Genomic DNA, 899,194 nt, shown 5'->3' with positions numbered 1-899,194 from the left:
TTGCGCAGCTTTTCCGCATCAAGCCGGCCCGAGAATAGTGGGGAATCGGTGCCTTCGCGCGTCAGTGTATGAAAAAGAGAGAACCGTCCGGGATAGGTATCCTTGAGATCGTTCAATTCGTCGCGGAAGATGATGGAACTTAGCGTTCGACTGCCGTAAAAAAGGATGAAGTTGGCCCCGGCCTCGGTGGCAAGCACCGAGCGGATGATCGAAATGATTGGAGTAGTTCCACTGCCCGGGGCCAGGGCGAGATAGGTGCGTGGTCCGCCTTGTCGTATCTTTGATCCGAATGTGCCTTCGGGCGTCATGACATCAAGTTCGGTGCCCGGTGGCAGTTCGCTATGAACGAAAGAGGAAAACGCTCCGCCTTCCAGCAGCTTGACCAGAACGCGCAACTCGCCATCGTCTCGGCCGGAGCTGACCGAATAGCATCGCCGCACACCATCGATATCACCGGCACGGCGCAGCGTGACGTACTGGCCCGGGATGAATTGATAGTCGTCCGCCAGATCTTCGGGATTGGGCGAGCATTTCGCCGAACTGCTGGCGGGGCAGGATGTCGACGTCACATTGGCCGCCCGCCGCGTCGCCCGCTTGTCTGAGCTTTCCGCAAAGATAGCGGCGGAAGGGGGGCAGGCCGATGTGATAGAGATGGACGTGGCGGACCCGGAGTCGGTGGAAGCCGCGCTGAAGGGACGGGTCTTTGACACTGTCATCAACAATGCCGGAACGACGGCATCTCTTCCCGCATTGGAACACGGGCCGGCCGAAATCGACGCGATCATAGACACAAATCTCAAGGGCGCATTTCATGTCGCACCGTATCGGTAGTGCCCCGTGGGGTGGTGTAAGAGGCCGCGCGCGAAGCCCTTGGCGTAGCGCAGCGCGCGGCCGGGCTGGCGGCCATCGCGCTTCTTCGTAGTCTGAGGTTGTTCGAAGACCGACGACAACGAAGGAGAGCACGATGACCGAGAACATGATCGACCTTCCGGGCATGATCGCCAAGAGCGATGACGCGGATTTCTTGCGCGAGCTGATCCAGGATGCCGCGCAGCGGCTGATGGATATCGAGGTGGCCACCGTTTGCGGTGCGGGCCATGGCGAGCGCAGCCCGCACCGGGAGAACCAGCGGAACGGCTACCGGCCGCGGCAATGGGATACCCGGGCGGGGACCATCGGCCTGAACATCCCGAAGCTGCGCAAGGGCAGCTATTTTCCGACCTTCCTGGAGCCACGGCGGACGGCGGAGAAGGCGCTGATGGCAGTGATCCAGGAGGCCTACATCCATGGTGTTTCCACGCGCGCTGTCGATGACTTGGTGCGCGCCATGGGGCTGACGGGCACCTCCAAGAGCCAGGTCTCGCGGCTCTGCGAGGAGATCGACGAGCGGGTGCAGGCGTTCCTGAACCGGCCTCTCGAAGGCGATTGGCCCTTCCTCTGGCTCGACGCCACTTATGTGAAGCTGCGTGAGGGCGGGCGGATCGTCTCGATGGCGGTGATAGTGGCTGTGGCGGTCAATACAGACGGGCGGCGCGAGATCTTGGGGATTACCGTCATGCCCTCGGAAGCCGAGACGTTCTGGGCCGACTTCCTGCGGTCTCTTACTCGGCGCGGCCTGCGGGGCGTGCAGTTGGTGATCAGCGACGCACATGAGGGCCTGAAAGCTGCCGCACGCAAGGTGCTCAGTGCCGGCTGGCAGCGCTGCCGCGTGCATTTCCAGCGCAACCTCCTGGCCCGCGTGGGCAAGACCCACAAGCCGGTGGTCAGCGCGGTGGTAAAGACCGTTTTCGCCGAGAAGGACCGCGACCAGGCCCATGCCCGCTGGCGTGAGGTCGCCGACAGCCTGCGGGACCGGTTCCGCGATGTTGCCGAGCTGATGGATGAGGCGGAGCATGACGTGCTGGCTTACATGGCCTTCGACGAGAGCCTGCGCTCGAAGCTGCACAGCACAAACCCACTGGAACGCGTCAACAAGGAGATCAAGCGGCGGACCAATGTCGTCGGCATCTTTCCCAACCGCGAAGCCGTCATCCGGCTGGTCGGCGCGCTCATGCTGGAGCAAAACGATGAATGGGCCGTCTCCCGCCGCTACATGCCGGTGGAAAAGCTGACGGCCGTGTGCAACGATACCGGCGCGGCGACGATGATCGCCGCGCAGTGAACGAGCAGCACCAGCTATGAAGAAGCAGGTGGACGCCAGTTCCTACACCATCTCCCGGGACACTACCCGGTGCCGACCTGCAGAGATACATGCCCGACTGCAACGTCACTGTGTTCCGCGACGGTACCAGGACAATCCTGTTTGATGTCGGGGCGGGCGCGGATTTCATGCCCACGGCCGGAGAATTGCCGGATGCGCTTGGCCAAATTGGTGTGTCGCTTGATGAGGTTACCCACGTTGTATTCACCCACGCACATCCCGATCATATCTGGGGCGTGCTGGATGATTTCGACGATCCCCTGATGCCCAACGCCACCTATCTGATGGGGCGGCGAGAATGGGACTATTGGTGGAACCCCGAAACCGTAAACAGCATCGGCCCCGATCGGGCGGCCTTTGCTGTCGGCGCAAAACGTCGGATGGAAGCCATTGAGGGCATGGTTGAACTGGTCGACGACGGACAGGAGATCCTGCCCGGAATTGCCGCTCACGCAAGCTTTGGTCATACGCCGGGCCACATGTCGTATGAAATCCGCAATGGCGGGCAGTCGGTTCTGATACTGGGGGATGCTGTGGGCAATCCGCATGTCGCGTTTGAAAGACCCGACTGGCCCAGCGGCACCGATCAGGATGCCGCGATGGCGGCTGCGACGCGGGCGCGCCTTCTGGACCACGCCGCCCAGGACCAGATGCAGGTCATCGGCTTTCATTTCCCGCAAAGCGGCATAGGCCGTGTCGAGCGGGCCGGGGACGCCTTTCGATATGTCGGAGAGACAGCATGATCCGAACAACGCTTGTTTTTGTCCTTTTCGCCGGAGTTGCACAGGCCAGCGAGGACATCGCCGACCAATATCCGCAAAGCCCGCTTTACTCGAAACCCGTAGAGGTCATCCCCGGCGTCTTTTCTGCGATCGGAGCCACCGCCCCGCCGACTTACGAAAACAGCGGCCATAACAACAACCTCAGCTTTATAGTGACGGGTGAAGGGGTGGTCGTGGTCAACGGCGGTGCGGCCTACGTGCTGGCCAAGGCGCTCCATGCCGAAATCAGGGCCGTGACCGACCAGCCGGTGACACTGGTTCTGAATGAAAACGGGCAGGGCCACGCGATGCTTGGCAACGGGTATTGGGCCGAACAGGGCGTGCCGATCATCGCCCATGAGGACGCCGCAGCGGAGTTTGAGGAATACGGGCCGCAAATCCTCGACGGAATGCGGCGCTATAACCGCGACAAGGCCGAGGGCACCGTCATAACGCCGCCGACCCAGACCTTTTCGGACGAATATGTCGTTGAGATGGGAGATTTCCGGATCGAGGCCCGCTATCTCGGCCCGGCGCACAGCCCCGGTGACATTTCGGTCTGGCTGCCCAGACAGGGGCTGGTGATTGCCGGAGACATGGCATTTCACGAACGCATGTTGCCAATCTTTGAAGACACGATAACAGCGGACTGGCTTGAGACGTGGGATGCTGCGTTTGAGCCTTTGAACGCGACTTACGTGATCCCGGGCCACGGTCACCCGACCAACATGGATCAGGTTCGCCGCTATACCCGCGACTATCTGGTTTTTCTGCGCGCGCGGATTGCCGAACACATGGACGCCGGTGGCGATCTGGCCGACGCCTATTATGTCGACCAAACCCCGTATGCCCATCTGGACACGTTCGAGGAACTCGCGACAAAGAACGCCGGTCGGGTGTTTGAACAGATGGAATTCGAATAAAGCTAAAGCCGCTGCAGGGCAGGCGTGCTTTGCAGGATGCGGTGGGTCGCCATCGCGCCCACCCACATCGACATCACGGCCAGCCATGCGGTCAACGACAGCGCCGCGCCTCCCGACATGCCGGCCCCCACCGCGCAACCTCCTGCCAGCATTGCTCCGAAGCCCATCAGTACCGCGCCGACCAGGTAGCTCTCCATCGGCTTCTCCGGTCCAAACCGTTGGATTTTCCATTCCCCGGCAAGGGCCGACGCAATGGCGGCGCCGACGGCGACACCCGGCACAAGCCCAAGGCCAAAAGACAGGGTGATCCGGGGTTCGGTGACCAGCGCCATCAGCGTATCAGTGGCCGGTCCGGTGAAGGTGACGGACGAGACTGGCACAACATCAAACGAGGCTTGGGAAATTGCGAAGGTCAGCGCCCAGCCCATGGCGACCGCCAGGCCAACAAGGATTGAGGCGACAATCCTGCCGCCCGGAACGCCCTTGCGCATGGAAAAGGCCAGCGCCAGCCCAAATCCGATGGCGGCCATGCCTACCACGACGGACGTAGAGAGGCCGACAAGCGCGGCAAGATCACGCGCCGATCCGCCGGGGATCGTCCAGAGTCCCGCCACGATCTCGCGCGGGCCACTCAGAAGCCCGCCAAGCGAGGCCTGCGCCGCCAGCGTTGCCACCAGTCCTGTGATCAGTGCACGCAGGTTGCCACCCGAGGCCAACACCAGAAGGCGCGATACGCAGCCGCGCGCGAGGATCATGCCCGCCCCGAACATAAGCCCACCGATGATCGCACCGCTGAGGCTGCCGACGGATGCAATGGCGCGGCTTTCCGACAGGTCCAGCCACCCGATCAGAACCAGGGTCTGAACCGCAAGCAGGGCGCTTGTAAAGGCAACCAGCCAGACGGCCAGCCGTGGTCCCAGCCGGCCTTCGGCAACTTCGACCGTTGAGGCCCGCAGGCAGAATTGCGAGCGTTGCGCGGAAGCCCCGAAGACCACGCCGACAAGGACACCGGCGAAAGCCAGTGTCGCCGCGCTGCCGATTGTATCCAGTACCGTTTCCATCGCACTTCTTTTCACGCGCCGGTAAGGGAACGTCCTTGAGATTGGTCAATCGGGTCGGACCGACCGCCTAGTTCCCGGCGGCGTCCGCCACGATCGCCATTAGCAAGTCCTCGACCTTGTCCATCGGACCTTCGGGATAATCGCGATGTCCGATTTGCACGTCGCCGTCGCGCGAGGTCACAAAGATCGCATAGGGGCAGTGCTGAATGTTCATCGGGTCGGCCTCCATCACCTCGCGCGAGACCTGGGCCGAGCAGAACAGGAAGATATCCGCCGCGTCGAAGATTTTGACCGCGCTGCCAACATCGGCGCCGGTGCGGTTCAGCATGTCACCGACATGGCTGACATAATCGATCACCAGACCCTTGCCGATGATTGCTGACTCTACCGCGAAAGTGGCGTCTTCGAAACTGCCGTCAAAGGGTACTGTGATGGCGTCTTCGGCCATCAGGGCACCGGCAGAAAGCGTTGCGATTGTGGCGACTGTAAACAGGTGTTTCATGTGTCTCTCCTTGTGCTAGAAAATTGATGGGCGCGAGGCCGCGCGATGGGGACGCGCCCCCGCGCGGCGCTTAGCCGAAGATGTCGGACGTAATGCCCGCGTACCAACCAAGCGATTCCTCGTATGTCGCGCGGCGCATTTCGGTGTTTTCACCCGTTTGGCTGACAAAGCCGTCGACCTTCGCGATTTTCTCATCCGTCGCCTCGTAGGTGGCACCCACCTTGACGCCGTCTTCGGTTGCCAGAAGCGACCAGCAGGTGTTCGAGAACTTGGCCGGGAAAACCTTGCTTCCCGTCAGCGCCCCCCGGATGGCCATCGCCGCGACCTTCGCCTGGCTGTTGGCGGCAAAGCCGGACTTCGGCATGTCACCCTGGGCGCTGGCGTCGCCAAGCACGTGGATGTTCTGGTCAATTCGGCTTTGCATCGTATGACCGATCACCGGTGCCCAGTTGCCCTCGGTTATGCCAGCAAGCGCGCAAATCCGGCCCGCCTTCATGGCCGGGATGACATTGCAGACATCGACCTTGGTGACCTCACCGTCAATGGTCAAAGTCATATCTTCCGCGTTGACCGATACATCGCCACCGCCGAAATCTGGCCCGATCCAATCGATCATACCGTCGTAGTACCGGCCCCAGGCTTCCTGGAACAATGCCATTTTCGAAAAACTGTTCTTGGGGTCGGCGATGAGGATCTTGGCGGTCGGGTTTTTCTCTTTCAACAGGTGCGCCACCATTGACACGCGCTCATAAGGTCCGGGCGGACAGCGGAACGGGTTGGGCGGGGCCACCATCGCAAATGTGCCGCCCTGTGGCATCGCTTCGATCTGGGCCTTCAGCAGTTCGGTCTGCGACCCGGCCTTGTAAGCGTGCGGCATCCTGTTCTGTTGGCGGATGTCCCAACCCGGAACGGCGTCTTCGACAAAATCAATACCCGGCGACAGGACCAGCCGATCGTAGGGCAGCACTGCGCCCCCGGCCAGCGTCGCGGTCCGCGCATCGCGGTCGATTCCGATGGCCCAGTCATGCACGACATTGACGCCGGTTTCCGAAGCCAGCTTGCCGTAGCTATGCGCCAGCGACGCCATTTCACGGAAGCCGCCGATGTAGAGATTGGAAAAGAAACACGTGTAGTAGCTTCGCGAGGGTTCGACCAGGGTAACGTCAATCGCGCCCTTGCTGTCTCTGGCGATGTATCGCGCGGCCGTGGCCCCGCCGGCACCACCGCCAACAACAACAACGCGTGGTTTTCCCTCGGCCATGAGCATTGGCGCGCCAACCACTGCGGTCGCGGCCATCCCGGTGCCGATGAAACCTCGTCTGTTGAATTTCATTGTGTCTCCTCCAAAAAATGAAGGCGCCCGAGGTTTACTCGAGCGCCGCGAAATAGGTTGCCAGTGCCGCGATTTCCTCGTCCGACAAACGTCCGGCCATCATCTGCATGACCGGGTGCGGGCGGATCTGCCGTTTGTAGGCATGCATCGCGAGGACAAAATCCTCTTCATACCAGCCGGTGATCGCCGGAATGCCCTGGTAATCGCCGTCTCGTCGGTGGCAGGTGGTGCATTCGGCGGCAAGATACTCGCCGTAATCTGGGTCGCCGACGATGCTGAGCACTTCGGGGCCAAGGACCACCTCTTGTTTCAATGCGGTTGGCGCGGCCTCGGGAATGTCCTGCGGGCTGGAGGAAAACTGGCGCAGAAAGGCCAGAACGTCACCCCGGTCACCTGCGTCCTCCATGCCGCGGAAATTCATGTTCGTGCCGGACACCAGAAGCTTTGGATTGGTCAGGTAGGCGTCGAGATTGCCAAGGTTCCAGACCATCCCGTCACGCCGGGCGCGGTTGATGCCTTCGGAATAGCTGAAGTCGGCGAACTGCGCGATCTTGCGGTCGAAGATATTGTTCAGATGCGGGCCTGCGCCCTCATCTGTTCCATGCGTCGCCCCGTCGCCGACCTGATGGCAACTGCCGCAGCTTTGCTGGAACAATCGCTCGCCTCGCGCCGGGTCCCCGATCCCGATCGCCGTTTCCTCGGCGAATGTGGCTGACCCGGTCAGGACAGCCAGCAGAACGAGAGGGGCCCAGCCACGCATCGCGTCACTCGACGCTTTGCAGATACGCAAGGACGGCGGCGATATCGTCTTCTTTCTTCAGACCGGCAAAAGACATCTTGGTGCCCTTCAGATAGGCCTTGGGCTTGGCCAGAAAAGCGGCAAGTTCCGCTTCGGTCCAGACGGCTCCGTTTTCGCCCAGTGCCTGCATGGGTTTGGAGTATTTGAAGCCCTCGACATGCGCGATCGGAGCATCAACGATACCGGTCAGGATCGGGCCGGTCTTGTTCTTTGCGCCGTCGCCCAGCTGGTGGCAGGACTTGCACTTCTTGAAGACCTTTTCGCCCTGTTCGACAAGGGCAGGGTCAAGCGCGGCGGTTTCCACCGGCGCCCGAGGTTCTTCGACGGGCGATGCAGCCTGCGCAGTGTCGTCAGAGTTGTCATCCTCTTCGGGCGTCACATCCAGAACGGCGGCCCGCATGGTGATTTCGACGCTGTCCTTGCAGTTGGTCATGCAGGGTTCATCGGTCCAGAAATGCGCCTCGGCGGTTTCCCGGTCGTCGATGATGAACCCACCCGCATTGGGTAACTCGACATCAATGAAATTCTCATGGTTCAACTCGAACTCGTCATCGACGAGGTCATTGGAATAGAGGATATAGGCGGTGATCGCATAGACCTCGTCAGCCGTCAGTGATTGGGCGTTCCCGAAAGGCATCGAGCGGTTCACATAGTCCCAAACCGTTGAAAGATAAGGCCAGTAGGACCCGACCGTTTTGAGCGGATCTTCGTGGTCCAGCGTGTCCATGCCGCCCGCCAGTTTCGGCCAGTTATCAACACCTTCGGCAAAATCGCCGTGGCAAATGGCACATTTTTCCGCAAAGACTTCCTCGCCGGTGAACACGTCGCCGGACCCCTGCGGCAACCCGGTCCCGTCGGGTGCTACGTCAAGGTCCCATGCCGCGATCTCGTCAGGTGTGGCAGCGCGGCCAAGGCCGAATTTCTCAGCCGCAACCGGTGCCGCCAAAAGACCCGAGGCGACAAGGGCTGTTGCGGCAATCTCAAGACACTTCGACATTTTCCGCCTCTCCGTTTGCTTTCACCCACCATGTCTGGATGCAGTTGTTGTGATAGATCGAGTTCAGCCCGCGCACCTCGCGCAGTTGCGCCTTGGTCGGCTGGACATAGCCCGACGAGTCGCGCGCGCGGCTTTGCAGCAGCATTTCTTCACCGTTCCAGTTGATATCCAGGTAGAAGCGGGTCAGCGCCTTGTCGGTGCCGGGCGCGGCCAGACGCGCCTCCTGCCAAGTCTTGCCGCCATCGGTGGACACGTCCACGCCAGTAATCGCGCCCCGTCCCGACCACGCAAGCCCGGTAATGACCAACGGACCGAGACCGTGTGTGATCGGTGCCTGCGGGCTGGGTGAGGTGACAACGGATTTCGCATCCATCACCCATGTCCATTTGCGGCTGGTGCCATCGGCAAGCGTGTCCGTGTATTTGCTGGTTTCTTCACGCGATTCAATGGGTTGGGCAGTGACCTCGATGCGCCGCAGCCACTTGATCCACATGTTGCCTTCCCAGCCCGGCACAACCAGCCGAACGGGATAGCCATGCTCTTTCCGCAGTGCCTCGCCATTGGCCTTGAATGCCACCAGCACGTCATCCAGCGCCTTTTCCATGGGGATCGAACGACCATTCGAAGACGCGTCCGCGCCCTCGACATAGACCCATTTGTCGGCAAGCTCTCCGGCTGTATCCAGCCCGGCCTCTTCCAGCAGCACCCGCAGCGGCACGCCGGAATACTCCATGTTGTGGATCATGCCGTGGGTGAATTGCGCGCCATTCAGCTGCGCACCCGCCCATTCCATGCCGGTATTCGCCGCGCATTCGCAGAAATAAACGTGGTTCTCGCGCGGGAACCGTTCCAGGTCGGCATAGGAAAACACCAGAGGCGTGTCGACCAAGCCATTGATCATCAACCTGTAATCGTCCTTGCGCAACTCGATCGCACCCGAGTGATGGCGCTCAAATGCACAGCCCTGCGGCGTGATCGTGCCGTCCAGCGCGTGGATTGGCGTGAAGTTGATCGACGAGATCGTGTCGGCGGTCAGCCATTCGACATTGCGGCGCACCACGTCGCCTTCAAACTCGATCGGCAGGCCATAAGGCGTGGCATCGACGCCATCGCCCGTGGCCTGCGCCCAGTCCTGCACCTGCGTGATCAGCGGATCGCCCGCCGCGCGCGCCGTGCCAGCGGCAACCGCGCTGGCGCTGACAGCGGCGGCCCCGGTCAGAAACTGCCGGCGCGAGGGTTTCGTGGTCTTGGAGTGTCCAGACATTCGGCTCTGTCTCCTCAATTCAGTGTGTTTCTGTAACGGGCCATTACGCCCCCACAACGGTTACGGTGTCGCGCGGCGTGGCCGACACGGTCCCGAGTTTCTTGATATGGCTTTCCACCACGTCCCAGATCTGCGGACCTTCGGTGCCTTCGTTGACAGAAGCCCAGCCCGCGACGACATAGGATTTTGCGGGGTCGATCGCCTCGCCCGAGGATAGCAGCGTCATGTCGCTGATGCGGCTGCCCTGCGGCTGGTTCACGTCGATGCGATAGCCCATGCCGCCGATGCGGACCATGTCGCCGCCCTGCTGGTAATAGGGATCGGGGTTGAAGATGTTGTCGGCGACATCTTCCAGGATCACCTTGATGAACTCTCCTGTCATTTCAGTGCGATAGGCCGCGCCATAGCTCATCGAAGTGACATTCCAGACATCCTCGCGGGTAATGTCGTCGCCGGGGATAAGGCTGGGCCCCCAACGCACGCCGGGGCTCATGGCGATCTCGGCGTCGCGTTCCGAAAGCAGCGCGTCGCAGATCAGGTCGTCCCATGTGCCATTGAAGTTGCCGCGCCGGTAAAGCGTGCCGTCGGTCTGACCCAGCACTTCGCGCAGGGCGGCCTCATGCGGGGCGCGTTCGTTGTCGATCAGGGCGCGCATCATCGGGTCGGGGGCGATCACGTCGCTGAGAATCGGGATCAGCTTGTGCCTGAGGCCCATCAGCTGCCCGTCGCGCACATCCAGATCGACGCGGCTGACGAACTTGCCGTTCGAGCCGCTGGCGATGATATGGGTCTGACCCACGAGAACTGGCTCGGGCAGGGCGTCATGGGTGTGGCCTGACAGGATCACGTCGATGCCCGAAACGACACCGGCCATCTTCTTGTCCACGTCGAATCCGTTGTGGCTCAGGACCACGACCACGTCCGCGCCTGCGTCGCGGACCTCGTCCACCATCTCCTGCATGTGTTCGTCGCGGATGCCGAACGAATATTCCGGGAACATCCAGCCAGGGTTGGCAATGGGCATGTAGGGGAAGGCCTGACCGATCACCGCGACCTTGGCGCCGCCGCGGTCGAAGAACTTGTAGGGCTTGAACAACTCGGCGGGCTCATCCCACTCGGCGTCAAAGATATTCTGACCAAGGGCGGCAAATGGCAGGCCCTCGACAATCTCGTTCACCCGATCTGAGCCAAGCGTGAACTCCCAGTGGAAAGTCATCGCGTCCGGCTTCAGCGCGTTCATCACGTTGACCATGTCCTGGCCCTGTGTGTGATGGCAGGTGTAGGAACCGTGCCACGTGTCGCCTCCATCCAGCAGCAGGGCGTCAGGGCGGTCGGCGCGGATGGCGTTGACAACGGTGGCAACGCGGTCCATGCCACCAACCCGGCCATAAGTCTGCGCCAGGGCGGAAAAATCGTTGTATGTCAGTGCATAAGCCGAGGCGCTGCCATCGGCAATGCCATAGGCCCTGCGGAAATCGGCCCCGGTGATATGCGGCACGGCTCCGCTGTTGTTGCCGACACCGATATTCACCGAAGGCTCGCGGAAATAGATCGGTTTCAATTGCCCGTGGATATCGGTGACATGGATCAGGCTGATGTTTCCGAAGGTCTCGAACTCAAGCAGTTGATCCTGCGTCAGCGCCTGCTGTGCCGCCAATTGCGACCAGCGTCCGAAACCGCTTGCACCCACGATGGCGGATGCCGCCATGGAAACCTGAAGAAAATCGCGACGGGATATCATCGGATAGGCCTTCTTTTTAACATTCACAAAAATGAATGTATATGAGAAAAGAAACCCGCGCCCTCGTGGAAGGCGCGGGCAGGTGGGTTAGTTGCGGACCGACGGACCTTCGACCGACAGGCCGTTGCCACGCGAGGTGACATAAAGTTCAAGCGCTATGAACTCCTGCGAACCGGGCTTGTACGTTTCCGCACGGGTGTCCCGTACGCAGCCCTTGAAGCGGCTGTGGACGCCGTTCAGTTTGGCGTTTTTCAGCCGGTAGGTCGGGAAGCCGTTGATCTGTCCCTGGCTCAGGTGGTCGGCGCGGATCATGTTGCCATAATTGTCCTCGTGGCAATTCGCGCAGCTCAGCTCAAGCTGGCCAGTGCGGGTGTAATAGAGTTCCTTGCCCATTTCCCATGTCTTCTGCGCCGGGCCGTCGATGGCGACATCCACAGGCATCCCGCGCGAGACTGACGACAAGAGCGCCTCCATTTCGATTGCGTCGCCGCCATCGTACTTCCACGCGTCGGCGCCCATGCGTTCGGTGCGACAGGCATTGACTTGCATCTGCAGGGTGCGGACCGCGCCGGCATCCTCGTTCCACTTGGGATAGGTCGGCTTCACACCCGCCATATCCGCCACATCGCCGTGGCAGTCGGCGCAGGATTTCCCCTCACTTCCTTCGGCGGTGTTCCAGGCGTTCATAGCGTTCTCGACAAACACCATGCCGGGGTTGTCGAAGTCATCGGCCTGCATCATCTGGGTCTCGTCCGACCGGAAGTGCCAGCCTGACATGACCTCGTCCATGACATCCGCCAGATGCGCCGGCGCCGCCGCTTTGGTGGTCATCTCGGTTTCACCGTTCAGGATCAGGTTGTCGTCATCAGGATCTGCCGCGGCCCACATCGGGACCGTCAAGATCACGGCGGCAATTGCTGTCATTGCCTTGAATTTCATCGCATTTCCTCCCTAGGTCCCCCCATCCCCGAAACGGGGACGGGTGTGCGTCTTGTCAGCGGGGCCAGCCCTCAGCCGATGGCGATTTTCTTGGTAGTGCCGTAGACATCACCATCGTCGTCGTACCAGGTGAACTTGAACTCACCGGCTTCCGGTACGATCGCGTCGAACTGGAAATATGGGTTGGTCGAGATCGCGGGGTGCATCTCGACATCGACGACCAACTCTCCGTTGAACTCGCAGGTAAAGCGGTTGATGATCGAACGGGGAATAAGGTTGCCGTCGCCATCCTTGCGCTGACCGGATTCCATCTTGTGGCTGATCAGGGTCTTGATGGTGATCGTCTCTCCGGCCGCGGCCGTTTTCGGGACTTTTACGCGGGGTTTTGCATCAGAAGCCATGTCCTGTTCTCCTTAACTTAGCCGCCGCAGCCGCCGATGGTCACTTTTACGGTTGCCGACGCCTTGACGAAGCTGCCGTCGGCCATCTTGGCCACGGCCACCACATCCTGCGTTCCGGCCAGCCGAATGCGGGTCGATGCAGCCTGATTTGCCGCAAGTGCGCCGAAATTGAATGTCGCCACGCCGGGGGTCGGGTTTCCGGTGGCCAGCACCAGGATCGACACCGCGCCCGGGGCGTTGACTTCGATCGGCACCGTGTTGCCGTTCTCGGCAATTTCGGGGGCAATCAGCTCAAGCCCGCCTTCACCGATCTCGGCGCCGCCGGTAAAAGCGGCAATCGCGTCGTCCGACAGGCTGGCCATCGCCGGCAGCGGAAGGGCAAGCGCCACAGCCGAACCGGCCCCGATGGCCAGAAAATCACGTCTGGAAAACTCCATCTTTCTCTCCTTGTTCAGGGAAGCCTTCACTCGTCCTTCAGGGTCATGAGGAAGGCGACTACATCTTCTATGTCTTGCGCGCTGAGAAGCGGGTCCAGCGGTCCGTCAGCAGCCTTGCCGGTATAGGCTTTGCCGGGGCGGACAAAGCCGTCGACCTTGTAATAGGCGGGCATGATTGTGCCCTCGAAGGTCTTCTTCGAATTGCTGAGGATGCCGCGCAGTTCAGCCTGGTTCCAACGGTCGGCCACTCCGTCAAGCGCAGGGCCGACATTTCCGGGAAAGGCGACATTCTGGGTTGTGATCTCGTGGCAGGCGACACAGTTGCCCAGCTTCTTCGAGCCATAGACCTCGGCCCCGCGTGCCGGATCTCCTGCCACCCCGGAAAGCGAGACTTCGACCTCGCCATATTCGCCGAAAACAACGTCCTGTGGGGCGACGCCCCCTGCAAATGCCATGCCGGCGGTCAGAGCCGACGCCAGTGATACTGTGAATAGCTTCATGTTTCCTCCCATCGCTTCCCGTCCGTTCGCTGGGTCGCTTTGCATACCGTAGGGCACCGGGCGGGAAGAACGCAACAACAAATTCAAAAGCGTGAATTTTATTATGTGTCGCGCTTGTGTCAGTCACTTCCGGCGGCGCTGCGTTCCTGAATGCGGCGGGCGTGGTAGCGCTGGAAATCTTCGCCGTTCTCAATCGCATAGCGCTTTTCAAGAACCCATGTGAAGAAGTCGAGCGTGGTGCTTTTGCCGAAGGCACCGGGCATGATCGCGACGGCGGATTCCGCCGCCGTCTGATCTTCGGGAACCTCTTCGGGCAGGAAGATCAGGGTTGGGGTGAACAGGATTCCCCACTTGCGGGCGAGGTCGCGCTGCTCGGATTCGTCGCCATCGAAATCCGTCGCCGTGGTGCTGCCATGCAGGTCGAACTGGACCACGAAGAAGTTGTCCTCGATCAGTTGCGAAAGGTCGGGTTGCGGGAAAACCTCTTCATGCATCTTCTTGCAGTAGATGCAGCCCTGCTGCTCGACGAACAGCACCAGCCGCTTGCCCTCGGCATTGGCCTCGGCGAGATCTTCGCGCAGGTCCTTGAACGTGTCCCGCATCCAGTGCGTCTTGTGCAGCCCATCGTCACCCATCTCGGCGGCGGCAAGGGGCATTGCCCCCAGCAGCATCAGCGCCAAAGCCATAGCCATCAATCGCATGTCCATCTTCCTCTCATTCAGCCTATGGCGCCAAGCCAGGGCAAGTAATCCAGCATCCATTGGGCGATCACGTTCATCAGGTTGGTGCCGATCAGAATGCCAAACAGGATCAGAAGCACCCCCATGAGTTTTTCGATGACCCCCAGATGGCGGCGGAAACGGGCCGTCCAGCGCATAAAAGGTCCGATGAACATGGCCGCCAGCACGAAGGGCGCGGTCATCCCGACGCCATATGTCAGCAAAAGAAGCGCCCCACGGCCCGCCGTTTCGGTGCCCGCGGCGGTAAACAGGATCGCTGCCAGTACCGGGCCGACACAGGGCGTCCAGCCAAAGGCGAAAGCAAGTCCGATAACATAGCTGCCGAGGATACCTGCCTTGTGCGTGTCGCCGATGTCGGCGCGGAACTGCCGGTAAAGGAACCCGACCCGGATGACGCCAAGGAAATGCAGCCCCATTGCAATGATCACGGCGGCGGCGACAAGGCGCAGCACATCAAAATAGGTGCGCACCCATTGGCCAAGCAACGAGGCCGACGCTCCTAGCGCCACAAAAACCGTGATGATTCCGGCGGCGAAGGAACAAGCTGAAATGATCGCCCGACGGCGGACGTCGGGCGGCACCTGCGCCTCTGCTGATATCTGTTGCATTCCGACGCCAGCCAGATAGCTCAGGTAGAAGGGCACGATCGGCAGGATGCAGGGCGACAGGAACGACAGAAGCCCTGCGATCAGCGCAGCCGCCAGTGAGATATCAAGCATGGTCAAAGCGGTCCTGATGCATTATAATTCAAACATACGAATTTGTGATGACGTTAACTGACGCAATCATACCCCGTCAATCGGAGCCGACCATGCGCCCGCACCTGTCCCGACTGTTTGCCGTTTTGCTGGCGGTTCTTCCTGCGCCCGCGCTGGCGGAACTGACCTTGTTGATGGTGGAGGAGCGGGGTTGTGTTTGGTGCGCACGCTGGGACCGCGAGATTTCGGAAATCTATCCAAAAACGCCCGAGGGCCGCGCCGCGCCGCTCCGGCGGGTCGATATTCACGCGCCGCTTCCGGACGGTGTGGCTGTTTCACGTCCGTTGGTCTTCACGCCCACATTTGTCCTTTTGGACGACGGCTCCGAGGTCGGGCGGATCGAGGGCTACCCCGGCGAAGACTTCTTCTGGGGACTTTTGGGGCGTATGCTGAATGACCACCTTGGGGCTCTCTCCGAGATACATACGGGGAACCATACGGGTGGAAAAAACCTGTTTCCGCTCACATCTGGATAATAGAATACAAAGGCAGTAAAGTGTCAGAATCTGAAATCAGACCAAACGAGGCAATTGTGGCCCAGACTGCGCAGAACCTTCCGGTTTTCACACCCGACATGTGTGCTGAAGACCTCGACAAGATGATGCAGAATGCTCAGACAGCGTCCAATTTCCTGAAGGCGATCAGCCACGAGGGGCGGCTGATGATCCTGTGCTACCTTGCATCGGGCGAAAAGTCGGTGATGCAGATGGAAGAGATGCTGTCGGCGCGTCAGGCGGCGGTGTCGCAGCAACTTGCCCGGTTGCGCTTCGAAGGACTGGTGCAAACCAGACGCGAAGGAAAAACAATCTTCTACAGCCTCGCTGATGATCGCTCGACCCGCATCCTCGAAGTTGTCTACGATCTTTTCTGCCGCGATGACTGACAGGTTCCCGATGGAAATGACCCCGAGGCGACTTCGACATGCTTGAGACACTGGGGGATGCCAATGCCGTTGCCCTGATCGGCCTTCTTGGTGGGCTGGTTCTTGGGCTGGCGGCGCGGATCGGCCGGTTTTGCACGCTCGGCGCGATCGAGGACTATCTCTATGCACAGGACGACAGGCGTCTGCGGATGTGGGCCATCGCGATCGGAGTTGCAATCATCGGTGCCCATGTGGCGATGGGCGGGGGCTGGCTGGACGTATCGCAGTCGCCTTACGTGAACCAGACCTGGAACCCGCTTGGCTCGGTTATCGGTGGGCTTTTGTTCGGCTATGGCATGGCGATCAGCGGCAATTGCGGCTATGGCGCGCTCGCCCGGCTCGGGGGCGGCGACCTGCGGTCCTTCGTAATCATCATCGTGCTTGGCCTGTCGGCCTATATCGTCATGTCAGGCCCGCTCGCACATCTGCGGGTCTGGCTATTTCCGGTTGAGACCGGGATTGCCCCGTCGCAGAGCCTTTCCGACCTCGCCATGCGCAAGACTGGCATTCCGGCCTGGCAAATTGGCATTGCCGTTGGCGGCGCCATCGTCCTATTCGCCCTGTCCGGCCGCGATTTCCGCAGGAATCCCCGGCAGGTGCTTTGGGGCGCGAGTGTTGGCCTTGCCGTGCTGTCGGGCTGGCTGGGAACCTATTGGGTCAGCGCAACCGGATTTGACGGCGAGCCGGTGCAGACCCACACCTTTGCCGCGCCGCTGGGTGATACGATGTTCTACCTGATGACCGCCTCGGGGAATACGCTGTCTTTCAGTGTCGGTTCGGTCACCGGCGTATTCCTGGGAGCGATGCTTGGCTCGTGGTCCAAAGGGCATTTCCGCTGGGAAGCCTGCGAGGACCCGCGCGAGCTCAAGCGGCAGATCCTCGGCGCCGCGATCATGGGGCCGGGCGCGATTCTTGCCGTCGGATGCAGCGTGGGGCAGGGGATCTCGGCCTTTTCACTGCTGGCCTACAGCGCGCCCGTGACCTTTGCCGCGATTTTCGCCGGTGCTGCCCTCGGGCTGCGTCACATGATCTCGGGCTATGCTTTCAGCAATTGACTCGCATCGCCGCGCGATACACCAACCGGACATGACGCCGCCCGTGTCCGCCGCCTGAGAACTGTGACCATGGTCCAGTCAGTGGGATGGCTGGGTTGGTTTCGCAGCGTCGCTTTGTTCAAATGAAATCGCCGTTCCGTTGCCTCCGCACTTGGCCCAAATCATCTGTCCTGTGGTGTGCTGGATGTCCGTTTCCCGCTTTCTCCCGGCAATGTGGAGGATCTCCTACACCAACGCGGCATTTATGCGACCAGCGAACCTGTCCGCTTTTGGTGGCAGAGGTTTGGCGCTGCCATGAGGGACTTCGGAAATGCGGATTTGCAAGAAACCGGCGGTTGGCTCAACATTCGAGTTGAGATTTCCCACCTGCCATTCCGACGACGGCAGGGGGCAATGCCCCGCTTCCGGCGGCTTCGGCGTTTGCAAATGTTCGAAACCGTCTGACGGTTCCCGTGTCAGGCCAGTTTGATCTGGCGGCGGTGCAGGCGACCATTGCATTTGCTACAGCGGAACACCGGCGTGTATTGGCAACCGCAGTCGTGGTGATGAAAGGTAAGCGGTACGCCGCTTCCGTCGTCCAGCCAGGTGTCGCCCCATTTTGCCAGCATGGAGATATAGGGAAACAGTGCCAAACCCTTTTGCGTCAGGCGAACGCCCTCGCTGCCGTCTTTCATCTTGCGGGTCAGGACACCCATGCTGACGAGTTCCTTGAGACGTTCAGACAACAGAAGCGGCGGAATCCCAAGATAGGATTCGAACTCGCTGAACCGGTGAAATCCGCGAAAGGCCGTTGCGATAATGGCTGGGGTCCAGCTGTCCCCGAGGCAAAGCAGCGTTTCGGTGTTGATCGAAAGCTCGGTTTCCTGTCTTAGCGCGGCGGCCCCTCTTCGGCGGGATTGGGTCGTGCTCTTGGCCTCGAACCCGGCACCTGGTCCCTTTTGGGCGAAGGTATTGAAGGGGGTCAGGGTGCCGGTGCAGCTGGAACAGCACAGCACGGGCTCGCAGGTTTCGCCACATGTCAGGTGCGTCAGAAAAGGACGAACGTGATCTTTGCCGGGTTGCGTCGAGATCTCCCAGGACCGGATTGCGAGCAGAACCTCCCAAAGATCCAGCCCAGCCTCGTCCAGCACATATTCGTTCCGACGGCCCGTCCCGGTTTTGCCAAGGATGCCGCAGGCCACAAGGCTGTCCAGCCGGTTGGACAGCACCGTAGGCGGGATGCCAAGATTTGCCTGCCAGTCGGAAAACCGGGTCGTGCCGCGAAATGCCTCGTGCAGAATTCGCAGAACCCATGCGTCCCCGACCACTCGAATGGCCCGAAGGACCGAGAATTTGGGGATCATCTTTGCAGCCACAGGCCGGACTCCTTGTGCAGACCGGCCTGGTGCCGTGGTCTTGGGTACTATCCCAAGCTGACGCCGCCTTCGCGCAGAAGGTCCGCCCCAGCCCAGAACGCATGCGCGCCCGTTGGGATGTGGTAAGGCATGATTACCCGGCAAATCGGGCCATCGCCAATGTTTTGTGCATCAAACAGGGCGCATTCGCCTTTGCCTGTTTCGACATTGGTCACGAACGTCACCAGATACCCGTCATCTTCGCCCTTGGAATTGATGCGCGGTGCAAAGGGCGCCTCGGATACGAACTGACCCTTGGGCATCATAAAGGTTTCGGTCTTGCCGGTTTGCAGATCGAATTTCTTGATCCCGTCCAGCAGCCACTCGCCCGGTTGGGGCAGGGCGTTGTAGCTATAGCGATAGGGGCGGCCATGAACGCGCCCGTTGACCATCGGGAATTCCGAGATCTGGTCGTCAAGCTGTTCTTCCCTGCATTCCCCCGTCTTCATGTTGAAGCGCCAGCGGTGCATGCGGGTTCCTGTGGTGTGCATGTCCAGCATCCGGCACAGACGGTCATAACCCTCGGGCGACAGGTCGCTCATGTCGGGCAGGGGGTTGGTCATGATGCAGCCGTCCATGATGACCCAGTCGCCTTCCTCATAGCTGTTGGACAGGTGCAGGATGTAGCAGGGCTCTGCTTCGAACCATTTGACATCTTCGCTGGTGCCGAAACGCGGAATGACGCCGAAACGGGCGGGCATGTCGCGGTGGAAATGCAGCCTGTGGCTGCCTTGTTTGAGCCGTTCGGGATCGAAGAACATCGGCAGGTCGTGCAGGATCGAGTAGTTCTCGGTCATGCCCATGTCATGTGGCCAGCGCGGGCCAGGCAGATCAATCGGCACGTAATGCACAAGGTTGTTGTCCCCATCGACAACGCCGTAGTGCATGTAAGGGGCGGTTTCCGAGAAGTTGAAGAACATCATGTGGTTGGTGACTTCGTCGACCTTGAAATGCGAACAAATGCCGCGATCTCCGAGAACCTGGCTCCAGTCTTCGTCCGGCCCGAGCGTTTCGAGCGTCAGCGGGTCAAGACGATATCCTTCCGAACATTGCGACATGGCCACGATGATCTTGCCTGCGTGAACCGCCACATCCGTGCCGGAGTTGTCTTTCATCTTGCCGATGCTGCCCCAACCGCGGCGGCCGTATTTCTTGGGTTCGATAATGCCGGGCCAGAGCGATTTTCCGGCGGCCTGTTCGGCCAGGAAACCGGTCGTGCGAGTATAGCGATTGCGATATTCCACCTTGCCCTCGTTAAACCAGATCGCATGCAGCATGCCGTCGCCATCAAAGGGGTGGTATTTACCGATCGGATCATGCACCTGGTTGTGGCCGTTGCGGACATACATGCCCTGCAGGTCTTTCGGCACTTCGCCGATCACTTGCAGGTCCGGTCCCTTGGCGGTGTATTCCAGCTCGATCGGCTTGTGGGCGCCGTTCAGATAGGGATTGTCATTCGGAAACTTCAGAGTTGAGTGACCGTGATCGAAAATGTCCAGCATCTTTCCTCCTAGATCGCGTGGCGTGTTGGCCGGTAGACATGCAGGCGATCCGTCCTGGCGATAGTTACGGAGCCCGGTTCAGCGCAAGTGCAATCTGTCTGGTGTCTCCGGGGGACGAAGCGCCTGGCGGAACCTTCAGGTCGACACTTGGGTTATGGTTGTTAATACAATAAATGTAGTATCGACGTTGCTACGTCAAGAGAAATGATAAATTCGGGCTGGCCTGACGCGCTGCGCCCCGACGACTTTAATGGTTTATGCCTGATTCCTGCCTGTTCTTGTGTGTAAATCCGCGAAATCGGCTCTGGTGCAGTGCGGTCGCGACGCATTTTTTGTTGCCTGTGCGGTCAAATGTGCTACTGTTATTGTACTAAATAAATATGGAAGATCAGATGGATCGGGCGAATCCCTTGTTGGGAAAGAGTAAGCAGTTTGAAGTTCTTTACGTTCCAGAGCTTTTGGGGCGGCAGAAGGGTCGTGCGCAAGAGCTCGCCCTGATCGACCCGCCAAACCGGCAGAAAATCACCGGCGGGACTCCTGCTCGGCTTACGTGGCGCGACGTGGAAGAGCGCGTTAACCGGCTGGCGCATGCTCTTTTGTCTGCGGGGATCTTGCCTGGGCAGGTTATTGTAACGCCTGCGCCTACGATTCATGAAACCATCCTGCTGCAACTGGCCATAATTCGCATTGGCGCTGTGGTGGCGCCGGTCCCCATCCAGTATCGCGAATACGAACTCACAAAGATTGCAGGCATGGCGAAGCCGGCCGCCTTTGTCGGGTTCGACCGCCTTGGTTGCCATGCAAATGCTGAAATGCTTGCGGGACTGGCGTCGGACCTGGGGGAGGGCGCCGTTGTGATGGCTTTTGGCAGCAACCTGCCCGAGGGGGTCATTTCGCTGGATGAATGGCTGGACGAGGACCGTCCGGGGCAGGCCGAGAGGCTGGCCGAACTGGATGCCCGTTTCCGGCCAACCGCAGATACGCTTGCCCTGATCATTTTCACGTCCGGCTCCGAGGCCGAGCCGAAAGCCGTACCCAAAACGCACCGGGCTTGCGCCGGTCTTGGACTGTTTTTGCATGATCTTGCGGGATTGCCCGATGGCGGCTGTATTCTGTCGCCCCGCATGCTGAACACGGCGGGCGGGATCACGACGGGTTTGATACCGTGGCTGTATCAGGGGGCGCGTCTCGTGTTGCACCACCCGTTTGACATGGATGTGTTTCTTCAGCAGATCGCCGACGAAAAACCGGAATACACCAGTTGCCCGCCCGCAATCCTGCACATGATCCTTCAGCGCGATGACGCAGGCGACCCGGTAGACCTTGGCCGGTTGCACCATATCACGTCAGGTTCCGAAGCCCTGAGCGCCAATGTCGTCACTGAGTTCAAGCTGCGCTACGGGATTGATATCGTAAATGTCTATGGCAGCAGTGAAGGTGCGATGCTCTATTCCTCGGAGCAGGACGTCGATGACCCGGATCTGCGCGCGACATCCTTCCCGGCCTTTGGCGGGCGGTTCGAGTCTCGGCTTGCGACCGGCAATGGAATCAAGACGCGGCTGGCTGATCCGGAGACCGGTGAAGAAGTCACCGAAGCCGGAGTCACAGGCGAACTTGAATTTGTCAGTCCGACCCTGTTTTCCGGCTATTTGGATGCGCCCGAGCGCACGAAGAATGCGTTTACAGATGATGGTTTTTACAAGACCGGCGACCTGTTTCGCTATACCGGCCCCGAGGGGCGTTTCCTGCGATTTGTCGGACGATCGAAAAACCTGATCGTGCGCGGTGGCCTGAACATATCGGCCGAAGAGATCATGGCGCTGGTGGCGGACCATCCTTCTGTCAAGGAAGCCGCCATTGTCGGACGGCCCAGCAAGAAGCTGGGTCAGCAGGTCTGTGCCGTGGTCGTGCTGCGTCCGGGCAAAACACTGACGCTTGAGGGGCTGAACAGCTATCTCAAGAATGATCGGCGGGTGTCGGTGTTCAAGCTGCCCGAGTTCCTTGAAATCGCCGAGCGCATACCGCGGGCCGCGGGTGGGAAGCCGGATATGGTTGCCCTGAGGAAAATGGCAGGGGGCGAGTGACCGCACCCTGGACGGTTACGAACCAAACTATGGCAGCGGGGTCGGTTGGCCTTCGTCAAAGAGCAATTCAACCCGCGTTCGTCTGAGCGGCATGTTGCAGCAGCTGCACCGGAACAGGGGCGTGTATTGGCAGTTGCAAACCGAGTGATGGAATGTCAGCGGAGCGCCGTGGTGGTCGGTCATCCACTTGTCCCCCCATTTCGCGAGCATCGCGATATAGGGGAAAATTTCCAGGCCCTTCCGGGTCAATCTGAACTCTTCCTGTGACTCGCCGTCCTCAACCGGGCGACGCCTGAGGACGCCGAGCGTTTCCAGATCGTTCAGGCGACCGGCCAGAACCGCCGGGGGAATCTTGAGGTAAGATTCGATTGCGTTAAACCGGGTCATGCCGCGAAAGCAGGTGGCCAGGATTGCCGGAGTCCAGCGGTCACCAAAGATCAACAATGTGTGGCTTTCCTCGCCGCTGCCATCGCCGCTTCGCAGGGCCGCGTTTCCGCGCCTGCGAGACTGCGGCGGCGCCCACTGCTCAAACCCCGCACCGGGGCCGGGTTTCGCCAGCGTGTTGAATGGCGTGAGGTCGGTCATGCAGGCGTTGCAGGTCAGAATGGGCCGCACGACCTCTCCGCAGTCGTGGTGGAATAGCTGGGGGCGCGCAGTCGAATGCTCGGGAAACCATTTCAGCTCCCATTCGGAGATGGCCAGAAGGACTTCCCAAAGGTCCAGTCCGGCTTCGTCAAGCCGGAACTCGAACCGTTTAGTGCCCTCGATCGGAGCGCGTCGCAGCAATCCGTGCCCGATCATCTGATCCAGCCGTGATGTCAGAGCGCTTTTCGAAATCTGAAGTGAGGTTTGCAACTCTGCAAACCGCCTGCAACCGTGAAATATGCGCACCAGAATCTTGAGTGACCACGCATCCCCGACCACCTGAATGGCCTTGAGAATCGAGAACCGTGGGAGCGTTTTGGGAGTCATGCGGCTAACCAAACTCGGTTCCGTTATCGCAGCGGCGGGATCACACCCGCTCGACAACGGTGGCTGTCGCAACCCCCGCCGCACCTGCAATGGCCGCAACTCCGTATCGCGACCCGCGAAGTTCCATCTCGTCAAGCATGCTGCCAATCAGCATGGCGCCGGTAGCGCCCATCGGGTGGCCAAGCGCGATCGAACTGCCGTTGACGTTGAAGCGGTCCAAATCAATGCCGAGCGCGCGCACGTAATGCAATGTCACGGCGGCAAAGCTGTCCCGGACTTCCCACAGATCGATGTCGCCTGGCGTCAGGCCCGCTCTGAGCAGCGCCTTGCGGGTGGCGTCGACGGCGCCGGTCTGGGTGATGGCCACATTGGCTTCGGCGGTTGCCAGAATGCGTCCTCGAGGTGTCAGGCCATGTGCCTGCGCTGCCGCCTCTGATGCCAGGAGGACCAGCGCGGCACCATCTGCCATCGCCGGTGCATTTCCCGCGTGGTGGACATGGTCGATCCGGCTCAACTCCGGGAACAGCTCCATCAGCCGGGCATCCCCGCCCTTGCTGCCCATCGCGGCAAACGCGGGCTCCAGCCGGGAAAGAACTTCGGCGGTGACGCCTGCTCGGATGGTCTCGTCCTGATCGAGGATGACCGCGCCGGTACTGTCCTTCACCGGGATGATCGACTTGTAGCGACCGGCCTTGCGGGCGGCCTCGGCTCGGTTTTGCGACAGGACGGCATAAGCATCGCAGTCAGCGCGGCTGATGTCATGCTGGGTCGCAACAAGATCGGCCCCAAGCCCGGGATGCACCGAGCCGACCGAGCGGGCCACGTCCTTGTCTGCGAACATCGCGCCCTCGTCGCTGAACATCGGTGTGCGCGACATCATTTCAACCCCACCGGCCAGCGTGATGGTGTCGTTGATGCTGGCCTGAGCGGCCATCTGGTTGACCGCTGTAAGCCCAGAGGCGCAGAATCGGTTGATGGTGGCCGCAGGCACCGTAGCAGGCCAGTTGGCCCGCATCAGGGCGACCTTGCCGACATTCGACCCCTGATCTTTTACCTGGGTAACACAGCCGAACAGCGCGTCGTCGACTTGGTTTTCGATGCCTGAATGCCGCTCACGCAGTGTGTTGCAAAGCCCGCCCAGCAGATCGACAGCCTTGACGGAAGCCAAAGCCCCGGTGGGCTTGCCTTTGCCGCGCGGGGTTCGGATTGCTTCAATAATCATAGCTATATGTGCAGTCATATTCAGGAGGTCCGATCAAAAATTTCTGTGATAACTACAATTGAAAGACTGTTTTTCTACTTGCGTCAAGCCGTTTTGCTCCAGGATCAGTCGGCCCCTTGCGGTCTGGAACAATAAGATGTGCGCAAAAAGCACAGTAAAAATAGATAGTTGGAGGAATCCCTCTGTCTTTGGTCCGTTTTGAAGAAAATTTTGACTTGATATTTGCCTCTGGCTTTGGTTCGTTAATTGAAGTTAGGTAGGCAGTGCGAGCGAGTCTGGGTTTATGGGGAAGCTAAGGTTCAAAGGTATTTTAAAGGTAGCTGCCTGCCAGCTCGCGTCTGCCTTTGCAGTGACAAAAGCTGCGCCAGGAACCTCCCCGGCCGCGGCACCACTCGGGGGGCAGTTCGACAAGGGTCGAGCGGTCTGCCGGTGGTGTCGCGACATTGGTTTTTTCGCAGGCCAAACCACCACTCACGGCCGGGTGCCGGTCGCCTGACCCTGCGACAGGCAATCCAAGGCATCCAATCAAACAGAATGACACATCAGGAGAAAAAGATGGCAAACCCAAGGATCCCGGATCACAGTGTCAGCGGGACCGGAGACACGACGGTTTTCCTTCTGCACGGCGCGTTCGGCGCCAAGGAATACTGGCTGCGCCAGATTCAGTCGTTGACGGCAGCCGGCTATCGCGTTGTCGCATGGGATGCGCCGGGCTATGGCGTCAGCCCCCTTCCTGCAAATTTCACGGTGGAACTGGCAGCCCGCGCAGCCGAGCAGTTGGTCCGTGCCGAGGGGACGGCAACCAACATCCTGCTGGGTCACAGCATGGGCGGGATGATCGCGCAGCGCTGTTACAGCTATTGCAGCGATGTCATTCACGGGCTGGTTCTTTCTGCTACCAGTGCCGCGTTTGGCAACAAAGGCGGGGACTGGCAGCAGGAATTCGTCCGTGCCCGGGTCGCGCCGTTGGACAATGGAATGACTCTGCCTCAGCTTGCGCCGAAAATGGTGCGCGCGATGACAGCCAACGGCGCCGGAGGCGACAATCTTCAAAGGGTGATCGACGTGATCGGCCTGATGCGTGAGGAAACCTTCCGCGCCGCCATCGTCGCGATTTCGCAATATGAGGGGCGCGATGTGCTGCCCATGATCACGGTGCCAACGCTGGTCATGTCAGGCGGGCATGATGCAAATGCCGCGCCGCCCAAGGTGATGGAGAAGATGGCCAGCAAGATTGCCGGCTCTGAATATGTCTGCATGGAGGATGTCGGCCATTTCGGATGGGCGGAAGATGCCGAAGGCTTCAATGCAATCCTACTCGAATTTCTGGACCGCAAGTTCGCAACACAAGCGGCCAAGATCGCATAAACTCATTTCAATGGAGGAAACGAAATGAAACACTGGATCAAGACAACGGCGGCAGGATTGGCGCTGGGGGCAATGATGTCGACGGCGGCAACCACGTTGCAGGCGCGCGAAATGAACGTTGCGACATACCTGCCTGCCGCTTCCGGCTTCGTCAAAGATTTGCTGGTGCCCTGGGCGGACTGGGTCAACGAAAGGTCGGGAGATGATTTCTCGCTTCGTGTGTTCGCCGGTGGCACGCTCAGCCGTGATCCGAACCAGCAGGACAAGATCGTCCGGGACGGTATTGCGGATATCGCCGTGATTATCCCCAGCCGTAACCCGTCCGAATACCCGCAGTTCAGCGTGTTCGGACTTCCCGGTCTGGCAAGATCCGGCGTATTGGGTTCGGCTGCGGCGTGGTCGATGTACAAGGACGGCAGCCTGCCGGACGTGTCCACCGTCAAGATTCTGGCGCTTTGGGTGTCCGACCCTTACATTGTGCATTCCAGCTCGCCCGTCACTTCGCTTGAGGATCTCAAGGGAAAGAAATTCCGGGCCATCGGCGCCACCCAGACGGACACTATTCTGGCGCTTGGCGGCGTTCCGGAAAACGTAAAGATCACCGAAACGCCGGAATCGATCATGCGCGGTATACTGGATGGTGCCCTGGCTGATTGGGCCGTGGCCAGCACCTTTAAGATCACCGAGGTGACCGACCATTCGTACGATGTCCCTTTGGGCACCCTGCCGTTTTTTCTGGGCATGAACAAAAACTCCTATGACGAGCTTTCCGATGAAAGCAAGGCACTGCTCGCCGAAGCCGGAGAGAAGTGGCAGGAGATGCTTGCCACCTTCTACAACGAGCAAAACGAAACGATCATTGCAGCCGCCAACGAAGCCGGCACGACAATCGTCCAGGCGTCCGACGCGGATATCGAACAATTGGTGGCAAAAACCCAAGGTGTTTATGCCGATGTGGCCGAACGTGCAGGTGCTGACGTGATCGACGCTTATCGCGCTGCGCTGGCCGCTTCGTCGAACTGATCCCGAAGCCTGAGCGGAGAGATCTCGATGTCGAATAGTCGATTGAATCAGCTAGTAGCAGCGGCCAATTGGATCAGTAAGCCTACGGCGCTGATCGGCATTCTCGCCCTTTTGGGTATCGCGATCCTGACAATCGCGAATGTCCTGGGCAGGTGGTTGTTGAACCAACCACTCATTGGCATCCATGATCTCTTCGGTCTTGCCATTGTTATTGTCGTGGCGGCCTGTTTTCCGACCGGTGTCATGCAGCGGCGCCACGTGTCCATCAAGTTCTTGGGGTTGGCCTTGGGGCCAAAGGCGACCAGGGTTCTGGACTCAGTGGCTGCGCTGGTTCTGGCGGTGTTTCTGGCCATTATCGCCTGGCAGGTCACGGTGGAGGCCATCGAAAAGACCTCAAGCGGTGAATACACACTGGTGCTGAAATTGTTGACCGGCCCTGTCTGGTGGGCGGCGTCCCTCATTCTTTGGATCAGCGTTCCGATGCAGCTTGTCGTCTTTGCCGACATTGCAACCCGGGTCGACCCACAACCAACCAAGGACTTCTAAAATGGCGAACGAACTTGTTGGCGTGTGCGGCCTTCTGTTTCTGATCGGCCTTATTGTCCTGCATATTCCCATCGGCGTGGCCATGGGTATTGCAGGGATCGTAACATTCGGCATCCTGCGCAATTTCGATGCTGCGTTTTCAGTGGTTGGCACCGAGGCAGCCTCTGCGCTTTCCAGCACGGAACTATCGCTGATCCCGCTATTCATCCTCATGGGGAACTTTGCGTCCGGCGGCGGAATGGCAAAGGATATCTACAGGCTGGCCGCGGCTTTTGTCGGACATATGCGAGGCGGCTTGGCCATGGCCACGGTTGGTGGCTGTGCTGGTTTCGGCGCGATCAGTGGATCTTCGATCGCGACGGTCACGACCATGACCAAGGTGAGCTATAAGGAAATGACGGAACGCGGGTACGCGCCCGCCCTGTCCGGCGGCACCATTGCCGCAGGTGGAACACTGGGCATGCTTGTGCCGCCCTCGATCATCTTCGTGCTCTACGCGGTGCTGACCGAGAAGTTTGTTCTGACCCTCTTTGCCGCAGCCCTCATTCCCGCCGCGCTTGCCGTTCTGGCCTATTTTGTGGCGATCCAGGTGTATCTGTTGCTTAACCCCGAGGCAGGACGTGCCGGAGACCGCGTTAGCTGGCGTGGTCGCTTGCTGGCCATTCGGGATGCGTGGACCACGATCCTGTTGGTTGCAACTGTGGCCGGAGGGATCTACTCGGGGATATTCACTGTGACGGAAGCCGCAGCCGTCGGTGCCGTCATGGCCCTGGGCATTGCGGTGTTCAAGGGAGAGATGACCTGGCGCAAGTTCTGGCTGGCGCTTCACGAAACAGCCGCCACCAGCGCGATGATCTATGTCATCGTAATCGGGGCAACCACATTCGGCTATGCCATCACGCTGTCCTTCCTGCCGGAAGTGCTGGTGAATTTCCTGAGCAACCTGGACGTTCATCCGCTGGTCGTCATCGCGTTCCTGATGGTCCTCTACGTGATCCTGGGCGCAATTTTCGACACGATTTCGGCGATGGTTCTGACCATGCCCTTTGTCTATCCGGTGATCCTGCAACTGGGATTTGATCCGATTTGGTGGGGGGTCGTCATGGTGGTCGTGATTGAGATCGGCATGGTAACGCCTCCGATCGGGATCAACGTTCTGGTGATGAAAACCATGTTGCCCGGCACGTCCCTGAAAACGATCTATTCCGGTATCATTCCGTTCTTGTTGGCCGATGTGGCACGCCTGATCATCCTGATCCTGGTGCCGGCCTGTGCGCTGTGGATACCGGAAATGATGGGTCTGCCACGATGACCGGGAAATTTGGTTCATATGAGCTTCGCCAAGAGCTTTGTGCACGCCTGAACACCACTCTTCCGGCTGTAGCGGCGCCAATGTTCCTCGTCTCGGGGCCGGAACTGGTCACATCGGTGTGCCGCGCCGGCATGGTGGCCGCATTTCCCTCTCTCAATGCGGTAAACAGTGATGAACTGTCCGGGTGGCTTGGCGATATCGCCGCTGGCCTTGCAGGGGCCGACGACGCGGCGGCGGTTGCCGTCAACCTCGTTACCCACCCCTCGAACCACCGGTTCGAAGATGATCTGGCAGTTTGTATCAAGCACAAGGTACCTTTGATAATCACCGCGCTCGGCAGCCCCGAACCGGTCGTCGCGCCGGTTCACGCATATGGTGGTTTGGTCTTTGCCGATGTGAACACGCCTGCACTGGCGCTGAAGGCCGCGCAACGAGGAGCCGACGGGTTGGTCCTGGTCTGCACCGGGGCAGGCGGGCACACCGGCGCAGTTTCCCCCTTTGCGTTTGTCAGCGAGGTAAGGCAGTTCTTCGACGGCCCAATCGTTGTCGCGGGCGGAATAGGCAGCGGTGCCGGTATTCGGGCGGTTCGATCGATGGGCGCGGACCTCGCATATCTTGGAACCCGGTTTCTTGCCGCCCATGAAAGCCGGGCCGTCGATGACTACAAGAACATGGTGGTTGATAGCGGCTTTTCCGACATCCTGTGTACTGCCGCCATCACCGGCGCCCCGGCAAACAAGCTGCGCCCCAGCTTTGTTCGGGTGGGGATCGACCCGGACGCATTGCCGACCAAGGGCAAATTCGACCTATCGAACCTCGACACCGGCGAAGTCAAACGTTGGCGCGACCTTTGGTCTGCTGGCCACGGAGTCGGCGCGGTCCCCGAACGGGAATCCGCGGAAGACATCGTGACAGCACTGAAAACCGGGTTCGCAGCGTAGACAAAAAACTCTGGATGGATCTTTTCAGGGGGGAACTTGTTTGAGGCAGGCAAGACTGTTTTGTGACGTCCGTCCCTGCCCAAACGCCCCCTGTTTGGCACTGGCAATGGGGTGCTGACAAGGACCTTCGGTTGAAGCAGGCAGGGCGCTGATACAGCGTCCTGCTTTTTCAATACTCTCTTCGTTTCGTTGCTTCAAAACCAGTTCGGAGATCTTCCGCATGGTGGTGTCAGGTTTCCCGCTTATGCTCCAAAATGTGGAGGACCGTCTGAATAAGCGGGGCGTCGAAGAGGGCCATGAATCCGTTCGAAACTGGTGGCATCGATCTGGTCCGATGTCGTCATGTCAGAGCGATGGCGCTTGAATAGACCAAGACGGTTGCGTAGCGTCGTGCCATAACCTCAATCTGCCTCCCAAAAAGCCGGTTCGAGTCACACTCTTTGTAGGGCTGGTTCGAATTCGTCTGACAGCACCGCCATCACCACCAATGTGAAGCCATTATTCCCTTTTGCGTGGGTCTTACAGGCGCTTCCAAGGGCGACTCCATCAATTCTTTTCTCCTGTTCCCAATGCCTTTGGTGGGAAACCTTGGGTGATTAGACGGAAGACAATTTGACTTGGGTTGATGGCGGGTTACAGCGTGGGGATGACCGCAAGTTTTACCCGCATACCCGTGAAACGCTTGATGACAAGCGCGAAATTCGCCCCTAGCCTGGGCCGCGATGTCGAAAGCACCCTGGTCCGATGAAGAAAACGATCTGATTGTCGCGGATTACTTCGCGATGCTGGCCGACGATCTGGCCGGGCGGCCCTATAACAAGGCCGAACATCGGCGCATGTTGTTGCCGCTCTTGAACAACCGCTCCGGGGGATCGGTCGAGTTCAAACACCAGAATATCAGCGCGGTTCTGAAGGGGCTGGGCGAGGACTGGATTCCCGGCTACAAGCCCGCCTTCAATTTCCAGACCTCGCTGATTGATGCGGTGGCGCGATGGCTGGCGGTCAATCCTGCCTGGGCGGGGCGACTGCCAGGAACGCCCGCCGGGTTGCATGAGTCCGCGCCACTTTGGGTCGGTCCGGCGCCGACGCTTTCGAACCAGCCACCGCCGCAGGAACTTGAACAAATGCTGCACGTGGCCGCCAAGTTTGACGTCGCCGGGCGGGACGAGCGCAACCGCGCCCTTGGCCGCGCCGGAGAGGAGCGTGTGTTGGCGCATGAGCGGGCCATGCTCAATGCTGCCGGGCGAGATGACCTGGCGCGCAAGGTGCGATGGGTGTCCGAGGAGGATGGCGACGGTGCGGGCTATGACATTGCCAGCTATGCGCCAGATGGCCGCCTGCGGCTGATCGAGGTGAAGACGACGAATGGCTGGGAACGCACGCCGTTTTTCATCAGCCGCAACGAACTCGCCGTGGCCGAAGAGCGGCGCAAGGAATGGTGCCTGTTCCGGCTCTATCAGTTTTCACGCGAGGCCAAAGGCTTCGAACTGCGCCCGCCGCTCGATGCCCATGTCTCGCTGACGGCAACGACATTTCAGGCGAGTTTTCACTGACGGTCGTGCAACTAACCGTGACCCCGGTTGCGGCCGGGGCGGGCAGGCCGGGTATGTTCGGGGACCAGTCGCGATTGCCGTCAGAACGCGGCGCGGAACCTCAGGCCGAGCAGGGTGATCACATCCTCGGCCGGGAAAAGGGCGGGGTTCTTGATGATCTGGATGCTGGGGGTGATCTCGACGCCTTCGGTCAGTTGCACCTGCTTGAAAATCTCGATGGTGGTCTGGTCGCCAAGTGCCGTGCCGAATGTATCCCGGTTCGGGCGGCTCCAGTTGACGCCGACGCCAAGCATGGAACGGCTGGGGTCCTCGGAATAACCGAACCCGGCGCTGAGGGCGGCCTCATAGAGGCTGCCGCCGCCTTCGGACCAGCCGCCGCGCACGAAGGGAAGCCAGCGGTTGTTGACCGCCTGCGTATAGGAAAACGCGATCCCGTGGCCTTCGCTCGATCCGGCCTGGCTTCGGGCGTCGATCTGCCAGAGCGAGATATGGGCATTGTTCAGGAACAGCGCATCCGCGCCGCTGGTCCAGCCGAATTCCACGGTCTTGAATGTCTCGCCTTCGCCGAACAGCGTGTCGAACCCACCCAAGGGGTCGGTTGCGTCGCCATTGGCGTCGACCACGCTGGCCGCGGCATAGAAATTGTCGCTCAGGAACCCGCCGACCATGACACCCAGCGCCCCGTCGGGCAGGCCGCCGATGGTGCCGGACCCGGTCTGGAACGCCAGGTTAGAGAACCCGCTCCAGGGGCTGGCAAGGGCATAGACGTCCAGATAGTCGGTCACATCCAGCCATCCGGCATAGACGGTCGCGTTGCCGTCTGCGAAATCCTGCTGCCAGTAAAGGTGGGTTGCCCGCCAGCCCTGGTCGCTGAACACCGAACTGATCAGCCCGGCATAGCCAAGCTCGCCGCCCAGATCGGTTGGCGGGATGGCGCCATAGGCATGGCGGTTTTCGAACTTGAACACCAGAGAGCCGGTATTGGGCCCGTCCGGGTCGACAAGCGACCAGGTCCCGAACAGACGGAACGCGCCGCTGGCGGCATTGTCCTGCCCGGTCAGGCTGTTCGAGGCCTTGTATCCCAGCGCGTTGTAATCAAGGCCGAAATCCAGCCCGTAGGTATCCTTGATCCGTGTCTTCCGGTCCTGCCAGGTTTCCTGGCCGTTCACACCCAGAAGATCGTTCTTGTCCTCGCTGTCCGATGCCAGCACGCTTTGTGTCGCGCCGGGGCCGGACAGGGATTGCGATGCGCTTTCCGCAAAGGCGGGCGCAGCACTGGCGAGAGACAGGCCCAGGGCGGTCAGCAGATGTGAATACGGGACCAATCCCGGCTTTTTTGTCATATCGTGCCCCTTGGTTCCCTGAGCCTGTTCATGGTTTTGCAAATTCGTCAGAGCGTGTTCTTGAAGACTTTCCCGCCCTTCATGATCAGGCCAAGCCCGTCTTCCGGGTTGGCCAGAAGCGAGATGTCCTCAAGCGGGTTGCCGTTCACCAGAAGCAGGTCGCCATAGGCGCCTTTTGCGATCACGCCGATCTCGCCATCCTGATAGGGGTGACGTTTGCCGCTGCGCTTGAACAGTTCCGCGTTCAGCGACGTTGCCTGACGCAGGATATCCACCGGTTCGTAATACTTGGTGCGCGCGGTGAATTCCTGGCTCTGGTAGGCGCCGAGGTCGATCTTGCCAAGGATGTCGGTGCCAAAGGTCATCTTCAGCCCCAGTGCCTTCGAGCGTTCATAGCCGTTCTGCGCACCGGCCTGCGCCTCCAGGAATTTCGGCAGTGCTGATCCGGTCATGCCCGCCACTTCCGGCGTCACGCTGAAGGACAGGAACTGGGTCGAGAAGAAGATGTCATGGTCCTTCATCATCTGCATGGTTTCTTCCGAGGCAAAAAGACCATGCTCGATTGACCGCACCCCGGCGTTGATCGCGTTTTGGATGGATTGATCGGTATAGGCGTGGATCGTGGCATAGGTGCCCCAATGCGCGGCCTCCTGCACGATGGCGGTCAGCTCTTCCAGCGTGTACTCCGTCACGTCCAGCGGGTCATGGGCGCCTGTGATCGAGCCCGAGCCCATGATCTTGATCTGCGAGGCGCCATAGCGCAGGTTCTCGCGCACGGCCTTGCGGACTTCGGGCACGCCGTCGGCGATGATGGTCCAGCCGCGCAGATAGGCCGGGTCAAGCTGACCGGTGAAATGCGGCGACAGATAGTTCAGGCGCGGGTCGAAGTCACCGTGGCCCGAAGTCTGGGAAATGAAGAAGCCCGACGGCAGGATGCGCGGACCGGGCAGCACGCCGCTGTCGATCGCCTTCTTCAACCCATAGGACGGACCGCCCGCATCGCGCACGGTGGTGAACCCGCGCATCAGCATCCGGCGCGCACCTTCGGCGGCCATGGCGCCGGTGTATTCATGCGGCGAGTTGAACAGCAGCTCGTCGATTGTGTCGTTCCACATGATGTGGACATGGGCATCGGTCAGACCCGGCGTCAGGACCCGCCCGTCGGCGTCGATCACCTGGGCGGTCTGGCCGTCTTCGGTGCCTTCCGGCACGGCCAGGTTCTGGCCGATCTCCGAGATCATCCCGTTTTCAATCAGGACATCCATCCCGGAGATCAGATCAGCGTTCTGACCATCAAAAATCTGTGCGCCGCGGATCAGTACGGGGGCCGGTTGCTGTGCTTGCGCCAGCAAACCCGAGGGCATCGCCCCAACTGCAAGTGCTGCTCCGCTGGATTTTAGAAATGTACGACGATCCATTTGTCTTTCCTCTTGAAAATGTCGTTGTTGTGAAACGACGAACCTGGTTCTTGTTTGGTGCCCGGTCCGGCCACAGAGCCTTTAAAATATCACCTGATTGCAATGTTTCTGCGACGAGAGTCACGTGCATAGTGCGTTACTCTGGCCATCGACTGCAACCGGAAAGATGTTCGGTTTTTTGCGGCTTTCGGACCCTTTTTGTATTTTCTAAAAGGTTTACGTAACGTTCGGTTGGCAGATGCCAAGGCCAGCGTCGATTGTGGCCAAGCCTGTCCGTTGCCCCGCGCCGGCTCTATCCAGCGCCGCCCCAAACCAGTTGAAGGGGCGGCGCCATTGATCGTTTATGCCGGTTTAACCCTGGCAGGCGGCCTTGCCGTCTTCCATCAGCTTCATGATGGCGGGGCCGTCCTCGCCGAATTCGGCAACCATGGCCTCCCAGAACGGCGGCAGTTTGCTGCGGAAGGCTGCAACTTGCTCATCGGTCATGGTGACAACTTTGCCGCCCTGGGACTCGTGCAGCGCACGCATCTTGTCTTCAAAGGCAAAGATTTCGTCCATGATCGCCTTGGACGAGAAGGCAGGATCGGCAAAGGCGCGTTTGATGGCTTCTTGGTCCTCGTCGCTCAGCCTGTCCATGACGCGCTGGCTGACCGCCCACATGCCGGGGCCGTTGGCATAGTTGTATTCGTTCACAACCGGGTAGATTTTGCTCAGCCCCGAAGGGATGTAGAAGGTGTAGACCGTCGGATAGATGTCGATCAGGCCGGTCGATGCGGCCGAGGCAACCTCGCCCGGGCTCAGCGGCACCGGGTTGGCACCGAAGGCGCGCCAATGTTCGGTGTTCACCTTGTTGACCGAAATGCCGATCTTCAGACCTTTCAGATCGTCGGGGCTGGTGAGTGCCTTCTCGGACATGATGTAACCATTGCCGACCTCTGCCCAGGCACCGAAATAGACGCCCTTGGACGACAGGCGGGCGCGGATTTCGTCGGTCAGGTGATTGTCCTGTACGCAGGCGCGCTGATCGTTGTTGTCGAAATAGCCGTAAAGCTGCATCAGGCCCACTTCCGGCGCCTGCTGGCTGGCGGCGTTGACGGTGAACAGTCCCATCTCGATCCGGCCACGCGCCAGCTGTGCCAGCGTGTCGTTCTCGGTGCCGAGCTGCGAGTTGAAATAGGGCTCAACCTTGAGGCGGCCGTCGCTTTCCTTGGCGATCAGTTCGGCCAGACGGTTCACCTGAACGCCCCAGGGGGTCTGCTCGGGGGCGGCGGTGGCCAGTTTCAGGATGGTTTCTGCATGTGCGCTGGAAACGGTGGCCAGCGCCACCAGTCCGGCTGTTGCCAGCGATTTGAAAAGTGTCATGTTGTCTCCTCCTTGACACGGGTTGGTTGGAATTTTCGTCGGTTGCATTGCAATCACGGCCTGCCGCAGTTGTCGGCGGACCCTGATCCGGTGAGGGTCACATCATCAGGTCACCACCGTTCACGTCGATCGTCGCGCCGGTGATATAGGCCGCCTGATCCGAAGCCAGGAACGCCACCGCGTCCGCGACTTCACCGGGTTTGCCAAGGCGTTTTGACGGGCAGGCCTGCCGGGCGGCTTCGACAGCGGATGCGTCCAGGCCGACCTTCTCCATTTCTTCCTTCGCACCTTCGGTCAGGAAAGTGCCGGGCGCGACGGCGTTGACGGTGATGCCGAACTGCGCATATTCCCGCGCCGCATGCCGGGTCAGGCCAAGCAGCCCGGCCTTGGATGCGGTGTAATGCGCGCCCCCGAAAGTCGATGTCTGACGGCCCGCCGAGGACGAAATGTTGATCACACGGCCCGACCCTTTTTCGCGCAGCACCGGAAGCACCGCCTTCATCAGCAGGAAGGGGCCTCGCAGGTTCACCGCAAAGGTCGTGTCCCATTCCGACAGGGGAATGGTCTCGGCGGGGCTGTCGCCCTTCATGTAGCCGGCATTGTTGACCAGAATGTCGATGGTGCCGAAGGTGTCGATCGTGTCGGCCACCAGCGCGTTGACCGCCGCTTCGTCCGAGATATCAGCCACAAGCGCAACCGCCTTGGCGCCGGTGTCGCGCAGCGCAGCGGCAGTGGCTTCGGCCAGATCCTTGCGCATATCGGCGACGACAATATGCGCGCCATCCCCTGCCAGCCGTTCACAGATTGCACGCCCAAAACCCCGCGCACCTCCGGTCACGATCGCGACGCGGCCTGTCAGATCATAGATCGCCATGTTTTCTGCCTTCCTTGTTGTTGCGTTCTCGACAGTCGGTCGAAACGCGGTGTCAGTTGGTCAACGGCAGCGCCCGGCGCACGATGGCGTCGAACATTGCCACCCCATGCCCGATGACGTCGTCGTTGAATTCATAACGGGGTGAGTGCAGCGGCTCTTCCTCGCCGCCCTTGCCCTGTCCCAGCAGGAAGTAGCAGCCGGGGCAGTCGCGCAGGATGATCGAAAAATCCTCGCCCGCCATGACCGGTTGCAGCCCGTCCTCTTCGGTGGTCAGGGTCAGACCCGCATCCGCGACGGCAGTGCGGACCAGTGCGGCCGAGGCGGGGGCATTGGTGGTGATCGGCACCACCTCGCGATAGATCACCTCGGCCCGGGCGCCGAAACCGGCGGCGATCCCTTCGGCCAGTTGTTTGACGTCGCGGCCAAACCGGTCCTGTGCCGACTGGTCAAGACAACGCACGCTGCCCGCCAGACGCACCTTTTCCGGCAGCACATTCAGCGCGTCGCCGCCTTGCAGGAAGGGCAGGGTGGCCACGATCCGATGGCGCGGGTCGCGGGCATTGGCCAGAAGGCCGTTGATCCCCAGCACGATATGGGCCAGCGCGGTGGTCAGGGCGGTGGCGTCCTGCGGGGCAGAGCCATGCCCGCCCTGTCCGGTCAGCGTGATGTCCAGAAGCGACCCCGAGGCCATGACCGGGCCATTGAGAACCCCGACGGTGCCAACCGGCAGGTCCGGCCAGTTGTGCAAGCCATAGACCGCATCCATCGGGAACCGCTCAAGCAGCCCCTCGGCCAGCATCTTTTCCGCCCCGTTGCGGCCGTTTTCCTCGGCCGGCTGGAAGATCAGAAAGACCGTGCCGTCAAAATCGCGGCTGGCCTGAAGCACCTCGGCCGCGCCAAGCAGCATCGTGGTGTGGCCGTCATGCCCGCAGGCGTGCATCTTGCCCGGTGTCCTGGATTTGTGACCAAAGCTGTTTTCCTCGGTGATCGGCAGGGCGTCCATATCCGCCCGCAGCCCGATGGCCTTGCCGCCATCGCCGCGCCCGTCGATCCGGGCGACGATCCCGGTTCCGGCAATCCCGTCCTCGTATGGAATGCCAAGCGCCTCAAGCCGCGCTTTCACATAGGCCGCGGTTTCGTATTCCTCGTAACCCAGTTCTGGGTGCTGGTGCAGCCAGTGGCGGTCGGCGATCAGTTTTTCGATCAGCGCGGGATCAAGTGATATTGCCGTCAAAGTCATGCCCTCTCGATTTGGCGCCAGTCCAGCAGCACCTTGCCGCAGTTGCCCTGCGCCATGGTCTGGAACCCGCGTTCGAATTCACTTGCCGGGAAACGGTGGGTGATCACCGGTGACACGTCGAGACCGGATTCCAGCATCGCGATCATCTTGTGCCAGGTCTGGAACATGCGCCGCCCGTAGATGCCCTTGAGCGTAATGCCCTTGAACATCACGCGGAACAGGTCGACCTCGGCCTGCGCCGGAGGGACGCCCAGCAGGGCCATCTGGCCGCCATTGCGCAGCGCCGCGATCATGCCGTTGATCGCCGGGATTGCGCCGGACATTTCCAGACCCACGGAAAAGCCGCCCTCAAGCCCCAGGTCTTCGCGCACATCCTCAAGCGATTCCTGCGAGACGTCGACCGTGCGGGTGGCCCCCATTTTCGCCGCCAGATCAAGCCGGTAGCTGTTCATGTCGGTCACTGTGACCGATCGCGCCCCGACGTGACGCGCGACAGCCGCCGCCATCACGCCAATCGGACCCGCGCCGGTGATCAGCACGTCTTCGCCAACAAGGTCAAAGCTCAGCGCCGTATGCACCGCATTGCCCAGCGGATCGAGAAGCGCGGCGATCTCGTCGGGAATGCTGGCAGGAAGAGGGACGACATTTGTCGCAGGCACCGACACGTATTCGGCAAAGGCACCGTCACGCTGCACGCCGATCCCGCGCGCGTCCGGGCAGATATGCGCCTGACCCTCGCGGCAGAGGCGGCAGTGGCCACAGCCGACATGCCCCTCGGCGCTGATCCGATCACCAACCTTGTACTGTGCAACACCGCTGCCGACCTCGACGATCTCGCCGACGAACTCATGGCCCGTGACCGTGCCCAGCGGGACAAACTGGCGGACCATGTCGCCCCATTTGTAAATCGTCAGGTCCGATCCGCAGATGCCGGTGGTCCACACCCGTACCAGCACATCCAAAGGCCCGATTGAAGGCACGGGGCGTTCCGTGGCCCAGATTCCGGGCTCGTCTTTCAGCTTTCCCAGCGCCTGCATCAGATCACGCCTGTCTTGCGACCGGCCTCCGTGAAGATCTCGATCGCGCGATCCAGATGCGTGGTTTCATGCACCGCCGAGATCTGGACGCGGATACGTCCCTGACCACGTGGCACAACCGGGAAGGTCATCGGAATGACCAGGAGCCCGTTTGCAAACACCTCTTTGAACAGGCCAAAGGTCACGTCGTCGGCCCCCGTCATCACCGGCACGATTGGATGGCCTTCGCCGCCAATGGTGAACCCGGCGGCCCTCATGCCTGCGCGGAAATAGGAGGTCTTTTCCAAGAGCGCGGTGCGGGCGTTGCCGCCTTCGCCCGCCAGTTCAAACGCCTTGATCGCGCCTGCGGCGATCGAGGGGGGCACGGCGTTGGAAAAGATATAGGTCCGCGAGGTCTGGCGCAGCTTTTCCACCACGCAGGCACGCGCCGCGGTGAACCCGCCGGCCGCGCCGCCGATGGCCTTGCCCAGAGTGCCGGTGATGATATCGACCCGGTCCATCACGCCGCAATGTTCATGGCTGCCGCGCCCGGTCGCGCCGACAACCCCGGTCCCGTGGCTGTCATCCACGGCAACAAGCGCGTCATATTTGTCGGCCAGATCACAGATATTGTCCAACGGCGCGACCAGCCCGTCCATCGAGAACACCCCGTCTGTGATGATCAGCTTGATGCCGCTGCATTCCGCATCGGCCTTTTTCAGGCTTTGTTCCAGTTCATCCATGTCGCAGGACGCATAGCGGTACCGCTTGGCCTTGCTCAGGCGCACGCCATCGATGATCGACGCATGGTTCAGCGCATCCGAGATGATGGCGTCGTTTTCGCCGGTCAGAACCTCGAACAGCCCGCCGTTGGCGTCATAGCATGAGTTGTAGAGCAGCGCGTCCTCCAGCCCGACAAAATCGGCAATGACACGTTGCAGGCGGCGATGGACATCCTGGGTGCCGCACAGCATCCGACCGGCGGCGACGCCATAGCCATAGCGGTCAAGCGCACCGTGGGCGGCTTCGATCACCTCGGGGTTATTGCCCATGCCAAGATAGTTGTTCGAACAGAGATTGAGCAGCTTTGTGCCGTCGGTCAGCGTGATCTCTGCGCCCTGTGGCGTTGCAAGCTCGAATTCGCTGCGCAACTGACCCTTGGCGCGCAGCGCGTCCAGATCGGCGTTCAGCTTGTCATAAAAGGCGGATTTTGTAGTCACTTTGGATATCCTTTTTCGGTGCAGGCCAGTCAAGGAGTCGGCGACTGCTGTGATGACGGCGGACCAGGGGCGAAACTTCGCGTGGCAGTTCCCATGGGTCCGGGACGGGTCCGGGACGAGCGGCGGCGACTTTTGCAAGTGGCCGTTTCCTGTGCCAAATTTATTTGGTGGCCGGGCGGCGGTTAAGGTTCAAAGCGGACAATCAGAGGGTCATTTCGGACGATCTGCGAACGGTTCCCCGGCTGGCAATCTGGAATTGTCCGAAAATGTCGGGTCGTCATTGCTGGACAGAACCAGTTTGGACAGACGTCCCCTTCACTGGTAATTTCCCCAGATAGGGCCTATCTGTAGGCTTATGAAACGCCCTGTTCTTGACGCGCCGCATAGTATATCGCCCGCTCGCATCCTGCTCGCGCTCGACCTTGTGTCCGAATTGGACCTGTCGGCGGATCAGGCGCTGATGGGCACGGGGCTGACTGTGGAACAGCTTGGGTCACCCGACACCAAGACCTCCAGCACGCAGTTCACCACCGTTCTGTGCAACCTGGCGCAGATGACCGGGCGCTCTGACATCGGGTTCCTTCTGGGCAAACGCATCCGCGCGTCGGTTTACGGCATGTTCGGCTATGCCATGCTCTGTGCCCCGACCTTGCGCGCGGCGCTTGATACCGGCATCCGGTTTCAGAAACTGACAGGCGGGCTGGACAACCAGTCCTGGCATGTTGACGGGCAGAGTGTGGTTCTTCTGACGGTGGGCAGCGGCGATCTGCGCAAGATGGGGTTCAGTGAACCTGAGTCCATCGTGCTGCGCGATTTCCACACCGCAGCCACGGCACATGTTTTGCAGGACATCATGGGGCCATCCATGCGCGCCGACTGGGTCGGGCTGACCGGCGCGCCCACGCCACATGCCGGGGACATGGCGCGCGATCTGCAATGTGCCGTGCGGTTCGGGCAGGCCAATAACGAGATCCGCTATGACATCAACCTGCTGGATCAGCCGCCGCAGCTGGCCAACCAGGTGACCGCAACCGAGGTGTCGCAGACCTGCGCCAGCCTGCTTGATCAAATGCGGCTTGATGCCGGGATGACACGACGCGTCTATCACGAACTGACCAGCAATCCCGGCGTTTTCCCCGACCTTGAGGCGGTTGCGTCGAAACTGTGCATGACCTCGCGGACATTGCGCCGCAAGCTGACGGCCGAGGGCACCAGTTACCGCGTGATCCTGGACGAGGTGCGCTGTGCGCTGGCGCAGGATTACCTTGCCACGTCGGATATGCCGATCGGGGATATCGCCTTTGCGCTTGGGTTCGACGACACCCAGAGTTTCCGGCGGGCCTATCGCCGATGGACGGGGGCCAGCCCGTCACAGGCGCGGAGCGGCTATCCGAAATAGTCCCGCCGGGCGGTTCCACGAACTTACATGCCGGGTGTCTGTGTTCGACTTCGTGGCGAATTTGGGGGTGTTCGGGCATCCGGTTTCCGCCAGCGGCTTGGCGGTTGCCCCTCAACCCCGGTTTCAAGATGCGCAATGGCAACGCCGCCGTTTGGCGTGTCGCCGCCTTTCGAAGTGACAAGAACATGGGACAGGCGGGGACCTCCGAACGCGATTTTTGTGATGCTGTCGAAGGGCGTCTGGTAATGGGCAAGCGGCGTGCCGTCGGGGGCAAAAACCTCGATCGCGCCTGTGTCCACGGCGGCGATCCAATAGTTCCCGTCGCAATCCAGCGCGGCCCCGTCGGGGCGCCCGGACCGGGACGAGAAATCGACAAAAACCCGGTGTTCCTCAATCGGGGTCGGGCCGCTGCTCCACGGGATTGTCCAGACCTTCTGGTGTGCGGCATGTGAATCCGAGTAATAGAACCTGTCGCGGGCGGCATCGACGGCCATGCCGTTGGGAAAGGTCAGCCCGTCCCGCAGAACCTCGATGTTGCCTTGGTCCGAGACACGAACAAGTTTGCCCGCCCCCTGCGGTCCGTCAATCTGCTGAACGCTGGTCCAAAGGATGCCCGCCGGATCGACAACCGCGTCGTTGAACCGAAATCCCTTCAGGTCCAGCGCGACCTTTGCGGCAAAATGCGCGGTCTGGTCGTCGAACTCGTATATCCCGGTTTCCATCCCGACCGCGACGCTGCCCGTATCTGTCAGACAGACAAAACCGGGCCGTTCAGGCGTGTGCCAGACATCCGTCCGGCCCGTCGACCAATGGGTGCGGAACAGCTGCTTTCCGGCGCAGTCGACCCACCAGAAACATGCGCGGGTGTCATCGTAAACCGGGCTTTCGCCCAGTTCGGCGCGTGCATCGCCAAGGATCCTGAAGGGCAACGCGCCAAGCGGCTTGCCTGATTTCGTTACCACCGTGGCACCTTTCGTACAAAATCCGGGACGTATTTGAGCATTTCGTCGGTATCGTCGCGATCGACCATCATGGCCCGGTTATAGAGGTCATGCAATTCGGCGACGGCCTCTTGGTCCAACTCCACCCCAAGGCCGGGTCCCTCCGGCACACGCAGCTTGCCCGCGTCGAAACGCGGCGGGCCGCCTTGGACGATGTCCTTGGTTGTCCAGGCATAATGGGTGTCACAGTCATAGGTCAGGCTGGGTGTCGCGGCAGCCACATGGCACATGGCGGCCAGCGACACGCCAAGGTGAGAGTTCGAGTGCATCGACACGCCAAGCGACGCGGCACGGCAGATTTCGCCAAGATGGGACACGCCCGTCGCGCCGCGCCAATAGTGGTGATCGGCAAGCACGATCTGAACGGCGTCCTTGCGGACGGCCTCGATGATCTGCTCAAATTCGACGACCACAAGGTTGGTGGCCAGCGGCATGTCGATCATGGCCGAGAGCCGCGCCATGTCATCCATGCCCCGGCAGGGGTCTTCCAGGTATTCAAGCACGCCGTCCAGTTTATCGACGACCTGTTTGGCCGTTTCCACGGTCCATGCCCCCATCGGATCAATCCGCAACGGGTGGTGGGGGAAGGTCTCGCGCAGTTTCAGCATGGTTTCGATTTCCAGATCGGGGGCAAGGACACCCCCCTTCAGCTTCCAGGATTGGAAGCCGTGTTTTCCCCGGAACTCCTTGGCCTGTTCGATCAGCGCGTCGGGCGTCATGACCTCGCCCATGATATCGGGTCCGAACGTCAGATCCTGCTTAGCGAACTTGAAGAACAGGTAGCCACCAAAGGGGATGGATTTGCGAACCGCGCCGCCAAGCAGGTCAAACAGCGGTCTTCCGATGCTTTTGCCCTGGATGTCGAGCATGGCGATCTCGAAGGCGCTATAGACGACATCGGCCAGCTTGTGGTCCGTCAAGGCCGTCGCCGCATTGATTCCCCGGTTCGCGGGGATCGCTGAATCGATTCTGCGGCGCAGGTCGCGCAGGTCATAAGGGTCCAGACCTTCCAGCAGCGGGGCCACCTGATTCAGGCCCTTCAACGTCCGCTTGGCGCCATAGGTTTCGCTCAGTCCAACGATACCGTTGCTGGTTACGACCTCAATCAAAGATCGAAGAAAAACCGTTTGATGCACGCCTTTTGTGTTGGCCAGAGGGACGTCAGGAACCGCCAGCGGCGTGACCTTCACCTCGATAATCTGCATGGATCTCCCCTTTTTAGTTTTGCGTGGGATCGCGAATTTCGGTTGAAAGGAATTTACTACTAGTATACTAGAATGTGAAGCGGCTGTTCGGAATTTTGTTTCGATTGCCGATCGGAAGAGAACCAAGACCCGTCTTTCACCGGCAGAGAAAGGCGCACAGGAGGGGCTATGTCAGGAGTTCAGCTAGATGGCATCATCAAGGAATATGGTGCGATTAGAGTCGTCCATGGCGTCGATCTGCAGATCAAGGACAAGGAATTTGTCGTGCTGGTCGGCCCGTCCGGTTGCGGCAAGTCGACCTGCCTGCGGATGGTCGCGGGGCTTGAAGAGATTTCCGGCGGCACGCTGACAATTGACGGTCGTGTGGTGAACCGCGTCGCGCCGAAAGATCGCGACGTGGCAATGGTGTTCCAGAACTACGCGCTTTATCCGCATCTCGACGTCGCGGAAAACATCGCCTTTGGTCTGCGGATTCGGAAGGTGCCGAAAGAACAGATCGCCCAGTCGGTCAAGGAAGTGGCCGAGATCCTGGGTTTGACGCCCTATCTCGAGCGGCGCCCGGCGGATCTGTCCGGGGGCCAGCGTCAGCGCGTCGCCATGGGGCGTGCGATTGTCCGGCATCCCAAGGTCTTCCTCTTTGACGAACCCCTGTCAAACCTCGACGCCAAGCTGCGCACCCAAATGCGGGCGGAAATCAAGCGCCTGCACAAACGTCTTGGCGTGACCAGCCTCTATGTCACCCACGATCAGACCGAGGCCATGACGCTGGCTGACCGGATCGTGGTTCTTGCAAACGGCAGGATCGAGCAGATCGGGACGCCGATGGAGCTGTTCAACAATCCGATCAACACTTTCGTGGCCGGGTTTATCGGGTCGCCGCCCATGAACCAGCTGAAAGGGGTTGTGGAAGCCGGGCAGGGCGCGCCTGTCGCTCGGGTTGCGGACCAGCTGATCACGCTGCCGCCGCTGAAAGAGTTGCAGAACGCGGTTGGCCGGGAAATCATCGTCGGGATCCGGCCCGAACATGTCACGCTGGACAATGGCAAGCCGGGCACCCCGGTCCGGGTCGATCTGGACCTTGTGGAAACGCTGGGGTCCGAAGCCCTGTTGCATGCAACGATTTCGGACACGCCATTTGTCGTGAAGGTCGAGACCCATGACGGGGTCGATCATCTGAGCGGCGTCGATCAGTTCCACTTCCAGACAGACCGGATCAAGGTTTTCGACGGCCAGACTCAGAAGGCTTATGGGTACACGGCAGGAGAGGGGGCATGATGCGGGCCGAAGACACCCCGCCGGCCCGGGAACAGGACGCCAGGGTGCCCGGCGCGGCAAAAGCCCGCCTTGGGGCGGCCCTGGCGCGTTTCCTGTTTCGTCTCAGGCAGGACTGGCAGGTCTACCTGCTTCTGGCCCCGACGGTCATCTGGATCTTGGTGTTTCTCTACAAGCCCATGTACGGGTTGCAGATCGCCTTCAAGGATTACTCGATTTTCCGCGGGATCGAAGGCAGCCCGTGGATCGGGTTTGAACATTTCGAGACCCTTTTCGCGTCGGATCAGTTTGTGCGGGCGGTCTGGAACACCATCAAGATCAGCGCCTTGTCGCTGCTGATCGGGTTTCCGATGCCGATCATCCTGGCGCTGATGTTCAACGAGATCCTGAAAGATACCTTCAAGCGCACCGCGCAAACCATCGTGTACCTGCCGCACTTCATCTCGTCGGTGATCATTGCGGGCATCGTGATCACAGCCTTCTCGCCGTCGGCCGGTATCGTGAACACGTTTCTGCAATGGCTCGGACTCGAGCCGGTCTATTTCCTGACCAAGCCGGAATGGTTCCGCCCGATCTTCGTGGGAACAACAATCTGGCAGGAGGCGGGGTTTCAGTCGATCGTGTTCCTTGCGGCCATCGCCGGCGTGAACCCGTCGCTTTATGAAAGCGCGGTCGTTGACGGCGCCAGCCGCTGGCAAATGATGTGGAAGATCACCATTCCGTCGATCATGCCGACCATCATCATCATGCTGATCATCCGCATCGGCAACCTGATGGAAGTCAGCTTCGAGATGATCATTCTGCTCTATCAGCCCGCCACCTACGAGACCGCCGACGTCGTCAATACCTTCATCTACCGACAGGGGATTGTCGGAGGGCAATACGACCTGGCCGCCGCCGCGGGGCTGTTCAACGCCGTCGTCGCCTTTGTCCTGGTCATGACGGCCAACACGATTTCCAAGCGCCTGTCGCGCACGTCCTTGTGGTGAGGAGCTGATCGATGAGAAACATGAACCTCTATTCCCGCCGCGACAAGCTGTTCGTCTATGCCAATATGGTGTTGATCGGCATCTTCACGCTTTCGACCCTTTATCCGTTCATCTACATCGCGGCGATTTCCTTCAGCTCGGGTTTCGCGGCGACGGCGGGCAAGGTTGTCCTGACCCCGATCGAGATGACCTTTGCCGCCTATGAACGGGTCCTGTCGGCGCCAGAGTTCTGGCGCAGCTACATGAACACCTTCATCTACACGATTGGCGGCACAATCGTGAGCCTGGTGATCGTCATCCCCGGAGCCTATGCCCTGTCACGGCCCCAGCTCATGGGGCGGCGGTTCTTCAACCTGCTCGTCGCCTTCACCATGTGGTTTCATGCTGGCATGATCCCCTTCTGGCTGAACATGCGGGATCTTGGCCTGCTGGACAGCTACTTCGGCATTATCATCGGTTTCGCGGTCAACGCGTTCAACATCATCCTGCTGCGCAATTTCTTCGAAAGCATCCCGCGTTCCTTCGAGGAAGCCGCGCGTATGGACGGGGCCAACGAGTTCCAGATCCTGTGGAAGGTCTATATTCCGCTGTCCAAGGCCTCGATCGCCACGATCACGCTGTTTTGCGTCGTGGCGCGCTGGAACGGTTTTTTCTGGGCCATGATCCTGCTGACGGATGAAGGCAAGATTCCGCTTCAGGTCTATCTGCGGCAAACGATCCAGAGCCTGGGCGACGATGAAGAGTTCTCGGCGACATTGCTCACGGCGCCCTATTCGGTTGAGACCGTGACCGCGGCCATCATCGTCTGTTCGATCATTCCCGTCCTGATCTTTTATCCCTTCATCCAGAAGTACTTCAACAAAGGCATCCTGCTGGGCGGGGTGAAGGAATGACCATCAATTCAACGGCATCAAATCCTAGGGAGGAAACTATGCAACACCTGAAACTGGCAGCGCTGGCGCTGGCGACAACGGCACTGACGCCTGCGTTACCGGCCCTTGCCGACGATCATCACAAGATCACCGACAAGCCCCTTGAACTGACGGTCCACATGCACGGCAAACGCTATCAGTCATATGACGAAAGCTGGCCGGTCGAACGCGAAGCCTGCGCATGGACGAATGTCTGCCTGAAAAACGCCACTGTCGGATCGAACTCGAATGACAGCCGCGAAGCCATGAACCTTCTGCTGGCGTCGGGCGATCTGCCGGATATCGTGGGCTCCGAGATGTTCAAGGACGCGGCCAACCAATTCGGGCCCGAGGGCGCTTTTGTGCCGCTCAACGATCTGATCGACGAACATGCGCCGAACCTCAGGGCCTTTTTCGAGGCCCGCCCCGAGCTGAAGGCCGCGGTGTCGGCGGCAGACGGCAACATGTACTATATTCCCTACCTGCCGGATGGCAAATTCGGGCGCGGCTATTTCATCCGCTACGATTGGCTGGAAGCACTGGGGCTTGAGGTGCCGCAGACGGTTGCGGATTACGAAGCCGTGTTGACCGCATTCCGCGACCAGGACCCCAACGGCAACGGTATCAAGGACGAGATCCCGTTCTTCGCCCGCCAGTGGGAAGAACTGATCCGCCTGGTCACATTGTGGGATGGCCGGTCGTCGGGATCGGACACACCGCATGATTTCCTGGTCGAGGCGGGCATGATCCAGCACCCCTATGCGCAGGAAGGGTATCGCGACGGTATCAAGAACCTTGCGCGCTGGTATGCCGAAGGCCTTGTCGATGCCGAAGTCTTTACGCGCGGGTCCAGCGCGCGGGAATTCCTGCTGTCGGAAAACCTTGGCGGTTCGACCCATGACTGGTTCGCCTCGACTTCGGGCTATAACACGACGCTGTCTGACTCGATCGCAGGTTTCGAGTTCAAGGCCATGGCGCCGCCGGCCTCCCCAAGCGGGCGCCGGCTTGAGGAACACCGCCGGATTCCTGTGAAGCCGGATGGCTGGGCCATCAGCTATGCCAACAAGCACCCGGTTGAAACGATCAAGTATTTCGACTTCTGGTTCTCCGAGGAAGGCCGCCGTCTGGCCAACTTCGGCGTGGAAGGCCAGCACCATGACATGGTCGACGGCAAGCCGATCTTCAAAGAAGAAATCCTGACCAACGGCCGCCCGGTCAATTCGCAGATGTATGAAATCGGCGGTCAGTTGCCGGGGCGCGGTTATCATCAGGATTACAACTACGAAATCCAGTGGACCAATGAATACGCGCTGGAAGGGCTCGCGCTTTACGAGGCGGGCGACTATCTGACCGACCAGTTCCTTGGCGTTGCGTTCAACCAAAAGGAACAAAAGGTCTATGACAAGTACTGGAGCCAGATCCGCACCTACATGCTGGAACGCCAGCAGGCCTGGATTCTGGGCACAGGTGATGTGGAAGCCGACTGGGACGACTACTTGTCCCAATTGGACCGGATGGGCCTGAACGAGGTTCTGAAAGTCATGCAATCCGCCTATGACCGCCAGTATGGCAAGGGCTGAGTGCTGAAACCCCTGACGCCCGCCGGCACGGTCCGGTGGGCGTCACCTCTTTCCCAGGATTTGCCCGAACCAAGGACACAGGATGCCCACGCGCCCGAAACCCGATGCGACCGCCTATCTGGATGAACCACGCGCCGGGCGTCTGAACATCCAATACGCGCCGGAAAGCACTGACAAGCTGGTCGAGAATCCGCCGCGTTTCACCTGGCTTCCGGTTGTCGAGGAAGACGCCCGTTATGTGCTTCGCGTGTCGCAGGACGCCGCGTTTCCTGAACAGTCGACCCGGCTTTTTACCGATATACGCGTCAACTTCCTGACCCCGGATGTCGTTTTCGAGGCGGGCAGGTACTTCTGGTCCTATGCGCTTTGGGATGCCGCCGCCGAAAAACGGGCCAGCGACTGGAGCAAAACCCGCAGCTTTGATCTTGCGCCCGGCCTGCCAGAAGTGCCCCTGCCGACGCGCCCGCATCGATTTGCCTCTGCGTCGAAGGCGCATCCCCGGCTGTGGCTGGACGAAAACGGCATCACCGCTTTTCGCCAGGAACTGGCCCGCGACCCCGACCACTGTGCCTGGGCTGCGTTCTTTGACCAGTCCGTCATGCCCTGGATGGCGCGCGACATCATCGCGGAACCGGAAGGCTACCCCGACGATACCCGCGTCGCCAGCATCTGGCGCCAGACATATATCGAGTGCCAGGAACTGCTTTACGCGATACGGCACCTGTCCATTGGCGGTCGGATAACTGACGACGACAAGATGACGTGCCGCGCCAGGGACTGGCTTCTGGCCGCGGCCAGCTGGTCTCCGACGGGCACCACCTCACGGGCCTATACCGACGAATGGGCGTTTCGCGTCACCGCGGCGCTGGCCTGGGGGTACGACTGGCTTTTCGACATACTCAGCGCAGACGAGCGGGACCTGGTGCGTGGCGCTTTGCTCGCGCGCACGAAAGAGATTGCCGACCACATCATTCACGGTGCTGGCATTCACCTGTTTCCCTTTGACAGCCACGCGGTACGGGCGGTTTCGGCCGTGCTGATCCCGGCTTCGATTGCCTTGCTGGATGATGTTGACGAGGCGCGCGACTGGCTGGACTACTCGATCGAGTTCTTGTTCACCGTCTACTCGCCCTGGGGCGATGATCAGGGGGGCTGGGCCGAAGGGCCGCATTACTGGACCACGGCCATGGCCTATCTGATCGAGGCCGCCAACCTGCTGAAATCCTATACCGGCCTGAACCTGTTTGACCGGCCGTTCTTTCAGAAAACCGGAGATTTTCCGCTTTATGCCAAGGCCCCCGACACGCGGCGGTTTTCCTTCGGTGACGACAGCACGCTGGGCGACCTGCCAAGCCTGAAGGTCGGCTATAACCTCCGCACCTTTGCCGGGGTGACGGGCAATGGCACCTATCAATGGTATTACGACGAAATCCGGCGCAACGACCCCGGCACAGAGCTGGAATTCTACAATTATGGCTGGTGGGATCTGCGCTTTGACGAGCTTGTGCATCTGTCGATGTGGCCAGTTGTCGATCCGGTCGTTCCGTCCGGAATAGACCGGCTGCGGTTCTTCGAGGACACCGGCTGGGCGGCGATTCAGTATCGCATGGACGACCCGTCCAAACATATCCAGTTCCTCATGAAATCCTCGCCCTTCGGGTCGATCAGCCACAGCCACGGGGACCAGAATGCCTTTACCATGTCGGCCTTTGGCGAAGACCTGGCGGTCCAGTCCGGGTATTACGTCGCTTTCAACAGCACCATGCATCAGGCGTGGCGCAGGCAGACGCAGTCCAAGAACGCCATACTGATCAACGGCAAGGGGCAATACGCAGGACGCGACAAGGCCCGGCAAATTCGATCGACCGGCCGCATCCTTGTCGCCGAAGAACGCAAGGACCACATCTATATCAAGGGCTGCGCGACCCCGGCCTATCAATCCATGACCCCGGAGGTGACCGCGGTAGAGCGCGAGGTCTATTTCGTGCGGGACAGTTATTTTGTGATCGTCGACAGCGTGGATGCCACAGCGCCTGTTGATCTGGATTGGCGGCTGCATACCAATGGACCGCTGCACCTGGGAAGCAACGCCTTTCGCTATACCGGAAAGCAGGCCGGATTCTATGGTCAGGTCATCTGGTCCGAGGCCGGCAGGCCCGCGATGAGCCAGACCCAGGGCTATGACGGGGTCGACCCCGCCGAGCTGCAAGGGTTGCCGGAAGGATATGTGCTGAACGCGCATTTCCCGCAGGCGACACGTCACCGGATCGTCACGCTGCTGGTGCCCTATCCCAGCGACGACCCGCGCCGGGTTTTCCACTTTCTGGACGACCAGGGCTATGACTGCGACATCTATTTCACCGACGCCGAGGAAAACGCGTTCAAGATCGTCGTGAAGAAACTGGCCCGCACCGGCATCTAGGCGTCAATCCCGACAACGCCACGTTGCGACTGCCGTTGGCCATGACTGCGCAATTCAAGTTGCGGGTTGATCCCAGTGGCTCATGCCACCGGATGCCGTATCCATCGGAGTAAACCGCAAACCGGTGTGGGTAAACACCACCCGTTGAGGGGGCGGTGACGGGCAGAGATCGCGCATTGCCCCCGGTTGGGGCCCGACACCTGAGAGGGCGCCGGGCACCGTTGGTTCAGCGCGCCAACCAGCCGCCATCCACGTTCAGGACGGCTCCGGTCACGTATTTCGACGCAGGTGCGGCAAGAAAGACAGTCGTTTCGGCGATATCCTCGGGGTCGCCCCAGCGCCCGGCAGGGATACGCTCAAGAATGGCCTGGTTGCGCACCGGATCGGCGCGCAGGGCCTCGGTGTTGTTGGTGGCGATGTAGCCGGGGGCGATTGCATTGACATTGATCCCGTTCGCCGCCCATTCATTCGCGAGGATCTTGGTCAGCCCGGCAACCCCATGTTTCGATGCGGTGTAGGACGGCACCCGGATTCCCCCCTGAAACGACAAGAGCGATGCGATGTTGACAATGCGCCCACTGCCCCTGGGCAGGGCGGCCTTGGCAAAGGCCTGGCAGGTAAAAAAGACCGCCTTCAGGTTCACGTCCAAAACATCGTCCCAGTCCGCTTCGGTGAAATTCACGCTGTCCTCGCGCCGGATGATCCCGGCGTTGTTGACCAGGATGTCGATCCGGCGATCGGCAAAGACATCGCTGGCCGCCATCGGGTCGGCAAAATCCAGCGTCATCGTCTCGGCCTTGTCGATCAACGCGGCGGTGTCATCGCAGGACCGTCTGCCGGCACAGATCACATGCGCGCCCGCGTGCCCCATTGCCACGGCGATCGCCTGCCCGATCCCGGTGTTGGCGCCGGTCACCAGTGCCGTCTGACCTGCCAGCGAAAAGGCCGTCATCGCAGGTCCTCCATCGCGACCGGGTCGACATCCTTGTAGTCGACATTGTCGCCACCCATGGCCCAGCAGAACGTATAGCTGCCCGTGCCCGCGCCACAATGGATCGACCAGGGCGGAGAGACGACGGCCTCTTCGTTCTTCATCACGATATGCCGTGTTTCCTGGGGTTGCCCCATGAAATGGAACACGCGGTTATCTTCGGACAGGTCGAAATAGAGATAGGCCTCCATGCGGCGGTCATGCAGATGTGCTGGCATGGTGTTCCAGACCGATCCGCCGTGGAACATGGTATAGCCCATGACCAACTGGCAGCTTTCCATCACTTCCGGATGGATGAACATGTAGATTGTGCGCTCGTTGGCGGTTTCGGCGGACCCCAGATAAAGGCTTGCCGCATCCTTCAGGGACACCAACCGGCTGGGCAGGGCCCGATGCGCCGGGGTCGACACAAGATAGAACCGCCCATTGCCGCCAAAAGTGATCGGACCGGCCCCCATGCCCAGATAGAGAATGTCGCCGCGCCCGAGCGTATGGCTTTCGCCGCCAGCGGACACCAAAGCGGGTTCGCCAATGTTCAGTATGCCCATTTCGCGCCGGTCGAGGATCGAAGCGGTCCCGGCCTCTTTAACCTCATCCAGCACCAGGTCCTTTCCGTCCGGCACGACTCCGCCCACGATCATGCGGTCGTAATGCGTGTAGGTCAGGTTTATGCAGCCTGCTTCGAACAGTCCTGAAACGTGGAAATTGTCACGCAACTGCGTGGTGTCCATAGCCTTGGTTTCCACCGGGCCTACGGCGTAAAGCGATTTGACGTTCAACATTTGAGTGGCCTTTCAGAGAAAATCGTCGCGACGGGGGGTAAAGCAATCCACCAGCGTGCCCGGTTCCAGGCAGACGCAGCCATGGACGGCTTCGGACGGGATTACGAAACTGTCGCCGGCTGACACTTCGGTCACCCGGTCGCCCACGGTAAAGCGGAAGCGACCGCTTTCGACATAGGTGGATTGCACGTGCGGATGGCTGTGCAGCGTGCCTTCGGCGCCTTCTTCGGCAAACCGGAAGGCGACAACCATCAGGTCAGGGTGGTCAGCCAGGACCTGTCGAGTGACCGCCGGGCCGGTGTCGACAATCTGGAATTTAGTCAAGGTGTTGATCCTTTCTTGCGTTGGTCATGTGTCAGGCACCGCGTCAAAGCGGCGTGTGCAGGCACAGGAATTGAGAGGTTTGGATGATCTCGTGTGCGACTAGTATGATAGTATACTAGTGTGCAGAAGAAAAGCCCGAACAGAAACTGGCATGGCCGCGACTGCGGGCACAGCGTTGGTCCCGCCCGCCGCATTCAGGCAGATGGGCAAACGATCGGGCTCCAGACTTTTATGAGGGGGGCAGTGTAGTGTCTTCACCCTGCAAGGCGCGATGGCGGCCTGCGTTGCCGTTCAGTCCTCGAAGAAATGCGAATGGCTTTCGCGCAGGGCCTTGATGGTGTCGTCCAGACGCGACAGGTGCCGTTTGCCAACTGCAGCCGCGCCTTCCGGGTCGCGGGCATATAGGCGTTCAAGGATTTCCTTGTGATCGCGCAGGACGTCGCGCAGACGCTGAAGCTCTTGTGACTCGTCGTCGGTCGCAAGGCTCAGGCGGCACAGCCGGGCCACTTTGGACTTGTTTTCCTCAATCGCTGAAATGACAAACTCGGCGCGTCCCACCCGGCACAGGGTCTCGTGAAATTCATGGTCCAGCTTGTTGAATTTTCTTGAGTTCTTGGCCTCAATTGCCGCTTCTTGCTGTTTGATGATAGCGTCCAGCCGCGCTTTGTCCTTCTCGTCCCACATTTTGGCGGCGCGCCGCAGAACCTCGACTTCCAGGGCCGAGCGAATAAAGCGCGCACGGGTGATATCTTCGGTCGAAAACAGCCTGACTTCCGTTGCCTTCTGTGGCCGGATCAGAAGCAGGTCAATGTTCTCAAGTCGGGTAAACGCATCCCGCACGGGTTGTCTGGATACGCCAAACTGCCTTGCAACCTCGGCTTCCGAGATTTTTGTGCCGGGCAGCAAGCGCAAATTGACGATCTCATCCCGAAGAAACTCGAAGATCGACTGGACACTGGTCCGGCGGTTGCCCAGTTCGATTGGTGGTCTCATATCGTCCATGCGTGCGGCTTTCTGTAATCAGGCTTGAGTTTAGTATACTAGTCTGCGGTTGGAAATCAACGTGTGTCGCCGCTTGTTGGGGCGGCCTTCTGTTAGCGTGTTTCTGCAAGTATAATGTTGACAATCACACGATAAATGCAGATTGTGACGGGTGTGTCTCGTATCGCGGACCATGCGCAGGCGTGACGTCTTGTTGTTGCCCGTGCCCCGGTCGGCGTGCGGCGGAGAAAAGAGAGGAAAAATCATGCGGTTGACGTTGCTTGGAACGGGCTCGCCTGAATCATATCTGCGGCGTGCCTCGTCGGGTTACCTTGTCGATCTGGGCGGGGAAACCATCCAGTTCGACTGTGGCGGCGGAAGTTTTGGCCGGATGCTAGAGGCCGGATACAAGCCGACTGACATCGACCGGCTGTTCTTTTCGCATCTGCACACCGACCACATGATGGACTACGCCCGCCTGGTGCATGCCCGCTGGGATGATGGCAGGGGCGAACTTCCGGTCCACGGACCCGCGCCCATCGGCACTATCACCGAGCGTCTGTTTGGCAGGGACGGTGCCTATTTCGCCGATCTCACCGCCCGCACGGAACATGAGCCGTCCAAGGAAATCTGGCTTGAGCGCGGCGGTTCCCTGCCGCGGCCCTGGCCGGCGCCCAAGGTTGTCGAGGAGCAACCCGGATATTCCGTTCAGGGCGAGGGCTGGACCCTGCGGTCATGCAAAGTGCCACATGCGCAACCCTTCCTGACCTGTATGGGGTATCGGGTTGATTCAGCAGGGAAATCCGTCGTCTATTCAGGCGATAGCGGGCCTTGCGATGCCTTGACCGAACTGTCCAGGGATGCCGACATCCTGATCCATATGTGCTTCAACCTCAGCCAGGAGGCCCGTGGACCGGAATGGCTCTGGGGATCGTCGGGGCACAAGGAAGTGGCGGCAACGGCGGCGGCGGCAAATGTAAAAACCGTCATTCTCACCCATTTCCGGCCCCACATGGATGCCGAGGGCATGCACGACCAGATCAAGGCGGAAATGTCCGAAATTTACAAAGGTGATATCGTCATCGGCGAAGACCTGATGACGTTTGACCTCTGACAGCATGTGCCGGGGCAGGGCGGTCGCGTGTCAGTCGCGCGGCCGCATCGCTGACAGGTTGTGGATGGCTTGCCACAAGCCCGGTTTCGCATCTTCGCCGATCGCGTCGTCAATTTTCTGGCGGCGTGCCTGAAACGCCGGCGCCAGTTCGTCCATCAGCGCACGCCCCGTCGCGGTCAGGGTCACCATTTTCTTGCGTTTGTTGGTGCCATCCTGCCGGTATTCAATCAGCCCGCGCGCCTCAAGGCCCGATGCAGTCCGGCTGATCTGTGCGCGGTCAACCAGCATCTGGCGGCTGAGGTCCGACAGCGAAATCGCCCCGAAAATCGAAGCAACCCGCATGACACGGTATCCGGTCAGGTTCAGATCGTGCCCCGAGACGATGTCCAGAACCTGATTTTCCAGAATCCTGTTCACAAGCGCAATTTGAAAGGTCAGGTTGCTTTCAAGCTCCCGGACCTTTTCAAGCCGCGCTTCCAGTTCGTCCGCTTCCTGCAATTCGGGTCTCCTTCCATGCCGGGCAAAATCATGCCGGGACACGGTTATTTGTGCAAAGAATCCTAGTGGCACGCGCCGGTTATGCAACCGGAATCGACCCGTGGCCATCCGGCGGGCGCAAACAGGCTAGTCGCCGCTCGGGGTGTCGAACCGCGCCGTCAGCCCGGCCACTGCGACGGCGAACAGGATGCGGAACAGGTGGTGGACCGAGACCAGAACCGGGCTGGCGCCGATGCTGAGGGCAATCAGGCTCATCTCGGTGACGCCGCCGGGCGAGAAACTGATCAGCAGCGTCTGGAACGAAATCGGGACAAGCGGCGCCAGCGCAAGCGACATCAGCGACGCGATTCCAAGGGTCACGGCAGTCGACACGGCCCCCAGCCCAAGCGCCAGCAACAGACGGCGCGGCGTGGTCGTGGAAAACCGGGCGCCCAGGCTGGCGCCGACAACCAGCTGCGCGGCGTTCAGCAGAAGCTGCGGGCCCTCGACATCAATGACACCCGTCGCCTGCATCCCCGCCGTCAGGATCAGCGGCCCGATCAGCGCCGCGGCCGGAAGCCGCAGCCTTTTGCCAAGGATCCCCCCGGCAAGCGCCAGCACCACGACCAGCGCCCAGTCCAGCCAGCCGGTCGCGGATGTCTCAAGTGTCTGACCGGCGGCGCTGCCGACCGCTTCCCCGGTGACGGCCAGAAACAAGAGCGGCACGGTCACGATCACCAGCACGATGCGGACGAAATGTTGGATCGACAGCGTGACGGTATCCGCACCGGCGCGTTCGCCGATCTCGACCGACTCGATCAACCCGCCGGGCATGGCGGCATAGGTGGCGGTGGGGCGGTCATAGCCTCCGAGGTGACGGAAGATCGCGTAATTCGCGCCAAGCGCCATCAGGACGAAGGCGACCATCGCGCTCAGGGTGATCGGCAGGGCCGGGGCAAGCGACACCACATCCGGGGTGAAGGTCGTGCCGATCATCGCGCCGATCATGCCGATGAAGATGGCGCGCAGCCGGACCGGAAACCCCATGGCCTTGCCGGTGCGTGCTGCCAGCGTCAACGCCAGCGCCGCGGTTGCGACTAGGCTGCCCAGAAGAAACGGGATCGGCAACCCAACCGCTTGGGCGACAAGCGCGCCCAACAGTCCGGTTCCAAGAAGCAGGGCCAGTTCGGCAGGCTGTCTCATACGCAGGTTCATGGGGTGCCGTGTTGGAAGGAAAGGCGCGCCCGGACCGGCAAAAGCCGGGGTTGGTCCGGACGCGGTAGGATCAGGGGCAGGCTGCCCGATCGGTCAGCCGGGATGTGCCGGCATGTGGCCCACGCCGTATCAGGTGGCCGGTGGCGGGGTTGCCGAGGGTGCGCCCATCGTGGCGGCGATGTCCCTGCCGCCATAGGCCGCGATCATCGCGTCCTGATCGGCAAAGGCCCGCGCGTTCGTGGTCTCGGGGTCGCAGATCCGCCGCATCTCGGCCTGCATGCGGGCCAGGTCTTCGGCATGGGCGGGGTCCTCGGCCAGGTTGACCGCCTCATCCGGGTCTTCGGCCAGGTTGAACAGCTCCGGGGCAAAGCCGACATATTCGATCAGCTTGAAATCCCCCTTGCGCAGCATGAACTCACCCGACACCGCGCCAATGGCGTGGTATTCGCTGAAAACCGCGCGATCGCGATCCTCATCCGCGGCGGCGATGTCATAAAGCGACTGTCCCGGCCGTGTGCCCGGCAGGTCGGCATCGAAGTGGTCGATGATGGTTTCGGATACGTCCAGAAGGCTGGTCGTGGTCGCGCAGGTGGGCGGGGGCGCAGCGTCCAGACAGGGGGCAGGGGCCACGATCAGCGGGATCGCGGCGGATTCCTCGTACATGTTCATCTTGCCCCACAGATCGCGCACCCCGAGGTTCTCGCCGTGGTCGCTGGAATAGATGATCGTCGTATTGTCAAACTGGCCGCTGTCGCGCAGCGCCTGCACGATCCGACCGACATTGTGGTCCATGTAGCTGGTCAGCCCGTAATACGAGGCAATGGCGACCTGGCGTTCCTCTTCGTCCTTCCAGCCGTCTTCGGCAACCATTGCGGCGGCGCATTTTTCGATCCACGGGTGTTGGACATAGCCGTCCCGTTGCCGCAGCTTGTCCGGCGGCAGGGCGTCCAGCGGGTAGAGGTCATAGAACTCTTGCGGCGCGATCAGCGGGTGATGCGGCGCCACCAGCCCGACATAGAGGCACCAGGGTGCGGCGCTGTCGCGGGTCTCGGACAGCCAGTCACAGGTGCGGTCGGTGACGGCGCGGTCATATTTGGTATAGCTGCTTTCGCCGGGGCCGATCACGTCCCCCATCATGCGCACGTGCTTGTTGTAAACCCGTTCATCCTCGCGCCGGATCGACCCCCACACCATCCCGACGCCGTCGGCCACGTGCATCGGGATGTGCTGCATGTCGAACCCGGTGTCGTCACCATCCTTGCGATAATGCAGCTTGCCGATCGATTCGACGCGGACGCCCTTGTCCTGCAGCGCATGCCCCCATCCCCGGGGTGTTCCGGTATAGGGCATCGCGTTGTCCCATTTGGCGATGTCATGCACATATCGGCCGGTGGCAAAGGCAGCGCGGGCGGGAACGCAGATCGGCGACGGGGTGTAGGCGTTGGTGAACCGCGTGCCCCGCGCGGCCAGCGCGTCCAGATTGGGGGTTCTGGCCACCGGATGGCCAGCGCATGACATGGCGGTTGCCTGGTGCTGGTCTGACAGGATGACCAAGAGGTTGGGCGGGTTCTTCATCAGCTACTCTTCTTCCAGATTGGGAATGGGGACGTCGAAGTCAGTCTTTTCCGCCGCTTCGGCCATCACCCTGATAGCCTTGTAGATAACGGCTTGCTCTTCCTCGGTAAGCCCCGCCACTAGGTGTTTCTGGCGCGCGTCAAGTACGGGTCCAAGACGGTCATGGGCCGCGTATGCCTTCTTGGTCAGTTCGATGACATGCTGGCGTTTGTCGTCATCATAAGGGTGCAGCACGACATAGCCTTTTTCTTCAAGCGCACTCAGCATCTTGCTGAACTGACTCTTGTCGATGCCGGTTGCCTTGCGCACCGGGGTGGTCGTGTTTTCGATCCCAAGCGCAACAACGCGGACAATACGCCACTGCGCGAGGTTCAGATCGCCATAACGCGAGACGATTACCTTGGCCTGCGCGTTCAATGCCGAGTGAAGCTGGGCGATCTGAAATGGCAGAAGCAGGCCAAGGCCAATCGCGCTGGAAGGTGAATTCGTCATTGTCCAAAATCCCTCATTCCATTGGATTTTTGTCAGTTTGGTGGAAAAGTCAACAAGAACGTTGACTTTTCCACCTTATTGAGCGACAAGTGACGTTGAGGAATTTGCGCGTCAGGGAGGAAACCATGAACAAGTTTTTCAGATTCGCGGCTGTTGCAGCTGCCGCAATGACTGTGTCCACAGCCAGCCTTGCGGCGGACTGGTCACCACCCGGACCTATCAAGATGGTCATCGCCTTTGCCGCCGGGGGCGGCGCCGACACGCAGGCGCGGCTGATCGCCGAAGAGCTTGAGGCACGTCACGGCTGGAAGATCATTCCCGAACAGGTCACCGGCAAGGGTGGGCTGAACGCGGTCAACACCCTCAAGGACGGCGCGACCGATGGCACGGTCATCGGCATGATCGTCACCGAGACGCTGGGCTATAACATGGCGGCGGCCAAGGCAGGTCAGCCGACGGATGTGACGCCGATCACCACGACGGCGGGCACGCAGATGGCGATTGTGGCGCTGGCGTCGAAGGGCTGGAAAACCTTTGGCGACGTGATCGAGGCAGCCAGGGCAGGGGAAGATATCCGCTTTGGCGTGATGACCGGGATGCTGGGCGATCTGGCCTATGTCACGGGCAAGGAAAACGGCGTTGATTTCAACATCATCTCTGTGCGCGGCGGCAAGGCAGTCATGAACGGTCTGAATGCCGGCGACATGGACATCGGCTTTGGTGCCGGGATCCAGGCCAAGGCAGTGGCCGCCGGTGACATGGTCGAGCTGGCTTCGGCCAGAAGCGAGCCGCTGAAAGCCTCGCCGGATGCCCCGCTGCTGTCGGATTTCGGTGTCAGCTTCGTCAATGAAACGGCCTTTCTTTTCGCAGGCCCGCCGAACATGGACCCGGCCGCGCGCGACGCCATTGCCGCGGCCATCGCCGAGGTCGTGACCACCGAAGGCGGCAAGGCAAACGCGTTCATCACCAAGGGTTTTGGCGGCCCGGTCGTCATCTCGGGCGCCGAGCTGGAGATGGCCGTTCAGAAAGACTTTGACGCCTCGGGCGCATTGATCGCGGCAGCCGCCGAATAAGGCCAAGGGCTGCGTTTTCGGGCGGCGTTGACGCCGCCCGCTCTCTTCCGTCAACCTGTGAGACAGTTATGCGTAAACTCTCTGCCACCGTGGCACTGGGTCTGGGCTGCATTGCCTTTGGCTTGCTCATCGCCCTGATCTGGGTGCCTTTTGACACCGATACCGGCTTGGTCGAACGGTCGCGTGGGCGCTATATCGTCGGGGACAGCCTGGCGCCGACCCTGGCCGCCGTCTTTATCCTGCTGTCCGGGCTGATGCTGCTGGTCGAACGGCGCGACGGCGATGCGCGGCCCAGTCGCAACAACCTGATCTTCATCGGAGTCATGATCGCCTGCGGCGTCCTCAGCATCCTGGTGATGCGCTATAGCGGCCCGCTTGTCGCGCTGCTGTCGGGCGCGGATGAATATCGCCTGCTGCGCGACACGGCACCCTGGAAATACATCGGCTTCGTCCTTGGCGGGGTCACGATGATCTGCGGCATGATCGCCTTTGTCGAAGGGCGGTTCAGCTTGCGGGCCTTCTGGATCGCGCTGGCGGCGGTGGCGGGGATCATCCTGCTTTACGACGTGCCATTTGACGATGTGCTGCTGCCACCCAATGGGGATGTGTGATGACCGATCTTGGCGCAATTGACTACGTTTGGCTGGGCGTCCAGGCGGTCTTTCTGGGACCGGAAGCCTTTGTCCTCTTTGGTATCCCGGTTTCGATCACCCTTCTGATGGTGGCCTTCGGGCTGGTTCTTGGCATCGTGGTGGGCGCGACCCCCGGCCTGGGCGGGGTGATCGCCATGGCCATTTCCCTGCCGATCCTGATTTCGGTCTTCGGCTTCAATTCAGATGCATTGTTGCCGGTGATGGGGTTCCTGATCGGGGTGATGAAGGGATCGACCGTCGGCGGCGCCGTGCCAGCGATCCTGTTCAACACACCCGGCACGCCCGACGCCTTCATGACGACGCTGGACGGCTATCCGATGGCGCGCTCTGGCAAGGCGCGCAAGGCGTTGAAAATCGCCCATTTTTCGTCCGTCTCGGGCGATACGTTCTCGGATATCGTGCTGATCGTCTGCGCGCCGTTCCTGGCCATCATGGTCGAAGCCTATCTGGACCTGCCGGAAAAGACGGCGCTGTTGATCCTGTCTCTCAGTTTCATCGCCGCCGTGGTTGGCGGCTCGGCAGCGAAGGGGCTTCTGAGCTGCGGCCTGGGTCTTCTGGCGGTCTATATCGGCTCGGGAGAGGATTTCTATCCGCGCCTGAGCCTTGGCACCGACGCCTTGTCGGATGGCATTCCGGTGACCGCCGCCGTGATCGGCATCCTGGTCCTTGGCGCGATCTTCACCGAGTTGGAAGACCTCTGGCACCAGGCCCGCGAGTCCGGCCGGATCGAGGTGGCCAGGGACGAGGGGGACCAGCGGCTTCACTGGGCCGATATCCGGCGCATCCTTCCCTTTGTCGGGCGGTCGGCCTTCATCGGCACCGCGATCGGCGCGCTGCCGGGGATCGGCTCGACCCTTGCCGCGACGATTGGCTATGCCACCGGCAAACGGTTCTATGCCCGCAGGAAAGCCCCGGATGCCCCCGAGTTCGGCGAAGGCGCACCCGAAGGCATCGCGGCAACCGAGGCCGCCAACTCATCGGTGTCGGGCGCCAACCTGATCCCGGTCCTGTCGCTGGGCATTCCCGGAAACACCGCGGCGGTGTTCCTGATCCTTGCTGCCGAAAGCATCGGCGGCTTCAACCCCGGACCATCCGTGTTCAAGTTCTCGACCGACCTGAACCCGGAACTGGTGATCGCCTTCGGGCTGTTCACCACGATGATCCTTGCCAATCTGTTGAACTGGACCGTGGGCGGGGTGTTCATGCGGTCGCTGGGGGTGCTGGTGCGCATTCCCAAGCAATACCTGCTGCCCGTCGTCCTGCTGCTGACCCTGGCCTCGCTCTATGTCGAAGAGACCTCGATGAGTGCGATCTGGTTTGCCTTCGGGTTTGGCGTGCTTGGGTATTTCATGCGGCGGTTCGAGATTTCGCCCTTGCCCTTTGTCATCGCGTTTGTCCTTGGCGGACGTCTCGAAGACACCGCGCGCCAGGCCTTTTCCGCCACCGGCGGGGATCCGTTCTTCCTGCTCAAAAGCCCGGTCGCGGCCGCCTTCGTCCTGGGGGCCGTCGCGATCGTCTTCCTTTCACTTCGCAAACCAAAGGCAGCCCAGTCATGACCCGCCCCAATATCCTGTTCATCACGTCAGACCAGCAGCGCGGCGATTGCTATGGGTTCCGGGGCCGCAAGGTCCAGACCCCGCATCTGGACATGCTGGCCAGCGAGGGCACCAGCCTTGAAACCGTGGTCACGCCCTGCGTCGTGTGCCAGCCTGCACGCGCGTCGATCCTGACCGGGCTTCTGCCGCGCACCCATGGGGTGCATGACAACGGCATCGACCTTGACCCCGAGATCGGCGAACAGGGGTTTGCGGCCTCGATGTCCGCCGCCGGCTATCACACGGCGATCATCGGCAAGGCGCATTTCTCGACCTACCATACGTTCGGCGACAGCGACACGGCCGAGTCCATTCCCGGTTCGGCCAAGCTGCCCGAAGGCTGGCGCGGCCCGTATATGGGGTTCGATCACGCCGAGCTTGTCCATATCGGCCATAACTGGTGGCTGCCCGAAGAACCGCCGGGCGGGTTGGCCTATGAGGAATGGTATTACGCCGATGGCCGGGGCGAGCAGAAGAACAAGCTGTTGTGGGAAAGCCACCACGACCACAAGGACGCGCCCCAGGTCTGGTCGTCGAAACTTCCCGTGGCCTATCACAATTCGACCTGGATCGCCGATCGCGCGATCGACTATTTGAAACAGAAGGGGGATCAGCCGTTCTGCCTGTGGGTCTCTTTCCCCGATCCTCACCACCCGTTCGACTGCCCCGAGCCCTGGGCGTCGCTGCATCGCCCCGAGGACGTGGACCTGCCCGAACACCGCACCCGCGATTTCGAAGGGCGTCCGTGGTGGCACAAGGCTGCGGTCGAGACCAAGATCGAAGGCAAAGGCGCCGAGGTGCGCACATCCTATTCCCGCTACCCTGAAATCCCCGACGACCAGCTGCGCGAGGTGATCGCAAATACCTATGGCCAGCTGGCGCTGATCGACCATTCCGTCGGCCGCATCCTGGCCGAGCTGGAAACCAGCGGACTGGCCGATAACACCTATGTCGTCTACACCGCCGACCACGGCGACTGGCTGGGCGATCACGGGCTGGTCCTGAAGGGGCCGATGCCCTTCGAAGGGCTTTTGAACGTGCGCGCCATCGTCAAGGGACCGGACGTGCCTGCGGGCAAGGTCAGCCACGAACCGCTGTCGACGCTGGACCTTGGCGCGACCTTCATGGACTGGGCGGGCGTGGACAGCCTGATGCAGATTCACGGCCGGTCCATGCGGGACGTAATCTCGGGCGAGGGCACGCGCGATGCCGCATTCAGCGAATGGGAGCTTCTTCCCGGCCGCGTCGGTGTCGGCCTGTCGCTGCGCACGGTGCGCAGCCGCACCGCAAAGCTGACGATGGACCTGCAATCGGGCGCGGGCGAGATGTATGACCTCGAAAACGACCCGCAGGAACTGCGTAACCTGTTTGACAACCCCGACTTTGCCGCGCTGCAGGCGGAACTGACCGACATCCTGATGACCCGGCCCGATGACATGCGTCCGAACCAGACGCCGGTCGGCATGGCATAGGGAGGTCCAGATGCCCACGATCACCTGCGTCGAGGACTTCCGGCAGCTTTACAGGAAACGCGTGCCGAAGATGTTTTACGACTACGCGGAATCCGGCTCTTATACCGAAAGCACCTTTCGCCGGAACGAAGCCGATTTTCAGGACATCAAGATCCGCCAGCGGGTCGGTGTCGACATCACCGACATTGACACGAGTGCAACCATGGCCGGCGTGTCGGCCAACCTGCCGGTCGCCTTCGCACCGGTCGGCATGCTGGGCATCCAGAACGCCGCGGGCGAAATCAAGGTGGCCAGGGTCGCGCGGGATTTCGGGGTTCCGTTCATCCTGTCCACCATGTCTATCTGCTCGATGGAGCAGGTGATGGAGGCAACCGGCACCCCGTTCTGGTTTCAGCTTTACGTGGTCAAGGATCGCGAATTTGTGCGTGACCTGATCCACCGGGCCAGGGCCACCGGCTGTTCCGGCCTGGTGGTGACCATGGACCTGTCGATGCTGGGCCAGCGCCACAAGGACGTGAAAAACCAGCTCTCGATCCGTCCCAACCTGAAGAACATGCTGAACATTGCCACCAAACCCCGCTGGGCGCTGGAGATGGCAAGAACCCCCTACAAGAGTTTCGGAAACGTCATCGGCCATGCCAGGGGCATCGACGACCTCAGCAGCCTCTTGGTCTGGGCGGTCGAGATGGTCGACCCGTCGCTGGACTGGGACGATATCGAGTGGATCAGGAAGGAATGGGGCGGGCCGATCATCCTGAAGGGCATCATGGATGCCGCCGACGCCCGGGTCGCCGCAGATATGGGGATCGAGACAATCGTGGTCTCAAACCACGGCGGGCGACAGCTTGATGGCGCCGGAAGTTCGATCTCGCTTCTGCCCGAGATTGCCGATGCGGTGGGGGACCGGGTCGACCTGATGCTGGATTCCGGGGTGCGCACCGGCGCCGACATCTTCCGCGCCCGTGCGCTTGGCGCGTCGGGCGTCCTGCTGGGCCGAGCCATGGTCTATGCCCTTGGTGCGATGGGGCAGGCGGGTGTCGAAACCCTGCTTGCCATCCTGCAGAAAGAGCTGCGAACCACGATGGGGCTTGCCGGTAAGACAAGCACTGCTGCCATCGGCCGGGATGACGTCTATTGGTAGGCTTGCGACCGGATTTGGCGTCATCAGGGCTGTGAGAAATAGTCCGGGTACTGAAGCCGCAGCGTCTCGACCCGGCTGATCGTGCCGGACAGATGTTCCCGCATGGCCGCCGCCGCGCGCTCCGGGTCGCGGGCTTCCAGCGCTTCGATGACCTTGCCGTGATGCGTCAGGATCGTGGTCATTTTGCCCGCGACGGGAAGTTCCAGCCGCTGACACCGTGCCAGATGTCCCATCTTGCGGCGCACCATGTCGTTGACCCGACCCACACCCGCGCCCTCGAACAACGTGTCATGGAAAGAGCGGTCCAACTCGTTGAACAGTTCCATCTGATCCAGCTGCCCATCCAGCGTCGCTTGCATCCGCAGGATGGATTTGGCGCGGGCGATCGTGTCCTCGTGCCCGCCAAGCGCCAGCCGGCGCACAACCTCGCATTCCACGGCAACGCGCAGGAACTGGGTTTCGTGCAGCTGCACCACATCAATCCGCGAGACGGAGGTGCGGGATTGCGGAATGATCTGCACCAACCCGTCTTCCTCAAGCGCCTGCAACGCCTCGCGGACAGGGGCCTGGCTGACGCCGAAGTCGGCGGCAATCTCATTGCGGCTGAGGGGGGCGCCGGGAGGCAGGTCAAGGTTCAGGATCCGTTCGCGCAGGTCCTGATAGACCCGGTCGGGCGCCCCGCCTGACTTGGCGCCGCCAGTTTTGCCGCTGTTTGCGGGTGCGTGTGTCACTGTCTTTTGCATTGGATCCCACATGTGGTTCTGGCCGTGAGGATAAACAGTTGCCCGTCTGCGTCAACTAATATATTAGTACGATCAGCGCGCGGCAGCCGTCACATCCTTTGGAAGAGTGGTCCGGGCGGAAATATCTGGGGGAGTATCATGTTTATCAACGACTTGTGGGGCATTGTTGACGCAAATTGTTCGCGGGAATCGCTCCATCCGTTTGGATCCAGCCCAGCCATTTTGTCCGACATGCGGCGCGCCGCACCCGCGCTGACGTCCTGAGGGAGGGTCCGGTTTTGCCCAAACGTCCCGAGGATCTCCGCTCCGCCCGCTGGTTTGCCCCCGACGACCTGAGGTCGATGGGTCACCGCTCACGGGCCATGCAGATGGGGCTGGACGGGGCGGATTGGGACGGCAAGCCGGTGATCGCGATCATCAATACGTGGTCCGACCTGTCACCCTGCCACCACCACCTGCGCGACCGGGCCGATTATGTGAAGAAGGGGGTCTGGCAGGCCGGGGGGATGCCGGTCGAGATGCCAGTGCATTCCTTTTCGGAACAGTTCCTGAAGCCGACCTCGATGCTCTATCGCAATTTCGGCGCGATGGAGGTCGAGGAAACCCTGCGCGCCCATCCCTTTGACGGGGCGGTGCTGATGGGGGGCTGCGACAAGTCAACGCCCGCGCTGGTGATGGGGGCGCTCAGTGCAGGGCTGCCGTTCATCTTCCTGCCCGCCGGGGCGATGCTGCGCGGCAATTACGCAGGTCAGAAACTCGGCTCGGGCACCGATGTCTGGAAATACTGGGACGAGCGTCGCGCCGGCAACATCGGGGCCGAACAGTGGGACGGGGTGCAGGGCGGCATTGCCCGCAGCTATGGCACCTGCATGACCATGGGCACCGCCTCGACCATGATGTCGATCGCCGAGGGGTTCGGCCTGACGCTGCCCGGCGCGTCCTCCATCCCCGCGCCAGACGCGGGACACAAGCGCATGGCGGCGGCCTGCGGGCGGCGGATCGTCGACATGGTGTGGCAGGATATGACCCCGGACAAGATCGTGACCCCCGCCGCGACCGCCAATGCCACCGCCGTGGCCATGGCGACGGGCTGTTCGACCAACGCCATCATCCACCTGATCGCCATGGCGCGCCGGGCCGGGGTCGACTGGGGGCTGGACGATCTCGACCGGCTCGGGCGTCGCGTGCCGGTCTTGGCCAATATCCGGCCCTCGGGCACCGAATACCTGATGGAGGATTTCTACTATGCCGGGGGTCTGCCCGCGCTGATGAAGGAAATGGGCGACATGCTGGCCCTTTCCGCCCTGACCGTGAATGGCCGCACGATGGGCGAGAACATCGCCGATGCGGTCAACTACAATGACGACGTGATCCGCCCGGTCACCAATCCCGTTTATCACGAAGGCTCTTTGGCGGTTCTGCGCGGCAACCTCGCGCCCGATGGGGCGGTGATCAAACCCGCCGCCTGCGACCCGAAATTCCATGTTCACAAGGGGCCGGCCATCGTTGCCGACAGCTATCCCGCGCTGAAAGAGATCATCAACGACCCCGACTATCCGATGACCCCCGACCATGTGCTTGTGCTGCGCAATGCCGGGCCGCAGGGTGGGCCGGGCATGCCGGAATGGGGCATGATCCCGATGCCTCAGGCGCTGTTGAAACAGGGGCACCGCGACATGGTGCGGCTGTCGGATGCGCGCATGTCGGGCACCTCTTACGGGGCCTGCATCCTGCATGTCGCGCCCGAGGCTTTCGTCGGTGGCCCGCTGGCCCTGATCGAGACCGGCGACATGATCGAACTGGATGTGCCCAACCGCGTGCTGCGCGTCGATCTTTCTGATGACGAACTGGCCGCCCGCCGCGCCCGCTGGACAGCGCCCGAACCTCGTTACGAGCGCGGCTATGGCCAGATGTATACCCGCCATGTCGAACAGGCCGACAAGGGATGTGACTTCGATTTCCTGCGCACCGATTTCGGCGCGGCCGTCCCCGAACCCGACATCTACTAGGACCGTTCCATGCCCGAAGCCCTGAACCCGTCGCAGATCGCGTTCTTTGCCGAATATGGCTATCTCGTCGTGGAAAACCGCGTCCCGGCGATGGTCATGGCCGAGATCAGGCCCGAGATCAGAGCCGAAGTTGCGCGACTGCGCGATCCCGGCCCTGGCCTGTCGCGCCGTATCCAGCAGCCGCAAGCGCGGTCCGAGGCAATCGACGCGCTGATGCGGTCGGATCGCGTTCTTGGCCCGGTGCGTGACATTCTGGGGCCGGATGTGTGGCTTGAGGACGCGACACTGACCCTGAAACCGGCGGACAAGGGAACAGATATCCAGTGGCACCGGGATCAGGCGACGCCTGCCTATCACCGCGCTCTGGTGGTGCGCGTGTTCGTGGACGATCTGGGCCCGGACAACGGGCCGCTGATGGTGTTTCCGGGGTCACATAAAGGGGCGCTTGGTGATCCCCGACAGGGGGCGATCAGCGCGTTCGATCCTGTGGCTGCCGGGCTTGATCCGGTCGATGCCGTTGCGATGACCGGCCCGGCGGGGTCGATCACGATCCACCACGCGCGAACGGTGTATGGAGCGCTGCCCAGTCAGTCAGCGCGCGACAGCGCCTTCTTCAGTTTCAGGATGATGGCGGCGGATGACGTGCCACCTGCCAAGATCGACGAGGCGCTTGCAACAGGCGCCCTTGCCAGCCGTCTTCTATGCGGCCGACCAGATCGCACGCCGGTTGGCGGGGCGGTTCAGGCCGGTTCGCTCACCCCTTCCACCGCGCGTGCCCGGCACGCCTTTTGATGCAGAACGGAAGAACCCCATGACAGATGTTTCGAACGAAACCCTCGACAAGCTGCGCACCGTCAGCGTCGCCACACTTGCCACGGCGCTCTACAAGCGCGGGCTGCGCCATCAGGTGATACAGGACGTGCGCCCGGTGAAACCCAAGGGGCGCAACATGGTCGGGCCCGCCTTCACCCTGCGCTACATGCCCGCCCGCGAGGACCGCAACCAGCTGGTCGAGTTCCGCAACCCGGACCACCCCCAGCGCGTCGCGATCGAGACCTGTCCCGCCGGGCACGTGCTGGTCATGGACAGCCGCAAGAACGCAACGGCGGCCTCGGCTGGCGACATTCTGATCACCCGGCTGATGAAACGCGGCGGGGAAGGGGTGGTGACCGATGGCGGCTTCCGGGACGCGATGAATATCGGCGAACTGGACATGCCCGCCTATCATTCCCGCCCCTCAAGCCCGACCAACCTGACCATCAACGAAGCCATCGACATCAACGTGCCCATCGGCTGTGGCGATGCGCCGGTCTTTCCCGGTGATATCGTGGTCGGTGACGATGACAGCGTCATCATCATCCCCGCCCACCTTGCCGACGAGGTCGCGGACGAAGCGGTCGAGATGACAGCCTATGAGGATTTCGCGCTGGAACAGGTGCAGTCGGGCGCGCCGATCATCGGTCTCTACCCGGCCACCAAGGACGAAAACCTGCAGAAATTCGCCATCTGGCGCCGGGAAAACAACCGCTAAGGCCCCCCGGCGTCATCCAACCCAATTGCGGCATGAAACGCCGCGCGACCATCAAGGACCGTTGCCCCGGCGCGGCCCGAACCCAACAAAAGGAACTCTGACCCATGATCGCACCCAACGACCTGCGCGATATCATCCGCTCTGGCCTGTTGTCCTTTCCGGTAACGCCGTTTGACGACCAGGACCGATTTAGCCCCTCGGCATTTGCCGCCCATCTTGAGTGGCTGTCGCCGCATAAGATTGCCGGTCTGATCGTCGCTGGCGGCACGGGCGAGCTGTTCTCGCTGACGCCGGCCGAGGTGGTCGAGGTGGTCAAGACCGCGCGGGCGACCCAGCCCGGTCAGCCGGTGATTGCGGGCTGCGGCTATGGCACCAAACTGGCCTGCGAGATGGCGCAGGCGATCGAAGCCGCCGGGGGCGATGGTATTCTTCTGCTGCCGCATTACCTGATCACCGCGCCGCAGGCCGGGATCGAGGCGCATATCCGCGCCGTGTGCAATTCGACCAACATGGGCGTCATCGTCTATAACCGGGGCCAGTCGGTGGTTTCGGCTGAGACTCTGGCACGGCTGGCCGAGGATTGCCCGAACCTGATCGGATTCAAGGACGGTACTGGCGACATCGACACGGTCAAGCGCATCACCGTCGGGCTGGGCGACCGGCTGGCCTATATCGGCGGCATGCCGACGCACGAGCTGTTTGCCCAGGCGTTTCGCGGGGCAGGGGTGGATACCTATTCCTCGGCAGTGTTCAACTTTGTCCCCGAAACGGCGCTGGCCTTCCACGCGGCGTTCAAAGCGGGGGATGATGCCGCCTGTGACGCGCTTCTGCGCGAGTTCTACTATCCCTTCGCCCGCATCCGTGACCGCCAGACGGGATATGCGGTCTCGGCGATCAAGGCCGGTGTTGCGCTGCGCGGCTTCGATACCGGGCCGGTGCGGTCACCGCTGACCGATCTCACGCCTGAGGAACGCGAGATGATGGGTGCGCTGATCGAAGGGCGCGCCTGACGGTCCGCACAACCCGACCCGCCGCGCGTCGCCAACGGACTCGACGCGCGGCACGGTTTGGCATAGTCGATGGGCATGACCGACCCCTCGAAGCCCAGTTGCTGTCCCCCGGGTGGGACCAAGGACCAACCCGCACCAACAGATGCGGCGATCACACCGCGCCCGGACGGTATTTCCCTGCATGACACGGTCCCTGTTCCCGGCGGGCAGTCGCTTGTCGGGACCAATCGGCCCGAGATTTTGAATGACGGCGAAGACCCGATCCGCAAGAGCCGCGTCAAGCCGTTCCGCATCGCCACGACCACGGTCACCAACGCGCAGTTCCAGGCCTTTGTCAAAGCCACCGGCTATGTGACCGAGGCCGAGCGCTTTGGCTGGTCCTTCGTGTTCTGGGCGCAGGTGCCCAAGCGCGTCGGGCCGACGCAGGCGGTGATGGGTTTCGAATGGTGGCGCCGGGTCGACGGCGCGAACTGGCGCGACATCAACGGCCCCGAAAGCTTTGCCGAGGTCTGGCAACCGGATCATCCGGTGGTGCATGTGTCCTGGGCGGATGCGATGGCCTATGCGCATTGGGTGGGTGGCCGCCTGCCGACCGAAGCCGAGTGGGAACATGCCGCGCGTGGCGGGCTGGGCGATGTCCGGTTTCCCTGGGGCGACCGGGAACCCGATGACGATGCCTTCCTGCCCTGCAATATCTGGCAGGGTGCCTTCCCCGACCAGAACACCGCGGTGGACGGCTATGTGACCACGGCCCCGGCGCGATCATTCGAACCCAATGGCTATGGGCTTTACAACCTTGTCGGCAATGTCTGGGAATGGACGTCTGATCCGTTCCGCATCCGATCCCTGAAGAAAGCGACCAAGGCGCGGCTTGCCGCCATGAAGGGTTACAAGGTGTCAAAGGGTGGCTCGTTCCTGTGCCACAAGTCCTATTGCTACCGCTACCGGATCGCGGCGCGGTCGGGCAATTCGCCCGACAGCACGACCACCCACCAGGGGTTCCGGGTGATCTGGCCAGACTAATACGCCCCGGTCACAGCCGGACCGGGGCTTCGGCGCCACCCGACGTTTGGGCCATTGTTTTCAAACAACTTTCCCAACCACCGCCCGGCAGGGCGTTGGTGGTCTGTCGGTCGTTGCGGGGTTTCGGGTTGTGCAGCAAGGCGGAGGACTAGAGTGCTAAAGGGAAAAAATAATGTATGATTTGTGAAAATGAAGTGATATGTTGGCTGGGCGCTCGAATCGAGCAGACCAGACATGAAGGCACCCGGCATCAATGACAGTCAGCGACACCATGACCGATCAGGCGCACGCCACGCCAGACGCAACAATTGCATCCGCGCCCGCGCGCCTGGTCCGAGAGGGCGCACTGATCGCCGCGATCGTTCCTTTCAAGGTCAAGGTTGGCAATCGCACGCAGCTTCTGGTGAAAGTGACAACCGAGGACGGTCTGGAAGGCTGGGGTGAATCCGGTCTGACATCGCGCGAGGACGCGGTGATCGGCGCGCTGGGGGCGTTCTCGGAATTCCTGATTGGCCAGGACTCGCGCCGGATCGGACGGCTCTGGCAAGAGTGTTACCGCAGCCAGTATTTTGAAGGCGGGCGGGTGCTGACCGCCGCGATTTCCGCCATCGACATCGCGCTTTACGACCTGCTGGGCAAGCGGCTGGGTGTTCCGGTTCACCAGCTTCTGGGCGGCGCGCAGCGTGACCGGGTCGGGTCGTTTGCCACAAGCACCGCACGCAAGACCGATGAGGTGATCGCGGAAGTGAAAGAGCTGATTGCGGCGGGGTGGGACTGTGTCCGCATTGCGCCGGATTACGATGACGGCGATGTGGTGCATGACGCCCGGGCCTCGATCGCGCCGACCGTGGAAAAGCTCGGGGCGGTGCGCGCGGCCATCGGTCCTTCGGTGGGGCTGGGCATCGACTATCACCACCGTCTGTCCCTCGCCGAAGCCGCCCGGTTCTGCAATCTGCTGCCCGAGGCCACGCTGGATTTCCTTGAGGAACCCATCCGCTGCGAAACGCCGGAAAGCTATGCTGCCTTGCGCCGGATGACCAACGTGCCCTTTGCCGTGGGCGAGGAATTCGCGTCCAAGTGGCAGGCGGGGCCATTCATTGAGCAGGGGCTGACCCAGTTCATGCGGGTGGACATCTGCAATATCGGTGGCTTTACCGAGGCGATGAAAGTCGCAGGCTGGAGCGAGCGCCATTACATCGACCTGATGCCGCACAATCCGCTGGGGCCGATCTGCACCGCCGCGACCACCCATATGTGCGCCGCCGTGCCGAATTTCGCCTGGGTCGAGACCCGGCTTGATCCGATCAACACAAAGGGGCTGCAGGACACCACGATGTTCCCGGTGCAGGTCCGCATGGACGGGCCGTTCTATATCGTGTCCGACGCGCCCGGATTGGGGATCGAGGTCGATGAGGCCGCACTGAAGGCGGCCGGTGTCGCCGACCAGCAAGAGGTCCCGCATCTGCGTCACCCCGATGGGTCCGTCACCAACTGGTAACGGCGCAGATCAGCCCGGATCAGTGGTGTTCAGCTTCCATGGACCGTGCCACGCGCAGCTGATCGACCAGGTGGCGCCCGGCGTCGCTGATGTGTTTTTGCAGAACTTCGACCGCGCCCTCGACATCCTGCGCGCGGATGCGGTCGATCAGATCGCGGTGTTCCTGGATGATCGCTTCGCGGCGGCCAAGGGCGATTGGCACACGGGTGCTGATCGACGACATGATCTCGCGGTGCTGTTTCCAGACGTCATAGGCCACGCGATTGTAGTGGCGGCCATACATGGTCTCGTGAAAGGCGTCGTTCAATTCGGTGTGCCGGGGTTTGTCGGCAAAGTTCAGCTCTTCGATCTGTTGCTGGATGCGCTCAAGTTTTTCAACGTCTTCGGGGCTGGCCGTCTGTACGAACCAGCGCAGCAGATAGGGTTCCATCTGCAAGCCGACTTCGCTGACATCGCGGACAAAATCCATGTCGATGGGGCGGACCCTGGCCCCCTGATTGGGGGCGAACAGCACCAGGCCCTCACCGCGCAGCTGCTGCAGCGCTTCCCGCACGGGGTTGGTCGAGGTGCCATGTTTCTTGGCCAGTTCGCTGATCTTCAGCCGCTCATTGGCCTTCAGTTCGCCAGCAAGGATCTGGTGGCGGATACGTTCGTAAACGCCGCCGGATGAAAGTGTCGCCGCCCCGTCAGAGCCGGCCTTGGATACACGTACGGATGAGCCTGTCATGGCAGGATCATCCCATGATCAAGTCCGATAGTAAAGGATTTCCGTAATTGGGCATGAACTGAAATTGCATCACGATGTTTGATGTTATAAAAATAATGTATTAAACTTGGAGTGCCTTATGACGTACAACTACCAGGCCAGGCTGTGTCTCGACGCCGGGTCCATCTGCGGAGAGGGGCCAGTCTGGGACCACCGCTCGAAAAGGCTGTGGTGGGTCGACATCACGCGGGGGTGGTTTCATTACCTGGATCCCAAAAGCGGCGACACCGGGCATTTCGAAACGCCGCCGCTGGTCAGTGGCATCGTGCTGGCGGCGGACGGGGGGCTGATCGTGGCGACCTCGGCCGGGCTGCACCGTATGGACCCCGAAACGGGCCATTTGCGGTTTCTGCACGACCCGGAGCCGGACGTGCCCGGAAATCGCCTGAATGACATCAAGGTGGATCCGCGCGGCCGCCTGTGGGTGGGCACGATGAGCGAGGGCGCCAGGGCGCCCAGTGGCGCGCTATACCGCTATGACCCCGAGGGGTGTCGGCGGATGGCGGACGGGATGACCGTCACAAATGGCATGGGGTGGAGCCCCGATGAAAGCGTCTTTTACCTGATTGACAGCAAGCCGGCGGAAATCCTGGCCTTTGATGCCGACCCGGTCACCGGAACCATTGCCCGACGTCGCAGGTTCCTGCGATTTGACGACGGCAAACCGGATGGCATGTGTGTCGATGCCGATGGCACGCTTTGGGTTGCGATCTGCGACGCGGGTTATGTCGCGGGAATATCGCCCGAAGGTCGGATTGTCGCCCGGATCGAGGTGCCGGTCCAGCGGATCACAAGCTGCGCCTTTGGCGATGATGATCTGCGTACACTTTACATCACATCCGGCCTGTTTGGCCTGGATCAGGGACAGATGGCGGCCTATCCGACCTCGGGTGCGCTGTTTTCCGTCCGACTGCCTGTGCCCGGCGTCGCGCAGGTTCCAGCTGGCCCGTTGGGGGTCTGAGGACGCCGGGACGGGCGCTCCGGTCAGAGGATGCAAGACAGGAAAGAGGCGCCCGATCGGACGCCTCTTTTTTCTTGGGGCCACGGGATTTGCGCCTGTCCGCTCACCGGATGCGCTGGTCTGTTCCGGCATCGAACAGCAGGACGTCACCGGCGTTGAAGCCGACATCCAGTTTTTGCGCACCATTGGCCGGCAAAGCGCCGCGCAGTTCCACCACAAGCTGGTCCGCGACGGCATTGCCTGCCGTGCCATAGGCATAGGCCACACCGCCCAGGTTTTCGATCACGTCGATGTCCAGGCTCAGGCGCAGTGCGCCGTCGGGTGAAAACTGCTCGGGGCGCAGCCCCATCACGATCTGGCTGCCCACCGCAGGGGATGCCATGGTCTTGACCGGGATCTCCAGCCCGTCCAGCCCGTCAGGAGAGATCACGGTGATGCCGTCGCCGCTGGCAACCACGGTGGCGGGCAGAAAGTTCATCCGGGGCGAGCCGATGAACCCGGCAACAAAACGGTTGTCGGGATTGGAATACAGCTCAACCGGTGAGCCGGACTGCTCGATCCGGCCATCGCGCAGCACGACGATCACATCGGCCATGGTCATGGCTTCGACCTGGTCGTGGGTCACATAGATCATCGTGGCGCCCAGCTGCTGGTGCAGCTTGGCAATCTCGATGCGCATTTGCACGCGCAGTTCGGCATCCAGGTTCGACAGCGGTTCGTCGAACAGGAAAACGTCCGGCTGGCGCACGATGGCGCGGCCGATTGCAACCCGCTGCCGTTGTCCACCTGACAGCGCCTTGGGTTTGCGGTCCATATAGTCGTGCAGCTTCAGGATCTGGGCGGCATTGTCGACCTTCTGACGGATCTCCTCCTTGTCCGCACCGCCGATTTTCAGACCGAAACTCATGTTTTCGCGCACGGTCATGTGCGGAAACAAGGCATAGGTCTGGAACACCATCGCCACGCCGCGCTTCGCCGGGTCCGCATGGGTCACGTCACGTTCGCCGATGACGATGCGGCCGTCGGTGGTTTCTTCGAGCCCGGCGATCATGCGCAGCAGGGTGGACTTGCCGCATCCCGAGGGGCCGACGAAGACACAGAACGCGCCTTCGGGGATTTGCAGGTCGACGCCGTGGATGGCCTGCACGTCGCCGTATTTCTTGATGACTTTGCCAAGCGATACCTGGGCCACTGGGTTATCCTTTCTTAATTCGTGCGTCATTGACGCCAAGCAGGGCGGACATGCCACGGTCGGCGATGATCTCGGTCCCGTTGATAGAGGCGGCGGCGTCCGACAGCAGGAAGACGGCGGCATTGCCCACGTCTTCGACCGTGTTGACGGTGTTGTCGGGGTGCCAGCTGTTGAACATGGCGTCATTGACGGGGTCTTTCGCCGCCTCTTTGACAACCTCGGTCTGCGTCAGGCCGGGGCAGAGCGCGTTGACCCGGATGCCGTGACGCCCAAGGCTCCAGCCCATGGCGCGCACCATCGCGGTGATCGCACCTTTCGAGCCGGCATAAGCCTCGAATCCGGGATTGGTGCAGCGGGCGTGGTTCGAGGAGATATTGACAATCGCCCCGCCGGTGCCCTGGTCGACCATGATCCGCCCCGCCGCCTGACAGCCGAACAGGACCGAGCGGTGGTTGACCGTCCAGATCGTTTCCATCTGGTCGCGGGTCATCTCGAGAAAGGGCACGTTGATCGTGACCCCGGCATTGTTGACCAGCCCGTCCAGCCGTCCGTGGCGGTCGCGCACCGCATGAAGCGCGGCATCGAACCCGTCCAGATCGGCCACATCGACCTTGTGAAACTCGCCGCCCTCGGCGGTGACTTTTGCCTCGGCGCTGTCTGAGATGTCAAAGCCGATGCCGGTACCTCCAGCGGCGATCACCTGGCGCAGGATGCCCAGGCCGATGCCCGCACCCGCGCCGGTGACGACGATGGTCCTGCCTGACAGAAGCCCGCTCATTTCACCGCTCCTGCCATGGCGCCGGACATGATGCGGCGCTGGAACACGGCAAACAGGATCAGCAGGGGCAGGGACCCCAGCACGGCGGCTGGGAACAGCATGGTCGGGTCGATGCCGGTATTTCCGACAGAGCGATAGACCGCGATCATCACCGTGAACTTGTCCTTGTCGGTGAGCAGAAGCAGCGGATAGGTGAAATCGTTCCACACCATCAGCATCACGAACAGCGACAGCGTCGCCGTGACCGGGGCCAGAAGCGGGCGGATCACGTGCCAGAACACCTGCCAGTTGTTGCAGTTCTCAAGCCGCGCGGCCTCTTCCAGTTCAATCGGGATGGCGGCGATGAACCCGGTATAGAAGAACACCGCCAGCGGCAGTTTCAGAGAGGCGAAGGCCAAAACGATGCCGACATAGCTGTCCAGCAGCCCAAGGTCGCGGAAGATCACGTAGATCGGGGTGATGGTGACGAAATTCGGCGTCGCAAGGCCAAGCGCCATGATCATCACGATGATGCGGCTGATGCGGTTCTGGATACGCGCCAGCGGATAGGCGGCCATCGCGCCCGCCAGCACGACCACCACGATCACCGAAATGGTGATGCCCAATGAGTTGAGAACCGAGCGCACATAGCCCATCGAGGCCAGCGCGTTCATGTAATTTCCAAGATAAAGGCTCGACGGCAGCCCCAGCGGATCCTGTGCAATCTCGGTCGAGGTCTTGAACGACATCATCACCATGTAGAACAGCGGCAACAGCATGATGGCCACAAGAAACAGGACAAGGCCGTGGACCAGCACCGACTTGATGCGGCGCGCGATGTGCCCCCGGTCGACTTCGACCCTGTCGATGGAACGGATGTCGGTTGCAGTGGTCATGTCACGTTCTCCCGGTCACGAAGGACCTTGTTCTGAACCATGGCGACGGCGATGACGATAATCAGCATGACGATCGACAGCGCCGAGGCGAAGCCGAACTTGTACTGGCCAAACAGGTTGTCGATGATCTCGATCGACAGGGTTCGCGTGGCGCCGTCGGGTCCGCCCTTGGTCAGGATGAAGGGCAGTTCAAAGGTTTTCAGCGTGCCGATGGTGGTCAGGATCACGCTGACGGTGATCGACGGCCCCAGAAGCGGCAGTTCAAGATAGCGGAACCGTTGCCAGGACGATGCGCCCTCAAGCCGTCCGGCCTCTTCGATCTCGGTCGGGATGCCGGCAAACCCGGCCAGGAAGATGGCGCAGGTAAAACCCGAGAACATCCAGATCTGGGTGAAGGCGACGGCATAAAGCGCGATGTCGGGGTCGCCCAGCCAGTTCTGCGCCAGCGCGCCAAGCCCGAGGTCCGTCAGGGCAACGTTCAGCCCGCCGTTGATCGGGGAATAGATGAATTGCCAGATATAGCCGACCACGACGAAAGACATCATTGCCGGGGTATAGAGCGCAGCACGGCAGAAATTGCGGATCAGCGGCAGACGATGCAGCATGGCCGCGAAAAACAGCCCCGTGACGGTCAGCGAGGCCACGACAATCACGGTGAATTGCAACGTGACCCAGATCTCGCGCAGATACCGATCCCGCGAGAAGATGCGTTCGTAGTTCCGCCAGCCGATCTCTTTGGCTTCGCCGATGCCGGCGAAATTGGTGGTCGACATGTTGAAGGTCATGATGATCGGATGAACGAAAAAGACGATCAGCACGATCAGGGCGGGGATGGTGAACAGGTAAAGGGAAAACCTTGTGCGCATGTCCGGCCTCCGTCGAATGGGTCGTTCAGTTTGCTCCGGGCCCCACCGTCAAAGGCGGGACCCGAAACGGGGAGGAAGGGTTCAGAGGTTGTCTTCGACCACGTCATCCCAGCGCTGAAGAGTGTCCTCGTTCGGCTTCGAGATGTCGAGAAGGAACCCGGTCAGGCTGTCTTCCCATTCCGATTGCAGCGGCTTGGGATAGGCCAGGGTCGAGAAGGGCCACAGGATCAGGCTGCCTTCGGCGCGGGCGTGACCATAGGGCGCGGCCAGTGCGGGCATTGTGTCCGTGCCGCCGGTAAAGGGGCTATAGGCGCCTTCGGCCTCAAGAAAGACACTCAGGTTCTCGGGGTCGGCAAAGAACTCAACCCATTTCCGCGCCTCTTCGGGATGCTCCGAGTCGGTCGGGATCGACCAGCCGGGCCCAACCAGGTCCAGCGCCAGCCCGACGTCGGAATAGGCGGATGCCATCGGTGCGAACTGGAAATTCAGCCCCTCGATCTTCGAGAAATTGGCGATGTTCCATGCGCCCTGCGGCAGCATCGCGACGCGGCCCGACTTGAATTCTTCCAGCGCGGTCGACCATGGATCGAGACCGGCCTGAAGCTCGGGGTCGAAACATTCCGCATCCACCAGCATCCGTACCGAGTCCAGCGAGGCGTTGTAATTGGCGTCATCGACAAATGTCACCTCGCCCATGCCATAGGCGACGGGCGACGTGCCCTTGGGGTCAATCCCGTTTGCGCCGACCCAGAGCATGGCGGGGAACCCGCCTGCGAAGATCATCGGGCTGATGCCGTCCGCAGCCAATGCTTTGCAGGCCGCCACAACCTCGTCCACGGTGACCGGGGCCTTGTCGATACCGACCTTGGCCAGGAGGTCCATGTTGACAAAATTGCCCATGCCGATCACTTCCAGCGGCAGGGTCATGATGGTGCCGTCAATGGTGAAGGTTTCCTGCACGGCGGGGATCATGTTGCCGTACCAGGCGCTGTCGGTGCCAAGGTCCTTGAGGAACCCGGCGCCCCCCCAGAGCTTGACCAGAGACGAGTCCACCATGGTCACGTCCGGCGGGTTGCCGCCTTGCAGACGGGGTGGGATGACCTTGTCGACGTCCTTGCGGGCGACATAGGTCAGGTCGATCTTGATGCCGGGGTTTTCGGCTTCGAACTTCTGGATCAGTTCCGGCAGGCCCGCAGGCTGGGCTTCATTGCCTTTCCATGCGACGACATCAAGCGTGACATCGGCAAGCACGGTCGAGGCCAGAAGCGATGCGCCCAGGCCCAGGGTGATGGATTTGAGAATTCGTGAAGTTTTCATTGGCTCCTCCTTGATGGTCAAAATCATACATCATTTGTGCATTTAGTACATTGAAATTTCGATATGGGAAGCCAAATCGCGCGGTTTTGTCGGATGAGAGCGCTGTTTTCATGCTGGTTCAACCTGGCCGTTTTCGCAATAAAAGCTAATAATAACAACGTGTAAAGGTTATCCAACAAGGCAGCTTGCCAAAATGTCAAAAAATAATGTACACTTTTTGCATGACAGCACATTTGTGGCCGCAGAATCGTGGTGCAGACAGGTACAAGGACCGGAATCGATGACCAGACCCAACGTGATTCTCATCTCGACAGACCAGCAGCGCGGCGATTGCATCGGTCCCGAAGGTCGTGGTGTCCGGACCCCCAACATCGACCGGATCGGAGCGCGAGGGGTGCGTTTCAGCAATTGCATCACACCGCATCCGATGTGCCAGGCCGCGCGTGCCTCGATCCTGACCGGCAAGCTGCCCTACAGTCACGGTGTCCGCGACAATGGCCGTGATCTGGCCGAAAGCTTCGGGGCGCAGGGGCTGGGCGGCATTTTCGACGCGGCGGGTTATGACACCCATTTCATAGGCAAGGCGCATTTCTCATCGCAGCAGACATTTCAGCCCACCGGCCGGGTGGAATGCTACAAAAGCGCCAAAGATTTTCCGCAGGGCTGGCGCGGTGACTATTTCGGGTTCCGCGACGTGCAGATGATGCTGCGCCCGCACCACCATACCAAGTGGTACAACCCGCCCGAGGCGCTGAACTATGAATACTGGCTGGACCAGGACGGGCAGGGCGGGGTGCGCTGGGAAAAGGCCAAGGAACGGCTTGACCCGCAGACCGCGCATTTCCAGGCCTGGCGATCGGCGCTGGAAGAGGAATGGCATTCCTCGCCCTGGATTGGCGACCGGGCGGTCGAGATGATCGAAGCCAGGCGTGACGCGCCGTTTTTCGCCTGGGTCTCGTTTCCCGACCCGCATCCCCCGTTCCTGGCGCCGCGCCCATGGTGCGATGCCTATGGCCCGCAGGACGTCGAGATCGCCCGCCACCCGGTTCTGGACCTGGAAAATCGTCCCTGGTGGCATCGCAAGTTCATCGAAAGCCGAGACCGCACCAAGCAGGGCGCCGAACACAATGCCGGCGGGGTCGATTGGGGCCAGCGCGGAGAACTGAGCGAAAAGGCGCTGCGCGATATCACGGCGATCTATTTCGGCATGATCGAAGCGGTAGATCATCAGGTCGGCCGGCTTCTCGATGCGCTGGAAGCGCAGGGAAAGCTGGACAATACCATTGTCATTTTCATCTCGGACCACGGCGAATGGCTGGGCGATCACGGGCTGCTGCTGAAGGGGCCGATGCTTTACGACGGGTTGTTGCGGGTGCCTTGCCTGATTGCCGGGCCGGGCATTGCCGGCGGCAAGGTCGTCAAAGACCCGGTCAACACGATCGACATCCGTTCCACCGTGGCCGATCTCTGCGGCATCGCGGCGGAACCGGACAACGGCGCCTCATGGCGTCCCCTGTTCGACGGATCGGGCTCTCGTGATTTCGCCCTCAGCGAATACGAGGTCGACGCCATCCGCAGCGCCGTCGACCTGGACCTGCGCACCGTGAAAACCGCGCGCTACCGCATGTCGGTCGATCTCAATACCGAAACGGGTGAGCTTTATGACTTGCAGGAAGACCCGGATGAAATGGTCAACCTGTTCGACGATGCCGGGCAGGGGGCGGTGCGGCGCGAGTTGATGGAGATGATCCATGCCCGCGCCGATGACATGATCCCCGCCGCCGAGCGCGTAGGCTGGCACTGAGGGCGGGACATGAGGAAGAATATCATCCTGTTCCTGACCGACCAGTGGCGCTGGGACACGCTCAATCAGCCGGGGCATCCGGCAAAGCTGCCCAACCTCATGGCCTTTCGGGAGGAAGCGACCAATTTCACCAATGCCTACACGTCCGTGCCACTGTGTACCCCGGCGCGCGCCAGCCTGTTCACCGGGAAATGGCCCCACCAGACCGGCACGATGGACAATGTGCAGGGCAAGGCGTTCTATCCGCATGGCAAACTGCACCCGTCGCAGAAAACCTATATGGAACGGCTGCGCGACGACGGCTATGAGGTCTGCTTCATCGGCAAGTGGCATCTTGGCGACGGCACGCTGACGGATCGCGGCATCCCCGACACGCCCCTGTGCGATGGCGGGGATGTGCCGCTGATGCGGGTCGCGGATGACCTTGAATTCGCCGCACCGCGCAAGACGCCGTTCTATGGAACGCTCGACGCGGGCACTCCGCTGGACGAACAGCGCGTCAATATCGCGATCGACAGGCTTGATGCGCTTCAATCGACGGGCAGGCCGTTCTGTTTGATCGTCTCCCTGCATGGGCCACATTTTCCGCATCACGTGCCGCGCAGATATGTCGAGCTTTATGACGATCTGCCCGACGACTACATGCCCGACAATTACTGTCCTCAGTTCAGCGAAACGGGAAAACCCAGGGCGCAGTCGGCCTTTTACTGGCCCTGCCAGGACACAAGCGGCCTGACACAGCAGGACTGGCGGCGAACGGCGCAGCATTACTGGGGGTTCTGTTCGTGGATCGACGATCTGTTTGGCCGGTTCCGCGCCCGGGTACAGGATGCGGGGCTGGACGAGACATCGGTTCTGGCCTTCACCACCGACCACGGTGAGATGCTGGGCGCGCATGGCTGGTTCGACAAGGGGCCGTTCTTTTATGACGAGGTCATGCGTATCCCGATGCTGATCCGCGACCCCGGACAGGGAAAGGGGAATGGTCAGGGGGCCGAAACCGGGTCTTTCGTCAGTTTCCGCGACCTTTTCCCGACCCTCATTGACCGGGCCGGGGCGCATGAGGTGCTGTCTGTGGCGGAAGCCCGCCGCAGCTTCTGGAGCACCGGCGCCGACCACGTCACCTATTGCTACGACGCCTATCAGGGCCGCCAGTTCAAGTTCCGCGGCATTAGAACCGAGCGCTACAAATACGCCTGGAGCCCGCATGACATCGAAGAGCTCTATGACCTTCAAACCGACCTGCAGGAGCGCGAGAACCGGGCCGATGACCCTGATCTTGCGACGGTGAAGGCGGATCTGAACACGCGGCTGTTTGCCTGGATGAAAGCCGAGCGCGATCCGCTCTGGATGCAGGGGTATCAACTGCCGGTCGGCAGCTACATCGACGGGCGCGATGTCTCGGAACAGCATGTGCATAGTGAGTGAGGCGCAGATGATTTTTCCAACCCAGATGTATATCGATGGTGCTCTGACCGACGGGCAGGGACGGATCGACGTGATCAACCCGGCCACCGAGGACAGCGTGGCAACCGTCGCAGCCGCCGGTTTCGCAGATGTCGAACGGGCGCTGGCCGCCGCGCGCGACGCGTTTCCCGGCTGGGCCGCGACCCCGATCGCCGAGCGCCAGCGCTGGATGCGCCGCCTGCGCGACGAGGTGATCGCAAACGAGGACGACCTGCGCGCCTGTGTGCATCACGAGATGGGCAAGCCCTGGGCGCAGACCGAAGAGGACTGGGACCGCGTGGTCGCGTCGCTGGATTTCTACGCCGAGGAAATTGCGCGGCTTCAGGATTTCAGCCTGCCGGATCGTGCAGGCACCCATTCGCACCGCATGGTCTGGGAACCGGCGGGGGTGGCGGTGGCGTTCCTGGCGTGGAATTTTCCGCTGCTGAACCTGGCTTTCAAACTGGGTCCGGCGATGGCGGCGGGGTGTCCGATCATCATCCGGCCCTCGAACGAAACCCCGATCTCGGCCTATGCCATTGGCGAACTCTGCGCCGGGATCGGGTTGCCCAGGGGCGTGGTGCAGGTTCTGGCGACGGAAACCTATGCCGCGGCGGATGCGCTGTCGGCCTCGACCATCCCGGCGGTGCTGACGATGATCGGCTCGACCGAGACCGGCAAGCACGTGATCCGCACCGGGGCGACCTCGATCAAGAAATACGCAATGGAACTTGGCGGCAACGCGCCGGTTCTGGTGTTCGACGACGCCGATCTCGATCTTGCCGCGGACGTGGTCTGTGGCGTGAAGTTTTCAAACGCGGGCCAGATCTGTGTTTCGCCCAACCGGGTCTATGTCCAGCGCTCGGTTCTTCAGGCATTCACGGACAGGGCCGTGGCACGGGCCAGGGCCGCCAGGGTCGGTTTTGACCGAGATGACGACATCACCACCGGGCCCCTGATCAACGCCCGCGCCTTTGACCGCATCAAGGGGCTGGTGGACCGCGCGGTGGCAGAGGGTGCCACGTTGCTGGCGGGCGGTGATCGCCCACAGGGGATGAACCGGGGCCATTTCCTTGCGCCGACCGTGCTGGGCGATGTGACCGAGACGATGGACGTCTATCGCGACGAAACTTTCGGCCCGATTGTCAGCATCATCCCGTTTGACACCGAGGACGACCTGTTGCGGCAGGCCAATGACTGCGGGCAGGGCGGGTTGACGGCTTATGTCTTTACCCGCGACCTGGCGCGCGCGGAAGGTTATGCCGCCGCGCTGCGCTATGGCGAGGTTCAGATCAACGGCGTCAAATACGATATCGACCTGCCGCATGGTGGGATCGGCTATGCCGGGGTCGGGCATGACTGCTCGTACCTGGCGCTGCATGACTACCTTGTCCTCAAACGCATCACCCGTGCCCGGGACACCACCCTTTTTGAAAGCGTGAACGCATGAAGATCACCCGGATCACCAGCCACGTGCTGCAATATGACCTGCCATCAGAGCTGGGCTATTCGCAACAGTATTACACCCGCCGCACCGCGCATATCGTCGAGGTCGAGACCGACGAGGGCATCACCGGCTGGGGCGAATGTTTCGGGCCGGGCAACGTGGCGATTGCCAACCGGACCATCGTCGAGCAGGTGATCCAGCCGCTGGTGCTTGGCATGAACCCGCTGGACCGCGACGTGGTCTGGCACAAGGTCTATAACCTGTTGCGCGATCACGGTCAGAAGGGCATGCCGCTGCAATCGCTCTCGGGTGTGGATATCGCGCTGTGGGATATTGCGGGTAAGGTCGCGGGCCTGCCCCTGTGTCAGCTTGTCGGCGGGCGTCACCGCGACCGGGTGCAGGCCTATGGCTATGGCATGATGCTGAAACGCCAGAGCACCGAGGATCACGTCGCCCGGTTCCGGGACGAGGCCGCGATGATCCGCGACATGGGCTTCGCCGCGACCAAGATGAAGGTCGGGCTAGGTCCGAAAGATGACGTCAAGCTCTGCGCGGCGGTGCGCGACGGCGTCGGCGACGAGTTCCGCTTCATGGTCGATGCCAACCATTGCTACACCACGTCGGACGCGTTTTATGTCGGCCGGGCCCTTGAGGAACTTGACGCCTATTGGTTCGAGGAACCCGTCGCCCCCGAAGACCTGGACGGCTATCGCGAATTGCGTGCGGGGTTGAAGGTCAACATCTCGGGTGGCGAAGCCGAATTCAACCGCTGGGGCTGGCGGCAGATCCTGGAAAACCGGGGGCTGGACATCGCCCAGCCCGAGGTCTGCGCCCTTGGCGGTATCAGCGAATACCTGCGGGTTCTGGCGCTGGCACATGCCCATCACACGCCGGTTGTGAACCATGTCTGGGGCTCCGCCATCGCCGTCGCGACGAACCTGCATCTTCTGGCCGCCATGCCGCCCCTTCCGGGGGGTCTGTTCCCGTGGGAGCCGCTGTTGGAGTTCGACACCACCGACAACAAGTTCCGCGACAACCTGCTGACCGATCCCCTCGACATTCAGGGGCAGGTCAAGGCCAATGGCGGCTATGTCGCCATCCCCGAAGGTCCGGGGCTGGGCGTGACGCCGGACCGGGATTTCCTGAAACACTATGCCATTTGAACGGCCTGACCGGACAGGCCGGCCCTGCCGCCTGCAAGGAGCAAACCCATGCTGACCAATACCGCCGCCCTTGTTGCCGTCGACTGGGGAACAACCTGCTTTCGCCTCTGGGTTCTGGACCAGGGCGGCGCGGTCATTGCCAATCTGCGCGGGGCCGAGGGCATGTCGGTGCTGTCGCCGGACCAGTTTGCCCCGGTGCTTGAGGCCAAGCTGGATCAGCTTGGCGTGCCGGACGGGGTGCCGGCGGTGATCTGCGGCATGGCGGGCGCGGCGCAGGGCTGGGTCGAGGCCGCCTATCTGCCGGTGCCTTGCGCGGTGACCGATCTGGGTGCCCATGCGGTTCCCGCGCCTGGGGCACAACGCCCGGCGCATATCCTGCCCGGCCTGTCACAACGCGCACCGGACGACGTGATGCGGGGCGAGGAAACCCAGCTTCTTGGGCTGGTCCAGTCAAGCGGCGGGTTTGACGGCACCGTCTGCATGCCGGGCACCCATACCAAGTGGGTCACGCTGAAAGGGGGCGTGGTGGCGGGGTTCTCGACCGCGATGACGGGTGAAATGTTTGCCCTTCTTACACGCCAGTCCGTCCTGCGCCACGCCACCGGCGGGGGCGGCTGGGATACGGCCGCATTTTCAGATGCGGTCGCGGATGCGCTGGAGGCCCCGGTCTCGGTGCCAGAGGCGCTTTTCTCGATCCGCGCCTCATCGCTTCTGGGCGCGCTGGATGCGCCACGGGCACGCGCCCGGCTGTCCGGTTTCCTGATCGGGGCCGAGATCGCCGCGATGCGCCGCTATTGCCTGTCGGGTCCGGTCACGCTGATCGGGGATGACGCACTGGCCGGGCTTTACCGCGCGGCCCTCGACATTGCCGGGTTCGACGCGGTTCTGACCGATGCCGATGCCCTTACCCTGACCGGTCTCAGGACCGCAAACGCACAGATACCGGAGTACGCCTGATGAGCCGCAAGATCATCGCCATTCTTCGCGGGGTAACCCCCGACGAGGTCACCGCCCTTGCCGAGACGCTGATCGAGGAAGGCATCGACAGGATCGAGGTGCCGTTGAACTCGCCCGACCCGTTGAAAAGCATCGAACGCCTGGCCAGCCGGTTTTCAAAGGATGCGCTGATCGGTGCCGGCACGGTGCTGTGCGCGCAAGAGGTGGCCGAGGTCGACCAGGTCGGCGGCAAACTGATCGTGTCGCCCAATTGCGACCCTTACGTGATCCGCGCCACCAAGGTTCTGGGCATGGCCTCATATCCCGGTGTCGTCACCCCGACCGAGTGCTTTGCGGCGCTCAAGGCGGGGGCCGACGGGCTGAAGTTCTTTCCGGCCGACGTGGTGGGACCGGCGGGACTGAAGGCGCTGCGGGCGGTATTGCCGAAAGCGACCGAAACCTTCGTGGTCGGAGGGGCGACCCCCGACAATATCAGTCGCTGGATCGCGGCGGGCGCATCGGGGTTCGGTGTCGGTTCAGGCCTCTACCGCGCCGGCGACAGCGCCGCCGAGGTGCGGATCAAGGCCAGGGCCTGGGTGCGCGAATACGATGCGCTGGGGATCGCACCGGCCGCCGCGCTGTCGCTCTGACGGACGGGTTTGCCGATCTGGAGGGATCAGCCCACGGTCTTGCCGTGTTGCCGTCGCGCGGCGTCCAACTGGTCGATGTCCGGTGCGGTGACGTGACCACGCGCTAACCCTGCATTGAGCCCATTTTCAGCGCGCGGGTCGCGCTTGGCGGCAGGGATGGACAGGGGTAGGGTGGTGCGAAGGAGGATATCCATGAGATCCGTTCGCCTGCGCCTTCTGGTTCTGGCCCTTGCGCCGCTGGTCGTCCTGATGCCGCTCTTGCTGCTTCTGGGCATGGCGCGCTGGACCTCGGAATATGACGAGGTGCTGATTGCCAATGTGGGCAGTGACCTGCGCATCGCCGAACAGTATCTGGCCCGGATCATGGTCGGCACCGGGGATGAGTTGAAGGGCGTCGCGGAATCGGCGGAGTTTGCCCGTGTTCTGGATGGGAACACGACGCAGAAGGCGGCGTTTTTCGAACGCAAGACAGCCGATCTTGAACTGGACTTCCTCTATTATCTGCCCGCGGCCGCGGCTCTGGATCAGGCCGCCCGGTGGCCGGTCATCGCCACCGCGCTGGCGGGGCGGTCGGACACGCAGATCGACATCTTTGGCGCGGATGACCTTGCTGCTCTGCCCGGCGACCTCGCGGCCCGCGCCCGCATCGACCTGATCGAGACCGAAGCCGCCAAGCCGACGGATCGCACGGTCGAGGATCGCGGCATGGTCGTTCATGCCGCCAGCCCGGTGCAGCTTGCGGGGCAAGAGGGCGTGCTGGTCGGGGGTATCCTGCTCAATCGCAACCTGCAGTTCATCGACACGATCAACGCGCTTGTCTATCTCAACGCCATCACCGGCGGCGACCGGCAGGGCACCGCGACGCTGTTCCTCGAGGACGTTCGGGTCTCGACCAACGTGCGCCTGTTCGAGGACGTGCGCGCGCTTGGCACCCGCGTGTCCGCCGCCGTGCGCGGCGCGGTGCTGGACGAGGGGCGCACGTGGCTGGACCGGGCGTTTGTTGTGAACGACTGGTATATATCGGGCTACCTGCCGATCATCGACAGCTTCGGTCAGCGCGTGGGAATGCTCTATGTCGGTTTTCTCGAGGCACCCTTCGCCGCCGCCAAGCAAGAGGCCTTCATCCGCCTGATGGTGGCGTTTGCGGCCGTGCTGATCCTGTCGGTGCCGGTGTTCCTGTGGCTGGCCAAGGGCGTGTTCGCGCCGCTGGAACGCATGACCCACACGATGCGCAAGGTCGGGCAGGGCAACCTGTCGGCGCGCAACGGCAATGTGGGATCGCGCGATGAGATCGGGCAGGTGGCCGGACATCTGGACGACCTGCTGGACCAGGTCCAGGACCGCGACCGCCGCCTGCGCGCCTGGGCGGATGAGTTGAACACCCGCGTCGAGGAACGCACATCCGAACTGCGCGAGGCCAACGCCAAGCTGGAGGACACCTATCGCCAGCTTGTCATGAGCGAGAAACTGGCCAGCATCGGCGAAATCACCGCCGGGGTCGCGCATGAGATCAACAACCCGGTTGCGGTGATACAGGGCAATGTCGACGTCATCCGCGAGGCCCTTGGGGACAGGGCCGCGCCGGTCGAGACCGAACTGACCCTGATCGACCGGCAGGTCGCGCGGATCGGGGCCATTGTCGGCAAGCTCCTGAAATTTGCCCGCCCGACCGAGTTTTCGGATTCCGACGAGCTTGTCCACCTTGGCCCGATCGCCGAGGATTGCCTGCTGCTGGTCGATCATGTCCTGTCGCGTGGCAATATCGAGGTGCAGACCCGGCTTGAGGACGTGCCGCCGGTGCGCATTGATCCCGGCGAAATGCAGCAGGTGGTGATCAACCTGATCGTCAATGCGGCCCATGCGATGGGCGCGGCGGGGCGGCTGGAAATGACACTGGGCGAGGGGTGGCATGACGGGCGCAGGGCCGTGTGCCTGACCGTGCGCGACAGCGGACCGGGCATCCCCGAGGACAAGCTGCCCTCGGTCTTTGACCCGTTCTTCACCACCAAGCAGGGTGAGGGCACCGGGCTGGGGCTGTCGATCTCGCAAAGCCTGATCCAGCGGGCCGGGGGGATCATCACCGCCCATAACCGCGCCGAAGGCGGGGCCGAGTTCCGGGTCTGGCTGCCGGTGGCGGAACTTGAGGCGGCGGCCGAGTAGATGACGCATCTGTGACGTGGTGACGCTTTCCTTCCGGCAAGCCGCGCACTAGCGTTTGCCTGACTGAGAAAGAGAGGCTTCATGCGGCTGACACGACGCACACTATTGGCCGGGCTTGGCGCAACGACACTGCTGCCCCGGATGGCGCAGGCGGGCACGGGCGGGGTGACGCTGACGGCCCGCGAAGGCCGGGTTCAGGTGGCGCCATCGGCTTATCCCGAAACCACGGTCTGGGGCTTTGACGGCCAGGTTCCCGGCCCGCTTCTTAGGGCGACGCAGAACGACCGCCTGCGCTGCCGCCTGGTCAATGACCTGTCACAGCCCACCGCGATCCACTGGCACGGGCTGCGGGTGGAAAACGCGATGGACGGGGTGCCGGGCATGACCCAGGACCCGGTGCCGACCGGGGGCCATTTCGACTATGACTGCCGCCTGCCGGATGCGGGCACCTTCTGGTATCACTCGCACAACCAGTCGGCGGAACAGGTGGCGCGGGGGCTGTTCGGCCCGCTTGTCATCGACGAACCCGACGCGCCGGATGTCGACCATGACCTGATGGTTGTCGTCAACGACTGGCGCATGACCGAGGACGCGCAGATCCACGAAAGCTTTGGCCAGATGCACGATCTGTCCCATGGCGGGCGGATCGGCAACTATGTCCATATCGACGTCACCCCGCGCCCCGAAACCCTGAACCGCAACCAGCGGCTTCGCCTTCGGTTCCTGAACCCCTCGACCGACCGGATCCTGCAGCTTGGGGTGATCGGATTGACCGGCTGGGTCATGGCGCTGGACGGGATGCCGCTTGAGACGCCCGCGCCGCTGGCCGATTTCATCCTGGCCCCGGCGCAGCGGCTGGACGCGTTTGTGGATGTGACCGCCGGGGATGGCGAAACCGCGATGATCGTGCAGCATGAACGGGACGGCACCTTTGTTCTGGACGAGTTTCCGGTGACGGGCGCGGGTACCTCTCGGCCCAGACCCGCGCCCCCCGCCTTGCCGCCGAACCCGGTCATCCGGGCCGTCGCCGGACCCGACACGCGCCACCTGCGGATGGAGATGGAAGGCGGCGCCATGGGCGGCTTGCGCGAAGGCACCTACAAGGGCCGGAAAATGTCGATGCGCGACCTTGTCTCGAACGGTCAGGTCTGGACGCTGGGCGGCGTGGCGGGGCTGCCCGACGACCCGTGGGCGCAGTTGGAGCGGGGCGAAACCCTGCGCGTCACCCTGGTCAACAACACCGCCTTTCCCCACGCGATGCACCTGCATGGTCACCATTTTCACGAACTCCGCCCAGATGGTCCCGGCCCCCTGCGCGACACGTTGCTGGTGATGCCCTCGGAAGAACGCGACATAGCGTTTGTTGCCGACAATCCCGGCAACTGGCTGTTTCATTGCCATATGTTGTCCCATCAGACTGCGGGGATGAAAACCTGGATCAAGGTCGCCTGACGCGGCGCCGGCTTGGGCCAGAATCGCATTTGTCAAAAGGATGCAGAACCGCCGACAACTGTCGGTAAAGAAACAACTATTCGACGTTCTGACTCTGTTTGACTGGCGGTGTCGGGACAAAATGTCCAACTCGGCCCGCGATGCGATGCACAAGCTGGACAGCCTGCCCCAAATCACGGGCTGGGACGCAATGTCTCTGGCCATGACGGTCACAACCTGATTACGTCCCGCCAAAGGGAGGGCTATCGGCGCATGACCGATCTTTGGAGCGGACTGGCACAGGCGTTCTGGCTTGTGGTGACGCTGGATGCGGAACTGGTCGAGATTTCGGCCCGGTCGCTTCAGGTGTCGCTGACCGCGCTTGTCATCGCCTCGCTGATTGCCATGCCGCTGGCGGCGCTTCTGGCAGTGCGGCGGTTCCGCTGGCGTCGCGGCGTGATCGCCATCCTGAACGCGCTGATGGGCCTGCCGCCGGTCGTGGTCGGGCTGGTGGTCTACGTGATGCTGTCACGCTCGGGGCCGCTGGGGGTACTGGGGCTGTTGTTCACGCCTGCGGCGATGATTATTGCCCAGATCATCATCGTCGTGCCCCTGATCGCCAGTATCGCGCATCAGTCGCTGCGCGATCTCTGGCAGGAATATCACGACCTTCTGATCTCGATGAACGTGTCGCAATGGCAGAAGATGAAAACGCTGTTGTGGGATGCCCGCCGCGCCCTTCTGACCGCGTCCCTTGCCGGGTTTGGCCGTGCCATCGGCGAGGTCGGCGCGATCATGATCGTCGGCGGCAATATCGACCACGCCACCCGTGTCCTGACCACCGCCATCGCGCTTGAGACCGGCAAGGGCGATTTCGCGCTGGCGCTGGCGCTTGGCTTCGTGCTGATCGGGCTGGCGATCGCGGTGAACCTTGCCATCCACTGGCTGAGCCGCACCGAGCGGGAGGGCCGCTGGTGACCGAGCTGTTCCCCCTCAAGGTGCGTGGCGCCGCCACCGCGCGGCGCGGCAAGATGCTGGTCGGGCCGGTGGACCTTGACCTGTGCGGGCAGAAAGCCTGCGTGGTGATCGGGCCAAACGGGTCGGGCAAGACCTCGCTCTTGCGGCTGCTGCACGGGGCGGCGCGGCTGCATCGCGGTACGATCACATGGGCCTGTCCCACCGATGAGGCCCGCCACCACCAAAGCTTCGTGTTCCAGCGGCCGGTGATGCTGCGCCGCTCGGTGTTGGACAATATCGCGTATCCGCTTCTGGTGCATGGGGTGAAGAAACCCGCCGCGCTGGACGCTGCCCGCGACTGGGCCGGGCGGGTCGGGCTGACCGAGATGCTGCGCCGACCGGCCACGGTCCTGTCGGGTGGGGAACAGCAGAAACTGGCGCTGGCGCGGGCTCTTGTGACCCGTCCCAAGGTGCTGTTTCTGGATGAACCCTGCGCCGCGCTCGATGGCCGCGCCATGCGCGAGATCGAGGCGATCCTGACCGATGCCAAAACCGCCGGAACCAAGCTGATTATGACCACCCACGACATGGGGCAGGCACGCCGCCTCGCCGATGAGGTGGTGTTCCTTCTTGGCGGTCTGGTGCATGAAACCGGACCGGCCACCACGTTTTTTGACCACCCCGAAACGCCCGAAGCGCGGGCCTTTCTGAACGGAGATATTGTAGAATGATCAAACGCTTACTGGCAGGTGTTCTAGTGGCCGGACTTGCGACTGCAGCGCATGCAGGGGACGTGATGAAAATGGCCGTCACCACCTCGTTCCACAATTCCGGGCTGGCCGAGGTGCTGCTGCCCGAGATCAAGGCCGATCTCGACCTCGAGGTGCAGCTTCTGGTCGTGGGCACGGGGCAGGCGCTGAAGCTGGGCCGCGCCGGGGACGTGGATGCTATCCTTGTGCATTCAAAGGCCGCGGAAGAGGCATTTGTCGCCGAAGGCTTCGGCACCCACCGCCGCGAGATCATGTATAACGACTTTGTCTTCATCGGCCCCAAGGACGACCCCGCCGACCTCGGCGCGGCGACCACCGCCAGCGACGCCCTGCAAAAGATCGCGGGCGCCAAGGCCGTTTTTGTCAGCCGCGGCGACGACAGTGGCACCCACAAGAAAGAACTCAGCCTGTGGCGCGCGGCGGGGATCGCCGAGGACGGGTTCGGCGACTGGTACAAATCCGTCGGCGCCGGCATGGGCGCGGCGCTGAACACGGCCTCGGGCATCCACGGCTATATCCTGTCCGACCGCGCCAGCTGGCTCAATTTCGGCAACAAGGGCGACCTGGCGCTGTTGTTCGCGGGCGATCCGGTGCTGTTCAACCAATATGCCTATCTGCCGGTGAACCCGGAAAAGCATGGCCACGTGAAGGCCGGTCTTGCAGAGAAACTGGAAGGCTGGCTGGTCTCTGACCGTGCCAAGGCACTGATCAACGGCTACATGATCGACGGCGAAACGCTGTTTGTCTTCAACGCGGAGTAGCGGCAAGGGAGTTGCGGCGGGTGTCGGTGTCTGGTTTTGGGGCAGAGTGACCGGGGTACAGGGGCGGCACCTGGCGCGATGGGGCGCTGACTTTCGCGGTGGGGATGAGGGGCAGCAATGCGGGACAAAGATGTAATACGCCACCGCACAACCGATGGCGGTATTCGGTTGACAGCAAATACAGCCAAAAAAGGCCGACAAAGCCGATTTTCAATTCAGCTACTTATAGCGGCTTGCGAAGCCGCATGCCGAGAGTTCGATATCAGAAAAAGCGGCCGCCGCACCGCTATCTAGGATTGCTGAACTGTAAAGGTATCCAGAATGCTTGGCGTCAGGCCGATTTTGGAAAAAACGACCTTTAGGATCAATCATCAGATATGTTTTTAGCATATCGAAGTTGTCCTCGACACGCATGATAGAACGGTACGGCGAGTGGAAATCGACAAAGCGCGCGAATTCTTCATCCGACACGACTCCTGCGTCTGTTACCATCGGAAGTACGCGCAAAACCTTCCACTTTTCTGGATTCAATGAATCAAGCATCGGTGAGAGGTCCGCCGCGTAATTTGCGTCACTGACAACCGTGTTTATCTTGAACTTCATCGATGGATACAGTGCCCGTGTACGATCGATCGCATCGGATAGGGTCCGTAGGTCTAGAAGCCGGCCACGACGATCCACACGCCCAATTGCATGATTTGTTGACGCGTCGACTGCATCAATACTCAAACCCAGCCACTCAAGATGTGGTGCCAACGCGTACAGCGTCTTCTGATCTAGCCTGCTACCATTTGTGATGATCGATACGTCGAAATCGAGCTTTTTGGCTGTGCGGATTGCATGAAGCAGGGAAGGTATATCAAGTAGTGGTTCGCCACCTGCAAAGTTCATCCGAACCCGTTTCCAACTTAGGACAGACCTGAGAGGATTTGAATGGTTGGATGGAGAAAAAAATGCCCTCAATTCCTTCAGCAAAGCCTCAGTTGCCTTGTCGTTTCGAATCAAATCTCGCGTAGCTTTCTGATTACTCCATTTGGCGTAGCAGTAAGCACACCGATAGTTGCATGCCTCATTCACATGCCAGTTAATTACTAGTTGGTCGATATCGACCGGGGTATGGACAGAAGTGGTTTCCAACTGATCAAGTATCGTTGATTGTTCGGATAACATCGCTTTTCGCCACCTTCATAATGATTGCACTTAAATTTGCGACTTGATCGCCTATTCCACTTAAGGAGGTAATCACACCATGCAATATCGCTGTTGAAAAAATCTGTTCTGTCAGCGAATGCCGCGACTTAGCTAAATAGTAAGTTCAGCGACATATCCCTGCTGCAAATACGAATTGCAGCAATGTCCGGCAGTAACGCAGACATTGTAGGTGGTGGATGGATAGAAACTTTGGTCCCAAAGCTTTGAGGCCAATTTATCAGTTTTCCGATACTAGACACTCGCTGCGATGCAGAACGTTGACGCATTGGGCTCCAAGCTGCCATTCGCCGCATTATGCCTCAATGACCGCAATGGCCTCCAAAACGCCCGTTGCGAGGATCAGACCGAGCGGCGGCTATGTTCCCCACAACCAACCACCCCCCCCTCTACTCATCCACCGAGCCATGCACCGCGAACTGGTCCAGACCCGCGTCTTGCGGTTGGATGACGCGATAGGCTTCGCGCACCCCGGCCTCGGTCAGTTCGCGGGACACGGTCAGGATGGTGTTCTGGTCATGGTCGTCACACAGTTCGACCATCTGGGCGATTTCCTCTTGCGCGACGGGCCGGGCGGCCTCGACTGAAGGGGCGCCGTAATAGGTCACGAAATGCTGCGCCAGAAGGTCGGTCAGCGCGGCCACCTCGGACGGTTCGATCTGCATCACGCCGACAAAGGTCACACGCCCGCCGGTTTCAAGCCCGAACCAGCCATTGGCAAAGGCCTGCCGCGCCTTGCCGGTGACGTCGGCCTCGGTCCAGTTCGAGAACTCGAACCCGCCCGAAATGCACCATTCCCCGGTCCGGGCGGGGGTGGCAAAGACAAAGGTGTCGCTTTCGTCGAAATGCACGGCACGGGCCAGGTTCATGGGGTGTCCTCCATCACTGTGGTCAGCGGGATCAGGTGGGTTTCTCCGGCGTCATCGCGCAACAGCATGCCAAAATCCTCATCGACCCCAAGGAAGGTGCCGGTCAGGTCGCCGCGCTGCGCGGCCTCGCCGATGCCATGCGCCAGCCCGCGCCATTCGGCGTGCAGGGGGCGGGTGCCTTCGTCTTCCCAGCGGGTGATCCAGTTCAGCGTATGCCGCGCCCAGGCCTCCAGCAGGGCAGGCGGCGCGACCTCTGCGCAGCCTTCGGCAAACAGCGCGGTCTGGTCGGGTGTGTGGCCCATGTCCCCGGTCGGGGGCAGCAGGGGCAGGGTGAAGCCGATCAGCAACCAGTCTGGCACCGCGTCGGGGTCATTGTCCGACGCCGCGGCCTGAAACCGTCCGCAGGACGCGCCGTTGATGCGAATGCCGCCGTCCCATTCCAGATGGACCGCGACCTCGGGCGGGGCCAGCGCACCAAGCGCGTTCTGGAAGCCGACACCGCAGAGCGGCAGCATCGCCATCGCCTGTCGCAGCGGCACCTCGGGGGCAAAGACCAGCGCCGCCTGCATCTCGGCCGGGTCAAGACGATAGGCGATCAGCCCCGCGTCACAGCCCAGTGCCGCCCGCATCGCGCCATGTTCCATCGCGTCCGTCGGCGCGGCTTCACCATACATCAGTGGCGGGAAAGTGGGCGTTTCGCTCATGCGACCTCTGCTTCGACCAGTTTCGCGGCAAGGGCCTGAAACGCCTTTGCCTGTGTGCTGTCCGGGGCGCTGACCGTGATCGGCGCGCCGCCATCTGCCGCCAGCCGGGTCTGAAGGTCAAGAGGCAGTTCCGCCAGCAAAGGCACGCCCAGCTTTTCAGCCTCGCGCGCAACACCGCCATGGCCAAAGACATGCTCCTCGTGGCCGCAATTCGAGCAGACATGAGTCGACATGTTCTCGATCATGCCGATGATCGGCACGTTCAACTGCTTGAACATGTCGATCCCCTTGCGGGCATCCAACAACGCGATGTCCTGAGGGGTCGAGACCACCACCGCCCCGTCGATCTGCGCCTTCTGGCAGAGCGTCAGCTGCACGTCGCCCGTGCCCGGCGGCAGGTCGACCAGCAGCACGTCCAAAGCGCCCCATTGAACCTGCATCATCATCTGTTGCAGCGCCCCCATCAGCATCGGCCCGCGCCAGACTACGGCCTGATCTTCGTTCGTCATCAGGCCAATCGACATCATCGTGACGCCATGATTCCGCATCGGCAGGATGGTCTTGCCATCGGGCGACGCTGGCCGCCCCGACACCCCCAGCATGCGGGGCTGGCTGGGGCCATAGACGTCGGCGTCCAACAAGCCAACACGCCGCCCCGCCTGCGCCAGCGCGCAGGCAAGGTTCGCCGCCACGGTGGATTTGCCGACACCGCCCTTGCCGCTGGCAATGGCGATCACATGGGCGACGCCGGGGATTTTCTCGGGGCCTTTCGGCTGGGCCGGGCGGCTGGGTTTCAGGTCGGGCGGGGCCTTGTCGCTGTGGCCGGTCATCACAACCGAGACGCTGTCGACACCGTCAAGCGCCGCGATCAGCGCCTCGGCCTTGTCCTTGAGCGGGGTGAAGGCGGCTGCGTGTTGCGGTGCGATCTCCATGACGAAGCGCACCGCCGCGCCCTCGACGTTCAGCGCCCGCACGACGCCGGACGACACGATATCGCCGCCCGCGACCGGGTCGGCAATGGATTTCAGGGCGTCGAGTACCTGTTCGCGGGTTGCCACCGGGTCAGTCTCCCTTGATCTCGCCTTTGACCTCGTGGGTCATTCCCAGTTCCTCGATCGTGACAACCGCCTTGATCGCATAGGATTTGCCGCCGGTTTCTGCCCCGCGCAGCGCCTCTTCTATGGCCTGCTGCGAGGTCACACCGACCTGTTTCAGGAACTTGCGCATCGACATGTTGAAATCGTCGCTCATGATCTACCTCTTTTGCTTCAATTGACGGAACCCCGCGCTGCTGACTAGGCTTGGGGCATGGATTTCCTGCGTGGCATTCTTGTCTGTCTGCTGTTCGTGCTTGGCCCCGGCGCGGCGGTTGCCGACGACCGGCTGGTGCGCCTCAGCGCGCCTGATGTGCTGGTTCAGACCGGGGTTCTGAAATTCATCCTGCCGCGATTTACCCTGAAAAATCAAGTGCGTGTGCAACTGGTCGACGACCCGGAAAGCGCCGATGTGGTGCTGGGCGACGACGGCCGCGCGCTGTTTCACGGCGCAGGGCAGACGTGGCATATGGCGCTGCGCAATCCCGATCATCCGGGGGTGCGGAAACTGGCTGACTGGCTGACCTCGGAGGTGGGCCAGCGCACCGTGATGGGCTTTGCCCCCGAGGGCGCGGCCCTGTTCGGACCGCCCGAAACCAGCGCGGAAAAGACGGTTGCGCTGACATTTGACGGCGATCCCGCGCTGGGGCATGTCGTGTCGCGCCAGAAGTGCATCCGCTGCCACAGCGTCGACGATGAAAGCCGCATGTCGGGCATCGGCTCGACCCCCAGTTTCGCTGTTCTGCGTAGCCTGCCCGACTGGGAGGAACGCTTTGCCGTCTTTTACGCGCTGAACCCGCACCCGTCCTTCACCCTGATCCAGGACGTGACCCCGCCCTTTCCCGCAGACCGCCCGTCGCCGATCCATCCCGTCACCATGACGCTCGATGAGGTTGAGGCCGTGCTTGCCTATGTCGCCGGGATGGACCCGGCCAATCTGGGGGCGCCGCTGATCCATCAGTGATCGCGCCGCTTCGAAAGGTAGTCCTCGGTGGTGCGCGGGCGCGGACGCTCACCGCCCTGGAACGGGTTGTCGGTGGCGTGGAACTGGGCGTTGACGCGGCAGTCGTCGCACATCTGGATCATGCGCAGCTTGTCCTCTCCGGCGAACATCGAATGGCTGCGCAGTTTTTCGGTGATCCGGTCAATGGTGGATTTGACCCCGAACGGCGTGCCGCATTCGACGCATTCAAAGGGTTCTTCCTCGTTCAGCACCTGCTGAGACAACGCCGCTTCGGTCAGGTCCAGCCGGGGTTCGAGAGCAATCGCGTCCTCGGGGCAGATCTTGGCGCAGAGGCCGCATTGCAGGCAGGCATCCTCCTGGAACCGCAGCTGCGGCGCGTCCGGGTTGTCGCCAAGTGCCCCCGACGGGCAGAGCGACACGCAGCTGAGGCAGAGGGTGCAGGTCTCGGTATTGACCAGCACCGCGCCATAGGGCGCGCCGTCGGGCAGGGGCAGGGTTTGTGCTTCCGGGTGCAGCGCGCGGGCCGCCTGCCGGGTGATCTGGCGGCGCGTGCCGATGGGCCGCACCGGGCTGGTGATGGGGGCGGGGGCGGTTTCGTCATAAAGGGCGTCCGACAGCGCATCCGGGTCATCCAGATCAAGGATATGGACCGTCCCAGTGCCGCCGATGGCGGCGGCCAGCGCGACCTCAGCCGCCAGCGCGTCGCGGTCCGTGCCCGGCCCCGGCATGACCGAGACCGAGGCAAACCCGGCCCCCAGCGTCGCCACGATCTCGGCATGGCCAAAGGCACCGACGGCGGGCATCTCAAGCGGGATCACATCCGCCGGAAGGCCGCGCCCGTGGCGGGCCGCCAGCCGGATCATCTCGGTCCCATGTGCATTGTGCACAAACAGGCGCGGCGCGGTGCCGCCCGCGTCGAGATAGGCCCGTGCCAATGTCTGAACCCGCCGCATGGTCAGATCGACCGCCGGCGCGTCATAGGAGATCGCCCCCGAGGGGCAGACCGCGGAACAGGCGCCACAGCCAGCGCAGACCATCGGGTCCACCGTGACGTGGTCGCCACTGGGCGATATTGCCCCCGTCGGGCACAGGCTCAGGCAGCGGTCGCACCCGGTCTGCTCAGCGCGGGAATGGGCGCAGAGAAGCGGCTCGATTCGGACATAAAGCGGTTTCTCGAAGGTGCCGACAAGGTGGCTTGCCGCCAGCACCGCCGCCGAAACCGCCGCCGGGTGGCCGGGATCGGCGCGCAGGTAACCTTCGCGCTTTTCATGGGCGGGAAACAGCGGCGTGGCGCGGCGCAGATCAAGGATAAGATCGCACTCCGAGCGCCCGCCATCACGCGGTTCTGACAGGGTGAAACCGCCGCGCCCGCCGGGTTCGACCTGGCGCAGCGCGTCGATCACGACCTCGAACTGCCCCAGCGCGCCAGACGCCTTGCGCAGGTTTCCGACAACCACGTCGTAATCGCGGGTGTCGGGCAGATCGTCGGCGGTTTCCAACAGCACCGTGACGCCCAGGTGATCCTTCAGCGCATCGGCCGCCGCCAGCGCCACATCCGCCGCCCCAAGGATCAGGCAAAGCCCCTCGGAAATCACATCGACGGTCTTTTCCGCGTCGGCAGGAAGCATGGCCTCGGCGATCAGGGCGGACATTTTGGGTAGTGTCGGGGCCTGATCCGCGGTCCATCCGGCCCGGTCGCGCAGGTCGATCAGGGCGGGGGCTGGGCGGTCCAACTCATCGGCCAGGGCCTCGAAAACGCGCCCCTCCTGGGTGCAACAAAAAATCGCGTCTTCCTGTTCAAGTGCCGCCGCCGCGCGGTCGATCTGGGTGGTGCAGAGCGCCGAACAGGGGGGCGGAACGTCAAGCCCGGTGGCCTTTGCCAACCCGTCGGCGTCGATGCTCTGACTTCCAGAACAGTCACATGTTATCAACGACTTGGCCATGGCCTCCCCCTGTCCATACGGCGAAATTCTGCGCCCCGGCACCGGGGCGTTTCGCATGATGCTAGACATGATTCGAGGGGGCCGACAACCGGTTTTGCCCGGCGCAAGGTCGCCGCGCGGGGGTCGGTTTTGCCGCGAATCGACGGGATGATTCGGAAGTTGTGACGTCACGTCATTTCCGAGTAAAAAGGTCAAAATGGACAATTCGTCCCTGCGCCGTTTGTCGGACCGGTCGCTTTGCCCAATTTGTCCCGCTTTTGCCGATCTATGCGGCAGCGTGCAAAAACTCCTTCCCCGACGGCAACAGGTGGCCCATCCTGATTGCAAGAGGGAGAAGACGACTTGATCCACAATCCCGAGATGTACCGCACAATGCCGATCGGTGTTGTCCTGCGTCGCGCCCCCGGTGTGACGCGATGGGTGCCTTGGGTCTGGACCGCGACGGGCATTCTGCCCGGTGCCGGACCAGCCGAGTGGCACGAGTTGCGGCGCGATGGCGACACGGTCGAATATCACGCCGCCACCCTGACGCTGGAATTGCACGGTGCCGAGACCGAGGCCTATCTGCACGGGCTGTCTGCCGAGGTGCCCAGCCTCTACGTCGTGATGCGCGAGACCGGTGGCGACGACCCGCTGGACGTGGTGCTTGTCACGGCCTCACCCTATGAGGCGCAGGATTACACCGACAGCGGCGAAGAGATCGTCGAGAAGGTCGCCATGCCCGCCGGGCTGGTTGCCTGGGTGCATGAGTTTATCGAAGAGTTCCACCAGGACGAGGTCTTTGTGAAGCGCAAGCGCGACAAGAAGCGCATCGACCTTGTGCAGGATGGCATCGGCGACCCCCGCATCGGCAAGGCGGCGGATATCTATGCCTCGCCCAGCCTCAAGCGGAGGCGGTTGCAATGAGCGATTGCAGGAAAAGTGGGCACCGGTTTTCCGTCCGCAATCGCGGAGGTCAGTCATGAATGATTTCTGGTCCCGCCGCAAAGCCGCAGTCGAGGCCGAGGCCGCTGACGCTGAACGTGTGCGGCTTGAGGTCGAACAGGCCGCCGAGGAACAGGCGCTGGCCGAACGTAGCGACGCGGACCTGCTGGCCGAGGCCGGATTGCCCGACCCGGACACGCTGGACAGTGCCGAACAGGTGCAGGAATTCCTGAAATCCGCCCTACCGCAACGTCTGAAAACGCGCGCGCTGCGGCGGCTTTGGGGGTTGAACCCGGTACTGGCCAATGTCGACGGGCTGGTTGACTATGGCGAAGATTTCACCGACGCCGCCACCGTGGTCGAGAACCTGCAGACCGTTTACCAGGTCGGGAAAGGCATGCTCAGCGCCTTTGTCGAGGATGAGCCCTCCGAGACAGAGCCGGAAACAGAGCCTGAGGCAGAGGTCGAAGACGCAACCGAGGCCGATGTGCCGCAGGAAGAAGCAGCGCCGGTTTTGGCCGACACAGTGACCCCGGACCCCGATGCGGACGCACCCGCCGAAGCAATCCCCGAACCCGAGTTTGAGGGCGAACCCGCATTGCCCGCCGTGGCCGCTGGCCGCCGGATGCGCTTTCGTTTTGACACCGCCGAAGGACTGACATGACAACTGCCACCGATATCAAGATCGCCGAAGAAGACCGCCTGAGGGCCGATCTCTATAATTTTCTCGGGCTGATCCTGTCCGGCCCGCCTGACCAGATGCTTCTGGACCAGACCGCCGGGCTGTCGGGCGACGACAGCGACCTTGGGCAGGCGATCGGGGTGCTGGCGAAACTGGCCAGGGTGTCGAAGCCGAAGACGGTGGAAAGCGAGTTCAACCGGCTGTTCATCGGACTGGGCCGGGGGGAGCTGTTGCCCTATGCCAGCTACTACCTGACCGGGTTCCTGAACGAAAAGCCGCTGGCGACGCTGCGCCAGGACATGGCCGCGCGCGGTCTGGCGCGGGCGGAAAACGTGTTTGAGCCCGAGGACAACATCGCCAGCCTGATGGAAATGATGGCGGCCATGATCGTCGGGCGATTTGGCCCGCCTGCGGACCTTTCGACCCAGAAGACCTTTTACAACCGGCATATCGGCCCCTGGGCCAGCCATTTCTTTTCCGATCTCGAAGCTGCTGAAAACTCTGTCTTTTTCGCGCCTGTGGGCACGGTGGGGCGGGTTTTCATGCAAATCGAGGCGGAAGCGTTCCGTTTGAGTAACGAGTGATTTTTCCGGGTGCGGGATGTCCCCGCGCCCCAACCGGCGGGAGACCGCCACATGAGAGGAGGAGCTTTCATGAAAAAGGAAGAAGGCGCCACGCGCCGCGACTTCCTGAAACTGGCAGGAACGGCTGCCCCCGCTGCGGCCGTGGCCGTGGCGACCTCGGCCACCACGGCCGAAGCATCCGAGCCTGACCTGACATCGGACAAGATGCAGGACACCGCCCATACGCGGGCCTATTTCGCCTCGGCGAAATTCTAAGACGATGGCACGGCCCGGACCCGGGCCCTGTGAACCGACCGAAGGCGACTGGTTGCGTGACGCCCGACTGCCATGAGGTCTGAGCCATAACCAAGCAAGCAAGGCTTTCGCCGGGCGAGCAAGGGAGAGAGAAACATGTTGAGGAAAAAGACCAACGGGGTTGCGAGACGCCCCCAGCGGGATTCGATCCTTTCCGAGGTGGCAAACACCTCGGTTGACCGCCGCGCGTTCCTGCGCGGATCCGGTCTGGCCATCGGGGGCCTGGCGGCGGTCGCCGCGACAGGTGGCACCGTGACCCAGGCCAATGCCGCGTCCGGCACATCGGGCGCGATTGAATTGAAAAAGTCGGTCTGCACCCACTGCTCGGTCGGCTGTACCGTGGTTGCCGAAGTGTCGAACGGCGTCTGGGTCGGGCAGGAACCCGGCTGGGACAGCCCGTTCAACCTGGGTGCCCATTGCGCCAAGGGTGCCTCGGTGCGCGAACACGCCCACGGCGAGCGCCGCCTCAAGTACCCGATGAAGAAAGAGGGTGGCGAGTGGAAGCGCATCAGCTGGGAACAGGCGATCAACGAGATCGGCGACGGCATGATGAAGATCCGGGACGAAAGCGGCCCGGACAGCGTCTATTGGCTGGGGTCGGCCAAGCATTCGAACGAACAGGCCTATCTGTTCCGCAAGTTCGCTGCCTACTGGGGCACGAACAACGTCGATCACCAGGCGCGGATCTGTCACTCGACCACGGTTGCGGGTGTGGCGAACACATGGGGCTACGGCGCCATGACCAACAGCTACAATGACATCCACAACTCGAAGGCCATCTTCATCATCGGCGGCAACCCGGCCGAGGCGCACCCCGTCTCGCTGTTGCACGTTCTGCGCGCGAAAGAGCAGAACAACGCGCCGCTGATCGTCTGCGACCCGCGGTTCACCCGCACCGCAGCCCATGCCGACGAATATGTGCGCTTCCGTCCCGGGACGGATGTGGCCCTGGTCTGGGGCATCCTGTGGCACATCTTCGAAAACGGCTGGGAGGACAAAGAGTTCATCCGCACCCGTGTCTGGGGCATGGACCAGATCCGCGAGGAAGTGGCCCACTGGACCCCGGAAGAGGTCGAGCGCGTCACCGGCACGCCGGGTGAACAGCTGCGCCGCGTGGCCCGTACCATGGCCAACAACCGCCCCGGCACCGTGATCTGGTGCATGGGTGGCACGCAGCACACCAACGGCAACAACAACACCCGGGCTTACTGCATCCTTCAGCTTGCGCTGGGGAACATGGGCACCTCGGGTGGTGGCACCAACATCTTCCGCGGCCACGACAACGTGCAGGGCGCAACCGACCTTGGCGTTCTCAGCCACACCCTGCCGGGCTATTACGGCCTGTCGGCCGGGGCATGGGCGCATTGGGCGCGTGTCTGGGAAGAAGATGCCGAGTGGCTGTCGGGCCAGTTTGCCAAGGTCACCGGCGCCGATGGCAAGGAGAAGTCGCTTCAGAACCTGACGGGGATCCCGGTCAGCCGCTGGATCGACGGCGTGCTGGAAGACCCCGAGAACATGGACAACCCCGACAAGGTCCGGGCGATGGTTCTCTGGGGACATGCGCCGAACTCGCAAACCCGCATGGTCGAGATGAAGAAGGCCATGGAAATGCTGGACATGCTGGTCGTGATCGACCCGTATCCCACCGTTTCCGCCGTGCTTCAGGATCGCACCGACGGCGTCTATCTGCTGCCGGCGGCGACCCAGTTCGAGACCTATGGCTCGGTCACCGCATCGAACCGCTCGTTCCAGTGGCGCGAGAAAGTGGTTGAGCCGCTGTTTGAAAGCAAACCCGATCACGAGATCATGGGCATGTTTGCAAACAAGTTCGGCTGGGCCGACAGGTTCTTCCGCAACATCGAGATGGACGACGAGAACACGCCGAACGTCGAAAGCGTCACGCGTGAGTTCAACAAGGGACTGTGGACCATCGGCTATACGGGTCAAAGCCCGGAACGGCTGAAGCTGCACATGGCGAACCAGCACACCTTTGACCGCACCACGCTGCGCGCCAATGGTGGTCCAGCGGATGGCGACTATTACGGTCTGCCGTGGCCCTGCTGGGGCACGCCAGAGATGGGGCATCCGGGCACGCCGAACCTCTATGACATGTCCAAACCCGTCGCCGAAGGCGGCCTGACCTTCCGTGCCCGGTTCGGGGTGGAACGTGATGGCGACAACCTTCTGGCCGATGGCGTCTATTCGGTGGGGTCGGAAATCCAGGACGGATATCCCGAGTTCACCATGCAGATGCTGATGGACCTGGGCTGGGACGGCGATCTCACGGCCGAGGAACGCGCCGCCATCGACGCGGTTGCGGGGCCCAAGACCAACTGGAAGACCGACCTTTCGGGCGGCATCCAGCGGGTTGCGATCAAGCATGGCTGTGCGCCGTTTGGCAATGCCAAGGCCCGCGCCGTCGTGTGGACCTTCCCCGATCCGATCCCCAAACACCGCGAGCCGCTCTATACGCCGCGACGTGACCTGGTGGCCGACTATCCGACCTATGAGGACCGGAAGTTCTATCGTCTGCCGACGATGTATGCCTCGATCCAGAAGCAGGATTTCAGCAAGGACTATCCGATCATCCTGACATCCGGTCGTCTGGTCGAATACGAGGGCGGCGGGGATGAAACCCGGTCGAACCCGTGGCTGGCCGAGCTGCAACAGGACATGTTCGTCGAGATCAACCCGCGCGACGCCAACAACCTTGGCATCCGTGACGGGTCACAGGTCTGGGTCGAAGGTCCCGAAGGCGGCAAGGTCAAGGTCAAGGCGATGCTGACCGAAAGGGTGGGCGAAGGCGTTGCCTTCATGCCCTTCCACTTCGGCGGGCATTTCCAGGGCGAGGACCTGAGGTCGAAATATCCGACCGGGGCCGATCCCTATGTCCTGGGTGAATCGACCAACACCGCCCAGACCTACGGCTATGACTCAGTGACCCAGATGCAGGAGACAAAGACGACTCTCTGCAAAATCTGGTCGGCGTAAGGAGGAAAGAGAATGGCTAGAGCAAAGTTTCTCTGCGACGCCGAGCGCTGCATCGAGTGCAACGCCTGCGTCACGGCCTGCAAGAACGAACACGAGGTTCCGTGGGGGATCAACCGCCGTCGCGTGGTGACCCTGAATGACGGCAAACCCGGTGAGCGTTCCTTGTCGGTGGCCTGCATGCACTGTTCGGATGCGCCCTGCATGGCGGTCTGTCCGGTCGATTGCTTCTATCAGAACGAGGAAGGCATCGTTCTGCACAGCAAAGACCTGTGCATCGGGTGCGGTTATTGCTTCTACGCGTGCCCGTTTGGTGCGCCGCAATACCCGCAGGCCGGCAACTTCGGGTCCCGTGGCAAGATGGACAAGTGTACCTTCTGCGCCGGTGGCCCGGAAGAGAACCACAGCAACGCTGAGTTCTCGAAATACGGCCGCAACCGGATCGCGGAAGGCAAGCTGCCGATCTGCGCCGAGATGTGTTCCACCAAGGCCCTGCTTGCCGGTGATGGCGATGTCGTGTCGGCCATCTACCGCGAGCGTGTCGTTGCCCGTGGCTTCGGCTCGGGCGCGTGGGGCTGGGGCACGGCCTACGATCAGAAAGGCGGGTAACTCCGCCGTGGCGGGGCGGCGACCGATCGCCCCGCCATTTCTCATTTTCATGACTGCCCGGGCGGACCGTCGCGGGCGGTGCCAAATTGACGCTTAGTTGGGGGATGACCCATGCTGCGCCATTTCATGGCCCTTCTTACATTGCTCCTGTTGAGTGCGCCGGGCCTTGTGCCTGTTGCCGCCCATGCTCAGGGGGCTGACACGCCGGCGATTGACCGCTCTGCCACAGGCGGGGCGCAGACGCTGGAAGACATCATGCGCCGCCAGCGCGGTGAAACCATCGACGACAGTTTCCGCTCGGACAACATCGGCGGCAACGCGGTGATGGCGCCGGGGCTTGGTCCCCTTGGCGGGGCCTCGGACCCGGAACTGTGGCGTGCATTGCGCTATAACAAGGCCGATGTCACCGTCAGTACCGGCGACGATGTCGGCAAGGTTCTGATGACCGATGGCGGCCTGAAATGGCTGACCTGGCGCGAGGGCCGCTTGCAGATCTGGGGCTTCTGGATGGTGGTCGGCACCGCTGGTGGTCTTCTGGCGTTTTTCCTTCTGCGCGGCCGCATCCGCATCGACGGGGAACTGACGGGCCGCACCGTCACCCGCTTCAAGGCCATTGAACGCTTTGGTCACTGGCTTCTGGGTATTTCGTTTCTTGTTCTCGGGGCGACAGGTCTGTTCGTGCTGTTTGGCCGCAAATACCTGGCCCCGGTGCTGGGCAAAGAGTTCAACGCCAACCTTCTGGCCTTTTCCAAGGTCGTGCATAACAACGTGGCCTGGGCCTTCATGCTGGGGCTGATCATGGTCTTCGTGATGTGGGTTGTTCACAACATCCCCAACCGCAGCGACATCACCTGGCTCAGGCAGTACGGCGGCATCATCGGCAGCGCGCACCCACCCGCCAAAAAGTTCAACGCCGGGCAGAAGATGATCTTCTGGTCCGTCGTGATCTTTGGCGCGGTGATCTCGATCACCGGCTTGTCGCTTCTGTTCCCCTACCGTTTCGTGTTCCTGGCCGATGTCTATGCCCTGATGAACGACTGGGGCCTGATGGCGCTGGTGGGGCTGGAAGAGCGGTTCGACATGACCGCGCAGGAGCAGATGCAGATGGCGCAGGCCTGGCACGCAATGGCGGCCTTCATCCTGATGATGATCGTCACCGCGCATGTCTATATCGGCTCGATCGGCATGGAGGGCGCCTTTGATGCCATGGGCACCGGCGAGGTGGACGAGGCATGGGCGCATCAGCACCACTCGATCTGGCTGGACGAGGTGAAGGCGGCAGAGGCGGGCAAGACCGGCGAAGCCAAACCCTCGGACGCCACACCCGCCGAATGACACGTCTGTCGGCGCTTCTGATCCTTGCTGCGTCGTCGCTGACGGCGCAGGAGTTCACCACGCTGAAAGGGCATGGCGGGCCGATCATGGGCGTCGCGGTGTCCCCGTCGGGACAAGTGGCAACCGCCAGCTTCGACAATTCCGTCGGCCTGTGGTCGGGCCGCGATCCGCGCTGGCTTGAGGGCCACGCGGCGGCGGTGACGGTGGTGGGGTTCACGACCCAAGGTATCCCGGTCAGCGGCGGCGATGATTTCGCGGTCCGGCTGTGGGGCGATCACCCCCGCGAACTTGGCCGGCACAAGGGCAAGGTCACGGCGCTGGCCCCGTCGCCCGATGGCGCGGTTCTGGCCAGCGGCAGCTGGGATGGGGCGATCCACCTCTGGCCGCTGGCAGATGGCAGCGCCGCGTCGCTGGCTTCGCCGGGTGCAGGGGTGAACGCGCTGGCCTATGATGGCGCGGGGCGGCTGTTTGCGGGCACATCCAATGGCGCGCTGCTGCGCTATGACAGCCCCGCATCAACGCCGTTCCCGCTGGTCAAACACGGTTTCGGGGTCAACACGCTGGCCCTTGGCGATGGCTGGGTCGCTTATGGTGCGGTCGATGGCGGCACCCGTGTCGTCGATGCCGAGACCGGCGCACAGATCGCCGATTTCACCCTGGACCGCCGTCCGATCCTTGCCATGGCGTACGACGCGGAGACCGCGCGGCTGGCGGTTGGGGACGGGCAGGGGTTCATCATGGTGATCGACACCGTCACCTGGTCCATCACCCATGACTTCCGCGCCGCCCGCGAAGGCCCGGTCTGGGCGCTGGCGTTTTCCCCCGATGGCGAGACGATCTATGCCGGGGGGCTGGATGACGTCGCCTATGCCTGGCCGGTCGCCCTGCTGGACGCGTTCGCCCCCGGCATCGAGGGCCAGCGGTCGTTCCTGCGCGATGCCGGCACCATGCCGAATGGCGAGCGTCAGTTCATGCGCAAATGCTCGATCTGCCACGCGCTGGACGATGGCCCGTCGCGCAAGGCGGGACCAAACCTGCACGGGCTGTTCGGACGACGCGCGGGCACGGTGCGGGGCTATGGTTATTCGCCAATCCTGCAAGGCTCTGATATCATCTGGGACGAACGTTCTGTCGATGCACTTTTCCACGTCGGACCGGATAATTTCATTCCCGGTTCGAAAATGCCGATGCAGGTCATCAGCGGGGCACAGGACCGTGCCGACCTGATTGCCTTTCTGAAAACCGCAACGCAACAAGACACGCAAGAAGGGGAGTGATCCCGGATATGAAGACCATTTTCGCTGGGTTTGCCGCCATGATCGTGATCGCCCTGGGCGCCGGATACGCGCTGGACAGGGCGGGTTTTTCAACCGCAGAACAAAGCGCCGGAGAGAACGTTCGGCTGGACTAGCGACAGGCTTGCGGTAAAACACCACCATGACCCAATCAGATGAATACGGCGGCACGCTGGCCGGCGCGTCGATCCTGGTGATCGACGACGAACCGGGGATGCGCAATTTCCTGACCAAGATCCTGGGACCGCGCGTCAAGCGGGTCGAACAGGCCGGGTCGCCGCAAGAGGCGTCGCAGCGGCTGGATGACGCCCATTTCGACCTTGTGATCCTGGACAATATCATGCCGGGGGGAACGGGGCTTGACTGGGTGGCAGAACAACGCCGCAAGGGGTTCTTTGCCGACACGATCCTGATCACCGCCTATGCCGACCTTGAAACCGCGATTGCCGCGCTGCGCGCCGGGGTCAGCGATTTCGTGCTGAAACCGTTTCGCGCCAACCAGATCCTTGGCGCGGTGGCGCGCACGCTGGATCGCAAATACCTGCGCCGCGACAACGTCCTTCTGCGCCGCGAACTTTACAGCGAGGTCGACCGGGGCCAGCTTCTGGGCACCTCCGAGGCCCTTTCGGAAGTGCGCAACATGCTGGCGCGTCTTGCGCCGCTGCCGACCCATGTGCTGTTCACCGGCGCCAGCGGAACCGGCAAGGAACTGGCTGCGCGCCAGATGCACCAGCTGTCCGATCGCGCCGAAAAGCCCTTTGTCGCGGTCAATTGCGCGGCCATGGCCCCGGACCGGATCGCCACCGAACTCTTCGGCGTGGTCGAGGCCGACGACCGCCTGAAACCGGGCCTGTTGCTGCTGGCGGATGGCGGCACCCTGTTCCTGGACGAGATCGCGCAGATGCCGGACCAGCTTCAGGCCGCGCTGCTGCGGGTGCTTGAGGACAAGAAGGTGCGCCCGGTCGGGGCGGAACGTGAAATCCCGCTGGATCTGCGCTTCCTCTTTGCCACCAATGCCGATCTGGACAAGGCAATGGACGAAGGCCGCTTCCGCGCCGACCTTTACCACCGCATCAACGTGGTCAAGATCGAGATGCCGCCGTTGTCGAGCCGCTCGGAAGACATCGTCGAACTGGCGTCGTTCTTCATGGCGCGGTTCTCGCGGATGCTGGGCATGCCCGCGCTGGAGTTGGACGAGGATTCGCTTCTCAAACTGCGCCGCTATGACTGGCCGGGCAATGTGCGCGAGTTGAAGAACATGATCGAACGCTCTGTAATCCTTGGAGAATTCCCGGAAGAATTCGCCGGGTCAGGCAGCGTGACCGGCGCGCGTGCGATCGAGGACCTCGACCTGGTGGTGCAGCGCCACATCATGCATGTGCTGGACAATTGCGACGGCAACCGCGCCGAAGCCGCCCGGCGGCTTGGCGTGTCGCGCAAGACCATCGACCGGAAAATGGCCGTCTGGGGCAGCTGACGTGACGGGCCGCCGACCGATTGCGCTGTGCGTTCCCCGCCAAATGCCTTGACTTCGAACGCGATATGCCCCACATGGCCCCTGTCGCTGCGCTGCCGCGTGAGTATGCCCGGCCCCGAGGAGAGGCCGACAGCGACCCAATCCACCAGTTCCCCATCACGCAGGGTTCGATGACAACACGGCCGGACAGTCGGGACACGCCCGTCTGAGCCCGAGGCCGCATGAACCCCGTTTGTGGCGCAATTCCGCGGCCACCAGAACCCGGACCCCTCAACCACAGGGGCCGAGAAAGACTTGATTTGTTTGACTTTGACATGCTGGGCCTCGCCCCGGCGCTGAACACCGCCCTGAAACAGGCGGGGTTCGATCAACCCACCCCGATCCAGGCGCAGGCCGTGCCTTATGCCCTTGAGGGCCACGACATCCTTGGGCTGGCCCAGACCGGAACCGGCAAGACGCTGGCCTTTGGCCTGCCGCTGATCGATCACCTGCTGGCACAGCCCGGCAAACCCGATCCCAAGACCGCCAAGGCGCTGATCCTTGCGCCGACCCGCGAACTGGTGAACCAGATCGCCGAAAGCCTGCGCAACTTGACCAAGGGCACCAAAATCCGCGTCGTCACCGTGGTTGGCGGCCAATCCATCGGCAAGCAGATCAACATGCTGACCCGTGGCACCGACATCCTTGTCGCCACGCCGGGCCGCCTGATCGACCTGATGGACCGCCGCGCCATCGACCTGTCGACCGTGCGCCACCTGGTTCTGGACGAGGCCGACCAGATGCTGGACCTCGGCTTTATCCACGCCCTGCGCAAGATCGCCCCGCAACTGGGCACCCCGCGCCAGACCATGCTGTTCTCGGCCACCATGCCGAAACAGATGGAAGAGTTGTCGGCCACCTATCTCGACAACCCGAAACGGGTGCAGGTGTCGCCTCCGGGCAAGGCCGCTGACAAGATCACGCAATCGGTGCATTTCATCGACCAGAGCCTGAAGCCCAAGAAGCTGCGCGAAATCCTGTCGGAAGACCTGAACGCGCTGACGCTGGTCTTTGCGCGCACCAAGCACGGTGCCGAGAAGCTGATGAAGGGGCTGGTGGCCGATGGCTATAACGCCGCCTCGATCCACGGCAACAAGAGCCAGGGCCAGCGCGACCGCGCGATCAAGGCGTTCCGGGCCGGCGAGATCACCATTCTGGTTGCCACCGATGTCGCCGCGCGCGGGATCGACATTCCCGGCGTGGCCTATGTCATCAACTATGACCTGCCGAATGTGCCCGACAACTATGTCCACCGCATCGGCCGCACCGCCCGTGCCGGACGTGAAGGCGAGGCGATCGCCTTCTGCTCGCCGGACGAGGCGGATCAGCTGAAGCAGATCCAGAAGGTCATGAAGATGGAGATCCCCGTCGCCAGCGGCACCAGCCCGCTGTCGGGTGGCGGTTCCGGCGATGGCGCCAAGCGCAACGGCAACCGCCGTCGTCGCGGTGGTAAACCCGGCGGTGGTCAGGGCCAGCGTCAGGGGCAGGGACAAGGACAGGGACAGGCACAGGGCCAGAAGGCGCCCGGCCAGTCGCGCCGCCGCCGTCCGCGCCGCCGCGCGGCCTGAGCGCCGGTTTCCAAAAAACGTCAAAGGGTCGCCTAGGTGCTGGGCGGCCCTTTTTTCTTTTTGTCGGCGCGGTCTTCCCGGTCTTCCTGATCTTCGTATTTCAGCAGCGCACGGGCAAATTGCGAAAACAGCGCGACAAAGACACCAATGCCCATGAAGATATAGATCACCGTAAAGATCTTGCCGATATCGGTCTGTGGCGCGAGATCGCCATAGCCGACCGTCGACATGGTGGCCGCGCTGAAATACAGCGCGTCGATCCATGTCCAGCCTTCGACCCGCACGTAAAAGATCGTGCCAGACAGCAGGATCAGGACGGCCAGCGTCAGCCCGGCGCGGAAATGCGGGACATTCCAGCTTCGGTAGATCGCCTTGATGAGACGCAGGACACTGATATAGAGGCTGATCACGACAGTTCCTTTCCGGGGCGGGTTCCTACCTACCTACACCGTCCGACCCACATTTGGTCAATTGGGATTCGCGATCACCGGTGCCTGACAGTTGAGGAACCAGCCCAGATAGCGGCGCACACGGGCCAAGAGGTAATGCCGGTGCGCCTCGATCGGATGGGTCAGTGCCCGGAACTGCATCGTCTGGACCGCGTCAAACAGGATCGATGCATCCAGGTCCGGCGTCTCGGAGCCGGCCTTTTCCGGCAGAACGCGCAACCGCGCGATCACGGCGTTGCGATAGGTGTCCATGCGCTCTTGCAGTTCGACCAGATGACCGGCCTCATAGGTGAAACGCATCTCTGCCATCAGGCGGATGCGCCGGTCCGGTGTCGGATTGTGCAGGTAATGGATCGCCAGATAAGCCAGCTCGTCCCGCAGCCCTTCCCGGAAGGCGAGCGAACTGGTCGGGGACAGGCCAGAGGTGTCGACCCGCTGAATAAAGGCATGAAGAGTCTCTTCCAGCTTGTCGGCCCAGACGGTCTCGATCATGTCCCATGCTTTCACCAGCATGTCTTCGAGGTTGTCGAAATGATAGGTCGTTGTCGACAGGCTGACCCCCGCTCTACGGGCCACGGCGCGATGGGTGACGCCGTTGACGCCTTTCCTGGCAACGATTTCAAGGGTGGCGGTCAGGATCTTGCGCCGGGTGCGTTCGCCTTTGGGCAGGGCGATATCGGGATCTGGGGTCATTGGCATTACCTTTGCCGTACACTGGTATGAACACACCAAGGGCAGGGCGGCCATCCGCGGTGATACGCAACAGGCAAAACGCGCCAACCTTCGGTCGCGTCATATCTAGGGTGTTGCCATTATGACCACCAGACGCGCGCCGTGGCAAGTTTGCCGAAATGCGGCGATGACGGCGGAAACGACGTGACGTCAGATCAGGTCGCACCCTCCTGGTGCTGCGCCTCCCAGCGTGCCCAGTCGTCGGCGGTGTCCAGATCGGTCAGGGCATGGGTGCCGGGCAAGGGCACCATCACCAGGCGCGACGCGGCGCGGGCAAGGATCTCGCGAGCGCCCTGGTCGCCTTCCAGCCGGGCGAAGCCGGGCAGGTCAGAGGGTGGAAACAGGACCGGGTGGCCGGGGGTGCCATCGGCGCCGGACCCACGCAGGATCGCGCCCACGGGCGCCGTGGTGCGGGCGGCGATCAGGGTGCGCAGGTCGTCGCTGTCGAGATCGGGCATATCCGCGGGCAGGATCATCAGCGGCAATGCGGGATCCGCCTGCGCCGCCCCCCGCACAAGGGACCGCGACATGCCCCGGTCGCGGTCGGGAACAGCCACAACCGTCACGTCCTTTCCGGCCAGCGCCGCTGCGCGGGGGTGATCCGTTGCGGGCAGGGTGACGATGACCCGAGCTCCTGTCGCCAGCGCCCGGTCAACCGTGCGCGCCAGAAGCGGCACGCCGTCGACCCGGCGCATCAGCTTGTCCGTGCCCGCCATCCGGGACGACGCGCCCGCAGCAGGGATCAGGATCGTGATCATGGCGCTTTTCCTTGGCTGTTTCACATGCCGGAGGCGGCGGAACGCCTCCGGCGGGAGTATTTAGGCAAGAAAGAAGCGGACGCGAAAGGGTCAACCGCGCATTCGGGCGCTATCCGGGTCAAAGAGCGGCGTCATCAGGCGGCGGGCGGGGCGCATCTGGCCGAGGATCTCGATCTCGACTTCAAGGTCATCGCGTAGCCTGTCGGTTGGAATGAACCCCTGCGCGATGGATTTCTGCGCATGGTGGCTGTAGCCGCCCGAGGTGCAGAAACCCACGACCTCGCCCTCAAGCCAGATCGGTTCATAGGCGGTGACATCGGCATCTTCGGCGTCGACCTCGAAGGCGCAAAGCGTGCGGGCGGGGCCGGTTTCACGTTCTGCTTCGGCGGCGGTTCTTCCAATGAAATCAACGTTCTTCTTGAAAGAGATAAAGCGGTCCAGCCCGGTTTCGGCCGCCGTGTAATCGGGTGAGAATTCGCTGAGCCACGAGCCGAAGAACTTGTCCAGCCGCAGCGACATCATCGCCCGCATGCCAAAGGGTTTCATGCCGTGGTCTTGGCCCGCACCCCAGAGCGTGTGCCAGAGCGACCGTTGCGCCATCGGGTCGCAATAGATCTCATAGCCGAGATCCCCGGTATAGCTGACCCGCTGCACAAGGCAGTCCGTCAGGCCAATCGTCATCTGGCGCACGTCCATGAAGCGCATGGTCGAAATGTCTGCCCGCGTGCAGGCGGCCAGCACCTCGCGTGCCTTTGGGCCTGCGATCTGGAACCCGTTCAGGCGATCCGAGATGTTTTCGACCGTGACGCCATCCGCCTCGTTCATCTGGAACCAGCGCATGTGATAGGCCTGACTGCCGTAAGAGGCGGTCAGCTGGAAGGCGTCATCGGCAAGGCAGGACACGGTGAAATCCCCGATCAGCCGGCCCTTGGGCGACAGCATCGGTGTGAGGCTGAGACGCCCCGGCGCGGGAATGCGCCCGGCCATGATCCTGTCCAGCCAGCCGCGCGCGCCGGGGCCGGTGACGAGGTATTTGCCGAAATTGTGAACCTCATTGATTCCAACAGCTTGGCGGACAGAGTTCACCTCGCGCGCGGTGGCGTCGAAGGCGTTGGAGCGGCGGAAACTGGGCGTTTCAAACCTCGGTTCAGGGTCTTGGGCAAAGTAATTCACCACCTCAAGCCCGTATTGATGGCCCCAGACCGCGCCCATCCCGTCAAAGATGTCATACATCGGGGTCTGGCGGAACGGGCGCGCCGCGGGGAGTTCCTCGTTCGGGTAAGAGACGGAAAACCGTTTCTGATAGTTCTCGATCACCTTGGGCCGGGTATAGCCGGGCGTGATCCAGTCGCCGAAGCGGGCGCAATCCATGGCGAAGGTGTCACGCTCGCATTCGCCCTCGATCATCCATTGCGCCAGCATCAGCCCGACACCGCCGCCCTGACTGAACCCGGCCATGACCGCGCAGGCCGACCAATAGTTGCGCATCCCCGGCACCGGGCCGACCAGCGGGTTGCCGTCGGGGGCAAAGGTGAAGGGGCCGTGGATCACCGACTTCACCCCGGCCGTCGCCAAAACGGGGAAGCGTTTATATGCAAATTCAATGCTTTGTTCGATCTTGTTAAAGTCGTCTGGCAACAGTTCATGGCCAAAATTCCACGGCGTCCCGTCCACCGCCCAGGGGCGGCAGGGCTGTTCGTAGAACCCGATGCACAACCCGCGCCCTTCCTGCCGCAGATAGCTTTCCCCGGCGGGGTCCATCACATGGGGATGTTCCTGTCCGCGTTCATAAATTTCGGGGATGTCGTCGGTGACGATGTATTGATGCTCCATCGGGTGCAGCGGGAAGTAGATGCCTGCCATCGCGCCGACTTCGCGCGCCCAGAGACCGCCGGCATTGACCACATGTTCGGTATGGATCGTGCCTTTGTCGGTCACCACGTCCCACGTGCCATCGGCACGCTGGTTGGTTCCCTTGACCATGCAATGGGTTTCAATCGTGGCCCCGCCCATACGCGCGGCCCTGGCATAGGCATGGGTGGTGCCCGAGGGGTCAAGATGCCCGTCAAGCGGATCGTAAAGCGCGCCGATGATGCCGTCGGTATTGGTGATCGGGGCGATCTTTTTGATCTCGTCCGGGGTCACGATCTCGGTCTCAAGCCCCATGAACCGGTGTTTGGCGCGTTCGGCCAGAAGCATGTCAAAGCGGTCGCGGTTGTCGGCCAGCGTCACGCCACCGACATGGTGCAGCCCGCAGGACATGCCGGTGATCTCTTCCAACTCTTTGTAAAGACGGATGGTATAGCCCTGAAGCGCGGCCATGTTGGTGTCGCCGTTCAGCGTGTGAAATCCGCCTGCGGCATGCCATGTGCTGCCGCTGGTCAATTCGGACCGTTCGACCAGCATCACGTCCGACCAGCCCAACTTGGTCAGGTGATAGAGAACCGAACAGCCGACGACTCCGCCGCCGATCACGACAACTCGGGTGGTGGTCTTCATGGATCGCCCCTTTGTTTGGTGCCCTGATGGTCAGGGCAGGGGGCGGGTGTCTCTTGTCAGGGGGCGACAGGTCGTGTCGTTTTTATCGGGTGCGGGGGGCTTGTTCAGGCACCGGCAAAGTCATCCGCATGTGCAGCACGCCCTTGTCGTCACGGCCAAAGGCGGGCGGGTCCGGGTCGGGGCCGAAGCCAAGCGAGTGATACAGCGGGATCGCCTCGACATGACGGTCGAGCGCGCCAAGCCGCATCTCGCGATAGCCCAGTTCGACCGCCCGCGCGATCAGGCTGTTGCACAGGGACCGGCCAATCCCGGTTCCGCGCGCCTGCGGCGCTACATACATGCGGTTCATTTCACACAAGCCATCCGTGACCGGTTTCAGCATCACGATGCCCACGGCCTCACCATCCTTGCGCGCCAGCAAGCACTCGCCCACGGGCGGGGTGAAATGGTCTCGGAACTGGGCCAGCATTTCCTCGAACCGCTGATCTTTCAAATAGGCATCCAGCGCTTCGATCCGCTCAGGGTATCGCTGTTTCAGCAGCGCGACGAAATCCCACGCGAGGCGGGTGGTCTCGGAGATATCGGCGTCGCTGCGGACGGGGTTGATGGAAACGGCCATGTCGCCCTCCGGTCATCCATGCGACAGGGTCTCATGAATCGCCGGGTGCGTCGAGCCTTGTGGATCAGGCTTTGCGCAGGGCCAGCCGGAACCACAGGATCGCGATGATGAGCGAGCCGATGGCGTTGAGGTTCGCCATGGTCAGGCCCAGCATCTGCCACGGAATTTCGTCGCACAGGACCGGCCCCGCGCCGTCCATGCTGAGAAGGCTTGAGGCGTCATCCAGCGTCAGCCCGCGCCCGGTGCAGCTTTCGGGGCCAAGCCACCATTTGCGTTCCACGCCCGAGTGATAGACCCCGATCAGCGAGGTTGTCAGCGTGGCCAGCCCCGCCAGCCAGATAAAGACCCGCGCACCAAACGCATAAGCCGCGACGCCAAACCCGATCGCCGCCCAATGCGGCCAGCGCTGCCAGTAGCACATCGCGCAAGGTTCCAGCCCGCCGATATACTGAAACCCCCAAGCCCCAAGGATCGAGGCGACGGAAAATCCGGTCAGGATCAGGATCATGGTGCGGGTGGGATACATCTCAGAGATACCTCAAGGCGATAAAACCGCCGAAAAGAAGCACCAGAAAGGCCGTGGATACAAGCCCGAAACGACGTTCGATAAAGTCGCGGATCGGGTCTCCGAATTTCCACAGAAGCGCAGCGACGATGAAGAAACGCAGGCCCCGCGCAAGGATTGCGGTGGCGATGAAGGTGCCGAACGGCATCGCGGTCCAGCCTGACATTATCGTGATAACCTTGAACGGGAAGGGGGTCACGCCCGCGCCCAAGACCGCCCAGAAGCCGAAATCGTTGAAGCGGGTCGAGAACTCGGCCATCGCGTCGGCCTTGCCCAGGCTCGCCAGAATCGGCTGGCCGATCTGGTCAAAGGCAAACATGCCGATGCCATAACCCAGCATGCCCCCCAGAACCGACGACACCAACGCCACGGACGCAATCAGCCAGGCGCGATGCGGCGTTGCCAGAATCATCGGGATCATCATCACGTCCGGCGGAATCGGAAAGAACGAGCTTTCGGCAAAGGCCACAACCGCCAGCGCCCAAATTGCCTTGGGATGCTCAGCCATGCGCAGCATCCAGTCATAGAGTTTTCTCAACATGGGCGTATCCCGGTGCCTGTTCTTGCCGTCTTGGGAAAGTATCCGGCCGCAGATTTCAAGCAAATAATGCGTGACAACGGTGCTATAGCCGCATTTGATTGGGAAATAGGAATGAAACGATGCCCGGTCCAATCAGTAATGTGTCGTGATGTGAAATCATTTATTGACCAACCGGTCGTTTTATTGAAATATCGGTCCGCACCCCCCACGCCATGAGGCAGGGGACCGGCGGCGAAATTGCGAATGGGGAGGATCCGCAATGAAACACAACTTGAAAAATGTCTTTGCCGGCGCCGTGGCGCTTGGGCTAATGGCCGGGGCCGCGGCCGCGCAGGAAGTTACGCTGCGCTGTCAGCATTTCCTGTCGCCCAAGGGCTCGGTTCCGCAGTATTTCATCGTGCCATGGGCCGAAAAGGTCGAGAAGGACTCGGGCGGCCGCATCAAGGTCGAGGTCTATCCGGCGATGCAGCTTGGCGGCAAACCGCCCCAGCTTTATGACCAGATCCGCGATGGCGTGATCGATTGCGGCTGGGCGCTGCCCGCCTATACGCCGGGCCGTTTCCCGGAATCGGAAGTCTTTGAACTGCCCTTCATGACCTCGATGAGCGCCGAAGCCTCGTCCAAGGCATTCTGGGAGTTCTATCAGAAATATGCGACCGAACGGTTCAGCGACATCCATGTCGTGGCGGTGCATGTGCATGGTCCAGGCGTCATCCACAAGAAGGGTGAGCCGGTCATGTCTACCGATGATTTCAAGGGGTTGAAACTGCGCGGTCCGTCGCGTCAGGCCAATGGCCTGTTGGAAACGCTGGGCGCCACCCCGGTCGGCATGCCTGTGCCTGCCTTCCCCGAGGCGCTCTCGAAGGGTGTTGTCGATGGCGGCGTGATCCCGTGGGAAATCGTCCCGCCGCTGAAAGTGCATGAACTGGCCGACAGCCACACCCAGATCGGCGGCGACCGCGCGCTTTACAACACCACCTTCATCTGGGGCATGAACAAGGCCAAGTATGACAGCCTGCCCGACGACCTGAAGGCGATCATCGACCAGAATTCGGGGATCGAGACCTCGGGCTGGGCTGGCAAGGCGATGGACACCGGCGACGCCGCGGGTGAACAGGTTGTGGCCGGCACCGACAACAAGATCCACACGCTGGACCCGGCGGTCGTGGCCGAGATCAGGGCCATCGGCGACGCCCAGACCGCCGCCTGGATCGAAGAGGCCACCGGCAAGGGGCTGGATGCCCAGGCGATGGTGGACGACGCCAAGGCGCTGGTTGCGAAATACTCGCAATAACGCAATCTGGGCGGTCCGGCTGATGCCGGGCCGTCCGTTTCGTGCGGCGCAGGTGACGGAACGGGGCCAGTGGCCCTTGGGTTCGGTTCATCCCGCGCGACGCACTCCGGCAGGCCGGGCGGGGCCCGCGCCGGACGACCTGATCAGGGGACAGGAATGGCAATAGCAATCAATGCACAGCGCCGGGCCGGGCGCGTGATCGAAAGCGTCAGCCGCTGGATGGCCTATGGCGGCGGCATGCTTCTGACGGCGATGGCGGTCATGACCGTGGTGTCGATCATCGGGCGGCTTGGCACGGGGATCGGCCTTGGCCCGGTTCCCGGCGACTATGAGCTGGTGGCAAACGGCTGTGCGCTGGCGGTGTTCTCGTTCCTGCCGTTCTGCCAGTTGAAGCGCGGCCATGTCACCGTCGATATCCTCACGGTTCAGTTTTCGCCCCGGATGCAGGCGGTGTTCGGGCTTCTGGGAGACCTTCTGATCGCGGCAGCCAGTTACATCATCCTGCGTCAGCTCTGGCTGGGGTTTGGCGAGAAGTTTCCCTTTGGCTCGGACGCGCTGCGCGACCGGCTGGCGATGGGCTACAAGCCCTATTTCCCTGAAACCACCTACGAATTGGAAATCCCGGTCTGGATTCCCTATGGCATCGCACTGGGAGGTGCATTGTTGTTCTTCATCGTCTCTCTCTACACCGTCTGGCGGTCGCTGAACTGGGTTCTTGAAGGCAGCGAGGGCGCGCTATGACCGGCCTTTCCCTTGCCATGACCGGCTTTGGCCTGATGCTTCTGGGCATCTTCCTGCGCGTGCCGATCGCGCTGGCGATGGCAATGACCGGGTTTTTCGGCACATGGTATGTGCTGGGCACGCCGGCCGCGCCGATGGCGCAGCTCAAGACCATGAGCTACGAGACGTTTTCAAACCAGGGCCTGTCGATTGTGCCGCTGTTCCTGCTGATGGGACAGTTCGCCACCCGCACCGGCATGTCCTCGGCGCTGTTCAAGGCGGCGTCGGACTGGCTGGGGCACCGGCGCGGCGGCATCGCCATGGCCTCGGTCGGGGCCTGTGCCGGGTTTGGCGCGATCTGCGGCTCGTCGCTGGCGACGGCGTCGACCATGGGGCAGGTGGCCCTGCCCGAGATGCGCAAGCGCGGCTATTCCGACAGCCTGTCCACCGGGGTTCTGGCGGCGGGCGGCACGCTGGGCATCCTGATCCCGCCCTCGATCATCCTTGTGATTTACGCGATCATGGCCGAGCAGAACATCGTCAAGATGTTCATGGCCGCCATGGTGCCCGGCGTGCTGGCGGCGCTTGGCTATATGCTGACGGTGATGATCTATGTCCACCTGCGCCCCGACAGCGCCACCACCGCCGACCGCGTGCCGCTGCGCGACCGCATGAAGACCTTTGCCGCCACATGGCCGGTGATCGTCATCTTCGGCATGACGATGGGGGGCATCGTCGGCGACTGGAACTGGGTCAAACCCGGCCCGCAGGCGCTGTTTACCCCAAACGAAGCGGCCGCCTTTGGCGCCACCGCGACGGCGGCCTATGGCATCTTTGCCGGCCGTCTCAGCCTTGACGGGTTCTTTCAGGCCATCCTTGAGGCAGCCAAGGCCACGGCGATGATCTTTTTCATCCTGCTCGGGGCCGAGATGTTCAAGGGCTTCCTTGCCCTGACCCGCGCCCCCGACATGCTGGCCGAGTGGGTGTCGACCCAAGGCTTCGCGCCGCTTGTGGTGCTGGCGCTGATGCTGGTCGCCTACCTGGTCTTTGGCTGCGTGATGGATTCGCTTTCGATGATCCTCTTGACGATCCCGATCTTCCTGCCGGTGATCGAGGCGCTGGATTTCGGCATGTCGGCCGAGGATACGGCGATCTGGTTCGGCATCCTTGCGCTGATCGTGGTCGAGGTCGGTCTGATCACGCCGCCGGTGGGGATGAACCTGTTTATCATCAACGGCGTGGCCCGCGACATCCCGATTTCCAAGACCTATGCCGGGGTCGCGCCGTTTGTGTTGTCGGACATGGTGCGCGTGGTGATCCTCGTGGCCTTCCCCCCGATCACCCTGTGGCTGGTGCATGTGATGTTCTAGATTGATCGGGGTGCGATTTCGCGCTGGACGCCGCCCGCGTGCTTCGCTAAATCACACCCCACGGAGCCCAAGTGGCGGAATGGTAGACGCAGGGGATTCAAAATCCCCCGCCTTAACGGGCGTGCCGGTTCGAGTCCGGCCTTGGGTACCACGGCTCCCTTACATTGTGTCTGTCATGGCGTCGCTGCTCGCGATGTACATGGTATTGTGACTTGCTGAGGGATCACTATGCTCGCCAGGAAGCAACCATGAGGAGAGTGCAGTGAAGGGCGCATTTTACGCCATGGCCGGTCTGATCCTGTCGGTATCGGTTGCCGAGGCGCAGGACATCCGCTGGCGGTCAGAGATCGCGACGCCGGGGGACTACGTGACCATCGACCAAAGCCAGGGTGGGCGTATCCACCATGTTTTCCGCGGCAAGTCGGGGCGCAGTTTCGTCATCGACAGCTATCGCGGCAAAAGTCCCGAAGGGACACCGGAGTTCACCACCTATGCCGACAAGAACGGCAACTACCTGCGCTGGGTGCGTCGCGACGGCTATGAAATCCGCTACAAGCCGCATGACTGCACCCGGACATTGGGGCAATGCACCTATACCGAGATCCATTCGGACGGAAAGAAAAACAAGCGCACACGGGTCACCGAAGCGACCAGAGACGGATTCAGCTTTGGCGAGTTCGATGACAAGGGCAATTACCTGTTCGGCGGGCGGCTGGCGCTGGATTCGCACGGCTGGGCAGGCACCGGGCGCATCGAGGGCAACCAGGGTGTCCAGAAGTTCAGGCTGGTCAAAAGCAAATTCGCCAAACAATAGAGGCGATCCGCTGGTCGGTGTGCCTTCAGGTAGGAGGCGTCGATCATAACAGTCTTCTGTTCGCCGTGCTCGGCAGCCAGCCCCACGATCATCCGCGCGAATATGCCCTTTTGCTCCAGCGCTTCCAGCGGTTTCAAAAGCGTCTAATGTGGGCCATGGGCCGAAGGTGCGTCGCGCCACCTCAACCCATTGCGGTTGATAAAAACTGACCCGATCAGAACCCGCCTTTCGTCGATCCTTGGCTTACTGTGCGACTTTGGAAAGTAGGGTTTCAGACGCGCCTTCTGTGCGTCAGTCAGCCAGAAAAAATCGCTCATGTCTCCGCTCCGTTTTCGGAGCCGTGAACCACGCAGAGCTCGGGAAATCAACGCATCCTGACCCAAAAGAGAGAAACGCCAGACCAATCGTTCGGATTTCGTCGGTGGAGTGTTTTGGCGCAAAACCGGACAGCGTGCTTCAATTACATGCGCGTCGGACTCGCGAAATACTGTAACAGCCTGACACGTCTATTCAATTCCGGCCCAAGATGCCGATCGGTCGTTCCGTGCGGCGTCAGGCCGGGTCAACTTGGCGTCCTTCGTGGCGGTGTGCAGCAGCAAAGGGCGCTCAGACCTGCCAGGCATTGCCGCGCTGTGACAGGCTTTTCACCCGGCCTGCAGATGTTGCGCGGGCGAAGGCGCCTAGCGACACGGCCGATGCAATCAGGAAGGCCGCAACCAGAAGAAGCCCGTCGCCGGGGATTTTCTGCAGGGTTTCAAGCAGTCCCAACGGGTCCTGCAAACGCTCGGGAAGGTCGCTCCATGCGGGCAGGTACCGGTCAAGACGCGACAGGGAAACGACCAGACCAATCATCGACATGAGCATCAGAACAAGGGCAAAAAAGATCAGCACTGCAACGTCCTCTCAATGAACCGTGGCGGCCATCCTGCACGATGAGTTGGGCAGACTTGGGGCAATTCATGGCCGAATTGGTGGGGGAAACATGACGGGGCTGCGGCCTGTTGGACTTGCCAAAATGTTCAACCGGTGCGGGTGCATTGCACATCGTCGGTCGGGCGGGCGTTTTCGCGCTGGAGGTGCTTGCGGAACTGGGGCAGTCTGCGGGGGATGGGATCAAGGAGGGGGTGATGACCGATTTCTGCGCGCTTCTCGGGGTCAAGGGCGGCCCGGCGATCAGGCCGGGGTCGAACATGCCGACCTCGATCCTTGTTTCGCTTGCCGGGCGGACGGTGCTGGTGGATGCCGGGCTGGGTGTGACGCGGTCGCTCTGCGATCAGGGGATCGACCTGCGAGAGGTCACGACGATCTTTGTCACCCACCTGCATTCCGACCATTACCTTGAACTTGGCCCTTTGCTGCACACGGCCTGGACCGCCGGGCTGGTTGCGCCGGTCCGTATCTTTGGCCCGGCAGGATTGGAGCGCTATTGGCAGGGATTTCTGGCCTCGATGAAGGACGATATCGACCTGCGCATCGCCGATGAGGGGCGGGTCGATCTGGCCGGGCTGGTCACGATCCACCATTTGGACGAGGGGCCGGTGCTGCACGAGGATGGGTTTGCCGTCACCGCCCTGCGCAACGATCACCCGCCCTTGGTCGATACGTTTGCGCTGAGGTTTGAGGCCGGTGGCAAGCGGCTGGTCCTGTCGGGGGATACCGCCTTCATGGAGGAGATGGCGACCTTCGCCAAGGGTGCGGACCTTCTGGTGCATGAGGCAATGCTGACCGTCGGGGTAGAGGCGGTGATATCCCAGCTTGGACATCAGGACGACCGCCTGCGCCAGCATATCCTGCGCAGCCATACCCCGGCGGACATGGTGGGCCGCGTGGCGCGGCTGGCGGGGGTCCGGCATCTGGCGCTCAACCATTTCGTGCCCGACGGATTTCCCGGTTTTGGCGACGCGGACTGGACGCAAGAGGTGCGCCGCGCGTGGGACGGGGGGCTGACGCTGGGCAAGGACGGCCTGCGCATCGAGTTCTAGGGCCGCGGCCGGCGTAGCAGGGCGCTATACGAATTTGCGGAAGATCCGGGTGCGGTCGAACATCGCCTCAAGCTCGCTCATGCGGGCGCGGGTGTCGTCCCAGTTCTTTTCCTGCACGGCGGCGATGATCGTCTCGGTCAGAAGCATCATCGCAACCGTCGAATCCCAGGCCGAGGGCGCCTCGATCCGGCAGTTGAGCGTGATCGCGGCAAATGCGGCGACGGGGGATTGCCACTGATCGGTGATCAGGATGATCTCGGCCCCGCGCGCGGTGGCGATCTCGGCCAGCCGCAGGGCCGAGTTTTCATAGCGGCGGATGTCGTAGATCACGACGATGTCGCCCTGTTCCATGTCCAGAAGCGCATGTGGCCAGGCGTTCGACGTTGACCGGATGTGGCGCACGTCGCGCCGGATGACCTGCATATGCAGGTGGAAATACTCGGACAGGGTATGGGTGATGCGACCCCCGGTGACAAAGACACGGCGCGACTTGTCGGCCAGCATATCGGTGGCACGGTCAAAGGTGGCCACGTCGATCCCGGCAAGGGTCTGGCGGATATTGGACAGGACGCTGTCGGCAAACCGGTTCAGGATATGCGCGTCGGGGGCATCGCGCGACCATGTGTCGTGCTTGGCGATAGGGTCGGACATGGCGGCCTCGACCTCGGCGCGCAGCGCTTCCTGGAATTCGGGAAAGCCGGAGTAGCCGATCTTCTGCACCATGCGCGCCACGGTGGGGGTCGAGACATCGGCCTTTTCCGCAAGCCGCGTGATCGAGCCCATGCCCGATGTCGGATAGTTTTCCAGAATCACGCCGGCCAGCTGGCGCTCGGCGCGGGTCAGGGTGTCATAGGCCCGTTTGATCAGTTCCTGCGCGGTGTTTTCCAAGATGCCCGCCTTCTTTCCGCTGCTGTAAATGTAAGCATAATTACAAGAAACAAAAAACCGAAGAGAAATTTTCAGAAAGAATATTGACACCTCGGGTCTGGTTGAAGAAACCTGTTCGTGAACGGGGGAACGATGGCGAACAGGCAGATGGACAACAAGGTTGTGCAGGTGGAACGGGCAGGGGCCCCGTCGCCGGTGCTGTTTTTGTGTGAACACGCGTCAAACCGGTTTCCCAACCGGTTCGGAACGCTTGGTCTGACGCCTGATGTGATGGACAGTCACGTCGCCTGGGATCCGCATGCGCTGACGATCACCGAAAACCTTGCGGCGCGGTTTGACGCACCTCTGGTGGCAGGCGGCGTGTCGCGCCTGCTTTATGACTGCAACCGCGCGCCCGAGGCACCCGATGCCGTGCCCGCCCGCAGCGAGGTATTCGATATTCCGGGCAACGCCGGGCTGTCCGAGGCCGCGCGCAACCGGCGGGTCGAGGAAATCTATGACCCGTTCTGTGACGCGGTGGACATGACCATCGCCGCCTGCCAGCCGCAGGCCATCGTCACGATCCACACCTTTACGCCGGTCTATTTCGGCAAGCCGCGTGATGTCGAAATCGGCATTCTGCACGACACAGATGCGCGGCTCGCAGATGCCATGCTGTCGCGCGGGGTCGGGTCCTATGTCACGCGCCGCAACGACCCCTATGGCCCGCAGGATGGCGTGACCCATTCGCTGAAACTGCACGCGCAGACACGGGGGCTTTTGAACGTGATGATCGAGGTCAGGAACGACCTGACGCCGGACCAGAACGCCATGGACCGGGTCTGTGACGCGCTGGCCCAGTGCCTGTCGCAGTCGCTGTCCGAGGTTGGCGTGACCATGAAAGAGGGGGCATGATGCCAGGGTTCCTGATGGGATATGTCCGCGTGGTGGACGGCTTCAACCGGCGCATTGGCCGGTTCGTGATGTATGGAATATTCGTGATGATGGGGATCCTGCTGTGGTCCTCGATCTCGAAAACCTTTTTCCTGCCGTCGCTGTGGACGCTGGAAATGGCGCAGTTTGCCATGGTGGCCTATTACATCCTTGGCGGGGCCTATTCGATCCAGCTGGGATCGAACGTGCGCATGGACCTGTTTTATGGCGGCTGGAATGACCGCCAGAAGGCCTGGGTCGACGCCTTCACCATCTTCTTCCTGATCTTCTATCTCGGGGTGCTGCTTTATGGCGGCTACGAGTCCACCAGCTATTCGTTTCAGTATAACGAGCGCAGCCCGACCGCGTGGCGGCCCTATCTCTGGCCGATCAAGGTCATCATGATGTTCGGCCTTGTGATGATGCTTCTGCAGGCCATTTCCGAATTCTTGAAAGACGTGGCACGGCTGCGTGGGGTCGAAATCTGATGTCTTATGAAATGATCGCGATCCTGATGTTCTCGACCATGATGCTGATGCTCATGACCGGGCAGCGCGTGTTTGGCGCCATCGGCTTTGTCGGCGTGGTGGCGGCGGTGTTCCTGTGGGGGCCGGGGGGCAGTGACATCGGGTTTTCCGCCGCGATGAAACTGATGAAATGGTATCCGCTGCTGACGCTGCCGATGTTCATTTTCATGGGCTATGTCCTGTCGGAATCCAAGATTGCCGATGACCTTTACAAGATGTTCCATGTCTGGATGGGCCCGGTGCGCGGTGGGCTGGCCATCGGCACGATCCTGTTGATGGTGCTGATCTCGGCAATGAACGGGCTGTCGGTTGCGGGCATGGCGATCGGGGCGACCATCGCCCTGCCGGAATTGCTGAAACGCAACTATGACAAGCGGATGGTGACAGGCGTCATTCAGGCCGGATCGTCGCTTGGCATTCTCGTGCCGCCCTCGGTCGTGCTGGTGCTTTACGCCATGATCGCGCGTCAGCCGGTGGGTCAGCTGTGGCTGGCCGGCGTGGTGCCGGGGCTGATGATGGCGGCCCTGTTTATCATCTACGTCGTGATCCGCTGCCGCATCCAACCCGAGCTTGGCCCCGCATTGCCCGAGGCCGACCGCGACATCAGCCGCGCCGAAAAGATGCGCCTGTTGCGCGCCGGGGTGCTGCCGCTGGTGATCTTTGCCACCATGATGGTGCCCTTCGTGAACGGCTGGACCTCGCTTGTCGAAAGCTCGGCCGTAGGGGCGATCACCGCGTTCATGGCGGCTGTGCTGAAGGGGCGCATGACCCGCGAGGTGTTTGAAAACTCGGTCCGCAACACGCTGGGCATCACCTGCATGTTCATGTGGATCATCCTTGCCGCGCTTGGCTTTGGCGCGGTGTTTGACGGGCTTGGCGCGGTGCGTGCCATCGACAACCTGTTCACCGAGCAGCTGGGCCTTGATCCGTGGATGATCCTGATCCTGATGCAGCTTTCGTTCCTGTTGATGGGCACCTTCCTTGACGATACCGCCATGCTGGTCATCGTCGCGCCGCTTTACGTGCCGCTGGTGAAGGCGCTGGGGTTCGATCTGATCTGGTACGGCGTGCTTTACACGATCACCACGCAGATCGCTTATATGACGCCGCCCTTTGGCTATAACCTCTTTCTGATGCGGGCCATGGCCCCGCCCGAGGTCACCCTGCGCGACATCTATGGCTCGATCCTGCCGTTTGTTCTGGTGATGCTGCTGGCGCTGTCGCTGGTGATGATCTTCCCGCAGATCGCGCTGTGGCTGCCGGAATACGTGTATAACAAATAACCCACAGAAGACCCCTGACCGAAGGGGGCGAGACATAACAAGGAGAGAAGAGATGACCACAAGACGTAAGTTCCTTGCCACCGCCGGTGTCGGCGCGATGGCCGCTCCGCTGGCAACACCGGCGATCGCGCAATCGACCATCAAATGGCGGATGCAGACCTATGCCGGGCCTGCACTGGCCGAACACGTGATCGACCCCGCGATCAAGATGTTCAACAAGATCGCCGGCGACCGCATGCAGATCGAACTGTTCTATGCCGACCAGCTGGTGCCGACGGGCGAATTGTTCCGCGCCATGCAGCGCGGCACGATCGACGCTGTGCAGTCGGACGACGACTCGATGGCCTCGCCCACCGAAGTCACCGTCTTTGGCGGCTATTTCCCGTTCGCCTCGCGCTATTCGCTCGACGTGCCGGTCCTGTTCAATCAGTACGGCCTGAACGAGATCTGGGACGAGGAATATTCCAAGGTCGGCGTCAAGCACATCAGCGCCGGATCCTGGGACCCCTGCCATTTTGCCACCAAGGACCCGATCAACAGCCTTGCCGACCTCAAGGGCAAGCGCGTCTTCACCTTCCCGACGGCGGGCCGCTTCCTGTCGCAATTCGGCGTGGTGCCGGTCACCCTGCCGTGGGAAGACATCGAGGTCGCGGTGCAGACCGGCGAGCTGGACGGCATCGCATGGTCGGGCATCACCGAGGACTATACCGTTGGCTGGGCGGATGTGACCAACTACTTCCTGACCAACAACATCTCGGGCGCATGGGCCGGGTCGTTCTTTGCCAATATGGACCGCTGGAACGAACTGCCGGAAGACCTGCAAACCCTGTTCCGCGTCTGCTGTGACCAGTCGCATTACTATCGCCAGTGGTGGTACTGGGGCGGCGAGGCATCCTTGCGCGTGAACGGCACCAAGATGCAGCTGACCTCGATCCCGGATGCCGAATGGGCCACGGTGGAAGAGGCCGCGCTCAAGTTCTGGGACGAAATCGCTGCCGAGTCGCCGACCAAGGCGAAGGTTGTCGAGATCTTCAAAAAGTATAACGCTGACATGCAGAAAGCCGGACGGCCTTACCGTTACAGCTAAGCCGGTGTATGAGCGCCGCGAAGGGACATCCCGACGCGGCGGTCCCAAGACAATGCCTCGGGGTTCCGGCCCCGGGGCGGATGTACAAAAAGGATTGAAACATGGGTCAGGTGCTAAGCTTTGACGCGCTGAAACAACAGGTTGCGGATGGATCGGTGGATACGGTTCTGGTCTGCACCGTGGACATGCAGGGCCGTCTGATGGGCAAGCGGTTCCACGCCGGTCACTTCATCGCCAGCGCATGGGAGGAAACCCATTGCTGCAACTACCTCTTTGCCACCGACCTTGAGATGACCACGCCCGAGGGCTTTGCCTCGACCAGCTGGGAACAGGGCTATGGCGACTATGTCATGAAGCCCGACCTGGCGACGCTGCGCCCGGTGCCGTGGCTTGAGGGCACCGTCATGGTGCTGTGTGACATCCTGGATCACCACACCCACGAAGAGGTGCCCCACACCCCCCGCGCCATGCTGAAAAAGCAGATCAGGCGGCTGGAGGCGCTGGGATATGAGGCAAAGATGGCCACGGAACTGGAGTTTTTCCTGTTCTCGAAATCCTTTGACGAGATCAGCGCAGGCGGCTTCCGCGACCTGACCCCGATCTCGGCCTATAACGAAGATTACAACATCTTCCAGACCACCAAGGAAGAACATGTGATGCGGCCGATCCGCAATCACCTGTGGAATGCCGGCATCCCGATCGAGAACTCGAAAGGCGAGGCCGAGGCCGGTCAGGAAGAATTGAACATCAAATACGCGCCCGCGATGGACACCGCCGATTACCACTCGATCGCGAAACACGCGGTCAAGGAAATCGCCCATCAGCATGGCCACGCCGCCAGCTTCATGGCGAAGTGGAGCCATGACCGCGTCGGCTCGTCCAGCCATGTGCATCAGTCGCTGTGGCAGGGCAGTGAGCCGGTGTTCTTCGACCCGGCGGACAAATACTCGATGTCGGACCTGATGAAATCCTATGTGGCGGGCCTTTTGAAATACGCCCCCGACTACACCTATTTCCTGGCGCCCTATATCAACAGCTACAAGCGTTTCATGAAGGGCACCTTCGCGCCCACGCGCACGGTCTGGTCGGTCGACAACCGCACCGCGGCGTTCCGGCTTTGTGGCGATGGCACCAAAGCGGTGCGGATCGAATGCCGGATCGGCGGCTCGGACATCAACCCCTATCTGGCGATGGCGATGATGCTGGCCGCCGGGATCGCCGGGATCGAGGAGGGGCTTGAACTGGCCCCGCCGATGAAGGGCGACGCCTATGAGGGCACCGGCGGATCGATCCCCGGCAGCCTGATCGCGGCGCGCGACCGGATGATGAATTCGGACTTCCTGCGCGCGGCCTTTGGCGAAGACGTGGTCGCCCATTATGCCCGCGCCGCCGAGGTCGAGATCGAGGATTTCGAACGCGTGGTGACCGATTACGAGGTCGCCCGCAATTTCGAGAGAGCGTGAACGCAAGCGCCGCTTGCGTGCCTGCGGCGCGAGTATTTTTGCAAGAAAGAAGCCGGGGGTGGTTTGCCCTCGGCGGTGAATGAGGTGGACGAATGAGTTCCGTTTTGAAGTGTATCTCTCCCATTGACGGATCGGTCTATGCCGAACGCGAGGTTCTGTCGGCCGAGGCGGCACAGGCTGCCGCAGCGCGGGCGCGGGCGGCGCAGAAGGACTGGGCGGCGCGGCCGCTGGCCGAACGGATCGAACTGGTGATGGCAGGGGTTGCCGCCGTTGGCGCGATGAATGACGAGATCGTGCCGGAACTGGCGCATATGATGGGCCGCCCGGTGCGCTATGGTGGCGAGTTCGGCGGCTTCAACGAGCGCGCCAGCCATATGGCCAGGATCGCAGACGAGGCGCTGGCCGATATCGAAGTGGGTGAGGATGCCACGTTCAAACGCTTCATCCGGCGGGTGCCGCATGGGGTCGTCTTTGTCGTGGCGCCGTGGAACTATCCCTACATGACCGCGATCAACACCGTCGCCCCGGCGCTGATTGCCGGGAACACGGTGGTTCTGAAACACGCCACCCAGACCCTTTTGGTGGGCGAGCGCATGGCGGGGGCCTTCCAGTCCGCAGGCATCCCCGAGGACGTGTTCCAGAACGTGTTTCTCGACCATGACACCACATCGGCCCTGATCGCCGGGCGCGCCTTTGATTTCGTGAACTTCACCGGCTCGGTTGGTGGCGGCAAGGCGATGGAGCGCGCGGCGGCGGGTACGTTCACCGGGCTGGGGCTGGAACTGGGCGGCAAGGATCCGGGCTATGTGGCCGAGGATGCCGATCTGGAGGCGGCGGTCGACACGCTGATCGACGGGGCGATGTTCAACTCGGGCCAGTGCTGTTGCGGGATCGAGCGTATCTATGTCCACGAAAGCCTGTTTGACGCCTTTGTCGAGAAGGCCGTCGCCATCGTCAAAGGCTATAAGCTGGGCAATCCGCTGGATCAGGCCACCACGCTTGGCCCGATGGCGCATGAACGCTTTGCCGCCGAGGTGCGCGCGCAGATCGACGAGGCGGTCGCGGCGGGGGCGGTCACCCATATCCCGACCATGGCCGAGGATGACGGCGGCGCGTATCTCTCGCCGCAGATCCTGACCAATGTCACCCACGACATGCGCGTGATGCGTGACGAGAGCTTTGGCCCGGTGGTCGGCATCATGCCCGTGACATCCGACGCCGAGGCCATCGCCCTGATGAATGACAGCCAGTTCGGTCTGACCGCGTCGATCTGGACACAGGACGTGGACCGCGCCACGCGGATCTGCGATGCGCTTGAGACCGGCACCGTCTTCATGAACCGCGCCGATTACCTTGATCCGGGCCTCTGCTGGACCGGCTGCAAGGACACCGGGCGCGGCGGTGGCCTGTCGGTCATCGGCTATCACAACCTCACACGACCCAAGTCGTTCCACCTGAAGAAAGTCACGAAATGAATCTTGTAGGAAACTGGTCTTATCCAACCGCGATCAAGTTCGGCGCTGGCCGGATCGCGGAACTGCCCGCCGCCTGCGCGCAGGCCGGGATCAAGCGGCCCCTGCTGGTCACCGACAAGGGGCTGGCGGGTCTGCCGATCACGCAATCGACGCTGGACCTGATGGAGGCTGCCGGGCTGGGGCGGGGGCTTTTTGCCGATGTCGACCCGAACCCGAACGAGAAGAACCTCGAAGCCGGGGTCGCGGCCTACAAGGCCGGCGGCCATGACGGTGTGATCGCCTTTGGCGGCGGGTCCGGGCTTGATCTGGGCAAGATGGTCGCCTTCATGGCCGGTCAGACCCGCCCGGTCTGGGATTTCGAGGATGTGGGCGACTGGTGGACCCGCGCCGATGCCGATGTCATCGCGCCGATCATCGCCGTGCCGACCACCGCCGGGACCGGCTCGGAAGTGGGGCGCGCCAGCGTCATCACCAATTCCGAGACCCATGTGAAGAAGATCATCTTCCACCCCAAGGTGCTGCCAACCGTGGTGATCTGTGACCCGGAACTGACCGTGGGCATGCCGAAATTCATCACCGCAGGCACCGGGCTGGATGCCTTTGCCCATTGCGTCGAGGCGTTTTCCAGCCCGTTCTATCATCCCATGAGCCAGGGCATCGCGCTGGAAGGGATGCGGCTGGTCAAGGACTACCTGCCGCGCGCCTATGCCGATGGCAGCGATATCGAGGCCCGCGCCAACATGATGTCGGCGGCGGCCATGGGCGCGACCGCCTTCCAGAAGGGTCTGGGCGCGATCCATGCCCTGAGCCACCCGATCGGTGCGGTCTATAACACCCACCATGGCACCACCAACGCGGTCTGCATGCCCGCCGTGCTGGAACTGAACGCGCCCGAGATCGCCGACCGCTTCGACATGGCGGCGGCCTATCTTGGCATCTCAGGCGGGTTCGACGGGTTCCGCGCCTTCGTGCAGGAATTCAATGACTCGCTGGCTATCCCGCGCAAGCTCTCCGAGATGGGGGTCGGGACCGACCGCATCGACGAATTGACCGCTATGGCGCTGGAAGATCCAAGCTGTGGCGGCAACCCGGTGACGCTGACGGAAGAGAATGTGACGGAGCTGTTCAAGGCGGTGATCTGACGGCCGGACAGACCCGCAGCCCGGTGTCGACGCCGGGCAGAACAAAAAAGGGGCGCCGTTTCGGGCGCCCCTTTTCGTGTCTTGGTTCAACCGCCTAGTTCAGCAGAACCCTTGGCAGCCACAGCGCGATGTCGGGGAAGGCGATCACCAGCGCCAGACCGATCAGCTGCAGCATCACGAAGGGGATGATGCCGCGATAGATTTCCTGGATCTTCACCTCTTTCGGCGCCACCGCCTTCATGTAGAACAGCGCGAACCCGAAGGGGGGCGTCAGGAACGAGGTTTGCAGGTTTACCGCCAGAAGGATGGCGAACCAGTAGGTGACCTCGAACTTGGCGACGTGATCGCCGAAATCCAGCCCCGCGATGATCGGCGCGAAGACCGGCAGAACGATCAGCGTGATCTCGATCCAGTCAAAGAAGAAGCCCAGGATAAAGACGATGAACAGCACCGTGAACAGAACCTGCCACGCGCCGACATTGCCCACCCAGCTTTGCACGATCTCGTCGCCGCCAAGAAAGCGGAACACGGCCGAGAACAGGGTCGCGCCAAGGAAGATGCCAAAGATCATCGCGTTGGTCAGCATGGTGCGATGCACCACGTCGCTGACGACACGCCCGAAATGGCGCAGTTCGTTCCAGAACCCGCCGCCAACCGCGTGGTCGTCAAGGTCAACCTCGGACGGGGTTTCCAGTTCGAACGGCTTTACCCCAAGCCCCGGCAGGATCACCAGGTTGATCAGCCCCAGCAGAACCGCCCCCATGGCGCCGACGCCTGCGGCCTCGGTCGGGGTGGCGAAGCCGCCCAGGATCGAGCCAAGCACCAGCCCGATCAGCACGATCGGCGGCACGAAGCTGCGCAGCACCATCAGGAACACGCCGCCCTTGGTCTGCGGCCCGATATCGGCGTCCAGCTTGGGCGCCAGCGACGGGTTGATCGAGCAGCGGATGACGATATAGGCGACATAAAGCGCGGCCAGAAGCAGGCCGGGGAACACCGCCGCCACGAACAGGTTGCCCACCGAGCGGCTGAGCAGGTCGGCCATGATCACCAGCATGATCGAGGGCGGGATCAGGATACCCAGCGTGCCGGAGGCGGCAATGGTGCCGGTGGCAAGCTCGTGACTGTAATTGCGCTGGATCATCACCGGAAGCGCCAGCAAGCTCATCATGATGACCGATGCCCCGATGATGCCCGTGGTCGCCGCCAGGATCGTGCCCATCAGAGTCACCGCCAGCGCCAGACCACCAGGAACACGGCGCAGCAGGACCTGAAGGCAGTTCAAAAGGTCGCGCGCGATGCCCGAACGTTCCAGCATCGTGCCCATGAAGATGAACATCGGGATCGCGGTCAGGATCAGGTTTTCCATGATCCCGCCGAAAATCCGGCTGGGCAGAAGCTTCAGGAAGATGAACTGGAACTCACCCAGCGCCATGCCGATGAAGGCAAAGGCCAGGCCAACGCCGCCCAGGATGAAAGCCACCGGAAAGCCGGTGAACAGCATCACCCCGAGAACGACGAACATGTAAATCGGAAGGTAGTCGACCATGTCAGTGCCCTCCGCCAAACAGTTCGTCTTCCTCAGCGGCGCTGAGGTTGCCGGTCATGCCCGCCAGCGACTTGATCCACTGCGAGATCCCGGCCAGCAGCAAAAGCGCAAACAGGACCAGCAGGCCCGCCTTGACGATCCACAGGTTTGACAGCCCGGTCTGGGACTTGGAAATCTCGCCCGAGATGAAGCTTTGCTTCACAAACGGCCAGCTCAGCCAGAAGCCGATGACCGAATAGGGGATCAGCGCGACCGAGATGCCGATGAACTCGATGATATGCTTACGCCGGTTTGAGAAATTGTCGCGCAACAGGTCGATCCGCACATGGGCGTTGCGCGTATAGGCATAGCCGATGGCAAACACGATCAGGCCCGAGTGCAGCCAGTATTCAAACTCTTGTATCATGGTCGAGTTCAGACCGGCGGGTTTGGGCACGCCGAAATAGCGGGTGATGACGTCGTAACAGACGACCAGCACCAACAAGGCCCCCATCCAGCCCCCCATCGTGGCAAATATCCTTAGCAGCCGATCTATGCCCCGGCTGAGGGCCAGCAGTCCCTGCATGTGTTTCCCCTGTTGTCACGCCGGTTCTCTCCGGCTTGTGTCCGCCCAGTAAGCAGGCGAAGGGCCCGGCAAATCAAGTCGCCGGGCCCGATTGAAGACAAAACTGCCTTATTTGAGATAGCCAAGATCCTTCCACGCGGCGTATTCGGCGCGGAATGCGGTCATCGAATCCCAGACCCCTTTGAAGTCGGGGTTGGCGGCGATTTCCTCGGCCACGACCTCATCCCAGGCGGCGCTGAAGGTGCCCAGCATCTCGTCGCTCCACTTGTGGATGGTGACGCCCTGCGCGGCCATTTCCGCCAGCGCCTTGCCCTGGATCGCTTCACCTTCGGCCAGCTGGGTGGCGACGTTGGCGCGGCAGGCGGTCTTGATCATCGCCTGCTGACGTTCATCCATGCCGTCCCACTTGGACTTGTTGATCAGAAGTTCCTGGATGGTCGACTGCTGGTGCCAGCCGGGGAAATAGTAATGCTTGGCGATATTGTAGAAACCAAGGTTCTGGTCGATGGCGGGCATCGAGAACTCGGTCGCGTCGATCGTGCCGCGCTCCAGCGCGGGATAGATGTCGCCACCGGCCAGAAGCTGGGTGTCGACGCCCAGTTTCTGCATCACCTTCGCGCCCAGACCGAAGAAGCGCATTTTCAGGCCCTTCAGGTCCTCGGGTCCGTTGATTTCCTTGCGGAACCAGCCCGATGCCTCGGGTGCGATGACGCCACAGACCAGCGAATGGATGCCATCGCGGTTGTAGATCTCGTTCATCATGTCCTCGCCACCGGCATACCAGTGCCAGGCCAGGTATTCCCCCGCAGACGGGCCAAAGGGCACGGCGGCAAAGAGGTTATAGGCCGAGTTCTTGGAACCCCAGTACCCCGGCACCGACCAGCCGGCGTCAACCGAGCCGTTCGAGACGTTGTCATAGATTTCCAGCGGCGGCACCAGGGCGTTCGGTTCAAAGAATTTCACTTCGATGTCGCCGTTCGAGATCAGGTTCAGCGTGTTCTGAAGCTTGACGCCCGCTTCACCCAGCTGGATCAGCGATCCGGGGAAGGTCGAGGGCATGTTCAGCGTGACCTTGTCGGCCTGCGCCGCGGTTGCCGAGACCACCGCCAGCGTGGCGGCTGCAATTACGTGTTTCATGGTTTTCCTCCCATTGGTGTTCCGTATTCTCCTCGTGACGGAACGTTGTGATTAACGCTTGTCGGGGCGGCAAAGCCCCTGATTTTACCCTTTTTCACTCCCTCCTTTCATCCAACCGTAGGTCCTGACGGTCTTTGTCGCGACATATTTTTCCGTCGCGGCGTTGAACTCGATGAAATGGGGCAGCCCGAGATGGGTCTCAAAGGCGGCCTTGTCGGTGTAGATTTCGCAAAGAAAAACCTCGTCCGGTTCGTCGCCGCCGCCGCAGACATCAAACCGCAGACAGCCCGGTTCGCGCGCCATCGAATTCTGTGCCTGGGCGTGCATCAGCGGCAGGAATGCCTCCATCTGGCCGGGGTTGATCTTGAAAGTCACACAGACGACGAACATCAGCGGGTCTCCGGTTTGGCCAGCGCGACGCGACAGCCGGTTTCATTGCTTTGATAGGCGGCTTCGGTGGCGCGCATGACGGACAGGTATTCTGCGGCTTCGTTTTCGAACGGGGCGTCGCCCCGCAACGCCGCGACCACGTGGCGGTTCAGCAGATCGACGCAGCCGCCGCCAAAGGCCGTTTCATCAATCGGGCCGGGGACGGGGATGTCCTGCCAGTCGCGGCTGCCAAAGGCGCGGAAGCGCAGCGCGCCCATCCCGTCAAGCCGCAGGGTGCCGCCAGAGCCTTCGATCTCCATCTCGCCCATGGTGCGGCGGGGATTGTCGGTGGCGTGATCGGCGAGGCGGTTGCCGTCGAAAACCGAACGCGCCCCGCCCGCGTGGGTCATGGTCAATACGCCAGCGTCTTCTCCGGCCAGCGCCGGGTTCAGCTGGCGCAGATCGGCGTGGACATGCGTGATCTCGCCCAGAAGCCAGCGAAACAGGTCGACGAAATGCACGCCGGTTTCATGGATCAAAAGGCGCGGCATGGTCTGGAAGGCGGGTTGGCGATCCAGATAGGCCTCCGGGCCGCGCCCATCGCCGGGACGCAGGGCAAAGCGGACCTGGAACACCTCTCCCATCTGACCCGACTGAAGGAAGGATTTGACCGCGCGATGCCAGGGTTGGAACCTGAAATTCTCGTGTATGATCAGCGTTGTATCGGTCGAAGTTGATGCCATCGCCAGCGCCTCGGCTGCCGCGATGGAGGTGGTAAAGGGTTTCTGGCAGATCACCACGCGCCCCGGTTCCAGCGCGGCCCGCACCAGCGCGTCATGGGCGGGCGGCGGGGCGACGATATCGATGATGTCGGGTTTGGTTTCCGCGATCATCTGAGCCGCATCCGAATACCCCTTGACCCCAAGTTCCGCGGCAACCTCATCGGCGCGACCCCCGTCGCGGTCACAGACCCCGACCAGCGCCACCCCGTCGATCCCGGCCCAGCTTTTCAGGTGGAACTGGCTGAAATAGCCAAGCCCGATCACGGCCACGCGATATGTCGGTTCGCCGCTCATACCTTGCCCCCGAACCGCGCCCGCAACTCGGCCACCTGTGCATCCGTCAGCGGCGCGGTGTTCAAATTCTGCAACATCAGGAACAGCTTGGCGGTTTCTTCAAGTTCTTCCGTGGCATAGACCGCATCCGCCAGCGATTTTCCCGCCACGACAGGCCCGTGATTGGCCAGCAGAACCGCGTGATGGTCCGACGCCATCTCCTCAACCGCCTTGGCCAGTTTGATATCTCCGGGCGCATAGTAATCGATCAGGGGCAGGGTGCCGATCCGCATGACGTAATAGGCCGTCAGGGGCGGCAGCACGTCGGCTTTGTTGACATGGTGCAGGCACGAGACCGCGACCGAATGGGTCGAGTGCAGATGCACGATGGCCTGGGCGTCCGAGCGTTTGCCATACATCGCCGTATGCAGGAACGCCTCTTTGGTGGGCGCATCGCCGTCAATATGGTTTCCTTGGGCGTCCAGTTTCGAAATACGGGCCGGGTCAAGATCGCCCATGGACGATCCCGTCGGCGTCATCAGCCAGCCATCCTCGGTACGGACCGAGATATTGCCGGTTGATCCGAAAGTCAGCCCGCGCTCAAAGATCGAGCGGGCAAAGCGGACGATATCCTCGCGTTGGCGGGTCTCAGTCATGCCAGCCTCGCAAATGCTTTTTCGAAGAAGTCGGGCGTGCCGAAATTGCCGGATTTCAGCGCCAGCGCGATCTCGGTGCCATCGGTGGTCTGGGTCCACGGCACGCCGGGGTCGATCTCGCCGCAGATTTTCAGCGCGCGGATATCAAGGCCGCTGACCACCGCGCCCGAGGTCTCGCCGCCCGCAACGACAAAGCGGCCAAACCCGGTCTGCGACAGGGTGCGGGCGATGTTGGCAAAGGTCTCTTCGACCATGGCGCCCGCCTTTTCGACACCGTAACGGGCTTGCGTCGCGGCGACCTCATCGGGGTCGGCCGAGGCATAGATCAGGGCAGGGGCAGTGGCGGGGCGCTGATTGGCCCAGTCGACCGCGGCCCCGGCGACGTCCTCTCCGGCGGCGATGGCATCGACATCCAGTTTCATCACCGGCCAGCGGTCTTTCACAAAGGCAATCTGGCCGCGCGTTGCCACCGAACAACTGCCCGCCAGCACTATTTCGCGGCCCGCAACGCGGGGCATGGCGGTGGCGGCCTCGGACGGAGAGATGCCGAAATTCGCCGGCAACCCCATCGCCACGCCGGACCCGCCGGTGATCAGCTTGTGAAACTGCGCGGCGCGGCCAATGGCGCGCAGGTCGCGGTTGTCGATGGCATCGGCGACGGCATAGCCGCAGCCATCCAGTGCCAGCTTTATCAGTTTTTCTTCAATAGCTTCCGCGCCGTTCTTCACGTGGTCATGCGACACCAGCCCGACCCGTTTGCGCGACTGCGCCGTCATCAGGCGCACAAGGCTTGAATCGGTCATCGGGGTCAGCGGGTGATGCCGCATCGGGCTGTCTGACAGCAACTCCTGCCCGACAAACAGATGCCCCATATAGACCGAGCGCCCATTGATCGGGAAGGCCGGACAGATCAGCGCGATCTCGGCGTCCAGCTCGTCCATCAGCGCATCCGCAACGGGTCCGATATTGCCCTGATCGGTGCTGTCGAAGGTCGAGCAATATTTGAAAAAGATCTGCCCCGCGCCCTGTTGCGTGAGCCAGCGGCAGGCTTCAACCGATTGCCCCACCGCCAGTTCCGGCGCGATGGTGCGCGATTTCAGCGCGATCACGGCGGCGTCGATCCCGGTCAGATCCGGCACCGCGTCGGGCGTGCCGAACAGTTGCAGGACGGACATGCCTTCGTTCACCAGCGTCACCGCCAGATCGGTCGCGCCGGTGAAATCATCGGCGATGATGCCCAGTTTCAGGCTCATGGGTGGGCCTCGGCGATCAGGGTCGCGACTTCTTCGGTCACGGCGCGCGTGCCCATGTCGCCGCCAAACTCCATCGGGCGCAGTCGGTTCTGGGCAAAGCCCGCATCCACCGCGTTTTCGATCAACAACCCGGCGTCGCACATCGCCGGATTGCCCAGCTTCTCGCCAAGGTAATCCAGCATCAGCGCGCCTGACAGGATCGCCGCCAGCGGGTTGGCCTTGTCCTGCCCCATGATGTCGGGGGCCGAGCCATGGGCGGGCTGGAACAGCGCGTGAGCGTCACCATATTCGCCGCAGGCCGCCATGCCCATGCCGCCAACCAGCCCACCGGCAAGGTCCGACAGGATGTCGCCGAACATGTTCTCCATCACCATGACATCGAACTCCCAGGGTTTGCGGACAAGATCCAGCGCCTGCGCGTCGACATAGTTGTAACCCACTGGGGTATCGGGGAATTCCTGCGCGATCTCGTTGAATATCTTGCGGAAGAACGCCATCGATGTGAACACATTGGCCTTGTCGACGCAGGTCAGCTTGCCCGGTTTTCCACGGGCCGCGCGTTTCTGCGCCAGCCGGAATCCGAAGCGGCACAGCCGCTCGGTCACGTCGCGGGTGATGCGCAGCGTGTCGCGGACCTCGTCGTCGCCGATCACCTGTGACCGGCCATGCACGGCGGCGGAATAGAACAACCCTTCCGTCGACTCGCGCAGGATCACCATGTCGATCCCCTTGGCGCGCGGATCGGCCAGCCGTTGCGGGGCGTTGGGATAGGCTTTCACCGGCCGGACGCCGGCGTATAGCTGGAACCGGTCGCGCAGGCGCAGATGCGGCGAGATCTCGGTTCCGTCGGCATGGCGGATCGCGGGCAGGCCAATCGCGCCAAGGAAGATCGCGTCGCAGGTGCCGGCGCGTTCCTCGCCGCCCGGTTCGATGTCGATGCCGTGGTCGCGGAAATACCCCGCGCCGGCGGCAATATCGGTGGTGTGAAGCGCAGGCAGGCCCATGCGCGACAGGGCGGCGGTCACACAGAACAGCGTGGCGTCGGTGACGTCGATTCCGATGCCATCCCCCCGGATAACGGCGATATTTGCGTTTTTGGTCACGTGGTCAAATTCCTGATCTCAAAGCTGTGGCAACCCGAAGGTCTCAAGGATGTTCAGAAGTTCGCTGGCCGCACGGCGGCGGTGGTCGCGGAACAATTGCTCGACCCCCTCGGCATCCCCGGAGAGGAGAAGATCGAGGATGTCGCGGTGTTCACGGGTCGAGCGGACCGGCTTGTCGCGCATCCGAAGGGTTACCATTCGGGCGCGATGGGCCTGGTCGTAAAGCGAAGAGGCAAAGCCGATAAGACGGCGATTTCCGTGCAATTCCAGCAAGGTGCGGTGAAATCGGTCATCGGCGGCGGCCCATTTCTCAAGGTTGCCCTCATCCAGCGCCGCCTCCATGTCGTCGGTCGCGGCAATCAGCGGGGCAAGCTCGGCCTTCGAGGGGTTGCGCCGCGCCAGTTCCGCCGCGGCATGGGGCTCTAGCGCGCCAAGAAGGTCATAGATCTCGGTCATGTCCGACGCCAGCACCGGCAGGATGCGCGCGCCCCGGCGGGGGACAAGCTGCACCAGCCCCTCGGCCTCCAGCCGCAAAAGCGCCTCGCGGACCGGGGTGCGGCTCATGCCAAGCCGTTCGGCAAACTCGGGCTCGGGTGCCTGGAAGCCGGGCAACAGCCGGTTCGACAGGATTTCCCCCTTCAGGCGGGCATAGGCGTCATCGACGCGGCTGATACGGGCGGGTTTGGTCACGGCAACTTTCACTGATTCACGGAGCAGTTGCCATTGTGTGGCACATGAAAAACGCATCGTCAAATTTTTTAATGTATACATTGTTGAGGGGCGTGATATGAAAGCCGTGACACATGAACAAAGGGGGCAGGATGTCCGGGATCTGGTCAATCTACGCGGTGAAATACGCCGACAGGAACGCACGCACACGCGCCGACAGCTTTCTTGACGACGATCACCCCGCCGCGCCGCACGGTATGGATTACTTTACCTGGGTGCTTGAGGGGGATGGCCGCCGGATCGTGGTCGATACCGGCTATGAAGAGGCCGAGGGCAGGGCGCGTGGCCGTCCGATCCTGCGTGACCCGGCGCAGGCGCTGCTGGCGCTGGATCTTGATCCCGAGACGGTCGAGACGGTGATCATCACCCATATGCATTACGACCATGCCGGCGGGCTGACCCGATACCCGAAGGCCATGTTCCACCTGCAGGAAACCGAGATGGGCTTTGCCACCGGCCCCTGCATGTGCGACCCAGACCTGCGCGCGCCCTATACCGCTGACCATGTCTGCGACATGATCCGCCACCTCTATTCGGGGCGGGTGATCTTTCACAAGGGCGACGCCGAGATCGCGCCGGGGGTGACGGTCCACCGGGTTGGCGGTCACTCGAAAGGGTTGCAGGTGGTACGGGTGATGACGGCGGGCGGGCCGGTCTGTCTGGCGTCGGACGCATCGCATTACTATGAGAATTTCGAGGCCGGCAAACTGTTCCCCATCGTCGCCGACAAAGAGGAAATGCGCGCAGGCTTTGCCCGTATCGTGGAACTGGCCGAAGATCCGGCGCGCGTCATTCCCGGCCATGATCCGCTTGTGCGCGAGCGTTTCCCCGCCTACGGGCGCAGCGGGTTTGTCTGGAAACTGGGCTGAACCTCTTGGAATTTATGGGTTTCATGTTAGCTTTGCACGCGCAAGCAAGGGTGAAAGGCTGCCATGAACACCTATATCCGCGCCGCGGCCCTGGCGGTTTTGAAAACCTATGCGCAGGATCACGGGCTGCCGCTCAGGCCGATCATGGCGCGCTATCGCCTTGCGCCCGAGGTGCTGGACAGTGCCGACCGGGAAATTCCGTTCCTGTCCGCCATCGCCATTCTGGAAGAATGCGCGCGCGAATGGCAAATACCCGATCTTGGGGTACAACTGGGCAAGAAACAGTCCTTTGACGCCATCGGCGTGGTCGCGCTGGTGGTGCGGATGGAGCGCACGGTGCGCGACGCGGTCCAGGCGGTGCTGCGCAACCTGTTCCTGCACACCAACGCGGTGATCGTCGAACTGCGCGAACTGCCTGGCGGCAAATATGCGGAACTGTCGATGGATGTCCGCTCCGAGGGCACGGGCGCACGGCAGTACCGTGAAATGTCGCTCTGCGGGGTCAAGAACGACCTGATCGCCATTGCCGGGCGGAACCCGGTCTTCGTCAAGGCGCGGGTGCCGCATGGCCCGTCGAAAGGGCGCGAGATCCTGTCACGAGAGCTGAACTGCCCGGTCGAATACCACGCCCGCAGCTGCGCCGTGGTGTTCGAGGCGGATATTCTCGACCTTGCCATTCCGCAGTCCGACATCGCCTTTCATCCGATCATCAAGCGTTATCTCGTCGAGGCGACGCAGGAAAAACAGCGCGACTTCACCGAGGTCGTGCGGCTTGAGATATTCCGGCAAATGTCGTCGGGCGAGGTCAGCCAGGACAAGGTCGCCGACGCGATGCGGTTGCAGAAACGCACGCTGCAACGGCGGCTGAAAGAGGCCGGCACCAGTTTCCGCGAACTTCTGGACGGGGAACGCAAGCGCAAGGCGCTGACATTGGTGCAGCAGACCCGGCTGTCGATGTTCGAAGTGGCAATGGCGCTGGGATATTCCGATCAGACCGCCTTTAACCAGGCGTTCAAACGCTGGTATGGGCGCAACCCGCTGGCCATCCGGCGCGAGGATGACCGCCGCACGGCCTGAAGCATCGGGTTTCTGGAAAGTTGCGGAAGAGGACAGTCACTGGGATGGGCTGGGTAGGACCGCCCCCTTCCTTGCCGACCCCGCTTGGGACGGGCGGCAGATCCGCAATGTCGCAGACGACACGAGCAATGCCGCCGGATCCTTGCGAATTTCGAATGATTTGGGTGCCAGCCTGGAACCGGCACCCGACCCCGTGAGTGATTGCAGGTCCGATAGCGACCCGGGGCCATACGTTGTCTGGCACCGGACGACATGCCCCAACAGGGAGGGACGCGTGGGGCGCATTTGCCGCCCGGTGCCAGATGAAGATCCAACCCCGGCACTGGGAGGGAGGGAGGAAAATTGCCGGGGTCGGACCTGTTCGAATTACTTGTCTAAATCGTTGAAAATAAACCTTTTTGATTTCGGGGCGGGCCAAACACACCAACAACCGGCCCGCCCCTTTTGTTACCAACGTCACTCGTTACGAACGGCCAGCACATCAACACCGGGCACAAAGTCACCAAAAGGCCGTCCTTACTAAACTCTTGCCACCTCTTACGGTTTTGCCGGGGCCGCGGCCGTGAACTCGGCGGTGCGGTCAGGCAGGCTCCAGTTTGCCGGCAGCGTCATCGCGCAGGATGTCGCCAGTCCATGCAGCATCACCCGTGCCCGCCGGCGAAACGCCAGCCCGCTGCGGCCCAACCGGGACAGCACGGCACGGGTTTCGCCTTCGGACGCCGAGATGGCGTTGCGCCAGCGCCCGGTCACAAGCGCGCGGGTCGGGCGGAAAGAGAGTGCCGCAAGCAGATCGGTCGTCTCTTTCCGGGTGCGCACAGGCAGTTGCGCGATCTCCCGCTCCAGCGCTTTCGTCGCAACCTCAAGGGCTTCGGCGCGCTCTTCCGGGTCGGAGGGCAGGGACCGACCCAGCTCCGCCGCAAGGAGGCGTGACAGGACGACACGACCCTTGGGCGTAAGTTCACCAGACGAAGCAACCAGTTGCCCGTCGCGACCAAAAAGCGACGCGACCCGGGCCGTGACGGTCAGCACGGCACCACCCGGGCGACCGGGCGCGGCGCCCTTGTCACTGGGATGAAGAAATGCCAGAACCATCTTGTTTCTCCGTTTGGTTTCAAACTCTTGTCTTATCGAAGGGGGTGTTTCTTATCGCCCCTTCATGACCAAGAGATGGGTCGGTCCAGCGCCGTTTTCTTTGCAGCACATGCTGGAAATTTTGCATTTTGCGTCACCGGGCATGTCGTCTGCGCCCAAATCGGTATCCGGGGCCGGTTGACCTCTGGTCTGGGCGTGTCAAGTTGGCGTCAAAGCAGGAGAGGTCGATGAACATCTATGTCTTGGCACTGTTCGACGCGGTCCGGCGTTTCGTCGACCATGACGGATTCATGCGTTGCAGCCACATTGCCCTGACCATGATGCTGGCGCTGTTTCCCTTCTGCATCTTTGTCCTGTCGCTGGCGGTTCTGGTCGGGCCGACGACGGATGTCACCTATCTGATGGATTTTGTCTTTGGCTCGTGGCCGGAACAGGTGGCCGCGCCAATCCAGCGAGAGGTCTTGCGCGTCCTTCAGAACACCGACAGCGGCAGCCTGACCTTCGGTGCGGTCTTTACCCTGTTCTTCGCCTCAAACGGGGTCGAGGCGCTGCGCCTTGGTATCACCCGCGCCTATCGCGACCATGACCCGCGCCCGTTCTGGCGGACGCGGATCCAAAGCCTCGTGTTCATCTTCGGTGCGGCGGCGCTGATCTTTGTTTCGGGGACGGTGTCGGTGGCGATCCCGCTTTACCTGTCTTACGTCGAAGACGCCGTGGGGGTGGTTCCCGCCGAATGGCTGACCTTTCTGTCCACCGACCTTGTGCAATTCGTGGTTCTGGGCTGCGCGCTTTTGATCGGGGTCGTGGCCTGCCACAAATTCCTGCCCGGCCTGCGCCGTCCGGTGTCGGATCTGATGCCGGGTATCCTTCTGTCGATCGTCTTGTGGCTGGCGGGGGCCAAGGCGTTTGGTTTCTATGTCGCGCAGTTCTCGCGTTACAGCGTCACCTATGCCGGGCTTGCCGGGGTCATGGCGGCGCTGATGTTCCTTTACGCGATGGGCGCGATTTTCATTCTCGGGGCCGAGTTCAACGGCGCCCTGATCGCGCGCCGGGAAAACGCGACCGCTGACGCCTCAGAGCAGGGGTGAAAACAGCCGCGCGATGGGTGCCATGTAGCGGATGCGCCAGGGCTGCTGGGTGATGGTTTTCTCAAGCCGGTAGGCGTTCAGGAAATCGGTTTCCAGCATATCCGCCACATCCCGCGCCGCGTCGGTGTCAAAGAACAGCGCGGTGGCCTCGAAATTCAGCCGGCATGAGCGGTTATCAAGGTTGATCGTCCCGACCGAGGCGATGCTGTCATCGACCAGCAGCACCTTCTGATGCAGGAACCCGCCCTGATAGCGCCAGATCTCGGCGCCGCAGGCGCGCAGCTCGTCGAAATAGGCAAAGGCCGCGTGCCAGGGCGTGTAATGGTCCATTTCATCCGGCACCAGAATGCGCACCTCGACCCCTCTCAGCGCGGCAAGGCACAGCGCGGCGCGGACTTCTTCGGGGGGCACGAAATAGGGCGAGGCGATCCAGATCCGGCTTTTGGCGGCGGCAATGGCGGCGAGGAAGTAATAGGTGCCCGCATCCAGCCGGTCCGCCGGGCCGCTGGCCAGCAGAACCGCATCCATGTTCTGCGGCGCGGGGGTGACCTGCCAGCTGAGTTCGCCCAGGATGTCGGCATTGGTCGCCCAGTGCCAGTCCTCGACAAAGACCAGCTGCAATTGCAGCACCACGGGGCCATGCAGCATGACATGGGTGTCGCGCCAATGGCCGAACTTGGGGTCCTGGCCCAGGTATTCCACCCCGACATTGTGACCGCCGGTAAAGCCGGTTTTCCCGTCCACGACCACGGTCTTGCGGTGATTGCGGAAATTGATCTGGAACCGCTTGGTGGGGCCGCGCAGGGCGTTGCTGTCATAGACCTCGATCCCGGCGGATTTGAGTTCATCGACATAGGTCGCGGGCAGGCGCGAACAGCCGATCGAGTCATAAAGCACCCGCACCGACACGTCCCGCTTCCGCGCCGCAAGCAGCCGTTTCGCCAGATCCTGCCCCAGCGCATCGTCGCGCAGGATATAAAACTGCACCAGAACATAGCTTTCGGCACCGTCAATGGCGGCAAAAATCGCGTCAAAGCTTTCCTCGCCATCGACCAGCAGTTCCATCGCGTTGCCCGACAGGACCGGCAGCTCGGCGATTTGTTCGAACGCGCGATAGTTCAGCGCGCCGCCGTCGCCCCTGGGGCGGTATTCCTCGACCGCGAGGGCAACCCCGTCGATCACCGCCTGCGATTTCTGACGCGCGATGGTATAGCCGTGGATGCGGCTTTGGCCGAGGAACAGATAGGCGGCCACCGCGATGAACGGCGCCAGGATCAGGAACACCACCCAGGCCACCGCCCCTTGCGGGGTGCGTGAATAGCCGATGGCGCGAAAGGCAAAGATGACCGCCGCCACTTCCAGGGCAACGATCAGACCGGCGCCGAGAAGGGCGAAAAACTGAAAATCCATAATGTCCCTCTGGTTGAGCCGCGGGGGTGGTCAATCCGTGCAAGATAACCGACGCACAGCGATTGCCAATCCCGCCTGTCTACGTAATCTGTGCGCCGAGGGGGAAAACCATGACAGACCGGACCATTGGCACGTTTTTTGAAACCCATGCTGCGCGGTGGGGGCAGGCGGATTTCCTTGTGGCCCCGGCGGATGCGGGGCGGGACTACCATCCCGACGGGTTTCGCCTGACCTATGCCGATGCGCTGGCCGAAATCCGCCGCCTAGCCGGTCATTTCGCCGCCGCAGGGCTGGGGCACGGCCACCGGGTTGCGGTGCTTCTGGGCAACCGGCCCGAGATGGTACTGGTCAAACAGGCGCTGAACCGGATCGGGGCAGGGTGGGTGCCGGTCAATCCCGACTATCGCCCGGCCGAGACCGCCTATCTGTTGCAGGACAGCCGTCCGGTCCTGATCCTGACCTGCGCCGCGATGCAGGATGCGATGCAGGCAGGGCTGGCCACATCCGGCCTTGATATCCCGCTGGTCACGCTGGAAGAAATACCCGCTGCGCTGCCCGCCGCGCTGCCCCATGTCGCGTCCGCACCCCGTGCCGGTCAGCCCGTCACGGGCGAGAGTGAGGCCAGCCTGATCTACACCTCCGGCACCACCGGGCGGCCCAAGGGCTGTATCCTCAGCCATGACTACGAGATTTCGCTCGGGGAATGGTATGCCTCGGTCGGCGGGCTGTTGCAGTTGAAACCCCGCGAAACCCGCATCTATTGCCCGCTGCCGCTGTTCCATGTGAATGCCGGCATCTTGTTGACCTTCGGGGTGATCGCATCGGGCACCTGCCAGATCGCCGCCGAGCGGTTCCGCGCCAGCACCTGGTGGGCCGAGATCGCCCAGACCCGCGCCAATGCCGCCCATTACCTTGGCATCATCATCCCCGCGCTGATGAACGCGCCTGCCGCGCCGACGGATCGTGACAACGGGCTGGACTGGGCGGTGGGCGCGGGGGTCGAACCAACCCTGCACCGCGCCTTTGAAACCCGCTTTGGCTGTCCGCTGATCGAGGTTTGGGGCATGACCGAGATGTGCCGCATCCTGGCCGATGCCCACGCGCCCCGCCAGATCGACACCCGCGCCATGGGCCGCCCGGTGCCGGGGCTGGAGGTGCGTGTCGTCGACGAACACGACAAGGAGGTGCCGCGCGGAACACCGGGAGAAATGGTGCTGCGCCACTCGGCCGAAACTCCGCGCAAATGGTTTTTCTCGGGCTACCTGAACCTGCCGGAAGAGACCGAAAAATCATGGGCCGGGGGCTGGTTCCACACCGGCGACACGGTGGTCATGGACGACAGCGACATGGTGTTCTTCCTTGATCGCAAGAAGAACATCATCCGCAGGTCCGGCGAAAACATCGCCGCCGCCGAGATCGAGGCAGTTCTGCAGGAACATGAGGCCGTGGAACGGGTCGCGGTGATCTCGGTCCCGGACGCGATGCGCGACGAAGAGGTGATGGCCTGTGTCCAGACCACCGGCACCGGGTCAGAGACACTGGCGCGCGTGCTGTTTGACTGGTGTTTCGAACGTCTGAGTTACTACAAGGCGCCGGGCTGGGTGCGTTTTGTCGACGAAGTTCCGGTCACGGGTACTCAGAAAGTGCAGAAACACAGCCTTTTTGCCGACGGTGAAGATCCGACTTGCGGCGCGTTTGACTTCCGCGACTTGAAGAAACGCGGCTGAGGCGCGTCACGCCCCTTGCAGAAACGCCGCCAGCTGTCGTTTGAACCGCGCGCGATGGGCAATCGCGACCGCTTCCTGCGTGGCCGCGCCATACATGCCCGTCACAGTCGCGGTGGAAATCGCGACATATTGGGTGATCGCGATCAGCTGGTAGAGGGCGGCGAACAGGTCGGCCTCAGTCGCGTCCCGCCAGGCGGGGATGTCGCGCGCCTGCGCCATCAGCGCGTCCAGATAGGGCTGCAACGGGTAAAGCGCGGCATCGCCCGGACTGTCCAGAAGCGCGCGCACCACAAGCCGCGCGTCCTGCGGATTTCCTGTCTGGTCAAGGAACGTCGCCTCAAGATACCCCGCCAGCCGCTCTGCCGGGGGCAGGTGGGAAAACCCCTCAAGCCGCGCCAGCAGGCGGTTGCTGAGATCGGTCAGGACCTCGGCATATAACCCTTCCTTGCTGCGGAAATGGTGCAGGAAAGCCTGCTTGCTGACACCGGCCATCTTTGCCAGCGCCGCAAGGCTGAGACCGTGAAACCCGTGGTCGGAAAACCCGGCAGTGGCGATCTCAACGTAATGGCTGCGGGGGGCGTGGGCGGTCATGGCGGCTCCTGTTTTCGGGGTCAGGATAGCGTCACTCTTGCCAACTTACCAGATGGTAAGTATAACTGCTTACCATTCGGTAAGTTTGTGCGAGGAGGCGCCCATGGACCGCAGCGAAGAAATTGGCCTGATCGAGGAAATCATCGGCTTGGCGGAACAGAAATCGCCGTTTCTGGACGCCGAGGTCACCCATTCCCCGATCAGCCGCTATGCCAGCCCGGAACGGTTCCAGCGCGAAAAGGCGCTGATCTTCAAACGCGAGCCGCTGTCGGTTCTGCGGTCCGAGGAACTGGCCAACCCCAATGATTTCGTGGTGCGCGACGTGCATGGTCTGCCGGTCCTGTTCGTGCGCAATGATGCGGGCGAGGTGATGGCGTTCCTCAATGTCTGCCGGCATCGCGGCGCGACGCTGGAACGGGACGGGCAGGGCTGCAAGCGGGTCTTTACCTGCCCCTATCACGGCTGGAGTTGGACCAATCGCGGCGAGTTGCGCGCGGTGCCGCAGGAAAAATCCGGCTTTCCCGATCTGCCCCGCGCCGAACGCGCGCTGCGCCGCCTGCCGGTGGCGGAACGGCACGGCTTTGTCTGGGTGATCGCCGACCCCGATGCCGCCACCATCCCCGAGATCGGGCCGTGGCTGGGGCGGCTGGATGCCGATTTCCACTGGCTTGACCTTGCCGGACACCGGATCGTCGCCGAGGATACGGTCGACATCAAGGCCAACTGGAAAGTGCTGGTCGAGGGCGGGATCGAGGCCTATCACTTCCGCGTTGCGCACAAGGCGACCATCGCACCCTATTTCCCCGACAACCTGTCGACCTATGCCATGTTCGGCGCGCATATGCGCTCGGTCCTGCCGCGCAACACGATGGTCGATCTGGACCGTAACAATACCGACGGCTGGTCGATCCGCCGCGATGCCAACCTGCTTTACACGCTGATGCCGACGACCCAGCTTCTGGTGCAGCAGGACCACGTGATCTGGATCCAGTCCACCCCCCGGTCCGAAGGGCTGACCACGATGCGCCTTGTCACCATGGCACCCGAGGGGGCGGGGCAGTCGCAGGACTATTGGCAGAAGAACCACGCCATCACCATGGCGACACTGATGGAGGATTTCGAACTGGGCGAGGAAATCCAGGCGGGTTTTGCCTCTCGTGGCAACCCCAGTCACCTGTTTGGCCGGTTCGAGGGCGCGCTGAACCGGTTCAACCTTCTGGTCGAGGAAAGGATCAGCGGATAGCAAAAAAGGCGGGCCCTGGCCCGCCTTCGCGTAATGTTATGCCCGGCGGCGGCGACGTCCGCCGCGTCCGCCACGCCCCTGGTCTTCCTGTCCCGCTTTCGGCGGCGCCTTGTTGAAGCGGATCCACTCGGCCCCGCCGTCATCGTGGTTGGTCAGGAAGTTGGCGGCGCGGATCGCCTCCATCTCCTTGCCCGGACGGGGCAAGGTCGAGCCCATGCCGAACAGCTGGACAAAGGTCTCGTCATCCATGTCGGGCGGCAGGAAGATACCGGCGGCCTCGACCTCGGCCTTCTTCTCGGCGATCTTCTTGGGGCCAACCGGCAGGGCGACCGGGTTCATGATCGCGCTGGTCATGCCCGCGCCCATGGCCATCGGCAGAAACGCGTTGTTGATGCCGTGGCGGTTGGGCAGGCCGAACGAGATATTGGACGCGCCGCAGGTGGTGTTGACGCCCAGTTCCTCGCGCAGGCGGCGCACAAGGGTAAAGACCTGATGCCCGGCGGTTGCCATCGCACCAATCGGCATGACCAGCGGGTCGACCACGATGTCATGCGCCGGGATGCCGAAATCGGCGGCGCGTTCGACGATCTTCTTGGCGACGGCAAAGCGCACCTCGGGGTCTTCGGAAATCCCGGTGTCGTCGTTCGAGATCGCCACCACGGGGACATTGTATTTCTTGACCAGCGGCAGGATGGATTCCAGCCGTTCCTCTTCCCCGGTGACCGAGTTCAGCAGCGGCCGGCCATTGGCGGCCTCAAGCCCGTTTTCCAAGGCACCCGGTACGGAGGAGTCGATGCACAGCGGGCAATCGGTCACTTCCTGCACCTTCTCGACCAGTTCGCGCATCAGCGTCGGCTCGACAAAGTTGTTGTCGGCATAGCGCGGGTCTTCGGCCATCTTGTTGGAAAACACCGCGCCCGAGTTGATGTCCAGCACCGTCGCCCCGGCCGCGACCTGCGCCAGCGCATCCGACTGCACGCGGCTGAAATCGCCGCGCTCAAGCTCTTCGTTCAGGATCTTGCGGCCCGTCGGGTTGATCCGCTCGCCGATGACGCAGAACGGTTGGTCGAAGCCGATGATCGCGGTTTTTGTCTTTGATTCGATGACGGTACGGGTCATTCTTTATCCTTGGCTTGCTGCGGCGGGTACGGTCGAGACGCCGCCATTGTCGATGGCCCACTGGGCGTTGGTCTTGATCCCGCCCAGCGGGAAGAAATGGCAGGATTCGATATTGAAACCGGGGTTGGCGGCCTTGTGGTCGGCCAGCGCGGTGATGACTTCGGTCGGTTCGTAGGGCAACAACAGTTTCGACACATCCATCGCCCGTTTCTGCAGCACTTTCAGCGAGGGGCCGACGCCGCAGGCAATGGCGAACTTTATCAGGGTCTGGAGTTTCGCAGGCCCGGCAATGCCGATGTGAATGGGCAGGGTGATGCCCGCCGCCGCCAGATCATCAGCCCATTTGATGATCGGTTTCGCGTCAAAGGCAAACTGCGTGGCAATCGCCATCTGCGCATCCGTGGTTTCCGAGAATTTCTGTTTCCACTGAAGTGCTTGGTCGACGTTCTTCATGCTGCCGTCGGGGTCGATGTCGCGGTTGCCCTCGGGGTGACCGGCGACATGCAGGCGGGTGAAACCGGCCTTGTCGAACAGCCCCGTCTCCAACAGTTGCATGGACGAGTCGAACGTGCCCACAGGCTGCGCCACACCGCCCGCCAACAAAAGCGCCTGCCTGACACCGGCCTCACCCTGATAGCGCGCAATCCAGTCGGCCAGCGTCGCCTCGTCCTTGATGATCCGCGCCGGGAAATGCGGCATGACGTTGAATCCGTCCGCCGCCAGACGCCGCGCGGTGGCGACCATGTCGTCAATCGGGGTGCCGTCGATATGGGCGATGTAGACCCGCGTGCCTTCGGGCAGAAGGCTGCGGAAATCCTCGACCTTCTCGGCGGTGCGCGGCATCACCTCGATCGAGTAATCCTTGAGGAACGCCTCGACATTGGGCGAGGGCGTGTCAACCGGATCGGTTCTGCGCTTGAAGTTCAACAAAGCCATTGCGGTCTCCCAGAGGCGGCGGGGTGTCATGCCCAGCCATCATTGGCGATCAGCGCCTTGATGCGCGCCTGATCATATTCCGCTTCCAGACGCGAGGCTTCGGCCTCGGCCACGTCAGCGGGCTCTCCCTCGACCGGATAGGGCTCGGCTTTGCGCCATTCGGCGAGATAGGCGTCGGTTTCCGACGCCCCCACCTTCATGGCCGCGCGGTCGATCGCCTGTTCAAAGCGTTCGGCCAGCACCCGTTTCGCACCACGCCGCCCCTTGCCCACGATCACCTGGGCAGGGATGTCTCGCCAGTAAACAATGGTCACGTCCGGCATGGTCTGATTCCCCGGTTTCGGTTGATCCTTCCTAGATCACCACAAACCGTCCCTTATGTTCGTTTTCGACAGATGGTCCGCATTTGGCGACTTATCCATACCGTGCCGCAAAGTTGTGAACCACCGTGTTGGGCGTGAATTCTTTGCATGATCGTGATGAGCGATCCGAAGTTTGGGTCGCTTGAAGCGTCTCAGCGGCGCAACGACGACTGCGGGGGATTGCGCCGGGACAGACGAGTGACTAACCTGAGATCAACACGATATGGAGGGCGTGACTCATGGCGCCCAAGCGTCCCGAAGGTGCGGGCGCGTTCCCGAAACCGGTTGAGAGCCCCGCGCCGAACCTGCCGGACCCGAGCGAGCTTTATGCCGCGCTGGATCTGGGTACAAACAGTTGCCGCATGCTGATTGCCCAGCCCAAGGGCAACCAGTTTCACGTGGTCGACAGCTTCTCGAAATCCGTGCATCTGGGCGCGGGCCTGGAAAGCACGGGCCGGTTGTCGCGCGGTTCGATGCGGCGGACGATCCAGGCGCTGCGCATCTGTCAGCAGAAGCTGAAACGCCACAAGGTCAAGCGCATGCGGCTGGTGGCGACCGAAGCCTGCCGCCGCGCCCGCAATTCCCGCGATTTCATCAACCAGGTCCGGCGCGAGACCGGTCTGCGGCTTGAGATCATCCAGGCCGAGGAAGAGGCACGGCTGGCGGTGATATCCTGCGCGCCGCTGGTCTCGACCAAGACGGAACAGCTGCTGGTTGTCGATATTGGCGGCGGCTCGACCGAACTGGTGTGGATCGACCTGTCCGGCGTGCCGCCGATGCAGCGCCCCAAGGCGATCATGCGCCTGCATACCGGGTTTTCACAGGCCGACAGCCCGTTCCCGGTGGCGCGGGTGGTGGACTGGATCTCGGTCCCGCTGGGCGTTGCCACGCTGCGCGACCAGTTCCACGACGTCACCGACGACGCCGCCCGTTTTGCGCTGATGAGCTGGTTTTTCGAGGAAAACCTGGCCGAATTTGCGCCTTACAAGGATGAACAGCCGCGCGAGGGGTTCCAGATCGTCGGCACGTCCGGCACCGTGACCACGGTTGCGGCGTCGCATCTGGGGCTGCGCCGCTATGACCGCACCAAGGTCGACGGGCTGCGCATGACATCGGAACAGATCGACAAGGTGATCCGGGGCTATCTTGACCTTGGCCCCGCCGGACGCCGCCGCGACCCGCGTATCGGGCAGGACCGTCAGGCGCTGATCATGTCCGGTTCTGCGATTTTGCAGGCGTTGTTGCGCTGCTGGCCGACGGACCGGTTGTCCGTGGCGGACCGTGGCCTGCGCGAAGGGCTGCTTTACGCCCAGATGAGCGCCGACGGCGTGCTTGAGGACGGGCCGTTTTGATTTGCTGACCGCGTGGCATAAGCTGCGCGCCAGATATTACTTTTTGGCCTGTTACGAGCGATTCCCATGTCCGATCCCATTTCCGGTCCCACGTCCGATCCCAAGCTCAGCCCCGCACCTCTGACGTACAGATGGGTTGTCCTGGCTGCCGCGACTCTGATCCTGGCCATCGGTATCGGGGGGATCGTGAACGGCATGTCCGCCTTTATCGTCCCCATGCAAGAGGCCTGGGGCTGGCAGCGGGGGCAAACCTCGCTGATCAATTTCGCGGGCATTCTGGGTCTTGCCTTCGGGGGGCTCTTTTTTGGGCGCCTGTCTGACCGGACCGGCCCCCTGCGCCCGATCCTTCTGGGCGTGGTGGTGGTCAGCCTGACCTATGTGCTTGTCGCCTTCGCGGCGCAGCTTTGGCAGTTCTACCTGATCTTTCTTGTCGGCGGGTTTTTCGGGGCCGGAGCGTTTTACGTGCCGCTTCTGGCGCTGGTGCCGGCATGGTTCCGAACCGGGCCGGGCCTTGCCATCGGCGTGGTGTCGGCGGGGCAGGCGCTGGGGCAGGGCGGGTTCCCGTTCCTTGCCTCGTTCCTTATCGGGCAATACGGCATTCACTGGGCGTTTGGCATCTGCGGCGCGATCATGCTGGTGACCCTTGTGCCGCTGGCCCTGTTGCTGCGCAGTGCGCCGCAGGTGGAGGGCGCCGACAAGACGCGGGCCGAAGCGATCGAGCGTGGCCTGCCACCGACCCGCACCGTGGTGATCTGGCTATGTGCCGCCATCCTGTTGTGCTGCACCTGCATGTCGGTGCCGCTGATGCATCTGGTGCCGCTGATCCGCGATACCGGGATCGCAATCGGCGACGCGGGCAGCGTGATCTTCGTGATGCTCATGGTCGGGGTTCTGGGCCGCGTGGCCTTCGGGAAATTCGCCGACATGATCGGAGCGCTGAACGCCTATGTGATCGCTGTGGCGTGGATGACGCTTCTGGTGGCCGGATTCCTGCGGATCGACAGCCTTGGCGGATTCTATACCTATGCCGTGATCTATGGCTTTGGCTATGCCGGGGTGATGACGGGCATCCTGGCCTCAGTCGCGGCGCTGACACCGGCGGCAAAACGCGCCTCGGCCATGGGGTTTGTCACCCTGTTCGGATGGTTCGGCCATGCCATCGGGGGGTCGATGGGCGGCATCCTGTTCGACCTGACCGGTGATTATAACGCGACCTTTGTCACCGCGGCCTTGTTCGGCGCGGCCAACCTGATCGTGGTCACGCTGTTCCGTCTGCGACTGCGCGGCCCGCGCCAGCCCGCCGGGGCAGCGGCCTGATCGCGCATCTGACGCTTCTTGCTTGAGGCGGCGCCGTGAAGCGAATAGACAATCTGTTCTAGAAAAGGTTTCGGACGGGCAAAATTTTCTGGAAAATTTTGGTCCTCGGAAAGGGTACGGTCATGGCCAAGAACACATCCGGGCGCGGGCAGCGCGAGCTGAAGGTCAAGGTCAAGACCGCGCGCGGGCGCAAGCTCTCGTCGACGCGCTGGTTGCAGCGTCAGCTGAACGACCCCTATGTCAAACGCGCGCAGGCCGAGGGCTATCGCGGGCGCGCGGCGTTCAAGATACTGGAACTGGACGAGAAATTCCGCTTTCTCGTGCCGGGCGCGCGGGTCGTGGACCTTGGCTGTGCGCCGGGTGGCTGGTGTCAGGTGGCGGTGAAGCGCGTCAATGCGCTGGGTGAGAAATCCGGCAAGAAGATTGGCTCGGTCCTTGGGGTCGACCTGCAAGAGGTCGAACCAATCGCGGGGGCCGAGATCCACCAGCTGGATTTCATGGAAGATGACGCCGACCTGAAGGTCAAGGACTGGCTGGGCGGCAAGGCCGACGTGGTCATGTCCGACATGGCGGCGGCGTCCTCGGGGCATAAACAGACCGACCATTTGCGCATCATCGCGTTGTGCGAAGCGGCGGCCTATTTCGCCTTCGACGTGCTGGAAGACGGCGGCACCTTTGTTGCCAAGGTTCTGGCGGGCGGGGCAGAGGGTGAATTGCAGAAGCTTCTGAAACAGAAGTTCACCAAGGTCGCCAATGTCAAACCGCCGTCGTCACGCTCCGACAGTTCCGAGAAATTCGTGGTCGCAACCGGGTTCCGGGGCGGCGCGAAGGACGGCGATCAGGACGATCTGGGCTGAGGCCGCAGCGATTCTTCGGCCTGCCGGATGAAGTTGGCGCACAGGATCGGGTGCGGGGCTTCGTCGCGTTTCGGACGAAAATTCCGTCCCGCCAGGTTTTCCTGACGGATCAGTTCAAAAAGCCGCGCATGACGCGGCGGGCTGGCAGCGGTGAAACGCGCCCGGGGCACGTGTTGCATGACAGTCTCCACTGGTTAACAGCCGCGCGAGCAGGTGGCGGCAAACGTGATACCTAACTGCCGATCCGGGCAAAAACGGCCCAAAACTCGGTCTGAACAACGGTGATATTGTGACGATGCCCGCGGTTTCCAAGGCAGGGGCGCGCGGCGCAATGACGTGACGTTTCCCTGCGCGTCCCATCTCGAACCTTGAGTGACAGGGCGCTCCGCGCCACGATAAACCCAAGGGAGGACATCGATGACGGCGATCAGGATCGGCGGCGCAAGCGGTTTCTGGGGCGATGCGGGCCTTGCCACGCAGCAATTGTTGCAGGGCGGGCAGCTTGATTTCCTTGTCTATGACTACCTGGCCGAGATCACCATGGCCATCCTTGCCCGCGCCCGTGCGAAAGACCCCGAGGCGGGCTTTGCCACGGATTTCGTCACCACCGCCATGGCGCCCAACCTGCCCGAGATCGCGGCGCAGGGCGTGCGGGTTATCACAAACGCCGGGGGGGTGAACCCCATGGCCTGCGCCGCCGCGCTACGGGCGGAAATCGCGCGTCAGGGGTTGGCTCTGAAAGTGGCAGTGGTGCTGGGCGACGACCTGACGGGGAACCTCGACGCGATGGCCAGGACCGCCCCGGTCGAGATGTTCTCGGGCGCGCCGTTTCCGCCGCAGGACAAGGTCGGCAGCGTCAATGCCTATCTCGGGGCGTTCCCCATTGCGGCGGCACTGGACCGGGGGGCCGATATCGTGGTGACCGGGCGCTGTGTCGACAGCGCGGTGACACTGGGCGCGGCGATCCATGCGTTTGGCTGGCAGCCCGGTGATCTGGACGCGCTGGCGGGGGCATCGCTGGCGGGGCATGTGATCGAATGTGGTCCGCAGGCGACGGGTGGCAACTTTACCGACTGGCAGGATGTGCCCGGCGGGGCTGGGGCGGTGGGCTATCCGGTGGCGGTGCTGTCGCGTGACGGCAGCTTTGCCATTGAACTGCCCAAGGGCGCGGGCGGTCTGGTGACATGCGCCACGGTGGGCGAGCAGATCCTCTATGAGATCGGGGATCCGCAGCGCTATGTTCTGCCCGACGTGATCTGTGATTTCTCTGCCGTGTCGTTGAAACAGGTCGGGGAGACCGTGCAGGTATCAAATGCAAAAGGCGCTGGTGTTCCAGAGGCTTACAAGGCATGCCTCACGTGGCAGGATGGGTATCGCGGCGGAGGGTATTTCAGCTATTACGGACTGGACGCCGCCGCAAAAGCACGCGCCTTTGCCGATGCCGCGATAGGCCGGGCGCGGGACGCGCTGACCGCAATGAACGCCCCCGATTTCACCGAGACCAGCATCGAAATCCTTGGCGCGGAATCGCAATTCGGCGCCAATGCCCGCCCCGATCCAGCCCGCGAAGTGGTGTTGAAACTGGCCGCGCGCCATGGTGATGCCCGCGCGATTGGTCTGTTGCTGAAAGAGGCAACCGGGCTGGCGCTGGCCGCGCCGCCGGGTCTGAGCGGGTTTGCCGGAACCCGCCCGCGCCCGTCCCCGGTGCTGGCGCTGTTTTCCTTTCTGACGCAGAAATCCGACGTCACCGTGCGGGTCGAGGATGAGGCGGGAGAGATGCGGATTGCCCCCGCGCCACCGATTGCCGCCGCCGCCATCCTGCGCCCTGAACCGCCCGCAAAGCCAACCCAGACCGGCGCCACGGTACTGGTTCCGCTGATCCGCCTGGCCTGGGCGCGCAGCGGCGATAAGGGCGACAAGGCCAATATCGGCGTCATCGCCCGGCGCCCGGACCTCTTGCCGTGGATCTGGCACGGGCTGGACGAGATCCACCTGCGCTGGACCTTTGGCCATTTCTGCGAAGGGGCCATCGAACGCTATTACCTGCCCGGTCTCAAAGCGATGAATATCGTTCTGGATCAGGCGCTTGGCGGGGGCGGTACCTCGTCCCTCAGGAACGATCCGCAGGCCAAGGGCTATGCGCAACTGTTGCTTGCGACCGAGATCGAGATTGACCAGACCGTGTTGGAGACCCTGCCATGACCGCCTTTGCCACCCGGTTCGACGCCACCAGTGACGCCGCCTTGGAGGCGCGCGACGGGATGCTGGCGCTGGTGCGGAAAATGCGTGACGCCGAGGCCCGCGCCGCCGCCAAATCCGAAAGCCGCCGCCCGGTGTTCGATAAGCGCGGCCAACTGTCTCCGCGTGAACGGCTGGCGGCGCTTCTGGACCCCGGATTGCCCTTCCTGGAACTGTGCAACATGGCGTCCTTTCTGGTCGATGACCCGGATCCCGACACCTCGATCCCCGGTGCCAGCGCGCTGATCGGGATCGGTTTTGTCTCGGGCGTCAGGGCGATGATCTATGTCGACGACGCGGGCATCAATGCCGGGGCGATGACCACGAAAAGCGTCGAGAAATCATTGCGTTGCCTTGAGGTTGCCCAGAAACAGAAGCTGCCTTTCATCCACCTTGTCGAAAGCGCCGGGGCGGACCTGATGAACTACACGGTCGAGCTGTGGGCCCATGGTGGCGGCATGTTTGCCGGGCTCGCGCGGCATTCGGCGATGGGGCTTCCCGTGATTACCGTGCTGCATGGCGCATCCACGGCGGGCGGGGCCTATCAGCCGGGCCTGTCGGATTATGTGGTCGGCGTGCGCGGCAACGGTATGGCGATGCTGGCGGGGGCGGCGCTGGTGCAGGCCGCGACGGGCGAGGTCGCAAAGGACGCCGACCTTGGCGGGGCCGAGATGCACGCGACCACCACCGGGCTTGTCGACTACCTGGCCGAGGATGACGCCGCCGCGCTGCGCCACGTGCGCGCGGTCGTGGCCGGGCTGGGCTGGAACGACAGCCAAGCCGAACCGCGCCCACGGGCCTATGATCCGCCCGCGCTGAGCGCCGAAGACATCGCCGGGATCGTGCCGATGGACTACCGCACGCCATACGACATGCGCGAGGTGGCGGCGCGGATCGTGGACGGGTCGGACCTGCGCGAGTTCAAGCCGGATTATGGCCCGGCGACCCTGTGCATCCACGCCAAGATCATGGGCCATCCCGTTGGCATCATTGGCAATAATGGCCCCCTTGATCCCGACGGCGCGACCAAGGTCACGCATTTCCTGCAACTGATGGATCAGGCCGGGAGCGCGGTGATCTTCCTCAACAACACCACCGGGTTCATGGTTGGCGCGCAAAGCGAACATGCCGGCATGATCAAACATGGCTCGAAGATGATCCAGGCGGTGACCAATATCCGTGTACCCAAGCTGTCCTTCTATATCGGCGCCAGTTTCGGGGCCGGGAATTACGGCATGTGCGGCTATGCCTTTGGCCCCGACTTCCTGTTCACTTGGCCCAATGCCATGACCGGCGTGATGGGCGGGGGGCAGGCGGCGGCGACGATGGAGCAGGTCGCGCGCCGCACCGCCGAGCGCAAGGGCGTGACACCGGACGAGGGTCGGCTGGCGGCGCAGAGCGCAAAAATCGCGGCGCATTTCGACGCCCAGTCGGATGCGTTCTATACCTCGGGCCGGGTGCTGGATCACGGCATGATCGACCCGCGCGACACGCGCCGGGTGATCGGCTTCTGCCTTGATACCTGCCGCGCCGCGCAAACCCGCGACCTGAGACCCAACAGCTTCGGGGTGGCGCGGCCATGACCCAACCGATAAAAGCACCGATCAAGACGCTTCTTGTGGCCAATCGCGGCGAGATCGCGCTGCGCATCATGCGCACCGCGCGCGACAGGGGGCTGGGGGTCGTCGCGGTCTATTCCGATGCCGATGCGGGCGCGGCCCATGTGCGGTTTGCCGATCATGCGGTACGCATCGGCCCGTCCCCGGCGGCGCAATCCTATCTCTCGACCAAGGCCATACTGAAGGCGGCGCAACAGGCGGGTGCGGATGCAATCCATCCCGGCTATGGCTTCCTGTCCGAGAACGCAGGCTTTGCCGCCGCCTGCGCCAATGCGGGGCTGGTCTTTGTCGGCCCGTCGCCCGAGGTGATCTCGCTGATGGGGGACAAGGCACGGGCGCGCGAGGCGATGAAACGGGCAGGGGTGCCTGTCGTGCCGGGGTTCGAAGGCATGGCGGACGATGCCGCGCTTCTGGCCGAGGCGGATGCAATCGGCTTTCCGGTGATGATCAAGGCCGCGGCCGGTGGCGGCGGCAAGGGCATGCGGCTGGTAACCTCGCGCGAGGGGTTCGCCGAGGCGCTGACCCTGGCCCGGTCCGAGGCACGCGCCGCCTTTGACGATGACAAGATCATTCTTGAAAAGGCCGTGACCCAGGCGCGTCATGTCGAGATTCAGGTCATGGCCGACCACCACGGCAATGTCATTCACCTGGGCGAGCGTGACTGCTCGGTCCAGCGCCGTCACCAGAAGGTGATCGAGGAATCGCCCGGTCCGACCATGACGCCCGACCTGCGCGCGCGGATGGGGGACACGGCGGTGCGCGCGGCGCAGGCGGTGGGCTATGTCGGGGCGGGGACGGTGGAGTTCCTGCTGGATGGCGACGGAAATTTCTATTTCCTTGAGATGAACACACGCCTTCAGGTCGAACATCCGGTGACGGAAATGGTCACGGGGCTGGACCTTGTCGCGCTTCAGCTTCTGGTGGCCGAGGGCGCGGCGGTGCCCGTGACGCTGGATGATGTCCGTATCACGGGGTGGGCGATGGAAGCGCGGCTTTATGCCGAAGACCCGACCATGGGATTCCTGCCATCGGCGGGGCGGATCATGGCTTGGCGGCCCGCGCCCGAGCCGCTGGCGCGGACAGATGCGGGCATTGCCACGGGTGACATCGTGTCGGCCTTCTATGATCCGATGCTGGCCAAGGTGATTGCTTTTGGCGAAACGCGCGACGCCGCGCGGCAGGCGCTGATCGCGGCACTGGGCGAAACGGTGATCCTTGGCCCGGTCACCAACCGGGATTTCCTGATCGGGGTGCTGCGATCAGAGGCATTTGCAGACGGATTGGCCGATACCGGATGGCTGGACGGCGCGGATATGGCGGCGCTGCTGCCGCCGCCGATGACACCTGACCAAAGGGCCGTGGTCGCGGCGGTGGCCTTTCACGCAGAAGCCGACCGGAACCGCGCCCATGCGCTTGATATCCCGGACGAGTTGATGGGCTGGTCCAGCGCCGGGGAGCCGACAACCGTTCTGGACCTTGAGATCGACGGCGAACCCTGTCGATTCATGGTCCACCAATCCGGGCCGGATATGTTGCGCGTCGTGACCCCGGACGCAGATGACGTCGTGACAGGGCAGGGGCGGGACATGCGGGTCAACGGCGCTCTTGCCGGCATTGTCGAGGTCCGGGCCACGGCGCAGACGCTTGATGTCGTGTCGACATCCCGCACCATACGCGCGAGTTTTCCCGGCCTTGGCGGCGGGGCCGGGGCCGGGGGCGATGGCGGTCAGGTCGCCGCACCGATGCATGGCATCCTGACCGGGGTCCATGTCACCGACGGGGATCGCGTTCAGGCGGGCGACGCGCTGATGGTGCTGGAAGCGATGAAGATGCAACACCAGATACGCGCCACCAGACCGGGCATTATCCGCGACCTGACAGCGCAGGCCGGGGCGCAGGTGGCACAGGGGGCGCTGCTGTGCCGGGTCGAGGACGAAGGAGGTGACGATGCAGCAGGCTGAGGATTTTCGCCAGGAGACACGGGTGCTGGCAGCGGCCATTCGCGGGCTGTCCGAGGATGAATTCGACCGGGCCACTTTGTTCAAGGGCTGGACCATCGACCACGTGATCGGGCATCTGCATCTGTTCAACGTCGCGGCGCTGAAATCGCTGGAAAGCGACGCCGCCTTCCATGAGTTCTTCGCGCCGCTGGGCAAGGCGATGATGTCGGGTACGCCGATCCTGGATTTGCAATTCCCCTGGCTGGCCGGGCTCTCGGGCCGGGCGCTGGCCGATGCCTGGGAAGACACATCCGAGCGGCTGGCCGACGCCTATGCCCGCACCGATCCCAAGAAACGGCTGAAATGGGCCGGCCCCGAGATGAGCGCGCTGTCCTCGGTTACCGCCCGCCAGATGGAGACCTGGGCACATGGGCAAGAGGTGTTTGACCTACTGGGCCTGGAACGCCAAGAGGCCGACCGCATCCGCAACATCGCCCATCTTGGCGTGAATACCTTTGGCTGGACTTTCCGAAACCGCGGGCTGGAGGTGCCCGACCCCGCGCCCCACGTGACCCTGACCGCGCCGTCGGGGGCGGTCTGGGAATGGGGGATGGCGCAAGAGGACAACCGGGTCACCGGCTCGGCCGTCGGCTTCTGTCAGACCGTGGCACAAACCCGCAACGTCGCCGATACCGATATCGTGACCACGGGCGACACCGCGACGGCTTGGATGGAGATCGCCCAATGCTTCGCCGGCCCGCCCATCGACCCGCCAGCACCGGGGGCACGGTTTCGGGCAGAGTAAGTTTAATGCTTGTAATCGGACCCGCACACGCGGGCGCATTTTCCTCTAATGGATTGATCCAGAAGGAAAATGGCGGAGAGACAGGGATTCGAACCCTGGGTCCCCGTGAAGGGACAACGGTTTTCGAGACCGCCCCGTTCGACCACTCCGGCACCTCTCCGCGGGGGTCTGGGGGCGTCGTTTAATGGTGATTGAAACCGGGCGCAAGGGGGGAATTTGATTGTTTGCCCATCCTTTTGCTTTAGGTTGGAAAAAAACGCAGGCCACAGGATGAACCCCATGCAGATACCGATGCCCTTTCGTGTTGTGACACTGATCGCCGCGACCCTGATTGCCACCGTTCTGGCCACCCAGTTGCGGGCGGCGGATCGGGCGCGGGTTGAGGAATTCCTTGAAATCACCGGCTTTGACGTCGCGCTTGATTCGATCGAGCTGTCGGCTTCGGCCGCGCCAGCGATGCTGGGGCTTGAGGAGGACGCGTTCGGGGCCGACTGGGTGCGCCTGTCAAAAGAGGTCTTCGCGCCCGAGATCATGCGCGAACGCGCCACCGACATCCTGTCGGCCACGCTGACCGACGATCTCTTGGATCATGCCAACAGCTTTTATGCATCCGACCTTGGGCAGCGGCTGGTTCAGGCCGAAAACCTGGCCCATTACGACGATGACGAACTGATCCAGGAAGCGGGCGAGCGGATCGTCTCGGATCTGGTGCGCAAGGGCGCGTCCCGGCTTGACCTGTTCCGGCGCATGAATCACGCGGTTGATCCGCAGGACATCGGCCCGCGTGCGGTGCAGGAAATCCAGGTGCGGTTCCTTGTTGCCGCCTCGCTGTCGGGTGTCATCAACCTGCGCATCGACGAAGAAGGGCTGCGTGCGCTTTTGAAGGAAAACGAAAGCGAGCTGCGCGTTGAAATGGCGGCTTCGGCCTTGGCCAACAGTGCCTATACCTACCAGCAGTTCAGCGATGACGAATTAGAGGCCTATACCGAGGCGCTGGAACACCCGGACATGCAGACGGTCTATGAATTGATGAACGCGGTGCATTTCGAGGTCATGTCAAACCGCTTCGAAGTGCTGGCACGGCGCATGGGGGAATTGCACCCCGGCGAGGAACTTTAGCAGGCAGCCGCTCCCGGCGCCCGGTAACAGGCGCCCGGTATCAGGCGCCCGGTATCAGCCGGTCACTTTCTTGACGAACTGCGACTTCAGGCCGATCGGCCCGACGCCCGGGATCTTGCAATCGATGTCGTGATCGCCCTCGACAAGGCGAATGCCGCGCACCTTGGTGCCGACCTTGATGACGTCCGAGGTGCCCTTGAGCTTGAGGTCCTTGATGACCGTCACGGTGTCGCCATCGGCCAGGAGGTTACCGACGCTGTCGCGGATTTCCGGTCCGGTCTCCGCGCCGGCGGTCCATTCGTGGCCGCATTCGGGACAGACCAGCAGCGCGTCCATGGCATAGGCAAAGGACGACTGGCATTCGGGGCAGGGGGGGATGGTGTCGGACATGGCATGTGCTATAGACCGCGCGGGCGACAAACCCCAGCGCATTCTGGCGCGCGGGGGCAAAAACAGCCCTTGACTATTCCCCCAATTCGCCCGATAAGCCGCCCAACCCGGCGTGAAGCATGTGCTTTGCGCCGTGTTTTACTTGAAACGATCGTCCCCAACGGGGCGCGCTGTTCGAGGCGGCACAAGCCACAAACGCCCGATACCTTGAAAAAGGGGGCGGCCACAGAACGCGGTCAATATGAAGGAAGAAGGGCATGTTCGCAGTCCTGAAAACCGGCGGCAAACAGTATCGCGTCCAATCGGGCGATATCCTGCGCGTCGAGAAACTGGCAGCTGATGCCGGTGAGAAAGTTCAATTCAACGAAGTGCTGATGCTGGGCGGTGACAAGACCGTCGTCGGCGCGCCGCTTGTTGACGGTGCCGCGGTTCAGGCCGAGGTCGTCGACCAGATCAAGGGCGAAAAGGTCATCCACTTCGTCAAGCGTCGCCGCAAGCACTCGTCCAAGCGCACCAAGGGCCACCGTCAGAAGCTGACCCTGGTCAAGATCACCGAGATCCTGGCATCGGGCGCAGACAAGTCGGGCATCAAGGCCGCCATCGGCGCAGGTTCGGCCCCGGCCGCAGCTGCTGCACCGGCCGCGAAAGCTGCTCCGAAAAAGGCCGCTGCTCCGAAGGCAGACGCCCCGGCAGCCGCCGACGACCTGACCGCCATCACCGGCGTTGGTCCCGCAGCCGCCAAGAAACTGGCCGATGCCGGCATCACCAGCTTCGCACAGCTGGCCGCCGTTGACGTCGACACTTTCGATGCGGTCAAAGTGAAGCCCGAGTGGGTTGCACAAGCCAAAGACCTGGCCAAGTAAACCGAGAAATAGGAGACACACGATATGGCACATAAAAAAGCTGGCGGTAGCTCCCGCAACGGTCGCGACTCAGCTGGTCGTCGCCTCGGTGTAAAGAAATACGGTGGCGAAGCCGTCATTCCGGGCAACATCATCCTGCGTCAGCGTGGCACCAAGATGTGGCCGGGCGAAGGCGTCGGCATGGGCAAGGATCACACCATCTTTGCAACTGTCGAAGGCAGCGTGAAGTTCCACAAGGGCCTCAAGGGCCGCACCTTTATTTCGGTCCTGCCAGTGGCGGAGGCCGCAGAGTAAGCCGACCTTAAAGGTTTGAAGACATTTAGGGACCGGCTGCAAGGCCGGTCCTTTTTCGTTTTTTGCGGATTGGCCGCGGATGGTCAGGGACCGGACATATGGCAAGGCGACGGGAAACGGGTCGCCCCTTGTGATCGACGCGCCGGGTACCCATTTTTCAACGACCGCTCAGAGCAGTCGAAAACAGATTATGCAGCCCGGGGAGGGGCCGCAGAGCGGAAAAGAGGAGACTCCGCATGAAACTGGACATGATCGTCAACCAGCCCGTGGTTGAGACAGAGCGTTTGACCCTGCGCCCCCTGCGGCGCTCGGATGAAGGGCTGATCGAGATGTATGCCGGCACCGAAGAGGTCGCGCGCATGACCACCTCGATCCCGCATCCGCTGCCGCCCCTGTCGACCGAAGCCTTCATCCTGCGCGCGCAGGCCGAGGACCGGGTTGAAGACGTCTGGGCGATGGATGGTTCCAAGGCGGATGGGGCCGAGGTCATGGGCCTGATCAGCCTTGAACGGCTGGACCGCGACCAGTCCGAGATCGGCTATTGGGTCGCTCCGGCCTTCTGGAATACCGGTCTGGCCTCCGAGGCTGTCAAGGCACTGGTCGAGGCCAACCCCCTGAACAGCAAGACGATGTTCGCCGCCGTTTTTCAGGACAACCCGGCCTCGGCGCGGGTGTTGACGAATTGCGGCTTCCAGTATCTGGGCGATGCCGAAAGCTTCTCGGTCGCGCGCGACGCCGCGGTGCCGACCTGGACCTATACAAGAAAACTCGATTGAGCCGCCCCCTGACTTTGGGTAAGAGCAGGCAGGCCGCCGCGAAGGACGTGACACATGAAATTCCTCGATCTGACAAAGGTCTATATCCGCTCGGGCGGTGGTGGCGGGGGCTGTGTGTCATTCCGGCGCGAGAAATACATCGAATATGGCGGGCCTGATGGCGGTGATGGCGGCAATGGCGGCTCGGTCTATGCCGAGGCGGTCGAGGGGCTGAACACGCTGATCGACTTCCGCTATCAGCAGCATTTCTTTGCCAAGTCCGGTCAGCCCGGCATGGGCAAGCAGCGCACCGGCAAGGATGGCGACGACATCATCCTGCGCGTGCCCGTCGGCACCGAGATTCTGGACGAGGATCAGGAAACCCTGATTGCCGACCTGACCGAGGTCGGCGACCGCGTGCTTCTGGCGCGCGGCGGCAATGGCGGCTTTGGCAACCTGCATTTCAAATCCTCAACCAACCAGGCCCCGCGCCGCGCCAATCCCGGCCAGCCCGGAGTCGAGCGGACGCTGTGGCTGCGGCTGAAGCTGATCGCCGATGTCGGCCTTCTGGGGCTGCCCAACGCGGGCAAGTCGACGTTCCTGTCGGCCACGTCGAACGCGCGGCCCAAGATTGCCGATTACCCGTTCACCACGCTCTATCCCAACCTTGGCGTTGTCGGGGTGGATGGGGTCGAATTTGTCGTCGCCGACATCCCCGGCCTGATCGAGGGCGCGTCCGAGGGGCGCGGCCTGGGCGATCTGTTCCTGGGTCATGTCGAACGGTCGGCCGTCCTGCTGCATCTGGTCGACGGCACCTCGGAAACCATGGTCGAGGATTACCACACGATCATTCACGAACTGGCCAGCTACTCGACCGAACTGTCGTCGAAACCCCGCGTCACCGTGCTGAACAAGGTTGACGCGCTGACCGATGACGAGCGTGCCGAAAAGCTGGCCGAGCTGGAACAGACTTGCGGCGGCAAGGTTTACCAGATGTCGGGCGTCAGCCGCGAAGGAACGACCGAGGTGCTGCGCGCGCTTCGGGCCGAGATCGACGATGAACGGGTCCGCGTCAAACCCGTCGAGGAAGAGGCGCCTTGGCAACCCTGACAACCCTGACCCAATCCCGTCGGCTGGTGATCAAGATCGGCTCCGCCCTGTTGGTGGACCGCAAAAGCGGCGCGTTGCGCAGTGACTGGCTGACCGCGCTGGCGCAGGATGTGGCGATGCTGAAGGCACGCGGCGCGGATGTGGTTCTGGTCTCGTCCGGGTCGATCGCGCTGGGACGTGGTGTGCTTGGCCTGCCGCAAAACGACCTGCCGCTGGAACAATCCCAGGCTGCCGCCGCCGTCGGCCAGATCCGCCTGGCGCGCGCCTATGAAGAGGCGCTGGCGCCGCATGGGATTACCACGGCGCAGGTGCTGGTGACGCTGGAAGACAGCGAAAACCGGCGCCGCTACCTCAATTCCCGCGCCACGATGGAACAGCTTCTGTCGCTGGGCGTGGTGCCGATCGTGAATGAAAACGACACCGTGGCCACGGATGAAATCCGCTATGGCGACAATGACCGGCTGGCGGCGCAGGTGGCGCTGACGACCGGGGCGGATACGCTGATCCTGCTCTCGGATGTCGATGGCTTCTACAGCGCCAACCCGATGACCGACCCCACCGCGCGCCGTTTCGACGTGGTCGAGGATATCACCCCCGAGATCGAGGCGATGGCGGGCGAGGGCACCTCGGGCCTGTCCAAGGGCGGCATGATCACCAAGCTCTGGGCCGCCAAGACCGCCACGGCGGGCGGCGCGGCCATGGCGATCACCGAAGGCAGCGTGATGCGTCCGCTGACCGCGCTGGAAAACGGTGCGCCCGCGACATGGTTCACCGCCAAGACCACGCCGCAACTGGCGCGCAAACGCTGGATCGGCTCGATGAAACCGCGCGGCGCGATCACCGTCGACGCCGGGGCCGCCCGTGCGCTGCACATGGGCAAAAGCCTGCTGCCCGCCGGGATCACCTCCGTATCGGGCGATTTCGGGCGCGGCGATCCGGTTGCGATCCACGGGCCGGATGGGCACAAGCTGGGACAGGGGCTGGCGACCTATAATGCCGCCGAAACCGCCTCGATCAAGGGGCGTCAATCGGGCGAGATTGAAACGATCCTCGGCTATCCGGGCCGCGCCGCGCTGATCCACCGGGACGATATGGCGCTTTGACCTTCTTTCTTGCTAAAATACTCCCGCCGGAGGCATCTCCGGCATCCACTTCAACCAAAGGCCAGATCAGATGAAAGACATCGCAGACATCCCCGCCCTGATGGACGACCTTGGCGCACGCGCCAAATCCGCCGCCGCAGAGCTGGCCTTTGCCCCGCCAGAACAGAAGACAAAAGCGCTGAATGCCGCCGCCGATGCGGTCTGGGCACAGCGGGACGCGATCATTGCCGCCAATGCGCGTGACCTCGACTATGGCCGCGACAAGGGGCTCAGCCCCGCGATGATGGACCGGCTGATGCTGGACGAGGCCCGCATCAAGGGCATTGTCGACGGGCTGCGCGCGGTTGCGGAGCAGGATGATCCGGTGGGCGAGGTGCTGGCCGAATGGGACCGGCCCTCGGGCCTGCATATCCGCCGCGTGCGCACGCCGCTTGGCGTCATCGGCGTGATCTATGAAAGCCGCCCCAACGTGACGGCGGATGCCGGTGCGCTGTGCCTGAAATCCGGCAACGCGGTGATCCTGCGCGGCGGTTCGGAAAGCTTCCATTCCTCGGGCGCGATCCATGCCTGTCTTGTCGAGGGGCTGATCGCCGCCGGTCTGCCCGAAGACGCGATCCAGCTTGTCCCGACCCGCGACCGCGCGGCGGTGCAGGCGCTCTTGACCATGACCGACTATGTCGACGTGATCGTGCCGCGTGGCGGCAAGGGATTGGTCGGGCTGGTCCAGCGCGAGGCGCGCGTCCCGGTCTTTGCCCATCTCGAAGGCATCGTGCATATCTATCTCGACGCCGAGGCCGACCCGGTGAAGGCGCTGAACGTGGTGATGAACGCCAAGACCCGGCGCACCGGGATCTGTGGCGCGGCCGAGTGTCTGCTGATCCACAAGGATGTGGTCGATACCATCGGTCAGGGCGTGATCCGCGCGCTGATGGATGCCGGGGTGACGGTCCATGCCGATCCCGCGTTGCAGGCGCTGGACGGCACGGTTGCGGCAACTGACGATGACTGGGGCCGCGAGTATCTGGACATGGATATCGCCGCGAAGGTGGTCGAGGATATCGACGCCGCCATCGCCCATATCCGCACCCATGGTTCGGACCATACCGATTGCATCATCACCGAGGATGACGCCGCCGCCACGCGGTTCTTCCAGCGGCTCGACAGTGCGATCCTGATGCGCAATGCCTCGACCCAGTTTGCCGATGGTGGCGAATTCGGCATGGGCGCCGAAATCGGCATCGCCACGGGCAAGATGCACGCACGCGGCCCGGTGGGCGCGGCGCAGCTGACCAGCTTCAAATATCTGGTGGACGGCGACGGCACCGTCCGGGGCTGAGGTCAGGCGGAGGACAGGCGCAGAACCACGCGACCGGGCTGGACCTCGATCCGATGGACCAGCCCGCAATCGGCCAGCGCAAAAGGCAGAAGCGCGAACTCGACCTCTCCCGGTGGCAAATCGTCGCCGGGCGCGGTCAGCTTGGCGACAAAGGCGTCATCGGCGCGATGGCGTGGCGCGTCCGCAGTCAGCACCCAGCCGCCAGCCCCGCCAGAAATCGTGACCGGATCGCCATAAGGCAGCGCCTTTTGCAGGCACATCAGGGCAAGAAACAGGGCCTTGGCCTCGACCCGCGCCATGTCGCCGGTGGCAGCCCAAGTGACATGGGTGCGCCCGTCGCCTGCCAGGGCCGCCAGGATCTCGGCGGCCTCGCGTCCCGCCACCTGTTGCCCTTCACCGGCAAGGCCAAAGGCAATGCGGAACAGCCTGATGCGCGCGGCGGCATTGGCGACGCTGTCGGCAATCAGCGCCATTTCCGGCCCATCGACGAGGCCGGTCATTTCCAGAAGCTCCAACCCATTGCCGATGGCGCCGACGGGGGATATCAGGTCATGGCAGATGCGCGAGCCGACAAGAGTTGCTAAATGGGTGTCAGGTGACGGCACGGGCAGGGCCTCCGGGAAGGGGTGACATGGAAGATCTGAACGCATTTCTTGAACCCGGCATGCTGGTGCGCCATCCAGAGCATCCCGAATGGGGAACCGGACAGGTCCAGTCCAACATCAAGGGACGCATAACGGTAAATTTTCGCGAAACGGGCAAGGTGGTCCTCAATGGTTTTGTGGTTTCGTTGTTACCGGTGAATGAACCTTTAACTGATTGAGAAACGGTTAACACAACTTTTGCGGGCAGGCGAGGGGCCAGCGCGGCGGCAACAGTTGCCAAGTGTCGCATCCCTGCCTAAAAGCGGCGAAACCCCTTGCCGAGAGACACCCGCATGGCCGCCGACCAGCCCGATTTTGTCCTGAAACTGGCCGAGACCGATGACGAGCTGCGCGCCGCGCAACGGCTGCGGTATCGCGTCTTTGTCGAGGAACTGGGCGGTGGCGGCGCCATGGTCGATCACGAAAACCGACTGGAACAGGACCGGTTCGACCCGCATTTCGATCACCTTGTCCTGTTTGACCAATCCAGTTTCGCCGCGCCCGAGGACCGGGCCGTCGGGGTCTATCGCCTGCTGCGCGGCGAGGCGGCACAGGCGATGGGCCAGTTCTATTCCGAAGACGAATACGACCTGACCGTGTTGAAGAACAGCGGCCGCAACCTGTTGGAACTGGGGAGGTCCTGCCTGTTGCCCGACTATCGCGGCGGGGCGGCGATGTTCCATCTGTGGAACGGGCTGGCGGATTACGTGCTGAGCCACAAGATCGAGGTCCTGTTCGGCGTCGCCAGCTTCCACGGCACTGATGTCGCCGCGCTGGCCGAGCCGCTGTCGCTGCTGCATCACCGCCACCTTGCGCCCGAAGACCTGCGGGTGCGCGCCCAGCCCGACCACCATCAGCCCATGGACCTGATCGCGCCCGATCAGATCGACCGCAAACGCGCCATGGTCGAGACGCCGGCGCTGATCAAGGCCTATCTGCGGCTGGGCGGTTTCGTCGGTGACGGCGCCTTTGTCGATCATGCGTTCAACACCACCGATGTCTGTCTGGTGATGGATACGGAACGCATGAACGCCAAGCAGAAATCCATCTATACCAAGGGGTTGGGGCGTTGAGTTCAACCTGGGAAAGTCCCGAGGGCTATCCCGCCCCGCCGCGTATCTCGGTTTTTGGCTGGGTGCGGGTACTGCTGCGGGGGCTGGTGCTGGCGACCGTGGTTTTTGGCGGGCTGGCGGTCTTGTTGCTGATGCGGCTGGTCGAACGTCCGCTGTTTGGCCAGCGCCGCCCCTGGACCCCGTTCATCACGCAAGTGGTCTGCCGCAGCGCGTTTTTCATCCTCGGGATCGGGTTTTCGGCCCGAGGTGATTTGATGAAAGACCGGGGCGCGGTGGTGGCGAACCATTCATCGTGGCTGGACATCTTTGCGCTGAATGCCCGCAAGCGGGTCTATTTCGTCTCAAAGGCCGAGGTCGCGCACTGGCCCGGGATCGGCTGGCTGGCGCGGGCGACGGGCACGGTGTTCATCAACCGCGATCCGCGCGAGGCGAAACAGCAGAAAGAAATCTTTGAATCGCGGCTTCTGGCGGGGCACAAGCTGTTGTTCTTCCCCGAAGGCACCTCGACCGACAGCCGCACGGTTCTGCCCTTCAAGCCAACGCTGTTTGCCGCCTTCTTCAGCGACGAATTGCGCGACAAACTGCATGTCCAGCCCGTCACCGTGCATTACATCCCGCCCGAAGGGGTTGAGGACAAACGGTTTTACGGCTGGTGGGGCGACATGGAATTTGGCCCGCACCTGTTGCAGACACTGGCGGCATGGCCACAGGGCCGGGTGGAACTAGTCTATCACCGCCCGGTCGCGGTCAGGGATTTCGCCAACCGCAAGACGCTGGCCGCCTATTGCGAGGGGATCATCCGCGACGATTTGATGACGCGGATCGGGGAGGAATAGCGGTTCGCCCGGCGGCACGCCGGGCTGCGTCATGCTGGAAGCATGCCTTTGGCATGACCCGCCCCCATGGGGCTGCGCATTTGCGCCACCCCGCGGGACGGCGCAGCCCTTTTCGCTATTCCTTACCCTTTCGCCCGCATCAGCATCCCGAACAGGTCGCGCGGATCGTCGGGGTCGGCGAGCAGGTCTAGATCAAAGAAGAAATCCGTGCCCTTGATCCGGTCGCGCACGTAACGCAGGGCCGAGAAATCCTCGATCGCGAAGCCGACCGAGTCGAAAAGCGTGATCTGATCCGCAGCCCGGCGGCCCGCCACCTTGCCCGAAATCACTTCCCACAGCTCGATCACCGGATGATCCGCGTCCAGCTGCTGAATTTCGCCTTCAATGCGCGTCTGGGGCGGGTATTCGACGAAGATGTCGGACCGCTCAAGGATGCCGCTTGCCAGTTCGGTCTTGCCCGGACAGTCGCCACCGATGGCGTTGATATGCACACCCGCGCCAACCATGTTGTCCGACAGGATCGTGGCATATTGCTTGTCTGCCGTGCAGGTGGTCAGGATCTGCGCGCCTTCGATCGCCTCTTCCGGGCTGGAGCAGATCACGGTCCTCAACCCCGTCCCGGCAAGGTTCGCGGCGCATTTTTCCGACGCCGCGCGGTCCACGTCGTAAAGGCGGATTGTATCGACGCCGACAATCGCCTGCATTGCAAGGCTCTGGAATTCCGACTGCGCGCCATTGCCGATCATCGCCATCGTGGTCGACCCCTTGGGCGCAAGGTATTTCGCCGCCATGGCTGAAGTCGCGGCAGTGCGCATCGCGGTCAGCATGGTCATCTCGGTCAGAAGCACCGGATAGCCCGTGTAGACATCGGCCAGAAGGCCAAAGGCGGTCACGGTCTGCAAGCCTTCCGCGGTGTTCTTGGGGTGGCCGTTGACATATTTGAAGCCATAGGCCTCGCCATCCGAGGTCGGCATCAGTTCGATCACGCCGACGTCCGAATGCGACGCCACGCGCGGGGTCTTGTCGAACAGGTCCCAGCGTTTGAAATCATCCTCGATATAGCGTGCAAGCTCGGTCAGCATGTCCTTGATGCCGACGTGGTGGATTAGGCGCATCATGTTGTCGACGCTGACAAACGGCACCAATGCCTTGTCCGACGGGGTGGTCATCTGTTTGATTTCCTTGGGATTGATCATCATGTCAGGTCTCAGTAGCTGCGCGTCGGACGGTCAAAGATGCGACGCCCAAGGGCCGAGGCCGCAAGGTCCACCATCAGTTTCGTCGTCCGGCCGCGTTCGTCCAGGTAGGGGTTCAGTTCGACAAGGTCCATCGAGGTCACAAGTCCGCTGTCATGCAGGTGTTCCATGACCAGATGCGCCTCGCGCACGGTGGCGCCGCCGGGAACCGTGGTGCCGACGGCAGGCGCGACCGAGGGGTCAAGGAAATCGACATCCAGCGAGACATGCAGCATGCCACCCGCCGCCGCGACGCGGGCAAGGAAGGCGTCCAGCGGCTGCGCGATCCCGTGTTCGTCGATCTCGCGCATGTCGTGATAGCTGATGCCGGACTGCTGCAACGCCTCGCGTTCGGCGGTGTCGACCGAGCGCAACCCGATGATGCAGACGTTTTCTTCCGGGACAGGGTTCTGGACGGCGGGAAAGCCCTCAAACCCGTCCTTGCCGGTGAAATAGGCGACAGGCGTGCCGTGCAGGTTGCCCGAATCCGATGTCACGGGGGTGTGGAAATCGGAATGGGCATCCAGCCACAGCACGAATTGCGCCCGGCCTTGTGCGGCGGCGTGGTTGGCGACCCCGGCGACAGTGCCCGCCGACAGAACATGGTCCCCGCCAAGGAACATGGGAAACCCGTCCTTCATCGCGGCTTCGGCCGCATCCGCCAGCGCCTGCGTCCAGCCGATGGTCTTGTTCAACTGGTGAATCCGGTGGTCCGGTGCGTCGTGCCCGTGCGGGGCCGGGGTCAGGTTGCCCCGGTCGATCACCTCATGCCCCAGTTCGGCCAGGCTTTCGGCAAGCCCGGCGGTGCGATAGGCGTCAGGCCCCATGAGGCACCCGCGGCGGCGTTTGCCACTGTCAACGGGGGCTCCGATCAGGATGCAGGTTCGGGAAGTCATGTCGCGCGGCTCCAATCTGAATGAAATGGAAAATGTGATCGTTTCGGGTTGAGTAATAGCCCTCATTTTGTACATATCGGATCAAGTTTGTGCAATTTGGACGGATGAGTCGCCAAAATGGATGATGTGGACAACAAGCTGATCTCGGCCCTGCGGCATGACGCGCGGGCGTCGCTGTCGGACCTCGCGTTGCTTCTGGGCGTCTCGCGAACCACGGTGCGGGGCCGGATCGAGAGGTTGCGGCAGAAGGGCGATATCGTCGGGTTCACGGTGGTTCTGAAAGAGGACACCGCCCGCGACCCGGTGCGCGGGTTGATGATGATCGGCATCGAAGGGCGCGGGACGGACCGGATCATCCGGCAATTGTCCGGCCTGCCTGCGGTGCGGGCGATCCACTCGACCAATGGCCGCTGGGATCTGATCGTCGAACTGGGGACCGCAACGCTTGAGGAACTCGACGAGGTGCTGGCGCGTATCCGTCGTTTTGACGGGGTCGCGAACAGCGAGACCAACCTGCTGTTGGCGACGCGCAAGGCGGGGTAATCGCGGTAAGGGCAGCGTCCGTCCGAGGGTGGGCGTGAAGCGCCCGCCCGTGGGGGCGGACGGGCGCTGCCCGGCGTGCCGCCGGGCGAGAGATCGAAGTCAAACTATGCCCCAATCCGACACAACCTGTCGCAAATTCGCAATCGGGCGAACCCTGCACCCCCCATTCTCAACCCAGGCGCAATCGGGAGAGACCACATGCGAAGCCATGCACAGGCGGTTGTCATCGGGGGCGGGGTGATCGGCTGTTCGATCCTTTACCACCTCACCAAGCTGGGTTGGAGCGACGTGGTCCTTCTGGAACGCAACGAGTTGACCTCGGGCAGCACATGGCATGCCGCCGCCAATATCCACGGCCTGCATGACAGCGCCAATATCAGCCGCCTTCAGCACTATACGATGCGGCTCTATGACGAGTTGGAAGAAGAGACGGGGCAAAGCTGCGGCGTGTTCCGGCCCGGTTCGATCTATCTGGCCCAGACCGAGAACCGCGAACACCAGCTGCGCCTGCAGGCGGCCAAGGCGAAACTCTATGGCATGAACTTCCACGAAATTACCCGCGACGAGGCCGAACGCCTGCACCCGCTGGTCGATTTCGACGGTATCCGCTGCATCATGTATGAACCTGACGGCGGCAATGTCGATCCCTCGGGCGTGACCAATGCCTATGCGGTTGGCGCGCGGCAGCGGGGGGCGGAAATCCACCGTTTCACCCCTGTCACCGGCACCGAACAGCAACCCGACGGCACGTGGATCGTGCGCACGCCCAAGGGCGATATCAAAACCCCTTGGGTCATCAATGCCGCCGGTCTCTGGGGCCGCGAGGTGGCGGCGCTTGCGGGCATCACGCTGCCGTTGCAACCCACCGAACACCAGTATTTCGTGACCGAAACCATCGCCGAGATCGCCGCGATGGACCGCCGTTTGCCCTCGGTCGCGGACCGCGATGGGGAGTATTACCTCAGGCAAGAGGGCAAGGGCCTCCTGATCGGCGCCTATGAGCGCGACATGCGGTTCTGGGCGGAAGAGGGCACGCCGCTGGACTTTGCCCATGACCTGTTTCCCGACGATCTGGAGCGGATCGAGGAAAACATGATGCGTGCCATGACCCGCGTGCCGCTGGTTGCCGAGGCCGGGATCAAGCGGGTGATCAACGGCCCGATGATCTGGTCGCCCGACAGCAACGTGTTGATGGGGCCAGTGCCGGAACGAACGGGCTATTTCGTCTGCGGCGGCATTATCCCCGGTTTCAGCCAGTCGGCGGGCATGGGGCTGATGGCGGCGGATTGGATCGTCGAGGGCGAGATGCGCTATGACATGTTCCCCTGGGACGTTGCGCGGTTTGGCGCATGGGCCAATGACCGGGAGTTTGTGAAAGCCAAGGTGCGCGACGTCTATGCCCATCGCTTCGCCATCCATTTCCCGAACGAGGAACGCGCCGCAGGCCGCCCGCTGCGCACCCGTCCCGCTTATGAAACCCAGGCACAGATGGGCGCGGTCTTTGGCCTGAACTACGGCTGGGAGCATCCGCTGTGGTTTGCAGACACCCCCGGCACTGTCGACACCAACGGCTTCACCCGCCAGAACTGGTGGGGTCCGGTGGGGGACGAAGCCCGCATGCTGCGCGAGCGTGCCGGGATCATCGATATTTCGAACTTCGCAAAGTATGAGGTCGCGGGACCGGGGGCCGAGGACTGGCTGAACGCGGTCTTTGCCAACCGGATGCCAAAGGCGGTGGGCCGATCCTGCCTGACACCGCTGATCGGCAAACGCGGCGGGATCGCCGGGGATGCGACGGTGACGCGGCTGGCCGAGGATCGCTTCTGGGTGATCTCATCGGGCATGGCCGAACGCTATCACAAGCGGTTCTTCGACGCCGTGCCGCTGCCCGAAGGCACGACATTCACCAGCCTGACGGATAGGGTCTGCGGCTTCAATGTCGCTGGCCCCCAGTCGCGCAACCTGCTGCAACGTCTGACAAATGCCTCGCTTGCGCCGGACGACTGGCGCTTCATGGCAAGCCGCGAGATCGACGTCGCGGGTATTCCCGTCATGGCCTTGCGCGTGTCCTTTACCGGCGATCTGGGCTGGGAATTGCATTGCGCCGAGGCCGACCAGTTGCGGCTGTATCAGGCGCTTCTGGCAGCAGGAGAAGAGTTTGGCGCCGGGCCGGTGGGCAGCCGGGCGCTGATGTCGCTGCGCATCGAGAAGGGCTATGGCTCATGGAGCCGCGAATACAGCCCCGAATACTGGCCGCAAGAGGTCGGGCTGGCCGCGCTTTGCAAGATGGACAAGGATTTCTTGAACAAGGGCGCGCTGGAAACGGTCATATCCAATGCGCCGCGCGAACGGCTGGTGATCCTGCATCTGGATGAGGGTGACGTAACCGCCTCAAACGCAGATGCCACGGGGGGCGAGCCGATCTTCCTTGAGGGCAAGGGCGTGGGGCGCGTGACCTCGGGCGCCTATGGCTATTCGGTCGGCATGTCGCTGGCGCTGGGATTTGTCAAAGAGGGGCGGCCCGGTGACCGGGTTCAGGTCATGGTGCTGGGCCGTCCCCACGGGGCAACGATCCTTGCTGACCCGCCGTTTGATCCGAAGGGCGAGATACTGCGCAGTTAGGGTGTCGTCGGCAGGGTCGGGCGCTTGCGCGTCTCGCTCAGGATATTGAGGTAGTTGCCAAGGAAGATCACCACCGCGCCGACAAAGACCCAGATGTCCAGCGCCTCGCCATAGACCAGAAGCCCGACAACCGCGATGGCGGGCAGGCGGATAAAGTCGATGGGAACGACAACGGTGGCGGGGGCCAGTGACAGGGCGGTGGTCAGGCAGAAATGCGCCAGAAGCCCGGCCAGCCCGATCAGCACCAGCCATGGCACGCTGGCCGCTGAGGGCACCGCGAAATCGCCATCGAAAAACCCGCAGATCAGGCCAAAACCCAGTTGTATCACGGTGAGATAGAACAGAATGCAGGTGATGGTCTGGGTCCGCGTCAGCCGCTTGGTCAGCATGATCGAGAAGGCAAAGCCAATGGCCGACAGTGCCGCCGTGATCACGCCCGCACCAATCGGAACCGATCCGGGGCGCGCCACGATCAGGATGCCGATGAACCCCATCACCGCCGCCAGCGCCCGCATCTTTGTCAGGCGCTCGCCCAGAACCAGCGGCGACAGGATCAGCACCCACAAGGGCGATGTGAACTCTAGCGCAAAGACCTGCGCCAGCGGGATCAGGGTAAGGCTGTAAAACCACAGGTTCTGACCGGAAAAATGGGCGAGGTTACGGAAAAAATGCAAACCCAGCTGCTGGCGGTTGATCTGGTTCAGCGTGCCTGCAAAGCCCGCAACAACCAGCACGATCACCACGCCGACCATGCTGCGGTAGGTCATGATTTCGAACGTGTCCATCTCGAAGCTGACGGCGCGGCCCGCGACCGCCATCGAGGAGAACGAAAGGATTGCGCCCGACATCCACAGGCAGGCTTTCAACGTGTCGCTCATGGTCAGTTACTCCGCCACCGTGCAACAGCCGGTCAACAGGATCGGGGTCTGTCCGCGCTGGGTCAGGACATGGGCGCGGATCGGGAAACGGCCATGCGGGGTTTCGCATGCCACCTCATCGACCAGCAGGATGGCCGTGTCGGCCTCGGCAATCAGCGTATAGGCGCGCGGCCAGTCGGCGCGCCCTTCCGCGACCGAGCGTTGGGGGATGTCAAACTGCGTCTTGCGGCCAAAATCCAGCACGGCGACCGGTCCGGCATAGGTCAGGTACCAGTCGGGGTTGCTGCCTTCGCAGGCCAGCGGCAGGTCGGCCCGGACGGGCAGGGCGGATGCAAGCATCAGGGCAAAGGATGTGAAAATCGCGCGCATGTCTGTTCCCTCTTGGCCCTGTTAAGCCCGAGATCGAAGGAAGTTTCCAGCACATTCTGCACAAGTGAAGTTTTACACATGCCCCGACAGGCAGGACGCAAAAACGCCGCCCGAAGGCGGCGCTTTTGGTGGATTGTGTCAGGCCCCCGGCATAAGGTTCGGGGCGCTGAACCAGCGCCTTACTCCCACTCGATGGTGCCCGGTGGTTTCGAGGTCACGTCATAAGTGACGCGGTTGATACCCTTGACCTCGTTGATGATCCGGGTGGCGGTTTCGCCAAGGAAATCGTGGCTAAACGGGTAATAATCGGCAGTCATGCCATCGACCGAGGTCACCGCCCGCAGCGCGCAGGCATAGTCATAGGTGCGCCCGTCGCCCATCACGCCGACGGTGCGGACGGGCAGGATGGCGACAAATGCCTGCCAGATTTCGTCATAAAGCCCGTGCTTGCGGATCTGGTCGATATAGACCGCGTCCGCCTCGCGCAGGATGTCCAGTTTCTCGGTCGTGATCTCGCCGGGGCAGCGGATCGCAAGGCCGGGACCGGGGAAGGGGTGACGGCCGATGAAGCTCTGCGGCAGGCCCAACTCGCGGCCCAGCGCGCGGACCTCGTCCTTGAACAACTCGCGCAGCGGCTCGACCAGTTTCAGGCCCATCTTTTCCGGCAGGCCGCCGACATTGTGGTGCGACTTGATCGTGACCGACGGTCCGCCCGAGAAGCTGACGGATTCGATCACATCCGGGTAAAGCGTGCCCTGGGCAAGGAATTCCGCGCCGTCGATCGTGTCGGCATGTTTCTGGAATACATCGATGAACAGCTTACCGATGATCTTGCGCTTGGTTTCGGGGTCGGACTGGCCCTCAAGCTCACCAAGGAACAGCTCGGATTCGTCGGCGTGGATCAGCTGGATGTTGTAATTGTCGCGGAACATGCCGACGACTTCCTCGGCTTCGTTCTTGCGCAGAAGCCCGTGGTCGACAAAGACACAGGTCAGCTGGTCACCAATCGCCTCGTGAATGAGGATCGCCGCAACCGAGGAATCGACCCCCCCGGAGAGGCCACAGATTACCTTCTTGTCGCCAACCTGTTCGCGGATCTTGGCGATCATCTCGTCACGATAGGCCCCCATGGTCCAGTCGCCCTTGAAGCCCGCCAGCTTGACGAAATTCTCGTAAAGCTTGGCGCCGTTCGGGGTGTGATGCACCTCGGGGTGGAACTGGACGGCATAGAAATGCCGCGAAGTGTCGGCGGTGATGGCAAAGGGCGCGCCGGGAGAAGTGCCGAACACTTCGAAACCGGGGGCAATGGCGCTGACGTGGTCGCCGTGGGACATCCAGACCTGTTCACGCCCCTCGTTGAACCAGCCATCCAGCAGGTCCAGCTTGCCCTTGGGCTCGACATAGGCGCGGCCGAATTCGGCGGTGCCGTGGCCCGATTCCACCGTGCCGCCCAGTTGCGTCATCATCACCTGCTGGCCATAGCAGATGCCAAGGATCGGCACGCCATAGTCGAAGATTTCCTGCGGCGCACGGGGCGACCCCTCGCGCGTGACACTGTCTGGACCGCCCGAGAAGATGATCGCCCGTGGCGCCATTTCGCGGACCGTGTCCATGGTCACGTTCTGATAGGGGTGGATTTCGCAATAGACGTTCAGCTCGCGCAGGCGGCGGGCGATCAGCTGGGTAACCTGGCTGCCGAAGTCGATGATGAGAAGGCGGTCATGGGATGTCTCGGTCATGGATGCCGCTTAGGGAATTGGGGCGGATTCGGCAAGTGGGAAAGCCGCCGGAACCGGCGGCCATTGCGCCGGTCGCGGAACAGAAAACCCTTGCCTGATGTGGTTGTTTTGGCGCTGAGTATCCGGTGCGGACACACGGGCTGCGCATTTGGCGGGGTTTGAGAGAGGGAAACGGGACATGAGCGAACTTCCTGTGCTGGGGCTGGATCAGGCGGCGATCAACCTGACGGTGGCACTGTTCTGCGGGGCGCTGATCGGGTCGGAGCGGCAGGTGCGTCAACGTATGGCCGGGCTTCGGACCAATGCGCTTGTGGCGCTTGGGGCGGCGACTTTTGTCGTGTTTTCATCGCTTTATCCGACAGAACTTAGCCCCACGCGGGTTGGCGCGCAGGTGGTGTCGGGGATCGGCTTTCTGGGCGCGGGCATCATTTTTCGCCACGGGTTCAACGTGCATGGGCTGAACACGGCGGCGACGCTGTGGTGTTCGGCGGCGGTGGGGCTGATCGCCGGGGCCGGGGCCATCCTGTTTGCCGCGCTTGCCACCGGTGCGGTGATATTCGTGAACCTCGGCCTGCGTCCGCTGGTCAAATGGCTGAAAAAAACCACCCGCGCCGGTGTGCCGCTGACACAGGAGTTTCGCGTGGTGCTGCGCTGTGCCGCCGGTGACACGTCGAAAGTGCGCAAGCTGGCGCTGCAGACGATCGCACAAGCGGGCGTCCGGGTGCTGGGGTTTGACCTGACCCGAGACGAGGAAGAGGCCGAGTTGGAGATCATCCTGTCGGTCAACGATCTGGCCAGCGCCGATATCGACAAGGTACTGTCGCCGCTGATGATCGATCCGCGCGTCGATACGGTAAACTGGGACCCGGTGACCGAGTCCTGAGCGTCTGATCCGCGCAGATGTCGTTTTCTTTTGTCAAAGGCCGCAATCCGCATTCTGCGACGCGCCGCGCCGGGATAGATATCGCTCAGGCGAAGTGACCTGGACAACGTGATCTGGTGAAGGACAACGACATGGCAGATGTGGCAACCCGGCGGCGTGGCCGGTCAGGTGGTGGCGCGGCACGACGCGCCGAGCGCAGCGCGGTCAGTGTCGAGACCGCGAAATATATCGAGCGCAACATCCCCAATTTCGAGATCCTGAACGACGAGGCGCTTGAGATCATCGAGGCCAATGCCGAAACCGTGCTGGAAGAAATCGGCGTCAATTTCGTCAACAATCCGGGCGCGCTGGAGCTGTGGCGCGAGGCCGGGGCCACGGTCGAGGGTGAGCGGGTGCATATCCCGCGTGGTCTGGCGCGGAAATTGTGTGCTACCGCGCCGTCCAGCATCACGCAGGTCGCCCGCAACCGCGACCGCGACGTGGTGATCGGGGGCAAGTCGCTGGTTCTGGCGCCGGTCTATGGCCCGCCCTTCGTGCGCGACCTCGAAGGGGGGCGCCGCTATGCCACGATGGAGGATTTCCGGAAATTCGTGAAACTCGGCTACATGTCGAAATGGCTGCACCATTCCGGCGGCACGGTCTGCGAACCGACCGATATCGCCGTCAACAAGCGCCACCTCGACATGCTGCAGGCGCATATGACGCTGTCGGACAAGCCCTTCATGGGGTCTGTCACCGAACCCAGCCGGGCGCAGGACAGCGTCGAGATGTGCGAGATCCTGTTCGGCAAGGATTTCGTTCAGGAAAACACGGTGATGACCTCGCTCATCAACATCAACTCGCCCCTGACGTTTGACGACGTGATGATGGGGTCGCTAGAGGTTTACGCGAAGAACAATCAGGCCTGCATCATCTCTCCCTTTATTGTTGGTGGCGCGATGGCGCCGGTGTCGGTGGCGGGCACGCTGACGCAGGTTCTGGCCGAGGTGCTGGCCGGGATCGCCTATTCCCAGCTGATCCGCCCCGGTGCGCCGGTGATCTTCGGGGCCTTCGTGACCTCGATCGACATGAACTCGGGCGCGCCCACCTTCGGTACGCCCGAAGCCAGCCAGATCCTTTACGGCGCGGGCCAACTGGCGCGGCGCATGGGGCTGCCGTTCCGGTCGGGCGGGGGCTTGTGCGGCTCGAAACTGCCCGATGCGCAGGCCGCCTATGAAACCGCCAACACGCTGAATGCCGCCCTGATGGGCGGGGTCAACTTCATGCTGCATTCCTGCGGCTGGCTTGAGGGCGGGCTGGTCTCCAGCTTTGAGAAATTCGTTCTGGACGCCGATCAGCTTGGCATCCTGCACCACCTCGCCAAAGGCGTATCGGTGGATGAGAATGCACAAGCCATGGACGCGATCCGAGAGGTCGGTCCGGGCGGGCATTATCTTGGCTGTGGCCATACGCAGGCGAATTTCAAGACCGCCTTCTGGCGCTCCGGCGTGCTGGATTACAAACCGTTCGAGACCTGGGCCGATGAAGGCAGCCGCGACAGCCAGTCCCTGGCCGCCGCCAAGGTCAAAAAGATGCTGGCGGATTACCAGGCCCCCGCGCTGGATGTCGCGATCACCGAGGCGCTGGACGATTACGTCGCCCGCAAGAAGGCGTCGATGCCCGACAGTTTCCTCTGATCACACGGTCTGGGCGGCCCGGAGCAACCGGGCCTCGCCCATCAGCGCGATCATGACATCGACATGGCGCACCAGCGAATAGCCGGCGTCGCCCTCATGCCGCATGTCGTTCAGGGCTGATTCAATCTGCATCAATTGCATGATTGCCTCGCCATGCCGGGGCAGCTTTGCCGTGCCCAGATGACGGCGCAGGTGACGATCGCGCAGATAGTCGTCGGCCCCCAGCCGCGCCGCCCGGATCAACAGGCGGGGACGGCGCAGGTTGCTGAGTTGGCTCAGGATGTCTTGCATGTCTTTTCCTCGCTTTGGCTGGCCTTTTGATGGCACAACCTAAGCGAGTGTTGCGCGACTGTTGCACAAACAGAACGCTACGGCCTCTGTTTGTTTATCTTTTCGAAACAATCTGCGGCAAACACGGAAACTTTAATTCCTGAGTAACCAATGCTGGTCAATTTGTGGACAATTTTAGGGATAACCCTGTGGACAACCGAAATTTGAACATACCGGAGGATTGGCCGGCGGATGGATGTGACCAAGGAACTACCAGATTTGCCCCGTTGGGTTCCCGACGAGGTGCGCCACTATCTTGCGCATGTATCGCGGGGGGTTCCGATCCGCGCACTGGCGCGGGGGGCGGGGGTTCATCCGTCGACGATCCTGCGCCAGGTGCGACGTCTTGAAGCCCTGCGTGATGACCCGCTGGTGGATCACGCCCTTGACCGGCTGGACGTTCCGGTCGCCAACATCAGACATGAGGCTGCAATGAATTCTCAATCAAATGCCACGATCTCCGACGACAAGCTGAAGCAAGAATCGCGCCGCGTCCTGCGCCGCCTGTGTGAACGCGGCGCTGTGCTGGCGGTGGCCGAGGGGCTGCCCAAGGCGGTTGTGGTGCGCGAAGGCGAGGGCGGCAATGGCACCCGCACCGCGGTCGTGGACCAGCCCGTCGCCGAAGCGATGGCGCTGAACCAGTGGATCGAGGGCACCACGCGGGGCAAGGTGACCCGCTATCGCATCACCTCGGCCGGGCGCGCGGCCTTGTCGTCGATGATGGCGGCATCAGAGAACGCCGCCGCACGCGGCTTTGCCGAAGTGCAGATCGGGTTCGACGGTCAGCCGGGTCAGCGCGCCGCGGCAGGTCTGGACATGGCCCGGCTCAAATCCCGATTCTGCGCCGAAAGCCCGCTTCTGGGGCTGGCACGGCGGCGCGACAAGGATGGCAAGCCCTTCCTTGACGACAGTCTTGTCGCGGCGGGCGAACGGCTGCGCGAGGATTTCGAAATCTCGCAGATGGAGCCGGGCACCACCCAGAACTGGGACCATTTCCTGACCGCAGGTGTCGAGACAACCCGGCGCGGATCAGGTGGCACGTTTGGGGCAAAGGACCGCGTTGCGGCCGCGCTGGCCGATCTGGGCGAAGGGCTGGCCGATGTCGCGCTGCGCTGCTGTTGCCACCTTGAGGGGCTGGAAACGGCAGAAAAGAAACTGGGCTGGTCGGCGCGATCCGGCAAGATTGTCCTCAGGATCGCGCTGGTGCGGTTGCGCGAACATTACCGGCGCGGCATGAACGGGGCCGGGGACTATATCGGATAAAGCAAAACGGCCCGCGCGATGCGGGCCGTTTTTTTTTGTTTCGTCGCGGGAAACGATCAGGCCGCCGATTCGACCGCCGCACCTTCGAGATACTTCAGCAGGTTCTCGGGGCTCGACTCGCCATAGGGGTCTTCGCCGTGGTTGTCGGCCAGGCCCGGCTCTTCGAACCATGCCTCGACGACACCGTCGTTGATGATCGCCGCATAGCGCCACGAGCGCATGCCGAAGCCCAGGTTGTCCTTGGCGACCAGCATGCCGACCTTGCGGGTGAACTCACCGGACCCGTCGGGGATGACCTTGACGTTGTTGACGCCCTGCGCCTCGGCCCATTTGTTCATCACGAAGCTGTCGTTCACCGACATGCAATAGATGTCGTCAATGCCAAGCTCCTGGAATTTCGCAAAGTTTTCTTCGAAACCCGGCAGCTGATAGGTCGAGCAGGTCGGGGTAAAGGCACCGGGCAACGAGAACAGGATCACGCGCTTGCCCTTGAAATAATCGTCGCTGGTCATGTCCTGCCAGCGGAACGGGTTCGGGCCGCCGACGGCCTCGTCGCGGACGCGGGTCTTGAAGGTGACGTTGGGGATCTTGGCGCCGGATTGCATGGCGATTCTCCTGTTGCTTGTCGGAATTGCCCGCTACCTAGAATTGTTCCAAACCGGGTTCAACCGCCGATACCACCCCGGCCCGCGAATTTGCAATTTGCCGCCGTGGGCGGGCGTGAAAACGCCGCAAATCCATGCAGGATGCATAGCGGCTATGCGCCGCTGGTCCTAGCCCGGAACTGAGGCTATGTTACACGGGCAGCCACCGCGCCATGACGTGACGTCAAACCGGGCCACACCACCGGACCGGCGCGACATTCAAGGGAAGAGACCGTTGCGAGACCTGAAGATTCCAGAACAGCGCCACCCCGAAAAGGCGCACCGGCCCGACAACGCGCAACCGCGCAAGCCGAACTGGATTCGCGTCAAGGCGCCCACCGGCGCCGGCTATAACGCGACCCGCAAGATCATGCGCGAGAACAACCTTGCCACGGTCTGCGAAGAAGCCGCCTGTCCAAACGCCGGCGAATGCTGGTCTCAGGGTCACGCCACCATGATGATCATGGGCGAGATCTGCACCCGCGGCTGCACCTTCTGCAATATCGCCACCGGCAAGCCCGACACGCTGGATGCGTTCGAACCGGGCCGCGTGGCCCATGCGGTCGACAAGCTGGGGCTCAATCACGTGGTCATCACCTCGGTGGACCGTGACGACCTCAAGGATGGCGGGGCCGATCATTTCGCCCAGACGATCCGCGCCATCCGCCACAAGTCGCCCAAGACCACGATCGAAATCCTGACCCCCGACTTCCTGAAATGCGCGCCCGAGGTGCTGGAGGTTGTGGTCGAAGCCAGACCGGATGTGTTCAACCACAATCTGGAAACCGTGCCGGGTCTTTACCCCTCGGTTCGCCCCGGCGCGCGGTATTTCCACTCGCTTCGGCTGTTGCAGCGGGTCAAGGAACTGGACCCGACGATTTTCACCAAATCCGGCATCATGGTCGGCCTTGGCGAGGACAAGCAGGGCGTGCATCAGGTGATGGACGACATGCGCGCGGCGGATGTCGATTTCCTGACCATCGGGCAATACCTGCAGCCGACGCCGAAACACCACCGGGTTGACCGTTTCGTCACCCCTGAGGAATTCAAGTCCTATGAAAAAGCCGCCTATGGCAAGGGCTTCCTGATGGTCTCGGCAACGCCGCTGACGCGGTCGTCCTATCACGCGGGCGACGATTTCGCGAAACTGCGCGCGGCACGGATGGCGAAGCTGGGCGAGGCCTAGGAATAGCTGGGGGACAGAGCAGGGGGCGCTGCCCTTTGGCTTGAATACGCCTGCGTATTCAAGCGTCCCCGAGGTATTTGGGGAAAGAGAAAAGCCGCGCCCGGATCTGCTAGCGGTCGATCCGCCCCTTGGGAGAGCCATGCGGCGTCAGCGCCTCTGGCCAGCCAAGAAACCGCTCGACCGCAAAGATGCCTAGGCAGATCAGGATCACGGCAAAGACCAGCGCGACCCGCTTTTCAGACGGCGGGTTGCGGCCCCAGCGGGCCATGCGCAGGAAGTGGCGGATGTTCACTCCGTAAACCGGACCTTGCCGATGAACGGCAGGTTGCGGTTCCGCTGGGCGAAGTCGATTCCATAGCCGACGACAAATTCATCGGGGATTTCGAACCCGGTCCAGTCGGCCTTGATATCGGCCTCGCGGCGCGAGGGCTTGTCCAGAAGTGCTGCGGTTTTCAGCTTTGCCGGATGGCGCGATTGCAGAAGGTGCAGCACATGGGTCAGGGTGTGGCCGGTGTCGACGATATCTTCCACAACCAGCACGTCCCGCCCTTCAATTTCGCCGCGCAAGTCCTTGAGAATACGCACTTCCCGGCTGGATTCCATCGCGTTTCCGTAAGACGAGGCCTCAAGGAAATCGACCTCGACCGGCAGGTCCAGTTCGCGCACGAGGTCGGCGATGAACACGAAACTCCCGCGCAACAGGCCCACCACGACCAGCTTGTCGGTGCCCTTGAATTCGGCCCTGATTTCGCGGCTGAGGGCCTCGATCCGGGCCGCGATCGCCTTGGCCGAGATCATTTCGTCGATGACATATGGACGCTCTGACATGCTGTCCCCTTGATTTTCCGCCGCCAGCATACGAAATGGGCGGCCACTGTCCATGTCAAACCGGGGTGTCATGCCAACCCATTCCGAGACCCGCCCGCTGCCCTATTCCGCACGCCAGATGTACGACCTGGTGGCCGATGTCGGCAGCTATCCCAAGTTCCTGCCGTGGTGCGCGGCGGCGCGTGTGCGTTCGGTCACGCCCGAGGGGAACAGGGCGCTGATGCTGGCGGACCTCGTGATCTCGTTCAAAGTGTTCCGCGAACGGTTCGGCAGCCGTGTCCTCTTGGATCCCGAGGCCATGCATATCGACACCGAATATCTGGACGGGCCGTTCAAATACATGAAATCCAGTTGGGATTTTGCCGAGACGGACGGCGGCTGCGAGGTGTCGTTCTTCGTCGATTTCGAGTTCAAGAACGCGGTTCTGCAAAAGATCATCGGCGTGGTGTTCAACGAGGCGATGCACCGCATCGTGCGCGCGTTCGAAGCACGGGCAAAAGAGCTTTACGGATAGATGGGGGCAGGGCCGATGGGGATCACAACAGACTTGGCCCGGTTTGCCCGCCAGACCACATGGCAGGACATACCGCAAGCCACCCGCGACATGCTGGCGGGGTCGTTGCTGGACTGGATGGCGGTGGGGATTGCGGGCCGGGATGAACCCGTCTCGACCATCCTGCGCGACATGGTGGCGGATGAGGGCGGCGCGGGCCAGGCCTCGGTCTTTGGGCTGTCGACCAGGGTCCCGGCGCGGGCGGCGGCGCTGGCCAATGGCACGATCAGCCACGCGCTGGACTATGACGACACCCATTTTGCCCATATCGGCCACCCGTCGGTGGCGATTTTCCCGGCGGTTCTGGCGGTGGGTGAGGCACGAGGTGCATCGGCGGAAGAGTTGCGCGTTGCCGCTCTGATCGGGATCGAGGCGTCGATTCGCGTCGGTGTCTGGCTGGGGCGGGACCACTACCAGACCGGGTTCCACCAGACCGCCACCGCAGGCGCCTTTGGCGCGGCGCTGGCGGCGGGGCGGCTTCTGGGGCTGGACGAAACGGGACTGGCGGCGGCGCTGGGGCTGGTCTCGACCCGCGCGTCCGGGTTGAAATCGCAGTTCGGCACCATGGGCAAGCCGATGAATGCCGGGATCGCGGCCTCGAACGGGGTTGAAGCGGCGCAGTTGGTGGCGCGGGGTTTCCTGCCCAACCCGGCCGGGCTTGAAGCCCCGCAGGGGTTTGGCGCGACGCATCATGGCGTCGGCGACGAAACCGCGCTGGCGGGCTTGGGCGCAACATGGCTGTTTGATCGCATCAGCCACAAGTTCCACGCCTGCTGCCACGGTCTGCATGCCACGCTTGAGGCGTTGGCGTCCTTGCCCGCCATCGACCCCGACGACGTGCAAAAGGTCACGATCCGCACCCATCCGCGCTGGCTGACGGTGTGCAATCAGCCGGACCCGACCACCGGGCTGGGGGCCAAGTTCAGCTATCGCATGGTGACGGCCATGGTGCTGTCGGGGGTGTCGACGGCGGCGTTGGAAAGCTACACGGACGCGCTGTGCGCCGATCCTGCGCTGGTCGCGCTACGGCAGAAGGTCGAGGTTGTGGGCGCTGACCGCCTGACCGAGATGCAGGCGGAACTTCGGGTTGAACTGGTGTCGGGGGACGTGATCGACGTGGCCCACGACCTCGACGCGCCGATGCCGCTTGATGTGCGGCTTGAGAAGCTGCGGGTCAAGGCGGGCGCTTTGGTCGGTGGACCCCGCGCGGGGCGGCTTTGGGATTTGGCGAAGGCTGGGGATGCGTCGATCATCGGCAAGGAAATAGCCACCTAGACGCGCGATCACCAGACCGCGGGATGGCGACGCACTGTTTCAGGCAGGCGCTTTATGCTGCCTCATCCGTCGAGTCTTACAAGCGGAGCTGCGACCTCTCGAAATCGCCAGCCCGTGCGGGCGGTCTGGCGATCGCGCGGCGGCCTGCGGCCTTGATTCCGCGCGGGGGGGGCTGGCCATCGCGCGGCTCATCGAGAAACAAAAAAGGGCGGCCCGACGGACCGCCCCTTTCATGTCCATTCCCGAACCGAGTCAGGAATTCATGTCATAGGCCCGTTCACCGTGAACAGACAGGTCAAGCCCGTTGACCTCGGTCTCTTCATCCACGCGCAGCGGCGTGACCAGCGCGACCAGCTTGATCAGCACGAAGGTCACGACCAGGGTAAAGACACCCACCACGGCCAATCCGCCAAGCTGTGCCGCCCATGCGCCCTGACCGAAGACCGCGATCATGATCGTGCCAAAGATGCCGCCGACGCCGTGGACCGCGAAGACGTCCAGCGTATCGTCGATCTTCAGGACGTTGCGGATCACGTTCACCGCTTCCTGACACAACACGCCTGCGACCGCGCCGATCACCAGCGCCTCGACCGGGCCGACAAAGCCCGATGCGGGGGTGATCGAGGCCAGACCCGCGATTGTGCCTGTCACCAGACCCACGAGCGAGGCTTTGCCGTATTTGATCCGCTCCCACAGCGCCCATGTCAGTGATGCGGTTGCCGCCGAGATATGCGTTACCGTCAGCGCCATCGCCGCGCCGCCATCCGCCGCCAGCTGCGAGCCGCCATTGAAGCCGAACCAGCCGACCCACAGCATCGCCGCGCCGATCATCACCATCCACGGCGCATGCGGCGGGGTGGTGCGGTTCTTGCGCGGGCCCAGAACAACGGCAATCACCAGTGCCGCCAGACCTGCCGTTTCATGCACGACGATGCCGCCTGCAAAATCGCGCACCCCGGTTTCGCCGAAGATGCCGCCATCCGCCATCATGCCGCCGCCCCAGATCCAGTGGACCACCGGCGCGTAGCACAACAGCATCCACAGGCCCGAGAACAGAAGGACAAAGCCAAAGCCGATCCGCTCGACATAGGCGCCGACGATCAGGGCCGGGGTGATGATCGCAAAGGTCATCTGGAAGGCAAAGAACAGGACCTCGGGCAGGGTGCCTGACAGGCTGTCGGTGGTGACGCCCGAAAGGAACATCTTGTCCAGACCGCCCCAGACCCCGCTGGTGCCGCCGCCAAAGGCGATGGAATAGCCGAATACCAGCCACAGGACGCTCATCAGGCAGGCGATGGCGTAGGTTTGCATAAAGACGCTCAGCACGTTGCGCGCGCGCACCAGCCCGCCGTAAAACAGCGCCAGACCGGGCAGCGTCATGAACAGGACCAGGGCCGTGGCCACGATGATCCAGGCGGTATCCGCTCCGTTCATTGTCCCTTCCTTTCATTGGTTCTTGTTGTGGTTTCGCGTCACAAAGCGGATGTGACCTGCAAAACAAAGAGGCAAATGCCCGCAGCTGCGCCCGAAACATGGGCGGTTTTAGATATGCCTGAAATATGGGCAGCTATTGTGGGGTTGCGCCCGAAAAGGCGTCACAATTGGGATGCGGCCTGTGCCAGCAACGCCAGCGCGTGATTCCGTGCCTTTTCGCGCACCACGGCGCGGCCCGCTGCGCCAAACTCCACCGTTTCGGTGGTGCAGCTGCCCTTTGACGCGATCCCGAAACAGACGCGGCCCTCGGGCTTGAACTCGGATCCGCCGGGGCCGGCGATGCCTGTGACGGACACCGCAAGATCCGCGTCGCTGTTTGCCAGCGCCCCCAGCGCCATCTCGCGCGCCACCTGTTCCGAGACCGCACCATGCGCCGCCAGCGTTGCCTCGCGCACGCCCAGCATCTCGGTCTTGGCGGTGTTGGTATAGGTGACGAAGCCGCGTTCGAACACGTCGGATGACCCGGCGATATCGGTCAATGCGGCCGAGATCATGCCCCCCGTACAGCTTTCCGCCGTGGCGATGCGCAGGCCCTTCTCACGGCAGAGGTCCAGAAGGTCGGCCGGGCTCATAGCCCCAGAACCCCGTGGCTGATCCACGCCAGAACCCCGGTGCAGATGGCGGCGAAAACCCCCGCCCAGATGTCATCCAGCATCACCCCCAGCGCGTCGCCGCGCCGGTCGGCCTTGCCGATGATCGACGGCTTGGTGATGTCAAAGATGCGGAACAGAACGAACCCGGCGATCCAGCCGGGATAAAGCGCCAGCGCGGGCAATCCTGCGTGCCAGGCGCCAAATGACACCACCCAGAGGGCAATGAACTGGCCCGCGACCTCGTCAATCACCACCTCGCCGGGATCATGGTCGCCGGTTTTGGCGGTATAGCCCGCCGTCGCCCACCAGCCGACGAAAAAGGCGGCAACAGTGGCGATCACCAGCAGGGGAAACCCGCCCAGCCAGTGCAGCCCCAGCGCCAGACCGACCCCGACAGCCGACCCCCATGTGCCCGGCGCGGGCCGCAGGAACCCGACCCCGCCCACGGTTGCAATCATCGTCTTCATGGTTTCACCAGCGTCGCGGTGGCAATCGCCGCGATCCCTTCCTCGCGGCCGGTAAAGCCCAGCCGTTCACTTGTCGTCGCCTTGATCGAGATGCGGTCAGCGGCCAATCCCATGATCTCGGACATGCGCGTTGTCATGGCGGGTGCATAGGGGCCGATCTTGGGCTGTTCGCAGACCAACGTGCAGTCGATATTCGAGATCGAATACCCCATTTCGGCCGCCAACCCGACCGCATGCCGAAGGAAGATCGCACTGTCGGCGCCTTTCCACTTCGGGTCCGAGGGTGGAAAGTGGCGGCCAATGTCACCCTGCGCCAGCGCGCCATAGATCGCGTCCGTGACCGCGTGCATCCCGACATCCGCATCCGAATGGCCCTGCAGCCCGCGTTCATGCGGCACCTCGATCCCGCAGAGCGTCACGAATGTGCCGTCGCCAAAGCGATGCACGTCATAGCCATTGCCCAGCCTTACATCCATGTCGCCTGCCAACTCCTTTTCCAGACGGGAAAAATCATCCGCCGTGGTTACCTTCAGATTGCGTGTTTCGCCCGGTGTCAGGACAACGTCAATGCCCGCTGTGCGTGCGACCTCGACATCATCCGCCGCACCGCCGGGATGGGCCCGGTGCGCGGCAAGGATCGCATCCAGCCGGAACCCCTGCGGGGTCTGGGCGCGGAACAGGCCGGTGCGGTCCTGGGTGCCGGAAACATGCGCCCCGTCCACGCGCCACAGCGCATCGGTCACCGCGATCCCCGGTGCCGCGCCCTCTGCTCCCGCAAGGGCGTCGATGACCCCGTCGATCACCGCATGCGAGACCCCGGCGCGGGCGACGTCATGGATCAGAACATGGCTGAAACCACGCCCCTCCAGCGCCTCAAGCCCGGCCCGGACCGAGGCATCCCGCGTCGCGCCGCCATGCACGGTGTCGACGCCCAGCGACGCGCTTTCATCGGCGTCGTCGGGATGCACCACCGCGATCACGTGGTCGATGCGGGGATGGGACAGGAAGGCCGCGACCGTGTGATCCGCCAGCCGCCGCCCCGCAACCCGCTGCCATTGTTTCGGCACGCCGCCACCCGCGCGGGTGCCACGCCCGGCGGCCACGATCACGGCGGCGATTGTCATAGAAGTCATCGTTTTGCCCGTTCCATTGCCCCCTTTGTCTAGAACCTGCAAATGCGAGAGGCAATTGACCAGATATTGTCGCCCAAAAAATAGGCATTTGCGTATTTCCAACTCGTTTGACCGGATGGTAAGATTGTATGCCCCGGCCAAAAACGCTATTTCGAAGCCAATGCACAAGGATTAGGCACGTGACTCTGACGGTCGGCCCACTGACTCTGACACCTCCGGTCTTTCTCGCCCCGCTTGCGGGAATCACCGACATGCCGTTTCGGACCCTGGTTTCGGGCTTCGGCGCGGGGCTTGTGGTATCGGAAATGGTCGCCAGCCAGGAAATGGTCCAGGCCAAACCCGGCGTGCGCGAGAAGGCAGAGCTGGGATTCGGCGTGGCCAATACCGCCGTGCAACTGGCGGGCCGCGAGGCGCATTGGATGGCCGAGGCCGCGCGGCAGGTCGAGGCGAATGGCGCCACGCTGATCGACATCAACATGGGCTGTCCCGCCAAGAAAGTGACCAGCGCAAGCGGGGCCGGGGCCAGCGGGTCGGCACTGATGAAAGATCTCGACCACGCGCTGACCCTGATCGAAGCGGTGGTCGGCGCGGTCAGTATCCCGGTGACGCTGAAAACCCGGCTGGGCTGGGATGACAATATGCTGAATGCCGCCGAACTTGCGCGTCGGGCCGAGGGCGCTGGCGTGCAGATGATCACGATACACGGCCGCACCCGCTGCCAGTTCTACAAGGGCATGGCGGACTGGGCGGCGATCCGGGGCGTGAAGGACGCGGTGTCGGTGCCGGTGATCGCAAATGGCGATATCGTCGACACAAAATCCGCCCGCACCGCATTGGACCGCTCGGGCGCGGATGGCGTCATGGTGGGGCGCGGGGCGCAGGGCAAGCCGTGGCTGCTGGCGCAGATCGCGGCTGACCTGTTTGGCGGCGCGGCGCCGGAAGTTCCGACTGGAACCGCTTTTTCTGACATGGTTTCAGGTCATTACGAGGCGATCTTGACCTTCTATGGCCGGGAATTGGGCCTGAAAGTCGCGCGCAAACACCTTGGCTGGTACATGGACGTCGCCGGAACAGGCCCGCATCTGCGCCGTGCCATCCTGACCGCGAAAACACCGCAAGAGGTTCTGGCGCTTTTGCCCGACGCCCTCAGTCAACACCCGCAGGAAAGGGACGCCGCATGAGCGATGGTGCCACGCTTTGGGCCTCGATCCCGGTGCCGGCCATTCTGGTCGACAAGGACGATCGCATCAGCGACATCAACCCGGCGGCAGAGGGGTTCTTCAACGCCTCGGCCAAGCAGATGCGGGGTGATCCGATCTGGGACCGGCTGATGGTCGACGCACCGCTTGAAGACGCGTTCCAGCGCGCCCGCGACCACGGCACGCCGCTTTATGTGAACCATGTCGATATCGGCACCGGCGACGCGCCGCCGCAGCAGTGCAACCTGCAGATCGGGCCGCTGAATGGCGATCCGGGCACGATGATGTTCCTGATCTCGCCGCGCCAGCTGGCCGAGCGCATGACCCGTAGCCAGGGGGTGAAATCCTCGGCCAAATCCGCCATCGGCATGGCCGAGATGCTGGCGCATGAGATCAAGAACCCGCTGGCGGGGATCACCGGGGCGGCGCAGCTGTTGTCGATGAACCTTGGGCCGGACGACCTTGAGCTGACCGACCTGATTGTCGAGGAAAGTCGCCGGATCGTGAAGCTGCTGGAACAGGTCGAACAATTCGGCAACCTTGTTCCGCCGCAACGCAAGGCGGTGAACCTGCATGACGTTCTGGACCGCGCCCGCCGTTCGGCGCTGTTGGGGTTCGGCGCGCATATGGTCATTCACGAGGATTACGACCCCTCGTTGCCGCCCGCCGTGGGGGATGCCGATCAGCTGTTGCAGGTGGTTCTGAACCTGTTGAAGAACGCCTCGGAAGCTGCTGATGGAAACGGAACAATCCGGCTTCATACCTATTACGAACACTCGTTCCGCATGCGCCGCGCCGATGGCACCGGCCAGGCCCTGCCGCTGCAGATCGAGGTGATCGACGACGGCCCCGGGCTGCCGGACAATATCAAGGGCGACATTTTCGACCCCTTCGTATCGGGGCGTGAAAACGGCACCGGTCTGGGGCTGGCGCTGGTGAGCAAGATCATATCCGACCATGACGGCTGGATTTCGGTGGACAGCGTGCCGGGGCGGACCGTGTTCCGCATTTCCCTGCCGCGCGCCCCCAAGGAATTGACGATTGACGAGGAGAACAGCTGATGGATGGCACCGTTCTGGTCGCAGATGACGACCGCACAATTCGCACCGTGTTGACCCAGGCGCTGACGCGGGCGGGGTGCAAGGTTCACGCGACCTCGTCCCTGACGACGCTGATGCGCTGGGTGGGCGAGGGCAAGGGCGATGTCGTCATCACCGATGTCATGATGCCCGACGGCAACGGGCTTGAGATGCTGCCGAAGATTTCCGAGGACCGGCCCGGTCTGCCCGTCATCGTGATCTCGGCGCAGAACACCATCATGACCGCGATCCAGGCGGCCGAGGCCGAGGCGTATGACTACCTGCCCAAGCCCTTCGATCTGCCCGACCTGATGAAGCGCACCGCCAAGGCGCTTGAGGTCAAGCGCCGTTCGCCTGCGCCCGGGGCCACGGACATGCCCGAACGCGGGGACGAGTTGCCGCTGGTCGGGCGCACCCCGGCGATGCAGGCGCTCTACCGGCTGGTGGCGCGAGTGATGAACACCGATCTTCCGGTGCTGATCTCGGGTGAAAGCGGTACGGGCAAGTCATTGATTGCACGTGAAATTCACGATTTCAGCGACCGCCGCACCCTGCCTTTCGTGGTGGTGACCGCGTCGGAACTGTCGGATCTGGAAGGCCCGTCAAAGGTGCTGGCCAAGGCCAAGGGCGGCACCATCCTGTTTGACGAGATTGGCGACATCGGCGACGACATCCAGGCGCGGATCGTGCGCATGATGGACAATCCCGGCGACCATTCCCCGCGCTTCATGGCGACCAGCCAGGTCAACCTGAATGACGCGATGGAGAAGGGCCATGTGCGCCACGATCTCTATTACCGGCTGAACGGGGCGATGATCCATGTGCCGTCGCTGCGCGAGCGGGTCGATGACATCCCACTTTTGGTGGAACACTTCCTGACCAAGTCCGAACGCGACGGCGCGCCGATGCGGGTGTTCTCCAAGGACGCGATGGAACTGTTCCGCACCTATTCCTGGCCCGGTAACGTGCGTCAGTTGGAAAACGCGGTGAAACGGCTGGTGCTGACCGCTCGTGCGGAAGAGGTGACGCTGCCCGAGGCGGAATCGGTGCTGGGCGCGCAGCCGCAGACCGGGCCCTTGCTGGGCGCCGAGGATACCGAGAAACTGTCGGCCTCGGTCGCGCGGCACCTGCGGCGCTATTTCGATCTGCATGGCAACATGCTGCCGCCGGCCGGACTGTATCAGCGCATCCTGAAGGAAGTTGAACTGCCGCTGATCGAAATTGCGCTGGATGCCACCGGCGGAAACCAGGCCAAATGCGCCGATCTGCTGGGCATCAACCGCAATACACTGCGCAAGAAGATCACCGACCTCGATATCCACGTGACTCGCCGCAGGAAGTTGATGTAAAACTGCCACATAAGCGTTGCATCCGGGCCGCACCTCGGGTCAACTGACACAATATATGGCGGTATGCCGCAATCGCGGCGCAACATCGATTGAGGTTACTCTGGTGAGCAGTCGTGCGACCTCACGGCAATGGAACCGGTTCCGGCGGCTGCGGCGGCAGCGTCGCGTGCAAAACATTGCGACCTGGGGACTGGTCGCGATGGGACCTGTTCTGGCGTTCCTGACCTTTCTGGTCATGGGGCCGATGGATCAGGGCGCGTCGTCGGGATCGCTGCGGATCGTTCTGCTGACCGACCTTGTCTATGTCCTGTTGGTGGCGGCGCTGGTGCTGCAACGGGTGGCGCGGATGATCGCCAACCGCCGCGCCCATTCCGCCGGGTCGCGGCTGCACATGCGTCTGACCGGGGCGTTTACCGCGCTGGCGCTGGTGCCGACGATCACAGTGGCGGTCTTTGCCGGTCTCACCATCAATGTTGGGCTTGAGGGCTGGTTCTCGGACCGGGTGCGCGAGGTGGTCGGCAATTCGGTCCTGGCGGCGCAGGCCTATGAAGAAGAACATGTCGAGGCGCTGAAAACCGACGCCTTTGCGCTGGCCGGGTTCCTCGATGCCAACCGCCGCGCCAGTTTCTTCCTGTCCGACGGAGATGTGCGGGTGTTGCTGGCCAACGGCCAGTCGCAGATTCAGCGCGGGCTGAAAGAGGCCTATGTCATCGACGGCTCGGGCGAGATCCGGGCGCGGGGCGAGGGATCGTATCTGTTTGACTTCGAGGCGCTGACGCCCGCCCAGATCACCGAGGCGCGGGAATCAAAATCGGTGATTATCCGCGACTGGGACACCAATGAATTGCGCGCGCTGGTGCGGCTGGATGCTTTTGTCGACCGCTTCCTCTATGTCAGCCGCGAGGTCGATGGCTCGATCTTTTCGCTGCTCGATGACACCCGCGAAACCGCCAGCCTTTACAACCAGTTGGAAAACGAACGCGGGCGGGTGCTGTTTGAATTTGGGCTGGTTTACCTTGGGTTTGCCGTGATCCTGATCCTGGCGGCGATCTGGATGGGGCTGTGGTTTGCCGAACGCCTGTCGCGCCCGGTCGGGCGGCTGGCGGGCGCGGCGCAGCGGGTCGGTGATGGCGATCTGGATACGCAGGTGGTCGAGGAAGAAGGCGATGACGAGATTGCCATGCTGGGACGCTATTTCAACCAGATGACCCGGCAGCTGAAGGGCCAGCGCGAAGAGCTGTTGCAGAACACCCGCCAGATCGAACGCCGCCGCCGGCTGTTCGATTCGGTCCTGTCGTCGGTGACTTCGGGGGTTGTCGGGCTTGATCCCGAAGGCCGGGTCAGTTTCGTCAACCGCTCTGCCGAACGGCTGCTGGATTGGTCCGAAACCCGCGCGGACATGCCCTTGTCGGTGGCGGTGCCCGAGTTCGGCCCGCTGTTTGAGCGGTTGAAAGGCGACAGGCTTGAGGTGGCGCAGGACGAGATCCGCGTCACCCGCGGCGGGCAATTGGAAAACCTGCTGGTGCGTATGTCCACGCGGCGCACCAATGATGGCACGCTTGAGGGGTTCGTGGTCGCCTTTGACGATGTGACCGACCTTGTCTCGGCCCAGCGCATGGCGGCCTGGGGGGATGTGGCGCGGCGGATCGCGCATGAGATCAAGAACCCGCTGACCCCGATCCAGCTGTCGGCGGAACGGATCCGCCGCAAGTTCGCCTCGAAGCTGGGGGATGAGTCCGACACGCTGGAACAGATGACGGATGTCATCGTGCGTCAGACCAACGACCTGCGCCGCATCGTGGACGAGTTCTCGAAATTCGCCCGCATGCCTGAACCCGACCGCCGCCGCGAGGACTTGGTCGAGCTGTTGAAGGGGGCGGTGTTGTTGCAGGAAAGCGGCCAGCCTGACGTGCGCTTCGTGACCGAGATCTGCGAGGGTCCCGTGCCGGCGGACCTGGATGCCACGATGATATCGCAGGCGCTGACGAACCTGATTAAGAACGCCGGGGAAGCCATTGAAACAAGACAGGAAAAATCCCCGGATTTGTCGATCACGCCCGAGATTCGGGTGACCTGCGACATTGTTGAAGAAAGCCGCGCCGAGATCCGCATCGCCGACAACGGCATCGGCCTGCCGCTGGACCGGTCGCGTCTGTTCGAGCCATATGTGACGACGCGTGACAAGGGCACCGGGCTGGGCCTGCCGATCGTCAAGAAAATCATCGAAGAACATGGCGGCACCCTGTCGCTTGAGGACGCGCCGGTCTTTGGCAACGACGACCATTTTGGCGCGATGGCCGTGATCCGGCTGCCCATTGAAACGGTCCACGAAAGGGCCGAGCAAGTTGAGAAAGTGGTGAGTGAGACATGAGTGACATTCTGATCGTCGACGATGAACGTGACATACGCGAACTGATCTCGGACATTCTGCAGGACGAGGGGTTCACCACCCGGCTGGCCGGCAACTCGGACCAGGCCATGGCCGAGGTGACCAAGGAACTTCCGGCGCTGATGATCCTGGATATCTGGCTGAAAGACAGCAACATGGATGGCATCGACATCCTGAAGGCGGTCAAGCGGGATTACCCGGATGTGCCGATCGTCATCATTTCGGGGCATGGCAACATCGAGATCGCGGTCGCGGCGATCAAGCAGGGCGCCTATGACTTTATCGAAAAGCCGTTCAACATCGACCAGCTTCTGGTGGTGATCCGCCGCGCGATGGAAACCTCGCGCCTGCGCCGCGAGAACACGGCGTTGAAACGGCAGGACAACACCGTAGCCGAGATGATCGGTGACAGTGCCGCTTTCCGCACCATGCTGAGCCAGCTTGAAAAGGTGACCAAGTCCAATGGCCGGGTGATGCTGTCAGGGCCGTCAGGTGTCGGGAAAGAAGTCGCCGCGCGCTATATCCACGCCAATTCCAACCGCGCCAGCGGCCCGTTCCACACCGTCAGCTGCGCCGGGATGGAGCCGGATCGCGTCGAGGAAATGCTGTTTGGCCGCGAAAGCGGAGAGCGCGGCGTCGAACCCGGTCTCTTGGAACAGGCCAGCGGCGGGGTGATCTATTTCGACGAGGTCGCCGACATGCCGCTGGCAACCCAGTCCAAGATCCTGCGCGTTCTGGTGGACCAGCAGTTTCAGCGCGTCGGCGGCAATGACAAGGTGCGGGTTGACCTGCGGGTCGTGTCCTCGACCAGCCGCAACCTGGAATCCGAAATCGCTGCCGGTCGGTTCCGGCAGGAGTTGTTCCACCGCCTGAACGTGGTGCCGATCGAGGTGCCGTCGCTGGAAGACCGGCGCGAGGATATCCCGCTTCTGGCCGAGTTCTTCATCGAGTTGTTGCACAAGACGCAAGGCTTGACCAAGCGCGAGATCAGCGACGAGGCGGTCGCGATGATGCAGACCATGGTCTGGCCGGGCAACGTGCGGCAGTTGAAGAACCTGATCGAACGGGTGCTGATCCTTGGTGATGGCAATGGCCCGATCGAGGCGCATGAACTGGCCGGATCGGATGCGAAGCCCTCGGAAGAGGGGCGTGTGGTCCTGTCGGGCACGCTGGCGACATTGCCGCTGCGCGAGGCGCGCGAGGCGTTCGAACGCGAATACCTGCTGACGCAGATCAACCGCTTTGGCGGCAATATCAGCCGCACCGCCAATTTTGTCGGCATGGAGCGCAGCGCGCTGCACCGCAAGCTGAAGTCGCTTGGCGTGGTGACCACCAACAAGGCCGGCGCCCGTGTCGCCCGTGTCGAAGCGGACGAGGGCGCCGACACCGAACAGGCCGGATGATCGCTCAGCCTGCGGGCTTGGTCTTGGACAGATCGACGATGCCCGCGCTGCCGCCCTTTCCGCGCACGGCACAAATATTCGGGCCGGGATCGGGCAGGCGGGTTTCAAAGCCATAGCTGCGTCCGGCCAGCTGCTCATCCTTGCAATAGGGGATGGCCACGCGCTGATAGCCGCGTTCGGCCATGCACTGGTTGATGACCTGCTGGCGCCGTCCGGCGTTGGAGTCATAGACATCCACGGTATATGACACGATCTGGCCACCCGCGCCGTAGATCGGCCAGCGTTCTGTCACCATCCACACCGGGACCGTATTGGCGCCATAGGCGTTGCACTGGGCCTCATCCGCGGTTTTCTGCTGGACCGACACGCCGGGTTTGTAGAGCGGGGTGTATTCGGTGCAGGCGGCAAGAAGCGTTGCGCTGGCCAGGGTCAGGGGCAGAAATCGGATCATGATAAAATCGGTCCTATCGGGTTTTACTGGTCAAATGCGGGCATGCGGGGTGCTGTGTCCGGTCAGCCCGGATCAACCAGCGCCACGCCGGTTGTTGTCTGCGTCGCGCAGGTGGTCTCGGTTGGGCGGGTGCCTGCGCTGATCCGTGACTGGCCGCTGACCGCCTGGGTCTGCGCCTGCGAACAGATCGGCACGATGACCGGGGCATAGCCCTTTTCGATCATGCATTGCTGGCGATAACGGTTCCGGGCGCTGGCGTTGACGTCCTGCCGGGGCGTGAACGTATAGCCCACGCCAAGCCCCCAACCATAGGTTCCGGCGCCGACATAGGTCGAGGGATACTCGATCGGCATATAGGCGGCGGGGATCTGGGTCAGCGCCTCTTTCTCGCAGGCGGCGCGGTCCCGCTGGGCGCGGCTGTCGCTGACCCCGGCCTTGTAAAAGCTCTCGTACCGCGCCGGGGCGCAGGCCGAAAGCAGCGCGGCGGATACCGCCAAGCCGATGAAACCCTTGAATCTTGTCATTGCGGACTCCTTTGTCGAGGTCATCAAACGACATAGCGGCTGGCGCGGTCAATGGTAGTGTTTGACCTTTGCAAATCCTTCTGGCATCCAATGATCCAAGCCTTGAGGGGAATGCCATGAAGGTCATTATCTGCGGTGCCGGCCAGGTGGGTTGGCAGATCGCACGCCACCTGTCCGGTGAACGCAACGATGTGACGGTGGTGGACAACAACCCCGACCTGGTGCGCCGTGCGACGGATACGCTGGATGTGCAGGGGATCGCGGGCTTTGCCAGTTACCCTGATGTTCTGGACCGCGCCGGGGCAGGGGATGCGGATATGATCATCGCCGCGACCTATTCCGACGAGGTCAACATGGTCACCTGCCAGGTGGCCCATTCGGTGTTCCGGGTGCCGCGCAAGGTTGCGCGTCTGCGCTCGCAATCCTACCTCGATGCGATCTATTCCGACCTCTACCGCCGCGACCACCTGCCCATCGACGTGGTGATCAGCCCCGAGAAAGAGGTTGCCGAGGCCGCCCTGAAGCGGCTGTCGGCGCCATCCGCCTTTGATACCGAGACCTTCCTTGATGGCCGCGTCCAGATGCTGGGCCTGTCTCTGGACGAAGATTGCCCGGTTCTGAACACACCCCTGCGTCAGCTCAATGACCTGTTTTTGACCCTGCGCGCCGTGGTGGTCGGGGTGCGGCGTGACGGCACGCTTTTTGCGCCCGAAGCGGGGGATCAGCTGTTTGCCGGGGATGACATCTATGTCTTTACCTTCACCGAGGACGTCGGCCGCACGCTTGAGGTATTCGGCAAGAGCCAGAAGAAACAGGACCGGGTCATCATCATCGGTGGCGGTAATGTCGGCCTGACCGTGGCGCAGCAGATGGAAAGCCGCGCCGACCGCATCCGCGTCAAGGTGATCGAACGCGACCGCAAGATCGCCGAACGTTCAGCCGAGGCGCTGGAGCGCACGATCGTGCTGAATGGCGACGGTCTGGATGCCGCGCTTCTGTCCGAGGCGGGGATCGAGCGGACGGATGCGGTTCTGGCGGTGACCAATGACGACAAGACCAACCTTCTGGCGGCGGTGCGGGCGAAATCGGCGGGCTGTTCGATGACCATCGCGCTGATCAACGACCCGACCCTTGTGCCGCTGATGTCGCCCCTGGGGATCGACGCCTATATCAACCCGCGCGCCACCACCGTCAGTTCAATCCTGCGCCACATCCGCCATGGCCGGGTGAAAGGCGTCTATTCCATCGGCGACGCCGAGGCCGAGGTCATCGAGGCCGAGGTCCTGTCGACCTCACCCATTGCCGGGCAGCTGGTGCGCGACATTTCCTTCCCCGAAGGCGTGCTGATCGGCGCGATCCGAAAAGGCGATGAGATCGTCAAGCCGCTGGGCACGACCCGGATCGAAGAGGGCGACGTGATCGCCCTGTTCTCGATGGCCGATGACGTGCCCGAGGTCGAGCGCCTGCTGCAGGTCTCGATCGACTTTTTCTGACGATGCTGGCGCGGATCGGAAAACTTCCCCTGTTCCTCCTGATGCTGGGGGCGTCCGGGCTGATGATGTTCGTGCCCGCAGGACTGGCCTATTCCGGCGCGGATTTTCACGTCGGGCGCAGTTTCCTTTATTCGGGGACGCTGTTGATCGCGGTGTTCTTCCTGATTGCCATTGCGCTTGGCGATCAGCACGAAATGCAGACCCCCCTGCAACACCTGCGGGCGCTGTTTCTCAGTTTCACCCTGCTGCCGGTTTTCCTTGCCGTGCCCTTTGCCGAGGGGTTGCAGACGACGACGTTTTTCAATGCCTATTTCGAGATGGTCTCAAGCCTGACCACCACCGGCGCCACCGTGTTCGGCGATCCCGAGCGCCTGTCCCCCGCGCTGCACCTGTGGCGCGGGCTTGTCGGATGGTGCGGCGGGTTGATCATGTGGATCGCGGCGGCTGCGGTCTTTGCCCCGCTCAGCCTTGGCGGGTACGAGGTCACGACGCAAGGGGAGCCGGGGCAGGCCGACACGATGCGCGGACAGATGCAGGTGGCCGACCCGATGAAACGCTGGCAGCGCACGGCAGCGGCGCTGATCCCGATCTATGCCGGGCTGACGCTGGCCCTGTGGGTCATGCTGCTGGTTCTGGGCGACCGCCCGCTTGTCGCCTGCATGCACGCGATGGCAGTCATGTCGACCAGCGGCATCTCTCCCATCGGTGGCCTGCCCGAGGCCGGGTCAGGCATCCCCGGCGAGATCGTGATTTTCCTGTTCCTGTTCTTTGCCTTGTCACGGCTGACGTTTTCCACCGACAAGGGCGGCGCGGTGGGGGGCTTTGGCCAGCGCCGGCTGTTTTCCGACCCCGAGTTCCGTCTGGGCCTGATAATCGTGGTGCTGGCACCGACTTTGCTGTTCCTGCGCCACTGGGTCGGCGCCTATGAGGTGGACGAGGTCCGCGACGTCTCTGCCGCGCTTCTTGCGCTGTGGGGGTCGGTGTTCACGGTGATGAGCTTCCTGACCACAACCGGGTTTGAAAGCCATGAATGGCACGTGGCGACGGACTGGTCCGGGTTGCATACCACGGGGATCATCCTGATGGGGCTGGCGATTGTGGGCGGCGGCGTCGCGACCACGGCAGGCGGGGTCAAGCTGCTGCGGGTCTATGTCCTCTATCTGCAGGGCTATGGCGAAATGCAGAAGCTTGTGCATCCTTCGATCGTCGTGGCCAGCCGCAAGGAACGCCAGCGTATCCGCCGCAAGGGGGCGGTGATCGCCTGGGTGTTCTTCATGCTGTTTGCAATCTCGCTTGCGGTGATCGTGGCAACCCTGTCGGGATTCGGCGTGGATTTCGAACATGCGATGCTGCTTGCGGTGTCATCCCTGACGACCACCGGGCCGCTCAGCCAGATCGCAGACGAGACCCCGGTTCTGATTTCGACCTATTCGACCTCGGTCAAATCGGTTTTATGCGCGGCGATGGTGCTGGGTCGCATGGAAACACTTGCAATTATCGCGCTGATGTCGCCAGAGTTATGGCAGAAATGATACGCTTGGCGCATTTGGGATGGTGACGAACAGGGATTGGGGGTGGAAACTTGGTTTTCCGCACCTCATACTGTGTCGTAATGATTTGAACCCGCGGCAAGAAACAAGAACAAAGGGCTCTATTTGCGATGGCTTCGGACCGACAAAATCTCCAAGACGCATTTCTGAACCATGTCCGTAAGACCAAGGTTCCGGTGACGATCTTCCTGATCAATGGCGTGAAACTCCAGGGTGTGATCACCTGGTTCGACAATTTCTGCGTTCTTTTGCGCCGTGACGGGCAAAGCCAGCTTGTTTACAAGCACGCGATTTCGACCATCATGCCGGCGCAGCCGATCTCGCTTTATGAAGGTGAAGACCAGAATTGATGGACCATGATAGGCACGTAACCCGTGCCTGGGTGTTGCATCCCGAATTGAAAACCGCCCACAAGCGCCGCGACCCTGTGCGCGCGCTGGATGAGGCCGTGTCGCTTGCCGCCGCCCTGCCGGATATCGAGGTTCTGGGATCCGAGGTCGTGCGCCTGCCGAAACTGCATCCCGGCATGCTGTTCGGCTCGGGCAAGATCGACGAGATCAAGGCCCGTCTGAAGGCGGCCGAGGTCGAACTGGTGCTGATCGACGGCTCCGTGACCCCGGTGCAGCAGAGGAACCTTGAAAAGGCCTGGGGCGTCAAGCTTCTGGACCGGACCGGGCTGATCCTTGAGATTTTCAGCGACCGCGCCCGCACCCGTGAAGGGGTGTTGCAGGTCGAGATGGCGGCGCTCTCCTATCAGCGCACCCGTCTGGTGCGCGCCTGGACCCACCTTGAACGCCAACGCGGCGGGCTTGGTTTTGTCGGCGGCCCCGGTGAGACCCAGATCGAGGCCGACCGCCGCGCCATCGACGAACAGCTGAACAGCCTGCGCCGCCAACTGGCCAAGGTGGTCAAGACCCGCGAATTGCACCGCGCCGGACGCGCCAAGGTGCCGTTCCCGATCGTGGCGCTGGTGGGTTATACCAACGCCGGGAAATCGACCCTGTTCAACCACGTGACCGGGGCGGATGTCATGGCCAAGGACATGCTGTTTGCCACGCTCGATCCGACCATGCGCTCGCTTCAGCTTGTCGATGGCCCCGAGATTATCCTCTCGGACACGGTGGGGTTCATTTCCGACCTGCCGACCGAACTGGTCGCCGCCTTCCGAGCCACGCTGGAAGAGGTGCTGGCCGCCGACCTGATTTGCCATGTGCGCGACATCAGCCACCCCGAAACCACGCTTCAGGCCGAGGATGTGCAGGAAATCCTGACCTCGCTTGGCGTCGGGCGCGGCACGCCGCAGATCGAGGTCTGGAACAAGATCGACCTTCTGCCCGAGGATGAGGCCGCCGCCATCCGCGAACGCGCCGCCCGCGACGACCAGATCATCGCGATCTCGGCGGTGACGGGCGAAGGGCTGGAAACCCTGACCGACGCCATCAAGGACGCACTGGAAGGCGAACGGGTCGAGGCGACGCTGACACTTGGCTTCAACGAGGGCAAAAAACGCGCCTGGCTGTTCAACGAAGGCGTGGTCGAGGACGAACAGCAGGACGAAGACGGCTTCCACCTGACCGTGCGCTGGACCGCAAGGCAACAGCGGAAGTTCGAGGGGATATAGGCGGCGCCTACTCCACCGGCACCAGCCGCGTCACGCCCACCGCCGCCGCCCGCGCAAGGCCTTCGTCCAGCGACATCGGGATATACTCGCCGCGCCGCCACAACAGCGACAGGTCGTCATAGTGGCGGGACAGGAAATGGCCCGATTGCCCGGTCGAGATCACGAAGACCGAGCTGTCGGGATCGGCAAAATCGTAGACCCCGCGATACCCCGCCGCATGCACGTTCTGGAACGGATCCGGCCCGGTGCCCGAGGTGCGCCCTCTGAGCAGGGTATTGTCACCGCCGCTGGTTGACTGGCGGATGTTGACGAAGAACTTGAGAAGCGGCACTTCGCCCAGAACCTGGTGATCGTGGGTGGCCTGATGCGCGTCGCCCCAGCGCAGGGATTCGATCTGGGTGCCATATTTCTCTTCGATCCAGATCAGCGCGTCATCGAGCGCCTGTTGCGCGATCTCGGTGCAGGTCTCGATCGGGGCGGACTGACGGACGTCGCACCATTCCCCCGCACCATCGACATCGCGGAACACGCGTTCGATGAACAGCGGCTGAAGATGCGGGAATTCCTTTTCCAGCGGCCCCAGGTCATCCTTCAGAAGCCGGGTCTGCAGCGCCCGCATCCACGCCGCGTAAAGCAGCGGTTCGGGCAGGTGTTCGTTCATTTCGCCGTTCCACTCGGCCAGAAGCGCAAGGGCGCGCTGGCGCTGGCGCTCCAGGGTGCCGTCCGGGGCGGCGGCCCCGGTGAACCACAGGTCGGCCCCCACCAGCGGCAGAAGCGACCGCGCCGCCTGGCTGACGGTGTCGGTCTGGGCCTCGATGAAACTGTCGCGGGTGTGCACCTCGCGCCCCTGCATCAGCCGTTCCCAGCGCTGGATGCGCTGGCTGTCGCCCCAGACGAAACTGACATGCAACGGGAAGGGGCGGTCGAGGATCTTGTTGTTGGTGTTGCCGACGATGCCGCCGACGGGCCGGATGAAGGCCGGGTTCGAGGCATAGGGCAGGCGACCGTTCCAGCGGTTTTCGGCCCGCCAGCCCAGCGCGGGCAGGCGGCCTTGCGTCCGGTGCGCGGCATCGCGGCGGGGAATGACGCCGATGGTTTTCATCGCGATCGACGTGGCATCGGCAAGGGTCAGGTTCTGGGCTGGCGCGATGAAGCCTTCCATCCCGGCAATCGCCTCGTCGATCGTGTCGCTGTAAAGCAGGTTGATCGCGGCGCTCATTGACGTGTCGGCGGGGCTGAGCGCGGTCCAGCCCAGCGCGGCAACATGGCCCGGCGGTGTCACCGTGCCCAGATCGTAATGCGTGCCCGGCAGGACCGGGCCGTTCTGGGTCCAGCGCAGGGTCAGCGTCACCGGGTCATGGTCCTTGATATTGACGATGGACTTGCGCGTCACGAAGGGCTTGAACCCGTTGGGCGTGCGGTATTCCTCGGGGTTTTCCGGGTTCAGTTCCTCGATAAAGACGTCCTGATCGTCGACATAGGCCGAGGTCAGCCCCCAGCCCATGCGGTCCGACCGCCCCACCAGCACCAGCGGCATGCCGGGAATGGTGCCGCCGATCACCCCGCCCGACGACAGCTCTAACCGCGCCAGATACCAGATCGCCGGGGCCGAAAGGCCCAGATGCGGGTCATTGGCCAGAAGCGTCCCGCCCGAGGCCGAGCGGTCCGGCGCCGCGGCCCAGGCGTTGGATGCCCCCGCCAGCCCGCGCTGGTGGAACGGTGACAGCGGGTGTTTCGCAGGCTTCGGCGCGGCGGCGTAATGCGTTGGGCCTTTGGGCATCAGCGCGGCATATTCCGGCAGCGCGGCAACGCCGGGGCCGGGGAAATCGGGCAGGATGTCCGACAGCCGTTCGATATCCGGCAGGGCCAGTGTCAGCCGCGCCCGGATCACCTCGGATTCAAGGTGGCCAGAAAGTTGCAGGGCCATGACTTTCTGGATGGCGATGGAATCGGCGGGCTGCCACGGCGCGACAGGGGCGTTGAACAGGAACATCTCGGGCGCGCCACGGCCCAGCGCCTTCTGGTTGACCTCGTCGATGCGGGTGTTCACCCCGTTGGCATAGGCGCGCAGGATCGCGGTGGTGCGGTCGTCCTGCACCTGCGCCGACTGCACCGCCAGCCCGTAAAGGTCGAAGCGCCGCAGCAGCTTGTCGATCTCGACCGTCGGCAGGCCAAAGACCTCGGACAGTCGCCCTTGCGCGGTGCGGCGCAGCGTGACCATCTGCCAGAGACGATCCTGCGCATGGGCATAGCCCAGCGCGAAAAACACGTCGCGGTCATCCTCGGCGAAGATATGCGGCACGTTGGCGTTGTTGCGCACGATCTCGACCGGGACATGCACCCCGGCGGTGCGCAGGGTCTTGTCGTAATCCGGCAGTGACCGCGAGGCGAGGTAATAGACAATCCCCACCGCCAGCACCACCAACAGCACCAGCCCGCCCGCAATGCGGATCATCCATCGAATGAATGTGCCCATGTCGCTCCCTCTTGGGCCGCGTCGGGCCCGTCGCCGTTTTGTCCCTTGATATCTATCCTTTGCCATTGGAAAACAACAGGGTCAGGATACGCGCGGGCCACGGCCCACGACAAAAAATCAGGAAGGATGACGGGATGGCGAAGGTAACGTTTCTGGGGCTGGGGGTCATGGGATACCCGATGGCCGGGCATTTGCAGAAGGCGGGCCATGCGGTCACTGTCTATAACCGCACCACGGCCAAGGCGCAGAAATGGGCCAAGGAACATGGCGGCGCCTTTGCCGCAACCCCGCGTGAGGCGGCGGAAGGGGCGGATTTCGTGATGGCCTGTGTCGGCAATGACGACGACCTGCGCGGCGTCTGCCTTGGGGCGGACGGGGCCTTTGCCGGGATGCGGGATGGCGCGATCTTTGTCGATCACACCACGGTTTCGGCCAAGGTCACCCGCGAGCTTTACGCCGCGGGGCAAGAGATCGGCGTGGCCTTCGTGGACGCGCCGGTTTCGGGTGGTCAGGCGGGGGCCGAGAACGGCGTCCTGTCGATCATGTGCGGCGGCGACGCGGCGGCCTATGACGCAGCCGAGCCGATTATGCAGGCTTATGGCCGCACGGTGAAACGGCTGGGCGACAGCGGCGCGGGACAGCTGACCAAGATGGTGAACCAGATCTGCATCGCCGGGCTGGTGCAGGGTCTCTCCGAGGGGCTGCATTTTGCCGAGAAGGCCGGGCTGGACATCCGCGAGGTCGTCGACGTGATCCAGGGCGGCGCGGCGGGCAGCTGGCAGATGGTGAACCGTCACGGCACCATGGCGGATGACGCGTTCAACCACGGCTTTGCCGTCGACTGGATGCGCAAGGATCTGGGTATCTGCCTTGATACTGCGGACGAGACCGGGGCCAGCCTGCCTGTCACCGCGCTGGTCGATCAGTTCTACAAGGATGTGCAGAAGATGGGCGGCGGGCGCTGGGATACCTCCAGCCTGTTCAAGCGTCTTCAGGCGCTTGGGTAAAACCGTTTCTATTCAAGATATTGCAGGGCGCGGCTGAAGTAGGTCGCGCCCGTTTCGTCGCGGTCTTCCAGAAGCGCGTCGATGGTCTGGTTATGCCCTTTGCGGGCGCAGGTCAGGACCGACACGGGCGCGGCTTCTTGGGTTGCGGCGTCGCGGGCCATCTCTGCGGCCTGCGGCGGGATCACCCGGTCGAACACGGAATGCAGCATCAATGCGGGACGTGTAGCGGGCCCAAGCGCCCATGGCCGCACGATGGCGGCGGACAGGGTGACGACACTTGCCGGTGGCTGCGGGAACCGGTCAGAAACAGGTTCCGACGCCAGGCTGAGCGCCGCGATCCCGCCAGCGGATACGCCGACCACGGCAGGTATTTTTTCTTTTGCATCAATGTCCTGCGACAGGGCGTTCAGGTGAGTCACAGCCCGCGCCATGTCGCGCCGCGCGGCCTCGAACGCGGCGCCGCACAGCCGCCGGGACAGGGGCAGCCCGGTTGCCTTGGCGCGTTTCATATTGGCGCGGATCTGCCGTTGTTCGTCAGCGGCAAAAGCGGTCAACGGCGTGCCAAGACGATAGCTGATCGAGGCCAGCGCAAAGCCCTCGGCGACCAGCCTGTCGCGCAGCGCCGGGCGCAGACCCGCCACGCGGTCGCCTTTGAAGAAACCGCCGCCATGGGCAAACAGAACCACCCGCTTTGGGGTTGTCTCTGGCAGGTAGAGGTCAAAACAAAGCCGCGCCCCCGGCATGTCACCGGATGGCGCGGCATATGGGATGTCCCGTTCGACCCGCACGCAGGTCAGGGAATGATGCGGTTGTATTTCGTGCCTTCCAGCGTCACGCCCAGCTTGATCCCGGCCTGGCCAAAGATCACCGCGACCACCGGTTGCAGGATATTCGTGGTTTCGGCAATCGCGGCGCCGCCCTCGTCGACAACCACGTATTTCACATTGGCGCCCACCGCCCAGCCCGAGGACGAGCGGAACTGGCTCAGCGCGCCTTCGGTCATGAAGAACAGCACATGGGCGTGCTGCGAGGCGCCGAACTGCAGCCCGACGCTGCCTTTGGTGGCCGAGTAATAGTCGACCGAGGTGCCGTTTACCTGCAGCGCCCCCTGGCCATAGCCGCCGCCAAACCCCAGGCCCGCCTCGGTCACAACCGGCATGACCAGCACGCCTTTTGCGTTGTTTCCAAGGTCCAAGGTGTTGGGATAATTGGTATAAAGATAGTTCAGGGTCTCGGCGACCCGTGCGTCGATCACCTGTGCGTTCGAATTGCCGATGCCATTGCCGCAAGCAGCCGTTACGCCTGCGCCGGCCAAAGCCCCAAACGCAAAGCCGCGTCGTGTCAAGTTGGTCATGATACTGTGCCTGTTCCAGTTCTGCCCGAAAAAATGTCGCCGGATTCCCGGTCGCTGGCCGCCACTATACGCAGCATGTGCGCCGCTGTCACTAGGAAGCCAGTCGGATCAGCAACTTAACGCCCGTTCAGGATCCTGGCGACCGCCGGCGCAAAATAGGTCAGTACGCCGTCACAGCCTGCGCGCTTGAAACACATCAGGCTTTCCAGCATCGCCTTTTCGCCGTCCAGCCAGCCGTTCTGGGCCGCCGCCTGGATCATCGCGTATTCGCCCGACACCTGATAGGCATAGGTCGGCGCGCCAAAGGTGTCCTTGGCGCGACGGCAGATATCCAGATAGGGCATGCCCGGTTTGACCATGACCATATCCGCGCCCTCGTTCAGGTCACGCTCGATCAGGCGCAGCGCCTCGTCACTGTTCGCGGGGTCCATCTGATAGGTCTTCTTGTCGCCTTTCAGCGCCCCCGACGCACCGACGGCATCGCGGAACGGGCCGTAAAACGCCGAGGCGTATTTCGCCGCATAGGACAGGATCATCACGTTCTTGTGGCCCGCCGATTCCAGCGCCGACCGCATCGCCCCGATCCGGCCATCCATCATGTCGCTGGGGCCGATGATATCCGCACCGGCGTCGGCCTGGGCCATGGTCATCTTGACCAGCGCCTCGACGGTTTCGTCATTGACGATCTCGCCATCGACGACATAGCCGTCATGCCCGTTGATATTATAGGGGTCCAGCGCCACGTCGGTCATCACCAGGAGGTCAGGCACCGCCGCCTTGATCGCGCGGATGGCACGGTTCGACAGGTTGTCGGGGTTCCACGCCTCGGCGCAATCCTCGGTCTTGAGCGACGGATCGGTATAGGGAAAGAGGCAGACCGCGGGAATACCAAGGGCATGCGCCTCGATCGCCGCCTCGACGATCTTGTCGACCGATCGGCGGACCACGCCGGGCATCGACGGCACGGGTTCCTCGACCCCTTCGCCATCGCGCACGAAGACCGGCCAGATCAGGTCATCCGTGGTCAGGGTGTTTTCGCGCACAAGCCCGCGAATGGCCGCCGATTGGCGGGTGCGGCGGTAGCGGGCGGCAGGGAAGGAAGCGGGCATCGTGGAACCTCTGATCTGATCGGCCCTGACCTGCCATGAATTTTGTCGCCGCTCAAGGCTAGGAATTGCCGCATGGGGCTTGTATGTGAAATGGAAACCACGAGACGAGCAGCTGCCTTGGACCTCTACCAGACCCTTTATGAACAGATCGACATGCGCTCTTTCTCGAACCTCTGGTTCTGGATCGCGCTTGCGGTGATGTGGTCGTCGGTCAGCCATTGGGTGCTGGGCGTGCCCTATGACCTTGTTCTCAGGGCGCGGCGGCGCGGCGGCGCGGCGCAGGAAGACCTTGAAGACATCGTGCGCATCAACACCAACCGCCTTTTGCATATCGGACGCGAGGCCGGGTTGTGGGTGCTGGCCATTGCCTGTTTCGTGCTGACGACGCTGGCGGTCACTGGTTTTGTCTATGGGTTCGAATTTGCCCAGGCGGTGTTCTGCCTGATGTTCCCCGGCGCGCTGGTCGGCATGATGAGCCTGTCCACCGCCCGCCGTATCCAGGATGAGGGCGCCAGCGGCGATTTGCTGTTCAAACGCCTTGCCCGGCACCGGTTCTATACCCAGCTTATCGGCATGGTTGCGATCTTCTGCACGGCGATGTGGGGCATGTATCAGAACTTCCAGGGGTCCCCTCTGGGGTAATGCGACATGGACGGCACATCTCATATCCGCGTCGGTGGCGCGCCCGAAGGCTTTGATGCGCGGCTGATCCTGGACGAGGTCGCCAAGTCCGGCGGCCCGGTGATTCACGTGGCCCGCGACGACAAGCGGCTGGCGGCGATGCAGGCGGCGCTGGCCTTTTTCGCGCCGGACATGCCGGTTGTGACCTTTCCGGGCTGGGATTGCCTGCCGTATGACCGCGTGTCGCCCAATGCCGATATCTCGGCGGCGCGGATGGCGACGTTGGCGGGGCTGGTCCACGGGATGCCGTCGCAATATGTGCTTCTGACCACGGTCAATGCCGCGACCCAGCGGGTGCCCGCACGCGAGGTGCTGCGCGAGGCGGCGTTCACCGCCCATGTCGGCCGCCGCATAGACGAGGACGCCCTGCGTGCCTTCCTTGTGCGCATGGGGTTCTCACAGGCGCCGACGGTGATGGAGCCGGGCGACTATGCCATACGCGGCGGCATCATCGACATCTATCCCCCCGGCGACAGCGGCCCGGTGCGGCTGGACCTGTTTGGCGACGTGCTGGACGGGGCGCGGCGCTTTGATCCCGCGACCCAGCGCACCACCGAAAAGCTCGACATGATCGAACTGGCCCCGGTGAGCGAGGTCATTCTGGATGACCCCGCCATCACCCGGTTCCGCCAGAATTACCGGATCGAGTTTGGTGCGGCGGGGACCGACGACCCGCTATATGAAGCGGTCAGCGCGGGCCGCAAGCATCAGGGCGTGGAGCATTGGCTGCCGTTCTTTCACGACCATCTTGAGACCTTGTTTGACTATCTGCCCAAGGCCACGATCACGCAGGACGATCAGGTTGATCCGATCCGGCTGGCGCGGTGGGACACGATTGCCGACCAGTATGAGACCCGCCGTCTGGCACAGGCAAACCGCAGCCGGCTGGACACGGTCTATAAACCCGTTCCGGCGGGGCTCTTGTATCTTGACGATGCGGCCTGGGAACAGGCGGTGGCGGGGCGTCGGGTGTTGCGCTTCTCGCCTTTGCCGCAGGCGTCAGGGCCGGGGGTGATCGACGCGGGCGGACGGATCGGGCGCAATTTCTCGCCCGAGCGCCAACAGGAAAACATCAGCCTTTTCGGGGCCTTGGCGGATCATATTCGCGCAAAGATGCAGGATGGCCCGGTGCTGGTCGCCAGCTACTCGGAAGGGGCGCGGGAACGGCTTGCCGGTCTGATCGAGGACGAAGGGCTGGCCGAAACCATCGCCATCACGGATGCGACAAGGATCGGCAAGCGCGGGCTTTACCTTGCGGTTCTGGCGCTGGAGCATGGGTATGAAACGCCCGATATCACTGTCATTTCGGAACAGGACGTTCTGGGCGACCGGCTGATCCGCGCGCCCAAGAAACGCCGCAAGGCCGAGAATTTCCTGACCGAGGCCCAAAGCCTGTCGCCCGGCGATCTGGTGGTCCATGTCGACCACGGTATCGGGCGCTATCACGGGCTTGAGGTCATCACCGCAGCCGGGGCCGCGCATGAATGCCTGAGCCTTGAATATGCCGAAAACGCACGGCTTTACCTGCCGGTCGAAAACATCGAACTGTTGTCGAAATACGGCCACGAAGAGGGGCTTCTGGACAAGCTTGGCGGCGGTGCGTGGCAGGCCAAGAAAGCCAAGCTGAAAGAACGCATCCGCGAGATGGCCGACCGGCTGATCCGGGTGGCCGCCGAACGCGCCCTGCGCACCGCGCCAGTGATGGAGCCGCAGCATCATGCGTGGGAAAGCTTCTGCGCGCGTTTCCCCTATCAGGAAACCGACGACCAGCTGCGCGCGATCGAGGACGTGCTGGGCGATCTGGGCGCGGGGCAGCCGATGGACCGGCTGATCTGCGGCGATGTCGGCTTTGGCAAGACCGAGGTCGCGATGCGCGCCGCCTTTGTCGCCGCCATGTCGGGTATGCAGGTCGCGGTGATCGCGCCAACGACGCTTCTGGCGCGTCAGCACCTGAAGTCCTTTCAGGAACGGTTCCGCGGATTTCCCATGGAAGTCAGGGGCTTGTCGCGCTTTGTCAGCGCCAAGGACGCTGAGAAAACCCGCGACGGTCTGGCCCGTGGCACGGTGGACATCGTGGTGGGCACCCATGCGTTGCTGGCCAAGGGTATCCGCTTCAAGAACCTTGGCCTGCTGATTGTCGACGAGGAACAGCATTTCGGTGTCGGGCACAAGGAACGGCTCAAGGCGCTGCGCTCGGATGTGCATGTGCTGACCCTGACCGCGACGCCGATTCCGCGCACGCTGCAACTCAGCCTGTCGGGGGTGCGGGACCTGTCGATCATCGGCACGCCGCCGGTCGACCGGCTGGCGATCCGCACCTATGTCAGCGAGTTCGACGCCGTCACCATCCGTGAGGCGCTGCTCAGGGAACATTACCGGGGCGGGCAGTCCTTCTATGTCGTGCCACGCATCAACGACCTGCCCGAGATCGAGGAATTCCTGCGCGACCAGGTGCCAGAGGTCAGCGTCGTCACCGCCCATGGCCAGATGGCGGCGGGCGAGTTGGACAGCCGCATGAACGCCTTTTACGACGGCAAGTTCGATGTGCTGCTGGCGACCACGATTGTCGAAAGCGGGCTGGATATTCCAACCGCCAACACCATGGTCGTGCATCGCGCCGACATGTTCGGGCTGGCACAGCTTTACCAGATTCGCGGCCGGGTCGGGCGCTCGAAGACCCGCGCCTATGCCTATCTGACCACGAAACCCCGCGCCAAGCTGACCCCGGCGGCGGAAAAACGCCTGCGGGTTCTGGGCAGTCTCGACACGTTGGGCGCCGGGTTCACGCTGGCGAGCCAAGACCTCGATATTCGCGGCGCGGGCAACCTCTTGGGCGAGGAACAGTCAGGCCAGATGCGCGACGTCGGTTATGAGCTTTACCAGTCGATGCTGGAAGAGGCGATTGCCAAGATCAAGTCGGGCGAGATGGAGGGGCTGACCGAAGCGGATGACCAATGGGCGCCGCAGATCAATCTGGGCGTGCCTGTCCTGATCCCCGAGGATTACGTGCCCGATCTGGATGTGCGTCTGGGATTGTATCGCAGACTCAGTGGGTTGCACAGCAAAGTTGAACTGGAAGGCTTCGCCGCCGAACTGATTGATCGCTTCGGCAAACTGCCGCGCGAGGTCAACACGCTGTTGTTGATCGTGCGCATCAAGGAGATGTGCAAGAAGGCCGGGATTGCCAAGCTGGATGGCGGGCCCAAAGGGGCGACGATCCAGTTCCACAATGACAAGTTCGCCTCGCCCCAAGGTCTGGTGCAGTTCATCCAGGATCAGCGCGGGCTGGCCAAGGTCAAGGACAACAAGATCGTCGTGCGCCGCGACTGGAAGAAAGAGGCCGACAAGATCAAGGGCGCTTTTGCCATTGCCCGCGATCTGGCTCAGAAAGTCATCGACGAAAAGAAGGCCAAACGGGGCAAGTAACCGCCGGGGCCCGTCACCGGGTTGCCAGCGTGAAGGGCATGCGACTAGGGTGGTCTGGAAACCAATTTTTCGGACCTGACATGATACCCAAATCCTTTTTGAGACCGATCGCCGCCGCCGCGCTTGCCGGCCTTGTGGCGGTTCCGGCCGTGGCGCAGGACGATGACCCCGTTGCCGCCAAAGACCCCGAAGCGGTCGAGATCGTCAATTCCGCCATGGCCTATCTGCGTGACCACGACAGCGTCGCCGTCGACTGGTTCGTCTCGTTTGACGAGGTGGTCGATGGCCGCGAGAAGCTGACCTTCCTGCGCAGTGGCACCAATCTTCTGGTGCGGGGGCAGGGCGTCTATGCCTATGCTGAGATGGGCGAAAAGACGCGGGAATACCGGTATGACGGCACCACGCTGTCGATCGTCGACCCGGTCGCAAACGCCTATGCGCAGACGCTGTTGAACGGCAGTTTCGAGAACATGGTCGACAAGGTCCGTGCCGAATACGATCTGCATCTGCCGATCTGGTCGGTTCTGAGCCGCAGTTTCGATGGCTATTACACCGACGCCGCCGAACAGGTGGCCTATGTTGGCTGGACGCGGGTTGCGGGTGAGGGCGCGCATCACATTGCGCTGTCGAATTACGACAGTGACTGGCAAGTCTGGATCTCCGACGACGCTGACGCGCCGCGTCTTTTGATGATGGTGGGGACCGATCCCTATAGCCAGGGCTGGCCGCAGTATCGTGCCTATTTCCAGAACTGGGATTTTGCGCCCGAGGTGCCCGAAGGCATCTTCCAATTCGTGCCGGATGAAAACGCCGACCGGATGAGCTGGCCCAGGGTCCTGCCGGGGCAGGAGGACTGATATGAAACGGTTTTTCACAGGATTTCTGATCGCGGCCATGGCCATCACCACCTCGCCGCAGGGGGTTGTGAGCTTGAGTTTCTCGGTGTCGCAGGCCGAAGCGCGCGGCGAAGGCCGCGATCGCGGGCTGTCGGCGCGTCCCGCTGCCCGTCCGTCGGGGGCCAAGACCCGGCCCGCGCCGCGCCCGCGCCCGACGGTCAAGCCGGCACCGCGCCCGACAATCAAACCGGCGCCGCGGCCGTCAACCAAGCCAGCGCAGCGACCTGTTACCAAGCCGGCGACTCGGCCCATCACCAAACCGGCGACGCGTCCCTCGACCAAACCGGCAACGCGGCCCGTCACCAAACCCGCCACGCGGCCCGTCACCAAACCTGCGACACGGCCCGTTACCAAACCCGCAACCCGGCCGACGACGAAACCCGCGCCCCGGCCCGAGACCAAGCCCGTGACGCGCCCCGACCGTCCCGGAGGCTGGAAGCCGCCGGGCAACGGCCAGCGCCCGCCCGGATCACGCCCGCCCGGTGCAAGCCGTCCGCCGGGAGGCCGCCCGCCGGGATCGCGCCCGCCCGGATCCCGTCCGCCGGGCTGGAAACCGCCGCATCACCGTCCGCCGGGCTACCGTCCGCCCTATCGCCCGCCGCCCTATTACCGCCCGCCGCATTACAACTGGGGCCGGTATTACTGGAATTCAGCCTGGGGCTGGTTCTTCACCGCCGCGGTTGTCGGCTCGACGCTGGTCTATACCGACAGCCTGTCCGACAAGGGCGACTGCCAGAAGGTCAAGGATCAGGGCGAGACGCTCTATCTGTGCAACGGGGTGCTGTATCGCGCGACCTATTACCAGGACCAGCAGGTCTATGAAATCGTCAGCGACGCCCCAAGCGAGGTCGCGGCCGAGCCGCAGACCGTCTTTGGCCTTGGCCTGACCGACCCGATGACACGCGGCGACGTGGTGCGCGATCTGCAATTGCGCCTGACCGATCTGGGCTATGACCTTGGCACGCCGGACGGGATCTTCGGCTCGTCAACCGAGGCGGCGCTGCAATGGTTCCAATACGACAGCGAGGTCGAACCGACCGGGGTCGTGGATGCCGAGACCGCGCGCCTTCTGGGATATGGCGATGAGGTTCCGGCCGGGGCCGAGGTCACCGCGCCGTCACAGGACGCGTCCCAGACCCAGCCCGCGCCGGATGCGCCTGCGGGGGCGTCAAGTGGCGGGGGTGGCGGCTCGGACGGTGATACGCCCGAGGAAACACCCGAAATAAAGCCTGAAGACACACCCAAGTCCGAATAACAGACCGGGCGCGCGCCTAGACTGTGGCGCGCGCCTCGATCCGTCGGATCCACAGCATCAGGAAGAACCCGATTGCGGCCTCGACGCCAAGCCCTGCGGCCAGCGGCACCGGGCTGCCGTCAAAGGCCAGGCCGACGGGGATCGCCAGCGCGGCGCCCAGAACCGTCGAAATCGCGCCCATGACGCTGGCGGCGGTGCCTGCCATGTGGCCGAGAGGCTCCATCGCCATGGCGTTGAGATTGCCCAGTGTCATGCCGGCCTGAAAGAACACGGTGGTCTGCCAGAATACGAACGCGGCAAACAGCCAGACACCATGCGGCGCAAGGGTCAGCGACAGGGCCAGCATCGCGAACGAGAACACGATCTGCGCCCCCAGCGCGACGGTGATCAGCAGGCGCATCCCCAACCGCACCACCAGAACGGCGTTCAGGAACGAGGCCGAGGCCGAGACAAGCGCAATGCCGCCAAACCACAAATGGAACGTGTCGCCGCGTCCGAAAGTGATGTCATAGATCTGCTGCACCGAGGAAATCATCGTGAACAGCATCGCCATGCACAGGGATTGCACCGCGGTCGAGATCACCACCATCGGAATGCCCAGCATCTCGCGCACACCGGAAAACAGCGTGTTCATCTGGAACGGACGCCGGTCCTCGCGGGCCAGGGGTTCGGGCAGGCGCAGACCCAGCCACAGCGCGGTGATGACCGAGAACAGGATAAAGGCCGCGAACACGCCGCGCCATCCCGCAAAGGCGATGATGCCTGCGCCAATCGTGGGGGCGAGGGCGGGCACGATGGTGAAGACCATCATCACGATCGAGACCAGCCGCGCCATTTCACGGCCCGACATCAGGTCGCGGATGATGGCCACCGTCACGATACGCGGTCCCGCCGCGCCGACGCCCTGAAAGAAGCGCCCCAAAAGGACCAGTTCAAGCGACTGCGCGCGCCATGCCAGCGCCGCGCTGACGGTGTAGAGGATCGCACCGCCGATCACCACCGGCTTGCGCCCCATCGCATCCGACAGCGGGCCGGTGAAAAAGGTGCCGACGCCCATGCCAAGAACGAAACTGGTCAGGATCAACTGGGCGCGATTGACGTTGCCGGGGCTCAGTTCCTCGCCGATTTCCGGCAGGGCGGGCAGCATCGCGTCGATGGAAAAGGCAATGGTGGCGAACATCATTGCACAAAGCGCCACAAATTCGACGCGAGGGATTGGCAGTTTGGCGGTCATTCGTCCGGTTTCTCATCTTCGTTGGCGACATCGGCGCGCAGCGATGTCTCGTCTTCTTTGCTGCGCCCCGACAACAGCCAGCGCGAGCGTCCCTTGCGGCGGCGGTGCGAGGCGACCTCGGCCACCTGCTGGATCACCAGCGCGAAAATCCCCAGCCCGATGAACACAAAGACCGTGGTGCCGATCTTGCCGATATTGGTGTCGGGAACGGGATGGCCGTAGCCGACCGTCGACAGGGTGATGACCGAGAAGAAATAGGCATCGACCCAGCTCCAGCCCTCGACATAGCGGAAGAACACCGTGCCGCCGCCGATGATCGGGATCAGCATCCCGATCAGGAAGACAAGGCGTTCGCGCGGGGTCATGTGTCGGGCTCGTTTGCTGTGATCTCCTCGATCACCTTCAGCCAGAGGTCGACCGGCTGCGCGCCGGGCACCGCGTGTTTGTTGTCGACGATGAAGGTCGGGACCGAGTTGACCCCCATCTGGCGGCTGTGGGCGTCGCGGGCGCGGATGTCGTCGATGTCGGCATCGCTGGCCATCAGGCGCTGCACCACGGCGGCATCCATCCCGGCGCTGTCGGCGATATCGGCCAGAACCTCGTGATCGCCAATGTCGCGGCCGTCCTGGAAATAGGCCTTGAACAGGGCGTTCACCACGGCGTTCTGCTTCTGCTCGATCCCGGCCCAGTGGATCAGACGGTGGGCGTCGATCGTGTTGGGCGTGCGCTGGATCGCACCGAAATCCATCGGCAGGCCGATCTCTTCGGCATGGGCGGCGATCTGGCCATAGACCTTCACGGCGCCTTCCTTGCCGCCGAATTTCGCCTCAAGATAGGCGCGGCGGTCCATGCCTTCGGCGGGCATGTCCGGGTTCAGCTGAAACGGGTGCCATTCGATCACAAAGGGATGTTCGGGCGATTTTTCAAGCGCGCGCTCAAGCTGGGTCTTGCCGATGAAGCACCACGGGCAAATCGGGTCGGAAAGAATATCAAGCTTGATCATCGCTGGGCCTCGAAGGTTTTTTGCAGGGCGCGTCGCAACAGTTTGCCATTGGCGCTGACGGGCAGCGCATCAAGCCGTTGCCAGAGGCGGGGCTGTTTATAGGCGGCGAGCGTCTGGCCCGCATATCGTGCCAGCGCCTCTTCGTCCAGAGGCGTCTGGCTGGTATAGAAGGCGGCGATCACGCGCACGTCCTGTTTTATCTCGACATCCGTCACGCCGATGGCCGTCAGACCGGGGAAATTGGCAAGCTTGGCCTCGACCTCAAGGGGCGAGACGCGGAAGCCGCCGGCATTCATCATGTCATCGGCGCGGCCGGTGTAATCGATGCAGAAATCCGCACCCATGACCCCCAGATCGCCGGTCAGGAACCAGTCGCCCTGACAACGCGCGGCAAATTCGTCGGGTGCATTGAGATATCCCCGCATCAGGCCGGGATCGCGGGTCGAGACGGCAATCTGGCCCTCTTCGCCAAGGGGAACCGGGCCGTCCTCACCGATGATCGCAATGCGGCGGCCCTGTTGCGGGCGGCCCAGCGTGCCGGGGCGGGCTGGATCGGAGGGGTTCGAGGAGATGAAGGTCGAACATTCCGACATGCCATAGGCTTCGTAGAGCTGACCGCCTGTTGCCTCGGCCCAGGCGTCGCGGATCGTGTCCGAGAGCTTTTCTCCGGCGGTCAGACCGTGGCGCAGGTCGGGCAGGTGCAGGTCGGGGTGATCCGACAGCATCTTGCGGTAAACGCCCGGAACGGCTGCAAAAATCGTGACCTTCTCGCGCGCGATCAGCTTCGGGAGCTGGTCGAACCCGACCCCGGCGGCGGGGATCAGGGCGGTCGCGCCCACGGTCCAGGGATCCATCAGCCCGGTGCCCAGCGTATAGGTCCAGTTGAAGGCGCCGGCATGCATCAGCCGGTCATCCCCGGTCAGTCCATACCAGCCCTCATGCATCATGCCCCGCGCCCAGATCGCGCGATGCGCATGGGCCACGGCACGCGGGCTGCCCGAGGTGCCGGAGGTGTAGATCACATAGGCCATCCGGTCGGGGTCGCCCATGTGGAACGGGGCTGGCGGCAGGTCGCGCATGGCATGCAAATCCGCCGTGGTGATGATCTGCGGGGGCATGTCGACCGGGCAGGCAATCGCCGGGTCGCGCAGGATCGCCTTGGGCGACAATTCGTCGATGATCCGCGCCACCTCGGGGTCGGTCAGTTGCGACGAGGTCGGCACCGGCACCAGCCCGACGGCAATGGCGCCAAGATAGGCAATTGGAAACTCGACATCATTGCCCAGCCGCATCAGAACGATGTCGCCGGGGGCCAGCCCGCGCGCCAGAAGCCCCGCGCCAGTGCCAAGAACCGCGCGTTTCATCGCGCCATAGCTCCAGTCGGCGCAGCCGCTGCCGGATACCACCGAAAGGGCAGTCTTGTCGGGCATGTCGTCGGCATGGGCCAGCACATGCGCGGCCATGTTGAACGGGCTGGGGCAGTCGGGCCAGGGGCCTTGATCGAAAACGGATAACATGACAACCACTTAAGGGCGTGGACAAAAACTTGCAAGTAACCCTGCGGCACCCTAAGAGCCATGCCATGACAGACATTGGACAAGACCCGAAATCCCTGATCCAGGTGGCGCGCGAAAGCGGCCATGCCGAACATGTCGAACCGCTCGACCTGGGCGAACGTGTGCGTGAATTGCGCAAGGCGGGCGGCTGGACGCTGGAACAGGCCGCGAAACAGGCGGGGCTGGCGCGCTCGACTTTGTCCAAGATCGAAAACGGCCAGATGTCGCCGACCTATGACGCCCTGAAGAAACTGGCGACGGGGCTGGAAATCTCGGTCCCGCAACTCTTCACCCCGCCGCAGAAGGAACAGGTCAACGGCCGCATGACGGTGGTGAAGTCGGGGCAGGGCGTGCATCAGGCCACGACGACCTATGAACACGAGCTTCTGGCCGAAACCCTGACCAAGAAGGCCATGCTGCCCTACCGTGCGCGGGTGCGGGCGCGGTCGATGGACGAGTTTGACGGCTGGGTCCGGCACGACGGCGAGGAATTCCTCTTTGTGCTGACCGGCATCATCCGGCTTTACACCGAGTTTTATGAACCCGTCGAAATGCGCCGTGGCGACAGTGCCTATTATGACGGCTCGATGGGCCACAACGTTATCTCGGTCAGCCCCGAAGACGCCACGATCCTGTGGGTCACGTCGCTGGTCTAGATACGAAACGAGCCCGGGGTTTTTCCCGGGCCCGCTTGTGATCTGAACTGTTGTCGCGCTTTAGCGTCCCGAAACGCTCTCGCCCGGCTCGCCGGTCAGCGTAGAGCCGATGTTGCCCCAGCCGCCATTGCCGCCGCCGCTGACATCGGACGCGGTGCCCTTGCCGTTGTTGCCCTTTTCCGGGTTGATCGCCCCGCCCAGAGTGCCGCCGCCGTTGCTCAGGAAGTCGGCCATTGCGCGCGCTTCGCTGTTCTTGTTGCCGCCGGCATAGGCCGCGCCGGTTGCAAGGGTCAGGGTGATTGCAGATACGATAATCGTCTTCATGGAATGTTTCCTCCTCCATCTGGTTTCGATGCGGAGGTTACGGGGCCGCGTCACGGCTGGATCATTTTTTTTCTGACACCTGCGCTGCGGCCGCGCCCATGCGCCGGTCGGTAAGATCAGCAGTTGGTATAGCGGTACGGGCCCCGCGCGACACCCACCCGCGAGACAAGCCCATACGCGCCGGGCACGTCCTTTTCGGCAAGTTGCCTGCGTTCGGGCGTTCTGCAAACCCGGTTGCAGCGCACCGCGTCCCACTCACCTCCGATCGGGAAGTCACCCTGATCGAACAGCGTTACCTTGATCCAAGGCCCGGTCCAGACCCGGCGGTTGCGGGTGTGGGTATAGATGCCGCGATGCACCTTCTCGATGAAAGTGATGGCGACCTTGTCATCCTCGGTGATGCGAACGGCGATCTTTTCCAGCTTGTAGATGCCATCGGAATAGTCGTTGAAATAGAAATACCTTGGGTTGTTCAGGTATCTGTCCCCGGTATCGGCGAAAAATGCCGGCAGCATGTCGGGGGCGTCCTTGGTCAAAGGTGTCAGGTCAATCACGTCGCTTTCTGGTAAATCCATCGAATGGTCCTTTTCCGTGCTTCAATGCCCCTTAACTCTAGGGCGCGCTCGGAACGAAGCAAGCCTTTGTAACAAATGACGGAATCACTCAGGCTACAAGCGCGACAAGGTCGTGGCCAGGTCGCCGTAGCCTGTGAACCGCCGCTCGAAGGCCAGGCCGAGGCGATCGGCGCAATCCTTTGCCTTCTGGGTCAGGGCGGGGTCGTCGGTCTGGGCCTGGTAGACAAGTTTTTCATAATTGCCGAAATACATGTCCCGCAACTCCGGGTGGCGGTCCAGGCCCATCGGTTTCCAGATGAAGGCGTCGAATTGACGGACGAGGAAATCGGTCAGGTAGAAGGTGGTGATTTCACTTTCACTTACCTCGGCAAACCGTTGGTTTCCTTCGTAGAAACTGTAGCAATGCGGGCCTTCGACCATCTCGACGCCCATCTGGTCACAGGCCGCTTTCAGCAACCCGCCGGTGCCGCAATCGGCATAGACCACAAAGATGGTGTCATAGGCGTCGCGGCTCGCCTCGACCTTCTGGCGCACGGCGTCGGTGATGCGGTCGGGATAGACGTGATAGATCGCGGGCAGGCAGGTCAGGTCCATGTGGTCCCAGCCATTGGCGGTTTTCAGGTCCAGGATCTCGCGGGCCAGCGCGCCGCAGGCGATCAGCAGGATACGCCCGCGGCCCGTCGCCTCTAGCCCGTCATTTGTCAGGGTCTGGTCGCTGGGAAGCTGCATTTTCTGCCTTTCAAAACAAAACGGCCCGCCGGGTGGGGCGGGCCGCGATCAGGTCAATTGCCCGCCCTCAGGCGCTGAGTTGGTTGTGGCGGCGGGACATGAAGTCCTTGGCGGTTTCCACCGCGACGGCGGCGTCCCGGCAATAGGCATCGGCGCCGATGGCCTTGCCAAACTCTTCATTCAGCGGCGCGCCGCCGACGAGAACGATGAAATCCTCGCGCATGCCTTTTTCGACCAGCGTGTCGATCACCACCTTCATGTAAGGCATTGTCGTGGTCAGAAGCGCGGACATGCCAAGGATGTCGGCCTCTTCCTTTTCCAGCGCTTCAAGGTAGTTTTCGACCGGATTGTTGATGCCAAGGTCGACAACCTCGAATCCGGCGCCTTCCATCATCATCGAGACAAGGTTCTTGCCGATGTCGTGGATGTCGCCCTTGACGGTGCCGATCACCATCTTGCCGACGCGCGGTGCGCCGGTTTCGGCCAGAAGCGGTTTCAGGATCGCCATGCCGCCTTTCATCGCGTTGGCGGCCAGAAGCACCTCGGGCACGAACAGGATGCCATCGCGGAAGTCGTTGCCGACGATGGTCATGCCGCCGACAAGCGCCTTGGTCAGGATGTCATAGGGTTCCCATCCGCGTTCCAACAGGATGCTGACGCCTTCCTCGATCTCTTCCTTCAGACCGTCATAGAGGTCGTCGAACATCTGTTCGACCAGTTCCTCGTCATTCAGTTCCGACAGAACGATATCGTCTTCTTCTTCCGACATGTGCCAATCCTTGTTCGAGAGGGCCCGGGTTTTGCCCAGATTTCCGCGATTTGTCGCGGGCCGACTGTCTGAATAGCGACATAGGCGAAACCGCTTCCGACTTATAGCCGGGAAATGGGGCATGTTGGGTGAAACTTTCTCATGTCGATCTTGGGGTTGATTGCAATTGTTCCTGATTTGTTCCATTGTGGCGCCATGACAGCAACCACCCGCCCAGACATCGACCCTGACCGCAGGCGCGGGCGGGGCGCTCTGACCAATCAGAGCGGCCGCTTTGACCTTGTCCGGGTCGAGGAAAACGATGGCTGGGACATGGCCGAGGAACGGGGCGCGTTTCAAACCCATGTGACCGAGGAACGGATCGGCAGGCTGATCACCTATAACACTTCGCCCGACCTGCCGTTTGACCGCTCGATCAATCCCTACCGGGGCTGCGAACATGGCTGTGTCTATTGCTTCGCGCGCCCGACCCATGCCTATCTGGGCCTGTCGCCGGGGCTGGATTTCGAAACCCGGCTGGTGGCGCGGCCGAATGCGGCAGAGGTGTTGGAGCGGGAACTCAGGGCGCGGTCCTACACCGTGGCGCCGGTCGCGATCGGCACCAATACCGATCCCTATCAGCCGGTGGAACGGGACCGGGGGATCATGCGCGACGTGCTGGGGGTGCTGCGCGAGTTTCGCCACCCGGTCGGCATTGTCACCAAGGGTGCGCTGGTGGAAAGGGACATCGACATTCTTGCGCCCATGGCGGCGCAGGGGCTGACGCATGTTGGTGTGTCGCTGACGACGCTGGATGCCGACCTGTCGCGCCGGATGGAGCCGCGCGCGCCGTCGCCCGCGCGCCGGTTGCGGATGATCCGTTCCCTGAGCGACGCGGGTATCCCGGTTCGCGCGATGCTGGCGCCGGTGGTGCCGGGGTTGACCGATCACGAGGTCGAGCCGCTTTTGTCTGCTGCGCGTGATGCGGGCGCGTCGGCGGCAAGCTGGATCATGCTGCGCCTGCCGCGAGAGGTCGAGGGGCTGATGATGGACTGGCTGACCGCGCATTACCCCAACAAGGCCGAAAAGGTCATGGCGCGGCTGCGTGAGATGCATGGCGGCAAGGCCTATACGCCCGAGTGGGGGCGGCGGATGCGCGGTGAGGGCATCCATGCCGAGATGATTGCGCAACGGTTCAGGAAAGCGGCGGCGCGGCTGGGGCTGGATAAGGGTCTGCCGCCCTTGCGCACCGATCTGTTCCTGCCGCCGCTCGCGCGGGACGGGCAACTGGCCTTGTTCTAGCGCCGGTTCAAGTCTGGGCCATCAACTGCTGATAGATGCCCAGCCGGTCCGCCACCTGCCAATGACCACACAGGCGGTCGCCGTCGAACTCATAGATGGTGAGGCCGGTCATCGAGATCGGTTTGCCCGTCGCGGGGATATCGGGCAGGTCGCCAAGGTGGGTGCCAGTCCAGTCCCAGGCCACGGCGATACGGCGGCCTTCCTCGATCATCATGACCGGGGTAAAGGTCTGATCCGGCGCGGCGGCGCGGGATTTGACCAGCCGGTTGGCAAAGCCGTCGCGGGTCAGGGTCTGGCCGTTCCACGGATCGCCCGGGTCATTGTGGATCGTGTAGCTGTCGGCGATGAATTCATCGACTGCCGACACGTCTCCGTCCGACCAGACCCGGCGCAGGAATTCACTGAGAATCGGCTTGCGCGACATCTCAGGCGCGGCGGCGGCCACGGCGTTCGCGCTTGGGCGCGTCATCGTCGCCGGTGCCGTCCGACGCCGAGGAAAACGGCCCCAGAACATCGGTCACCTGTTCCAGCGTCGGGCGTGCGCCGCGCGGACGGGTTTCCAGCGCTTCTTTCATGGCGGCCAGATGGTTCGGCATGGTGCCGCAGCAGCCGCCGATGATCGTCGCGCCGCTGTCGCGGGCCATGACCGCATATTCCGCCATCAGTTCCGGCGTGCCGTCATAGTGGATGTGGCCATCGACATATTTCGGGATGCCGGCATTGCCCTTGGCGATGATCGGACGTTCGGTGCCCTGCGCGCTGAAGCCCTGCACGGTGCGCAACAGGTCCGACGCGCCGGTGCCGCAGTTGGCGCCGAAGGCAATCGGCGGGTTGGGCAGGCTTTCGACCAGTTGCACCATGGCGGCAGAGGTCACGCCCATCATGGTGCGGCCTGCTGTGTCAAAGCTCATCGTGCCGCACCACGGCATCCCGGCCAGCGCAAAGGCTTCGGCGGCGGCGCGGTATTCCTCGGGGGCCGAGATGGTTTCCAGCCACAGGACATCGGCGCCGCCTTCCTTCAGGCCCTCGGCCTGTTCATGGAAGATTTCCACGGCCGAAGCATGGTTGAGCGCGCCAACCGGTTCCAGAATCTCACCGGTCGGACCCACGGACCCGGCGACAATCACCGTGCGCCCCGAAGCATCGGCGATCTCTCGGCCAAGTTCCGCCGCCACCCGCGACAATTCGCGCGCGCGATCCTGGGCATTGTGCAGCTTCAGACGCGCCGCGTTCGAGCCGAAGGAATTGGTCAGGAACAGATCGCTGCCCGCATCCACGGCATAGCGGTAAAGCGTGCGGATCTTCTCGGGCTCGTCGGTGTTCCACAGTTCCGGCGGCTCACCGGATTCCAGCCCCATGTTGAACAGGTTGGTGCCCGTCGCGCCATCGGCCAGAAGCCAGTCGCGGGTCTGAAGAAGTTTCGAAAGCGCATCGGTCATCACGGGTCTCCTTTGCGCGCCCGTGTGTCATGGGCAGCCCGCAAGGGCAACGTCGAATTCTTCATGGTCATGATGAGGCCCGTGCAACTGCACCGCAAAAGAAAAGGCGCGCAATGGATAACCCGTTGCGCGCCTTCATTTAATCGGGTCAGGAGGCATCAGGCCTCGTTGACGATCTCTTCCTTGGCGTCGACCAGGAAAGCAGCGCGCTTGGCGCGAATCTCATCCGCGGTGATTTTGCCCTCAAGGTCGGCCACCACCTTGCGCACCACGTCTTCGTGGCCGGCTTCCTCGAAATCGGCCTTGATGACCGACTGGGCGTAGGCGGCAGCTTCGTCGCCGGATTTGCCCATGATATCAGCCGCCCAGAGGCCAAGTTTCTTGTTGGCGCGCGCCTCGGCCTTGAACTTCATTTCCTCGTCATGGGCAAACTTGTTCTCAAAGGCGTTTTCGCGATCGTCGAATGTGGTCATGTCTTTCGTCCCTAGAAGGCCAATCGTTATCACAGATATGCCTGCACCCGGCCCGGGCTTCAAGAGGGCAGCGCCGCTTGCGACAATGGCACCCATCCAGTAAGAGGGCGCCAGAACAGCGGGACTCAGGTCCCCCCGGATATGGGAAGGCACGTCATGGCGCGCGGCAAGAAGATTTACGAAGGCAAGGCAAAGATCCTTTATGAAGGCCCCGAGCCGGGCACCATCATCCAGTATTTCAAGGATGACGCCACCGCTTTCAACGCCGAGAAACGCGACGTGATCGACGGCAAGGGCGCGCTGAACAACCGCCTGTCGGAATATTTCATGCTGGGTCTGAACCAGATCGGCGTGCCGACGCATTTCCTGAAACGGCTGAACATGCGCGAACAGCTGGTGCGGTCCTGCGAGATCATCCCGCTGGAGATCATCGTGCGCAATTTCGCCGCCGGGTCGATGTCGAAACGGCTGGGGATCGAGGAAGGCACGCAATTGCCGCGCCCGATCGTGGAATATTGCTACAAGGACGACGCGCTGGGTGATCCGCTTGTCACTGAAGAGCATATCGCCGCCTTCGGCTGGGCCAGCCAGCAGGACATGGACGATATCCTCGGGCTGGCGCTGCGGGTGAACGATTACCTCTCGGGGGTGATGTATGGCGTCGGCATCAAGCTGATCGACTTCAAGATCGAGATCGGCCGCGTCTATGAAGGCGATTTCCAGCGTCTTGTCGTGGCCGATGAGATCAGCCCCGACAGCTGCCGCCTGTGGGACATCGAAACCGGCCAGAAGCTCGACAAGGACGTGTTCCGCCGCGATCTGGGCAGCCTGACCGATGCCTATGCCGAGGTCGCCCGCCGCCTTGGGCTGATCCCGAAGAACAACGGTGTCACCAAGCCGACCCTGATCAACTGAACCCGCCGCGCCCGGCAAGGGGCGCGGGTTTGAGTATTTTTGCAAGAAAGAAGCAGCCGAGGCTGCGTCAGCCGAACCGGAGACCAGACAATGAAGGCACGCGTCCATGTGATGTTGAAAAACGGGGTCCTTGACCCGCAGGGCGAGGCCGTGCGCCACGCGCTTGGGGCGATGGGGTTCGACAAGGTGGAAGGCGTGCGCCAGGGCAAGGTGATCGACCTTGAGCTTGCCGCGGGCGCGACCCATGACGATGTTGTCGAGATGTGCGAGAAGCTGCTCGCCAATACCGTGATCGAAAGCTACGAGATCGAGCTGGGCTGAGCCCGGCCCGACACAAAGGCCCTAAAACAGGAGAGCCGCCCATGCGCGCCGCCGTCATCGTATTCCCCGGTTCCAACTGCGACCGCGACATGGCCGTCGCGTTTGAACGCGCCGGTTTTGCCGTCGACATGGTCTGGCACAAGGATGTGTCGCTGCCCGAGGGCGTCGATATCGTCGGGGTGCCGGGCGGGTTTTCCTTTGGCGATTACCTGCGCTGCGGCGCGATTGCCGCGAACTCTCCGATCTGCCGAGCAGTTGTGGATCATGCCGAACGCGGCGGTTATGCGCTGGGGGTCTGCAACGGGTTCCAGATCCTGACCGAGACCGGATTGCTGCCGGGGGCGCTGCGCCGCAATGCCGGGCTGAAATACATCTGCAAGACCGTGCGTCTGGTGACCGCGACCACTGACACCGCCTTTACCGCCGCGTATGACAAAGGGCAGGAGATCGACATTCCGATTGCCCATCACGATGGCAATTACTTTGTCGATGACGCCAAACTGGCCCAGTTGCAGGACGAGGACCGGATCGCGTTTACCTATGCCCAGAACCCCAACGGCTCGGTTGCCGATATCGCCGGCGTGGTGTCCAAGAACCGCCGCGTGCTTGGCATGATGCCGCATCCCGAACGCGCGGCTGATGCCGGGCATGGCGGCACCGATGGCATCGCCATGTTCGATGCGCTGGCTTCCGCCTTCGTGAGCGCCTGAGACGAGGCGTCTCTTGAGCGAGGACGGGGCCGGGCGTAATCTCGGACGCATGAGCGAGAAACGCGCCCAATCCGACGCAGACCGGGTGCCGACGCCGCGATCAGCCACGACGGGCTGGCGGGCGCGGATACTGATCGCGTTTCTCTGCACCGTGGCGGCGGTGACGATCTGGGTCACCAACAGCGCGCTGACCGACCGGTTCACTGCCAATACCCGCAACCGCGCCGAGCTGCGGCTGGCGCTTTACTCAGCGAACCTTCAGGCCGAACTCAGCCGCAACGCCATCGTGCCGCAGCTTCTGGCCAAGGACCCGGCGCTGATCGGGGCGCTGCATTCCGGCGATTACTCGCAATCCACCGCGCGGCTGATTTCCTTTGTCGAGGAAATCGGCGCGGCGCAGTTGATGCTGATGGATGGCGATGGCCGGATCGTGGCGGCGACGGACCGCACGAAACTGGGCGGGTCGAACCGGCAAACCGAGTTCTTTATCAATGCGTTGCGGTCCAATGTTACAGTGTTTTCCGAAACCCGGTCCGAAGCGGGCGCATTCCGTTTCACCTATGCGCGCCGCATCGACAACCAGGGTCAGGCGCTGGGGGTCATCGCGGTTGATGTCGACCTGCAGAAGTTTGAACGCACATGGGCCGGTATTTCCGACGCCGTCTTTGTGACCAACAGCGAGGGCACGATCATCCTGGCCTCGGAACCGCGCTGGCGCGGGCTGACCGAGGCGGACGCGCTGGCACGGCAACCCGCCGACGGCGCCATCGAACGCGCGATCCGTGCAACCGCGGACTGGACCGCGCTTCCGGCCGACGCCTATCTGCGCGGCGAGGCGGTGATGCGCAAGGATGCGCGCATCCCGTTCCGGGGCTGGAGCATGACCTCGTTCACCACCTATACCTCGGTCCGCGAACGGGTGAATGCGGTGCTGGCGCTGGAGATCATGGGATTCGCCATCCTTCTGGCCCTGGGGTTCTATGTCCTCAGCCGCAAGACGGCGCTGCGGATGGCGCTGTTCCAGCGGGAATCGGCAAGTCTCCGCGCATTGAACCAGCGCCTTCAGCGCGAGATCGCCGAGCGTGAGCGGATGCAGGAAAGCCTGGCCGTGGCCGAACAGTCGCTGGCCCAAAGTTCCAAGCTGGCGGCGCTGGGGGAAATGTCCGCCGCGATCAGCCACGAGCTGAACCAGCCGCTTGCGGCGATGAAGACCTATCTGGCGGGCGCGCGGCTTCTGGTCAAACGCAACCGCCCGGATGAGGCACTGTCGTCCTTCCAGCGGCTTGACGACCTGATCGAGCGGATGGGCCAGATCACCAAGCAGCTGAAATCCTATGCCAGGAAGGGCGGAACCGAGTTTTACCCGGTCGAAATGCGCGAGGCGCTGAACTCGGCCCTTGGCATGATGGAGCCGCAATTGCGCCAGCGCAAAGTGCGGATTTCCAAGATCGTGCCGGAAGAACCGGTGCGCGTGATGGGGGACCGGGTGCGTATCGAACAGGTGATGATCAACCTGTTCCGCAACGCGCTGGATGCCACGCGCGGCGAGGCCGACCCCGAGATCGAGATCATCCTTGCGGCGGGCGAAACCGTGACGCTGACGGTGCGCGACAATGGTCCGGGGATCGAGAATCTGGACGATCTGTTCGAACCGTTCTTCACCACCAAGCAGCCCGGCGACGGGGTGGGCTTGGGGCTGGCGATATCTTCCGGTATCGTCACCGACCTTGGCGGCCGTCTGACGGCACGTAATGGTCAGGGCAGGGGGGCTGTATTTGAGGTGCAACTTCCTATCTTGAACGAGGATATCGAGGCGGCGGAGTAGGAAAAAGATGCCCCAGAGCATGAAAATCGCGATCGTGGATGACGAAAAGGACATGCGCCAGTCGATCAGCCAGTGGCTGGCCCTGTCAGGCTATGACACCGAGACCTTTTCCAGCGCCGAGGACGCGCTGAAGGCGCTTGGCCCGGACTATCCCGGCATCGTTATCAGCGACATCCGCATGCCCGGCATGGACGGGATGCAGTTTTTGAAAAAGCTGATGGGCACGGATTCGGCGCTTCCCGTAATTATGATCACCGGCCATGGCGACGTGCCGATGGCGGTCGAGGCGATGCGCGTCGGGGCGTTCGATTTCCTCGAAAAGCCGTTTGACCCCGAACAGATGAGCCGTCTGGCGAAAAAGGCCACCAACGCCCGCCGCCTGACCATGGACAACCGCGCCCTGCGCCGCGAGTTGTCCGACGGCAGCCAGCTGATGAAGAAGCTGATCGGCGCCAGCCCGGTGATGACGCGGCTGAAAGAGGACATCCTCGACCTGGGTCAGGCCGACGGCCATGTTCTGATCGAGGGCGAGACCGGGACAGGCAAGACGCTGGTGGCCCATGCGCTTCATGCGGTCGGCAGCCGGGCCGGGAAACGGTTTGTGCTGGTCTCCTGTTCCGCATTTGAGGAAGAGGCGCTGTCGAAACGCCTGTTTGGTCCGATGAACCCCGAGGACAGCCAGTTGCCCGCGATCGAGGAAGCCCGCGGCGGGACGCTGGTGCTTGAAGACGTGGAATCGCTCTCTGATACGTTGCAGGCGCGTCTTTTGAACGTGATTAACGAACAGGGCACCCCGGCGGAAACCCGCATCATCGCGATCTGCAACATGCAGGAGCAGGACCGCACCTGCGAGGACGCCCTGCGCCCCGACCTGTTCTATCGTCTTGCCGCGCTGAAAATCACCGTGCCGCCCCTGCGCCAGCGCGGAGAGGACATCCTGACCCTGTTCACCCGTCTGGCCGAGCAGTTTGCCGATGATTACGGCTGTGACGCGCCCAAGGTCAGCGCGCAGGAAGCGGCCCAGCTGTTGCAGGCGCCGTGGCCCGGCAATGTGCGGCAGCTGATCAACCTGGCCGAACGCGCGGTGCTGCAATCGCGGCGGGGCGGCGGGACCATCGCGTCGCTTCTGATGTCCGACCATGACGAGATGCAGCCCGTCATGACGACCGAAGGCAAGCCGCTGAAAGAATATGTCGAGGCGTTCGAACGCATGCTGATCGACAACACCATGCGCCGTCACAAAGGGTCGATTGCCAGCGTGATGGAAGAGCTGTGCCTGCCGCGCCGCACCCTGAACGAGAAGATGGCGAAATACGGCTTGCAGCGCTCGGATTATCTCTGATAGCGGGCGCGCAGCATTTTTTTCGGAGTTTTTTATGACCAAACCAATTGTTGCGGCGCTGATGGCGCTGACGGTTGCGGCACCGGCTGCCTATGCCGAAGAACGTGAAAAACTGGCCGAAGACCCGACCAAGATAGTCACCAAGCTGGGTCTGCGTCTGACCGACACCGCCACGGTGTCGGGCTCGATCGCCTTTGGCCCGGTCTCGAAGATCAACGCATCCTATTCCGAAACCGGGGAATGGAGCCTGGGCGCGTCCTATCTGTTTCCTTTCGGGATCGTGAATTTTGCCGCCTCGCAGCGTGACCTGAATTCGGGTGTGCAGCAGACCTCTTATTCGCTGGGCGGGTTTGCTCCGCTGGCACAGTTCGGCATCCAGCCCGGCAACTGGCAGATGTTCGCGGCCTTTGGCGCCAATTACACCGAAGGCACGGTTGAGCTGGAACATGGCATCGTGACCTCGCTCGAGGAAATCTCGGTCTCAAGCAAGGGTGGCTATGCCGGGGTGATGGCACTGTTGCCGCTGTCGGACCGCTGGACCCTGCGTGGCGTTGCTGTGGTTTCGGCGGGCAGCAAGGACTATCGCGGTTATTCTCTTGGCGGCGGCGTCAGTTTTGCGGCCACGAAGCGGGATACGTTCTCGATCTTCGCCAACTACTCGGACAGCAATCTGGGTCAGCGCGACGTGGTCGGAATCAGCTATCTCCGCGAGTTCTGAGGCCGGAAAATACAGGGGCAACCATACGGTCGCGACCTTTTGCCATTGTAATTCCCGCCTTCGTGGTCTTTATTGTCAGGACGGGTCGGCGAACAGACGGTTCTCCACCCGGCATGAGTTTCGCTGATCGTGACAGTTTCGGGACAGATGATCCCGCCTGCATGCTCAGGCAGATTGGACCCATATTCTTGGGTCGAAGGCACGCCCGGACCGCGCAAGCGACGGGCCATTTGATTGGCGGCACAACGGGACACTCTCGTAGCCGTCGGAGAAGAAACGCGATGGAACGCGTGCACGCGAAGACAAACGGAGCAGGGGCCGAAACCGGTCTCCCCATTGTCGTGCAGCGCCTCGCCCAGACAAGACACCCCCGCTACATCGCTTCACTTGGTCCCCCGGGGCCGCCTGTTCGATTGCGCGGGTGCAAACGGATATCATGGCAAAGAAAATGCTCATCGATGCCACCCACGCGGAGGAAACCCGCGTCGTGGTGGTTGACGGAAACAAGGTCGAGGAGTTCGATTTTGAATCCGAAAACAAGCGTCAGCTTGCAGGAAACATCTATCTCGCAAAAGTAACGCGCGTCGAACCGTCGCTTCAGGCGGCCTTCGTGGACTATGGCGGCAATCGCCATGGTTTCCTTGCGTTTTCGGAAATCCACCCCGATTACTACCAGATCCCCGTTGCCGATCGCGAGGCGCTGCTGGCCGAAGAACGCGCCTATGCCGAAGCGATGAAGGCGCGCGACGAGGAAGAGGAAAAACCGAAATCCTCGCGCTCGCGCAGCCGGTCGCGGTCACGCTCGCGGTCGAAATCGTCCGAAGCGAAGGCGGCTGAGGTCAAGTCGACCGAGGCGGAAACCGCCGCAGCGACGCCTGCGGTTGCCGAAGACGCGATCGCCGGGATGGAAACCATCGACCTTGGCGGGGATATCGACGAGACCGAAGGCCTGTCGCCGATGGAACTGGTCGCGGAAACCCCGGTTGAGGAACCGGTGGACAGCGCGGACGAGTCCAAGGTCGCAGAGGCCGAAGCGGTTGAAACTGCGGATGTGACCGAAGAGGTCGTGGTAGAGGTCGCGGTCGAAGAGACCGTGGAGGTTACCGAAGAGGTGGCCGAAGCCCCTGTTGAGCTTGCCGAGGCTGAGACTACCGAGACTGAGACCGGCGAAGACGGGGCCAGCGAAGATGCTGCCGACTCGCCCAAGGATGACGACGCGCCGGGCAAGACCATGGCCGCCGCCACCGAAGGCGAAGACGCGGTTGCAACCCGCGACCCGGAATCCGGTGACGAGACCGAGACCGACGCCAAGCGCGTCGAAGCCGAAGCCGACGCTGCCGAGCCTGAGACGTCAGATGACGACGACGAGGGTGACAAGGACGGCGACAACGACGACGAACCCGTCGAAGAAGCACGCGACACCCGGCGCCGCAAGCCCGAGGCCGCGGAAAAGGACGAGACCATCGAATCGATTGCCGATGACGATGACGAGGCCGACATCCGCCCGCCGCGCAAACCGCGCCCGCGCCGCTACAAGATCCAGGAAGTGATCAAGGTGCGCCAGATCCTTCTGGTGCAGGTCGTCAAGGAAGAACGCGGCAACAAGGGCGCGGCCCTGACCACCTACCTGTCGCTGGCGGGTCGTTACTGCGTTCTGATGCCCAACACCGCCCGTGGTGGTGGCATCAGCCGCAAGATCACCAACGCCGCCGACCGCAAGAAGCTGAAAGAGATCGCAAACGAGATCGACGTGCCGCAGGGCGCGGGTCTGATCGTGCGGACGGCAGGCGCCAAGCGCACCAAGACCGAGATCAAGCGCGACTATGACTATCTCAAGCGCTTGTGGGAACAGATCCGCGAATTGACGCTGAAGTCGATCGCGCCGGCAAAGATCTATGAAGAAGGCGACCTGATCAAACGCTCGATCCGCGATCTCTATAATCGCGACATCGACGAGGTGCATGTCGAAGGCGAGCGCGGCTATCGCATCGCCAAGGACTTCATGAAAATGATCATGCCGTCCCATGCCAAGAACGTGAAGCACTACACCGATGCGCTGCCCCTGTTCGCGCGCTATCAGGTCGAAAGCTATCTGTCGTCAATGTTCAACCCGACGGTACAGCTGAAATCGGGTGGCTATATCGTGATCGGCGTGACCGAAGCGCTAGTCGCCATCGACGTCAACTCTGGCCGGGCCACCAAGGAAGGCTCGATCGAGGAAACCGCGCTCAAGACCAACCTGGAAGCGGCCGAAGAGGTCGCCCGCCAGCTGCGTCTGCGTGACCTTGCCGGGCTGATCGTGATCGACTTCATCGACATGGATGAGCGCAAGAACAACGCCGCTGTCGAAAAACGAATGAAGGACAAGCTCAAGACCGACCGCGCCCGCATCCAGGTCGGCCGTATCTCGGGCTTTGGCCTGATGGAGATGAGCCGTCAGCGCCTGCGCCCCGGCATGATCGAGGCCACGACCCAGCCGTGCCCGGCCTGCCACGGCACCGGGTTGATCCGGTCGGACGACAACCTTGCGCTGTCGATCCTGCGCCAGATCGAGGAAGAAGGCACACGCCGCCGGTCGCGCGAAGTGCTGGTCAAATGCCCGGTGGCCATCGCCAACTATCTGATGAACCAGAAGCGTGAGCATATCGCCCAGATCGAGGCCCGCTATGGTCTGTCGGTCCGGGTCGAAGGCGACCCGCATCTGATCTCGCCCGATTTCTCGCTCGAGAAATTCAAGACCGCGACCCGTGTCGTGGCCGAGGTCGCCGCGCCGGTGGTGTCGGTCGATACCTCGATCATGGACGCGGTCGATGCCGAAGAAATTGACGAGGACGCGGCGGAAGAGACCGGCGCGACCGAGGAAAACGGCGAAGAAAAGCCCAAGAAACGCCGCCGCCGCCGTCGCCGCCGGTCCTCCAAGTCCAAGAGCTATGACTCGGATACGGAGTCGCAGGATGACGCGTCGGATGACGATGATGACGGTGGCGCGGCTGAAAAGCCGGACGAGGTGAAGTCGGACGAGGGTACCGATGCCAAGGGCGATGACGCCGAGGCCGCAAAGGTGGCCGAAGCTGAAAACGCCGACGCAGAGGAAAAGCCGAAATCCTCGCGCAGCCGGTCGTCCTCTAGCCGCAGCCGGTCGTCGTCCAGCCGCAGCCGGTCGTCTTCGAAGAAGAAGACGGATGAACCGGCGGAAGAGGCCAAGGCCGAAACCACAGCCGACGCCGAAGCCGACGTGACCAATGGGGCCGAGGCCGGGGAAACGGCGTCCACAATCGAGGCCACCCCTGAGACGGAACCGACCCCGGAAGTGCAGGTTGAGCCTGTCGAGGTGGCCGAGGTCGAGGCAGAAACCGCCGCCGAACCGGAACCTGTGGTCGAAACCCCGCCCGCCAAGCCCAAGCCCAAGCGCCGGGGCTGGTGGTCGATGGGCAGCTGACCCCATCCGTGACAAAAATAAAGAACGCCGTCGGGATCGCCCGGCGGCGTTTTTCGTTGTGGTAAAAGGGGGCAGATCAGGTGGGGGCGTCAGGCCTTGCGGCGCACGACAAACTCCAGCGTGCCATCATTTTCGCAAGACGTCACAAGGGAATGGCCGCTTTCATTGCAGAAATGCGGCACGTCCACGATGGCGGCAGGATCATCGGCCAGAAGCCGCACCGCAGCCCCCGGCGCCACCGCTTTCAGACGTTTGCGCAGTTTCAGGACGGGCAGGGGGCACAACAGCCCGATCGCGTCAATCTCATCATGGATGTCGTCACTCATGTTTCGACAGATAGGGTCTGGGTTTCGCCCTGTCCACAGGCTTGTTTCAAGGGGGGCACGGGGATGTGACAACCGCGCCCCGTGACCTTTGCCGATCCATGGTCTAAAGCGGTTTCATGTTCGGATTCGATATCATCGACGCGAGCCTTCTGCCCGCCCTGCTGATTGCGCTGACTGCCGGCGTGATCTCGTTCCTGTCCCCATGCGTCCTGCCCATCGTGCCGCCCTACCTGGCCTATATGAGCGGGGTGTCGCTGAACGATCTGAACCGGGGCGAAACCGGGCGCAACAAGGCACTGTTTGCCGCGCTGTTCTTTGTGCTGGGGCTGTCGACGGTGTTCCTGCTTCTGGGGTTCACGGCCTCGGCCATTGGCACGATGTTCCTGCAGTATCAAAGCTGGTTCAACACGGTTGCGGGCATCCTCGTGATGATCTTCGGGGCGCATTTCATCGGCATTTACCGGATCGGTTTCCTTGACCGCGAAGCGCGGCTGGATGTCGGCGATCAGGGTGGCAGCGCCTTTGGCGCCTATATCCTTGGCCTGGCCTTCGCCTTTGGCTGGACCCCCTGCATCGGCCCGCAACTGGGCGCGATCCTGTCCTTGGCGGCCTCCGAAAGCTCGGTCGCGCGAGGGACGATGCTTCTGGCGGTCTATGCCGCCGGGCTGGGCATTCCTTTCCTGCTGGTCGCCGCCTTCCTGCCGCGTCTTGGCGGGGTGATGGGCTGGATGAAGCGCCACATGGAACAGATCGAGCGGGTGATGGGCCTGTTGCTGTGGACCATTGGCCTGTTGATGCTGACGGGCGGCTTTTCGGCCTTTTCCTATTGGCTTCTGGAAACCTTCCCCGCCCTCGCGACGCTTGGATAAGGCCCTGTTCATGCCCCAATCCCTTGGTATCATGGGGCAAACGAGGCAGGGATGAGCGACCAGTCCAACACAACCGTCAAACGGCGCCGGGTGTTCTATATCCCCGGCTACGACCCGATTCCGCCGCGCCGGTATCGGGAACTCTATCGCACGGAAGGCGCAGATCAGGCGAAGATATCGGGCTATGAGGTGTCGCTGTCGCCGAAACCTTCTGGCGGCGCTTTCGGCTGGCATGTTCACGGCAGGATCGAAGGCCATGAAACCGAGGCCGATATCGAGGTTCTGGTCTGGTCCGACATCGTGCGCGACAGCATGGAACAGGGGATCGGCGCGACCTATTGGCAGCTTCTGCGCACCGCCTGGACCTATATGTCGACCGGGTCGCTGTGGCGGCTGATGCGCTTACGAAAAGGGCCGGTGATTGCCGCGCTTTACCCGGTGGGCTTTCTGATCCTTCAGGCGCTGATTGCGGCGATTGCGGCAATGGGCATGGCGAAGGCCGTCACTTGGGCCAGCCCGTCGATCCTTCCGCCCTTGGTGTCGTCGCTTGCGGGCTGGACGGTCGGCGCGATCCTGTTCATCGCGATCCTGCGCTGGTTCCGGCGGCAGGATGGCAGGTTCTTTGCCTATTACCTGATGCATGACTACGCCTATGGCGCCCGGACGCGCGGTGCCAACCCGCCGGAACTTGAGGCGCGCATGGCAGAGTTCGCCGATGCCATTTCCGCCGCATTGACCACGGATGCGGATGAGGTTCTGGTTGTCGGCCATTCCTCGGGCGCGCATCTGGCGGTGTCGGTTCTTTCCAACCTGATCCGGGCGGGACGGGTGCCCCCGGATGGCCCCGCGCTGGGGTTCCTGTCGCTGGGGCAGGTGGTGCCGATGGTGTCCTTCCTGCCGGATGCCACGCGGCTGAGGGCGGATTTGCGGTTCCTGTCGACGTGCGATGACCTTACCTGGATCGACGTCACCGCGCCGGGGGATGGTTGCGCCTTTGCGCTTTGCGATCCCGTTGCGGTCTCGGGTGTTGCGCCGCCGGATCAGCGCTGGCCGCTGGTGATCTCGGCCGCTTTTACCCAGACCCTCAGCCCGGCGCGCTGGCAAGAGTTGCGCTGGCGCTTCTTCCGGCTGCATTTCCAGTATCTCTGCGCCTTCGACAATCTTCCCGGCAGTCCTGGCGACTATGACTATTTCCGCGTGACCGCCGGGCCGCAGACGCTGGCTGCGCGTTTTGCCGACCGCAAACCGTCAAAATCGCGCCTGACCAAGCCGCTCAACAAATACACCTCGGTCTCATGATCCCGCCCAAGCCCCCCTCTCGCGAAGACCGCGTGTCGCTATTGCGCTATGTGCGCCTGTTCCGGCAGGACATCCTGTCGGCCCAGCCCGCGCGGCTTTACCGGGCGTGGATGGCCGAGTTCAGGACGCCGTTCTTCCGGTCTTTCCTGCTGAACCAGCCCGATCTGGTGAAAACCGTTCTGAAGGATCGCCCCGACGATTTCCCCAAATCGGGCCGGGTGAGCGAGGGGCTTCGGCCCCTCTTGGGCAACTCGGTCTTTCTGACAAATGGCGCGGTCTGGAAACGCCAGCGCCGCATCATCGACCCGGCCTTTGAAGGCGGGCGGCTGCGCGACACGTTTCCGGCCATGTGGCAGGCGGCGGATGCGATGGTGGCGCGGCTGGCGCACCGGACCGGCGCGCCGGTCGAGATCGAGGAAGAAACCAGCCATGCGGCGGCGGATGTGATCTTTCGCACGCTGTTTTCGATCCCGATCGAACACGAGGTCGCGGGGCAGGTGTTTTCCCAGTTCCGCCAGTATCAGCGCAGCCAGCCGATCCTGAACATCGCCGCTTTCGTGCCGCTGCCGAAATGGATGCCGCGGTTCTTCCGCAAGGACACGCGGGCGACAGCCAAATCCATCCGCGCCCTGATCGCGCAGCTGACCGATCAGCGCATGGCCGAAATCACGGCGGGCACCGCGCCCGACGATCTGGCGACCAAGATCATGACCACGCGCGACCCCGAAACGGGCGAGACGTTCAGCGCCGAAGAGATGGTCGATCAGGTGGCGATCTTCTTTCTGGCGGGCCATGAAACCAGCGCCTCGGCGCTGGCCTGGACGCTCTACTTGATGGCGCTTTATCCAGACTGGCAGGAGAAGGTGGCGCAAGAGGCGGCGGCGCTTGAGGGCTGTGACTTCAGGGTCATGCCGAAACTGCGCCTCAGCCGCGATGTCTTTCGCGAGGCGCTGCGCCTTTACCCGCCGGTGCCGATGATGGTGCGGCAGGCGACCTGTCCTGAACACTTCCGGGACCGGGATGTGCCGAAGGGCTCGCAGATGGTGATCTCGCCCTGGCACCTGCACCGCCACGAACGGCTGTGGGACAACCCGGACGGGTTCGACCCGACGCGCTGGGGGACTGAAAACGGCAAGACCTGCATGCGCGACGCCTATGTCCCGTTTTCCGCTGGGTCACGGGTCTGCACCGGGGCCGGGTTCGCCATGGTCGAGGGGCCGCTGATCCTGTCGAAACTGCTTGCGGCTTACCGCGTCACCCGAGTCGAGGGGCGGGACCCGATGCCGGTGGCGCATCTGACCGTGCGCTCGGACAAGGGGATATGGTTGCGGTTGGAAAGGCGGTAGGAGATTCGGTTCGGACAGCCCCCGACCGCGGGTGGGGGTGAAGCCCCCGCCCATGGGGGCGGTCGGGGGCTGTCCGGCGTTGCCGGACGCGCAAGATTTCAGTTCAATCCTCCCACCACCACACACCCGGCATCCAGTCCACCCCGTCGCCATAGATCGGGATATAGTCGGGGTGTTTCAGCTCTTTCACATGGGCAATCCGCCCCACCGAGAACTGCCAGATCGGGATCACGTAGCGCCCGGCGGTCAGCACCCGGTCCAGTGCCTGCGCGGTGGTCACGAAATCCTCATGGCTTTCCGAGGTCAGCAAACGGTCGATCAGCGCGTCCACCGCCGGGGACGCGACCCCGGCAAGGTTGGGTGATCCGTTCTGCGTCGCCGATTCCTGTCCCCAGTAAAGCCATTGCTCATTGCCGGGGCTCAGCGACAATGAGCGGCGATAGTCGATCATGTCATAGTCAAACGCGGTTTCGCGTTCGGTGAACTGCGCGTCATCGACCAGCGTGACGGTGGCGTCGATGCCAAGCTGTTCCAGCGATTTCACGTAAAGGTCCATGATCGCCTTGTCTTGCTGGTCGCCCTGACGCAGCAGGATTTCCATGCGGAACGGGTCCCCGGCGGCATTGCGCAGGGTGCCGCCCTCGGCCGACCAGCCCGCGTCCTCAAGAAGCTGCACCGCCTTGCGCATGTTCCTGCGGTTCCTGAGCGAGCCATCGGATTGCGGCAACCCGTATCCCTCAAGCGTGCCCGGCGGCAAATCCTCCAGCGTTTGCAGCAGCGCCAGTTCGGCACCCTCGGGCGCGCCTTCGCCATAAGCCAGTTGCGAGCCCGAGAAATAGGACGTGATGCGCGGCTGGCGCGATCCGGTCATCGTGTCGTTGATGAACTCGAAGTTGAAGGCATGGATCAGCGCGTCGCGCACGCGGATATCGTCAAACGGTGCGCGGCGGGTGTTGAAGGCAAACCCGGTCATGCCCGAGGGTTTCTGATGCGGGATCTCGGTCTTGATGACATCGCCCGCCTGCGCGCGCGGGAAGTCATAGCGCGATGCCCAGGCTTCGGCGTTGAACTCGCGGATAAAGCTGAGTTCGCCTGCCTTGAACGCCTCGAATTGCACGTCGCCATCGCCATAGAAATCAATGCGGATTTCGTCGAAATTGTGGGTGCCGCGCCGGAACGACAGGTCGTTGCCCCAGTAATCGGGGTTGCGTTTCAGCGTGACCTGACGGCCGGGATCGACATCGGTGACCACGTAAGGCGCGGTGCCGATGGGAATGTCGCGCAGCGGGTCGCCGTCCAGCGCCTTGCCCTCGAACTGCGCCTTTTTCAGGATCGGACGCAGCCCGGCAATCAGCGCCAGTTCGCGATCCTCTGTGTTGAACGTGAGCCGCACGGACCGTTCGCCGGTCTGTTCGATCTTCCCGACCTTGCCCCAGAAGCCCAGGTAGCGCGGGTGGCCTTCTGTCCCCAGCGTTTCGTAGCTCCAGATCACGTCTTCGACGGTGACCGGGCTGCCATCGGAAAACCGCGCCTCGGGGCGCAGCGTGAACTCGACCCATTCGCGGTTTGGCCCGGTCTCGACGGTTTCCGCAAGCAGCCCGTAAAGGGTGAAGGGTTCGTCCCAGGATCGGCCCATCAGCGATTCGTAGGCGATGAATCGCATCTGCCACGGCACGTTCCCTTTCAGCACAAACGGGTTCAGCGAATCGAATCCACCGGTGTTCCCCCAGACAATTCGCCCGCCCTTGGGGGCATCGGGGTTGGCATAGGGCAGGGCGGTGTAATCGGCGGGAAGCGCGGGCGCACCATACATCGCGATCCCGTGCGCCGGTTCCGCGACCGCCGTTCCAGCCATAAGAATCACGGCTGTCAGCGCCGAGAGCATCCGTTTCGGGGTGAAACAATGTGGTGTCATATCCGGTACAATCCCGCTCTTGCCTTGTTTTGTTGGCCGCCAAGCTAACGAGGGTTTCAAGCCTTATCAAACTTTTAGCTTGGATCAGAGCGAGGGATTGCTTATAAAGGTGGCACTGCTCGATAGGTTTCTTGCCTGTATGAAACCTGCCTCAATGACTATACCCCGGCTTCGGCCGGGGTTTTTTTTGGGGTGCGCAGTGTCCGGGCGTCGACCCCACCCCGGCCAGCCATTGGTGGAAATACGTAAGGGCAGTTTGTCCCCTTATGTTGCGCCTGCAGCATGATAGGATGCGCCCGACAAGAATCTTGAAGGGGGCAGACATGTCATTGAAAGGCAAAACCGCGATCATCACAGGGTCGAATTCCGGGATCGGGCTTGGCGTTGCGCGGGAACTGGCGCGGGCCGGGGCGGATGTGGTTCTGAACAGCTTTACCAACCGGGACGAGGATCACGCGCTGGCGGCCTCGATCGCGGAAGAGTTCGGCGTCACCGCGCGTTATATCCAGGCCGACATGTCCAAGGGCGATGCCTGCCGCGACCTGGTTAAGGACGCGGGCGGCTGTGACATCCTGGTCAATAACGCCGGTATCCAGCATGTCGCGCCAATCGACGAGTTTCCGGTCGAGAAATGGGACGCGATCATCGCGATCAACATGAACTCGGCCTTCCACACCACCGCCGCGGCGCTGCCCTATATGCGGGAACGCGGCTGGGGCCGGGTGGTGAATATCGCCTCGGCCCACGGTCTGACCGCGTCGCCGTTCAAATCGGCCTATATCGCGGCCAAGCACGGGGTTGTGGGCATGACCAAGACCGTGGCGCTGGAAACCGCGCAAGAGGCGATCACCGCCAATGCGATCTGTCCGGGCTACGTGCTGACCCCGCTGGTCGAGGCGCAGATCCCCGACACCATGCGCGAATACAACATGAGCCGCGAAGACGTGGTCAAGAACGTCATGCTGACCCGGCAACCGTCAAAAGAATTCGCCACGGTCGAACAGATCGGCGGCACCACCGTGTTCCTGTGTTCGGCTGCGGCGGATCAGATCACCGGCACCACGATTTCGGTGGATGGCGGCTGGACCGCGCTTTGATGTAAACAGGGATAAGGGGGCGCTGCCCCCGGCTTGAAAACGGTTCGTTTTCAAGCCTCCCCCGAGGTATTTTTGGCAAGAGGAAAAGGGCGATCAGGCCTTTTTCTCGAGCGGCTTTCGGGGGTCTTTCTTGTTCGGGTAGACCAGCCCGGCCGAGATCACCAGCTTGGCAGCGTCTTCCAGCGTCATGTCCAGTTCGATCACGTCTTCCTTGGGGAAGAACAGCAGGAAGCCCGAGGTCGGGTTCGGCGTGGTCGGGACAAAGACACCGACAAGGTCGCCGGCGGTGGTGGCGCGGTCCCTGACCTCGCCCTTGGCATCGGTCGAAATGAAGCCGATCGCCCAGATGCCCTTGCGCGGGTATTCGATCAGGCAGGCCTTTTCAAAGCTGCGCTCGGTCTGGGCAAAAACGGTTTCGGCGATCTGTTTCACGCCGGAATAGATCGAGCGCACCACCGGCATGCGGCTGACCAGCCCTTCGGCCCAGTGGATCAGCGACCGCCCGAGCAGCCCCTTGGCGATCCAGCCGACGATGATGGTGAAGATCAGGAAGATGATCACACCAACGCCGCGCAGGTTGATGCCGATGTATTTCTCGGGCTTGATGGTTTCCGGAATCAGCGGCAGGACAAACCCGTCGACCCAGCCCGCAAGCGTCCAGATCAGCCAGATGGTCAGGGCCACGGGCAGGATGACGACGATGCCCGTCAGGAAACTGGCACGCAGACGCGCGAACAGTCCTGGGCGGCGGGGTTTTTCGTCAAACGGGGTGGTCATCGGAGTCCTGCGAGTGTCTTTGCCCTAGGTAAGCAATTGGAACCCTGCGTTCAATCTCGAACCGGGCGGGGCGTCAATATTTCAACCCTGTTTGACCATTTCGCAGGCAATTTCCGCCGCAAGCCGGGCATTGTTCAGGACCAGTTCGATATTTGCCGCCAGCGAGCGGCCCTCGGTGATCTCGAAAATCCGGGCCAGAAGGAAGGGTGTAACCTCTTTTCCGGCGATGCCTTTGGCCTCGGCTTCGGATGTGGCCTGCTCGATCACCGGCAGCATCTGGTCGCGGGGGATTTCATGCGCGGCGGGGATCGGGTTGGCGATCAGCTGGCCACCGGGGATGCCAAGCGCGGCGCGTTTCAGGTGGGCGGCGGCGATCTCGGCCGCGGTATCAAGGCGCAGGGGCGCGGCCAGCCCGGACTGGCGCGACCAGAATGCGGGCAATTCGTCCTGCCCGACGACAATCACCGGCACGCCGCCGGTTTCCAGCACTTCCAGCGTCTTGGGCAGGTCGAGGATCGCCTTCGCCCCGGCTGCCACCACCGTCACCGGGGTCTGGGCCAGTTCGCCAAGGTCGGCGGAAATGTCAAAGCTGTCTTCGGCACCCTTATGCACGCCGCCGATGCCGCCGGTGGCAAAGACCGCGATTCCGGCCAGATGCGCGGCGATCATCGTGGCTGCAACGGTGGTTGCGCCATTGCCGCCGGTTGCCATGCAGACGGCAAGGTCGGCGCGGGACAGCTTGGCGACATTTTTGGCCTGTGCCAGTTGCATCAGCTGGTCATCGGTCAGGCCGATGCACAACTCGCCCTCAAGCACCGCAATGGTTGCGGGCACTGCGCCGCCCTGCCGGATCACATCCTCGACCTTGCGGGCCATCTCGACATTTTGCGGCCAGGGCATGCCGTGGGTGATGATCGTGCTTTCCAGCGCCACGATGGGTTTGCCCGCGTCGATGGCGGTGGCTACCTCGGGCGACAGGGTGAAAAGGGTCATTGTGCGTCCAATCCTGATACGTATTTGGCGGCGGCCGACAGCGCCCGCTCAAGTGCGGCGACGCGGGGTGCGCCATCTGCTTCGGCGGCGACATGGGCCGCCATGAAAGTGTCACCCGCGCCGGTGACGCGCGTGACTAGCACTTCGGGCGGTTGCCGGGTGATGACACCGTCGGCGGTGGCGTCGCTGGCGGATTTGCCACCATCGGTGACCAGCGCCCGTTTTGCGCCGCGTTTCAACAGCGTCTCGGCAGCCTCGGCCGAACTGGTGAACTCGGCCTGGCAGAGATAACCCGCCTCTTCGAGGTTCACGTAAAGCACCCCGCGCCTGTGGGTCAGGAAGGGCAGAAGCCGGGTGGCCTTGCCGGGCGAGGCCGGGGCGACGCGCAGGTCGGAAAGCGCGAAGGCCGGGTTCTGGGCGATGTTTTCCAGAAGCCGCTGGGTCAGGTTGCCATCCAGCATCACCAGCCCCTGATAGGGGGTCTCGGTCGTGCCAAGCGGACCCTGCAACAGCGCACGCAGGATCTTGTCCCCGGCCGCTTCCAGCGAATGGGCGTCGGCAATGGCGGCGATCAGCCCGTTGGCCCCCTCGACCGCCATGTAACGATCCGTGGGCAGGTCGGCGGACCGGTAGACATGGGTTGTGTCCATGCCCAGTTCGCGGCAGGCGGTGATCAGCTCCTCACCTTCCGGGTCGCGGCCAATGGCGGTCAGCAGCGCCGGGCGCAGGCCAAAGCGCGACAGCGTCATCGCAATGTTCATCGCCACGCCACCGGGCAGGCGGGTGATGCGGCCCGGCACGTCCGAGCCTTGCCGCATATGGCTGGGCGCGCGGCCGATCACGTCCCAGAGGACGCTGCCGATACAGAGGATGTCTGGCTGGTCTGTCATGTCAGGGCCTCCGCGCAGGGACATGCCGAATGTGTCAGCGCATCGCGGCCTGCAAGGTGGCAAGGACGGCAACCGGATCGTCGTGGCGCCAGATCTCGTCGCCGATGGCAAAGAAATCGGTGACCGGGGTCAGGTCGCGGATGCGGGTGTCGTCCAGCGCGCCCTCGGCGACGACGGGGACTTCGATCATCTCGGACCACCACTGGAACAGGTCACGTTCCGCAATCGTGCCATCGCCCAGCGGCGTGGCCGCGACGGGGCCGAAGCTGACGTAATCGGCACCGGCTTCGCCTGCGTTCATGCCCTCGTGCCGCGACGCGCCACAGAAGGCGCCGACAATGGCGTCGTCACCCAGTTCCTTGCGGGTCTTGCGGACCGAGCGGGCGGCATCGCCCAGATGCACCCCATCCAGCCCCAGCCGTTCCACCATCAGCATATGTTCGGCGATCACGATGGCAACGTCGCGGGCATGGGCGACCTCGCGGCAGGCATCGGCGGCGCGGGCGATCCGGTCCTCGTCCCGCGTGGCCAGTTGCAGGCGCAGGCAGGCGATCTCGGTTGCATCCAGCACCCGCGCCAGCATGTCGGGAAAGCGGCTGAGTTCGATCTCGGGCGGGGTCACCAGGTAGATCTGCGGCAGTTCGGACTCGGCCATGATTTGCTCCGGGTTTCGGGTTTGTTGAGGGCTGCTATATCGACTTGACCGCGAAATGCAAATGTCACTTCGGCGGCATCGGTCCGACGAAATCCAGCGCCAGCGCCAGCATCTGTGCGCGGCGGTCGTCATCCCCCATCAAGTCGTCGTCGGCCTCGATGAAGCCCCCCATGCGGCGGCCGGTGAAATCCATCTCGCGTGCGCCGTCGATGGCAAGGGCGGCGGCCTCGTTCTCCTTGCCGACCCGGAACATCGCGCCCGCCTTTGAGACGCCGCACAGCATGTTGCCGTTCACAAGGAAACACAGCCCGCCAAACATCTTTTTCTCGCTGATCCCGTCGCGCCCGATCAGGTCATCGCGCAGGACCGAGGCCAGCCCTTCGTCATAAGCCATGGTGCCCTCCTGTTTTCTGCCAGCATGGCAGGGGGCGGAGGTTTCGCCAAGGGGCACTGTCGGGTTTGAGTATTTGGGCAAGAAAGAAGGCGCGCGCGGCGGTTAACCTTGTCGCCTGTGGCATTGGCAGGTAAGAGCGGCGCGACTGTAAACAGGAGTGCGCCATGCCCACCGACAAAGCCCAGCCCGCCTTTGTGCTTGTGCGCCCGCAGATGGGCGAGAACATCGGCGGCGCGGCGCGGGCGATGTGGAATTTCGGACTGGACCGGATGCGGATCGTCGCGCCGCGCGACGGCTGGCCGAACCAGAAGGCGATCGCCATGGCATCCGGTGCGGGGCGGCTTCTGGATGAGGCGATGCTGGTTGACGAAACGGCGCATGCGCTGGCGGATTGTTCCTATGTCTTTGCCACCACCGCGCGGTCGCGCGGGCTGACCAAGCCGGTGGTCACGCCGGAACGCGCGATGGAGATCGCGGCCGAGAAGATCGGCGCGGGCGAAAAGGTGGCTGTCCTGTTCGGGCCGGAACGTTCGGGTCTGGAAAACGACGACATCGCCAAGGCGAATGCCATCATCTCGGTCCCGGTGAACCCCGAGTTCGCGTCGCTGAACCTGGCGCAATGCGTGTTGCTGACCGCCTATGAATGGCGGCGACAGACGGCAGATGTGGTGGCGGAAACCGTCGAGATGGGCAAATCCGACTGGGCCGAGCAGATCGAGATCGAGAAGCTGGCCGAACATTACGAGGGGCGGTTGGACGAGGCCGGGTTCTTTTTCCCGCCGGAAAAGGCCGAGGGCATGAAGCTGAACCTGCGCAATCTCTGGAGCCGGATGCCGCTGACGCGGGCGGATGTGCAGATGTTGCACGGGGTCATGCGCCAGATGGTGCGCTGGAAAGCCCGCGACGAGTGAGCGCATCGGCTTGAAGCCGGTGCCGCGCGGCCCTAGTCTCCGCCGCAAAGCAGAGGAAATGCGATGAGCCAGAAGCGCAGTATCTTTGAAGACGTCAGTGACGGTGACAAGAAACAGGCCGAAGCCCCCAAGGGGGGCGTGATCGACCGCGGCACAGGCGGCGCGCGGGGCGCGATCCGGGGCTGGTTGATGGTTCTGTTTGCGCTGGTCGTGCTGATGATTGCAGTGGGCGGGCTGACCCGGCTGACCGACAGCGGATTGTCGATCACCGAATGGCGACCCGTGACCGGGGCGATCCCGCCGATGGATCAGGCCGCATGGCAGGCCGAGTTCGACAAGTACAAGCAGATCGACCAATGGGCGATCCAGAACCAGTGGATGGAACTCTCTGATTTCAAACAGATTTACTGGTGGGAATGGGGGCATCGGCAATTGGGCCGCGCCATCGGCCTGGTCTGGTTCCTTGGGTTTGCGTGGTTTCTTCTGCGTCGCCAGATTCCCGCTGGCTGGGTGCCGCGTCTGGTCGGGATCGGCGCGCTTGGCGGGCTTCAGGGCGCGATTGGCTGGTGGATGGTGGCGTCCGGCGTGACGCAGGGCGAGGGCATGATCTCGGTCGCGTCCTATCGTCTGGCCGTGCATCTGGGGCTGGCCTTCGTGATCCTCGGCTTCATCGGTTGGTATATCCTGTTGCTGGGCCGGTCCGAGCGCGACCTGATGCAGGCGCGGCGCGGCGGCGAGGCGAAGCTGTTTTCGCTGTCCACCGGACTGTTGCACGCCGCCTTCCTGCAAATCCTCTTGGGGGCGCTGGTTGCCGGGATCGACGCGGGCCGCAGCTATACCGACTGGCCCCTGATGGGCGGGCAGGTGATCCCGCCCGACCCGACGGCGCTGGAACCGGCGTGGCGCAACCTGTTTGAAAACCCCGGTCTGGTGCAGTTCATTCACCGGGTCTGGGGATATTTGTTGCTGGCCTTTGCCGTGGTGGTCTGGCTGCGCGGCCGCAAATCCGCCAATGGCGGGACGCGCTTTGCCTTCAACGCCGCCTTTGCCGCGCTGCTGGTGCAGATCGTCATTGGCATCGTGACCGTGCTTTACGCCGCGCCGCTTCATATCGCCATCGTTCACCAGATCATGGCGGTACTGGTCTGGTCGCTGATCCTGCGGGCGCGGTTCCTGTCGCGTTTCCCGCTGCCGCAATCCATCCGAAAGGGATAATCCATGTCCGCATATGACGAACTGATGGCTTTCCAGCACCAGACCGAGGCGCTGGCGCAGGTGGCGGGCCGCCTTGGGTGGGACCAGGAAACCGTGATGCCGCGCGGGGCCGCGCCGCAGCGGGCCGAGGAAATGGCCGCGATGGAAGCGGTCCTGCATGCCCGCCGCACCGATCCGCGCGTGGGCGAATGGCTGTCGGCGGTGGACGAGGGCGCGCTTGATCCGGCCGCGGCCGCGCAGGTCCGCCTGATCCGCAAATCCTATGACCGCACGATGAAAGTTCCCGCCGATCTTGCCTCGGAAATCGCCAAGGTCACCAGCCGGGCGCAAGGCCAATGGGCCGAGGCCCGCGCCGCCGAGGATGTCGCCGCCTTCCTGCCCGTGCTGAAAGAGGTCGTGGCGCTGAAACGGCAGGAAGGTCAGGCGCTGGCCAATGGCGGTGATGTCTATGACGCCATGATCGACGATTATGAGCCGGACATGAAAGCCAGCGAACTGGCCGCCATGTTCGACGAAATGCGCCCCCGTCTGGTGGCGTTGCGGGGGGCGGTGCTGGAAAAATCCGGCCCGCGCGCGCTGGCCCATGTCTTTCCGGCGCGCAAGCAGATGCAGCTGTCCCGCGAACTGGCGCGCAGTTTCGGCTATGACATGAACCACGGTCGGGTGGACAAGGCGGTGCATCCGTTCTCGTCCGGGTCGGGGCTTGATGTGCGCATCACCACCCGCACCAACGAGTTGGACCCGTTCAACTGTTTCTATTCCACCATTCACGAGGTCGGCCACGCCGCCTATGAACAAAATATCGACCGCGCCTATCTTCTGACTCCGGTCGGGCAGGGCGTTTCGATGGGGGTGCATGAAAGCCAGAGCCGCATCTATGAAAACCAGATCGGCCGCAGCCGCGCCTTTACCGGCTGGCTTTATGAACAGATGCGCGACCAGTTCGGCGATTTTGGCATTGCCGATGCCGATGCCTTCTATGGCACGGTGAACCGGGTACATCAGGGCTATATCCGCACCGAGGCCGACGAGGTGCAGTATAACCTGCATATCATGCTGCGGTTCGATCTGGAACGCGCCCTGATGTCGGGTGACCTTGAAGTCGACGACCTTGAGGCGGCATGGAATGACCGGTTTGCCGCCGATTTCGGCTATGCCGTCGACAAGCCCTCGAACGGGGTTCTACAGGACGTGCATTGGTCGGTCGGGCTGTTTGGTTATTTCCCGACCTACAGCCTTGGCAATGTCTATGCTGGCTGCCTGCACGAGGCCCTGCGCAAGGCGGTGCCGGATCTGGACGAACAGCTTGCCGCCGGTGACACGTCACAGGCGACCGGCTGGTTGCGGGACAATCTGCAGACCCACGGCGGTCTGCGTCCCCCGCGCGACACAATCGAACATGCCAGCGGGATGGCGCCCAGCCCGGCGCCGCTGCTGGATTACCTTGAAACGAAGTTCCGGGCGATCTACGGGCTTTGACCCGGTGTGTATACGCTCCCGCCGCAAGTCCGGGCGGGATGCGCGTTGACTTGTAATTGGTTTGCCCCAGACTGCCCGCATGGGCAGGGGGCCTTGGTTTGGACAGGTGGTCATGACGGACGCAGGCGATATGAAAGAGCGGCGCAGCCTGAAAAAGGCGCTGGATTTTGTCGAGAGGCTGGGCAACAGGCTGCCGCATCCGACATTGTTGTTTGCCGGGCTGTCGCTTTTGGTGCTGGTGCTGACAGCGGTGCTTGCGGCGTTTGGCACCGTCGCCGAGACCGCCACCGGCCAGTTCCCGATCAACAACCTTTTGGGCAACGGGCCGGTTTCGATCCAGGACCCGCGCAACGGCGCGGTGGTGGCGACCTATTCCAGCGGCTGGACCTATGTCCTTGAGACCCTGACGCCGAATTTCATCAATTTTGCCCCCTTTGGCATGGTTGTCGTGATCATGCTGGCGATCGGGGTGGCTGAAAACGGCGGCCTGATCGGGGCGACGATCCGCAAGCTGGTGGTCAGCGTGCCGGGCCGGCTGGTGACGCCAACCGTGATCTTCGCCGGGGTGCTGGCCAATATCGCCGCCGACGCCGGGTATTTCGTGCTGATCCCGCTGGGGCCGATTGTGTTCTGGGGGCTGGGCCGTCACCCGCTGGCCGGGCTTGCCGCGGCCTTCGCCGGCGTGTCGGGGGGCTTTTCCGCCAACCTCGTGGTGTCGTCGATGGATCCGCTTCTGGGGGGCTTCACCCAACAGGCGGCGGCAATCGGAGACGGGCTGATCGGGACCGAGTTTTCCGAGACCATGAACATCGCCACGATGAACTATTACTTCCTGATCGTGTCGACCGTGCTGGTGGTCCTCTTGGGCACATGGGTGATCGAACGGGTGGTCGAGCCGCATCTTGGCCGCTATGCGCCGCCAGAAGATGCCGAGATCCCCGTCACGCCCGAGGCCCTAACCGACGCCGAACGCCGCGCCCTGCGCCGCGCCGGTCTTGCCGCGCTTGGCTTTGTCGCCGTGGTGGTGTGGATGGCCGTGCCGGTTCAAAGCGGGCTTCCGCTTCTGGGGGTACTGTCCACCGCCAGCCTGCCAGCGGAGCAGGTGGCCGCCATCGAAGCCCGGTTCGGCGCTGTCAGCTTCACCCATGCGCCGCTTTTTGGCACGCAGGTCATCGTGTCGCTGCTGTTTTTGTTCTTCCTGATCCCCGGTCTGGTCTACGGCTTTGCCTCGGGCGCCTTCAAACGCGGCACCGACGCCGTTCACGCGATGGAGACCGCCGCCCGCGCCATGGCCGGGTTTATCGTCATGGTGTTTTTCATGGCGCAGTTCATCGCCTATTTCAACGCCTCCAACATAGGCATCCTGATCGCCGTCAAGGGCGCCGCCGCGCTTGAGGCGCTGCCCGCCGACAGCATCTCTGGCACGATTGTCCTGATCTGCGGCTTTGTTGTCCTGTCGGGATTCATCAACCTGTTCATGGGGTCGGCCTCGGCGAAATGGGCGCTTCTGGCGCCGATTTTCGTGCCGGTGATGATGACCGTGGGGATTTCCCCGGCGGCGACGCAGATGCTCTATCGGATCGGCGATTCCAGCACCAATATCATCACGCCGCTGATGGCCTATTTCGCCTTTGTCATCACCATTGGCGCGAAATACCGACCGGGGTTCGGCATCGGGTCGCTGGTGTCGCTGATGTTGCCGGTCTCGATCACCTTCATGATCGGCTGGACGCTCTTGTTCCTTGTCTGGGCCTTCCTCGGCCTGCCGCTTGGACCCGGCGCAGAGGTGTTCTTTGCCCGGCCCTGATCCCGTGACACGGGCCGACAACACCCGCCTCAGCCTGTCCGCCGCCATCGCCTCGGTCTCTGTGGCGCTGGTGCTGATCGTGCTGAAGATCTGGGCGCTTTCGGAAACCGGGTCGCTGGCGATTGCCGCGACGCTGGCCGACAGTGCGTTGGACCTTCTGGTCTCGGCGGCGGGTCTGGCCGCCATCGCCTATGCCGCCAAGCCGCCCGACCGCGACCACGCCTTTGGCCATTCCTCGGCCGAAGACCTGGCCGCGCTGGGGCAGGCGCTGTTCCTGATCGGCGTTTCGGCGGGGCTGGTGGTGCTGGCGGTGCGCCGCTTCCTGTCATCCGAGCCGGTCGAACTGAGCGCCGAATCCTTCGGCATCACCATCATGGCCGTGTCGATCGCACTGACCGGGGCGCTGGTGATCTGGCAGCGCTATGTCGCGGCGCGGACCGGCAACCGGGTCGTCGCGGCGGACAGCCTGCATTATGTCGCCGACCTTTTGCCCAATCTGGGCGCGGTGCTGGCGCTGTGGGTGTCGGCGCGGTTCGGGATCACCGGGCTCGACAGCCTTGTGGCGCTGATCGCGGCGGGGGTTCTGTCCTTTGGCGCGCTGAAAATCCTGCGCGGGGCGTGGGACGCGCTGATGGACCGCCACGCCGATCAGGACCTTGTCGGCGAAATCGAACAGATCATCGCCGCCTATCCCGGCATCCTTGGCCATCACGACATGCGCACGCGCACCTCTGGCAGCCGGGTGTTTCTGGATTTCCACGTCGAGATCGACGGCACCCTGTCGCTGCATGACGCGCATGAGATTGCCGCCGGGCTGAAACGGCGCATCATCGCCGATTATCCGCAGGTCGACATCCTGATCCACAAGGACCCGGCGTAACGCCTATTCCGCCTCGCGGCAGACCATGACGCGGCCATCGGCGCGGGTGACGGTCAGCGCGCCATCCTCTGACCGATCGACCGTCCGCGCGTCGCCATAGCCGTCCGAGGTCAGCCGCCCCTCGGGGGTCACCTCATACTCCGCCTCCACCGTCTTGCCGCGCACCACGGCGGTATAGGGCACGGTCTCGGCGTCCGGGGCGACGGGGGCGATGGTCCATGTCAGCGGGATCTCTCCCTGAACACAGTCAAACGCCTTGCCGCTGATTGCCGTCAGAAGGTCGGGGCCGGTCAGTTCGGCGGCCATGACCGGGGGCGCGATCAAAAGGGCAAGGGGCAGGGCAAGGCGGGCAGGGCGCATGGAGGGCTCCATTATCTGACATGTTGCGTGCAGCTTATCCCCCGCAAAGGGCGCAAACCTTGACTTTTATCAGCCGCCGGGCGCGGGCATCAACCCGGGCCGCGGTCTGGCGAAACCGGGCAGTCCATCCAAAAAGAAAAGGGCGGCCCAGCGGACCGCCCTCATGTTCGCATATCGCAAGGGGTTACTCTTCGCCGCCCTCGTCCTCGTCGCCCTGATCGGCGATCCGCGCGACCGACACGACCTCTTCGCCCTTGCCGGTGTTGAACACCTTGACCCCGCCAGCCGAGCGCGAGCGGAAGGAAATCCCGTCAACCGGCACCCGAATCGACTGGCCTTTCGAGGTGGCCAGCATGATCTGGTCATCCATCTCGACCGGGAAAGACGCCACCAGCGCGCCGCCGCGCATCGCCTTGTCCATTGCCGCGACCCCCTGGCCGCCACGTCCGCGCACCGGGTAGTCATGGCTGGAGGAGAGCTTGCCCGCGCCACCCGAGGTGATGGTCAGGATCAGGTTTTCCGCCGCCGACATCTCGGCATAGCGTTCCTGGCTGAGTTCGCCTGCGACGACGTCATCCTCATCCGTCTCGGCCTCATCGGTCAGCCCGGCCACCGCACGGCGCATCTTGATGTAAGCCGCGCGTTCCTCTGGCGTCGCTTCGAAATGGTGGATGACGGACATCGACACGACCCGGTCATCACCGTTCAGCCGGATGCCGCGCACACCCGTCGACTTGCGGCCCTTGAACACGCGCACATCGGTGGTGCGGAAGCGGATCGCGCGGCCGGAATCCGTCACCAGCATGACATCATCATCCTCTGACGCGATACGGGCATTCACCAGTTCCACGCCTTCGGGCAGGTCCATGGCTATCTTGCCGTTGCGCATCACGTTGGTGAAATCCGACAGCGCATTGCGGCGCACATCCCCGGCGGAGGTTGCAAAGACGATTTGAAGATCTGCCCATTCCTCTTCCGGCCGATCGACCGGCATGATCGCCGCGATCGAAACACCTGTGGGGATTGGCAGGATATTGACGATGGCCTTTCCCTTCGACGTGCGGCTGCCCAGCGGCAGACGCCATGTCTTGAGCTTGTAGGCCATGCCATCGGTGGTGAAGAACAAAAGCTGCGTATGGGTGTTGGCCACGAACAGCGTGGTAACCACGTCCTCTTCCTTGGTCTGCATCCCCGCCAGACCCTTGCCGCCGCGCTTCTGGGCGCGGAAATCGGCCAAGGGCGTGCGCTTGATGTAACCGCCCGAGGTGATGGTGACGACCATGTCCTCGCGTTCGATCAGGTCCTCGTCATCCATGTCGCCGGACCAGTCCACGATCTCGGTGCGGCGCGGGACGGCGAACTGGTCGCGCACTTCGCGCAGCTCATCGGCGATCAGGCCCATGATCCGTTCACGAGAGCCGAGAATCTCAAGGTATTCCTTGATCTTGCCTGCCAGGTCTTCCAACTCGTCGGTGACTTCCTTGACCCCGATCTGGGTCAGGCGCTGCAGGCGCAGTTCAAGGATGGCGCGGGCCTGAATCTCGGACAGGTTATAGGTGCCGTCATCGTTCACCGGGTGCAGCGGATCGTCGATCAGCTTGAGATAGGGCACGATATCGGCGGCAGGCCAGCGCCGCTCCATCAGCTTGGCGCGGGCTTCTGCGGCATCGGCCGAGGCGCGGATCGTCGCGACCACCTCATCGACGTTCGAAACCGCCACCGCCAGACCACAGAGGATGTGGCTGCGTTCGCGTGCCTTGCGCAGGTCATAGGCCGTGCGGCGCGCAACAACTTCTTCGCGGAAGTCTATGAAAGACGTCAGGAATTTGCGCAGGGTCAGCTGTTCGGGACGGCCCCCGTTCAGCGCCAGCATGTTGCAGCCGAACGAGGTCTGCATCGGCGTGAAACGGAACAGCTGATTCAGCACCACATCCGCCGTCGCGTCGCGTTTCAGCTCGATCACCACCCGCACGCCGTTGCGGTCGGATTCGTCCTGAACATGGGCGATGCCCTCGATCTTCTTGTCGCGGGCGGCTTCGGCGATGCGCTCGATCATCGTGGCCTTGTTGACCTGATAGGGGATCTCGTCACAGACGATCGCCCAGCGGTCCTTGCGGATCTCCTCGATCCGGGTCTTGGCGCGGATGATGACGCTGCCGCGCCCTTCCAGATAAGCCTTCCGCGCGCCGGACCGTCCCAGCATGATGCCACCCGTGGGGAAATCGGGTCCGGGAATATACTCGATCAGCTGTTCCGAGGTCAGGTCCGGGTCGTCGATCAGCGCCAGCGTCGCGTCGCAGACCTCGCCCAGATTGTGCGGCGGGATGTTGGTCGCCATACCCACGGCGATACCGCCGGCGCCATTGACCAGCATGTTCGGAAACCGCGAGGGAAGGACCGTCGGTTCGCGGTCCTTGCCGTCGTAGTTGTCCTGAAAATCGACCGTTTCCTTCTCGATATCGGCCAGCATGAAGGCGGCGGGCTTGTCCATCCGCACCTCGGTATAGCGCATGGCCGCCGGGTTATCGCCGTCCATCGATCCGAAGTTGCCCTGACCGTCCAGAAGCGGCAGCGACATCGAGAAATCCTGCGCCATCCGCACCAGTGCGTCATAGATCGCGCTGTCGCCGTGGGGGTGGTATTTACCCATGACGTCGCCGACGGGCCGCGCCGATTTGCGATAGGGCTTGTCATGGCCATTGCCGGTTTCGTGCATCGCGTAAAGGATGCGCCGATGCACCGGTTTCAACCCGTCGCGCAGGTCGGGAATGGCGCGGCTGACGATCACCGACATAGCATAATCGAGATAGCTGGCGCTCATCTCTTCCTCGATGGTCACCGAGGGGCCATCGTGGTGCATACGCTCTGGCGTGGTTTCTTCTTCGTTTTCAGGGGTTTCCGGCGTGTCGTTCACGTGGATTGCTCGCTTCTTATTTGCCGTCCATATCTTGTTGCCATGCTTATATCAGAGGCAGGATATGGGGTGCAACGTCACAAGTCCGACGATATTGGCAGCCCCCCGAACAGAGTGCCAACATACTGTTTTTGTTGAAAATTAATTTCACCCTGCCTAGCATTTCCCTATGAGCAGTAAAGGAGACGCCAAAATGGAGAGGAGCGAAACGGAATTGCTTCTGAAGGGCTGGGGCGTGACCACGGCCGAGTTCTTCTATCACATGCCGGATCACATTCATGTCCTGAACAGCTATGTCTGGCAGGAGTATGACCTGGCGCCGGATTACCCGAAGATGTTCGAATTCATCGAGTTCTGGCAACGCGAACTGGACGGGCCGCTGCATTCGGTGCGGTTTGCCCATCGCAAGCTGGTGTCCGCCGGTGAATGGCGCAACGTGGTGGGCGAGTTCAAAATTCACTGACCGCTGACGCCACGTCCCTTTGGGTTTTGATCGCCCTTGCCGATTTTGCCGCTAGAGTTGGCGGCAAAACGGGAGGGTTTGATGAAACGGTTTCTGGTCACACAGGCGCAGATCGCGCAGACATCCATGGACGAACAGCCGTCACCGCCGCTGAAGGACGGTGAGGCACGGGCCGCGATCCGGCGGTTTGCGCTGACGGCCAATAATGTCACCTATGCCGCGTCCGGCTTTGCCATCGGCTATTGGAGCTTCTTTCCCACCGGGATCGACGGGCAGGGGCTGGTGCCGGTCTGGGGCTTTGCCGAGGTTGTCGAAAGCCGCAGCGATGACCTGACGGTGGGCACCCGGCTTTATGGCTTCTGGCCGCCAGCCGAGGAACTGGTGATGCTGCCGGAACGGACGGGCAAAGTCGTCACCGACCGCGCACCCCATCGCGCCGAGTTGCCGCCGGTCTATAACCGCTATGTCGAGGTCCGCGAGGGCGAGGCGGATGCCGAAGGGGTACAGGCGCTGCTGCAACCGTTGCTTGCGACGTCCTATCTGATCTCGGACTGGTTGCAGGACAATGCGTTTTTTGAGGCAGAACAAGTAATTGTCGGGTCTTCCTCATCCAAAACAGGTCTTGGGCTCTGCGCCTATCTGTCGGAAATCGCGGACCGCCCGGTGAAGGTGGTGGGCCTGACCAGCGACCGGAACCGCGCCTTTGTCGAAGGCTTGGGCACCTGCGATCAGGTGGTGACCTATGACGACATCGAAACGCTGGACCGGGTGCCGTCTGTCTATGTCGACATGGCCGGGAATGCGGATGTGAAACAGCGGCTGCATGCCCATTTTGACGACCTCCTGCGCCATTCCGCGGCTGTCGGCACCAGCCATTGGGACCAGTTCAACCCGAAACAGGTGCTGGCCGGGCCGCGCCCGCAGTTCTTCTTTGCCCCGGCGCAGATCGAGAAACGCCGCGCCGACTGGGGACCGGGCGAGATCGAGCGCCGGATTTCAGCGGCCTGGAAACGGCTGGCGGCGGATGCGGGATCGTGGATGGAGTTGCGCCATCATACCGGGATCGACGCGGTCGGGCCGGTCTATGACGCGCTGGCGTCGGGCCGCGCCAACCCGCGTGACGGCCATGTGATCACGCTCTAGGCGGAACAGCTGGCCCCGCCCAGAACGCAGAACTTGGCGCAATGGGGGTGGTTCAGCATGACGTCGCGCTCGGCCTGCTCAAGCGTTTCGCCCAGATCGAATTGCGGATCGTAGGGCAGCAGGGTGCAGGCGATCACGCTGGGCTTTTTGGCGCCCTTGTGCTTGACCACCATGCGCGACGAGGCGCACATGACATCACTTGGCGACTTGTTGAGGATACCCCAGCAAGCCGTTGTAATTTCTGGAACTTCGACAGTTTCATCCATCTCGGGGAAGATCACGGTACGGCCGGGATCAAAGGCGTCGATGTCATAGCCCCGGTCGGCAAACAGCCGCGCGAACCCGGCGCGGGTGTCGGCGTCGGTTTCTTCCCAGATGCTGCGCCCCGCGACGGCCATGTGAAACCCGTTGTCGCACAGCCAGTCCATGCCGCGCAGGGTCTTGTCGAACCCGCCCGCGCCGCGCAGCGCGTCGTGATGGGGGGCGGACCAGTGGTCCAGCGATACCCGCAGGGTCAGCTTGTCGCCGTAGGCGTCCCGCAGCGCCAGAAGCCCGGTCTGCACCGTTGGCCGCATCATCGGCAGCATGGCATTGGTCAGGATCAGAACCTCGTATCCGCGTTCCAGCGACAGCCGCGCCATGTCGATCATCTCGGGGTTCATGAAGGGTTCGCCGCCGGTAAACCCGATCTCGCGCACCTGCCAGTTCCGCGCCTCAAGCTGGTCCAGAAAGCCCACCACCTCATCCGCCGACAGATAAACAAGCGCGTCATTGGTCGGGCTGCTTTCGATATAGCAGTTCACGCATTCGATGTTGCACAGCGTCCCGGTATTGAACCAGAGCGTCTGCGGATCGCTCAGCGCCACCGAGGCGCGCTGATCCCCGTCGGCGGTCACGTACGGGTCGCGAAACTTGCCGTGATTGGCGGTATCCTTCATACTTCTCCCCGGATCGACTTTGTCAAAAACAGCTAACTTCGACGGGCGCGGAAGAAAACCCGCCCCGTGGCGATTGACACAGTTGTGAACCGGGCGAAACTGTGTATGTTTGCGCTAACATTTTGCCGGGGCCACGCACGGCCCTTTGAATTCGGGGCTTGGAGCAGGGGCTGACATGGTTTCTCGGATCATCCCGGTCGAGGCATTCGACCTGATCATTTTCGGCGGGACAGGGGATCTGGCCCGGCGCAAGATCCTGCCTGCGCTGTTCAAGCGCTTCTGCGCGGGCCAGATGCCGTCGCCCAGCCGGGTGATCGGCGTGGCGCGTGGCGACCTTGGCGATGCGGGCTATCGTGACGAGGTGCGCGCGGCGCTGAAGGAACATCTGGACGTTCCCGGCGATGACAGCGCTATTTCCGCCTTTCTTCAGCAAATACACTATGTCCGCGTCGATGTTCTGGGCGAAGACGGCTGGCAGGAACTGGCCGACATGCTGGAACCGGGGCGTATCCGGGCGTTTTACCTCTCGGTCGGGCCAAGCCTGTTCGGGGATATTGCCCGGCGGCTGCAGGCGGCGGGGCTGGCCGACAGCGAGTCCCGGATCGTGGTGGAAAAACCCTTTGGTCATGACCTCGATTCGGCGCGGGCGCTGAACCGGGAACTGGCGGGGTATTTCGACGAGGGCCAGATCTACCGGATCGACCATTACCTGGGCAAGGAAACCGTCCAGAACCTGATGGCGGTGCGGTTCGGCAACATGCTGTTCGAACCCTTGTGGAACGCGCAATATGTCGACCATATCCAGATCACGGTCGCCGAAACCGTCGGTGTTGGCGGGCGCGGCGCCTATTATGACCGCGCCGGGGCGATGCGCGACATGATGCAGAACCACCTGATGCAACTCTTGTGCCTGATCGCGATGGAGCCGCCTGCGAAATTCGACCCCGACGCGGTGCGCGACGAAAAGCTGAAGGTCATCCGCGCGCTGGAACCGGTCCAGCCGCATCACATCATCCGGGGTCAGTACACGGCCGCCGATGGGGTCAAAAGCTATCGCGAGGACGTCGGCAACGACCGATCGAAAACCGAAAGCTTCATCGCCATCAAGACCCATGTGTCGAACTGGCGATGGGCGGGGACGCCGTTCTATCTGCGCACGGGCAAGCGGCTCAAGGCGCGCGACAGCCAGATCACCGTGGTGTTCAAGGACGCGCCGCATTCGATCTTTGGTCCCGATTCCGGGCGTCACAACAACGAGCTGACGATCCAGTTGCAGCCCGATGAGGGCATCACGCTGGATGTGACCATCAAGGAACCGGGGCCGGGCGGCATGCGGCTGATCGACGTGCCGCTGGACATGAGTTTCGCCGAGGCGCTGGGGCCCGAGGCGGACGCGCCGGATGCCTATGAACGGCTGATCATGGACGTGATCCGGGGCAACCAGACCCTGTTCATGCGCAATGACGAGGTCGAGGCCGCCTGGGCCTGGACCGATCCCATCATCAAGGGCTGGGAGGCGCGCGGCGACGTCCCGAAACCCTATGATTCCTTTACAAACGGGCCGGATGACGCATCGCTCCTGATCCGTCGCGACGGCCGTGAATGGCGGAGTATCGGCCAATGAAATTCGAAACCTATGCCGATCGCGACATCCTTGCGATCGATCTTGCACAACGGCTGGCGGCGGATCTGGCGGATGCGCTGCGGCACGAGGATCGTGTCCTTCTGGCGGTGCCCGGCGGGACCACGCCGGGGCCGATCTTTGACGCGCTTTGTGCGGCTGACATCGACTGGGACCGGGTGGATGTGGTTCTGACCGACGAACGCTGGGTGCCCGAGGATCACGAACGTTCGAACGCGCGGCTGGTCAAGGACCGTCTTATCACGGCGCGGGCGGCGGCGGCGCGGTTCCTGCCGCTCTATACCCCGGCCCATAGCGCGGACGAGGTTCTGGCCGAGGTCGAAAGCCAGATCGCCCCGGAACTGCCCGTTGCGGTGCTGCTTCTGGGCATGGGCGCGGACATGCACACCGCGTCACTGTTCCCCGGCGCCGAGGGGCTGGAACAGGCGCTGGCCGAGGATGCGCCGATCCTTGTTCCCATCCGCCGCGACGACCTGCCGGACCGCCGCATCACCCTGTCGGCGCGCGTCTTGAACGGGGCGATCCGCAAACATGTCGTGATCACCGGCGAGGACAAGCGCAAGGCAATTGAAACCGCGCTTCACCTGCCGCCGGAAGAGGCTCCGATCCATGCCGTTCTGGACGGCGCAGTTATTCATTGGGCGAAGTAACATGTTCGAAAACCTGAAAGAAATGCAATCGCGTGTGGCGGATCGCGCGATGATGTCGCTGTTTGACGATGCAGGCCGGGCCGATGCGTTCTCGGTCACGGCCGACGGGCTGCTGTTTGACTATTCCAAGACCAATATCGACGACCAGACCCGCGCCGCGCTGCTGGATCTGGTGCGCCAAACCGGGGTCGAGGCCAAGCGCGACGCGATGTTTGCCGGTGAGAAAATCAACCTGACCGAGGATCGCGCCGTGCTGCATACCGCACTGCGCAACCTTGATGGCGGGCCGGTCACGGTGGACGGTGCCGACGTCATGCCCGGCGTGCGTGACGTGCTGGCGCGGATGGAGGCTTTTGCCGAACAGGTGATCGCCGGAACCTGGCCCGAGACGGGCAAGATTACCGATGTGGTCAATATCGGCATCGGCGGCTCGGATCTTGGCCCGGCGATGGCGGCGATTGCGCTGAAACCCTTTGCCAAAGGTCCGCGCTGTCACTTCATTTCCAATGTCGACGGGGCGGATCTGGCGGATACGCTTGCAGGTCTGGACGCGGCCACCACGCTGTTCATTGTCGCCTCAAAAACCTTCACCACCCAGGAAACCATGATGAACGCGCGCTCGGCGCTGGCCTGGGCCGAGGCGCGGTCGTCGGACGCGATCTCGCGCTTTGTGGCGATTTCCACCGCCGAGGATGAGACCGCGAAATTCGGCATCCCGCCAGAGCGGGTCTTTGGCTTCGAGGACTGGGTCGGCGGGCGTTATTCCATGTGGGGGCCGATTGGCCTGTCGCTGATGCTGGCAATTGGGCCAGAGGGGTTCCGCGATTTCCTGCGCGGCGGGCAGGCAATGGACCGCCATTTCCGCAGCGCGCCGATTGACCAGAATATCCCGGTCCTGCTGGCGCTGACCGGGGTCTGGCACCACCAGGTCTGCGGCTATGCCACCCGCGCAGTGTTGCCCTACGAACAACGCCTGCTGCGGCTGCCGGCCTATCTGCAACAGCTTGAAATGGAATCAAACGGCAAGCGGGTGACGCGGGCCGGGGATGCGCTGGATTGTGTCAGCGGCCCGGTTGTCTGGGGTGAACCCGGCACCAATGGCCAGCACGCGTTTTACCAGCTGATCCACCAGGGCACGGCGGACATTCCCTGCGAATTCCTCGTCGGTGCGAAGGGCCACGAACCCGAACTGGCCGCCCATCACGCCGCGTTGGTCGCCAATTGCCTGGCGCAATCCGAAGCGTTGTTGAAAGGTCGGTCCGAAGCCGAAGCCCGCGGTCAGCTTGAGGCCAAGGGCGTGACGGGCGACCGGCTGACGATGCTGGCACGCCACCGCGTCTTTCCGGGCAACCGGCCCTCGACCACGCTGGTGTACCCCAGCCTGACGCCCTTTGTGCTGGGCCAGATCATCGCGCTTTATGAACACCGGGTCTTTGTCGAGGGGGCGATCCTTGACATCAACTCCTATGACCAGTGGGGGGTTGAGCTGGGCAAGGAACTTGCCAATTCCTTCCTGCCCGCTGTCGAGGGCGCGGACCTGCCACAAGGCACATCAGGGTCGACGTCCAAGGTGCTGGAATTTATCAGGAAAAACGGGTAAGGGTCAGACGGTTCCGGCGCCGTCCCGGGCAATCAGAACCTGCCGGGTCGCCTCGGTCAGCGGCTCTGCGCCTGATCCGTCGGCAGCCACCGCGACAATGGTGGCGGTGGCAAATGTCGCCAGGCCGCCAGCGGACCAGACCGCGTGATCCATGGTAAAGGACGTGCGCCCCAAGCGGGTGGTGCGGGCGGTCACGACATAATCGGTGTGCAACTTCAACTCTTTGCGGTAATCGACTGATGTTGCACGCAAAACCCAGCGTGGATTCGGACCTTGGGTGTCGTCCAGCCCGTAATCGGCAAAATAGGCGATGCGCACGTTTTCGAACCAGGCCAGGTAGGACCGGTTGTTGACGTGATTGAGCGGGTCCAGTTCCGAAAACATCACCCGCCCGCCGATGCCAAAGGGCCAAGGCTCTTCGATCCCGAACCCGCGCAGATGTTGCTGGGTCAGGGGCTTGTGATAGGGCAGGTCCATGGGGCCTCGGTCGTGCTGGGAAGTTTTTGGAGCGGGTAACGGGAATCGAACCCGTAACTTAAGCTTGGGAAGCTCGCGTGATACCTTTTCACCATACCCGCCGCTGTGAGCGTGAGGTAGCCAAAGGCACGAGGGGCGTCAATAGCCCATCTGCGCCAAATGGCGGACGCAGGGATGCGGTTGCTACTTGCGCCGCCGCCTGCGGCGTGCACCTTCGGACCCGTCGCCGCCGCCGGTGTTGAAGGACACATCGGGCAGGCTGACGACCTGCATCAGGTTGGGGAAGGGCGCGGTGGCGTGGGGGATGGCGTTGGCGGCGACGAAATGTTCCTGGAACCGGGGTTCGATCGCGGTTTCGACCTTGGTGATCTCACCGACCACGCGCTCGATCTCGGCCCGCGCCGCGATGTTGCAAAGGGCGATGCGCGCGCCGGTGCCGGCGGCGTTCCCGGCGGAGGTGACCTTGTCCAGCGGGGCGTCGGGGATCATGCCCAGAACCATGGCATGTCTGGTGGAGATATGCGCTCCAAAGGCCCCGGCAAGGACGATCCGGTCGACGGTGTCGACGCCCATCTCGTCCATCAGCAGCCGCGCCCCGGCATAAAGCGCGGATTTGGCCAGCTGGATCGCGCGGATGTCGCTTTGGGTGACGGTGATGCGCGGGCCGCCTGTCGCGCTGGCGTCATGCAGCACATAGGCGTTGGTCCGGCCCTCGGCGACGCATCGCTGCGTGCCGGTCTGCGCCGCCGACCCGATCAGCCCGCTGGGGTCCAGAAGCCCGGCAAGGCGCATCTCGGCCACGGCCTCGATGATGCCCGAGCCGCAGATGCCGGTGATCCCGGTCACGGCGGTTGCGGCGTCAAAACCGGGATCGTCGGACCAGAGGTCGGACCCGATCACGCGGAAGCGCGGTTCCTTGGTGACGGGGTCGATCTCGACCCGCTCGATGGCACCGGGCGCGGCGCGCTGGCCGGAACTGATCTGCGCGCCCTCGAACGCAGGACCGGTGGGCGAGGAACAGGCCAGAACGCGGGTCTTGTTGCCCAGAAGGATCTCGGCATTGGTGCCGACATCGACCACCAGCACGAGGTCTTCGGACTTGCCCGGCTCCTCCGAGAGTGCAACCGCGGCGGCATCGGCCCCCACATGGCCCGCGATACAAGGCAGCACATAGACCCGCGCGGTTTCATTCATCGCGGTCAGGTCCAATTCGCGCGCGTTCAGCGAGACAGAGCCGGACGTGGCCAGCGCAAAAGGCGCCTGACCCAGTTCCACCGGGTCGATCCCCAGAAGCAGGTGATGCATCACCGGGTTGCAGACAAACACGGTTTCCAGGATCTGGTTCGGGTCGATCCCGGCCTCGGCCGCGATGGTTTCGGTCAGCGCATTGATGGCCACACGCACCGCGCGCGTCATCTCCTGATCGCCGCCGGGGTTCATCATCGCGTATGACACCCGGCTCATCAGGTCCTCGCCAAAGCGGATCTGCGGGTTCATCACGCCCGAGGACGCCTTGACGTCGCCATTTCTGAGATCACAGAGATGCGCGGCGATGGTGGTCGAGCCAAGGTCGATGGCAAGCCCGTAGATGCGGGTTTCCGAGAGACCCGGCCAGATGTCGAGGATACGGTGGCTTGTATCGTCATGGCCCTTATGCAGCGCGACCGTGACCTGCCAGTTGCCCTTGCGCAGCGTCGGTTGCAACCGGCGCAGGATGCTGAGGTCTGCCGTGATTCCGTCAATGCCCCACTGGTCCTTCAAAGCCCGTTCCAGCCGTTCCAGATCGCCGGTTGGCTCGTGCATGTCGGGTTCCTGCACCTCGACAAAGTAAAGATGCGTCGCCGGGTCCATGGTGATGGCGCGGGCGGTGGCGGCCTTGCGCACGACCTGGCGGTGGACCTGGCTTTCGGGCGGCACGTCGATCACGACGTCGCCCTTTACCGTGGCCTGACAACCCAGCCGCCGGCCGTCGATCATGCCGCGCTTGGACTTGTAGCGTTCCTCGACCGCGTTCCAGTCGGACAGCGCCTCGGGGGTCGAGGTGACGCCGTGTTTCGGGAACTCACCGAACGAGGGTGTGATCTGGCATTTCGAGCAGATGCCGCGCCCGCCACAGACCGAGTCGAGGTCGACGCCCAGCTGCCGCGCCGCCGTCAGGATCGGCGTGCCGACCGGGAACCGCCCGCGTTTTCCCGAGGGGGTAAAGATAACAAGGGGATCGCTGCTCATGTGTCCGTGGTCCTGTTCGCGCGTTCTGGCTGGATCATAACTGGCGCGTGGGCGCGGGAAAGGCAAGGAGCGGCGGGTTTTTGCCCGGGACCGTCATTGTATTGACTCACAGGTGGTCGGGACAGGGTCGCGCCCGATCCCGAGGGTGGGCGCCTTGTCGCCTCGAAGGTCAGTGAGACAAGCGAAGACCGTTTCATCTGGCGCGGCCCATCGTTCCAATCGCGCTCGCTTGTATTGCCAAAGGCAAACCTCTGGTTTGACGGGGCGGGGTCGGGCGCGACCCGGATCGCGGGCGATCCGGGGGCAATTTCTTACCGGTTTCCCCGCGAGACGGCGAATAGGGGTTTCCGTTTGGGGTCACCCATGCAATAGGGAAGCGCCAAACGAGGTAATCCATGGAGAGTTGTGATGGAGATTCGTGAGGCGCTCACTTTCGATGATGTTCTGTTGGTCCCGGCGGCGTCGAGCGTTCTGCCCTCGACGGCGGATACACGCACCCGCGTCACGCGGTCGATCACGATGAACATCCCGCTTCTCAGTTCCGCCATGGATACCGTGACCGAGGCGCGCATGGCGATTGCCATGGCGCAGGCGGGCGGGATCGGGGTCATTCACAAGAACCTTGATACCGAGGCGCAGGCGCGCGAGGTGCGGCGGGTGAAGCGGTTTGAATCGGGCATCGTCTACAACCCGGTCACGCTGCGTGCCAACCAGACGCTGGCCGATGCCAAGGCGCTGATCGAACGCTATAACTTCACCGGCTTCCCGGTGGTGGACGAGGCAGGCCGCATCGTCGGCATTGTCACCAACCGCGACATGCGCTTTGCGACCTCGGATGACACGCCGGTTCACGTGATGATGACCTCGAAAAACCTGGCGATCCTGCAGGAACCCGCCGATCTGGAAGAAGCCAAAAGCCTGATGAAGGCGCGCCGGATCGAGAAACTGCTGGTCACCGATGCCAAGGGCAAGCTGACGGGGCTCTTGACCCTGAAAGACACCGAACAGGCCGTTCTGAACCCCACCGCCTGCAAGGATCAGCTGGGGCGGCTGCGCGTCGCGGCGGCAAGCTCGGTCGGCAATGCCGGGTTCGAGCGCACCGAGGCGCTGATCGATGCCGGGGCCGATATCGTTGTCGTCGACACGGCGCACGGCCATTCGGAAGGCGTGATCGAGGCGGTGAAACGCGCCAAGGCGCTGTCGAACGAGGTCCAGATCATCGCCGGCAACGTTGCCACGGGTGACGCCACCCGCGCGCTGATCGACGCGGGCGCGGATGCGGTCAAGGTCGGGATCGGGCCGGGCTCGATCTGCACCACGCGCATGGTGGCGGGCGTCGGCGTGCCGCAGCTGACCGCGATCATGGATTGCGCCGCAGCTGCCGGGGACACGCCCGTGATTGCCGATGGCGGCATCAAGTTCTCGGGCGATTTCGCCAAGGCGATCGCGGCGGGGGCAAGCTGTGCCATGGTCGGGTCGATGATTGCCGGAACGGATGAAAGCCCCGGAGAGGTGATCCTCTATCAGGGCCGCTCGTTCAAATCCTATCGCGGCATGGGGTCGCTTGGCGCGATGGCGCGTGGTTCGGCCGACCGCTATTTCCAGAAAGACGCCGCCAGCGACAAGCTGGTGCCGGAAGGGATCGAGGGGCAGGTGCCTTACAAGGGATCGGCCAGCGCGGTCATTCACCAGCTGGTCGGCGGCCTGCGCGCGGCGATGGGCTATACCGGCTGCGGCACCGTGGAAGAGATGCGCAAGAACTGCAATTTCGTGAAGATCACCGGCGCGGGGCTGAAGGAAAGCCACGTGCATGACGTGCAGATCACCCGCGAAAGCCCGAACTACCGGATCGGCTGATGACACCCGGCGCGCGGGTTCAGGCCGCGATCGAGGCGCTTGACGAGATTCTGGCGGGCGCCCCGGCCGAGCGCGTGCTGACGTCCTGGGCGCGGCGCAGCCGGTTTGCCGGGTCCAAGGACCGTGCGGCGGTGCGTGACCTCGTGTTCTCGGGGCTCAGGCAGCGCAACAGCCTGGCGGCGCGCGGCGGGTCGATGACCGGGCGCGGGATCATGCTGGGTTATGTGGCGGCGTCGGGGGATGAGGTCACCGACCTGTTCTCGGGTCAGGGCCACGCGCCCACCGCACCGACCGAGGCGGAACAGGCGGCTTTGGCGGCAGACCCGGACCCGGAGGTGATCGACCTGCCGGACTGGATCGTGCCGATGTTCCGGGCGCGGCTGGGCGAGGATTTCGACGCGGTCCTGCGCCTCATGGCGGACCGCGCCCCGGTGCATCTGCGGGTGAACCCGCGCAAGGCGAGCCGCGACACGGCGATGGCGGCGCTGGCACAGGATGGGATCGAAACCGTCCCTCATCCAGCGGCTGATACCGCGCTTGTCGTGGTTGGCGATGGCCGCAAAGTTGCCCAGAGCGATCCTTATGTATCCGGCCTGATCGAGTTGCAGGACGCCTCAAGCCAGGCGGCGATTGCCGCGCTGCCTCTGACGGATGGTGACAGGGTTCTGGACTATTGCGCCGGTGGCGGCGGCAAGGTTCTGGCGATGGCGGCGCGGGTCGAAGGCCGGTTCTTTGCCCATGACATCGACGCCGGGCGAATGCGCGATCTGCCCCCGCGGGGACAACGGGCCGGGGTCGGTATTCGGATGATCGAGCCGGGGCAGGCCGCGCGCCATGCGCCGTTCGACCTTGTCTTCTGTGATGCGCCCTGCAGCGGGTCCGGCACATGGCGGCGCAGCCCGGATGCGAAATGGCGCTTTGGCGAAACTGATCTGGCCGCGCTTCAGGCGACGCAGGCGGCCATATTGGATGCGGCCGCCCCGCTCGTGGGGGCGGGTGGTCATCTGGCCTATGCCACCTGTTCATTGCTGCGGGCGGAAAATGAAGACGTGATCGACGCCTTTCTTGCCCGCAATGCCGGGTGGCAGGTGACAGGGATGCAGCAATGGACGCCGATTGATGACACGGACGGGTTCTTCCTTACCGTAATGACCCGCAGTCAGGGTGCATGACGTCAGGAATTCGCTTTATGCGGGAATGACTTTTGGCTTAACCTTCCATTAACTTTCTGGCGCGACTGTTTCCGCGCCGATGGGGATGGGAGTGATGGGGCAGGATATTTCCGGTTCAGCCGGCACCGCAGACAAACGTTTCAGTGCAGTGGGACAGGCCATGCCCGTCCTGCTGGTGATCTCGCTTTTCGTGCTGGCCTGGGCATCGGCCCCGTCGGTGCTGGGCAAGACCTTGTTTTTCGCCGGCTGTGTTCTGGCCTTTCTGCAACTCTTGGTCCTGCGGGGGTCAAGGCCTTCCGGCGAGCAGGCGACAGTCGACCCCGCGCAGCTGGATCACGTGCTGACCGATCTTGCCGGGCGTGGCGGGGTGACGGATGCGGCGGGTCGGGTGATATCGGCCCCGCATATCGGGCAAGAGGCCTTCGAAAGGCTGGTCAGCGCGAACCCAAGCCATCTGAAACGGGCGGTCGCTGGCGGGCTGTCCCGCACGTTGGCCTGTTCACAAGGAAGCCATGCGCTACCACAGGTGACCATCACCCGGCTGGCACCCGACGTTATTCTCTGGGTGCTGGACGATGCCGCGCCGCAGGGCGGCGACGCGCTGGAGGGGGTGCAATTCCCGGTGGTTCGTTTCTCGCGCGCGGGGGATGTGCTGCACCTGAACGCCGCCGCCCGCAAGACCGGCGCGGCTGGGCTGGGCCTGTCGCGGAGGCAGGTGGACAGCCTGTTTGATCACAAGTTCGTCGACCTCTCCGAGGACCACGCGGCCGTTCCGCTGGCCAGTGATGCGCGGGGATGTTCGGTTCTGCTTCTGCCGCGCCAGGTGGCGTGCCCGGCACCGGACGAGGTCGGGTTCGACACTTTGCCTGTCCCGCTGCTGCGTCTATCGACTGACGGCGTCATCGAACGCGCAAACGGAGCCGCGCGCCGCATGATCGGGGCGTCTCTGAGGCCGAACATGGCCCTTATTGATCTGGTCGAGGGGCTGGGCCGTTCGGTCAACGACTGGCTGACCGAGGCCGCGACCGGGGCCGGGGGCGTGCGGGCCGAATTCCTGCGCCTCAAGCGCCCGGAAGGAGAGGTTTTTGTCCAGGTCTCGCTTGGACGGGTGGCGGGGCGCGACGCGCCGCATCTTGTCGCGGTGCTGAATGACGCGACCGAATTGAAAACGCTTGAGGCGCAATTTGTCCAAAGCCAGAAGATGCAGGCGATCGGCCAGCTTGCCGGCGGCGTGGCGCATGATTTCAACAACTTGCTGACCGCGATCACCGGCCATTGCGACCTGTTGCTGCTGCGCCATGATCAGGGCGACCCGGATTTCGCCGATCTTGTGCAGATCAACCAGAACGCCAACCGCGCCGCCGCGCTGGTGGGCCAACTTCTGGCGTTTTCGCGCAAGCAGACGCTTCAGCCCGAACGGATCGACCTGCGCGACACCCTCAGCGACCTGACCCATCTGTTGAACCGGCTGGTGGGCGAAAAGGTGTCGCTCGTGCTGGAACACGACCCCGTGCTACCTTCGATCCGCGCCGACAAGCGCCAGCTTGAGCAGGTGTTGATGAACCTGATCGTGAATGCCCGCGACGCCATGCCGGATGGCGGGCGGATCACGATCGAGACCCGGAACCTTGACCTGCAGGACGTGATGGAACGGGACCGCGCTACCGTGCCGCCCGGCCAATACGTGCGCGTCACGGTGCGGGACGAGGGCACCGGCATCTCGCCCGAGGTGCTGGATAAGGTGTTCGAACCCTTCTACACCACCAAGCGCACCGGCGAGGGCACGGGGCTGGGCCTGTCCACCGCTTATGGGATCGTCAAACAAACCGGCGGCTTCATCTTCGTCGACAGCAAGGTCGGGCAGGGGACGTCGTTCCAGTTGATCTTCCCGGTCTTTCCTGAAGAACCGGCAAAGCCGGTCGCGCCAGCGCCGGTCGCGCGGGACACCAGCCAGAAGCGCGGCGACGGGGTTATCCTGCTTGTCGAGGACGAAGCCCCCGTTCGGTCCTTCGCTGCCCGCGCCCTGCGTCTGCGCGGCTATACGGTGATCGAGGCCGAAAGCGGCGAGCGCGCGCTTGAGATCCTTGATGACAGCGACCTTCAGATCGACCTGTTTGTCAGCGACGTCATCATGCCCGGTCTTGACGGTCCCGGCTGGGTTGCAAAGGCGCGGCAGGCGCGGCCCGATGTGCCCGTCGTCTTCATGTCGGGCTATGCCGAGGACAGTTTTGCCGACAAACAGGCGCGCATCGCCAATTCCGATTTCCTGCCCAAGCCGTTTTCACTGACCGACCTGACCGCCATGGTGCAGGACCAGTTCGCGCCTGCCTCAGCCGATTGAGTCATAAAGCGCGAATTCCTCGGCACATTTGCGGCGAAGCTTGGCCTCGACATCCGGTGACAGGGTCAGGGTCATCTTGGGCGAGACATTCTCGGCCCTGGTTTCGATCCTGCGGTTCAGCCGCTGTTCCAGAAAGGCAAACAACGCGTCTTGGTCCTCGTAGCGGAACAGGTGATTGACGCGGGTCCCGTTTGGGCGCGGCTCAAGGAACTTGGCCTGGCTGCCGACATTGGCAAAAGGCGGGCGGTCGCCCTTGCAATAGCCCTCGACAAATTCGTCAAAGCTCTTGTCCCTGGTCGAGGTGCGTTTGCCGTCAAGAAAAGGGCGCTGGCGATAGCGATACCAGCTTCCCAGCCAGCTGATCGGTTCCCGCATCACCGCCAGCGTTTCCATCCCCGACTCGCCCGCCGCCTTTTCGAACATCGGGCGGAAGAACCGGTTGTAGCGATAGATCGGCGCGTGTTTCAGTTCCGGCGGGTCGCGCACAACGATATCGGCCTCGGCACCCAGCGCCGATTGCAACGCCGTTGTCCCGGTCTTTGGAACCGACAGGATGACCAGTTTTTCTTTCCAGAAAACAAGCATTTCGCCCGATACCCTCAATGAAATTCAATTTGCCCGTGGCTTGTAAACTATCCGTTAACCGGGATGCGAAAAAGTGGGTGCGGGAAAGAATTTAGTTGAAATGTTCTCTTTTTGATCTCATAGAATGTGAGAACAAGAGGTGAACGAAGCAACCATTGCCGCCCTATTCGCGGTGTGGAATAAGGATAGAAACACATGGCAACGGCAGATCTTTTGATGATGAGCAGCAAGTCCTCGGCAGACAAACAAAAGGCGCTCGACAGCGCCCTGGCCCAGATCGAACGGCAGTTCGGCAAGGGGTCGATCATGAAACTGGGCGCGGACAACCCCGCGCAGGAGATCGAGGCGACCTCGACCGGGTCGCTGGGGCTGGATATCGCCCTGGGAATCGGCGGTCTGCCCAAGGGCCGGATCATCGAGATCTATGGCCCGGAATCGTCGGGCAAAACCACGCTGACCCTGCATTGCATCGCGGAAGAACAGAAAAAAGGCGGCGTCTGCGCCTTTGTCGATGCCGAACACGCGCTGGACCCGCTTTATGCCAAGAAACTGGGCGTCGATCTGGACGAACTGCTGATCTCGCAGCCCGACACCGGCGAACAGGCGCTTGAGATCACCGATACGCTGGTGCGCTCGGGGGCGGTCAACATGGTGGTGGTCGATTCGGTTGCCGCGCTGACCCCGAAATCCGAGCTTGAGGGCGACATGGGCGACAGTTCCGTCGGTGTTCAGGCCCGGCTGATGAGCCAGGCGATGCGCAAGCTGACCGGCTCGATCGCACGGTCGAACTGCATGGTGATCTTCATCAACCAGATCCGCATGAAGATCGGCGTCATGTTCGGCAGCCCCGAAACCACCACCGGCGGCAACGCGCTCAAGTTCTATTCTTCGGTGCGTCTGGACATCCGCCGCATCGGTGCGATTAAGGATCGCGACGAGGTGGTCGGCAACGCCACCCGCGTCAAGGTCGTGAAAAACAAGGTCGCGCCGCCGTTCAAACAGGTCGAGTTCGACATCATGTATGGCGAAGGCATCTCGAAAACCGGCGAATTGCTGGACCTTGGCGTCGCCGCCGGCGTCGTGGCCAAGTCCGGGTCGTGGTTCAGCTATGGCGATGAGCGGATCGGTCAGGGGCGTGAGAACGCCAAGACCTTCCTCAAGGAAAACCCCGCCATCGCGCATGAGATCGAGGACAAGATCCGCGCCTCGCACGGGCTGGAAATGCCAATGGGCGAAGACAGCCCCGACGAGGTTGTCGAGGGGTGACAGGACACGTCACCCGACAGGAACTGAATGCGGCGCTGCCGCATGTCATGGCCGCCCCCAAGGACGGGGCGGCCATTTCCATGTTGTGCCTGCGTCCCGCGCGTAACACGCGCAAGTTTGTCGACCGGATCGAGGTCACAAAGGACAAGGGCATTCCCGGCGAACGCTGGGCCACGTCGCCATGGCTGACCCTGCCGGACGGGTCGCCTGATCCGGCGATCCAGGTCTCGATCCTGCCGCAGCGGGTGCTGGATCTTGTCTGGCGCGACCGCGTGAACACCGTGCATCCGGGCGATACGTTCATCGTCGACATGGACCTGTCGGAGGCGAACCTGCCCGAAGGCAGCATTTTGCAGGCGGGCAGCGCGCTCTTGCGGGTGTCGGGTGTATTCAATGACGGCTGCGTCAAATGGAGGGCGCGCTATGGGGCGGCGGCCAAGGACTGGATCACCGCGTCCGGCCACCCCGAACTTCGGCTGCGCGGCATCCTGTGCAGCGTCGAACGCGACGGGGTGATTTCGAACGGTGACAGGCTGACAAAACAGGGGTTCTGACCCGGCATCTGGCGGCGGGGACGCTTTGCGCTGTGGACAGCCATCGCGCGGGGGGCTAAACCCGCACGGAACCACTGTTTCCAACGCCAAGAGACCCCGCCCATGCCGAGCCTCAACGACATCCGGTCCACCTTCCTGAACTACTTTGCCAAACAGGGGCACGAGATCGTGTCCTCGTCGCCCTTGGTGCCGCGCAACGACCCGACGCTGATGTTCACCAATTCGGGCATGGTGCAGTTCAAGAACCTGTTCACCGGGGTCGAGACCCGCGATTATTCCCGCGCCACCACCAGCCAGAAATGCGTCCGTGCGGGGGGCAAGCACAATGACCTCGACAATGTCGGCTATACCGCGCGCCACCACACGTTCTTCGAGATGCTCGGCAATTTCTCGTTTGGCGATTACTTCAAGACCGAAGCGATCCCTTTCGCGTGGGAGCTGATTACAAAGGAATTCGAGATCCCCAAGGACCGGCTTTATACCACGGTTTATCACACCGATGACGAAGCCTTTGAAATCTGGAAGAAAGTCGGCGTGCCGGAAAGCCGGATCATCCGCATCGCCACTTCGGACAACTTCTGGCAGATGGGGCCGACCGGCCCCTGTGGTCCCTGCACCGAGATCTTCTATGACCACGGCGACCACATCTGGGGTGGACCTCCGGGGTCACCGGAAGAGGACGGCGACCGGTTCATCGAGATCTGGAACGTCGTTTTCATGCAGAACGAACAGTTCGAGGATGGCTCGATGCGGGCGCTCGACATGCAGTCGATCGACACCGGTATGGGGCTGGAACGGATCGGCGCGCTGTTGCAGGGCAGCCATGACAACTATGACACCGACCTGTTCAAGGCGCTGATCGAGGCCTCGGCCCATGCCACCTCGACCGACCCTTACGGCGATCAGAACGTGCATCACCGAGTGATTGCCGACCATCTGCGGTCAACCTCGTTCCTGATTGCCGACGGGGTGATGCCCTCAAATGACGGGCGCGGTTACGTGCTGCGCCGGATCATGCGCCGCGCCATGCGCCACGCGCATCTTCTGGGCGCCAAGGACCCGGTCATGCATCAGCTTGTTCCGGCGCTGGTCAGCCAGATGGGGAATGCCTACCCGGAACTCGGTCAGGCGCAGGCGCTGATTCAAGAGACACTGAAACTGGAAGAAACCCGGTTCAAGCAGACGCTGGATCGCGGGTTGAAGCTGCTTGATGACGAATTGTCCGGTCTGGACGACGATGCCCCCCTGCCGGGTGCGGCAGCGTTCAAGCTTTATGACACCTACGGCTTCCCGCTCGACCTGACGCAGGACGCGCTGCGCGAAAAGGGCCGGTCGGTGGACACCGACGGGTTCGACGCGGCCATGGAAGAACAGAAGGCCAAGGCCCGTGCAGCATGGGCCGGGTCGGGCGAGGCGGCGGATAACGCGGTCTGGTTCGATATCCTCGACAGTGCTGGTGCCACCGATTTCCTGGGCTATGACACCGAAAAGGCCGAAGGCCAGGTCATGGCGCTGATCGCCGATGGCGCCGAGGTCGACAGGATCGACGCGGGTGGTGAAGGCTGGGTCGTGGTCAACCAGACCCCGTTCTACGCCGAATCCGGCGGTCAGGTCGGAGACACCGGGGTGATCCGCCGGCTGGAAAACCGCGACGACACCGCGCTGGTCGAGGACACCAAGAAATTCGCTGATGGCAAGGTCTTTGCCCATAAGGTCACCGTCAAATCCGGCGCGCTGGCCAAGGGCGACCCGGTCGAGCTTGAGGTCAACCACACCCGCCGCAGCGCCATCCGCGCCAACCATTCGGCCACCCACCTGTTGCACGAAGCCCTGCGCGAATGTTTGGGCGATCACGTGGCACAGCGCGGGTCGCTCAATGCCGAGGACCGGCTGCGGTTCGACTTCAGCCATGCCAAGGCATTGTCCGAGGCGGAACTGCAAACCGTCTCGAATGACGTCAATGCCTTCATCCGCCAGAACTCGGCCGTGGAAACCCGGATCATGACGCCGGACGATGCCCGCGAGATTGGCGCGCAGGCGCTGTTTGGCGAGAAATACGGTGACGAGGTGCGGGTCGTCTCGATGGGCCGCGCCGACACCGGCAAGGGGCTGGATGGCAAGACCTATTCGATCGAACTGTGCGGCGGCACCCATGTCCGTCAGACCGGGGACATCGGCGCCTTTGTGCTTCTGGGCGACAGCGCGTCAAGCGCGGGCGTGCGCCGGATCGAGGCGCTGACCGGGGCAGCGGCGCTGAACCATCTTGAGGCGGAGGCCAAACGCATGAGCGCGGTGATGACCATGCTCAAGGCGCAGCCGGCGGATGTGCTGGACCGCGTCAAGGCGGTGATGGACGAACGCAAGGCGCTGCAGAACGAGGTCGCGCAGCTGCGCCGCGAACTGGCCATGGCCGGGGGTGCCGGGCAGGGATCGGGCTCCGAGGTCAAGGAAATCAACGGCGTCAAGTTCATCGCGCAGGTTCTGTCGGGTGTGACGGGGCGCGACCTGCCGCCGTTGATCGACGAGCACAAGGCCGCCATCGGCTCCGGCGCGGTGCTGTTGATCGCGGATGCAGATGGCAAGGCGGCTGTGGCTGCCGGTGTGACCGACGATCTGACCGGAGACCTGTCGGCGGTCGATATCGTGCGCGCCGCCGTTGCCGAACTGGGCGGCAAGGGCGGCGGTGGCCGTCCCGACATGGCGCAGGGCGGTGGCAAGGATGCCGCAAATGCCGAGGCCGCGATCAAGGCCGCAGAAACCGTTTTGGAAGGATAAGACATGCCCGCACTCTGGATTGCCCATGTGACCGTCACCGACGACGCGGCCTATGCCAAATATGCCGAGCTTGCCGGCCCCGCGATTGCCAAGCATGGCGGGCATTTCATCGCCCGTGCCGCGCGTTACGTGCAGCTTGAGGGCAAGGAACGTCCGCGCAATGTCGTGGCGAAATTCCCCAGCCTTGAGGCGGCGGAAGCCTGCTATCACAGCCCCGAATATCAAGAGGCCCTGAGCCACGCGCGCGGCGCGTCGGAGCGGGAACTCGTGGTGGTTGAGACCAGCGAATAGGTTGGCGGGAAGGGACGCGCCCGACCCTGGGTGGGCGCATTCCTGACATTTGAACAAGGCGTGACAACGCGTTACGCGAAATGTTCATGGTGGCCACAACGTTCGATTAAGCGCCCTCCCGGGGGGAGGGTCGGGCGCGGCCCGGGCTGAAGCCCGTGCCAATTCCCACTTAAAGCGGCCTGATCTTCAGCTTGGTGATGCGGTTGTCGATGCGGCCCGACACCTCGAAGCGGAACCCGTGGAACGAAAACACCTGACCGACGGTCGGGATCGACTGGGCCTCGTGGATGACCAGCCCGGCGACGGTGTTGGCCTCGTCATCGGGCAGGCCCCAGTCCATTGCGCGGTTGAGGTCGCGGATGGTCATATCGCCCTCGACGACAAATGACCCGTCCTCGGCCCGGCGCACCTGTTGGGTGCCGTCGGGATCAAACTCGTCCGTGATCTCGCCGACGATCTCTTCCAGGATATCTTCCAGCGTGATCAGCCCCTGCAACGCGCCATATTCATCCACGACCAGCGCAAAATGCGTGTTGCGCTTCAGGAACTGGCGCATCTGGTCGTCCAGCGACGTGGTCTCGGGCACGAAATAGGGTTTGCGGGCGACCTCGCGGATGTCAAAGCTGGAGAGGTCGGAAAACGACGCATTGGCCCCGACCATCTGCCGATACATGCCGCGCAAGAGGTCTTTGGCGTGAACCACACCGATGATATTGTCTGGCTCACCCCGGAACAGGGGCAGGCGGGTATAGTTGCTTTCCAGACATTGCGACAGGATTTCCGCCGGGTCCGCATCGGCGTCCAGCATCTCGATGCCTGAGCGGTGCAACATGATTTCCTCGACCGTGCGGTCCGACAGGTCCAGCGCGCCAAGGATGCGGTCGCGGTCTTCCTTTTCAACGACGCCCTCGGAATGGCCCAGTTGCAGCGCCCCGGCGATTTCCTCGCGCACGGCAAGGATATGGCTGTCGGGGTCGGTCTGGACCCCGAAAACGCGCAGCACCAGCCGCACCAGCGCCCGCACCGCCGCAACCACGGGCGAGAACACCGTGATCACCAGTGCAATCGGGGCCGAGACCAGCGCCGCCGCTTTTTCGGAATTGGTGATGGCATAGGTCTTGGGCAGGACTTCTGCAAAGATCAGCACCATCAGCGTCATCACCAGCGTCGCCAGCGCGACCCCGTTCTGGCCAAAGAGCTTGGTGAACAGCGCTGTCGCCAACGACGTGGCAAGGATATTGACAAGGTTGTTGCCCAGAAGGACCGAGCCGATCAGCCGTTCGTTATCCTCGGTGATCTTCAGCGCCCGCTCGGCCCCGGCATCGCCCTTGTCGGCCTGCGCACGCAGCTTGCCGCGCGACGCGGCGGTCAGCGCGGTTTCCGAACCTGAAAAGAATGCCGACAAGACCAGAAGCGCCAGAATTGCCGCTGCCGATATCCAGAATGCCCCCTCAAGGGCCTCAGTGCTGACGTCCATAGCCTCAAAATCCATTGCCGTTCTGACGGTTATGGGATGTGGCGCGGCCACGATCAAGGCTTGGGCGGCGGAATTCTTGGCTTATTCGTCTTTGCCAGCTTCAGGGGCGGGTTTTGCCAGCGGGTGGTGGTCCAGCACCAGTTCGCGCAGCTGCGCGTCCAGCACATGGGTATAGATCTCGGTGGTCGAGACATCGGCATGCCCCAGAAGCGTCTGGATCGCGCGCAGATCGGCGCCATTGGCCAACAGGTGCGTGGCAAAGGCATGGCGTAGCGTGTGTGGCGTGACATTGGCGGGATCGACACCGGCGTGAAGCGCGAATTCCTTGATCAGAAGATAGAACCGGTGCCGGGTCAGGTGACCCGCCTTGCCTCGGGACGGGAACAGGTAGGGCGACGGGGGGTGGCCCTTGGCACGCGCGGCGTCCTCGGCGGCGTCGCGCAGGCCAAGCCAGGCCGTGATTGCGTCGCGGGCAGGGGGCGACAGTGGCACCATGCGTTCCTTGCCGCCCTTGCCCCGCACCAGCAGCATGCGCGGATCGCCCCGCGCCGCCGAGACCGGCAACGACACCAGTTCGCTGACCCGCATCCCGGTGGCATAGAGCAATTCCATCAGGCAGGTGTTGCGCACCCGGTCCGCGGTTGAGCGGCCGGACTGACGGGCGGCGTCGATCAGGCGCTCGACCTCGTCCAGGGACAGCGTCTTGGGCAGTTTGCGCGCCCGTCCCGGTCCCTTGATCTGAAGCGCGGGATTGTCGTCGCGCCAGCCTTCTTCATAGGCAAAGCGGAAAAACTGTTTCAGCGCCGACAGACGCCGCGCGCGGGTGGATTGGGCAAGGCCGATGGACTCGCAATGGACAAGGTAGGATTCGACTTCATTCCGGCTGGCACTCAGAAGAATAACTTGTTTGGTTTCAAACCATTCCAGCGCGTCCTTCAAGTCGCGTGCATAGGCGGACAGAGTGTTTTCCGACGCCCCGGCCTCGGCTGCCTGTGCATCAAGAAAGGTTGCAATGCGCTGCAGACTGTCGATATTCCGGGCCATCACCCGCCCCCCATTTACCCGCCCCGCCTGAGCAACAGCACCTGAAGCGCGGCGCGGCGTGCGGTGTCTTCAAGCCCGATGGCGCGGAACGTGGCCAGCGCCTGTGTCAGCGCCACGGGGTCGCCACCGGCACCGCGCTGCATCAGCACGATCGCCTCAAGGATCACCTCGCCCAGTTTGCCCTGCGCAAGCTGGGTGGTGAAGATCAGCGGCACCCCCGCGCCGTGGAAGGCGTCGGAAATGGCGCGCCGGGTCGGGTCGGGCGGAATGCGCGGCGGCGCGCCATCGGCCAGCATCGCGGCATAGTCCCTTGCCCCGAAAACCGCGGCGCGTTCATAGCTGTCTGACAGAAGCGCGATGTCACGGGCCAGGCTGCGCGCCACGCCGCCAAGGTCCAGTGCCAGCAGCGCATCGCCATAGATGCGGGCAAAAGGCACCTCAAGCCGCGCCCGCTTCATCGCCGACCACGCGGCAGGCAGGGTGGCGGCGACCTGATCCGCCGCGCCCGAGGCAATCGCCGCATCAAAAGACTGGATCGCCGCGACCCGGTCCCAGATCATGCCCGACGCCGCCGGTTCACGCTCGGTATAAAGCCCGATCAGGTGGTTTCCGGGGATGGCGGCGGTGCGGGCGAGCCGTTCGGCCGCCTCAAGCTGGGCTTTCCAGCCGGCGGTGTCGCGCAGGTCGGCATGGGCATAGGCCAGCGGCAGCGACCGGGTTTGCAGCGGTTCTCCGATGGCTTCATAGAGTCGGAACGTCAGCGGCGTGACCGGGTCGGTCCGCGCGGGCAGGGGGGTGCCCTCGAACAATTCCGGGTCAAGGAACCGCGCCAGCAGCGCATCCTGTTCCTCGGTCACCAGTTGCAGCACGCGGGCAGTGTCCAGCGTCAGCGCCGCCGCCGACCAATCCCCGGCGCGGGCGGTGCAGAAGATGCGGGCCGGGTATCCGGGCGCAAGATGCGGGGCGGCCATCAGCGCGTCACAGGCCCGCTGTTCCTGCCCAAGCAGCAGCGTGACATTGAACCACCGTTCGAACAGGGGCTTCGTCGTGGCGCCCGCCCGTTCGATCAACGCATTGGCCTGTTCCAGCGCGCCCATCTCGATCAGCTTGTCGATGCGCGCATGTAAAAGCGTGTCGGCGGTGCCGGCATCCGACGGCGGGTTCGCCTCGGCCAGAAGCAGGGTGAACAACAGTGCCTGAACCGCGGGCAGTTGCTGGGTGTCGATCTCGTCCAACAGATCCGCCAGCACCTGCGCGCGCGAGTTCTGCCAGAGCGAACTGGGCAAGCCGGTCACGTTCGACGGCAGCAACCCCACCGCGTCGCGCCCCGGCGTATCAAGCTGTTCGACACCGACGCTGGGTGACAGGGCGCTTTCGGTGACCGGCGGCCCGGACCCACCCAGCCCCATGTCCAGCGTCACCGTCGGGGTCTGGCGCAGCCAGTCGATCGCCGAAAGCGGTTCTTGGGCGCTGGCGGGCCCGGCGGCCAGCGCCAGCGCCAGAATCAATCGGCCATTAATCGCCATTCAGCGTCACCGGTTGGCGCACTTCCTGCTGCCGGGGCGAGAAATCGACGCCGAAGAGCGGCCCGAGGTAGGCATAGCTTACCAGGCCGACGGCGCTGGCCACGATCAGAAAAGTCATCAACCGCAAGAGTTTGCCCATGGTTGCCCCCGTTTTTTCCTGCTCTTTTCTGCGTTTATAACTGGCATTTCCGCCAAGATCACGTCATTCAGGCGCAAACCGGAAAAAATGGGCAAGGCTTGGCCGATCACTCGGCGGCGATCAAGGGAACGCGATGCAAGGCAGGTTGAAAAAGACCGTGGTGCTGGTGGGCATGATGGGGGCGGGAAAAACCGCCGTCGGCCGTGCCCTGGCCGCCCGGATCGGCGTGCCTTTCCTGGATTCCGATGCCGAGATCGAAAAAGCCGCCAACATGTCCATCGCCGAGATTTTTGCCCGCGACGGCGAACCGTTTTTCCGCCGCAAGGAAAGCCAGGTGATAGAACGGCTGCTGGACGAGGAACGCGGCATCCTGTCCACCGGCGGCGGGGCCTATCTGCAGGATCAGAACCGGGCGATGATTTCGGACAAGGGGATCGCGGTCTGGCTGGATGCCGACCTTGACCTGTTGTGGAGTCGGGTCAAGCACAAGGACACGCGGCCCTTGTTGCGGACCCCCGATCCGCGCGCGACGCTGGCCGAAATCTATCATCAGCGGGTTCCGGTCTATCGGATGTCGGAACTCAGTGTGAAGGCGCACCCGTCCTATTCCATCGACGAGATGGCGGCCAAGGTGGAAGCGGCATTGTTGACCCGTCCCGACGTATTGGAGGCATGAGCATGACCATCGAAACCGTGCATGTGGGACTGGGCGACCGGGCCTATGACATCAAGATCGGCACCGGGCTTGTGGCGGCGGCAGGTGACCATATCGCGCCCCTGCTGGCACGCCCGCGCGTGGCGGTTGTCACGGATGAAAACGTCGGCGCGCGCCATCTGGACGGGCTGCGCGACGGGCTTGCGGCCAAGGGGATCGACATGGTGGCCCTGACCCTTCCGGCGGGGGAAGGCACCAAAAGCTGGCCGCATTTCGAACGCACGGTCGAGTGGCTTCTGGCGGAAAAGATCGAGCGCCGTGACATTGTGATTGCCCTTGGCGGCGGCGTGATTGGCGACCTGACGGGGTTTGCCGCTGCCGTGCTGCGGCGGGGCGTGCGGTTCGTGCAGATCCCGACCTCGCTTCTGGCGCAGGTGGATTCGTCGGTGGGCGGCAAGACCGGGATCAACGCGCCGCAGGGCAAGAACCTGATCGGCGCGTTTCATCAGCCCGCGCTGGTTCTGGCCGATACTGGCCTCCTTGATACCCTGACACCGCGCGATTTCCTCTCTGGCTATGGCGAGGTGGTGAAATACGGGTTGTTGGGCGATGCCGCGTTCTTTGGCTGGCTCGAACAGAACGGACCCGCCCTGCGCGATGGCGACATGGGCGCACGGATCGCGGCGGTGAAACGGTCCTGCGAAATGAAGGCCGAGATCGTCGCCCGCGACGAGACCGAACAGGGCGACCGCGCGCTGTTGAACCTTGGCCATACCTTCTGTCACGCGCTTGAGGCGGCGACGGGCTATGGCGATCGCCTGCTGCATGGCGAAGGCGTCGCGGTGGGCTGTGCGCTGGCATTTGAACTCTCGTCCCGCATGGGGTTGTGTTCGCAGGAAGACCCCAGCCGCGTGCGCGCCCATCTGCGCGACATGGGGATGAAGGTCGATCTGGCCGATATTCCCGGCGATCTGCCGGATGCCGACACGCTTCTGGACCTGATGGGGCAGGACAAGAAAGTGGTGGATGGGCAGTTGCGCTTTATCCTTGCGCGCGGAATCGGCGCGGCCTTCGTGACCTCGGACGTGCCGCGCGACATGGTGCGCGATCTTCTGGCCGAGGCACTGGCGGCACGCGGATAAGGGCTGCGAAAGGCGGGGTCAGCCCGCCGCCTTCTGCACCAGCCGAACGCAGACCCGCGTCGCGATCTCCATGTCCTGCACCGAAATCCATTCGAGGGGGCCGTGAATGTCCTGCATGCCGGTGAACAGGTTGGGGCAGGGAATGCCCAACTCGGTCAGGCGCGAACCATCCGTGCCACCGCGGATCGGCACCGACCGGGTGGTCAGCCCCTCATCGGCGCAGGCAGCGCGGGCCAGATCCACGGGCGTCATATCTTTTTCCAGCCAATAGCGCATGTTGCGGTATTGCTTGGTGATCTGGCAGGTCACTTTCGCGCCGGGAAAGGCGGCTTCGGCATCGGCGCAGACCGATTGCAGCCGCTTGCCACGCGCCTCAAGCCCGTCCATCTCGAAATCGCGCAGCAGAAAGCGCAACTCGGCCTCGGCGCTGCCGCCTTCCAGCCCGTAGACATGGATGAACCCGTCGCGGTCGTCGGTGGTTTCGGGCGTTTCGCCGTCGACGTCGAGATCGGCGATGATCCTGGCCGCTACGTGCAGCGCGTTCACCATCTTGTTCTTGGCATAGCCGGGATGGGCCGACGGGCCGCTGATCTTTACGACGGCGGCATCGGCGGAAAAGCTTTCATATTCGATCTCACCCACCCGCGCGCCATCCAGCGTATAGGCGAAATCGACGCCGAAATCCCTGGGCAGCGCCTCGTCCACGCCACGGCCGATTTCCTCGTCCGGGGTGAAGGCAAGCCGGATTTTCCCGTGTTTCAGTCCCGGCGTGGTCAATAGGTGTTCGGCCAGCGTCATGATGATCGCGACCCCCGCCTTGTCATCCGCACCCAAGAGGGTCAGGCCGCTGGCGGTGACAATGTCCTCGCCTTTCTTGCCTTTCAGGTAAGGCGCGACATCGGCATTCAGCACCAGATCAGGCGCATCTGGATAGGTGATGTCGGACCCGTCCCAACTTTCATGGACACGCGGCTTCACCCCGGTTGCGTTGAACTGCGGCGCAGTGTCGACATGGGCGCAGAACCCGATCGCGGGCGCGCCTTCGACCGTGGCGGGCACTGTCGCCAGCACCGCGCCATAGGACGTCAGGGTCACGTCGGCCGCGCCCATCGCCTCAAGCTCGGCCACCAGATGGCGCGAAACATCAAGCTGGATCGCGGTCGACGGTTTCGACGCAGAGTCTTCGTCGCTCTGGCTGTCGATGGCGCAATAGGTGACAAGCCGCGCCTTCAGCGCAGCGGCAAATCCGGTCGCGTCTGTCATGGGGTGCTCCAGGTTGATCGAAGGATCAGAACGGGATTTCGTCGTCGAAATTCTGGCCGCCGCCGCCCGATTGCTGGCCGCCGCCATAGTCGCCACCCGACGGGCCGCTGTCATAGCCGCCGCCACCGCCGTATCCGCCGCCCGAACCACCGCCAAAGCCGCCGCCGCCACCGTCACCGCTGCGGCCATCCAGCATGATCAGCGTTCCGTTGAACCCTTGCAGCACGACCTCGGTCGAATAGCGGTCCTGACCCGACTGATCCTGCCATTTGCGGGTTTGCAGCTGGCCTTCGATATAAACCTTGGACCCTTTGCGCAGATATTGCTCACAGACCCGCACCAGCCCTTCCGAGAAGATCGCGACCGAGTGCCACTCGGTCTTTTCGCGGCGTTCACCGGTGTTGCGGTCCTTCCAGGTTTCCGAGGTCGCAATCCGCAGGTTGCAGACCTTGCCACCGTTCTGGAAGCTGCGCACCTCGGGGTCGCGCCCCAGATTGCCCACCAGAATTACCTTGTTCACCGATCCGGCCATACGTGCCACTCCCGTCAGAATCTGTTTACCGTTTGGACGAGGTTAGACCATCCTGACATGGTGAAGAAAAGCCTAATTTCGGCGGCGGAATTGTGCCCTTGCAGCGGGGCGGGCGCAAATCGCTGGAAAATCGGCGTGTTGTCGCTAATAATGCCGCAAATTTCTGGTGGGACAGGCATATATCGGCATGAAAGCGGTATCAGCCCTTATTTTCTTTGCGCTTATTTCTGCAAACGCGGCCGAGGCCGAGAGCGTTTTGTCGTCGAAATCCCGCAAAAACCTGTTCCGCAGCCAGACCAAGGTGCTGGATGGGCGCGCGGCGGAGCAATACAAGAACTCGGTCCGGCTGCAGCCCCGCCCGGTGCTGACCCCGTCGAAATGGGGCAATGGCAGCTATGACGGCGGCTATGACGGTCCCTATCTGTCCATGGCCATGGACGCGGCCATGAAACACGGCGTTCCGGTCGATCTGTTCCTGAAGCTGGTGCATCAGGAAAGCCGCTGGAACCCGAAGGCGCAATCGCACAAGGGCGCGCTGGGGCTGGCGCAGCTGATGCCGGAAACTGCGCGGGTGCTGCGTGTCGACCCGCTTGATCCCAAAGAAAACCTTGAAGGCGGCGCGCGCTATCTTGCCCGCCAATACAAGCGCTTTGGCTCGTGGCGACTGGCGCTCGCGGCCTATAACGCCGGGCCGGAAGCGGTCGAGAAATACGGCGGCGTGCCGCCCTACAAGGAAACCCGCGACTACGTCCGCATCATCTATGGCGGTTAGGCGCGCGGATCACTCCGCCGCGATCTTGATCACCGGGGTCATCTGCGACAGGATCTCTTCCGACAGGTGACACTTGACCTGATGGCCCTCGGCCAGTTGCCGCATCGGGGGGACTTCGCGGTCGCACAACCCGTCTGGCACCTGCGCTTTCCAGCGGCACCGCGTCTGGAACGGACAGCCCGAGGGCGGGTTCATGGCGGAGGGGATATCGCCTTCCAGCACGATCCGCTCCTTCTCGACCGAAGTATCGGCAATCGGCACCGCCGAGAGCAAGGCTTCGGTATAGGGGTGATAGGGCGGGGCAAAGACCTGTTCAGTGTCGCCCAGTTCGACCACGTGGCCGAGATACATCACCATCACCCGGTCACTGAGATAGCGCACGATCGACAGATCATGGCTGATGAACAGCAAGGTTGTCTTCTCGTTGCGCTGGATCTCCATCAACAGATCCGTGACCGCCGCCTGCACCGAGACATCCAGCGCCGAGACGGGCTCGTCCGCCACAACGATCCGCGCCCCGCCGGCAAAGGCGCGGGCAATGCCTACGCGCTGTTTCTGACCACCGGACAGTTGCCGCGGCATGCGCTCGGCAAAGGCGCGGGGCAGTTTCACAAGGTCCAGAAGCTCCAGCATACGGTCCCGGCGGGCGGCCTCGGTGTCGCCGACGCCAAAGATTTCCAGCGCGCGCATGATCTGGCGGCCCACCGTCATCGACGGGTTCAGCGTGTCAAACGGGTTCTGGAACACCATCTGCACATCTGCCACAGTCTTGGTGTTGCGGGCTTCGATCGGGATCTGTTCGATGTTCTTGCCATCCAGCAGGATCTGCCCGTCGGTTGCGGTCTCAAGCCCCATCAGCACCTTGGCGAAGGTGGATTTGCCACAACCCGATTCACCAACGATGGCCAGCGTCTCGGATTCCCGCGCCTCGAAACTGAGCGTTTCGTTGGCCTTCACAACCTTCTTGTTGCCGCCGCCAAACAGCGCGTTGGCCGCGACCTCGTAATATTTCTTGAGGTTGTCCATCTTCAGCACAACCTCGCCCACGGGCGCCTTTTCCTTCTGTTCACCCACCGTGATCGGCGCGTCCCAGTCAATCTCCTCGTGGCGCAGGCAGCGGGTCGAGTGGCGCTCATATCCCTTAACCGGCACCATGGGGATGTCCTGCGCATCACAGCGCCCCTCGACGAAATAGTCGCAGCGCGGCCCGAAATTGCAGCCCGGCGGCCGTTCATGGGGCAGCGGGAAGTTGCCCGGGATCGCCACCAATGGCCGCGCGTTCTTGTCCGCACCGGGCAGCGGGATCGAGCGGAACAGGGCCTGCGTATAGGGGTGCTGCATATAGTCGAAGACATCGGCGATCGACCCGCGCTCGACCGCCTCGCCGGAATACATCACGCAAAGCCGGTCACAGGTTTCAAGGACCAGACCAAGGTTGTGGGAAATGAACAGCATCGAAGTGCCGTATTTCTTGCCCAGATCCTTGACCAGATCGACCACGGCGGCCTCGACTGTCACGTCCAGCGCGGTGGTCGGTTCGTCCAATATCAACAAGGACGGTTTCGACATCAGCGCCATGGCGATCACGATGCGCTGCTGCTGGCCGCCGGACAGCTGGTGCGGAAAGGAATTCAGCATCCGCTCAGGGTCGGGCAGACGCACATCCGTCACCACTTCCAATGCGCGTGCATAGGCCTCTTGCTCGCCCACGCCCTCGTGGATCATCGGCACTTCCATCAACTGCTTGCCGATCTTCATCGCCGGATTGAGGCTGGCCATCGGTTCCTGATAGATCATCGCGATCTCGTTGCCGCGAATGTCGCGCAGTTCGGCATCCGACATTTGCGACAGGTCGCGGCCCTTAAACTTGATCGTGCCGCCGACGATGCGGCCGTTCTTGCCAAGATCCTGCATCACGCCCAGCGCCACGGTGGACTTGCCACAGCCCGATTCCCCGACCAGCCCGACGGCCTCACCCGGCATCACATTGACCGAGAAATCCATCACGGCGGGGATTTCCCTCAGCCGGGTAAAGAAGGAAATCGACAGCTTGTCGATCTCCAGGATCGGCCCGTCATAGTCATCCATCTTGCTCATGTTTCCGTCTCCTTGTTGGAGGTGAGTCCCGGTTTCTTCCGGGATTCGATCATTGTGCTGCGCATCCGAACCTAATGGCCCGGTCAAGATTGACCGTCACCGTGGAGACTCTTCGATAGCCGTTGAGTTGGAAGAAGAAGTCGCCTTCGTCCGGCTCCAGATTTGACGGGCCTTGTTGTGTGCCACAGATTTGCGCCGCCCGGATTTCGCATCCGTTTGTGCCGCTCTCGCAGAAGACAATCCAAGTCTTCGTGGATGACTCATAAGACGCGACTGTTTTGTGAATTCGCCAATTCACGATCTGTGTTGCGTGACCTTCTTTGCTTGCGTTTCCCATTCCCATCCAAACCAGCACGATCAGCAATGCGACCAAAACAAAGACGTGTTTTGGGCTAACGCGATGGGCGTGGTTCGGGTTTTGCACGGAGTCGGACATCAGTCTCTCAGGCTCTCCTCGCGCAGCCCGTCCGCCAGCAGGTTCAGCCCCAGAACCAGCGAGAGCAGCGCGAAGGCGGGGGGCAGGGCGGGGTGGGGATAGACCGACAACAGCTTGCGCCCGTCATTGATCGTCGACCCCCAGTCGGGGCTTTCCGGCGGCAGGCCGAGGCCGAAGAAGCCGAGAGTCCCGAGAAGGATGGTCGTGTATCCGATCCGCAGGCAGAAATCGACGATCAGCGGCCCGCGCGCGTTGGGCAGGATCTCCCACAGCATGATATACCACGGGCCTTCGCCGCGGGTCTGGGCGGCGGCGACATAGTCGCGCGTCTTGATGTCCATCGCCAGCCCGCGCACGATGCGGAACACGGTGGGCGAGTTCACGAAGACAACCGACACGAACACCACCAGAATGCCGCCGGGAATGTCGAACAGGTCCAGGTAACTCGGCAAGACGGCAATCGCCGATCCCTTGGCCGAAATCAGCGACAGGTAGATCCAGAACGCCACCACCAGGACCGCCGTCAAAAGCGGCGTGCGCAGGCGCGGTCGGGTATAGAACCGCGAGTTCAACAGGACCGCGAGGAAGATGATCGGGAAGATGAACAGCACCATCGCCATGTAATTGGGAATGCCGGTCTCGACGATCTCGGGTGTTACCAGAAGATAGAACAACAGGATCACCGGGAAGGCGAGGATCAGGTTGGCGAGGAAAGACAGGATCGTGTCCAGCCGCCCGCCGTAATAGCCCGCCGGCAGGCCCAGCGTGATTCCGACCATGAAGGCAAACAGCGTCGCCAGCGGCGCGATCTGCATCACGATCCAGCTGCCCGCGATCATCCGGCTGAAGACGTCGCGCGCGAGGTTGTCGCCGCCCAGAAGATACCACAGGTAATCGCCCTCCTCGGCACCGCTCAGCGGCGTGCCGGGGATCTTGTTCTTCATGCCCGATACCTGCCGCAGCGGGTCATGGGTGCCGATCATGTCGAAAAGCCCGGCAAAGATCGCGGTATAGACCCAGAACATCACAAGGCCGAACCCGATCATGCCGATCATGGAATCAAACAGCTTGCCATAAAGCCCCAGCCGCCGCTTGTAGACGATCGACAGAAGGAAGGTGACGATCAACGCCAGCCAGACCGGGGACAGCTGCGCGGCAATGGCGCCGATGATGCCCGTGGTCTCGACCGGGGTGACGATCCCGGCGACGATATAGATCGCAACCAGCGCAACAAGCGCCAGAAGCACGTATTTCACCGCCATCCCGATCAATGCGTTCGGCCCACGGTCGCGCGTGATCGTGCCGTCCTTGTGGATCGTGTCCGACACCGGGGCAAGGATGAAACTGGCCACGATCTGCACCGCCACCAGCGCCAAGAAGACATAGGCGACAGTGACAAAGATCGGGTCCATGTAGGTGCCGAAAGAGCCGGTCCAGGTTAGCTTTTCCATCTCTCTTTCCCCCTCACGAAATCCGGATACGCGGGTTCAGGTAGACATAGCCGATATCCGAGATCAGCTGTGTCACCAGCACCACCATCACCGAGACAACTGACACCGCCAGCAGCATCTCGATGTCATTGTTCCCGGCGGCGTTGACCAGTTGCCAGCCAAAGCCGTTATACGAGAACATGACCTCGACGATGACGACGCCGTTCAACAGCCACGGAAACTGCAGCATGATCACCGTGAACGGCGCGATCAGCGCGTTCCTGAGCGCGTGTTTGACCACGATATTGCGGAAACTGACGCCTTTAAGACGGGCGGTGCGGATATATTGCGCGGTCATCACCTCGGCCATCGACGCCCGAGTCATCCGCGCGATATAGCCCATGCCGTAAAGCGCCACGGTCAGGACCGGCAGGGTAAAGTTTTCCAGGGTCGCCTTGTCCATCGCGGTCTTGGCGGTCCCCTTGAACAGCGCCTTACCCTCGATCAGCCCCATCTCGTTCAGCCACGGCCCCAGCCCGTATCGGGTTGAGGCCAAAAGCGCGATGAAGATCACGCCCGAGACATATTCCGGCGTCGCCGTGGACAGGATCGAGACCGTCGACAGGGTCCGGTCGGTGCGGCTGCCTTCGCGCATCCCTGCCAGAACCCCGATGATCAGCGCCGAGGGCACCATCACCACCATCACCCAGAACATCAGACGGCCGGTATTAACCAGCCGCGACCCCAGAACATTTGCCACAGGCTCCTTGGCCTGGGTGGAAAAGCCCCAGTCACCCTGAAGGATGCCGCAATAGGCGGGTACGTCATCCGGCGTCATCCCCGGTCGCACGCATTTGCCGACCTTTGACCCGTCTTCCTTCACGGTGACATAGCCGGGCATCAGCCCCAGCCATTGGGCATATTTGACAGGTGTCGGCTGCAAATACCCCCGATCGCCGAGATAGCTGGCCACGGCCTCGTCCGACATGCGGAAGTTGCCCTGCGATTTCGCCAGTTTCTCTAGGTTCGGGTAAAGGTTTGTCATGAAAAAGACGATGAAGGTCAGGCAGAACGCCGTCACCACCATCATCGCCAGTCTCCGAAGTATGAACAGTCCCATCTGGTCCCCAGTCATTCGGTTCGACGGTTTTCCATGCGGGGAAGTGGTCCCTCATGGGTCGCGCGCGGTTCGGGAAGGGATCGGAGGCGCGGGCCGGTGGCGTGGCGCTGTCAGAATCTTTCCCCTGTCGGTCGCGGGGGCGGGACGGTTTGTCGTCTCTTCAGGTCTTGTCCCCGCGTCACCTCTATTCGGCACCATAACCGGGGGGCGGGTCAACATTCGTCTTCGTCAATTCCGTGTCAGAAAACGACATCGTGATGGCGAAAACAGACAAGTTGGCGTGGGGCCGCCCTAGTGGGTGTGCTGGGCGACGGTTGGGGACGGGACATTCGCCGCTTTCCGAATCTGGCTGGGGGTGCGGGCGAAATGCTGTTGGCTGAAGCGGGTGAAATAGGCGGCCGAGCCAAAGCCAAGTTCGCGTGCGATCTCGTTGATCGGCAGGTGCGACCGGGTCAAAAGCCGCCGCGCCTCGTGCTGGACCACTTCCGAAATCATGTCCGCCGCCGACAGCCCCGCGCGCGCCTTGCAGACCCGCGCCAGATGGGTCGGCGTGATGCCCAGCGCATCGGCATGATCCGCCGCCGTCAGGTCAGAGCCATATTGCAACGACAGCTGGTCACAGAATTTCAGCACGATCCGGTCGGCGGCGCTGCGAGCGGGCTCCGCTTCGGCCAGTTCCATCTGGCGGCGCAGCCAGATCGAGATCAGCGTGGCATGGGCGGTCAGCGCCTCGCCCATATGGGGTTTGCCCTCGTCCAACTCACGCCGTACTGCGTCCAGAAGCCCGGTCAGTTCCGACTGGGCGAACCCGTCCTGAAGCCTGAGATGCTGGGTCCGCTCTGGCAGGGGCACCCGCCCGTCGGCAGGGATCACCATGGCCTGTCCGATCACGTGGCGGTTCATGTCCAGCGCAAACAGCTTGCCCGCCGGGATGAATATGGCGTTATGGGCGCCGAACCCGCGCCGCAGTCCGTGCAACAGGATGCGACCCTGTCCTCGCGTGATCCAGAGAAACACGTGGTCCTTGCGCCGATGCAAAAGCTCAAGCTGCCACGGCTCGCCCATGCTCATCTGGGCAAGCGTCAGGATTCGGATACCGGTATCGGGTATCTCTTGCATGGCACCCCTTCCGCGTATGACCATATTCTATGGCAGCGAATGGGGGTTCAGGCAAGCGTGGGGTCACTTGGACGGGTCGATCCGGTGCCACGATTTCATGCGGGCGCGGAACCATGTGCGCTGGCGCTTGGCGAACTGGCGGGTGGCGATGGTGGCGCGGTCCTGCGCCTCGGCCAGCGTGATCTCGCCCTGCAAATGCGCGATCAGTTCCGGCGCGCCGATGGCCTTCATCGACAACAGGGCAGGGTCCCAGCGGCCCAGATTGGCCCGCGCCTCGTCCAATGCGCCCATGTCCAGCATCTGAGCAAAGCGTCCCGCGATCCGATCGTTCAGCCACTCCTTGGGGGCGTCGAACAGGATCGGGGTCGTGTCAGCCAGCGGCAACAGGGGCGGCGGCGTGTCATCCTGCCATTGTGACAAGGGACGGCCTGTGGCGCGCATGACCTCCCACGCGCGCTGCACCCGCATCGGGTTCTGTGTGTCGATCCGCGACAGGGTCTCGGCGTCTATCTCGTCCATCAGGGCTTGAAACCCCCGGTCGGCGACAATCGCGTTGGCCGCGTCGCGCACCTCTGGCGGGGTCGGCGGGATGTCGGCCAGCCCTTCGGTCAGCGCGCTGAAATAAAGCCCGGTGCCGCCGGTGATTATCAAGCGGTCCGGCCCCTCGATGAGCGCCTGAACCTCGCGCAGCCAGTGGCCGACGGAATAGTCGGCGTCAAAGGGCAGGTGGCCATAAAGCGCGTGCCGGGCCAGCGTCTCGTCCTCGGCCGAAGGCCGCGCGGTCAGCACCCGCCAATTGTCATAGACCTGGATCGCATCGGCATTGACGATCACGCCGCCCTGTTCCCCGGCGATCTTTAGGGCCAGCGCGGATTTGCCGCTGGCGGTTGGCCCGGCAATCAGCACATGCTGCCCCCTGTCTATGTCTTTTACCGAAACCATCTGCCCTCGTGCCATTACTGCGCCCGCCGCGGCGCGTCCTTTTTCGCCGGTCCGGGCATTTGCCGCATATCCGACATTGAACCCCGCCCGGTTTTCCGACATTTTGCCCGCGATCCTACTTCTTCGCGCAAACGGAGTGCAACATGGCCGATGATTCCCCCGTCACTTCCCCGACACCCGCCACGACCTACAAACGGGTGATGCTGAAAATCTCGGGGGAGGCGCTGATGGGGGATCAGGGGTTCGGCCTGCACCCGCCCACCGTTCAGCGCATCGCCAAGGAAGTGAAATCGGTTCACGACATGGGGGTCGAGATCTGCATGGTCATCGGCGGCGGCAACATCTTCCGCGGGCTGGCCGGGTCCGCGCAGGGGATGGAGCGCACAACCGCCGATTACATGGGCATGCTGGCAACCGTGATGAACGCGCTGGCGATGCAGTCCGCGCTTGAGGGTCTGGGGGTCTTTACCCGCGTGATCTCGGCCATTCGCATGGACGAGGTGGCGGAACCCTATATCCGCCGCCGCGCCGTGCGCCACCTTGAGAAGAAACGGGTCTGCATCTTTGCCGCCGGCACCGGCAACCCCTATTTCACCACCGACACCGCCGCGACGCTGCGCGCCAATGAAATGGCCTGCGAAGCCATCTTCAAGGGCACCAAGGTTGACGGCGTCTATGACAAGGACCCGGCGAAACATGACGACGCCGAGCGCTATGACAACGTCAGCTATGACGACGTGCTGGCCAAACGCCTTGGCGTGATGGATGCCAGCGCAATTGCACTGGCCCGCGACAACAGCCTGCCGATCATCGTGTTCTCGTTGGATGAACCCGGCGGGTTCCGCGGCATCCTCGCCGGTGAGGGCACCTATACAAAGGTCCAGTGAAGCCGCTAAGGTGACACCAACACTTCACTTCCGGGTCAGGACATTGTTCTGGCCCGCACCAACAAGAGCAAAAGACCATGTCCGACGAAGATTTCGAGATTGATACCGACGACCTGACCCGCCGCATGGAAGGCGCGATGGGGGCCCTGAAGACCGAGTTCGCCTCGCTGCGCACGGGCCGCGCCTCGGCCACGATGCTGGAACCGGTCATGGTCGAGGCCTATGGCCAGAAGACCCCGATCAATCAGGTCGGCACGGTGAACGTGCCCGAACCGCGCATGGTGACGGTCAACGTCTGGGACAAATCGCTGGTTAGCGCGGTTGAAAAAGCCATTATGAACAGTGGCTTGGGGATCAACCCTCAGACCAACGGCACGATCGTCATGCTGCCGATTCCCGAATTGAACGAGGAACGCCGCACCGAACTGGCCCGCGTCGCCGCGCAATATGCCGAACATGCCCGCGTCGCGATCCGTAACGTCCGCCGGGACGGGATGGACCAGATCAAGAAGGCCAAGGCCGCCGGCATGTCCGAGGATGACCAGAAGATCTGGGAAGACGAGGTTCAGGAACTGACCGACAAGTTCATCAAGCTGGTCGACGGGGCGCTTGAAAACAAGCAATCCGAGATCATGCAGGTCTGAACCGGATTTTGGCGCGAGGGCGCGATATGGGCAAGACAAGCAAACCCGACGGCGGCCCGCGCCATGTGGCGATCATCATGGATGGCAATGGCCGCTGGGCGCAGGCGCGCGGGCGGCCACGGCTGTTCGGCCACCACGCCGGCGCCCGCCGGGTGCGCGAGATCGTCGAGACCTGCCCGGACGTGGGCGTCGACTATCTGACGATCTTCGCCTTCTCGACCGAGAACTGGAAACGCACCCAGGCCGAGGTCGCCGGGCTGATGAGCCTGTTCCGCCGCTATATCTTCAAGGAAATGCAGGATTTCGTACGCCAGAACGTGCGCGTGCGGTTCATTGGCGACCGGGTCAAGCTGGACGCCAAGCTGCGCAACCTGATGGACGAGGCCGAGGCGCTGACCGCCCATTGCACCGGCACCAACCTGACCATTGCCCTGAACTATGGCGGCCGGGATGAGGTCGCCCGCGCCACCAAACGTTTGGCCGAGGACGTAGCCGCCGGGCGTCTGAAGCCCGAAAATGTGGATGAAGAAACCCTGCCAAGGTATTTGGATACTTACGTTTTGCCCGATCCTGATCTTGTGATCCGCACCAGCGGCGAGGCGCGGATTTCAAACTTCCTGCTGTGGCAGTCGGCCTATGCCGAGTATGAGTTCATCGACACGCTCTGGCCCGATTTCACCTCCGAGGAATTCACCCGTCTCGTCGGCGCCTATGGCGGCCGCGAGCGTCGGTTTGGTGCCGTGCCCGCATGAGTGGCGACGCAAAATGGGGTGATCTGCCCGCCCGTATCCTGTCGGCCGTGATCATGCTTGCCGTCGGTGTCGAAGGCTTGTGGCTTGGGGGCTTGTGGTTTCATGGCCTGGTGGCGCTGATCTGTGCCGGGATGATCTGGGAACTGACCCGCATCATGGGCACAAAAGCGGCCAGCGACGGGATCTGGCTGGGCGCGCTTTGCGGTGTCATCATCTTCTTTTCGCACCTGATCCCGCCCTTCTTCTTGCTGCCGGTCCTGATCGCGCCCGCGCTGACGGGCGCGTCCCGGCTGTCGAAGGATCACGCGATTTTCGTGGCCTATGCCGCAGGGTTGATGGTTGCCTGTTATGGGCTGGTAAAGCTGCGGGATTTCAACGGCTTGCCGTCTGTTGCCTGGCTGGTTCTGGTGGTCATCGCCACCGATATCGCGGGCTATTTTGCCGGGCGCACCTTTGGCGGACCCAAGTTCTGGCCCTCGATCAGCCCCAAGAAAACCTGGTCCGGCACCTCGGCGGGATGGGTTGCGGCGGCGGTTGTCGGACTGGCCTTCGGAGGCTGGAAACTGATGTTGATCAGCGTCCTGACCTCGTTTGCCTCGCAGATGGGCGATATTGCCGAAAGCGCGATCAAGCGCCGCTACGGGGTCAAGGATTCCTCGCATCTGATCCCCGGTCACGGCGGGCTTCTGGACCGGTTTGACGCCATGATGGGGGCGGCGCTGTTTGTCATGATCCTGTCGCTGGTCATCGCCCTGCCGCAGGCGGGCTGAGTGGGGGAGTGATGCGCAAGGTTTCCATTTTTGGCGCCACCGGGTCGATCGGACAAAGCACGATTGACCTGATTGCCCGCGACCCGGATGCCTATCAAGTGGTGGCGCTGTCGGGGGGCCGCAACGTGGCGCAACTGGCCGCCGATGCACGCCGACTGAACGCGCAAGTGGCGGTGACCGCCTTTGACGACTGTTACGACGATCTGAAAGCCGCGCTTGCGGGCTCTGGCATCGAAGCCGCAGCCGGGGCAGGGGCCATGGACGGTGCCGCAAAGCGCCCCGCCGACTGGGTCATGTCGGCCATCGTTGGCGCTGCGGGGCTGAAACCCGGCCTTCTGGCGCTGGAACAGGGGGCGACGCTGGCGCTGGCCAACAAGGAATCGCTGGTCTGTGCCGGGGAACTGGTCCGCCGCACCGCTGCGCAGAATGGCGGCACGCTGTTGCCTGTCGACAGCGAACATTCCGCCGTGTTCCAGGCCCTGATCGGCGAGGACCGCGCCGCCGTGGAACGGGTGATCATCACCGCTTCGGGCGGGGCGTTCCGCGACTGGAGCCTGGATCAGATGGCCGCCGCCACCCCGGAACAGGCCGCGACCCATCCCAACTGGGCCATGGGCCAGCGGATCACGATCGACAGTGCATCCATGTTCAACAAGGCGCTGGAAGTCATTGAAACACATGAACTCTTTGGGTTTCGAGAGGATCAGATCGAGGTCGTCGTTCACCCAGAGTCGCTGGTCCATGCGCTGATCGGGTTCAGCGATGGCGGCATCATGGCCCATCTTGGTCCTGCCGACATGCGCCACGCCATCGGCTTTGCCCTGCACTGGCCCGAGCGCGACCATGTCCCGGTCGAACGGCTGGACCTGACGCAGATCGGCGCGTTGACCTTCCGCGCCCCGGACGAGACCCGCTATCCCGCGTTGCGCCTTGCCCGCGAGGTGATGCAGGCAGGCGGGTTGATGGGCGCTGTGTTCAACGCCGCCAAGGAAACCGCGCTGGATGGCTTTCTTGGCCACCGCATCGGATTCCTGCAAATGGCCGAGGTGGTGGAAGAGGTACTGGCCCGGCTTTCTTCCGATCCGTGCCTTACCAATGACACGATGACCCTTGAAAGCGTGTTGGAAACGGACCAGATGGCCCGTCAGACCGCCGAAACCGTCATCAACGACTTACAGACCTAGGAAGACCTTTGGACATTCTCAGCCTGATCCCGCAATTCGGAAACACTCTTCTGGTGGTGATTGCCTTCGTGGTGGCGCTTTCGGTGATCGTGGCGATCCACGAATACGGCCACTACATCGTTGGCCGCTGGTCGGGCATTCATGCCGAGGTGTTTTCGCTGGGGTTCGGCCCGGTGCTGTGGTCGCGCCACGACAAGCGCGGCACGAAATGGCAGATCGCGGCGATTCCCCTGGGCGGCTATGTGCGGTTCATGGGTGATGCCAACGCCGCCAGCGGCAAGGACGGCGAGGCGATCGCCGCCATGGACGAAGACCAGCGCCGCCACACCATTCACGGCGCGCCGCTTTGGGCGCGCGCCGCCACGGTTGCCGCCGGTCCTCTGTTCAACTTCGCCCTGTCGATCCTTGTTTTTGCCGCGGTCCTTCTGAGCCGGGGAGAGATCGGCGACAAGCTTGTCATCGGACAGCTGCGCGACCTGCCTGTTCAGGGTGTTACCCTGCAGGAAGGGGACGAGGTGCGCGGCATTGCGGGCATCGCATTGCCCGGTTTCGATGACGACGAGGCGTTTTCCGAATTTTCCAAGGCGCTGCCGATCCAGCCGCTGCTGCCTTATGATGTTCTGCGTGACGGGCAGGAAATGACGGTCGACGGCCCCTATCTCTATCCGCCGCATGTCCTCAGCCTGGCGCCGCAAAGCTCGGCCTATAACATCAACATGAAGGTCGGTGACGTCATCACCGCGATCGACGGCCAGCCGGTGACCGCGTTTTCCGAGTTGAAAGAGGCGGTCGAAGGCAGCGATGGCCGGGTGCTTTTGCTGGATGTCTGGCGCGACGGTGAAACCCTTGAGTTCGCGCTGGCCCCGCGCCGCGTGGACGAGCCGCAGACCGACGGCGGCTTCAAGACCCATTGGCGCATCGGCATCGGCGGCGGGCTGGCGTTTGAGCCGGCCACGGTCACGCCGGGCATTGGCGACGCGATCTGGGGCGGGGTGGCTCAGACCGGACGGATCATCCAGGGCTCGGTCTCGGGGCTTTACCACATGGTCACCGGGGCGATCTCGTCCTGCAACCTGTCGGGTCCGATTGGCATTGCCCAGACCTCGGGGGCAATGGCCAGCCAGGGCACGGCCAGTTTCATCTGGTTCATCGCGGTGCTGAGCGCGGCGATCGGGCTTTTGAACCTGTTTCCGATCCCGATGCTGGATGGCGGGCACCTTGTGTTTTACGCTTATGAAGCGGTCGCGGGCAAACCGCCCAGCGATGGCGCGCTGCGCGTGCTGATGACATTGGGGCTGTTCATTGTCGGCAGCCTGATGATCTTCGGGCTGACCAATGACATGTTCTGTCCCTGACCCTTCCAGAAACCCTGTCAGAAACCCAACCTGAGCCGAAGATTAACGGCTTGGGTGTCATGTCGATGTCACCCGGTTGCCGCATTTCCGCCCGAATTCGTGACCATATCTTGGATCAGGATGAACCTGGACCAGAGAGGGTCCGAACACGCAAGGGCGGAACCGATGCACACGCTGGAACATGGATATCGCGCGATCTGGTTGCTGTTTGATGTCAACTGGGACCGGCTGCTGTTTCCCGGCGCCATTGTCGCGGCGCTGTTGCTGGCGACATATATGCGCAGCCTCGGCTGGCTCTGACCTGATCGGCGTTTTCAAACAGCAAAGCCGCACACCATATCTGGTGGGGCGGCTTTTGGCGATTACCATACCTGCACAAAAACAACATTTTCGCATTCTCTGACCTCAGGCGGTTCTGGCGTTTTGACAAGCGCTTCCGATCCCGATACTCACTTTCGCAACTGGGATTTGATTGGGAAGATTGGCATGGCCGGAATGCGGAAGGCACAAGCACGCGCCGCCACCGTGGATGCGACAGGTTTTCGAAAACTACTGGTCGCGTTTTTCTTTTTAGTTTCAATCTTCTTGCTCCTGCTGCCCAGCCTTGCCGAGGCGCAGGACTACCGCTTCTCCAGCGTCGCGGTGGAAGGCAACCGGCGGATCGAATCCACGGCCATCCTGACCTATGCCGGAATCGCGCGGAATCAACCGGTCACCGGCGGCCAGCTGAACGCTGCCTATCAGCGGGTTCTGGCGACGGGACTGTTCGAAGAGGTCGAGCTGGTCCCCAACGGGTCGCAGCTCATCATCCGGGTCAAGGAATACCCGACGATCAACATCATCAACTTCGAAGGCAACAAGCGCCTGAAGGATGAAAACCTGGGTCAGGTCATCGAATCCCAATCGCGCCGTGTGCTGAACCCAAGCGCGGTCGAGCGGGACGCCGCACGGATCGCCGAGGCCTACGCGCAGTCGGGCCGTCTTGCCGCGCGGGTCACGCCGCGCATCATCCGCCGCCCCGACAACCGCGCCGACCTTGTCTTTGAGATTTTCGAAGGCGACGTGGTCGAGATCGAACGCATCAGCTTCGTTGGCAACCAGCATTTCTCGGACTACCGCCTGCGTCAGGTGCTGGGCACCAAGCAGGCCGGGCTGCTGCGCGAATTCATCCGCCGGGACACGTTTGTCGAGGACCGGGTCGAGTTCGACAAGCAGGTCCTGCGCGATTTCTACCTGTCGCGCGGCTATATCGACTTCCGCACCACCAGCGTCAGCGCCGAGCTGAGCCAGGAACGCGACGGCTATTTCCTGGCGTTCAACGTCGAGGAAGGCCAGCAGTTCAAATTCGGCAAGATCACCATCCTGAGCGAGGTCAAGGGCCTCGATGCCGCCGAATTCGAGAAGGCGCAGAAGATCCGCAGCGGGCGCACCTACACGCCGCTGGATGTCGAAAACAACATCGCGCGCATGGAAACGCTCGCGGTGCGGCTGGGCTATGACTTCATCCGGGTCGACCCGCGCATCACCCGCAATGACCGCGACCTGACACTGGATGTGGAATTCGCGCTGGTGAAAGGTGACCGCATCTTTGTCGAACGCATCGACATCGAGGGCAACACCACCACGCTGGACCGCGTCGTCCGCACCCAGTTCCGCATCGTCGAAGGCGACCCGTTCAATGCCCGCGAAGTGCGCGAAAGCGCCGAACGCATCCGCGCGCTTGGCTTCTTCTCGACCGCAAACGTCAACGCGCGCGAGGGGTCTGCCCCCGACCAGGTCGTGATCGACGTCGATGTCGAGGAACAGCCCACCGGCTCGTTGTCCTTCGGCGGCACCTATTCGACAAATGACGGGCTGGGGCTTGTGATGCGGTTTTCGGAACGCAACTTCCTGGGCCGTGGTCAGAACCTGGCTGTGAACCTGTCGACCTCGTCCGAGATCGCGGATTACTTCTTTGGCTTCAGCGACCCCAACATCCTTGGCCGTGATCTTGAGGCCGGGATCGTGCTGCGCTACCAGGAAACGTCGCGTTCGATCAACCGCTTCACCCAGACGATCGGTGAGTTCCGCCCGTCGCTGTCCTTCCCGGTCAGCCAGAACGGACGTCTGTCGCTGAACTACCGTTTGCAGAACATCGCGATGGAGATTCGCGAGGACGAGGAAATCCCGACCTCGATCATCGACACCGAGGCCGCGCTTGGCGACGTCTTTCAAAGCTCGATCGGCTATACCTATACCTGGGACAGCCGCCGCAACGGGATTGACCCGAAAACCGGCTACAACTTCGAACTGTCGCAGAACTTCGGCGGGATCGGGGGCGATTACCAGTATATCAATACCGAGGCCAAGCTTTCGGCGGTGACGCGCGTGTTGCAGGAAAACGTGACTCTGCGGGCATCGCTGGAAGGGGGGATGCATTATTCCCCCGACAAGGACAGCCGGATCACCGACCGCTTCATCCTTCCGCCCCGTCAGATGCGTGGCTTCACGGTCTATGGCATCGGTCCCCGCGAAACCGGGATCACCGCAGATCAGAACGACGCGCTTGGCGGCACCATGTATGCCGTCGCCCGGTTCGAGGCAGAATTCCCGCTGGGTCTGCCGGAAGAGGTCGGTATCACCGGTGGTCTGTTCTATGACGTCGGCAGCCTCTGGGGTGTGGACCGCACCGGGGTTGGCACGGTTCAGGGCGCCGATTTCTCGCTGCGCCACGTGGTTGGTCTGTCGATTTTCTGGAACACGCCCATCGGCCCCTTGCGCTTCAACTTCTCGAAAGCTCTGAAGAAAGAGGATTTCGACGAAGAACAGTTCTTCGACTTCACCATCCGCGCCGAATTCTGATCGATGCGGGGGGCGGGCTTTCTGCTGGGGCTGTGGTTGGCGGTCATGTCGCCGATCACGGGCCATGCGCAAAGCTTCGGCGCGGTGGAAACCCCGATCCTGACGGTGAACTCAGAGGCGCTTTTTGAACAATCCGCCTTTGGCAAACGCGTCAGCGAGGAAATCGAGGCCGCGCAATCTGTGCTTCTGGCGGAAAACCGCAAGATTCAGGCGGAACTGACCGCCGAGGAACGGGAACTGGCCAACAAGCGCCCCAACATGGCGCCCGAAGATTTTCGCGCCGTGGCGGATGCGTTTGACGCCCGCGTCAAGCAGATCCGCGCCGAACAGGATGACAAGGCGCTTCAGATCGGGCTGAAACGTGACCGCGAGCAAGCCGTGTTCATCAACGCCGCGCGCCCCATCCTGGGGCAGTTGATGAGCGAACATGGTGCCTCGGTCATTGTCGAACAGCGCAGCGTATTGATGTCGGATTCCGCGATTGACGTGACCCGCGTCGCCATCGAACGGCTGAACGCCGAACTGGGTGATGGCGCGGGGCTGGCCCCCAAGGACTGACATCTATCCCATGTATGCCTGACCGTGCTTGCCCATTGGCTGGCGTGTTGCTAGCACAGGGGGAAGAAAACCTGGCAACAGACCAGCCGAAAGCGGAGCATCAGATGACCGACCAGACCCTTACCGCCGATATCCACCGTATTCAGCGTATCATCCCGCACCGCTACCCGTTCCTGCTGGTGGACAAGGTGGTCGACATCAAGGGCTATGAATCGGCGCGCGGCATCAAGAACGTCACCATGAACGAGCCGCACTTCCAGGGCCATTTCCCCGGCAAGCCGATCATGCCCGGCGTCACTATCGTCGAGGCCATGGCCCAGACCGCCGCCGTCATGGTCGGCACCGCGCTTGGCATGGAAGACAAGAACATGCTGGTCTATTTCATGTCGATCGACAAATGCAAGTTCCGCCGCATGGTGGTGCCCGGCGACGTGGTCGAGATGAACCTGACCACCCTGCGCGGCAAGCCCGGCGGCAAAGTGTGGAAATTTGCCGGCATCGCCACGGTCGAGGGCGAGATGGCAACCGAGGTTGAGTTCACCGCCATGATGGACCTGCCCAAGGAGTGACGCACATGTCGATTTCCCCTGACGCAAGGGTGCATCCCTCGGCGATTGTCGAGGATGGCGCACAGATCGGCGCGGGCTGCGTGGTCGGTCCGTTCTGCGTGATTGGCCCCGAGGTGGTGCTGCGCGAGCGCGTCGAGCTGCGCAGCCATGTCGTAGTCTCGGGCCGCACCGTGATCGGCGAAGACACGGTTGTGTTCTCTTTTGCCGTGCTGGGCGAAACGCCCCAGGACCTGAAGTTCAAGGGCGAGATCACCGCGCTGGAAATCGGCAAGCGCAACCGCATACGTGAACATGTGACCATGAACCTTGGCACCGAGGGCGGCGGTGGCGTCACCCGGATCGGTGACGACGGGTTGTTCATGGCGGGCTGCCACATCGCCCATGACGCCATCATCGGCGACCGGGTGATCGTGGTGAACTCGGCCGCAGTCGCGGGCCATTGCGTGATCGAGGACGATGTCATCATCGGCGGTCTCTGCGGCATCCACCAATGGGTGCGTATCGGACGCGGCGCGATCATCGGCGCGGTGACGATGGTGACCAATGACGTCATCCCCTATGGCCTCGTACAGGGACCGCGAGGAGAGTTGGACGGGCTGAACCTTGTCGGCCTGAAACGGCGCGGCGTGGCGCGGTCCGACATCTCGGCGCTGAGGGCCGCGTTCAGGGAACTGGCGCAGGGCGAGGGGACATTTGCGGCCCGCGCGCAGAAGCTTGGGGAAGACACCGACAGCGATTATGTCCGCGAGATCGTCAATTTCGTGATGGGCGACACCGACCGGTCGTTCCTGACACCGCGCTGATCATGGGACGTCTGGCCATCCTTTCCGGTGCCGGCGCATTGCCGGTCGCGCTGGCCGCGGCGCATCCCGATGCGGTGATCGTGACCTTCGCAGGCGTGGACCATACCCATGACCGACCCGTGTGTGAACACCGTTTCGAAAAGATGGGCGCGTTGTTTGACGACCTGAAGGCGCAGGGTGCGACGGATGTGGTCTTTGCCGGTGGCATGGCCCGCCCGCCGCTGGATCCGTCTGCCTTTGACGCAACCATGGCCGGAATTGCGCCCCGCCTTGTCGCCGCGTTGCAGGGCGGCGACGATGCGCTGTTGCGGCTGGTGATCGCGGTGTTCGAGGAGCAGGGGTTTACCGTGCGCGGCGCCCATGAATTGCTGCCCGGACTGACTGCGGAAGAGGGGCTTCTGGCCGGGCCAACGCCTTCTGAGCAACAGCAAAAGGATGCCAGCTTTGCCACCGATATCCTGCTGGCCCTGTCGCCTCTGGATGTCGGGCAGGGGGCGGTGGTGGCGGGCGGCCTTTGCCTCGGGATCGAGACATTGCAGGGCACCGACGCGCTGTTGTCCTTCGTCGCCGCAACCCCCGACAAGCTGCGCCGCACCAAGGGCGGTGTTCTGGTCAAGGCGCCGAAACGCGGGCAGGACCTGCGCGTCGACATGCCCGCGATCGGTCCCGACACGATCCGAAACGCCGCCGCCGCGGGGCTGTCGGGTGTGGTGATCGCAGCAAACCGCGTCGTTGTGCTGGACCGCGACGCCACCCTTGCCGCGGCCCGTGACACGGGTCTGTTCCTTCTGGCGCAGGCGCTCTGATGCGGGCCTTCCTGATCGCGGGCGAGGTCTCGGGCGACAAGCTGGGCGCGGCGCTGATGTCCGGCCTGAAACAGCTGGTGCCGGACGTGGCCTTCTCCGGGGTCGGTGGTCCGTTGATGACGGCCGAGGGCCTGACCAGCCTTTTCCCGATGGACGAACTCAGCCTTATGGGGATCGCCGAGATCGCGCCGAAATACTTCCACCTCAAACGCCGGATTGCCGAGACTGCGGACGCGGTGATCGCGGCACAGGCGGATGTGCTGATCACCATCGACAGCCCGGATTTCTGCCTGCGGGTGGCAAAGCTGGTGCGCGAAAAGGGTGGCCCGCGCATCGTGCATTACGTCGCGCCCTCGGTCTGGGCATGGCGCGCAGGCCGGGCGGCAAAGATGGCGGCCCATGTCGATCAGGTGCTGGCGCTTTTGCCGTTTGAACCGCCCTATCTTGAGGCTGTCGGGCTGCGTTGCGACTTCGTCGGCCATCCCGTGGTGGCCGAACCCGTCGCCACGGATGCCGAGGTGCTGGAGTTCCGCGAAACCCACGGGTTGCAGGATGCGCCGATCCTCTTGGTTCTGCCGGGGTCACGGCGCGGCGAGGTCTCGCGCCTCGCGCCGATCTTTGGCGAGGTGCTGGCGCGGCTGGCGCAGACCCGCCCCGACATTCGCCCCGTCCTGCCGGCTGCCGGCCCCGTCGCCGCCATGGTCCGGGCCGAGACACAGGACTGGGCCGTGGCGCCGCTGATCCTCGACCCGACGGAAATCTCGCCGGACAGGGCGGCACGTCAGAAACGCGCCGCCTTCCGCGCCGCCGATATCGCGCTGGCCGCTTCTGGCACCGTGTCCCTGGAACTGGCCGCCAGCACAACGCCGATGGTCATCGCCTATGACATGAACTGGATCAGCCGCCAGATCATCGCCCAGATGCTGAAGATCGACACGGTGACGCTGGTCAATCTTGTGTCACAAACCCGTGCCGTGCCGGAGTTTATCGGCGCCAATTGCCGCGCCGACCGCATCGCGCCCGCGCTTCTGGACCTGATCGACAATCCCGCAACACAGATCGAGGCGATGGAAACCACCATGACCCTCTTGGGGCGCGGCGACGACGCCCCCGGATTGCGCGCCGCCCGCGCGGTGCTGGACGGGTTGGGGCAGGGGGGCCATCAGGGGGGCTAGCCCCCAGCTTTTTGCTGGTCACAAATACCCGAAATCCCGCCGCCTGCCACGCCAACCGGCGTCAGCAAATTACGCCCTTGCGCCCCCCGTCATTCCCCGTTATACGCGCGCCATTCAAACCCGCAGGCGGGGTTTGGGCCCGTTGGGGGAGACATCCCCAACAGTCCGCCGGTTGGAGCATCTGCTCTCACACCCCCGCCGAGGCGAAACCGGAAAAGGAAACTGACATGGCTCTTCCCGAGTTCACCATGCGTCAGCTGCTCGAAGCTGGCGTTCACTTTGGTCACCAAACCCAGCGCTGGAACCCCAAGATGGGCGAGTATATCTATGGCTCGCGCAATGGCATCCACATCATGGACCTGACCCAGACCGTTCCCATGCTGGACGCGGCTCTGAACGCAGTGCGTGACACCGTCGCCAAGGGCGGCCGCGTTCTGTTCGTCGGCACCAAGCGCCAGGCCGCTGGCCCGATCGCCGAAGCCGCCGAGAAATCGGCCCAGTATTACATGAACCACCGCTGGCTGGGTGGCACGCTGACCAACTGGAAAACCGTGTCGCAGTCGATCAACCGCCTGAAGGAAATCGACGAGAAAATGGCCTCGGGCGCCGAAGGCCTGACCAAGAAAGAGCGTCTGGGCATCGAACGCGACCAGGCCAAGCTGCAGGCATCGCTGGGCGGTATCCGCGAAATGGGCGGCGTGCCGGACCTGCTGTTCGTCATCGACGTCAAGAAAGAGGCGCTGGCCGTCGCAGAAGCCAACAAGCTGGGCATCCCGGTTGTGGCCGTGGTCGACACCAACTGCTCGCCCGCAGGCGTTGACTATGTCATCCCCGGCAACGACGACGCATCGCGCGCGATCTCGCTTTATTGCGACCTCGCGGCCCGCGCCGCGCTGGACGGCATGACCGCACAGCTGGGCGCCGCTGGCGTTGACCTGGGCGCAATGGACGAGGCACCGGCAGAAGACGCCGTGTCCGAAGAGGCCGCCGCCGAAGCCTAAGCGCACGCGTTCAAGAAACTGACACGGGGGCAGGGTAGGCCGGCCCCCGTATAATCCATGAGACGAGGAGAGCCAAAGATGGCGATCACAGCAGCTATGGTCAAAGAACTGCGCGAGATGACCGGCGCAGGCATGATGGACGCGAAAAAAGCGTTGACCGAAACCGAAGGCAACATGGACGAAGCCATTGACTGGCTGCGCACCAAGGGCCTGGCGAAAGCGGCCAAGAAATCCGGCCGGACCGCAGCCGAAGGCCTGGTGGCCGTTCTGGTTGACGGCGGCAAGGGTGTCGCGGTCGAAGTGAACTCGGAAACCGACTTTGTCGGCAAGAACGCCGAATTCCAGGAAATGGTTGGCGAGATCGCAACCGTAGCCCTGGGCGTCGAATCGGTCGAAGCACTGACCGAAGCCAGCGTCGGCTCGAAAAAGGTCAAGGACCTGATCACCGACAAGATCGCCACCATCGGCGAAAACATGTCGCTGCGCCGTATGGCGTCGGTCGAAGGTGAAAACGTCGTGTCCTATGTCCACAACGCCGTCACGGGTGGCATGGGCAAGATCGGTGTTCTGGTTGCCATGAACGGTGGCGACGAGGCGCTTGGCAAGCAGATCGCGATGCACGTCGCCGCTGCCGACCCGCGTCCGCAGGCGCTGACCGAGGCCGACCTCGACCCGGCTGTTGTCGAGAAAGAGCGTCAGATCCAGATCGACATCGCACGTGAATCCGGCAAGCCCGAAGCCGTGATCGAGAAGATGATCGAAGGCCGCATGAAGAAATTCCTGGCCGAGATCACCCTGATCAACCAGGCGTTCGTGGTGAACCCCGACATCACCGTCGGCCAGGCCGCCAAAGACGCCGGCGCCGAGATCCTGGGCTTCATCCGCATGGAAGTCGGTGAAGGCATCGAAAAGAAAGAAGAAGATTTCGCAGCCGAGGTCGCCAAGACCATGAAAGGCTGATCCGAGGGATCATCTGACCATCCGCAAATTGGCCGCCGTCCGGGACACCGGGCGGCGGTTTCCTTTTGTCGTGTTCGGTTTTCCCGGTGCCGGAAATGAAAAACGGCGCTGCCCGAAGACAGCGCCGTTCCTTCATAACACGCCCCCGAAACATGGGGATGAGGGGACGTCCGAAGGAGCGTCGGCTTGCAAACTGACTATACATCCACAAGCCGACATCCGGATTAGCCGGGTATCCACCAGAGCCCGAAAAACACGGGTATTGGCAAATACAAGTTCCAAGGCCAAAGCCACCACTCACGGAACAGCGACAGATTGCATCACATATTTGCCGGTTGCAAGTACAGGAAACCGTAAGTTTTGACGCGCTATGGCGTCAAATCAGGGTGTGTTGGTGAAAATCTGATGCTGAAATGCAGCTTTCATCAAGGCCTGTGCGGTGGTGTCCACGCAGAGCGACTCGCGCGCCAGTCTCAGGTGTTTTTCGACCGTTGCCGGCGTGCGGTCGATCAGGGTCGCGATGTCCTGAACCGTCTTGCCCATGCCGACCCATTCCAGCACCTCGCGCTGGCGCTTTGTCAGCTGCCGCTTGGGGCGGGTATAGGGCAGGGTGATGATCTTCAGGTTCACGATCGAGTTGATCAGGTGGATTTCACTGCCACGTTCCGCCCACAATGCGTCGACGTCCTCCTGTGACAGGCCGGGCTTCGCCGCCAGGGCCATCGCGCCCTTGAACCGCTGGGAACTGCTGGGAAAACTGATCGTGTACCCGGCGACCACGTTGAAGCGCCGGTTGAATTCCAGAACCTTCTTTTCGCCATCGCTGAGTTCATTCGCCGCCAGGCGGCGCATGTTTTCGCTCCAGCTTTTGGCGCCGGTATTGGACAGGACCCAGCTCATCATCGGGCTGTCGTAATAAAGCCCATCGCTGAGGAACGCGTCCAGATAGTCCCGGTCATGATTGGACAGGACGATAAAGTCCTCCATGTCGCCGAACCCGGTGGGCGACATGTAATTCGAGCAGCCATAGATCAGCCGGTCAAAGCCGAACTCGGCCATTTTCTCGCAATGCCGTTCCCACAGACATTCCAACGAGGTACTGTCAGCAACTTTTTGAAGATACTCGGTATTCACGTCTGACCTTTCAAATACGAGATCAGGGCCAACATGGCCAATCTATAGCTGTCCGTGCCAAATCCGCAGATCTGGCCAACCGCGACAGGGGCAATGAACGACTTGTGGCGGAATTCCTCGCGCGCGTGGATGTTGCTCATGTGAACTTCGATCGTGGGCAGTTCCACGCTGGCAATCGCGTCCATGATCGCAACGGATGTATGGGTATAGGCACCGGCGTTGATGACAAGCCCGGCATGAACGCCGCGCGCGGCATGAATGGCGTCGATCAGCGCGCCTTCGCTGTTGGACTGGAAGCAGGCGACGTCCACGCCATGCGCTGCACCGGTGTCGCGGGCAAGCTGTTCGACATCGGCGAGCGTTGCGGTTCCATAGACCTCGGGCTGACGCGTACCCAAAAGATTAAGGTTCGGCCCATTCAGGACGAGGATCGATGTCATTGGAAATTCCTTCAAAGTAGTCATCTTTACTATGTTCTTTGTTAATCATCTGTCCAGCGCTGCAATGTCGCAAAACCGGAATTGTGGTCCATGTGCTATAGTCTGTAATTAACATAATATTGATTATACGAATTGGGGATGACGGTTTTCCCGTCCAAGGCGCATGCCCCCTCATGCCCCCTAGCGATATGCGCCGAAGTGAATCAGGCGCGCGCCGAATTCATAGAACGCTGACTTGGCGCGGACCGCGGCTTCGGCGTAGCTTTGGGCCGTGTCCACTGGCAGTTCATCCTGCTGTCCACTCACCAACATCCGCGCGCAGCGCTGTCCAAAGACCGTACCCGGTGCGATACCACGGCCGGAATATCCCATGACCGCAACGGCTTGCGGACCGAAGTTGATAATTTTGGGAATGTGATCCGCCGGCATGCTGATCTCCCCGGACCAGAAACCGTCGAGCGCGGCGCTGGCCAGTTGGGGGAAAATCCTGTCGAACGCGCGCCGCGCCCAGTTCAGGTGAATGCGTCGCCCTGCCCCGTTGGGTCGTCCAATCGCCCCGAACAGGATGCGCCCCTGGCTGTCACGCCGCACCGAGGTCATGATCAGGCCCGTGTCCCAGCATCCTTCGCCGCCGGGCAGGATACTGGAAAGAATCTCGTCACACGCGGTATCGGGCCGCAGTGCCATCTGGAAATAGCTGACTTTCGGCGCGCGCGGCGTTCTGAACCCCGGCATGTCTTCATGGTAGGCGTTGGTCGCCACAAGCAGGGACTGCGCCCGCACGGTATGGTTCACCGCCGTCAGCTGCCATCCGCCGTTCTGATGCGAAATCCGTGTGACAGGCGTGTTTTCGTAAAGCCCTGCGCCCGCATCACGTGCCGCCCGCGCCAGGCCGCGGTTATAGGCCAGCGGATTGATGGTTCCGGCGCGACGGTCCCACAGCGCGCCGTGAAAGGCCCCCGATCCCACCCGCCGCGCGGTTTCGCGGGCGTCCAGAAGTGTCACGGGCGCCTGGCGCGCCTGTTGTTGCGCCAGGCGGTTTTTCAGCGATTTCAGTCCCTTGGAGGAATGTGCCAGGTGCAGCGTTCCGTTCCTGACCGGGTCACAGGCGATCCCGTGATCCGCGATCAGGCCGAACACAACCTCGGGCGCGGCGGCCAGAATGTCGTTCAGCCGACGACCCGGTGCAACGCCCATCTGAGCCTCGACCTGATCCGGCGGCAGCCACAGCCCCGCATTGACCAGACCGACGTTCCGCCCGGACCCGCCATGACCGATTGCATGCGCTTCCAACAGCGCCACTGACGCCCCGGCGCGGGCCGCTTCCAGCGCGGCGGACGTTCCGGTGAAACCGCCGCCGACGATGGCGAGATCGACGTTAAGATCGCAATCTAACACGTTAAAAGAAATAGATTCTTTCGACGACTGCTCCCATGCGTTTGATTCACGCGCCACGTCCCGACCCCGTTTGGTTTTTTGGCACTATGCCGCGCCAAAACGGGCTGGGAAAGACGAAAAACCGATCAGCCCAACGAGTAGCCCGCGCCGCGAACCGTTCGGACGGGATCTTCGCCACCATGCACGCACAACGCCTTGCGCAGCCGCCCGATATGGACATCCACGGTGCGGCTGTCGACATAGATGTCGCGGCCCCAGACACGGTCCAGCAACTGGTCCCTGCCCCAGACACGGCCCGGTTTTTCCATGAAGGTCGAGAGCAGCCGGAACTCGGTCGGACCCAGTTTCACTGGCTTGCCGTCGCGGGTGACGCGATGGGTTTCGCTGTCCAGCACGATATCGTCGAACTCAAGCCGCTGACCAACCGACGCAGGTCGGACCCGCCGCAATTGGCCGCGCACCCGCGCCATCAGTTCCAGCACCGAATAGGGTTTCACCACATAGTCGTCCGCGCCGGTTTCCAGCCCCCGAACCCGGTCCACTTCCTCGGACCGGGCAGATAGCATTATCACTGGAATTCCAGTGGTTTGCGGCTTGGTCTTCAAGCGTCGGCAGATCTCGATCCCCGAAACGCCGGGCAACATCCAGTCCAGCACGATCACGTCCGGCGTGACCTCGTCCACAAGTAAAAGCGCCTCTTCGCCGTCTTCGGCGGCCACAACGTCAAAGCCCTCGGCCTGAAGGTTATAGGTCAGGACTTCGCGCTGTGCCGGTTCATCCTCGACGACCAGTACGGTTGGGTGCGGCGTCGCCATGATTAATCCTCGTTATCGCTGTCCAGAATGGACAGATCGCGCGAGGTCGTATCCACCTTGGGGCGGGTTTCCTCGGGCATCTCTCCGGTCACCAGGTAGATCACCTGCTCGGCGATCGAGGTCACGTGATCGCCCATCCGCTCGGTGTTCTTGGCGATGAAATGCAGGTGCATGCAGGGGGTGATATAGCGCGGGTCTTCCATCATGAAGGTCAGGAATTCGCGGAACAGCGCGTTGTACATCTGGTCGATGTCGCGGTCGCGTTCCAGAATATCACGAGCCAGTTCGACATCGCGCTGGACATAGGCGTCGAGCGCATCCTTCAGCATCAATTGCACCTCGCGCGCCATGCGCCGCAGCGCCCCGCGCGACCCTTCAACCGGCGTCATATGCACCAGGACCGAGGTCCGCTTGGCCATGTTCTTGGCATAGTCACCGATGCGTTCCAGGTTGCCGGCGATCTTGATCACCGACAGGATCACCCGCAGGTCAATTGCGGTCGGCGCACGCAGCGCGATCACGCGGGCGGCCTCTTCGTTGATCAGCTCTTCCAGCTCGTCAATCGCGGCATCCGCGGCCCGGACCTGTTCGGCCAGTTCCTCGTCGCGGTTGTCGAGCGATTTCGAGGCGTCAAGGATGGCGGCTTCGACCAGCCCGCCCATTTTCATGATAAGGCCCTGGACCTCTTCGAGATCGCGGTCAAAGGCCGATGCGATATGGGTATCGTTCATGTTTACTGCTCCTAGCCGATCCGACCGGTGATATAGCTTTCCGTCCGCTCATCGCGCGGATTGGTGAAAATGGTCGAGGTATTGTCGTATTCGACCAGGTGACCAAGGTGGAAGAACGCGGTTTTCTGGCTGACCCGTGCGGCCTGTTGCATCGAGTGGGTCACGATCACCACCGAGTATTGCGCGCGCAATTCGTCGATCAGTTCCTCGACCTGCGCGGTGGCAATGGGGTCAAGCGCCGAACAGGGTTCGTCCATCAGAAGCACCTCGGGCTCGGTCGCGATGGCGCGGGCGATGCACAGGCGCTGCTGCTGGCCGCCCGACAGCCCGGTGCCGGGTTCGTGCAGGCGGTCCTTGACCTCGTTCCAGATCGCGCCGCGGCGCAGGGATTTCTCGACGATCTCATCCAGGTCGGCCTTGGACTTGGCCAGGCCGTGAATGCGCGGGCCATAGGCGATATTGTCATAGATCGACTTGGGGAACGGGTTGGGTTTCTGGAACACCATGCCGACCTTGGCGCGCAGCTGCACGGGATCGACGCGCTTGTCATAGATGTCTTCGCCATCCAGCCGGATGTCGCCCTCGATGCGGCAGATGTCGATCGTGTCGTTCATCCGGTTCAGGCAGCGCAGGAAGGTCGACTTCCCGCAGCCAGACGGACCGATGAACGCGGTCACGGTGTTGCTTTCGATGGCAACGCTGACATCCTTGATGGCATGCGTATCGCCGTAATAGACCTGAACGCCATTGGCTTCGATCTTGTTGGTTTTCTGTTCCACTTTGGCCCCCAAATTCGGCGCGTCATACATTGGATGTGTTCCCATTCTTACCAGCGGCGTTCAAACCGGCGGCGCAGCACGATGGCGATGGCGTTCATGATCAGCAAGAAGACCAGAAGAACGATGATCGCCCCCGATGCCCGTTCCACAAAAGCCGGGTCCGCGCGTTGTGTCCAGTTATAGACCTGCACGGGCAGCGCCGATGCCGGGTCAAAGAAGCCCTCGGGCGGGGCGGCCGGAAACTCGCGCACGAAGGCGACCATGCCGATCAGCAGCAGCGGTGCAGTTTCCCCCAGCGCCTGCGCCAGCCCGATGATGGTGCCGGTCAGGATGCCCGGCGCGGCCAGCGGCAGAACGTGATGGAACACCGCCTGCATCTTCGAGGCCCCTACCCCAAGCGCAGCGTCGCGGATCGACGGCGGCACCGCCTTGAGCGAGGCGCGCGTCGCGATGATGATCGTCGGCAGCGTCATCAGCGTCAGCACCAGACCACCAACGATGGGCGCCGATTGCGGCAACCCGGCAAAGTTGATGAAGATCGCAAGGCCGAGGATACCAAAGACAATCGACGGCACGGCAGCCAGGTTCGAGATGTTGACCTCGATGATGTCGGTGATCCAGTTCTTCGGCGCAAACTCTTCCAGATAGATCGAGGCGGCAACGCCAATGGGCAGCGACAGCACCAGAACCACGATCATCATGTAGAACGAGCCCAGGATCGCGACGCCAAGCCCGGCGGCCTCTGGCCTGTTTTCCGAGGCATCCGCCATGGTCAGGAAGCCCCAGTTCCACGAGGTTTTAAGGTGCCCGGCTTCTTTCAGCTGTTCGGCCAGCATCAGTTGCGCGGGCGACACGTTGCTGTCCCGCTCGGCCGATTCCATCGTCACCCGGCCCTTGAAAAACCCGTCGATACGGCCCGAGGCGAGGAAGCTGAACGAAACCGTCTCGCCCACGCGGGTCGTATCCTCATGCACGAAACGGCGCAGGTCGGCGGCGCCTTCCTTGGAAATCAGGTCGCCGGCTTTCTTGGCCGAGATGCCCTCGACGCCGATGCCCTCTTCCTCGAACAGCTTTTCGAACGAGGCCGCGATCAGGGGCGCATAGCCAAACGTGGTGACCTTGCGGATTTCCTCCGCGTTGCCGGTGCCCTTCTTGTCGAGCTTGGCGGGGTCGAGATAGACATCCAGCGTGATGAAGGTCTGCCGGAACGCGGACGAACCGTTGTGCAGGATCGACCCCAACAGGAAGACCAGCGCCAGCATCGCGATCACCACGGCACTCAGCCCATAGGCGCGGAACCGGGATTCTGCGGCGTTGCGTTTCAGCGTGCGCGCGTCCTGCGTCAGAAGCGAGCTGGAATGGCGCGGGGTTGCCCCGCCGGACGAGGTTGCGTCGGTCATTCGTACTGTTCCCGGTACTTGCGGACAATGTAAAGCGCCAGAACGTTCAGCCCCAGCGTGACGACAAACAGCGACAGCCCCAGGGCGAAGGCGACAAGGGTTTCTGGGCTGGCGAATTCGGTGTCGCCGGTCAGCTGGCTGACGATCTTGACGGTGATGGTGGTCATCGCCTCAAGCGGGTTGAGGCTGAGCTTGGCCGCCGCCCCTGCCCCCATCACCACGATCATGGTTTCCCCGATGGCACGCGAGGCGGCCAGAAGGATGGCGCCGACGATGCCGGGCAGCGCGGCGGGCAGGATCACCTGTTTCACCGTCTCCGATTGCGTCGCGCCAAGCCCGTATGACCCGTCGCGCATGGATTGCGGCACCGCATTGATCACGTCGTCGGACAGCGATGACACGAAGGGGATCAGCATGACGCCCATGACCAGACCCGCCGTCAGAACCGAGGACGAGGACGTGCCAAGGCCCAACGGCTGGGCGAAATAGTCGCGCAGAAGCGGCCCGACGGTGATCAGGGCAAACAGACCGTAAACGATGGTCGGGATACCGGCCAGGATCTCGACCGCGGGCTTCACAATCGTGCGCACCCGGTTCGAGGCATATTCCGACAGGTAGATTGCCACCAGAAGGCCAATGGGCACGGCAAACAAAAGCGCCACGAACGACACGTAAAGCGTGCCCCACAACAGGGGCAGGATGCCGAGGTCCGAGCCGCCCCGGAACTGCGGGTTCCAGGTCAGGCCAAAGAAGAAGTCAGCCGCCGAATGCAGGCCAAAGAAATTCGCCGTTTCGAAGACCAGCGAAAAGATGATGCCGACGGTTGTCAGGATCGCCACGGAAGACGCGAGGATCAGCAGCGCCTTGATCGCCGTCTCAGAGACGTTGCGGGCGCGGAAATCGGGCCGCAGACGCCGCAGCGACAGAACGAACCCGGCCAGCGCGATCAGGATCACCACCACCGACATCGCCATCTTCAGCGTCGCGGTGGCTGCGCGGTATTCCTTTGCGGCGGCCAGAACCGAGCCCTTGACCTCAGACGCCAGGGCCACCCCGACCCCGGCCAGAAGCGCACGGACATCGGTGGCATCAGCGGACAGGCTCGACAGGTCTGCTCCAGTCAGCGCGCCCCGCGCGACTGCAGTATCAAGCCCGGTGGCGATGCGGCGGATGTCGGCCATCACAAGGCTTTGCGAGCTGCCCTCGGCAATATCGGCGGGGGTAATCATGTCCGAAACGCGGTGTTCGACATAAAGCGGCTGCAACAGCAGCCAGCCGACACAGACCAGAAGCGCGGGAACGGCGGTGAACAGGAATACGGTCTGGCCGTAATAGTTGGGCAGCGAATGCAACCCGCGAATATCGCCGCCCGCCTTGGCCAGCGCACGCGCACGGCCAACGAAATAGCCAAGCGTTGCGAGGGCGATGACGGCAAGGATGACAAGACCGGCGTTCATGAGATCTCCATCGGGGCAGCGGGCAAAGGAAGGGTGGCGCCAGCGAACCGGCACCACCCCGAGGGAACATTTGGGAGGCTTAGTTCAGCGCACCCATGGGAACAGCATTGGCAACCATGTCCTGGGTCTTGGCCAGTTCCGGGTCGCTGACCAGACCGTATTCGGCCAGCGGGCCATCGGGGCCTGCGATCTCATCCGAGACGAAGAAGTCGATGTATTCCTGCAGGCCGGGGATCACACCCAGATGCGCGGTCTTGACGTAGAAGAACAAGGGACGCGACACCGGGTACTCGCCGGTTGCAATCGACTCGGTCGAGGGAACAACGCCGTCCATGGTGGCAACGGCCAGCTTGTCGGTGTTGTTCTGGTAGAACGACAGGCCAAACACACCGATCGACTGCGGGTTGGCGTCGAGGCGGGCCAGGGTCTCGGTATAGTCACCGTCGATATCGACCGAACGGCCATCGGTGCGCAGCGCGATACAGGCTTTCTCGGCCGCTTTCTTGTCGCCGCCATTGGCTTCCTTGAACATCTCGAAGGCGCCGGTGGCTTCACAGCCCGCTTCCAGCACTTTCACGTCAAAGACTTCGCGGGTGCCGTGCTTGGTGCCGGGGATGAAGGCCTGGATGTCCTGCGCGGGCAGATCGGGGTTGACCTGATCCCAGGTCGCATAGGTGTTGTCGACCAACTTGCCGTCGACCACAACTTTCGCGGCCAGCGCGTTGTACCAGTCGGCGGGGGTGAAGGCGAAGTCGGGGCCGTTGATGTCGGACGCAAACACGATGCCGTCATAGCCGATGCGGACTTCCATGATCTCGTTCACGCCGTTCGAGGCGCAGAGGTCGATGTCCGACTGTTTGATGCGCGAGGACGAGTTGGCGATGTCGATGGTGTTTTCGCCGACGCCTTCACACATCTTCTTGCGGCCAGCACCCGAACCGCCACCTTCGACCACCGGGGTCGGGAAGTCGAAGTTTTCGCCAAAGGCTTCGGCAACGATGGTGGCATAGGGCAGCACGGTCGACGAGCCTGCGATCTGGATCTGGTCGCGCGCGGCGGCCGAGGTTGCAGCAACAGCGGCAATGGCCAGTGCGGATGCGGTCAGTTTGATGGACATACGTATCTCTCCAAATTTCAACATGACGACCGTTGATGATCGTCTCGGGCGCCGTGCTACGCGGGCCGCGCAAAGCTTTTGTGACACGTATGTAACAACTGTATGACAGTCGCAGCTTCACAGGCCGCCCGCTGTCATGTTTGCGGAAGAATGACCGTAAAATCAGAGCCTTCGCCAAGCGTGCTTTCAATCGCCAGCCGTCCGCGATGGCGATTGAGAATGTGTTTCACGATCGCCAGCCCCAGTCCGGTGCCCCCCATGGCGCGGCTGCGGTGGGAATCGATTCGATAAAACCGCTCGGTCAGGCGGGGCACGTGTTTCTCGTCGATGCCGGGGCCGGTGTCGCTGACGGTGATCGCAATCGCCGGGCAGCGCAGCACGTGGTCGCGGGCAATCATGCGCGAGGTGATCGTGACGCGGCACCCCTGCCCGCCATATTTCAACCCGTTCTCGATCAGGTTGGTGAAAACCTGCATCATCTGGTCCCGGTCCGCGGTGACGGTGATCGGTGCGCCGGGCGCCTCAAAGATGATCTCACCGCCACGATCCTCGGCCACCGAGGATAGGTTGCGCGCCGTCGCCGCGATCAGCGGCACCAGGTCCACTTGAGCGGTCGGGCGCATCCGCGCCTCTTCCTCGACCCGGCTCAGCGACAACAGGTCGCCGACCAGCCGCACCATGCGCTGCGCCTCGTCCGCCATGGTGCCAAGGAAACGGTCGCGGGCGGCCGCATCGTCGCGCGCCGGCCCCTGCAATGTTTCGATGAACCCCATGATCGCGGTCAGCGGCGTGCGCAGCTCGTGGCTGACATTGGCGACGAAATCCCGGCGGATCTGGCCCGCCTGTTCAAAGCTGGTGACATCGGTGAAAGTGACCAGCACGCCCTCGGCCCCGGCCAGCGTGACATAGGCACAAGAGACGTCGAACCGCGTTTCCGCTGCCCCGTCTGTATGCTGATAGATCGCGCGCCTGGTGTCGCGGCTGGACAGGCAGTCGTCAATCGCACCGGCAAGTCCGGGCTGGCGGAAGACAAGGATATAGCTGCGCTCGGTGCCTGCCTGCGGATTGAGCGCAATGGCGGCGGCATTGGCCCCGCGCAGACGCGCATCCGGGCCGATCAGGACGGCGGGAAGCGGGATCGCCTCTAGCAGGCTTTTCAGGTCGTCCACGGCCATGATGCGCCCTCATGTGACAGGTCGCGCCGACCATTGTCGGAATTGGCGCTTTTGTAAACGGGCTTGATTAAGGCCCGGTTTAGCTGCGCCATCTCAGCTACTTAACAGCCAAAGTTAATGTGAATACCGCTGACCCGCCGTCACAGTTCGGTCAACCCGTCCCGGAATCGCCGCATGTTCTGCTGGTAATGCAGCGCCGACATCTGAAGCCCTTTCTCGGCTTTTTCATCCAGCGTCTTCACCACTTTGCCCGGCGCACCCATCACCAGCGAATTGTCGGGTATTTCCTTGTTTTCGGTAATCAGCGCCCCGGCCCCGATCAGGCAGTTCTTGCCGATTTTGGCGCCGTTCAGCACGGTTGCGCCCATGCCGATCAGGGAATTGTCGCCGATGGTGCAGCCATGCAGCATCGCCTTGTGGCCAATGGTGCAGCCCGCGCCGATGGTCAGCGGGCAGCCGGGATCGGTGTGCATGACGGTGTTTTCCTGCACGTTTGACCCTTTGCCGATCACGATCGCTTCATTGTCACCTCGGATGGTGCAGCCGAACCAGACCGACGCGCCGTCTTCCAGCGTCACGTTGCCAATCACGTTGGCGTCAGGCGCGATCCATGTGTCGTCGGCGATGGTGGGAGAGACCCCGTCCAGTTGATAAATCGGCATTATGACATCTCCTCAAACTCGGTTTGCAGGTTGCGCACATGGGCCAGCAGGTTGGGCTGCTGTTCGCGGCGCATGCGTTCGGCGGTGATGATAGTGCACAGGCTGGCCTCGGTCGCCTCCAGGTCATCGTTGACCAGCACGTAATCATACGCGCCCCAGTGCGAGATCTCGTCCCAGCTTTTCTGCATCCGCTTGGCGATCACCTCATCGCTGTCCTGCCCCCGGCTGACAAGGCGGCGGTGCAATTCGCGGATCGAGGGCGGCAGTATGAAGATCGACAGCGCGTGTTTGCCCAGGTCCGAGTTCCTGATCTGCAATTCGCCCTGCCAGTCGACATCGAACAGCACGTCATTGCCGGCCTCGATCGTTTCCTTCACAGGTCCGGCGGGCGAACCATAGAAATTGCCGAACACATGGGCATGCTCCAGCATTCTTCCTTCTGCGACCTCGCGTTTGAACTCTTCCTCGCTGAGGAAGAAATATTCGCGCCCGTGTTCCTCGCCCGGTCGCGGCTGGCGGGTGGTGGCCGAGATCGAAAAGCGCAGGCCCTCGTCCCATTGCATCAGCCGCCGCGCCAGCGTCGATTTCCCCGCGCCCGAAGGCGATGACAGGATGATGAGAAGTCCGCGTCTGTCCGTCATGTCTGTCGCCCTCATTCCACGTTCTGAACCTGTTCGCGCATCTGGTCGATGACCACTTTCAGGTCCAGCCCGATTGCGGTCAGGTCGCTGTTCTGTGCCTTCGAACACAGGGTGTTGGCCTCCCGGTTGAACTCCTGCATCAGGAAGTCCAGCTTGCGTCCGACCGGGCTTCCTTGGGTCAGAAGGTCACGCGCGGCGCCGACATGGGCGCGCAGGCGGTCGATTTCCTCGGTCACGTCGGATTTAACCGCGATCAGCGCCAGTTCCTGCGCCAGCCGTGCCTCGTCCATGCCGTCGGTGTTGTCCAGCACGCGGGCCAGGTTCTTTTTCAGGTTGGCCGCCATCTCGGTCTGACGGTCCTCCAGCATGGCCGCCGCGTCCTCGGTCAGCGCGGCGATCCGGTCCAGCTGTTCAGTCAGCACCGCCGCCAGCGCTGCGCCTTCGGTCCGGCGCATGGCCAGAAACGCGTCGATCACCTCGGGCAGTTCCGCCAGCATCGCCGCTTTTAGCGCGGCGGTGTCCTGATCGTCGCTTGGCGCATCAAGAACGCCACGCAAGGCAATGATATCACTGGCCTTTGATGTGCTGAGACTGATGTCGCGCTTGGCGGCTTCGGCCTCGGTTTCGGCAATTGCATCCAGCACGCGGGAAAGCTGCGCGGCATTCAGCGTCAGGGCGCCCTCTGCCTCGTCCCGCTGCACCCGCAGCCCCAACGAGACCGATCCCCGCCCCAGCCGTTTGCCCAGTTCCGCCCGGATCGCCGGTTCCAGCCCTTCGATCCAGTCCGGCACGCGCAGGCGCAGATCCAGCCCCTTGGAATTCACCGCCCGCATGTCCCAGGTCCAGGAATGCGGACCCAATGCGCCCTTTTGCGTGGCAAAACCGGTCATCGACAACAGCAAGACAACGATCCTTTTTTCGTTTTGTCCCTTGGACCTAGCGGGTTCGGCCCGGTTGGGCAAGCTGCATGGCCGCGGGTGCAGGTTAACCAATGGTTGCGGTTTTTCGCAAAATTTGCGGCAAATCTGGCAGGATGAATGCGGGTGGTCCGGTGAAGGGGACGGAAATGTTCGGTCGGTTCAGATTTGGCAATTCGCAGGCAACGCAGGGTGAGGCGTTTCATGCCCTCCGCATGGTCGAGGATCATTGGGCGCAATTACGCCGGGCCGGGGGCATTCCCGCCCGCACCGCGCTTGACCCGCGCGCCTTGCAGACCGCGCTGGCCCATTGCGTTGTGCTTGAGCGGATCGCGCCGGGCATGGCGCGAATCAGGGTGGCCGGGGCGCGGGTGAACGACCTTCTGGGGATGGAACTGCGGGGGATGCCGCTGAGTGCGCTGATCCTGCCGGACAGCCGCGACATATTCCGCTCGGCGCTGGAAGAGGTGTTTGACCGCCCTGCCCGCGCCAAGCTGGGGTTGCAGTGTGAAAGCGGCATGCCGGGCCAGATGCTGTTGCTGCCGCTTCTGGATCGCCACGGCAGGGTCACGCGGGCGCTTGGGTGCATCGACCATAGCGCCCGGCCGACAATTGGCCTGACGCGGTTTGGCATTGACGGCCAGGTGATCCGCCCGGTCAGCCCCAGGGTGCAACCCGCCGACCCGGTTCCTGCTTCGGACGTGGATCAGGACAGGACCGTGGCAACCCATGTGCCGCATCTGCGGCTGGTGGTGCGCTGAACCAAAGAAAAACCCCGGCGCGATGGCCGGGGTTTCCCTCGTTTGTGATGTAAGCGAGATCAGACCGCTTCGGCCTGTGCCTCCTGCCGCCGCGCCGACAGTTCCTCGGCGACGAGGAAGGCCAGTTCCAGCGATTGCGACGCGTTCAGACGCGGGTCGCAGGCGGTGTGGTAGCGGTCCGACAGGTCCTCTTCGGTCACGGCACGCACGCCGCCGGTGCATTCGGTCACGTCCTGACCGGTCATCTCGAAATGCACACCGCCGGGAATCGTGCCCTCGGCCTTGTGGACGGCAAAGAACTCGCGCACCTCGCGCAGCACCGACTCGAACGGCCGGGTCTTGTAGCCGGTGGCCGATTTGATGGTGTTGCCATGCATCGGGTCACAGGTCCAAAGCACGTTCGCGCCCTCTTCCTGCACCGCCTTGATCAGGCGCGGCAGGTGTTCGCCCACCGATCCCGCACCAAAGCGTGCAATCAGGGTCAGGCGGCCGGCCTCGTTTTCCGGGTTCAGTTTTTCCATCAGAACCTTGAGGTCTTCGGCGGTGGTGGTCGGCCCGCATTTCAGACCAATCGGGTTCAGAACACCGCGTGCGAATTCGACATGCGCGCCGTCAGGCTGACGGGTGCGGTCGCCGATCCACAGCATGTGACCCGAGCCGGCCAGCCATTTGCCAGAGGTCGAATCAAGCCGGGTCAGTGCCTGTTCATATTCCAGCAGAAGCGATTCATGGCTGGTGTAAAAGCTGACCGTGCGCAGCGCCTCGGCCTGGGCGCTGTCGATGCCCGCCGCCTTCATGAAGTCCAGCGTGTCGCTGATGCGGTTGGCCATATCGCGGTATTCGCTGGCCTTTTCGCTTTCGGTAAAGCCCAGCGTCCACGAATGGACCTGATGCACATCGGCATAGCCACCCGTTGAAAATGCGCGCAACAGGTTCAGCGTCGCCGCCGCCTGCGTGTAGGCCTGAAGCATCTTCTTCGGGTCGGGGATGCGTGCGGCGGGGGTGAAATCCAGCTCGTTGATGATGTCACCGCGATAGCTGGGCAGTTCGATGCCATTCACCGTCTCGGTCGGGGCCGAGCGCGGCTTGGCGAACTGGCCCGCCATGCGGCCGACTTTGACCACCGGCACCTTGGCGCCATAGGTCAGGACCATCGCCATCTGCAGCATGACCTTGAACGTGTCCCGAATCTGGTCGGCGCTGAACTGTGCGAAACTTTCGGCACAGTCGCCGCCCTGCAGAAGGAAGGCTTCGCCGCGCGAGGCGGCACCGAGTTTCTTTTTCAGCGTGCGCGCCTCACCGGCAAAGACCAGGGGCGGATACGAGGCAAGTTGCGCTTCGACCGCGTTCAACTCGTCCTTGTTCGTATACTCCGGCATCTGAATCCGGGGCTTGTTGCGCCAGTCAGATTTTTGCCATTCAGCCATTGTCTTTCTCCGGTAGGAAATGTTGCGTGGGTCTCTATACAAAAGGATGTTAGCGGAAACCATAGCAGATTGACCGCATGTCGGGCTGTTGTCCTCCCTTGACGATGCCGGACACATGACGCACCGTCACAAGAAGAATGACAAAAAACGACATCTGGTAGCGACATTGACCAAACCCCCGAAACATATCGTCGTCGAGATTGAAAACGCGCCGGACAAGCCGCGGCGTTTTGTCTTTGTGTTGCTGGACCAGTTTACCCTGTTGTGCTTTGCCGCGGCAGTGGAAAGCCTGCGAATTGCCAACCGGATGGCGGGAAAAGAGCTTTATTCATGGGCTCTGGCGGGCGAAGGCGGCGATACGGTGTCGTGTTCGGCGGGGGCTTCGTTCCATCTGGACCTTGATCTGGAAGAGCTGAACCGCGACGACACAATCATGATCTGCGGCGGCATCGATGTGCAGCATGCCACGACCAAACGTGTTCTCAGCTGGCTGCGCCGCGAGGCACGCAAGGGGCTGGTGATCGGCGGGCTTTGCACCGCGGCCTATACGCTGGCCAAGGCCGGGCTGCTGGACGGCAAGCGCGCCACGATCCACTGGGAGAATCAGGACAGCTTCACCGAGGAGTTCACCGAGGTCGAACTGACCAAGTCGGTGTTCATCGTCGACAAGAACCGCATCACCACGGCGGGCGGCACCGCGTCGATTGACCTGATGCTGAAGATCATCGCCGATGACCACGGCGAGGAACTGGCCAATGCGGTGGCCGATCAGCTGATCTATTCCTCGATCCGCACCGACCAGGACACCCAGCGCCTGTCAGTCCCGACCCGGATCGGCGTGCGCCATCCGAAACTGTCCCAGGTCATCCAGATGATGGAACAGAACCTGGAAGACCCGATCAGCCCGTCGATCCTGGCCTCGGATGTGGGCATGTCCACCCGGCAGCTGGAACGGCTGTTCCGGCGTTACCTGAACCGCTCGCCCAAGCGCTATTACATGGAACTGCGCCTGCAAAAGGCCCGCAACCTGTTGATGCAGACGGATATGAGCGTGATCAATGTCGCGCTGGCCTGTGGGTTCACCTCGCCCAGCCACTTTTCGAAATGCTACCGCGCGCATTACGATACCACGCCCTATCGCGAACGCGGCAGCCACGCGGCGCGGCTGTCGGTCTGAGCGGCTCAGAACAGCGCGATGATGTCGGCAAAATCGCTGTCATAGGTGACCGAAACCGTGCGCTGCACATTGTCGATCGTGTGCAGCACGACATAGACATAGAGGTACTGCCGTTCCTCGTTCCAATAGGCCAGCATCTCGTGGCGGAACCCGTCTTTCAGCGCCTCTGACCGCACCGTGGCGGTGCCGATGAAGTCGCTGGAATAATAGTTGGCGACCTGATCGTTGAACTTGCCCGCCTCTTCCACCGGGACCGCCGCTTCTCCCAGTAGGTATTGCATCGCGTCCCCCATGCGACGTGCCTGCACCATGGCGTCGAACTCAGCGCGGTTTTCGTTGTAGCGCGTGCGCTGGTTTTCCTGCGCAACGGTGGGCGGCGCGGCCATCAGGATCAGGGTAAGGGACAGGAAAGCGGCGCGAAGCATGGGGAAAACCCTTTGGTTGTGATGAATAAATCTGCCGCCAGCCTAGCGTGCCCGACTCAAACGGTAAACCGCGCCGTTGCCTTCCGAAACCACCCAGATCGCGCCATCGGGCGCCTCGGCCACATCGCGGGTTCGGGTGGTGAAGTCGCCGGTGATGCGCTCGACCTCTTTCAGCGGGCTGCCCGAAAGCCGCGAGAGATAGTCGAATTTCAGACTGCCGGTGAACAGATGCCCCTTCCAGCGCGGGAAAAGCCGGCCGGAATAGACCATTCCGCCAGAGGGCGCGATGGACGGGTCCCAATAAAACTCGGGCTGCTGCATGCCCGGTTTCGCCGTGCCCTCGCCGATTTTCGCGCCTGAGTAATGGCGGCCATAGGCGATCACCGGCCAGCCATAGTTCGCACCCTTCTGCACCCGGTTCACCTCGTCCCCGCCGCGCGCGCCATGTTCGATCACGACAAGGCGGCCGCTCAGGTCCAGTGTCGCGCCCTGCGGGTTGCGGTGGCCATAGGACCAGATCTCGGGCTGCGCCTCGTCGCGGCCCAGAAACGGGTTGCCCGGTGCCGGGGCGCCGTCGCGGGTGATGCGGATCACGCTGCCATTGTGCCGGGAAAGATCCTGCGCGGCCATGTCATCGCCCCGGTCGCCGATGGTGACAAACAGCGTGCCATCGCGGGCTTCGACGATGCGGCTGCCGAAATGCCGCCCGCCGGACGACCCCGGTGCCATCTCGAATATCTGGCGAAACCCCTCAAGCCGCCTGCCGTCCGCCGACAACCGCCCCTTGCCTACGGCTGTGCCCGCGCCGCCCTTCTGTTTTGTCGCATAGGTCAGGAAAACCTCTCGGCTTCGGTCAAAATCGCGTGGCACCATGACGTCCAGCAAACCGCCCTGCCCCCGCGCATACACTTTCGGCACGCCCTTCACCGGCGCTTTCGCGCCCTGCCCGTCCAACAGGAAAAGACGCCCGCCGCGCTCGGTGACCAGCGCACGGCCATCCGGCAGGAAATCGATGCCCCACGGCACCTTCAGACCCGCCGCCTGTTTTTGCACCCGCACCTCTCCGGCAGACAGCGTAAGCGTTTCCGCCACAGCCACACCGGGCATCAGAACAAGGAAAATCAGGACAATCAGGCGTGTCACATCGGCCCCCTTCGGCGCTGTTTCGGACTTATTTCCCAATTTAGCGCGCATGACGACAAAGTCTGCCTTCCCCAGCGGCAGTCAGGCGTAAATTGCCCTTTTCTTCCGCAGAAACCGCGCATAGGCTCAAGTCCGGTAAAACAATACCAACTAGGGAGTAAACTCATGAAAAAACTGCTTCTGGCAAGCGCCGCAACCGCAATCATGGCGGGTGCCGCTAGCGCCGAAGAGATCAAGCTTGGCATCATTCTTGGTTTCACCGGACCGATCGAATCGCTGACGCCGTCGATGGCGGATGGCGCGGAACTGGCGATGAAAGAAGTCAGCGAGTCGGGCAAGCTGCTGGGCGGAACCACCGTGACCCCGGTGCGCGCGGACTCGACCTGTGTTGACGCCGCCGCCGCAACCGCCGCCGCAGAACGCCTTGTTACCGCCGATGGCGTCAAGGGCATCATGGGCGCCGACTGCTCGGGTGTGACCGGTGCGATCCTGTCGAACGTGGCGCTGCCGAACGGCATCGTGATGATTTCGCCCTCGGCGACCTCGCCCGCGCTGTCGACCGCAGAAGACAACGGCCTGTTCTTCCGCACCGCGCCGTCGGATGCCCGCCAGGGTGTCGTGATGACCGAAGTGCTGATGGAAGAAGGCATCAAGGAAGTCGCACTGACCTATACCAACAACGACTATGGTAAAGGTCTGGCCGACAGCTTCCAGGCTGCGTTCGAAGCGGCAGGCGGCACCGTGACCATCTCGGCGGCGCATGAAGACGGCAAAGCGGACTATTCGGCCGAGGTTGGCGCGCTGGCCGCAGCCGGCGGTGAGCGTCTGGTGGTTGCCGGTTATGCCGACCAGGGCGGCAAGGGCATCATCCGCGCCGCGATCGACACCGGCGCGTTTGACACGTTCCACTTCCCCGACGGCATGATTTCGGCATCGCTGGAAGAGAACTTCGGCGACGAGATCGACGGCTCGACCGGCCAGCATCCGGGCACCGACAGCCCCGGCGTTGCGAAATTCTCGGAAATGGTCGGCGACATGTTCGATTCGACCTCGCCCTTCACGCCGGAATCCTATGACGCGGCTGCGCTGATCCTGCTGGCGATGCAGGCGGCCGGTTCGGTTGAGCCGGGTGACTACAAGGCCAAGGTGATGGATGTCGCCAACGCACCGGGTGAGAAAATCTATCCCGGTGAACTGGCCAAGGCGCTGGAAATCCTCGCGAATGGCGGTGAGGTCGACTATGTCGGCGCGACTGCGGTGGAGCTGATCGGTGGCGGCGAATCCGCCGGCAACTATCGCCAGATCCACGTCGAGGGTGGCAAGATCACCACGACCAAATATCGCTGATCCGTTGATGAGCGTTTGACATCAGAACAGCCCGGGACTTGCCCGGGCTGTTTTTCCATATATAAGGCGCGGCCAGAATCGCGCATATGGGGGGTACGCGTATGATCGTCGTTGAAGACGTTCACAAGCATTTCGGGGGATTCCGCGCCGTGGACGGTGCGACCCTGAAGATTGAACCACAGTCCATCACCGGTCTGATCGGCCCTAACGGGGCGGGAAAAACCACTCTTTTCAACGTGATCGCAGGCGTTCTTGAACCAACGTCGGGCCGCGTGACCATGGCCGGAGAGGACATCACCGGCCTGCCGCCGCACGAGTTGTTCCACAAAGGGCTGTTGCGCACATTCCAGATCGCGCACGAGTTTTCGTCGATGACCTGCCGCGAGAACCTGATGATGGTTCCGGGCAACCAGTCGGGCGAACAGCTCTGGAACACCTGGTTTGGCCGCAAGCGCATCGCCGACGAGGAACGCGCGCTGCGGGCCAAGGCGGATGAGGTGCTGGAATTCCTGACCATCGAACATCTGGCCGACCACAAGGCGGGTCAGGTCTCGGGCGGGCAGAAGAAGCTGTTGGAACTGGGCCGCACGATGATGGTGGATGCCAAGATCGTCTTTTTGGACGAGGTCGGCGCAGGCGTGAACCGCACGCTGTTGAACACCATCGGCGACGCGATCCTGCGGCTGAACAAGGAACGCAACTATACCTTCGTCGTGATCGAGCATGACATGGATTTCATTGGCAAAATCTGTGATCCGGTCATCTGCATGGCCGAAGGCAAGGTACTGGCCGAGGGCACGCTGGACGAAATCAAGGCCAACGAACAGGTGATCGAGGCCTATCTGGGCACCGGCCTCAAGAACAAGGACAAGGTGGGGGCGACGTCATGAGCAACGGCGACTATGGCGACCGCGGCAACAAGGACGCCTCGATCACCAATACCAAGGGCACCGGCACGCTGAAGGCGTCGCCGGGCACCGGGCGCAAGATGGACACAGGCAGCGCCTTCCTGATCGGCGACAGCATGACGGGTGGTTACGGCAACGGGCCGGACATCCTGCATGACTGCACCATCGCGGTGAACCCCGGTGAAATCGCCGTGATCGTCGGCCCCAACGGGGCGGGCAAATCGACCGGCATGAAGGCGGTTTTCGGGATGCTGAACCTGCGTCAGGGCTCGGTCCGTCTGGATGGCGAGGACATCACCGACCTTTCCCCGCAGGACCGCGTGGTCAAGGGCATGGGGTTCGTGCCGCAGACCAACAACATCTTCACCTCGATGACGGTGGAGGAAAACCTTGAAATGGGCGCCTTCATTCGCACCGATGATTTCAGCGAGACGATGGAGCAGGTCTATACCCTGTTCCCGATCCTGAAAGACAAGCGCAACCAGCCCGCCGGGGAATTGTCTGGCGGTCAGCGTCAGCAGGTCGCCGTGGGCCGCGCGCTGATGACCAAGCCCAAGGTTCTGATGCTGGACGAACCCACCGCCGGTGTGTCGCCCATCGTCATGGACGAACTGTTTGACCGCATCATCGAGGTGTCGCGTACCGGCATCCCGATCCTGATGGTCGAACAGAACGCCCGGCAAGCGCTGGAAATCGCCGACCGGGGATATGTTCTGGTGCAGGGCCGCAATGCCTATACCGGCACCGGCAAGGAACTTCTGGCGGATGAAGATGTCCGCAAGTCGTTCTTGGGGGGGTGAGATGAGATTCGTGTTTTCATCACAGCCGTCACATCAAATCAACAGCAAGAAAGGCGCGACAGTGCTTGCGGCTTTGTTGTTAGGCTTGGCCATGACCATTTCCGGCAAAGCAAACGCAGCAGATTTGGACTGTCATTTTGACATGCAATATTCGCACGCAACAGGAACGGACAGGCCGCTAAATCTTCTGGTCGTGTGGCCCAATCGCGGCACCAAGGCAACCTTTGTTGCCCCCGGTTCACACAAGGACGCCGATGTTGTCATTGATAAGCCAACCGGAATTGCGAGCTTCGTTACCACCTATCGCGGGGTGAACGCGCATTTCCTGACCGTCTATCCCGACGGGGGGGCTGTCTATACACTCCACACGAACTTACGCCACTTCGACAAAAACAAAGTCAAAACCGACAAACCCGATGGAACAACGGGTACCTGGATTGCAGGTGTCGGCAAATGCGAGGTGTTGACCTAATGGACCTTCTCAACGCCCTCGTGGCGCTTTCAAATTTTGTGATCATTCCCGCCGTTGCCTATGGCAGCCAGTTGGCGCTTGGGGCGCTTGGGGTGACTTTGATCTATGGCATCCTGCGGTTTTCGAACTTTGCCCATGGTGACACCATGGCGTTCGGGGCGATGATCGCGGTGCTGGTAACATGGTGGTTTCAGTCGATGGGTATCGGCCTTGGCCCGCTGCCCACCGCCCTTCTTGCCCTGCCCTTCGCCATTCTTGGCTGTATGGCGCTGGTCCTGATCACCGACCGCATGGTCTATCGCTTCTACCGCGAGCAGAAGGCCAAGCCGGTGATCCTTGTCATTGTCTCGATGGGCGTGATGTTCATCATGAACGGGCTGGTGCGTTTCATCATCGGCCCCAATGACCAGAGCTTTGCCGATGGCGAGCGCTTCATCATCTCGGTCCGTGATTTCAAGGCGATGACGGGCCTGAAAGAAGGGCTGGCGATCAAGACCACCCAAGGGATCACGGTTGTCGTCGCGGTGATCTGTGTGGCGCTGTTGTTCTGGTTCCTGAACAAAACCCGCACCGGCAAATCCATGCGCGCCTATTCCGACAACGAAGATCTGGCGCTGTTGTCGGGCATCAACCCGGAACGCGTGGTCATGTATACATGGCTGATCGTGGCGGCGCTGGCGACAACGGCGGGGGTTCTTTACGGGCTCGACAAGACGTTCAAACCCTTTGTCTATTTCCAGCTGCTGCTGCCGATCTTCGCCTCGGCCATCGTCGGAGGCCTTGGCAACCCCTTGGGCGCCATCGCGGGCGGCTTCATCATCGCCTTTTCCGAGGTGACGATCACCTATGCGTGGAAAAAGGTGCTGGGCTATCTGATGCCGGAGAGCCTTGAGCCGTCGGGCCTCGTGCAACTGTTGTCCACCGACTATAAATTCGCGGTCAGCTTCGTCATCCTGCTGATCGTCCTGCTGTTCAAACCCACCGGGCTGTTCAAGGGGAAATCGGTATGAGCGATACGATGAAAAACACCCTTCTGTTTGGTCTTGTCGCGGTTCTGATCCTCGGCACCGGGTTTGTGCAGTCATGGAATGTCGCGGTTCTGATCCTGAACATGGGGCTGATCTCGGCGATCATGGCGCTTGGCGTGAACCTGCAATGGGGCTTTGCCGGCCTGTTCAATGTCGGCGTCATGGGCTTTGTCGCGCTGGGTGGTCTGGCCGTTGTGCTGACCTCGATGCCGCCCTCGCCCGGCGCATGGGCTGCGGGTGGTGCCTGGCGGATCATCCTGGCGCTTGGCCTTGGTGCGGCCACGGTCATTGCCGCGGTCATGATCAACAAGCGCATGCCCAAGGGCCGCGCGCGCCTGATCACCATGCTGGTGGTGCTGGTTGGCGGCTTTTTCCTCTATCGTGCGGTGTTCGATCCCGGCGTCGCCTTTGTCGAGGCGATCACCCCGGCGGCGACCGGCAATATCGGCGGCATCAACCCCGGCGGTGTCGAGAACTTCAAGGCCCATGGTTACATGACGCTTGTGGGCTGGGGTTTTGGCGGTGTGCTGGCGGCCGGGGCCGCGTGGCTCATTGGCAAGACCGCGCTGGGGCTGCGCTCGGATTATCTGGCGATTGCAACGCTGGGGATTGCCGAGATCATCATCGCGGTGATGAAGAACGAGGACTGGCTGGCGCGCGGCGTGAAGAACGTGATCGGCCTGCCCCGCCCGGTGCCTTACGAGATCGACCTGCAGGAAAGCCCAAGCTTCATCGCGCGGGCCGAAGGGCTGGGGATCGACGTGGCCACGGCCTCGTCCCTGACGGTGAAACTGGGCTATTCGCTGTTGTTCGCCGCCGTGCTGATCCTGATTTTCGTGGCGGCGCAACTGGCGCTGAAATCGCCTTGGGGCCGGATGATGCGCGCGATCCGCGACAACGAGGTCGCGGCAGAAGCCATGGGCAAGGACGTCACCCGGCGGCATTTGCAGATTTTCGTGCTGGGATCGGCCGTCTGCGGGATCGCGGGCGCGATGCTGACCACACTGGATGGCCAGCTGACACCGGGCACCTATCAGCCCCTGCGCTTTACCTTCCTGATCTGGGTGATGGTGATCGTCGGCGGATCGGGCAACAACCTTGGCGCTGTGCTGGGCGGCTTCATCATCTGGTTCTTCTGGGTGCAGGTGGAACCGATTGGCCTGTGGCTGATGCAGGTCATCACCGCCGGGCTGGACGACGGCTCGGCGCTGAAATCCCACCTGATCGACAGCGCCGCGCATATGCGGCTGTTGACGATGGGGGTGATCCTGCTGTTGGTCTTGCGGTTCAGTCCACGCGGGCTGATCCCCGAGAAGTGACAAAAGAAAAGGGCGCTCATTCGAGCGCCCTTTGCCTTCGGCGAGAGTATTTCGCCCAAGATGAAACGGGACTACCGCCCCTTGAACAGCCCGCCCAGAATGCCGCGCACGATGCGGCGCCCGGTGGTGCCGGAAAGTTCCTTGACCACCATCTTTGTCAGCGCCTCGCCATAGGTGTCGTCGGCCTTGACCCGCAACGTATTGCGCGAGGAAGAGCGGCTGACGCGCGCGCCCGAGTAACGCCGCGCGGCATTGAATTCGCGCTGGGCCATGGGCATCTCGTCTTCCTGTTCCTCGACCCTGGCGGCCTCGGCTGCGGCCTCCTCGGCGCGTTTCTTCAGGATTTCATAAGCCGATTCCCGGTCCAGAAGCGCCTCGTATTTGCCAGCAATAGGCGAGGTGGCGATATGTTTGCGGCGCAGGGCAGTATCCAGAGGGCCAAGCTGTGACGAGGGCGGGCGGATCAGCGTTCGTTCAACCACGCCGGGAATGCCCTTGCGTTCCAGCATGGACGTCACGGCTTCGCCAACGCCAACCTCGCGGATCGCTTCCTCGGTCGAAAAGCGCGGGTTTTCGCGATAGGTTTCGGCAGCCAGTTTCAGGGCGCGGCGGTCCTTGGCGGTAAAGGCGCGCAGGGCGTGCTGGACGCGGTTCCCCAACTGGCCAAGAATGTCCTCGGGCACATCCGCCGGGTTCTGGGTGATAAAATAGACCCCCACCCCCTTGGAGCGGATCAGGCGCGCCACCTGTTCGACCTTGTCGATCAGCGCCTTGGGCGCATCGTCAAACAGAAGGTGCGCCTCGTCGAAGAAGAACACCAGCCTGGGTTTGTCGGGGTCGCCGACCTCGGGCAGTTCCTCGAACAATTCGCTCAGGAGCCACAGAAGGAAGGTCGCATAGAGGCGCGGGCTGCCCATCAGCTTGTCGGCGGCAAGGATGTTGATCCGGCCACGCCCGTCGGCATCGGTTGCCATGATGTCGGAAAGTTCCAGCGCCGGTTCACCAAAAAGGTTGCTGCCGCCCTGGTTTTCCAGAACCAGCAGCCGCCGCTGGATCGCGCCGATCGACGAGACCGAGATATTGCCATAGCGCAGCGACAGCTCGGTGCGGTTCTCTCCCAGCCAGACCAGCAGCGCCTGCAGGTCCTTGAGATCGAGAAGCGGCAGACCTTCTTCATCGGCCAGCCGGAAGGCGATGTTCAGAATGCCTTCCTGTGCTTCGGAAAGTTCCATCAGCCGGGCCAGAAGCAACGGCCCCATTTCCGCAACCGTGGTGCGGACCGGGTGGCCCTGTTCGCCCAGGAGATCCCAGAAGGTGACCGGGAAGGCGTCATAGCTATAGCTGTCAAAGCCGATCTTTTCTGCGCGGCTGGTGAAGGCATCATGCAGTTTGAAGGTTTCCGATCCCGCGGCCGCCAGCCCGGACAGATCGCCCTTCACGTCCGACAGGAACACCGGCACCCCGGCAGCCGAGAAACCCTCGGCCAGGATCTGCAAGGTCACGGTCTTGCCCGTCCCGGTCGCCCCCGCCACAAGCCCGTGGCGGTTGGCATAATCCAGCCGCAACCCCTGTGGCGTGCCGTAGTCTTCGCCGCCGCCCCCGATAAACACAGAATTTTCAAGCACCTTGCCAACCCATCGTCAGATTTCGTTCTTTCCAAAATACAATGTTAACCCCTCTGTGCCAGTCTTAGTTGGGGTCCCGGCCGGGAATGATCCGGCGGGAACCGTTTCCTCCCTGTTGGACTGGGCCGCGCCAAATGGGTGCGGCCATTTTTTCCTGAAAAAACAACTTCAAAAGTCAAAAATTCCCTGTTGACGGGTGGGTCATTTATTCGTAGCGTCCCTACCAGAGAATAAGTCGGCCAGTCCGACGGGGAGTGAAAATTGGAAAGGGGCCTGTTCTGCGGGCCCCTTTTTCCTTTGGGATGCGCTTTGTGAACGCGTGTCTGACCCGCGCCCCTGAACGGATGCAGACGGCGGAAAACCGCGGTCAGACAGGGAATTGATCCCGGTTGGCGCTGACACTGGCAAAATGGCGTGATATGCGGTCATCCAAGCAGTCAGATCAATCTTCACGGGACCCGAAATGATCAAGAAAATCTCGACACTTGCCGCCGTTTTTGCTCTGGGCGCGGGCCTTGCCACGGCGCAGGAAACCGGAACCCCGAAACCGGCAGAAGACCTGCCGCTGGGCCAGGCGGTGCAACCCCCGGCACCGGCACAGGCAGCGGAGATCACCAAGGAGCAGTTTGGCGACTGGGAGCTGCAATGCACCACGGACGCAAATGTCGAAAGCCCCTGCCAGATCTACCAGCTTCTGAATGACGTCGCCGGCAACCCGGTGGCCGAGTTCGTGATGTTCCCGCTGCAAAACCAGGGACAGGCCGTTGCGGGCGCAACCGTTCTGGTTCCGCTGGAAACGCTTTTGACGGCGCAGCTGACGATCTCGATCGACGATCAGTCGGCGAAACGCTATCCGTTCTCGTTCTGCAATCCGGTCGGCTGCATCGCGCGGCTGGGCCTGACGCAAGAGGACGTGGATGCCTATAAGAAGGGCGGCAAGGCGGTGATCTCGATCGTGCCCGCGATGGCGCCGAACCAGCAGGTGACGATCAACACCTCGCTCAAGGGGTTCACCGCGGCGATTGAAAAGGCCTCGGCCTCCGAGAAATGATCGCCAACCAGCAAAGCAAAAACGCCGCCCTGTTCCGGGGCGGCGTTTTTTGTTGGCGGCTTTTGCGGCGGTGGTCAGGGGGCCTTGCGCAGGGCCAAAACCGCGTTCAGCCCGCCAAAGGCAAAGGCGTTCGACAGGGCCACGTCGACCTTGGCTTCGCGGGCCTCGTTCGGCACCACGTCCAGCGCGCATTCCGGGTCGGGTTCCTCGTAACCGATGGTGGGCGCGATGATCCCGTCCTTCAGCGCCATGATACAGGCCAGCAACTCGACTGCGCCGGTGCCGCCGATCAGATGGCCATGCATCGACTTGGTCGAGGAAATCATCAGGCTGTCGGCATGGCGGCCAAACACATCCGCAACGGCGGCGCATTCGGTCTTGTCATTGGCTGCGGTGCCGGTGCCGTGGGCGTTGATATAGCCCACATCCCCGGCATTGATCCGTGCGTCCTTCAGCGCACCGGCGATGGCCCGCGCCGCGCCCTGTTTCGAGGGCATGACGATATCGGCCGCATCCGAGGACATTGCAAAGCCCGCGACCTCGGCCAGGATATCGGCGCCGCGCGCACGGGCGTGTTCATATTCCTCGAAGACAAAGATGCCCGCGCCCTCGCCCTGGACCATGCCGTTGCGGTTGGCCGAGAACGGGCGGCAGGCGTCCTTGGACATGACGCGCAGACCTTCCCACGCTTTCACGCCGCCAAAGCACAGCATCGATTCCGCGCCGCCGGTGATCATCACGGGCGCAAAACCGCCATGCACCATCTGGAAGGCCTGCGCCATGGCGTGGTTCGACGACGCACAGGCCGAGGCGACGGTAAAGCTGGGCCCCTTGAGGTTGAACTCCATCGACACGTGGCTGGCGGCGGCGTTGTTCATCAGTTTCGGCACGACAAAGGGGTGAACGCGGTTCTTCCCCTCTTCGTAAACGGTGCGGTAATTCTCATCCAGCGTCTGCATCCCGCCGCCGGAATTACCCATCACGACACCTGACCGCGCCGCCAGTTCGCCCGAGAACTCAAGCCCCGACTGCGCGATGGCTTCGCGTGCGGCGACCAGCGTGAACTGGGTGAATCGGTCATAAAGCGCCATCTGCTGGCGGTTGAACAGGCCCTCGGCCTCGAACCCCTGCACCTGCGCGCCGATCCTGACGGCCAGCCGTTCCACATCGCGCATCTGCAATTCGCCGATGCCGCAGCGCCCTTCGCGCATGGCCTCAAGCGTGTCCGCAACATTATGTCCAAGGGCGTTGATCGTGCCCGCGCCGGTGATGACAACCCGCTTCATCGCGCGTGCCTCAGGCCGCCTGCTCGGCGATCAGCTTTTCGATCCCCGCGATGATGGATTTCACTGACGAGATGTCGAAATCGCTTTCGGTGGGATCGTTGGCGTTGAACGGCACCGAGATATCGAACGCCTCTTCGATGGCAAAGATGCTTTCCACCACCCCGAGGCTGTCGATCCCCAGATCTTCCAGAGTGCTTTCGGGTGTGACGTCCGACGGATCCAACACCGCTTGCTCGGCGATGATCTCGATCACCTTGTCCTGAACGCTCATGTCTTGGTCCTTCTTTATCGGTCTGCGCGTGCTTTAGTCTGTCGCATCGCGCTTGGAAACCTGTTTCTTCATTGCAGCAACATCTGCCAGCAGGCGTGGCAGGCGGCGGAGCGACTTGTACATTTCGACATGCGTTTCCATTTTCACCGCCGGATAGCCCAGCATGACCCGGCCGGCGGGGATCTTGGTAAAGACCTTGGTTGCGCCGCCACAGATCACGTTGTCCCCGATGGATATGTTGTCGTTGACGCCCACCTGACCACCCAGAACCACGTTATTGCCGATACGTGTCGATCCTGCGACACCGACCTGGCCACACAGAAGGCAATCGTCGCCGACCTGAACGTTGTGGCCCAGGTGAACCTGGTTATCCAGCTTGGTGCGGTTGCCGATCCGGGTGTTGCGGATGGTGCCGCGGTCAATGGTGCAGTTCATGCCCAGTTCGACATCATCGCCAATGGTGACTGCCCCGACCGAGTGGATGCGGGTCCAGCTTTGCGACTTGGTTTCGCCCTGATCGCCCAAGGATGCCCGCGCCGCCTCGACCCCCGAGACTTCGGCGGTCACAAAGGAAAACCCGTCGCCGCCGACCCGCGCACCGGGCTGGGCGATCAGACGGTCGCCAATCGTGCAGCGCGCCCCGATCGAGACCGCCTCGCGCAGGAATGCCCCCTGCCCCAGCACCGCGTCGGCACCGATGAAACATTGCGGGCCAATCACCGATCCAGCCCCGATCCGGGCGCGCGGTCCGATCACGACAAAGGGGCCGATCTGGACATCCTCGGCAATCTCGGCGGTCTCATGGATGACGGCGCTGGGATGGATGCCCGCGCCATAGCTTTCACCGGGATCGAAGCTGCGGGTCAGTTCGGCCATGGCAAAACGCGGACGCGGCGCGATGATCGCCGCCTCAAGCCCCAGTGCCTGCCAGTCGGCCCCCTCCCACAGCATCGCGGCGCGGGCTTTGCCCTCGGCCAGTCCTGCGGCGTATCCGGGCTTCATCGCCAGCGCAAGGTCGTCCGGTCCGGCCCCTGCGGGTTCCGCCAAACCCTCGATCAAAAGACCTGTGGCGCCAAGGGCTTTCGCCCCAAGCGCCACGGCAATCTGTTCCACTGTATAGGCCATGCAAATCCCCGGCTGCTTGCCGGGTATTTAGCTTTGATAGCCGCGCAATTCCACCCCTTCCGCATCAAGAGCCGACCAGATCCTGGCATCGCGGCCATAGACGTCGCGGCGGTATTGCACCGGGCCCTTGGCGTTGGTGAAAGCGGTGCGATAGATGATGTGAACCGGGATCGGCTGTTCCAGCTCAACCGTGGTCTCTCGGCGGGTGTCGAGAATGCGGTGGAAGAACGCCTTGGGGTTCTCTTCCTGCACCGCCAGCAGCGTATAGGCGAATTCGAACGGTTGCTGCAGACGGATGCAGCCATGGCTGAAGGCGCGCGTTTCACGTTTGAACAGCGACTTCTGCGGCGTGTCATGCAGATAGATGTTGTGCTTGTTGGGGAACATGAACTTCACCAGCCCCAGCGCGTTTGACCGCCCCGGCGCCTGCTTGATGTCAAAGGGGAAGTTCTTGGTCGAGTATTCGGTAAAATCCATCCCCTCGCGGCTGACCCGGCGGCCCGCCCCGTCGATCAGCGTCAGATGCCCGACCGCGTTCGGGTTCTTCTGCAGCATCGGCAGATATTCCTTGGTCGCGATCGAGCGCGGCACGTTCCAGGTCGGGTTGATGACCATATGCTCCATCACATCCGAAAACTCAGGGCTGCGGCGGTCATGCATGTTCTTGCCCACGACCGAGCGGGTCATGAAGGTGACCTTGCCGTCATCGACGATCCGCGCGTGGAAATCGGTGAGGTTCACCAGCACGTGACGCGGCCCCCGGTCGAGGTTCAACCAGCGTTCCCGCTCAAGCGCGACGATCACCGATTTCAGACGGTCCTCGGGGCTGACGTTGAGCATTTCGATCGTGCCCGGCCCGGCGATGCCGTCGCTCTCCAGCCCATGCGCGATCTGAAACGCCTGCACCGCCCGTTGCATCGCGCCGTCATAGCTGCGCGACGCGCTGCGGTCCATGAACCCAAGCGCGATCAGCCGGTTCCTGAGGGCGACCACGCGGTCACCGCTGTCACCCGGTTCAAGCTTGCCCTTGCCCGGCACGGTCGGTCCCCAGCCGCCCGCCTCGATCAGCATTTCCAGCCGCATCTTTTCCTTCATCAGGCGCGGGTACTCTGCCGTGCGCGGCGGCAGGCTGCGCATATATGCGTCCGGCTCGCTTGCGATCAGCCCGGTCAGATAGCTTTTGCGCGGCCGCAAAGGCACCTCACGAACGATCTGTCCATCAACCTTCGACGGCACCAGCATGCCGGTCTGCACATCGCGCGCATAGCGCAGGAACGTCTTGGACAGCGCCACCTCGACAAAGCCGAGGTCGCGCGCTGATTTCACCGAGGCCATCTGCGCGGTCAACGCATCGGCGTCATAGCGCTGTGGTGCAAGCCCGTGGTTCGACACATTGGTCAGCGCCTTCAACAGCGCGGCCCGGCGTGCCGTCGCAGTGGCATCCGAACTGGTCCAGACCGGGGCATACTGCCGCTCGCGATAGAACGCGGCCAGGTCTCGGTCATCGGCTGCCGCCTCTGCCACGGCCTGTTTGAACGCGGTCACTTCCGCCGTGGCCGGCGCCGCAACACCGATCAGAACAAGAAGACCAAGAAACAGGACAATCCGGTTCATCAGGAACAGTCGGATGGGGGTCATCGGGAAAAAACCTCGCGCGTGTGGTACTCAAATCTACTGATTTTCATTTGTGCGGAAGACACTTGCCCCTGTCCATTCACATTTCCTTCAGGCCGGAAAACTTTGCCGCGGGTGATGCACGGTTGCGTCGTCGCCCGCGGCGTCTGAGGAAGCGCCACAACATTTGGCAGAATTTCAGCAGAAATTCGCCGAAAATCCTTGCGACTTCCCGTTTGCCTGAATCCGCGCTTGGTCCACGATTCGAATTGTGCCATAAGACCCGTGCATCTGGGGATGAGATGAAGGCCGCGTAACATCGCGGCGCAGGTAGCGTAGGGACAGGCGCTTAACTATGACGACGAGTAGCTCTTTGGGCATGACACGGCGTGGCCTTTTGCGGGCCTTCGCAGCAACCGCAATCACAGCGGCACCAACCTTCTCGCATGCAGCAGGTTTCCTTAGGGGGTCGGGCGACATCCGCCGGATACGGATGTATTCCGGCCGCACCGGGGAACGGCTGGACACGATCTATTGGATCGAAGGCGATTACATCAAGGAAGCGGTTGAGGAAATCAACACGTTCATGCGCGACTGGCGCACCAATTCGGCGACCAAGATCGACCTTCGCACCATCGACATCATGGCCGCCTCGCACAATCTTCTCGATGTCAACGAACCCTATATGCTGCTGTCGGGCTACCGCAGCCCCGAGACCAACGCCATGCTGCGCCGCAAGTCGCGCGGCGTTGCCAAGAACTCGCTTCACATGAAGGGTCAGGCCGCTGACCTGCGTCTGGCGTCGCGGTCGGTGAACCAGATCTTCAAGGCGGCCTCGGCCTGTAATGCTGGTGGTGTTGGCCGCTATTCGCGGTCGAACTTCGTCCACATGGACTGCGGTCCGATCCGCACTTGGGGCGGTTGAACTGGGCGGCTGATCTGGGCGGCTGAACCGGGCTGTTAACCCAAACCACCGATCACCGGACAATCACAGGGCGCCTTTGGGCGTCCTTTTCATTTTGCGAAGGTCATTGCGGATCAAGCTGATAGACGCGGCAGGGCTGATGGTTCTGCACCACCGTCCGCACGCCGCGTTTTTCCCGACTCTCGCCTCCGGCGCGCACGATCGAGACATCCGGCTTGGTCAGCTTGCCCGTCACCTCGAAGGGAAAGGCGCTGCGCGCCAGCGGCCGCGTTGCCGGGCGCGGTTCGCCCCGCAGTGCGATCTGGTTTGCGGGGATATTGATCTTGCCCTTCAGGATCACCTGCACGGCGTCGGTTTCCAGAACCACCTGGTTTGACGAGAAGGTGCCGTTGTTGACCGTGACCGGCGCCACGAGGCAGGCAATCGGCGCCCTGCCCCGTCCTGCCCGGCCCGAGAACAGCCACGGGAACACCCCAAGGCCCGCAAGGTCGATCAACGAGGTCGCGATCTCGCCGTTCTTCATGTCGAACCGCGCCCAGCCGGTTGTACGGCGCAGCAACGGGACATCGCGGCCCAGATCCAGCGCGACGCCAAAGCTGCCACCGATTTTGCCGCTTGCGTCCATGTCGATCCGCAAAAGCCTTAACACCCGCGACAAGGACAGCCCGCTCATCGTGCCGTCGACATGCAGCGTGCCGGGATCAAGGATCACGTCCGACGTTGCCCCCAGCGTCACATGCGCCCCGGCCACGCGCGCCGTGAGCGGCCCGGCTGACAATTTGCCCCGGTTCATCACGACCCGGCTGTCGATACCCGAAAACGTGTCATTCCCCGTCAGGTGGTCGACCTTGATTCCGAACTCAAGGTCAAGCCGCCGCAGAACCCGCAACAGCATCGTCCGGCCCGGATCCAGTTGCACCACAAGCGGCTTTATCGCTCGTCCGTCCGGGGCCACGATCAGGGGTTTCGGGACACGGCGATCCTGCATCAACGACGGCTGTTCGCGCGCGTGTGAGTCCTGCCTGTTCGCCTTTGCCATGTCGACGCCAGAGCGGATCAGGCCAAGCAAACCGTCCAGATCAATCGCGGGCGAGAACAGCGCGCCGCGCAGGATGTTCTTGCGCGCTGTTTCCAGGTGCGACAGGTCCAGCCGCGCCGTGGTTCCATCGACATCAAGCCCAAGAAACATCGTGATATCAGAGCCTTCTGCCTCGGCTCCAAGCTCCAGCGCCACGGTGCCGATGTCGCTGTCAGGCAAGCCCAGAACCTGAAGCACCGCCCCGGCCCCCGTCACCGACATATCCGCCGCAAGGCTGGCGCCACGAAACCGGGTCAGGTCGGCAACCCGCGCCTGCCCGCGGAAACGCCACAGATCCGACGGGGTGCTTTCGGCCACCAGACGTTCAAGCGCAACCACCCCGCTTTCGTCCGACAGGGCAAAGCTGGCCTGCACCCGCCCCAGTTCGTCCAGATCCTCGGGCGAAATATCGGGAAAGATCATGTCGGCATGGCCGTTGAGCTGGCCCTCGAAGCGGAACGCCTTGAGCGCCAGCAGGTCCAGTATCTGCCCCTCGGCCACAAGAAACGGGTCCGCCGGGTCTCCGCTTTGCAGCCGAATCCCCGTCAACTCAAGCCGCCCGTCCTCGGCCCGGAACAGTTTGCCGACGCGGGCCGGGCCGATCTGGTCAAGCTCGGTGTCAAAGGCATTGGTATGTGCATCAATCGCGGCCAGTTCGAACTGGCCCCGACTGCCAAGGATATCTGCCGTGACCCGCAAAACCCGGATATCGCGCAGCCTTTGCGCGGGCGGGATGGTTGCGGCGTCCTCGACCAGCCTGAGGTCAGTTGCCAGGTCTATGCCGTCCAGCGTCAGCAGGTTCCCGGCCCGTCCCCGAACCATCAGCGACCTGCCCGCCCCGGTCCGCGCCCCAAGGTCGATCCTGTCCAGTTCGATCACGCCGGGCCGGTGATCCAGCGCAAAGGATAGCCTGCCCGATCCCTCCACGTCACCTTTCAGCGCCACGAGGTCGAGGAATCCCTGAAGGTCAGGCGAGGTCAAGGTGATGTCGGCTCCGAACCCGTCCGTGACCCCGTCCCGGTAGGGCGCGCCGGAAATGTCCAACTGCTGACGGCCAAACATCGCCGCGATGGAAAAATCCGCACCGCGCGGAAAATCCCCGGTTACCTCAAACGGCTGGCCGTTCATTGCGCCATGGCTGGTCAGTGTCACCGGATTGTCCGACCCGGTGTAGTCCAGCAGAAACGCCTGAAGGTCGAACAGGAAGTCAAAGCCGCTTTGATCGTTGATGAGCTTTAGCCGGATGTTCTGGATATCAATCCGCTTGTCATAGAAAACCCGCAACAGATTGCTTTTGGGTTTGCCATTGTCCCCGGTTGCGGTGAACAAGCCGCCGGTCTGGGTCCAGCTGGTCCGCCCGGCGCTGTCGCGATAGGCCTCGGCATCCAGATCGCGCACAACAAGGTCCTGGATCGGGAAACGGCCCTCCAGAAGCGCCGCCAGCGGAACCGAGAATTGCGCCGCGCCCAATGACGCGGTGATGCGGTCCGGCATCGTGGTCGAGGGGATATGCGCGTCGACCACTGAAAACCGCAGCCGGCGCGACAGGGACACCGACACATCTCCGTCAATGATGACGGGTATTTTCAGCTCCTCGGACAGGGCGCGCGATACCAGATCGCGCCGCAGCTTGGAAAACATCGCGCTTTCCAGCACCAGCCACGGCAGCACGACCAGAAGCAGCAGAACAACCGCGCCCGCCCAAATCGCCCCGCGTCTCATTCGGCGACCTGCCTGTCCTGTTCCTCCTGGCATTTCAGAACCTCGGCGACGGCGCGTCTGGTTCCTGTCAGGCTGATTTCGAACTGGATGCCCCCGCTGCCCGCGATCGTCAGCGCGCGGCCCTGTTCAAAATTCTCAAGGAACTCGGGGTTGTTGAAAAAGGCTGACCCACCGCGCCAGTCGCCTTCGATGACCGAGCGGGTTTCGCCTTCAAACAGGTCGCGTCCGAAATCGAACCGGGCGATGCCGCTCTTGTTCGGTTCGATCCCGGTCCAGTCCCGGTTCAGCGCCGCGATATAGCCGCCATCTTCCTGCGGCAACACACCGACGCGCACCTTGGTGCCGTCCGCCATCACCGTTTCCATCAGGCAACCCCGTCCGACCGCCGGGTCAACGATGATCTGCCACGGCCCGGATGTGCGCCAGTCCTCGCGGCTCTCGGCCACGGCAATCACCGGCAGCACCCCCAGGGCGCACAGGATAAGGGCCTGTTTCATCGTGCAAATCCCGCAAGCTTCGTCTTGCGCAGGATAGCAACACCGCCGCCAAAAGAAATAGCGCCGATGCAAAGGTCGCAGCCGCGTCAGATCCAGACAAAAGGGAAGATGGCGCACCCGACAGGATTCGAACCTGTGGCCTCTGCCTTCGGAGGGCAGCGCTCTATCCAGCTGAGCTACGGGTGCCTTGGGCGGGGTATAGCCAGCGCGTTGCCCGCCCGCAATCGCAAAATGAGATCAGGCGAACAACTCGTGCGCCAGTTCCAGCGCGTCGACCAGCGTGTCGATCTCATCCGTGGTGTTGTAAAGTCCAAACGAGGCGCGGCAAGTGGCGGTCAGGCCGAGAAAATCCATCAGAGGCCCGGCACAGTGATGCCCCGCCCGCACCGCGACCCCGCGCTTGTCGAGAATCGTGGAAATATCATGGGCATGGGCCGCCCCGTCCAGCGTGAACGAGAAGATCGCCGCCTTGCCCGGCGCATTGCCCTGCACCTGAAGCCAGTTCAGCCCGGCGAATTTCGTCATCGCGTAATCGCGCAGGGACGCCTCATGCGCCGCGACATTTTCCATGCCAAGGTCCATCAGGTAGTCCAGCGCCACGCCGAATCCGATGGTCTGGACGATGCCCGGCGTGCCGGCCTCGAATTTCATCGGCGGGTCGTTGTAAATGACGCTGTCCTTGTGGACCTCGCGGATCATGTCGCCGCCGCCAAGGAAGGGGCGCATCTGGGCCATCCGCTCCTTGCGGCAGTAGATCGCGCCGGACCCGGAAGGGCCATAAAGCTTGTGACCGGTGATGGCATAGAAATCACAGCCCATGTCGGTCACGTCGACGGGCATATGGACCGACCCCTGCGAGCCGTCGACCAGCGTCGCGATCCCGCGTTCGCGGGCGGCGTGGCAGATGGTTTTCACATCGACCACGGTGCCAAGGACGTTGGAACACTGGGTGATGGCGACCAGCTTGGTCTTGTCGCTCATGGCGTCGATGACTGCCTGCGGGTCAAGGCTGCCATCTGCGGCGACATCCACCCATTTCAGCACCACCCCCTGCCGTTCCCGCAGGAAATGCCAGGGCACGATATTGGCGTGGTGTTCCATCACCGAAAGGACGATCTCATCCCCCGCCTGAAGCTGCGGCATGGCCCAGGAATAGGCCACCATGTTGATGCCTTCCGTGGTGCCCGAGTTCAGGACGATCTCATCCTCATCCGCCACGTTCAGGAAGCGGGCGATCTTGCCGCGCACGGCTTCGTAATTGTCGGTGGCCAGATTGGAAAGGAAGTGCAAACCCCTGTGAACATTGGAATATTCATGTTCATAAGCGCGTGTCACCGCGTCGATCACCACCTTCGGCTTCTGCGCCGAAGCGCCGTTGTCGAGATAGGTCAGCGGCTTGCCGTTCACCTCTCGGGACAGGATCGGGAAATCGGCGCGGATTGCGTTTACGTCATACATCAGACAGGTCCCATCGCGGCCAGGCCAAGCACGGCAAAGAAGACCGAAATCCCCAGCACCGCGCCCATCATGGTCATGAAAATCATCAAAAACGCCTTGCCCACAGAGCCAAAGCCGTGGGCCTCGTTCATGAAATTGGCAAAGATCCAGACGCCGTAAAGGCTGGCGCCCAGATCGAAAATACCGGCCAGTCCCGGCAGGAACAGCATCAGGACCAGCGCCCCGACCTGCACCATAACCTGCAGGAATTGCAGCCAGGCGACCATCAACAGGATCGTCGGGAAGGCCGCGTTGCCCCCCATCGCACGCCCGCCCCAGAAGAACAGGAAGACCAATCCGATAGAGACGGATGCTAGCAACACGAACATGACACCAGGTGTTATGCGGAACAAGAAAAGCTCTGGTCTTCCTGCAAGCTCGCGAAGCACTTCTTCGGGGATCGGGAACAACAGGTTCGTGATCTGGAAGGCCAGCGTGTTGAGGACACAGGCGAGGACCAGCATGGTCCAGAGCGCCTCGCGCTCGAAATTCATCGCCATCAGGCGATGCGCTGCGGCCTTGGGGTCGCGGATGGTCTCGATGGTCAGGTCCTTCAGGAACGCGATCATGCCGCCCCCTTCCCGGCCACCAACAGGCCCGAGATCCAGAACCAGAGGAACACCAGTACCCAGATCAGCCCCACCGATTGCAGCCCGATGCCCGGCCCGATGAACCCGGCAATCAGCCCGTGCAGCAACAGGATCGGCCCCGTGGCCAGAAACGCCCAGAACAACGCGATGCGGGTGGCATAACCCGAGGGTTTGCGCCCCACCGCCCGCAGGATGAGGTTCGACAGAAAGGCCAGCACGTAAAGCGCAAGGGGGGCGATGAACATCCAGCCCAGAAGCGCGCCACCCAGCATCGGGTTCAGCTCGTCCCCGGTCAGATGCGCCTCGCGGCTGAGACGCGGCCATTGCGCGATGAACATGACAAGGCAGCCCGCCATCAGGATGGCAAGCGCGCGGTCTTCGCGCGGCCCCATGTCAAGGAACCGCCGGATCACCCGATGCGGTCCCCGATACATGGCCATCATGTCACGCGTGACGGACATCAGCCGCGCCGACGCTCCAGCCAGCCTTCGAGACGGCCGTTGATCTCATCCGCGATCTCTTCGTTCTCGATCTCGTCCACCGCTTCGGCAAGGAAGGCCAGCGTCAGAAGGTCGGTCGCGATGTCCTTGGGCACGCCACGGGCACGCAGATAGAACAGCGCGTCCTCGTCGATGGCGCCGGAGGTGGACCCGTGCGAACAGGCGACGTCATCGGCATAGATTTCCAGTTCCGGCTTGGCCAGGAACTGGCTGTCGTCATCCAGAAGCAGGCTTTGCGAGATCTGGTAGCCATCGGTCTTCTGCGCGCCGGGTTTCACAAGGATCTTGCCCTGGAACACGCCGGTTGCGCCGTTGCGCAGCACCTTCTTGAAGACCTGACGGCTTTCGCAGTTTACCGCGTCATGGGTGATGAAGACCGTGTCGTCATGGTGGAAATCGCCATCCCCAAGGCAGGCCCCGGCCACATGCGCCACGGCGTCATCTCCGGTCAGTTCGATCACGGTCTCGTTGCGGGTCAGGACACCGTTCACCGTGAGGGTGAAAGATTTATAGACGCTTTCCTTGCCCAGACGCGCGAACATATGCGCCGCCGCGCGGCGCTCGTGGTCGCGGCCCTGCGCGCGGATGTGGTGCAGCGTGCCGCCATCGGCGATGTCGATCTCGAAACACTTGTTGAACCGCGCCGCGGCGGGACCGTTTTCAAGGATCGTCGCCTCGGCCCCGGATTCGACCCGGACCACGTGATGCAGGAACACGTCCGAGGTTTCGGATTCGTGGGTATAGATCAGGCTGATCGGTTTCGACGGCTTGCCCGTGACGCGGATCGTGACCCCGTCGCCGGCAAAGGCGGTGTTCAGCGCCGCCAGCGGGCGTTCCACGGGGTCATGGCTGTTGGCTTCCAGCGTGCCATAGAAATCCTCGGCCCAGTGGTTGTCCTGACAGCAGACATCCTCAAGCCGGTCGATCTCGACCCCTTCCAGCGTCAGGTCGTCGGACAGATCGGCGTTGAACACGCCGTCGACAAAGACGATTTTCAGCCGGTCGATGGCGTCGAAAACCCAGGCCTCGTCCGACGCGAACACCGCCGCCTTGGGCGCCTCGGGCTGAACCAGCGTGTCGGGACGGGTGAATTTCCAGTATTCGTCGCGGCGCGCCGGCAGGCCCATCGCCCGCACCCGCGCCAGCGCCGATTGCCGGGCGGTTTTGGTACAGCCGACGTCCGGCACGGTCATCGCCGCCAGCCGTTCCTCGGTTGCATTCAGTTTGCGATCATCCAGAGCCATTACGCCACCTCGGAGAGAATGTCGGCATAGCCGTTCTGCTCGACCTCAAGCGCCAGTTCCGGCCCGCCGGTCTTGACGATGCGACCATCGGCCATGATGTGAACGACGTCCGGCTTGATGTGGTCCAGAAGCCGCTGGTAGTGGGTGATGACAAGGAAACCGCGCCCTGCGTCGCGCAGCGCGTTGACACCTTCCGACACCAGCTTCATCGCGTCGACGTCCAGCCCCGAGTCGGTCTCGTCCAGAATGCACATCTTGGGTTCCAGCATCGCCATCTGCAGGATCTCGTTGCGCTTCTTCTCACCACCCGAGAAGCCGACGTTGACGGGACGTTTCAGCATGTCGGCGTCAATCTTCAGGGTTTTCGCCTTGGCGCGGATTACCTTCAGGAACTCGGCTGCCGACATTTCCTCTTGCCCGCGTGCCTTGCGCTGCGCGTTCACAGCTGTGCGCAGGAAGGTCATGTTGCCGACACCGGGGATTTCCACCGGGTATTGGAACGCCAGGAACAGACCCAGCGCGGCGCGTTCTTCCGGTTCCAGTTCCAGCAGGTCTTCGCCCTCAAGCGTGGCCGAACCCTCGGTCACCTCATACCCGTCGCGCCCCGAAAGGACATAGGACAAGGTCGATTTGCCCGACCCGTTCGGACCCATGATCGCATGCACCTTGCCCGCCTCGACGGTCAGGTCGACGCCCTTCAGGATCTGCTTGTCCTCTTCTTCAAGTTTGACCTTCAGGTTCTTGATTTCCAACATGTTTTCTATCCTGACTTTCTCCGTGCAGCGATCCGTTGACCACCGCGTTATTCCTGCATCGCCATCAGGCGATCATTTGTTCCGTTCGTCTGGGCGGCTCTGCCCACTGAGTTGCCGTGTCTCGATCAGATGCACCAGCACCTTGCCCACAACCGCGCCCGCAACCGCCCCGACGCCGATGGCGAAAACCGGGTTCACGAATTGCATGTGGAAGATCTGGACATAAAGCACGCCCAGCCCCCCGCCCAGCACCGGGCACACATAGGGCGCGGCCGAGGCAATCCGTTGCGATGTGGTGGGCCTGTTATCCAACGGAGCCCTCCAGCGAAATCGCCACCAATTGTTGCGCTTCCATGGCGAATTCCATCGGCAGCGCCTGCAGCACTTCCTTGGCAAAACCGTTCACGATCAGCGCCACGGCCTCTTCCTCGTCCATGCCGCGCTGACGGCAATAGAACATCTGTTCGTCATCGACCTTGGACGTCGTCGCCTCATGCTCAACCCGGGACGAGTTGTTCTTGACCTCGATGTAAGGCACCGTATGCGCCCCGCATTTGTCACCGATCAGAAGGCTGTCGCACTGGGTATAGTTGCGGCTGTTCTTGGCTTTGGGGTGCATCGACACCAGCCCGCGATAAGTGTTCTGTGCAAACCCGGCCGAGATGCCCTTGGACACGATGCGGCTTTTGGTGTTCTTGCCCAGATGGATCATCTTGGTGCCGGTATCGGCCTGCTGGTGATTGTTGGTGATCGCGATCGAATAGAACTCGCCCTGTGAATCATCGCCGCGCAGGATGCAGCTGGGGTATTTCCACGTCACGGCAGAGCCGGTTTCGACCTGCGTCCACATCACCTTGGCCCGGTCGCCCCGGCAATCGGCACGCTTGGTCACGAAGTTATAGATCCCGCCTTTGCCGTTCTCGTCACCGGGATACCAATTCTGCACCGTGGAATATTTCACCTCGGCGTCTTCCTCGATGATGATCTCGACCACGGCGGCATGCAGCTGCGAGGTGTCGCGCTGGGGCGCGGTGCAGCCCTCAAGATAGGACACATAGCTGCCCTTGTCGGCGATGATCAGCGTGCGTTCGAACTGCCCGGTGTTCTCGGCGTTGATGCGGAAATAGGTCGACAGTTCCATCGGGCAGCGCACGCCCGGCGGCACATAGACAAACGAGCCGTCCGAGAAAACGGCACTGTTCAACGTGGCATAGAAGTTGTCGCTGACCGGAACCACCGAGCCGAGGTATTTCTTCACCAGTTCGGGGTGTTCCTTGATCGCTTCCGAGATCGAGCAGAAGATCACGCCCGCCTCTTTCAACTCCTTCTGGAAGGTCGTGCCGACAGACACGGAGTCAAACACCGCATCCACCGCGACCTTGCGGCCCTCGGCAGGCGCTTCGTCCGCACCTTCGACCCCGGCCAGGATCATCTGTTCCTTCAACGGGATGCCCAGCTTTTCATACGTGGCCAGAAGCTTGGGGTCGACCTCGTCCAGCGATTTCGGTTTCACTTCCATCGATTTCGGACGGGCATAGTAATACTGGTCCTGGAAATCGATTTCCGGGTAGTCGACCATGGCCCAATCGGGTTCTTCCTTGGTCAGCCAGCGCTCATAGGCCGCCAGCCGCCATTCGGTCATCCATTCGGGCTCTTCGTTGCGCTCGGAAATCAGGCGCACGATATCCGGGGTCAGCCCCTTGGGGGCATAATCCATCTCGATATCGGTTTCCCAGCCATATTTGTACTTGCCGCCAACCTCGCGGACCGCGTCGACGGTTTCCTGGTCGACGCCTTCCTTGACCTGAACGTCCTGCGTCTGTTCCAAAGTGGCCATGTGCTCTCCTGTCACGTCTCACGCCGCGCGGGCGCGGAATTTCTTTTCCTGGGTCAGCCAGGCCCTTGCAAAGCCCAGCACCTCTTGTTCCGTTGTCTCCGGCCCGAGCGAGACCCGGATGGCCCCGCTTGCCGCGCTGTCGTCGAAGCCCATCGCCAGCAACACGGCGCTGGCCCTGACCTTGCCCGAGGAACAGGCGGACCCGGCGCTGATCGCGTAACCGGCCAGGTCCATCTGCATCACCTGCGTCTCGCCCTTCCAGCCGGGCGTGACGATACAGGAGGTATTGGGCAGGCGTTTTTCGCCTTTCCCGACAAAAATGGTCTCTTTCGCGTCAGCGGCAAGGGTCTCTTCCAGCAAATCGCGCAGATTTGCAACCCGATCCCAGACCCCGGACGACAAGTCGCGGACCGCAGCGCTGGCGGCGGCGGCGAAACCGGCGGCACCGATGATGTTCTCGGTTCCCGCGCGGCGGCCCATTTCCTGCCCGCCGCCTTTCAGCTGCGCCGCAATATCCGTGCCGCGCTTGACCACCAGCGCGCCGATCCCTTTCGGCCCGCCCAGCTTATGCGCCGAAATCAGCGCCATGGTCGCGCCGGACCAGTTGAAGGCGATCGGCAGCTTGCCGAAACCTTGCGTCATGTCACTGACCAACAGACCCTCAGGCAGTTCCTGCACGATCCCGGTCTCGGAATTGGCGATCTGCAGCGTCGATGCACCGGGATCGGTGACCGTCACCATCCCGTCTGCCCCCACGGTCAGCACTTCCTCGACCCAGGCCCGCACCGCATCATGTTCGATGCCCGCGCCCTGAACGCCCCGCCCCTGCAGGGCAAGCGCCGCCGCCTCGGTGGCGCCCGAGGTAAAGATCACATCCGCCCCGTCCGCGCCAAAGGCCGAGGCAACCTCGGCCCGTGCCTTTTCCAGCAGGCCCTTGGCGGCCCGACCCTCGGCATGCACGCTCGACGGGTTGCCGACCACATCCATCGCCGCGATCATCGCATCACGCGCCTCGGCCCGCAGCGGCGCGGTGGCGTTATGGTCCAGATAGGCTCTCACCCCCGCCCCTTCCTCTTGCCGGAAATACCTCGGGGGTGAAGTTTGAAAACTCGGCGAGTTTTCAAACGAGGGGGCAGCGCCCCCATGCCCGCCAAAAGGTGCAGCGATCTCATTCGTCGTCCACCACGGCAAACAGGTTCGGCACCGCCGGACATGGGGCGATCTCGTTACGGATGATGTCGCTCAGCCGGGTCTGGTGCAGGAAGACATAGACATGGGCCGACAGCCCCTCCCACACGCGGTTGGCCATGGATTGCGCGCGCGATCCCGACAAACCACCCTTGGCCGCCGCGCCCGTGTGCAGCGCGGACACGGTTTCATCCACCGCGGCAAGGATATCGACCACGCGGATATCCGACACCGGGCGCGCCAGCTTGTAGCCACCACCCGGCCCGCGCACCGATTCCACCAGTTCCGCGCGGCGCAGCTTGACGAAAAGCTGTTCCAGATAGGCCAGGGAAATATCCTGCCGCTTCGAAATTTCGGCCAGAGTCACCAGCGCGTCCTCGGGCTGCAGGGCGATGTCGGCAAGCGCCACCAGCGCATAACGCCCCTTGGTTGACAGTTTCATCCCACGCGACCCCGCGAATTGATTGACGATCCCGCCTGCAATGCTTAAGTCGCTTGCAGCGTATCCGGCATGACCCGGAAGGTTAGAACCGTTCTAAGGTGCCTGAGGGAATTCGTCAAGAATTCAAGGCGCCCTTTTTGAAGGAGACGAGGGAGCAGATATGCCCGAGGTGATTTTTCCCGGACCCGAAGGTCGGCTCGAAGGCCGCTATCATCCCCAGAAAGACCGCGACGCGCCCATTGCCATCGTTCTTCATCCGCACCCGCAATTTGGCGGGACGATGAACAACAAGGTGGTCTACAACCTGCATTATGCCTTTTACAACATGGGCTTCACCGTGCTGCGGTTCAATTTCCGCGGCGTCGGGCGCAGCCAGGGCGAATACGATCAGGGCGTGGGCGAACTCAGCGACGCGGCCTCGGCGCTCGACTATCTTCAGTCGATGAACAACAACTCGAAACATTGCTGGGTGGCTGGTTTCTCGTTTGGTGCCTGGATCGGCATGCAGCTTCTGATGCGCCGTCCCGAGATCACCGGCTTTGTCAGCGTGTCGCCGCCCGCCAACATGTACGATTTCTCGTTCCTCGCCCCCTGCCCGTCGTCCGGTCTGATCATCAACGGCACCGCTGACCGCGTGGCGCCGCCGGCCGAGACCACGAACCTCGTCAACAAGCTGCACGAGCAGAAGGGCATCACCATCACCCATACCGAGATCGACGGGTCCGGCCACTTCTTCGAAGAGCCGCATATGGACACGATGATCGACCACGTGACGGGTTACGTGAAACGCCGCCTGACGGAGACCACGCGCTGATGAACACGATCGAGCGGCTTGCCTCGCAACTGGCCGACGACGTGCTGGCGGCGCAGAAGGAACTGGGCGAAGATCGCCTGTTCATGGAGATCGCGGGCGTTCTGGCGGCCGCGTCACAGACGCTGGAAGAGGCGTTCCTGACCGAATGCCGCGTGCGGCTGGCCGAGGAAAAGGCGCGTGACGCGCTCAATCGCAAGATGGCCGCGGCGCGCCGTGCCGCCGCGCCGCAAGCACCGCAATGACGACAGGCCGGAATACCCGGCTCGACGCCCAGATCGCCTTTCTCAACGAAGCGGACAAGCTGAAGTCGGTTTACCGCGCCTCGCGGCTGAACGATGACTCGCGGTTCGAGAATTCGGCCGAACACAGCTGGCATGTGATGCTCTACGCGGCGGTTCTGGCGGATCAGGCGCCCGCGGGCGTGTCGATTGACCGGGTGCTGCGGATGCTGCTGATCCACGACATCGTCGAGATCGATGCGGGCGACAACCCGATCCACGGCGATGTCGACCACGCGGCGCAGGAAGCGGCGGAACTGGCCGCCGCCGACCGGCTGTTTGCGCTGTTGCCCGACGACCAATGCGCCGAATTCCGCGCCCTCTGGGACGAGTTCGAAGCCGCAGAAACCGCCGATGCCCGGTTTGCCAAGGCCATCGACCGCCTGCCGACACCTGTCGCCAACATGGAACAGGGCGGCGGCACATGGGTGGAGTACGGCGTCACCATGGACCAGATGGACAAGCGCGTCGGCGTGCCGATCCAGCGCGGCGCGCCCGGCATCTGGGGCTGGCTGCGCCCGCGTCTGGTGGCGTTCTTCGACAAGATGTGACCGGGCGCAGGATCAATGGTCCTGACCCTACTCCGACAGCCCGCTCAACGCACCGCAATGCGGCCAGCCATAGCCCCAGCGCCACGGCAGGCCGGAACACGGCCCTCCGCCAACCCGCACCGCGTCATACATTGACCCGGCAATCAGGCGATAGGCGGTGTCGATCTGCGCCTCGCTCAGCCCGTATCGAGACATCAGAACCGCGCGCCGGTCCTCTGCCGTCGCGATCACGCATTGGCGCAGCGCCTCGTCCGCTGTTTTGCGGGCGGCAAAACTGGCCACCGGGTCGCTGTCCTCGCCGCCCAGGTGATAGGCGCGGTCATGGGTGACGCAGCAGTCCTGCCATGGCGGCGTTTCAAGGTGGATGTCGGCAAATTCCGGCACCAGCGTCGCCACGATCTCCCATGTGGCGGACATGCCGCCGGAACAGCCATCGGTCGTAAACGGCAACAGGTCCGCCCCGCTGTCGCGCACCGATTGCAGCCGGGCATGGGCCTGAACCTCGATCCGGTCGAACAGGGTCAGGTCTGCCTCTTGCGCCAGGGCGGGCATGGCGATCAGCGCCAGCAGCGCGGGTCTAAGGCTGATCGTCACGATAGTCGCCCTCGTCAAAGCCGATCCCCAGCCGGTTCGCCAGCGCCAGCACCAGCCGTTCGACGCTGGTCAGGTCCTGCCGTTGCGACACGACCTCGCGTGCCAGCGCCGGTTCATCGGTAATCAGCCCGTCCACCCCCATCGAGACCATGCGGCTCATCTCCAGCGGTTCGTTCACCGTCCAGACATAGAGTTTCTTCTTCGCCTGCCGCATCTCGCGCACCAGCCGCGATGTCAGGCTTGCCTTGTTGACCGCCAGGAAATCCACGTCCAGCGCCCAGATCCGCCCGGCGCTGGCCGAGGACAACAGCCCGACGTTCCACTCCGGGCGCAGCGATTTCATCTTTTCCGCCAGCGGCAGTTTCAGGGACATCGACATGACCTGATCCTCCATGCCCGTTGACGCCACCACATCCGCCACACGCCTCTCCAGCTGGTCATTGTGGCCATAATATTTCAGCTCGATCAGCACCCCGGCCCGGTCTTTCGCCGCCAGAAGGACATCGGCCAGAAGCGGCGTGCGCTGGTCGCCATAGGCGGGATCGAACCACGACCCGATGTCGATCCCGGCAATATCGCCCATCGTGGCATCCCAGACCTTGATCGGGTTTCCGGCGATCTTCATGAAATCGCTGTCATGCACGACGACAACCTCTCCGTCGGCGCTTTCCTGAACGTCCAGTTCGACCCAGTCCGCCCCGTCCTCGATCGCCTTTTCAAAGGACGCCATGGTGTTTTCCGGCCGCGCGCCTGCCGCGCCGCGATGGGCGATGATCTCGACCTTGTCGGCGGTCTGGACCTGCGTCACATCACGTGCCGACACCGCCACCAGCAGGGCCGAGATCGCCACCCCCGCCGCGACGACAAACCCGAATTGCCAGATCCTGCCGTGGCTGCCCGCGCCACGCGCATCGGGCCAGCCTGCCTTGTCCATCAGCAAAACCGCCAGCGCGCCGGTGGCCAGAGAGGTCACCACAAGGTTCACGATCCCCCACAGGACCGACATCACCAGAAGCCGCAGCACCAGCCGGTCCAGATCAAGGTCGGATTGCTTGACAAGCTGGTCGGACACCACCCCCAGCAGGACCGCCACCGCCGCGATCAGAAGGGTCGCGGCGATGCCCCACCCCGCCAACTTGATCAGCAGCGACAGCCGCTTGCCGCGCATCGCCTCGGTGCTGGCGCGGAAACTGGCTGCGGGAGGCGTGCCGGCAAACAGCACCATCTGCAGCGCCAGTGCCCAGCCCAGAAGCCGCCACAGCAACAGCGCCGCGCCAAGCGCCAGCACCGCCCCTGCCCCGATGACAACGCCCCAGAATTCCGGCGGGCGGTTCTGAAGGTAATAGTTGATGTCATACTCGGTCAGGAACAACAGATAGAGCACCCCCGCCACCAGCACGAAAGGCCCGGCCAGCGCCAGAATGCGCAGCGTCAGGCGCACGGCGAAGGACAGGACTTGGCGCGCCCGTGGCAGGACCGCCTCGATCCCCTCGGTCGCGCCCTTTTCGCCGGTGACGTGAAACCGCAGCGCGATGGCCATCATGAAACTGACATTCATCACCGTCAGGGTCAGGGCAAAGCCACACAGCAACAAAAGCGCGACAAAGCCCACCGGAGACAGGAGGAACAGCGCAATGTCGAAATCCGACAGCGCCGGCGCCCCGGACAGGCGCACCGCCAACCGGATGCTGAGCGCCAGAAGCGGCGCGAAAAACGCGGTCAGCAGGATGTTGAACAACAGATGGGACAACAGGAACGGCCACCGCAACCGCCATGCAAATCGGAACGCCTCGGCCACAGATAAATGGATCACGCGCAAATTCCTTCAAATACCTTTGTGCGGACCCTAGCCCCGCAATCGGTTCGGGTCGATAGTCCTGACGGGGGGATTTTCGGTATACAATCGCATACAAACACTTTCCCCGCCGTCGGAAATCCGCTAGTTACCCCGCAAGAGACCGCGACTCAGAGCCCGGAGATAGCCATGACCAAGATCAAGGTAGACAACCCCATCGTCGAAATGGACGGGGACGAAATGACCCGCATCATGTGGGATTTCATCAAGCAGAAACTGATCCTGCCTTATCTCGATATCGACCTTCTCTATTATGACCTCGGGATCGAGGAACGCGACCGCACCGATGACCAGATCACCATTGATGCCGCCGAAAAGACCAAAGAGGTCGGCGTCGCGGTGAAATGCGCCACGATCACCCCGGACGAAGCGCGGGTCGAAGAGTTCGGCCTGAAACAGATGTGGAAAAGCCCGAACGGGACCATCCGCAATATCCTTGGCGGTGTTGTGTTCCGCCAGCCGATCATCTGCAAGAACGTGCCGCGCCTTGTGCCGGGCTGGACCTCGCCCATCGTGGTCGGACGCCATGCCTTTGGCGACCAGTACAAGGCGACCGATTTCACCTTCCCCGGCCCCGGCAAGCTGACGATGAAATTCGAAGGCGAGGACGGCACGGTCATTGAAAAAGAAGTCTATGACGCGCCCTCTGCCGGAGTCTATCAGGCGATGTATAACCTCGACGCCTCGATCATCGACTTCGCGCGCGCCTCGCTGAACTATGGTCTGAACCTTGGCTGGCCGGTCTATCTCTCGACCAAGAACACCATCCTGAAAGCATACGACGGGCGCTTCAAGGACCTGTTCCAGAAGGTGTTTGAAGAAGAGTTCGAAGAGAAGTTCAAGGAAAAGGGCATCTGGTACGAACACCGGCTGATCGACGACATGGTCGCCTGCGCGATGAAATGGAACGGCAAGTTCGTCTGGGCCTGCAAGAACTATGACGGCGACGTGCAGTCCGACACGGTGGCGCAGGGGTTTGGCTCGCTTGGGTTGATGACCAGCCAGCTGATGACGCCCGATGGCAAGATCGTCGAGGCCGAGGCCGCCCATGGCACCGTCACCCGCCACTATCGCCAGCACCAGAAGGGTGAATCAACCTCGACCAACTCGATCGCGTCCATTTACGCCTGGACCGGCGGGCTGAAGCACCGCGCCAAGCTGGACGAGAACATCGCCCTGCGCGCCTTTGCCGAAACGCTTGAGCGCGTCATCGTCGAAACCGTCGAAAGCGGGTCCATGACCAAGGATCTGGCCCTGCTGGTCGGCCCCGATCAGGGCTGGCTGACGACGCAGGGCTTCCTTGAAAAGATCGACGAGAACCTGAACAAGGCGCTTCAGGGGTAGGTTCAGAACCTAGGTGTCAAGCCGGTTCACCTCGACCCCGTCGGGGCTGAACTGCGCGATGTGCCCGGGAGGCAGTTCGGTCCAGCCGCCTTCGGTGGTTTCCAAGGGTTCCGACACCACGGCCCAGCCTTCGCGGCTTTCGCTCCAGCGGTAGAACACCGACGGCGCGATGTCGTCGGAACTGTCGCGTGCGGCCCACAGGCTTTCTCCGTCCGAGAACGCCGAAGACAGGCGCATGTGGGGCGTCGTGCCAAACTGTTGCGACAACCCGCGCATCTGGCGCACAGAGGCCGCCAGCGCCGCCGCCGGATCGCCCTGCCCCGTCTCCTCCATCGCGCCAAGCATCAACAGGAACAGAACCTCGCTGTCTGTCGCCCCCTTGCGGCTGGCGTAAAGCGCGTCCGGCACGGCCATGTCCGCGCGTTTGCGGAACTGCTCGAACCCACCGACCTGCCCGTTGTGCATGAAGCTCCATTTGCCATGGGTGAACGGGTGACAGTTGTTGCGGCTGGTCGCGGTGCCGGTCGAGGCGCGCACATGCGCAAGAAACAGGCCCGAGCGCACCTGATGCGCCAGCGCGCGAAGGTTGGGATCGGACCAGGCGGGATAGATGTCGCGGTAAAGACCGGGCTCGTCCCGCTCGCCATACCAGGCGATACCAAACCCGTCGGCATTTATCGCGGTCTTGGCCTTGGTCGCGTCATGGCTCTGGATGATCAGCGAATGGGCGGGTTTGGTGATGACCTCTTCCAGAAAGATCGGCTTGCCCAGATAAGCGGCCCAGCGGCACATGCGTCCAGTCCCCCGTGTCAAAAACAGTTCAGGCCGACTTGAACGCCTGTTTGTCCCGGTCCGCAAGCGATAATTGCACCCCCCTTGCGGCCATCGGTCGCCTTTTGTCCGACGCCGATATGCGGTCAGACGCGGGTCATGACCCAAGACCCGGACACCACCGCCACCCGCAACGAACCGCATCGCGCCGCGATCTCGCACAGCCTGTTCGAGGATGCGCTGGCCTTTGTCTCTGGCACCACGCTTTGCGCGTTTTCGGTCCTGATCCTGACCCATGTCGGGCTGATCACCGGGCAGACGGCTGGGTTGGGCGTGTTGCTGAGTTATGTGTCGGGATGGTCCTTCGGGGCGGTGTTCTTCACCGTCAACCTGCCCTTCTATCTTCTGGCCTGGCGCCGCATGGGGCCACGTTTCACGGTGAAAAGCTTTGTCGCCGTCGCCATCCTGTCCCTGATGATGGAGGTGCTGCCCCGGTTCGTCACCTTCCAGATGGTGAACCCATGGGTTGGCGCGGCGCTGGCGGGGATCCTGTCGGGCATGGGGCTGATTATCCTGTTTCGCCACGGCGCGTCTTTGGGCGGGATCGGCGTTCTGGGTCTTTACCTGCAGGACCGCACCGGGTTCCGGGCGGGCTGGACCCAGTTGATCTTTGACTTGTGTCTTTTCTGCGCCGCCTTCTTCGTCTTGGACCCGATTATGGTTGCCGCGTCGCTTCTGGGCGCCCTGGTCACCAATGTGGTGATCGGCCTCAACCACCGCCGCGACCGCTATATCGCCACCTGACGCGCCCCCGTGGAACACGGCCCGCCGCTTTCGGAGAAAACCTGCGCCATTCCCTCTGGCCTTTTGTGCGCAGCCGATATAGGGCGGGCGCGAACAGGAAAAGAGACGCCCCATGGACCTTCGCAATATCGCCATCATCGCCCACGTGGACCACGGCAAGACCACGCTTGTGGACGAGCTTCTGAAGCAATCCGGGGCCTTCCGCGCCAACCAGGAAGTGGCCGAGCGCGCCATGGACAGCAATGACCTGGAACGCGAGCGCGGTATCACCATCTTCGCCAAGCCGACCTCGGTCGAGTGGAAAGGCACCCGCATCAACATCGTCGACACCCCCGGCCACGCCGATTTCGGTGGCGAGGTCGAGCGCATCCTGTCGATGGTCGATGGCGTTGTCCTTCTGGTCGATGCCGCCGAAGGCCCGATGCCGCAGACCAAGTTCGTGACCTCGAAGGCGCTGGCGCTGGGGCTGCGCCCGATCGTGGTCTTGAACAAGGTCGACAAGCCCGATGCCGAACCCGACCGCGCGCTGGACGAATGTTTCGACCTGTTCGCGTCGCTGGACGCGACCGAGGACCAGCTGGATTTCCCGCATATGTATGCCTCCGGGCGCAACGGCTGGGCCGATGCGGAACTCGACGGGCCGCGCAAGGACCTGCACGCGCTTTTCAACCTGATCGTCAACCACGTGCCCAAGCCGAAACAGATCGCCCATCAGGACGAGGATTTCCGCATGCTGGCAACGACGCTGGGCGCCGACCCGTTTGTCGGCCGCATCCTGACGGGCCGCGTGGAATCGGGCAAGCTGAAGGTCGGTCAGACCGTGCAGGCGATCAGCCGCATCGGTCAGAAAATCGAACAGTTCCGCGTCACCAAGATCCAGGCCTTCCGTGGTCTTGCACAGCAGGACATCGACGAGGCCGTCGCCGGTGACATCGTGTCGATCGCGGGCATGGCCAAGGCCACCGTTGCCGACACGATCTGCGCCCTTGCGGTCGAGGAACCGCTGGAAGCCCAGCCCATCGACCCGCCCACGATCACCGTGACCTTCGGCATCAACGACAGCCCGCTTGCCGGGCGTGACGGCAAGAAGGTGCAATCCCGCGTGATCCGCGACCGGCTGATGAAAGAGGCCGAATCCAACGTCGCCATCAAGATCGCCGACACGCCGGGCGGCGAGGCGTTCGAGGTCTCGGGCCGGGGCGAATTGCAGATGGGCGTGTTGATCGAGAACATGCGCCGCGAAGGGTTCGAACTGTCGATCTCGCGTCCGCAGGTGATCATGCGCGAAGAGGACGGTGTCACCATGGAACCGGTGGAAGAAGCCACCATCGACGTCGATGACGAATATTCCGGCGCGGTGATCGAGAAACTGACCGGCGCGCGCAAGGGTGAACTGGTCGAGATGAAACCGGCCGGCGCAGGCAAGACCCGCATCATCGCCCATGTCCCGTCGCGCGGGCTGATCGGTTATCACGGCGAGTTCCTGACCGACACGCGCGGCACTGGCGTTCTGAACCGCGTGTTCCACGGCTGGACCCCGCACAAGGGGCCGATTCCGGGCCGCCGCGCGGGGGTTCTGATCTCGATGGAGAACGGTGTCTCGGTGGCTTATGCGCTGTGGAACCTCGAAGAGCGCGGCAAGATGATGATCGGCGCGCAGGAACAGGTCTATACCGGTATGATCATCGGCGAACACAGCCGCGACAACGACCTTGAGGTGAACCCGCTGAAGGGCAAGAAGCTGACCAACGTCCGCGCCAGCGGCACCGACGAAGCCGTGCGCCTGACCACACCGATGAAACTGTCGCTGGAAGAAGCCATCGCCTATATCAACGACGACGAACTGGTCGAAGTGACGCCGAACACGATCCGGCTGCGCAAACGCTATCTTGATCCGCATGAGCGCAAGCGCATGTCCAAGACCAACGCATAAAACGCGTTCGTCGGAAACAGCAGGAAACGGGTCGCGGGCGCCATTGGCGCCCGTTATCTTTTGCGCCATGAGCATCATCCAGAAATCCATGTCCCCCCGCGCCTGGGGAGAACTGTTCCTCTTGTCGCTGATCTGGGGCGCGGTGTTTCTGGCTGTGCGGCTGGCGCTTGATGAGGTTGGTGTCTGGACCTCGATCGCCCATCGGGTGTTCTGGGCCGCCTTGCTGTTGTGGGCCGTGGTCTGGTGGCGGGCCGAGCCCGTGCCGCGCGGGATTGCCGTCTGGGCTGCCTTCGCCGGGATGGGCGTGCTGAACAACCTGATCCCGTTCTTCTTTCTGAACTGGGCGCAACTCCATATCGAAAGCGGGCTGACCGCGATCCTGAATGCGGGGACGGCCGTGTTCGGCGTTCTGGTGGCGGCGCTGTTTCTGGCCGATGAACGCCTGACGCTGCGCAAGATGGCGGGCGTGCTGATCGGCTTTCTTGGTGTTGCCACCGCCATCGGGCTGGACGCGCTCAGACAGTTCGATCCACGCTCAACCGCGCAACTGGCGGCGGTAGCAGCCACGATTTCATACGCCTTTGCAGGGGTTTGGGCGCGAAAGTTCATGTCCGGCCTGACACCACTGGTTTCGGCGGCGGGTATGCTGACCATGTCGGCGCTGGTCGCGGTGCCGGTGGCGTGGGTCGTGGACGGGCCGTTCACATTTGCCCTGTCGCCCCTGACCCTTGTCGCCCTGTTCTACTATGCCGTGATCGCCACTGCGGGCGCGTATCTCTTGTATTACCGCGTGCTGGCTGCCGCCGGGTCGGGCAACCTATTGATCGGCACGCTGATCATCCCGCCCATCGCCATCACCTTGGGCGCGCTGGTCCTGCACGAGTCGCTGCCCCCCCGCGCCTTTGCCGGGTTTGGCCTGATCGCGCTGGGGCTTCTGGTGCTGGACGGCCGCCTGATACGCAAAATCCCCGCTTTTGCCACGAAGGCCCCGGAATCCGACGGAAGAATTTGACCCTTTCGGCGCGCAAGGATACCAGTTGGGCCAAGCGATCAAGGGACTTGGAATGATTTACAAATCGCCGTCAGAGTGGCGCGACGCGCCGCAGAAGAAAGTGCTGCTGTTTGGCATGTCGGGGCTTGGGAAAACCCATGTCTCGAACACGTTGCGCGACAGTGGCGACTGGTTCCATTACTCGATCGACTACCGCATCGGCACCCGCTACATGGGCGAACATATCGCCGACAACGCCAAGGCCGAGGCGATGAAAGTACCGTTCCTGCGGGAACTTCTGATGACGGATTCGATCTATATCGGATCGAACATCACCTTCAACAATCTCGCGCCGCTCTCGACCTATCTGGGCAAGCCCGGCAACTCCGAAAAGGGCGGCCTGCCCTTTGACGAATACATGCGCCGGCAGGACCAGCACCGCATCGCCGAGGAAGCCGCGCTGCTGGACACGGTGCATTTCATCGACCGCGCGCATGACCTTTATGGCTATGACCATTTCGTCTGTGACTCGGGCGGTTCGATCTGCGAGGTCGTGGACCCCGAGAACCCCGATGACCCGATCATGTCCGCCCTTGCCGCGAACACGCTGCTGGTCTGGATCAAAGGCTCGGACGCGCATACCGAAGAATTGATCCGCCGTTTCGACCGCGCCCCCAAGCCGATGTATTACCAGCCCGAATTTCTGCATGCGCGCTGGTCGGAATACCTGTCGATGACCGGCCAGTCCGAGGCCGAGGTCGACCCGAACGCCTTTGTGCGCTGGACCTATGCCCAGGCGCTGGCGCACCGCCAGCCGCGTTACGAGGCGATGGCAAAATGGGGTGTGACCGTCTGCGCCGAAGAGGTTGCGGGCGTAAAAACCGCCGAAGACTTTGAAACCCTGATCGCCACGGCCCTTGAGCGTTCCTGACCGCTGGCCTAGATAAGACCTTCACCAAAACCCCGGAGACCTGACGATGCCCATCAAGATCCCGTCTGACCTGCCTGCCTTCGACGTGCTGACGCGCGAGGGCATCATGGTCATGTCCGAGGATCAGGCCGCCCGTCAGGACATCCGCCCCCTGCGCATCGGGCTGTTGAACCTGATGCCGAAGAAGATCCAGACCGAGAACCAGTTTGCCCGGCTGATCGGCGCGACGGCGCTTCAGATCGAACTCAGCCTGATCCGCATGTCCGAGCATCAGACCAAGAACACCGCCGCCGAACACATGGAAGAGTTCTATCGCCCGTTTTCCGAAGTGAAAGCGACGGGCGAGAAGTTTGACGGCCTGATCATCACCGGCGCCCCGATCGAACACCTGCCCTTCGATCAGGTCACCTATTGGGATGAGCTGCGCGAGGTGTTCGACTGGACCCAGACCCATGTCCATTCCACCTTTGGCGTCTGCTGGGGCGGCATGGCGATGATCAACTATTTCCACGGCGTCAAGAAGCATATCCTCGATGCCAAGGCCTTTGGCTGTTTCCGGCATCAGAACCTTGATCCCTCGTCGCATTACCTGCGCGGGTTCTCAGACGATTGCGTGATCCCGGTCAGCCGCTGGACCGAGATGAAACAGGCCGAGATAGACGCGGTGCCGGGTCTCAGGACGCTGCTGGCCAGTGACGAGGTCGGGCCGTGTCTGGTGGAAGACCCCGGCCACCGGGCGCTCTATATCTTCAACCATTTCGAATATGACAGCGACACGCTGAAACAGGAATATGACCGCGACGTGGCCGAGGGCACGCCGATCAACGTGCCGATGAACTATTACCCCGATGACGACCCCACCCAGCCGCCGCAGAACCGCTGGCGCAGCCATGCGCATCTGCTTTACGGCAACTGGATCACCGAGGTCTATGAATCCACCCATTACGACCTGGCAAAGATTGGCACTTAAGGCGCTGATCATACTTGCAATTGCCCTTCTGGGCTTTGCCCTGTTCGTGCTGTGGAAGGCCCGTTTGCACGAGGCCCGCGCAGTCGCCAGCCATCCGCCCGAGGGCCAGTTCGTCACCGTGGATGGCCATCGCGTGCATGTGGTGGTGCGCGGCGACGGGCCGGACCTTGTGCTGATCCACGGCTCAAGCGGCAATACCCGCGATTTCACCTTTGCGCTGATGGACCGGCTGGCGACGCGCTATCGCGTCTTTGTCGTGGACCGCCCCGGGCTGGGCTATACCGAGCGGATCAACAGGACCGGCGCGACGATCACCCAGCAGGCGGACATTCTTTCGCGGGCAGTGGCGGAACTGGGCGCGGCACAGCCGATTGTTCTGGGCCATTCCTATGGCGGCGCGGTGGCGCTGGCCTGGGCGGTCAACTTCCCCGACCGCTTGTCCGGCCTTGTGCCGCTGGCGGCGGCGTCGAACATCTGGGAAACCGGGCTGTCGCGCTATTACTGGGCCACCTCGCATCCGGTAATCGGTCCACTGGTGATCCCGGTCCTGACCGCCTTTGTCAGCGACGACTATGTCGAACAGGCGATTTCGGCGATCTTCGCCCCGCAATCGGCCCCCGAGGGCTATGGCGCCTTTGTCGGCGCGGGGCTGACGCTGCGCCGTGACTCGCTGCGCGCCAATGCCCTGCAGCGCAAGAACCTGCTCGGCGAAATCACCGCGCTTTATCCGCGCTACGGTCAGATTTCGGTGCCGACCGAGATCGTGCATGGCGACGATGATGCCACGGTGCCGCACTGGAACCACGCCGACCGGCTGGCGACGCAGATACCGGGCGCGGTTTACACATCGATGCCCGGCGTCGGTCACATGCCGCACCATGTCGACCCCGACGGCGTGATCGCCGCCATCGACCGGGTCGCGGCACGTGCCGGATTGCGCTGATCCGCTTAACCCTACATATTGAAAAGAAAAAGGGAGAGGTTTCATGCAGCTGCCATTCGACGGTGCCATCAGCGCCTATTTCGAAAACGAGGCCCCGGAATCCGTCCGCAACGCCATCCGCCACACCGACAAGGGCGATATTCTGGATACGTCCTTTCCCTATTCGGAACGGCTGAACCGCAAATCCTATGAGGCGGATTACCAGAAGCTGCAGATCGAACTGGTCAAGATGCAACGCTGGGTGCGCGACAGCGGTGCGCGGATCGCGATTGTGTTCGAAGGGCGCGACGCGGCAGGAAAAGGCGGTACAATCAAACGGTTCCGGGAGAATCTTAATCCTCGCGGTGCGCGGGTCGTGGCGCTGGAAAAGCCGACCGAAGCGGAACAGACGCAGTGGTATTTCCAGCGCTATGTCGATCACCTGCCCTCGGGTGGTCAGGCGGCGTTCTTTGACCGCAGCTGGTACAATCGCGGCGTGGTCGAAAAGGTCTTTGGCTTTTGCAGCGACGATCAGCGCGAACATTTCTTCCGGCAGGTGCCCGATTTCGAACGCATGCTGGTCGACGAGGGGATTTACCTGTTCAAGTTCTGGCTGAACGTGGGCCGCGCCGAACAGTTGCGCCGCTTCCTCAAACGCGAAAGCGACCCGCTGAAACAGTGGAAACTCAGCTGGATCGACGTCGAGGGGCTGAAACGCTGGGACGGCTATACCGATGCCATCCGCGAGACCTTTGAACGCAGCCACACAGACCACGCGCCGTGGACCGTGATCCGCTCGGATGACAAGCGCCGCGCGCGGCTGGCGGCGATGCGCACCGTCCTTGCCGCCATCCCCTATGACCGCAAGGATGAAACCGCCATCGGCAAGGTCGATACCGCGATCTGCGGCGGCCCCGATATCTGGCCCGATCTCAACCCCGACGGCAAAAATGCCTAAACGCGGCTATCATCACGGCAACCTGCGCCAGGCGCTGGTCGAGGCGGCGCTGAAGCTGATCGAACAGAAAGGCCCGACCGGGTTCACCCTGTCCGAAGCGGCAAAGCTGGCGGGTGTCACCCCGGCCGCGGTCTATCGCCATTTCGAAGGCCGCGAGGACCTGATCGCCGAGGCCGCGCGGCAGGGCTATGAAATCTTCGCCGACCTGATGCAATACGCCTATGACAAGGGCCAGCCGTCGGCGTTGGCCAGTTTCGAGGCCACGGGCCGTGCCTACCTCGCCTTTGCCCGCCGCTATCCCGGCCATTACATCGCGATGTTCGAAAGCGGCATCTCGGTCAACCGCACGCCGGAACTGGCCGCGGTTGCGGCGCGGGCCCGCGGCGTGATGGAACAGGCCGCCGCCGACCTGTCCCAGCATATCCCGCCGGAAAAACGCCCGCCTGCCTCGATGTTCTCGGCCCATATCTGGGCGATGAGCCACGGCGTCGTCGAACTTTACGCCCGCAACAGCCCCGGCACCCAAAGCCCGTTCTCACCCGAGGACCTCTTGGAAAGCGGAATCGGCGTCTATCTGCGCGGATTGGGATTGATCGACCGCGACGACGTGACGTAAGGGAAACCATGGAATATCTCGTTCACCCAAATGCCCAGCGTCTTCTCAATCTCTACAAGACGTTCGCCACGCTTCAGCTGATCAATTTCCACATCATCCTGTCGATCGCCCGGTTTTCCGACACCGAGTCGATCGTGAACCTGCAAGAGTGGTTCCCCAATATCCTGTCGCTGTGGTGGCAGGGGAACCTCTTGGACACGCTGTTTGCGATCTCGGCCTTTCTTGCGGGCTGCATGCTGTTCAAGGAATACCGCGAGACGGGCACCGTGGACGTGCGCGAATACTATCTGAAACGGGTATCCCGGCTTCTGCCGCTCTATTACCTGGCGCTGTTGCTTTATGGGCTGGGCCAGGGGCGCGATTTCTGGGACATGCTTCAGGCGGCGTTTTTCGTGCAATACCTTTTCGGCCCGACCCATCTGAACCCGGTGATCCCGGTGGGCTGGACGATGGAGATGATGATGTTCGTCTTTGTCCTGCTGCCCTTTGCGGTGATCGGGCTGATGAAGGTCAAACGGCCGATGCTGTGGATGGTCGCGGCAACGCTGGTCACGCTGGCGTTCCGCTATGGCTATATCCTGCAAAGCGGCGAAACGTTCAAATTCATGCTGCCCGACTCGTTGCTGTATCAAAAGGAAAGCGACGTCTATTTCGAAATCTATTTCCGCATCTGGTTCCGCATCTCGGGGTTCATCATCGGGCTGGCCTTTGCCTATCTGTTCATGGTCGACACCCGGTTTATGGAGCGGCTGCGCAATGACACCGGCTTTCGCTGGCTGCATGTGGTCCTGGCCTGGGTCCTGACGATCACCGGCACTTTCCTTCCGGTGCAGGACCCCAACAGCATCATCTATGCCGGAACCCCGGAATGGTTGTGGAAGATGTACTGGGCGCTGTCGCCGGCCTATCTCGCCTATGCCTCGATGGTGTTCATCTCGGTTCTGGCAACCGGGCGGATCACGGAAAAGGCCAAGAAGATTAAGTGGTGGGACATCCCGATGGCGCTGGCGTCGCGCAACCTGTTTGCGGTCTACCTGTTCCACTTCCCCTGTATCCTGTTGGCGGCGGTGATCTGGTTCCGCTCGACCGACCGGGCGGCGCTGATCGGCATCACGCCCACCGACTGGGCGGGGGTGTTCTTTGTGGCGACGCTGCTGACCTTCGCCATCGCGATCCCGCTGACCACCTTTGTCGAAATCCCGGTGCAACGTTTGCTGCGCCGCAAATTCAGCCGCAAGGAACAGCCCAAACCGGCGGAATAAGAGGCACAAACAGGCACAACACAAAAAGGGCCACCCAAACGGGTGGCCCTTTCCTGTCCGAAGACCGAAGCGGTTAACGCTTCGAGAACTGGAACGAACGACGTGCCTTGCGGCGGCCAAATTTCTTACGCTCGACCACGCGGCTGTCGCGGGTGAGGAAGCCGGCGGCCTTGAGCGCACCGCGCAGCGAGGGTTCGTAAAGCTGCAGCGCTTTCGAGATGCCGTGCTTGACCGCACCGGCCTGACCCGAAAGACCACCACCCTTGACGGTGGCATAGACGTCGAATTCACCGTCAACGCCGGCAACCTGGAACGGCTGGCGCAGGATCATCTGCAGCACCGGACGGGCGAAATACTTGTCCATTTCCTTGCCGTTCACGGTGACCTTGCCGGAGCCCGGCTTGATCCACACGCGGGCAACGGCGTCTTTCCGTTTGCCGGTGGCATAGGAGCGGCCCAGTTCGTCGCGGACGGGCTCACGGGGGGCGTCTTCGAAGGTGACAACAGCCTCGTCACCACCGGCGACGGCGTTCAGCTCTTCGAGCGAGTTGATTTGATCAGCCATTGATTAGCTCCGGGTGTTCTTGGAGTTCATGGATTTGACATCCAGGACTTCGGGCTGCTGAGCCTCATGCGGATGCTCGGCACCGGCATAGACGCGCAGGTTGGTCATTTGCTGGCGGCTCAGGCGGTTGCCCGGCAGCATGCGCTTGACGGCGGCGGTCACGACGCGCTCGGGGAATTCACCCTCAAGCAGTTGGCCCGCGGTGCGCGACTTGATGCCGCCCGGGTGGCCAGTGTGCCAGTAATAGTTCTTGTCGGTGCGTTTCTTGCCGGTCAGCTGCACCTTGTCCGCGTTGATCACGATGACATTGTCACCCATGTCCATATGCGGGGTGAAGGTGGCCTTGTGCTTACCGCGCAGGCGCATGGCAACGATCGAGGCGAGACGGCCCAGCACCACGCCTTCGGCGTCGATGATGATCCATTTCTTTTCGATGTCTGCCGGAGTAGCAGAAAAGGTTTTCATGGTCAGTCTACCTGAGTTTGGTGGACGCGGGGCACCTGTGACGGCCTCCCCGCAAATTCGATTGCGCGGTTATATAGGCTGTAAAAACACAGTCAAGCGCCGTTTGAGCGAATAAAATACGTGTTTTCAATAACTTGCAAAATAGGTATCTATTTACCCCACAAAATCACCGCTGTTTTCAGTCCCCGCGCGCCGGTGGGATGGAATAGGTCAGCGACGACCGCGCCACGGGGTCGGGCTTGCCTTCGGAATAGATCAGGACATCGATGACCGCCAGCGCCCGGCCCAGCTTCAACACCTTGCCTTCTGCAATCAGGTCGCGCCCCGCTTCGGGTTTGCGCATGAAGTCGATCGAACAACCCGTTGTCACGGCCAGCGCCTCGCGGCCGATCGGCGCCATGGTGGCGACATAGGCGGTCACATCGGCCAGGCTGAACATCGCCGGGCCGGACACGGTGCCGCCGGGACGCAGGTGGCGGTCGGCCACTCTCAGGCGCACTTTCACCGTCTGGCCATCCATATGCTCGATCGCGAAGTCGTTTCTGACCTGCGGGAAGACCTCGTCCAGAAAGGCCATCATTTCCTGCGCCGTCATCTTTGCCTGCATGCTTCCCTCCGTTTCGTCTGACAGTTATCGTGTCGGGCAGGCAAGCGGAGGGCAAGATGGCAATTCTGGAACGTAACGACACCAAGGCCGTGGCGCATCTGATGATGAACAGCCCCGAACGGCTGAATGCGCTGTCGGATGAGATGCTGGCGGCGCTGCAATCCGAGTTCGACGCGCTGAAAGACGACAGGTCTGTGCGCGCCGTCGTGATCTCGGGGGCGGGCAAGGCGTTCTGCGCCGGGCACGACCTGAAACAGATGACCGCAGGACGTCAGGCCGGGGATGGCGGCAAAGCCTATTTCAATGACCTGTTTTCGCGCTGCGCGGCGATGATGACGACGATTCGCGCCCTGCCCCAGCCGGTGATCGCCCAAGTCCATGGCATCGCCACCGCCGCCGGCTGTCAGCTGGTGGCCAGCTGTGACATGGCGGTGGCCGCAGAAGGCACCCGGTTCGGCGTGAACGGGGTCAATATCGGCCTCTTTTGTTCCACCCCGATGGTGGCGCTCAGCCGCAATATCCCCCGCAAGAAAGCGTTTGAAATGCTGACAACAGGCCAGTTCATCCCCGCGGATGAGGCATTGGCGCTGGGGCTGGTGAACAAGGTGGTCGCGCCGGATGCGCTGGCGGTGGCGACAGGCGAGCTGGCGCAAACCGTCGCCGCCAAGCTGGGCGCGGCGGTCAAGATCGGCAAAGAGGCGTTCTATGCCCAGCTCGAAATGGGGCTGGACGCCGCTTATGCCTATACCGGCGAGGTGATGGCGCAGAACATGATGTTCCGCGACACCGCCGAAGGGATCAGCGCCTTTCTGGAAAAACGCCCCCCCGACTGGGATCAGTGATCCGCGCCACATTCCGCCCAAACATACTTGCCATGTGCAGGATTCCGCCGATGCGAATTCGCGGGTTTAGGATCGGTTTTTCAGGAACCCGACCCCGCGACAGCCAATGCAACAAGGGGTTTGGCGCAACCATCCCTGGCAGGGAACCAGTTTTCCCTTGTTGTTTCCGAACCTTGGGTCGGGTTTTCGGAAAATTGACGCTAGGACCGGTGGCAGAATGATGTCATAACAAAGGCGTCGGCAACGACATGAAACACACGTTCGGGTCGCCATCTGGCGGAAGGTCCCTCCGGGTCAACTCTCTCTGATCCACATATTCCCACCAATGGCGACCCGAGTGATTTTGCCCCTGCCGCGCTTTCCCGTGCCCAGCCCCGTGCCAAGCGGTTCCCCCTTTTCAATTGCACCTCCCTGCCCTATCTGGGCGGCATGACGGAAACGCTTCACATCATCGGCGGCGGCATGGCGGGCTCGGAAGCCGCTTGGCAGGCCGCGCAAATGGGCCTCGACGTGGTGATCCACGAAATGCGCCCGCATGTCAAAACCTTTGCCCACCGCACCGGCAACCTGGCCGAGATGGTCTGTTCCAACTCGTTCCGTTCGGATGACGACGAACAGAATGCGGTTGGTCAGCTGCACTGGGAAATGCGCGCGGCGGGTGGGCTGATCATGGCCATGGCCGACAAGCACCGCCTGCCCGCCGGTGGCGCGCTGGCGGTGGACCGCGATCCGTTCTCGGAAAGCGTGACACAGGCGCTCTTGGACCTGTCGAATGTGCGTGTCGAATATGGCGAGATCACAGAACTGCCAACCGACGGCCACTGGATCATTGCCACCGGCCCGCTGACCTCGGCCGGTCTGGGCGCGGCGATCCAGGCGGAAACCGGGGCCGAACGGCTGGCGTTTTTCGACGCCATCGCCCCCATCGTCTATGCCGATACGATCGACATGGACGTGGCATGGCTGCAGTCGCGTTACGACAAGGGTGAGACCGAGGCCGAACAGAAAGCCTATCTGAACTGCCCGATGACCAGGGACCAGTACGAGGCCTTCATCGACGCGCTTCTGGCCGCCGACAAGACCGAATTCCATGAAGGCGAGACCGCCGGATACTTCGACGGCTGCCTGCCGATCGAGGTCATGGCCGAGCGAGGCCGCGAAACCCTGCGCCACGGCCCGATGAAGCCTGTCGGCCTGACCAATGCCCACAAGCCGGAAGAAAAACCCTATGCCGTGGTGCAGCTGCGCCGCGACAACGCGTTAGGAACGCTTTATAACATTGTGGGATTCCAGACAAAAATGAAATATGGGGCACAGACGGACGTGTTCCGCATGATCCCCGGTCTGGAAAACGCGTCTTTTGCCCGTCTGGGTGGCATCCACCGTAACACATTCATCAACTCGCCCACATTGCTGGACGACCAGATGCGCCTGCGGTCACGGCCACACATCCGCTTTGCCGGTCAGATCACCGGGGTCGAAGGCTATGTCGAAAGCGCCGCGATGGGGCTTCTGGCGGGTCGTCTGGCCGCGGCCGAAATCCTTGGCAAACCGCTGCCGACCGCCCCGCTGAACACCGCGATGGGCGCGCTTGTGCATCACATCACCGGCGGCGCCGAGGCGAAGACATTCCAGCCGATGAACGTCAATTTCGGCCTGTTTCAACCGGTTGACGGGCTGAAAGGCGGGCGTCGCGGCCGCAAGGACCGCTACAAGGCCTACACCGACCGCGCCAAGGCGGACTGGCAAGGCTGGCTTGATAGTCAGGCTGCGATACCGGCATGACTGGACGGCCCCGGCCCTTGGGCCTAGGCTGACCGCATGACCCGCAAATACCTCGACAGCGTCTATGACCATATCGGCAAGGGTGTGGCCGAGTTTTATGACGACTGGGCCGCAACTTACGAGGCCGAGGTCGCCGAGAACGGCTATGTCACCCCGGCCCGCTGCGCCCGCGCACTGGCGGCCCATGTCGCGGACAAAACGACACCGATCCTCGATTTCGGCTGCGGCACGGGCCTGTCCGGGCATGCCCTGCGCGCCCAAGGGTTCACGGTGATCGACGGCGTTGACCTGTCCGCAGCCATGCTTGAACAGGCACGCAGCAAGGGCATTTACCGGACCCTGACGCAGGTTACGCCAGACACGCCAATGGCGGCACCGCCCGGCAGCTATCCCATCATCGCCGCCATCGGCGTCATCGGCCCCGGCGCCGCCCCGCTTGAGGTGTTCGACACGCTTTTCGATCACTTGCCGAAGGGCGGGCACATGGTTCTGTCCTTCAACGATCACGCGCTGCAAGACCCCGCCTATGAAGGCCAGATTGACAGGGGTATCGCGGATCGGCAAATGCATGTCACGTTCCGGGAACACGGGCCGCACCTGCCCGCACGTAACATCAACTCCACCGTATATATACTTGAAAAGCTGTGACATTCCGAACCCGTTTTGCGCCATCCCCGACCGGTCCGCTGCACCTTGGCCACGCCTATAGCGCACTGCTGGCGCATGACATGGCCCGCGCCGCCGGGGGCAAGTTCCTGCTTCGGATCGAGGATATCGACCAGACCCGCAGCCGCCCGGAATGGGAGCAGCAGATTTACGACGACCTCACCTGGCTTGGGATCACCTGGGACGCGGACCCCACCCGGCAATCCGACAACCTGCCAACCTATCGCGCTGCGCTTGAAGATCTCTGGCAGCGTCACCTTCTTTTTCCCTGCACCTGCACGCGCAAGGACATTCTGGCCGCCATGTCTGCCCCGCAGGAAGGGGCAGACCCCACCTATGGGCCGGATGGTTTGATCTACCCCGGCACCTGCCGCAACCGGTCGCGCCCCGCGACCATGCCGACCGATTGCGCCCTGCGGCTCGACATGGAAGCGGCCTTGAACAGAGCTACAGATTTCCACTTCGAGGAAACCGGCACAACGCCGGGAACAATCCGGTTCGACGCTGATAAAATAACCTCAACAATCGGTGATATCGTGCTGTCCAGAAAGGATTTTCCCGGCTCGTATCACCTGTCTGTCGTGCTCGATGACGCCGCTCAGGGGATCACCCATGTCATCCGTGGCCAGGACCTGTTCGAGGCAACGAAAATCCACGTGATCCTGCAGAAACTGCTGGGTCTGCCGACGCCAATCTATCACCACCACGCGCTGATCCGTGACGATCAGGGCAAAAGGCTGGCCAAGCGTGACGATGCCCGCGCCATTGCCAAGTACCGCGCTGATGGCGCCGGCCCGCAGGACATCCGCGACATGGTTGGGCTCTAGGTTTTTACTGGTCGCAAATACCCGCGCCGCAGGCATCGCCCGACAGGGCGATCATTCCATCGGCGACATCAACTCGACCGTCTCGCCATCCCGCACGGCAGTATAGAAACAGCTGCGCCGGTTGGTGTGGCAGGCCGGCCCGGTCTGGCGCACCATCACGAGGATGCAGTCCTTGTCACAATCAAAGCGGAAATCGACCAGTTCCTGCACATGGCCCGAGCTTTCGCCCTTGACCCAGAACGCCTGCCGCGAGCGGCTCCAATAGGTCACGCGGCCGGTGTCCATCGTCCGTTCCACGGCTTCGACATTCATCCAGGCCATCATCAGCACCTCGCCGGTTTCGGAATCCTGCGCGATGGCCGGGATCAGCCCCTTGTCGTCAAATTTCAACGCGGTTGCCTCAAATGCCATGATCTGCCCTTTGCATCTGTGTCCGCCCCTTCTATCTATGAAAGAACCAAAGAAGGGAACCGCCCATGTCGCGCGATTCAGACCTGATCAAGCTTTACTCCGGTCAGATCCTGGCCCTTGCCGCCGAGATTCCGCAGACCGAGCGGCTGTCCGCGCCGGATGCGACGGTCAAGAAACGTTCGCCCCTGTGCGGCTCGACCGTCACCGTGGACATCACGGTCGAGGACGGGCGGATCAGCGATTATGGTCAGGATGTGAAAGCCTGCGCGCTGGGTCAGGCGGCGGCATCGGTGGTGGGCGCCAATGTCATCGGCCGCAACCGGGCCGAGATTGACGCCGCCCGCGCCGCGCTGAAGGCGATGCTGAAAGAGGACGGGCCAACCCCATCCGCCCCCTTTGACGGGCTCGAAGTGCTGCGCCCCGCGCGCGACTACAAGAACCGCCACGCGTCGATCATGCTGACGCTGGATGCGTTGTCGGAAGCCTTTGAACAGGTCGAACAGCAAAGCTGTGCCTAAAGCGTCCAACCTTTAACCTGAGTCAGGGAAAAGGTCGGACGCAGCGCGACATATCAGCGTTTCGCGCGCCCTGCCACAAACCCGTGATTCAGGTTTATGGCAGGACGCTCTAACATCAGCAACGCATCACAACACACTGACAATCCAATAAAAAAGCGCCGCACTTCCATGGGAAGGCGGCGCAGTCGAGGTGCGTTTCGCGTGTGGGGTCCGAAGGCCGGTCAGGACGATGAGGCAGGTCCATCAAACGGGTGCGGGACAGGCAGGGCCGTCTGGGTGCATCTATAGGGACAGGATGCGAGGGGCCTTCGGCACGGCAAACGCAGGCAGAAACTCAGGAAAAGCCGGGCACGTGCAGGGCAACGATCAGCATGACAACCAGCGCCACCGCACCGAGGGAATCGGCAAACAATGTCTCGCGCGAATTGGTGATCGCGGTCTTGATCTGGGTCATCATGGGTCGCTCTCCTGCTCGTCTTGCTTTGACTTTTGTTAACGTTTTGTTCTCATATTGAGCGAGGCAAAGCAAGAACTTTTTGAGAACATTCGTGAACAAAATGTTCCGCGGCAGGCTAACCCACTGAAATCAGGCGAATTGCCTGATCCTGCTCCATGAGCCACAACAGATCGCGCGCGGCCTTGCCCCGTGGCCCGGTCAGGTCGGGATCATCGGTGAGCAACTTGCGGGCATCGGTCTGGGCAATGGCCATCAGCCCTGCCTGCGCCTCAAGGTCGGCGATGCGGAACCGCGGCAGGCCCGATTGCGCCGTGCCGATCAGGTCGCCCGCCCCGCGCATTTCAAGGTCGGTCTCGGCAATCTTGAACCCGTCCTCGGTCTCGCGCAGCGTGGTCAGGCGTTTCGTGCCCGCCTCGCTCAGCGGCGATTGATACATCAGAAGGCAGGTCGATTCCGCCGATCCCCGCCCCACCCGGCCACGCAGCTGGTGCAATTGCGCCAGGCCAAAAATCTCGGCCCGTTCGATCACCATGATCGAGGCATTGGGCACGTCGACGCCGACCTCGATCACCGTGGTCGCCACAAGAACCTTGGTCTGGCCCGACTGAAACGCCGCCATCGCCGCGTCCTTGTCGGCGGGCGGCATCTGGCCGTGGACCAGCCCCACGACGCCCTCGCCCAAAGCTGCGCGCAGGTGTTTGAACCTGTCCTCGGCGGCGGTCAGGTCGCTGACCTCGCTTTCATCGACCAGCGGGCAGACCCAATAGGCCTGCCGCCCCTCGGCAATCGCGCCGCGCAGGTGTTCGACCACCTCGTCTAGCCGGCTGGTCGAGATCATCGCTGTCTTGATCGGTTTGCGGCCCGCCGGTTTCTCATCCAGCACCGACACATCCATGTCGCCATATTGCGCCAAGGACAGGGATCGGGGGATCGGCGTCGCCGTCATCACCAGCACATCCGCGCCATCGCCCTTGCGCCCGATTTCCAGACGTTGGCGTACGCCGAAGCGGTGCTGTTCGTCGATCACCGCCAGCCGCAGGTCGGCGAAATGCACATCCTCCTGGAATACCGCATGGGTGCCGACGAGGATCTGGATGTCACCCCGCGCCAGCGCCGCCAGTTTCGCCTTGCGTTCGGCCCCCTTGTCGCGGCCCGTCAGGATTTCCAGCACCACGCCCGCCTGTTCCGCCAAGGGCTGCAACCCCTGCAGATGCTGGCGGGCGAGGATTTCGGTCGGGGCCATCATCACCCCCTGCCCGCCTGCCTCGACAGCAACCAGAAGCGCCATGAACGCGACCAGCGTCTTGCCCGCACCGACATCACCCTGCAACAGACGGTTCATGCGCAGCGGTCTGCCCATGTCGCGGGTGATATCGTCGATCGCCCGCGACTGCGCCCCGGTTGGCGTATAAGGCAATGCTTTCAATACTTTGGACTGAAGCCGCCCGGTCGCCTCGCTGATCACGCCCTTGGCGCGTTGCAGCCGGGCGCGGGCCAGGGCCAGGGTCAGCTGGTGGGCAAAGAACTCATCATATGCCAGGCGTTCCCGCGCAGGATGGGTGGGGGCCAGATCCGCCGCCCCTTTGGGAGCGTGGGCCGCCAGCATCGCGTCGCCCCAATCGGGCCAGCGCGCCTTGGATTTCTGCGCCGGATCGATCCATTCCGCCACCTCGGGCAGCCGTGTCAACGCATCCTGCGCCGCTTTCGCCATCAGTTTCTGGCTGACCCCGGCGGTCAGCGGATAGACCGGTTCAAACTCGGGCAGGTCATCCTCTTCACCCGGCTTCAGGATATGGTCGGGATGCACCATCTGCGGGATGCCGTCGAACAATTCGACCTTGCCCGACACAAGCCGCCGCGCCCCTTCGGGCAGAACGCGGGTCAGATAGTCGCCACGGGCGTGGAAGAACACCAGCTGAAAGGCGCAGCGCGAATCCTCGACCGTGATCCGATACGCCCCGGTCCGGTTATGCGACGGGCGGTGACCGCCGATTTCGACCTCGACCGTGACCGTGTCCGGCAGGGTCGCATCCAGCACGCTGTCGCGCCGCCGCCGGTCGATCACTGAATAGGGCAGATGAAACAACAGGTCGCGCGGTTTCTCAATCCCGATCTGGCCCATCGCCTGTGCCGATTTCGGGCCGACGCCCTTGAGCCCGCTCAACTCGGCAAACAGCGGGAACAGCTTTTCGGGACGCGTGCTCATGCGCCGTCGATCAGGGCCAGCCAGCCATCTTCGTCGATGGTCCTGACCCCCAGTTCCGCGGCCTTCTTCGCCTTGGATCCGGCACCCGGCCCGGCGACCAGAAGGTCGGTCTTGGCCGAAACCGACCCGGCGACCTTGGCGCCCAGCTTCTCGGCCCGGGCCTTGGCCTCGGCGCGGGTCATCTTTTCCAGCGTGCCGGTGAACACAACGGTCATGCCGGCCACCGGGCTGCCGATGGTGTCGGGTTTTTCTGCCGCCTCGATGTCAAGTTCAGCGACCAGCGCGTCGATCGAGCGGCGCTCATCCGGTTGGGCGAATGTGCCGACCAGCGAACGCGCCATGACCGCGCCCACCCCGTCGATCGAGACCAGTTCCTGCCAAGCCTCGCCCTCGAAATCCGACGCGGCGGTGATCGCGGTCTCGAATGTGGCCCAGTCGCCGTAATGATTGGCGATCAGGTTCGACGCGGCCTCTCCTACGTGACGGATACCCAGCGCGAACAGCAGGCGGCCAAACGGAATCTTCCGCCGGTCCTCGATGGCGGCAAACAGGTTGGCCGCGCTCTGATCCCCCCAGCCCTTGCGGTTCTTCAGCTTGGTCAGGTTCTGCCCGTCGCGCTGCGCCAGGGTAAAGATGTCGGCCGGTTCGCGAATGGCAAGGTCGGGGTCGTCATAGAACATCTCGATCTGTTTGGCGCCCAGACCGTCAATGTCAAACGCCTTGCGAGAGACAAAATGTTTCAGCTTCTCAACCGCTTGCGCCGGACAGATGATGCCGCCCATACAGCGGCGCACCGCGTCCCCCTCTTCACGCACCGCATCCGAGCCGCATTCCGGGCAGACGGTGGGAAACACATACGGCACCGCATCCTGGGGCCGTTTTGACAGGTCGACATCCGCCACTTTCGGAATCACGTCCCCGGCGCGATAGACCTGCACCCAGTCGCCAACCCGGATATCCTTGCCGCCGCGAATTTCCGCACCCTTGCTGTCGCGGCCCTGGATGTAATCCTCGTTATGCAGGGTCGCGTTCGACACGACGACGCCGCCCACCGTGACGGGTTTCAGCCGCGCCACCGGGCTGAGCGCCCCTGTGCGGCCAACCTGGATGTCGATCGCCTCAAGCGTGGTCCAGGCCAGTTCGGCGGGGAATTTATGGGCGATGGCCCAGCGGGGCGTGGTGGACCGGAAGCCCAGCCTGTCCTGCAAATCAAGGCGGTTCACCTTGTAGACGACGCCGTCGATGTCATAGCCAAGGGTGGCGCGCTGGGTTTCGATTTCGCGGTAATGGCTCAGCGCCTCATCCACCGTGGCGCAGAGGCGGGTCAGTGGGTTGATGGAAAATCCGAACCTTCCAAGTGCCTGGATCGCCTCATACTGGGTGTCGGCCAGCGGCGACGACAGATCCCCCCAGGCATAGGCAAAGAAACGCAGCGGCCGGGCGCGGGTGATGTCGGGGTCCAGCTGGCGCAGGCTTCCGGCGGCGGCGTTGCGCGGGTTGGCAAAGGTGGCGCGGGGTTTCTTGCCCTGCGCAAGAAGGTCTTCGTTCTGGGCCGTGATCCCGTCGTTCAGCGCGTCGAAATCGGCGTGGCTCATATAGACCTCGCCGCGCACCTCCAGAACCTCGGGCGCATCGGTCAGCACCTGGGGTATGTCGGCAATGGTGCGGGCATTGGCGGTGACGTTTTCGCCCGTGGTTCCGTCGCCGCGTGTCGCGGCATGCACAAGTGCGCCGTTTTCATAGCGCAGCGACAGGCTGAGACCGTCGATCTTCGGTTCGGCTGTCAGCGCGATCCCGGCCGCATCCATCCCGAGATACTTGGCGGCGCGGGCCACGAAATCGGTGACATCCTCGTCCTCGAACGCATTGCCAAGCGACAGCATCGGCACCACATGGCGGATCTTGGCAAAGCCGTCGGCGGGCGCGGCCCCGACCTGGTCACTGGGGCTGTCGGCGCGTTTCAGATGCGGGAAACGTGCCTCGATCTCGGCGTTGCGCCGTTTCAGCGCATCGTATTCGGCATCCGAAATCTCGGGCGCGTCCTGGGTGTGATAGGCGGTATTGGCCGCCGCAATCAGCCCGGCCAGCCGCGCCAGTTCCTGTGCGGCCTGATCCTCGGTCAGCGAATCCACTGGTGTCTTGTCCGCCACGCACGCCTCCGTCACTTGCTGCCCAAGTGATAGGGCGCGCCCCGCGCAAGGTCCAGAGCCCGTCGCCGTTCACCCCGGTTTCAGGCCCGCAGCGCCATGCGTTCTTCGTCGAGGTCAGTGGCCTTGACCGGATCGCGCAGCACATACCCACGCCCCCAGACGGTTTCGATGTAATTCTCGCCGCCGTTTGCCTCGGACAGTTTTTTCCGCAGTTTGCAGATGAAAACGTCGATGATCTTCAGCTCGGGTTCGTCCATGCCGCCGTAAAGGTGGTTCAGGAACATCTCTTTCGTCAGGGTTGTGCCCTTGCGCAGCGACAAAAGCTCGAACATCTGGTATTCCTTGCCGGTCAGATGCACAGGCTGGCCTGCAACCTCAACGGTTTTGGCATCAAGGTTTACCTCGATTTCACCGGTGCGGATGACCGATTGCGAATGGCCTTTCGAGCGGCGGATAATGGCGTGGATCCGGGCCACAAGCTCATCCCGGTGGAACGGTTTGGTCAGGTAGTCATCGGCCCCGAACCCAAAACCCTTGAGCTTGTTGTCGGTGTCGTCCAGCCCCGACAGGATCAGGATCGGCGTTTCCACCCGACTCATCCGAAGCTGGCGCAAGACCTCATGCCCGTTCATGTCCGGCAGGCCAATGTCGAGCAATATCAAGTCGTAATCATAGAGTTTTGCCAGGTCGATGCCCTCTTCGCCAAACTCGGTGGCATAGACATTCAGGTTGGCATGGGTCAGCATCATTTCGATGCTTTTTGACGTTGTCGGGTCATCTTCGACCAGCAAAACACGCATTCTGTGACACCTCTTCATCATTGCTTGTTTGCAAGTCACCGTGACCAATAAAGGTTAACCAGCAATTACCATGTTTGAGAAAGTGGCACATGCAACCTATTGGTGTCTATACTTTTGCAGCGCCGTCGCCTTCAGACCGTCCAGGCCATGCAGTTGAACCGCGTTCAGCCATTCCTTGAATTCATCCTCACTCAGGTCATAACGCGCCAGGGCGTCCTCCATGGTGATCAACCCATAGGCGACACCACGCACCACGGCGGCCTTGCGCGACGCGACCCAGCGGCGGGTATTGGCGGGCGGAAGATCCGCCATGCTCATCACTTGTCCATCGGCCAGCCGCACCGTGCGCGGCCCTTCCACCTTCTTCAGAAACATCAAACTCTTGCTCACCTCGTTTGCAATGCTCGTGGGCAGACTGCCGGTTTCTGCTTAACGGGAGGTGAAAGCAGGGGTTGTGAGTAGGTTGCATTTTCCTATATTCCCATCGACTTCAGACCGGAGCGCGAAATGCCCCTAGATCAGGACCACCCCGTGAACTCGCTTGGCTTTGCCAAGCCGCCCGCCGAGACCCGTGTTGTCGTGGCGATGTCGGGCGGCGTGGATTCCTCGGTCGTGGCGGCCATGCTAGCGGATGAGGGCTATGATGTCGTCGGCGTCACGCTGCAGCTTTATGATCACGGTGCGGCGCTGGCCAAGAAGGGCGCCTGCTGTGCCGGGATCGACATCCATGACGCCCGCCGCGTGGCCGAGGAAAAGGGCTTTCCGCATTACGTGCTGGATTACGAGAACATCTTTCAGGACGCGGTGATCGACGAGTTTGCCGACAGCTATCTGGCGGGGGCAACGCCGGTTCCCTGTATCCGCTGCAATGAGCGGGTGAAGTTCAAGGACTTGTTGGAAACGGCGAAGGATCTGGATGCCGACTGCATGGCGACCGGGCATTACATCCAGCGCAAAATGGGTGACCATGGACCCGAACTGCATTCGGCGGCGGATGCCAACCGGGATCAAAGCTATTTCCTGTTTTCGACCACCCCGGAACAGCTGGATTACCTGCGCTTCCCGCTGGGCCACCTGCCGTCCAAGAACGAGACCCGCGCACTGGCGGCGAAATACGGGCTTTCGGTGGCGGACAAGCCCGACAGCCAGGATATCTGTTTCGTGCCCAATGGCGATTACGCTTCCGTGATCGAGAAACTGCGCCCCGGTGCCGCCGAACCGGGTGAGATCGTGCATGCCGATGGCCGGGTTCTGGGCACCCATCAGGGCGTGATCCACTATACCATCGGCCAGCGCCGCGGCCTTGGCATCGGCGGATTGTCCGAACCGCTTTATGTCGTGAAGCTGGATGTCGATCAAAAACAGGTCGTCGTAGGCCCGAAAGAGATGCTGGCGACGCGGGTCATTCCAGTGCGCGAAATCAACTGGCTGGGCGATGAACCGTTCGAGTCGCGCAAGGAATGGCATATCTCGGTCAAGGTCCGCTCGACCCGCCCCCCGCGCGAGGCGATCATCCGGCCGCTTGGCCCGGACACCGCCGAAGTGGAACTGCTGAGCCCCGAAGAAGGCGTGTCGCCGGGTCAGGCCTGCGTGTTTTATGAACCGACAGGCAGCCGCATCTTCGGCGGCGGCTGGATCTGGCGCGGGTATTGATCGGGATCACTGACCAGTGATCCACGTATCGGTCAGGTCAGGTCATGTCCGTCGCGGTGTCCAGCAGGACATATACCCCGACGGCGATCATCACCCAGGGCGCCAGTTGTTCAAACCGCTTGGACCACCAGGAATGGACGCCGGCCTGCCGCGCGGTCTTGACCCCGACCACAACCAGCGCGCCCCAGGCAAAAACCGCGCCCAAAATGCCAAACACGCGATGACCGGGGGCCGCATCTGCCAGAAGCGGTGTCAGCACGAACAGGCTGTCGCTTGAAATACTCAGGAAAACAAGCGTCAACGCCAGGACGGTCGATTCGTCATGCACGCCCGGCTCATCGCCATTCTTGCGTTTCAGCAACTCTCGCACACCCAGCAGGATCGGGATAATCCCCAGCCAGCCCGCCTGCGCCGAAAACCCAAGCTCTATCCCGTCGGCAATCGCCTTTGACGCAACCAGGACAAGCACTTGTGCGGCGATGAAGGCAATCAGCACGCGTCGCTTCGGCAGGCGCAAAAGCAGCGCCACAAGCATCGCCAGGTTGTCAATATTGGTCAGCACCAAAGCGACAGCGACAGAAATCCCGAAAAGCACGAGGCTCATGTCGTCTACTCCGAACCGCCTTGGATTGTCGTCTGAAAAGCGGTCAGCCCGCCGATCCCTGAAGAACCGGGCAACCTTTAGTCGGATAACCGAGCATTGCCAAGCGGCTTATGCGTCCAGTTCCGCATCCCAATAGAGAAAGTCCATCCAGCTGTCGTGCAGATAGTTGGGCGGGAATTTCCGGCCGGTGTTCTGCAACTGCTCGGGGGTCGGCTGGCGTGGCGGTTTGCGCAGCGACATGCCGCAGCGCCGCAGCGATTTCGAGCCCTTGCGCAGGTTGCAGGGCGCGCAGGCGGCGACGACGTTTTCCCAGCTGGTCACGCCCCCCGAGGCGCGTGGCACCACGTGGTCAAAGGTCAGGTCGCCCCTGCCCCCGCAATACTGGCAACAGAATTCATCCCTCAGAAACAAATTAAAGCGCGTGAAGGCCACGCGCTTTTGAGGTTTGACGTAATCTTTCAGGACGACGACGCTGGGAATGCGTATCACGGTCGAGGGACTTCGCACCACCTGATCGTATTCGGCGACGATATCGACCCGGTCCATATAGGCCGCCTTGATCGCGTCCTGCCAGGGCCAGAGCGACAACGGATAATAGGAAAGCGGCCGGTAATCCGCGTTCAAGACCAGCGCCGGATGATGCCTGGCACCCGCCGGTTCGCGCACGAACTCTGTCCTGAAATCGCCATCCATGGTCGCAACACCCTCCGCCTCGGCCGCCTTTTGTCATGGCCCAGAGGCAGGACATCCCGCCCCTGCTTTAATATCCACTATATATCGGGGTTGCCATCTGGCAAGCCCCACGATCATGTGAACACGAGAACGGGATAGAAGATGGATGTAACGCTGAAATGACAGGCAGAAGCGCGGTCAGAGACCCAGCTTGTCGCGCATGAAGGCCAGCGCCACAGACAGGCCGTCGGGCGCAATGCCATGCGCTGTGCCCTTCATGATATGGGCATAGACATCCTGGAACCCGGCCTCTTGCAGCGCTTCGGCCGCCTGCGGCAGCGATTGCGGCGGCACCACGTCATCCTGATCGCCATGCACCAGCAGGATCGGCGGCTTGCTGATGGCCTCGTCCTTCAGAAGTTCCGGCGACAACAGACGGCCCGAGAAGGCGACGATCCCGGCCACTGGGTCTTCGCGCCGGGGGGCAACATGCAGCGCCATCATCGTGCCCTGACTGAAGCCGAACAGAACGACCTGTTCGGGCAGCACGTCCTCGTCCACCATCACCGCGTCAAGGAAGGCGTTGAGGTCATCGACCGCCGCCATCATGCCGCGTTCGCTTTCTTCTTCGGACGAGCCGTCGATCCACGGGATCGGGAACCACTGGAAGCCAAACGGCATGCCCGGCACGGTTTCCGGCGCATCCGGCGCAAGGAACAGCGTGTCCGGCAGGTGATCGGACAGGGGATCGGCCAGCCCCAGAAGATCGGCCCCATTGGCGCCATAGCCATGCAGGAAGATCACCACCGAGCGGGTGGTGCCTGATTTCGGCTCTTTTCGGCCGGTGGTCAAAACGCGAGTCATCGGATTCCTTCCCTGTCCTTTGCCACCCGGTAGTACGCCCAGAGAAGCCGCGCCGCAACCGATCGCCACGGCGACCACGCCTCGGCCATTTGCCGCAGGGCCCGGTCGGTGGGGCGGGTGTCGAGGTCAAACAGCATCCGCGCCGCTTCCTGCAGCGCCAGATCGCCGGGGGCAAAGACATCGGCGCGGCCAAGGCTGAACATGGCATAGATTTCGGCGGTCCATGTGCCGATGCCGGTGATGGCGGTCAGGTCCCGGATCACCTGTTCGGTTGGCGCGTCCCGCAGGCTGTCATAGTCGATCCCCGCACCCGCCAGCGCTTGCGCATAGCGGACCTTCTGGCGCGACAGGCCCACCGCGCGCAATCCGTCCTCTCCGGCTGCGCAGACGGCCTCCGGCGTCACCAGCCCCGCGCCTTCCATCCGCGCCCAGATCGCGGCGGCGCTGGCGGTCGAGACCTGCTGACTGATGATCGCGCTCAGAAGTTGCGCAAACCCGTCCGGGCGGCGGCGCAGCGGCGGCGCACCGGTCAGCGCATGGGCGTGGGCAAATTCAGGATGGCGGGCGCAGAGCCACCCAACCCCCTCGGCCACGCAGTCCGGCGTTTCGATGATCCGTCCGATCGACATATTCCACCCTTTGCATTTTTCATGACCCTAGCGTCTGGACCATCCCTTGTTAACAGGATAACGGTTTCGACATGAGCATTCAGACTGATCCACAGGCCGTCGCGATCAGCGACGACAGCCGCGCCAAGCGCAACGTGTTTATCCTTGTGCTGGCACAGGCATTTCTTGGCGCGCAGATGCCGATGATCTTCACCATTGGCGGGCTGGCGGGGCAGTCGCTGGCGTCAAACCTGTGTTTTGCAACCCTGCCGATCTCGATGATCGTCATGGGCTCGATGCTGGCGGCAACGCCGGTCAGCCATATCATGCAGACATACGGACGCCGGGTCGGGTTCATGCTGGGCACGCTTGGCGGCGCGGCGGGGGCTGCGGTGGGGGCCTATGGGCTCTATATTGCCTCGTTCCCGGTCTTCCTGCTGGGCAGCCTTCTGACCGGTATCTATATGAGCGCGCAGGGGTTCTACCGCTTTGCCGCCGCCGATACCGCATCCGATGATTTCCGCCCAAAGGCGATTTCCTATGTCATGGCGGGTGGCCTGCTGTCCGCCGTGATCGGGCCGCAACTGGTCAAGGTGACCTCTGATGCGCTGGTCGTGCCCTTCCTTGGCGCTTATCTGGGGATCATCGCGATCAACCTTGTCGGCTCGCTTCTGTTTCTGTTCATCGACATCCCGAAACCTGCCGCGCCAAGTGCCGACAGCCCCAAGGGGCGCAGCCGGTGGGAGCTGATCACGACGCCGCGCATCGCGGTCGCGGTGATCTGTGCCACCGTGTCCTATGCGCTGATGAACCTGATGATGACCTCGACCCCGCTGGCGGTTGTGGGCTGTGGTTTTGACAAGGGCAACGCCGCGGATGTGGTCACGGCGCATGTGCTGGCGATGTTCGCGCCCTCGTTCTTTACCGGCCACCTGATTGCCCGCTTCGGGGTCGAGAAGATCGTCGCCACCGGCTTGATCATCCTTGCCGCCGCCGGCGCGGTTGCGCTGCAAGGTGTTGAGTTGGAAAACTTCTTCGTTGCGCTGGTCCTGCTGGGGCTTGGCTGGAACTTCGGTTTCATCGGCGCCACCACCATGCTGACCACCGCCCATGACGTGCATGAGCGTGGCCGGATGCAGGGTCTGAATGACCTGATCGTCTTTGGCGGGGTGACGGTGGCGTCGCTGGCCTCGGGCGGGTTGATGAACTGTTCGGGCGGCGATGCCCAGACCGGCTGGACCGCCGTGAACCTTGCCATGGCGCCGTTCCTGATGCTGGCGGGCGGCGCGCTGATCTGGCTGATGCTGCGCCCGCAGGAAACGCGCTGAGGCGCTGAAGCCCTAATAAAACCGACCCGAGACGCGCCGCCACAACAGCCGGGATTTTGCCGAGAAGTCGCTGATCCCCAGCCCACCTGCCGCAACAAGGCCGGGATCTCTGGCCGCCTGTTTCAGGATCGGCCCCGCCTGCCATGTCGTCAGCAAGGGCCAGGCCGCGCCACGGGTGATGGGCCCACGCGCAGACCGCAACCGCTCAAGCCCTTGCTGCGCCAGAAGCGCCACCGCCTCGGGCCGGCCATCGACCAGCGGCACCCGCCCGCTTTTCTCAAGCGCGGGGATCGCGCGCAGCCAGTTCGCCAGCCCGCTGGCAATACCGATGTCGCGCACCGTCTGTTCCGCACCATCCGCCGCGCCAAGCGCCCGGCACGCCACCCACAACAGGGTGCCGCTGGTGCGGTTGAGGTAATCGGCAAACTGCGCGGCATCGGCAAACGGGTCTTTATAGACGTCCCAGCGCCGCGCCGCGACCACGTCATCAAGAAGCTTCGCACCGTCGGCATCCAGAACCGTGGCAAGCGGTGTCACAACCTCGTGCCGTCGCACCTTTGCGCCGCTGGCAATCTCGTCCAGCGCATCGCGCCACCATTGCAGGCGCATCTCGGCGATCATTGGTTCCTGCGTGACCCATGGCGCGCGGGCGACTTCAAGGTTGAAGGCAAAGATCGGCAGCATCACCGCCCGCGCCGCCACCGGCGCGGCCATGATCGCGGCAAAACGTTCCGGGTCGCCGCGCTGCACCTCGGCGGCGCAGGCATTGAGGTCCATGTCATGGGTCGTCATGCCGGTTTCACCACCACAAGCTCATATCCAAAGGCCCGTCTATGCGCGCGCCATGTTGCGATTTCCGTCTCGGCGGCATCCAGCACCTCGGCCAGCGCATCATCCGCACCGGGGCGCAACGCCGCGATCCGCGCCTCTTGCGGGCCGAAATAGGCCTCCCACGCACCATCCGACACCGGGCGGCTGGCGATCACCCGGAACCCGGCAGAGGTAACCTCGGCCTCGATCCCGCGACGATCCTGCGGCACCATGCCTTCGAAGAAGATTTCGGCAATCGCCTTGGCATCCGGGTCAAAGAGACATGGCGCGGAAAAGGCAATTGCACCACCGGGGGCAAGAGCGGCGCGCCACGTGCGCAGCGCCTCGGGGATGCCGGCAAAATAGACCGCACCCGCGCTCCAGATCAGGTCGTATGGCCCGGTTTCCGCCAGCATGTCACCTGCCCGCGCCGTGACGCGCGGGTCATCTGCAAAACGCGACCGGATTTCCTCGACAAAAGGCGTGTGGCTGTCCACCGCATGCACCCGGCCCTGCGGCACCGCCTGCAACAGCGCAGGAATGTCACCGCCCGGACCGCTTCCGGCATCCAGAACCGCGCCGTTCGCCTTAGTCCCCGCGACGCGACAGGCCAGCGCGACCTCGTCCGGGTCCCCCGGCCCTTCGCGCGGGAGGTCCTTGTGCAGGGTGAAGAACGCGTCCCAGTCCATTCCGGTCAGGCCACCTTGTCGCGCACCAGTTTCCAGTTGATCGCGTCCAGAAGCGCCTCGAACGCGGCATCGACGATATTGGCGGACACACCCACAGTGGCCCAACGCCGCCCCTTGCCATCCTCGAAGTCGATAATCACACGCGTCACGGCCTCGGTGCCGCCATTGGTGATGCGCACCTTGAAGTCGACCAGATGCACGTCCTGAATCACGTCCTGATAGGGGCCAAGATCCTGCCGCAGCGCCTGCCAGAGCGCGTTGACGGGGCCATCGTCGCTCATCTCATCGGAATGTTCGTTCTTGAAATAGGACGTGGTCTTGTCGCCCGACGGCATCTGGACCGTCACCACCGCCTCGGATTCCACGACGATCTGGCCGCGCGCATTGCGGCGGCGTTCCGAGATCACGCGATAACGTTCGACGTCGAACCACGCCTGATCCAGCCCCAGTTCCGCCCGCGCCAGCAGTTCGAAACTGGCCTGCGCGGTGTCATAGCTATAGCCCGCCGTCTCGCGGTCCTTGATGACCGACAGGATGCGGCCAAGCGCGGGGTTGCCCTTGTCGACGCTCAGCCCGGCATCCGCCAGCCGTTTGCGCAGGTTCGACTGCCCGGCCTGGTTGGACATCGGGATGATGCGTTCATTGCCGACTATCTCGGGTTCGATATGCTCATAGGTCGAGGGATCCTTCAGGATCGCGCTGGCATGCAGCCCCGCCTTATGCGCAAAGGCCGAGGCCCCGACATACGGCGCCTGTTTCATCGGCACCCGGTTCAGGATGTCATCCAGCAGGCGGCTGGCCTGGGTCAGCCCCTTCAGATTCTCGACCGCGATGCCCGTCTCCAGCGTGCTGGCATAGGGTTCCTTCAACAACAGCGTCGGGATCAGCGTGGTCAGGTTGGCATTGCCACAGCGCTCGCCCAGCCCGTTCAATGTGCCCTGCACCTGCCGCGCGCCCGCGTCGATGGCCGCCAGAGACCCGGCAACGGCGTTTTCGGTGTCGTTATGGGTGTGGATGCCAAGATGATCGCCGGGGATGCCCGCCTCGATCACCGACTTGGTGATGGCGTTGATTTCCGCAGGCAGCGTGCCGCCATTGGTATCGCAGAGGACAATCCAGCGCGCACCCGCGTCATAGGCTGCCTTGATCGCTTCCAGCGCATATGACGGGTTGGCCTTGTAGCCGTCAAAGAAATGCTCGGCATCAAACAGCGCCTCGCGTCCCTCTTTCACGAGATGCGCAATGGATTTGGCGATGTTCTCGGTGTTTTCGGCCAAGCTGATGCCAAGCGCGGTCACGACGTGGAAATCATGGGTCTTGCCGACCAGACAGACCGCCGGAGTGCCCGCGTTCAGCACCCCTGCCAGCACGTCATCGTTTTCCGCGCTCATCCCGGCCCGCTTGGTCATGCCGAAGGCGGTGAAAGTGGCGTTCAGCTTGGGGCGGCTTTCGAAGAACTCGCTATCAGTCGGGTTGGCGCCGGGCCAGCCGCCTTCGATGTAATCGACGCCCAGCGTGTCCAGCACGGCAGCGATCTGCGCCTTTTCCGGGGTCGAGAACTGCACCCCTTGGGTCTGCTGCCCGTCGCGCAGGGTGGTGTCGTAGATATAGAGGCGTTCGCGGGTCATGGCTTGCACTCCTTGTCCGTGGCGCTTGCGTCACGGGCAGCGCCCGTCCGCCCCCCCGGGCGGGCGCTTCTCGCCCCCCCGCGGACGGGCACTGCCCTCATGTCGCGCATATACATCACAGCACCCCTTCCAGCTTCGCGGCATCAAATCCCGGACCCGGAACCAGTTCGACGCCCTCTTTGGACATCCGCACTTCGACACCAGCATCGATCAGCGCGGCCTTGATGCGGTCAACTTCCGAGAAATCCTTGGTTTCCATCGCCTTGGCGCGTGTATCAGCAAGAACCTTCGCCAGCCCGGATAGATCCGCATCCGGTGCATCGGCCCAGTCACCCATTTCATCGGTCAACAGACCGAGCATCTGCGCACCCGCCAAAAGTTCGGCGACGTCGCTCGCGTTGGCCAGTCGATGCAATTCTGTGATCGCACCCGCCGTGTTCAGATCGTCTGCCAAGGCGGAAACCACTGCTGCGGGCACGGTGGACGAGGGCTCGATGCCCTCGGTCAGCATACGCCACTTTCGCAGCGTCGCCTCTGCTTCGCCCGCCTTCTTCGCGGTCCAGTCCATCGGCTTGCCATAATGCGTGCTGAGAAACACGAACCGGATCACCTCGCCCGGCACGCCCTGATCCAGCAGATCGCGCACGGTGAAGAAGTTGCCCAGAGACTTGGACATCTTCTTGCCCTCGACCTGCAGCATCTCGTTATGCATCCAGACCTGCGCAAAACCACCTTCGGGATGGGCACAGCAGCTTTGGGCGATTTCGTTTTCGTGGTGCGGGAACATCAGGTCGTTGCCGCCACCGTGAATGTCGAAGCTTTCGCCCAGCAATTCGTAGCTCATCGCCGAGCATTCGATGTGCCAACCCGGACGCCCGCGCCCCCAGGGGCTGTCCCAGCCCGGCAGGTCATCGCTTGACGGTTTCCACAGCACGAAATCCATCGGGTTACGCTTGTAAGGCGCCACTTCGACCCGCGCCCCGGCGATCATGTCATCAACCGAGCGGCCCGACAGCGCGCCATAACGCTCATAGCTTTCAACCGAGAACAGCACGTGGCCCTCGGCGGCATAGGCGTGGCCCTTCTCGATCAGCCCCTCGATCATCGCCACCATCTGCGGGATATACTCGGTCGCGCGCGGCATGGCGTTTGGCTCCAGCGCGCCAAGCGCGCCCATGTCATCCAGATACCATTGCGTCGTCTCGGCGGTGATCTTCGAGATCGGCACGCCGTCACGCTCGGCCCGCGCGTTGATCTTGTCATCGACGTCGGTGAAATTGCGCACGTAGGTGACGTGGTCGGCCCCGTAGACATGGCGCAACAGGCGGTAAAGCGTGTCAAAGACCACCACGGGCCGGGCATTGCCGATATGGGCGCGGTCATAGACCGTCGGGCCACAGACATACATCCGCACGTTTTGCGGGTCGATCGGGGCAAAGACCTCTTTTCGCCGGGTCATGGTGTTGTGCAGTTTGATCGTCGTCATAAGCCCTCGCATGGCACGGCAGAACCCACCGGCTTGTCCATCACGCGGGACTTAGCAACTTCATCTCATGTTTGGAATAGAAGAACGCCCGCCAACGATGTCAGCGGATAATGCAGCAGATAATGATGGTCGCGTTCCTGGTCATGGGGCGACCCTAGGCCGCCGCATGTTGTTTGGCAAGTCTCAGTCGTAACTGACCAGTTCGAACTCGATCCCGTCCGGCCCATCGAAGTAGAACCGCCGACCGGGTTCGTAATCGGCGTGATTATGCGGTGTATAGCCCGCCGCCTTCACACGTGTCTCCATCCCGTCAAGGTCGTCAACCACCAGCCCGACATGGTTCAAGCCGTTGATCTGAAGGTAATTGTTCTGCGCCGGGCTGAGGTCCCCACCCGGAGAATAAAGCGCCAGATAATTGTCATCCGTGCCCACATGCACGGTAAAGCCATCGTTGATCGCGGGGCCCTGCCAGCGGATATGCCAGCCAAAGAGATCACACAGCACCGCCGCGGTTGCCTTGGCATCGGGTACGGTGACATTGACATGTTCCAGTTTCATTTGAAGTTCCTTTCGTGATTGAATTTCATCGACAATCACTCTAGTTTCTCAATATAGCTTGAACTCAATAGAAAAATACCAATGCAAAACAGACGCTTGCAAAGACATGGATTTTCAATTGGTGAAATCTCGGCGCGATCCGGCCTCGCACCCTCGGCGATCCGCTTCTACGAGGAAAAGGGATTCGTCCGCCCTTTTCGCACCGACAGCGGCCAGCGCCGCTTCGAACGCGCCGACCTGCGCCGGCTGTCCTTCATCAAGATCAGCCAGGCGCTGGGCTTCACGCTTGAGGAAATCGCCGAGGCGCTGTCGTCCCTGCCCGACTCCCGCACGCCGACCAAATCCGACTGGGCCAAGATCTCGCGCCGTTTCGGGGCCGAGCTGGACGCGCGGATCGCGCAGATGCAGGCGCTGCGCGCGCGGCTAGACAGCTGCATCGGCTGCGGTTGCCTGTCGCTGAAAACCTGCGCGCTTTACAATCCCAAGGACGCGGCCAGCCGGCTGGGACAGGGGCCGCGCTATGTCATGGGCGACAGCGCGGCGGATATCGGGGTGGACGAATGACCTTGCCGCGGGGCAAACTGAGCCCATGTCTCGCGACACCGTCAACGCCATCTGCGCCACCTTCCCCGGTGCCGAATGCTCCGACCCCTGGGGCGGCGGCCATGATGCGTGGAAAGTCGGCGGCAAGATGTTTGCCTGCGTCGGCACGCAAGGGACCGGCGTCTCGGTCAAGACCCCGGATGTCGAGACCGCACAGATGCTGATCGAGGTCGGCGAAGCCCAAAAAGCGCCCTATTTCCACCGCTCCTGGGTTTTGTTCCCGCTGGATGCGGGCGAGGACGCACTGCGCCACCGGCTTGAGATCGCCTATGACACGATCCGCGCGGGGTTGACCAAGAAGCTGCAGAACAGCCTGGCGCCGAGGGAATGAGGTTTCTCTCGGCGGCACCAGCGGACAGAGTCCGTCCACCTTAGGCCCAGATGCAGCGAAACGGTCTGGGGGGGGGCTCCGTCGCCTTGTGGGTTGGGTCGATCATTCTACCACATTTCAGCGCTTGCATAGCCCGGGAGGACACCCGTGCAGCGCCCGACCCCCCCCATGGGAGGGCGCTTCTCGCCCACCCAGGGTCAGGCGCTGTCCTTCTCGCCGCCGACCAACCCCCCGCGTGATACCCCCGATCACGGATTTTGATTTGACGAATCCGGCCCGATATGTGCCCCTCGGCGTTCCATTCACGGGGGGGGCGACATGCAGCTTTCACATCGCATCACACATCTGACCGGTGGCGGTTCCGACGGCTGGGACGTGTTCTACAAGGCGCGTCGCATGATTGCCGAAGGTCAGGACGTGATCGAACTGACTATTGGCGAGCATGACATCCGCACCGACCCGGTGATCCTCGATGCGATGCATCGCGCGGCGCTGGGCGGTCATACCGGCTATGCCATGGTGCCCGGCACGCCGGGTCTGCGCGACGCGGTGGCAGACCGGCTGACGGCACGCACCGGGGTTCCCACCACCCGCGACAACATCCTGATCACCCCCGGCGGCCAGTCGGCCCTATTCGCCAGCCATCACGCGGTCTGTGACGAAGGCGACCGGGCGCTGTTCCTTGACCCCTATTACGCCACCTACCCCGGCACCATCCGCAGCGTCGGCGCGGTGCCGGTCCCGGTGCCGACCCATGCCGAGGACGCGTTTCAGCCCCGCCCCGACGACATCGCCCGCCTTGCCAGCGGTGCCAAGTCGCTGCTGATCAACACGCCGAACAACCCCACCGGCACGGTCTATTCCCGCCAGACGCTTGAGGGGATCGCATCGGTCTGCATCGAAAACGATCTGTGGCTGATCTCGGACGAGGTCTATGACACGCAGGTCTGGCAGGGTGCCCACCTCAGCCCCCGCGCCCTGCCCGGCATGACCGACCGCACGCTGGTGGTCGGGTCGATGTCGAAAAGCCATGCCATGACCGGCAGTCGCATCGGCTGGATCGCCGGCCCTGAAGAGGTGATCCAGACCCTTATCACCCTTGCCACCCACACCACCTATGGCGTCGCGGGGTTCATTCAGGACGCGGCAGAGTTCGCGCTGGCGCAGGGCACCGCCCTTGAAGACGAGGTCTCGGCCCCGTTCCGCCGCCGCCGGGCGCTGGCGCAGGACATTCTCGAAGGTCAGAACGCCGTGGGCCTGATCCCGGCGCAGGGGGCGATGTACCTGATGCTGGATATCCGCACGACCGGGCTGAGCGGCGAGGATTTCGCCAACCGCCTGCTGGATGCCCACCGGATCGCGGTCATGCCGGGCGAAAGCTTTGGCCAGTCGGCGGCGGGCCATGTGCGCGTCGCCATGACCATCGACGATGACCGCTTTGCCGAAGCATTGCGGGTTCTGGTCGATTTCGCGGCCCCCCTGTCAGACTGACCAAAAACGACATTGCGTCGCAAACAGCGCTGCACGGCGCGCGATCCTCTGCCCCTATGGGCGAAGGAGACATGTCATGCAGGCAATGCGCAGCAAGATCACGCTGGTCATCGTCACCATCGGCGGACGCCGGGGGCGCGCCGCGCGTGGGCGGCCGGAACGGGTTTGACCGCCTTTTTCCCCTTTCCCGCCACAGGACGCCCTCCATGACTGACCACTCCCCCCGACGCTCTGGCCGCGCCGCACGACGCGCCGCCCGCGCCGCCCCGCTTGCCGCTGACACCCGCCCGGTCCGGGCCGGACTTGAGGGCGGGCAATACCGGCCGCTCTCTGACACCGACGTGACCCGCATCCACGAAGCGGCCCTGACCGCGCTGGAACAGATCGGGCTGGCCGACGCGCCACCCAGCGGGATCGACCACATGACCCGCGTCGGCGCCACCTTGGGCGCCGATGGCCGTCTGCGCTTTCCCCGCGCCGTGGTCGAAGCAGCGCTTCAGACCGCGAACCGGGATGTCACCCTGCCTTCGCGCGACATGAAGAACGACCTGCACCTAACTGGAAACAGGGTACATTTCGGAACCGCCGGAGCCGCCGTCCACATGGTCGATGTCGATGGCCGCAGCTATCGCGACTCGACCGTTCAGGACCTGCACGACGCCGCCCGTATCGCCGACAGACTGGACAATATCCATTTCGTCCAACGCCCAATGGTCGCCCGCGACATCCCCGACAACCGCGAGATGGACCTGAACACGATCTATGCCTGCTGTTCTGGCACCACGAAACATGTCGGCACCTCTTTCACCGAACCGGGGTTCGTCGCCGACGCGCTGGAGATGCTGCACATGATCGCGGGCAGCGAAGACGCATGGCGCGCGCGCCCCTTTGTCAGCAATTCCAATTGCTTCGTCGTGCCGCCGATGAAATTCGCCACCGACGCCTGCCTTGTCATGGAAGCCTGTATCGCGGGTGGCATGCCGGTCCTGCTGTTGTCGGCAGGCATGGCCGGGGCCACCGCGCCCTCGACCATTGCCGGGGCCATCGTGCAATCGGTGGCGGAATGCCTGGCGGGCGTGGTCTATGTCAACGCCATCGCGCCCGGTCATCCGGCGATCTTCGGCACATGGCCTTTCGGCCTTGATCTGCGCACCGGAGCGATGACGGTCGGCTCGGGCGAACAGGCGCTGCTGACGGCGGGTTGCGCCCAGATGCACAAGTTCTACAGCCTGCCCGGAGGCGCTGCCGCCGGTGCCTCGGACAGCAAACTGCCCGACATGCAGGCGGGATGGGAACAGATGTGTTCCAATGTCATGGCCGGGCTGTCGGGGCTGAACATGGTCTATGAAGCCGCCGGGATGCATGCCTCGCTCTTGGGTTTCTGCCACGAAAGCCTGATCCTTGGCGATGACCTGATCGGTCAGGCCTTGCGCTGTGTGCGCGGGATCGAGGTCGATGACACCACGCTGGCGCTGGATCAGATCGCCGAGGTCTGCCTTGGCGGTCCCGGCCATTATCTGGGCACCGGTGAAACCCTGGGCCGAATGCAGAAAGATCATGTTTATCCGTCACTTGGAGACCGAACCTCACCCAAGGAATGGGCCGAGAAAGGCAAGCCGGACCTGCTGAAAAACGCCACTTCGCGCAAACAGGACATCCTCGCCACCCCCAGCGCCGCGCGGTTCGATCCCGACCTCGACAGCGCCATTCGCGCCCGCTTCAAAATCCATCTTCCTCTTGCCTGAAATACCTCGGGGGTGAAGTTTGAAAACTCGGCGAGTTTTCAAACGAGGGGGCAGCGCCCCCTGTCCCGGCCTGACAAAAAAATTGGGGGGCCGAAGCCCCCCAAGTTTCGCCGTTCAGACTCACTTATGATTACTGCCCGAGGTTTATGCCTGCGGTCTGAACGTCGTCGAAGCGAGCGCACCCGCTCCGTGTCTCGTCAATTGCGCTTCAAGTAGGCCCGTCCTCTTTCGGTGATCCGGAAACCACGTGGAACGTCTTCAATGAAGCCTTCGCAAAACGGATTCCCCGGCGTTTTACGATGACACTTCAAGTTTCGTATCACCTGATCGATCTTTTGATCCGATCGATTTTGCAAGGGTGCTAGGTCCTCAACCGACAATGCGACCCGCTCTTTGACAGCTCGCCTAATTTCCGTCGTTGTCAATTCGCCCAGCAGGCTTTCATTCAACACCTCCAAAACAGGACGAGTCAGCTCGTTCTCATGAACCATCATTAGGTTCCTTCTCTGGTTATCCACAGGCTTAGAGCAGAAAGTTGGTGTTAAGTCTGTGGGTAAGTTGGTGCGTCATTGATCACCAATCCGCGATATGTTCACTCCTTTCCTATGCCCAAAAACGGGCAGATTGGTTTGCCTCCAGATTCGACGCAAAACACTCTGGAGGAGGCCCGGAGGCGGTGCTGCAACACCGCCTCCACCCTCATCTTCTTAGCTACACCCGCTGGTCGCGCCGCAGGTGTTGCATTTCATGCAGGTGCCGTTGCGCACCAGCGTGTAGTTGCCGCAATCGCCGCAGGCTTCGCCTTCGTAGCCCTGCATCTTGGCCTTGGTGCGGGCGTCCATGCTGACCGTGCCGCTGGCGACCGCCGTGGTGGTCGTGGTCGTGCTGACCGCTGCGGCGCTGCCTGTGCCAGTGGTCGTTTCCGGCACCAGCGTTTGCAGCGTGGCGACCGGGTCGGCAATCGACTGACCGCCGTTCAGCACCACCAGTTCCTGCGGAAGCCGCTTGCGCAGATAGCCCGTGGACGAGATTTGTTTCAGCACTTCCAGGGACTTGGACGCCGCGCTGTCGGACATTTCCTTGATGTTGGAAACGCCTTCCTCTTCGCCACGGCCCAGGTCATCAAAGGTCGCGCCTTCGGGTTTGACATGCGCCAGGTCGGTGCGGTCCAGGTAGCTGACGGCCAGTTCGCGGAACACGTAATCCAGAATCGAGGTCGCGTTCTTGATCGAGTCGTTGCCCTGCACCATGCCCGCCGGTTCGAACTTGGTGAAGGTGAAGGCATCGACGAACTCTTCCAGCGGCACACCGTATTGCAGACCGACCGAGACCGCGATGGCGAAGTTGTTCATCATCGCCCGGAACCCGGCGCCCTCTTTATGCATGTCGATGAAGATTTCGCCCAGCGTACCGTCTTCATATTCGCCGGTGCGCAGATAGACCTTGTGGCCACCGACAACCGCCTTCTGGGTATAGCCCTTGCGACGATGCGGCATCTTCTCGCGGTGCGATTTGACGATTTCCTTGACGATCACCTTCTCGATGATCTTCTCGGCCAGCACCGCCGCCTTTTCGGTGGGCGAGCCGCTTTCCAGCACCTCGGCCGCCTCGTCGTCATCCTCGACCAGCGCCGCCGCCAGAGGCTGCGACAGTTTCGAGCCGTCGCGGTAGAGCGCGTTGGCCTTCACCCCCAGCGACCAGCTGAGTTCATAGGCCTTCTGGCAATCCTCGATCGTGGCGTCATTGGGCATGTTGATCGTCTTTGAGATCGCGCCCGAGATGAAGCTCTGCGCCGCCGCCATCATGGTGATATGGCTGTCAACGCTCAGATAACGCTTGCCTTTCTTGCCACAGGGGTTGGCGCAGTCGAAGATGTGGTAATGTTCTTCCTTCAGGTGCGGCGCCCCTTCCAGCGTCATCGTCCCGCAGACGTGATCGTTGGCGGCCTCGATGTCCTTGCGGCTGTAACCGAGGTGACGCAGCAGGTCGAAAGACGGGTCGTTCAGCTTCTCGGCCGGGATGCCCAGTACGTTCTGGCAGAACTCTTCGCCCAGCGTCCACTGGTTGAACACGAAGCGGATGTCGAAGGCCGAGCCAAGCGCCGCCTCAACCTTGTCGATCTCGTTCTGGCCAAAGCCGTGGCCGATCAGCGAGGTGTGGTTGATCCCCGGCGCGTTGCCGATGCTGCCGTGACCGACGGCATAGGACACGATTTCCTCGATCTGGCTGGAGGAATAGCCAAGGTTCTCAAGCGCGGTGGGAACCGAGCGGTTGATGATCTTGAAATAGCCGCCGCCTGCCAGCTTCTTGAACTTGACCAGCGCGAAATCGGGTTCGATCCCGGTGGTGTCGCAATCCATGACAAGGCCGATGGTGCCGGTCGGTGCGATGACCGAGACCTGGGCGTTGCGATACCCGTGCTTCTCGCCCAGCTTCAGCGCCTCGTCCCACGAGGATTGCGCCAGCTTCACCAGCGTCTGATCGGGGCAACTGGCCGCGTCCATCGGGACCGGTTTCACTTCCAGACCTTCATACCCGTCGGTCGCGCCATAGGCCGCGCGGCGGTGGTTGCGGATCACGCGCAGCATGTGGTCTGCGTTGCGGGCGTGGCCCGGGAAGGCCCCCAGTTCGCCCGCCATTTCCGCCGAGGTCGCATAAGAGACGCCGGTCATGATCGCGGTCAGGGCCGAGGTCAATGCGCGGCCTTCGTCGCTGTCATAGCCGAAGCCCATGTTCATCAAGAGGCCGCCGATATTGGCATAGCCAAGACCCAGCGTGCGGAAGTCATAGGACAGCTTGGCGATTTCCTTCGACGGGAACTGCGCCATCATCACCGAGATTTCCAGCGTGATGGTCCACAGGCGCGTGGCGTGGATGTAATCCTCGGCCTGGAATTTGCCATCCTTCAGGAAGGTCAACAGGTTCATCGACGCTAGGTTACAGGCCGTATCGTCAAGGAACATGTATTCCGAACAGGGGTTCGAGCCGCGGATCTCGCCGTCTTCCGGGCAGGTGTGCCAGGCGTTGACGGTGTCGTGGAACTGGATGCCGGGGTCGGCACAGGCCCAGGCCGCGTGGCCGACGTCTTCCCACAGCTTGCGCGCCTTGATGGTCTTGGCGACGCTGCCATCGGTGCGGCGGATCAGTTCCCAGTCGGCGTCATCCTTGACCGCCTTCAGGAAGGCATCGGTGACGCGGATCGAGTTGTTCGAGTTCTGACCCGAGACAGAGGCGTATGCTTCCGAATCCCAGTCCGTGTCATAGGTCGGAAACTCGATCGAGCCATAGCCCTGCTTGGCATAGTCCAGCACGCGCTTGATATAAGTCTCTGGAATGGCAACCTTTTTCGCGTCGCGGATCGCCGCTTTCAGACCCTCGTTGGTGTTCGGGTCATAGGCGTCCTCTTCCTTGCCGTCCCATGCCTTGATCGCCGCGAAGATGCCATTCAGCTTTTCTTCGTGCATCTTCGAGCCGGCGACGATCGAAGCGACCTTCTGCTCTTCCTTCACTTTCCAGTTGATGTATTCCTCGATGTCGGGATGGTCTGCATCGACGATCACCATCTTGGCTGCCCGACGGGTTGTCCCGCCTGATTTGATCGCGCCGGCTGCGCGATCCCCGATCTTCAGAAAGCCCATCAGCCCCGAGGACTTGCCGCCACCCGAGAGCGATTCGCCATCGGCGCGCAGGGACGAGAAGTTGGTGCCGGTGCCCGAGCCGTATTTGAACAGGCGTGCTTCGCGGACCCAGAGGTCCATGATGCCGCCCTCGCCCACCAGATCGTCGGCGACCGACTGGATGAAGCAGGCATGGGGCTGGGGATGCTCATAAGCCGATTTCGACTTGGTCAGCTTGCCGGTCTTGTAGTCGACATAATAGTGGCCCTGACCCGGACCATCGATGCCATAAGCCCAGTGCAGGCCGGTGTTGAACCATTGCGGAGAGTTCGGCGCCGCCTTTTGCGTCGCCAGCATGAAGCGCATCTCATCGAAATAGGCCTGGGCGTCGGCCTCGGTCGAGAAATAGCCACCTTTCCAGCCCCAGTAGGTCCAGGCACCGGCAAGACGGTCGAACACCTGCTTGGCCGAGGTCTCGCCCCCGGTTTCGACGCCCTCGCCATCGGGCACCGAGCGCCACAGGAATTCCGGCACGCCTTTTTCCTTCACGCGCTTCAGCTTGGCGGGGACACCGGCCTTGCGGAAGTATTTCTGCGCGATCACGTCGGATGCGACCTGGCTCCAGGTGGCGGGCACTTCGACATTGTCGAGACGGAACACGATGGTGCCGTCCGGGTTGCGAATCTCTGATTCCGTGGTCACGAAATCCAGCGCCGCATATGCGTCTTGCCCGGCCTTGGTGAATTTTCTCTCGATCTTCATGGTCGCCCCAAAATGTTAACTCTATGTGTCCCGACATGACCGCGATGGGTCTCGTGCGGATGGGGCGACCCGCAGGGAAAGCGGTTCCGTGACGCCCTCGCCGTAAAGCGAAGCCGTTTATCAAACACCGAAACCTGTCCGGTCTATGAGAGGAGCCATTGTCCCTGCCCGATCGCTGTAGCCACTATATGTTGTGGCATTCCCGATCCGCTCACACAATCTGGCGTATCGGAGGGGCGAGGATCAAGAACTTTATTTTATCTAAACAGTTCTTTTTGCGGTTGACCGGTCCCGAATCTGCGGCCCCGACGCACCCACCCATTGATTCCAAATATTAACGCTGACCGGGTGGTCAAAAGTTGGTTGTTGAACCTCGGCGCGGAACGGCTTTTGAAACAACGGTTTTTTCACATTAGGTCAACAGCCCCGCCCTAACGCGAACACTACATATGGTGAAAAGATAAGCAATTCGTCTACATTTCGATGTGCGTCACGAAATTGTCGCAGATTTTGTCTTCGGCGACAGCACGGCGCAGGGGCGCCGCGATTCGCGCCCCATGGCACGTGTCATTTTCGTCGATTGTGGAAGATGGTCGGGACGGCAAGATTCGAACTTGCGACCCCCTGTACCCAAAACAGGTGCGCTACCAGACTGCGCTACGCCCCGGACCGAGGCGTGGTTTACCCCCGGTTGCCCGGATTGAAAAGCCCCAAAGCAGCCCCAGCGCAAGAACCGGCGCACTAAGGCGGAAAAATCGCGTCAGTCATCACAGGGCCAGGCCGCGCCGGACTGGTCTATGCGGGGATGGCGCAGCACGTCTCCCGCGGCCAGGCCCATCGCGCGCGCCATGCCGCCGTTGATCTCAAGCACGAACTGCGCCGGCCCATCCGACGGGATCTGGGTCCGGTCATGGGGAATCGCCTTGTGATGCACCTTGATGACCGTGCCGGTCTGATCGGCAAAGATCATGTCGAGCGGAATCAAGGTGTTCTGCATCCAGAATGCCACGGCGCGCGCGTCGGGGTACACAAACAGCATCCCTGCGCTTTTCGGCATCGCCTCGCGATACATCAGCCCGCGGGCGCGTTCCTCGGCGGTGTCGGCCAGCTCGATTGCAAACCGCGCATGGCCAAAATCCCCGCGGATTTCCACCCGGTCGTCACGACACTCGGCCTGAACCGCAGAGGCCAGCAGGACAAGACCAGCCGCCAGCCCCCCGCGGCGCATCAGAGGTTGTTTTCCTTGACCGCATGTTCCCAGGCCGCGACCTCGGTCGCCATACGGCCCCGTTTGCCGTCGATCACCCGCATGGCCAGCGCCTCTCCGGGCTGAAGATCGGCCAGCCCCGAGCGGCGCAGCACCTCGACATGAACAAAGACGTCATCGGTGCTGCCAAAGACATTGGCAAACCCGAATCCCCGCGTCTTGTCGAACCACTTGACCCGCGCAGGTTCCAGCGCGGCGGCGCGGATCGCGTCCTGATCGAGATCCCGCAAATCCTCAAGCGCGCTTTCCGCCGGGCTTTCCGGGGGCTCGATCCGAAAGATCTCGGTCGCCTGCTTGCCGCGATCCGTGTCCTGCATGGCGATCTCGATCCCGGCGCCATCGGCAACCGAGCTCTGGCCAAAATTGCGCAACACATTGGCATGCAGAAGAATGTCCTGAGACACCCCTTCCACGACGACGAATCCGAACCCTTTTACCGGATCGAACCACTTTACACGTCCCGCGATTCTCTCGCAGGTTTTATCGTTCTTGGTCAACGACATACCCTGAAACTTCCATCCCCACGGCGGTCAGCCTGCTAGAATTTGACGTAAACGGCAAGGGTAAAGTTGCATTGTTTTCAGTGATTTGCATTTCGCGTAACGTGGCTGTCACGGATTGAGACGCTGGATTTGCCAGGGTGACGCGGGGGTTTCGCGCCGCCAGACAAACCGGTCATGCAACCGGAACTGACCATCGGCCCAGAACTCGATTTCGACCGGGGTGATCCGGTAGCCGCCCCAGAACGGCGGGCGTTTCGGGGCGGTGCCATGCTGGGCGGTGACCTTGGCAACCTCGGCCATCAGCGCGGCCCGGCTGGACAGGGGCTGTGACTGTTGCGAGGCCCAGGCCCCCAGCCGGCTTTTCAGCGACCGCGACGCATAGTATTCATCCGCCTGCGGCCCCTCTTCCCGGCTGACCAGCCCGCGCACCCGCACCTGCCGGCGCAGCGATTTCCAGTGCATCACGAAGGCGGCCTTGCCCGCGCCGTCGATCTCTTGCGCCTTGGCGCTGCCGTAGTTGGTGTAAAATACGAAGGCGTCCGGTTCGATCTCTTTCAGAAGCACCATGCGCGCGTTGGGCAGCCCGTCCGAATCCACCGTCGACAGCGCGATGGCATTGGGGTCGTTGGGCTCGGTTTTCTCGGCCTCGGCCAGCCATTGGCGGGCGATTTCGAACGGGTCGTCACCCGCAAAAATTCCGGTTCTGTCACTCATTTAGCCCTGCTCCCTCTTGTCACTGACCCGGCGTCAAGCCCTTGAAGCGCCTCCCGCGATCGCCTAAAGGTCCTCGCATTGTCGCTGCAACAGGACTTTGGACGGAGACGAGGGAATGTCAAACAATCTGATGGCGGGAAAACGTGGCCTGATTATGGGCCTTGCCAATGACAAATCCATTGCCTGGGGCATCGCAAAGGCGCTGGCCGATGCGGGGGCGGAAATGGCGTTTACCTATGTGGGCGACGCGTTTCGCAAGCGGGTTGTGCCGCTGGCCGACCAGCTGGGCGTCGACACGCTGATCGACTGTGACGTCTCGGACGAGGCGTCGATCGATGCCGCCTTTGCCGAGATCGAGGCGAAATGGGGCAAGATCGATTTTCTTGTTCACGCCATCGGATTCTCCGACAAGAACGAGCTGCGCGGCCGCTATGTCGATACCAGCCGCGACAATTTCAAGCTGACCATGGATGTCAGCGTCTATTCCTTCACCGCCGTGATGCAGCGCGCCGAAAAGCTGATGGATGCCGGGGCCAGCGCGCTGACCCTGACCTATTACGGCGCCGAACAGGTGATGCCGCATTACAATGTCATGGGCGTCGCCAAGGCCGCGCTTGAAGCGTCGGTCATGTATCTGGCGGAAGACCTTGGCAAGGACGGTATCCGCGTCAACGCCATTTCCGCCGGGCCGATCAAGACGCTGGCCGCCAGCGGCATCGGCGATTTCCGCTATATCCTGAAATGGAACGAGCTGAACTCGCCCCTGCGCCGCAACGTGACGATTGATGATGTGGGCAAATCGGCGCTTTACCTGTTGTCCGACCTCGGTTCGGGCGTGACGGGGGAAAACCTGCACGTCGATGCGGGCTATCACGTGGTCGGCATGAAAGCCGTCGACGCACCCGATATCGACGTCGTGACAGGCCGCAAATGAGCGCCGCGGCGTTTCTGGCTGCTGTTTCCTTATGCCTGATGGCCGCGATCAGCCCCGGCCCCGCCGTTCTGATGTCGGCCCGGGTCGGGTTGCAGCACGGTTTGAAAACCGGGGCAGCCTTGTCTGTCGGCATCGGGCTGGGTGCGGTCATCTGGGCGGGCGCGGCCCTGTTCGGGCTGGCGCTTTTGTTCGAATACGCGCCCTTTCTTCTCACCGTCCTGAAAATCGGCGGCGCGGCCTTCCTGATCTGGACCGCGATCAAGATGTGGCGCGCGGCGGATGTGCCGCTTGAAGACGCCGCCACCGATGTCACGCCGACCTCTCCCTGGGCTGCGCTGCGGCTTGGCATCTGGACCCAGCTGGCCAATCCGAAACCGGCGGTGTTCTTCGGCGCGGTCTTTGTCGGCACGGTGCCGGGTGATGCCAGCCCACTGTCGCTGGCCCTGCTGCTGGTCTGCATCTTCCTTGGTGAATTCCTGTGGAACACCTGTGTCGCGCGGCTGTTTTCGCTGGACCGCACGAGGCAGGTCTATATCGGGCTGAAACACCTGATCGACCGGGTGTTCGGCGGGCTTCTGGCGGCACTGGGAATCAAGATCGCCGCGCTGTGATGCCGGGGCGGTCCCGCGCATAGCGCCGCAAGCGGATTGCGCCAAACGCAACATCTGCTAGAAGATTGCCAACCGAGATTTGCCGAGGATCACGATCATGAGCGACCGCCTGCCCCACGAAAAAGGGTTCCACATCAGCTGGGACCAGATTCACCGCGACAGCCGGGCGCTGGCCTGGCGTCTGGACGGCAAGGGGCCGGACGATGGCGCATGGCGGGCAGTCGTGGCCATCACGCGCGGCGGCATGGCCCCGGCGATGATCGTCAGCCGCGAACTGGACATCCGCACTGTCGATACGATCAGCGTGAAATCCTATCATTCCGGCGGCGGCAAACAGGACCAGCAGCGCGAGGCACAGGTGCTGAAAAGCCCCGATGCGACGCTGATGGGCGACGGCGAAGGCATCCTGATCGTCGATGACCTTGTCGATTCCGGCAAGACGCTGGAGCTGGTGCGGCAGATGTATCCCAAGGCGCATTTCGCCACCGTCTATGCCAAGCCGCTGGGCGAACCGATGGTCGATACGTTCATCACCGGGGTCAGCCAGGACACCTGGATCTTCTTCCCCTGGGACATGGCCCTGCAATATGTCGAGCCCTATCGCGGCACGGACTGAGGTTTGACTTGCTGGTCCGGGTGAACAATCTTCTGATCGGTTGTCACCGTTTGGGGTTCACCGGGCCAAATAGCCACAGCAGGAACATCGCCCCGAACGGGGACCAGAACAAGGCAAGCAAGACCCATCCAGTCGGATCACGACCGCGTTCCTCAGCCATATCAGCAACGATCATGAAGAGTTGCCAGATCAGCGTGATGAATGCCGCGACAGCGATCAGGACGAAGATAGCAGCAAAGAAATCTGACATAGTCTTCAGATATGTACGCCGCGTGAACGAGACAAGCCAATGACCCGCCCACGCACCAGCCAGACCTTTACGCCGCCGATCATGGAGGCGCAGAAATGGTTGCAAGGGGTTGAATTTACATCCGAAAAGCCGCTGATCAATGTCAGTCAGGCGGCCCCGGTTGCGGCACCGCCCGAGGGTCTGCGCCATCACATCGCCGATATCGCTGTGAATGATCCGTCGGCCCATCTCTATGGGCCGGTGCTGGGTCTGCCGGCGTTGCGCGCCGAGGTCGCAACACAGTGGTCCGCCGCCTACGGCGGGCAGATCGCCACAGCGCAGGTCGCCATCACCTCGGGCTGCAATCAGGCGTTTTCTGCCGCGATCATGGCGCTGTGCGGTGGAGGGGATGAGGTTCTTCTTCCAACCCCATGGTATTTCAACCATAAAATGTGGCTCGACATGCTGGACGTCACCGCCGTGCCACTGCCGACCGGGGCGGATTTGCTGCCCGATCCGGGACATGCCGAAACCCTGATCTCTCCCCGCACCAAAGCGATCGTTCTGGTCACGCCGAACAATCCCGGCGGTGTCGAATACCCCGCCGATCTGGTCCACGCTTTCGCCGATCTTGCCAGCCGTCACGGTCTGAAACTGATCATTGACGAGACCTATCGCGATTTCGACAGCCGCACCGGGGCGCCGCATGACCTGTTTGCCGACCCCGGCTGGGCGGAAACCGTTGTTCACCTCTATTCCTTCTCCAAGGCTTACCGCCTGACCGGGCACAGGGTGGGCGCGATGATTGCGGGCACGGACCTGATCGCCGAGGCCGAGAAATTCCTCGACACGGTCACGATCTGCCCCAACCAGATCGGCCAGCATGCCGCCCTGTGGGGGATGCGCAATCTGGCGCAATGGCTGGCGGGCGAACGGGCCGAGATCCTGGACCGCCGCGCCGCGATATCCGACCATTTCGGGCCACTGGCGGATCAGGGGTGGCGGCTGAAAGGCGTCGGGGCCTATTTCGCCTATCTCGAACATCCGTTTGACATGACCAGCCCCGACCTTGCCCGCGCGTTGGTGCGGCAGGCGCATGTGCTGCCCCTGCCCGCCACGCTGTTCACGCCCGAAGGTGATCCAGACGGCACCCGGCACCTGCGCATTGCCTTTGCCAATGTCGACCGCGCCGGGATCGCGGAAATGTCGGCGCGTCTGGCCGCATTCCGGCCCTGATCCAAAAGCTTTCCAAGCAAAACACGCCGCGCCTCTTGCCCCCCCTGCGCCAAGCGCTTAGACATCCGCGAACAGGTTTTTGCACTGCTAGTCAGAGAGGGCAGAATGTCGAAGGGCAATACATCCAAAACCTTGGTCTGGATCCTCATGGCCATGCTGATCTTCGGGCTTGGCGGCTTTGGCGTCACCAACCTTGGCGGCTCGGTCCAGAGCGTTGGCGATGTCAACGGCAAGGAGATCGACATCAACGAATACGCCCGCGCCGTGCAGAACGAGCTGAATGCGCTGTCGGCCCAGACCGGGCAGACGATTTCCTTCCAGACCGCGCAGACGCTGGGGCTTGACCGGGTTGTGCTGGGCCGTCTCGTGGTGGAACGCGCGATGGATGCCGAAACCGACCGCATGGGCCTGTCGATCGGCGATGAGAACCTGCGCGACGAATTGCTTGAAATTCCCGCCTTCCAGTCGATCGATGGCAGCTTTGACCGCGAGGCCTATCGCTTTGCCATGCAGCAGGCGGGCATGAGCGAATCCCAGTTCGAGGATTCGATCCGCGAAGACACCGTCCGCACCCTGTTGCAGGGCGCGGTTGCGGCGGGGGTGGTGATGCCCTCGACCTATAGCGATACGCTTTTGAACTGGGCCGGAGAGATGCGCGATTTCACCTGGGCACGGCTGGATGAAACCACGCTGGCAGCCCCGGTTGCGACCCCGACCGAGGACGAGCTGCGCGCGCATTACGACGCCAATATCGACAGCTACATGCAGCCCGCAACGCGCCAGATCACCTATGCTCTGCTGACCCCGGACATGATCCTGGATGAGGTCGAGATTGCCGAAGACGCGCTGATGGCGGCTTATGAGCTGCGCGCGGATGAGTTCAACACCCCCGAACGCCGCCTTGTCGAACGGCTGGCCTTTGCTGACCAGGCGGCAGCGGATGACGCGCGTGGCCGTCTGGATCGCGGCGAGGTCAGCTTTGAAGGGCTGGTCGAGGAACGCGGGCTGGCGCTGGCGGATGTCGACATGGGGGACGTGTCCCGCGTCGATCTGGGTGACGCGGCCGAGGCGGTCTTTGCCGCCGCCGGGAACGAGATCGTCGGCCCGGTCAATTCTGACCTCGGCCCTGCCCTGTTCCGCATCAATGGCATCCTGGCCGCCCAGACCACCACTTTCGAAGAAGCCCGCGACGACATCCGCGAGGAACTGGCCGCAGACAAGGCCCGTCGCGAGATCGATGCCCGTATCGGGCCGGTCGATGACCTTCTGGCCGCCGGTGCCACGCTTGAGGAACTGGCAGAGGAAGAAGGGCTTGAGATCGGAAAGATCGACTGGCACCCCGCCTCGGAGGACGCCATTGCTGGTTATGAAGCCTTCCGCGCCGCCGCCGAACAGGTCGCCGAAGGCGACTTCCCGGAAGTTGCGACGCTGGAAGATGGCGGCATCTTCGCCCTGCGGCTGGATGGCACCACCGAGGCCGCGCCGATCCCCTTTGACGAGGTCCGCGACCAGGTGGCCGAGGACATGACACGCATCCGCACCGTCGAGGCGCTGAATGCGGTGGCGGACAACCTTGTGACGCAGCTTGGCACCGAGGCCGATTTTGCCGCCTTTGGCCTGACCGCGGTTGAGGAAACCGGGCTGATGCGCTCGGATTTCATTCCCGCCGTGCCGCCGTCTCTGGTAGAGGCCGCGTTCGAGATGGCGCCGGGTGAAACCCGCAGCCTAGCCTCCGAGGATGCGGTCTTCGTGATCCGGCTTGACGGTATATCGCCTGCCGATCTGGACGACCCGGAAAACGCCGCCCTGCGCGCCTCGGTCGACGAACAGGTCGGGGCCGGTCTGAGCCAGGACATCTTCGAAGCCTTTGCACAATCGCTTCAGGCCATGTCCGACATCAACCTGAACCAACAGGCGCTGAACGCAGTTCACGCGCAATTCCAGTAAAGGCGAACCCGCGTGGCCCTGATCCCCGACTTCGACGCCTTCCGCACCGAATACGAGGCGGGCCGTAACCAGATCGTCTATACGCGGCTGGCGGCTGACCTTGATACGCCAGTGTCGCTGATGCTGAAACTGACCGGCGCGGCGCAGGATGCGTTCATGCTGGAATCGGTCACCGGCGGCGAGGTTCGCGGGCGCTATTCGATCATCGGCATGAAGCCCGACCTGATCTGGCAGTGTCACGGGGAAAAGGCGCGGATCAACCGGCAGGCGCGCTATGACGCCACCGCCTTCGAGCCGCAGGACGCCGCGCCGCTGACCGCGCTGCGCGACCTGATCGAGGAAAGCCGCATCGACCTGCCCGACGACCTGCCGCAGGCGTCGGCGGGGCTGTTCGGTTATCTGGGATACGACATGATCCGGCTGGTCGAACACCTGCCGAACGTGAACCCCGACCCGCTGGGCCTGCCCGATGCCTGCATGCTGCGCCCCTCGGTGGTGGCGGTGCTGGATGGCGTGAAGGGAGAGGTCACGGTGGTCAGCCCGGCCTGGGTCAGCGAGGGCCAGTCGGCACGCGCGGCCTATGCACAGGCGGCTGAACGGGTGATGGACGCGGTGCGCGACCTTGAGCGCGCCCTGCCCCAGGCCAGCCGCGAAATCGGCGAGGCGCATGAGATCGCGCCGCCGGTGTCGAATTTCACCAAGGACGGCTACAAGGCGGCGGTCGAAAAGGCCAAGGACTATATCCGCGCGGGCGACATCTTTCAGGTGGTCCCGGCGCAGCGCTGGACCCAAGCCTTCCCGCTGCCGCCCTTCTCGCTTTATCGGTCCCTGCGGCGCACCAACCCGTCGCCCTTCATGTTCTATTTCAACTTCGGCGGCTTTCAGGTGATCGGGGCCAGCCCGGAAATCCTGGTCCGGGTCTTCGGAAACGAGGTCACGATCCGCCCGATCGCGGGCACCCGTCCGCGCGGCGCGACGCCGGAAGAGGACAAGGCGCTGGAGCTGGACCTTCTGGCGGACAAGAAGGAACTGGCCGAACATCTGATGCTGCTGGACCTCGGGCGCAACGACACGGGCCGTGTGTCCAAGATCGGCACCGTGCGCCCGACCGAACAGTTCATCATCGAGCGCTACAGCCACGTCATGCACATCGTGTCAAACGTGGTCGGCGAACTGGCCGAGGATCAGGACGCGCTGTCGGCCTTCTTTGCCGGGATGCCCGCGGGCACGGTCTCGGGCGCGCCGAAAGTGCGCGCGATGGAGATCATCGACGAGCTGGAGCCGGAAAAACGCGGCGTCTATGGCGGCGGGGTCGGCTATTTCAGCGCCGGTGGCGACATGGACATGTGCATCGCACTGAGGACCGCCATCGTGAAGGACCAGAAGCTTTACATTCAGGCCGGAGGCGGCGTGGTCTATGACAGCGACCCCGAGGCCGAATATATGGAAACCGTGCATAAATCGAACGCCATCCGGCGGGCCGCCGCAGACGCGGCGCGGTTCACCGGCAACGGCAACAGCTGAGGTTTTGCGCCCTTAGGCCCGCGCGACGGTCCGTTCGATCAGCGCGTTGACTTGGTCCGGGGTCTCGATGGACGAGGAATGGCCCGCGCCGGTGAACACGGTCAGGTCCGCGCTTTTGATGGCGGCTTTCATGCGTTCCGATTTCTGCGGCACCGTTGCGACGTCCTGATCCCCGACACCGATGCCGACGGGCTGTTTGATCTGTGATAGAAGGTCGGTGCAGCCCTCGCGTTCGATTACCCCGACCACGGCGCGGGTAATGCCGATGCGGTCATTGGCGATCATGGCCCGCCGCCAGCGGGCGCGCTCTTCGGCGCGGGCGGGGTCGGTCAGAAAATCCTGTCCGAACATGATCGGCATGACCCGACCGGCGACAAACCGCAGCCCGACCCAGCGCGCGACGAAATTCAGCATCCGGTATTTCGGCCCGTTTTCCGGCGGCTCGGGATCGGCGGAGGTTTCCAGAAGGGTCACCGTGCGGATCATCTCGGGCCGCCGCGCCGCCAGCCGCATCCCGACAAACCCGCCCATCGACAGGCCAACGAAATGACAGGGCTCCACACCCAGATGGGTGATCAGCGCCGCCGCGTCCTCGGTCAGCGTGTCCATGTCATAACCCGAATCCGGGATGCCGCTTTTGCCCTGCCCGCGGTGATCGAAGGTGATACAGCGGAAACGGTCCTGAAAATGCGCCACCTGCGCGGCGAACATTTCGCCCGACCATAACAGCCCGTGGGAAAACACCAGCGCCGGGGCGTCGCCGCCGGTGTCTGTATAGTGCATTCTGGTTCCGTTCAGGTCGAGGAAGGGCATGGCGGGCTCCTCAGCATGCGACTCGAGAGTTTACTGCCCCGACAGTAACACAGCCGAGACGGGTGCAAGCGCCACTGTTGTCGCACGGTCCTGCAAGGCCCACAGAAGCAGCGCGGCAATCGTTTCCTCGCGCAGACGCCCGACCATGATCACCCCGCCTTCCTGCCCGGCGCGAAACGCCGCCTGGTCGAGGAATCGGCGGATCACGGTTGCGGTCTGGTTCTTGCTGTCAAAGTCGCGGAACACCGTCGCGGCGGGCACGCCGTCGCGCTGGGCCAGCTTGCGCGCCGTATCCAGCCCCTGCGGGAACAGGATCAGCCCGTGGCCTGTCGCCAGAAGCACGTCCGAGACCTGATCCGACAGGTCACGATTGCCCTGCAACCCATCGCCCATGCCTTCCATCACCGCGACCGCCTCGGGCAGAACCTGCAAATGCGCGCCAAGCGCAACCTCGACGTCGGATGGGGCGGCCCCGGCGGGGATGTCGATCATGGCGACCACCTCGAAGCCCCTGTCGCGATAGGCGGCGGCGCGCCGGGTCGCGTCAGGCGACAGCGTGTCGATGGCAAAGGTCAGGGGATAGGGGAAGCTTTCCAGCGCATCGAGCTGCGCCGTGCCGCTGCCGTCATCCATCAGCAGGATCGACATCAGCGGCTTGCCGTCGGGATTGTCGAAGGGCTGGGAAAAACGGTCAATCGGACGCGCGGCTTCATCCATCGGCTCGGCGCTTTCCACAGCTGCCGCGTCTTCGGTTGCGTCGTCAATGACGGTTGGCAGCCGCTTTGAGGCCTTGTCGGGGAAACTGTCCTTCAGATTGCCCGCAGGTTTCAGGACCGAAGCGTTTTCGTCGCCCGGCGCAGGCGGGTTGCCACGTTCTGCGGTGGGGGTCTTGTCGGTGTCCTCAGCCCCCTGAGACGCGGCACCGGTGCCGGCGGGTTTCAACTCGGCCGAGTCATCTGCCTCGGGTGCCGTCATGCCGGGTGTTTCGGGAAAGGCGCCCACTTCGGGCACGGGCGGCGGGCTGGGCTGGTCGGGGTTTGTGGTGATCGAAAGGTCGTCCTTGTTCACCGCGGCCCCCGGCGCGGTTGAGGTGGCCGGAACCAGAGGTGTCACCGGGTCGTCCGCCGTGACCGGGACCGAACCGTCGCCGCCCGCCTCGGGTGCGGGGATCGTTTGCGCGTCGCCGCCGGTTTCCGGCTTCGGGGCCGAGGCGGTGTCGGCAAGCGGCTGATCCTCCGGCGACGGGGTTGTGACAGCGGATGCCGCGCCCTCGGCCACCGCGTCGTCAGCCTTGGATACGGCCGCGACCTCGCCCGTCGTTTCGTCAAGCGCGCCCAACGTGCCGCTTGCCGCCGTGGTCTGTGGCGCGACAGTTGCGGGAAGCGGCGCAATCAGCGACGCCATGCCCAGAACGATCGCGGCCAGCAATCCGCCCCAGATGATGCCCAGTATCAATCCTCGAAACATGCGCTCTGCCCTCTTTGCCCGGTTTCGGCCTTGGATCGGGGGTTTGGCCCCCTTGCCCCTCTTGACCCTCCGGGCCAAGCCTGAGCATGTATAGCGCGACCGGGGCCTTGGGCTCCACCCTGTTTTGACGTCTGGCGAAGGATGTGGGCCATGCTCCTGCTGATCGACAATTATGACAGCTTTACCTACAACCTTGTGCATTACCTGGGCGAGCTTGGCGCCGACGTGTCGGTTTATCGCAATGACGCGCTGACGGTGCAGGACGCGATGGGGCTGAACCCCGCCGGTATCCTGTTGTCGCCGGGGCCTTGTGATCCCGATCAGGCGGGCATCTGCCTTGCCCTGACCGAGGCCGCAGCCGAAACCAAAACGCCGCTGATGGGGGTCTGCCTTGGGCACCAGACCATCGGTCAGGCCTTTGGCGGCAAGGTGGTGCGCTGCCACGAGATCGTGCATGGCAAGATGGGGATCATGCATCACGCCGGAAAAGGCGTGTTTGCCGGGTTGCCCACACCGTTCGAGGCGACACGCTATCACTCGCTGATCGTCGATCGCGAAAGCCTGCCGGACTGTCTTGAGGTCACCGCATGGCTTGAGGATGGCACGATCATGGGGCTGCAACACCGCGACCTGCCGATCCAGGGGGTGCAGTTTCACCCCGAATCCATTGCTTCGGAACATGGCCACGCGATGCTGAAGAACTTTCTCGACATGATGCCGACACGACAGGGGGAACCCGCATGAGCGACCGTCTGAAGCCGCTGATCGGCGCTGCCGCCGACCGTCCGCTGACACGGGAAGAAGCGGAAACCGCGTTCGAGATCCTGTTCACCGGCGAAGCCACCCCCAGCCAGATCGGGGGTCTGTTGATGGCGCTGCGCACCCGTGGCGAAACCGTGGATGAATACGCCGCCGCCGCCGCCGTGATGCGCGCCAAGTGCAACAAGGTTGCCGCGCCGGACGGGGTCATGGACATTGTCGGCACTGGCGGAGATGGCAAGCATACGCTGAACATCTCGACCGCGACGGCCTTTGTCGTCGCCGGGGCCGGGGTGCCCGTCGCCAAGCATGGCAACCGCAACCTGTCATCGAAATCCGGTACGGCGGATGTGCAGACCCAGATGGGGATCAACGTCATGGTTGGCCCGGACGTGGTTGAAAAGGCGCTTAAAACCTGTGGGATCGCCTTTATGATGGCGCCCATGCATCACCCGGCGATGGCCCATGTCGGCCCGGTGCGCGCCGAACTGGGTACACGCACGATTTTCAACATTCTCGGCCCGCTGACCAACCCTGCGGGCGCGAAACGGCAGCTGACCGGCGCCTTCACCCGCGACCTGATCCGCCCGATGGCCGAAACCCTGAAGACGCTGGGCTCGGAACGGGCGTGGCTGGTGCATGGCTCGGACGGCACCGATGAACTGGCGATTTCCGGCGTCAGCTGGGTCTCGGCTCTGGAAACCGACGGCACGATCCGCGACGCCGAACTGCACCCCGAAGATGCCGGATTGCCCGTGCGCCCGTTCGAACAGATCATCGGCGGCACGCCCGAGGAGAACGCAAATGCCTTCCGCGCGCTGCTGGACGGGGCCGAGAACGCCTATCGCGACGCGGTTCTGCTGAACGCGGCGGCTGCGCTGGTGGTGGCGGATGCCGCCAGCGATCTGCGCGACGGTGTCGAGAAAGCGCGTGAAAGCATCGACAGCGGTGCGGCGAAAGCCAAGGTCGAGGCACTGGCCAAGGTCACCTCGGGCGCGGCGTGAGGTCGGCGAAACACCAAGCCCGGAATCAAGGTGTCGCAGACACCGCCGGGCAGCGCCCGACCGCCCCCCGGGCGGGCGCTTTTGCGACCTTGCCATTTCAAAGCAACATCAGAGATATGCCGCGACATAAAGCGCAATTCGGAACCGTTTCGGCGCCCACCCGCGGTCGGGAACTGCCCGGCACACATTTGGGCCTCACCCAATGACCCCACCCGCCGCCTGGTCTCATCTGCCGTTTTTCACTGACGACATGCCCCGCATCGCCGCCGCGCTTGCAGCCGATACCCGCGAAATCCTGCCCCCAGACCACCAACGCTTTGCCGCGCTTGAGCGCTGCCCACCTGAGAAGGTGCGCGTGGTGATCCTGGGACAGGACCCCTATCCCACCCCCGGCCATGCGCATGGGCTGGCGTTTTCGGTGGAACCCGACGTGCGCCCCCTGCCCCGATCGCTGGGCAATATCTTCAAAGAATTGCAGTCCGATCTTGGCGCGGCACCGGATAACGGCGATTTGCGCTTCTGGGCCGATCAGGGCGTCCTGTTGCTGAACACCTGCCTCAGCGTTCCTGCAGGCGAGGCCAATGGTCACGCCCGGCTGGGCTGGCAGCGCCTTGCCGAACAGGTGGTTGCCAGCGTCGCAACCCGGCCAACCGCCTTTCTCTTGTGGGGAAAACAGGCGCAAGGTCTTGCGTGTCACATATCATCGCCTAAAGATGGCGGCGAACACCTGATCATCGAAACCGCGCATCCCTCGCCCCTGTCGGCGCGGCGCGGTTTCTTCGGAGCGCGACCGTTCTCGCGCGTCAACACCTGGCTTGCCGCCCGTGGTGAGCCCGCAATAAACTGGACGAGGGCATGACCGGAACGGTTCTGGACAAGATCAAGGCCTATAAGCTTGAGGAAATCGCGGCGGACAAGGCCGCCAAACCGCTTGAGGCGGTCGAGGCCGAGGCCCGCGCCGCCGGCCCGACGCGCGGCTTCGGCGAGGCGCTGAAACAGGCCAGCCGCACCGGGTATGGGCTGATTGCCGAGGTCAAGAAAGCCTCGCCCTCGAAGGGGCTGATCCGCGAAGATTTCGATCCCGCAACCCTGGCCAAGGCCTATGAGGCGGGCGGCGCGACCTGCCTGTCGGTCCTGACCGACACGCCCAGTTTTCAGGGCGCAAAACCCTTCCTGACCGAGGCGCGCCATGCCACCAGCCTGCCCGCGCTGCGCAAGGACTTCATGTATGACACCTATCAGGTCGCCGAGGCCCGCGCGCTGGGGGCGGACTGTATCCTGATCATCATGGCCAGCGTCAGCGTCACCCAGGCGCTTGAGCTTGAGGACGCCGCCCGCAGCTGGGACATGGACGTCCTGATCGAGGTCCATGACGCCGAGGAACTGGAACGCGCCCAGCACCTGAAATCCGACCTGATCGGCATCAACAACCGCAACCTCAAGACGTTTGAGACCACGCTGGACACCACGCGCACCCTGTCGAAACTGGTGCCTGCCGACCGGGTGATCGTCTCGGAAAGCGGTCTGAACACGCCCGAAGACCTTGCGGATATGGCCCGCTATGGCGCGCGTATCTTCCTGATCGGTGAAAGCCTGATGCGGCAGGACGACGTCGAACGCGCCACCCGCAACCTTCTGGCCAACCCGCTGACCGGGGGGTTCTGATGGCGGATCATCCCTCGGGTCTCAGCCATTTCGATGGTAAGGGCGACGCGCATATGGTCGATGTCTCGGACAAGGCGGTGACGTCGCGCGTTGCCACGGCTGTTGGCTACGTGAAGATGAAGCCGCAAACCCATGATATCATTGCAGAAGGTCGCGCCAAGAAGGGCGATGTTCTGGCCGTGGCTCGGCTGGCGGGGATCATGGGGGCCAAGAAATGCGCCGACCTGATCCCGCTGTGTCACCCGCTGCCGATCACCAAGGTCGCGGTGGAACTTGCGACCGACGCCGACCTGCCCGGCGTCCGCATCGAGGCAACGGTCAAGACCACCGGACAGACCGGGGTCGAGATGGAGGCACTGACCGCCGTCAATATCGCCGCCCTGACGGTCTATGACATGGCCAAGGCCGTGGACAAGGCAATGGAGATCGGCGGCATCCATGTCACGCTGAAAGATGGCGGCAAATCAGGACGTTACGAGGCGACATGATCCCTGTTTCCGAAGCGCTTGCACTGCTGTTTGACCTTGCCGCGCCCTTGCCGGTCGAGACGGTGGACCTGAAACGGGCCAATGGCCGGGTTCTGGCCCGCCCGGTGGCGGCGCAGCGCGATCAGCCGCCGTTTTCCGCTTCGGCCATGGATGGTTACGCGATGCGCGACGACGAGGTCGCCCTTGGCGCGTCGTTCACCGTGATCGGAGAGGCCGCCGCCGGACACGGGTTCGACGGCTCCGTGGGCCCCGGACAGGCGGTGCGCATCTTTACCGGCGCGCCCGTTCCCGAGGGCGCTACCCGCGTGGTGATTCAAGAAGATATCGAACGCGATGGCGATGCGATCACCATCGCCCGCGACCCCGGCACCAGCACGCATATCCGCCCCAAGGGGGCCGATTTCCGCGACGGCCAAATGGTCGACGCGCCCAAGATCCTGCGCCCGGCCCATGTCGCGCTTCTGGCGGCGATGAATATTGCCGAGGTTCCCGTGACCCGCCGCCCCAAGGTGGCGATTCTGGCTACCGGCGACGAGCTGGTCATGCCCGGAGAGACCCCCGGCCCCGACCAGATCATCGCGTCGAACAGTTTTGGCCTGAAGGGAATGCTGGAAGACCTTGGCGCCGAAGTGCGGATGCTGCCGATTGCGCGGGACAGCCGGGCCTCGCTGGAGATGGCGTTCTCGCTGGTGGATGACGCCGACCTGTTGCTGACCATCGGTGGCGCGTCCGTGGGCGATCACGATCTGGTCGGCGACGTGGCGGCAGAGCTTGGCATGGACCGCAGCTTCTACAAGATCGCCATGCGGCCGGGAAAACCGCTGATGGCGGGGCGTCTGGCGTCGGGGGCGATGATGATCGGGCTGCCGGGGAACCCGGTGTCGGCCATGGTCTGCGGCCATGTCTTCGTGGCGCCGGTGATCCGGCAGATGCTGGGCCTTGGCGCGGCGGCACAGGTTCGCTCCAGCGCGCCGCTTGCCCATGATCTGGACGCCAATGGCCCGCGCGAACATTACATGCGCGCGCGGCTGGAAGATGGCAAACTGACCGTGTTTGACAATCAGGACAGCGCGCTTCTGACGGTTCTGGCCGATGCCAATGCACTGGCGATCCGCCCGCCCGCAGACCCGGCCCGCGCCGCCGGAGACATGGTCGAATACCTGCCAATCTAGCGCCGAACCCGGCCCGCGACGCTTGTGTCTGATCCGCCGGGTTCCCGTGTCGTTTCACGTGTTGTCAACCAAACCGTTGACACAAAACGAGAACATGCGTAGAACAAACGCAAACAGGCAACGGAGGCAGTCATGCTGACGAAGAAACAGCTCGATTTGTTGGAGTTCATTCACAAGCGCGTTCAGCGCGACGGCGTGCCCCCCAGTTTTGACGAGATGAAGGATGCGCTTGACCTACGGTCGAAGTCCGGCATCCACCGCCTGATCACCGCGCTTGAGGAACGGGGGTTCATCCGCCGCCTTGCCCACCGCGCCCGCGCGATCGAGATCGTGAAACTGCCCGAATCCATGGGTGGCGTGCCCAGTGCGCCCACCAAGGGTTTCACCCCGCGGGTGATCGACGGGCCGCACCCCTCGCCCACCCAGCCCGCCAACATCCTGCCCGAAGAGGTGATCCTGCACGCCCGCGAGATCCCCGTCATGGGCAAGATCGCCGCTGGTGTCCCGATCGAGGCGATCAGCCATGTCGATCATCACGTCGCCGTACCGGGCCAGATGATCAGCACCGGGGGCAACCACTATGCGCTTGAAGTCAAAGGCGATTCCATGATCGAGGCCGGGATCAACGACGGTGATGTCGTGATCATCCGCGAAGGCCGCACTGCTGATAACGGCGATATCGTCGTGGCGCTGGTCGAGGATCAGGAAGCGACGCTGAAACGGTTCCACCACAATGGCCGCTCGATTGCCCTTGAGGCGGCGAACCCGGCTTACGAGACCCGCGTTTACCCCGAGGACAAGGTCAAGGTGCAGGGCAAGCTGGTCGGCCTGATCCGCACCTACTGATCTGCACTTGATCCGCACCCAATGGCCCGCCTCTAGCGGTCGTCGGTCGCGCGCGTGTTCCACAGGCGCGCGCCGCTGACCTGCCGTGCCGTGGCCTGCACAAACCCGCTCCCGCGCGACTTGATCGCCACCGCGCCCGACTGCGCCAGCACCTTGGGCCCAAGCGAGGCGCAGGGCAGCGGCTGATCGTACTCCATTGAAAAGACGACAAGATCACCGGGCGCGCAGCCGGTGAACCCGGCAAGCGCGCGTTTGCCGTGGACGTGGATCAGCGTGCCGCCGGGAATGGCAAAGCGGCGCAGGGCGCCGGTTTCGGGCCAGCGATGTGCCGCGCCCGGCTGATCCACCGCATCACCGTCGTTTTCCAGCCAGATACGCGCCACGAACCCCTGCCCCTTGTCCCGGCTCAGGGCGCGGCCCTCCGCCGTCATCACCCCGACCAGCCCGCCGGTGTCGGCAATCAGGATCGCCGGGCGGTCCGCCGTGCCCCAGAAGGCCAGCGCCACAATCATCGGCACGGCGCCGGCCACGCGCTCTTTTCCCTGCCAGATCACGGCAAATACCGCGCCAAGGCAGAACACAGGCAAGACCCAGGCGGGCGGCGCCATGACCGCGCCGCGCGCACCGTCCAGCCCCGAGACCCAGGCCGCAACCCAGAGAATCCAGTCCAGCCCCAGCCCCATGATGGCAAGGCCCAGCCCCTCAAGCCCGATCGGTGAGAGGCAGGCCGCCAGCACCGCCGCAGGCACCACCACCGCCCCCATCACCGGCACCGACAGCAGGTTGGCGATCAGCCCGTAATGGGCGATCTGGTTGAAATGGGCCGCCGCAATCGGGGCCGTGGCCAGCCCCGCCACAAGGCTTGAGATCACCACCGCCACCACTGGGCGCAGGACAGGCGGGCCAAGGCGGATGTTGTTGTCGCTGATGAACCGGAACACCGCGACCAGCGCGGTGGTGGCGGCAAAGGACATCTGGAAGCCCGGGCTCATCAATGCCTCGGGACGCAGAACAAGGACAATCAGCGCGGCGATGGCCACCGCGCGCAGCGACAGGGCGCGGCGGTCGACCAGCACCGCCCCCAGTGCCACCGCCGACATGATGAAGGCGCGTTCGGTGGCGACGCTCCCCCCTGACAGGGCCAGATAGCCCGCAGCAGCAAGGAACGCTCCGACCGCCGCGACCTTCTTGGCCGGGATGCGCAGCGACACGCGCGGCACCAGCGCAAGCCCCAGCCGGATCGCGGCAAAGACAAACCCGGCCAGAAGCCCCATATGCAGGCCGGAAATGGCCAGCAGGTGAGCCAGGTTCGACCGCCGCAGCGTCTCGATCGTGGCCTGCGACATGGCCGAGCGGTCGCCGGTGGTCACGGCGGCGGCGAAAGCCCCGGTTTCGCCCGGCAGATTTGATTGCACAGCGGCAGAAAGCGCCATGCGGGTGGCAAAGATCGACGGGGCATCGGGGGGCGGCGCAAGCGCCAGCGCCGGCACGCGGGTATAGCCCACCGCACCGATGCCAAGAAACCACGCGTGGCGCTGGAAGTCGAACCCGCCGGGTTCCGCCGGGCCGGAGGGCGGCGCGAGGTGGGCGGTCATGCCCACCAGCTGCCCCGGCTTTGGCGTCAGGAAACGCTGGTCGCCATGCAACGCCACCCGCACCCGCCCCGGTGTCCGGTCCCGCGCCACGCGATCCAGCCGCACATCCGCCAGGGTCAGGCGGATCACGTCGCTGGCCGAGCGGTCGATGGCCACGATCCGCCCCTCGACCGGGCCATAATAGCGGAAGGACAGGACCGGGTCGGCCACCAGATGGGCGCGGGTCGCGGCAAGGGCAACGCCCAGCAGGATCAGCGCAATGGCGCGTGTCGGCGGGGCCGGAACCTCGCCCATGAAGCGGCTGAACGTCAGCAGACCCGCCCCGGCGATGCCCAACACGGCCATCGACAGCACCGCAGGTTCGAATTTCAACAGGAAAAACACCCCGATCCCCAGACCGAGGCAGACCGGGGCCCACAACAGAAGATGCCCCTGTTGGCGCAGGATCGCCAAGCGGATATGGCCAAGGATCTCCACGGCGCGTCCCACCTTGTCCTAGCTTCGTCTGGCCGATAGACAGGCGCCAAATCTAACTCTCCCGTGGTTACCAAGAGGTTAATCCCGACATGTCCGACCAAGTCGTCACCCGTTTCGCGCCCTCGCCCACGGGCTATCTGCATATCGGCGGCGCCCGCACCGCGCTGTTCAACTGGCTTTACGCACGCGGGCGCGGCGGCAAGTTCCTGCTGCGGATCGAGGATACCGACCGCGAACGCTCGACCCCGGAGGCGACCGAAGCCATCCTGAAAGGGCTGACATGGCTGGGGCTGGACTGGGACGGCGACCCGATCAGTCAGTTCGAACGCGCCGACCGCCACGCCGAGGTCGCGCATCAGCTTCTGGCGGCGGGCAAGGCCTATAAGTGTTTTGCCACCCAGGACGAGATTGCCGCCTTCCGCGAACAGGCGCGGGCCGAGGGCAAGTCGACGCTTTATCGCTCGCCCTGGCGCGACGCTGATCCGGCGACCCACCCGGACGCGCCTTTTGTCATTCGCATCAAGGCACCGCAGGATGGCCAGACCGTGATCCGCGATCAGGTGCAGGGCGACGTCACGATCCGCAACGATCAGCTGGACGACATGATCCTTCTGCGCAGCGATGGCACGCCGGTCTATATGCTGGCCGTCGTGGTCGATGACCATGACATGGGCGTGACCCATGTGATCCGGGGGGATGACCACCTGAACAATGCCGCGCGGCAGATGATGATCTATCAGGCGATGGGCTGGGACGTGCCGACATGGGCGCATATTCCGCTGATCCACGGGCCGGACGGCAAGAAACTGTCGAAACGCCACGGCGCGCTGGGGGCCGAGGAATACCAGAAAATGGGCTATCCGGCGGCGGGCATGCGCAACTATCTGGCGCGGCTGGGTTGGTCTCATGGCGATGACGAGTTCTTCACCGACGACCAGGCCAAGGCATGGTTCGATTTCGACGGAATCGGCAAGAGCCCGGCGCGGTTCGACCTCAAGAAGCTGGAAAACCTGTGTGGCCAGCATATTGCGCAGGCCGACGATGCCGCGCTGCTGCATGAACTTCAGGCATATCTGAAAGCCACCGGCGCGGCCCCGGTTGACGCAGCGAAAACAGTATTACTACGGACTGCGATGTATTGCCTCAAGGAACGGGCCAAGACTTTCCCGGAACTTATTGAAAAGGCTGAGTTTGTATTGGCTGACAGACCCCTTCAGCCGGACGAGAAAGCGGCCAGGCAACTTGATACGGTATCCCGTGGTATACTGAATGAATTGACGCCGCATCTGCAAAATGCTAGCTGGACCCGAGATGGATTGGAGGCTGTCACCAGCTCTTTCGCGGAAGAAAAAGAGATCAAATTCGGCAAGATGGCAGGCCCTCTGCGGGCGGCTTTGGCAGGCCGGGCGGTGACCCCCAGCGTATTCGATATGATGCTGGTCCTTGGGCGTGAAGAAACAATCGCGCGGATCGAGGACGCGGCAAAAGGTGGCTGAGGCGCGCATGTGACGTGACCAAGGCCAATGCACGCCAATAGCCCGGACAAAACGGTTCCGGGACCGGAAGGAAGGGATCGAGAATGTCTGACACTCAAAAGACCGCGACGCTGACCATTGGGGATCAAAGCTATGATCTGCCGGTCTATTCGCCCACCGCTGGCCCGGATGTGATCGACATCCGCAAGCTTTACGGCACCGCCGGCGTCTTTACCTATGACCCGGGTTTCACCTCGACCGCGGCCTGTGAATCGACGATCACCTTCATCGACGGCGAAGAAGGCGTGTTGCTGCACCGTGGCTATCCAATCAGCGAACTGGCGGGCAAATCGCATTACCTCGAAGTGTGCTACCTGCTGCTTTACGGCGAACTGCCCACCACCGCGCAGCTTGAGGATTTCGAGACCCGCGTCACCCGCCACACCATGGTGCATGAGCAGATGCACAACTTCTTCCGTGGTTTCCGCCGCGACGCGCACCCGATGGCAACGCTGGTTGGCGTGGTCGGCGCGATGTCGGCGTTTTATCACGACTCGACCGATGTGAATGATCCCTGGCAGCGCGAAGTCGCGGCGATCCGCCTGATCGCGAAACTGCCGACCATCGCGGCGATGGCCTATAAATACTCGATCGGGCAGCCGTTTGTGTATCCGCGCAACGACCTGGATTATGCCGCCAACTTCCTGCACATGTGCTTTGCGGTTCCGGCCGAGGAATATCATGTCGACCCGATCCTGGCCCGCGCGATGGACCGGATCTTTACCCTGCATGCCGATCATGAGCAGAACGCCTCGACCTCGACCGTGCGTCTGGCGTCCTCGTCGGGGGCAAACCCGTTTGCCTGTATCGCCGCCGGGATCGCCTGCCTTTGGGGTCCGGCGCATGGCGGGGCAAACCAGGCCTGCCTTGAAATGCTGAAGGAAATCGGCACCCCGGATCGTATTCCTGAATTCATCGCCCGCGCCAAGGACAAGAACGATCCGTTCCGCCTGATGGGTTTCGGCCACCGCGTCTACAAGAACTTCGACCCGCGCGCGACGGTGATGAAACAGTCCGCCGACGAGGTGCTGGAGCTTCTGGGCGTCGAGAACAACCCGATCCTGGCGACCGCAAAGGCGCTGGAAGAGGCGGCATTGGCCGACCCCTATTTCGCCGAGAAAAAGCTGTTCCCGAATGTCGACTTCTATTCGGGCATCATCCTCGAGGCGATGGGCTTCCCGACCTCGATGTTCACCCCGATCTTCGCGCTGTCGCGCACCGTTGGCTGGATCAGCCAGTGGAAGGAACAGTTCTCGGATCCGGCCCACAAGATCGGCCGCCCGCGCCAGCTTTACAAAGGCGAGACCGAACGCTCCTATGTCGATATCGAGAACCGCTGAAGTAGAAAACGGAAACAAAACTATGGTTCGAGCATTAATGGGGGTTCTGGCCGGCGTCTTGTTGGCTGGATGTGCGGGTGAAATGACAGGGGTCGTGCGTGGTTCAGGCACGCCCGTCAAAATCGCCTACGAGCAAGGAATGGACCATGATGTCTACGTCATGCAGCTTGCGGGTGAAACGTATAGAGGCAAGGCAGTTCCAGCGAACTCACAATCAGGTTATGGCTGGACGTCTACTGGCGATGCAATTTTTGGAAGCACGACAAGTGGTGCCTTCGTGGCAACACTCCTTGGGAACAAAGGCTCATCTATGCGCTGCCAAATGAACTATGCTGACAGTTCCGGCTTTACTACTGCTGGTGGTGTAGGGCTCTGCAAAACCAGCAAAGGGCAGACAATCGACATTGTTTGGTAATCAATGCTTCTTAGCAAAAAGGCCGTCCCTCGGGGCGGCCTTTTTCTTTGGGATGGTGGCGCATTGGATGGCCCATAGTCTCGATACAGAGGGTCGCGCCCGGCACCGAGGGTGGGCGTATCGCGCCCGCCACCTCGCTGGAAGCGTGCCTTTTTATTTGAAGGCGCACCTTCGGTGCGACGGGGCGGGGTCGGGCGCGACCCGGATCGCGGGCGATCCGGGTGATAGGTTCGGGCGCGGCCCTTGTCCTCTTGCCAAACCATCCCCCTGCCCCTATCTAGCGCATCACGGTCCGCAGTTCACCGAGGCGCCGCCGGTCATCTGACCACGCTAAACCTGTTTGATATTACGACGACCTGCCTTCTGGCTTGTGCCGTCGACAAGGGCGGCCATCGCACCCCGCCGGGGTTTGCACGAGCATGACAACAGGAGTGCATATGATGTCGCGTGACGTGACACCTCTTTTCATTGCCGACGTATCGGCCTTTACAAAAACCCTGCGCAAGTCGCTGGCCGAGCAGGAAAATCTGCCCGGTCAGGCCGCCATGCTGGGGCTCGTGGCCAAGGCCGCAGGTTATCGCAATCACCAGCATCTGAAGGCGGCAACGCCCGAGGAACCGCAGCTTGACGACCTGGCGCTAAAACGCGCGCTTCGCGTCTTTGACGATCAGGGCCGCATGATCCGCTGGCCGAAATGGACCAAGGTGCAGGGGCTCTGCCTCTGGCCGTTCTGGGCGCGGATGCCGGCGCATCAGGACATGACCGAGAAAGAGGTCAACGCCATCCTCAAGGACGGTTTGGGTTTTGACGACCATGTGCTGCTGCGGCGCTCGCTGATCGACCACAGGCTGGCGACCCGCACCCGCGACGGCCGCGTCTATCGCCGGATCGAGCAGAAACCCAGTGTTGATGCGCTGGCGCTGATGGAGCGTTTGCGCGGACGCTGAAGGGCGGTTAGAAAACCCGTGCCGGGTCCATTCCGGCACGGGCAAGAGCGAGGGCCACATGACATCTGGACGCTATTTTGGCCTTTGGGCGCTGATCCTGTCCGGCTGCGCCTATACAAGCGAGGGCGAGTCGACCCATTTCCACCCCGAGAACCCGCACAAGGTCGACATCGTGATGCCCCCCAACGCGCCGTCGATCTCGCAGCAGTATCGTTATTTCCCGGAAATGAGCGAGGAAAAGCAACGGCTTGGCGACCATCTGGCGATTGACATCAAGGCCCCGATCGGCACGCCTGTCATCGCCGCCGCCGATGGCCGCGTCCGGGCGTCGTTCTATGAGCCGATCTTTGGCAACCAGATCGCGGTCGAACATGGGCGCGGGCCGAACGGCAAGGTGCTGATCACCCGCTACGTCCATCTGGACACGCGGATTTCCAAGGAAGGCGACGTGGTGAAACGCGGCCAGCAAGTTGGCACGCTGGGTCTGACCGGGGCGGCGGCACAGTTTCAGCCGCACCTGCATTTCGAAGTGCGCGAGAAACAGGCCGACGGCCATGAACTGCCTGCCGACCCGCAGTATTTCTGGATCGAGGGCGTCGGCCGGGTCACCTGTTTTGAGCCGGGCAAGACCATACCGTCCAACCCGGTCCTGTTCACCTACCCGGTGGTGTGCAGCTGATCAGCGCCCTTCGTAATGCGGCGGGCGTTTTTCGAGGAAGGCCACGACACCCTCGCGGAAATCGCGGGTCTGGCCGCATTTGCCCTGAAGCTGGGCTTCCAGCAGGAATTGGCTTTCGAAGTCATTGTGGAAGCTCGCGCGCATCGCCTCGACGATATGGCGATAGGCCACGGTCGGACCGTTGGCCAGATGCGTGGCACGGGCCTTCCAGGTTTCTTCGAAGGCGTCTTCGGTGGTGACTTCCCAGATCATGCCCCATTGTTCCGCCTGACGCGCGGTGATCTTGTCGGCAAACAGCGCCGCGCCGACCGCCTTGGCCAGACCAACCTGGCGCGGCAGGTAATAGGTGCCACCGGCATCCGGGATCAGACCGATGCGGCTGAAAGCCTGAAGGAAATAGGCGTTTTCGCTGGCGATCACCACGTCAAGCGCCAGGGCAAGGCTGGCCCCCGCCCCAGCCGCCGGACCGTTCACCGCCGCAATAGTCGGCACCGGGCAGTCACGGATCGCGTTCAACATCGGCAGGTATTCGTCGCGCAGCCCCCGTTCGAGGTCCATGTTGGCGACATTGCCGCCGTCGCCAAGGTCCTGTCCGGTGCAGAACGCCTTGCCCTCTCCGGTCAGCACGATGACCTTGGCCTTCTGGCCGAGGTCGCGAAACGCGTGGGTCAGCTCTGCCCGCGCCTGTGTCGACAGCGCATTCATGACCTCGGGGCGGGACATGGTGATGACCGCCATGCCGTCATCGATTGCAACTGAGATACACTGATAGTCCATGGGCGCCCCCTGTTTCCTGTCTGGGCGCTACACTAACGTCCCCGTAGCCGGGCGAAAGCGAAACCGTGCGTCAATCTTCAAGGATTTCTTTCAGCCGCGCTTCTTCCTCGGGGCTGAGACCGCCTGCATTGACCGCCGGGGCGCTTGCACGGCGGCGCAGGTAGAACCCCGCCGCCCCAAGCGCCAGCAACAGCGCCAAGGGACCGGCGGCCCACAACAGCATGTTGGAGCCGGTGGTCTTGGGGTTCAGAAGCACGTATTCGCCATAACGGTCCACGATAAACGCAATCGCCTGCGCGTCCGTGTCACCCGCCACAAGCCGTTCCCGCACCAGAAGCCGCAGGTCACGGGCCAGTTCGGCGTTGCTTTCGTCGATGGATTCGTTGCGGCAGACAAGACAGCGCAGGTCCTTGGACAATTCGCGCGCACGGGATTCCAGCACCGGGTCGTCCAGCACCTCGTCCGGCAGAACGGCCATGACCGGCGTGGCCGCCAGAAGCAGGATCGCAATCAGGCGTTTCATTCTGCGGGCACTCCTTTCGGGGTCGATTTGCGCGCCCCGGCCGCAACGCGGTAACGCCGGTCGCTGAGGCTGAGCAATCCGCCAAGCGACATCAGCGCACAGCCGATCCAGATCCAGTTGGTGAAGGGCTTGATATAGGTGCGCATGGTCCAGCCGCCATCCGCCTGCGGTTCGCCCACGACGACATAGACATCGCGGAACAGGCGATAATCGATCGCCGCCTCGGTGGTTGGCATGGTCGAGACAAAGAAGTCGCGTTTTTCCGGGTTCAGCGTGGTGATGAACGTGCCGTCCTTGAACAGCCGCACATCGCCCATGGTGGACATGTAGTTGGGGCCTCGGACCTCGCGGACACCGTCCAGCACCAGTTCATACTCGCCCACCGTGAAGGGCTGGCCGATATAGGCGACGCGAATATCCTCTTCTTCCCAGGCCATCAGCCCGGCGATGCCGAAGATGGTGATCCCGAACCCGGCATGGGCCACCGCCTTGCCCCAGTCCGCACGCGGCAGGCGCATCAGCCGCGCCATGCGGCCGCCGAAATCGCCGCGCCCGGTGCGGCTGATCAGGTCCGTCGCGGCCCCGGCCACCAGCCAGGTGCCCAGCAAAAGGCCAATCGGCCCCAGCAGGGTTTTCTCGGTCTGCATCGCCCAGACCAACCCGCCAAGCGCAACGGCAAGCACGGCGGCAGGCACCAGCGACCGCACCACGCGGCCCAGCTTGGCCCGTTTCCACGGCAGCATCGCGCCAATCGGCAGGATCAGCCCCAGCGCCACCATGAAGGGGGTAAACGCCATGTTGAAGAACGGCGGGCCGACGGACAGTTTGCGGGTAAAGAACATCTCGCTGACCAGGGGCCAGATCGTGCCGACAAAGACCACGAAACAGGCCACCGCCAGAAGGATATTGTTCAGCACCAGCACGCTTTCGCGGCTGACCATGGAAAAGACGCCCTTGGCCTCCATCGCCGCGGCGCGGGCGGCATAGAGCGTCAGCGCGCCGCCGACAAATACCGCGAGAATGGCAAGGATGAACACGCCCCGTTCCGGGTCATTGGCGAAAGCATGGACCGAGGTGATCACGCCCGAGCGCACGATGAATGTGCCAATCAGCGAGAAGCCGAAAGCCAGGATCGCCAGAAGGATGGTCCAGCTTTTCAGGGATTCGCGCTTTTCGACCACGATGGCCGAATGCAACAGCGCCGCCGCCAGAAGCCAGGGCATGAACGAGGCGTTCTCGACCGGGTCCCAGAACCAGAACCCGCCCCAGCCCAGTTCGTAATAGGCCCACCACGATCCCAGCGCGATGCCGATGGTCAGGAAGATCCACGCCGCAAGGGTCCAGGGCCGCACCCAGCGGCCCCATGCGGCGTCGACCCGGCCCTCGATCAGGGCGGCGACGGCAAAGCTGAACGCCATCGAAAGCCCGACATAGCCGAGGTATAGGAACGGCGGGTGCAGGGCGAGGCCGATGTCCTGCAACAACGGGTTCAGCCCCTGCCCGTCAAACGGTGGCAACCCGACCCGCAGGAAGGGGTTCGAGGTGAACAGGATAAAGCCGAAGAAGGCCACGGCAATCGCCGCCTGAACCGACAGAACGCGCGCCCGCAGCGTCGGCGGCAGGTTGCCGCCGAACCACGCCGCGCAAGCGCCGAACAGGGTCAGGATCAGCACCCACAACAGCATCGACCCCTCGTGGTTGCCCCATGTGCCGCTGATCTTGTAGATCATCGGTTTCAGCGAATGCGAGTTCTGGATCACCAGCTGCACCGAGAAATCCGACACCATGAAGGCATAGGTCAGCGCCCCGAAGGAAAACGCCGTCAGGATGAATTGCAACCCCGCTGCGGGCTCGGCCACGGCCATCCAGCCGGGCCAACGCTTGTGCGCGCCAATCAGGGGAACGATGGCCTGAACAACCGCGACCAGCGCGGCCAGGATCAGGGCGAAATGACCAAGCTCTGTAACCATGATCCGGGTTATAGGCCGGGTTGCGGCGGCGTCCAATGGCTTTCGTCAAGTGCGGGTGATCACTTTGTCGCGCCCTGCCCGCCTGCCTGCGCATGCCAGTCGGCCAATGCGGGATTGCCATCCGGCTCGGCTATCGACACGGCCATGGGCGCGGCGTCCGGGCGCAGCTGCTCCAGCGCCTCGATATTGCGGACAACCGTGCTGGTGCGGCTCAGCGTGTCGGCGACCGATTGCTGGAACTCCTGCCCCTTGGCCTGATGACGCGCGCCGAAATAGAAGCTGACGATGACGCCCAGAAGCCACCACAGGGGTTCGGGCACCAAAGCGATGCCCTGCATCCGGGTCGAGAACCAGACCGGCTCGACCATGGCGGCAATCAGAAGCGCCATGCAGCCAAAGGCCAGCATCGGGCGTGGCAGGCGGTTGACGCCGTCCATGATGCGGTCAAAGCGGCCCTTTCTGGGGCGGTCGAATTCCCTGACAAAGGCGGCGATTGCGGCGCGTTGCAGGTCATGGTCGCGTGTCGCCCCGGCTTCGGCACCTTCGCGAAACACCTCAACTGTTTCGCGCAAGGCATTGCGGCCATTGCCAAAAACCATCTCAAGAATCGATAGGATCAGCCCCATGACGCGGTCCTTTCGCGGAATTCCTCGTCGCTCAGGTGGTAGCGCGGCGCGATGAATTCCTCGGCGCGTTTGATCCAGCCCCCTTTGCCGCCTGCGCGGGTGCGGACGTATTTGCGCGACGCGGGCCGGGCGTCGGCAAGGGCGAAATAGTAATTGCGCCGGGCGATCCCGTAGGCATCCACAAACTGTTCCGGCGCAAGGGCAAAGGCGCGGTGACAGGCGGTTTCGGTCTGCGGCCCGATGGCCCCGTCCACCGTCACCTTTTGCCCCATCTCGCGCAACAACCGCTGCAAGACCTTCACCGCATTGGCACCTGCGTTGACATACATGTCAAAGACCGAGGGCCAGAGCGGTTCCGGCAGCCGCCCGATGCCGGGACGGTGGAAATAATGGTCGAGGAAAATGTCGCGCGCCCGGCGCAGGTCGAGTCGCCGCACATCGGCGGCGTCGACATCTCCGTCACCATCCAGATCCAGCCCCAGACGGCGCAGCGTATGCACCGTCACACCGTATTTCGTCGCCCCGCCGGGATCGTCGGGGTCATCGACAAACCCGCCCTCCCGCGCGATGATCTGATCCGCCAGTTCCCTGACCCGCCGCATGTCACATCCTTTCTGCCTTTTTCGGTCAGGATGCTGCGCGCGGCGTGGTTAATGGCGGGCTTGGCCACCGTGCGGGCCAGAAAAAAGCCCCGCCAGATCGCTCTGACGGGGCCAATGTCGGAACCTGTGGCAAGCGGTCAGCTTTCCTCGGCGTGTTGATAGACACCCTGTTCCTTCAGCGCGTCGATGACCTCTTTCGGCATATAGGTCTCGTCATGTTTGGCAAGGATTTCAGAGGCTTCAAAGACACCGTTGATGTATTTCCCGGTGCCGACCATCCCCTGATTTTCCTCAAACAGGTCCGGCAGAACCCCGGTATAGGCAACCTTCACCGACGCGCCGCCATCGGTGACGCTGAAGAACACCGTCTCACCCTGTCCGCGCACCAATGTGCCTTCCTCGACCAGACCGCCGATGCGGAACACCTCGTCCGGTGCGGGCGGCGATTCGACCACCTGGCTGGGCGAGCGGAAGAAGTTGATACCGTCGCGCATGGCATAGCCGATCAGCGCGGTCGACACGACCAGCGCCACGGCTGCAACAAGGATCACCTGGATACGGCGGCGTTTCTTGAGGTTCTTCATGGTTCCCCTTTCGCAGACCCCTTGCCCGCCTTTCGGAAAGACAGGTTAGGGAAAGACCGGGGCCAGCATCAGCCCCGTGGTTTCGTCAAGGCCCAGCATCAGGTTGGCGTTCTGCAACGCCTGCCCGCTGGACCCCTTGGTCAGGTTGTCGAGCGCCGCGATCACGATGGCGCGGCCTTCGATCCGGTCCGATGTCACCCCGATGTGGCAGAAATTCGAGCCGCGGATCGCCCGTGTCGACGGTGCCTCGCCAAAGGGCAGCACTTCGAGGAACGGTTCGTCGGCATAGGCTTCTGCCAGCGTCTTGTGTATCTCCTTCGCGTCGCCCTGCACATAGACCGTGGCCAGAATGCCCCGGTTGGCGGGCACCAGATGCGGTGTGAACTGGACCTTCACGGGCCGCCCGGCGATGGCGGAAAACTCCTGGTCGAACTCTCCGAGATGGCGGTGCGTGCCGCCGATTGCATAGGCGTGATAGCCCTCGGACAGTTCGGCATGCAGAAGGTTCTCCTTCAGCGACCGACCCGCGCCGGATACTGCACATTTCAGGTCCAGAATGATTTGATCGAAGTCAATCACCCCGGCGGCAATCAGCGGCCGCAGCGCATATTGGCCGGTGGCGGCGTTGCAACCGGTCCCCGCGACCAGACGCGCGGCCTTGATCTCGTCCCGATAGAACTCGGTCAGCCCGTAAACCGCCTCGGCCTGACAGTCGAGCGCGGCATGGTCGTTGCCATACCATTTCTTGTATTCCGCCGGATCACGCAGCCGGAAATCCGCCGACAGATCAACGATTTTCAGCGTCTTGGGCAGGTCACGGATCACTTCCTGGCTGGTGGCGTGGGGCAGCGCGCAGAAACACAGATCGACCTGTGAAAAGTCGATCTGGTCAATGGTGCAAAGCGCGGGCAGGTCGAGGTGGCGCAGATGCGGGAAGACTTCGGCCATGGTCATGCCGGCCTTGCGGTCCGCCCCCAGCGCGACGATGTCCATCGACGGATGGGTGGCAATCAGCCGGACCAGTTCGGCCCCGGTGTAACCGGACGCCCCGAGAATTGCGATCTTGTGGGTCATTTTGCCCATGTCCTTCTTGTCTGTGCGGGCCTGTCTGCACGACGGATCGCCCCGCGCCCCTTGTCCAAGGGGTGATGTAGTCGATTTGTCGGGAAATTTCGAGGGGCCGCGTCAGGCGGCCGCAAACTCGATTTTTCGTCGCAGGAATTGCGTGGCGCGGTCGCTGACGCGGCGCGGGTCGCCGGTGGTCAGAAACATCGACTCGGTTCCCGGCCCGATCATCTTGGGATGACGGGCAAGATAGTCGGCCAGCGACTCGGCGACGAGATTGGCCTGGCTGTAAACCTGCACATCCGCCCCCAGCGCGTCCTGGAACGTGTCATGCATCAGCGGGTAATGGGTGCAGCCAAGGATTGCCGCCTCGGGCGAAGGCATCTTGCGTTTCAGCGCATCGACATGGGACCGCACCAGCGCCTCGGCCAGGATCATGTCGCCATCTTCGATCGCATCCACGACGCCGCCACAGGCCTGCGCTTCGACATCGACGCCGATGGCGCGAAAGGCCAACTCGCGCTGGAAGGCACGGCTGGCGACGGTGGCGGGGGTGGCAAACAGCGCGACATGCTTGACGGCAACCTCGCGCGGGGGGCTGTTGTCCCCCCATTTGCGTTCGGTCAGCGCCTCGATCAGCGGCACGAAAACACCCAGAACCCGCTTGTCGGCGGGAATCCAGCTTTCCTGCATCCGGCGCAGCGCGGCGGCGCTGGCGGTGTTGCAGGCCAGGATCACAAGGTCACAGCCCGCGTCGAACATGCGCGATACGGCCGATGTGGTCAGCTGATAGACATCCTCGGCGTCCCGCACCCCGTAAGGCGCATGGCCATTGTCGCCGAAATAGACAAACGGCACATCCGGCAGCCGCCGCGTTACCGCGTCCAGAACCGTCAGGCCGCCAAGCCCGGAATCAAAAATGCCAACTGCCATGGCCCGTCCTCAAATCCGCCGCCCTCAGGCGCGATATTTCTGCTCGAATTCGAACCCGTAACCGGCATCGGCCAGGGGCTCTGGCGACAAAGCATAGGTTTGCGCGCGCAGAAAGTCCATGAGCCGCTTGGAGTCCTTTTGCCGCGCCGCCAGTTCGCCGGGATCGACCGGTTCGCCGATCACCACGCGCACCGGCGTATCGACGCGGCGTTTGAACTCGCGGATCAAAAAGCCCATGCGCAGCGTGAAATGCAGGTGGCTGGCGATCTGGAACAGGCGGCTGGTGTGGCCGTCAAAGAAAACCGGCACCACGGCGGCCCCGGATTTTGCCACCATCCGCGCGGTGAAATTGCGCCAGCCGGGATCAAGCGGACGGCCAAAGGGCCGTTCGGCGGTCGAGACCGTGCCACCAGGGAAAATCCCGATGGCGCCGCCCTGCCCCAGATAGTCCAGCGCGACGCGCCGGGTTTCCAGGTTCAGTTTCATCGCCTCGCGGGTCTCAGAGAAATCAATCGGCAGGACGATGCGGTTCAGGTCCTCGGCCTTGCGGAACACGTGGTTGGCGAGAATACGGAAATCGCCGCGCGTGTCCGACAGGATCTTGCCCATCATCAACCCGTCAAGGATGCCATAGGGGTGATTGGCAATCAGGATCAGCGGCCCGGTGCGCGGGATGTTGTCCAGCGTGCCGCCCATGACCTCAAGCCTCAGCCCATAGCGCTCGGCCATCACCTGCCAGAAATCCCGCCCCGCCGCGACGTCCTGTTCATACCCGCGCGCACGTCTGATCAACCCGATCCGTCCGGTGGCGTTTTCCATGACGCGGATCATCGCCCGGCCACCCCGCGTCTGGGCGGAATGGGCATAGGAAATCTCACGAGCGACGGCATTCTGCGACATGGCGCTTTCCGGGATCAGTTTGCGGGCGCTGTTTAGGGCCTGCGCTCACCCGCCGCCAGAGGGTATGAAAGGGCCATGTCAATTTGGCAAAAACCTGCGCTGAAAACGCATCAGCGGGTCGGGACGCGGAGGCCAGACATCCGGGGCTGTCTGGCCCTTTTGCCTTATTCGGCCGCCGCCAGCGGCGCATCGCCCTGTTTCAGCGCCGCCAGAAGTGCCTCGCGCTGTTTGGCGGCCTTTTGCTCATTGGCCTGCTTCACCGGGCCGAACCCCCTGATCTGCAACGGCAGCTCGGCAAGCGCGACGGCGGCATCAGAGGCCGATTTGCCATGTTCGGCAATCAGCGCCTTCATGTCGGCCTCGTATTGCCTGATCAGCGCCCGTTCCATCTTGCGTTCGGCGGAATAGCCAAAGACATCCAGTGGCGTCCCGCGCAGGCGCTTGAGCCTGGCCAGAATGCCAAACATCCGCTCCATCGTCGCGCCGTATTCCTTTTTCTCGGGGCGTCCGTTGGACCCTTCCTTGGCCAGAAGCGGCGGCGACAGGTGGTATTTCAGGGTGAAATCGCCGTCAAAGGTCTGTTCCGCCTTCTTCCGCGTTTCAAGATGCAGGCGCGCGACCTCGTATTCATCCTTGTAGGTCAGCAGCTTGTGATAGCCCTTGGCGACCGCCTCTTTCAGGCGCGGATCGTCGATCTGGTCCAGAAGCTTGCGGTATTTCTTCGCCAGCCCCTTGCCCTGATAGGCGATCAGGTGGTCGGCGCGGAACGCGATCTGTTCGTCCAGCGTTTTGGGCTTTGCCACCACGTTCGGCGTGACAAGGCGCGCGGCCTCTTCCGGGTGGGCCACCGCCCAGCGTCCGACCTCAAACGCGCGCTTGTTGCGTTCGACCGCCGCGCCGTTCAGTTCGATCGCCTGATGGATCGCCTCGTGGCTGATCGGGATCAGCCCCAGCTGCCACGCGCCGCCAAAGACCATCATGTTGGAATAGATCGAATCCCCCATGACGATCCGCGCCAGTTCCGAGGCATCAAACAGCGCCAGACCGTCCTTGATCCGAGCTTCAAGAGCAAGCTGCAAGCGACTGGTCGGCAAGCGGAATTCGGTATTGCGGGTGAACTCTCCGGTGATGATCTCGTGGCTGTTCACAACCGCCCCGGTGCGCCCCGTGGAGGTCAGGCCGAGCGTCTTGGCGCCCGCGGAAACCACAAGGTCGCCGCCGATCAGCGCGTCGGCCTCGCCGGTGGCGACGCGAATGGCGCTGATGTCCTCGGGCGTTTCGGCAAGGCGGCAGTGGATATGCACCGCGCCGCCCTTCTGGGCAAGGCCCGCCATCTCCATCATGCCGGCGGCCTTGCCGTCGATCTGCGCGGCCTGCGCCAGCACCGCGCCGATGGTCACGACGCCGGTCCCGCCGACGCCGGTGATGACGACGTTATGGGTGCCCTCGATGGTCTTGATCTCGGGCATGGGCAGGTCGGGCAGGTCGAGGTCCTTGGTTTCCTCTTTGCGGATCGTGGCGCCCTCGACGGTGACGAAGGAGGGGCAGAACCCGTTGAGACACGAGAAATCCTTGTTGCAGGACGACTGGTTGATCATCCGCTTGCGGCCAAGCTCGGTCTCGACCGGCTCGATCGACACGCAGTTCGACTGCACCCCGCAATCGCCGCAGCCTTCGCAGATGTCGGTATTGATAAACACCCGGCGATCCGGGTCCGGGAACTTGCCGCGCTTGCGGCGGCGGCGCTTTTCATTGGCGCAGGTCTGGACATAAACTATGGCCGATACACCGCTGATTTCACGGCATTCTTCCTGAACCTTCATCAGGTCGGCGCGTTCATGGAACGTCACATCCCTGGGGAAGGCGTCTTTTTGCACATCTTCTTTCTCGTCATAGACGACGAAGACCTTCTCGACCCCCATGGCGCGCAGTTCGGCGGCGATTTTCTGCGGGGAAAGCCCGCCGTCATTGGCCTGCCCGCCGGTCATCGCCACGGCGTCGTTGAACAGGATCTTGTAGGTGATGTTGGTATTTGCCGCCAGCGCCGCGCGGATCGCCTGAACGCCCGAGTGGTTATAGGTCCCGTCACCGAGGTTCTGGAACACGTGTTTTGTCTTGGAAAACGGCGCCTCGCCGATCCAGTTCGCGCCCTCGCCGCCCATATGGGTGAAGCCCATCGTCTCGCGGTCCATCCACTGCACCATGTAGTGACAGCCGATCCCGGCATAGGCGCGGCTGCCGTCGGGCACCCTGGTGGACGAGTTATGCGGACAGCCAGAGCAGAACCACGGGGTCCGCTGGGCGATATCCTCGGCATTGTCGGCACGGCGTGCGGCTTCGAGCGTTTGAAGCCCGGCCTTGATGCCTTCGGTGCCGCGGCCCTCTTCGATCAGGATCTCGCCCAGTTTCTGCGCGATCCAGACCGGGTCCAATGCGCCGCGCGTGGGGAACAGTTCCTCGCGGTGCAGACCGCCTGCCCCGCCCTTGTACCAGCCATAGACGCGATAGCGGTTGTCATCGAACAGCGCTTCCTTGATCTGGATCTCGATCAGCTTGCGCTTTTCCTCGACCACCACGATCAGGTCCAGCCCCTCGGCCCATTCGTGAAAGCCCTTCATGTCCAGCGGGAAGGTCTGGCCGACCTTGTAGGTGGTGATGCCAAGGCGTTCGGCCTCGGCCTCGGTCACTCCCAGCAGGCTGAGCGCATGTTGCAGATCAAGCCAGTTCTTTCCGGCTGCGACAAAGCCGATCTTGGCGCCGGGCTTGCCCCAGACGCGTTTGTCCATCTTGTTGGCGTGGCTGAAGGCTTCGGCGGCAAAGCGTTTATAGTCGATCATCCGCGCTTCCTGCGCGTGGGGCGTGTCGCCAAGGCGGATGTTCAGACCGCCGTCGGGCATGTCAAACTCGGGCAGCACAAGCTTCACCCGGTCCGGGTTGCCATCGACCACCGCGGTTGCCTCGATTGTGTCTTTCATGGTCTTGAGACCCACCCAGACCCCGGCAAAGCGGCTGAGCGCGATGCCATAGATGCCATAGTCCAGGATCTCCTGCACGCCCGCAGGCGAAACCACCGGCATATAGGCATCCACCAAGGCCCATTCCGACTGGTGCAGCACGGTCGAACTTTCGCCGGTGTGGTCATCCCCCATGGCCATCAAGACACCGCCATGCTGCGAGGTGCCTGCCATGTTGGCATGCCGCATCACGTCGCCGGTGCGGTCGACGCCCGGCCCCTTGCCATACCAGAGGCCGAAAACCCCGTCGAACTTGCCCTCGCCGCGCAATTCGGCCTGTTGCGACCCCCAAAGCTGGGTTGCGGCAAGGTCTTCGTTCAGGCCGGACTGAAACAGGACATCGGCCTCTTTCAGCTGTTTTTCGGCGCGCATCATCCAGCTGTCCACCGCGCCAAGCGGCGAACCGCGATACCCGGTGACATAACCGGCCGTATTCAGCCCGGCCTTCCGGTCGCGTTCCTTTTGCATGATCATCAGACGCACAAGCGCCTGGGTTCCGTTCAACAGGACCGGTGATTTCGTCAGATCAAAACGGTCGCTCAGAGAAACTTTCTGAATGCTCACCTTGCGCTCCCCTCGCTGGATGGCCTCTATTCAAATATAGGGCGATAATAGGTCATAATTCCTGACCCATCAAGATATTTTCATCACCTCGCCCAAGGTTATGCAGCAACGGCGGTTTTGTTTTCGCTTGGTTTCGCTTAACTGGATATAAACGTCGCGAAAGTTACCGGTATGGATTGGGACAAGCTCAGGATATTTCACGCGGTTGCCGATGCCGGCAGCCTGACCCATGCCGGCGATGTCCTGCATTTGTCGCAATCTGCGGTGTCTCGACAGGTGCGCGCCCTTGAGGAAAGCCTGAACACCACCCTGTTTCACCGCCATGCGCGCGGGCTGATTCTGACCGAACAGGGCGAGTTGCTGTTTGATGCCACCAGTGCCATGGCCAAGCGGCTGGATGCCGCCGCCGCGCGCATCCGCGATTCCGAGGAAGAAGTGTTCGGTGAGCTGCGCGTCACCACGACCACGGGTTTCGGCACGCTCTGGCTGGCTCCACGCCTGTCGAAACTTTATGAGAAATACCCCGACCTCAATATCGACCTGATGCTTGAAGAACGCGTGCTGGACCTGCCCATGCGCGAGGCCGATGTCGCCATTCGCATGAAAGAACCCAGCCAGGCCGACCTGGTGCGCAAGCGCCTGATGAGCGTGCGGATGCGGCTATATGCTACCGAACAGTACCTGAAGGACCACGGCACACCTCAGACGCTCGAGGACCTTGCCGGGCACCGTCTGATCAGCCAGAACACCACCTCGACACAGGTCGGCGCAGGCGCGTCGATGGTGCATCAATTGATGGCCTATAACATCTCGTCCCGACTGTCGGTGAACAACTATTTCGGGGTGCTGCACGCGGTTCTTTACAATCTCGGCATCGGGGTTCTGCCGGACTATGTGCTGCAGGATTTCCCTGAACTGAAGCGCGTCCTGCCCGACTTCGAAAGCGCGGAAGTGCCTGTTTTTCTGGCCTATCCAGAGGAGTTGCGGCACTCGAAACGCATTTCTGTGTTCCGCGATTTCGTGCAGGAAGAGATCATTTCACATCGCAAGCAGTTGAAAGAGCAAGGAAACCTGTGAGCCATGCGCCAGGCGCATAGCAGCAATGCTGCAGGTGCGGCATTTTTTTCCTTGATCGATTCATATCCGATACCTATTTCAGCTCTCGAAGACGGTGATTGCTTAAATGCGCATCATCTTCATACCTCCCTGTTGGACTTAAGGCCGAGCTTATGCTCGGCCCTTTTTTTTGCCCTGCACATAATTTGCCCAAAGCGCCGAAATTCGGCGCGCGATTAAAGCGGTGCAATTGCCGACGCGATTGCTAAACTGCGCAAAACACAAAAATCCATCAGGGACAGACCATGTTTCGATTCGCCCATTTGCTTTTGGCCATTTTCCTTATTTCCGTGACCGCCGCGGCGCCCGGCTTTGCCCAATCCGACGCGCCCGCCGCCGAAATGCCCGATCCGGCGCAGATGACCCCCGAGGCGATCGACGCCATGGTCGCGCGCATGTCCGACGACCAGGTGCGCGCCTTCCTGCTTGAGCGGCTTGATGCGGTGGCAGCGCAAAACGAAGGTGTTGTCGCGGAACAGGGGATCGCCGCGCGGGTACGGGGGTTCTGGACCGCTTTCACATCGCCGATGCGCGAAGCCGGTGCCAAGATCGCGGTTCTGCCGTCGGTGACCAAGCGCACTTTCAGCCAGTTCTTTGAAAACCAGGGCGGCGGCAGCGGCGTGATGACGCTGTTTGGCCTGATCCTGGTGGCATTGGCGATGGCCTTTGCCGTCGAACTGGCGGCGCGGAAACTGATCCGGCTGCAAGAGCCGTCCTCGACCGACGCCGAAGCAAGCCTTTTCGATGCCCTGAAGTTCCTGGGCCGCCGGCTGATGCGGGAAATCTTCGGGCTGATCGTGTTTTATGCCGTGCTGCGCATATTGGCCCCGTTGATGTTCAACCCGACACAGCTGAGCTTTGCGCAGCCCTTTGTCTATTACCTGATCTGGATGCCCCGTCTTGGCGCGGCCTTGTCGCGCTTCCTGCTGGCGCCGCAGAAACCGCGGCTGCGGCTGGTCAATGTCGACAACGAGGGCGCGGGCTTCCTGCATCGCAACCTTGTTGGCCTGATGATCTATGCCGGCTTCACGCTTTTCTTCGTGGGCTTCATGTTCAACAACGGCCTGCGGCCGGGCGAGACCAACCTCGGCTACCTGCTGGATTCGCTGATCTATGTCTATGTCATCTACCTGGTCTGGTCGTCCCGCGATGCGCTGCGCCAGATGATGCTGGGCACGGATGATGAGGCCGACCAGACCCGTTTTGACAGGAAACTTGCCTGGTCCTATCCCGGTTTTGCGATTGCGGTCGCGGTTGGCACCTGGGTTCTGGTCAATACGCTGATCGGCACGGGGCAGATCGCGCAACTGCTCAAGGGGGCGCATTACACAACGATGTTCTGGCTCTTGGCCGCGCCGGTGATCGACACGGGCATTCGCGGGCTGGTCAAGCATCTGGTGCCGCCGATGTCGGGGGGCGGCCCTGTCGCCGAAGCCGCCTATCACGCCACCAAGCGCAGCTATGTGCGCATCGGCCGGGTGATCGCGGTCGGGGTGCTTGCCTTCATCATCACCGGCACCTGGGACGTGAAGTTGCAGACGCTGCTTCTGGAAAACGCCGGGATCGGTGACAACTTGTTCCGCTTCCTGATGACGCTGGTGGTGGGCTATCTGGTCTATGAGGGCGTGTCGCTTTACATCAACCGCCGCCTGGCCGCCGAGCAGACCGCCCTTGGCATGAGCCAGGAGGACGCCGACGCCGAGATGGGCGGGGCCAGCGGGTCGCGCCTGTCGACGGTCCTGCCGCTGATGCTCTTGACGGCGCGCAGTGCGATCATCGTCATTTTCGGCCTTCTGGCCATCGGCAATCTGGGCATCGACATCACCCCGCTTCTGGCCGGTGCCGGCATCCTTGGCCTGGCCATCGGTTTCGGCGCGCAGAAGCTGGTGACGGATGTGGTGTCGGGCGTGTTCTTCCTGATCGACGACGCCTTCCGCACCGGGGATTATGTCGAGATTGACGGCACCATGGGCGCGGTCGAGAAGATCTCGGTCCGCTCGATGCAGCTGCGCCACCATCGCGGCCCGGTGCATACCATCCCTTATGGCGAGATCCCCAAGCTGACCAACTACAGCCGCGACTGGGTGATCATGAAGCTCAAATTCACCGTGCCCTTCGACACCGACCCCAACAAGGTCAAGAAGATCTTCAAGAAGATCGGCAACGAGATGCTGGAGGATCCGCTTTACAAGGATGATTTCCTGCAACCGTTCAAGTCGCAGGGCGTGTTTGATTTCGACGATGTCGGCATGGTGATCCGGGGCAAGTTCATGGCCAAACCCGGCAAGCAGTTTATGATCCGCAAGGAAATCTACAACCGCGTGAAAAAAGAGTTCGAAGAGGCCGGGATCGACTTTGCCCGCCGCGAGGTGCGTGTTGCCATTCCGGGGATCGAGTCGCATGACGAGATTTCAGAGCAGGACCAGGCCGCCATCGCCGCCGCCGCAGCAGCCGAGGCTGGAAACCAGCAATCCGGGGCATGACCCGCATCGCCGAAAGGTCTGGAAACATGACGACATTTCCCCCAGTTTCCCGCGCGCGGGCAAACGTGTCCGCGACGGTCAAGGTCGCGGCGATTGCGGCCGCCGTCCTTGTCGCCCCCCTGCCCGCCACCGCGTCAGGCGGTCTGTTTGAAACCACCGCGAAATCCGCGAGCCCAAGCGGGACCGAGGAAGACACGGTCGGGATCAAAAACGGGTCGTTTGTTGCGGCCCCCATTCCAAGCCGCAGCATCGAACTTGGCTTTGGTCTGGCGGGGATCGCCGCCTATCTGTTCCAGATGGACGAAGGGTCCAGCGCGTCCTATTTCGGGCTTGGCTATTTCGAGAGCGAAAACAACAGCCTGGCTTACGGTGCGGCGGGCAGCCTGAGTTTCGACAATGACAACTGGAAGCTGGGCGCCTATGCGGGCTATGCCGATATCAATTACAACATGTATATCGCCAACCTGCCCGTGCCGCTGAACCAGACCGGCGAGCTGGCCGATGTCAGCCTGAAATATCAGGTCGCCCCCGAGATCTATGTCGGTGGGGAAGTGCAGTATTTCCGTTCGCGTGTGTCGCTGAATTCCGGCGGTCTCTTGCCGCCCGAACTGACGCCAAGCGCGCGCATGTCGCTTCTGATCGGCTCGGTTCTGGCCGAATACGACACCCGCGACGACACGATCTATCCCACACAAGGCATATTTGCCGAGGCCAAGCTTTCTTACGGAACCGATCTGGACGGGCTGGTCGACGATTACCACCGCACCATCGTCAAGCTTCAGGGGCACTGGCCCCTTGGCGACAACGGCGTTCTTGTCGGGCGGTTCACCGGCTGCGTGAACTCGGCCTCGACCCCGTTCTTTTCCAAATGCGCCATCGGCGGCACCGACAGCCTGCGCGGGTTCGCGCCGATGCGCTATGTCGGCAATGGGCTGGCCTCGGTGCAGGGGGAATATCGCCATCGGTTCAACAACTGGTTCGGGGCGGTGGCCTTTGCCGGGGCGGGCATGACGGATTCCGATTTCGACGGCACCACCGGCAAACAGGTCCATGCCGCAGCGGGGATCGGTCTGCGGGTCCGGTTGAACAAGAATTTCCCGCTGGATTACAGCATCGACGCCGCGATCAGCGACGAGGGTGACCAATCGCTTTACCTCTATGTGGGTCAGCGGTTCTGACGTCCCGGCCCTGCGGCACGCTTTACCCTTCCCCTTCCCGGCCCCTTGTCATAGAAACCCGGCAAACTGCGGCCACCCGGGAATCCCAAGAGACATGCAAGAGCCTGCCATCACCCCCGACCTGATCGAAGCGCACGGGCTGAAGCCCGACGAATACGAGCTGATCCTGGAAATCATCGGGCGCGAGCCGACATTCACCGAGCTGGGCATCTTCTCGGCCATGTGGAACGAGCATTGTTCCTACAAGTCCTCGAAGAAATGGCTGCGCACCCTGCCCACCGATGGCCCGCAGGTCATCTGCGGCCCCGGCGAAAACGCCGGCATCGTCGATATTGGCGACGGCGACGCGGTGGTCTTCAAGATGGAAAGCCACAACCACCCCTCGTATATCGAACCCTATCAGGGTGCGGCGACCGGCGTCGGCGGCATCCTGCGCGACGTCTTTACCATGGGCGCGCGGCCCGTGGCGGCGATGAACTCGCTCTCGTTCGGTGAGACCAGCCACCCCAAGACGCGCCGCCTTGTGAACGGTGTGGTCGAGGGGATCGGCGGTTACGGCAACTGTTTCGGCGTCCCCACCGTGGGCGGCGAGGTGCGGTTCCACCCTGCCTATAACGGCAACTGCCTTGTAAACGCCTTTGCCGCCGGCCTCGCCAAGACCGATGGCATCTTCTATTCCGCTGCCTCGGGTGTCGGCATGCCGGTGGTCTATCTCGGGGCCAAGACGGGCCGCGACGGGGTTGGCGGCGCGACCATGGCGTCGGCCGAGTTCGACGACACGATCGAGGAAAAGCGCCCCACCGTTCAGGTCGGCGACCCGTTCACCGAAAAGCGCCTGATGGAGGCGACGCTGGAACTGATGCAGACCGGTGCCGTGATCTCGATCCAGGACATGGGGGCCGCAGGTCTGACCTGTTCCGCCGTCGAGATGGGCGACAAGGGCAAGCTGGGCGTCAAGCTGAACCTCGAAGACGTGCCGCAGCGCGAAGAGAACATGACGGCCTATGAGATGATGCTGTCAGAGTCGCAGGAACGCATGCTGATGGTCCTGAAACCCGAGCTTGAGGCCGAGGCCCGCGCCGTGTTCGAGAAATGGGACCTCGACTTTGCCATTGTCGGCGAAACCATCGCCGAAGACCGCTTCCTGATCATGCATAACGGCGAAGTGAAGGCCGACCTGCCCCTGTCGCCGCTCTCGGGCCGCGCGCCGGAATATGACCGCCCCTGGGTGGAAACCCCGGCCGCCGCCGCCATGGACGACGTGCCCCAGATCGACCCTGTTGACGGGCTGCGGGCGCTGATTTCCTCGCCGAACTACGCGGGCAAGCAATGGGTTTACGAGCAATATGACACCATGGTCATGGCCGACACCCAGCGCGCGCCCGGCCTTGGCGCGGGCATCATCCGCGTGCATGGCACCGACAAGAAACTGGCGTTCACCTCGGACGTGACCCCGCGCTATGTGCGTGCCAACCCGTTCGAGGGCGGCAAGCAGGCGGTGGCCGAAGCCTGGCGCAATCTCTGTGCTGTGGGGGCGAAACCGTTGGCGACGACGGATAACCTCAACTTCGGCAACCCGGAAAAACCCGAGATCATGGGCCAGTTCGTCGGCGCAATCAAAGGCATCGGCGCAGCGGTGGCCGCGCTTGATATGCCCATCGTCTCGGGCAACGTGTCGCTTTACAACGAAACCGACGGCTCGGCGATCCTGCCGACCCCGACCATCGGGGCCGTGGGCCTGATTGCTGCCGGAGAAGAGCCGATCACCGGCACTGCCCGCGACGGCCATGTCGCCCTTGTCATCGGTGAGACCACCGGCCACCTGGGGCAGTCGGCGCTTCTGGCCGAGGTGTTCAACCGCGAAGACGGCGACGCGCCGCATGTCGATCTGGACGCCGAGAAAGCCACGGGCGAGTTCATCCGCGCCAACCGCGACCTCATCAAGGCCTGCACCGACCTGTCGGATGGCGGCCTTGCGCTGGCGGCCTTCGAGATGGCCGAGACCGCAGGCGTCGGCGTGCATCTGGACAGCGACGACACCGCATTCCTCTTTGGCGAGGACCAGGCGCGTTACCTGATCGCCTGCAATTTCGATCAGGCCGAGGCGCTGATGGTCGCGGCGGGCAAGGCCGGGGTTCATATCGAAACCGTCGGGCGCTTTACCGGTGACACGGTGCGTTTTGGCGCCAGCGAAGCGCCGCTCTCCGAGCTGGCCGACATCTTCCGCAGCGCATTTGCCGGGGCGGTTGCCTGATCGACGTCTTGCAGCGCCCCGTCCGGGGCTCTACATCTTGGACAAGGACTATTGGGAGACAACCTGAATGGCGATCCAAGCCCATGAAATCGAAGCCCTGATCCGCGCGGGCTTCCCTGACGCCAAGATCATCGTGCAAGGCGACGACGGCGCGCATTTTTCGGCCGAGGTGATTGACGAGAGCTTTCGCGGCATGAGCCGCATCCAGCAACAACGGGCGGTCAACGCGACAGTGAAGTCGGCGATTGACAGCGGGGCGCTGCACGCCCTTGCCCTGACCACGCGCGCGCCGGCCTGACCCGGCCCCCAGAAGGAAAAAGACATGACTGATGCAAAGACCCTGATCGACGAAACCGTAAAGTCCAACGACGTTGTGCTTTACATGAAAGGCACCAAGGAAATGCCGCAATGCGGGTTCTCGTCCCGCGTGGCCGGTGTGCTGAACTACATGGGTGTCGATTACACCGACGTGAACGTTCTGGCCGATGACGCCATCCGCCAGGGCATCAAGGACTATTCCGACTGGCCCACCATCCCGCAGCTTTACGTCAAGGGCGAGTTCGTCGGCGGTTGCGACATCATCACCGAGATGACGCTGTCGGGTGAACTGGACACGCTGTTTGCCGAAAACGGCGTCGCCTTCGACAAGGACGCCGCCGACAAGATCCGCGAAGCCAACGCCTGATCCTGTCTGCAAGCGCAGCGAAAGAAATCAGCCGTCCGTTCCGGGCGGCTGTTTTTCTTTTAGCCAGCGGTTTGCCATCCATACCCCCCAGGCCAGCGCGATCGCCAGAAGCCCGCCGATGATGAACGTGCCGGGGCTGGCGTGGAAACGCTCAAAATACTGAGTGTAGAGGTGGATCGTGCCGAAGGTCACGGCGATATTGAACACCTTGCGCCGTCCCCTGCTGGCAGCCCAGACCGCCGCCGCCGCCAGAAGCACGGCCCAGGCCAGGCTGAAGGCATCGGCGCTGATTTTCGTGGCATTGGCGTTGAACGCATCCAGCATGGCGCGATAGGCGGCCTCGGGATCGGTGGCATCGGCGGGCACGTCGCTGCGGCGCGGACGCCACAGCCCCTCGCCCACCGTGTCCCCCCAGAGCGAGCCGATCCAGAAGGCGATGTTCATCCAGACAAAGCTGAGCTGCCCCAGAACCCGGGTATGACGCTGGTACCGTTCGCTCAGGTTTGCCCCGGCCCACAGGCACCCCGCCACCACCACCGCCATCTGCAGGATCGTCAGCGTGCTTTCGCGGATCACAACCCCATAGGTCGCGGTGACATAGAAGGTCTGCGAGGACAGCGCCGTGGCCAGCGGGATCAGCGACAGGACGGTCAGAAGCCGCACGTCCAGCACGATCCCGGCGGCAATCAGCATCCCGGCGGCGTAGTAATAAAGCAACCACAAGGGCGCAATGGGCGCTTCGGCCCCGACCAGCCCCAGAAGATGCAGGCAAAGCCCGAGAAAAGCCAGCCATCCCATCAGAAAGCGCAGGCCGCGCGGTCCTTTTACCCAGCCCGCCAGCGACAGGCCCGCGATCACCGCGCCAGGCAGGACAAGCGCGGCGGCATCGCTCAGGTCCGGCGCGATCCAGGCCATGCCGCCCCCGATGAACATGACCGAGCCGATCACGGCGCCCGCGTTGACAAGAAGTGTCAGAACCTGTGGCCCGCGCAGCAGGAACACCGCCGCCCCCGCCGTTACCACCGCCCCGAGAAGGCAGAATTCTCGTGGATCGTCCAAGAACGCCGCCGTGCCGCCGATCACCGCGATGATGCCGGAAAACAGCACGATATTGATGACAAAGGACACCATCTCGTCCCGCGCGCGGCGCTGGATTTCCTCGGCCTGCGCGGACGAGATCACGCCCTCGTCCACCAGCGTTCTGGTATCGGCCAGAACTTTCATCGCAGCGCCCAGGAAACAGGAAAGCGGAGACCGCTGGCCCCCGCTTCCTTGCTAACGTAACGGTTGTTCCGCATCAGGACGCGACTTTTTCCTCAACCTCGGCGGCCAGCGCCTCGGCCCGGGCCGCGAGTTCCGCGAGGGTTTCCGAGACCTCGGTCGGGATGACCGGCACCTCGACCTTGGCCGGTTCGGGTTTCGGGGCGTCCTTCAGCGACTGAAGCTCGGCGGTGACGGTCTGAAGCTTGCTTTCCAGCTCGCGCAGGCGGTCCTGCACCCCGGCGGTCTTGTCCGCCAGCATCAGACCCGCCATCAGAAGCATCCGCGCCTCGGGCAGACGGCCGATCTGGGCGACCAGCACTGATGCCTCGTCATCCAGCATCTTGGCCGCCGATTGCAGGTAATGCTGTTCCCCGTCCTGGCAGGCCACTTCAAAAACGCGGCCGCCGATCTCGATCTCTACCTCGGGCATCAGCCATCCCCCATTTCTTTGTTGTCGTTGGCACCACCAGAGGCGACCTCGGGCAGGTCATCGCCCAGCATCGGGCGCAGCACGGCGAGGATCGCCTCGGCCTCGGCCTGTTCGATGGCGCGCATGGTGGTCATTTCTTCCAGTTCGGCGCGCAGCGACTGGTCGACCAGCGCCGGATCGGCCAGGTTTGCCTCGAGCGCGGCGCGCATCTGCTTGTTGTTCGCTTTCAACTCGGCCAGGAACCCGCGCAGACGGCGCAGGCGGCGCGACAGCTGGTTCAGAAGCTCGCGCCCCTCGTCGAAATCGATCCCCGCGCCTGCGGGCGCAGGCGGGACGCTCGCGGCCTCGGCCGCCGCCGCTGCCGCCGCCTCTGCTGCGGCTTCGGCGTCATCGGCCAGCTTCGCGGCATGGGCTTCGGCGGCATCCGCCCGCGCGGTTTCGGCCTTCAGGTCGTTGGCCAGCGCGTCGGCCTTGTCGCCAAGCGCCTTCACCCGTTCCTCAAGCTGGGCCGAGGCGGTCTTTTCATCCTCGAGCGCCTGTTTCAGCGCGGCCATCTCGTCGGCATCGGCGGATGCCTCGGCCTCCGAAGCCGCGCCCGGCAGGGCGTCGATCCCGGCGGCGATCCGCGCCATGGCTTTCGACAGCCGGTTTTCCAGTTCGCTGATCTCACTCATTCGCCTCATCCCGTCAATCTTGCCCGTATCGGCACCCGATCCCCGTCCCCACGAATCACGAAATGCCCCGGCTTTCGACAATACTATCCAATGGCCTGATAAAATGCGCCCCCTTTGGGTTCAACCACTTGGCAGCCATGCTTGATCTTCCTTGCAACCCTGTTATTGAGCATCCGAGCCCTGTCGCGACCAGTCAAAGGAAGACCCACGTGGATATCGCTGCCCTTCGCAAGAAACACCCCGAACACTGGACTCTGTCGACCGCGATCCGCGCGCTGACGCTGGATGCGGTGACCGCTGCCAACTCCGGTCACTCAGGCATGCCCATCGGCATGGCCGACGTTGCCACCGTGCTGTTCGGCAAACACCTGAAATTCGACGCCGCCGCCCCGAAATGGGCCGACCGCGACCGGTTCATCCTGTCCGCCGGTCACGGCTCGATGCTGATCTATTCGCTTCTACATCTTGTCGGTGACGCCGAGGTGACCATCGACCAGATCAAGAACTTCCGTCAGATGGGCGCGAAAACCGCCGGCCACCCCGAGAACTTCCTTCTGGATGGGGTCGAGGTCACGACCGGCCCGCTGGGTCAGGGTATCTCGAATGCCGTGGGTTTTGCCATGGCCGAGGAAATGCAGCGCGCCCATTACGGCCGCAAGATCGTCGATCACTTCACCTATGTCATCGCCGGTGACGGCTGCTTGATGGAAGGCGTCAGCCAGGAAGCGATCGGCATTGCGGGCCGTCACAAGCTGGGCAAGCTGATCGTTCTCTGGGACAACAACAACATCACCATCGACGGCACGGTCGAACTGTCCGACAGCACCAACCAGGTCGCCCGCTTCAAGGCGTCGGGCTGGCATGTGCAGGAAATCGACGGCCACGACCCCGAGGCGATCGACGCCGCGATCGAGGCCGCGAAGAAGACCAAGAAACCGTCGATGATCGCCTGCAAGACCCATATCGCCCTGGGTCACGCCGCGCAGGACACCTCGAAAGGCCATGGCGCGCTGACCAATGCCGAGCAGAATGCCGCCGCGAAAGAGGCCTGGGGCTGGGCGCATGATCCCTTCGTGATCCCCGCCGACGTCAAGGCCAAGTGGGAAGCGTTCGGCGCGCGCGGCGCGGCGGAGCATGCCGCGTGGCAGGCCCGTTTCGCCGAACTGTCGAAAGGCAAGCAGGACCAGTTCACCCGCGCCTATGCGTTCGAGGCACCGAAGCGCCTGTCGGCAGTGGTCAAACAGCTGAAGAAGAAAGCCTCCGAGGAACTGCCCAAGGTCGCAACCCGCAAGGCATCGGAACTGGCGCTGGAGGTCATCAACCCGATCATGCCGGAAACCGTGGGTGGCTCTGCCGACCTGACCGGATCGAACAACACCAAGACCGGTGATCTGGGTGTCTTTGACGTCGACAACCGCAAGGGGCGTTACGTCTATTGGGGCATCCGCGAACATGGCATGGCGGCGGCGATGAACGGTATGGCGCTGCATGGCGGCATCCGTCCCTATGGCGGCACCTTCATGTGCTTCACCGACTATGCCCGCCCCGCGATGCGCCTGGCCGCGCTGTCGCAAATCCCGACCGTCTTTGTCATGACCCATGACTCGATCGGTCTGGGCGAGGACGGCCCGACCCACCAGCCGGTCGAGCATCTGGCGATCAGCCGCGCCACCCCGAACACGCTGGTGTTCCGTCCCGCCGACGTGACCGAGACCGCCGAGGCCTGGGAAATCGCGCTGACGCAGAAGAAAACCCCGTCGGTTCTGGCCCTGTCGCGCCAGAACCTGCCGACCGTGCGGACCGAGTTCAAGACCAAGAACCTTGTCGCGCAGGGCGCCTATGTTCTGGCCGAGGCCGAGGGCAAGCGTCAGGTCATCCTGATCGCCACCGGCTCCGAGGTCGAGGTAGCGCTGGCCGCCCGTGACAAGCTTCAGGCCGAAGGCATCGGCACCCGCGTCGTGTCGATGCCCTGCATGGAGCTGTTCGCACAGCAGGACGAAAGCTATCGCCGCAAGGTCCTGCCCGCAGGGGCCGCGGTGCGTGTCGGCATCGAGGCCGGCGTGCGTCAGGGCTGGGATCAATGGCTTCTGGGCGAACGCGCCCGCCCCGGCAAATCCGATTTCGTCGGCATGGACCGCTTCGGCGCATCGGCCCCGGCCGAGGAACTGTTCGAAAAGTTCGGCTTTTCGGCCGAGAACGTCGCCGAGAAAGCCAAGGCGCTGCTCTGAGCGGCAACAGCTTGAAAACAAAAGGGCGTCCCGGTTTCGGGGCGCCCTTTTTCCTTGGCGGGGTGTGATCTCAGGTCAGCGGGGTCAGGCCGGCAGGGAAAGAGCCACCCAAGCGGTCAGCACCGCGATGGGCAGGAACCCCAGCCAGGACAGGTGCCGCCCCCGCGACAGGACCAGCGCCAGACCCGCGCCGATCCCGCAGCAGGCCGAGACGGTAACCAGCACCGCAAGCGGCACTAGGTCGGGACGAAACTGCATCGTCATCAAAACCACCGCCTGCCCCCACCAGAACAGCGTCAACAGGTGCCACCCCGCCCAAAGCGTCACGCGGCTGTTGCGCTGGCTACCCAGGATCACCGGCAGGTCAGGCCGCGCCAGCAGCGGCGCAATCAGCCGCCGACCGCCAAGGACGCTGTGCATCAGCCCGACAAGCACAAGCAGCAAAGCCGCGATCAACAACATGCCGCGTCCCTCATGCCAGAAGGATCGCCGACACCCCTGCCCCGGCGATCAAGGCAAACAGGCTGGTCGACGGCAGGCGCAGCGGCGGGATGCCGCCCATCCGCTCGACCACGAAGCTGAGAACCGACAGGGCCGCGCTGAGCGCCGTCAGAAAGACCAGCGATGGCAGGTCCGGGTTAAGCGCAAGCCAGCCAAACCCGGCCGCCATGAAGAACAAAAGAACGGTGGTGATGTGCCAGCAATAGAAGGACAGCCATTTTGACAGGGCGGTCAAGGTGGCATTGCGCAAAAGCGGCGGCGTGACCTGCGGGCCACCAACAAAGGTATGCAGCGCAAAGGCCGAGGCGGAAATGGCGGCACAAAGCCAAATGGACAAGATCATCTGTTTTTCCTTTTACTAGAATCAATTTTCTAGTATCTTCCCCAATATGGGCAGAACGTCAACATTCACCGATGAACAGGTCTTTGCGGCTCTGGCACGGCAGGTCGCCGCAGGCGGCGATATCAAGATCCAGGAACTGGCCGGGGACACGGGCGTATCCATCGGGTCGCTTTATCACCGATACGGCTCTCGCGAGGGGATCATGGCGGCGGCGTGGCTGGACGCTGTCTCGGCCTTTCAGACCGGGTTCCGCGCCGCGTTGACCTCGGGCCATGACGACGCGGGCGAGCGCGCGGCGCTGGCCACCCCCCGCTTTGCCCGCGCTCAGCGGGACCGGGCGGTGATCCTGTGCGTCGGCCGCCGCGAGGCGCTGTTGAGCGACAATGCCCCCAAGGACATCCGCGAACAGGTTGCGCAGTTGAACACAAGCGCCGCCGCCCTGCTGGAAGAGTTCGCCGCGGCACGGGCCTATGACCTGACCGCCTGCCTACATGCGATCGTGGCCTTCCCGCTGGCGGCGGTGCGGCTTTACCTGCCACACCGGGCCGTGCCCGCGTCAGCAGACGCTTATGTCCGCGCCGCCTATCGCGCCACGATCGAGATCGACAAGCCGTCTTAGTGCGCCGCACCCTTGCCCGTTACAGCACCGATCAAGGGCACTATCACCTTGGTCGCCACCGGGATCAGCACGAAGCCAAGCGCCAGTCCGAAGATGCCGTCCATCGTCGCCTTGGAAATCCACTCGACCGCGCCGACCCAGGCCTCGGGTGCCATGTGACCCACCGCATAGGCCCAGTCTTGGATATGGTGGCCCAGCCAGCCGAACCCCATTTGCTCAAGCCCATGCACGATGATCGACCCGCCGACCCAAAGCATCGCCGCCGTCCCGACAATTGTCAGCAGTTTCATGAACTTGGGCATCACTTGCACCAGCCATTTGCCAAAGGTGCGGGTTGCGGACAGGCGGCCATGATCGGCCAGCATCAGGCCAAAATCATCCATCTTCACGATCAGCGCGACCGAGCCATAGACCGCGACCGTGATCCCGATGGCCACGACCGCCAGCGTCGCTGCCTCCATCCAGAAGGTGCTTTCCGGGATCGCCGCCAGTGAAATGGTCATGATCTCGGCCGACAGGATGAAATCCGTCTTGATCGCCCCGGCGACCTTGGTTTCTTCCAGGTGCAGCGGGTCGCCGGGCTTGTCCTCGGGGAAGACCTGCGTGTGGTCATGCGGGAACAGCGCATGCCATATCTTCTCGGCCCCTTCAAAACACAAATACGCCCCGCCGAGCATCAACAATGGCGCGATCAGCCAAGGCGCAAATTCGTTCAGCAAAAGGCCGATGGGCAGAAGGATCAACAACTTGCTGCGGAAACTGCCCCTGGCGATCTTCCAGATGATCGGCAATTCCCGCGCCGGTTTGAAACCGGTCACGTATTTCGGCGTGACGGCGGCATCGTCGATCACCGCCCCCGCAGCCTTGGCCCCGGCCTTGGCCGCGTTTGCCGCCACATCGTCCAGTGACGCCGCCGCGATCTTGGCGATCCCCGCAACATCGTCCAAAAGTGCCAGAAGTCCGCTCATGCCCTGCCCTTTTTGCCGTTCAGGGACAACCTGCCGCCCTACCCGCGCGCTTTCAAGCCCGATTGAAAAAGAAAACGACGGAACCGGTGCCCGGTCCCGCCGCTTTCGCTGCGATTTCCAATGGATCAGGCCGCCAGTCGCGCCCGCGCCATCTGATCCGCCACGTCCGAGGTTGCCTCTCCGCTGGCATCGGCGCGTTTCAGAATGTCGCCGATCGTGTCGTAAAGCCCGTGGATCTTGTCGGTGATCCGAGCTTCGTCCGGCGTGGTGTAGATCACCGAGGACGAGCCGATGATGCCCCCGGCATTGACGACATAATCCGGGACATAGGCAATCCCGCGCTGTTTCAGCGCCGCGCCGTGGCGGGGTTCGGCCAGTTGGTTGTTGGCCACGCCGCACACCACCTTGGCCTTGATTTCAGGGATGGTCGTGTCATTCAGGATCGCCCCCAGCGCGCAGGGCGCAAACACATCCGCGTCCACCGCGTGGATCACCTGCGGATCCACCGGCGTCGCGTCGTATTTCGCCGCGATCTCGGCGGTGACATCGGCGCGCACATCCGCCACGATCAGCTTGGCGCCCGCTTCGTGCAACTGCCGTGCCAGGTCGCCGCCGGTGCCGCCCAGGCCCTGGATCGCCACGGTCAGGCCGCCCAGATCATTGCGCCCCCAGACATGCGCCGCCGCCGCGCGGATGCCAACAAAACCGCCAAGCGCGGTGAAATGCGAGGTCTTGGCCCCCAGGTGCTGGCTGGCGCGGGCAAAGACAAAGTCACAGGTCTCGGCCAGGACATCGGCATCCTCGGGGCCGACGCCGACGTCGATCGCGGTCCAGTATTGCCCGCCAAGCGCCTGGATGTGACGCCCGAAGGCGCGCAGCAGCGCCGGCTTGTCATCCTTCAGCGGATCGGCGATCACCACCGCCTTGCCGCCCCCCACGGGCAGCCCGGCCATGGCGTTCTTGTAGCTCATGCCCCGGCTCAGGCGCAGCACATCGGTCAGCGCTTCACTTTCGTTGGCATAAGGGTACATCCGGCATCCGCCCGCGGCAGGCCCCGCCTTGGTCGAATGGATCGCCACGATCCCGCGCAGACCGGTTTCGGAGTCATGGCAGAATAGCACTTTCTCGTGCCCGTCGAAATCCTTGTGATCGTAAATCCGCATCGCGCCTATCCTCTTGCCTGGCACCGTTCCTGTCCCCATGATACCGCGTCGTGATGAGAGAATCCGTGCAATCACGCTCAGATCACGCTAAATTGCGATGCTACTTCACTACGAACTGACGGAATCTGAGCGATAATGACCACACCCACCCTTGACCCAACCGACCGCCGCATCCTTGACGTTCTGCAATCCGATGGCCGGATCTCGAACCTCGACCTGGCGGCCAAGGTCGGGCTGTCCCCCACGCCCTGCGCCCGGCGGGTGCGGCGACTGGAGGAAACCGGCGTGATCCGGGGCTATGGCGCGCGGATCAATCCAGCGGCGCTGGGACATGGCGTCAACGTCATCGTCTCGGTTCGGCTGGTGCGTCAGAACCCGCGCGACATCGACGAGTTCCTGCGCGCGGTGAAGGCGATGCCGGAAGTGACCGAATGCCTGCTGGTGACAGGTGATCTCGACTATATCCTGCGGGTGGCAGCGCCGGATGTGGACAGTCTCAAAGGGTTCTTTCTCGACCGGCTGAAGAAACTGCCCGGCGTGTCGAACACCACCACGAACCTGATCCTGGAAACGGTGAAAACCACGCGCTGAAGGAACCGCTGAAAAAACCACGGAGGCGCGGTGCCTTCCTCTTGCCGGAAATACCTCGGGGTGAAGCTTGAAAACACCTGTTTTCAAGCGAGGGGCAGCGCCCCTTGCGACAGTTGGCCTAGCGCCCCAGCCGCTTATAAAGCGCGTCACAGACCGCAGGCGTGACGAATTTCGACACGTCGCCCCCCAGCCGCGCAATTTCCTTGACCAGTTTCGACGCGATCGCCTGGTGTTTCAGATCGGCCATCAGGAACACGGTCTCGACCGAGGAATCCAGCGCCCGGTTCATGCCGACCATCTGGTATTCATATTCGAAATCCGCCACCGCGCGAAGGCCGCGGATGATCAGCCCTGCACCAACGTCGTGGGCGCAGTCAATCAACAGGTTCTCGAACGGATGGGCGACAATCTCGACCCCGGTTTCCTGTTGCAGCGGCGCGATTTCCGCTTCCAGCATGGCGACCCGTTCTTCCAGCGAGAACATCGGCCCCTTGTCGCGGTTGATCGCAACCCCGATGACAAGACGGTCCACCAGCGCGGTGGCCCGCCGGATGATGTCGATATGCCCGATCGTGATGGGATCGAAGGTTCCGGGGTAAAGACCTACGCGCATATGGGACTCTCCGCTTTTGTCGCCCGGGCCACGCAACAATATTGCGCGGCACATTGCAAGGGTGCGCGGCGCATATCCGAAGAACTACGGGACGCGACGCACCGTCACGCCCCGCGACATTCGCATCCTTGGGCCTAGTGGCCCATGATCATGCCTTCCAGCGCTTCTTTCTCCATCGAAAGCTCGGTCAGGCGCGCCTTGACCGCGTCGCCCAGCGTGATCAGCCCCAGCATCTTGCCGTCCTCGACCACCGGCATGTGGCGGAACCGGCCTTCGGTCATCCGCGCAAGGATATCGTCGGCCTTGTCTGAACGGGTGCAGGTCTCAAGGTTCGAGGTCATATAGTCATCGACCTTGTTGGACATGCAGCCCGGGCCGGTGCGGGCCAGTTCGCGCACGATGTCGCGCTCGGACAGGATGCCCTCGGCGGTGCTGCCATCGGACGAGATCACGACCGTACCGATGCGCTTCTCCGCCAGGATCTTGGCCGCGTCCGCCACCGTCGTGCCCGGCTTCACGGTCACGACATCTTCATCGCCCTTGGACTTGAGAATCTGCTGCACCAGCATGAATGGATCTCCTGTAAAAATATTTCGTAATTTCAAGCGTTGCCGCAACAAATGCCAAAGTCAAGTCAGCGCTTCGAGACGTGCGACTTCTTTGCGCAGGCCAAGGCACAATTCCTCGGCAAAGCGGTTCATCCGTTCCAGTCGCCGGTCATCGGCATGGCGGATCAGGTAGAAGCTGCGGGTCAGGCTGATCTGATCGGCCAGCACCTTCTCGATCCGCTTGCCTGAGGGGATGGCGAAATCATGCACGATGCCGATGCCGCCGCCCTGCCGCACCCAGTTGAACTGCACCGAGGCCGAATTGGACGACAGCCGCACCCGCTCGACCCCGGTGGCGTCGAGATAGTCCAGTTCCTTGTCAAAGATCATGTCGGGGATATAGCCGACGACAAGGTGCGATTTCAGGTCGTCCAGCGACGTGATCTCGGGGTGGCTGCGCAGATACCAGCGTGCCGCCGCCAAGTGCAGCTTGTAATCTGCGATCTTCTGCACCGTGACGCGCCCACCCGAGGGCGGACTGACCGCGATGACCATGTCGGCCTCACGCTTTGACAGGTTGATGATGCGTGGCAGGGCGACGATCTGGATATCAAGGTCGGGGTTGTCGCGGGCGATCTGGCTGCAGACCTGTGGCAACAGGAAATTCGCCGCCCCGTCCGGCGCGCCGATCCTGATCTGTCCCGACAGCCCCCCCGACTGCGCGCCCATTTCCCCGGCGGCTTCTTCCATGGTCTGCTCGATGCGGATGGCATGGCCCATCAGCCGTTGCCCCGCATCCGTCAGCGCATAACCCGTCGGAGACTTGGCAAAAAGCGGCGACCCAAGCGCGGTTTCCAGCCGCGCCACCCGGCGTCCGACCGTGGCCGGATCGACCTTCAGCCGCCGGCCGGCTGCCGACAGGCTTTCCTCGCGCGCAACGGCAAGGAAAACACGCAGATCGTCCCAATGCGTCGCCATGACCTGAGTCACCCCCTTTTGCAAAAATTCAAAGCGGTTTTGGAGTCTTGCCTCTTTTCCATGAGTTTTTGCAAGCCTATTGTGGCGCCAAAGCATTCAGGAGGACACTGTCATGCAAGAGCTGACCCATTACATCAACGGCGAACATGTCAAAGGCACGTCGGGCCGTTTCGGTGATGTTTTCAACCCCGCCACCGGCGAAGTGCAGGCACGCGTGCCGCTGGCCTCGAAAGAAGAGTTTGACCACGCCGTCGAAATTGCCGCCAAGGCACAGGTCGCATGGGGCGCGGTGAACCCGCAGCGCCGGGCGCGGGTGATGATGAAATTCGTCGACCTTCTGAACCGTGACATGGACAAGCTGGCCGAGGCGCTGAGCCGCGAACACGGCAAGACCTTCCCCGATGCCAAGGGCGACGTTCAGCGCGGGCTGGAAGTGGTGGAATACTGCATCGGCGCGCCGCAGATGCTGAAGGGCGAGTTCACCGACAGCGCCGGTCCCGGCATCGACATGTATTCCATGCGTCAGCCGCTGGGCGTGACAGGTGGCATCACGCCGTTCAACTTCCCCGCCATGATCCCGATGTGGATGTTCGCCCCCGCCATCGTCTGCGGCAACGCCTTCATCCTGAAACCGTCCGAGCGTGACCCCTCTGTGCCCTTGATGCTGGCCGAACTGATGGAAGAGGCCGGGCTGCCCAAGGGTGTTCTGCAGGTCGTGAACGGCGACAAGGAAGCCGTCGACGCGATGCTGTACAATGACACCGTGCAGTCCATCGGCTTTGTCGGGTCGACCCCGATTGCCGAATATATCTATGGCACGGGCTGTTCCCAAGGTAAGCGCGTCCAGTGTTTCGGCGGCGCCAAGAACCACATGATCGTCATGCCCGACGCCGATCTGGACCAGGCCGCCGACGCGCTGATCGGGGCTGGCTACGGTGCGGCGGGTGAGCGCTGCATGGCGATCTCTGTCGCAGTGCCGGTGGGCGAAGAAACCGCCGACCGCCTGATCGAAAAACTGGTGCCGCGTATCGAGAAGCTGAAAGTTGGCCCCTACACCGCCGGCGATGATGTCGATTACGGCCCGGTCGTGACCGCCGCCGCGAAACAGAACATCCTTGGCCTCGTCCAGTCGGGCATCGATCAGGGCGCGGAGCTGGTGGTCGATGGGCGCGATTTCTCGCTTCAGGGATACGAGGACGGGTTCTTTGTCGGTCCCCACCTGTTTGACCGCGTGACGCCGGACATGGACATTTACAAGAAGGAAATCTTCGGTCCGGTCCTGTCGACCGTGCGCGCCGGGTCTTATGAAGAGGCGATCAACCTTGCCATGGACCACGAATATGGCAACGGCACCGCGATCTTCACCCGCGACGGCGACACCGCCCGCGATTTCGCCAACCGGATCAATATCGGCATGGTCGGCATCAACGTCCCGATCCCGGTGCCGCTGGCCTATCACACTTTCGGCGGCTGGAAGAAGTCGGTCTTTGGCGATCTGAACCAGCACGGGCCGGATGCGTTCAAGTTCTACACCCGCACCAAGACCATTACTTCGCGCTGGCCGTCGGGCATCAAGGAAGGCGGAGAATTCAACTTCAAGCCAATGGATTGATCGAATGGTCAAATTGTGACTTAATGCACGGGCGGCCTCGGTCGCCCGTTTGCGTTGAATAACTGGAATTGACCGGGAATGCCCCTCGAATACCGAATAGTTTCAAAACGCAATCTGGTCTATGTCCGCTGTTGGGGCTACGTGGACGTGGACCAGTCCATGAGCGGAATTTCCGACTTCCGCGAAAACCCCGCTTTTCAGGCGGGCCTGTCGCAGATCCTCGACCTGACAGACGTGACCGAGTTCGAACGCGACTTTGCCAAGATCATGTCCCTTCAGGCCACGCAGGTCGAAGCGCTGACGGGGGCCGACGCCCCGGCCTATTTCATCTTCATCGCGCCCAATGAGCTGACCCAGGCCATGGCCAATAGCGCGCTGAAATCCTGGCGCGAGATTGACGCCGTCGTGCCGCTGGTGCTGAACAGCCTGCAGGACGCCTGCGATGTGCTGGGCCTGGACATATCGGAACTGGCGGACGTGCCGCAAAAGGTCACCTGACCTCTGCGACCCGAATTCCGTGTTATCCTTTCCCATCGAAAGGAGGCATGCACCATGATTATCCGTATCTTCCAGGTCACCACGCAACCCGGCAAGGAAGCCGAGTTTGCCGATTTTTTCCACAACACCGCCGTGCCCTTGATGCTGAAAACCGAAGGGCTGGCGGCAGTGCTTCCCGGTGCGCCCCGCGCCGACAGCCCCAGTGCGTTCTGCTTTGTTATGGTCTGGCGTGACCTGACCAGCCTGAAAGCCTTTGTCGGCGAGGATTACACCGATGCCCACATCCTGCCGGAAGAGGCCGCGCTGGTGAAATCCCGGTCGATCACGCATTACGATCTGGTCGCGGCAGGCACCACGGTTGCGGGTCTGGCCTGACGCGACACCACAGCGCCTTGATCTGACAGGGCTTTCCTGCTGAACTCATCCCATCGCGGGAGGATCAGATATGGCGTTGAACGAACCGGCCTTCACCATCGGCGTGGAAGAGGAATACCTGCTGGTCGACAAGGACAGCCTCGATCTGGCCGAGGCCCCGGACGGGTTGATGGACGCCTGTATGTCCACGCTCGAAGATCAGGTCGCGCCCGAGTTCCTGAAATGCCAGATCGAGATCGGCTCGAAGGTGTGCAAGACGGTGGGCGAGGCGCGCGATGACCTGCGCCGGCTGCGCAGCACCGTCGCGCGCGAGGCGGCCCGGCACAACCTGGCCCCGATCGCCGCCTCCTGCCATCCGTTTTCCGACTGGCGCGACCAGCACCACACCGAGAAAGACCGCTATAACGCGCTCAGCGATGATCTGGCCGGGGTGGTGCGCCGCATGCTGATCTGCGGCATGCATGTCCATGTCGGGATCGAACTGCCGGACCTGCGCATCGACCTGATGAACCAGCTGCGCTATTTCCTGCCGCATCTACTGGCGGTCAGCTGTTCCTCTCCGTTCTGGCAGGGCGAGGACACCGGCCTGAGTTGCTATCGCCTTACGGTGTTTGACAACCTGCCTCGCACGGGGCTGCCGCCGCAGATGGAGTCCTGGTCGGTCTTTGAACGCTCGGTCGCGGCGATGACGCAGATCGGCGTGATCGAGGACAGTTCGAAAATCTGGTGGGACCTGCGCCCCTCGTCCCGTTTCCCGACCATCGAAAGCCGCATCTGCGACGTGCAACCCCGGCTAGAGGACACGCTGACCCTGGCCGCGCTGACGCAGGCACTGACCCGGATGCTGTGGCGTCTGGCGGTCAAGAACCAGCGCTGGCGGCTTTATGATCGCTTCCTGGTTGAGGAAAACCGCTGGCGGGCGCAGCGTTATGGCATCTCGAACGGGCTGATCGACTGGGGTCGCCGCGAGATCGTGCCGTTTGAGGAACTGGCCGAGGAACTGATCGCGCTTCTGATGGAAGACGCCGAGGCGCTGGACTCGGTGGCCGAGATCGAACGCCTGCGCGACATCACCCGCACCGGCAACAGCGCCAGCCGCCAACGGGCGGTGTTCAATGACGCGGTGCAGGCCGAGTATGACCAAAGGGACGCGCTGCGGGCCGTCGTGCGCCATCTGACCGAGGAATTCCACGCCGACCTGTGACACCCGTTTTGAATTTTCGCGGCGTCGCTTTGCAAAATTTCGCGCTGACACATTGCTGCAAGCTTTCTATAATTTAACGAGTGTTCAAATACTGGGAAATGGGAGACCGGCATGGATTTCGCGCTGACCGAGGAACAGACCCTGATCTTCGACATGGCCAAAAGCTTTGGCGAGGAACATATCGCCCCTTTCGCGCAGGATTGGGAAAAACAGGGCACCATCCCGAAGGACCTGTGGCCGAAACTGGCGGAACTGGGGTTCGGCGGTCTCTATGTCAGTGAGGCATACGGCGGATCGGGCCTGTCGCGCCTTGATGCGACGCTGGTCTTCGAGGCGCTGTCGATGTCCTGCCCCGCCGTCGGGTCGTTCCTGTCGATCCACAACATGTGCGGCGGCATGATCGACAAGTTCGGGTCGGAAGACACCAAGCAGAAATGGCTGCCCGATCTCTGTTCCATGGAGAAAGTGTTTTCCTACTGCCTGACCGAACCGGGGTCCGGCTCGGATGCGGCGGCGCTCAAGACCCGCGCGGTGCGCAACAACGAAGGCTATGTGGTGAACGGCACCAAGGCGTTTATCTCGGGCGGGTCCTATTCGGATGCCTATGTCACCATGGTGCGCACCGGCGACGACGGGCCCAAGGGGATTTCAACCGTGGTGGTCGAGGATGGCGCGACGGGCCTGTCCTTTGGTGCGCTTGAGAAGAAAATGGGCTGGCTTGCCCAACCCACCAGCCAGGTGCAGTTCGACGATTGCTTTGTTCCGGCCGAGAACCTGATCGGGGAAGAGGGCAAAGGTTTCAGCTATGCCATGGCGGGGCTGGATGGCGGACGTCTGAACATCTCGGCAGGCGCGCTGGGCGGCGCACAGGCGGCGCTGGATGCGACGGTCGCCTATATGAGTGAGCGCAAGGCCTTTGGCAAACCGATCAACCAGTTCCAGGCGCTGCAATTCCGGCTGGCCGAGTTCGAGACCAAGCTCCAATCAGCCCGCACCTTCCTGCGGCAGGCGGCGTGGAAGCTGGACAATAACGCCCCCGACGCCACCAAGTTCTGCGCCATGGCCAAGCTGATGGTCACCGACAACGCGTTTGAGGTCGCCAATGGCTGTCTGCAACTGCATGGCGGCTATGGCTATCTGGCCGATTACGGGATCGAGAAAATCGTCCGCGACCTGCGCGTTCACCAGATCCTTGAAGGCACAAACGAGATCATGCGCCTGATCGTATCGCGGCAGATGATTTCGGACGTATAACAAAGGGCTGCATAGACCCGCGGGGTGGCGCAGAATGCGCCGCCCCATGGGGGCGGGTCATGCCGGAGGCATGCTTTCAGCATGATGCAGCCCGGCGGTGCCGCCGGGCGCAACACTGGAAACGGAGCAAACAAAAGTGTCTGACATCCACATCCGCATATCCGGCAAGACAGGCCGCATCACCTTCACCCGCCCCAAGGCGCTGAACGCGATGTCTTATGACATGTGCCTTGCCATCGAGGACGCGCTTGATGCCTGGGCCTCGGACGACGGGGTAAAGATGATCGTGATCGACGCGACAGGCGACCGCGCCTTCTGCGCCGGTGGCGACATTGCCGAACTTTACGAGACCGGAAAGGTCGGGGATTACAGCTTTGGCCGCCGTTTCTGGGCCGATGAATACCGCATGAACGCCAAGATGTTCGCCTTCCCGAAACCCGTCGCCAGCTTCATGCAGGGCTTTACCATGGGTGGTGGTGTCGGCGTCGGCTGCCATGCCTCGCACCGGGTTGTCGGCGACACCAGCCAGATCGCCATGCCGGAATGTGGCATCGGGCTGGTGCCGGATGTGGGCGGCAGCCTGTTGCTGGCCAATGCGCCGGGGCGGATCGGAGAATACCTCGGCCTGACCTGCGACAGGATGAACGCGGGCGATGCGATCCTTGCCGGCTTTGCCGATTACTACATCCCCGAAGACAACTGGCCCGCGCTGATTGCCGCGCTTGAGGAAACCGGCGACTGGACGCGGATCGACGCCGCCGCCCGCCCTGCCCCCGCAGGCACCCTAGAGGCCGCACAGCCCCAGATCGACGCCCTCTTCGCGGGCGAGGCGCTGGGCGACATTGTCAACCTTCTGACCACATCAGACAGCGATTTCGCCGCCGCCGCGCTGAAAAAACTGAACCGTGCCAGCCCCTTGTCCATGGGTTGCACGGTCGAGATGCTGCACCGTCTGCGCGGCGCGACCGACATCCAGAAGGCGCTGACGCTGGAATACCGCTTTACCTACCGGGCCATGGAGCATGGTGATTTCGTCGAGGGCGTGCGCGCCCAGATCATCGACAAGGACCGCAACCCGACATGGAAACACGACATTGACCGCTTGCCCGCCATCGACGTCTCGAAGATGCTGATGCCGCTGGGTGCGGACGAACTTACATTCGAAAAAAGGGAGTGAGCCACATGAAGATCGGATTTATCGGGCTTGGCAACATGGGCGGGCCGATGGCCGCGAACCTTGCCAAGGCGGGCCACGAGGTCATTGGCTTCGACATGGCGGAGGTGACGATCGAGGGCGTGACCATGGCCGCCTCGGGTGCCGAGGCCGCGACCGGGGCCGAGGTGGTCATCACCATGCTGCCCAACGGCCAGATCCTGCGCGCGGTGGCCGAAGAGATCATCCCCGCCATGAGCCAGGGCGCGGTGCTGGTCGATTGCTCGACCGTGGATGTCGAAAGCGCCCGCGTGGTGGCGGCGGCGGCCAATGCATCCGGCCTGCTGTCGGTGGATGCGCCGGTCTCGGGCGGGATCGGCGGTGCGTCTGCCGGCACTCTGACCTTCATGGCGGGCGGCACGGCGCAGGCCTTTGCCAAGGCCGAACCGCTGTTCGACATCATGGGCCAGAAGGCGGTGCATTGCGGCGATGCGGGCGCGGGTCAGGCCGCGAAAATCTGCAACAACATGATCCTTGGCGTCACCATGATCGCGACTTGCGAGGCTTTTGCACTGGCCGACAAGCTGGGTCTTGATCGTCAGAAGATGTTTGACGTGGTCTCGACCTCGTCGGGGTATAGCTGGAGCATGAACGCCTATTGCCCGGCCCCCGGCGTCGGTCCGCAAAGCCCCGCCGACAACGGTTACAAGCCCGGTTTCGCCGCCGAATTGATGCTGAAGGATCTTGGCCTCAGCCAGCAGGCCGCCGAAGCTGCGGATGCCGACACGCCGATGGGCCAGCTGGCGCGCGATCTCTATGATCGCTTCGTCAATCAGGAAGACGGCAAGGGCATGGATTTCTCGGCCATGCTGCCCCGGTTCGAAAAACGCGGGCGCGGCTGACCCAGGGGCAGCTTCCCGGCGTGTCACGGCGCGCCGGGAAAAGGTTGCAAAACAGACACCATTGCAGCTCAACCTTTGGGAATCTTAGCGAAATTCCCCACCCAAGCCTTGATCGCGCCACAAATACTGCGCAACAACTGGTCAAAACAGGACCGACAGATGTCCTGAAGAGGCAGATCAGGGACGAGCAGCCCCATGGCAACAGCGACCGAGCTGAACATCAACACGTCCGCGTCCGCGATGGACATGGCCAGCGAGATTTTTGGCGATCCCACCCGCATCGTCAGCGCAACCTATACCGGCGACAACCAGTCGTCGGGGATTTACACCGGCGCCGACACCACCAGCCCCGGCGTTGCCCCCGCCGACAGCGGCGTGATCCTGTCCACCGGCCATGTCGATGATTTCACCAATTCGCATGGCGGCACCAACACCAACATGTCCTCGTCGCGCTCGACCAACACAAGCGGCGAAAACAACAACGCCCTGTTCAACGAGATCGCCGGCGCGCGGACTTATGACGCGTCTTACATGACCATCGATTTCACCGGTACGGCGGGTGAACTTCTGACGGTGGATTTCGTGCTGTCCTCGGAAGAATACCCCGAATACCTCAGTTATAACGATGCGATCGGGGTCTGGATCAACGGCGAGCTGGCGACATTTTCGGTGGGTGACGGCACCGCGTCGATCAGCAATATCAACGACGCCAACGAGAACCTCTATATCGACAACACCAACGACCAGTACAACACCGAGATGGACGGGTTCACCGTCACGCTGACATTCACCGGAGTGTTGCAGGACGGGATCAACACGCTGATGATCGGGGTCGCGGATGCCTCGGACAGCAGCTATGACACCAACCTTCTGATCGCGGGCGGGTCGGTGCAATCGGCGATCGTGGCCCAGGATGACGACGTTTCGATCAAATACGGCGGCACCAAGGTGCTGGACGTGCTGGGCAATGACGTGTCCTCTGCCGGGCCGAACCTGACGATCACCCATATCAATGGCCAGCCGGTATCGGCGGGCGACACCGTGACGCTGGCCACCGGGCAGCAGATTACACTGAACCCCGATGGCACCTTTACCATCGTGGCAGATGGCGATGACGAGACGGTCTATTTCAACTACACGATCGAGGACGCAAGCGGCGAGACCGACACCGCCCTTGTCGAGATCGAACAGCGCGCCCCCTGCTTTGCCCCCGGCACCCGGATCGCCACCGACAATGGCGACGTCGCGGTCGAGGACCTGCGCGCCGGGATGCGTGTGCTGACGCTGGACAATGGCTATCAGCCGATCCTGTGGATTGGCCATTCGGTGCTGACACCACAGACCGACAACCTGCCGATCTGCATCCGCGCCGGGGTTCTGGACAATGACCGCGACCTTGTCGTGTCGCCCCAGCATCGCATCCTTTTGACCGGATCGCGGGCGGAATTGCTGTTCGGCAGCGACGAGGTGCTGGTCAAGGCCAAGGACCTCTTGAACGATATCTCCGTCACGCGCTGCCATCAGGCCGACCGTGTCGACTATTTCCACCTGCTGCTGCCCGATCACGAGCTGATCCTCTCGGACGGGCAATGGAGCGAAAGCTTCCAGCCCGGTCCGCAGGTGCGGCACAGCTTCGATCCCGCGCTGCAGGCCGATCTGGACCGCGCCCTGCGGTGTCGCGGCAGGCGCGACATGGCCGTTCGTCCCAGCCTCAGAAGTTACGAGGCCCAGGCGCTTCTGGCGGCCTGAGCGACGGGCCGGACGGCGCGTGACGGAACGTTCTGATCTGTCCTTCGCCACTGCGCCTGTTTTTCCGGTTCACCTTCCGATAAGGGCCTGAAACAGAACCCAAACTCCGTGGAAGGAAACACCCCATGCTGAAGAAAAACGTTGGCACCATCGACCGCATCCTGCGGATCATCCTCGGGATCGCCCTGCTGGTCGCCTATGCGATGACCGGGTCGCTGTGGCTGTTGATCGGGATTGTTCCGCTGGTGTCCGGGTTGATGTCCTCGTGCATGTTCTACTCGATCCTCGGCCTCAGCACCTGCCCCGTGAAAACCCGCTGAAGAAAAGCTGAGGATCGGCGTCGGCCTGCCGATGAAAAATGCGTGGGACTCCCTATCTGGAACATTGGCTTGCGACATGTCACACAGGCTTTTACGGAGGTTTCCATGAAAACACGCGTCATCTCATTGGCTATCGCCACCGCGCTTGTCCTGCCCTTGGCCGCACATGCGGACAACGGCAAGAACCACAAGGGAAACAAAGGCAACAAGGCGCCCGTGACGGCGCTGGCCGGATGTCCGCCGGGATTGGCAAAAAAGGCGGTGCCCTGTGTGCCGCCCGGTCAGGTGAAGAAGATCTTTCGCCCCGGCGATCGCATCCTGAAGGACTTTATCAAGCTGACCGACCCGAAACGCTATCGGCTTGATCCGGCGCTGACCTATCTGATCGCGTCCGATCACGTCTATAGCGTCGACCCAAAGACCAATGCCGTTCTGCGGCTGATCGGGGCCACTGCAGACATCCTGCGCTGACGCGCCGGGGACCAAAGGCGGGGGACATGCGCCCCCGGCCCCGGTTCTGTCCCGTCATTCCGCCGCCAGCGGCGTCCCGTTCAGCATCGCGTCCAGATAGCGCCCGGTATGGCTGCGCGGTTCCTTGGCGACGTCTTCGGGCGTGCCGACCGCCACGATCTCGCCGCCGCCATCACCGCCTTCGGGCCCGATGTCGATAATCCAGTCGGCGGTTTTCACCACGTCCAGATTGTGTTCGATCACCACCACCGTATTGCCCTGCTCGACCAGCTCGTGCAGCACCTCAAGCAGCTTGCGCACATCCTCGAAATGCAGGCCCGTCGTGGGTTCGTCGAGGATATAGAGCGTCCGGCCCGTCGAGCGTTTGCTGAGTTCCTTTGACAGCTTCACCCGCTGCGCCTCGCCCCCCGAAAGCGTCGTCGCCTGCTGGCCGACCTTGATATAGCCAAGACCGACACGGGCCAGCGCATCCATCTTGTCGCGGATCGCGGGCACCGCCTTGAAGAACTCCTGCGCCTCTTCCACCGTCATATCAAGAACGTCCGCTATGCTTTTGCCTTTAAAGCGGATTTCCAATGTCTCGCGGTTGTAACGCGCGCCTTTGCAGGTCTCGCATTCGACGTAAACATCCGGCAGGAAATGCATCTCGATCTTGATCACGCCGTCGCCCTGGCAGGCCTCGCAACGGCCACCCTTGACGTTGAAAGAAAACCGACCGGGCTTGTAACCGCGCGTCTTGGCCTCGGGCAGACCGGCGAACCAGTCGCGGATCGGGGTGAAGGCCCCGGTATAGGTTGCGGGGTTCGACCGGGGCGTGCGCCCGATGGGGCGCTGGTCGATGTCGATGACCTTGTCGAGATGTTCCAGCCCCTTGATCGTTTCACAGGGCGCGGGCGTCTGGCGCGCGCCGTTCAGCCGCATCGAGGCGGTCTTGAACAGGGTCTCAATCGTCAGGGTCGACTTGCCGCCGCCCGATACGCCGGTCACGCAGACAAACTTGCCCAGCGGAAACTCGGCTGTCACGTCGCGCAGGTTGTTGCCGCTGGCCTTGACCACGGTGACGGATTTCTTGTTGCCCTTGCGCCGCTCGGTTGGAACCGGGATCTCGCGGGTGCCGGACAGGTATTGCCCGGTCATCGAGGCGGGGTCGGCGGCGATCTCGGCGGGTGTGCCCTTGGCGACGATCTGGCCGCCATGCACCCCGGCGCCGGGACCGATGTCAAAGACATAATCCGCCTCGCGGATCGCTTCCTCGTCATGTTCGACCACGATCACCGTGTTGCCCTGATCGCGCAGGTTCTTGAGCGTGGTCAGCAACCGGCCATTGTCACGCTGGTGCAACCCGATCGAGGGTTCGTCCAGCACGTAAAGCACACCCGTCAGCCCCGACCCGATCTGGCTGGCCAGCCGGATACGCTGGCTTTCGCCGCCCGAGAGCGTGCCCGACGACCGCGACAGAGTCAGGTATTCCAGACCGACATTGTTCAGGAACCCCAGCCGTTCGCGGATTTCCTTGACGATGGCGCGGGCAATCTCCTGCCGTTGCGGGGTCAGGTGGTTCGGCACGTCCTCGATCCAGGCCAGTGCCTCGCGGATCGACATCTGAACCACGTGGCCGATGTGGCGCAATTCATCGCCGCTGCCGATCTTGACCGCCAGCGCCTCTTCCCGCAGGCGGTGGCCACGGCAGGTGTGGCAGGGGCGGTTGTTCTGGTAGCGCTCGAATTCTTCGCGGATCCAGTTTGAATCGGTCTCGCGATAGCGGCGTTCCATGTTTGGGATCACGCCTTCGAAGACGCGCGTCACCTGATAGACGCGGCCGCCCTCGTCATAGCGGAACTCGATCTCTTGCTCGCCCGAGCCATAGAGAAACACCTTCTGCACCTTCTCGGGCAGGTCTTTCCAGGGCGTGTTCTTGTCAAACCCGTAGTGTTTCGCAATCGCTTCAATGGTTTGCAGGAAATAAGGCGACTTGCCCTTGCGCCACGGGGCCAGCGCGCCGTCATAGACCTTCAGCGTTTGGTCGGGCACCACCAGCCGTTCGTCAAAGAACAGCTCCATCCCCAGCCCGTCGCAATCGGGACAGGCGCCAAAGGGGGCGTTGAAGGAAAACAGGCGCGGTTCGATCTCGGGGATGGTGAAACCCGACACCGGGCAGGCGAAGTTTTCCGAAAACGTGATGCGCTGCGCCTCGTCATCCTTCGGCGCGGTTTCCAAGACCGCAATCCCGTCGGCAAGGTCCAGCGCGGTGCGCAGGCTGTCGGCCAGCCGCGTTTCCAGCCCCTCGCGCACCACGATCCGGTCCACCACCACGTCGATGTCATGGCGGAATTTCTTGTCGAGCTTCGGCGGTTCGTCCAGTTCAAAAAATGCGCCGTCGACCTTGACCCGCTGGAAGCCCTGCTTGCGTAACTCAAGGAATTCCTTGCGATATTCGCCCTTGCGGTCGCGCACGATCGGGGCCAGCAGATAGGCGCGCGTGCCTTCTTCCATCTCCATGATCCGGTCGACCATGTCCTGCACCTGCTGCGCCTCGATCGGCTTGCCGGTGGCGGGGGAATAGGGCGTGCCGACGCGGGCGAACAGAAGCCGCAGGTAGTCATAGATCTCGGTCACCGTGCCAACGGTCGAGCGCGGGTTCTTCGACGTGGTCTTCTGTTCGATGGAAATCGCCGGGGACAGGCCGCTGATGTGGTCGACATCGGGCTTTTCCATCATGTCAAGGAACTGCCGGGCATAGGCCGACAGGCTTTCGACATAACGGCGTTGGCCTTCGGCATAGATCGTGTCAAACGCCAGCGACGACTTGCCCGAGCCGGAAAGCCCGGTAATCACCACCAGCTGATCGCGCGGAATGTCCACGTCGACGGATTTGAGATTATGCTCGCGCGCGCCGCGCACCTCGATGTTCTTCAACTCGGCCATGTCGCCCTCGTTAACTGATTTTTCAGATGTAGGCGAACAGGCGCGAGTCTCCAACCGAAAAATGAGAACATTACAGGAACTTTGAGAATTGATTTGTCCGCGCAGGCCTGGAATCGGCAGCCATCCGCATCCGTTATGACCAGAATTACGGCACCGCGACGAAATACGGACGCAGCACCGGGACGTTGCGGGTTTCACTTGATTGTCACGGCTCAGGCGGCATTATTCAGCGCATTCCACAAGAGCCATTTTACGAAAGACCTGATGATGCGCGTTTTACCACGTTCCGCCCGTGCCCCCCTTGCCGCCGCCGCCCTTGTTGCGGCCACCACCGCCCTGCCCGCCAGCGCACAGGACCGTCCGTCGGCGATCCTGGTCCTTGACGGTTCGGGGTCGATGTGGGGGCAGATCGACGGCACCGCCAAGATCACAATTGCGCAGGACGTGGTCGAGGGGCTGCTGACGACCCTGCCCCGGGATCAGGCGCTGGGGCTGACGGTCTATGGCCACCGCCGCAAGGGGGACTGCACTGACATCGAAACCATCGTCGCCCCCGGCACCGCCACCCGCGACCAGATCGCCGCCGCGGTGCGTGGTATCAAACCCAAGGGCAAGACGCCGATGCTGGACGCGGTCAGGCAGGCCGCCGAAGCGCTGCGCTATACCGAGGACGCCGCCACGGTGATCCTTGTTTCGGACGGGGTCGAGACCTGCAACGCCGACCCATGCGCCGCCGCCCGCGCGCTGGAAGAGGCCGGGGTCAATTTCACCGCCCATGTTGTGGGGTTCGATGTCTCGGACAAGACCGCGCTGGCGCAGATGCAGTGCCTGGCCGATGAAACCGGGGGCACTTTCCGCACCGCCTCCAATGCCGATGAGCTTTCGCAGGCGTTGACCGTCGTGACCGCCGCGCCGCCCGAGCCCGATCCCGCGCCCGAGCCGGTCAAGGTCACCATCGTGGCCACCGACGGCCCCGGCGGGCGCCATATCACCACGCCGCTGATCTGGTCGCTTTCAAGCGAGGATGACACCATTCATGACCAGCATTCGGCAGTCGATCTGGCCGAAGCCCTCTTGCCCGGCACCTACCGGGTCGAGGTGCTGCGCCCCGAGGACGAGGCCTCAGCCGAGGCCACTTTCGGCGTCGGCAAGGTCAACAAGACCGTGGTGGTCGAACTGCCCGAGTTCCGCCCCCCCGCCACGCTGGACGCGCCCGAAAGCGCGGTTGCCGGGGCCACGGTGCAGGTTGGCTGGACCGGACCGGACGCGCAGCATGACTATATCGCCGTCGGGGTGCCGGGTGACGACAACTATGTCCACTATACCTATACCCGCCACGGGCCGCTGCTGGATCTGGTGATGCCGCCGTCCGATGGCAATTACGAGATCCGCTATGTCCTGAACGAGGGCGCCAAGGTGCTGGCGACACGGCCAATCACCGTGACCCCGGTGACGGCCCTTCTGTCGCCCAGCACGGATTTTGTCGCCGGAGGCACGGCCCAGGTCATGTGGCAGGGCCCGGATTACGAACGCGACTATATCGCCATCGGCAAGCCCGGCGATGACGGCTATGTCAGCTATGTCTATACCCGCCACGGCAGCCCGGCAGAGATTGCCGTGCCCGCCGAACCCGGCACCTATGAGCTGCGCTATGTGATGAACAACAAGGCGACCGTGCTGGCCACCATGCCGATCGAGGTTCAGGACACTTCGGCCAGCGTGACCTCGCCCGGTACCGCCGAGGCGGGCAGCCGCATCAAGGTGGCGTGGCAAGGCCCGGACAATGAACGCGATTATGTCGCCGTGTTCCCGAAAGGGTCCGACAAATACGTCAGCTATGCCTATACCGGCAATGGCAACCCGGCCGAGATCGCCATGCCCGCCATTCCCGGCGCCTATGAGCTGGCCTATGTGCTGAACACCGGCAACAAGGTGATCGCGCGCGCCGACCTGACCATCGTCGCGGCAAAGGCCAGCGTTACCGCGCCCGCGACGCTGGAAGCCGGGGCGCGGGTCGATGTGCCGTGGCAGGGGCCGGGCAACAAGGGTGACTATATCGCGCTGTTCCGGCGCGGGACGGATGACTATGTCGCCTATGCCTATGCCCAGAACGGCAACCCCGCCAGACTGACTCTGCCCGGAGAGCCGGGCGACTATGACCTGGCTTACGTGCTGGACCGGGACAACACGGTGCTGACACGGGTGCCTGTCACGCTGACCGCTGCTGGCGCGACGCTGTCGGTGGATGGCACGCTGGAACAGGGCGGCACTGTCTCGGTCACATGGACCGGACCGGGGACCGAAGGGGATTATATCGCCGTCCTGCGCCCCGGAACCGACGACTACACGACCTATAGCTACACCCGCGACGGCAACCCGCTGACACTGCGCCTTCCGGCGGAAACAGGCCCGTTCGAGATCGCCTATGTGCTGGACAGCGGCAATACCGTGATCGAACGCCTGCCCGTCACGCTGACCCCCGCAACGGCCAGCCTGACCACCACCGGCGACATGGTAGCAAGCGGTCAGATCACCGTGGACTGGACCGGACCGGGCAATCAGGACGACTGGATCGCGGTGATGGATCGCGGCAGCGACAGCTATCACGGCTATGCCTATACAAGGGATGGCGGGGTGCTGACGCTGACCCTGCCCGAGGCGCCTGGCGAATATGACCTGGTCTATGTGCTGGGGGTCAGCGACCACGTGCTGATGCGGCAGCCGATCACGGTGAAATAACGCGTTCCGCGCAAACAAATGATTGGAAAAGGGGCCGGTTGCGGCCCCTTTTTTGTTGCGCGGGCGGGCGGGCAGCCCGTCATTCACCCAAACGGTTGACTGATCGCAGGCCGCGTGTTATTCACCCATATGGTTGAACGAAAGGATCCAAGCGCGCTCAGCGCCATTCTCAAGGCCGCGTCTGATCCGACGCGGCGGCAAATCCTCACCCTTCTGGCCCAGAACGGCCCCTTGAAGGTGACGGATATCGCCCGCCGCTTCGATCAGAGCCTCAATGCTGTTTCCAAGCATATCAAAACCTTGGAAGGCGCAGGGCTGGTCAGCCGCCTCACCGAATGGCGCGAACACCTGATCGAAGTGCAAATGGCCCCCCTTTCCGAAATCGACACCTGGTTTGCCGAGTTGCGCTCGATCTGGGCGCTGCGGCTGGATGCCCTCGACGCTGCCCTGAAGGAGGACAATGATGACAAATGAACTTTCGCTAGAGGTGTCCCGGCACCTGCCCTACCCGCCCGAACGCGTGTTCGACGCCTGGCTGGATCCGGTCATGATGCAGAAATTCATGATCCCCGGCCCCGGCATGACCGTGCCCGAAGCATCAAACGACCCACGCGTCGGCGGCCGGTTCCGCATCGTGATGCAGGCCCCTGACGCCGATGAGAGCTGGCCACACGAGGGCGAATACCTGGAAATCGACCGCGCCACGCGGCTGCGGTTCACCTGGGTATCGCCCTATTCGCAGGAAGACAGCGAAGTGACCCTGACACTGCGCCCCCGCGACGGCGGCACCGACCTGACCCTGACCCATGTCCGTTTCCCCAATCAGGAAAGCCGCGACAATCACGAAGGCGGCTGGACCTTGATCCTTGAAAGCCTGGAGGCTGCGCTATGACTGACATGAACTGGATTGCCTTTGCTGCCGGGTTTGTCGCCGCGGCAGTGTTTGGCTTCGTGGTCTACGGACCGTTTCTGGGCCTGCAGAAACGGTGGGCCGAAGGCAGCCGTATCGACCCGGAACCGCCTGCAAAAATGCCCATGGGACCAATGGTCATCAACTGGATCGCCATTCTGCTGCTGGCGCTGATCATCGGTCTTACCGAAACGACGCAAAGCCTTGGGGTCGCGCTGTTGGCGATCCTGTCGGCGGCGGCCTATGTCGCAAACACCGGCGCATGGGCGCAGAAATCGGGGTTCGCGATTGGCGTCGATGTCTTTTATGTGATCGGGTCGGGTGTGATGATGATCCTCGCCCACGCGATCCTTTAGGCGCGTGGGGTAGAGGCGTGGGGGCGCTGCCCCCTCGCTTGAAAACGGGGTTTTCAAGCTTCACCCCCGAGGTATTTCGGGCAAGAGGAAGGGGCGCGCGGGTGGCGCCCCTTTTTACATGTGGATCACACGGCCAAAGGCATCCAGCACGCTTTCGTGCATCATTTCGCTGAGGGTGGGATGCGGGAAGACGGTGTTCATCAGGTCTTCCTCGGTGGTCTCAAGCTGACGGCCGATAACATAGCCCTGGATCATCTCGGTCACTTCCGCGCCGACCATATGCGCGCCCAGAAGTTCGCCCGTCTTGGCGTCAAACACGGTTTTGACCATGCCCTCGGGTTCCCCCAGCGCAATCGCCTTGCCGTTGCCGATAAAGGGGAAGCGGCCGACCTTGATGTCATAGCCCTGTTCCTTGGCCTTGGCCTCGGTCAGACCCACCGACGCCACCTGCGGGTGGCAATAGGTGCAGCCCGCGATGCTTTCGGGCTTCACCGGATGGGGATGGCCGCCGGCGATCAGTTCCGCCACCATCACGCCCTCATGTGACGCCTTATGCGCCAGCCACGGCGCGCCGGCGATGTCGCCGATGGCAAAAAGCCCCTCGACCCCGGTGCGGCAGTATTCATCCGTCACCACATGGGTGCGGTCGATCTTGACGCCCAGTGCCTCAAGCCCCAGCCCCTCGACATTGCCGACAATGCCGACGGCAGAGATCACCGTGTCGAACTCGTGTTTCTCGACCTTGCCCTTGACCTCGATATGGGCGGTGACCTTGGTCTTGGCGCGGTCAAGCTGCTTGACCATGGCCTTTTCCATGATCGTCATGCCCTGTTTGACAAATTGCTTTTTGGCAAAGGCACTTATCTCGGCATCTTCAACCGGCAGCACGCGGTCCATCACCTCGACCACGGTCGTGTCGGCGCCCAGCGTGTTGTAGAAACTGGCGAACTCGATCCCGATCGCGCCGGACCCGATGACCAGGAGTTTCTTCGGCATGTGTGGCGGCACCAGCGCGTGTTTGTAGGTCCAGACACGGTCGCCATCTGCCTCAAGCCCCGGCAGTTCCCGCGCCCGTGCGCCGGTGGCCAGAACGATGTTTTTCGCGGTCAGATCCTCGGTGCCCTTGTCGGTCTTGACGCTGACCTTGCCCTTGGAGGGGATCGTCGCGGTGCCCATGAACACCGTGACCTTGTTCTTTTTCATCAGGTGGCCAATGCCGGAGTTCAGCTGCTTCGCCACCCCGCGCGAACGTTTCACCACCGCATCAAGGTCATAGCCGATCTTTTCCGCCTTCAGCCCGAACTCTCCGGCGCGTTCCATCAGGTGAAACACCTCGGACGACCTGAGCAATGCCTTGGTCGGGATGCAGCCCCAGTTCAGGCAGATGCCGCCCATGTGTTCGCGCTCGACAATGGCCACCGAAAGCCCCAGCTGCGCCGCCCGGATCGCCGCAACATAGCCGCCCGGACCGGCCCCAATGACAACGACGTCGAAATTCTTGGCTGACATGCGGCCTCCCTCCAGCATGGGTTTTGGTTGAGCCTAGTGCAGTTTTTCCGCCACTTCAACGCGGCCCTACACCGATGTCAGACAATGACAATTCCCGGACAATTCCCGGTTCCCAAGACGCGGATTTTGGTGTTTGCTCAACCTCAGGGATAAACGGAGAAACCGGCGATGAGACTTATTAGGAACCTGGTGCTGGCGATGATCAACGCGACCCTGCTTCTGGCCGCGATCTGCCTGTTTCTGCTCTGGCAATTGTCCGGCACGGTCGAGAAAGTCGCCGCCTCCTTTGCCGGGAACCTGCAAGTGCTGGAACCTGTCACGACCGAGATCGGCGGACTGCGCAGCGATCTGGCTGCGATGAAGGCCGACCTTGCGACGATGGGCGAGACGGCCGGTGGCACCGCAGGCGCAAGCGCCGCCCGGATCGAGGCGCGGCTTACCACGTTTGGCACCAAGCTTGACGCGGTTCAGACGCGCATCGACAATATCGCCTCCGAGCCGGAACGCCTGATGCGCATCGGTGTCGAAACCGCGTCCAAGAAGGCCGGAGAGACCATCCTGAACCTCAGCAATTGCGCCCTTTCCGACGATGTTCAGCCCGAGACAGTGAACGGCTGAACGAAACGGACATCAGGCGGCTTCGGCGGCCTGCAGTTCCTGCATGATGGTGCCATAGCCGCCTTCGGTGACAAAGGCGCGTTCCGGGTCGGTGAAACTGCGTGACAGGGCATCGTTGCGATAGGGGAAACGCCCGAAACGGCGGATGATCTCGCGGTGAACGCGCGCGTGCAGAAGGTTGTTTTCCGCCTCGGGCATCCGCTCGATGAACAGGCGGATACAGCGTTCCTGGTCACACAGGTTTTCCGAATGCATCAGCGGCAGATAGAAGAACTGCCGCGCCGGGGCGTCGATCCGCATGTCGAAGCGATGATGGATGGCCGCCTTTGCCGCCGCCATCGCCACCCGGTCCGAGGCAAAGCTTTTGGCGTCGCCGCGGAACATGTTTCTTGGGAACTGATCCAGCAGGATGATATAGGCCAGCGTTCCGCTGGGATAGGTCAGCCATTGCGCATAGCCGCCGTCCATCGCGTGTTCCCACGCGGCCAGAAAACGGTCGCGTATGGTCTGATCCAACGCGTCACTTGCCTCATACCAGCCGGAAGGCCCAACTTCGTCGAGCCAGAACTTGAGGACTTCTTCGGGGCTTGTCATCGCACCACTCCTTGCACACCGCATCCCACCAAGGTGACAAAAAAACGTTACACACCCAAAATGTGTGTTCGAAAGTAACAATTTACAACAATCGCGACATTTTCCGTGCGTGTGGCGCTAACGGTCACGTTTTGGGCATATCCTCTTCTTCCTGGGCGGTTTCGAAGGCATGTTCCTGCGCCACCTCGACGGCCACGGGCGAGGCCTGCGGCATCACCGGCGTATAGCTTTGCGTGTCCTCGACAGACGGTGCCGCACGGCGGGTCATCCGCCAGCCCGCGTAAGACCCAAGCGCCACAAGAAGGAAGGCCAGAACCGCGAAGAACCCCTGCGGGCCAAATGTCTCCATGATCCAGCCGGTCGCGATCGGGCCAAGGATCGCCCCCAGCCCGTTGATGAACAACAGCCCACCCGAGGCCGCGGCCATGTCTTCGTATTCGAGGAAGTCGTTGGTATGCGCGATCAGCAGCGAATAAAGCGGGTTGGACATGCCGCCGATGACAAAGGCGGCAAACAGCAACAGGTAATAGACATCCCAGAAGGCGGCGCCGACCAGCGCGCTGCCGCCGCCGATCAGGGCCACGATCATCACCAGAACCCGGCGGTCCATCCGGTCCGACAGCCAGCCAAGCGGGTATTGCAGCACCGTTGCCCCGACATAGAAGGTGGCGACGAAGATCGCGATCTGCTTGACGGTCATCCCGACCGAGGCGCCAAAGACCGCCGACATACCGAACTGCGCGGCAAAGACCCCGCCCATCAGGAACATGCCCACCGCGCCCAGTGGTGAGGTCTGGATCAGTTTGCGCAGGTTCATCGGTTTCGTGGTGTCAAAGGCCGGCGTGGGCGAGACCGACAGAAGGATCGGTGCGACCGAGATCGAAACCAGGATCGAGGGGATCACGAACAGCTCGTATCCCGACGGGTCCGCCACCAGCAAGAGCGCCTGCGCCACCACGATCCCGACCATCTGCACGATCATGTAAAGCGACAGAGCCTGCCCGCGGTTTTCATTGCTGGCGGCATTGTTCAGCCAGCTTTCGGCGGTGACATAGACGCCGCAGAAACAGAACCCGATGGCCACCCGCCCCAGCACCCACATCGCCGGATGCGCAATCGCCGGATAGAGGATCAGCACGGCGGAAATCCCCGACGCCAGCGCCGCAAAGACCCGCACGTGGCCAACGCGCCGGATCATGTTCGGCGTCATCCGCGATCCGCCCAGGAAGCCAAGGAAATAGGCCGACATGACCAGCGACATCTCGAAGGTCGAAAACCCCTCGATCTGGCCGCGCACACCCAGAAGCGTGCCCTGCATGCCGTTGCCCACCATGAGAAGGAGAACCCCAAGCAGAAGCGCCCAGGCGTGTTTGATGAAATCGATCATGTTCTTTTACTTTGCGTCCCTAGGCCTGTCGGCGTTGTGACATGGAATATGCGACAAATACATGTCCGGCTGCGAAGTTTACCAGCCCGTTTGCGCCCGGATCACCTGTCGGGGATCAGAAGCGAGGCGTCACCATAGCTGAAGAATCGGTAATCGCTGGCGACCGCGTGGTCATAGATCTCCCTGATCCGGTCCTGTCCCATCAGGGCCGAGACCAGCATCATCAGCGTCGATTTCGGCAGGTGGAAATTGGTCATCAGCGCGTCGGCGACATGGAAGGTGAAGCCGGGATAGATGAAAATGTCGGTAACCCCTTCCCACGGGGCAATCTGCCCGGTGTCGCGGGCGGCGCTTTCGATCAGCCGCAGCGCGGTGGTGCCGACCGGGATCACCCGCCCGCCTGCCGCCTTGGTCGCGGCGATTTCTTCCGCCGCCTGCGGGCTGACGCGGCCCCATTCGCCATGCATCTTGTGCTGGCTGACGTCCTCGACCTTGACCGGCAGGAAAGTGCCCGCGCCGACATGCAGGGTGACATGGGTGAAGGTGACGCCTTTTGCCTGGAGTGCCGCCAGCAGCGCCTCGTCGAAATGCAAAGACGCGGTCGGCGCCGCCACCGCGCCGGAATGCTTCGCCCAGACGGTCTGATAGTCGGTCTTGTCCTGCTCGTCCGCGGCACGTTTGGCGGCGATATAGGGCGGCAGCGGCATCGCGCCTGCCTCGGCCAACGCGGTATCGAAATCCTCGCCCGTGAGGTCGAACTCAAGCACCGCCTGCCCGTCGCCCCGTTCGACCAGCCTGGCCGACAACACGTCCGAGAAGTGGATCACCTCGCCGTCACGGACCTTTTTCAAGGGTTTCACCAGCGCCGACCAGCGCGCGCCACCCTTGGGTTCCAGCAAGGTCGCCTCGATCCGGGCGCGGGTTTCGCCCTGTTCACCGATGCGCCGGCGCTCGCCGAACAGCCGCGCCGGGATGACCTTGGTATCGTTCAGAACCAGCCGGTCGCCGGGGCGCAGCCAGTCGACCAGATCGCGCACGATGGCGTCGGTGATCCTGTCGCCCTCGGCCACCAAGAGACGGGCGGACGAGCGCGGCGACGCAGGTCGCGTGGCGATCAACCGCTCGGGCAGATCGAAGTCGAAATCGGAAAGCTGCATCGTGGGTCAGTTCTGTGGGCGGTTTGAGTCGAGATTGGGGGCTGGGCGGCGGAAAATCTCTCGGAAGAAGCCCGGCGTCAAGGCCGAAAGCGGGTTGACCGAAACCTGTGGATCAGAGGCGTCGCCGCGCAGGTTGTAGTTGAACCCGATCAACCCTTCGCCACGCTTGGACATGGGCCGCCCGACCGCGTTCACAAGGTAGATCGGCGACAACACCCCCTGCATGTCGAATGCACCGATCGCGGGATAGTAATGCCCATCCATCGAAATTCCCATCGACGCGCCGACCGCGCTGCTTTCGGCAACCGTCACCCGGTCCGGGGACATGCGGAACCGGGCATAGACATCGTTGAACGCGATCCCCTGCCCGTTCATCTGTTCCAGAAGGCCGACGACACTGATCGCGTTCAGCAACTCGGCAATGGCCGGGGCCTCGCGGACGCGCGTGTTGGTGACCTTCAATTCGCCGTCATAACTGCCCGCGCCATGCGGCAGAAGCGTCAGGTCCATCACCCCGCCGCGCGCCGATTTCAGCAATCCGGCGGCGGCAAAAACCGCGCCCGCATCGTCGGATTTGATTCGGAACGCACTGCGGTTGCCGACCGAGGTCATGGCCCCGGTGACCGACGGTCCGCCGTTGACGCGGCCGATGAAGACACCGTTGCGTCCGCCGTCAGTGAACTCTCCTGAAAACGACCGCAGCGCAATCCCGTCCGAAATCTGCACCTGTTCAAGCCGGGCGCGGATCGGTCCCCCGGTCGCCCCGCCCGTGGTCTCGCCTGCCGTGCGCGCGGGCATGCCGCGCATGTCCAGCTTGCCGCCCTGCACCACCAGTTGCGGCGGGACACCCGGCCCCTGTCCGCGCAGTTCCGCCTGGACATCCAGCCAGTTGCCCAGCCGCACGCGATCGAAACTGGCCAGTTTCAACCCGCCTTCCCGCGCCAGCGTGACCCGTCCGCGCGCCTCAAGGCCCTGCCCGTCCAGTTCCAGCCGGTCAACAACGGGCGTGTCGCCAAGCCAGCCCTCGACCTTCAGCCGGCCCCGCTGATCCGGCCCCTTGCGCCAGCCCAGCGGCGGGATCGTCAGGTCCAGCCCGGCAAGGTCCGAGGTCAGCGTGAAACGGCTTGCCTCGCCCTTTTCCAGCCGGATCTCCATCTGGCCCTGCCCCTCGCCGCCGATCCAGCCACCGGGCAGTTCGATCCCAAGGTCGCGCAGGCTGTTTTCGCTGAACCGGACGGTGCCCGAGACATGGCTCTTGCCCTTGTTCTCGGGTCCGCTCAACTGCTGCCACGCGGCGTTGAACGGCAGTTCGCCCAGCCGCCCGCGCCCGCCGATCCGCACACCGTCATTGGTGGCGCGCACTTTCAGCGCCGAGGACGCGATCACCTTGTCCCGCACGAAATGGCCGGTGCGCACCCCCGAAAGATTGGCGGCAACGTCGAATTTCAACTCACCGGGCTCAAGCTTTGGCCGCAGGTTGAAGCGCAATTCGCCCGACGCCTCGGCGCGGCCATCCGCCAGCGTGACCGGAAGATCGTTCTTGGTCATCAGGCTGAGGGGTTCGCGGTCCAACAGCGACAGTCCCGCCGTGATCGAGCCCTTCGCCTTCAACCCGACCCGCGCCGGCGGGTGTTTCTTGATGCGGGTATCAAGGATCTCGAACACGGTGCCGGTGGCATCGACCCGCCCGCCGGCATCGGCCAGAACCGTTCCCTTCTCGACATAGACCGAAAACCTGTTGTCCATCAGCGTGGCATAGCCAACCGCGTTTTCGGCAGGGGGCAGGGTCTTGGCGAATTTCACATCCGCGTCGTGGAACCCGAAATCCACGTAGAGATCGGGCCGCTTGCCGGGGACGAGATGCAGCGCGGCATGCAGGTTCTCAGCCCATCCGCCAAGGATATTCTCGTCAATCCACTTGCGGGTCTTACCCTTGGCGTTTTCCGGCCAGACACTGACCAGCCACTTCGGGTCCAGCCGATCCATCGCGCCAAACAGCGCCAGTTCCCAGCCCGCCTCGCCCGCCCAGAGCCGTCCGTCGAACCGCGCAAGATGCCCCCGGTCGCGCACCACCAGCTGCCCCAGCGTGACCTCGAACGGATCAAGTCGCAGGCGCAGGTCGGCAAAGGTTTCCTCGATCGTCAGCGGCTCGGCATAGAGGTCCAGCGGATTGGCGGTGACATGGGTGATCGTGAACTGGCCCAGCATCTCGTTGCCCAGAACCGGCCCTTCAGCGCTGTTGTCGCCCTTCAGGATCAGCCGCCCCTGGCCGGTCGCCGTGACCCATTCGCTTTCGACCGACACTTCCTGAAAGGTGACGATGGCGCTGGTCGGGTCATAGCGCAGATAGGCGCGGCCCGACTGGAACGGAACCGGGCGCGTGGCCTCGTTCGGACGCAGGACACCTTCGGCAATCTGCAGGGTTGCGTTCATCGGCAGCAAGGCGCCATCCTCACCCGCTTCGACCCGGACCGCGCCGGAAATCGGAGCGCGGATCACCCCCAGCCAGGCCAGCGCCGGCGATTGCAGGGCGATGTCCTCGGAGGGCATGTCGGTGAAGGTGAACCCAAGCGCCGCCGCCTGCGAGGTAAAGCTGGTTTCCAGGCTGACCTCCATCTGGCTGGCATAGTCGCGCCCGCCCAGAAGCGACAGGCTTGCGCCAAGACGCGCGCCGGTGTCGTCGCGGTCCAGCCGCATCTCGGCGCCGTCGATGGTCCAGCCCTGCCCGGCGCGCACGTCGTCATAGCGCAACGACACCGCATGGGCCTCGATCCGGCTGACCTGTGCCAGTTCCGGGCGCTTGAACAGGCGTTCGACCAGCGACCCGACATCGCCCAGCCCCGAGACGTTTCCGGTCAGCCCGCCGCCCTCGCCAAAGGCCAGGTTGAAACTGCCATCCGCCTCGCGTCTGAGGGTCAGCGTCGCGCCGACCAGCGACAGCGACCGGGGCGCAACACGGCCCGACGCAAGCTCGCCCAGGCTGAGGGTGGTGTCGATCTCGGCCAGCTCAAGGCTGACCCCGGTTTCGACATCGCCAACGGCGACGTTCTGCACCTGTAAACGCGGGTGAAACCCGTCCTCGAACACAAGCGAAACTTTGCCGAAATCAATGTCGTAATGCGGCGATTGCTCGGCCAGCACGCGCGACACCCTGTCCCGCGCCCAGTCCGGCAGTACAATCGGCCGCCCCGAGATCGCCACCCCAAGGACAAAAACCACGCAGCCCACCAGCGCCGCCGAAATCAGCGGCAGCAGCCCCAAACGCCTGTTACGCTGGGGTTTGGGACGCGTGTCGGGCGTCGTATCTGTCTGACCTTCCTGCGAAATCCTTGTGGATCCTTCTTGGTCGCCTGAGCTTGGTTGTTGCCTGCCGCGCCCTAGAATATACCCAACCGAGACGCGAACAAAGGCCAGAACAAAGGAACACGCTGCATGACCGAACCGGCCCCTGACTTCTCCTTACCTTCGGACGAGGGCGAAACTGTGACCCTGAGCGCGCTGAAAGGCGCGCCGGTGGTGCTGTTTTTCTATCCCAAGGACAACACGCCCGGTTGCACGAAAGAGGCGATCGGCTTTTCCGAGGCCCGCGCCGCGTTCGAGGATGCCGGGGTGAAGGTCTTTGGCATTTCCAAGGACAGCCTGGCCGCCCACAGCCGGTTCCGCGACAAGCAATCCCTGACCGTGCCGCTTCTGTCGGATGCCGACAGCGACGCCTGCGAGCGTTATGGCGTGTGGCAGGAAAAGAAGATGTACGGCAAGACGTTCTGGGGCATCGTGCGCTCGACCTTCCTGATCGACGCCGAGGGCAATATCGCGCGCGAATGGCGCAAGGTGAAAGTGCCCGGTCACGTGGACGAGGTGCTGGACGCGGTGAAATCACTGTGACGATGACGCTTTCGCAAATGGCGGTCGAGGTGCTGACCACCGCCGATGGCCGCAAAAAGACCGCGCTGGCCAAGGCCCATGCCGCCACGTGGTTCGCTGCGCGGGACGCGGGTGAGGCGTTGCCTATCGGTCATGCCGAGCCACCGCTGCGCCCGTCGCGGCCGGAAAAACCCGACCTGCTGGACCCGCGCGACGTGCCGAAACGCAAACCCGGCAGCCCGGCGGGGCGGATCGCGCTGTTGCACGCGGTTGCGCATATCGAACTGAACGCGGTGGACTTGCATTGGGACATCGTGGCGCGGTTTGCCGATGTGAACATGCCGCTGGGCTTTTACGACGACTGGGTCAAGGCGGCGGCCGAGGAAGCAGGCCATTTCAACCTTGTCTGTGACTGCCTTGAACGGATGGGCAGTCATTACGGCGCCCTGCCCGCCCATGCCGGCATGTGGCGCGCTGCCGAGGACACGGTGGACGATTTCATGGGCCGTCTTGCGGTAGTGCCGATGGTGCTTGAGGCGCGCGGGCTGGATGTGACGCCGGGCATGATCGAGATCTTTGAAAAAGCGGGCGAGGATTTGTCCGTCGCCGCGCTGAAGGTGATCTATGCCGAAGAAGTCAGCCATGTCGCCTATGGGTCAAAATGGTTCCACTTCCTCTGTGGCCGCCATGACCTCGACCCCAAGGAAGTGTTCCACCAGCTGGTGCGCAAATATTTCCACGGCGCCCTGAAACCGCCGTTCAACGAGGAAAAACGCGCCGAGGCCGGACTGCCGCCGGATTTCTACTGGCCGCTTGCCGAGGGCACCCCCGCAGGACAGCGATAGATCGGCGATCATCCGCGCAAATCAGCGACTTGAGCGCGCACCACGCCGACGCCCGCGCCCAAAAGCCTTGCCCGAACGTCACCGTCTGGTTAAGAACTTGCCGGGTAGCGACCGCCCGACAGAAGGCGGCGCCCGGTTTGTGGGGATGACAAGGGATAGACGCGGTGAGAACACGGCTTGCGATCAAGGTGCATGCTCTTCTTGAGCATTATTTCCCGGAACGCCGGTTGTTCCTCAGGTCCGACAGCGACACGCGCTTTATCCGACTGCGCCCCGAAACCCAGCTTTTTGCCTTTTTCGGCACCACGCTGATCATCGCCTGGACCATCATCGCCACCGCGATCATCCTGATGGACTCGATCGGCTCCGGCAACTTCCGCGAACAGGCCCGCCGCGACCAGCAGACCTATGAGCTGCGCCTGAACGAGATGTCCGCCGAACGCGACGCCCGCACCGCCGAGGCGCTGGCCGCGCAGGACCGGTTCAACGCCGCGCTCAAGCAGATTTCCGAGATGCAGACCCAGCTTCTGGCGTCGGAAGTGCGGCGGCAGGAAATGGAAACCGGGATCGAGGTGATCCAGACCACCCTGCGCCGCACCATGCGCGAACGTGAAGCGGCGGTAAAGGAACTGGCGGCGCTGAAATCGGAAGCCGACGGCACCATGACTGCGGAAAGCGGTCCACAGGCCAGCAGCCTTGTCGACATGCTGACCGCCGCGCTGACCGAAACCGCGCGTGAACGCGACGCCATCGAAGCCCAGGCGCTGGACGCCATCCGCGAGGCCGAGGAGATCGAACTTGAAATGGCGCTGATGCGCGAGAAGAACAACCAGATCTTCCGACAGCTCGAAGATGCCATGACCGTCTCGGTCGAACCTCTGACCAAGATGTTCCAGTCCGCCGGGCTTGATACGGACTCGCTTCTGAACCAGGTGCGGCGCGGTTATTCCGGTCAGGGCGGGCCGCTGACGCCGGTGACCTTTTCGACCAAGGGCGGCGAACTGACCGAAGAGGCGCAGCGCGCCAATGCCCTTCTGGGCGAGATGGACAAGCTGAATGTCTATCGTATCGCCGCCGAAACCGCCCCTTTCGCCCACCCGTTGAAAAGCGCCTATCGCTTCACCTCGGGCTTTGGCACCCGCTGGGGCCGCCCGCATAACGGCGCCGATTTCGCAGCCCGCCACGGTACCCCGATCCACGCCACCGCCGACGGGGTCGTGATCCATGCCGACTGGCAGTCCGGTTATGGCCGTCTTATCAAGATCAAGCACGAGTTCGGCATCGAGACCCGCTATGCGCATCTGGCAAAAATCCGCGTAAAAGTCGGGCAAAGGGTCTCGCGCGGGGACCACATTGGTGATATGGGCAACTCTGGACGCTCGACCGGCACCCATTTGCACTATGAGGTGCGCGTAAATGGCCGGGCCAAAAACCCGATGACATTCATAAAGGCTGGAAGCAATGTTTTCTAAGAGCAAGATCAACGACCCGGCGCCGAAGGCCGCTGACACCGCAAAACCCGCGGCGCCCGAAGCAAAACCCGCGGTCCCGCCCGCGCCCGCGTCGAGCGAGTTCAAGGCATCGGCCCCCAAGCCCAAGCCGCCGGCATCGGTCCTTTCGGCTGACCTGCACATCAGCGGCAACCTGAAGACCACCGGTGACATCCAGGTCGAAGGCACCGTCGAAGGCGACATCCGCGCCCACCTGCTGACCGTGGGCGAAACCGCCACGATCAAGGGCGAAGTGATTGCTGATGACGTGGTCGTCAATGGCCGCATCGTGGGTCGCGTCCGTGGTCTGAAAGTGCGTCTGACCTCGACCGCCCGTGTCGAAGGCGACATCATCCACAAGACCATCGCGATCGAAAGCGGCGCCCATTTCGAAGGCTCGGTCCAGCGTCAGGACGATCCGCTGACCTCGGGCAAACCGGCGGCGAAACCCGCAGCGGCGGCCCCGGCCCCCAAGCCCGCGGCGGCCCCGGCCAAGTAAGATTTCCCCCAAGGGGACAGGAAACACCGTCCGGTTCGCGCCGGGCGGTGTTTTTCTTTGCCCGCCAGCCGCCAAGTGCCGTCCCGGTGCAGCCGCCCATACACCCCCTGTGACGCGCAATTCTGTTGCTTTTGTCACGGCGCCATGCAAGCGTCGCGCGGCTCTGGACTCAGAGTCGCTTTCACCTTTTCAGGACTCCCAAACATGAAATTTCTGGCCACCGCAGCGGCGGCTGCCCTGATCTCGACCGCGGCCCTTGCCGAGGATATCGAGGTCTTTCTGGTCAATGACTCCAGCGCCGATCTGGTTGCGTTTTCCGTCAGCCCGGCCTCTGCCAACCAATGGCAGGACAACCTCCTGGGCGAGACGCGGCTGCAACCGGGATACGAGATCGGCGTGCTGATCGCGGACGGGCTGTCGACCTGCATCTACGACATCCGCGCCGATTTCGCAGATGGCACCGGGCTTGACGATTTTGGCGTCGATCTGTGCGAGATGGAGTCCTACACCTTCTACGACTGACCCTATTCCCCAACTCCTATTCCCCAACTCCTATTCCCCAACTCCTATTCCCCAAGCATCCACGTCCCATCGGGCCAGAAGGCGTGGAAGGCGAAGGCGAACATCACGTCATGGGGCATGTCGGCCCCGCCCGCATCGCGCACGCGGATCGAGCCGACATCGCGCCCCTGCGAAATCTCTCCGGCATCCAGCGCCGAGGCCTGCCCCGGCTGCCAGGTGATGCGCACCCCGGCCTCGGTCAGGTCCTCTGCGTCCCGCAGCCGTTCCAGGGGCCAGGCCCGGTCGCCGACGCGTACCACGCGCGCCAGCGGCGCGATACCGTGGGGCGGCATTTCGCCACTGTAAAGGAACGGCCGTTTCGATGTGTCATACTGGCGGTAGGGGTTTATCCCATATCGGCGATTGAAGGCGGGTTCGGCCATCACCAGCCCGTCCGGGTTACGCGCCTTGAACTGCGCCCAGCCCTCCATCCACGTTGGCAGGGTGGTCAGCGTGACCCCCGTCATCTCGCCCACGATGCCCTGCCCGATCGCCTGCTGCCACCAGCTTTCGGTTTCGCGGTCATACATCACCATGTCCGAGTTCCGCAGCTTGCCCGAGACACCAAACGTCAGGATGCGCCCGGCGACGCGGCGGTCGAAGGTGATGCCGGAATTGCACAAGGGGCAGAAGGTGACCGCCACGGGGATGTCGCCCACGGTGTCATTCACGATCTCATGCCAGGTCAGATAGCGGATCGGATAGGCACGCGGTTCGGCCCCGTCGATCTCGACCGTGATAACGGGTTCGGTGTCGCCGATGCGGGTTTCCTGATGGGCACGGATGAACTGCGGATCGCGAAGCGCGGGGATACCGTCCTTGGGCGGGCCGCCAGACATGATCTCGACCCAGTTCTCGATACTGGTGCGGCTGAAATCAGTGCGCGGCCACTCGTGTTTCCAGAAGTCCGGGTTGGCGCTGGCGGGGGTGGCGATGGCCAAGGTTGCGGCAAGAACAAGGCGTTTGAACATCTTCGGGCCTCCCATGTTTCTTGCATGGTGCAGTGAGTTGCATCGGAAACCTAGGAAAACAAGCTCACAAGACCGTGTGACATGTGACAGAGGGCAGCGCCCGACCGCGGGTGGGCGTGAAGCGCCCGACCGCGGGTGGGCGTGAAGCGCCCGCCCATGGGGGCGGACGGGCGCTGCCCGTGCCGCAAGCGGCACGGGCAAGGTCAGGTCCGTCCCGCCACTGCCTGATTTCGACTTGGGTCACCCGAGTTCGAGACAGCGACTTACAATTCTCCATCAAACCAAAGCATTTCAAGCCGCAAAGCGGTCGGGCTCTACCCTCAATCATCAGCCCTTCGCCAGAACACCCCGGAAGGCGCGCTCCAGTTCCTGCACTGCGTCGCGGTCGAACCATGCCCCATGAGACAGGATCACCCGCTCCGGCCCCCAGCCGATCATCTGCCGTACGGCCCCGGCCAGTTCTGCCTTGTCGAAGGTTGCCTTCATGTCGGGTGGCATCCGTCCCTTCGGCGCGGCGATCCCGGCGGCGCGGGTGATCAGCGCCATCCACCACGGCAGTTTCGCGGGCTCGAAATTCTCGATCAGGTCGGTCAGGATCAGGGTTTTTGACGCGTGGTGAAAGAACACCGCCTCGCGGTGGACCTTGCTGCCCGGCACGATCATCCAAGCAATCTGATCCGCCCAGTTCGGTGCCACATCCGGGCCAAACACATGGTCGAACCGCATGTCCATGCCCCGGCTGGCGGCGCGTTCCTTGACCCCCGGCGCGGCCCAGCGGATCGCGTCCGGGTAGGCGCGGTGCCATTCGGCGACATAGGCGTAGTGAATCCAGTTCGGCGCAATCAGATGGCGGACCGGCCCCAGCGCGTCGATCTCGGCGCGCAACCCATCCGTCAGCCTTGTCGGTGAATGCACCCACAACCCGCCGCCCTTCAACCGCACCACGGTGGCGCGGGTCGAAAACGGCAGGCCATAAAAGCGGATGGCGGGGCCGTCGATCACCCAGATGTCCGCGCCCACGGGCTTCGGCACATTGAGCGGCTCGTATCCGGTCCCGCCAGCCATTTTTAGTCGATCACAGTGACCGTTTTCATGACGTCGGGCTGGCCGATCACGGCACCGTTCTGTCCCTTGCCGCGCTTGATCGCGTCGACCACGTCCATGCCGTCCGTCACCACACCGACAACGGTATATTGCCCGTTCAGGAAATGCCCCGGCGCGAACATGATGAAGAACTGGCTGTTGGCGCTGTTGGGGTTCTGGCTGCGGGCCATGCCGACGATGCCGCGCTCATACGGCACGTCCGAGAACTCGGCCGGCAGGTCGGGACGGTCAGACCCGCCCATGCCCGCGCGGCTGAGGTTTTCACCCATCTTGCCGAACTGAACATCGCCGGTCTGGGCCATGAAGCCGTCGATCACGCGGTGAAAGACGACGCCGTCATAGGCGCCCTCTTCCGCCAGCGCGGTGATCTGGGCGACATGCATCGGCGCGACATCTTCCATCAGGTCGATGGTGATGGTGCCGTTGGCCTCGCCCTCGACCTCGATCTTGAGACCGGCGGCCATGGCGGGGCTGGCCATCAGCGCCAGCGCGAGAACGGATTTAAGCATCGACATCGGCGGCCACCTTCACGGAAATCATCTTGTCGGGGTTCGCGGGCGGCTCGCCGCGCACGATGGCGTCGACATGTTCCATGCCGTCGATCACGCGGCCATAGACGGTGTATTGCCCGTTCAGGAAATGGTTGTCCTTGAAGTTGATGAAGAACTGGCTGTTCGCAGAATCCGGCATCTGGCTGCGGGCGGCGCCCAGCGTGCCGCGATCATGCGGGATGCGGCTGAACTCGGCCTTCAGGTTCGGCAGATCGCTGCCACCGGTGCCGGCCATGCGCGGGTTATAGTCCTTCTCGGTATTGCCATTGGCAACGTCGCCGGTCTGGGCCATGAACCCGTCGATTACGCGGTGAAAGACCACGTTGTCATAGTGACCGCCGCGCGCCAGTTCCTTCATGCGCTCGGCGTGGCCGGGGGCGATATCGGGCAAAAGCTCGATCACGACGGTGCCGTTTTTCAGCTCCATCAGGATGGTGTTTTCGGGGTCTTTGATCTCGGCCATGGGGCGCTCCTCATTTGTCGGTTTGGCCTGACCCTAAGCAAGCGGATCGGGAAAGCCAAGACGCGCCATTGACCTCTGGGCAGAGACAGGGCAACAACCCGCCAACGGTTTTGAAAAAAGGGTTGGCAAGATGGCTTGGAAAACGCTGGATCAGATGCAGCTTGACGGCAAACGGGTTCTGGTGCGGGTCGATATCAACGTGCCCGTGGCGGACGGGAAAGTGACCGACGACACCCGCATCCAGCGCATCGTGCCGACCGTGAAGGACATCCTTGGGGCGGGCGGCCTGCCGATCCTGCTGGCGCATTTCGGACGGCCCAAGGGCGCGCGCGTGGCCGAGATGTCGCTGCAACAGCTTGTCCCGGCACTGGAAGCCGCGTTTGACGCGCCGGTGGTCTTTGCCGCCGATTGCGTCGGCCCTGCCGCCGAAGCCGCATCCGCCGCGCTGCAACCCGGTCAGGTGCTGCTTCTGGAAAACACCCGCTTCCATGCCGCCGAGACCGAGAATGACGCCGCCTTTGCCGCGAACATGGCCAAGCTGGGCGACATCTATTGCAACGACGCCTTTTCCGCCGCGCACCGCGCCCATGCCTCGACCGAGGCGCTGGCGCGTCTCTTGCCCGCCTGCGCGGGCCGCCTGATGCAGGCGGAACTGTCGGCGCTGGAAACCGCGCTTGGCACCCCGAAACGGCCCGTCACGGCGGTGGTCGGCGGGGCCAAGGTGTCAACCAAGCTGGAGCTTCTGGGCAACCTCGTCGGCAAGGTCGACAACCTCATCATCGGCGGCGGCATGGCCAATACCTTCCTTGCCGCCAAGGGGATCGACGTGGGCAAGTCACTGGCCGAGCATGACATGACCGGCACCGCGCGCGAGATCATGGAGAAAGCCGCCGCTGCGGGCTGCAATATCGTCCTGCCCGTCGACGTGGTCGTCGCCCGCGAGTTCAAGGCAGGCGCGGCGAATGAAACCGTTGCCGCCGACGCCTGTCCTGCGGATGCAATGATCCTTGATGCCGGCCCCGCCAGCGTCGCCGAAGTGTCGAAGGTTCTGGAAGCCAGCAAGACGCTGATCTGGAACGGCCCCCTCGGCGCGTTCGAGATCGAACCCTTCAACGCCGCCACCGATGCCGCTGCGCTGAAGGCTGCCGCGCTGACACGGGCGGGCGGGCTGATCTCGGTTGCGGGCGGTGGTGATACGGTTGCGGCGCTGAACGCATCCGGCGCTGCGGATGATTTCAGCTATATCTCGACCGCAGGCGGCGCGTTCCTTGAATGGATGGAAGGCAAGACGCTGCCCGGTGTTGCGGCCCTGATGGGCTAACCCAGCCGCGACAGAATTGCGCCCGTGTCCAGACCCGCGATCGCGCCGGGGATCGACCCGCGCGCCAGCCTTTTCCGCCGCCTCGCGCAGGGGCAGGTCGCTGGCCCACAGGTCGCGGCCCGTTTCGGGGTCGGGCTGGTTCTGGACCTCATGGGTTCCCAGATCGGCGCGGGGGGCAGTTGGGGTCATGGCGGGTCTCCTCATCCACTTGAGAAAAGACTGACGCAGCCACGGCTTTCAAACCAGCAGGACGCCGCGTCACCGCAAACATCGATCAGACCACCAGCACCACCAGCGCATGGATCGCCATGAAGATTACGATCAGCGATCCGACCGTGTAAAATGTCGCCCGGACCTCGTGGCTTTTGGCGGTGACATAGGCCCAGGCATGCAGCATTCGCGCCACCACGAAACCATAAAACAGGATTTGCGCCAAAAGGACCGGAGGCCCGATCACGACATAGATGAACCCCGCCATCCAGAAGCCGGGGATATTCTCAAGGTCGTTGCGGTGCATCCGCCGCGACCGATCGACATAGTCGTTGTGGTCCAGCTGCTCGGGACGCGGGTTCCTGTTGGTCGGCCCCGGCGCGATGTCCTCGGGGTTTACCAGCCCGGCATCCACCTTCAGCATCCGCTGCACCGTCATCCAGCCCTGCCCCATCACCTTCAGCACCATCAGCGCCGAGGCGATCAGGTAGGCCACGAAAACCGGGTTTTCCAAGGTCAATTGTTCCATTTTCGGCGTCCTCCTGCTGGTTTCACCCTAACAGTCCCGCTTTCCTTCGGTCCATGCCCCACTGTTCGCGCTAACCACATTGCAACCCTTCAAAGCCTGACCTAGAAGCGGGGCAACGGGCCCCGCCGGGGCCGGACAGTCATTTTCAGATCAGGTGGAATTGAGACATGCCCAACCAAGCTCAAGTCGAAAAAATCGGTGCCGGTCGCGGCTTTGTCGCGGCGCTGGATCAGTCGGGCGGATCGACCCCCAAGGCGCTGCGGCTTTATGGCATCGAGGAAGACGCCTATGGTTCGGATGCCGAGATGTTCGACCTGATCCACCAGATGCGTTCGCGCATCGCGCAATCGCCCGCCTTCACCGGCGACCGCGTCGTCGGCGCGATCCTGTTTGAAATGACCATGGACCGCGACATCGGCGGCAAGCCCTCGGCGCAATACCTGTGGGAAGAGCGCGGCGTGGTGCCCTTCCTGAAGGTCGACAAGGGGCTTGAGGACGAAAAAGACGGCGTCAAGCTGATGAAGCCGATGCCCGATCTCGACAAGCTTCTGGACCGTGCCGTGGAAAACGGCGTTTTCGGCACCAAGATGCGCTCGGTCATCGACGCGGCCAACCCCGCGGGCATCGCCGCAAATGTCGCCCAGCAGTTTGAAGTGGCGGAACAGATCATGGCGCGCGGGCTGGTGCCGATCATCGAGCCCGAGGTGACGATCTCGATCGCGGACAAGCCGGAGGCCGAGGACATCCTTCTGGCCGAGATCAAGAAGCAGCTGGATGCGCTGTCTGACGACAAGACCGTCATGCTGAAACTGACCCTTCCGACCAAGGCGAACCAGTACAAGGCGCTGGTCGATCACCCGCGCGTTCTGAAAGTTGTCGCATTATCAGGTGGTTACAGCCGGGATGAGGCCAACGCGCTGCTGGCGCAACAGACCGGCATGATCGCATCCTTCAGCCGCGCCCTGACCGAGGGCCTGTCGGCGCAGCAGTCGGATGCCGAGTTCGACAAGACACTGGACCAGACCATCGACAGCATCTTCAAGGCGTCGATTGCGGGGTAAACCACAGTTGAAACGAACCGCCCGGCGGCACGCCGGGCTGCGCCACCCCGCGGGTCTATGCAGCCCTAATCTCTAGCTGACCTACCCCTTCGGGTGCTGCGCCTTCATCTCCCAGCGGCCGCTTTCCTCGGACCAGTATTTCGCGGCGCAGCCCGCATCGGTCAGCCCCTTCCACTGGGTCCGGGCAATCCCCACGGCACCTTCATCATGGCCGTCAAACAGGATACAGACCCGGTCCGCCGCCTGCACTTCCTCCGCCGAAACCTCGGCCCCATCGATCACCATCAGGCAGTTCGCGCCGTTGGGATTGCCGTCCGCCGTGGTCAGCAGGATCGGCTGGTCGGCGTCATGCGGACCACCCGACAGGCCATGGGCCAGAAACGCATCTTCCGGCCCAAGCCAAAGCTTTTCGTCCAGCCAGTTCATCCGTTCAGCATCCCGCCCCCGGACCAGCACGCGCATCCCCGCCGCGCGCGACCTTTCCAGAAGCGTCGCCAGCGTGGTTTCGACCGGGTTGCGGGTCAGGTGATAGAAAAAGGCGTCGCCCAAGGTGTCATTCACCCTCGTAATTGTCGGCGATCAGCCGGTTCAGCGTCATCACGCCCCAGCCCGTCGCGCCCTTGGGGGCAAAGGCGCTGTCGGTCTTGAGCGAGGCGACCCCGGCAATATCGATATGCGCCCATGGTGTGCCTTCGGCAACAAAACGGTGCAGGAATTCAGCCGCGGTGATCGACCCGGCGGGGCGGCCGCCGGTGTTTTTCAGATCGGCAATCTGCGACTTCAGCTGATCGGCATAAGCCTGTCCCAGCGGCATCCGCCACGCGCCTTCGCCCTCGGACTCGGCCGCTTTCAAGAGTGCCTTGCAGAACGGATCGTCATTTGAAAACACCCCCGCCTTGTCATGCCCCAGCCCGATAATGATCGCGCCGGTCAGCGTGGCAAGGTCGATCATGCCGGCGGGTTTGAACCGGTCCTGCGCGTAATGCATCACGTCGCACAGCACCAGCCGTCCCTCGGCGTCGGTGTTGATGACCTCGATCGTGTCGCCCTTCATCGATTTCACCACGTCGCCGGGACGGGTTGCATTGCCCGAGGGCATGTTCTCGACCAGACCAACAAGGCCCACGACGTTGGCCTTTGCCTTCCGCAGCGCAATCGCGCGCATGACCCCGGCGACGACACCCGCGCCGCCCATGTCCATGGTCATGTCCTCCATGCCCCCCGCCGGTTTGAGCGAGATACCGCCGGTGTCGAACACCACGCCCTTCCCGACCAGCGCCAGCGGCGCGGCACCCTTCGCGCCACCATTCCACTGCATCACCACAACCTTTGACGGGCTGTCGGACCCCTGCCCGACCGCCAGCAATGCGCCCATGCCCAGTTCGGCCAGTTTCTTTTCCTCAAGCACCTCGACCTTGAGGCCAAGCGCCGTCATGTCCTTCAACCGCGCGGCAAATTCCGTGGTGGTCAGCACATTGGCGGGCTCGTTGACCAGATCGCGGGTGAAAAACACGCCCTCGGCCACCGCCAGATGCGGGGCGGCGGCGGCTTCGACCTGGTCGGGCCTGGTCGCCATCACGGTGACACCGCGCGTGTCCTCCTGCGAGGCGTCGGACTTGTGCGCGTCAAACCCGTAATCGCGAAGTGCCAGCCCCAGAACGATCTCATCAGCCCGCCGATGCGCGCCCGCCGCCAGCAGCAGCAACGCCGTTCCGCGCGCCTTGGCCAGCGCCGCGCCCGCCTTGCGCGCCTCGGCATGGCTGGCGCCACGGGCAAGGACCACCACGTCCACGGCATCCGCCGCCATGCCCGCAGGATAGGCCAGCGTGCGCAGATCTCCCGATTTCAGCTTGCCCGCGCCAGAGTCGATGATGCGCTGGATCGCGCCCTTGGTCAGCCGGTTCACCCGCCGGCCCGCCGGATCGATCCGCCCGTCCGGGTCAACAAGGATGGCCACGCGGCCCTTTGCCGCCGCAAGATCATCAAGAACGGTCTCTTTGAATGTGACGCTAACCGGTTTCACCACGCTGAATCTCCCCTCGATACGCTTTCCAAAGACCTAACCCGCCGCATGGCAGTTGGCCAGATAGCAGTTTTCCCCCGGTGCCAAATCCCCTATTGTCGCGACAATCGCAAAGGCTGATCGGGGGATTCTGGAAGGTGAGCCGGTTCGACAGATATTTACTGTCGCAGTTCTTGGTCCTGTTCGGATTCTTCGCGCTGGTTCTGGTGGCCGTTTATTGGGTCAACCGGGCGGTGATCCTGTTTGACCGCCTGATCGCCGACGGCCAGCCCGCATCGGTTTTCATCGAGTTTACAGCACTTTCCCTGCCAAAGGTGATTCAGCTTGTGCTGCCGATGGCCACGTTTGCCGCCACCGTCTATGCCACCAACCGGCTGACCAGCGAAAGTGAACTGACGGTGATGCAGGCCACGGGTTTCAGCCCCTGGCGGCTGTCGCGTCCGGTGGCCTATTTCGGCATCCTTGTTGGGCTGATGATGGCGATCCTGACCAATGTGCTTGTCCCGGCCTCGGTCACGGAACTGACCAAGCGGCAGAAGGAAATCGCCGAAAACGTCACCTCGCGGCTGTTGACCGAGGGCACGTTCATCCACCCTGCCGATGGCGTCACCTTCTATATCCGCGAAATCACGCCGACCGGGGTTCTGAAGGATATCTACCTGTCGGACCGGCGTCAGGACACGCAGGCCACCACTTATACGGCGGCCGAGGCCTATCTGGTGAAATCCGAAACCGGCCCCAAGCTGATCATGGTTGACGGTCTGGCACAGGTTCACGTCGAGGATGGCGAACGGCTTTATACAACCCGATTTTCCGATTTTTCCTATGATATCAGCGCCCTGCTGGATGAACGACCGCTGGGAATCCAACGGCTGGACGAGTTCGGCACGCTGGAGCTGTTGCGCAGCGCCGAGAAAATCGCCGCCGATCTCGACGAAACCGTCGGCGCCGTGATGGAAGAGGCGCACACCCGAATCGCGCTGCCGCTTTTGTGCGTCGTGGTGGCGCTGATCGGCTTTGCCACCCTGCTGGTCGGCGGCTACAGCCGGTTCGGGGTCTGGCGCCAGATCGCGGTTGCCTTTGTGCTTCTGGTCGTGCTTGAAGGCACCAAGTCGTCGATGATCGACCCGGTGCGGGGCAACGGCGATCTCTGGCCCCTGATCTATCTCTCGCCGGCGCTTGGCTTTGGCATCGCGCTGTCACTTCTGACCCTCGCGGCCCACCCGCTGCGCCTGCGCCGGAGGGCGGTGACATGACCGTCTATTTCTATTTCGCGCGCAAATTCGTCTGGATGTTCCTGGGTCTGGCACTGGTGTTTTTCGTGCTGATGGTGCTGGTCGATCTGGTTGAGCATCTGCGCAAATACGATGTCGACGTAATCGGGTTCTCCAATATCCTCAGACTGACTTTTCTGAACACGCCCAAGGGGTTGTACCAGATACTTCCACTGCTGACGATCCTGTCCACGATCACCCTGTTCCTTGGTCTGGCAAGGTCCAGCGAACTGGTCGTGGTCCGTGCCGCGGGGCGCTCGGCGCTGATGGCGCTGATGGCGCCGGTGGCGGTGGCGCTGGTGATCGGCGCGCTGGCGATCACCACGTTCAACCCGATCGTGGCCGCCACCACCGAACGCTATCAGCAGGTCAAGGACTCGTTCGGGTCCGATGGACAGAACGCGCTGTCGATCAGCCGCGAGGGGGTCTGGCTGCGTCAGGGCAGCAGCAACGGACAGTCGGTCATTCATGCCGGGCACACCAATGCCGACGCGACCACGCTGTTTGACGTGACCATCATCACCTATGCGCCGGGCGGCGGGCCGATCCGCCGGGTCGAGGCGGACAAGGCGACGCTTCTGGAAGGCGATGGCGAATGGGAGCTGATCAACGCCAAGCGCTGGCCGCTTGAGGTCGATGTGAACCCCGAGGAACTGGCCACCGTGCATGACACGCTGCGGGTGCCGTCGAACCTGACGCGCGCCTCGATCCGCGACAGTTTCGGCAATCCGAACACGATTTCATTCTGGAAACTGCCTGCCTTCATCTCGCGGCTGGAGCTGGCCGGATTTTCGGCGCGGCGTCACAAGGTCTGGTATCAGATGGAAATGGCGCAGCCGCTGTTCCTGATCGCCATGGTGCTGATCGCGGCGGCCTTCACCATGCGCCCGGTGCGGTTTGGCAAGACCGGCCAGGCGGTGCTGGCGGCGGTGCTGCTGGGATTTGGCCTCTATTTCGTGCGCAACTTTGCCCAGATTCTTGGCGAAAACGGACAGATTCCGGTCGCATTGGCGGCCTGGGCGCCACCGGTCGCCAGCGTCATGCTGGCCATGGGGCTCTTGTTACATATGGAAGACGGATGAAGACGGTTTTCCGTATATTTGTCATAGGCTTGTGGGCCGTACTTGCGACCGTCGCGCGGGCGCAAGCCACGGATGAGGTCGTGCTGATTGCCGATCACGTCTATCTCAGCGGCACCAGCCGACTGACGGCGGAAGGCAATGTCGAAGCCCTGCGCGGCGACATTCGCATCCAGGCCAGGAAGATCGTCTATGACAGCGTCGCCAACCGCGTCACCGTCACCGGCCCGATCCGCCTGACCCAGGGCGACAGCATCACGATCCTTGCCAGCGCCGCGGAACTGGACACCGATTTCAGAAACGGGCTGATCCGCAGCGCGCGGATCGTGATGGACAACCGCGTGCAGTTGATGACCCGGCAGATGAAACGCGTCGACGGCCGTTTCAACGTGATGGGCAAGACCTCGGTGACCTCGTGCAAGGTATGTGACAACGGCCAGCCTCCGCTCTGGCAGATCCGCGCCAAACGCATCGTGCATGACGAGGACGAGCAGCAGATCTATTTCGACAACGCCCAGTTCCGCGTCCTTGACGTGCCGGTCATGGTTCTGCCGAAACTGCGCCTGCCCGACCCGACGCTGGACCGCGCCACGGGGTTCCTGATCCCGACGATCCGCAACAACTCGAACATCGGGACCGGGTTCAAGCTGCCGTATTTCATCCGGCTTGGCGATCACAAGGACCTGACGCTGACCCCCTATCCCGCCACCAATGCAATGACCCTGGAGGGGCGGTATCGTCAGGCGTTCCGCAACGGGCGGATCACCTTCAACGGCGCCGTATCGACGGACAATTTCGGACCGCAGGAGTATCGCGGCTACCTGTTTGGCCAGGGCCGGTTCGAGTTGCGCGATGATTACCGGCTGACTTTCAACCTCAAGACCACCTCGGATGACAGCTACCTGCTGGACTATGACTATTCCACGCTGGACCGCCTGGACAGCGACGTGACCCTGCGCCGGTCGCGCCGGGACGAGAACACGCGCTTTGCCCTTCTGCATTACGAATCCCTTAGGGCACAGGAAAACAACGGCACCCTGCCCACGCTGGTCGCGGTGGCCCAGTCGGAACGGCGCTATTTCCCCCAAGCGATCGGCGGCGAGTTGCGCCTGCGCTATGACGTGCAGGGGCATTACCGCACCTCGTCGCTGGGCATAGACAGCGCCGACGACGACACGATCGTCGATGGCCGCGACGTTGCCGGGGCATCCGCCTCGGCGCAGTGGCGGCGGATCTGGACGGTGCTTGGCGGCGCCCGCCTTGGGGTCACAGGGGAACTGGCGGCGGATCTGTTCCACACCACCGACGACGACGCGCTGGAAGGCACCGAGGCGGGCGTGACCCCGCTGGTTGCCGCCGACCTGCGCTATCCGATGACCAAGGTCGGCGCGGATGGCCGCACCTATGTGCTTGAACCCGTGGCCCAGATCGCGTGGTCCGGCGGCAGCGATCTTGATATCGCCAACGAGGAAAGCACCCGCATCGAGTTCGACGAAGGCAACCTGTTGTCGCTGTCACGCTTTCCCGCCGAGGACCGGCGCGAACGTGGGCTGCGGGCGGCCTATGGGCTGAACTGGGCGCGCTACGCCCCGGATGGCGCACTGGCGCGGCTGTCGATTGCCCAGGTCTTCCGCCAGGACGCAGATGCCGATTTCACCCGTTCCTCGGGGTTGATGGATCAGGCGTCGGATTTCCTGCTGGCGGGCCAGTGGAAGACAACCAACGGCTTTGAACTGACCGCGCGCGGCCTGTTCGACGGATCGCAGGGCATCAACAAGGCCGCCGCCCGCGCCAGCTGGAAGAACCAGAAACTGCGGCTTTCGACCTCTTACATCTGGCTTGGCCCCGATCTGGCGGAAGACCGCGACACCGCGCTGTCGGAATGGGCGGTGGACTCGAAATACCGGATGAGCCGCCACTGGTCGGGGCTGGCCGACTGGCGTTATGACGTCGCCAGCGGCAAGCTGGCCGAGGCCGGTGTCGGGCTGGAATACCGCAACGAGTGTGTGAAATTGGACTTTTCGGTCTCGCGCCGCTTCACGTCTTCCTCTACGGTGCAACCCAGCACGAGCATCGGGTTTACCGTCGCATTGCTGGGTTTCAGCGTGCGCACCGCCGACAAGAGCTATGACCGGACGTGCCGGGGCAACGCAGGGTAAGAGCAGATGAACAGGATGATCCGTTCCGCAATCGGGCTTTTGATGCTGGCAGGCACGGCTTTTGGCGTGACAGGCACGGCACAGGCGCAATCGCCGTTTTCGCCGGCGGTGATCGTGAATGACGGTGCCATCACCTATTACGAGATTGACCAGCGCGCCAAGCTGCTGCGCATCCTGACCGGGTCGGTGAACCCGCTGGAACAGGCGCGTGAACAGCTGGTCGAAGACCGGCTGAAACTGCAGGCCGCCTTCCTGATCGGGCTGACCCCGACCGAGAACGCGATCAAGGCCGCCATGGAAGACTTTGCCAAGCGCGGCAACATGACTGCCGAGCAACTGATCCCGGCATTGAAAGCCGAAGGCATCGACGAGGAAAGCTTCCGCGATTTCGTGCTGACCGGTATCGCCTGGCGCGGTGTGATCCAGACCCGGTTCGGCGGGCGGGCGCAGATCTCGGAGGACGAGATTGACCGCGCCATGGCGTCGGGCAATGGCCAGGGCGGGATCCAGGTCCTGCTGTCCGAGGTCATCATCCCGGTCACCCCGCAGACCGAGGATCAGGTGCTTGCCGTGGCCAACCAGATCAGGAACCTGAAGACCGAAGAGGAATTCGCGCAGGCCGCGCTGCAATATTCGGCCTCTCCGTCGCGCCAGAACGGTGGCAAACTGGACTGGATGCCGATGACCGAAGTGCCCGGCCCGCTGCGGCCACTTATCCTGAGCCTGTCCATTGGCGAAGTGTCCGAACCTCTGCCGCTGCAGGGCGCGGTCGGGTTGTTCCGCCTGCGGTCCATCGCCGAAAGCACACCCGGCACCACCCCGATCGCCGAGATCGACTATGCCATGCTGTATTTCCCCGGCGGGCGCACCGAGGCAAACCTGAAGCGTCTGGACTCGATCCAGAACCGCATCGACCGTTGCGACGACCTTTACAAATACAACTTCGGCCAGCCGCAGGAACTGTTGATCCGCGAGGCACAGGCGCCATCGAAGATCCCCGGCAACATTCGCAGCGAATTGTCCAAACTGGACCCCGGTGAGACATCGACCGCCCTGTCAAGCAAGGACGGGCAGACGCTGATCCTGTTGATGCATTGCGGCCAGACCGCCGAGATCGGCCTTGATCTCAGCCGCGAGGACGTGGCGCTGGCGCTGCGCAACCAGCGGCTGGAAAGCTTTGCCAACGGCTATCTGGCGCAACTCATGGCCGAAGCCACGATCGAATACCGATGACCCTGCCCATCGCGCTGTCCTGTGGCGAACCGGCTGGCGTCGGGCCGGAACTGGCCGGGAAAGCCTGGGATGCGCTGCGCGACACGCTGTCGTTCTTCCTGATCGGTGACAAGGACCACCTGCCCGGCACCCTGCCGCATGTGGTGATTTCCGATCCCTCCGAGGCCCCCGCCGCCATGGCGCGCGGCCTGCCGGTGCTGCACCGCGATTTCGGCCCTGCGGTCACGCCGGGCGCGGCGAACCCGGCCCATGCGCGGCACGTGATGGACGCGATCCGCGAGGGTGTCGCGCTGACCATGGCCGGCAAGGCAGCGGCGATCTGTACCGCACCGATCCACAAGAAGGCATTGCAGGACGGCGCGGGTTTCCCCTTTCCCGGCCACACCGAATACCTGGCGCATCTTGCCGGGGTGGAGCGGGTGGTGATGATGCTGGCCTCTGACCAGTTGCGCGTGGTGCCCGCCACGATCCACATCCCGCTATCCGAGGTGCCAGCGACGCTGACGCCGGACCTGCTGCGGTCGGTGATCGAGATCACCCATCAGGGTCTGATCGACCGGTTCGGCATAGCTGACCCGGTGATCTTTGTCGCCGGGCTGAACCCCCATGCCGGCGAAGGCGGCAAGATGGGGCAGGAAGAGATCGACCTGATCGCGCCGGTGGTGCAGGGCTTTCACGATGACGGCATGCGGATCGCCGGGCCATTGCCCGCCGACACCATGTTCCACGCCGCAGCCCGCGCGCGGTATGACGCGGCAATTGCGATGTATCACGATCAGGCGCTGATCCCGATCAAGACACTGGATTTCGACCGGGGCGTCAATGTCACCCTGGGTCTGCCCTTCATCCGCACCTCGCCCGACCACGGCACGGCGTTTGATATTGCAGGCCAGGGCATCGCCAATCCGACCAGCCTGATCGAGGCGCTGAAACTGGCGCGGAAGATGGCAGACGAAAGCGGCACGGCATGAGTATTTGCACAAGAAAGAAGACATGAGCGGCATCGACACCCTTCCCCCCCTGCGCGAGGTGATCCAGACCCACGGGCTGTCGGCGCGCAAATCGCTGGGGCAGAATTTCCTTCTGGATCTGAACCTGACCGCCAAGATTGCCCGCAATGTCGCGGATCTGCCGAACTCGGACGTGCTGGAGATTGGTCCCGGCCCCGGCGGGCTGACGCGGGGATTGCTGGCCGAGGGCGCGCGCAAAGTGCTGGCGATCGAAAAGGACACGCGCTGCATGCCCGCGCTGGCCGAGATCGCCGCCGCCTATCCCGGACGGCTTGAGGCGATCAATGGCGATGCGCTTGAGGTCGATCCGCTGGCGCATCTGACACCGCCGATCCAGATCGCCGCCAACCTGCCCTATAACGTCGGGACCGAGCTTCTGGTGCGCTGGCTGACGCCGAGGGACTGGCCCCCGTTCTGGCAAAGCCTGACATTGATGTTCCAGAAAGAAGTGGCCGAGCGCATCATCGCGGCGCCGGGCAGCAAGGCCTATGGCCGCCTTGCCCTCCTTGCCCAGTGGCGGGCGGATGCGCGGATCGTGATGCACCTGCCGCCCGAGGCGTTTTCGCCCCCGCCCAAGGTTCACAGCGCCGTGGTGCATCTGACCGCCCTGCCCGAACCCCGGTTCGAAGCCGATGCCGCGATCCTCAGCCGCATCGTCGCCGCCGCCTTCAACCAGCGCCGCAAGATGCTGCGGGCGGCGCTGAAGGGTCAGGCCCCGGATATCCAGGACCGCCTGCTGGCCGCCGGGATCGCACCGACGGAACGGGCCGAGCAGGTGTCGCTGGAACAGTTCTGCGCGCTGGCGCGGGAGATTGCGAAACCCTGAGCCTGCGCCCCAAACAAGGACAAGAAAAAACCCGGCGCGTGGCCGGGTTTTCCTGATTTCTATTCCGCCGCTTCGGGATTGTCGCTGGGCGGTGGAGTGTCTTCCGCCTCGGCCTTCTTGGTCGGCTTGCGGCGCGGCTTGCGGGCCGGTTTCGGCTTTTCCTCGGCCTTGGCTTCGGGCGTCTCGACCAGGCCGCTGTCCTCGCCGCCGCCAACCTCGATCACGTCGGGCTGCGGCGCATCGCCGGGATCGGTCGACGGCTGGTTGTTGCCGTTGGATTCGCGTTCCTGACGCTCCATGCGTTCCTGGCGTTCGCGGTCACGCTCGGCCTGACGTTCGCGATTTTGGCGTTCCTGTTCCTCGCGCTTGGCTTCCTGCTCTCGCTGGGCCTCGCTCAGCATGCGCAGGTAATGTTCCGCGTGCTGCTGGAAGTTCTCGGTCGCCACGCGGTCGCCGGCCAGCTGCGCGTCGCGGGCCAGCTGGTTGTACTTGTCGATGATCTGCTGCGGGGTGCCGCGCACCTTGCCCTCGGGACCGGACGAGTCAAACACGCGGTTGACGATATTGCCTGATGGACGGTTGCGGTTCGACTTGTTCCGCGAGCGGGATTTGGATGATCTCATGGTTTAGCTGTCCAGCCTCGGTCTGCTAATGGTCTGCTGAGTCCGTTTCGCGCCTCTTGCGCTCTGAAAAACCGGAAACTCGACTTTTTGGCTTGGCGTCCAGTGGGACCGCCCGAAAGGGGCATCCACCACATGGACATCTTCTGACTAGAACGCTTCTGCCCCGCAGACAAGTCAAAAAACCGCGCAATTGAGTGATTTTCCGCGTCAAACGGGCGCAAGTGTCACGGTTTGCGGGCCGTCACCACGCGGTCGCGGCCATCGAGGTCGGGCAGAATCGCCACCTCGACCAGCCCAGCCGCCTTGAAAATCGCCGCCACGTCCGGCCCCTGCTGCCAGCCGATTTCGACCATGACCCGGCCGTTATCGGCCAGGTGGTCGGCGGCGCCTACGGCAATCCGGCGATAGGCCGACAGCCCGTCGCCCTCATCCGTCAGGGCCATGCGCGGTTCATAGGCCAGTTCCGGGGCAAGATCGGGCATTTCATCCAGCGCGATATAGGGCGGGTTCGAGACGATCAGGTCGAACCGCCCCACGACCGACGAGAACCAGTCGCTTTGCGCCAGCCGCAGCCGGTCAGCCACGCCGATCCGCGTGGCATTGTCGCCCGCAACGGCAAGGGCCGCTTCCGAGAGGTCCGTGGCCAGCCCGCGCGCCGCAGGACGCGCGGCCAGAAGTGAAATGATGATCGCGCCGCTGCCGGTGCCAAGGTCCAGCACATCCGAAAACCGGGTGTTCAGAGCGGCCAGTACCAGCGCCTCGGTCTCGGGGCGCGGGTCCAGCACATCGGCGGTCACCGTGAAGGCGTGATTGAAAAACGCCCTCTGGCCAAGGATATGGGACAGCGGTTCGCGGGCGATGCGGCGGTCAAGGTATTCGGCAGCACGCTGTTCGTCACCGGCGTCCAACGGTTCGCGCAGTTCCAGCGTCAGGCGGTCCGCCGGGATGCGCAGCGCAGCCGCTGTCAACAGCCGCGCATCGCGCGCCGCGCCGTCGATACCGGCCTGTGAAAGCGCCTCGGTTGCCCCTTTGACAAAATCGCCGATGGTCCGGCTCACCCTTCCATCTCCGCCAGCTGCGCGGCGCGGTCCTCGGTGATCAGCGCGTCTATGATCTCGTCCAGATCACCGCCCATCACCGCGTCCAGCTTGTAAAGCGTCAGGTTGATGCGGTGGTCGGTCATGCGCCCTTGCGGGAAATTATAGGTGCGGATGCGTTCCGAGCGGTCGCCGGACCCGACCTGAGACTTGCGGTTGGCGGACCGTTCGCTGTCGACCCGCTGCCGTTCCAGATCATAGAGCCGGGTCTTCAGAACCTGCATGGCAATCTCGCGGTTGCGGTGCTGGGATTTCTCGGAACTGGTGACGACGATCCCGGTCGGCAGGTGGGTGATGCGCACCGCCGAATCCGTGGTGTTCACGTGCTGCCCGCCCGCGCCCGAGGACCGCATCGTGTCGATGCGGATATCATTCGCGTCGATCTGGATATCGACATCCTCGGCCTCGGGCAGAACCGCGACGGTGGCGGCCGAGGTATGGATGCGACCGCCGCTTTCGGTTTCCGGCACCCGCTGGACGCGATGCACGCCGCTTTCGAACTTGAGCCGCTCAAAGACGTTCTGGCCCTTGATATGGCCAACCACTTCCTTGATGCCGCCCAGTTCGGTTTCCTGCATCTCCAGCACCTCGAAGGTCCAGCCGCGCGACTCGGCATAGCGCTGGTACATGCGCAACAGGTCACCGGCGAAAAGCGCGGCCTCGTCGCCGCCGGTGCCGGGGCGGATCTCGATGATCGCGGGGCGGGCATCGGCGGCGTCCTTGGGCAACAAGGCCAGTTGCAGCGCATGTTCCGCCTCGGGCAGAGCGGCCTTGAGCTGCGGCAGTTCCTCTTCCGCCAGTTCCGCCATGTCGGGGTCATCCAGCATCGCGCGCGCCTCGTCGAGATCGGCCAGCAACCGGCGATAGGCGGCGATCTGTTCGACCACGGGTTTCAGGTCGGAATATTCCTTGGCCAGCTTCGCGATCTCATCGCCCGACGCCCCTTCGGACATCGCGGCCTCGAGATATTCGAAACGCTGGGTGATCTGGTGCAGGCGGTCGGTCGGGATCATGCGCTTAAGTCCAACAATGCAGGCGCTTGGTCAAGAGGCCGGAAGGGAATATAATGGCGCCATGTGGCGTGCATTTATCCTGTCTGTTGTCTTGGCCTCGTCCGCACTGGCGGACGGGACGATCAACGGCGTGCCTGTGGATTGCTATTGCACCGACAGGAACGGCGAACGGGTCGAAATCGGCGAAATGATCTGCCTTCAGGTCGACGGGCGCATGTTCATGGCGCAGTGCCAGATGTCCCTGAATGTCCCGATGTGGCGCGAGGTCAGCCCCGGCTGCCTGTCTTCCGAGCTAATCCCCGGAAAGGTCAGCGAGCCAGCGGTCGACGCGCTCTGAGTTCACGCCGAAATCCCGGCGCCCGAACCGTGACCGCGAGTGTACCACCAGGTCATCCCCCTCCATCCAGGCGGTGACATAGTCGGGAAAGCCGACGACGCGGGTGCGGGTGATATAGGTGACCATGCCCTCATCCGTGCTGCCCGCCAGAACGTCGCTGCGCGCGTCCTGCGTGATAATCGCGTTCAGCTTCTTCAAACCGCCCGGACCGGTAGCCAACCGCCGCAGTGCGCCGTTGGAATAGGTCTTGTCGCGGTCGACCTCGGTTCTGACATGCCATCGGGCGGGATCGCTGGGGGCAAGACGGACATAGGCGAACAACAACAGGAACCCGATCGCCAGCACCCACAGAATCCACATGCCCAGTCTCCTCATAACTTCACACCCTCTGGCGGGACAACACCATCCCGCCAGAAACAGCGCCAAGGATCAAGGGCAAGCCCGCGAAAATGCTCAGACCGGAAGCGCGCGTTCGACCAGCCGGGCAAAGAACGACGCCCCGATGGGCGAGATTTCGTCGTTGAAGTCATAGTTCGGGTTGTGGACGCCCGGCCCCTCGCCCTGACCGATGAACAGATAGGCGCCGGGGCGGGCTTCAAGCATATAGGAAAAATCCTCGGCCCCCATTTCCTTGCCGACATTGTCCTGCACCGCATCCGGCCCCGAGATCTCGCGGGCGATATCGGTGGCAAAGGCGACCTTGTCGGCATCGTTCACGGTGGCGGGATAGCCCTTTTCATAGCGCAGTTCCGCCTTGACCCCGTAAGAGGCCGCCTGCCCTGCGACGATCTCTTCCATGCGGCGGATGATCATGGCCTGCACGTCCTTGTCAAAGGTGCGCACCGTGCCGTTCATATAGGCCGTGTCCGGGATCACGTTATCGGTCGATCCGGTGTGGATCTGGGTCAGCGACACCACCATTTCCTGCCGCGTGTCGTGGTTGCGGCTGACGATGGTCTGCAGCGCATTGGCGATGCCGACGGCGCACATGACCGGGTCGGCGGTTTCCTGCGGATAGGCGCCGTGGCCGCCGACACCCTGAATGTCGATATGAAACTCATCCACCGCCGCCATGATCGGCCCCGGAGTGGAATAGAAATGACCCAGGTCGATGCCGGGGATATTGTGCAGCGCATAGACCTCGGCAATGTCGAACCGCTCCATGATGCCTTCCTCGACCATGACGCCCGCGCCGCCGCCGCCCTCTTCCGCGGGTTGGAAGATCAGCGCCACACGGCCCTTGAAATTGCGCGTCTCGGCCAGGTAGCGCGCCGCGCCCAGAAGCATGGTGGTATGCCCGTCATGGCCGCAGGCATGCATCTTGCCCGGCACGGTCGAGGCATAGGGCAGCCCGGTCGTCTCCGGCATCGGCAGCGCGTCCATGTCGGCACGCAGGCCTATGGTCTGGCCGTCACCCTGCCCGTTGATGATCGCCACCACCCCGGTCTTGGCCAGCCCCTCGTGGATCTCGTCAACGCCGAACTCTTTCAGCCGCTCGACCACGAAGGCGGCGGTCTCATGGCAGTCGAATGTCAGTTCGGGATGGGCGTGCAGGTGACGCCGCCACGCTTTCATGTCTTCGGCATAGCCGGCAATACGATTGACCACGGGCATGGCGTGTTCCTTTTTGAGCAGAATCTGTGCGGTTGAGTGTAAAATCGCGTCCAAATTGAATTGGCGCCATTGCAAATATGTTACGAATTACCAAAAGGTCAATTGCACGCTGGATTTTATCTATCACTCGAATTAACGGTTTTTTTGCTTAATTGATCAAAAACGGAACTACACTAATGAAAAAAATAAGCTTTCTTGCCGCGTCCCTGGTCTCGGTCGCAATGACTGCACAGGCAGGATCAATGGAAGACGCGCCCGCGGATACCGCTGTTGCCCCCGTCCCGGTCGAAAACGTCTGGCAAGGTTTTTATGGCGGTCTGAGCTTCAGCGGCGTTGGCGGCGGCATCAATGAAAACACGTTTGGCGGCCCACAGCCGGAGTTGGAATCGACCAGCGGCGTTGGTGCATTTGTCGGTTACAACTGGCAACGCGGAAATGCCGTATTTGGCGGTGAACTGGCCTATACTTCGTTTGAAACGCCGTTCGAAGGGTTTGCCTCGTCGTTCCAGAACAATGCGATCGAACTGCGGGCACGTGGCGGCTATGCCATGAACAATATCCTGTTCTATGGTTTTGTCGGCTATGCGACCTCGGAACTGGATGATGCGGGCAATGTATTTGAACAGTCCGGCGCATCCTATGGGATCGGTGCGGAATACCTGATCAAGAACCGCTATTCGGTGGGTCTTGAACTGTCGCGCCGCAGTGTTTCGGGTGAAGATGCCCTTGCCTCGGGCACCCTGGGCACTGATGTCGACATGGTGACTTTCCGCGCTGGCTATCACTTCTGATCCAGCCCCCATCTACGCTTGATGACGCCCGTGCCCTTGGCATGGGCGTTTTCATTTGGTCATCTGCGCACAGCAGAACGAAGGATTCGCCATGACCGACGACGCCCTGATCCACAGCACCGACCCCACCCGTCAGATGGACCGCCTGCTGGAAATCATGCGCCGCCTGCGCGACCCCGAAACAGGCTGTCCCTGGGACATCGAGCAGGATTTTTCCACCATTGCCCCCTATACGATCGAGGAAGCCTATGAGGTGGCCGACGCGATCGAACGCGCGGCGTGGGACGAGCTGAAGGGCGAGCTGGGCGATCTGCTGTTCCAGTCGGTGTTCCACGCGCAGATGGCGGATGAACGGGGATTGTTTTCCTTTGCCGATGTCGCCCGCACCATGTCGGACAAGATGGTGGCGCGGCATCCGCATGTCTTTGGCGACGAAAGCCGCGACAAGTCGGCCGAACAGCAGACCCGCGACTGGGAGACCGTGAAGGCCGCCGAACGCGCGGCCAAGGCGCAGGGCGGCACGCTCGATGGGGTGGCGCAGAACCTGCCGGCGCTTCTTCGGGCGGTAAAGCTGCAAAAACGCGCCGCGCGGGTCGGATTCGACTGGCCGGACGCAGGCCATGTGCTGGACAAGATCGCCGAGGAAACCCGCGAACTGGTTGAGGCCCGCGACCGCCTGTCACAGGCCGAAGTCGAGGAAGAGTTTGGCGACCTTCTGTTTGTCATGGCCAATCTTGCCCGCCACCTTGACGTCGAACCCGAAGGTGCCCTGCGCGCGGCCAATGCGAAATTCACGCGCCGTTTCAAAGGGATAGAGGATCGTCTTGCGGCAGCAAACAAACGCCCCGAAGACAGCGACCTGGCCGAGATGGACGCGCTCTGGGACGCTGTCAAAGCCGAAGAGAAACGCGCCGGCCGCGCCTGACAGTCTTTTCCGACCAGTTCATTCAGGTATTGACCCGACCAAAAATGTCGGGTTTATACGGCTGCAATTGACTTGCAACACCAACAAGATGAAGACACCCATGTTTGATGCACTCAAAACCACCACTTTCGCAGCCGCGGCCCTTGCCATCGCAACCCCGGTCCTTGCCGACGAGGTGAACGTCTATTCCTATCGCCAGCCCGAGCTGATCAAGCCGCTGACCGATGCTTTCACCGCCGAAACCGGCGTCAAGGTCAACGTCGCCTACCTGAACAAGGGCATGATCGAACGTCTGCAGTCCGAGGGCGACCGTTCGCCCGCCGACGTGGTTCTGACCGTCGATATCTCTCGTCTGGCCGCCGTTGTCGCCGCGGGCCTGACCCAGCCGGTCGAAAGCGCCACCCTGACCGCCAACGTCCCCGCGCAATACCGCGACCCCGACAACCAGTGGTACGGCCTGACCACCCGCGCGCGCATCGTCTATGCCTCGAAGGACCGTGTCGCCGAGGGGGAAATCACCACCTACGAAGACCTGGCCGACCCGAAATGGAAGGGCCGCATCTGCACCCGTTCGGGCACCCACGCCTATAACATCGCGCTGACCTCGGCGATGATCGAGCATCACGGGCTGGAAGGCGCCAAGACCTGGCTGGAAGGCATCAAGGCCAACCTCGCCCGCAAACCGCAGGGCAATGACCGCGCGCAGGTCAAGGCGATCTGGGCCGGCGAATGCGACGTGTCGATCGGCAACACCTATTACATGGGCAAGATGCTGGCCGACGAGGAACAGAAAGCCTGGGCCGACAGCGTGAACGTGGTCTTCCCGACCTTCGAGGACGCCGGAACCCATGTGAACATCTCGGGTGTGGCGATGACCAAATCCTCGCCGAACAAGGATAACGCGCTGAAATTCATGGAATTCCTGACTTCGCCTCAGGCGCAGGAAATCTATGCCAAGGCCAATTTCGAATACCCGATCGCGCCGGGCACCAAGGCCGATCCGCTGGTCGAAGGCTGGGGCAGCTTCACCGCTGACGACACCAACCTGATGACCCTTGCGGGCCACCGTTCGGACGCGTTGAAAATCACCGAAGAAGTCGATTTCGACGGCTGATCCCGACGATCACAGGCAAGAAACCGGGCGGGCCTTGGGGTCCGCCCTTTTTCGTTTGTCCCAGAATGCCCGCCCGCATTGGCCGAACACCGCCGCCGGGCTGGACATCCCCCCGGCCCCTTGTCAGGGTGGCGCGAAACGAACCGGGAAAAAGACATGACCGCGCGAAAGATCATCATCGACACCGATCCGGGCCAGGACGACGCCGTCGCCATCCTTCTGGCGCTGGCCAGCCCCGACGAGATCGAGGTTCTGGGCATCACCGCCGTTGCCGGGAACGTGCCGCTGGCGCTGACCCAGAAAAACGCCCGCATCATCTGCGAACTGGCGGGGCGGCCGGATATCCGGGTCTTTGCCGGCTGCGAGGGTCCGCTGGGGCGCAAGCTGGTGACGGCGGAACATGTGCATGGGCAAACCGGGCTGAACGGCCCCGTCCTGCCCGACCCGACCATGCCCTTGCAGGATCAGCACGGCGTTGACTTCATCATCGAGACATTGCGCGATCAGCCCATGGGCAGCGTCACGCTCTGCCCGCTGGGACCGCTGACCAATATCGCCATGGCCTTCCGCAAGGCCCCCGACATTGTCCCACGCGTGCGCGAGATCGTGTTGATGGGCGGCGCGTATTTCGAGGTGGGCAACATCACCCCCGCAGCGGAATTCAACATTTACGTCGATCCGCAAGCCGCTGATATCGTGTTCAAATCTGGCGTTGATATCGTGGTGATGCCTCTGGATGTCACCCACAAGGCGCTGGTGACGAAGCCGCGCAACGACGCCTTCCGCGCCATTGGCAACCGGGTCGGCGAAGCGGTGGCTGAGATGACCGATTTCTTTGAGCGCTTCGACAAGGAGAAATACGGATCAAACGGCGCGCCGCTACATGACCCTTGTGTCACCGCCTATCTGATCCGGCCCGATCTGTTCACCGGCCGCCACATCAATGTCGAGATCGAAACCCGCTCGGAACTGACCATGGGCATGACCGTTGCCGACTGGTGGCGGGTCAGCGGACGCCCCGCCAACGCAACCTTCATGGGTGACATCGACGCCGACGGGTTCTTTGCCCTTCTGACCGAAAGGCTGGCCCGGCTATGACCACCGCCCTGCACCTTGCCCGCCCCGCCGATATCGACGTGCTTCTGCCACTGGTCGGTGCGTTCCACGCCGAGGAAGGCATCGCGCTGGATGACGATGACCGGCGCGCGGGGCTGATGCCGCTCTTGGAGGGCATCCCGCATGGTGCGGTCTATCTGATCGGCCCGCAACGCGCGCCGGTGGGCTATGTGGTGGTGACCTTCGGCTGGTCGATCGAGTTCGGCGGCATGGACAGTTTCATCGACGAATTGTTCATCCGGCCCGCCGTGCGGCGGCGCGGCATGGCCGGAGATGTTCTGATCGCGCTGCCAAACGCGCTGGCCGAGGCCGGGGTCAAGGCCATTCACCTTGAGGTCGATAGCGACAATGAATCGGCGCGGCGGCTTTACTCGCGCGCCGGGTTCGAATTGCGGGACCGCTATGCGCTGATGACGCGGCGCTTGTAAGTGGCGCCCTGTGACTTTGGCTATTCCGCGATTATATCTCTGACATGACCCTCTCGATTCCCTTCGACAACAGCTATGCCCGCCTGCCCGCATCGCTGTTCACCCGGCAGTCGCCCCAGCCGGTGACCGCGCCCGAGCTTCTGGCGTTCAACCGCGCTCTTGCCGCCGATCTCGGGATCACCGAGGGCGACAATGCCGAGATGGGCCGCGTCTTTGGCGGCAATGCCGTGCCTGCGGGCGCCGACCCGCTGGCGCAGCTTTATGCCGGCCACCAATTCGGCAACTGGAACCCGCAACTGGGCGATGGCCGCGCAGTTCTGCTGGGCGAGGTCGTGGCCGGTGGCAACCGCTATGACATTCAACTCAAGGGCTCGGGCCGCACGCCCTATTCGCGGGGCGGCGACGGGCGCGCGTGGCTAGGGCCGGTGCTGCGCGAGTTTGTGGTCTCGGAAGCGATGCACGCGCTTGGCGTGCCCACCACCCGCGCATTGGCCGCCGTTGCCACCGGCGACACGATCTGGCGCGACGATGGCCCGCTGCCCGGCGCGGTGCTGACCCGTGTCGCCGCCAGCCACATCCGCGTCGGCACGTTCCAGGTGCTGGCCGCACGCGGCATGACGGCCGAGCTTCAGGCGCTTTATGACCACGTCGTCGACCGGCATTACCCGGACGTGACCTCTCCGGCCGGGCTGCTGGACGCGGTGATCGCGCGGCAGGCAGAACTGATCCCGCACTGGATGTCAGTCGGGTTCATCCATGGGGTGATGAACACCGACAATACCGCGATTTCGGGCGAGACCATCGACTATGGGCCCTGCGCCTTCATGGACGAATACCACCCGAACACGGTTTTCTCGTCGATTGACAGGCAGGGGCGTTATGCATTTTCGAACCAGCCCGACATCATCGTCTGGAACATGGCGCAGCTGGCGACGGCACTGGTGCCGCTGATGCCGGATGCAGATGACGCGGTAAAAGAGTTCACCGCCGCCATTCACGGCATGGGACCGATGTTGCAGGCCAACTGGCTGCGCCGTTTTGCCGCCAAGATCGGGATTGCCGCGCCGAAATCCGAAGACCTGGAACTGGTGACCTCGCTGCTGACCCTGATGGCGCATGGACAATCAGATTTCACCAATACATTCCGCGCCTTGTCGGGCAAAGCTGCAGTGGATCAGTTCACCGACCGGGACGCGTTCCGGGCGTGGGAAACGCGTTGGCGCAAGCGGCTTGAGACCGAAGATGACCCGGTTCGGGTCATGGATGCCGCGAACCCGGCCTTCATCCCGCGCAACCACAGGATCGAAGAGATGATCGCCGCCGCGCAGACCGGCGACATGATGCCGTTCGAACGGCTGATGAACGTCCTGTCGCGCCCCTATGACGATCAGCCCGAAAATGCCGACCTGACCCGTCCTCCAACGGAGAACGAGCGGGTCATGGCGACCTTCTGCGGAACCTAGGATCTGGGTTTGCGGTTGATCAGCACCAGCCCCGCCGCCACCAGCCCCAGCGCCGCGATGATCGACGGGCCGATCTCCTCACCCAGAAGCCACCAGCCCAGAAGGACCGAAAAGACCGGCGACAGGAAGCTGAACGAGGCCACGGACGAGGCCGGGTAGACGGTCAGAAGGAAGAACCAGAACAGGAAGCCAAGCGAGGCGATGGCGACCGACTGGAACACCAGCCCTGCCACATGGCCCATGTTCGGGTCGCGCAGCAGGTCGCCGAACAGCGGTGCAACCAGCAACAGGATCGGCGCCGAGACGACAAGCTGCCACAAAAGCTGGCTTTCCGGGATCTCGCGCGAGATCGGCGTCAACCGCACCGCCAGCGCAATCCCGCCCCACGAGAGTGCGGCCCCCAGTGCGGCAAGGTCTCCGATCAGACTGGCGGTGCCGCCCTGCCGGTCCAGCATCGCTACCCCGACCCCGGCCATCGCCAGCAAAAGCCCGGTCAGGCGCACGGGCGTCAGGTGTTCATTCGGCAGGAAGACGTGACCGGCCAGCGCCAGCCACACCGGCATGGAATAGAAGATGATGCTGGTGCGGCTAACCGTGGTCAGGTCCAAAGCCATGAAAAGACACACGAATTCGAAGGCAAACAGCCCACCCAGCAGCAGGCCCGGCCAAAGCATGTCCCGCGCCAGACGCGCCGGTTTGCTGCGCAGCCAGATCCAGGCCAGCAGGACCAGAATGGCAAGACCCGACCGCAGCCCGGCGGCAAAAACCGGGCCAAACCCGCCATTCGTCAGCTTGATCACCACCTGGTTGAACGCCAGAAGCAGCGAGAAAAACGTCAGCGCAACGGCGCCGCCCAGATCGACATGAGATTTGCGTTCCATGCCTTCCCTTCGCGCCGGATCGTGAACATGTCAAGCAGTTCGCCCGCTGCGGGCAAAAACTTTCGTGACATTGGTCAACGGGCGGTTGCCTCTGGCCGGTTCATCGCCAACATTAGGGACATGACCCCGACCCTGCGCATCGCCAGCTATAATCTTCAGAAATGCGTTGGCCTCGACATGCGGCGGCGGCCGGACCGGACGCTGCGGGTGATCGACGCGCTAAAGGCGTCGGTCGTGGTGCTGCAAGAGGCGGACAAACGCCTGCCGCCGCGCCCCGCCGCCCTGCCCCGCGATCTTCTGGCAAGCCATGGCTGGCGGATCCTGCCCTTTGGCCAGCCCAAGGGATCGCTGGGATTTCACGGCAACGCCATTCTTGTGCGGCCCGAAGTGACCATGGTGGCGCGCGAAAAGATCGACCTGCCCGGACTTGAACCGCGCGGCGCGGTGCGGGCGGACCTGATGACCCCGATCGGCCCCCTGCGGATTGTCGGCGTGCATCTGGGGCTGTTGCGCCGGTATCGGCTGTTGCAGCTTCAGGCGGTGACACGCGGGCTGCGCGACCTGCCGCCAATGCCGACGCTTCTGGCGGGGGATTTCAACGAATGGGGTCCAGTTTCGGCGCTGGACACCGCCACGCCGGGTCTGCGCTTTGCCAAGGCCGCGCATTCCTTTCCCGCCCCGCGTCCCGTGGCGGCGCTGGACCGGTTCGCACTTGGTCCCGGGCTCGAGGCCGCGGCCACCGGGGTTTTTACCGGGCGCCCCGCGCCAATTGCCTCGGATCACCTGCCGGTCTGGATCGACCTGGCGCCCGCGACCCCGCCGGTCGCAGACACAGACCAGAAAGAAGCCGAGTTACAACCATGACCCGATACCTTGTTTACGACGTGTTTTCCGAAACCCCGTTTGGCGGCAACCAACTGGCGGTCATTCCCGACGCCACCACCCTGCCCGAGGACGACCTGCAGCGCATCGCGGCCGAGTTCAACTTCTCGGAAACCACCTTTGTCTATCCGCCCGAGGACCCGGCCCACACCGCGCGGGTGCGCATTTTCACGCCGACGATGGAGGTGCCCTTTGCCGGACACCCCACCATCGGCACGGCGATTGCGCTGGCCGATGCGGGGCATGCCCCCGAGATGGTGCTTGAACTGGGGATTGGCCCGATCAAGGCCCATGCCACGCCGCACTCGGCGCGCTTCACCACCACCGCCGCGCTGGACACCATCGCCCATCCCGACCCGGCGCTGATCGCCCGTTGTCTTGGGCTTGATGAGAGCAGCCTCGAAACCGCCACCCATGCGCCGGTCATGGCAAGCCTTGGACTTGCCTTTACCATCACCCAGTTGAAGTCCCGCGCCGACCTTGCCGCGATCCAGACCGATATCGGCGCCTTCCGGGACGGCAACGCCCGCTATCCCTCGGGTCTGGACTTTGCGCAGTTCGCTTATGTCCGTGACGAAACCGACGGGGACACGGTGCATGCCCGCATGTTCGCCCCGCTTGACAATATCCCCGAAGACCCGGCCACGGGCAGCGCCTGCGCGACGCTGGCAGCGCTTTTGTCTGCGCTGGAAGGGCGCGATCTGTCCCTGACCGTGCATCAGGGCGACGACATGGGCCGCGCCAGCGTGATCGGGCTGAAAACCGACGGCCCCGCCGTTACCGTCAGCGGCAGCGCCGTTCTGGTGATGCGCGGCGAACTGGCGTATTAGGCGACAAAAGGGTTTCGCAACGCGCGCGTTAGGGCTAGGAAAGTGGCCCAGACCAATCAGACCACAAGCGCCACGCCCAATGTCCGACACGATCCTTTCCCGCTGCGAGGCCAAGGGCCTGCGCCTGACCGACCAGCGCCGCACCATTGCCGCCGTGCTTGAGGAAAGCGACGATCACCCGGATGTCGAGGAACTCTATGCCCGCGCCTCGGCGCGCGACGCGGGGATTTCTCTGGCAACGGTCTATCGCACCGTCAAGCTGTTCGAGGAATCGGGCATTCTTGACAAGCTCGAGTTCGGCGACGGGCGCGCGCGTTATGAGGATGCCGAACGCGAACATCACGACCACCTGATCGACATCAATTCCGGCGAGGTGATCGAGTTCGTCGACCCCGAGATCGAGGCGCTTCAGGAAAAGATCGCGGAAAAGCTGGGCTATCGGCTGAAGGGTCACAAGCTTGAGCTTTACGGCGTGCCGATCAAGAAATCCTGACACCTCTGCCCGCACTTTACCTTTTGATCAAATACAGGTAGCGCGGAAGGACGCGCCCATTGGCGCCCCCCTTGGACCTCTGCGCGATGAACAACCTGCACAGCATCCTTCTGATGACCTTCTCGATGTTCTGCTTCGGGGTCGAGGATTTCATGATCAAGCATATGGCCGCGTCGCTGCCGCCGGGTCAGGTCCTGTTGATGCTGGGGTTTGGCGGCGCGGTGATCTTTGCCGCGATTGCCAAGGCGCGCGGCCAAGCACTTTTCCCGACCGGAGCAGGCACCGGAATGCTGTATCTGCGCAGCGCGCTGGAAGGCATGCTGGCGATCTGCATGGTGCTGGGCCTGTGGTTGGTGCCGCTGTCGGTTTTTGCCACCGTGTTGCAGACCAGCCCGCTGATGCTGACCATGGGGGCGGCGCTGTTTCTTGGGGAAACCGTGGGCTGGCGCCGCTGGGCGGCGATCTCGGTCGGCTTCTTTGGCATCCTGCTGATCATCCGCCCCGGCACCACCGGGTTTGACCCGGCCACGCTGCTGGTGCTGGCGGCGACGGTTCTGATCTCGGCCCGTGATCTGATCTCGCGCCGCTTGCCGAAATCCGTGCCGTCGCTGACGGTGGCGTTTCAGGGGTTTGCGGCATTGGTGATTTCCGGCCCGCTTCTGATGCTGGTGATGGGCACCGCGCTTGTGCCGGCAACCGCGGGCCAGACTGCGGGCATGGCAACGACTGTTCTGTTTGGCGTCATGGGCTATTTCGCGATTGTCGTCTCGACCCGGATCGGCGACGCCGTGGCGCTGGCGCCGTTTCGCTATACCCGCATGGTCTTTGCGCTGATCCTGGGCATCGTGATTCTGGGCGAGCGCCCCGAGATGCTGACCTATCTTGGCGCCGGGCTGATCATTGCCTCGGGGCTTTACACCTATCTGCGCGAACGCCGCATCGCCATGCAGATGACAGAAGCTCCGTTACAACCAAACTGTTAGCCCTAACCTGATAAAAAGTACGCTGTTAGCGATAACATGCCCTGTTGATTTTCGCGGCTTCGCTGTTATAGCTCTGCGCAACATTCCTCATTGCAAGGGCGACCCCCATGAGCACCATCATCGACATTCACGCACGCGAAATCCTGGACAGCCGGGGCAACCCCACGGTCGAGGTCGACGTGATCCTGGAAGACGGCACCATGGGCCGCGCCGCCGTGCCTTCGGGCGCATCCACCGGTGCGCATGAGGCGGTTGAAAAGCGCGACGGCGACAAGAGCCGCTACATGGGCAAGGGTGTGCTTGAGGCGGTCGCCGCCGTGAACGGCGAGATTGCCGAGGCGCTGGTCGGCTTCGACGCCACCGAACAGGTCGCGATCGACGAAGCGATGATCGAACTGGACGGCACCCCCAACAAGGGCCGCCTTGGGGCCAACGCCATCCTGGGCGTGTCGATGGCCGTCGCCAAGGCCGCCGCGGATTTCACCGCCCAGCCGCTGTTCCGCTATGTCGGCGGCACCTCGGCCCGCGTGCTGCCGGTGCCGATGATGAACATCATCAACGGCGGCGAACATGCCGACAACCCGATCGACATCCAGGAATTCATGATCATGCCGGTTTCGGCCGCCAATATCCGCGAAGCGGTGCGCATGGGATCGGAAGTGTTCCACACCCTGAAAAAGGAACTTTCCGCCGCTGGCCTGTCCACGGGCATCGGCGACGAGGGCGGCTTTGCCCCCAACATCGCCTCGACCCGCGCGGCGCTGGATTTCATCAAGGCGTCGGTCGAGAAAGCGGGCTACAAGCTGGGCGAAGACATCTTCCTGGCGCTGGACTGCGCCTCGACCGAGTATTTCGTCGACGGCAAATACGAGATGAAGGGCGAAGGCAAATCGCTGACATCCGCCGAAAACGCGCAATACCTGGCGGACCTCTGCAACGATTACCCGATCATCTCGATCGAGGACGGCATGGCCGAGGATGACTGGGAAGGCTGGAAGATGCTGACCGACCTGATCGGCGACAAGGTGCAGCTGGTTGGCGACGACCTGTTCGTGACCAACCCAGCGCGTCTGGCCGACGGAATCGCACAGGGCGTTGCCAACTCGATGCTGGTCAAGGTCAACCAGATCGGCACGCTGACCGAGACCCTGAAAGCGGTCGATATGGCGCATCGGGCGCGCTATACCAACGTCATGTCCCACCGCTCGGGCGAGACCGAGGACGCCACCATCGCCGACCTCGCCGTCGCCACCAACTGCGGCCAGATCAAGACCGGCTCGCTGGCGCGGTCGGACCGGCTGGCGAAATACAACCAGCTGATCCGCATCGAGGAACTTCTGGGTGAAACGGCGGAATATGCCGGACGCTCGATCCTGAAGGGCTGAGCCCGACAACCTCACAGTGAAACGGGGCGCGGCATCGGCTTGCGCCCCTTTTTTTTGTGCCCCAAGGCCGCGTCCCGAATGGGCCACGGCGGTTGCCTTCTACAGCGCAGGCGCCACAAGAGCTTGAACAATCCGGCGCTTGCGCGTTTAGTCGGGGCCATGTCACCCAAAGCCCTTATCTTTGATGTGTTTGGCACCTGCGTCGACTGGCGCAGCTCGGTTGCACGAGACGTTGCCGCCGCCCTGCCCGGTGTCGATGCCCTTGCCTTTGCCGACGCGTGGCGCGGCGAATATGACCCGGCCATGGCGCGGGTGCGCGACGGCAACCGGGGTTATGTCGCGCTGGATGTGCTGCACCGGGAAAATCTTGACCGTGTCGCCAAGCGTTTCGGTGTCGATCCGGGCAACCCGGACGCGCTGAACCAAGCCTGGGAGCGGCTGACGCCCTGGCCCGATGTCGTGCCCGGCCTGACACGCCTCAGGCGGCGGGCCATCATCGCGCCCTGCTCGAACGGGTCGATTGCGCTGATGACCCGGCTGGCGCGGTTTGCCGGGCTGCCGTGGGACTGTATCCTGGGCGCCGATATCGCGCAGGACTACAAACCCAACCCATCGGTTTACCTGGCCAGCTGCGCCGCGCTGCGCCTGCCGCCCGACGAAGTGATGATGGTGGCCGCCCACAACAACGACCTGGTCGCAGCCCGCGCCGCCGGGTTGCAAACCGCCTTCGTGCTGCGACGGTCGGAACACGGACCGGATCAGGAAACCGACCTGTCCCCAACCGACAACTGGGACATTATCGCCAATGATTTCAACGAGGTCGCCGCAATACTTGAGGCAAAATTCGCGGTTCCGTCGCCATGACAAACGCACAACAGATCATCCAACAGCTGAACCTGTCGCCCCATCCCGAAGGCGGGCATTACCGGCAGACATGGATCGCCGAGGCCGCAGGCGGCGACCGGCCCAGCGGCACCGCGATCCTGTTCCTGCTGGCCCACGGCGAGCGCAGCCATTGGCACCGGGTCGACGCGGTCGAGATCTGGCATTTCCACGCCGGCGCGCCACTGATCCTGTCGATCTCGGAAAACGATACAGGTCCCGCCGAACGGCGTGTCCTTGGCCCTGACCTGACTGCCGGCCAATCGCCGCAACTGATCGTGCCAAAAGACCACTGGCAGGCCGCCGAGACCACCGGGGACTGGACGCTGGTCGGTTGCACCGTGTCGCCGGGTTTTCAGTTCGACGGGTTTACCCTCGCCCCGGAAGGCTTTAATATTCCTTAGTCTTCTTCCGGCCTGCTGACCACGCCGCCCCCCACCAGCGCCCGCACGCCGGTGGTCGAGGGACAGGAGGTCGGCAAGCCCTTGGCGACCCGCACCGCGAGATAGGCAAAAGCCTGTGCTTCCAGCATGTCGCCATCCAGACCCACCGTCTCGACCGGGGCGACGGGACAATCAAGCGACACGCGCAGCATCTCCATCAGGACCGGGTTGTGCCGCCCGCCGCCCGTCACCAGAACCTGACCCGGCAGTTTCGGGCAGTGGATCATGCCTTGCGCGACGGCGGCGGCGCTCATCGCGGTCAGGGTGGCGACGGCATCGGCATCCGACAGTTCCCGCACCAGCCCGATCATTTCGGGAAAATCGTTCCGGTCCAGCGACTTCGGCGGCATTCTTGAGAAATACGGCTCGGCCAGAAACAGTTCCAGCGCCCCGGTTTCGACCCGCCCCTTGCGGGCCAGTTCGCCATCGCGGTCAAAGTCGATCCCCAGACGCTCGCGCACGAAATCATTGATTGGCGCATTGGCGGGACCGGTGTCAAAGGCGACCAGCGCGCCCTTGTCCTCGGGCCGGTCGCAGGACGGGTCGACCCATGTCACATTGCCCACGCCGCCAAGGTTCAGAAACACGACGGGCTCCGTCAGCCCGGCCCATTTTGCGCAGGCGAAATGAAAGAACGGCGCCAGCGGCGCGCCCTCGCCGCCCAGTTCCACATCGGCCGAGCGGAAATCCCACACCACCGGGCATTCCAGCGCCTCGGCCAAAACCTGACCATCGCCCACCTGCAACGTGCCGCGCCCGCGTGGATCATGGGCCAGCGTCTGGCCGTGGAAGCCGACAAGGTCAACGCCCTGAAACTGGCCCAGCAATTCGACATGGGCGGCCTCGACCACATCCGCCGCCGCCTCGACCGCGTCGCCCGACCAGCAGCCCAGCCCGGCGGCCAGAACCGCGCGTTCGGCTTCGGAATAGGGCCGGTAGGCGCTGTCGCCAAATGCGTGGATCACATGGCCGTCGGTCTCGACGATGGCCGCATCGACCCCATCCAGCGATGTGCCCGACATCGCCCCCAGCGCCCGCATCACCCGCCCCTTTTCTGCGTCCCTGTCACGGCCCTTCAACATGGCCTTTTCCTTTGCCCCTATGCCGCCTATACACGGCCCCGCAAACCATACGGGACCAAAGACATGACCTACCACCCCAAATCGGAATTCATCCGCGTGATGATGGAACGCGGTTTCCTTGCTGACTGCACCGATTATCAGGGCCTCGACGAGGCGCTGAACATGGGGGGTGTGCCGGGTTATATCGGCTTTGACGCAACCGCCAAGAGCCTTCATGTCGGATCGCTGATCCAGATCATGACGCTGCGCTGGCTGCAGAAAACGGGTCACAAGCCGATCACGCTGATGGGCGGCGGCACCACCAAGGTCGGTGATCCGTCATTCCGGGCCGATGAGCGCCCGCTGCTGACGCCCGACCAGATCGACGACAATATCGCCGGCATCAAGCAGGTCTTTGCCAAATACATCGCCTATGAAGATGGCCCCATGCCCTCAAGCAGCGAAGCGGTAGGGCGTGATAATGTCGCGCTGATGCTGAACAACGCCGAGTGGCTCGACAGCCTGAACTACCTCGATTTCCTGCGCGACATCGGGCGGCATTTCAGCGTCAACCGGATGCTGTCGTTTGAATCGGTGAAATCCCGGCTCGACCGCGAACAATCGCTGTCCTTCCTGGAATTCAACTACATGATCCTCCAGGCCTATGACTTCATGGAGCTGAACCGGCGCTATGGCTGCCTGGTGCAGTTCGGCGGCAGCGACCAGTGGGGCAATATCGTCAATGGTATCGACCTGACCCGCCGGGTGATCGACCACGAGGTCTATGGCCTGACGACGCCGCTTCTGACCACCTCGGATGGCAAGAAGATGGGCAAGACCGCCGATGGCGCGATCTGGCTCAATGCCGACATGCGGTCGCCTTACGAGTTCTGGCAGTTCTGGCGCAACACCACCGACGCCGACGTCGGCCGCTTCCTCAAGCTTTATACCGAGCTTCCCGTGGATGAATGCGACCGCCTTGGCGCGCTGGCCGGGTCCGAGATCAACGAGGCCAAGATCCGCCTTGCCAACGAGGTCACGACCCTGTGCCACGGGGCCGAGGCCGCCGCCGCAGCCGAGGCAACCGCGCGCGAGGTCTTTGAAAAAGGCGGCATTGGCGACGACCTGCCGACCCTGACCCTGTCCCCGGACGAGGTCGCGGGCGGTATCTCGATCGTGCAGCTGATCGTGCGCTCGGGATTGGCGAAATCGGGCAAGGACGCCAAGCGGCTGATCGCGGAAAACGGCGCGCGGCTTGACGACGCGCCGCTGACCGATGCGGGCACCATGATCGACGCGGCCGCGCTTGCCTCGCCGATCAAGCTGTCGGCAGGCAAGAAACGCCACGCGCTGGTGCAGTTGGAAAGCTGATCCCGCTTCCTCTTGCCACAAATACCTTGGGGTGAGCCTTGGGGACGCGAACCGCGTCTTCAAGGCGAGGGGCAACGCCCCTCTCCCAACTCCTGTTCCCCGGACTCTCCCGCAACGTCGCGTCGCGCTTTACAGCGAAGTTGACGTTACGCTATCTGAACGCATGTTCATTTAACCGGGAGGAACCGCCCCATGAAACTCGACACCACCTGCGCCGTGATCACCGGCGGCGCCTCGGGCCTGGGCGAAGCCACGGCCCGCCACTTTGCCGCAAACGGTGCCAAAGTCGCGCTGTTTGACCTGAACGAAGAGGCCGGTCAGAAGGTCGCCGCCGAACTGGGCGGCACCTTCCACAAGACCGACGTGACCGACGAAGACTCGGTCGCCGCCGCCATTGCCGCCGCCAGGGACGCCATGGGCAGCATCACCGCCGCCGTGAACTGCGCCGGGATCGCGCCCGCCGCGACGACCATCGGCAAGAACGGCCCGCACCCGCTGCACACGTTCCAGAAGACCATCGACATCAACCTTGTCGGATCCTTCAACGTCGCCCGCCTTGCCGCCGAGGTCATGGCGCAGAATGACGCCGAAGCGGATGGCGCGCGGGGTGTCATCATCAACACCGCCTCAATCGCCGCGATGGACGGGCAGCGCGGTCAGGCCGCCTATGCCGCCTCCAAGGGCGGGATTGTCGGGCTGTCCCTGCCCATGGCGCGCGACCTGGCCCGCTCGGGCATCCGCGTCATGGCGATCGCGCCGGGTATCTTCCTGACCCCGATGCTGAAAGGTCTGCCGCAAGAGGTGCAGGACCAGCTGGCCGCAGACGTGACCTGCCCGAAACGGCTGGGCGATCCGTCGGAATACGCCCGCCTTGCCGGGTTCATCGTCGAGAACGGCTATCTCAACGGCGAGGTCATCCGCATCGACGGCGCGCTTCGGATGCAGTGACGCGACATGGACAGCTGCGCGCCCCGGCACCGGGGTGCGCATTACCGGATATTTTCCAACCAACTGTTTTTATTATACCTTTGACGCTTGACCTCAACCTAAGTTGAGAGACTAGAACCTTCTGACCGCAAGCGGCCAATCACGGTGGTGGCTGCCCCCAATGGACAAAAGGTGCGCGTCTGGATGCATATTCTCACGGTTCTCGACCACCCCGACAAATCCTCGTTCAGCGCCGCTGCCGCGCGTTCTTTCATGGCCGGCGCGACGGCGGCGGGTCATAGCTGCGAGCTGGCCGACCTGCATGCCGAAGGCTTTGACCCGCGCTGGTCGATGGCCGATATCGACGCCGATGCGCGCCCCGAAACCACACCCCCGGACGTCCTTCAGGAACAGGCACGTGTGGCGCGGGCCGATGCGGTCTGTCTTGTCTTTCCGCTGTTCTGGTGGGGGATGCCTGCGATGACAAAGGGCTGGGTCGACCGGGTCTTTAGCTGGGGCTGGGCCTATGATCAGCTGGGCGACCCGGACCTGTCCCTGCAACGCCCCCGCAGCGGTGTGCTGCTGGTTCCGGCGGGGGCCAGATCGGACGAGATTCGCGCCAAGGGGCATTTGCAGGCGATGGAAACCACGTGGATTGACGGCACGTTTGGCTATTTCGGCCTGTCCCCGCGCAGGCTTGAGCTGCTGTGCGGCGCCAGGGGGTCGGCGGACCGTCGCGCCGCACTGCTGGCACGCTGCGCGCAGATTGGTGCCACCTTGCCCTGCCCCGGTGCCTGACAGCGGACACGCTTGCGTCGGCACGTATTTCGCCGCAGAGTTTGCCCATGCCCCGCCAGAACCGCGTTTTGCCTACAGGAGAGATCACCGCCCAGGACTGGCGCGGGGCGTTCATGGGCAATCGCGGGAATCTGCATGACGGGCGCGGTCTGACCCATCGGCGGTGGCGGCACAGGGCATGGGTGTGTTGCGTGTTGGATTTCAAGAACCGCCGCCGCCCGATCATGGCCCCCGGCGCCTATACCGAGTTGTTTTTCCACGATGAAGCGGTGGCTCTGGCGGCCGGGCACAGGCCCTGTGGCGAGTGTCGGCGCGAGGATTTCAACGCCTTTCTTCATGCTGCCGGGCATCATGGCCGGGTCACGGGGTTCGACGACAGGCTGCACGCCGCCCGCGCGGTGCCGCGCACCTTTGGTCAACGGCGCGACGATGCTCAGGTCACCACCCTGCCCGATGGCACATTCATCCTGACCGACACCGGCCCGGCGCTGCTTTGGCAGGATGCGATGCGGCCCTATCTGGGGGCGGGTTATGGTCCGGCGCGGCCCAAACCAACAGGACGGGTGACGGTGCTGACACCGGAACCGACGCGGGTGGCGCTGGCAAATGGGTATTGTCCGAAACTGGTGGTCTAGCCTTCGGCCTTTTCTTCCAGCATCAGCCATTCCTCTTCAGCGTCGGCCAGCGCCTTCTGGCGCTCGACCAGCGCTTCAGTGGCTTTCTGGAACTTCACCGGCTCCTTGGCGAAGAGGTCTGGGTCGGCCATGAACTCTTCCAGCTTGGCGATCTCGGCACCGAGACGGTCAATGATCGCGGGCAGTTTCTCAAGCCGGTGCTTTTCGGTAAAACTCAGCCCTTCCTGCGCGGGCTTGTCCTGCTTTAGCTTCTCGGCCTTCGGCTTTGATTTCTCAATCTTTTCCGACTCATCATCCTGCCGCTGGCTGCGATAATCGCTCCAGCCGCCGGCATAGACCGTGGCGCGGCCATTGCCTTCCATTGCGACGGTCGTGGTGGCGACGCGATCGAGAAAATCGCGGTCGTGGCTGACCAGAAGCACGGTGCCGTCATAATCGTCCAGAAGCTCCTGCAACAGATCCAGCGTCTCGACATCCAGATCGTTGGTCGGTTCGTCCAGCACCAAGAGGTTGCTTTCCCGCGCCATCAGTTTCGCCAGCAGCAGCCGCGCCTTTTCGCCCCCCGACAAGGATCGCACCGGCGCGCGGGCCTGGCGGTCGTCGAACAGAAATTCCTTGAGGTAGCCGACCACGTGTTTTGGCTGACCGCGCACCATGATCTGATCCGCCTTGCCCGAGACCCGCATCTCGGGGTCTCCGGTCAGGCTGTCCCAAAGCGTCATGTCATCGTCCAGCTGGTCGCGGCTCTGGTCGAAGATCGCGGGCACAAGGTTGGTGCCAAGCTGCACGGTGCCCTCATCCGGGGCGACCTGCCCCAGCAGCATCTTGATCAGCGTGGTCTTGCCCACCCCGTTCGGCCCGACAAAGGCCACGCGATCGCCGCGCTGCACCAACAGGTCGAACCCCTTGACGATGGTCTTGCCACCATAGGATTTCGCCAGCCCCCTGGCTTCGATCACCTTCTTGCCGGACTTCGGGCCAGAGGCCAGTGCCATCGCCGCCGCGCCCTGCCGCCGGATCATCGCCGCGCGTTCGGCCCGCAGGTCTTGCAGCGCACGCACCCGGCCCATGTTGCGCTTGCGCCGGGCGCTGATGCCTTCCACGGCCCAGCGGGCCTCGGATTTGATCTTGCGGTCCATCTTGTGACGGGCCATGTCCTCGTCTTCCCAGATCTTGTCCCGCCAGGCTTCGAAATCGGCAAAACCACGCTCTTGCCGACGCACCATTCCCCTGTCAATCCAAAGGGTTGCGCGGGTCAGTTCACGCAGAAAAGCACGGTCGTGGCTGATCAGGACAAAGCCCGCGCGGGTCGCCTTCAACTCGTCCTCAAGCCAGCCGATCGCCTCGATATCAAGGTGGTTCGTCGGCTCGTCCAGCAGCATCAGGTCCGGTGCTTCCGCCATCAGCCGCGCCAGCGCCGCGCGGCGGCGCTCCCCGCCCGAGGCCGTTTCGACCGCGCGGGCGGGGTCGAACTTGAGCCCCTCTCCGGCGCGCTCGACCCGGTACATCTCGCCCGGTTCCAGCGTGGCGGCGGCAAAATCGCCCAGGGTCGCAAACCCGCTCATGTCCGGGTCCTGCTCCATATAGCCGACCGACAGGCCCGGCGGCACGATCACCTCACCCGCGTCCGGTTCGACCAGCCCGGCCATCACCTTCATCAGGGTCGATTTGCCGGAGCCGTTACGCCCGACAAGCGCCACACGGTCGCCCGGCTGAACGACAAGATCAAGGTCATGGAACACCGGATCACCGCCAAAGGTGAGCGAGATGCCGGACATTTGCAAAAGGGGTACACGTGCCATGCGGCGGGGCTAAACCGGGCCTTGGGAAACGTCAATGGTCCTCAGACGGCGTTCACGTCGCCAGCCCGCGCAACAGGCGCTTGCGGGCGGGAGGAATGGCGTTGATCTCGACCCCGGTAAAGACATGCAGCGTGTTCAGGCTCTGGTCGACAACGGCGTGGTCACTGACCCAGCCGCCCATCAGAAGATAGGTTTTCAACAAGGGCGGCATCGCCTTTTGAGCCGCCTTCAGGTTGGGCTTGCGCCGCAGCCGGGCGGCAAAGCGGAACACGTTGGGCGCCTTCACCCGCGGCAGCCAGCGTTTCGGCGCAAGGTGGCGGTCGCGCAGCATTGCAAAGGCATCGGCATGGGCCTTGGCGTCAGTGCCGGAAAAGGACGAACAGCCAAACAGCATCTCGACCCCGTTTTCATCGACATATTGCGTCATGCCGCCCCAGGCAACGCGCAGGATGTCGGGATCGTGCCAGTCGGGATGGATGCAGAAACGGCCCATCTCGACCATCTTTCCGGCGAACCCTTCCAGCGCCGACAACTCATAGAACTGGGCGGAATAGCTGCGCCCGATCTCGGTGCCGTCGCGCAGGGGCAGGACCCGGAAACAGCAGACCAGCTGCCCGGATGCAATGTCGATCACCAGGAAATGGGTGCAGAACGGATCAAAGGCGTCCGCGTCCAGCGTGCCATCGTCATGGCCAAGAAAGGCCCGCCCCCGCAGCGCCTGGGCCGCGATGACCTCGGCCTCGGTGTCGGCCTTCTTCAACAGGTAGCGGCTTTTTCGCAGGCCCGGCATGATGCGCCCCGTCCTTGTCACGTCCACATTAACTTAGATCGTGGCTTCGTGACATGGCAATGACGCCCAGGGCACCGCTTCGTGACAATCGGCGAAGGACTGACGTTATGAGAAGAAGGAACCGGCGTCGAAATTGCCCAGGTTCTGCAGCATCTGCTTGAGGAAGTTCTCATTCTCAAGCCCGTTGTCGGTCACGCGCTTGGACAGCGGCACGACCAGCCCGTCCTGTAATGAGAACCGCTGCACGCCTTCAACGACGCCACGGTTGTTGAACGAGATCGCGACAAGCTGACGTTCGACCACCTCGGGGCGGCGGGCGCCGAAATGCTTTACCTTGCTGCGCACGTAGTAAAAGCCCGAGTCGTCCAGAACCCCGCCAGCGGTCGGGGTGCCAAGCGCCTCGGTCACGCTGTCGCGGGTGTCGACGCCAAGGCGAATCTCCGAGAGTTCGTCATCCGTGGGGACATAGCCGTGATTGCGATACTGGGTCGTGCAGGCCGCAACAGCCAGAAGCATCATGGCAAATGCCAGTGATTTGACCTGTCCGATGCGCGCCATGCGTGCTGCCCTCTTGCCTCGGCGGTAACCGCCTTTTATCCCGCTTACAGAATGAAACCGTTTGGTTCAAGAATGGAAAGTAGGGTCCGATGGCAGAGAGCAGAGACAAATCACGTGTTCTGAGGGTCGTTGACCTGGCCCAGAACCAGCCGACGCCGTTCGAGATCACACCCGACCGGGCCGAATTGGACGCCCTGGGTGACGAAATGGGTGTCGTTGCCCTGCGCAAGCTGCGATTCAAAGGCGCCCTGCGGGCCGAAGGCAAACGCGACTGGCGGCTTTCTGCCGAGATCGGCTTTACCGTTGTGCAGCCCTGCGTGGTGACGCTTGACCATGTGACAACCCGCGTTGATGCGCCGGTCGAGCGGCTGTTCCTTGCCGAATGGCACGACCCCGAGGAAGAGGATGCCGAGGTCGAAATGGACGCCGACGAATCCATCGAACCGCTGAAGGCGACAATAGATCTTGGGGCGATCCTGGCCGAGGCGCTGGCGCTGAACCTGCCGCTTTATCCGCGAAAAGAGGATGCCAGCCTTGGCGAAGCGGTCTTTACAGAGCCGGGGAAAAAGGCCATGACTGACGAGGAAACCAAGCCTTTTGCCGGGCTTTCGGCGCTGAAAGACCAGCTGAAGAAGGACGGCGAAAAATAGCGCTTGCACCGCGCGAGATTCGCAGTATTTTCGCGCGCTCATTGGAATTTAGCGTTGGACATGGCGCGCAGACGCGCGTATGGCCTCCACACGCTCAGGAAATCGGGCAATGATGCCCCTCAGGAAATAGGTTGCGACATGGCTGTCCAGCAGAACAAAGTCTCGAAATCGCGCCGCAACAACCGTCGCGCCCATGATGCGCTGGTTGCGGCAAACCCCAACGAATGCCCGAACTGCGGTGAGCTGAAGCGCCCGCATCACGTCTGCGCATCCTGCGGCCATTACGACGACCGTGAGGTTGTCTCGATGGTTGAAGAGATCGACCTGGACGAAGACGCGGCATAAGCCACGGATCTGCGCCCGCATGACCGCAATGCCTGAAAAGACAATCGCGGGTGCCGGGCGCACCATCATCTCTATTGACGCCATGGGCGGCGATCGGGGGCCGGCAACCGTTGTTGCCGGCATGTCTCATTCTGCCAAGAAGAACCCGGACATCGCCTTCATCCTGCATGGTCCCGAATCCGAGCTGCGCCCGCTGGTCGAGCGCAAGCGCGCTTTGGATGGCCGTGTTCAGTTCCGCGACGCAAAAGGCGTCGTGTCGATGGAGGACAAGCCCAGCCACGTGATGCGCAACGGCAAGGACAGCTCGATGTGGTCGGCTGTTGACTCGGTGCGCGACGGTGAGGCCGACGTCTGTGTCAGCTGCGGCAATACCGGCGCGCTGATGATGCTGTCGGTGGTGCGGCTGCGCAAGCTGCCGGGTGTGAACCGCCCGGCCATTGCGATTCTCTGGCCCTCGCGCAGCCCCCAGGGGTTCAACATCATGCTGGACGTGGGCGCGGATGTGCGCGCCGATGAAAACGACCTGCTGCAATATGCGCTGATGGGCGCATCTTATGCCCGGAACGGCATGGAACTGCCCCGCCCCCGTGTTGGCCTGCTCAATGTCGGCACCGAGGAACACAAGGGCCGGGCCGAGCTGAAGCTGGCCCATGACCTGATCTCGCAGAACGCCGGGGCCGCCAATTACGAGTTTGTCGGCTTTGTCGAAGGCAAGGACATCCCCGGCAACCGCGCCGATGTGATCGTCACCGACGGGTTTACCGGCAATGTCGCGATCAAGACCGGCGAAGGCACCGCCAGCCTGATCGGGGATCTTCTGCGCGAGGCGTTCAAATTCTCGCCCATGTCACGTCTGGCCGCGCTTCTGGCCTACCCGTCCCTGCGCCGCCTGAACAAACGCATCGACCCGCGCCGCGTCAACGGCGGGGTTTTCCTTGGGCTGAACGGCACGGTTGTCAAATCCCACGGCGCCGCCGATGCCACCGGGGTTTCAGCGGCCATCAAGCTGGCATTCAAATTGTCGCAATCGGGTTTCTCGCAAAAGCTGGCGGCGCGGGTTGCATCCGCTGTCAGCCTGCCGCAGAATGACGAGGCCGATGGGGGCAAATAACGGAAACGCATCATGACCATTCGCGCCGTCGTTCAGGGCGTTGGGCACTATCTGCCCGAACGTATTGTTCCCAATGCGGAATTTGAAACTTTCCTCGACACGACGGATGAGTGGATTCGCACCCGTTCCGGGATCGAGCGCCGCCATTTCGCCGCCGAGGGCGAGACCACGTCGGACATGGGCGCCACGGCCGCAACCCGTGCGCTGGAAAACGCCGGACTGACACCGGACGATATTGACGCCGTGGTGGTCGCCACCTCGACGCCGGACCTGACGTTCCCCTCGGTTGCCACCATGATCCAGGAAAAGATCGGCATGACCGGCGGATTCGGCTTTGACGTTCAGGCCGTCTGCGCGGGCTTCATTTTCGCGCTGACCAATGCCAATGCGCTGATCCTCTCGGGTCAGGCCAAGCGCGTGCTGGTCATCGGTGCCGAAACCTTCAGCCGCATCATGGACTGGGAAGACCGCGCCACCTGTGTCCTGTTCGGCGACGGCGCGGGCGCGCTGGTTCTGGCGGCCGAAGACGGCAACGGAGACGCGGCTGATCGGGGCATCCTCTCATCTGACCTGAACTCGGACGGGCGCTATCGCGACATGCTCTATGTCGATGGCGGGGTTTCGACCACCGGGCAGGCCGGCAAGCTGCGGATGCAGGGAAACCTGCTGTTTCGCCAAGCGGTTGAGAAGCTGGCGGCCACGGCACACAAGGCGCTGGAAAAGGTCGGCATCAAGGATAACGAGGTCGACTGGATCGTTCCGCATCAGGCCAATATCCGCATCATTCAGGGCACCGCCAAGAAGATGGGCCTGCCGATGGACAACGTGATCGTCACGGTTCAGGACCACGGCAACACATCCGCAGCGTCGATCCCGCTGGCGCTGGCCGTGGGTGTCGAGCGCGGCCAGATCAAGAAGGGCGACCTTCTGGTGGCCGAGGCGATTGGCGGCGGTCTGGCCTGGGGCGCGGTGGTTCTGCGCTGGTAATCGACCCCGCGACAAGCGGGTTAACGCCTGTCGCGCAACGATTTTTTCCGAACGCCGCCATTGACTCGGAAAAAACCAATCCCCTATGTTTGTCCAAACGGATCGCGGGGAGGATGAGATGAGCCAAAAAACGCTCACACGGATGGACTTGAGTGAAGCGGTGTTCCGCGAGGTTGGCCTGTCGCGCAATGACTCGGCGGAACTGGTCGAGGACGTTCTGGCCCATATCTCGGACGCGCTGGTGCGCGGCGAACAGGTCAAGATTTCGTCCTTCGGCACCTTCAGCGTGCGTGACAAGGCAGCCCGCATCGGGCGCAATCCCAAGACCGGCGAAGAGGTCCCGATCAATCCCCGCCGGGTTCTGACTTTCCGCCCGTCCCACCTGATGAAGGACCGCGTCGCGGCCGGAAACAGCAAGTAAGGCGGACAGGACACATGGCCAAATCCCCAGACGCCTTTCGCACCATCAGCGAAGTGGCCGATTGGCTGGACACTCAGGCCCATGTTCTGCGCTTCTGGGAAAGCAAGTTTCCACAGGTCAAACCGGTGAAACGCGCCGGCGGGCGGCGGTATTACCGCCCCGCCGACATGCTGCTTCTGGGCGGCATCAAACACCTGCTGCATGACGAGGGCATGACCATCAAGGGCGCGCAAAAACTGCTGCGCGAACAGGGGGTCAAGCATGTTTCGGGCCTGTCGCAGCCGCTGGATGACGATGACGACGCGGTGGTGCCCGCCAAGGCCGCACCGGACACGGATGCCGCAGAACAGGCACCAGATCAGACGGTGACGGACCTGGCAGCGGCAGAAGTGCCAAAGCCTGCCGACATCACAGCCGATGCATCACCCGAAACACCTGATATCGTGGCGGTCGACGCGACACCTGAGGCAGACGTCGCGCCTGCGAAAGACGCGGATCAGGTGCCGCCCGAATCCGACGCGCTTCCGGCGTTCCTGCAACAGCCCAGCTTTGACATGTCGGACCTCGATGAGGATGACGAAGTGGCGGCGGAGGTCGCCAGCGACTCGGTCTCCGAACCGCCCGCCACCGCGCCAGAAGAAGACTCTGCCGAAAGCACCCCCGACGCCACCACAGAGGTCGCGACAGACACGGCCGCGGACGATCCGGTGACCGACAGCACGGATACATCCCCTGCCCCCGCGCCGCTTGCCGCGCCGTCGCACGAGGCCACGGGCGACTCAGGCAGGGATCATCCGGCGGGGCCGCTTGATTCGCTTCTGTCAGCCCTTATGAAACACCGCGCGATCCCCGCCGAACACCGCGAAGCGGCGCGCCAGGCGATGACCCGACTCGAGGCGCTGGCCGCCCGTCTGAACGAAAGCGCCGAAGGCTGACGAGACTTGGCATTTTTGACTTGCCCTTGCCCCTCAATTCGTTATGAACGGCCCATCGTCGGGCTATGGCGCAGCCTGGTAGCGCGTCCGTCTGGGGGACGGAAGGTCGCAGGTTCGAGTCCTGCTAGCCCGACCAAAAAAATCGCCCGCGTGCCGCAAGGCCCGGGCGTTTTTCATATCCGGGGGGAATGAGATGACAGGCGTCCTGCCCTGCCAAGCCATTGAAACCATGATTGAAACCCGTCAGATCGCGGCCACCCGCCCGGTGGACGACGGCCAGGTGCAACCCGCCAGCCTCGATCTGCGCCTTGGCACGGTCGCCTATCGCGTGCGCGCGTCCTTCCTTGCCGGCGCGGGCCGCACCGTCGCCGACCGGCTGACCGAGTTCGAGATGCACCGGATCGACCTGTCCGACGGCGCGGTTCTGGAAAAAGGCTGCGTCTATGTCGTGCCGCTGATGGAAAGCCTGGCCCTGCCCGACGACGTGCAGGCGGTCGCCAATGCCAAAAGCTCGACCGGGCGGCTGGACCTTCTGACCCGCACCATCACCGATGGCGGGACCGAGTTCGACCGCATCGCGCCGGGATACACCGGCCCGCTTTATGCCGAGATCTGTCCCCGCTCTTTCTCAGTCCTCGTGCGGCCGGGGATGCGGCTCAACCAGATCCGGTTCCGCGCCGGGCAAAGCATCCTGTCGGACGCCGATTTGCGCGTGCTGCATGACCGCGCCCCGCTTGTGGATGGCGACCCGGTGATTGATGACGGGCTTGGCTTCTCGGTTGATCTGAAACCCGGCAAGGGCACGCTGGTCGGCTATCGCGCGAAACCGCATACCGGGGTGATCGACCTTGACAGGATCGGACAGTATGACCCGGCCGAATACTGGGAAGAACTGCACAGCAAGGACGGCCAGATCATCCTTGACCCCGGCGCCTTCTATATCCTTGTCAGCCGCGAAGCGGTGCATATCCCGCCCGCCTATGCCGCTGAAATGGCACCGTTTCTTGCCATGGTCGGCGAATTCCGCGTGCATTACGCCGGCTTCTTCGACCCCGGTTTCGGCCATGACGCCGTGGGCGGAAAAGGGTCACGCGGGGTGCTGGAAGTGCGCTGTCACGAGGCGCCTTTCGTGCTGGAACACGGGCAGGTCGTGGGGCGGCTGGTCTATGAGCGCATGTCAGACGTGCCGACCCAGCTTTACGGCGCGGGGATCGCGTCGAATTACCAGGGTCAGGGCCTGAAACTGTCGAAACATTTCCGCGCCTGAGGCGCAGTCAGGTCAGCGCAACCGCGTCATCCGGCGCGCCATGCGCATGGCCTGTTTGGTCTGTTTCATCTGCTGCTGGCCGGGCTGTTTGGCCTGCTTGCCACCCGCCTGACCACCCTGCCCTTTTCCACCGGACATGGCATTCATGCCCGCGCGCATACCGGAATTGACCGCCTTGCGGACAAAGATCCGGGTGATCATGTTGATCAGTTGGTTCATGTTCATCTTGGTCGCTCCGCGAACTGCCTCGGCGTAAAGATAAGAACCAATCGTGCCTATTTTAAGGCATTGGGATCAGTCTTCGAACAGTTCCGACTGGCCTTCGGCGTCCTCTTGGTCCTCGCCATCCTCACCCATCGGTCCCGGCACCGCCCCCGGGGGCGGGCGGTTTTCCAAAAGACCGGCGGCGCGTAGCTCTTTCAGCCCCGGCAGGTCGCGGGCGCTTTCAAGGCCGAAATGGTCGAGGAAAGACTGCGTCACAACAAATGTCACCGGGCGGCCCGGTGTCATCTTGCGGCGGCCAAAGCGGATCCACTCCATTTCGATCAACTGGTCGATCGTGCCCCGGCTGACCGACACGCCGCGAATCTCTTCGATTTCGGCGCGGGTGACGGGTTGGTGATAGGCGATGATCGCAAGCGTTTCGACCGCCGCGCGGGAAAGCTTGCGGGTTTCGACCGTTTCCTTCTGCATCAGGAAACCAAGGTCGGCCGCGGTGCGAAAGGCCCAGGCATCACCGACCTTGACCAGGTGGACGCCACGCCCCTCATAACGTTTGCGCAGATGCACCAGCGCCTCGGCCGCGTCGCAGCCATGGGGCATGCGTGCGTTCAGATCCTTGATCGAGACCGGCTCGGCGCTGGCAAACAGAATCGCTTCGCACATGCGTTCCTGCTCTGCCATCGGCGGGGCTTCGAACAGGCTTTCTTCTTTTGTTTCAATATCTTCAGGCATGATCTTGATCTCGTCTGCGCAGTTGGATCGGCGCGAATGTCCCGTTTTGCCGGATCTCGACCTTGCCTTCTTTCGCCAGTTCCAGCGAGGCGGCAAAGGTCGCGGCGGTGGCCGAGCGGCGGCGCTTGGGGTCATTGCCCCAGCCATCGGGCAGATAGGAGAGGATATCGGTCCAGGCCCCGGCGAACCCGATCAGCCCACGCATCCGCTCCAGCGCCTCTTCCATGGTAAAGACCGAGTCGCGGTCCATCACGAAGGGGCGGAATTCGTCCTTGGTGCGGATGCGGGCATAGCCCTGCATCAGGTCCAGAAGCGTCGCGGTATAACGCACCCGGCGCACCCGCGTCACATCCTCGGGCAGGCCGCGGGCAAAGAAATCCCGGCCCAGCCGGTCGCGCGCCATCAGCTTTGCGGCGCTGTCGCGCATCGCCTGCAACCGCTCAAGCTGAAAGGCCAGGTGTGCGGCCAGTTCTTCGCCTGTCGGCCCCTCTTCGCTGGGGTCAGGCGGCAGCAACAGGCGGGATTTCAGAAATGCCAGCCACGCCGCCATCACAAGGTAATCGGCAGCCAGTTCGATGCGCAGCGACTTCGCCTTTTCGACAAAGGCCAGGTATTGCTGGGCCAGATGCAGGATCGAAATCTTGCGCAGGTCCACTTTCTGCGTGCGTGACAGGATCAACAGGACGTCCAGCGGGCCTTCGAACCCGTCGACATCGACAATCAGCGCCTCGGCCGCAAGCCGTTCCTCAACCGATTGTTTCTGATCCGTTTCGAAGACGTCTTCAGCCATGTCCCTGCCCGCTGCTCAGCGCCTCAAATTCGGCTCTGAGGGCGGCAATGTCAACCTGCGCAGGGACCGGGCGGGCGGCAAGCACGGCCCGGGCGCGGGCCTCTGCCGCGTGGGTCATGTCGCCGGACGCCTCGGCCACGGCTTCAAGCTCGGACAAGACGCCCTTGCAATAAAGCACCACATCGCAGCCCGCCGCGATCGAGGCCCGAGCGCGGGACGCCAGATCGCCCGACAGCGCCTCCATCGAGATATCGTCGGTCATCAACAGGCCATCAAACCCGATCTCGTCGCGGATCAGGGTTATCATGGCGGGATCGGTGGTGGCGGGTTTGTCCGACAGCGCCTCGAACACGATATGGGCGGTCATGCCCATCGGCAGGTCGTTCAGGGCGCGGAAGGGTTTGAAATCACCCTCAAGCGCGGCACGATCCGCCGCGACGCGGGGCAGTTCCAGATGGCTGTCCAGCACCGCGCGGCCATGGCCCGGCACATGTTTCAGAACCGGCCAGACACCCCCCGCCAAAAGCCCGTCCGCGACGGCACGGCCAATCAGGGAAACCTGTTCAGGATCAGTGCCATAGCAGCGGTTCTTGAGGAACGGATGCGTGGCGTCCATGGCGACATCGACCATCGGCGCGCAGTTGGCGTCGATGCCAAGGGCCAGCTGTTCCTGCGCGATCAGGCAGGACCGCAGATACATCACCCGCGCGGCATCTTTCCCGGCGCGGGCGACCTCATCCAAAGGCGGCAGCCATTCGGTCGCCAGCGGCGGGCGCAGGCGCTGAACCCGACCGCCTTCCTGGTCAATCAGGATCGGCGCGTGATGCGAAACGCAGTCGCGCAATTCGTCACACAAGGACCGCACCTGGTCAGCAGTGTCGATATTGCGGGCAAACAGGATGAAGCCAAACGGACGAGCAGCGCGAAAAAACGCCTTTTCGTCAGCGCTTAGACGCAGACCTTCACATCCGAAAATGGTCGCGCCAAAGGCGCTCACCGTGCGACCACGGGGATACAGTCGGCACGTTCGGCCTTGAGGGCGGAACAGGTGCGGCGGGCGTCGGACAAATCGGCAAAGCCCATGGCGCGCAGACGATAGAAGGTCTTGCCGCCGCTGGATGCCTTCTGGATCACGCGGGTGCGGCCGTCGAGGATTTCCTCGAAGCGGTCGGACAGTTTGGACCACTCTGCCGCTGCGATCTCTGGCGAGGCGAAGGCGCCCAGTTGCACCAGACGGGTGCCGGGCGGCACGTTTTCTTCGGGCGTCACCACCGGCCCGGCAGCGATGGCCTTGGGATCGGCGGATGCCAGCACGACATCGGACGCAGTCGAAGGCCGCAGGCGCGGACGCGGCGACCGGTTGACCATGCCATGAGACTCCATGCCCGGCGCGGTCTTGGGCAGGTCGGGTTTCGCTTCGGGTTCGGCCAGCGCGGTCTTGACCGGTTCGGTCTCAACCGGATCGTCGCTTGATTCAAGCGCCGCGGTTTCCGCCGCGATTTGATCGGCAAGCGCCTTGATCGACGCCACCTGTTTCGGGTTCAGCGGCGCCGGGGCGACGATTTCGGCCTGCGCCTGCGTTTCAGGTTTTGGCGCAACTTCAATGGCTTGCGCGTCGACCTTCGGCAGGTTGGCCAGCGTCACCGCGCGGTCATCCTGGGTCAGGTCAATTGGTGACGGCGCAAGGACAAGACGGTCGGCGGGTTTCGCGGCGATGCCCTCGGCGGCCACCGAGTTGACGGCCAGCCCCTGGTGATCGGCCTGTTGACCGCCGGGGTTTTCCGGCGCCATCCGCATCGGGCCTTCGACCGCGCGCACCACGGGAACGCCGCTGACGTCCCGCATCAAAAGCTTGTAGCCCCAGACGCCCGTGCCCGCGACCAGTGCCAGGGACATGACCGCCCCCGCAACGCTGACCAGCGGTGCCATGGACCGTTTCGGGCCACCGTCACCGCCGGAGTCACCATAGTGACCGGACATTGGAATCTCTGCCATCATCGCCTCGCTGCCACCGGCGATGCATTGCGCCGGGGGTCTCTTGCCTTTTCCTCAACCCCCGGACTTGTGCGGTTTTTACCGCATCTCTTCGGCCGGGTTGACGCCAAGAATACCAAGACCTGCCGAAATGACAACGGCGACAGACCGGGCCAGCGCGATTTTTGCCTGACTTGTGGCCGGATCGCCCTCTTGCAGGAAGCGCAGGCCGGGCTGATCGTTGCCCCGGTTCCAGAGCGAGTGCAGGTCGCTGGCGAGGTCATAGAGATAAAAGGCCACGCGATGCGGCTCATTTGTGCGGGCGGCGATTTCGACCAGACGCGGCCATTCGGCGATTTTCTTGGCGACCGCGATCTCGGCCTCGTGGTCGAGCTTGGTCAGGTCGGCCGCGGCCAGCGTCGCGTCATCGACGGCAATCCCCGCCTCCGCCGCCTTGCGCAGGACGGAACAGACACGGGCATGGGCGTATTGCACGTAAAACACCGGGTTTTCACGCGACTGTTCCAGCACCTTGTCAAAGTCGAAATCCAGCGGCGCGTCATTCTTGCGGGTCAGCATCACGAAGCGGGTGACGTCGGGGCCGACCTGCTCGACCACGTCGCGCAGGGTGACGAAATTGCCGGCGCGTTTCGACATCTTGAACGGCTCGCCATTTTTCCACAACTTCACCAGCTGGGTCAGCTTGATATCCAGCGGCACCTTGCCATCGGACAGTGCGGAAACGGCTGCCTTCATGCGTTTGACATAACCGCCGTGGTCGGCGCCAAACACATCAATAAGCGCGTCGAACCCTCTGGAAACCTTGTCAAAATGATAGGCGATGTCCGGCGCGAAATAGGTCCAGGACCCGTCCGATTTCTTCACCGGGCGGTCGACGTCATCGCCATGTTCGGTGGATTTGAACAGGGTCTGTTCGCGGGGTTCCCAGTCCTCGGGCGTCTTGCCCTTGGGCGGTTCCAGCACGCCTTCATAGATCAGACCCTTGTCCTCAAGCGTCTTCAATGCGGCTTCGATCAGACCGGTGCCATAAAGCGACTTTTCGGAAAAGAACACGTCCATCTCGACGCCCAGCTGTTTCAGGTCGTCGCGGATGAGGTCCATCATCGCGTCCGTTGCAAACTCGCGCACCTCGGCCAGCCAGACATCCTCGGGCTGATCGACATAGGCGTCGCCCACCTTGTCTTTCAGCGCCTCGCCCACCGGGATCAGGTAGTCGCCGGGATAGGTGCCATCTTCGAACGCGACCTCCTGGCCATGCGCTTCGAGGTAGCGCAGGTAGACCGAACGCGCCAGCACATCAACCTGCGCGCCACCGTCGTTGATGTAGTATTCGCGGGTGACGTCGAACCCGGCGAAATCCAGCAGGGACGCCAGCGCATCGCCAAAGACCGCGCCACGGGTATGGCCGACATGCAACGGACCTGTCGGGTTGGCCGAAACATATTCGACATTCACGCGCTGCCCCTGCCCCATGTCCGAGCGGCCAAAGCCGATGCCGGTCTCCAGCACCTGTTTCACCAACCCCTGCCACAGGCCGGGCGCAAGGCGCAGGTTCAGGAAACCGGGTCCGGCGACCTCGGCGCTGGTGATGGCATCGACATCGGCCAGCTTGGCGGCCAGAGCCTCGGCAATGTCGCGCGGCTTCATCTTTGCGGGCTTGGCCAGCACCATCGCGGCGTTTGTCGCCATGTCGCCATGGGCGGCGTCGCGCGGCGGTTCCACCGCGACGTTGCCAAAATCAAGCCCCGCGGGCAGCGTGCCCTCGGCCACCATCTGCTCCAGCGCGCCGATCACGGCCACGCGAATGTCACTGAACAGGTTCATCTGTCTTGTCCTCATGCGTTTGGGGCGGGTTTACCACCCCTGTTCACGCCGTCAATCATTCGCCCAGCAATCGGGCATGTTCCTGAAGCGCAAAACGGTCGGTCATCCCGGCGATATAGTCCGACACGATCCGCGCCAGCGCGGTCTCATCCGTTGCCGCCTCGACATCCTTGCGCCAGTCCGACGGCAACAACTCGGTCCGTTTCATGAACAGCGGGAACAAGTCGTTCACGACCACCGTCACCTCGGCGCGTTTTTCCATGACCGAGGGCGCGCGATACATGCGGGTGAACAGGAAATGGCGGATTTCCTTCAGGTCCGACCACAGCGCGTCGGAAAACCGGATCACCGGGCGGCCAAGGTCGCGGATGTCCTGCGCCGAGGTCGCACCGCTGGTTGTCAGAAGATCGGAGGATGTGTCGATCACGTCCGACACCATCACGCCAAAGACCCGACGCAGCGCCTCGTACCGGCGGCGCTTGCGGTCGAGGCCGGGATAGAGGCGATCAACCTCGGCGAAACAGGCGCCGACGATCGGCAGGCTCTGAATGTCGTCTTCGGTGAACAGCCCCGCGCGCAGCCCGTCATGCAGGTCGTGGTTGTTATAGGCGATGTCATCGGCAAGCGCGGCGACCTGCGCCTCGGCACTGGCGAATGTGTGCAGTTCGAGGTCGTGAATGGCGTTGTAATCGGCCAGCGCATAGGGCAGATCGCCCGTCACCGGACCGTTATGTTTTGCAATGCCTTCAAGGGTTTCCCAGACGAGGTTCATCCCATCGAAATCGGCGTAATGCCGTTCCAGCGAGGTCACGATCTTGACCGCCTGCGCATTGTGATCGAAGCCGCCATAAGGGGCCATCAACAGGTCCAGCGCGTCCTCTCCGGTGTGACCGAAGGGCGTATGCCCAAGGTCATGGGCCAGAGCCACGGCCTCGGTCAGGCTGCCCTCAAGCCCCAGCGCACCCGAGATCGTGCGCGCCACCTGCGCCACCTCGATCGAATGGGTCAGGCGGGTGCGGAAATAATCGCCCTCGTGTTCGACGAAAACCTGCGTCTTGTGCTTCAGACGCCGGAAGGCGCCGGAATGGATGATCCTGTCGCGATCCCGCTGGAAACAGGACCGGAACGTGCTTTCCTCTTCCGAAAACCGCCGTCCCTTTACGGTTTTCGGATCCGAGGCATATGGCGCGTGCATGAGTTTGTCCCCGCTCTTGTCCTTGTCGCCTGCCGTCAGGCTTTCTATATTGCACTCTGCGCCCGGGTTGAACCGGGCATTTCGCGCGAACAACCCAATCGGAGCCCATGATGCAGATCCCGCCAAAAGTGACAGAGCGTGCATTTGAGCGACTGGCCGAAATCGGTGCAGGGGCGCAAGGCCAGGCATTGCGCGTCGCGGTCGAGGGTGGCGGCTGTTCGGGATTTCAATACGAGATCAAGCTGGATGACCCGGCGGATGACGACGTGGTTCTGGAAGGCCATGGCGAAAAGGTCGTGATCGATTCCGTTTCGCTGCCGTTCCTGGCCAATGCCACGATTGATTTCAGCGAAGAGCTGATCGGCGCGCGGTTCGTGATCGACAATCCGAACGCCACCAGTTCTTGCGGATGCGGAACCAGTTTCTCTATCTGATAGAGCGACTTACAGGCCGAACTTCATCTTCTTTGCGTGACGAATCTCGGCAAGCGGATCGCCGGGATGCGGGTGGGTTTCGCGGTTGCCGGAACCAGCTGGTCATAAACCAGGAACAGCCCCGCCGCGACCACGATCACCACGCCCAGATAGATGTTGGCCGCTGGGTATTCGCCGAAAAACACCGCGCCAAGGCCCACCATCCAGACAAACTGGAAGTTCAGAAGCGGGGTCACGGCAAAGGCCGCGAGGTGGCGCAGCGCGACCACCAGAAGCCAGCGCGCGACAAACAGGGCCACCGCATAGGCCACAACCCAGGCCAGATCGCCCGCGCCCATCGGCTGATAGACAAAGGGCAAGGCCAGCGCCATGGCAAGGAACAGGGACAGGTTGGGATAGAAAACCTGCGCCAGCGCGTTGCTTTCATAGCGCCCGATATAGCGGGCGAGAATCATCGACAACGTCCCCAGAACCGAGGCCGCCAGCGCCACCAGATGCCCGGCGGAAATCGCCGTGACACCAACCGGGAACAGGCACAGAACCCCTAGGAACCCGGCCAGAAGCGCGGTCCAGGCCACGGGGCGCACATGTTCTCCCAGGATCAGGCCCGAAAACACCCCGGCAAACAGCGGCATGAGGCCAATGAAAACAAAGACTTCTGCAAAGGGCAGCAGTTTGAACGCATAGAAAAACGCAACCGACCCGGCGACAGTCAGCGCCGACCGCAGCGCCATGGCGCGGGGACAGATCGTGCGCAGGTTTCCCCTGCCCCCGGCCCTGCCCTGCCCGGCCCGACCGCCAAGCCAGCTGAGCAAGGCGACGATGGCGCCGGAGAGACAGAAAAGCTGGGGCGCGGCATAGCCGGCGGCGATGAACTTGGTGATCGCATCAGCACAGGAAATCGCCAGCGTATAGGCCAGCGTCAGCCCCGCCCCCAGAAGCGCGGTATTGCGGACGGCGATCACAGCGCCGCCCCTGACAGGCTACCTGCCCGTGCAAACCCTTGGAAAAACGCATCAAAATCGCGACAGGATCCCTCAGCTTCGGTGATGACATGGCGGGCGTCCTCGGACATATGGTCAAGGACCACAGGGCGCATCGCCTCCCAGTCGGCCGAGCGGCGGTCGTCCAGCTTGTACATACATTCCGACAGTTCGCGCAGCGGCCCCGCCACCCCGTCGGGGCGGTAAAACGCCATGCGCTCGGGCGTCAGCGGTTTCACGAAGGCGCGCTGCCCGGTGGCGGCCAGCATCCAGTTGGTGACCAGGAATTCATGGTAATCGTCATGGCCGGTGGTCTGCCCGCCGGTTTCCACGGTGAACCGCTGGGTGTGCGAGATCAGCCAGTCCGACCATGCCTCGGGCACGTCGAACCCGCCCTGCACCAGCGCGACGCAGACTTCGGCCAGAAGGTCGGCATTCTGTTCAAGGAAGGCCATGACCCCGACAAATTCAAGCGATGTCGCTGTGTCGCGGTCCAGACCGGGATCGCGGCGGCCATATTCGGACAGGTAGAAAACCGCGTGGGTCAGCTCATACGCCGCCTTCTTGTTCGGCATCGAGAAGGTGGACGACCGCGCCATGAAGCGGCGCATCCGGTCCTCAAGCCCGTCATCAAACGGCAAGGGATCGACCCCGCGCCGCATCATCAGCCGGCGCGCTTCCATACGTTGCAGGTCCGACAATTCGGCCTCGGCCAGACCGGATTGCGCGGCCCAGCGGACCAGCACTTCGGATTTGCGGCCCTCAAAGCCGATGTCCTCAAGATCAAGGCAGATCGACAACAGGAAGCGGTAGTATTGCGGAAAGAACTGAAGCCGCTTTTCGACGTCGCGATAGAACCCGGCATAGGCGGCCAGCCCCTGTTCCGACACCTCGGCCCCGGTGCATTCCAGGATATTCAGTAGTTCGGCGTTTTCCTTCAGCCAGAACACGTCGTCGCCAAAGCGCCGATGCAGGGCGAAGCTCTGCATCAGGCTTGCGTGGCGGACGGGGTCCGGTTGCCGCTGGGACGGGACGTTCAGTGTCACGATATTGGTCATGTCAATTCTCCCTTATTGGTTTTGGGCCAAACGCCCCGGTCCCAGTGATCAATCAGAGGCCCGAGGTGAACAGCGCGGTGCCTTCCCCGGTTTCGGCCTTGGCTTCTTCCTGCGGGGCCAGACCAGAGGTGAACATCTGGGTCAGGCCAGAGGTGTACATTTGAGTCAGGCCCGAGGTGTACATTTCGACCGCGTCGCCGGTGGCCGCGTCGTCGGATTTTGCCGAAAGACCCGAGGTGAACATTTCAAGCCCTTCGCCCGAAGTAGCGTCGGCATTGGCCGCCGGAGCCAGGCCCGAGGTGTACATTTGGGTCAAACCCGAGGTGAACATCTCGACCGAGTCGCCCGCTGTGGTTGAATTACCGGATGCTTCGAGGCCCGAAGTAAACATCTGGGTCAGGCCCGAGGTGTACATTTCGACGGCGTCGCCGACGGTGGCATCGGTGCCCTTGCTTTCCAGTCCCGAGGTGAATGCCTGAACCAGGCCCGAGGTGAACATCTCGGTCGCGTCCCCCATCAGCGCATCACTTGCATCGGCAGACAGGCCGGACGTGAACAGCCCCGTTTCCAGCCCATCGTGGATGCTGGTGCCGCTGCGTGTTGCCGCACGGTTTGCAAACGTTTCGTTAACCAGTTGAGCGGATTTTTTGGCGAGCATTGGTAGTCCTCCAGTTGGTGTTTTGAACGACTCAACGCTTGCACCCTTACCGGGTTTCTCAAAATCATTTTTCTTGCTATGCGTGTCATTTTCCGTCTTGACTCGCCGATTCCATGATCCGCAAGTCATTGTTTTTATTGTATTTTCAAAATATTTCGATTTGCCACATTTTTGCCCGATTCTTGCGGACAGGCATTCGAGGCAGCACCAAATCAGTGGAGAATCACCCTTGGGTTCCGGCCGAAAAATCGGGACGAACCGGGCCATCGGCCGCCCGGATTTCGGGGCGGCAAAGTGATTCATTTTCACCCCCGGACGGCCAAGCCTTGCCAGCCGCGGCCCGGTGCGGGATACAAGTCGGGACAGGAAACGGAGTGCTGACAGATGAAAATCGCGACCTTCAACATCAACGGGATCAAGGCGCGCATTCAGGCGCTCCCGGACTGGCTGGACGAAGCACAGCCGGATGTCGCGCTCCTGCAGGAAATCAAGTCGGTTGACGAAGGCTTTCCCAAGGAGGTCTTCGAGGAACGTGGTTACCAGGTGGAAACCCATGGACAGAAATCATTCAACGGAGTCGCGATCCTGTCAAAGCTGCCGCTGGAAGATGTGACTCGCGGCCTGCCCGGAGATGACACGGATGAGCAGGCGCGCTGGATCGAAGCCACGGTAATTGGCGACCGTGCGGTGCGGGTCTGCGGGCTTTACCTGCCCAACGGAAACCCGGCGCCGGGGCCGAAATACGACTACAAGCTGGCGTGGATGGAGCGGCTTCACGCCCATGCACAAAAGCTGTTGGAGGCTGAGGAACCGTTCCTGATGGCGGGTGACTATAACATCATTCCACAGGACGAGGATGCCAAGCGCCCCGACGCATGGCGCGAGGATGCGCTGGCCCGGCCCGAAAGCCGCGCGGCGTTCCGGCGGCTCGTGAATCTGGGCTTCACCGATGCGTTCCGGGCGCGGGTATCCGGGCCGGGCCATTACTCGTTCTGGGATTACCAGGGCGGCGCGTGGGACAGGAATGACGGCATCCGCATCGACCATTTCCTGCTCAGCCCGCAATGCGCGGACCTGCTGACGGATGTCGGGATCGACAGCGGCATCAGGAACCGTCCGAAACCGTCGGATCACGTGCCGGTCTGGGTCGAACTGGACGCCTGAGCCCCGCTCAGCCGCCGTCGCGGGTCACATCGTGGCGATAGATCCAGTCGAACTGGGTCAAAAGGCGTTTTGGCGCCACGGTCGACAGCACCCGCATCCCCAGATGGGCGGCAAACCGCATTGGCGGGAAAGACAGGTGGTATTTCCAGGCATTGCCATTGGCGGTCTCGACAACCTTGCGGACCCGGTCCTCGCGGCGGGACTGGTAGCTGGCCAGACCGCTGTCGATTGAGGGCGCTGTGCCAAGCGCATCGGCCAGCACCCAGGCGTCTTCCATTGCCATCACCGCGCCCTGCGCCATGAACGGCAGGGTCGGATGCGCCGCGTCGCCCAGCAGCACGGTATTGTCACGGTGCCAGACCTTGGCGACAGGATGGCGGAACAGCCCCCAATAGCCCACGGTCTCGACGCGCTTCAGCATCTCGCGCACCTCGGCGCTGTAATGCGAAAAGGCAAGGCGCAGATGGGCGGGATCGTCCTGATGGCTCCAGCTTTCCTCGACCCAGTCGACCTCTTCCCGCACGGCGACGATATTGACCAGTTTGCCCTGCCGCAGCGGGTAGCTGACGATATGGCTTTTCGGGCCCATATGAACGCGGGTCAGGTTGGGGTGGCCAAAACCGTTGGGCACGGTGGCGCGCCACGCGGTCTGGCGGGTGAAAAACGGGGCCAAGGTGCCGTTCAGGACCGGGCGCAGCCGCGAATGCAGCCCGTCCGCCCCAACGACCAGATCCGAGGCAATCGCGTCGCCGTTTTCCAACCGCACCACCGGATGCGGGCCGGGTTCGATGGTATCGACCTTCTGCAACAGACGGATTTTCACACCGGCCTCGCGCGCGGCCCCGGCAAGAATGTCGATCAGGTCGGCGCGATGCACAAAGAAATAGGGCTGGTCAGCGGGCAACAGCCCAAGATCAAGCCGCGCCACAAGCCGCGCATCGGCATGGTTTCGCAACTCGATCGCGCGGGCCTGCACCGCCTGAACCCGAAGCGCGTCTTCCAGACCCAGCGCCCGCAGCACGGCGATCCCGTTCGGGCTGACCTGGATACCGGCGCCGACTTCGGTGATGGCGTCGGACTGTTCCAGCACGGTGACATCCGCCCCACGGCGGCAGAGCGCGATGGCGGCGGTCAGCCCGCCGATTCCGGCGCCGATGATCGTGACCTTGGTTGCGTTCAAATCCATGCCCCCATTTGAAACGAAAAACGCCGAGGCAAAAGCCCCGGCGCTTCACTTTCTGGTTCCCACCATGGGATCAATCGTCGCGGTGGACTTTTTCGCGGCGCTCGTGACGCTCTTGCGCCTCAAGGCTCATGGTGGCGATCGGACGCGCATCCAGACGCTTCAGCGAAATCGGCTCTCCGGTCACCTCGCAATAGCCGTATTCACCTTCGTCGATGCGGCGCAGGGCCGAGTCGATCTTGGCGACCAGCTTGCGCTGGCGGTCGCGCGTGCGCAGTTCCAGCGCACGATCGGTTTCTTCGGACGCCCGGTCCGCGACATCGGGAATATTGCGGGTGCTTTCCTGCAATCCCTCGATCGTATCGCGGCTGTCATCCAGGAGTTCGTTTTTCCAATTGATCAGTTTCCGGCGGAAATACTCGATCTGGCGTTCATTCATGAACGGTTCGTCTTCTGCTGGACGATAGTCGTCGGGCAGGAAAGTCTCGGCCTTCATGTCTGCTCCCTCTTCGTGGCTAACGTCCTTCAAAATATTCGTTCCAGACATTTCGCCCCCCTCTGAATGGCGCTGGATTACCCCAGCATTGGGGGATTGTCACTACCCCATAACACCGCATTGCGGTGAAATTTTGTTCACGATAGGGTGCCGGACGGATCAGGATTAACTGTAGGAAACGGCATGAAATTCGAAGGCACACGCGATTATGTCGCCACTGACGACCTTACAATCGCGGTGAACGCGGCGGTTGCGCTTGAGCGTCCGCTGCTGGTCAAGGGCGAACCCGGCACCGGCAAGACCGAGCTGGCGCGCCAGGTCGCCGAGGCGCTGGGGCTTCGGATCATCGAGTGGAACATCAAGTCGACCACCAAGGCACAGCAGGGTCTTTACGAATACGACGCCGTCAGCCGGCTGCGGGACAGTCAGCTGGGCGAAGAACGCGTGCATGACGTCAAGAACTACATCAAGAAGGGCAAGCTTTGGGAAGCGTTCGAGGCAGATGAGAAGGTCGTCCTGCTGATCGACGAGATCGACAAGGCCGATATCGAGTTCCCGAACGACCTTTTGCAGGAACTCGATAAGATGGAGTTCTATGTCTACGAAACAGGCGAGACGATCCGCGCGAAACACCGCCCGATCATGATCATCACCTCGAACAATGAAAAGGAACTGCCCGACGCTTTCCTGCGCCGCTGTTTCTTTCATTACATCCGCTTCCCTGATGCCGAGACGATGAAAAAGATCGTCGAGGTGCATCACCCCGGCATCAAAGAGGCGCTGCTGACCACGGCCCTGACGCAGTTCTATGAAATCCGCGAAACCGCAGGGTTGAAGAAAAAGCCGTCGACGTCGGAAGTGCTGGACTGGCTGAAACTTCTTCTGGCCGAGGACCTGTCGCCCGAGGACCTGAAGCGCGACGGTGCCAATGCGCTGCCGAAACTGCATGGCGCGCTTCTGAAGAACGAACGGGACGTGCATCTGTTTGAACGGCTGGCGTTCATGGCGCGGTCGGGGCGCTGATCGACGGGGTCTCGTGGTGAAACGTGGGACCCGGAAGAACACGCGCAGCGCCCAGGCCTGCCGCCTGCAGGACATATTGTTGCCGCAGCCGCAGGGCATGCTAGGGTTCAGGGTGCTGCGGCGGCGACGTATTTCAGGGACAGGGAATTTTCAAAGTGACATTGAAGGACACCGGGCAGGTGAAGATCCGCCCGCTGCGTGAGGAAGACCAGGCCGAATGGCGCCGTCTTTGGACCGCATACCTTGAGTTTTACGAGTCCGGCGTGCCGGAAACGGTCTATGCCTCGACCTTTGCCCGTTTGCTGGGCGATGATGCGCAGGATTATTCCTGCCTGGTGGCCGAGGGTGAAAACGGGCTTGTCGGCCTGACGCATTACCTGTTTCACCGCCATGCGTGGAAAGTAGAAAATGTGTGTTATCTTCAGGACTTGTATGCCGATCCTAATGTGCGCGGCCAGGGTGTCGGACGCAAGCTGATCGAGGCGGTTTATGCCGCCGCGGACGACGCCGGCGCGCCGTCGGTCTATTGGCTGACACAGGAATTCAACCACACGGCGCGAAAATTGTATGACCGCATCGGCACAAAGACTCCTTTTATCCGGTATGACAGGGTAGTCTGACAGTTCATGCGTTTGTTGGTTTTATCATTTGTTGCCCTCTTGGGCGCCTGCACGTCGGGGATGCAATCCGAAGCGCCGACTCGCGCGGCCATTGCGGACACAACCCTTCCGCCGATGAAAGTCTTTGCGACGCCCCAGCCGGTGCGCCCGCAGCGGTCCAACCGGGACATGTCGCGCGATTTCCTCGACCTTGCCTTCCGCATGGAAAGCGGGCGTCAGCTTGACCGTTTTACCCGTTTCGAAGGACCGATCACCGTTCGCGTGACCGGGCGCCCGCCGGCAACGCTGCGCGCTGACCTGACGCGGCTGCTGCACCGGCTGAGGACCGAGGCCGGGATCAACATCTCGGAAACCTCGAACCCCGGCGCCAATATCACCATCGAGGCTGTATCCCGTGCCAAGATCCGGCAGGCGCTGCCGCAGGCGGCCTGTTTCGTGGTGCCCAATATCTCGTCCATCTCGCAGTATCGCAACGCGCGCCGCACATCAGCAACGAACTGGAGCCTGTTGAAAACACGTCAGAAAATGGCTGTTTTTGTGCCCAACGATGTCAGCCCGCAAGAGGTGCGCGACTGTCTGCATGAAGAACTGGCACAGGCGCTGGGGCCGCTCAATGACCTCTATCGGCTGCCCGACAGTATCTTCAATGACGACAATATCCACGCCGTCCTGACCGGGTTCGACATGCTGATGCTGCGCGCCTATTACGATCCGGCGCTGCAATCGGGCATGACCCGCAACGAAGTGGCCAAACGCCTTCCGGCGATCCTGGCGCGGCACAATCCCGGTGGTGAGGGACGCGGATCCTATCGTCTGAGCCCGACGCCCGCGTCCTGGGTCGATGCGATCCAGACCGCGCTTGGCCCCGGCACCAGTGGCCCCAATCGCCGGGCCGCCGCGTCGCGGGCGTTGCTGATCGCCAAGAACGAGGGCTGGCACGATCACCGGCTGGCCTTCAGCCACTATGCCAATGGCCGCCTGATGCAATCCTATGATTCCGATCAGGCCCATACCCATTTCCTGCTTGCCGACCGCTATTACCGCCAGTTCCCCTTCTCTGGCCCGCATCACGGTTTTGTCGCCACGCAGCTTGCGGCCTATGCGATTTCGGCCGGGCGCGGCACCGAGGCGCTGGCCCTTGTCACCCCCCGCATCGACGAGGCGGCACAGTTCGAAAACGCCGCGCTGTTGTCGACGCTGATGCTGTTGCGCGCCGAGGCGCTGCAACTGGTCAACCGCAGCGAAGAGGCACGCAGCGTCCGGGTGGACAGTCTGGGCTGGGCGCGATACGGCTTCGGCGCGGACTGGGCCGTGCGCGCCAAGATGCGCGAGGTCGCGGCGCTGAGCCCGCTCAAAGGGGGATACTGATCCATGATCGTACTGACGGCCGCGATTCTCGGCGCCATTCTGGGTTTTACCATCGCCAAGCGGCGCAAGGGCAAGGCACTGGATATCCTGCAATACACGGTGATCTATGCGATCGCCTTCTCGCTTCTGGGCGTGTTTGCGACGCTGACCATTCACCGGATGGCGCTGTAAGCGATGTTCCTGCCGTTCTTCGATAACCTCAGGCAAGGCGGCGTGCCCGTCTCTCTGCGCGAATATCTGAGCTTTCTGGAAGGCATGAAACTGGGTCTGGCGACCTATGACGTAGAGGCGTTCTATTACCTCGCCCGCACCGCCATGGTGAAGGATGAGCGCAACCTCGACAAGTTCGACCGCGCCTTTGCCGCCACCTTCAAGGGACTGGAAAACATCCAGCTGGACGACGTGCTTGAGGCCGTGAACCTGCCTGCCGACTGGCTGGAAAAGATGGCCGAAAAGCACCTGACGGCGGAAGAAAAGGCCGAGATCGAGGCGCTTGGCGGGTTTGAGAAGCTGATGGAGACGCTGCGCGAGCGGCTGAAGGAACAACAGGGCCGGCACCAGGGCGGCAACAAGTGGATCGGCACCGCCGGAACCTCGCCCTTTGGAGCCTATGGCTACAACCCCGAAGGGGTGCGCGTCGGCCAGAAGGAAGGCCGTCATGGCCGCGCGGTCAAGGTCTGGGACAAGCGCGAGTTCCGCAACCTCGACGACACGGTGGAACTGGGCACGCGCAACATCAAGGTGGCGCTGAAACGCCTGCGCCGCTGGGCGCGCGATGGCGCGGCCGAGGAACTGGACCTTGACGGCACGATCCGCGCCACCGCCGAACACGGCTATCTGGACGTGAAAACCCGCCCCGAGCGGCGCAACGCCGTGAAGGTGCTGCTGTTTCTGGATGTCGGCGGCTCGATGGACCCGCATATCAAGGTGGTCGAAGAACTGTTCAGCGCGGCACGGGCCGAGTTCAAGCACCTTGAATATTTCTATTTCCACAACTGCCTTTACGAAGGTGTGTGGCGCGACAACCGCCGCCGCTGGAACGCCCAGACCCCGACATGGGAGGTGCTGCGCACCTATGGGCCGGATTACAAGTGCATCTTTGTCGGCGACGCCTCGATGTCTCCTTACGAGATCGCCTATCCCGGCGGCGCCAACGAACACTGGAACGCCGAAGCCGGGCAGACCTGGCTGGAACGCGCGCGCGATCAATGGTCCAGCAACCTGTGGATCAACCCGATCCCCGAGAAATACTGGCCCCATACCCATTCGATCCAGATGATTTCCGAGATCTTCGAAGGCAACATGGTGCCGATGACGCTGGAAGGGCTGGAACAGGGCATGCGCGATCTGACACGCTGATCCCTGCCCTTTGGGTCTTGCGCGTGCGGTCTGGAACGGCATAGCGTTCCGGCATGTCCACCGCACCAGAATACACTATCGACCCCGCCCGCTTTGCCGCCGATCCCTATCCCGATCTTGCCCAAATGCGCCGCGATGCCCCTATCTGCTTCGTGCCTCAGCTGAACGCCACGCTGTTCACGCGGCGGGACGATATCTTCCGTCAGGAAAAGCGGATCGAGGTGTTTTCCAGCCGCCAGCCCGAGGGGTTGATGACGCTGTTGATGGGTGAGAACCTGATGCGCAAGGACGGTGATGCCCATATGGCCGAGCGCAGGGCGCTGTTTCCCACACTCAGTCCAAAGACCGTGAAACAGCACTGGCTGCCCCTGTTCCGCGACGCCGCCGACCGGATCATCCGGGACCTGATCCCGCAACGGGGCTGCGATCTTGTGCGCGATTTTGCCATGCCGGTGTCAGCCGAGGCGTTAAAAGCCATCACGGGGCTGACCACCATGACCGCCGCCGAAATGGACGGCGTCAGCCAGGCGATGATCGACGGCTGCGCGAATTATCAGGGCGACCCGCAGATCGAGGCCGCCTGTCACCGCGCCACCGCCCTGATCGACGCCCATATCGACGCGCAGGTACCGGTCCTGAGAAAGCAACCGGACCCGTCCGCCCTGTCGGTCCAGCTGGAGGCGGGGCTGCCGATGGAATCGATCCGCGCCAATATCAAGCTGATCATCTCGGGCGGCCAGAACGAGCCGCGTGACGCGATTGCCGGCACGATATGGGCCCTGCTGACCACCCCCGACGCCATGGGGATGATCCGCAATGGCGGGGCGGGTTTTGTGGACGCGTTCCACGAATATGCGCGCTGGGTCTCGCCCATCGGCATGTCACCACGAGAGGTCGCGCAGGCGGACACGGTGAACGGCATCGACTTCACGCCGGGCGAGCGGGTGTTTTTCATGTTTGGCTCGGCGGGCCGGGACGAGGCGCATTTCGACGCGCCCGACAGGTTTGACATCACGCGCGACAATTCCGCCGCCATCCCCTTTGGCGCAGGGCCGCATTTCTGCGCCGGTGCGCCGGCGGCGCGCGCGATGATCACCGAGGTCGCGCTGCCGCTGGCCTTTCAGCATTTGCAGGATCTGGAGCTTGCCGGGCCGGTGCCATTTCATGGCTGGGCCTTCCGCGGCCCGTTATCCATGCCGGTCACCTGGTCCAACGGCTGACGATCCGGCGCCGGGGATGCGCCCGCACCCCGGCAACACACCGCCGCGAGCGGGCTTGCCCTTCGCGCGTCGCCGGACCATATCTTGACCATGCTGCGCTTCATGCCCATCCTTCTTGCCCTGCTTTACGGTATCGCCATGTACCGCATGTCGGCCTGGCGCACGGCAAAAGAGCTGGACGCGAAATCCACTGAACTGGTCGATCCGCTGCTCGTCACCCATATCCGCAGCATGGCGCGGGCGCTCGACCTGCCGCGCATCCGGGTGCATATCTACGAGATCGCGCCGATCAACGGCCTTGCCGCCCCGGATGGGCGCATCTTCATCACGCGCGGCTTTTACGACCGCTACCGCGCCGGAGAGGTCACCTCGGACGAGCTGGCCAGCGTGATCGCACATGAGCTGGGCCATGTCGCGCTTGGCCATTCGCGCCGTCGGATGATCGACTTTTCGGGCCAGAACGCGCTGCGCACCGCCGTGGCCATGGTGCTGAACCGCTTTCTGCCGGGGTTTGGCGTGCTGATCGCCGGAACGCTGACCACGCTTCTGGCGGCGCGGCTGTCACGCGGCGACGAATACGAGGCCGACGCCTATGCCGCCGCGCTCCTGACCAAGGCCGGGATCGGCACCGGGCCGCAGAAATCGCTGTTTAGCAAGCTGGAAAGCCTGACCGACGGCAACCGGGGCGCGATGCCCGCCTGGTTCCTGTCCCACCCCAAGACCGCCGACCGGATCGCCGCCATCGAGAAGCTGGAAACCGACTGGGGCGTCACCAAGGCCTGACCCGGCCTGACTTTCCTCTTGCCTGAAATACCTCGGGGTGAGCATCGAAAACTGTTTGTTTTCGATGTGAGGGGCAGCGCCCCTATGCCCCTGCCAGCGCCTTGCCCAACTTCGGCAGACGCGCCTTTTTCATAAGCTTGCGCATGGGCCAGTCCTGACCTGACAGGCGTTCGGCCTCGTGCCAGACCGCGTCGGCAACCGCTGCAACGCCCTGCGGATCCTCTTCCCAAATCCCGCGCAGCAAGCTGTCCGGGTCGATCCGGTCCAGCCCCTCTTCGCCGAGGATGTTGCGCGGAAAATCCTTGGCGTTCAGGGTCACGATGCGGTCAGCGGACCCGGCAATCGCCGCTGCCAGCACATGCAGGTCAGCCGGATCGGGCAGCCACAGCCGCGCCTCAAGCGAGGGTTTCCATGTGATTTCAGCCCCCGGCCACGCGGCCCGCACCAGCGCGATCTCGCCCCGGGCCTGTGCCTCTCCGCCCGGTCCCAGCTTGGCCGCCGCCCGCGCCCATTCCTCAAGGATGCGGGCCGACCAGAGCGGTGTGAAGGCGCCCGTGGCAGCGGTGCCCAGAAGCATCTCGCGCATCACTGTCGGGAACAGGACGCAGGTATCCAGCAAAAGCTTCACAGCCGGAAAAACAGCGCCTTGAGATAGCCCGATTCCGCCAGCTGCGGCAGTTGCGGGTGGTCCGGCCCGGCAAAGCCGGTGTGGATCAGCTGCGGCCGCCGCCCGGCCCGCCCGATCCCGCGCGCCGAGGCGTTGCGGAACGAGGTGAGGTCGGCGGCATGGCTACACGAGCAGAGGCCCAGATAGCCGCCCTCGGCCACCAGCGGCGCGGCCATGCGTGCGACGCGCTCATAAGCGCGCAGACCTTTTTCCAGCGCCGGTTTTGACGGTGCGAAGGCGGGCGGGTCGCAGATCACCACGTCAAACTCGGCACCTTCATCCTGAAGCGCCTGCAGGACTTCGAACGCATCACCCTTGCGGGTGGCGAACCGGTCGGCAAAGCCCGACGCCGCCGCGCCCTGCTCTGCCAGATCCAGCGCCGGGGCCGAGCCGTCGACCGCCACCGCGCTGGCCGCCCCGCCCGCAAGCGCGGCAAGCGAGAAGCCTCCGACATGGGAAAACACGTCCAGAACCCGCGCATCCCGGCAGAGACCGGCGGCGAAACCGTGGTTCGGGCGCTGGTCAAAGAACAGCCCCGTCTTCTGCCCCCCGGAAATATCGGCCATGTAGGTGGCACCGTTCATCACAACCGGGATGGGGCCGTCAGGCAGGGCTCCGGCCAGAACCGTGCTTTCCTCGTTCAGCCCTTCCAGCCCCCGCGCCCGGCCAGAGCCGTTCTTGTAGACAGTCGTGACGCCCTCAAGACGCAACAGCGCCGGGGTCAGCATCTCAAGATGGGTGTCGGCCCAGGCCGCGTTGGGTTGCAGGACCACCACGTCACCAAACCGGTCGATGATGACACCGGGCAGCCCGTCCGCCTCAGCGTGAACAAGGCGATAGAAGGGCGCGTCATAAATGCGGTCACGCATCGCGGCGGCGCGCGACAGCCGCGCAAACAGCCAGTCGGCGTCGACCTGCGCGTCGGTGTCGCGGTCCAGCACGCGGGCAAAGATGCGGCTTTGGGGATTGACGGTCACCAGCGCCAGCGGGCGGCGCTCGGCATCCTCAAGGATCGCAAGCGCACCGGGCGTCAGGCCCTTGGTGCGGCGGTCGGTGACGATTTCATTGTCGAAAACCCAGGGAAAGCCGTGGCGGATCGCCTGCGGCTTGGATTTCGGTTTCAGGCGGATAACAGGCAAAGGGGACGACATCATGTCGTCCCCTTACGCGTTTCGATGCGGTCTGAAAAGATCAGATCGGCTGGATCAGATCGGCTTGACCGGCGACAGCGGATCGATCCGCTTGGTCACACCGCCCCGCGGCGCGACAAATCCCTGGGGCTTCGTCATCTCGTCCTGGATCACGCGGGCCAGATGCTGGGTGATGCGGTATTTCTGGGTCAGGCCACGGGCCTCGGCCTGAAGCGCCTTGGAGCCGCCATAGCCATCAAGATCGGCCACGATTTCACGCGGGCCACGGATCACGGCACCGGTCTGCGGGTCGCGGATCGTCATGACGAAGGTGATCGCATGGATGCCGCCAATGGTATAGCGGGTCTTTTCGGTCAGGGCGTGGAAGCGCTTGACCTCGATCTCGACCTTCACGGGAAGGGCGCCCTTCAGGTCGCCTGCCCCCAGTTCGATGGCGTCGTCAAAGATCGCCGCGACCTGTTCATAGCGGTTGCCAATCGGGTCACCGCGCCAGACGATGTCGGCAGCGGGCCGATAGCTGTTGGCCTCGCTGACCTTCAACGTGGTGGGCACGTTGACGTCAAAGCTTGCCATCTTGAACGACGGCGCGGGCGCGGCCATCTCGGTCGGCAGGGTCTCAAGCGGGGCGTTCCGCGTTGCGGTTTCCACGGTGGCACAGGCCGAGACACTCAGGCCCATCATCACCATCGCAAGAAGTCCAAACCGTTTCATATTCCATTCTCCTTGGGCACAATTTCCCCTTGGGTGCAGGAACAATTTGATCCGAAATTGAGGCAGGATTGCGTCAAATGCGGCGCGATTTGAGGGAGTCTTGTCGGCGATACGGCGACAAATTCCCTTGTTTTCCGCGATTTTCCGGTCAGTTGCGGGCGCGTGTGCGCCATCCCCCCCGGCGGCGCGGGGTGCCGATCGACACCAGCCCTTCTTGCATCACGCCGGTCATCGGATGGTCCGGGTTGCCGGGGCCATAGGTGTCCAGCAGCGCCGTCAGCGCCGCCTTCTGGTCGGTGTTGTCCGCAAGGCTGAGTGCCCAATCAAGGAAGATCGACCGGCATTCGCCCAGCGTGATCCCGTCGATACGATAGGATTCGCGGATCAGCCCCTTGGGGTCGGCATCGCGGTGTGTCATGCAACGTCTCCGATCTTGCGGTTCAGGGCCGCGGTTACGATGGCATCCGCCTCGGTCGCCCTGCCGCGCAGGTCATTTGCCAGCGCCTCGACGGTTTCGGCCCCGGTTTCGCGCAGCAGGAAGGCACGCCCGCCCACGCCCAGTGTTTGCGGCGCCAGATCCTGCTCTCCCAGCAGTTTTTCCGACATGCGCACCCGCCAGAAAAGATCATAGGCGGCCTCAAGCGCCGTGCCTTCCTGTGGGGTGAGCCAGCCGATGGCGACGCCGGAACGCAGCCCGTCAACCACGCTGCGCGACGGCGAATGGGCCAGAAGCGCGGCGGCCTGGGACAAGAGTTCGATATCCTGCATCCGACCGGGACCGATCTTGGCGTCCCAGATGGATTTAGGGGTCTTCGCGGCGGCGATACGGTCGCGCATCTCGGCGACATCGGCACGGATCGCGGCCTCGTCCCGCGGCATGGCCAGAACCTCCTGCCGGAAGGTCTCGATCTCATCCGTCAGATCGGCGGGGCCAGCCACCGCGCGGGCGCGGGTTAGGGCCAGATGTTCCCATGTCCAGGCCTTGTTCTGCTGATAGTCACGGAACGATGTCAGCGAAGTGGCGACCGGGCCTTGCGTGCCAGACGGCCTGAGCCGCATGTCGATCTCGTAAAGCCGTCCCTGGCTCATCGGGGCGGAAATCGCGGTGACCATGGCCTGGGTCAGCCGCGCGTAATAGGCGCGCGAGGCCAGCGGGCGGCGGCCCTCGGACGCCTCGACCCCGGCGGCGTCATAGATCACGATCAGGTCAAGGTCCGACCCCGCCGTCAGCCGTTCCGCCCCCAGCGATCCCATGCCAAGCACCATCGCGCCGCGTCCCGGCGGGGGGCCGTGTTTGATGGCGAAATTGTCGGTCACAACGGGCAGAAGCGCGGCAACGGCGGCACTGGCAAGGTCGGCATATTGCTGCCCGGCCTCATCCGCCGGGATCAGCCCGCGCAGGTGATGCACACCCACCCGGAAATGCCATTCCTTGACCCAGCGGCGGGCGGCGTCGAGCTTGCGTTCATAGTCTTCCTCGGCGTCGAGAACCGCAGTCAGCGCCGATTGCAGCGCAACCGCCCCCGGCCAGTCGGCAAAGAAACCGCCGCCGATCACCGCATCGAACACCGCCGAGTTGCGCGACAGATACCGCGCCAGCCCCGGCGCGGTGCCGACGATATCAACCAGAAGATCGACAAGCTGGGCATTTGCCTCGAACAGAGAAAACAGCTGCACCCCGGCGGGCAGCCCTGCAAGGAACCCGTCGAGCGCCAGAAGCGCCTCATCGGGGCGCGCGGTGCGGGCCAGCCGCTTCAGCAACTCGGGCCTGAGCCGTTTGAAAATCTCGACCGCCCGTTCCGAGCGCAGCGCCGGATAGGTCAGCCAGCGAGCCAGAATATCCTCGTCAAAGGCATGGGCGTCCATGGGCTGGGCCGCGTCGGGGGCAAAGAAGCCCTCGGTCACCTCATGCACTTCGGTCAGGCGGGCGGCGACGTCGCGCCGGAAGGTGGCCTCGTCCAGCCCCATCAGACAGGCGATGCGGGCGATGCCCTCGGGTGATTTCGGCAGGTCGTGGGTCTGGGCGTCGTTGATCATCTGGATGCGGTGTTCCACCTCGCGGTGGGCGCGGTAGTGATCGCCCAGAACCTGCGCCGCCGCCTCGGGCACCCAGCCTTTTTGTGCCAGCAGACCCAGCGCGGGCACCGTGCGGCGGTCGCGCAGGTCGGGGTCCCTGCCCCCGGCGATGATCTGGCGGGTCTGGGTAAAGAACTCGATCTCGCGGATGCCGCCGCGCCCCAGCTTCATGTTGTGACCTTCCAGCGTGATCGGCCCGCCCAGCCCCTTGTGCTCGCGGATGCGCAGCCGCATGTCATGGGCGTCCTGGATGGCGGCGAAATCCAGGTGCTTGCGCCAGACGAAGGGCGTCAGCGCCTTGAGGAATTTCTCGCCCGCCGCCAGATCACCGGCCGAGGGCCGCGCCTTGATGTAAGCGGCGCGTTCCCACGTGCGGCCAAGGCTTTCGTAATAGCGTTCGGCAGCTTCCATCGCCATGCAGACCGGCGTGACAGCCGGGTCGGGGCGCAGGCGCAGGTCGGTGCGAAAGACATAGCCCTCACCGGTGAGGTCACTCAGCATCGCCGCCATGCGCCGCGTGGCACGCACGAAACTGGCTCGGGCGTCGTGGTAATCGGCGGCGTCAAAGCGGCTTTCGTCAAAGAGGCAAATGAGGTCGATATCCGAGGAATAGTTCAGCTCATGCGCGCCCATCTTGCCCATGGCGATCGAGACCATGCCACCTGCGGTCACAATGTCATCCTCGGTCGCGCCGGGCAGCTTGCCGCGCCTGATCTCGGTCCCGATGGTGACCTGCAACGCAAGCTGGCTGGCGAGATCGGCGAAATCGGTCAGTTGGCCTGTCACTTCTTCCAGCGACCAGACCCCGGCGATATCCGCCAGCGCCGTGGTCAGCGCCACGCGCCGCTTGGCCACGCGCAGCGCCACGGGCAGCTTGTCGGGCGCGGTGTCGCGCAGGGCGGCATATTCGGCCAGAAGCGCCGCCTCTGGATCGTCGAAGGCGGCGGGAAGCCAGTCGCGTTCCTTTTCGATCAGGGTCTTCAGATAGGGGCTGCACCCGCCCGTGCCCGCCAGAAGCGCGGCAAGATCGCCGTCAAACCCCGGCGCATTGGCCACTGTATCGGCGGCGCGTTCGGGGTCAAAGGCGATGGGCAGGCGGGTGATGCGGTTTGCGAAACTCATATGCCGACATTGCCAAAGGGCGCGACGGCGTCAACCGCAAGCGCGGGGCGGAAGGGGTGGAAAATGAGTATTTGGGCAAGAAAGAAGCGGCGGATTGAACCGCCTTTGCCCCGCCGCTAGTGTCAGCCGGGCAAGAGCGAGGGGTCGGAATGTCGAAAAGCATGAAACGGGTGCGCGCGGCGCTGGAAGCGGCGGGGATTGCACCCGATATCCGCGAGACCGGCGCGGCCCGCACCGCGCAGATGGCCGCTGACAGCGTCGGCTGTCACCTCGACCAGATTGCCAAGTCGATCATCTTTCGCGGTGCGACCTCGGGCCGAGCCATCCTGTTCCTGACCGCCGGCGGCAACCGGGTGGATGACAAAAAGGCCAGCGCCGTCGCGGGCGAGCCGCTGGGCAAGGCCGATGCCGCGCTGATCCGCGCCCAGACCGGGTTTGCCATCGGCGGCGTCGCCCCCATCGGCCATCTGAACCCGATCCGCGCCTTTCTTGATCCGCGTCTTCTGGAATTCGATACGGTCTGGGCGGCGGCGGGCACGCCACATCACGTTTTTCCGCTGAACCCACATGATCTGCCGCGGCTGACCGGGGCGCAACAGGCTGATTTCACGTCATAAATCAAGAAATGTAAAAAACATTCACATTGCCCCTTGCAATGCGCCGCCGTGATGCCGATCTTGGTAATGTGAAAGACATTCACATTGACGCCAACATCGGAGACCCAAATGACACCTGTTGCTACTGCTACGCCTCATACCGCCAACCTGAGTTGGCTGGGCAAGGCCGAAGCCTGGCTTGACAGCAAGGGCAAAGGCGCGTGGATCGCGGCCATGGTCCTTGGCTTCGTCTTCTTCTGGCCCGTCGGCCTGGCACTGTTGTTTTACATGATCTGGAGCAAGGATATGTTCAAGAAAAACCGGTCCTGCGCCCGTGCCTCGCGCCGGATGCACGTGATGACCCCCACCGGCAACACCGCCTTTGACGCCTATCGCGACGAGACCCTGCGCCGCCTTGAAGAAGAACAGAAAAGCTTCGAGGACTTCCTGCAGCGCCTGCGCGAGGCCAAGGACAAGGCCGAGTTCGACGAGTTCATGGATGAACGCGCCCGCAAGGCAGACGCAGCCGAGGACGCGCGCGAAGACGCCTGACGCGCCGGAACAAGAAAACCCACGGTCCCCGCTGCGGCGGGGATCTGTATTTCCCATTTGCCAGCCGATGACATGACCCAGACCGATTTCCGACTTCCCGACCCTGCCACCCAGCCCGAGTTCTATGCAGATGTGCCGACCAAACGGTTGATTGCCTGGATCATCGACATGGTGGTGATCGTTGCGATCTGTGCGCTGATCGTACCGTTCACCGCCTTTACGGGGCTGTTTTTCTTTCCCTTGCTGGTCCTCGTGGTGGGCTTCATTTACCGCGTGGTCACGATGGCCAGCGGCTCGGCGACATGGGGGATGCGGCTGGTGTCAATCGAGTTCCGCACCCAGTTCGGTGACCGGTTCGACCTGAGTTCGGCCTTCCTGCACACGCTGGGCTATTCGGTCTCGATCTCGATCCCGATCCTGCAGGTGATCTCGGTCATCCTGATGCTGACCTCGGCGCGCGGTCAGGGCCTGACCGATCATGTCATGGGCAGCGTGGCGATCAACAGGACCGCAAGATTCTGACGCTGATTAGGGGCTTGGCGCGGGAAAGCGGGGTTGTTATCGTCGCTTTTGCGACAAAGCCCGGAGTGCCATGCGCCACAGCCTGCCCCTTGCGCCCCAGTTCTATGTGACGGCCCCGCAGCCCTGCCCCTACCTGGACGGCAGGATGGAGCGGAAACTGTTTACCGCCCTGCAGGGCGACGGGGCAACGGTGCTGAACGACGCGCTGTCGCAACAGGGGTTCCGTCGTTCGCAGAACGTGCTGTATCGCCCCACCTGCGCCGAATGCTCAGCCTGTCTGTCGGCCCGGATCGACGTGTCGAAATTCACTGCGACCAAAAGCCAGAAACGTATCCTGCGCCGCAACGCCCATGTTGCGCGCAAGGCGTCCTCGCCCTGGGCGACGGAAGACCAGTACGAATTGTTCCGCGACTACCTAGACCATCGCCACGCCGATGGCGGCATGGCGGACATGGACGTGTTCGAATTTGCCGCGATGATCGAGGAAACCCCGATCCGCAGCCGGGTGATCGAATATACCGACACCGAGAGCCACGAACTGATCGGGGTCAGCCTGACCGATGTCCTGTCGGACGGGCTGAGCATGGTCTATTCCTTCTTCCGCCCCGATCTGCCCCGGCAGTCGCTTGGCACCTATCTGATCCTCGACCATATCGCCATCGCGCGCGAGGCGGGCCTGCCCTATGTCTACCTTGGCTACTGGGTGCCGGGCAGCGCCAAGATGGGCTACAAGGCGCGGTTCTCGGGGCTTGAGGTCTTTGCCGATGGCAGATGGCAGGAACTTGGGGACACCCATCAGTTCGATGCCCAGCTGCACCCGCTGTCAACCGCACCGATTGCCGAACAGGTGGCCAATATCTCGCTGCCTGATCTCTCGGTCCCGCATCGCAGCGACGACTAGCGCGCCCCCCAGATCAAAATGGTCCGCCGCGCCGTGCCCACCCGCACGCGCCAACCCTGCTGTTTACTGGTGCCAAATACCCTTGCCAAAGGCAAAGCGGGGGCCAAAAGGCCCCCGCTTTTCATATTATCCCGTGAGTGGGTGGATCAGTTCGGGATGAGGTCCGGCAGGATCGTCACGATCGCCGGGAAGAACCACAGGATCGCAAGCCCCACCACCTGGATCAGCACGAAGGGTGCGACCCCGCGATAGATATGGCCTGTCGTTACCTCTTTCGGGGCCACGCCGCGCAGGTAGAACAGCGCGAAGCCGAAGGGCGGTGTCAGGAACGAGGTCTGCAGGTTCACCGCGATCATGATCGTCACCCATTTCGGATCGAAGGTGCCGCCATAGATGACCGGCCCGACGATGGGGATCACGATGTAGATGATCTCGAGGAAGTCCAGCACGAAGCCCAGCACGAACAGCACCAGCATCACGATCAGGAAGACCGTCAGCTCGTTGTCGAAGGACTTCAGGAACTGCTGGATATAGTGTTCCCCGCCAAACGAGATGACCACCAGATTGAGCAGCTGCGAACCGATCAGGATGGTGAAGACCATGGACGTCACCTTGGCCGTCTCGCGCACCACCGGCGTCAGGATGCCCGCCTTGAACAGGACATAGCAGCTGAACAACAGGCCGAAGGCGGCATAGAGATAGGCGGCATAGGCAAACAGGAACGCGATCCAGCTTTCGACGCTGACACCTTCGGTATTGTTGATGCGCAGGTCGAAGTTCACCCCGATCAGGATGCAGAGGATCACCGCCAGGGTCGAGAAGATCACAACCTTGGGTGAGCGGTCCTCGTCGCGCAGGCGGCGGTAGGCCGCCAGCATGATCGCCCCTGCCGCACCCAGCGCGGCGGCAGGCGTCGGGTTGGTGATCCCGCCCAGGATCGAGCCCAGTACCGCAACAATCAGAACCAGCGGCGGGAAGACCACGCGGATCAGTTCGTTCTCGGCCAGGTAGCCGGCGGCACGGGTACATCCGTAAAGCGTGATGGCAAAGGGAATGAGCCAGATCACCACCGACACGCCAGAACTGGTCGACGGTGCGATCAGCAGCACATCGGCCATCAGGACCAGCACGATCCCAACCGCACCGATCAACAGCGGACGCACGTCACCCGAGGGCTTCACGCCGCGCGCCATCGCCAGCATCAGCGCCGCCGCCACCATCAGGATGGTGATGCCGGTGCCGATCGGGGCAGCGTTGGCTTCCTTCTCGGCGCGTTTCTCGGCAATCTGTTCCGGGCTCAGCCGTTCGGATTGCTGCACGCCACCGGCGGCGTCGATCGCCGCGGCCTCTGCGACCGCCGTGTCCCAGGCCGACTGGCCGTGAAGCTCGATCATCGAGGCCTTGCACTCGTCCGAGACATTGGTGCGCAGCGATGCGGCCTCGCCGATATCGGTGAAGCTGTCGACCTGCAGCGATTGCGAGCCGATCACGCCAACCTGCGCCAGAAGCATGGCACCGGCAATCAGTGCCACCGGAACGCCCAGCAGCCAGGTGAAGGCTTCGGACTTGGTCACGGGTTCATTGCTTGTCCCACCCAGTTCGACAGCCGGGGCTTTCGACGGGTTCACCAGCGCATAGCCGAAGGCATAAAGCGCATAGAGCAGCGCCAGCATGACGCCCGGCACAAGGGCCGCCTGGAACAGCGTGCCCACCGAGACAACCGCCGGTTCGCCGAGATAGGTCAGCGCATCGGTACAGCCCGCGGTCTGGGCGCGCGCCTCTTGTGCGGCCGAGTAAAGGTCGCCCGCCAGCGTGCCCAGAAGAACGATCACGATCGAGGGCGGAATGATCTGCCCCAGCGTGCCCGAGGCCGCGATCACACCGGTCGCCAGTTCCGGCGAATAGTTGTTGCGCAGCATGGTTGGCAGGCTGAGAAGACCCATGGTCACCACGGTCGCTCCCACGATCCCGGTCGAGGCGGCAAGGAAGGCGCCCACGACGACAACCGACACGGCCAGACCGCCCGGCAGCGGTCCAAAGACCCGCGCCATGGTGGTCAGAAGGTCGTTGGCGATCTTCGAGCGTTCCAGCGTGATGCCCATCAGGACGAACATCAGAACCGCCAGCAGGGTTTCGATCGACTGGCCCGCCAGCACGCGTTCGTTGATCCGGTTCACGATGAACGACACGTTGCGGTCCATCGCCACTTCCCAGCCCTTGGGGAAGACCGGTTCTTCGATCCGTGGCAGATCAGGGTATCGGAAAACCGATATCACGTCCGCCTTGACCCCGTCCGAGATCAGCTGTGCATAGGCCGCCGACCCGGTGTCGATTGCCTGGTGAATAAGAAGCCCGGCGCTGTCGAGCGCGGCGATGATCCCGAACGAGATGATGCCTGCGCCGCCAATGGCAAACGCCACCGGAAAGCCCGAGAGAATGCCTCCGAAGAGGCAGAGAAAGACGATGATCAGGCCGATTTCGACGCCATCGAGTCCAAAAAGCATGTTCCTGCCCCTATACCTTAGTGAGTGCCTTCATAGGCTTCTTCGCCCTCGCCCAGCGTATCGCGGTCGAGGTATTTACCGTCGCTTTCCAGCCCTTCCTTGCGCTCAAGGTAGCTGCGCCAGAAGAAGGCACAGCCATGCAGGAACACCATGCCTGCAAAGGCGACAAGAAGGATCTTGAACAGGAAATACGCGGTGAAGCCATTTGGCGACGGGCCGATGAATTCGACGTTCCAGCGCAGGGCGCGGGATTTCAGAAGCAGGCGGTCCAGCGCATCCGAGGCCGACGGGTTCGGCACGATCAGGTGGCGCCACATGAAGAACCAGCCATACATCCAGATCAGCACGGCCATCGGCAGCATGAAGAAGATCGAACCAAACATGTCGATGGTCTTCTTGGTACGATGCGAGACCGCGGCATAAACCAGGTCGACCCGCACATGCCCGCCCTGCACGAAAGTGTAGGTGGCACAGAGCGCAACGACCAGCGCGTTATAGAATTTCAGTTCTTCGGCATACCACGAGATGTCGAATTGCAGCGGGATGCCGAAGCCGAAGGCGATGTCGGGCCGGGTAAAGATCCGCTGCATGAACACGATGATGACCTGTTGCAGCACCATCAGAAGGCCCGCCCAGGCAAAGAAGCGGCCCGTGGTGTTGGCAAAGCCCTCAAGCACCCGCACACAGCCCCACATGAAGCTGTTTTTCCAGAGGCCGATCGCGGTGAACACCAGGAAGATGGTGAAAACCACGAAGAACAGCTCGACCGACCCGCCGTAATAGACGAAACGCATGATCGCCTGCTTGTCCGACCAGTCCAGCCAGAGCTGCGGATGCGTGATCGCGTAACCGAAATTATAGAAGGCCAGACCGATGTTCTGGAAAAACCAGACGATCAGGTCGATCAGTGCCCCCATCCCCGAGGTGCTTTCTTCCATGGAGTCCCCCACTTCAAAGTCTTGACCGTATCCGCCCGCCCCTCATTCGGGTGGATACGAAAAGGGCCCCGGCAATTGCCGGGACCCCGATGAGTTTCAGACCTTACTGGCCAAGCACGCGCACGCGCTGCTGGACATAGTAACCGTCCGACTTGTTGATCCAGCTGGCCGAGTTTGCCAGCGATGCTTCGAACGAGGTGCGGATCTCGGCGAACAGGTCGTCGCCCATGTTCTCGTCCATGACTTCTGCCGAGGCCTTGCCGAACGCATCCCAGACATCGTCCGAGAATTGCAGGGTCTTGACGCCTTGGGCCTGAAGACGGGCCAGGGCCGCACCGTTGTTGGCCAGGGTTTCTGCCAGCTGGTAATGCGTGGTGGCCATCGACGCATAGCGCAGGATTGCCTGATGCTGTGCCGACAGTTCGTTCCAGACGTCGAGGTTGACGTTGGCCGACAGCGCCGAGCCCGGCTCGTGGAAACCGGCGGTGTAGTAGACTTTCGCAACTTCCTGGAAGCCCGCGCGTTCGTCGGCCATCGGGCCAACCCACTCAAGACCGTCCAGCGCGCCCGAAGACAGGGCCTGATAGAGTTCGCCACCGGGGATGTTCTGGACCGATGCGCCCAGTTTGCCCAGCACCTTGCCGCCCAGACCCGGCATACGGAATTTCAGGCCGTTGAAGTCGGCTGCCGAGTTGATTTCCTTGCGGAACCAGCCACCCGACTGCGAGCCGGAGTTACCGGCCAGAAGGCCCTTCATGTTGAAGATTTCGCCCAGCTTGTCGTGCAGCTGCTCGCCGCCGCCATGGTAGTACCAGTTGGTCACTTCCTGCGCGGTGCCGCCAAACGGAACGGCGGTGAAATAGGCGTAACCCGGGTGCTGGCCGATGAAGTAGTAGTCAGCCGAGTGATACATGTCGGCCTGGCCCGACGACACGGCGTCGAACACTTCCAGCGCGCCCACCAGTTCGCCCGGAGCTTTCTTGTCGATGGTCAGCGCGCCATCCGACATCTCGGCAACCATGTTTTGCAGATAGGTTGCCGCGTCATCCAGAACGGCAAAGCCGCGCGGCCAGGACTGCACCATGGTCAGGGTGCGTTTGCCCTGCGCGTAAACCGGCGCCGCCAGGGTCGATGCCGCTGCTGCGGTGCCGCCAAGTGCAGAAGTTTTCAGAAAAGAACGACGATCCATAGAGTAAGGTCCTCCCAGATATTTTTCAGTCCGGCATGGGGTTTCCCATGCGGACGGATCGTTGCAAGTGTCGCAGAGCCTAGCCGTGACGTCGCGTTCTGAAAATACCGACAACTACGTATATCCCGCCTCGGGTGGCAGATTTTCTGACCAATTTGCTGCGTAGTGTTGGGTATTTTCAGCCGATTCGCAGGGGTGCGGCTGCAAAGCCCCCTATGATTCGCCGCAAAACACCCGTATCGAATCACCATGCGCCGATTTCTTTCGCAGATACGCCTGTCTTATGGGCAGAAGCTGTTTCTTCTGGCCACCCTGCCGCTGATCGTGGCGGTGGCGGCGATTTCGGTCGTGGTGGCGGACCAGTCGCGCGAACTGGCCGAACGCGAGATCGCGGCGCTTGAGACCCAGCTGATCGAGGCGAAAAAGGCCGAGTTGAAGAACTATGTCACCCAGGCGCGCAACGGGTTCTATTTCGTCTATGGCAACGCCGCGCCGGATGACGCCGCCGCCAAGGAACAGGTGATGCAGATCCTGGCCGCGATGATCTATGGCGATGAGGGGTTCTTCTTTGTCTATGATTATGACGGCACCAACCTTGTCAGCCCGCGCCAGACCGAACTTATCAACCAGAACTGGCTGGACCTGAGAGACAGCGAAGGCACGGCGGTCGTGGCGGAATTCCTCGACATCGCGCGGCAGGGTGCCGGGTATCTTGAACACCTGTGGCCCAAGCCCTCGACCGGGGAAGAGGCCCGGATGATTACCTATGTCACCTCGTTTCCGTCCTGGCGGTGGGCGGTCGGCACCGGCGTTTTCATCGACGACGTGCTGCAGACCACCGCCGCGGCGCGGGCCGAGGTCGAACACCGGGTCCAGCGCACCTTTGTCTATATTGGTGCGATCACCTTTGGCGCGCTGATGACCGTGTTCCTGACCGGCATTTTCATCAATATCCGCGAACGCCGGCTGGCGGATGCCAAGCTGAAGGAACTGACCCAGCGGGTGTTCGACGCGCAGGAAGAGGAACGCGGCCGGGTGGCGCGCGAATTGCATGACGGCATCAGCCAGCTTCTGGTCGGGGTGCGCTATGCGCTGGACAGCGCGCGACGGCGGCTTGAGGCCGGGGACGCGGGGGCCGCCGAGACGCTGGACAAGGGGATCAACCATCTCAGCGGCGCCATCGGCGAGGTCCGCCGCATCAGCCGCGACCTGCGCCCCGGGGTGCTGGACGACCTTGGCCTTGGCCCCGCGCTGAAGGCGCTGACGGATGATTTCAGCGAACGCACCGGCATCGAGACCGAGTTCAACACCGTCGTCTTCCGCAATCGTCTGGACCCGGAAGCCAAGATCGCGCTTTACCGGATCGCCCAGGAGGCGCTGACCAATATCGAGCGGCATTCCGGCGCGACCAAGGTCACGATCGACGTGCGCGGCCACAAGAAAGGCGCCACGCTCAGGATCGCCGACAACGGGCGCGGGCTGAACGCGACCCGCAACACCGAAGACGGCAAGACCCGCCCAGGCGGACTTGGCCTGCGCAACATGCAGGAACGGGTGGAACAGCTGGATGGGTCGTTGCGTCTCTTTTCCAGCCGCAGCGGAACCGTTATTGTGGCCGACGTGCCGCTGTCGCACCTGTTGTCGCCCGAAGCCGAGGCGACGTCGGAAGGAAAGGCCCGCGCATGACAGACCCAGTCACACATGCCCCCGTGAAAGTTGTCATCGTCGACGATCACCCGATGGTCGCCGAAGGCATCCAGTCGATCCTTGAGGATTACAAGGACATCACCGTTCTGGCGACGCTGTCGAACGGCCGCGCCGCGCTGGACGAGATGGCGCAGTTGCAGCCCGACGTGGTGCTGATGGACCTCAACATGCCCGAGATCGGCGGGCTGACCGCAACCGAGATGCTGCTGGAACGCGATCCCGGCCTGAAAATCCTGATCCTGTCGATGCATGACACGCCGGAATATATCTCGACCGCGCTGAGCCACGGCGCTGTCGGGTATATTCTGAAGGACGTGCCCACGGATGAGATCAAAACCGCGATCGACACGGTGATGCGCGGCGAGCGATACCTTTGCACCGGCGCGCGCGGGTCGCTGGAACCGCCCGAAGGCGGATCGCGCGAAAGCCTGACCAGCCGCGAACAGACCGTGTTGCTGCAACTGGCGCAGGGCAAGTCGAACAAGGAAGTGGCGCTGGCGCTGAATATCTCGGTCCGCACGGTCGAGACGCATCGCAAGAACATCAAGCGCAAGCTGGGCATATCCTCGACCGCCGGGCTGACGCGCTATGCGCTGGAACACGGGGTGTTGCAGGGGACCGGCGTCGGGCTTTGACCGCCCTGCCCCGGATTGCCGCAGCCGCGGGAGCCTCCGGCGGGAGTATTGTGGACAAGAAAGAAGCCGCGACGGGGCTGCGCCCCCCCTGATCCGGCGGTGTGAATTGCCAAAATGTCGCGACAGAGCGAGGCCCGCGCAATAAATGAAAAGAATTTCACCCCGTGGCGGTGTTTTCGTTCCGAATTTGCGGTTGACGCCGCGACGCAGCACCCATAATGTCCCGCGCAGACATGAAAGGGCTTTTTGCGATGAAGTCGCTAATCGTAGTAGTGGGAAGTTGGTGCATGGGCCGGTAACGGACACCATTACGGTTCCCCATGCGCCCCCGTCAGATCGCCGGGGGCTTTTTTATGTCGATGAAATGATGACGTCTAAACGGAGAGACACATGGCACGTCAGATGACCGGAGCGAAAATGGTGGTTCAGGCCCTCAAGGATCAGGGTGTGGACACGGTATTCGGCTATCCCGGCGGGGCCGTCCTACCGATTTATGACGAGATCTTTCAGCAGAACGATATTCGTCACATCCTTGTGCGTCACGAACAGGGCGCGGTCCATGCCGCCGAAGGCTATGCCCGCTCAACCGGCAAGCCCGGCGTGGCGCTGGTGACATCCGGCCCCGGCGCGACCAACGCGGTGACCGGGCTGACCGATGCGCTTTTGGATTCGATCCCGATCGTGGTTCTGACCGGCCAGGTGCCGACCTTCATGATCGGTTCGGACGCCTTCCAGGAGGCCGACACCGTCGGCATCACCCGCCCCTGCACCAAGCACAACTGGCTGGTGAAAGAGACCGACCGGCTGAGCCAGACCATTCACGAGGCGTTCCACGTCGCCACCTCGGGCCGCCCCGGTCCGGTGCTGATCGACATTCCCAAGGATGTGCAGTTCGCCAGCGGCGATTACGTGTCGCCCAAGGCGGCGGACACGTCGCGCTATCAGCCGCAGATGAAGGGCGATCTGGCCGCGATCACCGAACTGGTCGAAGCCATCGAAAAGGCCGAGCGCCCGGTGTTCTATACCGGCGGCGGCGTGATCAATTCCGGCCCCGCCGCCAGCCAGCTGCTGCGCGAACTGGTGGATGCGACCGGCATTCCGATCACCTCGACCCTGATGGGGCTGGGCGCATATCCGGCATCCGGCGAAAACTGGCTGGGCATGTTGGGCATGCACGGGCTTTACGAAGCGAATATGGCGATGCACGGCTGCGACCTGATGATCTGCGTCGGCGCGCGGTTCGATGACCGGATCACGGGGCTGATCTCGGCCTTTTCGCCGAAGTCGAAAAAGGCGCATATCGACATCGACCCGTCGTCGATCAACAAGGTCGTGAAGACCGATATCCCGATTGTCGGCGATGTCGGCCACGTGCTTGAGGACATCCTGAAGGTCTGGAAGGCGCGCGGGCGCAAGATCAACCGCGCCGCCGTGGACAAATGGCAGGGTCAGATCGACGAATGGCGCAAGGTCGACTGCCTGAAATACAAGCAGGCGGGCAAGGTGATCAAACCGCAATACGCGATCCAGCGTCTGGAAGAGCTGACCAAGGGCCATGACCGCTATGTCACCACCGAGGTGGGCCAGCACCAGATGTGGGCGGCGCAATACATGGGGTTCGAGGACCCGAACCGCTGGATGACCTCCGGGGGGCTGGGCACGATGGGTTATGGTTTCCCGGCCTCGATCGGCGTGCAGATGGCGCATCCCGACAGCCTTGTCATCAACGTTGCGGGCGAAGCCTCGTGGCTGATGAACATGCAGGAAATGGGAACGGCAGTGCAGTTCCGCCTGCCCGTCAAGCAATTCATCCTCAACAACGAACGTCTGGGCATGGTGCGCCAGTGGCAGGAACTTTTGCATGGCGAGCGGTATTCGCACTCGTGGTCCGAGGCGCTGCCCGATTTCGTCAAGCTTGCCGAAGCGTTCGGCGCCAAGGGCATCTATTGCGACAACCCCGATGACCTTGATGATGCCATCCTTGAGATGATCAACCACGACGGCCCGGTGATCTTTGACTGCCTTGTCGAGAAACACGAGAACTGCTTCCCGATGATCCCAAGCGGAAAGCCGCATAACGAGATGCTCTTGGGCGAGGCCTCGACGCAGGGCGCGATCGAAGCCGGTGGCGCGGTGCTGGTGTAAGGAGAGAAAAGATGGCTGCTCTAAAAATCAAGAAAGGCTCGACGAGCCACTCCGCTTACAACCTGCGCCCCGCTTTCTCGGATGTGCAGGAAAAGCATACGCTGGCCGTTCTCGTCGACAACGAACCCGGTGTGCTGGCGCGGGTGATCGGGTTGTTCTCGGGACGGGGATACAACATCGAAAGCCTGACGGTGGCCGAGGTCGATCACACCGGCCATCACAGCCGCATCACCGTGGTCACCACCGGCACGCCGCAGGTGATCGAGCAGATCAAGACCCAGCTGGGCCGGATCGTGCCGGTGCATGACGTGCATGACCTGACCGTCGAAGGTGCGGCGGTGGAACGTGAACTGGGCCTGTTCAAGGTCACAGGAGAAGGCGAAAAGCGGATCGAGGCATTGCGGCTGGCCGAGATTTTCCGCGCCAACGTGGTGGATTCGACGCTGGAAAGCTTTGTCTTCGAAATCACCGGCGCGCCCGAAAAGATCGACGCTTTTGCCGATCTGATGCGCCCGCTGGGACTGGTCGAGGTGGCGCGGACCGGGGTTGCGGCACTGTCGCGCGGATCCGCCTGACAAAACGCTGCCCCAAATGGGGGCGCAACCAATAAAAAGGGCCCTCAGCGGGCCCTTTTTTGTTTTCGATTGTGGGTAAGCCCGTTCAGACCGCGACCAGGTCCCTCATCCGGTCGCGCTGTTTCGGGAAGGGCAGAATACTCGCCTCTGACATGTCTGGCACCGGGCGGCGCGGCTTGACCCGGACCGCGTTGTGCTGGGCCGACAGCGTATCCGGCAAGGTGTCATAAGCCCCTTCCGCGACCCGCACCGGGTTACGCGCGTAGCGCAGGTTGCGGTCCTGGCTCAGCTCGAATTGCACCAGGTCGCCCGGATCCAGGTCCGGCAGGCTGCTGGGCATGTCATTGCCGCCATTGAAGAAGGCCAGATCACCGTGATCCTCACACCAGATCACCGCCTTGTTGTCGAGATTGTCACTCCAAAGGACGACGCCAAACATTTGAGTTCAAGCTCCTTTTCCTGCCTGACCCAAGTGTCACAAATCCAACATGTCACAGGTATTGAAAACTCAGCGTCGGTTTATTCGGAATTGTGTCGACATGAGCAATTATTGATGCCACTCTGCGTCAAGCTGACGCGATTTCGCGTCAAACAGTACAAAAATGCGCGCAATAGCTGATTGGTCTGGTAACCTTTCAGCCAGGAAAGAACAGGGAGAGACACTGGTTTGCCTTCAGGAGTCGCTGATCAGAACAAATCGCCGGCAGAGCTGCGCCGGATGTTTGGAGAAAATCTCAGGGTGCTGTCTCGGCAATATCCGTCGGTCTCGAAACTGTGCCGTGACCTGGGCATAAACCGGACCCAGTTCAATCGCTATCTGTCGGGCGAAAGCTTTCCCCGGCCGGACGTCCTGCACAGGATTTGCAATTTTTTCAACGTCGATGCGCGTATCCTTCTTGAGCCGCTGAACGAGCTTCAAGTTGAGAAAGGTGTACTCAACCATCCGTTGATCGCCGATTACGTCGGGTCAGGAATGACCGACATTCCCCAGGATGTGTTTCCCGACGGGTTCTATCGCTTCTCGCGCCGCAGTTTCATCGAGGCCGACCTGATCATCATCGGGCTGGTCTATGTCTTTCGCAAGGACCAGCACACGTTCATTCGCGGCTATGAGGCGAAAGAGGCGATGCGCCAGCAAGGTCTGCCGGTCGACCCCCAAACCCGCGAGTTCCGTGGCGTGGTGCTGCCACAGGAAGACGGCATCGGCGCGCTGGTGGCCCATCACAAGACCATGGCGACATCGTTCAACTATCTCAGCCGGGTTGCCTCGTTCCAGAACCATTACTGGATCGGTTACGCCACCCGCACCGTGCGCGAGACCGTCACGGGGCTGCGCGCGGCGCGGCTGGTCTACGAGCATCTGGGCAACGACACAGGCGCGGTGTTGCAGGCCGCGCGCTCGGTCGGGTTCTGCGGCCCTGACGAGCTGATTCCCTATCACCGCAAGCTGCTGCAACTGGACCGACCCTTCGCCTGAGACGCAAATGTCGCCATGGCCGGGGTGAAAGGTCGCTTCCCGGCGCGTTTTGCCCCCGTCCCTGCCCCTAGGCTTTCCCAACGCCAAAACGGGAGGGTCCGATGACGCTTGATCTGTCTGCCTTGCACGCGGTCCGCAGACCTGTCGACACTGCGCAGGGGCTGCCGAATGCCCATTACACCGACGAAGATGTGTTTCGCGAGGAAAACCGGGCGGTGCTGTTTTCGACTTGGGCCGGGCTTGCGGTGGCGGCGCAGGTGCCGGAACCGGGCGACGCCCTGCCCCTGTCGTTCCTCGGCATGCCACTTCTGTTGATCCGTGGGCGTGATGGAACGGTGCGGGTTTTTAACAACATCTGCCGTCACCGGGGCATGATCCTGGTCGAAGAACCAAAGAAGATCGAGGGCGCGATCCGCTGTCCCTATCATTCCTGGTGCTATTCGACCGAAGGCAGGCTGGTCACAACCCCGCATGTCGGCGGTCCCGGCCAAAACACGCATGACGCGGTGGATCGGACAACGCTGGGTCTGGTCGAGGTGCGCAGCCATATCTGGCGCGACGTTGTGTTTATCAACATCTCGGGCGACGCACCCGCGTTTGAGGTCGCCCATGCCAACCTGATCGCCCGCTGGTCCGAGGTTGACCGCCCGCTTTACCACGGCGGCACGGACAGCATGTTCTCGCTGGACGTCCAGACCAACTGGAAACTGGCGGTCGAGAATTACTGCGAAAGCTATCACCTGCCCTGGGTGCATCCCGGCCTGAACAGCTATTCCCGGCTTGAGGACCATTACAATATCATCGAACCGGGTCAGTATTCGGGTCAGGGCACGCTGGTCTATCGCCAGTTCGAGGGCAAGGACGGCGGACCGGCCTTTCCCGACTTTGCCGACATTCCCGACAAGTGGGACACCGGCGCGGAATATATCGCGCTTTATCCCAACGTGCTGTTGGCGGCACAGCGCGACCATGCCTATGCGATCATCCTTGAACCGGTCAGCCTGAACCGTACCATCGAACATGTCCACATCTACTATGCCACCCCGGACACGGATACCGGATTGCGCGCCAAGAACACCGAGCTATGGCGCGGCGTTTTCGAAGAGGATGTGTTTGTCGTCGAGGGCATGCAGGCCGGACGCCATGCGCCGCATTTTGACGGCGGGCGGTTCTCTCCGGCGATGGATGGGCCAACCCATTGTTTTCACGACTGGGTCGCGGGGCGAATTCTGGACCATCACGGGTTGCCGCAGGCGGCGGAATGAGCGATCTGCACAGGCGGCTTCTGGACGCCCATGCCCGCGATGACCGTGCCGCGCTGGTGACGCTTTATTCCGAAGCCGCGAACCAGGCCATATCCGAGGACGCGGCCGGTTTCTTCCTGACGCAGGCCTATGTCTTTGCGCTGGAAACCGGCCACCCGGACCGCGCGGCGCTGCATGATCGGCTGAAGGCGATGGGCCGCGAGGATTAGGCGATTTCGTCAGCCGTCTGGTCATGCGCCAGCAGCGAATAGAGATGCCATGTCGCATGCCCCAGAAGCGGCAGCACGATGAACAGCCCCAGGAACCCCGGCAAGAGCGCCACGAAGGTCAGCCCGGCAATGATCGCCGCCCAGATCATCATGGTCACGAAATGCGCCGCGACGAACTGGAACGAGGTGATCATCGCGGTCACGAAATCAACCTCCCGGTCCAGAAGCAGCGGCAGGGATATCACCGTGATCATGTAAAGCAGAACCGCAAACAGCGCCCCGATCACGGTGCCAACCACCAGCATCGCGATGCCGTTGGTGGTGGTATAGATCTCAAACGAGGTCGAGACATTGGTCATCGTCGCCATGCCAAGGAACAGCGCAAAGATCATATGCGCCAGGAAGAACCAGAACAGGAAAATCACGATGATCACCGCGCAGATCGACGGCAATTGCCGTTTGCTCTGCCGCCCGATGACGCCGAAGATGGCCGGGTAATCCATCGGCAGGCCCATCTCGATCCGGCGCGACACCTCGTAAAGCCCGACGGCGGCAAAGGGGCCGATCAGCGGGAAACCGATCGCCGCCAGCACCAGCCAATAGGATTGCCCGGTCGCGATCGTGACCCAGGCCATGAACCACCCCGCCAGCACATAGGCCCCGGCAAAGAGAAACCCCAGACCGGGCTGCGCCTTCATGTCCCGCCATCCCCGCGCCAATGCCTGACGCAGGGTCGACAGTTTCACATCCCGCAAATCGGGCACACCCAGTTCCGGCGTTTCCTGCATCCATTCCTCCCTGCCTCGCGTTTGAGGGATATTGAGACAGGGTTTGGAAGGTTAAATCAAGCTTTGCGAATATGGGGCGGGGTCTGCTGCGGCCAAAGCGTTGCCTCGTGATAGCTTTGAGCCATCGCCATCAGGCGGCGGTCATCCCCCTTGCGGCCGATCAGCTGCATGCCCATCGGCAGCCCATTGGCGCCAAATCCGCAAGGCAGGTTTACCACCGGCAGCCCCAGCAGGCTGGCGGGGACCACCACCTCCATCCAGCGGTGATAGGTGTCCATGGTCGTCCCGTTGATCTCTTTTGGCCAGTGCCACTCGGCCGGGAACGGCCAGACCTGCGCTGACGGCAGGACCAGCGCGTCATAGCTGTCAAACAGCCGCGCCGCGGCGGTGAACCATTGCGAGCGGATCGCCCCGGCCTTGTGGATATCGGTGGCGGTAAAGCCAAGGCCACGTTCGGCCTCCCATTGCGCTTCCGGTTTCAGCTTGTCGCGCCGGGTCGGGTCGGCCATGGCCTCACCCAGTTCACCGGCCACGGCCCAGCTGCGCAGGGTGATCCAGCTGTCCCAGATCGCGGCGGCGCTGAAGGGCGCGTCCAGATCGTCGACCCGCGCGCCAGCCCCGGCAAAGACATCCAGCCCGGTGCGGCATTGGTCCAGAATCCCGCCCTCGACCGGCAGGACCCCGCCCCAGTCGCCCAGCCAGCCGATCCTGAGCCCTTTCATCGGAACCTCGGGCAGGCGCCAGTCGATGGCGGGCGCGTTATGCGGCACCAGGGGGTTCGGCCCGCCGATGACCTGCATCAACAGCGCCATATCCGCCGGGCTGCGCGCCATCGGGCCGCAAGTGGACAATTGCTGCAGGAAGGTCTCGCTATCGGTATCGCGCGGCACCACACCCCAGCTTGGCCGGAACCCGTAGACATTGCAGAAGGCCGCCGGATTGCGCAGGCTGCCCATCATGTCGGACCCGTCCGCCAAGGCCACCATGCCCGTTGCCAGCGCCGCCGCCGCGCCGCCGGACGATCCGCCCGCCGAACGTGTCAGGTCATAAGGGTTGCGCGTCACCCCATGCACGGGGTTGAAGGAATGGGATCCCAGTCCAAATTCCGGCGTGTTGGTCTTGCCGATGAATATCGCCCCCGCCGCGCGCAGGCGCTCGGCGATCAGCCCGTCCTTTGCCGACACGGTTCCCGCAAACAGCGGCGAGCCCATCGACACGGGCAGGCCCGCCACATCCTCAAGATCCTTCACCGCCATCGGCAGCCCGTGCAACAGCCCGCCGCGCGGCCCCCGGTCTGCCGCACGCGCGGCCTCGATCAGCGTGGCCTCATCCTGTAGCGACACGATGGCATTCACATGCGGGTTCGCTTCGCCAATACGCTCAAGCGTCGCCACCATCAGCGCCTCGGCGCTGAGCGTCCCGGTTTCAAGATCGGTCAGGATCGCCCCCGCGTCCCGGTCAAGCAGATGTGCCATGCGTGCCTCCGTCGCCATCGTTGCGGGTCAGGCTAGAGCAACTCGACACGGGCGCAAGCCCGGTGCGCTGCTTTTTGCTGGGTGAAAATACCCCGGGGTGAGGTGCAAAAACGCGGATCCCCCGCGTTTTTGAGCCGAGGGGCAGCGCCCCTCTTCCTTAGTCCTCGGCCTGCGCTTCTGCGCGGCTTTTGCCCGATGCGTTCAGGGCCAGCGTTGCCGCCATGAAACCATCCAGATCGCCGTCCAGCACGCCCTTGGTGTCCGAAGTCTCGTGATTGGTGCGCAGGTCCTTCACCATCTGGTAGGGCTGCAGGACGTAGGAGCGGATCTGGTTGCCCCAGCCCGCATCCCCCTTGGCCTCGTGCGCGGCGTTAATATCGGCGTTGCGGCGGTCAAGCTCCAACTGATAGAGCCGCGATTTCAGCGCTTTCATGGCGATGTCGCGGTTCTGGTGCTGCGATTTCTCGGAACTGGTCACGACGATCCCGGTCGGGTGGTGGGTGATCCGCACCGCCGAGTCGGTGGTGTTGACGTGCTGCCCGCCCGCGCCAGACGACCGGTAGGTGTCGATGCGGATATCGGCGGGGTTGACCTCGATCTCGATATTGTCATCGACCACGGGATAGACCCAAACCGACGAAAACGACGTGTGCCGCTTGGCGGCGCTGTCATAGGGCGAAATCCGCACCAGCCGATGCACGCCGCTTTCCGATTTCAGCCAGCCATAGGCGTTGGGGCCGGAAATCTTGTAGGTGGCGGATTTGATCCCCGCCTCTTCGCCCGCGCTTTCGGACTGCAATTCGACCTTGTAGCCCTTTTTCTCGGCCCAGCGGACATACATCCGCGCCAGCATCGACGCCCAGTCGCAGCTTTCGGTGCCGCCCGCGCCCGAGTTGATTTCAAGGAAGGTGTCATTGCCGTCGGCTTCACCATCCAGAAGCGCCTCAAGCTCTTTCTCGGCGGCCTTGACCGCCAGCGCCTTCAGCGCGGCTTCGGCGTCCTTGACGACCTCGTCATCCTCTTCCATCTCGCCCAGTTCGATCAGTTCGATATTGTCGTTCAGATCGGTCTCGATGGATTTGCAGGTGTTGATCGCATCGACCAGCATCTGCCGTTCGCGCATCAGTTTCTGCGCCGCTTCGGGATCGTTCCAGAGGTCGGGATCCTCGACGCGGGCATTGAATTCTTCCAACCGATACTCGGCGGTTTCCCAGTTGAGCCGCTGCTTCAGCAACTCAAGGGATTTCTGGATTTCCGCCACCGTATTCTGGGCTTCCGCGCGCATGAAGAACTCCGCTTCGTCAGTTTCAGATCAGGGTGATAAACCACCCGTGATGGACGGGCAAGACGCGGCCCGTGTCTGGGCGGGGAAAACCGTTACCTGTCGCGGCCCGGCTCTGCGGGATTGGAGGAAAACAGCGCGATCTTGTTGCCCTGCGGGTCGCGCAGGTAGCTGACATAGAAATGCGCGCCATATGCGGCGCGAAATCCCGGTGCGCCCTCGTCCGTGCCCCCTGCCAGAAGCGCGGCGGCGTGCAGGTCGCGCACCTGTTGCTGGCCTTCTGCTTCAAACGCAACCATTGACCCGTTCCCCGCACCTGCCGGGCCGCCGTCAAAAGGCGGTTTGACGTAGAAATCCGGCAGTGCCACGGATTGGCCAGGGATGCGGGGCAGAACAAAACTCAGCCCCTCGGGACCTTCTTCCAGATGATAGCCAAGCGCGGGCAGGAAAGCGCAATAGAACTGTCTGGCAAGGTCGATGTCGTCGGCGCCGACGGTCACATAGGCAATCATGCGCCTTCCCCTTGTTGATATGCGGACGGTCTTTGACCGCCACCCCAGGCGTCTCTCAGTAAAGACCGCCGGACGAGACCGTGCCGAAATCCGCCTTTGGTCCCACGATGGCCTTTTCGCCGGTCGATGTCGTGACTTCGGTTCCGTCCGTCGATGTCACCTCTTCGAACAGCGGCAGGTTCGAGCCCATCGCGAAGCCACCGTCATAGGCGATTCCAAAGATCGGTTCCTCGCCGTCGCGGAAATATTCCGCAACCACCGACGGGCCAGAGGCATCGTCGGGAAGCCGTGCGCCGGTGTAGCGGTCGATCTTGATAAAGCGGCCCCCCGGCGGGACCTTGAACTTGCCGCCGCCGTATTTCTCGATCGCCTTTTCCATGAACTCCTGGAAGACCGGGCCGCAGGTGGTGCCGCCATAGCTGCCGCGACCAAGCGGGCGCGGGATGTCATGGCCGATATAGCAGCCAGCCGCGATGGTGGACGAGAAGCCGACGAACCAGACGTCCTTGGCCTCGTTCGTGGTCCCGGTCTTGCCGGCGATCGGCACCGGCAGGTTGATCTGGCTTGATGCGGTGCCGCGTGTCACCACGCCCTGCATCATCGAGGTCAGCTGATAGGCCGTCACCGCATTCATGACCCGCGTCCGGTTCGATACGATGCGCGGCCCTTGATTGGATGGAATGTCGGCAGTCGAACAGTCGCTGCAGTCGCGCTTGTCATGGCGATAGATCGTCTTGCCATAGCGGTCCTGCACCCGGTCAACCAGCGTCGGCTCGACCCGTTCGCCGCCGTTGGCAAACATCGCATAGGCCGCAACCATCTGATAGAGCGTGGTTTCTTCGGAGCCAAGCGAGTTGGCCAGGAACTGCCCCATGTTGTCATACACACCGAACAGTTCGGCGTAATGGGCGACCACATCCATGCCGACCTCTTGCGCCAGGCGGATGGTCATCAGGTTCCGGCTCATTTCGATGCCGGTGCGCAGCGGCGTCGGGCCATAGAACTGGTTGGTCGAGTTGCGCGGCCGCCACAGACCCTGCGGCGTGTCGATCTCGATCGGGGCGTCGACAACGATGGTGGCGGGGCTATAGCCCGAGTCCAATGCGGCGGCATAGACAAACGGCTTGAAGCTTGACCCCGGCTGACGTTCGGCCTGGGTTGCGCGGTTGAACACCGTGTCCTGGTAGCTGAACCCGCCCTGCATCGCCAGAACGCGGCCGTTGTTGACGTCCATCGCCATGAATGCGCCCTGCACCTCGGGCACCTGGCGCAGCGACCAGCGCACGAAATCGCCGCTGTCATCCTTGGTAATCGCACGCACCAGCACCACGTCGCCACGATCAACCAGATCACCGGCGACCTTGGCCTTGGGGCCGCGCTTGCCGTCTTCCAGAAGCTTGCGCGCCCAGGTCACGTCCTTGGCAGGAATCCAGTGGCCATCGCCATCCTCGGGCACACCTTCGATCCCGATCCGGGCGTCGTTGGTGCCGACCTCCAGCACGACTGCCGGATACCATTGCCCGTCGAGGTCGACGTCACGCGGCACCTCGACCTCAGCCAGCGCCGCGCGCCAGGCGTCTTCCGATGCCAGTTGGTCGTCGCTCAGTCTCTTGCCAGTGCCACGCCACAGCCCCTGCGCGCGGTCGTATTTCTCAAGCGCGTGGCGCAGCGCACGGGCCGCAACCTCCTGCATCTCGGGGTCGACGGTGGCGCGCACGGTCATGCCGCCGGTAAAGAACTCTTCCTCGCCGAAATCATCCGACAACTGGCGGCGGATCTCGTCGGTGAAATAGTCGCGCGGCGGCAGCGCGGTGCGGAAACTGTCGAAATCGCCATTCTGGACCGAGCGGATGGGCTTGTCGCGTTCCGCCAGATAGACCTCTTCCGAGATATATCCGTTCTCGGCCATCTCGCGCAGCACATAGTTGCGGCGGTTCAACAGGCGGTCGTGCTGGCGGACCGGGTGATACTGGCTGGGCGCCTTGGGCATCGAAGCCAGCGTCGCTGCCTCGTGCGGCTCAAGCTCGGTCAGGGCCTTGTTGAAATAGGTCTGGGCCGCAGCCGCGACACCGTAAGAGTTCTGACCAAGGAAGATCTCGTTCAGGTAAAGCTCTAGGATCTGGTCCTTGGACAGGGTTTCCTCGACCCGCGTGGCAAGGATGATTTCCTTGATCTTGCGTTCGATCCGGCGGTCGCCGGACAGAAGAAAGTTCTTCATCACCTGCTGGGTGATGGTCGACGCCCCGCGCACGTTCTGCCCGCGCGAGCGCACGGCCTCGACCGCCGCCGCCGCGATGCCACGCGCGTCATAGCCCGAATGGGAATAGAAGTTCTTGTCCTCGGCCGAGATGAACGCTTGTTTCACCAGATCGGGGATTTCGTCCGACGGAACAAACAGGCGGCGTTCGCGGGCGAACTCGTCGATGATCAGACCCTCGCGGCTGTAAATACGGCTGATGGTCGGGGGCTTGTACTGGGCGAGGCTTTCGTGGCTCGGCAGTTCGCGGCCATACATGTAGAACACCGCGCCGATAGACAGCGCGACGATCGCCACTGCCATGGTGACGAAAGTGAACAGCGTTCCCAGGGTGGACAGGAAGAATCTAACCACTGTGGCCTCTTTTGCCTTTATCGTCTCTATAGCTGTCCCATGGCGGGGGGTCAAAACACATCCCGATGAGATATCAGCATCTTCCCGCCGCTGACGTTTGGTCAACTTGGCAAAAACAGCGTTACTGGCGCATCAACGCGCGGGTGGCCTTGTCCTCGGAGAGCCACGCCAGCAGTCCGTCGCGTATCCCCGCCGCCATCAGCGCCCGCCAGTTCGGGTCGCGCAGGTTGTCGAGATCCTTTTGCGAGGACATGAAGCCCAGTTCGACCAGCACCGACGGGATATCGGCGGCCTTCAGCACGGAAAACCCCGCACTGCGGATCGGCTTGCGGTTCACCGACCCGGCATTGTCCCGCATGCCCTGAACCAGCGCCTTCGCCAGCTTTTGCGACCGCGGCTGGTTTTCCAACCGGGCAAGATCAAGCAGGATGTCGGTCACCTGGTCATCGGTGCCGTTCAGGTCCACCCCGGCAAGGATATCCGCCCTGTCGTGGCGCTCGGCCAGATAGGCCGAGGCCTTGTCGCTGGCTTCCTGGGCCAGCGTATAGACCGTTGCCCCCCGCGCACGCCCTTGCTGGATGCTGTCGGCATGAAGCGAGATGAACACGTCCGCCCCGACCTCGTGCGCGATCGAGATGCGCCGTTCCAGCGAGACGAATTCATCCTCGTCGCGGGTCAGCGTGACCTCGAACCGGCCCGAACGCCGCAGCATGTCGCGCAGTTCGCGGGCGAAACGCAGCATCATGTCCTTCTCGATCACGTCGCCCTGTTCTGCGCCGGGGTCGATGCCGCCATGACCGGGGTCCAGAACGACATGGATCGGCGCCCAATCCGGTTTCGCCGCCTTTGGATCGGCGGTTTTGGCCGGTTCCGGCAAGTCCCAGCGCGGGTCGCGCGGTGCGCCCGTGGTGGCGGCAAAGGTGGTGGCGTCGGACCGGGCGAGCGCAACCACAAGCCGCGCTGCGCCGCTGGTGGCATCGGTCCGCATCTCTGCTGTGTCGACGATCAGGGGCGTGTTCAGTGCCAGAACCATGCGGCTCCAGCCCGGCCGATACTGGCCAAAGCGCAGATCGCCGATATGCGCGCTGCTGCCCAGACCCTCGGCCGTCAGACCGCTCCAGTCGACCTCGCGGAAATCGAGGACCAGCCGACGCGGGTCATCCAGCGTGAACAGGCGCCATGGCACCCCCTGCGACAGCGCAAGGTCAAGCGTCACGCTTGCTTTCCTGTCCGTCAGCGACGACTCCGCGGCATCGACCCGCGCCAGAGCGCGCAATTCCTGCGCCATCACCCTGTCGCCGAACGTCAGGCAAAGGGCGGCAACAACCGCCATATATTTCAGAAATCCGCTCACACCTGCCTCATGTGTCTTGTTGGGCGCAGTCTAGGGCATCGCCGCCCGCCGCGCCATCCTGGGGTTCCTGGCCGTCAGATATGGCCACGTTCCGCCATGAACCGGCGCAAACGATCCAGCCCTTCGGCGATATCCGCACTGGACCGGGCATAGGAAAACCGGATCGTGCCCGCGCCCCGGACGGGATCGAAATCAAGTCCCGGCGTCACGGCGACCCCGGCCTGCTCCAGAATCTCGTTGCAGAATGCCAGGCTGTCATCGGTGAATTCGCTGACATCGGCATAGACATAAAACGCACCATCCGGCGGGGCGAACTTGGTGAACCCCGCCTTGGGCAGACCCTCGATCATCATCTGGCGGTTCTGGCGATAGACATCCATGTTTGCCTCAAGCTCGCCCTGCGCGTCCATCGCCGCCAGCGCCGCGACCTGGCTGGCATGGGGGGCGCAGATGAACATGTTCTGGGCCAGACGTTCGACCTTGCGGACGTGGTCCTCGGGCACGACCATCCAGCCGACCCGCCAGCCGGTCATCGAGAAATACTTGGAAAACGAATTGATGACATAGCAATCATCGGTGATTTCCAGCGCGGTGACCGCTTTGGCCTCGTATTCGATGCCGTGATAGATCTCGTCACTGATGAAAGCCGCGCCTTTCGCGGCACAGGCCTCGATCAGGGCCGACATCGCGGCGCGGTCCAGCATGGTGCCGGTCGGGTTGGCGGGGGACGCCACCATCAGCCCCTGCACGTCCAACCCGGCGAAATCGGCAGGCACGGGTTGCAGTCGGTTTTCCGGCGCGGTCTGCAAGTCCACCGGCACAAGGTCCAGCGCCTTCAGGATCTGTCGATAGGACGGATAGCCCGGCGCCCCGATCGCCACCCGGTCGCCGGTGTCAAAAAGCGCGGTGAACGTCAGAAGGAACGCCCCCGACGATCCCGGCGTCACGATCACGCGGGCCGGATCAAGCGTGACGCCATACCAGTCGTGGTAAAGCGCGGCGATCCGCTCACGCAGGGCGGGGATACCCAGCGCCACGGTATAGCCAAGGGCGTCGCGCTCCATATCCTGTGCCAGTGCCTGCCGCGCGGCTTGTGGCGCGGGCGTTCCCGGCTGCCCCACTTCCATGTGGATGATGTGTCGCCCGGCGGCCTCGGCCCGGCGTGCGGCCTCCATGACATCCATCACAATGAAGGGATCGACCACGCCCCGCCTTGAGTTCCGCATCGGTTTCGTCCTTATTGGCCCCATGATTAGTACCCTGTCAGGCACCCAGAGGTTTCACCGCGAATTGACGGCAAGGTCAATCCGTTGCCTGCGCATGGGGCTGGTGATGATGCTGGCCGTCCTGTTGGCTGTGCTGCCGGCGACGGCGCGGGCGGCATCGCTGATCCGCGACCCGGATATCGAATATGCGCTGGAGCGGGTGGCCGAACCCGTGCTGCGCGCGGCGGGGCTGGCGGGACAGGTGCGGGTTCTGGTCGTCAATGACGATTCGCTCAATGCCTTTGTCATCGACAACAACAATATCTACATCCATTCCGGCATGCTGATGCGCATGAGCGAGCCGGACATGCTTCAAGCAGTGATCGCGCATGAAGCGGCCCATATCACCAATGGCCACCTGACCCGGCGCATGGCCAACCTTGGCGCGGCGCAGAACATCGCCCTTTTGGGCCTTGCGCTGGCGGTTGCCGCCGGTGCGCTGACCGGCGAGGCGGGCGCGGCGGCGGGGATCGCCCTTGGTTCTCAGTCTTCCGCGATCCGGGGCTTCCTGTCCCACACCCGCGAAGAAGAAACCGCCGCCGACCGCACCGGCGCGCGTTACATGGCGGCAGCGGGGGTCGATATTCGAGGAGCCGTGCGGGTGCATGAGATGTTCGAGGGGCAGGAGAACCTGAACCGCTCGCGGCAGGACCCCTATATGCAAAGCCACCCGCTGACACGTGACCGGTTGCGGGCGATGCGGTCCATGGCCGAGATCCAGAAGGGCGCGACCGCCACCCCGGACGAGACGCGCTATTGGTTCGACCGCGCGCGCGGCAAGACTTCCGCCTTCATGCGCGCCCCGAAATGGACCATGCGCCGCGCCCATGACAGTGCCAGCCCCGACATCACCCTGATGCGAGAGGCCGTGGCCTATCACCTGCTGCACGACCGCGCCAACGCGATTGCCAAGCTGGATCAGGCCATTGCCATGCGGCCCGACGATGCGTTTTTCTGGGAACTCAAGGGCCAGATCCTGCTGGAAAGCCGCCAGTTCAACGCCGCCGTCGACGCCTATGCCCGCGCGGTCGAACTTGCGCCGGACAATGCCCTGTGCCTCGGCGGTCTCGGGCGCGCGCTTCTGGCGGCCGGACGGCCGAAAGAGGCGCTGGAGCAGCTGGAGAAATCCCGCTCGCGCGATTTCCGCGATGGCCGCGTCCTGCGCGACCTTGGCGCGGCCTACGCGCAGCTTGGCGACAATGGCATGGCCTCGCTTGCCACCGCCGAACGCTATGCCCTGTCCGGCAAGATCAAGGACGCCGGATTTCACGCAACACGGGCCATGGCCCTCCTGCCCCAGGGCTCGAACGGCTGGCGCCGGGCGCAGGATATCGAATATGCCGCCAAGCGTGCGGAAGCGCGCAAGAAATGATGGAGAGACACCGATGAAATTCCTTGCCACCACCGCTGCGGCGCTATGCCTGACCGCCCTGCCCGCCGCCGCCTTTGACATCGACAAGATGTCCGACAGCGAACGCGCCGCCTTCCGCGCCGAGATCCGTGCCTACCTTCTGGAAAACCCCGAGGTGATCTTCGAGGCGGTCGAGGTGATGGAACAGCGCCAGGCCCAGGCCGAGGCCGCGCAGGATATCGAACTTGTCACTGCCAATGCCGATGCGATCTTTAATGACGGATTCAGTTGGGTCGGCGGCAACCCCGAGGGCGACATCACCCTGGTCGAGTTCATCGACTATCGCTGCGGATACTGCCGCAAGGCGCATGACGAGGTGGTGGAACTGATCGAGTCGGACGGCAATATCCGCTTTATCGTCAAAGAGTTCCCGATTCTTGGCGAAGGGTCTGTCCTGTCGTCGCGCTTTGCCATCGCGGTGAAACATCTTTACGGCGACGAGGCTTATGAGGCCGCGCATAATGCGCTGATCAAGCTCAAGCAGGACGCCACCAAGACCACCCTGGGCCGTCTGGCGGAAAGCCTTGGCCATGACAAGGACGCGCTTTTCGCGGCCATGGACACCGACAAGGTCAATGAAGAGCTGAACGCCACCCGCGCGCTGGCGCAACGCCTGCGGATCTCGGGCACCCCGACTTTCGTGATGCAGGATGATCTGCTGCGCGGCTACCTGCCGCTGCAGAACATGCAGGCGCTGGTGGCGCAGAAACGGGGGTAATCCAACAGAGGTTCGCGTCTCTTCCGGCGTCGACAGATTGTTTTTTGCCGCCGGATCGCCCCCGACCCGCCCCCCAGGGCGGGGGCGAACCTGTGTCGAGACCGCTTTTCTACTCTGTGGCCGCCTCGATCTGGGCGGCCTTTTTCTCGACCTCTTCGACGATGTGGTCGATCATCTGGTCATTGGACATCTTGTGGCTTTGCTTGCCCGCCAGATAGACCATGCCCGACCCCGCCCCGCCGCCGGTAAAGCCGACATCGGTCATCAGCGCCTCTCCCGGTCCATTCACCACGCAGCCGATGATCGACAGGCTCATGGGCGTGTGGATATGGGCCAGACGTTTTTCCAGTTCGGCCACGGTGGCGATCACGTCAAACCCCTGCCGCGCGCAGGACGGGCAAGAGATGATATTGACCCCACGATGGCGCAGGCCCAGAGATTTCAGGATCTCGAAACCAACCTTCACCTCTTCCACCGGATCGGCGGACAGGGACACCCGGATCGTGTCACCGATCCCCATCCACAGGAGGTTGCCAAGGCCAATCGCCGATTTGATCGTGCCGGACACAAAGCCCCCCGCCTCGGTCACGCCAAGGTGGATCGGCGCGTCGGTGACATCGGCCAGCTGCTGATAGGCAGCGGCGGTCATAAATACATCGGATGCCTTGACGCTGATCTTGTAGTTTCGGAAATCATTGTCTTCGAGGATGCGGATATGTTCGAGCCCCGACTCGACCATCGCGTCCGGGCAGGGTTCGCCGTATTTTTCCAACAGGTGCTTTTCAAGCGACCCGGCATTCACCCCGATGCGGATCGAACAGCCATGGTCCTTGGCCGCCTGGATCACCTCTTTCACCCGCTTTTCATCGCCGATATTGCCGGGGTTGATGCGCAGGCAGGCGGCGCCCGCCTCGGCCGCTTCGATGGCGCGTTTGTAGTGGAAATGGATGTCCGCCACGATCGGCACCGGGCTTTCGCGGCAAATGTCGCGCAAAGCCGTGGTCGCGGCCTGATCGGGCGCCGAGATGCGGACGATATCCGCGCCGGCCTCGGCCGCCGCCAGCACCTGTGCCAGCGTCGCCTTCACATCCCCGGAATCGGTATTGGTCATGGTTTGCACCGCGATGGGCGCGTCACCGCCGACGGGCACGTTTCCGACCATGATCTGGCGCGATTTGCGGCGCTCGATCTGGCGCCACGGGCGGATGTGGTTGATCGACATAAGGGGTTCGTCCCGGATCTGCTTCACTCGGGCCTTATGTAGTCTGACGCGACAAAAGGGGCAATGCGACCTTGCGCATTGCTCATCGACATGATGACAAAAAGCGGGTCAGTTGTTGTCGGCCACCGGCCTTGCGGCTTCGGCCAGTGCGACGATCTTGGCCAGCGCCTCGTCGCTTTCGACATTGGCAACGGTGTATTTCGACTGGATCTCATCCACCCCCAGCGCCACGTCGCGCACGGTGCCGGTGCCTTCCCCGGCGGGGCCAAACAACTCGCCGTTCACCTTGAAGTAAAGCGACCCGGACATGCCGGCGCGCAAAGTGGGCGGTTCTTCGGTTGCGGGCAGCACATATTCCTCGCCCGCATCGAGAATCTTTTCAAACAGGACCGAGCCATCAGCGGACCGGACCCGCACCCAGGCCGGACGCACGGCCATCAGCACCACCTCTGGCGCGGCCTCGGCCAGAACCTTTGGTGTTGTGACGGGCGGTTCGCTGTCCTGCGGCACGGTTGCCATCAGGGTCGGCTCATCACGCCGGAATGCGCCGACGCTTTGCGGATCAAGGGTCGAGATCGGTCCATCCCGCGCCACCAGCACCGGCACCTCAAGCGCCTGTGGACGGTAAAGCCGGTCAAGTGACTCTCTCGGCGGCGCAAAGACGCCGGTGGCATCGGCGAGATCCGCCGCCTCCTCGGCCTCGCCCACAAGCGCGGGCTGCACCGTTTGCAGCGGGTCGAGGTCGGACAGGACAACCGGGGTCTGGTCGACCGGCGCAAGCTGCACGCGCTGCACCTCGTTCAGAACGGCCCAGCCGCCATAGCCGATCCCGGCAATCAGCGCGAGCAGCACCAGCGACGAGCCGATGGCCTGCGGTTCGATCCGGCTGAGCAGCGATTCCTGCACCGGGGTAAACGGCATGTTCGGTGTGACCAGAGGATCGCGGTCACGCGGAGCAGTTGTGCGCTTGGGTTCGGATTTGCGGATGGTCGACGCCTCGGCCGACATGCCATGCGCGGTCTGGAACCCGCTTTCGCGGCAGAACGCCTCGAATGCGCGCTCGGCGTCCATGCCCAGATAGCGGGCATAGGACCGCACGTATCCGGCGATGAAACCCGGTGTTTCAAAGGCGGTGGGATCGCAGTTCTCGATCGCGGCGACATAGCTGGCGCGGATACGAAGCTCTCGCTGCACATCCAGAAGCGATTTGCCCATGGTGGCGCGTTCGCCCCGCATCATGTCGCCAAGACGCAGGTCGTAGTCGTCAAAACCTTTTGGTTTTGCGACCTCCTCTTCGGAAATGCGCGGTGTCTTGCGCCCGATCATCCACTACGCCCCATTCGCAACGCCGATCCTGAACCTATCCCCTGATAGTAGAATCAGGCTCGGATCGGTCACTTCATTAGGGCAACTGTAACACAGCGCAACCGATTCTGCACATTCGCGTGATTTAGCCGGCGAGTTCGGCACGATTCAGCGCACAGTGCGACCACAGCTGGTCCATGGCGCGGATCAGCTTGTCCATTTCCTCGGGGCCGTGCACCGGCGACGGCGTGAAGCGAAGACGCTCGGTTCCGCGCGGCACGGTCGGGAAGTTGATCGGCTGGACGTAAATGCCATAGCCCTCAAGCAGCATGTCGGAGAGTTTCTTGGTGTGGACCGGGTCGCCCACGATCACCGGAACGATATGGCTGCCGTGGTCGATGATCGGCAGACCCAGACCCTTGAGACGCAGTTTCAGCGTCTTGGCCTGCTGCTGATGCAGATCGCGGCGCGCCTGGTCGGTCTTGAGGTGACGGACCGAAGCCGCCGCCCCTGCCGCAACCGTCGGCGGCAGCGAGGTGGTGAAGATGAAGCCCGGCGCATAGGACCGGATCGCGTCACACAGTTTGAAGCTGGCCGCGATATAGCCGCCCATCACGCCATAAGCCTTGGCCAGTGTGCCGTTGATGATGTCGATACGATGCGCCAGGCGGTCACGTTCAGTGACACCGCCGCCGCGCGGACCATACATGCCAACCGCATGCACTTCGTCGATATAGGTCAGCGCGCCAAACTCGTCGGCCAGGTCGCAGATCGCCTCGATCGGGCCGAAATCGCCGTCCATCGAGTAGACCGATTCAAACGCGATCAGCTTGGGCGCCGCCGGATCGTCGGCTGCAAGCAATTCGCGCAGGTGTTCGACGTCATTGTGACGGAAGATGCGCTTGGCGCCCCCGTTGCGGCGCACGCCCTCGATCATCGAGGCGTGGTTCAATTCGTCGGAATAGATGATCAGGCCCGGAAACAGCTTCGGCAGGGTCGAAAGCGTCGCGTCATTGGCGATATAGGCCGAGGTGAACAACAGCGCCGATTCCTTGCCGTGCAGGTCGGCGATCTCGGCCTCAAGCCGCTTGTGATAGACCGTGGTGCCCGAGATGTTGCGCGTGCCGCCCGAGCCCGCGCCGGTGGCATCCAGCGCCTCGTGCATTGCATCCAGAACAACCGGGTGCTGGCCCATGCCAAGATAGTCGTTGCCGCACCAGACGGTGATGGGCTGTTCGCTGCCATCGGGACGCCGCCATGTGGCGTGCGGATAGTTGCCCTTTTCCCGTTCGATATCGATGAACGTGCGATACCGGCCTTCGTCATGCAGCCGTTTCAGCGCTTCGTCGAGTTTCGCATTATAGTCCACGGGCGTTCCCTCCGTCTTAGTCCGGCCTGCGCGTGTCAGACCATTTCGCTTCGGCACGGCGCCCGAGCATTCAACTTATTGAATGGATATAGCGCGTACCGTCCTTGAGCAACAGGTTACATTTTGCCGCTCACCACTCCTTGATCTTGGTCAAGCTGGTCTGGACCTTTTCAATCGCGCTGATAGGGTCGCGCAAAACTGAGGTCAACCAAGGAGTGCGCGCATGTCGCTTGATCCCGTTCTTTCCCGTATCGATGCCGATCTGGACCAGTCCATCACCCGCCTGATGGAGCTTCTGCGCATCCCGTCGATCTCGACCGATCCGGCCTATCAGCAACCCTGTCAGGATGCCGCCGACTGGCTGGTCAAGGACTTGCAAAGCATTGGAATCGATGCACAAAAACGCCCCACCCCCGGTCATCCGATGGTGGTGGGCCATGTCGGGGACCCCGGCGATGCGGGGCCGCATGTGCTGTTTTACGGCCATTATGATGTACAGCCCGTGGACCCGCTTGAATTGTGGAACACGCCCCCGTTTGAGCCCGAGTTGCAGGACACGCCCAATGGCCGGGTGATCCGCGGGCGCGGGTCGTCGGACGACAAGGGGCAGCTGATGACCTTTGTCGAGGCCTGCCGCGCATGGAAGGCCGTTCACGGAAAATTGCCCTGCAGAATCACCTTTTTCTTCGAAGGCGAAGAGGAATCGGGCTCGCCCAGCCTGATCCCGTTCATGAAGGACCATGCCGAGGAGCTGAAAGCCGACATCGCGCTGATCTGTGACACGTCCATGGTGTCGCCGGGTGTACCGTCGATCGCCGGGCAGCTGCGCGGCATGCTGAAGGATGAATTCACCATCACCGGGCCGACCATTGACCTGCATTCCGGTCACTATGGCGGCCCCGGCCTGAACCCGCTGAAGGAAATCGCGCGGCTGGTCGCGTCCTTCCACGATGACGACGGTCGCGTCGCAGTCGAGGGGTTCTATGACGGTGTGCATGAGGTGCCCGCCGATCAGCTTGCCGCGTGGCAGGACTGTGGTTTCGACGAACAGACCTATCTGAACTCGGTCGGCTATACCGTGCCGCATGGCGAAAAGGGCTATTCCACGCTGGAACAGCAATGGGCGCGTCCGACGCTTGAGGTGAACGGGCTTTGGGGTGGCTATCAGGGGGCCGGGTCGAAAACCGTGATCCCCAGCCAGGCCCATTGCAAGATCACCTGCCGTCTGGTCGGCGACATGGACCCCGCGGCGCTGCAGAAGAAGATTCGCGCCCATGTCGAGGCCCGGCTCAGCCCCGACGCCAAGATCACCTGGGACAAGACACCCGAGGGATCGCCGGCATCGGTCATGGACACCTCCCGCCCCGAATTCGCCGCCGCCCGCGCCGCGTTGTCGGCGGAATGGAACCGCGAGGCGGTGGTCACCGGCATGGGAGGATCGATCCCGATTGCCGGGTTCTTCAAGTCGATCCTCGGCATGGAATCGATGCTGATCGGCTTTGCCCATGACGACGACGCCATCCACTCGCCCAACGAAAAGTACAATGTGGAGAGTTTCCACAAAGGTATCCGTTCCTGGGCGCGGGTGCTGGATGAAATGACCAAGGGGTAGCGAAAAGGGCAGCGCCCGACCGCGGGTGGGCGAGAAGCGCCCGCCCATGGGGGCGGTCGGGCGCTGCCCGGCGTGCCGCCGGGCGGAAAACAGACCAGACTGGCGCCAATCAGGACTCAGGTTTTTTAGGAGAAAAATGGCGCGGTTGACGGGGCTCGAACCCGCGACCCCCGGCGTGACAGGCCGGTACTCTAACCAACTGAGCTACAACCGCGCATTGCCCTTTTCGGGCTGGGTCTTTCAAGGCAGCGGTGGCGCGGTTGACGGGGCTCGAACCCGCGACCCCCGGCGTGACAGGCCGGTACTCTAACCAACTGAGCTACAACCGCTCGCTACCAACCCGGGCTGCCCCGGGCGTGAGCCGTGGTTTATGTCCCCCGTCCCGGCGCGTCAAGCGATTATCAGCGGCAATCCGCAAGAAATTTTCCACCACTTGGCATCAACCCGCCTGCCCCCGATCAGGGGAATTGAGCTTCGGCTTCTGCGCGGTCAAATGGGGTCACCCAAGATCCTCAGGAAAGAAGGAAAATCACATGACCAAACGTTTCGCCCTGCTCTGCGTCACCGCCGTCACCCTTGCCGCCTGCAGCCAGAAGGAACCGCCCGCACCGATCTATGGCCAGCCGGTTTTTGACAAACAGGGCAATGCCAGCTGCGAGGCCGGATACACGCTTGTCACAACCGAGACCGGCGCCGAGGCCTGCGCGCCCTTGAGCTAAGCAACACGAAACGGGGGCGGCGCGGCCACGGTTTTGGACCCCATGCCCATACCTGCGCCGGCCCCGACCAGACCCGCCCGAACGGTCATCGCAACACAAAGGTTGCCCGCGACTTGGTGCGATGAATTGTGGGGTAAATGGTGGGTCGTGAGAGACTCGAACTCCCGACATCTTCGGTGTAAACGAAGCGCTCTACCAACTGAGCTAACGACCCGTCCGGCGTGATCTAGCGAATGCGGGACGGCTGCGCAAGCCGCGAAATTCACGTCAGCCGCAAAAAGCCCATCTCGGCATCCGGCCCGACCAGCGTTTCACGCCCGTTTTCAAGCAGATAGACCACACCCTGATGGTTGGACAGGCGCGCCATGCCGTCACGTCCCAGCCCGCAGACCGTGCCGCGCAGAACCTGCCCCAGCATACCGTGGCTGACGATGATCGTCGGGCCGGTCAGGTCCGACAGGAAGGACGTGACACGCGCCACCAGCCCGTCATAGCCTTCGCCGCCCTGCGCCGCGGTATAGATATCGAGATCGGCCCCCGGCGCGGCCACGTCGCGCTTGAGCTGGCCTTCCCAATCACCCGAGTCGATCTCGGCGATGCGGGGGTCGGTGATCAGGTCGATCCCACCAAGGGCGATGCGGGCCGTGTGCTGTGCCCGTCCTTGAGGCGAGACAAAGGCGCGACCGCCGGATGCGACGAACCCGGTCAGGTGCGGCGCCAGGATATCGCGCTGCGTATGGGCCTGCGCCAGCCCCTCGTCGGTCAGCGGCGAATCCAGCCGCCCCTGGATACGTCCTTCGACATTCCATTCGGTCTGCCCATGTCGCAGAAACCAGATCGGGGGAAGATCGCGCATGACGTTTGCCTTTTTTCAAAGCTCTGCCTCAGGTCTGCCGAGGGGCGGCGGTCATACGGGGGTAATGGTGGGCGATACTGGATTCGAACCAGTGACCCCTCCGATGTGAACGGAGTGCTCTACCACTGAGCCAATCGCCCGTGCCGCGCCTTCTAGCCCTACTCTGCGGCGTCCGCAAGAGGGGCAGTCGGGGTTTTTGCGGGTGGTTCGCCGGTGCTGTCCGATTTGCTGTCCTTTACCTTCTGCGCTGACTGGCGGATGCGGGCCGTCAGCACCTTGGCACCGCCCTTTTCCTTGCTGCGCTGGATCTTGACCTTGCCCATCGGTTGAAGGTTCAGGTCGCGTTCCGCAGCCAGGGTTTCGCCCAGAATGGCAAGCGCGGCCTCGATCGCGGGCTTGGCAAAGCGCTTTTTTACGCCCGAGCGTTCGACCACGGCCTCGATCAGGTCGGTCTTCTTGAAATCGGGCAGCGTTACCACCGGTTCCGCTTCTTTCACGACCACGGGTTTCACCGTTTTGGCAGCCGGGGCTTTCTTGGTCGCCGTCTTGGTCGCCGTGGCGCTGCGCTTGGACGTGGTCGCGCGGCTGCGCGTGGTTGTGGATCTGGTGCGGGTGCTGCCTGGCGTTTTGGCCATCTCGATTCGCCTCGTTTGTTTCCATTTTGAGGACATAGTAGCGGGTTCCCCGCGATCCGGCCACAGATCAGCGCAAAACCCTGAAACATTGAAAGAAAAAGGGGCGCCAGTGCGGCGCCCCTTGATCGGTTTCTGTGCGGTCGGGATCAGTGGGCCGTGGCCCCTGCCCCTTTCTCGGCCGCCAGTTTCGCGGCGGCAGCCTCTTCCGCGGCCTCGTCCCATTCAATCGGTTCGGGCGTATCGACCAGCGCCAGTTTCAGCACTTCCGAGACATGTTTGACCGGAATGATCTTGAGACCGTCCTTCACGTTGTCGGGGATCTCGGCCAGGTCTTTCTCGTTCTCTTCCGGGATCAGCACGGTCTTGATGCCGCCCCGAAGCGCCGCCAGAAGTTTTTCCTTCAGGCCACCGATGGGCATGGCATTGCCGCGCAACGACACCTCGCCGGTCATGGCGATGTCCTTGCGGACGGGGATGCCGGTCAGCACCGAGACGATCGACGTCACCATCGCCAGACCCGCCGACGGCCCGTCCTTGGGCGTCGCGCCATCGGGGACGTGGACGTGGATGTCGAACTTCTCGAACTGCGGCGGCTTGACCCCGATCTGGGGCGAGATCGAGCGGACATAGCTGGATGCGGCATCAATCGACTCCTTCATCACCTCGCCCAGCTTGCCGGTGGTCTTCATCCGCCCCTTGCCGGGCAGCTTCAGCGCCTCGATGTGCAACAGATCACCGCCCACGCTGGTCCAGGCCAGCCCGGTCACGACCCCCACTTGGTCTTCCTGTTCGGCCAGACCATAGCGGAATTTCTTGACGCCAAGGAAATCGTCCAGGTTTTCCGGCGTGACGGTCACCTTGTCGGCGTCCTTGCGCACGATCTGGGTCACCGCCTTGCGCGCGGTCTTGGCGATCTCGCGTTCAAGGTTCCGCACACCGGCCTCGCGGGTATAGGTGCGGATGATCTCCTGCAGCGCCTCGTCGGTCAGTTTGAACTCACCCTTTTTCAGGCCGTGGTTCTTGACCTGCTTGTCGATCAGGTGCTGCTTGGCGATCTCGCGCTTCTCGTCCTCGGTGTAGCCGGCGAGCGAGATGATCTCCATCCGGTCCAGAAGCGGGCCGGGCATGTTGTAGCTGTTCGCTGTGGTCAGGAACATCACGTTCGAGAGGTCATATTCGACCTCGAGATAGTGATCGACAAAGGTCGAGTTCTGTTCCGGGTCCAGCACCTCGAGCATGGCCGACGCCGGGTCGCCCCGGAAATCCTGCCCCATCTTGTCGATCTCATCGAGAAGGATCAGCGGGTTCGTCGTCTTGGCCTTTTTCAGCGCCTGGATGATCTTGCCGGGCATCGAGCCGATATAGGTCCGGCGGTGGCCGCGGATCTCGGATTCGTCACGAACGCCGCCCAGCGAGATGCGGATAAACTCGCGTCCCGTGGCCTTGGCGACCGATTTGCCAAGCGAGGTCTTGCCGACACCCGGAGGTCCGACAAGGCACAGGATCGGGCCCTTGAGCTTCTTCGACCGCTGTTGCACGGCAAGATATTCGACGATCCGCTCCTTGACCTTCTCAAGGCCATAGTGGTCGGCATCCAGCACGGTCTGCGCCCGGTTCAGGTCCTTTTTCACGCGCGACTTGGTGCCCCACGGGATCGACAGCATCCAGTCCAGGTAGTTGCGCACAACCGTTGCCTCGGCCGACATGGGCGACATGTTCTTGAGCTTCTTCAGCTCGGCATCGGCCTTTTCCCTGGCCTCTTTCGACAGCTTCGTCGCGGCGATCTTTTCCTCAAGCTCGGCCACTTCGTTCGAGCCGTCCTCGCCGTCGCCAAGCTCTTTCTGAATGGCCTTCATCTGCTCATTCAGATAGTATTCGCGCTGGGTCTTCTCCATCTGGGATTTGACGCGGGTCTTGATCTTTTTCTCGACCTGCAGGACGGACATTTCGCCCTGCATCAGGCCAAAGACCTTCTCCAGCCGTTCGCTGACGGACAGCGTTTCCAGAAGATCCTGCTTCTGGTCGACCTCGATCCCAAGATGCCCCGCGACAAGGTCGGCCAGGCGATTGGGTTCCTGGGATTCGGCAACCGCCGAAAGCGCCTCTTCGGGGATGTTCTTCTTGACCTTGGCATAACGCTCGAATTCATCCGCGACGCTGCGCAGCAGGGCTTCGATCGTGGTGGCGTCGCCGGGGAGTTCGGTCAGCGCCTCGGCTTCGGCTTCGAAGAAGTCGTCGTTTTCCAGAAATCCGGTGATCGCGACACGCGACTGGCCTTCGACCAACACTTTCACCGTGCCATCGGGCAGTTTCAGCAGTTGCAGCACATTGGCCAGAACGCCGGTGCGATAGATACCGGTTTCATCCGGGTCATCGACAGAGGGGTCGATCTGGCTGCTCAGCAGGATCTGCTTGTCATCTGCCATCACCTCTTCCAATGCGCGCACCGATTTTTCGCGGCCGACGAAAAGCGGCACGATCATGTGGGGGAAGACCACGATGTCGCGCAGGGGCAGCACCGGATAGGAGTTGTTGAGGGGCTCTTGCATACTCGGTCCTTGTTCTTTGCAAACCAGCGCGGGTCCCGCTTGGCGGCAACCCTTCGGCCGGTTCCGTTTCCTGTCTGTCAAAGGTGGGCAGCACCCTGCACCATTTCAACCTTCGATCACGGGGTAACCACAGCATAGTGTGGCTGCGCCCGACCACAAGGCGGCATATGGCGCAAATGCCCCTTAATTGCGCTTAAGCGTGATAAGGCGGCGCACCTGCGCGGAATTCTCGCCCTGGGTGCCGTCCATGTTCATCACGCCCGACAGCAGGTCTTCGTTCACCATATGCAGGATGAAGCTGTAATCACGTGCGCCGCCGTCGGAATCGGTCAGCTTGCCGCCAAACTGGATGCGCATGATCTCGGACGGGCCGCAGGCCGGGGCGGTGCCCATCGCGTCGGCGTCCATCACCACCGAGGGGGCGTTTTCGTCCTGCCCTGGGTGGAATTCAAACTTGACGCCGTAATCGGTGGGATTGCCGCGCACAATGCGCACCTCGACAGCCTGCGCATTGCCAACCTTGGCATAAAGCTTGCCGTCCTGCATGACCATGGTGATCGCCTGACTGCCCTTGGCCGGAACCGGTTCGGTCAGCGACTTGGCCCCGGTCGACAGCACCATGACGCCCTTGCCGTTCTTTGCCGTGAATTCGCCCTGAAGCGCAGGCGCAACCACCGCGTTGAAATCCTTGTTGGTCAGTTGGCAGCCATCCAGATCGGCAGCAAGCACAGGTGTCGCAAGCGTCGCGGCAATAAGGGTGGCGGCAAAGGGTCGTTTCATGGCGTCCTCGCAAATCATGGTCGCCCAGAAGCTAGCCCAGCCCCGCCCGCGCCACAACGCGCAAATCCCGCCGCGGTTTCGCCGCAAGTCAAAGGGGTTCAATGTCCCCTTCCGCCCGCTGGCGGTGGAACTCGGCCTCCCACGCGTCAAATGTCCTTTCGGCAATCGCCGCCCGCATGCCTGCCATGATCTCCTGGAAATAGTGCAGGTTGTGCCATGTCAGCAGCATGCCCGAGATCATCTCGTTGGCGCGGAACACGTGGTGCAGGTAAGCGCGGGAATAGTTCGCGCAGGCGGGACAGGTGCAATCTTCGTCCAGCGGGCGCGGGTCGTCGGCGTGGCGGGCGTTCTTGATGTTGACGACGCCACGGCGGGTAAAGACCTGGCCCGTGCGGCCAGAGCGCGATGGCAATACGCAATCCATCATGTCGATGCCGCGTTTGACCGCGCCGACGATGTCGTCGGGCTTGCCCACCCCCATCAGGTATCGCGGCTTGTCCACCGGCAGGAAATCGGGCGCATAGTCGAGGCAGCCAAACATCGCCTCCTGCCCCTCGCCCACAGCCAGACCACCCACGGCGTAACCTTCGAACCCGATCTGTTTCAGCGCCTCGGCGCTTTCCTCGCGCAGGTCGCGTTCAAGCCCGCCCTGCATGATGCCGAACAGGGCATGGCCGGGACGGTCGCCAAACGCCTCGCGCGACCGATCGGCCCACCGCATCGACAGGCGCATGGACTCGGCGATCCGGTCACGGTCGGCGGGCAGCGCCGGGCATTCGTCGAAACACATGACAATGTCCGAGCCCAGAAGCCGCTGAATCTCCATCGACCGTTCCGGGGTCAGTTCGTGTTTCGATCCGTCGATATGGGATTTGAACGTAACGCCCTTTTCGGTCAGCTTCCTCAGCCCCGCCAGCGACATGACCTGAAACCCGCCTGAATCCGTCAGGATCGGCCGCTCCCAGTTCATGAACCTGTGCAAGCCCCCCAGCCGGTCGATCCGCTCCGCCGTCGGGCGCAGCATCAAATGATAGGTATTGCCCAAAAGGATATCCGCCCCGGTCGCGCGCACCGATTCCGGCATCATGGCCTTTACCGTCGCCGCCGTACCCACCGGCATGAAGGCCGGCGTGCGCACCTCGCCACGCGGCGTCTGGATGACGCCGGTGCGGGCCTTGCCATCGGTGGCGTGAAGCTGGAACGAGAAACGGCTTGTCATGAGGCACCTGTCTGGAGTTTGGTTCCCTTAACCGCATTTTGCCCGGCTTGTAAAACCGGTGCCGAATTCCCATGTGTATACAATAGCATACAATAGTGAGGTGACAATGTCCGAAGACCTGATCGTTGATGTCCTTTTGAGCAATATCGTCCTGATACTGGGCGCAATTTTCCTGATCCTGATCGTGCTGAAAGGCATTCGGATCGTGCCGCAGTCGGAAAAATTCGTGGTCGAACGCTTTGGCCGCCTGCATTCCGTCCTTGGGCCCGGCATCAATTTCATCGTGCCGTTTCTGGATGTGCCGCGTCACAAGATCTCGATTCTCGAACGGCAACTGCCCAACGCCACGCAGGACGCGATCACGCGCGACAACGTGCTGGTGCAGATCGATACCTCGGTGTTTTACCGCATCCTTGAGCCGGAAAAGACGGTGTATCGCATCCGCGACGTCGATGCCGCGATTGCGACCACGGTGGCCGGCATCGTGCGGGCCGAGATCGGCAAGATGGACCTTGATGACGTGCAATCCAACCGCAGCCAGCTGATCGACCAGATCAAGGCCAGCGTCGAAACCGCCGTGGATGACTGGGGGATCGAGGTCACGCGGGCGGAAATCCTCGACGTGAACCTGGATCAGGCGACCCGCGACGCCATGCTGCAACAACTGAACGCCGAACGCGCCCGCCGCGCGCAGGTGACCGAGGCCGAGGGCCAGAAGCGCGCCATCGAACTGAACGCCGACGCCGAGCTTTACGCCGCCGAGCAGACCGCCAAGGCGCGCCGCATTCAGGCGGACGCCGAGGCCTATGCCACCGAGGTCGTCGCCAAGGCGATTGCCGACAATGGGCTTGAGGCGGCGCAATATCAGGTCGCGCTGAAACAGGTCGATGCGCTGAATGCGCTTGGCAAGGGACAGGGCAGCCAGACGATCCTTGTGCCGGCAAATGCGCTGGATGCCTTTGGCGACGCGTTCAAACTGCTGAAAGGCGGTACAAAATGAGCGATCCGATCTGGACAATCTGGTGGGTCTGGGCGGCCGCTGCGCTGATCCTTGCCATTCTCGAGGTGCTGGCGCCGGGCTATGTCTTTCTTGGCTTTGCGATCGGCGCGGGCGCGGTCGGGCTGTTGCTGGCCAATACCGGTCTTTCGGCGGGTCTGCCGCTTCTGTTGCTGATCTTTGCGGCCCTGTCGCTGGTGGCGTGGTTCGCCCTGAAACAGCTGTTCCCGAAATCCACCGGGTCGGTCAAAACCTTCGACGAAGATATCAACGACTGACCAACACTCCCTAGCCCGCCCGTGTCCCCGGCGACACGGGCACGGCCTTTGCCGCTTTCACCCGCGATTTCCCCGCTTGCCCCGTTCCTCTGCCCATGCCACAGGCGGGCAACCGTGCCGTTTGGCACCGACTCACCTGACATGACATTGCCAACCGGAGACCCGCGATGACCGAGTCCGCCCCCCAATTGCTGCGCCTTGGCTGGGAAGAATGGGTCAGCCTGCCCGATCTCGGCCTGCCCGCGATCCGCGCCAAGGTCGACACCGGTGCGCGCACATCCGCCTTGCAGGCCACCCATATCGAACCCTTCGGCCCCGCCAATCGCCCCAAGGTGCGCTTTGCCGTGCATCCGGTTCCGGGCGACGAAACCCTGTTGATCCCCTGCTCGGCCGAGATCATCGACCGGCGCGAGGTCACCTCGTCCAATGGCGACAGCGAGATGCGCTTCGTGATCCGCTCGACCCTGTCGGTGGGCGGGCGCGACTGGCCGGTTGAGCTGACACTGACCGACCGGCGCGGTATGGCGCTGCATATGCTTCTGGGGCGGCAGGCACTGGGCGAGCATGTCGCCGTGGTGCCATCCGAGCGGTTCTGCCAGCCGGAACTGGAGTACTCGGTCTATGCCAGCCCCGCGATCCGCAAGACCGCCCCGGCCCGCGCCCTGCGCATCGCCGTTCTCAGCCGCGAGAACAACTATTCCACCCAGCGCCTTGTCGAAGAAGGTGAAAAGCGTGGCCATACGGTCGAGGTGATCGACACCACCCGCTGCTACATGGCGATCAATGCGCTGGCACCGGAAGTGCATTACGACGGCAAGCGCCTGCCCCGCTATGACGCGGTCATCCCGCGGATCGGCGCGTCGATCACGCAATACGGCACCGCCGTCCTGCGCCAGTTCGAGACGCTGGGCACCTATTGCGTCAACGGTTCCGATGCGATCACCGCCAGCCGCGACAAGCTGCACGCGCATCAGGTGCTGGCACGCCACAAGATCGGCATGCCCGCCACCGCCTTTGCCTCGTCCCCCAAGGACACGCGCAACCTGATCGACATTGTCGGCGGCGCGCCGATGATCGTGAAACTGCTGGAAAGCACCCAGGGCAAGGGCGTCGTTCTAGCCGAAACCAAGAAGGCCGCCGAATCCGTGATCACCGCCTTCCGGGGCTTGCGCGCCAATTTCCTCGTGCAGGATTTCGTCAAGGAAGCCGCGGGCGAGGATATCCGGTGTCTCGTGATCGGCTCGAAAGTGGTGGCGGCGATGAAGCGCACCGGGGCCGAGGGCGATTTCCGGTCGAACCTGCATCTGGGCGGCAAGGCCCAGAAAGTCCGCATCACGAAAGAAGAACGCGACGCCGCCGTCCGCGCCACCCGCGCCTTTGGCCTTGGGCTGGCCGGGGTCGACATGCTGCGATCGGACAGCGGGCCGAAGGTGCTTGAGGTGAACTCGTCCCCCGGATTGGAAGGGATCGAGGCCACGTCCGGCAAGAACATCGCCGCATTGCTCTATGACCAGATCGAGGCCCGCGCCCGCCCTGCCCCGTCGCGCCGCCGCATCGCCAAGGCGGGACAGGCGGGATAGCCACGGGAATAGCCCGGCTGCGGCATTTTCTGCACCGGGCCGCTCTGGACCTTGCCGGGTCAATTCCCTATATCTTCGCTCAGGAATATGAACCACTGACCCTAGGAAGCCCCATGGACCACGCCACCGATCCCGTTGAAGGCACCCCGCTGATTGCCCCCTCAAGCGTCGATCACCCGCTGCACGAGGCCACGGTCGAGGCCTGCCGCTCGGTCTATGACCCTGAGATTCCGGTCAATATCTATGACCTCGGCCTGATCTACACGATTGCCATCTCGGACGAGAACGACGTCAGCGTCGTGATGTCCCTGACCGCGCCCGGCTGCCCCGTCGCGGGCGAGATGCCGGGATGGGTCGAAGAGGCCGTCGGTTCGGTGCCGGGCGTGAAATCGGTCACCGTCGAACTGACCTGGAACCCGCCGTGGGGGATGGAGATGATGTCCGACGAGGCGCGCCTCGAACTGGGCTTCATGTAAGCGTTACCCAGCCGTCACCGAAATCTGACAGAACCATCGCGGCGGTGTCACATTCCGCCGCCAGAAGTGCGCGCATCCAACACCTAATGGAGAGTGATGATGCTTCGCACCACCCTGCTGGCCGCTGCCGCCAGCCTTCCTGTCATGGCCTTCGCATCCGAGGTCGAGCTGGGCCCGCGCCCCTATTACCTGATCGACCAGATGGCCGATGGCCCGCTGAAACAACAGCTGGACGCCTGCCGCGACATGGACTTCCGCCCGCACCCGTTCTCGATCGGGCACCGCGGCGCGCCGCTGATGTTCCCGGAACACACCGTTGAATCGAACCGCGCCGCCGCGCGCATGGGGGCCGGCATCCTGGAATGCGACGTGACCTTTACCAAGGACAAGGAACTGGTCTGCCGCCACGCCCAGAACGACCTGCACACCACCACCAACATCCTGGCCACCAACCTTGCCGACAACTGCACCGCCGGCTTCACCCCGGCCGCTGGCGACGCCAAGGCATCGGCCGAGTGCCGCACCTCGGACATCACCCTGGCCGAGTTCAAGACGCTGAACGGCAAGATGGACGCGGCTAACGGCACCGCCACCACGGTCGAGGCCTATCTGGACGGCACCGCAGGCTGGCGCACCGATCTTTATGCCACCAAGGGCACGCTGATGACCCATGCCGAGTCGATCGCCCTGTTCAAAGAGCTTGGCGCCAAGTTCACTCCCGAACTGAAATCGCCCTCGGTCGAGATGCCCTTTGACGGTTTCACCCAGGAAGATTACGCCCAGAAGATGATCGACGAATACAAGGCCGCCGGCATCCCCGCATCGGATGTGTGGCCGCAGTCGTTCAACCTTGACGATGTGCTTTACTGGATTAAGGCCGAGCCCGAGTTCGGCAAACAGGCCGTGTTCCTGGATGACAGCTATAATGACGCGGGCTTCGACCCCAACGATCCGTCCACCTTCCGTCGCCCGATGGCGGAACTGGCCGAGGCAGGCGTGCAGTATATCGCCCCGCCGATGTGGATGCTGGTCACCGTCGAAAACGGCCAGATCGTGCCCTCGGCCTATGCCGAGGAAGCCAAGGCTGCCGGTCTGAAACTGATCACCTGGACGCTGGAACGCTCGGGGCCGCTGGAAAACGGCGGCGGCTGGTATTTCCAGACCGTCAAGGACGTCACCAGCAACGACGCGATGTATTTCGAACTGATGCATGTGCTGGCACAGGATGTCGGGGTCGAGGGCATTTTCTCGGACTGGCCCGCCACCGTCACCTATTACGCCAATTGCATGATGGCCGAAGCGTTCTGATCTCCCCTGTCGGAAACGTGACGCCAACTGCGGCCCCGCGGGTGGAAAACCCCGCGGGGCCGTCTTGATGTGGCGCGTGGTCTGACCTATTTTGGGAGGGCACAAAGGAGCATCTGAAATCCATGTTTGGTATTCCCGGCAAACAGGCTGTGACCATGACCCCCCGCGCCGCGGCGCAGATCGCCCGGCTGATGGCGAAGAACGGGCATGAGGGCTTGCGCATCGGCGTCAAGAAAGGCGGCTGCGCGGGCATGGAATACACCATGGACTACGTCACCGAGAAAGACCCCCATGACGAGGTCGTGGAACAGGACGGCGCGCGCGTGCTGATTGCACCGATGGCCCAGATGTTCCTGTTCGGCACCGAGATCGACTATGAGGTCTCGCTTCTGGAATCGGGCTTCAAGTTCAACAACCCGAACGTGACCGAGGCCTGCGGCTGCGGCGAGTCGATCAAGTTCGAGGACATGGAGCCCCCGGCCCCGGCCGACGCGGGCGGACCGCCCAAACTTTCTTGACCTTTGGGCAACTTGCGCCGACAAAAGCCTCGACAATTCATTGATTGAGGAAATGGGCGGATGCGGCGGAAACTGGCAGCGGGCAATTGGAAGATGAATGGCACGGGCGCGGCCCTGTCCGAGCTTGAAAAATTGGCCCAAACGCCTGCTACTTCTCAGACCGATATCCTGATCTGCCCGCCCGCGACCCTTATCAGCCGCGCCGCCGACACGCTTGCCGGAACCGCCATTGCCCTTGGCGGGCAGGACTGCCACGCGCTGGAATCCGGCGCGCACACCGGCGACATATCCGCGCAGATGCTGGCCGATGCCGGGGCGTCGATGGTGATCCTTGGCCACAGCGAACGGCGCGAGGATCACGGCGAACGCGACGAGGATGTGCGCGCCAAGGCCCGTGCCGCGATCGACGGCGGACTGACCGCCGTGATCTGTGTGGGCGAAAGCCTGGCCGAGCGCGAAGCCGCCAATACGCTCGACATCATCGGCGGCCAGTTGGCCGGATCGATCCCCGATACGGCTACCGGCGAAAACCTTGTCATTGCCTATGAACCGATCTGGGCCATCGGTACCGGCAAGGTGCCGACCATCGCGCAAATCGGCGAGGTGCATGATTTCATCCGCGCCCGGCTGGAGCGCCGCTTTGGGGAAGGCGTCGGCCGCTCGACCCGCATTCTTTACGGTGGCTCGGTCAAACCCGACAACGCCGCCGAGATTTTCTCGGTTCCCAATGTCGACGGCGCGCTGGTCGGCGGTGCCAGCCTGAAGGCGGCAGATTTCAGCGCCATCATCGCCGCGCTGGACGCGGCGTGACCTTCATTCTTGCACAAATACTCAAATGAAAAGGACGGCCACGGGAACCAAGCCTCTCGCCAGTATTTTGTAATGTGGGTGCCGCCGAAACGGTGCGCATTTTTATTGCTTCCTTCATAATGACACTATATACAGTTCAACGAGACGACAGACCGGCTGCAACAGCGTCTCCCCGCCTTTGCAAGAAGGTCCACGCGCGAGCGAGATATCAAAGTGGAAGCTGGATCCTAGGGCTGCCTTCGGGCAGCCCTCTATCGTTTTGGGGCTTACCTCCGGGCAAATCGAATAGCTCGTCCCATATAAGTGTTTTGAATCAAAACAGAAAAACGAATAGAATTTGGGTTCTCCGGTGGGAGATATCCTGAGGCCGAAGCACGGTATGCGCTCTCAATTCGAAGCAAAACATGCTTGTTTCGCTTGCCGCCACTCTTTTTCAATTCAAAAAACACATGGTAGCGATCATTCCGAAAAGGAGTGTCGACGGTCAGGTAAACATAGTTCCTTTCTTCCCAGGTTTGAAAAACCTTGGTGTTCGGGAGATTTTGAATGATCCCCGGAAGGTAGAGAGCATCCTGATAGCGATTCGGGCAAAACACCCTGTTATCGAAACAAACGTGAGTTGCCGGGTCAGTATCAGTTGCGCTGCGCGTGAACACATGCGGAGAGTAGACTGCTCTGATCTTCCGGGCATTTCCGTCAGGTGTGATGCAAAGGAATTCATGAGGCTCAAGATGGGAAAGGGCGACTTCCTTTCCGGCGTAGTAGAACGGATCCCAATACTTCTTGGTGGTGCCCGGTTGTCCCGCCTGGTTATTTGATCCTGAAGCCATCTTGTCCTGAGTGCACAATGTAAACATGCAGAACTAAGGGAAAAAACAGAATCATTTCAACCACAAAAGAGGCAGTGGAAAGCACTTATTGAGGCCTGCCGCGGATTGTTGCGAGACATACCTCACCTGTCATCTCTAGTTTGAGGTTCGTTCAAGCTAGGTTCTCAGGCGATAGGTTGGCCACTTTGTGACCAACCAAAGAAATACTACAGCAACTTTGGTGAGAGGCGGCGCCGGGAAACCGGGCCGCCCTTCTCTGTTTTCACTGTCCGAAAGTGTTATTTCGTTATGATTTCCGGTCCCATGAAGGTTGTCGGCAACCATGTCGACAGGAACGGGATATAGGTCACCATGATCAGGAAGACGAAGAGAACCGCCAGGAACGGCAGGGCCGCGCGGACCACGTTCATCATCGGCATACCCGCAACGCCCGAGGTCACGAACAGGTTCAAACCCACCGGCGGCGTGATCATCCCGATCTCCATGTTCACCACCATGATGATGCCCAGATGGATCGGGTCGATGCCCAGTTCGATCGCAATCGGAAAGACCAGCGGCGCGACGATCACGATCAGGCCCGAGGGCTCCATGAACTGACCGCCGATCAGAAGGATCACGTTCACGATGATCAGGAACACGATCGGGCCAAACCCGGCGTCCAGCATGGCCCCGGCGATGCTTTGGGGGATCTGCTCGTCGGTCAGCACGTGTTTTAGGATCAGCGCGTTGGCGATGATGAACATCAAGGTGATGGTCAGTTTGCCCGCCTCGAACAGCGTGTCGCGCGTGTCGCGGTGGAAAAAGGCCGTCACCAGCGCGATGGGTTTCTGCAACAGGGTCTTGTGCGGCTGCCCGTCCTTGCCCGACAGCGGCCCCATGTCACGATAGACAAAGCTGGCGATCAGGAAGGCATAGATCGCGGCCACGGCTGCGGCTTCGGTCGGGGTGAAGATCCCGCCATAGATGCCGCCCAGGATGATGACGATCAGGAACAGGCCCCAGCCCGCCTCGCGGCCCGACTGGAACACCTCGCCCCAGCCTTTCCACTCGCCCTTGGGCAGGTCGCGCATGACGGCGATGATATAGATCGTGGCCATCAGCATGGTGCCGGCCAGGATGCCGGGAATGACACCCGCCAGGAACATCCGGCCCACCGACACGTCGGTGGCGGAGGCATAGACCACCATCACGATGGACGGCGGGATCAGGATGCCCAATGTCCCTGCGTTGGCGATGACACCGGCGGCAAAGTCCTTGGTATAGCCGACCTCACGCATCCCTGCGATCACGATCGAGCCGATGGCGACCACGGTTGCCGGGGACGAGCCCGAGAGTGCGGCAAACAGCATGCAGGCAAACACACCCGCGATGGCCAGACCGCCGGGGAAATGCCCCACGATGGCGATCGAGAAACGGATGATCCGCCGCGCCACCCCGCCGGTCGACATAAAGGACGACGCCAGGATGAAGAACGGAATGGCCAGCAGGGTATAATGCCCCGCCATCGCCTGGAATAGCGACTGTGCCACGGCTGCCAGAGAGGTATCCGACAGAACCAGCAGGAACAGGATCGACGACAGGCCCAGCGAGATCGCGATCGGCACACCGACCAGCATCAGGCCAATGACCATGGCAAAGAGAATGACGACGTCCATGGATCAGTCCTCGCGGTTCATATGCGCCACCTCGTCGACGGCGTCTTCGGCTTCGTGGCTGACGATCAGGCTGTCATTCTCACCGGTCCAGATCCGCACACCGGCCTGGATGAAACGAAACAGCAGAAGCGCACAGCCGATGGGCAGGATGGCATAGGGGATGAAACGCGGCATTTTCTCGTAATGCTCGCCCTCGTTCATCAGGGGTTCGATCCAGCGCAGGATCTCGGGCATGGGAAGTTCAAGAACCTCGTACCAGCCGCGATAGGACGTGCGCTTCATTTCCTCGAACCCGGTCGGGAACCAGTGGCCCGTTGTCTGGGGAAGGTTGGCGAAGTTGGCCCAGTAGTCCCAGGCGCCCTTCATCAGAAGCGCGGCATAGAAAATGCAGAGCGCCGCGGCAAACAGCGCCAGAAGGCGGCGCACGGGCGCTGAGAACAGGTTCACCACCGCGTCGACACCCAGGTGGGCCGTGACCTTGACCGCGTAGGAGATGCCGAACAGCACCAGCCACGCAAACAGGAACGACACCGCTTCCAGACCCCAGGTCAGACCCGTCTGGAAGCCATAGCGCAGCACCACGTTGATGAAAGTAATGATGGTCATCAGACCCAGGATGACGGCGATGGCCGTCTCCTCGAATTCGTTCACGAAACGGCCAAGCGGCGTCTTCGCGTGATAATGGGCAGACATGGCTGTCCCCTTGTCCCGAGTGTGTCCCGTAAAGCCTGCGATCCGGTCGGAATGTGCCTGACCCGGCTTGAAGAATACCCGGCCGCGCGACTGGCACGGCCGGGTATCCGGTCCCCTAAGGGTTACATCGCGGCGTTGATCGCCTGCGCCGCGTCGATGTTTTCCTGACCGACGTCGTCGCGGAACTGCTCCCACACCGGTTTCATCGCATCGACCCATTCCTGACGCTGCTCAGGGGTCAGTTCGCGGATCACCGATCCGGCATCCAGAACCGCCTGACGCGCGTCCGAGTCGACCTTGCCAACGGCTGCGTTCCGCTCGGTGGTGACTTCCGAAAGGATGGTCGCCAGCTGGTCACGCACATCGGCGTCCAGCGAATCCCACCAGTCGGTCGAGGTCACGACCATGTAGTCGATGATGCCGTGGTTGGTTTCGGTGATGCCGTCCTGAACCTCAAAGAACTTCTGGCCATAGATGTTCGACCAGGTGTTTTCCTGACCGTCCACGACGCCGGTTTGCAGCGCGCCATAGACTTCCGAGAAGGCCATGGGCTGGGGCGAAACGCCGATCGCTTCCATCTGTGCCTTGATTACTTCCGACGGCTGGACTCGGAATTTCAGGCCCGCGGCGTCAGAGGGCGAATTCAGCGGCTTGTTGGCCGACATCTGCTTCATGCCGTTGTGCCAGAACTGCAGGCCCAGAAGACCACGGCGGGCCATCGATTCCTTCATCGCCTGGCCGGTTTCCGAGTTCTGGAACGCGTCCACGGCTTCGATGTTCTTGAACATGAAGGGCAGGTCGAAGATGCGGAACACCTTGGTGAACTGCTCAAACTTCGACAGCGACGGCGCGGCCAGCTGGACGTTGCCCTGCAGGATGGCTTCCAGAACCTGGTCATCGTTGTAGAGGGTCGAGTTCGGGTAGACCTCCATGCAGGCCTTGCCGTTCATCTCTTCGTTGACACGCTCCATCAGCAGCGACGCGGCGATGCCCTTGGGGTGCTTGTCGCTGTTGGTCACGTGGCTGAACTTGATGACGACTTCGCCTTCGTCACAGGCGGCCGAGGCGGCGGTGGCGCCGGTGACGGCAAGGGCCAGCGCGGTGGCGGCGGTGGTCAGGAATTTCATGTGGGTCTCCTCCCAATGGTCAAAAATCAGTCATGTCGCCCCCGGTTTGGGCGCTACGTCGGGAAATGTGACGCCACGGCAGAATTCACTCAATCTTTTGTTACCGGACAAAACGCGCCCCCTGTTTAGGCCGGTTTTTCATGGTCTTAGAGCGATCTCTTGAAGTGCCGAAATCTCCGCGCCGCAGCATTCGTGCGGAAACCCGCACGCGCGATGCAGGGCGTTGTGCGGAAATCCGCACAAGCAGGGAAAGGTCAGGAATTCCCGAATCGGCCCTCGGGACATCGGACGAATCGACTCACGACACCCACTGTTTGCGCTAACGTATTGACGAGCAACGGAAAGCCAAATGTCGCGGGATGTATCAGCGGAAATCCTCGGGCTTCAGCCCGTGTTTCGCCAGCTTGTCATAGAAGGTCTTGCGCGGCAGTTTCAGCGCCTCGGCCGCCGCCGCCGCCCGCCCCTTGTGATTGCGCAGGGCCAGCGCCAGAAGCGAGCGTTCGACCTGCGCCATCTGCTCGGCCAGCCCAAGATCGGTGGCGGGTACCTCGTCCCCCTGCAACCCAAGGGCAAAGCGCATGGCGTGGCTCATCAGGGCGCGGGCATTGCCGGGCCAGTCCCGCGCCATCAGCCCCGAGATGACATCCGGCGTGATCTCGGGCGGCTTGACGCCGGCCTGTTCCGCCGCCTGCGCGACATATTGGCGGAACAGCACCGGGATATCCTCGGGCCGTTCGGACAGCGCCGGAATACGCACCTCCATCGCGTCCAGCCGGTAATAGAGATCGCCGTGCAGACGGCCATCCTCGACCGCGCGGCCCAGATCGGCGGTGCTGCCGGCGATCACGCGCGGCGGGTTGCCCTGTTCCAGCCGCTCCATCAGCGCGAATTGCGTCTCCATCGGCAAGGCGGCGATTTCATCGAGAAACAGGCTGCCGCCCTCGCAGTCGTCGATGGTTTGCAACAGTTCGACCCGCCCCAGCCCCGACGAGGCTTTCTTGGCGAAAGGCCATTTCGATTGCGGTGAACAGAGGTGGATCACCTCGGCCACCTTGGAAATCCCCACCCCCGGCGCGCCGGTGACAAGCACCGAGGCGTTGACACGAGCCACCGACCGCACCCGTTGGCGCAACTCCTCGGCCAGATGGGACGAGCCGAAGATCATCCGCGCCGCCGCGTCGCCGGTTTCCAGCTGCGCCTTCAGGCGGCGGTTTTCCAGAACCAGCCGCCGGGTGGTCAGCGCCCGTTCAATGACCGCGATCAGGTCTTTTGGCGCGCAGGGTTTTTCAAGGAAGTCAAACGCCCCCTGCCCCATGGCCCGCACCGCCATCGGAATGTCGCCCTCACCGGTCAGAAGGATCACCGGCAATTCCGGGTCGGTCTTGTGGGTGAAATCCAGCAGGTGAAACCCGTCGCGCCCCGGCATACGGATATCCGAGACGATGACCCCGTCGAACTCGGCCGAGATATGGTCCTTGGCCTCGATGAAGGACCCGGCTGTGGTCGCGTCGAAATCGGCAAGGTCAAGCGTCTGGCTCAGCGCCTCGCGGACGGCGGCGTCATCATCGACCAGCAACACTTTCCGGGTCATGCCGCCTGTTCCTCTTGCCAGCGTTCCAGTTCCACCGAAAAGCGCGCGCCCTCTTCGGTGTTCATGCCCCGGATATTGCCGCCGAAGCTTTGGACCAGCCCATAAGAGATCGACAGCCCAAGGCCAACCCCCTCGGCCGCGCCCACGGCCTTGGTGGAAAAGAACGGGTCAAAGATCTTTTCCGGCTCCTTGATGCCGGGGCCGGTGTCGCTGACATGGACGGTGACGCGCGCGCCTTCCTCGACCGTCAGGTGCAGGGTGCGGCGGGCGCTGTTTTCCATCGCGTCGGCGGCATTGGTGATGAGGTTGACCAGCACCTGCCCCAGCCGCACCTCGCCGCCGCGCACCCAGACCGGGTGGTGGGGGCGTTTCCAATGCACCTTGATGCGGTCCTTGGTCAGCCGGGTCTCGGTCAGTTCCAACGCGGTGTCGATCACGGCGACGATATCGACCCGCCCCATCGGTTCATTTTCGTTGCGGGCAAAGGACCGCAGGTTGCGGATGATCCGCGCCATGCGCGCCGCCATCTTCGAGATGCGGCCAAGGTTCTCGGCCGCCTTCTCGGGCTTGCCGCGCTCCATGAACAGGGCGCCGTTTTCGGCAAATTGCTGGATCGCCATCAGGGGCTGGTTCAATTCGTGGCTGATCCCCGCCGACATCTGCCCCAGCGCCGACAGCTTGCCCGCCTGCACCAGTTCCGCCTGCGCCCTTTTCAGCGCGGCCTCGGCCTCTTGGCGTTCGCTGATCTCGTGGCGCAGGACGGTGTTGGTTTCCGAGAGTTCGCGGGTGCGTTCGGCCACGCGTTCCTCAAGAACAAGGTTCGCCTCGAACAGAACCCGGCGGCGCTGCATCGCCTGATACAGAACCAGACCGAAGATCAGGAACACCGCGGCCGCAACCGCCGCCTGCAACCCGGCCAGCCGTCGGGCGGGGGCGATGTCGACAATCGCCTCACCCTGCATGCCGATCACCGGCAGGGGTTTGACGATATGCAGCGCCTGCGTCGGCAGATACGGCCCCCAGTCCAGTTGCCAGATTTCGCGCCCGTCCATCAGGCGGCTTTCGAACGGCGGGGTTTCCCCTTGCGGCGGCGTCAACCCGGCCTGCCCTTCGGCGCGCTTCCAGAACAGCATTTCCGAGCGGTTGGAGATAAAGACCTCGCCGCGATCATCGACGAACAGGACCGCCGGACGATCGCCGCGCCATTCCCATTCGACATATTCGACATCGACAATGACGGTCAGAACCCCGATCACCCGGCCATCGACCCCGAAGGTCGGCGCGGCGAAGTAAAAGGCACGGCGGTCGAAGCGCGGGCTGCGGGCATGGGCCGCACCAAGCGCCCCGTGCAGGGCGCGGCGAAAAAACGGCTGTTCCTGCAACAGGGCATAGACCGGGTCGTCGGGCTGCGCCGAGGCCAGAACCGCCCCGTCGCGGTCGGCATAGATCAGATCGAGCGCCGAAGTCTTGTCGGCTGCGGCGCGCAGCAGCTGCTCGGCGGTGTCGCGGTCGCCCGCCCCCCTGGTCAGCGCCACCAGTTCCGGCCGGTCCGCCATTAGAACCGCCAGTTCGCGATAGCGCTGCAACTGCGCCGTCAGCCGGTCCGAGGCCAGCGCAAGGTCGGCCTCGCCCCGTTGCGCCACCTGCGCGATCGCCTGACTCAGCCCAAAGCGCCAGACCCCGGCGGCAGCGACCACCGCCAGAAAGGTGAAAAGCGCGAGAATCGCAAATCTGTGGCGCACCAGGGCTGTCATGCTGCAAACACTAAAGCGTTTCGAGGCAAACGTGAATCACCAGTTTGACCTGCCCCCCGCGAAAGGCGCAAACACCGCCCGACTTGCCCCTTGCAATGCCCCCCGGAAGAACGGCAAATGTGGCCGATGAAACATCTCTCGCAATCCCCGACCGACCCGGATTTTGTCCAGAACCCCTATCCGTTCTATGAGCGCGCCCGCACGGGCGGCGATCTGTTCTTCTGGGAAGAATACGGCATGCCCGCCGCCGTCGGGCTGGACCTTGTGAACGCGATCTTCCGGGACCGCCGCTTCGGTCGCGAGGTGCCCGAGGAGAAACGGACACCAGTGCCGGATCACCTGACGCCGTTTTATGACATCGAGGCGCATTCGATGCTGGAACTGGAACCGCCCCGCCACACGCGGCTGCGGTCGCTGGTGCTGCGGGCGTTTACCTCGCGTCGGATCAAGGAACTGGGGCCGGATATCGAGAGCCTGAGCCATGCGCTGATCGACGGGTTCCCGGACGGTGAGTTTGACCTGCTTGCCGCCTTTGCCGATCCATTGCCGGTGACGATCATCGCCCGGCTTCTGGGTGTGCCGGAAGAGATGGGGCCGCAATTGCTGCGCTGGAGTCACGACATGGTGGCGATGTATCAGGCCAGCCGTACATCTGAGACGGAACTGGCTGCGGCGCGGGCGTCGTCCGAGTTTGCAGATTTCATCCGCGACTATATCAACAGCCGCCGCAGGGTGCCCGGCGATGACCTTCTGACCCACCTGATCGCCGCCGAGGAAGCGGGCGAGAAGCTGACCACGGACGAGTTGATCACCACCTGTATCCTGCTCTTGAATGCCGGTCACGAGGCCACGGTTCACGGGCTGGGCAACGCGGTGAAAACCATTTTGGAACAGGATGTTGTGGCGGCTTTCTCAAGTGGTGACGGGATCGACCTCGCGGTTGAGGAAACCCTGCGTTTCGACCCGCCGCTGCATATGTTCACCCGCTGGGCCTATGAGGATATCGAGATTGGCGGGCATGCTTTCAAACGCGGCGATCAGGTGGCGCTGTTGCTGGGCGCGGCGAACCGCGACCCCAAGGCGTGGGACGCGCCAGAGAGGTTCGACCCCACCCGCCCGATCAGGACCAACATGGCCTTTGGCGGCGGCCTTCATTTCTGCGTCGGCGCTCCGCTGGCACGGCTGGAGATGCAGATCGCGCTGCCGATCCTGTTTGATCGCTGTCCGGGGCTGACGCTGGTCGAAACGCCGCGCTATGCCAATGTCTATCACTTCCACGGGCTGGAACGGTTGATGGTGGCGCGCTGAGGCGCAAGACCGGGGGCCAGCCCCCGGACCCAGGCAAGAACCGGGGGCCAGCCCCCGGACCCCCGGTGTATTTCCGACCAGCAAAAAGGGTCAGAGCGGCAGGCTGACCGTCGACTTGATCTCTTCCATCGACAATAGCGCGGTCACGTTATGCACGCGGACCTCAGAGATCAGCGCCTGGTAAAAGGCGTCATAGGCGCGGGCATTGGCGACGCGGACTTTCAGAATATAGTCGATATCCCCCGCCAGCCGGTGCGCTTCCTGCACCTCGGGACGATCCTGAAGGGCTTTCAGGAACTTGGCCTGCCAGTCGGCCTCGTGTTCGCTGGTGCGGATCAGGACGAAGAAACAGGCTTCGAATCCAAGCGCCTCGGCATCAAGCAGAACCGTCTGCTGGCGGATCACCCCGGCCTCGCGCAGCTTGCGGATCCGGTTCCACACGGGCGTCTTCGACGACCCGACGCGCTTGGCGATTTCATCCAGCGACTGCGCGGCGTCACGCTGCAACTCGCCAAGGATTTTCCGGTCCATCTGGTCTATGCGAAACGACATTCCTGTTTCCCCCGATTTCACGAATTCTCTCTTACATTGTTGCGCCGAAAAGAACAAGCGTTTCTATTTTTGCGCAGACCTAGCGCAAAACAGGGACAATTTCCTATATTGCACCCAAGGAACGTGAGAGGGAATTGAAGGGCCATGCGGCACTTTCCGGTATATCTGGATCTGAAGGGACAAAGGATCGTCCTGTCCGGCGGCGGTGATGCGGCGCTGGCAAAGCTGCGTCTTTTGATGAAGACCGAAGCCCGGATCGAGGTTTTTGCCCAATCCCCCGCCCCTGAACTGACCGCCTGGGCGCTGGACGGGCAAATCGCGCTGCACCGTCGGCTGATCGAGCGCGGCGACTTTTTCGGCGCGGCGCTGGCCTATGCCGCCGACGAGGATGACGCGCTGGACGCCCGCACCGCGGCCTTTGCCCGCGCCGAGCGGGTGGCGCTCAATGTGGTCGACAATCTGGATGACAGCGATTTCATCACCCCGGCCATCGTTGACCGCGACCCGGTGACCATCGCCATCGGCACCGAGGGCGCGGCCCCGGTTCTGGCGCGCGCGCTGAAGGCCGAGCTTGAGGAACGGCTGTCCCCCAAGCTGGGCCTCCTGGCCCGTGTCGGCCAGGGGTTCCGCAAGGCCGCCGATGCGCTGCCCTTTGGCCGGGCGCGGCGCGACTTCTGGGCGGATTACTATTTCAACGCCGGACCGCGTGCCGCCGATGGCGGCAAGGACGCCCTGAAGGGGGCGCTCGATGACCTTCTGGCCGACCACCTGTCGCGTGATGCGGCGGCGGGTCATGTCGCCTTTGTCGGTGCCGGCCCCGGTGATCCCGAACTTCTGACCTTGAAGGCGCGCAAGCTTCTGGATGCCGCTGACGTGGTCATTCATGACCGGCTGGTGACGGGCGAGATCCTTGAACTGGCCCGCCGAGAGGCGTTGATGATCGACGTCGGCAAGACCGGGTTCGGCCCGTCAACGCCGCAGGAAAAGATCAATGCGTTGATCGTGGAACATGCCGCGAAAGGCGCGCAGGTCGTGCGTCTGAAAGGCGGCGATGTCACCGTGTTTGGCCGTCTCGACGAAGAGATCGACGCCTTGGACGCGGCGGGCATCAGCTGGCATATCGTGCCGGGCATCACTGCGGCCTCGGCCTCGGTTGCCGCGATCGGGCAAAGCCTGACGAAACGGGGGCGCAATGGCTCTGTGCGGTTCCTGACCGGGCATGACATGAAGGGCTTTGCCGACCACGACTGGAAGGCGCTGGCCGCCCCTGGAGAAGTGGCCGCGATCTATATGGGCAAGAAAGCCGCGCGTTTCGTGCAGGCGCGCCTGCTGATGCATGGCGCGGCGCCCGAAACCCCGGTCGCCATTGTCGAAAACGTCACCAGACCCGAGCAGCGGGTTATTTCCACTCCCCTCGCGACCCTGCCCGCTGCTCTGGCGGACGCGGCGCCCGAGGCCCCGGCCCTGATCCTTCTTGGCCTTGCCCCGCGCGCCGCGTCCGCCCCCGAAAACAACACACGTGAAACCACCACTCGCGAACAGGAGCTTGCCTGATATGGCCCGAGCCTTCACCCCGAAAGTCGTGACCGCGAATGCCCTGATCGAGGGCGACGTGATCTATCTGACCGAGGACGGTCAATGGACCCGAGAATTGTCGGAAGCCGCGCTTCTGACCGATGAGGCGGATGCGCAGCTGCGTCTGCTTGAGGCGGAACAGCAGCAGGGCGCCATTGTCGGCGCCTATCTTGCCGATGCGGTGGCCGGGCCGGATGGCCGCCCCGCGCCGACCCATTTCCGCGAAGAGTTCCGGCGCACCGGACCTTCCAACTATTTCCATGGCAAACAGGCGGAGGATCGTCATGTATAAGTATAACGAATTTGACACGGCCTTCCTTGCCGAGCGCAACCGCCAGTTCCGGGCCCAGGTCGAGCGCCGCATTTCCGGCGCGCTGACCGAGGACGAGTTCCGCCCCCTGCGCCTGATGAACGGGCTGTATCTGCAGTTGCACGCCTATATGCTGCGGGTCGCGATCCCCTATGGCACGCTGAACTCGGCCCAGATGGACACGCTCGCGCTGCTGGCCGAGAAGTGGGACAAAGGCTATGGCCATTTCACCACCCGCCAGAACATCCAGTACAACTGGCCCAAGCTGACCGATGTGCCGGATATGCTGGACGCCCTGGGCGAGGTTGGCCTGCACGCGATCCAGACCAGCGGCAACACGATCCGCAACGTGACCGCCGACCATTTCGCAGGCGCCGCGGCGGATGAGATCGAAGACCCCCGCCCGATCGCCGAATTGCTGCGCCAGTGGTCCACCGACCACCCGGAATTCCAGTTCCTCGGCCGCAAGTTCAAGATCGCCGTGGGTGCCGCCGAGCATGACCGCGCGGTTCTGAAGGCGCATGACCTTGCCGTGCGCGTGGTGAAGAATGACGCCGGTGAGACCGGATACCAGATCCTTGTCGGCGGTGGTCTGGGCCGCACGCCGATGATCGGCAAGGTGCTGAACGAGTTCCTGCCGCGCGAAGACCTGCTGCCATACGTCGAAAGCGTGCTTCAGGTCTATAACGTGCTGGGTCGGCGCGACAACAAGTACAAGGCGCGGATCAAGATCACCGTGCATGAGAACGGCATCGACACCATCCGCGAGATGGTCGAGGCGCGCTTCCCTGCGAACAAGGCGGCCTATCAGGGCTATGACGTGAAGCTGTTCGAAGACATCAAGGCGCATTTCGCGGCGCCGGATTACCTGAATGCATCGGTGGCGCCGTTTGAAGCGGCCTATACCAACGATCCAGTGTTCCGCTCGTGGGTCGATACCAATATCGCCACGCACAAGAACCCCGACTACGCGATCGTCACGATCTCGATCAAGAAACACGGGGACACGCCGGGCGACGCCACCGCCGAGCAGATGCGCGTGATGGCGGCGCTGGCGCGCGAGTTCGGTCATGACGAGCTGCGCATCAGCCACGAACAGAACGTGATCCTGCCGCATGTGCATAAATCGCTGTTGCCGGCGGTTCATGCCCGCCTGAAGGAACACGGGCTGGCGACCGCCAATATCGGGCTGATCTCGGATATCATCGCCTGCCCCGGCATGGACTATTGCGCCTTGGCGACGGCCCGTTCGATCCCGGTCGCAGAGCAGATCGCGACCCGGTTTGACGAGTTGAAGCTGGAGCATGACATCGGCCATCTGCAGATCAAGATCTCGGGCTGCATCAACGCCTGCGGCCACCACCATGTCGGTCACATCGGCATCCTTGGTCTGGATCGCGCCGGGGTCGAAAACTATCAGATCACCCTGGGCGGCGACGCCACCTGGGACGCCCATATCGGTGAGCGTGCCGGGCCGGGTTTTGCCTATGACGAGATCGTTCCGGCGATCGAACGGCTGGTGCTGGCCTATCTCGACCTGCGGGAAAGCGACGAGGAAACCTTCCTTGCCGCCTATCGCCGCCTTGGTGCGGCGCCGTTCAAGGCCGCTCTTTACCCAGAGGCACGGGCCAATGCCGCATGATGTGATTGACGGGGCATCCTCGTCCATTTCGCTTGTCGCGCCGGGGCCTGCGGCCCCGAACCCGCTGCAGGACAAGGTGGACGCGCTCAATGCCCGCTACAAGCACCATTCCGCGACCTCGGTGATCGAGGCCGCGCTGAATGACCCGGATGCGGGGAAAGTCGCGCTGGTGTCGTCCTTCGGGGCGGAATCGGTGGTGCTGTTGCACCTTGCCGCGATGGTGGACAGGAACGTGCCGGTGCTGTTCATCGACACCGAGATGCTGTTTGCCGAAACCCTGGTCTATCAGGCGGAACTGGCCGAGAAGCTGCATCTGCAGAACCTCAAGATCATCCGCGCGTCCGAGGCGACCGTTGCCGCCGAAGACCCCGATGGCACGCTGCATCAGCGCGACACCGATGCCTGCTGTTCATTGCGCAAGACCCGCCCCTTGCAAAAGGCGCTGCGCGAATATGACGGCTGGATCACCGGGCGCAAGCGGTTCCAGTCCGGCACCCGCGCCGCGCTGGATTTCTTCGAGGTCGAAGAGTTTACCGGCCGGATCAAGGTCAACCCGCTGGCCCACTGGGCGCCCGAAGACGTGCGCGCCTATATGGAAGAAAACCGCCTGCCCCGGCACCCGCTGGTGGCCAAGGGCTATCCATCGATCGGCTGTGCGCCCTGCACCAGCCCGGTGAAGGAAGGCGAAGACCCCCGCTCGGGCCGCTGGCGCGGGCAGAACAAGGATGAGTGCGGCATTCACATCATTGATGGAAAATTTGTCCGCCAAGGAGCAAACGCATGACTGTGATCGTAACCGACAAGGGCTTTGGCCCCGATGACTGGACCGGCGGGTTCACCGAGGCAAGCGAAGCCGCCAATGACGTGGTGGCACTGGACCTCGGCTCGGACGCCGATGCCGAAACCGTGGCGCTGACGCCGGCACTTGAAATGGTGCGCGTGGACTTTCCGTCCTTTGCCGATGGCCGTGGCTTTACCATTGCCCGCCGCCTGCGCCAGCGCGGGTTCACCGGGCGCCTGCGCGCCAAGGGCCATGTGATTTCCGACCAATACGCCATGGCGCGGCGGTCGGGCTTCGACGAGGTCGAGATCTCGGACGAACTGGCCGCGCGCCAGCCCGAAGCCGAGTGGCAGTTCCGCGCGGATCACACCGCGCATGACTATCAGTCGCGCCTGCGCCGCGCCGCCACGTAAACCCGCCAACGCATCGCAACTTTGAGATATGTCAAGGACGCGGCGCGCTGACGCCTTCTATTCCTGCCACCAGATGATATGAGGGGCGGCAAGCCCGCCTTGTGACCCAGATGAATGAGCAAACACCCGTGACCGACGCATCCGCCGCCCCCGCTACCAAAGTGCCCGCCCTGCCCGACGCCCAGACCGTCACCGAGGTCAAGCACTATACCGACCGCCTGTTCTCGTTCAAATGCACCCGGCCCGCGTCGCTGCGGTTCCGATCGGGTGAGTTCGTGATGATCGGTCTGATGGGCGACCCCGACCCCAAGACCGGCAAGCAGAAGCCCCTTCTGCGCGCCTATTCCATCGCCTCGCCGTCGTGGGACGAAGAGCTTGAGTTCTATTCGATCAAGGTGCCGGATGGCCCGCTGACCTCGAAATTGCAGCATATCAAGCCCGGCGATGAGATCATCCTGCGCCCGAAACCCGTCGGCACGCTGGTCCATGACGCCCTGCTTCCGGGCAAGCGCATCTGGTTCTTTGCCACCGGCACCGGCTTCGCGCCCTTCGCCTCGCTCCTGCGGGAACCACAGACCTATACCGATTACGACGAGGTCATCATCACCCACACCTGCCGCGAGGCCGGAGAGCTGACCTATGGCCGCGAAATCATCGAGTCGCTGAAAGAGGACGAGCTTCTGAACGAGGTGATCGGCGAAGGCTTCTGGAAGAAGATCAAATATTACCCGACCACGACGCGCGAAGAGAGCGCCAAGATGGGCCGGATCACCGACCTGATCAACTCGGGCGAAGCCTACGCCGACCTCGGCGTCGAACCGCTCAACCCCGACAACGACCGCGCCATGATCTGCGGCAACCTGGCGTTCAACCTTGAACTGAAGGACATGCTGGAAGCGGCAGGCCTTGAAGAAGGCGCCAATTCCAAACCGGCACAATACGTGGTCGAAAAGGCGTTTCTGGACTGATCCGAGCAGTCACTTGAGCTTAAAAGCCCCGGCGTAATGGCCGGGGCTTTTTTGTTTGACGGACGGGGTGATGTGAGGGCAGGACGAAGTGGTCAATGTCGGACAATGCCGGGGCCATAGCTAATGGACTGATCATTGACGAGAACGTGTCCTCGTCTCTTTAACTCGTCAACTAGCTCTTCCAGATTATCTTGATCCAAAGTCTTCCTGAATAGCGCGTTCACGGTTCCTTTGAGGGTTTTGATCCTTCTTGGGCGCGCAGTCCCTCTGGCCCTCAAGCTGTCAACTATCGCTTCGATCTTCTGGTCCAGCGAGTCCGCATTAGAAATTTTGACGAATGGGATCTCGGACAGATCAACATGACGTAAGGCGTGGATCTTCTGCTTCCGCATATGTTCAATCAGTGGGTCGAAGCCTTTGTCACGAGAAATCACGTGGAAGTACGCATTGGTATCCTTGGCTGCAATTTCGCCCATATGGAACGCGATATGAAAGTCCAATGCGTTCGCTCCATTCCCGGTTATCTTCTGATAACTCGCGTTTTCCCCCAGATCTTGAAGTGCGGTGGCAAAGTCAAAAGGCACACTCTTTTGGTTGGCCCCTACGAAGATCACTAACGTAAAGGCATGGCCTCGAAGCAACCCGAGGTTCTTGGGTTGAACATTCTCGAAATCGACCAGGATATAGTTGTTTTTCAAAGGTTTTGCTCCAATACAGCCCCAACGAAAACAGACTTTGGGAACAAGTCAAGTCGGTTCGATTTTTTCTTTCAGGACGCAAAGTGGTAACAGCCGCTTTGCCCCGACCCCAATCATGCGACTGCTCCCGAACACACCCACGCCATGATCCGCAAGTACCTGGCATTCAACTTCGAACTCAAGGACAAGCGGTTGGCGACGGGAATGAAAGAGGACGCCAATTGCGCCCCAAGCCCTTGGTGATCGAAATGGCGTGCTCCGATTATACGACCCCGACTGATTTCAGAGACCACCCACTCCCGACAGCGCAACAAAAAAGGCCGCCCGGCATGGGCGGCCTTTGTCGTTTTGTATGAGCGCGTTACTCCGAGGCTTCGGTGGTCGGCAGTTTCTTCTTGGTGGTATCCACCGCGTCCTTCACGGCCTCTTCCGCCGCATCCTGGGCCGCGTCGCTGGTGGCGTCTTCCATGGCGTCCTTGGCGGCGTCCCCGGCCGCGTCGACCGCCTCATCCGCCGGTTTCACCATCTCTTCGACGGCGCTGGCGGCGTCTTCTGCGGCCTTGTTCACGCCGTCGGCCATCGCGTCGCCGGCCTCCGAGGCCGCCTTGGTTGCGTCCTCGACCATCTCGCCGGCTTTGGCGGTGGCGTCATCGACCATTTCACCGGCCTTCTCCGCGGCTTCGTCGACGGCGTCCTTGGCGGCGTCAACCGCCTCGCCTGCGCTTTCCTTGGCGGCGTCAACCGCGCCTTCGACCTCTGTCTTGGCCTCTTCGCTCATCTCTTCGGCCTGATCGACCAGTTCCTCGGCCTTGTCCTTGATCTCTTCGGTGGCGATCCCGGCCGCATCCTTCAGGTTCTCGCCCGCGTCCTTCATCGCGTCCCCTGCGGTCCGCTCTTCGGGCTGCATCGCGGTATAGGCGTAATAGCCACCTGCCGCGACACCCGCCGCCAGCACGATCCAAATCAGGTTTTTCATGACAATTCTCTCCGTTGTCCAATTTCCGGGTGTTCGCTCCCCGGCCGTGGCAACACATGGTCGGAAGCGGCCTCGACCTCAAGGGGGAAAGTCACGAGTTTCCCGTCACTCCCAGCAGGAATCCGCTTGTAAGGCGGTGGTTCGCCCACTAATTTAGGCACCTGTCAACAATAGCTATCGAAGGAACGAAACCATAGCCCGCAGACCTCATAACGCGCCCCCGCAGCGCGATACCGGCCCCCGAGTCAACGACCGCATCCGTGCGCCCGAAATCCGCCTGATCGGCGCGGATGGCGAGAATGTCGGCGTCGTTCACCCTCGCGAAGCGCTCGCGATGGCGGAAGAGGCCGGACTCGACCTGGTGGAAATCTCTCCGAACGCCAATCCGCCGGTCTGCAAGATCATGGATTTCGGCAAGTTCAAATACGAACAGCAGAAACGCGAATCCGAAGCCCGCAAGAAGCAGAAGATCATCGAGGTCAAAGAGGTCAAGTTCCGCCCCAACACGGACACCCATGACTATGACGTGAAGATGCGCAACGTCTTCAAGTTTCTCGAAAATGGCGACAAGGTGAAGGTTACCCTGCGCTTCCGTGGCCGCGAGATGGCGCACCTGAACCTGGGCCGCGAACTGTTGGAGCGCGTCGCCGAGGACGTCAAGGACATCGGCAAGGTCGAGAACATGCCGAAGATGGAAGGCCGCCAGATGATCATGATGATCGGCCCGCTTCCGCAGAAGTGATCGCCATCGACACGTGATTATTTGAACGGTCCGGCTCGTCCGGGCCGTTTTTCGTTTGAGAGGGACGCAAATGTCAAAACCGAACAGAGTCCAGGCCAAATTCCAGGATCGCGGATTGTCCATGTGGGAAGGCCGGTTCGCAGCGTCCGACAGCTATGTCTTTGGCACCGATCCCGCCGCCTTTCTGACCGATCATGCGCAATTCCTTGAAAAAGGCGCCCGCGCGCTGGTCCTTGCCGATGGCGAGGGGCGCAATTCTGTGTGGATGGCGCAGCAGGGGATGGACGTGACCGCGCAAGAGTTCTCGCCCACCGCGCTTGGACGCGCCCGCGCCCTTGCCGACCAGAGGGGTGTTGCGCTTGATCTGGAACAGTCCGACATTTTTTCGCGCGACTGGGCGCCCGAACGCTTCGACCTTGTCGCCGGGATCTTCATCCAGTTCGCAGACCCAGAGGGCCGCCGCCGGATCTTCGACGGCATCAAGCGAACCCTGAAACCGGGCGGGCTGGCCCTGTTGCACGGCTACACGCCGAAACAGATCACCTATGGCACCGGCGGCCCGCCCTTTGCCGACAACATGTATTCAGAGGTCATCCTGCGCGGCGCCTTTGCCGGGTGGGAGGTTCTGGAGTGCCGCGAATACGACCGTGATATCCGCGAAGGCCGGGGCCATGCCGGGATGTCGGCGCTGATCGACTTCGTCGCGCGCAAACCCGCCTGACACCGCACCAGACATGAAAAGGGCGCCGGAAAACCCCGGCGCCCCTTCTTTCTTGCGCAAATACTCGCGCCGCAGGCACTAGCCGATCGCGGCCACCGCGCGTTTGGTCAAGACCCGCACCAGATGCGCGCGGTATTCACGCGACCCGTGCAGGTCCTCGATCATGATCGCCGGGTTCGGACGCAGGTCCATCAGCGCGTCCTCGCGGAATTCCTTGTTCAGGGCTTCCTCGGCCTCGCTCCAGCGATAGGCGCCATCCTCTGACGCCCCGGTCACGCCGACACGCACCCCGTTCGCGGTGCGGGCGACAAAGACCCCGACCAGTGCGAATCGAGAGGCGGGCTGCTCGAACTTCTGATAGTTCGCGCCCCCCGGTGGTACGTCGATGCGGACCGAGGTGATGATCTCGCCCTCTTCCAGCGCGGTGGTGAACATGCCCTGGAAAAAGTCATCCGCCGCGATCTCGCGCGTGTTGGTGATGATCGTCGCCCCCAGCGCCAGCATCGCCGCCGGGTAATCCGCCGACGGGTCATTGTTGGCAAGGCTGCCGCCGATGGTGCCGCGATTGCGGACCGCCGGGTCGCCGATATTGGCCGCCAGCGCCGCCAGCGGCGCACAGGCGTCCGCCGCGACCTCGGCATGGGTGGCCCCGCCGCCGATGGTCAGCACACCACCCTCGATCGAGACGCCTTTCATCTCGGCGATCCCCGACAGGCTGACCAGTTTCGACGGGCTTGCCAGCCGCTGTTTCAGCGTCGGGATCAGGGTCTGCCCCCCGCCCAGCGCCTGCGCGTCCTCGTCCTGCAAGGCGGCCACGGCCTCGGCAATGGTGGAAGGTCTCTCAAAGTCGAATGCATACATGATCTGTCCTCCCTCAGGCGTTCATCGCCGACCAGACCCGCGAGGGCGAAACCGGCATGTCGATATGGTCCACGTTCTTGCCGCCCGATTGCAGCGCGTCGATCACCGCGTTCACCACGGCAGGCGGCGAGCCGATGGCCCCGGCCTCGCCACAGCCCTTCACCCCAAGCGGGTTGTGGGTGCAGGGTGTCTGGCTGGAATGGTCGACTGTATAGAACGGCACGTCGTCGGCGCGCGGCATGGCATAGTCCATGTAAGACCCGGTCATCAGCTGGCCGTCCGCGTCATAGACACAGTTTTCCAGCAATGCCTGGCCGATGCCCTGACCGATCCCGCCATGGACCTGCCCGTCAACGATCATCGGGTTGATGATGTTGCCGAAATCATCCGCCGCGGCAAAGCGTTCGATGGTGACCTTGCCGGTCTCGGGGTCCACTTCCACCTCGCAGGCATAGGCGCCCGCCGGGAAGGTGAAGTTCGCCGGATCATAGAAGGCGGTTTCTTCAAGCCCCGGCTCCACCTCTTCCAGCGGGAAGTTGTGGGGCACATAGGCCGTCAGGGTGACATCGCCCCAGGCGACCGACTTGTCGGTGCCGGCAACGCTGAACACGCCGTCCTTCAACTCGATATCGGCATCAGACGCCTCAAGCAGGTGCGCGGCGATTTTCTTGGCCTTGGCGATCACCTTCTCGGTTGCCTTGACCATGGCCGAGCCGCAGACCGCAAGCGAACGCGAGCCATAGGTGCCCATGCCGAACGGGATCTTCGAGGTATCGCCATGCACGATCTCGATCATGCTCTCGTCGATACCGATCATATCGGCGACAACCTGCGGGAAGGCAGTTTCATGCCCCTGCCCGTGGCTATGTGCCCCAACCATGACCGAGATTGACCCGGTGGCGTTCACCCGCACCGTCGCGGCATCATAAAGCCCGGCGCGCGCGCCCAGCATGCCGACGATGTTCGAGGGCGCGATACCGCAGGCCTCGATATAGCAGTTCACACCCAGCCCGCGCAGCTTGCCCTTGGCTTCGCTCGCAGCACGCCTTGCGGCGAAACCTGCGAAATCGGCCGCGGCCTCAAGCTTGTCCATGGTGCCGTGGTAATCCCCGGTGTCATAGGTCAGCGCGACCGGCGTGTCATAGGGGAACTCGGTGATGAAGTTCTGACGGCGCAGGGCAACCGGGTCGACGCCCAGTTCGCGCGCGGCCTTGTCGATCACCCGTTCGATCTGGAACGTCGCCTCGGGACGGCCCGCGCCGCGATAGGCATCAACCGGAACCGTGTTAGTAAAGACCGCCTTCACGTTCACCTGGATCGTCGGCGTCTTGTAGTTCCCCGCCATCAGCGTCCCGTGCAACCATGTCGGCACCGAGGACGAGAAGGTCGACAGATACGCCCCCATATTGGCCAGCGTATTGGTGCGCAGCGCGGTGAAGTTGTTGCTTGCGTCCAGCGCCAGTTCGATCCTGGTGACGTGGTCGCGCCCCTGGGCGTCCGACATGAACGCCTCGGACCGGCTTGCCGTCCACTTCACGGGCCGGTTGATCGCCTTGGCCGCGAAAGTGACAAAGGCTTCCTCGGCATAGTGGAAGATCTTGGTGCCGAAACCGCCGCCCACATCCGGCGCCACCACGCGGACCTTGTGTTCGGGCAGGCCCAGCACGAAGGCGCACATCAACAGCCGGATCACATGCGGGTTCTGGCTGGTGGTATAGAGCGTATGCTCGTCCGTGCCACGGTTGTAATCCCCCACCGCCACGCGCGGCTCCATCGGGTTGGCGACAAGGCGCTGGTTCACCAGTTCCAGCGTGGTGACATGGGCGGCGCTGTCGAAGGCCGCCTGAACCGCCGCGTCGTCGGTTTCCCCCAGAACCCAGTCGTAACACAGGTTTGAGGTCAGATCGTCATGCACCTTGGTGGCGCCATCTGCCAGCGCCGCTTTCATGTCGACGACGGCGGGCAGGTCATCGAGGTCGACCTCGATCGCCTCGGCCGCGTCGCGCGCCTGTTCATAGGTGTCGGCAATCACGGCGGCAATGGGATCACCCACATGGCGCACCTTGCCCTGGGCAAGGATCGGGTGCGGCGGTTCCTGCATCGGTTCCCCGTGCCGGTCGGTCACACCCCAGCCACAGGGCATGCCGCCAACGCCTTCGAAATCCGCGCCAGTGAAAATCCGCACCACGCCGGGCATCGCCTCGGCCGCGCTGGTGTCGATCCCGTTGATCTTTGCATGGGCGACATCAGAGCGCAGGAAATGCACATAGGCCTGCCCGTTCACGTTGATGTCGTCTGTATAATTCCCGGCCCCTGTCAGGAACCGCACGTCTTCGCGCCGCTTGGGGCTGGCGCCTATGCCATGGTCCTTTGGCATCTCAATCCTCCCTGAAGGCAATTGCGGGCCACGCCCGCCCCCTTCTTTCTTGTCCAAATACTCAATTCCGCCACGCCTCCTCCCGGCGCGCCGGATAGAATCACTCGGCCGCGATGCCGCTGACGTCCTGACCGGATGCCGCCATGATCGCCTTGACGATATTGTGGTAGCCGGTGCAGCGGCAGATATTGCCTTCCAGGTAATCCCGGATTTCCGCCTCGGTGGGCGTCGGGTTGTCTTTCAAAAGCGCCGCCGCCGACATCACCATGCCCGGCGTGCAGAACCCGCATTGCAGCCCATGGTGGTCCTGGAACGCCTGCTGGATCACGTTCAGCGAGCCATCGGCATTGGCCTGGCCCTCGATCGTGCCGACCTCGGCCCCATCCGCTTCCAGCGCAAGCATGGTGCAGGCCTTGACCGCCTCACCGTTCACATGCACCACGCAGGCCCCACATTGGCTGGTATCGCAGCCCACATGTGTTCCCGTCAGGCCCAGTTGGTCTCTCAAGAATTGGCTGAGCAAGGTACGTCCTTCGACTGTGCCGGACGCAGACTTGCCATTCACGGTCATGCTGACCTGTGTCATTGGCTCCTCCCTAATTGAATTCATTATTTTGTTTATGACCTAGAGTTAAGCACGCGGGTTTCACGTTGAGAACCCGGTTTTTTCCAAACGGTCCGAAAATTGCCGATGGTCCAGTCACTTGACCGCGCCGGGCGGTCAGTTCCCGTCGCCCTCGATCGCGCGGCGGGGCATCGGGCGGGTGGGGATTTCCTTCAGCAGCCCGCCAACCCCCATCGCGGCAATGTCTCCGGCCGAGACCGGGATGCCGCAGACCACCCGCTCCAGCACCCAGTCCGCCCCGTTTAATGCCGGCGACCGCGCACATCCCGGCAGGCCGATGACCGGCGTAGCGCCACGGTTGCCAAGGAACAGAAGATTGCCGGGATCGACCGGCATGCCGAACCGCGCGACCGCGCCGCCCGCCTGCCGCAGTGCCTCCGGCGCGACGTCATGGGCGTCCGAGGTGGCCGACCCGGTCAGGATCAGGACCAGATCGCTTGTGGCCGCCTCGATCGCCGCGGCAATCGCGGCTGTGTCATGCGGCACCAGAAGGCGCGGCGCAAGGCTCACGCCCAACCGGTCCAGCCGCCCCGCCATCGACGCGCGGCCCTTGTCTGACGGCGTGTCAGAGCCGATCACGGTCTCGATCAATGTGGCAGTCTTCAAAACAGGCGCCGCCACCGCCAGCGCCCCCACCGCCGACGCGCAGGCATCCCGCAGCGCAGCCCCGCCAACCGCGTAGGAGATGATCTTGATCGTCGCCACCATGCCGCCCGCATCGACCCGGTGAAAGGGTGGCACGGTGGCAATCGTGATCATCGGGTCGCCGCCGTTGATTGCCGCAACCTTGTCGGTGGCCACCCGCACCACCCCCGGCCCGGTGGCATAGAGGTTCACCCGCCCGGTGCCTGCGCCCGAGATCCGCAGACCCTGAACATGCGGTTCCGGCACAATCGCGCGGGCAAGCTCAAGCGCCGCGGCGTCCTCGGTCACGTCGCCGGGGTCGGGGCGGGCCACCACCACGGTTGCGACACCCGCCGACATCAGCGCCGCCAGTTCGCCATCCCCCAGCACCGTGCCCTTGGCGATCCGCCGCCCGCCCTCGGGCTTGATCGAATGGGCCAGGATCGCACCCCTGGCCTTGCTCACGGAGACGGGGCCAAATTTCATGCGCCTTTCCTCAGCACCTGCACCATCTGCGACAGGATGGACACGGCGATCTCGGCCGGGTTTGCCGCGCCTATGTCCAACCCCACGGGCCCGTGGATGCGGGCGATTTCATCTTCCGCAAACCCATCATCCTGCAACCGCGCCACCCGCTTGGCATGGGTCCGGGTCGAGCCCAGCGCGCCGATATAGAACACGTCCGATTTCAGCGCGATATGCAGGGCGGGATCGTCCAGCTTGGGGTCATGGGTGAGAAGCACCAGCGCGGTGCGGGCATCCAGCCCCACTTTCGTCAACGCCTCGTCCGGCCATTCGTCCATTATCGTCTCACCGGGAAAACGCGCTTCGGAGCCGAAGGCGGTGCGTGGGTCGACGATAACGGGATCAAACCCGGCCAGCCGCGCCATCGGCACCAATCCTTGAGCGATATGGACCGCGCCCACAACCACCATACGCAGAGGCGGATTGTGGATGGCAACGAAACAGCCGTCTTCCTCAAAGCCCGAGCGGTCCATGCGGAACCGGTCGTCAAACCCTTCTGTCACCAGCACCCCGCCGCCCTGTTCGGGATGGGTGACATAGGCCACCGCCTGCCGCGCCGCCCGTGCCGCGACAAGCGCGGCCAGCACGCTTTCGGACATGACGGCACCGACGGGTTCGACCAGCACGCGGATCGTGCCGCCACAGGCCAAACCGACGGCAAAGGCGTCCCCGTCGCTGACGCCGAACTCCAAAAGGCGCGGCTTGCCGTCTTCCAGTGCGTCCATCGCCTCGACCATGACCGCGCCCTCGACGCAGCCGCCCGAAACGGACCCTTCCAGCCGACCATCACCCGAGACCGCCATCTGCGCCCCCACCCGGCGCGGGGCGCTGCCCCAGGTCTCGACCACGGTGGCCAGCGCCGCGCCATGACCCGCACGGTGCCAGTCCAGCGCGATTTCGGGGATTTGGTCGAAGGAGGTGGTCATGTTTGCTCCGCAGGTTGGCCGGTCCAATAAAAGATGTGCCAACATACCCCAAAGCGCAAGGAGACCCTGCCTGCGACGTCATCCCTGCCGCAGCGCCGCCATCAGCCGCGTCTTTTCGCCCGCATCGTCGGGGCGCGAGATCGCGGCGGCGAGGTCTTCCAGCGAGGCGATGTTATGCCCGGCGCGGAAGGCGTCGACATGGGGCAGCATGGCGCGGATGCCGGTGGCGCGGGGGGCGAACTCGTCCCAGCGCAACAGCGGGTTGAGCCAGATCAGGTGGCGTGACGACAGATGCAGCCGCTCCATTTCCGCCCTCAGCGCGCCCGCGTCGCCCCGGTCCAGCCCGTCGGTGATCAACAGCACCACCGCCCCCTGGCCCATCACCCGGCGCGACCAGTCGCGGTTGAAGGCGTGCAGGCAATCGCCGATCCTCGTGCCGCCCTCCCAGTCCTGCGCCTCGGCCCCTGCCGCCGCCAGCGCCGCATCAACGTCGCGGGTGGCAAGGTGGCGGGTGATATTGGTCAGCCGCGTGCCGAAGGTGAAACCATGCACCTTGGCCCAGCCTGCCCCCTTGCGGTTGGCCACGGCATGGAGAAAATGCAGCACCATACGGCTGTATTGGCTCATCGAGCCGGAAATATCGCAAAGCACGATCAGGTTGGGCCAGCGTGGGCGTGGGGATTTGCGGGCGATCCTCTGGATGTCGCCGCCGGTGCGCATCGCCGCGCGGATCGTGCGCCGCCAGTCGGCCTTGGCGCCCAGCGCATCCGGTTTGCCGCGCCGTGACGGGATCGGGCGCACCGGCAGGCTGAGCCGCGCCAGCATGCGCTTGGCCGCCGCGATCTCGCCCGTGTCCATCAGTTCGAAATCCAGCGTCCTGAGCCGTTCTTCGGCGGACATGGTCAGGGTCGAGTCGACCTCGACCTCGGTTTCGCCGCCCTCGTCGTCGGTCTGCGGCAGGTCACGCTCGACCCCATCGAGCAGCGCTTCGGCGGCGCGTTTCTCGCCGGCTTCGGCGACGCGGTCCTCCTGCACGCCGCGAATGGCGGGCAGCATGGCGGCCATCATCTGTTCAAGGTAGCGCGGATCGCGCCAGTAAAGCCGGAACACCTGCGCAAAGATCACGCGATGTTCGGGGCGCGAGACGAAACAGGCATGCAGAGTCCAGTAGAAATCCGTGCGGCTGGTAAACCCCGCCGCCTCGACCGCGCGGATGGCGTCGATCACGCGACCGGGGCCAATCGGCAACCCCGCCTTGCGCAGGGCGCGGGCAAAATGGGTGATATTGCCCGCCAGTTTCGGCGCGTCGGGTATGTCGAGGGGGATCTGTTCAGACATATGAGGCAACCCACCTCGACAGGTCATCTGCAAGCGATTGGTCAAACCAAGGGCAGCGCCGTCCCGCGGGGGGGCGTGAAGCGCCGCTCCGGGGGGGCGGGTCGGCGCTGCCCGGCGGTGTCGCCGGGCGCAAGCTCCTTGAAATCCGCGTCATCACACCGGCTCGAGTTCGGCGCGGGCTTCGTCCAGTAACCTCTGCGCTTCCGACCCCTGCAATTTCTGGATGTCGTCCTGATATTTCAGGATCGCGCCCAGCGTGTCGGCGATGACCTCGGGGCTGAGGTTGATCACATCCAGTGCCAGAAGGCATTTCGCCCAGTCGATAGTCTCGGCCACGCCGGGTTTCTTGAACAGGTCCTCGGTGCGCAGTTTCTGGACAAAGGCCACGATTTCACGGGCAAGGCTTTCCGCTGCCTCCGGTGCGCGGGCGTGCAGGATCGCCATTTCCCGCTCGAAATTCGGGTAGTCGACCCAGTGATAGAGGCAGCGCCGCTTCAGCGCGTCATGGACCTCGCGGGTGCGGTTCGAAGTCAGGATGACGATGGGCGGTTCCGGGGCCTTGATGGTGCCGATCTCGGGAATGGTGACCTGAAAATCGCTGAGGGCCTCCAAGAGGAAAGCCTCGAACGGTTCGTCGGTGCGGTCCAGCTCGTCGATCAGAAGGACCGGCGCGCCGCTCTGGTGCGGGCGCATGGCCTGCAACAGGGGCCGTTCGACAAGGTAGTCGGGACCGAACAATTCACGCTGCAAGACGTCACGGTCAGCCTGACCACCCGCCTCGGCGGTGCGGATCGCAACCATCTGCGCGGCGAAATTCCACTCATAGACCGCGCTGGCCGCATCCAGCCCTTCGTAACATTGCAGCCGGATCAGGTTGCGCCCCAGCACCGTGGCCAGCGCCTTGGCGATCTCGGTTTTGCCGACCCCGGCCTCGCCCTCTAGAAACAACGGCCGCCCCAGCCGCAGGGACAGGAACACCACCGTCGCCAGCGACCGGCCGCAGACATAGCCCGCCCCCGCCAGCCTGTCCTGCACCTCTGATATCGAGTTCATGCCCGTCATGCCGACCCCTCTTGCCTCTTGCCGCGCGCCAGGCCCAAGGCTGCCCGATCCACGCGCGACCGGTCAACCGTTGCATTTGCCGCGCCGGGGTGGAATTCCTTGTCGCGGCTTCATATTCTTGCCCAAGTGCCGGATTATTCGTGCGACAAGAACAGGTGGCATGACAAGCGCCGATCTCTGAGGACCCCGACCATGCAGGACACACCCAACGCGATGGAAACCCCGATGCTGGGGCTGGCGAAAGACGACTGGCTTCTGCGTCTGGACGAGATCGTGGACGAGGACGGCTATCTTCTGTCGCTGGGCGACCGGCACTGGGCGGCCTTCATCGAGGACAAGCCGACGCTGCTGGTCACGTTCGAATCGCTTCAGGCGATTCAGGATCGCGGCGACACCGGCCAGCCGCTGGGTTTCGAACTGGTGCGCGAACTGGGGTGGTCGCAGCTCGCATTTCTCAGCGACGGCGACACGTGGTTCCGCGACCCGGCGGTCTTTGCCTTTGTCGACCGGCTGGCCGATGACGGTTTCTTTGACGAGTTCGACCGGGTGCTGTTTTACGGCGCAGGACCGGGGGGCTATGCGGCGGCGGCCTTTTCGGTGGCGGCGCCGGGCGCGACCGTGGTGGCAGTGGAACCGCAGGCCACGCTGGACCCGCAGCTGGTCCCGTGGGAGGATCGGTTTCCGCAGATGCGCCGTGTCTCGTTCACCTCGCGCTATGGCTATGCGCCGCGCATGGTCGAGGCCGCCGAACGCGCCTTTGTGCTTTACGACCCGCACAGTGAACGGGACGCGGTTCATGCGGCGCTGTTTGCGCGGGATCATGTCGAGCTGTTGAAGACGCCGCTCTTGGGGGGCGATCCGGGTGGTGGGCTTGAAACACACCTGCTGGACACGCAAATCCTGTTCCGCCTGCTGGTCAAGGCAGCGGCGGGCAAGATGTCGCCAACCGCCTTTCACCAAATGTGGCGGGCGCGGCGCAACTATGGCCCCTATCTGCGGCGCCTTCTGCAAAGGACCGAGGACGCCAACCGCCCCTTCCTGACCGCGCTTCTGTGTTCGAATGTCACGCGCCGCATGAACGCGCCGATGTTCCGGCGCAAGTTGAAGCGATTGATCGGCAAAGCGGCCTGATCTGGCTGGAATATCCCGCCGCTTTTGTGGTAGCGGCACAGCATGACACAAAGCCTGACCATTCCCCGCCCCGATGACTGGCACCTGCATCTGCGCGACGGCGCGATGCTGCAAGCGGTGCTGCCGGAAACCGCCCGTGATTTTGGCCGCGCGATCATCATGCCGAACCTGGTGCCGCCCGTGGTGACGGGTGCGGATGCAGCGGCCTATCGCGACCGGATCATGGCCGCCCTGCCGGAAGGCATGACATTCGACCCCCTGATGACGCTTTACCTGACCGAGGCGACCGACCCGGCAGATGTGCGCGCAGCGGCAGAAAGCGGGCTGGTCAAGGCGCTGAAACTCTATCCTGCCGGGGCGACCACCAACTCGGCGTCGGGCGTGCGCGATTTCGACAAGGTGCGCCCGGTGCTGGAAATCATGGCCGAGATCGGATTGCCCCTTTGCGTGCATGGCGAGGTCACCGACAGCGATATCGACATCTTTGACCGCGAGGCGGTGTTCATCGACCGTGTGCTGGACCCGATCCGCCGCGCGACGCCGGGACTGCGGGTGGTGATGGAGCATATCACCACGTCAAACGGCGTTGACTACGTCAAGGCCAATGACCGGGACCTGGGCGCGACGATCACCACCCATCACCTGATCATCAACCGCAACCATATCCTGGTTGGGGGCATCAAGCCGCATTACTATTGCCTGCCCGTCGCCAAGCGCGAGGAGCACCGGCTGGCGCTGCGTGCCGCCGCGACATCCGGCGATGCGCGGTTCTTCCTTGGCACCGACTCGGCACCGCATCTGGACCACCTGAAAGAACATGCCTGCGGCTGCGCCGGCTGTTTCACCGCCACGAACACCATGCCACTTCTGGCGCATGTGTTCGAAGAAGACGGCGCGCTGGACAAGCTGGAAGGTTTCGCCAGCCGCAACGGGCCGGCATTCTATGGGCTGCCGGTGAATGCCGAGACGCTGACATTGGTGAAATCCGACACGGCCACCGCGTTTCCCGCCAAGATCGACACGCCGGACGGCCCGGTCACGGTGTTTGATCCGGGTTATCCCGTGCATTGGTCGGTTCAATAATGACGTTTTCACTGCTCCCCACAGAGGTTCGCGCCCGGCCCGAGGGTGGGCGCGCATTCGCGCCCGCCCTGGGGGGCGGGTCGGGCGCGAACCGGATCGCAAGCGATCCGGGAACACATCTTCTTACTCCAATCGCAGGAGCTCTCACATGATCCCCACCGCCTTCCCTCCGAAAGAGGAAATCGCCCGCCTGACCGCACGGATGCTGCTGGAAATCGGCGCGGTGAATTTCAATACCGACGAACCTTATACGCTGGCCTCCGGCCTGCCCTCGCCCAGCTATATCGACTGCCGCAAGCTGATCTCTTTCCCGCGCATCCGCGCCACGCTGATGGATTTCATGACCGTCACCGTGATGCGCGACGCCGGGTTCGAGGCGTTTGACAATATCGCCGGTGGCGAAACCGCCGGCATCCCCTTTGCCGCGCTGGTGGCCGAGCGCATGGCGCTGCCGATGACCTATGTGCGCAAGAAGCCCAAGGGCTATGGCCGCAACGCCCGGATCGAAGGCGCGATGAGCGAAGGCGAGCGGGTGCTGCTGGTCGAGGATCTGACCACCGATGGCGGCTCGAAACTGTCCTTTGTAGATGCGATCCGCGAGACCGGCGCGACCTGCGGTCATACCGCCGTGATCTTCTATTACGACATCTTCCCCGAGACGACGAAGACACTGGGCGATCATGGGGTGCAACTGCACTATCTCTGTACCTGGTGGGACGTTCTGGCCGAGGCCAAGGCGCAGGGCGCGTTCAGTGACGCGACGCTGACAGAAGTCGAATCCTTCCTGCGCGACCCGCGCGCATGGCAGGACGCACGGATGAAGAAATAACCGGATTTTTCGCAACGTCATAACGCGGCCACAGACCGCACCACCACAACATGTTGCGTCAGACCCCCGCTTTCTGCCAAGATAGCGGGGGTTTCTGTTATCCACAGATAACCCACAGAAAGATACAATTTGCGGTCGCCGCAGGCCTTGGACTAGAACCGCCTCAACGAGGACACCGGGACAGCCATGAACGAGATTGCAAATATCCGAACAGGCGAGGCACAGGCGGATTCCGCCGATCCAATGCCGCATTCCATCGAGGCCGAGCAACAGCTGCTGGGCGCGATCCTGACCAACAACGATATCTATGACCGCGTCGCGCAGATCATCACCGACAAGCATTTCTATGATCCGGTCCACGCCCGTATCTTCGAAGTCGCGGCCGCGCGGATCGCCAAGAACAACCTTGCCTCACCCGTAACGCTGAAGGCCTTTCTTGAGGATGACGAGGGGCTGAAGGAACTGGGCGGTCCCGCCTATCTTGCCCGTCTTGCCGGTGCTGCGATCTCGGCCTATGCCGCGCGTGACTATGCGCAGATGATCTATGACATGGCGATCCGGCGCGAGCTGATCAGCCTTGGCAACAACATCTCGACCAAAGCGGCGCGGGTTGACGTCGAAAGCGAGCCGAAAGAGCAGATCGTCGAGGCGGAACAGGCGCTTTACAACCTCTCGGAACAGGGGCGCACCGATACCGGGTTCGTCTCGTTCCTGAAGGCGGTCACCGAAGCCGTGCAATCGGCCAATGCCGCCTATGAGCGCGGCGGCGGTCTGGCGGGGGTGTCGACCGGGCTCATTGACCTCGACAAGAAGCTGGGCGGGTTGCACCCGTCGGACCTGTTGATCCTTGCCGGGCGCCCCTCGATGGGGAAAACCTCGCTTGCCACCAACATCGCCTTCAACGTCGCCAAGGCCTATAAGAAAGGCAAGAAACCCGATGGCAGCGAAGGCGCGGTCGAGGGCGGCGTCGTGGGCTTCTTCAGCCTCGAGATGAGCGCCGAACAGCTGGCGGCGCGGATCCTGTCGGAAGCCTCGGAAGTGCCGTCGGAAAACATCCGGCGCGGTGACATGACCGAGACCGAGTTCCGCCGCTTCGTCGAGGCCGCCAAGACACTGGAAGCCTGCCCGCTGTTCATCGACGACACCCCTGCCCTGCCGATCAGCCAGCTGGCGGCACGGGCGCGGCGGTTGAAACGGACCCACGGGCTTGACCTGTTGGTGATCGACTACCTGCAACTGTGCCGGGGCATGTCGGACAACCGGGTGAACGAGATCGCCGAGATCTCGATGGGCATGAAGGCCATCGCCAAGGAACTGAACATCCCCGTGATGGCGCTGTCGCAGCTGTCCCGTCAGGTCGAAAGCCGAGACGACAAGCGGCCACAGCTTTCGGACCTGCGCGAATCCGGCTCGATCGAGCAGGATGCCGACGTGGTGATGTTCGTGTTCCGCGAGGAATACTATGTCGAACGCGAAAAGCCGTCGGATGACAAGCTGGACGAAATGGCCGCGTGGCAGGAACGTATGGACAAGCTGCACGGCAAGGCAGAGGTTATCATCGGCAAGCAGCGTCACGGGCCGATCGGCTCGGTCGATCTCAGCTTCGAGGGCCGCTTCACCCGCTTCGGCAACCTTGTTCAGCCGTGGCAGCAAGGCGGCAACGACGAATACTGATCCCGTGTTCGTGATTTGCGGAAAGGCGATTCCGGTATAGCCTGCGTTCATGCGCGCCTTGATACCCATTGCCGCCTTTCTTCTCATGTCCCAGCCCGCCCTGGCCTGTGACACGCCCATTTGCGAGGTCGACCCCGACACGCTGGGGCTGGATCAGGTCATCACGTTTGACGACCTGCCGTCCTCATTCGGGGTGGGCCGCGAGGTGCCCGAGGTGCTGGTGCGCAAGGGGGCGCAGTTTGGCGAACGGTTTGCCGGGCAGATCCTGACATTCGATGGCGACTATGACCGCGCCGCCGGGGGCGCGATGGCGCCTCTGACCGTGCTGCCCGGCGTCAAGGGCCAGAACCTCGGCATCCTGCGGCTGATGGCGACATCGGTTCTGCATGGTCACGGCCCCGCCGGGTTTCCAAACCCGCAGGCGGCGGGCGAAGGCTCGGTTGCGATCCTGTTTGACCACGATCAGAGCGCCGTCGGGTTTGATATTCGTGGTGGCGAAGGGGGCGCGGCCTTTGTGACCTTTCTCAAACGCGACGGCACGGCGATTGGCAGCCTGACCATCGCGCCGCTGTCCGAAAAGGAATACGGGTTCCGACGCAGTGATGACACCCCGGACATCGCCGGGATGCTGATCGAAAACGCCGACCCGGAAGGCATTGCGCTGGACAATGTCCGCTTCCGCGAAGAGGTGGTTCTGGGGCTTCTGGCGATCACGGCACAGCCCTGACTTGATCATTTCAAAACCGCGCCCTAGGGTGCGCGCGTATTTGAAACCGGAGATCAAGTTTATGAAAACGCGTATTTTTCTTTCCATTGCCACCACGCTTTCCCTGACCGTTCCGGCATGGGCAACAGACGGTGATCGCGCCGATGTTTTGTTGCAGTTGATCCGTGACAATGGCTGTCAGATGACCTCCGCCGAGGCCGATCAGATGCTGCCCGAACACGGGTTCGACATGTCCCAGACCCGCGATATCGTGCGCGGCTGGGCCAAGGACGGGATGGTCGACATGAACGGCTTTGCCGGAATCAAGCTTTCGGAGAAAGGATGCAAGAGCTGACCCCTTGCAGCGAATCCCCTTCTGGGTCAGCTTCGTCTGAAAACAGATCAAACGGGGGACAACCGGATGCCAAAGGGTTACTGGATTGCGCGTGTCGATGTCGACGACATCGACACCTACATGAAATACGTCAAGGCCAATGGCGCGGTGTTTGATGCCTATGATGGCCGGTTCATCGTGCGTGGCGGGGCCTTCGAGAACCCCGAAGGCACCAGCCGGTCACGCAATGTGGTGATCGAGTTCCCGTCCTATCAGGCGGCGCGGGACTGTTATCACTCGGCGGAATACCAGAAGGTCAAGGAAATCCGCGACCCGGTTTCGTCCGGCGATCTGGTCATTGTCGAAGGGTATGACGGCTGATGTGGGACGCCCTGATGCGCCGGCTGTCCGGCAAACCCCAAGAACCCAAGCTGCCGGAACCCGATGAACACCTCGCGCTGGGGGCGCTTCTGGTGCGGGTGGCGAAATCCGACAGCCATTATGACGCCGTCGAAATCGGCGAGATCGACCGCATTCTGGCAGAAAGCTTCGGCCTGAACCCGGTCGAGGCCGCCAAGATGCGCGCGACCTGCGAAAAGCTCGAAGCCAAGGCCCCCGGCACCCCGGATTTCGCGCTGATCATCCGGCAGAACGTGGACTATCCGCACCGTCTGGACGTGATGCGCGCCCTGTGGCGGGTGATTATTGCCGACGGCGAACATGCGGTGGAAGAAGACGCCACCCTGAGCGAGATCGCCCATATCCTCGGCATCCAGCCCGAAGACCTGCCGGCCGCCGACTGACCCCGGCACAAGCGGCCGGTTGTCACAATTGCGACAAAGCGGGGCGGCCCCTCTGGTATCCACCCCGCCCTGCCCCTAGATAGCGCCCATGATTGCAGAACTCATCCGTCGCATTACCGCCCCCGCCCCGCCTGTCCTTGATACCAATGACGCGCGGCTGGCGCTGATGGCGCTTCTGGTGCGCATCGCGCGCTCGGACGGCGACTATGCCCTGTCCGAGATCGAGCGCATCGACCGGATTTGCGAAAAACGCTGCGGGCTGACGCCGAATCAGGCGCGGCTGTTGCGCGCCGAAGCCGAAACGCTTGAGGCCGAAGCCCCCGACACGGTGCGCTTTACCCGCGCAATCAAGGACGCGGTACCGTTTGAGGAACGCGTCGGCGTGGTCGAAGCCATGTGGGAGGTCGTGCTTGCCGATGGCTCGCGCGATGCCGAGGAAGAGGCCATCGTGCGACTGGCCTCGCATTTCCTCGGGGTGAACGACCGTGACTGCGCGCTGGCGCGGCAACGGGTCGAAGCCGCGTCATGATCGCCAGCTTCGGCATGTATGACCGCCCGGAAACGGCGGCGCTGAATGACCGGCTTTGGCAATTGACACGAGAGGCGCTTGGCGACGGCCCCGCGACGCTGGACCGCGAGACGCCGCTTTGGGACATCTGGCAATCCCCCGACCTTTTGCTGGCGCAGACCTGCGGCATGCCCTATCGCACCCGGCTGCATGGCACGGTCACGCTGGTCGCGACGCCTGACCACGGTTTTGACGGGGTGCCCGAGGGCCATTATTGCAGCGTGATCGTGACCCGCCGGGCCGATGCGGGCGCGCCGCTTGAAACCTTGCAGACGCGGCGCATGGCGGTCAACGACGCGCTGTCGCAATCGGGCTGGGCCGCCCCCGTGGAGCATTTCCGGGCAGCGGGCCTGACCATCGGTGAGACGGTCGAAACCGGTAGTCATCGCGCCTCGGCCAAGGCGGTGGCCGAGGGGCGCGCGGATTGGGCGGCGCTGGACCTTCTGAGTTGGGAGATGATGCAGCGGTTCGACCCGTTTGCCGCGCAGCTGACGGAACTTGCCCGCACCGCCCCCACCCCGGCCCTGCCCTTCATCACCGCGCAGACCCGTGATCCCGCCCCAATCCGTGACGCGCTGGCGTGCGCGATCGCCGCGCTTGCGCCCGATCAGCGCGACATGCTGGGCCTGGCCGGGCTGGTGGTGCTTTCCGCTGACGCCTATCTCGCGGTGCCGACCCCTGCGGCACGGTGACAATCCGGGCAGTCCCCCTGCCGAATTGTCGGAATTCACCAAGCGTCACCCGTTTTGCAAGTTGCAATCGGTCGTTTTTTCAGTTCCATTACGTGCCTGACAAAACCACTTCTAACGCAAAGCTGCCCCCTTGCCCGACACAACACCCGTTCTTGAAATCCGCAATCTTCACAAGGCCTATGGCGAGCTTGAGGTCATCAAGGGTGTCGATATCACCGCCCCGGCGGGCCATGTGGTGTCGCTGATCGGGTCGTCGGGATCGGGCAAGTCGACCATCCTGCGCTGTGCCAACCTGCTTGAGGACAGCCAGCAGGGGGACATCCTGTTCAAGGGCGAACCTGTCAGCTGGAAAGGCAGCGGTCATGGCCGCGTCCCCGCCGATCCGAAACAGGTTCTGCGCATCCGCACCAACCTGTCGATGGTGTTCCAGCAGTTCAACCTGTGGGCCCATATGACCATCCTGCAAAACGTGATGGAAGCGCCGCTGACCGTGCTGGGCCGCGACCGGACCGAGGTCGAGGCATCGGCCCGCGCCTATCTGGACAAGGTCGGGATCGGCGACAAATGCGACGTCTATCCGGCGCAGCTTTCGGGCGGCCAGCAGCAGCGCGCCGCCATCGCGCGCGCCCTGTGCATGGAGCCCGAGGCGCTGTTGTTCGACGAGCCGACCTCGGCGCTGGACCCGGAACTGGAACAGGAAGTGGTGCGCGTGATCAAGGCGCTGGCCGAGGAAGGCCGGACCATGCTGATCGTGACCCATGACATGAAAATGGCCCATGATGTGTCGGACCACGTCGTGTTCCTGCATCAGGGCCTGATCGAAGAAGAAGGCGACCCGGCAACCCTGTTCGGATCGCCCAAATCGGAACGGCTGCGACAGTTCCTAAGCTCGACTGCCGCCGCCTGAACAACCAACCAAAGGGAGCAAACCACATGAAGAAACTGATCCTCAGCACCGCCGCGCTGGCGCTGACCGCGGGTATCGCGGCCGCCGACGTGGTGCGCATGGGCACCGAGGGCGCCTATGCACCGTGGAACTTCGTCAACGACGCTGGCGAGATCGACGGCTTTGAGCGCGAACTGGGCGACGAGCTGTGCAAGCGCGCCGAACTGCAATGTGAATGGGTCAAGAACGACTGGGATTCGATCATTCCGAACCTCGTGTCGGGCAACTACGACACCATCATCGCGGGCATGTCGATCACCGACGAGCGCGATGAGGTCATCGACTTCACCCAGCCCTACACGCCGCCGGATCCGTCGGCCTATGTCGCCCTCAGCGCCGATGTGGACGTTGAAGGCGGTGTGATCGCGGCGCAGGCAGCGACCATCCAGGCGTCGTTCATCGCCGAACAGGGCTGGACCCTGATCGAATTCGCGACCCCGGAAGAAACCGTCGCCGCCGTGCGCAACGGCGAAGCCGACGCGGTTCTGGCCGACAAATCCTTCCTCGACACCGTCGCCGGCATGGACGGCCTCGTGATGCTCGAGCGCATGGAATCGATCGGTGGCGGCGTTGGCATGGGCCTGCGTGAATCGGATGGCGAACTGCGCGCCAAGTTCGACGCGGCGATCCAGTCGATGAAAGACGACGGCACGCTGAACGCGCTGATCGCGAAATGGGAAGTCGCTTCCCAGTGGTAATCTGATCCAACGTGATCACGGGATGCGCGGGGATTTCTTGCGCATCCCACTTTCCGCCTCTGTCCCGCTCGGGCCAACGACATGGCGGCGCCGCCCGTGAACATCAAAACGGACAAGGACGAGACGGGGCATGTTTTCCTATTGCGTAGAACCGGACACGCTTGAGGGGCTCACGTGGCTTTCCTGCTACCTGACCACCGGCAAGCATATGGGGCTTTATACCTCGGTCATCACCGTGCTGGTCCTGCTTGCGATCACGGCACCGGTGGCGCTCTTGTTTGGCTTTGGCGGCGCGACGGCCGCGCGGTCGCATTTCCTGCCGCTGCGCTGGTTCGGCAAGGGCTACAGCGCCATCGTGCGCGGGGTGCCCGACATCGCGTTTTTCATGTTCTTCGTCATCGCGCTGGACCAGGCGTTCGAATGGGTCCGCCATCAGGTCAAATGCCCCGACTGGCCCGACGCGATCCGTCAGGGCAACGACTTTGTAGTCTGCGCGCAGGCCAAGCTGCCGCTTTCGACGGCGCCGGAATGGGTGCATAACACCTACGCGTTCTTCCTTGCGGTTCTGACCTTTTCCATCGTGTTTGGCGCCTTTGCCGCCAACGTGCTGTTCGGCGCCATGCGCGCCGTGCCGCAGGCCCAGCTTGAAACGGCGGAAGCCTATGGCATGACCCGCCGCCAGACCTTCTGGCGTATCCTCGTGCCGCAGATGTGGGTCTATGCCCTGCCGGGTCTCTCGAACCTGTGGATGGTGCTGATCAAGGCGACGCCCCTCTTGTTCCTTCTCGGGATCGAGGACATCGTCTATTGGGCACGCGAACTTGGCGGCACGGTCAACGCCCGCTTCACCGACTACCCGCATGGCGACTGGCGCATGTGGTATTTCCTGGCGCTTCTGGTTTTCTACCTTGGCTTCACCAAGGTCTCGGAGGTCGTGCTGGACAAGCTGATGAAGCGGCTCACCCATGGTCAGGCCACCGCCGGCGGTGAAGCCCAGCGGAGGGCCAAGGCATGAGCTGCTTTGACACCATCCAGGCCTATGCGCTGCGCTCGATCGGCATTGGCGAACGGCTGCTTCCGCGTGAGGGCTATGACCTGTGCCAGCAGTTCACGCTGATCGGCTCGGGCATGATCTGGAACGTCTATTTCGGGGTCTTTGCCCTGTGTCTTGGGTTCTTCTTTGCCGTCGCGCTGGCGATGGGCAAACATTCGTCAAACCCGCTGCTGCGCAAACCGTCGGAATGGTTCATCTTCGTGTTCCGCGGCTCGCCCCTGTTCATCCAGTTCTTCTTTGCCTATTTCGTCTTTCTCGCGGTCAAACAGTCGATGCCCTTCCTTGGCGCCTTCACCGCCGCGTGGCTGGGCGCGCTTTTGGTGCTGTTCATGAACACCGCCGCCTATTCGGGCGAGATCTTCTATGGCGCGCTTCTGTCGATCCCCAAGGGCGATATCGAGGCCGCGGATGCCTATGGCATGACCGGCTGGACCCGGTTCCGCCGGATCACCTTTCCGACCATGCTGCGGCTGGCATGGCCTGCCTATACGAACGAGGCGATCTTCCTGTTCCACGCCACGACGCTTGTCTTCTTCTCGGGCTTCCCGGTGCTGAAACAGCAGGGTGATGCGCTGTATTACGCGCGGTATTTCGCGGACAAGACCTTCAACCCGTTCATCCCCTACCCGATCCTGGCCTTCTATTTCATCCTGCTGACGCTGGCGATTGTCGGCATTTTCGGCCTGATGAACCGCCGCCTGAACCGGCACCTGCCACAGGAACGGCGTCAGAAGATGCGCTTCCGCCCCAACTTGTTGCGCTGATCCCCGCCGATCCCGGCACCGCTTTGCGGCCTATATCGAATAATATGATCAAATTCATCTAGCGCGGCGCATGGGAGTCGGCTAGACATGGTCTCGACCGGACAAATGTCACGGAGGGTCCATGAACCTTGGCCAATTCAGCACGATACGAGTCGGCGCAGCCGATCTGAACGGGCAATGGCGCGGCAAGCGCGTGCCCGGCACTTACGCAACCAAGCTGGACAAGGGGGCCGTGCGCCTGCCCCTGTCTGCCCTGAATGCCGACATCTGGGGCGAGGATATCGCCGACAGCCCGCTGGTGTTTGAGCGCGGCGATGTCGATGGCGTGCTTTACCCAACTGACCGCGGCGCGGTGCCGATGCCGTGGCTCGCGACCCCGTCCGCGCTGGTCCCGATGTGGATGAGCCTTGAGGACGGCACGCCCTACCTCGGCGACCCGCGTCACGCGCTGAACCACGTGCTTGACCGCTATCGCGCCCGTGGCTGGGAGGTGATGGCAGCCTCGGAGATGGAGTTTTCGCTGGTTGACGATCAGGGCAACGCCCTGCGTCCGCCGCGCGATCCGCGCTCGGGGCGGCGGCTGCTCAGCGGGTCGATGTATTCGCTCGATGAGCTGGACGCGTTCGACCTGTTCTTCACCGAACTGCACACCGGCTGCAAGGCGATGGACCTGCCCGTGCAGTCCATCGTGAACGAGGCCGGGATCGGCCAGTTCGAGGTGACGTTCAACCATCAAGAGGCGCTTTACGCCGCCGATGACGCGCTTCTGTTCAAGATGCTGGTGCGCGGGCTGGCGCGCAAACATGGCATGGCCGCGACCTTCATGGCGAAACCCTATGCACAGGACGCCGGGAACGGCATGCATGTGCATTTCTCGGTCGTGGACAAGGACGGCAACAACGTCTTTGACAATGGTGGCGAGGAAGGCACGCCGCTGCTTTTGTCGGCCATAGCCGGTTGCCTTGAAGCAATGCCTGCCTCGACCCTGATCTTTGCCCCGCACGGCCCCAGCTATGACCGGTTCGCGCCCGGTGCCCATGCCCCGACGCAGGTCTGCTGGGGCTATGAAAACCGCACCGTGGCCATTCGCGTGCCCGGCGGTCCGACCGCCGCGCGACGGATCGAACATCGCGTCGCCGGGGGCGACGTGAACCCCTATCTGATGCTGGCGGTGATGCTGGGCGCGGCCATGGACGGGATCGACCGCGACCTGACCCCGCCCCCGCCGATCGAAGGCAACGCCTATGAGCAGGACTTGCCGACGCTGGCCGAGGACTGGGAAGAGGCGGTCGCGCTGTTCGAAAAAGATCCGATCATCGCCCGCGCCCTGCCCGGACAGCTGATCCGCAACCTTGTCCGCACCAAGCGGCAGGAGTTGGAGCGGCTGGACGACATCCCGTCGTCGAAACACTGGCACACCTATCTCGAGAGGGTCTGAGGACCCCCTTGCCGCAACCGACATGCTGAAGTAGCATGAATTTGATCAAAAAATCTGGTGACTCATGAAAATCGGCTTTCTCATTGCCGGCCACCTGCCTGACGAGCTTCAGGCCGACTTTGGCAACTATGATCGGCTTTATGCCGAACTCCTGCAGGGACAGGGGTTCGAGTTCGATCCCTATTTTGTCGTCGACAACGACTTTCCCGAGGACGTGCATGATTGCGATGGCTGGCTGATTTCCGGCTCGCGTCATGGCGCCTACGAAGACCACGACTGGATCCCGCCGCTTGAGGATTTCATCCGCCAGGCCGTGACCGAAAAGGTGCCGCTGGTCGGGGTCTGTTTCGGCCACCAGATCATTGCCCAGGCCCTGGGCGGCAAGGTCGAGAAGTTTGACGGCGGCTGGTCGGTGGGGCCGACCGAATACGATTTCGCCGGAACGCCGCTTGTCTTGAACGCATGGCATCAGGATCAGGTGACCGAGGTTCCGCCGGGGGCCACGGTCATTGCCTCGACCGATTTCTGCAAGAACGCCGCGCTGGTCTATGGCGACCGGGCGTTCTCGGTCCAGCCGCATCCCGAGTTCGGCAATGACTTCGTACAAGGGCTGATCGACGCGCGCGGGCGCGGCGTGGTGCCCGACCCGGTGCTGGACGGCGCGGTCTCTGCGCTGGACAAATCGCCTGCCAACCAGACCATCGCCGACCAGATCGCCGATTTCTTCCGCATGGAGCGTGACCAATGACCAACTGGATCGACAACCTGCCGGAACCGGCACGCGAATACCTGGACGGCAAGCGGCTGGACGAGGTCGAGTGCATCATCTCGGACCTGCCCGGCATTGCCCGTGGCAAGGCGGTCCCCGCCAAGAAATTCGAACGCCAAGCCCATTTCCACCTGCCGGATTCGATCTTTTTCCAGACCATTACCGGCGGCTGGGGAGAGGCTGCGGGCGATGATGGGTTTATCGAACGCGACATGATCCTGCGCCCGGACCTGTCGACCGCCACCGCCGCACCGTGGACCGCCGACTGGACGCTTCAGGTGATCCACGACGCCTATGACATCGACGGCGACCCGATCGAATGCGCCCCGCGCAACGTGTTGAAACGCGTGGTCGAGATGTATCGCAAGAAGGGCTGGGAACCGGTGGTCGCGCCCGAGATGGAGTTCTATCTTGTCGCGCGCAACATCGACCCCGCCAAGGCAATTGAGCCGATGATGGGCCGTTCGGGCCGTCCCGCTGCCGCGCGGCAGGCCTATTCGATGACGGCTGTCGATGAATTCGGCCCGGTGATCGACGACATCTATGACTTTGCCGAAGCGCAGGGCATCGAGATCGACGGCATCACCCAGGAAGGCGGCGCCGGGCAGCTGGAAATCAACCTTCTGCATGGCGACCCGGTCACGCTGGCCGACCAGGTGTTCTATTTCAAACGCCTGATCCGCGAAGCGGCGATGCGGCACAACTGCTATGCCACCTTCATGGCCAAGCCGATCAGCGACGAACCGGGCAGCGCCATGCACATCCACCATTCGGTTGTGGACCGCGAAACGGGTCGCAATATCTTTGCCGGGCCGCAAGGCGGCGACACCAGCGCGTTCTTCCACTTTATCGGCGGGTTGCAGAACCACCTGCCCGCCTCGATCGCGGTGCTTGCGCCCTATGTGAACTCGTATCGCCGCTACGTGCGCGAACACGCCGCGCCGATCAACCTGGAGTGGGGCCGCGACAATCGCACCACCGGCATCCGCATCCCGATCTCATCCCCCGCCGCGCGCCGGGTCGAGAACCGGCTGGCGGGCATGGATGTGAACCCCTATTTGGGCATCGCAGTCAGCCTCGCCTGCGGTTACCTTGGCCTGATCGAGAAGAAACGCCCCGACGAGCAGTTCCGCGGTGACGCCTATGAGGGCGAAGAGGACATCCCGCGCGAGTTTGGCGCGGCGCTGGACCTGTTTGACGAAGCCAAGGCGCTGCACGAGGTATTGGGGCCGGAATTCGCCCGCGTCTATTCCATTGTGAAGCGCACCGAATACGAGGAATTCCTTGGCGTCATCAGCCCGTGGGAACGCGAACACCTGCTTCTGAACGTCTGATCGGGGCGGCCCCGGACGGGGCCGCGCCTTCGGCAAGAGTATTTCCGCAAGAAAGAAGGGGGCCGGGCATGGACCTGTTGACCGCCAATGACCGTCGCGGGGAATATCCCGCAAGCTGGTATGCCGCCACCGTGGACCCGCTGCCGCCTTTCCCCGAGTTGAAAGGCGAGGTCACGGCGGATGTCTGCGTCGTGGGCGGCGGCTATACCGGGCTGTCGGCGGCGCTGCATCTGGCGGAACGGGGGTTCTCGGTTGCGCTGGTCGAGGCGCATCGCGTCGGCTTTGGCGCCTCGGGGCGCAATGGCGGTCAGCTGGGGTCCGGTCAGCGGCAGGAACAGACCGAGATCGAGCGGCTGATGGGGCTGGAGGATGCCAGGAAGATGTGGGCGCTGGCCGAGGATGCCAAGGCGCTGGTCAAGGGTCTGATCGCGAAACACCAGATCCCCTGCCATCTGAAACCCGGCGTTGCCCATGCCTGTTTCACCAAGGCCGAAGTCGAGCATGAACACCGTTATGGCGAACATCTGGCCAAGGTCTATGGCTATGACAAGCTGGAACCCCTGGACCGGGACGGGATGATGGCGATCTGCCCCTCGCCGAAATATGTCGGCGGGTCGCTCGATATGGATGCCGGGCATCTGCACCCCCTGGCCTATGCGCTGGGGCTGGCGCGGGCGGCGGACAAGGCTGGTGTTCGGATCTATGAGACCAGCCGCGTTCACAACATCACCGAAGGCGCAAAACCCGTCGTGCAGACCGACCGGGGCCGCGTGGTGGCGGACCATGTCGTCCTGGCCGCCAATGGCTATATGGGCGGGCTGAACCGGAAAGTGGCTGCGCGGGTCATGCCGATCAACAATTTCATCGCCGCGACCCGGCCCCTGACCAATGACGAACTGGACGGCGTGCTGCGCCGCGACGTGGCGATTGCCGACAGCAAGTTCGTGATCAACTATTTCCGCCTCAGCCATGACAAGCGGCTTCTGTTCGGGGGCGGTGAATCCTATGGTTATCGCTTCCCCTCGGACATTGCCGCGCTGGTACGCAAACCGATGAGCGAGATTTACCCGCAGTTGCGCGATGTCGAGATCGACTATGCCTGGGGCGGCACGCTTGCGATCACCATGCGCCGCCTGCCCTTCCTGTCGCGGGTTGCGCCCAATATCGTCAGCGCCTCGGGCTATTCCGGCCACGGGGTCGGCACCGCCACCCATGCCGGCAAGCTGATCGCGGACGCGCTGGCGGGCGAGGCCGAGGGGTTTGACACCATGGCACGCATTCCCAGCCAGCCCTTCCCCGGCGGCCCCATGATGCGCAGCCCCTTGCTGGTCATGGCGATGACTTGGTTTGCCCTGCGCGACCGGTTGGGCGTTTGATCACACACCAACCGATGACGTCGCGAAATCCCGCCATCTTACGGGCTTGGGAACTGGTTTCCGGCGTGAATTTGTTTTATGTTTTCCAAAGACAGAATTTGGGAAAGCCAAAACTATGACTTCGAGCCCCTCCTCCCACAGCCCGTCGCCCCTAGCCACGCCGCCAAATGTCTATGACGCCGAGCCGATCCCCGACGCGGTCCGCGCCGAGATTGACCGGCTGCTGCAATCGGGCGACTTGTTCCGTTACACGGCGGCGCAGGACGCGCCGGTCACGCTGTTGGAACAGGAGTTCGCGGCGCTGATGGGGTCACGCTATGCGCTGGCGGTGTCGTCCTGCTCGGCGGCGCTGTTTCTGTCGCTGAAAGCACTTGGCCTTCCGCGAGACGCACGCGTCCTGATCCCCGGCTTCACATTCGCGGCGGTGCCGTCGTCGGTTGTCCATGCCGATTGTGTCCCGGTCCTGTGCGAAGTGGGTCAGAATTACCGTGTCGACATCGCCGATTTCGAAGCCAAGCTGGACGGCGGAATAGAGGCCGTCATCATCAGCCACATGCGCGGCCATACCTCGGATATGGATGCGATCATGGCTTTGTGTGACGCGCGCGGCATTCCCGTGGTCGAGGACGCCGCCCATAGCCTTGGCACCACCTGGAACGGCAAGAATATCGGCACCATCGGGCGGGTCGGCTGTTTCAGCTTTCAATCCTACAAGCTGGTCAATGCCGGAGAGGGCGGCATTCTGATCACCGATGATGCCGACCTAGTGGCGCGGGCGGTGATCATGTCGGGGGCCTATGAACACAACTGGCAGAAACACGGGCAAGCCAAAGCCGATGACGCGCTGACATCGGCCTTTGCGCGCTGGCAGAACAACCTGCCGCTTTACAATCTGCGCCTGTCGAACCTGTCGGCCGCCGTGGTGCGCGCGCAGTTGCCGGAAATCGCGCGGCGGGTGCGTGATGGACGGCGCAACCATGACTATGTCGCGGACCGGCTGAACACCTCGCCCTGGCTGAATGTGCCGGAAAAGCTGGCACCAGAGGACCGCGCGCCGGATTCAATCCAGTTCAACCTTGTTGGCATGGACGATGTGCAGGTCACCGAGTTTGCGCAGGCGGCAGCGGATCGTGGCGTGAAGGTGCAGGTCTTTGGCCAGAGCCGGGACAATGCGCGGGCCTTCTGGAACTGGCAGTTCCTTGGGCAGATCCCCGCATTGCCCCAGACCCGCACCATGCTGATGCGGGCCTGCGACGTGCGCCTGCCCGCGCGGTTGACGCGGGCCGAGCTGGATGTGATCGCGGATGTGCTGATCGGTGCCGCGGACGCGGTCACGGCGGACAGAAAGGCCTTCGGCACCTGAGCGGCCTGCCTCTCAGGTGCAATGTCGCAGGACGGGTTGTGCGGTCACTTCAGCTTTGACAGCTTGTCCTGCAACTCGGCCAGTTGTTTCTTGATCTCGTCGAGATCCTCGCCCTCTTCTTCCGAGGTCTCCTCGGACGCGGGCTGGCTGGTGCCGGCGGCGGACCACGGGTTGAACCCGCCGGTCATTGCCTTCAGGAACGCCTCTTGCTGCGCCTGCATCGCTTCCAGACCCGGCATCTTGCCCATCGGATTGGAGGCCATGTTCTCCATCATCTTGGCCTGACCTTCGCGCAGCATTTCGAAGCTGGTCTGAAGAAATTGCGGCACCATCGACTGGGCCTGGGTGGTGTAGCTGCGCACAAGGTCGTTCAGCACGTTCACCGGCAGCATGTTTTCCCCGCGGCTTTCGTGTTCTGCAATGATCTGCAACAGGTACTGGCGGGTCAGGTCATCGCCCGTTTTCAGGTCGACGATCTGCACCTCGCGCCCGTCGCGGATGAACCCGGCAATGTCGTCGAGCGTTACGTAGTCGCTGGTCTCGGTATTATAGAGCCTGCGGCTGGCGTAGCGTTTGATCAGAAGCGGTTTCTTGTCTTCGGCCACGGGCATCTCCCCTACTTTATGCGCGCTGCAGAAAAGCTTATGCGAGCGCAGAATAAAAAGAAAGGGCGAGCCGACGGCTCGCCCACGCAATCTGCATCATCAGGGAGGGAGGGATGCAGAGATCTGCGATTTCTTACTTGGCGGTTGCCTTCTTGGCGACCTTGGCAACTTCGTCGGTTGCTTTTTTGACGGCGGCTTGTGCTTCTTCCGAAGCGTCTTTGCCAGCGGCCATCAGCAGTTCGACGGTTTCCATCTGAACTTTCTTGGCAACCTCGGCGAAGGCAGCCATGTTCTCGGCGGCAACTTCAGCCTGAGCCGAAGCGAAATCGGTGATCGCTTTGGCATAGTCGGCGGGGTCTGCTTTGGCTTTCGACAGGCCACCCAGCTTTTCGATGGTTTCTTTGGTCCACTTGGACGAGATTTCCGAGGATTTCTCGGCAGCTTCCAGCGCAACGCCGGCCAGCTTCTCGTTTAGGGTTGCGGTCGACTTGAACGCGTCTTCCATTGCTTTGGTGTCAACGGGGAATGCGCCCATCATGTCTTTCAGGATGGCGGTCATATCTTGGGTCTTTGCCATGGTATCAGTTCCTTAAAATGATGCGGGAGGGAGGACCCGCTTTGCTGCGTCTGCAAAGAATATGCTTTCTGCAGCGCAGCATTTCAAGTATTTTTTGCTGCACCGCAGAATAATTTTCGATTACGCAATAAAATCAGCGGGTTGCCTTGGCCACAACATAGGTTCCGGGGGCATCGCACAGCACCGGATGCTCCGAATCGCCGGGATCGCGGGCCGCGACCTGCTTGCCAGAGCGCGATTTCAGCCAGCCGTCCCAGCGCGGCCACCACGACCCTTCGGTGAAGGTCGCCCCTTCCATCCAGTCCTCGGCCGAAAGCTTGGTGTCGGCATTGACGTAATGGCCGTATTTCTTCTTCGAAGGCGGATTGACGATACCCGCGATATGGCCGGACTCGGACACGATAAAGGTCTTGGACTTGCTGCCCCACTGCTGGAACCCCTTGTAGCAGTCCTTCCAGCGCGCGATGTGATCGGTTTCGCAGGTGACGGCACAGACCGGCACGTCCACATCCTTCAGGCTCAGCGTCTCACCCAGGAATTCGATCCCGCCCTCGGCCAGCTTGTTGGCCTGGCACAGTTCGCGCAGGTATTCATGCGCCATCTTGCCCGGCAGCCCCGACCCGTCGCCATTCCAGTAAAGAAGATCAAAGGCCGGGGGCGTCTGGCCCATCATGTAGCTTTTGATCGCCGGACCATAGACAAGGTCATTCGAGCGCAGGAACGAGAATGTGCGCTGCATGATAAAGGACCGCAACAGCCCCTCATCCTCGATTTCCTTGTCGATCGCGTCGATGAAATCATCCGCCAGGAAGGGCGTGAATTCGCCCTGGTCCGAGAAATCCGTCAGCGCGGTAAAGAAGGTTGCCGATTTTACCGACTTGTCGCCGCGTTTCTTCAGCAGGGACAAGGTCAGCGCCAGCGTGGTGCCCGCGATACAGTATCCCACGGCGTTGACCTGTTTCTGGCTGGTCAACTTCTTGACCTCGGAAATCGCGGTCAGATAGCCGTCCTCGATATAGTCCTCCATCCCGACATCGGCATAGCTGCGGTCCGGGTTGACCCAACTGACCACGAACACCGTATAGCCCTGATCGACCAGCCATTTGATCATGCTGTTCTGTTCTTTCAGGTCGAGGATGTAATACTTGTTGATCCAGGGCGGGAAGATGATCAGCGGCACCGCATAGACCGATTCCGTGGTGGGCGTGTATTGCAGCAGCTCCATCATCCGGTTGCGGAACACCACCTTGCCCGGCGTGGTGGCGATGTTGCCCCCGACCTCAAAGGCGCTTTCATCGGCCAGCCGCACCACCAGTTCGCCGTTGTTGGCCTCAAGATCGGCAATCAGGTTCTCAAGCCCCTGCACCAGCGACATGCCCTCGGTCTCGACGGCTTTTTCCAGCGCATCGGGGTTCAGCCCAAGGAAATTCGTGGGCGCCATCATGTCGACGATCTGCTGCGAGAAATAGCTCAGGCGCTGCTTGTCCTTGTCATCCATGCCATCAATGTCATTGACCGCATCGGTGATCGCCTTGGCGTTCAGCATGTATTGCTGCTTGATGAAGTTGAAATAGGGATGGCTCTGCCACAGCGGGTTGGCAAACCGCCCGTCGCTGGGGGTCTCATCCTCGGGCGCTTCCAGCTTGCCCTTCATCAGGACATTCTGCGCCTCGACAAAATGCTTGACCGACTTGGCCCAAAAATCGAGCTGATGCTCGATGATCTTGCCGGGGTTGTTGACCATTTCCTGCATGTAGGCATTGGCCGCATTCACGAAGACATCCGTGTCCGGCGAGTTCAGATCCGGGCGCAGCGGTTTGCGGTGGGCCATGACTTCGACAAGGCGACGAGACAGCTGTTCAACCTTCGCCAGGTTTTCGTTCAGCTTGTCGAAATTTGCACCTGCGGCATTCTCGTTTGTTGTCATAATCAATATTTAGCCCTATTCTCGCCGCTGTGCAGCATGATGTTCGCGTGTATGATACACGGACGACTCAGCAATTCGGGACTAGTTAACCCGACGTAACAGGAGACGCCAATGCGATACATGGCCACGTATGACCTGATGGAGACCGTCCGGAACACAAACCAGTGGCTGGGCGCGTCGGCGCTTGCCATGGCATCGTATCCAATTTTCTCCATGGTTCCAAATCCTGCGTTGCAATGGATGGCCGCCTGGGGCGAAGTCACCGAACGCACCTTCCAGCGCATGGTCACGAAACCGGACTGGGGCATCCGCACCTTCACCTGCGCCGACGGCAAGGACCACCTGGTCAATATCGAGACCATTGTCGAGAAACCCTTTGGCGATCTGATCCATTTCTCGGTTTCCGGCCGAGAGCCGAATCCGCGCAAGGTTCTTCTGGTTGCGCCAATGTCCGGCCACTATGCCACCCTCCTGCGGTCCACGGTGAAATCCCTATTGGTCGATTGCGAAGTCTATGTGACCGACTGGCACAATGCGCGTGACATTCCGGTCTCGGCCGGCAAGTTCGACGTCGAGGACTATACCCTTTACCTTGTTGATTTCATGCGGGAACTGGGGCCAGACACCCATGTGATCGCTGTTTGCCAGCCGGCCCCGCTGACCCTGGCCGCAACCGCATACCTGGCCGAGGAAGACCCGTCTGCCCAACCCCGTTCGCTGACCTTGATCGGTGGGCCGATCGACCCAAACGCCGCGCCGACCGAAGTCACCGATTTTGGCCATCGCGTTACCATGGGCCAGTTGGAAGAGATGATGATCCAGCGCGTCGGCTTCAAATACCCCGGCGTGGGCCGCATGGTCTATCCGGGCCTGTTGCAGCTGTCGTCGTTCATGTCGATGAACGCCGAGCGCCACTCGAAGGCATTCAGTGACCAGATCACCCGCGTCATGCGCGGCGAGGCGTCGGATCACGATGCCCATAACCGATTCTATGACGAATACCTCGCCGTGATGGACATGCCGGCGGAATTCTACCTTTCGACCGTCGAGCGGATTTTCAAAAACGGTGAGATCGCGTCAAACAACTTCACCGTGGCGGGCAAGAAGGTCGATATTGGCAAGATCACGACCGTCGCAGTCAAGACGGTTGAAGGCGGCAAGGATGACATCTCGGCCCCGGGCCAGTGTGTCGCCGCTCTGGACCTCTGCACCGGCCTGCCGGACGAGAAGAAGGCCAGCTATGTCGAGCCGAACGCCGGGCATTACGGTATCTTCGCCGGGAAAAGCTGGCGCAACAATATCCGCCCGCTGGTGCTGGATTTCATCGACGCCAACAGCGACGCGCCCGACCTGGATGAACGAAAGAAGACAACCAAGAAAAAGGCCGCGAACAAAAACGCCGCGGCCTGACACCGGGTTCACATCTGACATCGAAAGGGGGCATCAGCCCCCTTTTTTGTGCCCGCGCCACCGCTCCCACAGCGGTTTGATGTCAAACCAGGCGATGGTCGCGCCCAGGGGGATCATCCAGAACCCGAGAACGGGCAGGAAACCAAAGACACCGCCCACCATCAGCACCAGCCCCAGCACAAGCCGCGCACCCGGCGGCACGCTGCGGCGCACGCGGACCAGAAACCGCAAAAGCGTCTGTTTCCAACTGCGGGCCGGTTCCCTCATCTCAGAACATAGGGCTGCGCCAGCCACCCCCTGAGCGCGGCGGTCGTGGCCTCGGGCTGTTCCAGCGTCGGCAGGTGGCCGGCATCCTCGATCATGGCGAGTTTGGCAAAGGGGATCAGTTCGGCCATGAATTCGTGCCGTTTCGGAGGCGTCAGCCGGTCCAGCGCACCGCACAGCAGCAATGTCGGCACTTTGCACCGTCGCAGCGTGCCCTGCTGATCGGGGCGCCGCTGCATCGCGCGGACCTGCCGGGTCATGACCTCGGCCCCGATCCCCTGCCCCATGCGCACGAAAAGATTGATCAGTTCCATCCGCTTGGGCCCCGGAGCGAGGTAGTCGGGCGACATGAAACCGCGCAGCGCCTCTTCCACGTGACCGGCCTTTGCCTGCACCAGGAGCGGTTCATAGGCCGCCGCGCCATTCGGAGTTTCGGATAGCGGGTTTGTGTCCAGCAGCGCCAGTCGCGAGACTCTGTCGGGGGCCTGCCGCAGCACCTCCATCGCCACGATGCCGCCCAGCGACAACCCGGCCAGCGCAAACTTGGCCGGGGCGCCCGCCAGAATCGCCGCGGCCATGTCCCGGACGGTGTCGCCCGTGGTGATCGGGCTGACCATGACGGGACGTTCCGCCGAAAACGTGGTGATCTGGGGCTCGAACACCCGCGCGTCACACATGAAGCCGGGCACCAAAACAAGGGGTTCGGTCATCGCGTATGCCTATTCATAGCCGTTCCAGCGAAACGCCCCGTCCGGTCCAAGCGCCGAGAACGGGTTATGAGCGACTTCCCAGACATGGCCGTCGGGATCGCCGAAATAACCGTGGAAACCGCCCCAGAACACCTCTTGCGCGGGTTTCAGCATACGTCCCCCTGCCGCCAGAGCCGCGTCGATCACCGCTGTGACCTCGTCCCGGTCGCGCGTGTTGTAGCTGAGCGTGACGCCGGAAAACCCGCCGATCGCATCGGCAGGAATACCCAGATCCTCGGCCAGTTTTGCGCGCTCATAAAGGCCAAGCGTCTGCCCGATCAGGTCGAACGCAACGACCCCGTCTGGGCTGTCGACGCGGGTCCATCCCAGTGCCTCGTAAAACCGCGCCGAGCGGTCCAGATCCCGCACCGCCAGCGTGATCAGGCTAACTCTTTGCTCCATTTTCATGCTCATGTATTACATGACCTTTTGCTTACAAGCCATTGAACCAGCTTAAAATATCCTGAATCGTATCATCGGTTTCTCCGGGTGATCGGATGTCGCCGGTGATCACGTGCTGATCCGGGTCGTCATCTGGTCCGGGCGACACGATGTCGATGACAACCGGCGCACCCCAGTGATCGGCCACGGTCTGGGTCATGTCTTCGCGCACCACACGGTCAGCCCTCGAGAACCGGAAATAGGCGGGCACGGTTGCCTGCCCGAAGTCCAGCCCGACCGCATCCTGCACCAGCGCCGCCATCTGCATCACGGCAACCGTGGGATAGCGCGTGGTCCAGTATTTCTCATGTTCGGCATTGCCCGCCTGCCAGCTGCGTTCCGCCCCTGCCACCAGCGGCACCCACCAGCGCGCGGCGGGCAATGTCAGAACCGGCGCCATTGGGTCATTGATGCCGAAATTCGGCGAAATGAACGCCATACCTGCCACATCCCGCACCAGATCGGGCTGCAGCGCAGCCTCGGCCACCAGCGTTCCGCCGGTCGAGGTCGAGATCACCAGCACCCGGTCGCCGATCCGCCGCCCGATTTCGATCGCTTCGGCGACATCATTCATCCAGTCCTGAACCGTCGCCTCGGCCAGCGCCGCGCCGGGCAATCCGTGCCCGGTCAGGCGGGTGTAATAGAGGTTGGCGCCAAGTGCCTCGGCGACACGATCCGGGACCGGGCGAATTTCCTCGGACGTGGCGGAAAACCCATGCACATAGACCACTGCAACAGGGGTCCGCTCCCCGGCATCGCCATGCCAGATCACGCGTTTCTGCACCCCGTCCGTCATCTCGCCAAACCCGGATTCGCGCGCCGCGAGATAGCTGTCGATATCCTCGCCAATATCCTGCGCAGCAAAGGTCGGCGTGGTCGAAATCCGCTCATATGGGCCGAAGGCCCAAAGCGCCAGACCAACGACGATCAGGACAACAAGCAATCGCCCAAGGAAACGCCCAATTGTTCGCATTAGTCAAATCCTCCCCTAAAAATCACCTCAGCAACCGACGTTTCAATCAGTTTTAGACAATCTTCGTCCGAGAAGCGGTGATCCTTGCCCTTACCCAGAACCAGCCGCATATCCGGTGACGCGGCGTGATTGAACAGCCGCAACGCGGTCTCGACCGACACGGCGGTATCCTCGTCCCCCTGCAACAGGCGCACGGGCATATCAAGGACCAGAGGAGACCGCAGCACCAGCCGGTTGCGCCCGTCCTCGATCATGCGCTTGGTGATGACATAGGGTTCCATGTAGTCCGAGGGCAGTTCGACATGTCCGACCTCGTCCAGCGCCTGTTTCTGGGCCTCGGAGAAGTTTGCCCAATAGCCATCTTCGGTGAAATCCGGCGCGGCGGCGATGGTCACAAGCCCGACAACCCGGTCGGGCCGCGCCTTGCACAACAACAGTGCCTGCCAGCCGCCCATGGAGGACCCCACCGCGATCACCGGCCCCTCGGTCAGCGCGTCGATCGCGGCCAGCGTGTCCTCGTGCCAGTCGCCGATGCAGCCCTCTTCGAACCGGCCCGAGCTTTCGCCGTGGCCGGAATAATCAAACCGCAGAAAGGCGCGTCCCGTCGCCCGTGCCCAGTCTTCCAGATGCACGGCCTTTGTGCCTTCCATGTCGGATTTCAGCCCGCCAAGGAACACCACGGTCGGCCCCTGCCCTTCGGTCTTGTGATAGGCGAGTTGTCGCCCCTTCGGGGTGGTCAAAAACTGCGTTGCGCTCATATGCCCCTCATTTCTTTGGCGTCAGCCTAGTGTGTTTGTTGTCAATGATGAATCGTTTTTTCGCAACGCCCGCCCCATTCCCACCGGCATGTGCAACCCAAGGCTTGACCTGAACCAAGCAAAGCGCGAAAAGGCGCGCGAACCATATACCCGCAACCGGGCGTTCCGTGGGCGCCAAACCGACGAGGAGCTTGAGGCTGATGGCCCAGATTTCCCTGACTTTTCCTGATGGCAATGCACGTTCTTACGACAAGGGCGTCACCCCTGCCGAGGTCGCGTCGTCGATCTCGACCTCGCTTGGCAAGAAAGCGATTTCGGCCACGGTCGATGGCAAACACTGGGATCTGCAATGGCCGATCGAGGCCGATGCCAAGATCGCGATCAACACGATCAAGGACAATGACGCCGAGGCGCTGGAGCTGATCCGCCATGACCTGGCGCATATCATGGCGCGCGCGGTGCAGGAAATCTGGCCGGATGTGAAGGTCACCATCGGCCCGGTGATCGAAAATGGCTGGTATTACGATTTCGACCGTCAGGAACCGTTCACGCCCGAGGATCTGGGCGAGATCGAGAAGAAGATGAAGGAAATCATCAACCGCCGCGATCCCGTCACGACCGAAGTCTGGGAGCGTGACCGCGCGGTGGCCTATTACGAAGCCAACAACGAGCCTTACAAGGTCGAGCTGATCGACGCCATTCCCGGCGACGAGCCGCTGCGGATGTATTGGCACGGCCACTGGCAGGACCTGTGCCGTGGTCCCCACCTGCAGCATACCGGGCAGGTGCCTGCGGATGCGTTCAAGCTGATGTCGGTGGCGGGCGCCTATTGGCGCGGCGACAGCAATCGCGCCATGTTGCAGCGCATCTATGGTGTCGCCTTCAAAAACAAGGAAGACCTGAAGGCGCATCTGCACATGCTGGAAGAGGCCGCCAAGCGCGACCACCGCAAGCTGGGTCGCGAGATGGACCTGTTCCACATGCAGGAAGAGGCACCGGGCCAGATCTTCTGGCACCCCAATGGCTGGACCATCTACACCCAGCTTCAGGATTACATGCGCCGCCAGCAACAGCGCGGCGGCTATGTCGAGGTGAACACGCCGCAGGTTGTCGACCGCAAGCTGTGGGAGGCCTCGGGCCACTGGGACAAGTACCAGGAAAACATGTTCATCGTCGAAGTGGACGAGGAACACGCCCGCGAAAAGGCCGTGAATGCGCTGAAGCCGATGAACTGCCCCTGCCACGTGCAGATCTTCAACCAGGGTCTGAAATCCTATCGCGACCTGCCCCTGCGCATGGCCGAGTTCGGATCGTGCAACCGCTATGAACCCTCGGGTGCGCTGCACGGGATCATGCGGGTGCGCGGGTTCACGCAGGATGACGCGCATATCTTCTGCCGCGAGGACCAGATCGAGGCCGAAACCAAGATCTTCATCGACTTCCTGTCGACGATCTACAAGGATCTCGGGTTCGAGAAGTTCTCGATCAAGTTCTCCGACCGCCCCGACACCCGCGCCGGGTCGGACGAGGTCTGGGACAAATCCGAGGCGGCGCTTATGGCGGCGACCAAGGCCGCGGGCTGCGAGTTTGAGCTGAACCCCGGTGAGGGCGCGTTTTATGGGCCGAAGCTTGAGTTCGTGCTGACCGACGCGATTGGCCGTGACTGGCAATGCGGCACGCTGCAGGTGGATTTCGTGCTGCCGGAGCGTCTGGACGCCAACTATATCGGTGAAGATGGTGCGAAACACCGCCCCGTCATGCTGCACCGGGCGACGCTTGGCTCGTTCGAGCGGTTCATCGGCATCCTGATCGAGGAACACGCCGGCAAGCTGCCGTTCTGGCTGGCCCCGCGCCAGGTGGTTGTCGCCTCGATCGTGTCGGATGCGGACGATTATGTGCATGAGGTGGTCGCGGCGCTGAAGGCCGCTGGTGTGCGCGCCGAGGCCGACATCCGCAACGAAAAGATCAACTACAAGGTCCGCGAACACTCGGTCGGCAAGGTGCCGGTGATCCTGGCCATCGGCAAGAAAGAGGTCGAGGACCGCACCGTGTCGACCCGGCGTCTGGGCGAGAAGCAATCCAAGGTCCAAAGCCTGGACGAGATTGTAACAGAATTGGCAGCCCAGGCCCTGCCGCCCGATCTGACCTGATCCCGGCTGCAACAATTGATGAAACATTTTGGGGCGCGATACGGGAAATCCGGTCGCGCCCCGGATTTTTTGTAAGATTTCCGACCTTCCAGCGCCGGAATCTTCACGAAACACCCCGGCAACTTCACGCACGCGTTATGCACAGGCCCGTGATTGGTCTGTCAGCACTGGCCTGTCTTAGGGTTTCCCCATGCCGCCCGGTTCGGGTGGCCTGAGTTCAACCAAACCTCGATAGGGAAGTATATTATGTCCAAAACCGTCAAAACCCTCGCCGTTGCCGGTGCCGTCGCAGCCGCAGTCAGTGCCCATGCCACCACCGCGGTCGCCGCTGAAAAAGAAAAATGCTATGGCGTCGCAATGGCCGGCCAGAACGATTGCGCGGCCGGTCCGGGCACGACCTGCGCAGGCACCTCGAGCGTCGATTACCAGGGCAACGCCTGGAAGCTGGTGGACGCAGGCACCTGCATGGAAATGGAACTGCCCTCGATGGCCGACGGCACCATGCGCAAGGGGTCGCTGGAAGCGCTTGAGCGTGACCTTCCGGCATAAGTTTCTGCGTGGCCCGGCAACCGCACGGGCCACGCGCCTTTTGCGCGTTTCGTGATATCATTCTCCCGACCACACGCGCACCAGCCAACCCAGGGAGGGTCACATGACCGTAAAAATCACACCCCGCGCCCAACCGCTGACACTTGCTGCCGCTGTTCTGGCGGCAATTGCGTCTCAGGGGTCCGAAGCCGCCGCCGCAACCAAAGAGAAATGCTATGGCATTTCGATGGCGGGACAGAACGGCTGCAAGGCGGGGCCGGGGACGACCTGTGCAGGCACATCGACGGTGGATTACCAGGGCAATGCATGGACACTGGTCGACAAGGGATCCTGCCTTGAAATCGAGTTGCCCGCCATGGCCGATGGCAGCCCGCGCCAGCCGTCGCTGGAGCCGCTTGACCGCGACCTGCCCGCCTGAGTTCTGCCTGAAGGGATTTGCCGATGTTCGACACCCAGCCACGCTTTCCCGAACTGCCCGCCCTGCCCGGCGTCGGCTACAAGCCACAGCATTTCGCCGCGATCATGGCCGACCCGGACCCGGTCGGCTGGCTGGAGATCCACGCCGAGAATTACATGGGCGCTGGTGGGCGCCCGATTGCCCAGCTCAGGCACCTGTCCGAGCGGTTTCCGATCTCGGTTCACGGGGTCGGCCTGTCGATCGGCGGTGAAGGGGCGCTGGACCCGGACCATCTGGCGCGGCTGAAACACCTGATCAACTGGCTGCAACCCACTGTTTTCTCGGAACATCTGGCGTGGTCCACCCATGGGGCCGAGTTCCTGAACGACCTTCTGCCCCTGCCCTATACCAACGCCACCCTGACCCGCGTCGCCGACCATATCGACCAGCTGCAAGAGGTGATCGGGCGACAGATGATGCTGGAAAACCCGTCAAGCTATCTGGCCTTTGCCGAGTCGACCTGGGCCGAGCCGGATTTCCTGTCTGAAATCACCAAACGCACCGGCTGCGGCCTGTTGCTGGACGTCAACAACGTCTTTGTCTCGGCCACCAACCTTGGCTTTGAACCGCGCGCCTATATCGACGCCTATCCGCTGGACAAGGTGGGGGAAATCCACCTTGGCGGCCATGACGAGGACGAAGACGACCACGGTGCGCCGCTCTTGATTGACAGCCACGGCAAGCCGGTGGTCGACCCGGTCTGGGCATTGCTGGATCATACGCTGGCCCGGTCCGGTCCGCGCCCGATCCTGATCGAATGGGACACCGATGTTCCCGACTGGCCGATTCTGGCCGCAGAAGCGACCCGCGCGGCAACAGCGCTGGCGAAGGTGGCGGCATGAGCGTGAGCCAGGACATCTTCCGCGCTGCCCTTCTGGATGCGGCCCAGCCCGTCCCCGAGGGGCTGCTGGACGGGCAAGGCCGGGCAGCGGGACGGCGCTATAACGTCTATCGCAACAATGTCGCGGTCTCACTGACCGAGGCGCTTGAGGTCGGATTTCCGGTCATCCGCAAGCTGATCGGTCCTGAGAATTTCAAGCATGTCGCGGGCCAGTTCCTGCGCGTCGCGCCGCCCACCTCTCCGCTGATGATGTTCTACGGGTCCGAGTTTCCGGCTTTCCTGCGTGACTTTGAACCGTTGCAGCACCTTGGTTATCTGAGCGACGTCGCCCGGCTTGAGCTGGCCCTGCGCCAATCCTATCACGCCGCGGATGCGGAAGGGATCGCGGCGGACGCGCTGGCCGCCGTTCCGCCCGAAGCGCTTGGCGCCCTTCGGCTTGAGCTTGCGCCTGCGGTGCGGATCGTGACCTCGGACTGGCCGATCTTTGACATCTGGCGTTTCAATACGTCCGAAAACGCCCCCAAGCCGCGCGCCGAAGCGCAGGATGTGGTCGTTCTGCGGGACGGGTTCGACCCCGAACCACATCTTCTGCCCAAAGGGGGCGCGGCATTTCTGACCGCTATCGGTAAAGCTGCGCCACTGGAATGCGCGGTTGACGCGGGCGGCGACAAGTTCGACCTGACACCTGTTCTGGGATTGCTTCTGAACACCAATGCAATCGCGGCCCTTCACCCGACAGGCCCAAACCACCGCCCGAACCACCGCCCAAGCCAAGGAACATGACATGAATACCCTGCTGTCCCTGCACAATCGCGCCTTTTCCCGTATCGAACGCAGCGAATGGCTGCTGCCCACGCTGGCGCGTTTCGTGTTCTGCGCGGTGCTTCTGGTCTATTTCTGGAATTCGGCGCTGACCAAGGTGGGTGACGGTTTTCTTGGAGTTTTCAGCCCCAGCGCGGGGGCCTATGCCCAGATTTTCCCGCGTGCGTTCGAGGCGGTGGGCTATGACACGTCCCAGATGTCGGTGCTGCACTGGGCCGTGGTGGTGGCCGGGACACTGGCCGAGTTCATCCTGCCCGCGATGATCCTTTTTGGCTTCCTGACCCGCCTTGCCGCTTTGGGCATGATCGGGTTCATCTGCGTGCAAAGCCTGACGGATCTCTATGGCCACCGGGCCATCGAACACTCGGCCACGGTCGGAGCGTGGTTCGACCGCATCCAGGACAGCGCGATCCTGGACCAGCGCCTGTTCTGGATCGCCATCCTTCTGGTTCTTGTCTTCAAGGGCGCGGGTCCGCTGTCAGTGGACCGGTTCCTGAAGGCGCGAAGCCAAGCGGTGTGATCCTGGACTCCTAGAAATGTGACTTGGGTTCGTCGGGTTTGCCGGCTGCAATCGCCAGAACCCCGGCAAGCCCGGCAAAGGCGATGGGGAACATGGTGAAGGCGTTAAAGCCAAAGGCGGCATACATGCCCGCCGACGAAATCAACAGTAGAACACCCCCCCAGAGCGCCCGCGCCCGTGCCATGGCGCCGCCTGCGATGGCCAACAGCGGCGCAAGAAGCGCGCCCGCCCGGATCAGGCCGACATTGTTCACCTGCTCTGCCAGGCCCTCGATCTCGCCATAGCGGTCGATGACTTCGGTATAGCCCCAGCTGAAAAAGCCGACGATCATTCCGACGATCCCAGCGATGATCCCAAGAACCAGTGCCGCGTTGCGCATGTTGCTATCCTTCTTGTTGTGGCACGCTAGATAAGGGCGGATCGCCCCTCAGCCAAGGGCCTCGCGCACCGCGTCGCTCCAGCCCAGGAACAGCGCGCCATCCTTTTCGATCAACGGTCGTTTCATCAGCGTCGGATGCGCCGTCAGCAATTCCAGTGGCGGTTTCGCGCGCTCATCGGCGTCAAGACCGCGCCATGTCGTTGACAGCGTATTAAGCAGCGCGCCCCCGAATTGGTCAAAGGCACGCGACAGAGTTTGTGCCGGAACGCCCTGATCGCGGACATCGACAAATGTCACATTATCAAGTTCTTTCAAAGCCTTGCGACACGTGTCACAGTTCTTTAACCCGTAAAGTTTCATGATCTGCCCGCACTCCTCGGTCTGACAGGGCATCGCTTCGGCGGATGCCCGATTACAGTTTTGCTTGCTTTTTACATATCCCGTGCAATCTTCATACTGTTAGCGATGGAATTGGTATTTTCTGACAACAATTGAAGACGACGGCCCTACCTCATGCGTGATCCATTGGGAAAACACGCAGCATTTTCCCCCGGGGCTTTGACTGAATGGAAGGAGAAGCGGTATGCCGACCGGCACCGTGAAATGGTTCAACACCACGAAGGGATATGGCTTCATTGCCCCCGATTCTGGCGGCAAGGACGTGTTTGTGCATGTGTCTGTCGTGCAGAAATCCGGCCTTGAGGCGCTGACCGAGAACCAGAAGGTCGAGTTTGAACTGACATCCGGCCCAGACGGGCGCGAAATGGCGGGCGAGGTCAGGCTGGCCTGAACACCCGCTGTTTCAGCGCGTGTAACACCCCTTTTCACCAACCGGGCACACCACGCCGGAACCGCGGCGCGGTGCATGGGATCGTGTCGCAACCTGATAGCTGACGGCCTGGTTGGGCACCCCACACCCGACCCCATCGCCATTGGTGACGGGCTGCATCCCATCGGGACAATGGTTTTCGGCACTGTCATAAGCCCAGACCGGATTGGCGGGCAAAACCGTGCTGGCGCTTTCCTCGGCCAGGGACAAACCCGGCATGGATATCAGGGAGAGGATTGAAAAGACCTTAACAGCGGACATCGCAATGATTTTCCATATTCGATTGATCAACCATCCAAGACTATCGCCCGGGATTGTCGTGATCAATTTCCATATCGGAAACAATGCGTTCAGGTTTCAGCGACGAAGATACTCATGCACGGTGCATCTCGGGGCCTCTGACCGCAGGTCCAGCTTTCCGATCTGACGCCAGTCATCCGCGCCAAAGTCCGGGAAATGCGTATCCGCCCCCTCAACCGAAAGATCGACCTCGGTCACCAGAAGCCGGTCGGCCCGTGGCAGAAGCCCTCCATAAACCCGCGCGCCACCGATCCCGTAGAGACGACGATAGCCCTCGGCCTCGGCGCGCTGAATGGCGGATTCCAGCGTCGGCACCACGGTCTCGCACAGGTCCGGCTGCGACGAAACCACGATATTGAACCTGTTTTTCAACGGCTTGACCGGCAGGCTGTCCCAGGTATTGCGCCCCATGATGATCGCACCACCGAGGGTTTCGCGCTGAAAGAACCGCAGGTCTTCGGGTGCGTGCCATGGGATCGTGTTGGCCTTGCCGATGGCCCCGTTCCGGTCACGGGCAACAATCAGGGTCAGCATGGCTCAGACCGCCACCGGCGCCTTGATGCCCGGATCGGGATCATAGTTCAGCACCTCGAAATCCTCGTATCTGAAATCGAAGATCGAGCGCACGTCGCGCGCGATCCTGATCTGCGGCAGCGGTTTGGGTGTGCGGCTGAGCTGCAGTTTCACCTGTTCGACATGGTTGGAATAGATGTGCCCGTCGCCGATCGTATGCACGAAGTCGCCCGGCTCATACCCGGTCACATGCGCCAGCATCACCTGCAACAGCGCATAGGACGCGATGTTGAACGGCACGCCCAGGAACATGTCGGCCGAGCGCTGGTAAAGCTGCAGATGCAGCTTGCCGTTCAGCACCTTGACCTGCCACAGCGTATGGCAGGGTGGCAGCGCCATTTCCGGCACGTCGCCGGGGTTCCAGGCGGACACGATCAGGCGGCGGCTGTCGGGCGTGGTCTTGATCATCTCGACCAGTTCGGCAATCTGGTCGACCTCGCCGGCGTGGAACACCTCGCGGCCTTCGACCTGCCCCGCCGGGATCAGCTTGGGGAAATGGCGCCATTGGTGGCCATAGACCGGACCAAGATCGCCGTTTTCATCGGCCCATTCATCCCAGATCGAAACGCCGTTTTCCTTGAGATAGGTGATGTTTGTATCGCCCGACAGGAACCACAGCAGTTCGTGAATGATCGAGCGCAGGTGCAGCTTCTTCGTCGTCACCAGCGGGAAACCGTCGGCAAGACGATACCGCGCCTGCAAGCCAAAGGTTGAGATCGTCCCGGTGCCGGTGCGGTCGGTTGTTTCTTCCCCGGTCTCAAGAATGAGCTTCAACTGGTCATGATACTGCTGCACGTCATCCTCCGCTTCTGCTGCCTGCCCGCGAATCTTCACCGGGGGCCAAACCACAATATATGGTAGCACGTCAGATGCCACCCGCAGAATGAAGAGTTTGCCGCCGATTTTTTCTTCTCTGGCTGCCTCTCGACATTCGGGCCCCAAAACCTAGACTATCGCCAAACACAGACAGGAGACGACATGCAGATCAAGTACTTGCACACCATGGTCCGGGTGAAGGACCTTGAAGAAACAATGGCGTTTTTCGCGCTGCTGGGCCTGAAGGAAACGCGCCGCTACGACAGTGACGCGGGGCGGTTCTCGCTGATCTTCATGGCGCCTCCCGGACAAGAGGACTGCCCGGTCGAACTGACCTATAACTGGGATGGCGACGACGGGTTGCCCTCGGACAGCCGCCATTTCGGGCATCTCGCCTATGAGGTCGAGAACATCTACGAAATGTGCCAGCACCTGATGGACAATGGCGTGACGATCAACCGGCCACCGCGCGACGGGCGCATGGCCTTTGTGCGGTCGCCCGACAACATCTCGGTCGAACTGCTGCAAATGGGAGAGTCGCTTGAACCGGCGGAGCCATGGGTGAGCATGGAAAATACTGGCCACTGGTAAGGGTTTACGCGGCGGTCTTGATGTTCTGGGCCAGCGCCGCGACCGCCGATTGCCGGCTGGCGCTTGTGCTGGCGCTGGATGTGTCGTCCTCGGTGGATGCGACCGAGGACGCATTGCAACGCCAGGGGCTGGCGGCGGCCCTGATCGCGCCAGAGGTCGAAGCCGCGTTTTTTGCCGCGCCGCAACCCGTGGCCCTGTCGGTCTTTGAGTGGAGCGGGCGCTGGAACCAGAAGATCCTTTTGGACTGGGTGCTGATCGACTCGCGCGGCGCGCTGGTCCGGGCGGCGGAAAGGCTGGCGCGCTCGACCCGCTCGACCCAGGAGTTTCCCACCGCGCTGGGACATGCGCTTGGCTTTGCCGCAACCCGCCTCGGGGCCGCGCCGCCCTGCCTGTTCCGCACCGTCGACATCAGCGGGGACGGCAAGAACAACGAGGGGTTCGGTGCAGCCGAAGCCTATGCCGCCTTTCCGTTTCAGGACGTTACGGTCAACGGGTTGGCGATCAACGCCGCCGATTTCGAAGGAGAGCTGGACCTGCTGGACTATTATCGGACCCAGGTTTTGCACGGGCCGGGTGCCTTTCTGGAAATCGCCAACGGATTTGATGATTTCGAGCGCGCGATGCGCAGGAAACTTGAACGCGAATTGCGCCCGCCCACGCTTGGGCTTCTGGAGGTGCGGCCATGAGATACGTGCTGGCGATGATCCTGTGCCTTTTGACCGCGACCGTGGCGGCGGCGCAATGCCGGCAGGCGCTGGCCTTGGGGCTGGATGTCTCGGGCTCGGTGGACAGCGCCGAATACCGAATCCAGTTCGACGGGCTGGCGAGCGCGCTTCTGGACCCGGAAGTCCAAGAGGCGCTGCTGGCGCCGGGCCTGCCGCCGGTTTCCCTTGCCATTTTTGAATGGAGCGGGGTCGGCACCCAGCGGCTTCTGGTTGGCTGGCAGGCGATCACGTCACAGGCGGATATCCTGACCATCGCCGCGGGGCTGCGGGATATGGGGCGGCAAGGCGGTGAAACCTCGACCGGGATCAGCGCGGCCATTGCCTTTGGCGCGGCACTTCTGGCGCAAAAACCCGACTGCTGGAAGCGCACGCTGGACCTGTCCGGGGACGGTTATGCCAATGCAGGCACCCATCCGCGCCAGATGCCCCATCCCGCAGGGATCACGGTCAACGGGCTGGTGATCGGGGCCCAGCGCGAGGGGCTGCGCGACACGGCCGCCCACTGGCAGGCCCAGCTTGAGCGGCTGGCGGAATATTACCGCGCCTATGTGGTCTCGGGGCCGGATGCCTTTGTCGAGATGGCGGGCGGCTTCGAGGATTTCGAGGCCGCCATGATCCGCAAACTGAAACGAGAGCTACAGGGGCTGACGGTGTCACAGATGGACACGTCCGAACTGACAAAAACACAACCGCGACAACCCGGCGGACGGCCCCCACGCGGTCAATAGATATAGCGGATCTGGTCGGTCCAATAGCGTTCGACCCGTTTCAGGTCGTGGGTGATGCCTTCGATCCCGGCAAGGTCCAGCACGCCCTTGGCCTCGATCCCGTCGGCGTGACGTTCAAACAGGGTGGCGACCACATCGCGGATTTCACGCCCGCGCGGGGTCAGGCGCACCCGGACGGACCGGCGGTCAATCTCGCAGCGCTGGTGGTGCATGAAACCAAGTTCGACCAGTTTCTTCAGGTTGTAGCTGACGTTCGATCCCTGGTAATAGCCGCGGCTTTTCAATTCGCCCGCCGTCACCTCATTGTCGCCGACATTGAACAGCAACAACGCCTGCACCGCGTTGATCTCAAGCACGCCGACGCGCTCAAACTCATCCTTGATGACATCCAGCAGCAGCCGGTGCAGCCGCTCGACCAGCGACAGCGCCTCAAGATAGCCGCCCATGAAGCCCTTGGCCTTGGCCCCGTTCCCCTGCTGCGGGGCCAGTTGTGAATGAATGCTCATATCCCTCTCCGACAAACAACGCTTTGCCGGAAACTGGAATAAAATGCCGAACAATCGGTTAAGTGAAACGGAGGCCGCTAAAATGCGACCTATTCTGCGCCGCTGATCGCAACCGAGATATCGCCGATCAGACCCGCGAACCGTTCTGGTGCTGCCGCCTGACCCGTAACCCATTGATAGAGGTCCTGGTCATTTTCGTGCAGAAGCGCGTCATAGAGGTCCAGCGCGGCGTCTTCCATCGCGTCGAGATTGTCCTCGGCGAAGCGGGTCAGGATGATGTCCATTTCCTTGATGCCGCGGCGCATCGACCGCATTTTCATCCGCTTCAGACGGTTTTCACGGGTCTCAGTCATCGTCTTTCAACCTTTGTTTCAAGGCCGACTCGATCCGGCCCAGCCGGTCAAGGTCGGCTTTCATCCGGGTGCGGATCGCCCCGATATCCGACAGAAGCGCCGCAATGGCCGCATCCGGCCCGCCCGTTCCGTTGTCCTCGGGGACCACACCGTCGCCCTCGCCGTTCAACAGCCAGCCGACCGACACATTCAGCAGCCCTGCCATCATCTGCAGCCTGTTGGCGCGCGGTTCCGAGATGTCGTTTTCCCAATCCGCGACGGTTACTTTCTTGACCCCCAGCCGCTTGGCGAACTCGGCGCGTTTCAGACCCGCCGCATGGCGCGCTGCCGAAAGCCGGTCGCCGAAAGTGGCCACGTCATCGCTGAACCAGTCCTGCCCCTGATCGGTCCCGTCCTGTTTCTGCGTCATGTGATCCTCATTCCTTTTTGCATTGCCAAGCTTGCGTCTTGTGCCAAATTCCCGCGCACCCTAAGACAAGGGCCAACTGATTACAAACGAGGTTCCCGATGTCCTTCCTCTCCGCGACACTTTCCCGCGTCAAACCTTCGCCCACCATCGCGATGACCAACAAGGCGGCCGAGTTGCGGGCGGCGGGGCGCGACGTGATCGGCCTCAGCGCGGGCGAGCCGGATTTCGACACGCCGCAGAATATCAAGGACGCCGCGATGCGCGCGATCGAGGCGGGCAAGACCAAGTACACCGCCGTTGACGGTATCCCCGAACTAAAGGCGGCGATCTGCGCCAAGCTCAAGCGCGACAACGGGCTGGACTATGAACCGGCGCAGGTCTCGGTTGGCACCGGCGGCAAGCAGATCCTGTACAACGCGCTGATGGCGACGCTGAACCCCGGTGACGAGGTGGTGATCCCTGCGCCCTATTGGGTCAGCTATCCCGACATGGTGCTTCTGGCCGGTGGCACGCCGGTGATTGCCGAGGCGACGCTGGAAAACGCCTTCAAGCTGACACCGGAAAAGCTTGAGGCGGCGATCACGCCGAAAACCAAGTGGCTGATCTTCAACTCGCCCTCGAACCCGACCGGCGCGGGATATTCCCGCGACGAGTTGAAGGCGCTCACGGATGTGCTGATGCGTCACCCGCATGTCTGGGTGATGACCGACGACATGTATGAACACCTGGCCTATGACGGGTTTCAGTTCTGCACCCCGGCCGAGGTTGAACCGGCGCTTTATGACCGCACGCTGACCTGCAATGGCGTATCGAAAGCCTATGCCATGACCGGCTGGCGGATCGGCTATGCCGCCGGTCCGAAAGAGCTGATCGCGGCGATGCGCAAGATCCAGTCGCAGTCGACCTCGAACCCCTGCTCTATCAGCCAGTGGGCGGCGGTCGAGGCGCTGAACGGGCCGCAGGATTTCCTGGCCCCGAATAACGAGATGTTCGTGCGTCGCCGTGACCTGGTGGTGAAGATGCTGTCGCAGATCGACGGCATCACCTGCCCGACGCCCGAGGGCGCGTTTTATGTCTATCCTTCCATCGCCGGGCTGATCGGCAAGACCACCCCGCGCGGCACGCTGATCGACAGCGACGAAGCCTTTGCAACCGCGCTTCTGGAAGAGGCCGACGTCGCGGTGGTCTTTGGTGCGGCCTTTGGGCTTTCGCCGAATTTCCGTGTCAGCTACGCTACTTCCGACGAGGCGCTGACCACGGCCTGCACCCGGATACAGGCCTTCTGCGCGTCGCTGAAATGAAGGGGACGACATGAGCGGCGAACTGCCCGACTATTTCTTCCGCGTCCGTGACAACGGCGCGGTGGTGTTTCGGATCGACACCGAGAACCGCCAGCGCCGGATCGACATGGACCAGATCGCGGTCGTCAATATCCGAAATGGCGAGATCAAGCCGCATGGCGACCGCGTGCTGACGGATGAGGATCTGGAAGAGATCCGCGCATGGATGGAAGACCGGCAAGAGGTGCTGGCCCATCGTGACATCGACGATATCTTCCGGGCGGTGGATTACCTGAACCTGACCGCGCATTGGGCCCAGACCCGCGCGACGGAAGAACAGCTGGACGAGGTCACGGATGCGCTTCTGTTGGCGATGCACGACCTGCGCTCGGTTCTGGTGCGCAAGAAGGCGGACCGGCTGATCAAGGGCGGCAAGGGTTAGGCGGCGCTGCTGGTCCCGGCGGCAATGCGCGGCAGGATCACCCGCCAGAACCGCCACATGAACAGACCACCCGCAAGGAACAGGCCCAGCGCGAGACCCAGCCAGACACCGACCCCGCCCATCCCCAGCGGGAACCCCAGAACATAGGCAAACGGCATGCCCGCCACCCAGTAGCTGAAGGCGGCCATATACATCGGCACGCGCGTGTCCTGCGCCCCGCGCAACAGGCCCAGCGCCACGACCTGCGCGGCGTCTGCAAAATGGAACAGCCCCGCCACCATCAGAAGGGTCGCGCCGATGGCGAGGATCTCGTCCCGCGCGGGTTCGCTCGGGTCGATGAAGGGCAGCATCATCACCTTGGGCACGACGAAGAACAGCACCATCGCCGCCAGCGCCAGCACCGTCATCAGCGCAATCACCGCCTTTGCGCCGCGCGCAAGGTGGTCCGGGTCGTTGCGCCCGATGGCATTGCCGGCGCGCACGGTGGCGACATTGGCCAGACCGACATGGATGATGAAAAAGACCGATGTGATCTGAAGCGCGATCCCATGCGCCGCCAGCGGCACGGTGCCGATCCAGCCGATCATGACGGATGAGGCTGCGAAGAGCCCCGTCTCCATCAGCATGGTCAGGCCAATGGGCAGGCCAAGGCGGAACACGGTCGACAGGAAGGTGACATCGGGCCGCCAGACGCGACGGAAAAGGCGGTGGTCGGGAAAGACCCGCAGCGCGTAAAGGATCACGCCGATCAGCGACACCACCTGCACCAGCACCGAGGCGATCGCGGCCCCGCGCGCTCCCAATTCCGGCATGCCCCAGTTGCCGAAGATCAGCGCATAGTTGGCAAAGGCATTGACCACGGCGCCAATCACCGTGACCCAGAACACGACCCGCGTCCGTTCCAGCCCCGCAAGGTAGTTCTTGAACACCATGACCTGAAGCGCGGGCAACAGGCCCAGCCCGGCAATCCTGAGATAGCTTTGCCCGGTGGCCGAGACCTCTTCCGTCTGGCCAAGCGCCAGCAGGAGCGGCCCCGAGAACAGGAAGATCGGCAAAACGATCAGGCCAAAGGCCACCGACAGCCACATGGCCATGCGCGTCGCCCGCCGGATCGAGGTCGCGTCATCCTGCGCGGCGGCATTGGCGACAAGCGGCATCGCGGCCATGGCAAAACCCGAGCCGAAGATGAAAAGCACGAAGAAGAAGCTGCCGCCGATCGACACCGCCGCCAGCGCCTCGACCGAATACCAGCCCAGCATGACGGTATCGGTCAGGCCGATGGCCATCTGCGCCACATGCCCGCCGATCAACGGCAGGCCCAACCGCAGGATCGCCCTGAGGTGTTCGGGATATGTCATCTGTTCGCTCACCAGACAGGCTTATGTCTGTTTCACGGGACTGGCAAGCATGTGATTTTGGAACGGCGGACACTCGCGCTAGGGTGGAGCAGACAAAACCCGGAGCCGCCCATGACCGACGCCTTTGATACGCTGATCCCGGATGCCCGGACCTTTCTGGGTGAACTGGACACAAACAACACGCGCGACTGGTTCAATACGCAAAAAGCGCGATATGACAGGGACTTGAAAGCGCCCGCGTTGCTGCTTCTCGATCAGATTGCGGGGGATCTGGGCAAGATGACGGGCGATCCCGTGACAACAAAACTGTTCCGCCCGCAACGGGACGTGCGCTTTTCCAAGGACAAGACGCCCTATCACACGCATCTGCACATGCTCTGGACCAGCGCTGTCGGCAGGCAGCAGCCGCTGGCATGGTTCTTCGGGATTTCCCCGGACTATATCTCGATCGGTGCCGGGGTCATGGGATTTGAAAAAGACGCGCTGATGAACTGGCGCGCCGCTGTCGACGGGCCCGAGGGGGCCGGGATTGCCGCCATCATCGACGCGGTACAGGCGCTTGGTGCGCGGCTGGACGAACCCGCCCTGAAACGTGTCCCAGCGCCTTATGACAAGGACCATCCCCGCGGCGATCTTCTGCGGCGCAAGGGGCTGGCGATGTGGTTTGATCTGTCCCCGGCTGAGGTCGAAAAAGGCGGCCTGACCAAAACGATCATGACCGCCTTTTCCCGGCTCAAACCGGTGCAGGATGCGCTGCGTCCCCTCCTCTGAACCCAGCGCACACCGATGAGCCTAAGCCCGTTGCGCCCCGTCCGGGTGGACCGCCTAGCTTCGCCGATTTTCAGGATGCAGTGACTTCCCGAGGATGTGATCCGAGCGATGGATCACGTGGCTGGCAGTGTTGACGATCAAGGGATCGGGCGCGTGGGCGATCTTGGGGTCTTTGCCGGGATAGTCAAGAGAATTCAGGAAATGCAGCATACAATTCAGGCGTGCGCGCTTCTTGTCGTTGGATTTGATCACCGTCCAGGGCGCGTCTGCGGTGTCTGTATAGAAGAACATCGCCTCTTTCGCCTCGGTGTAATCGTCCCATTTGTCCAAGCTGGCCTTGTCGATGGGTGACAGTTTCCATTGCTTCAGGGGATCGCTCTCGCGGCTTTTGAACCGGGCCAGCTGTTCGTCCCGCGTGACCGAGAACCAGAACTTGTAAAGCCGGATGCCCGAGCGCACGAACATACGCTCAAGGTCCGGGGTCTGGCGCATGAACTCAAGGTATTCATGCGGCTCGCAGAAGCCCATGACCCGTTCAACCCCGGCGCGATTGTACCAGGAGCGGTCGTAAAGGACGATCTCACCAGCGGTCGGCAAGTGGTCGACATAGCGCTGGAAATACCATTGCCCGCGCTCTTCATCCGTCGGCTTGTTCAGCGCGACCACGCGCGCCGAGCGCGGGTTCAGATGTTCGGTGAACCGCTTGATCGTGCCGCCCTTGCCAGCCGCGTCGCGCCCTTCAAACAGCATCACGAATTTCTGCCCGGTCTCCTGCGCCCAGTGCTGGACCTTCAACAGCTCGGCCTGAAGCCTGGCCTTCTGATGCTCGTAAGACCGCCGCGACAGCCGGGTTTCATAAGGGTATTCGCCGCTTTCAAAGGCGCGGCGCACCTCTTCGGCGGTCGGGGCCCTGCCCGTTACCGCGTGGGGCGCCGTGGCCGTGTCGGACAGAGTGTCGGACGGGGTTGCGGCGCCATTCTCTTTCGACATTTCGGATGCAGCTTTTTCGGTCGCAGGCTTTGCGGTCATGGGGTCCCTTTCACTGATGTCGGCGCAATCATAGCGCAGACCGCCGCCCCGCGCCTTGAGGCACATCAAGAAATCATGTGTCACGGCCACATCTTCCGGGCCACCGCATCTGCCATGGCCGCGCCGTTTATCCACAGCATATGGCCCACATGCCCCGCCAATTCGACATTCTGCCCTTTCGCCAACCCGCCCCCCCTGCCATAATATGCGCCAACCAAGACCAAGAATGAGCAGCCGATGGCCAACGATCTTCTCGCCGATACCGCCAGCCAGTCCTACGACGCCTCATCCATCGAGGTGCTGGAGGGTCTGGAACCTGTCCGCAAACGCCCCGGCATGTATATCGGCGGCACGGACGAACGCGCGCTGCATCACATGGTTGCCGAGATCCTCGACAACTCGATGGACGAGGCGGTTGCGGGCCATGCCAACCGGATCGAGGTGGAACTGCACAGCGATTACTCGCTGACCGTGCGCGACAACGGGCGCGGCATCCCCACCGATCCGCACCCCAAGTTTCCGGGCAAATCGGCATTGGAAGTCATTCTCTGCACCCTGCACGCAGGCGGCAAGTTTTCGGGCAAGGCCTATCAGACCTCGGGTGGTCTGCATGGGGTTGGCGCATCCGTGGTGAACGCGCTCTCGGATTCGATGGTCGTGCAGGTCGCGCGCAACAAGGAGCTGGTGGAACAGCGGTTCTCGCGCGGCATCCCGCTGGGTCCGGTCGAAAAGGTCGGCGCCGCCCCCAACCGGCGCGGCACCACCGTCACTTTCCATGCCGACCCCGAGATCTTTGGCCACCACCGCTTCAAACCCGCCCGCCTGTTCAAGTCGATCCGCTCCAAGGCCTACCTGTTCTCGGGCGTTGAAATCCGCTGGAAGACCGAGATCGACGATGGCGAAACCCCGGTCGAGGCGACCTTCCACTTCCCCGGCGGGCTGGCCGATTACCTGCGCGAGTCGATGAACGGCTCGTCCACCTATGCCGATCAGCCCTTTGCCGGCACCGTCGATTTTACCGAACGGTTCAACACGCCGGGCAAGGTCGAATGGGCGATCAACTGGACGCCGTCGCGCGACGGGTTCATCCAGTCCTACTGTAACACCGTCCCCACCCCCGAAGGCGGCACCCATGAGGCCGGGTTCTGGGCCGCGATCCTGAAGGGCATCCGCGCCTATGGCGAGTTGGTAAACAACAAGAAAGCGGGCCAGATCACCCGCGAGGACCTGACCACGGGCGGCTGCGCTCTGGTCTCGTGCTTCATCCGAGAGCCAGAATTTGTCGGCCAGACCAAGGACCGCCTTGCCACGGTCGAGGCGCAGAAACTGGTCGAGAACGCTGTGCGCGACCATTTCGACAACTGGCTGGCGGCAGACACGAAATCCGCCGGCGCGATCCTCGACTTCCTTGTTCTCAGGGCCGAGGAACGGCTGCGCCGCCGTCAGGAAAAGGAAACCCAGCGCAAATCGGCGACCAAAAAGCTGCGTCTGCCCGGCAAGCTGGTCGACTGTTCCGCCACCAACCGCGACGGCACCGAATTGTTCATCGTCGAGGGCGACTCGGCGGGTGGATCAGCAAAAATGGCGCGGGACCGCAAGACGCAGGCCCTGTTGCCCCTGCGCGGCAAGATCCTGAACGTGCTGGGCGCGGCGTCATCGAAGCTCGGCTCGAACCAGGAGATCAGCGACCTGACACAGGCGCTGGGGGTTGGCCTCGGCTCGCGCTTCAACGTCGACGACCTGCGCTATGACAAGGTCATCATCATGACCGACGCCGATGTCGACGGCGCGCATATCGCCTCGCTTTTGATGACCTTCTTCTTCACCCAGATGCGGCCCCTGATCGACCACGGGCATCTCTATCTGGCCTGCCCGCCGCTCTATCGCCTGACCCAGGGGGCCAAGCGGGTTTACTGTCTGGACGAACGGGAACGCGACGAATGGCTGACCAAGGGTCTGGGCGGCAAGGGCAAGATCGACGTCTCGCGCTTCAAGGGTCTGGGCGAAATGGACGCGAAAGACCTCAAAGACACCACCATGAACCCCGCGACGCGGAAACTGATCCGGGTGAGGATCGACGACGAAGTGCCGGGAGAGACGGATGACCTGGTCGAACGTCTGATGGGCAAGAAGCCCGAGAAGCGGTTTGAGTATATTCAGGAGAATGCGAGGTTCGTGGAGGAGTTGGATGTATAGGCGCCCAAAGTGTCTGTCCCTAAAACGTCTGAAAATGCATGAGTTCCACACGACTGTGCGCTACCTGCAACGTGAGCGAATTCAGTGGCCTGTCATGTTCAAGCTTTGTGGCCGCATACAAGACGAAGCAATTACTGACTTCGTCAAAACCACTGGTACAATCTTTCTAATGTACCTAATCGCGACTTCTCTAGAAAACGATGGTCGAATTGAACTAACTATCTCCAAGTATTCGATTGGAGTTGCAGCAGAGTTTTACTTCGCATTTCTAGCCTACGTGATCTTTGTCGGCTCGATGCAATTCAATCATTTGTCAACCTCAATGAGCCTGAAGAACTCGGTCTCCACACGGCTTCTGCTGAATGGTTTTTCCGCGACAACCTATGATGTTATCGAAGGTGGTAGCCGAAATGCGCTGGGAATCCCTCATTTCATCAATTCCTATTTCAAAGAACGGCTGCCGACGAGTACCCTGCTTGGTGTTTTTATGTTGCTCTCGATTTTCTCCGCGATGCTTCCACTTTTTTGGCCGCAGCATATGTATCGAGAGAATTGCAGTTGCTTGTCTCGTCAAAAAACAGCCACATTGTTGAAACCATTTGCGGCGGCATTGGCCTGTTTTTAGTTGCTTCGGCGTTCTTAAACTTGCTGCTGTTTCATTTACCGCTTCCGGTAAGAAAGAACGCTTTTGGAATAAGATGGGGTGTACTTTATCGTCTACCTCCTCACTCTTCCGACGACGCTAAGTTTGAACGCTAGCGAATCGACGAAACTAATACAAAACCATAAGGTGAGGCTCCAACCCACCGAACCCAAGGATGTCATTTCAAAGTTTGGGTATCCCCTACGTTTCCGCTTCCCAACAAACCCAGCGCCCGATCCCGAGGGTGGGAGCGGAACGCGCCCGCCCTGGGGGGCGGGTCGGGCGCGATCATCGTCGCAGGCGACGATGATGGGGGGAGTGGCGAGCGCAAGTTCTTTTTGCAGGCCGCCACCAACATCTCACCACAGGCGAGCCAGTACAGAAGCCGCACATTTGGAGCGACGGACGGTTAGGCGCGGTCATTTTCGCAGGCGCCAATGACTTACTGGCGGCGCGTGCCTCGCAATGAGTACGTCAAATCCAAGCGCCCTTGAAGGCATTGCCAAAAACTCTCGGAAATTATCGACCGATCACTCAAAAAATAGTTGACCAAAATTTGGGGTCGGGTTCTAGATAGGCCATTTAATCAACTCAAGAGGTAGCAAATGAAGGTCCACAAGCCAAAAGAGCTAAAAACAATACTTCACAGATACGGCGTAAGTTTCACTGATGATAAAGAGGTGAGCGATCTAATTGAAAAGGGATGGATCATACTCAGCTCGCATCAACTCCCGGATCCAAGCGCAAACGTACAACGCGTTTACTTTACAATGGCCAAATACTGATGGCATCTGACTAGCGGGCGCACTTGATCCCCCGCCGCGCCCTGCTAGGCTCCGCTCATGCGCGCGGTTCTTTTCCTGATTTGCCTCACCCTGATCTCCTGCGGACGGCCCCTGACGCCGACCGAGACCGCCTTTGCCGCCGACCTGACCGGCGACACGCTCGACACCGCGAAAATCCGCATCCACCGCGACGCACCCCTGGCCGTCACCACCCGCCAGCGCGAGACGCGGCCGCGTCTGACCTGCCGTGAGCGGATCATCCCCGAACCCACCACCGACACCGTGACCGTTTCAGCCGCCGCCGTGGTTTTCCAGAACCGGATGCATTTCGCGCCCAACTGGTCCACCGACGACTATATGCGCGACTACCCCCAGCGGATGAACCTTGTCGCCGCCATGCTGTTCGGGCACGAGTTGATCCATGTCTGGCAATGGCAGAACCGCGACGTCACGGGCTATACCCCGTGGCGCGCGGCGCGGGAACACGGGGGCATGGACGACCCCTATCTGTTTGATCTGGAAACAAAAACGCCGTTCCTTGACTATGCCTATGAGCAGCAGGCCAGCATTGTCGAGGAATATATCTGCTGTGCCGTGCTGGACCCGCAGGCCCCGCGCACGGGCCGCATGAGGCGGCTGATCGCACAGGCGATCCCCATCGACACCCTGCCCCGCCCCAATGACATATTGCTGCCTTGGGACGAGGCCCCGATCAATGGGATCTGCCGGTAACTCAGTGGCCGAACGCGCTGTCCGGGATCAGCTGATAGGATCCGCCGGCCCGCGCCCATTCCGCCTCAAGACAGGCGGTGCCCTCTTTCTGGAAATAGAAGGCATCGAACTTGTACCAGCCCGCCTGCGGCACGCTCACGGTCTTGGGTCCGGCGCTGCGGCACGGCCCGATTCCGTCGATCGTGGTGATACGCTGGCCGCCGATTTCGACGCGCAACCCGTCATTGGCATAGAACTCAAGCTCATAGTCGCCCGCACTGTCGAACTTGATGTAGCCCGAGATCTTGGCGCTGATCCTCTCATAGACGTCCGAGGTCATCACGTTCGCGCCCTTGCCCTGATCCGGCCATTGCAGCCCCGGCAGGGTCTTGCCCGGCTGACCCGAGAACTCGGCCCTGGCCTGGCTGATCGACCGCGGCCGCGCACCGAGCGAATAGCTGACACTCAACCCGCTGCGGACCTTGGGCTGCGGATTGGCGGGGGTCAGTTCCAACCCGGCCGCCATCGCCATCGATGCCGAGAACACGGCCGCCGTCAGGCCCAGAACAAATCGCTTCATAAAAACTCCCTCCCGAAAGGGTCAGATGGATTTGGACCAAGCCTAGAATCGCAAACGCGGCAGAACAAGCCCGCCGCGCGCCCTTCACGGGGATTTGCGGAAGTCAGCCTTTCGCGTCCCGATACCAGCGCACGATGGCGGCGCGTTCTTCGGGCTCCATCCAGCTGACATTGGCAGGTGGCATCGCCTCGGAGCGCCCGGCCTGAAGATAGATGTCGCGCGCGGCGGCTGCGATCTCGGTCGGGGTTTCCAGCAAGAGGTTCTTGGGCGCGCGGTGGATGCCGTCATAGCCCGGTTCGCGCGCATGGCACATCGAACAGCGGCCCAGGATGATGTCGCTGACCTCGTCGAACCCCGCGGCCTCGGCATAAACCGCCTCGGCCGGGGTGAAGGCGCGGGCCTCTTCGGTGTCATAATCCGACTGTTCCAGGGATGCGGTCGAAAGCCACATGATGCAGATGAACAGGATCGCGGTCACCGCCCAGGTCCACCAGTGCATGCCGCGCCCCGCGTGCATCGAGTTGAAGAAATGCCGGATCGTGACCCCCATCAGGAACACCAGCGCCGCGATCAGCCAGTTGTATTCCGTCGCAAAAGCCAGCGGATAATGGTTCGACAGCATCAGGAACACTACCGGCAAGGTCAGATAGTTGTTATGGGTCGAACGCAGCTTGGCGATCTTGCCGTATTTCGGATCCGGCGTGCGGCCCTCCTTCAGGTCTTTCACCACGATGCGCTGGTTCGGCATGATGATGAAAAACACGTTTGCGGTCATGATCGTCGCGGTGAAGGCGCCCAAGTGCAGCATCATCGCGCGGCCGGTGAAAATCTGGTTATAGCCCCAGCCCATCGCGACCAGCAGTACGAACAACAAAAGCATCAGCACGGTGGGATGCTCGCCCAGCGGCGATTTGCACAGGGCATCATAGACCAGCCAGCCGATGGTCAGCGAGGCGGCGGAAATCAGGATGCCTTGCCACAGGGCCAGTTCCGCCTTGTTCTGGTCGATCAGGTACAGCTCTCCGCCGACCCAGTAGACGATCATCAACAGCGCCGCGCCAGAAAGCCATGTCGTGTAGCTCTGCCATTTGTGCCAGGTCAGATGTTCGGGCATTTCCGAGGGCGCCACCAGGTATTTGACCGTGTGATAGAAGCCGCCGCCATGCACCTCCCATTCCTCGCCATAGGCGCCTTTGGGCAGGTGCGCCGCCGGTTTCAACATCAGGTCCAGGGCGATGAAGTAAAACGACGCCCCGATCCAGGCCATGGCGGTGATGACATGCAGCCAGCGCACGGCAAACCCGACCCAATCCCACATGATGGCAAGTTCAAACATCCTGGCTCTCCCCTTCGATTATTCCTTCCTGACACGCTAGCAAGCGTCGCGATTATCTTCTATCTTGGAAAAAACCCGAACAGCTTCAAAAAAAATCAAAGAATGAGCTATTTCGACAATATCCGCACCTTCGTCCGTGTCTATGAATTGGGCAATATGTCCGCCGCTGCCCGCGATCAACGCATTTCGGCGGCGGTGGCGTCGTCGCGTATCTCGCAGCTTGAGGACTATCTCAATGTGCGCCTGTTCCAGCGCACCACGCGGCAGTTGAACCCGACCGAGCAGGGGCGCATCTTTTACGAAGGCGCCTGCCGCATCCTTGAAGCCATTGACGAGGCCGAGGCCGCGGTGAATCAGGTGACGTCATCCCCGCGCGGGACGCTGTTCGTGGCCGCGCCCCTTGGGGTCGGGCGCCGCCTGATCGCGCCGGATGTGCCTGAATTCAAACAGGAATACCCGTTGATCGACGTGCGGCTGCGGCTGAGTGATCGCAAGCTTGACCTGACGGCCGAAGGTCTGGACGTGGCGTTTTTCCTTGGTGTGCCCGAGGATTCAAACCTGCGGATGAAAAAGATTGCCGACTGTCCGCGCGTGATCTGCGCCGCGCCGGACTATCTGGCGGCGCGGGGCACGCCGCAGAAACCGGCCGAGCTTGAGACCGGCGCGCATGACTGCCTGAACCTGCGCTATCCCGGCGCGCCCGAATTCCAATGGCCGCTGCAGACCCCGGAAGGCATCCGCAAGATCGCGGTGAAAGGCCCGTTTGAATCCGATGACGGCGACGTGCTGACGGGCTGGGCGCTGGACGGGCACGGGATCATCCTGAAGCCGGTATTCGAGATTGCCGAACACCTGTCATCGGGCGCGCTTGTGCCGATCCTGACCGACACGCCGCCGATTCCGATCCAGATGGCCTGTCTTTATACCCACCGTCGCCACCAGGACCCCAAGACCCGGCTGTTCATCGACTTCATGACCGGTCGCATCCAGCAGGCGCTGGCACAACGGCAAAAAGGCGCGACCTGAGCCGCGCCCTTCTTTCTTGTCCAAATACTCTCGCCGAAGGCGGCCCGGTTTAGGACCCGCGATAGGTCGAATAGCCGTAAGGCGACAGCAACAGCGGCACGTGGTAATGCGCCTCTGGGTCGCTCATGCCAAAGCGCAGCGGCACCTCGTCCAGAAACAGCGGGTTATCCCCCGCCTGCCCGGTTGCGCGCAGATAGTCGCCGCAGAAGAACACCAGCTCATACGTGCCGGTCGCGAAGTCGCCCGCAGGTAGAATCGGGGCATCGGTGCGGCCGTCGTCATTGGTCACGGTTTCGGCGATTTTTTCCCGGGCGCCGTCCTTGATGCGGAACAGCGCGATTCGGATGCCCTCGGCCGGGCAGCCGCGGGCAGTATCAAGCACATGGGTGGTCAGGTATCCGGCCATGAAATGCCTCATTTGTCAGCGTTCCGTCTCTTTATCCGACATCTGATGCCATTCGTCACGGGGGCGGCGCGAATAGCTCTTTCAAAAATTTCAGGAAAGTCTTGGCGATTATTTTGGGTTAGAACCAAATAAACGTGACACGGGAACACATATGACAAGATATAGTCGTGACATGCGGGGGCATGGACCAGATATGCCCCACCCTCACTGGCCCGGCGACGCCAGGATCGCGGTGCAATTTGTCCTGAATTACGAAGAAGGCGGCGAGAATTGCGTGCTGCATGGCGATGCAGCCTCCGAGGCCTTCCTGTCCGATATTCCCGGCGCGGCGCAATGGCCGGGTCAGCGCCACTGGAACATGGAATCGATCTATGAATACGGCGCGCGGGCCGGGTTCTGGCGCCTGCACCGTCTGTTCACCGGGGCGGGTATTCCGCTGACGATCTATGGCGTCGCGTCGGCCCTTGCCCGCAGCCCCGAACAGCTTGCCGCGATGAAATCGGCGGGTTGGGAGATCGCGTCCCACGGGTTGAAATGGGTCGAACACAAGGACATGCCCGAAGCCGAGGAACGCGCCGCCATTGCCGAGGCCGTGCGCCTGCACACCGAGGTTGTCGGCGAACGGCCGCGCGGCTGGTATACCGGGCGCTGCAGCGCCAATACCGTGCGCCTTGTCGCCGAGGAAGGCGGGTTTGACTATGTCTCGGACACCTATGACGACGACCTTCCCTATTGGCTTGAGGTCGGGGACCGGGACCAGCTGATCATTCCCTACACGCTGGAAGCCAATGACATGCGCTTCGCCACCAGCCCTGGCTGGATCACGGGTGAACAGTTCTATTCCTATCTCAAGGACGCGTTCGACACGCTTTATGCCGAAGGCACCGACGGCGCCCCCAAGATGATGTCGATCGGTCTGCATTGCCGCCTGATCGGGCGTCCGGGCAAGATTGCCGGGCTGAAGCGGTTTCTGGACTATATCGCCGGGTTCGACGGGGTCTGGACCCCGCGCCGCATCGACATCGCCGAACACTGGGCCAAGACTCATCCGCATCAGCGCCGCACCCGTCCCAGCCAGATGAGCCGCGAGGAATTCGTGGCCGCCTATGGCTCGATCTTCGAGCATTCGCCGTGGATTGCCGAGCGCGCCTTCGATCTGGAGCTTGGCCCCGCCCATGACTGCGCGGCAGGCGTGCATAACGCGCTGGCGCGGATGTTCCGCAGCGCGTCGCGTGCCGAACGTCTGGGCGTTCTGACCGCCCACCCCGACCTTGCCGGGAAACTGGCGGCGGCGGGACGTTTGACGGCGGAAAGCACCTCCGAACAGGCGGGTGCAGGGCTTGATATGCTGACCGATGAGGAACGCGAGACCTTTACCGCGCTCAACACCGAGTATGTGGACAAGCACGGCTTTCCCTTCATCATAGCGGTGCGTGACCATGACAAGGCGTCGATCCTTGCCGCCTTCAAACGCCGGATCAACCACGACACCGAAACCGAATTCGCCGAGGCCTGCAAACAGGTCGAACGGATCGCCGAGTTCCGCCTGATGGACCTGTTGCCGTGAGTTTGCGCGAAACAGCAGGGATGCGCCGGACCGAGGCGGGAGCAGAATGCGCCCGCCTGGGGGCGGTCGGGCGCATCCCGGATCGCATGCGATCCGGGGAGGTATCATGAAAACCATTGCTGCCCACCCTCTCACCGCCGCCGCCTTCGCCCCCTTTGGCGATGTGATCGAATTGCGCGACGCGCCCACGAAGCTGATCAATCAGGGCATGTGTGGTCGTCACCACGACCTTGCCGCGATGGATTTCAGCGAGGGCAAGGCCGGGATCAGCCTGTTTGACGCCAAACCCCGCGCCCTGCCCTATACGCTCGACATGGTCGAACGGCACCCCGATGGCTCTCAGGCGTTCATCCCGATGAGCGAGACCTCGTTCCTTGTCATCGTTGCGCCAGACGAAGACGGGAAACCGGGCACACCGCTGGCCTTCCTGACCCGGCCGGGACAGGGCATCAACTTTCACCGCAACACCTGGCACGGGGTTCTGACCCCGCTGGAGACCCCCGGCCTTTTTGCCGTCATCGACCGCATCGGCGACGGTCCAAACCTGGAGGAATTCTGGTTCGAACACCCTTACACGGTTGTTCGCGCCTGACCGGACGGGCGGCATGACGCGCCCGGCCTCACCCATCGAAGCCGCCACCAAAGAAGCGGCAAGATCCCCATACAACAAGGAGAAACGCGTATGGTTGACACTTCCATAGGGACAGCTGAGCAGCTGAAAGACCCCAATTACACGCCACCACTGGCCAAGGCGGTGCCGCTGGGCATCCAGCACGTGCTGGCGATGTTCGTTTCGAACGTCACCCCCGCCATCATCGTCTGCGGCGCGGCCGGGTTCGGCTTTGGCTCGAACTCACCCGATTTCCCGCAGATGATCTATATGATCCAGATGTCGATGTTCTTTGCCGGCGTCGCGACGCTGATCCAGACCATCGGCATAGGTCCGGCAGGCGCGCGTCTGCCCATCGTGCAGGGCACCAGCTTTGCCTTTATCCCGATCATGATCCCGCTGGTTGCAGGAAAGGGCGTTGACGCGATTGCCGTCCTGATGGGCGGTATCCTTGTCGGCGGCCTGTTCCATGCCTGCCTTGGCCTTGTCATCGGCAAGATCCGCTTTGCCCTGCCACCGCTTGTCACCGGCCTTGTGGTCACCATGATCGGTCTGGCGCTGGTCAAGGTCGGCATTCAGTATGCCGCCGGGGGTGTGCCCGCCATCGGGACCGAGGAATACGGTTCGGCCCAGAACTGGTTTGTCGCCAGTGTGGTGATCATCGTGACGCTGGGGCTGAAATTCTATGCCCGTGGCATGATCTCGGTCTCGGCCGTGCTGCTGGGCCTGATCGCCGGTTACATCGTCGCCTTCCTCATGGGCATGGTCAGCTTTGGCGGCGTCGGGCGCGCAGCCAGCTTTGCCCTGCCGAACCCGTTGCATTTCGGGCTTGAGTTCTCGGTCGCCGCGATCATCGGCTTCTGCCTGATGTCCTTTGTCTCGGCGGTGGAAACCGTGGGCGACGTGTCGGGGATCACCAAGGGCGGCGCGGGCCGTGAAGCCACCGACAAGGAAATCCAGGGCGCGACCTTTGCCGACGGTCTGGGCACCGCCGTATCGGGCCTGTTCGGGGCGCTTCCCAACACTTCGTTCAGCCAGAACGTCGGCCTGATCGCCATGACCGGCGTCATGAGCCGCCACGTCGTCACCATCGGCGCGCTGTTCCTGATCCTTTGCGGGCTGGTCCCGAAAATCGGCGCCATTATCTCGACCGTTCCGATCGAGGTCCTCGGCGGTGGTGTGATCGTGATGTTCGGCATGGTGACCTCGGCCGGTGTGTCGATGCTGTCGGATGTGAACTGGAACCGCCGCAACATGGTGATCTTCGCGATCTCGCTGAGCCTCGGTCTGGGCCTGCAACTGGAACCGGGCGCGCTGCAATACCTGCCCGGCACACTGAAGGTGCTGGCGACCTCGGGCATCCTGCCCGCCGCGCTGATCGCCATCGTGCTGAACCTGATCCTGCCCGAGGAACTGTCGGACGAGGCAACGGAAGAGGTCTCGGGCGGCATGGCGGGTCATTCCAAGGGCTCGTTGCCCAAGGACAACCACGTCTGAGGCGATCCGCCTGAAGAATCGGCCTAAAAAACGGCCTGAAAAAACGACAAGCGGCGCCCCTTGTGGCGCCGCTTTTGCGTTTCAATACCCGACCAAATGCCGCGCCCGGCCTTGGCGCGCCCCCCGGCCTCGGTTACACTTGCGGGCAACAAGAACAACACGGGCAGATTTTGGCAGGTGCGGCAAGTGACCCTCCAGATACCAAGACCACGTCCCATCACGCTGAAAACGGCGCGCAAGACCGATGTGCGCACCCAGTTCGGCGCGTTGGTCTATCGTATTCACAATGACAAACCCGAAATCCTGCTGATCACCAGCCGCACCTCGAAACGCTGGATCATCCCCAAGGGCTGGCCGATGCACGGGCTGACCCCGGCCGAAGCCGCGCTGCAGGAAGCGTTTGAGGAAGGTGGCGTCAAGGGCAAGGCCCATGATGTCTGCCTTGGGATCTACTCCTATTTCAAAACCTTCGAAGACAGGCGCGACCTGCCCTGCCTTGTCATGGTGTACCCGGTCAAGGCCAAGAAACTGCTGACCAGCTTCCGCGAGGCCGGGCAACGGCGGCGCAAGTGGTTTTCACCCAAGAAAGCCGCCGCCAAGGTCCGTGAACCGGAACTGTCGCAAATTCTGCGCAGTTTCGATCCGCGTCACCTGCGTTAGCTTGATTGCCCGCCCCGGCGCGATTATCTTTGTTCGACCAACAACCCGGACATGAGAGATGATCCGATTCACGCTGAAATGCGACAATGACCACCGGTTCGAAAGCTGGTTCAAATCCGGCGAGGCGTTTGACAAGCTGCACGCCGCCGGCATGGTCAGCTGCACCGATTGCGGATCCACCAGGGTCGAGAAATCGCTGATGGCGCCGCGCGTCCGCCCGGCACGAAACGCCGCCACGACGCCGGCTGCGGACAATCAACCGGACCGCCCGCTTTCGTCGCCCGAGACCGACGCCGAGGCGATGCTGGCCAAGCTGCGCCGCCACGTCGAGGAGAACTCGGACTATGTGGGCGACAAATTCGCATCCGAGGCGCGCTCGATGTATCTGGGTGAGACTCCGGCCCGCGCCATCCATGGCGAAGCCAAACCGGACGAGGCCAAGGCCCTGATCGAGGATGGCGTGCCCGTCGCGCCGCTTCCGTTCCGGCCAGCCCGCAAGAGCAACTGAAGGGACAGGCGATGCATGTGGTGATCACAGGCGCCAACCGGGGCATAGGTCAGGCGCTGGACGCCGCATTTCGTGCGCGCGGCGACGATGTGACCGGCACCGCGCGGCATGGCGGCGACGCCGTGCAACTGGACGTGACAGACCAAGCCCAGCAACAGGCCCTCGCCCGGAAACTGGACTGTGTTCCGGTCGACCTTCTGGTTTGCAACGCCGGGGTCTATCTCGACAAGGGACAGGGTCTGGCTGACGGGTTCGCGCCCGACCTCTGGACCCAGACCTTTGCGGTGAACGTGACCGGCGTGTTCCTGACCGTGCAGTCGCTCTTGCCCAACCTACAACTGTCTGCCGACCCCAAGATCGCGATCATCTCGTCCCAGATGGGATCGAACACCCGCGCGCCCGGCGGCTCCTATATCTATCGCGCCTCCAAGGCGGCGGCGCTCAATCTGGGCCGCAACCTGGCCTCGGACCTGCGCCAGATCGGAATCGCCGTCGGCATCTACCATCCCGGCTGGGTGCAGACCGACATGGGCGGCGGCGCGGCGGATATCACCGTCGAAGACAGCGCCGCCGGGTTGATCGACCGCTTCGAGGTGCTGTCGCTTGCCACAACGGGCTGTTTCGAAACCTGGGACGGCCGCCCCCACCCGCTCTGAGCCTTCTTTCTTGCCCAAATACTCATCCGGCGCGACCGTGCCGCCGGGCGTCCGGCGAAGGCTCTTTTCCCCTGCGACACCCGACCCCGCTTGCAACATCGTTGCGGGCGCATTAAACCGCGCGCAACAAAAGCGCCAAGGACAGACCATGCCCGTTCTCGTTATGAAATTCGGCGGCACTTCCGTCGCCAATCTCGATCGCATCCGCCGTGCCGCGAAACGTGTCGGAGTCGAGGTGGCCAAGGGCTATGACGTGATTGTCATCGTCTCGGCCATGTCGGGCAAGACCAATGAGCTGGTGGGCTGGGTTGACGAGATCTCGCCGCTTTATGACGCGCGGGAATATGACGCCGTCGTGTCGTCGGGCGAGAACGTGACCGCCGGGCTGATGGCGCTGACCCTGCAGGAAATGGACATCCCCGCCCGCAGTTGGCAGGGCTGGCAGGTGCCGGTCATGACCACCGACACCCATGCTGCCGCGCGGATCGAGGATATTCCGCCCGCGAACATCATGGCCAAGTTTGGTGAAGGCATGCGCGTCGCCGTGGTCGCCGGGTTCCAGGGGATCGGGCAGGATGGCCGTATCACCACGCTGGGACGGGGTGGATCGGACACGACCGCCGTGGCCTTTGCCGCCGCCTTCGACGCCGAGCGTTGCGACATCTATACCGATGTCGACGGCGTCTATACCACCGACCCGCGCATCACCGCCAAGGCGCGCAAGCTGGACAAGATCGCGTTCGAGGAAATGCTGGAACTGGCCTCGCTCGGGGCCAAGGTCCTGCAAACCCGCTCGGTCGAGCTGGCGATGCGCTACAAGGTCAAGCTGCGTGTCCTTTCGAGTTTTGAAGAACAGTCCGACGAAGCTGGTACGCTCGTCTGCGACGAGGAGGAAATCATGGAAAGCAATGTTGTTTCAGGCGTCGCCTATAGCCGCGATGAAGCCAAGATGACCCTTCTTTCGGTCGCCGACCGTCCGGGCATCGCATCGACGATTTTCGGCTGCCTCTCCGAGGCTGGCGTGAACGTGGACATGATCGTGCAGAACATCTCGGAAGAGGGCCGCACGGACATGACCTTCTCGCTGCCGATCGACCAGGTGAAACGGGCCGAGGCCGCGCTGACCGAGATCAAGGGCAAGGCGCTGAACTATGCCGAGCTGATCACCGATCCCGGCGTCTCGAAAGTGTCGGTCGTGGGCATCGGCATGCGCTCGCAATCCGGTGTCGCGGCCAAGATGTTCAAGGTTCTCAGCGACGAGGGCATCAACATCAAGGTCATCACCACCTCGGAAATCAAAATTTCCGTGCTGATTGACAGGAAATACATGGAACTTGCGGTGCAAGCCCTGCATGATGCCTTTGAACTGGAAAAGGCCGCCTGAGCGGACCTCTCGCGATTCCCTTTTCGCGGTTGGTTGGTAACGGGCGCGCAACCAACGGGATGAGATGGCAGAAAGACGCGACAGTGACAGCCGCATGCTTCTGGGTCGCCTGCGCGACGCCATGGCCGAGGATTCAGCAGGTCAGGCGCGGCTGAACAAGATCACCCACCTGATCGCCTCGTCCATGGGGACCGAGGTGTGTTCGATCTACCTGTTCCGGGACGAGGACACGCTTGAGCTTTGCGCGACCGAGGGTCTCAATCCCGAGGCCGTCCACCAGACCCGCATGCGGATTGGCGAAGGTCTGGTTGGCCGGGTGGCGCGCACCAAGCGTATCGTGAATACCGCTGACGCGCCTTCGGCCAAAGGCTTCCGCTACATGCCGGAAACCGGGGAAGAGATCTATTCCTCGTTCTGTGGCGTGCCCGTCCAGCGGCTGGGCGAAACACTGGGCGTTCTGGTCGTGCAATCGAAAAACAAGCGCGACTTTTCGGCAGATGAGGTCTATGCGCTGGAAGTCGTCGCCATGGTGCTGGCCGAAATGACCGAGCTTGGCGCCTTTGTCGGCGAAGGCGCGGCCCTGTCGGCGCGCCACCAGCAACCCGTGATGTTCCGGGGCAGCAGCGCGCAGGAAGGCGCCGCCGAGGGTCATGTCTGGCTGCACGAACCCCGCGTCGTGGTGTCGAACCCGGTGGCCGATGATCCCGAGGTTGAACTGACACGCCTCAATGACGCGGTCGAACAGCTGCGCGTGGGTGTCGACCAGATGCTGGCCGGGGCCGCCAATGGCGACAAGGATCAGCTTGAGGTGCTGGAAGCCTTCCGCATGTTTGCCAATTCCAAGGGCTGGATGCGGCGAATGGAGCAGGACATCCGCAATGGCCTGTCCGCCGAGGCCGCCGTCGAAAAGGAACAGTCCGCTGCCCGCACAAGGATGAGCCAGGTCACCGACGCCTATCTGCGCGACCGGCTGCATGACCTTGATGACCTGTCAAACCGTCTGCTGCGCATCCTGACCGGACAAGGCAAGGAAACCGGGGCCGACATGCCCGCCGATCCTATCCTTGTGGCCCGCAATATCGGCCCTGCCGAGTTGCTGGAATATGGCCGGTCCCTGAAGGGGATCATTTTGGAAGAGGGCTCGGTCGGCAGCCACGCTGCCATTGTCGCCCGCGCACTGGCGATCCCGCTGGTGATCCACGCCGAACGCATCACCACCGAAGCCCTGAACGGCGACCACGTGATGGTGGATGGCGATCAGGGCATCGTGCATCTGCGCCCCGAGGACAGCGTCGTCGCCGCCTTCCGCGACAAGATCGCCATGGCGACACAGGCGCAGGAACGCTATGCCTCGATCCGCGACAAGCCCGCGCTGACCAGGGACGGGATCGAGGTCAAGCTTTACATGAATGCCGGGCTGATGGCCGACCTGCCGTCGCTTGAGGGATCCGGGGCCGAAGGCGTTGGGCTGTTCCGCACCGAGTTGCAATTCCTGATCCGCAACCAGATGCCGAAACGGACCGAACTGGCCGCGCTTTACAGCCGCGTCATGGATGCCGCCAAGGACAAGCGCGTGGTGTTCCGCACGCTGGATATCGGCTCGGACAAGGTGTTGCCCTACATGACCCCGCAGGACGAGCCGAACCCGGCGCTTGGCTGGCGCGCGATCCGGGTGGGTCTGGACAAGCCGGGTGTTCTGCGGATGCAGCTTCAGGCGCTGTTGCGCGCTGCCAATGGCCGGCCTTTGACGGTGATGTTCCCGTTTATCGCGCAATATGACGAATACCGTCAGGCCAAGGCCGAGATGGACAAGGCGGTCGAACGCGAGCGCATCCTTGGCCACCCCCTGCCCGAGACGCTGGACGTCGGCGCGATGCTGGAAACCCCGTCGCTCGGATTCGCGCCGCAGAAGTTCTTTGAAGAGGTCGGCTTTCTGTCGATCGGCGGCAACGACCTGAAACAGTTCTTCTTTGCCGCCGACCGCGAAAACGAACGGGTCCGCCGCCGCTATGACACGTTGAATGTCAGCTTCCTGACCTTCCTCGAAGGCATCGTGAACCGCTGCAATTCAACCCGCACGCCGCTTTCCTTCTGCGGCGAGGACGCGGGACGCCCGATCGAGGCGCTGTGCCTTGCCGCAATGGGGTTGCGCAACCTGTCGATGCGTCCGGCGTCGATCGGTCCGGTCAAAAGCCTGCTGCGCCGGTCGAACCTGTCCGAGGTGCGGCAGGTCATCGTCGATGCGCGGGAACGCGGCGACCAGTCGGTGCGCCCCGCGATCATGGACTATCTGCGCAGCCAGCAGGCGTGAGCGATCAGTCGTCGGGCCGGGTCAGGGTAAAGACGTTCTCGACCACCGCGTAGTCGCGATAGCCGAGCCGCGACAGGGGCTGGAACGTGGTCACGTCGAACCGCCCGTCGCGCAGCGTGTCGGGGCGGATGTGAACCCCCGTTACCTCACCATGCACCACGAAATTCGCCTCTCCGGGCAGCTGCACGATCTGGGTCAGCTTGCACTCCAGCGATGCCGGTGCATCGGCGATGCGGGGGCAGGTGATGGTCTGGCACTCGGCCACGCTCAGCCCGGCGCGCGCAAACTCGTCCACGTCCTTGTCATAGGCCCCGGACGAGATGTTCATGGCATCGCGCGCCGACTGTTCGACGACATTGATGCAGAACACCCCGGTCTCGCGGATATTGGCCACCGAATCCTTGGTGCCGTCCTGATCCGGCTTGGCGCTGGTCGAGGCGAACATCACCTGCGGCGGCACATAGGCCGTCGCGTTGAAGAAGGAATAGGGCGCAAGGTTGCGCACCCCCTGCCCGTCCACCGTCGACACCCAGGCAATCGGGCGCGGCGTCACCAGCGCGTTGAACGGGTTGTGCGGGGGATTCGCCGGGTCCGCCTGATCGCCGAACATGGCCGGGCCGCGAAGGTCGGGGTCCAGAAGCTGATCTTGGGTGAGAAAGGGCATGGTGCGTCCTTAACCTGTTTATGGTTTCGGGCGAACCTAAGGTCTTTCACGCCGGGGTCAAGCCGCGCGCATGCACAGGTCTTGCGCGGGTCGTGTTGTTCTCTCGAAGGGGGGAAAGTGGTGGGCGACCCTGGAATCGAACCAGGCGTGCGTCTCCGCGAGGGAGTTACAGTCCCCTGCCACACCTTGCGGCCTGTCGCCCACTTTCCACGCGGGCAAGCCCGCGTCGTGAGGCGCTGTTTACGAACGCTTGGCGGGGGCGTCAACAAGAAAATCCCTTGCACCCGGACCAAGGGCGTCGCATTGCTGTCAGGAGATTTGGAACCGGGGTCGACGTGATGAAAAAGCCGAAGTGGGTGGTCGAGAAAGAACAGGCAAAAAAGGCCGCCGCAGCGGAAACCGTCTGGCTTTTCGGCCTGCATGCGGTGCGCGATGCGCTGATGAACCCGGCCCGCGAGAAGCTGCGCCTGATCCTGACCCGCAACGCCGCCGACAAGCTGGGCGATGCGGTGGCAGCAGCGGGAATCGAGCCCGAGATGGCCGACCCGCGCAAATTCCCCGCCCCGCTAGACCCGCAATCGGTGCATCAGGGGGCCGCGCTTGAGGTGAAGCCACTGAACTGGGGTCGGCTTGAGGACGTGGCAATGGGCGATGGCGACACCCCGCCGCGCCTTGTCCTGCTGGACCGTGTCACCGACCCGCATAACGTCGGCGCGATTCTGCGCTCGGCCGAAGTGTTCGGCGCGGGCGCGGTGATCGGCACCCGCCACCACTCCGCCCCCGAGACCGGCGCATTGGCCAAGACCGCCAGCGGCGCGCTTGAACGCCAACCCTATCTGCGTCTGACCAACCTCGCCGATACGATTCGCGAGTTGCAGGGCATGGGCTATCTGGTGCTGGGGCTGGATGGCGAGGCCGACCAGACCATCGAACAGGCGCTTGAAGGCCGCCGCGACCATGCCGTCGCGCTGGTTCTGGGGGCAGAGGGGCCGGGCCTGCGGCCCAAGACCAAGGAAACCTGCGACGCGCTGGTCAGGATCGACTTCGCCCGCGATTTCGGCTCGCTCAACGTGTCGAACGCCGCCGCCGTCGCGCTTTATGCCGCCCGGCCGTAACCGCTATTCGGGATCGTTGAGCCAGGGGATGAACCGCCCTTTGACCAGCCAACTGAACCCGAAGGCCCACAGCGCCACCGCCTCAAGCCAATAGGTCGCGTCGGCACTGTTCCATTTCGCCCGGCATACAGTATCGGGCTGGCACCAGAACTTGTTGACGGCAAGCCCGAGAATGGCGGCAAAGATCGCCAGCCCGCACAACACATAAATCGTGTTGCGCACCTTCTTGGTGGTGTGTTTGCCGCTCCAGACAAATGTCAATCGCTCGGGCTTTGGCTCTGCCCCGCTGCGCAGCGAGCGATGCGATTGGACGCGGGTAAAGACGAAGGTCGAGAATATGCCCAGTATGAGGAACATCACCGCGGCGCCAATGTTGTGCAGATTTCTGACCAGCGTGTTCTCGATCCCGAAGGCGGCCCAGAGGTCATAGCTTGGTCCCCCTGCCGCGTCGACAAACACCCTGGGCGGCGCCGCCGTCACCGGACAGCCGGGGTCCGAGGTCGGCGCGAAGGCAATGACCAGCGCAGCCAGCCCCGCCAGCCTCAGCGCATGCCAATGCCATTTGGTGAAGGTGCGGTAGCCGTCGGGCCGGGGCGCGGCCGGGTGGAAGAACAACAGCAGAATCGTGCCGATCAGAATGAGCGCCCCAGTGAAGACGTCCCCGCCGATCGCGGCATAATAATTATGGCTTATCGAATCCTGGACACATCCCCCGGTAAGCTTTGCCACCGCCATCAGCGCAAATGGAAGCCCCAGCGCAATCAGCCCAACGACACCGTTCACGTTGCGCAGAGAGATGGCGATGGGCAGGTCATCAGGACGGGACGGCATGGCGATCTCCTTTCGTGTGTGCCGGACCACTCTAGCACAACCAAAAGGATCATCAGCGCAAGATTCCGCGCCCGATGCCGGCCTTTGTTTACATTTCGTTCACAGCTTTTTGACAGGCTCTTTAAAACGGGAACTGATGCCCTATCTCTAGTTTACGAAGCGCGGGACCGGAACTCTTGCGCTTCACTTCACTGTCCCTCGTTCCGTGACTCGCGCCCAAGTTTTTCTTGGGCGCTTTTTTCTTCGTGTCACTCGGGCTAGCGTCGTCCGCATGACTTATTCCGACGACCATCTGAAATCGATTCTGAAACGCACCAAGGTGATCGCCGTGGTGGGCGTGTCGATGAACCCGGTGCGGCCCAGCTATTACGTGGCGCGTTATCTTGGGCTGAAAGGCTATACCGTTATCCCGGTGAACCCCGGTCACGCGGGCGCCACCCTGTTTGGACAGACCGTCCGCGCCTGCCTGAAGGACATCCCGGAACCCGTTGACATGGTGGATATTTTCCGCCGTTCCGACGCCGTACCGCCGATCGTGGACGAGGCGCTGGAATGTTTCCCCAATCTCAAGACCATCTGGATGCAGATCGGCGTCGAACACGCGCAGGCCGCAGCCAAGGCAGAAGCACGCGGCATCGACGTGATCCAGAACCGCTGTCCCAAGATCGAGTATCAGCGGCTGTTTGGCGAATTGCGCATGGGCGGGTTCGCCACGGGTGTGATCTCGTCCAAGCTCTGACACGGAAAACCCCGCCGCGCGGTTGCGCGACGGGGTCAATTTCAATTCAAGGTCAATGGCTTACTTGACGCGCGTCCAGTTCTGTGACGAACACAAGAGGCCCCCGGCAACACAGCCTTTCAGCTTCAGCTTGTCGCCGCTGACATCCATCTTGCCGACATAGATCTTGTCATTCGACGGGCGCCAGACCTCGCCCTTGTAATGGCCGTTGCCTTCGGGCGACATGCCCAGCACAAGGTCCTTGCCGATGTTCTTGGACTTGTATTCACCATTTGCATCGAAGGTTCGGATCATCTTGCCGCAGATCTTCGCCCCGCATTGCCGCATTTCGACATGGGCGTAAGAGCCGTCATCGACCTCGGTCTTCCAGATACCCAATGCGGGATCCGCCATCGAGACGCCCGCGCTCAGGATCAGCCCGGCGGCGGCCAGAACCAGTTTCTTCATGTGATGTGCCCTCCCTTGGCATTTGCCAAAAACTTTGTGCCAGCACCGGATTCCAATCAACCCTAACTTGGGGTCACGTTGCATTTCCGGCGAACCCATGCCAAAGGTCGCGGGGACAAATTCAGGAACGAAAACAGATGATCCTCTACCCCGCAATCGACCTCAAGGATGGCAACGCGGTGCGGCTTGTCCATGGCGACATGGCGCAGGAAACCGTGTTCAACGAAAACCCGGCGGCGCAGGCGCTGGAGTTTGTGAAAGCGGGCTGTGAGTGGCTGCATCTGGTCGATCTCAATGGCGCCTTTGCCGGAGAGCCGGTGAACGCCGCCCCGGTCGAGGCGATCCTTGAACAGACCAAAGTGCCAGCGCAGCTGGGCGGCGGTATCCGCGACATGGCCACCATTGCACGCTGGATCGACAAGGGGCTGGCGCGGGTGATCCTGGGCACGGTTGCGGTCGAAAACCCCGACCTCGTGCGCGAGGCCGCAAAGGAATTCCCCGGCAAGGTTGCCGTCGGCATCGACGCGCGCGGTGGCAGGGTCGCGACCAAGGGCTGGGCCACGGAAACCGATGTCGACGCCACCGAACTGGCGAAATCCTTCGAGGACGCAGGCGTCGCGGCGATCATCTATACCGACATCAACCGCGATGGCGCGATGAAAGGCCCGAACGTCGAGGCGACGGCGGCTCTGGCCAATGCGGTGTCGATCCCGGTGATCGCGTCTGGCGGCGTGTCGTCGCTGGATGACCTGCGCGCGCTCAAATCCTGCGGCGCGCAATTGAACGGTGCGATTTCCGGCCGCGCGCTTTATGATGGCGCCATTGACCTGAAAGAGGCCTTGGCGGTGATGAAAGCATGAGACGGCTGCAGAAGGTTCTGGCCTGGATACTGCTGGTCATCGGCCTTCTGCCTGCGCTTGCGCTTTTGTTTTCCTGGGGCACGGTCGAGGTGATGGGCTGTATGCATGTCTCGGCCGAGGGCTGCGCGCTGAAGGGGACCACGTTTGAGATCGTGATCGTGGGCCTTGTCTTCTTTGCCGGTTACTTTGCCTATTCCTGGCCGCTCGCGGCTGTTGGCGCGCTGTGGCTTCTGTTCATGCGTCGCCTCAAGAAAGCCTGACAAGATGTTGAAAACACGCCTTATTCCCTGTCTGGACGTTGCCGATGGCCGCGTCGTCAAAGGGGTGAATTTCGTCGGCCTGCGCGATGCGGGCGACCCGGTGGAAGCGGCCCGCGCCTATGACGCGGCGGGCGCGGACGAGATCTGTTTCCTCGATATCCACGCCACCCACGACAACCGCGGTGTGATGATCGACATGGTGCAGCGCTGCGCCGAGCAATGTTTCGTGCCGCTGACCGTTGGCGGCGGGGTGCGCACGGTGGCGGACGTGCGTCGTCTGCTTCTGGCCGGGGCGGACAAGGTGTCGTTCAACTCGGCCGCGGTCGCCAATCCCGACGTGGTCGCCGAAGCCGCCGCGCAGTTCGGTAGCCAGTGTATTGTCGTGGCCATCGACGCCAAGACGGTGTCTCCGGGCAAGTGGGAGATCTTTACCCATGGCGGCCGCAAACCGACCGGCATCGACGCCGTCGAATTTGCCAGGCTGGTGGTCGAAAAAGGCGCGGGCGAGATCCTTTTGACCTCGATGGACCGCGACGGCACCAAGGCCGGGTTCAACCTGCCGCTGACACGGGCGATTTCCGATGCGGTGGACGTGCCGGTGATTGCCTCCGGCGGCGTCGGCACGCTGGACCACCTTGTCGAAGGCGTCACCAAGGGCGGCGCGTCGGCGGTTCTGGCCGCGTCGATCTTCCATTTTGGCGAGTTCACCATAGCCGAGGCCAAGGCCCATATGGTCGCCGCCGGTATCCCGATGAGGCTGACATGAGCATCCTGCACGACCTAGCCGCCACGATTGCCCAGCGCGCCGATGCCGACCCGGAAGCGAGCTGGACCGCGAAACTGCTGGCGAAAGGCCCCGAGAAATGCGCCGAGAAGTTCGGCGAAGAGGCGGTCGAAGCCATTATCGAAGCGGTGAAGAATGACCGCGAGGGGCTGATCTCGGAATCGGCGGATGTTCTGTTTCACCTGCTGGTCATGCTGCAATCGCGCGGCGTGACGCTGTCCGAGGTCGAAGCGGAACTGGCGCGGCGCGAAGGCACCAGCGGCATCGCGGAAAAGGCCAGCCGCGGCTGAGTCAGCACACAGGTCGCGCCCGGCCCCGAGGGTGGGCGCCTAGCAATGCGCGACAAGGGTCGGTGTGTATGACAACCTTCCAACTGACTGAAACGTAACATCAAATCGCGCCCGCCCTGGGGGCGGGGTCGGGCGCGACCCGGATCGCAGGGCGATCCGGGGAAACCTATTTGAACTGGTTGCGCCTCAAGGCGTCCAGCGCAGGAAGTTACCGATCATGCGCAGGCCCACGTCCTGGCTTTTCTCAGGGTGGAATTGCATGCCCAGCATCGTGTCACGCCCGATGATCGCGGTGACATCGCCGCCATAGTCGACATGGGCAATCCGGTCATCGGCCTTGGCGACGTGGAACTGGTAGGAATGCACGAAATAGGTGTGGTCCCCGGTTGAAACCCCCTCAAGAACCGGGTGGGCGCGTTCGACCACAAGGTCGTTCCAGCCCATGTGCGGCACTTTCAGCGTCTTGTCGGCGGGGGTGATCCGCTCGACATCGCCTGCGACCCAGCCCAGACCGGGGGTTTCCTCGTATTCGTGGCCCGTGGTCGCCATCAGCTGCATGCCGACGCAGATGCCAAGGAAGGGACGGCCCTTCTGCTCGACCGCCTCGACCATGGCGTCGTAAATCCCCTTGTGGCCGCGCAGTTCGGCGGCGCAGGCGGGAAACGCGCCGTCACCGGGCAGGACCAGACGGTCGGCCCGCGCCACGGTCTCGGCATCCGAGGTGACCACGACCTCGCCCGCGTCGACCTCGCGCGCCATGCGCTGAAACGCCTTCTCAGCCGAGTGCAGGTTGCCGGATTCATAGTCGATAATGGCTGTCAGCATGGCCTTGGTCCCGTCGTTTCGGCTTTGCCCTTCACCTGACGGGAAAGCCGCGCAAGGTCAAGTCACTGTCGTGTCCCCAACCCGGTCGAGCAGCGCCATGACCTGTTCGAACGGGCCATCCTCGATCCGTTCCGGCGCCAAACAGCCCAGCCGCCCCGAGACGAACAACAGCGTGTAGCCGTGGATCAGCGACCAGACCTGAAACTCGATCACCTCGGGCTGGGTGCCTTCGGGGACGAAAGGGGCGCAGGCGTCGCGCAGGATCATGTAAGACGCCGCATCCTCGGGCCCGTTGCCCTCCTGAAGGATGTCTTCGGCGGGAACCCCGAACATGGTCTCCAAAAGCCCGCGATGCTTCAGACCGAACTCAAGATAGCCCCGGCAGATACCCCGCAGCCGGGCGCGCGGGCTGTCGCCTTCGGCCTTGGCCGCCGCCGTCATGCTGGCGGCGAATCTGTCGAAAGCCTCTTGCGCAATCGCCGTGCGCAGCCCGGCCAACCCATCGAAATGGTGCGCCGGCGCCGCGTGCGAAACCCCGGCGCGGGCGGCGCATTTGCGCAATGTCAGCGCATCCAGCCCGCCCTCTTCCAGCAGAGAAATCCCAGCCTCTATCAAAGCGTTACGCAGGTCGCCGTGGTGGTGGCGGGGGATGGTTGTCTGATCGGTCATTGAGGCAGATTAGCGTCAAACTTGACAGTGTCAAGAATCACGCTATCGTCGAGACAACTTTACACTGTCAAGTTTGCTTTGGAGATTGTCATGCCCCGTTACACACGCCTCTCATCCTTCCTGTTCTGGTTTCTCTGCCTTGGTGTCGCGCTGGCCTCGTTCCGGTTTCTGGCCGGTGGGGTCGAGGTTGTGATGAACCATGTCGCCTATCACGCCACGGAACGGACCGTGGCGTTTTTCGCCCATGTCATCCTTGGATCGCTGGCGCTGATGCTTCTGCCGTTCCAGTTCAACCGGACGCTGCGCAGCCGGCGCCCTGCCCTGCACCGCTGGATGGGGCGCGCCTATGGGCTGGCGATCCTTCTGGCGGGGATCGGGGGCGGGTTGATGGCGCTCAACACCACTGCCGGACCTATGGCCGCCTGGGGGTTTGGCCTTCTGGCCCCGGCGTGGATCGTCACCACCGCCGTTGCGATCTGGTACGCGATGCGCGGCGAAATCGTCCAGCACCGGCGCTGGATCATCCGGTCGGCGGCGCTGACCTTTGCCGCCGTCACGCTGCGGCTGGAACTGCCCCTGCTGGCGGTCACGGTGGGGATCGAGACCGGCTATCCCATCGTGGCGTGGCTGTGCTGGGTGCCGAACATGATCTGGGCCGAATGGTATCTGGGGCGCGCAAAAAGGCGGCCCACCGCGCTGCCCGCGTAAGGTCAGCGGATATGCAGGATCTCGTCGAAAACCTCGGGATCGAGGGGCGTGCCGTCGGGGGTGGCGGCATGTTCCCGGAACACCTTGAACCCGGACGGCACAAGGGTGCCGCGCGCGGCGCTGTCGAGAAAGATGAACTTGCTGTTCCCGGGTGAGAACTCGAACCAGCCGGGATCGTCGAATGTGCCTGCATAGACACCCAGACGGTCAGGCCAGCGTTCAAAGGTCAGGTGGGTCTTGGTGCCGCAGGTGGCGCAGAAATGGACCTGGACCTCTTTGCCGCTGCCGCCCGAGATATGCACGTAGCGGGTTGGCGTCCCTTCGGTGATCTCGAAGGCGTCAATGTCGAAGATCGGCTCGACCATGCCCTGCGCGCCGGTCGCGCGCTGGCAGAAGTGACAGAAACAGGCCGTGACCCACAAGGGTTGGGTCGTGACCCGATAACGCAGCTTACCGCATAGGCATCCGCCATCCTGCATGACCATCCCGCACCGCCTTTCCGTCGACAGAATACGGGACGATCATAACACAATTTAGCGCCTAAAGCGCGCCTTTGGTCGAGGGGATGGCATCGGACTTGCGCGGATCGGTCTCGACTGCCTCGCGCAGCGCCCGCGCCACCGCCTTGAAGGTGGCCTCGGCGATGTGGTGGCTGTTGAACCCGTGGATCTGGTCCACGTGCAGCGTGATGCCGCCGTGGGTCGCGAATCCCTGAAAGAACTCGCGCACCAGTTCGGTGTCGAATGTGCCGATCTTGGGGGTCGGCATCTCGACGTTCCAGATCAGGTAGGGCCGCGCCGAAAGATCGAGCGCCGCGCGCACCTGCGTGTCATCCATCGGCAAATGGCACGAGGCATAGCGGCGGATGCCCTTCTTGTCGCCCAGCGCCTGCGTCAGCGCCTGTCCCAGCGCGATGCCCACGTCCTCGACCGTGTGGTGATCGTCGATGTGATAGTCGCCCTTGGCCCGCACCGTCATGTCGATCAGCGAGTGGCGCGACAGCTGGTCCAGCATGTGGTCGAAGAACCCGACCCCGGTCTGGTTGTCATACGTCCCGCTGCCATCGAGGTTGATCTCGACGGTGATCTGGGTTTCCGCGGTGTTGCGGCTGACGGTGGCTGTCCGCATTGTGCTTGTCCTTCAGGGTCTTGTCGCGCGTGTTATAGGTTCCGCCGCCGCGAAGGGGAAGCGATACGTTTCGGGATTGTGCGCCCCGTGCCAAATGTGCCAGCCTGTGGCCGAACCGACATGAGGGCCCCATGACCACCTGCGTCTTTATCCAGATCCGCTGCAAACCCGGCACCACCTACCGCGTCGCCGAGGAAATCGCGCTGAAGGAAATCCATTCCGAGCTTTACTCGACCAGTGGCGAATACGACCTGTTGATGAAGCTCTATATTCCCGGTGACGCGGATGTCGGCAAATACATCAACGAAAAGCTGCTTGATATTCCCGAGATCGAGCGCACGCTGACCACGATGACGTTCAAGGCGTTCTGAGGGCAAGGCGTTCTGAGGGCATGGCGATCTGAGGGCCGCGACGGAGGAACGCCTCCGGCGGGAGTATTTGGGCAAGAAAGAAGCGGTCAGGGATCGGGGGATCCGTTGATCCAGGTCGCGGCGATGGCGCGGTCGTCGCCCATGATGATGGTGGGAAAAAGCGCCTCCCAGATCGTGTCGGCCTGCGCCGCCCGCTGCGCGATATCCGGGGTCGAGGCAAGGTCCACCACCACGATGTCAGCCTCCATGCCCGGTGCAAGATTGCCGATCCTGTCGCCCATGTGCAGGGTTTGCGCCGAGCCTTGCGTCGCCAGCCACCACAGCTGCGCGGGATGCAATGCGTCATGGCGCAGCTGGGCGACCTCATAGGCCGCCGCCATCGTGCGCAGCATCGAAAAGGACGAGCCGCCGCCGGTGTCGCTGGCCAGCCCGACGCGCTGCCCTGCCTGTTTCAGCCCGGCCATGTCAAACAGTCCCGAACCGATGAACATGTTTGAGGTCGGGCAATGGATCAGCGCCGCGCCGACATCTTTCAGCCGCTCCTTTTCACGCGGTTCGAGATGGATCGCGTGGCCATAAAGACCACGTTCCCCCAGAAGCCCGTGCGCCTCGTAGGTGTCGAGATAGTCGCGGGCCTCCGGGTAAAGGTCGCGCACCCATGCGATTTCGTCGGTCTGTTCGCTGAGATGGGTCTGCATCAGGCAATCGGGATGCTCGGCCCAGAGCGCCCCCAGCGCCGCCAGCTGGTCCGGCGTCGAGGTGGGTGAAAAGCGCGGCGTGATGGCATAGGTCAGCCGGCCCTGCCCGTGCCAGCGGCCAATCAGCGCCTTGCTGTCGTCATAGGCGGTCTGCGCGCTGTCGCGCAGGCCCTCGGGCGCGTTCCTGTCCATGCAAGTCTTGCCCGCGACAACCCGCTGCCCGCGCCGCAGAGCCTCGGAAAAGAAGGCATCCACCGACGCGGGGTGGATGGTGCAGTAGCTGGCCATGGTGGTGACGCCATGGGCGCGGGTCAGGTCGAAATAGCGCCGCGCGATCGTGGCGGCATAGTCGGGGTCATCAAACCGCATCTCTTCGGGGAAGGTATAGGTGTTCAGCCAGTCGATCAGCCGCTTGCCCCAACTGGCGATGATCGCGGTCTGGGGATAGTGGACATGGGCGTCGACAAATCCGGCCGAAATCAGCCCGTCGCCGTAATCGACCACCCGCGCGCCGGGATGGGCCGTCTTCAGGTCGTCGCCCTCGCCGGTGGCGATGATTCGCCCGCCTTCGATCAGCACCCCGCCGCGGGACCGGTGAATCGCGGCCCTCTCTACAGGCTGAAGGAACGGATCGCCTTGAAAGCTCAGGGTCTGTCCTAGCAAAAGCGTCTGGTCGGTCATGGTTCCTCCTGTCGGGGTCACGTTATCCCCCGGGAAATGGGCTGTAAATCGCTGCACCCCGTTGAGTTTTCCCGCCGCTTCGACATATGGTCCAGCCAGAACGAGTACGGAGGGTGGCATGACAGACGAAACCGACCAGATCACCCCGTCGCGCCCCCCCGAGGACGAGCCCGAGGCCACGCCCGAGGTCGAGACCGAGGAGACGCCGTACCAGCTGGATCCCAAGAGGATCTCGGCGATCCTTTATGCGGTCGAGACCGATGACCGCGAGGGGCTGACCGCGCTGCTCGAGCCGCTGCACCCCGCCGACATCGCCGACCTTCTGGAACAGATCAACGCCTATGACCGGCGCCGCCTGATCCAGCTTTATGACCGCGAGTTCGACGGCGAAATCCTGTCCGAGCTTGAGGAAGGCGTCCGCGAGGACGTGATCGACCTGTTGCGCCCCGCCGTCCTTGCCGACGCGGTGCGCGAGCTTGAGACCGACGATGTGGTCGACCTGGTCGAGGATCTGGACGAGCCGCAGCAGGAAGCCATCCTTGACGTGCTTGAGGATGCCGACCGGGTCGCGGTCGAACAGGCGCTGTCCTACCCGGAATATTCCGCCGGCCGCCTGATGCAGCGCGAGACCGCCAAGGCGCCCGAGCATTGGACGGTGGGCGACTGCATCGACTATCTGAGGAAGTCCGAAGACCTGCCGGACCAGTTCTATCACGTGATCCTGGTCGATCCCAAGATGCGGCCCGTGGGCAATGTCACGCTGGGGCGGATCATGTCGTCACCCCGCGCGGTGAAGCTGGCCGATCTGGTCGAGGACATCTTTACCGTCATTCCCGTCACGCAGGATCAGGCGGACGTGGCCTATGCGTTCAACCAGTATCACCTGATCTCGGCCCCGGTGGTGGACGAGGATGAACGGCTGGTCGGCATGATCACCATCGACGACGCCATGGTCGTTCTGGACGAGGAACACGAAGAAGACATCCTGCGTCTGGCCGGTGTCGGCGAGGAAAGCGCACTGTCGGACAACGTGACCGAGACGACGAAACAGCGTCTTCCGTGGCTGGCGGTGAACCTTGCCACCGCGATCATTGCCTCGCTGGTCATCGCCCAGTTCGAACATGCGATCGAGACATTGGTGGCGCTGGCGGTGCTGATGCCGATCGTCGCCTCGATGGGCGGCAATGCGGGCACCCAGTCGCTGACGGTGGCGGTGCGCGCGCTGGCGACAAAAGACCTGACAGGCGCCAACGTCTGGCGGGTGATCCGGCGGGAAACGCTGGTGGGGCTGGTCAATGGGATTGTCTTTGCGCTGGTGATGGCGGTGGTGGAACTGATCTGGTTCGGATCGGTCGGCATCGCCTATGTCATTGCTGCCGCCATGGTCATCAACCTTGTCGTCGCGGGGCTGGCCGGGGCCGGTATCCCGATCCTTCTGGAAAAACTGGGCGTCGACCCGGCGCTGGCCTCGGGGACATTTGTGACCACGGTGACGGATGTGGTCGGCTTTTTCGCCTTCCTCGGGATGGCCACATGGTTCCTGTTATGACCGGGGGCGCCGCGCTGGATCAGGTCAAGGCCGAGGCCCGCAAAGCCGCCTTTCTCCGCCGCAAGGCGGCGTTCGAGAGCGCCGGGCCGGGCCAATCGGGGTTCCTGTCAGAAGTGTTGGCGGGCTATCGCGGCGTGCCTTTGTCCGGTTACCTTCCGATCCGCACCGAAATCGACCCGCGCGCGGCCATGGCCGAGGCATCCGCCCACGGCCCCGTGGGTGTGCCGGTGATCCAGGGCAATGGTTTGCCGCTGAAATTCTCGCGCTGGGAGCCGGACATGACCCTGCGCCCCGGTCCCTTTGGGGCCGAGGTGCCAGAGGTCGATGACTTTTTCGAGCCGGAAATCCTGATCGTGCCGCTGGTCGCATTCGATGCGCGCGGCGGGCGTCTTGGTTATGGCGGCGGGTTTTATGACCGCACGCTGGAGATGCTGCGGGCCAAACGCGCCACCCTTGCCATCGGCTTTGCCTTTGCCGCGCAAGAGGCCGACGCCCTGCCGCTTGAGCCGACCGACCAGCCGCTGGACCTGATCGTCACCGAACGCGGTGTGCGGGACCTGCGCTGACATGCTATCCCAATTGAAACGGACGAAAGGGGCGGCGTGTACCGGCTGACTGAAGAAACCGATGCCGACTGGTGGGAGGTCGAGGCGCTTTATGACCTGTGTTTCGCACCGGGCCGCGAGGCGCTGTCGTCCTACCGGCTGCGCGATGGGGTGCCGCCGGTGCCGGACCTGCGCCTTGTCGCCCGCGACGAAGCCGGGGTTCTGGCGGGCGCGATCCGCTATTGGCCGGTGCATGTGGCGGGTCTTGATGCGCTTTTGTTGGGTCCGGTTGCGGTTCACCCGACGCGGCAGGGCGAGGGGCTGGGCGGTGTGCTGATCCGCGACAGCCTGGATATTGCCCGTGGTCAGGGCTGGAGCCGGGTGATGCTGGTGGGCGATGCGCCCTATTACAGCCGCTTCGGGTTTTCCCGGCTTGAAGGCGTCGTGATGCCGCCCCCGACCAACCCCGACCGCGTGCTGGGGATCGAGCTTGTGCCGGGCTGCTGGCAGGGAGTGCGTGGCGACGTAACCTCGGTCGCTGAGACCCCGGCAGGGCATCGGGGGCTTGAATAGCCCCCCTTCCCTGCCAATCTAATATCCATGAGCAAGGATGGTATGATCCTCGACCCGGCGGGCGTGCCGGTTGATGTCGAGGCCGAACTGAACCGCCTCGCCACGCGGTATCGCGGGGCGTCGGGTCTGGGTATCGAGCTTTTGAACCTGATCGGGGCGCAGGGCGAAACACTTCTGGACCGCCTTCCCCCCGCGGCGCGGGCCGGGCTGGACAGCGCCACGCTTGCCGCGCTGACACAGGCGATGAAGGCGGCGCAGGGGTCTCGGCGTATCGTGCCCAAAGGGTCAAGTGTCCTCAATACCTCGGTCGCCACCGCCCTTGGCGCGGTGGGCGGGATCGGCGGCGTCTCTTCGGCGCTGGCCGAGTTGCCGATCACCACAACGGTCCTGTTGCGCGCCATTCAGGATGTCGCCGTGCAATACGGGTTCGACCCCGAGGCAGAAAGCGTCCAGTTCGACTGTATCCAGGTGTTTTCCGCCGCCGGGCCGCTGGAAAAGGATGATGGCGCGGACCTTGCCTTTGTCTCGACCCGGCTGGCGCTGACGGGTGGCGCAATGCAGGTTCTGATCGCCCGTGTCGCGCCGAAACTGGCCGTGGTTCTGGGACAGAAACTGGCGGCGCAGGCGGTGCCTTTGCTGGGCGCCGTGGCAGGGGCGGCGACGAACTTTGCCTATACCAGCTATTACCAGGAAATCGCCCATGTGCATTTTGGCCTGCGCAAGCTGGCCATCGATGCCGACCGCGATCCGGGCGAGCTGACCGAGGCGCTGATCGCCCGTGTGAAGCCCAAGATCAACAAGGGCGCCGCCTGACGGCGACGCCCTGTTTTGAGTATTTCAGCAAGAAAGAAGCCGCTCTGGGTCTTGGCCTAGTGCCCGCCAAGGATGCCGGTGCGCACCGAGTAATCCACCGCGATTTCGTATTCCGGGTCATCGTCGCTGTCAATCATCAGGTGACCGGCGCGGGACAGAAGCTGGTGGCAATCCCGGCTGAGATGGCGCAGGACAACCTGCTTGCCTGCGGCTTCGTATTTGGCCGCGACAGCCTCGATCGCCTGCAATGCCGACTGGTCGACGACGCGGCTGAACTGGAAGTCGATGATGACATGATCGGGGTCGCGGTCGACCTCGAACAGTTCGATGAACCCGTCCGACGAGCCAAAGAACAACGGCCCCTGGATCTCATAGACCTTGGCGCCGGGATCGCTGTTGGATTCGCGCGTCACCGCATGGATGCGGCGCGCGTTCTGCCAGGAATAGGCGAGTGCCGAGACGATCACCCCGACCACCACCGCAACGGCGAGGTCTTCCAGCACCGTCACAACCGTCACCAGCACGATGACAAAGGCGTCCATCAACGGCACGCGGCGCATGATCTTGAACGAATTCCACGCGAAAGTGCCGATCACCACCATGAACATCACGCCGACAAGCGCCGCTAGCGGGATCTGCTCTATCAACGGGCTGGCGACCATGATGAAGAGCAACAGGAACAGCGCCGCCGCGATCCCGGCAATGCGCGTACGCCCACCGGATTTCACGTTGATCATCGACTGCCCGATCATGGCGCAGCCACCCATGCCGCCGAAGAAGCCGGTCAGCACGTTTGCGGACCCTTGGGCGATACATTCCTGGGACGCGCCGCCACGCTTGCCGGTCATCTCTCCGACAAGGTTCAGCGTCAGCAGGCTTTCGATCAGACCGATGGCGGCAAGGATGACGGCGTAAGGCAGGATGATCCACAGCGTATCAAGGGTGAAGGGCGCCAGCGGTGTGCCATAGATGCCGATCCCCTCGCCAAACGGGATGTGAAACTGCGGGAAACCGCCCTCGATCGAGGCCATGTCGCCGACGCGCGGCACATCAAGGCCAAAGCCGATCACCACGAAAGCGGTGACCGCGATCCCGGCCAGCGGCGCGGGGATCACCTTGGTCACCTTGGGCAGACCCCAGACGATCAGCATGGTCAGCCCGACCAGACCGAGCATGGTGTAAAGCTGCATACCCGACAGCCACTCGCCCCCGGTCATGCCGTGGCCATCCGAAACCATCGACCCCGGCACCTTGAACTGGCCCATCTGCGCCAGGAAGATCACGATCGCCAGCCCGTTCACGAAGCCCAGCATCACCGGATGCGGCACCAGCCGGATGAATTTGCCCCAGTGCATCACCCCGGCAATCACCTGCAGGATGCCCATCAGGATCACGGTGGCAAAGAGGTATTCGACCCCGTGCTCGGCAACCAGCGCCACCATGACCACCGCCAGCGCCCCCGTCGCACCCGAGATCATGCCCGGACGCCCGCCGATCACCGCCGTCACCAGCCCCACAAGGAAGGCCGCGTAAAGACCAACCAGCGGATGCACCCCGGCGACAAAGGCAAAAGCCACCGCTTCCGGCACCAGCGCCAGCGCCACGGTCAGGCCCGACAACAGTTCGATCCGCAGACGGCCGACCGAAAAGCCCTCGTCCTGCATCACCGAAAGATTGGGCGGGGAAATGTTGTTGGCCAAAAGAGCCAGCGCTGCGCGTCTCATGAAAATGTCCTGTCCGGGGGTTCGCTTGGTGTTCGCTAGATCGCGCTGTTAGCGCAAATGCTGCAATCGCACAAGGCAAGGCCCGGAATTCGCCGCCTCCGCCGCGCCCATGGTTGCATTTCCGCCCCTGCCCGCCCAAGAATGCGGGCACAGGATACGGGGAAGGATCACCACATGACCGACACCATGATCGCCGTGATCGGCGGCTCTGGCATTTACGAGATCGACGGGCTGGAAGGCGCGCGCTGGCAGGTGGTGGACACGCCATGGGGGGCGCCGTCGGACGAGATCCTGACTGGCTCGCTGGACGGGGTGAAGATGGCCTTCCTGCCGCGTCATGGCCGCGGCCATGTGCATTCTCCGACCACAGTGCCCTATCGCGCCAATATCGACGCGCTGAAACGGCTGGGCGCGACGGATGTGATCTCGGTCTCGGCCTGCGGTTCCTTCCGCGAGGAAATGGCGCCGGGAGATTTTGTCGTTGTGGATCAGTTCATTGACCGCACCTTCGCGCGCGAGAAATCCTTTTTCGGCACCGGCTGCGTCGCCCATGTCAGCGTCGCCCACCCGACCTGTCCGCGCCTGTCCGATGCCTGCGAAACCGCCGCCCGAGCCGCCGGGATCAGCGTCCACAGGGGCGGCACCTATCTGGCGATGGAGGGCCCGCAATTCTCGACGCTGGCGGAATCGAAGATGTATCGCGAAAGCTGGGGCGCGGATGTGATCGGCATGACCAACATGCCCGAGGCAAAACTCGCCCGCGAAGCCGAGCTTTGCTACGCCTCCGTCGCCATGATCACCGATTATGACAGCTGGCACCCCGACCACGGCGAGGTCGATGTCGCCGAGATCATCAAGACCCTGATGGGCAATGCCGACAAGGGCCGCGCACTGGTCAAAGGGCTGCCCGCACTCCTCAGCGCCACCCGCGAGCCCTGCCCGCATGGCTGCGACCGCGCGCTGGACTACGCCATCCTCACCGCCCCTGAAAAACGCGATCCCGCCGTGGTGGCGAAACTTGATGCGGTGGCAGGGCGAGTGTTGAACGGCTGACTTTTTACTGGTTCCAAATACCCAATCGCAACCGCGCGGCAGGCGCAAAGGAAGGATCAACACGATGCCCCTTGACCTCTGGCTGACCTTCGTCGCCGCCTCGACCGCGCTTTTGCTGATCCCCGGCCCGACGATCCTGCTGGTTCTGTCCTATGCGCTGACCAAGGGGCGGTCGGTGGCGATTGCCACGGCGGCGGGGGTTGCGCTTGGCGACCTCATTGCGATGACCGCCTCGCTTCTGGGTCTGGGCGCGATTGTGCTGGCGTCGGCCACCGCGTTCACGGTGCTGAAATGGGTTGGTGCGGCTTATCTGGTCTGGCTTGGCGTCAGGATGCTGCTGTCGGCCAGGGATGCAGAGATCGGAGACCTCGTGCGCCCCTCGAAGCTCCAGTCGCGCGGGGTCTTTGGACATGCGGCGGCGGTGACGGCGCTCAATCCGAAATCCATTGGCTTCTTCATCGCCTTCGTGCCGCAGTTCATTGACCCCACACGTCCGCTGGTGATGCAGTTCGTGATCCTGATTGCCACATTCGTCACGCTGGCGGCGCTGAATGCGCTGGCCTATGCGCTGCTGGCGGACCGGCTGCGCAGCCGGATCGCGCGCCCTGCGGTGATGCGCGGCCTCACCCGTGCGGGCGGGCTGACCCTGATCGGCATGGGCGTCCTGACCGCCACCCTGCGACGCGGCGCTTGATCCCTTGCGCCCTGCGTCGGGCGCGCTACAACGGGGCGACCCGAACAACTGAGGCCCGTCATGCCCAAAACCACCGCCAAAAGCACCAACGTCAAGGATTACATCCGCACCATCGTCGATTTCCCGCACGAGGGGATCATGTTCCGCGACGTGACCACGCTGTTTGCCGATCCGCGCGGGTTCCGCATGGCAATCGACCAGATGCTGCACCCCTATGCGGGCGAGCAGATCGACAAGGTGGTCGGGCTTGAGGCGCGCGGCTTTATCCTTGGCGGAGCCATCGCGCACCAATTGTCGGTCGGCTTCGTGCCGGTGCGCAAGAAGGGCAAGCTGCCCGGCACCACGATTTCCGAGGAATACACGCTGGAATATGGCGAGGCGATTGTCGAGATCCACGACGACGCGATTGCGCCGGGTGAAAAGATCCTTCTGGTCGATGACCTTCTGGCCACCGGCGGCACCGCCGAGGCCGGGATCAAGCTGATCGAACGGCTGGGCGGCGAGATCGTGGCCTGTTCCTTCATCATCGACCTGCCCGAACTGGGCGGGCGCAAGAAGCTGGAGGACATGGGCATGAACGTTGATGTTCTCTGCGAGTTCGAGGGTCTCTGACCCCTTTTGACACGCTAAAGCACCGCGCCGGGATTCATGATCCCGGCCGGATCGAGCGCCGCCTTGATCGCCCGCATCGCCGACAGTTTGGCCGGGTCGCCGAACCGCCGAAGGTCATCCCGTTTCAGCCGCCCGATCCCGTGTTCGGCGCTGATCGAACCGCCGTGCCTGACCACCAGTTCATGCACCACGTCCTTCACCGCCCCACGCACGGCGTCATAGGCATCGCGGCTGCGCCCCCTGGCGGGAAAGACGTTGTAATGCAGGTTGCCATCCCCGAGATGGCCGAAACAATTGATCCGCATATCCCCCAGCGCGGCCACCGCGCCCTGCCCTTCGGCGATGAAACCGGCCACCGCGCCCAATGGGAGCGAAATGTCGTGGCTACTGATTGAACCGATCCGGCGATTGGCCTCGGGGATGTGTTCGCGCACCGACCACAGCGCCGCCGCCTGTGCCTGTGAACTGGCGATGACACCGTCGGTCACAAGCCCCCGGTCGAAGGCGTCAGCAAAAAGGCTTTCAAGCTGGTTATTCGGCGCGGTGCTGGCCGAGAGGCCCAGCTCGATCAGCACCACCCATTCCGGCGGCGCGTCAAAGGGCTGGCGGATGTCCGGCAGCGCCTCGGTCAGGAAGTCGAACCCCTGCCGGTGCATCAACTCGAAGGCCGAGACCGCCTCGCCCACCTGATCCCGCGCCAATGCCAGCAGGGACAGCGCCGCCTTTGGCGAGGGCACCGCCAGCATCGCGGTCTCTGTGCGTGCGGGCCGCGGAAACAGTTTCAGCGTGGCGGCGGTGATCACCCCCAGCGTGCCCTCGGACCCGATCATCAGGTTCCTGAGATCAAAGCCGGTGTTGTCCTTCCTGAGCCGGGTCAATCCGTTCCAGACCTCGCCCGAGGGCAGCACGACCTCAAGCCCAAGGCACAGGTCGCGGGCATTGCCATAGCGCAGCACGTTGACACCGCCGGCATTGGTGGCCAGCAAACCACCAATCCGCGCCGTGCCTTCCGAGGCCAGCGACAGCGGGAACAGCCGCCCCGCCTGTTCCGCCGCCGCCTGCACATCGGCCAGGATCGCGCCCGCCCCGGCGATCAGCACGTTTTCTTCCGGGTGAGTGGCGTGGATTGCCGACAGGCGCTCGACCGACAACAGGACGGGGGTCGGGCCATCGGGCATCACCTGCCCACCAACAAGCCCGGTGCCCCCCGCGTAAGGCACCACGCCGACGCGCGCCGCGTTGCAGGTACGCAGGATCGTCGCCACCTCGTCCGTCGAGCGTGGTCGCGCCAGCACCCCCTGCCCGCGAAAGCGCCCGCGCGGTTCCTCGAGATAGCGCGGCTCTGGCTCTGACAGCGTGTCAGGCGGCAGCAATTGGGACAGGTGGTCCAGGAAAGCGGGATCGGCGGGGTTCAGCGTCATGGCAACGGTCTAGCATGCCCACAACGCCAGTCCAGCACGCAGTCGCCCCTAGTCCTCAAGGAATCGCGGCCGCAGCACCACCACGGTCGGGCGGCTGGGCAGGTCACGCAGCGAGACCTCGACGCTGTTGTCGCCAATGTCGATCACGTCGAACGTCTCGGGCATGCCCAGAAGGAAGGCGTCCAGCGTCCATTCGTCGAACCAGTGCATCGGGATCACCACGGACGACCGCAGCCGCGACAGGATGCGGATCATGGTCGGCAGGTCCACCGTGCGCCCGCCATCCACCGCCGCCATCACCACATCCAGCCGCCCGATCCCGGCATATTGTTCCTCGTTCGGTTCGTGGTGGAGATGCCCAAGGTGACCCACGCACAGGCCCGCGACTTCGAAGATGAAGATCGAGTTGCCCTTCTCCTCGACCCCGTCAAACGAGCGGATATCGGTCGAGACATTGCGGATCAGCATGTCACCGACTTCAAGGTGATGCTCGATCCCCTGACGGTAAGGCCCCCAGCCTTTCAGCACATGGCGAATGGCGGGGTCGGGGCTGGCGGTCCAGTGGGTGGCATGGGCGTGGTTCATGGTGACGACATCGGGCACCAGCGTCGTCACGCCAAGAAAGCCGGTGTAATCCGTGACCACATTCACCCCGCCCGCCGACTGGATCAGGAACGAGGCATGGGCGATATAGCTGATACGCACCCGGTCCGGTGCGGGCGCGGTGCGAAAGGATGCCTTGTGCAGATAGGTCGCGCCGGGGATGGCCTCGGCCATGGCGATGCAATGGCTGGGCTGGCGGTCCTGAGCGGCCAGCGGCCCGGCAAACAGCAGCGGGGCAAGGACCAACAGGGCAAGGGCAAATCGTGGCATGGGGCGCACCTCCTGACGCAAGAGGATAGCACGCCGTCCCGCCGCGACCAGTCAGCCCACGTCGGTGCGCCCGCGCCGGTCCATGCGCAGCGCGGCATAAAGCACATGTGTCCGCCAGCGCCCGTCGATCTGCAGATAGGACTGCGCCACGCCTTCGTATTTGAACCCGGACTTTTCCAGCACCCCGCGGCTGGCGACGTTTTCGGGCAGGCAGGCGGCCTCGAGCCGGCTGAGGTCCATCTGGACAAAGGCATGATGCACCACCGCCTCTAGCGCCTCGCGCATATAGCCCTGCCGCGCAAAAGGTTCCCCGATCCAATAGCCCAGAGTGCCCGCCTGCGACGGGCCGCGCCGGATATTGTCCAGCGTGATCGCCCCCAAAAGCGCCTGATCTGAGCGGCGGAACAGGAACAGCGGCACCGCCGTCCCGTTGGTGATGGAGCGCTGCGCCCAGTAGACGCGGTTGGTAAAGCTCTTGCGGCTGAGGTGGTCCGTCGCCCAGGCCGGTTCCCAGCGGGTCAGGAACTCGGCACTTTCGGCGCGCAGGGCCGCCCAGTCACGAAAATCGCCATGCAAAGGCGGGCGCAGGGTCAGCCGTTCCGTTTCGATCCGAACCTTGCGCCGCGACAGGATCATCAGGCCGCGCGCCTCTGGTCGAGGGTTTCAAGGCTGGGCGCGCCGGACACCGGGCCATAAAGCGCCAGCGCCGCACGCGCCTTGACCGCCATCTGCTCCGCCATGGCGCGCACGTCGGCATCGGTCACGCCGTCGATCCGCTCGACCGTTTCCGACAGTGGCGGGATACGGTCCCAGATCGACAGCATCCGCGCCAGACGCTCGGCCCGGGCCGACGGGCTTTCCAGCCCCATCAGCAAGCCGGCCTTCATCTGCGTGCGGGCGCGGGCGATTTCGGCCGGGGTCATGTCCTCGGCGGCGCGTTTCATCTCGTCAATCGTGATCTCGGCCAGTTCCCGCACCTGCCCGCCGGACGTCCCGGCATAGATCGTGGTCATGCCGGTATCGGCATAGGCCCCGGTGGAGGCATAGATCGAGTAACACAGCCCCCGCTTTTCGCGGATCTCCTGGAACAGGCGCGAGGACATGCCGCCGCCAAGCGCGGTGGACCAGATCTGAGCGGCATAGATCGCCGGGTCACGATAGTCGGGGCTTTCCAGACCAAGCGCGAAATGCGCCTGTTCCAGTGCCTTTTCGGTGCGATACTCGCCGCCTGCAAAGGCCGCCGGGTCATAGCGCCCCGCCTGCCCCTTTTGCAGGTGCCCAAAGGTGGCTTCGGCCAGTTTCACGATCTCGGCGTGATCGACGCCCCCCGCTGCCGACAGGATCATGCGTTCCGGGCAGTAGTGTTCCCCTACGAAACGGGACAGGTCGGCACGGTCAAAGCTTTTGACCCGCTCCTCGGCGCCAAGGATGGTGCGGCCGATGGGCTGGTCGGGATAGGCGCGTTCCTGAAGCCAGTCAAAGATCACGTCATCGGGCGTATCCAGCGCCTGCCCGATTTCCTGAAGGATCACGCCACGTTCGACCTCGATCTCGCCCCTGTCGAAGATCGGGTTCAGCACGATGTCGGAAATCACGTCAAAGGCCAGCGCCACGTCACCCTTCAGGATACGGGCATAATAGGCCGTGACCTCGCGGCTGGTGTAGGCGTTGATATAGCCGCCCACATCCTCGATCGCTTCGGCGATTTGAAGCGCGCTGCGCCGCTTGGTGCCTTTGAAGGCCATGTGTTCAAGGAAATGGGCAATGCCGTTTTCCTCGGCCCGCTCATGGCGCCCGCCGGCCCCGACCCAGATCCCAAGCGCGGCACTTTCGAGACCGGGCATATGCTCGGTCACGATGCGGAAGCCATTGGACAGCGTGTGAAGTTCGATGGTCAACGGTTGGCAATCCGGTCTTTGATGAGGGTCTGCAATGCGCCCAGGTCATTGGGCACGCGGGTCACGCGCTCGGGTTTGTCCATCATGTCGGCCATATGCGGCGGCAATCCGGGGCGCTGGCCCATGGCCTTTTCCACCGCATCGGGGAACTTGGCGGGATGCGCGGTCGACAGCGTCACCATCGGGGTTGCGCCCAGATGTTCTTCGGCGACTTTCACGCCAACGGCGGTGTGCGGGCAATAGACCTGCCCCGCCGCCGTGTAACCGCGGGTGATCGTGGCCATGGTCTCACCTTCCGAGGCGCGGCCCGAGGCAAAGGTTTCGCGCAAGCCTTCCATCGCGCCCTGGCTGATGGCGAAGCTGCCCTGTTTCAACTCGTCCATCAGCTGCGCGACCGCCGCGCCGTCGCGGCCATAGGCGTCAAACAGCGCACGTTCAAAGTTGGACGAAACCTGAATGTCCATGGACGGCGAAATCGAAGGCGTCACGCCTTCCTTGGTATAGGCGCCGGTTTCCATCGTGCGATGGAGGATGTCGTTCTGGTTCGTGGCAATCACCAGCTGGTCGATCGGCAGGCCCATTTTCTTGGCGATATAGCCCGCGAAGATGTCACCGAAATTGCCCGTCGGCACGGTGAACGAAACCTTGCGATAAGGCGCGCCCAGCGACACCGCAGAGGTGAAGTAATAGACCACCTGCGCCAGCACCCGCGCCCAGTTGATCGAGTTCACACCCGCAAGGCGCACCCCGTCGCGGAAGTCGAAATCGTTGAACATGTCCTTCAGCGCCGCCTGGCAATCGTCGAAATCCCCGTCCAGCGCCAGCGCGTGAACATTGGCGTCATCGGGCGTCGTCATCTGTTTGCGCTGGATGTCCGAGACCCGGCCATCGGGGAACAGGATAAACACATCGACATTGTCGAGCCCCCGGAACGCCTCGATTGCCGCTGACCCGGTGTCTCCGCTGGTCGCGCCGACGATGGTCACCCGTTCGTCGCGTCGCGCCAGCGAGAACTGGAACAGCTGGCCAATGAGCTGCATGGCGAAATCCTTGAACGCCAGCGTCGGGCCGTGGAACAATTCCAGCAGGAAATGGTTTGGCGCCAGCTGCACCAGCGGCGCGCGGGCCTCGTGACGGAACCCCGCATAGGCGCGCGCGATGATGCCCCGGAATTCGTCATCGGTGAAGGCGTCGCCGACAAAGGGGCGCATGACGTGGAACGCGGCCTCTTCATAGCTCAGCCCCGCCAGCGCCGCGATCTGGTCCGGGGTCATGGTCGGCACGGTCTCGGGCACGTAAAGCCCGCCGTCACGCGCAAGGCCGGTCAGCATCGCCTCTTCAAAGGTCAGGTCGGGCGCGTTGCCACGGGTCGAGATATATTTCACCGGTCAGAAGCCTTTTTGTCTTTGCGCTGTCGGCGCAGGTAATAAAGCGTCATTGCCACCCATACAATCGCAAGTCCGTACCAGGTGACGATGTATTGCAGGTGATCGTTCGGAATCCCTTCCGTTGTCACCGGAAGCGGCGTCACGGGCGGGTCTGTTTGCGACGTTTCCCGCAGGATCACAAGGGTCGGTTCGGTGTTCAGCGCCGCTGCCATCGCGGGCACGTCGCGGGCGAACCAGATGTTTTCCTCAAGATCGTTGTCGGGGGTGAAACTGTCCACCTCGTCGGGCCAGTGCAGGTTGCCCGTCACTGTGGCGGGTCCGTCGGGGCGCGCATCGTCCTTTGCGCCGGTGCGGATGAAACCACGGTCAACCATGATGCGCCGCCCGTCGTCGGTCTCAAAGGCGGAAATGATGCGATACCCCGCCCCGACCTGTTTGACCGAGACCAGCACGTGCAACTCGTCCCCGGTATAGGTTCCGCTGACCAAGACCGGCAGGAAACGGTCGGCCTCCGGGTCGGGCGATGCGGGCAGCGCGACCGGCGCGGCCCCGATCCGGGCGTCTATGGCGGCGAGATATGCCTCTTTCTCGGCCAACCGCCGCACCTGCCAGTTGCCCAGCGAAACAAGGATCGCGGTGCCAAGGATGCCAAAGACAAGGGGCAGGATCAGACGTCGCAAGAGAGACCTCATCGGGAAACGAAAATCGCGGGCAGCCGGGGCCACCCGCGATGGGATTTAGTCGCATTGGCGGAAGATGATCAACCGCCGAAGACCCGCTTAGCCGCCCCAGATATAGACAGCGGCAAAGAGGAACAGCCAGACCACGTCAACGAAGTGCCAGTACCAGGCGGCGGCCTCGAAGCCGATGTGCTTTTCCTTGGTGAAGTGACCCTTCATCGCGCGCAGCATGCAGACGAACAGGAAGATGGTGCCGACGATCACGTGGAAGCCGTGGAAACCGGTCGCCATGAAGAAGTTCGCACCATAGATGTTGCCCGAGAAGCCAAAGGCGGCGTGGCTGTATTCATAGGCCTGGAACACGGTGAACAGGACACCCAGCAGAACCGCGATGATCAGGCCGTTGATCATGTCCTTGCGGTTGTTGTCATGCGCGATGGCATGGTGCGCCCAGGTTGCGGCGCAACCCGACAGAAGCAGGATCAGCGTGTTGATCAGCGGCAGGTGCCAGGGGTCGAAGGTCTCGATCCCGGCGGGCGGCCAGACGCCGTCGACGGCCGGGCTTTCCGGGCCCATCGGATAGAGCGCGTGCTTGAAGAAGCTCCAGAACCACGCCGAGAAGAACATGACCTCGGACATGATGAACAGGATAAAGCCATAGCGCAGGCCAATCTGAACGACGGGCGTGTGATCCCCGGCTTGGCTTTCGGCCACCACGTCGGCCCACCAGCCGAACATGACATAAAGCACGGCGACAAAGCCGATCAGCAGTACCCACGGACCAGCGTCGTGGAAAAACAGAACAGCGCCAAACAGCATGATGAACCCGGCGACAGCGCCCAGGAACGGCCAGAGTGACGGGCTCAGAATATGGTAATCGTGGTTTTTCACATGGGCCATTTTCTTATTATCCCTCGTTGGAAGGCTCAGTTTCTTTGGTTTCGGTCGGCTGCGTCAAGGCGGCTTGGGCCTCGGGCAGGTCGATTTCGTAGAACGTGTAGGACAGGGTGATTTCCTTGAGGAACTTGCCTTCGCGGTCCTTCACGATTTCGGGGTCGACATAGAAGCTGACGGGCATCGACACGGTCTCGCCCGGCATCAGCACCTGCTCTTCGAAGCAGAAACAGTCGATCTTGGTGAAATAGTTGCCCGCCGCATAGGGCGCGACGTTATAGCTGGCCGATCCCGCGACGGGGCGGTCGGTCGGGTTGTGCGCCTCGTAAAAGGCAAGGCCGGTCTCGCCGATGCGAATTTCCATTACGCGCTGGACCGGCTTGAAGGTCCAGGGCATGTCGCGTTCCAGCGAGGCGTCGAAGCGCACCTTGATGGTCTGATCGAGGATCACGTCCGACCCGGCATCAGCACTGTTTGTCGTGCCGCCAAACCCGGTCACGCGGCAGAACCAGTCGTAAAACGGCACCGACGCCCAGGCGAGCGCGCCCATCACCACGACCACGCCCACAAGCTGGACCAGCGTCTTATGTTTGCCTTCCATCGCCATCAGTTCTGCATCACCGCATTTGCGGGCTCGTAATCGCCACGCGTCACTTTTACCACGGTCAGGCCAAAGACGATCACGATGAACGCCGCCAGCACCAGACCTACACCAAGATTGCGCCCGAAACGGCGCTTGTGCAGCTCATGTTCGTCACGAAAGCTCATCTTACCAGCCTCCCAACCCATAGGGTTTCAGCGCGGCCTCGGCGAGGATCGCGCCGAAATGCAAGAAGAGATAGAGCAGCGACAGGGCAAAGAAAGCCTTTTCCCGCTTGTAATTGTCGGCCTCGGCGCGGGTCTCGTCCCGGCGCCAGATGGCCACGGCCCCGGCCACAAACAGCCCGTTCATCACCAAAGCGGTCACCAGGTAGACCGGACCGCCGATGTCGGTGAAAGCAATGCCCACCGCGATCAGCGCCAGAAGCAGGGTGTAGACAAGGATGTGGTTGCGGGTCGACTTGCGGCCATGGGTGACATGAAGCATCGGCACGCCCGCGTCCTTGTAATCGGATTTCATGAACAGGCACAGCGCCCAGAAATGCGGCGGGGTCCACATGAAGGTCAGGGTGAACATCAACACCGATTCAACCGAGATACCACCCGTCGCCACCGCCCAGCCGATCATCGGAGGGAAGGCGCCCGCGGCGCCGCCAATCACGATGTTCTGCGGCGTCCAGCGTTTCAGCCACATGGTATAGATCACCACGTAGAAGAAGATGGTGAAGGCCAGCAATCCGGCGGTAACCCAGTTGGCGGCCAACCCAAGCATGACGACGGCAAAGACCGACAGGGTGATACCGATCGAAAACGCCTCGCCCTCGGTGACCTTGCCCGACGGGATCGGACGGCCCTTGGTGCGTTTCATCACCCGGTCGATATCCGCGTCCCACCACATGTTCAGCGCCCCCGAAGCACCGCCGCCCACGGCAATGAACAGGATCGAGGCAAAGGCGATCATCGGATGCACAGCCACGGGTGCGGCCAGCAGGCCAACGGCGGCGGTGAACACCACAAGCGACATCACACGCGGCTTCAGAAGGGCGAAGTAATCGCCAAAGCTGGCCTCGTCCTCGTGTTTCCGGGTCTGGGTGTTGATGCTTGCGTCGCTCATCTTTGCCTCATTTGGTCGGGGGGCGTCCTGAAACGCCCCCGTCCCTTCAGGTTTCAGTCAGCCGAAGCGACCTGGAAGGTCTGCGGAAGACCCGCATATTCCTCTTTCGCGCCGGCAAGCCATTCCTGATAGGCTTCCTCGCTGACCACCTCGACGGTGATCGGCATATAGGCGTGGTCCTTGCCGCAAAGCTCGGAACACTGGCCGAAGTAAAGGCCTTCTTTCTCGGCCTTGAACCAGAGCTGCGCGATGCGGCCCGGCACGGCGTCCTGTTTCACGCCAAAGGCCGGAATGGTCCAGGCATGGATCACGTCCGCGCCGGTCACGTCCATCACGACAACCTTGCCGACCGGGATCACGACACGGGTGTCGGTCGCCAGCAGCCATTCGTCAGCCTCATAGCCGTTCTCGGCCAGCTGGTCCTTGGGCAGAAGGAAGCTTTCAAAGCCAAAGCCCTCATCGGTGTATTCATAGCCCCAGTACCACTGATAGCCGGTCACCTTGATGTGGATGTCGCCTTCGGGGATTTCCTGCTGATTGAACAGCACGGGCAGCGAAAACGCACCGATGAACACCAGGATGATGATCGGACCCACGGTCCATGCGATCTCGATCGGGGTGTTGTGGGTGAAACCCGAGGGGTTGGGGTTGGACCGGCGGTTGTAGCGCACGATGATGTAGGCCACCAAACCGACGACAAAAATCACGATAGCGGTGATGATATAGAGAATCAGTGTGTCCAACGAGTGGATCTGTTCTGCAAGTTCGGTTGCGGCGGGCTGCCAGCCCATCAGGCCATCAACCGGCTTGCCAACCCGTTCAACGTCCTGCGCCAGTGCAGGAAGGGCAGTGAAGGCAGCCAGAAGGCCCAGGAGTGTCGATAGATGTCGCATGATTCACCCTGATCGGTTGCGCGTTTTTCGTTCTGTTGCGGGGGGAAAGCCGCCTATTGGGGCGGAATCCCGTTGTTATGTCGGTGCTATCAACCATATTCTGACACACAGATAAAGACAGAGGCTTGCGTCAAACGGACGCTTTTTTTGATTTAGATCAAAAAGGCAGGAAAAAAATCACATGACAGAGATCAAATTTCGCCCTTTTCAGACCGTGCTGGACCGCGATCACGCGCTGGCCGAACTGCGCCGCGCCACGGCGGGCGCCGATGATGGCGAGTTGTTCCTCGAACGCCGCCGGTCCGAGGCGCTGGTCTTTGATGATGGCCGGATCAAGACCGCGAGCTATGACGCAACCGAAGGCTTCGGGCTGCGCGCCGTGAATGGCGAGGTCACTGGCTATGCCCATGCCTCGGAAATTTCCGCCGCCGCCCTGTCGCGCGCGGTCGAAACCGCGCGTCTGGCGGTGGGCGATGGCGGGGGCACGCTGGCGGCGGGTCCGGTGCCGACCAACCGCCGCCTCTATACCGATGACGACCCGATCGCCGGGGCCGCCTTTCCCGTGAAGATCGAGACATTGCGCGAGATCGACGCCTATGCGCGGGGCCGGGACAAGCGGGTGGTCCAGGTCTCGGCGACGCTGGCGGCCTCGCTTCAGGAGGTGGCCATCCTGCGCCCGGACGGGCAACTGATCGAGGACGTGCGCCCGATGACGCGGGTCAATGTCTCGGTCATTGTCGAGGAAAACGGCCGCCGCGAAAGCGGTAGCGCCGGGGGTGGCGGACGTGTGGGTCTGGACGGGTTGATGGAGCCCGCCGACTGGCAGGCCAAGGTCGACGAGGCGCTGCGCATTGCCGTGGTGAACCTTGGCGCGGTTCCCGCCCCCGCCGGGCATCTGCCCGTGGTGCTTGGCCCCGGCTGGCCCGGCATCCTTCTGCACGAGGCGGTGGGCCACGGGCTGGAAGGAGATTTCAACCGCAAGGGCAGTTCTGTCTTTACAGGCAAGATCGGCGAACAGGTCGCCGCGCGGGGCGTCACCGTGGTTGATGACGGCACCATCCCGGACCGGCGCGGCTCGATCACGGTGGATGATGAGGGCACGCCCAGCCGCCGCAACGTGCTGATCGAGGATGGGGTGCTGGTGGGATATATGCAGGACCGCCAGAACGCCCGGCTGATGGGGGTCGAGCCGACCGGCAACGGACGCCGCGAAAGCTATGCCCACGCACCGATGCCGCGCATGACGAACACGATGATGCTGGGCGGCGATGCTAATCCGGCTGATCTGGTTGCCGACATGAAGGACGGCATCTGGGCGGTTGGGTTCGGTGGCGGTCAGGTCGATATCACCAATGGCAAGTTCGTCTTTTCCTGCACCGAGGCCTATCGCGTCCAGAACGGCAAGGTCGGCGCGCCTGTGAAAGGCGCGACGCTGATCGGCGACGGCTTCACCGCGATGAACGGCATCCGCGCGCTTGGCAGCGACATGGCGCTTGATCCCGGCATGGGCAATTGCGGCAAGGCCGGCCAATGGGTGCCGGTCGGGGTCGGCCAGCCGTCGGTCCTGATCGAGGGGCTGACGGTGGGAGGGGCGGCGGCCTGAGGCGTGTTCTCGATTTTTTCCAATCGATTCATCCGCCGTTAACCAGTGGGCGGCTATTCCTGATTCCGCAGCAAGGCGGAGCCACGGATGCCAGAGGATCAGTTTTCTTCCACTCACCCCCAACTCCCACCCACCACGGAAGAGGATCGCTTTTCCTGGCTTCGCCTTCTGCGCTCTCGCCGGGTCGGAATTTCGACCTTCAACCGCCTGCTGGCGGAACATGGCAGCGCAGCGGATGCACTTCGCGCCCTGCCCGACATTGCCCGCGCCGCCGGGGTTGACGATTATGCCACCCAGGATCCCGCCGCGACCGAGGCCGAGTTGCGCGCAGGCGAAAAGATCGGCGCGCGGCTGATCTATCGGGGCGATGCCGATTACCCCGCCCTGTTCCATGACCTCACTGACGCGCCGCCGATGTTCTGGGCGCTGGGAAACACCGATCTGTTGAAACAGCCGACGGTTGCCATGGCGGGCGCGCGCAACGCGTCGTCCCTTGGCACCCGCATGGCACGACAGCTGGCGCGCGATCTGGGTGAAGCCGGGTTTGTCACCGTCTCGGGATTTGCCCGCGGGATCGACACCGCCTGTCATGCCGGGTCTGCCGAAACCGGCACCATCGCGGTCTTTGCCGGCGGGGTTGACCGAATATATCCGGCCGAAAACGCAACGCTTGCCAAAACGCTCGCGGAGACGGGGTTGCGGATCAGTGAACAGCCCATCGGGCTGGTTCCGCAAGCCCGTCATTTTCCGCCCCGCAACCGCCTGATCTCGGGATTGGCCCCGGCCCTTGTCATCGTCGAGGCCGCAGCCCGGTCAGGCAGCCTGATTACCGCGCGCAACGCGCTGGACCAGGGGCGCGACGTGCTGGCGGTGCCGGGCCACCCGTTTGATGCCCGCGCCGCCGGGTGCAACATGCTGATCCGGGACGGGGCCACATTGGTGCGGGGCGCCGACGACGTGATCGAGGCGATTGGGCATCACATCACCGCGGATGCAGCGATCCCCGACAACCCGCAGCCCGGCTTGCATCTCGTGCCGCCCCACGCGCCGGCTGAAAACACGCGCGACCTGCGCACGACCCATGAATTGCACATGCAAATCCTTCAGCAGCTTGGCCCCTCGCCCGTCGGCGAGGACCAGCTGATCCGCGACCTGGGCGCGCCCGCAAGCATCGTCAGCCCGGCCCTTGTCGACCTTGAGGTCGAAGGGCGGGTGCGGCGGCAGGCGGGCGGGCTTTTGTCACGCGCCTGACCCGACCCGTCGGACCCGCCTGCCCTGCCGCGCCTATTCGACCATGGCGCAGAACTCGGGGATCACGGGTTCGAACGCGGCGCACATCACCGGCTCGGCCCACCAGGCATCCGTGGCGCCAAGGGTCCAGTCGATGGCCACCCAGGTCCGCCCGACCTTGCGGTAAAAGGCGTTGTACCATGTGCCGTCCAGAAACTCCGGGTCCAGACGGCCCTGCGCGGCCGCAGGAGTCGCGGCAAGATCGATCGCACCGCCGCCGGGCCGCTGCGCCACCAGCGCGGCATAGGCGATGTCGCCGGCGACGCGCAGATCCTCGACCACGAACTGGATCGGCGCGCCCAGCTGCCATTCGGCATGCGCTCGCATCGCGTCCATCAGATCCTTGCGCGTCTCGGTGCCGCGCTGCGGTTCATGCCAGTCCTGAGCACTGACATCCCCGCCAATACACCCGATGGACAGCGCCACGGCCAATCCCAAAATCGTTGTCATTTTCATCTGCTCGCTCCTGTTGATCCGGCCACCAAAGACCGTTTATTGTTGCGTCTCTTGTGGCACATTGACATTCCCCCCTTCCACCCCACATTTTGCGCGGCCATAAAGCTCGTCCCGAGTCGAGAGGAAATTTAATGCCAGTTGTCGTCGTCGAATCCCCGGCTAAAGCCAAGACAATCAACAAATATCTGGGGTCCGACTATACCGTTCTGGCATCCTATGGCCATGTGCGCGACCTGCCTGCCAAGGACGGATCGGTCGACACCGACCACGATTTCGCCATGACCTGGGAGATCGGCAACGACAGCAAGAAACATGTCCGCGCCATCGCCGACGCGCTGAAAGAGGACAATGCGCTGATCCTCGCGACCGACCCCGACCGCGAGGGCGAGGCAATCAGCTGGCACCTTGAGGAAGCCCTGCGCAAACGCCGTGCGATCAAGAAAGACACCCCCGTCAGCCGGGTGGTGTTCAACGCCATCACCAAGTCCGCCGTGACCGAGGCGATGCAAAACCCGCGCGACATCGACCAGCCGCTGGTCGACGCCTATCTTGCCCGCCGCGCGCTGGATTACCTTGTCGGGTTCAACCTGTCCCCCGTGCTGTGGCGCAAACTGCCCGGCGCGCGCTCGGCGGGGCGCGTGCAGTCGGTCTGCCTGCGCCTGATCGTCGAGCGCGAGATGGAGATCGAGGCGTTCAATGCCCGCGAATACTGGTCGGTGAAGGCACTGCTGGCGACCCCGCGCGGACAGGAGTTCGAGGCCCGTCTCACGGTTCTGGGCGGCGACAAGCTGGACAAGTTCGACCTGGAAAACAGCACCGCCGCAGAACTTGCGGTTCAGGCCATCCAGTCGCGCGACCTGACGGTTGCCAGCGTCGAGGCCAAACCCGCCAGCCGCAACCCCTCGGCCCCGTTCATGACCTCGACCCTGCAACAGGAAGCCAGCCGCAAGTTCGGCATGGGCGCGCGGCAATGCATGAACGCCGCCCAGCGGCTTTATGAGGCCGGGCACATCACCTATATGCGGACCGACGGGATCGACATGGCACCCGAAGCGGTCGCCGCCGCGCGGGATGCGATTGCCGACCGGTATGGCAAGGAATACGTGCCGGATTCCCCCCGCATCTACAAGAACAAGGCCAAGAACGCGCAGGAAGCCCACGAATGTATCCGCCCGACGGATATGACCCGCGATGCGGCGTCGCTGAAACTGTCGGAACCCGATCAGCGCAAGCTTTATGACCTGATCTGGAAACGCACGCTGGCCTGCCAGATGGAAGGCGCGCGGCTTGAGCGCACCACGGTCGACATCGCATCCGCCGACGGTCAGGTCGGCCTGCGCGCCACCGGGCAGGTCGTCTTGTTCGACGGCTTCCTCAAGGTCTATGAAGAAGGCCGCGATGACGTTGTCGACGAGGATGACAAGCGCCTGCCCCAGATCACCGAGGGCGACAAGCTGGACAAGCGCAACGTCACGCCCGAGCAGCATTTCACCCAGCCCCCGCCGCGCTATACCGAGGCGACGCTGGTTAAGAAGATGGAAGAGCTGGGCATCGGCCGCCCCTCGACCTATGCTTCCGTGATTACCACGATCCAGGACCGCGAATATGTCCGCAAGGACAAGAACCGCCTGTTCCCCGAGGACAAGGGCCGGATCGTCACGATCTTCCTGCTGAACTTCTTCCGCAAATATGTCGGCTATGAATTCACCGCAGAACTGGAAGAGGAACTGGATGATGTCTCGGCCGGCAACCGCGATTACAAGAACGTTCTGAACCGGTTCTGGAAGGATTTTTCCGCCGCCATCGCCGAAACGTCGGAACTCAGGATCACCGAGGTTCTGGACGTGCTGGACGACGCGCTGGCGCCCCAGCTTTATCCGCCGCGAGAGGATGGGTCGGACCCGCGCATCTGCCCGAAATGCGGCCAGGGGCGCCTGCATCTAAAAACCTCGCGGACTGGCGGGTTTGTCGGCTGCGGCAACTATCCCGAATGCACCTATACCCGCCCCATCGCGGGCGAAGGGGCCGATGGCGACGAACGTGTATTGGGCGAGGATCAGGGCGACGAAATCTGGCTCAAGGCCGGTCGTTTCGGACCTTATGTGCAGCGCGGAGAGCCGACGCCGGAAAACAAGAAACCCCCGCGCGCCAGCCTGCCGCGTGGCTGGAACAAGGATGACATGGACCTTGAAAAGGCGCTTGTCCTTCTCAGCCTGCCGCGCGAGATCGGCGAACACCCCGAAGGCGGGATGATCACGTCGAATTTTGGCCGGTTCGGGCCTTATGTCATGCACCAGCTGCCCGATGAGGCAAAGCCGGTCTATGCCAACCTAAAGGACCCGAATGACGTCTTTGAGATCGGCATGAACCGCGCGGTCGAAATCCTTGCCGAAAAACGCGCGAACCCCGGTCGTCGTGGGTCAAGTGCATCCGCCAAGCCATTGAAAGAGCTTGGAGATCACCCCGAAGACGGTGGCCCGGTAAACATCATGGACGGCCGCTATGGGCCTTATGTCAAATGGCAGAAGGTCAATGCGACCCTGCCCAAGGACGTCAAGCCCGAAGACGTGACCATGGAGATGGCGGTGCAGCTGATCGCGGAAAAGGCGGCCAAAAAGGGCACCAAGCGCAAGACCACGAAAAAGAAGACGGCGGCCAAGTAAGCCGCTGGCACCTTTCTGCCCGTCCGCTGGTCCTCAAGCGCTTGTGAGTTGCGTTTCGGAGCCGCCGTGGACAGGGTGCGCCGACATAAGTGACGCTCGGACACTGGATATGACCAAGATCAAACTGACCCGCCGCACGCTTCTGGCTGCGGCCCCCGCAACGGCGGCCTTTCCCTCGCAGCTTTGGGCGCAGGCCGTCGAAACCCAGCCGCTGGACTCGACCGCCGAAGCGGTGGCCGAGACTGCCCCGGAAGAGGTTGAAACCGCCCACCGCAATATCTCGGCCTTCCGGCAGCAGGACTGGCGCGACCATTTCGATGACCTTGGCGTGGCGGCAATCCTGGCCGACACCACGTCCCGCGCGTTGCATTTCTGGTCGGGTGACGGGATGACATACCGGTTGTTCCCGACCTCGGTGCCAATGTCCGAGGACCTGACCAAGCGCGGATACACCAAGATCGTGCGCAAGCGCGTCGGACCGGACTGGACCCCGACCAAGTCGATGCTGGAACGCGACCCGACGCTGACCTACATGCCCCCCGGCCCCGGCAACCCGCTGGGCACGCATGCGATGTATCTGGAATGGCCCGCCTACCTGATCCACGGCACCCATGACGACCGCAAGATCGGGCGCAAGGCATCCTCGGGGTGCATCGGGCTTTATAACGACGCCATCGCGCAGCTGTTCGAGATCACCCCGGTCGGCACGCAGGTTCGCATCATCTGACGCCCATCCCCGGCCCATCTCTGGCCCGACCCTGCCCCGAACTACGGGGTTTCATACGTAGTAATACGCAAGCGGGCCGGATTCCCCCCGGCCCAGATTGACTTGTCCCTGCCCCCACGTCACAACCCCTTCAATTCAGGATATGAGGGGAGAGTCTCATGAAAAAAGTCTATCCGAACGCCGACGCGGCGCTGGACGGGCTGCTGGAGGACGGTCTGATGATCGCCGCCGGCGGGTTCGGCCTGTGCGGTATTCCCGAGCTGCTGCTGGAAGCGATCAAGAAATCCGGCGTCAAGGACCTGACGTTTGCCTCGAACAACGCCGGCGTTGACGATTTCGGCATTGGCATCCTCTTGCAGACGCGGCAGGTCAAGAAAATGATCTCGTCCTACGTGGGTGAAAACGCCGAATTCATGCGCCAGTATCTGTCGGGTGAGCTTGAGCTGGAGTTCAACCCGCAGGGCACGCTGGCCGAGCGTATGCGCGCCGGTGGTGCCGGTATCCCCGGTTTCTTCACCAAGACCGGCGTCGGCACCGTGATCGCCGAAGGCAAGATGGAAAAGCAGTTCCCGACCGGGCCGGATGGCGCGATGGAGGACTATATCATGGAGGAAGGCATCTTTGCCGACCTCGCCATCGTGAAAGCCTGGAAAGCGGATGAAACCGGCAACCTCGTGTTCCGCAAGACCGCGCGCAACTTCAACGTGCCCGCCGCGACCTGCGGCAAGGTCTGTGTCGCCGAGGTCGAGGAAATCGTGCCGACCGGCTCGCTTGACCCGGACGCGATCCACCTGCCCGGCATCTATGTGCATCGCATCGTCCAGGGCGAACACGAAAAGCGCATCGAACAGCGCACCACCCGTCCGCGCAAGGAGGCCTGATCATGGCATGGGATCGTAATCAAATGGCCGCACGCGCGGCTCAGGAACTGCAAGACGGCTGGTATGTGAACCTTGGCATCGGCATCCCGACGCTGGTGTCGAACTTCATCCCCGAGGGGGTCGAGGTGACGCTGCAATCGGAAAACGGCATGCTGGGCATGGGTCCTTTCCCTTATGAGGGTGAAGAAGACGCCGACCTGATCAACGCCGGCAAGCAGACCATCACCGAACTGCCCCAGACCGCCTATTTCGACAGCGCGCAAAGCTTCGCGATGATCCGCGGCGGCAAGATCGCCATGGCGATCCTCGGCGCGATGGAAGTGGCCGAGAACGGAGACCTTGCCAACTGGATGATCCCCGGCAAGCTGGTCAAGGGCATGGGCGGCGCGATGGACCTTGTTGCCGGTGTTGGCCGCGTCGTCGTCGTGATGGACCACACCAACAAGCACGGCGAGTCCAAGGTCCTGAAGGAATGCACCCTGCCCCTGACCGGCACCGGCGTCGTCGACCGCATCATCACCAACCTTGGCGTGATGGACGTGGTCGAGGGCGGCCTGAAACTGGTCGAACTGGCCGACGGGGTGAGCGAAGAAGAGTTCCGCGCCGCAACGCAGGCAACGCTGGTCAACTAAGCCCGCTGATTGTCAGAACGAAAAGGCCCGCACAATTCGAGCGGGCCTTTTTTGTTGTAAGGCGGGTGAGATCGTTTGGACACGACATTTGCGGCGAGGTGCGGGATTGTGCCCAAAACCGGACGCACGCACTCGGACCCGATGCGGTACTGAAGGCTGTTATCTGCTTTGCCATGCGACCTTAAAACGTTCGGCATGGAGCCGTCCAAGACAACGGTGTCTTTGTGAATCTCCCTGTTTGCACTACCCTGTGTGCTGCGCACGAGAGGAGCGAAGCCATTGGACCGCAAATTGGCAACGATCATGGTTGGCGACTATGTAGGCTCGACCGGGGAGATGGAGCTGAACGAAGAAGGCGCCTTGTCGGTCGTAATGCGCGGCCTTGACCTTGTGTCACGTTGCGTGAGCAAGCATCATGGAAGAGTGTTCAACTCTGCCGGAGATGCACTTCTCGCCGAGTTCGAAAGCCCGGTCAACGGCCTGAAAGCTGCAATAGAAGCACGCTCACTGCTTGCCACTGCGCCAGGCCTCACACCAAGATCTATGCGCTTTGGCTTGCATTTGGCCGATGTTGTCCGGGTAGGAGATGATCTGCGCGGCGACGGCGTCAATATCGCCGCGCGATTGCAGCAAATGGCCGATCCCGGTGAAATTGATGTTTCCACAACTTTGTTCGACCAAGTGCGGCGTGTGTCGCCTTGCGCATTCGAGGACCGGGGGGAACATCGTCTCAAAGGACTGAATGAGGCCATGCGGATCATGCGCGTAGGCGCTTCGGTGGATCGGCACGTATTTCAACTTGCACCAACCATCGACGCGCCAAAATCGGCGATAAAACCCAATTCCATTGCGGTATTGCCGTTCAACACAAGTTCCGGTGCGGATGAAGATCAAGAATTTCTCGCCGAGGGCCTGACAGAAGATTTGATCCATGACCTGAGCCTCATCCGCTCACTTTTTGTAAGTTCTCGAACCGCCTCTGGTGCGCTGCAAACCGATGATCCAAAGGTCATCGGGGACACTCTCGGTGTTTGTTATGTGTTGAGTGGAAAGGTGCGCAGAATGGGCTCGCGCATTCGCCTGAGCGTGACCCTGACCAGAACGAGCGACGGCGGGCTTGTGTGGTCTGATCGCATTCAAAGACCGTTCGACGAAGTGATCGACGCAATGGAGGATATCGTCGCGCGTGTCGCTGCAACTGTCTCAGGCAGGATCGATCACGAGGCAATAAGCGCAGCCCGGATGAAACGGCCAGAGAACATGACAGCCTATGAATACTATCTGCGCGGTTTGGAACAGCACCGTATGAGCAGCGTGTCGGACAAATTTTCACACGCGGCTCTCGAATGGTTTCGCAAGTCGCAGCTGGCTGATCCCAACTTTGCACGCCCCATTGCAATGGAGGTGTGTTCATGGAGCAGCATGGTGGATTTCGATCTGGTCAAGGCAGAAGAAAAATTGAACCGCGCCATGCAACTGGATTCCTCTGATCCCGAATTGCATCGAATTCTTGGGACACTTCAAATCAAGCTCAACCGGGATTACGATGCAAGCCGTCGGCATCACGAACTGGCGATGCAGCTTGCGCCCAATGATGCCTACATTCTCGGGCGTTGCGCAGCATTCTATGTCTTTGACGGACAACCAGAGCTCGCTTTGGAGTTGTTGGAGCGTTCCGCATCTCTTGACCCTTTCCTGCCGGTCTGGATCGTCGAGGAACGGGTGGCGGCACTCTATGCGATGGGACGGTTCTCGGACTCAAACAAGGAGGCTCGAAGCCTGAATTTCCAAACGCGGCGCTCGCGGCTTTATCGCGCGGCCAGCCGGGTCGCAAGCGGCGACGTGGAACGCGCACGCGAACTTGTCGCCGAAGCACTGGCCGACGACCCCAATCTCAGCTGCGAATACGTGAAGTCGCAAGAATTGATCCGCGACACTGCAGAACTTGAAACGCTTTTGGATAGATTGCGACTGGCCGGATTGCCGGACACCCCTCCAAGCGCCCCTTAGGACAAGATAGCGTGCCGTGTCAGACCATGCGCAATCGCGAGCGTGATGCCCTGCACTGCCCCCGTCACCACCGCCGTCTTGCCCGTGAGATCCGTCATTGCCCCCTCTTGCATGACAGCCGGGTTCCATCGAAGCGGGTCACGGGCCGCAAGGCACGGTCGTGCGGCTACGTATCTTCTTGAAACCCCGCGCCCCTTCGCGGCATTGTCCGGCCCATGGACATCATTGCCGACGCTTTTGACAATGCCCCCATCGGGCTTGCCGTTCTGGAAAATCGCCAGATCATCCGCTGCAACCGCGCCTTTGCCGAGATGTTCCGCGACACGGTCGCCGCGATCGAAGGTGAACCGATCGCGGCGTTTTATGCCTCGGAAGAGGATTTCCAGACCATCGGCGCCCGTGTCTATGCCCGCATGCGCGAAACCGGCCGGCACCATGACGAACGGGTCATGCGCCGGCGCGACGGGGATTTGTTCTGGTGCCGGGTGCGGGGTCAGTCGACCAGCCCGCAAAACCCGTTCCAGCGGTCGATCTGGTCCTTTGCCGACCTGTCCGAGGAACGCCCCGTGGTGGCCCTGACCCAGCGCGAACGCGAGGTGGCGATCCTGACGTGCCGGGGCCTGACCTCAAAGGAAGTGGCCCGCGAGATGGGGCTGTCCTATCGCACGGTCGAGGAATACCGCGCGCGGTTGCTCAAGAAATTCGGGGCGCGCAAGCTGGCGGAACTGGTGGCGAAACTGTCGGGCATGCCGCTGTGAGCGGTCGTTTTTGCCCCGCGCGGGACTGCAATCCACTGCTTTTCACTGCCACGGCTTTCACATATAACGCGACGCAGGGGAAACAACGATCCAGCGCCGCGAAAGCGCAGCAGAGGACAAAAGAAGCATGAGCAAGAAAAACCACGAAGCCGACGTCGCCTTTATCCAGGCGCTTGCAGAAATTCTGCGCGACAACGACCTGACCGAGGTCGAGGTGATGCGCGACTATGGTGAAGATGACAGCCTGAACGTGCGTGTCAGCCGCCAGACCGCCGCCGTCGCAGCCCCCGCTGCCGCACCGGTTGCCGTGGCCGCACCCGCCGCCGCTGCGCCCGCTCCGGCCGCCGCCGCGCCTGCCGCAGCCCCGGCTGCCGCATCCGACGATCCGGCCAGCCATCCCGGTGCCGTGACCTCGCCCATGGTGGGCACGGTCTATCTGCAGCCCGAACCCGGCGCGCCGTCCTTCATCTCGGTCGGGGCGCAGGTTGCCGAGGGCGACACGCTTCTGATCGTCGAGGCGATGAAGACCATGAACCATATCTCGGCCCCGAAAGCCGGCACCGTAAAGCGCATCCTGGTGGATGATGGCGACTCGGTCGAATATGGCGCACCGCTGGTCATCCTTGAGTAAGGCACTGACATGTTTGACAAGATTCTGATCGCAAACCGGGGCGAAATCGCCCTGCGCGTGATCCGCGCCTGCCGCGAGATGGGCATCCAATCCGTCGCGGTCCATTCCACGGCGGATGCGGACGCGATGCATGTGCGCATGGCGGATGAAGCGGTCTGTATCGGCCCGCCGTCCGGCACGCAAAGCTATCTCAATATGGCGTCGATCATTTCGGCCTGTGAGATCACCGGCGCGCAGGCAATCCATCCCGGCTATGGTTTCCTGAGCGAGAACGCCAATTTCGTGCAGATGGTCGAAGACCACGACATCACCTTCATCGGGCCCACCGCTGAGCATATCCGCATCATGGGTGACAAGATCACCGCCAAGGATACGATGATCAAACTGGGCGTGCCCTGTGTGCCCGGTTCGGCGGGTGGTGTGCCTGATCTGGACGCGGCCAAGGCCATCGGGGCCGAGTTCGGCTATCCGGTCATCATCAAGGCCACCGCCGGCGGTGGCGGGCGCGGCATGAAGGTTGCCAAGTCCGAAGCCGAGATGGAAAAGGCCTTCCGCACCGCGCGGGCCGAGGGCAAGGCCGCCTTCGGCAACGATGAGGTCTATATCGAGAAATACCTCACCACGCCGCGCCATATCGAGATTCAGGTCTTTGGCGATGGCAAGGGCAACGCGGTGCACCTGGGCGAACGCGACTGTTCGCTTCAGCGCCGTCACCAGAAGGTGTTCGAAGAGGCCCCCGGCCCCTGCATCACCCCCGAGGAACGCGCCGCCATCGGCAAGATCTGCGCCGATGCGGTCGCCAAGATCAACTATATCGGTGCCGGCACGATCGAGTTCCTCTATGAAAAGGGTGAGTTCTATTTCATCGAGATGAACACCCGTCTGCAGGTGGAACACCCTGTCACCGAAGCGATTTTCGGCGTCGACCTGGTGCGCGAACAGATCCGCGTCGCGGCCGGGCTGCCGATGTCCTTCGGTCAGGATGACCTGGCGATCAACGGCCACGCGATCGAGGTGCGCATCAACGCCGAGAAGCTGCCGAATTTCTCGCCCTGCCCCGGCAAGATCACCCAGTATCACGCGCCGGGCGGCCTGGGCGTGCGCATGGATTCGGCGCTTTATGACGGCTATTCGATCCCGCCCTATTACGATTCGCTGATTGGCAAGCTGATCGTGCATGGCCGCGACCGGCCCGAGGCGCTGGCGCGTCTGAACCGGGCACTGGGAGAGTTGATCGTTGACGGGATCGACACCACGATCCCGCTGTTCCATGCGCTTCTGGCAGAGCCTGCCGTGCAAAGCGGGGATTACAATATCCACTGGCTGGAACACTGGCTGGAACAGAACCTGTCCGCTGATTGATGACATAGGCGCGCCGCATGTCCGAGCTTACGCCCGAGATCCTGCTGCGCGCCTATGGCATGGGCATTTTCCCGATGTCTGAACACCGCGACGACCCAGAGATTTTCTGGGTCGATCCGCGCATGCGTGGGGTCTTTCCGCTGGATGGGTTTCACCTGTCCCGCTCCCTGCGCCGCCGCATCCGACGGGGCGGCTATGCGGTCACGCTGGACGGCGATTTTGCCGGGGTGGTCGATGGCTGCGCCGACCGTGCCGAGACATGGATCAACGACACGATCCGCGATCTCTATCAGGCGCTGCACCACCGCGGCGCGGCGCATTCACTGGAAATCTGGATGGACGACCTTCTGGTCGGCGGGGTCTATGGCGTGACGCTGGGGTCCGCGTTCTTTGGCGAAAGCATGTTTTCGCGCCGGACGGATGCGTCGAAACTGGCGCTGGCCTATCTGGTCACCCACCTGTCGCGCTGTGGTTTCACCCTGTTTGACACCCAGTTCACCACGCCGCACCTGCTTAGTCTGGGCGCGGTCGAGATCACGCGGGACGACTATCACGCGCAGCTGGAACAGGCGCTGCGGCAGCGGGCCGACATTTACTCTGAGGCGCTGCCCTCGGCGGCAGAGGTCTTGCAGCGCAACACCCAGACGTCATAGCGGGCATGGTCCATTGCGCTCAGCGCCGGGCTTGAGGCGATCATCCAGCCCTGGAAGACGGGCGCGTCCGACTTGCGTTCTTCGTAAACCGAAAGGAACGCATAAGCCTCGCCCGCGGCGTTGTCTTCGGGGTGACGGCACTGGGCAAGGTCGATCCGCAGTTCTCCGAACCGGCCGGAAACGCCGTTTTCCAGTTCGATATCAGCCACTTCCCCGGTCAGCTTGTCCAGCCCGCGCAGGATTGCCCCCTGCCCCGGCACGGCCTCGGTCACGGTTTCGCGCACGATGTCGTTGCTGTAGGTGCGCAGGAAAACACCGTTGTCCTCGCGCAGGTAATCCAGCGACGGTTCGTCATCCAGGGTCTCGATGATGATGGTCTGCGCGGTCGCCGGAAGCGCCAGCAGGCCCAGAGACAAGATCAGGGCGCGCATCATGACTCGTCACTTCCCGAAACGAATTTCAACAGAAGCGAGATCAGGCTGACAGAGCCTTGGGTGTCCTCGACCTCGGCACCGGGATCGAGGTTGAAGGGCGATCCGCCCGGCAGCAACTCGACAAAATTGCCGCCCAGAAGCCCCTCGGACGAGATCACGGCAGCCGTGTCATCGGGCAGGTCTATGCCGTTCAGAACGGTGAATTCGGTGTCCGCACGGAAGGTTTGCGGGTTCAGGTCGATTTTCGTCACCGTACCAACCTTGACGCCCGCCAGACGTACATCCGTTCCAACCGAAATCCCGTCGATTGAGCGGAAGGACGCGGTCAGCGGATAGCCCGCCGACGACGTGCCGAACCCCGAAACCTGGCTGACATAGACCATGAACCCCACCGCAATGGCGAGAACCCCGGCCCCGACTGCAATTTCTGTACGTGCTGCGGACATCGCGCGTGCCCTCCCGATTATTCGGGCGACCAGGCCTCGTAGTCGCGGCGGTCAGCCGGAACCGGCTGGCGCAACGACCCCGCCGGCGCATAGGCCATGGCGGTGCCGGTCAGGTTTTCCTGGTGCGGCTGCTCCCAGGGTTTATGCTCAAGCGGTTTTTCGGTCGGCGGCTCTTTCAGCGTGCGGTGCAGCCAGCCATGCCAGTCCGCCCCGATGCGGCTGGCCTCGACCTCGCCGTTGTAGATGACCCAGCGCTTCTTGTCGTCCTTGGTGCGGTAGAAGACATTGCCCTGCTCGTCCTCACCAACTTTCACCCCCCTGCGCCAGGTATAAAGCTGGGTGCCAAAGGTCTGGTCGTTCCACCAGCTGAAGATTCGGTTGATAAAGCTGCCAACGCTCATGAACGCCTCCAAGATTTGACTATTCATATGGACCAATCGCGGGCAAAGGTCCAGTGGGCGCAGCGACCGAAACGCATGCCTGCGACCTTGCGCGCAGAACGCCCCATGGGATTGATCGGGGGTTTCATCCAGGGATGTGCGCGCGATGCTCAGGGATTGCAAAGACCGGCCGCATCGCGCAGCGCTATGCAGAACCCGGTGCCAAGATAGGCGCTATAGACGGTATTGGGCACGCCGTCACGGGTATGCGAGTTCACGCCGACAACCCGGTTGTTGTTGATCCAGCCACCGCCGCTGGAACCGCGGGTCATGTCACTTGCCATCTTCACAAATGGCAGGCGGTCCAGAATCGGGCCCGACCCGGCGACATGGAACAGGCTTTGGCCATCGAAACGCCCCTCGGCGGGGTAGCCATAGGCGGTCCATTCAAAATGGCGAAAGTTGGGTCGGGCGATGAACCCAAGCGCCGACATGCCATGCAGGACGGGGTATTTCAGCTTGATCACCGCATAGTCATGCTCAAAGTTCCGATAGGCCCGCCAGAACAGCGACGTATAGGCCGCGACAGCCTGATACCGGCCGATGCCAGGAATGGGGTAAAGCGGCGCGAAATAGATATCGGTTGCAGCCACCCGGTTGTCATAGACGCAATGCCCGGCCGTCACCACGACATCAAAATTGCCGACAAGCTGCGCCGAACACACGTAATCCTTGCCGTTGAGCTTGAAGAAAAGCTTGCCGACCGAAGCCGCCGGCGCCCGGAACCGTTCACTGCGCGGCACCAGCGTCGCGATCCCCCCGGTCAGGGACGGATCGCCGAACAGGGGCTCTCCGTAAACCGGGCCGTTCGGGTCAACGGGTGGCTGCTCATCTTCGGTGAACGGGGGAAGCTGCGGCATCGGAAGGGGCTCGGCCCCTGCGATCATCTTGTCGACATCTTCGTCACTGGTCGTCGTAAAGACGATGTCGGCCCGGATGATCGCATCGTCGCTGCCCGGAATCGGGATTTCGCGTTCTTCCTGCGCCGATGCTCTGACGGGTCCAAGGACCGTCAGGACAGACAGAACCAAAACGATGACAGGTTTCATATCTACACGCCTTTGACCAACCTCCTGGTCAGGCTAGACGCGGCCCGGGCCGCGAGACAAGATGAAATGACCGGCACCGCCCCGGAAATCCGGGTCTGGGTTACGGCAGCCGCGCGGTGACCTCGATCTCGATCTTCATTTCCGATTCCTGCAGCCCGGCCACGATCATGGTCGCCGCCGGTTTCGCCTTGGCAAAGACCTGCGATGTGACCGGCCAGCAGGCGGGCCAGTCGGCCTTGTCGGGCAGGATGTAATTCACCCGAACCACGTGATCGAGTCCCGATCCCGCCTGTTCCAGCGCCTTGCCGATCGTGGCCAGCGCGTTCCGGCACTGATCCTCGACCGCTTCGGGCATCGACATGGTAGCATAATCATAGCCCGTTGTCCCGGCAACGAAGACCCAGCCATCGGCCACAACCGCGCGCGAATAGCCGATGGTTTCTTCGAAGGGGGAACCGGTTGAAATGTGTTTGATATCCATGTCGGTCCATTAGTCCCGAACCGGGATCCGTGCAAGCCTCAGCAGGCGCCCGGCGCGCAACATTGCCGGACGGTTGCGTTGCCGCCGCAGCAATCCTCGACGAGAAAGGCCATCAGCGCCCCGATCCTGGCATAGTCGGCGCGATAGATGATCTGACGCGATTGCCGCTCGGCGGTGATCAAACCGGCCTCGGTCAGGGTTTTCAGGTGAAAGGACGCGCGCGAGGGTGTCGCGCCGATGGCCTCGGCCACGGCCCCGGCGAGCAGCCCCTCCGGTCCGGCCCGCACCAGCGCACGCAACAGATCCAGCCGCGTCTGGCTGGCAAGGGCGGCAAAGGCATCAATGGCCTGTTCTGACTTCATATTTCAAGACCTCTTGAAATTAATCACATGCGTTGTTACCAATATTTCAACGATTCTTGAAATAGTAAAGGCAGCGCCATGACTCTTGAGGAATTTCTGACCCAAATGGACGGGGCCGACGATGCGCTTCCGCTGGTATTCGATAACATGGGGGAACCGATCGGCGGTGGGTATCACCTGACGGAATTCAGGGTGACCGACACCACGGCGATTGATTGCGGTGCAAATGTCTCGACCTGGCGCAGCGCGGTGATGCAGCTTCTGGACGGGCGCGGCGGCGACCACATGACCGTCGGCCGCTTTCGCGCCATCGCCCGGCACAGCCTGACCACGCTGCCGGACCTGGGCAGTCTTGAGATGAAAGTCGAATTCGGCGCCAATAACCGCGCATTGTCGATCTATGAGATCGGTGCGGTCATGCAGGCTCAGGACAGTCTGACCGTGCCTTTGATTTCGCAACGGGCCGTATGTCGCCCGGCGGCAAGAGCAGCCGGGACACTGTCCGACATCGGGAAAACAGCAAAGCGCCGGTGCTGCGCCTAGGGTCAGGCCCTTAGCCTGCCGTGGCCGGTTCCTTTTCGGCATCGGCATGGATCATCAGCGGCGCGGCGTCCTTGGTCACGGCCTCTTCGTTGACCACGACCTTGGTGACGCTGTCCATGCCCGGCAGTTCGAACATGGTGTCCAGAAGGATATCCTCGAGGATCGAGCGCAGCCCGCGTGCGCCGGTCTTGCGTTCGATGGCGCGCTTGGCGATGGCGGTCAGCGCATCGTCGGTGAAGCTGAGTTCGGTATCCTCAAGTTCGAACAGGCGCTGGTATTGCTTGACCAGCGCGTTCTTGGGCTGGGTCAGGATGGTGACCAGCGCATCTTCGTCCAGATCCTCAAGCGTTGCCAGAACCGGCAGACGGCCGACGAATTCCGGGATCAGGCCAAAACGCAGCAGGTCTTCGGGTTCGAGATCCTTGAAAATCTCACCCACGCCCCGTTCGTCATTGTCGCGCACATCGGCGCCAAAGCCCATGGCCGAGCCCTTGCCGCGCTGCGCGATGATCTTGTCGAGACCGGCGAATGCGCCGCCGCAGATGAATAGGATATTGGTGGTGTCGACCTGAAGGAACTCCTGCTGCGGATGTTTGCGACCGCCCTGCGGCGGCACCGATGCCACGGTGCCTTCCATCAGCTTCAACAGCGCCTGCTGCACGCCCTCGCCCGACACGTCGCGGGTGATCGAGGGGTTTTCCGACTTGCGGGTGATCTTGTCGACCTCGTCGATATAGACGATGCCGCGCTGCGCGCGTTCGACATTGTATTCGGACGCCTGCAACAGTTTCAGGATGATATTCTCGACATCCTCGCCCACGTAACCTGCCTCGGTCAGCGTGGTCGCATCCGCCATGGTGAACGGCACATCCAGAATCCGCGCCAGCGTCTGCGCCAGCAATGTCTTGCCGCAACCCGTCGGCCCGATCAGCAGGATGTTGGATTTCGACAGCTCGATATCACCCGCTTTCTGCGAATGGTTGAGCCGTTTGTAGTGGTTGTGGACCGCCACCGACAGCACCCGCTTGGCCAGTGCCTGCCCGATCACGTAATCGTCCAGAACGTTGCAGATTTCCTGCGGGGTCGGCACGCCATCTGCGGATTTCAGGCCGCTGGCCTTGGTTTCCTCGCGGATGATGTCCATGCAAAGCTCGACGCATTCATCGCAGATGAACACGGTCGGACCAGCAATCAGCTTGCGAACCTCGTGCTGGCTCTTGCCGCAGAAGCTGCAGTAAAGGGTGTTCTTGCTGTCACCGCCGGAATTCGTCGCCATGCTTTCCCTTTCAGGCCGATTGGCTTGGGGCGTCGAAACGCGCCCCGGGTTCTTGTCCTGTCATCCCAAGCTTAGGGCAGGCGCAAATCGGGCACAACCCAAACTGCGCCGCCCCGCACGGGTCTGTTACTCTTCGCCATCACCCTTGGCGCGGTTCTCGACGATCTCGTCGATCAGGCCCCAGTCCTTGGCCTCTTCCGGGCTCATGAAGTTGTCGCGCTCAAGGGCGGCTTCGACTTCTTTCAGCTTGCGCCCGGTGTGCTTGACGTAGATCTCGTTCAACCGGCGTTTCAGCTTCAGCGTTTCCTCGGCGTGGATCATGATATCCGTCGCCTGCCCCTGATACCCGCCCGAGGGCTGGTGAACCATCACGCGACTGTTGGGGAGCGAGAAGCGCATGCCCGGCTCACCCGCCGTCAGCAGAAGCGACCCCATCGACGCCGCCTGCCCGATCACAAGGGTCGAGACCTTGGGCTTGATGTATTGCATGGTGTCATAGATCGACAGGCCGGATGTCACCACACCGCCGGGGCTGTTGATATACATCGAAATCTCTTTCGACGGGTTTTCCGCCTCAAGGTGCAGAAGCTGCGCCACGATCAGCGACGACATGCCGTCGTGAACGGGACCATTGAGGAAGATGATGCGCTCTTTCAGCAGGCGCGAGAAGATGTCATAGGCGCGTTCGCCGCGGCTGGTCTGCTCCACGACCATGGGAACCAGCGTGTTCATATATGTCTCAAATGGGTCTTTCATATCCGCCTGCCTGTCTGATCTCACCTCTCACGCGCCGGGCCAATCCCGACCGTTCCAAAGAGTCTTAGAGGCGGCTTTCGGGGGCTGCAAGGGCAGCAGATGAAAATTGAGTGAACGAAATATTAATGCCCCGGCGCATTTGCCCGAAATTTAGCCCCCGACGCGACGAAACCCCGGCCCGGATACAACCAGAGGTTCCCATGCCAGATTGGTTGGTGTATGCGCATTTCACAGGCAGGTTTTCACCGGGATCGGGTCGTGTGCGGCACGAGACAATGAACGGGACTGGCCGGGCCTTTTGACTATGACTACGAAGAAGGGATTTGGTCGATGACCTTTCCTGCGTTCTCGGGCCAGATCCCCGACGACAAGATGGAACGCATGATGGAAAACGCCGCAAATGCGTCGAATTTCCTCAAAGCGATCAGCCACGAAGGGCGCCTGATGATCCTGTGCCACCTTGTGTCCGGCGAGAAATCCGTGACCGAGCTGGAACGGCTTTTGTCGGCACGTCAGGCCGCCGTGTCCCAACAGCTTTCGCGTCTGCGGCTCGAGGGGCTTGTGGTGCCGCGTCGTGACGGCAAGACGATCTATTACAGCCTGGCCGACGACAAACCCCGCCGCATGCTGGAAACGGTTTACGACCTGTTCTGCGACGTCGCCTGACGGCATCACCGGGCCGTTGGCCTGCAGACTATTGATCGCTTTCCGTCAGGCCGGGGATCACTCCTGTATGCTTTCCAGATAGGCCAGCAGCGCCGCCATCGGTCGCGGGGTCGGCGTGAACTGATCGGCTCCGGTCTGAACCGGGACAAGGTCGCCGGTCAGCAGATCGCCGAATTCAGGCATATCGACCCCTGGCACCGGGTCGCGGGAATAGCCGTCGATCTGGCTGAGGACGTCGGACACGGGGAATGTTCCGCCCGCCCGCCGCGAGATCGTGGTCAGGTCGCCCGGCGATTTGGGCAGCACGCCCGCAACCGCTCCGTCGCCTTTGCCCGCCGGCCCGTGGCACAGGGCGCAGTTCTCGGCATAGACCGCAGCCCCGTCTGTGGCATCGGGCATGTCACCGGTTGGGTCGCAGCCCGCCAAAAGGAAAAGGGCGCCAAATCCCGCGATCGCCCCCCTCATTTCTGTTTCCCGGCAATAAAGGCCAGAAGGTCGGCAATGGACCGGCTGGTCATGATCGGCTGGCCGGTCTCGGACTTGACCAATGTGTCATCGCCTTCGAAGAAGTGGCCATAGACAGGCATCGGGCTGCCATGAGCAACCAGCGGATCGCGCCCGTCGATGCGTTTGACCACCCGCACAACTGGGAAAGTGCCGCCATTGGTGGCGGCCAGTGTCGTCAGGTTCGTCGGCTTCATGTTCATCGCGCCCGCCATCGGCCCATTGCCATCAAGCTCTAGCCCGTGGCAGGTGGCGCAGTTTTCAAGATAAAGCACCTTACCCTCGCCGGGGTCCTGCGCATGGAGCGCGGAGGCGAGGAAGATACCCGCAACGCTCAAGATCATCGTTTTCATCGCCATCTCCTTCTGCCCCCGGTTTCCGGGCGAGTCAGTTCGCCTGAATGGTCTCAAGATAATGCACAACCGCGTCGATCTGCGAAGCCCCTGTCAAGCGCGGCAGGGTTTCGCCGAACTCAGGCATTGCGCCGCTGAAGTGGTCGGCGCGGCCCGGTCCCTCGATCACGGCGCGCACCCTATCCTCGGGGAAAGAGCCACCATTGTTACGCGCAAGCACCGTCAGGTCGGGCGGCAGGGTCAGCAGTTGCGCGGCAAAGTCACCGTCGCCATGTCCCCCCGGCCCGTGGCAGACGGCGCAATTCTGGTCATAGACCGTGCGCCCCGCCCCCGGCACCGCCGCGCAGCCTGTTACCACCGCAAGCGCCATCGCGCCCGTCACCCCGATCCATGATTTCACGGCCTGTCCCCATTTGTCTTGTCGCCCCACCCGCCCACTGTCGCCTGCAACGCGGGTGGTGGTCCTTGATCCCGATCATAAAGCGTTTCAAATCAGACGAAAAACCCGAGTTTAGCCCGAACCGCGGATGACAATCGCAAAAACAGCCGTCATTCTCGCCCCAACAAGGGAAACGCGACATGCTGGACACACAATCACGGGCCGAGACCTTTCTGGCCGAGAACTTTGCGCCCTGGATTCAGGCGTTGGACCTGTCGATCCCGGCGATCTCGGCGCAGGGCGTGACCATGACCATGCCGATCACCCCCGATCTTGCGCGGGTTGGCGGCATCGTCTGCGGGCAGGCCCTGTCGGCGCTGGCCGATACCGCCATGGTCTTTGCCGCGCTTGCCCAGATGGACAGCCCCCGGCCGATCGCCACAACCAATCTCGACACTCAGTTCCTGCGCCCCGGCATTGGCGAGATGATCCGCTGCGAGGCGCATGTCGTGCGCGCGGGCAAGGCATTGATTTTTGCCCATGCCGAGATGATTGCCGAACCGTCCGGCAAACCCGTCGCCACCGCCACCGCAACCTTTTTCGATCCCCAGTAGCCCGAGGTCCCCATGCCCCCCGTGACCATCTATGCCACCACCATGCTTGCCGCCGGCATCGGCATCCCGGTCCTTGCCGCGCTGAACGCCGCGCTGGGACAGCGGCTGGGCGCGCCTGTCGCCGCCAGCACGATCCTGTTCTGCGTCGCGCTTCTGGTGACGCTGGCGACGCTGGTAATCACCGGAGGCATTCCGGCGCTGGCCAAGGCGGTCGATGCGCCGAAACACCTGTTTCTGGCGGGTTGCCTTGTGGCTTTCTACGTGTTGTCGATCACTTTCGTCGCGCCGCATTTCGGCGTCGGCAACGCGGTGTTCTTCGTGCTTCTGGGTCAGTTGATCTCGGCCGCCGCGATTGACCATTTCGGGCTGTTCGGGGCGCAGATATCTCCGCTCTCGCTGACCCGCGCGGGTGGGATCGGGTTGATGGCGGCGGGCGTCTGGCTGACCCAGCAGGCGTGAGGTCAGGCCAAAAGACCGTTTTCCAGCCGCACCACCCGGTCCATCCGCGCCGCCAGCTCCATGTTGTGGGTGGCGATCAGGGCCGCCAGCCCCTCGCCCCGGACCAGCCGCATCAGCGCCTCGAACACCTGATCCGAGGTGCCGGGATCAAGGTTGCCGGTGGGTTCATCCGCCAGCAACAGGCGCGGACGGTTGGCCAGCGCGCGGCAGAAGGCGACGCGCTGCTGTTCCCCGCCGGACAGCGCGGCGGGGCGGTGGCTGGCGCGGTCCGCGACGCCGACCTCGGCCAGCAGGGACTGCGCCCGTGCCGCGGCATCCGCCCTGGCGACACCATCGGCAAGCTGCGGCAGGATGATGTTTTCCGCCGCCGAGAACTCGGGCAAGAGGTGATGAAACTGATAGACAAATCCGATGTCACGGCGGCGCGCGATGGTGCGGCGGCGGTCGCTGAGGCCGGTCATCACGGTGCCGCCGATCTCAACCGACCCGGCATCGGGCGTGTCGAGCAGCCCGGCAAGGTGCAGCAAGGTTGATTTCCCCGCGCCGGATGGCGCAACCAGCGCCACGCTTTCCCCGGCATGCACCGTCAGGGACGCTCCGCGCAAAACCTGAACTTCGCCCGGCAAGCCCTTGTTATAGATACGTTCCAGCCCCTCAAGGCGCAGCATCACGTCACTCATATCGCAGCGCCTCGACCGGGTTCAGCCGCGCCGCGCGGCGGGCGGGAAAGATGGTGACGACGAAGGACAGGAACAGGGACAGGCTTACCGCGCTCATCACGTCCTCCATCCGCAATTGTGCTGGCAGGTGATAGATGCCGCGCACCGCCGGATCCCAGACCCCGCCGCCCATGGCATAGTTCACAAACGAGAAAATCGGGTCGATATAGATTGCGAACAGGCACCCCAGAACGACGCCCATGGCCGTGCCGATGACTCCCGTGAACGCGCCGCAGATGAAGAAGACCCGCAGGATCGATCCCTCGGTCAGCCCCATCGTGCGCAGGATGCCGATGTCGCGCCCCTTGTTCTTGACCAGCATGATCAGCCCGGAAACGATGTTCATTGCCGCGATCAGGACAAGGATCGACAGGATGATGAACATCACGTTGTCCTCAACCTCAAGCGCGCGCAGGAACCCGCCCGAGGCATCGCGCCACGTCCAGATCAGCGTGCGTTCGCCCCCCGCCCGCATCAGGTCGAGCGCCATGGAGTCAATCGCCTCGGGCTCGGCCACCATGACCTCGATTTCGTCGGCCACGCCTTCCTTGTTGAAGAAGCTCTGCGCCTCGGCAAAGGGCAGATAGACCCGCGTGCGGTCGATGTCATAGCGCCCGGCCGAGAAGATATAGACCACCTCGTAGCCATTCACGCGCGGGGAGGAACCAAAGGCCGTGCGCACCCCGTTGGGCGAGATCAGCTTGATCCGGTCGCCGACCAGCACCCCCAGTTCCCGCGCCACACCCGAACCCAGCGCAATCCCTTCGTCAAAGCGTGACAGGTCGCCCTGGGCGGTCTCGGGGTTGACGATGCGGGGCAGGTTCTGCAAATCCGCCGCGTCGATCCCGAAAACCTCGACACCCGCGTTGCGGTCGGCGTGGTTGGCCATCACCTGGCCCTTGATCAACGGCGCGGCGCTGGTCACGCCCGGCACGGCCCGCATCCGCTCGGCCATGGCGTCGAAATCGTGGATCGTGCGGTCAAGGGTGCCGGCCTCGTTCACGGTGGCGGATTGATAGATGGTGACATGGGCATTGGCGCCAAGGATGGTGTCCACGAACTCGGCCCGAAAGCCCGAGCGCACCGCCAGCGTCGCAATCAGCGCGAACACCGCCAGCGTGATCCCGATCAGGCTGATCCAGGTCATCACGCTGACGCCGCCCTCGGCGCGGCGCGCCCGCAGGTATCGCCACGCGATCATCCATTCAAACGCCGCAAAAGGAGGTGGAGAAGCTGCCATGACTGCCTGACTCTTGTTTGCCCGCACCCTATGGAGGGCGGGTTTCGGGGTCAAGCTGGCCGACATTGCGGACCACCCGCCATTCGGCGCCGATCCGCCATTCCACACATGCGCAGGGCGCGCAGGGTTTCCCCTTGCGCGCCCCGTTCAAAGTTCCGTCAGATGTCCCGCCAGAAGCATCCGGGCTCATAGCCCGGCATAGATCCCGGCGATTTTGGCGACGGCCTGTTCGGGGGGCATTTCCTCGCTTTCACCGCTGCGGCGGCAGGTCACTTCGACCACCCCGTTCTTCAACCCGCGCGGGCCGACGGTGATGCGCCATGGCAGGCCGATCAGGTCCATGGAGGCAAACTTGCCCCCAGCCCGTTCGTTGCGGTCGTCATAAAGCGGCTCCAGCCCCAATGCGGTCAGCGATTTATAGAGCGCCTCACAGGCCGCATCAGCCTCGTCGTCGCCCTGCTTGAGGTTGACGATCCCGCAATGGAACGGGGTCACGCCCTCGGGCCAGATGATGCCCTTGTCGTCGTGGCTGGCTTCGATGATCGCCCCCAACAGTCGCGACACACCGATCCCGTGCGACCCCATGTGGACCGGGACGCTGGACCCGTCCGGCGTCTGCACGGTGGCGTTCAGCGCCTCGGAATACTGGGTGCCGAAATAGAAGATCTGGCCAACCTCGATCCCGCGCGCCACGCGGCGGCGGTCTTCGGGCACCTCGTTGAACACAGCCTCGTCATGGGTTTCATCGGTGCGGGCATAGCGGCTGGTGAACTCTTCCAGGATCGCCTGACACTGGTCGACATTGTCATAGTCGATCTCGCGGTCACCGAATTTCAGGTCGGTGATCTCGGCATCATAGAACACCTCGGATTCGCCGGTTTCCGCCAGCACGAGGAATTCATGGGTGTAATCCCCGCCAATCGGCCCGGAATCGGCGCGCATCGGGATCGCCTGAAGCCCCATGCGCTCATAGGTGCGCAGGTAACTCACCAGATGGCGGTTATAGGCGTGCAGCGCGTCTTCCTTGGTCAGGTCGAAGTTATAGCCGTCCTTCATCAGGAACTCGCGCCCCCGCATCACGCCGAAACGCGGGCGGATCTCATCGCGGAATTTCCACTGGATCTGGTAGAGCGTCAGCGGCAGGTCCTTGTAGCTTTTGACATGGGACCGGAAGACATCGGTGAACATCTCTTCTGCGGTGGGCGAATACAGCATGTCGCGGCCATGCCGGTCCTGCATGCGCAGCATTTCCTCGCCATAGCCGTCATAGCGGCCCGACTCGCGCCAGAGGTCCGCCGATTGCAGCGTCGGCATCAGCATCGGGATATGGCCTGCACGCACCTGTTCCTCATGCACGATGTTTTCCAGCTTGCGCAGCACCTTGAAGCCCAGCGGCAGCCAGGAATAGATCCCGGCCGAGGCTTGCTTGATCATGCCGGCACGCAGCATCAGGCGATGGCTGACGATCTGGGCTTCGGCGGGGTTCTCTTTCAGAACCGGCAGGAAATAGCGGGACAGGCGCATGGGCACTCCGGGCAGTTGGTCAGTGGCGTGATGTCAATTTCTCTGCCGGGGTTTAGGCGCTTGTTTCCTTTGGCACAAGGGGCGGCGTGGATTTCCGGGCTGCGCGGGCGCGGCGCGACAGGGGGGCGGACCGGCTGCAGGATCACGGCCGTTCACGGATGCGCGACCGCAGTCATCCAACCGCATGCCGCCCCCGTAATCCCGGTCACATGCACACAGCATGACAACTTGTCCAAAGGAGTGACCCCTTATGAAACGCACCACCGCCCTAGCCGCCGCTTTTGCCGCAACATTCGCCACCACCGCCGCCGCGTCGAACACCATCGTCGATATCGCTGCGGGCGACGACCGTTTTGAAACCCTTGTCGCCGCCGTCACCGCCGCCGGGCTGGTCGAAACCCTGCAAGGCGACGGCCCCTTCACCGTTTTCGCCCCGGTGGATGCCGCCTTCGAAGCCCTCCCGGAAGGCACCGTCGAAACTCTGCTGAAACCCGAGATGAAGGGCGATCTGACCAATGTGCTGCTGTATCATGTGGTGCCGGGCAAGGTGATGTCGGGCGACATCGCGGCCGGAACCGCCGGGGTCGGCACCGCGCTGGAAGGCGCCAAGATCTGCGTCACCAAATCTGATGGCGTGATGCTGAATGACGGGTCCGGCGCCGAGGCAATGGTCGTTATTGCCGATATCGAAGCCTCGAACGGCGTCATCCACGTCATCGACAAGGTCGTTCTGCCGGGCAACAACCCCGAGTGCATGTAACGTCCCCTCGGTCCTCGACCGATCCGGGCCGGGCTTTTGCCCGGCCCTTTTTGTTGGCTTGTGCCGCCATTGCCGGGAATGGGACTTGCATGCGTGCCGCCTATGGGCGATCTCTTTGGGAACGGATGAGGGAAAAAATGGCACTTCCGGTACGGGATCAGGTCAAATACTGGGGCATCGCGCTGGCGCTGTTCGTGCTGGTGCTTTGGTACCTGGGCGACGTGCTTCTGCCTTTCGTGCTGGGCGGGGCGGTGGCCTATTTTCTCGACCCGGTCGCGGACCGGCTGGAACGGATGGGGCTGTCGCGGGTTGCCGCGACCACGGTAATCTCGTTGGTCGTGGTGCTGGCGGTGTTCATCCTGCTGATCGAGGTCATACCAGCCGTGATCCAGCAGCTGGTCAACCTGATCGACACGCTGCCCGAGCTTTATCGACAGCTTCGCAGCTTCCTTGCCACGCATATCCCGTCGCTGTTTGACACCCAGTCGACCACCCACCAGGCGCTGCAATCCTTTGGCGAGACGCTGCGCGACAAGGCCGCCGTACTGGCGCAGGGCGTGTTTTCGTCCGCCATGTCGCTTATCAACGTGGTGATCCTGTTGGTGATCGTGCCGGTGGTCGCCTTCTACCTGCTTCTGGACTGGGACCGTATGGTGGCCGAGGTCGACTCGCTCCTGCCGCGCGACCATGTGCAGACCATCCGCCGCCTTGCCAAGGAAATCGACAACACCCTGTCCGCCTTCGTGCGCGGCATGGGCACGGTCTGTCTTGTGCTGGGCACCTACTATGCCGTGGCGCTGATGCTGGTTGGGCTGCAATTCGGGCTGGTGGTCGGGATGATCGCCGGGGCCGTGACCTTCATTCCATATGTCGGCGCCATCCTTGGCGGCGCGCTGGCGATCGGGCTGGGCGCGTTCCAGTTCTGGGGCGACTGGGTGTCGCTTGGGCTGGTTGCAGGCATCTTCGTGGTCGGGCAGGTGATCGAGGGCAATGTCCTCACTCCGAAACTGGTCGGCAGCTCGGTTGGCCTGCACCCGGTCTGGCTGATCCTGGCGCTGTCGGTCTTTGGCGCGCTGTTTGGCTTTGTCGGCATGCTGATCGCCGTCCCTGTCGCGGCCGCCATCGGTGTCCTGACCCGTTTCATGGTGTCGCAATATCGCGGATCGCGCCTATATCTCGGGCTGAGTACCGCCGAAAGTGAAGCTGACGACTGATCATGGCTGAACAGATAACAATGCCCCTGCCCGTCCGCGAGGCACTGGGGCGGGACGATTTCTTTGTCAGCCCAAGCAACGCCGTGGCGCTTGGCCTGGTCGAGACCTGGCCGAACTGGTCCGGCGGCAAGCTGTTGCTCTGCGGACCCGAGGGCGCGGGCAAGACCCATCTGGCCCATGTCTGGGCCGCCACCAGCGGGGCGCGGATCGTGGCGGCGGACACGCTGTCCGGGGCGGATATCCCCGCACTGGCAACCGGGCCGGTTGCGGTTGAGGACGTGAACGCCATTGCCGCCGACCCCGACGCGCAGAACGCGCTGTTTCACCTGCACAACCTCGTGCTGGCCAATGGCCACAGCCTGCTGCTGACCGGCACCGGCGATCCGAAATACTGGGGGCTGACCCTGCCCGACCTTGCCAGCCGGATGATGGGAACCACCGTGGCGGCGCTGGAATATCCCGACGACACGCTGCTGAAGGCGGTCATGATGAAGCTGTTTGCCGACCGCCAGATCATGCCGCCCCCGGATATGCTGGATTATCTCCTGAAACACATGGACCGGACATTTTCGGCGGCGCAGGACATGGTCGCGCGTCTGGACGACCTGTCATTGGCCGAGAAACGCCCGGTGAATCGCGCCCTTGCGCGGCGGGTGATCACGGGCAGCTAACCGCCGACCATGTCTGGACTTTTCCCCATCGGCGGGAAATACTGTCACTTCAGTTTCATGCTATTGTGGCACCCCTTATCCCCATGACCTATGCCGATTTCCTCAAATCCGACTTTCCCGCGCCCGTCGAACTGACGGATGTCGACCTGACCGGTCCGGGGCGTTTCCACAATCGCGAGCTTTCGTGGCTGGCCTTCAACTGGCGCGTTCTGGAAGAGGCGCAGAACCCGCGCGTGCCGCTGTTGGAACGGCTGCGCTTCCTGTCGATCTCGGCAACCAACCTTGATGAGTTCTATACCGTCCGCGTCGCCGGCCTGCGCGAGTTGCAGCGCGAGGGCAACACCACCCCTGCCGCCGACGGCCTGTCGCCCGCCGAACAGCTTGTGCTGATCAACGAGGACGCCCGCAAGCTGCTGCAATCCCAGCAGGCGGCCTTTGGCGTGTTGCGCGACGAGATGGAGGCCGAGGGCATCTCGATTCTGGATCGGGAACTGCTGACCGACGCGGACAAGGAGTTCCTTGCCGATGTCTTCCTGAACCGGGTGTTCCCGGTCCTGTCGCCACTGGCCATCGACCCGGCACACCCGTTCCCGTTCATCCCCAACGCGGGCTATTCGCTGGCGCTTCAGCTTGAGCGGAAGTCGAACAAGCGGGCGCTGAACGCGCTTTTGCCGATCCCGCACCAGATCGACCGCTTTATCATCCTACCCTCGGATGACGACCGCCACCGCGCCCTGCCGCTTGAGGAATTGCTGCTGCTGCATCTCGACAGCCTGTTTCCCGGCTATGTCGCCAAGGGGCATTGCACCTTCCGGGTGCTGCGCGACAGCGATCTCGAGGTCGAGGACGAGGCCGAAGACCTTGTCCGCGAATTCGAAGTGGCGCTGAAACGCCGCCGCCGGGGGGAAGTCGTGCGCATGAAAATCTCGTCCAACGCGCCGGAAAAGCTGAAGGCGCTGATCATGGACGAATTGCACGTGTCCGAGGACGAGGTCGTCGATATCGACGGCATGATCGGGCTGGCCGACCTTAAGGAACTGGTGCTGGATGCGCGATCCGACCTTCTGTGGCCCTCGTTCACCCCGCGCGTGCCGGAACGGGTGCAGGATTTCGACGGCGACATGTTCGCCGCGATCCGCCAGAAGGACATGCTGCTGCACCACCCTTACGAAACCTTCGACATGGTGGTCCGCTTCCTGCAACAGGCGGCCCGCGATCCCGACGTGGTGGCGATCAAGCAGACGCTTTACCGGACGTCGAAAAAGTCCCCCATCGTCGAGGCGCTGTGCGAAGCGGCCGAGGACGGCAAGTCGGTGACAGCGCTGGTCGAGTTGAAGGCCCGGTTCGACGAGGCCGCCAATATCCGCCAGTCGCGGCGGCTGGAACGGGCGGGCGCGCATGTGGTCTATGGTTTCATCGACCTCAAGACCCATGCCAAGATTTCAACCGTGGTGCGGCGCGAGGGCGACCAGCTGGTGACCTATACCCATTACGGCACCGGCAACTATCACCCCATTACTGCGCGGATTTACACCGACCTCAGCCTGTTTACCTGCGACGCCGATCTGGGCCGCGACGCCACCAAGGTGTTCAACTATCTTTCCGGCTATGTCGAACCGGAACGGCTTGAAAACCTTGCGATTTCCCCGATCTCGCTGAAACCCCGCCTCTTGGAGATGATCGCCGCCGAAGCCGACCATGCCAAGGACGGCAAACCGGCGGAAATCTGGGCCAAGATGAACTCGCTCATCGACAGCGACGTGATCGACGCGCTTTATGCGGCAAGCCAGGCCGGGGTGAAGATCAACCTCGTGATCCGTGGCATCTGCGGGTTGCGGCCCGGCATCAAGGGCCTGTCGGAAAACATCCGGGTGAAATCCATCGTCGGGCGGTTCCTTGAACACAGCCGGATTGTCTGTTTCGGCAATGGCCACGGTCTGCCGCACAAGAAATCCCGGGTGTTCATCTCGTCCGCCGACTGGATGGGGCGCAACCTTAACCGCCGGGTCGAAACGCTGGTCGAAATCAACAACAACACCGTCAAGGCGCAGATCGTCAGCCAGATCATGGCCGCGAATCTGGCGGATGTGGCGCAAAGCTGGGTGATGGCGCCGGATGGAAGCTTTGTCCGAACCGAAGTGCCCGAAGGCGAGTTTGCGTTCAATTGCCACAGGTTCTTCATGGAGAACCCTTCCCTGTCAGGCCGCGGTAGCGCCGGGGCGTCGGATGTGCCGAAACTGACCCATACCGAAGATTGACCCCTGCCCGCCACTGACGCATTTTGGGACAGGGACAAGACCGGGACACGACATGGACGCAACCGACGCCGCGCAAGAGTGGGGACCATTTGGCCGCCCGCTGTTTGATGACCCTTCGGCACGCAAGCTGAAACGCGTCGGCGTGGTGGACGTCGGATCGAACTCGGTCCGGCTGGTGGTGTTTGACGGTGCCGCCCGAAGCCCGGCCTATTTCTACAACGAAAAGATCATGTGCGCGCTTGGCGCGGGGCTCTCTGACACCGGGCGGCTGAACCCCGAGGGCCGCGTGCGTGCGCTGTCGGCGATCCGCCGGTTTCAGGCCATCGCCCGCGAAATCTGCCACGGGCCGCTGACCGCCGTCGCTACCGCCGCTGTGCGCGAAGCCGAGGACGGGGCCGCGTTCTGCGCCGAGGTGCTGGACACCACCGGGTTGAAGATCCACGTCATCGACGGCGCGGAAGAGGCGCGGCTGTCGGCGCAGGGCGTGTTGCTGGGCTGGCCGGGATCCTACGGGCTGGTCTGTGACATCGGCGGCTCGTCGATGGAGCTGGCCGAGATCGGCAATGACCAGGTCGGGCGGCGGATGACCTCTCCGCTGGGGCCGTTGAAGCTGAAGGATATCAAGGGCGGCAAGAAGGGGCGGCGGGCGCATATCGACGCGTCGCTGGACGTGATGCAGGAACAATTGGGCAGCCAGCGCAACCGGCTGTTTCTTGTCGGCGGCTCGTGGCGCGCGATTGCCCGGATCGATCAGGAACGGCGCGGCTGGCCGCTGCGGGTTCTGCACGAATACCGGATGACGCGGAAGTCGATCTATCGCACCGCGGATTACATCGCCGAAAGCGACCCCGAGGAACTGCGCCTGCGCTGCGGCGTCTCGTCCAGCCGGATGGCGCTGGTGCCCTATGCGATCGACGTGCTGAAAGGCGTCGTGCGCCGTTTCAGCCCGCATGACATCGCCGTCAGTTCCTATGGCATCCGCGAAGGCATGCTCTATGAACAGATGCCCGAACGGTTGCGCCGCCGTGACCCGCTGATCGAAGCCTGCCGCTTTGCCGAGGCCAAGGACGCCCGCATCCCCGGTTTCGGCAAGGCGCTTTACGAATTCATCCTGCCGCTGTTCAACGCGGTGCCCGACGACCGCCTGCGCCTGATCAAGGCCGCCTGCCTTTTGCATGACGTCAGCTGGCGCGCGCATCCCGATTACCGCGCAGAGGTCTGTTTCGACTATGCCACCCGCGCCAACCTGGGCGGGCTGAAACACTCGGAACGGATCTATCTGGGCATGGCGCTTCTGCACCGCTATCGCAACAAGCGCGAGGGTACGCGGTTTCAGGACATGTTCACCCTTCTGGACGAGAAACGCCAGCAAGAGGCCGAGGTGCTGGGCAAGGCGATGCGTTTTGGCGCGATGCTGTGGATGAAGAAGGATGCCAACCTTGGCACCCTGCGCTGGCACCCGAAGAAACGCGAATTGAAACTGACGCTTCCGGCCGAGGTCGCCCCGCTTTACGGCGAGGTCGCCGCCGCCCGGTTCCAGTCGCTTGTCGATGCACTTGGTGCCACAGGCAACGTGAAGATCAAAAGCTAACCACCTGTCAAAAGGCGTTAAAGTTCGATCTGACCGTCCTCTCCCATCTCGGGATCGGTTTCGGGGGTGTCCGGTTTGCGACGGATGATGATATCGCCGTTCGGCAGCATCTCGGGCGCTTCATAGGCCGACCAGTCGTCGACCTGTTCCAGCAGATCCGCCAGCGCCGGACCCATTTCGGCAAAGAAGCCCCGCATTGCCGGGCCCATTTCTTCGGCCAGGCCCTTCAGCTCGTCCATCGTGGGTTCCATCTGCTGCTGCAAACCCTCGAAGAACAGGCGCATGCCCTCTTCCATCAGGGATTTGCCGGTGCCGTCCTCTGTCGATTGCGACAGCACGGGCGACGCGGCAAGCGCAGCGCAGAGCGTCAGGGGCAGCAAGGGGCGCGACATGTGTTTCATGGGGGTCATATGGGGTCGCCGCCAAAAAATGAAAGGGTCAGATGTCAATATCCAGACTGACCGGGAAGTGGTCAGACGCGGTCAGAAGCGCCTGCCGCAACTCTGGCAGTTTCCAGCATTCGGGGTCATCGAACGGGTGCCAGATGCGCCACGCGGGGCGTTTCGCGGCCAGGTCGCGCGAGATCATGACATAGTCCAGAAGCGCCTGGATGAAGCGTTTTTCATGCGGCAGGTAGAACCGCGAGCTGGTCGGCAGCGCCCCGCGCCGGTTTTGAAACGCACGCTGGGCATTGGGATCGACCAGCGCAAAATCGCCTTCGCCCATCACGATCTCGACCGATGAGCGCCCGAACAGGTGTTCGTATTCATCCAGCCCCGGCCCGTCGTTGAGATCGCCCAGCACCACAAGCGACTCGCCCGCAGTCAGATGGGTGTCGATGCGCTGACGCAGCCAGATCGCCTGTGCCAGCTGCTTGCGCCGGTTGGCAATCGACTGTCGCATGATCGCGTCGCGTCCGCGCGCGCCATAGGGGGCCTTGGATTTCAGATGCGCCCCGATCAACCGCAGGCGGGTGCCGGACGCCGTGGTCGCCGCCACCTCGAGCGGGGGTTTTGAGAAGGTGACCAGGTCCTCGGTCGCGTCGATATCCAGGTCGATCCGAAACACACCATCAAAGCGCGGCGCGTCCTGGTGGCCTTTCTTGCCGGTCTCGTCGCCAATGGGATCGTGGCGCACCTGCAAGGCGTCCGGGTCATAGAGAAGCGCAATTTCCTGCTGCGTATCATTGGCAAACCCGACCAGCGCCTTGCGCGCCCGCAAACCGAAGGCCGCCGCGAAATTCTCCAGCGCCGCCTCGGTGGACCGGCGCGAGTTCTGGTCCGGGGCCTCGATTATCATCACCGCGTCGGCATCCAGCGCGGTGAACACGATGCCCAATGCTTCGATCTGCTGCTGGCGGGTGACGTCCTGTCGCCCGGACCAGCCGTCATCGACGATCAGCTGGTTGCGGTCATCAAACAGGGTGTTGAACCACTCGACGTTATAGGTGGCGATCCGCATCGTTTCAGGCCGGGGCCGAATGGGTGATTTCTTCCCACGCACGGTTGATGTCGATCATCCGTTTCTCGGCCAGCTTGACCGCCTCTTCCGGGACGCCCCGCGCGATCATGCTGTCGGGATGGGTGTCGCGCACCAGCCGCCGCCATGCCTTGCGGATCTCGGGCATCGGCGTATCCGGCGTGACCCCGAGAACCGTATAGGGATCGGGCTTGGCATCGGGCACAAACCGCGCGCGCATGGCGCGGAACTGGTTTTCGGGAATGCCGAATATCTCGGCCACCCGTTCAAGGAACAGGTCTTCGTTCGGGTGATAATCGCCATCGGCCATGGCGATGTGAAACAGCCCTTCCATCAGGTCGCCATAGACCTTGTGACCCGGCCCGAACAACCCCTTGATCCGAAGCGCATATTCCTCGAACCCGGCGACGTCCTGCCGGGCCAGGTTGAAGATGCGCGCCGCCCCTGCCTCGTCCTCGCGGGCGATCTGGAACACTTCGCGGAAGGCGGTGACTTCGTCGCGGGTGACCTGCCCGTCGGCCTTGGCCATCTTCGCCCCCAAAGCAATCACCGCAATGGTGAAGGCGATCGAGCGTTCGGGCGGGGCCTTCAGGCGATCAAAGACCTGGGTCAGGCTTTCACCATTCGCCAGCGCTGCAATCGCTTCGGATATGCGGGTCCAGATCGACATGGCCGCACCCTAGCTTGTGCGTCCGGGGATGTCAGGCGCTTTATCGGGTTGGGTTCACAGGATTTTCTGCATCAGCACAAGATCCATCCAGCGGCCGAACTTGCGCCCCACTTCCGGCAGGCGGGCGACCTCGGCAAAGCCAAGCCGCGCGTGAAAGGCGATCCCGGCGGTGTTTTCACCGGCGACGCCTGCAATCAGGCTGTGAACGTCATCCCTGCGCGCAACCTGTTCCAGCGCCGACATCAGCGCCCGACCCGCGCCCCTGCCCCGCGCCGCGTCACCCAGATAGACCGTATGCTCCATCGTATGCGCATAACCGACACCGCCACGGAACTGGCCGTAATAGGCAAAGCCGATGGCATTGCCGTCGGCTTCGGCAACCAGAAAGGCCGGCCCCCGCGCCGCGATCAGCGCCGCGACCTCGTCAACGGTCTTGGGCTGCGAGTTGAAGGTGGACACCGCCTCGCGGATTTCGCGGTTCCAGATGTCATTGATGGCGGCGGCGTCGCCGGGTGTGGCTGTGCGAATGTGGGTCAAAGCAGGCGGTTCCCATGAGGGGTGCGAATTTCGGCCACAAGGCCGGGTGTTCCGGTGACGAAGCTGACGCGACCGTCGGCCAGCGGCAGGCTGTCGGCGAGAGCTGCGGCATCTGGGTGGCGGACTTCAAGCGCGACGAGCGCACAGCCCGAGGGCGGCAGCCTTTCGCCGGGCAGCTCAGCGACCTGCCACTGGATCAGCGCGGGAAACAGGTTGTCAAACGGCAGCACGCCCGTGTCCGGCACCGCCATGCGCCAGCGCAGATCGCCGCGCTGCAACTGCACCGGCACCCCCGCCCCGCCGGGTGCCTCTGCCAACGCGCCATCAAGGTCATCGACCCGGCAAATCCAGTTCCGCAGATGCGGCGGGCCCGACAGCCGGTCCAGGTCGAACCAGCGCGGCGTCGCGGCCCCGGCGGCCTCCGGGTTGATCGAGATCGCCTCAAGATACAGCCCGTCCGCCAGCCCCAGCAGCCGGTTATGCGTGCCGAAATGGGCATGTTCCCCGCCCGGTCCCATCCTGACGCCCAGCCGATCCTCGACAAATCCGGCTGTCTCGTCCAAATTTTGGCCCGCAACCGCTAAATGATCCAATTTCACGTGGCGTCCTCAGCCTCTGGTAGTGAACCGGACGACGCCGGCAGCATCGTCCTATCACGAGATATTGCCCCGGCAACAGACAGGATCCGTCGCGCGATTGGCCGTTTCTTCAAACTTGAACCCACGGGCGGTATCCATTTGAAGTTGGCAGCCAATCGTCGGTGGGCGCAGCTTCACCAATCGCGAACTGCGCGACGATACCAAGCTGGGCGTTCTGGCCGGGTCGTGCGTCTCGGGTATCCTCAGCATCGTGCAGTTGTGCAGGGCTCTGTCCCCGCGCTTCTGCAACACGGTCTTTGACAGGGCGCTTCGCGGCAGTATCACTGTCGGATCAACGACGTATTGAAACACCATCTGATTGAGACCAAAGGCCCCCGGCGATGATAGAAAACCTGATTGTCCTGACCGTTGCCGCCCTGTGTTTCGCCGGTCTGTTCCTGGCCCCGTTTGCCCGGTCGCCCCTGTGGCGCGCGACGGTGACGCCGCTGGCCTCGATCATCGGCAGTGGGTTCCTTGTGTCGGCACCGCTTCTGGCGCGGGAATTCGGCGGCTATGCCGCGCCTGCGATGGCCTCGCTCATCGCGCTGGCCTGGCTGATCGGCGGTGCCATCCGCTATAACATCGCCCATGTCGAACAGATGCTCGCCACCGACGGCCAGCGCGCGGTGCATTCACTGGAGCGGCTCAGCCACTATGTCCTGGCCTTCGCCTATTTCGTGTCGGTCGCCTATTATCTGTCGCTTCTGGGCAATTTCCTGTTGCAGTCCATCGGCGCCCCGAACGAGGCGCTGGCCCGCTGGATCGCCATTGCGCTGGTCCTGTTCGTCGGCGGGCTGGGCTGGAGCGGCGGGGTCTCGAAAGTGGCCAAGATCGAGCGCTACGCGACCTCGCTGAACCTGTCGGTGATCGCGGCCTTCCTTGTTGGCCTTGTCGTTTTTGCCGTGACCACGGCGACAAGCGGCCAGAGCATCGCACCGCCGCCGGGCCGGTTCGATTTGGCCTCGATCCCGGTGCTGCTGGGCCTGCTGATCGTGGTGCAGGGGTTTGAAACCACGCGCTTTACAGGCGACGAGTTCGACCGCGCCACGCGGCAGCGCGCGATGAAGCTGGCGCAGATCATCGCGGCCGTCATCTATGTGGCGTTTTTCCTGCTGCTCTCTCCGCTGCTGACGACACTGGCCGATGGCAGCGGCGTGGCCGCGATCATCACCGTGTCGGGCGCGGTGGCGCTGGTTCTGCCGCTGGTTCTGACGCTGGCCGCCGTCGCCAGCCAGTTCAGCGCCGCCGTCGCCGACAGTATCGGCAACGAGGGGCTGATCCACGAGATTTCCCACGGCCGGGTCGATCCGCGCCATGGCTATCTGCTGATTGCGGTGGTCGGCATCGCGATCCTGATCTCGACCGACGTGACCGAGGTCATCGCACTGGCCAGCCGCGCCTTTGCGCTGTTTTACGCCCTGCAATGCGGGGTGGCGTTTCTGGCGGCAAGATCGCGGCCCGGCGATGGCGGCAAGAACATCGGGTTCGCGATGCTGGCCGTGCTGTCGACGCTGGTCTTTGTTCTGGGGGTTCCGGCGGAATAGGCCGGACAGCAAAAGGGGCGGCCCGGACAGGACCGCCCCATTTTTTTCAGGCCCGTTTCTTTCAGGCCACGCGGATCAGGCGCGGGCTTCGGAGATCAGGCGCAGGATGTCCTGAGCCGCCTCGGGGATATTGGTGCCCGGACCGAAGATCGCCTTGACGCCGGCCTTTTTCAGGAACTCGTAATCCTGCTGCGGGATCACCCCGCCGCAGATCACGATGATATCCTCGGCGTCCTTGTCCTTCAGCGCCTGGATCAGCTGCGGCGCCAATGTCTTGTGGCCCGCCGCCTGGGACGAGATGCCGACGACGTGGACGTCATTGTCCACCGCGTCCTGTGCCGCTTCGTCGGGTGTCTGGAACAAGGGGCCGACATCGACGTCGAAACCGATATCGGCAAAGGCGGTGGCAATGACCTTGGCACCCCGGTCGTGCCCGTCCTGCCCCATCTTGACAACCAGCATACGCGGACGGCGGCCTTCCTCGGCGGCGAAGGCCTCGACCGAGGCCTGGATCGCGGCAAAACCCTCGTCCCCCTCGTAGGCCGCGCCATAGACACCGGCCAGCGTCTTTACCTCGGCGCGGTGACGGCCGAATTCCTTTTCCATTGCCATGCTGATCTCTCCGACAGATGCCCGCGCGCGGGCCGCCTCTACTGCGGCCTCAAGCAGGTTGCCGCCTTCCTTGGCCCGGCGGGTCAGCTCATCCAGAGCCGACTGACAGGCGGTTTCATCGCGCGTTTCGCGGATCTTGTTCAGACGCGCGATCTGGCTTTCACGCACGGCCACGTTGTCGACATCCAGAATGTCGATCGGATCCTCTTTTTCCTTGCGGTACTTGTTGACGCCGACGATGACCTCGTCGCCCTTGTCGATCATCGCCTGACGGGTCGCGGCGCTTTCCTCGATCCTGAGCTTGGGCATACCCGAGGCCACGGCCTTGGTCATGCCGCCCATCTCTTCGACCTCTTCCATCAGCGCCCAGGCCTTTTCGATCAGCTCGTTGGTCAGGCTCTCGACATAGTAAGAGCCCGCCAGCGGATCGACGACCTTGGTGACGCCGGTTTCCTCTTGCAGCACCAACTGGGTGTTTCGCGCGATCCGGGCCGAGAAATCGGTCGGCAGCGCGATCGCCTCGTCCAGCGCGTTGGTGTGCAATGACTGGGTGCCGCCCAGAACCGCGCTCATCGCTTCATAAGCGGTGCGGATCACGTTGTTATAGGGGTCCTGCTCCTGCAACGACACGCCCGAGGTCTGGCAGTGGGTGCGCAGCATCTTGGAACGTTCCGACTTGGCGCCGAAATCGGTCATGACGCGGTGCCACAAGGTCCGCGCGGCGCGCAGCTTGGCGATTTCCATGAAGAAGTTCATGCCGATGGCAAAGAAGAACGACAGGCGGCCCGCGAACTTGTCGACATCCATGCCCGCCTCGATTGCCGCACGGACATATTCGCGGCCATCGGCCAGCGTATAAGCCAGTTCCTGCACAAGGTTCGCGCCCGCTTCCTGCATGTGATAGCCGGAAATCGAGATCGAGTTGAACTTGGGCATCTCGTTCGAGGTGTATTCGATGATGTCCGAGATGATCCGCATCGACGGTTCGGGCGGATAGATATAGGTGTTGCGGACCATGAACTCTTTCAGAATGTCGTTCTGAATGGTGCCCGCAAGGACCGACTTGTCATGGCCCTGCTCTTCCCCCGCCACGATGAAATTCGCCAGGATCGGGATCACCGCGCCGTTCATCGTCATCGACACCGACACCTTGTCCAGCGGGATGCCGTCGAACAGGATCTTCATGTCCTCGATGCTGTCGATGGCCACACCCGCCTTGCCGACATCGCCAACCACGCGCGGGTGGTCGCTGTCATAACCCCGGTGGGTGGCAAGGTCGAAAGCAACCGACACCCCCTGCTGACCGGCGGCTAGGTTGCGGCGATAAAAGGCGTTGGATTCCTCGGCCGTCGAGAAACCGGCGTATTGCCGGATCGTCCACGGACGGCCCGCATACATCGTCGCCTTGGGGCCACGGGTGAAAGGACCAAAGCCCGGCAGCGACCCGATATGGGGCAGTCCGGCGGTGTCTTCCTCGGTGTAAAGCGGCTTGACGTCGATGCCTTCCAGCGTCTTCCACGTCAGGTCATCCAGCGGGCGGCCCCGCAATTCCTTCTCGGCCAGCGCCTTCCACGCGGCAGTTTTGTCACTCATCGGATCGTCCTTTCGGTGAATCGGATCATTTGTGCCGGGTAAACCGGCGAAAAGGGGTCGTTTTGTCCGCCGCCGCGCCTATATTTTGAATCAACAGGAGGGATCATGCTGAAAAAGCTTTGCCTGATGATTGCATTGGCGGCGACGCCGGTATTTGCCACGGATGCGGTTCCGGTTTCCCCGGTGGACGCATGGCAAGAGGACCACACGACCCGGTTTACGGCGGGTGATGTGGTGCTTGATGATTTCAAATGGGTGGCGCGGCCCGTGGTGGTCTTTGCCGACACCGCCGCCGACCCGCGCTTCGTGCAGCAGATGGACCTTCTGTCCGAGCGCCCCGGCGATCTGGCCGAGCGCGATGTTGTCATCATCACCGATACGGACGGGGCGCATATGTCCGACCTGCGCCGGAAACTGCGGCCGCGCGGCTTCATGCTGGTGTTGATGGGCAAGGACGGCATCGTATACCTGCGCAAGCCGCAACCCTGGAGCGTGCGCGAAATTTCCCGGTCCATCGACAAGATGCCGCTGCGCCAGCAGGAAGAGCGAGACAGGCGGTAAGGCCCGGAATATGACCGAGGATTTCGCGTCACGGCATCGGTTCCCCGCGTGCCGCTTCCAGCACCGCATACCAGTCGCGGCGCGACAGTTTCACGTCCAGCGCCCGGACCGAGTCCCTGATCCGGTCAGGTGACTGCGTGCCGATGATGGCAAAGCTGGCCGCAGGATGGGCCAGCACCCAGGCAAGCGCGGCATGGTCGATGCCAACACCGTTTTCCGACGCGATCTCGTCCAGAACCGCCAGAACACGCGCCTCGACGCTGCCGGGTTCGCCGCGCTGCCCCGAGACCAGCCGCCCGCCCGCAAGCGGCGACCACGCCATCAACGCCAGCCCCAGTTCCTGCGCAAGGTCGGTGGTGCCATCGGTCAGCGGGTCGGTGTGAACCGCCGAGAACTCGGGCTGAGACACAACCAGCGGGAAATCCAGCTTGGATTGCAAGGCGCGGGTCTGGGCGGGGGTGAAGTTCGACACGCCCGCCTCGCGGATCTTGCCCGCCGCACGCAGATGCGTCAGCGCCTCGGCCACCTCGTCATAAGACGCCAGAAGATCGGGGCGATGGATCAGAAAGACGTCGATCCGGTCGGTTTCAAGCCGCTTCAACGATCCCGAGCAACTGTCGATCAGATTTTCCGCGCGGCTGTCATAAGGCAGAGGCGGGTGGATGCCCGCCTTGGTGACCAGAACAATCTGGTCGCGCAGGCCGGGCTGCGCCTTCAGCACCCCACCCAGTTTTTCTTCCGCCGCGCCAAAGCCGGGATCGCCAAACCCATAGATCGCAGCGGTGTCGATCAGGTTCGCACCCACCGACAGCGCCGCCTCGATCTTGGCTGTCGCCTCGTCCGGGGTCGACCCGGCAAAGCGCCAGCAGCCATAGGCGATACGCCCCGCCGTGAACGGGCCGATCCTTGCGTCTCGGGCGATGGGCAGGGCGTTGGTCATATCATTCGAACTCCATGATGACGTCATCGACGGCCAGGCTGTCGCCGGGTCCGGCGTTGATCTTGGTGACCTTGGTGGTTTTCTCGGCGCGCAGGATGTTTTCCATCTTCATCGCCTCGACGGTGCAAAGCGCCTGGCCTTCCTGAACCTCGTCACCCACCGCGACATCGACCTTCACGATCAGGCCGGGCATCGGGCACAACAGCATTTTCGAAGTGTCGGGCGGCAGTTTTTCGGGCATCAGCTTCGCCAGTTCCGCCTGACGCGGGGTGCGCACATGCACTTTCAGGTCGGCGCCACGGCTGCGGATGCGGAACCCGCCCGAGATTTTGCCAACCTTCAGCACCAGCGGCCCGTCGACATCGACGACGGCCAGCTGATCGCCCGGTGTCCAATCCGACGAAACGCGCAGCTTGGACCCGTCGGCAAACTTGATGGTCGAGCCTTCCTTGTCGGCCTTCACCTTGACGGCAAACTCCTGTCCTTGCAGCGACACCACCCATTTCTTGCCGACGCGACGTTCGTGATTGTCCATCCGCCCCGAGACACGGGTGCGGCGAATTTCAGCGACGCGGTGCATGGCGGCGGCCGCAGCCGCAATACGGCGCAGCGTGTCCTCGGGCAGTTCGACCCCTTCGAACCCGTCCGGGTATTCCTCGGCGATGAAGGCAGTGGTCATGTCGCCGCTGATGAATTTTGGGTGATCCATCACCGCGCTGACAAAGGGCAGGTTATGGCCGATGCCTTCCAGTTCGAACCCATCCAGCGCGTTGCGCATGGCTTCGATCGCTTCGCCACGGGTTGGCGCCCATGTGCAGAGCTTGGCGATCATCGGGTCGTAATACATGCTGATCTCGCCGCCCTCATAGACGCCGGTATCGTTGCGCACGGCAAAATCCTTGCCCTTCTTCGCCTTGTCCTGCCACTTGCCATTGTCGGCCAGCGGACCGGCAGCCACTTCGACCGGCGGACGATAGCGGGTCAGGCGACCAATCGACGGCAGGAAGTTGCGATAGGGATCCTCGGCGTAAACCCGGTTTTCAATCGCCCAGCCATTGATGCCGACATCGTCCTGCGTGATCGACAGCGGCTCGCCGTTTGCAACCCGGATCATCTGTTCGACAAGGTCGACCCCGGTGATCAGCTCGGTCACGGGATGCTCCACCTGCAGACGGGTGTTCATTTCAAGGAAATAGAAGTTTTTGTCGCCATCGACGATGAATTCCACGGTCCCGGCGCTGGTATAGCCCACCGCCTTGGCCAGCGCGACGGATTGCTCACCCATCGCCTTGCGGGTGGCTTCGTCAAGGAAGGGCGACGGGGCCTCTTCCACAACCTTCTGGTTCCGGCGCTGGATCGAGCATTCACGCTCGTTCAGATAGATGCCGTTGCCATGCGCGTCACACAGGACCTGAATCTCGATGTGGCGCGGCTGGGTGACGAATTTCTCGATGAAAATCCGGTCGTCGCCAAAGCTGTTCGCCGCCTCGTTTTTCGAGGACTGAAACCCCTCGCGCGCTTCGGTGTCGTTCCACGCGATCCGCATGCCCTTGCCGCCGCCCCCGGCGCTGGCCTTGATCATCACCGGATAGCCGATTTCGTTCGAGATCTTCACGGCTTCATCCGCGTCCTCGATCAGCCCCATGTAGCCGGGCACGGTCGACACGTTCGCATCCTGAGCGATCTTCTTCGAGGTGATCTTGTCGCCCATCGCCTCGATCGCGCCTTTCGGCGGTCCGACAAAGGCAACGCCTTCGGCCTCAAGCGCCTCGGCGAATTTCGAGTTCTCGGACAGGAAGCCATAGCCCGGATGAACCGCCTGCGCGCCGGTCTGCCTGATCGCGTCCATCACCTTGTCGATGACGATATAGGACTGGTTCGCGGGCGGCGGGCCGATATGCACCGCTTCGTCCGCCATCTGGACATGCAGCGCGTGCTTGTCGGCATCCGAGTAAATGGCGACCGTCTTGATGCCCATCTTGCGGGCGGTCTTGATCACGCGGCAGGCGATCTCGCCGCGGTTGGCGATCAGGATCTTTTCGAACATGCCTATTCCTTTCAGGTCTTGGCCGCCGCGACCGATGCGCGGCATGCGGAAACAACAAAAAGACCACCGGCACCAAAGGCACCGATGGTCTTGTCAGACGGGGCGGCAGATGCCGCGGAAACGATCAGATCATGCGCCGCGCAGGGCGCAGGGATCAGGGCTGTGTCAGTTGCACTTGCCCGGGTTGGCCTGGCAGTAGGCAACGTTGCCTGCTGCACCGACGATGGCGCCTGTTGCGGCATTGCCGCCGGTGACGATGGCTGCACCCGCGCCAGCGCCGGCCCCAAGAAGACCCTGTTCAAGCGCCGTGTCGCCGCACGCGGCAAGCGTGCCACAGGCCAGGCCGATGATTGCGAAACGTTTGAAAACTTGCATTTTGTTTTTTTCCTGCTCTGAGTGGAAATGCATGCAAGTGATGCGCCAATCCACCCCGATCCAGCAAGCGAAATCGCGCAAAACATGGGTTTTCGGCGCGTCACCGCCGTTTGCGGGCGGCCATGCCGGGCATCAAACCGGGCATTTTGCGAAAAAACGGGTGATCCGGCAGGGACACAGCCGGACCACCCGCAAGGGGAAGGGTAACGGAATACACTGTTACAGGCGGGCGTCCTGGTCAGTCGCGCCGCCATGGGTTCATTAAGGGTGCCAACATGCCCTGCCGCAACGGTTTTCTGCGCCACTGTCGCGGCGTTGGCCGCTTCCCGCGCAAACCCGGACCCCATCGGCGAAATCATGCCCACCCCCCGTCGAACGCATCCGGGAACGAGGCCCGCGCAACGGTCTCGTCGATGACCAGCAGCGCCTCGTAGCTGGCGGGATCAAACGGGTCTTCGGCGGGGATGACCTCGCGGCCGAACAGCCAGCTGAGACGGCCCGCATCCAGATTGCCCCGCTCGAACGGCTGGTCGCCGAACTGTTCCCACAGCGCCTGCATGAAGGCGGCATCGGCCCGCCGGTCGGCGGGCTTGCGGTCGCGGAAGCGCTCGCGCCGGATGATCGGCGTCACCCCTTTGGGATTGGGGCGGCGAATGGTGAACTGGAAATCGGTGCCCGGCAGACGGCCCGGGAAGCCGCGATGCTTCAGCATGGCGCGCCCTTTTCTGTTGCAAGAGGGGCGCGGTGTGGGACAGGCCCCGAAGCCTGTCCCGGTATCACGACCGGATTATTTGTATTTGCCGGTGTAAGTCGGTTCGACCGAGATCGGCTCGGGGTCGACCACGACATATTCTTCGACCGGCTCTTCGTTGGCACATGCCGCGACAAGGGCGACCAGCCCAATTGCCAGGAACTTGATGCTCTTTGACATCCGTTTCTCCACTTCTTCTTTTTTGGATCAGGGCGGGTTTGCCCTGCCTGCCTCTCATTCGAGTAGCCGGGAATTTGGGCATACTCGTGGCGAAGGATAGTGGATTTCCGTGCAAAAAGATACGGATAGGCCGCACAGTTGAAGTCCTGTGGCGCAAGGGTGACAAAAGCCCCTGCAACGGATTGATCGGCCGCAAGATATTGTGGTTTCATCAATACCCCTCCCAGATACAGGAGCCGTCCTCGACGGTGTAGGCCTCGAAATACTGGGTCACCAGCGGCGAGATCTCGCCAAACTCGGTCTCGCGGTCGGCCAGAGAGACGATGATCTGATCGACCTTTTCGCCGCTGGCCTTCAACTCGCGCAGCGCGCGGGTCTCGCAGAGATACTGGAAATCCGCCTCGACCTCATAGAACTCGACCCCCTGTCGCAGGATCGGCATGACATAGCGATAGCGCGCCACGCGGCTGCCATCCTGACGGTCCTCGTAGATCACTTCTTGCAGGTAAAGTTCGTTCCCCGAAGGCACCGGCGGCAGGTCATCAGCCGTCACCGCGCCACTTGAGGCCAGGAACAGGACGTCAGACATTCTGCCCCCCCCTGTTGCCCCGGTTGTCCCCGTTTCTCCGGTGACGGGCATGGCGCAGCCAGCGGGCGCGCCGCTCGGGACATTCAAGAACCTCGCGGATCAGCCCCTCGACATGGGCGCGGGGGAACTGACCGGAGACCTCTCCTCCTGCCGTCACGGTCAGCCCCCCGGCCTCGCGCGTGACCTCGACGACGGGCGAAAAGCCCTTGAGGTCCTGCAAAACCCGCCACATGTCCTGCCGCACCTGCTGCGCCACCCGAAGCCGCCCGGCATCCGGCAGGGACGTGCAGGCCGACACATCCAGCCGCGCCACGGGGCGGCGGGCCAGTGTCAGCGTCGCGTCCTGACGACGGATATGCCAGCGGGGATGGGTCATCACAGCCACCTGCGGGTTTCAGACAGATAGTCGCGATAGGCGTCGCCAAACCGCGAAACAAGATAGGCCTCTTCCCGCAGCACCACGCCGAAATGCAGGATCAGCCAGACACAGACCGCCCCCAACAGCGCCCAATCCAGCGAAAACGTCAGCGCCAGGCCCAGTTGCAACAGCACCATGCCCAGATACATCGGGTTGCGCGTAACCCTGAATGGTCCGGTCCGAACAAGCGTCAGCGCCGCTTGCCGCGGGTCGACATTGGTGCCCGCCGCCTTGAATGCACGGTCCCCGCTGATGGCAAGTGCCCCTGCCCCAACCAGAAACAACAGGCCCGGAATCAGGATGATGGGGGTGCCGGGCGCAGGCAGAAGCCCGACCGGAACAAGCCATTCCAGCGCCACCGCAGCCAGCGGAGCGGCCACCGACACGGTCGGCGGGAAAACAGCGATGTCCGGTCCGTCAGCCACCCGTCACACCCTTACAGCGGAATGTTGTCGTGCTTTTTCCACGGGTTCGTCAGCTTCTTGTTGCGCAAGCTGGCGAAGGCGCGGGCCACGCGTTTGCGGGTGCCGTGGGGCTGGATCACCTCGTCGATAAAGCCACGCTCGGCCGCAACGAACGGGTTTGCAAAGCGGTCTTCGTAATCGGCGGTGTGCTTGGCGATCTTGTCGGCATCGCCAAGGTCGGCGCGGTGGATGATCTCGGTCGCGCCCTTGGCGCCCATCACCGCGATTTCCGCCGTCGGCCAGGCATAGTTGAAGTCGCCGCGCAGGTGTTTCGACGCCATCACGTCATAGGCGCCGCCATAGGCCTTGCGGGTGATGACGGTCACTTTCGGCACCGTCGCCTCGCCATAGGCAAAGAGCAGTTTCGCACCGTGCTTGATGACGCCGCCATATTCCTGAGAGGTGCCCGGCAGGAAGCCCGGCACGTCGACCAGCGTCAGGATCGGGATTTCGAACGCGTCGCAGAAGCGCACGAAGCGGGCGGCCTTGCGGCTGCTGTCGATATCCAGACACCCCGCCAGAACCATCGGCTGGTTCGCCACGACACCCACGGTCTGCCCTTCCATGCGGATGAAGCCGGTGATGATGTTCTTGGCGAAATCCTCCTGGATTTCATAGAAATCGCCCTCGTCCGCAATCTTCACGATCAGCTCTTTCATGTCGTAGGGCGTGTTGGCGTTTTCCGGCACCAGCGTGTCCAGCGACATCTCGATCCGGTCGGGTTCATCGAAGAACGGGCGCACCGGCGGTTTCTGGCGGTTGTTCAGCGGCAGGAAATCGACAAGGCGGCGCACTTCGGCCAGCGCCTCGACATCGTTTTCAAAGGCGCCGTCAGCAACGGAGGATTTCTTGGTGTGAGTCGACGCGCCGCCCAGTTCCTCGGCGGTCACGACCTCGTTGGTGACGGTCTTGACCACGTCGGGGCCGGTCACGAACATGTAAGAGGTGTCTTTGACCATGAAGATGAAGTCGGTCATGGCAGGCGAATAGACCGCACCACCGGCACAGGGCCCCATGATGACGGAAATCTGCGGCACGACACCGGAGGCCATGATGTTGCGCTGGAACACCTCGGCATAACCGGCCAGCGAGGCAACACCTTCCTGGATGCGGGCCCCGCCCGAGTCGTTGATGCCGATCACCGGCGCGCCGTTCTGCATCGCCATGTCCATGATCTTGCAGATTTTCTCGGCGTGGGTTTCGGACAGCGAACCACCGAAGACGGTGAAATCCTGGCTGAAGACATAGACCATGCGGCCATTGATGGTGCCCCAGCCGGTGACGACGCCATCACCCGCGGGTTTCTGGTTTTCCATGCCGAAATCGGTGCAGCGGTGCGATTTGAACATGTCGAACTCTTCAAAGCTGCCTTCGTCCAGCAGAAGTTCGATCCGCTCGCGCGCGGTCAGCTTGCCGCGGGCGTGCTGGCTGTCGATCCGTTTCTGACCACCACCCAGACGGGCGGTTTCACGGCGTTGTTCGAGTTCGTTCAGGATATCTTTCATGGCCGGGGTCCCCTTGAAATTTGACGCAGTCTAGGAAATCGCTGCAACGCGGCAAAGGGAAATTGTGCGAATTTGCAAAGACATGAATAATGCGGCGCTTCAAATTGCAAAATTGCAAACTAGTTTAATGCTTAACGAGTTATGGACATTTCCACGAATCGCGCCTAACTCGAATGCATGGCGAACTCTTCCCGCGTCCAATTTCTGGACCGTACCACACCACCACATCTTGTCACGCTGATCCTGCTTGCAGGTATCGCGGCCCTGTCGATGAACATCTTTCTGCCAAGCCTTCCGGGGATGACGGAATATTTCGGCACCGAATACAGGATCATGCAGCTGACCGTGCCGATCTATCTGGCGATGAATGCGGTGTTGCAGGTTCTGGTCGGGCCGGTGTCGGACAAGCTGGGCCGCCGCCCGGTCATCCTGACCAGTGTCGGGCTGTTTGTGATTGCGACGCTGGGCTGCATCTATGCCCCCAACACCGCGGTTTTCCTGGCCTTCCGCATGGCGCAGTCGGTGATCGTGGCGGCAATGGTCCTCAGCCGCGCGGTGGTGCGCGACATGGTGAGCGAGGACAAGGCCGCCTCGATGCTGGGCTATGTCACCATGGGGGTTGCGGTGGTGCCGATGATCGGCCCGGTCATCGGCGGCGTTCTTGACCAGATGATGGGCTGGCAGGCGAATTTCTGGACGCTGTTCATACTTGGCCTGGCGATCTTTGCCATGGCATGGGCCGACCTGGGCGAGACACAGGTCAAATCCGGCCTGACCCTGCGAGAACAATACAGGCAATACCCGGAATTGCTGCGCAGCCAGCGGTTCTGGGGCTATTCTCTGGCCTCCGGCCTGTCGTCCGGCACGTTCTTTGCCTATCTGGGCGGCGCGCCCTTTGTCGGGCAGGTCGTGTTTGGCCTGCAACCCGCCGAACTGGGACTTTATTTCGGCGCGCCGGCGCTTGGCTATTTCTTCGGCAACTTCCTGTCCGGCAAGTATTCGTCGCGGATCGGGGTCAACCGGATGGTCTATTGGGGCAGCATGGTCACCACCTTTGGAGTCGCGCTGTCGCTGACGATCTTCCTGTTCGATGCCGGAACCGCGATCAGCTTCTTCGGATTGATGACCTTTGTCGGGCTGGGCAATGGCATGTCCATCCCCAACGCCACCGCGGGCGCCCTGTCGGTGCGGCCGCATCTTGCAGGCACGGCGTCGGGCCTGTCCGGGGCGATCATGATCGGGCTGGGCGCGGCGCTGTCGTCGCTGGCCGGCGCCTTGCTGACGCCGCAATCCGGTGCCGCGCCGCTTTTGTGGATCATGCTGACCACTGCGATTGCCGGTGTCATCGCCATCCGTGTCGTCATCCGTCGCGAGCGTCAAATCGGCATCTAGCCGCCGACGCTTTGCAAAGCTATGTTTGCACCCGCAAAGTCAGCAATGCGGGATGAAACGCGTCATGGCGACCCAGAAACTCTATGCCGGTGCAAAGCTGCGGGAAATCCGCATGCGCCTGAACCTGACCCAGAAGCTGTTTGCCGGCAAGCTGGGGGTGTCCCTGCCCTATCTGAACCAGATGGAAAACAACAACCGGCCCGTCTCGACCACGGTGGTTCTGGCGCTGGCGCAGGAGTTCGGGCTGGATGTGACCGAACTCTCGTCGGGCGACAGCGAGCGGCTGGTCTCGGACATGCGCGAGGCGCTGGCCGACCCGGTTCTGGCCGAAAATGACGCGCAGCTGGCCGATCTGCGGCTGGTCGCCTCCAACGCGCCGGGACTGGCGCGGGCGTTTCTGCAATTGCACCGCGCCTATCGCCAGACCCACGAAAGGCTGGCCTCGCTGGATGAGGCGCTGGGACGGCAGGAAATGCAGATGCAGCCCAGCCCCTGGGACGAGGTGCGCGATTTCTTCCACTATTGCGACAACTATATCGACGCGGTGGACCATGCCGCCGAACGGTTTGCCGAGAAAGCCGAAGGATCGGGCGACATTCGCGCCGCCGCGGTGCAGGCGTTGAATGCCGCCGGGGTCACGGTCGAATTCAGTGACGCCGCGCCCCTGCGCCGCTATGAACGCGACAGCCGCACCCTGTTCATCTCGACCCGTGTCCCGACCGAAACGCAGCGGTTCCAACTGTTGCTGCAGGTGGCGCTGATCGAGCGGGACAAGCTTCTGGAAGCAACACTGGACCTGGCCCGGTTCCAATCCGACGCCGCCCGCGACATCGCCAAGATCGGGCTGGCGAACTATTTTGCCGGGGCCGCGGTCATGCCCTATGGCCGTTTCCTGAAGGCGGCGCATGAAACGCGCCACGATCTTGAGGTTCTGGCCAACCGCTTTGGCGCGTCGATCGAACAGGTGGCGCACCGGCTCTCGACCCTGCAACGGCCCGGCGCAAAGGGCATCCCGTTCTTTTTCGTGCGGGTCGATCAGGCCGGAACGATCACCAAGCGCCACTCGGCGACGCGGTTGCAATTTGCCCGCTATGGCGGCGCCTGCCCGCTGTGGAACGTGCATCGTGCCTTTGAAACGCCGGGCCAGTTCCTGCGGCAACTGGCCGAGACACCCGACGGGGTGCGCTATATTTCATTGGCGCGGGACGTGTCGAAATCGGGCGGGCATTACGGCGCGCCGATCCGCCGCTATGCCATCGCGCTGGGATGCGAGGTGCGTTATGCCGACGCGCTGGTCTATGCCGACCACATGGACATCAACAATCCGCAAGCCTTTGAGCCGATTGGCATTTCCTGCCGCATCTGCGAGCGGACCGACTGTCACCAACGCTCGGTCCCGCCCTTGGAGCGGCGGCTGAACATCAATCCCGACCTGCGCGGGGTGGTGCCTTACGAGGTCGGCTGACCCCGGCCACCTTCGCCCCCTACCCGGCCCAGGTCTCGTCCAGCACGACCTCGGCCAGGTCCGCCGCCGTCGCCCAGCCGCGCGCGGCCAGTTCCGGCCCGTCGAACAGCTGATCGACATAGCCGACGCAAAGATAGGCGACGATGCTGACATGGTCGGGCAGGTTCAGGATGGGTTTCACGTCATCCTCGTTGAAGATGCTGACCCAACCGACCCCAACCCCTTCGGCCCGCGCCGCCAGCCACAGGTTCTGCACCGCGCAGACCGTCGAATAGAGGTCCATGTTCGGGTTATGCGTGCGCCCCAGCACCACCTTGCCGCCGCGCGTGCGGTCGCAGGTGACGCAGATGTTCAGCGGCGCCTTCTCGATCCCTTCAAGCTTGAGCGCGCCATAGGCCGAGCGTCTGGCCGCGGGAAACATCGCCTGCGCCTCGGTATTGGCCTGTTCGAACGCGGCCTTCACCTGCGCCCGCCGGCCGGGATCGCGGATCAGGATGAAATTCCACGGCTGCGACAGCCCGACCGACGGGGCGGCATGGGCGGCGGCCAGAATGCGGTTCAGGGTTGCGGGCTCGATCGGATCGGGCAGAAACTCGTTCCGCACATCGCGGCGGTGGGCGATGACATCGTAAAGCGCCTGTTTTTCCTGTGCAGAGAAAACGCGCGCGGATTGCGGTGCGCAGCTGGACGGTTCGGGCACGGGTGGCCTCCTTCAACGTGACACTGCCGCCGCGCCGTCCAAACGCGGAAGCTGATGTTGCCAGGCCGGTCTTCTGGCTTCGGATCACCTGAGACACGGCGCCTTCCCGGAGTGCTCCAGTGGCATGTGCCGTCTCATCCCCGTTACAGCGGCGGGCCCGCGCCGGTTCTTCCCCGGCTTCCCGATTCTCCCCTTGCAAGGGGCACCTGACATGCCTTCGGATGCCAGATCACAATCGTCATGGCAAGGGGATCGGCGGCGCGTCAGGCTGCGGGCAAGGATGAGTATTTGGACAAGAAAGAAGGGGGCCGCGGTTTTTCGCAGCCCCCTACGCCTGTCATTTCAGACAGATCAGTTCGCCTTGAGGTAGGCGTAAATCTCGTCCTTCAGCGCGCCGCGCCGCTTGCGCAGATCGACCTCGGCCAGTTCCTCGCGCGGTTTCACGTTGGTTTCGGCCTGATGCACCTTGCGATTGAGGTCGTGGTATTCATCGAACAGCTTGGCGAAATGCGCGTCCGAGACCTTGAGGTCGTGCATTTTCTCGACGAATTCCGGGAATTCCTCGGCCAGTTCATGGGGGGTATGGGACATGTGCGTGCGCTCCTTTTTTCTTGGCTTGGTCAGAGCCTAGACCCGCCCGCATCGCGCGCACTTTGACGCGGATCAAGAACGCCGTGAATCTTTGCGGATTTTAGCGCTGGCTGTGCTGCCAGTCGGGGTGCAGCCAGGGCTGGTCGTTGGCGGGGGCCAGCGGCGTGCGGCCAAGGATGTGGTCGGCGGCCTTTTCGCCCACCATGATCGAGGGCGCGTTGAGGTTCCCGTTGGTGATACGCGGGAAGATCGAGCTGTCAGCGACGCGCAACCCATCCACCCCGATCACGCGGGTTTCGGGATCGACCACGGCACCGGGATCATCCGCGCGCCCCATCCGGCAGGTGCCGCAGGGGTGATAGGCGCTTTCGGCGTGTTCGCGGATAAAGCTGTCGATCTCGTCATCACTTTGCAGCGCGTTTCCGGGCTGAATCTCGTGTTTGACGAAGGGCATCATTGCGTCCTGTTCGAATATCTCCCGCGTCAGGCGGATGCATTGGCGAAAATCCTGCCAGTCCTGTTCGGTCGACATGTAGTTGAAGCGGATTTTCGGTGCTTCGGCGGGATCGGCGCTGGCCAGCGTGACCGCGCCGCGTGACGGAGAGCGCATCGGCCCGACATGGGCCTGAAACCCGTGCCCCTCGGCCGCCGCCTGCCCGTCATAGCGCACCGCGATCGGCAGGAAATGGAACTGGATATCCGGGTAGTCGATCCCCGCCCGCGACCGGATGAAGCCGCAGCTTTCGAAATTGTTCGACGCCCCCAGCCCGGTCTTGGAAAACAGCCATTGCGCCCCGATCACCCCTTTCCAAAAGAGGTTCCAATAGCGGTAAAGCGTGATCGGCTGTTTCGAGGCATATTGCACATAGACCTCAAGGTGATCCTGAAGGTTGGCACCGACACCGGGGCGGTCGGCGATGACCTCGATCCCGTGGTCGCGCAGATCCGCCGCCGGTCCGATCCCCGACAGCATCAACAGCTTGGGCGAGTTGATGGACGAGGCGGCAATGATGACCTCTTTCTGGGCAGTGATGACCTCGGTCTTTCCGCCGCGGTCGATCTCGACCCCGGTGGCGCGGCCCTGTTCGATCACGACGCGCCGCACGAAGCCGCGCACAAGCGCGCAATTGTCGTGACGCAGCGCGGGCTTCAGATAGGCATTGGCCGCCGACCAGCGCCGCCCCTTCCATACGGTCTGTTCGAACGGGCCGAACCCCTCCTGCTGTTCGCCGTTGTAATCCCCGGTCACCGGATAGCCCGCCTGCCGCCCTGCGTCGACAAAGGCATGAAACAGCGGGTTTGTGCGCGGACCCCGAGTGACGTGCAACGGCCCGTCGCTGCCGCGCCAGGTGGGGTCGCCGCCGTGACCGCCGTCATGCCAGGTCTCCATCCGTTTGAAATAGGGCAACACGTCGGCATAACCCCAGCCATCCGCGCCGACCTCGGCCCAATGGTCGAAATCGCGGGCATGGCCGCGCACATAGACCATGCCGTTGATCGACGACGATCCCCCCACCACCTTGCCGCGCGGACAGACCAGGCGGCGGTTGCCAAGATGCGGCTCGGGTTCCGAGAGATAGCCCCAGTCATAGCGCGACATGTTCATCGGATAGCTCAGCGCGGCAGGCATCTGGATGAACGGCCCGGCATCTGTGCCGCCGAACTCGACCACGATCACCGACTTCCCGGCCTCGGCCAGCCGATAGGCCATCGCGCACCCGGCCGAGCCTGCGCCGACAATCACGTATTGCGCCGATTTCTGCGTCATTGCCGGGGCCTTCTTGTCCAGAGTCGAGATTTCTTGAATGGTGATACTAATTTTTAATTGTACAGACAATATTGCAACTTCCCCCCCAAGCGGCAAAATGCGCCCATGGGCAGAACACGCATCCGCGATATCCGGCACGAGGAACTGATACAGGCGACGATTTCGGCGGTGCATCGCCGTGGCTATGCCGCTGTCACCATGGCCGAAATCGCACGCGAGGCCGGGGCGTCGGCAGCCAGCATCAACTATTACTTCGGCTCCAAGGAAAAGCTGATGGAGGCGACCATGCGCCGCCTGCTGGAAACCTTGAAAACCGCGATGCTGGACCGCTATGCACTGGCCGGGTCACCGCGCGAACGGCTGATGGCGGTGCTGGACGCGAATTTTGACGACCGGCTTTTCACGGTCGAACAATGCTCGATCTGGATGCAGTTCTGGGCCAATGCCCCCCACACCCCATCGCTGGCGCGGCTGCACCGGATCAACCGCGCGCGGGTGACGTCGCATTTCCGCGCCGAGTTGCGGCAGCTTGTGTCCGCGTCGCGCATGGAAACCGTCCGCGAGGCGTTGCAGAACTACATGGATGGCGTGTGGCTGGAAGCAGCGCAGTCCGCCCGGCTTGACCCGGCCCACGCCCGCGCCGAGGCCCGCCGGGTGGCGCGGCTTCTGATCGACGCCGAGGAATAAGCCCGCCGTCAGGCCTTGTTTGTCGAAACGATCGACGGCGTGGTCTGACGCCGCTTTGCCATCGCCTCGCGCCAGGTCATGAAACTGATCGCGCCGATGATCAGGACACCGCCAAGAATGACCCAGAGGTCCGGCGCTTCGTCAAAGACCAGCCAGCCCAGAAGGACCGCCCAGACCAGTTGCAGGAAAGTGACCGGCTGGGTCACCGTGATCGGCGCGGCGGCGAAGGCAAGGGTCATGGTGTAGTGGCCCGCCGTGGCAAAACAGGCGACCGCGAACAGCGTCGCCAGATCCCACATTGTCGGCGTCACCCAGACCGCGGCGGCAAAGGGCGCAAGGCCGATGGTCACGGTGATCGACAGCATCCCCACCACCACCGTCGGCGAAACCTCGTCCGACAGGATCTTCGCGGTGAGATAGCCCATGGCAAAGAACACGGCAGTGCCCAGCATGGCGATATGGCCGGGGCTGACCTCTCGGAAACCGGGGCGCAGGATGATCAGCGCGCCCAGAAGCGCGACCACAATGGCGGTGATCCGCCGCGCCGCCAGCTTTTCACCAAGGACCAGCGCCGCGCCGATGGTGACATAGACCGGCGACAGGTAATTCATCGCCGTGACCTCGGCGATCGGGATGCGCGTCATGGCGTAAAACCACAGGATCACACCCAGCGTATGGGCCACGCCGCGAAAGGCAAACAGCTTGACCTGACGCCGTGTCAGGCGCTCTCGCAGGATCGGGCGGATCATCGGGATCAGGAAAACCAATCCCAGTACATAGCGCAGAAAGGCGGATTCGGCGGCCGGGACACGGTCGCCCAGCGTCTTGACCAATGCGGTCACGGCGACGAAACAGACGCCGGTAATCAGCATCCAGAACACGCCGACCATTGGCGATTTGCTTTGTGTATCGGGTGTCGCGGCATCCATGCCGATACTCATACCGAAATCACCGGCCTTGTCGAGATAGAAAACAAGTTAACGACTACCTGCCTTTGCTATGGGCTTCTTTCTTGCGCAAATACTCATATTTCGGCCCGGATCAGTTCAGCACCAACCCCGCCGCAATCGCCCACATGGTCACCCCAACCGCCACATCCAGCCCCTGCCAGGCGCGCGCACTGGTAAAGACCGGGCGCAACAGACGGGCGCCGAACCCAAGACAAAAGAAGAAAACAAAACTGGCCATGATCGCCCCGGCCCCAAAGCGCCATGGGTGGGCATATTGCGATGACAGGCCACCCAGCAAAAGCACCGTGTCCAGATAGACATGCGGGTTGAGCCAGGTCAGCATCAGGCAGGTTATGATCGCCTTCTGCAATGACGCCCCGTTGCCGCCGCTGGTGTCCAGCGCCTCGCCGCCGCGCCACGCGGCGCGGAAACTGATCGCGCCGTAAATCAACAGGAACGCCGCACCGCCATAGCGGGCAACGTCCAGCATGAGCGGGAAACGTTCGACCAGCGCGCCGAACCCCGCGACGCCCGCCGAGATCAGGATCGCGTCCGAGATCGCACAGGTCAGCACCAGCGGCAGAACATGTGTCCCCCGCAGCCCGTTGCGCAGCACAAAGGCGTTCTGCGCCCCGATCGCCATGATCAGCGAAAAGCTGAGTGCAAAGCCCGTGGTGAATTCCGTCATCATGCCGCGTATTGCCTTTCTGTTGCCTGCACGCCCGTGGTCGCCGGGATTGCCTACTGCGGCGATCTTGTTTAAGCAATTTAAACCTTCTGACCTATCATTAGGAACTTTAATGCAACTCGACCCCCGTCACGTCGCCACCCTTGCCGCCATTCTGGAAACCGGCAGTTTCGAGGCCGCAGCGCGGGATCTTGGCCTGACACAGGGGGCGGTGTCGCAGCGGCTGAAGGCGCTTGAGGACCGGGTCGGGACGATCCTTGTCCGCCGTGGCAGCCCCTGCACCGGCACCGAGACAGGCCGCCGCATCGCCGCCCATGCCAACCATGTCGGCCTGCTTGAGGCGCAGCTTGCCCGCGACATCGCCGCGCTGTCGCCGGGTGGTCCGGCGCGGGTGCGCGTCGCGGTCAATGCCGACAGCCTGGCGACATGGTTCCTGCCCGCGCTTTCGGGGATCGAGGGCATTCTGTTTGACGTGGTGGTCGACGATCAGGAGTTCTCGGCCGACTGGCTCAGACGCGGCGAGGTCGCCGCCGCCGTGACCGCCCTGCCCCGCGCGGTGGCAGGCTGCGATATCCGGCCGCTGGGGACGTTGCGCTATCACGCCACGGCCAGCCCGGACTACGTCGCGCGGTGGTTCCCCGACGGGGTCACCGCCCCCGCCATCCACGCCGCCCCCGCCCTGCGCTATGACGAAAAGGACGAGTTGCAGGCGCGCTGGATCAGGACCGTGACCGGCAAAAGCGTCGCGCCGGGCAACCACGGCCTGCCCTCGTCACAGGGTTTTGTCACCGCCTGCTTGCTGGGCATGGGATGGGGCATGAACCCCGCGCCGCTGGTGGCGGATCACCTGACACAGGGGACATTGGTCGAACTGGTGCCCGGTGTCACGCTGGACGTGCCGCTGTTCTGGCAAAGCACCCGCCTGTTGCGCGACGTTCTGGACCCGCTGGGTCGCGCGGTGCGGCGGGCGGCGCGGCGGGGATTGGCCATTCCCGACTGACCCCCCAATGAAAACGGCGCCCCAGACGGGACGCCGCTTTTTGACGTTTCAGGACCGGATCACTCGGCGCCAAGCTGCTCCATGACCTCGTCGGAGGCTTCGAAATTGGCCGTCACGCGCTGAATGTCGTCGTCATCCTCAAGCGCCTCGATCAGGCGCATCAGTTTCTGCATTCCGTCAAGGTCCAGCTCGGTCGTGGTGGTCGGCTTCCACACCAGACGGGTGGCGTCGGATTCGCCCAGTTCCGCCTCAAGCGCGGTCGAGACGTCGTTGAGGTCCGTGTCCGCACACCAGATGTAATGCCCGTCTTCCGAGCTTTCGACATCCTCGGCCCCGGCCTCGATCGCGGCCATCATAATGGTGTCGGCGTCACCGGCGCTGGCGGGATAGACCACCTCGCCCTTGCGTTCGAACATGAAGCCGACGGACCCGGTCTCGCCCAGATTGCCGCCGTTCTTGGAAAAGGTCGAGCGCACGGTCGACGCGGTGCGGTTGCGGTTGTCGGTCATCGCCTCGACGATCACCGCCACCCCGTTGGGGCCATAGCCTTCGTAACGGATTTCCTCATAGGCGTCGCCCTCGCCGCCGATCGCCTTCTTGATCGCGCGTTCGATATTGTCCTTGGGCATCGACTGGCCCTTGGCTTCCTTCACCGCCAGACGCAGACGCGGGTTCTTGTCCGGGTCCGGGTCGCCCATCTTGGCGGCGACGGTGATTTCCTTGGAAAGCTTCGAAAACAGCTTGCTGCGCGCGGCGTCCTGACGCCCTTTGCGATGCTGAATATTTGCCCATTTACTATGGCCGGCCATACGTCACGTCCTGTCGTGTTTTTCAGGTTCCGCCCCATATAGACCAGCGCATATGGGGTGTTCAAGCGGGCACGAAAAATCATGGTCGTCAGCGGGAAAGGAAGACGCTAACCTCGCGCCATGACGACAGATCAAATCATTCTTTTTTCGCTTTTCGGTGCGGTTTTCGGCCTGCTTCTGTGGGGGCGATTCCGCTATGACCTTGTGGCCTTCACCGCACTTCTGACCGGAGTGGTTCTGGGCGTGGTGCCCGTGAAGGACGCGTTTTCAGGTTTCGGCCATCCGGCAACGGTGGTTGTCGCGCTGGTGCTGGTGGTCTCGGCGGGGCTGGTGCGGTCGGGGGCGGTCCTGTTGATCACCCGCACGCTGGTTGACAGCGCCCGTGGTCTTGGCAGCCATATCGCGCTGATGGGCGGGATCGGCGCTGTGCTGTCGGCCTTCATGAACAACGTCGCGGCGCTGGCGCTGTTGATGCCGGTCGATATCCAGACGGCACGCAAGGCGGGGCGCAGCCCGGGCCTGTCACTGATGCCGCTTTCATTCGCCACCATCCTTGGCGGCATGGCGACGCTGATCGGCACGCCGCCGAACATCATCATCGCCGCGATCCGCGAAGACGCCATCGGCGCGCCTTACCGGATGTTCGATTTTGCCCCCGTGGGCGGGCTGGCGGCGATTGCGGGGTTGATCTTTGTCTCGCTCATTGGCTGGCGGCTGATCCCGAAACGCGGCGATGCCGGGGCGGAGGTCGCCGATATCGCGCAATACATGGCCGAACTGACGGTCCCCAAGGAAAGCAAGCTGATCGACAAGCGCTTTGGCGAGCTGCAAACCCAGGCCGATGAAGCAGACGTCGCGCTGCTGGGGGTGATCCGCGCGGGCAAGCGGCTTTATGGCAACGCCCGCCGCGTCGCGCTTCAGGCCGGGGACATCCTTGTCCTTGAGGCGACGCCCGAGGCGCTGGACGAGTTCCGCGCCGCGCTGTCGTTGGATTTCGCCGACGAAAAGCGCGAGGAAAAGCTGAAGGCCGCCGCCGACGGGCTGGATGTGATCGAGGTCGTGGTCTCGGAAACCTCGCGCATTGCGGGCAAGACCGCCCTGTCGCTGGGGCTGCCGTGGCGCATGGGGTCGGTGCTGATGGGCATTTCCCGGCAGGGCAAGCGCATCACGAAACAGATCCGCCGCGAGGTGATCCAGCCCGGCGATATCCTGCTTTTGCTGGTCCCCAAGGACCGCCGCGCCGATGTGGTGGACTGGCTGGGCTGCCTGCCGCTGGCGGAACGTGGGTTGGTGGTGACGGCCAATACCAAGACCTGGGCGGCAATCGGTGTCTTTGTCGCGGCGGTGGTGGCGGCATCGGTGGGGCTGATCTATCTGCCCATCGCGCTGGGTTTCGTGGTGGTGGCCTATGTGCTGATGAAGGTCGTGCCAATTGCCGAACTATACGACCAGATCGAATGGCCGGTTGTCGTGCTTCTGGGGTCGATGATCCCGCTGGGCGCGGCGCTGGAGACGGCTGGCGGCACCAAGCTGATCGCCGAGTCGCTGGTGGGGCTGACGGCGGGCATGCCGGCCTGGGTCGTGCTGACGGTGCTGATGGTGGTGACGATGACCCTGTCGGATGTGCTGAACAACACCGCCACCACAATTGTCGCCGCACCCGTGGGTATCCAGATGGCCGCGTCCTTGGGCGTGTCAGCCGATCCATTCCTGATGGCGGTGGCGGTGGCGGCGTCCTCGGCCTTCCTGACCCCGATTGGACACAAGAACAACACGCTGATCCTTGGGCCCGGCGGCTATTCCTTTGGCGATTACTGGCGTATGGGCCTGCCGCTTGAGGTGATCGTGGTTGCCGTGTCGATCCCGGCGATATTGGTGTTCTGGCCGTTGTGAAATGCTCAAGGGCAGCGCCCGGCGTTGCCGCCGGGCGACTGTCTTACCCGTAATGCGACACTTCCGTCCGCGCCAGCGCCGCCATGTTCAGCAGCCCCCGCACGGTGATCGACGGCGTCGCGATATGGGCGCGGTTGCCCATGCCCATCAGGATCGGACCAACCTCCAGCCCGTCCGCCACCGCCTTCAGAACGTTGCGTGTCGCGCCCGCCGCGTCAGTGTTGGAATAGACCAGCACGTTGGCCTTGCCGGTCAGCCGCCCATCCGGGAACAACCTTTCGCGCAGTTCGGGGTCAAGGGCGGCATCGGTCTGCATCTCGCCCTCGTATTCGAAATCCATCTCCTGCTGATCCAACAGTTCCAGCGCATCGCGCATGACCTGACCTGACCGGCTGTCGAGATTTCCGAATTGCGACCCCGAACACAGCGCGACTTTCGGTTCCACCCCGAAACGGCGCACATGGCGGGCGCAGGCGCGCACGGTCTGGGCCACCTGTTCGGGTGTTGGCTCGATATGGATATGGGTGTCGGCGACAAACAGCGGCCCCTTGTCGAGGATCATCAGCGACATGGCCCCCTGCGGACGAAGGTTTTTGTTTGCAAGCACTTGCGTGACATAGTTGAGGTGCCAGCGATACTCGCCAAAGGTGCCGCAGATCATCGCGTCGGCATCGCCGCGATGCACCGCGACGGCGGCAATGGCGGTGGTGTTGGTGCGAATGATCGCCTTGGCCAGATCCGGCGTCACCCCGCGCCGCCGCATGATGCCGTGATAGGTTTTCCAGTAGTCACGGAAGCGGGCATCGCTTTCGGGGTTCACCAGTTCGAAATCCTCGCCCGGCCTGATCTTCAGCCCAGCCCGTTCGATGCGCATGTCGATGACTTCAGGCCGACCGATCAGCACCGGCATGTCACCCGATTCCTCGATCAGCGCCTGCGCCGCACGCAGCACGCGCTCGTCCTCACCTTCGGCAAAGACCACCCGGCGATGGCTGGCGCGGGCGGCCTCGAAGACCGGGCGCATGATCATCGACGAGCGGAAGATCTGGGCCTCAAGCTGGGCTTTGTAAGCGTCAAGATCAATCTCGCGCGTGGCCACGCCCGAATCGATCGCGGCCTTGGCAACCGCATGAGCAATGACCGGTAACAGCCTGGGATCAAAGGGTTTCGGGATCAGGTAATCGGGTCCGAAATTCAGTGTCTCACCGCGATAGGCAACACCAACCTCGGCCGAGGTGGTTTCCCGCGCGATGCGGGCAATGGCCTCGACGCAGGCCAGTTTCATCGCGTCGTTGATCTCGGTTGCGCCGACATCCAGCGCCCCCCGGAAGATGAACGGGAAGCACAGCACATTGTTGACCTGGTTGGGGTAGTCGCTGCGCCCGGTGGCAATCAGCGCGTTCGGCGCCGCCTCGCGTGCCTCTTCGGGCATGATTTCCGGCGTCGGGTTGGCCAGTGCGAATATGATCGGATTGTCCGCCATCTGCCGCACCATCTCTTGCGTCAGCAACCCCGGCCCGGACACGCCCAGGAACAGGTCCGCCCCCTCCATCGCCTCAAGCGTGGTGCGCTTGTCGGTGGCTTGCGCGAACTCGGCCTTTTCCGGCGTCAGGTCGTTCCTTTGGGTGTGAACCACGCCCTTGGAGTCCAGCATCAGGATGTTTTCATGCCTGACCCCCATGGTCATCAGCATCTTGAGACAGGCAATCCCTGCCGCCCCCGCACCAAGCGCCACAACCTTGATGTCCTCGGCCTTTTTCTTGGCGACAATCAATGCGTTATAGGCCGCAGCTGAGGCAACGATCGCGGTGCCGTGCTGGTCGTCATGAAAAACGGGTATGTTCATCCGTTCCTTGCAAAGCTTCTCGACCAGGAAGCAATCCGGCGCCTTGATGTCCTCAAGGTTCACCGCGCCAAAGGTCGGCTCAAGCCGGGCCACGAGATCGGCCAGTTTCTCGGGGTCGGTTTCGTTCACCTCGATGTCGAAACAGTCGATCCCGGCAAACTTCTTGAACAGGACCGCCTTGCCTTCCATCACCGGCTTCGAGGCCTGCGCCCCGATATTGCCAAGACCAAGAACCGCCGTGCCGTTCGAGATCACCGCAACAAGGTTTGCCTTGGACGTGTAACGCGCGGCATCGGCCGGGTTTTTCTCGATCTCAAGGCAGGCTTCCGCCACCCCCGGAGAATAGGCGCGGCTGAGGTCGCGGCCCGTGGTCATGGGCTTGGTCGCGCGGATCTCAAGCTTACCGGGTTTCGGGAATTCGTGATAATAAAGTGCGGCCTCGCGGTCGCTTTGCGCCTTGTGATCCGGCATTGAACCCTCCCTCAAATCACGTGCGGACCGGCTATCGCCGTCCCATCAGGCGGGCCATGTCCAACATGCGGTTGGAAAAGCCCCATTCATTGTCATACCAGCCAAAGACCCGCAGCAGGCCGCCGACCGACAGGGATGTTTCGCGCCCCGCCACTATGAGCGACTCGGGCCGCGCCCGCAAATCCGTTGAAACAAGCGGTTTTTCGGTCCAGCCAAGCACCCGCCCGCTTTGCGCCGCCTCGCGCAGAAGCGCATTGACCGAAGTCACGTCGGCGGCACGTTCGGTCTGGATGGTCAGGTCGATGGCCGAGACCGAGGCGGTCGGCACCCGGACGGCGCGTGCCTCGACCCGCCCCGCCAGATGCGGCAGCACATCCCCGATCAGTTTCTGCGCGCTTGTGGTCGTCGGCACCATCGACAGCGCCGCCGCCCGGCTGCGCACGTGGTCGCCGCGCGGCTTGTCCACCGTGGGCTGGCTGCCGGTATAGCAATGCACCGTGGTCATATGTCCCGAGATCAGGCCGAACCGGGCATCCAGCAGCTTCAACAGCGGCGCCAGCGCGTTGGTGGTGCAACTGGCGTTGGACACGATGCGGTGGTCTTTCAGGTCGTCTTCGTTTGCCCCCAGAACCACGGTCACGTCGGCCTCGTCCGAGGGGCCGGAAATCAGCACCGCCCCGGCCCCGGCGCGCAGGCCGCGCTCGGCCACGGTGCGGGTTCCGGCCATGCCGGTGCATTCCAGCACAAGGTCGACGCCGGAAAGATCCATCCCGGCGATATCCGCCCTGCCATGGAAGGGGATCGCGCGGCCATCGACGACCAGCGCGCCATCCCGCGTTTCGACGCTGCCCGGATAGACCCCGAACACGCTGTCATATTCAAAGAGATAGGCGCAGGTCTCCAGGTCCTCGATGTCGTTGACGCCAACGATCTCGATATCGTCGAACCCGCCCTTGGCGTGGATGCGCAAAAGGGTCCGCCCGATGCGGCCGAACCCGTTGATGAATACCCGGATCGGAGCTGTGGTCATTGCCTGTTCCCGCGTGACATGTAGGACCGCCACTTCACCCGTTTCGCGGGCAAATGACCAGCCCAGAATGCCCTAGACCGCAACTTCGATCGCTACACCTTTTGCAATAGCCAACTCGACCACCGAGGCGGCCACCGCAAGGTCCTGCAACCCGACGCCGGTGCCGTCAAACAGGGTGATCTGGTCGGCGCTGACGCGGCCCGGTGCGGCGCCGTTGATGACGGCCCCGACTTCGGTGATGTCGCCCTCGCCGATCAGCCCCCCCAGAACGGCATGCTGCGCCTCGCCGATCGAGACCGATTGCGCCACCTCGTCGGTAAAAACCGTGGCCGCCGCGACCAGATCGGCGGACAGTTCCTGCTTGCCCTTGGTATCGGTGCCCATGGCGGCGATATGGGTGCCGGGGCTGACGTGGTCGGTGGTCAGGATGGCGTCGAAGCTTGAGGTGATGGTGATGATCACATCCGCCTCTTTCAGCCCTTCCAGCGGGACCGCCTCGAACGGCAGCCCTTTTTCGGATGCGACCTCTTCCAGACGCGACAGGTGTTCGGGATGCAGGTTCCAGCCGATCACCTTGTCGAAATCCCTCTGTTCCAGCGCGGCGCGCAGCTGAAACACGGATTGGTGCCCGGCACCGACCATGCCCATGACCTTTGCGTCCTTGCGGGCAAGATGGGCAATGGACACGGATGATGCCGCCGCAGTGCGCAGCGCGGTCAGAAGGTTGCCGCCCACCATCGCGGACACGCGGCCCGTGTCGGGGTCGAACAGGAACACGGTGGACTGGTGGTTAATCAGCCCGCGCCGTTCAAGGTTGTGCGGCCAGTATCCGCCCGCCTTGAGGCCCAGCGCGCCACCCGCCGCGTCGAACCCGCCCTTGAAGCCATAAAGCGCGTTCTCGTGGCCCAGCGCCTCGCGCACGACAGGGAAATTCCGCGCCTCGCCCGAGGCCATGGCCGCGAACACCTTTTCGACCGCATCAAACGCCGCCTCGCGCGACACCAGGGCCGCAATCTCGCTTTCAGGCACGATCCACATGGTCCCTGCTCTCCTTCCGTTTTGGGTGCGCCCCGACCGGGCCGGGGCGCGGATTGTGGCCTTGCGACGGAGGTCGTCAGGCCAATTGTTTTGCCTTGACCAGCCGGTCGTAAATGACCCCGCCCAGAACGGCGCCGATGATCCAGTTATAGCCGGACAGCACCTCGAACCACGGCACCCAGACCGTCGCCACCGAGAAGATCGCGGCGACGGCAAAGGCCTTTACCGCGACACCGTTCCAACCATTGTCGAAATGATAGGTGCCGCCGTCCATGTCATAGAGGTCATCCAGCACCAGCTCTTCCTTGCGGTGCAGGTAGTAGTCCACGATCATGATGCCGAAGATCGGGGCCAGCGTCGCGCCCAGCGTATTGACGAACCCGCTGATGCCGACCGACGAAATGAAGCTGACCCACAGACCGCCGATGACCAGTGCAAAGACCGAAGTAATCAGCCCGGCCGCGCGGAAACTGATCTTCTCCGGCTTCAGGTTGGCGATCCCGTTCACCGCCGGGATGAAGTTGGCCACCAGGTTGATGCCCACCGTGGCGGCAAAGAAGGTGATAGCGGCGATGATCCCCAAGAGCACGCTGTCGGTGCGTTCGACGATTTCCGTCGGATTGGTGATCTCTTCGCCGAACACCACCGCCGCGCCGCCGGTGGTCAGAAGCGCCAGCGCCGAGAACAGGATCATGTTGAACGGCAGGCCGGCAAGGTTGCCTTTAACCATGGCCGGGCGGTCCTTGGCATAGCGCGAGAAATCCGAGAAGTTGATCATCACCGCCGCGAAATAGGCGACCATGGTGCCGACGATGGCGATGAAGCCCTTGAACTCGGTCCAGACGGTGCCTTCGGGATTGGCAAAGATCGTCGCCGTGGCCGACAGAAGCTGCCCGTCCGACCGCTGCCACAGCACGATGACAAGGCCGATCATCACGAGGTAGACAAACGGCCCGGCAATGTTGAGGAAGGTTTCGACCCAGTTCATCCCGCGCCAGAAAATGACGATGTGAAAGGCCCAGACCAGCAGGAAGGACACCCAGTCCACCACGGTCAGACCAAGATATTCGGCGCCGCCACCGATGCCGGTGACCGAATGGATCAGCAAGGCCAGCGCGGTCGAGGCGAAATAGACCTGAACGCCGTACCAGAACACCGCCACCGTCGCCCGCAGAACCGCCGGCAGTTTCGCGCCCGACGTGCCAAGGCTGGCGCGTGCCAGAACCGGATAGGGGATGCCGTATTTCTCGCCCGCGGCGCCCGAGAGGTTGACCATCCACATGACAAAAAGCCCGGCCACAACCAGCGCGGCAAAGGCCGTCCAGCCGCCGACGCCATAGGAAATGAACAGCGACGCGACCAGTGAATAGCCAAACAGCGATTGCACATCATTGGCCCAGATATTGAAGATCGCGAACCATCCCCAAGTCTTTTCGTCGGCGCCAACCGGGTTCAGCGTGCCAGTGCCTTCCGGGTCCATCGTGCCGCCGTGTGGCACGTGATGTTGTTCAAGTGTTGTCATGTCGCGCTTCCTTTGCTGTTTGCATTCAAGTGCCGGGCACGGTTTGCCCTTAGTATGGCAGCCGAAGACCGGGCAACTCGCCTCGGGAAAAAAGCACGGATCCGCCGCAGAGGTGGCGGGAACCAGCCGACCCGTCAGCACCGTCGGCAAATCGGCGGCGTGTTTCCGCCAATCTGCCCGAATTTCAGACCACCTGAGGAATTAATACGCACGTCCGCGCGCCGAGACCGGCCACACCGCTTCGACCACGCCGTTTCGCACGCCGACATACCAGTCATGCACATTGGCGGTGGGGTCACAGTGGCCCGGCACCAGCCGCAGCTTGTCACCAACCTTCAGCGCGCCCTCAGGGTCCATGACCACGCCATGTTCGTCCGAGCATTTGATGTACTCGACATCGTCGCGGCCAAAGACCACCGGCAGGCCGCTGTCCACCGATTGCGCCTTGAGACCCGCATCCACGATGGCCTTGTCCGCCTTGGCGTGGCTCATCACTTGCGTGAGGATAAAAAACGCGTTTTCCCATTCGCCCCGGTCGATGCGGTTGCCATCCTTGTCAAGGATACGACCGTAATCAGCATCCATGAAAGCGTAGGAGCCGCATTGCAATTCATTGTAAACGCCTGAATTGCTTTCGAAATAATAAGACCCGGTGCCCCCGCCCGAGACCAGCTCGCAGTTGATGCCTTCCGCCTTCAGCGCGTCCACCGCCTCTTGCACCTGCGCAATCGCCACGTCCAGCTTGGCCTTGCGGTCGTCATAGCTGTCCAGATGCTGCATCGCGCCCTGATAGGCCTGAATGCCGGTAAAGCGCAGCCCCTCGGCGGCGTTGATCGCCCTGGCGATGTCCACCACGGCTTTGGACGTGGTCACCCCGCAGCGCCCCGCGCCGCAGTCGATCTCGACCAGGCATTCCAGCGTGGTGCCGTGCCTGGTGGCAGCCGCCGACAGTTCAGCGACATTGTCGATGTCATCGACACAGACAATCACCCGCGCGCCAAGTTTCGGCATCCGGGCAAGACGGTCCAGCTTGGCCGGATCGCGTACCTGGTTTGACACGAGGATGTCCTTGATGCCGCCGCGCGCGAAAACCTCGGCCTCGCTGACCTTCTGGCAGCAGACGCCAACCGCGCCGCCCAGACGTTCCTGGAGCTTCGCCACATCCACCGATTTGTGCATCTTGCCATGCACCCGGTGACGCATCCCGTGCGCCTTGGCATAGTCGCCCATCTTGGTGATGTTGCGTTCCAGCGCGTCGAGGTCGAGGACCAGCGCCGGGGTCTGGATATCCGCCTCGGCCATGCCCGGCTTGGCGGGAATGTCGAAGCCAACTTCATATGCGTCGAAGTTTGTCATGTCTTTCACCGTTTTGTCTCCAATGTGACAGGGGTGTCTTTGTTGTCCAAGCCCGCGCGCCTCGCGCGGGCAGCGCCCGACCCGCCCCCATGGGGCGGGCGCTTCTCGCCCACCCCGCGGGTCAGACGCCGCGAATCTTCAGGTTCCGAGCCAAGGCAGCCGATCCAGATCGACATTGCCGCCCGTCACGATCACGCCGACCCGCTTGCCCCTGAACGCCTGCGGGTTCTTCAGGATCACTGCCAGCGGCACCGCGCTTGAGGGTTCCATCACGATCCGCAGGTGTTTCCAGACCAGCTTCATCGCCTCGATGATCTCACTCTCGGAGGCGGTGTAAATCTCGGCCACGTGGGTCGACACGAAATGCCATGTCAGGTCTTTCAGCGGCACCAGCAGGCCATCGGCAATCGTCTTGGGTGCGTCATCGGCGATGATATGCCCGGCCTTGAAGCTGCGATAGGCATCATCCGCCTGCTCCGGTTCCGCCGCAATCACCGCCGTTTCGGGCGCCAGAGTCGACAACGTCAGGCAGGTGCCGGAAATCATGCCGCCGCCGCCAATGGGGGCGACCACGGCGTCCAGCCCGTCGACCTGCTCGACAAATTCCTTCGCGCAGGTCCCCTGCCCGGCAATCACCCGCGGATCGTTATAGGGATGCACAAAATCGCCGCCCGTCGCCGCCTGCACCTTGGCAAAGGTTTCCTCGCGGCTGCTGGTCGAGGGCTCACATTCGGTGATCATCCCCCCATAGCGGCGCACCGTATCCTTCTTGGCCTGCGGCGCGGTGCGCGGCATGACCACGTTGCAGGGGATGCCCCGCTTCATCGCGGCATAGGACAGGCAGGACGCATGGTTGCCCGAGGAATGCGTCGCAACGCCCTTGGCCGCCTGCGCATCATCCAGACCAAACACCGCATTCGCCGCCCCGCGCACCTTGAAGGCACCGGGTTCCTGGAAGTTCTCGCATTTGAAGAACAGCTGGCACCCCGCCAGTTCGTTCAGATAGTCCGAGACCCGCACCGGGGTCTGCCGGATATGCGGCCGGATGCGGTCATGCGCAGCCAGCATGTCATCATAGGTCGGGATATACATCGCACTATCCTTCATCACGCCGCCGCCTTCAGCGGGCGGGCCGTTTGGCGATAGACCTCCTGCGCCGCCGCCACGCCGGACCCCAGCGTGATATTCAGCCCCAGATCGGCCATGCACATCTCGGCCGTGGCAATGCCCGACAGCGCCATGACATCCGTCAAAGACCCAAGGTGGCCGATGCGGAACACCTTGCCGGCGACCTCTCCCAGACCGACACCGAAGGCGACGCCATAGGTATCGGCGGCATGGGTGACGATGTCGGTGGCATTGAACCCTTCGGGCGTGCGGATCGCGCTCACCGTGTCGGACCACAGGTCAGGCGACACCGCGCACAGCTCTAGCCCCCAGGCATGGACCGCCGCCCGCACCCCGTCGGCAATCCGGGCATGGCGGGCAAAGACATTGTCCAACCCCTCGTCCAGCAGCATCTGACAGCTTTGATTGAGCCCGTTCAGCAACCCGACCGCAGGGGTATAGGGATAACCATTGGCACCATAGCTGCGCCCCATGTCGCGGATATCGAAGAAGGTGCGCGGCAGGGTTGCGGTCTCGACAGCCGCCATCGCGCGAGGCGAGAATGCGACGATGGCCAGACCCGCAGGCAGCATGAACCCCTTTTGCGACCCGGTGACGGCAATATCGACGCCCCAGTCATCCATGCGGAAATCCATCGACGCGATCGAGCTGACCCCATCGACAAACAGCATCGCCGGATGGTTCGCGGCATCCAGCGCGGCGCGGACAGCGGCAATGTCGGATTTGACGCCGGTTGCTGTCTCGTTATGGGTTGCCAAAGCCACCTTGATCCTGTGGCCGGTGTCGGCGGTCAGGATCTCTTGGAACCGGTCGGCGGGAATGCCCTGCCCCCACGGGGTTTCGACCACCTGCATGTCCAGCCCGTGACGCTGGCACATGTCGATCCAGCGGTGGCTGAACATCCCGTTCCTCGCCGCCAGAACCGTGTCACCGGGCGACAGCGTGTTGGTCAGCGCGGTTTCCCAGCCGCCGGTCCCGGTCGAGGGAAAGAAAAACACCTCGGCGGTCTGCGATTTCAGCACCTGTTTCACACCCGCGCGCGCGGGATGCAGGATCTCGGCAAACAAAGACGACCGGTGGTCCAGCGTCGGCATGTCCACCGCGCGGCGCAGGCTTTCGGGCATATTGGTCGGGCCGGGAATGAAAACCGGGTTCTGGAAACTCATGGGAACGCCCTCCTTGGCATGTCTTGCAGTCAGGATGCGCCCCGCGCCACAGGAAGGCAATTTTTTCGAAATCATTTTTCGGCAGGCAAAATCGACCACTTACCCATTTCTTTTCAGCAACTTATAATTTTTCATTGAAAGAAAACGTTTTTCAAAATATTCAAGGAACTGTTCAAAACCCGATGAAAGTACCGCCATCATGCCCTCCTCTCACAAGCCACGGGGCCGCCCTAAATCCTTCCATGACAAGACCGAGGCCACCCGCATTCAGGCGCTCGATCGCGCGCTTGACGTGCTGGATCAGCTGGCGTCGGGCGGCGGGCAGACCCTCAGCGAGTTGGCGGCAGTGCTGGACCAGTCCCCGGCCACGGTCTATCGCATCCTGACCACATTCGCGGCGCGCGGCATGGCCGAAACCGACCCCGCCGACCAGACCTGGCACGTGGGCGCAAACGCCTTTCGCACCGGATCGGCCTTCCTGCGCCGCTCGTCCCTGGTCGAACGCGCCCGCCCGGTGATGCGCCGCCTGATGGAAGAAACCGGCGAGACCGCGAACCTTGGCGTCGAACGTGGCGATCAGGTCCTGTTTCTCAGCCAGGTCGAAACCCATGAAACCATCCGCGCCTTCTTTCCGCCGGGCACCCTGTCGCCCCTGCACTCGTCCGGGATTGGCAAGGCGCTTTTGTCGGTCGCGCCCGCTACGCGCATCGACCTCTTGATGACCCAAAACCCTGAAGCGTTCACGCCCAACACCATCACCGACGCCGCCGCCATGCACGCCAACCTGACCGAGGCCCGCGCCCGTGGTTTTGCCCATGATGACGAGGAACGCACCATCGGCATGCGCTGCCTTGCCGCGCCGATTCTGAACCTGCATGGCGAAGCGGTGGCCGGAATCTCGGTTTCCGGGCCGACGCACCGTCTGACCAATGCGCATATCACCGACATCGGAACCAAGGTTGCCGAGGCCGCAAAAGACCTCAGCCGCGCATTGGGCGCGGCTGTCTGATCTTCCTCTTGCCGAAAATACCTCGGGGGGGTCGGGGGGCTGGCCCCCCGTCCGGCGCTACAGGCTCATGTGACGGTTCACGTCCTTGTAAAGCAGGTAGCGGAAATTCCCCGGACCGCCGGCGTAACAGGCCTGCGGGCAGAAGGCGCGCAGCCACATATAGTCGCCCGCTTCCACCTCGACCCAGTCCTGGTTCAGCTTATAGACCGCCTTGCCCTCAAGCACGTAAAGCCCGTGTTCCATCACGTGGGTTTCGGGGAACGGGATCACCCCGCCGGGCTTGAAGGTGACGATGGTGACATGCATGTCGTGACGCAGGTCGGTCTGGTCGACAAACCGTGTGGTGCCCCAGACCTCGTTGGTGTCGGGCATCCAGGCCGGGGCGACATCCTGTTCATTGGTGACGAAGGCCTCGGGCGCGTCGATCCCGTCAACCGCTTGATACCGCTTGCGAATCCAGTGGAACCGGGCATGTGACTGCCCCTCGTTCAAAACCGACCAGTCCGCGCCGGGCGGGATGAAGGCATAGCCGCCCTCGCCCATCTCGTGCCTTGTGCCGTCCAGCGTCAGGGTGATCGCGCCGCCAACCACGAAAAGGACCGCTTCCACCCCCTGGTCCGGCTCAGGCCTGGTGCTGCCGCCACCGGGGGCAACCTCGGAGATGTAATGCGAAAAGGTCTCGGCAAAGCCGCTCATGGGGCGGGCAATCACCCAGAACCGCGCCCTGTCCCAATGCGGCAGGAACGAGGTCACGATATCGCGCATGGTGCCGCGCGGGATGACGGCATAGGCCTCGGTGAACACGGCGCGGTCGGTCAGAAGCTGGGTCTGGGGCGGCAATCCGCCGGTCGGAGCGTAATAATCGGTCATGTTGCGGCTTTCGTTGAACTGGGTCCATCAAACACCGAAGCGGGGGCAAGTGAAATGGCCCGCCCTCCTGAAGCATTACCTTGGATTCTTTGAAAATGGCGGCGCCCCATTGGGTAGGGGCGATCAATCCGCCTCGATCGGTTCGATCAATTCCGGCCCGGAGGCCCGGTTCGAGTTCACCTTGCGGTCGACCCGGTGGAATGTCAGCGCCTCATCCGGCGCGGCCTTCATCAGCGTGGCCGCGCCGTGGCCCGCCTCGCCCAGCCACAGCGCCCAGTCATCGGCGGGCAGGATGACCGGCATACGGTGGTGGATCGCCGACATCGCCCTGTTCGCGCCGGTGGTGACGATGGCGCAGGCCTCAACCGCGTCCTCGCCCCGGTCCCAGCGCCGCCAGACCCCGGCCATGGCCAGCGTCTCGGCACCTTGGATATACCACGGGAACCGCGTGCCTTCCGCGTCCTTGGTCCATTCATAAAACCCCGTCACCGGAATGATGCAGCGCCTTTCGCGACAGGCTTTGCGGAAGGCGGGTTTCTGGGCAATCGTCTCGGCGCGGGCATTGATCAGCAGCGGGCCGTCCGACGGGGTCTTGTACCAATGCGGCAGGAACCCCCAGCGCATCGCCACCAGTTGCCGGTCCGCGCCATCCGATTTCACCACATGGATGCGGTTTGTCGGGCAGACGTTATAGTTCGGCACCTCGGGCAGGTCATTGGCCGGCCGCGCGGCAAAAAGCTGGGCCATGGCGTCGGTGGGCAGAGTGATTGCAAAGCGTCCGCACATGACCTATCGCTACCACCAAATCCGCCTTCGCCGCCAGCCCGCAATTGCCATGCCATGCGCCTTGTCCGAGCGGCCCCAGACACCGATGGACCCGCCCATGTCGAACCCGATCCAGGCCCTTGCCGACAAATCCCTGGCCAAGCTGAACGCAGGTGATCTGACCGCAGCGCTGAAACTTGCGCGCACCGGGGCCAAGAAACACCCCAAGGTAGAGGCGTTCCCCAAGATCGCCGCCGCAGCGCTGGTCGGGATGGAGGATCACAAGGGCGCGGTGCCTTTTCTTGCCAAGGCCTACAAGCTGGACCCGGCCGATATCGAGGTCCGCCGCAACCTTGGGTTTGCACTGGCCTCGGTTGGTGAAACCGCCAAGGCCGACGGGCTGATCGACAGATGGTTAAGTGCGGACCCGGACAATCCGCATTATCACTATGTCCGCGCCTATTCGCTGACCCGGCAGGGACAGTTCGACGGCGCCGAACAGGCCGCGACCCGCGCCATCGACGCCGGTTTCAACCTGAAGGATGCGCTGGGGCTGCGTGCATTTGCCCGGCTGGAACAGGCCAAGTGGACGGCGGCGCTTGAGGATTGCAACCGCATTGCCGAGATCGACCCCTATGACATCGACGCGCTGACCAACAAATCCATCTGCCTGCGGGAACTGCGGCAAGACGACCAGTCGCTTGCGGCGGTGGATCAGGCGTTGTCCATGTCGCCCGACACAGCCGACCTGCACGCGATCCGGGCCGAGGTGTTGTTGCAGCTTGGTCGGCTGGACGACGCGACCGACGCGTTCGACAAGGTTCTGTCGCTGGATCCAAACAACGTACTGGCACTGACCAACCTCGCCCAGACCGGCACAGATGCGGACAATGTCGAAAAACGCCTGCAATCGGCAATCAAGGCAACCCCGGCCACATCCGAGGACAAGGCGCTGTTGCAGATCGCTCTGGGCAACTACCTGTTCCGCTGCAAGCGATACGCCGACAGCGCCCGCGCCTTTGACACGGCCAATGCCACGCGCGCGAAGTCTCACCCCTATGACGCCGACCGCGCCGAGGCCACGTTTGAACGGATGACCGCGCTGCATCCGGACGCAGACAGCCTGCGGTCCGGGGGCGATGCGGACGCGCCGACCCCGATCTTCGTGATCGGGCAGCCGCGCTCGGGCACGACGCTGACGGACATGATCGTCTCGGCCCATCCAGAGGTGCAAAGCTTCGGGGAACTGGGGATCATGGCAACGGTGGCAGAAAAGGTCATGGCGGGCGACGATCTTGGCCCGGCAGAGATGGTGCAGCTGTGCCGGGACAGGATCCCGCCGCTGAAAGACCCCAAACCCTATTTCGTCGACAAGACCCCGATGAACTATCAATACGTGGGGCTGCTGATGGAAACCTTCCCGAAGGCGAAATTCATCAGCATCGAACGTGACCCGCGCGAGGTGGCGTTGTCGATGTGGCGCCAGCACCTCAAGGGAACAGCGACCTATTTCACCAGCCGCACCGACTGGATGGCACATTCGGCCAACCTGTACCGCCGCTACATGACCCACTGGAACGCGCTGTTTGGTGATCGCATCCTGACCGTCCAATACCGCGACCTTGTGTCGGATGTCGAAACCGAGACCAAGCGGATCGCGGCCTATTGCGGGCTGGACTGGGTGCCAGAGATGATGTCGCCGGAAAAGAACGCCGCACAGGTGCGCACCGCGTCGATCCGGCAGGTGCGCCAGAAGGTGAACACCGGCTCAATCGGCAAGTGGAAGGTGCTGGAACAAAGCCTTCAGCCTTTTATCGACCGGCTGGACCCGGCGTTGTGGCCCGATCTGGACACAGATTGAAGCGGCGAAACAGGGCACGCGAAATAGCAACGGGGCGCCCCGAAGGACGCCCCGCATATCAGGCCGAAACCCGGTTTACTTCTGCATGATCCGCCCGTCGGTATAGGGCGCATAAGGCGCGTTCTTGGCCAGGTATTCCGCCGTCACATCGGCCAGGTCCGGGCCATAGTCATAGGCGTTCTCGGCGTCGCGGAACATCTTGTATCCGTCACCGCCGCCGCGCACATAGTTGTTGGAAACCAGCGAATAGGTCTTGGCCGGATCAATGGCGACCCAGTCGCCGCCTTCCATCACCATGACCTCTTGGATACGACCTTCGCCCGCCGCGACCGACGCGTCAAAGCTGAATTTCAGCCCCGCCACCTGTGGGAAACGGCCCGCGACTTCTTCGATCTGGCTGACGCCGTTTTCCAGCGCATCGATCACCGTCTGACCCGAGACCTGGAAGGTCGAAAGCGTGTTCTGGAACGGCAGCACGGTCAGCACCTCGCCCATGGTCACCGGCCCCGCGTCGATCGAGGCGCGCAGACCACCCGAGTTGGCGATGGCGATGGTCACGCCCTGATCCTTCACCCGGTCCAGCATCGCGTCGGCGACAAGGTTGCCCATGGCACATTCCTGCACCCGGCACACTGCGCGGTCGCCTTCGATGGCGGCGCCGGCCTCGGCGACCACCTTCTGGCGGATTTCCTCAAGCGGACCTGCCAGTTCCTTGATCCGCGCCTTGGTCGCGGCGTCTTCGGCGATGGCGGCGTCCATGATGATCGGCTCACCGGCTGCTTCGGTGATTTCCCCGGCATCGTTGAAGGTCACATTGAGTTCGCCAAGGAACTTGCCATAGGCATAGGCCTGCACGATCGCGGTATTGCCGACCATGGTCGGATAAGGCCCGTCCGCCCGGTCAGACGTGTTCGACAAAAGCGTGTTCGAGTGGCCGCCGACGATGACGTCAACGCCGGTGGTGTTTTCGGCCACGTGCTTGTCGACGACATAACCCGAGTGGCTGAGAACGATGATCTTGTTGACGCCCATCTCGGTCAGCTTGTCGACCTCGCCCTGCACCGCATGCACCGGATCGGTGAAGGTGATGTTCGGGCCCGGGCTGGCCAGTTCGTCGGTGTCCTGCGGGGTCAGACCGATCAGGCCCAGCTTCTCGCCGCCGCGTTCGATCACGGTCGATTTCATCAGCGTATCGGCCAGAAGCTCTTCCCGGCTGACATCGGCGTTCGACATCAGGACCGGGAAGTTCACCGAATCCATGAAGCCGCGCAGAACTTCGGGGCCATCGTCGAACTCGTGGTTGCCGACGGTCATCGCGTCATAGCCCATCTTGTTCATCATCTCGGCCGCTGCCGCACCTTTGTAATAGGTGTAGAACAGCGTGCCCTGGAACTGGTCACCGCCATCGACAAGGATCGAGTTGTTCGACCGCTTGCGCGCCTCTTCCACCGCCGTCACCAGCCGCGCCGAGCCGCCAAAGCACTTGCCCTCGGCATTGCTTTCCTCGTCACAGCCCGAATCGTATTTCGAGATCGGCTCGAACCGGGCATGGAAGTCATTGGTGTGCAGGATGGTCAGCGTATAGTCGGCTGCGGCCATGCCTGCTGTCATCGCCAGCGCGCCTGCGCTGGCCAGGAAATGCTTGATCATTGGAAATCCCCTCTTGGACTTTTTGTTATCCGGCAATCGTGACTCTGTTTGACGGGGCTTGTCAAAGCCTGTTTCGATGGCACCCCGCTTGACGTTGCTGTGCCAAGGCTTCATGTCAAAGCGATGAAGATTTACAAGATTTTCCGCGGTCCCGAATGGGCCGCCCTGCGCAGCGACGGGGAAACCCTGGGCGCGCCCGTAGATATCGCCGATGGCTATGTGCATTTCTCGACCGCAGAGCAGGCGGCGGAAACGGCCGCCAAGCATTTTGCCGGGGAAGAGGGGCTGTTCCTGTTGTCTCTTGAGACCGACAGGCTGGGTGACGACCTGAGATGGGAACCCTCGCGAGGGGGGCAGTTGTTCCCGCATCTCTATCGCAAGCTGCGGCTGGAAGACGTGGAATGGGCACAGCCCCTGCCCCTTGTCGACGGCAAGCATCAGTTCCCGGCAGGGCTGGGCATATGAGGGCGCTGGAACAGATCGGCCTGAAGGCGCTGCATTGCGTTGACCCCGAGACCGCGCATGGGCTGGCGATCCGCGCATTGCAGATGGGGCTGGCCCATGCGCCGGGCCGCGTGACCTCGTCCCGGCTGGCGACATCCTTTGCGGGCCTGGACCTGCCCAACCCGGTCGGGCTTGCCGCCGGGTTCGACAAGAACGCCACCGCGCTCTCTGGTCTTGCCCGCGCCGGTTTCGGGTTTTTCGAGGTCGGCGCCGCCACCCCGCTACCGCAGCCGGGCAACCCCAGGCCGCGCCTGTTCCGCCTGTCCGAGGATCGCGGCGCGATCAACCGGTTCGGCTTTAACAACGATGGCATGGACGCCATTGCCGAACGGCTGGCCCAGCGCCCCAAGGACGCGGTGATCGGGTTGAACCTTGGCGCCAACAAGACCAGCACCGACCGCGCCGGAGATTTTGTCAAAGTGCTGGCGCGCTGCGGCGAACACCTCGATTTCGCCACTGTCAATGTCTCGTCCCCCAATACCGAGAAGCTGCGCGATCTGCAGGGCAAGGCGGCGCTGTCGGCGCTTCTGAGGGGCGTCATGGATACCCGCGACACGCTGGCCCGCCCGATCCCGGTCTTCCTCAAGATCGCCCCCGATCTGAGTGACGCCGAGATTGCCGAGATCGCCGAGGTCGCCGCCGAACAGCGCGTCGATGCGGTGATCGCCACCAACACGACGCTGGACCGAAACGGCCTTGCCAGCCGCCACCGGGATGAGGCCGGCGGTCTGTCGGGCGCACCGCTTTTCAGCAAATCGACCCGCGTTCTGGCCCGGCTTGCGACCGAAACAGGCGGCACGATCCCTCTGGTCGGGGTCGGCGGCATCTGCACAGCCGAGGACGCCTATGAAAAGATCAAGGCGGGCGCCGGTGTGGTTCAGCTTTACACCGCGCTGGTCTATCGCGGCCTCAGCCTGGCCGAGGACATCATTCGCGGCCTCGACAGATTGCTGGACCGCGACGGGTTTTCGAACGTCACCCAGGCGGTCGGCACCGAGAAGGAGAAATGGCTGTGATCACCATCTGGCACAATCCGCGCTGCTCGAAATCGCGCCAGACGCTTGCGCTTATCGAAGACAAGGGCGCGGTGACAATCCGCAAATACCTGGAAGACGCGCCATCTGCCGAGGAAATCCGCGCCGCGCTTGACCTTCTGGGGCTTGCCCCGGTCGAGATCATGCGCACCGGGGAAGCCCGGTTTCGCGAGCTGGGCCTTGCCAAAACAGATGAGGGCGACAGGCTGATCGCGGCCATGGCGGAAAATCCGATCCTGATCGAACGTCCGATTGTCTTTGCCAATGGCAAGGCCGCCATCGGCCGCCCGCCGGAAGCGGTGCTTGATATCCTCTGACCTTCCTCTTGCGACAAATACCTCGGGGGGAGGTTGAAAATGCCCGCATTTTCAAGCGATGGGGCAGCGCCCCCTACCCGGTTGCCGCAGAGCGCTCCAGCGCAGGGTAGCGCAGGCCCAGCGTGAGCCCGCGCGCCACGAACGAGACCAGAAGCGCCAGCCACAGCCCGTGGTTGCCGAAGGTCGGGATCAGCGCGGCAACGGCAAGCCCGTAGATCACCAGTGACACCGCCATCATGTTGCGCATGTCGCGGGTGCGGGTGGCGCCGATGAAAATACCGTCAAGCATCCAGGACGCGATCCCCAGAAGCGGTGCCAGCACCATCCAGACCAGATAGGACCGCGCCTCGATCCGAACATCCGGCGCGGTGGTCATCAGGTCGATGATCGCCCCGCCGAACAGGGCAAAGACCACCGCCAGCCCGACGACACAGACCATGCCCCAAAGACTGGTCAGGACCGAGGCCCGCCGCAGCGCATCCCGGTTCATCGCCCCCAACGCCTGCCCCACCAGCGCTTCGGCGGCAAAGGCAAACCCGTCCAGCGCATAGGCCGTGATGTGCAAAAACTGCATCAGCACCTGGTTTGCCGCCAGCGTCACGTCTCCGAACCGTGCCCCGAGGAACAGGAACGACACGAAAATCACCTGCAGCATCAGCGACCGCAGCAGGATGTCTGTATTGACGACCATGACCTCGCGCAGGCGGGCTGCGTCGAAGATCCGCGCCCAGTCGCGCCATGCCGGGTTGCCAAAGGCGTCGCGGCAGATCCAGAGCCCAAGGCCCATTCCGCTCCATTCGGCGAGGAAGGTCGCCAATGCCACACCCTCGACACCCCAGCCAAGGCCCAGCACGAACCACAGGTCCAGCGCGATGTTGAGGCCGTTCATCCAGAGCTGGATCACCAGCACCGCGCGGGTGCGTTCCAGCGCGATCAGCCAGCCGGTGATGCCATAAAGCGTAATCATCGCGGGCGCGCTCCAGACCCGGATCGCCATGTAGTCGCGGGCCAGCGTCTCGACCTCGGGGCTGGCAGGCGACAGAAGGAAGGCACCGCGGAACAGCACAGCCTGCAACAGGATAATCGCGATACCGGCCCCTGCCCCGATCATCAGGGCGCGCATCAGCATCGCGGTGACTTCACCGGACCGACCCGCCCCCTGCGCCTGGCTGGTCAGGCCGGTGGTGCCCATGCGCAGGAAGCCGAAGACCCAGTAGATCGCGGTCAGGATGATCGCACCGATTCCCACTGCGCCGATCGGGGCGGCTTCGCCCAGTTGCCCCACAACGCCGGTGTCCACCGCGCCAAGGATCGGCACGGTGGCGTTAGACAGCACAATCGGAATCGCGATTTTCAGGACGCGGGCATGGGTGATGCCGCGCATCCGGGCCGGATCACTCATCGCGGCGCGGCATCAGGAAATGGCCGGTGCCTTGCGCGAACAGCTTGCCGCGCTGGTCCTGCCAGGCTTCCACGTGAACACTGGCATAACGCCGCCCCGAGCGGTTCACCTTGGCCCGCGCATAGGCGTCGCGCGGCAGGCCCGAGCGCAGATAATCCACGGTGAAATCAATCGTCTTGGGCAGGCGCGGCAGGTGGCCAATGGCCAGTTCGTCCGTGTCGATCTCGCCGCTTTCGATGTCGTCCCACAGATAGGACCAGCTGAGACCGATGATCGCCGTGATCTCAAGGAATGCCGCCGTTGCGCCGCCGTGCAGCGCCGGGATCAGCGGGTTGCCGATCAGCTTTTCGTCAAATGGCATCACCGCCGTCAGCTCATCCCCGCGGCGGTCGAACTCGACCCCGAGGAACTGGATGTAAGGAACCCCATGCACAAGCGCGTGCAGGGCCGCGTCGCGGCGTTGTTTGACCACCTGCACCGGTTCGGGACGTCTTGCCGCCATGTCACTTGCCCTCCACGGTAAAGGCGCCTGTCGCGGTGGCGACGGGCTTGTCTGTATCATCGTCCCAGGTGGTGGCGCGCACGAAGGCGACGTTGCGGGTGATGTGATAGCATTCGGCCCGCGCGCGGATGGTCTGGCCGGGTGTTGCGGCGCGCATATAGTCGATGCGCAGGTCGATCGTGGCGGTCCCTGCCGGGCTGGACGGGTGGCTCATCGCGGCCGCCCCGCAGCAGGTATCCATCAGGGCAGACACCGCACCGCCGTGAATCACCCCGGTTTCCGGGTCGCCGACAAGACGCAGATCATAGGGCATCTCGATCTCGGCGCATCCTTCGCCGATATCCATCAGCTTCATGCCCAGCGCGCGGGAATGGGGAATGGCACCGATAAACTGTTCCGCGATCCGCTTCTTGTCCACGTTCATGTCCTATCCTTCGTTCGATCCCGCCAAGATGATCCTCAAATCAAATCAGGAGCAAGGGGGCTGTTGCCCATCCCCGCGTCAGGTTTTAAGTTTGCCCCAAGGAGAATGCCACCATGAGCGAAACACGCCTGACGTTCAAAGAAATGTGCGAGAAGTTCGACGTGACGCCAAGAACGTTGCGTTACTATGAATATATTGAGCTTCTGCAACCCGAACGCCAGGGCCGGTCGCGCTATTTCGGGCCGCGTGAACTGGCGCGGATGACGCTGATTCTCCGGGGCCGAAAGTTTGGAATCAAGCTTGAGGACATCCGCCAGTGGCTTCTGATCTATGAAAAGGAAGGCACCGAGGCGCAGATGCGGGCCTTTGTCGAGATGGCAGACCAGCAGATGGCCGAACTGCAAGAGCAGAAACGCCAGCTGGAAGACGCCATGAACGAGTTGATGTCGCTGCGCAATGAAACCGCGCGCAGCCTGGGCGACCCGGTCTGACCCCCCACCCGATCCGGGTCCATCCTTTTCCCACCCGGTCGGGGCACCATGAAAATTTTGAAACAACACGGCGCGCGCCCCTGCAAATAAGGGCCGTTGCGCGGCGCCGTTGCGGATTGTCAGCAGGTTGACCCGAATTAAACTTACGTAAACGTCATTTTGTGACGTGACGTTTCGCTTACGTTGACGTCAAGCAGCCCCTATCTAGTGTCCCGAGGAAATTCCCAAGTGACGTCAATCAAGGTAGGAGGCCAAGACATTGACCGAACCCACGATGACAATCCGCGAAATGTGCGACGCGTATGACGTAACCCCGCGGACGCTTCGATTCTATGAAGCCAAAGAACTTCTCTTCCCGATCCGCGAAGGCCAGAAACGTCTGTTTACCAAGCGTGACCGCGCCCGCCTGAAGCTGATCCTGCGCGGCAAGCGCTTTGGCTTCAGCCTGGAAGAGATCCGCCAGTTGCTGGACCTCTATGACATGGGGGATCAGCAGGCGACCCAGCTGCACCGCACCTATGAGATCGCGCAGCAGCGCCTGAAGGACATGATCGAGCAGCGCGACGAGCTGAACGAAGCCATTGCCGATCTTACCGAACAACTGAAATGGGGTGAGCAAGTGCTTGCCTCGATCGACCAAGACAAAGCAGCCGAATAAGACAGGACACGCCAGATGCCCATCTACAATGCCCCCGTAAAAGACATGCAGTTCATCCTTCACGATGTTCTGAATGTTTCGACCTCCGACATCCCCGGATATGACGAGTTGGACGCCGATTTCACCAATGCCGTCCTGGAAGAAGCCGGCAAGCTGACCTCGGAAGTGCTGGCGCCGCTCAATGTCGTGGGCGACCACGAAGGCTGTCGGCTGGAAAACGGCGTGGTCTATACCCCGACTGGGTTCAAGGACGCGTTCGAACAGGTCAAGGAAGGCGGCTGGACCGGCCTCGACATGCCCGAGCAATATGGCGGCCAGAACATGCCTTACGTGATCGGCACCGCCGTGGGCGAGATGTTCTCGTCGGCGAACCAGGCTTTCACCATGTACCAGGGTCTGACCCACGGTGCGGCTGCGGCGATCCTGGCGCATGGCTCGGACGAGCAGAAAGACACCTATCTGCCCAAGATGGTGTCCTGCGAATGGACCGGCACCATGAACCTGACGGAACCGCATTGCGGCACCGACCTGGGTCTGATGCGCACCAAGGCGGAACCGGCGGGTGACGGCACTTTCAAGATTTCCGGCCAGAAGATCTTTATCTCGTCCGGCGATCACGACATGGCCGACAACATCGTCCACCTGGTTCTGGCCAAGATCCCCGGCGGCCCCGACGGGATCAAGGGCGTCAGCCTGTTCATCGTGCCCAAGTTCCTTGTGAAGGAAGACGGCTCGCTGGGTGAGCGCAACGGCGTCTCGGTCGGCAATATCGAACACAAGATGGGCATCCACGGCAACTCGACCTGCGTCATGAACTATGACGAGGCGACGGGCTATCTTCTGGGTGAAGAGAACAAGGGCATGCGCGCCATGTTCACCATGATGAACGAGGCCCGTCTGGGTGTCGGCATGCAGGGCCTCGCGCAGGCCGAAGCCGCTTATCAGAACGCGGTCGAATACGCCAAGGACCGGCTGCAGGGCCGCGACGTGACCGGCGCCAAGAACCCCGATGGCCCGGCCGACCCGCTGATCGTGCATCCCGACATCCGTCGCTCGCTGATGGACCAGAAATCCTTTGTCGAGGGCGCGCGCGCCTTCATCCTGTGGGGGGCAACCCTGATCGACGAGGCCCACCGCAAGGGCGACAAGGATGCCGACGGTCTGGTCGGGCTTCTGACCCCGGTCATCAAGGGCTTCCTGACGGACGAGGGCTATGACATGACCGTTCAGGCCCAGCAGGTCTATGGCGGCCACGGTTACATCGAGGAACACGGCATGAGCCAGTTCACCCGCGATGCCCGGATCGCCATGATCTATGAAGGCGCCAACGGCGTTCAGGCGCTGGACCTTGTCGGCCGCAAGCTGGCGCAGGACGGCGGCAAGCACGTCATGGCCTTCTTCGAGATGGTCAAGACCTTCTGCAAGGAAAACGGCGACGACGCGGCGATGAAGGATTTTGTCGATCCGCTGAAGAAAGCGTCCAAGGACCTGCAGGCCGCGGGCATGTTCTTCATGCAGAACGGCATGAAGAATCCAAACGCGGCTCTGGCCGGTTCCACCGACTTCATGCACCTCTTTGGTCATGTCTGCCTTGGCCTGATGTGGGCGCGGATCGCAAAAGCCGCGACGTCACAACTGGCGGCGGGAACTTCTGACGTTGCGTTTTACGAGACCAAGCTGGCCACCGCCCGCTACTACATGGCACGTCGTCTGCCCGCCACGGGCATGCATCTGGCGCGCATCGAAAGCGGTGCCGAGCCGGTCATGGCCCTGGCGGCAGAGGCATTCTGAGGCGCTCCGCCAAGCCATTGAAATAAAAGGGAGGACAGATGCCAAAACGATTCCGGCTGACCCGCCGCTTTCCGGTCGCAATGACCGAGGACGGCTATCGCCGCCTGCGTGACTTCGCGCAAGCGGCCGGGTTGGACGAAGGCGAGGCGCTGTCCTTCCTGTTCGAAAATTTCGACAGCGTCACCGACGCTGACAACCTGGCCTACCGGTTGCGTGTGTTCAATTCCGGGCTTGAGGCGCGAAAGCGCTGATGCCCCAGACGGAGTAGACAAATGGCTTCCAACTGGATGACCGACGAGCACCAGATGCTCGAAGACATGACCGACAAGTTCATTCGCGACGAATGGACACCGCGATTCGACAAATGGCGCAAACAGGGCGAGATGGACCGCTCGACCTGGAACGAAGCGGGCGAACTGGGCCTTCTCTGCCCCTCGATCCCCGAAGAATTCGGCGGCGTTGGCGGCGACTTCGGCCACGAGGCCGTGATCCTGATGTCGGGCAGCCGCAACAACCTGGCCTCGTGGGGCCATGGCATCCATTCCGGCATCGTGGCGCATTACATCCTGGAATACGGCACCGAGGAACAAAAGGCGCGCTGGCTGCCGAAAATGGTGACCGGCGAGATGGTCGGCGCGCTGGCGATGACCGAACCCGCCGCCGGTTCGGACGTTCAGGGCATCAAGACCAAGGCCGTGCGTGACGGCAATGCCTATCGCCTGTCGGGGCAAAAGACATTTATCACCAACGGTCAGCACGCCAACCTGATCATCGTCGCCGCCAAGACCGACCCGTCGGCCGGCGCCAAGGGCACCTCGCTGGTGGTGGTCGAAACCGACAAGGCCGAAGGGTTCAGCCGCGGCCGGAACCTGGAAAAGATCGGCTGCCATGCCGCCGATACCTCGGAACTGTTCTTCGACAATGTCGAGATCCCGCCCGAGAACATTCTTGGCGGTGAAGAGGGTCGCGGCTTTTACCAGATGATGCAGCAACTGCCGCAGGAACGTCTGGTGATCGCCTGTGGCGCGGTTGGCGCGATGGAAGGCGCGGTTCAGCGCACGATCCAGTATTGCAAGGAACGTCAGGCCTTTGGCGGCCCGATCATGCAATTCCAGAACACCCGCTTCAAACTGGCCGAATGCCTGACCAAGACCAAGGTCGCGCGCGCCTTCCTCGACGAGTGCATCGCCGAGCATCTCAAGGGCGAGCTGACGACGGAAAAGGCCGCCATGGTCAAATACTGGACCACGGATACGCAGGGCGAAGTGCTGGACGAATGCCTGCAGCTGCATGGCGGCTATGGCTTCATGCAGGAATATGCCGTCGCCGAGATGTGGACCGATGCCCGCATCCAGCGGATCTACGGCGGCACCAACGAGATCATGAAGGAACTGATCTCGCGCGGATTTGCAAAGGAGTAAGCCTTGACCGCCCACCCGGTTGCGATGACAGGATGCCTTCGGCGAGAGTATTTGGGCAAGAAAGAAGCGCCCGTTTCACTCCGCCGCCCGGGGCCGGTCTGTCTTGGACGCACCCGACCGGGGCGACGGAGCTTCTTCCTTGGCGATCATCGGCTCTCCAGCCTGTACCGCAAGACCAAGCGTGGCACGTTAACCCTAACACCGCGTAAACGTGCCACCTTCTTTCTTGAAGAAATACTCCACGGGGGTTTGGGGGTGTGAAACCCCCAACCGCTTAACAAAAACAGGGAAACGCGACATGACAATCAAACTCTATTGCTTCGGGGAAAGCGGCCATTCCTATAAGGCCGCGCTGGCGCTTGAATTGTCGGGGCTCGACTGGGAACCGGTGAAGGTCGATTTCTTTGCCGGAGAGACCCGCAGCCCCGAGTATCGCCAGAACGTGAACGAGATGGGCGAAGCCCCGGTTCTGGTCGACGGCGACGTGACGCTGACCCAATCGGCGATCATCCAGGACTATGTCTCGGAGAAATCCGGCAAGTTCGGCGGCAAGGACAAGGCCGAGGCGCGCGAGATCCTGCGCTGGCAATTCTGGGACAATCACAAGCTGTCGTCGATGGCCGGGCTGACCCGGTTCCTGATGAACTTCTTTCCCCCCGAGAAACAACCGAAAGAGGTGATCGGGTTCAACCTGGGCCGTCTCAAGGCCGCCTATGGCATTCTCGACACCCATCTTGAAGGCCGCGACTGGATCGTCGGCGATGGCATGACCAATGCCGATCTGACCTGCTGCGGATACCTGTTTTACGAAGAACCCTTCGGCTTTGACCGCGCCGAATGGCCCAATATCGACCGGTGGCTGACCAATATCCAGAACACCCCCGGCTGGAAACACCCTTACGACCTGATGCCCGGCTCCCCTGCGGACCGCGCCTAATTCGAGGAGAAGACGATGACCGAAGCCTATATCTATGACGCCGTGCGCACCCCGCGCGGCAAGGGCCGCAAGGATGGCGCCTTGCACGAGGTGGGCGCCGCCCAACTCAGCGCCGCCACGCTGAACGCGCTGAAAGAGCGAAACAACCTGGAAGGTCACGCTGTCGAGGACGTGATCTGGGGCAACGTCACCCAGGTCGCCGAACAGGGCGCCTGCCTTGCGCGGACCGCCGTGCTTGCCTCGAACCTGGATGAATCGATCCCCGGTGTCAGCATCAACCGCTTCTGTGCCTCGGGCCTTGAGGCGGTGAACATGGCGGCCAACCAGGTGCGAGGCGGTGGCGGTGACGCCTATATCGCCGGCGGCGTGGAAAGCATGAGCCGCACGCCCATGGGCATGGACGGCGGTGCGATTGCCGTCGATCCCTCGATCGCGATTGACAACTATTTCGTGCCGCAGGGTATCTCGGCCGACATCATCGCGACCGAATACGGCTTTACCCGCGATCAGGCCGACGCGCTGGCGGTGGAAAGCCAGAAGCGCGCCGCAGCCGCGTGGAAAGACAACCGCTTTGCCAAGTCGGTGATCGCGATCAAGGACGTGAACGGCCTGCCGATCCTCGATCATGACGAATACATGCGTCCTGGCACCGACATGCAAAGCCTTGGCGCGCTGAAGCCGTCGTTCAAGGACATGGGCGAGACCATGCCCGGCTTCGACAAGATCGCGATCATGAAATATCCGCATCTTGAGAAGATCAACCACATCCACCATGCCGGGAACTCGTCGGGTATCGTGGACGGCGCCGCCGCCATCCTGATCGGCAACAAGGAATATGGCGAGCGCATGGGCCTGACCCCGCGCGCGCGGATCAAGTCGACCGCGAAGATCGGCACCGATCCGACGATCATGCTGACCGGTCCGGTTCCGGTGACCCAGAAGATCCTGGCGGAAAGCGGCATGGAGATCGGCGACATTGACCTTTTCGAGGTGAACGAAGCCTTTGCCAGCGTCGTGATGCGCTTCCAGCAGGCATTTGACGCCGATTGGGACAAGATCAACGTCAATGGCGGTTCGATCGCGATGGGCCACCCGCTGGGTGCGACCGGCGCAATCATCCTGGGCACGCTTCTGGACGAGCTTGAGCGCTCGGACAAGGAGACCGGCCTGGCGACCCTGTGCATCGGGTCCGGCATGGGCGCAGCCACCATCATCGAGCGCGTCTGAGGACGGGGATCGGGGACAGGATCAAGGGCAAAGTCATGGCGGATGTGACCGGCATAAAAGGTGAAATCGTCGCGCGGGTTCGGGCCTTTCTCGATACTGCGCGGCGGACCGGGGCGCGGGGCGACTTCGCGCAGATGGAGACGTTTTACGACTTCCCGGTTTCGCTGATCTATGCCGACCACACCAAGATGCTTGACGCCCCGGCCGATCTGCACCGCCACCTAGAGAGCCTCAACGTGCTGTCGGACGGCTCGGCCGGCCCGATCTGGTATCAAGAGGTTCTGGCGGTGGTCAGCCCCGCGCCGGGTCTGGTCGTGGCGACGGTGGATGTTCACCGCATCACGCTGGATGCCCATCCCGCCGAGCCGCACCGCCAGACCCTTGTGCTGCGCGTCACCGCCGACGGATTTCGCTTTGCCGCGATCGTCAACCCGATCGTGGCGGGCTTCTGGAAAGAATCCGACCCTGCCACCTCATCACAGACCTGACAGAATTCCACCCCTTTAGGGAGACAGAAGAACATGACTGACTTCACCATGAACGTGGACGCCGACGGCGTCGCCATCATCACCTGGGACGTGCCCGGCAAAAGCATGAACGTGCTGAGCCGCGACGCCTTTGCCACGGTCGAGGGTTTCCTCGACGAGATCCTGGCCAATGACGACATCAAGGGTGCCGTGATCACCTCGGGCAAGCCGGATTTCGCGGCAGGCATGGACCTGAATGTTCTGGCGTCGATCCGCGAGGAAGCGGGCGACAACCCCGCCGAGGCGCTGTTCAACTTCACCATGGAAGGCCACCGCATCCTGCGCAAGATCGAGCGCCTGGGCATGGACCCCAAGACCAACAAGGGCGGCAAGCCGGTGGCGTGCGCGATGCCGGGCACCGGCCTTGGCATTGGTCTGGAAATCCCGCTGGCCTGCCACCGCATCTTTGTGGCCAACAACCCCAAGGCCAAGATCGGCCTGCCCGAGATCATGGTTGGCATCTTCCCCGGCGCGGGCGGCACCACCCGTTTCGTGCGCAAGATGGGCGCGGTTGCTGCGGCACCGTTCCTGCTGCAGGGCAAGCTGTCGAACCCGCAACAGGCGCAGAAGGCCGGGATTGTTGACGAGGTTGTCGATGATCCGGTCGCCGCCGCCAAGGAATGGGTGCTGAACGCCACTGATGCGGACCTGGTGAAACCCTGGGACCAGAAGGGCTACAAGATGCCCGGCGGCACCCCCTATCACCCCGCTGGCTTCATGAACTTCGTCGGCGCATCGGCCATGGTTCATGGCAACACCTGGGGCGTCTACCCGGCGGCCAAGGCGTTGTTGTCGGCCGTCTATGAAGGTGCGCAGGTGCCGTTTGACACCGCGCTGAAGATCGAGGCGCGCTGGTTCACCAACGTGCTGATGAACCCGTCGTCCTCGGCGATGATCCGCTCGCTGTTCATCAACAAGGGTGCCTTGGAAAAAGGTGCTGTGCGTCCCAAGGGGATCGAAGACCAGTCGGTCAAGAAGATCGGCGTTCTGGGCGCGGGCATGATGGGTGCGGGTATCGCGCTTGTCTCGGCGCAGGCCGGCATGGAAGTCGTGCTGATCGACCAGAGCCAGGAAGCCGCCGACCGTGGCAAGGCCTATACCGAAAGCTACCTCGACAAGGGCATGAAGCGCGGCAAGGTCACTGCCGAGAAGAAAGAGGCGATGCTGGCCCGTATCACCGCGACCCCGGATCTGGACAAGCTGCAGGGCGTCGACCTGATCATCGAGGCGGTGTTCGAGGATCCAGCCGTCAAGGCCGAGATGACCAAGAAGGTCGAAGCGATCATCCCCGAGGATGCGATCTTTGCCTCCAACACCTCGACCCTGCCGATCACCGATCTGGCCAAGGCATCCGTGCGGCCCGAGCAGTTCATCGGCATCCACTTCTTCTCGCCCGTCGAAAAGATGGCGCTGGTCGAGATCATCAAGGGCAAGGAAACCGGAGACCGCGCCGTGGCCAAGTCGCTGGATTACGTGCGCCAGATCCGCAAGACCCCGATCGTCGTCAATGACGAGCGGTTCTTCTATGCCAACCGCTGCATCATCCCCTACATCAACGAGGGCGTGATGATGGCGGGCGAAGGCGTGGCACGTCCGCTTCTGGACCATGCCGCCCAGCTTCTGGGCTTCCCGGTTGGTCCGATCCAGCTGGTCGACGAGACCTCACTTGATCTGGGTGCCAAGATCGCCAAGGCGACCATGGCGGCGATGGGCAATGCCTATCCGAAGTCGATTGCCGATGACGTGACCTTCTGGATGGTCGACGAGGGCCGCCTTGGGCGCAAGGCCAAGGCCGGGTTCTTCGACTATGACGAGAACGGCAAGCGTCTGGGCTATTGGGCCGGGTTCAATGACAAGTTCCCGCTGCTGGACGAGCAACCGGACGTGATCGAGGTTCAGCACCGCCTGATCTTTGCACAGGTTCTGGAAGCGGTCCGCGCGCTTGAGGCCGGTGTGCTGGAAGACATCCGCGAAGGCGACGTCGGCGCGATCCTGGGCTGGGGCTTCATGCCTTGGTCGGGTGGCCCGTTCTCGTGGCTGGACATCGTCGGCGCGGCCTGGGCAGCCGAGAAATGTGACGAGCTGACCGAGAAATTCGGCGACCGCTTCACCTGCCCGCCGCTCCTGCGTGAGATGGCGGAAAAGGGTCAGACCTTCTATGGCCGCTTCGGTCAGGAAGCCGAAGCCGCCTGATCCGGCCCCTCGAAATTGACAGCAAGGCCCGCGCTCTGGCGCGGGCCTTTTTGTTCTGTGGTCGCAGTTGTCGCGTCGCCAGCCGCTCGGTGCAGCATTGCGTCTCGGAGGCTGACAAATGCCGGTGCCAGATGATAGTTTCGCGCCATCGAAAAGCGGAGGCATCATGCGTAGCTTGCTTTTTACACCGGGCTCGCCTTTTGCCCGCGCCGTGCGCATTGTCCTTGACGAACTGGGACTTGACTATGAGCGGCGCGAAGAAAATGCCGCCCCCGGCGCGACGGAAACGCCCACCCTTCAGGTGCCCACATTCCGGGACAACGCGCTTGTGCTTTGGGAAAGCGGAACGATTGCCGAGTATCTCATGGCAACCTATCCGCACCGCCCGGAGAGTGCCCTGCCCCTGTCGGATCACATGTTCCGGCCCGGCATGGAATGGCAGGACAAACTGGTCTTTTCCACGATTCAGACCCTCGGAACCGCCGCGACAACCATTTCACAGATGACATGGACAGGGGTCACAGTCGCGGACAACCGCCATCTGCAAAGGTCGGCCTTGAAGATGATGCATATTCTGGACTGGCTCGAAGCCCGGTTGGACGACGCCGAAACCGGTTTCCAGCCGGGAACCGTGTCGGCGCAGGATATCTTCTTTGCCGCGCATGTGCGTTTCGTCCAGGCAAGGCCGCTGGGTATCGCGCTGGAACTGGACCGCGTTCCGAAGATCCGGGCCTTGCTTGACCGTCTCGACGCGCGGGCCAGTTTCGTCGCAAACCCGGTCTGGTGGTGGGAGCCGGGCGTCGTGGGGTATGAAGCAGATGGCACCCCGGTTTTCGAGACATAGATCAAACGGGGCGCAGACCAAGCTCTTTCCAGGGCCGGGTTATGGACCGCAATGCAAAGGTCTGTTGGACCGGATGGGCAGCCGCCACCGGCACCCGTTGTCAGAACACTGCGACCGAGTAATCCAGGATTTCGCCGAAATCACCCTTTGCCAACACCCGTTTGGCCAGGTCCAGGGGCAGCATGTTGTAGTTCCCGGCCACGCCGTAGCGCGGCAGGATTCCGGCGGCAAGGCCCCAGTGGGTCTGGCAGAACAGCAGCGCGCCATTGTCGGCAAAGACCATCTGATCCTCGCCAAAGACCGGCATGAACAGTTCGACCGAGGCCCGCGGCTCTTGCCGCGTGACACCCTGAAGCACCTCGAGCGCCGCGCCGGGGATCACCGCGAAGGGATCGCCGAAGGCGTCCGTGACTGTGTCGCTTTCGATCAGCACGCCCTGTGCCGGCATCACCAGCATGTCATGGCGGTTTCCGATCGTGTCCCGTTTCACCCGCAGCGGCCAAAGCTCGTCAGGGCAGGACGGCCCCGACCAGATCTGATCGCGGATCATGGCGACGCATTGCTGCATGCCGCCGTCGAAGGTCAGGATCCGTTCGCCGGCCTCAACCGTTTCAATCGGCACCCAGCCGTGATCGGTGGCCACAAGCGTCCCTTCGACAAGCCCGCATCCCGCGCCCTGAAGCCGCGCCATGGGTGTTGCTTCGACCGGTCGCCGCGACTTTCCCCCAAATCCTTTTTTTGACGTCCATCCAAACATGGTGCGAATCCATCACAACGGAACGGTTGTTCCCTCATGGCGAGTATTTGACCCAAGTTTTAAGGACTCGTTGCAGCGCGATTGGGGTTGTTTTGCGGCAATGTCGCCGGAGCGGAAACGGTGTGTGTGACGGCCCGTGTTTTGTTCAAGCTGCAAATGCAGTGCCTTGGCAGCGTGCGACACAGGCGGGCGGCAGGCTTTGACATCCCAGTTTTACCGTTTTATTTCAGATGATTACGGCACCCCCACCAACTTTCCGAGCTGACAAAAGTCGCTTCCGGCCCCGTGAACGAAAAGCGCGCCACTCACCGGGCGATGCGGCTGGTTTCGCCTTGTCTTGGCCACGATGTTGCGCGGGCGGATCCCCCGTTTGACATCGGCTGCGTTCCCCTCAGCCAACGCAACAGCGACTCTCACCCGTGATCTTACGGACTCCCCAATCCCCCCGGAGATGGAGTAGCGTTGCGCGGCACAGACGCGGTCGAGGGAGGACATCATGGGCTGGATGCAGGATGAAACCGGGTTGGACAAATGCGCGGCCAATTATGTGCCGTTGACCCCCCTGTCGGGGTTGAAGCGCGCGTCTCATGTTTTTGCCGGGGAACTGGCGGTGGTCTATGGCAGCCACCGCAAGACCTATGCCGCCTATTATGACCGCTGCACCCGCCTTGCGGCGGCGCTGAAAGGCATGGGGGTGAAACCCGGCGACGTTGTGGCGACAATCCTGCCCAATATCCCCGCCCATGCCGAGGCGCATTTCGGCGTGCCTGCCTGCGGCGGGGTTCTGAACGCGATCAACACCCGGCTGGATGTCGGCACCGTGGCCTATATCTTCGACCATGGTGCTGCCAAGGTCGTGCTGGTCGATACCGAGTTCCTGCCCCAGGCCGAGGCCGCAATTGCCGCCATGGATGGCCCTGCGCCGCTGATCGTCGAGGTGGCCGACGAACAGGCCGGGTTCCCGGCCACCGGGCGGCATGCCACCTATGAACAGATCCTGGCCAATGCAGCCCATGACTTTCACTGGATCATGCCAGAGGACGAATGGGAAAGCATCGCGCTGAACTATACCTCGGGCACCACCGGGCGGCCCAAGGGCGTGGTCTATCACCATCGCGGGGCCTATCTGAACGCGATGGGTCAGGTGATCAGCTGGGGCATGACGCTGCGCCCGATCTATCTGACCATCGTGCCGCTGTTTCACTGCAACGGCTGGTGCCACACCTGGATGATGCCCATGGTCGGCGGCACCATCGTCTGTTGCCGTGACATCACCGCACCTAATATCTTCAATGCCATCGCCGATGAGGGCGTCACCCATTTCGGCGGTGCGCCCATTGTGCTGAACATGCTGGTCAATGCCCCCGAAAGCGACCGCCGCTCCTTTGACCACGTGGTCGAAGTGTTCACCGCAGGCGCGCCCCCTGCCCCCGCGACCCTGGCCAAGATCGAGCCGATGGGCTTCAACGTCACGCAGGTCTATGGGCTGACCGAGGTCTATGGCCCCGCCACCGAATGCACATGGGGGCCGCATCTCGATCACCTCGAAGGCCCGGCCCGCGCCGCGATCAAGGCGCGTCAGGGGGTGGCGATGCCGTTCATGGAACATATCACCGTGGTCGACGCAGACATGCAGCAGATCCCGATGGACGGGCGCGAACAGGGCGAGATCGTGATGCGCGGCAACGGCGTCATGAAGGGCTATTTCAAGAACCCCGAAGCCACGGAAGAGGCGTTCAAGGGCGGCTATTTCCACTCGGGCGATATCGCGGTCCAGCACCCCGACGGCTATGTCCAGATCGCCGACCGCGCCAAGGACATCATCATCTCGGGCGGCGAGAACATCAGTTCCGTCGAGGTCGAGGGCGTGTTGATGAACCACCCCGCCGTGAACCTTGTGGCCGTGGTTGCCAAGCCCGACGAGAAATGGGGCGAGGTGCCCTGTGCCTTTGTCGAACTGAAACCCGGTGAGAGCGTCGCCGAAGCCGATCTGATCGCCTTTGCCCGCGAAACGCTGGCCGGGTTCAAGACGCCGAAAAAGGTGGTGTTCTGCGAATTGCCCAAGACCTCAACCGGCAAGATCCAGAAATTCGAGCTGCGCAAGACCGCCAAAGATCTGTGAACCAGACGGCGTTGATGATCCCGCCGCCCACGTGCTAACCTGCGCCAAACGAGGCAGAGCAGGCCCGCACCCATGACGGCATTGCACAAATACCAGCGTCTAGAGGCCGCCGGCCTGTGGCGGGCCTCGCCCGAAGCGCAGCGGCGCGACGTGATAGTGTCGATCGGGGATGCGTCGCTGACGATCACCGACCTTCAGGACCGGGTGCTGGGGCACTGGTCGCTTCCGGCCATCGAACGGGCCAATCCCGGCGCGGTGCCCGCGGTTTATTTCCCCGATGGCGACCCCGGAGAAACGCTTGAGATCGGCGGCGACGAGGTCGAGATGATCGAGGCCATCGAAACCCTGCGCAACGCGATTGCGCGGGGTCGGGCCAAGCCCGGGCGCCTGCGGTTCCTCACCCTGGCGGCCTCGGTCCTGTCGGTGGCAGCGCTGGGAGTGTTCTGGCTGCCCGGTGCGCTGCAATCGCACACGCTGCGCGTCGTTCACGAGGCCAAGCGCCACGAGATCGGCGACCGTCTGATTGCCGAGATGACTCGCCTGACCGGGGCACCCTGCGACGACGTCCTTGGCGCACCTGCGTTGCGCCGTCTGGCCGAGCGGTTGAAAGTCGAAACGCTGGTCGTGGTGCCGGGGGGCATCCGGGATGCGGTGTTGCTCCCCGGCGGAACGATGCTCTTGAACCGGTCGGTCGTCGAGAATTTCGACGAACCCGATGCAACAGCAGGCTTCATCATCGCCGAGGCCCTGCGCGGCGCGACCGTGGACCCCCTGCGCACGCTTCTGGAAGATGGCGGCGTCATGGCCAGCGTGCGCCTGCTGACCACCGGCTTCCTGCCCGAGGAAACCCTGCGGGCACATGCCGAAACCCTGTCGCTGCGCCCCTCGCCCCAAATGGACACCGATGCCCTGCTGGGCGCGTTCGAAGCGCAGCAGGTCAGCCCCCGCGCCTATGCGCTGGCGCTGGATCCAACCGGTGAAACCACGCTTGATCTTGTGGAACTTGGGGCCGTTCTGACCGAGCTTGAGCCGGTCATGTCAGACGGCGACTGGGTCGCGCTTCAGGGGATTTGCGGCGGCTGAGGCGGGCCGCACGGCTGAAACCGATCACTTGCGGATCATCGCCCCGGAAAAGCCCCGCGCCTGCAGTCTGGACAGGGCTTTCTGCGCGGCTGCGTCGCTGGCAAACGGACCCGCCAGCACCAGCCGGACCTCGGTGCCCTTCCGCTGATATTTACCGATCCGCACCGGCAGTCCAAGCCGCCGAACGCTCTGGGCCGCCGATTGCGCCGCGTCAGGCGCACGCATCCGGGCGACCTGCACATAGGTCGTGCCCGACAGCCGCATGGATTTCTGAGCCGGTTCCGACCGGGTCGAGATCACGGTGGCCCCCGCCGTCGTCCGCGATACGATCTCCGGGGTCTCATAGGTCTTGGGACCGTTCACCACGCGGGTCGCATAGGTGGCGGGCATCTGTTCATTGCGGGTCGGGGTGACAATCTCTCCTGTGCGGCGATCACGCATGACACGCGGCACGCGACGCTCCCAGATCTGGTCGGTCTGAGCGATCCCGGCCATGGTCATCTCGGCCCGTCGGGGGTTCAGACGCCCATCGTCAAACACCCGGCGGAACCCTTTTGGCACCGGTGGTAGCACTTCGCCATAGGCGTGGGTTTCATAGGCGCGTCGCGGTACGACACGCACATCCGGCCCCACCTCGCCACGGCGCACCACCGTTCCCGGTGCAACCGACCCGCTGGCAACCACGGACGGGGGCGTGTCCATGTATTGCGAGGCATCGCCTTCGGAATAGGGCAGCTCGGATTGCGGTCCGCAGCGCACTTTCATGCCCTTGTAGGTCGTCATGCCATCCTTGCAGATCGACGACGGACCCGAGGGGGCTGCGGGGGGCGTTGCGGCGGGCTGTTGCGGCTGGGTCTTGGTCGTGGTGGCCGGAGCAGCAGCGGCGGCAGGGGCAGCAGCGGCCTTGGGCGCGGGCTGTGGCTGGGGCTTTGGCGCAGCGGCGGTGGTCTTGGTGGTCGTCTTCGGCGCCGGCGCGGATTTCGCGGCCGGTTTCTGGGCAGAAGGTTTCTCAGCGGGGGCCGGAGCCGCGTCATTGGTAATCATCACCGATTTCGGCGCTTCACCAACGGTTTCGCGTGGCTGGGCTTCGGCAAATGTCGGTTTGAAACCGCACACGACCTTGCGGTCCCGCGTCACCCGCGGCACCCACATGACGTTGCCGTCAACACCTGCCCGCACATAGACGCAACCCTTGCTGTCTACGTATTGCAAACCTTTATAGGAAGACGGCGGAAACTCCGCCGGCTCGCTCGCTGTATGCAGGGTCTGAGCGTGCGTCGCGACGGCCAAACCCAAGGATCCTGCGATCGTGGCGATCGCAACTGCTCTCTTCAGTTTCATTCTTGCCCCCACAAGATATGGGGGCAATCTAAGCGCAAAACTCTAGATGAGTAAACCGCTCATATTGCAGGCCCAGCGTCTATTTAGTTCCGAACATGCGATCCCCGGCATCGCCAAGCCCCGGAACGATATATCCTTTCTCGTTCAGCCGCTCGTCCAGCGCCGCCGTCACGATCGGCACATCCGGGTGCGCCTCTTTCATCCGCGCGACCCCTTCTGGCGCGGCCAGAAGGCACAGGAACCGGATGTTGGTCGCACCGGCCTTTTTCAGCAGGTCAATCGCCGCCGCCGAGGAGTTTCCGGTCGCCAGCATCGGGTCCACCGCGATCACCAGCCGTTTGTTCAGCTCGGTCGGCACCTTGAAGTAATACTGCACCGGCTGCAGGGTTTCCTCGTCCCGGTAAAGCCCGACAAACCCGACCCGCGCCGAGGGGATCAATTCCAGCATGCCATCCAGAAGCCCGTTCCCCGCCCGCAGGATCGACACCAGCGCCAGCTTGCGCCCGGCCAGAACCGGCGCATCCATTTCCATCAGCGGCGTGTCGATGACCTTGTTCGTCATCGGCAGTTCGCGCGTCACCTCATAGGCCAGAAACTGGCTGATCTCGCGCAGAAGCTGACGGAAGACGGCGGTCGAGGTGTCCTTTTCGCGCATCAGCGTCAGCTTGTGCTGCACCAGCGGGTGATCGACGATTGTCAGGTGGTTGTCCATGTGTCCTCCAGTCGTTTGGCGATGCGCGCGCGGGTTTCGGCGTCGCAGAATGCGGCATCAAGTGCGGTGTCAGTGATGGCGCGGAAATCCTCGGTGGTCCAGCCGAAAGCCTGTTCCAGCCCCTCGTATTCCTTGCGCATCGTGGTGTGAAAGAACGGCGGGTCGTCGGTCGAGACGGTGACGCGCACGCCCATGTCGCGCAGTTTCTGGATCGGGTGATCGGCAAGCGTCGGGAACAGCCCCAGACGCACGTTCGAGCCGGGGCAGACCTCGAGCGTGATCGCGCGGTCGGCAAGTTCCGCGACCAGGTCGCGGTCCTCGATCGCGCGCACGCCATGTCCGATGCGTTCGACGCCAAGGTCGCGGATGGCGTCGCGGACCGAATCCGGTCCTCCAAACTCGCCAGCATGTGTGGTCAGGCGCAGACCGGCTTCGCGGGCGCAGTCGAAGGCCCAGGCGAAGTCGCCTTGGCTATACTGCGCCTCGTTCCCGCCCATGCCGAAGCCGGTGATCCAGTCCCCCGCCGTTTCCGCCGCGCAGCGGGCGCTGGCCTTGGCCTTGTCCGGCCCGAAATGGCGCACGCAGGTCACGATGCCGCGCAGGGTGATGCCAAAGCGTTTCTCGGCCTCGTCCGCGCCGTCCTGAATCGCGGCGAGGTAGTCCTTCCACGCCGCCACATCCCCGCCGCCGCAGAAATCCGGGCTGAGGAAGCTTTCGGCATATATCACGCCATTGGCGGCGCTTTCTTCGAGAATGGCCAGCGTCAGGCGGCGGAATTCCTCTGGCCCGGTCAGCACCTCGCAGGCGGCTTCGTATGTGGCCAGAAAATGCGGGAAGTCGCGGTAGTCATAGCCCCCGTCCCGGTCGAAAATACCGCTGAGGTCGTGTTTCTTCTCATGCGCCAGCTGGCGGATGAAGGCAGGCGGGGCCGCGCCTTCGTGGTGCAAATGCAATTCGATCTTGGGCAGGTCGGCGACGCTCACAGGAAACTCCTTCCCTTGCCGGTCTCGGCAAGTCCCAGATGGGTCGCGACCGAGGCCGCGACATCAACGAAATCAATGGTACCAGCAGTGCCCGTGCCAACGCCCGCGCAGATCACCGGCACCCGCTCGCGGGTGTGGTCAGATCCGGTCCAGGTCGGGTCATTGCCGTGGTCGGCGGTGATCAGCAACAGGTCGCCGTCGCGCAGGCGCGGCAGCAATTTGCCAATCTCGGCATCGAACCATTCCAGCGCGCTTGCATAGCCCGAGACGTCACGGCGGTGGCCATAGATGCTGTCGAACTCGACAAAATTGGCGAAGGTCAGGCTGCCATCCGCGGCAGTGTCGATGCGATCCCCCAGTGCCACCATCAGGTCGGCATCCGAGCCTTTCACGCAATCGTCGATCCCCACCATCGAGAAGATGTCGCCGATCTTGCCAATCCCATGCACCTTTCCCCCTGCATCCTGCACCCAGTTGGTCAGCACTGGCCCCGGCGGGGTGATGGCGAAATCCTTGCGGTTGGTGGTGCGGGTGAACCCGGTCTCGGCGTCACCGACAAAGGGGCGGGCGATGACGCGCCCCACCTTCATCGCGTGCAACATCGGGGCCAGTTCGCGGCACATGGCGTAAAGACGCTCCAGACCGAAAGTTTCTTCGTGGGCGGCAATCTGGAAGACGCTGTCGACGGACGTGTAGCAGATCGGCTTGCCCGTCTTCATATGCTCTGCACCAAGATCCTCGATAATAAGCGTGCCGCTGGCATGGCAATTGCCAAGGATACCGTCGGTCCCGGCAGCCTGCGCCGCCGCCCGCGTCAGGTCGTCGGGGAAGGACGGGGTGGTTTTCGGGAAATAGGTCCAGTCCCACGGCACCGGCAGCCCGGCCAGTTCCCAATGGCCCGACGGCGTGTCCTTGCCCATCGAATGTTCGGTCGCGGCGGCCCAGAAACCGGTCGGGTCGGCCTCGAGCCCCGGCGTTACGTCGCCAGAGGCCGCGCGCACCGCCGCGCCCAGCCCCATCGCGTCCATGTTGGGCAGGCGCAGGGGGCCGCTGCGCCCCTCTTCGGCGTTTCCGGCAGCACAGGCCTGCGCGATATGGGCCAGCGTGTTCGCCCCGGTATCGGGCACTTCGCCGTTGAAGAAGCGGTCGGCGTCCGGCGCGCCGCCACAGCCCACCGAATCCATCACCACCAGAAAAGCACGTGGCATCAGCCAATCCTTTCGTGAATAAGCGGCGGGATATCGGGCGCGGCACCGCCGATGTCAATGGCTTGCGCGACGGCATCCGCGGCGGCGCGGGCCGCTTCTTCGCGGGCGGCATGGATACGCAACAGCGGCTGGCCTTTGCTGACCCGCGCGCCAAGGGTGACCACTTCGGAAAAGCCGACGGCAGGGTCAACCACGTCGCTTTCCACCTGCCGCCCGCCGCCCAGCGCCACCACCGCAAGGCCCAGCGCCTCGCCATCAATGGCCGCAACGATACCGCTTGTTGGGGCGGGCACCTCGCGGATCACCGGGGCTTCGGGCAGGAAGCGGCGCCAGTTGTCGGTAAAGGCGACCGGACCACCCATCGCGGCGACCATGCGGCCAAACCGTTCGGCTGCCGCGCCATCCGCCAGCGCCTGTTCCGCCCGTTTGACCGCGTTCTCCAGATCATCCGCCAGCCCCGCATTGACCAGCAGCACCGCCGACAGCGCCACCGACAATTCCGCCAGCCGCCCGCGTTCTCCGTCACAGAGAACCCGCATCACCTCGGCCACTTCCAGCGCATTGCCCAACGACGGCGCAAGCGGCTGGTTCATGTCCGAGATCACCGCGCTGGTCGGGCAGCCCGCCATGTTCGCGGTCGACACCAGCGCACCTGCCAGTTGCCGCGCGTCATCGGCGGATTTCATGAACGCGCCCGACCCGCATTTGACATCCAGAACCAGCCCATCCAGCCCCGCCGCCAGCTTTTTCGACAGGATCGAGGCGGTGATCAGATCAAGGCTTTCCACCGTCCCGGTCACGTCGCGGATCGCGTAAAGCCGCTTGTCCGCGGGCGCGATTTCCGCGCTGGCCGAGACAATCGCCGCCCCCGCGTCCCGCACCACGGCGCGGAACTGATCCTCGGTCACATCGGTGTGCAGGCCGGGGATCGCTTCCATCTTGTCAAGCGTCCCCCCGGTATGTCCCAGCCCCCGGCCAGAGATCATCGGCACATAGGCCCCACACGCGGCAAGGATCGGGGCAAGGATCAGGCTGACACAATCGCCGATACCGCCGGTCGAATGCTTGTCCAGCGCCGGGCCGGGCAGGTCCCACGACAGCCGATCGCCGGAATCCCGCATCGCCAGCGTCAGCGCGACCCGTCCCTCTTCGCCAAGGCCGCGCAGACAGACGCCCATCGCGAACGCCCCGGCCTGCGCGTCACTGACCGAGCGGTCGGCAAGCCCGGCGGCGAACCAGCGTAATTCGTCCTGCGTTGGCACGTCCCCAAGGCGCAGCTTGGCGATGATGGCGCGGGCATCCATGTCAGGTTTTCTCCATGTGGTGATCGCCAAAGGCGCCGGGCAGAAGCTGGGCCAGCGTCATCTTTTCCACCGCCCCGTCGAGATTGGCGAGTGTCACCATGACGTCGCCGGTGCCGAACTCGGACAGTTTCTGACGGCAGCCGCCGCAGGGGGTGACGGGCACGGGGCTGTCGGCGACGACATAGACCTCGGTCAGCCGGGTTTCCCCTGCCGCGACCATGGCGGCGATGGCCCCGGCCTCGGCGCAGGTGCCCTCGGGATAGGCGATGTTTTCAACGTTGCAACCGCCATAGATCGTGCCGCTTTCACCCCGGATCGCCGCACCTACCTTGAAGTTGGAATAAGGCGCATAGGCCATGTCGCGCACGTCGCGGGCGGTTTTTTCCATGGTTCTCTCAGATGTCACGGGGCGTCTCCTTGATGGGTGGTGAAGCGGCCCGGCAGGGTCACTTCCAGAAGTTCGATATCATCGCTGGGATCAGCGTAGCGGGTTTTCATGCCCGGCGGGATGACAAAGGCGTCGCCCGGTTCAAGCGGGAACGGGTCGCGGCCATCGCCGTGCAACGTCATCGTGCCGGACATGACGAAGGTGAAATGGATGTCGGCGTCATGCCACGCCCAGCCCGTGTCCCCTGCCCCGCGTTTCAGCACCTTCACCCCGGCCACATCCTTCGTGTTGGCCGCAATGGTGGTGTCGCGGGCAATGAACCCGGCAAGGGCATGGTCCGACCACGCCGCGCCATCGGCCAGATTGTGCACAAACCGCTGCCCGCCCCATTCCCGGTCGGGGCGGTTGTGCGGGGTTGGCAGGGTCATGTCGTGGTCGATCTCGGTCACGTGGTCGGCCGGGACGCCGATCTCGATCACTTGCAAATCGTCCGACGCCTCGCAGACGCGGTGGCGGATTTCGGGCGGCTGGATGAAGCAATCCCCGGCATTCAGCCGCCGCATCCCGCCCTGATCCTCGTAAAGCACATCGACCCAGCCATGCACGCAGAAGATCAGCTGGAAGCCGACCTTGTGGTAATGCACCATGTCCGGCACCGGGCCGCCGTCGGGGATGCGGATATGGCTGGCGATCATCGCCCCGCCCAACCGGTCCGGCACGAGGTCGCGATAGTGCATCCCGGCCCGGCCAATGACCCAGGGCGCCTGATCCGCCAGTCGCCGCACCACGAAGGAATGCTGGGTTGGTGGCAGGACCAGGGGCGGGTTGACCTCGTCAATCTCGACCCTAGTGCCGTTGGGCGCGACCAGTTTACGCGCGCCTTCGGCAAAACCATCAGGATCTTCAGTCAGAATGCGGATTGTCCCCGGCGTTTCGGGGGCGCCCTTCTCGATACGGATTCGCAGCCCGTGGCCGGAAAACACCGCCACCGTGGGATCATCGGCGGGATAGATCATGTCCATCCGCATTTTCAACCGATTGGTAAAAAACGGAATATCGTCGCGCAGCTCCTGCGTCGGCAACCGAATTTCGGCCCGGGTCTCCATCCGCTTTACTCCCTTGTCCAGAAGGACAAGACTGCGACCATGAATTTGTTTTTGCAAGTGGGGTTCGCCGCCGCTTTCAGGGCGCGTCAAACTCGCGCCTTTCCCTGCGTCACCTGATAGTTTAAGGCTAAACTAAATCTGAAACCCGAGGCCGCACATGTCCGATAACAGCAATGAAACCCTGCGCCAGGCGGCGCTGTTCTATCACGAACATCCCAAGCCCGGTAAGCTTGAGATCCGCGCAACCAAGCCCCTTGCCAATGGCCGCGACCTGTCCCGCGCCTATTCGCCCGGCGTGGCCGAGGCCTGCCTTGAGATCAAGGACGACCCCGCCAACGCCGCCCGCTATACCGCGCGGGGCAACCTTGTGGCGGTTGTCTCGAATGGCACCGCGGTGCTGGGACTTGGCAATATCGGTGCGCTGGCGTCGAAACCGGTCATGGAAGGCAAGGCGGTCCTGTTCAAGAAATTCGCCAATATCGACTGTTTCGATATCGAGGTGGATGAAAAAGACCCCGAGAAACTGGCCGATATCGTCTGCGCCCTTGGCCCCACTTTCGGCGCGATCAACCTGGAAGACATCAAGGCACCCGATTGTTTCATTGTCGAAAAACTGTGCCGCGAACGCATGAACATCCCCGTCTTCCACGACGACCAGCACGGCACGGCGATTGTCGTCGGGGCGGCGGCAACCAATGCGCTGAACGTCGCGGGCAAGAAATTCGAGGACATCAAGATCGTCTCGACCGGGGGCGGCGCGGCGGGGATTGCCTGCCTGAACATGCTGCTGAAACTGGGCGTGAAACGCGAAAACGTCTGGCTGTGCGACATTCACGGGCTGGTTTACAAGGGCCGGACCGAGGACATGAACCCGCAAAAGGCCGAATATGCGCAAGACTCGGACCTGCGCACGCTGGATCAGGTCATCGACGGGGCGGACATGTTCCTTGGCCTGTCCGGGCCCGGTGTGCTGAAACCCGAGATGGCCGCCAAGATGACCGACAAACCGATTGTCTTTGCGCTGGCCAACCCGACGCCTGAAATCATGCCCGACGAGGTGCGCGCGGTGAAGCCGGACGCGATCATCGCCACGGGTCGCAGCGATTTTCCGAACCAGGTGAACAACGTCCTGTGCTTCCCCTTCATCTTCCGCGGCGCACTGGACGTGGGCGCGACCGAGATCAATGACGACATGGCCATCGCCTGCGTCGCCGGGATCGCGGAACTGGCCCGCGCCACCACCTCGGCCGAGGCCGCTGCCGCCTACAAGGGCGAACAACTGACCTTCGGGCGCGATTACCTGATTCCGAAACCCTTTGACCCGCGCCTTGTCGGGGTGGTGTCGGCATCTGTGGCAAGGGCGGCGATGGAGAGCGGCGTCGCCACGCGGCCCATCGACGACCTGACCGCCTATAAGCAGAAGCTGAACCAGTCGGTGTTCAAATCCGCGCTGCTGATGCGCCCCCTTTTCGAAGCGGCGCGCAAATCCGCGCGGCGGATCGTCTTTGCCGAAGGCGAGGACGAACGCGTCCTGCGTGCGGCGCAGGCGGTGCTTGAGGAAACCACCGAAACCCCGATCCTGATCGGCCGCCCCGAGGTGATCGAGGCACGTTGCGAACGTCACGGGTTGTCGGTGCGCCCGGGCCGGGACTTCGAGATCGTGAACCCCGAAAACGACTCGCGCTATCGCGATTACTGGACCTCGTATCACGAGTTGATGGAGCGTGACGGCGTCACCCCCGACATCGCCCGCGCGGTGATGCGCACCAACACCACCGCCATCGGCGCGGTGGCGGTTCAGCGCGGCGACGCGGATTCGATGATCTGCGGCACGTTTGGCGAATACCGCTGGCATCTGAACTATGTCACGCAGGTTCTGGGCCGGGACGGGCTGTCGCCGCATGGTGCGCTGTCCCTCATGATCCTTGAGGACGGACCGCTGTTCATTGCCGATACGCAGGTTCTGGAACTGCCCAACCCCGAAGACATCGCCCGCATCACGATAGGCGCGGCGCGGCATATCCGGCGCTTTGGTCTTGAGCCGAAAATCGCGCTGTGTTCGCAGTCGCAATTCGGCAACCACCGCGAAGGGTCCGGCAAACGACTGCGCGAGGCGATCGCGCTTCTGGACCGGAAGGGCTGTGACTTTACCTATGAGGGCGAGATGAACGTCGATACAGCGCTGGATGCCGATCTCTGCGCCCGCATCTTCCCCAATTCGCGCCTGAAAGGGGAAGCCAACTGCCTGATCTTTGCCCATGCGGACGCGGCATCCGGGGTGCGCAACATCCTGAAGATGCGCTCGGGCGGGCTGGAAGTGGGACCGATCCTGATGGGGATGGGCAACAAGGCCCATATCGTCAGCCCCTCGATCACGGCGCGGGGGCTTTTGAACGTCGCCGCGATTGCCGGCACGCCGGTGGATCACTACGGCTGATCCAATTCATGGCAGACGCCAAAGGGCCGCCGGACATGGTTTCGGCGGCCTTTTTCATGCCACCGGGCCAAGGCGTGAATTTACAACCAGCTCCCCCGTTTGTCCCGATTCTTTACAGATCAGATCGCTTTGCAGTAAAAAACTTCGCAACTTTGCAAACCCATCAGATTTTCGCAGCCAACCTATATTTGACCACTTGATTTGCAAAACTTTGCAACTCAAAACCACACACCTCTGCAAATTTTTCGCGATATTCTGCCACAGGCGGCACCATGACGCTTGCCGGTTGGCCCATCGCTCTCGTAACAAATTTGCATACCCCCGGAGGAGATTACGATGGCTTACAAAGACATTTACGAAGGCTGGAAGAAAGACCCCGAAGGCTTTTGGATGGACGCGGCCCAGGCGATTGACTGGGACCAGGCCCCGTCGAAAGCGTTGTTCGACAAGGGCGACAACCTTTTCGAGTGGTTTGCCGATGCCAAGGTCAACACCTGCTGGAATGCCGTGGACCGCCATGTGGAAGCGGGCCGTGGTGAGCAGACCGCCATCATCTATGACTCTCCCATCACCCACACCAAGCGCGAAATCTCTTTTGTCGAGCTGCGCAACCGCGTCGCGACGCTGGCCGGGGCGCTGCGGGCCAAAGGCGTGGAAAAGGGCGACCGGGTCATCATCTACATGCCGATGATCCCCGAGGCGCTTGAGGCGATGCTGGCCTGCGCCCGTCTGGGTGCGGTGCATTCGGTGGTGTTTGGCGGGTTTGCCGCCAACGAACTGGCGGTGCGGATCGACGACGCCAAGCCCAAGGCGATCATTGCGGCCTCCTGCGGGTTGGAGCCCGGTCGCGTGGTCCATTACAAGCCGCTTCTGGACGGGGCCATCGACCTTGCCACCCACAAGCCCGATTTCTGCGTGATCTTCCAGCGCGAACAGGAGGTGGCCGAACTGGTGCCCGGTCGTGACGTGAACTGGCACGGGTTCCAATACGGGGTCGAACCCGCCGAATGTGTGCCTGTCGAGGGCAACCACCCGGCCTATATCCTCTACACCTCGGGCACCACGGGCCAGCCCAAGGGCGTGATCCGTCACACCGCCGGGCAGTTGGTGGCACTGAACTGGACGATGAAGAACCTCTATAACGTCGAACCGGGCGACGTGTTCTGGGCCGCGTCGGACGTGGGCTGGGTCGTTGGTCATTCCTACATCTGCTACGGGCCGCTCATTCACGGCAACACCACCATCGTCTTCGAGGGCAAACCCGTCGGCACGCCGGATGCGGGCACTTTCTGGCGGGTGATTTCGGAACATAAAGTGAAGTCGTTCTTCACCGCCCCCACCGCTTTCCGTGCAGTGAAACGCGAAGACCCCAAGGGCGAGTTCGTCAGGAAATACGACCTGTCCTGCCTGAAGCAAGTCTATCTGGCCGGTGAACGCGCCGATCCCGACACCATCGTCTGGGCGCAGGACCAGCTGGGTGTTCCGGTGGTCGATCACTGGTGGCAGACCGAGACCGGCTGGGCCATTGCCGCCAACCCCCTGGGCATCGAGGAACTGCCAACCAAGCTGGGTTCGCCCACCGTGCCGATGCCGGGCTATGACGTGACCATTCTGGATGATGCAGGCCACCCGGTCGAACCCGGCACGCTGGGCGCGATTGCGATCAAGCTGCCCCTGCCGCCGGGCACCCTGCCGACCCTGTGGAACGCCGAGGACCGGTTCAAGAAATCCTACCTGACCACCTTCCCCGGATATTACGAAACCGGCGACGCGGGCATGATGGACGAGGACGGCTATGTCTACATCATGGCGCGCACCGATGACGTCATCAACGTCGCGGGCCACCGCCTGTCCACGGGCGCGATGGAAGAGGTGCTGGCCGGTCATCCCGATGTTGCCGAATGCGCCGTGATCGGCGTGACCGACCAGCTGAAAGGCCAGATGCCGGTTGGCTTCCTGTGCCTCAATGCCGGGGCGGACAAGGCGCATGACGATGTGGTCAAGGAAGTGGTGAAACTGGTGCGCGAAAAGATCGGCCCCGTCGCCGCCTTCAAGCTGGCCGTGGTGGTGGACCGGTTGCCCAAGACCCGTTCGGGCAAGATCCTGCGCGGCACCATGGTCAACATCGCCGATGGCACGCCCTACAAGATGCCGGCAACGATCGACGACCCGGCAATCCTTGACGAGATCAAGGAAGCGCTGCAAACCATTGGCTATGCAAAAGCCTGATACATCTCTGGCGGGGGCGGTGTGACGCCGCCCCGCCGCAGCGACCGGATCGCCGGAATCTGTGACTGGATCACCCATCATGGCGTGATCGGCACCCCGTTTGACACGTTGATCGAACCGTTTTGCGAGCGGCTTCTGGCCGCCGGCCTGCCGATCCTGCGCTGCAACCTGTCGATGCGCGCCCAGCACCCGACCATCGGCGGCGTGGCCTATCGCTGGAAACGCATCGAAGGCGTCCAGAACGAGGAATACATCCGCGACCCCAGTATCCAGACGGGCTGGGATGCCAGCCCGCTCAAGGTTCTGGTCGAGGGCGACGAGCAAGAGTTGCGCCGCCCCATCGCGCCCGACCTGCAACCCTTCGAATTCCCGATGTTCGACGAGATGCTGGCACAGGGCGCAACCGAGTATTTTGCCCAGCAACTGCGCTTTGTCGACCAGACCCGCAACGCGCCGGGACAAGAGGCCGACCCGGTCGCCAGCGCCATGGGGCTTCTGGCGTCATGGACCACGGACCGCGCCGGCGGGTTCGCGGAGGATGACATCGCCGACCTGCGCGCCATCCTGCCAGTTCTGGGGCTGGCGCTGAAATCCAACGCCAATTACCGCATGGCCCGCGACCTGCTCAGCGCCTATCTGGGCAATGACGCCAGCCGCCGGGTGATGCGCGGCGAAATCCTGCGCGGCACCACGGAACGGATCGGCGCGGTCATCATGATGTTTGACCTCTCGGGCTTCACCCGGTTGTCGGAAACGCTTGAGGGCGACGCGCTGATCGACATGCTGAACGACTATTACGGCATGGTGGTCGATCTGATCGAGGCGCGCGGCGGCAATGTGCTGAAATTCATCGGCGACGGTCTGTTGGCGGTCTTTGCCGACAATACAGAACTTGAGGCGGGCCGCGATGCGCTGGACACCGTTCTGGCAATCCGCGACGGCATGGCCGAAACCAACACCCGCCGCGCCGCCGAACAGCTGCCCGTGACGGGCTGTACCATGGCGCTGCATGCCGGTGACGTCGCCTATGGCAATATCGGCGGGCGCAACCGGCTTGATTTCACCGTGATTGGCCCGGCGGTGAACACCACCTCGCGGCTCTGTGGCATGTGCGCCCATGTCGATCAGCCGATCGTGATCTCGGCCCGCGTTGCGCGTCCGCACCTTCAGGCGCGTTCGGAACTGGTGTCGCTGGGCACTTACCGCTTGCGCGGCGTCGCGGAACGGCATGAACTGTTCACGCTGGATTGACGCGCGAAGGACTGACATGACCAATTCGAGACTGCCGGGTTTCCACAACCTGCCCCGCACTGCACGGCTGGACCGTGTCGCCGAAGCCACCGGCCTGCCCCAGGCCGACATTGACCACCTGACCGCAAGCGCCGCGTGTGACGGCGACCTGGCCGACCACCTCAGCGAAAACGTGATCGGCGTGATGTCGATCCCGCTGGGCGTGGCCACCAACCTGACCGTTGACGGGACGGACGTGCTGGTGCCGATGGCCACCGAAGAGGCTTCGGTCGTGGCGGCGGTCTGTAACGGCGCGCGGGCCTGCCGCGATGCGGGCGGCGTCACAACCGAGGCCGACCCGCCCCGGATGATCGCGCAGGTGCAGCTGTGCGACGTGCCGGACATGGCGGCAGGCATTGCGGCGCTGAACGCCGCGCAGGAACAGATCATCGCCGCCTGCAACGCATGCGACCCGATGCTGGTCCGGTTGGGCGGTGGCTGTGTCGAGATCGAACCACGTGTCGCGGGGCCGTTCCTCGTGGTCCACCTGATTGTCGATGTGCGCGACGCGATGGGGGCCAATGCGGTCAACACTATGGCCGAGAAAGTCGCGCCCATGCTGGCGCAGCTGACCGGCGGCACGGTGGGGCTGCGTATCCTTTCAAACCTCGCCGACCGCCGCCTTGTGCGTGCCCGCGCCGTGTGGCCCGCGGCGGTCATCGGCAACGACACGGTGGATGGCATCGTCTCGGCCTGGGCTTTCGCACATGCCGACCCCTACCGCGCCGCGACCCATAACAAGGGTATCATGAACGGCGCCTCGGCCGTGGCGCTGGCCACGGGCAATGACACCCGCGCGCTTGAAGCAGGCGCCCATGCCTTTGCCGCAAAGGATGGCTATGGCCCGCTGACCCGCTATCATAAGCTTGGAAATGGCGACCTGATGGGAGAGATCGAACTGCCCATGCCCGTCGGCATCGTCGGTGGCGCCACCCGCGCCCACCCCACAGCGCAGGCGGCGCTAAAGATCATGGGATCGCCCAATGGCGACCGTCTGGGCCGCGTGATTGCCGCCGTCGGGCTGATACAGAACTTCTCGGCCTTGCGTGCGCTGGCAACAGAAGGCATCCAGCGCGGTCACATGGGGCTGCATGCGCGCAACGTCGCGATCACCGCAGGCGCCACCGGAGACCAGATCGACCGCGTGGCACAGGCCATGATCTCACGAGGCGAAATCCGCGAGGACGTGGCGCGCAGCCTGCTGAGCGATACCTGACAACGGCATTTCCCTGGGGTTTCGCAGCAAACGCCGGGGGCTGACCCTGTTGTTCTGACGATGCGGCAACCGCCCCCGCGCGAAGGCATCAAGAGCGGGGCAAGCCTGCCGGGGGCATTTTGGGCCAATTTGTGTTATCATGGCGCAGGGGGGAAACGACATGTTTGATCTCGACACGTTCATCGCCGATTGCCGTTCCGCTGTCGACAAGGACCCGAGCCACAAGACCGTTGCAGAGCTGGTGCGGCGCGAGATGGCCGATCCGTCGGGCATTCTCAGCGCATTGGGCGAACCGACCGAGCCGGGGATCACGCCGCTCTATCAGTCGTCCGATCTGACAATCCTGAACCTCGCGTGGAAACCCTCGACGACGATCCCGCCCCACAACCATGAAATGTGGGCCGTGATCGGAATCTACGGAGGCCGCGAGGACAATATCTTCTGGCGCCGGATCAAGGACCACCCCGATGGGCTGATCGAAGCCGCCGGCGCCCGCGCCCTGACGACCGGCGATGTCTGCCCGATGGGGCCCGATATCATTCATTCCGTCACCAATCCGATTCCGCGGCTGACGGCGGCGCTGCATGTCTATGGCGGCGATTTTTTCGAAGCGGAGCGCAGCGAATGGGAGCCTGAGGGCCTGACCGAACATCAACTGGATATCGCACAGGTGCGTGCCCGCTTTTCCAGCTAGGCCCGCCCGGGAAGTGCGGCTCAGACGAACTGTTCGCGGATCAGCCGTTCTTCCAGCCCGTGACCGGGGTCGAACAGGATGCGGTGGGCGACGCTCATCTCGGACCGGATTTCGACCCGGACCACGTCGCGCACCGACCGGCTGTCGGCCTCGGCCATGACCGGGCGTTTGGCGGGATTGCGGATCTCGAAAACCACATTTGCCGATTTCGGCACCAGCGCCCCGCGCCAGCGGCGCGGGCGGAACGGTGCGATCGCGGTCAGGGCCAGCACATCCGACCCGATCGGCAGGATCGGCCCGTGGGCGGAATAGTTGTAGGCGGTGGACCCTGCGGGCGTCGAGATCAGCGCGCCGTCACAGACCAGCTCCTCCATCCGCAGCCGCCCGTCGATGGTGATCCGCAGCTTCGCCGCCTGCGGCCCCGCCCGCAGGACCGAGACCTCGTTGATCGCCAAAGCCTCGTGTTCGGTGCCGTCAACACAGGTGGCGCGCATTGAAAGCGGGTTGATGACCTCTTCCTCGGCGGCGATCAGGCGGTCGGGCAGGTCGCTTTCGCTGAACTCGTTCATCAGGAAGCCGACCGTGCCCCGGTTCATGCCGTAAACCGGCGTGTCCAGCGCCTGGGTGCCGTGCAGGGTCTGCAACATGAACCCGTCACCGCCAAGGGCCACGATCACGTCCGCCTGTTCCGGCGTGCAATTGCCATAGCGCCCGATCAGGGCGGCGCGGGCGGTCTGGGCGACCGGCGTCTCGCTGGCGAGAAAGGCGATTTTCTGCGTCATGTCCCTGCCCCGGCCCCGGCGTGACGGGCGGGGTCCTTATCTGCGGTTCTTGTTTCCGATCGAAGCACAAGTTCACCACATGCGCCACCCCTGACGCACTGATCGGTGCTTGCGTCGCTTTCGGCACTTTTCTTGGACGATCCTTTCCTTTACCAAGCCGCCAACCTCAATCCTGTTCAGGAGCGCGAACCCATGACCGCAGCCCCCCGTGACCCCGGTTTCTTCACCGAAAGCCTTGCCTCCCGTGATCCCGAGCTGTTCGGCTCGATCACCGATGAGCTGGGCCGCCAGCGCGACGAGATCGAACTGATCGCCAGCGAGAACATCGTCTCGGCCGCCGTGATGGAGGCGCAGGGCTCGGTGATGACCAACAAATATGCCGAAGGCTATCCGGGTCGGCGCTATTATGGCGGGTGCCAGTATGTCGACGTGGCCGAGCAACTGGCCATCGACCGCGCCAAGGAATTGTTCGGTTGCGAGTTTGCCAATGTTCAGCCGAACTCGGGCAGCCAGGCGAACCAGGGCGCGTTCATGGCGCTGATCCAGCCCGGCGACACGATCCTGGGCATGAACCTGGCCTCGGGTGGTCACCTGACCCACGGCGCCGCCCCGAACCAGTCGGGCAAGTGGTTCAACGCGGTGCAATATGGCGTGCGCAAGCAGGACAGCCGCATCGACTATGACGAGGTCGCGGCGCTGGCCAAGGAACATCAGCCCAAGCTGATCATCGCAGGCGGCTCGGCCATCCCGCGCCAGATCGACTTTGCCAAGTTCCGCGAAATCGCCGACTCGGTTGGTGCCTATCTGATGGTCGACATGGCGCATTTTGCCGGTCTCGTGGCAGCGGGCGAACATCCCTCGCCCTTCCCTTATGCCGATGTCGCCACCACCACGACACACAAAACCCTGCGCGGTCCGCGCGGCGGCATGATCCTGACCAATGACGAGGCGATCGCCAAGAAAGTGAACTCGGCCATCTTCCCGGGTCTTCAGGGCGGTCCGCTGATGCATGTGATCGCGGCCAAGGCGGTTGCTTTTGGCGAGGCGCTGCGCCCCGAGTTCAAACTCTATCAGCAGCAGGTGCGCAAGAACGCCGTGGCGCTGGCGGATCAGCTGATGAAAGGTGGCCTGGATATCGTCACCGGCGGCACCGACACCCATGTGATGCTGGTCGACCTGCGCCCCAAAGGCGTGAAAGGCAACGCCACCGAAAAGGCCCTGGGCCGTGCCCACATCACCTGCAACAAGAACGGCATCCCGTTTGACCCGGAAAAACCGATGGTCACCTCGGGCATCCGCCTTGGCACCCCCGCCGGCACCACCCGCGGCTTTACCGAGGTCGAGTTCCGCCAGATCGCCGACTGGATCGTCGAGGTTGTCGACGGGCTGGCCGCGAATGGCGAAGACAACAACGGTGCGGTCGAAGAGAAGGTAAAGGCAGAAGTCGCGGAACTTTGCGCGCGCTTCCCGCTTTACCCCAACCTCTGATCCACGTCGCACGCTGAAATCAGACCGCCGCCCCATCCCGGGCGGCGGTTTTTCTTTGCGCGGGAGTTCTCCCGCCCCTGACGGGTTGGGCATGGCTCACTTCGTGAGCCTGATTTGGGTATTTGGAACCAGTGAAGTGCTAGATTTCTTTTGGATTTGGTGTCTTGTTGTTCGGATGAACGAGCAGACCTCAAACACCCGCCGCATTGAACGCGCCCTTGGCGACTGGATGCGCGCCCGGCTTCCTTTCGCCATCGCCGAACTGGTGATGTTTTTCCTCAAACAGGGCTGGGCGGCGCTGTTTGGCGGGCTTCTCTTGATCGCGATGATCGTCACCGACCGGATCTGGCAGGAGGGCTGGGCGCTGGCGCGCTATGACGCGCTGTTTCTTTATGCGCTGGGGCTTCAGGTTCTGTTCCTTGCAACGGGGATGGAATCGATGCGCGAGGCGCGGGTCATCCTGCTGTTTCACCTCACTGGCACGGCGATGGAAATCTTCAAGGTCCATGCCGGAAGCTGGGCCTATCCCGGCGCGGGCGTTCTGAAGCTGTGGGATGTGCCGCTGTTTTCGGGGTTCATGTATGCCTCGGTCGGCAGCTATATGGCGCGGGTGATCCGGTCGTTTGACATGCGGTTTGCGCCCTATCCGCCGTTCTGGGCGACGGTTCTTCTGGCCACCGCGATCTATGTCAATTTCTTTGCCCACCATTTCCTGCCCGACATCCGCAACATCCTGTTCGTCGCCACGGTGGTCCTGTTCTGGCGCACCCGCATCTGGTTTCACGTCGGGGTGCGGGATTACTGGATGCCGCTGCCGCTGGCCGCCTTCCTGTCCAGCGTCTTTCTGTGGCTGGCCGAGAATGTCGGCACCGCAACCCGCATCTGGCTCTACACGGGACAGACACCGGGCGAATGGGTGTCGCTGGCCAAGATGGGCAGCTGGTACCTGTTGCTTTATGTCAGCTTCGTCACCGTGACCGTGGTGTTCCGCGATGCGCTGTCATCAAAACCGCTTACAGAAACCCGCGCTGTACCAGCACGATCACCAGCAGTGTCGCCACCGCAATCAGGTTGAACACCACCATCGCCGCGGTCGACAGGATCAGCCCGTTGCGGCGGTCCTTCGGGTCGATCTTTTTCAGATGGGCCATCACGTCCCTATACGCGGCCTCGACCGCGCCCTGATCCGTCATCATCCGAAGCTTGGGATGCTGCGCGCGGGCCAGGGCATCGGTGAACACCCGCGCCTGTTCTTGCAATCTTTTGGGCACCCGGCGACCGATCTTGCGCATCGCGCCCTCGGCCGATTGCGCGCTGACGCCGAATTTCTCCTGCGCCAATTGGCACAGGGCCTGTTCCTTGCGGTCCAGATCGTCGGGGGTCAACATAAGGCGCTCCGTCTTGGCATTGACCACTCTAGCGGGACTGGTCGCGGGGCGGCAACCGGGTTATGGACATTCCATGCTGAACCTCATCGAAACCGGTATCGAGACCGACAAACCCACCCTCTTGATCGCGCACGGGCTTTACGGCTCGGCCCGCAATTGGGGGGTCGTTGCCAAACGCCTGTCCGAGGACCGCCGCGTGGTGGCGCTGGACCATCGCAACCATGGCGACAGCCCGCGCGAGGACAGCCAGTCCTACGCGGACATGGCGGCAGACATTGCCGAAGTCATCACCCATTTTGGCGCGCCCGTCGACCTTCTGGGCCATTCCATGGGGGGCAAGGCATCGATGGTGACGGCGATTGAACATCCCGAATTGCTGCGCTCGCTGATTGTTGCCGATATCGCGCCCGTGGCCTATTCCCACAGCCAGGTGCAGTTCATCGACGCCATGCGCGCGGTTGATCTGAACAGGGTCGAAAAGCGCTCGGATGCGTTGGCCATGCTTGAGCGTGCCGGGGTCGAGGACCCGACGCTGCGGTCCTTTTTCACGCAATCGCTGGACCTGAAACAAAAGCGCTGGCGGCTGAACCTGGATGTGCTGGAACGTGACATGCCGGGCATCCTTGGCTTCCCCGATCTGGATGGACAGTTCGACGGCCCCACCCTGTTCCTGTCGGGCGCGCAATCGGACTATGTGACCGACGCCCACCGCCCGGCCATCAAGACCCTGTTTCCAAAGGCGCGCTTTGCCCGGATCAATGGCGCCGGCCATTGGCTGCACGCCGAGAAACCGGCGGAGTTCATCGCCTCGGTCCGTCACTGGCTGCACCGGATCGACGCTGCCTAGCCGTCTTCGTAGATCTTCTTTGCGATCAGGTAAGCCACGGGAAAGGCGGCCAGAAAGCCAATCAGCGCAAATCCCAGAATCGCGGTCACCGTGGTCATCCCGGTGGTCAGGGCCAGGATGATTCCGACGCCCGACAGGGTCGATCCGATGAAAAGATGCAGAATGGATGCAAGCCGGAACATGGCGGCCCCCGGGTGTTGACGACAGGCGGCACACTAGCGCGGTTGCGACCCCGAACCATGATCCACGTCAACCCGCCAGCCCCCGGCCGCCGCATCTGGAATGCATCTGGATTGGCGGCGCATTCATGTCCGGGGACTTGCGCGGGAAACCAACGAGGATTAGGACAAGAACGCAATCGAGGAGGCACGCGACACATGACGCGAATTCTGGTACTTCTGACGGCGTTTCTGGCGCTGACCGCCTGCGAGACGGCAAAGGGTGTCGGCAAGGATGTGGGCAAGGCCGGGGACATCATCTCGGACACGGCGACCAAGGTGCAGAAGCAATTCTGACACGCCCCGGACCGACCCGTGGCACGAACGTCAATATCTTGTTGATTTTGCGGATGCACACCGCTAGGGATGGCGTCACAGGTGCATAGACGCGGTATGCAGAACTGACGCACGGGCCTTGGAGGTGTTGCACCTCCGGGGCCCGTCTCGTTTCGGTGGTTCGTGATCCAGACCGGGGTCCGAATCCGAATGGCCCGTGCGACTGTTCCGTGAGCAAAAACTGCCTGTATGCGTCCCCCAAAATAGGTGAAGGCGCCAGGTGCTCAGACGCGGTCTTTGCAGCGTGGAACAGGTCCACATCCCTGACGCCTTCGATGAATTTCCCCGCCCGAGGACAGGTCCATTCGGTTTGCTCAGGTTCAATGAACCCTTGCAGCGGGCTTCGGATACATTTGGCGTACCAACGATCCGTCCCCCCCAGCCGACACATGACATTGCGCGAACGCAGCCTCACCCATCGGCCCACGCGGTGGCTTTTCCACTGCCTTCCCGCAACTCCCCCGAAAGGAAGCGGCGTTTCGGCCAGTGTCCCGGTGCCGTCAATGCAAGGCCGGTTCGGTGTAACCTATCCCGTCCCCGCTCAAGCCCCGAGAGACCTTCCGCGTCCCGCTCCGGGTCTTGCGACCCCTTGCGTTGATCTCAGGCTGGCTGATCCGGGGTGAGTCGGGCAAGGAAAAAATGACGGTTTTGTGAAATTTCTTGGGGGTAAGTTATTGGAACTAAATGGGGATTTCCTGTGGATAAGTTTGAATTGTCGTGATGGTGGAAGGGGTTGGCGCTGTGCTGCGGATGCGCGATTGCCGTCAATAACTGCGGGCAAACCGCGAGCTGTCGCGGATTAACGACGACCGCAGGGGGCGACTTTGCTTGGCCCGCTCAAAGAAAACAGCCCGGCGGTTGGGCCGGGCTGTCGTGTTTCGCTTGAAAAGCAATGCGTCAGTCGACGGTCACACCAACGTCGGCGTTCACACCAACGTCGGCTTCAACGCCACCGCCGTCAACGCCACCATCAACACTGGCCCCAACGTCAACACCGCCGCCACTTCCAGAGCCGCCGCTCCCGCCAGCGCTGGCATCAACATTGCCCGCAACGTCAACACCGCCGCCACTTCCTGAGCCACCGCTGCCGCCAGAGCCGCCGCCACTTCCTGAGCCACCGCTGCCGCCAGAGCCGCCGCCACTTCCAGAGCCACCGCTGCCGCCAGAGCCACCGCTTCCTGTGCCACCACTTCCAGTGCCGCCCGATCCTGTGCCACCACTTCCAGTGCCGCCCGATCCTGTGCCACCGCTTCCGGTGCCGCCCGATCCTGTGCCAGTACCGCCAGTCCCGGTACCAGTGCCGCCCGTCCCGCCGCCACTGGGATCGCTGGGTGTAACGCCGCTGGCACTTGCAAACGAAAGATCAGCTTCCTGATTGCGCCGCGTCAACTCGTCCTTGAGGATCGCCCCGGTTTTCCCGTCAACAACCGTCGCTCGCAAATAATCGGTGTTGTAGGAATAGATCGTATACTGTCCATTCCAGTGCTTTTTCATGCTGGCAACCACGAACCCGTCAGAACGGACCTGCTCGATGATCGGGGTTGTAAATTGGGTGTTTGCCATGGCTGGCTCTGCCAGACCCAAGGACGTCACCAGTGCAATACTTGTTACAGTCGCCTTCCACATAGAAGTCTTCCTTTCACTTTTTGAAAAATGGAGGAGCCTACCTTGCGGACACCCCAGAAATGGGGGGCGCCGTGGCGCGTCTGCGCCGTTTTGTCAGACGGACCGGCGGTTACCAGTCCGGGTGACCGAAGATGATCTGCGCAGCACGTTGCAACAATTCGACCGCCGGGTGTCCGACCTGATCTCGAAAAGTATCGCGTGCCTTGGAACGTCATCTCCACTCCTCCGGTAGCGGGACCCAATTGTGCACGCGAAAGTGGCATCTGAGAGGCATCTTTTAGCACCGCACACGTCAAACGTGTCAAAACGGCAACAACTACGACTGTAGGTAATATAGAAACGCTCTGTTTCCGGGGTCAAATATCCCAGAAAATCGTTTCTTTTTGGGACTTTAAATCGAACACAGGCCCACGACCTCTTGCCGAAAACAGGACACAGAGGCTGACATATCGGTCTCCGTCACAGCGCAACGGCCGCTTGTTCAGCAGGCGCATGAGATCAATCCGGCAAGACGCCAGCGCGCGCAGCGGAAGCCGCAACGCGAATCTTCGGGGTCACAAAGGGGAAAACGGACAGCCCTAGCTGTCCATCTTCAACGCGGAAATGAACGCCTCTTGCGGGATGTCCACCTTCCCGAACTGGCGCATCTTCTTCTTGCCCGCTTTCTGCTTGTCCAGAAGCTTGCGTTTCCGGGTGGCGTCGCCGCCATAGCATTTTGCGGTCACGTCCTTCCTGAGCGCCGACAGGGTTTCGCGCGCGATGACCTTGCCGCCGATGGCCGCCTGGATCGGGATCTTGAACATGTGGCGCGGGATCAGTTCTTTCAGCTTCTCGCACATGGCCCGGCCCCGCATCTCGGCGCGGTCGCGGTGGACCATGACCGACAGCGCGTCGACGGGTTCGTCGTTCACGAGGATCTGCATCTTGACCAGGTTGTCCTGCCGATAGCCGGTCATCTGGTAGTCGAAGCTGGCGTAACCTTTTGTTACCGATTTCAGGCGATCGTAGAAGTCGAACACAACTTCGTTGAGGGGAAGGTCATAGACAACCATCGCCCGTGACCCGGCATAGGTCAGGTCCATCTGGATGCCGCGCCGGTCCTGGCACAGTTTCAGCACGTCGCCCAGGTATTCATCCGGCACAAGGATCGTCGCCTTGATGCGCGGCTCTTCCATGTGGTCGACCTTGGAGAGGTCCGGCATGTCAGCGGGGTTGTGCAGTTCGATCATCTCGCCGTCGCGCATATAGACGTGATAGATCACGCTGGGCGCGGTGGTGATCAGTTCGATGTCATATTCGCGCTCGATCCGGTCGCGGATCACCTCAAGGTGCAAGAGACCAAGGAACCCGCAGCGGAAACCAAAGCCCAGCGCGGCCGAGGTCTCCATCTCGAAGCTGAACGAGGCGTCGTTCAGGGCCAGCTTGTCGATGGCGTCGCGCAGGTCCTCGAATTCGGCCGAGTCGACCGGGAACAGGCCGCAGAAAACCACCGGCTGCGCGGGTTTGAAGCCGGGCAGCGGTTTCTCGGTGCCGTTGCGCTCATTGGTGATGGTGTCGCCGACGCGGGTGTCGCGCACCTGCTTGATCGAGGCGGTGAGGAAGCCGATCTCGCCCGGCCCAAGCTCGTCAATGACCTGCATCGCCGGGCGAAACACGCCGATCCGGTCGACATGGTGCAGCGTATTGTTCGACATGAACTTGACGCGCATGCCCTTTTTCAGGACGCCGTCCATGATGCGGACAAGGACGATCACGCCGAGATAGGCGTCATACCAGCTGTCGACCAGCATCGCCTTCAGCGGCGCGTCGCGGTCGCCCTTGGGCGCGGGAAGGTGCTGAACGATGGCTTCCAGCGTCTCGTGGATGCCCTGCCCGGTCTTGGACGAAACCTGGATCGCGCCCGAGGCATCGATGCCGATCACGTCCTCGATCTGTTCCGCCACGCGGTCACAGTCGGATGCGGGCAGGTCGATCTTGTTCAGGACCGGTACGATCTCGTGATCGGCGTCGATGGCCTGATAGACATTGGCCAGGGTCTGCGCCTCGACCCCTTGGGTCGAATCCACCACCAGAAGCGAGCCTTCGACCGCGCGCATGGACCGCGAGACCTCATAGGCAAAGTCGACGTGGCCGGGGGTATCGATCAGGTTCAGCACATAGGTTTCGCCATCATCCGCCTTATAGTCGATGCGGACCGTGTTGGCCTTGATCGTGATGCCGCGCTCGCGCTCGATATCCATCGAGTCAAGCAGCTGTTCCTTCATGTCACGATCCTGCACCGTCCCGGTCTCTTGGATCAGGCGGTCGGCAAGCGTGGATTTCCCGTGGTCGATATGGGCGACAATGGAAAAATTGCGGATATGGGCGAGGTTTGTCATGGATGGCGATATGCTGTGAAACGCGGGTTTGGTCAAGGTGGGTTGATGCAAGCTTGCTCGCCCCGGCCGCATGAATTGAGCATAATTTGCCGTGATGCCCTTCCCACACCCTGCCGGGTCACCTAACTTGGACCAAAGACAGGGGAAATGACCCGATGCGCCGCCGCCTGACAATCCTGATGTGTGCCGACCTTGTCGGCTATTCCGCCCTGATGGGCCGGGACGAGGCGCTGGCCGTGAAATCGGTGCAGGAACTCAAACGCGAGCGGCTTGAACCGGTTGCCGCCAACCATGGCGGCGAGGTTCTGAAGCGCATGGGCGACGGGTGGATCCTGAGTTTTCCCGGCGTCGAGGCGGCGCTCAATTGCGCCGAAGAGGTCCAGTCGGCCCTTGTTGATCACGACACGATCAAGCTGCGCATCGGCTGTCACATCGGCGAGATTGTCGAGGATGACGATGATTTCTATGGCGCGGGCGTGAACATCGCCCAGCGGATCGAGACCGAAGCGCCCCCCGGCGGGCTGATGATGTCCGAGGATCTGTTCCGCCAGCTGTCCGAGGCGCGCCAGAAGGAACTGTCGGACGCGGGCGTGTTCCGGCTCAAGAACATCGCGGCCCCGATGCGGCTTTATCAGTGGCGGCCTGCGAACCTTGTCACCGCGCCGGATGCGGGCGCCCTGCCCTCGATCGGGTTTGACGCCGTCACCTGCGCCCCCGACACCGAAGATGCCCGCGCGGTGGCCGAGGATATCCATGACGGGCTGATCCAGCATTCGATGAAACGGACCGGGGTCAAGACCGTCAACACCGCCGCCGACCCGCGCACGCCGACGGTGTTTCTGGTCCGGGGCCGCCTGCGGATGGCGGGCAGCCGTGGGCGCTTCAACCTCAGCCTGATCCTGCGCGAGGACATGTCGACCATCTGGTCCGGCACCTACGAAGGCGACACGACGGATGTCTTTGCCTTCACCGACGACATCCTGCGCCGCGCCGAGGTCGATATCCGCATGCAGACGATCCGGCATGACGGCGACCGGCTGGCGCATCTGAAGGACGACCAGCTCAGCGTCAGCGAGCTGAGGGCGCGGTCGGCGCAGCTGTTCTTCAATCAGGATATCGACAGCTGGAAACGCGGGCTGGCGGCGCTGGACCGGGCGGTGGCGCTGTCGCCGCGTGATCCGATGGCGCTGGCGATGCGGGCGCAGCAGCTTCTGAACCGCTGGTCCATCGAATTTGCCGATCCCGACCCGGCGCTTCAGGCGTCGCTGGCGCGGGACTTCGACTTCGCGGTCGAGGAAATGCCGCACAGCGACTACGTGTTCTGGGCGCGTGGCGGGTTCCGGTTTCGGATGCTGGGCGACGTGGCCGCGGCCAAGTTCGACGTGGCCCGGTCGCTTGAGATCAATCCCGGCTTCCTTGGCGTGATCGAGTTGCAGGCGGCGATTGCGCTTTTCGAAAAGCGGTTCGATGAAGCGAGGGAGTATCTTGCCGGCTACACCCTGAGTGCCACCGAAGACCCGTTCAAGGTGTTCCGCCTGGCCTTTGCCACGCGGCTGGAACTTTGCGCCGGTGATTTCGAGCGCGCGGCGCAGCTGGCGACGGAAGCGGCCTATCTCAACCCCGGCGACCGCGGGCTGCACCTGTTGCGCGCGTTGGCCTGCGACAAGGCGGGCGACACGACCGGGCGGGACGCATCACGCAACGCGGCAGCGGCGATCGAAAAAGGGCCAAGCGTGACCATGCAGCGGCTGCGCTTGCCGGACGCGTTCCAATGGGTCAATGACGCGACACACCCGATGGCCGACCCGGTCTGATCAGCCCTTCAGCCGCCGCGCCGCAAGCCAGCTTGCCCCGGCCATCACCGCTGCCGTGAACAGGCAGAGCGGCAGCCCGCCGATCTGGTAGGACAGCCCCGACAGCAGCGTCCCGATCAGACGCCCGGCGGCATTGGCCATATAGTAGAAACCCACATCCATCGTCACCCGCTCGTCACTGGTGAAAGCCAGGATCAGGTAGCTGTGAACCGAGGAATTTACCGCAAATACAAAGCCAAAGACCAGAAGACCCAGTACAAGGATAACGGTCAGGTGCGGCAGGTCGGCCAGAACCGCCAGCGACAGCGCAAGCGGGATCAGGGTCAGCAGCCCGACCCAGAGGACGGCGGCATGGACGATCTCGGGCGTCGTGCGGGTCGTGGCCCGCAGCAGTTTCGGCGCGATGCCCTGAACGAAGCCGTAAAGGATGGTCCAGACCGCCATGAAACTGCCGATGGTGAAAAAGGCGGCGCGGTTCCCGGCCTCGGACCCGTCGGACAGAACGGCATAGAAGTAGATCGGGATGCCAACCACGAACCAGACGTCGCGCGCGCCGAACAGGAACATCCGCGCAAGGCTGAGACGGTTGATATTGGCGTCTTTTGAGAAGACCTGCGAGAATTTGGCGGATTTCCTGCCCGTGGGCAGGCCCGGCGGCATGAAAGCAATGACCGCGATCAGGATCAGCCCCAGAGCCGCGGCCATGGCCCAGACCGACGCCGTGAAGCCCAAAAGCGCCAGCAGCACCGCGCCGAGAAGAAAGCCACAGCCTTTGACCGCGTTTTTCGACCCGGTCAGCACCGCCACCCAGCGGAACAGCCCGCCCTGTTCCGACGGGGCCAGCAGTTTCACCGCTGATTTCGCCGACATCTTGGACAGGTCCTTGGCGATCCCCGAAAGCCCCTGCACCACCATGACGTAGACCACCGACGCCGTCAGCCCCCAGCCCGGATCAAGCTGCGCCAGCGCCACCAGCGCCACGATCTGGATCGCAAGCCCGCCATAAAGCGTCGAAGTCAGCCCGAACCGCGCCGCGATCCAGCCCGCCGACAGGTTGGTAACAACGCCCATCAGCTCATAGAGCAGGAACAGATAGGCCAGCTGCACGGCTGAGAAGCCCAGCGTGTGGAAATGTAACAGGACCAGCATCCGCAGCGCGCCATCGGTCAGCATGAAGGCCCAATAGGCGGCGGTTACGGCGATATAGGCGGAAAGGGAGTTTTCAGGTTTGCTCATCGGTCTCTCAGGGGCGCGTCCGACCTCGGAAGGGTGCGAATGCGCCCTCCCAGGGGGAGGTTGGGCGCGGCCCGGTGTGCCACCGGGCCAAGGGCATGATCACAGCGTCGCCATCACCATATTGGCCACATCCGCCAACCGGCAGGCATAGCCCCATTCATTGTCATACCAGGCAAAGACTTTTACCTGCCGCTTGTTCACCACCATCGTGGCGGGACCATCAACGATGCTCGATCGGTCGTCATCGGTGTAATCGGCACTGACCAGAGGCCGGGTCTCATAGCCAAGAATGCCCGCCAGACCGCCCTTGGACGCGGCCTCGAACAGGGCGTTCACCTCGTCGATGTCAGTGTCGCGGCGGACGTCGAACACGATATCGGTCAGCGACGCATTCAGAAGCGGCACCCGAACCGCGTGGCCGTCGATCCGGCCCGCAAGCTCGGGGAAGATCTGGATGATCGCCTTGGCCGACCCGGTGGTCGTCGGAATGAGCGAGTTCAGCGCCGAGCGTGCCCGCCGCATGTCCTTGTGCGCCTTGTCGACGATCACTTGTGTATTGGTGACGTCGTGGATCGTGGTGAAACTGGCCTGTTCGATGCCAAGGCTTTCGTGGATCACCTTGACCACCGGCGCGATGCAGTTGGTGGTGCAGCTGGCCGCCGTCACGATCCGGTGGATGGCCGGATCGAAGCTGTCATGGTTCACGCCATAAACAATATTGGCGACGGATGCCTCTTTCACCGGGGCCGACACGACGACCTTCTTCACCCCGGCGGCGAAATAGGGGGCAAGCTTGGCTTCGGATTTGAAGACACCGGTGCAGTCGATCACAAGGTCGATGTCCATATCCTCAAGCGGCAGTTCCTCAAGCGACCGGCTTTGGCAGAACTGCATCTCGTTGCCATTGATCAGCATCGTGTCCACACCATGGCTGATGGTGGCGTCCCAACGGCCATGGACGGTGTCGAATTCCAGAAGATGCGCGTGAACCTCGGGCGTGGCGGCGGGGTCGTTCAGCAGGACGATCTCTCCGCCGCAGCCCTGGTCGATCAACCGGCGCAACACCAGTTTTCCCATGCGTCCCAGACCGTTAATAGCAATGCGTGTCATTTTCTTTTCCTCACAAAGACGGGCCAAACATCGGCTTAGCCCGGAAACCAACTGCGCGTCCGATTGGCGAACGCAACAAGAGACAGCATGACGGGGACTTCGACCAGCACCCCGACAACCGTGGCCAGGGCCGCGCCCGATCCCAGTCCGAACAGCGAAACGGCCACTGCGACCGCCAGCTCAAAGAAATTCGACGTCCCGATCATCGCGCAGGGCGCAGCCACGTTGAACGGAACTTTCCAAGCCCGCGCCCAGACATAGGCAAGAAAGAAAATGCCATAGGACTGGATCAATAGCGGCACGGAAATCAACAGGATGACAAACGGTTGCGCCAAAATCACCGGAGCCTGAAAGCCAAACAACAGAACCACCGTCATCAGAAGCCCCGCAACGGATGCCGGGGCCACCTTTGATTTGAAATCTCTGACCGCGGCCTCTCCGCCCCGCTTCACCAACCGTCCGCGCGTGACCAGTCCCGCGGCAAGGGGCAGAAGCACATACAGCCCCACCGACAGGATCAACGTTCCCCACGGCACCTCGATATCAGCCACGCCCAGCAGGAAGGCGACAATCGGTGCAAAGGCGAACACCATGATGACGTCGTTCACACTGACCTGAACAAGCGTGTAGGTCGGGTCACCTCGGGTCAGGTTTGACCAGACAAACACCATCGCCGTGCAGGGCGCTGCACCCAAAAGGATGACACCGGCAAGATAGGCCTGCGCATCCTCCGGCGCGATCAGTTGGGCAAAGACATGTTCAAAGAACAGAACCCCCAGCGCCGCCATGGTGAAGGGCTTGACCAGCCAGTTGACCACAAGCGTAATGGCAAGCCCCTTTGGTCGCTCGCCGATATGGGCCAACGAGGCAAAATCCACCCCCACCATCATCGGAAAGATCATCGCCCAGATCAGCACCGCGACCGGTAGGTTGACCGAGGCGACCTCCCACCTGGCCATTGTCGCAAAAACGTCTGGAAAGATGCTGCCCAGCCCCAGCCCGGTCAAAATCGCCAGCGCCACCCAGAACGACAACAGCCGCTCGAATGTACCCAGCCCGGCCTCGGCACGCGTTGATGCATCTGACATTCTGTGTCCCATCCTTTATCGACGCGAGTTACCGCCCCGGGTGCCCCATCAGCATTTGCAGGCAATGTTTTCGATCAGAGGTTGGCAGAGTTCCGGCTGGCCGCCGCAGCAATCCTCAAGCAAAAATCCCAGAAGCGCACGCAGCCCGTCGGTATCGGCGAAATAGCGGATCGAGCGCCCCTCGCGCCGGTTCTTCACCAGCCCGGCATTCAGCATCACCGACAGGTTTGCCGAAAGCGTGTTCTGCCGGGTGTCCAGCGCCGACGCGATCTCGCCTGCGCTCATGCCATCCGGCCCGGCGGCCACCAACAGGCGGAACGCGTCCAGGCGCGTGGGTTGCGACAGGGCGGCAAAGGCGGAAAGGGCGTCTGATTTATCCATAGTTCACGAATTATGGAAGTTTCTGAGTCACCTCAAGCCTGAACTGCATCGGAACCCGTGAAATTTTTGTGACAGGTGGCGGGCCGGGGCCAGGTATCACGCATGCAGGTCCAGCGGACGGTCTTCCAGCATCGTTTCCATCGAGAAGAAACCCGTCACCGTGTCCAGCTCATAGCCTGTGGTCAGGCGGCGATAGACGGCGTCATACCCGGCCATATTGGTCGTGACGACCTTCAGCATATAGTCCCAGTCGCCGCCGATCCGGTGCATCTCCTGCACCTGCGGGATGCGGGCGACATGTTTGCGAAACCCTTCGGACCACTCCATCGAGTGATTGCGCGTGCGCACCATGACAAAGACGGTCAGGTCCAGCCCCAACGCGCGGGCGTCCAGATGCATGCGTGCGCCCGACATGATCCCGGTCTCTTCCAGCCGCTTCAGCCGCCGCCACAGCGCGTTCTGCGACAGGCCCACCCGGTCGGCGATGTCGCGCTGCGACAGAGAGGCATCCCGTTGCAGCACGTCGAGGATACGTCGATCAATATCATCAAGTTTTTCCGCCATATCAGATCATTTGACACAAAAATGGCAAATCTACAATCAAATATTGTGAAGATTCCGCGCCCCTTGGTGGTTACTTTCCTTGCCAGAAAAGAACAGGACCACCCGATGCCCCACACCACAGACGCCCTTGCCCGGTTCGAAGCCACCCTGCGCGACCAGCCCGATCCCATCGCCGCCATTGCCGCCGGGCAGATCGGTAAGGACCGCACATTCGATGGCCGGTTCGGGCCGCGCAAACTGGTCTATGCGGATTATGTCGCCTCTGGCCGGGCGCTGCGGCAGGTGGAGGAGTTCGTGATGGAACAGGTCCTGCCCTTCTATGCCAACAGCCACACCGAACAGAGCTTCTGCGGCGCGACCATGACCCGGATGCGGGAAGCGGCGCGCGCCGTAATCGCGGCGAAATGCGGAGCCGAGGCCGACACCCATGCCGTCATCTTCTCGGGCGCAGGCGCGACTTCGGGGCTGAACCAGCTGGTGCATCTGTTCTCGATCAAGGATGCGGTGGCGCGGGGCGAGGTCGTCACCGTTCTGCACGGACCATACGAACATCACTCGAACCTGCTGCCGTGGCGCGAAAGCGGCGCACAGGTGGTCGAGATTGCCGAGGCCCGGGGCGGCGGCGTCGACCTTGACCACCTGCAACGCGAACTGGACCGCAGCACGGCCCACGGTCCGGTGATCTGCGCCTTTTCCGCCGCCGCCAATGTGACCGGGGTCTGCACCGACGTCGCGGCGGTGACCAAAGTGGCCAAGGCCGCAGGCGCGCGGATTGTCTGGGACTACGCGGGCGGCGGTCCCTATCTTCCGGTTTCCATGACGGCATTCGGCGCGATCGACGCCATCGTCCTCAGCCCGCACAAATTCATCGGCGGCCCTGGCGCAAGCGGCGTGCTGATCGTACGCCGGGACACCGTCAGCGCCACCACCCCCAGCCGCCCGGGTGGTGGCACCGTGGCTTTCGTGAACGCCCACCGCCACGACTATGTTTCGCGGCTGGAACAACGCGAGGAAGGCGGTACCCCGAACGTGATCGGCGACATCCGCGCCGCGCTTGCGCTGATCGTGAAGGATGTGATTGGCCAGGATTTCATCACCGCGCGCAATGCCGCCCTGACCGCCCGCGCCATGGCAGCCTGGGGCGATGATCCGGCCATCGGCCTTCTGGCGGCGGACCGCGCGGAGCGTCTGCCGATCCTGTCCTTCGTGCCGCGCGGACCGGATGGCAACCGGCTGGACCACGTGCAGTTCACCACCGACCTCAGCGACCATTTCGGCATACAGGCGCGGGGCGGCTGTTCCTGCGCCGGGCCATATGTGCATCACCTGCTGGCGATCGACGACGGCTTGTCCGACAAAATCCGCGCCGGCATCCTGTCCGGCGACACCACGTCGAAACCGGGTTTCGTGCGGCTGAACCTGTCCTATCTCATGGACGACGAAACCGTTGATTTCATTCTTCAATCCGTTCCCGCCCTTGCCAAGGGACGGGGCGCGATGGCGGCCTGAGGGGGCCGTTTTCCCGACAGAAATCAGAACGGCGCGGCGGCTTGGGCCGCTGCGTCACTTCGCTTAACACTTGAAGAAAAATCCTGCCCCGCACAGTCTTCGCCCAAGGGAGGAGCATCATGTGGGTTCATGATCTGATTGCCGGGCATCCCGGCGACGCGCAGGCCATTGTCGATTTCAATGGCGACACGGTGACATATGGCGACCTGCGCCAACACGCGGTGGATCTGGCAGACATCCTGACGGATCGCGGCGTGCGCCCCGGCGACCGGGTCATGCTGGTGGCCGAGAACTGCGCAATGGGCGTCGTGGCGGTGATGGCAGCCAGCCGCCTGTCGGCCTGGATCCTGCCCGTGAACGCACGCCAGACGCCCGAGGAATTGCAGGCGATCCGCGACCATTCCGGCGCGCGGGTGATGCTGTTCACCGCCCATGTCTCGGACGAGGCGATGGCGCGGGCGACACATTTCGGCGCAGCCCACACCGCCGACCTGCCCTGTGGCCCGGTCTGGCTGACCGAAACCGCCGACACCAACCCGGAACCCGTCAGCGATGACCCGAAAACCCGGGTCGCGGCGCTTTTGTATACCACCGGCACCACCAGCGCGCCCAAGGGCGTGATGCTAAGCCACGCCTCGCTGTGCTGGAACGCCAATGCCTCGGCCGAATTGCGCGGCATGACGCCGGACGACACCGTGCTGGGCGTCTTGCCGGGCACCCATATCTTTGGCTTTTCTTCAACCATGCTGGCGACGATGCAGCGCGGCGCGACCATCCGCTTCCTGTCGCGTTTTACGCCTGAAGCCGTGGTCAACGCGCTGGCCGACGGCGCCAGCGTGATGCCTGCCGTGCCGCAGATGTATGCCCATATCCTGGCCTATCTTGCCCGCGAGGGCCGGACATTATCCGCCCCGAACCTGCATTACATCTCGGCCGGCGGCGCGCCGCTTGACCCCGACTGGAAGGCCCGCACCGAGGCCGTGTTCGGCCTGCCGCTGAACAACGGGTTCGGCATGACCGAATGCAGCCCCACCGTCGCCGCCACCCGCAACGATGCCCCCACCGGCGACATGAGCTGTGGCCCCCCGGTGCCGGATGTCACCATCAGGATCGGCAATCCTGATGAGGACGGGATAGGAGAGCTTCTGATCCGCTCCCCCGGCCTGATGCTGGGCTATTACCGTAACGAACAGGCCACCGACGACGCGCTGCAGGATGGCTGGCTGCACTCTGGCGACCTGGCGCGGATCGACGACAAGGGGCACCTGCATATCGTCGGGCGGTTGAAAGAGTTGATCGTGCGCTCGGGCTTCAACGTCTACCCGCCCGAGATCGAGGCCATGCTAACCCGTCACCCGGATGTCGATGTTGCCGCCGTGGTGGGTCGCCCGGTGCCCGGCGACGAGGAAATCATCGCCTTCCTGATGACCCGTGACGGGGTCGAGGCGTCGGACATCATGTCCTGGCTGCGCGAAAGGCTGGTTGCCTACAAGATTCCGCAGCATCTTTTCATTGTTGACGCCCTTCCCGCAGCCGCGACAGGAAAAATATTGAAACACAAGCTATTGGGGCACTTTTCTCATCTATTGAACGAGGAATGAAAGGCAACTGCCAAACACGTGGTCACAGGCAAGGTTGCATCACGCCCAAAATGCAGATTGATCGCACTTCCGACAACGCAGGTTTTGGGCGGCATGTTGTATTATGAAAATTGCTGCCTAGACAGATTGGATGTGTCTGACCCAGAATGTTCAAAAATGAAGAGTGCGGTTTCACAGGAAACGGCATCAAAACGGCAGAATTCTCGCGATTTCAGGCTAGTTTTCGCAGCCAATCTCGACCTGAGACTAGCGCCTCTTTCATCGTGAAAAATCCGCAAAAACGTGCCTGAGAACGGTCAGAGCGTCGTTTTGCGGTATTTGAACGCGCCCGATCCCCGCGCGATCACCTCTCCGGTTTCGTCGCTGACCGTGGCCTCGGCAAAAAACGACGACTTTCCACCGCCGGTCCGCATGCCCTCGGCGATCAGCAGATGCCCCTTGGGGCGGGACAGGAAATTCGTTGTCAGGGAAAGGGTTAGCGCCAGCTTCTTATGTGCCGCATCCCCGGTATAGCACCCGGCATACCCCATGACCGTGTCCAGGATCGTGGCATAGATGCCGCCATGCGGAATGCCAGCGCGGTTCATCAGGTAATGCTCGATCGGCAGTTCCAGCCGGGCATAGTCGACGTCCCAATGGGTCAGGCGAAACCCAAGGTGGCGCTGCAGGGCATAGCTGCCCTCGTCCAGCGCGGGGTCCAGCGGTGCGCGGGTCATATCGCGGTCAGCCCGCCATCAATGGCAATGGCCTGCCCGGTCATGAAACTGTTTTCCGGCGCGCAGATCCACAGCATCGCCTGCACCACTTCCTGCGGCTCGCTGACACGCGCCATCGGGATACGGTTGGCAATCTGGGCATAGGTGGTGTCGCGGTCCGCACCGGTGCGCGCCTCGATCTGAGACGCCATTTCCTGCACCATCGGAGTGGATGAGAAAGAGGGGCACAAAGCATTGACACGAATGTTCTTTCTGGCGTTCTCATCCGCCGCCGCACGGGTCAGACCGACCACCGCATGTTTCGCCGCCGCATAGGCCGAGATCATCGCCGCCCCAACCAGCCCGGCCGCCGATGCGACATTCAGGATCGCCCCGCCGCCCGCCGCGTGCATCATCGGCAACTGGTGTTTCATACCCAGAAACACCCCCTTGGCGTTGATCGCGATCGAGCGGTCGAATTCGTCCCCAGAGACCATGTGCAGGGGCTTCAGATCATGCCCCCACCCGGCATTGTTGATCGCCACGTCCAGCGTGCCGAACGCATCACGGATATGCGCGATATGGGCGATATGCTGCGCCTCGTCGGTGACATCCAGAACATCCGAGATTACCTCACACTTCAACGATGCCGCCGTCTCGGCCAAGCCTTCGGCATTCACATCCGACAGGGCCAGCCTCGCCCCCTCATCCGCAAAGCGCTGCGCTGCCATACGGCCAAAGCCGGACCCGGCGCCGGTAATCAGCACCACCTTGTTTTCAAACCGTTTATCCATGTTTCGATGCCTTCAAACCGGCGGCGGCAAACATCGGCACATAGGCCCCCATCTTTGCCCCGCGTTTCGGATCAGACGCATTGCCGTCCAGCGCCCGTTTCTTCACCCCCTGCAGGATCGCCCCCATGCGGAAGAAGCAGAAGGCAAGGTAGAAACCAAACCTGTCGATCTTCTCGATCCCCATGCGTTTGCAATAGGCAGCGATAAACGCGCCGTCACTGGGAATGCCCAACGCGGCCCGGTCCACACCGGCCAGCCCGCGCCCTTCCTTGCCCGGCGGCATCTGCCACTGCATGATCATCCCGGCGAGATCGGCATAGGGGTGGCCGATCGTCGACAACTCCCAGTCCAGCACTGCGGCCACTTCGATGCGATCCGGGTGAAACAGCATGTTATCAAGGCGATAGTCGCCGTGAACCAAGGTCCGCCGCCCATCATCGGCGGGGATGTTGCCGGCCAGCCAGTCGATCAACGCGTCCATGTCCGGCACGACCTCGGTCTCGGATGCGCGATATTGCTTGGTCCAGCGCCCGACCTGTCGCTCGAAATAGTTGCCCTCTGGCCCGTAATCCGAAAGACCCACAGCCCCGATATCAACCGAGTGGATCGCCGCCAGCACCTTGTTCATCTGATCAAACACGGCGCCGCGGTCCTGATTGCTCAGCCCCTCAAGGCGCGGATCGTCGAAATTGCGCCCCTCGACCCGCTCCATGATGTAAAACATCGAGCCGATAACGCTGTCGTCGTCACACAGCGCAAACATCCGGGCAACCGGCACATCCGTGCCCGCCAGCGCCGATTGCACGCGGAACTCACGGTCGACGGCATGGGCCGATTTCAGCAATGTTCCCGGCGGCTTGCGGCGCAGGACATAGTCGCGCGCGGGGGTTTTCAGCAGGTAGGTCGGGTTGGATTGACCACCGGCGAATTTCTCGGCCGTCAGCGGGCCTTCGAAGCCCGGCAGTGTCTCGGCCATCCACGCCGCCACCGCGCCCGTGTCCAACTGGTTTGCGTCCATCATCTCCTCCCCTTGGCGGATGCCGCTTCTTTCTTGTCGCAAATACTCCCGCCGGAGGCATCCATGGCCGACACCGGCGCAGGTCGATCAGGAATAGGTCAGCATCTCGTCTTCGTTTTCGCCCGTGATGAAAGGCGTTTCGTTGAAACCGTGCAGGTAATGGGCATTGGCGGTCAACAGGAACCGCGCCACGGCGCAGTTCTTGACCTGCAACTGCAGCGCGATCATCTGGTCGGCGGGGGCCGACATCACATCCGCCACGGTCATGCCGATCGCGCCACCAGACGAGACCGCCAACGCCACATGCGCGCCGGATGCGGCGATGGTGTCGCGGGCGTCGCGGACACGGGCCGTGAAGTCATCAAAGCTTTCGGGCGGAGCGTCGATTTCCCCCCGCTGCCATTCCAGCACGGTGTCGCGCAGGGCGCGGAAATGGGTGCGGCGGTCCGAGTTCAGCGCGGAAGGCCGGTCGCCGCGTGTCCTGTAGCGCGCCTCAAGAAGCCCGTGAAAATCAAATTCGTTCAGCCCTTCCAATACCGTGGGCGTGCGTGACAGCCCGGCGCCCTCGGCGATGCCTTCCCATGTCTGGCGGTGGCGTTTCTGGGCGCCGATGAAGATCGCGCCGGGGTCCACCCCCTGATGCGACAGCGCCTTGCCCAGCGCCACCGACTGGCGGTGGCCCAGTTCGGACAGGTTGTCGTAATCGGCGGCGCCGAAACTGGCCTGTGCGTGGCGGATGAGGTGCAGGATCGTGGTCATCCGACGCGATCCTTCAACCGGGCGAAAGCGGCCTTGTATTCAGCCTGCAGCCGCGCCACGAGGTCGGCGGTCGGGCCAACGGATTTGACCGCGCCAATCCCCTGCCCCGAGCCCCAGATCGTCTTCCATGCCTTTGGCTTGTCACGGTTTTCACCAAAATCCATGGTCTTCAGATCACCTGCGGGCAGGTTGTCGGGGTCCATCCCGGCATTTTCAATCGACCCTTTCAGGTAGTTCCCCCAGACCCCGGTAAAGAGCGAGGAATAGACGATATCCTCAGCCCCGCTTTCGACAATCATGTCCTTGTAACCCTGCACCGCGTTGGCCTCGTCCGTGGCGATGAAGGGCGTGCCGATATAGGCAAGGTCGGCGCCCATCGCCTGTGCGGCAAGGATCGAATCCCCGGTCGCGATCGACCCGGACAGAAGAAGCGGCCCGTCGAACCACTCGCGGATCTCCTGTACAAGGGCAAAGGGTGATTGCGGCCCGGCATGGCCCCCGGCCCCCGCTGCCACCGCGATCAGCCCGTCGGCGCCTTTCTCGATGGCTTTCTTCGCAAAGCGGTTGTTGATGACGTCATGTAGCGCGATCCCGCCTGCGGCATGGGCGGCTTCGTTCACCTCGACCCGCGCACCAAGCGAGGTGATCCAGATCGGAACCTTGTGGCGCACGCAGATGTCGATATCGCGTTCCAGCCGGGTGTTCGAGCGATGCACAATCTGGTTCACCGCAAACGGCGCGGCGGGGCTGTCGGGGTTTTCCTGGTTGTGGCGGTCCAGTTCCTCGGTGATCTGGGTCAGCCAGGTATCCAGCAGCGGATGTTCATCCGCACCCTCGCGCGCGTTCAGCGCCGGAAAGGACCCGACTATGCCCGCCTTGCATTGCGCGATCACCAGCGCGGGCACCGAGATGATAAACAGGGGCGAGCCCACCACGGGCAGGCGAAGGCCGCGCAGCTGCGGCGGCAGATGTTGGTCGTTGGACATGTATTTCTCCCTTGGCCGCAGGCTATGGCAGTTCCGGCCCGAGGCAAGAGGCGATGGCAATGACATAGCGTCACTTTTGCCGTCGGCGCGTGAGGGGCCGGGCGGGATCTGGGTATTTGGGACCAGAAAAAAGCCGGGTCAGCCCAGGAATTTCAGGATGCCCCGCGCCACCTGTTCGGGTTTCTGGTGCAGGACCCAATGATCGGCACCGTCGATTTCGGTGACGGTCAGGTCGTCACAGAACGCATCCAGCCCGGCGCGGGATTCGGGCAGAAGTGCGGTGTCGTCCCTGGCCCAGAGCAAGAGGTGCGGCATGGTCACGCGCACGGTGGCGGGGTCGATCTGCGACAGGTCTTCGGGCGGGATCGGCTCTCCGGGCCTGGCCACCTTGAGGGGCGTGGCGCGATACCAGTTGACCATCGCCCTCAGCCCGTCCTCTCCGCCCCAAGCGGCGGCATAGGCGGCGTGGCGGTCCGGTGTCAGCCACGACATGTCCATGTTTTCGGCGAAAAGCCGGGTCAGCGCGGCGAAATTGTCGGCGGCAAGCCGTGCCTCGCTGCCCTCGCGCCGGAGCCACGGGATATATTGCGAGGCGGCTGATTGCGCGCCGCCCGTGGCCAGTGCCGCCTGAAACGGCACCGGATGCACGCCATTGACGATGACAAGCTTGGCCAGTTTCGCCGGGTAGCGGAAGGCGAGGTAATAAGCCACCGACGCCCCCCAGTCGTGCCCCACCGCCGCCGCCGCGCGCCCATTGCCAAAGAGGTCAATCATCGCCGCGGCATCGGCGGCAAGATTGGGAATGGCGTAGGGTGCCACACCTTGGGGTTTCCAGCTTTGGCCATAGCCGCGCTGATCCGGCGCCACGACAAAATGGTCCTTTGCCAGAAGCGGCAGGACATCCTGATAGGCGCCGGAATACTCGGGGAACCCGTGCAGGCACAGGATCAGCGGCGCGTCAGGGTCTCCGGCGCATTGGGCAAAGAACGGGTTGCCGTTGATCTCGAAGCGCAGATCACGCATCGGGCAGCTTGTGATCGGCAAACTGCCGGCGCAGCGTCAGTTTCGAGACCTTGCCCGTCGCCGTCAGCGGCAATTCGTCGACAAAGGCCACGTCATCGGGCAATTGCCACTTGGCGAAATGTTCCGACAGAAGCGCCATCAGTTCCGGCACCTCGGGCCTGTCGTCCCCCGCCGGCACCACCACAAGGAAGGGGCGCTCATCCCATTTCGGATGCGGCAGCGCGATCACGGCGCAATTGGCGACTTTGGGATGCGCCATCACCACGTTTTCCAGATCGATCGAGGAAATCCATTCTCCCCCCGACTTGATCAGGTCCTTGGCGCGGTCGGTGATCGACAGGAACCCGTCGGCGTCGATCTTGGCAATATCGCCGGTACCGAACCAGCCTTCGGCGTCGAAGGCGTCCTTGTTGGCCTCGTCGTTCTTGTAATACCCGGCGGTGATCGCCGGGCCGCGCACGAACAACTCGCCTTCCGAGATGCCGTCATGGGGCAGGCGCTGGCCGTCCTCTCCGAGGATCTTCAATTCAACAAGGCAGGTGCGGCGCCCCTGTTTGGCTTTCAGCTTCAGTTTTTCATCCAAGGACAGATCGCCAAGATGGGTGGGCAGGTTGCCGGTGGTGCCGATGGGCGACATTTCGGTCATGCCCCAGGCGTGGCAGACATTGACCCCACCCTCTTCGAAGAAGCGGATCAATGAGGCAGGCGCGGCGGAGCCGCCGACCACCATGTCGCCAAGACCTGCGGGCATGCGGCCCTGTTTGCGAATCTCTCCCTGCAGCCCAAGCCAGACCGTCGGCACCCCCCAGGCGGAATAGACCTGTTCGCTGTCCATCAGCTTGAACAGGCTTTCACCATCCAGCGCGCCACCCGGAAAGATCAGCGAAGCCCCCGTCAGGGGGGCGGCATAGGGCAGCCCCCAGGCATTGACGTGAAACAGCGGCACAACCGGCAGCACCTTGCGCCCCGGCTTCAGCACATCCGGCAGGCCCACCGCCTCCATCATCGCGTGCAGCACGGTCGAGCGGTGCGTATAGAGCGTGCCCTTGGGATTGCCGGTGGTGCCCGAGGTGTAGCACAGGCCAGAGGCGGTGTTTTCATCCAGATGCGGCCAGTCGAAGGTCGTGGGATGTCCGTCCAGCAGGTCTTCGTAGCACAGGTAGTCGCCTTCGGGCATGTGGGCGCGGTCGGTCATCACCACCACTTTCAACCCCTTGGGCCAATGGTCGCGCAGGGCGGCAACGATGGGCACGAAGGTGGTGTCGACGAACAGCATCGTGTCCTCGGCATGGGTCACGATATAGGTCATCTGCTCGGCCGACAGGCGCGGGTTGATCGTGTGACAGACCGCGCCGATCCCCGAGATGGCGTAGTAGAGTTCGAAATGGCGGTAGCCGTTCCAGGCCAGCGTTGCGATCCGGTCGCCAATGTTGACCCCCTGCCCCTTCAGCCCATGCGCCAGCTGCGACACGCGGGCCAGCGTTTCGCGATAGGTGGTGCGCTGGATGTCGCCTTCAGTGCGGACCGAGACGATCTCGCCCGACGGGTGGATCTCGGCTGCGAATTTCAGGATGTCCGCAATATTGAGCGGCGTGTTCATCATCGACCCAAGCATGGTCCGGTCTCCTCCCCTGATCATGGCCTTTTGGCACGGCTTTGCGCCGCTTTCGGATACATTGTGTCATTGAATGGGGTTTTGGGAAGCGACGTAGCGGCATTTTTGTCGAAAATCGCACAACTCGCGTTCGCTGGCTCACAGCGGGCGCAATTGCCGGACCCTGCGGCGCGCCCTAGATAGGGGGGCGAAAGGAGACACGCATATGTCTATCAGACCCGTTCTCGAGACACGCAAGGCCATTCCCGCGATGGAAGGGGCCGGCGTGCATCTGCACCGCGCCTTCGGGTTCCAGGACCCGAGCGAGCTGGATCCGTTTTTGATGATGGACCACTTTCGCAACGACGATCCGCGCAAATACATGGCCGGGTTTCCGTGGCACCCGCATCGCGGGATCGAGACCATCACCTATGTTCTGGCCGGATCGGTCGAGCATCAGGACAGCCTTGGCAACACCGGCAACCTTGGTGCGGGCGACGTGCAGTGGATGACGGCCGGGTCGGGCATCCTGCACCAGGAAATGCCCGCGCCCGATCCGAAGGGTGTGAACCATGGCTTTCAGCTTTGGGCGAACCTGCCGCGTGATCTGAAGATGACCGATCCGCGCTATCAGGATGTCGAGGCCAAGGAGATTCCCGAGATCACCGAAGACGACGGCACCCGCGTCCGCGTCATCATCGGGTCGTTCTGGGGCAGGACCGGGCCGGTTGACGGTATTGCCGCCGATCCGATGTTCCTGGATATTTCGGTCCCGGCGGGGGTGAAAAAGACCTTCCCGATCGACACACGCCGCCGGGCGTTCGCCTATGTGTTCGAAGGCGACGGGGCCTTTGCCGATGCGTCGAAACCGACAGGTATCCTGCTGGAGAAAGAGGTTGCGGGCGAAGAGGTCAATATCCGTGATATGTCCGGCGACCGCACGCTGATCCGGTTCGGCAATGGGGACGAGGTCACCGTGCAGGCAGGCGAGCGCGGGGTGCGGTTCCTGTTGATCTCGGGCCAGCCGATCCAGGAGCCGGTGGCCTGGCACGGGCCGATCGTGATGAACACGCAGGAAGAGCTGCGTCAGGCTTTTGCCGAGTTGCGCAACGGCACGTTCATCAAGCCCGCGCATTGACCAGACAGGCTGGGGGGCCAGCCCCCCAGTCCTCGCCCCCCTGTCCCCCCGGGGTATTTCGGACCAGCAAAAAGTCAGGGTCTGGGCCAGACCTGCGGGAACCAGTCAGGGCGCAGGTGTTGGCCCTCGGTCATGCCATGGCCAGGAAACGGCGGCGAGGTGCGGCCCGGGCGGGTGACATAGCGCGCATCGTCCCCCACCAGACGCAGTGAAAAGGCGCGGCGGCGCGACGTGGTCTCATTGCCGCGCGCCCCGTGCAGGATGCCATAGTGAAACGCCACGGCGTCGCCCGGTTCCAGCGCCCATTCGCGGATGTCCATGCCTTCGGCATCCGGGTCTGGCACGGGCATGTAATCGGCTTCGTTGGGGTAGAAGTTTTCCTCGGACAGCCAGCGGGTCGGCAGGACCGGCTTCGGCCAGAGATGCGATCCCGCGACACAGCGCAGCGTGGCATCGGTGACCGGATCGACCGGCGCCCAGAAGGAAATGGTCTGACGCCCCTCGACAAAGTAATAGGGGCCGTCCTGATGCCATGGCGTCGGTTTGGACGTCCCCGGTTCCTTGACCAATACGTGATCGTGAAACACCTGCACCTTGCGTGACTGCATCAGGTCGGCGGCGACTTCGGCCACGGGAGAGTCGTGGATGACCGCGGCGAATTCGGGGATGCGCTGCCAGTTGCAATAGTCGTCAAAGAACCGGCCGCCCTCGCCCTTTTTCAGGTTTTCAGCCGCATAGGGCCCCGGCTGTTCCATGTTGGCCGCAATGCCGGCGCGGATCTGGTCGACGTGATCGGCCCAGAGCCCGCGCACGACAACCACGCCGTCGCGCTGATAGGTCTCGATCATCTCGGGCGTGACAAGGGGGTGGGTCATTCGGGGCGGCTTTCCATGGTGCGAACCGGTTTACGTTGCCACGGGAAGCCAGGCGGCAAAAGTGACAATCGCACCCGATCACACCGTGCGCGGCACGGCATGAACACCCATCAAAAGCCGACGGGGGTCGCCTTCGGCGCGCGAAATTTGGACAAGCACGTATGGCGCGAAGACGAGGATCCCCAAAAGGGCTGCCAATCCCGCGATCAGGAAACCACCCAGGGAAAACCCATGACGCCATGCGATCCAAAGCGCCGACAGGACAAGGTAGCAAGCGAAATCAAGGTTGAATTGGCCCTGCCAGCCAAGCGCCATGATCTCGGCCAGAAAAGGTGAGAGAAAGTCGATGCCTTCTTTGCTCATTGCGGCCGTCGTGGTCACGGCGACAATGGCGGTCATGGCAATCAATGTGGTTTTAAGTGTGGTCATTGCGTTCTCCTGGCGGTGCGGCTCAAGGTTTGCGGAATGGTAACGCGTGTCTGATCACGGCAACAATTACCTGAGAGGTAAGTGAATTGCCGCGAGCGACGTGCTAGAACGAGGCATGAGTGATTTTCCCCAGGCTTTGAAGACGTGGCGCTCGGCCCGGCGCTACAGTCAGCTGACCCTGGCGCTGGAAGCGGGGATTTCCAGCCGCCATCTTTCGTTTCTGGAAACCGGACGCGCCAGACCCAGCCGCGAGATGGTGGACCGGCTGGCCGAGTCGCTGCGCCTGCCGCTCGACGCCCACAACCGAATGCTGGTGGCCGCGGGATTTGCCGCCAAGTTCAGTGACCGCGATTGGAGCGACGACCAGATGGCCCCCATCCGTCAAGCGGTTGACCACATGCTGGTTGGTCACATGCCTTTTCCCGGCATCGCCCTGGACCGCTTGTGGACCATTCGGGCGATGAACCGCGCGGCGGCTGCGATCTTTGGCGGACTCGGGCTTGGAGACGGCGACAGTATGTTGGAATTCCTGGCTTCGGATCTCTTGCCCGGTATGATCGAGAACTGGCCAGAGGTTGCCCATCACACGAGCTTGCGCCTGCGCGCAGAAAGCATGGCGCAGGGCGGAATTCCCGAATTCGACAGCATTATCGACCATCTCGACAAAGCCGGCCTGTCAGCCAGGCGCGGCGCAATGCCCGTGGTGCCGACGATCCTGCGCTTTGGCGATCAAAGTCTGGCGATGTTCTCGACCATCGCGCAATTCGGCACCCCCGAGGACATCACGCTGGACGATCTCAGGATCGAACTGTTCTTTCCGATGGACGCGACGACGGCGGCTGCATTTGAAGCCATCTCACTCGGCTAGGGCCAGCCCCTAGGCCGACACTGCCCGGCGCACCATGTCCCAGTAGATGGTTTCGACCTCGTCCAGCGACAGCCGCCCGCCTTCGCGGAACCATGTGTTGACCCCGGTCAGCATGGCAATCACGGCAAGCGTGGCAACCTTGACGTCGGCAACCGCGAAACAGCCCGCCTGTTGCCCTGCGGCAAGGATATTTTCCAGGATATCCTCATAGGCGCCGCGCATGGCCTCGATCCGCGCGAAATTCTCCGAGCTGAGATTGCGCAGTTCCATGTAGGCGATGAAGACCTCGTCAGGCCGGGCCGAGTGATAGCGGATGTGGAATCGGGTGAACCGCTCAAGCGCGGCCACCGGGTCATCCAGCAGAGGCAGGGCGCGCACCTTGGCCAGAAGGTCGCTCAGATGCTCTTCCATGATATCGAACAGAAGGCTCTGCTTGTCGGGAGTATAGTTATATAGCGCGCCCGCCTGCACCCCGACCTCGCGTGCGATCTGGCGCATGGACACGGCGGCATAGCCCTGTTCCGCAAAGAGTTTCAGCGCCGCCGCGCGGACGCGGGGGCCGGTGATATCGGAATGGGAACCTTGGGTGCGTGCCATGCTTTCAGGATTAACTGAACAATCGTTTCTTTAAAAGGGCGACTTGCCCGGAACTCCGAACCGGGGCAAGAAGGGGGCGTTGCCACAAGGAAAACCGATGAAATCCGCGTCACTTGTCCTGTTCCTTTTGTCCTGCGCCGGGTGTTCGCTGACACCCGAGCTGGACGCGACCGTGGGTCTGGACAATGCCAAGGCCCCTTACCCGGCCCTGCAACCGCTGACCGAGTCGGATCTGGCCACCGACACCCAGCTGGATGAGGACAGCGCCGCCGCTTTGGACGCCCGTGCCCGCGAACTCAGGCGCCGGGCTGCCGCGCTTCAGGCGCTGCCGGTTGAATAGGCAGCGCATCTGTTCGCCCGGCTTTTCCCACCCGAGAGCCCCATGCCGCGTTGCACCGCCGCCCGTATCGGGATAGAGGGCTGGCAAACACCGCTTCTACCGAAAGTTTCAAGGAGACCGTGAATGACCAGCCCCTTGCGTCTTGGGATTGCCGGACTGGGCACCGTGGGTGTCGGCGTCGTCCGCATTGTTCGCCAGAAAGCCGATATGCTGGCGGCGCGCACAGGACGGCCGGTTGTGATCACCGCCGTTTCCGCGCGCTCGCGGGACAAGGACCGGGGCGTGTCGCTGACCGATTACGCATGGGAAGACGATCCGGTGAAACTGGCGGTGCGCGACGATGTCGACGTGTTTGTCGAGTTGATGGGCGGGCATGAAGGCGCCGCCAAGGACGCGATCGAGGCCGCGATTGCCGCTGGCAAGGACGTGGTGACGGCGAACAAGGCGCTGCTGGCCCATCACGGGCAGGCGCTGGCCGAGACCGCCGAAGCCGCCGGGCAGGTGATCCGCTTCGAGGCGGCTGTCGCCGGGGGCATCCCGGTCATCAAGGCGCTGACCGAGGGTCTGGCCGGGAACGAAATCACCCGCGTCATGGGCGTGATGAACGGCACCTGCAACTATATCCTGACGCGGATGCAGGATGCGGGGCTTCCATATGACGAGGTCTTTGCCGAGGCCGAGGCGCTAGGCTATCTCGAAGCGGACCCGAACCTTGACGTCGGCGGGATCGATGCGGGGCACAAGCTGTCGCTGTTGTCGGCAATTGCCTTTGGCACCGAGGTCGATTTCGACGGGGTCGAGCTGGAAGGTATCCAGCGCGTGTCGATCGACGACATCCGTCAGGCTGCCGACATGGGGTATCGGATCAAGCTTCTGGGCGTGGCGCAGATGACTGGCCGTGGGCTGGAACAGCGCATGTCGCCCTGTCTTGTCCCCGATGACAGCCCGCTGGGGCAGTTGCAGGGCGGCACCAACATGGTCGTGATCGAGGGCGACGCCGTGGGACAGGTCGTGCTGCGCGGCGCCGGAGCGGGCGAAGGCCCGACCGCCAGCGCGGTGATGGGCGATGTCTGCGATATCGCCCGTGGCTTCCGGCTGACGACCTTTGGACAACCCGCCAGTGAACTGGCCAAGGCCAAGCGCGCGCAGTCGAACTCGCCCGCGCCCTATTACCTGCGCATGTCGCTGAAGGACGTGCCGGGTGCGCTGGCCAAGATCGCCACCGCGCTTGGCGAACATGGCGTCAGCATCGACCGGATGCGCCAGACCCGCCACAACAAGGAAGACGCGCCGGTTCTGATCGTCACGCACAAGACCCAGCGCGCGGCGCTGGATCAGGCGATCGAGGCGATGGGCAGAACCGGGGTCATGACCTCGGAGCCCGTGGCACTTCGGATCGAAACCGTCTAAACATTACGCAAAAGCCAATTCTTCAAGAGGACAGGAAGCCGATGTCTCCCAAAGCCGAATTCCACGACCGTATGCTTTCGCTCGGGCTTGCCCGTGTTGCCGAACAAGCCGCCCTTGCCTCGGCCGACTGGGTTGGACGCGGCAATGAAAAAGCGGCGGATCAGGCCGCCGTCAACGCCATGCGCGAACAGCTGAACCTGCTTGATATCTCGGGTGTGGTGGTGATCGGCGAAGGCGAACGCGACGAAGCCCCGATGCTGTACATCGGCGAAGAGGTCGGCAACGGCAACGGCCCCGGCGTGGATATCGCGCTGGATCCGCTGGAAGGCACCACGCTGACCGCCAAGGACATGCCGAACGCGCTGACGGTGATTGCCATGGGGCCGCGCGGCTCGATGCTGCATGCGCCGGACACCTACATGGAAAAGCTGGCCATCGGTGCGGGCTACCCCGAAGGGCTGGTGACGCTGGACATGCCGCCCGCGACCCGGATTTCGGCGCTGGCCAGCGAAAAGGGCTGTGCGCCCTCGGATATCACCGTCTGCATCCTTGAGCGCCCGCGCCACGAGGACATGATCGCCGAGGTCCGCTCGACCGGAGCGTCGATCCGCCTGATCACCGACGGCGACGTTGCCGGTGTGATGCACTGCGCCGAAAGCCACATCACCGGGATCGACATGTATATGGGCACCGGCGGCGCGCCCGAAGGTGTGCTGGCGGCGGCGGCGCTGAAATGTATGGGCGGGCAGATGTATGGCCGCCTTGTGTTCCGCAACGACGACGAACGTGCCCGCGCTGAACGTGCCGGGATCACCGATTTCGACAAGGTCTATTCCCGTGACGAGATGGTGACGCAGGACGTGATCTTTGCCGCCACCGGCGTGACCAACGGATCGCTGGTGTCGGGCATCAAGCGCGAGCCGGGCTGGATCACCACCGAGACCCTGCTGATGCGCTCGAAATCCGGCTCGGTCCGCCGCATGAGCTATCGCACGCCGGTCGACTCGATCTGATGACGCGCGCGCTGGTCCTGATCGACATTCAGGAGGGGATGGACAGCCCCAAATGGGGCGCGCGCAACAACCCCGACGCAGAAGAAAACGCCGCCCGCCTGCTGGCGGCGTTTCGCAATGCGGGGCTTCCCGTGATCCATGTCCGCCATGAATCGCTGCGCCCAGAAAGCCCGCTGCACCCGTCAAATGGCGGCACCACGATCAAAGCCGTGGTCGCGCCCGAGGGCGACGAACCGGTCCTGACCAAACACACGAACTCTGCCTTCATCGGCACGGATCTTGAGGACCGGCTGCGGGCCGCCAAGGTGGAAAACGTCGTGATTGCAGGGCTTTCGACGCCGCAGTGTATCTCTACCTCGGTGCGGATGTCGGCCAATCTGGGGTTTGACACATGGCTGGCCCATGACGCCTGCGCCGCGTTTGAAACCCATGCCGATGTCTCATGGGGCAACGCCGCCCCCATGAGCGCCGAAGCGATCCACACCGCCGAAGTGTCGATGCTGCATGGCGAGTTCTGCCGCGCCCTGTCCAGCGACGCCATACTGGAGCGGCTATGAGTTTTCTCGGCGTCGAAAGCTCGCTCACCGGGCGGCGGTGGCTGGGACCGGGGGTCGAGACCGAACGTCTGGCCGAACAGCTGGCGCAGACCACCCCCCTGCCGCGCGCCCTGTGCCAGGTGCTGGCGCGGCTGGGCGTGCCGCCGGAAGAGGTCGATGGCTATCTGGAACCGCAGCTGCGCGACCTACTGCCTGATCCGCACAAGCTGAAGGACATGGAAACCGCCGCCAACCGCTTTCGCCGCGCTGTGAAGGCGGGGGAAAGGATCGCGGTCTTTGCCGACTACGATGTCGATGGCGGGTCGTCCGCCGCGCTGCTGATCGCGTGGCTGCGCGCCATGGGGCGCCCGGCCAAGCTTTATGTCCCCGACCGCATCGACGAGGGGTATGGCCCAAATGAGCCCGCCATGGCAGCGCTGGCCAAAGATCATGACCTGATCATCTGCGTCGATTGCGGCACGCTTTCCCACGGCCCGATCGCCGCCGCAAAAGGCGCGGACGTGATCGTGCTGGACCACCACCTGGGCGGCGAAACCCTGCCCGACGCGCTGGCCGTGGTGAACCCGAACCGGCAGGACGAAAGCGGCGACCTTGCCCATCTCTGCGCTGCCGCCGTGGTGTTCCTGTTTCTGGTCGAGGTGAACCGCCAGATGCGGGGAGACGGCGTCACCGGGCCGGACCTGATCGGGATGCTTGACCTTGTCGCGCTGGCAACCGTGGCCGATGTCGCCCCGCTCATCGGGGTCAATCGCGCGCTGGTGCGGCAGGGGTTGAAGATCATGGCGCGCCGCAACCGCCCCGGCCTTGTGGCGCTGGCGGATGTGGCGCGGATGGACAATGCCCCTAACACCTATGCGCTGGGGTTCCTGCTGGGGCCCCGCGTCAATGCCGGCGGCCGCGTCGGGCAGGCCGACCTCGGTGCGCGCATTCTGGCCACCGACGACCCGCACGAGGCGCGCGCGCTGGCGGAACGGCTGGATGACCTCAACAGCGAACGCCGCGAGATCGAGGCCGCCGTGCGCGCCGCGGCCATGGCACAGGCCGAGGAACGCGGGCTGGACGCGCCGCTGGTCTGGGCCGCAGGTGAGGGCTGGCATCCCGGCGTGGTCGGCATCGTCGCCAGCCGCCTGAAAGAGGCCACCAACCGCCCCGCCATCGTGATCGGGCTGGACGGGGACGAGGGCAAGGGCTCTGGCCGCTCGGTCTCGGGCGTGGACCTTGGCGCGTCGATCCAGCGCCTTGCCGCCGAGGGGCTGTTGATCAAGGGCGGCGGGCACAAGATGGCCGCCGGGCTGACCGTCGCGCGCGACCAGCTGGAGGCGGCGATGGCGCGGCTGACGGACCTTCTGGCCAAACAGGGCGCAGGTGCTGCCGGTCCCGCGGACCTGAAACTGGATGGCGCGCTGATGCCGGGTGCCGCGACCGTCGAGCTGATCGAACAGATCGACGCCGCCGGACCGTTCGGCGCCGGCGCCCCCGGCCCGCGCTTTGCCTTCCCCGAGGCCGAGATCCGCTTTGCCAAGCGCGTCGGCGACAGCCACCTGAAAGTGACCATCTCGGACGGGCTGTCCGCCCGCATCGACGCAATTGCCTTTGGCGCATACGACACGGCGCTTGGCCCCGCACTGGAAAACCACGGCGGCAAACGCTTCCACCTGGCGGGCCGGCTTGAGGTCAACACCTGGCAGGGCCGCCAGTCCCCGCAACTGCGACTGGAAGACGCCGCCGAAGCCTGACCCCGCTTCTTTCTTGCCGCAATACTCCGGGGGTGACGCTTGAAAACCGTCACGGTTTTCAAGCGAGGGGGCAGCGCCCCCTGCCCGACCGTCAAAAAATGCCAAACGGGATCAAATTTCCGCTTGCGCCTGCGGGGTGGTTTTACTAGATACCGCCTCACGCTTCGGCACGGCCCGTTCGTCTATCGGTTAGGACGCCAGGTTTTCAACCTGGAAAGAGGGGTTCGATTCCCCTACGGGCTGCCACCGAAGCTGTTTCCGAACATGGATCAAGACCTGACCATCGTTCCCGTGGCCCGTTCGTCTATCGGTTAGGACGCCAGGTTTTCAACCTGGAAAGAGGGGTTCGATTCCCCTACGGGCTGCCACTTTTCTCTCAGTTACCCGGCCAAGTGACGTTGCGTGCCAAGCGCTTCACAACGCTCTGTTTCCGCGTCACTCTGCGGTCAAGGGAGAGAGGCACATGATCGATCAGCAATATATCGGCCACAGGATGCCGCCGCACAGCGCCGTGGTGGAACATGGCCGTCTGAAATTCTTTGCCAAGGCCACGGGCCAGACCGACCCGGTCTATTGGGACAGCGAGGCGGCGAAGGCGGCAGGCCATGCCGACCTGCTTGCTCCACCAACCTTTGCAATCGTTCTGGCGCTGGAAAACGACCGGTCTTTTGCGCTGTTCGACCTGCTTGGAGTCGAGATTGGCCGCGTCCTGCATGGATCGCAGGATTTCCAGTATTTCGCCCCCATCGTCGCCGGGGATACGCTGACCTATCAGGACCGGATCGACAATATCTTTGCCAAGAAGGGCGGCGCGCTTGAGTTCGTGATCCGCAAGACCGAGGTGACGAACCAGCGCGGCGAAAAAGTGGTCGAGATGGCATCGACCATCGTGGTGAGGAACGGATGATGGCACTGACCTTTGACGCGCTTTCTGTCGGCGACACCCTGCCCGACCTTGTGACCGACAAGATCACCCGCACCACGCTTGCGCTTTATTGTGGGGCGTCCGGCGATCACAACCCGATCCATGTCGACATCGACTTCGCCCGCGCGCACGGGATGGAGGATGTCTTTGCCCATGGCATGCTGAACATGGCCTATCTCGGGCGGCTGGTGACGAACTGGGTGCCGCAGTCGGCGATCCGGTCGCTGTCGACCCGCTTCACCGCGATCACCCCGGTCAACACGGTGATGACCTGCACCGGCACTGTCGCGGCAAAACGGGTTGAAGGTGGCGAAAAGCTTGTTGAACTGGACCTCGTCGCCACCGCCTCGGATGGCGAGGTAAAGCTGAAGGGCAGCGCGACGGTTGCGCTGCCGGAATAATGGGAAGGCATCATGGCAAGACTTGAAGGCAAGACAGCCTATGTGACGGGCGGCGGGCGCGGAATTGGCCGCGCGATTGCGCTGAAACTGGCCTCGGAAGGGGCGAATATCGTGGTGAACGACCTTGACGCGGACCCGGCGCAGGAGGTTGCCGAGGCGATCCGCGCGATGGGCGTCAAGGCGCTTGCCCTGCCCGGCTCGGTCACGGAACCGGATTTCGGGGACCGGTTCATCAAGGCCGGGGTCGACGCCTTTGGCGGTGTCGACATCATCGTCAACAACGCGGGCTATACCTTTGATTCGATGATCAACAAGATGTCGGACAGGCAGTTCGACGCGATGATGGACGTGCATCTGAAGGCGCCGTTCCGCATCCTGCGCGCGGCGTCCCATTTCATCATTCCCGCGGCCAAGGAAGAGGCGGCCAATGGCTTCGAGGTGTTCCGCAAGGTGGTCAATATCTCGTCCGTGGCCGGAACCGGCGGCAATATCGGACAGGCGAACTATGCCTCGGCCAAGGCCGGCGTGATCGGGCTGACCAAGACGCTGTCCAAGGAATGGGGGCGCTACAAGGTCAACGTGAACTGCGTCGCCTTCGGCATGATCGCCACGCGGTTGACCGAAGCGGTCGAGGAGAAGACAACGATCAATGTCGAGGGCAACGAGGTCAATATCGGCATCCCCGCCAAGGTCGTCGAAGGGTTCGAGGCGATGATCCCCATCGGACGGTCCGGCACGCCGGAAGAGGCGGCGGGCGGTGTCTATCTGTTCTGCTGCCCCGAGTCGGATTTCGTCTCGGGACAGGTGCTTGTCGTTGGTGGCGGTTTCGCCCTGTAAGATTCGACCTGTAAGTTTCGCCCTGTAACCGGAGGACCGGAATGATCCTTGAAGGCGTCCGTATCATCGAGGTCGAGGGGCTGGGCCCCGGCCCCTTTGCCGCCATGCTGATGGCCGATCTTGGGGCCGACGTGATCGTCGTGCATCGCAAGGGCGGCAAGTCGACACCGGGCATGCCCGAACGGTCGCTTCTGGACCGGGGCAAACGCTCGATCGCGCTGGACCTGAAAGACGTCGATGATCTTGAGGTTTTCCGCAAACTGGTTGCCACGGCAGATGGGTTGATCGAGGGGTTCCGCCCCGGCGTGATGGAAAAGCTCGGGATCGGGCCGGAGGCCTGTCACGCGATCAATCCCGCGCTGGTCTTTGGCCGGATGACCGGCTGGGGACAGGACGGGCCGCTGTCGCGTGCCGCGGGGCATGACCTGAACTATATCTCGATGTCGGGCGCGGCGTGGTTTGCCGGAAATGCAGGCGACGCCCCCTTCACCCCGCCCACACTGGTGGGCGATATCGGCGGCGGGGCGATGTATCTGGCGGTTGGCCTTCTGGCTGGCATCCTGAAGGCGCGCGGCAGTGGTCGGGGCTGTGTCGTGGACGCCGCGATCTATGACGGATCGGCCCATATGATGAACCTGCTCATGACGATGTGGCAGTCCGGCGCCTTTCAGTCGGCGCGGGGTCAGAACCTGCTCGACGGCCCGCATTGGAGCCGCAGCTACCGTTGTCACGATGGCGGGTATATCTCGGTCCAATGCCTTGAGCCGCAGTTCTATGCCGCCTTCCTCGACCTGCTTGGCCTTTCCGACGATCCCGGTTTTGCGCGACAATATGATCGGGCGTCATGGCCCGAACTGACAGAACGGCTGGCGGCGATCTTTGCCACGAAACCGCGTGACGATTGGGCCGCGCTGTTTCTTGGCACCGACGCCTGCGTCGCCCCGGTGCTGAACCCGGAAGAGGCGCGCGACCATGCGATGAACGCCGCCCGTGGGACATGGGTGGAGGCCCACGGCACATTGCAGGCTGCCCCTGCCCCACGGTTTTCGACCGACACTGGCTGGACGGCCCCAGAAAGCCCCACGCGCGGTCAGCATGACGCCGAGATCAGGGCCGAACTGGGGCTTTGACTACTGCGCGAGGCCCAGCGCCTCAAGGTGGGCGACGCTGGCCTGCACCTGATCGAAATCGTTGATCTCGACAATCAGGTGGGGCGCGGATTTGCAGCGTTTCAGCGCCTCGAACACACCAAACCACGGGATATTTCCGCGACCCAGTGGCCAGTGCCGGTCAGCATAGCCATCTGTGTCCTGCAGATGCACATGGCCCAACAGGTCACCGGCATCGGCGATGAACATATCGCAGGTCGGCGCGCCGTCGACCCAATGCGCCCAATGCGCGTGGCCGGTATCGACCGAGAGGCGCAGGGCGGGGCTGTCTGCGGCCTCGACCACGGCGCGGCGGTCGCGGGGGTCGGTGTCCTTGATGTTTTCCAGAACCATCGTGACGCCCATGTCCTCGGCCCGCGCCAGCGCCGGTTTCAGCGTGTCCAGAATCGCGTTGCGCATTCCGTCGCGCAGTTTCGGCGCGCGGTCGAGGTTGGTCTGGTCCCAGCGGTCGTAAGGCGAGTGGATCACCATCTGCACCGCCCCAAGCCGTCCGCAGACATCCAGCGCCATATCCAGCCGCGCCTGCACGATGGGGCGGATGTCGCGGTCCTTCACGTCCAGCTCGAAGCCAGAAAACGGCCCGTGAATACCCAACCGCCCGGACCAGCCGTCCAGCTTCTTTTGGGCCATGTCGATGAACGTGTCGGGTTTTTTCAGGATGTCGGCCATGCAGAACTCGGGCAGTTCAAGGTCCCGGTTCTTTTCAAACAGCCAGTCGCGGTGGCGGTCCAGGTCCAGCACGCTGAGCTGCGCGCCGACAATCGGCAGATCACTCATGAAATCGGTCCCCGTTCTATCCTGCCTGCACCATGGCACAGAGGGTGGCAACGGGGAACATGCAGTTTCTGCGTCATGCGCATGGCGGGTCAGCGCAGGACATGCACCGCGCATTTGGCATGGCGGACGACCCGCGCCGCCGTCGAGCCAAGCAGATAATCCGTCAGGCCGGGGCGATGCGAATGCATCACGATGCAGTCGATCCCGTGTTCTTCGGCATAATCAAGGATCGTGCGCCCGGAATGGCCCGAGACCACGACAACCTTGACATCGGCCCCGCTGACTTCGGACCTGAGCCCATCCTCGACCATGTGCCGTGTCTTTTCCAGCTGGCCCTCGGGCAGTTGCTGGGCGACATATTCGGGGATGGCCTCGACCACGGTCAATGCCGTGATCGACGCCCCCTCATCGGCCAGAAGCCGGGCAATATCAAGCACCTGAGCGGTATGCGGATCGTGATCCACGGCAATCGGCACAAGGATATTTCTATACATGAGCTCCTCCTTTCTTGTCCGCTCCCTTTCTTCGTTCCTCTGGTCAGGACGATGCGCCGGGATCAGCGCACCACATGCACCGCGCATTGGGCATGGCGCACCACGCGCGCGGCGGTCGACCCCAGAAGGTAATCCTGCATGCCCGGACGGTGCGAGGCGACGATGATACAGTCGGGTTTGTTTTCCTCTGCCCAGTCAAGAATGGTGCGGGCGGAATGGCCTTCGACGACCACGGCCTCTGCCCCCGGCAGGTCCGACATGTTCGACAGCGCCGACTTGATGGCCTTCTTGGTCTCGGCACGGGTGTCGGTCGAGATATAGCTGATGGCGTATTGCGGCACCTGCTCCATCACGTGCAGCAAGGTAACCTTGCCGCCCTCGTCCAGCAGCACTTTGGCCACATCCAGCGAAGCCGGTGCATTGCGGTCATCGTCAAAAGAGACCGGAACAAGAATATGTTTGTACATGTCAAAAACTCCTGATGTTTGACAGGAGTGTATGAGAAGCAGCGGATGGCGGCCTTGATTCAGGTCATGTCGCAGCGCGCCGGAATCATCCCTCAGCCATAGGTCTTGGCGACGTCATACATCACCGGCTCGAAGCTGCGGCACAGCAGGTTGATCTTGCGATTGCGCTCGCGCATCTCATCGCTGCGCAGCATGGCCTGGAAATCCTCGCGCCGCTCCCATTGCGAGTAGTTGGCGATCCGGGTCTGCGCGTCGTTGACATGCAATCCGGCCGAGATGAAGCCCGGCTGCTTGGAGATGAACTCGTCATAGGCCGAGGTCAGCGCATCCAGCAGATCCTGGCAGGTTCCGGGGGTCATCTCGAAGGTGGTGATCACGGTTTGGTATTGATTGGATTGGGAAATCTTGGGCATGTGAACGGCTCCTCCTGGGATCAGGTTAGACCACGCCGGGGCGCGGTGGGAAGCGGGAAAACGGCGTCGCGGCGAATGGTTGGCGGGGAATTGAAATTCGACGGCGTTGGCGGCATACTGCGCCCGAGCATTGTCCTGCAAAAGATGACGGCCAAAGATGCCGCGCACGCAGGACGGAAAAAACGAGGCGATGAGGCATTCATGACCAAGGGTCTTTGCGTGGCGCTGGTGGCGCTGATGTTACTTCCCGCAGCGCCGGTAGCGGTGCAGGCCGGGCTGATGGACAAGGCTTGTCTCAAGTCCGACAGGCGTCAGAAATCCCGCCCGCTGTGCAACTGCATCCAGCAGGTCGCCAATCAGACCCTGTCGGTCAAGGATCAGCGCATCGCCGCGACCTTCTTCAATGACCCGCACCGCAGCCAGGAAATCCGCCAGTCCGACAATCGCGCCCATGAAAAGTTCTGGCTGCGCTACAAGGATTTCGGCGGCATCGCCGCGGCAAGCTGTGGCCATCTGGTGAAATAACACCCCCAGCACCATCACATTCCCGAATAAAATACCCGCGCGGGGCATATTGCGGCACTTGCCCCATGCCTTTGGTTTTTTTGTTAAAAAACGGTGGTCGCTTCTTGACCGCAGCCCCGGACAGTTTCACTATTTTGAAAACCACCGGAGGCCAGAATGCTTATCAAGGGCGTCACCCTGAAGGGGCTGGAAGTGTTCGAGGCGCTGGCGGCCAGCGGGTCGGTCGCGCAGGCGGCGCAGGCGACAGGCCTGTCGCAGCCCGCGGTCAGCCAGCAGATCCGAAACCTTGAATCCGCGCTAGGCACGGCGCTGGTGGACCACGGCAAGCGACCCATGTCCCTGACCCCGGCCGGGCGCAGCTTTCTGACACGGGCGCAGACCGCGCTGAGCGAATTGCGGCTGGGGCAATCCGAACTGGCTGTTCTCGATCTTGGCCACCTCAGCACGCTGTCGATGGGGATCATCGACGATTTCGACAATGACCTGACGCCGCGTCTGGCGACGATCCTGGCCGAGACGCTGAATGGCGGGCACCTGACCCTGCTCACTGCGCCGTCGCTGGGAATCACCACCGCGCTGCGGGATCGCAGCCTGCACCTGGGTGTTGCCGCCAGCAGCGGAGAGGTCATCGCCGGCGTGCAGGAAACCCGGCTGGTGCGGGATCCGTTCATTCTGGTCTCTCCGCGCGACACCGCCCCAACGGACGCCATGTCCGGTCTGCCGTTTCTGCGCTATGACGCAGACCAGCTGATAAGCCAGCAGATCGAAACCCAGCTGGCCCGTGCGGGCCAGACCTTCGACGACCATTTCCAGATCGGCAGCCATGTTGCGCTGATGGCACTGGTGGCCAATGGCGCCGGTTGGACCATCACCACCCCGCTTGGCTTCATGCGGGCGGGCCGGTTTCATGACCGGGTCGCGGCCCATCCCCTGCCCTTCGCGCCGTTCACGCGCACGATCTCGCTCTATGCCAGTGCCGACTGGCCCGAGGACGTGCCGGCGACGGTTGCCACAACCCTGCGGGCACTTCTGCGCGAACAGGTTATCGACCCGGCCCGCGCCGCGCTGCCCTGGCTTGGGGACAGCCTGTCGCTGATCGGTGACTAGGGTCAGGACCCATTGATCCTGCGCCACTGGTTTGGCAGATTTTCTGTCTGACCATGATCAGGGCCGCAGGAATAGTCGTTCTATTTCAAGGCCCTGAGAAGCCGTCAGGCTGAAAATCCGCCAAATCCGTCACGCCGAAGGCGTGCCGCTGTTGATTGGCGCTCCTTCGGAGCGACGGACGTCAAACCCGCTTCATCTCAGCGGCTTGGAGCGCTTGGAAATGGAACCACTATTCCCGGCGCGCTCCAAACCCCTGATATTTCGCGGGTTTGGCGCCAGTGATGCAGGATCAATGGGTCCTGACCCTAAACCCCGATATCCCGGCACAACCCTTTGGCGCAAAGCTCGATCAGGTCCAGCGCGCCGTCGAAATCGCGGGTGTAATAGGGGTCAGGCACCTCATCCATACCCGTATCCGGGGCGTAATCGGTGAACAGGCGCACGGGCGTTGTGCTGTCTTTGGGCCGCAGACGCTCGATATTGGCGATGTTGCTGGCATCCATGCCGATAATGAGGTCGAAACGGTCGAAATCGCGGGCTGAAAATTGCCGCGCACGCAGGTCGGACAGGTCATAGCCCCGCGCGCGGGCGGCGTCCTGCATCGGGCCATAGGGCGGTTCCCCCACGTGCCAGCTGCCGGTCCCGGCGCTGTCGGTGGCGCAGCCATGGGCGATCTGACGAAACACCCCTTCGGCGGCCGGAGACCGGCAGATATTGCCAAGGCAGACAAAGAGGACATTCATCGGCGCGCTCCTTTTCCTCCACCCTTGCCCGATCCGGCCACGATTGCCAAGGTAGCGGCGCAAGATCGGAGGGCGGCATGGCGGCAGACAAGATCGTGATCCTGACGGGCGCGGGCATTTCGGCGGAAAGCGGGCTGGGCACGTTCCGCGACGAAGGCGGGCTTTGGTCGCAACACCGGATCGAGGACGTGGCTACGCCCGAAGGGTTCGCCCGTGACCCCGACCTTGTGCATGGCTTCTACAACGCCCGCCGCCAGCACGCGGCAAAGGCCACCCCCAACGCCGCGCACACCGCGCTGGCCACGCTAGAGGCGAAGCATCCCGGCGAAGTGGTGATCGTGACCCAGAATGTCGACGGCCTGCACGAAGCCGCCGGATCGCGCAACGTGCTGCACATGCATGGCCGTCTGGCAGGCGCGCTCTGTGCCGCCTGCGACGCGCGGTGGGAGGCCCCGCCCGAGATGCACAAGCCCGATCCCTGCCCCACCTGCGGCGCGCCCGCCACCCGGCCCGACGTGGTCTGGTTCGGCGAGATGCCCTATTACATGGATGACATCTGGGCGCATCTTGCCTCGGCTGACGTCTTTGCCGCCATTGGCACCTCGGGCGAGGTCTATCCCGCCGCCGCCTTTGTGCGCGATGCCGCCATGGGCGGCGCGCATACGATCGAGATCAACCTCGCGCCCTCGTCCACCGTATCCGATTTTGCCGAGACCTGTTTCGGCAAGGCGACCGAAACCGTCCCGGCCTGGGTTGCCAGCGAATTGAAACGCGCCGCGGGCCGTTAGGTCAGGAACGAAAAAGGCCGGGATACACCCCGGCCTTTTCTTGTTTTACTTTTGGGAAGAACCACTTAGCTGTCGTTCTTCATCTTATGGCCGGAATGGTCCCCCGAGGGATTCATGGCCCCATGATCTGCTTTGCGGTCAAGATCGACGGGAATTTCGACGGTCACGTCGCCTGCCTTCTCAAAACTCAGGGTCACGGTAACGCTGTCGCCATGGTCCAACCCCGTCTTGAGCCCCATGAACATCACGTGATCGCCGCCCCGCTTCAGCATGTGTTTTCCACCGGCGGGGATGGCAAAACCATCCTCGACATGCATCATCTTCATATTGCCATTGCCGTCATCCTTGTGGGTATGCAGTTCCACCCGGGCGGCAATGTCGGACGAAACGCCGACCAGTTGGTCATCTTCGGCTCCGGTGTTTTCGATCACCATGAAGGCGGCGCCGGATTTCGACATCTTGGTCGAAACACGGGCATATGCATCGCTGACCGAAATGACGCTGTCGGCAAAGGCGGGCATGGCAAGGGTCGCTGCGGTCAGGGCAGCAAGGGTGAAAGTCTTGAAGGACATCGGTAATCTCCTGCGTGTAAAGGTCCTGTCAGGTCGGTTGAGATGACTTACAGGATCGCAGGTGGCCCCCGTGCTTTGGCGGTTCTGGGGGTCAGCCCCTCGGAACGGGGTGCGGGGGCGGACAGAATCGTCGTGAACCGAAGCGCAACCGGCGGCGCGACCGCCTCGGTCGGGGCCACGTGATCAAGCAATGACAGGCTGAAATCCGGGCAGATATGGCTTTCGCCGGTGGGCTGGCCGTCGGCATCCATCGCCACCATGACCGGGCCGGTACCGGTGCAAAGCTCCATCCAGCCCGCCGCACCGGGCATGCCACGCGCAATGGCCATGCTGTGCCCCGTCAGGACCAGCGCAGCGACCAGAATCGCCGAGAGATATGCGCGCATCGCGTTCATGGCGCGGACCCTAGACCGGTTTTCCCGGACATGGAAAGCGGCAAAAGGAAACAGCCCCGCCGGAGACCGGCAGGGCTGACTTCACTGTCCGATTACGTCAGGCAGATCAGGCGTTTGCGGCCTGTGCCTTGGCAATCTCTTTTTTCACTTTCAGCGCGTTGGCCGACAGCTCTTCGTCCTTGGCTTTCGCAAGGAAGGCGTCCAGACCACCGCGGTGATCGACGCTGCGCAGAGCCGAGGCCGAAATGCGCAGCTTCACGCCACGGCCCAGGGTTTCCGATTGCAGGGTGACGTCGTTCAGGTTGGGCAGGAAACGACGTTTGGTTTTGTTGTTGGCGTGGCTGACATTGTTGCCAGTCATCGGGCCTTTACCGGTCAGTTCGCAGCGGCGCGACATGGGTTCATCCTCGTCTTAACGGTCCACGGGGGTGGACCCCGTCAATGCAAAGGGGCGCCGCCAAGGACAGCGCCCGAAAACTCGTTTGGCGTCTTTAGGCCCGTTTTCCGGGGGCGTCAAGTGATTCACCGCGAAGATATCCACATCGCCACCAACTTGGCCGCCCCGGGCGATGGCGAAAAGGGGCATTGCCCCTCTGCCCGCCCATGGCGGCCATTCACCCCAAGGTATTTGAAGAAAGAGAAAGCGGCTTTTTTCTGGTCAAAAATACCCCTGCCCGACCGTGCGGGTCATTGACCAAGTTTCAGGTTTGCCAGGATCTCGTCCGCGGCGCGGGTCGGGGTCAGGCGGCCTTCAGCCACATCCTCGGACAGGCGGGTGATGCGTTGGCGGGTGTCGCCCTCATCCAGTCGCGCCAGCAGGCCCTGGCGCAACTCCTCGATGAACCAGTGCTGCGCCTGTTCCGCGCGGCGGCGGGCCCAGTGGCCGGTGTCGCGGCGCCAGGTCGCCAGGGCCTGCATCTCGGTCCAGGCTTTTTCGAGCCCGTCCTCCTGCAAGGCCGAGACGGTCATCGCCTTGGGGAAGCCTTCGGGGTCGCGCGCGCGTTTGCGCAGCAGGCGCAGCGCCCCGGAATAGTCGGCACAGGTGCGGGTGGCGGTGGCCTTCAGGTCGCCGTCAGCCTTGTTCACGAGGATGATGTCGGCCATTTCCATGATGCCGCGTTTCACACCCTGCAATTCGTCCCCGCCGGCAGGCGCCAGCAGCAAGAGGAACAGGTCGGCCATTTCCGCCACCATGGTTTCCGACTGGCCGACGCCGACGGTTTCGATCAGCACGACGTCGAACCCCGCCGCCTCGCACAGCGCGATCGCCTCGCGGGTGCGGCGCGCGACGCCGCCGAGGTGGGTCTGGCTGGGTGACGGGCGGATGAAGGCATTGGGATCGCGGCTGAGACGTTCCATCCGGGTCTTGTCGCCCAGGATCGAGCCGCCAGAGCGGGTCGAGGACGGATCCACCGCAAGGACCGCCACCCGCAGCCCCTGCGCGGTCAGCATCATGCCGAAGCTTTCGATGAAGGTGGATTTGCCCACACCGGGCGTGCCGGAGAGCCCGACCCGGATGGCTTCGCGGCCCGTATCCTTGAGCGCCTCAAGCAGTTCGCCCGCCTGTGCGCGATGATCCGCCCGCGCACTTTCGACCAGCGTGATCGCCCTTGCCAGCGCCCGGCGGTCCTGATTCACTATCTTGTCACGAAGCTCCGCGATATTCATAAGCCAGATCCCGTTTCAAAGTTCCGCTTTCATGCCCCGCATCCCCCGCCAATGTCCAGCCTTTGCCACCCGGCGACGATCAGGGTCGCTACCATGGGTCGCGGCCATTCTGTTGTCGGCGGCCCCGGCAGCCGCAGAACAGGTCTGGAGCACGCATGTCTTCGGGCTGAAGGTGGGTGAGTTTCGCATGTCGGTGGAAACCCGCGACGCGACCTATCGCGGCAGTGGGTTGTTCCGCACCGTCGGTCTGGCCGACCTGCTGCGCCATGTCGCGTTTTCCGTCAGCGGCGATGGCCGGGTGCGCAATGGCCGCCTTTTGCCCGAACGTTATCGCGGCCGGATCAACACCGGACGCCGGGAATCGGAAACCGAGCTGGCCATGTCCGGCACCCTGCCCCGCAAGGTGGCCGGAAACGGAGAGCCTGCCGTGCCAATCCCGCCCCCCATCCTGAAGGGGTCCAGGGATCCGTTTGCGATCCTGGCCGAAATCCTGCTGGATCGCGACGGCGAAACGCCCTGCACCTTTCAGGAAAAGGTGTTCGACGGCACCCGCGTCGCTGAGATCACGCTGATGACCGAGGACCGCGACGGCGATGTCGTTGTCTGTTCGGGCAGCTACACACGGATAGGCGGCTATTCGCAGGATGAACTGGACGAGATGACCGTCTCGCCGATCTCGGTCACCTATTCGGGTCAGTCGGGTGCGTGGCGGGCCGAACGGATCGACGCGGTGACCCGTCAGGGCAAGGCGACGCTGATCCGGCGAGAGTAACGCGCGCATTGGCGGGCTGGACCTTCCTCTATTGCACGCCGATAAGGGGGCATGACGCCTGACCGCCTGCCCATTCACGACGCCATCCGCCCCCTGCTTGATGCTTTGTCGACGCGGGCGCGCGCGGTGTTGCAGGCGCCGCCCGGCGCGGGCAAGACGACGGTTGTGCCGCTTGAAATTCTCAAGGCGGGTCTGTCGCAGGGACGCATCCTGATGCTGGAACCGCGCCGGCTGGCGGCGCGCACCGCGGCCGAGCGCATGGCCGACACGCTGGGCGAGACACCCGGCGACACTGTGGGCTATCGCGTACGGGGCGACGCGCGGATCGGCCCCAGGACTCGGATCGAAGTGGTGACCGAGGGCATCCTGACGCGCATGATCCAGTCCGACCCGGAACTGAGCGGCGTGGGGGCGGTGATCTTTGACGAGTTCCACGAACGGTCGCTCAATGCCGATCTGGGGCTGGCCCTGTGCCTTGAGATCGCCGGGGCGCTGCGCGATGACCTGATCCTTCTGGCAATGTCGGCAACGCTGGATGCCGGGCCGGTGGCGGCGCTGATGGGGGATGTGCCGGTCATCACATCGGAAGGACGGACATTCCCGGTCGAGACCCGCTGGCTGGACACGCCCGTGCCGAAGGGCACCCGCACCGAGCAGGCGGTTGCGCGTCTGGTGGAACGGGCGGTTGCCGAAACAACCGGCGGTGTGCTGGTCTTCCTGCCCGGCGAAGGCGAGATCCGCCGGGTCGAATCCGCCCTGCGCCTGCCATCCGATTGCATCGTGCAGCCGCTGTTCGGCGCGATGCCCTTTGACAAGCAGCGCGCCGCGATCCGGCCCGCCGGGACGGGCCGCAAGGTGGTGCTGGCCACCTCGATCGCCGAGACATCGCTGACCATCGAGGACATCCGCGTCGTGGTCGATGGCGGGCTGGCGCGGCGGGCGCGGTTCGATCCCGGCTCGGGCATGTCGCGGCTGGTGACCGAGCGCGTGACCCGCGCCGAGGCCGACCAGCGGCGTGGCCGTGCGGGGCGCGTGGCGGACGGCACCTGTTACCGGCTGTGGACCAAAGGAGAGGAAGGCGGCCTGCCGCCCTTCCCGCCAGCCGAGATCGAGGCCGCCGACCTGACCGGGCTGGCGCTGGAACTTGCATTGTGGGGGGCGGAACCGGGCGACCTGCCCTTTTTGACCCAGCCGCCGCCGGTCAGCATGGCCGAGGCGCGCGGGGTGTTGCGCATGCTGGGCGCGCTTGACGGGCAGGACCGGATCACGGCCCATGGCAAGGCGCTGGCGGCTTTGCCGCTGCATCCGCGGCTGGGGCATATGCTAACGGTGGCGGGTCGTCAGGCCGCACCTTTGGCGGCACTTCTGGCGGCGCGCGACCCGCTGTCGCGCGGGGCGCCGGTGGACCTGTCGCTGCGCGTCGAGGCGTTGACCGACCCCAAGGGCTTTGCCGAGCGGCGGTCTTTTGCGGTGAACCGGGCCGCGATCCATCAGATCCGGGACGAAGCAAAGCGACTGTCTCGGCAGACGGTCGAAGCGCCGAAACTGGGCCTGCCGGAAATGGCCGCCCTTGCCTATCCCGACCGGATCGGGCGGCACCGCAAGGGCGACGCCCCGCGTTTCGTGCTGGCGGGTGGCAAAGGGGCGGTTCTGGATGACGGTGACCCGCTGGCGGGGGCGCGCTTTGTCGTTGTCACCGACACTGACGGCAACCCGCGCGAAGCAAAGGTCCGACAGGCGATCCAGATCACCGAGGGCGAGATCCGGGCGCAGTTTGCCGACCAGATTGCATGGGTCGATATCTGCGAGTGGTCATCCCGCGAACGCCGCGTCGTTGCCCGCCGCCGCGAAATGCTGGGCGCGGTCACGCTGGATGACCGGGTGTGGAAGGACGTGCCATCGGAGGCGGTGGCAAAGGCCATGCTGGACGGCGTGCGCGATCTCGGGCTGACGTTGCCCCCCGCCGCCCGACGTTTTGTCGCGCGGGTCGAGATGCTGCGCGCCGCCGGGCACGACCTGCCCGATATGTCGGCGGAGGCATTGATGGCTCAGGCCGGGGACTGGTTGCTGCCGCATCTGACCGGGGTAAGGACGGCCGCGGACTGGAAAGGCTTTGATCCGCTGGATGCGCTGCGCGCGCGGCTTTCGTGGGATCAGATGCAGGTGGTTGACCGGCTGGCCCCTGCCCATTTCACCACGCCGCTGGGACGCCATATCCCGATCGACTATGACAGCGACCCGCCTGAAATCAGCCTGCGCCTGCAAGAGATGTTTGGCCAGACCAGCCACCCCACGGTGGGGCGCACGGCGTTGAAAGTCACCCTGCTGTCCCCAGCCGGACGGCCGGTGCAGACCACCACGGATATCCCCGGTTTCTGGGCCTCGTCCTATGCGGATGTGCGCAAGGACATGCGCGGGCGTTATCCCAAGCACCCCTGGCCCGAGGACCCGACCCAGGCCGACCCGACCCTGCGGGCGAAACCGCGCAAGCGCTGACCCCTTTTGGGCGAGCGATTTGTATTCCCTGCCCGGATAACGTATAGTTAACCCATAACAATTAAGAACCGAGCAGGCGGACACGGTATGACTGAAGCTCTGAAAGACGCGCTGGCCAGCGTTGTTGGCCCTCTTTTGCGACGCCCGAAACGGGTGCAGGTCGCGGCACTTTGCTATCGCGAGAGGAAGGGCGACAAGCAGGTTCTATTGGTGACCAGCAAGGACACCAAGCGCTGGATCGTGCCCAAGGGCTGGCCCATCGACGGGCTGGATGCCGCCGGTGCCGCGCTTCAGGAAGCCTGGGAAGAGGCCGGTGTGCGCAAGGCCAATATCTCCGACAAACCCCTGGGCAGCTTCCACTATGACAAGCGGCTTGACGGCGGCGCGCCGATGCCCGTCGAGGCGCAGGTTTTTGGTGTCGAGGTCAAGAAACTCGAAGACGAGTTTCCCGAAGCCGAGGATCGGACTCGCAAATGGGTGTCGCCCGAAAAGGCCGCCGAGATGGTAGACGAACCCGAGCTGCAATCCCTCCTGCGGCAAATATGACAGTTTTGTAACGGTTCTGTAACGACAGCGTTGCCATGAGAGGCAATTCCGTCTAACCCCCGCGCAACGTTTTTTGGGGGAACGAAAGTCATGTCGTCGAACAAGTTGGGCAACCAGTGGGCAACGCTGGACAAGGACCTCAACCGCATCAGCCACGTTGAATATGCCACGGCCTATGTGTCGCGGCCCCTGGTTGGTCTTGGCATCGCGCTGGCTTTCATCGTTCTGGCCGGGCTTGCAGCCAGCGTCCTGTTCGGAGATTTCCCGTCCAATTTCGTGGTGATCGCTGCTGCGGGATTCGGCGCGTATATGGCGCTGAATATCGGCGCCAATGACGTCGCCAACAACATGGGCCCGGCGGTGGGCGCAAATGCGCTGACCATGGGCGGCGCCATCGTGATCGCCGCCCTGTGCGAAAGCGCAGGCGCGCTTCTGGCGGGGGGCGACGTGGTCTCGACGATTTCCAAGGGCATCATCGACCCGGCGGGCATGGAAAACAGCAGCGTGTTCATCTGGGCGATGATGGCGGCGCTGATTTCATCCGCTCTGTGGGTAAACCTTGCCACATTCGTCGGCGCGCCTGTCTCGACCACCCATTCGGTTGTCGGTGGCGTCATGGGCGCAGGTATCGCGGCCGCAGGCTTTGGCGCGGTCAGCTGGCCGACCATGGGCACGATCGCGGCAAGCTGGGTCATCTCGCCGGTGCTGGGCGGGGCGATTGCCGCCGCCTTCCTGGCCTTCATCAAGGCCAATATCATCTATCAGGACGACAAGATTGCCGCCGCCCGTCGCTGGGTGCCGGTGCTGGTCGGGATCATGGCGGGCGCCTTTGCCTCTTACCTGGCGCTGAAGGGGTTGAAGAAGATCATCAAGATCGACATGCCGACCGCGCTGCTGATCGGCGTGGTTCTGGGGGCGCTGACATATGTCATCACCGCGCCGCTGATCAAGCGCCAGTCCGAGGGCATGGAAAACCGCAACAAGTCGCTGAAGGCGCTGTTCGGCATTCCCCTGGTCCTGTCCGCCGCGTTGCTGTCCTTTGCCCATGGCGCCAATGACGTCGCAAACGCGGTAGGCCCGCTGGCCGCCATCGTGCATGCGTCCGAGTTCGGAAACTTTGCCGCCAAGGTCTCGATCCCGATGTGGGTCATGGTGATCGGCGCGTTCGGCATCTCGTTCGGGCTGTTCCTGTTCGGCCCGAAACTGATCCGCATGGTCGGCAGCCAGATCACCAAGCTGAACCCGATGCGCGCCTATTGCGTGGCGCTGTCGGCGGCGATCACGGTGATCGTGGCAAGCTGGCTGGGCCTGCCGGTGTCGTCCACCCACATCGCGGTGGGCGGTGTCTTCGGCGTCGGGTTCTACCGTGAATGGCACGCCGAACGCCGGCTGCGCAATTCGGTCGCCAAGCGCCCCGAGGCAAAGCGCATCGCCCCCGAGGAACGCCGCCGCCGCAAGCTGGTGCGCCGCAGCCATTTCATGACCATTGTCGCGGCCTGGGTCATCACCGTGCCCGCCGCCGCCGCGATGTCGGCCGTAATCTTCCTGATCCTGAACGCGATTGTCGGGTAACAGCCCCGGCGCGGCCTATCCGCGCCGGATGGCCTTGGCCGACAGCCCCGGAGAACCGACCCCGGCCTCGCCTGCCCGGACAATCAGGGCAGCGACACGGGCATTCAGAACCGTGTTGACGCCCCTCTCCTGCCCCATGGCGACGATGCGCCCCTGCAATTCGTCGATTTCGGTCGGGCGGCCAAGCTCAAGGTCATCCCACATGGACGAGCGCGCATGCGGGTCAATCTCGAGAACCGCACGGGCGATGCGGGAATAAATCGGAGTCGGCAGGCGCAGGATGAACGGCACGAAACGCGCCGGCAGCCATTCCGACCCCGGCATGCGCGGGGTTATCCCATGCGCCTTCAGCACCGCCAGCGCCTCGGCGATCTGGTCCGCCAGAAGCTTGCGCCAGGACAGTTTGGACAGTTCTTCGCGCAGGGGCAGGTTCGACAGCGCATTGAGGGCATTGTTAAGGTTCATCAACAGCTTGCCCCATTGCAGCGCCGAGATTTCCTTGCGTTCATGGAAGGTCAGGTCCAGCACGCTCAGGTGCCGGGCCATGGCGTCCTTGCCCTTTTCGATCAGGATGTCGCCCGACGAACAGCGGTGAAAATGCCCACCGCCCATGTAGCTGACCGAAAACGGCACGATCCCTGCCCGGACGTCGAAGTCGGGCAGTTCCTCGCGCAGAATATCGACCGCGGTCAGCCCGTTCTGAAGCGAGATCACGATGGCATCCTTCGGCGCGTGGGCTGCAATCAGATGCGCCATGGTGCGCGTGCCGCTGGCCTTCACGGTGACAAGGATGATATCGGCGTGTTTCAGGCAGTCGGGCGTCAGCGACATCCCAAACGACCCCGGTGAAAGGTCTTCGTCGAGATCGTGGAAATCGGTGATCGTCAGACCCTGCCGGGACAGTTCGTCATAAAGTTTCTCGCGCAGGAAAAACGTCACCGCATGCGCCCCGCGCACCAGCATGCCGCCGACGAAACAGCCGATCACCCCCGCTCCGGCGACGACGATTTGCGGATATGGACGTTCGGAACTGGTGGGATTGGGCAAGCTATTCTCCTGCGGCGCACTCAAGTCGAGTATGCACGGCGCGCGCCCTCAGGCAACGCCGTGCAATACGCATCAGCGATAGGCAGGGTTTGTGGCGAATTTTGGGAATACCGCCACGGAGGCCGGGATCAGACCCCGAGGCACCAGCGCATGACGGCCTTTTGCGCGTGCAGCCGGTTTTCCGCCTCGTCGAAGATCACGGAATGCGGGCCGTCCATGACCTCGTTCGTGGCTTCCTCGTTCCGGTGCGCGGGCAGGCAGTGCATGAACAGCGCGTCCGGCTTGGCATGGGCCATCAGCGCGCCGTTGACCTGGTAGGGGCGCAGCTGGTTGTGCCGGCGTTCGCGGGCCGAGGGCGCGTCATGCATCGAGACCCAGGTATCGGTGACGACAAGGTCGGCCCCGGTCACGGCCTCGACGGGATCGCGGGTGATCTCGACCTTGCTGCCCTTGGCGCGGGCCTCGTCGATGAATTTCTGTTCCGGGTCAAGGGGTTCCGGCCCGGCAAAGGTCAGGTCGAAACCGAATTGCCCGGCGGCATGGGCGAAGCTGGCAAAGACGTTGTTGCCATCGCCGCACCAGACGACCTTTTTGCCCGCGATGGGGCCGCGATGTTCCTCGAAGGTCTGGATATCGGCCATGATCTGGCACGGGTGGGTGCGGTTCGTCAGCCCGTTTATGACGGGAACGTCGGCATGTTCCGCCATCTCGAGAAGCGTGGCTTCCTCGAAGGTGCGGATCATGATCATGTCGACGTAGCGCGACAGCACGCGGGCCGTGTCGGCGACGGTTTCGCCGTGGCCAAGCTGCATTTCGCTGCCCGACAGCACCATGGTCTGCCCGCCCATCTGCCGCACGCCGACGTCAAAGCTGACGCGGGTCCGGGTCGAGGGTTTTTCGAAGATCAGCGCGACCATCATGTCCTTGAGAGGCTGGTCGTCATCTACCGCGCCGCGCGGGCGACCATTGCGGGCCGCTTTCATGGCGTGGGCATCGTCGATCATCGCCCGCAGGTCGGTGACGCTGGTTTTGTTGATATCAAGGAAATGTCTCATGGCATCGTCTTTTCGTCTGTCTTTTCATCTGAGGCCGAGGCGGGTGGGGGTTTGCCACCCCCACACCCCCGGCGAGTATTTGGGCAAGAAAGAAGGTCAGGACGTCACATGCGTGGCGGCCTTGTCGAGCCGGTCCACGGCCTCGGCAATCTCGTCCTCGGTGATGGTGAGCGGGGGCAGAAGGCGGATCACGTTATCTGCCGCCGGAACGGTGATCAGGTCGTTGGCATAGCCGGCATTGACCACGTCGACATTGGCGACCTTGCACTTGAGCCCCAGCATCAGCCCCTGCCCGCGCACGGTTTCGAAAACCTCCGGGTGGGCGGCAACGAGGCCTTCGAGCTTCTGACGCAGCGCGCCAGCCTTGCGGTTCACATCGTCAAGGAAGCCATCCGCCAGAACGTTTTCCATGACCGCGCAGCCGACGGCGCAGGCCAGCGGGTTGCCGCCATAGGTCGAGCCGTGCGTGCCTGCGGTCATGCCGCTTGCGGCATCCTCGGTCGCCAGCACCGCGCCCAGCGGGAAGCCGCCGCCAATGCCCTTGGCCACCATCATGATATCCGGCGTCACCCCGGCCCATTCGTGGGCAAAGAGACGCCCGGTGCGCCCCACTCCGCATTGCACCTCGTCCAAGATCAGAAGCGTGCCGGTTTCATCGCAGATCTCGCGCAGGGCCTTCATGTCGGCATCCGCAAGGGGCTTGATGCCGCCTTCGCCCTGCACCGGTTCAACCAGGATCGCGGCAGTTTTGTCGGAGACAGCTGCGCGGGTGGCGTCGATGTCGCCCCAGTCGAGATGCACGAAGCCGTCGAGGATCGGGCCAAAGCCCTTGACCATCTTCTCGGACCCCGCCGCGGCGATGGCGGCAGAGGAGCGGCCGTGGAACGAGCCGGAATAGGTAATGATCTCGACCCGCTCGGGCGCGCCTTTGTCATACCAGTATTTCCGCGCCATCTTGACCGCCAGCTCGCAGGCCTCGGTCCCGGAGTTGGTGAAGAAGACGGTGTCGGCAAAGGTGTTGTCGACCAGAATGTCCGCCAGCTTCTGCTGCTCCGGGATCTGGTAGAGGTTCGAGACATGCCACAGTTTCTGCGCCTGATCGGTCAGCGCCGCGACCAGCGCGGGATGGGCATGGCCCAGCACATTCACCGCGATCCCCGCGCCAAGGTCGAGAAAACGTCGCCCGTCCGCCTCGATCATCCAGCTGCCTTCGCCTTTGACGAAGTTCAGGGGTGCCCGGTTATAGGTCGGCAGAACAGAAGGGATCATGGTCCAGTCCTTTGATTAGAAGCCTCGTGGATGCCCCACGATGGCGGTCAGGTCAACAATGTTGGAAAGGGTCGCGCTGGTTTGGCGCAAGTTTCGATCTTTTGATGCGCGGCATGCGCAACGGTCGCGCGGTCAGGCGCGGCGTCGGTCATGTCGGCGTCGGACGCCAGTATATGCCATGGTCAAGATCATGGGACGCACATAGACCCCAGCGCCGCGTTTGCAAAGTGAGAAGTGACGCAAAGGCATCGCGCATCGCCGATCTTGGCGCATTTGCAACACCGCTTGCCATGCCGGGTTTTCGGGCGCATGAGGGCGGGATGAGTACGCCCCCGCCCAACCCGCTTCTGGCCGCGCTTCTGACGCTGGCCGCATCTGCCTTTGCCGCCGGAACGACCTTGCTGGCCAAGGCATTGGGGACCGATGCGCTGGGTCCGCCGCTGCATGCCTTGCAGATCAGCCATGGACGGTTCGTCTTTGCCTTCCTTGCCTTCTCGCTGGCGCTTGTGGTGATCCGACCCCGTTTCACCCGACCAAACCTGCCGCTGCACGGGCTGCGGTCCAGCCTTGGCTGGGGTGGCGTGACGCTGATGTTTGCCGCTGCCGCCTTTATCCCGCTGTCCGACGCCACCGCGATCAGCTTCCTGAACCCGGTCTTCGGCATGTTGCTGGCGATTCCGCTCTTGGGAGAGCGGGTTGGCCCGTGGCGCTGGGTCTCGGCCCTGATCGCGCTTCTGGGGGCGATGATCCTGATCCGGCCCGGCGCGGGGGCGGTGCAGATGGGCGCGCTGCTGGCGCTGGGGGCGGCTGTGATGCTGGGGGCCGAGCTGATCTGCATCAAGCGCCTGACCGGGCGCGAGCAGCCGTTTCAGATCCTGTGGATCAACAATGCCTTCGGGCTGGCGATCTCATCTCTGGCTGTCCTCTTTGTCTGGCGCGAGGCGACAGCGGCGCAGTGGCTGGCCCTGGCCGGGGTTGGCCTGTTGATGGCGGCGGCACAGCTGTGTTTCGTCAACGCAATGCGGCGGGCGGATGCCAGTTTCGTGGCGCCCTTCTTCTATGCCACGCTTGCCTTTGCCACCGGATATGACGCGATGATCTTTGGCGTCTGGCCGGATTGGGTCAGCTGGACCGGGGCGGGCGTGATCCTGATCGGGGCCGCGATCCTGGCCTGGCGCGAGGGGCGGGCCGGAGCCTAGCTTTTCAGCCGGTACCCGGTGCGCAGGAAGGACCAGCCCAGCAGACAGACCAACAGCGTCGTGGCCGACACAACGGCGAAGGACAGCGTCGGGGCCGAATCCGAAACCCCGATAACGCCGTAGCGCGCACCGTCGATCAGATAGAAGATCGGGTTGAAATGGGTGATGGTTTGCAGAACCGGGGGCAGTGCCTCGACCGAGTAGAACGTGCCTGACAGGAATGCCAGCGGGGTCACGATGAAATTGGTGATCGCCGCCATCTGGTCGAACTTGTTGGCAAAAACCCCGGCCACGATCCCGATCCCGCCCAGGAGCATGCCCCCAAGCGCGATGAACACGAAGGCCCACACCGGATGCGCCACGGTGATGCCAAGAAAGACCCAGAGCCCGATCAGGATTGCCAGCGCCACCATCATCCCGCGCGCCACGCCCCCGGCGAGATAACCCAGCAGGATTTCCAGCGCCGACAGGGGCGGCATCAGCGTATCGACGATATTGCCCTGCACCTTCGAGATCACGATCGAGGACGAGGTATTGGCAAAGGCGTTCTGGATCACCGTCATGGTCAGGATACCGGGCGCCAGAAAGGTGATGAAGGGCAGGCCCATGACCTCGCCCCGCCGCGAACCGACCGCGATGTCGAAGATCAACAGGAACAACCCCGCCGTCACCAGCGGCGCCAGCAGGGTCTGGGTCCAGACCACGGCAAAGCGCAGAACCTCGCGCTTGGCCAGCGTGTAAAGCCCCAGCCAGTTCATCCGCCCAAAGCGGCGCACGCCCATTTCCGGTTGATTCAACATGTGATTCCCTGCCTGTGCCTGATTCATTGTGTTGTCTCTCTGGGCCTTGTATCTCGGGGCCTTGTGCCTATTATAGGCGCCTGACCATTGAAATGAAAAAGCGGCCCCCAATCACGGCCGCTTTTTAGCTGGGGAAAGCCCCGGGGGAAAGCAGATGTCCTGGACCGACGAACGCGTTGAGTTGTTGAAGAAGATGTGGGGCGAAGGCCAGTCGGCCAGCCAGATCGCCAAGGAATTGGGCGGCGTGACGCGCAATGCCGTGATCGGCAAGGTGCATCGCCTTGGCCTGTCGAACCGGGCGACCTCGGCCGGGGCCAAGACCGAGGCGAAACCCGAACCCAAGGCGAAACCGGCGCCCAAGGCCAAGGCCGCGCCGAAGCCGTCGCCCAAGCCGGAACCCAAGACCGAACCGGCCGTGCCGCCGAAACCCGCCGGCGCGTCGCCCGCACGCAAGGCGATCATCCCCGCCGGCCAGCCGCTGCCGCCGCAGCCCTCGGCAAACGAGATCAGCCCAGAGGCCTTGGCCAAGGTGAACGAGGTCGAGAAGACCGCCAAGAAACTGACGCTGATGGAACTGACGGAACGGACCTGCAAATGGCCCGTCGGCGATCCGGCCACGGAAGATTTCTGGTTCTGCGGCCTGCCGGTTCAGCAGGGCAAACCCTATTGCGAAGCCCATGTCGGCGTGGCGTTCCAGCCCATGTCCTCGCGCCGCGACCGCCGCCGGTAAGCGGCGTCTTTCATATCGAATGAAAAAGGAGGTGCTGATGCGCCTCCTTTTTTGTCAGGCCTACGGGTTTGCGGGCACCTGAAGCCCGCCCCATTTACGGGGCGACTGCCCATAAAGGCGCTTGAACTCGCGGCTGAACTGGGACGGGCTGACATAACCCACGTCCATGGCTGCTTCGGCCACGGTTGTTCCCCCGGCAATCTTCATGGCTGCATTGTTGAGGCGCATGGATTTGACGAACTGGATGGGCGACATGCTCGTGGCCTGCTTGAACTTGCGGTGAAACACGGCGCGGCTCATCCCGGCCCGCGCGGCCAGGTCCTCGATCGACACCGGCGCATCCAGATTGGCCGACAGATGGGCAATGGAGCGGGATATGCCATTGCCCGCGCCAAAAGCCTGACGCGCGAAATCACCCGCCTCACCTTTCAGGACCGTGTAGTGCAACTCGCGCAGTCGTGCCGCCCCCAACACCGCCATGTCGGCCGGACTGTCCAGAAGCTGCAACAGCCTGAGCAACGCATCCGAAAAGTCCGCCCCCCAACGCGCCAGGCGAATCCCGCCTGTGACGGTTCCTGTTGCGGTTTCAGTTATCCTGCTTCCGGCGCTTTCCATCTCCATCACCAGTTCGGCCATCACCCGCGGATCAAGCGAGATATAAGCCCCCAGCAAAAGGTTGTCGGGTGATGCGGCAGGCGTTCCCGCCTGAACCGGCATCGACATCGGGCAGAGAAGGTAGCGGTCGCTGTCATAGATGAACTGCGCGCCCTCAAGCACGGCCTCTTTCGTTCCGCTGACGATGGCGATCACACATGGCTCATAGGCCACGGGCGCGCATGGGATCGGGCTACTGGCGCGGAACAACTGAACGCCCTCAATCCCGGTGTCAATCAACCCGTCCGACCGCACGCGGTTTTCGATGATCTGCTTGATGCGATGTTTGCTCATGCCCCATGCATTACCGCATCCCGTGCGACTTCGACAACCAAACCGAGACGATCAGGCAAGAATACGCGACAATCCGGGCTGTTTTCGCCCTTTTCCGAGATTTATCTACACGTCAGCAATTCGCCAGCGTCTGGCGCAGCGGTCGCCCGCAGCACAAAAGGACAACGATTATGAAAGACACACAATTCGGACCAGATGGCTGGACACCAGATCGACTGACCTCGCTCAAGGGCAAGACATTTGTCATTACCGGGGCGAATGACGGCGCGGGGTTTCAGGCCGCGCGCATCCTTCTTGGCAAGGGCGCGACGGTGGTGATGCTGAATCGCAGCGCCGAGAAATCGGCGGCCGCAATTGCAGACCTCAGAGCAGAATTCGGTGCGGCGGCTGAGGTGTCCTTTGTGCAAATGGACCTCGCCGACCTTTCCAGCGTCCGCCGGGCTGCGGACCAAGTGCTGCGCACGGTTCCACGCATCGACGCGTTGATCTGCAACGCCGCTATTGCGCAGGTGCCAACACAGAAATTGACCGTGGACGGGTTCGAAAGCCAGCTGGGAACCAACCACTACGGCCATTTTGTGCTTTGCGGGATGTTGTTTGACCACATCGAGCAATCACATGGGAGGATCGTGGTGGTGGCCAGCCTAGGCTACAAGATGGGGATCAGGACAATCCAGTTCGACGACATGAACTGGGACAAGAACTACAGCGCCAACCCGGTCTATAGCCAAAGCAAGCTGGCGCAGATGATGTTTGCGTATGAATTGCAGGATCGGGTGGTCGCGGCAAAGCGGACCGTCGATGTCTATGTCTGTCACCCCGGGTCTTCTGCGACCTCACTGATCACCACCAGCGCAAGCCGCACGATGCGGTTGATCTGGTGGCTCATGACCAAATCGCCGATGGTGCAAACTGCCGAAAGAGGTGCCTACCCGGAAGTCATGTGCGCCACGGAAACCGGGCTGGAGCAACGCGCCCTTTATGGCCCGACGGGGCGAATGGAGTTTGTTGGTCCGGTTGGCAAAGGCACGCTGGAACCCCACGCCCATGACAAGCCGGTCATGGAGAGGCTGTGGGACGTGTCGGAAGCGGCGACCGGGTTCCGCTGGACCATCTGACCGGACCGGGAATGGGATGTGACGTCCTACTTCCCTATTCGCCCCCCAAGAGCTTCTTCAGCGCCTTGTTGACCTCGTCATCGACTTTCTTTTTGACCGCGTCCTCGACGGTTTCGCCTTCTTCTGCGGTGACACCAAGCCGTTCGGCGACTTTTGCCTTGGCCTTTTCTTCGGCCTTCTTGCGTTCCTCGGCGAAGTTCTGGTTCAGAGCCGCTTCCATGTCAGGCCAGATCTTGGGGGCGGACCATGGGCCTTTCATGCGCACCGGCACGGCCAGCCCGTCGCCGGTGTCCTTCTTCAGCTGCGGGGTGAAGGTATAGTCGATATCCTGCGGCCCAAGGCCGACGCGCCCGAAACCCTTGGCCAGCACGCTGGGCAGATCCAGAAGCAGGTCTTCGTTCAAAAGGTTGCCCTCGGCGATCACAAGGGTCGCACCGAGGCTGTCAAAGATCGTGGTGCCGCCGCCGGGGGTGCCACGGAACAGCTTGTCCAGGTCGATACCGGCGATGCGGCCCTGGCCGAATTTCACTTCGCCATCCCCGCTGAGCGAATTCATGATCGCATGCACCGATTGACCTACCCCAAGGAACTTGAGCCGCGCATTCGCCCGCCCCGACAAACGGTCCATGTCCATCAGGTCCGTCAGCAGGTCCTTGGCCTCGACCTGCGCGACGGCCAGTTCGCCGCCGACTGACAGGCCGTTGCGGTTGTTGGCGACAAAGGTGCCGGTGATATTGCCCTGATAGCCCTGCATCTCGGTGATCGAGACCACGGCGCGGGCGCGGTCGATGGTGACCTGCGCGCGGGTCTTGCCAACCTTGAGGGACCCCATGTCGATGGCAGTGGCGGCAAGGCCGATCTCTCCGTCCACAAGACCCAGCGCGCCGGCGTCAATCGGGGTCCTGGACCAGCCCGCGCTGCCTGTTTCGGGGCCTGAGCCGCTGCCAAGATAGGGTTTCAGGTCCAGCGCACCTGCCACGATCTGGGCGACAAGACGCGGACGTTCCGCACCCGGAAACAGGTCAAGGCCCAGGTTGATCGTGTTTGCCCCAAGCGAGGCCTTTCCGCCGCGCAGGGACACCTGCCCCGCCTTGGTCAGCGTCACATCGCCCGACAGCCGCGCATGGTCACGGCTCGTGCCGCCGCTGACCCCAAGCGCGGCAAGGAAGGCGGCGGGGTTCTTCAGGTCCGTTTCAACCCGACCTTCTGCCTCGGGCGCGGTTCCGGCGCGGCCATCGAACGAGACCTGCCCGCCCTCGGTCTTCAGCACCGCCGTCAGGCGGGAAATGCCCCCGGACAGCATCGCCTCGGGGTCCGAGATACGGCTTGTCACGTTGACCACCTGCCCGGCCGGACGAACCCGAAGGTCAAGGTCGGCCGGCTGCCCCGCGCCAAGCCATGACAGGGTCAGGTCGAGGTCACTGAAATCCAGCCGGTCGCCGCCGTGGTCGATATAGGAGAGCCGCGCGTCCGAAATCTGGACCTTTTCCAGAACCAGCGAGTTGCCCGCACCGCCCCCGGATGCCGGGGCGGGTGCGTCACCGCTGTCTGAGGCCGAGAACGCCCAGTTGACGCGCCCGTCCTTGGCTTTTTCGAGGATGACAACCGGGCGCACGGCCTCGATCGCGGTGATGCGGATATCGCCGGAAATCGCACTGATGATGTCTACACCAATGGCCGCACTGTCGGCCCGGAACATCGGGCCGCTGTCAGACCAGTCAGCATTGCCGAAACTGACCGGGCCGGTGGTGACGCCAAGGATCGGATACCAGCTGATCCCGACCTCGCCTTCGAACTGCAAGTCGCGCCCCGTGGCCTTCTTGACCTGATCGGCGGCGATGTGGGCGATCTTTTCCCCCGGCAGGGTCAGCAGCAACACGATGGCCCCGATCACAAGAAGCACTATCGCGGTCAGTAGGGTCCAGATCAGGCGCATGCTCGTCACCTCGCAGTTTTTCTCAGCGTAACACGATTGATTCACGGAGCAAGGCAACTTGGCGTGAGGATTCTGGGTATTTGAAACCAGCAAAAAGCCGGGGTGCGAATGCAGCTTTGCGTTTCGCATGCGCCTGACATATATGGCCAGAATGAGCCAGAACCCGCCAGATCTTCGCCCCGACCTTGCCCGCGCCCGCGTTGCCGATACCTCTCGTCCCGGCCAGCCGACCATCGGCATGGTCTCGCTTGGCTGCCCCAAGGCGCTGGTCGACAGCGAGCGTATCCTGACCCGGCTGCGCGCCGAAGGCTATGGCATCTCGCCCGACTATTCCGGCGCGGATGCGGTGATCGTTAACACCTGCGGGTTCCTCGACAGCGCCAAGGCGGAATCGCTTGAGGCGATTGGCGAGGCGCTGGCGGAAAACGGCAAGGTGATCGTCACCGGATGCCTTGGAGCCGAGCCCGAGTATATCACCGGCACCCACCCCAAGGTGCTGGCGGTGACCGGCCCGCATCAATATGAACAGGTGCTGGACGCGGTGCATGGCGCGGTGCCGCCCGATCCGAACCCCTTTGTTGACCTGCTGCCTGCAAGCGGTGTCAAACTGACCCCGCGCCACTATAGTTATCTAAAGATTTCAGAAGGTTGCAACCACAAGTGCAAGTTCTGCATCATCCCCGACATGCGCGGCAAACTGGCCTCGCGCCCGGTTCGTGCAGTGCTGCGCGAGGCCGAAAAGCTGGTCGAAAACGGCGTGCGCGAATTGCTGGTGATTTCGCAGGATACCTCGGCCTATGGGCTGGACCGGCGCTATGACACCCACCCGTGGCAGGGGCGCGAGGTGCGCAGCCATATCACCGACCTTGCCCGCGAACTTGGGGGGCTTGGGGCCGGACAAGACCTTTGGGTGCGGCTGCACTATGTCTATCCCTACCCGCATGTGCGCGAGTTGATCCCGCTGATGGCCGAGGGGCTGGTGCTGCCCTATCTCGACATTCCCTTCCAGCATTCCCACCCCGATACGCTGAAACGCATGGCGCGCCCGGCGCATACCGCCAAGACACTGGAAGAGATCGCCCGCTGGCGCGAGATCTGCCCCGACATCACCCTGCGCTCGACCTTCATCGTCGGCTATCCCGGGGAGACCGAGGCCGAGTTCCAGCACCTTCTGGACTGGATGGACGAGGCGCAGCTGGATCGCGTGGGCTGCTTCCAATATGAAAACGTCGACGGCGCGCGGTCGAACGACCTGCCGGACCATGTTCCGGCCGAGGTCAAACAGGACCGCTGGGAGCGGTTCATGGCGCGTGCGCAGGCGATTTCCGAGGCGAAACTGGCGGCCAAGGTCGGTCAGGTCTTGGATGTGATCGTGGACGATATCGACGCCGACGGCATCGCCACCTGCCGCACCAAGGCCGACGCGCCCGAGATCGACGGAAACCTGTTCATCGACGAAGACACCGATGGCTTGGCCGTGGGTGATATCGTGGCGGTCGAGGTCGACGAGGCCGGTGAATACGACCTTTGGGGGCGTCGCCTCTGACTGTCATCATCAAGGGGGAGGATGGTACCGCCTCCCCGGCTTGAACGGGGGACCTCTGGATCCACAATCCAGCGCTCTAACCAACTGAGCTAAGGCGGCACTGACGCGCGATTTATCGTCACCGTCCGGCGAATGCAAGCATCTAAAGTGCAATTTTCCAGCTTTGTTCGACCAAGTCCACGCCAAAACTGCGCACCGGTTTCGACGACACGCAACGCCAGCCCGCCCGGCGGTAGAGGGCACAGGCCGCTGCGTGGCTTTCGTGGGTCCAAAGCTCCATCCTGCGATAGCCTTTTGTGCGTGCAAAAGACATGCAGGTTGTCAGCAACCGCTTGCCCAGCCCGGTCCCGCGCGCCTCTGGCACCACCAGGAACAGGCGCAGCTTGGCGGTGGTTTCGTCCAGCCGGACGCAGAAGATCGATCCCAGCCGTTCATCGCCCGCCCATGCGATCCAGCCCTGTTCGACATCCGGGTCGTGGTCGTGGAGGAAGTCTTCGAGAATCGTCTGCACAAGATCGCCGAAAGTCTCGTCAAACCCGTCCGACACGGCGTAGAGGTCCCGGTGCCGGGCCACCAGCCAGGGCAGGTCTTCAGCCCGGAAGGGTCTGAGGTCTATGGTTTTGTCCATTGCGTCCACCTTGCCAAGAAGCCGCAATCACGTTACCGCAGGACCAGTCACAGGAGAACCGGGCATGGGCATCAATACCGAACGCGACATCGAAGCCAATCTTCAGATCGGGCCGACCGATCAGGGTTTCGTTCGTATCTTCATTGAGGCAAACGGCACCGAGATCCCGATGGATTTCGACCCCGAGGAAGCCGAGGAAATCGCCGAGGAAATCCTTGCCGCCGCCGCCGCGGCCCGCAAGATCGGCTAAGGGCGGCAAGCCTAGTGCATCTTGCCGCGGATGCGTCGCACCATCAGCCAGACCAGCAAGACCACGGGCACCGTCAGCACGGCCTTCAGCTCGGTCTTGCCAAGGCCCAGCGTGTCGGCAAAGGGGCTGGTCAGGTAGCCTGCCAGTGACACGGCGTAATAGCTGATTGCCACCACGGACAAGCCTTCCACCGTTTCCTGCAACCGCAGCGCGGCATCGGCGCGACGGTCCATGCTGGCCAGAAGCGCCTGGTTCTGGGCCTCGCGTGCCACGTCAACCTTGGTGCGCAGAAGGTCACCGGCGCGGATGGCCCGGTCTGAAAGCGTGTCCAGGCGCGACTGGGTGGATTTCACCGTGCGCATTGCCGGTTCATACCGGCGCATCATGAATTCACCGAACGTCTGGCGACCGCTGAACCGTTCCTCACGCAGCACCTCGATCCGCTGGCTGACGATGGCCTCATAAGCGCCAGTTGCGCCAAACCGGAAGGCGCTGTCGGCGGCGATCCCCTCGGTCTCGGTCGACAGGTCCAACAGCCGGTCCAGCGCGGTGTCGGCCTCGCCCTCGCCCGTGCGCATGCCGCGCATCAACTCGGTCAATGCCTCGTCCAGTTCACCCAGCCGCGGGGCAAGGCGGCGGGCGCGTTCGAACCCAAGCATGGACATGGACTTGTAGGTCTCGATCTCGGTCAGGCGCTGCACGATGCGCCCCTGCCGGCGCGGGCCGGTGTCGGGGGCGGCAAACAGGGCCATGCGCTGATGCCCGGCAACGTCGATGCGGAAATCGGCGGCGATCACCGCCGAGGCATCCAGCACCCGCGACACGGCCAGGCTTTCGGGCACGAACCAGTCGCGCAGCTTCTGGTTCAGCGCCGCGTCCTCGGGAAGCGCCTCGATGCGGATCAGGATCGAGGTCATGCGCAGCCCCGGTGCATCCGCCAGCCAGTCGGCGGGGAAGACCTCGAACTCGGCGGGGTCAAAGGGACGGGCAGACAGGCCCTCGGAGAACACCGTATAGGTCACAAACTCGGTGTGCTGTTCCCATTTCAGCACGTGACGCCCCAACTGCCCCGAGTAATGCGTGGCGTCAGGCTGGGGATGGGCCGCTCCGAACCGATCGAGCAGCGCCAGAAGATGCGCGCGCTCTGCCTCGCGTGCGCCGCCCACCGCGTCGGCGGGCGTCTTCATCGCAAGAAACACCGCCCCGGCGGGGGCGGCGACGGAGGGAAACGGCCGCGCGTGCAACTCGTTGGAGAGGCGATACCGCAAGGGATGGTCGTGGATCGGGGACATGAGATTTCCTGTAAACGCGCCGCCACCATAGCCATTTTCCGTCATTTGTAAAGTTTTTCTTTTATTTCAATACCTTAACAGAATACCACGGCATACAGACTGCGAGCCCGCTTCTTTCTTGTCCAAATACTCCGGGGTGCGGGGTGGAACCCCGCGTGCCCGGGAAAAGAAAAAGGCGCCCACGGTGGAGCGCCTTTCTGTTGCTGTATTGCGACCGGATTACTCGATCAGGCCCAGCAGTTTGTCCAGCGACTGTTTTGCGTCGCCGTAGAACATGCGCGTGTTCTCTTTGAAGAACAGCGGGTTCTCGATGCCGGAATAGCCGGTGCCCTGCCCGCGCTTCGACACGAAGACCTGCTTGGCCTTCCAGCATTCCAGAACCGGCATGCCGGCGATGGGGCTGTTGGGGTCGTCCTGTGCGGCCGGGTTCACGATGTCGTTCGAGCCGATGACGATGGCGACATCCGTTTCCGGGAAGTCCTCGTTGATCTCGTCCATTTCCAGAACGATGTCGTAAGGCACCTTGGCCTCGGCCAGAAGCACGTTCATGTGGCCCGGCAGACGGCCCGCGACCGGGTGGATCGCGAAGCGGACTTCCTTGCCCTTGGCGCGCAGGCGGCGGGTCAGTTCCGCGACGTTCTGCTGTGCCTGTGCCACGGCCATGCCGTAACCGGGGATGATGATGACGCTGTCGGCGTCATCCAGCGCGGCTGCCACACCGTCGGCCTCGATCGCGATCATCTCGCCCTCGACCTCCATCTGCGGGCCTGCTGCGCCGCCGAAGCCGCCCAGGATCACGCTGACGAAGGACCGGTTCATGGCCTTGCACATGATGTAGGACAGGATCGCACCGGACGAACCGACCAGCGCGCCGACCACGATCAGAAGGTCGTTGCCCAGCGAGAAGCCGATCGCCGCCGCCGCCCAGCCCGAGTAGCTGTTCAGCATCGACACCACGACCGGCATGTCGGCGCCGCCGATGCCCATGATCAGGTGATAGCCGATGAACAGCGCCGCCACGGTCAGGATCAGCAGGGGCAGGAAGCCGCCCGAGTTCAGGTACCAGATCAGGCAGACAAGCGAGATCAGCGCCGCGCCTGCGTTCAGCGCGTGACCGCCCGGCAGTTTGACCGCGTTCGAGGTCACCTTGCCCGACAGCTTGCCATAGGCGATGACCGAGCCGGTGAAGGTCACCGCACCGATCCAGATGCCCAGGCTGGCCTCGACCCGCAGGATGTTGATTTCAACCGCATCCTTCTTGGCCAGAAGCGCGGCGAAGCCTTCCAGCGTCTTCTTGGCGGCGTCATCCATGGCCAGGACGTTGCCCAGTTCGAAATGGGCGTTGAAGCCCACGAACACGGCCGCCAGACCGACCAGCGCGTGCATGCCCGCCACCAGTTCCGGCATCTGGGTCATCTCGACCTTCGATGCCAGCTGATAACCGATCATGCCACCGGCGGCGATCAGGATGATCGACAGCCACCACAGGCCCGCACCAGGGCCGATGAGCGTGGCAAAGACCGCCAACGCCATGCCGACGATGCCGTACCACACGGCGCGCTTGGCGCTTTCCTGCCCCGAAAGGCCGCCCAGCGAGAGGATGAAGAGAACTGCGGCAACGACATAGGCCGCGGTCGTGAATCCAAATTCCATGATCCCGACCTCCTTAAGATTTCTGGAACATGGCGAGCATGCGCCGTGTCACGAGGAAGCCGCCGAAGATGTTGATCCCGGCAAAGAAGACCGAGATCGCGGCAAGCAGGATCACCAGGAAGCTCCCGGACCCGATCTGCATCAGGGCGCCCAGGATGATGATCGACGAAATGGCGTTGGTGACGGCCATCAGCGGCGTGTGCAGGCTGTGGCTGACGTTCCAGATCACCTGGAAGCCGACGAACACGGCCAGCACGAACACGATGAAGTGCTGCATGAAGCTGGCGGGTGCAACAAGGCCCACGCCCAGAAGCAATGCGCCACCCACGGTCAGCAGGGTCACCTGCTGCTTGGTCTGCGCCTTGAACGCGGCCACCTCTGCGGCGCGTTTTTCTTCCGGGGTCAGTTCCTTGACCTCGGGCTTCTTCTGCGCCGCGATTGCCTGCACTTTCGGCGGCGGCGGCGGGAAGGTGATGTCGCCCTCGAAGGTCACGGTGGCGCCACGGATCACGTCGTCTTCCATGTCGTGGTTGATCTGGCCGTCCTTCTCGGGCGTAAGGTCAGCCATCATGTGACGGATGTTGGTGGCGTAAAGCGACGAGGATTGCGCCGCCATGCGGCTGGGGAAATCGGTGTAACCGATGATGGTCACGCCGTTTTCGGTCACGATCTTCTCATCCGCGACGGTCAGTTTGCAGTTGCCGCCCTTTTCTGCCGCCAAATCGACGATGACCGAGCCCGGCTTCATCGCTGCGACCATGTCCTCGGTCCACAGTTCGGGCGCTTCGCGGTTCGGGATCAGCGCGGTGGTGATGACGATATCGACCTCGGGCGCCAGTTCGCGGAACTTGGCCAGCTGCGCATTGCGGAACTCTTCCGACTGCACCGAGGCATAGCCGCCCGTGGCCGCGCCGTCCTGCTGTTCTTCCTCGAAATCGAGATAGACGAACTCGGCGCCCATCGATTCGACCTGTTCGGCCACTTCGGGGCGCACGTCGAAGGCAAGGGTGATCGCACCCAGCGAGGTCGAGGTCCCGATCGCGGCAAGACCGGCAACACCGGCACCGACAACCAGAACCTTTGCGGGGGGAACCTTACCGGCGGCAGTGATCTGACCGGTGAAGAAGCGGCCAAAGTTGTTGCCCGCCTCGATCACGGCGCGATAGCCGGCGATGTTGGCCATCGACGACAGCGCGTCCATCTTTTGCGCCCGCGAAATACGCGGCACCATTTCCATGGCGATCACGTTCGCGCCCTTGGCTTTGGCGGCTTCCATGCCCTCTTCGTTTCCAGCCGGATTGAAGAAGGAAATCAGCGTCTTGCCCTTGGTCAGGCGCTTGAGTTCAGTGGTGTCCGGCTGGCGGACCTTGGCGACGATGTCGCAGGCCTTCCACAGCGCGGCCGGGGTCTTGATGATCTCGACACCCGCTTTTTCGTAAGCCTCATCCGAGAACCCGGCGGCAACGCCCGCCCCGGTCTCGATCGCACATTCGTATCCCAGCTTCTGCAACTGAAGCGCCGAGTCCGGCGTCATCGCGACCCGGTTCTCGCCTGGGAATACCTCTTTGGGTGTTCCGATCTTCACGTTTCAATTCCCCTTCGTTCAAGGTTTTTGCGTCTCTGCCTAGCACAGGCAGAGGCGCGCCCGATTTACAATGCGACCCGATGCTGCACAAGCAACATTCCGCGACGTCAGTCTTCGTCGCGCAAGGTCATTACAACCAACGTCGCGTCACTTGACAGTATCTTGCGTAAGCGGCGCGAAACTTTTTCCGCAAACGGTTCTCTTCCGGGATCACGAACCGGCGTTCGATGACCCACAGAAAGATCGGCACCAGGGGCAGCGACAGGACCGCGTCCCAGTAAAGGATCAACCCCAGAAGGATCAGCACGTCCCCGACATAGATCGGGTTCCGGCTGCGCTTGAAGATGCCCGTGGTGACCAGGTGGTCACTTTCGAGATGCGGGTGGATCGTGGTCTTCTGGCGCGACATCTCGGTTGCGGCCAGCGCCATCAGGATGACCCCGCCGCCGACAAGGATGCCGCCAAGGAATTCCGCCCAGGCGCCGCCAAAGCTCAGACCCAGGGTCCAGTACCGCGCCTGTCCCCAGGCCAGCGCAAGCGCGCCGACCAGCCAGACAGGGGGAAGGTCGATATTTTGCCGGATGCCCATCAGTGTCTCCGTCAAGACGAGTCTCGGGCATCTATTAGCGCCTTTGTCCGCATTTTCACACAGATACATTCGGGCAAACGGCATGATCCAGGCAAAGTGCCGCTCCGTCACGGGGCTGTGTTGTTGCCCGACGCCCCCGCCCCGGCCATTGTGTGGCACAACGAAAAAGGAGGTTTTGACATGAGCTTGAACGGAAAACACGCGCTGGTCACAGGCGGCGGCACGGGGATTGGGTTGGCCATTGCACGTGCGCTGGCGGAACAGGGCGCGGTGGTCACCATCACCGGGCGGCGCAAGTCGGTGCTGGATGACGTGGCGGGCGACGGCCTGTTCGCGTTGCAGATGGATGTGGCGGACGAGGCTTCGGTCGTCGATGGCGTCGCGGCGGCGGTCGCGGCGCGCGGGCCGGTGCAGATCTGTGTCGCCAATGCCGGGATCGCCGAAGGCAAGGCGCTGTTCAAGACCGACCTCGACTGGTGGCGCAACATGATGGCGATCAATGTCGACGGCGTGTTCCTGACGATCCGGGAATGCCTGAAATCCATGCATCAGACCGATTGGGGCCGGGTCATGGCGATCTCGTCCATCGCGGGGCTGCGCGGGCTTCAGGGCGCGCCGTGCTATTCGGCGACGAAACACGCGGTCAACGGCATGATCAAGTCGCTGGCGGCGGATTACGCGCGGAAACCGATCACCTTCAACTCGATCTGCCCGGCCTATGTCGAGACCCCGATCATCGACCAGAATGTCGAAAGCATCATGGCCCGCACCGGCATGAGCCAGGAAGAGGCGCTGAAGGTCATGGTCGGTGTCAACCCGCATGGCCGCCTGATCACCCCGGACGAGGTCGCGGCAGCGGCGCTTTACATCTGCGGCCCCAATTCCGACAGTATCCGAGGCCAGATGGTGCAGGTCTCGGGCGGCGAGGTCTGAGGCCATGACGCGGGACGAGTTCAACGCCTTTTGCGCCGGCTTTCCCGCGACGTCCCACGTCATCCAGTGGGGTAATGCCGATGTGTGGAAGGTCGCGGACAAGGTGTTCGCGATCTGCGGCTGGGCCGACGGGCGCGATGCCTTTACCTTCAAGGTCACCGATTTCGCCTTTGAGATCCTGCCCGACATGCCCGGCATCCGCCCCGCGCCCTATCTGGCGTCGCGGGGCATGAAATGGGTGCAGGTTTACGACGCGCCGGGACTGCCGGAGGACGAGCTGAAAGAGCATATCGCGCTGTCCTATCAACTGGTGGCCGAAGGGATATCCAAGAAGAAACGCCGGGAACTGGGGATCCCTGTTCCGGGCGAGGGTTGAAGCCCCCCTCACTTGCCCGGCGGCAGGCCGGACACATCACAACCCGTGATGCCCGCCATCACAAGAATTGCTGGTGCAAGGCGAATTTTCATCCGCTAAGGACTCTGCTCCAAGGAGACCCGCCATGACCAATTTTGCCGCCACGAAGCCCATGTTCACCCTGCCCGAGGGCATGATCTACCTCGATGGAAACTCGCTTGGACCGCTGCCCAAGGCCGCGCCTGCCGCGATGGAGAAGGTGATGCGCGATGAATGGGGCGAGATGCTGATCACCGGCTGGAACAGGGCCGGGTGGATGGACCTGTCGACCTCGGTCGGTGACCGGATCGCGCGGCTGATCGGGGCGGAACCGGGCCATGTCATCATGGGCGACACGCTGTCGGTGAAGGTCTATCAGGCGCTGGCCTCGGCGGTGGCGCTGAACCCCGGTCGCAAGGTGATCCTGTCCGACAATGGCAACTTTCCTTCCGACCTCTACATGGCTCAAGGATTGATCCGCACGCTGGGTCAGGGCCACGAGTTGCGCGTTGTCGATCCCGAGGCGGTTGAGGAAAGCATCACCGACGAGGTCGCGGTTCTGATGATCACCGAGGTCGATTATCGCACGGGCCGGCTGCACGACATGAAGCGGCTGACGGAAATGGCCCATGCCCACGGCGTTGTCACGGTCTGGGACCTTGCCCACACCGCCGGGGCAACCGAGGTGAAGCTGGCCGAGTGCAAGGCCGATTTTGCGGTGGGTTGCACCTATAAGTATCTCAATGGCGGCCCCGGCGCGCCCGCCTTCATTTATGTCAGCCCGCGCCATGTGGATGTCGCTGAGCCTGCGCTGTCGGGCTGGCTGGGGCACGAGGCGCCGTTTGATTTTGACCTTGATTACCGCCCTGCCCCCAGCATCGAGCGCATGCGCGTCGGCACCCCGCCGGTTCTGGGCCTGACCGCTCTGTCAGCGGCGCTGGATGTCTGGGACATGGCGGATATGGGCGACGTGCGGAAGAAATCCCAGGATTTGACCGATATGTTCATCACCGAGGTCGAGGCCCGCTGCCCTGCCCTGACGCTGGCCAGCCCGCGCGACCGCGATGCGCGCGGCTCGCAGGTGTCGTTCCGGTTCGCCGAAGGATACGCCGCGATGCAGGCTCTGATCGCGCGCGGCGTCGTGGGCGATTTCCGCGCGCCCGACGTGATGCGGTTCGGCTTTACCCCGCTTTACATCGACGAAGCGGATGTGATGCGGGCGGTCGAGATCCTCGCGGATGTGGTCAACAACGACCTCTGGGACCGCGCCGAATACAAGACACGGGCGAAAGTGACGTGATCCGTTTCATCAAGGTCACGCCCGGCGGCACCGCCGGGCAGCGCCCGACCCTCCCCCTGGGAGGGCGCTTCACGCCCACCCAGGGTCAGGCGCTGCCCTCCCCCCTATGCGGCACCCGACACCCCCTCTGCCGCCCCTTCGGCTGGGTCGCGCTGTGGCGTCGGCTGGCGATGACCGGCAATCTCAACTTGAAAGGCGTCCCCGTGATCCCGTGCTAAACTGACACCGATCCAACGGAGACGACCCATGACCACCGCTTACGATCCCGCCAAGGAAGGCGCGCAAATGGCCTTTGACGGCCGGATGTCCTATGGCGATTACCTGCAACTGGACAAGATCCTGACCGCCCAGCACACATGGTCCGACACCCATGACGAGATGCTGTTCATCATCCAGCACCAGACTTCGGAACTGTGGATGCGGCTGGCGATTCACGAGCTTGAGGCCGCCCGCGCCGCCATGCTGACCGGCCGCCGCCGCCCTGCCTTCAAGATGCTGGCCCGTGTCGCCCGTATCTTCGAGCAACTCAATTCGGCATGGGACGTGCTGCGCACCATGACGCCCAGCGATTATACCGCGTTTCGCGACAAGTTGGGGCAAAGCTCGGGCTTCCAGTCCTACCAATACCGCAAGATCGAGTTCATGCTGGGCAACCGCAACCCGGCGATGCTGCGCCCGCATGAACATCGCGACGACCTGACCCAGATGCTGACCGCAGAACTGGCGCAGCCCTCGCTTTACGATGTGGCGCTGAGGTTATTGGCGGTGCATGTCGACGTGCCGGAAGCGGTGCTGAACCGCGACCTGTCACACCCCTATGAAGCATCCGACGCGGTGCGCGAAGCATGGGCAACGGTCTATCGCGCGCCAGAAGATCACTGGGAGCTTTATGAACTGGCCGAAAAGCTGGTCGATTTCGAGGACTATTTCCGCCGCTGGCGTTTCAACCACGTGACCACCGTGGAACGGGTGATCGGCTTCAAACGCGGCACCGGCGGCACGGGCGGGGTGAATTACCTCAAACGCATGCTGGACGTGGAGCTGTTCCCGGAACTGTGGCACCTGCGGACCGAATTGTAAGCCAATATCGGGCGGTCAGACCATGATCGCCCGGCCAAATGTCAGCGCCAGCATGCGGACCGTGGCACAATAGTCGTCATAGCTGGGGCGTGGCAGTTTCTGGCCATGCAGGGCCGCCATCATCATGCAGGAGAACCGGTCCACATCCCCGCCAACACGGGTCAGGTTCACGCGGCGCGCGCGCTCTTCCTCGGCCAGCCACGCGCCATAGACTTCGGCCAGCCGCTGTTCACCGGCCTCGATGATATCGCTGGCCTGGGAATGCTTGGCATCCATCAACTCGTCGGCATGCGGGGATTCAAGGAAGATGCGCATCACCTCGCCGGTCTGGGCGGCAAAGGCCCGCACCAGCGCCTGATCCGCCGGCCCACCCGCACGTAGCGCCTCGGCCACCGAGCCGGCGACCTCGTCATAGTAGGCCATTGTCATCGAGCGATAGATGTCTTCCTTGTTGCGGTAATGCAGGTAAAGCGCCGCGCGTGACATGTTTGCGCCGCGCGCTATGTCCTCCATCGAGGTGCGGCGGATGCCATATTGCGAAAACGCGCCAAAGGCGGCCTCGAGAATTGTCCGCTGCTTGTCGGAAAGAGGTGTGGATTGAAGGGCTTGGTCCTGCATGACACCGATCTGACATTATTTGTCGAATTTGTCAATTGACACCCTGACACTTTTTGCAGATATTGTCAGAAATCCAGATAACGGGAGAGGTCCCATGTCCAAAACACTTACCATCAACGGCAAGACCCACACGGTCGACCTGCCCGGCGACGTGCCGCTTTTGTGGGTTCTGCGCGACGAGGTCGGGCTGACCGGCACCAAGTTCGGCTGCGGCGTTGCCGCGTGCGGCGCCTGCACCGTGCAGATCGACGGCGAGGCCGTGCGGTCATGTCAGGTGCCGCTGGAAGATGTCTGGGGCGAGGTCACGACGATCGAGGGCCACGGCACGCCCGACGCACTCAGCGCGCTGCAAGAGGCATGGATCACCCATCAGGTCGCGCAATGCGGCTATTGCCAGTCGGGGCAGATCATGCAGGCCGCGGCGCTGTTGGCACAAACGCCGCGCCCGACCGACGCCCAGATCGACGAAGCCATGAGCGGCAACCTCTGCCGCTGCGGGACATATCCCCGCATTCGCGCCGCGATCCATGATGCCGCCAACCGGATGGAGGGCTAAAACCATGAGCCGTATCGGAAAAATCGCCCGCCGCACGTTTTTGATCGGGTCCGTTGCCGTGGTTGGCGGCGTTGCCTTTGGCGCATGGTTCGTCGGCCGTCCCGCCCCGAACCCGCTGCAACCGAAGGACGGCGAAGCCGCCTTCAACCCCTTCGTCATGATTGATGACAAGCAGATCACCCTGTTCGCCCCGCGCGCCGAAATGGGTCAGGGGGTCGAAACCACATGGGCCGCGCTGATCGCCGAGGAACTGGATGTCACGCTGGATCAGGTGACGGTCCTGCACGGCCCCGCCGCCAAAGCCTATTACAACAGCGCCATGGTGGGCGAGGGTCTGCCGGGCAAGGGCTATGACAACAGTGAATTCTCGCATTGGGTCGGTGACAAACTGGGGCATCTGGGCAAGCTGTTTGACCTGCAGCTGACCGGTGGCTCGACCTCGATGAAAGACGGGTTCGAACGCATGCGCGAGGCTGGTGCCTCGGCCCGTGAAACGCTGAAAGAGGCGGCCGCCAAACGGCTGGGCGTCAAACGCGCCGATCTGAAAACGGAAAAAGGCGCGGTGATCGCCCCGGATGGCAGCCGAATTGCCTATACCGAACTGGCAGCCGAGGCCGCCGGGCTGGACCCGGTCACCGCAGACCTGCGTGATCCCGGTGAATGGACGCTGATCGGCCAGAACCAGCCGCGCACCGACATCGTCGCCAAGACCACCGGCACCGCCACCTATGGCGTCGATGTGCGCTTGCCGGGGATGAAATTCGCCTCGGTGCGGATGAACCCGCGCCTTGGCGCACCGATGAACGGGTTTGACGCCTCGGCCGCCCACACCATGCCGGGCGTCGAGAAGGTGATCGACCTTGGCACCGGTGTTGCGGTCGTGGCAACGAACACCTGGCTTGCGATGCAGGCTCTGGAAGCGATCAAGTTCGACTGGGGCGAGGCCCCCTACCCATCGGAAACCGATGCGGTGTTCGATACCATCGCCCGCGCCTTTGACGACAAGCCGAACTCGACCATGCGCGACGACGGGGATGTATCGGTCCTGCCCGAAGGCGCGACCGAAGTGACGGCAGATTATTCCCTGCCCTATCTGGCCCATGCCACGATGGAACCGATGACCGCGACCGCGCTTCTGGAAGAGGGCAAGCTGACGGTCTGGGCGCCGAACCAGGCGCCGACCATCATCGCGATGAAATGCGCCGACGCTGCGGGGCTTGAGACCGATCAGGTCGAGGTCAACACGACCTATCTTGGCGGTGGGTTCGGACGCCGGACCGAAGTCGACTATGCCGTCTACGCAACCCGCGTCGCCGCCGAGATGCCCGGCACCCCGGTGCAGGTCACCTGGAGCCGGGAAGAGGACATGACCCATGACTTCTATCGCCCCGGCGCGATGGCGCGGATGCGCGGCGCGGTGAAGGATGGCAAGGCGGTGCTGCTGGATGGCAAGGTCGCCGCGCAATCCTGTACCTTCCAGGCCATGACCCGGATCACCGGGCTGGGCGGCGGCGGGCCGGACAAGGTGCATGTCGAGGGCGCGTTCAACCAGCCCTATGCGATCCCGAACTACCGCATGGCGGGGCATCTGGCGCAGCTTGATGTCCCGGTCGGGTTCTGGCGCTCGGTCGGCAATTCGTTCAACGGCTTCTTCATGGAAAGCTTCATCGACGAGATGGCGATTGCCGCAAACCGCGACCCGCTTGAGTTCCGCATTGAACTGGCCGAGGCGGAATGGGCCCCGGCCGCGGGCGTGCTGAAAGCCGTGGCCGAGATGTCTGACTGGAAGGCCCGCAAGCGCCCCGGTCGCGGGCTTGGCGTTGCGATGATCTATTCCTTCGGCACGCCGGTCGCCGAGGTGATCGAGGTCGAGGAACAAGATGGCATGATCCGCCTGACCAATGCCTGGATCGCCTGCGATATGGGCATCGCCCTGGACCCGCGAAATGTCGAGGCGCAGATGTTCAGCGGCATGGTCTATGGGTTGTCCGCGGCGATGTTCGGCGAGATCACCTTCGCCGACGGCATGGTCGAGCAACAGAACTTCCCCGACTACGAGGCCCTGCGCATCCACACCATGCCCAAGGTCGAAGTGCGCGTCCTGGAAACCCAGGACCACCTCGGCGGCGCCGGAGAACCCGGCACCCCGCCCGCAGCACCCGCTCTGGCCAATGCAATCTTTGACCTGACCGGAAAACGCGCACGCCGCCTGCCGTTGATGCATGACTTCAACTTGTTCGTCTAGGCACGCTCGCAAGTTCCGGCGGCGCGGTTCAATCCCGCGCCGCTGAACCACTTTTTTCTGGAAATACGTCATCAGCCCGCTAGGGTCGAAGCTTGAGACAGGTAGTCCCGCGGGGGTCATTTCACACCGCGACAGGACCGGGCAGATTTCGAGGACGTATTTTCAGCATGACCACCTTTGAAACAGCACCGCCACAGCGCCCGACCCAGCAACAGCTTGACGCGATGGTCGCGGAACATGGCAAATGGCTGGCCGACCCGAAAACCGGCACGCGGCTTGCCCTTCAGAACATTGATCTGGTCGGCCTGCAGATGACCGGAAACCTCAGCCACGCTAAATTCGTGAACTGTCAGTTGCAGGGCGCCACACTGCGCAATGTCAGCATGTCTCAGGGCGAGTTCCTGAACTGCGACCTTTCGGCGTCACTTCTGGAAAACGTCCAGATCGGCCCCGGCCCCGGCATGATCCGCGACTGTACTTTTACCAAGGTCCGCACATCGAACCTGCGGTTCACCAATGCCCAGTTTTTCTCTTGCGGCTTTGTCGCGGCGGACCTGAACCAGACCGCGTTCACCTCGTGTTTCATGTCGGAATGCAGCTTCCGGGACGCCAGTTTGAGCGAAACGGCCTTCTCGAAGGGCACCCTTCAGCAGGCCAACCTGAACGGGGTGAGCCTGAGCGGCAGAAACTGGGTCAACGGCACCACGTTCAGCGGCGGCTCTGCCATTGGGCTGGACCTGACCGGGTTTGAAACTCTGAACGAGGCCCGTTTCCTCGGGGTCGACCTGACAAGGGCCAATGCAACGGGGATCGATTTCGGCGAAGACGGGCTGAACGTGAAATCCCTGGCCGGATCCCGGTTCATCGACGCCACCATGACCGGGTGCAAACTGGCTGGTCCTGACCTGCAGAACCTTGACCTGACCGGCGCCGACCTCAGCAATGCCGTCTTGAAAGGCGATATGCGCGGATCGGTTTTCCGTCGCGCCACGCTTGCGCGGACACAGCTTGCGTGGATCAATGTCGAAGCCTGTGATTTCACCGAGGCCAGCGGACCGTTCGAGACCGACAATATCCGCGCCGCTCGGGCTGATTTCACCCGCGCCAACATCGCCGGCGCCTACCTTGCCTATGCCGACCTCAGGGGCGCGATCTTCCGCGATGCCCGCCTCGATCACGCCCAACTTGGCGGCGCCGACCTTGATGGCGCGATCTGGACCACCGGCGACATCTGCCGGGCCGGATCGCTTGGCCGCTGCATCATTGCCTGACCACCCCAACCAACAAGGAAACACCATGTCCGACACCACCGAAACCTATGGCCTTGAACTGACCAGGGCGCCCGAATCCGTCCGTACCGAAGCCACCGTGATCTACACCTCTGGCGGAACGCTTGTGTCCGGGATCAAGGAAGCGGTGACGATTTCGATCAACGGCACCGAGGTTCTGAAACTCGACACGCCGAACGCACATGGAACCTGGACAAAAGTGGTCGACCTGACACCGCATGTCATCAAGGGCCAGCGCAACACGATCAAGATCGGCACCAATACCTATGATCTGGAGGTCCTGGGCGGCCGCATCGTGACCGAAGCCGAAGTGCGCATCCGCGTTGGCCGTCGCCGCCTGTTCCGGCAGGAATTCGAATGCGACTCCGGCTGGCGCAACAGTTTCGACACGCTGGTGTTCCCCGGCTAAGCGCCCGGCAGTATCACGCGCTTTTCAGCACCGGGGTCGCCCGCCTGCCAGATGCCCAGGCCCGCACCGCCTCGCCGAAAGCTCTGAACAAGGGCCGCGAGACCGGGTCGTTGGCGGCGTCCCATTCGGGATGCCACTGCACCGCCAGAGTAAAGCCCGGCGCGTCCTTGATATAGGTCGCCTCCGGCGTGCCGTCGGGCGCGAGCCCGTCGATCACCACCCGCGCGCCGGGGCGCTTGATGCCCTGCCCGTGCAGCGTGTTGGTCATCACCGATTGGCTGCCCATCAACGCATGAAACGGCCCGTTCTCGGTGAATGTCACCTTGTGGCGCAGGGCGAATTTCTCTTCCAGCGTGCCATCGGGCGGCATGCGGTGATTGTCGCGCCCCGGCAGGTCGCGGATTTCCGGGTAGAGCGAGCCGCCCATGGCGACATTCACTTCCTGAAAGCCCCGGCAGATGCCCAGAAACGGCTGCCCCGTCTCGACGCAGGCCCGCACCAAGGGCAACACGATCGCGTCCCGCGCCCGGTCGAAATCGCCATGCGCGGCGGTTGCCGCCTCGCCATATTCCTCCGGGTGGACATTGGGGCGCCCGCCGGTCAGCACAAACCCGTCGCAAGTCGCCATCAGTTCGGCGACCGAGACAAATCGCGGGTCCGCCGGGATCAACAACGGCATGCAGCCCGACACCCCCGCCACGGCCTCGGAATTCATCGTGCCGCCGGCATGGGCCGGATACTGGTCGTTGATCAGGTACTGGTTGCCGATGATACCGACGACAGGTCGCGTCATGTCCGCCCTCAAACTTGCCTTTTCAAGACAACATAGGCGCGCAAAAAAGGAATGGCAAAGGGAACAGGTACGGCCCTTTCCTCTTGCCCGAAATACCTTCGGGGGAGCGCGAGGGGGCAGACAGCCCCCTCGCCCCATCAGATCAGAGCGACGCTTTCAATTCCAGCCGCCGCGCGTGCAGCACCGGTTCGGTATAGCCCGAAGGCTGGACCCGGCCCTTGAACACAAGGTCACAGGCCGCCTGAAACGCCAGCCCGGAAAACTCGGGCGCCATAGGGGTATAGGCGGGGTCACCTTGGTTCTGGCGGTCCACCACGGCGGCCATCTTCTGCATCGCCGCCATGACCGTGCCTTCGTCGATCACGCCATGATGCAGCCAGTTCGCCAGCGCCTGTGACGAAATCCGGCAGGTGGCGCGGTCTTCCATCAGGCCGATATCGTTGATGTCGGGCACCTTGGAGCAGCCGACCCCCTGATCGATCCAGCGCACGACATAGCCAAGGATGCCCTGGGCGTTGTTCTCGATCTCGCGAGTGAGGTCTTCGTCAGAGAGGTTCACACCCTCCATGACCGGAATGGTCAGAAGGTCGGTCAGCGTGCCGCGCGGCCCGCCTGCTTTCAGTTCATCCTGTCGCGCCAGAACGTCGACCTTGTGGTAATGCGTGGCGTGCAGCGTGGCGGCGGTGGGTGACGGCACCCAGGCGCAGGTCGCGCCCGACATCGGGTGGCCGATCTTCTGTTCCAGCATATCGGCCATCCGGTCCGGCATTGCCCACATGCCCTTGCCGATCTGCGCCTTGCCCTTCAGCCCGGCCGCCAGCCCGATATCGACATTGCGATCCTCGTAAGATGCGATCCAGGGCTGCGACTTCATCTCGCCCTTGGGTTTCATCGGCCCGGCTTCCATCGAGGTGTGGATCTCGTCGCCAGTGCGGTCGAGGAACCCGGTATTGATGAAAGCGACGCGGTGCTTGGCGGCGCGGATGCATTCCTTGAGGTTGACCGAGGTGCGGCGCTCCTCGTCCATGATGCCCAGCTTCACGGTGTATTGCGGCAGGCCAAGGATCGCCTCGACGCGGGTGAAGATCTCGTCGGCAAAGGCGACTTCGTCCGGCCCGTGCATCTTGGGTTTCACCACGTAAACCGAGCCGGCGGCCGAGTTGCGCGGCCCGTCGGATTTCTTCAGGTCGTGCATGGCGATCAGCACGGTGACCAGCGCATCCATCAGCCCCTCGCCGATCTCGTTGCCGTCGCGGTCCAGAACCGCGGGGTTGGTCATCAGGTGGCCGACATTCCTGACTAGCATCAGCGCGCGGCACTTAACGTCAAACGGCGCGCCATCGGGCGCGGTATAGGTGAAATCGCCGTAAAGCTTGCGGGTAAAGGTCTCGCCACCCTTGGTGACGTCTTCGGCCAGATCGCCCTTCATCAGGCCCAGCCAGTTGCCATAGGCCAGAACCTTGTCTTCGGCGTCGACACAGGCAACGGAATCCTCGCAATCCATGATCGCGGACACGGCGGCTTCGAGGTTCACGGTGACGATATGGGCCGGGTCGGTCTTGCCGGGGCCGATGTCGGGGTTGGTCAGGATCTCGATCTTGAGGTGGTTGTTTTCCAACAGAACATGGCCCCAGCCGCCCTCGCTGGTGGCGTGGCCCTTGTATTGCGCCGGGTCGGCCAGCGCGGTTTTGCCATTCAGGGTTTCGATGTCGAGCGTCGCGCCACCTTTCAGCGTCGTGACCTCGGCCCATTTCGCGCCTTCCAGCGGCGCGGCCTC

891 protein-coding genes, 14 tRNA genes, 2 pseudogenes and 1 riboswitch (2 of these 908 only partly in view) are annotated in these 899,194 nt (G+C 62.8%); of the genes and pseudogenes, 467 read left to right on the top strand and 440 right to left on the bottom strand.

The genetic code is table 11. The features are described from left to right. Window positions 1-569, bottom strand: the 5' portion of a protein-coding gene (locus JQ863_RS12175; RefSeq protein WP_204114530.1) for an FAD-binding oxidoreductase. It extends 409 nt beyond the left edge of the window; only the first 569 of its 978 coding nucleotides appear in the window; it begins with the start codon at window positions 567-569; its stop codon lies off the left edge, out of view. Between JQ863_RS12175 and JQ863_RS12170 the strand changes: the two genes are divergently transcribed. The 4 genes from JQ863_RS12170 to JQ863_RS12155 all read left to right on the top strand — a co-directional run bounded on the left by JQ863_RS12170 (window position 520) and on the right by JQ863_RS12155 (window position 3,884). After that, window positions 520-831, top strand: coding sequence for an SDR family NAD(P)-dependent oxidoreductase (locus tag JQ863_RS12170; RefSeq protein WP_185959051.1), 312 nt, complete (start codon window positions 520-522; stop codon window positions 829-831). The genes JQ863_RS12175 and JQ863_RS12170 overlap by 50 nt on opposite strands. A gap of 133 nt (window positions 832-964) precedes the next feature. Continuing rightward, window positions 965-2,161, top strand: a complete 1,197-nt coding sequence (locus JQ863_RS12165; protein ID WP_142495134.1) for an IS256 family transposase — start codon at window positions 965-967, stop codon at window positions 2,159-2,161. Window positions 2,162-2,250: 89 nt separating this feature from the next. Next, window positions 2,251-2,943 carry an MBL fold metallo-hydrolase gene (locus JQ863_RS12160; protein WP_204114529.1) on the top strand — a complete coding sequence of 231 codons (693 nt, stop codon included), beginning with the start codon at window positions 2,251-2,253 and terminating at the stop codon, window positions 2,941-2,943. Beyond that, on the top strand, window positions 2,940-3,884 hold the full coding sequence (locus tag JQ863_RS12155; protein ID WP_204114528.1) for an MBL fold metallo-hydrolase: 945 nt from the start codon (window positions 2,940-2,942) through the stop codon (window positions 3,882-3,884). Before JQ863_RS12160 ends, JQ863_RS12155 begins: the two co-directional genes overlap by 4 nt. A 2-nt stretch (window positions 3,885-3,886) precedes the next feature. Here JQ863_RS12155 and JQ863_RS12150 read toward each other — a convergent pair whose 3' ends face one another. The 13 genes from JQ863_RS12150 to JQ863_RS12090 all read right to left on the bottom strand — a co-directional run bounded on the left by JQ863_RS12150 (window position 3,887) and on the right by JQ863_RS12090 (window position 15,317). After that, window positions 3,887-4,945 (bottom strand): YeeE/YedE family protein, encoded by a 1,059-nt coding sequence (locus tag JQ863_RS12150; protein WP_204114527.1) that lies wholly within the window; start codon window positions 4,943-4,945, stop codon window positions 3,887-3,889. A 67-nt stretch (window positions 4,946-5,012) separates the two neighbouring features. After that, on the bottom strand, window positions 5,013-5,447 hold the full coding sequence (locus JQ863_RS12145) for a DUF302 domain-containing protein (protein ID WP_204114526.1): 435 nt from the start codon (window positions 5,445-5,447) through the stop codon (window positions 5,013-5,015). A 70-nt stretch (window positions 5,448-5,517) separates the two neighbouring features. Next, window positions 5,518-6,780, bottom strand: coding sequence for an NAD(P)/FAD-dependent oxidoreductase (locus tag JQ863_RS12140; protein ID WP_204114525.1), 1,263 nt, complete (start codon window positions 6,778-6,780; stop codon window positions 5,518-5,520). A 34-nt stretch (window positions 6,781-6,814) separates the two neighbouring features. After that, window positions 6,815-7,540 (bottom strand): c-type cytochrome, encoded by a 726-nt coding sequence (locus JQ863_RS12135; protein WP_204114524.1) that lies wholly within the window; start codon window positions 7,538-7,540, stop codon window positions 6,815-6,817. 4 nt (window positions 7,541-7,544) lie between these two features. Beyond that, on the bottom strand, window positions 7,545-8,576 hold the full coding sequence (locus JQ863_RS12130; protein ID WP_204114523.1) for a c-type cytochrome: 1,032 nt from the start codon (window positions 8,574-8,576) through the stop codon (window positions 7,545-7,547). Further along, on the bottom strand, window positions 8,560-9,840 hold the full coding sequence (soxC, locus tag JQ863_RS12125; RefSeq protein WP_204114522.1) for a sulfite dehydrogenase: 1,281 nt from the start codon (window positions 9,838-9,840) through the stop codon (window positions 8,560-8,562). Before soxC ends, JQ863_RS12130 begins: the two co-directional genes overlap by 17 nt. 43 nt (window positions 9,841-9,883) lie before the next feature. Then, window positions 9,884-11,581: a thiosulfohydrolase SoxB gene (gene soxB / locus JQ863_RS12120; protein ID WP_204114521.1), complete on the bottom strand. Its 1,698-nt coding sequence runs from the start codon at window positions 11,579-11,581 to the stop codon at window positions 9,884-9,886. Between the two features lie 87 nt (window positions 11,582-11,668). Next, window positions 11,669-12,520: a sulfur oxidation c-type cytochrome SoxA gene (gene soxA / locus JQ863_RS12115; protein WP_204114520.1), complete on the bottom strand. Its 852-nt coding sequence runs from the start codon at window positions 12,518-12,520 to the stop codon at window positions 11,669-11,671. A 71-nt stretch (window positions 12,521-12,591) separates the two neighbouring features. After that, window positions 12,592-12,921, bottom strand: coding sequence for a thiosulfate oxidation carrier complex protein SoxZ (gene soxZ, locus JQ863_RS12110; protein ID WP_204114519.1), 330 nt, complete (start codon window positions 12,919-12,921; stop codon window positions 12,592-12,594). Between the two features lie 17 nt (window positions 12,922-12,938). Beyond that, window positions 12,939-13,358: a thiosulfate oxidation carrier protein SoxY gene (soxY, locus tag JQ863_RS12105; protein ID WP_204114518.1), complete on the bottom strand. Its 420-nt coding sequence runs from the start codon at window positions 13,356-13,358 to the stop codon at window positions 12,939-12,941. 26 nt (window positions 13,359-13,384) lie between these two features. Next, window positions 13,385-13,858: a sulfur oxidation c-type cytochrome SoxX gene (gene soxX / locus JQ863_RS12100; RefSeq protein WP_204114517.1), complete on the bottom strand. Its 474-nt coding sequence runs from the start codon at window positions 13,856-13,858 to the stop codon at window positions 13,385-13,387. 119 nt (window positions 13,859-13,977) lie between these two features. Further along, window positions 13,978-14,559 carry a thioredoxin family protein gene (locus JQ863_RS12095; protein WP_204114516.1) on the bottom strand — a complete coding sequence of 194 codons (582 nt, stop codon included), beginning with the start codon at window positions 14,557-14,559 and terminating at the stop codon, window positions 13,978-13,980. A gap of 17 nt (window positions 14,560-14,576) precedes the next feature. Beyond that, entirely contained in the window at window positions 14,577-15,317 is a 741-nt protein-coding gene (locus tag JQ863_RS12090) for a cytochrome c biogenesis CcdA family protein (RefSeq protein ID WP_204114515.1), read from the bottom strand. Window positions 15,318-15,409: 92 nt separating this feature from the next. On the opposite strand from JQ863_RS12090, the gene JQ863_RS12085 reads away from it, so the two are divergent. From JQ863_RS12085 to JQ863_RS19625, 4 genes and pseudogenes are all read left to right on the top strand, one after another. Then, complete coding sequence (locus tag JQ863_RS12085) at window positions 15,410-15,832, top strand: thioredoxin domain-containing protein (protein ID WP_239113276.1); 423 nt, start codon at window positions 15,410-15,412, stop codon at window positions 15,830-15,832. A gap of 98 nt (window positions 15,833-15,930) precedes the next feature. Further along, window positions 15,931-16,239, top strand: a complete 309-nt coding sequence (locus JQ863_RS12080; protein WP_204115150.1) for an ArsR/SmtB family transcription factor — start codon at window positions 15,931-15,933, stop codon at window positions 16,237-16,239. A 38-nt stretch (window positions 16,240-16,277) separates the two neighbouring features. Next, on the top strand, window positions 16,278-17,333 hold the full coding sequence (locus JQ863_RS12075; protein WP_204114514.1) for a YeeE/YedE family protein: 1,056 nt from the start codon (window positions 16,278-16,280) through the stop codon (window positions 17,331-17,333). A gap of 122 nt (window positions 17,334-17,455) precedes the next feature. After that, a pseudogene (locus JQ863_RS19625) lies at window positions 17,456-17,774 on the top strand (hypothetical protein); the annotation flags it as partial. Window positions 17,775-17,788: 14 nt separating this feature from the next. Here the strand turns inward: JQ863_RS19625 and JQ863_RS12070 are convergent. Then, window positions 17,789-18,676, bottom strand: coding sequence for a winged helix-turn-helix transcriptional regulator (locus tag JQ863_RS12070; protein WP_204114513.1), 888 nt, complete (start codon window positions 18,674-18,676; stop codon window positions 17,789-17,791). Window positions 18,677-18,735: 59 nt separating this feature from the next. Further along, window positions 18,736-20,229, bottom strand: a complete 1,494-nt coding sequence (locus JQ863_RS12065; RefSeq protein WP_204114512.1) for a carotenoid oxygenase family protein — start codon at window positions 20,227-20,229, stop codon at window positions 18,736-18,738. 380 nt (window positions 20,230-20,609) lie between these two features. Between JQ863_RS12065 and JQ863_RS12060 the strand changes: the two genes are divergently transcribed. After that, window positions 20,610-22,313: a class I adenylate-forming enzyme family protein gene (locus tag JQ863_RS12060; RefSeq protein WP_338055520.1), complete on the top strand. Its 1,704-nt coding sequence runs from the start codon at window positions 20,610-20,612 to the stop codon at window positions 22,311-22,313. 27 nt (window positions 22,314-22,340) lie between these two features. Here JQ863_RS12060 and JQ863_RS12055 read toward each other — a convergent pair whose 3' ends face one another. After that, complete coding sequence (locus tag JQ863_RS12055) at window positions 22,341-23,285, bottom strand: winged helix-turn-helix transcriptional regulator (protein ID WP_204114510.1); 945 nt, start codon at window positions 23,283-23,285, stop codon at window positions 22,341-22,343. Between the two features lie 40 nt (window positions 23,286-23,325). Then, the gene (locus JQ863_RS12050) at window positions 23,326-24,507 is read right to left on the bottom strand and encodes an acetyl-CoA C-acyltransferase (RefSeq protein ID WP_204114509.1); all 1,182 of its coding nucleotides are present in this window, start codon (window positions 24,505-24,507) and stop codon (window positions 23,326-23,328) included. Between the two features lie 555 nt (window positions 24,508-25,062). Here JQ863_RS12050 and JQ863_RS12045 point away from each other — a divergent pair. The 6 genes from JQ863_RS12045 to JQ863_RS12020 all read left to right on the top strand — a co-directional run bounded on the left by JQ863_RS12045 (window position 25,063) and on the right by JQ863_RS12020 (window position 31,250). Beyond that, window positions 25,063-25,875, top strand: coding sequence for an alpha/beta fold hydrolase (locus tag JQ863_RS12045; protein WP_204114508.1), 813 nt, complete (start codon window positions 25,063-25,065; stop codon window positions 25,873-25,875). A 24-nt stretch (window positions 25,876-25,899) separates the two neighbouring features. Further along, window positions 25,900-26,898 carry a TRAP transporter substrate-binding protein gene (locus tag JQ863_RS12040; protein ID WP_204114507.1) on the top strand — a complete coding sequence of 333 codons (999 nt, stop codon included), beginning with the start codon at window positions 25,900-25,902 and terminating at the stop codon, window positions 26,896-26,898. A gap of 27 nt (window positions 26,899-26,925) precedes the next feature. Then, a complete protein-coding gene (locus tag JQ863_RS12035) occupies window positions 26,926-27,444 on the top strand; it encodes a TRAP transporter small permease (RefSeq protein WP_204114506.1) in 519 nt (172 codons plus the stop codon). Between the two features lies 1 nt (window position 27,445). Continuing rightward, window positions 27,446-28,756 (top strand): TRAP transporter large permease, encoded by a 1,311-nt coding sequence (locus JQ863_RS12030; RefSeq protein ID WP_204114505.1) that lies wholly within the window; start codon window positions 27,446-27,448, stop codon window positions 28,754-28,756. A gap of 80 nt (window positions 28,757-28,836) precedes the next feature. Then, window positions 28,837-29,697, top strand: a complete 861-nt coding sequence (locus JQ863_RS12025) for an NAD(P)H-dependent flavin oxidoreductase (protein ID WP_239113274.1) — start codon at window positions 28,837-28,839, stop codon at window positions 29,695-29,697. Between the two features lie 722 nt (window positions 29,698-30,419). Continuing rightward, window positions 30,420-31,250, top strand: coding sequence for a protein NO VEIN domain-containing protein (locus tag JQ863_RS12020; RefSeq protein ID WP_204114503.1), 831 nt, complete (start codon window positions 30,420-30,422; stop codon window positions 31,248-31,250). An 80-nt stretch (window positions 31,251-31,330) separates the two neighbouring features. On the opposite strand, the gene JQ863_RS12015 is transcribed toward JQ863_RS12020, so the two are convergent. From JQ863_RS12015 to JQ863_RS11985, 7 genes are all read right to left on the bottom strand, one after another. Beyond that, window positions 31,331-32,593 (bottom strand): carbohydrate porin, encoded by a 1,263-nt coding sequence (locus tag JQ863_RS12015; RefSeq protein WP_204114502.1) that lies wholly within the window; start codon window positions 32,591-32,593, stop codon window positions 31,331-31,333. A gap of 47 nt (window positions 32,594-32,640) precedes the next feature. Continuing rightward, on the bottom strand, window positions 32,641-34,011 hold the full coding sequence (locus tag JQ863_RS12010) for an amidohydrolase family protein (RefSeq protein WP_204115149.1): 1,371 nt from the start codon (window positions 34,009-34,011) through the stop codon (window positions 32,641-32,643). A 351-nt stretch (window positions 34,012-34,362) separates the two neighbouring features. Then, window positions 34,363-35,373 (bottom strand): TRAP transporter substrate-binding protein, encoded by a 1,011-nt coding sequence (locus tag JQ863_RS12005; RefSeq protein WP_204114501.1) that lies wholly within the window; start codon window positions 35,371-35,373, stop codon window positions 34,363-34,365. Between the two features lie 97 nt (window positions 35,374-35,470). Continuing rightward, the gene (locus JQ863_RS12000; RefSeq protein ID WP_204114500.1) at window positions 35,471-36,247 is read right to left on the bottom strand and encodes an SDR family NAD(P)-dependent oxidoreductase; all 777 of its coding nucleotides are present in this window, start codon (window positions 36,245-36,247) and stop codon (window positions 35,471-35,473) included. Window positions 36,248-36,299: 52 nt separating this feature from the next. Further along, window positions 36,300-37,487 (bottom strand): amidohydrolase, encoded by a 1,188-nt coding sequence (locus JQ863_RS11995; RefSeq protein WP_204114499.1) that lies wholly within the window; start codon window positions 37,485-37,487, stop codon window positions 36,300-36,302. Continuing rightward, window positions 37,484-38,524 (bottom strand): L-threonine 3-dehydrogenase, encoded by a 1,041-nt coding sequence (gene tdh, locus JQ863_RS11990; RefSeq protein ID WP_204114498.1) that lies wholly within the window; start codon window positions 38,522-38,524, stop codon window positions 37,484-37,486. Before tdh ends, JQ863_RS11995 begins: the two co-directional genes overlap by 4 nt. Further along, on the bottom strand, window positions 38,524-39,723 hold the full coding sequence (locus JQ863_RS11985) for a glycine C-acetyltransferase (protein WP_204114497.1): 1,200 nt from the start codon (window positions 39,721-39,723) through the stop codon (window positions 38,524-38,526). The genes tdh and JQ863_RS11985 overlap by 1 nt, the downstream gene beginning before the upstream one ends. Window positions 39,724-40,078: 355 nt before the next feature. Between JQ863_RS11985 and JQ863_RS11980 the strand changes: the two genes are divergently transcribed. Beyond that, window positions 40,079-41,122, top strand: coding sequence for an AraC family transcriptional regulator (locus JQ863_RS11980; protein WP_204114496.1), 1,044 nt, complete (start codon window positions 40,079-40,081; stop codon window positions 41,120-41,122). 23 nt (window positions 41,123-41,145) lie between these two features. On the opposite strand, the gene JQ863_RS11975 is transcribed toward JQ863_RS11980, so the two are convergent. Both JQ863_RS11975 and JQ863_RS11970 read right to left on the bottom strand, forming a co-directional pair. Next, window positions 41,146-42,084 (bottom strand): SMP-30/gluconolactonase/LRE family protein, encoded by a 939-nt coding sequence (locus JQ863_RS11975; RefSeq protein WP_204114495.1) that lies wholly within the window; start codon window positions 42,082-42,084, stop codon window positions 41,146-41,148. After that, window positions 42,078-43,328, bottom strand: coding sequence for an enolase C-terminal domain-like protein (locus JQ863_RS11970; RefSeq protein ID WP_204114494.1), 1,251 nt, complete (start codon window positions 43,326-43,328; stop codon window positions 42,078-42,080). Before JQ863_RS11970 ends, JQ863_RS11975 begins: the two co-directional genes overlap by 7 nt. 168 nt (window positions 43,329-43,496) lie before the next feature. On the opposite strand from JQ863_RS11970, the gene JQ863_RS11965 reads away from it, so the two are divergent. The 5 genes from JQ863_RS11965 (at window position 43,497) to JQ863_RS11945 (ending at window position 50,502) form a co-directional block, all read left to right on the top strand. After that, complete coding sequence (locus JQ863_RS11965; protein WP_204114493.1) at window positions 43,497-44,603, top strand: ABC transporter ATP-binding protein; 1,107 nt, start codon at window positions 43,497-43,499, stop codon at window positions 44,601-44,603. Further along, entirely contained in the window at window positions 44,600-45,589 is a 990-nt protein-coding gene (locus JQ863_RS11960) for an ABC transporter permease (protein WP_204114492.1), read from the top strand. The genes JQ863_RS11965 and JQ863_RS11960 overlap by 4 nt, the downstream gene beginning before the upstream one ends. A gap of 11 nt (window positions 45,590-45,600) precedes the next feature. Next, the gene (locus JQ863_RS11955) at window positions 45,601-46,482 is read left to right on the top strand and encodes a carbohydrate ABC transporter permease (protein ID WP_204114491.1); all 882 of its coding nucleotides are present in this window, start codon (window positions 45,601-45,603) and stop codon (window positions 46,480-46,482) included. A gap of 38 nt (window positions 46,483-46,520) precedes the next feature. Then, window positions 46,521-48,080 carry an extracellular solute-binding protein gene (locus tag JQ863_RS11950; RefSeq protein ID WP_204114490.1) on the top strand — a complete coding sequence of 520 codons (1,560 nt, stop codon included), beginning with the start codon at window positions 46,521-46,523 and terminating at the stop codon, window positions 48,078-48,080. An 82-nt stretch (window positions 48,081-48,162) separates the two neighbouring features. Next, complete coding sequence (locus JQ863_RS11945; protein ID WP_204114489.1) at window positions 48,163-50,502, top strand: DUF4962 domain-containing protein; 2,340 nt, start codon at window positions 48,163-48,165, stop codon at window positions 50,500-50,502. A 226-nt stretch (window positions 50,503-50,728) separates the two neighbouring features. Here JQ863_RS11945 and kduD read toward each other — a convergent pair whose 3' ends face one another. The 4 genes from kduD to JQ863_RS11925 all read right to left on the bottom strand — a co-directional run bounded on the left by kduD (window position 50,729) and on the right by JQ863_RS11925 (window position 53,601). Then, window positions 50,729-51,454 (bottom strand): 2-dehydro-3-deoxy-D-gluconate 5-dehydrogenase KduD, encoded by a 726-nt coding sequence (gene kduD / locus JQ863_RS11940; RefSeq protein ID WP_204114488.1) that lies wholly within the window; start codon window positions 51,452-51,454, stop codon window positions 50,729-50,731. Next, window positions 51,451-52,275 carry a 5-dehydro-4-deoxy-D-glucuronate isomerase gene (gene kduI / locus JQ863_RS11935; RefSeq protein ID WP_204114487.1) on the bottom strand — a complete coding sequence of 275 codons (825 nt, stop codon included), beginning with the start codon at window positions 52,273-52,275 and terminating at the stop codon, window positions 51,451-51,453. Before kduI ends, kduD begins: the two co-directional genes overlap by 4 nt. 12 nt (window positions 52,276-52,287) lie before the next feature. Continuing rightward, on the bottom strand, window positions 52,288-52,599 hold the full coding sequence (locus tag JQ863_RS11930; protein ID WP_204114486.1) for a cupin domain-containing protein: 312 nt from the start codon (window positions 52,597-52,599) through the stop codon (window positions 52,288-52,290). Between the two features lie 291 nt (window positions 52,600-52,890). Then, window positions 52,891-53,601, bottom strand: a complete 711-nt coding sequence (locus tag JQ863_RS11925) for a GntR family transcriptional regulator (RefSeq protein ID WP_204114485.1) — start codon at window positions 53,599-53,601, stop codon at window positions 52,891-52,893. Between the two features lie 244 nt (window positions 53,602-53,845). On the opposite strand from JQ863_RS11925, the gene JQ863_RS11920 reads away from it, so the two are divergent. Then, window positions 53,846-54,694 carry an MBL fold metallo-hydrolase gene (locus JQ863_RS11920; protein WP_204114484.1) on the top strand — a complete coding sequence of 283 codons (849 nt, stop codon included), beginning with the start codon at window positions 53,846-53,848 and terminating at the stop codon, window positions 54,692-54,694. A gap of 30 nt (window positions 54,695-54,724) precedes the next feature. Here JQ863_RS11920 and JQ863_RS11915 read toward each other — a convergent pair whose 3' ends face one another. From JQ863_RS11915 to JQ863_RS11900, 4 genes are all read right to left on the bottom strand, one after another. Further along, window positions 54,725-55,192 (bottom strand): MarR family winged helix-turn-helix transcriptional regulator, encoded by a 468-nt coding sequence (locus JQ863_RS11915; RefSeq protein ID WP_204114483.1) that lies wholly within the window; start codon window positions 55,190-55,192, stop codon window positions 54,725-54,727. A 126-nt stretch (window positions 55,193-55,318) separates the two neighbouring features. Next, window positions 55,319-56,386, bottom strand: a complete 1,068-nt coding sequence (locus JQ863_RS11910) for an AbrB family transcriptional regulator (protein ID WP_204114482.1) — start codon at window positions 56,384-56,386, stop codon at window positions 55,319-55,321. 129 nt (window positions 56,387-56,515) lie between these two features. Beyond that, complete coding sequence (locus JQ863_RS11905) at window positions 56,516-57,961, bottom strand: sulfatase family protein (RefSeq protein ID WP_204114481.1); 1,446 nt, start codon at window positions 57,959-57,961, stop codon at window positions 56,516-56,518. 3 nt (window positions 57,962-57,964) lie between these two features. Further along, on the bottom strand, window positions 57,965-58,453 hold the full coding sequence (locus JQ863_RS11900; protein WP_204114480.1) for a MarR family winged helix-turn-helix transcriptional regulator: 489 nt from the start codon (window positions 58,451-58,453) through the stop codon (window positions 57,965-57,967). A gap of 167 nt (window positions 58,454-58,620) precedes the next feature. Here JQ863_RS11900 and JQ863_RS11895 point away from each other — a divergent pair, with 167 nt between their 5' ends. The 5 genes from JQ863_RS11895 (at window position 58,621) to JQ863_RS11875 (ending at window position 64,387) form a co-directional block, all read left to right on the top strand. Continuing rightward, window positions 58,621-59,526: a Bug family tripartite tricarboxylate transporter substrate binding protein gene (locus tag JQ863_RS11895; protein ID WP_204114479.1), complete on the top strand. Its 906-nt coding sequence runs from the start codon at window positions 58,621-58,623 to the stop codon at window positions 59,524-59,526. Window positions 59,527-59,594: 68 nt separating this feature from the next. Then, window positions 59,595-60,137: a hypothetical protein gene (locus JQ863_RS11890; RefSeq protein WP_204114478.1), complete on the top strand. Its 543-nt coding sequence runs from the start codon at window positions 59,595-59,597 to the stop codon at window positions 60,135-60,137. Continuing rightward, complete coding sequence (locus tag JQ863_RS11885) at window positions 60,137-61,735, top strand: tripartite tricarboxylate transporter permease (RefSeq protein ID WP_204114477.1); 1,599 nt, start codon at window positions 60,137-60,139, stop codon at window positions 61,733-61,735. The genes JQ863_RS11890 and JQ863_RS11885 overlap by 1 nt, the downstream gene beginning before the upstream one ends. Then, window positions 61,732-63,246, top strand: coding sequence for a sulfatase-like hydrolase/transferase (locus tag JQ863_RS11880; protein ID WP_204114476.1), 1,515 nt, complete (start codon window positions 61,732-61,734; stop codon window positions 63,244-63,246). Before JQ863_RS11885 ends, JQ863_RS11880 begins: the two co-directional genes overlap by 4 nt. Window positions 63,247-63,256: 10 nt before the next feature. Beyond that, a complete protein-coding gene (locus JQ863_RS11875) occupies window positions 63,257-64,387 on the top strand; it encodes an alpha-hydroxy acid oxidase (RefSeq protein WP_204114475.1) in 1,131 nt (376 codons plus the stop codon). Between the two features lie 23 nt (window positions 64,388-64,410). Here the strand turns inward: JQ863_RS11875 and JQ863_RS11870 are convergent, their stop codons facing one another. Continuing rightward, window positions 64,411-65,118 (bottom strand): FCD domain-containing protein, encoded by a 708-nt coding sequence (locus JQ863_RS11870; protein ID WP_204114474.1) that lies wholly within the window; start codon window positions 65,116-65,118, stop codon window positions 64,411-64,413. Window positions 65,119-65,408: 290 nt separating this feature from the next. On the opposite strand from JQ863_RS11870, the gene araD reads away from it, so the two are divergent. From araD to JQ863_RS11840, 6 genes are all read left to right on the top strand, one after another. Continuing rightward, on the top strand, window positions 65,409-67,139 hold the full coding sequence (gene araD, locus JQ863_RS11865; protein WP_204114473.1) for an L-arabinonate dehydratase: 1,731 nt from the start codon (window positions 65,409-65,411) through the stop codon (window positions 67,137-67,139). A 9-nt stretch (window positions 67,140-67,148) separates the two neighbouring features. After that, entirely contained in the window at window positions 67,149-67,931 is a 783-nt protein-coding gene (locus tag JQ863_RS11860; RefSeq protein WP_204114472.1) for a phytanoyl-CoA dioxygenase family protein, read from the top strand. A 19-nt stretch (window positions 67,932-67,950) separates the two neighbouring features. Continuing rightward, on the top strand, window positions 67,951-68,670 hold the full coding sequence (locus tag JQ863_RS11855) for a ribonuclease activity regulator RraA (protein WP_204114471.1): 720 nt from the start codon (window positions 67,951-67,953) through the stop codon (window positions 68,668-68,670). A gap of 107 nt (window positions 68,671-68,777) precedes the next feature. Then, window positions 68,778-69,680, top strand: coding sequence for a 5-dehydro-4-deoxyglucarate dehydratase (locus JQ863_RS11850; RefSeq protein WP_204115148.1), 903 nt, complete (start codon window positions 68,778-68,780; stop codon window positions 69,678-69,680). Between the two features lie 75 nt (window positions 69,681-69,755). After that, window positions 69,756-70,703 (top strand): formylglycine-generating enzyme family protein, encoded by a 948-nt coding sequence (locus JQ863_RS11845; RefSeq protein WP_204114470.1) that lies wholly within the window; start codon window positions 69,756-69,758, stop codon window positions 70,701-70,703. A 271-nt stretch (window positions 70,704-70,974) separates the two neighbouring features. Continuing rightward, window positions 70,975-72,201, top strand: a complete 1,227-nt coding sequence (locus JQ863_RS11840) for a mandelate racemase/muconate lactonizing enzyme family protein (protein WP_204114469.1) — start codon at window positions 70,975-70,977, stop codon at window positions 72,199-72,201. A gap of 19 nt (window positions 72,202-72,220) precedes the next feature. On the opposite strand, the gene JQ863_RS11835 is transcribed toward JQ863_RS11840, so the two are convergent. Beyond that, window positions 72,221-72,928, bottom strand: coding sequence for a GntR family transcriptional regulator (locus JQ863_RS11835; RefSeq protein WP_204114468.1), 708 nt, complete (start codon window positions 72,926-72,928; stop codon window positions 72,221-72,223). A gap of 118 nt (window positions 72,929-73,046) precedes the next feature. On the opposite strand from JQ863_RS11835, the gene JQ863_RS11830 reads away from it, so the two are divergent. Continuing rightward, window positions 73,047-73,928 (top strand): SMP-30/gluconolactonase/LRE family protein, encoded by an 882-nt coding sequence (locus JQ863_RS11830; RefSeq protein ID WP_204114467.1) that lies wholly within the window; start codon window positions 73,047-73,049, stop codon window positions 73,926-73,928. A gap of 103 nt (window positions 73,929-74,031) precedes the next feature. On the opposite strand, the gene JQ863_RS11825 is transcribed toward JQ863_RS11830, so the two are convergent. The 5 genes from JQ863_RS11825 to JQ863_RS11805 form a co-directional block, all read right to left on the bottom strand. Beyond that, the gene (locus JQ863_RS11825) at window positions 74,032-75,120 is read right to left on the bottom strand and encodes an ABC transporter ATP-binding protein (protein ID WP_338055519.1); all 1,089 of its coding nucleotides are present in this window, start codon (window positions 75,118-75,120) and stop codon (window positions 74,032-74,034) included. A gap of 4 nt (window positions 75,121-75,124) precedes the next feature. After that, a complete protein-coding gene (locus JQ863_RS11820) occupies window positions 75,125-75,898 on the bottom strand; it encodes an SDR family NAD(P)-dependent oxidoreductase (protein WP_204114465.1) in 774 nt (257 codons plus the stop codon). Then, complete coding sequence (locus JQ863_RS11815) at window positions 75,895-76,773, bottom strand: carbohydrate ABC transporter permease (RefSeq protein ID WP_204114464.1); 879 nt, start codon at window positions 76,771-76,773, stop codon at window positions 75,895-75,897. Before JQ863_RS11815 ends, JQ863_RS11820 begins: the two co-directional genes overlap by 4 nt. Beyond that, window positions 76,770-77,639: a carbohydrate ABC transporter permease gene (locus tag JQ863_RS11810; RefSeq protein ID WP_204114463.1), complete on the bottom strand. Its 870-nt coding sequence runs from the start codon at window positions 77,637-77,639 to the stop codon at window positions 76,770-76,772. The genes JQ863_RS11815 and JQ863_RS11810 overlap by 4 nt, the downstream gene beginning before the upstream one ends. 81 nt (window positions 77,640-77,720) lie before the next feature. Continuing rightward, on the bottom strand, window positions 77,721-78,956 hold the full coding sequence (locus tag JQ863_RS11805; RefSeq protein WP_204114462.1) for an ABC transporter substrate-binding protein: 1,236 nt from the start codon (window positions 78,954-78,956) through the stop codon (window positions 77,721-77,723). Between the two features lie 280 nt (window positions 78,957-79,236). On the opposite strand from JQ863_RS11805, the gene JQ863_RS11800 reads away from it, so the two are divergent. From JQ863_RS11800 to JQ863_RS11775, 6 genes are read left to right on the top strand one after another with little or no spacing between them, the layout of a single operon-like run. Then, a complete protein-coding gene (locus JQ863_RS11800) occupies window positions 79,237-80,760 on the top strand; it encodes a sulfatase family protein (RefSeq protein WP_204114461.1) in 1,524 nt (507 codons plus the stop codon). 9 nt (window positions 80,761-80,769) lie between these two features. Next, a complete protein-coding gene (locus JQ863_RS11795; protein ID WP_204114460.1) occupies window positions 80,770-82,188 on the top strand; it encodes a sulfatase-like hydrolase/transferase in 1,419 nt (472 codons plus the stop codon). Window positions 82,189-82,213: 25 nt separating this feature from the next. Then, the gene (locus JQ863_RS11790; RefSeq protein WP_239113270.1) at window positions 82,214-83,656 is read left to right on the top strand and encodes an aldehyde dehydrogenase family protein; all 1,443 of its coding nucleotides are present in this window, start codon (window positions 82,214-82,216) and stop codon (window positions 83,654-83,656) included. Beyond that, window positions 83,653-84,816 carry a mandelate racemase/muconate lactonizing enzyme family protein gene (locus JQ863_RS11785; RefSeq protein ID WP_204114458.1) on the top strand — a complete coding sequence of 388 codons (1,164 nt, stop codon included), beginning with the start codon at window positions 83,653-83,655 and terminating at the stop codon, window positions 84,814-84,816. Before JQ863_RS11790 ends, JQ863_RS11785 begins: the two co-directional genes overlap by 4 nt. 48 nt (window positions 84,817-84,864) lie before the next feature. Next, a complete protein-coding gene (locus JQ863_RS11780) occupies window positions 84,865-85,773 on the top strand; it encodes a 2-dehydro-3-deoxygalactonokinase (RefSeq protein ID WP_204114457.1) in 909 nt (302 codons plus the stop codon). Then, window positions 85,773-86,402: a 2-dehydro-3-deoxy-6-phosphogalactonate aldolase gene (locus JQ863_RS11775; RefSeq protein ID WP_204114456.1), complete on the top strand. Its 630-nt coding sequence runs from the start codon at window positions 85,773-85,775 to the stop codon at window positions 86,400-86,402. Before JQ863_RS11780 ends, JQ863_RS11775 begins: the two co-directional genes overlap by 1 nt. A gap of 26 nt (window positions 86,403-86,428) precedes the next feature. Here the strand turns inward: JQ863_RS11775 and JQ863_RS11770 are convergent, their stop codons facing one another. After that, window positions 86,429-86,596, bottom strand: a complete 168-nt coding sequence (locus JQ863_RS11770) for a hypothetical protein (protein WP_204114455.1) — start codon at window positions 86,594-86,596, stop codon at window positions 86,429-86,431. On the opposite strand from JQ863_RS11770, the gene JQ863_RS11765 reads away from it, so the two are divergent. The 6 genes from JQ863_RS11765 to JQ863_RS11740 all read left to right on the top strand — a co-directional run bounded on the left by JQ863_RS11765 (window position 86,595) and on the right by JQ863_RS11740 (window position 92,481). Beyond that, window positions 86,595-88,562 carry a sensor histidine kinase gene (locus JQ863_RS11765; RefSeq protein WP_204114454.1) on the top strand — a complete coding sequence of 656 codons (1,968 nt, stop codon included), beginning with the start codon at window positions 86,595-86,597 and terminating at the stop codon, window positions 88,560-88,562. The genes JQ863_RS11770 and JQ863_RS11765 overlap by 2 nt on opposite strands. Window positions 88,563-88,643: 81 nt before the next feature. Continuing rightward, window positions 88,644-90,014, top strand: a complete 1,371-nt coding sequence (locus JQ863_RS11760) for a multicopper oxidase family protein (RefSeq protein ID WP_204114453.1) — start codon at window positions 88,644-88,646, stop codon at window positions 90,012-90,014. A gap of 40 nt (window positions 90,015-90,054) precedes the next feature. Beyond that, window positions 90,055-90,234: a hypothetical protein gene (locus tag JQ863_RS11755; protein ID WP_204114452.1), complete on the top strand. Its 180-nt coding sequence runs from the start codon at window positions 90,055-90,057 to the stop codon at window positions 90,232-90,234. 32 nt (window positions 90,235-90,266) lie between these two features. Further along, a complete protein-coding gene (locus JQ863_RS11750) occupies window positions 90,267-90,971 on the top strand; it encodes an ABC transporter permease (protein ID WP_204114451.1) in 705 nt (234 codons plus the stop codon). Next, on the top strand, window positions 90,968-91,681 hold the full coding sequence (locus JQ863_RS11745) for an ATP-binding cassette domain-containing protein (protein WP_338055518.1): 714 nt from the start codon (window positions 90,968-90,970) through the stop codon (window positions 91,679-91,681). The genes JQ863_RS11750 and JQ863_RS11745 overlap by 4 nt, the downstream gene beginning before the upstream one ends. After that, window positions 91,678-92,481: an ABC transporter substrate-binding protein gene (locus JQ863_RS11740; RefSeq protein WP_239113269.1), complete on the top strand. Its 804-nt coding sequence runs from the start codon at window positions 91,678-91,680 to the stop codon at window positions 92,479-92,481. The genes JQ863_RS11745 and JQ863_RS11740 overlap by 4 nt, the downstream gene beginning before the upstream one ends. Before the next feature lie 219 nt (window positions 92,482-92,700). Here the strand turns inward: JQ863_RS11740 and JQ863_RS11735 are convergent, their stop codons facing one another. The 5 genes from JQ863_RS11735 to JQ863_RS11715 all read right to left on the bottom strand — a co-directional run bounded on the left by JQ863_RS11735 (window position 92,701) and on the right by JQ863_RS11715 (window position 96,514). Further along, window positions 92,701-93,651 (bottom strand): viperin family antiviral radical SAM protein, encoded by a 951-nt coding sequence (locus tag JQ863_RS11735; protein ID WP_204114450.1) that lies wholly within the window; start codon window positions 93,649-93,651, stop codon window positions 92,701-92,703. 428 nt (window positions 93,652-94,079) lie between these two features. Then, on the bottom strand, window positions 94,080-94,559 hold the full coding sequence (locus JQ863_RS11730; RefSeq protein ID WP_204114449.1) for a DUF6505 family protein: 480 nt from the start codon (window positions 94,557-94,559) through the stop codon (window positions 94,080-94,082). After that, window positions 94,556-95,263 carry a biotin/lipoate--protein ligase family protein gene (locus tag JQ863_RS11725; protein WP_204114448.1) on the bottom strand — a complete coding sequence of 236 codons (708 nt, stop codon included), beginning with the start codon at window positions 95,261-95,263 and terminating at the stop codon, window positions 94,556-94,558. Before JQ863_RS11725 ends, JQ863_RS11730 begins: the two co-directional genes overlap by 4 nt. Next, window positions 95,260-96,321: a P-loop NTPase gene (locus JQ863_RS11720; protein WP_204114447.1), complete on the bottom strand. Its 1,062-nt coding sequence runs from the start codon at window positions 96,319-96,321 to the stop codon at window positions 95,260-95,262. Before JQ863_RS11720 ends, JQ863_RS11725 begins: the two co-directional genes overlap by 4 nt. Before the next feature lie 4 nt (window positions 96,322-96,325). Further along, complete coding sequence (locus tag JQ863_RS11715) at window positions 96,326-96,514, bottom strand: DUF6494 family protein (RefSeq protein ID WP_204114446.1); 189 nt, start codon at window positions 96,512-96,514, stop codon at window positions 96,326-96,328. Between the two features lie 57 nt (window positions 96,515-96,571). On the opposite strand from JQ863_RS11715, the gene JQ863_RS11710 reads away from it, so the two are divergent. Continuing rightward, window positions 96,572-97,321 (top strand): hypothetical protein, encoded by a 750-nt coding sequence (locus JQ863_RS11710; RefSeq protein WP_204114445.1) that lies wholly within the window; start codon window positions 96,572-96,574, stop codon window positions 97,319-97,321. On the opposite strand, the gene JQ863_RS11705 is transcribed toward JQ863_RS11710, so the two are convergent. Beyond that, window positions 97,315-99,264 (bottom strand): 4Fe-4S binding protein, encoded by a 1,950-nt coding sequence (locus JQ863_RS11705; RefSeq protein WP_204114444.1) that lies wholly within the window; start codon window positions 99,262-99,264, stop codon window positions 97,315-97,317. The two genes, JQ863_RS11710 and JQ863_RS11705, sit on opposite strands and share 7 nt — an antisense overlap. Window positions 99,265-99,636: 372 nt before the next feature. Here JQ863_RS11705 and JQ863_RS11700 point away from each other — a divergent pair, with 372 nt between their 5' ends. From JQ863_RS11700 to JQ863_RS11655, 11 genes are all read left to right on the top strand, one after another. Then, window positions 99,637-100,170, top strand: coding sequence for a DUF3305 domain-containing protein (locus JQ863_RS11700; RefSeq protein ID WP_204115145.1), 534 nt, complete (start codon window positions 99,637-99,639; stop codon window positions 100,168-100,170). Between the two features lie 55 nt (window positions 100,171-100,225). Then, complete coding sequence (locus tag JQ863_RS11695) at window positions 100,226-100,852, top strand: DUF3306 domain-containing protein (protein ID WP_204114443.1); 627 nt, start codon at window positions 100,226-100,228, stop codon at window positions 100,850-100,852. Beyond that, window positions 100,849-101,454, top strand: coding sequence for a TorD/DmsD family molecular chaperone (locus tag JQ863_RS11690; RefSeq protein ID WP_204114442.1), 606 nt, complete (start codon window positions 100,849-100,851; stop codon window positions 101,452-101,454). Before JQ863_RS11695 ends, JQ863_RS11690 begins: the two co-directional genes overlap by 4 nt. Before the next feature lie 69 nt (window positions 101,455-101,523). Continuing rightward, window positions 101,524-101,709, top strand: a complete 186-nt coding sequence (locus JQ863_RS11685; RefSeq protein WP_204114441.1) for a twin-arginine translocation signal domain-containing protein — start codon at window positions 101,524-101,526, stop codon at window positions 101,707-101,709. 135 nt (window positions 101,710-101,844) lie between these two features. Further along, on the top strand, window positions 101,845-104,739 hold the full coding sequence (locus JQ863_RS11680; RefSeq protein WP_204114440.1) for a formate dehydrogenase subunit alpha: 2,895 nt from the start codon (window positions 101,845-101,847) through the stop codon (window positions 104,737-104,739). Window positions 104,740-104,751: 12 nt separating this feature from the next. Further along, the gene (gene fdh3B, locus JQ863_RS11675; protein WP_204114439.1) at window positions 104,752-105,345 is read left to right on the top strand and encodes a formate dehydrogenase FDH3 subunit beta; all 594 of its coding nucleotides are present in this window, start codon (window positions 104,752-104,754) and stop codon (window positions 105,343-105,345) included. Window positions 105,346-105,456: 111 nt separating this feature from the next. Continuing rightward, on the top strand, window positions 105,457-106,680 hold the full coding sequence (locus JQ863_RS11670; protein WP_204114438.1) for a formate dehydrogenase subunit gamma: 1,224 nt from the start codon (window positions 105,457-105,459) through the stop codon (window positions 106,678-106,680). Continuing rightward, window positions 106,677-107,957, top strand: a complete 1,281-nt coding sequence (locus tag JQ863_RS11665) for a c-type cytochrome (RefSeq protein ID WP_204114437.1) — start codon at window positions 106,677-106,679, stop codon at window positions 107,955-107,957. Before JQ863_RS11670 ends, JQ863_RS11665 begins: the two co-directional genes overlap by 4 nt. Window positions 107,958-107,965: 8 nt before the next feature. Then, window positions 107,966-108,091, top strand: a complete 126-nt coding sequence (locus tag JQ863_RS19545) for a hypothetical protein (protein ID WP_275411528.1) — start codon at window positions 107,966-107,968, stop codon at window positions 108,089-108,091. Window positions 108,092-108,117: 26 nt separating this feature from the next. Then, the gene (locus tag JQ863_RS11660) at window positions 108,118-109,452 is read left to right on the top strand and encodes a sigma-54-dependent transcriptional regulator (protein WP_204114436.1); all 1,335 of its coding nucleotides are present in this window, start codon (window positions 108,118-108,120) and stop codon (window positions 109,450-109,452) included. A gap of 299 nt (window positions 109,453-109,751) precedes the next feature. Next, entirely contained in the window at window positions 109,752-111,059 is a 1,308-nt protein-coding gene (locus tag JQ863_RS11655) for a DEAD/DEAH box helicase (RefSeq protein WP_204114435.1), read from the top strand. A gap of 32 nt (window positions 111,060-111,091) precedes the next feature. Here JQ863_RS11655 and JQ863_RS11650 read toward each other — a convergent pair whose 3' ends face one another. The 7 genes from JQ863_RS11650 to JQ863_RS11620 form a co-directional block, all read right to left on the bottom strand. After that, entirely contained in the window at window positions 111,092-111,469 is a 378-nt protein-coding gene (locus JQ863_RS11650) for a potassium channel family protein (RefSeq protein ID WP_338055517.1), read from the bottom strand. A 57-nt stretch (window positions 111,470-111,526) separates the two neighbouring features. After that, entirely contained in the window at window positions 111,527-112,201 is a 675-nt protein-coding gene (locus tag JQ863_RS11645) for a TetR/AcrR family transcriptional regulator (protein WP_204114434.1), read from the bottom strand. A 194-nt stretch (window positions 112,202-112,395) separates the two neighbouring features. Then, a complete protein-coding gene (locus tag JQ863_RS11640; RefSeq protein ID WP_204114433.1) occupies window positions 112,396-112,998 on the bottom strand; it encodes a nucleotidyltransferase family protein in 603 nt (200 codons plus the stop codon). A 90-nt stretch (window positions 112,999-113,088) separates the two neighbouring features. Then, window positions 113,089-115,497 carry a GcvT family protein gene (locus tag JQ863_RS11635; protein ID WP_204114432.1) on the bottom strand — a complete coding sequence of 803 codons (2,409 nt, stop codon included), beginning with the start codon at window positions 115,495-115,497 and terminating at the stop codon, window positions 113,089-113,091. Window positions 115,498-115,579: 82 nt separating this feature from the next. Continuing rightward, window positions 115,580-116,116 carry a GNAT family N-acetyltransferase gene (locus tag JQ863_RS11630; RefSeq protein ID WP_204114431.1) on the bottom strand — a complete coding sequence of 179 codons (537 nt, stop codon included), beginning with the start codon at window positions 116,114-116,116 and terminating at the stop codon, window positions 115,580-115,582. Between the two features lie 64 nt (window positions 116,117-116,180). Further along, window positions 116,181-116,642, bottom strand: coding sequence for a disulfide bond formation protein B (locus tag JQ863_RS11625; protein WP_204114430.1), 462 nt, complete (start codon window positions 116,640-116,642; stop codon window positions 116,181-116,183). A gap of 1 nt (window position 116,643) precedes the next feature. Beyond that, window positions 116,644-117,222 carry a YqaA family protein gene (locus tag JQ863_RS11620; protein WP_204114429.1) on the bottom strand — a complete coding sequence of 193 codons (579 nt, stop codon included), beginning with the start codon at window positions 117,220-117,222 and terminating at the stop codon, window positions 116,644-116,646. 259 nt (window positions 117,223-117,481) lie between these two features. On the opposite strand from JQ863_RS11620, the gene JQ863_RS11615 reads away from it, so the two are divergent. The 5 genes from JQ863_RS11615 to JQ863_RS11595 all read left to right on the top strand — a co-directional run bounded on the left by JQ863_RS11615 (window position 117,482) and on the right by JQ863_RS11595 (window position 121,420). Further along, on the top strand, window positions 117,482-118,516 hold the full coding sequence (locus JQ863_RS11615; protein ID WP_204114428.1) for a TRAP transporter substrate-binding protein: 1,035 nt from the start codon (window positions 117,482-117,484) through the stop codon (window positions 118,514-118,516). Between the two features lie 156 nt (window positions 118,517-118,672). Further along, window positions 118,673-119,257, top strand: a complete 585-nt coding sequence (locus tag JQ863_RS11610) for a TRAP transporter small permease (protein WP_204114427.1) — start codon at window positions 118,673-118,675, stop codon at window positions 119,255-119,257. Beyond that, window positions 119,254-120,606, top strand: a complete 1,353-nt coding sequence (locus JQ863_RS11605) for a TRAP transporter large permease (protein WP_204114426.1) — start codon at window positions 119,254-119,256, stop codon at window positions 120,604-120,606. Before JQ863_RS11610 ends, JQ863_RS11605 begins: the two co-directional genes overlap by 4 nt. A gap of 65 nt (window positions 120,607-120,671) precedes the next feature. Next, window positions 120,672-120,757, top strand: a tRNA-Leu gene (locus tag JQ863_RS11600). Between the two features lie 111 nt (window positions 120,758-120,868). Continuing rightward, complete coding sequence (locus tag JQ863_RS11595; RefSeq protein ID WP_204114425.1) at window positions 120,869-121,420, top strand: hypothetical protein; 552 nt, start codon at window positions 120,869-120,871, stop codon at window positions 121,418-121,420. Here the strand turns inward: JQ863_RS11595 and JQ863_RS11590 are convergent. Then, window positions 121,420-121,737: pseudogene (locus JQ863_RS11590) on the bottom strand (transposase); the annotation flags it as partial. The gene JQ863_RS11595 and the pseudogene JQ863_RS11590 overlap by 1 nt on opposite strands. Window positions 121,738-122,026: 289 nt before the next feature. Then, the gene (locus JQ863_RS11585; RefSeq protein WP_204114424.1) at window positions 122,027-122,311 is read right to left on the bottom strand and encodes a hypothetical protein; all 285 of its coding nucleotides are present in this window, start codon (window positions 122,309-122,311) and stop codon (window positions 122,027-122,029) included. Window positions 122,312-122,547: 236 nt separating this feature from the next. Here JQ863_RS11585 and JQ863_RS11580 point away from each other — a divergent pair, with 236 nt between their 5' ends. Beyond that, window positions 122,548-123,402 (top strand): MBL fold metallo-hydrolase, encoded by an 855-nt coding sequence (locus JQ863_RS11580; protein WP_204114423.1) that lies wholly within the window; start codon window positions 122,548-122,550, stop codon window positions 123,400-123,402. Between the two features lie 24 nt (window positions 123,403-123,426). Here JQ863_RS11580 and JQ863_RS11575 read toward each other — a convergent pair whose 3' ends face one another. After that, window positions 123,427-124,290, bottom strand: coding sequence for a MurR/RpiR family transcriptional regulator (locus JQ863_RS11575; RefSeq protein ID WP_204114422.1), 864 nt, complete (start codon window positions 124,288-124,290; stop codon window positions 123,427-123,429). A 147-nt stretch (window positions 124,291-124,437) separates the two neighbouring features. Here JQ863_RS11575 and JQ863_RS11570 point away from each other — a divergent pair, with 147 nt between their 5' ends. The 7 genes from JQ863_RS11570 (at window position 124,438) to JQ863_RS11540 (ending at window position 132,179) form a co-directional block, all read left to right on the top strand. Further along, entirely contained in the window at window positions 124,438-125,184 is a 747-nt protein-coding gene (locus JQ863_RS11570) for an N-formylglutamate amidohydrolase (protein WP_239113268.1), read from the top strand. After that, complete coding sequence (locus tag JQ863_RS11565; RefSeq protein WP_204114420.1) at window positions 125,184-125,690, top strand: TRAP transporter small permease subunit; 507 nt, start codon at window positions 125,184-125,186, stop codon at window positions 125,688-125,690. The genes JQ863_RS11570 and JQ863_RS11565 overlap by 1 nt, the downstream gene beginning before the upstream one ends. Beyond that, a complete protein-coding gene (locus JQ863_RS11560) occupies window positions 125,690-127,012 on the top strand; it encodes a TRAP transporter large permease (RefSeq protein WP_204114419.1) in 1,323 nt (440 codons plus the stop codon). The genes JQ863_RS11565 and JQ863_RS11560 overlap by 1 nt, the downstream gene beginning before the upstream one ends. A gap of 52 nt (window positions 127,013-127,064) precedes the next feature. After that, window positions 127,065-128,099, top strand: a complete 1,035-nt coding sequence (locus tag JQ863_RS11555; protein ID WP_204114418.1) for a TRAP transporter substrate-binding protein — start codon at window positions 127,065-127,067, stop codon at window positions 128,097-128,099. 101 nt (window positions 128,100-128,200) lie between these two features. Continuing rightward, window positions 128,201-129,562 (top strand): glutamine synthetase family protein, encoded by a 1,362-nt coding sequence (locus JQ863_RS11550; RefSeq protein ID WP_204114417.1) that lies wholly within the window; start codon window positions 128,201-128,203, stop codon window positions 129,560-129,562. 92 nt (window positions 129,563-129,654) lie between these two features. Continuing rightward, window positions 129,655-131,037, top strand: coding sequence for an aldehyde dehydrogenase family protein (locus tag JQ863_RS11545; RefSeq protein WP_204114416.1), 1,383 nt, complete (start codon window positions 129,655-129,657; stop codon window positions 131,035-131,037). Continuing rightward, complete coding sequence (locus JQ863_RS11540) at window positions 131,034-132,179, top strand: iron-containing alcohol dehydrogenase (protein ID WP_204114415.1); 1,146 nt, start codon at window positions 131,034-131,036, stop codon at window positions 132,177-132,179. Before JQ863_RS11545 ends, JQ863_RS11540 begins: the two co-directional genes overlap by 4 nt. Window positions 132,180-132,273: 94 nt before the next feature. Here JQ863_RS11540 and JQ863_RS11535 read toward each other — a convergent pair whose 3' ends face one another. The 9 genes from JQ863_RS11535 to JQ863_RS11495 all read right to left on the bottom strand — a co-directional run bounded on the left by JQ863_RS11535 (window position 132,274) and on the right by JQ863_RS11495 (window position 140,556). Beyond that, window positions 132,274-133,728 (bottom strand): TRAP transporter large permease, encoded by a 1,455-nt coding sequence (locus JQ863_RS11535; protein ID WP_204114414.1) that lies wholly within the window; start codon window positions 133,726-133,728, stop codon window positions 132,274-132,276. 1 nt (window position 133,729) lies between these two features. Further along, window positions 133,730-134,293: a TRAP transporter small permease subunit gene (locus tag JQ863_RS11530; RefSeq protein WP_204114413.1), complete on the bottom strand. Its 564-nt coding sequence runs from the start codon at window positions 134,291-134,293 to the stop codon at window positions 133,730-133,732. Window positions 134,294-134,401: 108 nt separating this feature from the next. After that, on the bottom strand, window positions 134,402-135,430 hold the full coding sequence (locus JQ863_RS11525) for a TRAP transporter substrate-binding protein (protein WP_204114412.1): 1,029 nt from the start codon (window positions 135,428-135,430) through the stop codon (window positions 134,402-134,404). 84 nt (window positions 135,431-135,514) lie between these two features. Further along, entirely contained in the window at window positions 135,515-135,820 is a 306-nt protein-coding gene (locus JQ863_RS11520) for a putative quinol monooxygenase (protein WP_204114411.1), read from the bottom strand. Next, window positions 135,820-136,875: a Gfo/Idh/MocA family protein gene (locus tag JQ863_RS11515; RefSeq protein ID WP_204114410.1), complete on the bottom strand. Its 1,056-nt coding sequence runs from the start codon at window positions 136,873-136,875 to the stop codon at window positions 135,820-135,822. The genes JQ863_RS11520 and JQ863_RS11515 overlap by 1 nt, the downstream gene beginning before the upstream one ends. Beyond that, on the bottom strand, window positions 136,872-137,510 hold the full coding sequence (gene otnC, locus JQ863_RS11510) for a 3-oxo-tetronate 4-phosphate decarboxylase (RefSeq protein WP_204114409.1): 639 nt from the start codon (window positions 137,508-137,510) through the stop codon (window positions 136,872-136,874). Before otnC ends, JQ863_RS11515 begins: the two co-directional genes overlap by 4 nt. Continuing rightward, complete coding sequence (otnK, locus tag JQ863_RS11505) at window positions 137,507-138,763, bottom strand: 3-oxo-tetronate kinase (protein WP_338055516.1); 1,257 nt, start codon at window positions 138,761-138,763, stop codon at window positions 137,507-137,509. The genes otnC and otnK overlap by 4 nt, the downstream gene beginning before the upstream one ends. Beyond that, window positions 138,760-139,866, bottom strand: a complete 1,107-nt coding sequence (locus JQ863_RS11500; RefSeq protein ID WP_204114408.1) for an isocitrate/isopropylmalate family dehydrogenase — start codon at window positions 139,864-139,866, stop codon at window positions 138,760-138,762. Before JQ863_RS11500 ends, otnK begins: the two co-directional genes overlap by 4 nt. An 18-nt stretch (window positions 139,867-139,884) precedes the next feature. After that, window positions 139,885-140,556, bottom strand: a complete 672-nt coding sequence (locus tag JQ863_RS11495; protein ID WP_204114407.1) for an FCD domain-containing protein — start codon at window positions 140,554-140,556, stop codon at window positions 139,885-139,887. Between the two features lie 131 nt (window positions 140,557-140,687). On the opposite strand from JQ863_RS11495, the gene JQ863_RS11490 reads away from it, so the two are divergent. Further along, window positions 140,688-141,464, top strand: a complete 777-nt coding sequence (locus tag JQ863_RS11490) for an N-acyl homoserine lactonase family protein (RefSeq protein WP_204114406.1) — start codon at window positions 140,688-140,690, stop codon at window positions 141,462-141,464. 63 nt (window positions 141,465-141,527) lie between these two features. Further along, on the top strand, window positions 141,528-142,541 hold the full coding sequence (locus tag JQ863_RS11485) for an AraC family transcriptional regulator (RefSeq protein WP_204114405.1): 1,014 nt from the start codon (window positions 141,528-141,530) through the stop codon (window positions 142,539-142,541). 537 nt (window positions 142,542-143,078) lie between these two features. Here the strand turns inward: JQ863_RS11485 and JQ863_RS11480 are convergent. Further along, the gene (locus JQ863_RS11480; protein WP_204114404.1) at window positions 143,079-143,633 is read right to left on the bottom strand and encodes a hypothetical protein; all 555 of its coding nucleotides are present in this window, start codon (window positions 143,631-143,633) and stop codon (window positions 143,079-143,081) included. A gap of 227 nt (window positions 143,634-143,860) precedes the next feature. Between JQ863_RS11480 and JQ863_RS11475 the strand changes: the two genes are divergently transcribed. Further along, on the top strand, window positions 143,861-144,721 hold the full coding sequence (locus tag JQ863_RS11475; RefSeq protein WP_204114403.1) for a YihY/virulence factor BrkB family protein: 861 nt from the start codon (window positions 143,861-143,863) through the stop codon (window positions 144,719-144,721). On the opposite strand, the gene cls is transcribed toward JQ863_RS11475, so the two are convergent. After that, complete coding sequence (cls, locus tag JQ863_RS11470; protein WP_204114402.1) at window positions 144,707-146,131, bottom strand: cardiolipin synthase; 1,425 nt, start codon at window positions 146,129-146,131, stop codon at window positions 144,707-144,709. The two genes, JQ863_RS11475 and cls, sit on opposite strands and share 15 nt — an antisense overlap. A gap of 110 nt (window positions 146,132-146,241) precedes the next feature. On the opposite strand from cls, the gene JQ863_RS11465 reads away from it, so the two are divergent. Beyond that, window positions 146,242-147,858, top strand: a complete 1,617-nt coding sequence (locus JQ863_RS11465) for an AMP-binding protein (RefSeq protein WP_204114401.1) — start codon at window positions 146,242-146,244, stop codon at window positions 147,856-147,858. Window positions 147,859-147,864: 6 nt separating this feature from the next. Here JQ863_RS11465 and JQ863_RS11460 read toward each other — a convergent pair whose 3' ends face one another. Further along, window positions 147,865-148,449 carry a TetR/AcrR family transcriptional regulator gene (locus JQ863_RS11460; RefSeq protein WP_204114400.1) on the bottom strand — a complete coding sequence of 195 codons (585 nt, stop codon included), beginning with the start codon at window positions 148,447-148,449 and terminating at the stop codon, window positions 147,865-147,867. A gap of 103 nt (window positions 148,450-148,552) precedes the next feature. Between JQ863_RS11460 and JQ863_RS11455 the strand changes: the two genes are divergently transcribed. Next, complete coding sequence (locus JQ863_RS11455; protein WP_204114399.1) at window positions 148,553-149,692, top strand: aromatic ring-hydroxylating oxygenase subunit alpha; 1,140 nt, start codon at window positions 148,553-148,555, stop codon at window positions 149,690-149,692. Window positions 149,693-149,728: 36 nt separating this feature from the next. Here the strand turns inward: JQ863_RS11455 and JQ863_RS11450 are convergent, their stop codons facing one another. From JQ863_RS11450 to JQ863_RS11440, 3 genes are read right to left on the bottom strand one after another with little or no spacing between them, the layout of a single operon-like run. Next, window positions 149,729-150,811 carry a methyltetrahydrofolate cobalamin methyltransferase gene (locus tag JQ863_RS11450; RefSeq protein ID WP_204114398.1) on the bottom strand — a complete coding sequence of 361 codons (1,083 nt, stop codon included), beginning with the start codon at window positions 150,809-150,811 and terminating at the stop codon, window positions 149,729-149,731. A gap of 3 nt (window positions 150,812-150,814) precedes the next feature. Next, the gene (locus JQ863_RS11445) at window positions 150,815-151,747 is read right to left on the bottom strand and encodes a methylenetetrahydrofolate reductase (protein WP_204114397.1); all 933 of its coding nucleotides are present in this window, start codon (window positions 151,745-151,747) and stop codon (window positions 150,815-150,817) included. A gap of 26 nt (window positions 151,748-151,773) precedes the next feature. Beyond that, a complete protein-coding gene (locus tag JQ863_RS11440; RefSeq protein WP_204114396.1) occupies window positions 151,774-152,070 on the bottom strand; it encodes a virulence factor in 297 nt (98 codons plus the stop codon). Between the two features lie 278 nt (window positions 152,071-152,348). On the opposite strand from JQ863_RS11440, the gene JQ863_RS11435 reads away from it, so the two are divergent. From JQ863_RS11435 to JQ863_RS11425, 3 genes are all read left to right on the top strand, one after another. Beyond that, a complete protein-coding gene (locus JQ863_RS11435) occupies window positions 152,349-153,461 on the top strand; it encodes a Ppx/GppA phosphatase family protein (protein WP_204114395.1) in 1,113 nt (370 codons plus the stop codon). Between the two features lie 66 nt (window positions 153,462-153,527). Then, window positions 153,528-154,778: an MFS transporter gene (locus JQ863_RS11430; protein ID WP_204114394.1), complete on the top strand. Its 1,251-nt coding sequence runs from the start codon at window positions 153,528-153,530 to the stop codon at window positions 154,776-154,778. A gap of 122 nt (window positions 154,779-154,900) precedes the next feature. Continuing rightward, window positions 154,901-155,635: an RlmE family RNA methyltransferase gene (locus tag JQ863_RS11425; RefSeq protein ID WP_204114393.1), complete on the top strand. Its 735-nt coding sequence runs from the start codon at window positions 154,901-154,903 to the stop codon at window positions 155,633-155,635. Here JQ863_RS11425 and JQ863_RS11420 read toward each other — a convergent pair. Continuing rightward, a complete protein-coding gene (locus JQ863_RS11420) occupies window positions 155,617-155,814 on the bottom strand; it encodes a hypothetical protein (RefSeq protein ID WP_204114392.1) in 198 nt (65 codons plus the stop codon). The two genes, JQ863_RS11425 and JQ863_RS11420, sit on opposite strands and share 19 nt — an antisense overlap. A 238-nt stretch (window positions 155,815-156,052) precedes the next feature. Between JQ863_RS11420 and JQ863_RS11415 the strand changes: the two genes are divergently transcribed. Genes JQ863_RS11415 through JQ863_RS11400 form a run of 4 tightly spaced genes read left to right on the top strand, consistent with a single transcriptional unit; the run spans window position 156,053 to window position 162,237 of the window. Next, the gene (locus JQ863_RS11415) at window positions 156,053-157,837 is read left to right on the top strand and encodes an acyclic terpene utilization AtuA family protein (protein WP_204114391.1); all 1,785 of its coding nucleotides are present in this window, start codon (window positions 156,053-156,055) and stop codon (window positions 157,835-157,837) included. After that, complete coding sequence (locus tag JQ863_RS11410; protein WP_204114390.1) at window positions 157,834-159,456, top strand: acyl-CoA carboxylase subunit beta; 1,623 nt, start codon at window positions 157,834-157,836, stop codon at window positions 159,454-159,456. The genes JQ863_RS11415 and JQ863_RS11410 overlap by 4 nt, the downstream gene beginning before the upstream one ends. Then, window positions 159,453-161,453, top strand: coding sequence for an ATP-binding protein (locus JQ863_RS11405; protein ID WP_204114389.1), 2,001 nt, complete (start codon window positions 159,453-159,455; stop codon window positions 161,451-161,453). Before JQ863_RS11410 ends, JQ863_RS11405 begins: the two co-directional genes overlap by 4 nt. Then, window positions 161,440-162,237 carry a TIGR03084 family metal-binding protein gene (locus tag JQ863_RS11400; RefSeq protein ID WP_204114388.1) on the top strand — a complete coding sequence of 266 codons (798 nt, stop codon included), beginning with the start codon at window positions 161,440-161,442 and terminating at the stop codon, window positions 162,235-162,237. The genes JQ863_RS11405 and JQ863_RS11400 overlap by 14 nt, the downstream gene beginning before the upstream one ends. Before the next feature lie 70 nt (window positions 162,238-162,307). Here the strand turns inward: JQ863_RS11400 and JQ863_RS11395 are convergent. Continuing rightward, a tRNA-Ser gene (locus tag JQ863_RS11395) sits at window positions 162,308-162,397 on the bottom strand. A 119-nt stretch (window positions 162,398-162,516) separates the two neighbouring features. Between JQ863_RS11395 and JQ863_RS11390 the strand changes: the two genes are divergently transcribed. Next, complete coding sequence (locus tag JQ863_RS11390) at window positions 162,517-163,356, top strand: DUF2059 domain-containing protein (protein ID WP_204114387.1); 840 nt, start codon at window positions 162,517-162,519, stop codon at window positions 163,354-163,356. A gap of 54 nt (window positions 163,357-163,410) precedes the next feature. On the opposite strand, the gene JQ863_RS11385 is transcribed toward JQ863_RS11390, so the two are convergent. After that, window positions 163,411-163,746, bottom strand: a complete 336-nt coding sequence (locus JQ863_RS11385; protein WP_204114386.1) for a zinc ribbon domain-containing protein YjdM — start codon at window positions 163,744-163,746, stop codon at window positions 163,411-163,413. A gap of 257 nt (window positions 163,747-164,003) precedes the next feature. Here JQ863_RS11385 and JQ863_RS11380 point away from each other — a divergent pair, with 257 nt between their 5' ends. The 6 genes from JQ863_RS11380 to JQ863_RS11355 all read left to right on the top strand — a co-directional run bounded on the left by JQ863_RS11380 (window position 164,004) and on the right by JQ863_RS11355 (window position 169,207). After that, entirely contained in the window at window positions 164,004-164,609 is a 606-nt protein-coding gene (locus JQ863_RS11380) for a 50S ribosomal protein L21 (protein WP_204114385.1), read from the top strand. A gap of 24 nt (window positions 164,610-164,633) precedes the next feature. Further along, window positions 164,634-164,903: a 50S ribosomal protein L27 gene (gene rpmA / locus JQ863_RS11375; RefSeq protein WP_204114384.1), complete on the top strand. Its 270-nt coding sequence runs from the start codon at window positions 164,634-164,636 to the stop codon at window positions 164,901-164,903. Between the two features lie 236 nt (window positions 164,904-165,139). After that, on the top strand, window positions 165,140-165,679 hold the full coding sequence (locus JQ863_RS11370; RefSeq protein WP_204114383.1) for a GNAT family N-acetyltransferase: 540 nt from the start codon (window positions 165,140-165,142) through the stop codon (window positions 165,677-165,679). Between the two features lie 54 nt (window positions 165,680-165,733). Beyond that, complete coding sequence (gene obgE / locus JQ863_RS11365) at window positions 165,734-166,768, top strand: GTPase ObgE (protein ID WP_204114382.1); 1,035 nt, start codon at window positions 165,734-165,736, stop codon at window positions 166,766-166,768. Continuing rightward, window positions 166,765-167,871, top strand: coding sequence for a glutamate 5-kinase (proB, locus tag JQ863_RS11360; RefSeq protein WP_204115142.1), 1,107 nt, complete (start codon window positions 166,765-166,767; stop codon window positions 167,869-167,871). The genes obgE and proB overlap by 4 nt, the downstream gene beginning before the upstream one ends. Before the next feature lie 70 nt (window positions 167,872-167,941). Further along, a complete protein-coding gene (locus JQ863_RS11355) occupies window positions 167,942-169,207 on the top strand; it encodes a glutamate-5-semialdehyde dehydrogenase (RefSeq protein WP_204114381.1) in 1,266 nt (421 codons plus the stop codon). Between the two features lie 2 nt (window positions 169,208-169,209). On the opposite strand, the gene JQ863_RS11350 is transcribed toward JQ863_RS11355, so the two are convergent. Beyond that, window positions 169,210-169,812, bottom strand: a complete 603-nt coding sequence (locus JQ863_RS11350) for a histidine phosphotransferase family protein (RefSeq protein ID WP_204114380.1) — start codon at window positions 169,810-169,812, stop codon at window positions 169,210-169,212. 26 nt (window positions 169,813-169,838) lie between these two features. On the opposite strand from JQ863_RS11350, the gene JQ863_RS11345 reads away from it, so the two are divergent. The 3 genes from JQ863_RS11345 to olsA all read left to right on the top strand — a co-directional run bounded on the left by JQ863_RS11345 (window position 169,839) and on the right by olsA (window position 171,760). Beyond that, complete coding sequence (locus tag JQ863_RS11345) at window positions 169,839-170,030, top strand: DUF3553 domain-containing protein (RefSeq protein ID WP_204114379.1); 192 nt, start codon at window positions 169,839-169,841, stop codon at window positions 170,028-170,030. A gap of 114 nt (window positions 170,031-170,144) precedes the next feature. Then, the gene (gene olsB / locus JQ863_RS11340; RefSeq protein WP_204114378.1) at window positions 170,145-170,924 is read left to right on the top strand and encodes an L-ornithine N(alpha)-acyltransferase; all 780 of its coding nucleotides are present in this window, start codon (window positions 170,145-170,147) and stop codon (window positions 170,922-170,924) included. Beyond that, window positions 170,921-171,760 carry a lyso-ornithine lipid O-acyltransferase gene (gene olsA / locus JQ863_RS11335; protein ID WP_204114377.1) on the top strand — a complete coding sequence of 280 codons (840 nt, stop codon included), beginning with the start codon at window positions 170,921-170,923 and terminating at the stop codon, window positions 171,758-171,760. The genes olsB and olsA overlap by 4 nt, the downstream gene beginning before the upstream one ends. 122 nt (window positions 171,761-171,882) lie before the next feature. Here the strand turns inward: olsA and JQ863_RS11330 are convergent, their stop codons facing one another. After that, window positions 171,883-172,929, bottom strand: coding sequence for an ornithine cyclodeaminase (locus JQ863_RS11330; RefSeq protein ID WP_204115141.1), 1,047 nt, complete (start codon window positions 172,927-172,929; stop codon window positions 171,883-171,885). Between the two features lie 38 nt (window positions 172,930-172,967). Further along, a complete protein-coding gene (rocF, locus tag JQ863_RS11325) occupies window positions 172,968-173,891 on the bottom strand; it encodes an arginase (RefSeq protein WP_204114376.1) in 924 nt (307 codons plus the stop codon). 117 nt (window positions 173,892-174,008) lie between these two features. On the opposite strand from rocF, the gene JQ863_RS11320 reads away from it, so the two are divergent. Both JQ863_RS11320 and JQ863_RS11315 read left to right on the top strand, forming a co-directional pair. Further along, the gene (locus JQ863_RS11320) at window positions 174,009-174,434 is read left to right on the top strand and encodes an Lrp/AsnC family transcriptional regulator (RefSeq protein WP_204114375.1); all 426 of its coding nucleotides are present in this window, start codon (window positions 174,009-174,011) and stop codon (window positions 174,432-174,434) included. A gap of 198 nt (window positions 174,435-174,632) precedes the next feature. Continuing rightward, entirely contained in the window at window positions 174,633-177,056 is a 2,424-nt protein-coding gene (locus tag JQ863_RS11315; RefSeq protein WP_204114374.1) for a GcvT family protein, read from the top strand. Here JQ863_RS11315 and JQ863_RS11310 read toward each other — a convergent pair. From JQ863_RS11310 to guaA, 3 genes are all read right to left on the bottom strand, one after another. Then, on the bottom strand, window positions 177,053-177,934 hold the full coding sequence (locus JQ863_RS11310; RefSeq protein WP_204114373.1) for a DMT family transporter: 882 nt from the start codon (window positions 177,932-177,934) through the stop codon (window positions 177,053-177,055). The genes JQ863_RS11315 and JQ863_RS11310 overlap by 4 nt on opposite strands. Before the next feature lie 6 nt (window positions 177,935-177,940). Beyond that, window positions 177,941-178,303 carry a hypothetical protein gene (locus JQ863_RS11305; protein WP_204114372.1) on the bottom strand — a complete coding sequence of 121 codons (363 nt, stop codon included), beginning with the start codon at window positions 178,301-178,303 and terminating at the stop codon, window positions 177,941-177,943. A gap of 179 nt (window positions 178,304-178,482) precedes the next feature. Continuing rightward, window positions 178,483-180,042 carry a glutamine-hydrolyzing GMP synthase gene (guaA, locus tag JQ863_RS11300; RefSeq protein WP_204114371.1) on the bottom strand — a complete coding sequence of 520 codons (1,560 nt, stop codon included), beginning with the start codon at window positions 180,040-180,042 and terminating at the stop codon, window positions 178,483-178,485. 178 nt (window positions 180,043-180,220) lie between these two features. Here guaA and JQ863_RS11295 point away from each other — a divergent pair, with 178 nt between their 5' ends. Continuing rightward, window positions 180,221-180,925, top strand: a complete 705-nt coding sequence (locus tag JQ863_RS11295) for an MgtC/SapB family protein (protein ID WP_204114370.1) — start codon at window positions 180,221-180,223, stop codon at window positions 180,923-180,925. A 131-nt stretch (window positions 180,926-181,056) separates the two neighbouring features. After that, a complete protein-coding gene (locus tag JQ863_RS11290; RefSeq protein WP_204114369.1) occupies window positions 181,057-182,601 on the top strand; it encodes a trimethylamine methyltransferase family protein in 1,545 nt (514 codons plus the stop codon). Here the strand turns inward: JQ863_RS11290 and JQ863_RS11285 are convergent, their stop codons facing one another. Beyond that, complete coding sequence (locus tag JQ863_RS11285) at window positions 182,602-182,892, bottom strand: DUF6477 family protein (RefSeq protein WP_204114368.1); 291 nt, start codon at window positions 182,890-182,892, stop codon at window positions 182,602-182,604. 231 nt (window positions 182,893-183,123) lie between these two features. On the opposite strand from JQ863_RS11285, the gene JQ863_RS11280 reads away from it, so the two are divergent. Next, the gene (locus JQ863_RS11280) at window positions 183,124-184,194 is read left to right on the top strand and encodes a DUF6456 domain-containing protein (RefSeq protein ID WP_204114367.1); all 1,071 of its coding nucleotides are present in this window, start codon (window positions 183,124-183,126) and stop codon (window positions 184,192-184,194) included. A 56-nt stretch (window positions 184,195-184,250) separates the two neighbouring features. On the opposite strand, the gene JQ863_RS11275 is transcribed toward JQ863_RS11280, so the two are convergent. Further along, a complete protein-coding gene (locus tag JQ863_RS11275) occupies window positions 184,251-184,799 on the bottom strand; it encodes a peroxiredoxin (protein WP_204114366.1) in 549 nt (182 codons plus the stop codon). Between the two features lie 274 nt (window positions 184,800-185,073). Between JQ863_RS11275 and lipA the strand changes: the two genes are divergently transcribed. Then, window positions 185,074-186,024, top strand: a complete 951-nt coding sequence (gene lipA, locus JQ863_RS11270; protein WP_204114365.1) for a lipoyl synthase — start codon at window positions 185,074-185,076, stop codon at window positions 186,022-186,024. Window positions 186,025-186,133: 109 nt separating this feature from the next. Here lipA and JQ863_RS11265 read toward each other — a convergent pair whose 3' ends face one another. Further along, a complete protein-coding gene (locus tag JQ863_RS11265; protein ID WP_204115185.1) occupies window positions 186,134-186,316 on the bottom strand; it encodes a hypothetical protein in 183 nt (60 codons plus the stop codon). Continuing rightward, window positions 186,313-186,852, bottom strand: coding sequence for a hypoxanthine phosphoribosyltransferase (gene hpt / locus JQ863_RS11260; protein ID WP_204114364.1), 540 nt, complete (start codon window positions 186,850-186,852; stop codon window positions 186,313-186,315). The genes JQ863_RS11265 and hpt overlap by 4 nt, the downstream gene beginning before the upstream one ends. Before the next feature lie 70 nt (window positions 186,853-186,922). Here hpt and JQ863_RS11255 point away from each other — a divergent pair, with 70 nt between their 5' ends. After that, window positions 186,923-187,366: a type II toxin-antitoxin system RatA family toxin gene (locus tag JQ863_RS11255; protein ID WP_204114363.1), complete on the top strand. Its 444-nt coding sequence runs from the start codon at window positions 186,923-186,925 to the stop codon at window positions 187,364-187,366. Between the two features lie 15 nt (window positions 187,367-187,381). After that, the gene (locus tag JQ863_RS11250; RefSeq protein WP_204114362.1) at window positions 187,382-188,680 is read left to right on the top strand and encodes an MmgE/PrpD family protein; all 1,299 of its coding nucleotides are present in this window, start codon (window positions 187,382-187,384) and stop codon (window positions 188,678-188,680) included. Between the two features lie 252 nt (window positions 188,681-188,932). On the opposite strand, the gene JQ863_RS11245 is transcribed toward JQ863_RS11250, so the two are convergent. The 4 genes from JQ863_RS11245 to JQ863_RS11230 form a co-directional block, all read right to left on the bottom strand. Further along, complete coding sequence (locus tag JQ863_RS11245) at window positions 188,933-190,114, bottom strand: ammonium transporter (RefSeq protein ID WP_204114361.1); 1,182 nt, start codon at window positions 190,112-190,114, stop codon at window positions 188,933-188,935. 161 nt (window positions 190,115-190,275) lie between these two features. Then, window positions 190,276-190,746, bottom strand: coding sequence for a CinA family protein (locus JQ863_RS11240; protein ID WP_204114360.1), 471 nt, complete (start codon window positions 190,744-190,746; stop codon window positions 190,276-190,278). Continuing rightward, entirely contained in the window at window positions 190,743-191,234 is a 492-nt protein-coding gene (locus tag JQ863_RS11235) for a phosphatidylglycerophosphatase A family protein (protein WP_204114359.1), read from the bottom strand. Before JQ863_RS11235 ends, JQ863_RS11240 begins: the two co-directional genes overlap by 4 nt. After that, complete coding sequence (locus JQ863_RS11230) at window positions 191,231-192,358, bottom strand: bifunctional 2-C-methyl-D-erythritol 4-phosphate cytidylyltransferase/2-C-methyl-D-erythritol 2,4-cyclodiphosphate synthase (RefSeq protein ID WP_204115140.1); 1,128 nt, start codon at window positions 192,356-192,358, stop codon at window positions 191,231-191,233. The genes JQ863_RS11235 and JQ863_RS11230 overlap by 4 nt, the downstream gene beginning before the upstream one ends. 188 nt (window positions 192,359-192,546) lie before the next feature. Between JQ863_RS11230 and dusB the strand changes: the two genes are divergently transcribed. The 5 genes from dusB to ntrX all read left to right on the top strand — a co-directional run bounded on the left by dusB (window position 192,547) and on the right by ntrX (window position 199,786). Continuing rightward, the gene (gene dusB / locus JQ863_RS11225; protein ID WP_204114358.1) at window positions 192,547-193,548 is read left to right on the top strand and encodes a tRNA dihydrouridine synthase DusB; all 1,002 of its coding nucleotides are present in this window, start codon (window positions 192,547-192,549) and stop codon (window positions 193,546-193,548) included. Beyond that, window positions 193,545-194,627 carry a two-component system sensor histidine kinase NtrB gene (locus JQ863_RS11220; protein WP_204114357.1) on the top strand — a complete coding sequence of 361 codons (1,083 nt, stop codon included), beginning with the start codon at window positions 193,545-193,547 and terminating at the stop codon, window positions 194,625-194,627. Before dusB ends, JQ863_RS11220 begins: the two co-directional genes overlap by 4 nt. After that, window positions 194,627-195,994 carry a response regulator gene (locus JQ863_RS11215; protein WP_204114356.1) on the top strand — a complete coding sequence of 456 codons (1,368 nt, stop codon included), beginning with the start codon at window positions 194,627-194,629 and terminating at the stop codon, window positions 195,992-195,994. Before JQ863_RS11220 ends, JQ863_RS11215 begins: the two co-directional genes overlap by 1 nt. Before the next feature lie 199 nt (window positions 195,995-196,193). Next, window positions 196,194-198,365 (top strand): sensor histidine kinase NtrY-like, encoded by a 2,172-nt coding sequence (locus JQ863_RS11210; RefSeq protein WP_239113414.1) that lies wholly within the window; start codon window positions 196,194-196,196, stop codon window positions 198,363-198,365. Next, on the top strand, window positions 198,362-199,786 hold the full coding sequence (gene ntrX, locus JQ863_RS11205; RefSeq protein ID WP_204114354.1) for a nitrogen assimilation response regulator NtrX: 1,425 nt from the start codon (window positions 198,362-198,364) through the stop codon (window positions 199,784-199,786). The genes JQ863_RS11210 and ntrX overlap by 4 nt, the downstream gene beginning before the upstream one ends. A gap of 4 nt (window positions 199,787-199,790) precedes the next feature. Here ntrX and JQ863_RS11200 read toward each other — a convergent pair whose 3' ends face one another. Together JQ863_RS11200 and JQ863_RS11195 are read right to left on the bottom strand one after the other, a co-directional pair. Beyond that, window positions 199,791-200,237, bottom strand: coding sequence for a hypothetical protein (locus tag JQ863_RS11200; RefSeq protein ID WP_204114353.1), 447 nt, complete (start codon window positions 200,235-200,237; stop codon window positions 199,791-199,793). A 62-nt stretch (window positions 200,238-200,299) separates the two neighbouring features. Continuing rightward, on the bottom strand, window positions 200,300-200,761 hold the full coding sequence (locus tag JQ863_RS11195) for a hypothetical protein (RefSeq protein WP_204114352.1): 462 nt from the start codon (window positions 200,759-200,761) through the stop codon (window positions 200,300-200,302). Between the two features lie 116 nt (window positions 200,762-200,877). Between JQ863_RS11195 and trkA the strand changes: the two genes are divergently transcribed. From trkA to hflX, 4 genes are all read left to right on the top strand, one after another. Then, window positions 200,878-202,254, top strand: a complete 1,377-nt coding sequence (trkA, locus tag JQ863_RS11190; RefSeq protein ID WP_204114351.1) for a Trk system potassium transporter TrkA — start codon at window positions 200,878-200,880, stop codon at window positions 202,252-202,254. A 2-nt stretch (window positions 202,255-202,256) separates the two neighbouring features. Continuing rightward, the gene (locus JQ863_RS11185) at window positions 202,257-203,786 is read left to right on the top strand and encodes a TrkH family potassium uptake protein (RefSeq protein WP_204114350.1); all 1,530 of its coding nucleotides are present in this window, start codon (window positions 202,257-202,259) and stop codon (window positions 203,784-203,786) included. 128 nt (window positions 203,787-203,914) lie between these two features. Then, complete coding sequence (hfq, locus tag JQ863_RS11180; RefSeq protein ID WP_204114349.1) at window positions 203,915-204,154, top strand: RNA chaperone Hfq; 240 nt, start codon at window positions 203,915-203,917, stop codon at window positions 204,152-204,154. Then, window positions 204,154-205,425: a GTPase HflX gene (gene hflX / locus JQ863_RS11175; RefSeq protein ID WP_204114348.1), complete on the top strand. Its 1,272-nt coding sequence runs from the start codon at window positions 204,154-204,156 to the stop codon at window positions 205,423-205,425. Before hfq ends, hflX begins: the two co-directional genes overlap by 1 nt. A gap of 7 nt (window positions 205,426-205,432) precedes the next feature. Here hflX and JQ863_RS11170 read toward each other — a convergent pair whose 3' ends face one another. Further along, window positions 205,433-207,901, bottom strand: a complete 2,469-nt coding sequence (locus JQ863_RS11170; RefSeq protein WP_204114347.1) for a penicillin acylase family protein — start codon at window positions 207,899-207,901, stop codon at window positions 205,433-205,435. 134 nt (window positions 207,902-208,035) lie between these two features. On the opposite strand from JQ863_RS11170, the gene JQ863_RS11165 reads away from it, so the two are divergent. Continuing rightward, window positions 208,036-208,908: an NAD(P)-dependent oxidoreductase gene (locus tag JQ863_RS11165; protein WP_204114346.1), complete on the top strand. Its 873-nt coding sequence runs from the start codon at window positions 208,036-208,038 to the stop codon at window positions 208,906-208,908. A gap of 8 nt (window positions 208,909-208,916) precedes the next feature. Here JQ863_RS11165 and JQ863_RS11160 read toward each other — a convergent pair whose 3' ends face one another. The 3 genes from JQ863_RS11160 to hemB form a co-directional block, all read right to left on the bottom strand. Beyond that, complete coding sequence (locus JQ863_RS11160; RefSeq protein WP_204114345.1) at window positions 208,917-209,696, bottom strand: alpha/beta hydrolase family protein; 780 nt, start codon at window positions 209,694-209,696, stop codon at window positions 208,917-208,919. Between the two features lie 5 nt (window positions 209,697-209,701). After that, window positions 209,702-210,262, bottom strand: coding sequence for a lipid-binding SYLF domain-containing protein (locus JQ863_RS11155; protein WP_204114344.1), 561 nt, complete (start codon window positions 210,260-210,262; stop codon window positions 209,702-209,704). Window positions 210,263-210,378: 116 nt separating this feature from the next. Continuing rightward, complete coding sequence (gene hemB, locus JQ863_RS11150; RefSeq protein WP_204114343.1) at window positions 210,379-211,371, bottom strand: porphobilinogen synthase; 993 nt, start codon at window positions 211,369-211,371, stop codon at window positions 210,379-210,381. Window positions 211,372-211,488: 117 nt separating this feature from the next. On the opposite strand from hemB, the gene JQ863_RS11145 reads away from it, so the two are divergent. From JQ863_RS11145 to JQ863_RS19540, 4 genes are all read left to right on the top strand, one after another. Then, window positions 211,489-212,013 carry a component of SufBCD complex gene (locus tag JQ863_RS11145; RefSeq protein WP_204115139.1) on the top strand — a complete coding sequence of 175 codons (525 nt, stop codon included), beginning with the start codon at window positions 211,489-211,491 and terminating at the stop codon, window positions 212,011-212,013. Window positions 212,014-212,019: 6 nt separating this feature from the next. Continuing rightward, window positions 212,020-215,478, top strand: coding sequence for a transcription-repair coupling factor (mfd, locus tag JQ863_RS11140; protein ID WP_204114342.1), 3,459 nt, complete (start codon window positions 212,020-212,022; stop codon window positions 215,476-215,478). A 98-nt stretch (window positions 215,479-215,576) separates the two neighbouring features. Beyond that, window positions 215,577-216,335 carry a DUF2092 domain-containing protein gene (locus JQ863_RS11135; protein WP_204114341.1) on the top strand — a complete coding sequence of 253 codons (759 nt, stop codon included), beginning with the start codon at window positions 215,577-215,579 and terminating at the stop codon, window positions 216,333-216,335. A 1-nt stretch (window position 216,336) separates the two neighbouring features. Next, window positions 216,337-217,629 carry a peptidoglycan-binding protein gene (locus tag JQ863_RS19540; protein WP_204114340.1) on the top strand — a complete coding sequence of 431 codons (1,293 nt, stop codon included), beginning with the start codon at window positions 216,337-216,339 and terminating at the stop codon, window positions 217,627-217,629. 16 nt (window positions 217,630-217,645) lie between these two features. Here JQ863_RS19540 and JQ863_RS11125 read toward each other — a convergent pair whose 3' ends face one another. Genes JQ863_RS11125 through JQ863_RS11110 form a run of 4 tightly spaced genes read right to left on the bottom strand, consistent with a single transcriptional unit; the run spans window position 217,646 to window position 221,383 of the window. Continuing rightward, on the bottom strand, window positions 217,646-218,863 hold the full coding sequence (locus JQ863_RS11125; protein WP_204114339.1) for a multidrug effflux MFS transporter: 1,218 nt from the start codon (window positions 218,861-218,863) through the stop codon (window positions 217,646-217,648). Beyond that, window positions 218,860-219,228, bottom strand: a complete 369-nt coding sequence (locus JQ863_RS11120) for a potassium channel family protein (protein WP_204114338.1) — start codon at window positions 219,226-219,228, stop codon at window positions 218,860-218,862. The genes JQ863_RS11125 and JQ863_RS11120 overlap by 4 nt, the downstream gene beginning before the upstream one ends. Further along, window positions 219,225-219,866, bottom strand: coding sequence for a DsbA family oxidoreductase (locus JQ863_RS11115; protein WP_204114337.1), 642 nt, complete (start codon window positions 219,864-219,866; stop codon window positions 219,225-219,227). Before JQ863_RS11115 ends, JQ863_RS11120 begins: the two co-directional genes overlap by 4 nt. Next, window positions 219,863-221,383 carry a class I adenylate-forming enzyme family protein gene (locus JQ863_RS11110; RefSeq protein WP_204114336.1) on the bottom strand — a complete coding sequence of 507 codons (1,521 nt, stop codon included), beginning with the start codon at window positions 221,381-221,383 and terminating at the stop codon, window positions 219,863-219,865. Before JQ863_RS11110 ends, JQ863_RS11115 begins: the two co-directional genes overlap by 4 nt. A 65-nt stretch (window positions 221,384-221,448) precedes the next feature. Between JQ863_RS11110 and JQ863_RS11105 the strand changes: the two genes are divergently transcribed. Then, on the top strand, window positions 221,449-222,078 hold the full coding sequence (locus tag JQ863_RS11105) for a helix-turn-helix domain-containing protein (RefSeq protein WP_204114335.1): 630 nt from the start codon (window positions 221,449-221,451) through the stop codon (window positions 222,076-222,078). A 60-nt stretch (window positions 222,079-222,138) separates the two neighbouring features. Here JQ863_RS11105 and JQ863_RS11100 read toward each other — a convergent pair whose 3' ends face one another. The 4 genes from JQ863_RS11100 to JQ863_RS11085 form a co-directional block, all read right to left on the bottom strand. Beyond that, the gene (locus JQ863_RS11100) at window positions 222,139-222,402 is read right to left on the bottom strand and encodes a hypothetical protein (RefSeq protein WP_204114334.1); all 264 of its coding nucleotides are present in this window, start codon (window positions 222,400-222,402) and stop codon (window positions 222,139-222,141) included. 116 nt (window positions 222,403-222,518) lie between these two features. Further along, window positions 222,519-222,977 (bottom strand): hypothetical protein, encoded by a 459-nt coding sequence (locus JQ863_RS11095; protein ID WP_204114333.1) that lies wholly within the window; start codon window positions 222,975-222,977, stop codon window positions 222,519-222,521. 93 nt (window positions 222,978-223,070) lie between these two features. Next, complete coding sequence (locus JQ863_RS11090) at window positions 223,071-223,706, bottom strand: DUF1638 domain-containing protein (protein WP_204114332.1); 636 nt, start codon at window positions 223,704-223,706, stop codon at window positions 223,071-223,073. A 67-nt stretch (window positions 223,707-223,773) separates the two neighbouring features. Further along, window positions 223,774-224,475, bottom strand: a complete 702-nt coding sequence (locus JQ863_RS11085) for a corrinoid protein (RefSeq protein ID WP_204114331.1) — start codon at window positions 224,473-224,475, stop codon at window positions 223,774-223,776. Window positions 224,476-224,670: 195 nt separating this feature from the next. Here JQ863_RS11085 and JQ863_RS11080 point away from each other — a divergent pair, with 195 nt between their 5' ends. Next, window positions 224,671-225,756, top strand: a complete 1,086-nt coding sequence (locus JQ863_RS11080; RefSeq protein ID WP_204114330.1) for a PA0069 family radical SAM protein — start codon at window positions 224,671-224,673, stop codon at window positions 225,754-225,756. A gap of 7 nt (window positions 225,757-225,763) precedes the next feature. Here JQ863_RS11080 and JQ863_RS11075 read toward each other — a convergent pair whose 3' ends face one another. From JQ863_RS11075 to JQ863_RS11065, 3 genes are all read right to left on the bottom strand, one after another. Further along, entirely contained in the window at window positions 225,764-226,225 is a 462-nt protein-coding gene (locus tag JQ863_RS11075; RefSeq protein ID WP_204114329.1) for an ester cyclase, read from the bottom strand. Then, entirely contained in the window at window positions 226,182-227,195 is a 1,014-nt protein-coding gene (gene bmt / locus JQ863_RS11070) for a betaine--homocysteine S-methyltransferase (RefSeq protein WP_204114328.1), read from the bottom strand. Before bmt ends, JQ863_RS11075 begins: the two co-directional genes overlap by 44 nt. Window positions 227,196-227,353: 158 nt before the next feature. Beyond that, window positions 227,354-227,668: a DUF1476 domain-containing protein gene (locus JQ863_RS11065; RefSeq protein ID WP_204114327.1), complete on the bottom strand. Its 315-nt coding sequence runs from the start codon at window positions 227,666-227,668 to the stop codon at window positions 227,354-227,356. 156 nt (window positions 227,669-227,824) lie between these two features. Here JQ863_RS11065 and purC point away from each other — a divergent pair, with 156 nt between their 5' ends. The 7 genes from purC (at window position 227,825) to JQ863_RS11030 (ending at window position 236,938) form a co-directional block, all read left to right on the top strand. Next, entirely contained in the window at window positions 227,825-228,583 is a 759-nt protein-coding gene (gene purC, locus JQ863_RS11060; protein WP_204114326.1) for a phosphoribosylaminoimidazolesuccinocarboxamide synthase, read from the top strand. A gap of 90 nt (window positions 228,584-228,673) precedes the next feature. Then, complete coding sequence (purS, locus tag JQ863_RS11055; protein ID WP_204114325.1) at window positions 228,674-228,904, top strand: phosphoribosylformylglycinamidine synthase subunit PurS; 231 nt, start codon at window positions 228,674-228,676, stop codon at window positions 228,902-228,904. A gap of 41 nt (window positions 228,905-228,945) precedes the next feature. Next, window positions 228,946-229,614: a phosphoribosylformylglycinamidine synthase subunit PurQ gene (gene purQ / locus JQ863_RS11050; RefSeq protein ID WP_204114324.1), complete on the top strand. Its 669-nt coding sequence runs from the start codon at window positions 228,946-228,948 to the stop codon at window positions 229,612-229,614. 49 nt (window positions 229,615-229,663) lie between these two features. After that, the gene (locus JQ863_RS11045) at window positions 229,664-231,439 is read left to right on the top strand and encodes a sensor histidine kinase (RefSeq protein WP_204114323.1); all 1,776 of its coding nucleotides are present in this window, start codon (window positions 229,664-229,666) and stop codon (window positions 231,437-231,439) included. Window positions 231,440-231,446: 7 nt separating this feature from the next. Then, entirely contained in the window at window positions 231,447-232,781 is a 1,335-nt protein-coding gene (locus JQ863_RS11040; protein WP_204114322.1) for a sigma-54-dependent transcriptional regulator, read from the top strand. Window positions 232,782-232,815: 34 nt separating this feature from the next. Further along, the gene (locus JQ863_RS11035) at window positions 232,816-233,499 is read left to right on the top strand and encodes a hypothetical protein (protein ID WP_204114321.1); all 684 of its coding nucleotides are present in this window, start codon (window positions 232,816-232,818) and stop codon (window positions 233,497-233,499) included. A 436-nt stretch (window positions 233,500-233,935) separates the two neighbouring features. Beyond that, on the top strand, window positions 233,936-236,938 hold the full coding sequence (locus JQ863_RS11030; protein WP_204114320.1) for an Rne/Rng family ribonuclease: 3,003 nt from the start codon (window positions 233,936-233,938) through the stop codon (window positions 236,936-236,938). A gap of 89 nt (window positions 236,939-237,027) precedes the next feature. On the opposite strand, the gene JQ863_RS11025 is transcribed toward JQ863_RS11030, so the two are convergent. Further along, window positions 237,028-237,264, bottom strand: coding sequence for a sulfurtransferase TusA family protein (locus JQ863_RS11025; protein ID WP_204114319.1), 237 nt, complete (start codon window positions 237,262-237,264; stop codon window positions 237,028-237,030). Window positions 237,265-237,380: 116 nt separating this feature from the next. Between JQ863_RS11025 and JQ863_RS11020 the strand changes: the two genes are divergently transcribed. The 3 genes from JQ863_RS11020 to JQ863_RS11010 are packed head-to-tail and all read left to right on the top strand — an operon-like array spanning window position 237,381 to window position 240,778. Beyond that, window positions 237,381-238,133, top strand: a complete 753-nt coding sequence (locus JQ863_RS11020) for a cytochrome c biogenesis CcdA family protein (protein ID WP_204114318.1) — start codon at window positions 237,381-237,383, stop codon at window positions 238,131-238,133. Window positions 238,134-238,184: 51 nt separating this feature from the next. Then, the gene (locus JQ863_RS11015) at window positions 238,185-239,432 is read left to right on the top strand and encodes a lipase family protein (RefSeq protein WP_204114317.1); all 1,248 of its coding nucleotides are present in this window, start codon (window positions 238,185-238,187) and stop codon (window positions 239,430-239,432) included. Then, a complete protein-coding gene (locus JQ863_RS11010; RefSeq protein WP_204114316.1) occupies window positions 239,429-240,778 on the top strand; it encodes a cytochrome P450 in 1,350 nt (449 codons plus the stop codon). The genes JQ863_RS11015 and JQ863_RS11010 overlap by 4 nt, the downstream gene beginning before the upstream one ends. Before the next feature lie 103 nt (window positions 240,779-240,881). On the opposite strand, the gene JQ863_RS11005 is transcribed toward JQ863_RS11010, so the two are convergent. Continuing rightward, window positions 240,882-242,633: an extracellular solute-binding protein gene (locus JQ863_RS11005; protein ID WP_239113266.1), complete on the bottom strand. Its 1,752-nt coding sequence runs from the start codon at window positions 242,631-242,633 to the stop codon at window positions 240,882-240,884. A gap of 383 nt (window positions 242,634-243,016) precedes the next feature. Here JQ863_RS11005 and JQ863_RS11000 point away from each other — a divergent pair, with 383 nt between their 5' ends. After that, the gene (locus JQ863_RS11000) at window positions 243,017-243,790 is read left to right on the top strand and encodes a 3-hydroxybutyrate dehydrogenase (RefSeq protein WP_204114314.1); all 774 of its coding nucleotides are present in this window, start codon (window positions 243,017-243,019) and stop codon (window positions 243,788-243,790) included. A 93-nt stretch (window positions 243,791-243,883) separates the two neighbouring features. On the opposite strand, the gene JQ863_RS10995 is transcribed toward JQ863_RS11000, so the two are convergent. From JQ863_RS10995 to JQ863_RS10975, 5 genes are all read right to left on the bottom strand, one after another. After that, window positions 243,884-244,567: a DUF502 domain-containing protein gene (locus JQ863_RS10995; protein ID WP_204114313.1), complete on the bottom strand. Its 684-nt coding sequence runs from the start codon at window positions 244,565-244,567 to the stop codon at window positions 243,884-243,886. An 81-nt stretch (window positions 244,568-244,648) separates the two neighbouring features. Next, complete coding sequence (locus tag JQ863_RS10990) at window positions 244,649-245,560, bottom strand: pseudouridine-5'-phosphate glycosidase (protein WP_204114312.1); 912 nt, start codon at window positions 245,558-245,560, stop codon at window positions 244,649-244,651. Continuing rightward, window positions 245,557-246,450, bottom strand: a complete 894-nt coding sequence (locus JQ863_RS10985) for a PfkB family carbohydrate kinase (protein ID WP_204114311.1) — start codon at window positions 246,448-246,450, stop codon at window positions 245,557-245,559. The genes JQ863_RS10990 and JQ863_RS10985 overlap by 4 nt, the downstream gene beginning before the upstream one ends. A 34-nt stretch (window positions 246,451-246,484) precedes the next feature. Continuing rightward, window positions 246,485-247,105, bottom strand: coding sequence for a thiamine phosphate synthase (locus tag JQ863_RS10980; protein WP_204114310.1), 621 nt, complete (start codon window positions 247,103-247,105; stop codon window positions 246,485-246,487). Window positions 247,106-247,169: 64 nt separating this feature from the next. Then, window positions 247,170-247,499 (bottom strand): TfoX/Sxy family protein, encoded by a 330-nt coding sequence (locus tag JQ863_RS10975; RefSeq protein WP_204114309.1) that lies wholly within the window; start codon window positions 247,497-247,499, stop codon window positions 247,170-247,172. A gap of 164 nt (window positions 247,500-247,663) precedes the next feature. Between JQ863_RS10975 and JQ863_RS10970 the strand changes: the two genes are divergently transcribed. The 5 genes from JQ863_RS10970 to JQ863_RS10950 all read left to right on the top strand — a co-directional run bounded on the left by JQ863_RS10970 (window position 247,664) and on the right by JQ863_RS10950 (window position 253,791). After that, complete coding sequence (locus JQ863_RS10970; protein ID WP_204114308.1) at window positions 247,664-248,410, top strand: RNA methyltransferase; 747 nt, start codon at window positions 247,664-247,666, stop codon at window positions 248,408-248,410. Between the two features lie 63 nt (window positions 248,411-248,473). After that, complete coding sequence (gene ctaA / locus JQ863_RS10965) at window positions 248,474-249,625, top strand: heme A synthase (protein ID WP_204114307.1); 1,152 nt, start codon at window positions 248,474-248,476, stop codon at window positions 249,623-249,625. Between the two features lie 3 nt (window positions 249,626-249,628). Further along, a complete protein-coding gene (locus JQ863_RS10960) occupies window positions 249,629-251,104 on the top strand; it encodes a carboxypeptidase M32 (protein ID WP_204114306.1) in 1,476 nt (491 codons plus the stop codon). 112 nt (window positions 251,105-251,216) lie between these two features. Beyond that, window positions 251,217-252,911, top strand: coding sequence for an AbgT family transporter (locus tag JQ863_RS10955; protein WP_204114305.1), 1,695 nt, complete (start codon window positions 251,217-251,219; stop codon window positions 252,909-252,911). A 4-nt stretch (window positions 252,912-252,915) separates the two neighbouring features. Next, on the top strand, window positions 252,916-253,791 hold the full coding sequence (locus JQ863_RS10950; protein WP_204114304.1) for a cation diffusion facilitator family transporter: 876 nt from the start codon (window positions 252,916-252,918) through the stop codon (window positions 253,789-253,791). A 3-nt stretch (window positions 253,792-253,794) separates the two neighbouring features. Here the strand turns inward: JQ863_RS10950 and JQ863_RS10945 are convergent, their stop codons facing one another. Then, entirely contained in the window at window positions 253,795-254,151 is a 357-nt protein-coding gene (locus tag JQ863_RS10945) for a hypothetical protein (RefSeq protein ID WP_204114303.1), read from the bottom strand. Window positions 254,152-254,335: 184 nt separating this feature from the next. After that, window positions 254,336-257,065 (bottom strand): DNA gyrase subunit A, encoded by a 2,730-nt coding sequence (gene gyrA / locus JQ863_RS10940; RefSeq protein WP_204114302.1) that lies wholly within the window; start codon window positions 257,063-257,065, stop codon window positions 254,336-254,338. Between the two features lie 193 nt (window positions 257,066-257,258). Here gyrA and JQ863_RS10935 point away from each other — a divergent pair, with 193 nt between their 5' ends. Together JQ863_RS10935 and JQ863_RS10930 are read left to right on the top strand one after the other, a co-directional pair. Beyond that, a complete protein-coding gene (locus JQ863_RS10935) occupies window positions 257,259-257,528 on the top strand; it encodes an usg protein (protein ID WP_204114301.1) in 270 nt (89 codons plus the stop codon). 81 nt (window positions 257,529-257,609) lie between these two features. Then, the gene (locus JQ863_RS10930; protein ID WP_204114300.1) at window positions 257,610-258,671 is read left to right on the top strand and encodes a DUF2855 family protein; all 1,062 of its coding nucleotides are present in this window, start codon (window positions 257,610-257,612) and stop codon (window positions 258,669-258,671) included. On the opposite strand, the gene JQ863_RS10925 is transcribed toward JQ863_RS10930, so the two are convergent. Next, a complete protein-coding gene (locus JQ863_RS10925) occupies window positions 258,668-259,609 on the bottom strand; it encodes a radical SAM protein (protein ID WP_204114299.1) in 942 nt (313 codons plus the stop codon). The genes JQ863_RS10930 and JQ863_RS10925 overlap by 4 nt on opposite strands. 175 nt (window positions 259,610-259,784) lie before the next feature. Here JQ863_RS10925 and zwf point away from each other — a divergent pair, with 175 nt between their 5' ends. From zwf to pgi, 3 genes are read left to right on the top strand one after another with little or no spacing between them, the layout of a single operon-like run. Then, window positions 259,785-261,233: a glucose-6-phosphate dehydrogenase gene (zwf, locus tag JQ863_RS10920; RefSeq protein WP_204114298.1), complete on the top strand. Its 1,449-nt coding sequence runs from the start codon at window positions 259,785-259,787 to the stop codon at window positions 261,231-261,233. Then, a complete protein-coding gene (pgl, locus tag JQ863_RS10915; protein WP_204114297.1) occupies window positions 261,230-261,901 on the top strand; it encodes a 6-phosphogluconolactonase in 672 nt (223 codons plus the stop codon). The genes zwf and pgl overlap by 4 nt, the downstream gene beginning before the upstream one ends. A gap of 1 nt (window position 261,902) precedes the next feature. Continuing rightward, window positions 261,903-263,501 (top strand): glucose-6-phosphate isomerase, encoded by a 1,599-nt coding sequence (gene pgi / locus JQ863_RS10910; RefSeq protein ID WP_204114296.1) that lies wholly within the window; start codon window positions 261,903-261,905, stop codon window positions 263,499-263,501. A gap of 3 nt (window positions 263,502-263,504) precedes the next feature. Here pgi and JQ863_RS10905 read toward each other — a convergent pair whose 3' ends face one another. The 3 genes from JQ863_RS10905 to JQ863_RS10895 all read right to left on the bottom strand — a co-directional run bounded on the left by JQ863_RS10905 (window position 263,505) and on the right by JQ863_RS10895 (window position 266,207). Beyond that, the gene (locus JQ863_RS10905; RefSeq protein ID WP_204114295.1) at window positions 263,505-263,978 is read right to left on the bottom strand and encodes an acyl-CoA thioesterase; all 474 of its coding nucleotides are present in this window, start codon (window positions 263,976-263,978) and stop codon (window positions 263,505-263,507) included. Between the two features lie 27 nt (window positions 263,979-264,005). Next, window positions 264,006-264,079: transfer RNA gene (locus JQ863_RS10900), tRNA-Gly, on the bottom strand. 82 nt (window positions 264,080-264,161) lie between these two features. Next, a complete protein-coding gene (locus JQ863_RS10895; RefSeq protein WP_204114294.1) occupies window positions 264,162-266,207 on the bottom strand; it encodes an ASKHA domain-containing protein in 2,046 nt (681 codons plus the stop codon). A gap of 408 nt (window positions 266,208-266,615) precedes the next feature. Here JQ863_RS10895 and guaB point away from each other — a divergent pair, with 408 nt between their 5' ends. The 3 genes from guaB to JQ863_RS10880 all read left to right on the top strand — a co-directional run bounded on the left by guaB (window position 266,616) and on the right by JQ863_RS10880 (window position 271,577). Beyond that, a complete protein-coding gene (guaB, locus tag JQ863_RS10890) occupies window positions 266,616-268,064 on the top strand; it encodes an IMP dehydrogenase (protein ID WP_204114293.1) in 1,449 nt (482 codons plus the stop codon). Beyond that, window positions 268,064-269,236 carry an RsmB/NOP family class I SAM-dependent RNA methyltransferase gene (locus JQ863_RS10885; RefSeq protein ID WP_204114292.1) on the top strand — a complete coding sequence of 391 codons (1,173 nt, stop codon included), beginning with the start codon at window positions 268,064-268,066 and terminating at the stop codon, window positions 269,234-269,236. The genes guaB and JQ863_RS10885 overlap by 1 nt, the downstream gene beginning before the upstream one ends. Before the next feature lie 160 nt (window positions 269,237-269,396). Then, on the top strand, window positions 269,397-271,577 hold the full coding sequence (locus JQ863_RS10880; protein WP_239113265.1) for an ATP-binding protein: 2,181 nt from the start codon (window positions 269,397-269,399) through the stop codon (window positions 271,575-271,577). On the opposite strand, the gene JQ863_RS10875 is transcribed toward JQ863_RS10880, so the two are convergent. Further along, window positions 271,566-272,162, bottom strand: a complete 597-nt coding sequence (locus JQ863_RS10875) for a gamma-glutamyl kinase (RefSeq protein WP_204114290.1) — start codon at window positions 272,160-272,162, stop codon at window positions 271,566-271,568. The two genes, JQ863_RS10880 and JQ863_RS10875, sit on opposite strands and share 12 nt — an antisense overlap. Window positions 272,163-272,357: 195 nt before the next feature. On the opposite strand from JQ863_RS10875, the gene recA reads away from it, so the two are divergent. From recA to JQ863_RS10855, 4 genes are all read left to right on the top strand, one after another. Further along, window positions 272,358-273,428, top strand: coding sequence for a recombinase RecA (gene recA, locus JQ863_RS10870; protein ID WP_204114289.1), 1,071 nt, complete (start codon window positions 272,358-272,360; stop codon window positions 273,426-273,428). Window positions 273,429-273,475: 47 nt separating this feature from the next. Next, window positions 273,476-273,982, top strand: coding sequence for an MOSC domain-containing protein (locus JQ863_RS10865; RefSeq protein WP_239113397.1), 507 nt, complete (start codon window positions 273,476-273,478; stop codon window positions 273,980-273,982). Window positions 273,983-274,084: 102 nt separating this feature from the next. Then, window positions 274,085-276,757, top strand: a complete 2,673-nt coding sequence (gene alaS / locus JQ863_RS10860; RefSeq protein WP_204114287.1) for an alanine--tRNA ligase — start codon at window positions 274,085-274,087, stop codon at window positions 276,755-276,757. Between the two features lie 3 nt (window positions 276,758-276,760). Next, the gene (locus JQ863_RS10855; protein ID WP_204114286.1) at window positions 276,761-277,048 is read left to right on the top strand and encodes a DUF1330 domain-containing protein; all 288 of its coding nucleotides are present in this window, start codon (window positions 276,761-276,763) and stop codon (window positions 277,046-277,048) included. A gap of 169 nt (window positions 277,049-277,217) precedes the next feature. Here the strand turns inward: JQ863_RS10855 and JQ863_RS10850 are convergent, their stop codons facing one another. From JQ863_RS10850 to JQ863_RS19535, 4 genes are all read right to left on the bottom strand, one after another. Next, the gene (locus JQ863_RS10850; RefSeq protein WP_204114285.1) at window positions 277,218-278,525 is read right to left on the bottom strand and encodes an HlyC/CorC family transporter; all 1,308 of its coding nucleotides are present in this window, start codon (window positions 278,523-278,525) and stop codon (window positions 277,218-277,220) included. 81 nt (window positions 278,526-278,606) lie between these two features. Then, the gene (locus JQ863_RS10845; RefSeq protein WP_204114284.1) at window positions 278,607-279,569 is read right to left on the bottom strand and encodes a site-specific tyrosine recombinase XerD; all 963 of its coding nucleotides are present in this window, start codon (window positions 279,567-279,569) and stop codon (window positions 278,607-278,609) included. Window positions 279,570-279,583: 14 nt separating this feature from the next. Beyond that, window positions 279,584-281,095 (bottom strand): hypothetical protein, encoded by a 1,512-nt coding sequence (locus tag JQ863_RS10840; RefSeq protein WP_204114283.1) that lies wholly within the window; start codon window positions 281,093-281,095, stop codon window positions 279,584-279,586. Next, entirely contained in the window at window positions 281,085-281,213 is a 129-nt protein-coding gene (locus JQ863_RS19535) for a hypothetical protein (RefSeq protein WP_275411567.1), read from the bottom strand. Before JQ863_RS19535 ends, JQ863_RS10840 begins: the two co-directional genes overlap by 11 nt. Window positions 281,214-281,367: 154 nt before the next feature. Between JQ863_RS19535 and JQ863_RS10835 the strand changes: the two genes are divergently transcribed. Next, window positions 281,368-281,910 (top strand): shikimate kinase, encoded by a 543-nt coding sequence (locus JQ863_RS10835; RefSeq protein WP_204114282.1) that lies wholly within the window; start codon window positions 281,368-281,370, stop codon window positions 281,908-281,910. Window positions 281,911-281,912: 2 nt separating this feature from the next. After that, the gene (gene aroB / locus JQ863_RS10830) at window positions 281,913-283,031 is read left to right on the top strand and encodes a 3-dehydroquinate synthase (protein WP_239113264.1); all 1,119 of its coding nucleotides are present in this window, start codon (window positions 281,913-281,915) and stop codon (window positions 283,029-283,031) included. An 18-nt stretch (window positions 283,032-283,049) separates the two neighbouring features. Here the strand turns inward: aroB and pepT are convergent, their stop codons facing one another. Beyond that, entirely contained in the window at window positions 283,050-284,294 is a 1,245-nt protein-coding gene (gene pepT / locus JQ863_RS10825) for a peptidase T (RefSeq protein ID WP_204114280.1), read from the bottom strand. A gap of 25 nt (window positions 284,295-284,319) precedes the next feature. Next, window positions 284,320-284,826 carry a single-stranded DNA-binding protein gene (ssb, locus tag JQ863_RS10820; RefSeq protein WP_204114279.1) on the bottom strand — a complete coding sequence of 169 codons (507 nt, stop codon included), beginning with the start codon at window positions 284,824-284,826 and terminating at the stop codon, window positions 284,320-284,322. A 187-nt stretch (window positions 284,827-285,013) separates the two neighbouring features. Between ssb and JQ863_RS10815 the strand changes: the two genes are divergently transcribed. After that, window positions 285,014-285,598 (top strand): lytic transglycosylase domain-containing protein, encoded by a 585-nt coding sequence (locus tag JQ863_RS10815; RefSeq protein WP_204114278.1) that lies wholly within the window; start codon window positions 285,014-285,016, stop codon window positions 285,596-285,598. 9 nt (window positions 285,599-285,607) lie between these two features. Here JQ863_RS10815 and JQ863_RS10810 read toward each other — a convergent pair whose 3' ends face one another. The 6 genes from JQ863_RS10810 to miaA all read right to left on the bottom strand — a co-directional run bounded on the left by JQ863_RS10810 (window position 285,608) and on the right by miaA (window position 292,742). Beyond that, window positions 285,608-287,695, bottom strand: coding sequence for a dipeptide ABC transporter ATP-binding protein (locus tag JQ863_RS10810; protein ID WP_204114277.1), 2,088 nt, complete (start codon window positions 287,693-287,695; stop codon window positions 285,608-285,610). 49 nt (window positions 287,696-287,744) lie between these two features. Beyond that, complete coding sequence (locus tag JQ863_RS10805) at window positions 287,745-288,131, bottom strand: hypothetical protein (protein WP_204114276.1); 387 nt, start codon at window positions 288,129-288,131, stop codon at window positions 287,745-287,747. Then, entirely contained in the window at window positions 288,131-289,582 is a 1,452-nt protein-coding gene (locus tag JQ863_RS10800) for an ABC transporter permease (RefSeq protein WP_204114275.1), read from the bottom strand. Before JQ863_RS10800 ends, JQ863_RS10805 begins: the two co-directional genes overlap by 1 nt. A 13-nt stretch (window positions 289,583-289,595) precedes the next feature. After that, entirely contained in the window at window positions 289,596-290,681 is a 1,086-nt protein-coding gene (locus tag JQ863_RS10795; protein ID WP_204115138.1) for an ABC transporter permease, read from the bottom strand. 291 nt (window positions 290,682-290,972) lie between these two features. Then, window positions 290,973-291,800 carry a helix-turn-helix transcriptional regulator gene (locus tag JQ863_RS10790; RefSeq protein WP_239113263.1) on the bottom strand — a complete coding sequence of 276 codons (828 nt, stop codon included), beginning with the start codon at window positions 291,798-291,800 and terminating at the stop codon, window positions 290,973-290,975. 63 nt (window positions 291,801-291,863) lie between these two features. Further along, complete coding sequence (gene miaA, locus JQ863_RS10785; RefSeq protein ID WP_204115136.1) at window positions 291,864-292,742, bottom strand: tRNA (adenosine(37)-N6)-dimethylallyltransferase MiaA; 879 nt, start codon at window positions 292,740-292,742, stop codon at window positions 291,864-291,866. Window positions 292,743-292,885: 143 nt separating this feature from the next. On the opposite strand from miaA, the gene pyrH reads away from it, so the two are divergent. The 15 genes from pyrH to tsf all read left to right on the top strand — a co-directional run bounded on the left by pyrH (window position 292,886) and on the right by tsf (window position 307,047). Beyond that, the gene (gene pyrH, locus JQ863_RS10780; protein WP_204114274.1) at window positions 292,886-293,629 is read left to right on the top strand and encodes a UMP kinase; all 744 of its coding nucleotides are present in this window, start codon (window positions 292,886-292,888) and stop codon (window positions 293,627-293,629) included. A gap of 77 nt (window positions 293,630-293,706) precedes the next feature. Beyond that, the gene (gene frr, locus JQ863_RS10775) at window positions 293,707-294,273 is read left to right on the top strand and encodes a ribosome recycling factor (protein ID WP_204114273.1); all 567 of its coding nucleotides are present in this window, start codon (window positions 293,707-293,709) and stop codon (window positions 294,271-294,273) included. Between the two features lie 26 nt (window positions 294,274-294,299). Then, window positions 294,300-295,025, top strand: a complete 726-nt coding sequence (locus JQ863_RS10770) for an isoprenyl transferase (RefSeq protein WP_204114272.1) — start codon at window positions 294,300-294,302, stop codon at window positions 295,023-295,025. Next, on the top strand, window positions 295,022-295,795 hold the full coding sequence (locus JQ863_RS10765) for a phosphatidate cytidylyltransferase (RefSeq protein ID WP_204114271.1): 774 nt from the start codon (window positions 295,022-295,024) through the stop codon (window positions 295,793-295,795). The genes JQ863_RS10770 and JQ863_RS10765 overlap by 4 nt, the downstream gene beginning before the upstream one ends. 11 nt (window positions 295,796-295,806) lie before the next feature. Then, a complete protein-coding gene (gene dxr / locus JQ863_RS10760; protein WP_204114270.1) occupies window positions 295,807-296,979 on the top strand; it encodes a 1-deoxy-D-xylulose-5-phosphate reductoisomerase in 1,173 nt (390 codons plus the stop codon). Between the two features lie 8 nt (window positions 296,980-296,987). After that, window positions 296,988-298,334, top strand: a complete 1,347-nt coding sequence (gene rseP / locus JQ863_RS10755; RefSeq protein WP_204114269.1) for an RIP metalloprotease RseP — start codon at window positions 296,988-296,990, stop codon at window positions 298,332-298,334. Window positions 298,335-298,454: 120 nt separating this feature from the next. Then, on the top strand, window positions 298,455-298,634 hold the full coding sequence (locus JQ863_RS10750) for a hypothetical protein (protein WP_204115184.1): 180 nt from the start codon (window positions 298,455-298,457) through the stop codon (window positions 298,632-298,634). A 195-nt stretch (window positions 298,635-298,829) separates the two neighbouring features. Next, window positions 298,830-301,175, top strand: a complete 2,346-nt coding sequence (bamA, locus tag JQ863_RS10745) for an outer membrane protein assembly factor BamA (protein WP_204114268.1) — start codon at window positions 298,830-298,832, stop codon at window positions 301,173-301,175. 45 nt (window positions 301,176-301,220) lie between these two features. Continuing rightward, entirely contained in the window at window positions 301,221-301,733 is a 513-nt protein-coding gene (locus JQ863_RS10740; protein WP_204114267.1) for an OmpH/Skp family outer membrane protein, read from the top strand. 104 nt (window positions 301,734-301,837) lie between these two features. After that, entirely contained in the window at window positions 301,838-302,302 is a 465-nt protein-coding gene (fabZ, locus tag JQ863_RS10735; RefSeq protein ID WP_204114266.1) for a 3-hydroxyacyl-ACP dehydratase FabZ, read from the top strand. A 5-nt stretch (window positions 302,303-302,307) separates the two neighbouring features. Next, window positions 302,308-303,105, top strand: coding sequence for an acyl-ACP--UDP-N-acetylglucosamine O-acyltransferase (gene lpxA / locus JQ863_RS10730; protein WP_204114265.1), 798 nt, complete (start codon window positions 302,308-302,310; stop codon window positions 303,103-303,105). A gap of 2 nt (window positions 303,106-303,107) precedes the next feature. Then, window positions 303,108-303,911: an LpxI family protein gene (locus JQ863_RS10725; protein WP_204114264.1), complete on the top strand. Its 804-nt coding sequence runs from the start codon at window positions 303,108-303,110 to the stop codon at window positions 303,909-303,911. Beyond that, complete coding sequence (gene lpxB, locus JQ863_RS10720; RefSeq protein ID WP_204114263.1) at window positions 303,911-305,086, top strand: lipid-A-disaccharide synthase; 1,176 nt, start codon at window positions 303,911-303,913, stop codon at window positions 305,084-305,086. Before JQ863_RS10725 ends, lpxB begins: the two co-directional genes overlap by 1 nt. A 227-nt stretch (window positions 305,087-305,313) precedes the next feature. Further along, window positions 305,314-306,087 (top strand): 30S ribosomal protein S2, encoded by a 774-nt coding sequence (gene rpsB, locus JQ863_RS10715; protein ID WP_204114262.1) that lies wholly within the window; start codon window positions 305,314-305,316, stop codon window positions 306,085-306,087. A gap of 78 nt (window positions 306,088-306,165) precedes the next feature. Then, window positions 306,166-307,047: a translation elongation factor Ts gene (gene tsf / locus JQ863_RS10710; protein ID WP_204114261.1), complete on the top strand. Its 882-nt coding sequence runs from the start codon at window positions 306,166-306,168 to the stop codon at window positions 307,045-307,047. Window positions 307,048-307,428: 381 nt separating this feature from the next. On the opposite strand, the gene JQ863_RS10705 is transcribed toward tsf, so the two are convergent. The 13 genes from JQ863_RS10705 to JQ863_RS10645 all read right to left on the bottom strand — a co-directional run bounded on the left by JQ863_RS10705 (window position 307,429) and on the right by JQ863_RS10645 (window position 319,686). Further along, window positions 307,429-308,181 (bottom strand): autoinducer binding domain-containing protein, encoded by a 753-nt coding sequence (locus JQ863_RS10705; RefSeq protein ID WP_204114260.1) that lies wholly within the window; start codon window positions 308,179-308,181, stop codon window positions 307,429-307,431. Beyond that, window positions 308,178-308,621 (bottom strand): type II 3-dehydroquinate dehydratase, encoded by a 444-nt coding sequence (aroQ, locus tag JQ863_RS10700; protein WP_204114259.1) that lies wholly within the window; start codon window positions 308,619-308,621, stop codon window positions 308,178-308,180. Before aroQ ends, JQ863_RS10705 begins: the two co-directional genes overlap by 4 nt. A gap of 180 nt (window positions 308,622-308,801) precedes the next feature. Continuing rightward, the gene (locus JQ863_RS10695) at window positions 308,802-310,076 is read right to left on the bottom strand and encodes an NAD(P)/FAD-dependent oxidoreductase (RefSeq protein WP_204114258.1); all 1,275 of its coding nucleotides are present in this window, start codon (window positions 310,074-310,076) and stop codon (window positions 308,802-308,804) included. A 68-nt stretch (window positions 310,077-310,144) separates the two neighbouring features. Beyond that, window positions 310,145-310,834, bottom strand: a complete 690-nt coding sequence (phoB, locus tag JQ863_RS10690; RefSeq protein ID WP_204114257.1) for a phosphate regulon transcriptional regulator PhoB — start codon at window positions 310,832-310,834, stop codon at window positions 310,145-310,147. 2 nt (window positions 310,835-310,836) lie between these two features. Next, window positions 310,837-311,565, bottom strand: a complete 729-nt coding sequence (gene phoU, locus JQ863_RS10685) for a phosphate signaling complex protein PhoU (RefSeq protein ID WP_204114256.1) — start codon at window positions 311,563-311,565, stop codon at window positions 310,837-310,839. Window positions 311,566-311,576: 11 nt separating this feature from the next. Beyond that, window positions 311,577-312,374, bottom strand: coding sequence for a phosphate ABC transporter ATP-binding protein PstB (gene pstB / locus JQ863_RS10680; RefSeq protein WP_204115135.1), 798 nt, complete (start codon window positions 312,372-312,374; stop codon window positions 311,577-311,579). A gap of 17 nt (window positions 312,375-312,391) precedes the next feature. Further along, on the bottom strand, window positions 312,392-313,744 hold the full coding sequence (pstA, locus tag JQ863_RS10675) for a phosphate ABC transporter permease PstA (RefSeq protein ID WP_204114255.1): 1,353 nt from the start codon (window positions 313,742-313,744) through the stop codon (window positions 312,392-312,394). Then, entirely contained in the window at window positions 313,741-315,201 is a 1,461-nt protein-coding gene (gene pstC, locus JQ863_RS10670; RefSeq protein ID WP_204114254.1) for a phosphate ABC transporter permease subunit PstC, read from the bottom strand. The genes pstA and pstC overlap by 4 nt, the downstream gene beginning before the upstream one ends. Window positions 315,202-315,280: 79 nt before the next feature. Then, window positions 315,281-316,318, bottom strand: a complete 1,038-nt coding sequence (locus JQ863_RS10665) for a substrate-binding domain-containing protein (RefSeq protein ID WP_204114253.1) — start codon at window positions 316,316-316,318, stop codon at window positions 315,281-315,283. 134 nt (window positions 316,319-316,452) lie between these two features. Then, the gene (locus JQ863_RS10660) at window positions 316,453-317,493 is read right to left on the bottom strand and encodes a sensor histidine kinase (protein WP_204114252.1); all 1,041 of its coding nucleotides are present in this window, start codon (window positions 317,491-317,493) and stop codon (window positions 316,453-316,455) included. A gap of 140 nt (window positions 317,494-317,633) precedes the next feature. Further along, on the bottom strand, window positions 317,634-318,155 hold the full coding sequence (locus JQ863_RS10655; protein ID WP_204114251.1) for a gamma carbonic anhydrase family protein: 522 nt from the start codon (window positions 318,153-318,155) through the stop codon (window positions 317,634-317,636). Further along, window positions 318,155-318,796, bottom strand: coding sequence for a guanylate kinase (gene gmk, locus JQ863_RS10650; protein WP_204114250.1), 642 nt, complete (start codon window positions 318,794-318,796; stop codon window positions 318,155-318,157). The genes JQ863_RS10655 and gmk overlap by 1 nt, the downstream gene beginning before the upstream one ends. A gap of 11 nt (window positions 318,797-318,807) precedes the next feature. Next, window positions 318,808-319,686, bottom strand: coding sequence for a YicC/YloC family endoribonuclease (locus JQ863_RS10645; RefSeq protein ID WP_204114249.1), 879 nt, complete (start codon window positions 319,684-319,686; stop codon window positions 318,808-318,810). Window positions 319,687-319,862: 176 nt separating this feature from the next. Between JQ863_RS10645 and JQ863_RS10640 the strand changes: the two genes are divergently transcribed. Then, entirely contained in the window at window positions 319,863-320,474 is a 612-nt protein-coding gene (locus JQ863_RS10640) for a PAS domain-containing protein (RefSeq protein WP_204114248.1), read from the top strand. 59 nt (window positions 320,475-320,533) lie between these two features. On the opposite strand, the gene JQ863_RS10635 is transcribed toward JQ863_RS10640, so the two are convergent. Beyond that, on the bottom strand, window positions 320,534-321,901 hold the full coding sequence (locus tag JQ863_RS10635; protein WP_204114247.1) for a class II 3-deoxy-7-phosphoheptulonate synthase: 1,368 nt from the start codon (window positions 321,899-321,901) through the stop codon (window positions 320,534-320,536). 166 nt (window positions 321,902-322,067) lie between these two features. Here JQ863_RS10635 and JQ863_RS10630 point away from each other — a divergent pair, with 166 nt between their 5' ends. Then, entirely contained in the window at window positions 322,068-323,078 is a 1,011-nt protein-coding gene (locus JQ863_RS10630; RefSeq protein WP_239113262.1) for a GlxA family transcriptional regulator, read from the top strand. A gap of 5 nt (window positions 323,079-323,083) precedes the next feature. Here JQ863_RS10630 and JQ863_RS10625 read toward each other — a convergent pair whose 3' ends face one another. Both JQ863_RS10625 and JQ863_RS10620 read right to left on the bottom strand, forming a co-directional pair. After that, entirely contained in the window at window positions 323,084-323,503 is a 420-nt protein-coding gene (locus JQ863_RS10625; protein ID WP_204114245.1) for a hypothetical protein, read from the bottom strand. 42 nt (window positions 323,504-323,545) lie between these two features. After that, on the bottom strand, window positions 323,546-324,646 hold the full coding sequence (locus JQ863_RS10620) for a PQQ-dependent sugar dehydrogenase (protein ID WP_338055514.1): 1,101 nt from the start codon (window positions 324,644-324,646) through the stop codon (window positions 323,546-323,548). Between the two features lie 165 nt (window positions 324,647-324,811). Here JQ863_RS10620 and JQ863_RS10615 point away from each other — a divergent pair, with 165 nt between their 5' ends. The 6 genes from JQ863_RS10615 (at window position 324,812) to JQ863_RS10590 (ending at window position 330,520) form a co-directional block, all read left to right on the top strand. Further along, window positions 324,812-325,993, top strand: a complete 1,182-nt coding sequence (locus JQ863_RS10615) for an ABC transporter substrate-binding protein (RefSeq protein ID WP_204114244.1) — start codon at window positions 324,812-324,814, stop codon at window positions 325,991-325,993. A 101-nt stretch (window positions 325,994-326,094) separates the two neighbouring features. Then, complete coding sequence (locus JQ863_RS10610; RefSeq protein WP_204114243.1) at window positions 326,095-326,883, top strand: ABC transporter ATP-binding protein; 789 nt, start codon at window positions 326,095-326,097, stop codon at window positions 326,881-326,883. Beyond that, on the top strand, window positions 326,880-327,701 hold the full coding sequence (locus JQ863_RS10605) for an ABC transporter ATP-binding protein (RefSeq protein ID WP_204114242.1): 822 nt from the start codon (window positions 326,880-326,882) through the stop codon (window positions 327,699-327,701). The genes JQ863_RS10610 and JQ863_RS10605 overlap by 4 nt, the downstream gene beginning before the upstream one ends. Window position 327,702: 1 nt before the next feature. Continuing rightward, window positions 327,703-328,173, top strand: a complete 471-nt coding sequence (locus JQ863_RS10600; RefSeq protein ID WP_204114241.1) for a hypothetical protein — start codon at window positions 327,703-327,705, stop codon at window positions 328,171-328,173. Continuing rightward, complete coding sequence (locus tag JQ863_RS10595; RefSeq protein ID WP_204114240.1) at window positions 328,173-329,183, top strand: branched-chain amino acid ABC transporter permease; 1,011 nt, start codon at window positions 328,173-328,175, stop codon at window positions 329,181-329,183. Before JQ863_RS10600 ends, JQ863_RS10595 begins: the two co-directional genes overlap by 1 nt. Beyond that, complete coding sequence (locus JQ863_RS10590; protein ID WP_204114239.1) at window positions 329,180-330,520, top strand: branched-chain amino acid ABC transporter permease; 1,341 nt, start codon at window positions 329,180-329,182, stop codon at window positions 330,518-330,520. The genes JQ863_RS10595 and JQ863_RS10590 overlap by 4 nt, the downstream gene beginning before the upstream one ends. 71 nt (window positions 330,521-330,591) lie before the next feature. Here JQ863_RS10590 and JQ863_RS10585 read toward each other — a convergent pair whose 3' ends face one another. Then, window positions 330,592-332,145, bottom strand: a complete 1,554-nt coding sequence (locus tag JQ863_RS10585; RefSeq protein WP_204114238.1) for a helicase HerA-like domain-containing protein — start codon at window positions 332,143-332,145, stop codon at window positions 330,592-330,594. Between the two features lie 463 nt (window positions 332,146-332,608). On the opposite strand from JQ863_RS10585, the gene JQ863_RS10580 reads away from it, so the two are divergent. Continuing rightward, window positions 332,609-333,196 carry an invasion associated locus B family protein gene (locus JQ863_RS10580; RefSeq protein ID WP_204114237.1) on the top strand — a complete coding sequence of 196 codons (588 nt, stop codon included), beginning with the start codon at window positions 332,609-332,611 and terminating at the stop codon, window positions 333,194-333,196. 74 nt (window positions 333,197-333,270) lie between these two features. On the opposite strand, the gene JQ863_RS10575 is transcribed toward JQ863_RS10580, so the two are convergent. Genes JQ863_RS10575 through JQ863_RS10560 form a run of 4 tightly spaced genes read right to left on the bottom strand, consistent with a single transcriptional unit; the run spans window position 333,271 to window position 337,516 of the window. Next, window positions 333,271-334,482, bottom strand: coding sequence for a beta-ketoacyl-[acyl-carrier-protein] synthase family protein (locus JQ863_RS10575; RefSeq protein ID WP_204114236.1), 1,212 nt, complete (start codon window positions 334,480-334,482; stop codon window positions 333,271-333,273). 10 nt (window positions 334,483-334,492) lie between these two features. Further along, window positions 334,493-334,753: an acyl carrier protein gene (locus JQ863_RS10570; protein ID WP_204114235.1), complete on the bottom strand. Its 261-nt coding sequence runs from the start codon at window positions 334,751-334,753 to the stop codon at window positions 334,493-334,495. Window positions 334,754-334,786: 33 nt separating this feature from the next. Further along, window positions 334,787-335,878: a UDP-3-O-(3-hydroxymyristoyl)glucosamine N-acyltransferase gene (gene lpxD, locus JQ863_RS10565; RefSeq protein ID WP_204114234.1), complete on the bottom strand. Its 1,092-nt coding sequence runs from the start codon at window positions 335,876-335,878 to the stop codon at window positions 334,787-334,789. A 27-nt stretch (window positions 335,879-335,905) separates the two neighbouring features. Then, window positions 335,906-337,516 (bottom strand): L,D-transpeptidase family protein, encoded by a 1,611-nt coding sequence (locus tag JQ863_RS10560; protein WP_204114233.1) that lies wholly within the window; start codon window positions 337,514-337,516, stop codon window positions 335,906-335,908. Between the two features lie 331 nt (window positions 337,517-337,847). Between JQ863_RS10560 and mepK the strand changes: the two genes are divergently transcribed. Further along, window positions 337,848-338,417 (top strand): peptidoglycan L,D-endopeptidase MepK, encoded by a 570-nt coding sequence (mepK, locus tag JQ863_RS10555; RefSeq protein WP_204114232.1) that lies wholly within the window; start codon window positions 337,848-337,850, stop codon window positions 338,415-338,417. Window positions 338,418-338,520: 103 nt separating this feature from the next. Here mepK and JQ863_RS10550 read toward each other — a convergent pair whose 3' ends face one another. The 12 genes from JQ863_RS10550 to iscR form a co-directional block, all read right to left on the bottom strand. Next, window positions 338,521-341,217, bottom strand: a complete 2,697-nt coding sequence (locus JQ863_RS10550) for an AsmA family protein (protein ID WP_204114231.1) — start codon at window positions 341,215-341,217, stop codon at window positions 338,521-338,523. Continuing rightward, window positions 341,214-341,714: a hypothetical protein gene (locus JQ863_RS10545; RefSeq protein WP_204114230.1), complete on the bottom strand. Its 501-nt coding sequence runs from the start codon at window positions 341,712-341,714 to the stop codon at window positions 341,214-341,216. The genes JQ863_RS10550 and JQ863_RS10545 overlap by 4 nt, the downstream gene beginning before the upstream one ends. Before the next feature lie 109 nt (window positions 341,715-341,823). After that, window positions 341,824-341,900: transfer RNA gene (locus JQ863_RS10540), tRNA-Arg, on the bottom strand. A 51-nt stretch (window positions 341,901-341,951) separates the two neighbouring features. Further along, the gene (locus tag JQ863_RS10535) at window positions 341,952-343,172 is read right to left on the bottom strand and encodes a cysteine desulfurase (RefSeq protein ID WP_204114229.1); all 1,221 of its coding nucleotides are present in this window, start codon (window positions 343,170-343,172) and stop codon (window positions 341,952-341,954) included. After that, window positions 343,172-343,780, bottom strand: coding sequence for a YIP1 family protein (locus tag JQ863_RS10530; RefSeq protein ID WP_204114228.1), 609 nt, complete (start codon window positions 343,778-343,780; stop codon window positions 343,172-343,174). The genes JQ863_RS10535 and JQ863_RS10530 overlap by 1 nt, the downstream gene beginning before the upstream one ends. Continuing rightward, window positions 343,777-344,262, bottom strand: coding sequence for a YIP1 family protein (locus JQ863_RS10525; protein WP_204114227.1), 486 nt, complete (start codon window positions 344,260-344,262; stop codon window positions 343,777-343,779). The genes JQ863_RS10530 and JQ863_RS10525 overlap by 4 nt, the downstream gene beginning before the upstream one ends. Then, on the bottom strand, window positions 344,262-345,545 hold the full coding sequence (gene sufD / locus JQ863_RS10520; protein ID WP_204114226.1) for a Fe-S cluster assembly protein SufD: 1,284 nt from the start codon (window positions 345,543-345,545) through the stop codon (window positions 344,262-344,264). The genes JQ863_RS10525 and sufD overlap by 1 nt, the downstream gene beginning before the upstream one ends. Next, the gene (gene sufC / locus JQ863_RS10515) at window positions 345,545-346,300 is read right to left on the bottom strand and encodes a Fe-S cluster assembly ATPase SufC (RefSeq protein ID WP_204114225.1); all 756 of its coding nucleotides are present in this window, start codon (window positions 346,298-346,300) and stop codon (window positions 345,545-345,547) included. The genes sufD and sufC overlap by 1 nt, the downstream gene beginning before the upstream one ends. Window positions 346,301-346,372: 72 nt before the next feature. Then, window positions 346,373-346,612, bottom strand: a complete 240-nt coding sequence (locus JQ863_RS10510; protein WP_204114224.1) for a hypothetical protein — start codon at window positions 346,610-346,612, stop codon at window positions 346,373-346,375. Continuing rightward, a complete protein-coding gene (gene sufB / locus JQ863_RS10505) occupies window positions 346,605-348,137 on the bottom strand; it encodes a Fe-S cluster assembly protein SufB (RefSeq protein WP_204114223.1) in 1,533 nt (510 codons plus the stop codon). The genes JQ863_RS10510 and sufB overlap by 8 nt, the downstream gene beginning before the upstream one ends. A gap of 18 nt (window positions 348,138-348,155) precedes the next feature. Continuing rightward, window positions 348,156-349,196, bottom strand: a complete 1,041-nt coding sequence (locus JQ863_RS10500) for a cysteine desulfurase family protein (protein WP_338055513.1) — start codon at window positions 349,194-349,196, stop codon at window positions 348,156-348,158. Between the two features lie 109 nt (window positions 349,197-349,305). Next, a complete protein-coding gene (iscR, locus tag JQ863_RS10495; RefSeq protein WP_204114222.1) occupies window positions 349,306-349,767 on the bottom strand; it encodes a Fe-S cluster assembly transcriptional regulator IscR in 462 nt (153 codons plus the stop codon). Between the two features lie 160 nt (window positions 349,768-349,927). Between iscR and JQ863_RS10490 the strand changes: the two genes are divergently transcribed. Genes JQ863_RS10490 through JQ863_RS10480 form a run of 3 tightly spaced genes read left to right on the top strand, consistent with a single transcriptional unit; the run spans window position 349,928 to window position 351,410 of the window. Continuing rightward, window positions 349,928-350,581, top strand: coding sequence for an alpha/beta hydrolase (locus JQ863_RS10490; RefSeq protein ID WP_204114221.1), 654 nt, complete (start codon window positions 349,928-349,930; stop codon window positions 350,579-350,581). Continuing rightward, window positions 350,581-350,823, top strand: coding sequence for a hypothetical protein (locus JQ863_RS10485; RefSeq protein WP_204114220.1), 243 nt, complete (start codon window positions 350,581-350,583; stop codon window positions 350,821-350,823). Before JQ863_RS10490 ends, JQ863_RS10485 begins: the two co-directional genes overlap by 1 nt. After that, a complete protein-coding gene (locus JQ863_RS10480; protein WP_204114219.1) occupies window positions 350,820-351,410 on the top strand; it encodes an HD domain-containing protein in 591 nt (196 codons plus the stop codon). The genes JQ863_RS10485 and JQ863_RS10480 overlap by 4 nt, the downstream gene beginning before the upstream one ends. A 27-nt stretch (window positions 351,411-351,437) precedes the next feature. Here JQ863_RS10480 and JQ863_RS10475 read toward each other — a convergent pair whose 3' ends face one another. Both JQ863_RS10475 and JQ863_RS10470 read right to left on the bottom strand, forming a co-directional pair. Next, on the bottom strand, window positions 351,438-352,004 hold the full coding sequence (locus JQ863_RS10475) for a hypothetical protein (RefSeq protein ID WP_338055512.1): 567 nt from the start codon (window positions 352,002-352,004) through the stop codon (window positions 351,438-351,440). Further along, a complete protein-coding gene (locus JQ863_RS10470) occupies window positions 351,988-353,817 on the bottom strand; it encodes a glycerophosphodiester phosphodiesterase family protein (protein WP_338055511.1) in 1,830 nt (609 codons plus the stop codon). Before JQ863_RS10470 ends, JQ863_RS10475 begins: the two co-directional genes overlap by 17 nt. A gap of 171 nt (window positions 353,818-353,988) precedes the next feature. Here JQ863_RS10470 and JQ863_RS10465 point away from each other — a divergent pair, with 171 nt between their 5' ends. Continuing rightward, window positions 353,989-355,203: an NADP-dependent isocitrate dehydrogenase gene (locus JQ863_RS10465; RefSeq protein WP_204114217.1), complete on the top strand. Its 1,215-nt coding sequence runs from the start codon at window positions 353,989-353,991 to the stop codon at window positions 355,201-355,203. Between the two features lie 9 nt (window positions 355,204-355,212). Here JQ863_RS10465 and JQ863_RS10460 read toward each other — a convergent pair whose 3' ends face one another. Further along, window positions 355,213-355,995 carry a class II glutamine amidotransferase gene (locus JQ863_RS10460; RefSeq protein WP_204114216.1) on the bottom strand — a complete coding sequence of 261 codons (783 nt, stop codon included), beginning with the start codon at window positions 355,993-355,995 and terminating at the stop codon, window positions 355,213-355,215. 138 nt (window positions 355,996-356,133) lie between these two features. Here JQ863_RS10460 and JQ863_RS10455 point away from each other — a divergent pair, with 138 nt between their 5' ends. From JQ863_RS10455 to JQ863_RS10415, 9 genes are all read left to right on the top strand, one after another. Next, complete coding sequence (locus JQ863_RS10455) at window positions 356,134-356,778, top strand: YitT family protein (protein ID WP_204114215.1); 645 nt, start codon at window positions 356,134-356,136, stop codon at window positions 356,776-356,778. Between the two features lie 112 nt (window positions 356,779-356,890). Then, entirely contained in the window at window positions 356,891-358,711 is a 1,821-nt protein-coding gene (gene typA, locus JQ863_RS10450; RefSeq protein ID WP_204114214.1) for a translational GTPase TypA, read from the top strand. Between the two features lie 67 nt (window positions 358,712-358,778). Further along, window positions 358,779-359,723 carry a DMT family transporter gene (locus JQ863_RS10445; protein WP_204114213.1) on the top strand — a complete coding sequence of 315 codons (945 nt, stop codon included), beginning with the start codon at window positions 358,779-358,781 and terminating at the stop codon, window positions 359,721-359,723. 52 nt (window positions 359,724-359,775) lie between these two features. Then, window positions 359,776-360,633, top strand: coding sequence for an ATPase (locus JQ863_RS10440; protein WP_204114212.1), 858 nt, complete (start codon window positions 359,776-359,778; stop codon window positions 360,631-360,633). A gap of 46 nt (window positions 360,634-360,679) precedes the next feature. Further along, window positions 360,680-361,603 (top strand): homoserine O-acetyltransferase MetA, encoded by a 924-nt coding sequence (gene metA / locus JQ863_RS10435; RefSeq protein WP_204114211.1) that lies wholly within the window; start codon window positions 360,680-360,682, stop codon window positions 361,601-361,603. Beyond that, a complete protein-coding gene (locus JQ863_RS10430; RefSeq protein ID WP_204114210.1) occupies window positions 361,563-362,546 on the top strand; it encodes an alpha/beta fold hydrolase in 984 nt (327 codons plus the stop codon). Before metA ends, JQ863_RS10430 begins: the two co-directional genes overlap by 41 nt. A 43-nt stretch (window positions 362,547-362,589) precedes the next feature. Continuing rightward, the gene (ppk2, locus tag JQ863_RS10425) at window positions 362,590-363,483 is read left to right on the top strand and encodes a polyphosphate kinase 2 (protein ID WP_204114209.1); all 894 of its coding nucleotides are present in this window, start codon (window positions 362,590-362,592) and stop codon (window positions 363,481-363,483) included. Further along, complete coding sequence (locus JQ863_RS10420; protein WP_204114208.1) at window positions 363,476-364,099, top strand: TetR/AcrR family transcriptional regulator; 624 nt, start codon at window positions 363,476-363,478, stop codon at window positions 364,097-364,099. The genes ppk2 (JQ863_RS10425) and JQ863_RS10420 overlap by 8 nt, the downstream gene beginning before the upstream one ends. A gap of 8 nt (window positions 364,100-364,107) precedes the next feature. After that, the gene (locus JQ863_RS10415; protein WP_204114207.1) at window positions 364,108-365,361 is read left to right on the top strand and encodes an acyltransferase family protein; all 1,254 of its coding nucleotides are present in this window, start codon (window positions 364,108-364,110) and stop codon (window positions 365,359-365,361) included. 73 nt (window positions 365,362-365,434) lie between these two features. On the opposite strand, the gene rpsI is transcribed toward JQ863_RS10415, so the two are convergent. From rpsI to JQ863_RS10400, 3 genes are all read right to left on the bottom strand, one after another. Next, on the bottom strand, window positions 365,435-365,926 hold the full coding sequence (gene rpsI / locus JQ863_RS10410) for a 30S ribosomal protein S9 (RefSeq protein WP_204114206.1): 492 nt from the start codon (window positions 365,924-365,926) through the stop codon (window positions 365,435-365,437). Between the two features lie 3 nt (window positions 365,927-365,929). Continuing rightward, window positions 365,930-366,391, bottom strand: a complete 462-nt coding sequence (gene rplM, locus JQ863_RS10405; RefSeq protein WP_204114205.1) for a 50S ribosomal protein L13 — start codon at window positions 366,389-366,391, stop codon at window positions 365,930-365,932. A 178-nt stretch (window positions 366,392-366,569) separates the two neighbouring features. Then, window positions 366,570-366,998, bottom strand: a complete 429-nt coding sequence (locus tag JQ863_RS10400; RefSeq protein WP_204114204.1) for a PaaI family thioesterase — start codon at window positions 366,996-366,998, stop codon at window positions 366,570-366,572. A 56-nt stretch (window positions 366,999-367,054) separates the two neighbouring features. On the opposite strand from JQ863_RS10400, the gene JQ863_RS10395 reads away from it, so the two are divergent. The 4 genes from JQ863_RS10395 to gluQRS all read left to right on the top strand — a co-directional run bounded on the left by JQ863_RS10395 (window position 367,055) and on the right by gluQRS (window position 371,118). Next, window positions 367,055-367,840 carry an enoyl-CoA hydratase gene (locus JQ863_RS10395; protein ID WP_204114203.1) on the top strand — a complete coding sequence of 262 codons (786 nt, stop codon included), beginning with the start codon at window positions 367,055-367,057 and terminating at the stop codon, window positions 367,838-367,840. 429 nt (window positions 367,841-368,269) lie between these two features. Beyond that, window positions 368,270-369,625: a methylenetetrahydrofolate--tRNA-(uracil(54)-C(5))-methyltransferase (FADH(2)-oxidizing) TrmFO gene (gene trmFO / locus JQ863_RS10390; protein WP_204114202.1), complete on the top strand. Its 1,356-nt coding sequence runs from the start codon at window positions 368,270-368,272 to the stop codon at window positions 369,623-369,625. Between the two features lie 36 nt (window positions 369,626-369,661). After that, window positions 369,662-370,273, top strand: a complete 612-nt coding sequence (locus JQ863_RS10385) for a class I SAM-dependent DNA methyltransferase (RefSeq protein ID WP_204114201.1) — start codon at window positions 369,662-369,664, stop codon at window positions 370,271-370,273. Further along, window positions 370,270-371,118, top strand: coding sequence for a tRNA glutamyl-Q(34) synthetase GluQRS (gene gluQRS / locus JQ863_RS10380; RefSeq protein ID WP_204114200.1), 849 nt, complete (start codon window positions 370,270-370,272; stop codon window positions 371,116-371,118). Before JQ863_RS10385 ends, gluQRS begins: the two co-directional genes overlap by 4 nt. A gap of 51 nt (window positions 371,119-371,169) precedes the next feature. Here the strand turns inward: gluQRS and hisI are convergent, their stop codons facing one another. After that, a complete protein-coding gene (gene hisI, locus JQ863_RS10375) occupies window positions 371,170-371,529 on the bottom strand; it encodes a phosphoribosyl-AMP cyclohydrolase (protein WP_204114199.1) in 360 nt (119 codons plus the stop codon). A gap of 65 nt (window positions 371,530-371,594) precedes the next feature. Here hisI and JQ863_RS10370 point away from each other — a divergent pair, with 65 nt between their 5' ends. Next, complete coding sequence (locus tag JQ863_RS10370; protein ID WP_204114198.1) at window positions 371,595-372,047, top strand: iron-sulfur cluster assembly scaffold protein; 453 nt, start codon at window positions 371,595-371,597, stop codon at window positions 372,045-372,047. 334 nt (window positions 372,048-372,381) lie between these two features. On the opposite strand, the gene JQ863_RS19530 is transcribed toward JQ863_RS10370, so the two are convergent. From JQ863_RS19530 to sciP, 5 genes are all read right to left on the bottom strand, one after another. Next, window positions 372,382-372,504 carry a hypothetical protein gene (locus tag JQ863_RS19530; protein ID WP_275411521.1) on the bottom strand — a complete coding sequence of 41 codons (123 nt, stop codon included), beginning with the start codon at window positions 372,502-372,504 and terminating at the stop codon, window positions 372,382-372,384. A 115-nt stretch (window positions 372,505-372,619) separates the two neighbouring features. Next, a complete protein-coding gene (recG, locus tag JQ863_RS10365; RefSeq protein WP_204114197.1) occupies window positions 372,620-374,710 on the bottom strand; it encodes an ATP-dependent DNA helicase RecG in 2,091 nt (696 codons plus the stop codon). Continuing rightward, on the bottom strand, window positions 374,707-376,860 hold the full coding sequence (gene ligA / locus JQ863_RS10360) for an NAD-dependent DNA ligase LigA (protein ID WP_204114196.1): 2,154 nt from the start codon (window positions 376,858-376,860) through the stop codon (window positions 374,707-374,709). Before ligA ends, recG begins: the two co-directional genes overlap by 4 nt. Before the next feature lie 80 nt (window positions 376,861-376,940). Then, the gene (gene ctrA / locus JQ863_RS10355; RefSeq protein ID WP_204114195.1) at window positions 376,941-377,660 is read right to left on the bottom strand and encodes a response regulator transcription factor CtrA; all 720 of its coding nucleotides are present in this window, start codon (window positions 377,658-377,660) and stop codon (window positions 376,941-376,943) included. A 96-nt stretch (window positions 377,661-377,756) separates the two neighbouring features. After that, window positions 377,757-378,035: a CtrA inhibitor SciP gene (sciP, locus tag JQ863_RS10350; protein WP_204114194.1), complete on the bottom strand. Its 279-nt coding sequence runs from the start codon at window positions 378,033-378,035 to the stop codon at window positions 377,757-377,759. 132 nt (window positions 378,036-378,167) lie between these two features. Between sciP and mnmA the strand changes: the two genes are divergently transcribed. Then, a complete protein-coding gene (gene mnmA, locus JQ863_RS10345) occupies window positions 378,168-379,313 on the top strand; it encodes a tRNA 2-thiouridine(34) synthase MnmA (protein ID WP_204114193.1) in 1,146 nt (381 codons plus the stop codon). Between the two features lie 37 nt (window positions 379,314-379,350). Here the strand turns inward: mnmA and JQ863_RS10340 are convergent, their stop codons facing one another. From JQ863_RS10340 to JQ863_RS10325, 4 genes are all read right to left on the bottom strand, one after another. Continuing rightward, window positions 379,351-379,917: a cadmium resistance transporter gene (locus tag JQ863_RS10340; protein WP_204114192.1), complete on the bottom strand. Its 567-nt coding sequence runs from the start codon at window positions 379,915-379,917 to the stop codon at window positions 379,351-379,353. Between the two features lie 108 nt (window positions 379,918-380,025). Further along, window positions 380,026-380,610: an HNH endonuclease gene (locus JQ863_RS10335; RefSeq protein WP_204114191.1), complete on the bottom strand. Its 585-nt coding sequence runs from the start codon at window positions 380,608-380,610 to the stop codon at window positions 380,026-380,028. A 177-nt stretch (window positions 380,611-380,787) separates the two neighbouring features. Beyond that, a complete protein-coding gene (locus JQ863_RS10330; RefSeq protein ID WP_204114190.1) occupies window positions 380,788-381,453 on the bottom strand; it encodes an alpha/beta hydrolase in 666 nt (221 codons plus the stop codon). Further along, a complete protein-coding gene (locus JQ863_RS10325) occupies window positions 381,450-382,082 on the bottom strand; it encodes a DNA-3-methyladenine glycosylase family protein (RefSeq protein WP_204114189.1) in 633 nt (210 codons plus the stop codon). Before JQ863_RS10325 ends, JQ863_RS10330 begins: the two co-directional genes overlap by 4 nt. A 71-nt stretch (window positions 382,083-382,153) precedes the next feature. On the opposite strand from JQ863_RS10325, the gene JQ863_RS10320 reads away from it, so the two are divergent. Then, window positions 382,154-383,389, top strand: a complete 1,236-nt coding sequence (locus JQ863_RS10320) for an MFS transporter (RefSeq protein ID WP_204114188.1) — start codon at window positions 382,154-382,156, stop codon at window positions 383,387-383,389. Window positions 383,390-383,401: 12 nt separating this feature from the next. On the opposite strand, the gene JQ863_RS10315 is transcribed toward JQ863_RS10320, so the two are convergent. The 5 genes from JQ863_RS10315 to JQ863_RS10295 all read right to left on the bottom strand — a co-directional run bounded on the left by JQ863_RS10315 (window position 383,402) and on the right by JQ863_RS10295 (window position 388,560). Next, complete coding sequence (locus tag JQ863_RS10315) at window positions 383,402-384,181, bottom strand: squalene/phytoene synthase family protein (RefSeq protein WP_239113261.1); 780 nt, start codon at window positions 384,179-384,181, stop codon at window positions 383,402-383,404. Further along, a complete protein-coding gene (locus tag JQ863_RS10310) occupies window positions 384,178-384,888 on the bottom strand; it encodes a class I SAM-dependent methyltransferase (protein WP_239113260.1) in 711 nt (236 codons plus the stop codon). The genes JQ863_RS10315 and JQ863_RS10310 overlap by 4 nt, the downstream gene beginning before the upstream one ends. Window positions 384,889-384,893: 5 nt before the next feature. Further along, a complete protein-coding gene (cimA, locus tag JQ863_RS10305) occupies window positions 384,894-386,516 on the bottom strand; it encodes a citramalate synthase (RefSeq protein WP_204114187.1) in 1,623 nt (540 codons plus the stop codon). A gap of 115 nt (window positions 386,517-386,631) precedes the next feature. Then, window positions 386,632-388,002: a cysteine--tRNA ligase gene (cysS, locus tag JQ863_RS10300; protein WP_204114186.1), complete on the bottom strand. Its 1,371-nt coding sequence runs from the start codon at window positions 388,000-388,002 to the stop codon at window positions 386,632-386,634. 183 nt (window positions 388,003-388,185) lie between these two features. Then, the gene (locus JQ863_RS10295) at window positions 388,186-388,560 is read right to left on the bottom strand and encodes a VOC family protein (protein WP_204114185.1); all 375 of its coding nucleotides are present in this window, start codon (window positions 388,558-388,560) and stop codon (window positions 388,186-388,188) included. Window positions 388,561-388,641: 81 nt separating this feature from the next. Here JQ863_RS10295 and soxR point away from each other — a divergent pair, with 81 nt between their 5' ends. From soxR to JQ863_RS10275, 4 genes are all read left to right on the top strand, one after another. Further along, a complete protein-coding gene (soxR, locus tag JQ863_RS10290; RefSeq protein WP_204114184.1) occupies window positions 388,642-389,124 on the top strand; it encodes a redox-sensitive transcriptional activator SoxR in 483 nt (160 codons plus the stop codon). A gap of 25 nt (window positions 389,125-389,149) precedes the next feature. Continuing rightward, a complete protein-coding gene (locus tag JQ863_RS10285) occupies window positions 389,150-389,494 on the top strand; it encodes an MmcQ/YjbR family DNA-binding protein (protein ID WP_204114183.1) in 345 nt (114 codons plus the stop codon). Window positions 389,495-389,812: 318 nt separating this feature from the next. After that, on the top strand, window positions 389,813-390,985 hold the full coding sequence (locus tag JQ863_RS10280) for a pyridoxal phosphate-dependent aminotransferase (protein WP_204114182.1): 1,173 nt from the start codon (window positions 389,813-389,815) through the stop codon (window positions 390,983-390,985). Window positions 390,986-391,191: 206 nt separating this feature from the next. Next, on the top strand, window positions 391,192-392,730 hold the full coding sequence (locus JQ863_RS10275) for a trimethylamine methyltransferase family protein (RefSeq protein ID WP_204114181.1): 1,539 nt from the start codon (window positions 391,192-391,194) through the stop codon (window positions 392,728-392,730). Window positions 392,731-392,927: 197 nt separating this feature from the next. On the opposite strand, the gene JQ863_RS10270 is transcribed toward JQ863_RS10275, so the two are convergent. From JQ863_RS10270 to pdxH, 6 genes are all read right to left on the bottom strand, one after another. Next, a complete protein-coding gene (locus JQ863_RS10270) occupies window positions 392,928-393,221 on the bottom strand; it encodes a winged helix-turn-helix domain-containing protein (RefSeq protein WP_204114180.1) in 294 nt (97 codons plus the stop codon). A gap of 216 nt (window positions 393,222-393,437) precedes the next feature. After that, entirely contained in the window at window positions 393,438-397,109 is a 3,672-nt protein-coding gene (locus JQ863_RS10265; RefSeq protein ID WP_204114179.1) for a vitamin B12-dependent ribonucleotide reductase, read from the bottom strand. 590 nt (window positions 397,110-397,699) lie between these two features. Further along, window positions 397,700-397,776: transfer RNA gene (locus tag JQ863_RS10260), tRNA-Pro, on the bottom strand. A 93-nt stretch (window positions 397,777-397,869) separates the two neighbouring features. Continuing rightward, the gene (locus JQ863_RS10255; protein ID WP_204114178.1) at window positions 397,870-398,337 is read right to left on the bottom strand and encodes a DUF192 domain-containing protein; all 468 of its coding nucleotides are present in this window, start codon (window positions 398,335-398,337) and stop codon (window positions 397,870-397,872) included. Beyond that, the gene (locus JQ863_RS10250) at window positions 398,337-398,879 is read right to left on the bottom strand and encodes a cold-shock protein (protein ID WP_204114177.1); all 543 of its coding nucleotides are present in this window, start codon (window positions 398,877-398,879) and stop codon (window positions 398,337-398,339) included. The genes JQ863_RS10255 and JQ863_RS10250 overlap by 1 nt, the downstream gene beginning before the upstream one ends. Before the next feature lie 108 nt (window positions 398,880-398,987). After that, complete coding sequence (gene pdxH, locus JQ863_RS10245) at window positions 398,988-399,593, bottom strand: pyridoxamine 5'-phosphate oxidase (protein ID WP_204114176.1); 606 nt, start codon at window positions 399,591-399,593, stop codon at window positions 398,988-398,990. Window positions 399,594-399,708: 115 nt separating this feature from the next. On the opposite strand from pdxH, the gene fabI reads away from it, so the two are divergent. The 3 genes from fabI (at window position 399,709) to gpt (ending at window position 401,754) form a co-directional block, all read left to right on the top strand. Next, a complete protein-coding gene (gene fabI, locus JQ863_RS10240) occupies window positions 399,709-400,527 on the top strand; it encodes an enoyl-ACP reductase FabI (RefSeq protein ID WP_204114175.1) in 819 nt (272 codons plus the stop codon). Beyond that, window positions 400,524-401,138: a LysE family translocator gene (locus tag JQ863_RS10235; protein WP_204114174.1), complete on the top strand. Its 615-nt coding sequence runs from the start codon at window positions 400,524-400,526 to the stop codon at window positions 401,136-401,138. Before fabI ends, JQ863_RS10235 begins: the two co-directional genes overlap by 4 nt. 97 nt (window positions 401,139-401,235) lie before the next feature. Next, window positions 401,236-401,754: a xanthine phosphoribosyltransferase gene (gene gpt, locus JQ863_RS10230; protein WP_204114173.1), complete on the top strand. Its 519-nt coding sequence runs from the start codon at window positions 401,236-401,238 to the stop codon at window positions 401,752-401,754. 43 nt (window positions 401,755-401,797) lie between these two features. On the opposite strand, the gene JQ863_RS10225 is transcribed toward gpt, so the two are convergent. Continuing rightward, window positions 401,798-402,004: a hypothetical protein gene (locus tag JQ863_RS10225; protein ID WP_204114172.1), complete on the bottom strand. Its 207-nt coding sequence runs from the start codon at window positions 402,002-402,004 to the stop codon at window positions 401,798-401,800. A 39-nt stretch (window positions 402,005-402,043) separates the two neighbouring features. On the opposite strand from JQ863_RS10225, the gene JQ863_RS10220 reads away from it, so the two are divergent. The 3 genes from JQ863_RS10220 (at window position 402,044) to trpE (ending at window position 406,690) form a co-directional block, all read left to right on the top strand. Beyond that, window positions 402,044-403,219: an aminotransferase gene (locus JQ863_RS10220; RefSeq protein ID WP_204114171.1), complete on the top strand. Its 1,176-nt coding sequence runs from the start codon at window positions 402,044-402,046 to the stop codon at window positions 403,217-403,219. A gap of 105 nt (window positions 403,220-403,324) precedes the next feature. Further along, window positions 403,325-405,166, top strand: coding sequence for a peptidyl-prolyl cis-trans isomerase (locus tag JQ863_RS10215; RefSeq protein ID WP_204114170.1), 1,842 nt, complete (start codon window positions 403,325-403,327; stop codon window positions 405,164-405,166). A 12-nt stretch (window positions 405,167-405,178) separates the two neighbouring features. Next, entirely contained in the window at window positions 405,179-406,690 is a 1,512-nt protein-coding gene (gene trpE / locus JQ863_RS10210) for an anthranilate synthase component I (protein WP_204114169.1), read from the top strand. Between the two features lie 12 nt (window positions 406,691-406,702). Here trpE and JQ863_RS10205 read toward each other — a convergent pair whose 3' ends face one another. Further along, on the bottom strand, window positions 406,703-407,503 hold the full coding sequence (locus tag JQ863_RS10205) for an alpha/beta fold hydrolase (RefSeq protein ID WP_204114168.1): 801 nt from the start codon (window positions 407,501-407,503) through the stop codon (window positions 406,703-406,705). A 30-nt stretch (window positions 407,504-407,533) separates the two neighbouring features. Continuing rightward, complete coding sequence (locus tag JQ863_RS10200) at window positions 407,534-408,970, bottom strand: polysaccharide deacteylase family 2 protein (RefSeq protein ID WP_204114167.1); 1,437 nt, start codon at window positions 408,968-408,970, stop codon at window positions 407,534-407,536. Between the two features lie 150 nt (window positions 408,971-409,120). Here JQ863_RS10200 and JQ863_RS10195 point away from each other — a divergent pair, with 150 nt between their 5' ends. The 7 genes from JQ863_RS10195 to lexA all read left to right on the top strand — a co-directional run bounded on the left by JQ863_RS10195 (window position 409,121) and on the right by lexA (window position 414,904). Further along, entirely contained in the window at window positions 409,121-409,714 is a 594-nt protein-coding gene (locus JQ863_RS10195) for an anthranilate synthase component II (protein WP_204114166.1), read from the top strand. Continuing rightward, window positions 409,711-410,733, top strand: a complete 1,023-nt coding sequence (gene trpD, locus JQ863_RS10190) for an anthranilate phosphoribosyltransferase (RefSeq protein WP_204114165.1) — start codon at window positions 409,711-409,713, stop codon at window positions 410,731-410,733. The genes JQ863_RS10195 and trpD overlap by 4 nt, the downstream gene beginning before the upstream one ends. A 202-nt stretch (window positions 410,734-410,935) precedes the next feature. Next, complete coding sequence (locus JQ863_RS10185; RefSeq protein ID WP_204114164.1) at window positions 410,936-411,592, top strand: uracil-DNA glycosylase; 657 nt, start codon at window positions 410,936-410,938, stop codon at window positions 411,590-411,592. After that, on the top strand, window positions 411,589-412,398 hold the full coding sequence (gene trpC, locus JQ863_RS10180) for an indole-3-glycerol phosphate synthase TrpC (protein WP_204114163.1): 810 nt from the start codon (window positions 411,589-411,591) through the stop codon (window positions 412,396-412,398). The genes JQ863_RS10185 and trpC overlap by 4 nt, the downstream gene beginning before the upstream one ends. Beyond that, window positions 412,398-412,886: a cyclic pyranopterin monophosphate synthase MoaC gene (moaC, locus tag JQ863_RS10175; RefSeq protein WP_204114162.1), complete on the top strand. Its 489-nt coding sequence runs from the start codon at window positions 412,398-412,400 to the stop codon at window positions 412,884-412,886. Before trpC ends, moaC begins: the two co-directional genes overlap by 1 nt. Continuing rightward, window positions 412,883-414,058: a molybdopterin molybdotransferase MoeA gene (locus JQ863_RS10170; RefSeq protein WP_204114161.1), complete on the top strand. Its 1,176-nt coding sequence runs from the start codon at window positions 412,883-412,885 to the stop codon at window positions 414,056-414,058. The genes moaC and JQ863_RS10170 overlap by 4 nt, the downstream gene beginning before the upstream one ends. Before the next feature lie 132 nt (window positions 414,059-414,190). Next, window positions 414,191-414,904: a transcriptional repressor LexA gene (lexA, locus tag JQ863_RS10165; protein WP_204114160.1), complete on the top strand. Its 714-nt coding sequence runs from the start codon at window positions 414,191-414,193 to the stop codon at window positions 414,902-414,904. 32 nt (window positions 414,905-414,936) lie between these two features. On the opposite strand, the gene JQ863_RS10160 is transcribed toward lexA, so the two are convergent. Beyond that, window positions 414,937-416,988 (bottom strand): ComEC/Rec2 family competence protein, encoded by a 2,052-nt coding sequence (locus JQ863_RS10160; RefSeq protein ID WP_338055510.1) that lies wholly within the window; start codon window positions 416,986-416,988, stop codon window positions 414,937-414,939. A gap of 77 nt (window positions 416,989-417,065) precedes the next feature. Between JQ863_RS10160 and gltX the strand changes: the two genes are divergently transcribed. The 5 genes from gltX (at window position 417,066) to JQ863_RS10135 (ending at window position 421,892) form a co-directional block, all read left to right on the top strand. After that, a complete protein-coding gene (gltX, locus tag JQ863_RS10155) occupies window positions 417,066-418,472 on the top strand; it encodes a glutamate--tRNA ligase (protein WP_204114159.1) in 1,407 nt (468 codons plus the stop codon). A gap of 83 nt (window positions 418,473-418,555) precedes the next feature. Then, a complete protein-coding gene (locus JQ863_RS10150) occupies window positions 418,556-419,851 on the top strand; it encodes a citrate synthase (protein ID WP_204114158.1) in 1,296 nt (431 codons plus the stop codon). Beyond that, the gene (locus JQ863_RS10145) at window positions 419,829-420,266 is read left to right on the top strand and encodes a hypothetical protein (protein WP_204114157.1); all 438 of its coding nucleotides are present in this window, start codon (window positions 419,829-419,831) and stop codon (window positions 420,264-420,266) included. The genes JQ863_RS10150 and JQ863_RS10145 overlap by 23 nt, the downstream gene beginning before the upstream one ends. A gap of 419 nt (window positions 420,267-420,685) precedes the next feature. Next, on the top strand, window positions 420,686-421,213 hold the full coding sequence (locus JQ863_RS10140) for a DUF2087 domain-containing protein (protein ID WP_239113257.1): 528 nt from the start codon (window positions 420,686-420,688) through the stop codon (window positions 421,211-421,213). A 58-nt stretch (window positions 421,214-421,271) separates the two neighbouring features. Beyond that, window positions 421,272-421,892, top strand: a complete 621-nt coding sequence (locus JQ863_RS10135) for a M23 family metallopeptidase (RefSeq protein ID WP_204114156.1) — start codon at window positions 421,272-421,274, stop codon at window positions 421,890-421,892. Here JQ863_RS10135 and JQ863_RS10130 read toward each other — a convergent pair whose 3' ends face one another. From JQ863_RS10130 to JQ863_RS10085, 10 genes are all read right to left on the bottom strand, one after another. Further along, window positions 421,893-422,669 carry an enoyl-CoA hydratase-related protein gene (locus tag JQ863_RS10130; RefSeq protein WP_204114155.1) on the bottom strand — a complete coding sequence of 259 codons (777 nt, stop codon included), beginning with the start codon at window positions 422,667-422,669 and terminating at the stop codon, window positions 421,893-421,895. A 70-nt stretch (window positions 422,670-422,739) separates the two neighbouring features. Next, on the bottom strand, window positions 422,740-423,192 hold the full coding sequence (locus tag JQ863_RS10125; RefSeq protein ID WP_204114154.1) for a cytochrome c-type biogenesis protein: 453 nt from the start codon (window positions 423,190-423,192) through the stop codon (window positions 422,740-422,742). Continuing rightward, window positions 423,189-425,162 (bottom strand): heme lyase CcmF/NrfE family subunit, encoded by a 1,974-nt coding sequence (locus JQ863_RS10120; protein ID WP_204114153.1) that lies wholly within the window; start codon window positions 425,160-425,162, stop codon window positions 423,189-423,191. Before JQ863_RS10120 ends, JQ863_RS10125 begins: the two co-directional genes overlap by 4 nt. Window positions 425,163-425,221: 59 nt before the next feature. After that, window positions 425,222-425,788, bottom strand: a complete 567-nt coding sequence (locus JQ863_RS10115; RefSeq protein WP_204114152.1) for a holin family protein — start codon at window positions 425,786-425,788, stop codon at window positions 425,222-425,224. Next, window positions 425,779-426,390, bottom strand: coding sequence for a holin-associated N-acetylmuramidase (locus tag JQ863_RS10110; RefSeq protein ID WP_204114151.1), 612 nt, complete (start codon window positions 426,388-426,390; stop codon window positions 425,779-425,781). The genes JQ863_RS10115 and JQ863_RS10110 overlap by 10 nt, the downstream gene beginning before the upstream one ends. A gap of 137 nt (window positions 426,391-426,527) precedes the next feature. Continuing rightward, window positions 426,528-426,974, bottom strand: coding sequence for a cytochrome c maturation protein CcmE (gene ccmE / locus JQ863_RS10105; RefSeq protein WP_204114150.1), 447 nt, complete (start codon window positions 426,972-426,974; stop codon window positions 426,528-426,530). A gap of 45 nt (window positions 426,975-427,019) precedes the next feature. Beyond that, complete coding sequence (gene argC, locus JQ863_RS10100; protein ID WP_204114149.1) at window positions 427,020-428,048, bottom strand: N-acetyl-gamma-glutamyl-phosphate reductase; 1,029 nt, start codon at window positions 428,046-428,048, stop codon at window positions 427,020-427,022. A gap of 111 nt (window positions 428,049-428,159) precedes the next feature. After that, window positions 428,160-428,972, bottom strand: a complete 813-nt coding sequence (locus JQ863_RS10095; RefSeq protein WP_204114148.1) for a glutamate racemase — start codon at window positions 428,970-428,972, stop codon at window positions 428,160-428,162. A 24-nt stretch (window positions 428,973-428,996) separates the two neighbouring features. Next, window positions 428,997-429,872 carry a lysophospholipid acyltransferase family protein gene (locus tag JQ863_RS10090; RefSeq protein WP_204114147.1) on the bottom strand — a complete coding sequence of 292 codons (876 nt, stop codon included), beginning with the start codon at window positions 429,870-429,872 and terminating at the stop codon, window positions 428,997-428,999. 164 nt (window positions 429,873-430,036) lie between these two features. Further along, window positions 430,037-433,450 (bottom strand): indolepyruvate ferredoxin oxidoreductase family protein, encoded by a 3,414-nt coding sequence (locus JQ863_RS10085; RefSeq protein ID WP_204114146.1) that lies wholly within the window; start codon window positions 433,448-433,450, stop codon window positions 430,037-430,039. 171 nt (window positions 433,451-433,621) lie between these two features. On the opposite strand from JQ863_RS10085, the gene JQ863_RS10080 reads away from it, so the two are divergent. The 6 genes from JQ863_RS10080 (at window position 433,622) to grxD (ending at window position 441,166) form a co-directional block, all read left to right on the top strand. Then, complete coding sequence (locus JQ863_RS10080; protein WP_204114145.1) at window positions 433,622-434,527, top strand: LysR family transcriptional regulator; 906 nt, start codon at window positions 433,622-433,624, stop codon at window positions 434,525-434,527. 284 nt (window positions 434,528-434,811) lie between these two features. Then, window positions 434,812-437,049, top strand: a complete 2,238-nt coding sequence (locus JQ863_RS10075) for a mechanosensitive ion channel family protein (protein ID WP_204114144.1) — start codon at window positions 434,812-434,814, stop codon at window positions 437,047-437,049. 26 nt (window positions 437,050-437,075) lie between these two features. Further along, window positions 437,076-438,227 (top strand): BamA/TamA family outer membrane protein, encoded by a 1,152-nt coding sequence (locus tag JQ863_RS10070; protein WP_204114143.1) that lies wholly within the window; start codon window positions 437,076-437,078, stop codon window positions 438,225-438,227. 94 nt (window positions 438,228-438,321) lie between these two features. Further along, window positions 438,322-440,481, top strand: coding sequence for a phosphoribosylformylglycinamidine synthase subunit PurL (gene purL / locus JQ863_RS10065; RefSeq protein WP_204114142.1), 2,160 nt, complete (start codon window positions 438,322-438,324; stop codon window positions 440,479-440,481). A 67-nt stretch (window positions 440,482-440,548) separates the two neighbouring features. Further along, entirely contained in the window at window positions 440,549-440,779 is a 231-nt protein-coding gene (locus JQ863_RS10060; protein WP_204114141.1) for a BolA/IbaG family iron-sulfur metabolism protein, read from the top strand. A 24-nt stretch (window positions 440,780-440,803) separates the two neighbouring features. Further along, entirely contained in the window at window positions 440,804-441,166 is a 363-nt protein-coding gene (gene grxD / locus JQ863_RS10055; protein ID WP_204114140.1) for a Grx4 family monothiol glutaredoxin, read from the top strand. Between the two features lie 27 nt (window positions 441,167-441,193). On the opposite strand, the gene JQ863_RS10050 is transcribed toward grxD, so the two are convergent. The 3 genes from JQ863_RS10050 to JQ863_RS10040 form a co-directional block, all read right to left on the bottom strand. Beyond that, window positions 441,194-442,390: a hypothetical protein gene (locus tag JQ863_RS10050; protein ID WP_204114139.1), complete on the bottom strand. Its 1,197-nt coding sequence runs from the start codon at window positions 442,388-442,390 to the stop codon at window positions 441,194-441,196. Window positions 442,391-442,463: 73 nt separating this feature from the next. Further along, window positions 442,464-442,859: a cell division protein ZapA gene (locus JQ863_RS10045; RefSeq protein WP_204114138.1), complete on the bottom strand. Its 396-nt coding sequence runs from the start codon at window positions 442,857-442,859 to the stop codon at window positions 442,464-442,466. Then, on the bottom strand, window positions 442,859-443,533 hold the full coding sequence (locus JQ863_RS10040) for a hypothetical protein (protein WP_204114137.1): 675 nt from the start codon (window positions 443,531-443,533) through the stop codon (window positions 442,859-442,861). Before JQ863_RS10040 ends, JQ863_RS10045 begins: the two co-directional genes overlap by 1 nt. 209 nt (window positions 443,534-443,742) lie before the next feature. Here JQ863_RS10040 and tkt point away from each other — a divergent pair, with 209 nt between their 5' ends. Next, a complete protein-coding gene (gene tkt / locus JQ863_RS10035; RefSeq protein ID WP_204114136.1) occupies window positions 443,743-445,761 on the top strand; it encodes a transketolase in 2,019 nt (672 codons plus the stop codon). Between the two features lie 84 nt (window positions 445,762-445,845). On the opposite strand, the gene JQ863_RS10030 is transcribed toward tkt, so the two are convergent. Together JQ863_RS10030 and JQ863_RS10025 are read right to left on the bottom strand one after the other, a co-directional pair. Further along, entirely contained in the window at window positions 445,846-446,223 is a 378-nt protein-coding gene (locus JQ863_RS10030; protein ID WP_204114135.1) for a hypothetical protein, read from the bottom strand. Window positions 446,224-446,233: 10 nt separating this feature from the next. Then, window positions 446,234-446,605, bottom strand: coding sequence for a hypothetical protein (locus tag JQ863_RS10025; protein WP_204114134.1), 372 nt, complete (start codon window positions 446,603-446,605; stop codon window positions 446,234-446,236). A 46-nt stretch (window positions 446,606-446,651) separates the two neighbouring features. Here JQ863_RS10025 and JQ863_RS10020 point away from each other — a divergent pair, with 46 nt between their 5' ends. Continuing rightward, window positions 446,652-447,224, top strand: coding sequence for a TetR/AcrR family transcriptional regulator (locus JQ863_RS10020; protein ID WP_204114133.1), 573 nt, complete (start codon window positions 446,652-446,654; stop codon window positions 447,222-447,224). Here JQ863_RS10020 and JQ863_RS10015 read toward each other — a convergent pair. Together JQ863_RS10015 and JQ863_RS10010 are read right to left on the bottom strand one after the other, a co-directional pair. After that, window positions 447,221-448,192 (bottom strand): DUF808 domain-containing protein, encoded by a 972-nt coding sequence (locus JQ863_RS10015; RefSeq protein WP_204114132.1) that lies wholly within the window; start codon window positions 448,190-448,192, stop codon window positions 447,221-447,223. The two genes, JQ863_RS10020 and JQ863_RS10015, sit on opposite strands and share 4 nt — an antisense overlap. 125 nt (window positions 448,193-448,317) lie before the next feature. Then, a complete protein-coding gene (locus JQ863_RS10010; RefSeq protein ID WP_204114131.1) occupies window positions 448,318-449,355 on the bottom strand; it encodes a Glu/Leu/Phe/Val dehydrogenase in 1,038 nt (345 codons plus the stop codon). A 135-nt stretch (window positions 449,356-449,490) separates the two neighbouring features. Between JQ863_RS10010 and JQ863_RS10005 the strand changes: the two genes are divergently transcribed. Next, on the top strand, window positions 449,491-449,946 hold the full coding sequence (locus JQ863_RS10005) for an Lrp/AsnC family transcriptional regulator (protein WP_204114130.1): 456 nt from the start codon (window positions 449,491-449,493) through the stop codon (window positions 449,944-449,946). Between the two features lie 118 nt (window positions 449,947-450,064). On the opposite strand, the gene coaD is transcribed toward JQ863_RS10005, so the two are convergent. The 3 genes from coaD to JQ863_RS09990 form a co-directional block, all read right to left on the bottom strand. Further along, a complete protein-coding gene (gene coaD, locus JQ863_RS10000; RefSeq protein WP_204114129.1) occupies window positions 450,065-450,559 on the bottom strand; it encodes a pantetheine-phosphate adenylyltransferase in 495 nt (164 codons plus the stop codon). A gap of 134 nt (window positions 450,560-450,693) precedes the next feature. Next, window positions 450,694-451,128 carry a CBS domain-containing protein gene (locus JQ863_RS09995; RefSeq protein ID WP_204114128.1) on the bottom strand — a complete coding sequence of 145 codons (435 nt, stop codon included), beginning with the start codon at window positions 451,126-451,128 and terminating at the stop codon, window positions 450,694-450,696. Window positions 451,129-451,188: 60 nt separating this feature from the next. Further along, the gene (locus tag JQ863_RS09990) at window positions 451,189-452,085 is read right to left on the bottom strand and encodes a LysR family transcriptional regulator (RefSeq protein ID WP_204114127.1); all 897 of its coding nucleotides are present in this window, start codon (window positions 452,083-452,085) and stop codon (window positions 451,189-451,191) included. A gap of 112 nt (window positions 452,086-452,197) precedes the next feature. On the opposite strand from JQ863_RS09990, the gene JQ863_RS09985 reads away from it, so the two are divergent. From JQ863_RS09985 to JQ863_RS09940, 10 genes are all read left to right on the top strand, one after another. After that, window positions 452,198-453,697, top strand: coding sequence for a CoA-acylating methylmalonate-semialdehyde dehydrogenase (locus JQ863_RS09985; protein WP_204114126.1), 1,500 nt, complete (start codon window positions 452,198-452,200; stop codon window positions 453,695-453,697). Between the two features lie 159 nt (window positions 453,698-453,856). Further along, a complete protein-coding gene (locus JQ863_RS09980) occupies window positions 453,857-454,195 on the top strand; it encodes a hypothetical protein (protein WP_204114125.1) in 339 nt (112 codons plus the stop codon). Window positions 454,196-454,249: 54 nt separating this feature from the next. Next, window positions 454,250-454,570 carry an antibiotic biosynthesis monooxygenase family protein gene (locus JQ863_RS09975; protein WP_204114124.1) on the top strand — a complete coding sequence of 107 codons (321 nt, stop codon included), beginning with the start codon at window positions 454,250-454,252 and terminating at the stop codon, window positions 454,568-454,570. A gap of 70 nt (window positions 454,571-454,640) precedes the next feature. Then, window positions 454,641-455,774, top strand: coding sequence for a carboxylate-amine ligase (locus tag JQ863_RS09970; RefSeq protein ID WP_204114123.1), 1,134 nt, complete (start codon window positions 454,641-454,643; stop codon window positions 455,772-455,774). Between the two features lie 111 nt (window positions 455,775-455,885). After that, the gene (locus JQ863_RS09965; protein ID WP_204114122.1) at window positions 455,886-457,028 is read left to right on the top strand and encodes an acyl-CoA dehydrogenase family protein; all 1,143 of its coding nucleotides are present in this window, start codon (window positions 455,886-455,888) and stop codon (window positions 457,026-457,028) included. Window positions 457,029-457,164: 136 nt separating this feature from the next. Then, window positions 457,165-458,205, top strand: a complete 1,041-nt coding sequence (locus tag JQ863_RS09960) for a 3-hydroxyisobutyryl-CoA hydrolase (protein WP_204114121.1) — start codon at window positions 457,165-457,167, stop codon at window positions 458,203-458,205. A gap of 5 nt (window positions 458,206-458,210) precedes the next feature. Next, complete coding sequence (gene mmsB / locus JQ863_RS09955) at window positions 458,211-459,083, top strand: 3-hydroxyisobutyrate dehydrogenase (RefSeq protein ID WP_204114120.1); 873 nt, start codon at window positions 458,211-458,213, stop codon at window positions 459,081-459,083. A 195-nt stretch (window positions 459,084-459,278) separates the two neighbouring features. Beyond that, window positions 459,279-460,832 carry a Hint domain-containing protein gene (locus tag JQ863_RS09950; RefSeq protein ID WP_204114119.1) on the top strand — a complete coding sequence of 518 codons (1,554 nt, stop codon included), beginning with the start codon at window positions 459,279-459,281 and terminating at the stop codon, window positions 460,830-460,832. A gap of 125 nt (window positions 460,833-460,957) precedes the next feature. Then, on the top strand, window positions 460,958-461,152 hold the full coding sequence (locus JQ863_RS09945; protein WP_204114118.1) for a YgaP family membrane protein: 195 nt from the start codon (window positions 460,958-460,960) through the stop codon (window positions 461,150-461,152). Between the two features lie 105 nt (window positions 461,153-461,257). Next, window positions 461,258-461,623, top strand: a complete 366-nt coding sequence (locus JQ863_RS09940; RefSeq protein ID WP_204114117.1) for a hypothetical protein — start codon at window positions 461,258-461,260, stop codon at window positions 461,621-461,623. 54 nt (window positions 461,624-461,677) lie between these two features. Here the strand turns inward: JQ863_RS09940 and uvrA are convergent, their stop codons facing one another. Further along, window positions 461,678-464,548 (bottom strand): excinuclease ABC subunit UvrA, encoded by a 2,871-nt coding sequence (gene uvrA / locus JQ863_RS09935; RefSeq protein WP_204114116.1) that lies wholly within the window; start codon window positions 464,546-464,548, stop codon window positions 461,678-461,680. Between the two features lie 264 nt (window positions 464,549-464,812). Here uvrA and JQ863_RS09930 point away from each other — a divergent pair, with 264 nt between their 5' ends. The 4 genes from JQ863_RS09930 to JQ863_RS09915 all read left to right on the top strand — a co-directional run bounded on the left by JQ863_RS09930 (window position 464,813) and on the right by JQ863_RS09915 (window position 468,553). Beyond that, window positions 464,813-467,287: a vWA domain-containing protein gene (locus tag JQ863_RS09930; protein WP_204114115.1), complete on the top strand. Its 2,475-nt coding sequence runs from the start codon at window positions 464,813-464,815 to the stop codon at window positions 467,285-467,287. A gap of 129 nt (window positions 467,288-467,416) precedes the next feature. Beyond that, on the top strand, window positions 467,417-467,761 hold the full coding sequence (locus JQ863_RS09925; RefSeq protein WP_204114114.1) for an ArsR/SmtB family transcription factor: 345 nt from the start codon (window positions 467,417-467,419) through the stop codon (window positions 467,759-467,761). Continuing rightward, a complete protein-coding gene (locus JQ863_RS09920; RefSeq protein ID WP_204114113.1) occupies window positions 467,751-468,179 on the top strand; it encodes an SRPBCC family protein in 429 nt (142 codons plus the stop codon). Before JQ863_RS09925 ends, JQ863_RS09920 begins: the two co-directional genes overlap by 11 nt. Further along, a complete protein-coding gene (locus JQ863_RS09915; RefSeq protein WP_204114112.1) occupies window positions 468,176-468,553 on the top strand; it encodes a twitching motility protein PilT in 378 nt (125 codons plus the stop codon). Before JQ863_RS09920 ends, JQ863_RS09915 begins: the two co-directional genes overlap by 4 nt. Before the next feature lie 114 nt (window positions 468,554-468,667). Here the strand turns inward: JQ863_RS09915 and lpdA are convergent, their stop codons facing one another. Beyond that, window positions 468,668-470,062, bottom strand: coding sequence for a dihydrolipoyl dehydrogenase (gene lpdA, locus JQ863_RS09910; RefSeq protein WP_204114111.1), 1,395 nt, complete (start codon window positions 470,060-470,062; stop codon window positions 468,668-468,670). A 168-nt stretch (window positions 470,063-470,230) separates the two neighbouring features. Between lpdA and JQ863_RS09905 the strand changes: the two genes are divergently transcribed. Beyond that, the gene (locus tag JQ863_RS09905) at window positions 470,231-470,680 is read left to right on the top strand and encodes a hypothetical protein (RefSeq protein WP_204114110.1); all 450 of its coding nucleotides are present in this window, start codon (window positions 470,231-470,233) and stop codon (window positions 470,678-470,680) included. A 12-nt stretch (window positions 470,681-470,692) separates the two neighbouring features. Here JQ863_RS09905 and JQ863_RS09900 read toward each other — a convergent pair whose 3' ends face one another. From JQ863_RS09900 to JQ863_RS09885, 4 genes are all read right to left on the bottom strand, one after another. Beyond that, the gene (locus tag JQ863_RS09900) at window positions 470,693-471,274 is read right to left on the bottom strand and encodes a DUF924 family protein (RefSeq protein ID WP_204114109.1); all 582 of its coding nucleotides are present in this window, start codon (window positions 471,272-471,274) and stop codon (window positions 470,693-470,695) included. 124 nt (window positions 471,275-471,398) lie between these two features. Then, complete coding sequence (locus tag JQ863_RS09895; protein WP_204114108.1) at window positions 471,399-472,661, bottom strand: MFS transporter; 1,263 nt, start codon at window positions 472,659-472,661, stop codon at window positions 471,399-471,401. Window positions 472,662-472,762: 101 nt separating this feature from the next. Next, window positions 472,763-473,818 (bottom strand): tRNA preQ1(34) S-adenosylmethionine ribosyltransferase-isomerase QueA, encoded by a 1,056-nt coding sequence (gene queA / locus JQ863_RS09890; protein WP_204114107.1) that lies wholly within the window; start codon window positions 473,816-473,818, stop codon window positions 472,763-472,765. Window positions 473,819-473,824: 6 nt separating this feature from the next. Then, a complete protein-coding gene (locus JQ863_RS09885; RefSeq protein ID WP_204114106.1) occupies window positions 473,825-477,079 on the bottom strand; it encodes a YhdP family protein in 3,255 nt (1,084 codons plus the stop codon). A gap of 171 nt (window positions 477,080-477,250) precedes the next feature. On the opposite strand from JQ863_RS09885, the gene bcp reads away from it, so the two are divergent. The 5 genes from bcp to JQ863_RS09860 all read left to right on the top strand — a co-directional run bounded on the left by bcp (window position 477,251) and on the right by JQ863_RS09860 (window position 481,038). Beyond that, window positions 477,251-477,703: a thioredoxin-dependent thiol peroxidase gene (gene bcp / locus JQ863_RS09880; protein ID WP_204114105.1), complete on the top strand. Its 453-nt coding sequence runs from the start codon at window positions 477,251-477,253 to the stop codon at window positions 477,701-477,703. 2 nt (window positions 477,704-477,705) lie between these two features. Continuing rightward, window positions 477,706-478,527: a ferritin-like domain-containing protein gene (locus JQ863_RS09875; RefSeq protein WP_239113256.1), complete on the top strand. Its 822-nt coding sequence runs from the start codon at window positions 477,706-477,708 to the stop codon at window positions 478,525-478,527. Between the two features lie 164 nt (window positions 478,528-478,691). After that, on the top strand, window positions 478,692-479,999 hold the full coding sequence (locus tag JQ863_RS09870; protein WP_204114104.1) for a DUF5930 domain-containing protein: 1,308 nt from the start codon (window positions 478,692-478,694) through the stop codon (window positions 479,997-479,999). Further along, window positions 479,989-480,516 carry a bactofilin family protein gene (locus JQ863_RS09865; protein WP_204114103.1) on the top strand — a complete coding sequence of 176 codons (528 nt, stop codon included), beginning with the start codon at window positions 479,989-479,991 and terminating at the stop codon, window positions 480,514-480,516. Before JQ863_RS09870 ends, JQ863_RS09865 begins: the two co-directional genes overlap by 11 nt. A 204-nt stretch (window positions 480,517-480,720) precedes the next feature. Then, window positions 480,721-481,038 (top strand): hypothetical protein, encoded by a 318-nt coding sequence (locus JQ863_RS09860; protein ID WP_204114102.1) that lies wholly within the window; start codon window positions 480,721-480,723, stop codon window positions 481,036-481,038. A 44-nt stretch (window positions 481,039-481,082) separates the two neighbouring features. Here the strand turns inward: JQ863_RS09860 and JQ863_RS09855 are convergent, their stop codons facing one another. From JQ863_RS09855 to JQ863_RS09840, 4 genes are all read right to left on the bottom strand, one after another. Further along, entirely contained in the window at window positions 481,083-482,048 is a 966-nt protein-coding gene (locus JQ863_RS09855) for a DUF3179 domain-containing protein (protein WP_204114101.1), read from the bottom strand. 327 nt (window positions 482,049-482,375) lie between these two features. Then, window positions 482,376-483,113: a DUF4336 domain-containing protein gene (locus tag JQ863_RS09850; RefSeq protein WP_204114100.1), complete on the bottom strand. Its 738-nt coding sequence runs from the start codon at window positions 483,111-483,113 to the stop codon at window positions 482,376-482,378. A 2-nt stretch (window positions 483,114-483,115) separates the two neighbouring features. After that, window positions 483,116-483,661 (bottom strand): peptidylprolyl isomerase, encoded by a 546-nt coding sequence (locus JQ863_RS09845; protein ID WP_204115127.1) that lies wholly within the window; start codon window positions 483,659-483,661, stop codon window positions 483,116-483,118. Continuing rightward, the gene (locus JQ863_RS09840) at window positions 483,654-484,166 is read right to left on the bottom strand and encodes a peptidylprolyl isomerase (protein ID WP_204114099.1); all 513 of its coding nucleotides are present in this window, start codon (window positions 484,164-484,166) and stop codon (window positions 483,654-483,656) included. Before JQ863_RS09840 ends, JQ863_RS09845 begins: the two co-directional genes overlap by 8 nt. 130 nt (window positions 484,167-484,296) lie before the next feature. Between JQ863_RS09840 and JQ863_RS09835 the strand changes: the two genes are divergently transcribed. Then, window positions 484,297-485,487: a phosphoglycerate kinase gene (locus JQ863_RS09835; protein ID WP_204114098.1), complete on the top strand. Its 1,191-nt coding sequence runs from the start codon at window positions 484,297-484,299 to the stop codon at window positions 485,485-485,487. Between the two features lie 274 nt (window positions 485,488-485,761). Here the strand turns inward: JQ863_RS09835 and JQ863_RS09830 are convergent, their stop codons facing one another. Beyond that, on the bottom strand, window positions 485,762-486,226 hold the full coding sequence (locus JQ863_RS09830; protein WP_204114097.1) for an MAPEG family protein: 465 nt from the start codon (window positions 486,224-486,226) through the stop codon (window positions 485,762-485,764). Window positions 486,227-486,393: 167 nt separating this feature from the next. On the opposite strand from JQ863_RS09830, the gene JQ863_RS09825 reads away from it, so the two are divergent. Further along, window positions 486,394-487,287: a fructose bisphosphate aldolase gene (locus tag JQ863_RS09825; protein WP_204114096.1), complete on the top strand. Its 894-nt coding sequence runs from the start codon at window positions 486,394-486,396 to the stop codon at window positions 487,285-487,287. A gap of 81 nt (window positions 487,288-487,368) precedes the next feature. Here the strand turns inward: JQ863_RS09825 and JQ863_RS09820 are convergent, their stop codons facing one another. Further along, window positions 487,369-487,836 (bottom strand): DNA polymerase III subunit chi, encoded by a 468-nt coding sequence (locus JQ863_RS09820; RefSeq protein ID WP_204115126.1) that lies wholly within the window; start codon window positions 487,834-487,836, stop codon window positions 487,369-487,371. 4 nt (window positions 487,837-487,840) lie between these two features. Continuing rightward, window positions 487,841-489,313, bottom strand: coding sequence for a leucyl aminopeptidase (locus JQ863_RS09815; RefSeq protein WP_204114095.1), 1,473 nt, complete (start codon window positions 489,311-489,313; stop codon window positions 487,841-487,843). A gap of 77 nt (window positions 489,314-489,390) precedes the next feature. Between JQ863_RS09815 and lptF the strand changes: the two genes are divergently transcribed. The 6 genes from lptF to rsmA are packed head-to-tail and all read left to right on the top strand — an operon-like array spanning window position 489,391 to window position 496,891. After that, window positions 489,391-490,566 carry an LPS export ABC transporter permease LptF gene (gene lptF, locus JQ863_RS09810; protein ID WP_338055509.1) on the top strand — a complete coding sequence of 392 codons (1,176 nt, stop codon included), beginning with the start codon at window positions 489,391-489,393 and terminating at the stop codon, window positions 490,564-490,566. Further along, window positions 490,563-491,666 (top strand): LPS export ABC transporter permease LptG, encoded by a 1,104-nt coding sequence (lptG, locus tag JQ863_RS09805; RefSeq protein ID WP_204114093.1) that lies wholly within the window; start codon window positions 490,563-490,565, stop codon window positions 491,664-491,666. The genes lptF and lptG overlap by 4 nt, the downstream gene beginning before the upstream one ends. Beyond that, window positions 491,663-493,822, top strand: coding sequence for an LPS-assembly protein LptD (locus JQ863_RS09800; RefSeq protein WP_204114092.1), 2,160 nt, complete (start codon window positions 491,663-491,665; stop codon window positions 493,820-493,822). The genes lptG and JQ863_RS09800 overlap by 4 nt, the downstream gene beginning before the upstream one ends. A 6-nt stretch (window positions 493,823-493,828) precedes the next feature. Beyond that, window positions 493,829-495,055, top strand: coding sequence for a peptidylprolyl isomerase (locus JQ863_RS09795; protein ID WP_204114091.1), 1,227 nt, complete (start codon window positions 493,829-493,831; stop codon window positions 495,053-495,055). Further along, window positions 495,052-496,026 (top strand): 4-hydroxythreonine-4-phosphate dehydrogenase PdxA, encoded by a 975-nt coding sequence (gene pdxA / locus JQ863_RS09790; RefSeq protein WP_204114090.1) that lies wholly within the window; start codon window positions 495,052-495,054, stop codon window positions 496,024-496,026. Before JQ863_RS09795 ends, pdxA begins: the two co-directional genes overlap by 4 nt. A 22-nt stretch (window positions 496,027-496,048) precedes the next feature. Next, window positions 496,049-496,891, top strand: coding sequence for a 16S rRNA (adenine(1518)-N(6)/adenine(1519)-N(6))-dimethyltransferase RsmA (rsmA, locus tag JQ863_RS09785; RefSeq protein ID WP_204114089.1), 843 nt, complete (start codon window positions 496,049-496,051; stop codon window positions 496,889-496,891). Between the two features lie 59 nt (window positions 496,892-496,950). On the opposite strand, the gene JQ863_RS09780 is transcribed toward rsmA, so the two are convergent. The 3 genes from JQ863_RS09780 to prfA all read right to left on the bottom strand — a co-directional run bounded on the left by JQ863_RS09780 (window position 496,951) and on the right by prfA (window position 499,624). Next, window positions 496,951-497,514, bottom strand: coding sequence for a DUF4167 domain-containing protein (locus tag JQ863_RS09780; protein ID WP_204114088.1), 564 nt, complete (start codon window positions 497,512-497,514; stop codon window positions 496,951-496,953). Between the two features lie 224 nt (window positions 497,515-497,738). After that, window positions 497,739-498,572 (bottom strand): peptide chain release factor N(5)-glutamine methyltransferase, encoded by an 834-nt coding sequence (prmC, locus tag JQ863_RS09775; RefSeq protein ID WP_204114087.1) that lies wholly within the window; start codon window positions 498,570-498,572, stop codon window positions 497,739-497,741. Further along, window positions 498,569-499,624 (bottom strand): peptide chain release factor 1, encoded by a 1,056-nt coding sequence (prfA, locus tag JQ863_RS09770; RefSeq protein WP_204114086.1) that lies wholly within the window; start codon window positions 499,622-499,624, stop codon window positions 498,569-498,571. Before prfA ends, prmC begins: the two co-directional genes overlap by 4 nt. Window positions 499,625-499,685: 61 nt before the next feature. On the opposite strand from prfA, the gene JQ863_RS09765 reads away from it, so the two are divergent. Further along, entirely contained in the window at window positions 499,686-499,961 is a 276-nt protein-coding gene (locus JQ863_RS09765) for a hypothetical protein (RefSeq protein ID WP_204114085.1), read from the top strand. Here JQ863_RS09765 and JQ863_RS09760 read toward each other — a convergent pair. Together JQ863_RS09760 and JQ863_RS09755 are read right to left on the bottom strand one after the other, a co-directional pair. Further along, window positions 499,917-500,321 (bottom strand): DUF1499 domain-containing protein, encoded by a 405-nt coding sequence (locus JQ863_RS09760; protein ID WP_239113254.1) that lies wholly within the window; start codon window positions 500,319-500,321, stop codon window positions 499,917-499,919. The two genes, JQ863_RS09765 and JQ863_RS09760, sit on opposite strands and share 45 nt — an antisense overlap. A gap of 93 nt (window positions 500,322-500,414) precedes the next feature. Further along, window positions 500,415-501,575: a M20 aminoacylase family protein gene (locus JQ863_RS09755; RefSeq protein WP_204114083.1), complete on the bottom strand. Its 1,161-nt coding sequence runs from the start codon at window positions 501,573-501,575 to the stop codon at window positions 500,415-500,417. A 242-nt stretch (window positions 501,576-501,817) separates the two neighbouring features. On the opposite strand from JQ863_RS09755, the gene JQ863_RS09750 reads away from it, so the two are divergent. The 6 genes from JQ863_RS09750 to JQ863_RS09725 all read left to right on the top strand — a co-directional run bounded on the left by JQ863_RS09750 (window position 501,818) and on the right by JQ863_RS09725 (window position 507,412). Further along, the gene (locus tag JQ863_RS09750; protein WP_239113253.1) at window positions 501,818-502,366 is read left to right on the top strand and encodes an outer membrane protein; all 549 of its coding nucleotides are present in this window, start codon (window positions 501,818-501,820) and stop codon (window positions 502,364-502,366) included. 91 nt (window positions 502,367-502,457) lie between these two features. Continuing rightward, window positions 502,458-503,291, top strand: a complete 834-nt coding sequence (gene mazG / locus JQ863_RS09745) for a nucleoside triphosphate pyrophosphohydrolase (protein WP_204114081.1) — start codon at window positions 502,458-502,460, stop codon at window positions 503,289-503,291. 100 nt (window positions 503,292-503,391) lie between these two features. Then, window positions 503,392-504,405, top strand: a complete 1,014-nt coding sequence (locus JQ863_RS09740) for a Fe(3+) ABC transporter substrate-binding protein (RefSeq protein ID WP_204115125.1) — start codon at window positions 503,392-503,394, stop codon at window positions 504,403-504,405. A gap of 156 nt (window positions 504,406-504,561) precedes the next feature. Continuing rightward, window positions 504,562-505,503 (top strand): nucleoside hydrolase, encoded by a 942-nt coding sequence (locus tag JQ863_RS09735; protein WP_204114080.1) that lies wholly within the window; start codon window positions 504,562-504,564, stop codon window positions 505,501-505,503. After that, window positions 505,500-505,949 (top strand): GNAT family N-acetyltransferase, encoded by a 450-nt coding sequence (locus JQ863_RS09730; protein WP_204114079.1) that lies wholly within the window; start codon window positions 505,500-505,502, stop codon window positions 505,947-505,949. The genes JQ863_RS09735 and JQ863_RS09730 overlap by 4 nt, the downstream gene beginning before the upstream one ends. Before the next feature lie 44 nt (window positions 505,950-505,993). Continuing rightward, a complete protein-coding gene (locus JQ863_RS09725; RefSeq protein WP_204114078.1) occupies window positions 505,994-507,412 on the top strand; it encodes a protein adenylyltransferase SelO in 1,419 nt (472 codons plus the stop codon). On the opposite strand, the gene JQ863_RS09720 is transcribed toward JQ863_RS09725, so the two are convergent. Continuing rightward, a complete protein-coding gene (locus JQ863_RS09720) occupies window positions 507,409-508,293 on the bottom strand; it encodes a DMT family transporter (protein WP_204114077.1) in 885 nt (294 codons plus the stop codon). The two genes, JQ863_RS09725 and JQ863_RS09720, sit on opposite strands and share 4 nt — an antisense overlap. A gap of 120 nt (window positions 508,294-508,413) precedes the next feature. Here JQ863_RS09720 and JQ863_RS09715 point away from each other — a divergent pair, with 120 nt between their 5' ends. The 7 genes from JQ863_RS09715 to JQ863_RS09685 all read left to right on the top strand — a co-directional run bounded on the left by JQ863_RS09715 (window position 508,414) and on the right by JQ863_RS09685 (window position 514,152). Next, window positions 508,414-509,157 carry an endonuclease/exonuclease/phosphatase family protein gene (locus tag JQ863_RS09715; protein WP_204114076.1) on the top strand — a complete coding sequence of 248 codons (744 nt, stop codon included), beginning with the start codon at window positions 508,414-508,416 and terminating at the stop codon, window positions 509,155-509,157. After that, window positions 509,154-510,005: a PhzF family phenazine biosynthesis protein gene (locus tag JQ863_RS09710; protein WP_204114075.1), complete on the top strand. Its 852-nt coding sequence runs from the start codon at window positions 509,154-509,156 to the stop codon at window positions 510,003-510,005. Before JQ863_RS09715 ends, JQ863_RS09710 begins: the two co-directional genes overlap by 4 nt. A gap of 79 nt (window positions 510,006-510,084) precedes the next feature. After that, window positions 510,085-510,498, top strand: coding sequence for a Fur family transcriptional regulator (locus JQ863_RS09705; protein WP_204114074.1), 414 nt, complete (start codon window positions 510,085-510,087; stop codon window positions 510,496-510,498). A gap of 86 nt (window positions 510,499-510,584) precedes the next feature. Continuing rightward, complete coding sequence (locus JQ863_RS09700; protein WP_204114073.1) at window positions 510,585-511,481, top strand: DMT family transporter; 897 nt, start codon at window positions 510,585-510,587, stop codon at window positions 511,479-511,481. 107 nt (window positions 511,482-511,588) lie between these two features. After that, the gene (gene eno, locus JQ863_RS09695; RefSeq protein ID WP_204114072.1) at window positions 511,589-512,866 is read left to right on the top strand and encodes a phosphopyruvate hydratase; all 1,278 of its coding nucleotides are present in this window, start codon (window positions 511,589-511,591) and stop codon (window positions 512,864-512,866) included. Window positions 512,867-513,025: 159 nt separating this feature from the next. Further along, complete coding sequence (locus JQ863_RS09690) at window positions 513,026-513,730, top strand: haloacid dehalogenase type II (RefSeq protein ID WP_204114071.1); 705 nt, start codon at window positions 513,026-513,028, stop codon at window positions 513,728-513,730. Next, complete coding sequence (locus tag JQ863_RS09685; RefSeq protein WP_204114070.1) at window positions 513,727-514,152, top strand: cupin domain-containing protein; 426 nt, start codon at window positions 513,727-513,729, stop codon at window positions 514,150-514,152. Before JQ863_RS09690 ends, JQ863_RS09685 begins: the two co-directional genes overlap by 4 nt. Here JQ863_RS09685 and JQ863_RS09680 read toward each other — a convergent pair. Next, on the bottom strand, window positions 514,149-515,273 hold the full coding sequence (locus JQ863_RS09680) for an anhydro-N-acetylmuramic acid kinase (protein WP_420826272.1): 1,125 nt from the start codon (window positions 515,271-515,273) through the stop codon (window positions 514,149-514,151). The genes JQ863_RS09685 and JQ863_RS09680 overlap by 4 nt on opposite strands. A 63-nt stretch (window positions 515,274-515,336) precedes the next feature. Between JQ863_RS09680 and tyrS the strand changes: the two genes are divergently transcribed. The 4 genes from tyrS (at window position 515,337) to JQ863_RS09660 (ending at window position 518,983) form a co-directional block, all read left to right on the top strand. Further along, a complete protein-coding gene (gene tyrS / locus JQ863_RS09675; protein WP_204114069.1) occupies window positions 515,337-516,623 on the top strand; it encodes a tyrosine--tRNA ligase in 1,287 nt (428 codons plus the stop codon). 192 nt (window positions 516,624-516,815) lie between these two features. Then, on the top strand, window positions 516,816-517,571 hold the full coding sequence (locus JQ863_RS09670; protein WP_204114068.1) for an SDR family NAD(P)-dependent oxidoreductase: 756 nt from the start codon (window positions 516,816-516,818) through the stop codon (window positions 517,569-517,571). 183 nt (window positions 517,572-517,754) lie between these two features. Beyond that, complete coding sequence (locus JQ863_RS09665; RefSeq protein WP_204114067.1) at window positions 517,755-518,348, top strand: NAD(P)H-dependent oxidoreductase; 594 nt, start codon at window positions 517,755-517,757, stop codon at window positions 518,346-518,348. A 47-nt stretch (window positions 518,349-518,395) separates the two neighbouring features. Then, window positions 518,396-518,983, top strand: coding sequence for a hypothetical protein (locus JQ863_RS09660; protein WP_204114066.1), 588 nt, complete (start codon window positions 518,396-518,398; stop codon window positions 518,981-518,983). Here JQ863_RS09660 and JQ863_RS09655 read toward each other — a convergent pair. From JQ863_RS09655 to JQ863_RS09645, 3 genes are all read right to left on the bottom strand, one after another. Beyond that, window positions 518,980-520,785 carry an ABC-F family ATP-binding cassette domain-containing protein gene (locus tag JQ863_RS09655; RefSeq protein WP_204114065.1) on the bottom strand — a complete coding sequence of 602 codons (1,806 nt, stop codon included), beginning with the start codon at window positions 520,783-520,785 and terminating at the stop codon, window positions 518,980-518,982. The genes JQ863_RS09660 and JQ863_RS09655 overlap by 4 nt on opposite strands. A gap of 52 nt (window positions 520,786-520,837) precedes the next feature. After that, the gene (locus JQ863_RS09650; protein ID WP_204114064.1) at window positions 520,838-521,575 is read right to left on the bottom strand and encodes a GNAT family N-acetyltransferase; all 738 of its coding nucleotides are present in this window, start codon (window positions 521,573-521,575) and stop codon (window positions 520,838-520,840) included. 105 nt (window positions 521,576-521,680) lie between these two features. Then, window positions 521,681-522,133 carry an outer membrane protein assembly factor BamE gene (locus JQ863_RS09645; protein ID WP_204114063.1) on the bottom strand — a complete coding sequence of 151 codons (453 nt, stop codon included), beginning with the start codon at window positions 522,131-522,133 and terminating at the stop codon, window positions 521,681-521,683. A gap of 89 nt (window positions 522,134-522,222) precedes the next feature. On the opposite strand from JQ863_RS09645, the gene JQ863_RS09640 reads away from it, so the two are divergent. From JQ863_RS09640 to JQ863_RS09605, 8 genes are all read left to right on the top strand, one after another. After that, window positions 522,223-522,783, top strand: a complete 561-nt coding sequence (locus tag JQ863_RS09640; protein ID WP_204114062.1) for a YceD family protein — start codon at window positions 522,223-522,225, stop codon at window positions 522,781-522,783. 138 nt (window positions 522,784-522,921) lie between these two features. Next, complete coding sequence (rpmF, locus tag JQ863_RS09635; protein ID WP_204114061.1) at window positions 522,922-523,128, top strand: 50S ribosomal protein L32; 207 nt, start codon at window positions 522,922-522,924, stop codon at window positions 523,126-523,128. Window positions 523,129-523,147: 19 nt separating this feature from the next. Then, window positions 523,148-524,239, top strand: a complete 1,092-nt coding sequence (gene plsX / locus JQ863_RS09630) for a phosphate acyltransferase PlsX (protein ID WP_204114060.1) — start codon at window positions 523,148-523,150, stop codon at window positions 524,237-524,239. A gap of 12 nt (window positions 524,240-524,251) precedes the next feature. Next, window positions 524,252-525,226, top strand: a complete 975-nt coding sequence (locus JQ863_RS09625) for a beta-ketoacyl-ACP synthase III (protein ID WP_204114059.1) — start codon at window positions 524,252-524,254, stop codon at window positions 525,224-525,226. Window positions 525,227-525,344: 118 nt separating this feature from the next. Further along, on the top strand, window positions 525,345-525,647 hold the full coding sequence (gene ihfA, locus JQ863_RS09620) for an integration host factor subunit alpha (RefSeq protein WP_204114058.1): 303 nt from the start codon (window positions 525,345-525,347) through the stop codon (window positions 525,645-525,647). A 14-nt stretch (window positions 525,648-525,661) separates the two neighbouring features. Then, window positions 525,662-526,582, top strand: a complete 921-nt coding sequence (locus JQ863_RS19445; RefSeq protein WP_239113252.1) for a MerR family transcriptional regulator — start codon at window positions 525,662-525,664, stop codon at window positions 526,580-526,582. Between the two features lie 59 nt (window positions 526,583-526,641). Then, a tRNA-Pro gene (locus JQ863_RS09610) sits at window positions 526,642-526,718 on the top strand. Between the two features lie 57 nt (window positions 526,719-526,775). After that, window positions 526,776-527,849 carry a 2'-deoxycytidine 5'-triphosphate deaminase gene (locus JQ863_RS09605; RefSeq protein WP_204114057.1) on the top strand — a complete coding sequence of 358 codons (1,074 nt, stop codon included), beginning with the start codon at window positions 526,776-526,778 and terminating at the stop codon, window positions 527,847-527,849. Window positions 527,850-527,861: 12 nt separating this feature from the next. Here JQ863_RS09605 and JQ863_RS09600 read toward each other — a convergent pair whose 3' ends face one another. The 7 genes from JQ863_RS09600 to JQ863_RS09570 form a co-directional block, all read right to left on the bottom strand. Continuing rightward, the gene (locus tag JQ863_RS09600; protein ID WP_204114056.1) at window positions 527,862-528,074 is read right to left on the bottom strand and encodes a hypothetical protein; all 213 of its coding nucleotides are present in this window, start codon (window positions 528,072-528,074) and stop codon (window positions 527,862-527,864) included. Window positions 528,075-528,143: 69 nt separating this feature from the next. Further along, window positions 528,144-528,803 (bottom strand): SMC-Scp complex subunit ScpB, encoded by a 660-nt coding sequence (gene scpB / locus JQ863_RS09595; RefSeq protein ID WP_204114055.1) that lies wholly within the window; start codon window positions 528,801-528,803, stop codon window positions 528,144-528,146. Then, complete coding sequence (locus JQ863_RS09590; protein WP_204114054.1) at window positions 528,796-529,593, bottom strand: segregation and condensation protein A; 798 nt, start codon at window positions 529,591-529,593, stop codon at window positions 528,796-528,798. Before JQ863_RS09590 ends, scpB begins: the two co-directional genes overlap by 8 nt. Next, window positions 529,586-530,590 (bottom strand): glycoside hydrolase family 3 N-terminal domain-containing protein, encoded by a 1,005-nt coding sequence (locus JQ863_RS09585; RefSeq protein ID WP_204114053.1) that lies wholly within the window; start codon window positions 530,588-530,590, stop codon window positions 529,586-529,588. Before JQ863_RS09585 ends, JQ863_RS09590 begins: the two co-directional genes overlap by 8 nt. Continuing rightward, window positions 530,587-531,588: an SPOR domain-containing protein gene (locus JQ863_RS09580; RefSeq protein WP_204114052.1), complete on the bottom strand. Its 1,002-nt coding sequence runs from the start codon at window positions 531,586-531,588 to the stop codon at window positions 530,587-530,589. The genes JQ863_RS09585 and JQ863_RS09580 overlap by 4 nt, the downstream gene beginning before the upstream one ends. A gap of 78 nt (window positions 531,589-531,666) precedes the next feature. Further along, window positions 531,667-533,412: an arginine--tRNA ligase gene (gene argS / locus JQ863_RS09575; RefSeq protein ID WP_204114051.1), complete on the bottom strand. Its 1,746-nt coding sequence runs from the start codon at window positions 533,410-533,412 to the stop codon at window positions 531,667-531,669. A 55-nt stretch (window positions 533,413-533,467) separates the two neighbouring features. After that, on the bottom strand, window positions 533,468-534,607 hold the full coding sequence (locus tag JQ863_RS09570) for a deoxyguanosinetriphosphate triphosphohydrolase (RefSeq protein WP_204114050.1): 1,140 nt from the start codon (window positions 534,605-534,607) through the stop codon (window positions 533,468-533,470). Window positions 534,608-534,717: 110 nt separating this feature from the next. On the opposite strand from JQ863_RS09570, the gene JQ863_RS09565 reads away from it, so the two are divergent. Then, window positions 534,718-535,041: a HesB/IscA family protein gene (locus JQ863_RS09565; RefSeq protein ID WP_204114049.1), complete on the top strand. Its 324-nt coding sequence runs from the start codon at window positions 534,718-534,720 to the stop codon at window positions 535,039-535,041. Between the two features lie 23 nt (window positions 535,042-535,064). On the opposite strand, the gene JQ863_RS09560 is transcribed toward JQ863_RS09565, so the two are convergent. From JQ863_RS09560 to JQ863_RS09550, 3 genes are read right to left on the bottom strand one after another with little or no spacing between them, the layout of a single operon-like run. Next, window positions 535,065-536,006 (bottom strand): EamA family transporter, encoded by a 942-nt coding sequence (locus JQ863_RS09560; RefSeq protein WP_204114048.1) that lies wholly within the window; start codon window positions 536,004-536,006, stop codon window positions 535,065-535,067. Further along, on the bottom strand, window positions 536,003-537,082 hold the full coding sequence (locus tag JQ863_RS09555; protein ID WP_204114047.1) for a DUF6902 family protein: 1,080 nt from the start codon (window positions 537,080-537,082) through the stop codon (window positions 536,003-536,005). The genes JQ863_RS09560 and JQ863_RS09555 overlap by 4 nt, the downstream gene beginning before the upstream one ends. A gap of 52 nt (window positions 537,083-537,134) precedes the next feature. After that, the gene (locus JQ863_RS09550; protein ID WP_204114046.1) at window positions 537,135-537,740 is read right to left on the bottom strand and encodes a DUF6749 family protein; all 606 of its coding nucleotides are present in this window, start codon (window positions 537,738-537,740) and stop codon (window positions 537,135-537,137) included. Between the two features lie 384 nt (window positions 537,741-538,124). On the opposite strand from JQ863_RS09550, the gene xth reads away from it, so the two are divergent. Next, entirely contained in the window at window positions 538,125-538,904 is a 780-nt protein-coding gene (gene xth, locus JQ863_RS09545) for an exodeoxyribonuclease III (RefSeq protein WP_204114045.1), read from the top strand. Window positions 538,905-538,911: 7 nt separating this feature from the next. Here xth and JQ863_RS09540 read toward each other — a convergent pair whose 3' ends face one another. Together JQ863_RS09540 and dksA are read right to left on the bottom strand one after the other, a co-directional pair. Further along, window positions 538,912-540,090 (bottom strand): FAD-dependent monooxygenase, encoded by a 1,179-nt coding sequence (locus JQ863_RS09540; RefSeq protein ID WP_204114044.1) that lies wholly within the window; start codon window positions 540,088-540,090, stop codon window positions 538,912-538,914. A gap of 70 nt (window positions 540,091-540,160) precedes the next feature. Further along, a complete protein-coding gene (gene dksA, locus JQ863_RS09535; RefSeq protein ID WP_204115123.1) occupies window positions 540,161-540,583 on the bottom strand; it encodes an RNA polymerase-binding protein DksA in 423 nt (140 codons plus the stop codon). 183 nt (window positions 540,584-540,766) lie between these two features. Here dksA and JQ863_RS09530 point away from each other — a divergent pair, with 183 nt between their 5' ends. The 7 genes from JQ863_RS09530 to JQ863_RS09500 all read left to right on the top strand — a co-directional run bounded on the left by JQ863_RS09530 (window position 540,767) and on the right by JQ863_RS09500 (window position 546,956). Continuing rightward, window positions 540,767-541,606 carry an AAA family ATPase gene (locus tag JQ863_RS09530; RefSeq protein WP_204114043.1) on the top strand — a complete coding sequence of 280 codons (840 nt, stop codon included), beginning with the start codon at window positions 540,767-540,769 and terminating at the stop codon, window positions 541,604-541,606. Between the two features lie 161 nt (window positions 541,607-541,767). Continuing rightward, window positions 541,768-542,226: a GNAT family N-acetyltransferase gene (locus tag JQ863_RS09525; protein ID WP_204115122.1), complete on the top strand. Its 459-nt coding sequence runs from the start codon at window positions 541,768-541,770 to the stop codon at window positions 542,224-542,226. A 6-nt stretch (window positions 542,227-542,232) separates the two neighbouring features. Further along, window positions 542,233-543,594: a DUF2927 domain-containing protein gene (locus JQ863_RS09520; RefSeq protein ID WP_204114042.1), complete on the top strand. Its 1,362-nt coding sequence runs from the start codon at window positions 542,233-542,235 to the stop codon at window positions 543,592-543,594. Window positions 543,595-543,597: 3 nt separating this feature from the next. Then, window positions 543,598-543,765 carry a hypothetical protein gene (locus tag JQ863_RS09515; protein ID WP_204114041.1) on the top strand — a complete coding sequence of 56 codons (168 nt, stop codon included), beginning with the start codon at window positions 543,598-543,600 and terminating at the stop codon, window positions 543,763-543,765. A 3-nt stretch (window positions 543,766-543,768) separates the two neighbouring features. Then, the gene (locus tag JQ863_RS09510) at window positions 543,769-544,953 is read left to right on the top strand and encodes a vWA domain-containing protein (RefSeq protein ID WP_204114040.1); all 1,185 of its coding nucleotides are present in this window, start codon (window positions 543,769-543,771) and stop codon (window positions 544,951-544,953) included. A gap of 53 nt (window positions 544,954-545,006) precedes the next feature. Next, window positions 545,007-546,173 carry a cytochrome P450 gene (locus tag JQ863_RS09505; protein WP_204114039.1) on the top strand — a complete coding sequence of 389 codons (1,167 nt, stop codon included), beginning with the start codon at window positions 545,007-545,009 and terminating at the stop codon, window positions 546,171-546,173. A 90-nt stretch (window positions 546,174-546,263) separates the two neighbouring features. Continuing rightward, complete coding sequence (locus JQ863_RS09500) at window positions 546,264-546,956, top strand: M48 family metalloprotease (RefSeq protein ID WP_204114038.1); 693 nt, start codon at window positions 546,264-546,266, stop codon at window positions 546,954-546,956. A gap of 82 nt (window positions 546,957-547,038) precedes the next feature. Here JQ863_RS09500 and JQ863_RS09495 read toward each other — a convergent pair whose 3' ends face one another. The 5 genes from JQ863_RS09495 to JQ863_RS09475 all read right to left on the bottom strand — a co-directional run bounded on the left by JQ863_RS09495 (window position 547,039) and on the right by JQ863_RS09475 (window position 552,683). Continuing rightward, window positions 547,039-547,584, bottom strand: a complete 546-nt coding sequence (locus tag JQ863_RS09495) for an RSP_2648 family PIN domain-containing protein (RefSeq protein WP_204114037.1) — start codon at window positions 547,582-547,584, stop codon at window positions 547,039-547,041. After that, the gene (locus JQ863_RS09490; RefSeq protein WP_420826271.1) at window positions 547,581-548,777 is read right to left on the bottom strand and encodes an RSP_2647 family RNA methyltransferase; all 1,197 of its coding nucleotides are present in this window, start codon (window positions 548,775-548,777) and stop codon (window positions 547,581-547,583) included. The genes JQ863_RS09495 and JQ863_RS09490 overlap by 4 nt, the downstream gene beginning before the upstream one ends. A 51-nt stretch (window positions 548,778-548,828) precedes the next feature. Then, window positions 548,829-549,485 (bottom strand): DUF6778 family protein, encoded by a 657-nt coding sequence (locus tag JQ863_RS09485; protein ID WP_204114036.1) that lies wholly within the window; start codon window positions 549,483-549,485, stop codon window positions 548,829-548,831. Between the two features lie 148 nt (window positions 549,486-549,633). Further along, window positions 549,634-549,903: a hypothetical protein gene (locus tag JQ863_RS09480; protein ID WP_204114035.1), complete on the bottom strand. Its 270-nt coding sequence runs from the start codon at window positions 549,901-549,903 to the stop codon at window positions 549,634-549,636. Beyond that, window positions 549,900-552,683: a [protein-PII] uridylyltransferase family protein gene (locus tag JQ863_RS09475; RefSeq protein WP_204114034.1), complete on the bottom strand. Its 2,784-nt coding sequence runs from the start codon at window positions 552,681-552,683 to the stop codon at window positions 549,900-549,902. Before JQ863_RS09475 ends, JQ863_RS09480 begins: the two co-directional genes overlap by 4 nt. A 149-nt stretch (window positions 552,684-552,832) precedes the next feature. Here JQ863_RS09475 and JQ863_RS09470 point away from each other — a divergent pair, with 149 nt between their 5' ends. From JQ863_RS09470 to JQ863_RS09455, 4 genes are all read left to right on the top strand, one after another. Beyond that, the gene (locus JQ863_RS09470) at window positions 552,833-553,300 is read left to right on the top strand and encodes a YbaK/EbsC family protein (protein WP_204114033.1); all 468 of its coding nucleotides are present in this window, start codon (window positions 552,833-552,835) and stop codon (window positions 553,298-553,300) included. Window positions 553,301-553,408: 108 nt separating this feature from the next. After that, the gene (locus tag JQ863_RS09465) at window positions 553,409-553,831 is read left to right on the top strand and encodes a DUF2852 domain-containing protein (RefSeq protein ID WP_204114032.1); all 423 of its coding nucleotides are present in this window, start codon (window positions 553,409-553,411) and stop codon (window positions 553,829-553,831) included. 72 nt (window positions 553,832-553,903) lie between these two features. Next, on the top strand, window positions 553,904-554,353 hold the full coding sequence (locus tag JQ863_RS09460; protein WP_204114031.1) for an RDD family protein: 450 nt from the start codon (window positions 553,904-553,906) through the stop codon (window positions 554,351-554,353). A gap of 70 nt (window positions 554,354-554,423) precedes the next feature. Then, window positions 554,424-555,254, top strand: a complete 831-nt coding sequence (locus tag JQ863_RS09455) for an arginyltransferase (RefSeq protein ID WP_204114030.1) — start codon at window positions 554,424-554,426, stop codon at window positions 555,252-555,254. 146 nt (window positions 555,255-555,400) lie between these two features. Here JQ863_RS09455 and JQ863_RS09450 read toward each other — a convergent pair whose 3' ends face one another. The 3 genes from JQ863_RS09450 to JQ863_RS09440 form a co-directional block, all read right to left on the bottom strand. Then, a complete protein-coding gene (locus tag JQ863_RS09450) occupies window positions 555,401-557,758 on the bottom strand; it encodes a TRAP transporter large permease (protein ID WP_204114029.1) in 2,358 nt (785 codons plus the stop codon). Window positions 557,759-557,775: 17 nt separating this feature from the next. Next, window positions 557,776-558,696, bottom strand: coding sequence for a TRAP transporter small permease subunit (locus JQ863_RS09445; RefSeq protein WP_204114028.1), 921 nt, complete (start codon window positions 558,694-558,696; stop codon window positions 557,776-557,778). Window positions 558,697-558,799: 103 nt separating this feature from the next. After that, window positions 558,800-559,885 (bottom strand): TRAP transporter substrate-binding protein, encoded by a 1,086-nt coding sequence (locus JQ863_RS09440; protein WP_204114027.1) that lies wholly within the window; start codon window positions 559,883-559,885, stop codon window positions 558,800-558,802. 249 nt (window positions 559,886-560,134) lie between these two features. Here JQ863_RS09440 and JQ863_RS09435 point away from each other — a divergent pair, with 249 nt between their 5' ends. The 4 genes from JQ863_RS09435 (at window position 560,135) to ilvN (ending at window position 564,947) form a co-directional block, all read left to right on the top strand. After that, window positions 560,135-561,571, top strand: a complete 1,437-nt coding sequence (locus JQ863_RS09435) for a cache domain-containing protein (RefSeq protein WP_204114026.1) — start codon at window positions 560,135-560,137, stop codon at window positions 561,569-561,571. Continuing rightward, window positions 561,568-562,227: a response regulator transcription factor gene (locus tag JQ863_RS09430; RefSeq protein WP_204114025.1), complete on the top strand. Its 660-nt coding sequence runs from the start codon at window positions 561,568-561,570 to the stop codon at window positions 562,225-562,227. Before JQ863_RS09435 ends, JQ863_RS09430 begins: the two co-directional genes overlap by 4 nt. A gap of 390 nt (window positions 562,228-562,617) precedes the next feature. Then, window positions 562,618-564,372, top strand: coding sequence for an acetolactate synthase 3 large subunit (locus JQ863_RS09425; protein ID WP_204114024.1), 1,755 nt, complete (start codon window positions 562,618-562,620; stop codon window positions 564,370-564,372). Between the two features lie 11 nt (window positions 564,373-564,383). Continuing rightward, a complete protein-coding gene (gene ilvN / locus JQ863_RS09420; protein WP_204114023.1) occupies window positions 564,384-564,947 on the top strand; it encodes an acetolactate synthase small subunit in 564 nt (187 codons plus the stop codon). A gap of 85 nt (window positions 564,948-565,032) precedes the next feature. Here the strand turns inward: ilvN and JQ863_RS09415 are convergent, their stop codons facing one another. After that, complete coding sequence (locus JQ863_RS09415) at window positions 565,033-565,386, bottom strand: hypothetical protein (protein WP_204114022.1); 354 nt, start codon at window positions 565,384-565,386, stop codon at window positions 565,033-565,035. A 279-nt stretch (window positions 565,387-565,665) separates the two neighbouring features. Here JQ863_RS09415 and JQ863_RS09410 point away from each other — a divergent pair, with 279 nt between their 5' ends. The 3 genes from JQ863_RS09410 to JQ863_RS09400 all read left to right on the top strand — a co-directional run bounded on the left by JQ863_RS09410 (window position 565,666) and on the right by JQ863_RS09400 (window position 567,898). Further along, window positions 565,666-566,424 (top strand): helix-turn-helix domain-containing protein, encoded by a 759-nt coding sequence (locus JQ863_RS09410; RefSeq protein ID WP_204114021.1) that lies wholly within the window; start codon window positions 565,666-565,668, stop codon window positions 566,422-566,424. Window positions 566,425-566,525: 101 nt separating this feature from the next. Further along, window positions 566,526-567,689: an aromatic ring-hydroxylating oxygenase subunit alpha gene (locus tag JQ863_RS09405; RefSeq protein ID WP_204114020.1), complete on the top strand. Its 1,164-nt coding sequence runs from the start codon at window positions 566,526-566,528 to the stop codon at window positions 567,687-567,689. Continuing rightward, window positions 567,686-567,898 (top strand): hypothetical protein, encoded by a 213-nt coding sequence (locus tag JQ863_RS09400; RefSeq protein ID WP_204114019.1) that lies wholly within the window; start codon window positions 567,686-567,688, stop codon window positions 567,896-567,898. The genes JQ863_RS09405 and JQ863_RS09400 overlap by 4 nt, the downstream gene beginning before the upstream one ends. Here JQ863_RS09400 and JQ863_RS09395 read toward each other — a convergent pair. From JQ863_RS09395 to JQ863_RS09365, 7 genes are all read right to left on the bottom strand, one after another. Then, entirely contained in the window at window positions 567,895-568,686 is a 792-nt protein-coding gene (locus JQ863_RS09395; protein ID WP_204114018.1) for a DUF2189 domain-containing protein, read from the bottom strand. The genes JQ863_RS09400 and JQ863_RS09395 overlap by 4 nt on opposite strands. 56 nt (window positions 568,687-568,742) lie before the next feature. Next, entirely contained in the window at window positions 568,743-570,161 is a 1,419-nt protein-coding gene (locus JQ863_RS09390; RefSeq protein ID WP_204114017.1) for an amidase, read from the bottom strand. Between the two features lie 157 nt (window positions 570,162-570,318). Next, window positions 570,319-571,446: a peptide chain release factor 2 gene (gene prfB, locus JQ863_RS09385; protein WP_204114016.1), complete on the bottom strand. Its 1,128-nt coding sequence runs from the start codon at window positions 571,444-571,446 to the stop codon at window positions 570,319-570,321. Window positions 571,447-571,538: 92 nt separating this feature from the next. Beyond that, window positions 571,539-571,955: a VOC family protein gene (locus JQ863_RS09380; RefSeq protein WP_204114015.1), complete on the bottom strand. Its 417-nt coding sequence runs from the start codon at window positions 571,953-571,955 to the stop codon at window positions 571,539-571,541. A gap of 55 nt (window positions 571,956-572,010) precedes the next feature. Then, entirely contained in the window at window positions 572,011-574,566 is a 2,556-nt protein-coding gene (locus JQ863_RS09375) for a PBP1A family penicillin-binding protein (protein ID WP_204114014.1), read from the bottom strand. Window positions 574,567-574,687: 121 nt separating this feature from the next. Further along, complete coding sequence (locus JQ863_RS09370; RefSeq protein WP_338055507.1) at window positions 574,688-575,920, bottom strand: N-acetylmuramoyl-L-alanine amidase; 1,233 nt, start codon at window positions 575,918-575,920, stop codon at window positions 574,688-574,690. 74 nt (window positions 575,921-575,994) lie between these two features. Further along, window positions 575,995-577,146: a pyridoxal phosphate-dependent aminotransferase gene (locus JQ863_RS09365; protein ID WP_204114013.1), complete on the bottom strand. Its 1,152-nt coding sequence runs from the start codon at window positions 577,144-577,146 to the stop codon at window positions 575,995-575,997. A gap of 22 nt (window positions 577,147-577,168) precedes the next feature. Here JQ863_RS09365 and JQ863_RS09360 point away from each other — a divergent pair, with 22 nt between their 5' ends. Beyond that, the gene (locus JQ863_RS09360) at window positions 577,169-578,557 is read left to right on the top strand and encodes a M48 family metalloprotease (protein ID WP_420826278.1); all 1,389 of its coding nucleotides are present in this window, start codon (window positions 577,169-577,171) and stop codon (window positions 578,555-578,557) included. Window positions 578,558-578,570: 13 nt separating this feature from the next. Next, on the top strand, window positions 578,571-579,314 hold the full coding sequence (locus tag JQ863_RS09355; protein ID WP_204114012.1) for a DsbA family protein: 744 nt from the start codon (window positions 578,571-578,573) through the stop codon (window positions 579,312-579,314). Window positions 579,315-579,423: 109 nt separating this feature from the next. Here the strand turns inward: JQ863_RS09355 and ispG are convergent, their stop codons facing one another. The 3 genes from ispG to hemA form a co-directional block, all read right to left on the bottom strand. Continuing rightward, on the bottom strand, window positions 579,424-580,536 hold the full coding sequence (gene ispG / locus JQ863_RS09350) for a flavodoxin-dependent (E)-4-hydroxy-3-methylbut-2-enyl-diphosphate synthase (protein ID WP_204114011.1): 1,113 nt from the start codon (window positions 580,534-580,536) through the stop codon (window positions 579,424-579,426). 108 nt (window positions 580,537-580,644) lie between these two features. Further along, window positions 580,645-581,862 carry a helix-turn-helix domain-containing protein gene (locus JQ863_RS09345; RefSeq protein WP_204114010.1) on the bottom strand — a complete coding sequence of 406 codons (1,218 nt, stop codon included), beginning with the start codon at window positions 581,860-581,862 and terminating at the stop codon, window positions 580,645-580,647. Between the two features lie 124 nt (window positions 581,863-581,986). Continuing rightward, complete coding sequence (hemA, locus tag JQ863_RS09340; RefSeq protein ID WP_204114009.1) at window positions 581,987-583,210, bottom strand: 5-aminolevulinate synthase; 1,224 nt, start codon at window positions 583,208-583,210, stop codon at window positions 581,987-581,989. A gap of 223 nt (window positions 583,211-583,433) precedes the next feature. Here hemA and JQ863_RS09335 point away from each other — a divergent pair, with 223 nt between their 5' ends. Further along, window positions 583,434-584,822 (top strand): dipeptidase, encoded by a 1,389-nt coding sequence (locus tag JQ863_RS09335; protein ID WP_204114008.1) that lies wholly within the window; start codon window positions 583,434-583,436, stop codon window positions 584,820-584,822. Between the two features lie 137 nt (window positions 584,823-584,959). On the opposite strand, the gene JQ863_RS09330 is transcribed toward JQ863_RS09335, so the two are convergent. After that, window positions 584,960-585,036 (bottom strand) — tRNA-Asp (locus tag JQ863_RS09330). A 38-nt stretch (window positions 585,037-585,074) separates the two neighbouring features. Then, window positions 585,075-585,151: transfer RNA gene (locus tag JQ863_RS09325), tRNA-Asp, on the bottom strand. A gap of 204 nt (window positions 585,152-585,355) precedes the next feature. Between JQ863_RS09325 and JQ863_RS09320 the strand changes: the two genes are divergently transcribed. Beyond that, window positions 585,356-585,541, top strand: a complete 186-nt coding sequence (locus JQ863_RS09320) for a hypothetical protein (RefSeq protein ID WP_204114007.1) — start codon at window positions 585,356-585,358, stop codon at window positions 585,539-585,541. A gap of 138 nt (window positions 585,542-585,679) precedes the next feature. On the opposite strand, the gene JQ863_RS09315 is transcribed toward JQ863_RS09320, so the two are convergent. The 7 genes from JQ863_RS09315 to tgt all read right to left on the bottom strand — a co-directional run bounded on the left by JQ863_RS09315 (window position 585,680) and on the right by tgt (window position 591,580). Further along, window positions 585,680-585,755 (bottom strand) — tRNA-Val (locus tag JQ863_RS09315). A 48-nt stretch (window positions 585,756-585,803) separates the two neighbouring features. Beyond that, window positions 585,804-586,397, bottom strand: a complete 594-nt coding sequence (locus JQ863_RS09310) for a histidine phosphatase family protein (RefSeq protein WP_204114006.1) — start codon at window positions 586,395-586,397, stop codon at window positions 585,804-585,806. 65 nt (window positions 586,398-586,462) lie between these two features. Further along, window positions 586,463-586,537, bottom strand: a tRNA-Val gene (locus JQ863_RS09305). A gap of 18 nt (window positions 586,538-586,555) precedes the next feature. Continuing rightward, complete coding sequence (locus tag JQ863_RS09300) at window positions 586,556-587,032, bottom strand: HU family DNA-binding protein (RefSeq protein ID WP_239113250.1); 477 nt, start codon at window positions 587,030-587,032, stop codon at window positions 586,556-586,558. 146 nt (window positions 587,033-587,178) lie between these two features. Continuing rightward, the gene (gene lon, locus JQ863_RS09295; RefSeq protein WP_204114005.1) at window positions 587,179-589,581 is read right to left on the bottom strand and encodes an endopeptidase La; all 2,403 of its coding nucleotides are present in this window, start codon (window positions 589,579-589,581) and stop codon (window positions 587,179-587,181) included. 183 nt (window positions 589,582-589,764) lie between these two features. Then, the gene (locus JQ863_RS09290) at window positions 589,765-590,361 is read right to left on the bottom strand and encodes a hypothetical protein (RefSeq protein ID WP_204114004.1); all 597 of its coding nucleotides are present in this window, start codon (window positions 590,359-590,361) and stop codon (window positions 589,765-589,767) included. An 88-nt stretch (window positions 590,362-590,449) separates the two neighbouring features. Next, on the bottom strand, window positions 590,450-591,580 hold the full coding sequence (gene tgt / locus JQ863_RS09285; protein ID WP_204114003.1) for a tRNA guanosine(34) transglycosylase Tgt: 1,131 nt from the start codon (window positions 591,578-591,580) through the stop codon (window positions 590,450-590,452). A gap of 106 nt (window positions 591,581-591,686) precedes the next feature. On the opposite strand from tgt, the gene JQ863_RS09280 reads away from it, so the two are divergent. From JQ863_RS09280 to tpiA, 7 genes are all read left to right on the top strand, one after another. Next, entirely contained in the window at window positions 591,687-592,580 is an 894-nt protein-coding gene (locus JQ863_RS09280) for an SPFH domain-containing protein (RefSeq protein ID WP_204114002.1), read from the top strand. Further along, a complete protein-coding gene (locus JQ863_RS09275; protein WP_204114001.1) occupies window positions 592,577-592,855 on the top strand; it encodes an NfeD family protein in 279 nt (92 codons plus the stop codon). The genes JQ863_RS09280 and JQ863_RS09275 overlap by 4 nt, the downstream gene beginning before the upstream one ends. 167 nt (window positions 592,856-593,022) lie before the next feature. Beyond that, on the top strand, window positions 593,023-594,435 hold the full coding sequence (rimK, locus tag JQ863_RS09270) for a 30S ribosomal protein S6--L-glutamate ligase (RefSeq protein WP_204114000.1): 1,413 nt from the start codon (window positions 593,023-593,025) through the stop codon (window positions 594,433-594,435). 113 nt (window positions 594,436-594,548) lie between these two features. Next, entirely contained in the window at window positions 594,549-594,911 is a 363-nt protein-coding gene (locus JQ863_RS09265; protein ID WP_204113999.1) for an SUF system Fe-S cluster assembly protein, read from the top strand. Window positions 594,912-595,010: 99 nt separating this feature from the next. Further along, on the top strand, window positions 595,011-596,219 hold the full coding sequence (locus tag JQ863_RS09260) for a glycerophosphodiester phosphodiesterase family protein (protein ID WP_420826270.1): 1,209 nt from the start codon (window positions 595,011-595,013) through the stop codon (window positions 596,217-596,219). A gap of 122 nt (window positions 596,220-596,341) precedes the next feature. Beyond that, window positions 596,342-596,737 carry a HesB/IscA family protein gene (locus JQ863_RS09255; protein WP_204113997.1) on the top strand — a complete coding sequence of 132 codons (396 nt, stop codon included), beginning with the start codon at window positions 596,342-596,344 and terminating at the stop codon, window positions 596,735-596,737. Between the two features lie 60 nt (window positions 596,738-596,797). Continuing rightward, window positions 596,798-597,547 (top strand): triose-phosphate isomerase, encoded by a 750-nt coding sequence (gene tpiA, locus JQ863_RS09250; RefSeq protein ID WP_204113996.1) that lies wholly within the window; start codon window positions 596,798-596,800, stop codon window positions 597,545-597,547. A 266-nt stretch (window positions 597,548-597,813) separates the two neighbouring features. Here tpiA and JQ863_RS19440 read toward each other — a convergent pair whose 3' ends face one another. The 6 genes from JQ863_RS19440 to JQ863_RS09220 all read right to left on the bottom strand — a co-directional run bounded on the left by JQ863_RS19440 (window position 597,814) and on the right by JQ863_RS09220 (window position 605,197). Then, entirely contained in the window at window positions 597,814-598,377 is a 564-nt protein-coding gene (locus tag JQ863_RS19440; RefSeq protein WP_239113249.1) for a hypothetical protein, read from the bottom strand. Window positions 598,378-598,655: 278 nt separating this feature from the next. Further along, the gene (locus JQ863_RS09240) at window positions 598,656-600,032 is read right to left on the bottom strand and encodes a TRAP transporter large permease (RefSeq protein ID WP_204113995.1); all 1,377 of its coding nucleotides are present in this window, start codon (window positions 600,030-600,032) and stop codon (window positions 598,656-598,658) included. 3 nt (window positions 600,033-600,035) lie between these two features. Beyond that, window positions 600,036-600,725, bottom strand: a complete 690-nt coding sequence (locus JQ863_RS09235; RefSeq protein ID WP_204113994.1) for a TRAP transporter small permease — start codon at window positions 600,723-600,725, stop codon at window positions 600,036-600,038. Window positions 600,726-600,847: 122 nt separating this feature from the next. Further along, the gene (locus JQ863_RS09230; protein ID WP_204113993.1) at window positions 600,848-601,852 is read right to left on the bottom strand and encodes a DctP family TRAP transporter solute-binding subunit; all 1,005 of its coding nucleotides are present in this window, start codon (window positions 601,850-601,852) and stop codon (window positions 600,848-600,850) included. A gap of 364 nt (window positions 601,853-602,216) precedes the next feature. Further along, window positions 602,217-603,443, bottom strand: a complete 1,227-nt coding sequence (locus JQ863_RS09225; protein ID WP_204113992.1) for a sigma-54-dependent transcriptional regulator — start codon at window positions 603,441-603,443, stop codon at window positions 602,217-602,219. Continuing rightward, window positions 603,440-605,197 carry a sensor histidine kinase gene (locus JQ863_RS09220; protein WP_204113991.1) on the bottom strand — a complete coding sequence of 586 codons (1,758 nt, stop codon included), beginning with the start codon at window positions 605,195-605,197 and terminating at the stop codon, window positions 603,440-603,442. Before JQ863_RS09220 ends, JQ863_RS09225 begins: the two co-directional genes overlap by 4 nt. 126 nt (window positions 605,198-605,323) lie before the next feature. Between JQ863_RS09220 and JQ863_RS09215 the strand changes: the two genes are divergently transcribed. Further along, a complete protein-coding gene (locus tag JQ863_RS09215; RefSeq protein ID WP_204113990.1) occupies window positions 605,324-606,505 on the top strand; it encodes a cytochrome P450 in 1,182 nt (393 codons plus the stop codon). Window positions 606,506-606,595: 90 nt separating this feature from the next. On the opposite strand, the gene JQ863_RS09210 is transcribed toward JQ863_RS09215, so the two are convergent. After that, window positions 606,596-607,057 (bottom strand): Lrp/AsnC family transcriptional regulator, encoded by a 462-nt coding sequence (locus JQ863_RS09210; RefSeq protein WP_204113989.1) that lies wholly within the window; start codon window positions 607,055-607,057, stop codon window positions 606,596-606,598. A gap of 144 nt (window positions 607,058-607,201) precedes the next feature. Here JQ863_RS09210 and cysG point away from each other — a divergent pair, with 144 nt between their 5' ends. The 6 genes from cysG to JQ863_RS09180 all read left to right on the top strand — a co-directional run bounded on the left by cysG (window position 607,202) and on the right by JQ863_RS09180 (window position 612,746). Beyond that, window positions 607,202-608,611, top strand: a complete 1,410-nt coding sequence (cysG, locus tag JQ863_RS09205) for a siroheme synthase CysG (protein WP_204113988.1) — start codon at window positions 607,202-607,204, stop codon at window positions 608,609-608,611. Window position 608,612: 1 nt separating this feature from the next. After that, window positions 608,613-608,924 (top strand): DUF2849 domain-containing protein, encoded by a 312-nt coding sequence (locus JQ863_RS09200; protein ID WP_204113987.1) that lies wholly within the window; start codon window positions 608,613-608,615, stop codon window positions 608,922-608,924. Next, entirely contained in the window at window positions 608,917-610,584 is a 1,668-nt protein-coding gene (locus tag JQ863_RS09195) for a nitrite/sulfite reductase (RefSeq protein WP_204113986.1), read from the top strand. The genes JQ863_RS09200 and JQ863_RS09195 overlap by 8 nt, the downstream gene beginning before the upstream one ends. Next, complete coding sequence (locus JQ863_RS09190; RefSeq protein ID WP_204113985.1) at window positions 610,574-611,368, top strand: phosphoadenylyl-sulfate reductase; 795 nt, start codon at window positions 610,574-610,576, stop codon at window positions 611,366-611,368. Before JQ863_RS09195 ends, JQ863_RS09190 begins: the two co-directional genes overlap by 11 nt. Beyond that, the gene (locus JQ863_RS09185; protein ID WP_204113984.1) at window positions 611,365-611,778 is read left to right on the top strand and encodes a DUF934 domain-containing protein; all 414 of its coding nucleotides are present in this window, start codon (window positions 611,365-611,367) and stop codon (window positions 611,776-611,778) included. The genes JQ863_RS09190 and JQ863_RS09185 overlap by 4 nt, the downstream gene beginning before the upstream one ends. A 110-nt stretch (window positions 611,779-611,888) precedes the next feature. Further along, on the top strand, window positions 611,889-612,746 hold the full coding sequence (locus JQ863_RS09180) for a ferredoxin--NADP reductase (protein WP_204113983.1): 858 nt from the start codon (window positions 611,889-611,891) through the stop codon (window positions 612,744-612,746). 92 nt (window positions 612,747-612,838) lie between these two features. Here the strand turns inward: JQ863_RS09180 and JQ863_RS09175 are convergent, their stop codons facing one another. Beyond that, window positions 612,839-613,444, bottom strand: coding sequence for a PIN domain-containing protein (locus tag JQ863_RS09175; protein WP_204113982.1), 606 nt, complete (start codon window positions 613,442-613,444; stop codon window positions 612,839-612,841). A gap of 361 nt (window positions 613,445-613,805) precedes the next feature. Further along, complete coding sequence (locus JQ863_RS09170; RefSeq protein ID WP_204113981.1) at window positions 613,806-614,420, bottom strand: hypothetical protein; 615 nt, start codon at window positions 614,418-614,420, stop codon at window positions 613,806-613,808. A 193-nt stretch (window positions 614,421-614,613) separates the two neighbouring features. Between JQ863_RS09170 and infC the strand changes: the two genes are divergently transcribed. Then, the gene (infC, locus tag JQ863_RS09165; protein ID WP_204115116.1) at window positions 614,614-615,162 is read left to right on the top strand and encodes a translation initiation factor IF-3; all 549 of its coding nucleotides are present in this window, start codon (window positions 614,614-614,616) and stop codon (window positions 615,160-615,162) included. Between the two features lie 70 nt (window positions 615,163-615,232). After that, the gene (locus JQ863_RS09160; RefSeq protein WP_239113248.1) at window positions 615,233-615,883 is read left to right on the top strand and encodes a class I SAM-dependent methyltransferase; all 651 of its coding nucleotides are present in this window, start codon (window positions 615,233-615,235) and stop codon (window positions 615,881-615,883) included. Between the two features lie 78 nt (window positions 615,884-615,961). Here the strand turns inward: JQ863_RS09160 and JQ863_RS09155 are convergent, their stop codons facing one another. From JQ863_RS09155 to JQ863_RS09125, 7 genes are all read right to left on the bottom strand, one after another. Next, a complete protein-coding gene (locus tag JQ863_RS09155; protein ID WP_204113980.1) occupies window positions 615,962-616,744 on the bottom strand; it encodes an FAD binding domain-containing protein in 783 nt (260 codons plus the stop codon). A gap of 13 nt (window positions 616,745-616,757) precedes the next feature. Further along, on the bottom strand, window positions 616,758-619,121 hold the full coding sequence (locus tag JQ863_RS09150) for a xanthine dehydrogenase family protein molybdopterin-binding subunit (protein ID WP_204113979.1): 2,364 nt from the start codon (window positions 619,119-619,121) through the stop codon (window positions 616,758-616,760). Between the two features lie 100 nt (window positions 619,122-619,221). Continuing rightward, window positions 619,222-619,707: a (2Fe-2S)-binding protein gene (locus JQ863_RS09145; RefSeq protein ID WP_204113978.1), complete on the bottom strand. Its 486-nt coding sequence runs from the start codon at window positions 619,705-619,707 to the stop codon at window positions 619,222-619,224. Window positions 619,708-619,842: 135 nt separating this feature from the next. Continuing rightward, window positions 619,843-620,856: a molybdopterin-binding protein gene (locus tag JQ863_RS09140; protein ID WP_204113977.1), complete on the bottom strand. Its 1,014-nt coding sequence runs from the start codon at window positions 620,854-620,856 to the stop codon at window positions 619,843-619,845. Beyond that, window positions 620,853-621,821 (bottom strand): XdhC family protein, encoded by a 969-nt coding sequence (locus JQ863_RS09135; RefSeq protein WP_204113976.1) that lies wholly within the window; start codon window positions 621,819-621,821, stop codon window positions 620,853-620,855. The genes JQ863_RS09140 and JQ863_RS09135 overlap by 4 nt, the downstream gene beginning before the upstream one ends. A gap of 78 nt (window positions 621,822-621,899) precedes the next feature. Beyond that, on the bottom strand, window positions 621,900-623,159 hold the full coding sequence (locus JQ863_RS09130; RefSeq protein WP_204113975.1) for a vWA domain-containing protein: 1,260 nt from the start codon (window positions 623,157-623,159) through the stop codon (window positions 621,900-621,902). Window positions 623,160-623,312: 153 nt separating this feature from the next. After that, window positions 623,313-624,221, bottom strand: a complete 909-nt coding sequence (locus tag JQ863_RS09125; protein WP_204113974.1) for an AAA family ATPase — start codon at window positions 624,219-624,221, stop codon at window positions 623,313-623,315. Between the two features lie 192 nt (window positions 624,222-624,413). Here JQ863_RS09125 and JQ863_RS09120 point away from each other — a divergent pair, with 192 nt between their 5' ends. The 19 genes from JQ863_RS09120 to JQ863_RS09030 all read left to right on the top strand — a co-directional run bounded on the left by JQ863_RS09120 (window position 624,414) and on the right by JQ863_RS09030 (window position 641,783). Next, complete coding sequence (locus tag JQ863_RS09120; protein ID WP_204113973.1) at window positions 624,414-625,352, top strand: phosphoadenosine phosphosulfate reductase; 939 nt, start codon at window positions 624,414-624,416, stop codon at window positions 625,350-625,352. A gap of 42 nt (window positions 625,353-625,394) precedes the next feature. Then, on the top strand, window positions 625,395-626,435 hold the full coding sequence (pyrC, locus tag JQ863_RS09115; RefSeq protein WP_204113972.1) for a dihydroorotase: 1,041 nt from the start codon (window positions 625,395-625,397) through the stop codon (window positions 626,433-626,435). A gap of 148 nt (window positions 626,436-626,583) precedes the next feature. Further along, window positions 626,584-627,264, top strand: a complete 681-nt coding sequence (locus tag JQ863_RS09110; RefSeq protein ID WP_204113971.1) for an orotate phosphoribosyltransferase — start codon at window positions 626,584-626,586, stop codon at window positions 627,262-627,264. A gap of 186 nt (window positions 627,265-627,450) precedes the next feature. Continuing rightward, window positions 627,451-628,938, top strand: coding sequence for a replicative DNA helicase (locus tag JQ863_RS09105; RefSeq protein ID WP_204113970.1), 1,488 nt, complete (start codon window positions 627,451-627,453; stop codon window positions 628,936-628,938). A gap of 85 nt (window positions 628,939-629,023) precedes the next feature. Further along, window positions 629,024-629,665, top strand: coding sequence for a hypothetical protein (locus JQ863_RS09100; protein WP_239113247.1), 642 nt, complete (start codon window positions 629,024-629,026; stop codon window positions 629,663-629,665). Window positions 629,666-629,726: 61 nt separating this feature from the next. Beyond that, entirely contained in the window at window positions 629,727-629,999 is a 273-nt protein-coding gene (locus JQ863_RS09095; protein ID WP_204113968.1) for a hypothetical protein, read from the top strand. Window positions 630,000-630,065: 66 nt separating this feature from the next. Then, window positions 630,066-630,359 (top strand): DUF1330 domain-containing protein, encoded by a 294-nt coding sequence (locus JQ863_RS09090; RefSeq protein WP_204113967.1) that lies wholly within the window; start codon window positions 630,066-630,068, stop codon window positions 630,357-630,359. Continuing rightward, window positions 630,359-630,781: a tellurite resistance TerB family protein gene (locus tag JQ863_RS09085; protein WP_239113246.1), complete on the top strand. Its 423-nt coding sequence runs from the start codon at window positions 630,359-630,361 to the stop codon at window positions 630,779-630,781. The genes JQ863_RS09090 and JQ863_RS09085 overlap by 1 nt, the downstream gene beginning before the upstream one ends. Before the next feature lie 88 nt (window positions 630,782-630,869). Continuing rightward, window positions 630,870-631,310 (top strand): tellurite resistance TerB family protein, encoded by a 441-nt coding sequence (locus JQ863_RS09080; protein ID WP_204113966.1) that lies wholly within the window; start codon window positions 630,870-630,872, stop codon window positions 631,308-631,310. After that, window positions 631,307-632,041 carry a phosphate/phosphite/phosphonate ABC transporter substrate-binding protein gene (locus JQ863_RS09075; RefSeq protein ID WP_204113965.1) on the top strand — a complete coding sequence of 245 codons (735 nt, stop codon included), beginning with the start codon at window positions 631,307-631,309 and terminating at the stop codon, window positions 632,039-632,041. Before JQ863_RS09080 ends, JQ863_RS09075 begins: the two co-directional genes overlap by 4 nt. Window positions 632,042-632,171: 130 nt before the next feature. Next, window positions 632,172-632,948, top strand: a complete 777-nt coding sequence (locus JQ863_RS09070; protein WP_204113964.1) for an ABC transporter ATP-binding protein — start codon at window positions 632,172-632,174, stop codon at window positions 632,946-632,948. 26 nt (window positions 632,949-632,974) lie between these two features. Further along, complete coding sequence (locus JQ863_RS09065; RefSeq protein WP_204113963.1) at window positions 632,975-633,685, top strand: transporter substrate-binding domain-containing protein; 711 nt, start codon at window positions 632,975-632,977, stop codon at window positions 633,683-633,685. Window positions 633,686-633,815: 130 nt separating this feature from the next. Beyond that, window positions 633,816-634,700 (top strand): ABC transporter permease, encoded by an 885-nt coding sequence (locus tag JQ863_RS09060; protein ID WP_204113962.1) that lies wholly within the window; start codon window positions 633,816-633,818, stop codon window positions 634,698-634,700. Beyond that, the gene (locus JQ863_RS09055) at window positions 634,697-635,503 is read left to right on the top strand and encodes an ABC transporter permease (RefSeq protein ID WP_204113961.1); all 807 of its coding nucleotides are present in this window, start codon (window positions 634,697-634,699) and stop codon (window positions 635,501-635,503) included. The genes JQ863_RS09060 and JQ863_RS09055 overlap by 4 nt, the downstream gene beginning before the upstream one ends. A 121-nt stretch (window positions 635,504-635,624) precedes the next feature. Beyond that, window positions 635,625-636,941, top strand: coding sequence for a glutamine synthetase family protein (locus JQ863_RS09050; RefSeq protein WP_204113960.1), 1,317 nt, complete (start codon window positions 635,625-635,627; stop codon window positions 636,939-636,941). Between the two features lie 64 nt (window positions 636,942-637,005). Further along, on the top strand, window positions 637,006-637,689 hold the full coding sequence (locus JQ863_RS09045; RefSeq protein ID WP_204113959.1) for a type 1 glutamine amidotransferase: 684 nt from the start codon (window positions 637,006-637,008) through the stop codon (window positions 637,687-637,689). Next, a complete protein-coding gene (locus JQ863_RS09040) occupies window positions 637,686-639,044 on the top strand; it encodes a glutamine synthetase family protein (RefSeq protein ID WP_204113958.1) in 1,359 nt (452 codons plus the stop codon). The genes JQ863_RS09045 and JQ863_RS09040 overlap by 4 nt, the downstream gene beginning before the upstream one ends. Window positions 639,045-639,112: 68 nt before the next feature. Continuing rightward, window positions 639,113-640,420, top strand: coding sequence for an NAD(P)/FAD-dependent oxidoreductase (locus JQ863_RS09035; RefSeq protein WP_204113957.1), 1,308 nt, complete (start codon window positions 639,113-639,115; stop codon window positions 640,418-640,420). 115 nt (window positions 640,421-640,535) lie between these two features. Continuing rightward, complete coding sequence (locus JQ863_RS09030; RefSeq protein ID WP_204113956.1) at window positions 640,536-641,783, top strand: DegT/DnrJ/EryC1/StrS family aminotransferase; 1,248 nt, start codon at window positions 640,536-640,538, stop codon at window positions 641,781-641,783. Window positions 641,784-641,827: 44 nt separating this feature from the next. Here JQ863_RS09030 and phaR read toward each other — a convergent pair whose 3' ends face one another. The 3 genes from phaR to JQ863_RS09015 all read right to left on the bottom strand — a co-directional run bounded on the left by phaR (window position 641,828) and on the right by JQ863_RS09015 (window position 644,892). Beyond that, the gene (gene phaR, locus JQ863_RS09025; RefSeq protein WP_204113955.1) at window positions 641,828-642,388 is read right to left on the bottom strand and encodes a polyhydroxyalkanoate synthesis repressor PhaR; all 561 of its coding nucleotides are present in this window, start codon (window positions 642,386-642,388) and stop codon (window positions 641,828-641,830) included. Window positions 642,389-642,521: 133 nt separating this feature from the next. Then, the gene (locus JQ863_RS09020) at window positions 642,522-642,965 is read right to left on the bottom strand and encodes a phasin family protein (RefSeq protein ID WP_204113954.1); all 444 of its coding nucleotides are present in this window, start codon (window positions 642,963-642,965) and stop codon (window positions 642,522-642,524) included. A gap of 133 nt (window positions 642,966-643,098) precedes the next feature. Then, window positions 643,099-644,892, bottom strand: a complete 1,794-nt coding sequence (locus tag JQ863_RS09015; protein ID WP_204113953.1) for a PHA/PHB synthase family protein — start codon at window positions 644,890-644,892, stop codon at window positions 643,099-643,101. Window positions 644,893-645,003: 111 nt separating this feature from the next. Here JQ863_RS09015 and phaZ point away from each other — a divergent pair, with 111 nt between their 5' ends. After that, complete coding sequence (phaZ, locus tag JQ863_RS09010) at window positions 645,004-646,302, top strand: polyhydroxyalkanoate depolymerase (RefSeq protein WP_204113952.1); 1,299 nt, start codon at window positions 645,004-645,006, stop codon at window positions 646,300-646,302. A 33-nt stretch (window positions 646,303-646,335) separates the two neighbouring features. Here phaZ and JQ863_RS09005 read toward each other — a convergent pair whose 3' ends face one another. The 5 genes from JQ863_RS09005 to JQ863_RS08985 are packed head-to-tail and all read right to left on the bottom strand — an operon-like array spanning window position 646,336 to window position 649,487. Beyond that, window positions 646,336-646,569: a hypothetical protein gene (locus JQ863_RS09005; protein WP_204113951.1), complete on the bottom strand. Its 234-nt coding sequence runs from the start codon at window positions 646,567-646,569 to the stop codon at window positions 646,336-646,338. Further along, window positions 646,566-647,276: an alpha/beta fold hydrolase gene (locus JQ863_RS09000; RefSeq protein ID WP_204113950.1), complete on the bottom strand. Its 711-nt coding sequence runs from the start codon at window positions 647,274-647,276 to the stop codon at window positions 646,566-646,568. Before JQ863_RS09000 ends, JQ863_RS09005 begins: the two co-directional genes overlap by 4 nt. Window positions 647,277-647,285: 9 nt before the next feature. Then, entirely contained in the window at window positions 647,286-647,717 is a 432-nt protein-coding gene (locus JQ863_RS08995) for a VOC family protein (protein WP_204115113.1), read from the bottom strand. 31 nt (window positions 647,718-647,748) lie between these two features. After that, window positions 647,749-648,729, bottom strand: a complete 981-nt coding sequence (locus JQ863_RS08990) for an alpha/beta hydrolase (RefSeq protein WP_204113949.1) — start codon at window positions 648,727-648,729, stop codon at window positions 647,749-647,751. Then, window positions 648,729-649,487 carry an alpha/beta fold hydrolase gene (locus JQ863_RS08985; RefSeq protein WP_204113948.1) on the bottom strand — a complete coding sequence of 253 codons (759 nt, stop codon included), beginning with the start codon at window positions 649,485-649,487 and terminating at the stop codon, window positions 648,729-648,731. Before JQ863_RS08985 ends, JQ863_RS08990 begins: the two co-directional genes overlap by 1 nt. A gap of 200 nt (window positions 649,488-649,687) precedes the next feature. On the opposite strand from JQ863_RS08985, the gene thrS reads away from it, so the two are divergent. From thrS to JQ863_RS08955, 6 genes are all read left to right on the top strand, one after another. Further along, window positions 649,688-651,637, top strand: a complete 1,950-nt coding sequence (gene thrS / locus JQ863_RS08980; protein ID WP_204113947.1) for a threonine--tRNA ligase — start codon at window positions 649,688-649,690, stop codon at window positions 651,635-651,637. Between the two features lie 246 nt (window positions 651,638-651,883). Then, window positions 651,884-652,186, top strand: a complete 303-nt coding sequence (locus JQ863_RS08975; protein WP_204113946.1) for a BufA1 family periplasmic bufferin-type metallophore — start codon at window positions 651,884-651,886, stop codon at window positions 652,184-652,186. Between the two features lie 103 nt (window positions 652,187-652,289). After that, complete coding sequence (locus JQ863_RS08970) at window positions 652,290-652,604, top strand: BufA1 family periplasmic bufferin-type metallophore (protein ID WP_239113244.1); 315 nt, start codon at window positions 652,290-652,292, stop codon at window positions 652,602-652,604. A 23-nt stretch (window positions 652,605-652,627) separates the two neighbouring features. Next, a complete protein-coding gene (bufB, locus tag JQ863_RS08965; protein ID WP_204113945.1) occupies window positions 652,628-653,485 on the top strand; it encodes an MNIO family bufferin maturase in 858 nt (285 codons plus the stop codon). Beyond that, window positions 653,482-654,267, top strand: coding sequence for an HvfC/BufC family peptide modification chaperone (locus tag JQ863_RS08960; protein WP_204113944.1), 786 nt, complete (start codon window positions 653,482-653,484; stop codon window positions 654,265-654,267). The genes bufB and JQ863_RS08960 overlap by 4 nt, the downstream gene beginning before the upstream one ends. Window position 654,268: 1 nt before the next feature. After that, entirely contained in the window at window positions 654,269-654,826 is a 558-nt protein-coding gene (locus tag JQ863_RS08955) for a DoxX family protein (RefSeq protein ID WP_204113943.1), read from the top strand. 10 nt (window positions 654,827-654,836) lie between these two features. On the opposite strand, the gene JQ863_RS08950 is transcribed toward JQ863_RS08955, so the two are convergent. Continuing rightward, the gene (locus tag JQ863_RS08950; RefSeq protein WP_204113942.1) at window positions 654,837-655,205 is read right to left on the bottom strand and encodes a hypothetical protein; all 369 of its coding nucleotides are present in this window, start codon (window positions 655,203-655,205) and stop codon (window positions 654,837-654,839) included. Window positions 655,206-655,253: 48 nt separating this feature from the next. Further along, on the bottom strand, window positions 655,254-655,565 hold the full coding sequence (locus tag JQ863_RS08945) for an ArsC/Spx/MgsR family protein (protein WP_204113941.1): 312 nt from the start codon (window positions 655,563-655,565) through the stop codon (window positions 655,254-655,256). Between the two features lie 223 nt (window positions 655,566-655,788). Here JQ863_RS08945 and JQ863_RS08940 point away from each other — a divergent pair, with 223 nt between their 5' ends. Next, window positions 655,789-655,995 (top strand): cold-shock protein, encoded by a 207-nt coding sequence (locus JQ863_RS08940; protein WP_204113940.1) that lies wholly within the window; start codon window positions 655,789-655,791, stop codon window positions 655,993-655,995. Between the two features lie 12 nt (window positions 655,996-656,007). Here JQ863_RS08940 and JQ863_RS08935 read toward each other — a convergent pair whose 3' ends face one another. The 3 genes from JQ863_RS08935 to JQ863_RS08925 form a co-directional block, all read right to left on the bottom strand. Beyond that, window positions 656,008-656,253 carry a hypothetical protein gene (locus JQ863_RS08935; RefSeq protein WP_204113939.1) on the bottom strand — a complete coding sequence of 82 codons (246 nt, stop codon included), beginning with the start codon at window positions 656,251-656,253 and terminating at the stop codon, window positions 656,008-656,010. A 138-nt stretch (window positions 656,254-656,391) separates the two neighbouring features. Beyond that, entirely contained in the window at window positions 656,392-656,868 is a 477-nt protein-coding gene (locus JQ863_RS08930) for a dihydrofolate reductase (RefSeq protein WP_204113938.1), read from the bottom strand. Between the two features lie 3 nt (window positions 656,869-656,871). After that, on the bottom strand, window positions 656,872-657,702 hold the full coding sequence (locus JQ863_RS08925; RefSeq protein ID WP_204113937.1) for a thymidylate synthase: 831 nt from the start codon (window positions 657,700-657,702) through the stop codon (window positions 656,872-656,874). A gap of 183 nt (window positions 657,703-657,885) precedes the next feature. On the opposite strand from JQ863_RS08925, the gene JQ863_RS08920 reads away from it, so the two are divergent. The 3 genes from JQ863_RS08920 to JQ863_RS08910 are packed head-to-tail and all read left to right on the top strand — an operon-like array spanning window position 657,886 to window position 659,767. After that, a complete protein-coding gene (locus tag JQ863_RS08920) occupies window positions 657,886-658,314 on the top strand; it encodes a VOC family protein (RefSeq protein WP_204113936.1) in 429 nt (142 codons plus the stop codon). Further along, window positions 658,281-659,000, top strand: coding sequence for a DUF1194 domain-containing protein (locus JQ863_RS08915; protein WP_204113935.1), 720 nt, complete (start codon window positions 658,281-658,283; stop codon window positions 658,998-659,000). The genes JQ863_RS08920 and JQ863_RS08915 overlap by 34 nt, the downstream gene beginning before the upstream one ends. Then, a complete protein-coding gene (locus tag JQ863_RS08910) occupies window positions 658,997-659,767 on the top strand; it encodes a DUF1194 domain-containing protein (RefSeq protein ID WP_204113934.1) in 771 nt (256 codons plus the stop codon). The genes JQ863_RS08915 and JQ863_RS08910 overlap by 4 nt, the downstream gene beginning before the upstream one ends. Here JQ863_RS08910 and JQ863_RS08905 read toward each other — a convergent pair. The 3 genes from JQ863_RS08905 to JQ863_RS08895 form a co-directional block, all read right to left on the bottom strand. Beyond that, on the bottom strand, window positions 659,761-660,273 hold the full coding sequence (locus JQ863_RS08905) for a MarR family winged helix-turn-helix transcriptional regulator (RefSeq protein ID WP_204113933.1): 513 nt from the start codon (window positions 660,271-660,273) through the stop codon (window positions 659,761-659,763). The two genes, JQ863_RS08910 and JQ863_RS08905, sit on opposite strands and share 7 nt — an antisense overlap. 89 nt (window positions 660,274-660,362) lie before the next feature. Further along, entirely contained in the window at window positions 660,363-660,626 is a 264-nt protein-coding gene (locus JQ863_RS08900) for a succinate dehydrogenase assembly factor 2 (protein ID WP_204113932.1), read from the bottom strand. Beyond that, window positions 660,619-661,035, bottom strand: a complete 417-nt coding sequence (locus JQ863_RS08895) for a helix-turn-helix domain-containing protein (protein WP_204113931.1) — start codon at window positions 661,033-661,035, stop codon at window positions 660,619-660,621. The genes JQ863_RS08900 and JQ863_RS08895 overlap by 8 nt, the downstream gene beginning before the upstream one ends. 98 nt (window positions 661,036-661,133) lie before the next feature. Here JQ863_RS08895 and JQ863_RS08890 point away from each other — a divergent pair, with 98 nt between their 5' ends. Together JQ863_RS08890 and JQ863_RS08885 are read left to right on the top strand one after the other, a co-directional pair. Further along, window positions 661,134-662,336, top strand: a complete 1,203-nt coding sequence (locus JQ863_RS08890; RefSeq protein WP_204113930.1) for a pyridoxal phosphate-dependent aminotransferase — start codon at window positions 661,134-661,136, stop codon at window positions 662,334-662,336. A gap of 10 nt (window positions 662,337-662,346) precedes the next feature. Continuing rightward, the gene (locus JQ863_RS08885) at window positions 662,347-662,757 is read left to right on the top strand and encodes a hypothetical protein (protein WP_204113929.1); all 411 of its coding nucleotides are present in this window, start codon (window positions 662,347-662,349) and stop codon (window positions 662,755-662,757) included. On the opposite strand, the gene JQ863_RS08880 is transcribed toward JQ863_RS08885, so the two are convergent. Next, window positions 662,754-664,127, bottom strand: a complete 1,374-nt coding sequence (locus JQ863_RS08880; RefSeq protein WP_338055506.1) for an MATE family efflux transporter — start codon at window positions 664,125-664,127, stop codon at window positions 662,754-662,756. The genes JQ863_RS08885 and JQ863_RS08880 overlap by 4 nt on opposite strands. Window positions 664,128-664,226: 99 nt before the next feature. Between JQ863_RS08880 and JQ863_RS08875 the strand changes: the two genes are divergently transcribed. Then, window positions 664,227-664,886 (top strand): TIGR02453 family protein, encoded by a 660-nt coding sequence (locus tag JQ863_RS08875; RefSeq protein WP_204113928.1) that lies wholly within the window; start codon window positions 664,227-664,229, stop codon window positions 664,884-664,886. A 54-nt stretch (window positions 664,887-664,940) separates the two neighbouring features. On the opposite strand, the gene ppk2 (JQ863_RS08870) is transcribed toward JQ863_RS08875, so the two are convergent. Continuing rightward, window positions 664,941-665,915: a polyphosphate kinase 2 gene (ppk2, locus tag JQ863_RS08870; protein WP_420826277.1), complete on the bottom strand. Its 975-nt coding sequence runs from the start codon at window positions 665,913-665,915 to the stop codon at window positions 664,941-664,943. Between the two features lie 237 nt (window positions 665,916-666,152). Between ppk2 (JQ863_RS08870) and parE the strand changes: the two genes are divergently transcribed. The 3 genes from parE (at window position 666,153) to JQ863_RS08855 (ending at window position 670,271) form a co-directional block, all read left to right on the top strand. Then, window positions 666,153-668,111: a DNA topoisomerase IV subunit B gene (parE, locus tag JQ863_RS08865; RefSeq protein ID WP_204113927.1), complete on the top strand. Its 1,959-nt coding sequence runs from the start codon at window positions 666,153-666,155 to the stop codon at window positions 668,109-668,111. A 34-nt stretch (window positions 668,112-668,145) separates the two neighbouring features. Beyond that, the gene (locus JQ863_RS08860; RefSeq protein WP_204113926.1) at window positions 668,146-668,736 is read left to right on the top strand and encodes a hypothetical protein; all 591 of its coding nucleotides are present in this window, start codon (window positions 668,146-668,148) and stop codon (window positions 668,734-668,736) included. A gap of 860 nt (window positions 668,737-669,596) precedes the next feature. Further along, on the top strand, window positions 669,597-670,271 hold the full coding sequence (locus tag JQ863_RS08855; protein WP_204113925.1) for a hypothetical protein: 675 nt from the start codon (window positions 669,597-669,599) through the stop codon (window positions 670,269-670,271). 1 nt (window position 670,272) lies between these two features. On the opposite strand, the gene JQ863_RS08850 is transcribed toward JQ863_RS08855, so the two are convergent. After that, complete coding sequence (locus tag JQ863_RS08850) at window positions 670,273-670,830, bottom strand: PA14 domain-containing protein (RefSeq protein WP_204113924.1); 558 nt, start codon at window positions 670,828-670,830, stop codon at window positions 670,273-670,275. Between the two features lie 103 nt (window positions 670,831-670,933). Further along, window positions 670,934-672,166 (bottom strand): urate hydroxylase PuuD, encoded by a 1,233-nt coding sequence (locus JQ863_RS08845; RefSeq protein ID WP_204113923.1) that lies wholly within the window; start codon window positions 672,164-672,166, stop codon window positions 670,934-670,936. 102 nt (window positions 672,167-672,268) lie between these two features. On the opposite strand from JQ863_RS08845, the gene JQ863_RS08840 reads away from it, so the two are divergent. Continuing rightward, on the top strand, window positions 672,269-673,192 hold the full coding sequence (locus JQ863_RS08840) for a LysR family transcriptional regulator (protein WP_204113922.1): 924 nt from the start codon (window positions 672,269-672,271) through the stop codon (window positions 673,190-673,192). Between the two features lie 49 nt (window positions 673,193-673,241). Here the strand turns inward: JQ863_RS08840 and uraH are convergent, their stop codons facing one another. Beyond that, complete coding sequence (gene uraH / locus JQ863_RS08835) at window positions 673,242-673,598, bottom strand: hydroxyisourate hydrolase (RefSeq protein ID WP_204113921.1); 357 nt, start codon at window positions 673,596-673,598, stop codon at window positions 673,242-673,244. A gap of 151 nt (window positions 673,599-673,749) precedes the next feature. Between uraH and puuE the strand changes: the two genes are divergently transcribed. The 8 genes from puuE (at window position 673,750) to ptsP (ending at window position 682,791) form a co-directional block, all read left to right on the top strand. After that, window positions 673,750-675,165, top strand: a complete 1,416-nt coding sequence (gene puuE, locus JQ863_RS08830) for an allantoinase PuuE (RefSeq protein ID WP_204113920.1) — start codon at window positions 673,750-673,752, stop codon at window positions 675,163-675,165. Between the two features lie 106 nt (window positions 675,166-675,271). Next, window positions 675,272-675,757 (top strand): ureidoglycolate lyase, encoded by a 486-nt coding sequence (locus JQ863_RS08825; protein ID WP_204113919.1) that lies wholly within the window; start codon window positions 675,272-675,274, stop codon window positions 675,755-675,757. A gap of 90 nt (window positions 675,758-675,847) precedes the next feature. Beyond that, the gene (locus JQ863_RS08820) at window positions 675,848-677,272 is read left to right on the top strand and encodes a uracil-xanthine permease family protein (RefSeq protein WP_204113918.1); all 1,425 of its coding nucleotides are present in this window, start codon (window positions 675,848-675,850) and stop codon (window positions 677,270-677,272) included. A gap of 186 nt (window positions 677,273-677,458) precedes the next feature. Then, window positions 677,459-677,932 (top strand): NUDIX hydrolase, encoded by a 474-nt coding sequence (locus tag JQ863_RS08815; RefSeq protein ID WP_338055504.1) that lies wholly within the window; start codon window positions 677,459-677,461, stop codon window positions 677,930-677,932. 58 nt (window positions 677,933-677,990) lie between these two features. Continuing rightward, entirely contained in the window at window positions 677,991-678,440 is a 450-nt protein-coding gene (locus JQ863_RS08810; RefSeq protein WP_204113916.1) for a DUF1178 family protein, read from the top strand. Between the two features lie 11 nt (window positions 678,441-678,451). Then, entirely contained in the window at window positions 678,452-679,096 is a 645-nt protein-coding gene (locus JQ863_RS08805; protein WP_204113915.1) for an SDR family oxidoreductase, read from the top strand. A gap of 148 nt (window positions 679,097-679,244) precedes the next feature. Next, window positions 679,245-680,480, top strand: coding sequence for an aspartate kinase (locus JQ863_RS08800; RefSeq protein WP_204113914.1), 1,236 nt, complete (start codon window positions 679,245-679,247; stop codon window positions 680,478-680,480). 64 nt (window positions 680,481-680,544) lie between these two features. After that, window positions 680,545-682,791 carry a phosphoenolpyruvate--protein phosphotransferase gene (ptsP, locus tag JQ863_RS08795; RefSeq protein WP_204113913.1) on the top strand — a complete coding sequence of 749 codons (2,247 nt, stop codon included), beginning with the start codon at window positions 680,545-680,547 and terminating at the stop codon, window positions 682,789-682,791. A 4-nt stretch (window positions 682,792-682,795) separates the two neighbouring features. Here the strand turns inward: ptsP and JQ863_RS08790 are convergent, their stop codons facing one another. Beyond that, entirely contained in the window at window positions 682,796-683,401 is a 606-nt protein-coding gene (locus JQ863_RS08790; RefSeq protein ID WP_204115109.1) for a flavin reductase family protein, read from the bottom strand. A gap of 172 nt (window positions 683,402-683,573) precedes the next feature. Further along, a tRNA-Tyr gene (locus tag JQ863_RS08785) sits at window positions 683,574-683,657 on the bottom strand. A gap of 136 nt (window positions 683,658-683,793) precedes the next feature. Between JQ863_RS08785 and rlmB the strand changes: the two genes are divergently transcribed. After that, a complete protein-coding gene (gene rlmB, locus JQ863_RS08780) occupies window positions 683,794-684,570 on the top strand; it encodes a 23S rRNA (guanosine(2251)-2'-O)-methyltransferase RlmB (protein ID WP_204113912.1) in 777 nt (258 codons plus the stop codon). A gap of 3 nt (window positions 684,571-684,573) precedes the next feature. On the opposite strand, the gene JQ863_RS08775 is transcribed toward rlmB, so the two are convergent. Continuing rightward, window positions 684,574-685,401 (bottom strand): hypothetical protein, encoded by an 828-nt coding sequence (locus JQ863_RS08775; protein ID WP_204113911.1) that lies wholly within the window; start codon window positions 685,399-685,401, stop codon window positions 684,574-684,576. Window positions 685,402-685,672: 271 nt separating this feature from the next. Here JQ863_RS08775 and JQ863_RS08770 point away from each other — a divergent pair, with 271 nt between their 5' ends. Beyond that, window positions 685,673-686,140, top strand: coding sequence for a CoA-binding protein (locus JQ863_RS08770; protein WP_204113910.1), 468 nt, complete (start codon window positions 685,673-685,675; stop codon window positions 686,138-686,140). A gap of 60 nt (window positions 686,141-686,200) precedes the next feature. Here the strand turns inward: JQ863_RS08770 and JQ863_RS08765 are convergent, their stop codons facing one another. Next, window positions 686,201-686,587: a DUF2147 domain-containing protein gene (locus tag JQ863_RS08765; protein WP_204113909.1), complete on the bottom strand. Its 387-nt coding sequence runs from the start codon at window positions 686,585-686,587 to the stop codon at window positions 686,201-686,203. Window positions 686,588-686,724: 137 nt separating this feature from the next. On the opposite strand from JQ863_RS08765, the gene hisA reads away from it, so the two are divergent. The 4 genes from hisA to JQ863_RS08745 are packed head-to-tail and all read left to right on the top strand — an operon-like array spanning window position 686,725 to window position 688,781. After that, window positions 686,725-687,447 (top strand): 1-(5-phosphoribosyl)-5-[(5-phosphoribosylamino)methylideneamino]imidazole-4-carboxamide isomerase, encoded by a 723-nt coding sequence (hisA, locus tag JQ863_RS08760; RefSeq protein WP_204113908.1) that lies wholly within the window; start codon window positions 686,725-686,727, stop codon window positions 687,445-687,447. Beyond that, on the top strand, window positions 687,444-687,707 hold the full coding sequence (locus JQ863_RS08755; RefSeq protein WP_204113907.1) for a hypothetical protein: 264 nt from the start codon (window positions 687,444-687,446) through the stop codon (window positions 687,705-687,707). The genes hisA and JQ863_RS08755 overlap by 4 nt, the downstream gene beginning before the upstream one ends. A gap of 4 nt (window positions 687,708-687,711) precedes the next feature. Then, entirely contained in the window at window positions 687,712-688,473 is a 762-nt protein-coding gene (hisF, locus tag JQ863_RS08750; protein ID WP_204113906.1) for an imidazole glycerol phosphate synthase subunit HisF, read from the top strand. Then, window positions 688,470-688,781 carry a phosphoribosyl-ATP diphosphatase gene (locus JQ863_RS08745; protein ID WP_204113905.1) on the top strand — a complete coding sequence of 104 codons (312 nt, stop codon included), beginning with the start codon at window positions 688,470-688,472 and terminating at the stop codon, window positions 688,779-688,781. Before hisF ends, JQ863_RS08745 begins: the two co-directional genes overlap by 4 nt. Before the next feature lie 186 nt (window positions 688,782-688,967). Here JQ863_RS08745 and hisH read toward each other — a convergent pair whose 3' ends face one another. Together hisH and JQ863_RS08735 are read right to left on the bottom strand one after the other, a co-directional pair. After that, a complete protein-coding gene (gene hisH, locus JQ863_RS08740; RefSeq protein ID WP_204113904.1) occupies window positions 688,968-689,606 on the bottom strand; it encodes an imidazole glycerol phosphate synthase subunit HisH in 639 nt (212 codons plus the stop codon). 57 nt (window positions 689,607-689,663) lie between these two features. Next, on the bottom strand, window positions 689,664-690,275 hold the full coding sequence (locus tag JQ863_RS08735; RefSeq protein ID WP_204113903.1) for a TetR/AcrR family transcriptional regulator: 612 nt from the start codon (window positions 690,273-690,275) through the stop codon (window positions 689,664-689,666). A gap of 90 nt (window positions 690,276-690,365) precedes the next feature. On the opposite strand from JQ863_RS08735, the gene JQ863_RS08730 reads away from it, so the two are divergent. After that, window positions 690,366-690,983, top strand: coding sequence for a DUF2306 domain-containing protein (locus JQ863_RS08730; RefSeq protein ID WP_204113902.1), 618 nt, complete (start codon window positions 690,366-690,368; stop codon window positions 690,981-690,983). Window positions 690,984-690,985: 2 nt separating this feature from the next. Here the strand turns inward: JQ863_RS08730 and JQ863_RS08725 are convergent, their stop codons facing one another. Continuing rightward, a complete protein-coding gene (locus JQ863_RS08725; protein ID WP_204113901.1) occupies window positions 690,986-691,462 on the bottom strand; it encodes a GFA family protein in 477 nt (158 codons plus the stop codon). A 61-nt stretch (window positions 691,463-691,523) separates the two neighbouring features. Then, on the bottom strand, window positions 691,524-692,111 hold the full coding sequence (gene hisB, locus JQ863_RS08720; protein ID WP_204113900.1) for an imidazoleglycerol-phosphate dehydratase HisB: 588 nt from the start codon (window positions 692,109-692,111) through the stop codon (window positions 691,524-691,526). Between the two features lie 131 nt (window positions 692,112-692,242). On the opposite strand from hisB, the gene JQ863_RS08715 reads away from it, so the two are divergent. After that, window positions 692,243-692,482 carry an Lrp/AsnC family transcriptional regulator gene (locus tag JQ863_RS08715; protein ID WP_204113899.1) on the top strand — a complete coding sequence of 80 codons (240 nt, stop codon included), beginning with the start codon at window positions 692,243-692,245 and terminating at the stop codon, window positions 692,480-692,482. Between the two features lie 86 nt (window positions 692,483-692,568). Here JQ863_RS08715 and guaD read toward each other — a convergent pair whose 3' ends face one another. Next, on the bottom strand, window positions 692,569-693,861 hold the full coding sequence (gene guaD, locus JQ863_RS08710; protein WP_204113898.1) for a guanine deaminase: 1,293 nt from the start codon (window positions 693,859-693,861) through the stop codon (window positions 692,569-692,571). 118 nt (window positions 693,862-693,979) lie between these two features. On the opposite strand from guaD, the gene mgtE reads away from it, so the two are divergent. Genes mgtE through JQ863_RS08690 form a run of 4 tightly spaced genes read left to right on the top strand, consistent with a single transcriptional unit; the run spans window position 693,980 to window position 697,341 of the window. After that, window positions 693,980-695,410: a magnesium transporter gene (gene mgtE / locus JQ863_RS08705; protein WP_204113897.1), complete on the top strand. Its 1,431-nt coding sequence runs from the start codon at window positions 693,980-693,982 to the stop codon at window positions 695,408-695,410. Continuing rightward, window positions 695,395-695,976, top strand: coding sequence for a 5-formyltetrahydrofolate cyclo-ligase (locus tag JQ863_RS08700; RefSeq protein WP_420826269.1), 582 nt, complete (start codon window positions 695,395-695,397; stop codon window positions 695,974-695,976). Before mgtE ends, JQ863_RS08700 begins: the two co-directional genes overlap by 16 nt. A gap of 36 nt (window positions 695,977-696,012) precedes the next feature. Then, window positions 696,013-696,528 (top strand): GNAT family N-acetyltransferase, encoded by a 516-nt coding sequence (locus JQ863_RS08695; protein ID WP_204113896.1) that lies wholly within the window; start codon window positions 696,013-696,015, stop codon window positions 696,526-696,528. Window positions 696,529-696,555: 27 nt separating this feature from the next. After that, entirely contained in the window at window positions 696,556-697,341 is a 786-nt protein-coding gene (locus JQ863_RS08690; protein ID WP_239113243.1) for an EcsC family protein, read from the top strand. Window positions 697,342-697,397: 56 nt separating this feature from the next. Here the strand turns inward: JQ863_RS08690 and JQ863_RS08685 are convergent, their stop codons facing one another. Next, window positions 697,398-699,065: a SulP family inorganic anion transporter gene (locus tag JQ863_RS08685; RefSeq protein ID WP_204113895.1), complete on the bottom strand. Its 1,668-nt coding sequence runs from the start codon at window positions 699,063-699,065 to the stop codon at window positions 697,398-697,400. A gap of 174 nt (window positions 699,066-699,239) precedes the next feature. On the opposite strand from JQ863_RS08685, the gene JQ863_RS08680 reads away from it, so the two are divergent. From JQ863_RS08680 to JQ863_RS08670, 3 genes are all read left to right on the top strand, one after another. After that, window positions 699,240-700,118 carry an S-methyl-5'-thioadenosine phosphorylase gene (locus JQ863_RS08680; protein WP_204113894.1) on the top strand — a complete coding sequence of 293 codons (879 nt, stop codon included), beginning with the start codon at window positions 699,240-699,242 and terminating at the stop codon, window positions 700,116-700,118. Between the two features lie 64 nt (window positions 700,119-700,182). Next, window positions 700,183-700,812 (top strand): LysE family translocator, encoded by a 630-nt coding sequence (locus JQ863_RS08675; RefSeq protein ID WP_204113893.1) that lies wholly within the window; start codon window positions 700,183-700,185, stop codon window positions 700,810-700,812. A gap of 60 nt (window positions 700,813-700,872) precedes the next feature. After that, window positions 700,873-701,424, top strand: a complete 552-nt coding sequence (locus JQ863_RS08670) for an adenine phosphoribosyltransferase (RefSeq protein WP_204113892.1) — start codon at window positions 700,873-700,875, stop codon at window positions 701,422-701,424. Between the two features lie 14 nt (window positions 701,425-701,438). Here the strand turns inward: JQ863_RS08670 and JQ863_RS08665 are convergent, their stop codons facing one another. The 11 genes from JQ863_RS08665 to coxB form a co-directional block, all read right to left on the bottom strand. Beyond that, a complete protein-coding gene (locus JQ863_RS08665; RefSeq protein WP_204113891.1) occupies window positions 701,439-702,845 on the bottom strand; it encodes an FAD-binding oxidoreductase in 1,407 nt (468 codons plus the stop codon). Window positions 702,846-702,893: 48 nt separating this feature from the next. Beyond that, complete coding sequence (locus JQ863_RS08660; RefSeq protein WP_204113890.1) at window positions 702,894-703,718, bottom strand: MBL fold metallo-hydrolase; 825 nt, start codon at window positions 703,716-703,718, stop codon at window positions 702,894-702,896. Between the two features lie 51 nt (window positions 703,719-703,769). Continuing rightward, a complete protein-coding gene (locus JQ863_RS08655) occupies window positions 703,770-704,354 on the bottom strand; it encodes a GNAT family N-acetyltransferase (protein ID WP_204113889.1) in 585 nt (194 codons plus the stop codon). Further along, a complete protein-coding gene (locus JQ863_RS08650; RefSeq protein ID WP_204113888.1) occupies window positions 704,354-705,616 on the bottom strand; it encodes a M16 family metallopeptidase in 1,263 nt (420 codons plus the stop codon). The genes JQ863_RS08655 and JQ863_RS08650 overlap by 1 nt, the downstream gene beginning before the upstream one ends. After that, on the bottom strand, window positions 705,613-707,001 hold the full coding sequence (thrC, locus tag JQ863_RS08645) for a threonine synthase (RefSeq protein WP_204113887.1): 1,389 nt from the start codon (window positions 706,999-707,001) through the stop codon (window positions 705,613-705,615). The genes JQ863_RS08650 and thrC overlap by 4 nt, the downstream gene beginning before the upstream one ends. Further along, window positions 706,998-707,684, bottom strand: a complete 687-nt coding sequence (locus JQ863_RS08640) for an SURF1 family protein (protein WP_204113886.1) — start codon at window positions 707,682-707,684, stop codon at window positions 706,998-707,000. The genes thrC and JQ863_RS08640 overlap by 4 nt, the downstream gene beginning before the upstream one ends. Before the next feature lie 99 nt (window positions 707,685-707,783). Next, window positions 707,784-708,584 (bottom strand): cytochrome c oxidase subunit 3, encoded by an 801-nt coding sequence (locus tag JQ863_RS08635; protein ID WP_204113885.1) that lies wholly within the window; start codon window positions 708,582-708,584, stop codon window positions 707,784-707,786. A 7-nt stretch (window positions 708,585-708,591) separates the two neighbouring features. Beyond that, window positions 708,592-709,185, bottom strand: coding sequence for a cytochrome c oxidase assembly protein (locus JQ863_RS08630; protein WP_204113884.1), 594 nt, complete (start codon window positions 709,183-709,185; stop codon window positions 708,592-708,594). Next, on the bottom strand, window positions 709,185-709,346 hold the full coding sequence (locus JQ863_RS08625) for a hypothetical protein (RefSeq protein ID WP_204113883.1): 162 nt from the start codon (window positions 709,344-709,346) through the stop codon (window positions 709,185-709,187). Before JQ863_RS08625 ends, JQ863_RS08630 begins: the two co-directional genes overlap by 1 nt. Window position 709,347: 1 nt before the next feature. After that, entirely contained in the window at window positions 709,348-710,292 is a 945-nt protein-coding gene (cyoE, locus tag JQ863_RS08620) for a heme o synthase (protein WP_204113882.1), read from the bottom strand. 53 nt (window positions 710,293-710,345) lie between these two features. Further along, window positions 710,346-711,185 carry a cytochrome c oxidase subunit II gene (gene coxB / locus JQ863_RS08615; protein WP_204113881.1) on the bottom strand — a complete coding sequence of 280 codons (840 nt, stop codon included), beginning with the start codon at window positions 711,183-711,185 and terminating at the stop codon, window positions 710,346-710,348. 181 nt (window positions 711,186-711,366) lie between these two features. Between coxB and tldD the strand changes: the two genes are divergently transcribed. Both tldD and dprA read left to right on the top strand, forming a co-directional pair. Further along, entirely contained in the window at window positions 711,367-712,788 is a 1,422-nt protein-coding gene (gene tldD / locus JQ863_RS08610) for a metalloprotease TldD (RefSeq protein ID WP_204113880.1), read from the top strand. Between the two features lie 87 nt (window positions 712,789-712,875). Further along, a complete protein-coding gene (gene dprA, locus JQ863_RS08605) occupies window positions 712,876-714,039 on the top strand; it encodes a DNA-processing protein DprA (RefSeq protein ID WP_204113879.1) in 1,164 nt (387 codons plus the stop codon). Window positions 714,040-714,072: 33 nt separating this feature from the next. On the opposite strand, the gene JQ863_RS08600 is transcribed toward dprA, so the two are convergent. Further along, window positions 714,073-714,534 carry a hypothetical protein gene (locus JQ863_RS08600; protein ID WP_204113878.1) on the bottom strand — a complete coding sequence of 154 codons (462 nt, stop codon included), beginning with the start codon at window positions 714,532-714,534 and terminating at the stop codon, window positions 714,073-714,075. 131 nt (window positions 714,535-714,665) lie between these two features. Between JQ863_RS08600 and topA the strand changes: the two genes are divergently transcribed. The 9 genes from topA to aat all read left to right on the top strand — a co-directional run bounded on the left by topA (window position 714,666) and on the right by aat (window position 724,851). Beyond that, complete coding sequence (gene topA / locus JQ863_RS08595; protein WP_204113877.1) at window positions 714,666-717,197, top strand: type I DNA topoisomerase; 2,532 nt, start codon at window positions 714,666-714,668, stop codon at window positions 717,195-717,197. 109 nt (window positions 717,198-717,306) lie between these two features. Continuing rightward, window positions 717,307-717,924, top strand: coding sequence for a L,D-transpeptidase (locus JQ863_RS08590; RefSeq protein ID WP_204113876.1), 618 nt, complete (start codon window positions 717,307-717,309; stop codon window positions 717,922-717,924). Window positions 717,925-718,082: 158 nt separating this feature from the next. Further along, window positions 718,083-718,805, top strand: coding sequence for a CoA transferase subunit A (locus JQ863_RS08585; protein WP_204113875.1), 723 nt, complete (start codon window positions 718,083-718,085; stop codon window positions 718,803-718,805). A 2-nt stretch (window positions 718,806-718,807) separates the two neighbouring features. Further along, window positions 718,808-719,437, top strand: coding sequence for a CoA transferase subunit B (locus JQ863_RS08580; protein ID WP_204113874.1), 630 nt, complete (start codon window positions 718,808-718,810; stop codon window positions 719,435-719,437). Between the two features lie 279 nt (window positions 719,438-719,716). Continuing rightward, on the top strand, window positions 719,717-721,447 hold the full coding sequence (locus JQ863_RS08575; protein WP_204113873.1) for an adenylate/guanylate cyclase domain-containing protein: 1,731 nt from the start codon (window positions 719,717-719,719) through the stop codon (window positions 721,445-721,447). A 215-nt stretch (window positions 721,448-721,662) separates the two neighbouring features. Continuing rightward, the gene (locus JQ863_RS08570) at window positions 721,663-722,205 is read left to right on the top strand and encodes a LuxR C-terminal-related transcriptional regulator (protein ID WP_239113242.1); all 543 of its coding nucleotides are present in this window, start codon (window positions 721,663-721,665) and stop codon (window positions 722,203-722,205) included. Window positions 722,206-722,332: 127 nt separating this feature from the next. Then, window positions 722,333-722,836, top strand: a complete 504-nt coding sequence (gene accB, locus JQ863_RS08565; protein WP_204113872.1) for an acetyl-CoA carboxylase biotin carboxyl carrier protein — start codon at window positions 722,333-722,335, stop codon at window positions 722,834-722,836. 9 nt (window positions 722,837-722,845) lie between these two features. Next, entirely contained in the window at window positions 722,846-724,198 is a 1,353-nt protein-coding gene (gene accC / locus JQ863_RS08560) for an acetyl-CoA carboxylase biotin carboxylase subunit (RefSeq protein ID WP_204113871.1), read from the top strand. A 17-nt stretch (window positions 724,199-724,215) separates the two neighbouring features. Continuing rightward, window positions 724,216-724,851: a leucyl/phenylalanyl-tRNA--protein transferase gene (gene aat / locus JQ863_RS08555; protein WP_204113870.1), complete on the top strand. Its 636-nt coding sequence runs from the start codon at window positions 724,216-724,218 to the stop codon at window positions 724,849-724,851. Here the strand turns inward: aat and JQ863_RS08550 are convergent. The 6 genes from JQ863_RS08550 to JQ863_RS08525 all read right to left on the bottom strand — a co-directional run bounded on the left by JQ863_RS08550 (window position 724,791) and on the right by JQ863_RS08525 (window position 728,063). Next, window positions 724,791-725,285: a DUF2155 domain-containing protein gene (locus tag JQ863_RS08550; RefSeq protein WP_239113241.1), complete on the bottom strand. Its 495-nt coding sequence runs from the start codon at window positions 725,283-725,285 to the stop codon at window positions 724,791-724,793. The genes aat and JQ863_RS08550 overlap by 61 nt on opposite strands. Then, window positions 725,282-725,731: an outer membrane lipid asymmetry maintenance protein MlaD gene (gene mlaD, locus JQ863_RS08545; protein WP_204113869.1), complete on the bottom strand. Its 450-nt coding sequence runs from the start codon at window positions 725,729-725,731 to the stop codon at window positions 725,282-725,284. Before mlaD ends, JQ863_RS08550 begins: the two co-directional genes overlap by 4 nt. Before the next feature lie 17 nt (window positions 725,732-725,748). Beyond that, window positions 725,749-726,132: an NADH:ubiquinone oxidoreductase subunit NDUFA12 gene (locus JQ863_RS08540; protein ID WP_204113868.1), complete on the bottom strand. Its 384-nt coding sequence runs from the start codon at window positions 726,130-726,132 to the stop codon at window positions 725,749-725,751. Between the two features lie 149 nt (window positions 726,133-726,281). Continuing rightward, on the bottom strand, window positions 726,282-727,220 hold the full coding sequence (locus JQ863_RS08535; protein WP_204113867.1) for a trypsin-like serine peptidase: 939 nt from the start codon (window positions 727,218-727,220) through the stop codon (window positions 726,282-726,284). Window positions 727,221-727,320: 100 nt separating this feature from the next. Then, on the bottom strand, window positions 727,321-727,701 hold the full coding sequence (locus JQ863_RS08530; RefSeq protein ID WP_204113866.1) for a RidA family protein: 381 nt from the start codon (window positions 727,699-727,701) through the stop codon (window positions 727,321-727,323). A 38-nt stretch (window positions 727,702-727,739) separates the two neighbouring features. Then, window positions 727,740-728,063, bottom strand: a complete 324-nt coding sequence (locus tag JQ863_RS08525) for an ArsR/SmtB family transcription factor (RefSeq protein WP_204113865.1) — start codon at window positions 728,061-728,063, stop codon at window positions 727,740-727,742. A 78-nt stretch (window positions 728,064-728,141) separates the two neighbouring features. Here JQ863_RS08525 and JQ863_RS08520 point away from each other — a divergent pair, with 78 nt between their 5' ends. Then, the gene (locus tag JQ863_RS08520; protein ID WP_204113864.1) at window positions 728,142-728,606 is read left to right on the top strand and encodes a DUF6428 family protein; all 465 of its coding nucleotides are present in this window, start codon (window positions 728,142-728,144) and stop codon (window positions 728,604-728,606) included. A 10-nt stretch (window positions 728,607-728,616) separates the two neighbouring features. Here JQ863_RS08520 and clpX read toward each other — a convergent pair whose 3' ends face one another. Both clpX and JQ863_RS08510 read right to left on the bottom strand, forming a co-directional pair. Continuing rightward, window positions 728,617-729,882 carry an ATP-dependent Clp protease ATP-binding subunit ClpX gene (gene clpX / locus JQ863_RS08515; RefSeq protein ID WP_204113863.1) on the bottom strand — a complete coding sequence of 422 codons (1,266 nt, stop codon included), beginning with the start codon at window positions 729,880-729,882 and terminating at the stop codon, window positions 728,617-728,619. A gap of 126 nt (window positions 729,883-730,008) precedes the next feature. Next, the gene (locus JQ863_RS08510) at window positions 730,009-730,638 is read right to left on the bottom strand and encodes an ATP-dependent Clp protease proteolytic subunit (protein WP_204113862.1); all 630 of its coding nucleotides are present in this window, start codon (window positions 730,636-730,638) and stop codon (window positions 730,009-730,011) included. 330 nt (window positions 730,639-730,968) lie between these two features. Here JQ863_RS08510 and JQ863_RS08505 point away from each other — a divergent pair, with 330 nt between their 5' ends. Beyond that, window positions 730,969-731,304 carry an ArsR/SmtB family transcription factor gene (locus JQ863_RS08505; RefSeq protein ID WP_204113861.1) on the top strand — a complete coding sequence of 112 codons (336 nt, stop codon included), beginning with the start codon at window positions 730,969-730,971 and terminating at the stop codon, window positions 731,302-731,304. A 57-nt stretch (window positions 731,305-731,361) separates the two neighbouring features. Here the strand turns inward: JQ863_RS08505 and JQ863_RS08500 are convergent, their stop codons facing one another. The 3 genes from JQ863_RS08500 to JQ863_RS08490 form a co-directional block, all read right to left on the bottom strand. Continuing rightward, window positions 731,362-731,703 carry a c-type cytochrome gene (locus tag JQ863_RS08500; RefSeq protein ID WP_239113240.1) on the bottom strand — a complete coding sequence of 114 codons (342 nt, stop codon included), beginning with the start codon at window positions 731,701-731,703 and terminating at the stop codon, window positions 731,362-731,364. Window positions 731,704-731,765: 62 nt separating this feature from the next. Beyond that, a complete protein-coding gene (locus tag JQ863_RS08495; RefSeq protein ID WP_204113859.1) occupies window positions 731,766-732,161 on the bottom strand; it encodes a c-type cytochrome in 396 nt (131 codons plus the stop codon). Window positions 732,162-732,195: 34 nt separating this feature from the next. Then, window positions 732,196-732,561 (bottom strand): c-type cytochrome, encoded by a 366-nt coding sequence (locus JQ863_RS08490; protein WP_204113858.1) that lies wholly within the window; start codon window positions 732,559-732,561, stop codon window positions 732,196-732,198. A 179-nt stretch (window positions 732,562-732,740) separates the two neighbouring features. On the opposite strand from JQ863_RS08490, the gene JQ863_RS08485 reads away from it, so the two are divergent. Next, window positions 732,741-733,154 carry a PaaI family thioesterase gene (locus JQ863_RS08485; protein WP_204113857.1) on the top strand — a complete coding sequence of 138 codons (414 nt, stop codon included), beginning with the start codon at window positions 732,741-732,743 and terminating at the stop codon, window positions 733,152-733,154. Window positions 733,155-733,166: 12 nt separating this feature from the next. After that, entirely contained in the window at window positions 733,167-733,613 is a 447-nt protein-coding gene (locus tag JQ863_RS08480; RefSeq protein ID WP_239113239.1) for a DMT family transporter, read from the top strand. Window positions 733,614-733,615: 2 nt separating this feature from the next. Here the strand turns inward: JQ863_RS08480 and JQ863_RS08475 are convergent, their stop codons facing one another. From JQ863_RS08475 to proS, 3 genes are all read right to left on the bottom strand, one after another. Then, window positions 733,616-734,293, bottom strand: a complete 678-nt coding sequence (locus JQ863_RS08475; protein WP_204113856.1) for an ABC transporter ATP-binding protein — start codon at window positions 734,291-734,293, stop codon at window positions 733,616-733,618. Next, window positions 734,286-735,572, bottom strand: coding sequence for a lipoprotein-releasing ABC transporter permease subunit (locus JQ863_RS08470; RefSeq protein ID WP_204113855.1), 1,287 nt, complete (start codon window positions 735,570-735,572; stop codon window positions 734,286-734,288). The genes JQ863_RS08475 and JQ863_RS08470 overlap by 8 nt, the downstream gene beginning before the upstream one ends. Window positions 735,573-735,758: 186 nt before the next feature. Then, the gene (gene proS / locus JQ863_RS08465; RefSeq protein WP_204113854.1) at window positions 735,759-737,096 is read right to left on the bottom strand and encodes a proline--tRNA ligase; all 1,338 of its coding nucleotides are present in this window, start codon (window positions 737,094-737,096) and stop codon (window positions 735,759-735,761) included. 250 nt (window positions 737,097-737,346) lie between these two features. On the opposite strand from proS, the gene JQ863_RS08460 reads away from it, so the two are divergent. The 5 genes from JQ863_RS08460 to JQ863_RS08440 all read left to right on the top strand — a co-directional run bounded on the left by JQ863_RS08460 (window position 737,347) and on the right by JQ863_RS08440 (window position 743,590). After that, complete coding sequence (locus JQ863_RS08460; RefSeq protein ID WP_204113853.1) at window positions 737,347-737,856, top strand: fasciclin domain-containing protein; 510 nt, start codon at window positions 737,347-737,349, stop codon at window positions 737,854-737,856. Between the two features lie 137 nt (window positions 737,857-737,993). After that, window positions 737,994-739,070, top strand: coding sequence for an AI-2E family transporter (locus tag JQ863_RS08455; RefSeq protein WP_204113852.1), 1,077 nt, complete (start codon window positions 737,994-737,996; stop codon window positions 739,068-739,070). 2 nt (window positions 739,071-739,072) lie between these two features. Next, window positions 739,073-739,741, top strand: a complete 669-nt coding sequence (locus JQ863_RS08450; RefSeq protein ID WP_204113851.1) for a P-loop NTPase family protein — start codon at window positions 739,073-739,075, stop codon at window positions 739,739-739,741. Window positions 739,742-739,824: 83 nt separating this feature from the next. Continuing rightward, complete coding sequence (locus JQ863_RS08445) at window positions 739,825-741,999, top strand: RNA degradosome polyphosphate kinase (RefSeq protein WP_204113850.1); 2,175 nt, start codon at window positions 739,825-739,827, stop codon at window positions 741,997-741,999. A 52-nt stretch (window positions 742,000-742,051) separates the two neighbouring features. Then, the gene (locus tag JQ863_RS08440) at window positions 742,052-743,590 is read left to right on the top strand and encodes a Ppx/GppA family phosphatase (RefSeq protein ID WP_204113849.1); all 1,539 of its coding nucleotides are present in this window, start codon (window positions 742,052-742,054) and stop codon (window positions 743,588-743,590) included. Between the two features lie 17 nt (window positions 743,591-743,607). On the opposite strand, the gene JQ863_RS08435 is transcribed toward JQ863_RS08440, so the two are convergent. From JQ863_RS08435 to JQ863_RS08415, 5 genes are read right to left on the bottom strand one after another with little or no spacing between them, the layout of a single operon-like run. Further along, on the bottom strand, window positions 743,608-744,000 hold the full coding sequence (locus tag JQ863_RS08435; RefSeq protein WP_338055503.1) for a hypothetical protein: 393 nt from the start codon (window positions 743,998-744,000) through the stop codon (window positions 743,608-743,610). 28 nt (window positions 744,001-744,028) lie between these two features. Continuing rightward, on the bottom strand, window positions 744,029-745,051 hold the full coding sequence (locus JQ863_RS08430; protein ID WP_204113848.1) for an endonuclease/exonuclease/phosphatase family protein: 1,023 nt from the start codon (window positions 745,049-745,051) through the stop codon (window positions 744,029-744,031). A 4-nt stretch (window positions 745,052-745,055) separates the two neighbouring features. Then, a complete protein-coding gene (locus tag JQ863_RS08425; protein WP_204113847.1) occupies window positions 745,056-745,739 on the bottom strand; it encodes a molecular chaperone DjiA in 684 nt (227 codons plus the stop codon). A 54-nt stretch (window positions 745,740-745,793) separates the two neighbouring features. Beyond that, window positions 745,794-746,276: a GNAT family N-acetyltransferase gene (locus JQ863_RS08420; RefSeq protein ID WP_239113238.1), complete on the bottom strand. Its 483-nt coding sequence runs from the start codon at window positions 746,274-746,276 to the stop codon at window positions 745,794-745,796. Then, the gene (locus JQ863_RS08415; protein WP_204113846.1) at window positions 746,273-746,875 is read right to left on the bottom strand and encodes a VOC family protein; all 603 of its coding nucleotides are present in this window, start codon (window positions 746,873-746,875) and stop codon (window positions 746,273-746,275) included. Before JQ863_RS08415 ends, JQ863_RS08420 begins: the two co-directional genes overlap by 4 nt. A gap of 380 nt (window positions 746,876-747,255) precedes the next feature. On the opposite strand from JQ863_RS08415, the gene JQ863_RS08410 reads away from it, so the two are divergent. Then, window positions 747,256-748,458 carry an APC family permease gene (locus JQ863_RS08410; protein WP_204113845.1) on the top strand — a complete coding sequence of 401 codons (1,203 nt, stop codon included), beginning with the start codon at window positions 747,256-747,258 and terminating at the stop codon, window positions 748,456-748,458. A 75-nt stretch (window positions 748,459-748,533) separates the two neighbouring features. Here the strand turns inward: JQ863_RS08410 and scpA are convergent, their stop codons facing one another. After that, on the bottom strand, window positions 748,534-750,663 hold the full coding sequence (gene scpA / locus JQ863_RS08405; protein ID WP_204113844.1) for a methylmalonyl-CoA mutase: 2,130 nt from the start codon (window positions 750,661-750,663) through the stop codon (window positions 748,534-748,536). 105 nt (window positions 750,664-750,768) lie between these two features. On the opposite strand from scpA, the gene JQ863_RS08400 reads away from it, so the two are divergent. Continuing rightward, entirely contained in the window at window positions 750,769-751,224 is a 456-nt protein-coding gene (locus JQ863_RS08400) for a DUF4174 domain-containing protein (protein ID WP_204113843.1), read from the top strand. A gap of 28 nt (window positions 751,225-751,252) precedes the next feature. Here JQ863_RS08400 and JQ863_RS08395 read toward each other — a convergent pair whose 3' ends face one another. The 9 genes from JQ863_RS08395 to JQ863_RS08355 all read right to left on the bottom strand — a co-directional run bounded on the left by JQ863_RS08395 (window position 751,253) and on the right by JQ863_RS08355 (window position 758,493). Continuing rightward, a complete protein-coding gene (locus tag JQ863_RS08395) occupies window positions 751,253-752,164 on the bottom strand; it encodes an aldo/keto reductase (RefSeq protein ID WP_204113842.1) in 912 nt (303 codons plus the stop codon). 1 nt (window position 752,165) lies between these two features. Further along, window positions 752,166-754,211: an acetyl-CoA carboxylase biotin carboxylase subunit gene (locus tag JQ863_RS08390; protein ID WP_204113841.1), complete on the bottom strand. Its 2,046-nt coding sequence runs from the start codon at window positions 754,209-754,211 to the stop codon at window positions 752,166-752,168. Between the two features lie 165 nt (window positions 754,212-754,376). Then, window positions 754,377-754,619, bottom strand: coding sequence for a hypothetical protein (locus JQ863_RS08385; protein WP_420826268.1), 243 nt, complete (start codon window positions 754,617-754,619; stop codon window positions 754,377-754,379). A 322-nt stretch (window positions 754,620-754,941) separates the two neighbouring features. Next, entirely contained in the window at window positions 754,942-755,298 is a 357-nt protein-coding gene (locus tag JQ863_RS08380; RefSeq protein WP_204113840.1) for a hypothetical protein, read from the bottom strand. A 75-nt stretch (window positions 755,299-755,373) separates the two neighbouring features. Further along, window positions 755,374-755,517 (bottom strand): hypothetical protein, encoded by a 144-nt coding sequence (locus JQ863_RS08375; protein ID WP_204113839.1) that lies wholly within the window; start codon window positions 755,515-755,517, stop codon window positions 755,374-755,376. 211 nt (window positions 755,518-755,728) lie between these two features. Continuing rightward, on the bottom strand, window positions 755,729-756,106 hold the full coding sequence (locus JQ863_RS08370; protein WP_204113838.1) for a DUF6497 family protein: 378 nt from the start codon (window positions 756,104-756,106) through the stop codon (window positions 755,729-755,731). Further along, window positions 756,099-756,482 (bottom strand): hypothetical protein, encoded by a 384-nt coding sequence (locus JQ863_RS08365; RefSeq protein ID WP_204113837.1) that lies wholly within the window; start codon window positions 756,480-756,482, stop codon window positions 756,099-756,101. The genes JQ863_RS08370 and JQ863_RS08365 overlap by 8 nt, the downstream gene beginning before the upstream one ends. Further along, window positions 756,482-756,949, bottom strand: coding sequence for a methyltransferase (locus JQ863_RS08360; protein WP_204113836.1), 468 nt, complete (start codon window positions 756,947-756,949; stop codon window positions 756,482-756,484). The genes JQ863_RS08365 and JQ863_RS08360 overlap by 1 nt, the downstream gene beginning before the upstream one ends. Before the next feature lie 11 nt (window positions 756,950-756,960). Further along, window positions 756,961-758,493 carry an acyl-CoA carboxylase subunit beta gene (locus JQ863_RS08355; RefSeq protein ID WP_204113835.1) on the bottom strand — a complete coding sequence of 511 codons (1,533 nt, stop codon included), beginning with the start codon at window positions 758,491-758,493 and terminating at the stop codon, window positions 756,961-756,963. Between the two features lie 177 nt (window positions 758,494-758,670). On the opposite strand from JQ863_RS08355, the gene JQ863_RS08350 reads away from it, so the two are divergent. Both JQ863_RS08350 and JQ863_RS08345 read left to right on the top strand, forming a co-directional pair. After that, a complete protein-coding gene (locus JQ863_RS08350; protein ID WP_204113834.1) occupies window positions 758,671-759,885 on the top strand; it encodes a multidrug effflux MFS transporter in 1,215 nt (404 codons plus the stop codon). Between the two features lie 64 nt (window positions 759,886-759,949). Next, window positions 759,950-761,350 carry a helix-turn-helix domain-containing protein gene (locus JQ863_RS08345; protein ID WP_204115100.1) on the top strand — a complete coding sequence of 467 codons (1,401 nt, stop codon included), beginning with the start codon at window positions 759,950-759,952 and terminating at the stop codon, window positions 761,348-761,350. A 19-nt stretch (window positions 761,351-761,369) separates the two neighbouring features. Here the strand turns inward: JQ863_RS08345 and bluB are convergent, their stop codons facing one another. From bluB to betA, 3 genes are all read right to left on the bottom strand, one after another. Beyond that, on the bottom strand, window positions 761,370-762,050 hold the full coding sequence (gene bluB / locus JQ863_RS08340) for a 5,6-dimethylbenzimidazole synthase (protein WP_204113833.1): 681 nt from the start codon (window positions 762,048-762,050) through the stop codon (window positions 761,370-761,372). A gap of 46 nt (window positions 762,051-762,096) precedes the next feature. After that, a riboswitch (cobalamin riboswitch) is annotated at window positions 762,097-762,275 on the bottom strand. 126 nt (window positions 762,276-762,401) lie between these two features. Then, window positions 762,402-762,641, bottom strand: coding sequence for an HP1242/YdcH family protein (locus JQ863_RS08335; protein WP_204113832.1), 240 nt, complete (start codon window positions 762,639-762,641; stop codon window positions 762,402-762,404). Between the two features lie 100 nt (window positions 762,642-762,741). Continuing rightward, window positions 762,742-764,409, bottom strand: a complete 1,668-nt coding sequence (gene betA / locus JQ863_RS08330; RefSeq protein ID WP_204113831.1) for a choline dehydrogenase — start codon at window positions 764,407-764,409, stop codon at window positions 762,742-762,744. 105 nt (window positions 764,410-764,514) lie between these two features. Between betA and betI the strand changes: the two genes are divergently transcribed. Further along, a complete protein-coding gene (gene betI, locus JQ863_RS08325; protein ID WP_204113830.1) occupies window positions 764,515-765,096 on the top strand; it encodes a choline-binding transcriptional repressor BetI in 582 nt (193 codons plus the stop codon). Window positions 765,097-765,104: 8 nt separating this feature from the next. On the opposite strand, the gene JQ863_RS08320 is transcribed toward betI, so the two are convergent. Continuing rightward, window positions 765,105-766,037 (bottom strand): DMT family transporter, encoded by a 933-nt coding sequence (locus JQ863_RS08320; protein ID WP_239113236.1) that lies wholly within the window; start codon window positions 766,035-766,037, stop codon window positions 765,105-765,107. Between the two features lie 100 nt (window positions 766,038-766,137). Next, window positions 766,138-766,734, bottom strand: a complete 597-nt coding sequence (locus JQ863_RS08315) for a LysE/ArgO family amino acid transporter (RefSeq protein ID WP_420826276.1) — start codon at window positions 766,732-766,734, stop codon at window positions 766,138-766,140. 112 nt (window positions 766,735-766,846) lie between these two features. Between JQ863_RS08315 and JQ863_RS08310 the strand changes: the two genes are divergently transcribed. After that, a complete protein-coding gene (locus JQ863_RS08310) occupies window positions 766,847-767,734 on the top strand; it encodes a LysR family transcriptional regulator ArgP (protein WP_204113828.1) in 888 nt (295 codons plus the stop codon). A 59-nt stretch (window positions 767,735-767,793) separates the two neighbouring features. On the opposite strand, the gene JQ863_RS08305 is transcribed toward JQ863_RS08310, so the two are convergent. Next, window positions 767,794-768,543: a YebC/PmpR family DNA-binding transcriptional regulator gene (locus tag JQ863_RS08305; protein WP_204113827.1), complete on the bottom strand. Its 750-nt coding sequence runs from the start codon at window positions 768,541-768,543 to the stop codon at window positions 767,794-767,796. A gap of 120 nt (window positions 768,544-768,663) precedes the next feature. Between JQ863_RS08305 and JQ863_RS08300 the strand changes: the two genes are divergently transcribed. Next, a complete protein-coding gene (locus JQ863_RS08300; RefSeq protein ID WP_204113826.1) occupies window positions 768,664-770,436 on the top strand; it encodes an SLC13 family permease in 1,773 nt (590 codons plus the stop codon). A 43-nt stretch (window positions 770,437-770,479) separates the two neighbouring features. Here JQ863_RS08300 and JQ863_RS08295 read toward each other — a convergent pair whose 3' ends face one another. The 7 genes from JQ863_RS08295 to bhcA all read right to left on the bottom strand — a co-directional run bounded on the left by JQ863_RS08295 (window position 770,480) and on the right by bhcA (window position 779,993). After that, on the bottom strand, window positions 770,480-772,753 hold the full coding sequence (locus JQ863_RS08295) for an NADP-dependent malic enzyme (RefSeq protein ID WP_204113825.1): 2,274 nt from the start codon (window positions 772,751-772,753) through the stop codon (window positions 770,480-770,482). A gap of 31 nt (window positions 772,754-772,784) precedes the next feature. Then, the gene (locus JQ863_RS08290; RefSeq protein WP_204113824.1) at window positions 772,785-773,783 is read right to left on the bottom strand and encodes a type I glyceraldehyde-3-phosphate dehydrogenase; all 999 of its coding nucleotides are present in this window, start codon (window positions 773,781-773,783) and stop codon (window positions 772,785-772,787) included. 72 nt (window positions 773,784-773,855) lie between these two features. Beyond that, window positions 773,856-774,821, bottom strand: coding sequence for an iminosuccinate reductase BhcD (gene bhcD, locus JQ863_RS08285; RefSeq protein ID WP_204113823.1), 966 nt, complete (start codon window positions 774,819-774,821; stop codon window positions 773,856-773,858). Window positions 774,822-774,897: 76 nt separating this feature from the next. Beyond that, on the bottom strand, window positions 774,898-776,343 hold the full coding sequence (locus JQ863_RS08280; protein WP_204113822.1) for an NCS1 family nucleobase:cation symporter-1: 1,446 nt from the start codon (window positions 776,341-776,343) through the stop codon (window positions 774,898-774,900). A 201-nt stretch (window positions 776,344-776,544) separates the two neighbouring features. Further along, window positions 776,545-777,699, bottom strand: a complete 1,155-nt coding sequence (bhcC, locus tag JQ863_RS08275; protein ID WP_204113821.1) for a 3-hydroxy-D-aspartate aldolase BhcC — start codon at window positions 777,697-777,699, stop codon at window positions 776,545-776,547. A 138-nt stretch (window positions 777,700-777,837) separates the two neighbouring features. Then, window positions 777,838-778,806, bottom strand: coding sequence for a beta-hydroxyaspartate dehydratase BhcB (gene bhcB / locus JQ863_RS08270; protein ID WP_204113820.1), 969 nt, complete (start codon window positions 778,804-778,806; stop codon window positions 777,838-777,840). Continuing rightward, window positions 778,806-779,993, bottom strand: a complete 1,188-nt coding sequence (bhcA, locus tag JQ863_RS08265; protein WP_204113819.1) for an L-aspartate--glyoxylate aminotransferase BhcA — start codon at window positions 779,991-779,993, stop codon at window positions 778,806-778,808. The genes bhcB and bhcA overlap by 1 nt, the downstream gene beginning before the upstream one ends. Window positions 779,994-780,192: 199 nt before the next feature. Between bhcA and bhcR the strand changes: the two genes are divergently transcribed. Further along, a complete protein-coding gene (bhcR, locus tag JQ863_RS08260) occupies window positions 780,193-781,002 on the top strand; it encodes an HTH-type transcriptional regulator BhcR (protein ID WP_204113818.1) in 810 nt (269 codons plus the stop codon). 57 nt (window positions 781,003-781,059) lie between these two features. Here bhcR and JQ863_RS08255 read toward each other — a convergent pair whose 3' ends face one another. After that, the gene (locus JQ863_RS08255; RefSeq protein ID WP_204113817.1) at window positions 781,060-781,872 is read right to left on the bottom strand and encodes a bifunctional allantoicase/(S)-ureidoglycine aminohydrolase; all 813 of its coding nucleotides are present in this window, start codon (window positions 781,870-781,872) and stop codon (window positions 781,060-781,062) included. Window positions 781,873-781,995: 123 nt separating this feature from the next. Next, the gene (locus JQ863_RS08250) at window positions 781,996-782,658 is read right to left on the bottom strand and encodes an SOS response-associated peptidase (RefSeq protein ID WP_204113816.1); all 663 of its coding nucleotides are present in this window, start codon (window positions 782,656-782,658) and stop codon (window positions 781,996-781,998) included. Between JQ863_RS08250 and JQ863_RS08245 the strand changes: the two genes are divergently transcribed. Then, window positions 782,657-784,498 (top strand): tetratricopeptide repeat-containing sulfotransferase family protein, encoded by a 1,842-nt coding sequence (locus JQ863_RS08245; protein ID WP_204113815.1) that lies wholly within the window; start codon window positions 782,657-782,659, stop codon window positions 784,496-784,498. The genes JQ863_RS08250 and JQ863_RS08245 overlap by 2 nt on opposite strands. Window positions 784,499-784,573: 75 nt before the next feature. Here the strand turns inward: JQ863_RS08245 and JQ863_RS08240 are convergent, their stop codons facing one another. After that, on the bottom strand, window positions 784,574-786,148 hold the full coding sequence (locus JQ863_RS08240) for a bifunctional metallophosphatase/5'-nucleotidase (RefSeq protein ID WP_204113814.1): 1,575 nt from the start codon (window positions 786,146-786,148) through the stop codon (window positions 784,574-784,576). Between the two features lie 123 nt (window positions 786,149-786,271). Between JQ863_RS08240 and JQ863_RS08235 the strand changes: the two genes are divergently transcribed. From JQ863_RS08235 to arsC, 3 genes are read left to right on the top strand one after another with little or no spacing between them, the layout of a single operon-like run. Continuing rightward, window positions 786,272-786,613 carry a DUF952 domain-containing protein gene (locus JQ863_RS08235; RefSeq protein ID WP_204113813.1) on the top strand — a complete coding sequence of 114 codons (342 nt, stop codon included), beginning with the start codon at window positions 786,272-786,274 and terminating at the stop codon, window positions 786,611-786,613. Further along, complete coding sequence (locus JQ863_RS08230) at window positions 786,610-787,668, top strand: quinone-dependent dihydroorotate dehydrogenase (protein ID WP_204113812.1); 1,059 nt, start codon at window positions 786,610-786,612, stop codon at window positions 787,666-787,668. The genes JQ863_RS08235 and JQ863_RS08230 overlap by 4 nt, the downstream gene beginning before the upstream one ends. Further along, entirely contained in the window at window positions 787,659-788,003 is a 345-nt protein-coding gene (gene arsC, locus JQ863_RS08225; RefSeq protein WP_204113811.1) for an arsenate reductase (glutaredoxin), read from the top strand. Before JQ863_RS08230 ends, arsC begins: the two co-directional genes overlap by 10 nt. A gap of 73 nt (window positions 788,004-788,076) precedes the next feature. Here the strand turns inward: arsC and JQ863_RS08220 are convergent, their stop codons facing one another. From JQ863_RS08220 to JQ863_RS08210, 3 genes are read right to left on the bottom strand one after another with little or no spacing between them, the layout of a single operon-like run. After that, entirely contained in the window at window positions 788,077-789,405 is a 1,329-nt protein-coding gene (locus tag JQ863_RS08220; protein ID WP_204113810.1) for an MATE family efflux transporter, read from the bottom strand. Continuing rightward, entirely contained in the window at window positions 789,398-789,907 is a 510-nt protein-coding gene (locus JQ863_RS08215; protein WP_204113809.1) for a PaaI family thioesterase, read from the bottom strand. The genes JQ863_RS08220 and JQ863_RS08215 overlap by 8 nt, the downstream gene beginning before the upstream one ends. A gap of 1 nt (window position 789,908) precedes the next feature. Then, on the bottom strand, window positions 789,909-790,331 hold the full coding sequence (locus JQ863_RS08210; protein WP_204113808.1) for a PaaI family thioesterase: 423 nt from the start codon (window positions 790,329-790,331) through the stop codon (window positions 789,909-789,911). A 113-nt stretch (window positions 790,332-790,444) separates the two neighbouring features. Between JQ863_RS08210 and JQ863_RS08205 the strand changes: the two genes are divergently transcribed. The 10 genes from JQ863_RS08205 (at window position 790,445) to JQ863_RS08160 (ending at window position 800,420) form a co-directional block, all read left to right on the top strand. Continuing rightward, entirely contained in the window at window positions 790,445-790,822 is a 378-nt protein-coding gene (locus tag JQ863_RS08205; protein ID WP_204113807.1) for a MerR family transcriptional regulator, read from the top strand. Between the two features lie 259 nt (window positions 790,823-791,081). Then, window positions 791,082-791,480, top strand: a complete 399-nt coding sequence (locus tag JQ863_RS08200; RefSeq protein ID WP_204113806.1) for a MerR family transcriptional regulator — start codon at window positions 791,082-791,084, stop codon at window positions 791,478-791,480. A gap of 15 nt (window positions 791,481-791,495) precedes the next feature. Continuing rightward, complete coding sequence (locus JQ863_RS08195) at window positions 791,496-793,271, top strand: acyl-CoA dehydrogenase C-terminal domain-containing protein (RefSeq protein WP_204113805.1); 1,776 nt, start codon at window positions 791,496-791,498, stop codon at window positions 793,269-793,271. 38 nt (window positions 793,272-793,309) lie between these two features. Then, window positions 793,310-793,522, top strand: coding sequence for a hypothetical protein (locus JQ863_RS08190; RefSeq protein WP_204113804.1), 213 nt, complete (start codon window positions 793,310-793,312; stop codon window positions 793,520-793,522). Between the two features lie 21 nt (window positions 793,523-793,543). After that, window positions 793,544-794,692, top strand: a complete 1,149-nt coding sequence (locus JQ863_RS08185; RefSeq protein ID WP_204113803.1) for an acyl-CoA dehydrogenase family protein — start codon at window positions 793,544-793,546, stop codon at window positions 794,690-794,692. 298 nt (window positions 794,693-794,990) lie between these two features. Continuing rightward, a complete protein-coding gene (locus tag JQ863_RS08180; RefSeq protein ID WP_204113802.1) occupies window positions 794,991-795,629 on the top strand; it encodes a glutathione S-transferase family protein in 639 nt (212 codons plus the stop codon). A gap of 15 nt (window positions 795,630-795,644) precedes the next feature. Continuing rightward, window positions 795,645-796,856, top strand: a complete 1,212-nt coding sequence (locus tag JQ863_RS08175; protein WP_204113801.1) for an acetyl-CoA C-acetyltransferase — start codon at window positions 795,645-795,647, stop codon at window positions 796,854-796,856. 35 nt (window positions 796,857-796,891) lie between these two features. Next, window positions 796,892-797,344 (top strand): hypothetical protein, encoded by a 453-nt coding sequence (locus JQ863_RS08170; RefSeq protein WP_204113800.1) that lies wholly within the window; start codon window positions 796,892-796,894, stop codon window positions 797,342-797,344. Between the two features lie 33 nt (window positions 797,345-797,377). Continuing rightward, window positions 797,378-799,576, top strand: a complete 2,199-nt coding sequence (locus tag JQ863_RS08165; protein ID WP_204113799.1) for a 3-hydroxyacyl-CoA dehydrogenase NAD-binding domain-containing protein — start codon at window positions 797,378-797,380, stop codon at window positions 799,574-799,576. A 166-nt stretch (window positions 799,577-799,742) separates the two neighbouring features. Then, entirely contained in the window at window positions 799,743-800,420 is a 678-nt protein-coding gene (locus JQ863_RS08160; RefSeq protein ID WP_204113798.1) for a glutathione S-transferase family protein, read from the top strand. 100 nt (window positions 800,421-800,520) lie between these two features. Here the strand turns inward: JQ863_RS08160 and JQ863_RS08155 are convergent, their stop codons facing one another. Next, window positions 800,521-801,111 (bottom strand): Hint domain-containing protein, encoded by a 591-nt coding sequence (locus tag JQ863_RS08155; RefSeq protein ID WP_204113797.1) that lies wholly within the window; start codon window positions 801,109-801,111, stop codon window positions 800,521-800,523. Between the two features lie 562 nt (window positions 801,112-801,673). On the opposite strand from JQ863_RS08155, the gene JQ863_RS08150 reads away from it, so the two are divergent. Beyond that, window positions 801,674-803,299 (top strand): AMP-binding protein, encoded by a 1,626-nt coding sequence (locus tag JQ863_RS08150; RefSeq protein WP_204113796.1) that lies wholly within the window; start codon window positions 801,674-801,676, stop codon window positions 803,297-803,299. 72 nt (window positions 803,300-803,371) lie between these two features. Then, a complete protein-coding gene (locus tag JQ863_RS08145; protein WP_204113795.1) occupies window positions 803,372-804,382 on the top strand; it encodes a hypothetical protein in 1,011 nt (336 codons plus the stop codon). Between the two features lie 24 nt (window positions 804,383-804,406). Here the strand turns inward: JQ863_RS08145 and JQ863_RS08140 are convergent, their stop codons facing one another. From JQ863_RS08140 to JQ863_RS08110, 7 genes are all read right to left on the bottom strand, one after another. Beyond that, complete coding sequence (locus JQ863_RS08140) at window positions 804,407-805,534, bottom strand: SPOR domain-containing protein (RefSeq protein ID WP_204113794.1); 1,128 nt, start codon at window positions 805,532-805,534, stop codon at window positions 804,407-804,409. 268 nt (window positions 805,535-805,802) lie between these two features. Continuing rightward, window positions 805,803-806,435 (bottom strand): uracil phosphoribosyltransferase, encoded by a 633-nt coding sequence (gene upp, locus JQ863_RS08135; protein WP_204113793.1) that lies wholly within the window; start codon window positions 806,433-806,435, stop codon window positions 805,803-805,805. After that, window positions 806,420-807,418, bottom strand: coding sequence for an adenosine deaminase (locus tag JQ863_RS08130; protein WP_204113792.1), 999 nt, complete (start codon window positions 807,416-807,418; stop codon window positions 806,420-806,422). The genes upp and JQ863_RS08130 overlap by 16 nt, the downstream gene beginning before the upstream one ends. Further along, window positions 807,415-808,626, bottom strand: a complete 1,212-nt coding sequence (locus JQ863_RS08125) for a phosphopentomutase (protein ID WP_204113791.1) — start codon at window positions 808,624-808,626, stop codon at window positions 807,415-807,417. Before JQ863_RS08125 ends, JQ863_RS08130 begins: the two co-directional genes overlap by 4 nt. Then, a complete protein-coding gene (locus JQ863_RS08120) occupies window positions 808,626-809,930 on the bottom strand; it encodes a thymidine phosphorylase (protein ID WP_204113790.1) in 1,305 nt (434 codons plus the stop codon). Before JQ863_RS08120 ends, JQ863_RS08125 begins: the two co-directional genes overlap by 1 nt. 1 nt (window position 809,931) lies before the next feature. Then, window positions 809,932-810,318: a cytidine deaminase gene (locus tag JQ863_RS08115; RefSeq protein WP_204115098.1), complete on the bottom strand. Its 387-nt coding sequence runs from the start codon at window positions 810,316-810,318 to the stop codon at window positions 809,932-809,934. Window positions 810,319-810,332: 14 nt separating this feature from the next. After that, window positions 810,333-811,424, bottom strand: a complete 1,092-nt coding sequence (locus JQ863_RS08110) for a cupin domain-containing protein (protein ID WP_204113789.1) — start codon at window positions 811,422-811,424, stop codon at window positions 810,333-810,335. A gap of 157 nt (window positions 811,425-811,581) precedes the next feature. Between JQ863_RS08110 and JQ863_RS08105 the strand changes: the two genes are divergently transcribed. The 5 genes from JQ863_RS08105 (at window position 811,582) to JQ863_RS08085 (ending at window position 819,290) form a co-directional block, all read left to right on the top strand. Then, window positions 811,582-813,861: an NADP-dependent malic enzyme gene (locus JQ863_RS08105; protein WP_204113788.1), complete on the top strand. Its 2,280-nt coding sequence runs from the start codon at window positions 811,582-811,584 to the stop codon at window positions 813,859-813,861. A 336-nt stretch (window positions 813,862-814,197) separates the two neighbouring features. Continuing rightward, window positions 814,198-816,090, top strand: coding sequence for a propionate-CoA ligase PrpE (gene prpE, locus JQ863_RS08100; RefSeq protein ID WP_204113787.1), 1,893 nt, complete (start codon window positions 814,198-814,200; stop codon window positions 816,088-816,090). A 21-nt stretch (window positions 816,091-816,111) separates the two neighbouring features. Continuing rightward, window positions 816,112-817,341: an adenylate/guanylate cyclase domain-containing protein gene (locus JQ863_RS19595; RefSeq protein ID WP_204113786.1), complete on the top strand. Its 1,230-nt coding sequence runs from the start codon at window positions 816,112-816,114 to the stop codon at window positions 817,339-817,341. After that, complete coding sequence (locus tag JQ863_RS08090; RefSeq protein WP_275411517.1) at window positions 817,319-818,596, top strand: hydroxymethylglutaryl-CoA reductase, degradative; 1,278 nt, start codon at window positions 817,319-817,321, stop codon at window positions 818,594-818,596. Before JQ863_RS19595 ends, JQ863_RS08090 begins: the two co-directional genes overlap by 23 nt. A 160-nt stretch (window positions 818,597-818,756) precedes the next feature. Next, on the top strand, window positions 818,757-819,290 hold the full coding sequence (locus tag JQ863_RS08085; RefSeq protein WP_204113784.1) for a cysteine dioxygenase family protein: 534 nt from the start codon (window positions 818,757-818,759) through the stop codon (window positions 819,288-819,290). Window positions 819,291-819,310: 20 nt separating this feature from the next. Here the strand turns inward: JQ863_RS08085 and JQ863_RS08080 are convergent, their stop codons facing one another. Continuing rightward, complete coding sequence (locus JQ863_RS08080) at window positions 819,311-820,072, bottom strand: NAD kinase (RefSeq protein ID WP_204113783.1); 762 nt, start codon at window positions 820,070-820,072, stop codon at window positions 819,311-819,313. Between the two features lie 192 nt (window positions 820,073-820,264). On the opposite strand from JQ863_RS08080, the gene glyA reads away from it, so the two are divergent. Both glyA and JQ863_RS08070 read left to right on the top strand, forming a co-directional pair. Next, entirely contained in the window at window positions 820,265-821,560 is a 1,296-nt protein-coding gene (gene glyA / locus JQ863_RS08075) for a serine hydroxymethyltransferase (protein WP_204113782.1), read from the top strand. A 175-nt stretch (window positions 821,561-821,735) separates the two neighbouring features. Beyond that, the gene (locus tag JQ863_RS08070; protein WP_239113235.1) at window positions 821,736-822,635 is read left to right on the top strand and encodes a DUF817 domain-containing protein; all 900 of its coding nucleotides are present in this window, start codon (window positions 821,736-821,738) and stop codon (window positions 822,633-822,635) included. Here the strand turns inward: JQ863_RS08070 and JQ863_RS08065 are convergent. Next, a complete protein-coding gene (locus JQ863_RS08065; protein WP_204113781.1) occupies window positions 822,574-822,948 on the bottom strand; it encodes a hypothetical protein in 375 nt (124 codons plus the stop codon). The two genes, JQ863_RS08070 and JQ863_RS08065, sit on opposite strands and share 62 nt — an antisense overlap. Window positions 822,949-823,021: 73 nt before the next feature. Between JQ863_RS08065 and JQ863_RS08060 the strand changes: the two genes are divergently transcribed. Continuing rightward, on the top strand, window positions 823,022-823,795 hold the full coding sequence (locus JQ863_RS08060) for an alpha/beta fold hydrolase (protein WP_204113780.1): 774 nt from the start codon (window positions 823,022-823,024) through the stop codon (window positions 823,793-823,795). On the opposite strand, the gene JQ863_RS08055 is transcribed toward JQ863_RS08060, so the two are convergent. After that, the gene (locus tag JQ863_RS08055) at window positions 823,792-823,977 is read right to left on the bottom strand and encodes a CTP synthetase (protein ID WP_204113779.1); all 186 of its coding nucleotides are present in this window, start codon (window positions 823,975-823,977) and stop codon (window positions 823,792-823,794) included. The genes JQ863_RS08060 and JQ863_RS08055 overlap by 4 nt on opposite strands. Before the next feature lie 195 nt (window positions 823,978-824,172). Here JQ863_RS08055 and JQ863_RS08050 point away from each other — a divergent pair, with 195 nt between their 5' ends. Then, complete coding sequence (locus tag JQ863_RS08050) at window positions 824,173-824,310, top strand: hypothetical protein (RefSeq protein WP_204113778.1); 138 nt, start codon at window positions 824,173-824,175, stop codon at window positions 824,308-824,310. Between the two features lie 965 nt (window positions 824,311-825,275). On the opposite strand, the gene JQ863_RS08045 is transcribed toward JQ863_RS08050, so the two are convergent. Both JQ863_RS08045 and lepA read right to left on the bottom strand, forming a co-directional pair. Continuing rightward, on the bottom strand, window positions 825,276-825,668 hold the full coding sequence (locus JQ863_RS08045; protein WP_204113777.1) for a hypothetical protein: 393 nt from the start codon (window positions 825,666-825,668) through the stop codon (window positions 825,276-825,278). An 885-nt stretch (window positions 825,669-826,553) separates the two neighbouring features. After that, the gene (gene lepA, locus JQ863_RS08040) at window positions 826,554-828,353 is read right to left on the bottom strand and encodes a translation elongation factor 4 (RefSeq protein ID WP_204113776.1); all 1,800 of its coding nucleotides are present in this window, start codon (window positions 828,351-828,353) and stop codon (window positions 826,554-826,556) included. Window positions 828,354-828,508: 155 nt separating this feature from the next. Between lepA and JQ863_RS08035 the strand changes: the two genes are divergently transcribed. Continuing rightward, window positions 828,509-830,167: an adenylate/guanylate cyclase domain-containing protein gene (locus JQ863_RS08035; RefSeq protein WP_204113775.1), complete on the top strand. Its 1,659-nt coding sequence runs from the start codon at window positions 828,509-828,511 to the stop codon at window positions 830,165-830,167. On the opposite strand, the gene arsJ is transcribed toward JQ863_RS08035, so the two are convergent. The 5 genes from arsJ to JQ863_RS08010 all read right to left on the bottom strand — a co-directional run bounded on the left by arsJ (window position 830,168) and on the right by JQ863_RS08010 (window position 834,546). Beyond that, entirely contained in the window at window positions 830,168-831,403 is a 1,236-nt protein-coding gene (gene arsJ, locus JQ863_RS08030) for an organoarsenical effux MFS transporter ArsJ (protein ID WP_204113774.1), read from the bottom strand. A gap of 99 nt (window positions 831,404-831,502) precedes the next feature. After that, window positions 831,503-832,513, bottom strand: a complete 1,011-nt coding sequence (locus JQ863_RS08025; RefSeq protein ID WP_204113773.1) for an ArsJ-associated glyceraldehyde-3-phosphate dehydrogenase — start codon at window positions 832,511-832,513, stop codon at window positions 831,503-831,505. 35 nt (window positions 832,514-832,548) lie between these two features. Further along, on the bottom strand, window positions 832,549-833,601 hold the full coding sequence (arsB, locus tag JQ863_RS08020) for an ACR3 family arsenite efflux transporter (RefSeq protein ID WP_204113772.1): 1,053 nt from the start codon (window positions 833,599-833,601) through the stop codon (window positions 832,549-832,551). Between the two features lie 48 nt (window positions 833,602-833,649). After that, entirely contained in the window at window positions 833,650-833,982 is a 333-nt protein-coding gene (locus JQ863_RS08015) for an ArsR/SmtB family transcription factor (protein ID WP_204113771.1), read from the bottom strand. A 96-nt stretch (window positions 833,983-834,078) separates the two neighbouring features. After that, window positions 834,079-834,546, bottom strand: a complete 468-nt coding sequence (locus JQ863_RS08010) for an Lrp/AsnC family transcriptional regulator (RefSeq protein ID WP_204113770.1) — start codon at window positions 834,544-834,546, stop codon at window positions 834,079-834,081. Between the two features lie 105 nt (window positions 834,547-834,651). On the opposite strand from JQ863_RS08010, the gene JQ863_RS08005 reads away from it, so the two are divergent. Both JQ863_RS08005 and JQ863_RS08000 read left to right on the top strand, forming a co-directional pair. After that, window positions 834,652-836,055: an aminotransferase class V-fold PLP-dependent enzyme gene (locus JQ863_RS08005; protein WP_204113769.1), complete on the top strand. Its 1,404-nt coding sequence runs from the start codon at window positions 834,652-834,654 to the stop codon at window positions 836,053-836,055. Between the two features lie 119 nt (window positions 836,056-836,174). Continuing rightward, window positions 836,175-837,656 (top strand): class I adenylate-forming enzyme family protein, encoded by a 1,482-nt coding sequence (locus tag JQ863_RS08000; protein WP_204113768.1) that lies wholly within the window; start codon window positions 836,175-836,177, stop codon window positions 837,654-837,656. 296 nt (window positions 837,657-837,952) lie between these two features. Here JQ863_RS08000 and JQ863_RS07995 read toward each other — a convergent pair whose 3' ends face one another. The 7 genes from JQ863_RS07995 to JQ863_RS07965 form a co-directional block, all read right to left on the bottom strand. Further along, the gene (locus tag JQ863_RS07995) at window positions 837,953-838,372 is read right to left on the bottom strand and encodes a PaaI family thioesterase (protein ID WP_204113767.1); all 420 of its coding nucleotides are present in this window, start codon (window positions 838,370-838,372) and stop codon (window positions 837,953-837,955) included. Then, window positions 838,369-839,145 carry an SDR family NAD(P)-dependent oxidoreductase gene (locus tag JQ863_RS07990; RefSeq protein WP_204113766.1) on the bottom strand — a complete coding sequence of 259 codons (777 nt, stop codon included), beginning with the start codon at window positions 839,143-839,145 and terminating at the stop codon, window positions 838,369-838,371. Before JQ863_RS07990 ends, JQ863_RS07995 begins: the two co-directional genes overlap by 4 nt. After that, window positions 839,138-840,166 (bottom strand): phosphotransferase family protein, encoded by a 1,029-nt coding sequence (locus tag JQ863_RS07985; RefSeq protein ID WP_204113765.1) that lies wholly within the window; start codon window positions 840,164-840,166, stop codon window positions 839,138-839,140. The genes JQ863_RS07990 and JQ863_RS07985 overlap by 8 nt, the downstream gene beginning before the upstream one ends. Before the next feature lie 84 nt (window positions 840,167-840,250). Then, the gene (locus tag JQ863_RS07980) at window positions 840,251-840,922 is read right to left on the bottom strand and encodes a histidine phosphatase family protein (protein WP_204113764.1); all 672 of its coding nucleotides are present in this window, start codon (window positions 840,920-840,922) and stop codon (window positions 840,251-840,253) included. Continuing rightward, window positions 840,919-841,908: an NAD(P)H-dependent flavin oxidoreductase gene (locus tag JQ863_RS07975; protein ID WP_204113763.1), complete on the bottom strand. Its 990-nt coding sequence runs from the start codon at window positions 841,906-841,908 to the stop codon at window positions 840,919-840,921. The genes JQ863_RS07980 and JQ863_RS07975 overlap by 4 nt, the downstream gene beginning before the upstream one ends. A gap of 138 nt (window positions 841,909-842,046) precedes the next feature. Next, complete coding sequence (locus JQ863_RS07970; protein ID WP_204113762.1) at window positions 842,047-842,931, bottom strand: alpha/beta fold hydrolase; 885 nt, start codon at window positions 842,929-842,931, stop codon at window positions 842,047-842,049. After that, window positions 842,924-844,546, bottom strand: coding sequence for a long-chain-fatty-acid--CoA ligase (locus tag JQ863_RS07965; RefSeq protein ID WP_204113761.1), 1,623 nt, complete (start codon window positions 844,544-844,546; stop codon window positions 842,924-842,926). Before JQ863_RS07965 ends, JQ863_RS07970 begins: the two co-directional genes overlap by 8 nt. 205 nt (window positions 844,547-844,751) lie before the next feature. Here JQ863_RS07965 and JQ863_RS07960 point away from each other — a divergent pair, with 205 nt between their 5' ends. Then, window positions 844,752-845,663: a pirin family protein gene (locus JQ863_RS07960; RefSeq protein WP_204113760.1), complete on the top strand. Its 912-nt coding sequence runs from the start codon at window positions 844,752-844,754 to the stop codon at window positions 845,661-845,663. 74 nt (window positions 845,664-845,737) lie between these two features. Here JQ863_RS07960 and JQ863_RS07955 read toward each other — a convergent pair whose 3' ends face one another. Both JQ863_RS07955 and JQ863_RS07950 read right to left on the bottom strand, forming a co-directional pair. After that, the gene (locus JQ863_RS07955) at window positions 845,738-846,538 is read right to left on the bottom strand and encodes a phytanoyl-CoA dioxygenase family protein (RefSeq protein WP_204113759.1); all 801 of its coding nucleotides are present in this window, start codon (window positions 846,536-846,538) and stop codon (window positions 845,738-845,740) included. A gap of 78 nt (window positions 846,539-846,616) precedes the next feature. Continuing rightward, window positions 846,617-846,967 (bottom strand): hypothetical protein, encoded by a 351-nt coding sequence (locus JQ863_RS07950; protein WP_204113758.1) that lies wholly within the window; start codon window positions 846,965-846,967, stop codon window positions 846,617-846,619. 115 nt (window positions 846,968-847,082) lie between these two features. Here JQ863_RS07950 and JQ863_RS07945 point away from each other — a divergent pair, with 115 nt between their 5' ends. Next, window positions 847,083-847,835 (top strand): helix-turn-helix domain-containing protein, encoded by a 753-nt coding sequence (locus JQ863_RS07945; protein WP_204113757.1) that lies wholly within the window; start codon window positions 847,083-847,085, stop codon window positions 847,833-847,835. Window positions 847,836-847,844: 9 nt separating this feature from the next. On the opposite strand, the gene JQ863_RS07940 is transcribed toward JQ863_RS07945, so the two are convergent. Next, window positions 847,845-848,432 carry a TetR/AcrR family transcriptional regulator gene (locus tag JQ863_RS07940; RefSeq protein ID WP_204113756.1) on the bottom strand — a complete coding sequence of 196 codons (588 nt, stop codon included), beginning with the start codon at window positions 848,430-848,432 and terminating at the stop codon, window positions 847,845-847,847. A gap of 97 nt (window positions 848,433-848,529) precedes the next feature. Here JQ863_RS07940 and JQ863_RS07935 point away from each other — a divergent pair, with 97 nt between their 5' ends. The 11 genes from JQ863_RS07935 to JQ863_RS07885 all read left to right on the top strand — a co-directional run bounded on the left by JQ863_RS07935 (window position 848,530) and on the right by JQ863_RS07885 (window position 856,781). Beyond that, window positions 848,530-848,772 (top strand): hypothetical protein, encoded by a 243-nt coding sequence (locus tag JQ863_RS07935; RefSeq protein ID WP_204113755.1) that lies wholly within the window; start codon window positions 848,530-848,532, stop codon window positions 848,770-848,772. A 123-nt stretch (window positions 848,773-848,895) separates the two neighbouring features. After that, entirely contained in the window at window positions 848,896-850,182 is a 1,287-nt protein-coding gene (locus tag JQ863_RS07930) for a homoserine dehydrogenase (protein ID WP_204113754.1), read from the top strand. A gap of 41 nt (window positions 850,183-850,223) precedes the next feature. Beyond that, complete coding sequence (gene glpX / locus JQ863_RS07925) at window positions 850,224-851,195, top strand: class II fructose-bisphosphatase (protein ID WP_204113753.1); 972 nt, start codon at window positions 850,224-850,226, stop codon at window positions 851,193-851,195. Beyond that, on the top strand, window positions 851,195-851,752 hold the full coding sequence (locus tag JQ863_RS07920) for a cysteine hydrolase family protein (protein WP_204113752.1): 558 nt from the start codon (window positions 851,195-851,197) through the stop codon (window positions 851,750-851,752). Before glpX ends, JQ863_RS07920 begins: the two co-directional genes overlap by 1 nt. Further along, window positions 851,749-853,488, top strand: a complete 1,740-nt coding sequence (recJ, locus tag JQ863_RS07915) for a single-stranded-DNA-specific exonuclease RecJ (RefSeq protein ID WP_204113751.1) — start codon at window positions 851,749-851,751, stop codon at window positions 853,486-853,488. The genes JQ863_RS07920 and recJ overlap by 4 nt, the downstream gene beginning before the upstream one ends. 171 nt (window positions 853,489-853,659) lie before the next feature. Then, window positions 853,660-853,734: transfer RNA gene (locus JQ863_RS07910), tRNA-Glu, on the top strand. Between the two features lie 47 nt (window positions 853,735-853,781). After that, a tRNA-Glu gene (locus tag JQ863_RS07905) sits at window positions 853,782-853,856 on the top strand. Window positions 853,857-853,951: 95 nt separating this feature from the next. Then, window positions 853,952-854,395 (top strand): MaoC family dehydratase N-terminal domain-containing protein, encoded by a 444-nt coding sequence (locus JQ863_RS07900; protein ID WP_204113750.1) that lies wholly within the window; start codon window positions 853,952-853,954, stop codon window positions 854,393-854,395. After that, a complete protein-coding gene (locus JQ863_RS07895; protein ID WP_239113234.1) occupies window positions 854,395-854,814 on the top strand; it encodes a MaoC family dehydratase in 420 nt (139 codons plus the stop codon). Before JQ863_RS07900 ends, JQ863_RS07895 begins: the two co-directional genes overlap by 1 nt. 12 nt (window positions 854,815-854,826) lie before the next feature. Beyond that, window positions 854,827-855,651: an SDR family NAD(P)-dependent oxidoreductase gene (locus JQ863_RS07890; protein WP_204113748.1), complete on the top strand. Its 825-nt coding sequence runs from the start codon at window positions 854,827-854,829 to the stop codon at window positions 855,649-855,651. Between the two features lie 44 nt (window positions 855,652-855,695). Next, complete coding sequence (locus JQ863_RS07885; protein WP_204115096.1) at window positions 855,696-856,781, top strand: CoA transferase; 1,086 nt, start codon at window positions 855,696-855,698, stop codon at window positions 856,779-856,781. Here the strand turns inward: JQ863_RS07885 and JQ863_RS07880 are convergent, their stop codons facing one another. The 4 genes from JQ863_RS07880 to JQ863_RS07865 form a co-directional block, all read right to left on the bottom strand. Then, the gene (locus tag JQ863_RS07880; protein ID WP_204113747.1) at window positions 856,782-857,597 is read right to left on the bottom strand and encodes a sugar phosphate isomerase/epimerase family protein; all 816 of its coding nucleotides are present in this window, start codon (window positions 857,595-857,597) and stop codon (window positions 856,782-856,784) included. A gap of 89 nt (window positions 857,598-857,686) precedes the next feature. Beyond that, on the bottom strand, window positions 857,687-858,091 hold the full coding sequence (locus tag JQ863_RS07875) for a universal stress protein (RefSeq protein WP_204113746.1): 405 nt from the start codon (window positions 858,089-858,091) through the stop codon (window positions 857,687-857,689). 62 nt (window positions 858,092-858,153) lie between these two features. After that, on the bottom strand, window positions 858,154-858,558 hold the full coding sequence (locus JQ863_RS07870) for a universal stress protein (RefSeq protein ID WP_204113745.1): 405 nt from the start codon (window positions 858,556-858,558) through the stop codon (window positions 858,154-858,156). A gap of 92 nt (window positions 858,559-858,650) precedes the next feature. Then, window positions 858,651-858,971: an antibiotic biosynthesis monooxygenase family protein gene (locus JQ863_RS07865; protein WP_204113744.1), complete on the bottom strand. Its 321-nt coding sequence runs from the start codon at window positions 858,969-858,971 to the stop codon at window positions 858,651-858,653. Between the two features lie 201 nt (window positions 858,972-859,172). Between JQ863_RS07865 and JQ863_RS07860 the strand changes: the two genes are divergently transcribed. Both JQ863_RS07860 and JQ863_RS07855 read left to right on the top strand, forming a co-directional pair. Beyond that, window positions 859,173-859,496, top strand: a complete 324-nt coding sequence (locus JQ863_RS07860; protein WP_204113743.1) for a hypothetical protein — start codon at window positions 859,173-859,175, stop codon at window positions 859,494-859,496. Between the two features lie 156 nt (window positions 859,497-859,652). Continuing rightward, on the top strand, window positions 859,653-860,603 hold the full coding sequence (locus JQ863_RS07855) for a LysR family transcriptional regulator (protein ID WP_204113742.1): 951 nt from the start codon (window positions 859,653-859,655) through the stop codon (window positions 860,601-860,603). 305 nt (window positions 860,604-860,908) lie between these two features. On the opposite strand, the gene JQ863_RS07850 is transcribed toward JQ863_RS07855, so the two are convergent. Beyond that, window positions 860,909-861,346, bottom strand: a complete 438-nt coding sequence (locus JQ863_RS07850) for a low molecular weight protein-tyrosine-phosphatase (RefSeq protein ID WP_204113741.1) — start codon at window positions 861,344-861,346, stop codon at window positions 860,909-860,911. Window positions 861,347-861,423: 77 nt separating this feature from the next. Between JQ863_RS07850 and JQ863_RS07845 the strand changes: the two genes are divergently transcribed. After that, window positions 861,424-862,134: an NAD-dependent deacylase gene (locus JQ863_RS07845; protein WP_204113740.1), complete on the top strand. Its 711-nt coding sequence runs from the start codon at window positions 861,424-861,426 to the stop codon at window positions 862,132-862,134. Window positions 862,135-862,199: 65 nt separating this feature from the next. On the opposite strand, the gene JQ863_RS07840 is transcribed toward JQ863_RS07845, so the two are convergent. The 4 genes from JQ863_RS07840 to meaB form a co-directional block, all read right to left on the bottom strand. Then, a complete protein-coding gene (locus JQ863_RS07840) occupies window positions 862,200-862,706 on the bottom strand; it encodes a copper chaperone PCu(A)C (protein ID WP_204113739.1) in 507 nt (168 codons plus the stop codon). Window positions 862,707-862,753: 47 nt separating this feature from the next. Continuing rightward, window positions 862,754-863,101, bottom strand: a complete 348-nt coding sequence (locus JQ863_RS07835; protein WP_239113232.1) for a hypothetical protein — start codon at window positions 863,099-863,101, stop codon at window positions 862,754-862,756. Window positions 863,102-863,207: 106 nt separating this feature from the next. After that, window positions 863,208-863,498 (bottom strand): 50S ribosomal protein L28, encoded by a 291-nt coding sequence (rpmB, locus tag JQ863_RS07830; RefSeq protein ID WP_204113738.1) that lies wholly within the window; start codon window positions 863,496-863,498, stop codon window positions 863,208-863,210. 290 nt (window positions 863,499-863,788) lie between these two features. Further along, window positions 863,789-864,769, bottom strand: a complete 981-nt coding sequence (gene meaB / locus JQ863_RS07825) for a methylmalonyl Co-A mutase-associated GTPase MeaB (RefSeq protein WP_204113737.1) — start codon at window positions 864,767-864,769, stop codon at window positions 863,789-863,791. A gap of 31 nt (window positions 864,770-864,800) precedes the next feature. Here meaB and JQ863_RS07820 point away from each other — a divergent pair, with 31 nt between their 5' ends. From JQ863_RS07820 to JQ863_RS07805, 4 genes are all read left to right on the top strand, one after another. Further along, a complete protein-coding gene (locus JQ863_RS07820) occupies window positions 864,801-865,541 on the top strand; it encodes a DUF3108 domain-containing protein (RefSeq protein WP_204113736.1) in 741 nt (246 codons plus the stop codon). Window positions 865,542-865,592: 51 nt separating this feature from the next. Beyond that, a complete protein-coding gene (gene hrpB / locus JQ863_RS07815; RefSeq protein WP_204113735.1) occupies window positions 865,593-868,037 on the top strand; it encodes an ATP-dependent helicase HrpB in 2,445 nt (814 codons plus the stop codon). Between the two features lie 87 nt (window positions 868,038-868,124). Continuing rightward, window positions 868,125-868,583: an NUDIX hydrolase gene (locus tag JQ863_RS07810; protein WP_204113734.1), complete on the top strand. Its 459-nt coding sequence runs from the start codon at window positions 868,125-868,127 to the stop codon at window positions 868,581-868,583. A 90-nt stretch (window positions 868,584-868,673) separates the two neighbouring features. Then, on the top strand, window positions 868,674-870,155 hold the full coding sequence (locus tag JQ863_RS07805) for an inorganic phosphate transporter (RefSeq protein ID WP_204113733.1): 1,482 nt from the start codon (window positions 868,674-868,676) through the stop codon (window positions 870,153-870,155). Window positions 870,156-870,170: 15 nt separating this feature from the next. Here the strand turns inward: JQ863_RS07805 and JQ863_RS07800 are convergent, their stop codons facing one another. From JQ863_RS07800 to JQ863_RS07790, 3 genes are all read right to left on the bottom strand, one after another. Continuing rightward, entirely contained in the window at window positions 870,171-871,202 is a 1,032-nt protein-coding gene (locus tag JQ863_RS07800; protein WP_239113231.1) for a 2-dehydropantoate 2-reductase, read from the bottom strand. Window positions 871,203-871,330: 128 nt separating this feature from the next. Further along, entirely contained in the window at window positions 871,331-872,257 is a 927-nt protein-coding gene (argF, locus tag JQ863_RS07795; RefSeq protein WP_204113732.1) for an ornithine carbamoyltransferase, read from the bottom strand. Window positions 872,258-872,353: 96 nt separating this feature from the next. Beyond that, a complete protein-coding gene (locus tag JQ863_RS07790; protein WP_204113731.1) occupies window positions 872,354-873,526 on the bottom strand; it encodes an aspartate aminotransferase family protein in 1,173 nt (390 codons plus the stop codon). A gap of 320 nt (window positions 873,527-873,846) precedes the next feature. On the opposite strand from JQ863_RS07790, the gene JQ863_RS07785 reads away from it, so the two are divergent. Beyond that, window positions 873,847-874,725, top strand: coding sequence for a DMT family transporter (locus JQ863_RS07785; RefSeq protein ID WP_204115093.1), 879 nt, complete (start codon window positions 873,847-873,849; stop codon window positions 874,723-874,725). Here JQ863_RS07785 and JQ863_RS07780 read toward each other — a convergent pair. Beyond that, window positions 874,722-875,525, bottom strand: a complete 804-nt coding sequence (locus JQ863_RS07780) for an ABC transporter permease (protein ID WP_239113230.1) — start codon at window positions 875,523-875,525, stop codon at window positions 874,722-874,724. The genes JQ863_RS07785 and JQ863_RS07780 overlap by 4 nt on opposite strands. Window positions 875,526-875,679: 154 nt before the next feature. Between JQ863_RS07780 and JQ863_RS07775 the strand changes: the two genes are divergently transcribed. After that, complete coding sequence (locus JQ863_RS07775; protein ID WP_204113730.1) at window positions 875,680-876,255, top strand: GcrA family cell cycle regulator; 576 nt, start codon at window positions 875,680-875,682, stop codon at window positions 876,253-876,255. Window positions 876,256-876,315: 60 nt separating this feature from the next. Here JQ863_RS07775 and JQ863_RS07770 read toward each other — a convergent pair whose 3' ends face one another. Beyond that, entirely contained in the window at window positions 876,316-877,203 is an 888-nt protein-coding gene (locus JQ863_RS07770; RefSeq protein ID WP_204113729.1) for an AraC family transcriptional regulator, read from the bottom strand. A 170-nt stretch (window positions 877,204-877,373) separates the two neighbouring features. Here JQ863_RS07770 and JQ863_RS07765 point away from each other — a divergent pair, with 170 nt between their 5' ends. Further along, on the top strand, window positions 877,374-878,321 hold the full coding sequence (locus JQ863_RS07765; protein WP_204113728.1) for an SDR family oxidoreductase: 948 nt from the start codon (window positions 877,374-877,376) through the stop codon (window positions 878,319-878,321). Window positions 878,322-878,355: 34 nt separating this feature from the next. Here the strand turns inward: JQ863_RS07765 and JQ863_RS07760 are convergent, their stop codons facing one another. Then, a complete protein-coding gene (locus JQ863_RS07760; RefSeq protein ID WP_204113727.1) occupies window positions 878,356-880,257 on the bottom strand; it encodes an AsmA family protein in 1,902 nt (633 codons plus the stop codon). Between the two features lie 151 nt (window positions 880,258-880,408). Between JQ863_RS07760 and rimO the strand changes: the two genes are divergently transcribed. Next, the gene (rimO, locus tag JQ863_RS07755) at window positions 880,409-881,803 is read left to right on the top strand and encodes a 30S ribosomal protein S12 methylthiotransferase RimO (RefSeq protein WP_204113726.1); all 1,395 of its coding nucleotides are present in this window, start codon (window positions 880,409-880,411) and stop codon (window positions 881,801-881,803) included. 22 nt (window positions 881,804-881,825) lie between these two features. On the opposite strand, the gene JQ863_RS07750 is transcribed toward rimO, so the two are convergent. Next, window positions 881,826-881,902, bottom strand: a tRNA-His gene (locus JQ863_RS07750). Between the two features lie 43 nt (window positions 881,903-881,945). Beyond that, a complete protein-coding gene (locus JQ863_RS07745; protein ID WP_204113725.1) occupies window positions 881,946-882,431 on the bottom strand; it encodes a GNAT family N-acetyltransferase in 486 nt (161 codons plus the stop codon). Between the two features lie 64 nt (window positions 882,432-882,495). On the opposite strand from JQ863_RS07745, the gene JQ863_RS07740 reads away from it, so the two are divergent. Beyond that, window positions 882,496-882,681, top strand: coding sequence for a DUF6324 family protein (locus JQ863_RS07740; protein WP_204113724.1), 186 nt, complete (start codon window positions 882,496-882,498; stop codon window positions 882,679-882,681). 11 nt (window positions 882,682-882,692) lie between these two features. Here JQ863_RS07740 and JQ863_RS07735 read toward each other — a convergent pair whose 3' ends face one another. The 4 genes from JQ863_RS07735 to JQ863_RS07720 form a co-directional block, all read right to left on the bottom strand. Then, a complete protein-coding gene (locus JQ863_RS07735) occupies window positions 882,693-883,973 on the bottom strand; it encodes a DUF3422 family protein (protein WP_204113723.1) in 1,281 nt (426 codons plus the stop codon). 219 nt (window positions 883,974-884,192) lie between these two features. Next, a complete protein-coding gene (locus JQ863_RS07730) occupies window positions 884,193-885,626 on the bottom strand; it encodes an NAD(P)(+) transhydrogenase (Re/Si-specific) subunit beta (RefSeq protein WP_204113722.1) in 1,434 nt (477 codons plus the stop codon). A gap of 13 nt (window positions 885,627-885,639) precedes the next feature. Then, window positions 885,640-887,211, bottom strand: a complete 1,572-nt coding sequence (locus JQ863_RS07725; protein WP_204113721.1) for a Re/Si-specific NAD(P)(+) transhydrogenase subunit alpha — start codon at window positions 887,209-887,211, stop codon at window positions 885,640-885,642. A gap of 130 nt (window positions 887,212-887,341) precedes the next feature. After that, window positions 887,342-887,800 carry a methyltransferase family protein gene (locus tag JQ863_RS07720; RefSeq protein ID WP_204113719.1) on the bottom strand — a complete coding sequence of 153 codons (459 nt, stop codon included), beginning with the start codon at window positions 887,798-887,800 and terminating at the stop codon, window positions 887,342-887,344. Between the two features lie 180 nt (window positions 887,801-887,980). On the opposite strand from JQ863_RS07720, the gene JQ863_RS07715 reads away from it, so the two are divergent. The 4 genes from JQ863_RS07715 (at window position 887,981) to kynA (ending at window position 891,507) form a co-directional block, all read left to right on the top strand. Continuing rightward, a complete protein-coding gene (locus JQ863_RS07715) occupies window positions 887,981-888,733 on the top strand; it encodes an SDR family NAD(P)-dependent oxidoreductase (RefSeq protein WP_204113717.1) in 753 nt (250 codons plus the stop codon). Window positions 888,734-888,737: 4 nt separating this feature from the next. Further along, a complete protein-coding gene (locus JQ863_RS07710; RefSeq protein WP_204113715.1) occupies window positions 888,738-889,109 on the top strand; it encodes an MmcQ/YjbR family DNA-binding protein in 372 nt (123 codons plus the stop codon). Between the two features lie 124 nt (window positions 889,110-889,233). Then, window positions 889,234-890,427, top strand: coding sequence for a kynureninase (kynU, locus tag JQ863_RS07705; protein ID WP_204113714.1), 1,194 nt, complete (start codon window positions 889,234-889,236; stop codon window positions 890,425-890,427). Between the two features lie 246 nt (window positions 890,428-890,673). Beyond that, a complete protein-coding gene (kynA, locus tag JQ863_RS07700) occupies window positions 890,674-891,507 on the top strand; it encodes a tryptophan 2,3-dioxygenase (protein ID WP_204113713.1) in 834 nt (277 codons plus the stop codon). A gap of 15 nt (window positions 891,508-891,522) precedes the next feature. On the opposite strand, the gene JQ863_RS07695 is transcribed toward kynA, so the two are convergent. Beyond that, window positions 891,523-892,125 (bottom strand): TetR/AcrR family transcriptional regulator, encoded by a 603-nt coding sequence (locus JQ863_RS07695; RefSeq protein ID WP_204113712.1) that lies wholly within the window; start codon window positions 892,123-892,125, stop codon window positions 891,523-891,525. 94 nt (window positions 892,126-892,219) lie between these two features. Here JQ863_RS07695 and JQ863_RS07690 point away from each other — a divergent pair, with 94 nt between their 5' ends. The 4 genes from JQ863_RS07690 to JQ863_RS07675 all read left to right on the top strand — a co-directional run bounded on the left by JQ863_RS07690 (window position 892,220) and on the right by JQ863_RS07675 (window position 896,624). After that, window positions 892,220-892,681, top strand: a complete 462-nt coding sequence (locus JQ863_RS07690; protein ID WP_204113710.1) for a (2Fe-2S)-binding protein — start codon at window positions 892,220-892,222, stop codon at window positions 892,679-892,681. Between the two features lie 4 nt (window positions 892,682-892,685). Then, window positions 892,686-894,926 (top strand): xanthine dehydrogenase family protein molybdopterin-binding subunit, encoded by a 2,241-nt coding sequence (locus tag JQ863_RS07685; protein ID WP_204113709.1) that lies wholly within the window; start codon window positions 892,686-892,688, stop codon window positions 894,924-894,926. Between the two features lie 167 nt (window positions 894,927-895,093). After that, window positions 895,094-896,197 carry a pentapeptide repeat-containing protein gene (locus tag JQ863_RS07680; protein WP_204113708.1) on the top strand — a complete coding sequence of 368 codons (1,104 nt, stop codon included), beginning with the start codon at window positions 895,094-895,096 and terminating at the stop codon, window positions 896,195-896,197. Between the two features lie 25 nt (window positions 896,198-896,222). Further along, window positions 896,223-896,624 carry a hypothetical protein gene (locus JQ863_RS07675; protein ID WP_204113706.1) on the top strand — a complete coding sequence of 134 codons (402 nt, stop codon included), beginning with the start codon at window positions 896,223-896,225 and terminating at the stop codon, window positions 896,622-896,624. 13 nt (window positions 896,625-896,637) lie between these two features. On the opposite strand, the gene JQ863_RS07670 is transcribed toward JQ863_RS07675, so the two are convergent. Together JQ863_RS07670 and JQ863_RS07665 are read right to left on the bottom strand one after the other, a co-directional pair. Further along, on the bottom strand, window positions 896,638-897,417 hold the full coding sequence (locus tag JQ863_RS07670; RefSeq protein WP_204113705.1) for a gamma-glutamyl-gamma-aminobutyrate hydrolase family protein: 780 nt from the start codon (window positions 897,415-897,417) through the stop codon (window positions 896,638-896,640). 142 nt (window positions 897,418-897,559) lie between these two features. Beyond that, window positions 897,560-899,194 carry the 3' portion of a malate synthase G gene (locus tag JQ863_RS07665; RefSeq protein ID WP_204113704.1) on the bottom strand. Its footprint extends 522 nt past the window's final position, so 1,635 of the gene's 2,157 nt are visible here — the last part of the coding sequence; the start codon falls outside the window, past its right edge; it ends in the stop codon at window positions 897,560-897,562.

It is taken from the genome of Shimia biformata (assembly GCF_016888515.1).
GTDB lineage: Bacteria > Pseudomonadota > Alphaproteobacteria > Rhodobacterales > Rhodobacteraceae > Shimia_A > Shimia_A biformata.
Note: the sequence above shows the minus strand (reverse complement) of the source record. Positions and strands in the feature narration are given on the sequence as shown.

Bases quoted from the DNA above. Each gene is read 5' to 3' on its own strand.
- JQ863_RS12165 (WP_142495134.1), top strand. From the start codon at position 965: ATGACCGAGAACATGATCGACCTTCCGGGCATGATCGCCAAGAGCGAT.
- JQ863_RS12160 (WP_204114529.1), top strand. From the start codon at position 2,251: ATGCCCGACTGCAACGTCACTGTGTTCCGCGACGGTACCAGGACAATC.
- JQ863_RS12155 (WP_204114528.1), top strand. From the start codon at position 2,940: ATGATCCGAACAACGCTTGTTTTTGTCCTTTTCGCCGGAGTTGCACAG.
- JQ863_RS12150 (WP_204114527.1), bottom strand. From the start codon at position 4,945: ATGGAAACGGTACTGGATACAATCGGCAGCGCGGCGACACTGGCTTTC.
- JQ863_RS12145 (WP_204114526.1), bottom strand. From the start codon at position 5,447: ATGAAACACCTGTTTACAGTCGCCACAATCGCAACGCTTTCTGCCGGT.
- JQ863_RS12140 (WP_204114525.1), bottom strand. From the start codon at position 6,780: ATGAAATTCAACAGACGAGGTTTCATCGGCACCGGGATGGCCGCGACC.
- JQ863_RS12135 (WP_204114524.1), bottom strand. From the start codon at position 7,540: ATGCGTGGCTGGGCCCCTCTCGTTCTGCTGGCTGTCCTGACCGGGTCA.
- JQ863_RS12130 (WP_204114523.1), bottom strand. From the start codon at position 8,576: ATGTCGAAGTGTCTTGAGATTGCCGCAACAGCCCTTGTCGCCTCGGGT.
- soxC (WP_204114522.1), bottom strand. From the start codon at position 9,840: ATGTCTGGACACTCCAAGACCACGAAACCCTCGCGCCGGCAGTTTCTG.
- soxB (WP_204114521.1), bottom strand. From the start codon at position 11,581: ATGATATCCCGTCGCGATTTTCTTCAGGTTTCCATGGCGGCATCCGCC.
- soxA (WP_204114520.1), bottom strand. From the start codon at position 12,520: ATGAAATTCAAGGCAATGACAGCAATTGCCGCCGTGATCTTGACGGTC.
- soxZ (WP_204114519.1), bottom strand. From the start codon at position 12,921: ATGGCTTCTGATGCAAAACCCCGCGTAAAAGTCCCGAAAACGGCCGCG.
- soxY (WP_204114518.1), bottom strand. From the start codon at position 13,358: ATGGAGTTTTCCAGACGTGATTTTCTGGCCATCGGGGCCGGTTCGGCT.
- soxX (WP_204114517.1), bottom strand. From the start codon at position 13,858: ATGAAGCTATTCACAGTATCACTGGCGTCGGCTCTGACCGCCGGCATG.
- JQ863_RS12095 (WP_204114516.1), bottom strand. From the start codon at position 14,559: ATGCGATTGATGGCTATGGCTTTGGCGCTGATGCTGCTGGGGGCAATG.
- JQ863_RS12090 (WP_204114515.1), bottom strand. From the start codon at position 15,317: ATGCTTGATATCTCACTGGCGGCTGCGCTGATCGCAGGGCTTCTGTCG.
- JQ863_RS12085 (WP_239113276.1), top strand. From the start codon at position 15,410: ATGCGCCCGCACCTGTCCCGACTGTTTGCCGTTTTGCTGGCGGTTCTT.
- JQ863_RS12080 (WP_204115150.1), top strand. From the start codon at position 15,931: ATGTGTGCTGAAGACCTCGACAAGATGATGCAGAATGCTCAGACAGCG.
- JQ863_RS12075 (WP_204114514.1), top strand. From the start codon at position 16,278: ATGCTTGAGACACTGGGGGATGCCAATGCCGTTGCCCTGATCGGCCTT.
- JQ863_RS12070 (WP_204114513.1), bottom strand. From the start codon at position 18,676: ATGATCCCCAAATTCTCGGTCCTTCGGGCCATTCGAGTGGTCGGGGAC.
- JQ863_RS12065 (WP_204114512.1), bottom strand. From the start codon at position 20,229: ATGCTGGACATTTTCGATCACGGTCACTCAACTCTGAAGTTTCCGAAT.
- JQ863_RS12060 (WP_338055520.1), top strand. From the start codon at position 20,610: ATGGAAGATCAGATGGATCGGGCGAATCCCTTGTTGGGAAAGAGTAAG.
- JQ863_RS12055 (WP_204114510.1), bottom strand. From the start codon at position 23,285: ATGACTCCCAAAACGCTCCCACGGTTCTCGATTCTCAAGGCCATTCAG.
- JQ863_RS12050 (WP_204114509.1), bottom strand. From the start codon at position 24,507: ATGATTATTGAAGCAATCCGAACCCCGCGCGGCAAAGGCAAGCCCACC.
- JQ863_RS12045 (WP_204114508.1), top strand. From the start codon at position 25,063: ATGGCAAACCCAAGGATCCCGGATCACAGTGTCAGCGGGACCGGAGAC.
- JQ863_RS12040 (WP_204114507.1), top strand. From the start codon at position 25,900: ATGAAACACTGGATCAAGACAACGGCGGCAGGATTGGCGCTGGGGGCA.
- JQ863_RS12035 (WP_204114506.1), top strand. From the start codon at position 26,926: ATGTCGAATAGTCGATTGAATCAGCTAGTAGCAGCGGCCAATTGGATC.
- JQ863_RS12030 (WP_204114505.1), top strand. From the start codon at position 27,446: ATGGCGAACGAACTTGTTGGCGTGTGCGGCCTTCTGTTTCTGATCGGC.
- JQ863_RS12025 (WP_239113274.1), top strand. From the start codon at position 28,837: ATGTTCCTCGTCTCGGGGCCGGAACTGGTCACATCGGTGTGCCGCGCC.
- JQ863_RS12020 (WP_204114503.1), top strand. From the start codon at position 30,420: ATGTCGAAAGCACCCTGGTCCGATGAAGAAAACGATCTGATTGTCGCG.
- JQ863_RS12015 (WP_204114502.1), bottom strand. From the start codon at position 32,593: ATGACAAAAAAGCCGGGATTGGTCCCGTATTCACATCTGCTGACCGCC.
- JQ863_RS12010 (WP_204115149.1), bottom strand. From the start codon at position 34,011: ATGGATCGTCGTACATTTCTAAAATCCAGCGGAGCAGCACTTGCAGTT.
- JQ863_RS12005 (WP_204114501.1), bottom strand. From the start codon at position 35,373: ATGACACTTTTCAAATCGCTGGCAACAGCCGGACTGGTGGCGCTGGCC.
- JQ863_RS12000 (WP_204114500.1), bottom strand. From the start codon at position 36,247: ATGGCGATCTATGATCTGACAGGCCGCGTCGCGATCGTGACCGGAGGT.
- JQ863_RS11995 (WP_204114499.1), bottom strand. From the start codon at position 37,487: ATGACTTTGACGGCAATATCACTTGATCCCGCGCTGATCGAAAAACTG.
- tdh (WP_204114498.1), bottom strand. From the start codon at position 38,524: ATGCAGGCGCTGGGAAAGCTGAAAGACGAGCCCGGAATCTGGGCCACG.
- JQ863_RS11980 (WP_204114496.1), top strand. From the start codon at position 40,079: ATGAAACGCCCTGTTCTTGACGCGCCGCATAGTATATCGCCCGCTCGC.
- JQ863_RS11970 (WP_204114494.1), bottom strand. From the start codon at position 43,328: ATGCAGATTATCGAGGTGAAGGTCACGCCGCTGGCGGTTCCTGACGTC.
- JQ863_RS11965 (WP_204114493.1), top strand. From the start codon at position 43,497: ATGTCAGGAGTTCAGCTAGATGGCATCATCAAGGAATATGGTGCGATT.
- JQ863_RS11960 (WP_204114492.1), top strand. From the start codon at position 44,600: ATGATGCGGGCCGAAGACACCCCGCCGGCCCGGGAACAGGACGCCAGG.
- JQ863_RS11955 (WP_204114491.1), top strand. From the start codon at position 45,601: ATGAGAAACATGAACCTCTATTCCCGCCGCGACAAGCTGTTCGTCTAT.
- JQ863_RS11950 (WP_204114490.1), top strand. From the start codon at position 46,521: ATGCAACACCTGAAACTGGCAGCGCTGGCGCTGGCGACAACGGCACTG.
- JQ863_RS11945 (WP_204114489.1), top strand. From the start codon at position 48,163: ATGCCCACGCGCCCGAAACCCGATGCGACCGCCTATCTGGATGAACCA.
- kduD (WP_204114488.1), bottom strand. From the start codon at position 51,454: ATGACGGCCTTTTCGCTGGCAGGTCAGACGGCACTGGTGACCGGCGCC.
- kduI (WP_204114487.1), bottom strand. From the start codon at position 52,275: ATGTTGAACGTCAAATCGCTTTACGCCGTAGGCCCGGTGGAAACCAAG.
- JQ863_RS11925 (WP_204114485.1), bottom strand. From the start codon at position 53,601: ATGGACGATATGAGACCACCAATCGAACTGGGCAACCGCCGGACCAGT.
- JQ863_RS11920 (WP_204114484.1), top strand. From the start codon at position 53,846: ATGCGGTTGACGTTGCTTGGAACGGGCTCGCCTGAATCATATCTGCGG.
- JQ863_RS11910 (WP_204114482.1), bottom strand. From the start codon at position 56,386: ATGAACCTGCGTATGAGACAGCCTGCCGAACTGGCCCTGCTTCTTGGA.
- JQ863_RS11905 (WP_204114481.1), bottom strand. From the start codon at position 57,961: ATGAAGAACCCGCCCAACCTCTTGGTCATCCTGTCAGACCAGCACCAG.
- JQ863_RS11900 (WP_204114480.1), bottom strand. From the start codon at position 58,453: ATGACGAATTCACCTTCCAGCGCGATTGGCCTTGGCCTGCTTCTGCCA.
- JQ863_RS11895 (WP_204114479.1), top strand. From the start codon at position 58,621: ATGACTGTGTCCACAGCCAGCCTTGCGGCGGACTGGTCACCACCCGGA.
- JQ863_RS11890 (WP_204114478.1), top strand. From the start codon at position 59,595: ATGCGTAAACTCTCTGCCACCGTGGCACTGGGTCTGGGCTGCATTGCC.
- JQ863_RS11885 (WP_204114477.1), top strand. From the start codon at position 60,137: ATGACCGATCTTGGCGCAATTGACTACGTTTGGCTGGGCGTCCAGGCG.
- JQ863_RS11880 (WP_204114476.1), top strand. From the start codon at position 61,732: ATGACCCGCCCCAATATCCTGTTCATCACGTCAGACCAGCAGCGCGGC.
- JQ863_RS11875 (WP_204114475.1), top strand. From the start codon at position 63,257: ATGCCCACGATCACCTGCGTCGAGGACTTCCGGCAGCTTTACAGGAAA.
- JQ863_RS11860 (WP_204114472.1), top strand. From the start codon at position 67,149: ATGCCCGAAGCCCTGAACCCGTCGCAGATCGCGTTCTTTGCCGAATAT.
- JQ863_RS11855 (WP_204114471.1), top strand. From the start codon at position 67,951: ATGACAGATGTTTCGAACGAAACCCTCGACAAGCTGCGCACCGTCAGC.
- JQ863_RS11845 (WP_204114470.1), top strand. From the start codon at position 69,756: ATGACCGACCCCTCGAAGCCCAGTTGCTGTCCCCCGGGTGGGACCAAG.
- JQ863_RS11840 (WP_204114469.1), top strand. From the start codon at position 70,975: ATGACCGATCAGGCGCACGCCACGCCAGACGCAACAATTGCATCCGCG.
- JQ863_RS11835 (WP_204114468.1), bottom strand. From the start codon at position 72,928: ATGACAGGCTCATCCGTACGTGTATCCAAGGCCGGCTCTGACGGGGCG.
- JQ863_RS11830 (WP_204114467.1), top strand. From the start codon at position 73,047: ATGACGTACAACTACCAGGCCAGGCTGTGTCTCGACGCCGGGTCCATC.
- JQ863_RS11820 (WP_204114465.1), bottom strand. From the start codon at position 75,898: ATGAGCGGGCTTCTGTCAGGCAGGACCATCGTCGTCACCGGCGCGGGT.
- JQ863_RS11815 (WP_204114464.1), bottom strand. From the start codon at position 76,773: ATGACCACTGCAACCGACATCCGTTCCATCGACAGGGTCGAAGTCGAC.
- JQ863_RS11810 (WP_204114463.1), bottom strand. From the start codon at position 77,639: ATGCGCACAAGGTTTTCCCTTTACCTGTTCACCATCCCCGCCCTGATC.
- JQ863_RS11805 (WP_204114462.1), bottom strand. From the start codon at position 78,956: ATGAAAACTTCACGAATTCTCAAATCCATCACCCTGGGCCTGGGCGCA.
- JQ863_RS11800 (WP_204114461.1), top strand. From the start codon at position 79,237: ATGACCAGACCCAACGTGATTCTCATCTCGACAGACCAGCAGCGCGGC.
- JQ863_RS11795 (WP_204114460.1), top strand. From the start codon at position 80,770: ATGAGGAAGAATATCATCCTGTTCCTGACCGACCAGTGGCGCTGGGAC.
- JQ863_RS11790 (WP_239113270.1), top strand. From the start codon at position 82,214: ATGTATATCGATGGTGCTCTGACCGACGGGCAGGGACGGATCGACGTG.
- JQ863_RS11785 (WP_204114458.1), top strand. From the start codon at position 83,653: ATGAAGATCACCCGGATCACCAGCCACGTGCTGCAATATGACCTGCCA.
- JQ863_RS11780 (WP_204114457.1), top strand. From the start codon at position 84,865: ATGCTGACCAATACCGCCGCCCTTGTTGCCGTCGACTGGGGAACAACC.
- JQ863_RS11775 (WP_204114456.1), top strand. From the start codon at position 85,773: ATGAGCCGCAAGATCATCGCCATTCTTCGCGGGGTAACCCCCGACGAG.
- JQ863_RS11765 (WP_204114454.1), top strand. From the start codon at position 86,595: ATGAGATCCGTTCGCCTGCGCCTTCTGGTTCTGGCCCTTGCGCCGCTG.
- JQ863_RS11770 (WP_204114455.1), bottom strand. From the start codon at position 86,596: ATGGATATCCTCCTTCGCACCACCCTACCCCTGTCCATCCCTGCCGCC.
- JQ863_RS11760 (WP_204114453.1), top strand. From the start codon at position 88,644: ATGCGGCTGACACGACGCACACTATTGGCCGGGCTTGGCGCAACGACA.
- JQ863_RS11755 (WP_204114452.1), top strand. From the start codon at position 90,055: ATGCAGAACCGCCGACAACTGTCGGTAAAGAAACAACTATTCGACGTT.
- JQ863_RS11750 (WP_204114451.1), top strand. From the start codon at position 90,267: ATGACCGATCTTTGGAGCGGACTGGCACAGGCGTTCTGGCTTGTGGTG.
- JQ863_RS11740 (WP_239113269.1), top strand. From the start codon at position 91,678: ATGATCAAACGCTTACTGGCAGGTGTTCTAGTGGCCGGACTTGCGACT.
- JQ863_RS11735 (WP_204114450.1), bottom strand. From the start codon at position 93,651: ATGTTATCCGAACAATCAACGATACTTGATCAGTTGGAAACCACTTCT.
- JQ863_RS11730 (WP_204114449.1), bottom strand. From the start codon at position 94,559: ATGAACCTGGCCCGTGCCGTGCATTTCGACGAAAGCGACACCTTTGTC.
- JQ863_RS11725 (WP_204114448.1), bottom strand. From the start codon at position 95,263: ATGAGCGAAACGCCCACTTTCCCGCCACTGATGTATGGTGAAGCCGCG.
- JQ863_RS11715 (WP_204114446.1), bottom strand. From the start codon at position 96,514: ATGAGCGACGATTTCAACATGTCGATGCGCAAGTTCCTGAAACAGGTC.
- JQ863_RS11710 (WP_204114445.1), top strand. From the start codon at position 96,572: ATGGATTTCCTGCGTGGCATTCTTGTCTGTCTGCTGTTCGTGCTTGGC.
- JQ863_RS11705 (WP_204114444.1), bottom strand. From the start codon at position 99,264: ATGGCCAAGTCGTTGATAACATGTGACTGTTCTGGAAGTCAGAGCATC.
- JQ863_RS11700 (WP_204115145.1), top strand. From the start codon at position 99,637: ATGCCGATCGGTGTTGTCCTGCGTCGCGCCCCCGGTGTGACGCGATGG.
- JQ863_RS11695 (WP_204114443.1), top strand. From the start codon at position 100,226: ATGAATGATTTCTGGTCCCGCCGCAAAGCCGCAGTCGAGGCCGAGGCC.
- JQ863_RS11690 (WP_204114442.1), top strand. From the start codon at position 100,849: ATGACAACTGCCACCGATATCAAGATCGCCGAAGAAGACCGCCTGAGG.
- JQ863_RS11685 (WP_204114441.1), top strand. From the start codon at position 101,524: ATGAAAAAGGAAGAAGGCGCCACGCGCCGCGACTTCCTGAAACTGGCA.
- JQ863_RS11680 (WP_204114440.1), top strand. From the start codon at position 101,845: ATGTTGAGGAAAAAGACCAACGGGGTTGCGAGACGCCCCCAGCGGGAT.
- fdh3B (WP_204114439.1), top strand. From the start codon at position 104,752: ATGGCTAGAGCAAAGTTTCTCTGCGACGCCGAGCGCTGCATCGAGTGC.
- JQ863_RS11670 (WP_204114438.1), top strand. From the start codon at position 105,457: ATGCTGCGCCATTTCATGGCCCTTCTTACATTGCTCCTGTTGAGTGCG.
- JQ863_RS11665 (WP_204114437.1), top strand. From the start codon at position 106,677: ATGACACGTCTGTCGGCGCTTCTGATCCTTGCTGCGTCGTCGCTGACG.
- JQ863_RS19545 (WP_275411528.1), top strand. From the start codon at position 107,966: ATGAAGACCATTTTCGCTGGGTTTGCCGCCATGATCGTGATCGCCCTG.
- JQ863_RS11660 (WP_204114436.1), top strand. From the start codon at position 108,118: ATGACCCAATCAGATGAATACGGCGGCACGCTGGCCGGCGCGTCGATC.
- JQ863_RS11645 (WP_204114434.1), bottom strand. From the start codon at position 112,201: ATGACCCCAGATCCCGATATCGCCCTGCCCAAAGGCGAACGCACCCGG.
- JQ863_RS11640 (WP_204114433.1), bottom strand. From the start codon at position 112,998: ATGATCACGATCCTGATCCCTGCTGCGGGCGCGTCGTCCCGGATGGCG.
- JQ863_RS11635 (WP_204114432.1), bottom strand. From the start codon at position 115,497: ATGAAGACCACCACCCGAGTTGTCGTGATCGGCGGCGGAGTCGTCGGC.
- JQ863_RS11630 (WP_204114431.1), bottom strand. From the start codon at position 116,116: ATGGCCGTTTCCATCAACCCCGTCCGCAGCGACGCCGATATCTCCGAG.
- JQ863_RS11625 (WP_204114430.1), bottom strand. From the start codon at position 116,642: ATGTATCCCACCCGCACCATGATCCTGATCCTGACCGGATTTTCCGTC.
- JQ863_RS11620 (WP_204114429.1), bottom strand. From the start codon at position 117,222: ATGTTGAGAAAACTCTATGACTGGATGCTGCGCATGGCTGAGCATCCC.
- JQ863_RS11615 (WP_204114428.1), top strand. From the start codon at position 117,482: ATGAAACACAACTTGAAAAATGTCTTTGCCGGCGCCGTGGCGCTTGGG.
- JQ863_RS11610 (WP_204114427.1), top strand. From the start codon at position 118,673: ATGGCAATAGCAATCAATGCACAGCGCCGGGCCGGGCGCGTGATCGAA.
- JQ863_RS11605 (WP_204114426.1), top strand. From the start codon at position 119,254: ATGACCGGCCTTTCCCTTGCCATGACCGGCTTTGGCCTGATGCTTCTG.
- JQ863_RS11580 (WP_204114423.1), top strand. From the start codon at position 122,548: ATGACCGATTTCTGCGCGCTTCTCGGGGTCAAGGGCGGCCCGGCGATC.
- JQ863_RS11570 (WP_239113268.1), top strand. From the start codon at position 124,438: ATGGACAACAAGGTTGTGCAGGTGGAACGGGCAGGGGCCCCGTCGCCG.
- JQ863_RS11565 (WP_204114420.1), top strand. From the start codon at position 125,184: ATGCCAGGGTTCCTGATGGGATATGTCCGCGTGGTGGACGGCTTCAAC.
- JQ863_RS11560 (WP_204114419.1), top strand. From the start codon at position 125,690: ATGTCTTATGAAATGATCGCGATCCTGATGTTCTCGACCATGATGCTG.
- JQ863_RS11555 (WP_204114418.1), top strand. From the start codon at position 127,065: ATGACCACAAGACGTAAGTTCCTTGCCACCGCCGGTGTCGGCGCGATG.
- JQ863_RS11550 (WP_204114417.1), top strand. From the start codon at position 128,201: ATGGGTCAGGTGCTAAGCTTTGACGCGCTGAAACAACAGGTTGCGGAT.
- JQ863_RS11545 (WP_204114416.1), top strand. From the start codon at position 129,655: ATGAGTTCCGTTTTGAAGTGTATCTCTCCCATTGACGGATCGGTCTAT.
- JQ863_RS11540 (WP_204114415.1), top strand. From the start codon at position 131,034: ATGAATCTTGTAGGAAACTGGTCTTATCCAACCGCGATCAAGTTCGGC.
- JQ863_RS11535 (WP_204114414.1), bottom strand. From the start codon at position 133,728: ATGGTCGACTACCTTCCGATTTACATGTTCGTCGTTCTCGGGGTGATG.
- JQ863_RS11530 (WP_204114413.1), bottom strand. From the start codon at position 134,293: ATGCAGGGACTGCTGGCCCTCAGCCGGGGCATAGATCGGCTGCTAAGG.
- JQ863_RS11525 (WP_204114412.1), bottom strand. From the start codon at position 135,430: ATGAAACACGTAATTGCAGCCGCCACGCTGGCGGTGGTCTCGGCAACC.
- JQ863_RS11520 (WP_204114411.1), bottom strand. From the start codon at position 135,820: ATGTTCGTCGTCTGTGTGACTTTCAAGATCAACCCCGGCCAGATGGAG.
- JQ863_RS11515 (WP_204114410.1), bottom strand. From the start codon at position 136,875: ATGAGCGGCGAACCGACATATCGCGTGGCCGTGATCGGGCTTGGCTAT.
- otnC (WP_204114409.1), bottom strand. From the start codon at position 137,510: ATGACTGAGACCCGCCAACGCGAGGATATCGTCCGCTTTGCCCGCTCG.
- otnK (WP_338055516.1), bottom strand. From the start codon at position 138,763: ATGAGCCTGAAACTGGGCATCATCGCCGATGATTTCACCGGCGCGACC.
- JQ863_RS11490 (WP_204114406.1), top strand. From the start codon at position 140,688: ATGTCCGGGATCTGGTCAATCTACGCGGTGAAATACGCCGACAGGAAC.
- JQ863_RS11485 (WP_204114405.1), top strand. From the start codon at position 141,528: ATGAACACCTATATCCGCGCCGCGGCCCTGGCGGTTTTGAAAACCTAT.
- JQ863_RS11480 (WP_204114404.1), bottom strand. From the start codon at position 143,633: ATGGTTCTGGCATTTCTTCATCCCAGTGACAAGGGCGCCGCGCCCGGT.
- JQ863_RS11475 (WP_204114403.1), top strand. From the start codon at position 143,861: ATGAACATCTATGTCTTGGCACTGTTCGACGCGGTCCGGCGTTTCGTC.
- cls (WP_204114402.1), bottom strand. From the start codon at position 146,131: ATGGATTTTCAGTTTTTCGCCCTTCTCGGCGCCGGTCTGATCGTTGCC.
- JQ863_RS11465 (WP_204114401.1), top strand. From the start codon at position 146,242: ATGACAGACCGGACCATTGGCACGTTTTTTGAAACCCATGCTGCGCGG.
- JQ863_RS11460 (WP_204114400.1), bottom strand. From the start codon at position 148,449: ATGACCGCCCACGCCCCCCGCAGCCATTACGTTGAGATCGCCACTGCC.
- JQ863_RS11455 (WP_204114399.1), top strand. From the start codon at position 148,553: ATGGACCGCAGCGAAGAAATTGGCCTGATCGAGGAAATCATCGGCTTG.
- JQ863_RS11450 (WP_204114398.1), bottom strand. From the start codon at position 150,811: ATGACCCGTACCGTCATCGAATCAAAGACAAAAACCGCGATCATCGGC.
- JQ863_RS11445 (WP_204114397.1), bottom strand. From the start codon at position 151,747: ATGGCTTTGTTGAACTTCAAGCGCAGAACCGATCCGGTTGACACGCCC.
- JQ863_RS11440 (WP_204114396.1), bottom strand. From the start codon at position 152,070: ATGCCGGACGTGACCATTGTTTACTGGCGAGACATCCCTGCCCAGGTG.
- JQ863_RS11435 (WP_204114395.1), top strand. From the start codon at position 152,349: ATGGCGCCCAAGCGTCCCGAAGGTGCGGGCGCGTTCCCGAAACCGGTT.
- JQ863_RS11430 (WP_204114394.1), top strand. From the start codon at position 153,528: ATGTCCGATCCCATTTCCGGTCCCACGTCCGATCCCAAGCTCAGCCCC.
- JQ863_RS11425 (WP_204114393.1), top strand. From the start codon at position 154,901: ATGGCCAAGAACACATCCGGGCGCGGGCAGCGCGAGCTGAAGGTCAAG.
- JQ863_RS11420 (WP_204114392.1), bottom strand. From the start codon at position 155,814: ATGCAACACGTGCCCCGGGCGCGTTTCACCGCTGCCAGCCCGCCGCGT.
- JQ863_RS11415 (WP_204114391.1), top strand. From the start codon at position 156,053: ATGACGGCGATCAGGATCGGCGGCGCAAGCGGTTTCTGGGGCGATGCG.
- JQ863_RS11410 (WP_204114390.1), top strand. From the start codon at position 157,834: ATGACCGCCTTTGCCACCCGGTTCGACGCCACCAGTGACGCCGCCTTG.
- JQ863_RS11405 (WP_204114389.1), top strand. From the start codon at position 159,453: ATGACCCAACCGATAAAAGCACCGATCAAGACGCTTCTTGTGGCCAAT.
- JQ863_RS11400 (WP_204114388.1), top strand. From the start codon at position 161,440: ATGCAGCAGGCTGAGGATTTTCGCCAGGAGACACGGGTGCTGGCAGCG.
- JQ863_RS11390 (WP_204114387.1), top strand. From the start codon at position 162,517: ATGCAGATACCGATGCCCTTTCGTGTTGTGACACTGATCGCCGCGACC.
- JQ863_RS11385 (WP_204114386.1), bottom strand. From the start codon at position 163,746: ATGTCCGACACCATCCCCCCCTGCCCCGAATGCCAGTCGTCCTTTGCC.
- JQ863_RS11380 (WP_204114385.1), top strand. From the start codon at position 164,004: ATGTTCGCAGTCCTGAAAACCGGCGGCAAACAGTATCGCGTCCAATCG.
- rpmA (WP_204114384.1), top strand. From the start codon at position 164,634: ATGGCACATAAAAAAGCTGGCGGTAGCTCCCGCAACGGTCGCGACTCA.
- JQ863_RS11370 (WP_204114383.1), top strand. From the start codon at position 165,140: ATGAAACTGGACATGATCGTCAACCAGCCCGTGGTTGAGACAGAGCGT.
- obgE (WP_204114382.1), top strand. From the start codon at position 165,734: ATGAAATTCCTCGATCTGACAAAGGTCTATATCCGCTCGGGCGGTGGT.
- JQ863_RS11355 (WP_204114381.1), top strand. From the start codon at position 167,942: ATGAAAGACATCGCAGACATCCCCGCCCTGATGGACGACCTTGGCGCA.
- JQ863_RS11345 (WP_204114379.1), top strand. From the start codon at position 169,839: ATGGAAGATCTGAACGCATTTCTTGAACCCGGCATGCTGGTGCGCCAT.
- olsB (WP_204114378.1), top strand. From the start codon at position 170,145: ATGGCCGCCGACCAGCCCGATTTTGTCCTGAAACTGGCCGAGACCGAT.
- JQ863_RS11330 (WP_204115141.1), bottom strand. From the start codon at position 172,929: ATGACCACCCCGTCGGACAAGGCATTGGTGCCGTTTGTCAGCGTCGAC.
- rocF (WP_204114376.1), bottom strand. From the start codon at position 173,891: ATGACTTCCCGAACCTGCATCCTGATCGGAGCCCCCGTTGACAGTGGC.
- JQ863_RS11320 (WP_204114375.1), top strand. From the start codon at position 174,009: ATGGATGATGTGGACAACAAGCTGATCTCGGCCCTGCGGCATGACGCG.
- JQ863_RS11315 (WP_204114374.1), top strand. From the start codon at position 174,633: ATGCGAAGCCATGCACAGGCGGTTGTCATCGGGGGCGGGGTGATCGGC.
- JQ863_RS11310 (WP_204114373.1), bottom strand. From the start codon at position 177,934: ATGAGCGACACGTTGAAAGCCTGCCTGTGGATGTCGGGCGCAATCCTT.
- JQ863_RS11305 (WP_204114372.1), bottom strand. From the start codon at position 178,303: ATGCGCGCGATTTTCACATCCTTTGCCCTGATGCTTGCATCCGCCCTG.
- guaA (WP_204114371.1), bottom strand. From the start codon at position 180,042: ATGACCGAGACATCCCATGACCGCCTTCTCATCATCGACTTCGGCAGC.
- JQ863_RS11295 (WP_204114370.1), top strand. From the start codon at position 180,221: ATGAGCGAACTTCCTGTGCTGGGGCTGGATCAGGCGGCGATCAACCTG.
- JQ863_RS11290 (WP_204114369.1), top strand. From the start codon at position 181,057: ATGGCAGATGTGGCAACCCGGCGGCGTGGCCGGTCAGGTGGTGGCGCG.
- JQ863_RS11285 (WP_204114368.1), bottom strand. From the start codon at position 182,892: ATGCAAGACATCCTGAGCCAACTCAGCAACCTGCGCCGTCCCCGCCTG.
- JQ863_RS11280 (WP_204114367.1), top strand. From the start codon at position 183,124: ATGGATGTGACCAAGGAACTACCAGATTTGCCCCGTTGGGTTCCCGAC.
- JQ863_RS11275 (WP_204114366.1), bottom strand. From the start codon at position 184,799: ATGCAATCCGGCGCCAAGATCCCCAACGTCACCTTCAAGACCCGCGTC.
- hpt (WP_204114364.1), bottom strand. From the start codon at position 186,852: ATGTCAGAGCGTCCATATGTCATCGACGAAATGATCTCGGCCAAGGCG.
- JQ863_RS11255 (WP_204114363.1), top strand. From the start codon at position 186,923: ATGCCAACCCATTCCGAGACCCGCCCGCTGCCCTATTCCGCACGCCAG.
- JQ863_RS11250 (WP_204114362.1), top strand. From the start codon at position 187,382: ATGGGGATCACAACAGACTTGGCCCGGTTTGCCCGCCAGACCACATGG.
- JQ863_RS11245 (WP_204114361.1), bottom strand. From the start codon at position 190,114: ATGAACGGAGCGGATACCGCCTGGATCATCGTGGCCACGGCCCTGGTC.
- JQ863_RS11240 (WP_204114360.1), bottom strand. From the start codon at position 190,746: ATGAGCCCGGCCGACCTTCTGGACCTCTGCCGTGAGAAGGGCCTGCGC.
- JQ863_RS11235 (WP_204114359.1), bottom strand. From the start codon at position 191,234: ATGAAGACGATGATTGCAACCGTGGGCGGGGTCGGGTTCCTGCGGCCC.
- JQ863_RS11230 (WP_204115140.1), bottom strand. From the start codon at position 192,358: ATGACAATCGCCGCCGTGATCGTGGCCGCCGGGCGTGGCACCCGCGCG.
- JQ863_RS11220 (WP_204114357.1), top strand. From the start codon at position 193,545: ATGAGCGATGGTGCCACGCTTTGGGCCTCGATCCCGGTGCCGGCCATT.
- JQ863_RS11215 (WP_204114356.1), top strand. From the start codon at position 194,627: ATGGATGGCACCGTTCTGGTCGCAGATGACGACCGCACAATTCGCACC.
- JQ863_RS11210 (WP_239113414.1), top strand. From the start codon at position 196,194: ATGGGACCTGTTCTGGCGTTCCTGACCTTTCTGGTCATGGGGCCGATG.
- ntrX (WP_204114354.1), top strand. From the start codon at position 198,362: ATGAGTGACATTCTGATCGTCGACGATGAACGTGACATACGCGAACTG.
- JQ863_RS11200 (WP_204114353.1), bottom strand. From the start codon at position 200,237: ATGATCCGATTTCTGCCCCTGACCCTGGCCAGCGCAACGCTTCTTGCC.
- JQ863_RS11195 (WP_204114352.1), bottom strand. From the start codon at position 200,761: ATGACAAGATTCAAGGGTTTCATCGGCTTGGCGGTATCCGCCGCGCTG.
- trkA (WP_204114351.1), top strand. From the start codon at position 200,878: ATGAAGGTCATTATCTGCGGTGCCGGCCAGGTGGGTTGGCAGATCGCA.
- JQ863_RS11185 (WP_204114350.1), top strand. From the start codon at position 202,257: ATGCTGGCGCGGATCGGAAAACTTCCCCTGTTCCTCCTGATGCTGGGG.
- hfq (WP_204114349.1), top strand. From the start codon at position 203,915: ATGGCTTCGGACCGACAAAATCTCCAAGACGCATTTCTGAACCATGTC.
- hflX (WP_204114348.1), top strand. From the start codon at position 204,154: ATGGACCATGATAGGCACGTAACCCGTGCCTGGGTGTTGCATCCCGAA.
- JQ863_RS11170 (WP_204114347.1), bottom strand. From the start codon at position 207,901: ATGGGCACATTCATTCGATGGATGATCCGCATTGCGGGCGGGCTGGTG.
- JQ863_RS11165 (WP_204114346.1), top strand. From the start codon at position 208,036: ATGGCGAAGGTAACGTTTCTGGGGCTGGGGGTCATGGGATACCCGATG.
- JQ863_RS11155 (WP_204114344.1), bottom strand. From the start codon at position 210,262: ATGACCAACTTGACACGACGCGGCTTTGCGTTTGGGGCTTTGGCCGGC.
- hemB (WP_204114343.1), bottom strand. From the start codon at position 211,371: ATGCCCGCTTCCTTCCCTGCCGCCCGCTACCGCCGCACCCGCCAATCG.
- mfd (WP_204114342.1), top strand. From the start codon at position 212,020: ATGGACGGCACATCTCATATCCGCGTCGGTGGCGCGCCCGAAGGCTTT.
- JQ863_RS19540 (WP_204114340.1), top strand. From the start codon at position 216,337: ATGAAACGGTTTTTCACAGGATTTCTGATCGCGGCCATGGCCATCACC.
- JQ863_RS11125 (WP_204114339.1), bottom strand. From the start codon at position 218,863: ATGACCGCCAAACTGCCAATCCCTCGCGTCGAATTTGTGGCGCTTTGT.
- JQ863_RS11120 (WP_204114338.1), bottom strand. From the start codon at position 219,228: ATGACCCCGCGCGAACGCCTTGTCTTCCTGATCGGGATGCTGATCCCG.
- JQ863_RS11115 (WP_204114337.1), bottom strand. From the start codon at position 219,866: ATGATCAAGCTTGATATTCTTTCCGACCCGATTTGCCCGTGGTGCTTC.
- JQ863_RS11110 (WP_204114336.1), bottom strand. From the start codon at position 221,383: ATGTTATCCGTTTTCGATCAAGGCCCCTGGCCCGACTGCCCCAGCCCG.
- JQ863_RS11105 (WP_204114335.1), top strand. From the start codon at position 221,449: ATGACAGACATTGGACAAGACCCGAAATCCCTGATCCAGGTGGCGCGC.
- JQ863_RS11100 (WP_204114334.1), bottom strand. From the start codon at position 222,402: ATGAAGACGATTATCGTATCTGCAATCACCCTGACCCTTGCAACCGGC.
- JQ863_RS11095 (WP_204114333.1), bottom strand. From the start codon at position 222,977: ATGGATTTACCAGAAAGCGACGTGATTGACCTGACACCTTTGACCAAG.
- JQ863_RS11090 (WP_204114332.1), bottom strand. From the start codon at position 223,706: ATGCAGCTTCCCAGCGACCAGACCCTGACAAATGACGGGCTAGAGGCG.
- JQ863_RS11085 (WP_204114331.1), bottom strand. From the start codon at position 224,475: ATGTCGGAAGAAGAAGACGATATCGTTCTGTCGGAACTGAATGACGAG.
- JQ863_RS11080 (WP_204114330.1), top strand. From the start codon at position 224,671: ATGACAGCAACCACCCGCCCAGACATCGACCCTGACCGCAGGCGCGGG.
- JQ863_RS11075 (WP_204114329.1), bottom strand. From the start codon at position 226,225: ATGACGCGCCCAAGCGCGAACGCCGTGGCCGCCGCCGCGCCTGAGATG.
- bmt (WP_204114328.1), bottom strand. From the start codon at position 227,195: ATGACCGATGCGCTTTCGAAACTTCTTCAGACCCGCGACTGGCTTCTG.
- JQ863_RS11065 (WP_204114327.1), bottom strand. From the start codon at position 227,668: ATGACCACATTCGACGATCGCGAAAACGCCTTTGAGAACAAGTTTGCC.
- purC (WP_204114326.1), top strand. From the start codon at position 227,825: ATGGCGCGCGGCAAGAAGATTTACGAAGGCAAGGCAAAGATCCTTTAT.
- purS (WP_204114325.1), top strand. From the start codon at position 228,674: ATGAAGGCACGCGTCCATGTGATGTTGAAAAACGGGGTCCTTGACCCG.
- purQ (WP_204114324.1), top strand. From the start codon at position 228,946: ATGCGCGCCGCCGTCATCGTATTCCCCGGTTCCAACTGCGACCGCGAC.
- JQ863_RS11045 (WP_204114323.1), top strand. From the start codon at position 229,664: ATGAGCGAGAAACGCGCCCAATCCGACGCAGACCGGGTGCCGACGCCG.
- JQ863_RS11040 (WP_204114322.1), top strand. From the start codon at position 231,447: ATGCCCCAGAGCATGAAAATCGCGATCGTGGATGACGAAAAGGACATG.
- JQ863_RS11035 (WP_204114321.1), top strand. From the start codon at position 232,816: ATGACCAAACCAATTGTTGCGGCGCTGATGGCGCTGACGGTTGCGGCA.
- JQ863_RS11030 (WP_204114320.1), top strand. From the start codon at position 233,936: ATGGCAAAGAAAATGCTCATCGATGCCACCCACGCGGAGGAAACCCGC.
- JQ863_RS11025 (WP_204114319.1), bottom strand. From the start codon at position 237,264: ATGAGTGACGACATCCATGATGAGATTGACGCGATCGGGCTGTTGTGC.
- JQ863_RS11020 (WP_204114318.1), top strand. From the start codon at position 237,381: ATGTTCGGATTCGATATCATCGACGCGAGCCTTCTGCCCGCCCTGCTG.
- JQ863_RS11015 (WP_204114317.1), top strand. From the start codon at position 238,185: ATGAGCGACCAGTCCAACACAACCGTCAAACGGCGCCGGGTGTTCTAT.
- JQ863_RS11010 (WP_204114316.1), top strand. From the start codon at position 239,429: ATGATCCCGCCCAAGCCCCCCTCTCGCGAAGACCGCGTGTCGCTATTG.
- JQ863_RS11005 (WP_239113266.1), bottom strand. From the start codon at position 242,633: ATGGCTGGAACGGCGGTCGCGGAACCGGCGCACGGGATCGCGATGTAT.
- JQ863_RS11000 (WP_204114314.1), top strand. From the start codon at position 243,017: ATGTCATTGAAAGGCAAAACCGCGATCATCACAGGGTCGAATTCCGGG.
- JQ863_RS10995 (WP_204114313.1), bottom strand. From the start codon at position 244,567: ATGACCACCCCGTTTGACGAAAAACCCCGCCGCCCAGGACTGTTCGCG.
- JQ863_RS10990 (WP_204114312.1), bottom strand. From the start codon at position 245,560: ATGACCCTTTTCACCCTGTCGCCCGAGGTAGCCACCGCCATCGACGCG.
- JQ863_RS10985 (WP_204114311.1), bottom strand. From the start codon at position 246,450: ATGACAGACCAGCCAGACATCCTCTGTATCGGCAGCGTCCTCTGGGAC.
- JQ863_RS10980 (WP_204114310.1), bottom strand. From the start codon at position 247,105: ATGGCCGAGTCCGAACTGCCGCAGATCTACCTGGTGACCCCGCCCGAG.
- JQ863_RS10975 (WP_204114309.1), bottom strand. From the start codon at position 247,499: ATGGCTTATGACGAAGGGCTGGCCTCGGTCCTGCGCGATGACCTGATC.
- JQ863_RS10970 (WP_204114308.1), top strand. From the start codon at position 247,664: ATGCCCACCGACAAAGCCCAGCCCGCCTTTGTGCTTGTGCGCCCGCAG.
- ctaA (WP_204114307.1), top strand. From the start codon at position 248,474: ATGAGCCAGAAGCGCAGTATCTTTGAAGACGTCAGTGACGGTGACAAG.
- JQ863_RS10960 (WP_204114306.1), top strand. From the start codon at position 249,629: ATGTCCGCATATGACGAACTGATGGCTTTCCAGCACCAGACCGAGGCG.
- JQ863_RS10955 (WP_204114305.1), top strand. From the start codon at position 251,217: ATGACGGACGCAGGCGATATGAAAGAGCGGCGCAGCCTGAAAAAGGCG.
- JQ863_RS10945 (WP_204114303.1), bottom strand. From the start codon at position 254,151: ATGCGCCCTGCCCGCCTTGCCCTGCCCCTTGCCCTTTTGATCGCGCCC.
- JQ863_RS10935 (WP_204114301.1), top strand. From the start codon at position 257,259: ATGGAGAGGAGCGAAACGGAATTGCTTCTGAAGGGCTGGGGCGTGACC.
- JQ863_RS10930 (WP_204114300.1), top strand. From the start codon at position 257,610: ATGAAACGGTTTCTGGTCACACAGGCGCAGATCGCGCAGACATCCATG.
- JQ863_RS10925 (WP_204114299.1), bottom strand. From the start codon at position 259,609: ATGAAGGATACCGCCAATCACGGCAAGTTTCGCGACCCGTACGTGACC.
- zwf (WP_204114298.1), top strand. From the start codon at position 259,785: ATGGTTTCTCGGATCATCCCGGTCGAGGCATTCGACCTGATCATTTTC.
- pgl (WP_204114297.1), top strand. From the start codon at position 261,230: ATGAAATTCGAAACCTATGCCGATCGCGACATCCTTGCGATCGATCTT.
- pgi (WP_204114296.1), top strand. From the start codon at position 261,903: ATGTTCGAAAACCTGAAAGAAATGCAATCGCGTGTGGCGGATCGCGCG.
- JQ863_RS10905 (WP_204114295.1), bottom strand. From the start codon at position 263,978: ATGGACCTGCCCTATCACAAGCCCCTGACCCAGCAACATCTGCGCGGG.
- JQ863_RS10895 (WP_204114294.1), bottom strand. From the start codon at position 266,207: ATGAGCAGCGATCCCCTTGTTATCTTTACCCCCTCGGGAAAACGCGGG.
- guaB (WP_204114293.1), top strand. From the start codon at position 266,616: ATGGAGATTCGTGAGGCGCTCACTTTCGATGATGTTCTGTTGGTCCCG.
- JQ863_RS10885 (WP_204114292.1), top strand. From the start codon at position 268,064: ATGACACCCGGCGCGCGGGTTCAGGCCGCGATCGAGGCGCTTGACGAG.
- JQ863_RS10880 (WP_239113265.1), top strand. From the start codon at position 269,397: ATGCCCGTCCTGCTGGTGATCTCGCTTTTCGTGCTGGCCTGGGCATCG.
- JQ863_RS10875 (WP_204114290.1), bottom strand. From the start codon at position 272,162: ATGCTTGTTTTCTGGAAAGAAAAACTGGTCATCCTGTCGGTTCCAAAG.
- recA (WP_204114289.1), top strand. From the start codon at position 272,358: ATGGCAACGGCAGATCTTTTGATGATGAGCAGCAAGTCCTCGGCAGAC.
- JQ863_RS10865 (WP_239113397.1), top strand. From the start codon at position 273,476: ATGGCCGCCCCCAAGGACGGGGCGGCCATTTCCATGTTGTGCCTGCGT.
- alaS (WP_204114287.1), top strand. From the start codon at position 274,085: ATGCCGAGCCTCAACGACATCCGGTCCACCTTCCTGAACTACTTTGCC.
- JQ863_RS10855 (WP_204114286.1), top strand. From the start codon at position 276,761: ATGCCCGCACTCTGGATTGCCCATGTGACCGTCACCGACGACGCGGCC.
- JQ863_RS10850 (WP_204114285.1), bottom strand. From the start codon at position 278,525: ATGGACGTCAGCACTGAGGCCCTTGAGGGGGCATTCTGGATATCGGCA.
- JQ863_RS10845 (WP_204114284.1), bottom strand. From the start codon at position 279,569: ATGGCCCGGAATATCGACAGTCTGCAGCGCATTGCAACCTTTCTTGAT.
- JQ863_RS10840 (WP_204114283.1), bottom strand. From the start codon at position 281,095: ATGGCGATTAATGGCCGATTGATTCTGGCGCTGGCGCTGGCCGCCGGG.
- JQ863_RS19535 (WP_275411567.1), bottom strand. From the start codon at position 281,213: ATGACTTTTCTGATCGTGGCCAGCGCCGTCGGCCTGGTAAGCTATGCC.
- JQ863_RS10835 (WP_204114282.1), top strand. From the start codon at position 281,368: ATGCAAGGCAGGTTGAAAAAGACCGTGGTGCTGGTGGGCATGATGGGG.
- aroB (WP_239113264.1), top strand. From the start codon at position 281,913: ATGACCATCGAAACCGTGCATGTGGGACTGGGCGACCGGGCCTATGAC.
- pepT (WP_204114280.1), bottom strand. From the start codon at position 284,294: ATGACAGACGCGACCGGATTTGCCGCTGCGCTGAAGGCGCGGCTTGTC.
- ssb (WP_204114279.1), bottom strand. From the start codon at position 284,826: ATGGCCGGATCGGTGAACAAGGTAATTCTGGTGGGCAATCTGGGGCGC.
- JQ863_RS10815 (WP_204114278.1), top strand. From the start codon at position 285,014: ATGAAAGCGGTATCAGCCCTTATTTTCTTTGCGCTTATTTCTGCAAAC.
- JQ863_RS10810 (WP_204114277.1), bottom strand. From the start codon at position 287,695: ATGAGCAAGATGGATGACTATGACGGGCCGATCCTGGAGATCGACAAG.
- JQ863_RS10805 (WP_204114276.1), bottom strand. From the start codon at position 288,131: ATGTCCGACTCCGTGCAAAACCCGAACCACGCCCATCGCGTTAGCCCA.
- JQ863_RS10800 (WP_204114275.1), bottom strand. From the start codon at position 289,582: ATGGAAAAGCTAACCTGGACCGGCTCTTTCGGCACCTACATGGACCCG.
- JQ863_RS10795 (WP_204115138.1), bottom strand. From the start codon at position 290,681: ATGGGACTGTTCATACTTCGGAGACTGGCGATGATGGTGGTGACGGCG.
- JQ863_RS10790 (WP_239113263.1), bottom strand. From the start codon at position 291,800: ATGCAAGAGATACCCGATACCGGTATCCGAATCCTGACGCTTGCCCAG.
- miaA (WP_204115136.1), bottom strand. From the start codon at position 292,742: ATGGTTTCGGTAAAAGACATAGACAGGGGGCAGCATGTGCTGATTGCC.
- pyrH (WP_204114274.1), top strand. From the start codon at position 292,886: ATGGCCGATGATTCCCCCGTCACTTCCCCGACACCCGCCACGACCTAC.
- frr (WP_204114273.1), top strand. From the start codon at position 293,707: ATGTCCGACGAAGATTTCGAGATTGATACCGACGACCTGACCCGCCGC.
- JQ863_RS10770 (WP_204114272.1), top strand. From the start codon at position 294,300: ATGGGCAAGACAAGCAAACCCGACGGCGGCCCGCGCCATGTGGCGATC.
- JQ863_RS10765 (WP_204114271.1), top strand. From the start codon at position 295,022: ATGAGTGGCGACGCAAAATGGGGTGATCTGCCCGCCCGTATCCTGTCG.
- dxr (WP_204114270.1), top strand. From the start codon at position 295,807: ATGCGCAAGGTTTCCATTTTTGGCGCCACCGGGTCGATCGGACAAAGC.
- JQ863_RS10750 (WP_204115184.1), top strand. From the start codon at position 298,455: ATGAACCTGGACCAGAGAGGGTCCGAACACGCAAGGGCGGAACCGATG.
- bamA (WP_204114268.1), top strand. From the start codon at position 298,830: ATGCGGAAGGCACAAGCACGCGCCGCCACCGTGGATGCGACAGGTTTT.
- JQ863_RS10740 (WP_204114267.1), top strand. From the start codon at position 301,221: ATGTCGCCGATCACGGGCCATGCGCAAAGCTTCGGCGCGGTGGAAACC.
- fabZ (WP_204114266.1), top strand. From the start codon at position 301,838: ATGACCGACCAGACCCTTACCGCCGATATCCACCGTATTCAGCGTATC.
- lpxA (WP_204114265.1), top strand. From the start codon at position 302,308: ATGTCGATTTCCCCTGACGCAAGGGTGCATCCCTCGGCGATTGTCGAG.
- JQ863_RS10725 (WP_204114264.1), top strand. From the start codon at position 303,108: ATGGGACGTCTGGCCATCCTTTCCGGTGCCGGCGCATTGCCGGTCGCG.
- lpxB (WP_204114263.1), top strand. From the start codon at position 303,911: ATGCGGGCCTTCCTGATCGCGGGCGAGGTCTCGGGCGACAAGCTGGGC.
- rpsB (WP_204114262.1), top strand. From the start codon at position 305,314: ATGGCTCTTCCCGAGTTCACCATGCGTCAGCTGCTCGAAGCTGGCGTT.
- tsf (WP_204114261.1), top strand. From the start codon at position 306,166: ATGGCGATCACAGCAGCTATGGTCAAAGAACTGCGCGAGATGACCGGC.
- aroQ (WP_204114259.1), bottom strand. From the start codon at position 308,621: ATGACATCGATCCTCGTCCTGAATGGGCCGAACCTTAATCTTTTGGGT.
- phoB (WP_204114257.1), bottom strand. From the start codon at position 310,834: ATGGCGACGCCGCACCCAACCGTACTGGTCGTCGAGGATGAACCGGCA.
- phoU (WP_204114256.1), bottom strand. From the start codon at position 311,565: ATGAACGATACCCATATCGCATCGGCCTTTGACCGCGATCTCGAAGAG.
- pstB (WP_204115135.1), bottom strand. From the start codon at position 312,374: ATGTATGACGCGCCGAATTTGGGGGCCAAAGTGGAACAGAAAACCAAC.
- pstA (WP_204114255.1), bottom strand. From the start codon at position 313,744: ATGACCGACGCAACCTCGTCCGGCGGGGCAACCCCGCGCCATTCCAGC.
- pstC (WP_204114254.1), bottom strand. From the start codon at position 315,201: ATGAACGCCGGTCTTGTCATCCTTGCCGTCATCGCCCTCGCAACGCTT.
- JQ863_RS10665 (WP_204114253.1), bottom strand. From the start codon at position 316,318: ATGTCCATCAAACTGACCGCATCCGCACTGGCCATTGCCGCTGTTGCT.
- JQ863_RS10660 (WP_204114252.1), bottom strand. From the start codon at position 317,493: ATGGCCGTGGACGACCTGAAAAGCCTGCTAGAGGCGATCCCGCTTCCC.
- JQ863_RS10655 (WP_204114251.1), bottom strand. From the start codon at position 318,155: ATGCCGATTTATCAACTGGACGGGGTCTCTCCCACCATCGCCGACGAC.
- gmk (WP_204114250.1), bottom strand. From the start codon at position 318,796: ATGACGGACAGACGCGGACTTCTCATCATCCTGTCATCGCCTTCGGGC.
- JQ863_RS10645 (WP_204114249.1), bottom strand. From the start codon at position 319,686: ATGACCGGTTTTGCCACGCAAAAGGGCGCATTGGGTCCGCATTCCTGG.
- JQ863_RS10640 (WP_204114248.1), top strand. From the start codon at position 319,863: ATGTTCGGTCGGTTCAGATTTGGCAATTCGCAGGCAACGCAGGGTGAG.
- JQ863_RS10635 (WP_204114247.1), bottom strand. From the start codon at position 321,901: ATGGCTGAATGGCAAAAATCTGACTGGCGCAACAAGCCCCGGATTCAG.
- JQ863_RS10625 (WP_204114245.1), bottom strand. From the start codon at position 323,503: ATGCTTCGCGCCGCTTTCCTGTCCCTTACCCTGATCCTGATGGCCGCG.
- JQ863_RS10615 (WP_204114244.1), top strand. From the start codon at position 324,812: ATGAAAAAACTGCTTCTGGCAAGCGCCGCAACCGCAATCATGGCGGGT.
- JQ863_RS10610 (WP_204114243.1), top strand. From the start codon at position 326,095: ATGATCGTCGTTGAAGACGTTCACAAGCATTTCGGGGGATTCCGCGCC.
- JQ863_RS10605 (WP_204114242.1), top strand. From the start codon at position 326,880: ATGAGCAACGGCGACTATGGCGACCGCGGCAACAAGGACGCCTCGATC.
- JQ863_RS10600 (WP_204114241.1), top strand. From the start codon at position 327,703: ATGAGATTCGTGTTTTCATCACAGCCGTCACATCAAATCAACAGCAAG.
- JQ863_RS10595 (WP_204114240.1), top strand. From the start codon at position 328,173: ATGGACCTTCTCAACGCCCTCGTGGCGCTTTCAAATTTTGTGATCATT.
- JQ863_RS10590 (WP_204114239.1), top strand. From the start codon at position 329,180: ATGAGCGATACGATGAAAAACACCCTTCTGTTTGGTCTTGTCGCGGTT.
- JQ863_RS10580 (WP_204114237.1), top strand. From the start codon at position 332,609: ATGATCAAGAAAATCTCGACACTTGCCGCCGTTTTTGCTCTGGGCGCG.
- JQ863_RS10575 (WP_204114236.1), bottom strand. From the start codon at position 334,482: ATGAAGCGGGTTGTCATCACCGGCGCGGGCACGATCAACGCCCTTGGA.
- JQ863_RS10570 (WP_204114235.1), bottom strand. From the start codon at position 334,753: ATGAGCGTTCAGGACAAGGTGATCGAGATCATCGCCGAGCAAGCGGTG.
- lpxD (WP_204114234.1), bottom strand. From the start codon at position 335,878: ATGGCCTATACAGTGGAACAGATTGCCGTGGCGCTTGGGGCGAAAGCC.
- JQ863_RS10560 (WP_204114233.1), bottom strand. From the start codon at position 337,516: ATGACCCCCATCCGACTGTTCCTGATGAACCGGATTGTCCTGTTTCTT.
- mepK (WP_204114232.1), top strand. From the start codon at position 337,848: ATGACGACGAGTAGCTCTTTGGGCATGACACGGCGTGGCCTTTTGCGG.
- JQ863_RS10550 (WP_204114231.1), bottom strand. From the start codon at position 341,217: ATGAGACGCGGGGCGATTTGGGCGGGCGCGGTTGTTCTGCTGCTTCTG.
- JQ863_RS10545 (WP_204114230.1), bottom strand. From the start codon at position 341,714: ATGAAACAGGCCCTTATCCTGTGCGCCCTGGGGGTGCTGCCGGTGATT.
- JQ863_RS10535 (WP_204114229.1), bottom strand. From the start codon at position 343,172: ATGTATGACGTAAACGCAATCCGCGCCGATTTCCCGATCCTGTCCCGA.
- JQ863_RS10530 (WP_204114228.1), bottom strand. From the start codon at position 343,780: ATGATCGCGTTCCTGAAGGACCTGACCATCGAGACCATCCGCGACCCC.
- JQ863_RS10525 (WP_204114227.1), bottom strand. From the start codon at position 344,262: ATGTCCGTCACGCGTGACATGATGGCCATGTATCGGGGACCGCATCGG.
- sufD (WP_204114226.1), bottom strand. From the start codon at position 345,545: ATGGCTCTGGATGATCGCAAACTGAATGCAACCGAGGAACGGCTGGCG.
- sufC (WP_204114225.1), bottom strand. From the start codon at position 346,300: ATGTTGGAAATCAAGAACCTGAAGGTCAAACTTGAAGAAGAGGACAAG.
- sufB (WP_204114223.1), bottom strand. From the start codon at position 348,137: ATGGCCACTTTGGAACAGACGCAGGACGTTCAGGTCAAGGAAGGCGTC.
- iscR (WP_204114222.1), bottom strand. From the start codon at position 349,767: ATGAAACTGTCAACCAAGGGGCGTTATGCGCTGGTGGCGCTTGCCGAC.
- JQ863_RS10490 (WP_204114221.1), top strand. From the start codon at position 349,928: ATGCCCGAGGTGATTTTTCCCGGACCCGAAGGTCGGCTCGAAGGCCGC.
- JQ863_RS10485 (WP_204114220.1), top strand. From the start codon at position 350,581: ATGAACACGATCGAGCGGCTTGCCTCGCAACTGGCCGACGACGTGCTG.
- JQ863_RS10480 (WP_204114219.1), top strand. From the start codon at position 350,820: ATGACGACAGGCCGGAATACCCGGCTCGACGCCCAGATCGCCTTTCTC.
- JQ863_RS10465 (WP_204114217.1), top strand. From the start codon at position 353,989: ATGACCAAGATCAAGGTAGACAACCCCATCGTCGAAATGGACGGGGAC.
- JQ863_RS10460 (WP_204114216.1), bottom strand. From the start codon at position 355,995: ATGTGCCGCTGGGCCGCTTATCTGGGCAAGCCGATCTTTCTGGAAGAG.
- JQ863_RS10455 (WP_204114215.1), top strand. From the start codon at position 356,134: ATGACCCAAGACCCGGACACCACCGCCACCCGCAACGAACCGCATCGC.
- typA (WP_204114214.1), top strand. From the start codon at position 356,891: ATGGACCTTCGCAATATCGCCATCATCGCCCACGTGGACCACGGCAAG.
- JQ863_RS10445 (WP_204114213.1), top strand. From the start codon at position 358,779: ATGAGCATCATCCAGAAATCCATGTCCCCCCGCGCCTGGGGAGAACTG.
- JQ863_RS10440 (WP_204114212.1), top strand. From the start codon at position 359,776: ATGATTTACAAATCGCCGTCAGAGTGGCGCGACGCGCCGCAGAAGAAA.
- metA (WP_204114211.1), top strand. From the start codon at position 360,680: ATGCCCATCAAGATCCCGTCTGACCTGCCTGCCTTCGACGTGCTGACG.
- JQ863_RS10430 (WP_204114210.1), top strand. From the start codon at position 361,563: ATGAATCCACCCATTACGACCTGGCAAAGATTGGCACTTAAGGCGCTG.
- ppk2 (WP_204114209.1), top strand. From the start codon at position 362,590: ATGCAGCTGCCATTCGACGGTGCCATCAGCGCCTATTTCGAAAACGAG.
- JQ863_RS10420 (WP_204114208.1), top strand. From the start codon at position 363,476: ATGCCTAAACGCGGCTATCATCACGGCAACCTGCGCCAGGCGCTGGTC.
- JQ863_RS10415 (WP_204114207.1), top strand. From the start codon at position 364,108: ATGGAATATCTCGTTCACCCAAATGCCCAGCGTCTTCTCAATCTCTAC.
- rpsI (WP_204114206.1), bottom strand. From the start codon at position 365,926: ATGGCTGATCAAATCAACTCGCTCGAAGAGCTGAACGCCGTCGCCGGT.
- rplM (WP_204114205.1), bottom strand. From the start codon at position 366,391: ATGAAAACCTTTTCTGCTACTCCGGCAGACATCGAAAAGAAATGGATC.
- JQ863_RS10400 (WP_204114204.1), bottom strand. From the start codon at position 366,998: ATGCAGGCAAAGATGACGGCGCAGGAAATGATGGCCTTTCTGGACGAG.
- JQ863_RS10395 (WP_204114203.1), top strand. From the start codon at position 367,055: ATGGCAATTCTGGAACGTAACGACACCAAGGCCGTGGCGCATCTGATG.
- trmFO (WP_204114202.1), top strand. From the start codon at position 368,270: ATGACGGAAACGCTTCACATCATCGGCGGCGGCATGGCGGGCTCGGAA.
- JQ863_RS10385 (WP_204114201.1), top strand. From the start codon at position 369,662: ATGACCCGCAAATACCTCGACAGCGTCTATGACCATATCGGCAAGGGT.
- hisI (WP_204114199.1), bottom strand. From the start codon at position 371,529: ATGGCATTTGAGGCAACCGCGTTGAAATTTGACGACAAGGGGCTGATC.
- JQ863_RS10370 (WP_204114198.1), top strand. From the start codon at position 371,595: ATGTCGCGCGATTCAGACCTGATCAAGCTTTACTCCGGTCAGATCCTG.
- JQ863_RS19530 (WP_275411521.1), bottom strand. From the start codon at position 372,504: ATGATGACCCAGATCAAGACCGCGATCACCAATTCGCGCGAGACATTG.
- recG (WP_204114197.1), bottom strand. From the start codon at position 374,710: ATGAGCACGCGTCCCGAAAAGCTGTTCCCGCTGTTTGCCGAGTTGAGC.
- ctrA (WP_204114195.1), bottom strand. From the start codon at position 377,660: ATGCGTGTTTTGCTGGTCGAAGATGACCCGACAACGTCAAAAAGCATC.
- sciP (WP_204114194.1), bottom strand. From the start codon at position 378,035: ATGTTTCTGAAGAAGGTGGAAGGGCCGCGCACGGTGCGGCTGGCCGAT.
- mnmA (WP_204114193.1), top strand. From the start codon at position 378,168: ATGCCCCTAGATCAGGACCACCCCGTGAACTCGCTTGGCTTTGCCAAG.
- JQ863_RS10340 (WP_204114192.1), bottom strand. From the start codon at position 379,917: ATGAGCCTCGTGCTTTTCGGGATTTCTGTCGCTGTCGCTTTGGTGCTG.
- JQ863_RS10335 (WP_204114191.1), bottom strand. From the start codon at position 380,610: ATGGATGGCGATTTCAGGACAGAGTTCGTGCGCGAACCGGCGGGTGCC.
- JQ863_RS10330 (WP_204114190.1), bottom strand. From the start codon at position 381,453: ATGACTCGCGTTTTGACCACCGGCCGAAAAGAGCCGAAATCAGGCACC.
- JQ863_RS10325 (WP_204114189.1), bottom strand. From the start codon at position 382,082: ATGTCGATCGGACGGATCATCGAAACGCCGGACTGCGTGGCCGAGGGG.
- JQ863_RS10320 (WP_204114188.1), top strand. From the start codon at position 382,154: ATGAGCATTCAGACTGATCCACAGGCCGTCGCGATCAGCGACGACAGC.
- JQ863_RS10315 (WP_239113261.1), bottom strand. From the start codon at position 384,181: ATGACGACCCATGACATGGACCTCAATGCCTGCGCCGCCGAGGTGCAG.
- JQ863_RS10310 (WP_239113260.1), bottom strand. From the start codon at position 384,888: ATGGACTGGGACGCGTTCTTCACCCTGCACAAGGACCTCCCGCGCGAA.
- cimA (WP_204114187.1), bottom strand. From the start codon at position 386,516: ATGACCCGCGAACGCCTCTATATCTACGACACCACCCTGCGCGACGGG.
- cysS (WP_204114186.1), bottom strand. From the start codon at position 388,002: ATGACGACGATCAAACTGCACAACACCATGACCCGGCGAAAAGAGGTC.
- JQ863_RS10295 (WP_204114185.1), bottom strand. From the start codon at position 388,560: ATGAAACTGGAACATGTCAATGTCACCGTACCCGATGCCAAGGCAACC.
- soxR (WP_204114184.1), top strand. From the start codon at position 388,642: ATGCAAAACAGACGCTTGCAAAGACATGGATTTTCAATTGGTGAAATC.
- JQ863_RS10285 (WP_204114183.1), top strand. From the start codon at position 389,150: ATGTCTCGCGACACCGTCAACGCCATCTGCGCCACCTTCCCCGGTGCC.
- JQ863_RS10280 (WP_204114182.1), top strand. From the start codon at position 389,813: ATGCAGCTTTCACATCGCATCACACATCTGACCGGTGGCGGTTCCGAC.
- JQ863_RS10275 (WP_204114181.1), top strand. From the start codon at position 391,192: ATGACTGACCACTCCCCCCGACGCTCTGGCCGCGCCGCACGACGCGCC.
- JQ863_RS10270 (WP_204114180.1), bottom strand. From the start codon at position 393,221: ATGGTTCATGAGAACGAGCTGACTCGTCCTGTTTTGGAGGTGTTGAAT.
- JQ863_RS10265 (WP_204114179.1), bottom strand. From the start codon at position 397,109: ATGAAGATCGAGAGAAAATTCACCAAGGCCGGGCAAGACGCATATGCG.
- JQ863_RS10255 (WP_204114178.1), bottom strand. From the start codon at position 398,337: ATGCGCCGCGGGGGGCTGGCGGCTGGTCTTGTCCTGCTGGCCTCTGCG.
- JQ863_RS10250 (WP_204114177.1), bottom strand. From the start codon at position 398,879: ATGTCGTTGACCAAGAACGATAAAACCTGCGAGAGAATCGCGGGACGT.
- pdxH (WP_204114176.1), bottom strand. From the start codon at position 399,593: ATGAGTGACAGAACCGGAATTTTTGCGGGTGACGACCCGTTCGAAATC.
- fabI (WP_204114175.1), top strand. From the start codon at position 399,709: ATGTCAAACAATCTGATGGCGGGAAAACGTGGCCTGATTATGGGCCTT.
- JQ863_RS10235 (WP_204114174.1), top strand. From the start codon at position 400,524: ATGAGCGCCGCGGCGTTTCTGGCTGCTGTTTCCTTATGCCTGATGGCC.
- gpt (WP_204114173.1), top strand. From the start codon at position 401,236: ATGAGCGACCGCCTGCCCCACGAAAAAGGGTTCCACATCAGCTGGGAC.
- JQ863_RS10225 (WP_204114172.1), bottom strand. From the start codon at position 402,004: ATGTCAGATTTCTTTGCTGCTATCTTCGTCCTGATCGCTGTCGCGGCA.
- JQ863_RS10220 (WP_204114171.1), top strand. From the start codon at position 402,044: ATGACCCGCCCACGCACCAGCCAGACCTTTACGCCGCCGATCATGGAG.
- JQ863_RS10215 (WP_204114170.1), top strand. From the start codon at position 403,325: ATGTCGAAGGGCAATACATCCAAAACCTTGGTCTGGATCCTCATGGCC.
- JQ863_RS10205 (WP_204114168.1), bottom strand. From the start codon at position 407,503: ATGCCCTTCCTCGACCTGAACGGAACCAGAATGCACTATACAGACACC.
- JQ863_RS10200 (WP_204114167.1), bottom strand. From the start codon at position 408,970: ATGTTTCGAGGATTGATACTGGGCATCATCTGGGGCGGATTGCTGGCC.
- JQ863_RS10195 (WP_204114166.1), top strand. From the start codon at position 409,121: ATGCTCCTGCTGATCGACAATTATGACAGCTTTACCTACAACCTTGTG.
- trpD (WP_204114165.1), top strand. From the start codon at position 409,711: ATGAGCGACCGTCTGAAGCCGCTGATCGGCGCTGCCGCCGACCGTCCG.
- JQ863_RS10185 (WP_204114164.1), top strand. From the start codon at position 410,936: ATGACCCCACCCGCCGCCTGGTCTCATCTGCCGTTTTTCACTGACGAC.
- trpC (WP_204114163.1), top strand. From the start codon at position 411,589: ATGACCGGAACGGTTCTGGACAAGATCAAGGCCTATAAGCTTGAGGAA.
- moaC (WP_204114162.1), top strand. From the start codon at position 412,398: ATGGCGGATCATCCCTCGGGTCTCAGCCATTTCGATGGTAAGGGCGAC.
- JQ863_RS10170 (WP_204114161.1), top strand. From the start codon at position 412,883: ATGATCCCTGTTTCCGAAGCGCTTGCACTGCTGTTTGACCTTGCCGCG.
- lexA (WP_204114160.1), top strand. From the start codon at position 414,191: ATGCTGACGAAGAAACAGCTCGATTTGTTGGAGTTCATTCACAAGCGC.
- gltX (WP_204114159.1), top strand. From the start codon at position 417,066: ATGTCCGACCAAGTCGTCACCCGTTTCGCGCCCTCGCCCACGGGCTAT.
- JQ863_RS10150 (WP_204114158.1), top strand. From the start codon at position 418,556: ATGTCTGACACTCAAAAGACCGCGACGCTGACCATTGGGGATCAAAGC.
- JQ863_RS10145 (WP_204114157.1), top strand. From the start codon at position 419,829: ATGTCGATATCGAGAACCGCTGAAGTAGAAAACGGAAACAAAACTATG.
- JQ863_RS10140 (WP_239113257.1), top strand. From the start codon at position 420,686: ATGACAACAGGAGTGCATATGATGTCGCGTGACGTGACACCTCTTTTC.
- JQ863_RS10135 (WP_204114156.1), top strand. From the start codon at position 421,272: ATGACATCTGGACGCTATTTTGGCCTTTGGGCGCTGATCCTGTCCGGC.
- JQ863_RS10130 (WP_204114155.1), bottom strand. From the start codon at position 422,669: ATGGACTATCAGTGTATCTCAGTTGCAATCGATGACGGCATGGCGGTC.
- JQ863_RS10125 (WP_204114154.1), bottom strand. From the start codon at position 423,192: ATGAAACGCCTGATTGCGATCCTGCTTCTGGCGGCCACGCCGGTCATG.
- JQ863_RS10120 (WP_204114153.1), bottom strand. From the start codon at position 425,162: ATGGTTACAGAGCTTGGTCATTTCGCCCTGATCCTGGCCGCGCTGGTC.
- JQ863_RS10115 (WP_204114152.1), bottom strand. From the start codon at position 425,788: ATGGGGCTGATCCTATCGATTCTTGAGATGGTTTTTGGCAATGGCCGC.
- JQ863_RS10110 (WP_204114151.1), bottom strand. From the start codon at position 426,390: ATGCGGCGGGTCAGGGAACTGGCGGATCAGATCATCGCGCGGGAGGGC.
- ccmE (WP_204114150.1), bottom strand. From the start codon at position 426,974: ATGAAGAACCTCAAGAAACGCCGCCGTATCCAGGTGATCCTTGTTGCA.
- argC (WP_204114149.1), bottom strand. From the start codon at position 428,048: ATGACCCACAAGATCGCAATTCTCGGGGCGTCCGGTTACACCGGGGCC.
- JQ863_RS10095 (WP_204114148.1), bottom strand. From the start codon at position 428,972: ATGGCAGTTGGCATTTTTGATTCCGGGCTTGGCGGCCTGACGGTTCTG.
- JQ863_RS10090 (WP_204114147.1), bottom strand. From the start codon at position 429,872: ATGTCGCAGAATGCCGTCGCTCGTGAGATTTCCTATGCCCATTCCGCC.
- JQ863_RS10080 (WP_204114145.1), top strand. From the start codon at position 433,622: ATGGATTGGGACAAGCTCAGGATATTTCACGCGGTTGCCGATGCCGGC.
- JQ863_RS10075 (WP_204114144.1), top strand. From the start codon at position 434,812: ATGTTTCGATTCGCCCATTTGCTTTTGGCCATTTTCCTTATTTCCGTG.
- JQ863_RS10070 (WP_204114143.1), top strand. From the start codon at position 437,076: ATGACGACATTTCCCCCAGTTTCCCGCGCGCGGGCAAACGTGTCCGCG.
- purL (WP_204114142.1), top strand. From the start codon at position 438,322: ATGCAAGAGCCTGCCATCACCCCCGACCTGATCGAAGCGCACGGGCTG.
- JQ863_RS10060 (WP_204114141.1), top strand. From the start codon at position 440,549: ATGGCGATCCAAGCCCATGAAATCGAAGCCCTGATCCGCGCGGGCTTC.
- grxD (WP_204114140.1), top strand. From the start codon at position 440,804: ATGACTGATGCAAAGACCCTGATCGACGAAACCGTAAAGTCCAACGAC.
- JQ863_RS10050 (WP_204114139.1), bottom strand. From the start codon at position 442,390: ATGAAAGTTCTGGCCGATACCAGAACGCTGGTGGACGAGGGCGTGATC.
- JQ863_RS10045 (WP_204114138.1), bottom strand. From the start codon at position 442,859: ATGCCCGAGGTAGAGATCGAGATCGGCGGCCGCGTTTTTGAAGTGGCC.
- JQ863_RS10040 (WP_204114137.1), bottom strand. From the start codon at position 443,533: ATGAGTGAGATCAGCGAACTGGAAAACCGGCTGTCGAAAGCCATGGCG.
- JQ863_RS10030 (WP_204114135.1), bottom strand. From the start codon at position 446,223: ATGTTGTTGATCGCGGCTTTGCTGCTTGTGCTTGTCGGGCTGATGCAC.
- JQ863_RS10025 (WP_204114134.1), bottom strand. From the start codon at position 446,605: ATGATCTTGTCCATTTGGCTTTGTGCCGCCATTTCCGCCTCGGCCTTT.
- JQ863_RS10020 (WP_204114133.1), top strand. From the start codon at position 446,652: ATGGGCAGAACGTCAACATTCACCGATGAACAGGTCTTTGCGGCTCTG.
- JQ863_RS10015 (WP_204114132.1), bottom strand. From the start codon at position 448,192: ATGAGCGGACTTCTGGCACTTTTGGACGATGTTGCGGGGATCGCCAAG.
- JQ863_RS10010 (WP_204114131.1), bottom strand. From the start codon at position 449,355: ATGCGGATTTACGATCACAAGGATTTCGACGGGCACGAGAAAGTGCTA.
- JQ863_RS10005 (WP_204114130.1), top strand. From the start codon at position 449,491: ATGACCACACCCACCCTTGACCCAACCGACCGCCGCATCCTTGACGTT.
- coaD (WP_204114129.1), bottom strand. From the start codon at position 450,559: ATGCGCGTAGGTCTTTACCCCGGAACCTTCGATCCCATCACGATCGGG.
- JQ863_RS09995 (WP_204114128.1), bottom strand. From the start codon at position 451,128: ATGCTGGTGCAGCAGATTCTCAAGTCCAAGGGCGATGAAGATGTCGTG.
- JQ863_RS09990 (WP_204114127.1), bottom strand. From the start codon at position 452,085: ATGGCGACGCATTGGGACGATCTGCGTGTTTTCCTTGCCGTTGCGCGC.
- JQ863_RS09985 (WP_204114126.1), top strand. From the start codon at position 452,198: ATGCAAGAGCTGACCCATTACATCAACGGCGAACATGTCAAAGGCACG.
- JQ863_RS09980 (WP_204114125.1), top strand. From the start codon at position 453,857: ATGAGCGGAATTTCCGACTTCCGCGAAAACCCCGCTTTTCAGGCGGGC.
- JQ863_RS09975 (WP_204114124.1), top strand. From the start codon at position 454,250: ATGATTATCCGTATCTTCCAGGTCACCACGCAACCCGGCAAGGAAGCC.
- JQ863_RS09970 (WP_204114123.1), top strand. From the start codon at position 454,641: ATGGCGTTGAACGAACCGGCCTTCACCATCGGCGTGGAAGAGGAATAC.
- JQ863_RS09965 (WP_204114122.1), top strand. From the start codon at position 455,886: ATGGATTTCGCGCTGACCGAGGAACAGACCCTGATCTTCGACATGGCC.
- mmsB (WP_204114120.1), top strand. From the start codon at position 458,211: ATGAAGATCGGATTTATCGGGCTTGGCAACATGGGCGGGCCGATGGCC.
- JQ863_RS09950 (WP_204114119.1), top strand. From the start codon at position 459,279: ATGGCAACAGCGACCGAGCTGAACATCAACACGTCCGCGTCCGCGATG.
- JQ863_RS09945 (WP_204114118.1), top strand. From the start codon at position 460,958: ATGCTGAAGAAAAACGTTGGCACCATCGACCGCATCCTGCGGATCATC.
- JQ863_RS09940 (WP_204114117.1), top strand. From the start codon at position 461,258: ATGAAAACACGCGTCATCTCATTGGCTATCGCCACCGCGCTTGTCCTG.
- uvrA (WP_204114116.1), bottom strand. From the start codon at position 464,548: ATGGCCGAGTTGAAGAACATCGAGGTGCGCGGCGCGCGCGAGCATAAT.
- JQ863_RS09930 (WP_204114115.1), top strand. From the start codon at position 464,813: ATGATGCGCGTTTTACCACGTTCCGCCCGTGCCCCCCTTGCCGCCGCC.
- JQ863_RS09925 (WP_204114114.1), top strand. From the start codon at position 467,417: ATGGTTGAACGAAAGGATCCAAGCGCGCTCAGCGCCATTCTCAAGGCC.
- JQ863_RS09920 (WP_204114113.1), top strand. From the start codon at position 467,751: ATGACAAATGAACTTTCGCTAGAGGTGTCCCGGCACCTGCCCTACCCG.
- JQ863_RS09915 (WP_204114112.1), top strand. From the start codon at position 468,176: ATGACTGACATGAACTGGATTGCCTTTGCTGCCGGGTTTGTCGCCGCG.
- lpdA (WP_204114111.1), bottom strand. From the start codon at position 470,062: ATGTCAGCCAAGAATTTCGACGTCGTTGTCATTGGGGCCGGTCCGGGC.
- JQ863_RS09905 (WP_204114110.1), top strand. From the start codon at position 470,231: ATGAGACTTATTAGGAACCTGGTGCTGGCGATGATCAACGCGACCCTG.
- JQ863_RS09900 (WP_204114109.1), bottom strand. From the start codon at position 471,274: ATGACAAGCCCCGAAGAAGTCCTCAAGTTCTGGCTCGACGAAGTTGGG.
- JQ863_RS09895 (WP_204114108.1), bottom strand. From the start codon at position 472,661: ATGATCGATTTCATCAAACACGCCTGGGCGCTTCTGCTTGGGGTTCTC.
- queA (WP_204114107.1), bottom strand. From the start codon at position 473,818: ATGCAGCTTTCCGATTTCGACTTCGATCTGCCCGAGCGGTTGATCGCC.
- bcp (WP_204114105.1), top strand. From the start codon at position 477,251: ATGACCGAACCGGCCCCTGACTTCTCCTTACCTTCGGACGAGGGCGAA.
- JQ863_RS09875 (WP_239113256.1), top strand. From the start codon at position 477,706: ATGACGCTTTCGCAAATGGCGGTCGAGGTGCTGACCACCGCCGATGGC.
- JQ863_RS09865 (WP_204114103.1), top strand. From the start codon at position 479,989: ATGTTTTCTAAGAGCAAGATCAACGACCCGGCGCCGAAGGCCGCTGAC.
- JQ863_RS09860 (WP_204114102.1), top strand. From the start codon at position 480,721: ATGAAATTTCTGGCCACCGCAGCGGCGGCTGCCCTGATCTCGACCGCG.
- JQ863_RS09855 (WP_204114101.1), bottom strand. From the start codon at position 482,048: ATGTTCAAACGCCTTGTTCTTGCCGCAACCTTGGCCATCGCCACCCCC.
- JQ863_RS09850 (WP_204114100.1), bottom strand. From the start codon at position 483,113: ATGGCTGGCGGGACCGGATACGAGCCGCTCAATGTGCCGAAGCCCGTG.
- JQ863_RS09845 (WP_204115127.1), bottom strand. From the start codon at position 483,661: ATGCTTAAATCCGTTCTCGCGCTGGCGCTGATGGCCAGCCCCGCCATG.
- JQ863_RS09840 (WP_204114099.1), bottom strand. From the start codon at position 484,166: ATGGCCGAGATCAAAGACCCCGAAAACACCATCCTGATGGAGCTGAAA.
- JQ863_RS09835 (WP_204114098.1), top strand. From the start codon at position 484,297: ATGGCTTGGAAAACGCTGGATCAGATGCAGCTTGACGGCAAACGGGTT.
- JQ863_RS09830 (WP_204114097.1), bottom strand. From the start codon at position 486,226: ATGGAACAATTGACCTTGGAAAACCCGGTTTTCGTGGCCTACCTGATC.
- JQ863_RS09825 (WP_204114096.1), top strand. From the start codon at position 486,394: ATGCCCAACCAAGCTCAAGTCGAAAAAATCGGTGCCGGTCGCGGCTTT.
- lptG (WP_204114093.1), top strand. From the start codon at position 490,563: ATGACCGTCTATTTCTATTTCGCGCGCAAATTCGTCTGGATGTTCCTG.
- JQ863_RS09800 (WP_204114092.1), top strand. From the start codon at position 491,663: ATGAAGACGGTTTTCCGTATATTTGTCATAGGCTTGTGGGCCGTACTT.
- JQ863_RS09795 (WP_204114091.1), top strand. From the start codon at position 493,829: ATGAACAGGATGATCCGTTCCGCAATCGGGCTTTTGATGCTGGCAGGC.
- pdxA (WP_204114090.1), top strand. From the start codon at position 495,052: ATGACCCTGCCCATCGCGCTGTCCTGTGGCGAACCGGCTGGCGTCGGG.
- rsmA (WP_204114089.1), top strand. From the start codon at position 496,049: ATGAGCGGCATCGACACCCTTCCCCCCCTGCGCGAGGTGATCCAGACC.
- JQ863_RS09780 (WP_204114088.1), bottom strand. From the start codon at position 497,514: ATGAGATCATCCAAATCCCGCTCGCGGAACAAGTCGAACCGCAACCGT.
- prfA (WP_204114086.1), bottom strand. From the start codon at position 499,624: ATGATCCCGACCGACCGCCTGCACCAGATCACCCAGCGTTTCGAATAT.
- JQ863_RS09765 (WP_204114085.1), top strand. From the start codon at position 499,686: ATGTGGCGTGCATTTATCCTGTCTGTTGTCTTGGCCTCGTCCGCACTG.
- JQ863_RS09760 (WP_239113254.1), bottom strand. From the start codon at position 500,321: ATGTGGATTCTGTGGGTGCTGGCGATCGGGTTCCTGTTGTTGTTCGCC.
- JQ863_RS09755 (WP_204114083.1), bottom strand. From the start codon at position 501,575: ATGCCCGTGGTCAATCGTATTGCCGGCTATGCCGAAGACATGAAAGCG.
- JQ863_RS09750 (WP_239113253.1), top strand. From the start codon at position 501,818: ATGGAAGACGCGCCCGCGGATACCGCTGTTGCCCCCGTCCCGGTCGAA.
- mazG (WP_204114081.1), top strand. From the start codon at position 502,458: ATGACCGACGACGCCCTGATCCACAGCACCGACCCCACCCGTCAGATG.
- JQ863_RS09740 (WP_204115125.1), top strand. From the start codon at position 503,392: ATGTTTGATGCACTCAAAACCACCACTTTCGCAGCCGCGGCCCTTGCC.
- JQ863_RS09735 (WP_204114080.1), top strand. From the start codon at position 504,562: ATGACCGCGCGAAAGATCATCATCGACACCGATCCGGGCCAGGACGAC.
- JQ863_RS09730 (WP_204114079.1), top strand. From the start codon at position 505,500: ATGACCACCGCCCTGCACCTTGCCCGCCCCGCCGATATCGACGTGCTT.
- JQ863_RS09725 (WP_204114078.1), top strand. From the start codon at position 505,994: ATGACCCTCTCGATTCCCTTCGACAACAGCTATGCCCGCCTGCCCGCA.
- JQ863_RS09720 (WP_204114077.1), bottom strand. From the start codon at position 508,293: ATGGAACGCAAATCTCATGTCGATCTGGGCGGCGCCGTTGCGCTGACG.
- JQ863_RS09715 (WP_204114076.1), top strand. From the start codon at position 508,414: ATGACCCCGACCCTGCGCATCGCCAGCTATAATCTTCAGAAATGCGTT.
- JQ863_RS09710 (WP_204114075.1), top strand. From the start codon at position 509,154: ATGACCCGATACCTTGTTTACGACGTGTTTTCCGAAACCCCGTTTGGC.
- JQ863_RS09705 (WP_204114074.1), top strand. From the start codon at position 510,085: ATGTCCGACACGATCCTTTCCCGCTGCGAGGCCAAGGGCCTGCGCCTG.
- JQ863_RS09700 (WP_204114073.1), top strand. From the start codon at position 510,585: ATGAACAACCTGCACAGCATCCTTCTGATGACCTTCTCGATGTTCTGC.
- eno (WP_204114072.1), top strand. From the start codon at position 511,589: ATGAGCACCATCATCGACATTCACGCACGCGAAATCCTGGACAGCCGG.
- JQ863_RS09690 (WP_204114071.1), top strand. From the start codon at position 513,026: ATGTCACCCAAAGCCCTTATCTTTGATGTGTTTGGCACCTGCGTCGAC.
- JQ863_RS09685 (WP_204114070.1), top strand. From the start codon at position 513,727: ATGACAAACGCACAACAGATCATCCAACAGCTGAACCTGTCGCCCCAT.
- JQ863_RS09680 (WP_420826272.1), bottom strand. From the start codon at position 515,273: ATGTTGAAGGGCCGTGACAGGGACGCAGAAAAGGGGCGGGTGATGCGG.
- tyrS (WP_204114069.1), top strand. From the start codon at position 515,337: ATGACCTACCACCCCAAATCGGAATTCATCCGCGTGATGATGGAACGC.
- JQ863_RS09670 (WP_204114068.1), top strand. From the start codon at position 516,816: ATGAAACTCGACACCACCTGCGCCGTGATCACCGGCGGCGCCTCGGGC.
- JQ863_RS09665 (WP_204114067.1), top strand. From the start codon at position 517,755: ATGCATATTCTCACGGTTCTCGACCACCCCGACAAATCCTCGTTCAGC.
- JQ863_RS09660 (WP_204114066.1), top strand. From the start codon at position 518,396: ATGCCCCGCCAGAACCGCGTTTTGCCTACAGGAGAGATCACCGCCCAG.
- JQ863_RS09655 (WP_204114065.1), bottom strand. From the start codon at position 520,785: ATGGCACGTGTACCCCTTTTGCAAATGTCCGGCATCTCGCTCACCTTT.
- JQ863_RS09650 (WP_204114064.1), bottom strand. From the start codon at position 521,575: ATGCCGGGCCTGCGAAAAAGCCGCTACCTGTTGAAGAAGGCCGACACC.
- JQ863_RS09645 (WP_204114063.1), bottom strand. From the start codon at position 522,133: ATGGCGCGCATCGGACAGGTCAAATCACTGGCATTTGCCATGATGCTT.
- JQ863_RS09640 (WP_204114062.1), top strand. From the start codon at position 522,223: ATGGCAGAGAGCAGAGACAAATCACGTGTTCTGAGGGTCGTTGACCTG.
- rpmF (WP_204114061.1), top strand. From the start codon at position 522,922: ATGGCTGTCCAGCAGAACAAAGTCTCGAAATCGCGCCGCAACAACCGT.
- plsX (WP_204114060.1), top strand. From the start codon at position 523,148: ATGACCGCAATGCCTGAAAAGACAATCGCGGGTGCCGGGCGCACCATC.
- JQ863_RS09625 (WP_204114059.1), top strand. From the start codon at position 524,252: ATGACCATTCGCGCCGTCGTTCAGGGCGTTGGGCACTATCTGCCCGAA.
- ihfA (WP_204114058.1), top strand. From the start codon at position 525,345: ATGAGCCAAAAAACGCTCACACGGATGGACTTGAGTGAAGCGGTGTTC.
- JQ863_RS19445 (WP_239113252.1), top strand. From the start codon at position 525,662: ATGGCCAAATCCCCAGACGCCTTTCGCACCATCAGCGAAGTGGCCGAT.
- JQ863_RS09605 (WP_204114057.1), top strand. From the start codon at position 526,776: ATGACAGGCGTCCTGCCCTGCCAAGCCATTGAAACCATGATTGAAACC.
- JQ863_RS09600 (WP_204114056.1), bottom strand. From the start codon at position 528,074: ATGAACATGAACCAACTGATCAACATGATCACCCGGATCTTTGTCCGC.
- scpB (WP_204114055.1), bottom strand. From the start codon at position 528,803: ATGCCTGAAGATATTGAAACAAAAGAAGAAAGCCTGTTCGAAGCCCCG.
- JQ863_RS09590 (WP_204114054.1), bottom strand. From the start codon at position 529,593: ATGGCTGAAGACGTCTTCGAAACGGATCAGAAACAATCGGTTGAGGAA.
- JQ863_RS09580 (WP_204114052.1), bottom strand. From the start codon at position 531,588: ATGGCAGAGATTCCAATGTCCGGTCACTATGGTGACTCCGGCGGTGAC.
- argS (WP_204114051.1), bottom strand. From the start codon at position 533,412: ATGAACCTGTTCAGTGACATTCGCGTGGCCGTGATCGGCGCGCTGGAG.
- JQ863_RS09570 (WP_204114050.1), bottom strand. From the start codon at position 534,607: ATGCACGCGCCATATGCCTCGGATCCGAAAACCGTAAAGGGACGGCGG.
- JQ863_RS09565 (WP_204114049.1), top strand. From the start codon at position 534,718: ATGCAGATCCCGCCAAAAGTGACAGAGCGTGCATTTGAGCGACTGGCC.
- JQ863_RS09555 (WP_204114047.1), bottom strand. From the start codon at position 537,082: ATGACCAATATCGTGACACTGAACGTCCCGTCCCAGCGGCAACCGGAC.
- JQ863_RS09550 (WP_204114046.1), bottom strand. From the start codon at position 537,740: ATGCTCGCCAAAAAATCCGCTCAACTGGTTAACGAAACGTTTGCAAAC.
- xth (WP_204114045.1), top strand. From the start codon at position 538,125: ATGAAAATCGCGACCTTCAACATCAACGGGATCAAGGCGCGCATTCAG.
- JQ863_RS09540 (WP_204114044.1), bottom strand. From the start codon at position 540,090: ATGGATTTGAACGCAACCAAGGTCACGATCATCGGCGCCGGAATCGGC.
- dksA (WP_204115123.1), bottom strand. From the start codon at position 540,583: ATGAAGGCCGAGACTTTCCTGCCCGACGACTATCGTCCAGCAGAAGAC.
- JQ863_RS09530 (WP_204114043.1), top strand. From the start codon at position 540,767: ATGAAATTCGAAGGCACACGCGATTATGTCGCCACTGACGACCTTACA.
- JQ863_RS09520 (WP_204114042.1), top strand. From the start codon at position 542,233: ATGCGTTTGTTGGTTTTATCATTTGTTGCCCTCTTGGGCGCCTGCACG.
- JQ863_RS09515 (WP_204114041.1), top strand. From the start codon at position 543,598: ATGATCGTACTGACGGCCGCGATTCTCGGCGCCATTCTGGGTTTTACC.
- JQ863_RS09510 (WP_204114040.1), top strand. From the start codon at position 543,769: ATGTTCCTGCCGTTCTTCGATAACCTCAGGCAAGGCGGCGTGCCCGTC.
- JQ863_RS09505 (WP_204114039.1), top strand. From the start codon at position 545,007: ATGTCCACCGCACCAGAATACACTATCGACCCCGCCCGCTTTGCCGCC.
- JQ863_RS09500 (WP_204114038.1), top strand. From the start codon at position 546,264: ATGCTGCGCTTCATGCCCATCCTTCTTGCCCTGCTTTACGGTATCGCC.
- JQ863_RS09490 (WP_420826271.1), bottom strand. From the start codon at position 548,777: ATGATGTCGTCCCCTTTGCCTGTTATCCGCCTGAAACCGAAATCCAAG.
- JQ863_RS09485 (WP_204114036.1), bottom strand. From the start codon at position 549,485: ATGAAACGGTTTGGACTTCTTGCGATGGTGATGATGGGCCTGAGTGTC.
- JQ863_RS09480 (WP_204114035.1), bottom strand. From the start codon at position 549,903: ATGACACACCGCGATGCCGACCCCAAGGGGCTGATCCGCGAATCCTAT.
- JQ863_RS09475 (WP_204114034.1), bottom strand. From the start codon at position 552,683: ATGAGTTTCGCAAACCGCATCACCCGCCTGCCCATCGCCTTTGACCCC.
- JQ863_RS09470 (WP_204114033.1), top strand. From the start codon at position 552,833: ATGTCGAAAAGCATGAAACGGGTGCGCGCGGCGCTGGAAGCGGCGGGG.
- JQ863_RS09465 (WP_204114032.1), top strand. From the start codon at position 553,409: ATGACACCTGTTGCTACTGCTACGCCTCATACCGCCAACCTGAGTTGG.
- JQ863_RS09460 (WP_204114031.1), top strand. From the start codon at position 553,904: ATGACCCAGACCGATTTCCGACTTCCCGACCCTGCCACCCAGCCCGAG.
- JQ863_RS09455 (WP_204114030.1), top strand. From the start codon at position 554,424: ATGCGCCACAGCCTGCCCCTTGCGCCCCAGTTCTATGTGACGGCCCCG.
- JQ863_RS09450 (WP_204114029.1), bottom strand. From the start codon at position 557,758: ATGCTTTTTGGACTCGATGGCGTCGAAATCGGCCTGATCATCGTCTTT.
- JQ863_RS09445 (WP_204114028.1), bottom strand. From the start codon at position 558,696: ATGGAAGAAAGCACCTCGGGGATGGGGGCACTGATCGACCTGATCGTC.
- JQ863_RS09440 (WP_204114027.1), bottom strand. From the start codon at position 559,885: ATGGATCGTCGTTCTTTTCTGAAAACTTCTGCACTTGGCGGCACCGCA.
- JQ863_RS09435 (WP_204114026.1), top strand. From the start codon at position 560,135: ATGCGCCGATTTCTTTCGCAGATACGCCTGTCTTATGGGCAGAAGCTG.
- JQ863_RS09430 (WP_204114025.1), top strand. From the start codon at position 561,568: ATGACAGACCCAGTCACACATGCCCCCGTGAAAGTTGTCATCGTCGAC.
- JQ863_RS09425 (WP_204114024.1), top strand. From the start codon at position 562,618: ATGGCACGTCAGATGACCGGAGCGAAAATGGTGGTTCAGGCCCTCAAG.
- ilvN (WP_204114023.1), top strand. From the start codon at position 564,384: ATGGCTGCTCTAAAAATCAAGAAAGGCTCGACGAGCCACTCCGCTTAC.
- JQ863_RS09415 (WP_204114022.1), bottom strand. From the start codon at position 565,386: ATGTTTGGCGTCGTCCTTTGGAGTGACAATCTCGACAACAAGGCGGTG.
- JQ863_RS09410 (WP_204114021.1), top strand. From the start codon at position 565,666: ATGTTTGGAGAAAATCTCAGGGTGCTGTCTCGGCAATATCCGTCGGTC.
- JQ863_RS09405 (WP_204114020.1), top strand. From the start codon at position 566,526: ATGACGCTTGATCTGTCTGCCTTGCACGCGGTCCGCAGACCTGTCGAC.
- JQ863_RS09400 (WP_204114019.1), top strand. From the start codon at position 567,686: ATGAGCGATCTGCACAGGCGGCTTCTGGACGCCCATGCCCGCGATGAC.
- JQ863_RS09395 (WP_204114018.1), bottom strand. From the start codon at position 568,686: ATGCAGGAAACGCCGGAACTGGGTGTGCCCGATTTGCGGGATGTGAAA.
- JQ863_RS09390 (WP_204114017.1), bottom strand. From the start codon at position 570,161: ATGGCACATCTGCTTGACCGGGACGCGGGGGCGATCCTGACCGATCTT.
- prfB (WP_204114016.1), bottom strand. From the start codon at position 571,446: ATGCGCGCGGAAGCCCAGAATACGGTGGCGGAAATCCAGAAATCCCTT.
- JQ863_RS09380 (WP_204114015.1), bottom strand. From the start codon at position 571,955: ATGATTGCCTATGTGACCGTCGGCGCCGACGACATCGACCTTGCCAGA.
- JQ863_RS09365 (WP_204114013.1), bottom strand. From the start codon at position 577,146: ATGCGGAACTCAAGGCGGGGCGTGGTCGATCCCTTCATTGTGATGGAT.
- JQ863_RS09360 (WP_420826278.1), top strand. From the start codon at position 577,169: ATGATTAGTACCCTGTCAGGCACCCAGAGGTTTCACCGCGAATTGACG.
- JQ863_RS09355 (WP_204114012.1), top strand. From the start codon at position 578,571: ATGAAATTCCTTGCCACCACCGCTGCGGCGCTATGCCTGACCGCCCTG.
- ispG (WP_204114011.1), bottom strand. From the start codon at position 580,536: ATGTCGATCAACCACATCCGCCCGTGGCGCCAGATCGAGCGCCGCAAA.
- JQ863_RS09345 (WP_204114010.1), bottom strand. From the start codon at position 581,862: ATGATCGGGCGCAAGACACCGCGCATTTCCGAAGAGGAGGTCGCAAAA.
- JQ863_RS09335 (WP_204114008.1), top strand. From the start codon at position 583,434: ATGTCGCTTGATCCCGTTCTTTCCCGTATCGATGCCGATCTGGACCAG.
- JQ863_RS09320 (WP_204114007.1), top strand. From the start codon at position 585,356: ATGACCAAACGTTTCGCCCTGCTCTGCGTCACCGCCGTCACCCTTGCC.
- JQ863_RS09310 (WP_204114006.1), bottom strand. From the start codon at position 586,397: ATGCGCGATCTTCCCCCGATCTGGTTTCTGCGACATGGGCAGACCGAA.
- JQ863_RS09300 (WP_239113250.1), bottom strand. From the start codon at position 587,032: ATGGCCAAAACGCCAGGCAGCACCCGCACCAGATCCACAACCACGCGC.
- lon (WP_204114005.1), bottom strand. From the start codon at position 589,581: ATGCAAGAGCCCCTCAACAACTCCTATCCGGTGCTGCCCCTGCGCGAC.
- JQ863_RS09290 (WP_204114004.1), bottom strand. From the start codon at position 590,361: ATGAAACGACCCTTTGCCGCCACCCTTATTGCCGCGACGCTTGCGACA.
- tgt (WP_204114003.1), bottom strand. From the start codon at position 591,580: ATGACAAGCCGTTTCTCGTTCCAGCTTCACGCCACCGATGGCAAGGCC.
- JQ863_RS09280 (WP_204114002.1), top strand. From the start codon at position 591,687: ATGTCCGAAGACCTGATCGTTGATGTCCTTTTGAGCAATATCGTCCTG.
- JQ863_RS09275 (WP_204114001.1), top strand. From the start codon at position 592,577: ATGAGCGATCCGATCTGGACAATCTGGTGGGTCTGGGCGGCCGCTGCG.
- rimK (WP_204114000.1), top strand. From the start codon at position 593,023: ATGACCGAGTCCGCCCCCCAATTGCTGCGCCTTGGCTGGGAAGAATGG.
- JQ863_RS09265 (WP_204113999.1), top strand. From the start codon at position 594,549: ATGGACCACGCCACCGATCCCGTTGAAGGCACCCCGCTGATTGCCCCC.
- JQ863_RS09260 (WP_420826270.1), top strand. From the start codon at position 595,011: ATGCTTCGCACCACCCTGCTGGCCGCTGCCGCCAGCCTTCCTGTCATG.
- JQ863_RS09255 (WP_204113997.1), top strand. From the start codon at position 596,342: ATGTTTGGTATTCCCGGCAAACAGGCTGTGACCATGACCCCCCGCGCC.
- tpiA (WP_204113996.1), top strand. From the start codon at position 596,798: ATGCGGCGGAAACTGGCAGCGGGCAATTGGAAGATGAATGGCACGGGC.
- JQ863_RS19440 (WP_239113249.1), bottom strand. From the start codon at position 598,377: ATGGCTTCAGGATCAAATAACCAGGCGGGACAACCGGGCACCACCAAG.
- JQ863_RS09240 (WP_204113995.1), bottom strand. From the start codon at position 600,032: ATGGACGTCGTCATTCTCTTTGCCATGGTCATTGGCCTGATGCTGGTC.
- JQ863_RS09235 (WP_204113994.1), bottom strand. From the start codon at position 600,725: ATGTCTGCCCATTATCACGCGAAGACGCCGCTTGGCCGTTTCGTGAAC.
- JQ863_RS09230 (WP_204113993.1), bottom strand. From the start codon at position 601,852: ATGAAATTCCTGACCACCGCCGCCACCGCGCTGGCCCTTGCCGTCACC.
- JQ863_RS09225 (WP_204113992.1), bottom strand. From the start codon at position 603,443: ATGACCCGGAAAGTGTTGCTGGTCGATGATGACGCCGCCGTCCGCGAG.
- JQ863_RS09220 (WP_204113991.1), bottom strand. From the start codon at position 605,197: ATGACAGCCCTGGTGCGCCACAGATTTGCGATTCTCGCGCTTTTCACC.
- JQ863_RS09215 (WP_204113990.1), top strand. From the start codon at position 605,324: ATGAAACATCTCTCGCAATCCCCGACCGACCCGGATTTTGTCCAGAAC.
- JQ863_RS09210 (WP_204113989.1), bottom strand. From the start codon at position 607,057: ATGTCGTTTCGCATAGACCAGATGGACCGGAAAATCCTTGGCGAGTTG.
- cysG (WP_204113988.1), top strand. From the start codon at position 607,202: ATGCGGCACTTTCCGGTATATCTGGATCTGAAGGGACAAAGGATCGTC.
- JQ863_RS09200 (WP_204113987.1), top strand. From the start codon at position 608,613: ATGGCCCGAGCCTTCACCCCGAAAGTCGTGACCGCGAATGCCCTGATC.
- JQ863_RS09195 (WP_204113986.1), top strand. From the start codon at position 608,917: ATGTATAAGTATAACGAATTTGACACGGCCTTCCTTGCCGAGCGCAAC.
- JQ863_RS09190 (WP_204113985.1), top strand. From the start codon at position 610,574: ATGCCGCATGATGTGATTGACGGGGCATCCTCGTCCATTTCGCTTGTC.
- JQ863_RS09185 (WP_204113984.1), top strand. From the start codon at position 611,365: ATGACTGTGATCGTAACCGACAAGGGCTTTGGCCCCGATGACTGGACC.
- JQ863_RS09180 (WP_204113983.1), top strand. From the start codon at position 611,889: ATGAATGAGCAAACACCCGTGACCGACGCATCCGCCGCCCCCGCTACC.
- JQ863_RS09170 (WP_204113981.1), bottom strand. From the start codon at position 614,420: ATGAAAAACCTGATTTGGATCGTGCTGGCGGCGGGTGTCGCGGCAGGT.
- JQ863_RS09160 (WP_239113248.1), top strand. From the start codon at position 615,233: ATGTCAAAACCGAACAGAGTCCAGGCCAAATTCCAGGATCGCGGATTG.
- JQ863_RS09155 (WP_204113980.1), bottom strand. From the start codon at position 616,744: ATGTATGCATTCGACTTTGAGAGACCTTCCACCATTGCCGAGGCCGTG.
- JQ863_RS09150 (WP_204113979.1), bottom strand. From the start codon at position 619,121: ATGCCAAAGGACCATGGCATAGGCGCCAGCCCCAAGCGGCGCGAAGAC.
- JQ863_RS09145 (WP_204113978.1), bottom strand. From the start codon at position 619,707: ATGACACAGGTCAGCATGACCGTGAATGGCAAGTCTGCGTCCGGCACA.
- JQ863_RS09140 (WP_204113977.1), bottom strand. From the start codon at position 620,856: ATGAAATTTGGCCCCGTCTCCGTGAGCAAGGCCAGGGGTGCGATCCTG.
- JQ863_RS09135 (WP_204113976.1), bottom strand. From the start codon at position 621,821: ATGACCACCTCCTTCGACCAAATCCCCGAAATCGCGCTGGACTGGCAC.
- JQ863_RS09130 (WP_204113975.1), bottom strand. From the start codon at position 623,159: ATGTCTGAACAGATCCCCCTCGACATACCCGACGCGCCGAAACTGGCG.
- JQ863_RS09125 (WP_204113974.1), bottom strand. From the start codon at position 624,221: ATGACGGGCATGAACTCGATATCAGAGGTGCAGGACAGGCTGGCGGGG.
- JQ863_RS09120 (WP_204113973.1), top strand. From the start codon at position 624,414: ATGCAGGACACACCCAACGCGATGGAAACCCCGATGCTGGGGCTGGCG.
- pyrC (WP_204113972.1), top strand. From the start codon at position 625,395: ATGACACAAAGCCTGACCATTCCCCGCCCCGATGACTGGCACCTGCAT.
- JQ863_RS09110 (WP_204113971.1), top strand. From the start codon at position 626,584: ATGATCCCCACCGCCTTCCCTCCGAAAGAGGAAATCGCCCGCCTGACC.
- JQ863_RS09105 (WP_204113970.1), top strand. From the start codon at position 627,451: ATGAACGAGATTGCAAATATCCGAACAGGCGAGGCACAGGCGGATTCC.
- JQ863_RS09100 (WP_239113247.1), top strand. From the start codon at position 629,024: ATGTCCCAGCCCGCCCTGGCCTGTGACACGCCCATTTGCGAGGTCGAC.
- JQ863_RS09095 (WP_204113968.1), top strand. From the start codon at position 629,727: ATGAAAACGCGTATTTTTCTTTCCATTGCCACCACGCTTTCCCTGACC.
- JQ863_RS09090 (WP_204113967.1), top strand. From the start codon at position 630,066: ATGCCAAAGGGTTACTGGATTGCGCGTGTCGATGTCGACGACATCGAC.
- JQ863_RS09085 (WP_239113246.1), top strand. From the start codon at position 630,359: ATGTGGGACGCCCTGATGCGCCGGCTGTCCGGCAAACCCCAAGAACCC.
- JQ863_RS09080 (WP_204113966.1), top strand. From the start codon at position 630,870: ATGATTGCAGAACTCATCCGTCGCATTACCGCCCCCGCCCCGCCTGTC.
- JQ863_RS09075 (WP_204113965.1), top strand. From the start codon at position 631,307: ATGATCGCCAGCTTCGGCATGTATGACCGCCCGGAAACGGCGGCGCTG.
- JQ863_RS09065 (WP_204113963.1), top strand. From the start codon at position 632,975: ATGAAGAAACTGATCCTCAGCACCGCCGCGCTGGCGCTGACCGCGGGT.
- JQ863_RS09060 (WP_204113962.1), top strand. From the start codon at position 633,816: ATGTTTTCCTATTGCGTAGAACCGGACACGCTTGAGGGGCTCACGTGG.
- JQ863_RS09055 (WP_204113961.1), top strand. From the start codon at position 634,697: ATGAGCTGCTTTGACACCATCCAGGCCTATGCGCTGCGCTCGATCGGC.
- JQ863_RS09050 (WP_204113960.1), top strand. From the start codon at position 635,625: ATGAACCTTGGCCAATTCAGCACGATACGAGTCGGCGCAGCCGATCTG.
- JQ863_RS09045 (WP_204113959.1), top strand. From the start codon at position 637,006: ATGAAAATCGGCTTTCTCATTGCCGGCCACCTGCCTGACGAGCTTCAG.
- JQ863_RS09040 (WP_204113958.1), top strand. From the start codon at position 637,686: ATGACCAACTGGATCGACAACCTGCCGGAACCGGCACGCGAATACCTG.
- JQ863_RS09035 (WP_204113957.1), top strand. From the start codon at position 639,113: ATGGACCTGTTGACCGCCAATGACCGTCGCGGGGAATATCCCGCAAGC.
- JQ863_RS09030 (WP_204113956.1), top strand. From the start codon at position 640,536: ATGACTTCGAGCCCCTCCTCCCACAGCCCGTCGCCCCTAGCCACGCCG.
- JQ863_RS09020 (WP_204113954.1), bottom strand. From the start codon at position 642,965: ATGGCAAAGACCCAAGATATGACCGCCATCCTGAAAGACATGATGGGC.
- JQ863_RS09015 (WP_204113953.1), bottom strand. From the start codon at position 644,892: ATGACAACAAACGAGAATGCCGCAGGTGCAAATTTCGACAAGCTGAAC.
- phaZ (WP_204113952.1), top strand. From the start codon at position 645,004: ATGCGATACATGGCCACGTATGACCTGATGGAGACCGTCCGGAACACA.
- JQ863_RS09005 (WP_204113951.1), bottom strand. From the start codon at position 646,569: ATGAGGGAACCGGCCCGCAGTTGGAAACAGACGCTTTTGCGGTTTCTG.
- JQ863_RS09000 (WP_204113950.1), bottom strand. From the start codon at position 647,276: ATGACCGAACCCCTTGTTTTGGTGCCCGGCTTCATGTGTGACGCGCGG.
- JQ863_RS08995 (WP_204115113.1), bottom strand. From the start codon at position 647,717: ATGGAGCAAAGAGTTAGCCTGATCACGCTGGCGGTGCGGGATCTGGAC.
- JQ863_RS08990 (WP_204113949.1), bottom strand. From the start codon at position 648,729: ATGCGAACAATTGGGCGTTTCCTTGGGCGATTGCTTGTTGTCCTGATC.
- JQ863_RS08985 (WP_204113948.1), bottom strand. From the start codon at position 649,487: ATGAGCGCAACGCAGTTTTTGACCACCCCGAAGGGGCGACAACTCGCC.
- thrS (WP_204113947.1), top strand. From the start codon at position 649,688: ATGGCCCAGATTTCCCTGACTTTTCCTGATGGCAATGCACGTTCTTAC.
- JQ863_RS08975 (WP_204113946.1), top strand. From the start codon at position 651,884: ATGTCCAAAACCGTCAAAACCCTCGCCGTTGCCGGTGCCGTCGCAGCC.
- JQ863_RS08970 (WP_239113244.1), top strand. From the start codon at position 652,290: ATGACCGTAAAAATCACACCCCGCGCCCAACCGCTGACACTTGCTGCC.
- bufB (WP_204113945.1), top strand. From the start codon at position 652,628: ATGTTCGACACCCAGCCACGCTTTCCCGAACTGCCCGCCCTGCCCGGC.
- JQ863_RS08960 (WP_204113944.1), top strand. From the start codon at position 653,482: ATGAGCGTGAGCCAGGACATCTTCCGCGCTGCCCTTCTGGATGCGGCC.
- JQ863_RS08955 (WP_204113943.1), top strand. From the start codon at position 654,269: ATGAATACCCTGCTGTCCCTGCACAATCGCGCCTTTTCCCGTATCGAA.
- JQ863_RS08950 (WP_204113942.1), bottom strand. From the start codon at position 655,205: ATGCGCAACGCGGCACTGGTTCTTGGGATCATCGCTGGGATCGTCGGA.
- JQ863_RS08945 (WP_204113941.1), bottom strand. From the start codon at position 655,565: ATGAAACTTTACGGGTTAAAGAACTGTGACACGTGTCGCAAGGCTTTG.
- JQ863_RS08940 (WP_204113940.1), top strand. From the start codon at position 655,789: ATGCCGACCGGCACCGTGAAATGGTTCAACACCACGAAGGGATATGGC.
- JQ863_RS08935 (WP_204113939.1), bottom strand. From the start codon at position 656,253: ATGCCGGGTTTGTCCCTGGCCGAGGAAAGCGCCAGCACGGTTTTGCCC.
- JQ863_RS08930 (WP_204113938.1), bottom strand. From the start codon at position 656,868: ATGCTGACCCTGATTGTTGCCCGTGACCGGAACGGGGCCATCGGCAAG.
- JQ863_RS08920 (WP_204113936.1), top strand. From the start codon at position 657,886: ATGCAGATCAAGTACTTGCACACCATGGTCCGGGTGAAGGACCTTGAA.
- JQ863_RS08915 (WP_204113935.1), top strand. From the start codon at position 658,281: ATGGGTGAGCATGGAAAATACTGGCCACTGGTAAGGGTTTACGCGGCG.
- JQ863_RS08910 (WP_204113934.1), top strand. From the start codon at position 658,997: ATGAGATACGTGCTGGCGATGATCCTGTGCCTTTTGACCGCGACCGTG.
- JQ863_RS08905 (WP_204113933.1), bottom strand. From the start codon at position 660,273: ATGAGCATTCATTCACAACTGGCCCCGCAGCAGGGGAACGGGGCCAAG.
- JQ863_RS08900 (WP_204113932.1), bottom strand. From the start codon at position 660,626: ATGACTGAGACCCGTGAAAACCGTCTGAAGCGGATGAAAATGCGGTCG.
- JQ863_RS08895 (WP_204113931.1), bottom strand. From the start codon at position 661,035: ATGACGCAGAAACAGGACGGGACCGATCAGGGGCAGGACTGGTTCAGC.
- JQ863_RS08890 (WP_204113930.1), top strand. From the start codon at position 661,134: ATGTCCTTCCTCTCCGCGACACTTTCCCGCGTCAAACCTTCGCCCACC.
- JQ863_RS08885 (WP_204113929.1), top strand. From the start codon at position 662,347: ATGAGCGGCGAACTGCCCGACTATTTCTTCCGCGTCCGTGACAACGGC.
- JQ863_RS08875 (WP_204113928.1), top strand. From the start codon at position 664,227: ATGACCGACGCCTTTGATACGCTGATCCCGGATGCCCGGACCTTTCTG.
- ppk2 (WP_420826277.1), bottom strand. From the start codon at position 665,915: ATGACCGCAAAGCCTGCGACCGAAAAAGCTGCATCCGAAATGTCGAAA.
- parE (WP_204113927.1), top strand. From the start codon at position 666,153: ATGGCCAACGATCTTCTCGCCGATACCGCCAGCCAGTCCTACGACGCC.
- JQ863_RS08860 (WP_204113926.1), top strand. From the start codon at position 668,146: ATGCATGAGTTCCACACGACTGTGCGCTACCTGCAACGTGAGCGAATT.
- JQ863_RS08855 (WP_204113925.1), top strand. From the start codon at position 669,597: ATGCGCGCGGTTCTTTTCCTGATTTGCCTCACCCTGATCTCCTGCGGA.
- JQ863_RS08850 (WP_204113924.1), bottom strand. From the start codon at position 670,830: ATGAAGCGATTTGTTCTGGGCCTGACGGCGGCCGTGTTCTCGGCATCG.
- JQ863_RS08845 (WP_204113923.1), bottom strand. From the start codon at position 672,166: ATGTTTGAACTTGCCATCATGTGGGATTGGGTCGGGTTTGCCGTGCGC.
- JQ863_RS08840 (WP_204113922.1), top strand. From the start codon at position 672,269: ATGAGCTATTTCGACAATATCCGCACCTTCGTCCGTGTCTATGAATTG.
- uraH (WP_204113921.1), bottom strand. From the start codon at position 673,598: ATGGCCGGATACCTGACCACCCATGTGCTTGATACTGCCCGCGGCTGC.
- puuE (WP_204113920.1), top strand. From the start codon at position 673,750: ATGACAAGATATAGTCGTGACATGCGGGGGCATGGACCAGATATGCCC.
- JQ863_RS08825 (WP_204113919.1), top strand. From the start codon at position 675,272: ATGAAAACCATTGCTGCCCACCCTCTCACCGCCGCCGCCTTCGCCCCC.
- JQ863_RS08820 (WP_204113918.1), top strand. From the start codon at position 675,848: ATGGTTGACACTTCCATAGGGACAGCTGAGCAGCTGAAAGACCCCAAT.
- JQ863_RS08810 (WP_204113916.1), top strand. From the start codon at position 677,991: ATGATCCGATTCACGCTGAAATGCGACAATGACCACCGGTTCGAAAGC.
- JQ863_RS08805 (WP_204113915.1), top strand. From the start codon at position 678,452: ATGCATGTGGTGATCACAGGCGCCAACCGGGGCATAGGTCAGGCGCTG.
- JQ863_RS08800 (WP_204113914.1), top strand. From the start codon at position 679,245: ATGCCCGTTCTCGTTATGAAATTCGGCGGCACTTCCGTCGCCAATCTC.
- ptsP (WP_204113913.1), top strand. From the start codon at position 680,545: ATGGCAGAAAGACGCGACAGTGACAGCCGCATGCTTCTGGGTCGCCTG.
- JQ863_RS08790 (WP_204115109.1), bottom strand. From the start codon at position 683,401: ATGTTCGGCGATCAGGCGGACCCGGCGAATCCCCCGCACAACCCGTTC.
- rlmB (WP_204113912.1), top strand. From the start codon at position 683,794: ATGAAAAAGCCGAAGTGGGTGGTCGAGAAAGAACAGGCAAAAAAGGCC.
- JQ863_RS08775 (WP_204113911.1), bottom strand. From the start codon at position 685,401: ATGCCGTCCCGTCCTGATGACCTGCCCATCGCCATCTCTCTGCGCAAC.
- JQ863_RS08770 (WP_204113910.1), top strand. From the start codon at position 685,673: ATGACTTATTCCGACGACCATCTGAAATCGATTCTGAAACGCACCAAG.
- JQ863_RS08765 (WP_204113909.1), bottom strand. From the start codon at position 686,587: ATGAAGAAACTGGTTCTGGCCGCCGCCGGGCTGATCCTGAGCGCGGGC.
- hisA (WP_204113908.1), top strand. From the start codon at position 686,725: ATGATCCTCTACCCCGCAATCGACCTCAAGGATGGCAACGCGGTGCGG.
- JQ863_RS08755 (WP_204113907.1), top strand. From the start codon at position 687,444: ATGAGACGGCTGCAGAAGGTTCTGGCCTGGATACTGCTGGTCATCGGC.
- hisF (WP_204113906.1), top strand. From the start codon at position 687,712: ATGTTGAAAACACGCCTTATTCCCTGTCTGGACGTTGCCGATGGCCGC.
- JQ863_RS08745 (WP_204113905.1), top strand. From the start codon at position 688,470: ATGAGCATCCTGCACGACCTAGCCGCCACGATTGCCCAGCGCGCCGAT.
- hisH (WP_204113904.1), bottom strand. From the start codon at position 689,606: ATGCTGACAGCCATTATCGACTATGAATCCGGCAACCTGCACTCGGCT.
- JQ863_RS08735 (WP_204113903.1), bottom strand. From the start codon at position 690,275: ATGACCGATCAGACAACCATCCCCCGCCACCACCACGGCGACCTGCGT.
- JQ863_RS08730 (WP_204113902.1), top strand. From the start codon at position 690,366: ATGCCCCGTTACACACGCCTCTCATCCTTCCTGTTCTGGTTTCTCTGC.
- JQ863_RS08725 (WP_204113901.1), bottom strand. From the start codon at position 691,462: ATGCAGGATGGCGGATGCCTATGCGGTAAGCTGCGTTATCGGGTCACG.
- hisB (WP_204113900.1), bottom strand. From the start codon at position 692,111: ATGCGGACAGCCACCGTCAGCCGCAACACCGCGGAAACCCAGATCACC.
- JQ863_RS08715 (WP_204113899.1), top strand. From the start codon at position 692,243: ATGACCACCTGCGTCTTTATCCAGATCCGCTGCAAACCCGGCACCACC.
- guaD (WP_204113898.1), bottom strand. From the start codon at position 693,861: ATGACCGACCAGACGCTTTTGCTAGGACAGACCCTGAGCTTTCAAGGC.
- mgtE (WP_204113897.1), top strand. From the start codon at position 693,980: ATGACAGACGAAACCGACCAGATCACCCCGTCGCGCCCCCCCGAGGAC.
- JQ863_RS08700 (WP_420826269.1), top strand. From the start codon at position 695,395: ATGGTTCCTGTTATGACCGGGGGCGCCGCGCTGGATCAGGTCAAGGCC.
- JQ863_RS08690 (WP_239113243.1), top strand. From the start codon at position 696,556: ATGAGCAAGGATGGTATGATCCTCGACCCGGCGGGCGTGCCGGTTGAT.
- JQ863_RS08685 (WP_204113895.1), bottom strand. From the start codon at position 699,065: ATGAGACGCGCAGCGCTGGCTCTTTTGGCCAACAACATTTCCCCGCCC.
- JQ863_RS08680 (WP_204113894.1), top strand. From the start codon at position 699,240: ATGACCGACACCATGATCGCCGTGATCGGCGGCTCTGGCATTTACGAG.
- JQ863_RS08675 (WP_204113893.1), top strand. From the start codon at position 700,183: ATGCCCCTTGACCTCTGGCTGACCTTCGTCGCCGCCTCGACCGCGCTT.
- JQ863_RS08670 (WP_204113892.1), top strand. From the start codon at position 700,873: ATGCCCAAAACCACCGCCAAAAGCACCAACGTCAAGGATTACATCCGC.
- JQ863_RS08665 (WP_204113891.1), bottom strand. From the start codon at position 702,845: ATGACGCTGAACCCCGCCGATCCCGCTTTCCTGGACCACCTGTCCCAA.
- JQ863_RS08660 (WP_204113890.1), bottom strand. From the start codon at position 703,718: ATGCCACGATTTGCCCTTGCCCTGTTGGTCCTTGCCCCGCTGCTGTTT.
- JQ863_RS08655 (WP_204113889.1), bottom strand. From the start codon at position 704,354: ATGATCCTGTCGCGGCGCAAGGTTCGGATCGAAACGGAACGGCTGACC.
- JQ863_RS08635 (WP_204113885.1), bottom strand. From the start codon at position 708,584: ATGGCCCATGTGAAAAACCACGATTACCATATTCTGAGCCCGTCACTC.
- JQ863_RS08630 (WP_204113884.1), bottom strand. From the start codon at position 709,185: ATGGCGATGGAAGGCAAACATAAGACGCTGGTCCAGCTTGTGGGCGTG.
- JQ863_RS08625 (WP_204113883.1), bottom strand. From the start codon at position 709,346: ATGAGCTTTCGTGACGAACATGAGCTGCACAAGCGCCGTTTCGGGCGC.
- cyoE (WP_204113882.1), bottom strand. From the start codon at position 710,292: ATGAGCGACGCAAGCATCAACACCCAGACCCGGAAACACGAGGACGAG.
- coxB (WP_204113881.1), bottom strand. From the start codon at position 711,185: ATGCGACATCTATCGACACTCCTGGGCCTTCTGGCTGCCTTCACTGCC.
- tldD (WP_204113880.1), top strand. From the start codon at position 711,367: ATGACAGAGATCAAATTTCGCCCTTTTCAGACCGTGCTGGACCGCGAT.
- dprA (WP_204113879.1), top strand. From the start codon at position 712,876: ATGCCAGAGGATCAGTTTTCTTCCACTCACCCCCAACTCCCACCCACC.
- JQ863_RS08600 (WP_204113878.1), bottom strand. From the start codon at position 714,534: ATGAAAATGACAACGATTTTGGGATTGGCCGTGGCGCTGTCCATCGGG.
- topA (WP_204113877.1), top strand. From the start codon at position 714,666: ATGCCAGTTGTCGTCGTCGAATCCCCGGCTAAAGCCAAGACAATCAAC.
- JQ863_RS08590 (WP_204113876.1), top strand. From the start codon at position 717,307: ATGACCAAGATCAAACTGACCCGCCGCACGCTTCTGGCTGCGGCCCCC.
- JQ863_RS08585 (WP_204113875.1), top strand. From the start codon at position 718,083: ATGAAAAAAGTCTATCCGAACGCCGACGCGGCGCTGGACGGGCTGCTG.
- JQ863_RS08580 (WP_204113874.1), top strand. From the start codon at position 718,808: ATGGCATGGGATCGTAATCAAATGGCCGCACGCGCGGCTCAGGAACTG.
- JQ863_RS08570 (WP_239113242.1), top strand. From the start codon at position 721,663: ATGGACATCATTGCCGACGCTTTTGACAATGCCCCCATCGGGCTTGCC.
- accB (WP_204113872.1), top strand. From the start codon at position 722,333: ATGAGCAAGAAAAACCACGAAGCCGACGTCGCCTTTATCCAGGCGCTT.
- accC (WP_204113871.1), top strand. From the start codon at position 722,846: ATGTTTGACAAGATTCTGATCGCAAACCGGGGCGAAATCGCCCTGCGC.
- aat (WP_204113870.1), top strand. From the start codon at position 724,216: ATGTCCGAGCTTACGCCCGAGATCCTGCTGCGCGCCTATGGCATGGGC.
- JQ863_RS08550 (WP_239113241.1), bottom strand. From the start codon at position 725,285: ATGATGCGCGCCCTGATCTTGTCTCTGGGCCTGCTGGCGCTTCCGGCG.
- mlaD (WP_204113869.1), bottom strand. From the start codon at position 725,731: ATGTCCGCAGCACGTACAGAAATTGCAGTCGGGGCCGGGGTTCTCGCC.
- JQ863_RS08540 (WP_204113868.1), bottom strand. From the start codon at position 726,132: ATGAGCGTTGGCAGCTTTATCAACCGAATCTTCAGCTGGTGGAACGAC.
- JQ863_RS08535 (WP_204113867.1), bottom strand. From the start codon at position 727,220: ATGAAACCTGTCATCGTTTTGGTTCTGTCTGTCCTGACGGTCCTTGGA.
- JQ863_RS08530 (WP_204113866.1), bottom strand. From the start codon at position 727,701: ATGGATATCAAACACATTTCAACCGGTTCCCCCTTCGAAGAAACCATC.
- JQ863_RS08525 (WP_204113865.1), bottom strand. From the start codon at position 728,063: ATGAAGTCAGAACAGGCCATTGATGCCTTTGCCGCCCTTGCCAGCCAG.
- JQ863_RS08520 (WP_204113864.1), top strand. From the start codon at position 728,142: ATGACTCTTGAGGAATTTCTGACCCAAATGGACGGGGCCGACGATGCG.
- clpX (WP_204113863.1), bottom strand. From the start codon at position 729,882: ATGGCGACGAATTCCGGCGGTGACAGCAAGAACACCCTTTACTGCAGC.
- JQ863_RS08510 (WP_204113862.1), bottom strand. From the start codon at position 730,638: ATGAAAGACCCATTTGAGACATATATGAACACGCTGGTTCCCATGGTC.
- JQ863_RS08505 (WP_204113861.1), top strand. From the start codon at position 730,969: ATGACCTTTCCTGCGTTCTCGGGCCAGATCCCCGACGACAAGATGGAA.
- JQ863_RS08500 (WP_239113240.1), bottom strand. From the start codon at position 731,703: ATGCCCGATGCCACAGACGGGGCTGCGGTCTATGCCGAGAACTGCGCC.
- JQ863_RS08495 (WP_204113859.1), bottom strand. From the start codon at position 732,161: ATGAAAACGATGATCTTGAGCGTTGCGGGTATCTTCCTCGCCTCCGCG.
- JQ863_RS08485 (WP_204113857.1), top strand. From the start codon at position 732,741: ATGCTGGACACACAATCACGGGCCGAGACCTTTCTGGCCGAGAACTTT.
- JQ863_RS08480 (WP_239113239.1), top strand. From the start codon at position 733,167: ATGCCCCCCGTGACCATCTATGCCACCACCATGCTTGCCGCCGGCATC.
- JQ863_RS08475 (WP_204113856.1), bottom strand. From the start codon at position 734,293: ATGAGTGACGTGATGCTGCGCCTTGAGGGGCTGGAACGTATCTATAAC.
- JQ863_RS08470 (WP_204113855.1), bottom strand. From the start codon at position 735,572: ATGGCAGCTTCTCCACCTCCTTTTGCGGCGTTTGAATGGATGATCGCG.
- proS (WP_204113854.1), bottom strand. From the start codon at position 737,096: ATGCGCCTGTCCCGCTATTTCCTGCCGGTTCTGAAAGAGAACCCCGCC.
- JQ863_RS08460 (WP_204113853.1), top strand. From the start codon at position 737,347: ATGAAACGCACCACCGCCCTAGCCGCCGCTTTTGCCGCAACATTCGCC.
- JQ863_RS08455 (WP_204113852.1), top strand. From the start codon at position 737,994: ATGGCACTTCCGGTACGGGATCAGGTCAAATACTGGGGCATCGCGCTG.
- JQ863_RS08450 (WP_204113851.1), top strand. From the start codon at position 739,073: ATGGCTGAACAGATAACAATGCCCCTGCCCGTCCGCGAGGCACTGGGG.
- JQ863_RS08445 (WP_204113850.1), top strand. From the start codon at position 739,825: ATGACCTATGCCGATTTCCTCAAATCCGACTTTCCCGCGCCCGTCGAA.
- JQ863_RS08440 (WP_204113849.1), top strand. From the start codon at position 742,052: ATGGACGCAACCGACGCCGCGCAAGAGTGGGGACCATTTGGCCGCCCG.
- JQ863_RS08435 (WP_338055503.1), bottom strand. From the start codon at position 744,000: ATGACCCCCATGAAACACATGTCGCGCCCCTTGCTGCCCCTGACGCTC.
- JQ863_RS08430 (WP_204113848.1), bottom strand. From the start codon at position 745,051: ATGCGGATCGCCACCTATAACGTCGAGTGGTTCAACACCCTGTTTGAT.
- JQ863_RS08425 (WP_204113847.1), bottom strand. From the start codon at position 745,739: ATGTCGATCTGGACCCGCATATCCGAAGCGATTGCAGCGCTGGCGAAT.
- JQ863_RS08410 (WP_204113845.1), top strand. From the start codon at position 747,256: ATGATAGAAAACCTGATTGTCCTGACCGTTGCCGCCCTGTGTTTCGCC.
- scpA (WP_204113844.1), bottom strand. From the start codon at position 750,663: ATGAGTGACAAAACTGCCGCGTGGAAGGCGCTGGCCGAGAAGGAATTG.
- JQ863_RS08400 (WP_204113843.1), top strand. From the start codon at position 750,769: ATGCTGAAAAAGCTTTGCCTGATGATTGCATTGGCGGCGACGCCGGTA.
- JQ863_RS08395 (WP_204113842.1), bottom strand. From the start codon at position 752,164: ATGACCAACGCCCTGCCCATCGCCCGAGACGCAAGGATCGGCCCGTTC.
- JQ863_RS08390 (WP_204113841.1), bottom strand. From the start codon at position 754,211: ATGTTCGAAAAGATCCTGATCGCCAACCGCGGCGAGATCGCCTGCCGC.
- JQ863_RS08385 (WP_420826268.1), bottom strand. From the start codon at position 754,619: ATGCATTTCCACTCAGAGCAGGAAAAAAACAAAATGCAAGTTTTCAAA.
- JQ863_RS08380 (WP_204113840.1), bottom strand. From the start codon at position 755,298: ATGCTGAAGCATCGCGGCTTCCCGGGCCGTCTGCCGGGCACCGATTTC.
- JQ863_RS08375 (WP_204113839.1), bottom strand. From the start codon at position 755,517: ATGTCAAAGAGCATCAAGTTCCTGGCAATTGGGCTGGTCGCCCTTGTC.
- JQ863_RS08370 (WP_204113838.1), bottom strand. From the start codon at position 756,106: ATGTCTGACGTCCTGTTCCTGGCCTCAAGTGGCGCGGTGACGGCTGAT.
- JQ863_RS08365 (WP_204113837.1), bottom strand. From the start codon at position 756,482: ATGACCCATCCCCGCTGGCATATCCGTCGTCAGGACGCGACGCTGACA.
- JQ863_RS08355 (WP_204113835.1), bottom strand. From the start codon at position 758,493: ATGAAAGATATCCTGAACGAACTCGAACAACGCCGTGAAACCGCCCGT.
- JQ863_RS08350 (WP_204113834.1), top strand. From the start codon at position 758,671: ATGGCGAACTCTTCCCGCGTCCAATTTCTGGACCGTACCACACCACCA.
- JQ863_RS08345 (WP_204115100.1), top strand. From the start codon at position 759,950: ATGGCGACCCAGAAACTCTATGCCGGTGCAAAGCTGCGGGAAATCCGC.
- JQ863_RS08335 (WP_204113832.1), bottom strand. From the start codon at position 762,641: ATGTCCCATACCCCCCATGAACTGGCCGAGGAATTCCCGGAATTCGTC.
- betA (WP_204113831.1), bottom strand. From the start codon at position 764,409: ATGACGCAGAAATCGGCGCAATACGTGATTGTCGGCGCAGGCTCGGCC.
- betI (WP_204113830.1), top strand. From the start codon at position 764,515: ATGGGCAGAACACGCATCCGCGATATCCGGCACGAGGAACTGATACAG.
- JQ863_RS08320 (WP_239113236.1), bottom strand. From the start codon at position 766,037: ATGAGTATCGGCATGGATGCCGCGACACCCGATACACAAAGCAAATCG.
- JQ863_RS08315 (WP_420826276.1), bottom strand. From the start codon at position 766,734: ATGACGGAATTCACCACGGGCTTTGCACTCAGCTTTTCGCTGATCATG.
- JQ863_RS08310 (WP_204113828.1), top strand. From the start codon at position 766,847: ATGCAACTCGACCCCCGTCACGTCGCCACCCTTGCCGCCATTCTGGAA.
- JQ863_RS08305 (WP_204113827.1), bottom strand. From the start codon at position 768,543: ATGGCCGGCCATAGTAAATGGGCAAATATTCAGCATCGCAAAGGGCGT.
- JQ863_RS08300 (WP_204113826.1), top strand. From the start codon at position 768,664: ATGACGACAGATCAAATCATTCTTTTTTCGCTTTTCGGTGCGGTTTTC.
- JQ863_RS08295 (WP_204113825.1), bottom strand. From the start codon at position 772,753: ATGCCGGATCACAAGGCGCAAAGCGACCGCGAGGCCGCACTTTATTAT.
- JQ863_RS08290 (WP_204113824.1), bottom strand. From the start codon at position 773,783: ATGACCACAGCTCCGATCCGGGTATTCATCAACGGGTTCGGCCGCATC.
- bhcD (WP_204113823.1), bottom strand. From the start codon at position 774,821: ATGTGGATCGTGCCTGAAAGCGAGATTGCGGCCCTGGTGTCGCGCGAG.
- JQ863_RS08280 (WP_204113822.1), bottom strand. From the start codon at position 776,343: ATGACAACACTTGAACAACATCACGTGCCACACGGCGGCACGATGGAC.
- bhcC (WP_204113821.1), bottom strand. From the start codon at position 777,699: ATGACAAACTTCGACGCATATGAAGTTGGCTTCGACATTCCCGCCAAG.
- bhcB (WP_204113820.1), bottom strand. From the start codon at position 778,806: ATGAAGGATAGTGCGATGTATATCCCGACCTATGATGACATGCTGGCT.
- bhcA (WP_204113819.1), bottom strand. From the start codon at position 779,993: ATGAGTTTCCAGAACCCGGTTTTCATTCCCGGCCCGACCAATATGCCC.
- bhcR (WP_204113818.1), top strand. From the start codon at position 780,193: ATGCCCTCCTCTCACAAGCCACGGGGCCGCCCTAAATCCTTCCATGAC.
- JQ863_RS08255 (WP_204113817.1), bottom strand. From the start codon at position 781,872: ATGACCGATTATTACGCTCCGACCGGCGGATTGCCGCCCCAGACCCAG.
- JQ863_RS08245 (WP_204113815.1), top strand. From the start codon at position 782,657: ATGACCTATCGCTACCACCAAATCCGCCTTCGCCGCCAGCCCGCAATT.
- JQ863_RS08250 (WP_204113816.1), bottom strand. From the start codon at position 782,658: ATGTGCGGACGCTTTGCAATCACTCTGCCCACCGACGCCATGGCCCAG.
- JQ863_RS08240 (WP_204113814.1), bottom strand. From the start codon at position 786,148: ATGATCAAGCATTTCCTGGCCAGCGCAGGCGCGCTGGCGATGACAGCA.
- JQ863_RS08235 (WP_204113813.1), top strand. From the start codon at position 786,272: ATGAAGATTTACAAGATTTTCCGCGGTCCCGAATGGGCCGCCCTGCGC.
- JQ863_RS08230 (WP_204113812.1), top strand. From the start codon at position 786,610: ATGAGGGCGCTGGAACAGATCGGCCTGAAGGCGCTGCATTGCGTTGAC.
- arsC (WP_204113811.1), top strand. From the start codon at position 787,659: ATGGCTGTGATCACCATCTGGCACAATCCGCGCTGCTCGAAATCGCGC.
- JQ863_RS08220 (WP_204113810.1), bottom strand. From the start codon at position 789,405: ATGAGTGATCCGGCCCGGATGCGCGGCATCACCCATGCCCGCGTCCTG.
- JQ863_RS08215 (WP_204113809.1), bottom strand. From the start codon at position 789,907: ATGGCGGCAAGACGTCCCGAACCGGTGCAGGTGGTCAAACAACGCCGC.
- JQ863_RS08210 (WP_204113808.1), bottom strand. From the start codon at position 790,331: ATGAACGTGGACAAGAAGCGGATCGCGGAACAGTTTATCGGTGCCATT.
- JQ863_RS08205 (WP_204113807.1), top strand. From the start codon at position 790,445: ATGAGCGAAACACGCCTGACGTTCAAAGAAATGTGCGAGAAGTTCGAC.
- JQ863_RS08195 (WP_204113805.1), top strand. From the start codon at position 791,496: ATGCCCATCTACAATGCCCCCGTAAAAGACATGCAGTTCATCCTTCAC.
- JQ863_RS08190 (WP_204113804.1), top strand. From the start codon at position 793,310: ATGCCAAAACGATTCCGGCTGACCCGCCGCTTTCCGGTCGCAATGACC.
- JQ863_RS08185 (WP_204113803.1), top strand. From the start codon at position 793,544: ATGGCTTCCAACTGGATGACCGACGAGCACCAGATGCTCGAAGACATG.
- JQ863_RS08180 (WP_204113802.1), top strand. From the start codon at position 794,991: ATGACAATCAAACTCTATTGCTTCGGGGAAAGCGGCCATTCCTATAAG.
- JQ863_RS08175 (WP_204113801.1), top strand. From the start codon at position 795,645: ATGACCGAAGCCTATATCTATGACGCCGTGCGCACCCCGCGCGGCAAG.
- JQ863_RS08170 (WP_204113800.1), top strand. From the start codon at position 796,892: ATGGCGGATGTGACCGGCATAAAAGGTGAAATCGTCGCGCGGGTTCGG.
- JQ863_RS08165 (WP_204113799.1), top strand. From the start codon at position 797,378: ATGACTGACTTCACCATGAACGTGGACGCCGACGGCGTCGCCATCATC.
- JQ863_RS08160 (WP_204113798.1), top strand. From the start codon at position 799,743: ATGCGTAGCTTGCTTTTTACACCGGGCTCGCCTTTTGCCCGCGCCGTG.
- JQ863_RS08155 (WP_204113797.1), bottom strand. From the start codon at position 801,111: ATGGCGCGGCTTCAGGGCGCGGGATGCGGGCTTGTCGAAGGGACGCTT.
- JQ863_RS08150 (WP_204113796.1), top strand. From the start codon at position 801,674: ATGGGCTGGATGCAGGATGAAACCGGGTTGGACAAATGCGCGGCCAAT.
- JQ863_RS08145 (WP_204113795.1), top strand. From the start codon at position 803,372: ATGACGGCATTGCACAAATACCAGCGTCTAGAGGCCGCCGGCCTGTGG.
- JQ863_RS08140 (WP_204113794.1), bottom strand. From the start codon at position 805,534: ATGTGGGTGCCGCGGGTGACGCGGGACCGCAAGGTCGTGTGCGGTTTC.
- upp (WP_204113793.1), bottom strand. From the start codon at position 806,435: ATGGACAACCACCTGACAATCGTCGATCACCCGCTGGTGCAGCACAAG.
- JQ863_RS08125 (WP_204113791.1), bottom strand. From the start codon at position 808,626: ATGCCACGTGCTTTTCTGGTGGTGATGGATTCGGTGGGCTGTGGCGGC.
- JQ863_RS08120 (WP_204113790.1), bottom strand. From the start codon at position 809,930: ATGGATGCCCGCGCCATCATCGCCAAGCTGCGCCTTGGGGACGTGCCA.
- JQ863_RS08115 (WP_204115098.1), bottom strand. From the start codon at position 810,318: ATGGAAAAAACCGCCCGCGACGTGCGCGACATGGCCTATGCGCCTTAT.
- JQ863_RS08110 (WP_204113789.1), bottom strand. From the start codon at position 811,424: ATGGAGACCCGGGCCGAAATTCGGTTGCCGACGCAGGAGCTGCGCGAC.
- JQ863_RS08105 (WP_204113788.1), top strand. From the start codon at position 811,582: ATGTCCGATAACAGCAATGAAACCCTGCGCCAGGCGGCGCTGTTCTAT.
- prpE (WP_204113787.1), top strand. From the start codon at position 814,198: ATGGCTTACAAAGACATTTACGAAGGCTGGAAGAAAGACCCCGAAGGC.
- JQ863_RS08090 (WP_275411517.1), top strand. From the start codon at position 817,319: ATGAACTGTTCACGCTGGATTGACGCGCGAAGGACTGACATGACCAAT.
- JQ863_RS08085 (WP_204113784.1), top strand. From the start codon at position 818,757: ATGTTTGATCTCGACACGTTCATCGCCGATTGCCGTTCCGCTGTCGAC.
- JQ863_RS08080 (WP_204113783.1), bottom strand. From the start codon at position 820,072: ATGACGCAGAAAATCGCCTTTCTCGCCAGCGAGACGCCGGTCGCCCAG.
- glyA (WP_204113782.1), top strand. From the start codon at position 820,265: ATGACCGCAGCCCCCCGTGACCCCGGTTTCTTCACCGAAAGCCTTGCC.
- JQ863_RS08070 (WP_239113235.1), top strand. From the start codon at position 821,736: ATGAACGAGCAGACCTCAAACACCCGCCGCATTGAACGCGCCCTTGGC.
- JQ863_RS08065 (WP_204113781.1), bottom strand. From the start codon at position 822,948: ATGTTGACCCCCGACGATCTGGACCGCAAGGAACAGGCCCTGTGCCAA.
- JQ863_RS08060 (WP_204113780.1), top strand. From the start codon at position 823,022: ATGCTGAACCTCATCGAAACCGGTATCGAGACCGACAAACCCACCCTC.
- JQ863_RS08055 (WP_204113779.1), bottom strand. From the start codon at position 823,977: ATGTTCCGGCTTGCATCCATTCTGCATCTTTTCATCGGATCGACCCTG.
- JQ863_RS08050 (WP_204113778.1), top strand. From the start codon at position 824,173: ATGACGCGAATTCTGGTACTTCTGACGGCGTTTCTGGCGCTGACCGCC.
- lepA (WP_204113776.1), bottom strand. From the start codon at position 828,353: ATGACAAACCTCGCCCATATCCGCAATTTTTCCATTGTCGCCCATATC.
- JQ863_RS08035 (WP_204113775.1), top strand. From the start codon at position 828,509: ATGCGCCGCCGCCTGACAATCCTGATGTGTGCCGACCTTGTCGGCTAT.
- arsJ (WP_204113774.1), bottom strand. From the start codon at position 831,403: ATGAGCAAACCTGAAAACTCCCTTTCCGCCTATATCGCCGTAACCGCC.
- JQ863_RS08025 (WP_204113773.1), bottom strand. From the start codon at position 832,513: ATGACACGCATTGCTATTAACGGTCTGGGACGCATGGGAAAACTGGTG.
- arsB (WP_204113772.1), bottom strand. From the start codon at position 833,601: ATGTCAGATGCATCAACGCGTGCCGAGGCCGGGCTGGGTACATTCGAG.
- JQ863_RS08015 (WP_204113771.1), bottom strand. From the start codon at position 833,982: ATGGATAAATCAGACGCCCTTTCCGCCTTTGCCGCCCTGTCGCAACCC.
- JQ863_RS08010 (WP_204113770.1), bottom strand. From the start codon at position 834,546: ATGGCGGAAAAACTTGATGATATTGATCGACGTATCCTCGACGTGCTG.
- JQ863_RS08005 (WP_204113769.1), top strand. From the start codon at position 834,652: ATGCCCCACACCACAGACGCCCTTGCCCGGTTCGAAGCCACCCTGCGC.
- JQ863_RS08000 (WP_204113768.1), top strand. From the start codon at position 836,175: ATGTGGGTTCATGATCTGATTGCCGGGCATCCCGGCGACGCGCAGGCC.
- JQ863_RS07995 (WP_204113767.1), bottom strand. From the start codon at position 838,372: ATGACCCGCGCACCGCTGGACCCCGCGCTGGACGAGGGCAGCTATGCC.
- JQ863_RS07990 (WP_204113766.1), bottom strand. From the start codon at position 839,145: ATGGATAAACGGTTTGAAAACAAGGTGGTGCTGATTACCGGCGCCGGG.
- JQ863_RS07985 (WP_204113765.1), bottom strand. From the start codon at position 840,166: ATGATGGACGCAAACCAGTTGGACACGGGCGCGGTGGCGGCGTGGATG.
- JQ863_RS07980 (WP_204113764.1), bottom strand. From the start codon at position 840,922: ATGACCACGATCCTGCACCTCATCCGCCACGCACAGGCCAGTTTCGGC.
- JQ863_RS07975 (WP_204113763.1), bottom strand. From the start codon at position 841,908: ATGTCCAACGACCAACATCTGCCGCCGCAGCTGCGCGGCCTTCGCCTG.
- JQ863_RS07970 (WP_204113762.1), bottom strand. From the start codon at position 842,931: ATGCGTGATCTGCGCTTCGAGATCAACGGCAACCCGTTCTTTGCCCAA.
- JQ863_RS07965 (WP_204113761.1), bottom strand. From the start codon at position 844,546: ATGCTTGGGTCGATGATGAACACGCCGCTCAATATTGCGGACATCCTG.
- JQ863_RS07960 (WP_204113760.1), top strand. From the start codon at position 844,752: ATGTCTATCAGACCCGTTCTCGAGACACGCAAGGCCATTCCCGCGATG.
- JQ863_RS07955 (WP_204113759.1), bottom strand. From the start codon at position 846,538: ATGACCCACCCCCTTGTCACGCCCGAGATGATCGAGACCTATCAGCGC.
- JQ863_RS07950 (WP_204113758.1), bottom strand. From the start codon at position 846,967: ATGACCACACTTAAAACCACATTGATTGCCATGACCGCCATTGTCGCC.
- JQ863_RS07945 (WP_204113757.1), top strand. From the start codon at position 847,083: ATGAGTGATTTTCCCCAGGCTTTGAAGACGTGGCGCTCGGCCCGGCGC.
- JQ863_RS07940 (WP_204113756.1), bottom strand. From the start codon at position 848,432: ATGGCACGCACCCAAGGTTCCCATTCCGATATCACCGGCCCCCGCGTC.
- JQ863_RS07935 (WP_204113755.1), top strand. From the start codon at position 848,530: ATGAAATCCGCGTCACTTGTCCTGTTCCTTTTGTCCTGCGCCGGGTGT.
- JQ863_RS07930 (WP_204113754.1), top strand. From the start codon at position 848,896: ATGACCAGCCCCTTGCGTCTTGGGATTGCCGGACTGGGCACCGTGGGT.
- glpX (WP_204113753.1), top strand. From the start codon at position 850,224: ATGTCTCCCAAAGCCGAATTCCACGACCGTATGCTTTCGCTCGGGCTT.
- JQ863_RS07920 (WP_204113752.1), top strand. From the start codon at position 851,195: ATGACGCGCGCGCTGGTCCTGATCGACATTCAGGAGGGGATGGACAGC.
- recJ (WP_204113751.1), top strand. From the start codon at position 851,749: ATGAGTTTTCTCGGCGTCGAAAGCTCGCTCACCGGGCGGCGGTGGCTG.
- JQ863_RS07900 (WP_204113750.1), top strand. From the start codon at position 853,952: ATGATCGATCAGCAATATATCGGCCACAGGATGCCGCCGCACAGCGCC.
- JQ863_RS07895 (WP_239113234.1), top strand. From the start codon at position 854,395: ATGGCACTGACCTTTGACGCGCTTTCTGTCGGCGACACCCTGCCCGAC.
- JQ863_RS07890 (WP_204113748.1), top strand. From the start codon at position 854,827: ATGGCAAGACTTGAAGGCAAGACAGCCTATGTGACGGGCGGCGGGCGC.
- JQ863_RS07880 (WP_204113747.1), bottom strand. From the start codon at position 857,597: ATGAGTGATCTGCCGATTGTCGGCGCGCAGCTCAGCGTGCTGGACCTG.
- JQ863_RS07875 (WP_204113746.1), bottom strand. From the start codon at position 858,091: ATGTATAGAAATATCCTTGTGCCGATTGCCGTGGATCACGATCCGCAT.
- JQ863_RS07870 (WP_204113745.1), bottom strand. From the start codon at position 858,558: ATGTACAAACATATTCTTGTTCCGGTCTCTTTTGACGATGACCGCAAT.
- JQ863_RS07865 (WP_204113744.1), bottom strand. From the start codon at position 858,971: ATGCCCAAGATTTCCCAATCCAATCAATACCAAACCGTGATCACCACC.
- JQ863_RS07860 (WP_204113743.1), top strand. From the start codon at position 859,173: ATGACCAAGGGTCTTTGCGTGGCGCTGGTGGCGCTGATGTTACTTCCC.
- JQ863_RS07855 (WP_204113742.1), top strand. From the start codon at position 859,653: ATGCTTATCAAGGGCGTCACCCTGAAGGGGCTGGAAGTGTTCGAGGCG.
- JQ863_RS07850 (WP_204113741.1), bottom strand. From the start codon at position 861,346: ATGAATGTCCTCTTTGTCTGCCTTGGCAATATCTGCCGGTCTCCGGCC.
- JQ863_RS07845 (WP_204113740.1), top strand. From the start codon at position 861,424: ATGGCGGCAGACAAGATCGTGATCCTGACGGGCGCGGGCATTTCGGCG.
- JQ863_RS07840 (WP_204113739.1), bottom strand. From the start codon at position 862,706: ATGTCCTTCAAGACTTTCACCCTTGCTGCCCTGACCGCAGCGACCCTT.
- JQ863_RS07835 (WP_239113232.1), bottom strand. From the start codon at position 863,101: ATGAACGCGATGCGCGCATATCTCTCGGCGATTCTGGTCGCTGCGCTG.
- rpmB (WP_204113738.1), bottom strand. From the start codon at position 863,498: ATGTCGCGCCGCTGCGAACTGACCGGTAAAGGCCCGATGACTGGCAAC.
- meaB (WP_204113737.1), bottom strand. From the start codon at position 864,769: ATGAATATCGCGGAGCTTCGTGACAAGATAGTGAATCAGGACCGCCGG.
- JQ863_RS07820 (WP_204113736.1), top strand. From the start codon at position 864,801: ATGCCCCGCATCCCCCGCCAATGTCCAGCCTTTGCCACCCGGCGACGA.
- hrpB (WP_204113735.1), top strand. From the start codon at position 865,593: ATGACGCCTGACCGCCTGCCCATTCACGACGCCATCCGCCCCCTGCTT.
- JQ863_RS07810 (WP_204113734.1), top strand. From the start codon at position 868,125: ATGACTGAAGCTCTGAAAGACGCGCTGGCCAGCGTTGTTGGCCCTCTT.
- JQ863_RS07805 (WP_204113733.1), top strand. From the start codon at position 868,674: ATGTCGTCGAACAAGTTGGGCAACCAGTGGGCAACGCTGGACAAGGAC.
- argF (WP_204113732.1), bottom strand. From the start codon at position 872,257: ATGAGACATTTCCTTGATATCAACAAAACCAGCGTCACCGACCTGCGG.
- JQ863_RS07790 (WP_204113731.1), bottom strand. From the start codon at position 873,526: ATGATCCCTTCTGTTCTGCCGACCTATAACCGGGCACCCCTGAACTTC.
- JQ863_RS07785 (WP_204115093.1), top strand. From the start codon at position 873,847: ATGAGTACGCCCCCGCCCAACCCGCTTCTGGCCGCGCTTCTGACGCTG.
- JQ863_RS07780 (WP_239113230.1), bottom strand. From the start codon at position 875,525: ATGTTGAATCAACCGGAAATGGGCGTGCGCCGCTTTGGGCGGATGAAC.
- JQ863_RS07775 (WP_204113730.1), top strand. From the start codon at position 875,680: ATGTCCTGGACCGACGAACGCGTTGAGTTGTTGAAGAAGATGTGGGGC.
- JQ863_RS07770 (WP_204113729.1), bottom strand. From the start codon at position 877,203: ATGAGCAAACATCGCATCAAGCAGATCATCGAAAACCGCGTGCGGTCG.
- JQ863_RS07765 (WP_204113728.1), top strand. From the start codon at position 877,374: ATGAAAGACACACAATTCGGACCAGATGGCTGGACACCAGATCGACTG.
- JQ863_RS07760 (WP_204113727.1), bottom strand. From the start codon at position 880,257: ATGCGCCTGATCTGGACCCTACTGACCGCGATAGTGCTTCTTGTGATC.
- rimO (WP_204113726.1), top strand. From the start codon at position 880,409: ATGAGCCAGAACCCGCCAGATCTTCGCCCCGACCTTGCCCGCGCCCGC.
- JQ863_RS07745 (WP_204113725.1), bottom strand. From the start codon at position 882,431: ATGGACAAAACCATAGACCTCAGACCCTTCCGGGCTGAAGACCTGCCC.
- JQ863_RS07740 (WP_204113724.1), top strand. From the start codon at position 882,496: ATGGGCATCAATACCGAACGCGACATCGAAGCCAATCTTCAGATCGGG.
- JQ863_RS07735 (WP_204113723.1), bottom strand. From the start codon at position 883,973: ATGTCCCCGATCCACGACCATCCCTTGCGGTATCGCCTCTCCAACGAG.
- JQ863_RS07730 (WP_204113722.1), bottom strand. From the start codon at position 885,626: ATGGAATTTGGATTCACGACCGCGGCCTATGTCGTTGCCGCAGTTCTC.
- JQ863_RS07720 (WP_204113719.1), bottom strand. From the start codon at position 887,800: ATGGGCATCCGGCAAAATATCGACCTTCCCCCTGTCTGGCTGGTCGGC.
- JQ863_RS07715 (WP_204113717.1), top strand. From the start codon at position 887,981: ATGAGCTTGAACGGAAAACACGCGCTGGTCACAGGCGGCGGCACGGGG.
- JQ863_RS07710 (WP_204113715.1), top strand. From the start codon at position 888,738: ATGACGCGGGACGAGTTCAACGCCTTTTGCGCCGGCTTTCCCGCGACG.
- kynU (WP_204113714.1), top strand. From the start codon at position 889,234: ATGACCAATTTTGCCGCCACGAAGCCCATGTTCACCCTGCCCGAGGGC.
- kynA (WP_204113713.1), top strand. From the start codon at position 890,674: ATGACCACCGCTTACGATCCCGCCAAGGAAGGCGCGCAAATGGCCTTT.
- JQ863_RS07695 (WP_204113712.1), bottom strand. From the start codon at position 892,125: ATGCAGGACCAAGCCCTTCAATCCACACCTCTTTCCGACAAGCAGCGG.
- JQ863_RS07690 (WP_204113710.1), top strand. From the start codon at position 892,220: ATGTCCAAAACACTTACCATCAACGGCAAGACCCACACGGTCGACCTG.
- JQ863_RS07685 (WP_204113709.1), top strand. From the start codon at position 892,686: ATGAGCCGTATCGGAAAAATCGCCCGCCGCACGTTTTTGATCGGGTCC.
- JQ863_RS07680 (WP_204113708.1), top strand. From the start codon at position 895,094: ATGACCACCTTTGAAACAGCACCGCCACAGCGCCCGACCCAGCAACAG.
- JQ863_RS07675 (WP_204113706.1), top strand. From the start codon at position 896,223: ATGTCCGACACCACCGAAACCTATGGCCTTGAACTGACCAGGGCGCCC.
- JQ863_RS07670 (WP_204113705.1), bottom strand. From the start codon at position 897,417: ATGACGCGACCTGTCGTCGGTATCATCGGCAACCAGTACCTGATCAAC.